This is a genomic window from Rhodopseudomonas julia, assembly GCF_030813515.1.
In the GTDB taxonomy this organism is placed as follows: Bacteria; Pseudomonadota; Alphaproteobacteria; order Rhizobiales; family Afifellaceae; genus Afifella; species Afifella julia.
In genome coordinates, this window is sequence record NZ_JAUSUK010000001.1 from 115,344 (window position 1) to 1,020,671 (window position 905,328).

Annotated in this window: 837 protein-coding genes, 6 tRNA genes, 4 pseudogenes and 6 riboswitches (2 of these 853 running past the window's edge); of the genes and pseudogenes, 390 read left to right on the top strand and 457 right to left on the bottom strand. The window is 63.9% G+C overall.

From position 1 onward, the window contains the following. The 6 genes in view from J2R99_RS00480 to J2R99_RS00505 are tightly spaced (at most 51 nt apart) and all read left to right on the top strand, a layout consistent with a single transcriptional unit that may run on beyond the window. Window positions 1–258 carry the end of a beta strand repeat-containing protein gene (locus J2R99_RS00480; protein WP_307152558.1) on the top strand. It extends 3,645 nt beyond the left edge of the window, so only the last 258 of its 3,903 coding nucleotides appear in the window; its start codon lies off the left edge, out of view; its stop codon occupies window positions 256–258. A gap of 51 nt (window positions 259–309) precedes the next feature. After that, window positions 310–1,959 carry an ATP-binding cassette domain-containing protein gene (locus tag J2R99_RS00485; protein ID WP_307152559.1) on the top strand — a complete coding sequence of 550 codons (1,650 nt, stop codon included), beginning with the start codon at window positions 310–312 and terminating at the stop codon, window positions 1,957–1,959. Next, on the top strand, window positions 1,956–4,256 hold the full coding sequence (locus J2R99_RS00490) for a peptidase domain-containing ABC transporter (RefSeq protein WP_307152560.1): 2,301 nt from the start codon (window positions 1,956–1,958) through the stop codon (window positions 4,254–4,256). Before J2R99_RS00485 ends, J2R99_RS00490 begins: the two co-directional genes overlap by 4 nt. Next, window positions 4,253–5,608 carry an HlyD family type I secretion periplasmic adaptor subunit gene (locus tag J2R99_RS00495; protein ID WP_307152561.1) on the top strand — a complete coding sequence of 452 codons (1,356 nt, stop codon included), beginning with the start codon at window positions 4,253–4,255 and terminating at the stop codon, window positions 5,606–5,608. Before J2R99_RS00490 ends, J2R99_RS00495 begins: the two co-directional genes overlap by 4 nt. Before the next feature lies 1 nt (window position 5,609). Continuing rightward, on the top strand, window positions 5,610–6,560 hold the full coding sequence (locus tag J2R99_RS00500) for a response regulator (RefSeq protein WP_307152562.1): 951 nt from the start codon (window positions 5,610–5,612) through the stop codon (window positions 6,558–6,560). Then, window positions 6,554–9,583 carry a hybrid sensor histidine kinase/response regulator gene (locus J2R99_RS00505; protein ID WP_307152563.1) on the top strand — a complete coding sequence of 1,010 codons (3,030 nt, stop codon included), beginning with the start codon at window positions 6,554–6,556 and terminating at the stop codon, window positions 9,581–9,583. The genes J2R99_RS00500 and J2R99_RS00505 overlap by 7 nt, the downstream gene beginning before the upstream one ends. 67 nt (window positions 9,584–9,650) lie before the next feature. Here the strand turns inward: J2R99_RS00505 and J2R99_RS00510 are convergent, their stop codons facing one another. Next, a complete protein-coding gene (locus J2R99_RS00510; RefSeq protein WP_307152564.1) occupies window positions 9,651–10,127 on the bottom strand; it encodes a cytochrome c3 family protein in 477 nt (158 codons plus the stop codon). Window positions 10,128–10,375: 248 nt separating this feature from the next. Here J2R99_RS00510 and J2R99_RS00515 point away from each other — a divergent pair, with 248 nt between their 5' ends. Further along, window positions 10,376–11,998: an FAD-binding protein gene (locus J2R99_RS00515; RefSeq protein WP_307152565.1), complete on the top strand. Its 1,623-nt coding sequence runs from the start codon at window positions 10,376–10,378 to the stop codon at window positions 11,996–11,998. A gap of 143 nt (window positions 11,999–12,141) precedes the next feature. Here J2R99_RS00515 and J2R99_RS00520 read toward each other — a convergent pair whose 3' ends face one another. Beyond that, window positions 12,142–13,470 (bottom strand): NAD(P)/FAD-dependent oxidoreductase, encoded by a 1,329-nt coding sequence (locus J2R99_RS00520; RefSeq protein ID WP_307152566.1) that lies wholly within the window; start codon window positions 13,468–13,470, stop codon window positions 12,142–12,144. A gap of 86 nt (window positions 13,471–13,556) precedes the next feature. Further along, window positions 13,557–14,300, bottom strand: a complete 744-nt coding sequence (gene hutC / locus J2R99_RS00525; protein WP_307152567.1) for a histidine utilization transcriptional repressor HutC — start codon at window positions 14,298–14,300, stop codon at window positions 13,557–13,559. A gap of 282 nt (window positions 14,301–14,582) precedes the next feature. On the opposite strand from hutC, the gene J2R99_RS00530 reads away from it, so the two are divergent. The 5 genes from J2R99_RS00530 (at window position 14,583) to J2R99_RS00550 (ending at window position 19,373) form a co-directional block, all read left to right on the top strand. Then, the gene (locus J2R99_RS00530) at window positions 14,583–15,425 is read left to right on the top strand and encodes a transporter substrate-binding domain-containing protein (protein ID WP_307152568.1); all 843 of its coding nucleotides are present in this window, start codon (window positions 14,583–14,585) and stop codon (window positions 15,423–15,425) included. A gap of 203 nt (window positions 15,426–15,628) precedes the next feature. After that, window positions 15,629–16,351: an ABC transporter permease gene (locus J2R99_RS00535; RefSeq protein WP_307152569.1), complete on the top strand. Its 723-nt coding sequence runs from the start codon at window positions 15,629–15,631 to the stop codon at window positions 16,349–16,351. A 4-nt stretch (window positions 16,352–16,355) separates the two neighbouring features. Beyond that, a complete protein-coding gene (locus J2R99_RS00540; RefSeq protein ID WP_307152570.1) occupies window positions 16,356–17,096 on the top strand; it encodes an ABC transporter permease in 741 nt (246 codons plus the stop codon). Continuing rightward, window positions 17,089–17,868, top strand: a complete 780-nt coding sequence (locus J2R99_RS00545) for an ABC transporter ATP-binding protein (RefSeq protein WP_307152571.1) — start codon at window positions 17,089–17,091, stop codon at window positions 17,866–17,868. Before J2R99_RS00540 ends, J2R99_RS00545 begins: the two co-directional genes overlap by 8 nt. Window positions 17,869–17,885: 17 nt before the next feature. Beyond that, on the top strand, window positions 17,886–19,373 hold the full coding sequence (locus J2R99_RS00550; RefSeq protein WP_307152572.1) for an HAL/PAL/TAL family ammonia-lyase: 1,488 nt from the start codon (window positions 17,886–17,888) through the stop codon (window positions 19,371–19,373). 3 nt (window positions 19,374–19,376) lie between these two features. Here the strand turns inward: J2R99_RS00550 and J2R99_RS00555 are convergent, their stop codons facing one another. Further along, window positions 19,377–19,811 carry a Fur family transcriptional regulator gene (locus tag J2R99_RS00555; RefSeq protein WP_307152573.1) on the bottom strand — a complete coding sequence of 145 codons (435 nt, stop codon included), beginning with the start codon at window positions 19,809–19,811 and terminating at the stop codon, window positions 19,377–19,379. A gap of 256 nt (window positions 19,812–20,067) precedes the next feature. Here J2R99_RS00555 and J2R99_RS00560 point away from each other — a divergent pair, with 256 nt between their 5' ends. The 4 genes from J2R99_RS00560 to J2R99_RS00575 are packed head-to-tail and all read left to right on the top strand — an operon-like array spanning window position 20,068 to window position 23,655. Then, on the top strand, window positions 20,068–20,952 hold the full coding sequence (locus J2R99_RS00560) for a metal ABC transporter substrate-binding protein (protein ID WP_370872309.1): 885 nt from the start codon (window positions 20,068–20,070) through the stop codon (window positions 20,950–20,952). Then, window positions 20,949–21,881: a manganese/iron ABC transporter ATP-binding protein gene (locus tag J2R99_RS00565; RefSeq protein WP_307152574.1), complete on the top strand. Its 933-nt coding sequence runs from the start codon at window positions 20,949–20,951 to the stop codon at window positions 21,879–21,881. Before J2R99_RS00560 ends, J2R99_RS00565 begins: the two co-directional genes overlap by 4 nt. Further along, entirely contained in the window at window positions 21,878–22,789 is a 912-nt protein-coding gene (locus tag J2R99_RS00570; RefSeq protein ID WP_307152575.1) for a metal ABC transporter permease, read from the top strand. Before J2R99_RS00565 ends, J2R99_RS00570 begins: the two co-directional genes overlap by 4 nt. After that, window positions 22,786–23,655, top strand: a complete 870-nt coding sequence (locus J2R99_RS00575; protein WP_307152576.1) for a metal ABC transporter permease — start codon at window positions 22,786–22,788, stop codon at window positions 23,653–23,655. The genes J2R99_RS00570 and J2R99_RS00575 overlap by 4 nt, the downstream gene beginning before the upstream one ends. 77 nt (window positions 23,656–23,732) lie before the next feature. Here the strand turns inward: J2R99_RS00575 and ilvD are convergent, their stop codons facing one another. After that, window positions 23,733–25,568 (bottom strand): dihydroxy-acid dehydratase, encoded by a 1,836-nt coding sequence (ilvD, locus tag J2R99_RS00580; RefSeq protein WP_307152577.1) that lies wholly within the window; start codon window positions 25,566–25,568, stop codon window positions 23,733–23,735. A 349-nt stretch (window positions 25,569–25,917) separates the two neighbouring features. Between ilvD and J2R99_RS00585 the strand changes: the two genes are divergently transcribed. Genes J2R99_RS00585 through J2R99_RS00615 form a run of 7 tightly spaced genes read left to right on the top strand, consistent with a single transcriptional unit; the run spans window position 25,918 to window position 33,040 of the window. Further along, window positions 25,918–26,616 (top strand): GntR family transcriptional regulator, encoded by a 699-nt coding sequence (locus J2R99_RS00585; RefSeq protein WP_307152578.1) that lies wholly within the window; start codon window positions 25,918–25,920, stop codon window positions 26,614–26,616. After that, complete coding sequence (locus tag J2R99_RS00590) at window positions 26,613–27,641, top strand: amino acid ABC transporter substrate-binding protein (protein WP_307152579.1); 1,029 nt, start codon at window positions 26,613–26,615, stop codon at window positions 27,639–27,641. Before J2R99_RS00585 ends, J2R99_RS00590 begins: the two co-directional genes overlap by 4 nt. Before the next feature lie 43 nt (window positions 27,642–27,684). Beyond that, complete coding sequence (locus J2R99_RS00595; RefSeq protein WP_307152580.1) at window positions 27,685–28,869, top strand: amino acid ABC transporter permease; 1,185 nt, start codon at window positions 27,685–27,687, stop codon at window positions 28,867–28,869. Next, window positions 28,869–29,996, top strand: a complete 1,128-nt coding sequence (locus tag J2R99_RS00600; protein ID WP_307152581.1) for an amino acid ABC transporter permease — start codon at window positions 28,869–28,871, stop codon at window positions 29,994–29,996. The genes J2R99_RS00595 and J2R99_RS00600 overlap by 1 nt, the downstream gene beginning before the upstream one ends. Window positions 29,997–29,998: 2 nt before the next feature. Beyond that, window positions 29,999–30,751 carry an amino acid ABC transporter ATP-binding protein gene (locus J2R99_RS00605; RefSeq protein ID WP_307152582.1) on the top strand — a complete coding sequence of 251 codons (753 nt, stop codon included), beginning with the start codon at window positions 29,999–30,001 and terminating at the stop codon, window positions 30,749–30,751. Between the two features lie 7 nt (window positions 30,752–30,758). After that, window positions 30,759–31,976, top strand: coding sequence for an aminotransferase class V-fold PLP-dependent enzyme (locus J2R99_RS00610; protein WP_307152583.1), 1,218 nt, complete (start codon window positions 30,759–30,761; stop codon window positions 31,974–31,976). Beyond that, window positions 31,973–33,040: a threonine aldolase family protein gene (locus J2R99_RS00615; RefSeq protein WP_307152584.1), complete on the top strand. Its 1,068-nt coding sequence runs from the start codon at window positions 31,973–31,975 to the stop codon at window positions 33,038–33,040. Before J2R99_RS00610 ends, J2R99_RS00615 begins: the two co-directional genes overlap by 4 nt. A 13-nt stretch (window positions 33,041–33,053) precedes the next feature. Here J2R99_RS00615 and J2R99_RS00620 read toward each other — a convergent pair whose 3' ends face one another. From J2R99_RS00620 to J2R99_RS00645, 6 genes are all read right to left on the bottom strand, one after another. After that, the gene (locus J2R99_RS00620; protein WP_307152585.1) at window positions 33,054–33,650 is read right to left on the bottom strand and encodes a hypothetical protein; all 597 of its coding nucleotides are present in this window, start codon (window positions 33,648–33,650) and stop codon (window positions 33,054–33,056) included. A gap of 402 nt (window positions 33,651–34,052) precedes the next feature. Beyond that, window positions 34,053–35,255, bottom strand: a complete 1,203-nt coding sequence (locus J2R99_RS00625; protein ID WP_307152586.1) for a pyridoxal phosphate-dependent aminotransferase — start codon at window positions 35,253–35,255, stop codon at window positions 34,053–34,055. A gap of 43 nt (window positions 35,256–35,298) precedes the next feature. After that, window positions 35,299–36,795 carry a tripartite tricarboxylate transporter permease gene (locus tag J2R99_RS00630; RefSeq protein WP_307152587.1) on the bottom strand — a complete coding sequence of 499 codons (1,497 nt, stop codon included), beginning with the start codon at window positions 36,793–36,795 and terminating at the stop codon, window positions 35,299–35,301. Between the two features lie 26 nt (window positions 36,796–36,821). Then, window positions 36,822–37,283 (bottom strand): tripartite tricarboxylate transporter TctB family protein, encoded by a 462-nt coding sequence (locus tag J2R99_RS00635; RefSeq protein ID WP_307152588.1) that lies wholly within the window; start codon window positions 37,281–37,283, stop codon window positions 36,822–36,824. Between the two features lie 22 nt (window positions 37,284–37,305). Then, window positions 37,306–38,262 (bottom strand): tripartite tricarboxylate transporter substrate binding protein, encoded by a 957-nt coding sequence (locus J2R99_RS00640; RefSeq protein ID WP_307152589.1) that lies wholly within the window; start codon window positions 38,260–38,262, stop codon window positions 37,306–37,308. Window positions 38,263–38,288: 26 nt separating this feature from the next. Next, entirely contained in the window at window positions 38,289–38,963 is a 675-nt protein-coding gene (locus tag J2R99_RS00645; RefSeq protein WP_307152590.1) for an RraA family protein, read from the bottom strand. A gap of 142 nt (window positions 38,964–39,105) precedes the next feature. Between J2R99_RS00645 and J2R99_RS00650 the strand changes: the two genes are divergently transcribed. Continuing rightward, on the top strand, window positions 39,106–40,002 hold the full coding sequence (locus J2R99_RS00650; RefSeq protein WP_307152591.1) for a LysR substrate-binding domain-containing protein: 897 nt from the start codon (window positions 39,106–39,108) through the stop codon (window positions 40,000–40,002). A gap of 12 nt (window positions 40,003–40,014) precedes the next feature. On the opposite strand, the gene J2R99_RS00655 is transcribed toward J2R99_RS00650, so the two are convergent. Beyond that, on the bottom strand, window positions 40,015–40,875 hold the full coding sequence (locus J2R99_RS00655; protein WP_307152592.1) for an urea carboxylase-associated family protein: 861 nt from the start codon (window positions 40,873–40,875) through the stop codon (window positions 40,015–40,017). A gap of 269 nt (window positions 40,876–41,144) precedes the next feature. Between J2R99_RS00655 and J2R99_RS00660 the strand changes: the two genes are divergently transcribed. Next, window positions 41,145–42,221 carry a DUF2793 domain-containing protein gene (locus tag J2R99_RS00660; protein ID WP_307152593.1) on the top strand — a complete coding sequence of 359 codons (1,077 nt, stop codon included), beginning with the start codon at window positions 41,145–41,147 and terminating at the stop codon, window positions 42,219–42,221. Between the two features lie 98 nt (window positions 42,222–42,319). After that, the gene (gene folP, locus J2R99_RS00665; RefSeq protein ID WP_307152594.1) at window positions 42,320–43,219 is read left to right on the top strand and encodes a dihydropteroate synthase; all 900 of its coding nucleotides are present in this window, start codon (window positions 42,320–42,322) and stop codon (window positions 43,217–43,219) included. Window positions 43,220–43,226: 7 nt separating this feature from the next. On the opposite strand, the gene J2R99_RS00670 is transcribed toward folP, so the two are convergent. Continuing rightward, the gene (locus J2R99_RS00670; RefSeq protein WP_307152595.1) at window positions 43,227–44,399 is read right to left on the bottom strand and encodes an aminotransferase; all 1,173 of its coding nucleotides are present in this window, start codon (window positions 44,397–44,399) and stop codon (window positions 43,227–43,229) included. Between the two features lie 280 nt (window positions 44,400–44,679). Here J2R99_RS00670 and J2R99_RS00675 point away from each other — a divergent pair, with 280 nt between their 5' ends. The 3 genes from J2R99_RS00675 (at window position 44,680) to J2R99_RS00685 (ending at window position 48,041) form a co-directional block, all read left to right on the top strand. Further along, window positions 44,680–45,060 (top strand): PRC-barrel domain-containing protein, encoded by a 381-nt coding sequence (locus J2R99_RS00675; RefSeq protein ID WP_307152596.1) that lies wholly within the window; start codon window positions 44,680–44,682, stop codon window positions 45,058–45,060. 181 nt (window positions 45,061–45,241) lie between these two features. After that, window positions 45,242–46,786 carry a GH3 family acyl-acid amido synthetase gene (locus J2R99_RS00680; RefSeq protein ID WP_307152597.1) on the top strand — a complete coding sequence of 515 codons (1,545 nt, stop codon included), beginning with the start codon at window positions 45,242–45,244 and terminating at the stop codon, window positions 46,784–46,786. 154 nt (window positions 46,787–46,940) lie between these two features. Further along, window positions 46,941–48,041 carry a zinc-binding metallopeptidase family protein gene (locus J2R99_RS00685; RefSeq protein ID WP_307152598.1) on the top strand — a complete coding sequence of 367 codons (1,101 nt, stop codon included), beginning with the start codon at window positions 46,941–46,943 and terminating at the stop codon, window positions 48,039–48,041. A 76-nt stretch (window positions 48,042–48,117) separates the two neighbouring features. On the opposite strand, the gene J2R99_RS00690 is transcribed toward J2R99_RS00685, so the two are convergent. The 11 genes from J2R99_RS00690 to J2R99_RS00740 all read right to left on the bottom strand — a co-directional run bounded on the left by J2R99_RS00690 (window position 48,118) and on the right by J2R99_RS00740 (window position 60,968). Beyond that, window positions 48,118–50,364: an aldehyde dehydrogenase family protein gene (locus tag J2R99_RS00690; protein ID WP_307152599.1), complete on the bottom strand. Its 2,247-nt coding sequence runs from the start codon at window positions 50,362–50,364 to the stop codon at window positions 48,118–48,120. 10 nt (window positions 50,365–50,374) lie between these two features. Next, on the bottom strand, window positions 50,375–51,301 hold the full coding sequence (gene deoC, locus J2R99_RS00695; RefSeq protein WP_307154101.1) for a deoxyribose-phosphate aldolase: 927 nt from the start codon (window positions 51,299–51,301) through the stop codon (window positions 50,375–50,377). Window positions 51,302–51,527: 226 nt separating this feature from the next. Next, the gene (locus J2R99_RS00700; protein WP_307152600.1) at window positions 51,528–52,556 is read right to left on the bottom strand and encodes an energy transducer TonB family protein; all 1,029 of its coding nucleotides are present in this window, start codon (window positions 52,554–52,556) and stop codon (window positions 51,528–51,530) included. Beyond that, complete coding sequence (locus J2R99_RS00705; protein WP_307152601.1) at window positions 52,553–52,954, bottom strand: ExbD/TolR family protein; 402 nt, start codon at window positions 52,952–52,954, stop codon at window positions 52,553–52,555. The genes J2R99_RS00700 and J2R99_RS00705 overlap by 4 nt, the downstream gene beginning before the upstream one ends. 11 nt (window positions 52,955–52,965) lie before the next feature. Continuing rightward, window positions 52,966–53,361: an ExbD/TolR family protein gene (locus J2R99_RS00710; RefSeq protein WP_307152602.1), complete on the bottom strand. Its 396-nt coding sequence runs from the start codon at window positions 53,359–53,361 to the stop codon at window positions 52,966–52,968. Beyond that, on the bottom strand, window positions 53,351–54,292 hold the full coding sequence (locus tag J2R99_RS00715; RefSeq protein WP_307154102.1) for a MotA/TolQ/ExbB proton channel family protein: 942 nt from the start codon (window positions 54,290–54,292) through the stop codon (window positions 53,351–53,353). Before J2R99_RS00715 ends, J2R99_RS00710 begins: the two co-directional genes overlap by 11 nt. A gap of 5 nt (window positions 54,293–54,297) precedes the next feature. Then, the gene (locus J2R99_RS00720) at window positions 54,298–54,786 is read right to left on the bottom strand and encodes a hypothetical protein (protein ID WP_307152603.1); all 489 of its coding nucleotides are present in this window, start codon (window positions 54,784–54,786) and stop codon (window positions 54,298–54,300) included. Between the two features lie 280 nt (window positions 54,787–55,066). Further along, on the bottom strand, window positions 55,067–58,303 hold the full coding sequence (locus J2R99_RS00725; RefSeq protein WP_307152604.1) for an efflux RND transporter permease subunit: 3,237 nt from the start codon (window positions 58,301–58,303) through the stop codon (window positions 55,067–55,069). Next, entirely contained in the window at window positions 58,300–59,379 is a 1,080-nt protein-coding gene (locus J2R99_RS00730; protein WP_307152605.1) for an efflux RND transporter periplasmic adaptor subunit, read from the bottom strand. Before J2R99_RS00730 ends, J2R99_RS00725 begins: the two co-directional genes overlap by 4 nt. Before the next feature lie 63 nt (window positions 59,380–59,442). Continuing rightward, window positions 59,443–59,646 carry a YgaP family membrane protein gene (locus tag J2R99_RS00735; RefSeq protein WP_307152606.1) on the bottom strand — a complete coding sequence of 68 codons (204 nt, stop codon included), beginning with the start codon at window positions 59,644–59,646 and terminating at the stop codon, window positions 59,443–59,445. A gap of 29 nt (window positions 59,647–59,675) precedes the next feature. Beyond that, complete coding sequence (locus tag J2R99_RS00740; RefSeq protein ID WP_307152607.1) at window positions 59,676–60,968, bottom strand: NAD(P)/FAD-dependent oxidoreductase; 1,293 nt, start codon at window positions 60,966–60,968, stop codon at window positions 59,676–59,678. Between the two features lie 192 nt (window positions 60,969–61,160). On the opposite strand from J2R99_RS00740, the gene J2R99_RS00745 reads away from it, so the two are divergent. Together J2R99_RS00745 and J2R99_RS00750 are read left to right on the top strand one after the other, a co-directional pair. Continuing rightward, a complete protein-coding gene (locus J2R99_RS00745) occupies window positions 61,161–61,463 on the top strand; it encodes an ArsR/SmtB family transcription factor (protein WP_307152608.1) in 303 nt (100 codons plus the stop codon). Window positions 61,464–61,583: 120 nt separating this feature from the next. Continuing rightward, entirely contained in the window at window positions 61,584–62,729 is a 1,146-nt protein-coding gene (locus J2R99_RS00750; RefSeq protein ID WP_307152609.1) for an MFS transporter, read from the top strand. 20 nt (window positions 62,730–62,749) lie between these two features. Here J2R99_RS00750 and J2R99_RS00755 read toward each other — a convergent pair whose 3' ends face one another. The 4 genes from J2R99_RS00755 to J2R99_RS00770 form a co-directional block, all read right to left on the bottom strand. Further along, entirely contained in the window at window positions 62,750–63,421 is a 672-nt protein-coding gene (locus J2R99_RS00755) for an SDR family oxidoreductase (protein ID WP_307152610.1), read from the bottom strand. A 105-nt stretch (window positions 63,422–63,526) separates the two neighbouring features. Further along, window positions 63,527–64,132, bottom strand: coding sequence for a DUF2087 domain-containing protein (locus J2R99_RS00760; protein WP_307152611.1), 606 nt, complete (start codon window positions 64,130–64,132; stop codon window positions 63,527–63,529). A 223-nt stretch (window positions 64,133–64,355) separates the two neighbouring features. After that, window positions 64,356–65,360, bottom strand: a complete 1,005-nt coding sequence (locus J2R99_RS00765) for a 2-hydroxyacid dehydrogenase (RefSeq protein WP_307152612.1) — start codon at window positions 65,358–65,360, stop codon at window positions 64,356–64,358. Between the two features lie 146 nt (window positions 65,361–65,506). Then, window positions 65,507–65,821 (bottom strand): polyhydroxyalkanoic acid system family protein, encoded by a 315-nt coding sequence (locus J2R99_RS00770; protein WP_092809856.1) that lies wholly within the window; start codon window positions 65,819–65,821, stop codon window positions 65,507–65,509. A gap of 142 nt (window positions 65,822–65,963) precedes the next feature. On the opposite strand from J2R99_RS00770, the gene J2R99_RS00775 reads away from it, so the two are divergent. Further along, window positions 65,964–67,211 carry an NAD(P)/FAD-dependent oxidoreductase gene (locus J2R99_RS00775; protein WP_307152613.1) on the top strand — a complete coding sequence of 416 codons (1,248 nt, stop codon included), beginning with the start codon at window positions 65,964–65,966 and terminating at the stop codon, window positions 67,209–67,211. A gap of 7 nt (window positions 67,212–67,218) precedes the next feature. On the opposite strand, the gene J2R99_RS00780 is transcribed toward J2R99_RS00775, so the two are convergent. The 3 genes from J2R99_RS00780 to J2R99_RS00790 form a co-directional block, all read right to left on the bottom strand. Beyond that, window positions 67,219–68,253, bottom strand: a complete 1,035-nt coding sequence (locus tag J2R99_RS00780; RefSeq protein ID WP_307152614.1) for an aldose epimerase family protein — start codon at window positions 68,251–68,253, stop codon at window positions 67,219–67,221. 195 nt (window positions 68,254–68,448) lie between these two features. Then, window positions 68,449–68,847: a response regulator gene (locus J2R99_RS00785; protein WP_307152615.1), complete on the bottom strand. Its 399-nt coding sequence runs from the start codon at window positions 68,845–68,847 to the stop codon at window positions 68,449–68,451. Window positions 68,848–69,121: 274 nt separating this feature from the next. After that, on the bottom strand, window positions 69,122–70,150 hold the full coding sequence (locus tag J2R99_RS00790) for a TRAP transporter substrate-binding protein (protein WP_307152616.1): 1,029 nt from the start codon (window positions 70,148–70,150) through the stop codon (window positions 69,122–69,124). Between the two features lie 551 nt (window positions 70,151–70,701). Here J2R99_RS00790 and J2R99_RS00795 point away from each other — a divergent pair. From J2R99_RS00795 to J2R99_RS00805, 3 genes are read left to right on the top strand one after another with little or no spacing between them, the layout of a single operon-like run. Beyond that, window positions 70,702–71,286 (top strand): PadR family transcriptional regulator, encoded by a 585-nt coding sequence (locus tag J2R99_RS00795; RefSeq protein ID WP_307152617.1) that lies wholly within the window; start codon window positions 70,702–70,704, stop codon window positions 71,284–71,286. Window positions 71,287–71,291: 5 nt separating this feature from the next. Next, complete coding sequence (locus J2R99_RS00800; protein ID WP_307152618.1) at window positions 71,292–72,431, top strand: efflux RND transporter periplasmic adaptor subunit; 1,140 nt, start codon at window positions 71,292–71,294, stop codon at window positions 72,429–72,431. After that, window positions 72,428–75,925 (top strand): efflux RND transporter permease subunit, encoded by a 3,498-nt coding sequence (locus tag J2R99_RS00805; protein WP_307152619.1) that lies wholly within the window; start codon window positions 72,428–72,430, stop codon window positions 75,923–75,925. The genes J2R99_RS00800 and J2R99_RS00805 overlap by 4 nt, the downstream gene beginning before the upstream one ends. Window positions 75,926–76,385: 460 nt before the next feature. Here the strand turns inward: J2R99_RS00805 and pssA are convergent, their stop codons facing one another. From pssA to J2R99_RS00825, 4 genes are all read right to left on the bottom strand, one after another. Beyond that, window positions 76,386–77,171: a CDP-diacylglycerol--serine O-phosphatidyltransferase gene (pssA, locus tag J2R99_RS00810; RefSeq protein ID WP_307152620.1), complete on the bottom strand. Its 786-nt coding sequence runs from the start codon at window positions 77,169–77,171 to the stop codon at window positions 76,386–76,388. Window positions 77,172–77,251: 80 nt separating this feature from the next. Next, window positions 77,252–77,977, bottom strand: coding sequence for a phosphatidylserine decarboxylase (locus tag J2R99_RS00815; protein WP_307152621.1), 726 nt, complete (start codon window positions 77,975–77,977; stop codon window positions 77,252–77,254). Window positions 77,978–78,070: 93 nt separating this feature from the next. Then, window positions 78,071–79,984, bottom strand: coding sequence for an ABCB family ABC transporter ATP-binding protein/permease (locus J2R99_RS00820; RefSeq protein WP_307152622.1), 1,914 nt, complete (start codon window positions 79,982–79,984; stop codon window positions 78,071–78,073). 157 nt (window positions 79,985–80,141) lie between these two features. Beyond that, on the bottom strand, window positions 80,142–81,512 hold the full coding sequence (locus J2R99_RS00825) for a LysM peptidoglycan-binding domain-containing protein (RefSeq protein ID WP_307152623.1): 1,371 nt from the start codon (window positions 81,510–81,512) through the stop codon (window positions 80,142–80,144). A gap of 254 nt (window positions 81,513–81,766) precedes the next feature. Here J2R99_RS00825 and J2R99_RS00830 point away from each other — a divergent pair, with 254 nt between their 5' ends. Both J2R99_RS00830 and J2R99_RS00835 read left to right on the top strand, forming a co-directional pair. Then, complete coding sequence (locus J2R99_RS00830; RefSeq protein WP_307152624.1) at window positions 81,767–82,378, top strand: LOG family protein; 612 nt, start codon at window positions 81,767–81,769, stop codon at window positions 82,376–82,378. A 137-nt stretch (window positions 82,379–82,515) separates the two neighbouring features. Continuing rightward, a complete protein-coding gene (locus J2R99_RS00835) occupies window positions 82,516–83,028 on the top strand; it encodes a CreA family protein (protein WP_307152625.1) in 513 nt (170 codons plus the stop codon). Between the two features lie 68 nt (window positions 83,029–83,096). On the opposite strand, the gene J2R99_RS00840 is transcribed toward J2R99_RS00835, so the two are convergent. Beyond that, entirely contained in the window at window positions 83,097–83,234 is a 138-nt protein-coding gene (locus tag J2R99_RS00840) for a hypothetical protein (protein ID WP_307152626.1), read from the bottom strand. Window positions 83,235–83,305: 71 nt separating this feature from the next. Then, window positions 83,306–83,989 (bottom strand): ceramidase domain-containing protein, encoded by a 684-nt coding sequence (locus J2R99_RS00845; RefSeq protein ID WP_307152627.1) that lies wholly within the window; start codon window positions 83,987–83,989, stop codon window positions 83,306–83,308. A 247-nt stretch (window positions 83,990–84,236) separates the two neighbouring features. Here J2R99_RS00845 and cysS point away from each other — a divergent pair, with 247 nt between their 5' ends. From cysS to cimA, 4 genes are read left to right on the top strand one after another with little or no spacing between them, the layout of a single operon-like run. Next, entirely contained in the window at window positions 84,237–85,718 is a 1,482-nt protein-coding gene (gene cysS / locus J2R99_RS00850; RefSeq protein ID WP_307152628.1) for a cysteine--tRNA ligase, read from the top strand. Then, window positions 85,715–86,683: a prolyl aminopeptidase gene (gene pip / locus J2R99_RS00855; protein WP_307152629.1), complete on the top strand. Its 969-nt coding sequence runs from the start codon at window positions 85,715–85,717 to the stop codon at window positions 86,681–86,683. The genes cysS and pip overlap by 4 nt, the downstream gene beginning before the upstream one ends. Before the next feature lie 31 nt (window positions 86,684–86,714). Continuing rightward, on the top strand, window positions 86,715–87,203 hold the full coding sequence (locus J2R99_RS00860) for a GFA family protein (RefSeq protein WP_307152630.1): 489 nt from the start codon (window positions 86,715–86,717) through the stop codon (window positions 87,201–87,203). Then, the gene (cimA, locus tag J2R99_RS00865) at window positions 87,200–88,810 is read left to right on the top strand and encodes a citramalate synthase (protein WP_307152631.1); all 1,611 of its coding nucleotides are present in this window, start codon (window positions 87,200–87,202) and stop codon (window positions 88,808–88,810) included. The genes J2R99_RS00860 and cimA overlap by 4 nt, the downstream gene beginning before the upstream one ends. A 51-nt stretch (window positions 88,811–88,861) precedes the next feature. Here cimA and J2R99_RS00870 read toward each other — a convergent pair whose 3' ends face one another. Both J2R99_RS00870 and J2R99_RS00875 read right to left on the bottom strand, forming a co-directional pair. Beyond that, window positions 88,862–89,215, bottom strand: coding sequence for a hypothetical protein (locus J2R99_RS00870; RefSeq protein WP_307152632.1), 354 nt, complete (start codon window positions 89,213–89,215; stop codon window positions 88,862–88,864). Further along, on the bottom strand, window positions 89,212–90,240 hold the full coding sequence (locus J2R99_RS00875; RefSeq protein ID WP_307152633.1) for a fumarylacetoacetate hydrolase family protein: 1,029 nt from the start codon (window positions 90,238–90,240) through the stop codon (window positions 89,212–89,214). Before J2R99_RS00875 ends, J2R99_RS00870 begins: the two co-directional genes overlap by 4 nt. A gap of 290 nt (window positions 90,241–90,530) precedes the next feature. Here J2R99_RS00875 and J2R99_RS00880 point away from each other — a divergent pair, with 290 nt between their 5' ends. Further along, entirely contained in the window at window positions 90,531–91,778 is a 1,248-nt protein-coding gene (locus J2R99_RS00880) for a DUF2865 domain-containing protein (protein WP_307152634.1), read from the top strand. Here J2R99_RS00880 and J2R99_RS00885 read toward each other — a convergent pair. Next, complete coding sequence (locus J2R99_RS00885; protein WP_307152635.1) at window positions 91,678–93,069, bottom strand: glutamate--tRNA ligase; 1,392 nt, start codon at window positions 93,067–93,069, stop codon at window positions 91,678–91,680. The genes J2R99_RS00880 and J2R99_RS00885 overlap by 101 nt on opposite strands. Before the next feature lie 77 nt (window positions 93,070–93,146). Then, window positions 93,147–93,326, bottom strand: coding sequence for a hypothetical protein (locus J2R99_RS00890; protein WP_307152636.1), 180 nt, complete (start codon window positions 93,324–93,326; stop codon window positions 93,147–93,149). A 271-nt stretch (window positions 93,327–93,597) separates the two neighbouring features. Here J2R99_RS00890 and J2R99_RS00895 point away from each other — a divergent pair, with 271 nt between their 5' ends. After that, a complete protein-coding gene (locus tag J2R99_RS00895; RefSeq protein WP_307152637.1) occupies window positions 93,598–94,047 on the top strand; it encodes a hypothetical protein in 450 nt (149 codons plus the stop codon). A 14-nt stretch (window positions 94,048–94,061) separates the two neighbouring features. Here J2R99_RS00895 and J2R99_RS00900 read toward each other — a convergent pair whose 3' ends face one another. From J2R99_RS00900 to J2R99_RS00915, 4 genes are all read right to left on the bottom strand, one after another. Next, the gene (locus tag J2R99_RS00900; RefSeq protein WP_307152638.1) at window positions 94,062–95,726 is read right to left on the bottom strand and encodes an NAD+ synthase; all 1,665 of its coding nucleotides are present in this window, start codon (window positions 95,724–95,726) and stop codon (window positions 94,062–94,064) included. Between the two features lie 134 nt (window positions 95,727–95,860). Next, a complete protein-coding gene (locus J2R99_RS00905; RefSeq protein WP_307152639.1) occupies window positions 95,861–96,298 on the bottom strand; it encodes a diacylglycerol kinase in 438 nt (145 codons plus the stop codon). Between the two features lie 36 nt (window positions 96,299–96,334). Then, on the bottom strand, window positions 96,335–96,727 hold the full coding sequence (locus tag J2R99_RS00910) for a GFA family protein (protein WP_307152640.1): 393 nt from the start codon (window positions 96,725–96,727) through the stop codon (window positions 96,335–96,337). Between the two features lie 2 nt (window positions 96,728–96,729). Beyond that, window positions 96,730–98,112: a class II 3-deoxy-7-phosphoheptulonate synthase gene (locus J2R99_RS00915; protein WP_307152641.1), complete on the bottom strand. Its 1,383-nt coding sequence runs from the start codon at window positions 98,110–98,112 to the stop codon at window positions 96,730–96,732. Between the two features lie 192 nt (window positions 98,113–98,304). Here J2R99_RS00915 and J2R99_RS00920 point away from each other — a divergent pair, with 192 nt between their 5' ends. Further along, window positions 98,305–99,501, top strand: coding sequence for a carboxylate-amine ligase (locus J2R99_RS00920; protein ID WP_307152642.1), 1,197 nt, complete (start codon window positions 98,305–98,307; stop codon window positions 99,499–99,501). A 68-nt stretch (window positions 99,502–99,569) separates the two neighbouring features. Here the strand turns inward: J2R99_RS00920 and J2R99_RS00925 are convergent, their stop codons facing one another. The 3 genes from J2R99_RS00925 to J2R99_RS00935 form a co-directional block, all read right to left on the bottom strand. Beyond that, window positions 99,570–99,953 carry a hypothetical protein gene (locus J2R99_RS00925; protein WP_307152643.1) on the bottom strand — a complete coding sequence of 128 codons (384 nt, stop codon included), beginning with the start codon at window positions 99,951–99,953 and terminating at the stop codon, window positions 99,570–99,572. Between the two features lie 149 nt (window positions 99,954–100,102). Then, a complete protein-coding gene (locus J2R99_RS00930; RefSeq protein ID WP_307152644.1) occupies window positions 100,103–100,450 on the bottom strand; it encodes a DUF4440 domain-containing protein in 348 nt (115 codons plus the stop codon). A 104-nt stretch (window positions 100,451–100,554) separates the two neighbouring features. Further along, entirely contained in the window at window positions 100,555–101,139 is a 585-nt protein-coding gene (locus tag J2R99_RS00935) for a gamma-glutamylcyclotransferase family protein (protein WP_307152645.1), read from the bottom strand. 168 nt (window positions 101,140–101,307) lie between these two features. Here J2R99_RS00935 and J2R99_RS00940 point away from each other — a divergent pair, with 168 nt between their 5' ends. Then, a complete protein-coding gene (locus tag J2R99_RS00940) occupies window positions 101,308–102,522 on the top strand; it encodes an MFS transporter (protein ID WP_307152646.1) in 1,215 nt (404 codons plus the stop codon). A gap of 151 nt (window positions 102,523–102,673) precedes the next feature. Further along, window positions 102,674–103,303: a LysE family translocator gene (locus J2R99_RS00945; RefSeq protein WP_307152647.1), complete on the top strand. Its 630-nt coding sequence runs from the start codon at window positions 102,674–102,676 to the stop codon at window positions 103,301–103,303. Between the two features lie 62 nt (window positions 103,304–103,365). Here the strand turns inward: J2R99_RS00945 and J2R99_RS00950 are convergent, their stop codons facing one another. The 4 genes from J2R99_RS00950 to rpiA all read right to left on the bottom strand — a co-directional run bounded on the left by J2R99_RS00950 (window position 103,366) and on the right by rpiA (window position 106,954). Next, complete coding sequence (locus tag J2R99_RS00950) at window positions 103,366–103,959, bottom strand: tyrosine-protein phosphatase (protein ID WP_307152648.1); 594 nt, start codon at window positions 103,957–103,959, stop codon at window positions 103,366–103,368. A gap of 165 nt (window positions 103,960–104,124) precedes the next feature. After that, the gene (gor, locus tag J2R99_RS00955; RefSeq protein ID WP_307152649.1) at window positions 104,125–105,528 is read right to left on the bottom strand and encodes a glutathione-disulfide reductase; all 1,404 of its coding nucleotides are present in this window, start codon (window positions 105,526–105,528) and stop codon (window positions 104,125–104,127) included. 96 nt (window positions 105,529–105,624) lie between these two features. Then, window positions 105,625–106,188: a DUF2059 domain-containing protein gene (locus J2R99_RS00960; protein WP_139163682.1), complete on the bottom strand. Its 564-nt coding sequence runs from the start codon at window positions 106,186–106,188 to the stop codon at window positions 105,625–105,627. Between the two features lie 73 nt (window positions 106,189–106,261). Beyond that, window positions 106,262–106,954 carry a ribose-5-phosphate isomerase RpiA gene (gene rpiA, locus J2R99_RS00965; RefSeq protein ID WP_307152650.1) on the bottom strand — a complete coding sequence of 231 codons (693 nt, stop codon included), beginning with the start codon at window positions 106,952–106,954 and terminating at the stop codon, window positions 106,262–106,264. Between the two features lie 217 nt (window positions 106,955–107,171). Here rpiA and J2R99_RS00970 point away from each other — a divergent pair, with 217 nt between their 5' ends. Beyond that, window positions 107,172–107,960, top strand: coding sequence for an AraC family transcriptional regulator (locus J2R99_RS00970; RefSeq protein WP_307152651.1), 789 nt, complete (start codon window positions 107,172–107,174; stop codon window positions 107,958–107,960). A gap of 238 nt (window positions 107,961–108,198) precedes the next feature. Further along, entirely contained in the window at window positions 108,199–109,182 is a 984-nt protein-coding gene (gene hemB, locus J2R99_RS00975; protein WP_307152652.1) for a porphobilinogen synthase, read from the top strand. A 159-nt stretch (window positions 109,183–109,341) separates the two neighbouring features. Here the strand turns inward: hemB and cowN are convergent, their stop codons facing one another. Further along, a complete protein-coding gene (gene cowN / locus J2R99_RS00980) occupies window positions 109,342–109,629 on the bottom strand; it encodes a N(2)-fixation sustaining protein CowN (RefSeq protein WP_307152653.1) in 288 nt (95 codons plus the stop codon). A gap of 94 nt (window positions 109,630–109,723) precedes the next feature. Next, window positions 109,724–110,353 (bottom strand): Crp/Fnr family transcriptional regulator, encoded by a 630-nt coding sequence (locus J2R99_RS00985; protein WP_307152654.1) that lies wholly within the window; start codon window positions 110,351–110,353, stop codon window positions 109,724–109,726. A gap of 186 nt (window positions 110,354–110,539) precedes the next feature. Here J2R99_RS00985 and gph (J2R99_RS00990) point away from each other — a divergent pair, with 186 nt between their 5' ends. From gph (J2R99_RS00990) to J2R99_RS01000, 3 genes are all read left to right on the top strand, one after another. Beyond that, window positions 110,540–111,232, top strand: coding sequence for a phosphoglycolate phosphatase (gene gph / locus J2R99_RS00990; protein ID WP_307152655.1), 693 nt, complete (start codon window positions 110,540–110,542; stop codon window positions 111,230–111,232). Between the two features lie 52 nt (window positions 111,233–111,284). After that, window positions 111,285–111,359 (top strand) — tRNA-Val (locus tag J2R99_RS00995). Between the two features lie 144 nt (window positions 111,360–111,503). After that, entirely contained in the window at window positions 111,504–112,124 is a 621-nt protein-coding gene (locus J2R99_RS01000) for a hypothetical protein (protein WP_307152656.1), read from the top strand. Here the strand turns inward: J2R99_RS01000 and purU are convergent. Next, the gene (purU, locus tag J2R99_RS01005) at window positions 112,121–112,978 is read right to left on the bottom strand and encodes a formyltetrahydrofolate deformylase (RefSeq protein WP_307152657.1); all 858 of its coding nucleotides are present in this window, start codon (window positions 112,976–112,978) and stop codon (window positions 112,121–112,123) included. The genes J2R99_RS01000 and purU overlap by 4 nt on opposite strands. 246 nt (window positions 112,979–113,224) lie before the next feature. On the opposite strand from purU, the gene J2R99_RS01010 reads away from it, so the two are divergent. Continuing rightward, a complete protein-coding gene (locus J2R99_RS01010; protein WP_307152658.1) occupies window positions 113,225–113,827 on the top strand; it encodes a L,D-transpeptidase in 603 nt (200 codons plus the stop codon). 86 nt (window positions 113,828–113,913) lie between these two features. Here J2R99_RS01010 and J2R99_RS01015 read toward each other — a convergent pair whose 3' ends face one another. Then, complete coding sequence (locus J2R99_RS01015) at window positions 113,914–114,270, bottom strand: gamma-butyrobetaine hydroxylase family protein (RefSeq protein WP_307152659.1); 357 nt, start codon at window positions 114,268–114,270, stop codon at window positions 113,914–113,916. Between the two features lie 183 nt (window positions 114,271–114,453). Between J2R99_RS01015 and moaA the strand changes: the two genes are divergently transcribed. From moaA to J2R99_RS01030, 3 genes are all read left to right on the top strand, one after another. After that, a complete protein-coding gene (moaA, locus tag J2R99_RS01020) occupies window positions 114,454–115,488 on the top strand; it encodes a GTP 3',8-cyclase MoaA (protein ID WP_307154103.1) in 1,035 nt (344 codons plus the stop codon). 68 nt (window positions 115,489–115,556) lie between these two features. Beyond that, window positions 115,557–116,477: a DMT family transporter gene (locus J2R99_RS01025; RefSeq protein ID WP_307152660.1), complete on the top strand. Its 921-nt coding sequence runs from the start codon at window positions 115,557–115,559 to the stop codon at window positions 116,475–116,477. A 74-nt stretch (window positions 116,478–116,551) separates the two neighbouring features. Beyond that, window positions 116,552–117,769, top strand: coding sequence for a multidrug effflux MFS transporter (locus tag J2R99_RS01030; RefSeq protein WP_307152661.1), 1,218 nt, complete (start codon window positions 116,552–116,554; stop codon window positions 117,767–117,769). A 4-nt stretch (window positions 117,770–117,773) separates the two neighbouring features. On the opposite strand, the gene apbC is transcribed toward J2R99_RS01030, so the two are convergent. Next, on the bottom strand, window positions 117,774–118,970 hold the full coding sequence (gene apbC, locus J2R99_RS01035; RefSeq protein ID WP_307152662.1) for an iron-sulfur cluster carrier protein ApbC: 1,197 nt from the start codon (window positions 118,968–118,970) through the stop codon (window positions 117,774–117,776). 282 nt (window positions 118,971–119,252) lie between these two features. Here apbC and mobA point away from each other — a divergent pair, with 282 nt between their 5' ends. The 5 genes from mobA (at window position 119,253) to J2R99_RS01060 (ending at window position 123,108) form a co-directional block, all read left to right on the top strand. Next, a complete protein-coding gene (mobA, locus tag J2R99_RS01040; protein ID WP_307152663.1) occupies window positions 119,253–119,930 on the top strand; it encodes a molybdenum cofactor guanylyltransferase MobA in 678 nt (225 codons plus the stop codon). A gap of 11 nt (window positions 119,931–119,941) precedes the next feature. Continuing rightward, window positions 119,942–120,457 carry a molybdopterin-guanine dinucleotide biosynthesis protein B gene (gene mobB / locus J2R99_RS01045; RefSeq protein ID WP_307152664.1) on the top strand — a complete coding sequence of 172 codons (516 nt, stop codon included), beginning with the start codon at window positions 119,942–119,944 and terminating at the stop codon, window positions 120,455–120,457. Between the two features lie 196 nt (window positions 120,458–120,653). Beyond that, window positions 120,654–121,427 (top strand): ABC transporter substrate-binding protein, encoded by a 774-nt coding sequence (locus J2R99_RS01050; protein WP_307152665.1) that lies wholly within the window; start codon window positions 120,654–120,656, stop codon window positions 121,425–121,427. Between the two features lie 68 nt (window positions 121,428–121,495). Beyond that, window positions 121,496–122,206 (top strand): ABC transporter permease, encoded by a 711-nt coding sequence (locus J2R99_RS01055; RefSeq protein WP_370872310.1) that lies wholly within the window; start codon window positions 121,496–121,498, stop codon window positions 122,204–122,206. Window positions 122,207–122,208: 2 nt separating this feature from the next. Beyond that, window positions 122,209–123,108 (top strand): ABC transporter permease, encoded by a 900-nt coding sequence (locus J2R99_RS01060; protein WP_307152667.1) that lies wholly within the window; start codon window positions 122,209–122,211, stop codon window positions 123,106–123,108. Window positions 123,109–123,119: 11 nt separating this feature from the next. Here J2R99_RS01060 and ade read toward each other — a convergent pair whose 3' ends face one another. Next, window positions 123,120–124,916, bottom strand: a complete 1,797-nt coding sequence (gene ade / locus J2R99_RS01065) for an adenine deaminase (protein ID WP_307152668.1) — start codon at window positions 124,914–124,916, stop codon at window positions 123,120–123,122. A 148-nt stretch (window positions 124,917–125,064) separates the two neighbouring features. Here ade and J2R99_RS01070 point away from each other — a divergent pair, with 148 nt between their 5' ends. Further along, window positions 125,065–125,967 carry an NAD(P)-dependent oxidoreductase gene (locus J2R99_RS01070; RefSeq protein WP_307154104.1) on the top strand — a complete coding sequence of 301 codons (903 nt, stop codon included), beginning with the start codon at window positions 125,065–125,067 and terminating at the stop codon, window positions 125,965–125,967. A gap of 71 nt (window positions 125,968–126,038) precedes the next feature. Here the strand turns inward: J2R99_RS01070 and J2R99_RS01075 are convergent, their stop codons facing one another. From J2R99_RS01075 to J2R99_RS01095, 5 genes are all read right to left on the bottom strand, one after another. Beyond that, a complete protein-coding gene (locus tag J2R99_RS01075; RefSeq protein ID WP_307152669.1) occupies window positions 126,039–126,470 on the bottom strand; it encodes a hypothetical protein in 432 nt (143 codons plus the stop codon). Between the two features lie 9 nt (window positions 126,471–126,479). Then, on the bottom strand, window positions 126,480–126,809 hold the full coding sequence (locus J2R99_RS01080) for a hypothetical protein (RefSeq protein ID WP_307152670.1): 330 nt from the start codon (window positions 126,807–126,809) through the stop codon (window positions 126,480–126,482). Between the two features lie 281 nt (window positions 126,810–127,090). Then, a complete protein-coding gene (locus J2R99_RS01085) occupies window positions 127,091–127,579 on the bottom strand; it encodes an Lrp/AsnC family transcriptional regulator (protein ID WP_092809729.1) in 489 nt (162 codons plus the stop codon). Between the two features lie 65 nt (window positions 127,580–127,644). Further along, a complete protein-coding gene (locus J2R99_RS01090; protein ID WP_307152671.1) occupies window positions 127,645–128,304 on the bottom strand; it encodes a uracil-DNA glycosylase family protein in 660 nt (219 codons plus the stop codon). A 13-nt stretch (window positions 128,305–128,317) separates the two neighbouring features. Further along, window positions 128,318–128,926: a glutathione S-transferase family protein gene (locus J2R99_RS01095; RefSeq protein WP_307152672.1), complete on the bottom strand. Its 609-nt coding sequence runs from the start codon at window positions 128,924–128,926 to the stop codon at window positions 128,318–128,320. A gap of 124 nt (window positions 128,927–129,050) precedes the next feature. On the opposite strand from J2R99_RS01095, the gene J2R99_RS01100 reads away from it, so the two are divergent. Then, complete coding sequence (locus J2R99_RS01100) at window positions 129,051–130,610, top strand: sensor histidine kinase (protein WP_307152673.1); 1,560 nt, start codon at window positions 129,051–129,053, stop codon at window positions 130,608–130,610. Window positions 130,611–130,693: 83 nt separating this feature from the next. On the opposite strand, the gene cobT is transcribed toward J2R99_RS01100, so the two are convergent. Next, window positions 130,694–131,740, bottom strand: coding sequence for a nicotinate-nucleotide--dimethylbenzimidazole phosphoribosyltransferase (gene cobT / locus J2R99_RS01105; RefSeq protein ID WP_370872311.1), 1,047 nt, complete (start codon window positions 131,738–131,740; stop codon window positions 130,694–130,696). A gap of 166 nt (window positions 131,741–131,906) precedes the next feature. On the opposite strand from cobT, the gene cobS reads away from it, so the two are divergent. Both cobS and J2R99_RS01115 read left to right on the top strand, forming a co-directional pair. Then, window positions 131,907–132,692 (top strand): adenosylcobinamide-GDP ribazoletransferase, encoded by a 786-nt coding sequence (gene cobS, locus J2R99_RS01110; RefSeq protein ID WP_307152675.1) that lies wholly within the window; start codon window positions 131,907–131,909, stop codon window positions 132,690–132,692. An 18-nt stretch (window positions 132,693–132,710) separates the two neighbouring features. Beyond that, window positions 132,711–133,361: a TIGR02281 family clan AA aspartic protease gene (locus J2R99_RS01115; RefSeq protein ID WP_307152676.1), complete on the top strand. Its 651-nt coding sequence runs from the start codon at window positions 132,711–132,713 to the stop codon at window positions 133,359–133,361. A 24-nt stretch (window positions 133,362–133,385) separates the two neighbouring features. On the opposite strand, the gene dusA is transcribed toward J2R99_RS01115, so the two are convergent. The 5 genes from dusA to J2R99_RS01140 all read right to left on the bottom strand — a co-directional run bounded on the left by dusA (window position 133,386) and on the right by J2R99_RS01140 (window position 139,396). After that, entirely contained in the window at window positions 133,386–134,384 is a 999-nt protein-coding gene (dusA, locus tag J2R99_RS01120; RefSeq protein ID WP_307152677.1) for a tRNA dihydrouridine(20/20a) synthase DusA, read from the bottom strand. A 297-nt stretch (window positions 134,385–134,681) separates the two neighbouring features. After that, window positions 134,682–136,145, bottom strand: coding sequence for an aldehyde dehydrogenase family protein (locus J2R99_RS01125; protein WP_307152678.1), 1,464 nt, complete (start codon window positions 136,143–136,145; stop codon window positions 134,682–134,684). 141 nt (window positions 136,146–136,286) lie between these two features. After that, window positions 136,287–137,138 carry a GNAT family N-acetyltransferase gene (locus J2R99_RS01130; RefSeq protein ID WP_307152679.1) on the bottom strand — a complete coding sequence of 284 codons (852 nt, stop codon included), beginning with the start codon at window positions 137,136–137,138 and terminating at the stop codon, window positions 136,287–136,289. Between the two features lie 324 nt (window positions 137,139–137,462). Beyond that, a complete protein-coding gene (locus J2R99_RS01135) occupies window positions 137,463–138,767 on the bottom strand; it encodes an NAD(P)/FAD-dependent oxidoreductase (protein WP_307152680.1) in 1,305 nt (434 codons plus the stop codon). 23 nt (window positions 138,768–138,790) lie between these two features. Beyond that, on the bottom strand, window positions 138,791–139,396 hold the full coding sequence (locus J2R99_RS01140; protein WP_307152681.1) for a helix-turn-helix domain-containing protein: 606 nt from the start codon (window positions 139,394–139,396) through the stop codon (window positions 138,791–138,793). A 377-nt stretch (window positions 139,397–139,773) separates the two neighbouring features. Here J2R99_RS01140 and J2R99_RS01145 point away from each other — a divergent pair, with 377 nt between their 5' ends. The 4 genes from J2R99_RS01145 to J2R99_RS01160 all read left to right on the top strand — a co-directional run bounded on the left by J2R99_RS01145 (window position 139,774) and on the right by J2R99_RS01160 (window position 144,962). Beyond that, the gene (locus J2R99_RS01145) at window positions 139,774–141,333 is read left to right on the top strand and encodes an ABC transporter ATP-binding protein (RefSeq protein ID WP_307154105.1); all 1,560 of its coding nucleotides are present in this window, start codon (window positions 139,774–139,776) and stop codon (window positions 141,331–141,333) included. 44 nt (window positions 141,334–141,377) lie between these two features. After that, window positions 141,378–143,036 (top strand): peptide ABC transporter substrate-binding protein, encoded by a 1,659-nt coding sequence (locus J2R99_RS01150; protein ID WP_307152682.1) that lies wholly within the window; start codon window positions 141,378–141,380, stop codon window positions 143,034–143,036. Between the two features lie 71 nt (window positions 143,037–143,107). Further along, a complete protein-coding gene (locus J2R99_RS01155; RefSeq protein WP_307152683.1) occupies window positions 143,108–144,058 on the top strand; it encodes an ABC transporter permease in 951 nt (316 codons plus the stop codon). A 16-nt stretch (window positions 144,059–144,074) separates the two neighbouring features. Next, window positions 144,075–144,962 (top strand): ABC transporter permease, encoded by an 888-nt coding sequence (locus J2R99_RS01160; RefSeq protein WP_307152684.1) that lies wholly within the window; start codon window positions 144,075–144,077, stop codon window positions 144,960–144,962. A 95-nt stretch (window positions 144,963–145,057) separates the two neighbouring features. On the opposite strand, the gene J2R99_RS01165 is transcribed toward J2R99_RS01160, so the two are convergent. Further along, a complete protein-coding gene (locus J2R99_RS01165) occupies window positions 145,058–147,202 on the bottom strand; it encodes an alpha/beta hydrolase family protein (protein WP_307152685.1) in 2,145 nt (714 codons plus the stop codon). Window positions 147,203–147,403: 201 nt separating this feature from the next. Between J2R99_RS01165 and J2R99_RS01170 the strand changes: the two genes are divergently transcribed. Further along, complete coding sequence (locus J2R99_RS01170) at window positions 147,404–148,762, top strand: class I adenylate-forming enzyme family protein (protein ID WP_307152686.1); 1,359 nt, start codon at window positions 147,404–147,406, stop codon at window positions 148,760–148,762. Here J2R99_RS01170 and J2R99_RS01175 read toward each other — a convergent pair. The 16 genes from J2R99_RS01175 to J2R99_RS01250 form a co-directional block, all read right to left on the bottom strand. After that, window positions 148,709–149,800 (bottom strand): mandelate racemase/muconate lactonizing enzyme family protein, encoded by a 1,092-nt coding sequence (locus J2R99_RS01175; protein WP_307152687.1) that lies wholly within the window; start codon window positions 149,798–149,800, stop codon window positions 148,709–148,711. The genes J2R99_RS01170 and J2R99_RS01175 overlap by 54 nt on opposite strands. Before the next feature lie 45 nt (window positions 149,801–149,845). Next, on the bottom strand, window positions 149,846–150,682 hold the full coding sequence (gene menB, locus J2R99_RS01180; protein ID WP_307152688.1) for a 1,4-dihydroxy-2-naphthoyl-CoA synthase: 837 nt from the start codon (window positions 150,680–150,682) through the stop codon (window positions 149,846–149,848). Continuing rightward, the gene (gene menD / locus J2R99_RS01185; protein ID WP_307152689.1) at window positions 150,679–152,373 is read right to left on the bottom strand and encodes a 2-succinyl-5-enolpyruvyl-6-hydroxy-3-cyclohexene-1-carboxylic-acid synthase; all 1,695 of its coding nucleotides are present in this window, start codon (window positions 152,371–152,373) and stop codon (window positions 150,679–150,681) included. Before menD ends, menB begins: the two co-directional genes overlap by 4 nt. Further along, on the bottom strand, window positions 152,370–153,695 hold the full coding sequence (locus J2R99_RS01190; RefSeq protein WP_307152690.1) for an isochorismate synthase: 1,326 nt from the start codon (window positions 153,693–153,695) through the stop codon (window positions 152,370–152,372). The genes menD and J2R99_RS01190 overlap by 4 nt, the downstream gene beginning before the upstream one ends. A 124-nt stretch (window positions 153,696–153,819) precedes the next feature. Next, window positions 153,820–154,557 (bottom strand): aspartate/glutamate racemase family protein, encoded by a 738-nt coding sequence (locus J2R99_RS01195; RefSeq protein WP_307152691.1) that lies wholly within the window; start codon window positions 154,555–154,557, stop codon window positions 153,820–153,822. A gap of 73 nt (window positions 154,558–154,630) precedes the next feature. Beyond that, a complete protein-coding gene (hmuQ, locus tag J2R99_RS01200; RefSeq protein WP_092809685.1) occupies window positions 154,631–154,942 on the bottom strand; it encodes a heme-degrading protein HmuQ in 312 nt (103 codons plus the stop codon). A 167-nt stretch (window positions 154,943–155,109) separates the two neighbouring features. Next, window positions 155,110–155,793 (bottom strand): phosphoglycolate phosphatase, encoded by a 684-nt coding sequence (gene gph / locus J2R99_RS01205; RefSeq protein WP_307152692.1) that lies wholly within the window; start codon window positions 155,791–155,793, stop codon window positions 155,110–155,112. Continuing rightward, on the bottom strand, window positions 155,793–156,344 hold the full coding sequence (locus J2R99_RS01210; RefSeq protein ID WP_307152693.1) for a thioredoxin family protein: 552 nt from the start codon (window positions 156,342–156,344) through the stop codon (window positions 155,793–155,795). Before J2R99_RS01210 ends, gph (J2R99_RS01205) begins: the two co-directional genes overlap by 1 nt. 21 nt (window positions 156,345–156,365) lie before the next feature. Next, window positions 156,366–157,049, bottom strand: coding sequence for a ribulose-phosphate 3-epimerase (gene rpe / locus J2R99_RS01215; protein ID WP_092809681.1), 684 nt, complete (start codon window positions 157,047–157,049; stop codon window positions 156,366–156,368). 35 nt (window positions 157,050–157,084) lie between these two features. Next, window positions 157,085–158,044, bottom strand: coding sequence for a CbbX protein (cbbX, locus tag J2R99_RS01220; protein WP_092809679.1), 960 nt, complete (start codon window positions 158,042–158,044; stop codon window positions 157,085–157,087). A gap of 73 nt (window positions 158,045–158,117) precedes the next feature. Continuing rightward, on the bottom strand, window positions 158,118–158,534 hold the full coding sequence (locus J2R99_RS01225; RefSeq protein WP_092809677.1) for a ribulose bisphosphate carboxylase small subunit: 417 nt from the start codon (window positions 158,532–158,534) through the stop codon (window positions 158,118–158,120). A 33-nt stretch (window positions 158,535–158,567) separates the two neighbouring features. Then, window positions 158,568–160,025 carry a form I ribulose bisphosphate carboxylase large subunit gene (locus tag J2R99_RS01230; protein WP_092809675.1) on the bottom strand — a complete coding sequence of 486 codons (1,458 nt, stop codon included), beginning with the start codon at window positions 160,023–160,025 and terminating at the stop codon, window positions 158,568–158,570. A 35-nt stretch (window positions 160,026–160,060) separates the two neighbouring features. After that, window positions 160,061–161,143, bottom strand: coding sequence for a class II fructose-bisphosphate aldolase (gene fba, locus J2R99_RS01235; RefSeq protein ID WP_092809673.1), 1,083 nt, complete (start codon window positions 161,141–161,143; stop codon window positions 160,061–160,063). Continuing rightward, window positions 161,143–163,185, bottom strand: a complete 2,043-nt coding sequence (gene tkt / locus J2R99_RS01240; protein WP_307152694.1) for a transketolase — start codon at window positions 163,183–163,185, stop codon at window positions 161,143–161,145. The genes fba and tkt overlap by 1 nt, the downstream gene beginning before the upstream one ends. A 15-nt stretch (window positions 163,186–163,200) precedes the next feature. Then, window positions 163,201–164,076: a phosphoribulokinase gene (locus tag J2R99_RS01245; protein WP_307152695.1), complete on the bottom strand. Its 876-nt coding sequence runs from the start codon at window positions 164,074–164,076 to the stop codon at window positions 163,201–163,203. A 9-nt stretch (window positions 164,077–164,085) separates the two neighbouring features. After that, complete coding sequence (locus tag J2R99_RS01250; protein ID WP_307152696.1) at window positions 164,086–165,138, bottom strand: class 1 fructose-bisphosphatase; 1,053 nt, start codon at window positions 165,136–165,138, stop codon at window positions 164,086–164,088. A gap of 123 nt (window positions 165,139–165,261) precedes the next feature. Here J2R99_RS01250 and J2R99_RS01255 point away from each other — a divergent pair, with 123 nt between their 5' ends. Next, complete coding sequence (locus tag J2R99_RS01255) at window positions 165,262–166,203, top strand: LysR family transcriptional regulator (RefSeq protein ID WP_307154106.1); 942 nt, start codon at window positions 165,262–165,264, stop codon at window positions 166,201–166,203. A 7-nt stretch (window positions 166,204–166,210) separates the two neighbouring features. On the opposite strand, the gene ureG is transcribed toward J2R99_RS01255, so the two are convergent. The 10 genes from ureG to J2R99_RS01305 form a co-directional block, all read right to left on the bottom strand. Further along, entirely contained in the window at window positions 166,211–166,855 is a 645-nt protein-coding gene (gene ureG / locus J2R99_RS01260; RefSeq protein ID WP_307154107.1) for an urease accessory protein UreG, read from the bottom strand. Between the two features lie 2 nt (window positions 166,856–166,857). Next, complete coding sequence (locus J2R99_RS01265) at window positions 166,858–167,532, bottom strand: urease accessory protein UreF (protein WP_307152697.1); 675 nt, start codon at window positions 167,530–167,532, stop codon at window positions 166,858–166,860. Continuing rightward, on the bottom strand, window positions 167,525–167,806 hold the full coding sequence (locus J2R99_RS01270) for a YrhK family protein (RefSeq protein ID WP_307152698.1): 282 nt from the start codon (window positions 167,804–167,806) through the stop codon (window positions 167,525–167,527). The genes J2R99_RS01265 and J2R99_RS01270 overlap by 8 nt, the downstream gene beginning before the upstream one ends. A 24-nt stretch (window positions 167,807–167,830) precedes the next feature. Next, on the bottom strand, window positions 167,831–168,355 hold the full coding sequence (locus J2R99_RS01275; protein ID WP_307152699.1) for an urease accessory protein UreE: 525 nt from the start codon (window positions 168,353–168,355) through the stop codon (window positions 167,831–167,833). Next, window positions 168,352–168,960 carry a LysE family translocator gene (locus J2R99_RS01280; protein WP_307152700.1) on the bottom strand — a complete coding sequence of 203 codons (609 nt, stop codon included), beginning with the start codon at window positions 168,958–168,960 and terminating at the stop codon, window positions 168,352–168,354. The genes J2R99_RS01275 and J2R99_RS01280 overlap by 4 nt, the downstream gene beginning before the upstream one ends. A gap of 63 nt (window positions 168,961–169,023) precedes the next feature. Then, window positions 169,024–169,548 carry a GNAT family N-acetyltransferase gene (locus J2R99_RS01285; protein ID WP_307152701.1) on the bottom strand — a complete coding sequence of 175 codons (525 nt, stop codon included), beginning with the start codon at window positions 169,546–169,548 and terminating at the stop codon, window positions 169,024–169,026. A 6-nt stretch (window positions 169,549–169,554) separates the two neighbouring features. Further along, window positions 169,555–170,028, bottom strand: coding sequence for a DUF29 domain-containing protein (locus tag J2R99_RS01290; RefSeq protein ID WP_307152702.1), 474 nt, complete (start codon window positions 170,026–170,028; stop codon window positions 169,555–169,557). 293 nt (window positions 170,029–170,321) lie between these two features. Beyond that, window positions 170,322–172,034 (bottom strand): urease subunit alpha, encoded by a 1,713-nt coding sequence (gene ureC, locus J2R99_RS01295; protein WP_307152703.1) that lies wholly within the window; start codon window positions 172,032–172,034, stop codon window positions 170,322–170,324. A 2-nt stretch (window positions 172,035–172,036) separates the two neighbouring features. Continuing rightward, entirely contained in the window at window positions 172,037–172,300 is a 264-nt protein-coding gene (locus J2R99_RS01300) for an AbrB/MazE/SpoVT family DNA-binding domain-containing protein (protein ID WP_128292720.1), read from the bottom strand. A 94-nt stretch (window positions 172,301–172,394) separates the two neighbouring features. Continuing rightward, window positions 172,395–172,796 carry a lysozyme inhibitor LprI family protein gene (locus J2R99_RS01305; protein WP_307152704.1) on the bottom strand — a complete coding sequence of 134 codons (402 nt, stop codon included), beginning with the start codon at window positions 172,794–172,796 and terminating at the stop codon, window positions 172,395–172,397. Window positions 172,797–172,989: 193 nt separating this feature from the next. Between J2R99_RS01305 and J2R99_RS01310 the strand changes: the two genes are divergently transcribed. Further along, entirely contained in the window at window positions 172,990–173,448 is a 459-nt protein-coding gene (locus J2R99_RS01310) for a hypothetical protein (RefSeq protein WP_307152705.1), read from the top strand. Between the two features lie 105 nt (window positions 173,449–173,553). On the opposite strand, the gene J2R99_RS01315 is transcribed toward J2R99_RS01310, so the two are convergent. The 10 genes from J2R99_RS01315 to J2R99_RS01360 form a co-directional block, all read right to left on the bottom strand. Next, the gene (locus tag J2R99_RS01315) at window positions 173,554–173,859 is read right to left on the bottom strand and encodes an urease subunit beta (protein ID WP_307152706.1); all 306 of its coding nucleotides are present in this window, start codon (window positions 173,857–173,859) and stop codon (window positions 173,554–173,556) included. Window positions 173,860–173,905: 46 nt separating this feature from the next. Next, window positions 173,906–174,208 (bottom strand): urease subunit gamma, encoded by a 303-nt coding sequence (locus J2R99_RS01320; protein ID WP_128292714.1) that lies wholly within the window; start codon window positions 174,206–174,208, stop codon window positions 173,906–173,908. Between the two features lie 9 nt (window positions 174,209–174,217). Then, entirely contained in the window at window positions 174,218–175,072 is an 855-nt protein-coding gene (locus J2R99_RS01325) for an urease accessory protein UreD (RefSeq protein WP_307152707.1), read from the bottom strand. A gap of 59 nt (window positions 175,073–175,131) precedes the next feature. Next, a complete protein-coding gene (locus tag J2R99_RS01330) occupies window positions 175,132–176,991 on the bottom strand; it encodes an acetyl-CoA hydrolase/transferase C-terminal domain-containing protein (protein WP_307152708.1) in 1,860 nt (619 codons plus the stop codon). Continuing rightward, a complete protein-coding gene (locus J2R99_RS01335; RefSeq protein ID WP_307152709.1) occupies window positions 176,978–179,095 on the bottom strand; it encodes a 3-hydroxyacyl-CoA dehydrogenase NAD-binding domain-containing protein in 2,118 nt (705 codons plus the stop codon). The genes J2R99_RS01330 and J2R99_RS01335 overlap by 14 nt, the downstream gene beginning before the upstream one ends. A gap of 11 nt (window positions 179,096–179,106) precedes the next feature. Further along, a complete protein-coding gene (locus J2R99_RS01340; protein WP_307152710.1) occupies window positions 179,107–180,393 on the bottom strand; it encodes an acetyl-CoA C-acetyltransferase in 1,287 nt (428 codons plus the stop codon). Next, window positions 180,393–182,681 carry an acyl-CoA dehydrogenase gene (locus J2R99_RS01345; RefSeq protein WP_307152711.1) on the bottom strand — a complete coding sequence of 763 codons (2,289 nt, stop codon included), beginning with the start codon at window positions 182,679–182,681 and terminating at the stop codon, window positions 180,393–180,395. The genes J2R99_RS01340 and J2R99_RS01345 overlap by 1 nt, the downstream gene beginning before the upstream one ends. 117 nt (window positions 182,682–182,798) lie before the next feature. Then, window positions 182,799–184,121: a TRAP transporter large permease gene (locus J2R99_RS01350; RefSeq protein WP_307152712.1), complete on the bottom strand. Its 1,323-nt coding sequence runs from the start codon at window positions 184,119–184,121 to the stop codon at window positions 182,799–182,801. Beyond that, window positions 184,118–184,687 (bottom strand): TRAP transporter small permease, encoded by a 570-nt coding sequence (locus tag J2R99_RS01355; protein WP_307152713.1) that lies wholly within the window; start codon window positions 184,685–184,687, stop codon window positions 184,118–184,120. Before J2R99_RS01355 ends, J2R99_RS01350 begins: the two co-directional genes overlap by 4 nt. A 140-nt stretch (window positions 184,688–184,827) precedes the next feature. Continuing rightward, on the bottom strand, window positions 184,828–185,244 hold the full coding sequence (locus J2R99_RS01360; RefSeq protein WP_307152714.1) for a GFA family protein: 417 nt from the start codon (window positions 185,242–185,244) through the stop codon (window positions 184,828–184,830). 220 nt (window positions 185,245–185,464) lie between these two features. Between J2R99_RS01360 and J2R99_RS01365 the strand changes: the two genes are divergently transcribed. The 5 genes from J2R99_RS01365 to J2R99_RS01385 all read left to right on the top strand — a co-directional run bounded on the left by J2R99_RS01365 (window position 185,465) and on the right by J2R99_RS01385 (window position 191,547). Then, window positions 185,465–186,184 carry a tetratricopeptide repeat protein gene (locus J2R99_RS01365; protein WP_307152715.1) on the top strand — a complete coding sequence of 240 codons (720 nt, stop codon included), beginning with the start codon at window positions 185,465–185,467 and terminating at the stop codon, window positions 186,182–186,184. Between the two features lie 199 nt (window positions 186,185–186,383). After that, window positions 186,384–187,643 (top strand): sarcosine oxidase subunit beta family protein, encoded by a 1,260-nt coding sequence (locus tag J2R99_RS01370; protein ID WP_307152716.1) that lies wholly within the window; start codon window positions 186,384–186,386, stop codon window positions 187,641–187,643. A gap of 37 nt (window positions 187,644–187,680) precedes the next feature. Beyond that, window positions 187,681–187,950, top strand: coding sequence for a sarcosine oxidase subunit delta (locus J2R99_RS01375; protein ID WP_307152717.1), 270 nt, complete (start codon window positions 187,681–187,683; stop codon window positions 187,948–187,950). After that, window positions 187,950–190,949, top strand: a complete 3,000-nt coding sequence (locus J2R99_RS01380; RefSeq protein WP_307152718.1) for a sarcosine oxidase subunit alpha family protein — start codon at window positions 187,950–187,952, stop codon at window positions 190,947–190,949. The genes J2R99_RS01375 and J2R99_RS01380 overlap by 1 nt, the downstream gene beginning before the upstream one ends. Next, window positions 190,942–191,547: a hypothetical protein gene (locus tag J2R99_RS01385; protein WP_307152719.1), complete on the top strand. Its 606-nt coding sequence runs from the start codon at window positions 190,942–190,944 to the stop codon at window positions 191,545–191,547. The genes J2R99_RS01380 and J2R99_RS01385 overlap by 8 nt, the downstream gene beginning before the upstream one ends. A 30-nt stretch (window positions 191,548–191,577) precedes the next feature. On the opposite strand, the gene J2R99_RS01390 is transcribed toward J2R99_RS01385, so the two are convergent. Genes J2R99_RS01390 through J2R99_RS01400 form a run of 3 tightly spaced genes read right to left on the bottom strand, consistent with a single transcriptional unit; the run spans window position 191,578 to window position 194,793 of the window. After that, window positions 191,578–192,756: an iron-containing alcohol dehydrogenase gene (locus tag J2R99_RS01390; protein WP_307152720.1), complete on the bottom strand. Its 1,179-nt coding sequence runs from the start codon at window positions 192,754–192,756 to the stop codon at window positions 191,578–191,580. Window positions 192,757–192,813: 57 nt separating this feature from the next. Then, window positions 192,814–193,038, bottom strand: coding sequence for a hypothetical protein (locus J2R99_RS01395; protein ID WP_307152721.1), 225 nt, complete (start codon window positions 193,036–193,038; stop codon window positions 192,814–192,816). A 15-nt stretch (window positions 193,039–193,053) separates the two neighbouring features. After that, on the bottom strand, window positions 193,054–194,793 hold the full coding sequence (locus J2R99_RS01400; protein ID WP_307152722.1) for an ABC transporter substrate-binding protein: 1,740 nt from the start codon (window positions 194,791–194,793) through the stop codon (window positions 193,054–193,056). Between the two features lie 371 nt (window positions 194,794–195,164). On the opposite strand from J2R99_RS01400, the gene J2R99_RS01405 reads away from it, so the two are divergent. After that, window positions 195,165–195,779, top strand: coding sequence for a YitT family protein (locus tag J2R99_RS01405; RefSeq protein WP_307152723.1), 615 nt, complete (start codon window positions 195,165–195,167; stop codon window positions 195,777–195,779). On the opposite strand, the gene J2R99_RS01410 is transcribed toward J2R99_RS01405, so the two are convergent. Together J2R99_RS01410 and J2R99_RS01415 are read right to left on the bottom strand one after the other, a co-directional pair. Beyond that, complete coding sequence (locus J2R99_RS01410; RefSeq protein WP_307152724.1) at window positions 195,780–196,883, bottom strand: ribonuclease T2 family protein; 1,104 nt, start codon at window positions 196,881–196,883, stop codon at window positions 195,780–195,782. A gap of 135 nt (window positions 196,884–197,018) precedes the next feature. Then, window positions 197,019–197,498, bottom strand: a complete 480-nt coding sequence (locus tag J2R99_RS01415) for a DUF992 domain-containing protein (protein WP_307152725.1) — start codon at window positions 197,496–197,498, stop codon at window positions 197,019–197,021. 179 nt (window positions 197,499–197,677) lie between these two features. On the opposite strand from J2R99_RS01415, the gene bmt reads away from it, so the two are divergent. Beyond that, on the top strand, window positions 197,678–198,682 hold the full coding sequence (gene bmt / locus J2R99_RS01420; RefSeq protein ID WP_307152726.1) for a betaine--homocysteine S-methyltransferase: 1,005 nt from the start codon (window positions 197,678–197,680) through the stop codon (window positions 198,680–198,682). Window positions 198,683–198,792: 110 nt separating this feature from the next. On the opposite strand, the gene J2R99_RS01425 is transcribed toward bmt, so the two are convergent. Next, window positions 198,793–199,296: an invasion associated locus B family protein gene (locus J2R99_RS01425; protein ID WP_370872245.1), complete on the bottom strand. Its 504-nt coding sequence runs from the start codon at window positions 199,294–199,296 to the stop codon at window positions 198,793–198,795. Window positions 199,297–199,602: 306 nt separating this feature from the next. Here J2R99_RS01425 and coxB point away from each other — a divergent pair, with 306 nt between their 5' ends. The 14 genes from coxB to J2R99_RS01495 all read left to right on the top strand — a co-directional run bounded on the left by coxB (window position 199,603) and on the right by J2R99_RS01495 (window position 210,521). Continuing rightward, window positions 199,603–200,526 (top strand): cytochrome c oxidase subunit II, encoded by a 924-nt coding sequence (gene coxB / locus J2R99_RS01430; protein WP_307152727.1) that lies wholly within the window; start codon window positions 199,603–199,605, stop codon window positions 200,524–200,526. Window positions 200,527–200,562: 36 nt separating this feature from the next. Next, window positions 200,563–202,212 carry a cytochrome c oxidase subunit I gene (gene ctaD, locus J2R99_RS01435; RefSeq protein ID WP_092809604.1) on the top strand — a complete coding sequence of 550 codons (1,650 nt, stop codon included), beginning with the start codon at window positions 200,563–200,565 and terminating at the stop codon, window positions 202,210–202,212. A 160-nt stretch (window positions 202,213–202,372) separates the two neighbouring features. Further along, the gene (locus J2R99_RS01440) at window positions 202,373–203,296 is read left to right on the top strand and encodes a heme o synthase (RefSeq protein WP_307154109.1); all 924 of its coding nucleotides are present in this window, start codon (window positions 202,373–202,375) and stop codon (window positions 203,294–203,296) included. Then, window positions 203,293–203,460 carry a cytochrome c oxidase system small membrane protein gene (locus tag J2R99_RS01445; protein WP_307152728.1) on the top strand — a complete coding sequence of 56 codons (168 nt, stop codon included), beginning with the start codon at window positions 203,293–203,295 and terminating at the stop codon, window positions 203,458–203,460. The genes J2R99_RS01440 and J2R99_RS01445 overlap by 4 nt, the downstream gene beginning before the upstream one ends. Beyond that, complete coding sequence (locus J2R99_RS01450) at window positions 203,460–204,047, top strand: cytochrome c oxidase assembly protein (protein WP_307152729.1); 588 nt, start codon at window positions 203,460–203,462, stop codon at window positions 204,045–204,047. Before J2R99_RS01445 ends, J2R99_RS01450 begins: the two co-directional genes overlap by 1 nt. A 43-nt stretch (window positions 204,048–204,090) precedes the next feature. Continuing rightward, window positions 204,091–204,924, top strand: coding sequence for a cytochrome c oxidase subunit 3 (locus J2R99_RS01455; RefSeq protein WP_307152730.1), 834 nt, complete (start codon window positions 204,091–204,093; stop codon window positions 204,922–204,924). Between the two features lie 47 nt (window positions 204,925–204,971). After that, window positions 204,972–205,361, top strand: coding sequence for a DUF983 domain-containing protein (locus J2R99_RS01460; RefSeq protein WP_307152731.1), 390 nt, complete (start codon window positions 204,972–204,974; stop codon window positions 205,359–205,361). Further along, window positions 205,358–206,110: an SURF1 family protein gene (locus J2R99_RS01465; RefSeq protein ID WP_307152732.1), complete on the top strand. Its 753-nt coding sequence runs from the start codon at window positions 205,358–205,360 to the stop codon at window positions 206,108–206,110. Before J2R99_RS01460 ends, J2R99_RS01465 begins: the two co-directional genes overlap by 4 nt. Window positions 206,111–206,168: 58 nt before the next feature. Further along, on the top strand, window positions 206,169–207,128 hold the full coding sequence (ispH, locus tag J2R99_RS01470) for a 4-hydroxy-3-methylbut-2-enyl diphosphate reductase (protein WP_307152733.1): 960 nt from the start codon (window positions 206,169–206,171) through the stop codon (window positions 207,126–207,128). A 9-nt stretch (window positions 207,129–207,137) separates the two neighbouring features. Beyond that, on the top strand, window positions 207,138–208,103 hold the full coding sequence (thrB, locus tag J2R99_RS01475; protein WP_307152734.1) for a homoserine kinase: 966 nt from the start codon (window positions 207,138–207,140) through the stop codon (window positions 208,101–208,103). After that, window positions 208,100–208,576 carry a ribonuclease HI gene (gene rnhA, locus J2R99_RS01480; RefSeq protein ID WP_307152735.1) on the top strand — a complete coding sequence of 159 codons (477 nt, stop codon included), beginning with the start codon at window positions 208,100–208,102 and terminating at the stop codon, window positions 208,574–208,576. The genes thrB and rnhA overlap by 4 nt, the downstream gene beginning before the upstream one ends. A 55-nt stretch (window positions 208,577–208,631) precedes the next feature. Then, complete coding sequence (locus J2R99_RS01485; RefSeq protein ID WP_307152736.1) at window positions 208,632–209,648, top strand: magnesium transporter CorA family protein; 1,017 nt, start codon at window positions 208,632–208,634, stop codon at window positions 209,646–209,648. A 164-nt stretch (window positions 209,649–209,812) separates the two neighbouring features. Next, on the top strand, window positions 209,813–209,998 hold the full coding sequence (locus J2R99_RS01490) for a hypothetical protein (RefSeq protein WP_307152737.1): 186 nt from the start codon (window positions 209,813–209,815) through the stop codon (window positions 209,996–209,998). 100 nt (window positions 209,999–210,098) lie between these two features. Next, window positions 210,099–210,521, top strand: a complete 423-nt coding sequence (locus J2R99_RS01495) for an MAPEG family protein (RefSeq protein ID WP_307152738.1) — start codon at window positions 210,099–210,101, stop codon at window positions 210,519–210,521. Here J2R99_RS01495 and J2R99_RS01500 read toward each other — a convergent pair. Then, complete coding sequence (locus J2R99_RS01500) at window positions 210,478–210,909, bottom strand: DUF4345 domain-containing protein (protein WP_307152739.1); 432 nt, start codon at window positions 210,907–210,909, stop codon at window positions 210,478–210,480. The two genes, J2R99_RS01495 and J2R99_RS01500, sit on opposite strands and share 44 nt — an antisense overlap. A 178-nt stretch (window positions 210,910–211,087) precedes the next feature. Beyond that, window positions 211,088–211,750 (bottom strand): hypothetical protein, encoded by a 663-nt coding sequence (locus J2R99_RS01505; protein ID WP_307152740.1) that lies wholly within the window; start codon window positions 211,748–211,750, stop codon window positions 211,088–211,090. Window positions 211,751–211,808: 58 nt separating this feature from the next. Between J2R99_RS01505 and J2R99_RS01510 the strand changes: the two genes are divergently transcribed. After that, window positions 211,809–212,435, top strand: a complete 627-nt coding sequence (locus J2R99_RS01510) for a glutathione S-transferase family protein (RefSeq protein WP_307152741.1) — start codon at window positions 211,809–211,811, stop codon at window positions 212,433–212,435. Here the strand turns inward: J2R99_RS01510 and J2R99_RS01515 are convergent. Then, complete coding sequence (locus tag J2R99_RS01515; RefSeq protein WP_307152742.1) at window positions 212,411–213,325, bottom strand: helix-turn-helix transcriptional regulator; 915 nt, start codon at window positions 213,323–213,325, stop codon at window positions 212,411–212,413. The genes J2R99_RS01510 and J2R99_RS01515 overlap by 25 nt on opposite strands. A gap of 52 nt (window positions 213,326–213,377) precedes the next feature. Continuing rightward, window positions 213,378–214,949: a trimethylamine methyltransferase family protein gene (locus tag J2R99_RS01520; protein ID WP_307152743.1), complete on the bottom strand. Its 1,572-nt coding sequence runs from the start codon at window positions 214,947–214,949 to the stop codon at window positions 213,378–213,380. A gap of 223 nt (window positions 214,950–215,172) precedes the next feature. Between J2R99_RS01520 and J2R99_RS01525 the strand changes: the two genes are divergently transcribed. Further along, entirely contained in the window at window positions 215,173–215,877 is a 705-nt protein-coding gene (locus J2R99_RS01525) for a cobalamin B12-binding domain-containing protein (RefSeq protein ID WP_307152744.1), read from the top strand. 162 nt (window positions 215,878–216,039) lie between these two features. Here J2R99_RS01525 and J2R99_RS01530 read toward each other — a convergent pair whose 3' ends face one another. Together J2R99_RS01530 and J2R99_RS01535 are read right to left on the bottom strand one after the other, a co-directional pair. Continuing rightward, window positions 216,040–216,189 carry an entericidin A/B family lipoprotein gene (locus J2R99_RS01530; RefSeq protein WP_128292653.1) on the bottom strand — a complete coding sequence of 50 codons (150 nt, stop codon included), beginning with the start codon at window positions 216,187–216,189 and terminating at the stop codon, window positions 216,040–216,042. Window positions 216,190–216,285: 96 nt separating this feature from the next. Beyond that, window positions 216,286–216,603 carry a BrnA antitoxin family protein gene (locus J2R99_RS01535; RefSeq protein WP_307152745.1) on the bottom strand — a complete coding sequence of 106 codons (318 nt, stop codon included), beginning with the start codon at window positions 216,601–216,603 and terminating at the stop codon, window positions 216,286–216,288. Between the two features lie 167 nt (window positions 216,604–216,770). Here J2R99_RS01535 and J2R99_RS01540 point away from each other — a divergent pair, with 167 nt between their 5' ends. The 4 genes from J2R99_RS01540 (at window position 216,771) to J2R99_RS01555 (ending at window position 221,107) form a co-directional block, all read left to right on the top strand. Beyond that, the gene (locus J2R99_RS01540) at window positions 216,771–217,412 is read left to right on the top strand and encodes a DUF1638 domain-containing protein (RefSeq protein ID WP_370872313.1); all 642 of its coding nucleotides are present in this window, start codon (window positions 216,771–216,773) and stop codon (window positions 217,410–217,412) included. Between the two features lie 122 nt (window positions 217,413–217,534). Beyond that, complete coding sequence (locus tag J2R99_RS01545; RefSeq protein ID WP_307152747.1) at window positions 217,535–217,834, top strand: virulence factor; 300 nt, start codon at window positions 217,535–217,537, stop codon at window positions 217,832–217,834. A 126-nt stretch (window positions 217,835–217,960) separates the two neighbouring features. Beyond that, window positions 217,961–218,926, top strand: a complete 966-nt coding sequence (locus J2R99_RS01550; RefSeq protein ID WP_307152748.1) for a methyltetrahydrofolate cobalamin methyltransferase — start codon at window positions 217,961–217,963, stop codon at window positions 218,924–218,926. 162 nt (window positions 218,927–219,088) lie between these two features. Continuing rightward, window positions 219,089–221,107, top strand: coding sequence for an ASKHA domain-containing protein (locus J2R99_RS01555; protein ID WP_307154110.1), 2,019 nt, complete (start codon window positions 219,089–219,091; stop codon window positions 221,105–221,107). A 153-nt stretch (window positions 221,108–221,260) separates the two neighbouring features. On the opposite strand, the gene J2R99_RS01560 is transcribed toward J2R99_RS01555, so the two are convergent. From J2R99_RS01560 to J2R99_RS01585, 6 genes are all read right to left on the bottom strand, one after another. Further along, window positions 221,261–221,449: a ribbon-helix-helix domain-containing protein gene (locus J2R99_RS01560; protein WP_092809560.1), complete on the bottom strand. Its 189-nt coding sequence runs from the start codon at window positions 221,447–221,449 to the stop codon at window positions 221,261–221,263. Between the two features lie 328 nt (window positions 221,450–221,777). Further along, window positions 221,778–222,407: a class I SAM-dependent methyltransferase gene (locus tag J2R99_RS01565; RefSeq protein ID WP_307152749.1), complete on the bottom strand. Its 630-nt coding sequence runs from the start codon at window positions 222,405–222,407 to the stop codon at window positions 221,778–221,780. Window positions 222,408–222,449: 42 nt separating this feature from the next. Continuing rightward, window positions 222,450–223,145 carry a sarcosine oxidase subunit gamma gene (locus tag J2R99_RS01570; RefSeq protein WP_307152750.1) on the bottom strand — a complete coding sequence of 232 codons (696 nt, stop codon included), beginning with the start codon at window positions 223,143–223,145 and terminating at the stop codon, window positions 222,450–222,452. Continuing rightward, window positions 223,138–226,200, bottom strand: a complete 3,063-nt coding sequence (locus tag J2R99_RS01575; RefSeq protein WP_307152751.1) for a sarcosine oxidase subunit alpha family protein — start codon at window positions 226,198–226,200, stop codon at window positions 223,138–223,140. Before J2R99_RS01575 ends, J2R99_RS01570 begins: the two co-directional genes overlap by 8 nt. Continuing rightward, on the bottom strand, window positions 226,200–226,565 hold the full coding sequence (locus J2R99_RS01580) for a sarcosine oxidase subunit delta (RefSeq protein WP_307152752.1): 366 nt from the start codon (window positions 226,563–226,565) through the stop codon (window positions 226,200–226,202). Before J2R99_RS01580 ends, J2R99_RS01575 begins: the two co-directional genes overlap by 1 nt. A gap of 12 nt (window positions 226,566–226,577) precedes the next feature. After that, window positions 226,578–227,828, bottom strand: a complete 1,251-nt coding sequence (locus J2R99_RS01585; RefSeq protein WP_307152753.1) for a sarcosine oxidase subunit beta family protein — start codon at window positions 227,826–227,828, stop codon at window positions 226,578–226,580. A gap of 160 nt (window positions 227,829–227,988) precedes the next feature. On the opposite strand from J2R99_RS01585, the gene J2R99_RS01590 reads away from it, so the two are divergent. The 4 genes from J2R99_RS01590 to J2R99_RS01605 all read left to right on the top strand — a co-directional run bounded on the left by J2R99_RS01590 (window position 227,989) and on the right by J2R99_RS01605 (window position 233,112). Then, window positions 227,989–228,456, top strand: coding sequence for a MarR family winged helix-turn-helix transcriptional regulator (locus J2R99_RS01590; RefSeq protein WP_307152754.1), 468 nt, complete (start codon window positions 227,989–227,991; stop codon window positions 228,454–228,456). Between the two features lie 5 nt (window positions 228,457–228,461). After that, the gene (locus tag J2R99_RS01595; protein ID WP_307152755.1) at window positions 228,462–229,775 is read left to right on the top strand and encodes an HlyD family secretion protein; all 1,314 of its coding nucleotides are present in this window, start codon (window positions 228,462–228,464) and stop codon (window positions 229,773–229,775) included. A gap of 2 nt (window positions 229,776–229,777) precedes the next feature. Beyond that, on the top strand, window positions 229,778–231,325 hold the full coding sequence (locus J2R99_RS01600; protein WP_307152756.1) for a DHA2 family efflux MFS transporter permease subunit: 1,548 nt from the start codon (window positions 229,778–229,780) through the stop codon (window positions 231,323–231,325). A 137-nt stretch (window positions 231,326–231,462) separates the two neighbouring features. Beyond that, window positions 231,463–233,112 carry a tetratricopeptide repeat-containing sulfotransferase family protein gene (locus J2R99_RS01605; protein WP_307152757.1) on the top strand — a complete coding sequence of 550 codons (1,650 nt, stop codon included), beginning with the start codon at window positions 231,463–231,465 and terminating at the stop codon, window positions 233,110–233,112. Here the strand turns inward: J2R99_RS01605 and J2R99_RS01610 are convergent. From J2R99_RS01610 to J2R99_RS01620, 3 genes are all read right to left on the bottom strand, one after another. Further along, window positions 233,052–233,744 (bottom strand): TetR family transcriptional regulator, encoded by a 693-nt coding sequence (locus J2R99_RS01610; protein ID WP_307152758.1) that lies wholly within the window; start codon window positions 233,742–233,744, stop codon window positions 233,052–233,054. The two genes, J2R99_RS01605 and J2R99_RS01610, sit on opposite strands and share 61 nt — an antisense overlap. Before the next feature lie 237 nt (window positions 233,745–233,981). Next, the gene (locus J2R99_RS01615) at window positions 233,982–234,740 is read right to left on the bottom strand and encodes an SDR family oxidoreductase (RefSeq protein ID WP_307152759.1); all 759 of its coding nucleotides are present in this window, start codon (window positions 234,738–234,740) and stop codon (window positions 233,982–233,984) included. A gap of 82 nt (window positions 234,741–234,822) precedes the next feature. Beyond that, the gene (locus J2R99_RS01620; protein WP_307152760.1) at window positions 234,823–236,493 is read right to left on the bottom strand and encodes a formate--tetrahydrofolate ligase; all 1,671 of its coding nucleotides are present in this window, start codon (window positions 236,491–236,493) and stop codon (window positions 234,823–234,825) included. A gap of 281 nt (window positions 236,494–236,774) precedes the next feature. Here J2R99_RS01620 and J2R99_RS01625 point away from each other — a divergent pair, with 281 nt between their 5' ends. Further along, a complete protein-coding gene (locus tag J2R99_RS01625; RefSeq protein ID WP_307154111.1) occupies window positions 236,775–237,710 on the top strand; it encodes a GlxA family transcriptional regulator in 936 nt (311 codons plus the stop codon). A 15-nt stretch (window positions 237,711–237,725) separates the two neighbouring features. On the opposite strand, the gene J2R99_RS01630 is transcribed toward J2R99_RS01625, so the two are convergent. After that, on the bottom strand, window positions 237,726–238,544 hold the full coding sequence (locus J2R99_RS01630) for a DUF1194 domain-containing protein (RefSeq protein ID WP_307152761.1): 819 nt from the start codon (window positions 238,542–238,544) through the stop codon (window positions 237,726–237,728). 177 nt (window positions 238,545–238,721) lie between these two features. Here J2R99_RS01630 and J2R99_RS01635 point away from each other — a divergent pair, with 177 nt between their 5' ends. After that, window positions 238,722–239,405 (top strand): HAD family hydrolase, encoded by a 684-nt coding sequence (locus J2R99_RS01635; RefSeq protein WP_307152762.1) that lies wholly within the window; start codon window positions 238,722–238,724, stop codon window positions 239,403–239,405. Window positions 239,406–239,449: 44 nt separating this feature from the next. Here J2R99_RS01635 and J2R99_RS01640 read toward each other — a convergent pair whose 3' ends face one another. The 5 genes from J2R99_RS01640 to J2R99_RS01660 all read right to left on the bottom strand — a co-directional run bounded on the left by J2R99_RS01640 (window position 239,450) and on the right by J2R99_RS01660 (window position 244,281). Continuing rightward, window positions 239,450–239,788: a chorismate mutase gene (locus J2R99_RS01640; RefSeq protein WP_234630598.1), complete on the bottom strand. Its 339-nt coding sequence runs from the start codon at window positions 239,786–239,788 to the stop codon at window positions 239,450–239,452. A 52-nt stretch (window positions 239,789–239,840) separates the two neighbouring features. Beyond that, on the bottom strand, window positions 239,841–242,357 hold the full coding sequence (locus J2R99_RS01645) for a GcvT family protein (RefSeq protein WP_307152763.1): 2,517 nt from the start codon (window positions 242,355–242,357) through the stop codon (window positions 239,841–239,843). Between the two features lie 145 nt (window positions 242,358–242,502). Continuing rightward, window positions 242,503–243,225 carry a di-trans,poly-cis-decaprenylcistransferase gene (locus tag J2R99_RS01650; protein ID WP_307152764.1) on the bottom strand — a complete coding sequence of 241 codons (723 nt, stop codon included), beginning with the start codon at window positions 243,223–243,225 and terminating at the stop codon, window positions 242,503–242,505. A 29-nt stretch (window positions 243,226–243,254) separates the two neighbouring features. After that, window positions 243,255–243,677, bottom strand: a complete 423-nt coding sequence (locus J2R99_RS01655) for a transcriptional regulator (RefSeq protein WP_307152765.1) — start codon at window positions 243,675–243,677, stop codon at window positions 243,255–243,257. Next, window positions 243,670–244,281, bottom strand: coding sequence for a hypothetical protein (locus tag J2R99_RS01660; RefSeq protein ID WP_307152766.1), 612 nt, complete (start codon window positions 244,279–244,281; stop codon window positions 243,670–243,672). Before J2R99_RS01660 ends, J2R99_RS01655 begins: the two co-directional genes overlap by 8 nt. Before the next feature lie 297 nt (window positions 244,282–244,578). Here J2R99_RS01660 and J2R99_RS17735 point away from each other — a divergent pair, with 297 nt between their 5' ends. Together J2R99_RS17735 and J2R99_RS01670 are read left to right on the top strand one after the other, a co-directional pair. Then, window positions 244,579–245,010: an HU family DNA-binding protein gene (locus tag J2R99_RS17735; protein WP_370872247.1), complete on the top strand. Its 432-nt coding sequence runs from the start codon at window positions 244,579–244,581 to the stop codon at window positions 245,008–245,010. Between the two features lie 17 nt (window positions 245,011–245,027). Next, window positions 245,028–245,975 (top strand): hypothetical protein, encoded by a 948-nt coding sequence (locus J2R99_RS01670; protein WP_307152767.1) that lies wholly within the window; start codon window positions 245,028–245,030, stop codon window positions 245,973–245,975. Window positions 245,976–245,990: 15 nt separating this feature from the next. On the opposite strand, the gene J2R99_RS01675 is transcribed toward J2R99_RS01670, so the two are convergent. Then, window positions 245,991–246,422 carry a hypothetical protein gene (locus J2R99_RS01675; RefSeq protein WP_307152768.1) on the bottom strand — a complete coding sequence of 144 codons (432 nt, stop codon included), beginning with the start codon at window positions 246,420–246,422 and terminating at the stop codon, window positions 245,991–245,993. 151 nt (window positions 246,423–246,573) lie between these two features. Here J2R99_RS01675 and J2R99_RS01680 point away from each other — a divergent pair, with 151 nt between their 5' ends. The 3 genes from J2R99_RS01680 (at window position 246,574) to J2R99_RS01690 (ending at window position 250,470) form a co-directional block, all read left to right on the top strand. Continuing rightward, window positions 246,574–247,719: an amidohydrolase gene (locus J2R99_RS01680; protein WP_307152769.1), complete on the top strand. Its 1,146-nt coding sequence runs from the start codon at window positions 246,574–246,576 to the stop codon at window positions 247,717–247,719. A 158-nt stretch (window positions 247,720–247,877) separates the two neighbouring features. Further along, entirely contained in the window at window positions 247,878–249,359 is a 1,482-nt protein-coding gene (locus tag J2R99_RS01685; RefSeq protein WP_307152770.1) for an alkaline phosphatase D family protein, read from the top strand. Between the two features lie 172 nt (window positions 249,360–249,531). Next, window positions 249,532–250,470 (top strand): alpha/beta hydrolase, encoded by a 939-nt coding sequence (locus tag J2R99_RS01690; protein ID WP_307152771.1) that lies wholly within the window; start codon window positions 249,532–249,534, stop codon window positions 250,468–250,470. Between the two features lie 15 nt (window positions 250,471–250,485). Here the strand turns inward: J2R99_RS01690 and J2R99_RS01695 are convergent, their stop codons facing one another. The 4 genes from J2R99_RS01695 to J2R99_RS01710 all read right to left on the bottom strand — a co-directional run bounded on the left by J2R99_RS01695 (window position 250,486) and on the right by J2R99_RS01710 (window position 253,246). After that, window positions 250,486–251,196 carry a DUF938 domain-containing protein gene (locus tag J2R99_RS01695; protein WP_307152772.1) on the bottom strand — a complete coding sequence of 237 codons (711 nt, stop codon included), beginning with the start codon at window positions 251,194–251,196 and terminating at the stop codon, window positions 250,486–250,488. A 22-nt stretch (window positions 251,197–251,218) separates the two neighbouring features. Beyond that, window positions 251,219–252,154 (bottom strand): bifunctional methylenetetrahydrofolate dehydrogenase/methenyltetrahydrofolate cyclohydrolase FolD, encoded by a 936-nt coding sequence (gene folD / locus J2R99_RS01700; RefSeq protein ID WP_307152773.1) that lies wholly within the window; start codon window positions 252,152–252,154, stop codon window positions 251,219–251,221. Window positions 252,155–252,391: 237 nt separating this feature from the next. Continuing rightward, window positions 252,392–252,562 carry a DUF1328 domain-containing protein gene (locus J2R99_RS01705; RefSeq protein ID WP_307152774.1) on the bottom strand — a complete coding sequence of 57 codons (171 nt, stop codon included), beginning with the start codon at window positions 252,560–252,562 and terminating at the stop codon, window positions 252,392–252,394. A 117-nt stretch (window positions 252,563–252,679) separates the two neighbouring features. Then, window positions 252,680–253,246 carry an NUDIX domain-containing protein gene (locus tag J2R99_RS01710; RefSeq protein ID WP_307152775.1) on the bottom strand — a complete coding sequence of 189 codons (567 nt, stop codon included), beginning with the start codon at window positions 253,244–253,246 and terminating at the stop codon, window positions 252,680–252,682. Window positions 253,247–253,437: 191 nt separating this feature from the next. On the opposite strand from J2R99_RS01710, the gene pepN reads away from it, so the two are divergent. The 4 genes from pepN (at window position 253,438) to petA (ending at window position 260,341) form a co-directional block, all read left to right on the top strand. Further along, on the top strand, window positions 253,438–256,143 hold the full coding sequence (pepN, locus tag J2R99_RS01715; protein ID WP_307152776.1) for an aminopeptidase N: 2,706 nt from the start codon (window positions 253,438–253,440) through the stop codon (window positions 256,141–256,143). Window positions 256,144–256,240: 97 nt separating this feature from the next. Continuing rightward, on the top strand, window positions 256,241–258,577 hold the full coding sequence (locus tag J2R99_RS01720; RefSeq protein WP_307152777.1) for a sensor histidine kinase: 2,337 nt from the start codon (window positions 256,241–256,243) through the stop codon (window positions 258,575–258,577). Between the two features lie 118 nt (window positions 258,578–258,695). Continuing rightward, a complete protein-coding gene (locus J2R99_RS01725; protein ID WP_307152778.1) occupies window positions 258,696–259,610 on the top strand; it encodes a LysR family transcriptional regulator in 915 nt (304 codons plus the stop codon). A 161-nt stretch (window positions 259,611–259,771) separates the two neighbouring features. After that, entirely contained in the window at window positions 259,772–260,341 is a 570-nt protein-coding gene (gene petA, locus J2R99_RS01730) for a ubiquinol-cytochrome c reductase iron-sulfur subunit (RefSeq protein WP_307152779.1), read from the top strand. A 67-nt stretch (window positions 260,342–260,408) separates the two neighbouring features. On the opposite strand, the gene J2R99_RS01735 is transcribed toward petA, so the two are convergent. The 17 genes from J2R99_RS01735 to J2R99_RS01815 all read right to left on the bottom strand — a co-directional run bounded on the left by J2R99_RS01735 (window position 260,409) and on the right by J2R99_RS01815 (window position 279,396). Next, window positions 260,409–263,390 carry a bifunctional [glutamine synthetase] adenylyltransferase/[glutamine synthetase]-adenylyl-L-tyrosine phosphorylase gene (locus J2R99_RS01735; protein ID WP_307152780.1) on the bottom strand — a complete coding sequence of 994 codons (2,982 nt, stop codon included), beginning with the start codon at window positions 263,388–263,390 and terminating at the stop codon, window positions 260,409–260,411. Then, window positions 263,320–264,810: a sensor histidine kinase gene (locus J2R99_RS01740; protein ID WP_307152781.1), complete on the bottom strand. Its 1,491-nt coding sequence runs from the start codon at window positions 264,808–264,810 to the stop codon at window positions 263,320–263,322. The genes J2R99_RS01735 and J2R99_RS01740 overlap by 71 nt, the downstream gene beginning before the upstream one ends. Beyond that, entirely contained in the window at window positions 264,803–265,480 is a 678-nt protein-coding gene (locus tag J2R99_RS01745) for a winged helix-turn-helix domain-containing protein (protein WP_307152782.1), read from the bottom strand. Before J2R99_RS01745 ends, J2R99_RS01740 begins: the two co-directional genes overlap by 8 nt. Window positions 265,481–265,634: 154 nt before the next feature. Continuing rightward, window positions 265,635–267,170, bottom strand: coding sequence for a Do family serine endopeptidase (locus J2R99_RS01750; protein WP_307152783.1), 1,536 nt, complete (start codon window positions 267,168–267,170; stop codon window positions 265,635–265,637). Between the two features lie 241 nt (window positions 267,171–267,411). Further along, the gene (locus J2R99_RS01755; RefSeq protein ID WP_307152784.1) at window positions 267,412–267,849 is read right to left on the bottom strand and encodes a GtrA family protein; all 438 of its coding nucleotides are present in this window, start codon (window positions 267,847–267,849) and stop codon (window positions 267,412–267,414) included. A 16-nt stretch (window positions 267,850–267,865) separates the two neighbouring features. Further along, complete coding sequence (locus J2R99_RS01760; RefSeq protein ID WP_307152785.1) at window positions 267,866–269,965, bottom strand: hypothetical protein; 2,100 nt, start codon at window positions 269,963–269,965, stop codon at window positions 267,866–267,868. Further along, window positions 269,962–270,957 (bottom strand): glycosyltransferase family 2 protein, encoded by a 996-nt coding sequence (locus tag J2R99_RS01765; protein ID WP_307152786.1) that lies wholly within the window; start codon window positions 270,955–270,957, stop codon window positions 269,962–269,964. The genes J2R99_RS01760 and J2R99_RS01765 overlap by 4 nt, the downstream gene beginning before the upstream one ends. Before the next feature lie 214 nt (window positions 270,958–271,171). Next, window positions 271,172–271,672, bottom strand: coding sequence for a cytochrome c-type biogenesis protein (locus tag J2R99_RS01770; protein WP_370872248.1), 501 nt, complete (start codon window positions 271,670–271,672; stop codon window positions 271,172–271,174). Continuing rightward, on the bottom strand, window positions 271,669–273,663 hold the full coding sequence (locus J2R99_RS01775; RefSeq protein ID WP_370872314.1) for a heme lyase CcmF/NrfE family subunit: 1,995 nt from the start codon (window positions 273,661–273,663) through the stop codon (window positions 271,669–271,671). Before J2R99_RS01775 ends, J2R99_RS01770 begins: the two co-directional genes overlap by 4 nt. Before the next feature lie 8 nt (window positions 273,664–273,671). After that, on the bottom strand, window positions 273,672–274,124 hold the full coding sequence (ccmE, locus tag J2R99_RS01780; protein WP_307152788.1) for a cytochrome c maturation protein CcmE: 453 nt from the start codon (window positions 274,122–274,124) through the stop codon (window positions 273,672–273,674). After that, complete coding sequence (gene ccmI, locus J2R99_RS01785) at window positions 274,121–275,374, bottom strand: c-type cytochrome biogenesis protein CcmI (RefSeq protein ID WP_307152789.1); 1,254 nt, start codon at window positions 275,372–275,374, stop codon at window positions 274,121–274,123. The genes ccmE and ccmI overlap by 4 nt, the downstream gene beginning before the upstream one ends. A 168-nt stretch (window positions 275,375–275,542) precedes the next feature. Continuing rightward, window positions 275,543–276,019, bottom strand: a complete 477-nt coding sequence (locus J2R99_RS01790; protein WP_234630574.1) for an RT0821/Lpp0805 family surface protein — start codon at window positions 276,017–276,019, stop codon at window positions 275,543–275,545. A gap of 127 nt (window positions 276,020–276,146) precedes the next feature. Then, on the bottom strand, window positions 276,147–277,589 hold the full coding sequence (locus tag J2R99_RS01795) for an ATP-binding protein (protein ID WP_307152790.1): 1,443 nt from the start codon (window positions 277,587–277,589) through the stop codon (window positions 276,147–276,149). Continuing rightward, the gene (locus J2R99_RS01800; protein ID WP_128292609.1) at window positions 277,582–278,268 is read right to left on the bottom strand and encodes a response regulator; all 687 of its coding nucleotides are present in this window, start codon (window positions 278,266–278,268) and stop codon (window positions 277,582–277,584) included. The genes J2R99_RS01795 and J2R99_RS01800 overlap by 8 nt, the downstream gene beginning before the upstream one ends. 140 nt (window positions 278,269–278,408) lie before the next feature. Further along, window positions 278,409–278,684, bottom strand: coding sequence for a PepSY domain-containing protein (locus tag J2R99_RS01805; protein ID WP_205649906.1), 276 nt, complete (start codon window positions 278,682–278,684; stop codon window positions 278,409–278,411). A gap of 69 nt (window positions 278,685–278,753) precedes the next feature. Further along, complete coding sequence (locus J2R99_RS01810) at window positions 278,754–279,200, bottom strand: type II toxin-antitoxin system HicB family antitoxin (RefSeq protein WP_307152791.1); 447 nt, start codon at window positions 279,198–279,200, stop codon at window positions 278,754–278,756. Between the two features lie 7 nt (window positions 279,201–279,207). Further along, a complete protein-coding gene (locus J2R99_RS01815; RefSeq protein ID WP_307152792.1) occupies window positions 279,208–279,396 on the bottom strand; it encodes a type II toxin-antitoxin system HicA family toxin in 189 nt (62 codons plus the stop codon). Between the two features lie 247 nt (window positions 279,397–279,643). Here J2R99_RS01815 and J2R99_RS01820 point away from each other — a divergent pair, with 247 nt between their 5' ends. Continuing rightward, the gene (locus J2R99_RS01820; RefSeq protein WP_307152793.1) at window positions 279,644–279,910 is read left to right on the top strand and encodes a type II toxin-antitoxin system ParD family antitoxin; all 267 of its coding nucleotides are present in this window, start codon (window positions 279,644–279,646) and stop codon (window positions 279,908–279,910) included. Next, window positions 279,907–280,269 (top strand): type II toxin-antitoxin system RelE/ParE family toxin, encoded by a 363-nt coding sequence (locus tag J2R99_RS01825; protein ID WP_307152794.1) that lies wholly within the window; start codon window positions 279,907–279,909, stop codon window positions 280,267–280,269. The genes J2R99_RS01820 and J2R99_RS01825 overlap by 4 nt, the downstream gene beginning before the upstream one ends. Before the next feature lie 11 nt (window positions 280,270–280,280). Here the strand turns inward: J2R99_RS01825 and J2R99_RS01830 are convergent, their stop codons facing one another. From J2R99_RS01830 to J2R99_RS01875, 10 genes are read right to left on the bottom strand one after another with little or no spacing between them, the layout of a single operon-like run. Then, a complete protein-coding gene (locus J2R99_RS01830) occupies window positions 280,281–280,481 on the bottom strand; it encodes a hypothetical protein (protein WP_307152795.1) in 201 nt (66 codons plus the stop codon). Continuing rightward, a complete protein-coding gene (locus J2R99_RS01835) occupies window positions 280,478–281,296 on the bottom strand; it encodes a glycoside hydrolase family 19 protein (protein ID WP_307152796.1) in 819 nt (272 codons plus the stop codon). The genes J2R99_RS01830 and J2R99_RS01835 overlap by 4 nt, the downstream gene beginning before the upstream one ends. A gap of 51 nt (window positions 281,297–281,347) precedes the next feature. Further along, a complete protein-coding gene (locus J2R99_RS01840) occupies window positions 281,348–285,241 on the bottom strand; it encodes a baseplate multidomain protein megatron (RefSeq protein WP_307152797.1) in 3,894 nt (1,297 codons plus the stop codon). Then, on the bottom strand, window positions 285,241–285,699 hold the full coding sequence (locus tag J2R99_RS01845; protein ID WP_307152798.1) for an NlpC/P60 family protein: 459 nt from the start codon (window positions 285,697–285,699) through the stop codon (window positions 285,241–285,243). The genes J2R99_RS01840 and J2R99_RS01845 overlap by 1 nt, the downstream gene beginning before the upstream one ends. Window positions 285,700–285,724: 25 nt before the next feature. Then, window positions 285,725–286,636 (bottom strand): phage/gene transfer agent baseplate hub protein, encoded by a 912-nt coding sequence (locus tag J2R99_RS01850; RefSeq protein ID WP_307152799.1) that lies wholly within the window; start codon window positions 286,634–286,636, stop codon window positions 285,725–285,727. After that, window positions 286,633–287,274, bottom strand: a complete 642-nt coding sequence (locus J2R99_RS01855; RefSeq protein WP_307152800.1) for a phage distal tail protein, Rcc01695 family — start codon at window positions 287,272–287,274, stop codon at window positions 286,633–286,635. The genes J2R99_RS01850 and J2R99_RS01855 overlap by 4 nt, the downstream gene beginning before the upstream one ends. Window positions 287,275–287,280: 6 nt before the next feature. Then, entirely contained in the window at window positions 287,281–287,883 is a 603-nt protein-coding gene (locus tag J2R99_RS01860; RefSeq protein WP_370872315.1) for a phage tail tape measure protein, read from the bottom strand. A 6-nt stretch (window positions 287,884–287,889) separates the two neighbouring features. After that, window positions 287,890–288,231 (bottom strand): rcc01693 family protein, encoded by a 342-nt coding sequence (locus tag J2R99_RS01865; RefSeq protein ID WP_307154113.1) that lies wholly within the window; start codon window positions 288,229–288,231, stop codon window positions 287,890–287,892. Next, entirely contained in the window at window positions 288,126–288,491 is a 366-nt protein-coding gene (locus J2R99_RS01870; RefSeq protein WP_307152802.1) for a gene transfer agent family protein, read from the bottom strand. Before J2R99_RS01870 ends, J2R99_RS01865 begins: the two co-directional genes overlap by 106 nt. Before the next feature lie 12 nt (window positions 288,492–288,503). Continuing rightward, window positions 288,504–288,911 carry a phage major tail protein, TP901-1 family gene (locus J2R99_RS01875; protein WP_128292597.1) on the bottom strand — a complete coding sequence of 136 codons (408 nt, stop codon included), beginning with the start codon at window positions 288,909–288,911 and terminating at the stop codon, window positions 288,504–288,506. A gap of 164 nt (window positions 288,912–289,075) precedes the next feature. On the opposite strand from J2R99_RS01875, the gene J2R99_RS01880 reads away from it, so the two are divergent. Continuing rightward, entirely contained in the window at window positions 289,076–290,077 is a 1,002-nt protein-coding gene (locus tag J2R99_RS01880) for an oxidoreductase (RefSeq protein WP_307152803.1), read from the top strand. 177 nt (window positions 290,078–290,254) lie between these two features. Here the strand turns inward: J2R99_RS01880 and J2R99_RS01885 are convergent, their stop codons facing one another. The 10 genes from J2R99_RS01885 to J2R99_RS01930 form a co-directional block, all read right to left on the bottom strand. Further along, entirely contained in the window at window positions 290,255–290,857 is a 603-nt protein-coding gene (locus J2R99_RS01885) for a hypothetical protein (protein WP_307152804.1), read from the bottom strand. Further along, window positions 290,850–291,215: a hypothetical protein gene (locus tag J2R99_RS01890; protein ID WP_307152805.1), complete on the bottom strand. Its 366-nt coding sequence runs from the start codon at window positions 291,213–291,215 to the stop codon at window positions 290,850–290,852. Before J2R99_RS01890 ends, J2R99_RS01885 begins: the two co-directional genes overlap by 8 nt. 137 nt (window positions 291,216–291,352) lie before the next feature. Further along, a complete protein-coding gene (locus J2R99_RS01895; RefSeq protein WP_128292596.1) occupies window positions 291,353–291,766 on the bottom strand; it encodes a DUF3168 domain-containing protein in 414 nt (137 codons plus the stop codon). After that, window positions 291,766–292,098, bottom strand: coding sequence for a head-tail adaptor protein (locus J2R99_RS01900; RefSeq protein WP_307152806.1), 333 nt, complete (start codon window positions 292,096–292,098; stop codon window positions 291,766–291,768). The genes J2R99_RS01895 and J2R99_RS01900 overlap by 1 nt, the downstream gene beginning before the upstream one ends. Before the next feature lie 41 nt (window positions 292,099–292,139). Continuing rightward, complete coding sequence (locus tag J2R99_RS01905; protein ID WP_307152807.1) at window positions 292,140–292,694, bottom strand: head-tail connector protein; 555 nt, start codon at window positions 292,692–292,694, stop codon at window positions 292,140–292,142. Window positions 292,695–292,838: 144 nt separating this feature from the next. Then, window positions 292,839–294,158, bottom strand: a complete 1,320-nt coding sequence (locus J2R99_RS01910; protein WP_370872316.1) for a phage major capsid protein — start codon at window positions 294,156–294,158, stop codon at window positions 292,839–292,841. Window positions 294,159–294,187: 29 nt separating this feature from the next. Next, a complete protein-coding gene (locus tag J2R99_RS01915; protein WP_307152808.1) occupies window positions 294,188–294,814 on the bottom strand; it encodes an HK97 family phage prohead protease in 627 nt (208 codons plus the stop codon). Next, window positions 294,811–294,978 carry a hypothetical protein gene (locus J2R99_RS01920; protein ID WP_307152809.1) on the bottom strand — a complete coding sequence of 56 codons (168 nt, stop codon included), beginning with the start codon at window positions 294,976–294,978 and terminating at the stop codon, window positions 294,811–294,813. Before J2R99_RS01920 ends, J2R99_RS01915 begins: the two co-directional genes overlap by 4 nt. A 15-nt stretch (window positions 294,979–294,993) precedes the next feature. Continuing rightward, window positions 294,994–295,182: a hypothetical protein gene (locus tag J2R99_RS01925; protein WP_092810102.1), complete on the bottom strand. Its 189-nt coding sequence runs from the start codon at window positions 295,180–295,182 to the stop codon at window positions 294,994–294,996. A 58-nt stretch (window positions 295,183–295,240) separates the two neighbouring features. Then, window positions 295,241–296,122, bottom strand: a complete 882-nt coding sequence (locus tag J2R99_RS01930; RefSeq protein WP_307152810.1) for a LysR family transcriptional regulator — start codon at window positions 296,120–296,122, stop codon at window positions 295,241–295,243. A gap of 71 nt (window positions 296,123–296,193) precedes the next feature. On the opposite strand from J2R99_RS01930, the gene J2R99_RS01935 reads away from it, so the two are divergent. Further along, on the top strand, window positions 296,194–297,090 hold the full coding sequence (locus J2R99_RS01935) for an EamA family transporter (RefSeq protein WP_307152811.1): 897 nt from the start codon (window positions 296,194–296,196) through the stop codon (window positions 297,088–297,090). A 6-nt stretch (window positions 297,091–297,096) separates the two neighbouring features. Here J2R99_RS01935 and J2R99_RS01940 read toward each other — a convergent pair whose 3' ends face one another. Both J2R99_RS01940 and J2R99_RS01945 read right to left on the bottom strand, forming a co-directional pair. Further along, window positions 297,097–298,248, bottom strand: coding sequence for a phage portal protein (locus tag J2R99_RS01940; protein ID WP_307152812.1), 1,152 nt, complete (start codon window positions 298,246–298,248; stop codon window positions 297,097–297,099). A gap of 105 nt (window positions 298,249–298,353) precedes the next feature. After that, on the bottom strand, window positions 298,354–299,229 hold the full coding sequence (locus tag J2R99_RS01945) for an SDR family oxidoreductase (protein WP_442476016.1): 876 nt from the start codon (window positions 299,227–299,229) through the stop codon (window positions 298,354–298,356). Window positions 299,230–299,338: 109 nt separating this feature from the next. Between J2R99_RS01945 and J2R99_RS01950 the strand changes: the two genes are divergently transcribed. Next, the gene (locus tag J2R99_RS01950) at window positions 299,339–299,749 is read left to right on the top strand and encodes a winged helix-turn-helix transcriptional regulator (protein ID WP_307152814.1); all 411 of its coding nucleotides are present in this window, start codon (window positions 299,339–299,341) and stop codon (window positions 299,747–299,749) included. Between the two features lie 472 nt (window positions 299,750–300,221). Here J2R99_RS01950 and J2R99_RS01955 read toward each other — a convergent pair whose 3' ends face one another. From J2R99_RS01955 to J2R99_RS01980, 6 genes are all read right to left on the bottom strand, one after another. Next, window positions 300,222–301,481: a DNA-packaging protein gene (locus J2R99_RS01955; RefSeq protein ID WP_307154115.1), complete on the bottom strand. Its 1,260-nt coding sequence runs from the start codon at window positions 301,479–301,481 to the stop codon at window positions 300,222–300,224. Between the two features lie 141 nt (window positions 301,482–301,622). Continuing rightward, complete coding sequence (locus tag J2R99_RS01960) at window positions 301,623–302,240, bottom strand: hypothetical protein (RefSeq protein ID WP_307152815.1); 618 nt, start codon at window positions 302,238–302,240, stop codon at window positions 301,623–301,625. A 355-nt stretch (window positions 302,241–302,595) separates the two neighbouring features. Further along, complete coding sequence (locus J2R99_RS01965; protein WP_307152816.1) at window positions 302,596–303,129, bottom strand: P-loop nucleotide/nucleoside kinase family protein; 534 nt, start codon at window positions 303,127–303,129, stop codon at window positions 302,596–302,598. A gap of 52 nt (window positions 303,130–303,181) precedes the next feature. Further along, window positions 303,182–305,416, bottom strand: coding sequence for an EAL domain-containing protein (locus J2R99_RS01970; RefSeq protein WP_307152817.1), 2,235 nt, complete (start codon window positions 305,414–305,416; stop codon window positions 303,182–303,184). A gap of 3 nt (window positions 305,417–305,419) precedes the next feature. After that, window positions 305,420–306,442, bottom strand: a complete 1,023-nt coding sequence (locus J2R99_RS01975) for an LLM class flavin-dependent oxidoreductase (protein WP_307152818.1) — start codon at window positions 306,440–306,442, stop codon at window positions 305,420–305,422. A gap of 132 nt (window positions 306,443–306,574) precedes the next feature. After that, window positions 306,575–307,036 (bottom strand): YcgN family cysteine cluster protein, encoded by a 462-nt coding sequence (locus J2R99_RS01980; RefSeq protein ID WP_307152819.1) that lies wholly within the window; start codon window positions 307,034–307,036, stop codon window positions 306,575–306,577. A 136-nt stretch (window positions 307,037–307,172) separates the two neighbouring features. Here J2R99_RS01980 and J2R99_RS01985 point away from each other — a divergent pair, with 136 nt between their 5' ends. Genes J2R99_RS01985 through J2R99_RS01995 form a run of 3 tightly spaced genes read left to right on the top strand, consistent with a single transcriptional unit; the run spans window position 307,173 to window position 310,514 of the window. Beyond that, complete coding sequence (locus tag J2R99_RS01985) at window positions 307,173–309,320, top strand: transglycosylase domain-containing protein (protein WP_307152820.1); 2,148 nt, start codon at window positions 307,173–307,175, stop codon at window positions 309,318–309,320. A gap of 10 nt (window positions 309,321–309,330) precedes the next feature. Next, the gene (locus J2R99_RS01990; protein WP_307152821.1) at window positions 309,331–309,906 is read left to right on the top strand and encodes a DUF1214 domain-containing protein; all 576 of its coding nucleotides are present in this window, start codon (window positions 309,331–309,333) and stop codon (window positions 309,904–309,906) included. Then, entirely contained in the window at window positions 309,903–310,514 is a 612-nt protein-coding gene (locus J2R99_RS01995) for a DUF1254 domain-containing protein (RefSeq protein WP_307152822.1), read from the top strand. The genes J2R99_RS01990 and J2R99_RS01995 overlap by 4 nt, the downstream gene beginning before the upstream one ends. A 24-nt stretch (window positions 310,515–310,538) precedes the next feature. Here the strand turns inward: J2R99_RS01995 and J2R99_RS02000 are convergent, their stop codons facing one another. The 3 genes from J2R99_RS02000 to J2R99_RS02010 form a co-directional block, all read right to left on the bottom strand. Then, entirely contained in the window at window positions 310,539–310,724 is a 186-nt protein-coding gene (locus J2R99_RS02000) for a hypothetical protein (RefSeq protein WP_307152823.1), read from the bottom strand. Between the two features lie 96 nt (window positions 310,725–310,820). Continuing rightward, window positions 310,821–311,192: a DUF1491 family protein gene (locus J2R99_RS02005; RefSeq protein WP_307152824.1), complete on the bottom strand. Its 372-nt coding sequence runs from the start codon at window positions 311,190–311,192 to the stop codon at window positions 310,821–310,823. A gap of 57 nt (window positions 311,193–311,249) precedes the next feature. Then, a complete protein-coding gene (locus tag J2R99_RS02010; protein WP_307152825.1) occupies window positions 311,250–311,873 on the bottom strand; it encodes a peptidoglycan-binding domain-containing protein in 624 nt (207 codons plus the stop codon). Window positions 311,874–312,208: 335 nt separating this feature from the next. Here J2R99_RS02010 and J2R99_RS02015 point away from each other — a divergent pair, with 335 nt between their 5' ends. Further along, entirely contained in the window at window positions 312,209–312,739 is a 531-nt protein-coding gene (locus J2R99_RS02015) for a DUF5330 domain-containing protein (protein WP_307152826.1), read from the top strand. 67 nt (window positions 312,740–312,806) lie between these two features. Here the strand turns inward: J2R99_RS02015 and J2R99_RS02020 are convergent, their stop codons facing one another. Further along, entirely contained in the window at window positions 312,807–313,265 is a 459-nt protein-coding gene (locus J2R99_RS02020; protein WP_307152827.1) for an Lrp/AsnC family transcriptional regulator, read from the bottom strand. 113 nt (window positions 313,266–313,378) lie between these two features. Between J2R99_RS02020 and J2R99_RS02025 the strand changes: the two genes are divergently transcribed. Then, window positions 313,379–314,047: an AzlC family ABC transporter permease gene (locus J2R99_RS02025; RefSeq protein WP_307152828.1), complete on the top strand. Its 669-nt coding sequence runs from the start codon at window positions 313,379–313,381 to the stop codon at window positions 314,045–314,047. Then, a complete protein-coding gene (locus J2R99_RS02030; protein WP_307152829.1) occupies window positions 314,044–314,340 on the top strand; it encodes an AzlD domain-containing protein in 297 nt (98 codons plus the stop codon). Before J2R99_RS02025 ends, J2R99_RS02030 begins: the two co-directional genes overlap by 4 nt. A gap of 100 nt (window positions 314,341–314,440) precedes the next feature. Here the strand turns inward: J2R99_RS02030 and J2R99_RS02035 are convergent, their stop codons facing one another. After that, complete coding sequence (locus J2R99_RS02035; protein ID WP_307152830.1) at window positions 314,441–314,824, bottom strand: hypothetical protein; 384 nt, start codon at window positions 314,822–314,824, stop codon at window positions 314,441–314,443. Between the two features lie 271 nt (window positions 314,825–315,095). Between J2R99_RS02035 and J2R99_RS02040 the strand changes: the two genes are divergently transcribed. Continuing rightward, entirely contained in the window at window positions 315,096–315,515 is a 420-nt protein-coding gene (locus tag J2R99_RS02040; protein ID WP_307152831.1) for a SufE family protein, read from the top strand. 55 nt (window positions 315,516–315,570) lie between these two features. On the opposite strand, the gene J2R99_RS02045 is transcribed toward J2R99_RS02040, so the two are convergent. Both J2R99_RS02045 and J2R99_RS02050 read right to left on the bottom strand, forming a co-directional pair. Beyond that, entirely contained in the window at window positions 315,571–316,389 is an 819-nt protein-coding gene (locus J2R99_RS02045) for a DUF6456 domain-containing protein (protein ID WP_307152832.1), read from the bottom strand. Next, complete coding sequence (locus J2R99_RS02050; RefSeq protein WP_307152833.1) at window positions 316,386–316,808, bottom strand: helix-turn-helix domain-containing protein; 423 nt, start codon at window positions 316,806–316,808, stop codon at window positions 316,386–316,388. Before J2R99_RS02050 ends, J2R99_RS02045 begins: the two co-directional genes overlap by 4 nt. A gap of 162 nt (window positions 316,809–316,970) precedes the next feature. Here J2R99_RS02050 and J2R99_RS02055 point away from each other — a divergent pair, with 162 nt between their 5' ends. Beyond that, the gene (locus J2R99_RS02055; RefSeq protein WP_307152834.1) at window positions 316,971–317,348 is read left to right on the top strand and encodes a DUF6477 family protein; all 378 of its coding nucleotides are present in this window, start codon (window positions 316,971–316,973) and stop codon (window positions 317,346–317,348) included. A gap of 72 nt (window positions 317,349–317,420) precedes the next feature. Here J2R99_RS02055 and J2R99_RS02060 read toward each other — a convergent pair whose 3' ends face one another. From J2R99_RS02060 to J2R99_RS02095, 8 genes are all read right to left on the bottom strand, one after another. Then, a complete protein-coding gene (locus J2R99_RS02060) occupies window positions 317,421–317,834 on the bottom strand; it encodes a Ros/MucR family transcriptional regulator (RefSeq protein WP_092809372.1) in 414 nt (137 codons plus the stop codon). A gap of 242 nt (window positions 317,835–318,076) precedes the next feature. After that, window positions 318,077–318,442 carry a monovalent cation/H(+) antiporter subunit G gene (gene mnhG, locus J2R99_RS02065; RefSeq protein ID WP_307152835.1) on the bottom strand — a complete coding sequence of 122 codons (366 nt, stop codon included), beginning with the start codon at window positions 318,440–318,442 and terminating at the stop codon, window positions 318,077–318,079. Further along, complete coding sequence (locus J2R99_RS02070; RefSeq protein ID WP_307152836.1) at window positions 318,439–318,771, bottom strand: cation:proton antiporter; 333 nt, start codon at window positions 318,769–318,771, stop codon at window positions 318,439–318,441. Before J2R99_RS02070 ends, mnhG begins: the two co-directional genes overlap by 4 nt. Then, window positions 318,768–319,241 carry a Na+/H+ antiporter subunit E gene (locus J2R99_RS02075; RefSeq protein ID WP_092809369.1) on the bottom strand — a complete coding sequence of 158 codons (474 nt, stop codon included), beginning with the start codon at window positions 319,239–319,241 and terminating at the stop codon, window positions 318,768–318,770. Before J2R99_RS02075 ends, J2R99_RS02070 begins: the two co-directional genes overlap by 4 nt. Then, window positions 319,241–320,827, bottom strand: a complete 1,587-nt coding sequence (locus J2R99_RS02080; protein WP_307152837.1) for a Na+/H+ antiporter subunit D — start codon at window positions 320,825–320,827, stop codon at window positions 319,241–319,243. The genes J2R99_RS02075 and J2R99_RS02080 overlap by 1 nt, the downstream gene beginning before the upstream one ends. Continuing rightward, window positions 320,827–321,204 carry a Na+/H+ antiporter subunit C gene (locus tag J2R99_RS02085; protein WP_307152838.1) on the bottom strand — a complete coding sequence of 126 codons (378 nt, stop codon included), beginning with the start codon at window positions 321,202–321,204 and terminating at the stop codon, window positions 320,827–320,829. Before J2R99_RS02085 ends, J2R99_RS02080 begins: the two co-directional genes overlap by 1 nt. Further along, complete coding sequence (locus J2R99_RS02090) at window positions 321,204–321,620, bottom strand: Na+/H+ antiporter subunit B (protein WP_307152839.1); 417 nt, start codon at window positions 321,618–321,620, stop codon at window positions 321,204–321,206. Before J2R99_RS02090 ends, J2R99_RS02085 begins: the two co-directional genes overlap by 1 nt. Next, a complete protein-coding gene (locus J2R99_RS02095; RefSeq protein WP_307152840.1) occupies window positions 321,617–323,965 on the bottom strand; it encodes a putative monovalent cation/H+ antiporter subunit A in 2,349 nt (782 codons plus the stop codon). Before J2R99_RS02095 ends, J2R99_RS02090 begins: the two co-directional genes overlap by 4 nt. Before the next feature lie 545 nt (window positions 323,966–324,510). Between J2R99_RS02095 and J2R99_RS02100 the strand changes: the two genes are divergently transcribed. Beyond that, window positions 324,511–326,622, top strand: a complete 2,112-nt coding sequence (locus J2R99_RS02100; protein WP_307152841.1) for a S9 family peptidase — start codon at window positions 324,511–324,513, stop codon at window positions 326,620–326,622. Window positions 326,623–326,681: 59 nt separating this feature from the next. On the opposite strand, the gene J2R99_RS02105 is transcribed toward J2R99_RS02100, so the two are convergent. Both J2R99_RS02105 and J2R99_RS02110 read right to left on the bottom strand, forming a co-directional pair. Beyond that, the gene (locus tag J2R99_RS02105; RefSeq protein WP_307152842.1) at window positions 326,682–327,296 is read right to left on the bottom strand and encodes an NIPSNAP family protein; all 615 of its coding nucleotides are present in this window, start codon (window positions 327,294–327,296) and stop codon (window positions 326,682–326,684) included. A 28-nt stretch (window positions 327,297–327,324) separates the two neighbouring features. After that, complete coding sequence (locus tag J2R99_RS02110) at window positions 327,325–327,669, bottom strand: YciI family protein (protein ID WP_307152843.1); 345 nt, start codon at window positions 327,667–327,669, stop codon at window positions 327,325–327,327. A 111-nt stretch (window positions 327,670–327,780) separates the two neighbouring features. Between J2R99_RS02110 and J2R99_RS02115 the strand changes: the two genes are divergently transcribed. Next, on the top strand, window positions 327,781–328,695 hold the full coding sequence (locus J2R99_RS02115; protein WP_307152844.1) for a LysR family transcriptional regulator: 915 nt from the start codon (window positions 327,781–327,783) through the stop codon (window positions 328,693–328,695). A gap of 28 nt (window positions 328,696–328,723) precedes the next feature. Here the strand turns inward: J2R99_RS02115 and J2R99_RS02120 are convergent, their stop codons facing one another. Together J2R99_RS02120 and rnk are read right to left on the bottom strand one after the other, a co-directional pair. Next, window positions 328,724–329,278 (bottom strand): GreA/GreB family elongation factor, encoded by a 555-nt coding sequence (locus J2R99_RS02120; RefSeq protein ID WP_307152845.1) that lies wholly within the window; start codon window positions 329,276–329,278, stop codon window positions 328,724–328,726. Window positions 329,279–329,410: 132 nt separating this feature from the next. Next, the gene (gene rnk / locus J2R99_RS02125) at window positions 329,411–329,851 is read right to left on the bottom strand and encodes a nucleoside diphosphate kinase regulator (protein WP_307152846.1); all 441 of its coding nucleotides are present in this window, start codon (window positions 329,849–329,851) and stop codon (window positions 329,411–329,413) included. Between the two features lie 398 nt (window positions 329,852–330,249). Between rnk and J2R99_RS02130 the strand changes: the two genes are divergently transcribed. The 3 genes from J2R99_RS02130 to J2R99_RS02140 all read left to right on the top strand — a co-directional run bounded on the left by J2R99_RS02130 (window position 330,250) and on the right by J2R99_RS02140 (window position 332,404). Further along, a complete protein-coding gene (locus J2R99_RS02130) occupies window positions 330,250–330,552 on the top strand; it encodes a type II toxin-antitoxin system RelE/ParE family toxin (protein ID WP_307152847.1) in 303 nt (100 codons plus the stop codon). Next, entirely contained in the window at window positions 330,549–330,893 is a 345-nt protein-coding gene (locus J2R99_RS02135) for an addiction module antidote protein (RefSeq protein WP_307152848.1), read from the top strand. The genes J2R99_RS02130 and J2R99_RS02135 overlap by 4 nt, the downstream gene beginning before the upstream one ends. Before the next feature lie 263 nt (window positions 330,894–331,156). Continuing rightward, window positions 331,157–332,404: an MFS transporter gene (locus tag J2R99_RS02140; RefSeq protein ID WP_307152849.1), complete on the top strand. Its 1,248-nt coding sequence runs from the start codon at window positions 331,157–331,159 to the stop codon at window positions 332,402–332,404. 74 nt (window positions 332,405–332,478) lie between these two features. Here J2R99_RS02140 and J2R99_RS02145 read toward each other — a convergent pair whose 3' ends face one another. Continuing rightward, window positions 332,479–334,629 carry a peptidoglycan-binding protein gene (locus tag J2R99_RS02145; RefSeq protein ID WP_307152850.1) on the bottom strand — a complete coding sequence of 717 codons (2,151 nt, stop codon included), beginning with the start codon at window positions 334,627–334,629 and terminating at the stop codon, window positions 332,479–332,481. Window positions 334,630–334,853: 224 nt separating this feature from the next. Between J2R99_RS02145 and J2R99_RS02150 the strand changes: the two genes are divergently transcribed. After that, on the top strand, window positions 334,854–335,453 hold the full coding sequence (locus J2R99_RS02150; protein ID WP_234630519.1) for a superoxide dismutase: 600 nt from the start codon (window positions 334,854–334,856) through the stop codon (window positions 335,451–335,453). Between the two features lie 375 nt (window positions 335,454–335,828). On the opposite strand, the gene J2R99_RS02155 is transcribed toward J2R99_RS02150, so the two are convergent. The 3 genes from J2R99_RS02155 to J2R99_RS02165 form a co-directional block, all read right to left on the bottom strand. Then, complete coding sequence (locus J2R99_RS02155; RefSeq protein WP_307152852.1) at window positions 335,829–336,755, bottom strand: DUF4238 domain-containing protein; 927 nt, start codon at window positions 336,753–336,755, stop codon at window positions 335,829–335,831. A 210-nt stretch (window positions 336,756–336,965) separates the two neighbouring features. Continuing rightward, the gene (locus J2R99_RS02160) at window positions 336,966–337,811 is read right to left on the bottom strand and encodes a hypothetical protein (RefSeq protein WP_307152853.1); all 846 of its coding nucleotides are present in this window, start codon (window positions 337,809–337,811) and stop codon (window positions 336,966–336,968) included. Window positions 337,812–337,986: 175 nt separating this feature from the next. Then, entirely contained in the window at window positions 337,987–341,073 is a 3,087-nt protein-coding gene (locus tag J2R99_RS02165; protein ID WP_307152854.1) for a transporter substrate-binding domain-containing diguanylate cyclase, read from the bottom strand. A 509-nt stretch (window positions 341,074–341,582) separates the two neighbouring features. On the opposite strand from J2R99_RS02165, the gene J2R99_RS02170 reads away from it, so the two are divergent. After that, the gene (locus tag J2R99_RS02170; protein ID WP_307152855.1) at window positions 341,583–343,031 is read left to right on the top strand and encodes a DUF2252 domain-containing protein; all 1,449 of its coding nucleotides are present in this window, start codon (window positions 341,583–341,585) and stop codon (window positions 343,029–343,031) included. A 65-nt stretch (window positions 343,032–343,096) separates the two neighbouring features. On the opposite strand, the gene J2R99_RS02175 is transcribed toward J2R99_RS02170, so the two are convergent. Next, window positions 343,097–343,996: a LysR family transcriptional regulator gene (locus J2R99_RS02175; protein WP_307152856.1), complete on the bottom strand. Its 900-nt coding sequence runs from the start codon at window positions 343,994–343,996 to the stop codon at window positions 343,097–343,099. 125 nt (window positions 343,997–344,121) lie between these two features. Between J2R99_RS02175 and J2R99_RS02180 the strand changes: the two genes are divergently transcribed. Continuing rightward, window positions 344,122–344,808 (top strand): SDR family oxidoreductase, encoded by a 687-nt coding sequence (locus tag J2R99_RS02180; RefSeq protein ID WP_307152857.1) that lies wholly within the window; start codon window positions 344,122–344,124, stop codon window positions 344,806–344,808. Between the two features lie 5 nt (window positions 344,809–344,813). Then, window positions 344,814–345,836 (top strand): amidohydrolase family protein, encoded by a 1,023-nt coding sequence (locus tag J2R99_RS02185; RefSeq protein ID WP_307152858.1) that lies wholly within the window; start codon window positions 344,814–344,816, stop codon window positions 345,834–345,836. Here the strand turns inward: J2R99_RS02185 and J2R99_RS02190 are convergent. Together J2R99_RS02190 and J2R99_RS02195 are read right to left on the bottom strand one after the other, a co-directional pair. Beyond that, complete coding sequence (locus tag J2R99_RS02190) at window positions 345,833–346,117, bottom strand: hypothetical protein (RefSeq protein WP_307152859.1); 285 nt, start codon at window positions 346,115–346,117, stop codon at window positions 345,833–345,835. The genes J2R99_RS02185 and J2R99_RS02190 overlap by 4 nt on opposite strands. Next, complete coding sequence (locus tag J2R99_RS02195; protein WP_307152860.1) at window positions 346,084–346,911, bottom strand: oxidoreductase; 828 nt, start codon at window positions 346,909–346,911, stop codon at window positions 346,084–346,086. The genes J2R99_RS02190 and J2R99_RS02195 overlap by 34 nt, the downstream gene beginning before the upstream one ends. A gap of 111 nt (window positions 346,912–347,022) precedes the next feature. Here J2R99_RS02195 and J2R99_RS02200 point away from each other — a divergent pair, with 111 nt between their 5' ends. Continuing rightward, complete coding sequence (locus J2R99_RS02200) at window positions 347,023–347,913, top strand: AraC family transcriptional regulator (protein ID WP_307152861.1); 891 nt, start codon at window positions 347,023–347,025, stop codon at window positions 347,911–347,913. Between the two features lie 49 nt (window positions 347,914–347,962). On the opposite strand, the gene J2R99_RS02205 is transcribed toward J2R99_RS02200, so the two are convergent. After that, on the bottom strand, window positions 347,963–348,727 hold the full coding sequence (locus J2R99_RS02205; RefSeq protein ID WP_307152862.1) for a site-2 protease family protein: 765 nt from the start codon (window positions 348,725–348,727) through the stop codon (window positions 347,963–347,965). Window positions 348,728–349,340: 613 nt separating this feature from the next. Here J2R99_RS02205 and J2R99_RS02210 point away from each other — a divergent pair. Continuing rightward, a pseudogene (locus J2R99_RS02210) lies at window positions 349,341–349,670 on the top strand (MFS transporter); the annotation flags it as partial. Window positions 349,671–349,933: 263 nt separating this feature from the next. Next, a complete protein-coding gene (locus J2R99_RS02215; protein ID WP_307152863.1) occupies window positions 349,934–350,839 on the top strand; it encodes an NADP-dependent oxidoreductase in 906 nt (301 codons plus the stop codon). Window positions 350,840–351,079: 240 nt separating this feature from the next. On the opposite strand, the gene J2R99_RS02220 is transcribed toward J2R99_RS02215, so the two are convergent. Continuing rightward, window positions 351,080–351,532 (bottom strand): hypothetical protein, encoded by a 453-nt coding sequence (locus tag J2R99_RS02220; RefSeq protein WP_307152864.1) that lies wholly within the window; start codon window positions 351,530–351,532, stop codon window positions 351,080–351,082. A 52-nt stretch (window positions 351,533–351,584) separates the two neighbouring features. Between J2R99_RS02220 and J2R99_RS02225 the strand changes: the two genes are divergently transcribed. Then, complete coding sequence (locus J2R99_RS02225) at window positions 351,585–352,061, top strand: c-type cytochrome (RefSeq protein WP_307152865.1); 477 nt, start codon at window positions 351,585–351,587, stop codon at window positions 352,059–352,061. A 7-nt stretch (window positions 352,062–352,068) separates the two neighbouring features. Continuing rightward, a complete protein-coding gene (locus J2R99_RS02230) occupies window positions 352,069–353,007 on the top strand; it encodes a c-type cytochrome (RefSeq protein WP_307152866.1) in 939 nt (312 codons plus the stop codon). A gap of 186 nt (window positions 353,008–353,193) precedes the next feature. Here the strand turns inward: J2R99_RS02230 and J2R99_RS02235 are convergent, their stop codons facing one another. Then, window positions 353,194–353,544 carry a hypothetical protein gene (locus J2R99_RS02235; protein WP_307152867.1) on the bottom strand — a complete coding sequence of 117 codons (351 nt, stop codon included), beginning with the start codon at window positions 353,542–353,544 and terminating at the stop codon, window positions 353,194–353,196. Window positions 353,545–353,658: 114 nt separating this feature from the next. Continuing rightward, window positions 353,659–354,513, bottom strand: coding sequence for a branched-chain amino acid aminotransferase (locus J2R99_RS02240; RefSeq protein ID WP_307154116.1), 855 nt, complete (start codon window positions 354,511–354,513; stop codon window positions 353,659–353,661). Between the two features lie 295 nt (window positions 354,514–354,808). Here J2R99_RS02240 and J2R99_RS02245 point away from each other — a divergent pair, with 295 nt between their 5' ends. Beyond that, window positions 354,809–355,468 (top strand): haloacid dehalogenase type II, encoded by a 660-nt coding sequence (locus J2R99_RS02245; protein WP_307152868.1) that lies wholly within the window; start codon window positions 354,809–354,811, stop codon window positions 355,466–355,468. A gap of 84 nt (window positions 355,469–355,552) precedes the next feature. Here the strand turns inward: J2R99_RS02245 and J2R99_RS02250 are convergent, their stop codons facing one another. Continuing rightward, window positions 355,553–356,200 (bottom strand): hypothetical protein, encoded by a 648-nt coding sequence (locus J2R99_RS02250; RefSeq protein ID WP_307152869.1) that lies wholly within the window; start codon window positions 356,198–356,200, stop codon window positions 355,553–355,555. 616 nt (window positions 356,201–356,816) lie between these two features. On the opposite strand from J2R99_RS02250, the gene J2R99_RS02255 reads away from it, so the two are divergent. The 3 genes from J2R99_RS02255 to J2R99_RS02265 are packed head-to-tail and all read left to right on the top strand — an operon-like array spanning window position 356,817 to window position 359,595. Beyond that, the gene (locus J2R99_RS02255) at window positions 356,817–357,788 is read left to right on the top strand and encodes an ABC transporter substrate-binding protein (RefSeq protein WP_307154117.1); all 972 of its coding nucleotides are present in this window, start codon (window positions 356,817–356,819) and stop codon (window positions 357,786–357,788) included. Continuing rightward, window positions 357,788–358,825, top strand: coding sequence for a FecCD family ABC transporter permease (locus J2R99_RS02260; RefSeq protein ID WP_307152870.1), 1,038 nt, complete (start codon window positions 357,788–357,790; stop codon window positions 358,823–358,825). The genes J2R99_RS02255 and J2R99_RS02260 overlap by 1 nt, the downstream gene beginning before the upstream one ends. 5 nt (window positions 358,826–358,830) lie before the next feature. Further along, a complete protein-coding gene (locus tag J2R99_RS02265; RefSeq protein ID WP_307154118.1) occupies window positions 358,831–359,595 on the top strand; it encodes an ABC transporter ATP-binding protein in 765 nt (254 codons plus the stop codon). A 71-nt stretch (window positions 359,596–359,666) separates the two neighbouring features. Here J2R99_RS02265 and J2R99_RS02270 read toward each other — a convergent pair whose 3' ends face one another. Beyond that, window positions 359,667–360,602 carry a LysR family transcriptional regulator gene (locus J2R99_RS02270; RefSeq protein WP_307152871.1) on the bottom strand — a complete coding sequence of 312 codons (936 nt, stop codon included), beginning with the start codon at window positions 360,600–360,602 and terminating at the stop codon, window positions 359,667–359,669. Window positions 360,603–360,772: 170 nt separating this feature from the next. Here J2R99_RS02270 and J2R99_RS02275 point away from each other — a divergent pair, with 170 nt between their 5' ends. Then, a complete protein-coding gene (locus J2R99_RS02275; protein WP_307152872.1) occupies window positions 360,773–361,612 on the top strand; it encodes a VOC family protein in 840 nt (279 codons plus the stop codon). A 370-nt stretch (window positions 361,613–361,982) separates the two neighbouring features. Here J2R99_RS02275 and J2R99_RS02280 read toward each other — a convergent pair whose 3' ends face one another. Continuing rightward, window positions 361,983–362,423: a GFA family protein gene (locus tag J2R99_RS02280; protein ID WP_307152873.1), complete on the bottom strand. Its 441-nt coding sequence runs from the start codon at window positions 362,421–362,423 to the stop codon at window positions 361,983–361,985. Between the two features lie 911 nt (window positions 362,424–363,334). Here J2R99_RS02280 and J2R99_RS02285 point away from each other — a divergent pair. Then, on the top strand, window positions 363,335–365,077 hold the full coding sequence (locus J2R99_RS02285; RefSeq protein ID WP_307152874.1) for an RNase H family protein: 1,743 nt from the start codon (window positions 363,335–363,337) through the stop codon (window positions 365,075–365,077). A gap of 248 nt (window positions 365,078–365,325) precedes the next feature. Here J2R99_RS02285 and J2R99_RS02290 read toward each other — a convergent pair whose 3' ends face one another. Together J2R99_RS02290 and J2R99_RS02295 are read right to left on the bottom strand one after the other, a co-directional pair. Beyond that, a complete protein-coding gene (locus tag J2R99_RS02290) occupies window positions 365,326–366,201 on the bottom strand; it encodes a DUF3825 domain-containing protein (protein ID WP_307152875.1) in 876 nt (291 codons plus the stop codon). A gap of 295 nt (window positions 366,202–366,496) precedes the next feature. Then, the gene (locus J2R99_RS02295; protein WP_307152876.1) at window positions 366,497–367,096 is read right to left on the bottom strand and encodes a TetR/AcrR family transcriptional regulator; all 600 of its coding nucleotides are present in this window, start codon (window positions 367,094–367,096) and stop codon (window positions 366,497–366,499) included. 184 nt (window positions 367,097–367,280) lie between these two features. Between J2R99_RS02295 and J2R99_RS02300 the strand changes: the two genes are divergently transcribed. The 5 genes from J2R99_RS02300 (at window position 367,281) to J2R99_RS02320 (ending at window position 373,092) form a co-directional block, all read left to right on the top strand. Beyond that, the gene (locus J2R99_RS02300; protein WP_307152877.1) at window positions 367,281–367,775 is read left to right on the top strand and encodes a (2Fe-2S)-binding protein; all 495 of its coding nucleotides are present in this window, start codon (window positions 367,281–367,283) and stop codon (window positions 367,773–367,775) included. Then, window positions 367,772–368,875 (top strand): FAD binding domain-containing protein, encoded by a 1,104-nt coding sequence (locus J2R99_RS02305; RefSeq protein WP_307152878.1) that lies wholly within the window; start codon window positions 367,772–367,774, stop codon window positions 368,873–368,875. Before J2R99_RS02300 ends, J2R99_RS02305 begins: the two co-directional genes overlap by 4 nt. Further along, on the top strand, window positions 368,868–371,117 hold the full coding sequence (locus tag J2R99_RS02310) for a xanthine dehydrogenase family protein molybdopterin-binding subunit (protein ID WP_307152879.1): 2,250 nt from the start codon (window positions 368,868–368,870) through the stop codon (window positions 371,115–371,117). Before J2R99_RS02305 ends, J2R99_RS02310 begins: the two co-directional genes overlap by 8 nt. Window positions 371,118–371,521: 404 nt before the next feature. Continuing rightward, window positions 371,522–372,175, top strand: a complete 654-nt coding sequence (locus J2R99_RS02315; protein ID WP_307152880.1) for a hypothetical protein — start codon at window positions 371,522–371,524, stop codon at window positions 372,173–372,175. Window positions 372,176–372,300: 125 nt separating this feature from the next. Next, complete coding sequence (locus tag J2R99_RS02320; RefSeq protein WP_307152881.1) at window positions 372,301–373,092, top strand: hypothetical protein; 792 nt, start codon at window positions 372,301–372,303, stop codon at window positions 373,090–373,092. Between the two features lie 601 nt (window positions 373,093–373,693). On the opposite strand, the gene J2R99_RS02325 is transcribed toward J2R99_RS02320, so the two are convergent. The 8 genes from J2R99_RS02325 to J2R99_RS02360 form a co-directional block, all read right to left on the bottom strand. Beyond that, a complete protein-coding gene (locus tag J2R99_RS02325; RefSeq protein ID WP_307152882.1) occupies window positions 373,694–373,942 on the bottom strand; it encodes a hypothetical protein in 249 nt (82 codons plus the stop codon). A gap of 333 nt (window positions 373,943–374,275) precedes the next feature. After that, complete coding sequence (locus tag J2R99_RS02330; protein WP_307152883.1) at window positions 374,276–374,821, bottom strand: DUF1284 domain-containing protein; 546 nt, start codon at window positions 374,819–374,821, stop codon at window positions 374,276–374,278. Then, window positions 374,818–375,063 (bottom strand): DUF1413 domain-containing protein, encoded by a 246-nt coding sequence (locus J2R99_RS02335; protein WP_307152884.1) that lies wholly within the window; start codon window positions 375,061–375,063, stop codon window positions 374,818–374,820. Before J2R99_RS02335 ends, J2R99_RS02330 begins: the two co-directional genes overlap by 4 nt. A 7-nt stretch (window positions 375,064–375,070) precedes the next feature. After that, window positions 375,071–375,652 (bottom strand): LOG family protein, encoded by a 582-nt coding sequence (locus tag J2R99_RS02340; RefSeq protein ID WP_307152885.1) that lies wholly within the window; start codon window positions 375,650–375,652, stop codon window positions 375,071–375,073. 12 nt (window positions 375,653–375,664) lie between these two features. Beyond that, the gene (locus J2R99_RS02345; protein WP_370872252.1) at window positions 375,665–377,059 is read right to left on the bottom strand and encodes a dipeptidase; all 1,395 of its coding nucleotides are present in this window, start codon (window positions 377,057–377,059) and stop codon (window positions 375,665–375,667) included. A 157-nt stretch (window positions 377,060–377,216) separates the two neighbouring features. After that, complete coding sequence (locus J2R99_RS02350) at window positions 377,217–378,002, bottom strand: MauE/DoxX family redox-associated membrane protein (RefSeq protein ID WP_307154119.1); 786 nt, start codon at window positions 378,000–378,002, stop codon at window positions 377,217–377,219. Window positions 378,003–378,683: 681 nt separating this feature from the next. Further along, window positions 378,684–379,112: a hypothetical protein gene (locus J2R99_RS02355; protein ID WP_307152887.1), complete on the bottom strand. Its 429-nt coding sequence runs from the start codon at window positions 379,110–379,112 to the stop codon at window positions 378,684–378,686. Beyond that, window positions 379,093–381,081 carry a hypothetical protein gene (locus J2R99_RS02360; RefSeq protein WP_307152888.1) on the bottom strand — a complete coding sequence of 663 codons (1,989 nt, stop codon included), beginning with the start codon at window positions 381,079–381,081 and terminating at the stop codon, window positions 379,093–379,095. Before J2R99_RS02360 ends, J2R99_RS02355 begins: the two co-directional genes overlap by 20 nt. A gap of 276 nt (window positions 381,082–381,357) precedes the next feature. Here J2R99_RS02360 and J2R99_RS02365 point away from each other — a divergent pair, with 276 nt between their 5' ends. From J2R99_RS02365 to J2R99_RS02390, 6 genes are all read left to right on the top strand, one after another. After that, window positions 381,358–381,738, top strand: coding sequence for a DUF2267 domain-containing protein (locus J2R99_RS02365; RefSeq protein WP_307152889.1), 381 nt, complete (start codon window positions 381,358–381,360; stop codon window positions 381,736–381,738). Window positions 381,739–381,888: 150 nt separating this feature from the next. Beyond that, the gene (locus J2R99_RS02370) at window positions 381,889–382,299 is read left to right on the top strand and encodes a DUF4332 domain-containing protein (protein ID WP_307152890.1); all 411 of its coding nucleotides are present in this window, start codon (window positions 381,889–381,891) and stop codon (window positions 382,297–382,299) included. Window positions 382,300–382,566: 267 nt separating this feature from the next. Further along, the gene (locus J2R99_RS02375; protein WP_307152891.1) at window positions 382,567–384,057 is read left to right on the top strand and encodes a methylmalonyl-CoA mutase family protein; all 1,491 of its coding nucleotides are present in this window, start codon (window positions 382,567–382,569) and stop codon (window positions 384,055–384,057) included. Then, the gene (gene scpA, locus J2R99_RS02380) at window positions 384,054–386,219 is read left to right on the top strand and encodes a methylmalonyl-CoA mutase (protein ID WP_307152892.1); all 2,166 of its coding nucleotides are present in this window, start codon (window positions 384,054–384,056) and stop codon (window positions 386,217–386,219) included. The genes J2R99_RS02375 and scpA overlap by 4 nt, the downstream gene beginning before the upstream one ends. Before the next feature lie 218 nt (window positions 386,220–386,437). Next, window positions 386,438–387,265: an SDR family oxidoreductase gene (locus J2R99_RS02385; RefSeq protein ID WP_307152893.1), complete on the top strand. Its 828-nt coding sequence runs from the start codon at window positions 386,438–386,440 to the stop codon at window positions 387,263–387,265. After that, a complete protein-coding gene (locus J2R99_RS02390; RefSeq protein ID WP_307152894.1) occupies window positions 387,258–388,535 on the top strand; it encodes a D-mannose isomerase in 1,278 nt (425 codons plus the stop codon). Before J2R99_RS02385 ends, J2R99_RS02390 begins: the two co-directional genes overlap by 8 nt. Before the next feature lie 67 nt (window positions 388,536–388,602). Here the strand turns inward: J2R99_RS02390 and J2R99_RS02395 are convergent, their stop codons facing one another. The 3 genes from J2R99_RS02395 to J2R99_RS02405 all read right to left on the bottom strand — a co-directional run bounded on the left by J2R99_RS02395 (window position 388,603) and on the right by J2R99_RS02405 (window position 390,526). Further along, window positions 388,603–388,938 (bottom strand): hypothetical protein, encoded by a 336-nt coding sequence (locus J2R99_RS02395; protein WP_307152895.1) that lies wholly within the window; start codon window positions 388,936–388,938, stop codon window positions 388,603–388,605. Window positions 388,939–389,004: 66 nt separating this feature from the next. Then, on the bottom strand, window positions 389,005–389,682 hold the full coding sequence (locus tag J2R99_RS02400; protein ID WP_307152896.1) for a hypothetical protein: 678 nt from the start codon (window positions 389,680–389,682) through the stop codon (window positions 389,005–389,007). A 133-nt stretch (window positions 389,683–389,815) separates the two neighbouring features. After that, on the bottom strand, window positions 389,816–390,526 hold the full coding sequence (locus J2R99_RS02405) for a hypothetical protein (protein WP_307152897.1): 711 nt from the start codon (window positions 390,524–390,526) through the stop codon (window positions 389,816–389,818). Window positions 390,527–390,763: 237 nt separating this feature from the next. Here J2R99_RS02405 and J2R99_RS02410 point away from each other — a divergent pair, with 237 nt between their 5' ends. After that, on the top strand, window positions 390,764–391,090 hold the full coding sequence (locus J2R99_RS02410) for a heavy metal-binding domain-containing protein (protein ID WP_307152898.1): 327 nt from the start codon (window positions 390,764–390,766) through the stop codon (window positions 391,088–391,090). A 22-nt stretch (window positions 391,091–391,112) separates the two neighbouring features. Beyond that, the gene (meaB, locus tag J2R99_RS02415) at window positions 391,113–392,129 is read left to right on the top strand and encodes a methylmalonyl Co-A mutase-associated GTPase MeaB (protein WP_307152899.1); all 1,017 of its coding nucleotides are present in this window, start codon (window positions 391,113–391,115) and stop codon (window positions 392,127–392,129) included. Between the two features lie 335 nt (window positions 392,130–392,464). Here meaB and J2R99_RS02420 read toward each other — a convergent pair whose 3' ends face one another. The 10 genes from J2R99_RS02420 to J2R99_RS02465 all read right to left on the bottom strand — a co-directional run bounded on the left by J2R99_RS02420 (window position 392,465) and on the right by J2R99_RS02465 (window position 405,900). Beyond that, complete coding sequence (locus J2R99_RS02420; protein ID WP_370872317.1) at window positions 392,465–393,475, bottom strand: asparaginase; 1,011 nt, start codon at window positions 393,473–393,475, stop codon at window positions 392,465–392,467. A 12-nt stretch (window positions 393,476–393,487) separates the two neighbouring features. After that, window positions 393,488–394,231: an SDR family NAD(P)-dependent oxidoreductase gene (locus J2R99_RS02425; RefSeq protein ID WP_307152901.1), complete on the bottom strand. Its 744-nt coding sequence runs from the start codon at window positions 394,229–394,231 to the stop codon at window positions 393,488–393,490. A gap of 155 nt (window positions 394,232–394,386) precedes the next feature. Continuing rightward, the gene (locus J2R99_RS02430) at window positions 394,387–395,757 is read right to left on the bottom strand and encodes an adenylate/guanylate cyclase domain-containing protein (protein ID WP_307152902.1); all 1,371 of its coding nucleotides are present in this window, start codon (window positions 395,755–395,757) and stop codon (window positions 394,387–394,389) included. Then, on the bottom strand, window positions 395,754–396,608 hold the full coding sequence (locus J2R99_RS02435) for an MBL fold metallo-hydrolase (RefSeq protein WP_307152903.1): 855 nt from the start codon (window positions 396,606–396,608) through the stop codon (window positions 395,754–395,756). The genes J2R99_RS02430 and J2R99_RS02435 overlap by 4 nt, the downstream gene beginning before the upstream one ends. A 1-nt stretch (window position 396,609) precedes the next feature. After that, window positions 396,610–397,074 (bottom strand): Crp/Fnr family transcriptional regulator, encoded by a 465-nt coding sequence (locus J2R99_RS02440; RefSeq protein WP_307152904.1) that lies wholly within the window; start codon window positions 397,072–397,074, stop codon window positions 396,610–396,612. Window positions 397,075–397,090: 16 nt separating this feature from the next. After that, window positions 397,091–399,814 (bottom strand): ABC transporter transmembrane domain-containing protein, encoded by a 2,724-nt coding sequence (locus J2R99_RS02445; RefSeq protein ID WP_307152905.1) that lies wholly within the window; start codon window positions 399,812–399,814, stop codon window positions 397,091–397,093. Then, a complete protein-coding gene (locus J2R99_RS02450) occupies window positions 399,792–400,967 on the bottom strand; it encodes an ABC transporter permease (protein ID WP_307152906.1) in 1,176 nt (391 codons plus the stop codon). Before J2R99_RS02450 ends, J2R99_RS02445 begins: the two co-directional genes overlap by 23 nt. After that, entirely contained in the window at window positions 400,964–401,989 is a 1,026-nt protein-coding gene (locus tag J2R99_RS02455; RefSeq protein WP_307152907.1) for an ABC transporter permease, read from the bottom strand. Before J2R99_RS02455 ends, J2R99_RS02450 begins: the two co-directional genes overlap by 4 nt. A gap of 33 nt (window positions 401,990–402,022) precedes the next feature. Continuing rightward, window positions 402,023–403,888, bottom strand: a complete 1,866-nt coding sequence (locus J2R99_RS02460; protein ID WP_307152908.1) for an ABC transporter substrate-binding protein — start codon at window positions 403,886–403,888, stop codon at window positions 402,023–402,025. A gap of 92 nt (window positions 403,889–403,980) precedes the next feature. Beyond that, complete coding sequence (locus J2R99_RS02465; protein WP_307152909.1) at window positions 403,981–405,900, bottom strand: dipeptide ABC transporter ATP-binding protein; 1,920 nt, start codon at window positions 405,898–405,900, stop codon at window positions 403,981–403,983. 422 nt (window positions 405,901–406,322) lie between these two features. Between J2R99_RS02465 and J2R99_RS02470 the strand changes: the two genes are divergently transcribed. Genes J2R99_RS02470 through J2R99_RS02495 form a run of 6 tightly spaced genes read left to right on the top strand, consistent with a single transcriptional unit; the run spans window position 406,323 to window position 412,886 of the window. Next, window positions 406,323–407,519, top strand: coding sequence for a glycosyltransferase family protein (locus J2R99_RS02470; RefSeq protein ID WP_307152910.1), 1,197 nt, complete (start codon window positions 406,323–406,325; stop codon window positions 407,517–407,519). Window positions 407,520–407,542: 23 nt separating this feature from the next. Next, window positions 407,543–408,796, top strand: a complete 1,254-nt coding sequence (locus J2R99_RS02475) for a glycosyltransferase (protein ID WP_307152911.1) — start codon at window positions 407,543–407,545, stop codon at window positions 408,794–408,796. After that, the gene (locus J2R99_RS02480; protein ID WP_307152912.1) at window positions 408,793–409,881 is read left to right on the top strand and encodes a glycosyltransferase family 4 protein; all 1,089 of its coding nucleotides are present in this window, start codon (window positions 408,793–408,795) and stop codon (window positions 409,879–409,881) included. Before J2R99_RS02475 ends, J2R99_RS02480 begins: the two co-directional genes overlap by 4 nt. Beyond that, a complete protein-coding gene (locus tag J2R99_RS02485; RefSeq protein WP_307152913.1) occupies window positions 409,881–411,023 on the top strand; it encodes a glycosyltransferase family protein in 1,143 nt (380 codons plus the stop codon). Before J2R99_RS02480 ends, J2R99_RS02485 begins: the two co-directional genes overlap by 1 nt. Further along, a complete protein-coding gene (locus tag J2R99_RS02490; protein WP_307152914.1) occupies window positions 411,023–411,802 on the top strand; it encodes a polysaccharide deacetylase family protein in 780 nt (259 codons plus the stop codon). Before J2R99_RS02485 ends, J2R99_RS02490 begins: the two co-directional genes overlap by 1 nt. Further along, window positions 411,795–412,886, top strand: a complete 1,092-nt coding sequence (locus tag J2R99_RS02495) for a Stf0 family sulfotransferase (RefSeq protein ID WP_307152915.1) — start codon at window positions 411,795–411,797, stop codon at window positions 412,884–412,886. The genes J2R99_RS02490 and J2R99_RS02495 overlap by 8 nt, the downstream gene beginning before the upstream one ends. Before the next feature lie 11 nt (window positions 412,887–412,897). Here the strand turns inward: J2R99_RS02495 and J2R99_RS02500 are convergent, their stop codons facing one another. Both J2R99_RS02500 and J2R99_RS02505 read right to left on the bottom strand, forming a co-directional pair. Beyond that, window positions 412,898–413,845 (bottom strand): heparin lyase I family protein, encoded by a 948-nt coding sequence (locus J2R99_RS02500; protein ID WP_307152916.1) that lies wholly within the window; start codon window positions 413,843–413,845, stop codon window positions 412,898–412,900. Between the two features lie 152 nt (window positions 413,846–413,997). Beyond that, window positions 413,998–414,072, bottom strand: a tRNA-Gln gene (locus J2R99_RS02505). 192 nt (window positions 414,073–414,264) lie between these two features. On the opposite strand from J2R99_RS02505, the gene J2R99_RS02510 reads away from it, so the two are divergent. Beyond that, window positions 414,265–414,341 (top strand) — tRNA-Pro (locus J2R99_RS02510). Window positions 414,342–414,749: 408 nt separating this feature from the next. Here the strand turns inward: J2R99_RS02510 and amaB are convergent. The 10 genes from amaB to J2R99_RS02560 form a co-directional block, all read right to left on the bottom strand. After that, complete coding sequence (amaB, locus tag J2R99_RS02515) at window positions 414,750–416,252, bottom strand: L-piperidine-6-carboxylate dehydrogenase (RefSeq protein WP_307152917.1); 1,503 nt, start codon at window positions 416,250–416,252, stop codon at window positions 414,750–414,752. Between the two features lie 162 nt (window positions 416,253–416,414). Further along, a complete protein-coding gene (locus tag J2R99_RS02520; protein WP_307152918.1) occupies window positions 416,415–417,419 on the bottom strand; it encodes an ornithine cyclodeaminase family protein in 1,005 nt (334 codons plus the stop codon). Next, a complete protein-coding gene (locus J2R99_RS02525) occupies window positions 417,416–418,726 on the bottom strand; it encodes an NAD(P)/FAD-dependent oxidoreductase (protein WP_307152919.1) in 1,311 nt (436 codons plus the stop codon). Before J2R99_RS02525 ends, J2R99_RS02520 begins: the two co-directional genes overlap by 4 nt. Before the next feature lie 112 nt (window positions 418,727–418,838). Then, window positions 418,839–420,659: an ABC transporter permease subunit gene (locus J2R99_RS02530; RefSeq protein ID WP_307152920.1), complete on the bottom strand. Its 1,821-nt coding sequence runs from the start codon at window positions 420,657–420,659 to the stop codon at window positions 418,839–418,841. Beyond that, window positions 420,652–421,758: an ABC transporter ATP-binding protein gene (locus tag J2R99_RS02535; protein ID WP_307152921.1), complete on the bottom strand. Its 1,107-nt coding sequence runs from the start codon at window positions 421,756–421,758 to the stop codon at window positions 420,652–420,654. The genes J2R99_RS02530 and J2R99_RS02535 overlap by 8 nt, the downstream gene beginning before the upstream one ends. A gap of 59 nt (window positions 421,759–421,817) precedes the next feature. Further along, entirely contained in the window at window positions 421,818–422,882 is a 1,065-nt protein-coding gene (locus J2R99_RS02540; RefSeq protein WP_307152922.1) for an ABC transporter substrate-binding protein, read from the bottom strand. A gap of 637 nt (window positions 422,883–423,519) precedes the next feature. After that, window positions 423,520–424,719: an NAD(P)/FAD-dependent oxidoreductase gene (locus tag J2R99_RS02545; protein WP_307152923.1), complete on the bottom strand. Its 1,200-nt coding sequence runs from the start codon at window positions 424,717–424,719 to the stop codon at window positions 423,520–423,522. After that, window positions 424,716–426,116, bottom strand: coding sequence for an FAD/NAD(P)-dependent oxidoreductase (locus J2R99_RS02550; RefSeq protein WP_307152924.1), 1,401 nt, complete (start codon window positions 426,114–426,116; stop codon window positions 424,716–424,718). Before J2R99_RS02550 ends, J2R99_RS02545 begins: the two co-directional genes overlap by 4 nt. Before the next feature lie 4 nt (window positions 426,117–426,120). Continuing rightward, complete coding sequence (locus J2R99_RS02555) at window positions 426,121–426,435, bottom strand: (2Fe-2S)-binding protein (protein ID WP_307152925.1); 315 nt, start codon at window positions 426,433–426,435, stop codon at window positions 426,121–426,123. A 123-nt stretch (window positions 426,436–426,558) separates the two neighbouring features. Next, a complete protein-coding gene (locus tag J2R99_RS02560) occupies window positions 426,559–427,341 on the bottom strand; it encodes an IclR family transcriptional regulator (protein ID WP_307152926.1) in 783 nt (260 codons plus the stop codon). 144 nt (window positions 427,342–427,485) lie between these two features. On the opposite strand from J2R99_RS02560, the gene J2R99_RS02565 reads away from it, so the two are divergent. The 3 genes from J2R99_RS02565 to J2R99_RS02575 are packed head-to-tail and all read left to right on the top strand — an operon-like array spanning window position 427,486 to window position 430,956. Then, window positions 427,486–428,250, top strand: coding sequence for an enoyl-CoA hydratase/isomerase family protein (locus J2R99_RS02565; protein ID WP_307152927.1), 765 nt, complete (start codon window positions 427,486–427,488; stop codon window positions 428,248–428,250). Window positions 428,251–428,263: 13 nt separating this feature from the next. Next, complete coding sequence (locus J2R99_RS02570) at window positions 428,264–429,868, top strand: AMP-binding protein (protein ID WP_307152928.1); 1,605 nt, start codon at window positions 428,264–428,266, stop codon at window positions 429,866–429,868. After that, on the top strand, window positions 429,865–430,956 hold the full coding sequence (locus J2R99_RS02575; RefSeq protein ID WP_307152929.1) for a hypothetical protein: 1,092 nt from the start codon (window positions 429,865–429,867) through the stop codon (window positions 430,954–430,956). The genes J2R99_RS02570 and J2R99_RS02575 overlap by 4 nt, the downstream gene beginning before the upstream one ends. Before the next feature lie 62 nt (window positions 430,957–431,018). On the opposite strand, the gene J2R99_RS02580 is transcribed toward J2R99_RS02575, so the two are convergent. The 9 genes from J2R99_RS02580 to metC all read right to left on the bottom strand — a co-directional run bounded on the left by J2R99_RS02580 (window position 431,019) and on the right by metC (window position 441,689). Continuing rightward, window positions 431,019–433,400 (bottom strand): thiamine pyrophosphate-binding protein, encoded by a 2,382-nt coding sequence (locus J2R99_RS02580; protein WP_307152930.1) that lies wholly within the window; start codon window positions 433,398–433,400, stop codon window positions 431,019–431,021. Between the two features lie 117 nt (window positions 433,401–433,517). Next, entirely contained in the window at window positions 433,518–433,913 is a 396-nt protein-coding gene (locus J2R99_RS02585) for a carboxymuconolactone decarboxylase family protein (RefSeq protein WP_307152931.1), read from the bottom strand. Beyond that, window positions 433,906–435,318: an FAD/NAD(P)-dependent oxidoreductase gene (locus J2R99_RS02590; protein ID WP_307152932.1), complete on the bottom strand. Its 1,413-nt coding sequence runs from the start codon at window positions 435,316–435,318 to the stop codon at window positions 433,906–433,908. The genes J2R99_RS02585 and J2R99_RS02590 overlap by 8 nt, the downstream gene beginning before the upstream one ends. After that, window positions 435,315–435,626, bottom strand: coding sequence for a 2Fe-2S iron-sulfur cluster-binding protein (locus J2R99_RS02595; protein ID WP_307152933.1), 312 nt, complete (start codon window positions 435,624–435,626; stop codon window positions 435,315–435,317). The genes J2R99_RS02590 and J2R99_RS02595 overlap by 4 nt, the downstream gene beginning before the upstream one ends. Then, window positions 435,610–436,728, bottom strand: coding sequence for an NAD(P)/FAD-dependent oxidoreductase (locus J2R99_RS02600; protein ID WP_307152934.1), 1,119 nt, complete (start codon window positions 436,726–436,728; stop codon window positions 435,610–435,612). The genes J2R99_RS02595 and J2R99_RS02600 overlap by 17 nt, the downstream gene beginning before the upstream one ends. A gap of 3 nt (window positions 436,729–436,731) precedes the next feature. Beyond that, window positions 436,732–437,445 carry an aspartate/glutamate racemase family protein gene (locus J2R99_RS02605; protein WP_307152935.1) on the bottom strand — a complete coding sequence of 238 codons (714 nt, stop codon included), beginning with the start codon at window positions 437,443–437,445 and terminating at the stop codon, window positions 436,732–436,734. Between the two features lie 9 nt (window positions 437,446–437,454). Beyond that, on the bottom strand, window positions 437,455–439,368 hold the full coding sequence (locus J2R99_RS02610) for a TRAP transporter permease (protein ID WP_307152936.1): 1,914 nt from the start codon (window positions 439,366–439,368) through the stop codon (window positions 437,455–437,457). A 57-nt stretch (window positions 439,369–439,425) separates the two neighbouring features. Beyond that, the gene (locus J2R99_RS02615) at window positions 439,426–440,427 is read right to left on the bottom strand and encodes a TAXI family TRAP transporter solute-binding subunit (RefSeq protein WP_307152937.1); all 1,002 of its coding nucleotides are present in this window, start codon (window positions 440,425–440,427) and stop codon (window positions 439,426–439,428) included. Between the two features lie 56 nt (window positions 440,428–440,483). Continuing rightward, a complete protein-coding gene (metC, locus tag J2R99_RS02620; RefSeq protein WP_307152938.1) occupies window positions 440,484–441,689 on the bottom strand; it encodes a cystathionine beta-lyase in 1,206 nt (401 codons plus the stop codon). Window positions 441,690–441,922: 233 nt separating this feature from the next. Between metC and J2R99_RS02625 the strand changes: the two genes are divergently transcribed. The 9 genes from J2R99_RS02625 (at window position 441,923) to J2R99_RS02665 (ending at window position 451,920) form a co-directional block, all read left to right on the top strand. Continuing rightward, on the top strand, window positions 441,923–442,675 hold the full coding sequence (locus J2R99_RS02625; RefSeq protein ID WP_307152939.1) for a GntR family transcriptional regulator: 753 nt from the start codon (window positions 441,923–441,925) through the stop codon (window positions 442,673–442,675). Window positions 442,676–442,711: 36 nt separating this feature from the next. Further along, the gene (locus tag J2R99_RS02630) at window positions 442,712–443,686 is read left to right on the top strand and encodes a quinone oxidoreductase family protein (RefSeq protein ID WP_307152940.1); all 975 of its coding nucleotides are present in this window, start codon (window positions 442,712–442,714) and stop codon (window positions 443,684–443,686) included. Between the two features lie 79 nt (window positions 443,687–443,765). Continuing rightward, window positions 443,766–446,114: a molybdopterin-dependent oxidoreductase gene (locus J2R99_RS02635; protein WP_307152941.1), complete on the top strand. Its 2,349-nt coding sequence runs from the start codon at window positions 443,766–443,768 to the stop codon at window positions 446,112–446,114. Between the two features lie 32 nt (window positions 446,115–446,146). Beyond that, window positions 446,147–447,067, top strand: a complete 921-nt coding sequence (locus tag J2R99_RS02640) for a 2-hydroxyacid dehydrogenase (protein ID WP_307152942.1) — start codon at window positions 446,147–446,149, stop codon at window positions 447,065–447,067. A gap of 165 nt (window positions 447,068–447,232) precedes the next feature. After that, window positions 447,233–448,732 carry an alkaline phosphatase gene (locus J2R99_RS02645; protein ID WP_307152943.1) on the top strand — a complete coding sequence of 500 codons (1,500 nt, stop codon included), beginning with the start codon at window positions 447,233–447,235 and terminating at the stop codon, window positions 448,730–448,732. A 174-nt stretch (window positions 448,733–448,906) separates the two neighbouring features. Then, window positions 448,907–449,347: a hypothetical protein gene (locus J2R99_RS02650; RefSeq protein WP_307152944.1), complete on the top strand. Its 441-nt coding sequence runs from the start codon at window positions 448,907–448,909 to the stop codon at window positions 449,345–449,347. Window positions 449,348–449,352: 5 nt separating this feature from the next. Then, the gene (locus tag J2R99_RS02655; protein WP_307152945.1) at window positions 449,353–450,036 is read left to right on the top strand and encodes an ABC transporter ATP-binding protein; all 684 of its coding nucleotides are present in this window, start codon (window positions 449,353–449,355) and stop codon (window positions 450,034–450,036) included. Further along, window positions 450,029–451,354, top strand: coding sequence for an FtsX-like permease family protein (locus J2R99_RS02660; RefSeq protein WP_307152946.1), 1,326 nt, complete (start codon window positions 450,029–450,031; stop codon window positions 451,352–451,354). Before J2R99_RS02655 ends, J2R99_RS02660 begins: the two co-directional genes overlap by 8 nt. A 23-nt stretch (window positions 451,355–451,377) precedes the next feature. Beyond that, complete coding sequence (locus J2R99_RS02665) at window positions 451,378–451,920, top strand: copper chaperone PCu(A)C (RefSeq protein WP_307152947.1); 543 nt, start codon at window positions 451,378–451,380, stop codon at window positions 451,918–451,920. 23 nt (window positions 451,921–451,943) lie between these two features. Here J2R99_RS02665 and J2R99_RS02670 read toward each other — a convergent pair whose 3' ends face one another. Both J2R99_RS02670 and J2R99_RS02675 read right to left on the bottom strand, forming a co-directional pair. Then, complete coding sequence (locus J2R99_RS02670; RefSeq protein WP_307152948.1) at window positions 451,944–452,432, bottom strand: TlpA family protein disulfide reductase; 489 nt, start codon at window positions 452,430–452,432, stop codon at window positions 451,944–451,946. Window positions 452,433–452,467: 35 nt separating this feature from the next. Further along, window positions 452,468–453,247, bottom strand: a complete 780-nt coding sequence (locus J2R99_RS02675; protein ID WP_307152949.1) for a phosphatase PAP2 family protein — start codon at window positions 453,245–453,247, stop codon at window positions 452,468–452,470. Between the two features lie 173 nt (window positions 453,248–453,420). On the opposite strand from J2R99_RS02675, the gene J2R99_RS02680 reads away from it, so the two are divergent. The 5 genes and pseudogenes from J2R99_RS02680 to J2R99_RS02700 form a co-directional block, all read left to right on the top strand. Beyond that, window positions 453,421–455,025, top strand: coding sequence for an ABC transporter substrate-binding protein (locus J2R99_RS02680; protein WP_307152950.1), 1,605 nt, complete (start codon window positions 453,421–453,423; stop codon window positions 455,023–455,025). 76 nt (window positions 455,026–455,101) lie between these two features. Next, a complete protein-coding gene (locus J2R99_RS02685) occupies window positions 455,102–456,112 on the top strand; it encodes an ABC transporter permease subunit (protein WP_307152951.1) in 1,011 nt (336 codons plus the stop codon). 13 nt (window positions 456,113–456,125) lie between these two features. Then, on the top strand, window positions 456,126–457,028 hold the full coding sequence (locus J2R99_RS02690) for an ABC transporter permease subunit (RefSeq protein WP_370872319.1): 903 nt from the start codon (window positions 456,126–456,128) through the stop codon (window positions 457,026–457,028). A gap of 72 nt (window positions 457,029–457,100) precedes the next feature. Beyond that, window positions 457,101–458,075, top strand: coding sequence for an ABC transporter ATP-binding protein (locus J2R99_RS02695; RefSeq protein WP_307152953.1), 975 nt, complete (start codon window positions 457,101–457,103; stop codon window positions 458,073–458,075). Then, window positions 458,072–459,019 (top strand): annotated as a pseudogene (locus tag J2R99_RS02700) (dipeptide ABC transporter ATP-binding protein); the annotation flags it as partial. The gene J2R99_RS02695 and the pseudogene J2R99_RS02700, both read left to right, overlap by 4 nt. A 172-nt stretch (window positions 459,020–459,191) precedes the next feature. Here J2R99_RS02700 and J2R99_RS02705 read toward each other — a convergent pair. Both J2R99_RS02705 and J2R99_RS02710 read right to left on the bottom strand, forming a co-directional pair. Then, on the bottom strand, window positions 459,192–460,025 hold the full coding sequence (locus J2R99_RS02705; protein ID WP_307152954.1) for a DUF1499 domain-containing protein: 834 nt from the start codon (window positions 460,023–460,025) through the stop codon (window positions 459,192–459,194). Between the two features lie 13 nt (window positions 460,026–460,038). After that, the gene (locus J2R99_RS02710; RefSeq protein ID WP_307152955.1) at window positions 460,039–461,667 is read right to left on the bottom strand and encodes a long-chain-fatty-acid--CoA ligase; all 1,629 of its coding nucleotides are present in this window, start codon (window positions 461,665–461,667) and stop codon (window positions 460,039–460,041) included. A 141-nt stretch (window positions 461,668–461,808) separates the two neighbouring features. On the opposite strand from J2R99_RS02710, the gene J2R99_RS02715 reads away from it, so the two are divergent. Next, a complete protein-coding gene (locus J2R99_RS02715) occupies window positions 461,809–462,225 on the top strand; it encodes a hypothetical protein (RefSeq protein ID WP_307152956.1) in 417 nt (138 codons plus the stop codon). A 113-nt stretch (window positions 462,226–462,338) separates the two neighbouring features. Then, entirely contained in the window at window positions 462,339–462,494 is a 156-nt protein-coding gene (locus J2R99_RS02720; protein ID WP_307152957.1) for a hypothetical protein, read from the top strand. Here J2R99_RS02720 and J2R99_RS02725 read toward each other — a convergent pair whose 3' ends face one another. Next, the gene (locus tag J2R99_RS02725; protein ID WP_307154120.1) at window positions 462,495–463,601 is read right to left on the bottom strand and encodes a pyridoxal phosphate-dependent aminotransferase; all 1,107 of its coding nucleotides are present in this window, start codon (window positions 463,599–463,601) and stop codon (window positions 462,495–462,497) included. It lies immediately after the preceding gene. 168 nt (window positions 463,602–463,769) lie between these two features. On the opposite strand from J2R99_RS02725, the gene J2R99_RS02730 reads away from it, so the two are divergent. The 4 genes and pseudogenes from J2R99_RS02730 to J2R99_RS02745 all read left to right on the top strand — a co-directional run. Next, the gene (locus J2R99_RS02730; RefSeq protein WP_307152958.1) at window positions 463,770–465,215 is read left to right on the top strand and encodes a M48 family metalloprotease; all 1,446 of its coding nucleotides are present in this window, start codon (window positions 463,770–463,772) and stop codon (window positions 465,213–465,215) included. A 35-nt stretch (window positions 465,216–465,250) separates the two neighbouring features. After that, a complete protein-coding gene (locus tag J2R99_RS02735) occupies window positions 465,251–466,069 on the top strand; it encodes a DsbA family protein (protein WP_307152959.1) in 819 nt (272 codons plus the stop codon). Window positions 466,070–466,136: 67 nt separating this feature from the next. Next, the gene (locus J2R99_RS02740) at window positions 466,137–466,517 is read left to right on the top strand and encodes an NADH:ubiquinone oxidoreductase subunit NDUFA12 (RefSeq protein WP_307152960.1); all 381 of its coding nucleotides are present in this window, start codon (window positions 466,137–466,139) and stop codon (window positions 466,515–466,517) included. Window positions 466,518–466,634: 117 nt separating this feature from the next. Further along, a pseudogene (locus J2R99_RS02745) lies at window positions 466,635–467,001 on the top strand (DUF2155 domain-containing protein); the annotation flags it as partial. Window positions 467,002–467,098: 97 nt separating this feature from the next. Here J2R99_RS02745 and aat read toward each other — a convergent pair. Genes aat through aroQ form a run of 4 tightly spaced genes read right to left on the bottom strand, consistent with a single transcriptional unit; the run spans window position 467,099 to window position 470,088 of the window. Further along, the gene (aat, locus tag J2R99_RS02750) at window positions 467,099–467,776 is read right to left on the bottom strand and encodes a leucyl/phenylalanyl-tRNA--protein transferase (protein ID WP_307152962.1); all 678 of its coding nucleotides are present in this window, start codon (window positions 467,774–467,776) and stop codon (window positions 467,099–467,101) included. A gap of 4 nt (window positions 467,777–467,780) precedes the next feature. Next, window positions 467,781–469,145, bottom strand: coding sequence for an acetyl-CoA carboxylase biotin carboxylase subunit (gene accC, locus J2R99_RS02755; RefSeq protein WP_307152963.1), 1,365 nt, complete (start codon window positions 469,143–469,145; stop codon window positions 467,781–467,783). A gap of 17 nt (window positions 469,146–469,162) precedes the next feature. Further along, window positions 469,163–469,633 carry an acetyl-CoA carboxylase biotin carboxyl carrier protein gene (accB, locus tag J2R99_RS02760; RefSeq protein WP_307152964.1) on the bottom strand — a complete coding sequence of 157 codons (471 nt, stop codon included), beginning with the start codon at window positions 469,631–469,633 and terminating at the stop codon, window positions 469,163–469,165. A gap of 2 nt (window positions 469,634–469,635) precedes the next feature. Beyond that, a complete protein-coding gene (aroQ, locus tag J2R99_RS02765) occupies window positions 469,636–470,088 on the bottom strand; it encodes a type II 3-dehydroquinate dehydratase (RefSeq protein WP_128292463.1) in 453 nt (150 codons plus the stop codon). A gap of 173 nt (window positions 470,089–470,261) precedes the next feature. On the opposite strand from aroQ, the gene J2R99_RS02770 reads away from it, so the two are divergent. The 5 genes from J2R99_RS02770 (at window position 470,262) to J2R99_RS02790 (ending at window position 478,721) form a co-directional block, all read left to right on the top strand. Next, complete coding sequence (locus tag J2R99_RS02770; RefSeq protein ID WP_307152965.1) at window positions 470,262–471,107, top strand: alpha/beta hydrolase; 846 nt, start codon at window positions 470,262–470,264, stop codon at window positions 471,105–471,107. Window positions 471,108–471,381: 274 nt separating this feature from the next. Beyond that, window positions 471,382–473,439 carry a putative bifunctional diguanylate cyclase/phosphodiesterase gene (locus tag J2R99_RS02775; RefSeq protein WP_307152966.1) on the top strand — a complete coding sequence of 686 codons (2,058 nt, stop codon included), beginning with the start codon at window positions 471,382–471,384 and terminating at the stop codon, window positions 473,437–473,439. Between the two features lie 486 nt (window positions 473,440–473,925). Further along, entirely contained in the window at window positions 473,926–477,681 is a 3,756-nt protein-coding gene (locus tag J2R99_RS02780; RefSeq protein WP_307152967.1) for a vitamin B12-dependent ribonucleotide reductase, read from the top strand. A 33-nt stretch (window positions 477,682–477,714) separates the two neighbouring features. Then, window positions 477,715–478,458, top strand: coding sequence for a DUF4145 domain-containing protein (locus J2R99_RS02785; protein ID WP_307152968.1), 744 nt, complete (start codon window positions 477,715–477,717; stop codon window positions 478,456–478,458). 14 nt (window positions 478,459–478,472) lie between these two features. Next, a complete protein-coding gene (locus J2R99_RS02790; RefSeq protein ID WP_307152969.1) occupies window positions 478,473–478,721 on the top strand; it encodes a DUF2442 domain-containing protein in 249 nt (82 codons plus the stop codon). Window positions 478,722–478,877: 156 nt separating this feature from the next. Here J2R99_RS02790 and J2R99_RS02795 read toward each other — a convergent pair whose 3' ends face one another. The 6 genes from J2R99_RS02795 to J2R99_RS02820 form a co-directional block, all read right to left on the bottom strand. Then, complete coding sequence (locus tag J2R99_RS02795; protein WP_307152970.1) at window positions 478,878–480,092, bottom strand: acetate/propionate family kinase; 1,215 nt, start codon at window positions 480,090–480,092, stop codon at window positions 478,878–478,880. 70 nt (window positions 480,093–480,162) lie between these two features. Continuing rightward, window positions 480,163–481,107 carry a bifunctional enoyl-CoA hydratase/phosphate acetyltransferase gene (locus tag J2R99_RS02800; RefSeq protein WP_307152971.1) on the bottom strand — a complete coding sequence of 315 codons (945 nt, stop codon included), beginning with the start codon at window positions 481,105–481,107 and terminating at the stop codon, window positions 480,163–480,165. A 152-nt stretch (window positions 481,108–481,259) separates the two neighbouring features. Then, window positions 481,260–482,441: an acetyl-CoA C-acetyltransferase gene (locus J2R99_RS02805; protein WP_307152972.1), complete on the bottom strand. Its 1,182-nt coding sequence runs from the start codon at window positions 482,439–482,441 to the stop codon at window positions 481,260–481,262. 134 nt (window positions 482,442–482,575) lie between these two features. Beyond that, entirely contained in the window at window positions 482,576–484,012 is a 1,437-nt protein-coding gene (locus J2R99_RS02810) for a short-chain fatty acid transporter (protein WP_307152973.1), read from the bottom strand. 136 nt (window positions 484,013–484,148) lie between these two features. Beyond that, window positions 484,149–484,805, bottom strand: coding sequence for a 3-oxoacid CoA-transferase subunit B (locus tag J2R99_RS02815; protein ID WP_092809241.1), 657 nt, complete (start codon window positions 484,803–484,805; stop codon window positions 484,149–484,151). Further along, the gene (locus J2R99_RS02820) at window positions 484,806–485,459 is read right to left on the bottom strand and encodes a CoA transferase subunit A (protein WP_307152974.1); all 654 of its coding nucleotides are present in this window, start codon (window positions 485,457–485,459) and stop codon (window positions 484,806–484,808) included. Between the two features lie 280 nt (window positions 485,460–485,739). On the opposite strand from J2R99_RS02820, the gene atoS reads away from it, so the two are divergent. Continuing rightward, entirely contained in the window at window positions 485,740–487,671 is a 1,932-nt protein-coding gene (gene atoS, locus J2R99_RS02825; RefSeq protein ID WP_307152975.1) for a two-component system sensor histidine kinase AtoS, read from the top strand. Next, window positions 487,668–489,074, top strand: a complete 1,407-nt coding sequence (locus J2R99_RS02830; protein WP_307152976.1) for a sigma 54-interacting transcriptional regulator — start codon at window positions 487,668–487,670, stop codon at window positions 489,072–489,074. Before atoS ends, J2R99_RS02830 begins: the two co-directional genes overlap by 4 nt. 88 nt (window positions 489,075–489,162) lie before the next feature. Here the strand turns inward: J2R99_RS02830 and J2R99_RS02835 are convergent, their stop codons facing one another. The 6 genes and pseudogenes from J2R99_RS02835 to J2R99_RS02860 form a co-directional block, all read right to left on the bottom strand. Continuing rightward, window positions 489,163–490,374 carry an MFS transporter gene (locus J2R99_RS02835; protein WP_307152977.1) on the bottom strand — a complete coding sequence of 404 codons (1,212 nt, stop codon included), beginning with the start codon at window positions 490,372–490,374 and terminating at the stop codon, window positions 489,163–489,165. Between the two features lie 447 nt (window positions 490,375–490,821). Next, a complete protein-coding gene (locus J2R99_RS02840; protein WP_307154121.1) occupies window positions 490,822–491,217 on the bottom strand; it encodes a type II toxin-antitoxin system HicB family antitoxin in 396 nt (131 codons plus the stop codon). Between the two features lie 2 nt (window positions 491,218–491,219). After that, window positions 491,220–491,406: pseudogene (locus J2R99_RS02845) on the bottom strand (type II toxin-antitoxin system HicA family toxin). Between the two features lie 43 nt (window positions 491,407–491,449). Next, window positions 491,450–492,103, bottom strand: a complete 654-nt coding sequence (locus J2R99_RS02850) for a class I SAM-dependent methyltransferase (RefSeq protein ID WP_307152978.1) — start codon at window positions 492,101–492,103, stop codon at window positions 491,450–491,452. 8 nt (window positions 492,104–492,111) lie between these two features. Further along, window positions 492,112–492,849, bottom strand: a complete 738-nt coding sequence (locus tag J2R99_RS02855) for a spermidine synthase (protein WP_307152979.1) — start codon at window positions 492,847–492,849, stop codon at window positions 492,112–492,114. Between the two features lie 121 nt (window positions 492,850–492,970). Further along, a complete protein-coding gene (locus J2R99_RS02860; RefSeq protein WP_307154122.1) occupies window positions 492,971–494,773 on the bottom strand; it encodes an ABC transporter ATP-binding protein in 1,803 nt (600 codons plus the stop codon). A gap of 504 nt (window positions 494,774–495,277) precedes the next feature. Between J2R99_RS02860 and betC the strand changes: the two genes are divergently transcribed. Next, window positions 495,278–496,792, top strand: a complete 1,515-nt coding sequence (betC, locus tag J2R99_RS02865) for a choline-sulfatase (protein WP_307152980.1) — start codon at window positions 495,278–495,280, stop codon at window positions 496,790–496,792. Between the two features lie 13 nt (window positions 496,793–496,805). Then, complete coding sequence (locus tag J2R99_RS02870; RefSeq protein WP_307152981.1) at window positions 496,806–497,297, top strand: 2-thiouracil desulfurase family protein; 492 nt, start codon at window positions 496,806–496,808, stop codon at window positions 497,295–497,297. A 63-nt stretch (window positions 497,298–497,360) separates the two neighbouring features. On the opposite strand, the gene J2R99_RS02875 is transcribed toward J2R99_RS02870, so the two are convergent. From J2R99_RS02875 to J2R99_RS02900, 6 genes are all read right to left on the bottom strand, one after another. Continuing rightward, window positions 497,361–498,020 carry an isochorismatase family protein gene (locus tag J2R99_RS02875; RefSeq protein WP_307152982.1) on the bottom strand — a complete coding sequence of 220 codons (660 nt, stop codon included), beginning with the start codon at window positions 498,018–498,020 and terminating at the stop codon, window positions 497,361–497,363. A 401-nt stretch (window positions 498,021–498,421) separates the two neighbouring features. Further along, window positions 498,422–499,204, bottom strand: a complete 783-nt coding sequence (locus J2R99_RS02880) for a hypothetical protein (RefSeq protein WP_307152983.1) — start codon at window positions 499,202–499,204, stop codon at window positions 498,422–498,424. A 260-nt stretch (window positions 499,205–499,464) separates the two neighbouring features. Next, complete coding sequence (locus J2R99_RS02885; RefSeq protein WP_307152984.1) at window positions 499,465–501,657, bottom strand: methyl-accepting chemotaxis protein; 2,193 nt, start codon at window positions 501,655–501,657, stop codon at window positions 499,465–499,467. A gap of 278 nt (window positions 501,658–501,935) precedes the next feature. Next, on the bottom strand, window positions 501,936–502,574 hold the full coding sequence (locus tag J2R99_RS02890; protein ID WP_370872255.1) for a cell wall hydrolase: 639 nt from the start codon (window positions 502,572–502,574) through the stop codon (window positions 501,936–501,938). 235 nt (window positions 502,575–502,809) lie between these two features. After that, a complete protein-coding gene (locus J2R99_RS02895; RefSeq protein WP_307152986.1) occupies window positions 502,810–503,127 on the bottom strand; it encodes a hypothetical protein in 318 nt (105 codons plus the stop codon). Window positions 503,128–503,262: 135 nt separating this feature from the next. Then, the gene (locus J2R99_RS02900) at window positions 503,263–504,243 is read right to left on the bottom strand and encodes a 1-phosphofructokinase family hexose kinase (RefSeq protein ID WP_307152987.1); all 981 of its coding nucleotides are present in this window, start codon (window positions 504,241–504,243) and stop codon (window positions 503,263–503,265) included. 248 nt (window positions 504,244–504,491) lie between these two features. Here J2R99_RS02900 and J2R99_RS02905 point away from each other — a divergent pair, with 248 nt between their 5' ends. Beyond that, window positions 504,492–505,265 carry a sulfite exporter TauE/SafE family protein gene (locus J2R99_RS02905; RefSeq protein WP_307152988.1) on the top strand — a complete coding sequence of 258 codons (774 nt, stop codon included), beginning with the start codon at window positions 504,492–504,494 and terminating at the stop codon, window positions 505,263–505,265. Window positions 505,266–505,273: 8 nt separating this feature from the next. Here J2R99_RS02905 and gcvPB read toward each other — a convergent pair whose 3' ends face one another. The 6 genes from gcvPB to J2R99_RS02935 form a co-directional block, all read right to left on the bottom strand. Beyond that, on the bottom strand, window positions 505,274–506,848 hold the full coding sequence (gene gcvPB, locus J2R99_RS02910; RefSeq protein ID WP_307152989.1) for an aminomethyl-transferring glycine dehydrogenase subunit GcvPB: 1,575 nt from the start codon (window positions 506,846–506,848) through the stop codon (window positions 505,274–505,276). Window positions 506,849–506,912: 64 nt separating this feature from the next. Then, the gene (gene gcvPA / locus J2R99_RS02915) at window positions 506,913–508,253 is read right to left on the bottom strand and encodes an aminomethyl-transferring glycine dehydrogenase subunit GcvPA (protein WP_307152990.1); all 1,341 of its coding nucleotides are present in this window, start codon (window positions 508,251–508,253) and stop codon (window positions 506,913–506,915) included. Between the two features lie 90 nt (window positions 508,254–508,343). Continuing rightward, on the bottom strand, window positions 508,344–508,805 hold the full coding sequence (locus J2R99_RS02920; RefSeq protein WP_307152991.1) for an OsmC family protein: 462 nt from the start codon (window positions 508,803–508,805) through the stop codon (window positions 508,344–508,346). After that, the gene (gcvH, locus tag J2R99_RS02925) at window positions 508,802–509,173 is read right to left on the bottom strand and encodes a glycine cleavage system protein GcvH (RefSeq protein WP_307152992.1); all 372 of its coding nucleotides are present in this window, start codon (window positions 509,171–509,173) and stop codon (window positions 508,802–508,804) included. Before gcvH ends, J2R99_RS02920 begins: the two co-directional genes overlap by 4 nt. Further along, window positions 509,170–510,336 carry a glycine cleavage system aminomethyltransferase GcvT gene (gene gcvT, locus J2R99_RS02930; protein ID WP_307152993.1) on the bottom strand — a complete coding sequence of 389 codons (1,167 nt, stop codon included), beginning with the start codon at window positions 510,334–510,336 and terminating at the stop codon, window positions 509,170–509,172. Before gcvT ends, gcvH begins: the two co-directional genes overlap by 4 nt. 54 nt (window positions 510,337–510,390) lie before the next feature. Further along, a riboswitch (glycine riboswitch) is annotated at window positions 510,391–510,510 on the bottom strand. 3 nt (window positions 510,511–510,513) lie between these two features. Then, a riboswitch (glycine riboswitch) is annotated at window positions 510,514–510,617 on the bottom strand. A 130-nt stretch (window positions 510,618–510,747) separates the two neighbouring features. After that, complete coding sequence (locus J2R99_RS02935) at window positions 510,748–511,338, bottom strand: hypothetical protein (protein WP_307152994.1); 591 nt, start codon at window positions 511,336–511,338, stop codon at window positions 510,748–510,750. Between the two features lie 153 nt (window positions 511,339–511,491). On the opposite strand from J2R99_RS02935, the gene J2R99_RS02940 reads away from it, so the two are divergent. Further along, window positions 511,492–512,631 (top strand): site-specific DNA-methyltransferase, encoded by a 1,140-nt coding sequence (locus J2R99_RS02940; RefSeq protein ID WP_307152995.1) that lies wholly within the window; start codon window positions 511,492–511,494, stop codon window positions 512,629–512,631. Window positions 512,632–512,637: 6 nt separating this feature from the next. Here the strand turns inward: J2R99_RS02940 and J2R99_RS02945 are convergent, their stop codons facing one another. Both J2R99_RS02945 and mutY read right to left on the bottom strand, forming a co-directional pair. Beyond that, window positions 512,638–513,279 (bottom strand): HAD family hydrolase, encoded by a 642-nt coding sequence (locus J2R99_RS02945; RefSeq protein WP_307152996.1) that lies wholly within the window; start codon window positions 513,277–513,279, stop codon window positions 512,638–512,640. 106 nt (window positions 513,280–513,385) lie between these two features. Beyond that, complete coding sequence (mutY, locus tag J2R99_RS02950) at window positions 513,386–514,489, bottom strand: A/G-specific adenine glycosylase (protein ID WP_307152997.1); 1,104 nt, start codon at window positions 514,487–514,489, stop codon at window positions 513,386–513,388. Between the two features lie 135 nt (window positions 514,490–514,624). On the opposite strand from mutY, the gene J2R99_RS02955 reads away from it, so the two are divergent. The 8 genes from J2R99_RS02955 to J2R99_RS02990 all read left to right on the top strand — a co-directional run bounded on the left by J2R99_RS02955 (window position 514,625) and on the right by J2R99_RS02990 (window position 522,263). After that, on the top strand, window positions 514,625–515,092 hold the full coding sequence (locus J2R99_RS02955) for a DUF721 domain-containing protein (RefSeq protein WP_307152998.1): 468 nt from the start codon (window positions 514,625–514,627) through the stop codon (window positions 515,090–515,092). Between the two features lie 157 nt (window positions 515,093–515,249). Then, window positions 515,250–515,891, top strand: coding sequence for a DsbA family protein (locus J2R99_RS02960; RefSeq protein WP_307152999.1), 642 nt, complete (start codon window positions 515,250–515,252; stop codon window positions 515,889–515,891). Window positions 515,892–515,960: 69 nt separating this feature from the next. Further along, window positions 515,961–519,437, top strand: a complete 3,477-nt coding sequence (smc, locus tag J2R99_RS02965) for a chromosome segregation protein SMC (RefSeq protein WP_307153000.1) — start codon at window positions 515,961–515,963, stop codon at window positions 519,435–519,437. 194 nt (window positions 519,438–519,631) lie between these two features. Then, window positions 519,632–520,036 carry an AtpZ/AtpI family protein gene (locus tag J2R99_RS02970; protein WP_307153001.1) on the top strand — a complete coding sequence of 135 codons (405 nt, stop codon included), beginning with the start codon at window positions 519,632–519,634 and terminating at the stop codon, window positions 520,034–520,036. A 40-nt stretch (window positions 520,037–520,076) separates the two neighbouring features. Continuing rightward, window positions 520,077–520,856, top strand: coding sequence for a F0F1 ATP synthase subunit A (locus tag J2R99_RS02975; protein WP_307153002.1), 780 nt, complete (start codon window positions 520,077–520,079; stop codon window positions 520,854–520,856). A 48-nt stretch (window positions 520,857–520,904) separates the two neighbouring features. Next, window positions 520,905–521,132, top strand: a complete 228-nt coding sequence (locus J2R99_RS02980; protein WP_092810041.1) for a F0F1 ATP synthase subunit C — start codon at window positions 520,905–520,907, stop codon at window positions 521,130–521,132. 70 nt (window positions 521,133–521,202) lie between these two features. Beyond that, window positions 521,203–521,775: a F0F1 ATP synthase subunit B gene (locus J2R99_RS02985; RefSeq protein ID WP_307153003.1), complete on the top strand. Its 573-nt coding sequence runs from the start codon at window positions 521,203–521,205 to the stop codon at window positions 521,773–521,775. 2 nt (window positions 521,776–521,777) lie between these two features. Further along, window positions 521,778–522,263, top strand: a complete 486-nt coding sequence (locus J2R99_RS02990; RefSeq protein WP_307153004.1) for a F0F1 ATP synthase subunit B family protein — start codon at window positions 521,778–521,780, stop codon at window positions 522,261–522,263. Window positions 522,264–522,435: 172 nt separating this feature from the next. On the opposite strand, the gene rnhB is transcribed toward J2R99_RS02990, so the two are convergent. Next, window positions 522,436–523,062, bottom strand: coding sequence for a ribonuclease HII (rnhB, locus tag J2R99_RS02995; RefSeq protein WP_307153005.1), 627 nt, complete (start codon window positions 523,060–523,062; stop codon window positions 522,436–522,438). 163 nt (window positions 523,063–523,225) lie between these two features. Continuing rightward, on the bottom strand, window positions 523,226–524,314 hold the full coding sequence (locus tag J2R99_RS03000) for a PA0069 family radical SAM protein (protein WP_307153006.1): 1,089 nt from the start codon (window positions 524,312–524,314) through the stop codon (window positions 523,226–523,228). Between the two features lie 338 nt (window positions 524,315–524,652). Between J2R99_RS03000 and J2R99_RS03005 the strand changes: the two genes are divergently transcribed. Next, window positions 524,653–525,147, top strand: a complete 495-nt coding sequence (locus J2R99_RS03005; RefSeq protein ID WP_307153007.1) for a glycosyltransferase family 2 protein — start codon at window positions 524,653–524,655, stop codon at window positions 525,145–525,147. 6 nt (window positions 525,148–525,153) lie between these two features. On the opposite strand, the gene moaB is transcribed toward J2R99_RS03005, so the two are convergent. From moaB to J2R99_RS03020, 3 genes are all read right to left on the bottom strand, one after another. After that, window positions 525,154–525,696: a molybdenum cofactor biosynthesis protein B gene (moaB, locus tag J2R99_RS03010; RefSeq protein WP_307153008.1), complete on the bottom strand. Its 543-nt coding sequence runs from the start codon at window positions 525,694–525,696 to the stop codon at window positions 525,154–525,156. A 124-nt stretch (window positions 525,697–525,820) separates the two neighbouring features. Further along, the gene (locus J2R99_RS03015; RefSeq protein WP_307153009.1) at window positions 525,821–527,188 is read right to left on the bottom strand and encodes an MFS transporter; all 1,368 of its coding nucleotides are present in this window, start codon (window positions 527,186–527,188) and stop codon (window positions 525,821–525,823) included. Between the two features lie 97 nt (window positions 527,189–527,285). Further along, the gene (locus tag J2R99_RS03020) at window positions 527,286–528,200 is read right to left on the bottom strand and encodes a uracil-DNA glycosylase (protein ID WP_307153010.1); all 915 of its coding nucleotides are present in this window, start codon (window positions 528,198–528,200) and stop codon (window positions 527,286–527,288) included. Window positions 528,201–528,389: 189 nt separating this feature from the next. Between J2R99_RS03020 and J2R99_RS03025 the strand changes: the two genes are divergently transcribed. Next, window positions 528,390–530,054 (top strand): electron transfer flavoprotein-ubiquinone oxidoreductase, encoded by a 1,665-nt coding sequence (locus tag J2R99_RS03025; RefSeq protein ID WP_307153011.1) that lies wholly within the window; start codon window positions 528,390–528,392, stop codon window positions 530,052–530,054. A 175-nt stretch (window positions 530,055–530,229) separates the two neighbouring features. Here J2R99_RS03025 and J2R99_RS03030 read toward each other — a convergent pair whose 3' ends face one another. The 4 genes from J2R99_RS03030 to J2R99_RS03045 all read right to left on the bottom strand — a co-directional run bounded on the left by J2R99_RS03030 (window position 530,230) and on the right by J2R99_RS03045 (window position 532,372). Next, entirely contained in the window at window positions 530,230–530,418 is a 189-nt protein-coding gene (locus J2R99_RS03030) for a hypothetical protein (RefSeq protein ID WP_307153012.1), read from the bottom strand. 4 nt (window positions 530,419–530,422) lie between these two features. Continuing rightward, window positions 530,423–531,265: a S49 family peptidase gene (locus J2R99_RS03035; RefSeq protein WP_307153013.1), complete on the bottom strand. Its 843-nt coding sequence runs from the start codon at window positions 531,263–531,265 to the stop codon at window positions 530,423–530,425. A gap of 91 nt (window positions 531,266–531,356) precedes the next feature. Continuing rightward, a complete protein-coding gene (locus J2R99_RS03040) occupies window positions 531,357–532,130 on the bottom strand; it encodes a tRNA1(Val) (adenine(37)-N6)-methyltransferase (protein ID WP_307154123.1) in 774 nt (257 codons plus the stop codon). Beyond that, window positions 532,130–532,372: a putative signal transducing protein gene (locus J2R99_RS03045; protein ID WP_307153014.1), complete on the bottom strand. Its 243-nt coding sequence runs from the start codon at window positions 532,370–532,372 to the stop codon at window positions 532,130–532,132. Before J2R99_RS03045 ends, J2R99_RS03040 begins: the two co-directional genes overlap by 1 nt. Window positions 532,373–532,529: 157 nt before the next feature. Here J2R99_RS03045 and J2R99_RS03050 point away from each other — a divergent pair, with 157 nt between their 5' ends. The 6 genes from J2R99_RS03050 (at window position 532,530) to glyS (ending at window position 540,188) form a co-directional block, all read left to right on the top strand. Further along, window positions 532,530–533,546, top strand: a complete 1,017-nt coding sequence (locus tag J2R99_RS03050; protein WP_307153015.1) for a polyprenyl synthetase family protein — start codon at window positions 532,530–532,532, stop codon at window positions 533,544–533,546. 124 nt (window positions 533,547–533,670) lie between these two features. Further along, a complete protein-coding gene (locus J2R99_RS03055; RefSeq protein WP_307153016.1) occupies window positions 533,671–535,491 on the top strand; it encodes a tetratricopeptide repeat protein in 1,821 nt (606 codons plus the stop codon). A 160-nt stretch (window positions 535,492–535,651) separates the two neighbouring features. Continuing rightward, window positions 535,652–536,524, top strand: a complete 873-nt coding sequence (locus tag J2R99_RS03060; RefSeq protein WP_307153017.1) for a 4-(cytidine 5'-diphospho)-2-C-methyl-D-erythritol kinase — start codon at window positions 535,652–535,654, stop codon at window positions 536,522–536,524. 117 nt (window positions 536,525–536,641) lie between these two features. After that, entirely contained in the window at window positions 536,642–537,580 is a 939-nt protein-coding gene (locus J2R99_RS03065; RefSeq protein ID WP_092809197.1) for a glycine--tRNA ligase subunit alpha, read from the top strand. 1 nt (window position 537,581) lies between these two features. Next, window positions 537,582–538,061: a hypothetical protein gene (locus J2R99_RS03070; protein WP_307153018.1), complete on the top strand. Its 480-nt coding sequence runs from the start codon at window positions 537,582–537,584 to the stop codon at window positions 538,059–538,061. 9 nt (window positions 538,062–538,070) lie between these two features. Continuing rightward, window positions 538,071–540,188: a glycine--tRNA ligase subunit beta gene (gene glyS, locus J2R99_RS03075; RefSeq protein ID WP_307153019.1), complete on the top strand. Its 2,118-nt coding sequence runs from the start codon at window positions 538,071–538,073 to the stop codon at window positions 540,186–540,188. A 142-nt stretch (window positions 540,189–540,330) separates the two neighbouring features. Here the strand turns inward: glyS and J2R99_RS03080 are convergent, their stop codons facing one another. Next, the gene (locus tag J2R99_RS03080) at window positions 540,331–540,795 is read right to left on the bottom strand and encodes a contact-dependent growth inhibition system immunity protein (RefSeq protein WP_307153020.1); all 465 of its coding nucleotides are present in this window, start codon (window positions 540,793–540,795) and stop codon (window positions 540,331–540,333) included. A gap of 85 nt (window positions 540,796–540,880) precedes the next feature. After that, window positions 540,881–542,491: an endonuclease toxin domain-containing protein gene (locus tag J2R99_RS03085; RefSeq protein WP_307153021.1), complete on the bottom strand. Its 1,611-nt coding sequence runs from the start codon at window positions 542,489–542,491 to the stop codon at window positions 540,881–540,883. 295 nt (window positions 542,492–542,786) lie between these two features. On the opposite strand from J2R99_RS03085, the gene nadA reads away from it, so the two are divergent. From nadA to J2R99_RS03115, 6 genes are all read left to right on the top strand, one after another. Next, window positions 542,787–543,875: a quinolinate synthase NadA gene (nadA, locus tag J2R99_RS03090; protein WP_307153022.1), complete on the top strand. Its 1,089-nt coding sequence runs from the start codon at window positions 542,787–542,789 to the stop codon at window positions 543,873–543,875. Window positions 543,876–543,897: 22 nt separating this feature from the next. Then, complete coding sequence (locus J2R99_RS03095; protein WP_307153023.1) at window positions 543,898–544,362, top strand: GNAT family N-acetyltransferase; 465 nt, start codon at window positions 543,898–543,900, stop codon at window positions 544,360–544,362. 1 nt (window position 544,363) lies between these two features. Beyond that, the gene (locus J2R99_RS03100) at window positions 544,364–545,992 is read left to right on the top strand and encodes an L-aspartate oxidase (protein ID WP_307153024.1); all 1,629 of its coding nucleotides are present in this window, start codon (window positions 544,364–544,366) and stop codon (window positions 545,990–545,992) included. Then, window positions 545,976–546,830: a carboxylating nicotinate-nucleotide diphosphorylase gene (gene nadC / locus J2R99_RS03105; RefSeq protein ID WP_307153025.1), complete on the top strand. Its 855-nt coding sequence runs from the start codon at window positions 545,976–545,978 to the stop codon at window positions 546,828–546,830. Before J2R99_RS03100 ends, nadC begins: the two co-directional genes overlap by 17 nt. A 167-nt stretch (window positions 546,831–546,997) precedes the next feature. Continuing rightward, a complete protein-coding gene (gene ppdK / locus J2R99_RS03110; protein WP_307153026.1) occupies window positions 546,998–549,667 on the top strand; it encodes a pyruvate, phosphate dikinase in 2,670 nt (889 codons plus the stop codon). Between the two features lie 256 nt (window positions 549,668–549,923). Next, a complete protein-coding gene (locus J2R99_RS03115; RefSeq protein WP_307153027.1) occupies window positions 549,924–551,135 on the top strand; it encodes a cell wall hydrolase in 1,212 nt (403 codons plus the stop codon). A gap of 140 nt (window positions 551,136–551,275) precedes the next feature. On the opposite strand, the gene J2R99_RS03120 is transcribed toward J2R99_RS03115, so the two are convergent. Next, window positions 551,276–552,049, bottom strand: a complete 774-nt coding sequence (locus J2R99_RS03120; RefSeq protein ID WP_307153028.1) for a 2-keto-4-pentenoate hydratase — start codon at window positions 552,047–552,049, stop codon at window positions 551,276–551,278. Between the two features lie 102 nt (window positions 552,050–552,151). On the opposite strand from J2R99_RS03120, the gene J2R99_RS03125 reads away from it, so the two are divergent. The 5 genes from J2R99_RS03125 to J2R99_RS03145 all read left to right on the top strand — a co-directional run bounded on the left by J2R99_RS03125 (window position 552,152) and on the right by J2R99_RS03145 (window position 557,312). Beyond that, window positions 552,152–553,402, top strand: a complete 1,251-nt coding sequence (locus J2R99_RS03125; RefSeq protein ID WP_442476013.1) for an MFS transporter — start codon at window positions 552,152–552,154, stop codon at window positions 553,400–553,402. A 97-nt stretch (window positions 553,403–553,499) separates the two neighbouring features. Then, a complete protein-coding gene (gene acuI, locus J2R99_RS03130) occupies window positions 553,500–554,495 on the top strand; it encodes an acrylyl-CoA reductase (NADPH) (RefSeq protein ID WP_307153029.1) in 996 nt (331 codons plus the stop codon). A 73-nt stretch (window positions 554,496–554,568) separates the two neighbouring features. After that, window positions 554,569–555,615, top strand: a complete 1,047-nt coding sequence (locus J2R99_RS03135) for a glycosyltransferase family 2 protein (RefSeq protein WP_307153030.1) — start codon at window positions 554,569–554,571, stop codon at window positions 555,613–555,615. Continuing rightward, the gene (locus J2R99_RS03140; protein WP_307153031.1) at window positions 555,590–556,720 is read left to right on the top strand and encodes an acyl-CoA dehydrogenase family protein; all 1,131 of its coding nucleotides are present in this window, start codon (window positions 555,590–555,592) and stop codon (window positions 556,718–556,720) included. Before J2R99_RS03135 ends, J2R99_RS03140 begins: the two co-directional genes overlap by 26 nt. 7 nt (window positions 556,721–556,727) lie before the next feature. Beyond that, entirely contained in the window at window positions 556,728–557,312 is a 585-nt protein-coding gene (locus J2R99_RS03145) for an SAM-dependent methyltransferase (RefSeq protein ID WP_307153032.1), read from the top strand. 17 nt (window positions 557,313–557,329) lie between these two features. Here the strand turns inward: J2R99_RS03145 and fabI are convergent, their stop codons facing one another. Beyond that, entirely contained in the window at window positions 557,330–558,142 is an 813-nt protein-coding gene (fabI, locus tag J2R99_RS03150) for an enoyl-ACP reductase FabI (protein ID WP_307153033.1), read from the bottom strand. A 125-nt stretch (window positions 558,143–558,267) separates the two neighbouring features. Here fabI and J2R99_RS03155 point away from each other — a divergent pair, with 125 nt between their 5' ends. Further along, a complete protein-coding gene (locus J2R99_RS03155; protein ID WP_307153034.1) occupies window positions 558,268–559,692 on the top strand; it encodes an FAD-binding oxidoreductase in 1,425 nt (474 codons plus the stop codon). Further along, window positions 559,689–560,153 carry a GNAT family acetyltransferase gene (locus tag J2R99_RS03160; RefSeq protein WP_307153035.1) on the top strand — a complete coding sequence of 155 codons (465 nt, stop codon included), beginning with the start codon at window positions 559,689–559,691 and terminating at the stop codon, window positions 560,151–560,153. The genes J2R99_RS03155 and J2R99_RS03160 overlap by 4 nt, the downstream gene beginning before the upstream one ends. Here J2R99_RS03160 and J2R99_RS03165 read toward each other — a convergent pair. Further along, window positions 560,150–560,869, bottom strand: a complete 720-nt coding sequence (locus J2R99_RS03165; protein ID WP_307153036.1) for an SOS response-associated peptidase — start codon at window positions 560,867–560,869, stop codon at window positions 560,150–560,152. The two genes, J2R99_RS03160 and J2R99_RS03165, sit on opposite strands and share 4 nt — an antisense overlap. 41 nt (window positions 560,870–560,910) lie before the next feature. Here J2R99_RS03165 and J2R99_RS03170 point away from each other — a divergent pair, with 41 nt between their 5' ends. The 3 genes from J2R99_RS03170 (at window position 560,911) to J2R99_RS03180 (ending at window position 562,797) form a co-directional block, all read left to right on the top strand. Then, the gene (locus J2R99_RS03170) at window positions 560,911–561,375 is read left to right on the top strand and encodes an NUDIX hydrolase (RefSeq protein WP_307153037.1); all 465 of its coding nucleotides are present in this window, start codon (window positions 560,911–560,913) and stop codon (window positions 561,373–561,375) included. 32 nt (window positions 561,376–561,407) lie between these two features. Next, complete coding sequence (locus J2R99_RS03175; protein ID WP_307153038.1) at window positions 561,408–561,851, top strand: TIGR02301 family protein; 444 nt, start codon at window positions 561,408–561,410, stop codon at window positions 561,849–561,851. A 196-nt stretch (window positions 561,852–562,047) separates the two neighbouring features. Further along, complete coding sequence (locus J2R99_RS03180; RefSeq protein ID WP_307153039.1) at window positions 562,048–562,797, top strand: cytoplasmic protein; 750 nt, start codon at window positions 562,048–562,050, stop codon at window positions 562,795–562,797. A gap of 16 nt (window positions 562,798–562,813) precedes the next feature. On the opposite strand, the gene J2R99_RS03185 is transcribed toward J2R99_RS03180, so the two are convergent. Together J2R99_RS03185 and J2R99_RS03190 are read right to left on the bottom strand one after the other, a co-directional pair. Next, the gene (locus J2R99_RS03185) at window positions 562,814–564,238 is read right to left on the bottom strand and encodes an MATE family efflux transporter (RefSeq protein WP_307153040.1); all 1,425 of its coding nucleotides are present in this window, start codon (window positions 564,236–564,238) and stop codon (window positions 562,814–562,816) included. A 115-nt stretch (window positions 564,239–564,353) separates the two neighbouring features. Further along, complete coding sequence (locus J2R99_RS03190; RefSeq protein ID WP_307153041.1) at window positions 564,354–565,679, bottom strand: dihydroorotase; 1,326 nt, start codon at window positions 565,677–565,679, stop codon at window positions 564,354–564,356. 88 nt (window positions 565,680–565,767) lie between these two features. On the opposite strand from J2R99_RS03190, the gene ygfZ reads away from it, so the two are divergent. From ygfZ to ribB, 7 genes are all read left to right on the top strand, one after another. Next, window positions 565,768–566,640, top strand: coding sequence for a CAF17-like 4Fe-4S cluster assembly/insertion protein YgfZ (gene ygfZ / locus J2R99_RS03195; RefSeq protein WP_307153042.1), 873 nt, complete (start codon window positions 565,768–565,770; stop codon window positions 566,638–566,640). Next, on the top strand, window positions 566,633–567,262 hold the full coding sequence (locus J2R99_RS03200; RefSeq protein WP_307153043.1) for a YfbR-like 5'-deoxynucleotidase: 630 nt from the start codon (window positions 566,633–566,635) through the stop codon (window positions 567,260–567,262). Before ygfZ ends, J2R99_RS03200 begins: the two co-directional genes overlap by 8 nt. A gap of 3 nt (window positions 567,263–567,265) precedes the next feature. Next, a complete protein-coding gene (locus tag J2R99_RS03205) occupies window positions 567,266–567,781 on the top strand; it encodes a tyrosine phosphatase family protein (RefSeq protein ID WP_307153044.1) in 516 nt (171 codons plus the stop codon). Next, complete coding sequence (locus J2R99_RS03210) at window positions 567,753–568,796, top strand: NUDIX hydrolase (protein ID WP_307153045.1); 1,044 nt, start codon at window positions 567,753–567,755, stop codon at window positions 568,794–568,796. Before J2R99_RS03205 ends, J2R99_RS03210 begins: the two co-directional genes overlap by 29 nt. Beyond that, a complete protein-coding gene (locus J2R99_RS03215; protein ID WP_307153046.1) occupies window positions 568,793–569,371 on the top strand; it encodes a histidine phosphatase family protein in 579 nt (192 codons plus the stop codon). The genes J2R99_RS03210 and J2R99_RS03215 overlap by 4 nt, the downstream gene beginning before the upstream one ends. A 76-nt stretch (window positions 569,372–569,447) precedes the next feature. Then, window positions 569,448–570,545 (top strand): chorismate synthase, encoded by a 1,098-nt coding sequence (gene aroC / locus J2R99_RS03220; RefSeq protein ID WP_307153047.1) that lies wholly within the window; start codon window positions 569,448–569,450, stop codon window positions 570,543–570,545. A gap of 2 nt (window positions 570,546–570,547) precedes the next feature. Further along, a complete protein-coding gene (gene ribB / locus J2R99_RS03225; protein ID WP_307153048.1) occupies window positions 570,548–571,654 on the top strand; it encodes a 3,4-dihydroxy-2-butanone-4-phosphate synthase in 1,107 nt (368 codons plus the stop codon). Between the two features lie 14 nt (window positions 571,655–571,668). On the opposite strand, the gene J2R99_RS03230 is transcribed toward ribB, so the two are convergent. The 4 genes from J2R99_RS03230 to J2R99_RS03245 are packed head-to-tail and all read right to left on the bottom strand — an operon-like array spanning window position 571,669 to window position 575,062. Next, a complete protein-coding gene (locus tag J2R99_RS03230) occupies window positions 571,669–571,947 on the bottom strand; it encodes a hypothetical protein (protein ID WP_307153049.1) in 279 nt (92 codons plus the stop codon). Continuing rightward, window positions 571,947–573,023 (bottom strand): class I SAM-dependent methyltransferase, encoded by a 1,077-nt coding sequence (locus J2R99_RS03235; RefSeq protein ID WP_307153050.1) that lies wholly within the window; start codon window positions 573,021–573,023, stop codon window positions 571,947–571,949. The genes J2R99_RS03230 and J2R99_RS03235 overlap by 1 nt, the downstream gene beginning before the upstream one ends. A gap of 49 nt (window positions 573,024–573,072) precedes the next feature. Beyond that, window positions 573,073–574,326, bottom strand: a complete 1,254-nt coding sequence (locus tag J2R99_RS03240; RefSeq protein WP_307153051.1) for a class I SAM-dependent RNA methyltransferase — start codon at window positions 574,324–574,326, stop codon at window positions 573,073–573,075. Then, window positions 574,319–575,062, bottom strand: coding sequence for a TlyA family RNA methyltransferase (locus J2R99_RS03245; protein WP_307153052.1), 744 nt, complete (start codon window positions 575,060–575,062; stop codon window positions 574,319–574,321). The genes J2R99_RS03240 and J2R99_RS03245 overlap by 8 nt, the downstream gene beginning before the upstream one ends. A 12-nt stretch (window positions 575,063–575,074) precedes the next feature. Between J2R99_RS03245 and J2R99_RS03250 the strand changes: the two genes are divergently transcribed. The 3 genes from J2R99_RS03250 (at window position 575,075) to J2R99_RS03260 (ending at window position 576,754) form a co-directional block, all read left to right on the top strand. After that, on the top strand, window positions 575,075–575,263 hold the full coding sequence (locus J2R99_RS03250; RefSeq protein ID WP_307153053.1) for a hypothetical protein: 189 nt from the start codon (window positions 575,075–575,077) through the stop codon (window positions 575,261–575,263). 368 nt (window positions 575,264–575,631) lie between these two features. Beyond that, entirely contained in the window at window positions 575,632–576,042 is a 411-nt protein-coding gene (locus J2R99_RS03255; RefSeq protein WP_307153054.1) for an ester cyclase, read from the top strand. Between the two features lie 172 nt (window positions 576,043–576,214). Beyond that, window positions 576,215–576,754, top strand: a complete 540-nt coding sequence (locus J2R99_RS03260) for a superoxide dismutase family protein (RefSeq protein WP_307153055.1) — start codon at window positions 576,215–576,217, stop codon at window positions 576,752–576,754. Window positions 576,755–576,850: 96 nt separating this feature from the next. Here the strand turns inward: J2R99_RS03260 and dxs are convergent, their stop codons facing one another. The 4 genes from dxs to J2R99_RS03280 form a co-directional block, all read right to left on the bottom strand. Continuing rightward, window positions 576,851–578,776, bottom strand: coding sequence for a 1-deoxy-D-xylulose-5-phosphate synthase (dxs, locus tag J2R99_RS03265; protein WP_307153056.1), 1,926 nt, complete (start codon window positions 578,774–578,776; stop codon window positions 576,851–576,853). Window positions 578,777–578,897: 121 nt separating this feature from the next. Beyond that, the gene (locus J2R99_RS03270) at window positions 578,898–579,149 is read right to left on the bottom strand and encodes an exodeoxyribonuclease VII small subunit (protein WP_307153057.1); all 252 of its coding nucleotides are present in this window, start codon (window positions 579,147–579,149) and stop codon (window positions 578,898–578,900) included. Between the two features lie 9 nt (window positions 579,150–579,158). After that, complete coding sequence (locus tag J2R99_RS03275; protein ID WP_307153058.1) at window positions 579,159–580,085, bottom strand: histone deacetylase family protein; 927 nt, start codon at window positions 580,083–580,085, stop codon at window positions 579,159–579,161. Between the two features lie 97 nt (window positions 580,086–580,182). Beyond that, window positions 580,183–581,190 carry an L-threonylcarbamoyladenylate synthase gene (locus tag J2R99_RS03280; protein ID WP_307153059.1) on the bottom strand — a complete coding sequence of 336 codons (1,008 nt, stop codon included), beginning with the start codon at window positions 581,188–581,190 and terminating at the stop codon, window positions 580,183–580,185. 176 nt (window positions 581,191–581,366) lie between these two features. On the opposite strand from J2R99_RS03280, the gene J2R99_RS03285 reads away from it, so the two are divergent. From J2R99_RS03285 to J2R99_RS03295, 3 genes are read left to right on the top strand one after another with little or no spacing between them, the layout of a single operon-like run. Then, window positions 581,367–583,187 (top strand): acyl-CoA dehydrogenase family protein, encoded by a 1,821-nt coding sequence (locus J2R99_RS03285; RefSeq protein WP_307153060.1) that lies wholly within the window; start codon window positions 581,367–581,369, stop codon window positions 583,185–583,187. A gap of 52 nt (window positions 583,188–583,239) precedes the next feature. Continuing rightward, window positions 583,240–583,995 (top strand): crotonase/enoyl-CoA hydratase family protein, encoded by a 756-nt coding sequence (locus J2R99_RS03290; RefSeq protein ID WP_307153061.1) that lies wholly within the window; start codon window positions 583,240–583,242, stop codon window positions 583,993–583,995. 54 nt (window positions 583,996–584,049) lie between these two features. Next, window positions 584,050–584,910 carry an SDR family oxidoreductase gene (locus J2R99_RS03295; protein WP_307153062.1) on the top strand — a complete coding sequence of 287 codons (861 nt, stop codon included), beginning with the start codon at window positions 584,050–584,052 and terminating at the stop codon, window positions 584,908–584,910. 38 nt (window positions 584,911–584,948) lie between these two features. Here J2R99_RS03295 and J2R99_RS03300 read toward each other — a convergent pair whose 3' ends face one another. Both J2R99_RS03300 and J2R99_RS03305 read right to left on the bottom strand, forming a co-directional pair. After that, window positions 584,949–585,980, bottom strand: coding sequence for a DnaJ C-terminal domain-containing protein (locus J2R99_RS03300; protein ID WP_307153063.1), 1,032 nt, complete (start codon window positions 585,978–585,980; stop codon window positions 584,949–584,951). 81 nt (window positions 585,981–586,061) lie between these two features. Further along, window positions 586,062–586,484 (bottom strand): RT0821/Lpp0805 family surface protein, encoded by a 423-nt coding sequence (locus tag J2R99_RS03305; protein ID WP_307153064.1) that lies wholly within the window; start codon window positions 586,482–586,484, stop codon window positions 586,062–586,064. Window positions 586,485–586,555: 71 nt separating this feature from the next. On the opposite strand from J2R99_RS03305, the gene pdxH reads away from it, so the two are divergent. After that, entirely contained in the window at window positions 586,556–587,188 is a 633-nt protein-coding gene (pdxH, locus tag J2R99_RS03310; RefSeq protein WP_234629506.1) for a pyridoxamine 5'-phosphate oxidase, read from the top strand. A gap of 7 nt (window positions 587,189–587,195) precedes the next feature. Here the strand turns inward: pdxH and J2R99_RS03315 are convergent, their stop codons facing one another. The 3 genes from J2R99_RS03315 to J2R99_RS03325 form a co-directional block, all read right to left on the bottom strand. Then, window positions 587,196–587,804 carry a cell wall hydrolase gene (locus J2R99_RS03315; protein ID WP_307153065.1) on the bottom strand — a complete coding sequence of 203 codons (609 nt, stop codon included), beginning with the start codon at window positions 587,802–587,804 and terminating at the stop codon, window positions 587,196–587,198. A 164-nt stretch (window positions 587,805–587,968) separates the two neighbouring features. Next, window positions 587,969–588,649, bottom strand: a complete 681-nt coding sequence (locus J2R99_RS03320) for a heme-binding protein (protein ID WP_307153066.1) — start codon at window positions 588,647–588,649, stop codon at window positions 587,969–587,971. Next, window positions 588,646–589,476, bottom strand: a complete 831-nt coding sequence (locus tag J2R99_RS03325; protein ID WP_307153067.1) for an SOUL family heme-binding protein — start codon at window positions 589,474–589,476, stop codon at window positions 588,646–588,648. Before J2R99_RS03325 ends, J2R99_RS03320 begins: the two co-directional genes overlap by 4 nt. A 129-nt stretch (window positions 589,477–589,605) precedes the next feature. Between J2R99_RS03325 and J2R99_RS03330 the strand changes: the two genes are divergently transcribed. From J2R99_RS03330 to J2R99_RS03345, 4 genes are all read left to right on the top strand, one after another. Beyond that, window positions 589,606–590,856, top strand: a complete 1,251-nt coding sequence (locus tag J2R99_RS03330; protein ID WP_307153068.1) for a lytic murein transglycosylase — start codon at window positions 589,606–589,608, stop codon at window positions 590,854–590,856. Window positions 590,857–590,867: 11 nt separating this feature from the next. Next, window positions 590,868–591,794, top strand: a complete 927-nt coding sequence (locus J2R99_RS03335) for a cation diffusion facilitator family transporter (protein ID WP_307153069.1) — start codon at window positions 590,868–590,870, stop codon at window positions 591,792–591,794. A gap of 119 nt (window positions 591,795–591,913) precedes the next feature. Continuing rightward, on the top strand, window positions 591,914–592,321 hold the full coding sequence (locus J2R99_RS03340; RefSeq protein WP_307153070.1) for a helix-turn-helix domain-containing protein: 408 nt from the start codon (window positions 591,914–591,916) through the stop codon (window positions 592,319–592,321). Window positions 592,322–592,421: 100 nt separating this feature from the next. Continuing rightward, a complete protein-coding gene (locus tag J2R99_RS03345) occupies window positions 592,422–592,922 on the top strand; it encodes a BA14K family protein (RefSeq protein WP_307153072.1) in 501 nt (166 codons plus the stop codon). Window positions 592,923–593,002: 80 nt separating this feature from the next. Here the strand turns inward: J2R99_RS03345 and J2R99_RS03350 are convergent, their stop codons facing one another. Together J2R99_RS03350 and J2R99_RS03355 are read right to left on the bottom strand one after the other, a co-directional pair. Next, window positions 593,003–593,509: a 2'-5' RNA ligase family protein gene (locus J2R99_RS03350; protein WP_307153073.1), complete on the bottom strand. Its 507-nt coding sequence runs from the start codon at window positions 593,507–593,509 to the stop codon at window positions 593,003–593,005. 25 nt (window positions 593,510–593,534) lie between these two features. After that, window positions 593,535–594,209: an HAD family hydrolase gene (locus J2R99_RS03355; protein ID WP_307153074.1), complete on the bottom strand. Its 675-nt coding sequence runs from the start codon at window positions 594,207–594,209 to the stop codon at window positions 593,535–593,537. A 107-nt stretch (window positions 594,210–594,316) separates the two neighbouring features. Between J2R99_RS03355 and thrC the strand changes: the two genes are divergently transcribed. The 4 genes from thrC to J2R99_RS03375 all read left to right on the top strand — a co-directional run bounded on the left by thrC (window position 594,317) and on the right by J2R99_RS03375 (window position 600,585). After that, window positions 594,317–595,726: a threonine synthase gene (gene thrC, locus J2R99_RS03360; protein WP_307153075.1), complete on the top strand. Its 1,410-nt coding sequence runs from the start codon at window positions 594,317–594,319 to the stop codon at window positions 595,724–595,726. Next, window positions 595,726–596,991 (top strand): M16 family metallopeptidase, encoded by a 1,266-nt coding sequence (locus J2R99_RS03365; RefSeq protein ID WP_307153076.1) that lies wholly within the window; start codon window positions 595,726–595,728, stop codon window positions 596,989–596,991. The genes thrC and J2R99_RS03365 overlap by 1 nt, the downstream gene beginning before the upstream one ends. Window positions 596,992–597,005: 14 nt before the next feature. Further along, entirely contained in the window at window positions 597,006–597,584 is a 579-nt protein-coding gene (locus J2R99_RS03370; RefSeq protein ID WP_307153077.1) for a GNAT family N-acetyltransferase, read from the top strand. A gap of 91 nt (window positions 597,585–597,675) precedes the next feature. Then, complete coding sequence (locus tag J2R99_RS03375; RefSeq protein WP_370872258.1) at window positions 597,676–600,585, top strand: EAL domain-containing protein; 2,910 nt, start codon at window positions 597,676–597,678, stop codon at window positions 600,583–600,585. A gap of 6 nt (window positions 600,586–600,591) precedes the next feature. On the opposite strand, the gene J2R99_RS03380 is transcribed toward J2R99_RS03375, so the two are convergent. Next, window positions 600,592–601,194, bottom strand: a complete 603-nt coding sequence (locus J2R99_RS03380; RefSeq protein WP_307153079.1) for a YqgE/AlgH family protein — start codon at window positions 601,192–601,194, stop codon at window positions 600,592–600,594. Between the two features lie 125 nt (window positions 601,195–601,319). On the opposite strand from J2R99_RS03380, the gene J2R99_RS03385 reads away from it, so the two are divergent. From J2R99_RS03385 to J2R99_RS03400, 4 genes are all read left to right on the top strand, one after another. Then, on the top strand, window positions 601,320–602,138 hold the full coding sequence (locus J2R99_RS03385) for a protein-disulfide reductase DsbD domain-containing protein (RefSeq protein WP_307153080.1): 819 nt from the start codon (window positions 601,320–601,322) through the stop codon (window positions 602,136–602,138). 123 nt (window positions 602,139–602,261) lie between these two features. After that, the gene (locus tag J2R99_RS03390) at window positions 602,262–602,747 is read left to right on the top strand and encodes a peroxiredoxin (RefSeq protein WP_307153081.1); all 486 of its coding nucleotides are present in this window, start codon (window positions 602,262–602,264) and stop codon (window positions 602,745–602,747) included. 259 nt (window positions 602,748–603,006) lie between these two features. Next, a complete protein-coding gene (locus J2R99_RS03395; protein WP_307153082.1) occupies window positions 603,007–604,872 on the top strand; it encodes a monovalent cation:proton antiporter-2 (CPA2) family protein in 1,866 nt (621 codons plus the stop codon). 41 nt (window positions 604,873–604,913) lie between these two features. Next, window positions 604,914–605,144 carry a DUF2093 domain-containing protein gene (locus J2R99_RS03400; RefSeq protein WP_092809136.1) on the top strand — a complete coding sequence of 77 codons (231 nt, stop codon included), beginning with the start codon at window positions 604,914–604,916 and terminating at the stop codon, window positions 605,142–605,144. A 19-nt stretch (window positions 605,145–605,163) separates the two neighbouring features. Here J2R99_RS03400 and lpxK read toward each other — a convergent pair whose 3' ends face one another. Genes lpxK through J2R99_RS03430 form a run of 6 tightly spaced genes read right to left on the bottom strand, consistent with a single transcriptional unit; the run spans window position 605,164 to window position 611,141 of the window. After that, on the bottom strand, window positions 605,164–606,156 hold the full coding sequence (gene lpxK / locus J2R99_RS03405) for a tetraacyldisaccharide 4'-kinase (protein WP_307153083.1): 993 nt from the start codon (window positions 606,154–606,156) through the stop codon (window positions 605,164–605,166). A 3-nt stretch (window positions 606,157–606,159) separates the two neighbouring features. Then, entirely contained in the window at window positions 606,160–607,512 is a 1,353-nt protein-coding gene (locus J2R99_RS03410; protein WP_307153084.1) for a 3-deoxy-D-manno-octulosonic acid transferase, read from the bottom strand. Beyond that, entirely contained in the window at window positions 607,505–608,203 is a 699-nt protein-coding gene (locus J2R99_RS03415) for a lysophospholipid acyltransferase family protein (RefSeq protein ID WP_307153085.1), read from the bottom strand. Before J2R99_RS03415 ends, J2R99_RS03410 begins: the two co-directional genes overlap by 8 nt. A gap of 2 nt (window positions 608,204–608,205) precedes the next feature. Further along, window positions 608,206–610,038, bottom strand: a complete 1,833-nt coding sequence (locus J2R99_RS03420; protein WP_307153086.1) for an ABC transporter ATP-binding protein — start codon at window positions 610,036–610,038, stop codon at window positions 608,206–608,208. After that, window positions 610,022–610,276, bottom strand: a complete 255-nt coding sequence (locus tag J2R99_RS03425) for a DUF4170 domain-containing protein (RefSeq protein ID WP_092810027.1) — start codon at window positions 610,274–610,276, stop codon at window positions 610,022–610,024. Before J2R99_RS03425 ends, J2R99_RS03420 begins: the two co-directional genes overlap by 17 nt. A gap of 13 nt (window positions 610,277–610,289) precedes the next feature. Next, window positions 610,290–611,141, bottom strand: coding sequence for a 3'(2'),5'-bisphosphate nucleotidase CysQ (locus tag J2R99_RS03430; protein ID WP_307153087.1), 852 nt, complete (start codon window positions 611,139–611,141; stop codon window positions 610,290–610,292). A 178-nt stretch (window positions 611,142–611,319) separates the two neighbouring features. Between J2R99_RS03430 and J2R99_RS03435 the strand changes: the two genes are divergently transcribed. Further along, window positions 611,320–611,847 (top strand): hypothetical protein, encoded by a 528-nt coding sequence (locus J2R99_RS03435; protein WP_307153088.1) that lies wholly within the window; start codon window positions 611,320–611,322, stop codon window positions 611,845–611,847. A gap of 80 nt (window positions 611,848–611,927) precedes the next feature. On the opposite strand, the gene ubiA is transcribed toward J2R99_RS03435, so the two are convergent. Then, the gene (gene ubiA / locus J2R99_RS03440; protein WP_307153089.1) at window positions 611,928–612,878 is read right to left on the bottom strand and encodes a 4-hydroxybenzoate octaprenyltransferase; all 951 of its coding nucleotides are present in this window, start codon (window positions 612,876–612,878) and stop codon (window positions 611,928–611,930) included. Window positions 612,879–612,995: 117 nt separating this feature from the next. Here ubiA and purD point away from each other — a divergent pair, with 117 nt between their 5' ends. Together purD and J2R99_RS03450 are read left to right on the top strand one after the other, a co-directional pair. Continuing rightward, window positions 612,996–614,255 carry a phosphoribosylamine--glycine ligase gene (gene purD, locus J2R99_RS03445; protein ID WP_307153090.1) on the top strand — a complete coding sequence of 420 codons (1,260 nt, stop codon included), beginning with the start codon at window positions 612,996–612,998 and terminating at the stop codon, window positions 614,253–614,255. Window positions 614,256–614,480: 225 nt separating this feature from the next. Beyond that, window positions 614,481–615,377: a patatin-like phospholipase family protein gene (locus J2R99_RS03450; RefSeq protein ID WP_092809128.1), complete on the top strand. Its 897-nt coding sequence runs from the start codon at window positions 614,481–614,483 to the stop codon at window positions 615,375–615,377. 9 nt (window positions 615,378–615,386) lie between these two features. On the opposite strand, the gene J2R99_RS03455 is transcribed toward J2R99_RS03450, so the two are convergent. Further along, window positions 615,387–615,839, bottom strand: a complete 453-nt coding sequence (locus J2R99_RS03455) for a nucleoside deaminase (RefSeq protein WP_370872259.1) — start codon at window positions 615,837–615,839, stop codon at window positions 615,387–615,389. Between the two features lie 37 nt (window positions 615,840–615,876). Here J2R99_RS03455 and J2R99_RS17740 point away from each other — a divergent pair, with 37 nt between their 5' ends. Both J2R99_RS17740 and rsmD read left to right on the top strand, forming a co-directional pair. Next, on the top strand, window positions 615,877–617,118 hold the full coding sequence (locus tag J2R99_RS17740) for a pseudouridine synthase (RefSeq protein WP_370872260.1): 1,242 nt from the start codon (window positions 615,877–615,879) through the stop codon (window positions 617,116–617,118). After that, complete coding sequence (gene rsmD / locus J2R99_RS03465; protein ID WP_307153092.1) at window positions 617,093–617,677, top strand: 16S rRNA (guanine(966)-N(2))-methyltransferase RsmD; 585 nt, start codon at window positions 617,093–617,095, stop codon at window positions 617,675–617,677. Before J2R99_RS17740 ends, rsmD begins: the two co-directional genes overlap by 26 nt. 9 nt (window positions 617,678–617,686) lie before the next feature. Here rsmD and mutL read toward each other — a convergent pair whose 3' ends face one another. The 7 genes from mutL to J2R99_RS03500 all read right to left on the bottom strand — a co-directional run bounded on the left by mutL (window position 617,687) and on the right by J2R99_RS03500 (window position 627,036). Continuing rightward, window positions 617,687–619,561 carry a DNA mismatch repair endonuclease MutL gene (gene mutL / locus J2R99_RS03470; RefSeq protein WP_307153093.1) on the bottom strand — a complete coding sequence of 625 codons (1,875 nt, stop codon included), beginning with the start codon at window positions 619,559–619,561 and terminating at the stop codon, window positions 617,687–617,689. 77 nt (window positions 619,562–619,638) lie between these two features. Continuing rightward, a complete protein-coding gene (locus J2R99_RS03475; protein WP_307153094.1) occupies window positions 619,639–620,292 on the bottom strand; it encodes a hypothetical protein in 654 nt (217 codons plus the stop codon). 101 nt (window positions 620,293–620,393) lie between these two features. Beyond that, window positions 620,394–620,879 carry a signal peptidase II gene (gene lspA, locus J2R99_RS03480; RefSeq protein WP_307153095.1) on the bottom strand — a complete coding sequence of 162 codons (486 nt, stop codon included), beginning with the start codon at window positions 620,877–620,879 and terminating at the stop codon, window positions 620,394–620,396. Window positions 620,880–620,994: 115 nt separating this feature from the next. Beyond that, the gene (ileS, locus tag J2R99_RS03485) at window positions 620,995–623,913 is read right to left on the bottom strand and encodes an isoleucine--tRNA ligase (protein WP_307153096.1); all 2,919 of its coding nucleotides are present in this window, start codon (window positions 623,911–623,913) and stop codon (window positions 620,995–620,997) included. Between the two features lie 242 nt (window positions 623,914–624,155). Continuing rightward, on the bottom strand, window positions 624,156–625,001 hold the full coding sequence (locus J2R99_RS03490) for a DUF8605 domain-containing protein (RefSeq protein ID WP_307153097.1): 846 nt from the start codon (window positions 624,999–625,001) through the stop codon (window positions 624,156–624,158). A gap of 113 nt (window positions 625,002–625,114) precedes the next feature. Beyond that, a complete protein-coding gene (locus tag J2R99_RS03495; protein WP_307153098.1) occupies window positions 625,115–626,134 on the bottom strand; it encodes a bifunctional riboflavin kinase/FAD synthetase in 1,020 nt (339 codons plus the stop codon). Between the two features lie 11 nt (window positions 626,135–626,145). After that, window positions 626,146–627,036 carry a TIGR01459 family HAD-type hydrolase gene (locus J2R99_RS03500; protein WP_307153099.1) on the bottom strand — a complete coding sequence of 297 codons (891 nt, stop codon included), beginning with the start codon at window positions 627,034–627,036 and terminating at the stop codon, window positions 626,146–626,148. A 248-nt stretch (window positions 627,037–627,284) separates the two neighbouring features. On the opposite strand from J2R99_RS03500, the gene J2R99_RS03505 reads away from it, so the two are divergent. The 4 genes from J2R99_RS03505 to J2R99_RS03520 all read left to right on the top strand — a co-directional run bounded on the left by J2R99_RS03505 (window position 627,285) and on the right by J2R99_RS03520 (window position 631,516). Continuing rightward, entirely contained in the window at window positions 627,285–628,745 is a 1,461-nt protein-coding gene (locus J2R99_RS03505) for a M16 family metallopeptidase (RefSeq protein WP_307153100.1), read from the top strand. Window positions 628,746–628,786: 41 nt separating this feature from the next. After that, window positions 628,787–630,058: a M16 family metallopeptidase gene (locus J2R99_RS03510; protein WP_307153101.1), complete on the top strand. Its 1,272-nt coding sequence runs from the start codon at window positions 628,787–628,789 to the stop codon at window positions 630,056–630,058. Between the two features lie 148 nt (window positions 630,059–630,206). Next, window positions 630,207–630,827 carry a hypothetical protein gene (locus J2R99_RS03515; protein ID WP_307153102.1) on the top strand — a complete coding sequence of 207 codons (621 nt, stop codon included), beginning with the start codon at window positions 630,207–630,209 and terminating at the stop codon, window positions 630,825–630,827. Further along, window positions 630,824–631,516, top strand: coding sequence for an SDR family NAD(P)-dependent oxidoreductase (locus tag J2R99_RS03520; RefSeq protein WP_307153103.1), 693 nt, complete (start codon window positions 630,824–630,826; stop codon window positions 631,514–631,516). The genes J2R99_RS03515 and J2R99_RS03520 overlap by 4 nt, the downstream gene beginning before the upstream one ends. Here the strand turns inward: J2R99_RS03520 and J2R99_RS03525 are convergent. Then, window positions 631,490–631,888 carry a DUF427 domain-containing protein gene (locus tag J2R99_RS03525; RefSeq protein WP_307153104.1) on the bottom strand — a complete coding sequence of 133 codons (399 nt, stop codon included), beginning with the start codon at window positions 631,886–631,888 and terminating at the stop codon, window positions 631,490–631,492. The genes J2R99_RS03520 and J2R99_RS03525 overlap by 27 nt on opposite strands. Window positions 631,889–632,052: 164 nt before the next feature. Beyond that, window positions 632,053–632,652 carry an NAD(P)H:quinone oxidoreductase gene (wrbA, locus tag J2R99_RS03530; protein ID WP_307153105.1) on the bottom strand — a complete coding sequence of 200 codons (600 nt, stop codon included), beginning with the start codon at window positions 632,650–632,652 and terminating at the stop codon, window positions 632,053–632,055. A gap of 307 nt (window positions 632,653–632,959) precedes the next feature. Here wrbA and groES point away from each other — a divergent pair, with 307 nt between their 5' ends. Beyond that, window positions 632,960–633,271 (top strand): co-chaperone GroES, encoded by a 312-nt coding sequence (gene groES / locus J2R99_RS03535; RefSeq protein ID WP_092809112.1) that lies wholly within the window; start codon window positions 632,960–632,962, stop codon window positions 633,269–633,271. Between the two features lie 53 nt (window positions 633,272–633,324). Beyond that, on the top strand, window positions 633,325–634,971 hold the full coding sequence (groL, locus tag J2R99_RS03540; protein ID WP_307153106.1) for a chaperonin GroEL: 1,647 nt from the start codon (window positions 633,325–633,327) through the stop codon (window positions 634,969–634,971). Between the two features lie 119 nt (window positions 634,972–635,090). Here groL and J2R99_RS03545 read toward each other — a convergent pair whose 3' ends face one another. The 5 genes from J2R99_RS03545 to J2R99_RS03565 all read right to left on the bottom strand — a co-directional run bounded on the left by J2R99_RS03545 (window position 635,091) and on the right by J2R99_RS03565 (window position 639,807). After that, complete coding sequence (locus tag J2R99_RS03545) at window positions 635,091–635,474, bottom strand: hypothetical protein (protein WP_307153107.1); 384 nt, start codon at window positions 635,472–635,474, stop codon at window positions 635,091–635,093. A gap of 64 nt (window positions 635,475–635,538) precedes the next feature. Continuing rightward, window positions 635,539–636,279 (bottom strand): ATP phosphoribosyltransferase, encoded by a 741-nt coding sequence (gene hisG / locus J2R99_RS03550; RefSeq protein ID WP_307153109.1) that lies wholly within the window; start codon window positions 636,277–636,279, stop codon window positions 635,539–635,541. Next, window positions 636,276–637,379 carry an ATP phosphoribosyltransferase regulatory subunit gene (locus J2R99_RS03555; protein ID WP_307153110.1) on the bottom strand — a complete coding sequence of 368 codons (1,104 nt, stop codon included), beginning with the start codon at window positions 637,377–637,379 and terminating at the stop codon, window positions 636,276–636,278. The genes hisG and J2R99_RS03555 overlap by 4 nt, the downstream gene beginning before the upstream one ends. 59 nt (window positions 637,380–637,438) lie before the next feature. Beyond that, complete coding sequence (gene hisS / locus J2R99_RS03560) at window positions 637,439–639,016, bottom strand: histidine--tRNA ligase (RefSeq protein WP_370872262.1); 1,578 nt, start codon at window positions 639,014–639,016, stop codon at window positions 637,439–637,441. Between the two features lie 113 nt (window positions 639,017–639,129). Then, the gene (locus J2R99_RS03565) at window positions 639,130–639,807 is read right to left on the bottom strand and encodes a DNA-3-methyladenine glycosylase I (protein WP_307153111.1); all 678 of its coding nucleotides are present in this window, start codon (window positions 639,805–639,807) and stop codon (window positions 639,130–639,132) included. Between the two features lie 225 nt (window positions 639,808–640,032). Here J2R99_RS03565 and J2R99_RS03570 point away from each other — a divergent pair, with 225 nt between their 5' ends. The 3 genes from J2R99_RS03570 (at window position 640,033) to J2R99_RS03580 (ending at window position 642,661) form a co-directional block, all read left to right on the top strand. Further along, complete coding sequence (locus J2R99_RS03570) at window positions 640,033–641,061, top strand: L,D-transpeptidase (RefSeq protein WP_307153112.1); 1,029 nt, start codon at window positions 640,033–640,035, stop codon at window positions 641,059–641,061. A 208-nt stretch (window positions 641,062–641,269) separates the two neighbouring features. Further along, entirely contained in the window at window positions 641,270–641,887 is a 618-nt protein-coding gene (locus J2R99_RS03575) for a L,D-transpeptidase (protein ID WP_307153113.1), read from the top strand. 144 nt (window positions 641,888–642,031) lie between these two features. Beyond that, the gene (locus J2R99_RS03580; RefSeq protein WP_307153114.1) at window positions 642,032–642,661 is read left to right on the top strand and encodes a L,D-transpeptidase; all 630 of its coding nucleotides are present in this window, start codon (window positions 642,032–642,034) and stop codon (window positions 642,659–642,661) included. A gap of 68 nt (window positions 642,662–642,729) precedes the next feature. Here J2R99_RS03580 and J2R99_RS03585 read toward each other — a convergent pair whose 3' ends face one another. Then, on the bottom strand, window positions 642,730–643,794 hold the full coding sequence (locus J2R99_RS03585) for an AI-2E family transporter (RefSeq protein WP_307153115.1): 1,065 nt from the start codon (window positions 643,792–643,794) through the stop codon (window positions 642,730–642,732). A gap of 160 nt (window positions 643,795–643,954) precedes the next feature. On the opposite strand from J2R99_RS03585, the gene J2R99_RS03590 reads away from it, so the two are divergent. Beyond that, window positions 643,955–644,362: a helix-turn-helix domain-containing protein gene (locus J2R99_RS03590; RefSeq protein WP_307153116.1), complete on the top strand. Its 408-nt coding sequence runs from the start codon at window positions 643,955–643,957 to the stop codon at window positions 644,360–644,362. 4 nt (window positions 644,363–644,366) lie between these two features. On the opposite strand, the gene J2R99_RS03595 is transcribed toward J2R99_RS03590, so the two are convergent. The 5 genes from J2R99_RS03595 to J2R99_RS03615 form a co-directional block, all read right to left on the bottom strand. After that, window positions 644,367–645,164, bottom strand: a complete 798-nt coding sequence (locus J2R99_RS03595) for an SDR family NAD(P)-dependent oxidoreductase (RefSeq protein ID WP_307153117.1) — start codon at window positions 645,162–645,164, stop codon at window positions 644,367–644,369. Window positions 645,165–645,293: 129 nt separating this feature from the next. Beyond that, a complete protein-coding gene (locus J2R99_RS03600; protein WP_307153118.1) occupies window positions 645,294–645,827 on the bottom strand; it encodes a hypothetical protein in 534 nt (177 codons plus the stop codon). Between the two features lie 22 nt (window positions 645,828–645,849). Continuing rightward, window positions 645,850–647,223, bottom strand: coding sequence for a glycolate oxidase subunit GlcF (gene glcF, locus J2R99_RS03605; RefSeq protein ID WP_307153119.1), 1,374 nt, complete (start codon window positions 647,221–647,223; stop codon window positions 645,850–645,852). A 2-nt stretch (window positions 647,224–647,225) separates the two neighbouring features. Further along, the gene (gene glcE / locus J2R99_RS03610) at window positions 647,226–648,431 is read right to left on the bottom strand and encodes a glycolate oxidase subunit GlcE (protein ID WP_307153120.1); all 1,206 of its coding nucleotides are present in this window, start codon (window positions 648,429–648,431) and stop codon (window positions 647,226–647,228) included. Window positions 648,432–648,445: 14 nt separating this feature from the next. Continuing rightward, window positions 648,446–649,939, bottom strand: a complete 1,494-nt coding sequence (locus tag J2R99_RS03615; RefSeq protein WP_307153121.1) for an FAD-linked oxidase C-terminal domain-containing protein — start codon at window positions 649,937–649,939, stop codon at window positions 648,446–648,448. A gap of 194 nt (window positions 649,940–650,133) precedes the next feature. Between J2R99_RS03615 and J2R99_RS03620 the strand changes: the two genes are divergently transcribed. The 4 genes from J2R99_RS03620 (at window position 650,134) to J2R99_RS03635 (ending at window position 653,851) form a co-directional block, all read left to right on the top strand. Then, window positions 650,134–650,571 (top strand): c-type cytochrome, encoded by a 438-nt coding sequence (locus tag J2R99_RS03620; RefSeq protein ID WP_128292311.1) that lies wholly within the window; start codon window positions 650,134–650,136, stop codon window positions 650,569–650,571. A gap of 379 nt (window positions 650,572–650,950) precedes the next feature. After that, entirely contained in the window at window positions 650,951–651,736 is a 786-nt protein-coding gene (locus tag J2R99_RS03625) for a (Fe-S)-binding protein (RefSeq protein ID WP_307153122.1), read from the top strand. Next, window positions 651,733–653,151: a LutB/LldF family L-lactate oxidation iron-sulfur protein gene (locus J2R99_RS03630; RefSeq protein ID WP_307153123.1), complete on the top strand. Its 1,419-nt coding sequence runs from the start codon at window positions 651,733–651,735 to the stop codon at window positions 653,149–653,151. Before J2R99_RS03625 ends, J2R99_RS03630 begins: the two co-directional genes overlap by 4 nt. A 22-nt stretch (window positions 653,152–653,173) precedes the next feature. Further along, window positions 653,174–653,851 (top strand): LutC/YkgG family protein, encoded by a 678-nt coding sequence (locus J2R99_RS03635; RefSeq protein ID WP_307153124.1) that lies wholly within the window; start codon window positions 653,174–653,176, stop codon window positions 653,849–653,851. Window positions 653,852–653,862: 11 nt separating this feature from the next. Here J2R99_RS03635 and J2R99_RS03640 read toward each other — a convergent pair whose 3' ends face one another. Together J2R99_RS03640 and xseA are read right to left on the bottom strand one after the other, a co-directional pair. After that, window positions 653,863–654,429 carry a hypothetical protein gene (locus tag J2R99_RS03640; protein ID WP_307153125.1) on the bottom strand — a complete coding sequence of 189 codons (567 nt, stop codon included), beginning with the start codon at window positions 654,427–654,429 and terminating at the stop codon, window positions 653,863–653,865. A gap of 107 nt (window positions 654,430–654,536) precedes the next feature. Then, window positions 654,537–656,144 (bottom strand): exodeoxyribonuclease VII large subunit, encoded by a 1,608-nt coding sequence (gene xseA / locus J2R99_RS03645; protein WP_307153126.1) that lies wholly within the window; start codon window positions 656,142–656,144, stop codon window positions 654,537–654,539. A gap of 65 nt (window positions 656,145–656,209) precedes the next feature. Between xseA and J2R99_RS03650 the strand changes: the two genes are divergently transcribed. Then, a complete protein-coding gene (locus J2R99_RS03650; RefSeq protein ID WP_307154126.1) occupies window positions 656,210–656,965 on the top strand; it encodes a 16S rRNA (uracil(1498)-N(3))-methyltransferase in 756 nt (251 codons plus the stop codon). Window positions 656,966–657,002: 37 nt separating this feature from the next. Here the strand turns inward: J2R99_RS03650 and J2R99_RS03655 are convergent, their stop codons facing one another. Next, window positions 657,003–657,587 (bottom strand): hypothetical protein, encoded by a 585-nt coding sequence (locus tag J2R99_RS03655; RefSeq protein WP_307153127.1) that lies wholly within the window; start codon window positions 657,585–657,587, stop codon window positions 657,003–657,005. Window positions 657,588–657,758: 171 nt separating this feature from the next. Here J2R99_RS03655 and J2R99_RS03660 point away from each other — a divergent pair, with 171 nt between their 5' ends. Both J2R99_RS03660 and J2R99_RS17745 read left to right on the top strand, forming a co-directional pair. After that, window positions 657,759–659,132, top strand: coding sequence for a glutamate--cysteine ligase (locus J2R99_RS03660; RefSeq protein WP_307153128.1), 1,374 nt, complete (start codon window positions 657,759–657,761; stop codon window positions 659,130–659,132). 896 nt (window positions 659,133–660,028) lie between these two features. After that, on the top strand, window positions 660,029–660,595 hold the full coding sequence (locus J2R99_RS17745) for a GGDEF domain-containing protein (RefSeq protein ID WP_370872321.1): 567 nt from the start codon (window positions 660,029–660,031) through the stop codon (window positions 660,593–660,595). A gap of 20 nt (window positions 660,596–660,615) precedes the next feature. Here J2R99_RS17745 and J2R99_RS03670 read toward each other — a convergent pair whose 3' ends face one another. Continuing rightward, window positions 660,616–664,008, bottom strand: coding sequence for a histidine kinase dimerization/phospho-acceptor domain-containing protein (locus J2R99_RS03670; protein WP_307153130.1), 3,393 nt, complete (start codon window positions 664,006–664,008; stop codon window positions 660,616–660,618). A gap of 248 nt (window positions 664,009–664,256) precedes the next feature. Here J2R99_RS03670 and J2R99_RS03675 point away from each other — a divergent pair, with 248 nt between their 5' ends. Together J2R99_RS03675 and J2R99_RS03680 are read left to right on the top strand one after the other, a co-directional pair. Next, entirely contained in the window at window positions 664,257–664,799 is a 543-nt protein-coding gene (locus J2R99_RS03675) for a phasin family protein (protein ID WP_307153131.1), read from the top strand. 550 nt (window positions 664,800–665,349) lie between these two features. Further along, a tRNA-His gene (locus tag J2R99_RS03680) sits at window positions 665,350–665,426 on the top strand. Window positions 665,427–665,687: 261 nt separating this feature from the next. On the opposite strand, the gene J2R99_RS03685 is transcribed toward J2R99_RS03680, so the two are convergent. After that, the gene (locus J2R99_RS03685) at window positions 665,688–667,250 is read right to left on the bottom strand and encodes a cobyric acid synthase (RefSeq protein ID WP_442476017.1); all 1,563 of its coding nucleotides are present in this window, start codon (window positions 667,248–667,250) and stop codon (window positions 665,688–665,690) included. Between the two features lie 182 nt (window positions 667,251–667,432). Next, window positions 667,433–667,642: riboswitch (cobalamin riboswitch) on the bottom strand. Between the two features lie 142 nt (window positions 667,643–667,784). On the opposite strand from J2R99_RS03685, the gene J2R99_RS03690 reads away from it, so the two are divergent. The 5 genes from J2R99_RS03690 (at window position 667,785) to J2R99_RS03710 (ending at window position 671,959) form a co-directional block, all read left to right on the top strand. Beyond that, window positions 667,785–668,381 carry a cob(I)yrinic acid a,c-diamide adenosyltransferase gene (locus J2R99_RS03690; protein ID WP_307153132.1) on the top strand — a complete coding sequence of 199 codons (597 nt, stop codon included), beginning with the start codon at window positions 667,785–667,787 and terminating at the stop codon, window positions 668,379–668,381. Window positions 668,382–668,452: 71 nt separating this feature from the next. Continuing rightward, window positions 668,453–668,650, top strand: a riboswitch (cobalamin riboswitch). A 296-nt stretch (window positions 668,651–668,946) separates the two neighbouring features. Continuing rightward, window positions 668,947–669,777, top strand: coding sequence for an ABC transporter substrate-binding protein (locus J2R99_RS03695; protein WP_307153133.1), 831 nt, complete (start codon window positions 668,947–668,949; stop codon window positions 669,775–669,777). Next, window positions 669,774–669,983, top strand: a complete 210-nt coding sequence (locus J2R99_RS03700) for a hypothetical protein (protein WP_307153134.1) — start codon at window positions 669,774–669,776, stop codon at window positions 669,981–669,983. The genes J2R99_RS03695 and J2R99_RS03700 overlap by 4 nt, the downstream gene beginning before the upstream one ends. 2 nt (window positions 669,984–669,985) lie before the next feature. Continuing rightward, on the top strand, window positions 669,986–670,795 hold the full coding sequence (locus J2R99_RS03705; RefSeq protein ID WP_307153135.1) for an ABC transporter substrate-binding protein: 810 nt from the start codon (window positions 669,986–669,988) through the stop codon (window positions 670,793–670,795). Between the two features lie 240 nt (window positions 670,796–671,035). Continuing rightward, window positions 671,036–671,959, top strand: a complete 924-nt coding sequence (locus J2R99_RS03710) for a DUF6925 family protein (protein WP_307153136.1) — start codon at window positions 671,036–671,038, stop codon at window positions 671,957–671,959. 419 nt (window positions 671,960–672,378) lie between these two features. Here J2R99_RS03710 and metH read toward each other — a convergent pair whose 3' ends face one another. Further along, entirely contained in the window at window positions 672,379–676,161 is a 3,783-nt protein-coding gene (gene metH, locus J2R99_RS03715) for a methionine synthase (protein WP_307153137.1), read from the bottom strand. Between the two features lie 206 nt (window positions 676,162–676,367). Between metH and J2R99_RS03720 the strand changes: the two genes are divergently transcribed. After that, the gene (locus tag J2R99_RS03720) at window positions 676,368–676,496 is read left to right on the top strand and encodes a hypothetical protein (RefSeq protein WP_307153138.1); all 129 of its coding nucleotides are present in this window, start codon (window positions 676,368–676,370) and stop codon (window positions 676,494–676,496) included. Window positions 676,497–676,646: 150 nt separating this feature from the next. Here J2R99_RS03720 and J2R99_RS03725 read toward each other — a convergent pair whose 3' ends face one another. Next, window positions 676,647–677,840 (bottom strand): benzoate/H(+) symporter BenE family transporter, encoded by a 1,194-nt coding sequence (locus J2R99_RS03725; protein ID WP_307153139.1) that lies wholly within the window; start codon window positions 677,838–677,840, stop codon window positions 676,647–676,649. 98 nt (window positions 677,841–677,938) lie between these two features. Here J2R99_RS03725 and J2R99_RS03730 point away from each other — a divergent pair, with 98 nt between their 5' ends. Beyond that, window positions 677,939–678,544 (top strand): helix-turn-helix domain-containing protein, encoded by a 606-nt coding sequence (locus tag J2R99_RS03730; protein ID WP_307153140.1) that lies wholly within the window; start codon window positions 677,939–677,941, stop codon window positions 678,542–678,544. Window positions 678,545–678,573: 29 nt separating this feature from the next. On the opposite strand, the gene J2R99_RS03735 is transcribed toward J2R99_RS03730, so the two are convergent. Continuing rightward, window positions 678,574–679,755: an ROK family transcriptional regulator gene (locus tag J2R99_RS03735; RefSeq protein WP_307153141.1), complete on the bottom strand. Its 1,182-nt coding sequence runs from the start codon at window positions 679,753–679,755 to the stop codon at window positions 678,574–678,576. A gap of 219 nt (window positions 679,756–679,974) precedes the next feature. Here J2R99_RS03735 and J2R99_RS03740 point away from each other — a divergent pair, with 219 nt between their 5' ends. From J2R99_RS03740 to J2R99_RS03760, 5 genes are all read left to right on the top strand, one after another. After that, entirely contained in the window at window positions 679,975–681,474 is a 1,500-nt protein-coding gene (locus J2R99_RS03740) for a sugar ABC transporter ATP-binding protein (RefSeq protein WP_307153142.1), read from the top strand. Further along, a complete protein-coding gene (locus J2R99_RS03745; RefSeq protein ID WP_307153143.1) occupies window positions 681,443–682,471 on the top strand; it encodes an ABC transporter permease in 1,029 nt (342 codons plus the stop codon). The genes J2R99_RS03740 and J2R99_RS03745 overlap by 32 nt, the downstream gene beginning before the upstream one ends. Before the next feature lie 84 nt (window positions 682,472–682,555). Further along, on the top strand, window positions 682,556–683,542 hold the full coding sequence (locus J2R99_RS03750) for a substrate-binding domain-containing protein (RefSeq protein ID WP_307153144.1): 987 nt from the start codon (window positions 682,556–682,558) through the stop codon (window positions 683,540–683,542). Between the two features lie 108 nt (window positions 683,543–683,650). Then, a complete protein-coding gene (locus tag J2R99_RS03755; RefSeq protein WP_307153145.1) occupies window positions 683,651–684,703 on the top strand; it encodes a sugar phosphate isomerase/epimerase family protein in 1,053 nt (350 codons plus the stop codon). Window positions 684,704–684,713: 10 nt separating this feature from the next. Next, window positions 684,714–685,847 carry a Gfo/Idh/MocA family protein gene (locus J2R99_RS03760; RefSeq protein ID WP_307153146.1) on the top strand — a complete coding sequence of 378 codons (1,134 nt, stop codon included), beginning with the start codon at window positions 684,714–684,716 and terminating at the stop codon, window positions 685,845–685,847. Window positions 685,848–685,881: 34 nt separating this feature from the next. Here the strand turns inward: J2R99_RS03760 and nikE are convergent, their stop codons facing one another. The 6 genes from nikE to nikR all read right to left on the bottom strand — a co-directional run bounded on the left by nikE (window position 685,882) and on the right by nikR (window position 691,586). After that, window positions 685,882–686,682 (bottom strand): nickel import ATP-binding protein NikE, encoded by an 801-nt coding sequence (gene nikE / locus J2R99_RS03765; RefSeq protein ID WP_307153147.1) that lies wholly within the window; start codon window positions 686,680–686,682, stop codon window positions 685,882–685,884. After that, a complete protein-coding gene (gene nikD / locus J2R99_RS03770) occupies window positions 686,679–687,464 on the bottom strand; it encodes a nickel import ATP-binding protein NikD (RefSeq protein WP_370872322.1) in 786 nt (261 codons plus the stop codon). Before nikD ends, nikE begins: the two co-directional genes overlap by 4 nt. Next, complete coding sequence (nikC, locus tag J2R99_RS03775) at window positions 687,464–688,321, bottom strand: nickel ABC transporter permease subunit NikC (protein ID WP_307154129.1); 858 nt, start codon at window positions 688,319–688,321, stop codon at window positions 687,464–687,466. Before nikC ends, nikD begins: the two co-directional genes overlap by 1 nt. A 5-nt stretch (window positions 688,322–688,326) precedes the next feature. Next, entirely contained in the window at window positions 688,327–689,271 is a 945-nt protein-coding gene (gene nikB / locus J2R99_RS03780) for a nickel ABC transporter permease subunit NikB (protein WP_307153148.1), read from the bottom strand. A gap of 5 nt (window positions 689,272–689,276) precedes the next feature. Continuing rightward, the gene (gene nikA, locus J2R99_RS03785; protein ID WP_307153149.1) at window positions 689,277–690,857 is read right to left on the bottom strand and encodes a nickel ABC transporter substrate-binding protein; all 1,581 of its coding nucleotides are present in this window, start codon (window positions 690,855–690,857) and stop codon (window positions 689,277–689,279) included. Window positions 690,858–691,082: 225 nt separating this feature from the next. Next, window positions 691,083–691,586: a nickel-responsive transcriptional regulator NikR gene (nikR, locus tag J2R99_RS03790; RefSeq protein WP_307154130.1), complete on the bottom strand. Its 504-nt coding sequence runs from the start codon at window positions 691,584–691,586 to the stop codon at window positions 691,083–691,085. 397 nt (window positions 691,587–691,983) lie between these two features. On the opposite strand from nikR, the gene J2R99_RS03795 reads away from it, so the two are divergent. Then, window positions 691,984–693,063: a DUF2218 domain-containing protein gene (locus J2R99_RS03795; protein ID WP_307153150.1), complete on the top strand. Its 1,080-nt coding sequence runs from the start codon at window positions 691,984–691,986 to the stop codon at window positions 693,061–693,063. Window positions 693,064–693,156: 93 nt separating this feature from the next. Here J2R99_RS03795 and J2R99_RS03800 read toward each other — a convergent pair whose 3' ends face one another. Then, the gene (locus tag J2R99_RS03800; RefSeq protein WP_307153151.1) at window positions 693,157–693,918 is read right to left on the bottom strand and encodes an acyl-CoA thioesterase; all 762 of its coding nucleotides are present in this window, start codon (window positions 693,916–693,918) and stop codon (window positions 693,157–693,159) included. Window positions 693,919–694,368: 450 nt separating this feature from the next. Then, window positions 694,369–694,567: riboswitch (cobalamin riboswitch) on the top strand. A 116-nt stretch (window positions 694,568–694,683) separates the two neighbouring features. Between J2R99_RS03800 and J2R99_RS03805 the strand changes: the two genes are divergently transcribed. The 6 genes from J2R99_RS03805 (at window position 694,684) to J2R99_RS03830 (ending at window position 701,070) form a co-directional block, all read left to right on the top strand. Then, window positions 694,684–696,645, top strand: a complete 1,962-nt coding sequence (locus J2R99_RS03805) for a TonB-dependent receptor plug domain-containing protein (RefSeq protein WP_307153152.1) — start codon at window positions 694,684–694,686, stop codon at window positions 696,643–696,645. Next, a complete protein-coding gene (locus tag J2R99_RS03810) occupies window positions 696,645–697,490 on the top strand; it encodes an ABC transporter substrate-binding protein (RefSeq protein WP_307153153.1) in 846 nt (281 codons plus the stop codon). The genes J2R99_RS03805 and J2R99_RS03810 overlap by 1 nt, the downstream gene beginning before the upstream one ends. Beyond that, window positions 697,487–698,512 (top strand): FecCD family ABC transporter permease, encoded by a 1,026-nt coding sequence (locus J2R99_RS03815; protein ID WP_307153154.1) that lies wholly within the window; start codon window positions 697,487–697,489, stop codon window positions 698,510–698,512. The genes J2R99_RS03810 and J2R99_RS03815 overlap by 4 nt, the downstream gene beginning before the upstream one ends. Then, window positions 698,509–699,396 (top strand): ABC transporter ATP-binding protein, encoded by an 888-nt coding sequence (locus J2R99_RS03820; RefSeq protein ID WP_307153155.1) that lies wholly within the window; start codon window positions 698,509–698,511, stop codon window positions 699,394–699,396. Before J2R99_RS03815 ends, J2R99_RS03820 begins: the two co-directional genes overlap by 4 nt. A 37-nt stretch (window positions 699,397–699,433) precedes the next feature. Then, complete coding sequence (locus J2R99_RS03825) at window positions 699,434–700,339, top strand: DUF1289 domain-containing protein (protein ID WP_307153156.1); 906 nt, start codon at window positions 699,434–699,436, stop codon at window positions 700,337–700,339. A gap of 230 nt (window positions 700,340–700,569) precedes the next feature. Next, on the top strand, window positions 700,570–701,070 hold the full coding sequence (locus J2R99_RS03830; protein ID WP_307153157.1) for a DUF4405 domain-containing protein: 501 nt from the start codon (window positions 700,570–700,572) through the stop codon (window positions 701,068–701,070). A 91-nt stretch (window positions 701,071–701,161) separates the two neighbouring features. Here J2R99_RS03830 and J2R99_RS03835 read toward each other — a convergent pair whose 3' ends face one another. Continuing rightward, a complete protein-coding gene (locus tag J2R99_RS03835) occupies window positions 701,162–701,629 on the bottom strand; it encodes a hypothetical protein (protein ID WP_307153158.1) in 468 nt (155 codons plus the stop codon). A gap of 140 nt (window positions 701,630–701,769) precedes the next feature. Between J2R99_RS03835 and J2R99_RS03840 the strand changes: the two genes are divergently transcribed. From J2R99_RS03840 to J2R99_RS03890, 11 genes are all read left to right on the top strand, one after another. Continuing rightward, window positions 701,770–702,429 carry a response regulator transcription factor gene (locus J2R99_RS03840; RefSeq protein ID WP_307153159.1) on the top strand — a complete coding sequence of 220 codons (660 nt, stop codon included), beginning with the start codon at window positions 701,770–701,772 and terminating at the stop codon, window positions 702,427–702,429. After that, window positions 702,426–703,814, top strand: a complete 1,389-nt coding sequence (locus J2R99_RS03845; RefSeq protein ID WP_307153160.1) for a sensor histidine kinase — start codon at window positions 702,426–702,428, stop codon at window positions 703,812–703,814. The genes J2R99_RS03840 and J2R99_RS03845 overlap by 4 nt, the downstream gene beginning before the upstream one ends. Window positions 703,815–703,962: 148 nt before the next feature. Continuing rightward, entirely contained in the window at window positions 703,963–705,132 is a 1,170-nt protein-coding gene (locus J2R99_RS03850; protein WP_307153161.1) for a mandelate racemase/muconate lactonizing enzyme family protein, read from the top strand. Between the two features lie 12 nt (window positions 705,133–705,144). Then, a complete protein-coding gene (locus tag J2R99_RS03855) occupies window positions 705,145–706,047 on the top strand; it encodes a LysR substrate-binding domain-containing protein (protein ID WP_307153162.1) in 903 nt (300 codons plus the stop codon). A 121-nt stretch (window positions 706,048–706,168) separates the two neighbouring features. Next, on the top strand, window positions 706,169–707,776 hold the full coding sequence (locus J2R99_RS03860) for an FAD-dependent oxidoreductase (protein WP_307153163.1): 1,608 nt from the start codon (window positions 706,169–706,171) through the stop codon (window positions 707,774–707,776). After that, entirely contained in the window at window positions 707,773–708,630 is an 858-nt protein-coding gene (locus J2R99_RS03865; RefSeq protein WP_307153164.1) for a transporter substrate-binding domain-containing protein, read from the top strand. The genes J2R99_RS03860 and J2R99_RS03865 overlap by 4 nt, the downstream gene beginning before the upstream one ends. A 50-nt stretch (window positions 708,631–708,680) precedes the next feature. Further along, window positions 708,681–709,427 carry an amino acid ABC transporter permease gene (locus J2R99_RS03870; protein ID WP_307153165.1) on the top strand — a complete coding sequence of 249 codons (747 nt, stop codon included), beginning with the start codon at window positions 708,681–708,683 and terminating at the stop codon, window positions 709,425–709,427. Next, a complete protein-coding gene (locus tag J2R99_RS03875; RefSeq protein WP_307153166.1) occupies window positions 709,424–710,266 on the top strand; it encodes an amino acid ABC transporter permease in 843 nt (280 codons plus the stop codon). Before J2R99_RS03870 ends, J2R99_RS03875 begins: the two co-directional genes overlap by 4 nt. Then, a complete protein-coding gene (locus J2R99_RS03880; protein WP_307153167.1) occupies window positions 710,250–711,038 on the top strand; it encodes an amino acid ABC transporter ATP-binding protein in 789 nt (262 codons plus the stop codon). Before J2R99_RS03875 ends, J2R99_RS03880 begins: the two co-directional genes overlap by 17 nt. Window positions 711,039–711,128: 90 nt before the next feature. Further along, window positions 711,129–713,195 carry an oxidoreductase gene (locus J2R99_RS03885; RefSeq protein WP_307153168.1) on the top strand — a complete coding sequence of 689 codons (2,067 nt, stop codon included), beginning with the start codon at window positions 711,129–711,131 and terminating at the stop codon, window positions 713,193–713,195. A gap of 49 nt (window positions 713,196–713,244) precedes the next feature. Continuing rightward, window positions 713,245–713,958, top strand: coding sequence for an HAD-IA family hydrolase (locus J2R99_RS03890; RefSeq protein ID WP_307153169.1), 714 nt, complete (start codon window positions 713,245–713,247; stop codon window positions 713,956–713,958). 68 nt (window positions 713,959–714,026) lie between these two features. Here the strand turns inward: J2R99_RS03890 and J2R99_RS03895 are convergent, their stop codons facing one another. The 6 genes from J2R99_RS03895 to J2R99_RS03920 form a co-directional block, all read right to left on the bottom strand. Next, window positions 714,027–715,487, bottom strand: a complete 1,461-nt coding sequence (locus tag J2R99_RS03895) for an AMP nucleosidase (RefSeq protein ID WP_307153170.1) — start codon at window positions 715,485–715,487, stop codon at window positions 714,027–714,029. 45 nt (window positions 715,488–715,532) lie between these two features. Beyond that, entirely contained in the window at window positions 715,533–716,267 is a 735-nt protein-coding gene (locus J2R99_RS03900) for an ABC transporter permease (RefSeq protein ID WP_307153171.1), read from the bottom strand. Continuing rightward, the gene (locus J2R99_RS03905; RefSeq protein WP_307153172.1) at window positions 716,264–717,202 is read right to left on the bottom strand and encodes an ABC transporter ATP-binding protein; all 939 of its coding nucleotides are present in this window, start codon (window positions 717,200–717,202) and stop codon (window positions 716,264–716,266) included. Before J2R99_RS03905 ends, J2R99_RS03900 begins: the two co-directional genes overlap by 4 nt. Continuing rightward, window positions 717,199–718,395 carry an ABC transporter permease gene (locus J2R99_RS03910; protein WP_307153173.1) on the bottom strand — a complete coding sequence of 399 codons (1,197 nt, stop codon included), beginning with the start codon at window positions 718,393–718,395 and terminating at the stop codon, window positions 717,199–717,201. Before J2R99_RS03910 ends, J2R99_RS03905 begins: the two co-directional genes overlap by 4 nt. Then, window positions 718,358–719,266 (bottom strand): glycine betaine ABC transporter substrate-binding protein OsmF, encoded by a 909-nt coding sequence (osmF, locus tag J2R99_RS03915; protein ID WP_307153174.1) that lies wholly within the window; start codon window positions 719,264–719,266, stop codon window positions 718,358–718,360. Before osmF ends, J2R99_RS03910 begins: the two co-directional genes overlap by 38 nt. Before the next feature lie 226 nt (window positions 719,267–719,492). After that, window positions 719,493–720,533: an AraC family transcriptional regulator gene (locus tag J2R99_RS03920; protein ID WP_307153175.1), complete on the bottom strand. Its 1,041-nt coding sequence runs from the start codon at window positions 720,531–720,533 to the stop codon at window positions 719,493–719,495. A 147-nt stretch (window positions 720,534–720,680) separates the two neighbouring features. On the opposite strand from J2R99_RS03920, the gene J2R99_RS03925 reads away from it, so the two are divergent. The 3 genes from J2R99_RS03925 to J2R99_RS03935 all read left to right on the top strand — a co-directional run bounded on the left by J2R99_RS03925 (window position 720,681) and on the right by J2R99_RS03935 (window position 724,295). Beyond that, window positions 720,681–722,357 (top strand): acyl-CoA synthetase, encoded by a 1,677-nt coding sequence (locus tag J2R99_RS03925; protein WP_307153176.1) that lies wholly within the window; start codon window positions 720,681–720,683, stop codon window positions 722,355–722,357. Between the two features lie 118 nt (window positions 722,358–722,475). Next, window positions 722,476–723,666: an acetyl-CoA C-acyltransferase gene (locus J2R99_RS03930; RefSeq protein ID WP_307153177.1), complete on the top strand. Its 1,191-nt coding sequence runs from the start codon at window positions 722,476–722,478 to the stop codon at window positions 723,664–723,666. Window positions 723,667–723,878: 212 nt separating this feature from the next. Next, the gene (locus tag J2R99_RS03935; RefSeq protein ID WP_307154131.1) at window positions 723,879–724,295 is read left to right on the top strand and encodes a BA14K family protein; all 417 of its coding nucleotides are present in this window, start codon (window positions 723,879–723,881) and stop codon (window positions 724,293–724,295) included. 87 nt (window positions 724,296–724,382) lie between these two features. Here J2R99_RS03935 and J2R99_RS03940 read toward each other — a convergent pair whose 3' ends face one another. The 3 genes from J2R99_RS03940 to J2R99_RS03950 form a co-directional block, all read right to left on the bottom strand. Further along, complete coding sequence (locus J2R99_RS03940; protein WP_307153178.1) at window positions 724,383–725,273, bottom strand: DUF1206 domain-containing protein; 891 nt, start codon at window positions 725,271–725,273, stop codon at window positions 724,383–724,385. A gap of 82 nt (window positions 725,274–725,355) precedes the next feature. Beyond that, window positions 725,356–727,125: a TRAP transporter permease gene (locus J2R99_RS03945; protein WP_307153179.1), complete on the bottom strand. Its 1,770-nt coding sequence runs from the start codon at window positions 727,123–727,125 to the stop codon at window positions 725,356–725,358. 53 nt (window positions 727,126–727,178) lie between these two features. Beyond that, the gene (locus J2R99_RS03950) at window positions 727,179–728,150 is read right to left on the bottom strand and encodes a TAXI family TRAP transporter solute-binding subunit (RefSeq protein WP_307153180.1); all 972 of its coding nucleotides are present in this window, start codon (window positions 728,148–728,150) and stop codon (window positions 727,179–727,181) included. Between the two features lie 405 nt (window positions 728,151–728,555). Here J2R99_RS03950 and J2R99_RS03955 point away from each other — a divergent pair, with 405 nt between their 5' ends. Then, entirely contained in the window at window positions 728,556–729,689 is a 1,134-nt protein-coding gene (locus tag J2R99_RS03955) for a diguanylate cyclase domain-containing protein (RefSeq protein WP_307153181.1), read from the top strand. 72 nt (window positions 729,690–729,761) lie between these two features. Then, the gene (locus J2R99_RS03960) at window positions 729,762–731,288 is read left to right on the top strand and encodes a mannose-1-phosphate guanylyltransferase/mannose-6-phosphate isomerase (RefSeq protein WP_307153182.1); all 1,527 of its coding nucleotides are present in this window, start codon (window positions 729,762–729,764) and stop codon (window positions 731,286–731,288) included. Here J2R99_RS03960 and J2R99_RS03965 read toward each other — a convergent pair. The 4 genes from J2R99_RS03965 to J2R99_RS03980 form a co-directional block, all read right to left on the bottom strand. Further along, window positions 731,209–732,498 carry a nucleotide sugar dehydrogenase gene (locus J2R99_RS03965; protein ID WP_307153183.1) on the bottom strand — a complete coding sequence of 430 codons (1,290 nt, stop codon included), beginning with the start codon at window positions 732,496–732,498 and terminating at the stop codon, window positions 731,209–731,211. The genes J2R99_RS03960 and J2R99_RS03965 overlap by 80 nt on opposite strands. A gap of 206 nt (window positions 732,499–732,704) precedes the next feature. Further along, window positions 732,705–733,139 (bottom strand): DsrE family protein, encoded by a 435-nt coding sequence (locus J2R99_RS03970; RefSeq protein ID WP_307153184.1) that lies wholly within the window; start codon window positions 733,137–733,139, stop codon window positions 732,705–732,707. Window positions 733,140–733,291: 152 nt separating this feature from the next. Further along, window positions 733,292–734,785, bottom strand: a complete 1,494-nt coding sequence (gene glpK, locus J2R99_RS03975) for a glycerol kinase GlpK (protein ID WP_307153185.1) — start codon at window positions 734,783–734,785, stop codon at window positions 733,292–733,294. 198 nt (window positions 734,786–734,983) lie between these two features. After that, on the bottom strand, window positions 734,984–735,193 hold the full coding sequence (locus J2R99_RS03980; protein ID WP_307153186.1) for a hypothetical protein: 210 nt from the start codon (window positions 735,191–735,193) through the stop codon (window positions 734,984–734,986). Window positions 735,194–735,385: 192 nt separating this feature from the next. On the opposite strand from J2R99_RS03980, the gene J2R99_RS03985 reads away from it, so the two are divergent. The 4 genes from J2R99_RS03985 to J2R99_RS04000 all read left to right on the top strand — a co-directional run bounded on the left by J2R99_RS03985 (window position 735,386) and on the right by J2R99_RS04000 (window position 738,711). Beyond that, the gene (locus J2R99_RS03985) at window positions 735,386–736,015 is read left to right on the top strand and encodes an exopolysaccharide biosynthesis protein (protein WP_307153187.1); all 630 of its coding nucleotides are present in this window, start codon (window positions 735,386–735,388) and stop codon (window positions 736,013–736,015) included. Window positions 736,016–736,300: 285 nt separating this feature from the next. Next, the gene (locus J2R99_RS03990) at window positions 736,301–736,486 is read left to right on the top strand and encodes a hypothetical protein (protein ID WP_092809035.1); all 186 of its coding nucleotides are present in this window, start codon (window positions 736,301–736,303) and stop codon (window positions 736,484–736,486) included. Between the two features lie 106 nt (window positions 736,487–736,592). Continuing rightward, window positions 736,593–737,999, top strand: coding sequence for a radical SAM/SPASM domain-containing protein (locus J2R99_RS03995; protein ID WP_307153188.1), 1,407 nt, complete (start codon window positions 736,593–736,595; stop codon window positions 737,997–737,999). Between the two features lie 43 nt (window positions 738,000–738,042). Next, entirely contained in the window at window positions 738,043–738,711 is a 669-nt protein-coding gene (locus J2R99_RS04000; RefSeq protein WP_307153189.1) for a hypothetical protein, read from the top strand. 32 nt (window positions 738,712–738,743) lie between these two features. Here J2R99_RS04000 and J2R99_RS04005 read toward each other — a convergent pair whose 3' ends face one another. Further along, complete coding sequence (locus J2R99_RS04005; RefSeq protein ID WP_307153190.1) at window positions 738,744–740,702, bottom strand: acetoacetate--CoA ligase; 1,959 nt, start codon at window positions 740,700–740,702, stop codon at window positions 738,744–738,746. Between the two features lie 128 nt (window positions 740,703–740,830). On the opposite strand from J2R99_RS04005, the gene J2R99_RS04010 reads away from it, so the two are divergent. Beyond that, entirely contained in the window at window positions 740,831–742,576 is a 1,746-nt protein-coding gene (locus J2R99_RS04010) for an AsmA family protein (RefSeq protein WP_307153191.1), read from the top strand. 19 nt (window positions 742,577–742,595) lie between these two features. Here the strand turns inward: J2R99_RS04010 and J2R99_RS04015 are convergent, their stop codons facing one another. The 5 genes from J2R99_RS04015 to J2R99_RS04035 form a co-directional block, all read right to left on the bottom strand. Continuing rightward, the gene (locus J2R99_RS04015) at window positions 742,596–743,387 is read right to left on the bottom strand and encodes an ABC transporter permease (RefSeq protein ID WP_370872265.1); all 792 of its coding nucleotides are present in this window, start codon (window positions 743,385–743,387) and stop codon (window positions 742,596–742,598) included. Next, on the bottom strand, window positions 743,387–744,280 hold the full coding sequence (locus tag J2R99_RS04020) for an ABC transporter permease subunit (protein WP_307153192.1): 894 nt from the start codon (window positions 744,278–744,280) through the stop codon (window positions 743,387–743,389). The genes J2R99_RS04015 and J2R99_RS04020 overlap by 1 nt, the downstream gene beginning before the upstream one ends. 9 nt (window positions 744,281–744,289) lie before the next feature. Further along, complete coding sequence (locus J2R99_RS04025) at window positions 744,290–745,447, bottom strand: ABC transporter ATP-binding protein (protein WP_307153193.1); 1,158 nt, start codon at window positions 745,445–745,447, stop codon at window positions 744,290–744,292. A 60-nt stretch (window positions 745,448–745,507) separates the two neighbouring features. Continuing rightward, window positions 745,508–746,602: a polyamine ABC transporter substrate-binding protein gene (locus J2R99_RS04030; RefSeq protein WP_307153194.1), complete on the bottom strand. Its 1,095-nt coding sequence runs from the start codon at window positions 746,600–746,602 to the stop codon at window positions 745,508–745,510. A gap of 153 nt (window positions 746,603–746,755) precedes the next feature. Beyond that, window positions 746,756–748,171 carry a short-chain fatty acyl-CoA regulator family protein gene (locus J2R99_RS04035; RefSeq protein WP_307153195.1) on the bottom strand — a complete coding sequence of 472 codons (1,416 nt, stop codon included), beginning with the start codon at window positions 748,169–748,171 and terminating at the stop codon, window positions 746,756–746,758. A 222-nt stretch (window positions 748,172–748,393) separates the two neighbouring features. Between J2R99_RS04035 and aceA the strand changes: the two genes are divergently transcribed. From aceA to katG, 3 genes are all read left to right on the top strand, one after another. Further along, window positions 748,394–749,701, top strand: a complete 1,308-nt coding sequence (gene aceA, locus J2R99_RS04040) for an isocitrate lyase (RefSeq protein WP_307153196.1) — start codon at window positions 748,394–748,396, stop codon at window positions 749,699–749,701. A gap of 117 nt (window positions 749,702–749,818) precedes the next feature. Beyond that, complete coding sequence (locus tag J2R99_RS04045) at window positions 749,819–750,052, top strand: SMc00767 family acetate metabolism repressor (protein WP_092809024.1); 234 nt, start codon at window positions 749,819–749,821, stop codon at window positions 750,050–750,052. A 346-nt stretch (window positions 750,053–750,398) separates the two neighbouring features. After that, on the top strand, window positions 750,399–752,600 hold the full coding sequence (katG, locus tag J2R99_RS04050) for a catalase/peroxidase HPI (RefSeq protein ID WP_307153197.1): 2,202 nt from the start codon (window positions 750,399–750,401) through the stop codon (window positions 752,598–752,600). 118 nt (window positions 752,601–752,718) lie between these two features. Here katG and J2R99_RS04055 read toward each other — a convergent pair whose 3' ends face one another. Then, window positions 752,719–753,084 (bottom strand): MmcQ/YjbR family DNA-binding protein, encoded by a 366-nt coding sequence (locus J2R99_RS04055; protein ID WP_307153198.1) that lies wholly within the window; start codon window positions 753,082–753,084, stop codon window positions 752,719–752,721. Window positions 753,085–753,242: 158 nt separating this feature from the next. Here J2R99_RS04055 and J2R99_RS04060 point away from each other — a divergent pair, with 158 nt between their 5' ends. The 8 genes from J2R99_RS04060 to J2R99_RS04095 all read left to right on the top strand — a co-directional run bounded on the left by J2R99_RS04060 (window position 753,243) and on the right by J2R99_RS04095 (window position 761,428). Continuing rightward, entirely contained in the window at window positions 753,243–754,022 is a 780-nt protein-coding gene (locus J2R99_RS04060; RefSeq protein WP_307153199.1) for a CerR family C-terminal domain-containing protein, read from the top strand. A 1-nt stretch (window position 754,023) separates the two neighbouring features. Continuing rightward, window positions 754,024–755,004, top strand: a complete 981-nt coding sequence (locus J2R99_RS04065; protein ID WP_307153200.1) for an HlyD family secretion protein — start codon at window positions 754,024–754,026, stop codon at window positions 755,002–755,004. Beyond that, window positions 755,001–755,948, top strand: a complete 948-nt coding sequence (locus J2R99_RS04070) for an ABC transporter ATP-binding protein (RefSeq protein WP_307153201.1) — start codon at window positions 755,001–755,003, stop codon at window positions 755,946–755,948. The genes J2R99_RS04065 and J2R99_RS04070 overlap by 4 nt, the downstream gene beginning before the upstream one ends. 1 nt (window position 755,949) lies before the next feature. Beyond that, on the top strand, window positions 755,950–757,083 hold the full coding sequence (locus J2R99_RS04075) for an ABC transporter permease (protein WP_307153202.1): 1,134 nt from the start codon (window positions 755,950–755,952) through the stop codon (window positions 757,081–757,083). Window positions 757,084–757,258: 175 nt separating this feature from the next. Continuing rightward, on the top strand, window positions 757,259–758,071 hold the full coding sequence (locus J2R99_RS04080; RefSeq protein WP_307153203.1) for a MipA/OmpV family protein: 813 nt from the start codon (window positions 757,259–757,261) through the stop codon (window positions 758,069–758,071). Window positions 758,072–758,167: 96 nt separating this feature from the next. After that, window positions 758,168–759,583: a glutamine synthetase family protein gene (locus tag J2R99_RS04085; RefSeq protein WP_307153204.1), complete on the top strand. Its 1,416-nt coding sequence runs from the start codon at window positions 758,168–758,170 to the stop codon at window positions 759,581–759,583. Between the two features lie 24 nt (window positions 759,584–759,607). Further along, the gene (locus J2R99_RS04090; RefSeq protein ID WP_307153205.1) at window positions 759,608–760,882 is read left to right on the top strand and encodes an NAD(P)/FAD-dependent oxidoreductase; all 1,275 of its coding nucleotides are present in this window, start codon (window positions 759,608–759,610) and stop codon (window positions 760,880–760,882) included. A gap of 60 nt (window positions 760,883–760,942) precedes the next feature. Beyond that, window positions 760,943–761,428 (top strand): DUF4112 domain-containing protein, encoded by a 486-nt coding sequence (locus J2R99_RS04095; protein WP_307153206.1) that lies wholly within the window; start codon window positions 760,943–760,945, stop codon window positions 761,426–761,428. On the opposite strand, the gene guaD is transcribed toward J2R99_RS04095, so the two are convergent. The 10 genes from guaD to uraH all read right to left on the bottom strand — a co-directional run bounded on the left by guaD (window position 761,425) and on the right by uraH (window position 774,053). Then, complete coding sequence (gene guaD / locus J2R99_RS04100; protein ID WP_307153207.1) at window positions 761,425–762,765, bottom strand: guanine deaminase; 1,341 nt, start codon at window positions 762,763–762,765, stop codon at window positions 761,425–761,427. The genes J2R99_RS04095 and guaD overlap by 4 nt on opposite strands. After that, window positions 762,759–763,985 carry a urate hydroxylase PuuD gene (locus J2R99_RS04105; RefSeq protein WP_307153208.1) on the bottom strand — a complete coding sequence of 409 codons (1,227 nt, stop codon included), beginning with the start codon at window positions 763,983–763,985 and terminating at the stop codon, window positions 762,759–762,761. Before J2R99_RS04105 ends, guaD begins: the two co-directional genes overlap by 7 nt. A gap of 176 nt (window positions 763,986–764,161) precedes the next feature. Continuing rightward, on the bottom strand, window positions 764,162–765,232 hold the full coding sequence (locus J2R99_RS04110; protein WP_307154133.1) for a BMP family ABC transporter substrate-binding protein: 1,071 nt from the start codon (window positions 765,230–765,232) through the stop codon (window positions 764,162–764,164). 57 nt (window positions 765,233–765,289) lie between these two features. Beyond that, window positions 765,290–766,186 carry an ABC transporter permease gene (locus tag J2R99_RS04115; protein ID WP_307154134.1) on the bottom strand — a complete coding sequence of 299 codons (897 nt, stop codon included), beginning with the start codon at window positions 766,184–766,186 and terminating at the stop codon, window positions 765,290–765,292. A 26-nt stretch (window positions 766,187–766,212) separates the two neighbouring features. Then, the gene (locus tag J2R99_RS04120; protein WP_307153209.1) at window positions 766,213–767,385 is read right to left on the bottom strand and encodes an ABC transporter permease; all 1,173 of its coding nucleotides are present in this window, start codon (window positions 767,383–767,385) and stop codon (window positions 766,213–766,215) included. Then, window positions 767,375–768,967, bottom strand: a complete 1,593-nt coding sequence (locus tag J2R99_RS04125; protein ID WP_307153210.1) for an ABC transporter ATP-binding protein — start codon at window positions 768,965–768,967, stop codon at window positions 767,375–767,377. The genes J2R99_RS04120 and J2R99_RS04125 overlap by 11 nt, the downstream gene beginning before the upstream one ends. After that, complete coding sequence (gene xdhC, locus J2R99_RS04130) at window positions 768,930–769,823, bottom strand: xanthine dehydrogenase accessory protein XdhC (RefSeq protein WP_307153211.1); 894 nt, start codon at window positions 769,821–769,823, stop codon at window positions 768,930–768,932. The genes J2R99_RS04125 and xdhC overlap by 38 nt, the downstream gene beginning before the upstream one ends. Beyond that, window positions 769,820–772,225: a xanthine dehydrogenase molybdopterin binding subunit gene (gene xdhB, locus J2R99_RS04135; RefSeq protein ID WP_307153212.1), complete on the bottom strand. Its 2,406-nt coding sequence runs from the start codon at window positions 772,223–772,225 to the stop codon at window positions 769,820–769,822. Before xdhB ends, xdhC begins: the two co-directional genes overlap by 4 nt. Next, the gene (gene xdhA / locus J2R99_RS04140; RefSeq protein WP_307153213.1) at window positions 772,225–773,703 is read right to left on the bottom strand and encodes a xanthine dehydrogenase small subunit; all 1,479 of its coding nucleotides are present in this window, start codon (window positions 773,701–773,703) and stop codon (window positions 772,225–772,227) included. The genes xdhB and xdhA overlap by 1 nt, the downstream gene beginning before the upstream one ends. Continuing rightward, window positions 773,703–774,053: a hydroxyisourate hydrolase gene (gene uraH, locus J2R99_RS04145; RefSeq protein WP_307153214.1), complete on the bottom strand. Its 351-nt coding sequence runs from the start codon at window positions 774,051–774,053 to the stop codon at window positions 773,703–773,705. Before uraH ends, xdhA begins: the two co-directional genes overlap by 1 nt. Before the next feature lie 293 nt (window positions 774,054–774,346). Between uraH and puuE the strand changes: the two genes are divergently transcribed. The 3 genes from puuE to J2R99_RS04160 all read left to right on the top strand — a co-directional run bounded on the left by puuE (window position 774,347) and on the right by J2R99_RS04160 (window position 776,673). Further along, window positions 774,347–775,783, top strand: a complete 1,437-nt coding sequence (puuE, locus tag J2R99_RS04150) for an allantoinase PuuE (RefSeq protein WP_307153215.1) — start codon at window positions 774,347–774,349, stop codon at window positions 775,781–775,783. Window positions 775,784–775,923: 140 nt separating this feature from the next. After that, the gene (locus J2R99_RS04155; protein WP_307153216.1) at window positions 775,924–776,340 is read left to right on the top strand and encodes a dihydroneopterin aldolase; all 417 of its coding nucleotides are present in this window, start codon (window positions 775,924–775,926) and stop codon (window positions 776,338–776,340) included. A gap of 39 nt (window positions 776,341–776,379) precedes the next feature. Continuing rightward, window positions 776,380–776,673, top strand: a complete 294-nt coding sequence (locus J2R99_RS04160; RefSeq protein WP_307153217.1) for a 4a-hydroxytetrahydrobiopterin dehydratase — start codon at window positions 776,380–776,382, stop codon at window positions 776,671–776,673. Window positions 776,674–776,769: 96 nt separating this feature from the next. On the opposite strand, the gene J2R99_RS04165 is transcribed toward J2R99_RS04160, so the two are convergent. Continuing rightward, a tRNA-Thr gene (locus tag J2R99_RS04165) sits at window positions 776,770–776,844 on the bottom strand. A gap of 395 nt (window positions 776,845–777,239) precedes the next feature. Here J2R99_RS04165 and J2R99_RS04170 point away from each other — a divergent pair. From J2R99_RS04170 to yacG, 9 genes are all read left to right on the top strand, one after another. Further along, the gene (locus tag J2R99_RS04170; RefSeq protein ID WP_307153218.1) at window positions 777,240–777,416 is read left to right on the top strand and encodes a hypothetical protein; all 177 of its coding nucleotides are present in this window, start codon (window positions 777,240–777,242) and stop codon (window positions 777,414–777,416) included. A gap of 48 nt (window positions 777,417–777,464) precedes the next feature. Then, the gene (gene murA, locus J2R99_RS04175; protein WP_307154135.1) at window positions 777,465–778,754 is read left to right on the top strand and encodes a UDP-N-acetylglucosamine 1-carboxyvinyltransferase; all 1,290 of its coding nucleotides are present in this window, start codon (window positions 777,465–777,467) and stop codon (window positions 778,752–778,754) included. A gap of 172 nt (window positions 778,755–778,926) precedes the next feature. Continuing rightward, window positions 778,927–779,379 (top strand): DUF2948 family protein, encoded by a 453-nt coding sequence (locus J2R99_RS04180; protein ID WP_307153219.1) that lies wholly within the window; start codon window positions 778,927–778,929, stop codon window positions 779,377–779,379. A 19-nt stretch (window positions 779,380–779,398) separates the two neighbouring features. Further along, window positions 779,399–780,691, top strand: coding sequence for a histidinol dehydrogenase (gene hisD / locus J2R99_RS04185; protein ID WP_307153220.1), 1,293 nt, complete (start codon window positions 779,399–779,401; stop codon window positions 780,689–780,691). 12 nt (window positions 780,692–780,703) lie between these two features. Then, window positions 780,704–781,183, top strand: a complete 480-nt coding sequence (locus J2R99_RS04190) for a UPF0262 family protein (RefSeq protein ID WP_307153221.1) — start codon at window positions 780,704–780,706, stop codon at window positions 781,181–781,183. Continuing rightward, window positions 781,180–781,638, top strand: a complete 459-nt coding sequence (locus J2R99_RS04195; RefSeq protein ID WP_370872323.1) for an arsenate-mycothiol transferase ArsC — start codon at window positions 781,180–781,182, stop codon at window positions 781,636–781,638. Before J2R99_RS04190 ends, J2R99_RS04195 begins: the two co-directional genes overlap by 4 nt. Before the next feature lie 87 nt (window positions 781,639–781,725). Continuing rightward, window positions 781,726–781,944, top strand: a complete 219-nt coding sequence (infA, locus tag J2R99_RS04200; RefSeq protein ID WP_028482718.1) for a translation initiation factor IF-1 — start codon at window positions 781,726–781,728, stop codon at window positions 781,942–781,944. Window positions 781,945–781,999: 55 nt separating this feature from the next. After that, window positions 782,000–782,638, top strand: a complete 639-nt coding sequence (locus J2R99_RS04205; RefSeq protein ID WP_307153222.1) for a Maf-like protein — start codon at window positions 782,000–782,002, stop codon at window positions 782,636–782,638. Next, window positions 782,635–782,832 carry a DNA gyrase inhibitor YacG gene (gene yacG, locus J2R99_RS04210; RefSeq protein WP_307153223.1) on the top strand — a complete coding sequence of 66 codons (198 nt, stop codon included), beginning with the start codon at window positions 782,635–782,637 and terminating at the stop codon, window positions 782,830–782,832. Before J2R99_RS04205 ends, yacG begins: the two co-directional genes overlap by 4 nt. A 66-nt stretch (window positions 782,833–782,898) precedes the next feature. On the opposite strand, the gene J2R99_RS04215 is transcribed toward yacG, so the two are convergent. Together J2R99_RS04215 and J2R99_RS04220 are read right to left on the bottom strand one after the other, a co-directional pair. After that, window positions 782,899–783,342: a hypothetical protein gene (locus J2R99_RS04215; RefSeq protein ID WP_307153224.1), complete on the bottom strand. Its 444-nt coding sequence runs from the start codon at window positions 783,340–783,342 to the stop codon at window positions 782,899–782,901. 346 nt (window positions 783,343–783,688) lie between these two features. After that, window positions 783,689–783,931: a hypothetical protein gene (locus tag J2R99_RS04220; RefSeq protein ID WP_307153225.1), complete on the bottom strand. Its 243-nt coding sequence runs from the start codon at window positions 783,929–783,931 to the stop codon at window positions 783,689–783,691. Window positions 783,932–784,152: 221 nt separating this feature from the next. Between J2R99_RS04220 and J2R99_RS04225 the strand changes: the two genes are divergently transcribed. Further along, window positions 784,153–784,228, top strand: a tRNA-Phe gene (locus tag J2R99_RS04225). 189 nt (window positions 784,229–784,417) lie between these two features. On the opposite strand, the gene J2R99_RS04230 is transcribed toward J2R99_RS04225, so the two are convergent. Further along, complete coding sequence (locus J2R99_RS04230) at window positions 784,418–784,765, bottom strand: ArsC family reductase (RefSeq protein ID WP_370872324.1); 348 nt, start codon at window positions 784,763–784,765, stop codon at window positions 784,418–784,420. Between the two features lie 373 nt (window positions 784,766–785,138). Here J2R99_RS04230 and J2R99_RS04235 point away from each other — a divergent pair, with 373 nt between their 5' ends. Genes J2R99_RS04235 through J2R99_RS04245 form a run of 3 tightly spaced genes read left to right on the top strand, consistent with a single transcriptional unit; the run spans window position 785,139 to window position 786,801 of the window. Beyond that, window positions 785,139–785,378: a hypothetical protein gene (locus tag J2R99_RS04235; RefSeq protein WP_307153227.1), complete on the top strand. Its 240-nt coding sequence runs from the start codon at window positions 785,139–785,141 to the stop codon at window positions 785,376–785,378. A gap of 9 nt (window positions 785,379–785,387) precedes the next feature. Beyond that, window positions 785,388–785,642 carry a hypothetical protein gene (locus J2R99_RS04240; protein WP_307153228.1) on the top strand — a complete coding sequence of 85 codons (255 nt, stop codon included), beginning with the start codon at window positions 785,388–785,390 and terminating at the stop codon, window positions 785,640–785,642. A gap of 4 nt (window positions 785,643–785,646) precedes the next feature. Beyond that, window positions 785,647–786,801, top strand: a complete 1,155-nt coding sequence (locus tag J2R99_RS04245; protein ID WP_307153229.1) for a radical SAM protein — start codon at window positions 785,647–785,649, stop codon at window positions 786,799–786,801. 25 nt (window positions 786,802–786,826) lie between these two features. On the opposite strand, the gene J2R99_RS04250 is transcribed toward J2R99_RS04245, so the two are convergent. After that, window positions 786,827–788,251 (bottom strand): DUF763 domain-containing protein, encoded by a 1,425-nt coding sequence (locus tag J2R99_RS04250; RefSeq protein ID WP_307153230.1) that lies wholly within the window; start codon window positions 788,249–788,251, stop codon window positions 786,827–786,829. 87 nt (window positions 788,252–788,338) lie between these two features. Beyond that, window positions 788,339–788,812 carry a Cys-tRNA(Pro) deacylase gene (ybaK, locus tag J2R99_RS04255; protein WP_307153231.1) on the bottom strand — a complete coding sequence of 158 codons (474 nt, stop codon included), beginning with the start codon at window positions 788,810–788,812 and terminating at the stop codon, window positions 788,339–788,341. 220 nt (window positions 788,813–789,032) lie between these two features. Between ybaK and J2R99_RS04260 the strand changes: the two genes are divergently transcribed. Beyond that, window positions 789,033–790,406, top strand: a complete 1,374-nt coding sequence (locus J2R99_RS04260; RefSeq protein WP_307153232.1) for a glutamine synthetase family protein — start codon at window positions 789,033–789,035, stop codon at window positions 790,404–790,406. A 30-nt stretch (window positions 790,407–790,436) separates the two neighbouring features. Here the strand turns inward: J2R99_RS04260 and hutW are convergent, their stop codons facing one another. Both hutW and J2R99_RS04270 read right to left on the bottom strand, forming a co-directional pair. After that, complete coding sequence (hutW, locus tag J2R99_RS04265; RefSeq protein ID WP_307153233.1) at window positions 790,437–791,819, bottom strand: heme anaerobic degradation radical SAM methyltransferase ChuW/HutW; 1,383 nt, start codon at window positions 791,817–791,819, stop codon at window positions 790,437–790,439. Window positions 791,820–791,932: 113 nt separating this feature from the next. Continuing rightward, on the bottom strand, window positions 791,933–794,125 hold the full coding sequence (locus tag J2R99_RS04270; RefSeq protein WP_307153234.1) for a TonB-dependent hemoglobin/transferrin/lactoferrin family receptor: 2,193 nt from the start codon (window positions 794,123–794,125) through the stop codon (window positions 791,933–791,935). A gap of 263 nt (window positions 794,126–794,388) precedes the next feature. Here J2R99_RS04270 and J2R99_RS04275 point away from each other — a divergent pair, with 263 nt between their 5' ends. The 5 genes from J2R99_RS04275 (at window position 794,389) to J2R99_RS04295 (ending at window position 799,710) form a co-directional block, all read left to right on the top strand. Next, window positions 794,389–795,270, top strand: a complete 882-nt coding sequence (locus tag J2R99_RS04275) for a heme/hemin ABC transporter substrate-binding protein (protein WP_307153235.1) — start codon at window positions 794,389–794,391, stop codon at window positions 795,268–795,270. Between the two features lie 11 nt (window positions 795,271–795,281). Beyond that, the gene (locus tag J2R99_RS04280) at window positions 795,282–796,373 is read left to right on the top strand and encodes a FecCD family ABC transporter permease (RefSeq protein WP_307153236.1); all 1,092 of its coding nucleotides are present in this window, start codon (window positions 795,282–795,284) and stop codon (window positions 796,371–796,373) included. Window positions 796,374–796,381: 8 nt separating this feature from the next. Then, complete coding sequence (locus J2R99_RS04285; protein WP_307153237.1) at window positions 796,382–797,167, top strand: heme ABC transporter ATP-binding protein; 786 nt, start codon at window positions 796,382–796,384, stop codon at window positions 797,165–797,167. A 163-nt stretch (window positions 797,168–797,330) separates the two neighbouring features. Beyond that, the gene (locus tag J2R99_RS04290; protein WP_307153238.1) at window positions 797,331–798,902 is read left to right on the top strand and encodes a putative bifunctional diguanylate cyclase/phosphodiesterase; all 1,572 of its coding nucleotides are present in this window, start codon (window positions 797,331–797,333) and stop codon (window positions 798,900–798,902) included. Between the two features lie 103 nt (window positions 798,903–799,005). Beyond that, complete coding sequence (locus J2R99_RS04295; RefSeq protein WP_307153239.1) at window positions 799,006–799,710, top strand: SDR family oxidoreductase; 705 nt, start codon at window positions 799,006–799,008, stop codon at window positions 799,708–799,710. On the opposite strand, the gene J2R99_RS04300 is transcribed toward J2R99_RS04295, so the two are convergent. The 9 genes from J2R99_RS04300 to J2R99_RS04340 form a co-directional block, all read right to left on the bottom strand. Beyond that, window positions 799,694–799,966 (bottom strand): hypothetical protein, encoded by a 273-nt coding sequence (locus J2R99_RS04300; protein ID WP_307153240.1) that lies wholly within the window; start codon window positions 799,964–799,966, stop codon window positions 799,694–799,696. The genes J2R99_RS04295 and J2R99_RS04300 overlap by 17 nt on opposite strands. A gap of 13 nt (window positions 799,967–799,979) precedes the next feature. After that, window positions 799,980–802,535 (bottom strand): ferrous iron transport protein B, encoded by a 2,556-nt coding sequence (gene feoB / locus J2R99_RS04305; protein ID WP_307153241.1) that lies wholly within the window; start codon window positions 802,533–802,535, stop codon window positions 799,980–799,982. Beyond that, complete coding sequence (locus J2R99_RS04310) at window positions 802,528–802,764, bottom strand: FeoA family protein (RefSeq protein WP_307153243.1); 237 nt, start codon at window positions 802,762–802,764, stop codon at window positions 802,528–802,530. Before J2R99_RS04310 ends, feoB begins: the two co-directional genes overlap by 8 nt. 187 nt (window positions 802,765–802,951) lie before the next feature. After that, window positions 802,952–803,740, bottom strand: a complete 789-nt coding sequence (locus tag J2R99_RS04315) for a DUF4198 domain-containing protein (protein ID WP_307153244.1) — start codon at window positions 803,738–803,740, stop codon at window positions 802,952–802,954. Window positions 803,741–803,762: 22 nt separating this feature from the next. After that, on the bottom strand, window positions 803,763–804,092 hold the full coding sequence (locus J2R99_RS04320; protein ID WP_307153245.1) for a hypothetical protein: 330 nt from the start codon (window positions 804,090–804,092) through the stop codon (window positions 803,763–803,765). A gap of 205 nt (window positions 804,093–804,297) precedes the next feature. Further along, entirely contained in the window at window positions 804,298–805,263 is a 966-nt protein-coding gene (locus J2R99_RS04325) for an ABC transporter ATP-binding protein (RefSeq protein ID WP_307153246.1), read from the bottom strand. After that, complete coding sequence (locus J2R99_RS04330) at window positions 805,260–807,245, bottom strand: dipeptide/oligopeptide/nickel ABC transporter permease/ATP-binding protein (RefSeq protein WP_307153247.1); 1,986 nt, start codon at window positions 807,243–807,245, stop codon at window positions 805,260–805,262. The genes J2R99_RS04325 and J2R99_RS04330 overlap by 4 nt, the downstream gene beginning before the upstream one ends. Then, window positions 807,242–808,189 (bottom strand): ABC transporter permease, encoded by a 948-nt coding sequence (locus J2R99_RS04335; RefSeq protein ID WP_307153248.1) that lies wholly within the window; start codon window positions 808,187–808,189, stop codon window positions 807,242–807,244. Before J2R99_RS04335 ends, J2R99_RS04330 begins: the two co-directional genes overlap by 4 nt. Before the next feature lie 31 nt (window positions 808,190–808,220). Continuing rightward, window positions 808,221–809,792: an ABC transporter substrate-binding protein gene (locus J2R99_RS04340; RefSeq protein ID WP_307153249.1), complete on the bottom strand. Its 1,572-nt coding sequence runs from the start codon at window positions 809,790–809,792 to the stop codon at window positions 808,221–808,223. A 226-nt stretch (window positions 809,793–810,018) separates the two neighbouring features. Between J2R99_RS04340 and J2R99_RS04345 the strand changes: the two genes are divergently transcribed. The 3 genes from J2R99_RS04345 (at window position 810,019) to J2R99_RS04355 (ending at window position 812,850) form a co-directional block, all read left to right on the top strand. Next, the gene (locus J2R99_RS04345; RefSeq protein ID WP_307153250.1) at window positions 810,019–811,614 is read left to right on the top strand and encodes a phospholipase D-like domain-containing protein; all 1,596 of its coding nucleotides are present in this window, start codon (window positions 810,019–810,021) and stop codon (window positions 811,612–811,614) included. Between the two features lie 111 nt (window positions 811,615–811,725). After that, the gene (locus J2R99_RS04350; RefSeq protein WP_307153251.1) at window positions 811,726–812,412 is read left to right on the top strand and encodes an endonuclease/exonuclease/phosphatase family protein; all 687 of its coding nucleotides are present in this window, start codon (window positions 811,726–811,728) and stop codon (window positions 812,410–812,412) included. A 210-nt stretch (window positions 812,413–812,622) separates the two neighbouring features. Beyond that, window positions 812,623–812,850, top strand: coding sequence for a sulfurtransferase TusA family protein (locus tag J2R99_RS04355; RefSeq protein WP_307153252.1), 228 nt, complete (start codon window positions 812,623–812,625; stop codon window positions 812,848–812,850). Window positions 812,851–812,882: 32 nt separating this feature from the next. Here the strand turns inward: J2R99_RS04355 and J2R99_RS04360 are convergent, their stop codons facing one another. Beyond that, window positions 812,883–813,563, bottom strand: a complete 681-nt coding sequence (locus tag J2R99_RS04360; RefSeq protein ID WP_307153253.1) for an HAD family hydrolase — start codon at window positions 813,561–813,563, stop codon at window positions 812,883–812,885. Window positions 813,564–813,898: 335 nt separating this feature from the next. Between J2R99_RS04360 and J2R99_RS04365 the strand changes: the two genes are divergently transcribed. Then, window positions 813,899–815,377 (top strand): alanine/glycine:cation symporter family protein, encoded by a 1,479-nt coding sequence (locus J2R99_RS04365; protein ID WP_307154137.1) that lies wholly within the window; start codon window positions 813,899–813,901, stop codon window positions 815,375–815,377. A gap of 120 nt (window positions 815,378–815,497) precedes the next feature. Next, window positions 815,498–815,785, top strand: a complete 288-nt coding sequence (locus tag J2R99_RS04370; protein ID WP_307153254.1) for an HNH endonuclease — start codon at window positions 815,498–815,500, stop codon at window positions 815,783–815,785. Window positions 815,786–815,837: 52 nt separating this feature from the next. On the opposite strand, the gene pncB is transcribed toward J2R99_RS04370, so the two are convergent. The 3 genes from pncB to J2R99_RS04385 all read right to left on the bottom strand — a co-directional run bounded on the left by pncB (window position 815,838) and on the right by J2R99_RS04385 (window position 822,073). Beyond that, window positions 815,838–817,142 (bottom strand): nicotinate phosphoribosyltransferase, encoded by a 1,305-nt coding sequence (gene pncB / locus J2R99_RS04375; RefSeq protein WP_307153255.1) that lies wholly within the window; start codon window positions 817,140–817,142, stop codon window positions 815,838–815,840. A 214-nt stretch (window positions 817,143–817,356) separates the two neighbouring features. Continuing rightward, the gene (locus tag J2R99_RS04380; RefSeq protein WP_307153257.1) at window positions 817,357–818,790 is read right to left on the bottom strand and encodes an MFS transporter; all 1,434 of its coding nucleotides are present in this window, start codon (window positions 818,788–818,790) and stop codon (window positions 817,357–817,359) included. 535 nt (window positions 818,791–819,325) lie between these two features. Continuing rightward, window positions 819,326–822,073, bottom strand: coding sequence for a cation-transporting P-type ATPase (locus J2R99_RS04385; RefSeq protein ID WP_307153259.1), 2,748 nt, complete (start codon window positions 822,071–822,073; stop codon window positions 819,326–819,328). Between the two features lie 296 nt (window positions 822,074–822,369). Here J2R99_RS04385 and J2R99_RS04390 point away from each other — a divergent pair, with 296 nt between their 5' ends. Next, window positions 822,370–823,185 carry a GGDEF domain-containing protein gene (locus tag J2R99_RS04390; RefSeq protein ID WP_307153261.1) on the top strand — a complete coding sequence of 272 codons (816 nt, stop codon included), beginning with the start codon at window positions 822,370–822,372 and terminating at the stop codon, window positions 823,183–823,185. Window positions 823,186–823,191: 6 nt separating this feature from the next. Here J2R99_RS04390 and J2R99_RS04395 read toward each other — a convergent pair whose 3' ends face one another. The 3 genes from J2R99_RS04395 to J2R99_RS04405 form a co-directional block, all read right to left on the bottom strand. Beyond that, entirely contained in the window at window positions 823,192–825,018 is a 1,827-nt protein-coding gene (locus J2R99_RS04395; protein WP_307153262.1) for an SLC13 family permease, read from the bottom strand. Window positions 825,019–825,141: 123 nt separating this feature from the next. Further along, on the bottom strand, window positions 825,142–825,861 hold the full coding sequence (locus tag J2R99_RS04400; RefSeq protein WP_307153263.1) for a spermidine synthase: 720 nt from the start codon (window positions 825,859–825,861) through the stop codon (window positions 825,142–825,144). Between the two features lie 100 nt (window positions 825,862–825,961). Next, the gene (locus tag J2R99_RS04405) at window positions 825,962–826,945 is read right to left on the bottom strand and encodes a PadR family transcriptional regulator (RefSeq protein WP_307153264.1); all 984 of its coding nucleotides are present in this window, start codon (window positions 826,943–826,945) and stop codon (window positions 825,962–825,964) included. Window positions 826,946–827,078: 133 nt separating this feature from the next. On the opposite strand from J2R99_RS04405, the gene J2R99_RS04410 reads away from it, so the two are divergent. Further along, on the top strand, window positions 827,079–830,795 hold the full coding sequence (locus J2R99_RS04410; RefSeq protein ID WP_307153265.1) for an autotransporter domain-containing protein: 3,717 nt from the start codon (window positions 827,079–827,081) through the stop codon (window positions 830,793–830,795). A 71-nt stretch (window positions 830,796–830,866) separates the two neighbouring features. Here the strand turns inward: J2R99_RS04410 and J2R99_RS04415 are convergent, their stop codons facing one another. After that, the gene (locus tag J2R99_RS04415) at window positions 830,867–832,654 is read right to left on the bottom strand and encodes a sensor domain-containing phosphodiesterase (RefSeq protein ID WP_307153266.1); all 1,788 of its coding nucleotides are present in this window, start codon (window positions 832,652–832,654) and stop codon (window positions 830,867–830,869) included. A gap of 305 nt (window positions 832,655–832,959) precedes the next feature. Here J2R99_RS04415 and J2R99_RS04420 point away from each other — a divergent pair, with 305 nt between their 5' ends. From J2R99_RS04420 to phoB, 9 genes are all read left to right on the top strand, one after another. Further along, window positions 832,960–833,811 carry an ImuA family protein gene (locus tag J2R99_RS04420; RefSeq protein ID WP_307153267.1) on the top strand — a complete coding sequence of 284 codons (852 nt, stop codon included), beginning with the start codon at window positions 832,960–832,962 and terminating at the stop codon, window positions 833,809–833,811. Next, window positions 833,732–835,297, top strand: a complete 1,566-nt coding sequence (locus J2R99_RS04425; protein ID WP_307153268.1) for a DUF6504 family protein — start codon at window positions 833,732–833,734, stop codon at window positions 835,295–835,297. The genes J2R99_RS04420 and J2R99_RS04425 overlap by 80 nt, the downstream gene beginning before the upstream one ends. Beyond that, window positions 835,294–838,563 (top strand): error-prone DNA polymerase, encoded by a 3,270-nt coding sequence (locus tag J2R99_RS04430; RefSeq protein WP_307153269.1) that lies wholly within the window; start codon window positions 835,294–835,296, stop codon window positions 838,561–838,563. Before J2R99_RS04425 ends, J2R99_RS04430 begins: the two co-directional genes overlap by 4 nt. A 232-nt stretch (window positions 838,564–838,795) precedes the next feature. Then, entirely contained in the window at window positions 838,796–839,842 is a 1,047-nt protein-coding gene (locus J2R99_RS04435) for a substrate-binding domain-containing protein (RefSeq protein WP_307153270.1), read from the top strand. Window positions 839,843–839,995: 153 nt separating this feature from the next. Next, complete coding sequence (pstC, locus tag J2R99_RS04440) at window positions 839,996–841,369, top strand: phosphate ABC transporter permease subunit PstC (protein WP_307153271.1); 1,374 nt, start codon at window positions 839,996–839,998, stop codon at window positions 841,367–841,369. Beyond that, complete coding sequence (gene pstA, locus J2R99_RS04445; RefSeq protein ID WP_370872266.1) at window positions 841,366–842,736, top strand: phosphate ABC transporter permease PstA; 1,371 nt, start codon at window positions 841,366–841,368, stop codon at window positions 842,734–842,736. Before pstC ends, pstA begins: the two co-directional genes overlap by 4 nt. A gap of 108 nt (window positions 842,737–842,844) precedes the next feature. Then, window positions 842,845–843,591 carry a phosphate ABC transporter ATP-binding protein PstB gene (gene pstB / locus J2R99_RS04450; protein WP_307154139.1) on the top strand — a complete coding sequence of 249 codons (747 nt, stop codon included), beginning with the start codon at window positions 842,845–842,847 and terminating at the stop codon, window positions 843,589–843,591. 20 nt (window positions 843,592–843,611) lie between these two features. After that, window positions 843,612–844,298 carry a phosphate signaling complex protein PhoU gene (gene phoU / locus J2R99_RS04455; protein ID WP_092808950.1) on the top strand — a complete coding sequence of 229 codons (687 nt, stop codon included), beginning with the start codon at window positions 843,612–843,614 and terminating at the stop codon, window positions 844,296–844,298. A gap of 17 nt (window positions 844,299–844,315) precedes the next feature. After that, window positions 844,316–845,011: a phosphate regulon transcriptional regulator PhoB gene (gene phoB / locus J2R99_RS04460; protein WP_370872325.1), complete on the top strand. Its 696-nt coding sequence runs from the start codon at window positions 844,316–844,318 to the stop codon at window positions 845,009–845,011. Between the two features lie 8 nt (window positions 845,012–845,019). Here phoB and upp read toward each other — a convergent pair whose 3' ends face one another. From upp to J2R99_RS04510, 10 genes are all read right to left on the bottom strand, one after another. Next, window positions 845,020–845,664: a uracil phosphoribosyltransferase gene (gene upp, locus J2R99_RS04465; RefSeq protein WP_307153273.1), complete on the bottom strand. Its 645-nt coding sequence runs from the start codon at window positions 845,662–845,664 to the stop codon at window positions 845,020–845,022. Window positions 845,665–845,788: 124 nt separating this feature from the next. Further along, window positions 845,789–847,009, bottom strand: a complete 1,221-nt coding sequence (locus J2R99_RS04470; protein ID WP_307154140.1) for a phosphopentomutase — start codon at window positions 847,007–847,009, stop codon at window positions 845,789–845,791. Continuing rightward, window positions 847,009–848,325 (bottom strand): thymidine phosphorylase, encoded by a 1,317-nt coding sequence (deoA, locus tag J2R99_RS04475; protein WP_307153274.1) that lies wholly within the window; start codon window positions 848,323–848,325, stop codon window positions 847,009–847,011. Before deoA ends, J2R99_RS04470 begins: the two co-directional genes overlap by 1 nt. Continuing rightward, window positions 848,322–849,131: a purine-nucleoside phosphorylase gene (locus J2R99_RS04480; protein WP_307153275.1), complete on the bottom strand. Its 810-nt coding sequence runs from the start codon at window positions 849,129–849,131 to the stop codon at window positions 848,322–848,324. Before J2R99_RS04480 ends, deoA begins: the two co-directional genes overlap by 4 nt. Beyond that, window positions 849,128–849,517 (bottom strand): cytidine deaminase, encoded by a 390-nt coding sequence (cdd, locus tag J2R99_RS04485; RefSeq protein WP_307153276.1) that lies wholly within the window; start codon window positions 849,515–849,517, stop codon window positions 849,128–849,130. The genes J2R99_RS04480 and cdd overlap by 4 nt, the downstream gene beginning before the upstream one ends. A 1-nt stretch (window position 849,518) precedes the next feature. After that, the gene (locus J2R99_RS04490; protein ID WP_307153277.1) at window positions 849,519–850,487 is read right to left on the bottom strand and encodes an ABC transporter permease; all 969 of its coding nucleotides are present in this window, start codon (window positions 850,485–850,487) and stop codon (window positions 849,519–849,521) included. 34 nt (window positions 850,488–850,521) lie between these two features. Beyond that, complete coding sequence (locus J2R99_RS04495) at window positions 850,522–851,661, bottom strand: ABC transporter permease (protein ID WP_307153278.1); 1,140 nt, start codon at window positions 851,659–851,661, stop codon at window positions 850,522–850,524. Beyond that, entirely contained in the window at window positions 851,658–853,256 is a 1,599-nt protein-coding gene (locus tag J2R99_RS04500) for an ABC transporter ATP-binding protein (protein ID WP_307154141.1), read from the bottom strand. The genes J2R99_RS04495 and J2R99_RS04500 overlap by 4 nt, the downstream gene beginning before the upstream one ends. Before the next feature lie 590 nt (window positions 853,257–853,846). Further along, window positions 853,847–854,335, bottom strand: coding sequence for a CAP domain-containing protein (locus J2R99_RS04505; RefSeq protein ID WP_307153279.1), 489 nt, complete (start codon window positions 854,333–854,335; stop codon window positions 853,847–853,849). A 168-nt stretch (window positions 854,336–854,503) separates the two neighbouring features. After that, window positions 854,504–855,517 (bottom strand): BMP family lipoprotein, encoded by a 1,014-nt coding sequence (locus J2R99_RS04510; protein WP_307154142.1) that lies wholly within the window; start codon window positions 855,515–855,517, stop codon window positions 854,504–854,506. Between the two features lie 145 nt (window positions 855,518–855,662). Here J2R99_RS04510 and J2R99_RS04515 point away from each other — a divergent pair, with 145 nt between their 5' ends. Beyond that, window positions 855,663–856,688: a glucokinase gene (locus J2R99_RS04515; RefSeq protein ID WP_307153280.1), complete on the top strand. Its 1,026-nt coding sequence runs from the start codon at window positions 855,663–855,665 to the stop codon at window positions 856,686–856,688. Between the two features lie 6 nt (window positions 856,689–856,694). Here J2R99_RS04515 and hrpB read toward each other — a convergent pair whose 3' ends face one another. From hrpB to aptA, 7 genes are all read right to left on the bottom strand, one after another. After that, entirely contained in the window at window positions 856,695–859,154 is a 2,460-nt protein-coding gene (gene hrpB, locus J2R99_RS04520) for an ATP-dependent helicase HrpB (RefSeq protein WP_307153281.1), read from the bottom strand. Continuing rightward, the gene (locus tag J2R99_RS04525; RefSeq protein WP_307153282.1) at window positions 859,151–859,813 is read right to left on the bottom strand and encodes an ATP-binding cassette domain-containing protein; all 663 of its coding nucleotides are present in this window, start codon (window positions 859,811–859,813) and stop codon (window positions 859,151–859,153) included. The genes hrpB and J2R99_RS04525 overlap by 4 nt, the downstream gene beginning before the upstream one ends. Continuing rightward, window positions 859,810–861,558: an ABC transporter permease gene (locus J2R99_RS04530; protein WP_307153283.1), complete on the bottom strand. Its 1,749-nt coding sequence runs from the start codon at window positions 861,556–861,558 to the stop codon at window positions 859,810–859,812. The genes J2R99_RS04525 and J2R99_RS04530 overlap by 4 nt, the downstream gene beginning before the upstream one ends. Further along, on the bottom strand, window positions 861,528–862,739 hold the full coding sequence (locus J2R99_RS04535) for an ABC transporter substrate-binding protein (protein ID WP_307153284.1): 1,212 nt from the start codon (window positions 862,737–862,739) through the stop codon (window positions 861,528–861,530). Before J2R99_RS04535 ends, J2R99_RS04530 begins: the two co-directional genes overlap by 31 nt. 192 nt (window positions 862,740–862,931) lie before the next feature. Beyond that, complete coding sequence (gene ggt, locus J2R99_RS04540; RefSeq protein WP_307153285.1) at window positions 862,932–864,647, bottom strand: gamma-glutamyltransferase; 1,716 nt, start codon at window positions 864,645–864,647, stop codon at window positions 862,932–862,934. 73 nt (window positions 864,648–864,720) lie between these two features. Beyond that, window positions 864,721–865,626, bottom strand: a complete 906-nt coding sequence (locus tag J2R99_RS04545) for an SDR family NAD(P)-dependent oxidoreductase (RefSeq protein ID WP_307153286.1) — start codon at window positions 865,624–865,626, stop codon at window positions 864,721–864,723. Between the two features lie 32 nt (window positions 865,627–865,658). After that, entirely contained in the window at window positions 865,659–867,002 is a 1,344-nt protein-coding gene (gene aptA / locus J2R99_RS04550) for an omega-aminotransferase AptA (protein ID WP_307153287.1), read from the bottom strand. Between the two features lie 206 nt (window positions 867,003–867,208). Between aptA and J2R99_RS04555 the strand changes: the two genes are divergently transcribed. Beyond that, window positions 867,209–870,712, top strand: coding sequence for a hybrid sensor histidine kinase/response regulator (locus tag J2R99_RS04555; protein WP_307153288.1), 3,504 nt, complete (start codon window positions 867,209–867,211; stop codon window positions 870,710–870,712). 10 nt (window positions 870,713–870,722) lie between these two features. Here the strand turns inward: J2R99_RS04555 and J2R99_RS04560 are convergent, their stop codons facing one another. Then, entirely contained in the window at window positions 870,723–871,385 is a 663-nt protein-coding gene (locus tag J2R99_RS04560; RefSeq protein WP_255701435.1) for a response regulator, read from the bottom strand. 297 nt (window positions 871,386–871,682) lie between these two features. Here J2R99_RS04560 and J2R99_RS04565 point away from each other — a divergent pair, with 297 nt between their 5' ends. Further along, complete coding sequence (locus tag J2R99_RS04565) at window positions 871,683–873,581, top strand: sodium:solute symporter family transporter (protein WP_307153289.1); 1,899 nt, start codon at window positions 871,683–871,685, stop codon at window positions 873,579–873,581. Here the strand turns inward: J2R99_RS04565 and J2R99_RS04570 are convergent. After that, window positions 873,566–874,039 (bottom strand): secondary thiamine-phosphate synthase enzyme YjbQ, encoded by a 474-nt coding sequence (locus J2R99_RS04570; RefSeq protein ID WP_307153290.1) that lies wholly within the window; start codon window positions 874,037–874,039, stop codon window positions 873,566–873,568. The genes J2R99_RS04565 and J2R99_RS04570 overlap by 16 nt on opposite strands. 31 nt (window positions 874,040–874,070) lie before the next feature. After that, window positions 874,071–874,559 (bottom strand): hypothetical protein, encoded by a 489-nt coding sequence (locus J2R99_RS04575; RefSeq protein ID WP_307153291.1) that lies wholly within the window; start codon window positions 874,557–874,559, stop codon window positions 874,071–874,073. A gap of 87 nt (window positions 874,560–874,646) precedes the next feature. On the opposite strand from J2R99_RS04575, the gene J2R99_RS04580 reads away from it, so the two are divergent. Continuing rightward, window positions 874,647–875,009 (top strand): DUF952 domain-containing protein, encoded by a 363-nt coding sequence (locus tag J2R99_RS04580; RefSeq protein WP_307153292.1) that lies wholly within the window; start codon window positions 874,647–874,649, stop codon window positions 875,007–875,009. Further along, on the top strand, window positions 875,006–876,094 hold the full coding sequence (locus J2R99_RS04585; protein WP_307153293.1) for a quinone-dependent dihydroorotate dehydrogenase: 1,089 nt from the start codon (window positions 875,006–875,008) through the stop codon (window positions 876,092–876,094). Before J2R99_RS04580 ends, J2R99_RS04585 begins: the two co-directional genes overlap by 4 nt. Window positions 876,095–876,122: 28 nt before the next feature. Here J2R99_RS04585 and J2R99_RS04590 read toward each other — a convergent pair whose 3' ends face one another. The 3 genes from J2R99_RS04590 to J2R99_RS04600 form a co-directional block, all read right to left on the bottom strand. Beyond that, the gene (locus J2R99_RS04590; RefSeq protein ID WP_307153294.1) at window positions 876,123–877,457 is read right to left on the bottom strand and encodes an MATE family efflux transporter; all 1,335 of its coding nucleotides are present in this window, start codon (window positions 877,455–877,457) and stop codon (window positions 876,123–876,125) included. 175 nt (window positions 877,458–877,632) lie between these two features. After that, a complete protein-coding gene (locus J2R99_RS04595; RefSeq protein WP_307153295.1) occupies window positions 877,633–877,911 on the bottom strand; it encodes a DUF6460 domain-containing protein in 279 nt (92 codons plus the stop codon). 87 nt (window positions 877,912–877,998) lie between these two features. Next, a complete protein-coding gene (locus J2R99_RS04600) occupies window positions 877,999–879,627 on the bottom strand; it encodes a cisplatin damage response ATP-dependent DNA ligase (protein ID WP_307153296.1) in 1,629 nt (542 codons plus the stop codon). Window positions 879,628–879,929: 302 nt separating this feature from the next. Between J2R99_RS04600 and J2R99_RS04605 the strand changes: the two genes are divergently transcribed. Beyond that, entirely contained in the window at window positions 879,930–880,130 is a 201-nt protein-coding gene (locus tag J2R99_RS04605) for a hypothetical protein (RefSeq protein ID WP_092808924.1), read from the top strand. 22 nt (window positions 880,131–880,152) lie between these two features. Beyond that, window positions 880,153–880,716, top strand: coding sequence for a GNAT family N-acetyltransferase (locus J2R99_RS04610; RefSeq protein WP_307153297.1), 564 nt, complete (start codon window positions 880,153–880,155; stop codon window positions 880,714–880,716). 3 nt (window positions 880,717–880,719) lie between these two features. Here the strand turns inward: J2R99_RS04610 and J2R99_RS04615 are convergent, their stop codons facing one another. Both J2R99_RS04615 and J2R99_RS04620 read right to left on the bottom strand, forming a co-directional pair. Continuing rightward, on the bottom strand, window positions 880,720–881,730 hold the full coding sequence (locus J2R99_RS04615) for a ligase-associated DNA damage response exonuclease (RefSeq protein WP_307153298.1): 1,011 nt from the start codon (window positions 881,728–881,730) through the stop codon (window positions 880,720–880,722). Window positions 881,731–881,804: 74 nt separating this feature from the next. Continuing rightward, window positions 881,805–882,308, bottom strand: coding sequence for a hypothetical protein (locus tag J2R99_RS04620; protein WP_307153300.1), 504 nt, complete (start codon window positions 882,306–882,308; stop codon window positions 881,805–881,807). 113 nt (window positions 882,309–882,421) lie between these two features. Here J2R99_RS04620 and J2R99_RS04625 point away from each other — a divergent pair, with 113 nt between their 5' ends. Then, window positions 882,422–885,013, top strand: coding sequence for a ligase-associated DNA damage response DEXH box helicase (locus J2R99_RS04625; RefSeq protein ID WP_307154143.1), 2,592 nt, complete (start codon window positions 882,422–882,424; stop codon window positions 885,011–885,013). After that, window positions 884,976–885,689: a ligase-associated DNA damage response endonuclease PdeM gene (gene pdeM / locus J2R99_RS04630; RefSeq protein ID WP_370872326.1), complete on the top strand. Its 714-nt coding sequence runs from the start codon at window positions 884,976–884,978 to the stop codon at window positions 885,687–885,689. The genes J2R99_RS04625 and pdeM overlap by 38 nt, the downstream gene beginning before the upstream one ends. Window positions 885,690–885,765: 76 nt before the next feature. On the opposite strand, the gene J2R99_RS04635 is transcribed toward pdeM, so the two are convergent. The 3 genes from J2R99_RS04635 to J2R99_RS04645 all read right to left on the bottom strand — a co-directional run bounded on the left by J2R99_RS04635 (window position 885,766) and on the right by J2R99_RS04645 (window position 891,640). After that, a complete protein-coding gene (locus J2R99_RS04635) occupies window positions 885,766–886,524 on the bottom strand; it encodes a TIGR02186 family protein (protein ID WP_307153301.1) in 759 nt (252 codons plus the stop codon). Continuing rightward, the gene (locus J2R99_RS04640) at window positions 886,524–887,450 is read right to left on the bottom strand and encodes a sulfite exporter TauE/SafE family protein (protein ID WP_307153302.1); all 927 of its coding nucleotides are present in this window, start codon (window positions 887,448–887,450) and stop codon (window positions 886,524–886,526) included. Before J2R99_RS04640 ends, J2R99_RS04635 begins: the two co-directional genes overlap by 1 nt. A gap of 89 nt (window positions 887,451–887,539) precedes the next feature. Next, entirely contained in the window at window positions 887,540–891,640 is a 4,101-nt protein-coding gene (locus J2R99_RS04645; protein ID WP_307153303.1) for a peptidoglycan-binding protein, read from the bottom strand. A 349-nt stretch (window positions 891,641–891,989) separates the two neighbouring features. Between J2R99_RS04645 and J2R99_RS04650 the strand changes: the two genes are divergently transcribed. The 8 genes from J2R99_RS04650 to J2R99_RS04685 all read left to right on the top strand — a co-directional run bounded on the left by J2R99_RS04650 (window position 891,990) and on the right by J2R99_RS04685 (window position 900,425). Continuing rightward, entirely contained in the window at window positions 891,990–892,391 is a 402-nt protein-coding gene (locus tag J2R99_RS04650; RefSeq protein ID WP_307153304.1) for a MerR family transcriptional regulator, read from the top strand. A 139-nt stretch (window positions 892,392–892,530) separates the two neighbouring features. After that, a complete protein-coding gene (locus J2R99_RS04655) occupies window positions 892,531–894,339 on the top strand; it encodes an acyl-CoA dehydrogenase C-terminal domain-containing protein (protein ID WP_307153305.1) in 1,809 nt (602 codons plus the stop codon). 78 nt (window positions 894,340–894,417) lie between these two features. Then, on the top strand, window positions 894,418–895,626 hold the full coding sequence (locus J2R99_RS04660) for an acetyl-CoA C-acetyltransferase (protein ID WP_307153306.1): 1,209 nt from the start codon (window positions 894,418–894,420) through the stop codon (window positions 895,624–895,626). Window positions 895,627–895,629: 3 nt separating this feature from the next. Beyond that, a complete protein-coding gene (locus J2R99_RS04665; protein WP_307153307.1) occupies window positions 895,630–896,097 on the top strand; it encodes a cupin domain-containing protein in 468 nt (155 codons plus the stop codon). A gap of 19 nt (window positions 896,098–896,116) precedes the next feature. Continuing rightward, window positions 896,117–898,321: a 3-hydroxyacyl-CoA dehydrogenase NAD-binding domain-containing protein gene (locus tag J2R99_RS04670; protein WP_307153308.1), complete on the top strand. Its 2,205-nt coding sequence runs from the start codon at window positions 896,117–896,119 to the stop codon at window positions 898,319–898,321. Window positions 898,322–898,418: 97 nt separating this feature from the next. Then, complete coding sequence (locus J2R99_RS04675; protein WP_307153309.1) at window positions 898,419–898,889, top strand: thioesterase family protein; 471 nt, start codon at window positions 898,419–898,421, stop codon at window positions 898,887–898,889. Window positions 898,890–899,021: 132 nt separating this feature from the next. Beyond that, window positions 899,022–899,684 (top strand): S24 family peptidase, encoded by a 663-nt coding sequence (locus J2R99_RS04680; protein WP_307153310.1) that lies wholly within the window; start codon window positions 899,022–899,024, stop codon window positions 899,682–899,684. Window positions 899,685–899,699: 15 nt separating this feature from the next. Beyond that, window positions 899,700–900,425 carry a thermonuclease family protein gene (locus J2R99_RS04685; RefSeq protein WP_307153311.1) on the top strand — a complete coding sequence of 242 codons (726 nt, stop codon included), beginning with the start codon at window positions 899,700–899,702 and terminating at the stop codon, window positions 900,423–900,425. A gap of 28 nt (window positions 900,426–900,453) precedes the next feature. On the opposite strand, the gene J2R99_RS04690 is transcribed toward J2R99_RS04685, so the two are convergent. Then, complete coding sequence (locus tag J2R99_RS04690; RefSeq protein ID WP_307153312.1) at window positions 900,454–901,545, bottom strand: 2'-deoxycytidine 5'-triphosphate deaminase; 1,092 nt, start codon at window positions 901,543–901,545, stop codon at window positions 900,454–900,456. A 160-nt stretch (window positions 901,546–901,705) separates the two neighbouring features. Beyond that, window positions 901,706–901,783: riboswitch (SAM riboswitch) on the top strand. 55 nt (window positions 901,784–901,838) lie between these two features. Between J2R99_RS04690 and J2R99_RS04695 the strand changes: the two genes are divergently transcribed. Further along, complete coding sequence (locus J2R99_RS04695) at window positions 901,839–903,026, top strand: O-succinylhomoserine sulfhydrylase (protein WP_307153313.1); 1,188 nt, start codon at window positions 901,839–901,841, stop codon at window positions 903,024–903,026. Between the two features lie 12 nt (window positions 903,027–903,038). Here the strand turns inward: J2R99_RS04695 and J2R99_RS04700 are convergent, their stop codons facing one another. Beyond that, window positions 903,039–903,641, bottom strand: a complete 603-nt coding sequence (locus J2R99_RS04700; protein ID WP_307153314.1) for a CDP-alcohol phosphatidyltransferase family protein — start codon at window positions 903,639–903,641, stop codon at window positions 903,039–903,041. 105 nt (window positions 903,642–903,746) lie between these two features. On the opposite strand from J2R99_RS04700, the gene J2R99_RS04705 reads away from it, so the two are divergent. Then, window positions 903,747–904,568, top strand: a complete 822-nt coding sequence (locus J2R99_RS04705; RefSeq protein ID WP_307153315.1) for a transporter substrate-binding domain-containing protein — start codon at window positions 903,747–903,749, stop codon at window positions 904,566–904,568. Between the two features lie 8 nt (window positions 904,569–904,576). On the opposite strand, the gene J2R99_RS04710 is transcribed toward J2R99_RS04705, so the two are convergent. After that, window positions 904,577–905,328: the 3' portion of a sterol desaturase family protein gene (locus J2R99_RS04710; protein WP_307153316.1), read on the bottom strand. 55 nt of this gene lie beyond the right edge of the window; only the last 752 of its 807 coding nucleotides appear in the window; the start codon falls outside the window, past its right edge; the stop codon is at window positions 904,577–904,579.

A 905,328-nucleotide genomic window follows, 5' to 3' on the forward strand; every position in this document is an offset into this window, starting at 1 on the left:
GACACGACGGCGACAACGGATGGCGAAGACGGGGCGCTTGTCGATCTCTTCACCGAGCCGGCCGACATTGACGCGGACATGTCGCTCAACGACCTCCTCGGCACGGCAACCGATCCCTTGCTTTCCGACGACGGCCTCTTGAGTGGCAGCGAGACATCTCTCACGGAAGCTTCCGCGGATAGTGACAGTTCCGGCAGCCTCAGTCTTCAGCTTGGCACAAGTTTAAGTTTTAAGCTTGGGACAAGCTTCTACCTGTAACTTCTCCCTATGGGGATACGTGCAGCTACAAATCTGATCGGCGACGGGGGCTTGAAGCCGCCGACCCTGGTATTGCTGACGCTGACGTTCGCGCTCAACATTCTGGGCCTGACGATTCCCATCGCCGCGGCCCAGATCTTCGGGCGGATCGTGCCGAACCCGTCGAGCGCGACACTGCCGATCCTGGTCATCGGAGTGTGCATCCTCGCCGCGCTCGAAGCACTTCTGCGCTTCGGTCGGGCTATGGTCGTGGCACGCGCCGGGGCGAATTTTGCCGGCGTCGTCACACAGCGCCTCCTCTCCCACATTCTCATCAGCGAGCCGGCCGATCGCCGTCTCGCCTCTTCGCGCAGCGTCGAATATCTGAGCGCGGTTCAACAACTCAAAGAAAAGCACAACGGCCAGCTCGTCGTCAGCATCGGCGAACTTTTCTTTCTGCCCATCATCATTTCGGTCATTCTTTTCATCTCCTGGACGGCCGGCGCCTGCGTCATCGTCTGCGTCGCCGTGTTCGCGCTGCGCAACATTCGCGAAGCACGACGCATGAAGGCCATCGTGGCGCGCAACATCGTCGACAGCGAAGAGCGTTACGACTTCCTCTTCGCCATGCTGAACGCGATGCACGGCATCAAGGCGATGGGGATCGAAGACAATATCCTGCGCCGTTACGAAGCCGCCCAAGAGAAGATTGCCGCCAACAATCACGAGCTCGCCCTCGTCACAGGCCGACTTCTCAACAGTGCCCCGATCGCCAGCCAGGTCCTGATCGCCGCGATGCTGACCTTTGGCGCGATCGCCGTCGGACAGGGTCATCTGACGATGGGCGGCGTCTCCGCACTGGTGCTTTTGAGCAGCCGCGTGATGGGCCCGTTGCAGCGCGCAATCTTCATTCTCGTGCAAATGCGCGACATCGACGAAGCCGAAACGAAGGTCGAGGCGCTTTTCGCACAACCCGCGATCTCAACCCCGACCGAAGATGTGAAGGTGATCAACGAGGGTCGGGTTTCAGCCGATAATCTGGCGTGCTGGCCGGTGACAGGCTCTCCCTTGTTCGAAAATGTGCATTTTTCATTGCAGCCAGGTGTCACCGCCGCCCTCTCCGGCGCCTCAGAGCAGGCGAAGTCGGCTTTCCTTCAGATCATCGCGGGAATTCACAATCCGGCCACCGGGGAAGTGCTGCTGAACGGCGTCGCTCCGACGAAATACCCACGCGCGCTCCTCAACCGCTGCGTCGGCTACGTCTCGTCGGCCGGCGTGCTCTTTCGCGGGACCATTCGCGACAACATCACCCGTTTCGGCGAAGTCAGTGTCGATGAAGCGATGGATGTCGCGCACGTTCTCGAAATCGACAACCTTATCAATGCCTTACCCAATGGTCTTGATACGGAAGTCCTCGGCTCGGCAAGTGACACGATCCCCCCAGGGCTGCGACAACAACTTGCCATCCTGCGCGCGTTGGCGACGCGGCCTCGCCTCATCCTGCTCGATAACGCCGATCGAGGTCTCGATCGCGACGGCTACGCCAAGCTCAACCGGTTCATCGGCAAGATCCATGGCCAGGCATCCTTCATCATCGTCTCCGACGACGCCAATCTCTTGAGCTATGCGAGCAAGCGGCTCGTCCTCGAGCGAGACGGCATCCGGCCGCTTGAAGGTTTCCAGGTCACCGAGCGCCAGTCTTATCGGGATCTCAAGATATGAGCGCTTTCTCCAAACATGCCGGCGGCATCGTAGCATTCACGCCTGGAGAGGGAGGCGAGCCTCAGATCCCGGCGGCGACGGGCAAGTCCACTCTCCTGATACCGCCCGGCCATTCGGAGCCGGATGCACACGACGTCGACGGAATCTGGCTTCTGCGCTTTCGCGCCGCGATCGAACGTTTGGAAGCGCTCGTCCGGCGCAGCCGCAGCGGGTTTGCACGCGAGGCAGGGCTGGAGCGCTTGTTCTGCAGCGTTTGCGTTCTGTCGGCAGCCGATTTTCCGCTGCGCCAGATCCTCGCCGCCCTGCCCGCGAACGAGTCCGCACTCGACGCCGACGGCCTGCTGAGCGCCCTTGGCCGTCTCGGATTCCACGCCTTCCGCCAGCGGGCGAAAGGTCCGCTTCCGGAAGGCGCCGGCCCAACTCTTTTCATTGGGTCTAAGGGAGAAACCGTTCTGGTCTTCGCCTGTCCGGACTCAGGCCGGTGGAAAAAAATCTCACGCGACGGAGAGATCGAAGACGTCAGCGGCTGGCGCCAGTTCAAAAGAGGCACATTCTGGCGCATCTCTCGCGACGATGAGACCGATCCGCTGTCGAAGATACGGCGAGGTCATACCGGTCACAGCTGGTTCCGTGCCCTCACCAGCAAGTTCGACAAGATCGGGCTCGGGCTCCTGATCACGAGCCTCGCCGTGGCGGGAACAAGCGTTCTGCTGCCGCTCTTCACCATCCAGATCTACGTCCATGTGATCAGCCTCGGCTCGCTCGCGCCGCTGCCGTATTTCGTGTTCGGAATGGTGCTCGCCATTGCACTCGAAGCGCTGCTCCTGGCTCAGCGCACGCGTATCCTCGCCTGGATCGCGAACCGATTGGAATTTCTGGTCAGCACGGCATCTTTCGAGCGTCTTCTCAAAATACGCCCCACAATATCGGAACGTGCAGCGGTGACGGATCAGGCGGCCCGTCTGCGCACGCTCGAAAATGTGCGAGAATTCATCACCGGGCCCGCAGCAACGTCACTGCTTGAAATCCTGGCGAGCTTCGCCTCGCTTGCAATCATCGCACTTCTGGCCGGCTGGCTCGCGCTGATCCCGTTCATCGGCATCTGCATGCACCTCGGATTGTTTCTCCTACTCCGGCGCAAGGCTCGTGTGATGACGAGCATCGCAGCGGATGAATCGACGGAGATGCAGCGCATCACAATCGAGATGCTGGAGAAGCGAGATGCGATCTGCCAAGCCGGCTTGCAACACCTCTGGTCACAACGTCTCGTTCGGGGCGCACGCCGGCAGCAGAGTGCTCAGATGTCCCTGCGCCTCGTCGGCGCAATGGGCGAGGCCTTCTCGACATTCATCCTCACCGTCGCCACCATTTTGCTGCTCGCCTCGGGCGTGGAAGCCGTCTGGGCCGGCACACTTGGCACCGGCGGCCTTCTCGCTGCCACGATCCTCGGCCTCAGGGCGCTCGCCCCCTCACATGTCCTCTGCCTGTCGGTGCAGCGCTTCGAGCAGCTGCGCAACAGCATCAATCAGCTCAATGGGCTGATGGAGATCCCGCCGGAGCGGGACGAAACCCGGGAATATGCGCGCATGCGCCCGATCGAGGGAGCGGTCAGCTTCCTCAACACCGGGTTCCGCGCCGGCGATACGCGACCGGTCTTTGTGGGTCTCGACCTTGAGGTCAATCCCGGCTCCATCATCGCCATCACCGGCGCGAACGGAACCGGCAAAACCACGATCCTGAAACTCATCCAGGGTATGAGTGATCTTTCGATCGGAGCGATCCGCATCGACGGCATCGATCTGCGGCAATTGCCACAGGAAGAGCTTCGCCGTCGCATCGCCTACGTCCCTCAGGACCCGAAGCTCTTTCCCGGCACGCTGCGCGACAACCTGCTTTTCGCCAACCCCTTCGCAAGCGAGGAAAAAGTCGGTGCCATCCTTCAAAAGGTGGGCCTCTCTTCCGACATCGCTCAATTGGATGAAGGTCTCCACTTTCGTGTGAAAGATTCTGAGGGTACCGACTTCTCCTCGGAATTCCTTTTCAAGTTCGCGATCGCTCAGGCCATTCTCACTGAAAGTGCGATCCTGCTCATCGACGAAATTCCGAACACGCTGCTCGATGGCGAGATCGGCGAACTCGTCCGCAGCCTTGCACTGTCCTACCGCCGTCGCGGAACACTCTTCCTCGTCTCGCACCGCTCCGACTTCCTTGTTCTCGCAGATCGCGTGGTGGCGCTGCGATATGGCAAGGTGCCGTTGGTTTCGTCGCCGGACGCGCTACTGGCGAGGGTCGCATGAGCCTCGTTCGCGTCGATCCGCGCCTGCCGCAACACATGGAGGGGGGCCTCAGCACCTCACCTCCCCGTCTCGTCATGTCGCATCCTCTCATCATCGAGGAGACGGCACCGCAACGCTTTATCCGCCATGCCTGCATCCTGATCGCAATCGGTATCCTGGCCTTCATCATTTGGTCGGGCTTCACCAGCATTCACGAAGTTTCCAAGGCTCAGGGGCTGATCGTACCGGCCGGATACGAACGCGTGGTGCAGCACTACGAAGGCGGCGTGGTCGACGAGATTCTGGTCAAACCCGGGGACCGCGTCAGCGCCGGCTCACCCCTCCTCCTCCTCAACGATGCGACGACTGCGGAAAACGTCGACGTTGCGGGGCGGCGTAAGCAAACCCTCCTGGCTCAAATCGAGGGCCTCAAGGCCTTGGCGGAAAACCGCGAGCCCGATTTTCTTTCGTTCGGCCGCGACGAGGCGGTGCTCGCCTCGGCCTCGGCCTTTGCGGCACGGCGCGAGGCCCAGAGGGATCAGCGCAGCCTCCTGAAAAGTCAGATCGAGCAGGCACGTCTCCTGGTCTCGACCTACGATGCGCAACTTGCGGCCCTCGACGACGACCTCGCTTTCGCCGAGGACAATTATGCCCGCATCGAAGCGCTTGCGAATAAAGGTTATTCCACGCGAACGCAGCTCGCCGATCGGCGCAAGGCGCGCCAGGATGTGGTCAACCGCACGCAGATCACTCTGCAACGCAAGGACGAGGCCACCGAACGCCTGGTGGAGGCGCAGAACAACCTGGCTGCCTTCGAGACGGCGATCCAGTCCGATATCGCCAACGAAATCCAGGATCTGCGGACGGCTCTCACCACGCTGGAAGGAGACCTCAGCAAGGAAGGCCGCCGTCGGGATCGGTTGACCGTTACCTCACCGGTGCGTGGCACGGTCAAATCGCTCGACATCACGACGATCGGGGGCATCGTGGCGTCGGGCCAGTCGCTCGCCACCATCGTGCCGGATGGGGAGAAGCTTCACGCCGAGACACGCCTGCCAGTGAGCGAAATCGGCTATGTCCGCATCGGGCTGCCAGTCCGCGTCAAGGTTTCGGCCTTCGATTTCACGCGTTTCGGATGGATCGAGGGCCGCGTTGCCGACATCTCCCCGGCCTCCTTCACACCAGAGGAAACCGCGCCCTACTACAAAGTTCGCATCGAACTCGACACGGAATATTTGCCGTTTGCGCCAGATGCCCGATTGACGCCCGGTATGGCTGTCTCGGCCGACATCATCACCGGCGACAAGACCCTTCTCGCCTACTTCCTCAGCCCCATCCGCAAGGCGCTGAACACCGCCTTCGCCGAGCGATGAAATGACAGACGTTCTCAGCCTCCCCACCGCGCCCTCCGAGACAACGATCAAGGCCACCGTCCTGCTGGTCGACGACGATCGCAGCGCCCTTCTGACGACCGGCGAACAGATCGAAAACCTCGGCTATGCGGTACTCACAGCCAACAACGGCGCCGAAGCCCTCACGATGCTGCGGGAAGATCCCTCCTGCGCCGACGTCGTCATGACAGACAGGATGATGCCCATCCTGGATGGCCTCGGATTCATCCGCAGGCTGAAGCGGGAGCGGGAAACCAAGGATATTCCGGCCATTTTGTTGACCGGGGCCTCCGAGGTCGAGGACGTCAGTCTCGGCATCGACGCCGGTGCCTTCTATTACTTGACCAAGCCGACGTCGCAGAAGCTCGTCGGCTCGGTGCTGCACTCCGCTTTCCAGGAGGTCCACAGGCAGCGAAAACTCCGCAACGACCTGATGGGCCACCAGGCCGCCTTCAAGACCATGCAGGCGGTGAAATTCAAACTGCGCCTGCCGGAAGAGGTGGAGCCGGTCGTCAGCATGCTCGCCAGCATGCAGGACGCACCCGACCGAACCATTCAGGGCATTTTCGAGCTCGTCCAAAATGCCGTGGAGCATGGCGTTCTGCGGTTCGGATTCGAGGCCAAGGCAGCCCTTCTGAAGGAAGGTCGCTGGGAAGAAATGCTGGCGGAGCGCGCCCACGAGCCTCTCTACCAGGATGGATGGGTCGAGGCGACAGCGATGCGCCGCGATGACGGGGTCTATGTCAGCGTCAAAGACAACGGCCCGGGCTTCAACTGGCGCAGCTTTCTCACGACCGATCCGAGCCGATCGGCAGCGCCATGCGGCCGGGGCATCTCACGTGCTGCCAACTTTGCCTTCGACCGCCTGACCTACGACAAGAGCGGCAACCAAGCCGTGGCATTCACCGCTAACAAGCCGCGAGTCAAATGGTAGACGCATCCGCAACCTCGACCGTCAGCCAACGGATGCGGACAAACCTGCCGCACCTCGTCATCGCCGTGATCGTGTTTCTGATCGCGGGCCTGATCGCATGGTACGCAAAGCTCTATTACGCGGAGCAGAATGCTCTCTTCCAGCAGGAGACGCAGCTCGTTCAGAAATTCATCCGCGTCGAGGCCGATGCCATCATCGTGCGCGTCAAGGATGCCGCGGCCTTCATCGCTGCGGACGCTGTCGAAAAAGTCGATGCCAAGCTGAAGATCGCCTCGCGAAAGTCTGCCTACATGTCGGATCTCGGCTATCTATCGACCGCAGATCCGACCAACGTCCGATCGTTCCTCGGCCAGCCTTTGCTGCAGGGCAAGCCGGAGCAAATCGAGCGTCTCGCCGAAGCTCTCCTGACGAGAGAAGGCCTTGTGTTCGCTATTTCGCCGATCGAATACCCTGATCTTTTCCCTTCACGAAAATCAAGTTCCCTCGTATTCGCCCAGGCCCTTCAGAACAACAGGGGCGCATCTGAGGCGATCATCGTCTATTCCGTCGTCGATATTAAATCAATGATAAGAGACGTATCCGATTCTCTGACGCACGGAAAAATAACTTATGCGAAATTCGATGTCAGCGGAGGATCTATTTCGTATGCGTTTGCGCCCCCGAAGAAGAGCTTCCTTTCGCGCTTCTTCTCCAGCACGGCCAAAACCGACACCTTGATCACGGGCACGTCTCAGCTTTCGACCGAAATCCAGCAATCTCCCGCCGGCCTCTATTCGCTGGCGATCATGGTGGGGGGATTGTTTCTCATCGGAGCGATTGCCTGCAGTTTGGCGCTCGTCTTCATCCGCAGCCAGCGTAAATCGCAAAGCCGGCTCCGGCAGGCCCTTGCCGACACAAAACTCGCGAGCGAGGCAAAATCGACGTTCCTCGCCAATATGAGCCATGAGATCCGCACACCTTTGAACGGCGTGCTCGGCATGGCGGAGCTTCTGTCGCGCACCGAACTGACCGGGGACCAGCGGCGCTATGCGGATCAGATCAAATCCTCCGGCAGCGTTCTCCTGGCGATTCTGAACGATATCCTCGATATTTCCAAGATCGAGAGCGGTCAGCTCGCCATCGATCCGATCCGCACGCGGCTCCGCCCCCTCCTCCGAGATACGGTTTCTTTCTACGCGGGTGCCGCCCAGCACAAGCGTGTCGAACTTCTACTCGACATCGATCCCGACCTGCCACAGCAGGTCGAGGTCGACCCGATGCGACTTCGGCAGATTCTCAGCAACCTCATCTCGAACGCACTCAAATTCACCAATGCCGGCGAAGTGATCGTTTCGGCGAAAGCGGTGAATTTTGACGGGAAGCAAGACGTTTGCACCTTAGAGTTCTCAGTCCGCGACACGGGGATCGGGATCGCTGCCGACAAGATGCCGAAGCTCTTCTCACGCTTCAGCCAGGCCGAGGAGAGCACGACCCGCCTCTATGGCGGCACTGGGCTCGGCCTCTCGATCTGCAAGGAGATCTGCGAGCTGATGGGCGGCGAGATCCGAGCCGAGAGCAGGCCCGGGAAAGGCTCCGTCTTCACGTTTTCGCTCACGCTCGACGTGCTGGAAGGAAGCGCCCGTGCCTCCGACACCGGCATCAAGGCGGCGCTCGTCTCCTCCTCCGCGTCCCAAATACGGATTCTCTCGAGGGGTCTCGAAGCCTGCGGCATTCACTGTCAGAGCTTCGTTCCTTCCAGCAAAATCGGTGAAGAAATCGCGCGGGCTTTCTACGAGGGAACGAGCTTCGATGTCCTGATCATCGACCAGGGCAGGCATATTGACGAAGCCATCGAACTGCGGCGCATCGTCATGATGCAACCGACACTGAAGGACCTGCACTGCCTCGTCCTTGGTGCACAGATGGCTCATCCGAAGTATCAGACCTTCGACATGGCTTCGATCAAGCCGATCGACGCCGGTCTCCTCAGCCGTGACGTCCAGCATCTCCTCAGCGCCGAGGCGCAGACCGACGAAACGGCAAGCACGACGGGAGCAGGCACCGACGAGGCACCTCGCTTCCATGGATACCGCGCCCTTCTCGCCGACGACAACAACGTCAATCTCCTCTTCGGCGCAGAGGTCCTGAGCGGCTTCGGCTTCGATGTCGAAACGGCAACCGACGGCTCCAAAGCCGTCGCGGCTGCGCATTCCGACGATTTCGACGTCATCTTCATGGACTGCCAAATGCCGGTGATGGACGGCTACGAGGCGACAGGCATCCTGCGCAAAATGATGGAGGAGGGATCCATCCGCCGGATCCCGATCGTCGCCGTCACTGCAAATGCCCTCAAAGGCGACCGCGAACGCTGCCTCCAGGCAGGCATGGACGCGTTCGTCTCAAAACCCATCAATATGAGCGATCTCGAAGCGCTCCTAGGAACTTTGGACGGCCTCTCTCCGGTTCACCGAACACAGACCGCCAAAGCATCGCCACAGGCAAATCTCGACGAATCCCAAAACGGAAAGAAGCCCATGACCCATTCTTCCGACAACAGCGTGCCCCCAGCCGCGCCCGCGAGCAATGCATCGTCAGGTCAGGCAGCGAAGCCTTCACCGACCGCAGGCAAGCCGCAGAATGAGGCGCAAGTTCTTGCTACATCCGGAGAGCGGCCAAAGATCCCCCTGATCGACGTCGTCGCCTTCAGGCAGACACGCGCTTCGATCAGCAAGTTCAATACGCTCATTTCTTTCTACTCGACCGACACGGCTGAATATCTGCGCAATATCCGTGAAGCACTCACGATGGGACGCATCGAAGACACCGTCCTGCCGGCACACACCATCAAGAGCTCCAGCCGAGTTATCGGCGCCATGGGCCTTGCGCATCTTGCCGAGGATTTCGAGAAACGCGCCCGCACCGGCGGTACCGATCAGGAGAAGCAGCTGATCGCTTTGCGCGTTCACATGGAGCGCATCTTCCTCCTCACCATTGAGCGCATCAAGACGCTCCTGGAGAATGAAGACAAATCGGAAGCCGCATAATAGACCGGCGCCCGACGAGGGGCTGGGCGCCACAAGGACGGGCTCAGGACGGCGGGAGGCCGCAACCTCAATCCGCGTTTGCCGATGGCATGACGAGGGTTGGGAATTGATGGCAGACGCTGCAAAAGAGCGTCGAGGGCGCATGCGCCTTGTGGCACTCCGTGCAGTCGATTTCGCCCAGATGTGACGCGTGCGGATTGGGGCTGACCGTCGTTCGGGCCGCAAGGTCTGCGTAACTGCCGTGGCAGGCGTGGCAGGCGGCATCGGTCGCCGGCGAGGTGGGCGCCTGCGTGCCATGGCAGTTTTCGCAGGTGACACCCTTTTGCTGATGCAAGGCATCCAAAAAGGCGACCTTGACGGGCGCCAGGAGGCGCGCGTCCGAACGCGGGGGAACGAGGATCGCGAGGCGCTCCTGCGGCGTCTGCGACGACGCCATAAGAGAGCCCGCGAAAATCGCCTCTCCGGGCATCAGGCCACCCAAGAGAGAAAAGCACGTCGCGAGGAAGGCGAGCGCGCCCAGCCAGACCGCGGTTCTTTTCCGCATGATTTCCCCGCTCGCAGGGGGCATGAGCCAACCGCCCGCTTCGCGGTCTTCCCCCTGCCCGTTTTATGTGGGGAGGGCCTAAGCTTGTCGCCTGTCTAAAGAGATGTTGCCCTTTGCCGCAGCGTAAGCGCGCCTTCAGCCCCCCACATCCGATTGTGCAGGGGAAGAAAGGTGCGGACCTCCCCGCCCGGATTTGCCGGGCGCGACGGACGAGGGCCGTGCGTCCCATGCGCAAGGAGGGCTCAGATATGTCCGGCACATCGGTTGCCAATCGCCGTGATTTCTTGAAGGCCGCCACAGGAGGTGCTGCAGCGATTTCGCTGGCCGGCTTCGCTGCAGACAAGGCACTCGCCGCGCCTCCTGAGAAATGGGACGAAGAAGCCGATGTCGTCATCGTGGGTTATGGCGGCGGCGGGGCCGTTGCCGCCATCGAGGCGGCAGATCAGGGCGCAGACGTGCTCATCCTGGAAAAGAACCCGTCGGATGCGCATTTCAACAACACCAACGTCTCCGGCGGCCTGTTCATCAGCACCACGGACGACGAGAAGGCATTTCAGTACATCAAGGCCTGCGTTGGCGACACGGTCGACGACGAGATGTGCCGTGCCTGGGCGCAGTCGACCGGCGACAACAAGGATTATCTTGCGCGCCTTGCCGAAAGTGTCGGCGAACCTTCAAAAATGATCCGCTTCGGCGGCGCCGAGTTTCCGGATCTGCCCGGGGCCGAGGCCGTCGAGATGTGGAGCCTGATGTCCGGCCCAGGCGCCAAGATCTTCGAAATCCTCGATAAATGCGTGCATGCGCGAAAGAATATCCGCATCGCCTATGCCTCTCCGGGCAAAAAGCTCATCAAGGGTGAAAATGGCGAGATCCTCGGCGTGATCGCCGAGCGCGGAGGCGAGGAGATCGCCGTCAAGGGTCGGCGAGCCACCGTGCTGTCCTCAGGCGGCTTCGAATACAACGAAGAGATGAAGCTCAACGCCTTTTACGGCAATCCGCGCTTCTTCTACGGGCCGGAATCCAACACAGGCGACGGCGTTGCGATGGCTTTGGCGGCGGGGGCCGGTCTTTGGCACATGAACTGGACCTCCCAGCATTGGGGCTTCCACTACAAGGACTTCCCGGTAGCGTTCAATGTCTGGGATTTTTCGTTCTCCAAGCACAGCTTCCTGGTCGTCGACCAGACAGGGCACCGCTTCTTCGACGACAGCTACAACGGCCATTCGTCATACGCCTACCTCATCTATTTCGATCCGCTGGCAGGCGTCTATCCGCGCATCCCGTCCTATCTCATCTTCGACGAGAGCGTCCGCACGATGGGCTCGCCGCTCTCGGCCAACAAGCTGACGGGAGGTCTCGTCTCCGCCAAGACGGCCAAGCACGGCTATTTCTGGAGCGACGACCAGAGCGCGGAGATCGACAAGGGCTGGATCATGAAGGCCGACACGATCGAGGAGCTCGCCGAGGCGATCCGGGCCCGTCAGGGTCCGAACGACTTCGTCGACTATGAGAGCACCATCAAGATGGACCCGGCTGTGCTGGCGGAGACGGTGGCGACCTACAACGGCTACGCCGAAGCCGGTGAAGACAAGGAGTTTTCGCGGCCGGCGAAGAAAATGGAGCCACTCGCGACGCCACCGTTCTATGCGACCGAGATCTGGCCGGTCGGCCCCAACACGCAAGGCGGTCCGCGCTATGACCCGAAAGGTCGGGTGATCGACGCCTTCGGCAAGCCGATCCCAAGGCTCTACAAAGCGGGCGAACTCGGCTCGATGTACGGCGAACGCTATCCGGCAGGTGGCGGCAACATCGCCGAGATCCTTGCCTTCGGACGCATCGCCGGTCGCAACGCCGCGGGCGAAGCCGTCTGAACCGTTCAAACACTAGAACGCGGCGGCCTTCGACGAAGGCCGCCGCACCATCGGACCAGACAGGTCGCATGCAGTCCTGGGACCGCTCGCGCGAGACGATCCCCGGGAAGACGTCGAGCCGTTCGCAGGCCTAGGCGGGCCAGCTACAGATTGGTCATCGGCCGCGGACGGCTGCCGTCGCTGAAGCGCGACAGGCGGAAGGCGTGCGGATCGGCGATCGGCTTTTCGCCGGTGACGAGATCGGCGACGAGATGCCCCGCCCCCGGACCGATGCCGAAACCGTGGCCGGAAAAGCCCGTGGCGATAATGAGGCCCGAGCAGCTTTCGACCGGCGAGATCACCGGCACGACGTCCGGCGTCGTATCGATGAAGCCCGCCCATGTCTGCACGAGGCGCGCATCATTGAAGACCGGGAAACGCCGTTTCGCTTCCTCAAAACACTTGCGCACATAGCCAAGGTCCGGCTTCGGATCGAGGACGCGGCAGGCCTCATAGGGCGACGGCTGATCGTACGGCACCGGCTTGCGCTCGCGCCATTCGCTGAAGAAGCGCTCGTCGAGACGCAGGCCGACATGGCGCCAGTCCATCGCGAGAACCGGCAGGAAATCGAAGAAGAAGCGGAAACTGTCGGGCGTCAGCGGCGCCGCATTGGAAAGCCCGTTCGCCAGCGTGTAGCCGCCATCGGCGCGCTTCCTGAGACCCAGAACGTCGTCCCAGATGGAGACCTCCGGCCCACCCTCGACCGGCGAGGTGCGGGCGACGCTCGCGCGCACCTTCAACTGCGGCAGGACGATATCGAGATCACTCAGGATGCGCCGGCTCCAGGCACCGCCCGCGACGACGACGTTCTTTGTCGCGATACGGCCGCGCTCGGTAACGACGCCGGCGACCTCGCCTGCCGCCGTCTCGATCCCGCGCGCGGCGCAATCGGTGAAGATGCGGGCGCCGCGAGCCCGGGCACCGAGCGCGATCGCGGGCGCCGCCTTCTGGGGCTCCGCGCGCCCGTCGCCCGGACACAGAAGGATGGCCTTCGGCAGGTCCTGGTCGCCCGGCAGGTATTTTTCCATCTCGCGGCCGGACAGAAGCTCCGTCACGATGCCGGAGGCGGCCGCCTTCTCGGCCCAGGCGCGATAGGCTTGCACGTCCTTGTCGTTGCGGGCGCCGTAGAGAATGCCGCATTGGGTAAAGCCGGTTTCGCCGCCGATACGCTGGTCGAGGCCACGCCAAAGGCCGAGCGCCTCGCGGATCAAATCGAATTCGCGCGGATCGCGATAGAGCTGGCGCACCCAACCCCAGTTGCGGCTCGATTGTTCGCCGGCGATGTGGCCCTTTTCGACAACCACCACATCCATGCCGCGCTCGGCCATGAACAGGGCCGAACTGACACCGATGATGCCGCCGCCGATGACGACGACATCGGCCTTTTCAGGAAATGCGCGATCGGAGACGACCGGATCGACCTGCGGTCCCATAAAACTCTCCTCTTTAAGGATGGCGCCAGACGGCACCGCCCTGCCCCGGATAGAGGGCGAGGCCATGCCTCAGGCAGAAGGAAAACTCAAACAGCATTGGCCTGATGCCGGCTTTTGATCTTGTAGCGGCCGCCTGGAACGACGAGCCTGACGGAGGTGACGACCTTGTCCCCCGCAAATGTGCGCCGGCGGATCGACAGGCATGGATCGGCGCGCCCGATCGCCAGGAGACGGGCTTCCCACGCCGCCGGCAGGACGGCCTCCACCGTATGCTCCGCCTCCGTCCAGGCGATGACGGCATTCAGATAATCGTTGGGCGTGCGTGCGGTGAAATCCTGCATCAGATAGTCCGGCGCGAGCCGCGGATTGACCAGCCGATCTTCGAGCTGAACGGGAATTCCATCCTCGCGATGGACGACCAGGCTGTGGAACACCGAGATGCCAGGGTCCACGGCGAGATCCTCGGCGATCTCCGGGCTTGCCTCCAACGTCTCGAGCAGAACGACCCGGGCGGTATAGCTGTGGCCACGCTCGGCAATCTCGTCGGCGATGTTGCGCACGGCAAAGACGGAGGTCTGTCCCTTACCCTCCGAGACGAAAGTGCCGAGCCCCTTCACCCGCGTCAGCACCCCCTCGCCCGCGAGCTCGCGCAAAGCCCGGTTCACGGTCATACGGCTCAGGCCAAGCTTGGCGGAGAGTTCGTTTTCCGACGGCACCCGGTGACGCGGCGGCCAGTCGCCCGCGGCGATCCGCTCGACAATCATCCGCTTTACCGCGGCATAACGGGGCGTCTCAGCGCCAGCACCGGCCTCGCCGGCTTCGATGCCCATTTATTAGGCCCTTTTCGCGTGTGCACAATTTGATGTCGGTTTTCGACTTGCGAGCGTTGCGATTTTGGATACAGTCACTTGTATGTACAAGCTAGAGCGCTGCGCGCCGCGATGGCAATCGAAAAGCGCGGCAAGGGCGAATAGGGCGATTTCGCACCCTTTTCCGTCCCTCGCCCGACCTGCGAAGATCCCTTCTTCGCGGTTTCGAGCCACAGCCCATGCAGCTCTCCGGGGTGTGCGTCAGCAAAGGGGGCGGCTACGCTCCGCACAGAGGAGAAGGGGATGAATTTCAAGAAGATTGCGCTGGCCGGTGCACTCGCAGCGGCCATTCTGGCGCCTGGCGCCGCTTCGGCGAAGGACTGGAAGAAGGTCACTGTGGCGCTGGAGGGCGGCTATGCGCCGTGGAACCTCACCGATGCAAGCGGCCAGATCGTCGGCTTCGAGCCCGATCTCCTCAAGGTCCTGTGCGAGCATGCCGACCTTGAATGTACGATGATCTCGCAGGATTGGGACGGCATGATCACCGCCCTCAATGCCGGCAAGTTCGACGTCATCATGGACGCTCTGTCGATCACTCCGGAGCGCCAGAAGGTCATCGATTTCACCGTTCCCTACGCGGCGACACCCGCCGTCTTCGCCGCTCCGAAGGACAGCAAGCTCGCCGATCTTCCGGGCACCGGGACGGTCATCAAGCTGGAAGACGTGCACGACCAGGCCGACGCAATCGCGCCCCTGCGCGAAGCGATGAAGGGCAAGACGATCGGCATCCAGAGCTCCACCGTCTACGCCAATTTCGTCTATGAGAATTTCGGCGACGTGGCGACGATCAAGGAATACAAGACCGCGGCCGAACGCGACCTCGACCTGTCGGTCGGACGCATCGATGCCGGCTTTGAGGACGCCACCTATCTGCTCGGCACTTTCGAGGCTTCCGAGAACAACAATCTCGCCTTCACCGGTCCAGAGATCGGCGGCCAGATCTGGGGCGAAGGCGAAGGCCTCGGTCTGCGCAAGTCGGATACCGATCTCAAGGCGAAGTTCGACGAAGCCATCAAGGCGGCGGTCGCCGACGGCACGGTCAAGACACTTAGCGAAAAGTGGCTGAAGGTCGACGTCACTCCCTAATCCAATCGGCGCCGGCCCCGCGCGCCTGAGGGTGAGGACGCCTCCAAGGTCTCCTCACCCTAAAAGGCTCTCCCTGGCCGGCATGCGGTTCGCGGCAGGTTGACGGGCACAGGCTCGCCCGCCCGCCAAAGGCGCCATCTCACCCGGCGGCGCCTCGCGCCTGCTGGCGATCGCACCGCCGCAGCAGCAACAAGAGAGACGCAATGTCCTGGATCGACCTGATCGGATTCGGACCCAACGGCCGCGGCGGCCTGCTTTTATGGGCGACGTTGATGACCTTGTCGGTCACGGCCGCCTCACTCGTCATCGGCGCCGTTTTCGGGGCGGGCGTGGCGGCCGCCAAGCTCTCGTCATCGCGGCTCGCGCGGGTCATCGGCGATGCCTATACGACGATCCTTCGCGGCGCGCCGGAACTCCTCGTCATCTATCTCGTCTATTTCGGCGGCTCGCAGGCGGTGAGCGCCATCGGCCGTCTCTTCCAATATGAGGGCTTCCTCGGCCTGCCCTCGTTTCTTGCCGGCGCGCTCGCCGTGGGCATGATCTCCGGCGCCTATCAGGCGGAGGTCTATCGCGGGGCCTTTCACGCCATCGCCAAGGGCGAGATCGAGGCAGCACGCTCCATCGGCATGGGCCGGGCGCTGCGCTTTCGCCGGATCATCATCCCGCAGATCCTCCGCTTCTCCCTGCCCGGCCTCGGCAATGTCTGGCAGCTGAGCCTCAAGGATTCGGCCCTGATATCGGTCACCGGCCTCGCCGAGCTCATGCGCACATCGCAGCTCGCCGCAGGCTCCACGCGCCAGTATTTCCTCTTCTTCATCGTCGGCGGCATCCTCTATCTGGTGCTCACCACGATCTCCGGTCAGCTTTTCGCCGCAGCCGAGCGACGCGTCGCCGTCAGCTTCTCGCACGGCCTCGGGCGGAGCTGAGCCGATGGATTTCGAGTTCCTCGCCTCCACTTTCGTGACGCTGGTCAAGGCGGTGCCGACGACTTTGGCGCTCTTCGGCGCCTCCGTCGTTCTCGGCGCAGCCCTTGCCGTCGTCCTCGTCGTCATGCGCACGGCCGGCGGACCGATCCTGTCGACCTTCTCGCGCGTCTACGTCTTCATCTTCCGCGGCTCGCCGCTGCTCATCCAAATGTTTCTGATCTATTACGGGCTCGGCCAGTTCGCGGTCATTCGCGACAGTTTTGCCTGGCCGGTGCTGCGCGAGCCTTATTGGTGCGCGGTCCTGGCACTTGCCTTCTGCACGGCAGGCTATCAGGCGGAGATCATCCGCGGCGGGTTGCAGGCGGTGCCACCGCGCGAGATCGAGGCGGCGCGTTCCATCGGCATGTCGGGCTTCCTGCTGGTGCGCCGGATCATTGCCCCGATCACTTTGCGCGCCATGCTGCCAGCCTATTCGACGGAAATCATCCTGATGGTGAAGTCGACGGCACTCGCCTCGCTCGTCACCGTCTGGGAAGTCACCGGCACAGCGCAGCGCCTCATCTCGCAGACCTACCGCACCATGGAAGTCTTCCTGGTCGCGACGCTCATCTATCTCGTCATCAATTTCATCATCGTCCGCCTGGTCGCCCTTTTGGAGCATCGGCTATCGCCGCATCTTCGCGAGCGTCCACGCATCTCCGGCGAAGGCCGCACGGTGACATCGCTGGAGACCTCCCATGACTGAAGCCCCGGTCCCGGCCATCTCGGTCAAGAACATCCACAAATCCTTCGCCAACCTCGAAGTCCTGAAAGGGATCTCGCTCGAAGCGCAAGACGGGGACGTCATCTCGATCCTCGGCGCTTCGGGGTCGGGCAAGAGCACTTTTCTCCGGTGCATCAACCTGCTCGAGACGCCGGATGAAGGCGAGATCACGGTCGCCGGCGAGACGATCAGCATGCGCCGCGACCGCCAGGGCCGGCTGATGCCGAAGGATCGCCGTCAGGTCGATCGCATCCGTGCCGAACTCGCCATGGTCTTCCAGAGCTTCAATCTCTGGTCCCATATGACCGTCCTGCAGAACATGATCGAAGGCCCGGTGCATGTGCAGAAGCGGCCGAAGGCGGAAGCCATCGAGGAGGCCGAAGCACTCCTGGAAAAGGTCGGGCTCGCAGAACGACGCGACTACTATCCCGCGCACCTTTCCGGCGGCCAGCAGCAGCGCGCCGCCATCGCCCGTGCGCTCGCCATGCGGCCGAAGGCTCTGCTCTTCGACGAGCCGACCTCGGCGCTCGATCCGGAGCTCGTCGGCGAGGTTCTGAAGGTGATGCGCAGCCTTGCCGATGAAGGCCGCACCATGCTCGTCGTCACCCACGAAATGTCGTTTGCGCGCAACGTCTCCGACAAGGTGATCTTCCTGCACCAGGGCCAAGTCGAGGCGGAGGGACCGCCGGAAGAAATCTTCACCGAATCCTCCTCCGAGCGTTTCAACCAGTTCATCACCGGCTTCAGAGGCTGAAGCTACGGAGAGCCAGAATGCCTCGCGTGTTGCTCGATCGCTCCCTCACCTGGCGGGAGGTTGCTGAGGTCGCGGAGGGGGCACCTCTCGATCTCACATCCGCCGCGCTCTCGCGCATCGATGCTGCCGCCGCCATCGTGCAAGCGATCGTCGAGCGCGGCATCCGCGCCTATGGCGTCAACACCGGTGTCGGCGCGCTCTGCGATGTCGTGGTGGAGCGGCCGCTGCAACAGCAGCTCTCGCACAACATTCTGATGAGCCATGCGACAGGCGTCGGCGCGCCGCTCCCAGTCGCCGAGACGCGCGCCATCATGGCAGCGGCGATCAACAATTACGCGCACGGCCATTCCGGCGTCCGCCGCGAGATCCCGCAAAGCCTCGCCGCGCTCCTGAATGCCGGGCTTACGCCCCTCGTGCCGGCGCGCGGCTCGGTCGGTTATTTGAGCCATATGGCGCACATCGCGCTCGTCCTCGTCGCCGTGGGCACGGTGCGGGATGGCGAACACGTCGTCTCTGCAGCCGAGGCGCTGGCGAAGGCCGGCCTTGAGCCGCTCCAGCTTCAGGCGAAGGAGGGTCTGTCGCTCGTCAACGGCACGCCCTGCGCCACGGGTCTTGCCTGTCTCGCGCTCGCGCGTGCGAAGCGCCTTCTCTCCTGGGCGGATGCGATCGCCGCAATGACGATGGAAAATCTTGGCACCAACCCGGCCGCTTTCGCGCCCGAGGCGCTGACGCTGCGCCGCTCCGACGGTCTGCAACAGGTTGGGGCCCGCCTGCGGCACTACCTTGAAGGCAGCGGCATCGTCGCCGCCGCCATCGGCAAGCGCACACAGGATGCCCTGTCGCTGCGCGCCGTGCCGCATGTTCATGGCGCTGCCCGCGACCTTTTCGAGGCCGCAGCCACTGTCATCGACCGCGAACTCGCCTCCGTCACCGACAATCCGCTCGTCACCGGCACGCCCGAGGCACCTCACGTGCATTCTCAGGCCCATGCCGTCGGCGCGGGACTTGCCCTTGCCCTCGACGGCCTGGCGACGGCCGTCGCCGAAGTCTCGGCGATGTCGGAGCGGCGCCTCGACAGGCTTCTCAGTCCGATGGTGAGTGGGCTTCCGGCGTTTCTCGCGGCCGAAGGCGGCGCGGCATCCGGCTTCATGATCGCGCAATATGCGGCCGTCTCGCTCGTCAACGAGAATCGTCGCCTCGCCACGCCAGCGAGCCTCGACGGCGGCATAACCTCTGCCTTGCAGGAAGACCATCTCTCGCATCCGACGCCTGCCGCGTTGAAGGCGCTTGCGATTGTTGAAAACGCCACCCGCCTCCTTGCGATCGAGTGGCTTGCCGCCGGCCAGGCCTATGCCTTTCAGACCGCGGCGCGTGCGCCCGCGACCGATCGGCTTTTCGCGCAGCTCCGCGGCTTGCTTGCCTTCTATGCCGACGACCGACCGCTCTCGCAGGATATGGAGACGGCGTTCCAATTCCTGTCTTCGGAAGAACCCGCTACGCGCTAAGCCTCAGCCGCGCCGCCGGCCGATCTTGCGGACGTAGAGCTCCAGCCGGTGCGAGACGATTTCGTAACCGAGCGAGCGGGCGATCTCTTCCTGCAGCGCCTCGATCTTGTCGGAGCGGAACTCCACCACCTCGCCCGTATCCGTATCGATCAGGTGGTCGTGATGGGTGCCGCCAGCCGGCTCGAAGCGCGACGGCCCGCCTTCGAAGACATGACGCTGGATGGCGCCGCGATCCTCAAGAATCTTCATCGTGCGGTAGACGGTGGACAGTGAGACAGTGGCGTCGATCTCGGAAGCGCGTCGGAAGATCTCCATCGCGTCGGGGTGCTTTTCCCCCTCCTCCAGGATCTTCAAGATCGTCTTGCGCGCCCGCGTGATCCGGATTCCCGCATCGCGCAGCTCATTCTCGTAATCGCGGCGGTTCTTGGCTTCACCCATTATCCCCCTCTAGCGCCTGATGGGACGGCTGCAAAGAGCGGCGCGGCCGGCAAAATCATGCGCCGGCAACCCCAATCCGGTCGCGCCCGCCGATGCGCGTGACCGAACGTTCACCCAAAGCATCATATATTTGCAAATGATTTGCAATTTCATTTACAAATCAGGGCGGCCATGGGACAAGGGCTATCCGGCGGCACAGCCGCGTCGGCGCCCCGCAGCGCCTATTGATGGAGGACGCCTCGTGAAGGGATCTCGATTGCTTGCCGTGCCAGGCGCCCTTGCCATCGTCCTGGTCGGGGCTCTGCATGCCGTCCCGGCGGCAGCGGAGCTCAAGGCCGTCACGACCTTCACGATCATCGCCGACATGGCGCAGAACGTCGCCGGCGAGGCGGCGGAGGTCCAATCGATCACCAAACCCGGCGCGGAGATCCACAATTACCAGCCGACGCCGCGCGATCTTCTGCGCGGGCGCAATGCCCAGCTCGTCCTGCGCAACGGGCTCAATCTGGAGCTCTGGTTTGAACGCTTCCTCGCCAATCTCGGCGACGTCACCAATGTCGTCGTCTCCGATGGCGTGGAGCCGATGAGCATTTCGCAGGGGCCCTATAACGGCAAGCCGAACCCGCATGCCTGGATGTCGCCGACGAGCGCCCTCATCTATGTCGACAACATTCGCGACGCCTTTATCGCCGCAGATCCCGACAATGCTGCGACCTACAAGGCAAATGCGGAGGCCTACAAAGAGAAGATCCAGGCGGTCATCGCACCGATCCAGGCGGAGCTTGAACAGATCCCGGACGACAAACGCTGGCTCGTCACCAGCGAGGGCGCGTTCAGCTATCTCGCGCGCGATTTCAATCTCAAAGAGCTCTATCTGTGGCCGATCAATGCCGATCAGCAGGGCACGCCGCAGCAGGTGCGCGCCGTCATCGACGCCATCAATGAGCACGATATTGCCTGCATCTTCAGCGAAAGCACCGTCTCCGCCAAGCCGGCCGAGCAGGTGGCGCGCGAAACCGGCGCTACATATGGCGGCGTGCTCTACGTCGATTCCCTGAGTGACGAAAACGGGCCGGTGCCGACCTATCTCGACCTCCTGCGCGTCACCTCCGACACGATCGCAAAGTGCCTCGCGCCATGATGATGTCCTCAGACCCCATCACCCCGCGTGCTACGCCAGAACGTGCGCCAGAACGCGCCTCGGAGCCCGCGTCGGGCGATCCGTCCGGCATCGCCGTGCGTCACGCCACCGTCACCTACCGCAATGGCCACACGGCGCTGCGTGATGCGAGCTTTGAGATCCCGACAGGAACCATCACGGCGCTCGTCGGTGTCAACGGCAGCGGCAAGTCCACTCTCTTCAAGGCGATCATGGGCTTCGTGCCGGTTGCCGGCGGCTCGATTTCCGTACTTGGCGGCAGCGTCGAGGCGGCACTGAAAAAGAACCTCGTCGCCTATGTGCCGCAGAGCGAGGAGGTGGACTGGAATTTCCCCGTCCTCGTGGAAGACGTCGTGATGATGGGCCGCTACGGGCGCATGAACTTCCTGCGCCGACCGAAGCGCGCCGATCATGCTGCGGTCGCGACGGCCCTTGAACGCGTCGGCATGAGTGATTTCCGCAAGCGCCAGATCGGCGAACTTTCAGGCGGCCAGCGCAAGCGGGTGTTTCTCGCCCGCGCGCTCGCCCAGGATGGACGGGTCATCCTCCTCGACGAGCCGTTTACGGGCGTCGACGTCAAGACGGAGGATGCGATTATCGCGCTTCTGCGCGACCTGCGCGACGAGGGACGGGTGATGCTCGTCTCCACGCATGATCTCGGCTCGGTGCCGGAATTCTGCGATCGCGCCGTTCTCGTCAAAGGCACGGTGCTCGCCTCCGGGCCGACGGGCGAGATCTTCACGCGCGCCAATCTGGAACGCACCTTCGGTGGCGTCCTGCGCCATTTCGATCTTGCCGCCACCGACCAGGGACGGCCGATCGGGATGATCTCCGATGACGAAAAACCCTTCCTCGTCTATGGCGAGCGCGACGAGGCCGCCTCGCCGGAGAAGGATGCGGAGCGGCCATGAGCCAGCTTCTGGAACCCTTCGCCTATCAGTACATGGTCAATGCCATGTGGGTGAGCGCGCTCGTCGGCGCCACCTGCGCCTTCCTCTCCGCCTATCTGATGCTGAAGGGATGGTCGCTGATCGGCGACGCGCTCTCCCATTCCATCGTTCCGGGCGTCGCCGGCGCCTATATGCTGGGCCTGCCCTTCTCCTTCGGCGCCTTTCTCTCCGGCGGACTTGCGGCCGGCGCCATGCTCTTCCTCAACCACCGTACCAAGCTGCGCGAAGACGCCATCATCGGCCTCATCTTCACATCCTTTTTCGGGCTCGGGCTCTTCATGGTGTCGCTGTCGCCCGCCGCCGTTGACATTCAGACGATCGTGCTCGGCAACATTCTGGCGATCACGCCCGCCGACACGATGCAGCTCGTCATCATCGCCGCGGTGTCGCTCACCATCCTCATCGCCAAGTGGAAAGATCTGATGGTGGTGTTCTTCGACGAGAACCATGCCCGCTCGATCGGCATCAACCCTGTCCTGATGCGACTCGTCTTCTTTACGCTGCTGAGCGCCTCGACCGTCGCCGCATTGCAGACGGTCGGCGCATTCCTCGTCATCGCCATGGTGGTGACACCCGGCGCCACGGCCTATCTTTTGACCGACAGGTTCCCCCGCCTCATCGTCCTCAGCGTCGTCATCGGGGCAACAACGAGCTTCGTCGGCGCCTATGCGAGCTATTTTCTGAACGGCGCCACCGGCGGCATCATCATCGTCCTGCAGACGCTGATCTTCCTCATCGCCTTCGTCGTGGCGCCCAAGCACGGGCTTCTCGCCGCCAAGCGCCGCGCCCGCGAGGCGCTTGATGAGGATGCCAGAGCGCGCGAGCCGCATGCTCTGGCCGCCGAGCTGCAGCCGGGAGACCCGGCATGAACGCGCTCGACTTCGCCATCCTGCCCTTCACCTTGCCCTTCATGCGCGAGGCGATGGTGATCGCGGTTCTCGTTGCCGTTCCCTCGGCGCTTTTGTCGTGCTTTCTCGTGCTGAAGGGGTGGTCGCTGATGGGCGATGCCATCTCGCACGCCATTTTTCCGGGCGTGGTGATCGCCTATCTCGTCGGCCTGCCGCTCGTCGTCGGCGCCTTCGCCGCCGGCATGACCTGTGCCATCGCCACCGGCTATCTCAGCCAGAATTCCCGCATCAAGCAGGACACGATCATGGGCATCGTGTTCTCAGGCATGTTCGGCTTCGGCCTCGTCCTCTACACGAAGATCCAGACCGAAGTGCATCTCGACCACATCCTGTTCGGCAACATTCTGGGCGTGCTGCCCGTCGATCTGTGGCAGAGCGCGGCGATCGCTCTCCTCACCGTCGCCATTATCGCCGCCAAGTGGCGCGACCTTCTCCTGCACGCCTTCGATCCGCAGCATGCCCGCGCCATCGGGCTTCCCGTGCGGCTCATGCATTACGGGCTTCTCGCCATTTTATCTTTGACGATCGTCGGCGCGCTCAAGGCAACGGGCATCATCCTGACGATCGCGCTTTTGATCGCACCGGGCGCCATCGCCTTCCTCGTCACACGCCGTTTCGGGCCGATGATGCTGGTGGCTGTGTCCCTGTCGGTCGCCTGCGCGTTTCTCGGCGTCTATGCGAGCTTCTTTATCGACAGCGCGCCGGCTCCGACGATCGTGCTTCTGCTCGCCGCATGTTTCGTCGCGGTTTTCATCGCAATGACGCTAACCGCCCGATTGCGCGGCGAAAGCGCAACGGCCCGCATCACCCCGCAAAATCCCGGCTGATCTGGTCCTGACGAAACGAAATCCGGCGGCTTTCGTGCCTCACGAGGAGACGCGAAAGCCGCCGGGAATCTCTCACATCATTCAGGGATGCGGCGGACGGCACCCTTGTCGGCGCTCGTCGTCAGTGCCGCATAGGCCTTGAGGGCCGTCGTCACCTGCCGCTTGCGCGGCTTGGCCGGCTTCCAACCCGCCTTGTCCTGCTCGGCACGCCGACGCGCGAGCTCCGCATCGTCCACCAGAAGATTGATGGTCCGGTTCGGGATGTCGATCTCGATCGTGTCGCCATCGTGCACGAGGCCGATCCCCCCGCCCTCGGCAGCCTCAGGCGAGGTATGGCCGATCGACAGGCCCGACGAGCCGCCCGAAAAACGACCGTCGGTGACAAGCGCACAGGCTTTGCCGAGGCCTTTCGACTTCAGATAGCTCGTCGGATAGAGCATCTCCTGCATGCCCGGTCCACCCCGCGGCCCCTCGTAGCGGATCACCACGACATCGCCGGGCTGGACCTTGTTCGACAGGATCGCATGCACGCTCTCGTCCTGGCTTTCAAAGACCCGCGCGGGACCTGAGAACTTCAGGATCGACTCGTCGACGCCCGCCGTCTTCACGATGCAGCCGTCGATCGCGATATTGCCCTTTAGAACGGCAAGCCCCCCATCCTTGGAGAAAGGATGGTCGGCATCGCGGATGACGCCCGCCTCGCGATCGAGATCGAGTTCCTTCCAGCGATTGTCCTGGCTGAACGCTTCCTGGCTCGGCACGCCCCCCGGCGCGGCACGGTAGAATTCCGACACCGTCTCGGAGGCTGCACGCCGCACGTCCCAGCGCTCGATCGCATCGCCGAGCGTCTCTGCATGGACGGTCGCGACATCGCGGTTGATCAGCCCCGCACGATCGAGTTCACCGAGGATCGCCATGATGCCACCGGCGCGGTGCACGTCTTCCACATGCACGTCATTCTTGGCCGGCGCCACCTTACACAGGACCGGGACATGCCGCGACAGGCGGTCGATGTCGTCCATGGTGAAGTCGACCTCGCCCTCCTGAGCCGCGGCCAGGATGTGCAGGACGGTGTTGGTGGAACCGCCCATGGCGATGTCGAGCGCCATGGCGTTCTCGAACGACGCCTTGGTTGCGATCTTGCGCGGCAGGACGCTCTCGTCGTCCTGCTCGTAGCAGCGCTGGGCGAGGTCGACGATCAGATGCCCCGCCTCAACGAAGAGCCGGCGGCGATCTGCATGGGTCGCAAGCGTTGTGCCGTTGCCAGGCAGGGACAGGCCCAGGGCTTCCGTCAGGCAGTTCATGGAGTTGGCCGTGAACATGCCCGAGCACGACCCGCAGGTCGGGCAGGCGGACCGCTCGATCACCTGCACGTCCTCTTCGCTGACACGGTCGTCGGCCGCCGCCACCATCGCATCGATCAGATCGAGGGATTGCGACTTGCCGTCGAGCACCACCTTGCCGGCTTCCATCGGGCCGCCGGAGACGAACACGGTCGGGATGTTGAGGCGCATCGACGCCATCAGCATGCCGGGAGTGATCTTGTCGCAATTGGAGATGCACACCATCGCATCCGCGCAATGCGCATTGACCATATATTCCACGGCATCGGCGATGAGCTCGCGCGAGGGCAGCGAATAGAGCATGCCGTCATGGCCCATGGCGATGCCGTCATCGACGGCGATGGTGTTGAATTCCTTGGCAACGCCCCCCGCCGCCTCGATCTCGCGGGCCACGAGCTGGCCAAGATCTTTGAGGTGCACATGGCCCGGTACGAACTGCGTGAAGGAATTCACGACGGCAATAATCGGCTTGCCGAAATCGTTGTCCTTCATGCCGGTGGCGCGCCAAAGGCCGCGCGCGCCGGCCATGTTTCGTCCATGGGTGGTTGTGCGTGAGCGATAAGAGGGCATTGGTTTTTGGTATTCCTTCTGGCCTTGTGAGGCCGGTGGCACGACGACATTGGGCAAGGCCGATCGGCCCGTCGCGCCACGGCACGGATCCGCGAAAGGCGGACCGGCCCAGCTAATAAGCGTCCCCGCCCGGCTCGGCAACGCCCTGAGCGCAAAAGGACGAATCTCGCCGCCAGCGCCCGGCCTTGTGTCGACACCAACGTTCGGGGCCGCTTACGCCCAAACCAACGCTGCAGCCGTCGATCTCCGGATAGCGAATTCCACAAGCCCGGCGGGCCTCAGGCCAGAATTACGCCGCGCCGAATTTTTAGGCTTGCAACTGGTATACCAGTCAGCCAGTCTGATCGTCATGGCTGTTTCCTTCGAGTTTGAGCGCGACCGCGCCTATAGCCGCCTCGTCGATTTGATCTTCGGGGGCAGCTTCGAGGCCGATCAGCCTTTGTCGGAACGCAAGCTCGCCCAGCAGCTCGGCATCGGACGCATGCCGGTGCGCGACGCGCTGCGTCAGCTCGAGCAGGAAGGGGTCGTGGAGGTGAAGCCGGCGCGCGGCACCTTCATCCGCAAGCTCTCTGCGGGGGACATCGGCGACATCTACGAGCTGCGCGAGGCCCTCGAATGTCTCGCCACCCGCCGGGCTGCCGAACGGGGTCCGAGCCTCGCTTTGAGCGCATGCGGAGAGAAGATGCGCATCATGGCGCGCGATCCCTCCGCCTTCACGTCGCGCGAGATCGACGACGTCGGCACCGACTTCCACGACGCCCTCATCCAATCTTCCGCCAGCGCCCCTCTTGCCGAGATGGTGCGCCTGATGCGCATGCGATTCCGCCTGGCATTCCACCTGCCGCGGTATTTCGCACACGCCCTCGTCCAGGAAATCCTGGTCGAGCACATCACGATCTTCGAAGCGATCGTGGACCGCCAGCCCGAGAAAGCCGCCGAATTGATGCGCAGACATCTGAAGCGTGGTCTCGAGATCCGCCTGGAGCTCGAGCGGGCGCCCGGAACAGACAAGACCAAAGACAAAACAAGAGGCACAGAGAACATATGATGAAGCACCTATTCGCCGGCGGGCTTCTCGTCGGCGCAATCTCCGCCGCCGGCTTTCAGACGCCGGCCATCGCAAGCACCCTCGACGACGTGAAAGCCGCCGGCGTCGTCACCTGCGCCGTCAACGGCAGCCGGCCGGGCTTTTCCTCCGTGGACAGCCAGGGCGCCTGGCAGGGTCTCGACGTCGACACCTGCCGCGCCATCGCCGCGGCCACTCTCGGCGATGCGAGCAAGGTAAAGCTGCTCAAGACCAACAATCAGACGCGTCTCACCGCCCTGCAAACCGGTGAAGTCGACGTCACCGTCGCCAACACCACCTGGACGCGCGGCCGCGACACCGATCTCGGCCTCGATTTCGTCTCCCCGACTTTCTACGACGGCCAGGGCCTGATGGTGCCGAAGGAACTCGGCGTCACGAGCGTTGCCGAACTCGACGGAGCGAGCGTGTGCGTGCGCCCCGGCTCCACCTCCGAGCGTGTCGTCTCCGACATTCAGAAGAAGTACGGCATCTCGATGCAGCTCGTGGTGATCGAGGACCAGAAGGAGATCAACACGGCCTTCTTCGGCGGACGCTGCGACGTTGCCGTGCAGTCCTCCTCCGGCCTCTCCTCGACGCGTGCTGCCGTCGCCCCCAATCCGGACGATTACGTCATCCTGCCCGAGCTCTTCGGCAAGGACCCGATGGGACCGGTGGTGCGGCAGGACGATCCGCAATGGCGCGACATCGTGCAGTGGACTGTCTTCACGCTCTTCCAGGCTGAAGAGAGCGGCATCACCTCCGAAAACGTCGACGAGATGAAGGAAACCAGCGACGACGCGGCCGTCCGCAGGCTGTTGGGCGTCGACAAGGCAGGCGGCGACGGCCTCGGGCTTGATCAAGACTGGGCCTACAACGTCATCAAGCAGGTCGGCAATTACGGCGAGGTCTTCGATCGCAATGTCGGCAAGGGCTCTCCCTTGAAGCTCGATCGCGGCATCAACGCCCTCTACACCGACGGCGGCCTCATCTACTCGCCGCCCCTCTGAGATCACTCGTGAGATCACTTGAGAGATCGATGCGGCCGAGGTCATGACCCACATTCCCTCGACGAACGGTGAGAGCGCGGTGCCATTCTGGCGCCAGCCGCGCTCTCGCGCCATCGCCTGGCAGGCGCTGCTTCTCGCAGCGCTTGCCGCCCTTGGCATCTGGCTCGTGCTCAACGCGCGTCAGGCGCTGATCGACCGCGGCATGACCTCTGGTCTTGGCTTTCTCTTCGACCAGACGCAATTCGCCCTCGGCGAAGCCTTCTTCACCTTCACCTCGGGTGACACCTATCTCAAAGCCTTCGCCGTCGGCCTCGGCAATACGGTGTTGCTGTCTGCCGTCAGCATCGTAACGGCCAGCATTATCGGCGCGATCGTGGGCTTCGCTCGGCTTTCGCCCAACGCGCTCGCAAGCGGCATTGCGCGCGCCTATGTCTACGCCTTCCGAAACACGCCGCAGCTCGTCCAGATCGTCTTCTGGTACACCTTCTTCACACTGTTTCCCGCAGCACGTCTTTCCTGGTCCTTCTTCGACGTCGCATTTGCCTCCAACCGGGGGCTGACCATCCCGGCACCAGAGAACATGACCGCCTTCACCGCGATCGCGGCTGCCTTCCTCGCCGGCTGCGCGCTCGCCTGGCGGGTCGCGTATCTGGCCGACCGGCGCCGTCGGCGCACCGGGCAAAAATGGAAGTCCGCGAAGCCGGTTCTTGTCGCCACGATCTTCGTGCCGGCCCTGCTCGTCTGGTTCCTTTTCGGTATGCCGCTCGCCTGGTCGGTCCCGGAGCTGAAGGGGTTCAATTTCGCCGGCGGCATAACGTTGTCGCCGGAATTCCTCGCCATCTATTTCGGCCTTTCTTTCTATATCGCAGCCTTCATCGCCGAGATCGTCCGCGGCGGCCTGCTCAGCGTCGATTCCGGGCAGATCGAGGCGGCCAACGCCATTGGCCTCACCCGGATCGACCTTTATCGCCGCGTGGTCGCGCCACAGGCGCTGCGCGTCATCATCCCGCCCCTCGCGGCGCAATATGTGAGCCTGTTGAAGAACTCCTCGCTCGGCGTGGCCGTCGGCTACCCGGATCTCTTCTCCGTTTCCAACACCATGCTCACCTATTCCGGCCGCACCATTGAGGTCCTGTGCATCATGGCGGCTGTCTATCTCGCGTTGTCGCTCGCGATCGGCGCGGTCGCGAATTTCGTCAACAGCTTCGTGCAGATCCCGGAGCGGTGATGATGATGGAAGTTCCGGCATCCTACGCAAAAATCGGCGGCGCTCCGGCGCGCATGCCGCCCCTCGGCAGCACGGGTGTTCTCGCCCGCCTGCACAAACGCTATTTTGCGACGCCGCTGATGAGCGTCGTCACGGTCGTGCTTGCGGCGATCATCGTCTGGGCGCTCACGGGCCTCTTCCGCTGGGCCATCTGGGACGCCGTCTGGTATGCGCCGGAAGGTACCGCGTGCCGGGATGCCGCCGGGGCCTGCTGGGCGGTGATTACCGAAAAACACCGTGTCATGCTCTTCGGCGCCTTCCCCTATGAGGAGCAGTGGCGGGGCGCCGTGATCATCGCCCTTTGGCTCGTCTGGGGCGTCTTGACGGCCACGCGTCTCTTCGCCGTGTCGCTGCGCCTTCTCGGCTGGCTTGTCATCTTCGTTGCGACGATCGCACTCCTGCGTGGCGGTATCTTCGGTATGCCGCATGTCGGAACGGATCTCTGGGGCGGGCTTCCCCTCACCTTTCTCATCTTCGGCGGCACCGTCGCCGGCGGCCTGCCGCTCGCCATCCTGCTTGCGCTAGGGCGTCGCTCACAGCTGCCCGCCATCCGTTTCTTGTCGATCGCAACCATCGAATGCGTGCGCGGCATTCCGCTTCTCGTCGTTCTCTTTTTCGCCGCGCTCATCCTGCCGCTCTTCCTGCCGCCACAGCTCAATGTCGATAAGCTCGTGCGGGCGGAGATCGGCATGATCATCTTCTTTGCGGCCTATGCCGCGGAGGTGGTGCGCGGCGGGCTGCAGGCCCTGCCCGACGGACAGGAGGAAGCCGCAAAAGCGCTCGGCCTGCGTTACTGGCAGCGCATGCGCAAGATCGTGCTGCCACAGGCGCTGGCGATCTCCATCCCCGCGCTCTTCAACGACATCATCCGCGCCTTCAAGAACACCACCTTCTTCGCCATCCTCGGCCTCTTCGACGTGCTCGGCGCCACCAAGGCCGCCCTGCAAGATCCGAACTGGGTGCGCTACGGGCTCGAAGGCTATCTCTTCGTCTTCCTGCTCTACTTCCTCATCTGCTCCGGCATGTCGCTTTACGGCCGGTCTTTGGAACACGCCAACGCCAGCCGCGGCCGCAAGGTGGAGCGCTAACGATGACGGCTCAAAAAAACCTCGTCGTCACCATGCAGGCGGTCAACAAATGGTTCGGCAAGCACCATGTGCTGCGCGATGTCTCGCTCGGGCTCGCAAGCGGCGAGCGGATCGTGTTGTGCGGGCCGTCAGGCTCCGGCAAATCGACGCTGATCCGTTGTATCAACGGGCTTGAGGGCTTTCAGGAAGGCACGCTCACCGTTTGCGGCACGACGCTCAACGGCACGCAGGAACGGCTTGCAGAGGTGCGCCGGCACACCGGCATGGTGTTCCAGAACTTCAATCTGTTTCCGCATCTCTCCATCATGGACAATCTCACGCTCGGCGCGATCTATGCGCGCGGCGAGCCGGAAGATGCAGCAACCGAGCGCGCCAAGGCGCTGCTTGAGCGCGTCCAGCTCACCTCGCAGACGTGGAAATATCCCGGCCAGCTTTCCGGCGGCCAACGCCAGCGCGTGGCGATCGCCCGTGCCCTCATGCTGGAGCCGGAAGTGATGCTCTTCGACGAGCCGACATCGGCGCTCGACCCTGAAATGGTGCACGAGGTCCTCGACGTCATGGAGGAGCTGGCCCAATCCGGCCAGTCGATGATCGTCGTCACCCACGAGATGGGCTTTGCCCGCCGCGTCTCCGATCTCGTCGTCTTCATGGATCAGGGCGAGATCGTCGAGGCCGCCCCGCCGGATACCTTTTTCTCCGCCCCCGCCACCGACCGCGCTCGCGGTTTCCTCGGCCAGATCTCCCACGCGACCTAGGACCTCAATGAACGATCCGAAAGCCGAAGCCGACCTCGTCGGCGAACACCCCTCGCCCCTTCTTCTTGCCGACGGCACGCCGAACTGGCGCAAAATCCGCGGGCTCTTCCCGGCAACGGAGAAGACCGCCTACCTCGATATCGCCCGCAAAGCGCTGCTGCCGACTTTGGCAGAAGAGGCTGCACATGAGTGGTTCGCCGACATCGCCTCATCCGATGCGGGCCGCCATTCCTTTTCCATGGACAGTGTGGAAGCGACGCGCCAGCAGGTTGCCGCAACCTTCGGCGCGGCTCCAGAGACGATCGCTCTCGTCAAAAACACCTCCGAGGCGATCAATATCGTGGCCCAGGGCTTCGACTGGCGCGACGGCGACAATGTCGTCATCTCCGAGGCTGAACACGAGAACAACACCTTCCCGTGGCGCCCACTCGCCCATCGCGGGATCGAGGTGCGCGTCGTCCCCACCGATCCCTCAGGGATGGTCACGACGGAAGCGCTCGCAGGCGCCATCGACGCACGCACCCGCATCCTTTCGATCGCCTGGGTCGCCTACGGCCTCGGACAGCGCGCCGATCTCGACGTCTTGTCGGCACTCTGCCGGGCGCAAGACATCCTCTTCGTCGTCGATGCAATCCAGGGGCTCGGCGTCCTTGAGCGACGGCTCGACGATTTCGGCGCCGATGTCGTCGCCGCTGGCGGTCACAAGGCGCAGATGAGCGTCACCGGTGCCGGGCTCATGTATGTCGCGCCGCGGGCGCTCAACCGTTTCCAGCCGCCCTTCGCTGCGAAATACTCCTTCGACACGCTCGACCGCACGGTCGCCGATCCGGTCTATGCGCCGGACGCGCACCGTTTCGAATATGGCAATCCGAACTTTCTCGGTCTCGCCATTCAGCGTCGTTCGGCGGAATTCATCGCCGCCATCGGGCTCCATGCGATCGAAGAGCGGGTGCACGCGCTCACCGATCTTGTCATCGAGGGGGCCGACCGCATCGGTGTCAAAGTGCGCACGCCCCGGCCCTGGCATGAACGCGCCGGGATCGTCAGTCTCGATCTTGGCGGCGTTTCCGCCGACGCGCTGGAAGCCGAACTTGCCGAGGAAGGCATCCGGGTTGCAGCGAAAGACGGGCATCTGCGTGCGGCCGCGCATTTTTACAACAACGAGGAGGACGTCGCGCGCCTGTTCGACCGCCTCCAACACCATTTGAGCAAAGCCAGACAATGACCTCTGCGACCTCTGCGACCTCTGCGATCGAGATCGACCTCGTTTCAGACACCTCCACCCGCCCGAGCCGTGACATGCTCGCCCGGATGATGGCAGCCGAAACGGGCGACGAGCAGCGCGGCGAGGACCCGACGGTTCTTCGGCTTTGCGAACAGATCGCCGGTCTTCTCGGCATGGAAGACGCGCTCTTTCTGCCGTCTGGGACGATGTGCAACCAGATCGCCTTCCTCGTTCATTGTCGGCCGGGTGATGAGATCATCGCCGCCGAAAATGCCCATGTCTTCGGTTCCGAGGGGGCTGGCGCCTCCGCGCTTGCGGGCGCGCAGTTTCACACCATCGCGACACCGAGCGGCATCTTCGACGCGGCCGCGGTCGCCGCGCATATTCGGGCGCCTCGTATGCGCCGTCCCCGCAGCCGGGTGATCTCAGTCGAGCAGACGACAAACCGAGGCGGCGGAGCGATCTGGCCGGTCGAAGAACTTGCCGCCATCGTCGCGCTCGCCCGCGAGCACTCTCTTGCGGCCCATATGGACGGCGCGCGCCTCTTCAATGCCGTCGTCGCCGCCAAGACGCCCGCAAAGATCTTCACCGCAGGCTTCGACAGCGCCTGGGTCGACCTTTCCAAGGGTCTCGGCTGCCCGGTGGGCGGCGTGCTTGCCGGCTCAAAGGACTTCATCGCCGAAGCCTGGCATTGGAAGCACCGTCTCGGCGGCGCCATGCGCCAGTCAGGGATCCTGGCTGGCGCCGGCCTTTACGCGCTGGACCACAATGTCGAACGCCTCGCCGAAGACCATGCCAATGCCCGCCTCTTTGCCGACATCGTGCGCGGCCTCGATGGAGTGACCGTCTCCCCGGAGAATGTCGTCACCAATATCCTGTTTCTGGAGCTCGATGAGCGGCTCGAGGCCGCCGCCATCGCGACGGCACTGAAAGAGCATGGGGTCCGCATCGGCGTCGAAGGTCCGCGCCGCATGCGCGTCGTCACGCATCTCGACGTGACACGCGACGGCGTCGAGCGCGCCGGCAGGGCTTTTGCGGAGACCGTGCAGACGATGCTCGGCTGAGCGCCAGCGGCGCTCAGAACCCGCTTTTCGGGCAGTAATTCTCCTGGAAATGCGCGAAAGCCTGCCGGATCTCCTCTTCGCTCGCAGCGACATAGCCGAAGCGGTTGCCGTCGAACGCCTCGCAGGCATGGCCCTTCTGCGGCTCGCAGCGCTCCACATCAGCACCGACAACATCGATCGAGATCATTCCGGACGGCGTCGGGTTCTCATCATGGCGTATCTCAAGATCGCGCGCGCCGGAAAAATCGTACTTCATCGTCACGACCGTGCCGTTGCCGCGTATCTTGAGGTCGTAGCGGCAGGCTGTGACCTTCTTGAGCTCGTAATCGAGCGACATCGTGTAGGTCTTGTCGGCGCCAAAAGAGCGTGAGTATTCGAAGCGCCAGACGCCTTCCTTGGTCGTCGGCGTGACGGTGCGCACGGCCTCGTCTTCGTCGACGACGCGCTTCATCTCGCCGCCCGGCCGCACGCCGGCCAGCAGGAACTCCACCGTCGCCTCCGCTGACTGGGCTTGCGCGGTGTCGCTGAAGCCTGCAATCGCCAGCATGGCGCAAACCAGATGCGCGCCCCGCCGGCGAACCGGGCTCAATCGAAGATTATGCGTAGGCATGACGCCTCCATCGTTGACGGGAAGCGGGAGCCGATCCGCTTCGCTGCGGATCCGTTTGCAAAGTGACGGGCCGGGCTGCGCTTGCCGCATGTGTTTGTCCCATGAGGGATAACACGGCCACGCGTGGCATTCAGTCGGTCTTAGCGTCGCCCTTCAAACCGGGGCCCACTCATTTCGAAGACGCCGCGATTTAGTCGGCTCATCAGGGGCGATGAGCGTGGGGGAAACGAAAGCGGGGGCCAGCCCTCCGTGATGAGGCCGGCGTCGGCGCGGGTTATGTCAAGACAGGGCGTCTGTGGGGGCAACACCGCTCGTCTCGACGAACCAACCCGCGCCAACCTCTTCAAGAACATCGGAGAGGTCTGGAAAGACACCCCTCCGACACCTTCACCGGACCGTCATTCAGGCGCGAAGCGCTGAGCAGATCTTGGCGATGCGGCTTGCTGCTTCCATCAGCCTGGCATCATCGACAGCAAAGCTCAGCCGCACATAACCCGGTGCGCCAAAGGCTGTGCCCGGCACCATCGCCACCTCACCCTCTTCCAGGATGACGCGGGTGAAATCGGCATCATCCTCGATCTTCGTGCCGGCAGCCGAGGTTTTGCCGAGGAAATCATGGCAGCCGGCGAGGATATAAAACGCACCCTCCGGCGCCTCGCAGGTGAGGCCGGCTTCAACCAGTTTCGGCAGAACGAGATCGCGGCGCCGACGATAGACGGCGCGGTGGCTCTCGAGATGATCTTGCGGGCCTTCGAGCGCCGCGAGCGCTCCGGCCTGGCTGATCGAAGAGGCGCAGGAGGTGCTTTGCGATTGCAGCTTGCGCACTTCACGCATCACCTCGGCCGGCCCACCGCCATAGCCGAGCCGCCAACCGGTCATGCAATAGGCCTTGGAGACACCGTTGACGGCGACCGTGCGCTCCAGGAGCCGAGGCTCAACCGCCGCGATGGAGTGGAACGAGGTCTCTCCAAAGACGACATGCTCGTAGATGTCGTCGCTCAAAATGCCGACTTGCGGATGTTCCAGAAGGACGTCAGCGAGCGCGCGCAAATCGGCCTCGCCATAAACCGCACCGGTCGGGTTGCAGGGCGAATTGATGACGAGCCAGCGTGTCTTCTCGGTGATCGCGGCCTTGAGCGTTGCGGCAGATAGCTTGAAGCCGTCCTCGGCCCGACACTCCACGACGACGGGCGTGCCTTCTGCTATCCGCACCATGTCGGGATAGGAGACCCAATGCGGCGCCGGGATGATGACCTCGTCACCTGCATCGAGCGTGGCCAGAAGCACGTTGAAGATTACCTGCTTGGCGCCGGTCCCGACAACGATCTGATTGGCCGCGAAGTCGAGCCCGTTCTCATCCTTGAACTTGCGGATGACGGCAGCCTTCAGCTCCGGCGTGCCGTCGACATTGGTGTAGCGCGTCTTGCCGGCGCTCATCGCCTCGCTGGCTGCGCGGATGACATGCTCGGGCGTATCGAAATCCGGCTCGCCCACCGACAGGTTGATGATGTCACGGCCGGCCGCCTTGAGCTCACGCGCACGGGCGGAGGCGGCGCTGCTCGCCGAAGGCAGAACAGCTGCCATACGAGAAGAAATCTTGTTCATGAACTCTCTCTGGATGCTTGAGGAGGGAGCGACGCACGCACGGTTAGCTTGCGTCCTGCTCGCGCTTTTTTTGCTGTCTGCGTGCGAAGATCGGATAGGCGATCGTCAAAACGATCAGCGCCATGATCGCGTAGGAGAGTGGGCTGGTGAAAAAGATCATCCAGTCGCCACCGGAAATCTGCAGGGAACGGCGGAGATTGGTTTCGAGGATCGGCCCGAGCACCAGCGCGATGACGAGCGGGGCGCCGGGAATGCGCCAGCGTTCCATGAAATAGCCGAGCACGCCGAAGCCGAGCACGAGCCAGACATCGAAGAGGCTGTTGCGCAGCGCGTAGGAGCCAATGACGCTGAAGACGATGATCGTCGGTCCGAGCACGGCACTCGGCACTTTGACGACGCGAGCCACCCAGGGCGCCGCAAACAAGCCCAACGCTGCAAAGGCAAGGTTCGCCAGGAAGAGCGAGAAGATCAACGTATAGACGATCTCCGCGTGATCGGTGAAAAGCCGCGGCCCCGGCACGAGACCATGGATGGTCAGCCCGCCGATGAAGACCGCGGTGACCGCATTGCCCGGAATGCCGAGGGTCAGCGCCGGCACGAGCGAGCCGCCGGTCACGGCGTTGTTGGCTGCCTCAGGCGCCGCAACACCCTCGATCTCACCCTTGCCGAAGGCTTCCGGCGTCTTGGAGCGCCGGCGCGCCTCGTCGTAGCTGATGAAGGCGGCGACGCTGGTGCCTGCTCCCGGCAGAATGCCGATCGCGGAGCCGATGAGGGACGATTTGAAGAGCGTGCGTCCGCAACGTCTGATGACCGACCAGGCTGGCAGCGTCCGGCCCTTCGTCTTGATCATGTTGCCGGCGCCGATATCGGCCTCGCCCGTGCATAGCGAGATCGCCTGCGAGACGGAGAAGATGCCAATCAGGGCCGGAAGCAGCGGCACGCCTTCGAAGAGTTCGTCCTGGCCGAAGGTGAGCCGCGGATATCCGGTGAAAAGATCGAAGCCGACCGTCGCCAGCAACAGCCCCAAAGCGGCACTGATGAAGGCTTTCGTGGGATTGCCACCCGAGACGCCGAGAATCGAGATCATCCCGAAGATCGTCAGATAGACGTATTCCTGCGGCCCGAAGAGGAGCGCCAGACGCGACAATGGCGGTGCCACGAAGAGGAGGACGCAGACGGAGAATACGCCGCCGACGAGGGAGGCCACCAAGGCCATACCGATCGCCTGCGCCCCCTCCCCGCGCTGCGCCATCGGATAACCGTCGAAGGTCGTGGCGATGGAGGCGTCGGTGCCTGGCGTGCGCAAAAGAATGGCGGTGATGGAACCGCCGAAAACGGAACTCGTGTAGATCGCTCCGAGGAGCACGAGCGCATTCGCCGGGTCCATGCCGAAGGTGATGGGAATGCAGAGCGCAACGCCCATCGTGGAGGACAGCCCCGGTAACGCACCTACAAACAGCCCGACAACGGTGCCGATCGCCAGGACCAGCAGGGTCGAAGGGTCGAAAATATTGGCGGCTGCCGCGAGGATCGCTTCCATACGCTCAGTTCCGTCGGGATCAGGGATTAAAGATAAGCGGCCAGCGGACCGACCGGCGTCGGAACCGCAAGAAGCAGCGAGAAGATGACGTAGATCAGCCCGGTCATCGCAACGGCCACGGCGAGTCCCGTTAGTCGGCTCAACTCCGAGCGAAGCGCGAAGAAGACGGCAAGATAGAGAAAGGTCGCCGGGTAGAAGCCGATCCATGGCATCGCCACGGCGAAGATCGCCGTCAGGACCACCACTTCGACGAGTGGCAACCAGACGCTCTTCGGCGCTTCGTCCGTTTCAGAGCCTTCCTCTGCAACCTCGCCCGTCACCTTGCGCGGACGCAGGCTCGACACGAAGAGAACGGCACCGCCCAAAAAGAGCGCAGCACTCATCAACAAGGGAAAAAGCGCCGCGCCCCGCTTGAGGCCGTAGACGTCCCAGGCGGCGAAGGCTGCGATCGCCATGACGGCGACCGCAATCCATGTATCGCGTTTCATTGCGCCTGAAATCGCCAGAAGCTTACTGCCACGGGCTTTCGGCCCAGAGCTTCTTATAGCCCTCGTCCTGCTCCTGCATGAAGGCGCGATAATCGTCGCCCACCAGAACGTCGAGAGGCATGTTGAGCTTCTTCAGGTCAGCCTGGAAGTCCGGATCTTCGGTCACCTTCACCATCGCATCCCGCAACTTGCCGAGCGCATCCTCATCCATGCCCTTCGGTCCACCGAGGCCGCGCGAGGAGGAAGCGAGGATATTGTAGCCGAGCTCCTTGCCCGTCGGGGTGTCCGGCAAATCGGCATTGCGCTTGGAAGCCCACACGACGAGCGGCTTCAGTTGACCGTCTTCGACGAGTTCCACCTGCTCGGAGACATTGCCTTCGATGGCATCGATATGGCCGCCCATAAGCGCGGCTTTGGCTTCGGCATCGCCGTTGAAGGCAACCATATTGAATTCGACGTCAGCTTCACTTTCCAGCTGCAGGACCGCCAAATGATCGCCGCCGCCGACGCCCTCGTGGCTGACGGTGAGCGTCTTTTCCTTCGCCGCGGCGAGGAAGTCCTCGAGGGAGGCGTAATCGGAGGTGCCGGCCACAGCGAGCACACCCGGATCGGTCACGATGTTGGCGACATAATCGAAGGTGTCGAGGTTGAAGGTCACGTCAGGACGCACGATCGGGCTCGTCAGAATGCCGGAATTGATCCAGCCGATCGTATAACCGTCGGGCTTGGCACTGGCGATCGCCGCAAAGCCGATCTGGCCGCCGGCGCCCGGCCGGTTCACGACAACCATCGGCTTGCCGAGATACTTCTCGCCGTATTCGGCAATGAGGCGGGCCAGGACGTCGGTGCTGCCGCCCGCGCCGTAAGGCACGATCATCTCGACAGGCTTCTCAGGGTACTCGGCGTAGGAGGGGGAGGCGAAAATGGCGAGCGAAGAGGCCGCGAGGGCCAAGGCCGCCAGACTGGACTTGAGGTGCATAAGAGTTCCTTTCCTCTTGAATATGCTCAGGGACGACCGCTTTTGCGGATCTTTTTGCGCCGGAGGAGATCTTCGATCACTTCCAGCGGGGCTTGGGAGGCGAGCGCAGCTTCCTGGTCGCGCTCGAGTTGCTCGATATCCTCGATCTCGACGAGAACCGCGTCGATGAAATCCTGCGGAATGACGACGACACCGTCGGCGTCGGCGACGAGATAATCACCCGGGCAAACGCGGGCACCAGCGCATTCCACCGGAACGTCGACATCAACGAGGACGATGGCCGGGGGGCGGGCCGAGATGCCCCGCGTGAAGACCGGGAAATCCATTTCCCGGATGAGGCTCGCATCACGCGCCAGAGAATCGGAGACGATGCCGCCGAGCCCCTGGAAGAAGGCTGCATGTGCCACGTTCTCGCCCAGGATCCAGGTGTTGGCGCATCCGGTATCAAGAACGAGAATACGCCCCTCCGGAGTGCTGCGGATGGCCGAATAGATATTCGTCTTGGCTTTGGTCGCGCCCGTCTTCGGCGCGTATTTGACGGTACGGGCGCGCCCAACCAGTCGGTTCGCCTCGCCGAGCGGGAGGACGCCGTCCATCCAGCCGCTCAGGCCGAGACGGACGAGTGCATCGGTGACCGCTCCCGACTCGACACTGCGCAGGCGCTCCAGGATTTCCACTTCGGTCCAGCTGCTTTCCGTCATTTTCGGGTTATCGCCTTTCACATCGTCAAGGGAGCGTCTTTGCTCCTCATTTTTAGCGTAATTTCATCCTGAAATAGTGTTCGGGCAGCTTGCAAATATTGTCTTCCCATGCTCCGATAACCTGTAGTTATCGGGTGCGCTCATGAACTTTCGGCAGATTGAGGTCTTTCGCGCGGTGATCGAGGCCGGCTCGATGACCGGGGCCGCAGCGGCTCTCAACATCTCGCAACCTGGCGTTACGAAGACGATCGCCGCCCTGGAAGCCTCCTGCGGCTATCCCCTGTTCACGCGCAGCGCCGGGCGCATTACGCCCACACCGGAAGCTCGTCAGTTGCATCAAACGACCGAGCGCGTGTTCGTCGGCATCGACGAGATCAAGCGCGCCTCGTCGAATATCCGCGACCGGGTGGCGGGCCATCTGGCGATCGCCTCCTTTCCCGCTCTCGCGTCCCGTTATCTGCCGAAAGTCCTGTCCAGCTTCCTGCATGAACGCGGGGGGGTGAAACTCTCACTGCAGGGGACCGCTTCACGCCAGATTATTCTCGCCGCGGCGGCGCAGCAAATTGATGTGGGTATCTCGATCCTGCAATCCGACGATGCCGCGATCGAGACGGAGCATCTCCACCGCCTGGAACGGGTCTGTGTGGTGCCGGCTGGCCATCGCCTCGCCTCGGCGGAGCGCATCCGTCTCTACGATCTGCGCAACGAGCCCTTCATCTCTCTCGACGCTTTCGATCCGGAGCGTCTCGCCATCGAAAAGATGTTTTCCGATCTCGGCGTGGGGCGCCACGACCAGATCGAAACGCGGCATTCCGACAGCGCCTGTGCCTTCGTTGCCAATGGGGTCGGGACAACCATCGTCGATCCGTTCACACCGCTCGCCTTCGGCGATGCGGTCGTTGCAAGGCCGCTCACGCCGCCGGTCTATCTCAATGTCTGGACATTGTGGCCAAGACACCGGATCCGCTCGAAGCTCGCCATCGAATTCGTCCAGACACTGCGCCGCTCGCTGCAGACGCATGCGCCCGGGAGCTTGTGAGGCGGCCGCGTCTCACATGCCGTGGCGGCGGCTGTAGGCGTTCGTCTCGGTAGGACGCCATCCATGCGGTTTGCTTGCCGGCTCGTAGACTTCGACAAGAAGCGGATGGCAGGTGGCGGCATCGCTTGAATGCTCGCTCGAACAATCGCCGCCCGGACAGGCGGAAAGCGCCCCCAGCAGATCAATCTCGGCAAAGAACTCCAGATAATCGCCCGGACGTACCGGCGTCGCCTTCATGAAATACTGCCCGGTGTCGCGCGTGAAGCCGGTGCACATGAAGACGTTGAGGACGTCGTGCACATACCGCTCCGCCTCGTCCGGAGAGATCCCGGCCGCGGCGGCGAGCGCACGGATGAGATTGGAATGGCAGCAGAAATGATAATCGCCGCCGGACAAAAGCCGGTTGGTATAAGGATCACAGCGCGTGCCGATCACGTCATGGACGGAACCGCCGAAGCGGTCGAAGCCATACCAGTCGAGCGTGTCGTCGGTGATCGTCGCCATCGGCCGCAGAAACGGCAGGCATGACCACAACCGATCGCCGGTCGACAGATGCGTGCCGTGAAGCGCGCGCGTCTTGCCCGAATAGAAGCGCTCGGCGAGATCCCCCTCATGCCAGAGGTTGAGATCACCAACCTGGGGGCCCTCCACGGAAACGATGCGAAAGAAATGTCCGGCCGGCACGCTGAATGTGCGGGCATCGCGCGGCGGCACCAGCGTTTCCGAGATTTTTGTCCAGCCGTCGCGGGCCGCGCGATAGGCCTTGAGATCGACAGGGGGCAACGTCGCCGTCGGATAGCAGATCACCGGTTCGACATCCCGGCGCGCGACGGCATCGTCCGGCGCCTCATGCTCTGGCTGCTTTAACTTCATCGCATCCTCGTCGTGAGAAGTCCCACCGTCACCCCTGCCACCGCCCAGCCGGCTTGCCAAGGCGCGCACCGATCGCAGCCTGCCATCCGGCACCTGCTCCAGAGCGGTACGCCCTTTTCCTTCAGTGACGTGGAGATAGAGCCCTCAACGGCGGTTCGACTGCTATTCTTCGGTCGCGCCGTGCTTTGAGCTGCTCGACTTATCCCCGTCGCATCCGCCGCGATTAGCTTGGAAGTCCTTCGATTTCGGCCAACCAAGGGATGGCGACGATGGACACAGAAAACCTCTCTCTTCCGACGATCCTCTCCGCACAAGCGCAGAAGCATATCACCCACAACGAAGCGCTCAGGATGCTTGATGCGCTGGTGCAACTCGCCGTCATCCGCAGGGATCTCACCGCCCCACCGGCCGATCCGATGTCGGGCGCCCGCTATATCGTAGCGGCAGGAGCTGAAGGCGTCTGGTCGGGGCACGACAGCGAAATCGCTGCGTTCCAGGACGGGGCTTGGACATTCTACACGCCGAAGCCCGGCTTCCTCGCGCTTGCCATCAGCGAGATGCTGCCGATGGTCTTCGACGGCGTTGCCTGGGTGGCACTCACCTCCGAACCACCCGACACCCTGCCCAGTCTCGGCATCAACACCGTTTCCGAGACAAACAACCGCCTCGCCGTCAAATCCGACGCCATTCTCTTCAGCCACGACGATGTGACACCGGGCAGCGGAAACATGCGCGTCGCGCTCAACAAGGCGACGACGGGGGCCGACGCCGGCTTCACCTTCCAGAGCGATTATTCGGCCCGGGCCCTCTTCGGTCTTTTGGGCTCAGACGATTTCACTCTCAAAGTCTCATCTGACGGGTCTACCTATCACACCGGCCTCGTCCTCGATCGCGAAAGCGGCGCCGTCACCATGCCGGCGAATGTCCGTTTCAGCGCCTATCTGAGCTACGGGCAGAATTATGCGGCGGGTGCCTGGCGGGACATGCTCTTCAACAATTTCCGCCACAACGATCAGCTCGCCGCCATCATCGCGAGCAACGTCCTGACCTTCACGGCTCCGAGCGACGGGATTTATCTCTTCGGGCTCGCAGGCACGTTCGAGGCCGGTGCGGGCACGCCCTCGAAGCTGCAAGTCGGTCTCTCCGTCAACGGCGCACCACCGACCGGCGACACGATCGGCACGACGGGCGACGCTGCCTTCGTCTCCGGAGAAACCCAGGTGCAGGCGAGCGCGCTCCTCAAGCTTGCGGCCGGCGATACGGTCAACCCGAAGATTTGTCCCACCGGTGCGGCGGGACGTATCCTCGCCAACGAGAATTTCTTCTGGGGGACGCGACTTCCCTAAACCGCCACGCAGCACAGAAAAACTCATTGGTGTGGGTGATCGCTTTACCCGCGACACGATGTCTTGTCTGCGCGCCGGCTGAGTGTACGATCACACAAATGACACACTCTGCCTCATCCGCGCTGGCCCACCCCGTTACCGATGGCGTCGGGGCCGGCTTTGCGAGCCTCCTCAGATCCTGGCGCGAGGCAGGAGATGCGCGTGCGCCAATCGTCATGGGCATCGTCAATGTGACGCCCGATTCCTTCTCCGACGGCGGGCATTTCTTTCGCACCGAAGCGGCGATCGAGCACGGGCTTAGACTTCATGACGAAGGCGCGGCGATCCTCGACGTGGGCGGAGAATCAACACGCGCCAATGCCGAACCGGTGGCGGCCGACGAAGAGATCCGACGCATCCTTCCCGTCATCGAGGCGCTGACGGCAAACGGCATCCTCGTTTCGGTCGACACCATGAAGGCCGAGGTCGCCAGGGCCGCGATTTCGGCGGGCGCGCAAATCCTCAACGATGTGCGCGGCCTCCTGGGTGATCCGGAGATGGCCGAGGTTGCCGCACGCACCGGTGCCGGCGTCATTGCCATGCACAATCAAGGTATCTTCGGCTCAGCGAAGCCAATGGAGTTCGACCCGGTGGCGGGCTGCATCGCCTTCTTCCGGCGCGCATTGGAGGTGGCACACGAGGCCGGTGTCGCCGAAGACCGGCTCGTTCTCGATCCCGGATTCGGCTTCGGCAAGTCGCCAGAGCAGAACCTGCAGATTCTTGCGCGATTCGGAGAATTGGGAGCGCTCGGCCTGCCGCTCCTCGCCGGGACATCGCGAAAATCCTTTATCGCCAAAGTCGCGGGGGCCGACGACACCGAGCGCCTTGCCGGAACGCTCGCCACCAATGTCGTAGCAGCCTTGGCGGGTGCTGCGATCGTGCGCGTCCATGACGTTGCGGAACATGTGGCGGCGATGCGCATCGCCGCCGCCATTCGTGGCGCCGGCACCAGCGGCTAGGATCGACCTAGCCGACGGCGGCCAGCCTCTCCCGCTTCTCCCGCCAGGCGGCGATCCGCTCCACGGCCCCGCGCAAGGTTTCCTCGCGCTTGGCGAAGCAGAAGCGGATATGCGAGCGCATATCGCCTTTGCCGTAGAAGGCGGAGAGCGGCACGGCCGTCACACCCGCCTCAAAAGTCATCGCCCGGCAGAAGGCGACATCGTCGGGCTCCGCCTCGCCGGTTGCCGCAATGGCGAAATAAGTCGCCTCGACATCTTCCACCGCAAGGCCCGCCGCACGCAGACCGCCGACCAAGAGATCGCGGCGCCCCTCAAGCTCGGCGCGCAGCCCGCCGAAATAGGCATCCGGCAGATTGAGCCCAAAAGCAACGGCCGCCTGCAGCGCCGGCGGCGTAGTGAATGTCACGAATTGATGCGCCCGCATGATCGGCTTCAACAGCGCCTCGCAGGCGGTGATGTAGCCGACCTTCCAGCCGGTGACCGAGAAGGTTTTGCCGGCGGAGCCGATACGCACCACCCGGTCGCGGACCTCCGGCAGGGCAAAGAGGGTGCGGTGCTGCCTGCCATCGAAGACGAGGTGCTCATAAACCTCGTCGCAGATCGCCACGAGATCGTGCTTCAGCATGAGATCGGCGAGGAAGCGCAGCTCTTCTTCGCGGAGAATCCGACCGATCGGGTTCCACGGCGTGTTGAGAATGAAGGCCCGCGTCTTCGGCGTGATCGCGGCTTCAAGACGCTCAAACGGCAGGCCCCAGTCCGGCGGGGCGACGCGCACCGGCACAGGCACCGCACCGGCACGGCGGATGATCGGCTGGTAGCTGTCATAGGCGGGCTCGAAGACGATCACCTCGTCGCCCGGCTCCAAGAGCCCGAAAAATGCGTCCGCCAGCGCCTCGGTCGCGCCCGAGGTGACGAGCACTTCCTTTTCCCAGTCGACGCTGAGGCCGAGAAAGCGTCTGGCATTCTCGGCCACCGCCTGGCGCAGAGCCGGCAGGCCGGCCATCGGTGGGTATTGGTGCGGCCCGGAGCGCAGGGCGGCAATTGCGGCCTCGACCACCTCCTCCGGCTCCAGCCCTTCCGGGAATCCCTGCCCGAGATTGATGGCGCCGGCCTCGGCGGCCATGCGCGACATGGTTTCGAAAATGGTGGTATCGAGCGCACCGAAGATGGAATTTGCCATTGATTGTCCGCCTGGCTGCGAAAGAGGATGCGGCGGGATGCCCACCGGCAGCGCATCGCTCCTTCTAATTGCCTGAGGCTGATCAAGAAAGAGCATCCACGCCGCACTTTTGGCGCGAGGAGATGCACGCCTCACGCGTAGAAGCTGATCCCCTCCGAGGCCGGGATGCGCCCCTCAGCCGCAGAAATCTGCGCTCCTGGCATTGAACAAAAGCCCGCCCCGACCGTTCGTCTCCCGTATCATTCGAAGGGCAACGCCCGACACCCGTGGAGAAGCATTCATGAAAATCAAACTCGCCGCCATGTCCTCTGCCGCCGTCTTGCTGGCGACTGGCCTCGCGTTTGCGCAAGGCGCCTGGGTCGAGGTCGAAGACGACGACATGGCCGTCAACATCCCGGTCGATCCCCCGACCTATACGGTCGGCGATCTCGACGACATGGAGATCGTGGGCCAGGACGGAGAGGAAATCGGCGAGGTGAATGAGATTCTCGCCTCCGGCGATGGCTCCTCGATGGCGGTCGTCACGGATGTCGGCGGCTTTCTCGGAATGGGCGAACGCAATGTCGTCATCCCTCTCACCGATGCCCGCATCCACAACGACCAGATCATCATCAATATGACGAAGGACCAGATCGAGTCCCTCGACGAATGGGCGAAATAGGCCTGCGATAGGCAACGATCCGGCTCCGCGGCGGCGATGTGTTCGCCGCGGAGCAAAATGCCAACTTATCTCCTTCGAAGCGTGAGCTGACGGGAAAGCGGGCATATGTCTTGGCGAAGGCCGCGCCCAAGCAAATTTCGGGTACCCTCGTGCGGCGGCCGGCTGTAAGCAGCGCGCAGCAATGCTCGACGCCACTCCCCTTTTGCGCATCTATGCGCGCCACCGTCTTTCCCATCTTTCGCGGCAACACCCGGACGAGGTCCAGAGCCGGCAATTGCTCGCGCTCACACGCCACGCCCGAGAGACGCGTTTCGGGCGGGCCCACGGCTTCGACGAGATCCGGTCGGTTGAGGATTTTCAAGCGGGTGTGCCCCTCCGCCGCTATGAGGATTTCTGGACGGAATACTGGCAGACGGCTTTTCCCGTTCTCAAAGGCCTGACCTGGCCAGACCAGATCGCAAACCTTGCCGTGACGTCCGGAACGTCGACGGGGCGCGTCAAATATATCCCAATCAGCCACCAGATGGCGCGCTCCAACAACCGCGCGGCTGTCGATCTTCTTGTCCACCACGTCGCGCACCGGCCGCAAAGCCGCGTCATGGCCGGCAAGAACTTCGTGCTCGGAGGGACGACGGCCCTCAAAGACCATGGCAGCGGTGTCGTGAGCGGCGATCTCTCCGGCATCGCCCGCCTCGAAGTGCCGCCGCTCCTGGCAAGTTTCGTCTTTCCGGATCCGGAGCTGGCGCGCGAAACCGATTGGGCGCGCAAGGCCGGCGCGATGGCGCGCGCTTCACTGTCTGAGCCGATCCGCAGTATCGCCAGCATCCCGAGCTGGATGCTGCTCTTCTTCGAGGAGCTCGCAAAAATCACCGGCAAGAGGCGGCTCGTCGACATCTATCCGGGCCTTGAACTCGTCAGCCATGGCGGCGTCGATTTTGCGCCTTACCGGGAAGCCTTTGCCGAATGGATGGAGGGCAGCCATGCGGAGCTGCGCGAGGTCTATCCGGCAAGCGAAGGGTTTATCGCGCTTGCCGACGAAGGACCGGAGGATGGTCTCCGCCTCTTCCTCGACAACGGCCTCTTCTTCGAGTTCGTGCCGGTAGAGGAGCTTGGACGCGCCGCCCCCACACGGCACTGGATCGCAAACGCCGAGATCGGGCGCAATTACGCGCTCGTTCTTTCCAACAATGCGGGGCTTTGGGCCTATGTCCTCGGCGATACGGTGCGCCTCGTCTCGCTCGATCCGCCACGCATCAAGGTCACGGGGCGCATCTCCGAATATCTGTCGGCCTTCGGCGAGCATTTGACGCCCGAGGAGATTGCCAAGGCGCTCCTCGGCGCCGCGGCCAATGCCGGTTTGCAGATCGCCGATTATTCCGTCGGTCCAGTGTTTCCCTCGAGCGACACTGCTTCGCGCGGCCGCCATGTCTACGTCATCGAATTCCGCGGCCGACAGCCCTCAGAGGATGAACTCGAGAGCTTTGCGGCCGAGTTCGATTACACGCTCATCCTGAACAACGACGATTACGATTCACACCGCCAGGGTGGTTTCGGCATGGACGCGCCGGAGGTGATCGCGGTCGCGCCTGGCACCTTCGCGGAATGGATGCGCCGCCGCGGCAGGCTCGGCGGCCAGAACAAGGTGCCGCGCATCATCAACGATCCGGAAATCCTCACGAGCCTCGTCGGCCTCGCCCGCGAGAGCAAGGTTGCGCATCGACGCTGAGGAGCTTGCAGGTCCGCCGAACGGGAACCACTGCGGCGCTCGTCCATTCATGGCGAGCCGGGCATTCATTGCGAACCAGCCTCCCCCAAAGCGAGCCGGGCGTCCGTTGCGCTCCGGCGATGGTCGCGCGCGCCCGCAATCCAGGTCATTGTCGATGAAGCTTTTCTCCTGCCCCGTGTGTTCTCAGATCCTCTTCTTCGAGAACACGATCTGCGAGCGTTGCCGTTCCACGCTCGGCTACGAACCTTATTCCAACGCCATGTTGGCGCTCGAAGATCGCGGGGACGATTTCGAGGCGGTCGGGGACGGCGCTCCTGAGGGACACTGGCGATATTGCGCCAACGCCACTTTTGGCGTCTGCAACTGGCTGATTCCGGCCGACAGCGGCGAGACCTTTTGCGCGGCCTGCCGCCACAATCTCACCGTTCCGGATCTATCGAGGCCCGAAAACCTCGCCTTGTGGCGGCGCATGGAGGCAGCCAAGCATCGCATGATCTATACGGCGATGCGGCTTCGCCTGCCGCGTCTGACACGCAGCGAACATCGAGAAGGCCTCGGCTTTGCCTTCCTCGCCGACGCGCCACATGCCGGGAGCCGGGTGATAACCGGCCACGACAATGGCGAGATCACCATCGCGCTCGCCGAGGCGGACGATGCCGAGCGCGAACGCAGGCGCATCGCCATGGGCGAGCCCTATCGCACGCTTCTCGGCCATTTCCGTCACGAGGTCGGGCACTGGTACTGGGACCGGCTGGTGCGCGAGGGCGGCGGGCTCGAGGTCTGCCGCGCGATCTTCGGCGACGACCGCACCGATTACGGAGAGGCCCTCAAGGCACATTACGCGAGCGGACCGCGCCGCGGCTGGCGAGACGAATTCGTTTCCGCCTATGCCGGCGCCCATCCTTGGGAGGATTTCGCCGAGACCTGGGCGCATTATTTCCATCTCGTCGACACGGTCGAGACCGCACACAATTGGGGCATCTCGACCGCACCTGCCGTCGACCGCGACGGGCATCTGACGGTCACGGTCGATCTCGACGTCTTCGCCGACGATGTCGGCATCGGTGCGATCATGAAAGCCGGCCATGCCGTCACCGCGGCGCTCAACGCCTTCAACCGGGCGATGGGCCTGCAGGATCTCTACCCGTTCGTGCTGTCACCCGCCGTCATCGGCAAGCTCGGCTTCATCCACGATCTCGTGCATGGCCGGATTGGGGACGGTGCTCGCGGAACATCATGGTTATCAGAGCGTTAACCGGAGATCTGCATATCTTGAGTCAAGATCGCGACATGAGTCGCGCATTCTTCAGAAAGTGATTCAAGAGCCGCCGCTAGGTTCCGTAAGGCACCCAGATATTTTTCACCTGCGTCGCATGGACGAGATAGTCGCGTCCCTGCCCCTCAGCGGCATCGCGCCAGTCGATCCGGCGCCCGTCGACAGACCAGATCACCTTGAGATTGCCAGCGGCCTCGCGCTCGAAATCGGCAAATCCGTCAGGGCCGGCGAAATGCCAGCACGCGGCGACATCAACATGCCGGCCAAGTGTTGCCGAAAGCTCAAGAGGATCGCCGGTGACGACATTGACGACACCTGCCGGCAGGTCGCTCGCCCCAAGGACCTGCGAAAAATCCAGCGCCGCGAGCGGTGCGGCCGCGGAGGGAACGACGACGACGCGGTTGCCCATGGCGATTGCCGGCGCCACCAGCGAGACGAGCCCCAAGAGCGGCGCCTGCGGCGGACACAGAACGGCCATCACGCCGACCGGTTCATGGATTGCGATCGTCAGATGGCGCGCCAGCGTGGAATGCACCGCGCCGTCAAATTTATCGGCCCAAGCCGCGTAATAGGCGATGCGCGCAACCGAAAGCGCGACCTCTTCGGCAGCGGCCTCGGCGCTTACTTCCGTCATGGCGCAAAGCCTTGCCGCAAATTCGGTGCTGCGGGCCTCCACCCTCTCAGCGAGGCGACGGAGCGCCTGCGCCCGCTGATGACCGCTCGTCGACGCCCAGCCCCCGCACTTGCCCGCAGCTTCGACAGCGCTGTTGATATCCTTGGTTTTGGGAGCGACGGACAGATCGGTCTTGGGCAAATCGGCGGGGACACGCCCCCTCGGCCATGCCGGTTTTAAATAGCCCAAAAACCCTTCGCGACCGCCATCACGACCGAAGCCGCTTTCCTTGACGCCACCGACACCGACGGCCGCATCGAAAAAGTTCGTTCCATTCACCCAGACGATGGACGTCTGAAGCTTCGTTGCCATCTCGAGCGCCAGGCCGGCATTCTCGGAGAAGATCGTCGCGGCGCGGCCATAGCGGGAATGGTTGGCGAGTTTCAGCGCCTCGTCCGGCGTGCGGAAGGTGGTGGAGCGGATGATCGGGCCTGCGATCTCCGCCTCCGCCACGCCCATGGCCGGTGCCACATCGCTCACGAGCGTCGGCGGAAAAAAGCGACCTTCTCCCGGGATGTCGGCGTCCGCCTGCCAGACCTCCGCCCCCTCGGCGCCCGCCATCGCCACCAGCCCGGTGAGACGGGTGAGATCGGCATCGTCAGCGAGCGGTCCGCAATCGGTCGATGTCTCCAGCGGATCACCGAGTTGCAGCTTCGCCATGCGCCGCTTCAGCTTTGTGTGAAGCCGTTCGGCCACGCCCTCCTGGACGAGAAGCCGCATGCCGGCACAGCAGCTTTGCCCCTCGCTCAGAAAACTCCCGTCGACGAGGCTTTCCACCGCCGCATCGAGATCGGCATCCGCGAAAACGAGGAAGGGTGTCGTCGTACCAAGGTCCAGGGCGAGCTCCTTGCCGGTGCCGGCCAGCGTCTTGCGGATCTCGCGACCGCGCGCCACCGGCCCGGTGAAACCGATCCGCGCGATATTCTCGTGGGCAACCAATGCCGCGCCCGCCGCCTCACCCGTGACGATGTTGACGACACCGCTCGGAAGTCCGGCCTCTGCCACGACCTCGGCGAGGGCGAGCGCGGAGAGCGGCGCACGCTCAGGCGGGACAACGACGAGGCTGTTTCCGGCGGCGAGTGCCGACGCGATTTTTCCCGCAAGCACCGAGAGCCCGCCCGCGCGAGCGCTGATCGCGCCACAGACCCCGAGCGGGCGATAGCCAGCAAACTCGCTTTCGACGAGTTCCGCCCATCCCGCAGCATGGTTGAAATGCTGGATCGCGAGCGGCAGATCGATATCGCGGCTGTCGCGGAGCGGCCGTCCCGTCTCGAGCGAGATGAGCACAGCAAAGAAGCTCGCCCGCTTCTCAAGACCTCGCGCCAGGGCATAGAGATGACGGGCGCGGCGATGACCGGGCAGCGCCGACCAGGTCTCGAAGGCGTTTTTCGCAGCCTCGACCGCCGCCTCAATTTCCGCCGCTCCTCCGGCCTCCACCTGCGCCAGCACCTCGCCCATCGCGGGATTGCGCACGGGCAGGCGCTCGCTGTCCGTGGCTGCGCGAAAGCCGCCGTCGACAAACTGCCCGAACCCGCTTTCGTGGCGAGCGAGCCAGTCGCGCACGGCCGCATCGCTCTGGCGCGCAGGGCCGTAATCCATCGTCTCCAGGATGTCGGTCACCGCTGCCATCCTCGTCTCCTCATCCCACCGCATGACGCACCGCAGATGAAGGGCGCCCGGTGATGAATTGTTCGATCTGCCGTTCGATGTCGCCAAGCAGCGAACTTGCGCCGATACGAAAGAGATCGCGTTCCAGCCAGTCCCGGCCGAGCTCTTCCTTCATCAGGATCTGCCAGGCGAGCGCGTCCTTCGCCGTCTTCAGCCCACCCGCCGGCTTGAAGCCGATTTTCACCCCCGTTCGATCGAGATAATCGCGGATCGCCCGCACCATGACGAGCGAGACCGGCAGGGTGGCGTTCACATCCTCCTTGCCGGTGGATGTCTTGATGAAATCGGCCCCGGCCATCATCGCCACCATGGAGGCGCTGTAGACATTCTGAAACGTCTTCAGATCGCCGGTCGCCAGGATCGCCTTCATATGGGCGGCGCCGCAGGCTTCGCGCATCGCCGCCACCTCGTCATAGAGGGCCTGCCAGTCCTGCGCGAAGACATGGGCGCGGGTGATCACGATATCGATCTCGCTCGCCCCCTGCGAGACGGCGTAGCGGATTTCCTCCAGTCGGAGCGGCAGCGGCATCAGACCGGCCGGAAAGCCCGTGGCGACGGATGCGACAGGAATGCCGGAGCCGTCCAACGCCTTCACGGCCGGGCCGACCATGGTCGGATAAACACAGACGGCAGCGACGGTCGGCATGTCGGCAAGCCCGAGCGCATCGACGAGATCGCTCCGCGACGGCCGCCGCGCCTTGGCGCAGAGACGGCGCACACGCGCCGGCGTGTCGTCCCCCGCCAACGTGGTGAGATCGATCGCCATCAGCGCCTTCAAAAGCCAGGCCGCCCGCCATTCCTTTTTCAGCCCCCGACGCCCCGCCAGCGTACCGGCTCGCCGCTCCACGGCCGAGGCATTGATGCGCATCTCCTCGAACCAGTCTTTCTTGAGCGGCATGCCCGGATTGCGCGCATGATCCCACGTCGGCGCGATCCCTTCGGAGCCGCCCGCTGCGGGTACGCGCCCAATGGCGAAAGGGGCGCCGAACGGAAAGACGCGCTCTTCAGACATTTCTCGCTCCCGGTTTCGCAAACGCGGCCGCTTTGCGTGCCCACATAAGGCGGATCGGAGCTGCGCCGAGCCTCCATCGGCCCTCGCCAGCCTCGATCATTCTCGGCCGACCTTAGCGGCGCGTATAGCTGACGGGAACGGTAAAGGTCATGGAGCTCCGCCCGAACTCGGGCGGGATGCGCGGAAAGGGTGAGGCCCGATTGACCATGGCGACGGCCGCCCGGTCGAGCGCGGCATCGCCAGAAGAGCCCGTGAGGCGCACACCGCCGGCCGCACCCGAGGCGGAGATCGTGAAGCGCACGGTCACCGTTCCATCGCCGCGCCCGCCGGAAGGATAGCGTTTGTAGCGCGCCAGATGGGCATAGATGCGGCTGTTGTAGGTCGCCATCGCGCGTCGGCTCGGCCCCTGCGCCTGACTGCCGCCGCCACCGGCACGTGCTCCGGCGCTCGGCGCCGGACGGCTGCGGGCGGCGTCCCGGCGCGCGGCCTCCTGGCTTTCGGCACGACGGCGGGCTGCCGCTTCGGCACGCTCACGTTCGCGCCGTTCGGCGGCTTCTCTCTCGGCCTGCTTTTCGGCGCGGTAGGCTTCCAGCACCTCCTGCGGCACGCTGTCGGGCCGCGCCTGCGGCATTGCCACCTCAGGCTGAGGCGAGAGGGCGGTCATCTCCGTCACCTCTTCCACCGACTGCAGCACCTCTTCGACCGGCTCCACCTCTTCGGCCGGTCGCGCGTTCGCGACCTCGTCGGGCTCGCTCGGCAACGCCCTCTCCGGCGGCACCTGTTCCACGGCTTCCGGTTCAGGCGGCTCGGCCGTTACCTCATCTTGAGGCTGCGGCGCCTCTTCGGGGGCGACCTCCTCCAGCGTTTCTGGTGCAACGGTTTCGGCGACCTCCGTCTCCTCCACGGGATCGAGCGCCTCACCCGTTTCGACAACGTCGCTCGGGCTTTCGGCCTCGTTGGCGCTCACATCGCTCATCATCTGGAAGAAATCCGCCTCGGCAATACCGGAGACCGCTTGAGGCTGGCCGGCACCGCCATCGAGCGCAGAATCTGGCAAGGCGGTGAACGTGACCAAGGCCGCCGCATGCAATACGACGGCGACGACAGCGGCAACGATCCAGGCAACCCGGTCCTTCGTCACCGGGCGCTCCCTCGCACGGTCATCAGCTCCACTTTCGCGATCCCGGCAGCAGTCAGATCGTCGAAGACGGGCTTCAACCGCTCCATCCTCACGCCGCGATCGAGCACGAGCGGGATTTTCCCGGCACCGGGCTCAGCAGCCTTGAGGCGCTGGCGCAGAGCATCGCCCGTCAGCTGCTCACCGTCGAAATAGGTGTTGCCGTCGGCATCGACAAAAACGGCATTGGCCGGGATGGAGGGGGCTGGTTGGGCCGCCGCCTTGACGTATTCCACCGGCGCCGAGGGTGCCGGCATCAGCGTGCCGGCGAGCAGGAAGAAGATCAGAAGCAGAAAGACGACATTGATGAGCGGAACGAGATCATCGCCCGGCACGGATTTGCGTGGTTGAGTGAGCCGCATTGCCGCCCCGCTCAATGGACCAGAAGAACCGGGCCGATCGCCGCCCGGCGCGCCGCGTCGACGGCCGAAACGATGTCCTGCGCGACGGCACCGGAGGAGGCACGCACGATCACCCGCGCCTCGTCGTCACCACCTTTTTCATTCAGCCGCTCGCCAAGAGCTGCAAGCTCTACCGGCACGCCGTCGACAGCATAAAAGCCATCCTCGCGCACGGAGATCAGGACATTGCGCATCGGCGCCGCCTGGCGCGACGCGGCGCCCGTTTCGCGCGCCAGGGTGACATCGACGGAGCCGAAGCGCGCGAAGGTCGAGGCCAACATGAAGAAGAGTAGCAGCAGGAAGACGACGTCGATCAAAGGCGTCATGCTCATGGCGCGATGGCGCGGCGCGCGGGCGCTAATGTGCATGGACAGGCTCCGTCAGGTGCGCGGAGAGCGCCTCTTCCTCACCCGCCCGTTCGCCCAGATGGAGGCGCGCCTCGGCCGTCGTCATAACGGAGGTGGCGAGATTCTCGATCGCCTGCCGTTCCCGATCGATGCGTCCCTCGAACCAATGGAGGGCAAGGTTGCACGGAATGGCGACGGCAAGGCCGACAGCCGTCGTCAGAAGCGCCACCCAGATGCCGCCGGCGAGCATCGCCGGATCGACGTTGGAGCCAGCTCCCTGCAACGTCTGAAAGGCCTCGATCATGCCGAGAATGGTGCCGAATAGACCGAGAAGCGGCGCCACCTGCGCAATCGCTTCAAGCCCGCGCAGATGCCGGCGCAGGCGATAAAGCTCCTCGTTCGCCACCCGCTCCACCTCTTCGCGCAGGACGGAGGGCGCAACCCGCTTCATCGACAAGGCCATGGCCGTTGCGACCACCGTCGCCGTCGGTCCCTTGAGGTCCCGCACTTTGGCAAGCGCCTCGCGCCGCTCGCCCTGCCGCCAATCGCGCACGGCACCCGCGACGCGACCACGTCGGCCGCCGGCCAACGGCAGAATGTCGAAGAGCTTGCGAATGATGATGGCGAGCGCCACGATCGACAGAACGATCAGGATCGCCACAACCGGACCGCCGAGATCGAGGAAGCCGAGCGCGCGGTCGAAGTCGAAACCCAGAATATGATGCCCGCCGGCGCCCGTCATGTCCGGCGGCAGGGCGCTTTCGGGCGCGCCCATCGGCGCCGTCGCTGTCCCGGGATCGGCTCCGAACGCATCCGGGCTCGCGCCATCCGGAGCTCCTGAACCAGCCGGAGGCTCGGCGCCGTCGGCAGTGCGCATCGCGTCGGAGGGCGCAACGTCAGGGGTCGCCTGAGCAAGGCGCGTGGGGGCTTCGAAATTTGCGGAATTCGTCATCGCGTTCACTGTGTTACCTCCGCCCCGCCTGTGGCCGCCTTGCCTTGATCGGAAACGGTCAGGATCAAATCGGCATCGGTGCGGCTCGACGGCACGAGTTTGGTGAGGCAAGTGGCCGGTTTAAGCCCCTCCCCCTTACAACCGACCACGTCGTTGATCAGCACTGAGCCGACATCACTGCATTGCGTGTCGGCGAGATCATATTGAGAAACGCGGATCTTGCCGGGGATAAGCGGCTGCGATTTCAGGACAAGAAAGCGCATGGCGCCTCCGTCCGGATCGAAGAGCACGGTTTCCAGTTCGAGCTGGTCGATCGTCACGTCGAGCCGGTTGGTGAAGACGAGCGACAGGCGGCAGGTCGCCTCCATCTGCTGCAACCGGTTGAGCTCGACCTCGATCTCGCCGTCTGCGGCAGAAGCCGAACCGGCGAGCCCGAAAGAGATGAGAGCCACACCAAGAGCCACCCTCGTTCCCGACCATCTGGTTTTCGACACCGGCAATTCTCCAAGAACGTCTCGCAGGCCGATCGAAACTCGGCCCAGACCACTGAGCCTCAGGCGCTACATAAGTTGACTATAAAGGTCAACAATTTGCGGGCAGGACCTTTCGGCTGCGGCATTGATCGCTCATCCAAAGGTGATTGCAAAAAGGCAGTCGCGCGCGTTGTAACGCCCAGCCTCATTCGCCCGGGCGCCCAAAGCCGAATCCCAGCCGAGACTTAAACGCCGCGGCTAAGGATTCGATTCATGGGCCTCACACGCCGATTCAGATCCTTCAAGTGTCCTGTGAAGCAATCTCCCGTCTCGGCCGACGCTTGTGGCCTTTGAGTGCCACATAGATCGCCGGAATGACGAGGACCGTGAGCGCCGTCGAGGAGGCGAGGCCGAAGAGAAGCGAGATCGCCAGCCCCTGGAAGATCGGATCGGCAAGGATCACGGCGGCCCCGATCATAGCGGCGAGCGCCGTCAGAAGGATCGGCTTGAAGCGGATGGCGCCCGCCTCCAGAAGCACGTCGAGGAGCGGCCGCTCAGGGTCTGCCGTCTGCGCGTGTCGGATGAAGTCCGCGAGCAGGATCGAGTTTCTGACGATGATGCCGGCAAGTGCGATGAAGCCGATCATCGAGGTCGCCGTAAAGGGCGCATCGAAGAGCCAATGACCGAGCATGATGCCGATGAAGGTCAGAGGGATCGGCGTGAGGATGACGAGCGGCAGCTTGAAGGATCCGAACTGGGCCACGACCAGGATGTAGATGCCCAGAATGGCGACGCCGAAAGCTGCGCCCATGTCGCGGAAGGTCACCCAGGTCACCTCCCATTCGCCGTCCCATAGAAGCGTCGGATGGGCTTCGTCCTGCGGCTGACCATGCAGCTTGACCGTCGGCTTCGGCAGATCACCCCAATCGGTCTCGTCGATCTTCTTGTCGACGGCGAGCATCCCGTAGATCGGGGCTTCATATTCACCGGCGAGCTCCGCCTGCACCATCACGGCAGCGCGGCCATTGTGGCGGAAGATCGGATAGGAGGCCTGCTCCTCCGTGACGTTGACCACATCGCCGAGTTCCACGATCGAGCGGTTGCCAGGGAGCGCATCGGCGGCCACTGGCGTCGACAGGGCACGCTCGTCGAGCACCTTGTCGCCCTTCGACAACCGCATAACGATCGGGATCGGATGCCGGCCTCCGCCGCGATGCGAATAGCCGAGCGTCGAACCGGAATAGAGCGCGCTGATCGTGTCATACACGTCGCCCTGCTCCACCCGGTAATATTCCAGATTGTCCTGATCGATGGCGATGCGGCTGCGCTCGGCCGGGTTGCCGAAGCTGTCGTCGACGTCGACGATGAACGGCACTTCCTCGAAAATGTCGCGGACTTTTCGCGCCACCGCACGACGGGTCTCGCCGTCCGGCCCGTAGATCTCAGCCAGAAGCGTGGAGAGGACCGGAGGACCCGGTGGCGGCTCGACCACTTTGAGCGCGGTGCCTGCCGGCAGATCGAGACCGACAAGCGCCTCGCGCATGGCAAGCGCGATCGCGTGGCTCGAGCGGTCGCGCTCGTCCTTGCCGAGAAGATTGACCTCTACGTCGCCCTGCTCGGGATTGGCGCGGATATAATAGTGGCGAACCAGCCCGTTGAAATTGAAGGGGGCAGCCGTTCCCGCATAGGTCTGGAAGGAGACCACTTCGGGAATATCGGCCAGTCTCGTGACGATCTTCTGCAGCGCCCGATCGGTCGCCTCGACGGAGGACCCTTCCGGCAGATCGACGACCACCTGAAGCTCTGTCTTGTTGTCGAAGGGAAGGAGCTTCACCGTCACATGCTTCGTGTAGAAGAGCGACAGCGAAGCGAGCGTGGCGATGCCGACGACGATCAGGAAGACCCAGGCGCCCGCGCGCGTCACCAGGATGGGGCGCGCCACGGCAATATAGAAGCGGCCGAGAAGACCGATCTGATGGCCGGCATGGGTGCTTACCGCTCCCTCGTCGCGGCGCCCGAGCTTCATCATCAGCCACGGCGTCAGCGTCACCGCGACGAAGAACGAGAAGAGCATCGCACCCGACGCATTCGCCGGGATCGGGCTCATATAGGGGCCCATCATGCCCGACACGAAGAGCATCGGGAGAAGGGCTGCCACCACGGTCAAGGTCGCGACGATCGTCGGATTTCCGACCTCCGCCACCGCTTCGATCGCGGCCTGACGTTTGGATCGGCCGTCGCGCATCGCCCAGTGGCGGGCGATGTTCTCGATGACGACGATCGCGTCGTCGACCAGGATGCCGATGGAAAAGATCAGCGCAAAGAGACTGACGCGGTTGAGCGTGTAACCCATCAGGCGAGAGGCGAAGAGCGTCAGAAGGATGGTCGTCGGGATGACGACGGCAACGACCATGGCCTCGCGCCAGCCGATCGCGATCGCCACCAGAACGACGATCGAAATCGTTGCGAGCCCCAGATGAAAGAGAAGCTCGTTCGCCTTCTCGTTCGCCGTCTCCCCGTAATTGCGGGTGATGGTCATGGCGATGTCTTCGGGGAAGATCTCGCCTTTGACCTCGTGCAGGCGGTGGACGATCTCATCAGCGATGACGACGGCGTTGGTACCGTGACGCTTGGCGATCGCGAGCGACACGGCCGGCACGCGCGTCAGGCCGGCGTCGGTCTTGGCGACGTTGGCGACACGCGTCTCCTTCGGATCGGTCGCGAGCGTGATGTCGGCGACGTCGCGCACATAGACGGGGCGGCCATCGCGCGCCGTCAGAAGCAGATTTCCGATCTCCGGCAATGTCTGCAGCGTCTGCCCCCCGACGAGAACCCTCTGTCCGCCATCGGCGCGCACGGTTCCGGCTTCGAAGGACCGGTTGGCGCCCTTAAGCTTGCCGGAAAGCTGTTCCAGGGTGATGCCGTAAAGCGAGAGTTTTTCCGGATCCGGTTCGATGCGGATCTCTTCCGGCTGCTCGCCGACGATATAGGTGAGGCCGATATCGGGGAGTTTGGCGATCTCCACCTGCAATTCGCGCGCAATCCGCGTCAGGTCGTTTTCCGACCAGCGCCCGGCCGCATCCGGCTCGGGCGACAGCGTAACGACCACGATCGCCACATCGTCGATGCCGCGGCCGACGATCAAGGGCTCGGGGATCCCGGTCGGGATCTCATCCATATTGGCGCGAATTTTTTCGTGGACCCGCAGGATGGCCGCATCGGAAGACGTGCCGACTTCGAACCGCGCCGTCACCATGGCGGCGTCGTCGCCGGTCTGCGAATAGACGTGTTCGACGCCGTCGATGCTTTTGACGATCGTCTCCAAGGGCTCCGTCACGAGCTTGACAGCGTCTTCCGCCTTCAGTCCGTCGGCCCGCACATGGATGTCGACCATCGGCACGGAAATCTGCGGTTCCTCTTCGCGTGGCAGCGTGACGAGGGCCACAAGGCCGAGCGCAAAGGAGGCGAGCAGAAGAAGCGGTGTGAGCGGCGATGAAATGAAGGATTTCGTCAGGCCGCCAGCAAGGCCGAGCTTCATGGCAGGACTACCCGGTCGCCCGCTTCGAGGCCGCTTAGGATCTCGACCGTTTCGGCGTTCGCGTCTGAAGCACTCGTATTGGCGGCCTCATCTTTCGCCTGCGAGGCAAAACTCCGTCCGAGAACCACGGCGACTTCGACGGGCCCCTCCTCAGTCTGAAGCGTGACGTAGTCGATCCCGTGACGCGTCGTCACCGCCCGGCGCGGCACGGCCAGAACCTCTCGCGTCGCCACCGGGATCCAGACGAGCGTGCGCTCGCCGACGAAATAATCGCCGAGGCCTTCGACCTCGACATCGGCCTTCACCTTGCCGTCCTCGATCTCCGGATAGACTTTGACGAGGCGACCGGTGCGCGGCTCGACCTCGCGCGCAATGCCGTCGGCGCTCAACACCCGGTCGCCGACCTTCACCATGTCGCCCTCGACAATCTCTGCCGCATGGCGCTCTGGCAGCGACAATCTCAGGAAATAACCGCCTCCGGCGACGGTGGCGATCTGATCGCCGGCCATGACGACGGAGCCCGGCGTTACCGGCACATCGATCACGCGCCCCGAGGCAGGCGCCAGCACTTCGCCCTCGCGGGCATTCTGCTCGATAACGGCGCGCTCGGCTTCGGCGGCCGCAAGTTGATTGGTATAGACCTGGACCTGCGTCGAAGCCTCGTCGAGACGCGATTGCGAAACGGCGCCGGTGGTGCGCAGCTGTTGGGCGCGCTCCAGATCCGTGTTGGCATTGGCGAGCTGCGAGCGCAGGACTTCGATCTTCGCATCGGCCGCCCTCTTTTGAATCGGGATCTTGTCGTCGATGATGACGGCTATCATCTCTCCCTTCTCGACCTCGCTCCCCTCATCGACGGAAATCTTCTCGATCGTCCCGCCGATGCGCGCACGAGCAGCGACGACATCGCGGCTTTTGACCTGGCCGAACACGGCCTTGGTCTCCGGCACGACGCGCGGCGTGACCGTCATTTCGGCGGAGGCCGCAGGTGAGGCCCCCACGGGCAGGGCAACCAGAGCGAGAAGGATCGCGGCAAAGGCTTTCGCAGCGGCAGAACTCTGCCGGGCAACATTCAGCATGACGGTCTCAGAGAGGGAGGGTTGGAGCCGCCGGCTTGAGCCGGCGGCTGGATTGAATACGGCTTACGAGAAAGCGACGCCGGGCTGCATGCCCATCTTCTTGAAGATGAAGGCGGCCGGGCAGAAGCCCGTAAAGGACGCCTGCAGCAGATTGAGGCCGATGAACGCCGTCAAAAGATACCAGTACGGCGATGTCGCATAACCCAAAAGCAGCGACAAAAGGATCATGCAGCCAGCAAAGGCGAGGACGGCACGGTCGACTGTCATTTCACTTTCTCCTTCGTTGGGCCGCCGATCTATTCAGCGGCCTCCATGTGGATTTCCTTGAGCTTCTTGATGCCGAGAGCATCGAGCACGACGTTTTCGAGGAAACTCGCGCTCTGCCCCTGGCGGATCTTGCGCAGGAAGTAGCGCTCGAAGCCGATCTTCGCGGCGTGCACCCACCGCCCCTGCGAAGACCAATTGACGTTGCGCGGCGGGATCTGGGGTTGAGCGATAAAGGCAATGCCGTCGTCGCCGAAATCGGCAAGGCAGACGGCGTTCCAGGAGGCGACGGCATGCGGCTCCTGGCCTTTCAGGAGAGCGGAAATGTTCTCCGCCGTCGCCGTCACCATGGATTCGATCATAAAACCGGTCTTGGGGACGCCCACCGGCAGCGCCGTCTTTCCGACGGGCGGGATCGCCACGCACACGCCGATCGCAAAGACATTCGGATAGGTCTCGTTGCGCTGGTGGCGGTCGATGGTGATGAAGCCGCGCGGGTTGGTGAGGCCTTCGATGCCATGGACCGCGGGCACGCCGCGGAAGGCCGGCAGCATCATGGAAAAGGTAAAGGGCAGTTCGTGCGTCGCCTTCAGCGTGCCGTCGTCGTGGAGTTCCTCCACAACCATCGTGCCGCCTTCCGCCTTCACCGTCCGCGCATTGGTGATCCACTTGATGTGGTGTTCACGCAGCGCGCTCTCCAAAAGGCCCTTGGTGTCGCCGACGCCATCAAGGCCGAGATGGCCGATATAAGGTTCCGGCGTGACGAAGGTCATCGGCACCTGGTCGCGCTTCTTGGCGCGGCGGAGAGCCGTGTCGAGCACGAAGGCGAATTCGTAGGCCGGACCGAAACAGGAGGCGCCCTGAACAGCGCCGACGACGACCGGCCCCGGCTTCTTCACCAATTCGTCGAAGGCCGCCTTCGCCTGCACGGCATGTTCGATCTGGCAGATCGATTGCGTTCCGGCCTCAGGCCCCATTCCTTCGATTTCGTCGAAGGCGAGATCCGGGCCGGTCGCGATGATGAGATAATCGTAATCGAGGAACGTCCCGTCATTGAGCTCGACGCGATTTTCCTGCGGGTGGACACGGCGCGCGCCTTCCGGTCGGAAACCGATCCCCTTGCGCGCCAGAACCGGGCCCACTTCCACCGTGATCTCGGACGGCTGCCGCCAGCCCACCGCCACCCACGGATTGGACGGCACGAAGGAATATGTGCCGCCGAGATGCACGACGGTCAGTTCATCTTCCCGGTTGAGCTTTGCCTTCATCTCGTAGGCCATCACGATGCCGCCGAGCCCGGCTCCCATCACCACAATCTTCGCCATTAAACCCTCCCTCTCCGGCCCTGCGGCCTGTGCTGCCTCGCAGGCGGCCGGCGATGCCCGCCGATCGCCGCTGGACCGCATTGCGGCCCATCGCGAGGTGAGACGGCTCCCGATTTTTCGGTGTCATCCGCCCCATCTGTCTTGCGTTTAACATTCAAACATTCTAATTTCAAGATGATGAATGTAAGCGACATGATCCCCGCATCGGAGCGCGCAGCCGACCTCATGCGCAGCCTCTCGCATCCGCAGAGGCTGCTCGTTTTGTGCGCGTTGGGGCGGGAAGAAAAATCGGTCAGCCAGCTGCGCAAAGAGCTCGGCGGCATCGACCAAGTGCCTATGTCACAACACCTTATGCGGCTGAGGGCGGATGGCCTGGTGCTCTCCAGGCGTAAGGGCACGAACGTCTTTTACCGCATTGCCCGCCCCGAAGTTCTCGTCGTCATCGAGACCTTGCACGGCGCCTATTGCACCCCGCCGATGGCGGCCGAGGACTAGGCGGCCTCGTCTTCACCGTTTTGTGTTGAAAGCGTGAAAGCCTGGCGCGCGATTGACCGCATGTCAGGCGAAAGTTAGGACGGCCGAGGCCCCCCCCCACCCCTGCGGCAGCGTTCCCCGATGACCATTTCCATTCCGTCCGGCGACACGCCCGGCACCCGCCTTGCGACGCGGCTCGCCTTCTTTATTGCCGGTTTCGGCACGGCCTGCTGGGCCCCGCTCGTGCCTTATGTGAAGACACGCCTCGGGGTCGACGAGGCCGGGCTTGGCTTGCTGCTCTTATGCCTCGGCGTCGGCTCCGTGTTGACCATGCCGGCGGCCGGCGCCCTGTCTGGGCGGATCGGGGCGCGCGCCGTCATTCTCGCCGGATCGCTCGGGCTTGCCGTCACCCTGCCGCTTCTCGCCGTCGCACCGACGAGTGCGGCGATCGCCGTCGTGCTCTTCGCCTTCGGAGCCTCCATTGGCGCTGTCGATGTCGGTGCCAACGTCCATGCCGTCGAGGTGCAGGATGCGGCCGGCGTGCCGCTCATGTCGAACTTCCACGGGCTTTACAGCGTCGGCGGCCTGATCGGAGCGGCTGGCATGACCGGCGCCCTGTCGGTCGGACTTGCTCCCTCCGTCGCGGCGCTCGCCGCCGCTGTCATCCTGGCACTTGCGATCGTCGTGGCCTCTCCGCGACTCCTACGGACGCGCGCCGAGGATCATACGCCCTTGTTCGTGCGCCCGCGCGGCATTGTGCTTCTGATCGGCCTTCTCGCCTTTGTCATGTTCCTGACCGAGGGCGCGATGCTCGACTGGGGCGCCGTCTTCCTCACCGAGAACAAGGATTTTCCGGCCTCGCAGGCGGGCATCGGCTATGCCATCTTCGCTGGCGCAATGACGATCGGTCGGTTCACCGGCGACCGCTTCACGCGGCTCGTAGGCGCCCGCAACATGCTGCTTATCGGTGCCTCGCTCGCCACGATCGGGCTCCTCAAGATCATTCTGATGCCGGCGCCTTTGTCTTTGATCGGCTTCCTCTTTGTCGGCCTCGGGGCCGCCAACATCGTGCCGCTGCTCTTCACCCAAGCCGGCCGCCAGAAGGTGATGCCCGCGGGGCTCGCCATCGCAGCCATGTCGATGTTCGGCTATGCGGGGGTGCTTCTCGGGCCCGCCCTCGTCGGCTTCGTCGGCAAGGCTTTCGGGCTCCCCATCGCCTTCGGCATGCTGGCCGCGATGGTCACGGTTGTCGCCGCCTGCTCACGACGGGCCACGCAACCGGTCTAGAGCAAGCACTATGATCCGCCCTACCGCACCGGCGTCACGAGGATCTCGCCGACATTGACGTGTTCCGGCTGCGAGACCGCATACATCACCGCAGCCGCAACATCCTCGGCTTTCAAGGCGTCAGGCTTCCTTTCGTCGAAGAACGGCGTGTCGACCATGCCCGGCTCGATCAAAGTCACACGCGCACCGGTGCCTTCAAGCTCCTCGCGCAGATTCTGGCCGTAGCCGGTCACCGCCCATTTGGTGGCGCCATAGACGGACCCACTCATGGTCATGCGGCCGGCGCGCGAACCTGTGATGAGGATGTGGCCGCGGTTCTTCTTGATTTCTGCCAGCGTCACCTTGGCGGTGAGCACGACGCCCAGAACGTTGGTCAAAATCATCTCGCGGAAATTATCCGGATCGCCGCCTTCCGTGCCGGACCCCTTGGAGCCGACGCCGGCATTGGCGAAGACCACATCGATGTGCCCGAAGGCTTGAAGCGTCTTGTCGACCATCGCCTGCTGGTCTTCCAGGCTCGTCACGTCGCAGGAAATCGCGATCGCCCGCTCCTTACCGAGCTCGGCGACGAGGCTTTCGAGCTTGTCCTTGGATCGTGCGGCAAGTGCCACGTTGTAGCCGGCCTCGACGGCCGCGCGTGCCGTCGCCGCGCCGATGCCGGTCGAGGCGCCCGTGATGAGAAAGGTTTTCATGAATTGCTCCCGGAGCTTTTGAAGTCAGGAAGGGGCACGCTCCAAGGAGCGCTTACCCCCAACCTAAGGCGGCAATCGCCCGGGGCGATAGCCGGCCCCTCAGCTTCACCGCGCCGATCTCCCCGGCTCGGGCCGTACGCCGAGCCGCCGGATCAAGGCGAGCGCCTCCGCTGGAGGCTCAAGCTCCACACGGCGATATTCGCTGCCGCTGCGCGTCCGCCAGACAAGGCCGAGATCGACAAGCGCCCGGCGCAAGAGCACAGGGTCACCAAAACTGTGCCGCGCCACCAGAAACGCGTTCACCTCCACTTCCGTGAAGGTTTCGTCGGCCGGAAGGAGCGACCAGATGAGCCACAAGCAGAGCTCGCGATCGCTTTTTCGTTTCGGCCAGCGCAGGAGCACGGCATTTTGGTCGAACTGGCGCAGCACCCGCTTCAATCGCCGCTCGTCGGCGGGCGGATTGTCGGCCGCTCGATCTATTTGAAGGTGATCGGCTGACGGACCGCCAGGCGCGGTCTGATCGCCGGGCGCCTCCTGGCCGAGCATGTTCGCTCGCAGTTGTTGAAAGTTGCGGTGCCCGGCCGAACGGGCAAGCATATTGAGCAGCTCAAGATGGCTCGGTGGAGCCTCATGATCGGCAAGCTGTCGGCGAAGCGACTTCGCAAACGTCGACATATCGCGCGTGGCGAGTGGAATGGGAGTTCTGGACATGACCAACCCTCAAGCGTGCCGTTCCAGAATGGAGGTCGAGGGTCACCGGCTTGCGACGCGGCACGAGGCTTGGTGTCGAGCTTTACTCTCTGGCAGGTTTAGCTTCCCTCGCGGGACGGTGACGCCTGGGTGAACTGCGGACCCTCGGCGCTCTATGCTCCAGCCAATCGCGTTTTTCAAGAGGCTCCGCCTCTGGATTGGCTTGCCGGCTTGTCACCGGCCCTCACCCGATCGCTTCGATGGAAACCTCGTGCTCGGGCCGGCCCTGTTTCTCGAAGCCTGTCAGATTGGCGATCGTCGTCTCGGCAATGGCGCTCAACGCCTCCTCGGTGAAGAACGCCTGATGGCCGGTGATCAAAACATTCGGGAAGGTGAGAAGCCTGGCGAAGACATCGTCCTGCAGCATGTAGTTTGAGAGATCCTCAAAGAAGAGATCGGCCTCCTCCTCATAGACGTCGAGGCCGAGGGAGCCGATCTGGCCGCTCTTCAGGCCGTCGATCACGGCACGCGCATCGACGAGCGCGCCACGGCTGGTATTGATCAGCATGCAGCCGGGCTTCAGGGACGCGATGCGATCGGCATCGACGAGATGGCGCGTCTCCGGCGTCAGCGGACAGTGCAGGGTGATGATATCGCTTGCCGCGAAAAGCTCATCCACGGAGACATACTCGGCGCCATCGGCCAGGCAGGCAGGGTTCTGTCTCAAATCGTAGGTCAGGACGTGCATGCCAAACCCCTTGAGGATCTTGACCACGGCAGCCCCGATGGCGCCGGTGCCGACGACGCCCGCCGTCTTGCCCTGAAGATCAAAGCCGAGCAGGCCTTCGAGCGAGAAATTGCCGTCGCGCACCCGGTTATGGGCGCGGCAGAGCTTGCGGTTGAGCGCCAGGATGAGCCCGATCGTGTATTCGGCGACCGCATGCGGCGAATAGGCGGGCACGCGCGCCACCGACATGCCGAGCCGGTGAGCGGCGGCAAGATCGACATTGTTGAAACCCGCACAGCGCAGGGCGACGAAGCGTACGCCCTCCTCCTTCACCGCGGCGAGTGTCTCCGCGTCGGCGCTATCATTGACGAAGATGCACACGGCCTCGGCGCCGCGCGCCAGCGGCGCCGTCTCACGCGTCAGATGCGGTTCGAAGAAGCGGAGTTCGTGGCCAGAGCCCTCTGCGGCCTTCTCAAAGAAGCTGCGGTCGTAACTCTTCGTGCTGAAGACGGCGACTTTCATGGGCCCTTCACCTCCTCGGGGTTCGTCCTGTCGGTGTAAGGCTGCAATTGGGAAGGATCGGGGGGAATTCCAACCGATGGCTGGTCTGCACGAATGAGGAGCCGAGCAGATCTGCGGCGGCCGCCGAGCGGACGGCTGCGACCGGCCTACTTCTTCTCCAAAAGCAGCGTGCCCGTCTTCTTCAGCCGGCCCTGCACCTTGTCGGCGATCGCCGCCAGGAACCAGGGCAGATCGACCTCGATGCGCACCACCTCCTCGAAGACATCGACGCGCCCGGAAATCTTCTGGCCCATCGTGGCCGCATCGAAATAGAGCCTCTCGCCCTCCCAGCGTTCCTCGAACTGCAAGACGCGGCCGATGCCCATATCGTCGCGCACGCGATCGAAGCCCTTCTCCAGGCGACGTTTGGCCTCTTCGCGGCCGAGCTTATGCGGAATATTGACGGTAACGGGCGTGGACATCTTCTCTCCTCGAAGGAATTTCGCCTGGATGTGGTGGCTCGCGGGCTGGAAGACAACTTGGCTTGTGAGCAATGGCCGAAATCGTCACAGCCACCCCTATCGGGCGAACCTGGAAGAGGATGCGGGAATGCAGGACGGAAGCATGCAGTCCGAGAAGAAGACCGCCATCGTCGTCGGCGCGGGCGTGGTGGGCGTCGCCACGGCGATCTGGTTGCAACGCCGCGGACTTAACGTCCTCCTGATCGATCGCGAAGGCCCTGCCGCCGGCGCCTCCTTCGGCAATGCAGGGCTCCTCGCCTCGTCCGCCGTCGTACCGGTCACGGAGCCTAGCCTGCCCTTCAAAATGCCGGGCATGATCTTGAGCGCGGACAAGCCCGTCTTCCTGCGCTGGCCGCATCTGCCGAAGGCCATGCCCTTCTTCCTCCGCACGCTTCAAATGTGCACGCGGCATAAAACGGAGGATATCGCAGCGGCGCTTGCCGGCGTCATCTCCGACAGCCTGGAGCAGCATCAGGCGCTCGCCGAGGGAACCGGCGCGGAGGATTTCGTCGTACCGTGCGAGTATCTCTACGCCTACAAGAGCCGGAGCGATTTCGAAGCCTCTTCCTTTGGCTTCGGTCTGCGACGCAAACACGGCTTTGCCTGGCAAGAACTCGAGGGAGGCGAGCTTCACCGCCGCGAGCCGGCGCTGGCGCCGGAACTGACCTTCGGCATCACCTTTCCCGACCATGGCTATATTCGCGATCCCGGCCGTTACGTAGAGGCACTAGCGGCCCATTTCACGGCATTGGGCGGACGCCTCGTCACGGCGGACGTCAGCGACATCGCGCGCGAGAACGGTCGCGTCACGGGCGTGCGCGCCGGTGGCGACATGTTTGCCTGCGAGGCCTGCGTGCTGGCGGCCGGCATCTGGTCAGGGCCGCTCGCCAGATCGCTCGGCATGCGCGTGCCGATGGAGAGCGAGCGCGGCTATCACCTCGAGATCGAAGCGCCAGAAGAGAAGCTCAAAGGCCCCGTAATGATTGCCGCCGGCCAGTTCGTCGCGACCCCGATGACGGGGCGCATCCGGCTTGCAGGCGTCGTCGAATTCGGCGGGCTCGAGGCACCGCCAGACGAGAAGATTTTCGATTTCATCCGCCGGGTCGGAAAGGCGGCCTTGCCGGACCTCCCTTGGCGCGAGAGCGGGCAGTGGATGGGCCACCGCCCAGCACCGGCCGATTCCATTCCCTTGATCGGCGAGTTTCCGGCCGCGCGCGGCGTCTATGCCGCCTTCGGCCATCACCATCTCGGGCTGACGGGCTCGGCGAAGACCGGCCGGATCGTCGCCGATCTCATCGCCGGCCACACACCCAATATCGACCTCACACCTTATCGGCCCGACCGTCCCTGAGATACCCTCACTCGGCCACAGGCTCGTGGCGGAAGTGGAATTCCGTGATCTGGCGATAGGTCTCGCCGGGTCTCAGAACGGCGCTCGGAAAACCCTCATGGTTCGGCGCATCCGGCCAGAGCTGCGGTTCCAGACAGAGCCCGGCATGCGCGCCGTAGGGGCGGCCTTCGAGCCCTTTCACCGGCAGATCGAGCTTGTAACCGTCATAGAGCTGGACGCCCGGCTCCGTCGTCCACACCTGCATTTCCAGTTCGCCGTTGTCGTTCCAGAGGCTCGCAGCATGGCGCGGATCCTCGTGGCGGTGCTCGGCCAGGCAGAAATTGGCGTCGTAAACCGTCTTCTCCGCACCGCGACGGTCGGCGATCTTCGCGCGCTTTCTGAAATCGTAGGGCGTGCCTTCGACGCCGCGCACCTCACCCGTCGGGATCTCGTTTTCGTTCGCCGGCAGATAGGCCTGCGCTGGGATCATCAGAGAGTGATTCAGGATGTCGTCTGCGCCGGAGAGGTTGAAATAGGAGTGGTGGAGAAGGTTGAGAAGCGTCGGCTCGTCGGTGCGGCCGAGATAGGTGATGCGCAGCGTCGCCGGCGGCAGAAGCTCGAAGCGGCAGGTCACCTCCACAGTGCCCGGATAACCGGATTCCCCGGCCCGCGAAACGAGGCCCAAAATGACGCTCGTCTCGTCATGGCTCATGATGCGCCAGGGACGACGTCCAAAACTCGCCTCGCCGCCATGCAGGTGATTGGGCGGATCATTGACGTCGAGCTCGACCTCGCGCCCGTCGAGCGTAAAACGTCCGCCAGCGATCCGGTTGCCGACGCGCCCCGCCGTCGCGCCCAGAAACGCGTTCGTGGCGAGATAGCCGTCGAGATCGCAAAAGCCGAGGACCAGGGGATGCGGCATGTGCAGCAATCTGAGATCGCGCAAGATTGCGCCATAGGTGATGATGTCGGCCGACAATTCGCCAGCGGCGATCGTCACCGCCTCGATGGTCTGTCCCTCTGGCGTCGTCCCGAAAACCCGTCTCGTCCCTGCGGCTTCCATGGCGCGTCTTCTTTCTGCTGGCGTTTCTCCCTCGCCGGCTATGACAGTCCGAAAGCATCGGTTCAAGGTGCCGGAGGAAGCATCCCTCGCCCGGCCCGAGCACGCCTTGAGGGTGCAGCCGCGAAGGCGCCGCTCGGCGCGGATCGGGCCCTCCCGATTGCCGTTTCCAGAAACGATGCTGCGACGTTCGTCCGCTCAGGCCGACATGGCGGGCCGGCGTGTCGTCGACGTCAGGCGCTCGACAATCGTCAGAAGGTCGTTCTCGCCAAACGGCTTGGACAGATGATTGACTTCGCCGAAATCGTTGCGCACGTCGGCCAATTCGTCACCGGAACAGATGCAATAGGGGATGTGGCGGGCGGTCAATCGGGCGGCGACCGAGGTGCTCAGCCTATGCTCCACATTCGCGTCGAGAATGGCCACATCGATTGTCTCGGTATCGGCGAGACGCATGGCGTCGTCGAGCGACCCGGCGGGACCGACGACTTCGTGGCCCGCATCTTCCAACAAGAGCTTCATCGTGCCGGCGATCATCGCCTCATCGTCGAGCACGAGAACGCGCAGTTTGCGCGTACCTGCCTCCATGCCCAGCATCCTGGGCCTCCCTTATCGATTATCCGGCCATCCTCCTGCGGGACAACCGGTGCTTGAGAGACATGGTACTCGAACAAGGACGTCCGCGACAATATTTTCGAGGCGGCAGGAAAATGCAGTAAACACCGCATTGACCTGCCGCCAGTTTATAATCACACCAAAGTGAAGTCACGTCGGAGGCTCGAAGACGCAAAGTCAGAGCTCGCCTCGCTGCGGTAAAACCCGAAAAACTCGCTCGCCGCGTTTCGATCGAGGACGGGTTACGGCCTGGTCATCATTGTTCGCCGGCGTACTTTTCGACGAGCGCTTTCGCGTCCTCCACGAGCGCCTTGCCGTCAAAGCCCTTCTGCGTCATGTCCGCCATCCAGGTCGTCTCCACGTCCTTCGCTTTGGTCTTCCAGCGTTCGGTCTCCGCCTCGTCGAGCACGACGATTTCGTTGCCCGCCTCTTCCGCCGCCTTGCGGCCAGGAACGTCTCCCTCGTCCATGACGCGCCCGGCCCATGCGGCCGTCTCACGGCCGGAATTGGCGTCGATCACCTTCTTCAGATCATCCGGCAGGGCCTCGTAGGCCGCCTTGTTCATGAGGAAGACGCAGGTGGCGGTATAGAGCGCGTGGTCGCCCGCAAAGGCCGTGTGGCTGTCGACGAGCTCGGCGATCTTGAGCGGACCCGTCACCTCCCAAGGCAACGCCGCGCCGTCCAAAACGCCCCGCGCCAGCGCCTCCGGCACCACCGGCACCGGCATGCCGACGGGAACGGAACCTAACGTTTCCAGAAGCTTGGTGACCATGCGCGTCGACCCGCGAAGCTTCAGCCCCTGCATGTCTTCGAGCTTGTGCACGCCCTTCCCCTTGAGGTGCAGGAGACCGGGGCTGTGCACATGCACGGTGATCACCTTGAAGTCCTTGTACTCGTCCTGAAGGTGTTTCTCGTAGAAATCGTAGAAGGCGCGCGAGGTCGTCTCACCGTCCACCGGCAGGAAGGGAAGCTCGAAGGCCTCCGTCTTGGGGAAGCGCCCCGGCGTGTAACCCGACAGGGTCCAGATGATGTCGACAACACCGTCGCGGGCCTGGTCGATCAAGGCGGGAGGTTTGCCGCCGAGCTGCATCGAGGGATAGAGCTCGAAGGCGATCCGGCCGCCCGATTCCTTCGTCACTTTGTCTGCCCAGGGCTTGATGAAATCCGCCGGGATCGACGACTGCGCCGGCAGGAATTGGTGAATCTTGAGGGTCACCTCCTGAGCCGCGGCGGAAGCGGAAAACCCCAGCGCCACAGCAAGGCCCAAACACACAGCGCGAAGCATCTCGTCCTCCCGTTTTCGTCTTCCTCTCCGGCGACGCCGGACGGGCCGAAAGGATCGCATCGCGCCTTTAATGGCAACCCGATATGGGGCTGAGGACCGGGCAACCGCAAAAAACTGAATTAAAACGCGGCCCGGCGGTTCGGGAGGAATAAAGCCAGACACAACTCCTTGTTGAAATTCTGACGATTCCTTGGCATAAGAGAATAGATCTTTGGTTGGTAGCGTTGATCGATTCGATCCCTCCTCCCGTCGATCTGTTCCGAGCCCCTTGCCGCCAGATCCCCCCTGGCGGCACTTTTTTTTCGGCGGATGCTCTGCTCTTCCTGAAAGCGCTTTGCGGAGAGCGCTTTGCCGGGCATCCAACCGAAGCCCTACCCCCATCGCCGAGACCTCTGACAGTCTCTCAACGAGTGGAGCAACGCCTGGTGGCGTGCCGCAGCAGCGCCGCTCGTTTGGCTCGCTAGCCTCGGCCGCAGCGCAATCGCGCTTGTATCCGCCGTCTGTTCGATTATATCGCGCCCAAACATGTATCGAACGAGAATAGGTCGCCCGTGAACGTGAGAACTTTGTGCCTGGCAATTCTCTTCGCCCGAGAAGCCACAGGCTACGAGATCAAGAAGCTCTCCACCGAGGGCGAATACGCCTACTTCGTCGATGCGAGCTTCGGCTCGATCTATCCCGCTCTCGACCGGATGGAGCGCGAAGGCTTCGTCACCTGCCGCAAAGAGGACGAGCTCGGGAAACCGTCACGAAAGGTCTACTCCATTACGGATGCGGGGCGAGCGCACTTCGTCGACAGCCTCTTCGACCTTCCTGCGCCCGACGTCTTTCGTTCGGAGTTCCTCCTCGTCGTCATGCACGCCGACATTCTTCCAAAGCCCGTCATGCGCCGCGCGATCGACCATCGTATCGAGCAGATCGAGGGCGACATCGCGAAATTGCGCCAGATTGCGCAAGCCAATCACCGCGGCGGCCCGCAATGGGCAATCAATTACGGTCTCGACTGCATGCAGCACGCACTCGCCTATCTGCACGCCCACCGCGACGAACTCGAAACTTGCGCGGAACTCGGCGCCACATCTGACACCTCACAGCCGGGCACCTCGCAGGATGCCGCGCGCATCGCGGCGGAGTAGGCACAATGCGCATCCGCTTCTCCTACGTCTTCGCGACCGCGCTCGCTGTCGCTATTTCTGCCTACATGCTGAGCGGCACGATCATCATCGGCGGCGAGCCGAACGAGCCGCCCGACAGCGTCGCCGAGAGGGAAAAAGCCGGCGCATCCGAGCTCGTCAAAGTCCAGGTCGAACGGCACATCGCCCAGGAGCGCACGTCGCGCCTTGAAATTCGCGGACGCACCTCCGCCGACCACCTCGTCGAAGTGAAAGCGCAGACCGGCGGCATCGTCGAAGAGCGGCCCACCGAAAAGGGCAAGAGCGTCAAGCCGGGCGACCTTCTCTGCGTCATCGAGCGAGGGGCAAGACGCGCTCAACTCGCCCAGGCGCGCGCGCAACTGGAACAGGCGAAGGTCGATCTCGAGGCGCAGCAGGCGCTGGCCGGCAAAGGCTATACGGCGAAGAACCAGATTCCAGCTCTGAAGGCCTCCGTCGATGCCGCCCAGGCGCGCGTCGAAGAGGCTGAACTGGAGCTGCAGCGCACGGAAGTGCGCGCCCCGATCGGCGGAGTGATTCAGGACCCAATTGCCAATGTTGGCGATGTCGTCGCCCTCGGCGGCACCTGCGCCACCATCATCGATGCCGACCCGATGAAGGTCATCGGCCAGGTCGCCGAGCAGGAGATCGGCCATGTGAAAGTCGGGCAAAAGGCCGACATCACGCTCATCTCCGGCGAAACCCGCGAGGGCAAGGTCAGCTACATTGCGCCCTCCGCCGACGAGGAAACACGCACCTTTCGTATCGAGATGACGATGGCCAATGCCGATCGCTCGGTGCGCGACGGCCTGACGGCGCGCGCGTCGATCCCGCTCGGCGACGGTCGGGCACAGCTTCTGTCGCCGTCCTACCTGACCTTGAACGACGCGGGCGAAGTCGGCGTGCGTACCGTCGATGCCGACGATGTCGTGCATTTTCTGCCCGTCGAAATCATCGCGCCGGCAGAAGAAGGCGTCTGGGTGAGCGGCCTTCCCGATGAGGTCGACATCATCACGGTCGGCCAGGAATATGTCGTTGCCGGGCAGAAGGTGGAGGCGATGGCGCCGAAGAGTGCCGCCATGAAGCCCGCAGCATCCGACACGGCAAGCGCCGCGGGGGCCATTCGATGATCTCTCTTTTGGAGGGCATTCTGAGGCGGCCGCGCACCGTCCTCACCTTGATGCTCGTATCGCTCCTTGCCGGCATCGCCGCCTATCAGGCGGTGCCGAAGGATGCCAATCCCGATATCGACATCCCGGTCTTCTACGTGTCCGTCGTGCAGCAGGGCGTCTCGCCGGAAGATGCCGAGCGGCTTCTGGTGCGCCCGCTCGAAAAGCAATTGCGCGGCCTCGACGGGCTCAAGGAGCTGACGGCCATCGCCTCCGAAGGCCATGCCGCCGTCGTGCTCGAATTCAACGTCGATTTCGACAAGGACGAGGCGCTCGCCGATATTCGCGCCAAGGTCGATCAGGCCCAGGCGGATCTGCCTTCCGAAGCCGAAGAGCCTCTCATCGTCGAGACCAATTTCGCGCTCGTTCCAACGATCACCGTGGCGATCTCCGGCAACGTGCCCGAGCGAACCCTCGTCAAACTCGCCGAAAAGCTGCAAGACGAGATCGAGAGCATCTCGACGGTTCTGCGCGCCGACATCAACGGCAACCGCGAGGAAGTGCTCGAAGTCGTCATCGACATGGCGAAGCTGCAATCCTACGACATCACGCAGGAAGAGCTTCTCAACGCCCTCAGCGCCAACAACCAGCTGATCCCGGCGGGCTTCCTCGATACGGGCCGCGGTCGCTTCTCCGTCAAGGTGCCGGGACTGATCGAAACAGCGGCCGACGTCTATTCGCTGCCGATCAAGCAGAAGGACGAGGGCGTGGTCACGCTGGGCGACGTCGCCACGATCAAGCGGACCTTCAAGGACGCCACCAATTTCACCCGCGTCGACGGCGAGCCGGCCATCGCCATCAACGTCGTCAAACGTCTCGGCACCAACGTCATCGAGAACAACGACAGTGTGCGGGAAGTCGTCGCCGCAGCGACCAAAGACTGGCCCCAGAGCGTCCAGATCCACTATCTTCTCGATCAATCGGGCTTCATCTACGAGGTGCTGGGCTCGCTGCAATCATCCATCATGACGGCGATCCTGCTCGTCATGATCGTGGTGCTCGCAACCCTCGGCCTGCGCTCCGCGCTCCTCGTCGGCCTCGCCATCCCGACCTCCTTCATGATCGGATTTCTGATCGTCGGCCTCGTCGGCATGACAGTGAACATGATGGTGATGTTCGGGCTCGTCCTCACCGTCGGCATGCTCGTCGACGGGGCAATCATCATCGTCGAATATGCCGACCGGAAGATCGAAGAGGGCATGGACAAGCAGGAGGCCTATATCCGGGCCGCCAAGCTCATGTTCTGGCCGATCGTCTCGTCGACCGCGACGACGCTTGCCGCTTTCCTGCCGATGCTTCTGTGGCCCGGCGTCTCCGGGGAGTTCATGAGCTATCTGCCGATCATGGTGATCATCGTGCTCTCCGCCTCGCTGGTGACGGCGATGATCTTCCTGCCGGCGACCGGCGGCTTCGTGGCGGGCGTCGCCGATTGGGTGGCGCCGCGGGCAGCGGGCCTGCTCGCTCTCACCGCCGGCCTTGCCGCTGCCGTCATCGCCCTTCTCCTCGTGTCGCAGCCGCTTGCGGCCGCTCTCTCCGGCATGCCGCAGATGGCTGTGACGGCGCTCGGGCTTCTCTTCGCGCTCGTCCTCGGTGGTTTCGTCTTCTGGAGTTCTCGCGGCCTTGCCCGCCGCATCGTCCGGTTTCGCCGTTCACATTCCCATCCGAGCACCGCTGCCCATCTTTCCGCGGAGGCGGATCTCGATCCGGAAAAAGTGCCGGGCTTCACGGGCGCCTATGTGCGCTTCCTGCACGGGCTCACGGGCTCGCTCATCGGCAATGTCGCTGTCATCCTCGTGATGGCCGGGCTGATCGTTTCGATCTTCGTCGGCTTTGCCCGGCACAATCAAGGCGTTGAATTCTTCGTCGACGAGGAGCCTGACGTCACGGCCGTTCTCGTCTCCGGCCGCGGCAATCTCTCCGCCAACGAGGCCCTCGCGCTCGTCTCACAGGTCGAGGCCGTCGTCCTCGACCTACCGGGCGTGGAAAGCGTCGTCACCAACGCCTATCCGAATGGCGGCGGCGGCGGCGAGAGCCTCGACGGCGTGAGCGACAAACCGGCGGACCTCATCGGCGAGCTCAACCTTGAACTTCTCGATTTCTCAAAGCGCCGTCCCTGGCAGGAAATGGAGGCGGAGCTGCGCCGCCGCACAGCCTCCATACCCGGTATCAAGGTCGAACCGCGACTCATTGAAGGCGGCCCGCCGACCGGCAAGGACATCAATCTTCAGATCACTGCGCCGAATTACGACCAGGTGCTTGCCGCGACCAAGCAGGTTCGCGCCGAATTCGACCAGTTTCCAGGTCTCCTCGATGTAGAGGACGACACGCCGCTTCCCGGCATCGAATGGGAATTGTCGATCGACCGCGAAGAGGCCGGACGCTTCAACGCCGGTATCGCCTCCGTCGGATCGATGATCCAGCTCGTCACCAACGGCGTTCTCATCGGCAAGTATCGCCCCGACGACGCCGACGACGAGCTCGATATCCGCGTGCGGCTGCCGGAGGATCAGCGCTCTCTCGATCGACTCGACCAGCTGCGCCTTAGAACGACAAACGGCCAGGTGCCGATCGCCAATTTCGTCACCCGGGAAGCGAAGCCGAAAGTCTCGTCCATCACCCGCAAGGACGGGCTTTACGCGATGAGCGTGAAGGCCGCGGTCGACAAGACGGATGGCACCACGGTCGACGGCAAGGTCGGAGAGATCCAGGCCTGGCTCGACCGGCAATCCTGGCCGGAGGGCGTGCATTTCCGCTTCCGCGGCGCAGACGAGGATCAGGCGGAGGCCGAGGCCTTTCTCGGCAAGGCTTTTGCCGCCTCGCTGTTCCTGATGGCGCTCATCCTGATTACCCAGTTCAACTCGTTCTGGCAGACGGGCATCACGCTTTTGACCATCATTCTGGCGGCCGCGGGCGCCCTTATCGGGATGGTCATCACCGGGCAGAAACTCTCCGTCATCATGACGGGCACAGGCATCATGGCGCTCGCCGGCATCGTGGTGAACAACGCCATCGTCTTGATCGACACTTACAACCGCATGCGCGAGGACGGTGTCGAACCGCAAGAAGCCATCCTGAAGACGGCGGCGCAGCGCCTGAGGCCGATCCTGCTCACCACCATCACCACCATCGCCGGCCTCATTCCGATGGCGACGCAGGTCAATTTCGACTTCTTCAACCGCATCGTCGCGGTCGGCTCGATCACCTCGGTATGGTGGATACAATTGTCGACGGCCGTCATCTCCGGCCTCGCCTTCTCAACCGTACTGACCTTGATCCTGGTGCCGGTGCTGCTCGCTCTGCCGCTCAATCTCGCACGCTTGTTCAAGACGGATAAGGCAGACGAGACGGGATCGTCCGCCTCGCAGGAAGAACTCCCCCTCGCCCCCGCGCGGCCAAGGCGCAAGCGCAAGCCCGGCGATACGGGCAGCTATTCTCTCCCCGACGCGGCGGAGTGAGAAAGCAAAATCCGCGGATGCTCTTCATACCCGAGAGGTCCCTCATCGCGGCCTGCTACTTGATCTTTGCCGCAGGGAGTTCGGTCGCTACGGAAGGTGGAGATCCGTCCCAACTCATTGAGCAGCAAGTCCGCGGTTCGCTTGCAGCTATGAGTAGAGGGGCCACGACGGGTCTCGGCTGTTACCTCGCAAAGATACCCCGCACCCGAGCACGAGAGCTCAGGGATACTCTTGAAACTTTGAAAGCTTCTATCTGGCACTATGAAATTAGGACCCGTTGCGGAGAGGCAGTCTGCGCCCCAGATGAGCGCAAACTCCTTCTAGAAGGGTTGGAGGCCGAGCTCGATCAATGCCTCTCTCACGACCAACTAGAAAGAAATCTCCGCCGGCGATTGCGACAATTCGAAAGATCGGACTGAGGGATGCTATCGTCTCAGGACAAAACAAGGGCCGCGCAAACTTAGGGCCGTTGATCCATCTCTTGCCGTTCGGTCGCTTTAGGGTCAGAGGCAGATCCGGTCTCGCCGTGATGCCCGCTGAAGGCGCGGCGGCGTTGCTCGAAGCGCTTCCAGGCAAAGGGCAGATGCGCGAGATAGAGGATCGCGCCGATCGCCAGAACGGACCACGTGTAGCTCACCAGGAGGGCGATCACGAAGACGCTGACGACGAGAACCGGGAGGACGGATTCGCGCGGGATTGCCGTGCCGATCTTCTTGCCGGAAAGCGTCGGCAGGCGGCTCACCATTAGAAGGCCGATCGCCACCGTGTAGATGGCCACCAGAATGGCCGCGCCCTCCGGAACCGGCATCCCGATCTTCCACAAGGTGAGAGGCAGGAGCACCGTGACGGCGCCGGCGGGAGCCGGAACGCCCACAAAAAATTCGGAATGCCAGGCGGGCGGCTGCTCTCCAACGAGCGCCGCATTGAAGCGCGCCAGCCGCAGCGCCCCGCAAATGGCGAAGGTAAGGGCAGCGATCCAGCCGAGCGAGCCGAGCTCGTCCATGCGCCAGGAATAGAGAATGATGGCCGGGGCGACACCGAAATTGACGAAATCGGCGAGCGAATCGAGCTGCGAACCGAAATCGGATTGCGAACGCAAAAGCCGCGCCACGCGGCCGTCCACCCCATCGAGAACGGCGGCCAGGATGATGGCGCCGATGGCCAGCTCAAACCGGCCTTCGACGCCCATCCTGATCGCCGTCAACCCCGCGCAAAGCGCGAGGAGCGTGACAATGCTGGGCAACATGACCCGGAACGGGACCGGGCGTGCCCTCAGCCGGCGCCTTCGCCTTCTGCGGCGGGCGGGGTCGACCGGCATGAATAATCTCATACCGCCGGCGGCGTCGTTGTGCCGATACCCGGTTCGACCGGGGCCCGAGCGATAGCTGTCCCGAGACGTGCAATCACCGTCTCACCGGCGATGGCCCGCTGGCCCGGCTTGCAGACGACTTCGGCACCGGCCGGCAGGTAGACATCGAGGCGCGAGCCGAAGCGGATCATGCCGATGCGGTCACCCGCCTTGAGCACCACACCTTCGTTCGTCCAGCAGACGATGCGCCGGGCGATGAGGCCCGCGATCTGCACCACACCGACATCCTGGCCACCGGCATCGACGAGAAGCGAGTTGCGCTCGTTCTCTTCGCTCGACTTGTTGAGGTCGGCGTTGACGAATTTGCCCGGCTTGTAGGCGATGCGGGTGACCTTGCCGGAAACCGGCGTGCGGTTCACGTGGCAGTCGAAGATCGACAGGAACACCGATACCCGCGTCATCGGAACCGTGCCCATTTCGAGCTCGGCTGGCGGGACTGCCTGCGTGACCGGCTCGATGCGTCCATCGGCGGGAGACAGGACGAGCCCCTCCCCGTCGGGCGGCACACGCTCGGGATCGCGGAAGAAGATCACCAGCCAGATCGTCAGGCCGAGAAGGGCCCAAAACAGGAAGCTCGAGATCAGGCCGGCAACGATCGCGATGACAAGCGCGCTGCCAATAAACGGATAGCCCGCCGAATTCACGGCCGGGATCGACTTTTTGATAGTCCGCCAAATTTCCATGGCCACCCCCTTACGTCATTCGGGCCGGATGGTTAAGCCCGCATTGCAAGCTGTCCATGCGGTCGTGTGTAGCGGTGACCGATTGTCCACACCTCACAGGCTCTCGGCCTCCGGATCGGTGCGCAGGCTGGGAAGATAGTCCTCTTCCGCCACGCCGCTCTCGCGCAGGCGCTCTGCCGCCTCGTCGGCCTCGCGCTGGCGCGCCCACATATCGGCATAGACGCCGCCGCGCTCCATGAGCTCGATGTGGGTGCCACGTTCGACCACTTCGCCCGCCTGCAACACCAGAATCTGATCGGCAGAGACCACAGTCGACAGGCGATGCGCGATGACCAACGTCGTGCGATTCTGCGAGACCCGGTCAAGCGCCGTCTGGATATCCTGCTCTGTTGCCGTATCGAGCGCCGAAGTCGCCTCATCGAGAATGAGGATCGGCGGCCCTTTGAGGATCGTACGGGCGATCGCCACACGCTGTTTCTCGCCACCCGAGAGCTTCAACCCACGCTCGCCGACCGGCGTGTCGTAGCGCTCAGGCAGGCTTTCGATGAAGTCCGCAATCTGCGCCATGCGCGCGGCTTCTTTCACGTCGTCGCGCGTAGCGTCGTACCGACCGTAGCGAATGTTGTAACCGATCGTGTCATTGAAGAGGACCGTGTCCTGCGGGACCATGCCGATGGCGGCGCGCACGCTGTCCTGTTCGACATCGCGCAGATCCTGCCCGTCGATCGTGATGCGACCGCCGGTGACGTCGTAGAAACGGAAGAGAAGCCGCGAGATCGTCGATTTGCCGGCGCCTGAGGGTCCGACGATCGCCAGTGTGCCGCCGGCCGGCACTTCGAAGCTGACATTCTTGAGGATCGGGCGTTCCGGATCGTAAGAGAAAGACACGTGTTCGAAGGCGATCGCGCCCTCGTTCACGCGAAGGGGCGGCGCGTCCTTCTTGTCACGGATCTCCGGATCGACATCGAGAAGCTGGAACATCGCTTCGATGTCGACGAGACCCTGCTTGATCTCGCGGTAGACGAAACCGATGAAATTGAGAGGCACGGAGAGCTGCATCAAGAGCGCGTTGATCATGACGAAGTCGCCGACCGTCTGCGTGCCCGCCATGACGGCGCGCGCCGACAGGATCATGGAAACCGCCATGCCTATCGAAAAGATCACCGTCTGACCGAAGTTGAGCCAGGCGAGCGACGTCCAGGTTTTCGTCGCAGCCATTTCGTAGCGGCTCATGGCGCCGTCGAAGCGCTCCGTTTCCATCGCCTCGTTGCCGAAATATTTGACGGTTTCGAAGTTGAGGAGTGAATCGATCGCCTTGGAATTGGCGTCCGTGTCGGAATCGTTCATCTCGCGACGAATGGAGATGCGCCAGTCGCTCGCCCGCACCGTGAAGACCACATAGGCCCACAGCGTCACGGCGATGATCACCACATAGACCCAGGAGAAATTGTACCAGATCACAGCGGCCGTCAGCGCGAACTCGATCACCGTCGGGACAGAATTCAGGATCGTGAAGCGCACGATCGTCTCGATGCCTTTGGTGCCGCGTTCGATCACACGCGACAGGCCGCCGGTGCGACGCGCCAGATGAAAGCGCAGCGAGAGCTGGTGCAGATGCCGAAAGGTCTTCCAGGCGAGCTGGCGCACGGCATGCTGACCGACGCGTGCAAACAAGGCGTCGCGCATCTGGTTGAAGGCGACCGTCAGGATACGACCGAAATTGTAGGCGACGACGAGCATCACCGGCGCGGCCAGAAAGGCCGGCAGATAGGCAGGACCGCCGCCTTCGCCCGCCAGCGCATCCGTCACCCATTTGAAGGCATAGGGCACGAGGACGGTGATGACCTTGGCCGCGAGCAGCGCCAGCACGGCCCATAAAACCCGCTTTTTCAGATCGGGCCGATCGGCCGGCCACATATAGGGCCAGAGATTGCGCAAGGTATGAAAGGTGTGGCCGCGAGCAGCCGAAATGCGCGGCTGGCCGGCTGGCTTATTGGCGTCTGACATCGTGTGATCGGGTTGGGCCGCTGCCGTGTGGCCGGCGGCGTTCGTTCTGAGGACGGCTCATATAGGCCGGATCATTAAGAGGTCCAACCGGGCACGCGTCTTTGGCATCGATTGCGCGGCCGGGCACGCGCGGTGCCGACCTCGTCTTTGCCGAAGATCAGCCCGCCTCGTCCGCCTGCCCCTCCCAGGATTTGTCACGCGTCGGCAGGGTGAAAACCTGGCCTGGATAGATGAGATCGGGATTGCGGATCTGGTCTTTGTTCGCCGCATAGATCGTCGTGTAGCGAATGCCCTGCCCGTAATTGCGACGCGAGAGCGTCCATAGATTGTCGCCGCGGCGGATGATGATGGAGCGCGGCGCGGCAAGCTCCCCATCCGCGGCGGCCGATCCGCCGCTTGCGGTTCCTGCCGCCGGAACCAAGGCTCCATCTTCGAGGGTTCGGGTGAACGCCACTTCGGAGCGGGCCGTCACATCGGAACCGGCAGGGGCAAGCTGATCGGCGCGCACGGCGACCTCGCCTTCGGCCAGTTCTTTCGGTGACTGCACCACCCAGCGGCCGCCCTCGTTGACCTGCGTCTCGGCGAGCGGAGCGTTGTCGACATAAACACGCACCGTGGTGCCGGGCTCGCCGGCGCCGGCCACATACATCGTACCGGAATCGGTTTCGACCGCCTCGACCGCAAGCTCCTGCGCATTCTTGCCGATAGCACCCGCGCCATCCTGCGCCGTGCGTGTCGCATCCGCAGGTGCGTTTGCGTCGTCACGCCCCTGCTCTTTCGTGGCTTTCTCATCTGCGATCTCGGAAGATCCGAGCGTCAGAGGGTCATCGGCGGTGCCCGAAGAAGCGGAGGCGATTTCCCTGTCTCCAGCGGGTGTCTCACCACCCTCCGTCGGGCGGGGCGCCACCAGAATTTCGCTCGCCCGTCCAGGCGCTTCGGCGACGACCAGCACATCCCCATCCGGCGTCTCGGGCACCACGATCGCAACGCGCTCTTCCGCCTCTTCGGTCGACCCGTCCACTTCCTGCGTCACCCGTAGGCTGAGATCGTGGCTACCGGGGGCGAGCAGCCGCTCCGGAATGACGACAAAGGAACCCGCGGCGTTGGCTTTGGCAGAGGCGACGACCTTGCCGTTCGATAGAATTTCGACACCTGCATTCGGATACGCGCGGCCGGCGATCACCGCCTCGCCCGTGGGCTCCACGCGCACCACGTCGAAGCCGATGCCGTCTTCTGTCTCGGAGGCTTTGCCCGAGAGGCTTCCGGTCAAACCAAGCGGCGAGACCGAGGAGGGAGACGTTGCCCCCTTTTCGCCGGCGGGAGCTGCGGCGTTCTCCTTATCCGCCTTGTCGCCCGGAGAATTTTGGAGCTTTGCACCCTCCGTGGCGTCCTGCCGGGCTACGTCAGTTGCCTGCCCCGCCTCGTCTGTGAGCGAGCCTTCAAGCGATTGATGGACGAACAACGCCCCCGCGCCGATGGCGATAAGGGCTGCAAGCACGGCAGCAAGGACGATATGCGGTGAAGGCATGGCGGCTTTCCCGGCTTCGCACGAAAGCGCAATGGCCCTCGCGGCGCGCTTCGGCGAAGTCTATCCTTACGGAGGAAAGCTATGGTCAACAAGACGTTGCTCGCCATTGTCCGGGAAGAAGACGAATACGCGCCTGCCTGAAGCCTGGTCACGTGCATATCTGAAGCCGATGGCCGAGGTAACGGTCTTGCCGAAAACGCTGACCGCTGCGCGATCCGCTTGACGGTTTCATCCGCCGGTGCAAAGCGAGACATATGAGCAAGCTTGAAAATGTCTGCGTTTATTGCGGTTCGGCCCCAGGCCGCGAACCTTCCCACGCGGAGGCCGCACGCGCCTTCGGGCGCATCCTGGCGGAAGAGAACATCCGTCTCGTCTACGGGGGCGGCTCGGTCGGGCTGATGGGCACGCTCGCCCGTTCGGTCCTCGATTGCGGGGGCGCCGTCACCGGCATCATCCCCCAGTTTTTGGAGGAGCGGGAACAGCTTTTCGCCGACGTGACCGAACTCATCCTCACCACGGATATGCACGAGCGCAAGCGCACCATGTTCGAGCGCGCCGACGCCTTCGTTGCGCTGCCGGGTGGGATCGGCACGCTCGAAGAGGTGGTCGAGATGATGACATGGGCGCAACTTGGCCAGCATCACAAACCCGTTCTCGTGGCCAATCTCGGCGGCTTCTGGCAGCCCCTCATCAACCTTCTCGACCATATGCGCGGCGAAGGCTTCATCCGGGAAACCTCCGATATTCGCTTCCTGGTGGCGGAAAGCGTCGAGGAGATTCTGCCGAGCCTGCGTGCAGCGCTCGCCGGGGAAGCAGAGAACGGCGACCGCAAGGCTGCCCATGCGGAGACGGTGCGGCGGATGTGAGGGCGCAAAGGGGCCCGGCCCCTCGGGGTCGCAGCATGTCCTTTCATCGCTCAGAACGATAGGCGGCGCACGGAAAACCGCCTCGTAAACGGCGTCCGCCGCTCCTATGTAATCGCCGCCACTTCTCGGAGGTTTTGATGCGCGCCCTTTTCGTCTTCCTGTTCGCCCTCACTCTGACGGCCCCGACATTCAGTGCCGCCAACGCTGAGGAGCCGGATCTCATTTTCCGGAAGTCGACCGTCTTCAAACTTTTGACGCCCGATCATACGCTTGCGACCTACGGCATCGACGACCCCGTCGTAGATGGCGTGGCCTGCCATTACACCGTGCCGGAAAAGGGCGGCATCGGCGGCCTCTTCAATGTCGTTGAAGAACTCTCCGATGTGTCTTTGGCCTGCCGACAGGTCGGGCCGGTCACTTTCAAAGAGAAATTCGAGCAGGGCGATGAAGTGTTTCGCCAGCGCCGCTCGCTGATCTTCAAGAAGATGCGCATCGTCCGCGGCTGCGACGCCAAACGCAATGTGCTCGTCTATCTCGTCTATTCCGACAAGATCGTCGAAGGCTCGCCGAAGAACTCCACCTCCACCGTGCCGATCATGCCCTGGGGAAATTCCCCGGCTCCCAAATGCGGCGAATGGCTCGAGGATTGAGGCTCCCTAAAACAAGCTCCCCAATATCTTATGAGACTCGGCGCTGCGCCGACATCTCGATTGCGCGCTCAGCGCTGCAGCGAACTGATCAGGACGAAGCCGACGGCGCCGACGGAACGGTCCGGCTTTGAGGGCATGCCCTGCGCCGTCACCACGGATGCAGAGATCAGGCCGACACAGGCGAGTGAGAAAAGAATGCGCGTCATCGTTGCCTCCAGCGTTGCAGCCAGAGGTACCAGGACGGCTTTGAACCCGGCCTGATCCGGCCGTTCAGCCATTATTCAGATCGATGAAGCGTTTCTGACCGTACCCGCTCGCGTCGCGCTCCCGCGCGGATCGCCGCCGCCACCAGAATGGCGAGCGTCACCGCGTTGAAGACGTGCCAGAAATAATGCGTGCCGATCGGCAGCGTCGTGCAGATCGGCTGGTCGCTCATGCGCAGACACAAGGACAGGGCAAACACCCCGGCTGCAGCGAGGATCCCGCCTCCGGCAGGATGGCCTTTGCGCCGAAGAAAAAGACCGACGCCGAGCATGGCCAGAAGCGCCGGCGCATAACCGGCCGAGCCGCCGAACAAGGGACGCAGCAACGGCTCCGCCGCGAAGGAGAAACCGACAAAGCCGAGGAGCGCCGCGATCGTCCATCCCCAGGAAAGCCCGAGAAAGCGGCGGAGAGCCAGGCCGAAATAGACATAGATGAAGACCGAAATCGGCACGACATCGGCCATCACCGACCAGCGATTGGCGAAGGTGTGGAAGAGAAAAGAGCCGATGCCGATGGTCGCGACGAGCGTGATCAGGAAGAGCGCCGCACCATCCTCACCGCCCGCGCGCTGCCAGCGGCGAAAGGCCCAGAAGGCCGCGATCAGAAAGGCTGCGTTGGAGATTGCGTTGAGCGGTTCCGCCCAGAAACTCGGGTCGGTGCGCTCGCAATAGATGTCGATCGGCTCGGTCCAGTTCATGGCACGAAAGCTAATGGGTTCGCGCCAGACGCGAAACGGGTTTCGGTTCGCCTTAAGCCTTCCCCACCTCCACTCTTGACCAAAACGCCCGCCTCCGCGATAAGCGCAGCCATGAACGGCGACAGCGCGCTCTTCAGCGCCATCTGCATCTGCGGGATTATTATCGACTAGCGACAATCGCTGGTCAGGCCGTTCTCGTCTGAAAATTCCGCCACGAGCAACGCCCGGCCAGCCGGACGGGATACTCATGGCTGAACACGACATGGCTGACGGCGAAAAGTCCGAGAAGGACAAAGCCTTCCGCAGGCTCAAGCTGCACAATACGCTGACGCGCAGGAAAGAGGATTTCTATCCTCTCGATCCTGACAATGTGCGCCTCTATGTCTGCGGGCCGACGGTCTACGACTTCGCCCATATCGGCAATGCGCGACCGCTGCTCGTCTTCGACGTGTTGTTCCGGCTCCTGCGCCATCTCTACGGCCCCGACCACGTCACTTATGTGCGCAACATCACCGATGTCGACGACAAGATCATCGCGCGCGCCGCGGCCGAATACGGCGAGCTTCCCTTAAACGAGGCGATCCGCAAGGTCACGGAAGTCACCGAGCGCCAGTATCATGAAGACGCCGCCGCCCTTGGTGCGCTGCCGCCGACGCACGAGCCACGGGCAACGGAAAACATCGAAGAAATGAAGGCGATGATCGACGAGCTCATCGCCAAAGGCCACGCTTATGTGGCCGAGGATCATGTGCTCTTCGACGTTTCCTCGATGCCCGATTACGGCGCCTTGTCGAACCGGCGGCTCGACGAGATGCGGGCCGGGGCCCGCGTCGAGGTGGAAGCCTATAAGCGCGACCCGATGGACTTCGTTCTGTGGAAGCCGTCAGACGAAGGCGAACCCGCCTGGCCCTCCCCCGGCGGCGTCGCGAGACCCGGTCGTCCCGGCTGGCACATCGAGTGCTCGGCCATGTCGGCGCGCTATCTCGGCACGACCTTCGACATTCATGGCGGCGGGCTCGACCTCATCTTCCCGCATCATGAGAACGAGATCGCGCAGTCGCGCTGCGCCCATGGCAGCGCCGCGATGGCGCGCTTCTGGATGCACAACGGCTATCTGCAGGTGGAAGGCGAGAAGATGTCGAAATCTCTCGGCAACTTCATCACCATCCGAGACGCCGTTAGCGAATGGCCGGGCGAGGCAATCCGCCTGGCCATGCTGACCACGCATTACCGCGCGCCGCTCGATTTCACCCATGACAAGCTCTCCGCGGCAAAGCGCACGCTCGACCGCTGGTACGGGTATCTGGGCGACATCGAGGCCTATTCCGGCGGCGCCAATGCGCTCCTCGATGGCGAGGGCTCCGTCGGCGCCGCCCTCAAGGACGACCTCAATACGCCGGAGGCGATCGCCCTCCTCCACCGCATCGGCGAAGGGGTTGCCGACGATCACGAGGGTGAGGAGAAGGCGCGCTTCAAGGCAGCGCTCAATCTTCTCGGGCTCGGTCAGCTCAGCGAAACCGAATGGAAGGGCTGGCGGCCGAAGGCGATGGCGCTCGGCGAAGACGAGATCGAAGAGCGGATCGCCGCACGCGCGGCCGCGAGGGCTGCCAAGAACTGGGCAAAAGCCGACGAAATCCGTGACGAACTCGCAGCCAAAGGAATCCAGCTCAAGGATCAGCGCGATCCTGCAAGCGGCGAGCTCGTGACCAGTTGGGAGATCAAGCGATGAATGATCCGCGCGGGCTCAAAACCCTTTATCCGCCGATCACGCCTTACGCGTCGGGCACGCTCGATGTCGGCGACGGGCATTCCGTCTATTGGGAGATCTCCGGCAATCCCGAAGGCAAGCCGGCCGTGTTTCTGCATGGCGGGCCGGGTGGCGGCTGTTCGCCCGCACATCGGCGCCTCTTCGATCCCGAGCGCTACCGGGTCCTGCTCTTCGACCAGCGCGGGTGCGGACGCTCGCGTCCGCATGCCGAGCTTGAAGCCAACACGACCTGGCATCTCGTGGAGGATATCGAGCGACTGCGTGCCGTGATGGGCGTGGAGGAGTGGCTTGTCTTCGGCGGCTCCTGGGGCTCGACGCTCGCGCTCGCCTATGCGGAGACGCATCCCGAACGCGTTACCGAACTCGTGCTGCGCGGCATCTTCACCATGCGCAAGAGCGAGATCGACTGGTACTATCAGAAGGGCGCGTCGCTGATCTTTCCCGATCGCTGGGAGAAATTCGTCGCTCCCATTCCGGAAGAGGAGCGCGACGACTTCGTCGCCGCCTATCGCCGCCGCCTGACGCATGACGATCGCGACGTGCGGGTCGAAGCGGCGCGGGCCTGGAGCGTGTGGGAAGGCTCCACGATCACGCTCCTGCCGGACGAAGCCGGCATTTCGCGCCATGACCAAGCCGATTACGCCCTCGCCTTTTCACGCATCGAGAACCATTATTTCAGTCATCTCGGCTGGTTCGAGGAAGGCCAGCTGATCCGGGACGCGCACAAGCTCAAGAATATTCCGGGCGTCATCGTGCAGGGCCGCTACGACATGGCCTGCCCCGTGCAGACCGCCTGGGAGCTGCATCGCGCCTGGCCGGAAGCGGATTTGAAGATTGTCGAAGGCGCCGGCCACGCTTTTTCCGAGCCTGGCATCCTTCACCATCTCGTCGAAGCGAATGACCGCTTTGCAGGAAAGCTCAGGTGATGAGCGACTTCGCCATAAGGGAGGCAGTGACATGCCCGGAGAGACGATGAGCGGCGGCTGCCAGTGCGGCAAGGTGCGTTTTCGCGTGACGGGACCGCTCGGGGCCGGCTCCATCTGCCATTGTCGCATGTGCCAGAAGGCTTTTGGCGCCTTCTATGCGCCGCTCGTGGCCGTGAAGCCCAACACGCTTGAATGGACGCGCGGGACGCCGGCCTATTTTCAGAGCTCCAATCATGTGCGGCGCGGCTTCTGCAAGGATTGCGGAACGCCCCTCACCTACGAGGCTCCGGATGGCATCGCGCTCGCCATCGGCGCCTTCGACGAGCCCGCAAAGATTCCGCCCAAAGTGCAGTTCGGCGTCGAAGCGAAGCTTCCTTTCGTCGATGACCTTGCTGGCCTTCCCAGCCATCGCACGGAGAACGATCCCGAAGCTCCGGCCTTTCTTGCCGACATCGTTTCCTATCAACACCCCGATCACGACACGACCAGCTGGCCCCCGGAAGGAGGCGCGCAACAATGACCAAAGAACGGCTCTACCTCTTCGACACGACCCTCAGGGACGGCCAGCAGACGCCAGGCATTGATTTTTCGCTGGAGGAAAAGGCGGCGGTCGCGGCCATGCTCGACCGGCTCGGCATCGATTATGTCGAGGGCGGTTATCCGGGCGCCAATCCGGCTGACACGGAGTTCTTCCAACGCCGGCGTACGCATCGTGCGGTCTTCACCGCCTTCGGCATGACCAAGCGCGCCGGTCGTTCCGTCGACAACGATCCCGGCATGCAGGCTCTGTTGCAGGCAGATTCGGCGGCCATCTGCTTTGTCGCCAAGAGCTGGGACTATCATGTGCGCGTTGCGCTCGGCGCCACCAATGAGGAAAACCTGCAAGGCATCCGCGAAAGCATCGCGGCCGCAAAAGCCGCGGGGCGCGAGGCGATGCTCGATTGCGAGCACTTCTTCGACGGCTTTAAGGCGAACCGCGATTACGCCCTCGCCTGCGCCAAGACGGCGCTCGATGCCGGCGCCCGCTGGATCGTGCTGTGCGACACCAATGGCGGCACACTGCCTGACGAAATCACGGAGATCGTCCGGGACGTGATCGCGGTGGTGCCGGGCGAGAAGCTCGGCATCCATGCGCACAACGACACCGGCAATGCGGTGGCAAATTCGCTTGCGGCCGTCGATGCGGGCGTTCGTCAGATCCAGGGCACGCTGAACGGCGTCGGCGAGCGCTGCGGCAATGCAAGCCTCACCACGTTGATCCCGACTTTGATGCTGAAGCCCGCCTATCACGAGCGCTTCGAGATCGGGGTGACGCGGGAGGCGCTCGCAACGCTGACCGACGTGTCGCGCGCCTTCGACGAGATCCTGAACCGCACACCCGACCGGCAGGCGCCTTATGTCGGCGCATCGGCCTTCGCCACCAAGGCGGGCATCCATGCCTCGGCGATCGTCAAGGAGCCGGAGACCTACGAGCATGTGAAGCCGGAAGAGATCGGCAATCGTCGCCGCGTTCTGGTGTCCGATCAGGCCGGGCGCTCAAACCTTCTTGCCGAACTCGCCCGGTTCGGCCTCAAGGTCGATCGCAAAGATCCGCGCCTCGACGGCCTCCTCGCCGACATCAAGGCGCGCGAGGCGGCGGGTTATGCTTATGAGGCGGCCGATGCCTCGCTGGAGCTTCTCGCCCGCCGGCGGCTCGGCCATGTGCCGGACTTCTTCGAAGTGGAAGGCTTCCGCGTCGACGTGGAGCGCCGCTACAACGCCGTCGGCGATCTCGTCACCGTCTCGGAAGCCGTGGTCAAGGTGAAGGTCAACGGCGAGCGGCGCATGTCGGTGGAGGAAGGCAACGGTCCCGTCAACGCGCTCGACCGGGCACTTCGAAAGGATCTCGGCGACCTTTCCTCGGCGATCGAGGATCTCGAACTCGTCGACTTCAAGGTGCGTATCCTCAACGGCGGCACGGAGGCCGTGACCCGCGTTCTCATCGAAAGCCGCGATGGGGAAGGCAATCGCTGGTTCACCGTCGGCGTCTCGCCCAACATCATCGACGCCTCGTTCGAAGCGCTTGTCGACGCCGTGGTGTTCAAGCTCGTGAAGACGACGCCGGAAATGCAGGCGGCCGCGGAATAACAGGCTGTGGCGCGTCGGACATACCGCCGCGCCACGACGTCTCGCCTGCAGTCAAAGCGTTGCCGGTGCAGGGCCCGGCAGCACCAGATGCAGCATCATGGTTATGGGCGAGGCTGCTCCCATGACGATCGCCGTGGCAAGGCACAACAGGATCCAGACCAGGATCAGCCAGTGCTGGGTGAGCTTCATGCGGCGCGCCGACAGCCAGATGGTGAAATTGCCGATCATCCCGACGAGCGCGACGAGATAGGCGAAGAAGAGCTGCAGCCCCGGCCCGGCGAAATCGCCATAAAGGCTCGCCAGCATCGCAAGCGCCGGTACGATCAGAAGATTGAGGATCAGAAAGCCGCGCCACAACTGGGCGGCATTCGTGAACAGCGGCCGTCGCTCGCCCGTTTCGCTCATATCCGCTTCACCTCCTGTTCGATTGCCCCGAAAGCGGATTGGCCACGTTGATCCACCATTTCGATATGCACCACATCTCCGTCCGTCAGAAAACGTGTATCGGGATGGCCGTAATCGACGGTTTCCATCATGCGCATCTCGGCGATGCAGGCATAGCCGTTGCCGCCCCAGGAAATCGGCCGTCCCGGCCCCCGCACCCGATCGCCGTTCGAAACGGCGCCCGCGCTGATCAACGATCCCGCAGGAAGGCGCCGCGTACAAGCGGCATGGGCGATGATCTGTCCAAAATCGAAGGCCATGTCGAGAGCCGGATTGAGGTCGCCGAACAGGCGGGTGTTGATGGTGACGAGAAGCCTGCCGGCCAGCTTGCCCCCCTGCCACTGGCGGCCGAATTCATCGGGCGTGACGGCAATCGGGGCAAAGCTTGCCGCCGGCTTCGATTTGAAGAAGCCAAAGCCTTTGGCGATTTCTCCGGGCACGAGATGGCGCAAGGTGATGCAATTGACGAGCACGATCAGCTTGATGTGCTGCAACGCTTCAGCCGGATTGGTCCCCATCGGGACATCGTCGGTGATGACCGCCAGGCTCGCCTCGAAATCGAGCCCAAAGCCGCCGTCGAGCTCAAGCGCCTTTTCCGGCAGCACGATCGGTTCGCGCGGCGCCAGAAAGTGACTGGACGATCCTTGCGAGATCAAGGGGTCGACCCAGAAGCTTGCCGGCATGTCCTGCCCGCGGCCTCCATGCATCAGCTCAAGATGGCGTGTGTAGACGGAGGCTTCGGCCCATTGATAAGCCCGAGGGAGCGGCGCGAGACAGTTCGCCTCGACGAAGGGCCGCCCCTCGATCTGGCCAATATCGAGCCTGACGGCCAGCGCCCGCAATTGCGGCTCCGCCTCCTGCCAGCGATCGAAAGCCTCTTGCATCGTCCCCGCGATGCCACCTGCCGGCGTGTAGCGACGGTTGTCGGCGGAGACCACGACAAGGCTTCCATCACGGCTGCCGTCGTTGAGCGTGGCGAGCCTCATCGTGCGCTATCCCCTTGTCTCTGCGCCAAGTCCGATACCGAGGCCATCACGGCGCGAGGTCAATGCTGACAACGCAACCGTTTCGGCCAACTGCCATTGCTCGCCCCGCCATCTCGCCGGGGAAAGTCACCACGCGCTCTGTCTGCCTCTCCCTCATTTCGCTCTCGAGCCGGCGCGAACAGCGCCTTCGGCATTAATCTAAGGCCATTCACGCGCAGTTCAGGTGACTTCTGCTAAGTTTGGCCAATCTTTCAGAATTATAAAACGCTCAAGTAGGTCGGAGACAGGCATTGCGAAAAGCAGCCAGTTTGATCACGGCGTCTTTTGCCGCCGCGGTTCTTATCGCAGCGACGGAACCCGCCGCTGCACTCACCTGCGAGAGCCTCGAAGCTGAGCTTGCGCGGCTGGAAAGCCAGGCGGCCACACCCGATCCGCGCGCGCAGGAATACCGGGCGGCCTGGCAGGAACAGGCAGGCGTTCTGCAACAGGCGGAAGACCGGGCGGCGGCGGCTGGCTGCCTGGGAGGCGGCTTCCCCTTTGCGGGGGGACCGACATCGCGGCAATGCGCCGACATGATCGGCCAGATGCAACGGATGCGCGCCAATCTCGACAGGCTCGAGGCTCTCAGCATGCGCTATGACCGACCACAAGATCTGCGCCGGGCCGACCGCGTGCGCGAGCTTCTCGTGCGGCGCGGCTGCGGCATCGAGCCTTTCATGGCGCAGGAACCTGCCTATCCCGAACCCGTACCTGGCACACCCGAGCCGACCTTCGCCCCCTCCTTCGGAGGGAGCTACCGCACTTTGTGCGTGCGCCGCTGCGATGGCTATTATTTCCCAATCAGCTTCGCCACGACGGCCGAACGTTTCGCTCAGGATGAAGCAGCCTGCCAGTCCATGTGTCCGGGCGGGGACGCGGAGCTCTATTATCAGCCGAGCGGCGACGACAATCCGGCCAATATGATGTCCCTGTCGGGCGAGCCTTACGCAGCACTCCCAAATGCGTTCGAATATCGCAAGGAAGTGAGCGCCGCCTGTTCCTGCCGAAACGGCGACAGCAATTTCTCCATCATCGCGACGCCACGCCCGGACGCTTCACTCGGCGCCCAGCCGCAGATGTCGCGGCCGGAAACGCTGCCGCAGGCACGCCCGGAGGCTCCCGATCTCGCGACCTTGCGCGGCCCGTCTTCACCCACCGCTGAAGAGCCGTCTGTGGCAGGAGACAAAACTCCAGCTGCGGCGGCGGAAGAAACCGCGCCCACCAAACCCGGCACGGCGCAACGCACGCCATCTGAAGATGAAGAGACCGCCGGAAGTACCGGCTCTCAGACAGGAAGCGGCGACGCAAAGGAGACGGCCGCGAAGACCGCTCCGACCCCGGAGGAAGATCTCTCCAGCTCAGGTTCGGGCAAGGCCGCAACCGGCAAGAGCGACGAGGCTAAGGGGTCTCAGTCGCGGAGCAAGGTGCGGATAGTCGGGCCAGTGTATTGGGGCGGCCCAAAAAAGGAAGGAGTTCTCGTAGCTCCGGTCCAGAAGTAGCGCCGGTCAGGGCGCGGCGAAGCGGCAGGAAAAGGCTTTTGCCACGCCGGCCGGTCTTCTCCTTCACGGCCTTAGTCCAGGTTCCCCAGGTCGTCTCATCGAAAGGTTCCTCGGGCAACAATTCGGCCGCTTGCCGCAGAAAATCCGCATCCTCCGGTTCGATCGCCGACGCGATCGGCTCGCGCACCACGCGCCACCAGAAAGCGGCATCGGCGAGCTTTTCGATATTGCCCTGAACGGCATGCCAGAAGCTCTCGCCGCCCTTGACGCCAGCCTCCTCCAACCGTTCCGAGACGGCCGCATAAGGCAGATGCGCGAGGATGCGGGAATTGAGGTTTTTCAGTTCGCCGACCGAGAAGCGCGCCGGGGCGCGGTTCACCTTCGTCGGATCGAAAAGAGCTACAAGCTCGGCAAGATCGTTCACCGGCTGCACCGACTGGCCGGTGCCGATAAGGCCCGCATAGGCGGCAAGCGCCACAGCTTCGATGCCGTCGCGGCGGAGTGCTGCCAGCGACAGAGATTCGTAGCGCTTGGAAAAGCCCTCACCCGCTTCCGTCTGCAAAAGATTATGGTGACCGAAGGCCGGCGGCGGCGCCTGAAGCGCCTCGAAAAGCGCAAGCTGCACGCCGGTATTGGTCACATGGTCGTCGCCGCGCAGGACATGGGTGACGCCCATGTCGCGATCATCCACCACGGAAGGCAGCGTATAGAGAAACGAGCCGTCACCGCGCACGAGCACGGGATCGGACAAAGACGCAAGGTCGACGGATTGTGGGCCGCGGAAGACGTCGTCCCAGCTCCGCTCGGTGCGCACGGTCGCAAAGGGATCGTCGGAGAAATTCGGCAACAGGAAGCGCCAATGCGGCTGCCGCCCCTCCGCCTCGAACGCGGCACGTTCCTCGTCCGTCAGCTTGAGCGCCCTGCGGTCGTAGACGGGTGGCAAACCACGACCGAGCCGGCGCTTCCTCTGCCGCTCCAGCTCTTCGGGTGTCTCGTAACAAGGATAAAGCAGTCCGGCGGCCTTCAGTGCTGCCGCCGCGCCTTCATACGATGCCAGCCTGAGTGACTGGCGCTCGATGCGGTCCGGGGGAATCCCGAGCCAGGCAAGGTCCTCCTCGATCGCATCGGCAAATTCGCGGGTGGAACGCGCCACGTCCGTATCGTCGAAGCGCAGGATGAATTTTCCGCCCTTTTTCTGGGCGAAGAACCAATTGTAGAGCGCAGTGCGGGCGTTGCCGGCATGAATGCGGCCCGTCGGCGACGGGGCGAAACGAACGATGGGAGAAGCCATGGCGAGGGAATTAGCTTTTCGCCCGCCAAGGCGCAATCACGACGAAAGCCGTTCTGACCTGCAACAGGCGAGGAGGGCTATTCCGCATCCTCGTAGGAACGCTTCGGCCCTTCGATCGCGAGGCGGTCTTCCTCCGTCTCGTCGTCATGCTTCGAGCGGCGACGCGCCTCTTTCATACGTTCGCGGATTTCCAGCATCGCGCGGATCCGCTCGACGCGGTCGATCCTCGAGGCCGTCACCTTCATGTCGCCCGACATTTTCGTCTCCTGGTCAACGCCGCCCCGCCCTCAGGCTTGTGGGCGGAGGGGCGATGACGAAGCAAACGATGCAGGCAAAAGATGGATCTGAACCTGCCGTTGCACTCTAATTGGATAAGCTTGCGCGAAGCTTGCAGCAACCTCTGCAATAACCCGAAAATCTCGCTTTATCCGTAGCCATTTTGATTTTGAAAAATTCGATATAAGGTGAGCTGTATTTGCTGCGCGAGCCTTATCTCGAATATCGTTCAGAATGGGAGGAGATCAGACGATGTGGAGCCGCAGCCTATGCCTTGCCGCAGGCATTCTCGCCGCCACCTCTTCGGCCTCGTTCGCCGATGATTGCGCCGACCCGAGCGCCCCCTGCCCGGTCGACGAGCGTCTCGACATGGCCGGCATCGACACTCCCGCCGAGGCGCGCGACTTCTTAAGCCATTTGCAGGAGGCGACCCGGTCGAAGGATCGTGAGGCGCTTGCCGCCATGATGCGCTACCCGCTCAATGTCTACGGACCCGACGGCGCCCGGACCTATGCCGATCGTGACGCGTTTCAGGCCGCCTTCGACGACATTTTCACGGATGGCGTGCAAACGGCGATCGAAGACGCCAGCTACGGCGCGCTCTTCATCCGCGATCAGGGTGCGATGATCGGCAATGGCGAAGTCTGGTTCGACAAAAGCGACGACGAGATCCTCGTCAAGACCATCAACCCGCCGGGCTGACCCGAAGAGATCCCTCACACCGCATCGCGCCAGCCATTGACGATTGGATAGCGCCGGTCGCGGCCGAAATTCTTCGAGGAGATTTTGACACCGGGCGCCGCCTGCCGCCTCTTGTATTCGGCAATATAGAGAAGCTTCTGCACGCGCTTCACCGTATCGGCCTCATAGCCCTTTTCGATGAGTTCGGCGGCACTTTCCTCGCGTTCCACCAGCCCCTGCAGAATACCATCGAGGATCTCGTAAGGGGGAAGCGAATCCTGATCCTTCTGGCCTTCGCGCAATTCCGCCGTCGGAGCCTTGTCGATGATGTTCTCGGGAATCACGATGCCCTGAGGCCCGAGCAGGCCGTCGGGGCGGTTGTCATTGCGCCAGCGCGACAGGCGGTAGACCTCCGTCTTGTAGAGATCCTTGATCGGGTTGAAGCCGCCGTTCATGTCGCCATAGAGCGTCGCGTAGCCGACGGACATTTCCGACTTGTTGCCGGTCGTCACGACCATGGAGCCGAACTTGTTGGAGATCGCCATCAACAGCGTGCCGCGGACGCGCGACTGGATGTTTTCTTCCGTCACGTCGGAAGGATGGCCGACGAAAAGCTCCGCCAGCATCCGGTCGAAGCCCTCGACCGCTTCGGCGATCGGCACGATGTCGTAGCGCACGCCGAGCGCCTCGGCGCAGTCCTTGGCGTCCTTGAGGCTCTCCGAGGAGGTGTAGCGGTAGGGCATCATCACGCAGTGCACGCGCTCCGGCCCCAGCGCATCGACGGCGATCGCCGCACAGATCGCGGAATCGATGCCGCCGGAAAGCCCCAGCACCACGCCCGGAAAGCGGTTCTTGGTGACGTAATCCTTGAGCCCCAGAACAGAGGCGCGCCAATCGGCTGTCATCTGGTCCGATAGCCGCGCCATCGGGCCTTCACGGCATGTCCAGCCCGCCTCGCTCCGTTCCCAGAGGGTGAGCGCCACCGCCTCCTCGAACTGCGGCATCTGGAAAGCGAGCCGGCGATCGCGCTCGAAGCCGAACGAACCCCCATCGAAGACGAGCTCGTCCTGACCGCCGATCTGGTTCAGATAGATCATAGGCAGGCCGGTCTCGACGACGCGCTCCAGCGCCACCTGCATGCGCACGTCCGGTTTGATGCGCTCGTAAGGAGACCCGTTCGGGACGATGAGAAGCTCAGCCCCCGTCTCGGCCAGACATTCCGTCACCTCATCGGTCCAGATGTCCTCGCAGATCGGCACGCCGAGACGTACACCGCGAAAGCCGATGGGGCCGGGCAGCGGGCCCGCATCGAAGACCCGCTTTTCGTCAAAGACGGCATAATTGGGCAGGTCGGCCTTGTGGCGCAGGCCGATCAATTCGCCGCCATCGGCAAGCGCCACGGAATTATAAAGTTTGCCGTTGTCGCGATAGGGAAGCCCGATGAGAATTCCCGGGCCGCCGTCCGCCGTGGCCGCCACGAGTTCATCGAGTGCCTCCAGGCAAGCATCCTGGAAGGCGCGGCGAAGAACCAGATCCTCAGGCGGATAGCCAGAGAGGAAGAGCTCGCTGTAGACGATGAGATCGGCACCCGCTTTCGCGGCCTCGCCGTGCGCCTTCAGCGCCTTCTTCAGGTTGCCGGAAACGTCACCCACGATCGGGTTGAGCTGCGCAAGGGCGATGCGCAGAGTGTCGGTGGTCATGAAGCCCCTCTCCTTCTGACCCGTGTCAGTTAATCCGGCGGAGCTTCAGCAGCAATGGCTGAAACGGCTCGGATGGTCAGGAGCCGGCCAGACGCGGGGCACGCTGGCCGGGAGCGTGACGGAAGTCGGCCGGATCAGCGCAGCCAGCCAAAGCGCTCGACGATGGCAACCACCCAGATGAGCCCGCCAAGGGAGAGCGCGAAAAACACGGCAGCGGACGCGATGTCCTTGGTCACGCGGATCGCTTCGTGATGCTCCGGCGTCACGTGGTTGCACAGGCGTTCGATCGCCGTGTTGAGAAGCTCGACCGTCAGGATGAAGAAGAGCGAGCCGACCATCGCAAGCCAGATCCACGGATTGCCTGCGATGAAGAAGGAAAGCGGCACGCCGACGGCGAGCACGGCCATTTCCTGCTGCACAGCCGCCTCGGTTCCGATCGCATTCTTGAGGCCGCGCATGGAGTTGGAGGACGCAGAGATGATCCGCTTCAGCCCGCCCTGTCCGGGAAGGGCCGCCTGACGCTTTCTGTTTCCGGCGACGGAATCGCGGGCCTGTCTGGATGTCTCGTTCACGGGCATCTCATCTTTCGGCTGTGTCGACGGCTCGGGTCAATTGCGACCGTCGAACTGCGGTTCACCAGGAGCTATCTGGTAATAGTCGCCCTTCTCCGCCACAAAAATATGCGCCTCGGTGCGGAGGCCAGTCGTACCGTCGAGCGCTCCGGCAGAAAAAGCCACGTCTTCACGGCCCTTCCCTTCAAAAAAGAGAAGCGAGCCGCACAATTCGCAAAAGCCGCGGCGCGCCTCCGCCGTCGCCTGATACCAGCGCACATATTCGGTGCCGACGATTTCCATGTCGGACTTTCTGGCCGCGCTCGTCGCCCAGAAATGCCCCGATTGCTTGCGGCACTGGGTGCAGTGGCACGAAACGACCTGGCGCACTTCTCCGCAGACGGAGAAGCGCACCGCGCCGCACATGCAGCTGCCGGAAAGCTCCGCCAAGGTCAGGCCGAAGCGCGCTGACGCGCTTCGCGGCTCATCCGGTCCTTGCGCAGCAATTCAGCGATCAGGAAAGCGAGCTCCAGCGCCTGATCGGCGTTGAGGCGCGGATCGCAATGCGTGTGGTAGCGGTCGGAGAGATGCTCCACCTCCACCGGGCGCGCGCCGCCCAGGCATTCCGTCACGTTCTTGCCGGTCATCTCGATATGCACGCCGCCGGCATGGCTTCCTTCCGCCGCATGGATGGCGAAGAAATGCTCCACCTCTCCCAGGATGGAACTGAAGGGCCGCGTCTTGTAGCCGTTCGCCGCCTTCACCGTGTTGCCGTGCATCGGATCGCACGACCACACGACCTTGCGACCCTCGCGTTCCACCTTGCGGATGAGCTTCGGCAAGTACTTGCCGATCTCTTCCGAGCCGAAGCGGGTTATGAGGGTGAGCCGGCCCGCCTCATTCGTCGGATTCAGGATGTCGATGAGCCGCAACAGGTCGTCAGCATCAAGCGAGGGGCCGCATTTCAGGCCGATCGGGTTCTTCACGCCGCGGCAGAACTCGATATGCGCATGGTCGAGCTGGCGCGTGCGGTCGCCGATCCACAGCATATGGCCTGACGTGGCGTACCAGTCGCCGGAGGTGGAATCGACACGCGTCAGCGCCTGCTCGTAACCCAAGAGCAGCGCCTCGTGGCTGGTGAAGAAATCCGTCTGGCGCAGCGAAGGTGTCGATTCCGCGTCGAGCCCGATCGCGTGCATGAAGCCAAGCGTCTCGCTGATCTGATCGGCGAGCGCCTGGTAGCGGGACGCCTGCGGGCTGTCCTGGATGAAGCCCAGCATCCATTGATGCACATGCTCCAGATTGGCGAAGCCGCCCTGGGCGAAGGCGCGCAGGAGATTGAGCGTGGCGGCTGACTGCCGATACGCCATCTCCAAGCGCATCGGGTCGGGCTGACGCACGGAATCCTCGAATTCGATGCCGTTGATGATGTCGCCGCGATAGGTCGGCAGCTCCACCCCACCCTGCTTCTCCGTCGGCGCAGAACGCGGCTTGGCGAACTGACCGGCAATGCGACCGACCTTCACCACCGGCGAACGGCCCGCGAAGGTCAGAACCACGGCCATTTGCAGGAAGACGCGGAAGAAATCGCGAATGTTGTCGGCGCCGTGCTCGGCAAAGCTCTCGGCGCAATCGCCGCCCTGCAAGAGAAAAGCGCGGCCCTCGGCCACTTCGCCGAGATGCCGCTTCAGCTTGCGGGCTTCGCCTGCAAAAACGAGCGGCGGATAGGCGGCAAGGCGGCCCTCGACACTGGCGAGAAGCTCAGGATCTGGATAATCCGGCACCTGCTCGATCGGCCGGGATCTCCAGCTCGACGGCGTCCACTTCGTTTCCATCGCACCAACTTTCAAAAAGACGGCCCATATGGCCGGAACCCCGGTCCTCGTGACCGGCGGCAGTTCGCCGCAACGCTATCGCCCCTTAGGCCTTGAGCGTCAACCCAAGCGATCGCGACCCGCGACGCCGATACGCGGTATAACGCATTGGTTGTGCTTGCGCGCAGACGTGCGAGCCCGCACAATCGAAGGATGGATCGCGACGAACCACGCTTCACCATTGGTATCGAGGAGGAATACCTCCTCGTCGACAAGACCAGTCGCGATTTGTGCGTCGACCCGCCAGCCGAACTTCTTGCCGCCTGCCAGGAAACCCACGGCAATTCGGTGGCGCCGGAATTTCTGCGCTGCCAGATCGAGGTCGGCACGCCCGTCTGTGCCGATCTTCCCGCCGCGCGCGCTGCGCTGGCCGAGCTTCGTGGCACAATCGCCGAGGAGGCCGACAAATACGGCCTCGCCCCGATGGCGGCCTCCACGCATCCCTTCGCGCAATGGCGGGACCAGCGCGCCACCGACAAGCCGCGCTACAGGGAAATCGCCGAAAGCCTGCAGGTCGTCGGCCGGCGCCTCATCATCTGCGGCATGCATGTGCATGTGGGTGTCGAAGACGACGAGCTGCGGATGGACCTGCATAACCAGCTCGCCTACTTCCTGCCGCATCTTCTGTGCCTCTCCACCTCCTCACCGTTCTGGCAGGGGCGCAAGGCTGGGCTCAAATCCTTTCGCCTCACCGTCTTCGACGCCTTGCCGCGGTCGGGCCCGCCAGAGCGCTTTTCCTCCTTCGGCGAGTTTGAACGTTTCGTCTCCGTTCTGACGGGCGCCGGCGTCATCGAGGACGCCACCAAGATCTGGTGGGATCTGCGCCCCTCGGTGCGCTTTCCGACGATCGAGATGCGCATCACCGATGTGTGCACCCGTCTCGACGATGCGATTGCGATCGCCGCCACTTTTCGCTGTCTCGCCCGCATGCTCTGGCGCCTCAGACGCAAGAACCAGCGCTGGAGGCATTATCCTATGGCGCTCGTTGCGGAGAACCGCTGGATCGCGCAGCGTCACGGAGCGGCCGGGGACCTCATCGATTTCGGCCGCGGCGCCGTCGTTCCATTCGTCGATCTCGTCGGCGAGCTCATCGATCTGATCGCGGAAGATGCCGACCATTTCGGCTGCACGTCGGAGGTGGAGCGCATCCGCGCCATCGCCTCCGGCGGCACCAGCGCCGACAAGCAGATCGCCACCTACGAAAAAGCTCTGAAAGATGGTGCCAGCGAAGACGAGGCACTCAAAGCCGTCGTCGACCATCTCGTTGCCGAGACACTGGTCGGCTGCAGGCCCGCCCATGCGGCGAAGAAAAAGCCCGAAATGTCGGTGATGCCCCGGCCGGAACTCTAATTTCCAGAAGGAACTAGGCCCGCAAACCCTCGATCAACATCGAATTTTACTACGCCGCCGATATACACTTACAAAGCACCTGAGAACGCTTGGTAAGTCCACCACACGCCCAACCCAAAGGCCGCATAAGACATTAATCCTATTATTATAGAGATATTATTGATTGTCGTTCCTTTCGATCCCTCACCTGCCGCGTGGGCTGCCTGGGACAGGTAAGTGACACCCGCCATGAGCCCACCCAAAAGCGTCCCGGCAGCGAAGGGCAAGAGGCACTGAGCATAATCATGCATCACGCCCGAGTCCGCACCAGCGAGATGGCCAAGAAGAGCGATGATTGCTATAGCGGCCCCACCATTGATCAATATTATCGATCGGATTGCATTCTGACCCGCTTGAATAGCCGCCTTGATTAGCTCAAGGTTTTCAGAATTCTCGTAATTTTTATTTTCCACGACGAATCACCACACAATTAAATAGGATTAATACAATATATATTAACACATATAGAGGAATTACTCTCCCGGCGCTACGGCTAGGGGTCGTCGGAAACAAGCAAGGCAGCCTCGGGGCAATTGCCCCAAGGCCTTCTTCAATCTTGCGCTCACCGCAAAGGCGTCTGCTGATGCTGCACCAGCTTCCACCTGTGATCGTGGCAGCGATAGGTGGAGCTGCAATAGGCGCGGTACGGCGCGTCGCCGTCGCGATGGCCCTCCGCCTTGTAGGCGAGGACCAGAGTGTCAGCGTCGGGCCGGGCGATCTTGCAATCGGCAAAGTCGACCGAGGACCAGCGCGGCGCGTGGCGCAGCGCATCACGTGTTTCCATCGCCGGCATCACGCCCATACCCGGAAACACCATCAGGCATTCGTCGTCCATAAGAGCGTCGAAGGCCTCCGACCCTTCCAGCCAGAAACGTTTCTCGCCGGACCAGACTTTCCCATCGTCCATCATTGGCTATGCCTCCCAGGTTTCGGCCGGCTCTTATGGCCAGCTCTCCGCATCACCTTCTATACAGAAGATCTTCCATACATAGAAGTTCTTCTATGTGTATAACACTAAAGCGAGATCTTCGTTGCACCGGCGACGGCGATGGCTTCGTCGACGAGCGCGTGTTCGCGCTTGCCCAAAGCAAGTGCACGTGGATAGCGCGGGGCAGCGCGGTCATCGAGGATCGGCACATGCCAGTCGGCGGTCGTCTCCAGAAAATGCGCAATCCCCGCCTCGCCGTAGACGGCGTGAAAGCCCGACAGCACCACGTCGAGATAAGACAGCATGATCGGATTGTCGGCGTCGCCCGGTCGTCCGTACTCTTCGTGACCGACATAAAGATGCGGGTCGGGCCAGCCTTCCGGCCGCCCGGCAAGCCAGGTCACCGCCGCCTCGGTGGGTGCCACCACGTCATATTGCGCCTCGCGCTGGTCGAGCGCCGGGCGCTCTTCATGTGGCAGGGCGACGATCGCCCCCCAGATTTCGCAATCTGGGTCGGGCACCACCGTCAGCGTGCAGCGGCCGCCATAGCTTGAGGCGCCGGAATGGCGCCACGCCCGCCGCCAGCCTCGGAGTTTGCCGGGCACGGCAACCACCTCCGGCGTCAGCGTGGCGGCATTGACGAGCGAGCCGTAGCCAAAACAGGTGAACACAGCGCCTCTCCTCCCTCGAACAAGATGAAGCCGTCGGAGCAATTAACATAGGCACGAGAACGCGCTCGTCTCGACGACGCGGCGATTCCGCTTTAGGTCGCGATGAAGGTATGGAACGCGTGCTCTCGGCTCCTTCCCGCACATCCGAGGCAGCAACAAGGACACCTCATGGCCCAATCCGTCGGACGGTGGACGATCCTCGTCTGCCTGTCGCGCGTCTTCCTCTATGCGAGCTTCATGACCGGCGCCGCTTCAATCCCGGTGCTGCAAGGGGCCTGGGGAATTTCGGCCACCCGGGCCGGCGCCGTCGTCTCCGCCTTCACGCTCTCCTATTCCGTCTCGCTCTTCCTCTTCGCCTGGGCGTCCGATTATTTCGGCGCCAAGCGGATGGTGCAGGTCTCCGCGGTCGCGACCGGAATCACCTCGCTCGCCTTCGGCCTCTTCGCCCGCGACTGGTCGAGCGCGATCGTCCTCTACGGCCTCAACGGTCTGGCCCAGGGCGGCATCTATACGCCGCTCGTCATGGTGTTTTCGGAGATGGCGACGGACCGCCGCCGCGGCACGGCGATGGGCTGGCTCATCGGCTCGACGTCCGTCGGTTACGCCTTCTCACTCGCTCTGACGGGGGCCGCGCTCTCGTTCGGCGGCTGGCAGGTCGCCTTCGTCGTCTGCGGCGCGACGCCGGCAATCGGTGCGGTCCTCATTCTCCTGCTCCTCAGAGAGACGCCCAACACCATCCACCGGCGGCCGAAGGGCGAAGGCCTCTTCGATGCCATCTGGCGGGCGCGCGAAACCAGGCTCTTGACCGCCGGCTACGTCTTCCATTGCTGGGAGCTTCTCGGCGGCTGGGCGTGGATGCCGGCGCTTCTCGCTGCCGCCTTCGCACTCTCCGGTCACGGCATCGGGCTCGCCAGCGGGCAGAGCGCCATCCTGATCGCGGCGATGCATCTCCTCGCTTCCGGCGCTACCTTTTCCATGGGCGGGCTTTCGGACCGTCTCGGCCGCAAGAGCGTGCTCGTCGGCGTTGCGGCCCTGTCGACCGGGCTCTCCTTTTCCATCGGCTGGCTCGTCGCTGCGCCACTCGCAATCCTGATCACGCTCGCGATGATGCAGGCGGTGACGTCCATCGCCGATTCCCCCGTGCTGACCGTCGCGCTGACGGAGACGACGACGCCCGGCGTTCTCGGAAAGGTGCTCGCAGTGCGCTCGCTCTTGGGGTTCGGCGCGGGCGCCATCGCCCCGATGGCCGCCGGAAGCGTGCTCGATCTGGCGCGCGGCCATGAGCTTTCCCTGCCGACCTCGTGGGGCCTCACCTTCTCGCTTCTCGGCCTCGGCGGCCTCCTGGCCACCTGGAGCGCGGTGCGGCTCAGGCTGCGAGGCTGAGCACGGCACCCGCGGGCCTGTGTGCCATAGCTACCTCGTCAACGATTGCATTCAATGCTCGTCGAGCGCCCAGGACATTTTGAGCCGGTTGAAGGAAATTCAGCCCCGCGGCATGATCGGCCACAACAAGGCGCTTAGGGGCGGGGTTCCAATGGATTTGCACTACTGGATCATCTTCGGGGCCACGGTCTTCGGCGTCTCCCTGATACCCGGGCCGAGCACGCTTATCGCGTTCGCCCATGGTGCGGCGCATGGGTGGGGACGCTCCATATCAACGGCTCTTGGCAACGCCCTGGCATCGACGTTTCAGGCGACCGCCGCCTCGGTCGGGCTCGGACTTCTGATTACGAGCTCGGGCAGCCTCCTCCTCGTTCTCAAATACGCAGGAGCGGCCTATCTCATCTATGTCGGCGTTCAGATCTGGCGCACCGCTTCCCACCGGCTTCCGCTTCACGCCAACCTTGATCGGCGCGGAGACGCACGTCGGAAACTCTTCCTGAGCGGCTTTACCGTGGCGATCAGCAACCCCAAGGCGATCGCCTTCTTCACGGCCTTGTTTCCTCAGTTTCTATCGCTTGAGGGAAACAGCTTCGCGCAGCTTGGCGGGATGGTGGCGGTGGTTGCGTTTACCGCGTTTTCCGTTGCGCTGTTTTACGGCTGCATTGGAGCATGGGTGCGGGGCCTCGAACTCTCCAGGAAGGTGATGAGCCGCATTCACAAGACGACCGGCGGCCTGTTTGTGGCGAGCGGCGTTGGCCTCGCCTTCTCACGGAACAGCTAGGTCGTGGACCTACAAAGCAAGTTGCCTGAGCTCGCGCCCTCTTCGCTACGCCAACGCCAGCTTCACGAATCGTAATAGCCGAAACTGGGCTCGGCCGCCTCGAAGGAAATATCCATGGCGTAGAAGGGCGAAAGCCAAAGCGGCACATGGCCGTACCAGAGCGAAAGCTGACCTTCCGCCGCCTCCTCGCCCACTTTGGCGACACTTGCGAGATAATACGCGGAGGCGATCCCGCTGCGGTCGGCGCCGCTCATGCAATGGACGAGCGTCGGCCCATCCAGCCCTGCAAGGAGCGACACGAGCTCTTTGGTTTCTTCACCCGACAGGACGCGCTTTGCCGAGAGCTTGTAATCGATGAGGCGAAGCCCGAGCCGATCTGCTGCCGCCTTTTCCGCCTCGTACCATGGGGCGCCGGGATTGGCGCCGCGCAGGTTGACGACGGTGGTCAGTCCATAGCGCTGCTTCCATTCCGCCAACAATTCCGGCGTCGGCTGCGCCGAACGATAGAGGCTGCCGGGCTTCACCACATGAAAATTGTCGTTGAGATAGGTGTAGCCTGCATAACTGCCTGCGCCCCCCAAAAGGAGGACTGAAAGCCCAAGGCAGAAAACGCCCAAACGCCGGCTCCAGCGGCCTCTCAGGCGAATCTTCGGCATCTCGTCATTCCCCCTCGCCTTCCCTGGCAGTCGCAATCCCCGCGCGATTCCGGTCGCGGTCTTCCGTTCCATGCTGCCGTCCATCGATGTCGATGGCGTTCTTATGTCACTTGCCTGAAGCGGAGCTTACGGCGAACGAGACGGAAAGATGGGATCGGCGTGCTCTTACGCGGCCTCGACCACTTCGCCTTTGCGCACCGTGTAGGAGGGCTTGTACATCGTCACGAGCTCTTCCGCCGCGGTCGGATGCACGGCCATGGTGCAGTCGAAATCGGATTTCGTCACGCCCATTTTGACGGAAACGCCCAAAAGCTGCGCCATCTCGCCGGCATCCGGGCCGAGCACGTGCGCGCCCAGGACCTTGTCGGTGTCGGCATCGACCACGAGCTTCATCAGCATACGTTCGGAGCGTCCCGACAGCGTGTTCTTCAGGGGCCGGAAGACCGACTTATAAATCGCCAGATTGTCGATGTCGCAGCGGGCCTGGTCTTCCGTCATGCCGACGGTGCCGAGCTCCGGCTGCGAGAAGACGGCCGTGGCTACGCTGCCGTAATCGGGTTTTGTCGGGCGGCCGCAGAAGACCGTATCGACGAAGCACATCGCCTCGTGGATGGCGACCGGCGTCAATTGCATGCGGTCGGTCACATCGCCGATCGCCCAGACATGTTCGACATTGGTCTTCGAATATTCGTCGACGCAAATCGACCCGCGCTTGTCCTGGCGGATACCGAGCTTTTCAAGCCCAAGCCCCTCGGTGTTCGGCAGGCGGCCGACGGCGAGCATGATCTGTTCGGCGTCGTAACAATCGCCCCCCAGAAAAGTCCCGCGCAGCCAGCCATCGCTCTTTCGCTCGATGCGGCCGAGCACGTCCTGGCAGCGGATATGGATGCCCTTGTTCTCGTATTCCGCATGCAGAAGGCGCCTCAGATCCATATCGAAGCGCTGCAGGATCTCCTTGCCGCGATAGAGGATCGTCGTCTCCACGCCCAAGGCGGCAAAGATCCCGGCAAATTCCACCGCGATGTAGCCGCCGCCAGCGATGACGACCTTCTCCGGCAGCTTTTCAAGTTCAAAAGCCTCGTCGGAGGTGATGCAGAGCTCATGCCCGTGCAGCGCCCTGTGCGGATTGGGCCTGCCGCCGGTAGAGATCAAAATCCGTTCAGCCGAGACCGTGGTGCCGGTGCGCTTCAGCTCAATCTCATGACCGCCGGCGAGAACCGCGCGGTCATTTATCAGTTCGACGCCCGATTTTTCGAGATTGCTGCGATAGACGCCTTCAAGGCGGGCGATCTCGCGGTCCTTGTTGGCAATCAGCGTGGGCCAGTCGAAGCTCGCCTTGTCGTAAGACCAGCCGTAACCGACGGCGTCTTCGAAGGCCTCACCGAATTGCGAGGCATAGACCAGAAACTTCTTCGGGATGCAGCCGCGGATGACACAGGTGCCACCGACGCGGCTTTCCTCCGCGACGGCCACGCGTGCGCCGGCTTCGGACGCGCGGCGGGCCGCGCGGACCCCGCCTGAGCCGGCTCCGATCACGAAAAGGTCGTAGTCGTAGCGCCGCTCAGTCATCGCAAATCCCGTTTGTTTTCCTGGTCGGTCGGCGAGCGTCCTCGCCGCATCCGCTCACGCGTACCAGCGCACGCGTGTCGCTTCACGCGTCTCCGCTCATTGCGGAGTCGTCTCGCCCTGCAGGCTCTTCGCCTCGTTCTTGGAGATTTCCTGCAGCTTCTGCGTCGAACGGCGCAGCATCTCGTCGCCGATCTCCTTGGCCCAGGCCTGGCTCACGGAAACCTGAGCGCTCAAAAGGCCGACGAGCGTGCCGGTGAATTTCTCGCCCGTATCCGTTTCAAAGAAGGTGAGAAGATCGTTGAGCTCGCCTTCGGTGAAATTGATCGCCCAAATCCGCGCCAGCCGCTTCTCAAGCTCCGCGCGGCGGTCGACCATATCGAGCGCCACCTGGTCGACGATCTCGATGATGCCGAGCTGCATCTGCGGATTGGAGCGGATGAGCGTCATCTTCGCCTGGTCTGCGACCTCGGGAAGGATCTCGTCGAAGCTGCGCGACAGATCGGAGGCCGACAGGACCTTGCGGGCGAGCTCCATCTGCGCATCCGAAGGTTCGGCCGGCGCGCCGGTCGCCGGGGCCGGGTTCGCGTCCTGGGCTGCAGCGGGAGAAACTGGGACCACCGCCCCGAGCAGCAGCAGGCAAAGCGCGGAAAGCCGAAACATGAAGAACTCCTGATGTGTGACGGCGCGTTGGATGCCGTCGATAACGGAAAAGCCGGGCGACGTCACGCCCGCATCACGCGCGGGTGAGCCTCTTAACACCCTCGGGCGTGGCAATCAGCGCCGTCTCGGCCAGGTCGAGAAAGAGCCCGTGCTCCACGACGCCGGGGATCTCCGACAGGCCGCGCGCGAGCGCCTCTGGATCAGGAATGAGGCCAAAAGATGCATCGATGATGACATGGCCTTCGTCGGTTGCAAAAAGCTCTCCGCCGCGTATGCGCCAGGCGAGTTCTGCGCTGAGGCCAAGCTCCGAAATCAGCTCCGCAACGGCCCTTTCGCTCGCCTTTTTGCCGAAGCGCACGACCTCGATCGGCAGAGGAAAAGCCCCGAGATGTTCGACGTGCTTGCCGGCGTCAGCGATGACCAGCATGCGCGCGGAGGCCGCTGCAACGATCTTTTCGCGCAACAGCGCGCCGCCGCCGCCCTTGATCAGTGCAAGGTCCGGGCCGATCTCGTCGGCACCGTCGACGGTGAGATCGAGCCTGTCGATCTCGTCGAGCGAGGTGAGCGCAATCCCTTCTTTTCGTGCGAGCTCGGCGGTCACCTCCGATGTCGGCACGCCGACGACAGTCATGCCGGCGCGAACCTTTTCGCCCAGAAGCTTCACGAACCAGCTCGCCGTCGACCCCGTGCCGAGGCCGAGATTCATGCCGTCCTCGACAAACTCAAGAGCCGCCTCTGCCGCCTGGCGTTTCAGATCATCCGTCATTGTTGCCCCCACCTGCCGCTTATCTACAAAGCGCGTTCAGTCTGCCGCGCCTTCAGTGGATCCTGTTGTGCGATCCGTTTGCGCCAGAGCCTATCGGATGACAACCCGCTGTCTCAAGCAGCCCCCATGGCGGCTTCTCATTCAGGGCCCCTCGCCGGGAGAGCTCCTCGCCGGCAACCGCGCCGCGCTATGGCATCCGTGGTAGAAAAATCCCGACATGAAATCCAAGAGCGCAGATCCAATCGAAGATCCGGTTCCCCACCGGGGCATCGTGGGATTGCCCAAAGAGTATCCGGCGGGCTTTCACCTTCGGCCCCATATGCATGAGCGTGCCCAATTGATCTATGCGATTGGGGGTGTGATGGAGGTGGCAACAGCCGACGGCCTGTGGCTCCTACCGCCGCAGCGCGCCGTGTGGATGCCGGCTGGCATCACCCATGAGATGCGCGCCCGCGGCAACGTTTCTCTCAGAACCCTCTATGTCGTTGGGGAAGTCTGTCCATTTCCGTTACCGACGAAGCCGCGGACGATTCGCGTGTCACCCTTGCTGCGCGAGCTGATCCTGCGCGTCGTGCAAATGCCCGCAGGCGAGACGCCGGATGCGCATGCCCGGCGGGTTCTCGCTCTCGTCCTCTACGAGATCACCTGGGAGGCGGAGGGGGTTCTCTATCTGCCGATCCCCCGGGACAAGCGGCTTGCTGCGATCTGCCGCGCACTCATCGACGAGCCAGGTGACGCGCGCTCCCTGGAAGAATGGGCCGAGTTCTCCGGCGCCTCTTCCAGAACTCTCGCCCGCCTTTTCAAACAGGAATTCGGAAGCAACTTTCTCTTGTGGCGCAAGCAGGTCCGCGCCTTGTCCGCAGTCCCGCGGCTTGCGGCGGGGGAGGCGGTCGGGGTCGTGGCCGCCGACTTGGGATACGAGACACCGGGCGCATTCGCGACGATGTTTCGGCAAATCATGGGCGAAAAACCCAGCCGGTACTTCGACAAGAACGCAGCAACATAGGTCGGCATCGTTTCAGCAGTGTCCGATAGAGCGTAGATTTTGTCCAAATCCGCGACGCACGACATCGCGCTGAGGCGTAGATGTCGCTCGTGGCGCACGCCACCCGCGCTGCATCTTCGTTGGGCCCCTGCGCTCGGCTCTCCTGCCCGGCGTTCTGCGCAACCCGGCCTCTGCAAGACAGCCCGGTCATGCGACTGGCACGCGTCGACATCGCTTCCGAGACAACCTGGAGAGAATTATGACCGCCCTTTTCCCGGCACGGCGACCGCGCAGACTTCGTCATTCTTCGACGTTGCGGTCTCTTATTCGCGAAACCAGCGTGTCGGCCGACGACCTCATCTACCCGATCCTGGTCGAGGAAGAGATCTCCGAGCCTGTCATGATCCCCACCATGCCGGGGATCTCCCGTGTGCCGGAGCGATCTTTCGCGCGGGAAATCAATCGGATCACAAAAGATGGCGTGAAAGCCGTCATCCTCTTCGGCATCTCGCACCACAAGGACGCCGACGGCAGCGACACCTGGAACCCGCAAGGCCTGATGGCGCGGATGGTGGCCGTTGCCAAGCGAGAGGTGCCAGAGCTCGTTGTCATAACGGACAATTGCTTTTGCGAGTACACAGATCACGGACATTGCGGCGTCCATCGTGCCGGCAGTGTCGACAACGATGCGACACTTGAAAATCTCGGCCGGCAGGCTCTGGTCGCCGTGGAGGCTGGCGCCGATATGGTCGCCCCTTCAGCCATGATGGACGGTCAGGTCGCGGCCATCCGGCGCGCGCTCGACGAAGGCGGGCACACGAACGCGCCCATCATGGCGTATTCGTCAAAATTCGCCTCGGCGTTCTATGGTCCGTTCCGCGCCGCTGCAGGATGCAATCTGAACGGCGACCGCCTCTCCTATCAGATGGATCCCGCCAACGGACGCGAAGCCTTACTGGAATCTCTGCTCGATGAAGCCGAGGCCGCGGACATGCTCATGGTCAAACCAGGTCTCGCCTATCTCGATGTGCTGACGCGACTGCGCGAGCGCACCTTACTGCCTCTCGTCTGCTATCAAGTCGGCGGCGAATACGCGATGATCCGGTTCGCGGCCGAGGCCGGCGCCCTCAACGAGGCAGCGACTGTGCATGAAAGCCTGCTGGCTATGAAGCGGGCCGGCGCCGATCTGATCATCAGCTATTATGCCCACCAGGCTTTGCGGGAGGGTTGGGTGAGCGCCTGATCGGCGACGCCTTCGCAGGGCGGGAGCAGCGCAAAGCCTTTGAGTGACCGGCGGCTGTATGCCAGCGTTCGGGCAATCGAGGGATGATCGCGGCGTCCCGCCTTCGCGTCTTAAGGCACTACAGAGACACGCTGCGCCCAGACGCTTGCCATCGCCCCTTCAGCAGCATTTGTCTTCGAGCTCGGCGAGAAGCGACAGCGCCGCGTCGTCGCCCTCCTCCTCGAAGAAGGCGGCGAGCGCATTCACCTGGCTGCCGACAAAGTAAAGGCTGTCACGGCCCATCTTCTGGTTCTCTGCGAGTTTTTGCTCAAAATAGCCGACCCATTGCGAGCTGCTCGTGCGCATCGCCCCCGACAGCATTGCCATCATGGCTTCGGCCTTGGCATCGCAATCGAGCCCCAGAAAACTCACGTAACGGTCGCCGCGGTCGGCGGCTTGACTGGCCATCGTCTGCTGATCCTCTCCCCCGGTCTTTCACGCGAAAGACCATTCCCCATAAGTCAGAGCGATAGATTATGAGGCAGACGTAGCCTTCGCGCTGTCAGCCGGGCGACAGCGCACTCAGTTCTTCAAGCCGTGCCGGCGCGAGGATCAAAAGGTGCTCGCGGCCATCGCGCGTGACGACGCCATCACGAATGAGCTTGTTGACGAGCGTCGACAACGTCTGGCGCGAGGTGCCGAGCGCACTTGCCAGCGCTTCCGTGTGGTCGATGAGGCGGATACGGGCACTTGCCTGCCTGGCGCTTTCCAGAAGCAAAAAACGGGCAAGGCGTGATTCCACCGGCCGGAAGGCCAGATCTTCGATCAGATCGAGTGCGCCAGCGAGAACCTGCCCGATATCGCGCAGAGCTTCCACAGCGAGTTCCGGATGGCGGGAGACAAGCGTCAGCATCTCGCGCACCGGCCAACTCACGATGTCGCAATCCTCGAGCGCCTCCACCCAGGCGCGCGTATGCGTCACATAGATGCCGCCCGGGCGCAGATAGGAGAGCGTCAGCGCTTTCGTCGCGCCGTTGAGGCAGATGCGCGCCAAACCCGTCTTGAGCACGAAAAGCCGATCCGTCTCTGCGTCGGGATAGGCAATCGTCTCGCCGGCGCCGTAACGGCGCCTGTGGCCGTTTTCGAGCCGATCGAGCCAATGCGCGGAAGACGGATGATCGGATACGGACACTTCTTCTGTCGGCTCTTTCTAGCGGTCTTCGCATCATATCGGCCGAGATGACGCGCTTTCGCAGTTCACACCAGCCTCTTCCGGCAGGCAAGCGCGGCCCCGATGACGCCGGAGGTCGACGCGCGAGACGGGACCGCCGCACGTCTCCCGCTTGCACCCCGCGCGCGGCTCGGCTAGCCCGACGCCATGTCACTCATCGTCTTCGATCTCGACGGCACGCTCGTCGATACCGCGCCCGATCTTCTGGCGACCCTCGACCACATCCTCGGCGGACATGGCCTGCCGCCTGCCCCGCGCGAGCGCATCATGCCCTGCATTTCGCGCGGCGCGCGCGCCATGATCGAGGAGGGCCTGAAGCTCTCCGGGCGCAAGGTGGATGCAAAAGAGCTCGACAGATTGCTTGAGGTCTTCCTCGCCCATTACGAGGAGCATATCTGCGTCGAAAGCCGACCCTTTCCGGGACTTGTGAGCGCGCTCGATACGCTCGAAGCGGAAGGCTGGAGCTTTGCCGTGTGCACCAACAAGCGCGTCGGCATGTCGAAGCTGCTTCTCGATCAGCTCGGGCTTCTCGATCGATTTCAGGCGGTGCTCGGCGCCGATTCGGTTGCCAAGCGCAAACCCGATCCGGCACATCTTCTTGAAACCATCGAAGCAGCGGGCGGCGAAGCCAATGCCGCTTTGATGGTGGGCGATTCGGCGGCCGACATCGCGGCGGCGCGTGCGGCTTCCGTTCCGGTGATCGGCGTGCCCTTCGGCTACACGGCGAAACCGATGGTCGAGCTTCGCCCCGACATCATCATCGATAGCTATTCGCAGCTCACACCCGAGCTCGCCGCAAGGCTTCTTGAAACGCGCGGTGGATCGGCGTCCGCGGAATGAGCGCGCCGGCTTGACCGCGGCGCGGCTCCGTGCCAAATCGCTGCTTCGAGTCGGGCGCGTAGCTCAGCGGGAGAGCACTGCCTTCACACGGCAGGGGTCACAGGTTCAATCCCTGTCGCGCCCACCATCTTTCCGGCTCATTGCCTTTTCCAAGGCCCATTGTGAGCGGTCTCTGAGAGATCCCCTTTAAGCTCCAGAGTTGCGGCGCCTAAGCGAAGAACGACCGCCTCGGCTCTAGACCTCTGACAAGTGTCGCCTAGTTGCGGCGCGCATGTGGTCATGGGTTCAGCAATATTCCGGCGCTTTATCGGCTCTTACGAGCCTGCTCATGCTCCTCGTCTGGTTCGTCTACCTGCAGCTCTTGCTCGTCGCCTACAGGCGCCGGTGGCGCTCGACCGTCCTCATCAACCGCGGCGGCAGTCTGGGGACTGAAGCCCGTTGCCTGATCAGCAATATGAGCGCGGAGGCAATCTACCTGACGAGCCTCATCGCCTTCGTGACCACCGACGATGGGACCTACCGGCAAGAGCTGACGGATCTCCGCGACCTCAGCGACAGCCTCGACGCCGATCCTCGCTCACGCATGAAGCAGGGGCCACTGAAACCCGGCGAATATCTCGATATCGGCACGTTCCACGACCTGATTTTGACGGTCGGCGACAATGAGGGCCAGGGATCGAACGAGGCATGGATCGCCTCGGTCCGATCTCTGGAGCTGACCGCCGTGATCGTCTACGGCGCCGACGATCTCCTTGCAGGCGCCCGCCGAACCTTCGAGATCAGGCATACGGACGACGACATTCAAATCTGTCCGACGACCAGCGATTCGCAGCAGATCCGCTCGCGCAGGGAACGACGCAAAATCGAGAAGCAGCTGCAGTCTTCGCTTTAGTCGTAGAAGACCACCGTCTTTCGTCCGGAGATGATGACGCGGTCGTCGAGGACGTAGTGCAGCGCGCGCGCCAGAACCCGACGTTCGATGTCTCGGCCCTTGGCTATGAGATCGGCCGGCGTATGGCGATGGGAGATGCGTTCGACGTCCTGCTCGATGATCGGCCCCTCATCGAGGTCGGGGGTGACGAAATGCGCCGTCGCGCCGATCAGCTTCACGCCACGCTCATGCGCCTGATGATACGGCTTGGCGCCCTTGAAACCCGGCAGAAACGAATGATGGATGTTGATGCAGCGCCCGGCCAGTTTCGTCGACAGCTCGTCTGAAAGAACCTGCATGTAGCGGGCGAGAACCACGAACTCGGTTTCCGTCTCTTCGATCAGATCCCAGAGCTTCGCCTCCTGCTCGGGCTTCGTCGCGGCCGTCACCGGCAGATGGTGAAACGGCACCTCATCGAGCTCCGGTAGCTGCAAGGCCTCGCGCGGATGGTTTGAGACGATGGCGGTAATCTCCATAGGCAATTCGCCGATCCGCCAGCGATAGAGAAGGTCGGCCAGGCAATGGTCGAATTTCGACACCAGGAGCATGACCTTCGGCTTCACACTGCGATCGCGCAACGTCAGCTCCATTTCGAAGCGCTCGCCGATTTCCGCAAGCTTCTCGCGGAAATCTTCGATATCGGCCCCTTCCAGAACCGGGTTGAAGAGAACCCGCATGAAGAAGTGGCCGGTTTCGGCGTCATCGAATTGCTGCGCCTCCAGGATGTTGTAACCGCTGGAGACGAGCGACGTTGCGACGGCTGCGACGATGCCCGGACGATTGGGGCAGGAGAAGGTGAGGATAAAATCGGCCATGACCTGTCCGTTGGCTCAGCTGAGGTTGCTTTAGCAATCAATTGCGGCAGCGCAAGACGCGCTGCCGGCGGCATGTTGGGACGACTTGCCGACGATGCCCGGACCCGGGCGTGGCAGGCGCGCCACATTCATAAGCAAAAGCGTCAAGGCGCCGCACCGCCGGCCGCCCGGTGCTTGCCTTTTGAGAGCGATTCGACACAGAGGTTAAAGTGACACATCAACTCGCCAGCCTTTCCGGGGACGGTAATGAGAAAGTTTGGATTACTTGCGACTGCGGTCGCTGTGGCGCTTGTTAGCGCCGTTTCCTTTGCTCCGAACGCCTCGGCGCAGCCGACGGCACGGTTTTTTGATCCCGTTTCCAAGCAATGGCTGAGCTTCGGCCCGGGCGCACGCCACCATGGCAAGTCCCCGGTGCAGCGCGAGGTCGTGGATTACTCTGGCCCCTACGCCCCGAACACGATCATTGTGGATACCGGCGAACGCCGCCTCTACTATGTGATGGACAACGGCAAGGCACTGAAATACGGCGTCGGCGTCGGCCGTGAGGGCTTCCAGTGGGCCGGCACACATCGCGTCACGCGCAAGGCGGAATGGCCGGGCTGGACGCCGCCGCCGGCCATGCGCAAGCGTCAGCCGGGCTTGCCGGCGCATATGGAGGGCGGCCCCAACAATCCGCTCGGCGCGCGCGCACTCTATATCGGCAACACCTACTACCGCATCCACGGCTCGAACGAGCCCTGGACGATCGGCACGGCGGTCTCCTCGGGCTGCATTCGCATGACCAACGATGACGTCACCGACCTCTACGAGCGGGTCAATGTCGGCACGAAGGTGGTTGTGCGCCGCTAAAGGCTCTCAACAGCAAGATTTATCGACGGCCGGCGCCTGCGCCGGCCGTTTTCGTTTCAAGCATTGAGAAGGCCCGCCTGCCCCGTTCAGCGGCGAGAGAGCCCGTTTTCGGCCAGCTCTTCCAGATAGCCCGCCCACAGCGAACCGAAGTCCTGTCCCAGCCGATAGAGATAGGACCAGGTGAAAATTCCACTGTTGTGCAGGTCGTCGAAATGCAGACGGACAGCGTAATTGCCGATCGGTTCGACTTCGATCACCATAACGTCAGCCTTTCCCGAGACGAGCTTGCGCTCGGACGGAGAATGACCCTGCACCTCGGCGGAGGGGGAAAAGACCCGCAGATATTCCGCCGGCAGCTCAAACGTCTCGCCGCCCTCAAAACTGACGGCAAGCATGTGCCGGTCCTTCTTCAGACGGATTTCGGTCGGCCAGGGTTCCGCCATCATATCTCCTTCAAGAGGCTGCGGCGCCGCGCTGCCATTTGACGCGGACGTCGGCGCCGTTACATTCCTCTCCTATAAGGGCGGGAAATGCCTTGCCAGCATCATTTGCCGGTCACAGGCAAAGGCGAGGCAGGCATACGGAACAATGAGGCGTCAGTGAATTCCATCATGGAGCAATCTGATATGGCGGCCATCGCGCCGATTGAAACGGCGTCCGAGACAGCGCCGATGATCGATCCCTTCGGACGGTCGATCTCCTATCTGCGCGTTTCGGTCACTGATCGCTGCGATTTCCGCTGCGTCTATTGCATGGCCGAGGACATGACCTTCCTGCCGAAGCGGGATCTTCTGTCGCTCGAAGAATTGGAACGCCTGTGCACCGCCTTCATCGACAAAGGCGTGCGCAAGCTGCGGCTGACTGGCGGCGAACCTCTCGTGCGTCGCAACATCATGTGGCTGATTGAGGCGTTGGGCCGCCATCTGGAAAACGGGCGGCTCGAGGAGCTGACCCTGACGACGAACGGCTCGCAGCTCGAACGTTACGCACATGATCTCGCAGCACTCGGCGTGCGCCGCATCAACGTCTCGCTCGACACGCTCGATCACGACAAGTTCAAAGCCATCACACGCTGGGGCGATCTCGGCCGCGTGATGGCCGGCCTCAAGGCGGCGCAGGATGCGGGACTTCAGGTGAAGCTCAACGTCGTCGCGCTCAAAGACGTCAACGAACATGAAATCCCGGAGATGATCCGCTTTGCCCATGGCCAGGGCATGGATCTGACGCTGATCGAGACGATGCCGCTCGGCGAGATCGAAGGCGATCGCACAGACCAATATCTGCCGCTTTCCACGGTGCGCACGCGGCTTTCGGAGCGCTTCACCATGACGGACATCCCGTACAAGACCGGCGGTCCGGCAAGGTATGTGGAGGTGCGCGAGACGGGCGGCAGGCTCGGCTTCATCACCCCGCTCACGCATAATTTCTGCGAAAGCTGCAACCGTGTGCGGGTGACCTGCACGGGCACGCTTTTCATGTGCCTCGGACAGGAAGATGCCGCCGACCTACGTGCGCCCCTGCGCGCATCCGAAGGCAATGCGCTTCTCGCACAGGCCATCGACGAGGCGATCACGCGCAAGCCGAAGGGGCACGATTTCGTCATCGATCGCCATCACCGACGTCCCGCGGTTGCAAGGCATATGAGCATGACGGGCGGCTGAGCCCTGGTCGCGGCCTCAGGAGCCGCATAAGCAGAAGCTTCGATCAACCCGCCAGAAGCCCCTTCCCCATGCCATCCGTGCCTGCCCTGCCGAGCGAAAACCAGCGCGGCATCCTCTTGATGCTCGCAGCGATGGTGACGTTCATCGTCAACGATACGCTGGTGAAGCTTGCGAGTGCCGATCTGCCGACCGGCGAGATCATTTTCCTGCGCGGCCTGATCGTGTCGCCGATCGTCATCGTCCTCGCGGTGCGTCGGGGCGCCTTCGTCAATCGCGGCCTGCTTTTCCATAAAACGCTCATCTGGCGCACATTGGGCGAGGTCGTGGCCGCGGGGCTCTACCTTTCCGCCCTGTTCCGGCTGCCGCTCGCCAATGCTTCGGCGATCCTGCAGGTCGTGCCGCTCGCCACCACGGCCGGTGCTGCGATTTTTCTCGGCGAGACCGTCAGACGAAGGCGGTGGACCGCGATCGCCGTCGGCTTCAGCGGGGCGCTTCTCGTCATCCAGCCCGGTCTCGAGGGCTTCAATATCTGGTCGCTCGTCGCCCTTCTCAGCGTCTTTGCGGTCGTTCTTCGCGATCTCGCCTCCAAGCAATTGCCGAAAGGTCTGCCGACGCTTGCCGTCACCACGGCCGCTGCAGTCGCCGTCGGCCTCTTCGGTGGCGTTCTGATGCTCTTCGAAGAACCCGTGATGCCCGATGCCGGCGCACTTGCCGCCATCTTCGCCTCCGGGCTGTGCACGGTCGCGGGCTATACGCTGATCATCGCCGCGATGCGCACCGGGGACATCTCCGTCGTCGCGCCGTTCCGCTATTCTTTCATGATCTGGGCGGTTCTCATGCAGGTTCTCGTCTTCGGCGAATGGCCGGGTCCGCTCCTCTTCATCGGCACCGGCATCTTGATTTCGACGGGCATCTACACCTTCTATCGGGAACGTCAGGTCGGGGCCTCCGAGGCCCGCAAAGCGCTGACGGCACCGCCGGCACGCTGATCGCGCCTCTTCTGCCGGGCGCGGTTGGATGCTATCGGGTCATCCACCCTCCCCCTCGCCTCCGCCGAGATCCAATGCCGTCTTCCATTTCCGACGCCCCCGCCCTCTCACCCCAGGGGCGGCGGCCAAGCCTTTTGAGCCTCGTCGTCATCTCGACGCTCAGCCCGTTCGCGATCAACGTCATCGTGCCGTCCATGCCGGCGCTGCAGAAGGACTTTCACACAAGCTTCGCCACCGTGCAGCTCGTCCTGTCCCTGTTTTTGGCTTCTGTGGCGATTTCCCAGATCGTGATCGGGCCACTGTCGGACCGTTTTGGACGAAGGCCCGTCCTTCTTTGCGGGCTCAGCATCTTCACGGCCACCAGCGCACTGGCGAGTTTTGCGAACGACATTGAAAGCCTGCTTGCACTGCGCGTCCTGCAGGCGGCCGGCGGCTGCACCGGCATCGTTCTGGCGCGCGCCATCGTGCGCGACCTCTACGATCGGCGCAAAGCCGCAAGCGTCATCGGCTATGTCACGATGGGGCTCGCCATGGCGCCGATGGTGGCACCGCTCTTCGGTGGTCTTCTGCAACAGAATTTCGGCTGGCGGGCGCAGTTCGTCATGCTGACGGTGTTCGGAGCCTTGGTCCTGGCCCTTGCCTGGCGCGACGTCAGCGAGACGCATCACGCGCGCACCGAGCGAATCGCCTTTGCCACCTTGTTTCGGGATTTCGGCTACCTTCTCAAGGAACCCGCCTTCCTCGTCTACACCGCCGTATCGAGCCTTGCGACGTCAGTCTTCTTCGCCTTTCTGGGCGGCGGCGCCTATGTGGCCGGCACGATCCTCGGACTGTCTCCGATCGCCTATGGCAGTTGGTTTGCGGTCCTGTCGATCGGCTATGCTTTTGGCAATTTTCTCTCCGGCCGTTTTGCCGAAAAGGTCGGCGTCCGGCGGATGACGCTCGCCGGGTCCAGCCTTCTCCTCATCGCCCAGCTCGTGCTTCTCGCTCTCATCGCGAGCGGCCATCTGAGCGCGCCGGCCCTCTTCCTGCCGATGTGCGTCGGCGGCATTTCCAACGGTCTCGTCTTGCCGAGCACGATTGCCGGCGCCATCAGCGTGCGCCCGGAAATCGCCGGCACGGCCGCCGGGCTTCAGGGCGCGACGCAGATCGGCTCAGGCGCGATCTCTTCGGCGATCGCAGGAGCCGTGCTCGCCGGCGGCATGTCGGCCCTGCCCCTCTCAGCCGTCATGCTGACAGGGGCCGTCGCGGCATTCGCCTTCTCCGTGATCCTGTTTCGGATCGTCCGCTAGCCCTCTATTCCACCACGACCCTGGGGGCCTGACGGACGCCGGCACCTTTCTCCACGTTGAGGCGCTTCACGACGGCATCGGCAATGTGTCGATAGATGCGCGCATGCTCCGATTGCGGTTCGCTGGCAACGATGGGTCGGCCCGAATCGGAGGTTTCACGAATATCCATGTGGAGCGGCACGGCGCCGAGGAAGGGCACGCCGATGCGTTCCGCCTCGTGTTCCGCCCCGCCATGCCCGAAAATGTCGGAGCGCTCGCCGCAATGCGGGCACAGGAAATAGCTCATGTTCTCCACGATGCCGAGCACCGGCACGTTCACCTTGTTGAACATGTTGAGGCCCTTGCGGGCATCGATAAGGGCGAGATCCTGCGGCGTCGAGACGATGACGGCACCGGCGAGCGGCACCTGCTGAGCCATGGTGAGCTGCGCATCGCCGGTTCCGGGAGGCATATCGACGACAAGCGCGTCGAGTTCGCCCCAGGCAACCTCACGCAGCATCTGCGTCAAAGCGGACATGACCATCGGTCCGCGCCAGATCATCGGGGTCTCTTCTTCCACAAGAAACCCCATCGACATGACCTTGAGCCCGTAGCCTTCCATCGGCTTCAGGATGCGCTCCGACACCGATTCCGGCCGTCCCTTGATGCCCATCAGGCGCGGCAATGACGGCCCGTAAATGTCGGCGTCGAGGATGCCGACCTTGAGCCCGTTCGCCTTGAGGCCGAGGGCGAGATTGACCGCCGTCGTGGATTTGCCAACGCCGCCCTTGCCCGAAGCCACGGCAATGATTGCCTTAACGCCGGGGACGCCCGCTTTCTGAGGCTGCTGCGGCGCCTGGCCCGGAGCGCGCTGCTGCGGGGCGGATTGCGGCCGTGGCGGAGCACTGCGCGGAGCCGCATTCTGCGGCACGCCACTCTGCGCCATGCCCTGCCCCGGCCGTCTCTCCGCCGTCAGCGCCACCATGGCACGCTCCACCCCCGGCAGTTCTGAGAGCACTTTTTCGGCTGCCTGCCGGAGAGGTTCCAGATGTGATGCGGCCTCCGCCGGCACCGTGATCGACACGATCACCTTGCCGTTCGAGATGATCGGATCGGAAACCAGTTCCTGAGTGACGATATCACTTTCAAGGTCGGGGCCTTTGACGCGGCGGAGCGCATCGAAGACGGCATCTTTGGTGATCGTGGGAGTAGTCTCGGGCATTGCCATCCTTCAACCGCATAAGCGGTGGTGCTTCGAAGCCGGCTTTTTCGTCCGGCGGGCCTGCCGTTGACATATTGCCCCCTCGCCCGAAGTTCAAATGCCACACGCCAAGATCGGCTGAGGAAGACGCGGCAAGGCGGCTTCACCTGCCGGGCCGTGACAGGTATAAAGGTTGAGAGGAAACGAACCGATGGCCGAAAGCCCGTTGCCGAGACGACGCTCCTTCATCACCGGTGTACCGGCGCGGCAAAGCCCGCAGCCGAAGCGTTTCTGCGGGGTTTCGTGAGCGAGACGACCGATCATGATCGTCCTGCCCCGCGACCAATTACCGGGGTTATTCTCGCAGGCGGCCTGTCCCGCCGCATGGGCAACGACAAGCCACTCGTGGAAATCGCCGGGCGACCACTGCTTTCGTACGTGGTGGATGGACTGCGTCCGCAGGTCGACGAGCTCGTCATCAACGCCAATGGCGATGCCTCGCGCTTCAGTGAATTTCTTCTCCCCGTCGTTCCCGACGGCATCGACGGCAATCCGGGGCCTCTCGCCGGCATTCTCGCCGGGATGCGCTGGAGCCAGGTGTTTTGTCCGCAGGCGCGTTTCATGGCGAGCGCAGCCGTCGACACGCCCTTCTTTCCCGGCGATCTCGTCACGCGGCTCTCCGAAGGTTGCGGCCACGACGAGACAACGATCGCCGTCGCCGCGTCGTTCAACGGCGTGCATCCCGTCTTCGGATTGTGGCCGATCGCACTTGCCGACGACCTTGAGGAATGGCTGAAAAAGGCGAAATCGAGCAAGGTTCTCGACTTCGCCGACCATTACGTGCGGCTCAACGTGCCCTTCGACCATCTGGAAGCTGACGGCCGTCAGATCGACCCCTTCTTCAACGTCAACACGCCGGAGGATGCGGCCGAGGCACAGGCGATGCTCGAGGCGCTCAACCGAACTCAGGCCGCCGAATAGCCCGTCCGCGGATGGCGCCCCCCGTTTTCGGCATCACTGGCTGGAAAAATTCCGGCAAGACGACACTCGTCGCCCGCCTCGTCAGCGAGTTCTCGCAGCGCGGACTTGTCGTCTCCACGGTCAAGCACGCCCATCATGCATTCGACATCGATCACCCCGGGACCGATTCGTTTCGCCACCGCGAGGCCGGGGCACGCGAGGTTCTGCTGGTATCCGATCATCGCTGGGCGCTGATGCGCGAGCTCGGCGACGAGGCGGAGCCGCCCGTCGAGGAGATGTTGGCGCGGCTGTCGCCCTGCGATCTCATTCTCATCGAAGGCTATAAGAAGGCGCCCCACCCGAAGCTCGAAGTGCGCCGCCGCGACGGGCGGCCCGGCCAGGCGCTCAGCGACACCGATCCGTCGATCCTCGCCGTGGCTGCAGATTATCCGGTGGCAAACGCCGCGCTTCCTGTCTTCCATCTCGACGATGTTGCAAAAATTGCCGATTTCATCGCCGACCGGCTCTCACTCGATGCCGCCAAATGAGGCAGTTGCCCCGCCTTCGTCTCTCTCGCGACCAGGCCGGGAGCCGTCGAACCGGCCAAACCTGCTTTGTCTGTGATCAAGTCCCCTTGCCGCAGGCACGGCGCTTGCTAAAGAGTTGCACAGGCTCAAAGTTTGGGCCGATTATAGGTCCAGCGGCTCTCTTTGGCCGCATCCAACAAGAAATTCGGGAGACAGCATGAGCTTGTTCAAAAAACTGGCGGCTGCAACGGTCCTCGCGGTCTTCGCCACGGGCGCAGCGCAGGCCCAGGAAACCTTGCGCATCGGCACGGAGGGCGCCTACCCCCCGTTTAGCGAAATCACGGCTGACGGTAAGCTCGTCGGCTTCGATATCGACATCGCCAATGCGCTCTGCGACGAGATGAAGGTGAAGTGCGAGTTCATCTCGCAGGATTGGGACGGCATCATTCCCGCCCTTCTCGCCGGCAAGTACGACGCCATCGTCGCCTCCATGTCGATCACGGAGGAGCGCAAGGAGAAGGTCGACTTCACCGACAAATATTACGACACGCCGCAGGCGATCGTCGTGCCGAAGGATTCGGACATCACGGAAGCGACTGCCGAATCGATGGCAGACAGAAGCGTCGGCGCCCAGAGCTCCACGACGCACGCGCAATATGCCGAACAAATCTTTCCGGATTCCGATATCCGCCTCTATCCGTCGGCTGACGAGTACAAGCTCGATCTGTCCAGCGGACGTCTCGATGCGGCCCTCGACGATGTGATCGTTCTGTCGGAGTGGGTCGACAGCGAGGACGGCTCGTGCTGCAAGATCCTGACGACGCTGCCGGGCGATCCGAAGATTTACGGGCCGGGCATCGGCATCGCGGTGCGCAAGGGTGACGACGAGCTGCGCGAGAAGCTCAACGCCGCGATCAAGGCGATCCGCGAGAACGGCACCTACAAGAAAATCAACGACAAGTACTTCGACTTCGACGTCTATGGCGGATAAGTCAGGTTGTGTGATGTACCGGATGGGGCTTCAGGGCCCCATCTTTTTGCCGCGCCAGGGATGACGGGCTGATGGAGTTTTTGGACCTCCTGTCGTTCGGAGGCGGCGGCTGGGGAGATGATCTTGCGGCCGGGCTTGCGGTCACGGTCGCGCTGGCGTTGACGACGCTGCCGATCGGGCTGGTGCTCGGGTTTCTGCTCGCGCTCGCCAAGGACAGCGACGACCCGGGCCTTATCCGGGCAGCCACGATTTTCACGACGATCTTCCGCGGGCTGCCGGAGCTTCTGACGCTGTTCATCATCTATTATGGTGGACAGATCGCTCTGCAGAAGCTCTTCCGGCTTCTCTTCGACACCTATGTCGAGTTCTCGTCTTTCACGGCGGGTGTCATCGCGCTGTCTCTCGTCTTTGCGTCCTTTGCGAGCGAGGTTTTCCTTTCCGCCTTTCGGGGCATTCAGAAAGGCCAGTATGAGGGGGCGTATGCGCTCGGGCTGAGGCGAACGACGACGATGCGTCTCGTCATCCTTCCACAGCTCATCAGGCTCGCCCTACCGGGCCTCTCGAACCTCTGGCTGATCTTGTTGAAGGATACGAGCCTCGTCTCCGTTATTGCCCTCAACGACCTCCTCCGGAACACCAACGTCGCCGTCGGCGTGACCAAACAACCGTTCTTCTTCTATTTCGTCGCCTGCATGATCTATCTGGTGCTCTCCATCATTTCGTCCTTCGGCATCAACGGCATCGACCGATGGTCGCGCCGCGGCGAGGCCACGAAATGACGATGAGCGAGATGAGCGCCGACCAGGCCTATGTGTCCGACCGCCTTCTTCCGGCCGAGCCTCCGCCCGCTTCCATCCGGCGCTGGAGCAAGGCCCGCATTGCCGGCATCGTCTTGATGACGCTCTGGGCCGCGATCGCCATAGCCCTCGTCTTGTTCTTCATCAGCGCCTGGAACCCGGGGCTTCTGGCGCGCTACGGGCCGAAACTTCTCGGCGGCCTCCTCGTCACGGTCGAACTCGTCGTTCTGTCGGTCTCGATCGGCGCGGTTCTTGCCGGCATCGTGGCTGCGGGCCGCCTTTCGAAGAACCGGGTAACGCGCGGTCTTGCCTTTGCCTATGTGTATTTCTTCCGCGGCACACCACTCTTGGCCCAGACCTTCCTCGTCTATTACGGCGCCGGGCAATTTCGCGAGATTTTCGATGCCGCCGGCATGTGGTGGTTCTTCCGCGATGCGTTCAATTGCGCTGCCCTCACCTTCACGCTCAACACGGCCGCCTATCAGGCCGAAATCTACGCCGGGGCCATTCGCGGCGTCTCCCTCGGCCAGTGGGAAGGCGCCCGCGCGCTCGGGCTCTCGCCCGCTGTCATCTTCGTCAAAGTCGTCGCGCCGCAAGCACTGATCACGGCTTTGCGGCCGCTCGGCAACGAGATCATCTTCATGATCAAAGGCTCTGCAATCGCCTCTGTCATCACCGTCTATGACCTCCTGGGCGAAACGCGGCTGGCCTTTTCCCGCTCCTTCGATTTCCAGGTCTATCTCTGGGCCGCGGGGCTCTATCTTGTCGTCGTGGAAGCGCTCCGGCGTCTCTGGGATGCGGCCGAGCGGCGACTGACGCGCCATCTCAAGCCGGCGCCGGACAGCTCCGGCCAGCAGGTGGTGGCGGAACAGATCGGCGCGTAAGCCGCCAAGGCTCAGACGAAGAGCTCCGTCTTTTCGAACTTGGTCACGTCGATCAGGCCCTTGTCGGAGATCCTGAGCTCCGGGATGACGACGAGTGCGAGCAGCGAGTGCTGCATGAAGGCGTTGTTGAGGCGGCAGCCGCAGCTTTGCATGGCGGCGCCCATACGTGCGGCCTTGGCGGCGACAGCTTCCGCCCGCTCCTCCGAAAGCAGTCCGGCGATCTTGAGCTCGACCAGCGCCAGTTCCTCGCCTTCGGAGATCACCACGACGCCGCCGCCGACTTCGCCCAGACGGTTCGCGGCCATCGCCATATCGGCGCGATCTGTGCCGACGATGATCATCTGGTGGCTGTCATGGGCAACCGTGGAGGCGATGGCGCAGCGCCGGTTGTAGCCAAAGCCTGAGACGAAGGCGTTCTGAACGGCGCCCGTGCCACGGTGGCGCTCCACGAGAGCGAGATGGGCAACATCATTGGCCATATCCGCTTCCACCAGGTCATCGACCACGCTGAGCTCACGCTGAAGAGCCTTTGTCGGCGCCTGGTTTTCGATGACGCCTACGACGCGAACGCCCACGCGTTGCTTATTCTGCGGCGCGGGCACGGCGAAATCGTCCGCCGTCAATTTGCGGCCGAGATGCACCGTGTTCTTCGCCTCTTCCGGGTAGCCATAGAGGGGAATGTCGGCGACGAGGGCGCCCTTCTCGGCAAGCAGACGGCCACGTCCATAAACGGCGTCAATTCTCAGCGACGGCAGGTCCGACACGAGAAGGAGATCGGCGCGGCGCCCCGGCGCGATGGAGCCAAGTTCGCGCTCCAGGCCGAAATGCTCTGCCGTGTTGAGGGTCGCCATCTGGATCGCCGTGACCGGCTTCAGCCCCTGAGCGATGGCGTGCCTCACCACACGGTTCATATGCCCGTCGTGAACGAGGGTCCCGGAATGGCAGTCGTCCGTGCACAGAACGAAAAAGCGCGGATCGAGGCCCTTTTCCGTCACGGCCTTGATCTGGGCGGCGACATCGTACCAGGCGGAACCGAGCCGCAGCATGGCACGCATGCCCTGGCGTACGCGCGCAATCGCGTCCTCCATGCGCGTGCCTTCATGGTCGTCGGCCGGACCGCCCGCCGCATAGGCATGAAAATCCACTCCGAGATCGGGGGACGCGTAATGGCCGCCGACGGTCTTGCCGGCCGACACCGACGCGATGATCTCGCCAAGCATCTTGTCGTCGCCGGCAGCGACGCCCGGAAAGTTCATGACTTCGCCAAGGCCGATAATGCCCGGCCAGGACATCGCCTCGGCAACCTCCTCGGGGCCAAGCTCGGCACCTGCCGTCTCAAGCCCGGGCGCCGATGGCACGCAGCTCGGGACTTGCACGAAGACGTTGATCGGCGCCGTCAGCGCCTCGTCATGCATGAGACGAACCCCATCGAGACCAAGCACGTTGGCGATCTCATGAGGGTCCACGAACATCGACGTCGTGCCGTGGGGAACGACCGCACGCACGAATTCCGTCACCGTCACCATGCCGCTTTCGACATGCATGTGGGCGTCGCAGAGGCCCGGCACGAGATAGCGGCCCTTGGCCTCCACCACCTCGGTGTCGTCACCGATCGTGTGAGAGGCATCCGGCCCGCAATAGGCGAAGCGTCCGGCGGTGATGGCGAGATCGGTGTTTTCGACGATCTCGCCGGAATGGACGTTCACCCAACGTCCGCCACGAATGACGAGATCGGCCGGTGTGCGCCCGGCGGCCACATCGACGAGGCGGGGTGCCGCCTTCTGCCAGGACGGGAAAGGCTCAGTCATTCTAACCTCCGATCGGCCGCGCGGCGCCAAAGCCGGCAAACACCTGACCAAACATGCGGTCAAAGGCTTGGGATACGTCGCTTACCAGGGCATGTTGGCAGTGCTCTGCCCCTGACAAGGCCTTTTTGATTGTCTAGAACCATGAGCAATCGCCGCGCAAAGCAAAAGGGAACGGAACATGGCGAAAGTTGCATTCATCGGCCTCGGGGTGATGGGATACCCGATGGCCGGCCATATCGCCCATCGAGGCCATAAGGTCACCGTCTACAACCGCACGCAGGACAAAGCGGAAAAGTGGGTTGCCGAGCACGGAGGCAAGCATGCTCCGACACCCGAGCATGCGGCAGAGGGGGCGGAATTCGTTTTCTGCTGCGTCGGCAACGACAACGATTTGCGCTCCGTAACCCTGGGACGTGGCGGCGCTTTCAAGGGCATGGCGCCCGGTGCGATCTTCATCGACAACACGACGGCGAGCGCAGATATCGCCCGCGAGCTTGCGCGCGAGGCCCATGCGCACCGTTTCGGCTTCCTCGATGCGCCGGTTTCCGGCGGCCAGGCGGGCGCGGAGAAAGGCCAGCTCACGGTGATGGTCGGTGGCGAGCACAAAATGTTCGAGAAAGCCCGGCCGATCATCGAATGCTACGCCAAGATGGTCGGGCTGATGGGACCGGTCGGTTCTGGTCAGCTCACCAAGATGGTCAACCAGATCTGCATCGCCGGGCTTGTCCAAGGCCTCTCCGAAGGCATCAATTTCGCTCAGAAGGCAGGGCTCGACGTCGAGAAGGTGATCGACGTCATCTCCAAGGGCGCGGCGCAGAGCTGGCAGATGGAGAACCGCTGGAAGACCATGACCGAGGATCATTACGACCACGGTTTCGCGGTCGATTGGATGCGCAAAGACCTCGCCATCTGCCTCGGTGAGGCGAAGAGCAACGGCGCGCTTCTGCCGGTGACGGCGCTGGTCGACCAGTTTTACGGCGAGGTGCAGGCGATGGGCGGCAAGCGCTGGGATACGTCGAGCCTGATGAAAAGGCTGCAACGCTTCGATTGAGGGTGTAATTCTGGCATCATGAAATCGAGCGGGCGACGGCTCCGGCCGTCGCCCGCTCCAAACGTCTTTCCTCAGACCATCTCCGGCTCTGCAAGCTCCGCAATCGCCCCATCCCGCTGCGGCAGATAGGTGGAGATCTGCGGGCACCGCAGGCATGCCGCCTCACGCTCCTGCGCGAACCATCGGCAGGAACGTCGTATCACGCAGGCCGGCAGCGCATCGACGGCCGGCGAGAGCCCTCCGACGATGCGCTTGGCGAGACGGCAATCCTTGCCGTCAAAATGGCGACACCTGGCTTCCTCGCACCGTGCAGCAAACCTGAGAACCTGCGTCGGCGGCAGCGGTGCCGTCTGCTCTAGCAGGTCCTCCGTCACGGGAAGACGCGCATTCAAATAAGCGGTGTGGGCCACGCCCTCTTGACGGAGCTGCACGCCGATGACTTCGGCCTCCTGCATCTGCGGCTGAGCACTTGGACAAAGCAGGGGACGCGCGTTCTTCGCCATCACAGACACTCACATCTCGAAGGTGATCACTTCCGGCCCAGGCCAGAACCCGACGGTGATACCGCCATCGCCGATGACCATGGCGGCCTGCGCCTTGCCGAATGTCCCTTCGAAACGGCTGCCAACCGTTGAAGCGAGCTTGCCGACCTCCTCGAACTCGCGCCCCCGCAGGACATCTTCGCGCAGAATAAAGCCGATGATTCCAGGCCCGGGGACGAGGGCAATCTTGAAATCAACGTCGGCGAGATTGCGGCTCTCCTTTAGTGCTCCGGCGACAGCCTCGTTCAGCTTGCCGGAAAGATCGCGGACAGAGATAGACTTCGCACGTTCAACGGCCATGTCTCATCCTCCCTGGAGATGCACGCGCATGAGCGCTACCGCGGACATCCGCAGCACACCTTAGTTTCTATTTTGCTTTTGAACTGCACGGGCTTCTGGCCCGACCGGACAATGCAATCCGGGCCAAGGCAACTTCTCCGCGCTATATAATACTTATAGCACGCAGAATATAGACTTGCAATTGAGCAAAGACAGGGAACAGGACAGGTTTCGTAGGCCGATAATGCTGCTCTGCACAATAATTTTCTTTGACTTTGCTCGCAGCGTCAAAACAGGAGACTCTAGCCCTTCGTCTTCTGCGGCGGATCGAGCTGCATGAAGTTGAGCGGCAAGGCCGTCGTGTCCTTGATCCGCTCCATGGCGAAGGCGGAAGAGACGTCGGTGATGTCGATCTTGGAGACGAGGCGCTTATAGAAGGCGTCATAGGCGGCGATGTCGGGCACAACCACCTTGATGAGGTAGTCGACCTGCCCACTCATGCGGTAAAATTCCACCACTTCGGGCATGTCCGAAATGATCTTGGCAAAGCGCAGAAGCCAGTCCTCGTTGTGCTGATTGGTGGTCACGAAGACGAAGACGGTGACGTGCGCATTCACCGATTTCGGGTCGAGCACGGCTACCCGCTTTTTGATGACGCCGTCTTCTTCCATCTTCTGGATGCGCCGCCAGGCCGGCGTCGTCGACAGGCCGACACGCCGGGCGATCTCGGCGACGGGGAGCGTCACATCCTCCTGCAGGACAGACAGGATCATGCGGTCAATGCGGTCCATTCAGGGCCTCGGGCAGATTTTCGCGTCGTTAGACCATTGTTGGCGCACACGAGGCAAGCGCTGCATCACCGCTCGTTCGGCTCTGCACTCTGCGGCTCGATAAGCTCGCGCACACGCGCCCGCAAAAAGGGCAAAACCTCTCTTTGAAAGAACGGGTGCCGCTTCAGCCAGGCGTTGTTGCGCCATGAGGGGTGCGGCAGCGGCAGGACCGGTGGCGGGCCGGATTGTTCCATGATCGTCCGCCAGTCGGTGACGGTTTCCGTCAAAGTGCGGCGGCGCAGCGAGCCCAGATGCCAGGCAATGGCGTACTGGCCGATCGCCAGCACCAGTTCCAGCTGCGGCATGGAATTGAAAACCTCGTCGCGCCAGGAGGGCGCGCATTCGCGCCGGGGTGGCAGGTCGCCGCCCTTGTCGTCCTGACCCGGGAAACAGAACCCCATCGGCACGATGGCGATCTTCGAAACATCGTAGAATTCGTCGCGCGTGACGCCGAGCCAGTCGCGCAGGCGCTCGCCGGAGGGATCGTTGAAGGGCGTCGTCGTGGCATGGGCCAGCGTTCCCGCCGCCTGGCTCGCGATGCATAGACGCGCCGTGGAGGAAATCCTCAGAATCGGATTCGGCTCATGCGGCAGGGGTGACGCGAATGGCCGCTCCACACAGATGCGGCAGAAGCGGATGCGCGCGGCGAGCGCCTCCGCCGTTTCAGGCGTCTCTTCGGAAGGCATTCCCGGCACGCGATCAGGCGGACGCGCTCGGACGGGCCTTGAGACGCGCATGCCAATCGCGCAAAGCGACAAAATCTTCCGGAATCTCCACCTTCGCAGGCTTCATGAAGTCGAAAGTGACAAGCGCGGTGATGTCGGCAACGGATAAGCTGTCACCGGCGATGAATTCCCTTCCCCGCATCTCACGGTCGAGGAAGGCGAGAAGCTCCGGCAGCCGCTCGCGGCAAGCCGCCGCCCATTCCGGCACTTGGCTTTCGAGCTCCGCCATCGCGGGGTGTGAGTGGCGGAAGATAGCGGCCACGAGCGCATAGAGATCGAGCTCGATGCGGCGGTTCCACATTTCGACCTGCGCCTGCTCCAAAGGGCCTTTTCCAAAAAGCGCCGGCTCGGGATTGAGCGCTTCGAAATAGCGGCAGATCGCCATCGTTTCCGAAAGCGCGGTGCCATCGTGGAGCACAAGAACCGGCAGGCGGCGCATCGGGTTGAGGCGAAGAAAATCCAGAGAATAATGCTCTTTCTTGCCAATATCGACGGGCTCGAGAGGTATTTCGAGGCCCTTCTCGGCCAGGAAAATTCGCACCCGGCGCGGGTTTGGCGCGCGTCCGCCATCGAGTAACTTCACTCTCACCTCCGCTTGCACCCTTTTGTGAGGGCCTCAGCCTTACGGCCTCTTAACCATCTTCGCTCGCCCGATCTTAACCGCGCTCCACTACGAAAAAGCGGGTCAAAGAGTTGGGGATGAACCCATGGTGGATGTGGCACAGGCGACGATTTTGCAGGCTTCGCCCGACGAGTCCCGTGCCGCACGCCGCAATATGATCACCCGCGCGCTGGTGCGCAACGTCACGGCAGACAGCGGCCCGAGCGACGCTCTCTTCCACTTCGAACAAGAGATGGCGGACCAATACGCCAGGAACCGCATCTCTTTCTCGCCGATCGTGCTTGCGCTCATCCTCATCCTTGCCGTGATGATGAGCTTCATCGGCGACCCGTTATGGGCGGCCTCCTGGGGTGTCGGCGTGCTCGTCCTGCATCTCGCAGCGACCGTCGTGTGCCGCCGCTATACGGCGCTTGGACCCAATCAGCGCTCCCTCGTCGACTGGAAGAACCGGTTCGTGGTGGTGGAGGCCCTCTATGGCCTCGGCTGGGCGGTGTTTCCTTTCCTGTTCCCGATGACGGGCGCTGCCGACACGCTGATCGGCATCGACGTGGTCCGGTTTGCGACCGTCATCGTCTTTATGTCCTTGAGCGCCCTCGTCGCAGCGCCCTTGCCCGCGGCAGCCGTCGCCAGCACGTTGCCGATCGCCATCGGCCTCGGTGCGGCGCATATGGTGTCGCCAAGCCTCATCGACATGATGGTGGCCTTTTGCGCACTCGGCGCGGAGGCCATGCTTCTTTACCTGACGGGCCAGCTCAACGAGCAATATGCGCAAAGTCTGGTGCTGCGCGCGGAAAAGGACGCCGTTCTCGCCGAGCTCGAACAGGGCAAGGCCGTCTCCGACGAGGCCAGGCGGCGGGCCGAAGCGGCCAATATGGCGAAATCTCAGTTTCTAGCCACGATGAGCCACGAGCTCAGAACGCCGCTCAACGCCATTCTCGGCTTCTCCGAAGTGATGCGCAACGAGATGCTCGGCCCGATCGAAAACGATGCCTACAAGGACTATCTCAATGACATCTACAATTCCGGCCAGCATCTCCTGAAACTGATCAACGAGATCCTCGACCTTTCCCGCATCGAGGCGGGCAAGCGGGAATTGCGAGAAGAACTTCTATCCCTCGTGAGCATCGCTCAGGATGCCAAGGGACTGCTCGACCTCAAGGCGCGGCAGAAGAACATCAAGGTGTCGGAAGCGTTCGAGGAGCATATGCCGAAGATCGTCGTCGACGAGCAGGCGATCCGGCAGGTGACGCTCAACCTTCTCGCCAATGCCCTCAAATTCACGCCGGCCGGCGGCGAGGTGGCGCTCAAGGTCGGCCGCACCGAGGGCGGCGGCCAGTACATCTCGGTGCGCGACAACGGTCCGGGTATTCCCGCAGACGAACTGCCGATCGTCCTCTCAGCCTTCGGCCAGAGCTCGATCTCCATCAAAAACGCCGAACAGGGGACCGGCCTCGGCATCCCCATCGTGCAGGCGCTCATTCATCTTCACGGAGGCCAGTTCGTCCTGCGCAGCAAGGTGGGCGTCGGCACGGAAGCCATCGCGATCCTGCCGGCCAAGCGGGTCGTCTCGGCCTTCACCGACGACAACCGCACCTGGGCGTTGATGCGGGCGCGCAAACCCGCTCAGCTGCGCAAGGCGAGCTGAGCGGTCCAAAGGCATCGCCATCCTCAGACGGGCACGCCCGTCACAACGACGGCGATGCTCCCTCAAATCTCAGGCGACGAAGCTCAGGCGCCGGCGCGATCGACGTTGACGCCCTCACCCGCCACGCCGGCCTCGTCAAAGGTCGCCATGTTGGAGTGGGTATAGGCGGCCGCACGGACGATAGCCGCGGCAATCGCCGCACCCGTCCCCTCGCCGAGCCGCATGCCGAGATCCAGAAGCGGCGCACCGCCCATCGCTTCCACGGCCTGACGGTGTGCCTTCTCCGCCGAGCGATGCGCGAAGATGCAGTGATCGGTGGCGCCCGGCGCCATCTTGTGGACCACGGCAACTGCCGCGCTCGTGACGAAGCCGTCGACCACCACCGGGATGCGTTGCATGCGCGCGGCCAGAACGGCGCCCACCATGGCGGCGAGTTCGCGGCCGCCGACGCGCTTGAGAATGACGAGCGGGTCGGTCTCGCCCTTCACTCTCTCGCAGGCGAGCCTGACCGCCTCGATCTTCGCTTCCAGGACCGCGCCCGTCGAACCGGAACCGTAGCCCACCCATTCCTCGGGTTCGCCGCCGAAGAGCGCGCAGAACATCGCCGAAGCGATGGTGGTGTTGCCGACGCCCATCTCTCCCAGGCAGAGAAGATCGATGCCCTCGATCGCCTCCATGCCGTAGGCGATGGTGGCCGCGCAGTCGCGCTCGGTCAGTGCATCCTTCTCGGCAATGTCGCCAGTCGGCAGTTCCAGCGCCAGTTCGAAGACCTTGAGGCCGACATTGAAAGAGGTGCAGAGCTGGTTGATCGAGGCCCCGCCGGCACGGAAATTCGCCACCATCTGCTGCGTGACATCGGCCGGATAGGGCGCGACGCCGCGTGACGCAACGCCGTGATTGCCGGCGAAAACGGCGACCATCGGGCGCTCGATGACGGGCTTCTCCTGCCCCTGCCAGCCGGCGAGCCAGATGGCGATCTGCTCCAGACGGCCGAGGCTTCCCGGAGGCTTCGTCAAGCGACCCTGGCGGGCGCGTGCCGCCGCGAGCGCCTCGGCATCCGGAGCCGGAAGGCTTTTCACAAGGTCACGAAAATCGTCGAACGGCGCAGCGCGTGTGCCGGCATCATTGATGGACAATGGAGTTCTCACTTCTCTCGGGAGCCAAAGGGGGGGGAAGCGCCCACTTTACAGCCGCTTAAAGGGACGATCAAAGGAGTGCAATGCGTCAGCCCGCCCTGTTTCAACAGCCCTCTCACCGGCCTAATGGTAGCCGAGTTTTATCGCGCCGGAGGCTCGCATGAGCTCGCTCGCCCAGCATTTCACTCGCCTGCCGCAGGACCTTCGCGCCTGCCTCGCTTTCCTCTCCCGCCTGCCGATCCGGGCCAAGCCCGAGCCGAGCGAAGAAAGACCGCTTGCGGTCTCCAGCGCCTGCCTGCCGCTCGCGGGGATGCTGATCGCGCTCACCCCGGCGGTCATCCTATCGCTCATCATCTCCTTCGGCGGTTCGACGGTGCTTGCGGCCGCGGTCGCGCTCGGCGCGATGGCACTGATCACGGGCGGGCTGCACGAAGACGGGCTCGGCGATACGGCTGACGGATTCGGCGGCGGCAAGACCCGCGAAGAGCGGCTTGCGATCATGCATGACAGCCGCATCGGCACTTACGCCCTTCTCGCTCTCCTCTTCACCGTGATCATCAAGGTGGTTGCGCTCGGCGAGATTTCCCAAAGCGTGGGCGTCGGTGCCTTTTCCATCATCTGCGTCGCGGCTCTTTCGCGCGCACTCGCCTACGCGCATTGGACGAGCCTTCCGCCGGCGCGCAAGGACGGCGTCGCCAGCTGGGCCGGCTGGCCGAAGACCTCCGATCTCGGCTTCGCCGTTCTCTTGAGCGTGCCCGCGATCCTCATCCTCATCGTGATGTTCCCGTTCACCGGCCTCCTCGCCATCATTCTGGCGACGCTCGGCGTCTTCTCCTTCAGCACTATGGCACGACGTCTGATCGGCGGGCACACGGGCGACACGATCGGCGCCTCGGAACAGATTGCGGCCACAATCCTGTTCGCAACTCTGGCGCTCGGGGCCTGAGATCCCCATCTGGGGCCCATGCTCGACCAATCGCTCATCATCCTCGGTTCCGGCGACGCGCAATGGCCCCGCGTCGTCTACCTCATTGGCGTCCTGCTTCTCGTCGTGGGCGGCCTTACCGCCTATCGCGGACGCCTCGGTACGGCCGCAAAACACGCCTTCATCTGGATCGCCGTCCTCGTCGGGCTGGTCGTGGTCTATGCCTATCGCGAGCCTTTGACGCGCTTTGCCGGACCGGTGATCGACGTCCTGGCACCCGGGCGCATGACGGTGAGCGTCGACAACAGTGGGCGACAGGTGCTCAATGTCGGCCGCAGCTCCAACGGGCATTTCAAGCTCACCGCGGATGTCGACGGTCATGAGCTCGACTTCCTGGTCGATACAGGCGCTTCGAGCCTCGTTCTGACCTATGAGGACGCCGCACGGGCCGGCATCGACGTGACGGCCCTGCGTTTTGACCGGATGGTGGAGACGGCCAACGGCATCACGCTGCAGGCGCGCGCCGAAATCCATACGCTCAAGATCGGCCCACTCACCCTCAACAACGTGCCGGCCGGCGTGGCGCAGGAGGGCCAGCTCTTCTCCAACCTTCTCGGCATGAACGTTCTCAACCGCTTCGCCTCCTGGCGGGTGGAGAACGGCGAACTCATCATCACGCCGCAGAGCTGATCGGGCTCCGCCCGGGCTCGTCGCTCAGGCGGCGAGGCTTTCAAGCCCGCCGGCTTCGGCAAGGCCTGCGAGCGCCTTTTCGATGACCTCCGGCCCGGCGCCCGCCTTCACCCCTTCGACCGTCAGAATGCGCCGCCAGATGCGCGCGCCCGGCCGGCCGTGAAAGAGGCCGATCATCGGCTTAGTCACCGCCGCCATGCGCCCGCCAGCGGCGCAATGCGCCTCGGCATAGGCGCACATCCTCCGCGCCGCGTCGATGAGATCGGTTGTGGGCGCCTCTTCGACGTAGATTTCGCGATCGACACCGGCGAGAAGGCCCGGATCCTGATAGGCGGCGCGACCAAGCATGACACCATCGACCTTCTCAAGATGTGCCTTTGCTGCCGCAAGATCCGTGATGCCGCCATTGATGCCGATGAAACGATCCGGCCAGCGCATTTTCAATCGATAGACGCGGTCGTAGTCGAGCGGGGGCACGTCGCGATTTTCCTTTGGCGACAGACCCTGAAGCCAGGCCTTGCGCGCATGCACCCAGAGCGCGTCGGCTCCCGCAGCAAAGGCCTGATCGGCGAGTGCATCGAGCGCCGTCTCGATATCCTGATCGTCGACGCCCAAGCGGCATTTCACCGTGACCGGCAGATCGACGGCCGCCTTCATGGCGGCAACACCACGCCCGACAACTTCCGGCTCACGCATCAGACAGGCGCCGAACGTGCCCGATTGCACCCGGTCGGACGGGCAGCCGACATTGAGATTGATTTCGTCATAGCCGAAATCGGCGCCGATGCGGGCCGCCGCGGCAAGCTTCGCCGCATCGCTGCCGCCGAGCTGCAGGGCGACGGGATGCTCCTCAGCATCAAAACCGAGCAGCCGGTCGCGATCGCCATGAATGAGGGCATCGGCTGTCAGCATCTCCGTATAGAGAAGCGCCCGCCGCGTCAGCCCGCGATGGAAATAGCGGCAGTGCCGATCGGTCCAGTCGATCATCGGCGCAACTGCGAATTTATGTTTATATTCAGTCACTTATATTCCGACACAAAGTCCCGCCGCAATTGAACGGACAGGCGCTAAAAGCCGCCGTCCACCGATTTGCGACACCTCCATCTCGCCTGGGTGATCGCGCATCCTCGGAGCACAATGAAACGATTTCTTGGCTCTCTTCAATGCCAAGCCCTGATTCAGCAAGGGAGGTGGCAGCCGATCTCACCGCTTCGCGGCAAAGATCCTTCGCAACTTAGCGATTGAATGGTCGTAGTCGCGGCAGCTGAATGGGCATCCCCCAGCAAAGCGGAGACACCCAGGGATGGATGCGAGCGGATCTCAGAGATCGATGAGAACCGATTTCGTGCGCCGGTTGGCGAGGAATGCCTCGCGCCCCAGATCCTTGCCCAGGCCGGAGGCCTTCCATCCGCCCGTCGGCAGGATGTGGTCGCGGGAGCGGCCGTAGCGGTTGACCCAAACAGTGCCGGCCTCCAGACGCCGGATCATGCGCAGGGCCCGCGACAGATCGCGGGTGAAAAGCCCGGAACTCAAACCGTAGGTCGGATGGCGCGCCTTCGTCGCCGCCTCGTCTTCGCTGCTAAAAGACTGCAACGACAAGACCGGCCCGAACACCTCCTCGCGCATGACGGGGGACTCCTCCGGCGCATCCGTGACCAGGGTCGGCTGATAGAAGCTGCCTTTCCGGTCGAAGCGCGCACCGCCACACACGACCTGCGCGCCAGCTTCACGGGAGGTGTCCAGGATCGCGCTGATCCTCGAGAGCTGACCTTCGGAGATGATCGGCGGAAAGGTCGTGCTGTCATCCCATGTCGGCCCGGGGCGAACGGCGCGCATCAGCGTCACGATGCGGTCGCAGAGTTCCTGAGCCACCGATGCCTCAGCCAAAACACGCGAGCCGGCCACACAGCCCTGCCCCGCATTGCTCAGGATTGTGCGGGTGATGCATTTGGCTGCAAGTTCAATGTCAGCATCAGCGAAGACGACCTGGGGCGATTTCCCGCCCAGTTCCAGCGTCACCGGCTTGATGCCGTTGCGGGCCGCATTTTCCATCACGGCCACGCCTGCACGCGTCGATCCCGTGAACGAGACCTTGCCGATGTCGGGATGCGCCACGAGCGCCTCGCCGGTGGTGACACCATCGCCGATCACCACATTGAAGAGCCCCGCCGGAAGCCCGGCCCGAACCGCAAGCTCTGCCAGATAAAGCGTCGAAAACGGCGTCATTTCAGACGGTTTGAGCACGACGGCATTGCCCGCCGCGAGTGCCGGCCCCAGCTTCCATCCCGCAAGCGCGATCGGCACATTCCAGGCTGTGATAGCGCCGACGACGCCATAAGGTTCGGACGCGATAAAGCCCATCTGAGCCTCCGATGTCGGCACCAGCGCATCGCATTCTTTGTCGGCGAACTCGGCAAAGAAGCGGATCTGTTCGGCAGCAACCATCACGTCGCCTGTTGTCGCCTCGCCAATCGGTCGCGAAGACGAGATCGATTCCAGCCGGGCCAGCGTCGTCGCCTCGGCCTCGATCAGGTCCGCCAAGGCATGCAGAACACGGACCCGGTCACGCGGCGCGCAGCCTGCCCATCCCGAGCGTTCCAGCGCCGTCTTCGCCGAGGCAACGGCCCGGTCCACGATTCGCGCGTCGGCGAGCGGGACGGAGGCCAGCTTGCGCCCATCAGACGGGGCAAACACCTCGATCACATCCGGACCCTGAAGATAGGCGCCGTCGATGAAGTGGCCCCGGGGCAGGTCAAGGCTGTCAGGGTCGAAGCTGAGGGACATTGGGCATTCCTGTTTAGCTGAGAAAAGGTCGGCGATGCTGGTCGGGCGCTGCGGCAGAGGCGACGCCGAGATCCGTCGCGGCCCGGGAAGCGCCCGGCCTCGTCTCTGGCGCGGACGATGCGCTCGGGCCCTATCGAGCGCTCAGCAGAGCGCCTGACTTGCGAGGGCGTAGACCTTTGCCGGTCCGGTGCGTCGGAGCGGAGCGGCTCCCGGTCGTGTCATGGCGAGACCTGTCGAGATCCGCTTGAGGCCGGCTTCTGTCGCAATCGCGGCCAGGCCATCTCCCGCGGCGGTCAGATCGAAGCGCAGGAACCCCCCGGCTGAGCGGGCGATACCGTCCCGAAGAAGGCCCTGAGCTATCGCATCGTCACGTGCCACCAGCGGGCCGATCAGCATGCCGCGACCGAACTTGCGGAGCACCACGAACCCCTCAAGCACACTCCCGTGGCGCCGCACCCACACGTCACCCTCACGCAGCAATAGCGCCAGCAGGGAGCGACGGTTCATTCCGATCGCTTCCAGATCCAATGCCGCCAGCGCGTCGAGATCGTCTGGCACCGCCTTTTCGGCACTGCCGGGGGCATCCATCTTCACTGCGGTGCCGTTATACTGGGTGATCATGCCGGTCACGGCAAAGCCTAGCTTTTCATAGAGAGGACGGCCTGCGTCGGTCGCGATCAGACGACATTCTCTGTCCCCCGCCGCATCGAGCGCCGCCTGCATCAACCGCCGACCGAGCCCGATCCCGCGCATCGAAGGATCGACGATGATCATGTTGCAGGTGCCGGCCGCATCCCCGTAGGGAACGAAGTTGGCGGTCCCGACCAATTGCCCGTCGAGCACGGCGCCCCGACCCTTGCCGAGTTCCAGGAGATGCGCCCAGTCTTCGGGTCGATGGGGCCAGTTTTCCTGCACTGAGAGGCGGTGCGCGTGGGGGATGTGTTCGGGCATCAGGTCGATCAGTTCGACACTTGCCTGAGCCGTGGCACTCATTGGGTTCTCCTTGTTGCGGACCACGCCCTGCCGGAGACAAAAGCGGCGCGGTCGTCGGCCCCTCGCAGCATCAAAAGCGTGGCCTGGTCGCCTTCCGGTGACCTCCAAAACCACGCAGGTGAGCAGCCCAACCGTGATCGGTGCCGTTGCGACGTTGCGGGCGAATGACCGCCGCCGCGGCTTCGGTTGTTGTCTTCGTCCGCGATTGCCTGAGACCATGTCACTTCGCAAAGACTGCCGGCGGCCTCCGGAGCGGAGGTGACGACGACAGTCTTTCCGCAATTGCTCACATCGATAAAGCGAAGGAGGAACGTCGTTTCCTTCTCAGCGCGTGGCCCGTGCCATCGAGAGCCGATCACGCAGACGATAGCCTTCGATGAGCGCGGGAAGGAAATAAGGCTTGCCGTTGTAGAACGGGATTGCCGCCGGGGGACGAAACTCGAAAGCGGTCCGGCCCTGATCGTCTCCCAGCAGCTTGTGCGCGGCGCGGGTTCCGAGCCAGGGCGCCCAAACGACACCAGAGCCACAGAAGCCGGTGGCATAGGTCACGCCTTCGCGCTCGAAAATACGCGGAACCATGTCTCTGTGCATGGCGACATGGCCGTACCAGCTGTGACTGAGCCCCGTGGTTTCCAGCTCCGGGAAGATCCGCACCAACCCCTGGCGGATCTTCTCCGTGGGCCCGGCTTCGTCGGTGCCACTGGAGGCATCGCGCCCGCCCAGAAGAATGCGCGTGCCGTCCGGCGTCGGACGGAAATAATGCCCGAGGATCAGCCCTTCGCTGTACATCATGCGGTTCGGCATCAACCGATCCATCACCTCGGCGGGTAAGGGGTCGGTCACGACAATCCGGCTTCGAACCGGGATCAGCCGACGCCTCAGCCAAGGATCGGAGCCGTCAGTGTAGCCATTGGTGCAGACCAGAACCTGTCTGGCCGAGACCATGCCTGCCGCGGTTTCGACGGAGAATTCCGCGCCTTCGCGACGAACACCCTTCACCTCAGTCCCGGAATGCACGCTCACACCGGCTTCCAGCGCGAGGCGCAGAAGCTCTGCGGCGAGTTTGGCCGGATGAAGCCCACCGATGTCCATGCGCACATGGCCACCGCGATAGAAGTCACTGCCGATATAGCGGGACTGCTCGGCCCGCGGCACGGCGAAGGTTTCTATTCCAAGCCGCTTATGCAGCGTCTCCGCAGTGCGCGCACCGGCTTCATATTGCTCCGCGCCGATGGCGCCGCCAAACTTGCCCACCAGCTGAAAATCGCAGTCGAGCTTTTCGCTGCGAATGAAGTCGTACAGGAATTCCCGAGCTGTCTTGCCTTCGGCCTCGATGGCCAGCGCGCGCTCTTCGCCAAAGCGGCGGGAAAGCTCATCGAAGCTCGGCCGAATGTTGCCGCTCGTAATGCCACCATTGCGCGACGATGCGCCTTCCCCAGGCATCATCTTGTCCACGACGACGACCGACCTTCCCGCACGGGCTAGGACCACCGCTGCGGCCAGCCCCGCAAAGCCGGCTCCGACGATCAGCACATCGGTCTTCTGCGGCAGGGGATGAACAGGGAGCGGGCGGACGGGGGCGGCGATCCACCAATAAGGACTGTTTTGGATTTGAGCAGTTTTCGACATTGGCCTATCTCTGAAGGATGGTTTTATAGATGGCGATCGAACTGAACAGCGCCGATGATCCACAGCACTGATGCCGTCTCGGAACTCACATTGCTCAGGCTATGGGGAAGCATACCGTCGAAGGCGAAGCTATCTCCCGGCAACAGCGCAACATTTTTGCCGTCAACACTCAGAAGAACTTCACCGCTAATGACGAGACCGCCCTTTTCTGCAGGATAACTGAGCGCCCACCCGCCCGATTCCGCACCGGGATCGATGTGAATGATCATCAGTTGCAGGTGCGGCTTGTCTGTCGGCGTCAGCAATTCCTTCTGCAAATCTCCGAGATCGATGATCGGGCGGTTGTCTGCGCGCCGGACAAAATCGGGATCTCCCGCATGCTCCGTCTCGGATGCAGGCTTTGTAAAAAGCTCCTGAAATGAGACATTCAGCGCCCTCCGCAAAGAGGTGAGCAGACGCACCGACGGATTGGCGAGCCCGCGCTCGACCTGGCTGATCATGCCCACGGAAACACCCGACGCTTCGGCAAGCGCCTTCAGAGACATTCCCTTCTGCTTGCGCAACAGGCGCAGAGTAGCCCCGACGGAATCTTCGCCGGCTTCAGCGTGAACCGTGGACTTCCGATCCATAGACGACCCCCTTCCGGTAAACGTGTGCCAGCAGAAGGCCCGGTTCAGCAATGCCTGACGGCGTCCTCGTACGCCGCACAATGCACGCAAAATTTTGAAATTTCAACTGGAAACGCCTCATTTTCATCGACGCCTGAAAATTAGACAATTCTATATTTCATCATATTTTTCAGATGCTTATATGATTTGCCCTGAGGGCAAAAGACCCTATCGAACGGAGCGAAACATCAAAATTCTTGCGGCTAATTTCAATATATGCTCACCTACGTCAAGCATGGCAGGAGGAGCGTTTCGTGACGATCGAGCCCAACCCGCGCCCGCTCGGCCAGGACGCCGCGCTTTCGGTCAGAAACCTGACATTGAACCTTCCCAAAGGGATGGAGCGCTCCTACGCGGTCTCGCAGATCTCGTTTGATCTCATACCGGGCAAGATTCTCTGCATCATCGGGGAATCGGGCTCGGGAAAGTCGATCACCGCGAACGCCATCATGGGGCTCCTCCCTTTCAGCATTCGCGTCGGTGAAGGCAGCATTTACGTGGGCACCACGGAGATTCAGTCCATGAATCCTGCGGCGCTTCGCGACATGCGCGGGCGGAAGGTGTCGATGATCTTCCAAGACCCGCTCTCCGCGCTCAATCCTCTGATGACCGTCGGCGAACAGATTGTCGAGGTCATGTCCGCCCATGCGGTCGGCACCAAGAGCGAACGCAAGTCGCGTGCCATCGAGCTATTGAAAGAGGTCGGGCTGCCTGACCCTGCGACGATGTTCCGGCAATACCCGTTCCGACTGTCCGGCGGGCAGCGGCAACGCGTCATGATCGCAATGGCGCTGGCGCTCGAGCCTGGCATCCTGATCGCCGACGAACCGACGACCGCCCTGGATGTGACCACTCAGGCGCAAATCCTGGCGCTGATCAAAGACATCCAGCACCGCAAGAATATGAGCGTGGTGTTCATCACCCACGATTTCGGCGTCGTGGCAGAGATTGCCGACAATGTCGTGGTGATGGAAAAGGGCAAGATCGTCGAGCAGGGCGATGCGGATACGGTCCTCAAAACCCCGTCCCATCCCTACACCAAGCGCCTGATCGCAGCGGTCCCACACATCATCGGGCAGGACCGCACGCCCCATGTCGCTCGCAGCGACACACCCATTCTGAAGGTGCGCAACCTCGTCAAGACCTATCGCAGCGGCAGTCGAATGTTCGGCACCGAGCGCGTCGTCAAGGCGGTTCAGGGCGCCAGCTTCGACCTGCTGCCGGGGCGCACGCTTGGCGTCGTAGGCGAAAGCGGTTCGGGCAAATCCTCGATGGGTCGCCTTCTGGTCAAGCTGATCGAATGCGACGGCGGTGAGATTTTTTTCGAAGGCACCGATATCGCCCCGATGTCGGAGGCCGAGTTTCGCCCGCTCCGCCCGCGGATCCAGATGATCTTTCAGGATCCATTCGCCTCGCTCAATCCACGCTCAACCATCGGCCAGATCCTGACCGTCGGTCCCTGCGCTCATGGCATGTCCTTTTCACAAGCGAAGGCCGAGGCGCTTGCCTTGCTCTCCGAGGTCGGCCTCGACCCCGGAGCCTTCGATCGCTACCCGCACGAGTTCTCCGGAGGTCAGCGCCAACGTGTCGGCATCGCCCGGGCGCTGATGTTCAAACCACGTCTCCTCGTCGCAGATGAATCGGTCTCGGCACTGGATGTGTCGATCCAGGCACAGATCCTCGAATTGCTTGACCGGATCCAGCGGGAGACAGGCGTCTCGATGGTGTTCATCACCCACGACCTGCGTGTCGCCTCGCAGATCAGTGACGAAATTGCCGTGATGCAGAAGGGCCGCATCGTCGAGATGGGACCGCCCTCGCAGATCTTTCTCAATCCCCAGAGCGACTACACACGAGAGCTGGTGGCAGCAATCCCGGGGGAAAAGGCGGCCGCCTGAAGCCGCCAACCCACCAAACCGTTCATTTCGAGAGGGAAGAGTCGATGACCGAGAAGAAAAGTATAACTTTGACCCGGCGCGGTGCGCTCGGACTTATGGGCGCCGCCGGCGCCACCCTGATGGCCCCCAATCTGCTCGGCAAGCCGGCCTTTGCGCAGACCGAGGGCTCCCCGGAGGGCCGGGTGATCGTGGGCCTCGTGCAGGAACCCACCGTCTTCAACCCGTTGATGGTCAAAATCGAAGTCGACGACGGCGTGCACTTCTCGGTCTTCGACGCATTGTTCCGCTTCACGCCTGAAGGCGAGGTCGTGCCCAATCTCGCAACCGAGGTGCCCACCCAGGCCAACGGCGGCATTTCCGAGGATGGCACCGAATGGCGCATCAAACTGCGCGACGACGTGAAATGGCACGACGGCAAGCCGTTTACGGCAGAAGATGTGAAATTCACGCTCGAGCTGATCGTGAATCCCGATTTCCGCGCCTGGCGAACGGCCGGGCATGCCTTTGTGCGCGACATCACCGTGGTCTCTCCGACGGAACTGACGTGGCGGATGGAAGAGCCGTTTTCGCCCTACCTGTCCTTCCTGACGGAAACCTTCATCGTTCCCAAACATGCCTTCGAAGGCGTCGAGGATCCCAACAGCGCTCCCTTCAACCAGAGTCCGATCGGCACCGGTGCGTTCAAATGGGACCGTCGTCTGGCCGGCGACCGCGTCGAACTGCTCGCCAATGCCGACTATCACGGCGAAGGACCCTACCTGGAACGGCTTGTATTCAAGTATATCCCGGACATCACCGTGCACTTCACGCAGTTCCGCAGCGGCGACATCGACCTTTTGGGCCGGATGTACATCACGCCGGACAATTACGAAGAAGCCAAGACCCTCTCCGATCGCACGCTGGTGCTGCAACCGGCTCCGTCGATTGAATCGATCGCGCTCAACCTGGAGCGTCCGCAATTCAAGGAACTCGCGGTGCGCGAAGCCCTTTACGCGGCCATCGACAAGCAAGCGATCATCGACGCGATCTACTACGGGGTGCATGATCCTGTCGAAAGCTATGTGCCGCGCAACTCCTACTACTATTATCCGGACCTGCCGCTGCACGAATACTCGCCCGACAAGGCCAATGCGCTTCTCGACGAAGCCGGCTGGAAACGCGGGGCGGGCGGTATACGCGAAAAGGACGGCGTGCGGCTTTCCTTCAAGAACTCCACCACGTCCGGCAATCATCTGCGCGAACAGATGCAGCAATTCGTCCAGCAAATGCTGCAACAGGTCGGCGTCGAGATGACGATTGAAAACATGCCGGCTGCGGTGATGTGGGGCGATTTCTGGATGCAGTCGCGCTTCGACACGGCGGTCGTCGGCACCACCTACCTGATCGGCTCGGACCCGGACGTCACCAACCGCTTCCATTCTAAAGCGATCACCGCACAGGGCGGCTCCGGTTCAAACAACGTGCAGATCAAGAACGCCCGCATCGACGAGCTCCTGGAAAAGGGCACGCGCATCTTCGACCCGGCCGAGCGCAAGGTCATCTACGACGAGGTGCAACAGATCGTCCGTCACGAGCTGCCGTTCCTGCCACTCTTTGCCGAGAACTTCATTCACGGGCGCAAGTCCGGGATCGAGGGCTTCGAGCCCAACGGCAACACCCGCACGGAATCCTGGAACGCCGCCAGCTGGTATTGGGTCAGCTGACATCTCTGGCGCCCGTCGCCGCCTCTGCGGCGGCGGGCCTGACGCCCACCTCGTATTTCCGAGACCGCTGAATGCTCCCATTTCTGCTCAATCGCCTGTGGCAAAGCCTTCTTCTCCTTATCATCGTGTCGATCATCGGCTTCACGATCCTCAACCTCATCCCGGGGGGGCCGCTGTCGCAATACGCGCTTGATCCGGGCATGACCGCTGCCGATCTGGAGCGTCTCAAAGAGCAGATGGGTCTGAACCGGCCGCTTCCGATCCAGTATCTGGACTGGGCCTGGCGGATGCTCCACGGCGATTGGGGCACGTCCTACCGTGACGGCGCGCCGGTGACCGAAGTGATCGGGCGCCATATATTCGCGACCTTCATCCTGATGGGTTCGTCGATGGCCATTTCCATCGCCATCGGCACCTGGATCGGGATCCGCGGGGCGACACACCGATATTCGCTCTTCGACTACACGGCCACCGTCGGCGCCATGGTGGCGTTGTCGATCCCAACCTTCTGGTTCGGCTTGGTCTCGATCTACATTTTCTCCTTGAAGCTCGGCTGGTTTCCTGCCGGGAACATGTACACGATCGGCAACGAAACGGTTCTGGGCTATCTGCATCATCTGATCCTGCCCAGCCTCGTCCTGTCGCTCGTGCATGTCGCCGTGTGGAGCCGCTACATGCGGACGGCGACGCTCGACGTCATTCATCAGGACTTCGTCAAGACCGCCCGCGCCAAGGGCGTCCGCGAAAAACGTGTGCTGATGAAGCATGTCGTCGGCAATGCCCTGCTGCCGATGATCACGCTCGCCGGAATGCAGCTGCCGCAGCTTCTGAGCGGCGCGCTGGTGACGGAGACCGTCTTCACCTGGCCCGGAATGGGACGGCTGTTCCTCGATAGCCTGAGCTACAGCGATTATCCGGTGGTCATGGGGCTGCTGATGCTTTCGGCCTTCCTGACGCTGCTCGGCAACCTGATCGCCGATATCGTCGTGTCGATGGTCGACCCGCGCATCCGTCTCGCCTGACCCAGAGGAGAGCGACATGACCGCACTTTCGGCAACCCCTCGATCCCCGCGTCGCGAACGTTGGTGGCGAAGCCGGACCGCCAGGCGTTTCATGCAGCACAAGCTGGCGCTCGTGGGCGCCGTGATTATCGTGACGCTTGCGCTGGCCTGCATTTTTGGGCCTTGGCTGCTGCCGCACGACTCGCTGCAGATCGACATCCGTGCACGCTTTTCGCCGCCGTTCACCGGCGACCATTATCTCGGCACCGATCCCCTCGGGCGGGATCTTGCCGCGCGCCTGCTGGAGGCCGGCCGGATCTCCCTTCTGGTTGGGCTGATCGCGATGATCCTTTCCACCTTCGTCGGCGCTCTCGTCGGCGTGGTCGCCGGCTATCGTGGCGGGTGGATCGGCTCTGTGCTCATGCGTCTGGTCGACGCCTTCCTGGCATTCCCCTCGATCTTCCTCGTCCTCGCATTGGCCGCCGTCCTCAAACCGAGCCCCGCCGTGATCACGGTGATCATCGCGCTCACCAGCTGGATGGAAGTGTCGCGCATCGTCGAGGCCGAAGTCCGCTCGCTGCGGGAGCGTGAATTCGTCCTGGCAGGCCAGATGCTTGGCCTTAGTCGCAGCCACATGATGTTCCGTGAAGTGCTGCCCAATGCCATGGGGCCGATCATCGTCGCCGCGACACTCACCGTGGCGCGCGCGATCCTGACCGAGGCTTATGTCAGCTTTCTCGGCTATGGCATCCAGCCGCCGCTACCCAGCTGGGGCAACATGCTGAACGGCGCCCAGCAATATCTGGAAACTGCGCCCTGGCTCGCCATCGTTCCCGGAATCGCGATCACAATGGCCGTCACCGGCTTCAACTTCATCGGAGACGGCCTGCGCGATGCCCTGGATGTACGTGCCGACGGGGGATGACAAGTGCGATACCGCGGCAACACCTGCCCGGCGCAAAAGGCAAGGGCCGCGAGGGATGTCCACGCGCGACGGAGCGCATTGAAGAGGCGAAAAACTCAGGCGTAGAGATCGAGGTCGAACGTCTCCATCGTCTGCCCGACAAAGACGACGCTGCCGCCACCCGACAAGGCCAGGACGAGATCGCCATCGTCGTTCTCCGAGGCCGTCGCCGTCTGCCCCTCAAGATCGATTGCGTCGCCCTCATCCTGATCGAAGTCGACGACGATGTCGGCACCGCTGGCTGCGCCGAAAACGAAGAGATCGCTGCCTGAGCCTCCATAGAGGATATCGGCACCGGCACCGCCGGTGAGCGTGTCCGCGCCGGCTCCCGCATAGAGGGTATCGTTGCCGTCGCCACCGTCGAGAAGGTCGTTGCCCTCCCGCGCGCCGATAACGTCGTTGCCGGCGCCACCATAGGCCGTGTCGGATCCCGCGCCCAACCAGAGCTGATCGGCGCTATCACCGCCATAGACGATGTCGTCACCGACGCCGCCGAAAGCGAGATCATTGCCCGAACCGCCACCGATCTCGTCCGCCCCGCTGCCGCCGAAGAGGCTGTCGTCGCCGCTGCCACTCCACAACGTGTCGTCCCCGTCGCCACCGCCAAGCTGGTCGTTGGCGGTTCCGCCATAGGCGAGGTCGCCGCCCGCGCCGCCATAGAGCGTGTCCGCGCCGGTGCCACCTATCATGGTGTCGTCGCCGGTGCCGCCGAAGACGAGATCGAGGCCGTCTCCGGCGTTCACATCGTCGTCCCCGCCACCGCCATAAACCGTATCGTCACCGACGCCCGAAGCGATGACATCGCGGCCGGTCGATCCCGGCACGTCGCCCAGGACCACATCGTCGCCTGAGCCTGCATTGAGCCGATCGTCACCGGCGCCGCCGGTGAGGAAATCATCGCCGCTGCCGGTCGTGATCGTGTCTCTTCCATCGAGCCCCATGATGAAAATATCGTCGCTGGCCGAGGCGTAATTGCCTTCGTCGTCGATCGGCACGTTCCAACCGTTCACTTGATTGTCGTCGGAGACGTCGTCGAGGCGCTCGTTGGTGCCATTCAAGGTGATGTAGCGGTCGTAATCGAGCGTCGGCGCCACGCCGGCAACGAGCGCGAACTCGCCTTCGACGAGCTCATAGAAACTCGCATAATGCTCGGCAAGAAAGTTCGTATCGAAGGATTTCGAGATCGCATACTGGTCGATCAGGGGCGCATCGAACTGGACGCGGTTGTCCTCAAAGTGGATCTGATCGCCAAGGGCTGCGACCGCCGCTGCAGTGATCGGCGCCTGGGTTGGATCCTGGAACAGATGCTCGACCGCATCGTAGGCGCCCGGATTGCGCACGATGTCTTCCGAATGGTCGAGCTGCGAATACCAATCCGGCGTATTGAACGAGACCGAAACCCCGTCGATATCGACGATCGAGCTGTCGTAATCGCCCATCAAGGTGAGCGCGATCGGATCGACCCCGGCGGAGGCGAGCGCGACGACTTCAAGCTCCACACCGTCGACGGCCGCAAAGCGCGCCCCGTCGTAGATGGTGAAGAGGTCCGCCACGGTGCCGCCCAGGCTGTGGCCTGAGACCACCACCTTGGTCACGTCGTTGGCCGGATCCTCGACATATTCCAACGCCTGGTCGATGAACGCCCGCAGTTGCTCGTAGTAGCGCGTCTGGCCGATGCCGGTGCCAGCTTCTCCATCGGCGAAGATGCCGTCCGCATCGGTGCCGCGGAACGTGAGATAGAGCGTGTTGCCGGCGTCGTTTTCCTTGATCGCCGCGAGAGCAACAGCCCCCGCCGGCGTGAAGACGCTTTCATCACCATCCTCGTCCACGCGGTAATTGTTGCGGTAGAGGTCGCCGGCATAGGTGTAGTTCTGGTCGTAACCGTCGTTCGTCTCGCTCGCGCCGATATCACCGGCGTCAAAGCCGAGTTCTGAGGAGGAAAGCGTCTTGAAGCCGAACTGCGCCAGGTAAAGATCGTAGCGGTCATAGACATTGAGATCCGACCGCAAGCCGACGTCATCGGGATCGCTGCCGGCGTTGTAATCGGCGCGATATTCATCCGGAAGAGCATCGGCTCCTCCGTAGATCGCACGATTGAGAAGAACGACATCGCCCAGGACATCGACGGCACCCTGTGAAATGTCCGCATCTGCAGATGTCACCGCAGAAGAAAGCGCAATTTCACTTCCCGTCTCCCACACCAGCCCCATCCTCATGCCCCACTGACGTCATCGATGAGGTTTGATCTTAGGCGGGGGCAGATGACGAAAGAAAGACGTAAAGATGAGCTGCCTGTGTATCCGCGATCGCGCAACCGATGCGGCGACGGAGCGCTCCGATGCGTCAGTGCGCGCTGGCGCCGCCCCTTCTGCCGGTGACCCGATTGCTGTCATAAGGATGCCATGTCCTTCTTTCTCGCCTCAGAGCTTGCCGCCTTTGCGCCAGGCGACGCGCGCCTCCTGAACGAGGCCGGCGCCGAGCCGGGCCGGCCGATCGTGGTAGGCACCGCCTCGGCGGAGATCCTGGCGCGGATTGCCTTCGCCGCGCCGCATCTGCGGACGCCGCTCTTTCCGATCGATCCAGCCCTTCCGCAGGCGGTCGTCGCCGATCTCATCGCCCAATCGGGGGCCGGACTTGTCGTCGGAGAGCGGCCGGTCGAGGGCCCGGGCTTTCTTTCGACCGACGCCTTTTCGGACGCGTCTCAGATCGCAGGGCCCTCACCCTCCCGCCGCTGGGTGGCGCCTTCCGGCATCGCGCTTCTCGTCGCCACGTCCGGCAGCACGGGACACCCAAAGGCGGTGATGCTGTCGGGCGCCAATCTTCAAGCCGCGGCGCGCGCGGGCGCGACAGTGGCACCGCTTCAGGCCGGAGACCTCTGGCTTGCCTGTCTGCCGCTCTTCCATATCGGCGGCTTTTCTATCCTGGTGCGCACGGCGCTGGCGGGAGCCGAGGCGCTAATTGCCGAAAAATTCGATGCGACGACCATCCTAAATGCTTTACGCGAGCGACACGTCACGCACCTCTCCCTGGTGCCGGCGATGCTTTCCCGTCTTCTCGATGCCGACGAAGAAGACGCGCCCGAAAGCCTGCGGCATGTGCTGATCGGCGGGGCGGCGCTCTCGCCGGAGCTTGCCGAGCGGGCAGCATCCCGCGGCTGGCCGATCCAGCCGACCTACGGGATGAGCGAAACGGCCTCGCAGCTTGCCACCCTCCCCGCTTTGCCGCGTCCGTGGCGGGCCGGCTTCGTCGGACAACCGCTTGGCGAAACCGAGGTAGCGCTCGATCCATCGGGAAAACTCAAAGTTCGCGGGCCGAACGTCATGGCGGGCTATGCCAATCCGACACTTGCCCCAGGCGACGGGCTTTCGGGCGGCTGGTTCCTCACGGCCGATCTGGCCGAGATCGACGAAACGGGCGCAATCACCATCCTCGGCCGCGCCGACGACGTCATCGTGAGTGGCGGCAAGAAGATCATGCCGCAAAGCGTGGAAGCGCTGCTTGCCAAGGCTCCGGGAGTTGCGGCCGTGGCCGTCACCGGGCGGGCCGACCCGGTCTGGGGGGAGATCGTCACCGCGGTCTATGCCGGCAGAATCGACGAAGCGGCGCTGCTTGCCTGGTGCCGCGATCATATCGAAGGTGCGCTTCGCCCGCGCGCGGTCGTGCAGGTTGCGGCACTGCCGCTGCTTGCGAGCGGCAAGCCCGACCGTTCAGCCCTGAAACAGATCGCCGCCGGGCAGGTGATCGAAAGGGGCAAGGCCTAGACCCGGGCGGTCCGGTAGCCGGATCATGCCGGTCTCGATCGGCGGCGGCGCGGCCACGTCCTCGGCGAGCCAGGAGAGCGTACCGAGGCCGTGCGCGAGACGCTGCCCCGCCGGCAGAGCGGCGGCGAGATGGGCTGCCGCCATGACACCGATGGCGGAATCGACGACGGAGGTCAGAACGAGCTCCACGCCGGCCTGATGCGCGCGGCGCGCGAGATCAAGCGTCGCGGCCATGCCGCCGATGCGCGCCGGCTTGACGACAAGGCGGCGAACGGCACGCGCCTCAAGCAGCGCATCCACCCCCAGCACCGGTACGGATTCATCGGCGGCAAGCGGAAACGGCAGCTCCGCCTGCAGGGATGCGAGCGCCTCCGGCGTCGGCCCTGAGAGCGGCTCCTCGACACCATCGACGCGCAGGCCGTCCATTTCCGCGAGCGCATTCAGGACACAACGCGCGTCCGCTCTTTCCCAGGCGCGGTTGGCGTCGAAGCGAAAGGACAGCACCCCCCCACTCGCTTCGACCACCTCTTTCAAGGCGGCAAGCTCGCTCTCCACGGGATCGACACCGAGCTTGATCTTGGCGACGGCAAAACCCGCCTCGGCGGCTCTCACCGCGCGGCCGGCGCAGCCTTCGTCGAGGCGGCCGAGAGCGGCGTTCACGGGCACGTCAGCCGCAGAAGTCTCGCTCAGAAGCCGGTGCAACGGCAGGCCGCGCTTCCTTGCGCAGAGATCGAGACAGGCGGTCTCGACGGCCCAGCGCACCTGCGGCTGAGCGATCGTCGCGACGAAATCACCTGCGAGCGGATCGACATCCTCACCCGGCAGCGTGCGCAAAACGTCGTCGAGCGCGCAAAAAGTCTCGGCATGACCCTTCTCGCCGGAGCTCGGCAGCGGCGCGCAATCGCCAAAGCCGACGAGGCCATCCGAGGCGAGCGCGACGATGCGTCCGTGCCGCGTCGTCATCGTTGCGCTTGCCGCCACCCAGGGCCGGGCGAGCCTCAGCGCATAAGGGCGAGAGATGGCTTCCTCGATGCGCATTCGGACACGTCCGCCGGGAGGTTTTGGCGCGGCGATCGGGCCGCCTCAGGGGCGCGGCGGAAAGCGCGAGAAATCAGGCGCCCGCTTTTCGTTGAAAGCGTTGCGGCCCTCCTGGCCTTCATCGGTCATGTAGAAGAGCGCGGTCGCATTGCCAGCGAGCTCCTGCACGCCCGAAAGCCCGTCGGTGTCGGCGTTAAAGCCAGCCTTCAAGACACGAAGTGCCGTCGGCGACAGGCGCAGCATCTCTCGGCACCAGGAGACCGTCTCTTCCTCCAGCCGGTCGAGCGGCACGACGGTGTTCACCATGCCCATATCGAGCGCCTGTTGCGCATCGTATTGACGGCACAGGAACCAGATCTCCTTCGCCTTCTTCAACCCAACCGTGCGTGCCATCAGCCCGGCGCCAAGACCCGCATCAAAGGAGCCGACGCGCGGACCGGTCTGGCCGAAACGGGCATTGTCGGCCGCAATCGTCAGGTCGCAGACGAGCTGCAGGACATTGCCGCCGCCGATCGCATAGCCTGCCACCATGGCGACAACCGGTTTCGGCAAAGTGCGGATCATGCGTTGCAGATCGAGAGCGTTCAGATGGTGGACGCCCGCCTGGTCCTTGTAGCCGCCGTCATCGCCGCGGATCTTCTGGTCGCCGCCGGCGCAGAAGGCGTCCGGCCCGGCGCCGCAAAGGATGATGACGCCGACGTCCTGATCGAGACGCGCAAGATGCAGCGCCGTCATGATCTCTTCCAGCGTCTCCGGCCGGAAGGCGTTGCGCACATGCGGGCGGTTGATGGTGATCTTGGCGATCCCGTCGGCCTTGTCGAAAAGGATGTCGGTGAAATTCTGCCCCGGCACCGTCTGCCAGGCGATCGTTGCGTCACTCATCGCGTTTGTCCTTGGGTCACGGGCGCCGCCGCGGCGGCGAAGAAAGTCTTGAAACGGGCGAGGCTCTTCTCACGCCCGATGGTGGCTCGGATCACGGTCGTTCCGGGCCGGTCGAGCGCCGCATTGACGGCAGCCATCGCCTCGTCGAGGCCATCGACATCCTGTGCCGCAAGGCCGAAAGCGCGCGCGGCCGCCACATGATCGAGCGATTGCGGCGTCAGCCAGCCGGTCTCGAATTCCGGCAGATCCACCTGCGCAAGATGATCGAAGATACCGCCACCGCCATTGTCGAGAAGCAGGATCGCAAGCGGCAGATCGCGGCCGAGCGCGAGCGCCCCGAGATCGTGCAGGAAGGCGAGATCGCCGACGACGGCAACGCAGTTTTCGGAGATGGCCGAAATTCCGAAGGCGGTCGACAGATTGCCGTCGATGCCGCTGACACCGCGATTGCCGTAAACCCGCAGCTTCGAGGAGCTGCGGCCGGCGAGCCAGTCTGCCGCCCGCACGGCGAGCGAATTGCCGAGGAAAATCGCGGTCGACGGCGGCACAGCACGCACGAGCCGGCGCATCAATGCGCCTTCGAAGACGCGGTCGCCGTCGCATACGGCGTCTGCCGCACGCACGGCCTCACTATCGAGCGCAACGATATCAGCCCGCCATTCCGGCGGCCCGGCGGGCGCATCGAGCCCCGCACAGACGAGCGCCACATCGGCGGTGACGACATGGCTCGCCGTCCCTGCCGGGTCCGCAAGCCGCGGCGTTTCGGAGACGACGATCTGCGGTTTCGTATGCGCTTTCTCCATCCAGGTGGAGACGGCTTTGGAGACGGGCGTGCCGCCGAACCGTAGGATCCAATCGGGCGTCGGCGCGGAACGCGCCACCTGATCGGGATGGGCAAGGATTTCCGGCTCCTGCGTGCCGAAGCGCAGACCGGAGAGAACGTCGGCGAAAACCGGCACGTCGAGCCGTCTCGCCAGGTCGAGAATCGCACGGCGCGCGGCGTCGCTCAGCGCTTCGCTGCCACAGACGATGGCCCCGCGCCCTTTGCCGATGATGCCGGAGATGCGATTGAGGGTTTCGCCCGTCGGCTGCAAATGTGTCGGAAGCGTCAGCGGGATCGGCGCTCCGGCCGTTTCGTCCACAGCGATCGAGGCTGACGGGACGAGCGGCTCGCGCAACGGCACGTTGATGTGAACCGGGCCCGGAAGCGGGCCACGGCTCGCCGCCACCATCCTCGCGGCGAAATTCGCGAGCCAGCCCGTCTCGGCCTCAGCCGGCGGCAGCTGGAAGAACTTGCGCACATGGGTGCTGAAGAGCCCCGCCTGGTCCATCGTCTGATTGGCACCGCAATCCTGCAGCTCGGGCGGACGATCGGAGGAAAGAAGGATGAGTGGCACGCGGGCCATATCGGCCTCGACGACAGCCGGCAGCCAATTGGCGATCGCCGAACCGGATGTTGCCGCAAGCGCCACCGGCTCGCCGGAGGCCTTGGCGAGACCGAGCGCGAAGAAGGCGGCCGAGCGTTCATCGACCACCATGCGCACACCGATTTCGGGATGACGCAAGGCGGCGAGCGTCAGCGGCGTCGAGCGTGAGCCCGGAGAGGCAACAAGCCGGCGCACGCCGGCTGCAGCAAGCCCGGATGCAAGGGCCGCAGCCCAGTGAAACGTCTGTTCGGCGGGTCCGTTCATTTGTCTGCGAAGAGATCCAACATGGTGGCAAGCTTCATTTCCGTCTCCATCCATTCGGCCGCCGGGTCCGACTGCGCCATGATGCCGGCACCGGCCCACAGGCTCGCCTCGCGCCCGGCAAAGAAAGCCGTGCGCAAAACGACGGCCGCCTCTCCGTCTCCGTCCGCGTCGATCCAACCGGCAACACCTGAATAGAGGCCGTCGCGCTCCTCGCCCAGCTCGTTCAGCCAGGCAAGTGCCGTTTCGCGGGGAAATCCCGAAACGGCCGGGGTCGGGTGAAGCCGTTCCGCCACGTCGAGAAGTCCGACACCCGGCTTCAGCCGCCCGGACAAGGGCGTCCACAGATGCGTGACGCGCGACAGATGCATAAAGCCCGGAGCCGACGGTCGCTCAAGCGTCTCGCAGAAATCCTCGAGGTCGGCTGCGATCGCATCGACGACGATGGCATGCTCGCTGCGCTCCTTGGCCGAGGCAAAGAGGGCCGATTCGGCGGCGTCATCGACCGGTGCCGCACCGGCATTGCGGGCCGTGCCGGCGAGCCCGTCGCTCAGGATGTCCCGGCCTTTCTTCACGGCCAGGCGTTCCGGGCTCGCGGCGACGACATGACCGCCGCCGTGGGGCAGCGAGAAGATGTTCGATCCCGCATTGTAAGCAGCGAGGCGGTCGACCAGACGATTGGGGTCGACCGGTTCTGCAAGCCGTAGGACCAGACGGCGGGCAAGGACCGCCTTGTCGAAGCGGCCGTGGCGAATCGCGGCGCTGGTTTCGGCGACACGCGCCTTCCAGGTCGTCTCATCCGGCGTGGCCTCTGAGCCTTCGATGCGAGCCTCGCCACCCAGGCCGGCCGGCGAGAGAATGCTGTCGGCGAGCGTCAGCCAGTCGCCGGCGATCTCCTGCGGGGAGCGCCCATCATGGCCCGCGGACAAGATCACGCTCCAGGCGTCACCCTCGCGGCGAAAGAGGACGCGCGGCACAAAGAAGGAAAGGTCCTGCTTCGCCGTGGCTGGCGGCAGGGTGAAAAAAGCCAGCGGCAATGCGAAAGCACCACCGATGCGGCGCCAGACGCCTGCTTGAGACAACAGACGGTCGAGCGCGTCACGCGAGCCTTCGACGGCTTTTCCGGCAGCATAGAAGGCACGGCCCGTCGGAGGAGACACCCACCGACAATCGCCCGAAAAGCCCTGACAGCGCGCAAGTGTGCTGCCCGGCAGATCGATCGCGAGGCTTATGACTTCGCCCGGCGCAAGCGTCGCCAGCGTCTCGCCCGAAGCAGCGATCGCCCTTTCCAGGAAACCGGGTATGCCGTTGTTATTAGCGTTCATGAGAGATGCTTACGCGGGCCTTCGGGCTCTTGTGGAGACGCAGAAAAGACGCGCCGCCTTGCCGGGGCCTTGCGGCCCAGCCGATCGACCTGCAGCGCCATGCTCCTTTTCCAGGCTCTCCCGTTCACTGCGCCTCTAGCGCGTTTGCCAGCGCATAGTCCACGGCCGCTTCGCAATGCAGCCGCGTCGTATTGAACATGGGAAAGTCCGGGCGATCCTTCTGGTCGATCAAAAGAAAGATCTCCGTGCAGCCGAGGATCAGGCCCTCTGCCCCCTCTTCGCGGGCCAGCCTTTCGGCAATCTCCAGATAACGGGCTTTCGATTGCGGACGGATCTCATCCTTGACGAGTTCGTCGAAGATGATGCGATCGATCTCAGCGCGCTCGGCCGCGCTCGGGACGACGATCTCCAGCCCGAATTTTTCCTCATAGCGGCAGCGGGCGTAATCCATTTCCATGATCGGCTTGGTGCCGAAGAGAGCAACGCGTTTCAGCCCTGCCTTGCGGATCGCCTCGCCCGTCGGATCGACGATGTGGATGTAATCGATGTCGCGGGAAGCAAGGATCGCCTCCATCGGCTTATGCAGAGTGTTGGAGACGCCGACGATCACATCGGCGCCTGCGGCAATCAGCGCATCCACCTTCTTCGCCATATAGGCCTCCAGCGAGGCCCAATCGTCGGCATGCAGAAAGGCTTCGATATTGCCGAAATTCATGCCGACGATCACCGTCTCGGCGATGTCCCAACCGCCGAGACGTGCATTCACGATCTCATTGAGAAAGCGGTAGTAATGGCCGGTGGCGATGTTGCTGGAACCGCCTAGAACACCGATCGTCTTCTGAGCGAGCGGTCGTGTCGTCACGCTGCGTCCCCCGTCTTGCCTGTCCTTTCAGGACATAGCAGAGGCCGGGCGGCGCGCCCACCGGCTGCGGCAATCAGCGAACGTCTTGGACGACCTCGAAACCTTCGAACTGCGGATGCTCGATATAGAGAGGCTTGCGTTCGCCGGCGCCCGCATGGGCATTGCGGAAATGCTCAGACTTCGTCCAGTTCTCGAAATCCTCGTAGGAGCGCCAGACCGTGTGCGAGGCATAGAGCACGTGATCTTCCCGCTCCGGCCCCTTGAGGAGATGGAACTCGACGAAACCCGGCACCTTGGAAAGCTGCGAATCGCGGCTGCGCCAGACTTCGGCAAAATCCTCGGCCGATTCCGGCTTCACCTTGAAGCGGTTCATGGCGATGTACATTTTTCGCTGCTCCTATGGGATTGGTTCGGCCGATCGGGCTCGGCCAAAAGATGAGAACGATTTTCACCTTATAGCGGAAAGCCGTTGTCGCGCCAGGGGCAGCGCCGGTCACGCGTCGGGTTTCGCCCTTCCCTTCGGCGGCAACCCTCGCCGAGATACACCCGCCCTCAGGCTGCGGTGCGCATCATGCGGATGGCTTCGACGATCTCGGAGAGGGAATCGATCACCTGGTCGGCCCCGAGCTCTTCCGGCGGCAGCTTGGTGTAACCATAGCTCATGACGAGGACCGGCAGGCCGGCAGCCCGCGCGGCCCCCACATCGGCCGGGCTGTCGCCGACCATCAGCGCGTCGTCGGTGCTGATCCCAAGCTGCTGCAGCGCCGCCAGGAGAACCGCCGGCTCCGGCTTCTTCGGCAAGCCGCTGTCGCCGCCGATGACGGCGCCGAAACGTTCGGCAACGCCGAGACCTTCCAGGATGAGACGCGTCGCCTCGCCGGGCTTGTTGGTGACGACGGCGAGCGCGATGCCGCTTTCTTCAAGGCCCGCCAATGTTTCCACGGCGGTCGGGAAAAGCACCGTCTTCTCGGTTGCTCGCGGCTCGTAAAGTGCCAGGAAACGCGCGACCAGACTCTCGAGCTCGATTTTGTCGAGTGTGCGCCCGCGCGCCTCAAAACCGCGCTCGACGAGCTTTTCGACGCCGTCGCCCACCATCTTGCGGACATTGTCTTCGCTGACGGCGGGGAGCCCCTCCTCGACGAGGAGATCGTTCAAGGCATCGGTCAGATCGGGAACGGAATCGACGAGCGTGCCGTCGAGATCGAAGATGATGGCCTTCGGCCAGGACGAGGCCATCAGGCGGCCTTCCATTTGATGGAGCAGCCCATCGAGGGGATCTGTTCCCTCGGCCCTTCGCCGGTTTGAGCGACCTTTTTCATCGCCTCGAAAAGCTCGCGCGGCGCATCCGGCACCGCCTCTTTCCGGGATGCGTCGAGCCGGCCGCGAAACTGCAGCTCCAGGTCCTTGTTGAAGCCGAAGAAATCCGGCGTGCAGACGGCCTCCCAGGCGCGCGCCACCGACTGATCTTCGTCATGCAGATAGGGAAAGAAAAAGCCGTGCTCTTCGGCGAATGCCTGCATGTTCTCAAAGGAATCGTCGGGATAGGCCTCTGCATCGTTGGAGCAGATGGCGATCGTCTTGATGCCGTAGGCCTCAAGCTCCCTGGCGTCGCGCACGAAACGGTCGATCACGGCCTTCACATAGGGGCAGTGATTGCAGATGAAGGCGACGAGCGTGCCGTTCTCGCCCGCGCAATCTGCAAGCGAATAGGTTTTGCCGTCAGTGCCCTTGAGGGTGAAATCCTTCGCCTTCCAGCCGAAATCGCAAATCGCGGCGGTTGCAGCCATGAAGCTCTCCTTGTCTGCGTCTCAGGCGGCCGCCTTCAGCGCCCCCTCCGCTGCCGTGCGAATGGCAGTGATGTTCTGACGATATGTTTCTTCGCTGCCGCCTTTAAAGACCGCGGAGCCCGCAACAAGCACATCGGCCCCGGCCGCGGCGAGCGCCGGCGCGGTCTCCGGAGAGACGCCGCCATCGATCTCGATGCGGATGTCGCGGTCGCCGATCATTTCCTTCACGCGGCGCGTCTTCTCGATGATCGCGGGAATGAAAGCCTGACCACCGAAGCCGGGATTGACACTCATCAGAAGGATGAGGTCGAGCCGGTCGAGCACGTATTCGAGCGTCGTTTCCGGCGTTGAGGGATTGAGAGAGACGCCGGCCTTCTTGCCGAGCCCGCGGATCGCCTGCAGCGAGCGGTCGAGATGCGGTCCCGCCTCCTGATGCACGGTGATGTAATCGCAGCCGGCGGCGGCGAAAGCCTCCAGGAACGGGTCGGCCGGCTCGATCATCAAATGACAGTCGAAGACTTTTTGCGAGGAGCCGCGCAGCGCCTTGATGATGGGCGGACCGAAGGTGATGTTGGGCACGAAATGCCCATCCATCACGTCGAGATGGATCCAGTCGGCGCCGGCGCGGTCGACGGCGGCCACTTCCTCGCCGAGCCTGGCGAAATCGGCGGAAAGGATCGACGGGGCAATCAAGATATCGTTCATGGCGGCTCTCCCTGTGCCCGCGCGGGCTATTTCGCTCACGCCCGTTCTTCGGCGCGTTCACTGTCCGTGGGAATGGAAAACACCCGGCTGACATTGATGTCCTCGGGGGAAATCATCTTCAGATCCTCCACCGTCACCGGGCCGGTCCCCGCCTCGAAGAGACGGTTCGCCTGGCGCAGACGCGCGCGGTCGAGGGCGTTTCTGACCGAGCGGGCATTGGCGAAGTGCGGCTGCTGACGGCGGCGGTCGATGTAGCGGATGAGCGTCTCGCGCGCATCGGGCGACAATTCGTAGTTCTGCTCGTTCAGCATCATCTCGGCGATCCTGAGGAGCTCCTCGTTGTTGTAATCTGGAAAATCGATGTGGTGCGCGATGCGCGAGCGAAAGCCCGGATTGCTCTCGAAGAACTTGTCCATCTTGTCGGCATAGCCGGCCAGAATGACGACCAGATCCTCGCGCTGATTTTCCATCACCTGGAGGAGGATTTCGATCGATTCCTGACCGTAATCGCGCTCGTTTTCCGGGCGGTAGAGGTAATAGGCCTCGTCGATGAAGAGGACGCCGCCCATCGCCTTCTTCAAAACTTCCTTCGTCTTCGGCGCGGTGTGGCCGATATACTGGCCGACGAGATCGTCGCGCGTGACGGAGACGAGATGACCCTTGCGGATATAGCCGAGCCTGTGGAGGAGGCTCGCCATTTTGAGCGCGACGGTGGTCTTGCCGGTACCCGGATTGCCGGTGAAGCTCATATGCAAGGTCGGCGCCTCATAGGCGAGGCCGAGCTGCTTGCGGGCGCGCTCCACCAGGAGGAGCGCTGCGGTTTCGCGAATGCGCTTTTTGACAGGCGCGAGGCCGACCAGGGTCTCATCGAGTTCACGCAGGACGTCGCCGACGCCCGATTCCTCGAATTCGCGCTGCAGATCCACCGAGGTGACCGGCGCAGCAGTTTCCGCCTCGGCGGGATTGGCATTCTCGGTTTTGACCTGGTCGTTCATCGCAGCATCCGCTCACAAACTCTGATCGGCGCCGCGCCCGAGGCGCGACGCCAGTTATTCGAATAGGGTCGCTTTAGTACCGCGCGCCTTCCGGCTTGTCGGACGCGTAGCCCCGGGTCGTGTAGCGGGTCATGCGACCGGCACACTCCTGCCGCTCCAGGCTGAAGCCCGGCTCTTCCGCAGGCCGATTGACGATGAAAGAGATCTTCACCGATTCCCAGCCGTGCGAGGAATCGAAGGCCGATAGGCGGATGTAACGGTCGCCATAGACCTTACGGCAATCGTTGAGCTCCATCATCACGCCCGCCGCGTCCTCGATATCGAACATCGGGTGGCCCCACATGTCCCAATAGGTGTTGCGCGGATGCGGGTCGTCGGTGAACTCGATGTTCACCGCCCAGCCATTGTCGATGCAGTACTGCACCTGCTTGGTGATCTGCTCGTCCGTTAAATCGGGCAGAAACGAAAAGGTGCCCTGGGTAATGCGCATGGATGCGTTCTCCAAATAGTCTCGGTTCGGGCTCTAGGCGGCAGTCGCCGTCGGCACGAAGTCCGGCGTGTCGGTGGAGGCGTAGTTGAAGGTGACATCCTTCCAGGTCTCGAGCGCCTGCTGCAGCGGCTGGCAGGTTTTTGCCGCGGTCTGCAGGATCTCCGGACCCTCGTTGACGATGTCACGGCCTTCGTTGCGGGCGAGAACCATGGCTTCGAGCGCCACGCGGTTCGCCGTCGCGCCGGCCGCGATACCCATCGGATGGCCGATCGTGCCGCCACCGAACTGCATGACGCAATCCTCACCGAGCAGGTCGAGGAGCTGGTGCATCTGGCCGGCATGAATGCCGCCGGAGGCAACCGGCATCAGCTTGTTGAGCGAGGCCCAATCCTGGTCGAAGAAGATGCCGTTCTGCAGCGCCTGGGGATTAAACTCCTCGCGGCAGATGTCGTAATAGCCCTTCGTCGTGGCCGGATCGCCCTCGAGCTTGCCGACGACCGTACCCGCATGGATATGGTCGACACCGGCCAGCCGCATCCATTTGGCGATGACGCGGAAGGAGACGCCGTGCGTCTTCTGGCGCGTATAGGTCGAGTGACCGGCACGGTGGAGGTGCAAGATCATGTCGTTCTTGCGCGCCCATTTGGCCATGGACTGAATGGCCGTGTAGCCGATCACGAGGTCGATCATGACAATGCAGGAGCCGAGTTCCTTGGCGAATTCGGCACGCTCGTACATGTCTTCCATGGTGGCGGCGGTGATGTTGAGGTACGTGCCCTTCATCTCACCGGTCGCCGCCTGCGCCTTGTTGACCGCTTCCATGCAATAGAGGAAGCGCTCACGCCAATGCATGAAGGGCTGCGAGTTGATGTTCTCGTCGTCCTTGGTGAAGTCGAGACCGCCTTTCAGCGCCTCGTAGACGACGCGGCCGTAATTGCGGCCGGACAGGCCGAGCTTCGGCTTCACGGTGGCGCCGAGAAGCGGACGGCCAAACTTGTCGAGACGCTCGCGCTCCACAACGATGCCCGTCGCGGGACCCTGGAACGTCTTCACATACGCGACCGGCAGCCGCATGTCTTCCAGACGCAGGCCCTTCAAGGGCTTGAAGCCGAAGACGTTGCCGATGATCGACGCGGTCAGGTTGGCGATCGAGCCACCCTCGAAGAGGTCGAGATCATAGGCGATGTAGGCAAAATACTGGCCTTCGGCGCCCGGCACCGGATCGACGCGGTAGCATTTGGCGCGATACTTCTCCGCCGCCGTCAGACGGTCGGTCCACACCACGGTCCAGGTCGCGGTGGAGCTTTCACCGGCAACGGCTGCAGACGCTTCGATCGGATCGACACCGTCCTGCGGGATCACCCGGAAGACGCAGATGATGTCGGTATCCTTCGGCTCGTAATCGGGCTCCCAATAGCCCATCTTCTTGTATTCCATGACGCCGGACTTGTAGCGGTCCTTGCCGGTGACGGTCTTGGATTCCGTATCCATCCCACTCCTCGCTTTCTCTCGTTGAAGCTGGCCGATTACTCGGCAGCCATGGCCATGTCGGTCTTCGGATCAAGCGCGCCGCTTTGGTAGCGCTTGGCCATCTCCTCGAGCGGGATGACCTTGATCTTGGAGGCGTTTCCGGCGGTACCGAACCGTTCGAAACGATCGCGGCAGAGCTCGCGCATGGCCTCCATCGCCGGCTTGTTGAACTTGCGCGGATCAAATTCCGCCGGGTTTTCCTGCGCGATCTTGCGATACTGCCCGGTCATCGCCATGCGGCAGTCGGTGTCGATGTTGACCTTGCGGACGCCATGGCGAATGCCGCGTTCGATCTCTTCCACCGGCACACCGTAGGTCTGCGGCATCGCCCCGCCATAGGCGTTGATGATGTCCTGCAATTCCTGCGGCACGGACGAAGAGCCGTGCATGACGAGATGCGTGTTCGGCAGGCGGCGATTGATCTCCTCAATCACATGCATGGCAAGGATCTCGCCGTCCGGCTTGCGGGTGAATTTGTAGGCGCCGTGGCTCGTGCCCATGGCGATCGCCAGCGCATCCACCTTCGTTGCCTTGACGAATTCCACCGCCTGATCGGGATTGGTCAGAAGCTGCTCCTGGGAGAGCTTGCCTTCCGCACCATGGCCATCCTCGGCCTCGCCTTCGCCCGTTTCGAGCGATCCGAGCACGCCGAGTTCACCTTCCACCGAGGCACCGACCCAATGCGCCATCTGCGCCACGCGGCTGGTGATGGCGACATTGTACTCATAGGAGGCCGGCGTCTTGGCATCGGCCTCGAGCGAGCCGTCCATCATCACGGAGGTGAAGCCGTGCTGGATGGCCGTCAGGCAGGTGCCCTCGTTGTTGCCGTGGTCCTGATGGATGCAGATCGGGATGTTCGGATAGATCTCGACCAGAGCTTCCATCATCTTGGCGAGCATGATGTCGTTGGCATAGGCGCGGGCACCGCGGCTCGCCTGGATGATGACCGGCGCGTCGACGGACGAGGCCGCCTCCAGGATCGCCAGCGCCTGTTCCATGTTGTTGATGTTGAATGCGGGAACGCCGTAGCCGTTCTCGGCAGCGTGATCCAAAAGCTGACGCAGCGTGATGCGGGCCATCACTCGCTCTCCTTGCCAATGTTGATGAAGGTCCGGGCCGCATCGACGATGGCGTCCGGGGTGATACCGAAATGCTCGTAGAGCTCTTGATAGGGGCCGCTCGCACCAAAGCCCTGCATGCCGATGAAGATGCCGTCCGGGCCGAGCCAGCGGTCCCAGCCGTCGCGCACAGCGGCTTCGACACCGATCCGGGGCGCCGTGCCCAGAACCTCGTTCTGATAGGCCCGGTCCTGGGTCTTGAAGATGTCGAAGCACGGGGCCGAGACGACGGCCGCGGCGATGCCGTCGGCCGCAAGCTTCTCCGCCGCTTCAACCGCGATCGTCACTTCCGAGCCAGTGGCGATCAGGGTTACGTCGCGGTCGCCCTCCGGTTCACGGAGCACGTAGGCGCCCTTCGCCGAAAGGTTCTCGGAGACGTGCTCGGTGCGCAGGGTCGGCAGGCCCTGGCGCGTCAGGCACAAAACTGAAGGACCCGAGGCATTTTCGATGGCGCACTGCCAGGCTTCCGCCGCTTCCACGGCATCGGCCGGGCGGAAGACATTGAGGTTCGGCATGGCGCGCAGGGATTCCAGATGCTCGACCGGCTGGTGCGTCGGGCCGTCCTCGCCGAGGCCGATGGAATCGTGGGTCATCACATGGATCACACGCACACCCATCAGCGCCGCAAGACGGATCGCCGGGCGCGAGTAATCGGCGAAGACCAGGAACGTACCCCCGAAGGGAACGAAGCCGCCATGCAGTGACATGCCGTTCATCGCGGCCGCCATGCCGTGCTCGCGCACGCCGTAATGCATGTAATTTCCGCTAAAATCGTCGGGGGTGACCGGCTGCTGCGCCGCGACACGCGTGCCGTTGGAGCCGGTGAGATCGGCCGAACCGCCGATCAACGACGGCAACAGCGGCACCAGTTCCTCCAGCACCTTCTGGGAAGATTGCCGCGTGGCGAGCTTCGGCTTCTCGGAGGAGAAGCGCTCCTTGATGCTCTCGATCGCGTCGCGCAGTTCATTGCCGGCGAAATCGAGCTCGAGCGCTGCGTGGAACGCGTCGCGACGCTCTTTCGGAGCCTCCGCCAGGCGCTTCTTCCAGTCGTCATGCAGCGCGGTCCCGCGCTTTCCGGTCTCGCGCCAATCCTTCAGAACCTCTTCCGGAACGACGAAAGGCTCATGCGTCCACCCAAGCGCCTCGCGGACGGCAGCCACTTCATCGGTGCCGAGCGGCGAACCGTGCACGCCATGAGTGCCCTGCTTGTTGGGAGCGCCCCAGCCGATGATGGTGCGGCAGGCGATCAGCGAAGGACGATCGGTCTGGCGCTCGGCCTCGATCGCGGCCTCGACCGCCGCCATGTCGTGACCGTCAACGCGACGCACCGACCAGCCGGCCGCCTCAAAGCGCTTCAGCTGGTCGACGGAGGTCGCAAGCGATGTCGGCCCGTCGATGGAGATCTGATTGTCGTCGAAGAGGACGATCAGCTTCCGCAGCTTCAAATGGCCGGCGAGATCGATCGCTTCGTGGCTCACGCCTTCCATGAGGCAGCCGTCACCGGCGATCGCATAGGTGTAATGGTCGACGATGTCGTCACCGAAGCGCGCCGCCATCAGCCGCTCGCCGATCGCCATGCCGACCGAGGCCCCAAGCCCCTGTCCGAGCGGGCCGGTCGTCACCTCGACGCCCGCCAGATGGCCGTATTCCGGGTGACCGGCCGTGCGTGCGCCCAATTGGCGGAAGTTCTTCAGCTGCTCGATCGTCGCTTCCGGATAACCCGTCAGATAAAGCAGCGAGTAGAGAAGCATCGAGCCGTGACCGGTCGACAGCACGAAGCGGTCGCGGTCCGGCCAGGCGGCGTCCTGCGGATCGAAGCGCATGAACTTGCTGAAGAGGACGGTCGCCACATCGGCCATGCCCATCGGCATGCCCGGATGTCCCGACTTCGCCTTCTCCACCGCGTCCATTGAGAGGGCGCGAATGGCGTTTGCCATCGGCTTGAGATCAGCGGCCTCAGCGTTCGTGGAAGCGGCCAGTACGGTCGTCTGCAAAGGGGCCATCAAGAAACCTTTCGTTTAGGAGACGCGGCGCTTTCGCTCGATGAGCTGCAAAATCAGCGGCGTCAAAATGAGCTGCATGGCGATATCGAGCTTGCCTCCAGGGACCACGATCGAATTCGCCCGCGACATGAAGCTATCGTGGATCATCGACAGCAAATACGAAAAATCGATGCCACGCGGATCCGCAAAGCGGATCACCACCATGGATTCGTCTGCTGTCGGAATCCACCGTGCCACGAAGGGGTTGGAGGTGTCGACGATCGGCACGCGCTGAAAATTGATGGTCGTCTCGGTGAATTGCGGGCAGATGTAATGCACGTAATCCGGCATGCGGCGCAGGATCGTGTCGGTGACCGCTTCCGTCGTGTAGCCGCGGGTGGAACGATCGCGGTGGATCTTCTGAATCCACTCCAGATTGATGACCGGCACGACACCGATCTTCAGGTCCGGATACTGGGCGATGTTGCAATCCTCGGTGACGACGGCACCGTGCAGCCCCTCATAGAAGAGAAGATCGGACTCGGCCGGGAACGGCTCCCAGTCGGTAAACTCTCCCGGCGGGCAGCCGTAGCATTTGGCCTCGTCGTCATCATGGACGTAATGACGGGTCTTGCCCGTGCCCTTGCGTCCGTATTCCTCGAACATCTCCTCCAGCTCGGAGAGGAGGTTCGCCTCCGGGCTGAAATGGCTGAAGGAATGGTCGCCGTCCGCCTTGTGGCGCTCCGTCTCTTCGCGCATCTCCACGCGGTTGTAACGGTGATAGGCATCACCTTCGATGAAGACGGCGTTGACCCCTTCACGACGGAAAATCTGCTCGAAGGTCCGGCGCACGGATGTAGTGCCTGCGCCGGACGAACCTGTGACTGAAATGATTGGGTGCTTAGCTGACATGTCCTGGCCTCAAACGCGAAACAGGCCGCGATGGGTAAACAAGGGCGCGCGTTCGCCGATCAGGCTCGGCGCCTCGTGGTAACGAAGGATGCGCTCCACTTCCTTCTTCGAACCGAAGATCAAAGGCGTGCGCTGGTGCAGGCTCGTCGGAACCTGATCGAGAATGGGAAAGCCACCATCGCTGGCAAGGCCGCCCGCCTGCTCGATCAACATAGCGATCGGGTTGGCCTCGTAGACGAGCCGTAGCCTGCCGTCGCCGTAGCCGCGGCGATTGTCGCGGGGGTAAAGAAATACGCCGCCACGCGCGATGATCCGGTAGGTATCGGCCACGAGCGACGCGATCCAACGCATATTGAAATCGCGAGCACGCGGGCCTGCCGAGCCCTGCAGGCAGTCGTCGATATAGATGCGCACGGCTTCGTCCCAATGCCGATAGTTCGACATGTTGATGGCGAACTCGTTGGTGTTGGGCGAAATCAGCACACCGTCGAGGATCTGCTGATAACCGCCGATGCGGTGCGAATAGACGAAGACATGCGTGCCCTCGCCCACCGTCAGCACCATGGCGAGCTGCGGCCCATAGATGAAGAAACCGGCGGCCAGCTGATTGCGCCCAGGCTGGGCGAAATCGGTGCTGACGCCATCGGCCGCATTCGGCGCATGCGGCAGGATGGAAAAGATGGTGCCGATCGAGACGTTTGTGTCGATGTTGGATGAGCCGTCGAGCGGATCGGTGGCGACGGCGAGAACGCCGTCGGGATTGAGCAGGATCGGCGAGCCGATCTCTTCCGAAGCGTAGGCGGCGACGGGCGCTTCCCGCATTTCGGCGAGGACGATCTCATCGGCGCGCACATCCAGAAAGCGCTGCCGATCGCCATCGGCATTGGTGGAGCCGCGCGCGGCGCCAATGTCGCCACCGAGCTGACCTTGGGATACGACATCGCGGATCTGGCGAGAGGCGCGGGCGAGAGCCCGGACCGTTTCCACAACCGCAAGGCGCTGCGGGTCATCTGTGCTGCTATATGCTCTGAGAAAAGCCTCGAGCGTGCTCAGGCCGGCCATATGCTGCCCTCCCCCCTGACCGAGGTTTCCCTGTCGGTCTTGATTGGGTGTGAGATACACCCTGGGGAGACTAAGTAAATTTAATTCTTGTAAGGCGCACAGTTAGGAATTTTAATGGGCGACATGGATTGGCTCACTCTTCGACAGCTGCGTGCCGTCACAGAAATTGCACGACACGGAACAATCGCAAGTGCCGCCAAGGCCTTGGGACTGACGGGTCCGGCGGTCACTCTGACGCTGAAACAGATCGAATCCGCGCTGGGGCTGCCGCTTTTCGACCGCACCGCGCACGGGATGCGACTGACTGACGCTGGCGAGGCGGTGCGTAACACTGCAGCCGAAGTGGAACGCTCGATCTTCCGGCTCGCCGACACGATCAACGAGGTCAAAGGACTCGGCACCGGCGCCGTGCATGTGGGCGTCGTCTCGACGGCCAAATACTATGCCCCGGCCCTCGTCGTCGGCTTCAAGCGCGAACATCCGATGATCGACGTGCGGCTGACCGTCGGCAACCGGCAAGAGGTGGTGCAGGCACTCACCGATTTCGATGTCGATTGTGCCATCATGGGCCGTCCGCCGAAGACGGTGCCGGTGGAGGCGGCGGTCTTCGGTGACCATCCGCTCATCATGATCGCCTCGCCCGCCCACAGGCTGGCCGGCCAGATCGATCTCAGCCGCAACGAGCTTTCCGGCGAGACCCTCCTCGTACGCGAGCCGGGCTCCGGCACCCGCACATCGATGGAAATCTATCTCGGCGATCTTCTTGCCGATCCGTCCATCCATTTCGTGGAATTCGGCAGCAACGAGACGATCAAGCAGGCCGTCATTGCCGGGCTCGGGATCGCCTTTTTGTCCGCGCATACCGTCGCCGTGGAGGTCGCAGCCGGCCGTCTGGTGGCACTCGATATGGAAGGGCTACCGATCCGCAGACAATGGTTCGTCGTGCGCCGCAGCGACAAATCCGTCTCTCCGGGCGCACGCGCCTTCCTGCAATTCGTCGTGCATTCCGGCACGCAATTCCTGCCGCACTTTCCAAAGCTCTACGAAGAGGCAAGCGGCGAATGATAAGCCCTCAGGCGGGCAGCCCGCCGGTCATTTTCAAGAACTCGACGATCTGATCGACGCCTTCGTTGCGGGAAAGATCGGTGAAGACGAACGGTCTTCCCTCACGCACCCGCTCCGCATCGCGGGCCATCACATCGAGGTCGGCGCCGACATAGGGCGCGAGATCCGTCTTGTTGATGATCAGGAGATCGGACCGGGTGATGGCGGGGCCGCCCTTGCGCGGGATCTTTTCACCTTCCGCCACACTGATCACGTAAAGCGTCAAATCGGCGAGATCGGGCGAGAAGGTCGCCGCCAGATTGTCGCCGCCGGATTCGATAAAGACGAGATCGAGATCCGGGTGACGGGCGGTGAGGTCGGCGATCGCGGCAAGGTTGATCGATGCATCCTCGCGGATCGCCGTATGCGGGCAGCCGCCCGTCTCCACTCCGACGATACGGTCTTCCGGCAAGGCCTGCAGCCGATTGAGGATGAGCGCGTCCTCCTTCGTATAGATGTCGTTGGTGACGACGGCGAGCGAGCAGCGGTCACGCATCGCCTTGCAGAGCTTTTCGGCAAGCGTGGTCTTGCCGGAGCCCACTGGACCGCCGATGCCGACGCGCAGGGGACCGTGCGGAGAGCGCTGCATCGCGGCAGCGGAATCAGCCGTCATCGTCATGAGCGGAACAACCTCGTCTCCTGCACCTCATGCTGCATCGACGCGATATCGGAAAAAAACGTGGCGCTGCCAAGCTCGGCCAGGTTTGCCGCGGCCGCCCAGGCGGCGGTTTCAAGAAAGGCCTCGCGCAACGCCGTGACAACCGCCAGCGCATCCGTCTGACCGATCGGAACGCTCCTTTGCGCCACCGAACAGAGATTGACGATGGCAGCCTGCAGGAAGCTCGCGACAGCGGTGACAAGTTCAATGTCGAGGTCGGCTGCAGCAGCCCCGACCGCGACCGGCCAGGGCCTTGCCGTGTCGCCCGTCGCCTCGGCGAAGGCCCGACCCTGGGCCATCGTTTCCAGATGCCTCTCCCTTGACGGCGCCAACGCCTCGGCAAGCTCGGCAATCTCAGCCAGCTCTGTCGCATTGCCCGCCTTTCGGGCACGAAAGGCGGCCGCAAAGAGCACGGCGTCTGCGCGAAACGAGCCGCAGCGCAAAAGCGCCTTCAGCCAGGTTTCGAGACTTTGGCGGTCGTTCACCCAGCCGGCGGCGACGGCGCGTTCAAGCCCATGCGAATAAGCGTACGCTCCGACGGGAAAGGCGGGAGACAACCAATACTGGAGCGTCACCAGAGCCGCGGCCGCATTCTTGCTGCCGGCTTCGACCTCGGCCGCGCCCTCAGCCATGTGCCGCCTTGTCGACATCGTCAAAATCCCCGAGCGCGAGATAATGCAGCTCCCGCACGATGCGGAGCGTCGGCTTCATGGCAAAACAGATGGACCCTATGAGAAAGCACCAGATCGCCGGCGCCTCCAATTCTGGGTAGAAGAAGAGCCAGGAGCCGACGATGAAAAGCAGGGCTGCGCTCACATCCACGGTCGTGAAGGCGATTTCATAGAGCGCATAGAGAGTGCGGTGACGCTCGGTCTTGGTGTTGTTCTTAGGGTCGAAGAAAGCCATTCTGCCTCGGATTTCCTGTGCTGTTCATCCTGACGCATGAGAATGGGGTGGTTCACCGCCATGACCATGGCCGTGATGGTGCGGATCGCCATAGGCACCGCCTTCCGGGTCGAACGCCTCCTCCACTTCGAAGGTTTCTCCGCCGAGCCTGCGGATCATCTCGGCGAGAACGTGGTCGCGGCGAATGAGAAGGCGCTCGTCCTGAAGGGCTGCAGGGGTATGGCGATTGCCGAGATGCCAGGCAAGCCGCAGGAGCGTGCCGCGATCAGGCGCCCGCACGTCCAGAAGCGGCTCAGGCTTTGCCCGCACGTCGATGCGGCGTCCATCTTCCAGAACCAGGCGGTCGCCCTCCCGCAGAAGCCGCGCTTCGGGAAGGTCGAGCAGAAAAGTCAGCCCCGTTTCCGTCGTCATCACCAGACGGCGGCGGTGGCGCTCATCCGATGTGAGACAGACGGTTTCGGTCATCCCTTCCGAGGGCGGAGCCGCCTCTTCGACGGCGGTGGCGCGCGGCCAGGTCTGCGGATCACCGGACATATGCTCGCTGTTCATCGGCTCGACACCGCCATTGAACCACCCGAGACGATCAGCGCCGAGCCAACGAAACGATTGAGCCAGACGAAGATGCGCTCCGAGCGCAGCAGCCCTTTGAGGAGCGCGCCGGCGGCCACATAGAGCCCGACCGCCACAATCTCCATGACGAGAAAGACGCCACCGAGCTGCGCGAGTTGCGACCAGGCCGGAAAGGTCGGATCGATGAACTGCGGGAAAAAAGCGGTGAAGACCGCAATCGCCTTCGGGTTGGTGATGGCGATGGTGAAGTCGCGACGCATCAGCGTCTTCAGACTGACCGAGGACGGATCGACCCGCGCCAGATGCCGCGCATGGCGCAGGATCCTGACACCGACATAGATGAGATAGGCGGCGCCCAGGAGCTTGATGACGACAAACGCTTCGGCTGAGGCGGACAGGATCGCGCCAAGTCCCGCCACGGTGACGCCGATCAAAATGGCGAAGGCCGGCATGCGGCCGAGGCCACCCAGGAGAGCGTAGAGCGGCCCGACCTTCGCAGCATTGGCGAAGGCCAGCATGTTGTTGGGTCCGGGCGCGCAATTCACGGCAAAGCAGGCGGGGATGAAAAGACTCCAGGCGATCATCGCAAAGCTCTCAGGGCGTTTCAGACAAAACCCTAGAGAAAAATGCGGCGCTGCGGAAGGAAATCAGGCTCGTTCGTGAAGGGCTTCCGAAAAGGCGCGGTCCTGGCGCGATGGATCGACGGGTTTCGTCATGGTGATGCTGGTCGCGCGGTCATAGCCGGCATGAGCCGTCTCGCTCACCTTGACGAAACCGAGCCGGGCGAAGGCGGCGTGGTTCTCGGTGAGCTCGACGCGGGTCTGCAGCTTCAGGAACAAGCGGTCGTTCGCCCGTGCCCGCTCTTCAGCGAGGACAAAGAGCCGTCGCGCCAGCCCCGCCCCGCGAAAGGCCGGGGCGACGGCGACCTTGCCAATATAAAGGCAGTCTGGCTCGAGCCTGAGAAAGGCGCAGCCGACGATGCGCCCATCCTCTTCGGCCAAAAGCAGCGTCTCACTTCCGGCCTTTTCAGCAAGCTCCGCCGGCCCCATGCGCAGAAGCGAAGACGGCGGATCGATCCGCACCGCCATATAGGCGAAGCAATCCATCAAGAGGCGATGGAGTTCGTCCCAGCGATCGAAGGCGGGATCGGCTTCGCGACAGATCAAGGCCATCGATGCTTACTCCGCCGCCTCCGGCAAGAAGGCTTCGTCGAGAATTTCTTCGAGGGTGAAAGGGCACGTCTCAGCAAAGCGCTCAAGCGGCAGCCCCGTCTCGTCGGCCGCCTTCACGCGCGCGATGCGGTATTCCTTAGCGAGAACAGCGGCCGGATAGGCGTGGAGGCTCGGGCTATCTTCGAGAAGGTCGGCGATGCGAACACGCTGCTCAAAAACGCTGGCCTTCCACCCCCCTTTTCGCTGTCCGGGCTGATACCGCCATTTCAGGAGGTGGAGCAGGATGACGGCCAGCCGGCTGCGGATTTCGCTGCGATCCGATCGGCCCACGGTCTCGATCTCCTCGGCAAGGTTCGCCCAGTCGAGATCGGCGAGACGCCGCGTGCGCAGCGCTTCGGCCTGCTCCTGCGTCCAGCGGAAGAAATCCGCTTCGTAAAGCAGTTCCGCTTCGGCCGGTTTCTTGAGCGGTTCGGACGACATGCTTCAATTTACGCCGAAACGAGTTTCGGCGCCATTCGCCATGTGTCGGTTATTTGCGGGCGGCATCGACATAGCTGCTGGAATGCTCACCCCTGCTTTCGCCCGCAGATACGTTTCTATCGCGGCGACCGACGTCAGGATCGAGGAGAGAAAAGCTCCTTTGGCGAAGGCGGTGTCCGCTTCACAGCCAACAAATGTGCACCATTCAGAAAGCGTAATTCCGCTAAAAGGAGCTCTTAATCTCGCGCAGCAATCAGGTCCCAGCGATCATTTTCCGACTGCATTGAGAATAATTAAAACAGAAAATACCTCTGCGCCATCGGCAGCACATCGGCCGGTTCGCAGGTGAGAAGGTCGCCGTTCGCGCGCACCTCATAGGTTTCCGGATCGACCGCGATCTCCGGCGTCGCGTCGTTCAGAAGCATCGAGGCCTTGGAGATACCGCCGCGGGTGTTTTTGACCGCCACGAGCTCTTTCGCCACGCCGAGTTTCGAGCCGAGACCGCCGTCGAGCGCCGCCTTGGAGACGAAGGTGACGGACGAATTCGTCAGCGCCTTGCCATAGGCGCCGAACATCGGGCGGTAATGCACCGGTTGCGGTGTCGGGATGGAGGCGTTGGGATCGCCCATCGGCGCGGCCGCTATCGAGCCACCGATCAGCACCATGAAGGGCTTCACGCCGAAGAAGGCCGGATCCCACAAAACGAGATCGGCGCGCTTGCCCGCTTCCACCGAGCCGATCTCGTCGGCCATGCCATGGGCGATCGCGGGATTGATCGTCACTTTCGCGATGTAGCGGCGGACGCGGAAATTGTCGTTGTCGCCCGTCTCCTCGGGAAGGCGGCCGCGCTGCACCTTCATCTTGTGCGCCGTCTGCCAGGTACGGATCAAAACCTCGCCGACGCGTCCCATCGCCTGGCTGTCGGAGGCGATGATGGAGAAGGCGCCCATGTCATGCAGGATGTCTTCCGCCGCGATCGTTTCCTTGCGGATGCGGCTTTCGGCGAAGGCCACATCTTCGGGAATGTTGGAATCGAGGTGGTGGCAGACCATGAGCATGTCGAGATGCTCGTCGATCGTGTTCCGCGTATAGGGTCTGGTGGGATTGGTCGAGGACGGCAGGACATTCGCTAGGCCGCAGACCTTGATGATGTCCGGCGCATGGCCGCCACCCGCCCCTTCGGTGTGGAACGCATGGATGGTGCGGTCCTTGAAGGCGGCGATCGTGTTCTCCACGAAACCGGATTCATTCAGCGTGTCGGTGTGGATCATCACCTGCACATCGTAATCGTCAGCGACGGACAGGCAGCAATCGATGGCGCCCGGCGTCGTGCCCCAATCCTCGTGCAGCTTCAGCGCGCAGGCGCCGCCCTTCACCATCTCCTCGAGCGCAGCCGGCAGCGAGGCATTGCCCTTGCCGGCAAAACCGATGTTCATGGGAAAGGCGTCCGCCGCCTCGATCATCCGCGCCATGTGCCAAGGGCCCGGCGTGCAGGTGGTCGCGAGCGTTCCATGCGCCGGGCCGGTGCCGCCACCGAGCATCGTCGTGACGCCCGACATCAGCGCCTCTTCGATCTGCTGCGGGCAGATGAAATGGATATGGCTGTCGAAGCCACCGGCGGTCACGATCTTGCCTTCGCCCGCAATCGCCTCGGTTCCCGGGCCGATGATGATGTCGACGCCTGGCTGCGTATCGGGATTGCCGGCCTTGCCGATCGCCGCGATGCGCCCGTCTTTCAAGCCGATATCGGCCTTGTAGATACCGGTGTGGTCGACGATCAGCGCATTGGTGATGACCGTGTCGACGGCGCCATCCGCCCGCGCATGCTGGCTCTGGCCCATGCCGTCGCGAATGACTTTGCCGCCTCCGAATTTCACCTCCTCGCCATAGATGGTGAAATCCTTCTCCACCTCGATGACGAGATCGGTATCGGCAAGGCGAACCTTGTCGCCGGTGGTGGGGCCGAACATGTCGGCATAGGCGGCACGGGAGATTTTGGCGGGCATGGTCAGCTTTCCACTTTGGCAAATCGAGACGCGCCGACAGCCAAGTTCACCGCTTTTCGAACCTCCTCGGAAGTCTTCGGAGCGTTTGGCCAATGCAGCATGGCGCGGCCCGCGCCACGACGCAGCTTGCGCACCCTTACGCGCATACGGCCATCGAGACCTTCGTAGAAAACGAGCTCGTCACCCTTCTCGATGCCCATCTCCTCCCGGATCGAGTTCGGGATGGTGATCTGGCCCTTGCCGGAAACCTTTGCTGCGGCACCCATGAACAGCTCCGAAACAGCGCACTGCCTTACATATAGCCGACCAGCTTCCATTTCGCATATCTGCCGACCGCGTCCACTTTCGCCGACTTGCCGCCTATTTGTCTCCCAACAGTGCCAGAAGCTGATCGGTCCGCTCGCGCGTCAGGTCGGCCTTGCAGGACGTGACAAGAAGCGGCTCCATGGTGCCGCCACGGGCGGCAAAGCCGACAGAGGCACAATGCGCATCGCGGAAGACGATCCAGGTGCGTTGCGCCTCGAGGAGCGCCTCTTCCGCGCCCTTCAGATCATCCGAAAGCTCCGAGTCCAGCGCACGGTAATATTCCAGAACCTTCGGCCACGCTTCGTTGAGAGCGGCGTCCGCCTCTTCGAATGTCTGTGCCGCACAGGCATTCATCTCTGCCTGCGTCTGTGGATCAGCGCATTCGGCCGCCCCTGCCGCACCCGGCAGGGTCAGAAGGACGACAAGGGCGGCCATGGACATCTCGGATCGCGCCATCAAAAAATCTCTCCCCTTGCCGCGCTTCCGCGGCTTCGAACCATCATGACAGGGAAGATGGCACAGCCGCAGGCACCGCGAAATGGTCCCTGAATGATCACATTTTCGGCCCCTCGAAACGCAGACTGGCGGAGCTTCCGACGCGCCCGCCGCATGGCGGGCCTGTCCCAACTCTGATGAAGAGGAAAGACCGATGCGAAAGATCGTTTCAACAGCAGCTGCGGCCGCTTTCGCCCTCCCGCTTCTGGCGCCCGCCGCCTTCGCACAAGACGCAGGGACTCCCGCCGCCAAACCCGACCAGACGCAGGCCGCCCAGCCGGCGGCGCCGGGCGAACAGGCGCGTACGCCGATCACCGTCGACAGCGTCGTCGCCTCGGTGGCCGATTCCAGCAATGCCGCCGATGCCATCTCCGACACCGATATCAAGCAGGTGGGCGTCGTAACGATCGACGAGCGCGCCGGCGCGGATGCGGCCGCACGGGTCGATCAGGCGGTGGCCGAGAACCAGGACAAGGTGACGGAGTTGCGCGATACCCTCTCGCACCACCAGCAGCTCGGGCCGCGGCTTCGCGAGGGTGGGCTCGATGTCACCAAGGTCGTTGCCGCGCAGATGATGCCTTCGGGCGACCTCCTGCTCTTCGTGCGCAGCTGACGGACACACAAAAGGGCGCGGCCGTCGCAGCGACCGCGCCCTTTTCTTGGAATCCCCGAAGCCAGTCTCGGCCGCTGCCCCAGCGACCATTCTTTCTCTTCGCGCTCAGAGCGCGCCCATGACTTTCTGGTTGAAGCCGTAGACTTCTCGTGCGCCACGAAGCGGCACGAGCGTGACCTCGCGGCTCTGGCCGGGCTCAAACCGCACGGCCGTGCCGGCAGCAATGTCGAGGCGCATGCCGCGGGCTGTCTCGCGATCGAACGACAGGGCTTCGTTCGTTTCATAGAAGTGGTAGTGCGAGCCCACCTGAACGGGGCGGTCGCCGGTGTTCGCGACTTCAAGCGTGACGGTCTCGCAAGCTTCGTTGAGAACAATGTCGCCCGCCGCCGGGATGACTTCTCCAGGGATCATTTCACAATTCCCTCTCTTCTGCCCGAAAGCATCTCCCCGCCCCGCCTCAACGAACCGGCTGGTGGACCGTGACGAGTTTGGTCCCATCCGGGAACGTCGCTTCCACCTGAACGTCGTGGATCATCTCCGCCACGCCGTCCATCACCTGATCGCGGGTGACGACATGGGCGCCCGCCTCCATCAGATCGGCGACGGCGCGCCCGTCGCGCGCACCTTCGACCACGAAATCCGTGATGAGGGCGATCGCCTCCGGATGGTTGAGCTTGACGCCCCGTTGAAGCCGCTTTCGGGCGACTTCGGCCGCCATGGCAACAAGCAGTTTGTCCTTTTCGCGCGGGGTGAGCTGCATGATCCTATCTCAAAGCGTCCAGATTTTGGGCAGCGGACAATCCGCCAATAGAATTCTGAGTGCGGGCACAAGACGACGACGCAGCGCAAGGCCATCTTCGGCTACCAGTCTAGCAAGTATTTTGCCATTGAAGGCGCTCGCCCCGCCGGCAGGCCCGAGTGCTGCACGCAAAGGATCGGCGAGAGGCTCGCAATCTCCCGCCACGAGAAGAAGGCTTGCGAACGCGCTGCCGCCCGCCAGCGTCGCGCGCACGCTGCAAAGCTCCGAGACATCGCCGCGAAGGGCAAGCTCGTCGGCATGCACGAGACGCCCGGCCCGGCGCACGCGCCAGCTTTCGCGAAGATCGGCCCGCGTCACTCTTTCGCCCATGGCGCGGCGCCCGAGAAGCGTCGATTCCAGCGCCACAAGCCGGGCGCCTTCGCCGAGCTCGGCCGTGATGCGGCGATGACAGGCCGCGCCCTCAAACGCGATCGTCTCCTGCGGCAGCCAATAGAGGGTCGCGCCTGCCGCGAGATCGAGATGCACGTCGATTTCGGCAACCCCGCCCGCCGCGCGGTAAAGCCGCTCGCAGGCCGGCGTCATCACAAACGCCGCCGTCCCCTCCCCCATCTGAATCATCACGGAAAACCGGTCACCGCCGGTGAAACCGCCCGCGGTGTTGATGACGATGGCTTCCGGAGGAACGCCAGCCGGCACGCGTGGCAGACGCCACTTCACCGATCCCTGGTGGAACAGCCGGTCAAGGCGGGTCACCCCGCCCTCGCGCTTGAAGGCAATCCGCGCCTCCGCCTCGACGCGCTGGAAACGCGCAGGCGCTGCGGCACGCTCATCGGTGTCGACGTGATGTGAGGCTGGAGCACTCATTTCGTGGAGCATTCCCGCATGCGTGCAAGAAGTCGAGCTCCGATGCGGCCTGCACAAGATCAGCTGCGCCTGAGTGCGCCCAGAACGAGGGCGGCGAGCGCCGTCTCCTTGAGGCTTTGCGGTTTGGCGAGCCCCATGCGATCGAGAGCCGCCTTTTCCCCAAGGCTCGTCTCGCCGGCTCTCCAACCCTCCCGGAACGTGCGGGCGAGTTCGAGCCAGGCCCCCTGCTGCCGTTTCAGAAGCGAGAGCGCCGGAAGCAGCGTCTGTTCGGCCTCGGTGAAATCGGTGCCGAGCGGGAAGCGCGGCAGATGCCCCGCATGACGGAAAGGCGATAGAGCCGAGACGATGCGCTCCGGCGTGTTCTCCGCCGAAGAAAGCTTGAAATCGCGCTCGATCTTGCCCGCCTTGCGGGCACGCTTCACAAGCCCATCTTGAAAACGGCTGTCGGTAATTGCCAGCATGGCGGCAACCGTGTCGCGGTCGCTGCGCCCTTTGAGTTCAGCAATCCCGTATTCGGTGATGACGACGTCCTTCAGATGCCGCGGCACGGTGGTGTGGCCGTAAGTCCAGACGATGTTGGAACGCGGCGCCCCCTTGGCCATGCGCGCAGCCCTGAGCGCCATGATGGAACGTGCGCCTTTCAGCGCAAAAGCCTGGGCGACGAAATTGTACTGGCCGCCGACGCCGGAGACGACCCTCCCGTCCTCGAGCTGGTCGGAGACGACGGCACCGAGAAGCGTCGCCATCATGGCGTTGTTGACGAAACGTGCGTCACGGCGGTCGCGGCGCTTCTGCTCTTCATCACCGTAGAGATCGTTGACGAAGGAGATCTCGCGCATGGAGAGCTTCGCCCGCTCCGCCACCGGCAGAGCTTTCAACCGATCGTAAAAACTCTGCGGCCCGAGAAAGAAGCCGGCATGCAGGACGGCCCCGTCCTCGGCCGGCCGCTTCAGGATGCCGGCCTCGAAGAGGTCGAGAAAACCGTCGACGAACATTTCCGAGGCGGCATAGAGGCCCTCGCGAAATGGTTCGCAATAGCGCTCGCGCCTATCCGGCGTCGGGCCGAGCGCATCGAGCGCGTCGCGGAATACCTCCGGGTAGCGATGGCGCAGGATGAGCGCATGGGTGAGCGCATCGCCGATCGAGCCGATGCCGATCTGCAGCGTTCCGCCGTCGGGCACCAGGCTCGCCGCATGGAGCCCAATCGCATAATCGGCGAGCGAAACGGGCGGTTTCGGCGTGACGAAGAGCGGGTACTCCTCGCCTTCCAGGACGAAGTCGAACTCTTCCGGCGTCAGTTCAGCCGCACCCGGCATGAAGGGGAGCTCGTTGTTCACCTCGCCAACCAAAGCGAGCCTTTCGCCTGCGGCGCGACGCGCCCGGATCGTTGGCAGAATGTCCAGCGTCACATCCGTATTGCCGGAAATGCTGTAACGCGCGCTCTCCCCCTCGCCTTCGCGCGCCACCATCTGGCCAACCACGTTGACGCCGCGCTCCAGAAGATAGCCGACGGCGTGGGTGTAATTGGCGGAGATATAAGTCTGCTGGGCGTGCGGGCTCGACAGGTACTTGCCCGCGAGAAAGAAGAACTCGTTGACCTCGATATTCGGCGGCAGCGTGCCCGCCCGCATCGGCCGCGCATAGGCAAGGCGCGGAACGCCAGCATAGAGCCGCTCGGCGAGCGGCCCCATAAAGCGCTTCTCGATCTCCGACGAGCCGGAGGGCGGCTGCAGCGTCAGCGCGGTAAAAATCGTCAGGCGGATCGAGCGATCGGCTTCGGCCCGCCTGTAAAGCGCATTGGCAAAAAGGTTCGCCTTGCCGAGGCCGAGCGGCAGGCCGAGAACGATGTCTCGGCCTACGTGCTCGATAACCCTTTCGGCGAGAGCGTCCGCGTCTGAGGAAACCTCAGGCGGCCGCACGCTGTTCCTGTCGGAGTTTTGTCCAGCCGTCGTCCGGCTTGAAGCGATCGCCATATTTTTCGGCCAGCTTGTCGAGCGCCGCCACAACATCGTCCACGCCGCGAGCGCGGGCGTAATGGAGCGGTCCGCCCCTGAAAGGAGCAAAGCCCGTACCGAAAATCATGGCGCCGTCAAGGACATCCTCGTCTTCCACGACGTTCTCACGCAGGCATGCCGCACAGGTATTGAGGATCGGCAGGACGAGGCGATCCTGGAGATCCGCCGGTGGGATGGCCTCGTGCTTCTTGCCGCGCTGCGGCTTTCCGTCCTTGTCGTAGGAATAGAGCCCCTTGCCGGTCTTGCGGCCGAGCTCGCCCTTTTCGACCTTGTCCTTCAGCCATTGGGGTGCCTCGGGAATCGGCACAGGCAGGCGGTTGCGCAATTCGTCGGCAACCGCGAGCCCGACATCGAGGCCGATATTGTCCATAAGTTCGACAGGCCCCATCGGCATGCCGAAATTGTTCGCAGCCTCGTCGATCACCTCCTTGTCGACGCCTTCGTCGAGCAGGAGCATGGCTTCCAGGAGATACGGCGTCAGAGCCCGATTGACGAGGAAACCCGGCGAGGATTTCACCGGCGCCGGCAGGCGGTCGATCGAGGTGACGTAGGACATCGCCGCCGAAAGCGTCTCGTCCGACAGGCGGTCGTGTTTCACCACCTCGACGAGCTGCATCTTCGACACCGGGTTGAAGAAGTGGATGCCGACGAAGCGGGAGGGATCTTTCAGGTCCGCCCGTAAATCCTCAAGCGGGATCGACGAGGTGTTGGTGGCGATGATCGCACCGGGCTTCATGCCCTCTTCGAGACCCGCGTAGATCTTCTTCTTCAGATCGAGCTTTTCCGGCACCGCTTCGATGACGAGATCGGCGCCCTTGAGCCCGTAGCCGTTCGGGTCCGGAATGAGCCGGTCCCAGGCGTCACGCGCCTTGACGCTGTCTTTGAGCGTCTTTTCCATCATCTTCCAGGCGGGCTTCATCGCCTTGGCGATCGGCTTGATAGCAAGGTCAGCGAGCGTCGCGCGCATGCCGCTGCGTGCCGACCAGGCGGCGATCTCGCCACCCATCGTGCCGGCGCCCACGACATGGACATGGCTGATATCGCTCTTCTTCGGAGCGAGACCCTTCATCTTCTCCCGCAGGAAGAAGACGCGGATGAGGCTTTGCGCCGTATCCGTGACGAGAAGATCCGCAAAGGATTTGATCTCGCCTTCGCGCATATTGTCGGCGTCGCCGCCGGACGTCTCCCACAGATCGATGAGCGCGTAGGGCGCCGGATAATGCTCCTTGCGCAGCCGCTCCTCGACCTTCGCCCGCATGCGGTTGGACGCAAAACGACGGCCCGGGCCGCTGCCCAGTGCCTTGTCCTTCAGCCCTTCATGGGCGGCGGAATGAAGCTCGCCCCTGGCGACCGCGGCAACAGCCGCCGCCACATGGCGCTCTTCGGTGGCAAGATCGACGAGGCCGAGACGTTTCGCCGAGCGGGCCGATTTGTTGCGGCCCGTCAGCATCATGGTCATCGCCTCGGTGGGGTCGATGAGTTCGGTGGAACGGAAGGTGCCGCCAAGACCCGGATGCAGGCCGAGCATGACCTCCGGAAAGCCGAGCTTCGCCTCACCGACCGCGACGCGGCGCTTGCAGGCGAGCGCGATCTCAAGCCCACCACCAAGGCAATTGCCATGAATGACGGCGACGGTCGGATAAGACACCTCGGCGAGCCGGTCGACGACCTTGTGGGCGCGCCTGAGCGCTGCCTCCACCTCTTCCGCCTTCGTCAGATTGCGGAACATGTTGATGTCGGCGCCGACGATGAAGCCGGATTTCTTCGCCGATCGGATGACGAGCGCCTTCGGCGGGTTTGCCTCAAGCTCCGTCAGAATGGCGTCGAGTTCCGTCAGCATCGCCTCGTCGACGACATTGACGGAGCGGCCCGGCATGTCGAGGAGAAGCCATTCGACATTGTCGGCGTCACGGCCGCGCTTCCACATTTTGTCGGCAGGCGCCGTCTTCAGATCGACGGGCCCGGTTTCCATAAGGCGCGGCGACAGCGCGCTCAGCATGCGTCCCATGTCTTCCGTCCTCATATTACGCGTTCAATGAGCATGGCGCCGCCCTGGCCGCCGCCGATGCATTCGGTTGCAATTCCGCGGCTCTTGCCGGTGCGCTTCAAGGCGTTGGCGAGATGCAGCACGATGCGATTGCCGCTGGTGCCGACCGGATGGCCGAGGCTGATGGCGCCGCCGTCGATGTTGAGCTTGTCGCGTTCGATGCGCCCGAGCGGATGGTCGAGACCAAGAACGTCGCGGCAGACGGTTTCATCCTCCCAGGCAGCGAGACAGGCGAGAACCTGCGCGGCGAAAGCTTCGTTCAGCTCCCACAGATCGACATTGTCGAGACCCATGTCATGGCGCTGCATGAGCCGCGTCGACGACACGACGGGCCCGAGCCCCATGATGGCGGGATCGAGCGCCCCCCATTCGGAATCGACGATTTTCGCGATCGGCTTCAGGCCCCATTTCTCCACCGCCCTCTCGGAGGCGAGAATGACCCAGCAGGCACCATCGGTGATCTGCGAGGCATTGCCGGGCGTCACCTTGCCGAAAGGCCGCTCGAAAGCGGGCTTTAGTTTGGCGAGCTTTTCCACCGAGCTGTCAGGACGCACACCATCATCGTGATCGTAGGCAACACCGTCGCGATCGAAGGCGGGCGTCACCTCGTCGGCGAGCCAGCCTTCATTCTGCGCACGCGCGAGCCGGTGATGGCTCTCCGTCGCATATTCGTCGGCCTGTTCGCGGCTGATGTCGAAGATCTGCGCCAGGATCTCCGCGGTCTGGCCCATATTGAGGTCGGTGATCGGGTCGGTCAGGCCGCGCTCCAGGCCAATCTGCGGCTTGAAATCCCCAGGGCGGAACGAGGTCGTCTTGCCGAGCCGGTCCCAGATCGACTTCGAGGAATTGAACTCGCCGAGCCATTCCACGGCGTCACGTTTCAGGATCATCGGCGAATGGCTGAGCGCCTCGGTGCCGCCGGCCAGGATCATGTCGCGGGTGCCGTCCTGGATGTAGCGGAAGGCCGTGTCGATCGACTGCATGCCGGAGCCGCAATTGATCTGCACGGTGAAGGCCGGCATCTCGTCGCCCATATCGAGGCGAAGGGCTGCGACGCGCGCCGGGTTCATCTCGTCGGCAATGACGTTGACGCAGCCCAGGATGACCTCGTCGAATTCCTTCGGCGAGAAAGGCTGGCGCATGAGAAGTGGCCGCCCCGCCTGGACGGCGAGATCGACGGGCGTGAACGGCCCGGGTTTGCCCCGGGCTTTGATGAACGGGGTTCGGGCGCCGTCCACCAGATAAACTGGCTGGGTCATTAAGCGGTCCGTTTCAGGTCATGAACATTGCTGGCAGCGTTGGACGGCGCGTGGTCACGCTCATCCGGCAGGGCACTGCCGTGGGTGAAAGCTTCGCCGGGGAAGGCATCGACCGCGATCACCAGATCGGCGGCGGCCTCCGCCTCCTTGAGGCGGCTCGCCTCTTCCTCGGAAATGAGGCCCTTCTTTGCGGCTTCGTCAGGATTCTTCACTTTGGCCTCGCGCAGCTTGCGGCGCAGCGGTTCCACCTCCACGACCAGCTTGAAGGCGCGCTCCAGATGCGAGATCGCCGCGTTCGGCTGCCCTTCGCCGAGATAGAGCCCCGACGTCAGGCGCTCGCGCGTCTCCGAAGGCTCGAGCAGGATCTCCGCGCAGATCTGTGCGAGATTGTCGGACGGTCCGGAGCGGCGGGCACCGAACGGGAAGAGCATGAATTTGGCGAGCCACGCCGCCGGTCGCGACGGCAGATTGTCGAGAAGCTCGGCAAAGGCCGTGCCGATCGCCTTGGTGCCGCGCGCGAAGGTGTAATCGACGAGCGGCCGGTCGGCTGCGGGTTTTCCGTCGACCTCGAAGCGCTTCAACGTCGCCGACAGGAGATAGAGCTCCGACAGGATATCGCCGAGACGTGCCGACAGGCGCTCCTTGCGCTTCAGCGAGCCGCCAAGGGTGAGGAGCGCCAGATCGCTCACAACCGCGAAGGCGGACGAGTAACGCGACAGCTGGCGATAATGGACGGCGAGATCGCCCGCCTCCTCCGGTGCCGGGGCGAAACGTCCAAAGGTCCAGCCGCGGCCTATCGCCTTGAAGCCGTTCTTGATGGCGTGGCCGACATGGCCCCAGAAGGCTTCGTCGAATTCGCGGATGCCCTTGTCGCGATCCGTCTCCGACAAGGCCATCATCTCCTTCAAAATGAAGGGATGGGCGCGGATCGCGCCCTGGCCGTAGATCATCAGATTGCGGGTCAGAATGTTGGCGCCCTCAACCGTGATGCCGACCGGCACGGCACGATAGAGATTGCCGAGATAGTTCTTCGGCCCGTCGATCACCGCCTTGCCGGAATGGATGTCATAGGCATCGTTGACGGATTCGCGCATGCGGTAGGTTGCATGGGCCTTCATGATCGCGGCGATGACGCCGGATTTGTAGCCCTGGTCGAGCGAGGCGCAGGTCATGCGGCGGGCTGCATCGAGCTGATAGGCGGTGCCGGCGAGCTGGGCGAGATGCTCCTGCACGCCTTCGAATTTGCCGACCGGCAGATTGAACTGGTGACGGATCCTGGAATAGGCGCCGGTGGTGCGCGCGGCAAACGATGCCGCGGCCGACGACAGCGAGGGCAGCGAGATGCCGCGCCCGGCCGCCAGTGCCGACATCAGCATCTTCCAGCCTTTGCCGATCTGCTCCTCACCGCCGATGATCGCCGAGAGCGGCACGAAGACGTCTTCGCCGTGCACCGGACCGTTCTGGAAGAAGGTCATCGCCGGGATATGCCGCTCGCCGCGCGTCACGCCCGGCGTATCGGCCGGGATCAGAGCAACCGTGATGCCGAGATCTTCTTTGCTGCCGAGAAGATGGTCGGGATCCTTCATCTTGAAGGCGAGACCGATCACCGTCGCGATCGGCGAGAGTGTGATGTAGCGCTTGGAGAAATTGAGGCGGATGCCGAGAACTTCCTCGCCCTCGTGCATGCCGCGGGTCACGACCCCGGTATCGGTCATGGCGGCAGCATCGGAGCCGGCGTCCGGGCTCGTCAGGCCGAAGCAGGGAATTTCTTCGCCACGGGCCAGGCGCGGGAGCCAGTAATCGCGCTGCTCCTTGGTGCCGAACTGCATCAAAAGCTCGCCCGGCCCGAGCGAATTCGGGACCATGATGGAAACGGCACCCGTCACGCTCGCAGTCGAGACTTTGCGGATCACCTCCGAATGGGCGAAGGCGGAGAAGCCGAGCCCCCCATATTCCTTCGGAATGATCATGCCGAAGAAGCGCTTCTCGCGGATGAAGTCCCAGACTTCCTGCGGCAGATCGTGGAGCTTCCAGTTGATGTGCCAGTCGTCGAGCATCTCGCAGAGCTCGGCCACGGGCCCATCGAGGAAGGCCTGCTCCTCCTCTGTCAACGTCGCCGGCGGTGTTGCAAGCAACCTCTCCCAGTCCGGCGTTCCGGTGAAGAGTTCAGCGTCCCACCAGACATTTCCGGCCTCGATGGCTTCGCGTTCCGTGTCCGACATCGGCGGCAGGATGCTGCGCGCCCAGCCAAAAAGCGGGCGAGTGATAAAACGGGCGCGAAAAGACATGTCTTGCTCCTCAATGCATGCGGTGCAAACGCGGCCGAACCGGCCGGGTTGCAAGCCCCGCGATTTCGGGGATCGCGCGGCGGCGCTCCCTCCCACATATGGTTGTCGTTCGTCGTCTCAATAGAGAATTCGAAGCATAACGAGGGTGATCGAAGGGAAGGCAACTAAAATTGTTATGCGCAAAATGTCGCTGGCGACAAAGGGAATGACGCCACGGAAAGTGGCGCTCATCGGAACATCTTCTGACAACGAGTTGATCACGAAGAGGTTCATGCCAACCGGCGGCGTGATCAGCCCAACCTCTACGACGATCAAGACTAAGATACCGAACCAGATAGCGAATTCCTCTGGGCCGAGACCGAAATCGAGACCGCTCACGAGTGGAAAGAAGATCGGGATGGTGAGGAGGATCATCGACAGCGAATCCATCACGCAGCCGAAAGCGAGGTAGCAAAGCAGGATCGCGGCAAGCACTGTCCAGGGATCGAGCCCCGCCTCCATCACGCTTTGCGCCAGTTCCTGCGGCAGTTGCGAGAAGGCAAGGAAGGTGTTGAAGACGGCCGCGCCGAAAACGATGAAAAAGATCATGGCGGTGGCGACCGCCGTCTCCAGAAGCGCGTCGATCAGGGCGCGGGGGCCGAGGGCACCAGTCGCGAGCGCAATGAGGCCGGTGCCCAGAGCGCCGACGGCTGCCCCTTCGGTCGGCGTGAAAATGCCGAGATAGATGCCGCCGATCACCGCCACGAAAACGGCAAGAACCGGCCAGACGGCAATGAGAGCGGCGAGCCTCTCCTCCCGATCGGCCTTGTCGCGACGCCCCGCCGCGTCCGGCCACAGACGCACATAGATTGCGATCGCCAGCATATAGCCGAGTGCGGCCAGCAGCCCCGGCAGGACGGCGGCGAGAAAGAGCTTGGCGATATTCTGCTCCGTCAGGATGGCATAAATGACCAGGATGACGGAGGGCGGAATGAGGATGCCGAGCGTGCCGCCCGCGGCGAGGCAGCCGGTCGAAAGCGCCCCCGAATAGCCGAAGCGGCGCATCTCCGGGATCGCCACCTTGGCCATGGTGGCGGCGGTCGCGAGGGATGAGCCGCAGATCGCCCCGAAGCCGGCACAGGCGCCCACGGCGGCCATGGCGACGCCACCCTTGCGGTGACCGAGCAGCACGGCCGCCGCGTCGAAGAGCTGCCGCGACATGCCCCCGCGGGTCGCAAATTGCCCCATCAGGAGAAAGAGCGGCACGATCGACAGCGAGTAGCTCGAAAAGCTCTCGTAAGTGAGCGATTTGAGCTGCGCCAGAAGCGGTGTCCAGGAGCCATTGACGAGGGCATTGCCGACGAGGCCGACCAAAAGCATGGCAAGGCCGATCGGCATACGCAGAAAAATCAGAAGCAGGAGGACGGCGAAAGACCAGCCGCCAAGCGCCACATCACTCACTCGCCGGACTCCGTCCCGCGCAGGCGCAGGCCCGCCGGTTCGCCTGTCGTCAGCGTCTCATTGAGAGAGCGCCAGACGCTGTAAGCGGAGGCGACGGCAAACATCCAGGCGCCGGCGAGCGAGGCCGCATAGGGCCACCAGATCGGGAATTGCAGGATGAAGGTCGTCTCCGTGTAGAGCCTCTTGTCCTGCATGCCGAGACCAAGGCGCCAGGCAAGAAGACAGGCGAGAGCCGTCATGACGAGATTGGACGTGAGCGCACAGGCCGCCATGCCACGCGGCCCGAAGCGTTCTGCCAGAAAGTCGACGGTGACGTGGCCCCGGCGGAACTGGCACCAGGGCAGGAAGGAAAAGACGGCAAAGGCGACGCCCGCTTCCACAAGCTCGAAATCGCCCGGGACCGGACCAAGCCCCAAAGGAACCAGCGCCCGGCCGGCAATGGAGACGACGGTCATCACCGTCAGGAGGACGAGGACGAGACCGCCGAGGACGGCAAGACCGGCACAGAGCCGGCCGACGAGACGGCCGACGCGCGCTTCTGCTTCGGGAAAAATCCCTCCGCTCACGATGTCGTCATGCCTTTCCTCTCCCCGGCGGCGCTTTGTGGTCGCTTGCGCGCGACCATGCCATTCCCGCTCCCGCGTCGGAAGAGGCTCGGCGGCGCTATTCAGTGCTTGTTCCCCTTGGGGTTTTTCGGGTCCAACGCTCAGGCGTCAGGCGGCTCCTTTCGAGAGCCGCGATGATGGGGAAGGTCCGGATCCACCACCTCCCAAGGCAGGGCGTCGTCGAGCCAACTTTCGCGCTCAGGCGGAAAGTCATCCGCATGGTCGAGCGTGACGAGATTGACCTCGATCACGTCTGGATCATGATCGCTCTCATAGGTGAGCGACGTGCCGCAGCGGCCGCAGAAGCCGCGCTGCACGCCGGGCGAAGAATGGTAGATGACGCGCTCGCCCGCCGAAAACGTAAAATCTTCGCGGGAGAAGACCGCCCAGGCGACGCCGGACGCGCCGGCCGCCATCCGGCAGGAGCGGCAATGGCAGTTGGTGGTGGCGCTCGGCGGCCGCGTCGCGCGGTACCGCGTCCGTCCGCACAGGCAGCCGCCCTCGATCGCTTCGTCCATCTTATCCTCTTATCCTCCGTCACCCGCACGCCCACCATAGGGTGACATCGCATGCGGCAGGGTCAATCGGAGCGCCACGCCTCACCAAGTCGTGTTCGCAGATTGCGGCTCGATCGCACGTTCGCCGCAGGTCAGAAGCTGGTCGCGTGCTCCGCCACGGCTATCTATTGCATGATGGGGCAGAGAAGCATTGCCATGTTCTGGAAGACACGAGGACACGATGCCGATGGCTTCCCCCGCGATCTCGACTGACCCCACTGGCCGACCCGCAGATGTCCGCCTCGACCTTTTCACGACGCTGCGCTCACGTCCTCTCCTCCGCAGCTTCGCTCTCGTTCTGACGCTCGCTCTTTCGGCGGCCCTCGCCTCACCCGCTCCGGCCCGGGCGGCGGGCGAAACCGACGGCCGGCATCTCTCCGCCTCCGAGCGGGACGCGGAACTCTCCCGCCTCTACGAGGAGCTCAAAAACGCCCGGAGCGAAATGGAAGGCCGGCGCATCGAGAACCTGATCTGGCAGGCCTGGATGGCCGGCCCGACCGCGGAGATTTCGCAGATGCTGCAGGAGGCCCTCACGGCCCGCCGCGTCGCCGATTACGACAAGGCGGTGGCGATCCTCGATGACGTGATCGCCCGTGCACCCGATTATCCCGAGGCCTGGAATCAGCGCGCCACCTTGCGCTTTCTCGAAGGCGATCTCGACGGCTCGCTCGAAGACATCGACCGCGTGATGGAGCTCGAGCCCAAGCACTTCGCGGCACTTTCCGGCCGCGGCCTCATCCTCCTGCATCAGGGGCGCACGCGGCTTGCCCACAAAGCTCTGCGCGAAGCCGTCGCCATCAATCCCTGGCTGAGAGAGCGGGCATTGCTTCCGCAGACGCCCGACGGCGACAGACCCGCAGACGAAGACGGCGAGGGGGACGCGGGCGGCCGCGACATCTGAGTTTTCCCCGATCGCCCACAACTTCCGCAAGTTCCTCAGCGCCCGACAAAAACGTCGACTGGTGCCGGCCGGGCGGCAATCTGTCGGTGGAGAAAACCGCTCGCGCCGCTTTCGAAACGCCTCCGATTGAGTCAAAGCTTTAACCTTGTTGGAGGGGGCACTCTCCGAAAGCGTGCGGCAACAGCCCGGATCAATGGCGATGGCGGAATATTCGGCCCTGCGGGTCCTGACCCAGGGCATTACGGGAAATCGCGGCTGGCGTCCGGCCTGGCGCAAGGCGGAGCCGAAGCCGCGCTACGACGCCATCATCGTCGGTGGCGGTGGCCATGGTCTCGCCACGGCCTTCTATCTCGCCAAGAACCACAAGCTCACCAATATCGCCGTCGTCGAGCGCGGCTGGATCGGCCAGGGCAATGTCGGGCGCAACCAGACCATCGTGCGCTCCAATTACCTCCTGCCGGAAAACCACCGCTTCTACGACTGGAGCCTGAAATTGTGGGAGGGCCTGTCGCAGGAGCTCAACTACAATGTCATGTTCTCGCAGCGCGGCGTTCTCAATCTCGCGCATTCGCCCGAACAGCTCGATCGTTTTGCAGAACGCGGCAATGCGCTCCGGCTCGCCGGCATCGATGCGGAGCTTCTTTCCCGCGAGGGCGTGTCGCGGCTCTGTCCGGGTCTCGACATTTCGCCCGGCGCACGCTTTCCGGTGGTCGGCGGGCTTCTGCAAAAACGCGGCGGCACCGCACGCCACGACGCCGTCGCCTGGGGCTATGCCCGCGCCGCCGACCGACTCGGGGTCGATATCATCGAGAACACACCCGTCACCGGCTTCATCAAGGAGGCGGGCAAGGTCGTCGGCGTGGAGACACCGCGCGGACAGATCAAGGCCGCCAAGGTCGGCGTCTCCGTCGCCGGCATGACATCCGACGTGATGCGGCTTGCCGGCGTCGACAATCTGCCGATCGAAAGCCATCTTTTGCAGGCCTTCGTCACCGAGCCGGTGAAGCCGCTCATCCACACGGTCGTCGCCTATGGCTGCGGGCACATGTATGTCACGCAATCCGACAAGGGCGGCCTCGTCTTCGGCGGCGGTCTCGATCTCTACAATTCCTACGCCCAGCGCGGCAATCTGCCGGCCGTCCACGAGATGACGGAGCAGCTTCTGGCGCTCTTTCCGAATGCCTCGCGCCTCAAGCTCCTGCGCTCCTGGGGCGGCATCATGGACATGTCGATGGACGGCAGCCCGATCATCGACAAGGGGCCCCTGCCCGGCCTCTACCTCGATTGCGGCTGGTGCTACGGCGGTTTCAAGGCGACACCCGCAGCCGGCTGGTGTTTTGCCCATACGATCGCCAATGACGAGCCGCACCCGCTCAACGCCGCCTATTCACTCGACCGCTTCAAGGACGGCCGGGTGCTCGACGAGGCCGGCGTCGGCCCAACCCCGAGATTGCATTGATGCGCCGCCCTGTCTCAACGCGGCGCGGGAGCGTGCCATGCTGATCCCATGTCCCGTCTGCGGGCTGCGCGATGTCGGCGAATTCACCTATTGGGGCGATGCGGGCGTGAAGCGCCCGTCGCACCGGGAAAAAGAAGCCGGACCGTGGATCCCTTATGTCTACGAGCGCAAGAACCCGCGCGGCGAACACAAGGAAATCTGGCAGCACGAACATGGCTGCCGGCAGTTCCTGATCGCCACCCGCAACACCGAGACGCATGAAGTGCTGAACGCCGCGCTTGCCGGTCCGTTCGGGGGAGACGAGTGATGGTCGGCTTCCGCACCGACGCGCCCGGCACACGCATCGACCGTGACAAGCCGCTTCGCTTCACCTTCGACGGCAAGCCGGTGGAGGCGTTCTCCGGCGACACGATCGCGTCCGCACTTCTCGCCTCGGGACGCGCGATCGTGGCACGCTCGTTCAAATATCACCGGCCGCGCGGCGTTTTTGCCGCCGGCAGCGAAGAGCCGAACGCGCTGGTGACGACAGGTGTGGGCGGCGAAACGGAGCCCAATGTGCAGGCGACGACCCGGCTCGTCTCCGACGGGCTCGTCGTCAGCGGGCAGAACGCCTACCCTTCCGTCGACCGAGATCTCGGCGCCATCAACCAGGTTTTCGCTCCCTTCTTCGGTGCCGGCTTCTACTACAAGACCTTCATGGGGCCGATGAAGCGCTCGTGGATGTGGTACGAGCCGTCGATCCGCGCCGCCGCCGGCATGGGCCGGGCGAGCCTGTCGCCCGATCCGGCACGCTACGAACGCGCCAATGCCTTTGCCGATCTCCTCGTCGTCGGCGGTGGTCCGGCCGGGCTTGCCGCGGCGCTGACAGCAGGGCGCGTCGGCGCCCGCGTCCTCATCGCCGATGAAGGGCACGTCTTAGGCGGCGCAATCGATCTCGACGATGCGCGCATCAACGGCACGCCGGCGCTCGACTGGGCGAAGGAAGCGGCCGACGAGCTCGACGCCATGCCCAATGTGCGGGTTCTGCGGCAGACCAATGTCTGGGGCTATTACGACGCCAATGTGCTCGCCGCCTTCGAGGATTGCAGCGCCGGCGGTCTCACGCGGGCGCGCCACTGGCGGCTGCAGGCCCGGCAGGTGGTGCTCGCCACCGGCTCTTACGAGCGTCCGATCGTCTTTGCCGGCAACGACCGGCCGGGCGTGATGCTCGTCTCCGCCGCGCTCGCCTATGCGCGCCGCTTCGGCGTCATGGTCGGCCGGCAGGCCGTTCTCTTCTGCAACAACGACCAAGCATGGCTCAATGCAGCCGCCCTTGTCGAAGAGGGGCTGCAGATCGCCGCCATCGTCGATCCGCGCGAGGACTTGCCGGCTGAGCTGACGGAGCCGCTCGAACAAACAGGCGCGCGCCTTCTCACTGGCCATGTCGTCATCGCGGCTCAGGGCAAGAAGCAGGTCGAGAAGGCGGTCATCATGGCCGCCGACGGCAGCGGCGAGACGACCACGCTCGAATGCGACACGCTGCTTGTCTCCGGCGGCAGCAACCCCGTCATCAATCTTGCGAGCCAGGCCGGCGGCGCCCCCACCTGGAACGCAGACATCGCCGCCTTCGTGCCGGGCACACAGCGCGAGGCCTGGGTGCCCGCCGGCGCGATGATCGGCGCGGCGCGCCTCGGCGAAGTCTTGAAACAAGGCGCGGTCGCGGGGCAGGCCTCCTGCGAACTCCTCGGCCTGCGTTGTCCGCTCCCCTCTTTCAAGGTGGACAGCCGCGGCGGCAATCTGCGGGCATCCGTCGAGGATGGTGGGCTCAAACCCCTGTTTGAGGTGAAAGCCCCTGCGGGCCGTCGGTTCGGCAAATTCGACAAGGCCTTCGTCGACCTTCAGCACGATGTCACCGCGGAAGATATCCGGCTTGCCGCACGGGAGGGCTTTGAGAGCCCGGAGCATGTGAAGCGCTACACGACGCTCGGCATGGCGAACGATCAGGGCAAGACCTCGAACGTCACAGGCCTCGCCATTCTGGCGGAGGCCCGCGAGGTGCCGATGTCCGAGGCCGGCACGACGCGCTTCCGCCCGCCTTTCGTACCCGTGCCGCTCGGCACGCTCGCCGGACGCGCCCGCGGCGCACAGATGCGCCCGGTGCGGCGCTCACCACTTTACGCCACGCATGTCGCGGCCGGGGCGCCGATGGCAGCCTCAGGCCTGTGGATGGAGCCCCGCGCCTATCCGAGGCCCGGCGAAGCCGCGGAGAAGGCTGCATTGCGCGAGGCCACCCATGTGCGCGAAGCGGTCGGCATCGCCGATATCTCGTCCACCGGCAAAATCGATGTCGCGGGCCCCGACGCGGCGGCCTTCCTCGACCGCGTCTACACCAACCTCTTCTCCAACCTGACGACCGGGCAGACGCGTTATGGCGTCATGCTGCGCGAGGATGGTCTTATCTTCGCCGAGGGCACGGCCTTCCGTCTCTCCAAAGACCATTTCCTGCTCACCACTCCGGCCGCAAAAGCGGAGACGGTGGTGACGCATCTGGAGTTCCTGCTTGCCATCGCATGGCCTGATCTGCGCGTGACCGTGACGTCCGTCACCGAGCACTATGCCGGCATCGCCGTCTCCGGTCCGAAATCGCGCACGCTCGTCAGCCGCGTCGTGGAAGGCCGGGAGACGGACAATCGTGCCTTCCCGTACCGGGACGTGCATCGTGCCACGATCAGCGATCTCCCCGTCATCGTGGCGCGGCTCTCCTCATCCGGGGAAGACGGCTACGAGATCTATATCGGCGCCGATCACGGCGTCTTCCTTTGGAAGTATCTTCTGGAGAAGGGAAAGGATCTCGACGTCTCGCCCTATGGCATGGAGGCGATGGACATTCTGCGCATCGAGAAGGGCTATCCCGGCGCAGCGGAGTTCGACGGGCGTCGGAGCCTTGAAGATTTCGGCATGGAAAAAATCCTGTCGAAAAAGAAGAACTGCGTCGGCCGGCCGCTCGCCTTGCGCGAGGCGCTGACCTCGCAAGACCGCCAGCAACTCGTCGGCCTTGTGGCGCTCGACGGCGCAATCGTCCAGGCCGGCGCGCATCTCGTCAAAGGCGAAAGTGCGGAGAAGCCGGGCGAGTCCGAAGGGCACATCACCTCGGCGACCTACAGCCCGGCCATGAAGAGCCATATCGCGCTGGCGCTCCTGCGCGGTGGGCGGGAACGGCACGAAGAGGTTCTCTACGCGGCCGATCCCCTGCGCGGGACACATAACCGGGTGCGGGTCGTGGACCCGCAATTCTACGATCCCGACGGGAGCCGCCCCAATGGCTGACGAAACGAACACCGCCAAAAAGCCCGCGTCGATCGAAAGACAATCGGCGCTTCACGCATTGGCACGTACGAAACCGGCGACCTCCGCGCCCCTCACGCTCACCGAATTTCGCCCGGCGGTCATCGTGCAGATGCAGGCGTGGCTTTCCACCGCCCTCGACTTCGCCAATGCGTTGTCAGAGGTGACGGAGCTGCCGATGCCCGACAATGGCACGTTTGTCGACAATGCCCATGGCATGCTGGTGTCGCTGGGCGTCGGCCGGCTGATGCTGTTGAGCGATACCGATGGCATCGCCGATCAGCTCAAGAAAGCGATCGGCCGATCCGGCACGCTGACCGATCTCAGCCACGGCTTCAGCATCGTACGCCTGGCAGGCGCGCCAGCGGCGAGCCTCCTCGCCCACGGCATCGCGCTCGATTTCGACACGCTGCCGCCGGGCGGCGCCGCCCAGACCAAAATGGCAGCGTTCGACGTCCTCGTGCTGCGCCAGGCGGAAGATTGCTTCGACATCGCGGTCGCGCGCAGCTACGGTGAGGCGATGGTCGAATGGCTCGTCGATGCCGGCAAGGCCTGGGAGCTCACACTCAGCGCGAAGTGAGGCGCAGGCAGCTGCCGCGCCTCTGACGCATCACGCCGCGTTTCGGGCCGCCTTGTGAAGCACCCGCGCCGCGAGCTGCGGCAGGTCGCGATCGCCGATGAAGCGGGTGTTCGCCTCCAACATCGGGGCGTTTTCCTCCGCACCCATGCGCGCAGCAAGCGCTTCGACGGAAATGCCGGACAATGCCGGCGGGTCGAGCGACAAGCCGATCTCGGCGCAAAGGGCACGAAAGGCCGGCGCAAAGGCCTCGGGCTTTCGTTCGACGCCCATCGCCTCCGCAACGGCCGCAAAGCCGTCCGGGTTTCCCTCCGCCGACCATTCGGCCGTCGCCGCCATGCCGATGCCGACCGCAAGACCATGCGGGATGGGAGCGAGTGCGCCCAGTGCATAGCCGATATTGTGGGCAAGCCCGGTTCCCGTTTTCTCAATCGCGATCCCGGCCAAGGCCGCTCCCTGCATCATGCCGGCGCGGGCCGAGAGATTGTCGGGCTCGCTCATCACAACGGGCAGGTTCTCGCAAATAAGCCAGATGGCGGAGAGCGCAGCCGCCTGGCTTTCGCGGCTCGCCCTCCGTCCGGTCGCCGCTTCCACCGCGTGCACCAGGGCATCAATGCCGGTGGTCGCCGTTGGGACCCCCGGAAGCGTGCAGACCAGTTCGGGATCGAGAAGCACGAGCGCGGGCATCAGCTCCGGCGCGCGATACCAGTAATTGGTGCCGTCACTGGCCAAAAGATCGGCCGTCGCGGTGAACTCGGCACCACTGCCGGAGGTGGTCGGCATGGCGATCAAAGGCACGGCCTTCGCGGCAAACGGCGTCTCCTCCATGCGATGGCACGTCACCTCGCCCGGATTGGCGAGCATCGCCGCGGTGACCTTGCCGAGATCGATCGCCGAACCGCCGCCAAGCGCGATGACGAGCTTTGTCCACTCGCCGGACCCAGCGGTGACGGCCTCCGCCACCTGAGCTTCCGTCGGCTCTCCGGAGACCTCATCGTAGATCGCGACTTGATGGCCGGCGCCGAGAAGCGCCTCTTCGAGACAGAGAATGTGGCCGTGGAGACGCAGGCCGGAATCGGCGACGAGCAGGACATTCGCAGCCTCGCCGACGAGCGCCGACACGTCCTGCGCGATCCGCGTCGCACGTCCCGGGCCGAAGACGACCGGAATGTCAGCGAAATCGGCGACCTGATTCATCGTAGTTCCCAGCATTGGTGCCCCTCCCATCGTCGTCTAATGCGACATTTTGGCAGGATAGCATTGCAATCCTCATTTCGGGAGCGTCGATGCGGCCCTCACGCCGCACTGCTGCAGGTTCACGGCGAGAACGGCGTCCGGCTGCCCGTTCAAACCCTTCAAAGCGGCCGCATAGCCCAGATTGCCACCGCAGGCACCGCGGCATTCGATGCCGAGATACGTCTCCAGCGCATGGCAGATCTCACCGGGCGTGGACGAGGCATATGCGTCTTGAGCCGAGCGCGGCCTCTGCGCCACGCCGCCTCGTCTCACTCAATGCTCGATCCAGACCTTGTTGAACTGATGGTACTGGCTCGGATGCGCCGGATAGCCGTGCACTTTCTTGGAGGAGATCGTGTAGACCGGGCGGAAGATGGACTGGACCATCACCGCATCGTCCTGAAGGATCTTCTCCACCTTCTCCATGGCCGCCTTGCGCTTCTGCGCATCCAGAATCGTTTCCGCTTCGTCGAGCGCGCGATCGAATTCCGGATTGGAATAATGCGTCTCGTTCCAAGGGACGCCGGTTCGGTAGCCGAGTGACAAAGCCATGGTGCCGAGCGGGCGGTGCGTCCATTGCGTGGCGCCGAAAGGCGTGTCCTTCCAGATCTCCCAGTATTTCGCCGTCGCCATGATGTTGATGTTCAAGGTGATCCCGGCTTCCTTCACCTGATCACGGACGATTTCGCAGACTGTCTGCTGCCAGGGGCCATCGGTCTTGCCGCAAGCCACGGTGACTTCGAGGTTCTCCTGACCCGCCTCGGCGAGCAAGGCCCGTGCACCGTCGAGGTCACGCTCAAGCTTCGGCAGCGGGAAATACTCCGGATGGATCGGCGAGACATGGTGGTTCCAGCCGACATCGCCGCTCTCGGGGAAAACCAGCGGAAGCATCGCGGCATTGTCGCAGGCTTTGACGAAGGCCTGGCGCACCCGCTTGTCTGTCCATGGCTCCTGATCGACCTGGAAGCGCAGGCAGAGGGTCTGTGCCGTGCGGGTGGAGAGAATGTTCCCATCGAGCGCCCGGGCGAGCTCCATCTGCTCGACGCCGAATTCATAGATCGCATCGATGTCGCCAGAGGCAAAAGCCGTGAGCTGGGTGTCTTCCGGCACATCGTAATAGTGAATCTCATCAAGAAACACCGCTCCACCCCAGTATTGGAACGGCTCCTCGTCGATCTCGCGCACGCGCTTCAAAATGCAGCGCTGTCCGACGACAAGTTCCGCCAGCGTAAACGGGCCGGTGCCGATCGGATTATCGGAAAACGGCGGCTTGAAGCTCGGATGCACGATTGCCGTCGGGTAATTGTACATATCCTCCGGGAAGGAGAGCACGGGGCGCGACAGCTTGAAACGGATGGTGTGGTCGTCGACCACCTCCACGGCATCCTCGCGCAGCCTCTTCACGCGCTTCGGCGGACCATCCTCATCCTCGTCCTTTTCGTCGGATTCCACCTCCTCGAGCATGGCCGCGATCGAGGCGAGCCCGAGATTGGAGGAGCCGAGCGCCGGATCGCACCAGCGCTCGACGTTGAAGCGGATGTGGTCGGCGACAAGCTCCTCGCCATTGTGCCAGCGCACGCCGCGGCGGAGGTAAAACGTCCATTCGGTCAGATCGTCGGAAACCTCCCAGCTTTCCGCCAGCATCGGGTGGGTGACGTTGTCCGGCGTCGTATAGGCGAGGTATTCCAGGATATGGCGGGTCTGGTTGGATGCCTCTGTCCAGGCATAGATTGCCGGATCGTCCATCTTCTGGACCTGCATGCCGACCTTGATGATGCCGCCTTCCTGCGGATCGTCGTCCGGATTTTGAAAAGGCACGTTGCCGATCGTCTGCGCATAGGCCGGGGCTGGCAGACCCGCCATCGTGTAGGCGGCGGCCGCCGACATTCCCGTCAAAGCGGCGATGCGGATGAAAGCGCGACGGCTCAAGCGTCCACGCGCCATCAGATCCTGCGCTTCCAAAGCCTTGGGGTGCGGCCGCATCTCGGTCTCACGCGTCATGACAATGCTCACTCTTTCTCCGCCTCAGCGGCACATCACCGGCGGGCGACGACGCCCGGCAAAAGCTCCCGGGCGGCAACAGGCAGGGCCAAGGAGCAACAGTCTTCCTGGACAGCAAATTTAGCACGGCTGTGACGGGAATCATCTGGCTCGCCATGCCCGCTTGCAAGTTACGGGCAAGGCCCGGCCGCAATGGGGCGTTCCGGCACAAAAGCTTCTTGCCCGCTTCACGCATCACGTCTAGCGCAAAAACTTGCATCCTTGGCCCGCAGCCAACGGGACACTCGTGCCGAGGGAGGTCGGACGGGACCGGCACATCACTTGCTTGACCGAGAGAACATGAACGCCCTCCCCCGTCTCACAAAAACGGCTCAGAACCTCACATGACAGATCAGCCTCCTGCTCATAAGCACCGGCTCTACGAAGATGCTCTGGCGCTCCTGATCGGCACGCTGCTCGTAGCACTCGGCCTTTCGATTTATTCGACGGCGACGCTTCTGACGGGCTCGACCGCAGGCATCTCGCTTCTCATCCAATACGCGACGGGGATTCCGTTTCCGATCGTCTTCTTCGTCGTAAACCTGCCCTTCTATGCGCTCGCCGTCGGGCGCATGGGATGGCGCTTCACGATAGCGACCTTCATCGCCGTCGGGCTCGTCTCGCTGTTTGCGCGTCTGACACCGCAATGGATCGCGATTGGCGAGATCAATTCGCTTTATGCCTCAATCATGGGCGGCATCCTCATCGGCACAGGGCTCCTGGCGCTCTTTCGCCACCGCGCCGGTCTCGGCGGCGTCAACATCCTATCGGTCTACCTGCAGGACAATTACGGACTGCGGGCGGGCTATGTGCAGCTCGCCATCGACGCGACGATCATGATCGTCGCGCTTTTCGTCGTCGATGCCGATCGGGTGCTTCTGTCGCTGCTCGGCGCTGCCGTGCTCAATTTCATCCTCGCCATCAACCACCGGCCAGGCCGGTATGTCGGCGTGAGCTGATCATTCCACTTTGACGACCAGACCGCCGGCGCAGCTCTCATCGCGGCTCGAGGTCGCCGCAGGCGGAGCCGCTTCGATCAGCTTCGCGAGATCTGGCTTCTCATCGATCCGGCCCGTGAGAGAAATCCACAATTCGGTGATGTCGCCAGTCGCCTCATCGCAGCGCACGATGACGCGCTTGCCCGCGCCCTCCCCAAAAGAGCGGTCGAAGGCGTCCTCGATCTCATCGCGCGAGAGCTTCTTGCCGGCATTTCGGGCAAACAGCTCCCAGACCTGCGAATTGTTGAGCTGCGTCATCAGGAGCAGCGATTCGCCGTAATACTCGTTAGGGTCGGAATCGAAGTCGTCGCCGGTCACATCGTCTTCGTAACAAGTGCCGTGCTTGCTCCATTCATGGCGATGCAGTCCCGACTGAACGCCCGGCATGACAACGGCTAGGGCCGCAAGAAGATCTGGATCAAGCTCTATCGTCTCTGCCGACGGCCGGTTCTGTGTGCAGGAGACGGCAGGGCCCGGATCGCAATAGCAGGGATAGATCGCCTTGTCGGAGAGGTTGTCCGGCCAAAGACCGTGCAGCGAAAAATGCAGGGCATCGAAGCGGCCAGGCCGGAGAAGTAGGCATTCCGGCTTGTCCTGCCCAACCTCGGTCTTGCAAAAGCCCGGCTGCCAGGAGGCCGCCAGCACATATCCGAGACTGTCGGGGGCAAAGCCGCTTTCCACCTCCGCGGGCGTGCCATCCGCTCCGGCGGCGTCTTGCGCGGGCTCGGCCCCGGCTTTGGGCGACAGAGCCTCGCGGACGAGAGCCGTTTGAGGTGCGAAAACGCCGCAATCCATCGGCACCCAACGCGCCTCGCTCTCCGGCGCTCCCGGCACCTCGACACGGTAATGCGTGCCCGGCGTGTCGTTGCGCGCCAGCATCTTGTAGGCGCGCATAGTCTCCAGCCGGACCCCGCCCGGATTGTCGCTCGCCTTTTTCTTCGTCGCCTCGCAGGCCTTCAAGGCGATGAAATAGCCCTCAAGGTCGACCTGCTGGGCGAGCGCCGGTCGGCCCATACCCAGCCACAGGCACAGGAGCGCAAAAAGCACGACGATCTTCCGCATCATCCGTCCTCGGTTCACCTCGTCTCTGCCAGCGCCTCAGCATAGGGCGTGGCGCGTGTCAGCTCCGTGAAGCGTCGCAGTCGACATGACAAGGCCGCCGGGGAGCGCCCGGCGGCCTGAAAAACCCGGCGCGCAAAATTACTGGATGAGCGGACGCAGCGTGAACGACTGGAACCCGACTGCAAGGTTCAGGCCCTTCTGCGCCTGCACGCTCAAAGGCTGCAGGGCGTAGCTCTTGTTGGAACCACCGATCAGGACATTGGCGCCGACACCGCCACCGACGGTCGCCTCCGCGCCGACACCGGCATATTCGCCCGCCAGCGCGCCACGCGTATAGGCGTCACGCGTCGGCGCAAGAACCAGCCATTTGATGAAGCTCTCCTTGGTCACACCGACGTCGAGGCCGAACTTCTTGACCGTGCCGGCATAGGCCTCCTGCGGCCCGCCCTCGCGCGGCGTGAAGGTGCAGGTCAGCTCCTTGGACGAGCCGATGATGAAGCCGGTACCGCCTTCCACCGTGCAATCGAGCGCGCCGATCTCCACGCGATCCTGCGCCGAGGCAACGCTTGGGATGGCAAGACCTGCGGCGAGCAGAAGCGTGGTCAGAACCTTTTTCATCACGAAATCTCCTTGAAAAATGGCGCCGGAGGGCGCCCGTCGCTGCGCCAACGCAGGCCGGCGCGCACCGTTCCGGAGCGATTTACGACCAGACACCGGATCAAATATGGCGGGGCGCCCCTTGCCGGCGGCAGGCGGAGGTGTTTCATGCGGTCGGCAAAGCAAGTGCGAGATCGAAGATGGCGAAACTGCAAGAGCTTCTTGCCCGCAAAGACGTCCTCATGGCGGACGGCGCGACCGGCACAAACCTCTTTCAGATGGGACTGACGGCCGGCGACCCGCCAGAATTGTGGAACGCGGACCATCCCGACCGGATCCGCAAGCTGCATGACGGGTTCCTCGGCGCGGGCTCCGACATCATCCTCACCAATACCTTTGGTGCCAATCGCTTCCGGATGAAGCTGCACAACGCCCAGGACCGCGTCTTCGAGCTCAACAAGCTTGCCGCGGAGATCGCGCGCGAAGCCGCCGACGCGACCGGGCGCGAGATCGTCGTCGCCGGCTCGATGGGGCCGACCGGCGAGCTCTTCACCCCGCTCGGCGAATTGACGATGGACGCGGCGATCGAAGCCTTCACCGAGCAGGCCAAGGGGCTGAAGGCAGGCGGTGCCGATATTTGCTGGATCGAGACGATGTCGTCGGTCGAAGAGATCCGTGCCGCCGCCCAGGGCGCCATCAATGCCGGCATGCCCTACACCGCGACGGCGAGCTTCGATACGGCCGGACGCACCATGATGGGGCTGAAGCCGGAGGATCTCGCGAAAGCATTCGACGGCCTGTCACAGGCGCCAGAGGCTTTCGGCGCCAATTGCGGTGTGGGCGCCTCGGATCTTCTCGTCTCCGTTCTCGCCATGGAGGCGCAGAAGAACGGCTTCACGGTGATCGCCAAGGCCAATTGCGGCATCCCGCAAGTGAAGGGCGATCATGTGCATTATTCCGGCACACCGGAATTGATGGCGAGCTACACCCATCTCGCCATGGATGCCGGCGCACGCATCGTCGGCGGTTGCTGTGGCACCACGCCGGAACATCTCGTCGCCATCCGCACAGCCATCGACAGCCACAATCGCGGCGATCGTCCGGACCGCGCCCATATCGAGGAGTTGATCGGCCCGCTCGTCGCTCCGCCGCGCGAGGACGGTGGCGAGGGCCGGCGACGCACAGGCCGGCGCGAACGCGCCTGACGTCGCCACTCCTTCGGGGTCATATGCAAAGAGGCGCCGTTTCGGACGACGCCTCAACCACCGTGTGAGCCGCCGCGCCTTCCGGCTGCCGCGGAGACATCCAGGAAAGTTCAGGGAAGCTCGGCGTAGCCGTCTTTGAAGCCGGCAAGCGCGATCGGAATGCCGATCCCCTCCTCCGGCGTCTGAAAGATGATGAACGTCGCGTTCGTGCCGTTCTCCATCTTGTTCAAGAGATCATCATCCATGATGACCTCCGCCACGCAGCCATTGGGCAGGCAGCGTACGAAACCGGCAGAGCCCAGATCATCGTCATCGATCCTGAGGCCGAGGCCTCGCGGCAGAAGCACGCCGAGCGGCGCCAGAACACGCAGGATACGGGCCTGCTTGTCGGCGGTCTTCAAGACGATCACCGTGAGGCCGACATTCGGTCGGTCTTCGGCCGTGACGAACTGCATCACGACACATTGTTCGTTCTGCGCGCCGGGAGGGGTGTCGCATCGCACCTCCCAGTCACCATGCTTGGACTTGACGGTGCCCTGGGCTTCGGCCGCGGCCGGAAGCAAGACGGCAGCCCCAAGAATTAGAGCGGACAGCAGGAAAGCGGGAAAGCGCAACTGAGATCAACCTTCTCAAGGTGGCGGGCCCCGACCGCCGGTTCCGAATCGGGATTGAGCGGTACCAGACCGCCGATGGCCATTCAAGAAATGGCTGCGTACAGCATCGCCTCTTGAGCCGCAGGCCAAAATGCCGCACATGATGGCGAAAATGCCGCAGACGTGCGGAAGTTGGCCTCCCTGGCATTGACGGAGTTTGGTTCTGTTCCAAACAAACCTTGCAGCAAAGGCCGTTTCTTGCACTGGCTGGTGAACGGACCCCGCCTAGATGGTCTTTCTGTGGCGGAGAAAGATGAAGAGGTGTTCATGAGAGCTCTGGCTCGAACTTTCGGCGCATTGTCGGGGCTTTTCGCCCTCGGTTCACAGGCGCTGGCCCAGCCGGTCGACAGCGGACCGTTCAATTGGCAGGTCAATCTGCAGGAAGCAGCGAGTGAAGTCGCACAATATGTCGACTGGTTCGCCTGGTACACGCTTGCCATCATGCTGGCGGTCTGCGTTTTCGTCTTCGGGCTGATGGCCTGGTGCGCCGTCCGCTTCAACGCCAAGCGCAATCCCGAGCCCGCCCGCTTCGCCCATAACACCACAATCGAAGTTCTGTGGACGGTGCTGCCGGTTCTGATCCTCGTTCTGATCGCCGTTCCGTCTTTCAGGCTGCTCTACGGCCAGTTCGATCCCTCGAAAATCTACTCGGAATACAATCCCGAGACGGACAAGTTCCTCACCGTCAAAGTCACCGGGCACCAATGGTATTGGGGCTACGAATATGGCGTCGACGATGACAGCAAGTCGAACGGCATCACCGACGAGATCAGCTTTCAGGCCTTCATGATCCCGGATGAGGATCTGCCGGAGAACGGTGTGCGCAACCTCTCCGTCGACAACCCCGTGGTGGTGCCTGTCGACACCTTCGTGCGCGTCCAGGTGACGTCTGCCGACGTCATCCATTCCTTCGCCATGCCCCCCTTCGGCATCAAGATCGATGCAGTGCCCGGCCGCCTCAACGAGACCTACTTCAAGGCCAACCGCGAAGGCCTCTTCTACGGCCAGTGCTCGGAATTGTGCGGCAAGGATCACGCCTTCATGCCGATCGCCATGCGCGTCGTCTCCAAGGAGCAATTCCAGCAATGGGCGAGCCAGGCTGTGGATGACATCGAGGGGGCCAACCAGTCTCTCGCCCAGGCGATCGAACGGGAAAACCAGGCCAACGACGACAAGGTGGCGCTGCGCTGAGGCGCGCCCGCGAACCAATTAGAGGACACGACCCCTATGGCGAACGCTGCTGCGGTACATGAGGCGCACGACCATCCGACGGGATGGAAACGCTACGTCTATTCCACCAATCACAAGGACATCGGCACGATGTATCTGATCTTCGCCATCATGGCGGGGATCATCGGCGGCGGCCTCTCCGTCGTCATGCGTATGGAGCTGCAGGAGCCGGGCATCCAGATCTTCCATGGTCTTGCCCAGATGGTCTACGGCTACGACGCAGGCGCCGCCCTCGATGGCGGCAAGCAGATGTACAACGTCTTCACCACCGCGCATGGCCTGATCATGATCTTCTTCATGGTCATGCCGGCAATGATCGGCGGCTACGGCAATTGGTTCGTGCCGATCATGATCGGGGCGCCGGACATGGCCTTCCCGCGGATGAACAACATTTCCTTCTGGCTTCTGCCGCCGGCCTTCATCCTCCTGCTCATCTCCATGTTCGTGCCGGGAAATCCCGGCGGCTACGGCGCCGGTCAGGGCTGGACCATCTATCCGCCCTTCTCCACCTACGGCTCGCCTGGCCCGGCCATGGACTTCGCCATTCTGGCGCTGCACATCGCCGGCATCTCGTCGATCCTTGGCGCGATCAACTTCATCACCACGATCTTCAACATGCGCGCCCCGGGCATGACGCTGCACAAGATGCCGCTGTTTGCCTGGTCGGTGCTGGTGACGGCCTTCCTCCTGCTTCTGTCGCTGCCGGTGCTTGCGGGCGCCATCACCATGCTTCTGACGGACCGCAATTTCGGCACCACCTTCTTCGATCCGTCCGGCGGCGGCGACCCGATCCTCTACCAGCATCTCTTCTGGTTCTTCGGTCACCCGGAGGTCTACATCCTCATCCTGCCGGGCTTCGGCATCGTCTCGCACATCGTCTCCACCTTCTCGCGCAAGCCGATCTTCGGCTATCTCGGCATGGCCTATGCCATGGTCGCGATCGGCGCGGTCGGCTTCATCGTGTGGGCGCACCACATGTACACGGTCGGCCTCGACGTCGACACGCAGGCCTATTTCACCTTCGCCACGATGGTGATCGCGGTGCCGACGGGCGTGAAGATCTTCTCCTGGATCGCGACGATGTGGGGTGGTTCGATCTCCTTCCGCACGCCGATGCTGTGGGCGGTCGGATTCATCTTCCTCTTCACCATCGGCGGCGTGACGGGCGTGCAGCTCGCCAATGCCGGCCTCGACCGCTCTCTGCACGACACCTATTTCGTGGTCGCCCACTTCCACTACGTTTTGTCGCTTGGCGCGGTCTTCGCCATCTTCGGAGGCTGGTATTACTGGTTCCCGAAAATGTTCGGCTACATGTACAATTCGGTGATCGCGAAAACCCATTTCTGGGTGACGTTCATCGGCGTCAACATGGTTTTCATGCCGCACCATTTCCTTGGCCTTGCTGGCATGCCGCGCCGTTACATCGATTATCCGGACGCATTCGCCGGCTGGAACTACGTCTCGTCGATCGGATCCTACCTTTCCGGCATCGCCGTCCTAATCTTCCTCTACGGGATCTTCGAAGCCTTCTCCAAGAAGCGGGTCGCAGGACCCAATCCGTGGGGACCGGGGGCGACGACCCTGGAATGGCAGCTGCCGTCCCCGCCGCCCTTCCACCAGTGGGAAGAGCTGCCGCGGATCAAATGACGGCATGAGCGTCCGGCCCATCCCTTCGCGGGGCTGAGGGCCGGACCTCCGGCAAGCGGGCGATCCGCCTCTGCCTTGCGAACGGACCGGCCTGGCAAGGACGCAGGGCCGGCACCAGCAAGAAAACGACGAGGAATGCGTGGCCAGAGCAGCGAACGAGATGAGCCCGGCGGTTGATCCCGCCCTTATGATGACGGCGGAGCCCGCCGATTATTTCGCCCTGATGAAGCCTCGGGTAATGTCCCTCGTGATCTTCACCGCGCTCACCGGCATGGTGGTCGCGCCGGGGCATCTGCATCCGGTCCTCGCCGCGATCGGGGTCGTCGCCATCGCGGTCGGCGCCGGTGCCTCCGGTGTCCTCAACATGGCCTATGAGGTCGATATCGACGGGCTGATGAAGCGCACGCGCTCACGGCCGATCCCGATGGGCCGCGTCAGCACGGCGGAGGCCTATACGTTCGGCCTCACGCTCTCGATCTTCTCCGTGATGACGCTGGGGCTTGCCGTCAACTGGCTCGCAGCCGCACTTCTCGCCTTCACCATCTTCTTCTATGGCGTCATCTACACGATGTTTTTAAAGCGGTTTACCGCGCAGAACATCGTCATCGGCGGTGCGGCGGGCGCTCTCCCCCCGATGATCGGGTGGGCAGCCGTGACGGGCGACGTCACGCTTTATCCCGTTCTCCTCTTCCTCATCATTTTGTTGTGGACGCCACCGCATTTCTGGGCGCTCGCCCTCTTCGTGCAGGAGGATTACGGACGGGCCGGCGTGCCGATGCTGCCCAACACGCATGGCGAACGCGCCACACGGCGGCAGATCTTCGCCTATACGCTCATTCTCGCGCCGCTCGGGGTCGCACCCTTCGCACTCGGTTTTGCGAGCCCCTTCTACGGCGGGGCGGCGATCGTGCTCGGCGCCCTCTTCATCTTCCACGCCTTCAAGGTGCTGCGCGAGAAGGAAGCGGAGCATGGCGCGGCGAAGAAGGCCTTCGGCTATTCGATCATCTATCTCTTCGTGCTCTTCGCCATGCTGATGCTCGACACGGCGCTCTCCCCGACACTTGAGAGGCTTCTAAGCGCATGAGCAATATTTCCATGTCTGAAGACCGCATCCAGCTCACCGAAGAGCAGAAGCGCAGCCGGCGCCGCCGTTCGGTCGCCATCGGCCTCATTCTGGCGGCACTCGTGGTCGTCTTCTACGCCATCACCATCATTCGGATCGGACCCAACCTCGCGGGAGGCGGCTGATGGCTGGCAAGAAGAAGAATCGCGGCAACCTCTTCGTCGGCCTTGTTCTCGCCGGCGTCGCGGTCGGGATGGTGGGAGCCGCCTATGCGGCCGTACCGCTCTACTACATCTTCTGCTCGGTCACCGGCTATGGCGGCACCACACAGCGGGCCAGCGCCGGGTCGAACGAGATCGTCGACCGCGTCATCACCGTGCGGTTCGATTCCAACGTCGTCGGGCTGCCATGGAGCTTCAAGCCGGAGCAGGCTTCGATCCGCGCCAAGGTCGGCGAGACCTATTTCATCAAATACCGCGCCAAAAATCTCTCAGACCGCACGACGGTCGGCACGGCCGCATTCAACGTCGCGCCCGATCAGACCGGCGCCTATTTCAACAAGATCGCCTGCTTCTGCTTCACCGAGCAGCGGCTGGAGCCTGGCGAAGAAGCGGAAATGCCGGTGCAGTTCTTCCTGGACCCGGCGCTCGTAAAAGACACGGACATGGATCCGATCACGACCGTCACCCTGTCCTACACATTCTACCCTGAGAAAAATCCGACGGAGCCGGTGGCGCAGGCGCCTTCCGACAAGCCGTCGGCGCAGCTGTAACCAATCGGGCGCCTTAAGCGGCGATCCTGCAAGAGAGGAAACGATGGCAGAGGCCCACGCCAAGAACCACGACTACCATCTGGTGGACCCCAGCCCGTGGCCGTTCGTCGGCTCCGTGTCGGCTTTCGCACTCGCACTCGGCGCCATCGCCGCGATGAAAGGGGCGGGCGTCTACTGGATCGCTCCGGGCCTGCTCGGTGTCCTGATCACGATGATCGGCTGGTGGGGCGATGTCATCAAGGAGAGCCACCAGGGCCATCACACAGGCGTCGTGTCCTTGCATCTGCGCTACGGCATGATCCTGTTCATCGCCTCGGAGGTGATGTTCTTCGTCGCCTGGTTCTGGGCCTTCTTCGATGCGAGCCTTTATGCCGGAGAAGCCGTCCAGCCGATGCGCGCAGAGCTGACCGGCGGCACCTGGCCGCCTGAGGGCATCGAAGTCTTCGATCCGTGGCATCTGCCGCTTCTCAACACGCTGATCCTGCTGACTTCGGGCACAACCGTCACCTGGGCGCATCATTCGCTGCTCGTGAACGATCGCCGTGGGCTCAAATGGGGCCTCGCTTTGACCATCGCCCTCGGCGTTTTGTTCTCCTGCGTGCAGGCCTACGAATATTCCGAGGCGGCCTTCTCCTTCGGCGGCAACATCTACGGCGCGACCTTCTTCATGGCGACGGGCTTCCACGGCTTCCATGTCATCGTCGGCACCATCTTCCTCGCCGTCTGCCTGTGGCGGGCGACGCGCGGCGACTTTACGCCTGAGAAGCATTTCGGCTTCGAGGCGGCCGCGTGGTACTGGCATTTCGTCGACGTCGTCTGGCTCTTCCTCTTCGCCTGCATCTATGTGTGGGGAACGGCCGGCGCGGTCACGCACTGAACCCACACGCAAGGAGGGATGGTCCGCCGGACCATCCTTTGATCCTCATGGCGCCCGATGTAATCCCGACGACATCTCCCGATCCGGTTTCGGCCGGACTTCGGGGGCGCTGCCCACGCTGCGGCCAGGCGAGCATCTTCGACGGCTTCTTGAAGCTCAAGGAGACGTGTCCCGCCTGCCGGCTCAATTATTCCTTTGCCGATTCCGCCGACGGGCCGGCGTTTTTCGCCATGACGTTCGTCGGTTTTTTGGTGGCGGGTGCCGCCGTCATCGTGGAACTCGCCTATACCCCGCCCTTCTGGGTGCACATCGTTTTGTGGCTGCCGATCGTTCTCGTTCTCTGCCTCGTCCTGCTGAGGCCACTCAAAGGCCTGGCGGTGGCGCTGCAATACGCCAACAAAGCGAAAGAAGGCGAAATCGACCGAAGCGGCCAATGAGGAGCCTCCGCCGTCTCCTCGTCCCCGGCGTTCTTGTGATCGTCGCCGTCGCCATACTCGTTTCGCTCGGCAACTGGCAGCTGCGGCGTCTCGCGTGGAAGGAAGACCTGATCGCGCAGGTGGCGGAGCGACCCTCGCTACCGCCCGTGCCTGAGAGGGCGATCTTCACCGGCGACATCACCGATCTGCATTACCGCCGCGTCGAGCTTTCCGGCCATTACCTGCCGGAAAAGGAAGTGCGCGTCTTCACGAGCCTGCCGCTCGGCGACGCGCGCGGCCCCGCCTCCGGCCCCGGCGCCTGGATCATGACGCCGTTTGCTCTCGATGCCGGCGGCACAGTTCTCGTCAATCGCGGCTTCGTGCCGGATCGGGCAGAATGGGCGCCGCCGCCGAAGGGCTCCGTCGAGATTTCGGGCCTGATCCGCCCCGACGATCCGCCGACCTGGCTCACCCCAGACAACGAGCCGGGCAAGGATCTCTTCTTCTCCCGTTCGATCGCCGCGATCTCGGCTGCCCGAGCTCTCGCCGCCCCGGTCGCACCGATGACGCTCGATCTTCTCGCCTCGCCCGACGGGCCGGCCCTGCCGCAGGCCGGCGAAACGCGCATGTCTTTCCCCAACGACCATTTGCAATACGCCCTTACCTGGTACGGGCTCGCGATCGCGCTCGTTGCGGTTTTCCTCATGTTTGCGACCCCGCGTCTGCGCGGGGAAAGGGCTGAAAACGATATGCAATCGGACCTGCGGTGATGGCGACGCTTGACTTCACCCCACCCTCGGACCTACCTCGCCCTGAACGGGACGACCCATGACCAAACCTCAGATCACACTTCATCTTTGCGCCCCGCGCGGTTTCTGCGCCGGCGTCGATCGTGCCATCCAGGTGGTGGAAGAAGCGCTGAGGCGCTACGGCGCTCCGGTCTATGTCCGCCACGAGATCGTGCACAACCGCTTCGTCGTGGAGACGCTCAAGGAAAAGGGCGCCGTCTTCGTCGAGGAGCTCGACGAGATTCCGGAGACCGAGCAGCCGGTGATTTTCTCCGCGCATGGCGTGGCCAAGCGCGTGCCGGAAGCGGCGACCGCCCGAAACCTCTTCTATCTCGACGCCACCTGCCCGCTCGTTTCCAAGGTGCACAAGGAAGCGATCCTGCATGAGCGCCGCGGCCGCGAGATCGTGCTGATCGGTCATGCCGGCCACCCGGAGGTGGAAGGCACGATGGGCCAGCTCGAACCCGGCACGGTCACCCTGATCGAGACGCCGGAAGACGCGCGCGCCTTCATGCCGAAGGATCCGGAGAACCTCTCCTGGATCAGCCAGACGACGCTGTCGATCGACGACACGGCCGAGATGGTGGAGATCCTGAAGGAGCGCTTCCCCTCGATCGCGGGGCCGCAGAAGGGCGACATCTGCTACGCCACGACCAACCGCCAGGAGGCGGTGAAGGCCGTCGCCCCAACGGTGGAGCGCATGCTCGTCGTGGGCGCACCAAACTCCTCCAATTCAAGGCGCCTTCGCGAAGTCGCCGAGCGTTCGGGCTGCCCCAAAGCCATGCTGATCAACCGTGCCGCAGAGATCGATTGGGCCGATTTCGACGGCATCAGCCGCGTCGGGCTGACGGCCGGCGCCTCGGCTCCGGAAGTTCTGGTGGAGGAAGTCGTCGCCGCCTTCCGCGAACGCTTCGACCTCAAGATCGAGCTCGTGACGACGGCGGAGGAAGACATCACCTTCCTGCTGCCGCGGGCCCTGCGCGACCAGGCTGCAGCGTAAACGCCACGAATGGCAGTCTATACGGAGATTGGGGACGGCGAGCTTCAGGCGTTCCTCAAGGATTACGAGCTCGGCACGCTGCTCGCCTTCAAGGGCATCGCCGAGGGCGTGGAGAATTCCAACTACCTTCTGCACACCGATGCCGGTTTCTACATTCTGACGCTCTATGAGCGGCGGGTAAAAGCGGAGGATCTGCCCTTCTTCCTGTCGCTCCTGGAGCATCTGGCAGCCCGCGGCATCGTCTGCCCGACGCCCCTCAAGGGCCGCGACGGGGTGGCGCTGCGAGAACTCGGTGGCCGGCCCGCGGCGATCTTTTCCTTCCTCGACGGGATGTGGGTGCGTCGGCCTCAGACCGTGCATTGCGCCGAACTCGGAAAAGCGCTCGCCCAGATGCACGAGGCGGGTCGCGATTTTCCGATGCGGCGCACCAATGCGCTGACGGTTGCCGACTGGCGGCCGCTGCATGAGAAAGCCCGAGAGGCTGCAAGCGAACCCGACGAGAACCTGCACGCCCTCCTCTCCGACGAGCTCGATTTTCTGGAAAACAACTGGCCGAAAGATCTCCCGGCAGGCGTCATCCATGCCGATCTTTTTCCCGACAACGTCTTCTTTCTCGGCGACGAACTTTCCGGCCTCATCGACTTTTATTTCGCCTGCAACGACTTCTTCGCCTACGACCTCGCCATCTGCCTCAACGCCTGGTGCTTTGAGCCGGATGCGACCTTCAACGTGACGAAGGCGCATGCGCTCTTGTCGGCCTACGAGAAAAGCCGGCCGCTCACGCAAGACGAGCGTGAGGCACTGCCCATCCTGGCGCGCGGCGGGGCGTTGCGTTTTCTCCTCACCCGTCTCTACGACTGGAACACCACACCGCCCGGTGCCTTCGTCACGCGCAAGGATCCGGGCGAATTCGTGCGCAAGCTGCGGTTTCACCGCGACGTCCGCTCGAGCAGCGAATACGGCTTCGACCTTTGACCGATAAAGAAACCATCGTCATCCATACCGACGGCGCCTGTTCCGGCAATCCGGGACCGGGCGGCTGGGGCGCCATCCTGCAATATCGCGGGGTGGAAAAAGAGCTCTGCGGCGGCGAAGGCGAAACCACCAACAACCGTATGGAACTGACGGCCGCAGTGGAGGCACTGAGCGCCCTCAAGCGCCCCTCGCGCATCGCGCTTCACACCGACAGCGAATATCTGCGCCAGGGCATCACCAGCTGGGTGAAAAACTGGCAGAAGAACGGCTGGAAGACAGCCGCCAAGAAGCCGGTCAAGAACGTCGATCTGTGGCAGGCACTGACGGCTGCGATCAAGCAGCACGACGTCGAATGGCATTGGGTGCGTGGCCATGCCGGCGACGAGATGAACGAGCGGGCCGATGCGCTTGCGCGCAAAGGCATGGCGCCTTTCAAGAACGGCGGAAAGAAGACCGGCACGACGCGCTCTTGAGCGGATCGAAACGGGGCGCTAGGCGTTCCTTTCCCCGTCCGCAGAAGGAGCCAGGATGCTGCAGATCTACAAGACCCAGGGTGACCGGCTCGTGCCCGTGGATGGCGCAGACCTCACCGCTCCGCCTTCCGAAGACACCGCCCGCACGCCTCTCTGGATCGATCTTCTGGACCCGACGCCGGCCGAGGCCGCGACGGTTGAAAACTATATCGGCATCGAGATCCCGGCCGTCGCCGACCTTGAGGAAATCGAGCCGTCCTCGCGCCTCTACGCGGAAGAAGGCGCCGTCTTCATGACCGTCACGACAGTCGTCGGCGTGCAGAGCGGCGAGCCGGCCAAGACGCCTGTCGCCTTCATTCTGCGCAACGGCCATCTGGTCACGGTGCGCTATGCCGAACCGCGTCAGTTCCGCACCTTCCTCGCCCAGGCCCAGAAAGGCACTGGCGAACGCTATGATACGGCCGAAGCCATCATGCTCGGGCTTCTCGAAGCCCAGGTGAACTGGCTTGCCGATCTTCTGGAGCTGATCGGCCACGACATCGATTCCATGTCGCAGGGCGTGTTTCAGAGCAAGGTGAAGAAGGTGAGCCGCAAGACCGCCGATCTGCGTTCGACCATGGGTGAGATCGGCCGGCAGGGCGATCTCCTATCGCTCGTGCGCGAAAGCCTCGTCTCGCTGTCGCGCCTCCTCACCTACCACCATACGCTGTCGCCACGTACCAAGGGCGACAAGGCGGAAAAGGCCGACAAGGAAGCCAGGAACCGCACCCGCATCCTGGTGCGCGACGCCCAGTCTCTGAGCGAGCATGCGAGCTTCCTGTCCACCAAGCTCAGCTTCATGCTCGACGCGACCCTCGGCCTCATCAATCTGGAGCAGAACCAGATCATCAAGATTTTTTCCGTCGTCGCCGTCATCTTCGTGCCGCCGACGCTCGTCGCCTCCATCTACGGCATGAATTTCCAAGGCATGCCGGAACTCGACTGGAGCTTCGGTTATCCTTTCGCGCTCATTTTGATGCTCGTCTCCGCCGGCCTGCCGCTTCTCTATTTCAAGCGCCGCGGCTGGCTCTAAGCTCCTTTCGGCTCGCGAACCCGCTCCCCTCTGACGTGCATTTTTCCGCGCGCGCGTCTCGCAAGCCCGCCTCTTCATCCCGCCCAAGAGCGCCTTGAACCGCGCTTTTGCTGGTTTTTTGTCATTTTTACGCTGCAAAAACGAGGAACCGGCCCACTCTACCAGTGGTTCTGGCACCATGGATCTTCGGTTCCTTGATCGGCACCGGCAATCCGATGGACGTCTTCTACGGCTATTGCTTCGCAGCCGCCCTTCTCTTCGTGGCCGCAGGGATCGCCATCGTCTTCGGCGTCAAAGCCGAACAGCGAGGTCTCGAAGACGTGGCGGAACCGTTGTCGGCTCAGGCCTGACGCGCCCGTCCAGGGATCTCAAAAGGCAAGAGACGGTTCCGCCCCTTGGTCTTGCACGCCACCCGCCTTACGCTGTCTTCTCCTTTGGATCGGAGCCTCGATGCCGCTTTTTCTCGTTCTCTTGCCTACCTTCATCCAGGTCGGGCTCACCTTCTTTCTCGCCTTCCACATGGGCCGGGTGCGGTTTGCCGCGATCCGCCGCGGCGAGGTCAATCCCGACGAGATCGCCCTCAACGAGCCGAACTGGCCGACGAAAGCCCTGCAGGCGGCGAATTGCTATCGCAACCAGTTCGAGCTGCCGGTCCTCTTTTATGCCCTCACGGCGCTGGCGGTCCTGACGAACAAGGCAGGCTTCGTCTTCGTCATCCTGAGCTTCGTCTTCGTCGCGAGCCGCATCCTGCACGCCTATATCCACACCGGCTCCAACGAATTGCGTTCCCGCTTCCGCATCTTCGCCTTCGGCCTCTTCGTCCTTCTCCTCATGTGGGTGATCTTTGCGCTGCAGATCCTGTTTGGGATCTGAGGCGGGCCACCCGCCTCTGCCAGACGACGAGACACGGCACCACGGCGAGCTCCATGACGAGCCCGCCGACATGACCGGGCGAAGGCGAGCCCGCAAGCACCAGCGAGAGAAGCCGGGCGAGGCCGCCGAGAACGATCAGCAAGGAAAGAAGTCGAAAGCGCTCTCCCTTCCTCTCAATAGCCTGGACGCAGGAGAGAAAAGCGAGGCCGACACCGAAGAAGACGCCGGAGAGAAAGCGCAGATGGCTGTCGAGGTCGACCGACCATGGGGCCGACGCCTGCAGGAAGCCGGGTCCGAGGACGACGCCCGCTGCGCCGGCGGAAAGCGGAATCAGCGACAGGATCGCAACGACAATCTGGAGAAGAAGGCGTTCTCGGGAAGCGGGCAAGGGGGATCCGATCTTTCTCGCGCGGGCTTCGTCACGCGCCACGGCTGACCGGACAAAAACCGCTCCCCTCTTCTGGTGTTCCCTCGGCGAGACGAAACCGCACCCGCGCAACTGTGCACATCGGTCCGCGACCAGCCTTCGGAGCGCCGACGAACCGGTGTCAGGAGCTCGTCTCTCCTCAGGCCGTTGCGGCGCGGGGCAGGAAGCGCACAAAAGCCCGCATGTGAAACGCCGTCTCGACCGGCTGATAGCGGTAAGCGGCGCCGACCGGACAGGCGTTGCGGGCGTGGCAGCCGACGGCGAGACAATCGGCCTCGCGCCTCGTGATATGGGCGGCGCAGGCCACCACGTCATAGGCCGCTTCGCTGACGGCGCCGGCGGGACAGGTTTTGAGACAGGGCTTTTCGGTGCAGCTCTCACACGGCATGTCTGGAGCCGGACGCGGCGGCAGATCGAGACGTTCGACGAAGAGCAAAGCGGCGCGGTAGGCGTGCCAGAGCCCGTACTTCGGATGGATCAGAATGCCGAGCGGCGACGGCCCGAGCCCTTCCGCCCTCCCCGCCCAGCGCTGGAACGGCCGATGCGGCCGATCGAAGGGGTAAACCGCCTTGCCGCCGAAAGCTTCCGCGACGGGCTCCACCACGTGCTCAGTCCAGCGGTCGAGCGGGTCAGGGCCCTCCCCCGCATGTGGAACGAAGGCCTGCCACATCGCCGGCCCGGCATTGCCGACGAGGAGGAGCGTGCCGCAGCCGTCGAGCCCCACCTCGTCCTTGTCAGGGTGAAACCCGCCGCGCAGGATGAGGCCGTGGCGTCCCAGCCTCGCTGCGATCTCGCTCAGCACCAGCTTGTCTCCCTCTCGTTGCGCAGGTACGTATTCCTGACCTTTTCAGGGGGCAAGCATGATCCTCATCGGCCAATACGATTCCCCTTTTGTGCGGCGCGTCGGCGTGGCGCTCACGCTCTACGACATTCCGTTCGAGCACCGGCCCTGGTCGGTTTTCGGTGATGGCGACAAGATCCGCGCGTACAATCCCTTGATGCGGGTGCCGACGCTCGTCCTCGACAATGAGGACGTCCTCATCGAAAGCCACGCCATTCTGGATTATCTCGACAATCTCGTCGGTCCGGAGCGGGCGATGTTTCCGATCGAAGAGCCGGCGCGCCACCGCGCGATCAAGATCGCCTCGCTCGCCTCAGGGCTCGCCGACAAGGCCGTCAGCCTCATCTACGAATTGCGCCTGCACGGGGAAAAATCCGACATCTGGATGGAGCGCTGTCGCAACCAGATCTCGGGCGTTCTGGAGGCGCTGGAGGCCGACCGGAAGCGGCTCGACGCGCCCTACTGGCTCGGGGCTTCGATCGGCCATGCCGACATTTTCGTCGCAACCGCCCTGCGCTTCTTGAGCGAGGCGCATCCGGGCCTCGTCGACATGAACGCCTATCCGGCGCTCAAGGCGCATGCGGAGCGGCTTGAGGCATTGCCCGCCTTCAAGACGATCTATCAGCCCTTCGACGCGCCGGTCTGAGCAGCCTTCGCGGCATCGAGCTTCTTCATGGCGTCGATGACGTCGATGAGCGGCATGTCGATGAAGGCGACGGCTTCTTCCGGCACCAGCATATCGATGCCTTTTTCGGCAAAGCGTAAGAGGATCGGCGTCGCGGGCATATCCTCTTCCGCTTCGAGAAAGAGCTGCACCGCGTCCTTGGCCTCGATATGGCCAGACTGGCTCGTGCCATCGGTGAAATGGACGTGCGTGAAGAAGACGAAGCCGTAGGCGTTCTCTTCGTCGATGTTCATGTTCGTGAGAAAATCGCGGCAGGTCTCGATGAGCGCCGGCGAATAGTTCTCTTGCAGGTCAGCATCGGGAAGTTCCGCCACATCGGCGAGAGCCCGGTAGATCTCCAGCGGCACGCCTTCGACCTCGGGATAGGCGACGTCCCAGTCACCTTCCGGGGCATCCGCCTCCTCGGGCAAAAGGCTCAACGCCTTGATGTTCGGCTGATTGATGAGAAGCACGCGGTTGTTGAGGGTGGCGAGGCTCAGCCAGCGTCTCTCGCCGATGCCCTCATACACGCGCTCCGTGTTCGCAGCGCTCAGCGGGTACCAGCGGCTCGTATCTGATCCCAACAACCGGATGCCGAGATTGCCCCAATAGCCGTCGCTGTCGTTTTGAAGGAGATGATAATGGCTCGATGCGGGCTTCGTGCCGAGCGGATTGGTGCCCAGAATATCATCGACGGAGACGCCGAAAATCACGGCGAGATCGCGCAATGCGGCGATGCTCGGATGCGCGCGCCCGCCTTCCCAGCGGGCGATCGTCTGCTGCGTGGTGGAAAGGCGCTCCGCGAGTTGCGCCTGTGTCAGCCCCAGCTCCTTGCGGAGGTTTTTGAGGCGTGTGGGATCGAGGTCTGTCATGCGACAGACCTAAATAACACATGATACGTGTGTCAACACATTTTGTGTGTTATCAGCTAAAAGCGTCCGGCATCGAGGCCTTGGTCGTCTCGATAAACTCCTTCAGAGCCTCGTCGACGCCCTCGTCGAGCGGCGGGGCCTCATACTCGGCGAGCCATTTCTTCCACAGCCCGTTGGCGCGTTCCTCGGCCGTCTTTGAGCCTTCCGCCAGCCATTGCTCGAAGGAATTGTTGTCGGCGACGGGCGAGCGGTAGAACGCGGTCTCGAAATTCGCCTGGGTATGGGCGCAGCCGAGATAATGACTGCCCGGTCCGACCTCGCGGATGGCATCCATCGCCTGGCCGTTTTCCGAAAGGTCCACGCCGCGCGAGAGCTGCTGCATCATCGCGAGCTGGTCGCAATCCATGACGAATTTCTCATAGGACGAGACGAGCCCGCCTTCGAGCCAGCCCGCCGCATGCAGGACAAAATTCGTGCCCGCCATCACCGTCGGCGTCAGGGTTTGCGCGCTTTCATAGGCCGCCTGCGCGTCGCAGACCTTCGAGGCGCAAAGCGAGCCGCCGGAGCGGAACGGCAGATTGAGGCGGCGGGCAAGCTGCGCCGCCCCATAAAGGACGAGCGTCGGCTCCGGGGTCCCAAAAGTCGGCGCGCCCGACTGCATGGAGATCGACGACGCGAAGGTGCCCATGATCACCGGCGCGCCTGGTCGGCAAAGCTGCGTGAAGGCGGCACCGGCGAGCACCTCGGCGAGGACCTGCGTGAGCGTGCCCGCCACCGTCACCGGCGACATCGCACCAGCCAGGATGAACGGCGTGACGATCGTACCCTGGTTCGCCCGCGCATAGGTCTTGAGAGCGCCCAGCATGGTCGCGTCGAAGACCATCGGCGAGTTGACGTTGATCAGGTTGATCAAAACGCAATTCTGCTCGACGAACTCCTCACCGAAGACCATGCGCGCCATCGCGACCGAATCCGCTGCCCGTTCCGGCGCCGTAACGGAACCCATGAAGGGTTTGTCGGAATAGCGGATATGGGCATAGACCATATCGAGATGGCGCTTGTTGACCGGGATATCGACCGGCTCGCACACCGTGCCGCCGGAATGGTGCAGCGCCGGCGCCTGATAGGCGAGCTTCACGAGGTTCTGGAAATCGTCGATCGTGCCGTAGCGGCGGCCATTGTCGAGATCGCGGACGAAAGGCGGGCCATAGACCGGCGCAAACACCGTCGCCTTGCCCCCGATTTCAACCGAACGTTCGGGATTTCGGGCGTGCTGGGTAAACGTCTGAGGCGCCGTCTTCAGAAGCTCGCGGCACAGCCCCTTGGGAAAACGCACACGCTCGCCGGACACCTCGGCACCGGCCTCGCGCCACATCTGAAGCGCTTCGGGATCTTCGCGAAACTCGATGCCGATTTCTTCGAGCACCGTGTCGGCGTTTTGTTCGATGAGCGCCAGACCTTCTTCGTCGAGAACCGCCTGCTCCGGGAGGATGCGGCGAATGAAGGGCAGCTGGAGCGAGCGCGAGCCGGACCGTTTCGCCCGCCTCGCCTCCGCTCCGCCGCTTGCCCGGCGGCGTCGTCCGCCACGCTCGTCCACACCGGCCGTCTCGTCGGTCGTGCCCATCCTCAGCGCTCCTGCCTCAGCGGAAATCGTCATCGAAGGCTAGAGCGCCGCTTGCCCGCATGGTCTTCCGCCTGCGGCAGAGTGTGACGCGGCGGGAAAACTCGAAAAATTCCAGGTCGCAGACAAAATCATCTCAGGTCGTGATCAAAGCATTGGCTTGCCCTAAATGTCCGCATGATGCGAAGACGCTTCCACGTGCAAACGCTTGGCAAGGAGCCTGTCTGTGGCCGAAGAGGAAATTGTCCTGTCCGAACTCAGCGATGAGGATCTTGTCGCGCAGATGCACGACGACCTTTACGATGGGCTGAAGGAAGAGATCGAAGAGGGTGTGAACATTCTCCTGGAGCGAGGATGGACACCCTATGACGTCCTCACCAAGTCGCTCGTGGAAGGCATGCGCATCGTCGGCGAGGATTTCCGTGACGGAATCCTGTTCGTGCCGGAGGTGCTTCTCTCCGCCAACGCCATGAAGGCGGGCATGGGGATTCTGCGCCCTCTCCTTGCCGAAACCGGCGCGCCCAAGATCGGCAAGATGGTGATCGGCACCGTCAAGGGCGACATCCACGACATCGGCAAGAACCTCGTCGCCATGATGATGGAGGGCGCCGGTTTCGAGGTCATCAATATCGGCATCAACAATCCGGTCGAGAACTATCTCGCCGCGATCGAGGAACATCAGCCGGACATCGTCGGCATGTCGGCGCTTTTGACGACGACCATGCCTTATATGAAGGTCGTCATCGATACGCTGAAGGAGAAAGGCATCCGCGACGATTACATCGTTCTCGTGGGCGGTGCGCCTTTGAACGAGGAATTCGGGCGCGCGATCGGGGCGGATGCCTATTGCCGCGATGCGGCCGTGACGGTTGAAACCGCCACAGACCTCATCAAACGTCGGCACAATCAGCGGGCCACCGCCGCCGGCTGAGCATCGCAGTTGCCGGCCGAGAGCAGGGGTTCGAAGACCTGAGCACCAGAACGATCCGCACATAAAAAGAGCGGCGCCCCGGCGCCGCTCTTGCTTTCAAGGTATTGCTCGGCCCGCATGGCCGCCCCATTCGGGGCGCGGTCACACCAGCCGGAAAACTGCTTACGGGTTGCCCTGAACCGTGTCTTCGACGGCGTTGCCGGTTTCCTGAACATCACGCCCAACACCGCGCACCGTATGCTCGCAGGCGGCAAGGCTCAGGCCGAATGACGCGAGAACCACGAAAAACACACCACGACGCACAAGATTCATCACAGAACTCCCTGAGGCCGCCACCCCGGCGGCTTTCCTGTGCAACGGTGCCTGAGCTCGATTGGTTCCGGCCCCTATGCGCAGTCGAACACGTCCTCAAGGCTTGCGATGATGCTCGTAGTACTGCCGCAGAACCGCATTAATGCGCGTCTGGTAGCCACGCCCTTGCGACTTGAACCATTCGAGGACATCCGCATCGATCCTGATCGAGGCGTGGGTTTTTGTGCGCGGCAACGGCACTTCGGTCATGACCCAGTCCGGGGGGACCGCATCGAGCGCGTCGTGCGGATCGCTTCCATCCGGCACACCCGGCTGGGCGGCTCGTTTCCAATCCGAACCGACCTCGCCTTGGCTGCGCATCTCCTCCAGGTCATTGGCCCTGAATCGTACGATGCGCTCTTTCTTCTCCGGCATGGGCTCTCCTCATCGAAATCACGCGGGGGACGTCGCTGCGCCACATCACACTCAAAGACGTTATCGCCGCGCTTCATGTATATACATTTTGTAGCGCAACATGGTTTGCAGGGCAGCAGACTTTGCCGGAAGAGCTCAGGAGCTCTATAGAAAGCCCGATGAGCGACATGCGCGCAGATGGCCGAGCGCCACAGCCGGGCGCGGCGAAAGCCGGAAATCTCCTCGTCATCGCCTGCGGTGCGCTGGCGCGCGAGATCGGCGATATCGTCGAAGCGAACGGCCTCGCCCATGTCCGCCTCACCTGCCTGCCCGCCATCCTGCACAACCGACCGGAGAAAATCCCGGATGCCGTCCAAGGCGCGATCCGCAAGGCGCGCGCGGAAGGTTTTGAGCGCATCCTTGTCGGCTATGGCGATTGCGGCACGGGCGGGCGGCTCGATGCGGTCTGCGCGGCTGAAGGCGTCTCACGCATCGACGGGCCGCATTGCTACGCCTTCTATTCCGGCAACGCCCGCTTCGCCGCGCAGGGCGACGCCGATATGGACGCCTTCTTCCTGACCGACTTTCTCGCCCGGCAGTTCGAGGCTTTCGTCGTCGAGCCGCTCGGCCTCGACCGGCATCCGGAGCTCAGGGATGCCTATTTCGGGCATTACCGCCGCCTCGTCTATCTGGCCCAGCGGCCCGACCCCTTCCTTGAAGAAAAAGCCCGCCAGGCGGCGGACCGTCTCGATCTCGCCTTTGAGATGCGGGTGACCGGCTATGGCGACCTTGAGAGCTTCCTCGACGCCGCACCGGGGAATGCCGGCTGAAGGACGGCGATTTCCCTTCCATGTTGCGCAAGTCGGCAGAAAGTCGCAATTCGGAGCAGGCTTGTCGCGGCCAAGCTCGCTTGCGGCCGGGGCGCTGCAACAATCACCCAGGAGAACAACCAATGGCTCAGCGGATCATCCTGTCATGGCGCGATATTCCGGCTCAGGTGATCGTCAAGGCAGGGCGGAAAAGCGCCAAGCGCGAATTGCCGATCCGCTTCACGGAAGCGATCGACCGCTGCGCGATGAAGGTTGGGGCACGTGACTCCGATGCCTATCTCGCCGAATGGCGCCGCGGCGAGCCGACCGCCTGCGGCGATGATCTCGAGGTGGAGGCGGATGCCACAGCTGCGGCGATCGAGGCCGACTATCCGCCGGAGCGCCTCAAAGCGCTCATCGATCAGGAAGGCTTCGAGCGCTGAGATCGCAAGGTGCAGGCGGTGCGATTTTGACGCGCCAGGCACCGGCCGCTACAGACCAGCCCGAAACGATGGGCGACACCGCCCGAAAACGGGCCCCGCAACGGGACCAGTGAAGGAAAAGCAGGTATGACACGCACCATCGTCGCTTCGGCCAAAAAGGAGATCGCGATCGGCTTCGACCAGCCCTTCTGCGTCATCGGCGAGCGCATCAACCCGACGGGCCGCAAGAAGCTCGCGGCGGAGATGGTGGAAGGCAATTTCGAGACGGTGAAGGCCGACGCGCTCGCCCAGGTCGCCGCCGGCGCCACGATGCTCGACGTCAATGCCGGCGTCACCGCCGTCGACCCGAACGAGACCGAGCCGCCGCTCCTCGTCGAAACGCTGAAGATCGTGCAGTCGCTCGTCTCCGTGCCGATTTCCATCGATTCCTCTGTCCCGGCCGCCCTGAAGGCGGGGCTAGAGGTCGCCGAAGGCCGCCCGCTCGTCAATTCGGTGACGGGTGAAGAGGATCGGCTCGAAGCGATCCTGCCGCTCATCAAGAAATACAACGTGCCGGTGGTGGCGATCTCCAACGACGAGACCGGCATTTCCGAAGACCCGGACGTGCGCTTCGCCGTCGCCAAGAAGATCGTGGAACGCGCCGCCGATTACGGCATCAAGCCCGAAGACATCGTCGTCGATCCCCTGGTCATGCCGATCGGCGCCATGGGGACGGCCGGGCTGCAGGTCTTCGCGCTCGTCAGGCGGCTGCGTGAGGAGCTCAAGGTCAACACGACCTGCGGCGCCTCCAACGTTTCCTTCGGCCTGCCGCATCGCCACGGCATCAACGCCGCCTTCCTGCCGATGGCGATCGCCTCGGGCATGACGTCGGCGATCATGAACCCGGTCCGGCCGCAGGAGATGGAGGCGGTGCGCGCGGCGAACGTCCTCATGGGCACCGACAAGGACTGCATGACCTGGATCCGCTCCTACAAGGATTACCAGCCGGCCGCGGGCGGCACACCGGCAGCATCCCCCACGCCTCCCGATGGCGAGAGCAGCGGCCGTCGCCGTGGCGGCCGCGAGGCGAGAAGGGCCAGGTCGGGGAGCTGAATATCGCACGGCGTAACTCCCCTCCCCCTTACGGGGAGGGGAATCGCGCCGTGCAGCGGGCGAGCGGTTGCAGCCGAACGACCGCCACCCCAGTTCGTTGCCAGCCGAAGACCACAGCAAGCGCACGTGACCGAACCTCAAAAAGACCCCCTCGTCCTGTTCATGCCCTCCGGGCGGCGCGGGCGCTTTGCGAAAGGCACGCCCGTTCTCGATGCGGCGCGTCAGCTCGGCGTCTATATCGAGAGCGTCTGCGGCGGGCGGGGCATCTGCGGGCGCTGTCAGATCGAGGCACAGGAAGGGCATTTCGCCAAGCACGGCATCTCCTCCGCTGCCGACCATCTCTCCGGCGTCACTGAGGCGGAAAACCGCTATTCCGAAAAGCGCGTGCTCGCCGAAGGCCGCCGCCTCTCCTGTCAGGCGCTCGTTGAAGGCGATCTCGTCGTCGACGTGCCGCAGGACGTACAGATCAACCGCCAGATCGTCCGAAAGCGTGCCGAGACGCGGGTGATCGAGCGCGATCCTGCGACCCAGCTCTGCTATGTCGAGGTCGAAGAACCCGACATGGAAAAGCCGCTCGGCGATGCCGATCGGCTCCTCCATGCGCTCGTGAAGGAATGGGGCTTTGAGAAGCCGCGCATCGCCGCTCGCCTGCTGCCGCAGATACAGAAGCTCTTGCGCGCCGGCGAGTGGAAGGTCACCTGCGCCGTCTATACCGACGGGCGGGCGGAGGCCGGCGGGCCGCTCGTGACGGCGATCTTCCCAGGCTTTCACAACGTCGGCTGCGGCCTTGCCGTGGACATCGGCTCGACGACGATCGCGGCCCACCTCACCTCTCTTCTCTCCGGCCGCACGATGGCGTCTGCCGGGGCGCCCAATCCGCAGATCCGCTTCGGCGAGGATCTGATGAGCCGTGTCTCCTATGTGATGATGAACCCGGAAGGTCGGGTGCAGATGACCAAGGCGGTGCGCGACGCGATCGGCGTCCTCATCGCCGAGCTCGTCCAGGGCGCCGGCATCACCACCGACGACGTTCTCGAAGCGGTCTTCGTCGGCAATCCGATCATGCACCACCTCTTCCTCGGCATCGATCCGACAGAGCTCGGTGGCGCACCTTTCGCTCTCGCCGTTTCCGACGCGCTCTCCTTCGAGGCACGCGAAATCGGCCTGCCGATCAACGACGGCGCACATGTCTATATGCTGCCCTGCATCGCCGGCCATGTCGGTGCCGATGCCGCCGCGGTGACGCTGGCGGAAGGCCCTCACCGCGCCGACGAGATGACGCTCGTCGTCGATGTCGGCACCAATGCGGAGATCGTGCTCGGCAACAAGGATCGGCTCGTCGCGGCCTCCTCGCCGACAGGACCGGCCTTCGAAGGCGCGGAGATCTCCGGCGGTCAGCGCGCCGCACCCGGCGCGATCGAGCGTGTCAGGATCGACCGCGAGACACTGGAGCCGAAGATCAAGGTCATCGGCGGCGATGAATGGTCGAACGAAGAAGGTTTTGAGAAGGTCGCCCAGGATGTCGGCGTCACCGGCATCTGCGGCTCCGGCATCATCGAGGTCGTGGGCGAGATGTATCTCGCCGGCATCATCGACGAGGACGGCGTCATCGACGGCAGTCTGGCGGCGAAGTCTGAGCGAATTCAGCCGACGGGCCGCACCTTCTCTTATCTCCTCTGGCGGGGCGACGAGGCCGCCAAAAGCCAGGAGATCAAAATCCTGCAGACCGACATCCGCGCCATCCAGCTCGCCAAGGCCGCGCTTTATGCCGGCGTGCGCCTGTTGATGGACAAGCTCGGCCTCGAACAGGTCGAGGCGATCAAGCTCGCCGGCGCCTTCGGCTCCTATATTGACCCAACCTACGCGATGGTGATCGGCCTCATCCCCGACTGCCCGATCGACAAGGTGAAGGGCGTCGGCAATGCCGCCGGCACGGGCGCGCGCATGGCCCTCCTCAACCGCTCCTACCGGCGCGAGATCGAGGAGGTCGTCAGAAGGATCGAAAAGATCGAGACGGCGATGGAGCCGCGCTTCCAGGAGCATTTCGTGGCGGCGATGGCGTTCCCGAACAAGGTCGAGGTCTTCCCGAACCTTGCCGGAACCGTCACCCTGCCGCCGCGCAAGGTGCTCGGCGGAGGCGAAGACGGACGTCCGCGCCGACGCGGCGGGCGCCGGCGCTGAGCCGCCGCCCCTGCGTCTGCCCCGCGCGTGCTGAGAGGCCCGCATGCCGCGAAAGCCGGACATACGCGTCCCGTGACGATGCGGCAGAGCCGCATCGCAGGCGACGAAATCGACTGTCTTGGAAGCGTTGGAGCGCGTCAGCGCTCTTCCGCGTCAGCCCTCGGCGCGGCGCGGGATCGCGTGCCGCGTCGGACCGGCCGTTTCGCGTCGCTCACGCCATTCCAGAAGAGCCTCGCGTACCACGTCGTTCATCGATTCATAGAGACCGTCCCGAACGGCTTGCTGCAAGATCACAGCGAGCTGCGGCGGAAGAGCGATACTTATCTTCTCGATGGCACTCATGGCTGACTGGCCTTCCTCCAGGACCACCCTGACGCCCCGTTACGGGGGGGTCCGACCTGCACACTTAGGCGACACGCGGACGTTTACGGGCGATCATGGTGGCATTAGGGCGGATCATCGTCCGCATCGGGGCTCGGCCATTTGCCCCTGCGACAAGATTCCCGGATTTGCCCAGGAAATCTCTGGCGCGAGCCAGGACCCGACGATCAAAGACTCGGACGAAAAAAATCTTGCCGCCTTCCATAACGGAAGCAGGGCGTCGCCCAAGTGTTACCAAGGAGTTGCGAAGTCCTCGAAACTTCTTCGAAAAGACGAAACAATCGAGGGCTCACGCCTCGCCCGCAGGCCTCCGCGCGACGATATAAGGGCCATGCGGATTCGTGCCGAAAACGCGTTCCTCGACGATCTCAAAGCCCGCTTTGCGGATCGCTTCACGCAGAGCGGTTTTCGTCAGCGCATTTGCCTTCGGGAAAAGCCCGAACGTTCGCAGCCCGAGGAACAGGGCGCGCAGCTTCAGGCTCATATCGGCAAAGCACCAGGTCTTGGCGATCATTATCCCGCCCGGCTTCAGATGCGCGTGAATTTCGGCCAGCGTAGCTTGAAGATCGTCGACCAGATGCAGCACCTGGAAGGCGCAGATCGCGTCGAAAGGCCCGCCGTCGAAGGCGCTTTGCGCATCGGCGAGGACGAAGCGCAAATTGCCCGGCGCAGGCTTCTCCTTGGCGATGCGCAGCATCTCGGGCGAGAAATCCGTCGCGATCCACTCCGCCACGAAGGGCGCAAGCCGGATTGCCGTCCCACCCGTGCCGCAGCCGATCTCCAGGACGCGGTCGGTCGGCGCAAACCGGCCCGATGCATCGGCCAGCATCGCCTCATAGGCTTCCGGATCCTTGATCGGCCGCGCCGCGTAGCGCTCGGCGATCTTGTCCCAGAAGCTCGCATGTACGGTCTTTGTCATCGCCTGCCCCCCGCTGCGATCACGATATAGCGCCGAAGGCGCTCACGTTTTCTTCGAATGCACGCTTTCGGTGAGGAAAGTTTCGTCGGCTGCCGGAACCTGCTCTGGCACGCCCCATTCGCGTCCGGCATCGGCGAGCACGCACCAAAGATACTCCGCCATCGACCAGCGCACATAAAGGCGGAAGCGTGCGGTCTCCTCCTCTCCGTGCTCCAGCCACAGCCAGCCCTGGGCGCGCGCGAAATTGGAGCCCGCGACATGCCCGACCGGAAAGCCGCGGGGATGCAGATCGAGCGTCGTCAGCTTCATCAAGGCTTCGCGTGCCTTGCGGCCGGAGATCTCGATCGCGGTGTAATAATCGCTGACATCGACGAGCTGGTGATGCTGATCCGCAAGGCCTTTCTCAACCGCCTCGGCGAAGGCCGCAGCCTCCGCTTCCGGCACGAGCAGCAGGAACTCGTCGGGTCCGAGCCAGAAGACGACCCGTTCACCGTTGACGACGGACATGAGCGGCGCGGCCGGCAGATCGAGACCGGCCGCCTCGCGAAACGCCTCGCTCCCGCTCGCCGGATCGAGCCGCAAAATGAACTTCCCCGCAAACGGCAATTCAGCCAGGCGAAGTGTTCCCGGAGCACCTTCCACGGGCTGGCGCAGAGCCAGCGGCGTGCGCCTCTCCGGAGGCGTCAGGCCGACGGACGGCGCTGAGCCTTCAGACGACTTCGTCGCATTCTCAGCCATGGCCGCTCTCCCGACGTACCGCCTGCGGCAGCGCGCCCTTTTCCTTCAAATCCAGGAAGTCGATCTCCGTCACGCGCACCGGCACGGTGGGCTCGCCACCGCGCGTGGCAAAAATCCGGTCACCAATCCGTCCTCCACCGCCGGAGACGAGCGCAAGCGCGATCGAACGGCCGATATTGGGGCTATAATAGCTCGACGTCACATGGCCGAGCACCGGTACCGGCGGTTCGGGCTCGTTTCGACGCTCGACGAGGTGGGCACCTTCTTCCAGAACGAGATCGGGGTCTTCCGTCAAAATGCCGACGAGCTGGCGGCGATCCGTCCGCACCGTATCGGAGCGGAACAGCGAGCGGCGGCCGATGAAATCGCCACTCTTTTTGACGATCCAATCCATTCTGAGATCGCCGGGCGTGACCGTGCCGTCGGTATCCTGGCCGACGATGACAAAACCCTTTTCCGCACGCAGGAGATGCATCGCCTCCGTGCCATAGGGCGTGATGCCGTGTCTGGCGCCCTTCTCCATGATCTGGCGCCACATCCAGCGCCCGTGGGTCGCCGGGATATTGATCTCGTAGGAGGTCTCGCCAGTGAACGAGATGCGGAAGACGCGCACCGGAACGCCGCCCATGGTCGCTTCGCGCCAATCCATGAACTTGAAGCGCTCGGGATCGGCATCGAAATCGTCGAGAAGCTCGGCGATCAGCGCCGGGGATTTCGGTCCGCAGATCGAGGCGACGGCCCATTGTTCGGTGACGGAGGTGAGGAAGACTTTGAGGTCCCGCCATTCCGTCTGCAGATAATCCTCGAGCTTGGCGAGGACTGAGGCCGCGCCGCCCGTCGTCGTCGTCATGTGGAAGTGATCGTCGGCGATGCAGGCGGTCACACCGTCATCCGCGACCATCCCGTCTTCGCCGAGCATCAGCCCGTAGCGGCAGCGCCCCGGGGCGAGCTTCGACCAGGAATTGGTGTAGACGCGGTTCAGGAACTCGCGCGCATCCGGCCCCTTCACGTCGATCTTGCCGAGCGTCGAGGCGTCGAGAACACCACATTCGGTGCGCGCCGCACGCGCCTCGCGCTGCACCGCCTGGAAGAAATCCTCCCCCTCGCGCGGATAGGCCCGCGGGCGCAGCCAATCGCCGACGGGCTCGAAAACGGCGCCGCGGCGGCGGTGCCAGCCATGCATCGGCGTCGTCCGGCGCGGGGCGAAATGCGGTCCGACATGCTGGCCGGCGATGGCCGCAAACGTCACCGGCTTATAGGGTTGGCGGAATGTCGTCGTGCCGACGGCCGGCAGCTCCTCGCCACGCTCGTTGGCGATGAAGGCAAAGGCGTTGAGATTGGCGATCTTGCCCTGGTCGTTGCCCATGCCCGTGGTGGTGTAGCGCTTGGCATGCTCCACCGCCTGATAGCCCTCTTGCAGAGCGAGCCGCAGATCCTTGGTGGTGACGTCGTCCTGAAGATCGATCCAGGCGCGGCGGCGATGCGGCGGCAAATGCGAGGGCATCTCCGGCATCACCTTCAACTGACCCTGACCGAGCTCCACGCCATCGACGTCGGGAACCGTCACATCGCCGGAATCGAAGCCCGCCTGCGCCGCCGCTTCCACACCGGCGCGCGCACCTTCGGCCAAAACGTCGGTGAGCGCATAGGTGCCGTTGCAGGCGCCGGCCGAACGCTCTTTCTGCCAGGAGCGGCCGGGGCGGAAGGCGGCGAGCTCGGGATCGTAGCGCAGCTTGCCACGCGACTGCGAAAACAGTGCGGCATTCGGCGCAAAGCCGCCGGCAACCGCCAGAAGATCGCAACCGATATGGGAGAAGCTCGTGCCGACGCTGCCATCGCGATGCAGCGGACGCACCTCGACCTGATTGACGCGGTGGCGGCCAGAGGTGGCGACCACCGTCGAGCTCGCATGGATCGGGATGCCGAGACGTGCCGCCTCCGCCATATGCTCGCCGGAGAGATCGGAGCGCACGTCTATGATGCCGGCGATCTCCGCACCGTTGCGGGCCAGATCGAAGGCCGTCACCCAGCCGGTATCGTTGTTGGTGAAGATCGCGGGCCTTTTGCCGGCAAGCACGCCGTAACGGTGCAGGAAGGTGCGGGCCGCACTTGCGAGCATGATGCCCGGACGGTCGTTCTCGTGGAACACGAGCGGGCGCTCCAGCGCACCGGTCGCAAGCACCACCTCCTTCGCGCGCACCCGCCACAGGCGCTGGCGCGGCAGATGGCCGAGGCGCTTCTCCTTCGGCAGATGGTCGGAGACCTTCTCCCAAAGACCGAGGAAATTGTTGCCGTAATAGCCGAAGGCGTTGGTGCGGGTGAGGATCGTCACCTCTGGCAGCGCGGCGAGCTCGTTCTGGATGTCGGCCACCCATTGCGCCGGCTGCACACCGCCCAGAGACAATCTCTCGGGATCGCGCGACAGGATGGAGCCGCCGAGCCGGTCCGTCTCTTCGACCAGGATGACACGCGCGCCGGAGCGTCCGGCGGCAAGCGCTGCCATCAGGCCGGCGGGACCCGCACCCACGACGACGACGTCGCAATGGCGGTTGACGGTCTCGTAGCGGTCGGGATCGCCCGCCTCCGGCGCACGCCCGAGGCCGGCAAAGGCGCGGATCAGCGGCTCGAACAGCGCCGTCCAGGTGCCCGGAGGGCCCTTGAAGGTCTTGTAGTAGAAGCCGGCCGGCATGAAGCGCCAGAACGGATCTAGGATGCCGCCGATATCCGTGCCGAGAGAAGGCCAGCAATTCTGCGAGCTCGCCACCAGGCCGTCATAGATTTCCTGTTCGGCGGCCCGGGTGTTGGGATCGAAGCGCTTGGAATCGACGCCGATCGCGACAAGCCCCGCCGGATCGGCGGAGCCTGCCGCATAGATGCCGCGCGGGCGGTGATATTTGAAGGACCGCGCCACCATGTGGCGGCCGTTGGCGATCAGCGCCGAGGCGAGCGTATCGCCCGGATGACCATGATAGGAAATGCCGTCATAGGTGAAACGGATGGTGCGCGAACGCTGGACGAGCCCACCCTGCGGCGTGCGGAACGGCTGCTTCGACATCACTCGGCCTCGCCCGGCTGCATCACCTTGACGGCATCATTGCCGGAGCCGATCGGCGCCTCCCCGCACGGCGTCTCGGGCAGGTTCGCCTGCACGTCCGGGGCGGTCTCGCCGATCTTGTAGACGGCAAGAATTTCGTCGGTTGCCGTGTTCCTCAGCATGTTGAAGAAACGGCGGCAGCCAGCGGAATGCACCCAGCGTTCGGCAAGAACGCCTTTCGGGTTCGACCGCATGAAGACGAAATCGGCCCACTCGGCATCGCTCATATCCTCACGCCATTCCGGCCGGGCGATATGCGCCTCGCCGCCATAGGAGAATTCGGACTGGTCGCGCGCGCCGCAATAGGGGCAGGAGATCACAAACATCGGGGCTCTCTTCTAGTGCGCAACGGCTGCCGCGCCGTGCTCGGCCACGAGGTTGCCGGTGACAAAGCGCTCCAGCGTGAAAGGTGCGGCGACCGCATTCGGCTCGTCATTGGCGACGAGATCGGCCATGGCGTGACCGGATCCCGGCGTCGCCTTCCAGCCACCGGTGCCCCAGCCGCCGTCGATATAGAAGCCTTTGACCGCCGTCTTGGAAATGATCGGCGAGGCGTCCGGGCAGACATCGACGATGCCGCCCCACTGGCGCATCATCCTGACGCGCGAGACGAAGGGGAAGAGCTCGATCAACGCCGCCATCTGATGTTCGATGATGTCGAAGGAGCCGCGCTGCGTATAGGACAGATACGGATCGATGCCGGCGCCGATGACGAGCTCGCCTTTCGAGGACTGGCTCATATAGACATGCACGGCATTCGACATGACGACACATGGCAGAACCGGCTTCAAAGGTTCTGAGACGAGCGCCTGCAGCGGATGGCTTTCGATCGGCAGGCGCAGGCCGAGCATGCCGGCGATCACCGAGGTGTGGCCGGCGGTGACACAGGCGACTTTTCCCGTGGCGATCGTGCCGCGCGTCGTACGAACGCCGGTGACGGCGCCCTTCTCCGTGTCGATGCCCGTCACCTCGCATTGCTCGATGATATCGACACCCATATCGGAGGCGGCTCGCGCAAAGCCCCAAACCACGGCATCGTGCCGGTTGACACCGCCGTCGCGCTGCAGGGTCGCGCCGATCACCGGATAACGGGCGTCCGCCGCCACCGAGATTGGCGGGCAAAAGGCCTTCACTTCCTTGGCTTCCAGCCATTCGGCCTGGACGCCGTTCAAGCGGTTCGCTTCCACGCGACGCTTCAACTGGCGCGCCTCGCCCTCGTCATGGGCGAGATTGAGAACGCCGCGATGGCTCATCATGATGTTGTAGTTGAGCTCGCGCGACAGATCCTTCCACAAGGTCAGCGCGTGATTATAAAGCGCGGCCGAAGCATCGTAGAGATAGTTGGAACGGATGATGGTGGTGTTGCGGCCGGAATTGCCGCCGCCGATCCAGCCCTTCTCCACCACGGCGATGTTGGTCATGCCGTGGAGTTTGGCGAGATAATAGGCGGTCGCGAGCCCATGGCCGCCGCCGCCGATGATCACCGCATCGTAGGAGGGTTTCGGCTCCGCTTTGCGCCACGCGGGCTGCCAGCCCTTGTGGCCGCTCAGGCCTTCGCGAATGAGGCGGACGACATTGTAGCGCTGCATCAGAGCCGTTTAGCCGTCGCAGGCCTCAAGGGCAAATGCACGAGCGACGTCCGATTGTCGCTCTACGCCCTTTTCACATCCTCCGGCTAAGCCATTTGGATGAGGTACCTGTCGAACATTTCATTTGCACATTATAAGCACGCTTATTATATGCCCGAACATGGAGCACAAAACCTCTCTCGGATTTCTGATTACGGATGCGGCGCGCCTGCTCAGGCGGCGCTTCGAACAGAGTTCACGGCAGTTCGGCATGACCGCGGCGCAACTTCACATCTTGGGGCGCCTTTCCAAGATCGAAGGCATCAACCAGGCGGGCCTTGCGGCACTTCTCGACATGGAGCCGATCACCGTCTGCCGTCACGTCGATCGCATGGAGACCGCGGGCCTCATCGAACGCCGGCCGGATCCGAACGATCGGCGCGTGCGCACGCTGCACATCACCGACAAGGGACGTGAGCTTTTGCCGGACATGCGCAATCTCGCAAATGAAATCTTCGAGGAAGCACAAAACGGGCTCTCTGAGGGAACACGCGCGACCCTGCTTACCGCGCTTGAACAAATTGTCAGCAATCTGTCGGAACGGCCGGGGGAAGAAGCCGAACCGCAGCGTCAGCATGTGGAAGCCTGAAGACTATGAGTGAAGATTTGAAGCCGCGTGAGGAGCCGCTCTTCCCCGACGACGACGTCGCGGAGGCGCGCAAGGTTCATGTTCCTGCGCAAGACGGCAATGACGAGACTCTCGAGGAAGACGAAGGCTCCAGCGAGGTGCTGGAAGCCTTGGAAACACGAGAGCAGAACCCCACCCCGCCCGAGCCCGAGCCTGAAAAGAAGCGCCCGCGCAAGAAGCGGGTGGCGCTGATGATCGCGCTGCCGCTCGTCCTTGCCATCGGCGGCGGCTATTTCTGGCTGACCTCGGGTCGCTACATCTCGACCGAAGACGCCTATGTCCAGCAGGACAAGGTCAATGTCGTGCCGGAAGTCGCGGGGCGCATCGTCAAAGTCGGCGCCGGCGAGAACCAGCCGGTGAAGACCGGCGATCTCCTCTTCGCCATCGACGACGCGCAGTATCGTGTCGCCGTCGATCAAGCGAAAGCAGCGGTCGCCTCTGCCCGCCTCGAGGTGGAGCGCATGAAAGCCGCTTACGCCTCAGCGCTTGCCGATAAGGAGTCGGCGGATCAGTCCCTCACCTTCGCCGAGGACACGTTCAACCGCCAGGACCGGCTGCATGATCGCGGTTTCGTCTCGCAATCGGGCCTCGACAAGGCGCGCCTCGATCTGCAGCAGGCGCAGGCGAAGGCCCGTTCGGCCGAGCAGAGCGTGATGAGCGCAAAGGCGGCGCTTGCCGGCAATCCGGACATCGCGACGGATGAGCATCCGGAAGTCATGCAGGCACTCGCAAAGCTGGAGGCGGCCGAGCTCGACCTCAATCACACGGTGGTGACGGCGCCGGCAAACGGCATCGTCAGCCAGACGGACCGGTTGCGCGTCGGCCAGTACGTCACCTCCGGCACGTCGGTCCTGAGCCTCGTTGAAACCGACGAGGTATGGGTTGAGGCGAATTACAAGGAAACCGAGCTCACCTATATGCGTGAGGGCCAGCCCGTCGAAATCGACGTCGACACCTACCCCGACCATCCGCTGAAAGGCCGGGTGGCGAGCGTCGGCGCGGGCACCGGTTCGGAATTTTCGCTTCTGCCCGCTCAGAACGCCACCGGCAACTGGGTGAAGGTGGTGCAGCGTATTCCTGTGCGCATCGCCATTGCCGATCTGCCAGACGACGCGCTGCTGCGTACCGGCATGAGCGTCAGCGCGACCGTCGACACCGGCCGCTCGCCGGAGTTGCCCGACTTCGTCGAAAAGGGTCTCGCCTTCCTCGGCTTCAATTTTCCCACTGCCACGGCGCAAGCGCATGAGACCGTTGCCGCGCAGGGTGTGACGCAGCACTGACCATGACCACTTCCACGACCCAGGACGGCGCGGCTCCCGCAGCGCCGCGCGAGATCAATCGCCCCATGGTGACGGTGTTCATCATGCTGGCGACGATCATGCAGATCCTCGATACGACCATCGCCAATGTGGCGCTGCCGTCGATGCGCGGCAGCCTCGGCGCGACGCAGGATCAGGTCACCTGGGTCTTGACCTCCTACATCGTCGCCGCCGCGATCATGACGCCGGTCACAGGCTGGCTGTCGGATCGCTACGGCACGCGCGAGCTCTTCCTCGGCAGCGTCGTCGGCTTCACCGCGACTTCCATGCTGTGCGGTCTTTCGACCAGCCTCGAAATGATGGTGGTCTTCCGCATCCTGCAGGGGTTGTGCGGCGCCGCGCTCGTGCCGCTCTCGCAGGCGGTGCTTCTCGACATCAATCCCAAGGAAAAGCACGGCCAGGCGATGGCGATCTGGGGCGCCGGCATCATGATCGGCCCGATCATCGGCCCGACGCTCGGCGGCTGGCTCACGGACACCTTCGACTGGCGCTGGGTGTTTTTCGTGAACCTGCCCGTCGGCATCGTCGCCTTCATCGGCATGCTGGTCTTTCTTCCGGATACGGAGCGCCGGCATCGCGGCTTTGATTTCTTCGGCTTTGCGATGCTCGCCATCGCCATCGGCGCCTTGCAGATGCTGCTCGACCGTGGAGAACAGGTGGAATGGTTCTCCTCGCCGGAAATCTGGATCGAACTCGGCCTGACAATCTCGGGGCTGTGGATTTTCGTCATCCATGCGCTGAGCACGGAGCATCCGTTCCTCGACCTCAAGATCTTCAAGGACCGCAATCTCGTCACCGGCCTCGTGCTGATCTTCATGGTAGGCATGATCCTGCTCGCCGCACTCGCCCTCCTGCCGCCGATGCTGCAGAACATCATGGGTTATCCGGTGGTCACGACAGGCCTCGTGCTCGCCCCCCGCGGCGTCGGCACGATGATTTCGATGATCGTCGTCGGGCGGCTCGTGCAGCGCGTCGATCCGCGCATTCTGATCTTCTGTGGCCTGTGCCTCACCGCCTATTCGCTGCACCAGATGAGCAGCTTCACCCCGCTCATGGACAACCATCTGCTCATCTCGAGCGGCATCATCCAGGGATTGGGGCTCGGGCTCGTCATGGTGCCTCTCTCCACGGTCGCCTTTGCGACGCTGGAGCCGCGCTTCCGCACGGACGGTGCAAGCCTTTTCAGCCTGTTGCGCAACATCGGTTCAAGCGTCGGCATTTCCGTCGTCACAACGGTTCTCGCCCACAACCTCCAGATCAACCACGCCGAACTCGGGGCGCATATCACCCCCTTCAATCCGATGCTCGATCAGGCGGCGAATGCGCTCGGTGCAAGCCGGGAGACGGCACTCGCCGTCCTCAGCCAGAGCATCAATCAGCAGGCCATGATGATCGCCTATATCGACGACTTCAAACTGATGATGTTGATCACGCTCGCCGTGCTCCCGCTCATCCTCTTCATGCGCAAGCCGGCGCATATGGGCAGCGGCGGCATGGTGGCCGCAGACTGATAAGGCCCCAGCCGCTTCCGTCTTCCTGAAGACCTTTCTGACCGGTCATCCTGAGGGAAACGTAGGGTTTCCAAAAAGCCCGTGAGGGCCCTTGCCGGTCGATTGACAACCATTCACGAATGTATGTTCATACATCCATGAACGTATGGAATCCGGATTCGACCGACGGCAAGCGGAGGCGCTCGCCGGAGGAAAAGCGTGCCATGGCCGCCTCCGTCGCCGCCAAGGGAGCGGGCTTTGAGCGCGCCGGACGGCTCGACGCGGCGCTTGCCCATTATCGTCAGGCTCAGACGCTCCTGCCCCGCGACGCGCAGATCAACTTCGCGATCGGACGCATTTTCGTCAGCATCGGCCGGCCGGCCGATGCGATCGAGCCGTTGAAGACGGCTGTCGCCGCCAAGCGCAAGGAGCCGGAACCGCGCCATCTTCTCGGCCTCGCCTATCTGGAAAGCGGCGATATCAGCGCCGCCCTCCGCCAGCTCAAGGAAGCCGTTTCGCTCGCGCCCAAGGCGCCGGCGCTTCTGTCTGCCCTTGGCAGCGCCTATCTGCGCGCCGGCGACGCCGACAAGGCGGAAGAGATGCTGCGCCGGGCGGCCGAACTTAATCCGCGCGACCCGACGGCAAAGCTGAGGCTCGCGGGTCTTTTGCTTTACCGCGGGCGCAACGAGGACGCTGAGAAGCTTTACCGGGACATGCTCGCCTCCGGCGACAAACGGCCCGTCGTCTATGCTGGCCTCCTCGAAGCTGGCCGCTTCAAGGAAGAACCGCCGGAATATGCTGCGATCGAGGCGATGGCGGACGACGCGAAGTGCCCTCGGGTCGAAAGACGCATGCTGCATTTCGGCCTCTCCGGCCTCGACCGGCGGCTGAAGCGGGAAGAGAAATCCTTCGCCCATGCGGCTGCCGGCAACAGCCTGCTTCCAGACTTCGACATCGGCTATTTCGCCGAGATGGTGGCGGCCTTCAAAGAGGCGGTAACGCCCGATTTCTTCTCCGAGCGCAGCAGCCTCGGCCACGACAGCGAGGTGCCGGTTCTGATCTTCGGCATGCCACGCTCCGGCACCAGCCTCATGGAGCAGATCGTCACCGCGCATCCGGAGGCGGCTGCGGCGGGCGAGCTCCCCTTCTTTCAGCGCGCAGTCTCCGATCTCGGCATCCGCTTCACGCGAGAGCGCAACGCCGTGCCGCCGGAAAAGCTCGCCTCACATCTGCAAAGCCTGGACGGGGCGCAGCTTTCGCGCATCGCACCCGTCTACCTGGAGCGCCTGAAACAGATCGCAGGCTCCGCCGCACGTATCACCGACAAGACGCCACACAATTTTCTGCATCTCTGGCTGATCGCCCTCCTCTTCCCCAAGGCGCGTTTCATTCACGCCAAACGCGATCCGATGGCGACCTGCTTTTCCTGCTTCACCACCGATCTCGGGGATTGGCACGCCTATCGGCGCGATCTCACCACCCTCGGGCACTATTACCGGCTCTACGAAGAGCTTACGGCGCATGTCACGGCAGTGCTGCCGCAGACGGTGTTCGAATGCCGCTACGAAGAGCTCGTCGGCGACCCGGAAAACGCCGCGCCGAAGCTCGTCGATGCGGCCGGTCTCTCCTGGGATCCGCGCTGCCTTGCCTTCCACGAAAGTGGCCGGCTTTCGCAGACGGCCTCGCATGCTCAGGTGCGCGAGCCCGTGCATACCCGGCGCGTCGAGGCCTGGAGGGCTTACGAAGCCTATCTGCAGCCGCTGGAAGCCGCCCTTTCCGACACGAAGGCCGGCTCGCGCGCGGCTTGAGCCGCGGCACCTGACGCCTTCGGACAGCGAAACGAGCTGAACAGGGCGGCAAACACCTCGCGGCCGACCTCACCGATGTCGAAGGGTTGGCCGAAACGCAGCCATTGATGGATCAAGCCAAAGAACATCGTGTTGTAGGCGCGCGCCGCGATGTCCGGGCGCCAGGAGGGATGGAGCAATCCTCCCTGCGACGCATCTTCGAAAGCGACCCCGGCGCAATCGCGCAGCGCATTGCCGGCCTTGTAGAACTTCTCGATCATGCAGCCGATCTCACCGGTCGATTCCGACTTGCACATGATGATGCTGTAGGCCTTGCGGGTCTCCTCGCAGTTCTCCAGCCGGGCAAGCGAATCGATGGTGACGCCATGAAGACGGTTCAGGATATCGCCGTCCGTCTGAGCCATCGCCGCTTCGACGATGTCGTCTTCGAGGAGGCGAAGCCGGTCCCGGATGGCCTCGAGAATCTCGGCCTTGTTCTTAAAGTGCCAGTAGATCGCACCGCGCGTGACCCCCGCCTCGGCGGCGACCTGGGCAAGCGTCGCCCTCGCCACGCCCTCTTGAAAAAACACCTCCATCGCGGCCCGCAAGATGGCCTCGCGGGTTTGGAGTGCGTCTGCCTTGGTCCGACGCATTCTTGTCTCTCTTTTATTGTTCCCACTTATACTTTTTGTACAATCTGATAACAGAAATGTGAGAACAAAGTAACCCGCTGACACGTCGCCCTAAATCGACGGCTCGGGCGCGGATCATCCGACCGGCAATCGGACGGCACACAGACTTACTCCCGGCCCCGACACAGCCGGAACCAGGGACTCTCAGCGATGATTGCCGAACAGCGCGATCGGTTCGGATGCCCCCGGTAAAATCGGTCAGCCGCGGCCGACGAACGGCATCTTGGTCGCCATCACCGTCATGAAGAGGATGTTGCTGGACAGAGGCAGCGAGGCCATGTGCAGGACGGCATCCGCCACCTCGCGGGCATCCATCAGAGGCTCGACGGCGACACTGCCGTTCGCCTGGGGCACCCCCTTTGCCTGGGCTGCCGCCATATCGGTTCCTGCATTGCCGATATCGATCTGACCGCAGGCGATATCGAAGGGCCGGCCATCGAGGGCAAGCGTTTTGGTCAGGCCGGTAATGGCGTGCTTCGACGCGGTATAAGGCACACTGCCCGGCCGCGGCGCATAGGCCGAGATCGAGCCGTTGTTGATGATGCGCCCGCCCTGCGGCTTCTGCCGCCGCATCAGGGCGAAGGCGCCGCGTGCGCACAGGAAGGAGCCGGTCAGATTGATGTCGACGACCTTCTTCCATTCCGCGACCGGGATTTCGTCGATCGGCGCACCCGGCGTGTTCGCCCCGGCATTGTTGAAAAGAAGATCGAGCCGGCCGTAGGCCTCTTCGATCTTTCGAAAAAGCGCATCGACGGATTCCGGATCGGCAACGTCGGCGGGAACGACCAGCGCGTCACCGTCATCGGCTTCCGCAAGTGCAACCGTTTCTTTCAAGGGCTCTTCACGCCGGCCGGTCAGCACGACCTTCCAACCCGCCATCAAAAACGCCGTGGCGGTTTCCCTGCCGATGCCGGACCCGGCGCCGGTGACGAGTGCGATCTTTGCGGCTTCCGCCATGCTGTTTCCTTCCCTGAGTGATCATTTCTTGTCGTTCTTTGTGATGGCTGGTGCGGTGCCCGCACCAGCCACTTTAAAAGCTTCAAAAGAGACCTTCGATCAACCCTTCTGCGTTCAGGCGGATCTTTTCTGCCGCGGGCTCCTTCGGCAGGCCGGGCATAGTCATGATCTCCCCGCAGATGGCGACGATGAAGCCTGCGCCGGCCGACAGCCTCACTTCGCGCACGGGGACGGTATGACCCGCCGGCGCGCCGCGGCGATGCGGATCGGTGGAGAAGGAATACTGCGTCTTCGCCATGCATACGGGGAGATGGCCGAAGCCTTTCTCTTCCCATTCGACAAGCTGGGCGAGAACGGCCTCGCTCGCGGCGACATGCGCGCCGCGATAGATGCGCCGCACGACCGCCTCCATCTTCTTGAAGAGCGAAAGATCGTCCGGGTAGAGCGGCGAAAAACTCGCCGTGCCGCTATCGGCAAGCGCCACGGCTTCGCGCGCCAAATCCTCGATACCGGCCGAACCTTCTTCCCAGTGGCGGGCGACGATCGCCTTGGCGCCGAGCTCGGCGACATAGGCTTTGACGAAATCGATCTCGGCCGCGGTGTCGCTCGTGAAATGATTGATCGCGACGACCGCAGGCACACCGAACTGGCCGATATTCTCAAGATGCCGGCCGAGATTGGCGCAGCCGCGCTCCACGGCCGCCACATCTTCGCGGCCCAGATCTTCCTTCGCCACGCCACCGTTCATCTTCAAGGCCTTGATGGTTGCCACCAGCACCACCGCATCGGGCTTCAATCCCGCCATCCGGCACTTGATGTCGAAGAACTTTTCGGCACCGAGATCGGCGCCGAAGCCCGCTTCCGTCACCACGTAATCGGCGAGCTTCAAGGCCGTCTTGGTGGCGATGACGGAATTGCAGCCATGGGCGATGTTGGCAAACGGTCCCCCATGCACGAAGGCCGGGTTGTTCTCCAGCGTCTGCACCAGGTTCGGCTTCACCGCCTGCTTCAGGAGCGTCGCCATCGCCCCGTCGGCTTTGAGGTCACGCGCCGTCACCGCACTCTTGTCGCGGCGATAGCCGACGATGATGTTGCCGAGCCGGCGCTCCAGATCTTCCAGATCCTCCGCCAGACAGAGAATGGCCATGACTTCCGAGGCAACCGTGATGTCGAAGCCCGTCTCGCGCGGATAGCCGTTCGCCACGCCGCCCAGCGAACAGACGATGTCGCGCAGCGCCCGATCGTTCATGTCCATGACACGCCGCCAGGTGACGCGGCGCGGATCGAGGCCCTGCTCGTTGCCCCAATGGATGTGGTTGTCGATCATCGCCGCCAGGAGATTGTGGGCCGTCGAAATCGCGTGGAAATCACCTGTAAAATGCAGGTTGATGTCCTCCATCGGCACAATCTGCGCATGGCCGCCGCCGGCCGCGCCGCCTTTCACGCCGAAGCAGGGGCCGAGTGAGGGCTCGCGCAGGCAGATCACGGCCTTCTTGCCGATGCGATTGATGCCATCGCCGAGGCCGACGGTGGTCGTCGTCTTGCCTTCACCGGCTGGCGTCGGGCTGATGGCGGTTACGAGAATGAGCTTGCCGTTTGGCCGCTCGTGCAAGGATTCGATGAAAGGGGTGGCGACCTTGGCCTTGTCGTTGCCGTAGGGCTCCAGAAATTCTGCCGGAATACCGAGCCCTTCGCCGATCTCCCAGATTGGCCGGCGCGCAGCCGCCCGCGCAATCTCGATGTCGCTCTTCAAAAGTCTTCCCCTTTGCCTGTCTGCCTCGTTCGATCGAAACGGCTTTGCCTCGAAAAACAGGAAAGCCGCCGGCGGGCGCGTCATGCCATTGTCACGCGAGCAAAGACCTACTAGCGTTTCCAATCTGGGCCAATGGCCCGTTTGCGACATAGGCGCCCGACCTTTTCGGTCGGTGGGAGGTGCCATTGCACGGTCCGTCGGTGAAAGAAAAGCCGAACAAGCCAGTCTCACCGGCGCACCGGACGCATCACTACGCCTTTTTCCTGCTGCCGAACTTCACCATGCTCGCCTTCGCCATGGCGGTTGAGCCCTTGCGCATCGCCAACCGGATGAGCGGCCACGCGTCTTACCGGTGGAGTGTGATTTCGCTCGACGGCGCGCCGGTTTCGGCCTCCAACGGCATTGCGGTGAACGCCGACATGTCGCTCAAGGAAGCGAAGGAGCGGGCTCGCACCGACGACCGTCCGGACTTCGTCTTCGTCTGCGGCTCGCTCGGCGTGGAGCGTTTCCACAACCGCGAGCTCAACAGCTGGCTCGGCACGCTCCACCGCCAGAAAATCGGCATCGGCGCCCTCGACACCGGCGCCTGGGTGCTCGCCGATGCCGGCCTTCTCGACGGCAAGCGCTGTGCCATCCACTGGGAATCGCTGCCAGCTTTCCAGGAGCGCTTTCCCGAAGCCGAAGCCTACGCCGATCTCTTCGAAGTCGACGACAACATCTCCACCTGCGCCGGCGGCACCGCTGCGCTCGACATGATGCTGCATCGCATCGGCATCGATCTCGGCGACACCACCGTCACCAAGGTCTGCGAACAGGCGCTGACGGACCGCATGCGTGGCTCGCAAGACCGCCAGCGCCTGCCCTTGCGCGCCCGCCTCGGCCTGCAGAACTCAAAACTTCTCTTCATCATCGAATTGATGGAGGCGAATGTCGCCGAGCCCTTGTCGCTGCTCGACATCGCCCGTTACGCCGGCCTGTCGCGACGCCAGATCGAGCGGCTCTTCCGGCGCAATCTCGGGCGCTCTCCTGCGCGCTATTATCTGGAAATCCGGCTCGACCGCGCGCGCCATCTCCTCATCCAGTCGGACGTGCCGATCGTAGAAGTGGCCGTCGCCTGCGGCTTCGTCTCCGCCTCACATTTTTCCAAATGCTACCGCGAGCTCTACGGCCGCTCGCCGCAGCAGGAACGGCACGGACGCGAGAAGCCGATGGCGTAGCCCGAATGGCTTGCTTCAATAATCGTCGTTCATGCGCCGCCAGCGCATCCACATCTTCTCGCCGATCATGCAATCGACGCGCGGGGCGTCCTGCGCGTCCTGCACAAGCGTTTTTTCCGGCGGATACGCGGCGATCTCCAGAAGCAGTTTCTGGCGGATGGCCGTCGAAAACTCGCTGACGTCGCGGATCGGCAATGCGAAGGCCCCGGTGCCGCCGATGACGCAATCCTCGTAATAGGCGTCGAGGTTGGGGATCGACATGAAGCCGCGGCCGCTCGACCCTTTCAGGAGGATCGGCAGGCCGTTGATGATGACGCCTTCGGAGACGAGACGGTCGCGCTCCACCGTCACCGGCAGACCCTGATTGTTGGGTCCGTCGCCGGACACGTCGATCACCCGGCGCAGCCCCGCATAGCCGTTGTCGTCGAAGGCGGAGAAGGAAAAGCCGAGCGCACCGGAAATGGAGGTGCGGCGCAGGCGGCCGGTCGTTGTCGTATCGAGCGCGTCCGCAAAGGCATGGGCGGTGGGCGCGTCCCCGATCAAGGTCCACGGCACGATGACCTGCTGCAGGCTCGAACCCGCCCATTCGACATAGGTGACGGCGATGCGCCCCCAGCCGCCGGAACGGATGGCTTTAATCACCTCCGGATCGCGGAAGGCGGCGACATAGCCCGCGCGCTGGAACACCTGCTCGTCGTAATCCATCGACCAGGAGACATCGACGGCGAGCACGAGTTCGAGATCGACGGGCGTGTCATCGGCCGCAAAGGCTTGCGTGCCCGCGCCGGCCAGCGCGAGTGTCAGGCACAGAGACAGGATCGGACGAGGCCGCATGCAAGAAGCATCCGGCATCGGTCGCGTTCGTCCAAATCACATTTGCCGGATTGGGGGGCTCAGCGGAAGCTGCCCACCAAGCGCAGAGAAGACATGCCGGCCCGGCCGCTCGGATTGACAGATGGGGCGGGCCGCCCTCTTTCCCCTTGCAGCGCCCTCCCCCCAAGCGAGCGCAGCATGGAGATCTCCTTGTCCAACGCCTTTCTCTTCGATCTCGACGGCACGCTCGTCGACAGCGTCTATCAGCACGTGCTCGCCTGGCGCGAAGCGCTCGACCATGAAGGCATTGCGCTTTCCGTCTGGCGCATCCACCGCAAGATCGGCATGAGCGGCGGGCTCTTCACCCACCAGCTCCTGCGCGAAATCGACAAGGATGTCGGCCCGGATATGGCCGAGCGCCTGCGCGTCCTGCATGCGGAGGCCTATCAGCGCCTCGTGCATTCGGTCGTGCCGCTGCCCGGCGCTTCGGAGCTTCTCAAGACCTTGAGCGAGCAGAACATACCCTGGGCGATCGCCACCAGCGGGCGGATGGAGACGGCCGGCGCGAATTTGAAGGCGCTCGGCGTCGATCCCGATAAAGCGACCGTCGTCACGCGCGACCAGGTGCGCCACGCCAAGCCCGATCCGGATCTTTTCGTGGAAGCCGCGCGCCGTCTCGACGTGCCGATCGAACGCTCGATCGTCGTCGGCGATTCCATCTGGGACATGCTGGCGGCGGCGCGCTGCCGGGCGCTCGGCGTCGGCTTTCTTTCCGGCGGCTACGGGCAGAACGAGCTCGAACGCGCCGGCGCGCTCCGCGTCTATGAAGACCCCGCCGACCTCCTCCATCACCTCGACGAGGTTGCCTCGCGCTCGACTTGAGGGTGGCTCGGCTTCGCCGGCATGCGGCGGCCGATAGAAGCGCTCTAGGAGCTCTTTTGCGCGGCCGCTGTTCGGTGGCGGTCCCAGACCTCGTGCTCATGGTCGATCGAGCGATCGATCAGTTCGCGCCAGACCGGCTCGGCGATCTTCTCCGAGAGCCCTTGCGTGCGGGCTTCCGCAAGCACCTTGGCGACGACATCCTCGATCCGCCAGGGCAGCCGAACCTCATCGGCGCGCGGTTTGATGCGCCCGGCGGCTTCGATGTAGCGCTGGCGCTCGGCCAGGAGCGTCACGAGGATCCGGTCCAGCCGGTCGATCTCGGCGCGCACCTCATCCATCGTGGTGCAGTCTTCGGGGGGCGTCTGAGCGGTCGGAAAGGTCATGGCGCCCTCTCTACAGCCACCCGAGAAAGCCCGGCAAGACGCTTTCGCCGCCCTACCCCCTGAGCCTCTCATTGTTCGGATCGAACGGGCTCTCCTCGATGATCGTCACGCGCTTGCGCTCGCCGAGAATCTGGATCTCCAGCTCGCCGCCGAGATCGGCCTCTTCGGGCCGGACCATGGCAAGCGCCAGCGAGGTGTCGAGCCGCCAGCCATAGCCGCCAGAGGTGGCGCGGCCGACGAGTTCGTCGGTTCCCGGCTTGAAGATCGGTTCAGAACCCCGCGCATCGGCATCGGTGACGCCTGCGACCTCCATGGTCACGAAGGTCCAGCGGTCGCCCTTCTCGCGGGCCTCCACCAGTTGATCGCGACCGATGAACTGGCCTTTGTTCGGATGCACGAAGCGCTCGAGGCCGCTCTCATAGGCGGTGTATTCAATCGACAGCTCGCGCGGGATGAGCCGGTAGCTCTTTTCGAGGCGCATCGTGTCCATCGCGCGGATGCCAAATGGCTTGATGCCGAATTCTTCGCCGGCCTGCATGAGAAGATCGAAGATCGTGTTCTGCATCTCGATTGGATGATGCAGCTCCCAGCCGAGTTCGCCGACGAAATTGACGCGCAGCGCATGCGCCTGCGCAATGCCGATGTTGACGAAGCGGCCCGACAGCCACGGGAAGGCGGCGTTGGAGAGATCCGCATCGGTGAGTTTTTGCAAAAGCTCCCGCGAGCGCGGGCCGGCGACGACCAGAACGCCCATTTGCGTCGTGATGGGACGCAGACGGACCGTCCCGTCCATCGGCGCGAGCTTCATCAGAACGTCGTGGTCGTGACGCTCATAGGCGCCCGCGGAGACGAGATAGAACCGGTCCTTCGCCCATTCGTAGACGGTGAATTCGGAGCGCACACCGCCAGACGGCGTCAGCAGATGGCAGAGGGCGATGCGCCCGCGCTTTTTCGGGATACGGTTGGCGAAGATCGTTTCGAGCCAGGCGCGCGCACCCGGTCCCCAGACCTCGATCTTGGCGAAGGCCGACATGTCGAGCACGCCGACGCCGTTCGTCACGTTCTTCACCTCTTCGCCGACGAAGGGGAAGTAATTGGAGCGGCGGAAGGACCAGCGTTCGCGGATTTTTCCCGTATGGTCGGCGGGGGGATGATTGTGGCCCGTCAGCGTATCGTCGAGGTCGAGCTCTTCGGCCGGCACTTCGTAGCCCGCAGGCGCGAACCAGTTCGGCCGCTCCCAGCCATAGACGGAGCCGAAGACCGCCCCGAGATCGGCCATGCGCGAATAGCACGGCGCAGTCTTCAGAGGCCGGCCCGCCGCCCGCTCTTCGTCGGGATAATGCATGGTGAAGACGTTGGCGTAGGCCTCTTCGTTCTTCGCCTTGAGATAGCCGCGCGAGGCATAAGGGCCGAAGCGGCGCGGATCGACGCCGGTCAGATCGAGCGAGGGCTCACCTTCGACGATCCATTCGGCGAGCTGCCAGCCGGCGCCGCCCGCCGCCGTGACACCGAAGGAATGCCCTTCGTTCAGCCAGAAATTCTTCAAATCCCAGGCCGGGCCCACCATCGGCGAGCCGTCCGGCGTATAGGCGATGGCGCCGTTATAGACCTTCTTCACGCCGACCTCGCCGAAATAGGGCACACGCGTGATCGCCGTTTCCACATGCGGCATCAACCGGTCGAGATCTTCCTGGAAGAGCTCGTATTCGGAATCGGGATCGGGTCCCTCGACATAGCAGACCGGCGCGCCTTTCTCGTAAGGTCCAAGCAGAAGGCCGCCCGCCTCCTCGCGCATATACCAGGAGGAATCGGATTCTCTCAAAACGCAGAGTTCGGCGCCGCCGCTCCTGCGGAATTCCTGGATCGCCGGGATGGGCTCGGTCACGATATACTGGTGCTCCACCGGGATGACGGGGATTTCGAGTCCCACCATCTCACCGGTCTTGCGCACGAAATTGCCGGTGGCGGAGACGACGTGCTCGGCGTGGATGTCGCCCTTGTCGGTCGTCACGAGCCAGGAATGGTCCGGCTGCTGCTCGAGCGCCAGAACCGTGGTGTAGCGGTTGATCTCGGCGCCGAGATTGCGGGCGCCGCGGGCGAGCGCCTGCGTCAGATCGGCAGGCTGGATATAGCCGTCATCGGGATGGGCGATGGCGCCCAGGATCCCGTCGGTGTCGACGTAGGGCCAGCGCTCCTTGATCTCCTCGGGCGTCATCTCGACGACGTTGACGCCGATCGTGCGCGCCACGCCCGCATAATATTGATACTCGTCCCAGCGGTCCCTGGTGCGGGCAAGGCGCACATTGGAGACTTTGCGGAAGCCGGTATCCATGCCGGTCTCTTCCGCCAGCTCCTGGTAGAAGCGCACGGAGTATTTGTGGATCTGGCCGACCGAGTAGCTCATGTTGAAGAGCGGCAACAGGCCGGCGGCGTGCCAGGTGGAGCCAGAGGTGAGCTCGCGCCGCTCCACCAGAACGACATCCGACCAGCCCTTTTTCGCCAGATGATAGAGGGTCGCCACGCCGACGACGCCGCCCCCGATCACCACCACGCGCGCTTTGTCCCGCATTCCCCGCTCCCTTGAAGTCCCGATCCTCAAAGATGAGCTTAGGGCGCGTCATCGCGCGATCATGGCTCTTCCGCGACACGCCGTAATCTCTGTGAGGCACGCGGGCACGCGCGGCGAGAATGTCGGCTCCCGAAATGTACGGATTTCAGGCGGCGGAGCGGTCTTCGACGGCCTCACCCGGCAGGCCTCCGAAGCGGCGCTCGCGGCGATGGAAGGCAGCGACGGTCTCGGCGAGATCGCCGGCCGCAAAATCGGGCCACATCACCTCGGTGAAGGCGAGTTCGGCATAGGCGCATTCCCAGAGGAGAAAATCGCTTAAGCGTTTTTCGCCGCCTGTGCGCAGGAGGAGATCGACGTCGGGCGATGCCGCGGCTCCCGACATTCGGCGCGCGATCGCCTCCTCGGAGACATCGCCCGCCGCGGCGCAGTTTCTTGCGGCCTCGGCGATCGCCCAGCGGGCGGAATAATCGAAGGCGATGCGCAGATGGAGTTTGCGGCCCGACGCCGTCGCCCGCTCCGCCCTTGAGATCGCGGCGCCAAGCCCGAAGGGAAGCCGGTCGCGCCGCCCGATCACGGAGAGCCGGACATTGTTTTCGACGAGTTCGTCCACCTCGCCGGCGAGATAGTGCCGCAACAGCTGCATCAGCGCCGCCACTTCCGCCTTCGGCCGGCGCCAATTGTCGCTCGAAAAGGCATAGAGCGTCAGCGTGCCGATGCCTTCCGAGGGAGCGGCACGCACCACGCGGCGCACCGTTTCGACCCCGGCCTCATGGCCGGCTTTCCGGGGAAGGCCGCGCGCCGTCGCCCATCGCCCGTTGCCGTCCATGATGATGGCGACATGAAGTCTGTCGTTGCGACTACTTTGCATTACAAAGTCTCCTGGCAAAAAAAGAGAAATCAGGCGAGCTTCGGCCGAAGGTGTCCCTTCGCGCCCTCGCTGTCGGCGGGCTCAGCTTCGTCATCCGCGGCCTCCCCCGGCGCACCAGCCGCATCGCGCACCACCCGCTCGAGAACGGCGAGATATTCGACGAAGCGGCGGCGTCCCTCTGCCGTCATATGGCAGGTGGTGAGCGGGCGCTTGCCCTCAAAGCCCTTGGCGAGGCGCACGAGCCCCGCCTCTTCAAGCACCTGCAAATGCCGGCTCAGATTGCCGTCCGTTAGCCCGCAAAGCTTCTTGAGATCGGCGAAAGCGAGGCCCTTCGGATGCGTGGCGAGCGAGGTCAGGACGCCGAGCCGCGCCTTTTCGTGGATCACCCGGTCGAGCCCTTCATAGGAATAGGGCGCGGCAGGACGGGCGGAGGCGCCTTTCGTCTCAACCATCGGCCTCTCCCGGCGCGAAATAGAGGATCGCGGCGATCGCCACCTGGCCGACCGAAAAGGGGATGCCCATCATCCAGGGCGACAGATGCGGGCCTTCGCTCGCAAGCGCGAAGACGACGAAGCCCGAAACGAAATACCAGACCCCGGCGAGGTGGATGCCCTTCGGCAACGACCGGGCCGAGGCGAAAACCCCGAGACTGACGAAGACGAGCCACAGGCCCGGCAGCATCCACAGGGCCTGCGGCGCGACGCGCGCGATGGCGAGCGTGAGAAGTGCTCCCGCCGCGCCCGCCGGCAGAAATTGCTGCACGGCATTGTAGAGCATGGCGTCGGCGAGACCGGCATGATGGCGCCGGGTGCGCACCGCCATCTCCACTCCGATGATGATCGCCGAAATCACGGCCGTGACGATCCATCCGCCGAAAAAGGCGATGGGATGAGCAAGCGGCGGGCCGATCAGAACCTCTTGCGCCGCCGCCATCAGAAAGGCGAGGACGCCCGTCGTCGCGAGCGCACCCGGGCCAAACCCACGGAACGCCGTCGCCGCCGCCATCTGGTTGCGGATCGCATCGATATCGGCAAGTGCCTTTTGAAGGTCGCGCACCAGCGCCTCCGACTAACTCTGCATTGCAAAGTATATGGACTTGCAAAGCGACGCAAGGTTCCTCTTCTCCCACGCGCGTCCGGCATCATTCAGAACGTCCTCACGACCAAAGCGAGAAGGCAGAAGCCCGATCGAAACATTGCCACCCGAGTGCTCTCCCTGGGCGACCAAGTCATCCTCGCTCCCCTCATCAGTGATTGCGAGCTGAGAGGAAGAAGAACGAAACGGAAAAGCTGGTCCCGAGGCATCTTTTCTGCAATGCTATTCCCGCATCATGCCGGAACAGGGTGGCGCCGCATGAACAAGCAGGATCTCGTTGCCGAGGTCGCACAACGGACGGGACTTTCAATGGTCGCGGCCGGCAAGGTGGTCGATGCAGTCTTCCGCGAGATGCGCGAACGCCTCGCCGCCGGAGAGAAAGTCGACCTTTTCGGCTTCGGCAGCCTTACCGTGGTCGCGCGCGCCGCTCGCATGGGCCGCAATCCCCGCACCGGCGCCAGGCTCGATATCCCAGCCACAAACTCGGTTCGGTTCTCCGCCGCCAAAAGCGTGAAGGAAGCCCTCGGGGGAACACGCAAGTCCGCGCTCGCCGGCGATCCGGTGAACCGTGCCCCGGGTCTATCGGGCAAGCCGGTCACCCCGGCGCCCGGGCTTCCGGGCGATCCGATCACCAGCGCTCCTGGCACTGGCGGGGGGCGCACGGGCGGCACGCGCAGGCGCGAACGCTGAGAACCGGTGGAGGCGGCATGCTCGGCAAGCTTCCCGACCTGATCGACAAGGCCTTCTTCATCGGATACTTCCTGCCGGCCGCGATCCTTGTCGGCGGCATCGAGCTATGCCTCCATGCCTTCGGTGTCCTGCCGGCCTTCCTCGCCGTCGAGAAAATCTCAGATTTCTTCGACGCGGTCGTTTTGATCGCAGCCGTCTGGCTCCTCGCCATCCTGCTCCTCGCGCTCAACCGCACCCTGCTGCGCCTCATGGAAGGCTATGTGCACGTCTTCCCCTTCACGTTGATGGAATTCTGGAAACGAACAGCTTTCCGATATGACGTGAAGCCGGTGCTCGACCTGCAGGCGGAGATCGACGCGGCCGCGCAGTATGGCAGGCCCGCACCCGATTATCCCTCAGATCATTCGGAGCGGCTGCGCAGAGCTGCGGAAGACTATCCGCATGCGCAGGAGCACGTGCTCGCCACGCGCTTCGGCAATGTCTTCCGGGCGCTCGAAGTGCATTCGGCCGTCATCTATGGGCTCGACGCCATTCCGGCGTGGCCGCGGCTGGAATCCGTCATCCCGGAGAGCTTCTCCAAGCTCATCGACGAAGCGAAGGCGCAGCTCGATTTCGCCGTCAACACGTTCTATGCCGGCCTTGTCATCCTCGGTCTCTACGGCGGGCTCGCCGCTTGGAGCCAAGAACTGCCTGCCTGGTGGCTGCCGCCGCTCGCGCTTCTCGTCGCCATCATCGCCCGGCACATGTCGCTCGACGCGCTCCACCAATATGGCGACTATGTGAAAGCCTCCTTCGACCTCTACCGCCCGGAGCTCGCAAACCGGCTCGGCCTGTCTCTGCCCGACAATGCCAAGGACGAGATACGCATGTGGACGCTCGTCAGCCAGTATCTCATCTACCGACACCACGGCACCTATGCGGCGCTCGACGAGTTCCGCAGGAAGGGCGAAAACGGCGCCGGCTGAAGCCTTAGGGCCTTCTCATTCGGCGAGCTCGACCAAAGCGCGCTCGATGTCTCTGTCGGAGATGACTTCCACCTCCTCGAATTCGCGCAAGCCCACCTCCTGCGTGAACTGGAACTGCAGATCGGTGAGTTTTTGCGTGCACGCCTGGTCCTCGGAGGCACGCGCCGTCGTCACGCGAATCTTCAGGACGCGGGCGATGCCCGCCGTCTCGCTCTCCCCCTCACCGACCGCTTCCGCCGTCGCGACCTGGCAAGGCTCCGGCGCCGTGATCAGGCCGCGCACGCGGAGCGTCGCCGGGGAGGAATCGGGCGTGTCCTCCAGCGTCGCCTGCACGCTCGTCAGTTCGCCGACTTCGTGCGCCCCGCTGAGATTCGACTGGGCCGCCGCCCATGCCGGAAACATAGCCACAGAAAGGCTCAAAAAGGTCGCGGCGGCTGCAGGCTTCATTCTCGTCTCCGAACTTGTTCTCATGCGCGCAAGGTGGCACGCCTCACCGGGTCGTGCCAGGCTCGGCCCTGGCACGCCGAACGGGCGAGGTTCTGCAACGTTCCCTCGCTCACCGCTCTCGCCTCGTCTTTTTCAGCCTCCGGACACGTCCATGCTCCTTTCAAATCGCGACATCGTCGAGCTGACGGAATGGCGGCGAAAACTCCACCAGCGGCCGGAAATCTCCGGCGAGGAGGAGAAGACCGCCGCGGAAGTCTCAGCCTTTCTCGCAGCGACGAAGCCCGACCGGCTCATGACGGGGCTCGGCGGGCATGGGCTCGCGGCCTTCTATGAATCCGGCCGGCCCGGCCCTACGCTCATGTTCCGCTGCGAGCTCGATGCACTGCCGATCGTGGAATGCACGGAAGCGCCACACCGCTCGCAGATTTCCGGCAAAGGCCATCTTTGCGGCCATGACGGACATATGGCGATCCTCGCCGGCGTCGCGCGCGGCCTTGCCTGCCGCCGGCCCGAAAGCGGCCGCGTCGTTCTCCTCTTCCAACCGGCGGAAGAGACCGGCGCGGGCGCGGCCGCCATCCTCGCCGATCCGCGCTTTGCCGAGATCGCGCCCGATTTCGCCTTCGCGCTGCACAATTTTCCGGGCCTCCTCCTCGGTCACGTCGCACTGAAGGAAGGGGCCGCCGCCTGCGCCTCGCGGGGCATGAAAATCACCCTCACCGGTCGCACCGCGCATGCCTCGCAGCCCGAGACCGGCATCTCCCCGATGCCGGCCGTCGCGCGGCTGATGCCGGCGCTGACGGCGCTCGCGGCGGGTGGCACACTCTCTGAGGATTTCTCGCTCGTCACCATCACCCATGCGGCGATGGGCGAGCCGGCTTTCGGCATCGCCCCCGGCGAGGCTGAGATTTTTGCAACCCTGCGTACGCTTGAGGACGCGCGCATGGAGGCGCTCGTTGCCCGTGCCGAGGATGTGATAGCGGAGACGGCAGGCGCTTTCGGCCTCTCCTTCGACATCGTCTATGAGGACGTCTTCTTCGCCTCAGACAACGATCCCGACGCGGTGGCGCATCTGCGCCAGGCGCTCGACCATGAGCGGATTTTCCATTCTCCCGGCGAGCCGATGCGCGCCTCGGAAGACTTCGGGCGTTTCGGCGCAAGCGCGAAATCCGCCCTCCTCTTTCTCGGCGCCGGCGAGACGCATCCGCCCCTGCACGATCCCGAATACGATTTCCCGGACGATCTCATCGCCATCGGCGCGCGGATCTTTCTGCGCACGGCCTATGACATTCTGGGCTGAAGATCCGTTGCCCGCGCGACGATGGCACCGTTGACAGGCCCACGCAGCGATTTACCACGGTCAGCGCATAGCCGCCGAGGTTCCATGCTCGATTCGTCCGTGACATCTGCCCGCGCGACGGGCACGCCCAAAACAGGCGCGCCGGAAAACGACACCCCATGAACGGCCGCGTCACAGACATGGCCGACAACGCAGAATTGCAGCGCCTCGCCGGACGGCTGAAGCCGCTGCTCTTCCTGCGCGGCATGGAGGGAAAGCGCGTGCGGCTCGCCGTGCTTCTCATCCGCCCGTTCATGCCGGAACTTCCAAACCTCGTCACGCGCAATGGTGCCGTGGAGCCGGAGCTTCTCCTGTCGCGCTACGGCCTCCTCGCACTGCGCTACACCTTCACCTTGCCGGTCGGTGCGGACGTCCAGAAAGCCGCGTGGTACGAGCTCGAAGGCACGCGCTACGTCGTCAACACCGCCTATGACGGCGATCTCGCCGTTGCCTTCGTCTCCTGCAACGGCCAGGAGGAAGGCGACCGGCAACGGCCGGAAGAAAGCCGCAACGTCCTCTGGGCGCGCCTCGACCAGGCGCATGCGCAAGAGCCGTTGCATCTTCTCCTGCATGGCGGCGACCAGATCTATGCCGACGAGATCCTCGAGACGCACCCCCTGACGCGCGAATGGGGCCGCGAGCGCGGCGATCCGGGCGCCAATGCCGGGGCGGAAGTGCCGGAGGTCGTCGCCACGCTGCGCCGGGTTTTGTTGCAGCGCTATCTCGAGCTCTACGGCCAGCCCGCCATTGCCGACATTCTCTGCCGCGTCCCCTCGCTGGCCATGTGGGACGACCATGACATCTGCGACGGCTGGGGCTCGCTGCCGGACAAGAAACTCGATTCACCCGTCGGCAACGCCGTCTTCGCGGTGGCACGCGAGCACTTCCTGCTCTTCCAGATGGGCGCGGTCGAAGGGGCCTTGCCCGAAACCTGTCTCGACGCTTCCGGCACCTCGCTCACCTGGCGTGTCGAGATGCCCGGCCTGACGCTGGTCGCACCGGATCTGCGCTCGGAGCGACGGCGCGACCGGGTCATGGGGCCTGCCGGATGGCGCGCGCTCACAACCGCGCTCGGCGAGGCCGAGGGCAGCCGCATCCTTTTCCTGTCGAGCGTGCCCGCGCTCGGCCCCCGATTGTCGCTAATCGAGCCCGTCATGCGGATCACGCCGATCGCGGAGAAATACGAGGACGATCTGCGCGATCAGTGGCAAAGCCGCACGCATCGCGAGGAATGGTGCAAGTTCCTGCGCACGCTGCTTGCCGCGCATGAGCGAGACGATACGCGCCTCACGGTTCTTTCCGGCGAGATCCATCTTGCAACGCGCGGCACGCTCGCGTCCGATACCGGCGAGCTCCATCAGCTCGTCGCCTCCGGCATCACCCATCCGCCGCCGCCGAAAGCCTATGCGGCCACCCTCGGCGCACTTGCAAGCCTCGGCTCCGCTCCCTTGAAAGAGCATCCGATCAAGCTCCTGCCGCTCCCCGGGAAAAGCGCGATCTACACGGCGGAGCGCAACTATCTCATGCTCGCCCGCCGACACGGTGCCTGGGAAGTCTGGTGGGAGCTTGAATCCGGGCCGACGGAAAAGCTCGTCATCTGAGGCGGGCGGATTGCTCGATCCGCCCATGCGCTCGCCGGCCATCTCCTATGTCCGGCGGGGTTTTTCCTCGCGGCGCTCCGGAACCCACCTAAATCCGACCTGACGGGCGACCCTCGGCAGCCGGAGGCAGCGCCTCTGCGCCAGGCGCGTCGGCAGACAGGAAAGGACGAACATGCCCATCGATCCGCAAGTCGAGAAAGTGCTCCAACGCATGGCGAAGGCCGGCGGGCCGCCTCTGCACGAGATGAACGTCGCGGAGATGCGTGCCACGCAAGGGGTGCTGCAGCACACATTCGGCGGCCCGATCATCGATATGGCGGAGGTGAAAGACGTGGCGGCCGACGGGCCGACCGGACCGATCCGGCTCAGGCTCTACAGGCCGCACGGCGTCGACGACACCGGGCCCGCCATCATCTATCTGCATGGCGGCGGCTGGGTACTCGGCACGCTCGACACGGCGGACACGCTCTGCCGACGCATGGCCGACACCGCCCGCTGCCGGATCGTTTCCGTCGATTACCGCCTCGCCCCGGAAAACCCGTTTCCAGCAGGCCCGGAGGATGCGATCGCCGCCACGCGCTGGATCGGCGCCCATGCCGTCGAGCTCGGCATCGATGCGAACCGGCTTGCGATCGCAGGCGACAGCGCTGGCGGCAGCCTCGCCGCCGTTACCACGCTGGCGCTTCGCCAAGAGGCGCCGCAGCTCGCCTTCCAGGTGCTTCTCTATCCCGCCACCGACAACAGCGAGGCCTCCAATTCGCGCCCCTCGCGCATCGCCAATGCGAAGGCGCCGCCGCTCACGCTCGAAGACATGATCGCGCTCGTCACCCATTACCTGCCGAACGTCGAGACAGGGCTCGACTGGCGCGCCTCGCCGCTTCTCGCCGAAGACCATCACGGCCTGCCGCCAGCCCTCATCGTCACCGGCGGTCACGATCCCCTGCTCGATGACGGCGCGGCCTATGCGCAAAAGCTCCGCGATGCCGGCGTCGAGGTCCTGCACCGCCATTTCCCCGGGCAGGTCCATGGCTTCATGGAGCTCGGCGGCGTCGTCGATGCCGTCGGCGAGGTCATGGAGACGATCGCACTTCTCGCCAGGCAGCGCTTCTAGGAGAGCCCGCTTGCCTCAGCGTCCGTAGACCAGAATGTGGTTGTTCGCCGGCATCTCGATCTTGTCGACCGGCTTCAACCCATTCTCGCCGGCAAGGACGCAGAGCGCCTGCACGTCGCGCAGACCCCATTCCGGGTTGGCCGCCCGCAATTGCGCGTCGAATTCGGCATTGCTCTCGCTCATGGCGCCGTCATGGGCGAACGGGCCGTAGATGAAGAGAAGCCCGTCGTCAGCGAGATAACGGCCGGCGCCCGCCATCAAATGTCCCGAGACCACAAAAGGTGTCACATGCAGGATGTTGATGGCGAGGATGGCGGCAAGTTCTGCTGGCGGCCGCCCTGTCGCGCCGCCGTCTTCGCCGAGCCGCCAGCTCTCGCAGAGATTAAGATCGACGACGTCGCGCAAATTGGGCTGCGGGTTGAGCGCCGCCCAGGCGGCGGTGCTCGCCCGATGCGCGTCATCCATGTCGGAAGGCCAGAAGGTCAGATGCGGAAAGGCCTTGGCGAAGCCGACAATGTGCTGGCCTGAGCCGGAGCCCACTTCCAGAACGTCGCCTGAGCGCCTCTCCAGAAACGGCGTCAGCGCCGCGCGGATCGGCACGTGGTTCTTGTGGAAGGAACGCGTGTCGAGGCGTTTGTCGCCCGCGGCCACGGGGCTCGTGCTTTGACGGCCAGGGATGAAATCGGTCATTTCCGGAAAATAGAGAAGGCGGGCGGCCGCGACCATACGGCCCGCCGTCGCGGGAGGCTCAGCCTTGGAGGATTGCCGCCCCGATCTCCGGGCGTCCCGCTTTCCTCGAGGCCGCGATCACCGTGTTCGCCATCAGCATGGCAATGGTCATCAGCCCGACGCCACCAGGCACGGGCGTAATGGCACCGGCGACCTCCGCCGCCTCGCCGAAATCAACATCGCCGACGAGCCGCGTCTTGCCCTCGCCCTTCTCCGGCGCGGGAATGCGGTTGATGCCGACGTCGATGACGGTCGCACCCGGCTTCACCCAATCGCCCTTGATCATCTTCGGCCGTCCGACGGCCGCGACCAGAATATCGGCGGAGCGGCAGACGGATGGCAGATCGCGCGTCCTGGAATGGGCAATGGTCACCGTGCAGTTTTCCGCAAGGAGGAGGTGCGCCACCGGCTTGCCGACGATGTTGGAGCGGCCGACGACGACGGCGTTGAGCCCGCTCAGATCGGGCGTGACCGATTTCGCCATGACGAGACAGCCCGCCGGCGTGCAGGAGACCAGCGCTTCGTCGGCCAGGCCCGAAACGAGCCGGCCCACATTGATCGGCGAAAGCCCGTCGACATCCTTGTCCGGATCGATGGCCGCGATCACCGCCTTCTCCGAAATATGCTTCGGCAGAGGAAGCTGCGCCAGGATGCCATGGATCTTCGGGTCGGCATTGAGCCGCGTGATCAGGGCGAGAAGCTCGGCCTCGCTCGTTGCCTCCGGCAGGCGGTGCGTCTCGGAATGAAAGCCGCATTCCTCCGCCTTCAGCCCCTTGTTACGGACATAGACCTGGCTTGCCGGATCCTCGCCGACGATGACGACGGCAAGCCCCGGCTTCACGCCGGTTTCCGCTTCGAGCGTCTCGCGCGCCGCCTTCACTTTGTCGATGGTCTGCGGTGCGATCACCTTGCCGTCGATGATGTGAGCTTTGGGGTGCGCTTGGGGCTCGGACATATGCTTCTCCGTCAGGGGCGCGCTCAAGGCGCGTGAGGGCCTGATAGCGTGCACACATCGCGAGCGCAAAGGGGCCTTTCGGCGAGGGCCCAGGAGCTGCACCCAGCCTCAAAAACGAGTCTCATAGAAAAAGGCCGCCGCCGGTTTGCCGGCCGCGGCCTGTCTGGTTTTCCGCCCCCGATCTTGCGAGGAATCTTGGAGAAGATCCCGACCGAGAGGTGCTGGCTCAGGCGAGCGTCAGATACGGCGCCCGCGAATGCCGCCGAAAATGGCCGAGATAAGGAAGAGGATCACGGCGACGAAGAAGATAATCTTGGCAATGCCCACAGCCGTACCGGCAATACCACCAAATCCAAGCACCGCAGCGATCAGCGCGATAACGAGAAAGGTCAAAGCCCAACCGAGCATGACAAATACTCCTGTCTTCCGCGCCAATAGGCGCTTTCGGGACAGATAACGCGGAAGAACGTGTTCGGTTCAATTGCACGCTTGAAAAAGTTTGCTGCCTCGCAAGAGGGCGAGACGTCACAGGCCGCGCAAAAGCAGGGCCTGGGCCAGAATCAATGTCTTGACGTCGTTGATCCCCGCTTCCCGCACCAGGGCGAAAAGCCGATCGAGCGACATCTCCACGACCTCGATCGCCTCGCCTTCCTCGTCCTTGCCGCCGCCCGCATTCTTGCGGTCTTGCGGGCGGTAGGGCGCGAGAAAGAGATGCGCGAATTCGGTCAGGCAGCCAGGGGCGGGATAGACGCTTGCCACATGCTCCGCCTTTTCGAGCTTCACGCCGAGCTCTTCTTCCGCCTCGCGCAACGCCGCTTCCGCAGGCGTCTCGCCCGGGTCGATGATCCCGGCGCAGGCCTCCATGATGAAGCCGCCTTCGGGGCGCTCGGCAAGTGGCGCCCGCCATTGGTTGACGAGCAGGACCGTGCGGCGTTCGGCATCATAGGGAAGAAGGCTCGCCGCATCGCCATGGTCGATGACTTCGCGCTTATGGGTCTGCGGCGAAAGCCCGGTCACGGTCAGCTCGTCCATCCGGTTCCAGCCGTCATAGACGCGGCGGCGCTCGACGATTTCTGGCAGCGGTTTCTTCATGGTGGTCCGATGCTGGGCTGTGCGTTGAGGAGACTTTTGCCGCGGCATGGACGATTGCAGGGGGAGCGGCAAGGGCGAAAGCCGGAAAAGGCGGAGCAAATTCCGCGAAATCGCAGGCAAACCGCGGCTTCCTGCCTTTTCGTCGGCTTATTTCGTCTCTACATGCGGCAGCGAGATGCAAGGAGCCTGTGATGCAACGTGAGGGCGCCGCAGTCGTGCGGCTCGAAGATTACCGACCGACCGATTACGCCATCGACACTGTCGATCTCGATTTCCGCCTCGATCCGACGGCCACGCAGGTCACTGCGTCTCTGGCGCTTCGTCGCCGCGAGCCCTCCCCCACACAGGCCCAAAAGACACAGGCCGAAAACCCGCCCCTCATTCTCGACGGCGACGGGCTGAAACTGAAGCAAGTCTTCGTCGATGGCCGCACGCTCAGCGCCGACGAATACGAGGCGAGCCCGGACCGCCTCACCCTGCACACGCCGCCGCACGAGCCCTTCACGCTCAAGATCGTCACCGAGATCGATCCGGAGAACAACACGGCCCTGATGGGGCTTTATCGATCGAGCGGCGTCTACACGACGCAATGCGAGGCGGAAGGCTTCCGTCGCATCACCTATTTCTACGACCGGCCCGACGTGCTGGCCGTCTACACCGTGCGTATGGAAGCGCCGCGGGCGCAAACGCCCGTCATGCTCTCCAACGGCAATCTCATCCAAAGCGGCCCGGTGGATGGCAGCAACCGCCATTACGCCGTCTGGCACGACCCGTTTCCGAAGCCCTCCTATCTCTTCGCCCTCGTTGCCGGCGACCTCGGCTCCATCCACGACGAATTCGTCACCACGTCCGGCCGGCGCGTGCGCCTCGGCATCTTTTGCGAGCACGGCAAGGAAGAGCGCTGCCGCTATGCCATGGATGCGCTGAAGCGCTCCATGCGCTGGGACGAGGAAGTCTTCGGACGCGAATACGATCTCGACGTCTTCAACATCGTTGCCGTGTCCGACTTCAACATGGGCGCGATGGAGAACAAGGGCCTCAACGTCTTCAACGACAAATACGTGCTCGTCGATGCGGAGACCGGAACGGACATGGATTACGCCCATGTCGAAGGCGTGATCGCCCACGAATATTTCCACAACTGGACCGGCGACCGCATCACCTGCCGCGACTGGTTTCAGCTCTGCCTCAAGGAAGGCCTGACGGTCTTCCGCGACCAGGAATTCTCCTCAGACATGCGTTCGCGCCCGGTCAAACGGATCTCCGACGTGATCGGCCTGCGTCAGGCGCAGTTTCCGGAAGATGCCGGCCCGCTCGCCCATCCGGTGCGGCCGACCGCCTACCGCGAGATCAACAACTTCTACACGGCGACCGTCTACGAGAAGGGTGCCGAAATCTGCCGCATGCTGAAGCTCGTCCTGGGCGATGAGGGATTCCGAGCCGGCATGGACCTTTATTTCGAGCGCCACGATGGCGGCGCCGTCACCATCGAGGACTTCATCGAGTGCTTTGCCGAGGCGACCGGCAAGGATCTCACCCAGTTCTCGCTCTGGTACCATCAGGCTGGTACGCCGAAAGTGACGCTCCGCCACGCTTATGATGCACAAAGCGAGACGCTGTCGCTCAGCCTTGCCCAGGAGCTGCCGCAGACGCCGGACAACAAGCCGAAAGCGCCGCAGCTTATCCCGCTTTCCTTCGGCCTCGTCGGCCCCGACGGTCAGGATCTGTCCTGGGACGACGTCGATGCCCCGGCCGGCCTCGGCGATGGCGGCAAGGAGGCGCTCGGGCGCGGTCTCATCCTTCTCTCCGAAAAGGAAGTGAACCTCACATTCCGCGGTGTGCGTGCCGAAGCCGTCCCCTCGGTGCTGCGCGGATTTTCCGCGCCCGTTCATCTTGAGGCCGATCTCACCGACGACGACCTCTTTTTCCTGGCACGCCAGGACACGGACGCCTTCAACCGTTGGGAAGCGCTGCAAAGTCTGGCCCGGCGCGCCATCCTCTCGGGCTATCAGGCGCTTGCGAGCGGCGGTGCCGCCTCATTCGATCCGAGACTTGCGGCGGCCTTCGCGGAACTTGCCGAGAACACCGATTTCGACCCGGCCTTCCGCGCGCTCGCCCTCGCTTTGCCGTCCGAAAACGAGATCGCCCAGCTGATCGCCAAAGATGTCGATCCCGACATCGTCTACGAGACGCGGCAGGCGCTTGCCGGCTTCATCGGCGAGAAGGTGGCCGACCGCATCGTCGAAGCCGCAAAGCGCGAGCCCGCCATGCCGGCCTATTCGCCCGATGCCGACAATGCCGGGCGGCGCGCCCTCACCTTCGCCGCATGGCGCTATCAGATCGCCGCCGGCAAGGCGCGCGGTCAGGACGAAGGCGTGGAAGTGCGCAAATCGTTCGAGACGGCGACCAATCTCACCGAGCGTCTCGCAGCGCTCCGGCTTCTCGTGCACGAAAACCTCACCGGCGCCTCGGCCGCGCTCGACGCCTTCTTCGAACGCTACCGCGACAATCCGCTCGTCCTCGACAAGTGGTTTGCCGTGCAGGCGATGCAGCCCGGCCACGACACGCTTAAAAAGGTCGAGGCCCTCACCCAGAATCCGGCGTTTTCCTGGAAGACGCCGAACCGCGTCTATTCGCTGGTGCGCACCTTCGGGGCCGGCAATCCAACGGCTTTCAACCGTCCCGACGGCGCCGGCTATCATTTCCTCGCCAATGCGATCGCCGATCTCGACAAGAGCAACCCTTCGGTCGCGTCGCGGCTCGCCACCTGCTTCCGCAGCTACCGGCTGCTCGAACCGGGGCGTCGCACGCATGCGGAGGCCGCTTTGCGGGCACTCTCCGACCGTCCGGATCTATCCACGGACGTGGCCGACATCGTCATTCGCACGCTGGGGTAGAAGCTGATCTTGCTGCGGGTCTGGACAATCTGATTCGGTAAGATTCAAATGAGGTGATTCGGGGGTGCGGCTGCCCCCAAATCACTGGAGGTCATGCATGGCGCGGGCTCATCAAGCCATCGCGTCCGCGTTCAGGCGTCTGCCCAATGTGAGACGTCTCGACCGGCAAGCGCTGGCGGGCCATGCGCGCCTCTTCATCCACCCTGCCTATGCGCGGCTGGTGCGGGCGGAGCCGCTGATCCGCCGCCTCATCCCATTCCTCATCGTCCTCTTCATCGTCACGCTCGGAATGATGCGGATCGTGGTGTTGAGCGATGCGCGCGGCGATATCGAGAACAAAGCCAAGCTGACGCTCGGCCTGCTCGCAAGCTCGATCGCCACCAATCTCGAAGAAATGCGCGGGCAGATGCCCGCAACGGCGATGTCGGAGACCTATCACGGCATCCTGGCGAACGCTCTGCCGCCGGGCGCGGAGGATTCCGGGCGCGTCACCGTACTTGCCGACCCTCTCGGCAAGATCGTCGCGGTGGATCCCTATGCGGTCGAACTCGTCGGCCGCTCGCTCGACGACCTTCTCGGCGCCGGCCAGCCACTCACCACGCTCGGCGAGCGTGCGGGCGTTCTTTCCATCCGCCTGCCGGATGGAAGCGACGTGCTTGCAACCGTCCATCATATCGGCGAGGCGACCGGCTCCGTCGCCATCTACCAGCCGCTCTCCGCCGTTTTCGCCAATTGGCGCAGCCGGGTCTCCCGCGAGGCCACCGTCTTCGTCGGCACCTCGATCATCCTGTCGATCCTCGGCTTCGCCTATCAGGCGCAGACGACGCGCGCGGAAGAGGCCGACTATATCTACAGCGAAACGCAGAACCGCGTGCATATGGCGCTGATGCGCGGCCGGTCGGGGCTGTGGGACTGGGATCTGTCGCGCGGGGCGATCTTCTGGTCGCCTTCGATGTACGACATCGTCGGACTTCCCGCGATCAACAACCTCCTTTCCGCCGGAGAAGTGTCGTCGCGCATTCATCCCGAAGACGGCGACCTCATCGAAATGGCGAACGCCCTCATCCAGGCCGAGGGCGCGCAGATCGACCGCGAATTCCGCATGCGCCACGAATCCGGTCGCTGGATCTGGGTCCGCGTGCGCGGCGAAGTGGTGCGCGATGCCGATGGCCCGCATTGGATCGGCATCGCCGTCGACGTAACGGAATCGAAGCTCGCCGCAGAAGCCTCCCGCACCGCCGACCTCCGCCTGCACGATGCGGTGGAGGCGATTTCGGAAGCTTTCGTCTTGTGGGATGCTTCCAACCGCCTCGTCCTGTGCAATTCCAAGTACCAGGAGCTCTACCAGCTCCCGGACAATCTGGTGCGGCCCGGCACCGCTTATGCCGATGTCGTGGCAAGCGGACGGCGGCCGCAATTTGCAAGCCTCCTGCCCGCCGCCGAAAGCCCGCAGCTCGGCGGCCGCTCCGTGGAGGCGCGCATCGAGGACGGGCGCTGGCTGCAGATCAACGAGCGACGCACCAAGGATGGCGGCTTCGTCTCTGTCGGCACCGACATCACCGCCTTGAAGCAGCATGAAGCGCAACTTCTGGAAAACGAGCGCAAACTGACGGCCACCGTCGCCGATCTCCGGGGCTCGCGCCAGCAGCTCGAGAAGCAGGCGCAGCAGCTCGTCGAGCTCGCCGAAAAATACGCCCTGGAGAAGGAGCACGCCGAGGAGCTCTCCCGCGTGAAGTCGGAATTCATGGCCAATGTCAGCCACGAGCTCAGAACGCCGCTCAACGCCATCATCGGCTTTTCCGAAATGATGCAATCGGGCGCCTTTGGTCCGCTCGGCAACGAGAAATACGAAGAGTATTGCGCCGATATCCGCGATTCCGGCGGCTATCTTCTCAGCGTCATCTCCGACATTCTCGACATGGCGCGCCTGGAATCGGGACGCATCTCGCTTGATCCGAGCGAGGTCGATCTGTTCGAACTCGCCGAAGAGGTCGTCGCAAGCCTCAGCAAGGAAGCCGCCGAAAGCAACATCGACATCCGCCTGGACGTGGAGAAGGACTTCCGGCTCGATGCCGACCGTAAGGCTTTGCGTCAGGCCCTGCTCGCCGTCGTGTCCAACGGCGTGAAATTCACTCCCACCGACGGCAAAGTGAAGATCAGCGCCCGCAGGCGCGGCGGCGAAGCGCTGATTGCGGTGGAAGACACCGGCATCGGCATTCCCAAAAAGGCTCTCGAGCGGCTCGGCCGGCCCTTCGAACAGGTGGCCCGCCAGATGACGCGCGACCACAAGGGTTCAGGTCTCGGCCTCGCCATCACCCAGTCGATCGTGCAGTTGCACGGCGGCGCGATGCGCATCGATTCCTCCGAGGGCGTCGGCACCCGCGTCACGCTTTCTCTGCCGCTGCACCAGCAGCAGACCGCCAACGCCGCCTGAGACAAAAAGGCGCCCGCCAGCCCGCGACGTTCCGCCCGCCGATCAAGGCTTAATCCTGCGGCCGCGATCCTTATATGCAAGTTGCATCATGTGATCCCCGCAACAGCAAGGCAGGCCGTTGGAATTTCACCATTTGCGCAGCCTCGTCGGCGTTGCCGAGACCGGCTCGATCTCACGCGCGGCAGAGCATCTCGCCACCAGCCAGCCGGCCGTCAGCGCGCATATCAAGCAGCTCGAGGAAGAGCTGGGCTTTGCCCTCTTCGAACGCTCCTCGCAGGGCATGCGGCTCACCGCGGCAGGGGCCGAAATGCTGGTGCGGGCGCGGGCCGTTCTCAAAGCGCGAGCCGAATTCCTGGATCACGGCCGCTCGCTCGGGGGCACTCTCAAGGGCGTCATCAGCCTCGGCATCTCGCCCTGCGCCTGCGAGCACCGTCTGGCGGGCCTCATCGCCGGCATGGCGCTGGCGCATCCGCTCACCCGGCTCGATATTTGCGAAGCCTCCTCGACGGATATCCTGGAACGCATCCGCTCCGGAGAGCTTCTGGCGGGCTGCGTTTCCACCGAGCCCGATCTCGAAGCCGGGCTTGCCGCGGTGGAGATCGACACGATCGTGGTGCGTGCTGCGATCCCGAGCACCTGGGAGGAGCGGCTCACGGGCGCCGACAGCCAGGCGCTCTCCGAAATTCCCTGGCTTCTGCCGCCCCCCGGCACCCAGTGCCGCAGGCTCGCCGAAGCGATCCTGCGCCAGCGTGACATCCATCCGCAGGCGATCGCCGGCACGGTTCCAGAAAAGACGGCGCGCGAACTCATTGCGGGCGGCATGGCCGGCGGCTTTCTCCACATCTCCGCCTGCTCGGCGGAAACGCCCGGCATCTCCTGGCTGTCCGATATGGAAGGCCGGGCGGCGCAGCGCCTCGTCTATGCGGACCGCAAACCCCAGAACGCGCTTCTCACAGGACTTCTCGACGTCGCACGCAGCGCTTTGCCTCAGCCTTCGAGGGTACCCTCGCAAAAGCTGAGTATGCCCCTCTGATATTACTATTTCTGCGTTCGTCAGCACTCACCTACATTGAGTTTGCCGGACCATCGGATGGCTTGCGGCGGCGGCTGTACCGACACGACCTCGTCCCCACACCGTCGTTGACACGCTCTCCGAAGGGCCGGCGTCCTTTTTATCGGCAAGGGAGCATTTCCATGACCGCAGCTGTAACGAGCGGAGGCGGCGAGCCTACGCGACGCGACTTCATCGTCGTCGCGACCGGCGCCATGACGGTCGCGGCTGTCGGCGGCCTCGCCTGGCCGTTCATCGACCAAATGAACCCCGACAGTTCGGCGCTGGCGCTGGGCTCCATCCAGGTCGACGTATCTGGCATGGAAGTCGGCCAGTCGATCACCGTCATGTGGCGCGGCAAGCCGGTCTTCATCCGCTACCGCACTCCGGAAGAGGTGGCGGCTGCGCGCGACACACCGCTTTCGGACCTGAAAGATCCGGTGGCACGCAATGAAAATCTCGAAGCCGGAGCACCGGCGACGATGGAAAACCGCAGTCCAGCGGGCCGCGAAGAATTCCTCGTGATGATCGGCATCTGCACCCATCTCGGCTGCGTGCCGACCGGTGAAGCGGGCGAATTCGGCGGCTGGTTCTGTGCCTGCCACGGCTCCGTCTACGACACGGCGGGCCGTATCCGCCACGGACCGGCGCCGCGGAACATGGATATCCCGATCAACAGTTTCGTCGACGACGCGACGATCAAGATCGGCTGACGGCTTTCGTCTTGGGCGGCGCTCCACCCCCCGGTGCCGCCTGCTTTTTTCCGGTCAGGCCTCGCTTTCAGGCGCCGTCGCCCTCGTCGGACGCCTGAGAGCGCTCCTGGCGCAAAAGCCCGTCGAAGATCTTGTGCACCTCGGCCTGCGCCCGATCGAGACGGGCAACCAGCCCATCGAAATCGGCAATCACCTGGCTCGGCGGCAGATCGCCTGCCTCTGCGACGATCTCCGCCTGCGTGGCGAGCCTCAAAAGCAGACGCTTCGTGCCCTCAGCCGTCGCCTCCGGATCACGTGCCGCATCCTCGCCGATGAGCCGAAGCCCCTGAAGCAAAGCCGCCTGCAGACACGAGGCCTTCGCCAGCACCTTCCAATCCCCCTCGCCCTCCTCTTCGGCCGCGCTTTCGAAGACGCGGTAGGGTGGTGCCGATTGCGCTGCGACGCGCCCGGCAAGGATCAGATACTGCGCCAGGAATTCCAGCGCCGTCAGTCCGCCCGGCACCGTCTTCATCTGCCAGCGTGAGGTGCCACCTTTGGCCGCCTGCACACGGTCATACATGGAGGCGATATCGGCCTTGAGCTTTGTCTCCTCGCGCGGCGTCTTGAGCACATCGGAGATCACCGTCTCGACGCGCGTCCCGAGATCGCCTTCGGCAAAAATGCAGCGCGCCCGGCACAGCGCCATATGCTCCCACGTCCAGGCCTCCTCGCGCTGATAGCGTTCAAAGCCTGAAAACGGCGTCGCCAGCGGACCGGCACGCCCCGACGGGCGCAAGCGCAGATCCACTTCGTAGGCGGCACCTTCCGCCGTCTGCGCGGAGAGCGCCGTCACGAAGCGCTGCGTCAGCCGCGTGTAATACTGGCTCGGCGCAAGCGGCTTCTCGCCGTCCGATTCCTTCGCCTCCGGGGCGAAATCATAAACGACGATGAGGTCGAGATCGGAGGTCGCCGTCATCTCGCGGCTGCCGAGACGGCCCATGGCGAGAAGCGCCACATCGCCCCCCGGCACCTCTCCATGGCGGCGGGCAAATTCCCGCCGCGTTGCCACGAACAGCTCCTCAATCACGGTCTCGGCGAGATCGGCGAAGGCACTGCCAGCCTCCGGCGCATCCATCGCGCCTGCGAGCACCTTGACGCCGATCAGAAAGCGCATCTCGCGCGCAAAGATCCGCGCGCGATCGAGCCGGTCCTCGTAGCTTCGCGCATCGGCGAGGCTCGTGCGAAGCTGCGCGTCGAGCACCTTGCGACTGATCGGCTCCGCCAGCAATTCCGGGTCAGTCAGAATGTCGATGACATGCGGCCGCTTGGCGAGCGTTTCCGCCAGCATCGGCGAGGCGCCGAGCACCAGCGCCAAAAGCTCGAGCAGGCCCGGATTGGCGGCGAGCAGGGAAAACAGGGGCACACCCGCCGGCAATTTGCGCACCACCGCATCGAAGGAGCGGAAAGCAGCGTCCGGGTCCGGCGTCTCAGCAAGGGCGGCCAGAAGGGCCGGCGTAAATTCCGTCAGACGTTCGCGCGCCGTCGTGGAGCGCGTCGCCTGATAGCGGCCGAAATGCCAGGCGCGCACCGTTTCCGTCACGTTGGCCGGCTGGCGGAAACCGAGCTGCGACAGGGTTTCGAGCGTGCCCGGATCGTCGTCGCCGCCGGTGAAGACGAGATTGCCGAGTTCGGTCGACAGCGGCGCCGCCTCCTCGAAAAGCTCCTGATAGCGCGCGGCGACGGCGTTGAGATGTTTCAGAAGCTCCGTCTCGAAATCCTCAAGCTCGGCAAAGCCGCAGAGCCTGGCGATGCGCTGAAGCCCTTCTTTTTCTTGCGGCAGGGTCTGCGTCTGCTCGTCGCGCACCATCTGCAGCCGATGCTCGACGCCGCGCAAAAACACATAGGCGCGGTCGAGCTCGGCCGCTTCCTCGCCGGTGACCCAGCCCTTTTCGGCGAGTTTTGCGAGCACGTCGCGTGTGCGCAGGCCGCGCAGATCGGCGTCACGGCCCCCGGCGATCAATTGCTGTGTCTGGGCGAAAAGCTCGATATCGCGAATGCCGCCCCGCCCGCGCTTCAGATCGTGGCCGGCGACCCGCACCTTGGCGTGGCCGCGATGGATATGCACCTGCCGCTTGATCGAATGGATGTCGGCGATCGCGGCAAAGTCGAGATGCTTGCGCCAGATATAGGGGCCGAGTTCGCGCAGAAAGTCCTCGCCCACCTTCCTGTCGCCGGCGGCCGGCCGGGCCTTGATGAGCGCGGCGCGCTCCCAGTTCTGGCCCATGCTTTCGTAATAGGAGAGCGCACCCGGGATCGACAGCGCGACGGGCGTTGCCCCCGGATCGGGACGAAGCCTGAGGTCGACACGGAAGACATAGCCGTCGGCGGTCCGCTCCTGCAGGAGCGAGACGAGCCGGCGCACGATCCTGACCCAGAACACGGAGCGCTCGACGCCCTCCGCCAGCCCCGGCGTCTGCGGGTCGAAGAGCACGATCAGATCGATATCGGAGGAATAATTGAGCTCGTGCGCGCCCTGCTTGCCCATGGCGAGCACGACGAGGCCGCAATCGCGCGGCCCGCCCCCCTGCCATTTGCCCTGCCTTTCGGCCTCGCGCAGAAGAAAGGCGAGCGCGGTGTCGATCGCCTGATCGGCGAAATCGGACAAAGCGCCGACGACGCCTTCAAGCTCCAGAGCACCGCCGAGATCGGCAAGGCCCAGCGTCAGTGCGACCTTCTGCTTCGCCTGACGCAGCGCCGCCATCAGCGCCTTCTCATCCGCCGGCTCCAGATCGGCGAGAGCGGCCGTCGTCGCCTGAAGCAAAGCCTCGGGCGCCGTCTCGATGATCTCGGCGAGCCTGTCGATATCCTTCGCCGCCAGATCGAGGAGATAGGGACAATCCCCGAGGCTCGTCCCCAGGAAGGCTTTCAGCGCGTCATCGGCGAGGAGCGCCTGAAGCGCCGCCTCTTTCTCCTGGCGTCCGGCGGCATGGGCGAGGCGCTCAAGCGCCTTTTCCGCCTCCGGAGACGGCGGCAGCGGCTTGATCCTTTGCCTCAGAGCTTTTTGCGTCATCGGTGAGCGCTCTTTCGTTGGGCAGGGCCAGGACAGCTCTAAGGCCTGGCGCGGCATCTTCCAACCTCAGCTCGCCATGATGCAGTTTGGTCACGGCCGCAACGAGGGCGAGGCCCAGGCCGAAGCCCGGGCGCGTGCGGCTCTCGTCGAGACGCACGAAGCGCTCGATGACGCGCGGCCGATCGGCTTCGGGAATGCCCGGCCCGTTGTCCGCGACGGAAAGCTCGACGCCCTCCTTCCCGCGCTTCAGGCCGATCGACACATGCGCATCCTCCACCACCTCGCCGGCATGTTTGATGGCGTTGTCGACGAGGTTTGCGAGCGCCTGGCTCAGAAGCTCGCGATTGCCGTAGAGCATCACCGGCTCCTCCGGCAGATCCGCGCTGAGCGAAACGCCCGCATCTTCAGCGAGAGGCTCATAAAGCTCCACCACGTCGGCGACGACGGCGCTGCCATCGATCTCGCCGAAGGCAAGCCCCGACGAACCTGCCTCGGTGCGCGCGATCATCAGCAACGCATCGAAGGTTCGGATCAGCTGGTCGGCGTCTTCGAGCGTCGTCACCAGCGCCTCGCGGCCGCCGTCGTCTGGATGCGCCAGCGCCGTCTCGACGCGGTTGCGCATGCGCGTCAGCGGCGTCTTGAGGTCATGGGCGATATTGTCGGAAACCTGCTTCAGCCCGACCATCAAGGCCTCAATGCGCGCCAGCATGGTGTTGAGGCTGAGCGCCAGGCGGTCGAATTCGTCGCCCGTCCCCGTCACTTCCAAGCGCCCCGACAAATCGCCAGTCATGATCTGACGGCTCGTTGCCGAAATGGAATCTATGCGTTTCAGGACGCGTCGCGACACGAACAGCCAGCTTGCGAGCCCCAGCACGACCATGAGCCCGACGGTCAGGATCAGCGCCTGGCGGATGATCGCCACGAAACGCTGGCGCTCGCCGATGTCGCGACCGACGAGAAGCCGGAAACCGCCGGGCAACGCGAAGACGCGCACCAGCGCCACATGGTCGGCGCTCGTATCCTCTTCCAGCCGCCGATAGGGAATCGGATGCAGATCGGAATCGGGGTGCAACAGCACTTCCGGCGGCACGGCGGCGACATTGCCCACGATGATGTCGCCGTCCGGATCGGTGACGAGATAGAGGCTCGCGCCAGGCTGGCGGCTGTGCCGGTCGATGATGCGGGCGACACGGCTCAGTCCGCCGACTTCGTATTGACGGGCGAGCTCGCGCGTTTCCTGATCCACCGCCTCGGCGAGCTGCGTCGTCAACAGCTGCGTCGTGTTCTTGGCGATGTAGAAGATGAGGAAGGCGGCAAAGATCGTGAAGACGGCGAGATAGACGGCGGCGAGCTTGAAAGCCGTGGTGCGCAAGAGGCGCAGCCGGCCGCCGGCCTTGCCCGCGGGAGACCGCTTAGCCATCGTCGCGGATGACGTAGCCGGCGCCGCGCACGGTGTGCAGGAGCTGCTTTTCGAAGTTCTTGTCGATCTTGCCGCGCAGGCGCGACATGTGCACGTCGATCACGTTGGTCTGCGGATCGAAGTGATAATCCCAGACATTCTCCAAGAGCATGGTGCGGGTGACGACCGTGCCGGCGTTCTTCATCAGATATTCCAGAAGCCGGAATTCGCGCGGCTGCAGGAGGATCGTCTCGCCGCCACGGGTCACGCTGCGCGCCAGACGGTCGAGCTCGAGATCGGCGACACGGTAGCGGGTTTCCGCCTCGTTCGGCGTGTTGCGCCGCGCCAGCACCTCGATACGCGCCAGAAGCTCTGAAAACGCGTAGGGCTTGGCAAGGTAATCGTCGCCTCCGGAGCGCAATCCCTTCACCCTGTCGTCGACCTGGCCGAGCGCCGAAAGGATCAGCACCGGCGTGCGGTTTTCCTCCTCGCGCAGCTCCGAAATCACCGAGAGCCCGTCGCGTTTCGGCAGCATCCGGTCGACCACGAGCACGTCGTAATTCTCGTGCGAGGCCATGGCATAGCCTTCATCGCCGTCGCTTGCATGGTCGGCGACATGGCCGGCCTCGCTCAGCGCCTTGACGAGATAGGCGGCCGTTTCCTGATCGTCTTCGATGACGAGAATACGCATGAGAGGGAGCTTCCTTTCCGTCTCCTGGATGGAGCTGAGACGCGAAACGGCGGATCGCTCAGCGATCCGCCGCTCCGGACGGCCGGCGGTGGGGGCGACTTTAACCGCCTGAAGGCCGTTTCTGAAGTCGGAGCCGGGGCCCCGCCTCGTTTCGTCAGCCTTGCTCGTCCATCGGCAAAGCAACGAAGCGCGAATTGCCGTTGCGCTCCACCTGCATGAGCACGGCCTTCCGGCCCTGGCCCTTCACGGCAGCGATCTGGTTTTCGAGATCGGAGCCGTTGCGCACGGCCTTGCCGCCGGCACGCACGATCACGTCGCCTTCCTCGAAGCCCTTCTGATCGGCCGGCGAGCCGCTGTCGACGCCGATGACGACGACGCCGTCGCCGTCCTGGCTCGGTTCGACCGCGAGACCGAGGCCTTCAAGGCTCGTCGGCGCGGCCTGTTCGCCGCTGTCTTGGGTATCGGCTGACGCCGTCTGCTTGCCGAGCTTGCCGAGTTCCACCTCGATCTTGCGTTCGCGGCCGTCGCGCAGAACCGTCAGCTCAACCTTGGTGTCAGGATCGTAAGCGGCGATCATGCGGGCGAGTTCACGCGGGCCTTCGACCTTGTTGCCGTCGACTTGCGTGATGACATCACCGGCCTGGATGCCGGCCTGTTTCGCCGGACCGCCATCCTGCGGGTCCGCGACGAGCGCGCCCTCGGTGGAGGAGACGCCGAGGCCTTCGGCGATGTCTTCCGTCACCGGCTGGATCTGCACGCCGAGCCAGCCACGCGTCACCGCACCGTCCTTGCGCAGCTCGGAAACGACATCGGTCACGACACTCGCCGGAATGGCGAAAGCGATGCCGACATTGCCGCCGGAGGGCGAGAAGATCGCTGTGTTCACGCCGACGACCTCACCCTTCATGTTGAAGGTCGGGCCACCGGAATTGCCGCGGTTCACCGGCGCATCGATCTGGATGAAATCGTCGTAGGGGCCGGCGCCGATGTCACGTCCGTCGGCGGAGACGATGCCCGCCGTCACGGTGCCGCCAAGCCCGAACGGATTGCCGACAGCCACGACCCACTGGCCGATCTTCGGCGCATCCTTGGAAAGGTTCACATAGGTGTAATCGTTGCCGTCGACCTTGAGGAGGGCGAGGTCTGTGCGTTCATCGACACCCACGACCTTGGCCGGGAGTTCCTTGCCGTCCTCCATGACGACGGTCACTTCGGAGCCATCCTCGACAACATGGTCGTTGGTGACGATGTAACCGTCCTGCGAAATGAAGAAGCCGGAACCCTGGCTCATGCCAAAGCGCGGATGATTGCGATGGTGGGGGCTGCGTCCGCGATCGTTGTTGTCGAAATCGAAACCACGCGGGCCGAAGCGCTTGAAGAATTCATTCAAGGGATTGTCATCGGGCAGGTCCGGCATGGAAAAGCCACGACCATCGCTTTGGAAGGTCACGGGATTGACTTCCGATTTCACCCGCACGCTCACGACGGCGGGCTTCACCTTCTCCACGAGACCGGTGAAATCGGCCGGGCCTTGGTTTTGCACCTGCACCTGTTCGGCGCGGACCGGCTGCGTGTCGGACAGGATGGCGCCTGAGGCAGCCACACCCGCTACGCCAAGCGTCACAGCGCTGGCGAGAAGCGCATTCCGGAACTTTCCAAGTGTCGAAACGCGGTTCTTGTTGTTCGTCATATTGCTCGTTCTCCAGGGCGTTAACTCGTTGTCCGCTCCGCGGGGGGGCGCGCGGAGCGGACTGGAGGCCGCAGCAGGGGACAGGGGCAATGAGGTCCTGCTGCACGCTGAGAGATAGGTTAGCTCGGCTTACCGCGCAGTGACCCTGGAATTAAAACTTGGTAATCCGGAGCAGATCGGCGCGAGGGTCTCGATGGCTGCCTCCGCATTGCGCGCCCGCCGCACGCACGGATCTTCGCGCTCACGGCGCGCGCCGTGTCTCGCCAAATGTCCAGCCACGGTTGAGCGCGAAAACCACGATCGGCACGACACCGACCATGAACGGCAGCACCCAGAGATAGGACAGCGCCATCGCCTCGACGATGATGAAGATCGCCAGGCTGTTGAGGGCAAAGCCGATCAGGCTGACGACGGCGAATTTGAGAAAACTCGCCCAGCTCCGGCGCGTCGCGCCGAAGGTCCAGCGGTAATTGCCGAGATAGGAGACGATGACGGCGCAGGCGAAGGCGAGCGTGTTGGCGAGCATCGGCTCAGCACGGAACACCTCGATGAAGATGACGAAAAGAACACTGTGAAAGGCCGTCGCCAGCCCGCCGACGATGCCGAATTTCAGATATTGGACGGCCGTCAGCGGCAGGCGCGCGACAAGCGCGTCGAGGCGCGGCTGCAGCCTCTTCACGCGCCCCTCCCCACCATCACCGCCGCGGGCCTTCGAAGCGAGGATCGATCCAGGCCGCGGTTTTGCCGTCGGCCCTCGGCGGAAAGATCAGCGTCACCGGACCCGTCCCCGCGGGCATGGGGATCGTTTCGGCCGCCGCCCCGGCGGCAAGGCGCATCCGTGTCACCTTCTCGCCCCGCATGAGCTCCACATCCGCCTCCCGAGCGCAATCGGCACAATCCAGGAGCGCGGTCGTGAAGACCCAGTCGTCGGCCACCGCCAGACGATGCGAAATTCGCCCCTTTGTCTCCAAGACCAGTCTCGCGTCCGTTTCCCCGTCGCCATCGTCGTGGCCATCGATCGCCCGAAAGCCGACCCGGCCGCCATTTTCCTGCGCAAGCTGACGGTATCGGTCCATCAGACGCATCGTCGGACGGACCTCATCGCGCGGCAGCCGGAGCTCGAGGAGGCTTCCCTCTCGGTTGAAACGCGCGGTGCGGTAATTGGAGGCGATATAATCGGCCAGCGGATAAAGCACGGGCCTGGCCCGCAGCATCTGGCCGACATCCTGCACGATCACATCGGCCGGGGCGATTTCGAGATCGCTGATGACGCCGGCGACCTCTGCGGCCGTCGTCTGCGGCTCGAGATAGGTGAGCCGCGTCGCGTGCTCGGGCGCGAAGGCATAATAGATCGGCCGGATCGGATAGCTGAAGATGCGCTTGGGCCGACGCGCATCCAGGAACGCCGCAACACCTTTCAGTTCCTGGTACTGGTCCGGACGAAACTGAACGCCGCCGATGAGGGGGCGCGACGGCACCGAGTAAAAAAGCGCATCCGTGCCGAAGCGGAACGCGGCCGTCGAATTCGGATAGAAAACCGCAACCATCGCGCCCAATCCGAGCGCCCCGGCGACGAGATTGGTCAGGGCCGAGGCTGCGCCTCGCGGCTCATTCGCGGGCGAGCCTTGCATCCACGCGCCGAGACACAAAAGCGGCGGCGCCAGAAGCAGAACCATGGACGAAGTCCAGATCGCGGCCGCGAAGAGTGTGAGGGTCGCAAGGACGACGACACCCGCCTCGATCAGACGCCGGGACGAACGCACATCGATCGCGCGAGCCACCTCCCCCCGCCTCGCCCAGATCATGGCGATGGCGATCGGCGTCAGAACGACGAGTTCGGAGATCGAAAAGACGAGATGGAGATAATCGGAACGCCCGAGGGCGGAGACCAACCGCAGGATCGCGTAGCTCAAGAACGCGATTGCGGCGGGCTCGGCGAAGACGCCGCTTAAAACGAACAGAGCTCCGATCAGCGCGATCTCGAGGAAGAAGACGTAATAGACGAAATTCTCAATCGCGAAGGGCGGGAACGGCAGATCCATCCCGGCGGGCTGGATGAAGAGCGCGTAGATCGACGTGTAATAGAGATATTCCCCGACGGGCATGCCCTGCAGCGCCAGCGCTCCAATGCCTCCCGCCACGACCACGAAACTGCTGCCGGCGATCCACACAAGGCGCACGAGCCGTTCTCTAAATGGCTCTTTGCGTGCGGCGAGCTCGACCCAAAAAATCACCCAGGCAAGCAGGATGAAGACTTCCTGGCCGACCCAATAATTGAGGCCGAGGAGCAAGCCGGCTGCGAGGCTCCAGGCACGGTCGCCGCGCAGTCTGGTTCCTCCCATTGTCACGAGATAGGCGGCGAGCGCCAGCGCCGGCACGGCCGTGCGCAGCTGAAAGATCGGCGTCAGGAAGAGGAAGGTTGCGGCAACGAAAACCGCGATGGCGAAGGAGGCGCGCCCGAGAAGGGCGCGCGTGGCGGCAAGGGTCAGAGCGAAACTCGCCGCAATCTGGAACAGATAGGGTTCCAGCAGAATCGAAAACGACGTGGCACGAAAGGTCTCGCCGAAAAGCCGCTGCCCCAGCGCCAGATAATAATAAGAGCCCGGCGTGCGGAAATGGATGAAGTCGCGAATGAAGACTTCGCCGTGGTTGATCCAGCGTGCGAAATTGTGAAACAGCGCCTGATCGCCGAATTGGAACGAATAGATCGATTTGGCCCAGGCGAAGGCGACGCCCACCGACAGGATGCAGGCGAGAAGGAAAAGCGCCGCCGGGACGCGGGCCCGAGCCGTCACGCCTCGACCTCGCTCGGCCGCGTCGCCTCATCAGCATCCGGCAGGGCGTCAGGCTGGGCGTGCGGTTCGTGGATCTTGCGGACGATGTAGAGCGGGCGCTGCTTTGCTTCGATGAAGATGCGCGAGAGATATTCGCCGATCGCCCCGAGGCTCAGCATGGTGAGACCGTTGAAGAACATGATGGCGACGATCAGGGACGGATAGCCCGGCACGTCGCGGCCGAAGAGCATCGTGCGCACGATGACGACGATGGCATAGACGATCGCAAGACCCGCGATCGCCCCTCCAAGATAGCTCCAGATGCGCAACGGGACGGAGCTGAACGAGGTGATGCCGTCGAGAGCGAAGTTCCACAACCGCCAGTATTTCCACTTGGTCTCGCCGGCGAAGCGTGCCTCGCGCGAATATTCGATGCAGGTCTGGCGGAACCCGACCCAGGCGAACAGCCCCTTGTTGAAACGGCTGCGCTCCGGCAGCGCACAGATGGCATCGACCACCTTCCGGTCCATGAGGCGAAAATCGCCGACATTCGGCGGGATCTCGATTTCCGACAGCTTGTTCGCCGACCAATAGAACAGACCCGCCGTCCATCTCTTCATCGGCGTATCGGTCTGGCGCTCGGAGCGCACGGCGTTGACGACCTCGTAGCCCTCGCGCCACTTCTCCAGCATTCGGCCAATGAGCTCAGGCGGGTCCTGCAGATCGGCATCGAGCGGCACGACGCATTCGCCCCGCGACGCATCGAGGCCTGCGGTCAGCGCCGCCTCCTTGCCGAAATTGCGCGAGAGATCGATCACCCGCAGATAGGGCGCCTTCTTCTGTCGCTCGATCAGGGCGGCGAGGGTCCGGTCACGGCTGCCGTCGTCGACGCAGATGATTTCGTAGGAGATGCCAAGCTCGGCCATCACGGCTTCGAGACGTTGAAAGAGGCCGTCCAGGCACTCTTCCTCGTTGTGCATCGGGATGACGAGACTGAGGCAGGGCTTGGTCATAAGGGGCCGTCTGAGGCTGGCGAAACACGGCAATCGATCGCTCTTCTGATCGATCCGCCCTCGTCCGGCAAGGCGCTGGCCGCGCTTGTGACGGCTGAGGTCGCAAGCCGGGAGTTTTCAAGCCGGCCTGCGTCCGGCAGGCCACACTTGCCGCGGAGCAAGCACTGCCCGCGGGCATCGTGCCCTCGCCCAGACGATGAAGGGTGCGGCGGCCCTAGTACTTCTTCAAAATATCGGCGAGCGCCCGCTCCTCGGAGGCGGAAAGTTTCGATTCCGACAAGACGCGTGTGCCGCGGAAACGCATGAAGAGCGCGATGCCGCCGATCAGAAGCACGATCACCGGCGCCCCCCACAAGAGCAGGTTCTTCCAGTCGAGGACCGGCCTCAGCAGCACGAACTCGCCATAGCGATCGACCAGAAATTTCTTCACCTCTTCGTCGGTGTCGCCGGCCTTGATGCGCTCGCGCACGAGCAGGCGCAGATCCTTGGCGAGGTCGGCATTGGAATCGTCGATCGATTCGTTCTGGCAGACGAGGCAGCGCAGATGTTCTGAGAGGTCGCGCGCGCGCGCCTCGAGCTTCGGATCCTTCAGCATCTCGTCCGGCTCGACCGCCCAGGCCTGCGAGACGAGGTCGAAGCCGCCGCCACTCCGCAGTGCCCCTCCTGCGGGAAGCAACAGCGCCACGACGGCCAGCGCGATCAGAAAGCGTTTCACGCCTTTGCCTCCTGCAGACGCTTGGCGCGTGCCGGTTTGGCGACGCCCACGCGAAAGCGCCTGTCGGACAGAGACACCGTCCCTCCGATCGCCATCAAGACCGCGCCCAGCCAAATGAAGGTGACGAGCGGCTTGAAATAGGCGCGCACGGTGAGCGAGCCGTCATCGTGCTGATCGCCGATCGACACGTAAAGCTGCGAGAACCAGAAGGTCTTGATCGCCGCTTCCGTGGTCGACATCTGACGGGTGGAATAGAAGCGCTTCGCCGGCGCCATGGCGAGAAGCGCCTCGCCGTCGCGTGACACGACAAAGCGGTAGAGTTCCTCGCGGTAATTGTTCTCCGTATGCGGCACGTAGTCCTGATAGGTCAGCGTGTAACCGCCGGTTTCCAGCGATTCGCCGGGCTTCACGGAGATGATCGTCTCCGTCTGATAGGTGGTCGTGGCGACGATGCCGATCACCGTCACGCCGAGCCCGGCATGGGCGAGCGCCGTCGCAAAGGCCGTCCGCGGCATGCCCGTAAAGCGCGCCCAGGAGGTCTTCAGCGGCATCCGCCCGATGCCGGAGCGGTCGATGATCTCATTGGCAGCGCCGGCGATCAGCCAGATGCCGAGGCCGATCCCGACAGGCGCAAGCGGATGCTGCACGCCCTCGATGATCAAGGTCGCCACCACGGCGACGAAGGCAAGCACCATGGCGAAAAGCAGGCGCTGTGCTGCGGCGAATAGATCGCCGCGCTTCCAGGCGAGCATCGGCCCGAAGGGGACGGCCAGAAGCAGCGGCACCATCAGGGGCGCGAAGGTGATGTTGTAGAACGGCGCGCCGACGGAAATCTTGTCCTTGGTGAGGGCTTCCAGCACGAGCGGATAAAGCGTTCCGGCGAAGACCGTCGCCGTTGCCGCCACCAGGAAGAGGTTGTTGTAGAGAAGCGCGCCCTCACGGCTGATCGGTGCAAACAGGCCGCCCTGTTTCAGCTCCGGCGCCCGCCAGGCGAAAAGCGCCAGCGACCCGCCGATGAACAGAACCAGGATCGCCAGGATGAAGACGCCGCGCGTCGGGTCCGTGGCGAAGGCGTGCACGGAGGTCAGCACGCCCGAGCGCACCAGGAAGGTGCCGAGCAGCGACAGCGAGAAGGTGAGGATCGCCAGCAGGATCGTCCAGATCTTGAGCGCGCCCCGCTTCTCCATGACGATCGCCGAATGCAGAAGAGCGGTTCCCGCCAGCCACGGCATGAAGGAGGCGTTTTCGACGGGGTCCCAGAACCACCAGCCACCCCAGCCGAGCTCGTAATAGGCCCAGTAGGAGCCCATGGCGATGCCGAGCGTCAGGAAGATCCAGGCCATCAGCGTCCAGGGCCGCACCCAGCGCGCCCAGGCCGCATCGACACGGCCTTCGATCAGCGCGGCAGCGGCGAACGAAAAGACGATCGAGAAGCCGACATAGCCGAGATAGAGAAGCGGCGGATGGATGGCGAGGCCGACATCCTGCAGGATCGGGTTGAGATCGCGCCCCTCGCCCGGCGCCGGCGTCAGGCGCAGGAACGGGTTCGACGTGGTCAGGATGAAGAGGAGGAAAGCGGTCGCGACCCAGCCCTGCACGGCGAGCACGCGCGCCTTCAAGCTGACCGGCAGATTGCCGCCGAAGGCCGCCACCAGCGCCCCGAAGAGCGACAGGATCAGCACCCACAGCATCATGGAGCCTTCGTGGTTGCCCCAGACGCCGGAAATCTTGAACAGAAGCGGCTTCGCCGAGTGCGAGTTCTCCCAGACATTCGCCACGGAGAAATCGGAATTCACATAGGCGACGGTGAGCGCGCCAAAGGCAAAGGCCACATAAAGAAAGCCGATGAGGGTCGAGACGGTGCCCACCCGCATCAGCCGGTTGTCGCGCGCCGCGGCTCCCCAAAGAGGCACCGTCGACTGGATGAGCGACAGCGCCAGCGCCAGAACGAGGGCGTAATGGCCGAGCTCAGCGATCGAAAAACCAGACATCCAGGACATCACTGCGTCGCTGTCTCTTGGTTGTGCTTCCACAGACCCTGCGATTTCAGGGAATCGGCCACCTCACGGGGCATATAATTCTCGTCGTGCTTGGCCAGCACGCTGTCGGCATGGAAGCTGCCGTCGGGCTCCATCCGCCCTTCGGCGACGACGCCCTGCCCTTCGCGGAACAGATCCGGCAGGATGCCGCGATACATGACCGGCACGACCTTGGCCGTATCGGTGATGGAGAAGAAGACTTCGCCGTCCTTTTCGCGCTTCACCGAACCTTCGGCGACGAGACCTCCAAGCCGGATGCGCGCCCCTGGGGCGACCTGCTTTTCGGCCAGTTCGCTCGGCGCGTAGAAAAAGACGATCTGGTCGTTGAGCGCATAGGCCACCAGGCCGACGGCGCTCGCAAGCACCAATCCGGCTCCGGCAATGAGCGACAAACGGCGTTGCTTGCGGGTCATTGCGTCATCTCCTCCATGCCCGGGAGACGCAGGTCCTGGGCGAGCTGAGCGATTTCGCGCCGCTTCTCCGTGTCGGAGACCGACGCAAGGGCCGTGCGAGCGGCCTCGGCGGCGTCTTCACGCCGCCCAAGCACGGCATAGGAACGGACAAGCTGCAGCCAGCCATCCGCATCGTCCGGCTTTTTCTCGAGTCGATCGGCCAGATTGTCGACCATGCCCTCGATCATCGCCATGCGATCTTCAGGAGCCATGGCGCCGGCGGCGTCCATTTCCTCCTGGCTCGGCCCACGCGTGGGCGTCGCAGCCGGCGGTACGCCGGCATCGGCCTGCGCACTCGGCGCATTCTCGCGCAGCGGTCCAAGCGCCGGCTTTTTCGGTTTGGCAAAGAGCGCGGCGGCCGTGTCCTTCTCGGCCCGTTCGATGCGCGCCACCGTCTCTTCGATCGCCGGCCGCCAGGCGGCATCGGCCGGCGCGTCGTCAAGAAGCGCGTGCAAGGCGGTCGTCGCGCCCTCGTTGTCGCCTTCCTGCTCCATCGCGAGAGCCAGATAAAAACGTGCCTTGGCCGTATCGCTGTCGAGCTCAGCACCCGATTCGGCAGAGGCCTCGAATGCCTCGCGCGCTTCGTCGGTGACGATGCCGCCGGAGGCCATGACGAGCGCTTCGCCGAGCGCCGTCTGCCTGGCCGGCGTGGAGCCGCCCAGGCGGATGACGTTGCGATAGGCACGGGCGGCATCGACCGGACGGCCGAGACGCGAATAAACCGGCGCCAGAACCTCCCAGCCGCGGACATCATCGGGATTGCGCGCCAGATGGTCTTCCACACGTCCGACGAGGAGTGAAATGTTCTTGCTGTCCGGCGCATCGCCGAGACGCGCCTGCAACGGCTCGTCGGGAAGGCCCGGAGAGCCCTGCGCCAGATAAAGCCCGAGGCCCAGGAGCGGGATACCGACGAGCGCTAAGGCAGCCGTCGCCGCGCGCCGGAAACCGCCACCCGCAGACGCCGTCCGCGCCGCTTCGCGGCGGTCCGCAGCGATCAGCCGGCGGCCGATCTCGGCCCTTGCCGCTTCGGCCTCTTCACCACCGATCCGTCCAGCCTCGCGATCGCGCTCGAGCTCATCGAGCTGACGGCGGTAAACTGCCGCGTCATAGTTTTCGCGCGAATCGACGGGCTTTCCCTCCCGCAGGAGAGGAAGAACCACGGCCAGAACAGCTATGACCGTGAAGATTGCAATCGCCAACCAGAGAAGCATGAGATCTCAAGCTCTTATCTTGGGCTAGATGTACCCGTCCAAAGTCAGGGTCACAATGCGACGAACACGCTTTCGTCTAGATAGGATGCCCAAGAACCTCGCGGCAGGTCACTTTTATCGGCCGCGGCACAAGACCGCGGCCTGTCGTCAAATCGAGATCTGCCGCGCTCAGCTCACCGGGCGCCAGGTGCCATCCGGCTGGCGGCACGCTGTGCCGCGGGCCACTTGCGGCGAGCCTTCGATGTAGATCGTATGCGCATAGTCGCGGCAATCGACGGAATTGATCTGGTAGGTCTGTCCCGGAACAATCTCGCCACGGTAATTGCCCGTGCTCGCCTGCCACTGGACGGGGCGGCCCGGCGCGCCGTATTCGAGCGCCTGATATTCGGCCGCAAGTGCCTGCTGACGGGCCTGTTGGTCCATATTGGCGCCGACGCGGTTACCGATCAGGCCGCCGGCGAGCGCGCCGATCGCGGTTGCCGCAACGCGGCCCGAGCCATGGCCGATCTGGTTGCCGAGAACGCCACCGACGACGGCACCGCCGAGGGTACCGATGCCTTCGCGCTGCCCCATTCCCCCGGGCTCGGTCTGGCAAGCGGTGAGAAACAGAGCACCAATTGCGGCACTCGTCACTGCAAGTCTCATTGAACAATCCTCTCGAAAAAACCCCTCGGCCAATCCATGGCAGATCGAGCGAACCGGTTCCAGAGCAGGATGGCAAAATTGCGGTCGGAGGCCTCTTCACCTTTCACGGAGCAGAGCTTCTGACAGCCTATCCGTCCTTTTCCGCCACCGGCAGGTCGAGCACAGCCTTCAGGCCCCCTTCGGGCGCCGCCTCCAATGTCAGGGAGCCGCCATAGATGCGGGCGAGCTCTTCCACGATCGACAGGCCGAGACCCGAGCCCGGCTTCGTCTCGTCGAGCCGCATGCCGCGGGCCAGCACTTTCTTGCGCTCGTCTGGCGCAAGCCCCGGCCCGTCATCGACGATCATGAGCCGCGCGCGCCGCGCATTGCCGTCTCCGGAGGGCAGACACGAGAGCGTCACCTTGGACTCAGCCCATTTGCAGGCATTGTCGAGAAGGTTTCCGACCATCTCTTCGAGATCCTGCTTCTCGCCGCGGAAGGCGAGCGTTGCCGGACAATGCACGCTGATCTTCAGCGGACGGTCGCGGCCATGCACCTTCTGCATGACCCGCGCCAGGGCTTCCACGACGGGCGCCACCGGAGTCATGGCGCCGATGACGTTCGTCTGCGCGGCGATGCGGGCGCGGTCGAGATGATGGCCGATCTGGCCGCGCATCACCTCCACCTGGCGGCCGACGCGCTCGGCAAGCTCGCCCTCGCCCGCCTCCGCCTCGTTCTGCAGGATGGCAAGCGGGGTCTTCAGCGCATGCGCAAGATTGCCGACATGGCGGCGGGCCCGTTCCACGATCTCGCGATTGGAGAGGATGAGCGCATCGAGATCTTCGGCAAGCGGCGCGATCTCGTCCGGCCATTGGCCGCCGAGGCTGACGCGTTCGCCCTGTCTGACCTCCTGCAGCGCTGCGCGCACGTCGCGCAGAGGCCTCAATCCGAAGCGGATCAGGACGGCCGCGCCGATCGCAAGGAGCAGTCCGAAGATGCCAAGCGTGATCGCCACGATGGTGGTGAATCTGGAAATATCACGTGCCACGCCGCGGGCATCGCCGGCCACCAGCACCGCAAGCCGCTTGCCGTCCGGTTTGGTGATCTGGCGTTCCACGGCTCTGAGGCCGCGGCCCCCCGGCCCATCGAAAGACAGGCGGCGCGGCCGCCCGTCCGGGTCGGGCAGATCGGCGACGGCGAGATGATCGCCGAAGAGCGACGGCGAAGCCGTCAGAACCGCGCCGGTCTCCATGTCGCGGATCTGCCAGTACCAGCCCGATTGCGGCAGGGAAAAGCGCGGCTCGCCGAGCGCGACTTGAGTTTCGTTCGGCCCCTCGCCCGAGGCGACGACGGCGCCGACGAGCGCCTTGTGCAGCGCCACCAGGCGGAAATCGAAACTCCGTTGCAGGCTGTCGCGGAAAAGCGAAATGAAGAGAATGGCGGCGAGAAGCAGCGCGACCGTCGTACCGGCCGCCGCGATGATGGCGAGCCGCAGACTGAGCGAGCCCTGTCCCTTGGCGTGCCCCCCGGCTTGTCCCCTGGGTTTGCCAAAGCCGAGCCCCCAGCTTCGTGGATGCAGCCGCTCAAGCATCGGCGCCGTCGGTCTCGCCTCCCGGCGGGTCGATGCGGTAGCCGAGCCCGCGCACCGTCTCGATCAGATCGATGCCGAGCTTCTTTCTGAGACGCCCGACGAAAACTTCGATCGTGTTGGAATCACGGTCGAAATCCTGATCGTAAAGATGCTCCGTCAGCTCCGTGCGCGAGATCGTCTTGCCGCGATGGTGCATCAAATATTCGAGCACCTTGTATTCGTGCGAGGTGAGCTTCACCGGATTGCCGTCGACCGTCACGCGGCTCGCCCTCAGATCGAGGCGAACGGGCCCGGCGGTGAGGTCGTTGGAGGCATGGCCGGCGGCGCGCCGCACGAGCGCACGCACACGCGCCAGAACCTCCTCCATATGGAAGGGTTTTGCGACATAATCGTCGGCGCCGGCGTCGATCCCCTGCACCTTGTCGGACCAGCGGTCGCGCGCCGTCAGAATGAGGACGGGCATGGTGCGCCCCTCGCGGCGCCAGGCTTCCAGAACCGACAGCCCATCCATCTGCGGCAGGCCGAGATCGAGAATCACGGCGTCGTAGGGCTCCGTCTCGCCGAGAAAATGGCCGTCCTCACCGTCGAGCGCGGCATCGACCGCATAACCCTGCTCGGTGAGCGCGCTCACCATCTGACGGTTCAGATTCTCGTCGTCCTCGACGACCAAAATGCGCATGAGAGCCTTCGCCTTTCGTCTCTGCTCGGGATTTGTCGCCCGCTATCGACCGCCTCTTTTGACCGGCCTTTTTCGCCGGCCCGTGTTCTCCGGCCCGTCTTCATCGGCCACGATTCGTCTTCGAAAGCCTATCTCTTTGCCTAACGCGCCGGAATGTTGACGCGCTGAAGCCTTCCGTCCGGACCGAGCACGGAGGCCTGATAGACATAGCCGCCGCCCGCCTCGCACAATTTGACGTCGACGACCTCGCCGGAAATGCCGGCGCGCCTCAGCGCCTGCGACAACGGCACGGCCTGGCCGGACGCCACCACCTGACGCGCCTCACCGGGGCCAAGACAGGCAGCAGCCGCCTCCCCGGCCACCAGGAGCGACAGGAGAAGGGCGAAGACCGACAGGAAGGGGCGCAACATCATCATGCCTGTCTCATAGCACGAGCGGCTGAATGCGGGCTGAATGGGGAGGTGAGTTTCGGGAAAGATCCAGCCCTATGCGGCCTCTGGAAATGAGATATCGAAGGCAAGTGGTACGCCGATCGCCTCGAAAGCCGCCTCGAGCTGGTCGAGCTGTGATTTGTGATCCAGACGAAACAGTCGGTCCACCTGCTCACGGTGCCAGCCGAGCCTTCTTGAAAGCTCCGCACGGGTCACGCCCTTGGATTTGGAGAGCATATACAGCAGCGCCTTGAGAAAGATCAGCGCCGGTAACTGCACAGAATGACCATGCCCGCACGGTTCGTGGCGCGGTGCGGGAATCGCCTCTCCATCTGCAATACGCGCGGCGATCGCTTCTTCGATGGCCTTCAGGCCGTTCTGGCAGGCTTCTTCCTTCGTCTCGCCGAAAGTCGTGATCTCGGGAAATTCGGGTACCGAGACGAGCCAGCTCAAAGTCCCGTCTTCGGCTTCGTCCATTTCGATGACGATTTCGTAATACATCGGCACGTCACTTTATCCCGAGGTCCTTGAGGATGCGGGCGACGAGGCCCTTTCCGAGTTCTTTGCTCGAGCCATGGATCGGAATGACCGCCTTGCGGCTGCCGCGCCGAACAGTCTGATGCCCGCTGCCGCCTCTATGAGTCTCGAACTTGCAGCCATGGTCTTTCAAGAGCTTGCGGAGTTCAGCAGAGTTCATCGGAACATATCGCCCGCCACACCACTGTGGAAGTCCACACGAGTGTGGAAGGGGCGATTGCCTATTTCAAGCTGATTGTGTGCAGCTCCCGGATGCAAACATTCGAGAGTCTCCGCATCCCCTCACACATTCGGCCGGTCCTTCCTAAAATAGCTGACGACCAACGACAGCGCCACGGCCGGAGCAACGCCGCCGTTGACAAAAACTGTGGCGCCCCGATCTTTAGATCGTCGATTGGAGACCCGCGATGACGACTGTGACCGTCAACTTGCGCCCCGACCTTGCCGACTTCCTAGAGGGCGAAGTGGCGAAGGGCGGCTACACCTCGTCGAGTGACGTCGTGCAGGACGCGCTGTTGTTGCTGCAGCACGAGAAGGCCGCAGAGGAAGAAAAACTCGTCATCCTGAGACGGGAAATCGCACGCGGACTTGAAGAGGCCGAGGCCGGCCGTTTCTCCAAGAAAACGGTCGATGACATCCTGTCGGACATACTCGCAGGCAACACGAGTGGATGAACTACGAGCTTACGCTTCTTGCTGAGAACGACGTCCAAGCCATTCTCCAGGAAACGCTGACGCTCTTCGGGCCAAAACAAACCGAAGCTTACGCAGGCATTATCAGGAAGGGGATTGAGCGCATCGCCGAAGATCCCGTTGGGCCTGGCACTCTCGATCGTTCAGATGTGGCGAAAGACGTCCGCTTCTTCCACCTCGCCCTTGCAGCGGGTCGGCGCCACGGCGCCGCACATTGCCTCTATTTCAAGGTCGGGGCTCTCTCCGACGGGTCAACCGGCACCATCATCTTGCGAGTGCTGCACGAAAGGATGGCGCCCCGACATCACCTCGCGATCGGCAACCTGCCCTCCAATGACTGACGTGTTCCCCCTCACGCATTCGGCCGGTCCTTCACGAAATAGCCGACGATCAGCGCCAGCGCCGGGGCGAGCGGGGCCCAGATCTCCGGATCGGCAAATTCGGGAAAATGCCGCGCCACGAGAAGCTGCGCGAGATTGGCGAGCGAGGCGGCAAACGTCGCCGCGGTCAGCTTGTTGGTCGGCAGGAGCGTCGGCTGAGTGACGGTGGTCATGAGATTTTTCCTCCAGACAGAAAAATGGCCGCTGCGAGAGCGGCCAGAACGCAAAGCGTGAGAAAGATCAGGCCCCAGGGCGGGGCCACGCGGTCCGCCTGAAGCGCGGGCCGCATCGCGGCGCCAGCCTTCAGCAACGGCATTTCCGAGAGCGCAACATGCAGTTCGCGAAGCGTCTTCGCTCCGGCGATATCATCAAGGGTGAGGCCGCGCGCGGCCTGGAAGCGTTTCACCGCCCCCTTCGTCAGCTCCTGGCCGAGGAGGACGAGCGCGGCGCGCACATAAAGGCGCCGCCGGTCGGCGAGGCCGTTGAGCCCGCCATTGACCGCCCGCGTCAGGCCGATCAGATCGCCGGCTGCCGCGAACCGGCCGAGATCGCGGCTCTCCCAGTACCAGAGCGCCGACACGAAGGCCCATGGAAAGGCCGCCAGACCGTCCGGTTCGGCTGAAAAATCCGGCGCATCGGCAAAACGCTCTTTCGCCCAGGCCGCAAAGGCCACCACATTCGCCCGTCCCGTCACCTGGATGAGCCCGCGGCCGCGGTAGCGATAGCCGTCGCCGTCCGCCTCCGGCGTGTTGCCGAGATCGGTGCGCGTGTCGTAGCGCCGCTGCGCCGCCGTCGGCCCCCAAATCTCTTCCAGATAGCGGAAACGCCCGCTCTCATGGCCGACCTGCGCCAGAAACGCGGCGAGCATCTCCGGCCGGTCGAGCCCGAAAGCCTTGCCGTGACGGGCAAGCCCCTCGGCCACGCCTTCCAGAATGCCGGCGCGCGCCCTCGCGCCCGCAATCGTCCGCAGGTCCTTGACGGCGATCATGCCGCTCTCCCTCTCTGTATTTGAAAAGCCTTGTCTCGGCGCCGCCGCCCGTCAGAGGCGAAGCGTCGCCTCGGCCGCAAAGCCCGGGCCGATCGTCTCCGAGAGCTGTGCGACACGCACGGACAGCACCTCCGGCAAAGCCCCGAAATCGGCGAGCTGGTCGGCGGCGGCATAGGCAAAGCTCGCGCTCCCCGTCTCCGCTTCCCGGCGCACGGTGCCACCATCCAGGATCTCGACGCGGTAGGCTTCGCGTGTCTCGTTGAGCGGCACCTCGGCGAGCGCCCAGCTGTCGCCGCCAAAGCGCGTGCGCCGGGTCCAGGACAGCGCCACATCGCCCGTCGCGGAAACGCGCCTTGCCCGCAGATGCACCGGGCTCGCAGGTCTTAGCCCCCGCCCCTCGGGCGTGACGGCGATCTCGACGAAACTCGCCGCCGCATGGCTTTCGGCGATCGGCCCGATGCGCAGGCGCTGTTCCCGCCCGATCGCGTCGAGCCCCATCGGCAAAACGGCGACGGCGTCGTTCAACAGCACGAAAGCATTGCCGGCACGGGCACCTGCCGCCATCGCGGTCTCGCTGCCGCCCTGCCCCCGCAACAGGAGAGAAAGACGATAGCGGCGCGTTGCGATCAGCTCGGCCGTGGCGAATTGCAGAATTTCCCAGCTGCCATCATCGGCTTTGACCGCCGCGAGATTGCCGCCCGCCAGCACATCGATCTCCGGCAGCGAGGCGAGCGCCCCGCCATAGAGCATCACCTCCGGCGCATTGGCACGGTCGAAGCGGCCGAGCGGGCCGGGCCTCAGAGCCGTCGCGAGCCGGCCGCAGGTGGCCCGGGTCGCAATCGTCGAGAGAAAGGAAAAACCACCCCCTGCCTCGCCCCGATAGACGGCGAGCGTGCCCGGCCATGGCTCGGCGAAGGCGGCGAGCCGCGGCTGATGCGCCTTCTCGCCATCGGCCGGCGCCGGTAGCTCCATCGCATGCACAAGCGGCGGCCCATAGGCCGGCGGCGTGACGATCCCCGGCGGGGTCGGCGTCGCCGGCACCATCGCCTTGCGCCGCAGCGTCACCCGCCGCGCCTCCACCTCACGTGCCTCGCCATCGGCAATCCGCGTCACCAAAAACGTGTCGGAGCGCCCCTCCAGCGTGAGCCGTATCGCATCGCCCGCATCGAGCGCAGAAAAACTCGGCGGCAACACGAAGGAAATCTCCTCGCGCCCCCGCCAAAGATCGGCGAGCATCGCCTCGGCGAGCGTTTCGGCCTCCGCGTCACGCGCCACGATCGGCAGATCGAGCGTCAGAACGCGGCGGCTTCGTCCCGCAAGCCGGCGCGAATGCGCCGCCGCCATGCGGTAATCGTTGTCGGGAGACAGCGTGCGCAGCGCCACTTCCGCGGCAAGCTCCGTCTCCTGCGCCCGTTTTCGCGTCGTCAGCGGCGCGTCGGTCGCGTCGATCAGCAAAGTGTCCGACAGGCTCGCATCGAGCGGCCGCGCCCTCCCGCGGAAGCGGATCTTGGTGCCGGCGTCGGCCGCATCGACTCCATAGGCGGACAGAAGCGGTTCCAGCGTCGCGCGCGCCGAGGTCCGATCGCTGACGACAAACCCCTCCACGAGCCCGTGCACATCGGCGACCTCGGCCGCATCAAAGCCATGATCCGACAGCACCGCCTCGATCAGCCGGGCGAGGTCCATGGCGCCCAGCCGTCCGTTGAGCCAATGCCCGAACCGCCAGTTCGGCGCATCGCCCCAGACATCCTCAAGGGCCGGAAACCACGGATAGGGCCGCGCATCCCAGGTCCACAGCGTCAGATGCGCCGGATCGACCATCAGGAAGCCGTTCGGTCCGTCCCGGTTCATCCCCGCATACTCGCCGTGGCTCGGGTCATAGGCGGACAAAAGCGCCTCGATCGTGCGGCGCTGGATCAGATCATCGCGCTCGCCGGCGGAAAAATGCGGCAGCGCGCCTTCCGAGGATTTCGGATCGTAGAAAACGTTCGGCTGGTTCGCGCCCTTGTCGACGGCCGGACAGCCGAATTCGGTGAACCAGATCGGTTTCGAAAACGGCACCCACGGCGTCGGCGTCGCCTGTTCCATGCCGCCGGGCCGGTCGTAATGCCGGTTTTTCCACCAGCTCTCGATGTCCTTGAAGCGAAACACCCAGGGCTTTCCCGCCGTCCCGTCGGTGACCCTGCTGCGCCGCTGCGCCTTCCGGTCCTCGTCGGAGGCGTAATACCAGTCGAAACCTTCGCCGGCGGCGAGGTTCTTGCGCAGGTAATCGCAGCGGTGGATCGACCTCCCCGCAGCCTCGTCGGCGTGGCCCGGCTCGTCGCGCCAGTCGGCAAGCGGCCAGTAAATGTCGATGCCGACGAAATCGGCCTCCGCCCAGAACGGGTCGAGATGGAAGAAGACGTCGCCGGAGCCATCCGCCGGCTGATGACCGAAATATTCCGACCAGTCGGCCGCATAGGAGATTTTCGTCGCCGGCCCCAGCACCTGACGGCATTCACCGCGCAGCACGCGCAGCGCCTCGACGAAGGGATAGCGGTTCCCCTGCCCGCGGATCTGGCTCAGCGCCACCATTTCCGAGCCGACGAGAAACGCGTCGACCCCGCCCGCCGCCTTCGCCAGATGGGCATTGTGCAGGATGAAGCGGCGATAGCGCCATTCCGTGGGCCCGGAATAAAAAACACCCCCGGCGCCCACCGAAAACTGGCCGAGCGACGCCTCGCCCAGAAAATCCGTGATCTCGCCTGCCGCCGCCGCGCTCTTGTCGGGCGAACCGGCCCGCCCCGGCGCCACGGTGAGCGTGATGCGCCCACGCCAGGGATAGGGCGGCTGCCCCGCCTCGCCGCTGCGCGGATCGGGAAGCTCGTTGTCTTCCGCGACATCCATCAGCACGAAGGGCAGAAGCGCCACCTTCAGGCCGCGCGCGGTCAACTCGCGGATCGCCCGGATGACCGTCTCATCGCTCGGCGTGCCGCCATAGGCCGCGCGGCCGTCGATATAGGAGACGACCTCCGCCTCGCCGCGCGTGAGCCCCGCCACCGACCAGTCGCCGCCGGAGATCCGCTTATGGGCATCGTCGACCATCGGCTGGATCAGACATTCGGGCGCCCGCAGATCGTTGCCAAACCAGGCGACAACCAGCGTCACCCATTCAAGCCGTGGGCAGAGATCCATGAGCTCGTCGAGCGAGGTCTCGAAATCCGCCTCCTCGCGGCGGGCAAACGTGTTCGCGGTGGCATAGGTGCCTGGATCGCCCTCGCTGAGACGAAGCGCGGTGTCGTAGACGAACTCGCCCGCCCCCGGGATCACGCAAACGGCGCGGATATCCTTTTCGATGCTGCCGACCGGCCGCAAAATCTCGAAGGAGAGCTGCGGAATGCGGTTGCCGAATTCTGCAAGCGCCAGGCGCTCGAAGACGACATAGGCGGTGCCGCGATAGGCGGGTGGGTCGATCTCATGCGCGGCAATCAAAGGATCGGGCAACTGATCCTCGCTGCCCTTATAGATGCGCAAGGTGACGAGTGAGGGATCGAGCGGCTTTCCGTCCGCCCAGATCCTGCCGATATGCGCCACCTCGCCTTCGCACAGCGCCACGGCAAAATTGGCGAAGTAGCTGTAGGTGGTCGTCGTCACCTTGCTGCCGCCGCCCTTGCCACCCGCGCGCTGCGTGTCGGTCGTCGCGACTTCTTCGAAATCCGTCGCCCAGATCACCTGGCCGGCCAGACGCACGCGGCCATAGACGCGCGGGATCGGGGCACCTTCGGTCGAACTCTGCACGGTCAGGTCGGAAAGCCGCGCGCCCTCCGCCTTGCGCTCGGTGGAAAATACGCTGCGGTCGATCGCATAGCCCGCGAGCGCGCCGAGCGCGCGTCCGGCGATCGCTCCGACCCCGCCGAAAAGACCGCCAAGGCTCGCGCCCGCCGCGCTCAACAGAAGCGTCGCCATCAGCCCTTCTCCGCATCGTTGTCGTCGAGGTTCGGAAACGCAAAGGCATAGGCGATGCGCCGCCGCCAGGCCGCGACCAGCGCCACTTCGGCCACCGCCGCCCCTTCATGCGCGTGGATCATCGTCGTCTCGCCGGTAAGGATCGCGGCATGCTTTGCCGGAAGCCCCCTTCGCCAGCGGAAGAGGAGCACATCGCCGGCCCGCGCCGCTGAAATCTCGATTTCGCAGAGATGCCGGCGCGCGGCGTCCCTCAGCGTTTCTTCGCCCCGCGCCTCCGCCCAGTCGGGCGTATAGGCGGGCGGCGTCTCCGCCTCCGCACCATAAAGATCGCGCCAGACGCCACGCACGAGGCCGAGGCAATCGGCACCGACGCCGCGCAGGGCGGCCTGATGGCGATAGGGTGTGCCGATCCAGCGCCTTGCCGCGCCCAAGATCGCCGCACGCGTCACCTTTTCCATGCGCTGGCCCTTGCTCGTTCGGTCCTCATTCGTTTGGGCCCGGGCGCCCGATGAAGGGCGTCGTCGTGCTGACCTCGCCGCCGCTTGCCACCGACCAGACGAAATCGTTGCCCGGCATGTGCGGAAAGCCGCGGAAATTGAGCGTGTTGGCGAAGCGTTCGCGGCAGGTCGCCAGCCGCTTGTCGCAGCCGGGCGTCACCGCAACCCGGTCGCCGACGGCGATTTCCCGCTCCATCTTCTGCCAGAGCGTCAGGCGGTGCGCCGTCCCCTCGACAGAGTGGCGCGCCACTTCGATGGCACGACCCTGATTGGCCCCGGAGAGAAACGTCAGAAGCCCCCGCGCCAGGCTGCCATCCCGCACCCCATCTTCCGCACCGAGCTCGCCGGCCTCGATCCAGCCCACCCCATCCGTCGCGGTCACGACCGCCTCGACGCGCAGGGCCGCAAGATCGACGCGGCAACGGCTGTCGCCGAGATCGGCGTCGCAGAGATGCGCAAAGAGCCGGCCGCTCTCCTGGTCGAGCGCGTGCGCGAGCCCGCGCAGTTCGGCCTTGAAGGCATGGTCCTCGCGCGTCACCTCGCCGATCGAGGCGATCCGCATCAGATGGCGCATATCGGGCGCCGCCCAGTTGACGAGCCACATCTCGACGCGGGCATTGTCATAGAGCCCGGCGAGAAGATCCTCCTCCGACAGCCTGTCCGAACTCAGCGCCCCGGCGACGTCGAGGCCGCCGACTTCAAGCCCCGCATGGGCGACGCCACCCGACGCCGTCAGCCCGTTCTGCGGCTCGTAGGTGACACCGCCGAAGACGAGTCTCCGGTCGTGATCGGTGAAACCGAGCCTCACCCCGTCGGCGCGGATCAGTGTCCAGCAGGCGCAAAGGCTCGTGACGCCCGCTTCAAGATGCGCCGTCAGCGCAGCGGAAAAATCCTTCACGGCTTGATCTCCACGATCGGAACGGAGGGCGCTTCGCCGGCCTCGAAGGCGGCGAGGTCGATGTCGAGGCGGTCGCTGTCGAAGCGCACCGGAACGTCGAAGAGAAAGCCGGCGGTGACCGCCGCTCCCGCCGCTGGCACATGGCCGGAGGAAAAGGCGATGCGCCCGGTGGTGGGATCTGCGGAAAACGCGCCCACCGCCGTCTCCACCCCGCCGACGCCAACGCGGATCGTGCCCTCAACCGGCTTTTCGATCTCCCGCAGCCAGGGGGCGAGCCCGTCGCCGTAGCGTTTGACGAGGAGAAATTCCGCCGTTGTGCCGTCGCCCGTGCCGATGCGCTGATCGAAGGGGCCGGGCTCGGCCGGCACCGGCGCGGAGGAAAAATCACTGCGGTCGCGGAAGCGAAAGCCATAGAGCCGGCCGCGCCGTTCTTCGAAGAAGGCAATGAGCCGTTCCATATCGGCGCGCGAGCGCACGCCCGAGCCGACATTGTAGCGGCGCCTGGAATCCGCCCAGCGCTGGTTGCGCTCCTCACGCCCGGAGGCGAGCGTCACCACCTCGGTGCGCCGCTCCGGTCCGCCGGACGAGCCGAAAGCGAGCGCCAGCGGAAACGAAATCTCGTTAAAGCCCGCGGACATGACGGCTCACAGCCCCCGCCGGCCGCGCGACACGGCACGCGCCAGCATCGCCGTCATTTCGGCTTCAGACCGGCGGAAGCTCGCCGCATCTTGCGTCGTCACGTTGAAGGTGACGTGGACCGGCTGCGCCCCAGCACCCGCGGCCGCAACGCCGAGCCTTCCGTCGGCGCCGCGCCGCAAAGGCAGGATCGCCTCCGCCCCCGCCTCGCCCATCAGGCCGATGCCGCTGCCCGTCTGAAAATAGCTCGGCGCGGCGACGACCCCGCCCGAAGCAAAGGGCGTGACCTTGCCGCCCGCAAACACCCCGCCCTTGGCGAAACCGCCCACAAACGAGCCACCAAGAAGCGAGCCGAACACAGAAGTAAGCGCGCCAGACAGCCCGCCGGCGATCGGCGAGAGCGCGGCAGTGAGCGCGCGCCCCGACAGGCCGAGCGCCAGGCTCTTCAAGACACTGTCGAAGCGCCTTCCCTCCACCGCTGCCTGACGGAAGGCGCTCGTCATGGAGCGCCCGAACCCGTCCGCCAGATGCTGAAGGTCGCCGAGCGTCGCCGAAAGCGCCGTAGCACTTCCGGAGAGCTCGTCCGAGCCGAAATCGAAATCGTCTGCCATCATGTCCTACCGATCGGGAAAGCGCGCTATCAGCTGCGCGAGCTCCCCCGCTGTGAGTGGGGTCTTGCCTGCGCCGAACAAAGCCGAGCGGCAGGCCGAAAACTCGCGCGGCGTCATCGCCCAGAAATCGCGTGGAGAAAGCCGCAGAACGGCGAGGCCAAAGGCGATCGCCTCCTGCCAGGGAAAGGCCTTCGCGGCCTCTCTCGTGCCGCCTTTCCTGCCGCCTTTCCTGCCGTCTGCGGCTAAAGAGGGTTTTTTGCGGTTCCGCCCGGAGCGTCGGAACCGCCGTCGTCCATCTGCGGAGCCCCGAAAGTCGCCCGCAAAAGCTCCGCGGCGATCTTTGCAAATCCCGCCGCCCCCCCGTCAGCGCGCAGCACCGCCACCTCGTCGTCTGTGATCGCCTCGCCGGCGCCCCTCAGACCCGCCCCCAGTATCCGGATGAGATCGCGGGCCGACAGCCGGCCCGTCTCGAAGCGCGCGGCGAGCGCCACCAGATCCTCGGCCTTGAAGGCGGCTTCGAGCTCGGCCAGGGCACCGAGCGTCAAACAGAGCCTGCGCGTCTCGCCGCCGAGCACCGCATCGATCTCGCCGCGATGGGAATTCGCCATCTCCGCCTCCGCTCACAACGCCGCAAAGGCGAGTTCACCGGCGGATTCCAGCGCCAGATCGTAGGCGACCTCGCCGTCATGCTCGCCGGAATACTCAAGCCCCGTCACCTGAAACGGGCCCGTCACCGTGCCGAAATCCGGGATCACCACCTGCCAGGCGACGATCGTGCCGGCAAAGAAGATCTCGCGGATCGTCGCGTCGCTCGCCTGGTCGCGAAACACGCCGGAGCCCGAAAGCCCGGCCCGTTTCACGCCCGCGCCCTCCAGAAGCTCGCGCCAGCGCCCGGCGGAATCGGTGTTGGTGATGTCGACGCTCGCCTGGTTGAACGAAATCCGCCTGGCGCGGAGCCCGGCGACAGTCACGAATTGTCCGTCCCGCTCCAGTTTCAGGAGCAGGTCCTTGCCTTTCTGGGCACTCATGATGGGTTCTCCCGCTGATTTCAGGCAGACGTTTCGGAGCACCGCCCGGGGGAGGCCGGCGAAGAAGCTTCGCTCAAGCGGACAAGCAATTGACAGGATCAGGCAAGCCGCCGCCCGAATGAGACCCTATCTCCCGGTCTCGTCCCAAACGGAGTTCTCGCCCCATGCCCAGTTCCCAGGCCCCGATCGGCTCCCGTTTCGGTGCCGCCTCCACCGCTGAAGAGGTCGTTTCCGGCATCAATCTCTCCGGCAAAACAGCGATTGTCACCGGCGGCTATGCCGGCATCGGCCTTGAGACGGTGCGCGTGCTTGCCGGCGCCGGTGCCGAAGTCATCGTCCCGGTGCGCGATCAGGCAAAGGCCGAGCACGCCCTCGCCGGTCTTGCGCGCGTCTCCTCGGCGCCGATGGACCTCATGGACCCCGCCTCCGTCGATGCCTTCGCCGAGACCTTTCTTGCCTCCGGCCGGGCACTCGACATTCTCGTCAACAATGCCGGCGTCATGGCCCCGCCTTTGGCGCGCGATGCGCGCGGCTACGAATCCGAGTTCTCCACCAACCATCTCGGGCATTTCCAGCTGACGGCGCGGCTCTGGCCAGCCCTGAAGGCAGCCGGCGCGGCCGGCGGCGCACGCGTCGTGGAGCTCTCCTCGCGCGGCCACCGCTTCTCGCCCGTCGTGTTCGACGACGTCAATTTCGAGCGGCGCGACTACGACCCCTGGCTCGGCTACGGCCAGTCGAAGACGGCCAACATCCTCTTTGCGCTGGAGCTCGACCGGCGCGGCGAAAGCCACGGCGTGCGCGCCTTCTCGCTGCATCCGGGCGGCATCGTCGCGACCGATCTCGGCCGCCATCTCGATCCGTCGAGGCTGCGCGATATGGGCGCCATCGACGAGAACGGTGAACCGGTCATCGATCCGGCCCGCTCGCTGAAGACGATCCCGCAGGGGGCGGCGACCTCGGTCTGGTGTGCCGTCAGCCCGGATCTCGACGGCATGGGCGGCGTCTATTGCGATGATTGCGACATCGCCCCGATCGCGCCGGAAACCGCCGAAGACCCTGCAGACCCCGCGACGCGTCTGACGACCGGCGTGCGCGCCTATGCCGTCGATCCGGAAGCCGCGAAACGCCTGTGGACCCTCAGCCAGCACCTCACCGGCCTCACCTGAGAGGCCGACTGAGCCCAGGCTTCGGCCGGGCTTGCCTTGGCCGGTTACAAGATGTCTCTTTGTGACGGCGTCTTCTCGTTTCGCCGGTGCCAGCCATCCAGCCACGGCGTGATCGCCCATGTGCGGCTCTTCGGAGCAAAGCCCCGCCAAAGCCTCTGCCGCGCCCGGCCAATCGCCTCACGCAGCGTCCGCACATCCAGCTGATGGCCCTGGCCGATTGGATGTGTGGCCATCGCTCAAGCGCACGCCGTCAGGACCTGAGAAGAACTTTTCAATCATCTCTACGAGGCGCATCAGGATCGGATAGCGGGCGGAGCGGACAACCGTCACGCTCATCTTGCGATCGAAACCAGCATTCCCAAGGAGTATAGCGGCCAGACCGGCGCGAAACGCACCTTCGGCGTTCTCGTAAAGGTCGCTACGATGCCGCCTCAACTGATCCATCGCCGTGGTGAGGCCGCCTTTTGCCCGCGGCCTCAGATCCTCTTTCAGGGTGCTCTGCAAAACGAGCTGATAGATTTCGTGGCCGGCGTCCTGTTCCGTCACCGCGCGCGCAACATCGTACAGCGCCCGCTTGACCTCTTCCGGTGCCGCAGGGTCGGAGAGCACGCTTTCAGCCATATCGTAAAAGTCTTCGCTCGCCTCTCGCGCGAGATCGAGAACGTCTGCCCGTTGCTCCAGCCGCCAGACTCTCCAGTAGGCAGCCACGATAAGGGCGACCAGAAGCGGCAACCAGATTCCAACGTCCCGGAACAACGCTTCTCCGATCATCTCAGTCATTGTCTCGACTCTCTGTCTCGGATGAAGACTTGCCTCCTTTGAAGCGAAAGCGTGCCTGCTTCTCGGAGTATTTCTCCAAAAGCTTAACGCCGCGCTCTTGCCTGAGTTGCAACAGGCGGCGCGCGGCCTCGCGCTCGCGAAGGTAGGCGTTGACCAATTTATTGACAAGCCAGCCCAGCAGGAGAAGCGTCGCGACATACGCGACGGCCTTTTCGTCGGCGCCGAGAGACATCGCTCCAAAAGCACCAACCGCGAGAACGACGAAGACGAGAGTATCTCTTCCGAGCCGGCTACCAAACTCAGCCAGGGCATGCGCAAGGTGGGCAAGTGTCCCGATTTCTTTCGGCTTCCGTGCCATGCGACCCTGCATACTTCTCGTTGCATACAGAGTTACATGATCCATTCAGTCCCGGTGAATGACCCACATCGCCACAGACGCCATCGCAAGAACTGCTCCATGAAGGCTTGATCTTTCAACACGTCTATATCCCACCCTCACGCCTCCTCCACCACCGCGCGAAATTTCAGCACCGCCCGCCGGCCGCTCGCCTCGCCGGCGCCGCTCGTCTTCATCTGGACGAAGCGGCAGCCGACGAGCGTGAAGCCGGCGAGCGCGAAATCGGCGTCATGCAGCAAATCGCGCAAAGCCGCGGCAAGCCCGAGCGTCTCGCGGCGGCCGCGACCGCGCGAAAAGGCGACGAGCGAAAAGATAATCTCGACGAGCTTCGTCTCCGCACCGCTGCCGGCGGCCACGGGCGTCACCTCCATCTCGCCGAGATGCACGTAAGGCGCGCTCATATTCCGCGGCACATGATCGAAGACCTTGTCGGCGCCGATCAGGGCGGTCAGCGCCGCATCGCCCGCAAGCCGTTCATAGATCGCCCGCTGCAGGGCCTCTTCGGCGCCCATCACACCTCCTCCACGGCTTCGATGCGGGTAAAGCGGCCGCTCGCGTCGGGATCGTGGCAGATGACGCAGAGAAAACCCCGCGCGCCGAGCCGCAGCCGGTCGCCGGCCAGAAGCCCCACCTCGCGCCGCACGAAAATCTCATGTGTCACCTCGCCGACCCGTCCTTCGCCGAGCGCCACCTCGCGGGCCGTTCCGGGTCGGAGATCGGCCCAGACATGCCCGATCGGCAGATAGGTGGCAGTTTCGCCGCCGAGCCCGTCGGGCGCGGTTACCGGCCGTTCCCAGACCATGCGCTGGGAGAGCCGGCCCGGCCTGGTCACAGGTCGCGTCACAGCTCGCATTCCGGACCGCATCCCCGTCCGGCGCGCCGCGCTCATGCCGGCACCAGTTCGCGAAATGGCGCGATCAGCCGCTCGTAGCCCGCCGGCAGCGCGCCCGGCCCATCCGCTTCGAGTGCTGCGCCGCGATGCTCGTACCAATGGGCGGCGCGCAACAGGATCGCCTGGCGCAAGGGCGCCGGCACCTCGGCTGCACTCTCGCCGAAACCCGCGGTGACGTCGATCTGAAGCCGGATCATGCCCCAAAGCCTCGTGTCGAGCCGGAGCTCGTCCGCCGCGCCCCCAAGCGAAATCTCGTCCTCTTCGAGGAGCCTTTCGCCTGAAGCCGTCATGAGCCGCGCCCGATCCACCGACAGGAGCGGGCGGATCGGCAGGCGCAGACGTCCGCCTTGCGGCCGTTCCGTCAGGACCAGCCGCCATGCTTGGGCGATCAGAACTTTTCGGAGATCGCCTTCGAGCGCCACGCGCGCGGCAACAAGATAAGCGGAGATGAGCTCGTCTTCGGCCTCGTGCTCGACGCGCAGATGCGCCTTCGCCTCGGCGAGCGACACGGGCTCCACCTCCGGCCCTTCCAGAAGAATGCGTTGCATATGTCACCTTGGGGAAAAAAGGAGCGGCCTGCCCGAAGGCAGGCCGCAGGCCGGGGCCCCGTCGGAGGATGGGGGTGCAGGAGCGGGACCCCGGATCACATGAGGGCAGCACCCTCAGGTCGGTGACGACCCTTCTTCGCACGCCTAGCTTGCGCTAAACTTGACAAGTTTGATCGCTTCGAAATTGAGGACGCCGCCGCCGACCCGTTTCGTGGTGTAAAAAAGCACGTAGGGCTTGGCCGAATAGGGATCGCGCAGGATGCGGATGCCCTGGCGATCGACGATCAGATAGCCGCGCGAAAAATCACCGAAGGCGATCGACAGAGAGCCTGCGGCGATGTCGGGCATGTCTTCGGCTTCCACGACCGGGAAATTCATGATCGTGGCGCGGCTGCCGAGACCCGCCGGCGGCGCCCAGACATAATTGCCGTCGGCGTCCTTCAATTTTCGAACCGCCGCCTCGGTGCGCCGGTTCATGACGAAATGGGCGTTCTGGCGATAGCCGGCCTTCAGCGCATAGACGAGGTCGATGAGAAGATCGCTCGGCATGTCGGCGGGAAAGCCGCCTGACACCCCGGTCGAAAGCGTGCCGAGCTTGCCCCATTCCCAGGCGCTTTCGGCGACATTCGGCACGGCGAGAAATCCCGTCGGTTTCTTGTTGCCGTCACCATTGACGAAGGCCGCGCTCTCTTGTTCAGCAAAGGCCTGATCGACCTCGCCGGCCAGCCAGGCGGAGAGATCGACGATCGCATCGTCGAGAAGCGCGCCCGTCGCCGCGGGCATCGCATAAAGCTCCATCACCGGATATTCGAGCGCGTCGAGAACCGGCGTATCCGTCTCCGGCCGCGCCTCGCTCTCTCCGACCCATCCGGTCGCCGGCCCGCTCACCGCGAACGGCTTTTTGTAGAGGCTGCCCGACACGGTGATCGTGCTCGCGATGGCACGGATCGGCGACACCTCGACAAGCCTGCGGCCGATCTCCGCTTCCGTCTCGTCCGGCACCAGATAGCCGCCATCGGCGCCATCGGAGGTGCCGATCGCCATCGCCTTTCGCTCGAGCCGTGCAAGAGCCGCGGTCTCGCCCGCCCGCAGGTAGCGGGAGAAGGCAGCGCCATGGCCAGAGAGATCGGCGCCGGCGCGTTCCAGACGCGGCTCCGCCCCGGTGCCGCCGGAAAGCCGAGGCCGCCGCCCCTCGATCGTCAGGCGTTCGATCGCCCTTTCCTGCCGGTCGAGCACGTCGTTGAGGCGCGCCACCTTCTCTTCGGTGACGACATCGGGGGCAAGGCGCCGCTCGATCTCGCCGAGCCGCTCGTCATTGGCTTCCTTGAAGGCCTCGAAGGCGTTCATGAACTCGTCGAAGGCGGCGCCCACTTCAGGCGTCGGCCCCGCCTTGGTCTCGGCGAGGGGATCGCCATGCATCTTGTTTTCCAGCGCCGGGCGCAGCTCGGCCGTTCGGGCAGACATCGTCATTTCGTCCTCTTGGTTTCGCGTGTTCAGGAAAAGGCCGGTCTTCCGCCGGCAATCCGGGCAGCTTTCGGCCCAACAGCTTTCGGTCCAGCAGCTTTCGGCCGGGCAGGTGTCAGGCGCCGCGCGGCGTCCAAAAACCTTGCGGAAAGCCCCGCCTCGCTTGTCTTGACGGAGACGATGCGTGCCTCCGTCAGCATCGGAAAGGTGACGATCGAGACCTCCCAGAGATCGATCTCGTAGAGACGCCGGATGCCGGCCCGCCGGTCCTTGCGCCCGCGCAGCGTGCGGTAGCCGATCGACAGCCCGTCGAGCCCGCCCGCCTTCAGCAGCGCATGCACCTCGCGTGCCCGCGCCACGTCGAGCGTCAGCCGTCCGCGCACGAAAAGCCCGCGCCGATCCTCGGCAATCTCCTCCCAGACGCCGATCGGCTCGGCCGGATCGTGCTGGAAGAGCATGCGGATGCCGGCCGCCCCGCGCGCCTTCAAAGAACTCGCGAAGGCGCCCGGCATGACCATGTCGCCGGCCATGTCGCGCCGGCCGAAAAGGCTCGCATAGCCGGAGAAGCGCCCATCGGCGCCGATCTCCTGCAGGCTTTCCCGCAAGGCCGCGGTGGCGGGGAGGATGTCCGGCCCGTGCCGGGCGAGCGCCCTCATCGCACCACCCGGAAGCGCGGCCTGCCGGTCTCGCCGGCCGCGCCGTTTCCGTGGCGCGCGAATCTCTGCTCGGCGATCGCCCCCAAAAGCCTGACGGCGAATTCCGAAAAGACGGCGCGATGGTCCGTTCGCGCCGGCAACAGCGCGTTCCAAAATCTCTTCATCGTGGCCTCGAAAGTTCAGGAATGGTCGCGGAACAGCCGGTTGAGCTGTGCGATCTCCTTGACGAAATCGTTGAACCGCCGGTTGGAGGCGGCGAGCTCGCGCAGGCTCCAGACGAGAAGCCCGGAGGCGCCCGACGCCCACAGAAACAGCGCCAGATGCGCCAGATCGCCCCGTTCGGCGAAGGTCTTGGTGAGCTCAGGCATCGTCACCCCTTCGCTTCCTGTCATGTCCGCCCAGCCGGAGAACCGGCAGGCGCCCGGATCAGCTTGCCGGGTCGGGCGCGACCGCCGCGTCTTCCAGCCAGGCGATGAAAAGCTGCGCATCGCGGTTCGGCCGACGCGGCCTCAGCGCGACATAGGCCTGCCCCGTCGGAGCAAAGCCGAAAGGCGCCAGAAGCCGTCCCGCCGCAACATCGTCGCGCACCAGCACTTCGGGCGCGATCGCCACGCCGAGCCCGGCCGTCGCAGCTTCCAGCAAGAAGTAGAAATGCTCGAAGACGCGCCCGCCCGCCGGCGGCGCCAGATCCATCTCACGGCACCAATCGGCCCAGGCCGCCGGCCGCGTCTTCGTATGGAGCGCCGGCAGCGCATGAAGCGTCTCCGGCGCATCGAGATCGACGCTCGCGGCACATTTCGGGCTCACCACCGGCCCGGCCGCCTCGGCAAACAGCTCCGTCACCTCCGCATCGCCCCAGGGCCCGCGCCCGACGCGGATCGCCACGTCGAAACGATGGCGGGAGAAATCCACCGGCCCGTATTCACCGGTCAGCCGCACCTCGATCTTCGGATGCGCCGTCTGGAAATCGACGAGCCGCGGGATCAGCCAGCGCATGGCGAGCGTGCCCGTGCAGGAGACGTCGAGAAACCGGCTCTCGCTCTGCATGGCGCGCGCGACCGCCACCTCGATGCCGTCGAAGGCCTCGGTCAAGGCCGGTTCGAGCTCCAGCGCCGTCTGCGTCGGCACCAGCTTGTTGCGCGGCCCCTCGAACAGCGGAACCTCAAGGATCTCCTCCAAAAGCCGCACCTGGCGGCTGACGGCGCCATGCGTCACGCCGAGCTCGTCGGCGGCAAGCCGCATCTGACCATGCCGCATCGTCGCCTCGAAGGCACGCAGGGCATTGAGCGGAAGAGCACCGCGCTTCATGTGCGTTTTCCTCACACCAAGCGCCAAAAATCATCGTTTTTCCAAGAAAGCGCAATCAGCCAGAAGAGGAAATGACAACATCACGCCGCGCTGCCTACGGCCGCAGACCCCTCTCCTGGAAAGCCTGCATGGACAATCACGTCTTCGCCGCGGTCATCCTCGCCGCCCTTCTCCATGCCGGATGGAATTCCGTGGTGAAGGTCGGGCTCGACCGTGTCTCCACGATCCTGCTCCTCGCCATCGCGCAGGGGGCGATCGCAGCCGTCGCGCTGCCCTTCGTCGACCGGCCGGCGGCGGCCGCCTTCCCGATGATCGCGGCTGCGGCCGCCCTTCATGCCGGCTACAAGCTCTTTCTCATCGAAGCCTATGCGCGCGCCGATCTCAGCCAGGCCTATCCGCTCGCCCGCGGCGCCGCGCCGATCTTCGTCACGGTCATCTCCGTCCTGTTTCTCGATGCCACCTTTGCGCCGTCCGCTCTGGTCGCCATCGGCGCCATCTCGGCCGGGATTCTCCTGATGGCGGCGAAGGGCTCGACCTCCGGCCGCATGGACGGGCATGCCCTCTTCTTCGCCCTCGGCACGGCCGGCTTCACCGCCAGCTACACGCTTCTCGACGGGCTTGGCGCGCGCGTTGCCGGCACACCGTCCGGCTTCGTCCTGTGGATGGTCATCGGCGATACCGCTCTCCTCACGGCCTTCATCGCCCTGCGGCATGGCCGCGCCGCCTTCGCCGGCCTCCGGCCCGCCTGGAAAAGCGGCGTCGCCGCCGGGGCGATGTCACTCGGCTCTTATTGGATCGCGGTCTGGGCGTTCACGCAGGCGCCGATCGCGCTCGTTGCAGCCTTGCGGGAATCGAGCATCCTCTTTGCCGCGCTCATCGCCGCCTTCGTTCTGCGCGAACCCGTCAGCCGCTGGCGGTGGATCTCCGCCGCCTGCATCGCCTGCGGTCTCGCCCTGATGAAGGCCTGAAAACCGTTACGCCTCGAGCGGCCCGTAGCCCAGCGCCTCGCGCTTTTCGTCGTCGCTCAAAAAGCTCGCCTCGGACAAGCGCTTCCAGCGCTCCGCCCGGTCGGCGGCGAGCGCATCGATCTGATCGGCGTCATAGGCAAGGCGCAGACGCTCGCCGAAAGACGGCGCCAGCCAATTGGAGAGCGCACCCGTCATGCGCCCGATCAGTGGCAAGACCGTCTGCCGCCACAGCGCCCGGTTCGCCTCCTGGTAATTGGAATAGGTGTTGTCGCCGGGAATGCCCAAAAGCATCGGCGGCACGCCGAAGGCGAGCGCGATCTCGCGCGCCGCGGCGTTCTTCGCCTCCAGAAAATCCATGTCCCTCGGCGACAGACTCATCGCCTGCCAGGAGAGCCCGCCCTCCAACAGAAGCGGCCGTCCGGCATTGGCCGCGCCCTCGAAATTCTCTGTGAGCTCGCCTTTGAGGCGGGCGAACTGGTCTTCGGACAGGTTCGCCCCTTCCGGCCCCTGATAGACGAGCGCACCGGAAGGCCTCGCGGCATTCTCCAGAAGCGCCTTGTTCCAGGCCGACGCCTCGTTGTGGAGGTCGAGCGCCTTCTGCGCGGCTTCGAGCGGGGCGAAGCCGTAATAATCGTTGAGCGGATGAAAGAGCGTCAGATGCAGGATCGGCGACAGCCCCTCCTGCGGCATCTGAAAGCGCAGGCTGCGCCCGGCGACCGTATATTCATACGCCTCCGCCCAGCCCTCGGGCCCGGCAATCACCTTCATCCGGTCCGGCCGCAGCGCATAGATTTCACGGATCTCACCGTCTGAGCCCGCCACCGCCTCCAGATAGGCATTGCCGGCGGTCAGGAGATGGCCATAGGCCGCCTCGAACAGCTCCGCCCCGGCCTCACGCGGATTGGGACGGGCGAGAAGCGCCAAGAGCGGATGCTCGGCGAGCTCTCGCGCGCCCTCATAAAGAAGTAGCGGCACGGAGGCCGCCGCCTCGGAAATCAACCGCACGGCGCGGTAGACGATAGCATTTTCCATATAGCCCCGCCGGGCGAGCGCCGCGTAATGGCGCGGCGTCCACACCGGCGCGCCGGTGCGTGCAAAGGCGATCAGCGGTCCCGTGCGCGAGGCTTTCGCCTCCGGCGCTTGTCTCCACCAGCGCATGCGTGTCTCCCTTGTTCAAGCGGCCTTCTCGGGATTCGCGGCCGCTCTCGACGCTCCCCTCCCCAGGAAGGAGAGGGGCGGCCCGATCAGGGGAGACCCGCCGGATCAGCCCTTCAGAGCCGCCTCGATCGTTGCTGCAAAAGGCGTCGTCGGCCGGCCGATCAGCCGGGACAGTTCATGGCGATCGTCGAAGAGATCGCCCTTGGCGGCCCCGGCGTCGGAATCGGCGAGCATCGCCGCCACGCCTTCCGGCAGGCCGGCGCTCTTGAGCGCTGCGCGATACTCCGCTTCGGGCATGTCGGCATAGGCGACCGCCTTGCCCGACTGGCGCGAGATTTCGGCGGCAAATTCGGTGAGCGTATAGGCCTCGTCGCCGGCGAGTTCGTAAACTCGGCGCGGCTCAGTGTCATCGACCAGCGCGGCAGCCGCCGCTTCCGCATAATCGGCGCGTGCAGCACTTGCGATCCGGCCGCCATCGGCGCTCCCCATCAGGGCGCCATGCTCCAGCGCCGGCGGGATCGAGGCGGCGTAATTCTCCGTGTACCAGCCGTTGCGCAACAGCGTGACCGCGAGGCCGCTTGCGGCCAGCGCCGCTTCGGTGTCGCGATGCTCCTCCGCCAGCCCGAGGGTCGAGCGGTCGGCATGCAGGAGGCTCGTATAGGCGATGCGCTCAACACCGGCGCGCTTTGCCGCCTCCACGACATTGCGGTGCTGGCCCGTGCGGCTTCCGACCGCGTTTGAGGAAATCAGCAACAGCCGCTCCACACCGGCAAAGGCGGCATCGAGCGTCTCCGGGCGCTCGTAATCGCCTTCACGGATCGTGACGCCCTCAGGGAAAAGCTTCGCGGACCGCGCGGGATCACGCACGATCGCGGCGACGGCCTCGGCGCCGACGCGGCGGACGAGGTCGGCAATGACGAGGCGGCCGAGCTGGCCGCTCGCGCCGGTGACGGCATAGCGTGGATTGGTGCTCATCGGAATTCTCCGGTCTCTTTTGTTGACATAGTCTCATTTAGAGACCTTATAGCCACCGGAGAAGACGGCACTTTCCCGTCACCAGGTTACCGACAAGCCCCTTATGGAGGTCGAGATGGCGCAAGAGCTGGAGCCGCACCGCGCGCTCGGTGAAAAATTCGAAAGCTGGATCAAGTTCGATTTCGATGCGACGCGCTGCCCGGTGCGCAACCTCCTCGACCATATCGGCGACCGCTGGTCGATCCTCATTCTCTCAGCGCTCGCCGGCGGGCCAAAACGCTTCAGCGCGCTCGCCCGCGCCGTGCCGGACATCTCCAAGCGCATGCTCACGCAGACACTACGCCGGCTGCAATCCGACGGCTTCATCGACCGCGACGTCCAGCCGACCGTGCCGCCGCAGGTCACCTATTCGCTCACCCCCCTCGGCAAAAGCCTCGCCGGCCCGCTGCTTGGCCTCATCGAATGGGCGGAAACCAATTTCGCCTCCGTCGTGGAAGCGCGCGCAAAAATGGCCGAGGCGGCGTAACGACCTCCGCCCCATCGGAATCGCGTTCTTCGAAAACCGGTCTGTCGGCACGGCCGCGCGGTACGCACCCCACCTCCCCCTTGTGGGGAGGTCGACGCGCCATCAGGAGCGGCGGGTGGGGGTCGCTGACCTCGATCCAATCACGGCAATGCCGGTTTCCTTGGCCAACCCGAAGTCTATCCGATCATGGCAATGCCGGTTTCCTTGGTCGACCCCCACCCCTAACCCTCCCCACAAGGGGGAGGGGGACGGCCGTGCCCACTCTGAAATCTGTGCCCGCTCTCAAATCCAGGAACGCAGATCCATTCCCGGCGCCCATTTCTCCAGCAAGGCCGCGCCGCACGCTCCCACCTCCCCCTTTGTGGGGAGGTCGACGCGCCGCCAGGCGCGGCGGGTGGGGGCGCGGACGTCGATCCAATCACGGCGACGGCGGTTTCTTCATCGCCCCAGCGGGGAAGACGACTATGCCCCCTCAAATCCGCCGCACCCGCGCCTCGCCGCCGCCGGTCAGCATCAGCTCGGTCAGCGCCCAGACGAGCGCGTCGACCCGGTCCGGGGAGCGCCCCGAGGAGAGCCCTCCGAGGCCGAAATCGGCCATTTCGTCTTCAAGCTCCGGCAGCGTGCCGACATGGCGGATGCGCCCCTGCTCGTAGAGGGCGGCGACCGGCTCGGCGCGCACCACTTTGCCGCGGCTCGCATGGACGAGGCGCACGGCGACGCCCGGATCGGCCTGGCGGATGACGGCGGCCACCATGTCGCCGCCCTGGTTCGCCTCCGCCACCAGCCGGTCGGCGGAGAGCGCGTGAAAGAGATCGACGGCCCGCCCCGCCCAGCCGGCGGGCGAGAGCCCCTGCGCCGTCTTGTCGGCGAGCACATAGCCAAACCCGTCCGCCCCGCGGCCGGCCGCCACGATCCCGCAGGCATCGGCCTCGCGCCCCGAAGAGGCCGGCGGATCGACGGCGACGACCACGCGGATCAATTCCGGCGCCGCATCGACGCGCCCCGCCTCGATATCGGCACGCTTGAAGAGCGCATCCGGCCGGTCGGAAATCAATTCCGCATCAAGCTCCTGACGTCCGAGCCTCGTGCCGCGATAGCGCCCGACGACGGCCTCCAGAAAACCCGGCGCCAGATTGGCGGCGTTCATCGCCGTCGTCGCCTTGGTCACGGCCGTGCGCGGCGCCGCCAGAAGCCGTTTGACGAGCGGCACATTGCGCGGCGTCGTCGTCACGAGCTGGCGCGGATTGATCCCGAGCCGCAGCCCGAATTGCAGCATGTCGAAGGTCGCCTCGGCATAGGTCCATTTGGCGAGCTCGTCGCACCAGGCGGCGTGAAACTGCGGCCCGCGCAGGCTTTCGGGGTCCTGCGAGGAGAACATCAGCGCCTGCGCCCCGTTCGGCCACAGGAGCCTGCGCCGCGTCGTCGAAAAGCTCGGCCGTTCGCTCGGCCGGTGCAGCCCCAAAAGCCCCGACGGCCCCTCCACCATGACGTCGCGCACATCGGCGAGCGTCTCGCCGACGAGCGCGATGCGCTCCAGCGGTTCGCGGGCAAACGGGCGCTGACCGAGCGCCAGCCCTTTTACCCATTCCGCCCCGGCGCGCGTCTTGCCGGCGCCGCGGCCGCCGAGATAGAGCCAGACCGTCCAGTCGCCCTCGGGCGGCAGCTGATCGGGCCGGGCCCAAAGCCGCCAGTCGAGAAGCCGGGCGAGCTCGTCTGAACTCCTCTCCGACATAGCCGCGTCGAGATCCTCGGCGCCGAGAAGCGCGTGCCATTCGGCGCGCAGGCCCGGCGGGCATTTTGGGCGCATCGCCGCCTCCCCGGCGGCCAGGCCACCTTGTCGTGTTGTCGCGACGCGCAGGGGTCCCGCGCGGCATCACCGCCGCTCGGCGCGCTTCTTCAACGACACGATCCGCCGCGAGAGCTCGGCGCGCAGCCAGTCCTGATCGTCCGTTTCGCTCGGCGCTTTTTCGCCGCCCTTGCGCGCCAGCGCCTCGGCCCGGTCCAGCATGCGCGCCGCCTCCGACAAGAGCCGCACATCCTTTTCGTCCACCTCGCCCTCCCTGGAGAACCGCGCTTCCAGCCGCCCGAGCTCGGCATCGACGAGCCGGAGAAGCCGTTCGACCCGTCCTGGCAGCCGCTCCGGCGTTTTCGAGCGCGATGCGCCCCGCGCCCCTGCCTTGCGCCCATCCCCCCGCGCACCGGCCCCGCCCGCCGACGAAGCCGCAGCATCGCCGCGCCCGCGGGGCGCAGATTTCGTCGATCCCTCGGCGGACCCGGCCTCGCTCTCGGCCTTCGCCCGCCCCTCACGCTCCGCCGCGCGTCGGCGGCCGATCGCAGCCAAATCGCTAGAGCGCGGCGTCCAGCCCTCGCGCCGGCGGCGCTCGGCGATCGCCCCGGCACTCACATGAAAGCGCCGGCGGATGGCGGACAGCGGCTCCGCGCCCGCCTCATAGGCGGCACGGATCGCGGCCCAGTCAGCTTCCTCGGCCAAAACCCCTCCGCATCTGAACGTATTGAAAGCCCTGCCCGAAGGCGGGATCGGCTCGTCACGCCGCCGCCCTTCGCACCCGCCGACCATGAGCGAGCGACCGAGCACGCCCGGACAAGCCCTTAAAAAGAAATGCGATCGGACAAGCGTGCAAGAGCGACCGGGCAAGCGGGCAAGCGGGCAAGCCGACGAGAACAAGCGCACTCCCCGGCCCCGCCTCACCGGCGCCGCGCAAACCCCAAAAATCTCGGAAAACGATCGGCTCCAGAACCGTGCGTCAGCCGCACATCTCCGACCGTGCCTGAACCCTAGCAAAGCACCGTACGGCGGTCAAGGAATTTTTTCCTATCGCCAAATATCAGAAGCCAGGTTGGGCTCTGTCCTGGTTGTCATCGTCCAAAGCCGCCACGTGCCGCAGGATCGTCGTGACCGCCATTTCCGGCGTGCCGGTGTTCTCGACGACCTTGCCCAGATGAGAAAGATTGCGTTCGATCGCGCGGTAGGTCTCCACGACGCGCGCGCCCAGACGGTTCCGTCCCTCGCGCGTCGCCTCCCGCTCGAGGACGGTTTCGATCGGTGCCCATATCGTGAAGAGGTGAACGCGCGTCCCCTGCGGGACGTGCTTCTTGAACTTCTGCACGTTCTCGGCCGTCTGAAAGATGTAATCGAACAGGACCTGCGAGGCTCCCATCGCCAGATAGGCGGTCGCGAGCGCTGCCCCCGCGCGGTAGGTCGAGCCAGGGCCAAGGAAGGTCGCCACGTCGTCAGGCGCAAAGGAACGCAGCGCGTCTCCGGAGATGGCGATCGTCCCCGGACGCGCCTGCGCCAAAAGCCCGGTCACCGTCGTCTTGCCGACACCCGCAGGACCATTGATCAGCAGAATGTGCGGCATTCGAGAACCCTATTCGATTCCCACACCGCCGGCTGCGGGGAACGTCGCCCCCTCACGCCCGCCGCACCGCCTCTTCAGCAGCATCCCATTCGGCGATGAATTCCGGCACGCCGTCGGCCGGCATCGGCCGGCCGAAATAATAGCCCTGGCCATAGCGGCAGCCGGCGCGGTGTAGGAAGGCGGCTTCGGCCGCCGTCTCCACGCCTTCCGCCACGATGTGATAGCCGAGCTCGCTGCCAAGGCCGATGAGCGCGCGCACGATGGCGCGGTCGCCGGGTGAAGAGGTCAGATCCTTCACAAAACTGCGGTCGATCTTGAGCACGCCGACCGGCAGGCTCTTCAAATGCGTCAGGGAGGAAAAGCCGGTGCCGAAATCATCGAGCGCGACGCCGATCCCCGCCGCCCGCAGCGTCTGCAAATGCGCACGGATCGCCCGGTTGTCCTCGTCGATGACGCTCGTCTCCGTCACCTCGAGAACGATATCGCCCGGCGACAGCCCCGTCTCGGCCAGGGCGCCGAGCAAGTTTGGGGCAAAATCCTCCTGCTGCAGATCGGCGGCCGTCACATTGTAGCCGATACGGCCGAAATTGATGCCGGCGCTCCGCCAGGCTTTCAGGTCGCCGACGATTTCCTTCAGCATGTACTCGCCGAGCTCGACCGACAGCGCCTTGTCCTTGAACACCGGCATCAACTGGCCGGCCGGAATGATCCCCTTTTCCGGGTGGCGCCAGCGCATCAACGCCTCGAATCCCGACAATTGGTTCGACGAAAACTCCACGAGCGGCTGATAGAACGCCTCGACCTCGCCGCGGGCGAGCCCTTCGCGGAAATCGCGCAGAAGCCGGAAGCGGTTCTGCGCCTCGTTCAGCAATTGCGGCTCGTAGCGCTCGATCGTGCATCGCCGGCCGCGCTTCGCCTCGTAGAGGGCAAGATCCGCGTGGCGCAAAAGGTCATCGGCCGTCGCCCCATCATGCGGAAAGACGGCAATGCCGGCGCTCAAACTATAGGTGATCGAATGGCCGAAATCGCTGCGGCGCACGAGAGGCTGCAAGCGGCGGCGCAGCGTCGCTTCGGCTTCAGCCGCCGTTGCCGCGCTCGTCAAAAGCGCAAATTCGTCTCCGCCGGAGCGCGCCGTCAGGTCGCCGGCATCGGCCGTTTCCCGCAGCCAGTCTGCGACTTCGCGCAAGACCTCGTCGCCAATGTCGTGCCCGAAGAAATCGTTGATGTCCTTGAAGGCATCGAGATCGAAGATGCACAACGCCGCCTCGCGCTTGCGCGCTCCGAGCTTCTTCAAGATCTCCGCGAGTTCCATACGGAAAGCATTGCGGTTGCCGAGCCCGGTCAGGGGATCGCTCACCGCCAGACGCTGCCTCTCCTCTTCGCGGCGCTTTTCGCTCGTGACGTCCTGGATCGTGCCGAAAACCCCGATCGGGCGCCCCTCGCGTCGCTCGCATTCGCCGATCACCCGCACGAAGCGCTCCTCTCCGCGCGTCGATAGGAACGGCACCGTCAGATCGAAGGCATGCTCGCCGCCCATCGCCTCGTCGATTGCCGCGCGCATCACCTTCGCCACATCACCCGGAAAGGCGTTGAGGGCCTCCTTGAGCGCCACCTCGGCGCCGACGGGAATGTCGTAGAGGCGGTAGATCTGTTCCGACCATGTCAGCACGTTTTTCTCGGCGTCGTAGCGCCAGGCCCCGATATTGGCCATGCGCTCCACATGGTCGAAGAGAACGTTGAGGATGCGCTGCTCGCGGCCGAGTTCCGCCAGCCGCTCCTGGTCGCGCACCAGCTCGGTGACCTCGCGGGCAATACCGTGATAGCCGCAAAAGCGGCCGCGCCGGTCGAAGGCGGGGGTGCCGCTCGTCTCGAAGCAGCGCCTGCCGCCCGTATCGTTGAATTCGTAGCGCAGGCCGACGAAAGGCAGACGTCTTTCAAGCTCGTGGCGATGCCGGCGCGCCATCGCGTCGCTCATGCCGGCCGGAATCACCTCATAGCGAGACATTCCGACGAACTCTCCCGCTGGGAGCGAGGTGATCCGCTCGAAATTCGCCGAGAGATATGTGATTTGGAGGTTCTCGTCCGTCGCCCATGCCCAAAATTCGGCACAGTTCAGAACGTCATCCAAGGCTTTCTGCAGCATCGCGGAAAAGGGTCTTCTCGGACTGGGCATCATTTCGGCGCCTACGCTTTCATCAATCCGGTTCTCAATTGGTGAACGCCGTTGCGTCAGGTTTAATCTTCTCGGCCAATTTCTCCTTTTACGCGAAAAAATTGTCGTACGCATCCCTCAAGCGAGTTTCGTTTCGGCTGCTGCAAGCGAAGGCCGCGGCAGGTCGAAAGCCCGCGCCAGAAGATCGAGGCTTGCCACCCTGGCCTTCGGATCCCAGACATTCGTGGTCACCATCACCTCGTCGGCGTCGCAGGCGGCGGCACGCGCTTCGATCTCGCGCCGGACCTTTTCCGGCGTGCCGGTGATGGCGATCCTCCGGTATGCCTCCACGGTGGCGCGGTCCTGCGGCTTATAGCTGTAATCGGCGGCCTCTTGCGGGCTCGACAGCTTGCGCAGCCCGCCCTGGCGCAGCCGCAGCCAGGCAAGCTCCATCGACCCTGCGAGATAGGCCGCCTCCTCCTCGCTCGGCGCGCAGATGGCGGCGAGGCAGAGGAGCGTCCTCGGCGTCGGAAAATCGTCCGAGGGTTTGAAGGCATGGCGGTAGGCCTGAAAGGCCGGAGCTGCCGGTGCTGGCGAAAAATGCCCGGCAAAGGCATAGCCGAAACCGTTGAGGCCTGAGAATTCCGCGCTCGCGCCCGACGAGCCGAGAAGCCAGATCGGCGGCAGCGACACCTCGCCCGGCACCACTTCGATCGCCTGATAGGGATGCCCTTCCGGAAAACCGCCCGTCTCGAAGGCGATCAATTCGGCCATTTGCTGGGCGAACTGGCCGCCGTCGACCGCCCTCAGCGCCGACAGCGTGCGGCTGTCGCTGCCGCCCGCCCGTCCGATGCCGAGATCGATGCGATCGGGATAAAGCGCTTCCAGCGTCCGGTAGGTCTCCACCACGCGCAAGGGCACGTGGTTCGGCAGCATCACCCCGCCGGAGCCGACGCGAATGCGCGTCGTGCGCTCCGCCGCATGGCCGATCAGGACTTCCGGCGAGGCGGAGGCGATGTTGGGAATGCCGTGGTGTTCGGCATACCACAGGCGGTGATAGCCCAAGCGGTCGGCGGCCTCGGCAAAGGTCGCGGTGGCACGCAGCGCGTCGGCTGCGCTCGTCCCCTCTGGCACGGGCGCCAGATCGAGGACGGAAAGCATCAAATTGTCTGACATTCCGGAGGAGATGGAAGCCCGGCGCGCCCGGTCAAGCGTCAGCGGCCTCAAGCGGCCGCGAGACGGCCCCTTTTCAACTCAAGACAGAAAAGACAGGCACGATACACCCGCAGAGCATTACCTCGCCGGCGTCTCGACAGGCCATTCGACAAGAAAATCTTCCCATTCGTCCACCGGCACGTGCCTTTCCGAGACCGTGCGGCCGCGCGTCGAAATCCCCGCCTCGTGCACCGTGTCGCGCGAGCCGGAGACGAGATGGTGCCACCAATAGAGATCGCGCCCTTCCGCGACCAGGCGATAGGCGCAGGACGGCGGCAGCCAGGAAATCTCGCGCACCGCCTCGGGCGACAACGGCAGGCAGTCGGGCACGGTTTCGATGCGGTTCTCATAATCGCGGCAGCGACAGGCGTCTTCGTCGTAGAGACGGCAGGCGACATTCGTCCACGAGATCTCGCCCGTGTCGTAATCCTGAAGCTTGTTGAGGCAGCAGCGGCCGCAGCCGTCGCACAGCGCCTCCCACTCCGCATCACTCAGTTCTTCGAGCGCCTTTTGACGCCAGAACGGCTCTTTTTCGAGCATTCCTGCTCCTGTGACCATCGCGCACCGCTTCCTCGCCGAACGGCGGCAAGACCCTGCCGCCACTTATCAAAGACCCAAATCGTGCTAGAACCGTGCCTGACAAGGCTCGCGGCCGAGCCGTTTGTGAAAACACCCAATGCGCGATCCGTTTACACCGAAGAAGAAGCTGCCGCACTGGCTGCGTGCGCTGGAGATCGATTCCGCGATCGACACCTTCTTCTTCGAGCTCGGGCAAAGCTCCGGCATGGCCTGGGAGCGCATCATTCTGTTCTTTCGCCGCTTCCATGCCACCGGCTGGAAGCGGCCCGTCTTCGAGATCCTGTCGGAAAGCGTCACGCTCGGCTGCGCCGGCCTCATCGTCATGCTGGCGCTCGCCATCCCCGCCTTCGACGCGGTCAAGCGCGACTGGCGCGCTCAGTCCGATTATTCCGTCACCATGCTCGATCGCTACGGCAACGAGATCGGCAAGCGTGGCGTCCTGCAGGAGGTGCAGTTCTCCCTCGACCAATTGCCCGACCATCTCATCCAGGCCGTGCTTGCGACCGAAGACCGGCGCTTCTTCGAGCATTTCGGCATCGATGTCATCGGCACCTTGCGCGCACTTGTGGAAAATGCCCGCGCCGGCGGCGTCGTCCAGGGCGGCTCGTCGATCACCCAGCAGCTCGCCAAGAACGTCTTCCTTTCCAACGAGCGCACGCTCGATCGCAAGATCAAGGAAGCCTTCCTCGCTCTCTGGCTGGAAGCCAATCTGACGAAGCGCGAGATCCTGAAGCTTTATCTCGACCGCGCCTATATGGGCGGCGGCGCTTTCGGCGTCGGGGCGGCGGCGGAATTCTATTTCGGCAAGCCCGTCACCGATCTCCGGCTCGAGGAATCGGCGATGCTCGCCGGCCTCTTCAAGGCGCCGACACGCTATGCGCCGCATATCAACCTGCCGGCGGCGCGCGGGCGCGCCAACGAGGTTTTGACCAATATGGTCCAGGCCGGCTTCATGACCGAGGGCCAGGTGATCAGCGCCAGGCGTCATCCGGCGACGCCGGTGTCGCGCGAGGCGACGCCTTCGCCGGATTATTTCCTCGACTGGGTGTTTGAGGAGGTGAAGCGCCTCGCTCCTCCCGGCCAGCGCAATCTCATCGTGCGCACGACGATCGACATGCGCCTGCAGCGCGCGGCCGAGCTTGCGGTGGAATCTTCGTTGCGGGAATCTGGCGACGCCTATGGCGTCAAACAGGCGGCGCTCGTCTCCATGGATCTGTCTGGCGCCGTGCGCGCCATGGTGGGCGGCCGCGATTACGGCGCCTCCACCTTCAACCGTGCCACCAATGCGCAGCGCCAGCCGGGCTCCTCCTTCAAGCCCTACACCTATGCCGCCGCGCTTGAACGCGGTTACACGCCCGACAGCGTCATCCTCGACGCGCCGGTCTCCATCGGCAATTGGTCGCCGCAGAACTATTCGCGCCGTTACCGCGGCCGCATCACCTTGATGCAGGGCCTCACCCATTCCATCAACACCATCCCGGTGCGCCTTTCGATTGCCTTCGGACGCCAGCCGATCGCGGAAATGGCGGAGCGTCTCGGCGTCCAGACGCCGATCCGCGTCACCCGCTCCCTGCCGCTCGGTACGTCGGAGGTGACGGTGCTCGATCAGGCGACGGGTTATGCGGCCTTCGCCTCCGGCGGCTTTCGCGCCCGCCCGCACGGCGTCGCGCGCATCCTCACCCCCGACGGCGAGGTCGTCTACGATTTCAACCGCGCCAACGGACCGCCCAAGCGGGTCCTGTCGGAAGAGGTCGCGCTCGGCATGGTCAAGATGATGCACAGCGTCGCCGAGCACGGGACCGGCCGCCGCGCCCTCATTCCGGGCGTCTCCGTCGCCGGCAAGACCGGCACCACGCAGGCTTATCGCGACGCCTGGTTCGTCGGCTATACGGGCGATTTCTCCACCGCCGTCTGGCTCGGCAACGACAATTTCAAGAGCACCAACCGTCTCACCGGCGGCACGCTGCCCGCCATGACCTGGCAGAAATACATGCGCGTCGCAGAAGCCAATATCGAGCATCGTCCGCTTCCGGGCATCCCGCTGCCGCCGCCTGCGGAAGACGAGGTGCCGGTCGCAGAGGGCCTGCCGGAAGGCAGCGAACTTCTGGGATCGGGGCGCCTCGCCCCGCCGACGGAAGACATTCTCGACCGTCTGGAAGAGCGCGCCAAAACCGCCGAGATCGCAGCCCCCGCCTTGAAGCGCGAGGCTTCCGCCGCCGCTGCGGGCGGCACGGCCACCCGCTAGGTCGACTGCCTTGCGCGTCCTCGTCATCATTCTCGGCGTCGCCATCGCCTTCGTCCTCGGCGTGGGCAGCGCCTTTTTGAGCCTTCGCGACCTCACCCCGATCGACACGATCGAAAGCGGCGCCTGGAAGGGCTGGCCGCGCGCCGGCACGGCGGATGAGGACCCCTATTCGCGCGCCCGCCTGGCACGCACCGGCGAGCTTGCGCTCGGGCCGAGCGAAGGCCTGAAGCTCCTTGCCCGCTCCGATGACAGCGGCAGCGATCTCAACGGCGCCTGCAGCTATGAGATTTCCGGCCAGATGCCGGCGGCCCGGCTTTGGACGATCGCTGTGGAAACCGCCGCGGGCGGACATCTGCCTCCGGCGGAGCGTGGCGGCCGGGCGCTCGGAAGCGACGAAATCGTGCGCAAGGCGGACGGCACCTTCACCATCACGCTGGCGCCCTCGCCGCAGCCGGGCAATTGGCTCTCTTCCGAAGGCGCCGGGCAGATCCGCCTCGCCGCCCGCCTCTATGACACCACGGCCCGCACCGTGACGGCACTCACGCAATTCACCGTTCCGGCCATCACCGCGAAGGGCTGCCGATGATCTACGAGGAGCGCATCGGCCGCCGCCGACGTCTCATCCCGGTCGGCTTCTTCGGCGGTCTTCTCGCCTGGCTGCTCGCCATTTTCCTGCTCGCCGCCTCGATCCATATCGTGGTGATTTTCCTGGTGCCGCGGCTTGCCTCGAGCGACGGCTGGTCGAAGCTTGCCGCCGTCACGACGGAAGATGGCTTCACGCTCCTGCCGCCCGACGGCAAAGGGCCGGCGATCGCCGGGCTCGATCCGCTCTTCGTGCACGGCGCCTGCCGCATCTCGCTTGAAGATGCGCCGGCGTCTCTGTCGTTTTCAGGGCCGAACAGCTTCTGGTCGCTGGCGCTCTATCAGCGGCGCGGCACCGTCCTCTTTTCCGTCAACGACCGCACGGCGATCGACGGACAGCTCGACATGTTGATCGTCGATCCGATCCAGAATGCTCAGTTGAAGGAAAGCACGTCCGCAGCGCTCGATGAAACCATCGTCGTGGAAGCGGCACAGCCCGATCTCATCGCGCTCGTGCGTTTCTACGCACCGACCCCGCGCGAGCGCCAGGTCGCGATCGAGCATCTTCAGGCGGCGGAATGCCTGCCGGCCTCGCTTGAGCCGGCCGGCTGAAACGCAGGCGCCACCACAAATATCTTAGCTTGCGCGGCGCTTCTTCGGCTTCGACGCCGCCCGCGCCCGACGCGAAAGCGCGACACTGCCCGGCTCGTCGCGGTATTCCACCCTCACCCCGGTGAACATCAAAATCTGGCACGGGCCGTTATGCGCAGACCTGCGCACTGGGCTCTCGCTCAACGTCGGAAAGTTCAGGATTTCGGCCATATCCACCTCCTCAGAAGGGCCGTCCGTTGATCCGGCGAACCCACTGTCGCCGCAGTATGGTTAACAACTGCTGAACGGGGATAAAGCGATTCTGGGTTATGGCCGCCCCGACGAAGCGTCGCTGTCTGCCACCGCGACGAAGGAACGCCCCTCCCGATCCTCGATCTCCACCACCCATAAGTCAGGATCGAAACGGCTTTCGCTCACCAACCTTTCCTCAATCTTGCCGCGTTCGCCTTCGCGCACAAGTGGTGTGAAGAAGCGATCGGCCGGCATCTCCATCTCATCCATAAAAAAGCTTTGAGGTGCAGGGCCATAGAGATCGACACGGCCGTCCAAACGATCGACGATGATAAAAAGCGTACCCGCTTCGAGCGCACCCTTGCGCGCCACGGTAGCAAAGGCGCCCGTGGCCGACACTCGGCGAATCAACGCCTGGACGAAGATGTCGGTGCGCAGCCTCACCATGGCCGTGAGGGTCCAGCTTCGCAGCCGGCCCGAAACCGGATGATTGGAAACACGGGCTTACGGATTGTCCGGCATGGCGCCGATCGCGGCCAGCCGGTCGAGCGTCTCGCGGTCGATCTCGCCGTTCACCTGCAGTCCCTGATCGAGCTGGAAGCGTCTCAGAGCCTCGGTCGTTTCGTGACCCTTGAGGCCGTCGGCGGTCACTGGACCATAGGCCGTGTCGGCGAGTGCCTGCTGCACGGCGAATACCACAGGGTCGGGTGCCGGGCCGGATGCTGGGCGTTGCGACGACGAGGCCGCCGATGCGTCCTGCGAAGACACCGCGTCTTGCGCCACAGCGGCCTGCGGGCGTTCGCGCGGCACGACAAGGCCCGTGCGGATGATCATTTCAAGGTCGCCCTTCTCCCCCGCCTCGAGCGTTGGGGCGGGCCCGGCGTCGCGCGTCGCGAAGAGTGGATCGGGATGACGGCCATGTTGAAGGACGAGAGCATTGACGATCGCCGCCACGGCCAAAAGCCCGAGTGCGGCGGCCGGAGCATGACGCAGGACGAAGCCAAGCCGGGTCCGCTCGCCGAGGGCTGACGTCGCCCTCGTCGCTGCCGGCTTCGCCGGCGCGGACTTGTCGCTCCGCGCCTGTCGCTTCCGGCGCTCGCCTGTAGCCCGGCTCGTGGTCCGGGACATCGGTCGATCCGCTTCGGAGGCCATCACACTCACACACCAACCCCATCGTCGACCGGCCTCCTTCAGACCGGCTTGTCGTGCCTCAACTTCGCCGCTTTGGCTTAAGGAAACTTGAACTCTGTCAAACCGCGGCCGGCGGTCGCGCCGCTCGCCCGCACAAAGCATGTATTAACCACCGCAACAAGCTTTCGGGAACGGGCCGGCGGAATAGCCCCTTAGTGCCTGGAATGAGCCGGATTTGCGTCGAATTGTAGATATCGAATGAACGCGATTTTGGAGCCTTCATGGTTCCTTCGCGACGCTGGATCGGAAGAATCCGCAAACAGGGTAAGGTTATGTTTTTGTTCCGATCAATCTTCTGGTTGACGGCACTGATCTTGGTTCTGCCTCCGTCGCCCGATGGCGGCCCGCCGCCCCGCGTCACCCTTTTGGAATCCGCCCTCGCCTTCCAGGTTCTCGCCAAGGATGTGAGCGGCGTGTGCGACCGGCATCCGGAGGCCTGCGCCACGAGCCGCGAGACCTTCACCCTTCTCAGCCGCAAGATCGCCACCGGACGCGACATGGCCTCCGCCGCCCTCTCCGCCAGCACCGGTGGCAACGATGACGGCGACGTCGATCACGGCAGCCTGAACGCAAGCGACCTTTCCGTCCCCTGGAGTGGCCGGGGCGCGCCCCCGATCGAAGCGATCCCGACGAGCGCGAGCCTGCCCGTGTCGCAGCCGCCAGAGGACGCCATCGAGGCTCAAGCCAAAGAAACAAGCGACGCGCGGCTCGACAGCACGCAAACCGCGTCGAGCGACGATGGCTCAAAGAGCGCCAGGCGCATAGACATCGCCCTGCCGCAGCCCCGTCCGCGGCTTCTCTAGCGCGCACCCACCACGCAGCCGGAGCGCCCATCGCCACCGGCGGGCCTCCTATGCCGCGCCCGCGTTCTCACGGCAGAATCGGATATTCCGAGCTCGCCTTCTCCGTCGAGACCACGATAGAGGTTCGGAACTTGCGGACATTGGCATCGGCGAAGAAGAGCCGGTGCGTCAGGGCCTCGTAATCCGCCATATCGCGCGCGACGGCGATCATCACGAAATCCATTTCGCCAGCGATGCAATAGAGATGCAGAACCTGCGGTTCCGCGCGCGCCTTGCGCTTGAAGGCGTCGATCTGGTCGAGCCGGTCGCGCTCCAGGTCGACCAGAATCACGGCGGTCACACCGAGACCGAGCTTCTGCCGATCGAGCAACGCCACCTCGCTTTGGATCACGCCGTCCTCGCGTAACGCCTTCAATCGCCGCTGCACCGATGCGTTCGAAAGCCCCGCCCGGTCGGCCAATTCGGCGATCGGCAGACGGGCATTGCGCTGGAGTTCGACAAGCAGCGCACGATCCTTGTCATCCATGATCTTTTTCTATCAGAATATTTTCGATTGCGATCCAATCATATCACATGATGCGCAATATGCTCGTTCATCGTCTCGCCGGCACCGGATAAACCGATGGCATGAAACGAGGCATGCTATCCATCCTACCACTTGCCGTCGGCGCCGCACTTTACGGCCTCGCCTTCGGGGTCCTGGCGGCTCAGGCGGGTTTTCCCTGGTGGGGCGTCGGGCTCATGAGTGCCGGCGTTCATGCGGGATCGTCGCAGATCGTCGCTGTCGACCAGTTCTCCGCGGGAAGCGGGTTGGTCGGCGCGATCGTGGCGGGCGCGATCATGAACCTGCGCTATCTCGGCATCACGGCTTCGCTCGCCGGCATCCTGGCCCGCCTGCCGCCATGGCGGCGTCTCCTCGCCCTGCACCTCACCTCCGATGAGAACTGGGCGCTCACCATCTCGGAGCGCGGCAAGGATCCGAGCATCGGCGCACCCTTCCTCCTCGGGGCGGGCAGCGTCATGTTCGTCACCTGGTTCGCATCGACGGCGATCGGCGCCCAGATCGGCGCCGTACTGCCCGACCTCGACGCGGCGGGTCTCGGCTTCGCCTTCACCGCAGCCTTCATTGCGATGGCCCGGAGCATGGCACCCCGACGCATCGCCGCGTTCCTTCCCTGGGGCGTCACCTTCGCACTGGCGATCGGCCTCAATTCGGCGGAGATTTCGCGGGCACCGGCGATCCTTGCCGCGTCTCTCGCGGGCCTCGCTCTCGCGGCGCTGCTGCGGACATACGGGAGGCGCGCGTGAGCCTTTCACAATGGCTGTTGATCGCCGGGCTCGCGGTCGCCACCTTCGCGACGCGCCTTCTCGGGTTCCTCGCGGGCGACCGTCTGCGTCAATCCCGCTTTGCTTTCGTTCTGGATGATCTGCCGGGCCTGATCGTCGTCGCTCTCGTGGCGTCTTCCCTGGCCGGCACAGAGCCGAAGACCTGGATCGCCGCGGCGCTGGCGGTTGCCATCGCCTGGGTTTCCAACAACGTCGTCGTCACGATGGGTGGCGGTCTGGCGGCCTATGTGGCGCTCGGCCTCTTCATCGGCTGAAGCATGCGGCGTCGGCCAGCCAATGCGGCTCAGACAACCGCCTTCGTTCAGCGGCGCGCAACCACACGCGGCCGGGCGGCGAAAGCCCGTTCGGCGAAGCTCAGTCGGCCGTGCAATCGATGAGGCGCAGATGCGAGCCTGCGGCCGGCTTGCCGATGGTCGAGGCGAGATCGCGTGCCACCTGCCGCTCCTGGCGGACGGGCGCGCGCGCATCGATATACTGCGTGAGGACTTCGCCGTTCAAAGGCTCGTCGAACATGACGCCGGCGAGCTTGCCGCGCTGCCAGACGAGCTTCGCGGAAGCGGTGCCGCAATTGGGCATCGGCAGGCGTACGGTCGCGGGCAGAACGGCCCGGCTCACCAACTCGATGCAGGCGCCGGTCGGGCTGATGTTGCGCACCTGGCAATTGGCATAAAGCCGATGCGACATGACGGTCGACCGTTTGTCCAAATGGTGACGTCTGAGGGCGCGCTGGTCTTGCATGGGTCTCGCTCGGGCAAAACGTAAAACTTAGCTTCAACAATAAGCCAAAACTTCACAAAGCGGTAATCATGTTTTGGATTGCCGTTAACGTGGCCCCTTCGCGCCACCAGGACCCGCAGATCAGGGCCCGCGCATCAAGGCCGCATCCGGCCTTCGGTGCTTGTGCCCCGGCCTCATATGCCTATTTTGCCTTGCAACACTTATTACGACGCCCGGCGACGCTCCCGGGGGGGATGCCCCCGGCGGACACGAAAGAACGCGACAGGCCTTCATGAGCATTCAATCCATCATCGACGATTTCGCTTTCCTCGACGAATGGGAGGATCGCTACCGTTACGTGATCGAGCTCGGGCGCGCTTTGCCGGAAATGCCGGCCGAGGAGCGCACGGAGGCCACCAAAGTGCGCGGCTGTGCAAGCCAGGTCTGGCTGGTCAGCGAAGATGCCGTGAACGACGGCAAGGCCGTGATCGTCTTCCGCGGCGACAGCGACGCGCATATCGTACGTGGTCTCATCGCCATCGTGCTTTCGCTTTATTCCGGCAAGACACCCGAAGAGATCCTGAAGACGGATGCCGAAGCCGTCTTCGCGCGCATCGGCCTGCGCGAGCATCTGACGGCGCAACGCTCAAACGGCCTCTCCGCCATGCTGCAGCGCATTCAACGCGACGCGGAAAGCCGGCTCGCGAAATAGCCCGTCGGCGCCCCGCTCACGTCTCGCGTCTCCTCGCTCGCCGTCTGCTCTCCGCTCAATCGCCGATCGTCGGCCGATAGCCCTCGGCGCCCCAATGGCGCATGGCGACGCGCGCTTTGCCTTCGGCCGTCTCTTCGATGCCGTAATGGCGGGCGAGCGCCTGTAGCGCGAGTTTCAGGACGAGTTTCGCCGACCTTGCCGGATAGCCGCGCTCGCGCTCCACGCTCGACAGACCTTTGAGGAAACAGGCGACATCGAGGAGAACGCCCGCGAGTTCGGGACCGACCGCCTCCATGGCGGCATGAAAGCGGGCCCGTGCGGCGATCGCCGTCTCCGTCAGATCGGCCTGACCACCCCGCTGGCGGGAGCCTTTCGGGGCTTTGAGGTCGGCCTGCCAATTGGCGGTGATGCGCGGCTGCAGGCTCGCACGCTCGAAATCGCGGCGGAGCCGTTCCGCCGCGGCGACCAGTGGGGCCCCGAGATAGGGAGAGCCATCCTCCCCGCCCCTGCGGGCGAGAAGACCGATCGGGCTCTCGTCGAGATCGGTGAGCGGCGCCGGCGCCGAAGGTGAGCCGCCCTTCTGCCGCTCCAGGCATTTGTGCTGCGCCAGAAAAGCGGGCTCGTCGGCCTTCGTGCGACGCAGCCATGCCGCCGCCTCTTCGCTTGCAACAAGCCCGCGCTCTCCGGCCTCGCAGAGGAGGCCAGCCGCCAGAAGCTTCTTGACGAGGGCTGCCGGGACCTCGCGCCGCCGGCCGGGTGTCCCGTCGCAGAAAAAGGTCGCCGCGTCTGCCTCCACAAGCCGCGCATCCGCATGCGCCAGCAGCGCCTCGATCAGGCTTTCGAGCGCGCCGCCCCGCCTTCGGCCGCGGCTCATCCCGCATCCTCCCCGAAGACGCTCATCCAGCGTTTCAGCGCATATTCCAGGCATTCCATCACCTGATCGAACACGGGCTCGTCGCGCCTCTCCTCGATCATCCGGCAGCCATGGGCGACGGTGGTGCGGTCGCGGCCGAAATGCGCGCCGACCTCGGTCAGCGTCAGGCCGGAGCCCACATGGACGAGATACATCGCCGCCTGCCGCGTCTGCGCGACCCGGGCGACCCCTCTTCGGGGGTTGCGGAGCTCGCCCCGCTCGACCCGGAAGACCGCGCCGAGCGCTCCCTCGGCAAAGCGGCAGACGGACATGTCCCTGGCCGTCCCCACATGGGTGGCGACACCGCGACCGGCTTCGCTCCGATACGGCCCGAACCCAGCCTGCGGCCGGCGCAAAGCGTGAAAAAGTTGGTTTTGCATGGCCCCTCCTCCAGAATAGGATTTCTTTCCTATATCGCGAAGAGACGCAACCGGGGATATGTTTTTCGGTTACCGCACACCTTGTCGCGCAAGAGGCGGCGAACTTATCCCCGGCGCTCCGGGGCCTGCGATCGTACCGCGAAAGCTTCAGGAGCTCCCGGCATGGTCGATGCGCAATGCTTGTACGATACACAGATTCTCGACGGCACCGAGAGGCCGCAGGGCCGGCAACGACGCGCCGCCTCGGAGCTTGCCCGTCAGGTCAAAGCCGGTGCCGACACGTATCACCGCGACAACGACTTGCCGCGGTTGATCCATCGTCTTCCGGGAGAACTTGGGAAGAATGAAACGGAGCGCGCACACGCCATCGTCGCGCGTCTCAAATGCGCCTTGCGGGCGGAACGCAGGAAAGGCCGGGCCGGCCATTGGAGCTACGATCTCAATCGCCACATCGCGCTGAAGACAGCGCTCAAAGTGGAGAGCGACGATCTTGCGCGGCTCTGCAAGGCCCGGACCTTGAAAAGGAAAACGCCGGCGTAAGAGCCGGCGCCCAGGAAAAGCAAAACGCCGGCGTGAGAGCCGGCGTCTGACACGTTCGGAAGAAAACGTCGTTCAGCGGCGGCCGCGCTTCTGGCCGAGACCCATCTGCTTGGCAAGCTGCGAACGGGCCTTCGCATAGTTCGGAGCGACCATCGGATAGTCGGCCGGCAGGCCCCACTTCTCGCGATACTCTTCCGGGGACAGGTCGTAATGCGTGCGCAGGTGACGCTTCAGCGACTTGAACTTCTTTCCGTCTTCCAGACAAATAATGTAGTCCGGATTGATCGAGCGACGGACCGGAACGGCCGGCTTCTGCGGCTCCGGCTCGGGCTCAGCGCCACCATCGGCGGTCGTCTGCAGCGCCTGATAGATGTTGCCGATCAGACCGGAAATATCGCCAGCCGCAATTGTGTTGTTGCTCACATAGGCAGATACGATGTCTGCCGTGAGCTCGATCAGGTTGTCGTTCTGGATAGCCTCTGCCATTGAATCCTCGCTATGTGACCTTTGCAGCAACACACTGCAAGTCATCAAGTGCGCCTTGCTACTGCTGGTGGCGCGGTCTGACAAGAAGAAAAAACCTTACATCACAGCAATCTTAGCGGCGTTTCACCGCGCGCAACAAGAAGGTGTGAAATTCTGCCAGCACTCGCTCTCACAATCCTGGAAAGATAGGAATTCGCCAACAAAGACCCATCCCGCTTTTACGGAAGATGGCAGTCTTTGTTTCAGCGCTCGCCTTCCGGATCGGAGCGCGTCACCCCTATAGCCCGCGAATAGTCATCGGGTTCCGTCTGCGGGACCGGCTTTACACCAGTGAGGTAAGCGGCCCGGGCAAGAAGATGCGCGGAAACCGGAGCGGTGAGAAGGAAGAACACCACACCTGCCACGGCCCGAGTGAAGATGTCTAAATGGGGCGCTTCTAAGGCAAGCGCCAACAACATCAGTCCTGAGCCCAAGGTTCCCGCTTTGCTGGCCGCGTGCATGCGCGTGTAAAGGTCAGGAAATCGCAAGAGACCGACGCTCGCAACGACTGCGAAAAGCGCGCCGATCACAATCATCACACCGACCAAGACGTCGAGAAAGCCGCTCATCGCTGCTTCTCCGAATCGGAGCCGTAGCACATTGCTGACTCGCCCCCGAGCACGTCTCCGCAATGCATCACGTAGCGGGCAAACGCCACGGTTGCAAGAAAACCGACGAGCCCAAGAGCAATTGCAATGTCGATGTAAAGATAGAAACCAGTTTTCACGCCGATCACGGCAATGAAACCGATGCCGACCGAGACCAGCATGTCGAGCGCCAGAACGCGGTCCGCAAAGGTCGGCCCACGCACGATCCGAATGGTGATCAGCGCGAACGAAAGCACGAGAAGCGCCAGCGAAATCGCGACACAGATTTCGAGAAACTCTGTAGCACTCATCGGAACGCCTCCAGTATTTTTCGCTCAAAGCCTTGTGCGATATCGCGTTTCAGTTGATCCGGATCGGGCACGTCGATGGCATGAATGTAAAGCGTGCGCCGATCCTCCGACACGTCGACAGACAAGGTGCCGGGCGTCAGCGTGATGAGATTGGCAAGCAACGTGATCTCGAAGTCGCGATTGACCCTGAGCGGATAGGCGATCAACCCGGGCGAGATCGGCATCTTCGGCTGCAGCACGATCCAGGTCACCTTGAGCGCCGACATGACCAGTTCGTAGATGAACAGGAAGAACAGATTGATCACCCTGAGCGAGCGGCCGATATAGCCGCGCGTGCCGATCTGTTCGCGGATCAGCCAAAGCGCGATGGCGCCGAGCACGAAGCCGAAAAGCAGGTTTGGCAGCGTGAAGCTGCCGGTGATCGAGGCCCAGGCGAGTGCCAGAAGCACGTTGACGGGAAACAGCACCATCAGGAAGCGCCTCCAAACACCGCGCGAATATAAAGGGTCGGATCAAGAAGCCCCGCCGCGCCCGCTTCCGCAAGCCGCATCAGGGGTGACGGCCACAGGCCGATGCCGAGGCTCATCAAGGTGAGAGCGGCCAGCGACCCGAAGAGCACCAAGCGATCCTCGCGGGCGATCTCGCCGGGCACGCTCTTTTCCGCGCCGTCCGGCGTGCCGGCCGGTCCGCCGCGCCAGAAGATCTGCGTGAAGGCGCGTCCCGAGGCGAGTGCGTTGAGGAGGCCCGTGCCGAGCACGATGCCGGCAAGCCACCAGCCTCCGTTCACCATCGCCGCTTCGGTCACCAGGATCTTGGCCCAGAAGCCGGAGAACGGCGGCAGGGCGGAGACGGAAAAGACGAGGGTCAGCGTCAGGCCAGCAAGCAGCGGGCTCGCCCCGTAAAGCCCGCCGAGCTTGCGCAGGTCCTGGCTGCCGCCGAGCTGGCCGATGAGCCCGGAGGCGAGATAGAGCGCCGACATGACGATCATCGAGTGGAAGGCGTAGAAGATGCCGCCCGCCAGCCCCTCGGCCGTGCCGATCGCAAGCCCCGCCAGGATCACGCCGATGCCGGAGATGACGAGATAGCCGAGGATGCGCCGGAAATCGGAATGCGCCATCGCGCCGAGAGAGCCGAGAAGCATCGTGCCGATGGCGAGTGCCGTCAGAAAGGTGTCGTAGAGCGCCTCTTCCGAGGGCATCAGCATGATCAGCGTGCGCAACAGCGCATAGGCGCCGACCTTGGTCAAAAGCCCGGCGAAGACGGCACCCGCCGAAGGAGACGGCGTGTGATAGGAGGCGGGCAGCCAGAAGGCGACCGGAAACGCCGCCGCCTTCATGCCAAAGCCCAGAATATAAAGCGCCGTGATGGTGTTGATTGGCATTCCGGGCACGCCTTCGCGCAGCTTGATCGCGATCTCCGCCATGTTGAGCGTGCCGAGCGCGCCGTAGAGATAGCCCGTCGCCGTCAGGAAGAAGGCCGCCGCCAGAAGGTTGAGCACGGCATAGCGCACGGCGCCGTCGAGCTGCTCCTTGGAATTGCCGAGCACGATGAGGCCGAAGGAGGCGATCAGCATCACCTCGAACCAGACATAGAGGTTGAAGATGTCGCCGGTGAGGAAGGCGTTGCACACGCCCGTCATCATCAGCAGCAGAAAGGGATAAAACCCGTAGCGGCTCTCCACGCGCCGCAGGCCGCGGCTTGCGAAAATGCCGACGACGAGTGCCACCACCGACGACACGAAGGCGAAGGAGGCGCCGAGCGCATCGACGGCGAAGGTGATGCCGAAGGGCGGCAGCCAGCTGCCCATCGTCATGGTCAGCGGCCCGCCGGTCGCAACGCGCGCCAGAATGCCCGCCGTCGCCACCGTCAGAAACACGAGGCCGACGATGCCGAGTGGCGCCTGCGTTTCCGGGCGCTTGCGCGCCATCAACAAGACGGATCCGAAAAGAAGGGTGATCAACGTCGGCGCGATGATGATCGCGTCCAAGGGCGCGATCGGCGCCGTCACCATGGCGGACGCGATGTCCACCGCTGCATGACCTGCACTCTCTGCCATCAATAGCCCCTGGGCGGAACCGGATCACCCGGCTCTTCGGCCATGTGCATCTTCCCGGTCTTGTCCGTGCCGAGCCCCTGATAGGTGCGGAACACCAGAACCAGCAGGAAGGCGAAGAACGAGAACGAGATGACGATCGCCGTCAGGATCAAGGCCTGCGGCAGCGGATTGGCGGTCGCGATCGGCGGCACCATGGCGTCTTCGGGAATGATCGGCGGCACTTCCTTGACGATCCGCCCAGCCGTGAAAATCAGCAGATTGACGGCGTTCGAGAGGATGGTCACGCCAAGCAGGATGCGGATCAGGGAATCCGACAGCATCAGATAGATGGCGGATGCGAAGAAGCAGCCGACGAGAAGCGCGAGCGGGCCTTCCATCAGCGCTCCCTTTCTTCCAGCGAAAGCGCCACGGAGGTGATCGTTCCGACCACCACCAGATAGACGCCGATATCGAAGAAAGTCGCGGTGGAGATGGCGACCTCCATGCCGAAGATCTTCGGATAGGCCCAGAGCGCCGTCAAAAACGGCTTGCCGCCGAGAAGCGACGGAACGCCGGCAAGCGCCGCCACGACGAGTCCGAAAGCGGCAATCCCCATCGGATGAAAGCGCAGGGCCCGGCGCACCGGCGGCACACCATAGGCGATGCCGTAGATTGCAAAGGCGGAGGCCGCGATCAGCCCGCCGATGAAGCCGCCGCCCGGATTGTTGTGGCCGCGCAAGAGGACGAAGACCGAAAACAGCACCATCAAGGCCGTGAGATAAGGCGCGATCGCGCGAAAGATGACGGTGCTCACTTCTCCTCCTCCACGGCCCTCGTCTGCCGCCATGGCGCCGGGAAGCGCAACAAAGCGAGAATGGCGAGGCCGGTGATCATGACGACCGCGATCTCGCCCAAAGTATCAAGACCACGGAAGTCGACGATGATGACGTTCACGATGTTGCGGCCATGGGCGATGGTTCGCGAATGCTCCGCAAAGAAATCCGACAGGCGCGAATCGAAGGGCTGGTTGGTGACGGCCACCAACAAGGCCGCCGTGCCCACGCCGCAGGCGAGCGCGATCGATCCGTCCTTCACGCGCTGAAACATGCTGCGCCGATCGGCCGTCATCAGGGACAGGCGCGTCATCACGAGCGCCAGGATGACAACCGAGAGCGTCTCCACCATGAATTGCGTGAAGGAGAGATCGGGCGCGCCGAAGAGCATGTAGATGAGCGCCACGGCAAAGCCCTGGATGCCGAGAGAGACGATCGCCGTCAGCCGGTTTTCCGCCACGATCACGGCGATGAGGCCGACGACGGCAAGTCCCATCACCGCCCATTCATGCGGGGCGAGCGCGAAGGTCTCCGGCCAGGCAGGCCATTCGCCGAAGACCAGAAGCGGCACGACGAGGGCGAGCGCCAGGACCGTGAAGGTGATGGAGAGATAGCGTTCCAGATCGCCGTTCTGGATGAAACGCGTCACCGCGGCCGAGCCGTTCGTGAGCCCGTTCACGAGCTGGTCGAAGCCGCGATCGGGACCCCAGCCGACGGCATCGAGGACGGCGGCGATCGCCCGCCGCACCGGCCGCAGGGCGAGAAGCGCCAAAATGCCGATCGCCCAGGTGACGCCGGAGGCGGCGAAAGCCTCGTTCACATGGATGGCGTAGGAGAGATTTGGATGCGGCTCCGCCCCCGCGACGGCTGCAAGCGTCGGGCCGATCAGCGCCTCCTGCGTGAAGGCTGCAAAAACGATGCCGGCGACGCTCAGACAGGCGAGAACCAGCGGGCCGAGCCACAAACCGATCGGGCCTTCATGCGCTCCGGACAAATTCTCCGGCCGTTTGCCGATGAAAGGCAATAATCCGACGGCGAATGCCGCGGCGAACATGAGGCCGTTGCCCAGGACGGCGACGCCAAGCGTCACGGGCGCCGTGCCCTCCCCGTGCAGGAGCCCCTCATACATCGCCTCCTTGGCAAAGAAGCCGAGCGTCACGAAAAGCCCGCCCATCGCCCAGGCGAGAACGAGACCCGACAGGAAGGTGACCGGCATTTTGAGGCCGAGACCGCCGAGCTCGCGCAGATCGCGCGTGCCGGCCTCGTGGTCGACCGAGCCCGCCATCATGAAGAGGCCGCCCTTGAAGAGCGAATGCGCGAGAAGATAGACGAGCGCGCCCAAAATCGCCGTCTCGTTGCTCGTCCCGGTCAGCATCACGAGAAGGCCGAGCGAAGCGACCGTCGTATAGGCGAGGATGAGCTTCAGATCCGTCTGGCGCAGCGCCAGAAGCGTGCCGGCGAGAAGCGTCGCGCCCCCGAAGAGCGGCAGGATCGTCGTCCACGGCACCGTCTCGCCCATGAAGGGGTGGATGCGCAAAAGCAGATAGACGCCCGCCTTCACCATCGTCGCCGAATGCAGATAGGCGGAGACCGGCGTCGGCGCCTCCATGGCGTTGGCGAGCCAGGAATGGAACGGAAACTGCGCCGATTTCGTGAAAGCGCCGCCGAGAAGCAGGATCAGGACCGGCAGGTAGTACGGGTTCTCCGCAAAGCTCGAGCCGAGCGCGATCGCCTCCGACATCGAATGCACGCCGACGAGCCCGGTCATGATCAAAAGCCCGGCGAGCAGGCAGAGCCCGCCGCCCGCCGTGATCACCAGCGCCTGCAGCGCCGCGCGCCTTGCCGCCTCACGCGTGTGATCGAAGCCGATCAGCAGGAAGGAGGTGATGGAGGTCAGCTCCCAGAAGACGAAGAGCGTCATGAAGTCGTCGGCGAGCACCAGCCCCTGCATCGCCCCCATGAAGAGGAGGATGAAGGAGAAGAAGCGCCCCTGATGCACATGGCCTTTGAGATAGGCGCCGGCGTAGATCAGGATGAACGTGCCGATGCCCGAGACGAGCAGCGCGAAGAGCAGCGACAGCCCGTCGAGGCGATAGGAGAAGTTGATCTGAAGCGACGGCGCCCAGGCAAAGCCGTTGGCGATGACCCTGCCGGATGCGACCGGCGCAATCAGCGTGATGAAATAGACAAACATCGCCGCGGGTGCCGCTGCCAGAATCCAGGCCGCGCCAGAACCCAACAGCCGCTTCAACAGCGGCGCCACGAACGCCGCCAGAAACGGGGCGGCCATGACGAGGAAAGTCCAGTCGATTTGGGATTCTTGCATCAGCGGGGTGACGTTCGCGGGACCAGGAACGGATAGCGGGCGATCCAGAGCGGGGCAAGCTGCCAGCTTTGCCGCCTCAGCCGGACAAGCTAAGCATTTGGGCGCTTCTGGCAATCCTTAGAGAGCCGCGTTTTTCAAGAATGACCCATGCTTTCCGGCAAATCCCGACAGGAAAAAGACCGGGCCACGCCTTCCTTGTCCAACTGCTGCCGCGGATGCTCGCAGAAGTGTGATCTCAACGACAGTCGAAATCGCGCGGTCGCAAGTATGTCCGGCGGCGGGCATGTCGCAAGACATCGTGCTTCTGGCCGAGCTCCAGCCATTCCTGGCCGCGGAAACGCTGAGGTCATGGGTCTTTTGTCCGAGCGCTTGTTTCTCCACGTGCAACACACGCTTTTGTCTTGCGGCCGTCGGGCCGTGCGCGGATGCCGCAGGGTGACGGAGGGCGATGGAGGTCGGCGCCATCGCGCCCCGCGAGGCCTGCCGGTTAACGCCGCGCGTCCCATTCCCTTGCCCCGGAAAACAATCCGGCCTACCTCGCGCCCATGAACGACATTCCTTCCTCCCCGCCGCGCGCCGCAAAGCGGCCGCACGAGATCACCCGCCACGGCCACACGCGCAACGATCCCTATCACTGGCTGCGTGCCGACAATTGGCAGGAGGTGATGCGCGATCCCTCCGTCCTCGATCCTGAGATCCGCGCCTATCTGGAGGCCGAAAACGCCTGGTTTTCTGCCCAGATGGCCGACACTGAAAAGCTTCAGGAAAAGCTCTTCGCCGAGATGAAGGGGCGCATCAAGGAGGACGATTCCTCCGTACCGGCCCCTGACGGACCTTATGCCTATGCGGTGCGCTACATCGAGGGCGGCCAGCATCCGCTCTTCGTGCGCCAGAACCGTTCGGGTGGCGAGGAGACGATCCTTCTCGACGGCAATGCGCTTGCCGAAGGCCATGCCTATTTCAAGATCGGCGGTGCGGCGCATTCGCCCGACCATTCCCGCCTCGCCTGGGCCTTCGACGATGCCGGCTCGGAATTCTACACGCTCCACATCCGCAACGTGGAGACCGGCGAAGACATCGCCGACGTCATTCCCGATACGAGCGGCGGCGCCGTCTGGGCGGCCGACAACACGCATCTCTTCTATGTGCGCCTCGACGCCAATCACCGGCCATCGAAAGTCTTCCGCCACAAGCTCGGCACTGCGGTGACGGACGACGTTCTCGTCTATGAGGAGGCGGATCCCGGTTTCTTCGTCGGCCTCGGCGCGACGCGCTCGCACAAATTCATCCTCATCGATTGCCACACGCACGAAACCTCGGAGACGCGCCTCATTCCCGCCGACCGGCCGGAGGCGGAGCCCGTTCTCATCGCGCCGCGCCGCGACGGCATCGAATATTATGTCGACGAGGCGCACGGCACGCTCTTCATTCGCACCAATTCCGGTGATGCCAAGGATTTTCAGATCCTGACGGCGCCCGTCGCCTCCCCTTCGCCGGAGAACTGGCGCCCGCTCGTCGCCCATGTGCCGGGGCGCCTTCTCCTCTCGCACGCCCTCTTCGCCGGACACCTCGTGCGCCTGGAGCGCGAGGCCGGGCTGCCGCGCATCGTCGTGCGCCGCCTTGAAGACGGCGAGGAGCACGAGATCGCCTTTGCCGAAGAGGCCTATTCGCTCGGCCTCGATCCCGGCTACGAATTCGACACGACGACGATCCGCTTTGCCTATTCCTCTCCGACGACGCCGTCGCGCATCTTCGATTACGACATGGAGAGCCGCGCCCGCACGCTTCTCAAGGAGCAGGAGGTGCCATCGGGCCACGACCCGGCGAAATACGTCTCGCGCCGCATCATCGCCCAAGCGCCGGACGGCGAGGAGGTGCCGGTCTCGCTTCTTTATCGCGCCGACACGCCGCTCGACGGTTCCGCCCCCTGCCTTCTCTACGGCTACGGCTCCTACGGCATCGCCATTCCGGCGGGCTTTTCCGTCACCCGCCTGTCGCTGGTCGATCGCGGCTTCATCTATGCGATCGCCCATATCCGCGGCGGCAAGGACAAGGGCTTTGCCTGGTACGAAGAGGGCAAGCGCGCCAAGAAGGCCAATACGTTCACGGATTTCATCGCCGCCGGCGAGCATCTCGTGGCCGAAGGTTTTACGAAGCGCGGCCAGATCGTCGCCCATGGCGGCTCGGCGGGCGGCATGCTGATGGGCGCCGTCGCCAATATGGCCCCGGACCTCTTCGGCGGCGTCATCGCCGATGTGCCCTTCGTCGACGTCCTCAACACCATGCTCGACGACACGCTGCCGCTCACCCCGCCGGAATGGCCCGAATGGGGCAACCCGGTCGAAAGCGCGGCCGATTATCAGACGATCCTCGCCTATTCGCCCTATGACAACGTCACCGCGCAGGCCTATCCGCCGCTTCTTGCCATGGCCGGCCTCACCGATCCCCGCGTCACCTATTGGGAGCCGGCGAAGTGGGTCGCAAAACTCCGCGACACCAAGACCGACGACAACATCCTTTTCCTGCGCACCAATATGGATGCCGGCCATGGCGGCGCCTCCGGCCGCTTCGACGCCTTGAAGGAAGTCGCCATCGAATACGCCTTCGCCCTCAAGGTCATGGGCCTCACCGACAAAGCCCCGCTCCCGGCTGTGTGAGGGCGCTTTTCCATCTCGGGAACGACAGAACGGCAGAACCGGGAGGCCTCCCGGTTCTGCTACCCGATCGGCCACCCCTCTTCCGCCTTGGCGATCGTCGAGGTCGCCTCGACAATCTCCTCCGGTCCGCCCTTGGGCGGCCAGAGACCGGCGGCGTAGTGCTCGGCGCGCAGGCGCGCGCGCTCTTCGAGGCTCGAAAAGCCCCAGATATGCGTGATGCGCGCCGGCCCGTCCAAGGCGTAAAGGTTCGTCACGAGGTGATCGGTATAGGCCGCAGCCGGGCCGATCGCCGCCTCCCAGCCGGCGAGCGTGCGCGGCAGGCCGCCCGGCCGCAGGTGATAGGTGCGAAACTCGAAGAGGCCGCCATATTGCCGGGGCTTGATCGCCGGCAGGAAGGGAAAGGGCGCGAAACTCTCCATCCGGAGCGTCCTGGCCGTCTCCCGGCTGAAGAACGGGTCCTCGCTCATCAAGGCGCGCTCCCGCTCGGCGCGCAGCTCCTCCTCCGCCTCGAAGGAGCGGAGCACGAAAAGCTCGCCGATCGTGCCGATATCGGAGCGCCACATGCCGAGCGGCGTTCCGAGCGCATCCTCATCACCAGTCCATCGCCGCGCACCTTCGGCCGCCTTGGTGACGCCCAGCACCGGGCAGGAGAGCGTCGCAAGTTCATAGAGCATGTGGCGCCCTCACCTCATCGATAGCCGATCATTGATAGCCGAGCCGTTCTGCCAGCGGCTTCATGTCCGGCGGCAGCACCTTGCTTGAATCTGCCCCAAACGCGCCGAAGAGCGGATCCCATTCCTCGATCGTCAATTCCACGATCAGATCTTCGCGCGCAAACGGATCGCCCGCCACGATCTTCTCGATCTCTTCGCGGCTGTCGGCGACCATGATCAGGAAGCCGGCGCGAAGCGGCGTGCCCTTCAGCGGCCCCGAGGCCTTCAAGGTGCCCTCGTCGATCAGGTCGAGCAGATATTCCACATGCTCCAGCACATGCTCGTTCCAGCCGGGACCGTCCGGATGCGTCATCGTCACGATGTAAAAGGCCATGCCTCACTCCTCGAAAACCAGGTTCCTGAAAATCAGGGCGCCGAGTTTCGGTGACCAACCAGGAGTGATAAATGCCTCTCCGGTTGTTCCTGTCCCAAGCAAGAGTGGTGAATGCCCGATCGGCTGGAAAGCATGTCCGTCTTCGTGCGCGTCGCCGAGCTCGGCTCGTTTTCCGCCGCCGCGACCGCTCTCGGCATCTCGCCCCAGATGGTCGCCAAACATGTCGAGGCACTCGAGAAACGTCTCGGCACCCGCCTCATCCATCGCACGACCCGCCGCCACAGCCTCACCGATTTCGGCCGGCACTACCGCGACCGCTGCAAGGCGATCCTCGCCGATGTCGCGGACGCCGAAGCGCAGGCGTCGGAAACCGGTTCGGAACCGCGCGGCCTGTTGCGGATCAACGCGTCGGTGACCTTCGGCGCCCAGGTGCTCGTGCCGCTCGTCACCGCCTATCTCCGCGCCCACCCGCAGGTCACCTGCGACCTCGTCTTGAGTGACCGCTATGTCGATCCGATCGAAGAGGGTTTTGATCTCGTCTTCCGCATCGGCCCACTGAGCGGCCAGTTGACCCAGACCCACGCGCTTCTCGCCCATCCTCTGACGCCCTACCGGCTCGTCGCCTGCGCCGCGCCCGCCTATCTCGCCGAACACGGCACGCCCGAAACGCCCGAGGATCTGCGCAACCACGAATGCCTCGGCTTCAGCCCCTGGTCCGGCGCACTCGGGCGCGAATGGCCTTTCTCGAAGGGCGGAGAGACGGTCGAGGTGCCGAGCGCGAGCCGTCTGTCGATCAACGACTGGCGGGCGATCCACCAGGCGGCTCTCGACGGATTCGGCATCACGCTCGGCTATGAAAGCGCCGTCGCCGACGATCTCACCTCCGGCCGGCTCGTGCGTCTCCTGCCGGATTACGAAGGGCCGGCCCGGCCCTTCCATCTCCTCCATGCACGCGAGCGACGAATACGGGCAACGCTGTCAGGCTTCCTCGCAATCGTCCTCGCGCGCTTCTCCGCAAAGTCCTGACCCGGGAGGTCCTGCCCCCGGGCCGGGTTCAGGCGGCTGCCGGCCCGGGATCGTCGTCATGCGACGACATGAGCGTTGTGTTGGCAGCGCCCGGCCGTCCGCCGGACGGCATCCCGCCGGTGCTCCCACCGGTGTTTACGGCGCTTCGCACCGGCACCAGATGCGGGCGCGTCATACGTGCCCAATTCTGGCGTTCCGCCTCCGGCTGGTACAGCACCTTCAGGAGCTCGACGCGTTCGATCCGATCGAGGTGATCGACGTCGACGCTCTCGCCTTCCTTGAGCCCGAGCAGCATCACGCCGCGGGGGGTGGCGATCGATTGATGCCCGACGCCCGGCACGTAATGGGCGGGGGTCACCAGGGTTCGTTCCTCCGGCGGCCGCTCGTCGACCCGCAATAGGATGCGCGAATCGATCGTTGCGACATCGGCAGGGAGATCCTCGGAGAAGACGAGCTGCGCCTCACGCAGCTTGCGTCGCAGTGCGGCCACGAGAAGCTCGTCGCTGCCGAGGCGGGCCTCGAGCAGGTTCTCGAGGATGGAGAAATCACGCGGAGTAACTTTGGGAAAAATCGCATCTGGCATGTCTGGTGTCCCGGTTATGTCGTTTCGTGAAGGACCCACGGCCGGGCTGGCTGATGCCGGCCCGGCCAGACGTGCAGAATTTCAGAACCTCCGCTCCGCCGCAGGCGCGGACATCACGGCACAACATCGGGCTCACCCCTCGTCCGCGAGCTTGAGAACGGTCAGCGACAGGGCTCTCCCGTCCCGCGCCTCCCAGGGGATCGTCTGGCCTTCCGAAAGCCCGATGAGCGCGGCGCCGATCGGCGTCAGCACCGAGATGCGCGCCTGCGCAACGTCGGCCTCTTCGGGGTAAACGAGCTTGTAGGTGCGCTCGAAACCGTCGCTCGTGACAAAACTGACAGTGGACCCCATGCGCACCGTCTTGGCGGGGACCTTCGGCTGGGGGACGATCCGCGCCCGCTCCAGCTCGCTCAAGAGCTTTTCGCCGAGCTCGGCGAGTGGGCCCCCGAGACTGTTGGCAATCGCATAAAGGCGGGCATGATCTTCGCTGCCGATGACGAGCCGCGGCAGAGTTTTGGGTTTCCGGACGACAGGCTTCCGGACAATCTGAGTTTTTTCGGCGATCTGAGACATGGTTGCACGACCCTTCGGCCGACGAGATTTCCCGCCGGACCACGCAAAACGAGTTTTGGGAAAACGCCTTCGCGCGGATCGTTCAGATCGCGGATCGTCCCGGTCGCAGAACGACCGGATCACAGATCATGCAGTTGATGGATCATGACAGATCGCTGCGCACCCCCGAAGCTCGGAAGGCGCAACGGCCGAGCTTCGGGCTACAGTCCCGTGACGGGCTGGCCTTGGAGCATTCGCAGAATGGAAAGAAGCGCTCGGATCATGATGCCCTCAGGCTATGCCTTCCGCCCCCAAAGTCAAGCGAGCGGGCCGACGCCAGGAAACGCCCCGGCAGGCTGACCACGCCGTACCTGATAACTCCAGTTGGCAATTCCAACCCTGTGCACTAGAGTTGGCATATGAAGCTGCTCATCCGCTCTTCCATTTTCGACGACTGGCTCGCCGGGCTCAAGGATCGAGCCGCCGTGCAACGCATCACCGCAAGGCTGGACCGACTTGCCTTCGGAAATCCGGGAGATGTTGAACCCGTTGGCGAGGGGGTCTCCGAGCTCAGACTGCATTTTGGGCCGGGCTATCGCGTCTACTTCATGCAGCGCGGGGAGATCGTGATCGTGCTCCTGTGTGGCGGGGACAAGAGCACGCAACGCAAGGACATCAAACGCGCCAAGGACTTGGCTGCGTCTTGGAAGGATCAGACATGACCGAGGTCACGTTCAGCCGATACGATTCCGCCGATTACCTCGAAAGCGAAGAGGACATCGCCGGATACCTCGAAGCCGTCATGGACGAAGGCGGCGACGATCCGGCCTTCGTCGCGCATGCTCTCGGCGTCGTCGCGCGCGCCCGCAATATGAGCCAGCTCGCGCGCGACACCGGCATCAGCCGCGAAGGCCTGAACAAGGCTCTCTCGGGGGAAGGCAACCCGACGCTCGACACCATCCTGAAGGTCGCCAAAGCGCTCGGCCTGCGGCTCAGCTTTCAGCCCCGCAAGGCGCCGGCCGACAAGGCGCCACGGGAGCTGACGACGGCAGGTGAGGAATAAATTCCGCAGGACACTTATCTCCCATGAAGGACCGTGCCTCGTCCAGCCACGTCGGAGGCCGCCGAGAAACCTCGCCGCCCTCGGTGCAAGAGAAGTCTCATGATTTTCAGAGACGCTCGCACGCCGTCGCCGTCAGGCTGCCCAGAGCGTCACGCGAAGCCTCGCAGCCCCCAAAACCTTGCCGCAGCGACGTCTCCCCCTAGCTCCGCTGTATCTCCCGCGGACGTCGTTTCGCCCGCCATCCGCCAAAGCACGACCCCGCCATGCCCCCTTCGCCCCAGCCGTCGGCCGCGACCCCAGCCGGTGCCGCCTCCCCTTCGATCACATCGCCCGAGCGCCCTTTGCCGCTCTTCGCCCTGATGGCGGCGGTTCTCGTCGTCTTCGCCACGGCCAATGCGCCGGTGCCGATCTATCCGATCTGGCAGCATGCGATGGGGTTCGCGCCCGGCACGATCGGCGTCATCTTCGTCTTCTACAATCTCGGCGTCTTGATCGCGCTGTTGTGCTGCGGGCGGCTGTCCGACCTCTACGGCCCGCGCCTCGTGCTTCTGCCGGCGCTCGTGCTTGCGGTGGCGGCCGCGCTTCTCTTTGCCTTCGCGCCCAATGTCGCGGTGTTGTGCGTCGCGCGCTTTTTGATCGGGCTTGCCTCCGGCGGCTGCGTCAGTGCCGGAACGGCGGCCATTCTCCTCGCCGGGCGCCGACGCGGCATCGGCCATATCTCGCTCTACGCCACTCTGTCGGTCGTTCTCGGCTTCGGCCTCGGCCCCTTGACGGCCGGCGTGCTCGCAAGCTTCGCCCCCGCCCCGAGCCGCCTCGTCTTTTTCCTGCTCGCCTGCCTTCTCGCGACACTCCTTCTCATCCTCACCCGAAGCTTACCGCCGCTCCGGCAACCGTCTCAGAGCGTGCGCATATGGCAATTGCCGCGCCTGCCGGCCGACAACCGCCCCATCCTTTTGACGGCAATCGTCATTTTTGCCGGACCTTTCGCGCTCTCCGCGCTCTTCATCTCGCTCGCGCCCTCCATGATCGCCGAGCTTCTCCACAATGGAAGCCCGATCGTCGCCGGGGCCGCCGCCTTCCTGGTCTTTGCCTCAGGCGGTGCGGGCGGCGTCTTTGCACGCAAATTGACGGTGTGGCGCTCCGCCTGGCTCAGCCTGGCGCTGGCGCTTTCAAGCCTCGCTCTCGTGCTCTTGAGCGAACTTTCCGTGTCGCTGCCGCTCTTCGCACTCGCCGCGGCGGCGGCCGGCATCGCTCAGAGCGTCGGGCAATATACGGGCGTGCAACTCGTCAATCGGCACACGCCGGAAGAAATCCTCGGCTCCGTCAACGCCACCTTCTTCCTCGGCGGCTACGGCACGGCAGGGCTCGCCGTTCTGTCGATGGGCTTTGCGTCGAACGCCTTCGGCCTCTTTGCCGGCAGCCTCGTCTTCAGCGCGGTCTGCCTCGTCATGTTCATGGCCGCCATCTTCGGCGTCGCCACGACACGGCTTATGCCGGCGGTGCAGCGCTAGCGCCTTCAGGCCGCAAGGACGGTCCGGCCCGGATCGCCTCCGGGCCGGCACCTTATCGTTTCAGCCGCATCGTCTCAGCCGCGCAGTTCCTGATAGCGGCGCAAGGCCGCCTGCGTCCCGCGCCCCAGAATGCCGTCGATCGGGCCGTTATAAAGCCCCTTGTCCTGCAGCCGCTCCTGCACGGCGCGCCGGAAGGCGGCCGGCTGGCCGCGGGCATTGTCGTCGATCAGGAGCCTTTCGGCCCTGTCTTCGCCCTGCGCCAGCGCTTCCAGCATCAGATTGGCGGCGCGCATCGGGTCCGCCGCAACGCCATTGCCGCCCTGCATGTACATGAAGCCGAGATTGGCGAGCGCGACGGCATTGCCCTGGTCGGCTGCCTTCTGCAGCCATGACACGGCCTTCTCGTCGTCCTGCGGCAGGCCGTTGCCGTCGCGGTAGAGCACGCCGAGATTGTTCTGGGCGGAATCCTCGCCGGCAAGCGCGGCCTTGCGGTACCAGCGTGCCGCCTGGACCATGTCTTTCTCCACGCCCTCGCCGCGCTCATAGGCAAGGCCGAGCTCGTTCTGCGCCGCCGCATTGCCGGCATCGGCCGCCCGCCGCAGCCAGGTGAGCGCCAGCTTCGGATCTTTTTCCACGCCGCGGCCGTCGCGGTAGAGGCCGGCGAGTTCGCTTTGCGAATCCGTGTCGCCCGCTTCCGCCGCACGCGACAGCCACAGGGCGCCCGTCACCGGGTCCTGTGCCACGCCGCGGCCGTAGAGATAGGCAAGGCCCAGATTGTGCTGCGCCGTGCGATTGCCCTTCTCGGCCGCCTGCCGGTAGTAGGTCGCCGCTTTGACGTCGTCCTGTTCGACGACGCGGCCGGTCTCGTAAAGCCAGCCCATCTCGTTGAGCGCGAAGGCATCGCCCTGTTCGGCGGCGAGGCGATACCATTTCGCGGCCTCGTCCCAATTCTCCTCGACGCCCTCGCCGTTCCGATATTTCGTGCCGAGATAGCGCTGCGCCAGCGCGTCGCCCGCCTCTGCCGCACGGCGGTACCAGGTGATCGCCTCCGCATCGTCTTCCGGCACCCCCTCGCCGAAATCGTACATCGTACCGATCAGCGTCCAGGCATGGGCGTAATCGGCATCGGCCGCCTTGCGGTAATGCTCCATCGCCTCGTCGTCGCGCCCGGCCTTGTCGAGCGCATAGCCGAGCTGAAACTCAAGTCGCGGCTCATCGGGATTGGCGGCGATCGCCGCCTCGCAGGCCTCGATCGCGCGCGGCGCGTCGAGGATGGCAAACGGCACGCCCGGCACGTCGGCCGGCCTTTCGGGATCTTCCGGAGAGGCGGCCAGCGTATCGCAGGCAAGCGCCAGGAAGGGCGCCTGCTTCTCCGCAGCGGCTGCGGCCCCCTTGCGGGTTTCTTCCTCGAGCTTCTTCTGCATCTCCGAGATGCGGCTTTCGGCGTCGCGCGCGACGCGCGCCACCTCGTCTGCCGCCACTTGGCGCTGGTCGATCTCCGTGCGCGCCACGTCGCTCAGGCTGCAATCGGGAAAATCTTTCACATAGGCTTGAAGCGCTTTCGTCCCATTCTCGCCGATCGCCTTGGCGAAGGCCTCTTCTGCGCCCAGGCAGGCCGCATCGGCGCTCTCGCCCTCGCCCGGCGCCGCAGCTTCAGCCGCTGAGGGGCTTCCGTCTGTCGCGCCGTCATCTGGCGCGCCGTCATCTGTCGCACGTTCACCTGGCGCGCTGTCATCTGGCGCGCTGTCACCTGGCGCCCTGTCACCTGGCATCGGCGCGTCCCCCGCCATCGGGGCGTCGGCATCGGCCGGAGCGTCTTCCGCCCTCATCTCGCCTGGCGCGCTCTCTGCCCCCTCTGAGGCCTCGCTTTCTGAGGCTTCGCCCTCGGGCGCCTCGCTTCTCGCGCCGTCGGCGGCAGCTTTGTCCGCCTCGGCGGGAGCCGCTCCATCGGCCCCGTCGCCGGCTCCACCACGATCCGTGTCAGCGGCCTTTTCAGGCGCCGTTTCGTCGCCCGCATCCTGCGTCTCGTCCGCCGGCGTGACGGGATTTTCGGCCTGCGCCAGTCTCAGAACGGGAGCCTTCACGGCGGTCGGGGGCGCGCCGAGACGCTCGCCGGCGAGGCGCGGCGCTGCACTTAAAACCCCTGTAAATTCAGATGCTTGTGTCGTTCCAGCAAAGCACACGGAAGCAAGGAGTGCTCCCAGGACGTGGAATTTCTGCGCCATATCCGATTCGTTTCCCTCGGCCGCTCGATGGTGTGCGGGACGTTAGCGATGCGGCCCTGCCGGGACAAGCGGCCCAAAGAGCGACAGCCGGAGCCATCCGGGGCCTTCCGTTGCGGAAAGCCGTTGCCAAAGAGGCCATCGCACTTATGTAGCCTGGAACCGGCCCCGGGCCGGTCGTGTTGACTACGCACCCGACTGCAATTTCAAGACAAGGAGATGGATCGATGGCATTCACCCTGCCGGACCTGCCCTATTCCTACGACGCACTCGCCCCGCATATGTCGGCCGAGACGCTCGAATATCATCACGATAAGCACCACAACGCTTATTGCACGACGATGAACGACCTCATCAAAGGCACCGAATACGAGAACATGGACCTTGAGGAGATCGTCAAGAAGAGCCACACCGACAACCCGAAGCTCTTCAACCAGGCCGGGCAGTTCTACAACCACATCCATTTCTGGAAGTGGATGAAGGCCGGCGGCGGCGGCACCTCTCTGCCGGGCGGTCTCGCCTCGCAGATCCAGTCCGACCTCGGCTCCTTCGACGAGTTCCGGTCCAAGTTCATCGATGCCGGCAAGGGCCAGTTCGGCTCCGGCTGGGCGTGGCTCGCCATGAAGGACGGCAAGCTCTCCGTCATGAACACGCCGAACGGCGAGAACCCGCTCGTCCACGGCGCCACGCCGCTGCTGGGCGTCGATGTGTGGGAGCATTCCTATTACATCGACTACCGCAACGCGCGGCCGAAATACCTCGAGGCCTGGTTCGACAACCTCGTCAACTGGGACTACGTCGCCGAGCTCTACGAAGCCGCGAAATAAGCTTTTCGGAAGCCGCGAAGTTAGCTTTTCGGTTGAAGACGCAGGCGGCGCACTAAGCTCAGGCCGAAAACGCCGCCGGCGCGACCACCTCAAGCTCTCGACAGCTTCCAAGCTCCTTGCGGGAGCTCCGCCCCGGCCCCTGTGGCCGGGGCTTTTTTGTGGGGGCGCGAGGTTGGTGCGGTCGTCATACGTCCGCTGCACACGTGGGCACGTTCGTCGTGGGCTTCTGAAAATTCACATGCGTCTATTCGAGCCGATCGGAAAAGGGATGGAAAATAGACATCCCGCTTCCCATCAGCAGTCTGAAAAGGGAGCTCTAGGGTTAGAAACGCGGGGACCGTAGCTGAGGCGCCGCAATCACGAGACAACTATCATTTACTTCGCCATCATCGCTGCTCGGCGCCTCGCCACCACGCTTTCGAGGTGCCGCGGCTGTGGATCGCGACCGAAGCGGTCCTTGACGAAACGAAGTTGGCTTGCGTCGGCGCCCCATACATATCGCTTCGCACCCTCTACCACCTGGCGGTTCACCTCGTTCACGAGCCCAACCGGATTGCCCAATCGTACCTGATCGATGAAGGCGACGTCATTGGCGCCGATCCATAGCAGCCTGGGTCCAAGCGGAAGAATCACATGCCCATCCTCATCGTTAAGTGCCGTGCAGATAACGGGTCTGTCGGAAGTCAGAAGAGTTGGCGCATCTGGCACCGTCTGAATCACCCACCAGTGCATTTCGTTCAACGTCGCGCCTACGACCTCATGATCGATCAGCATACATAAGATCTCGAATTGCTGACGTTCCCTCTCGGCCAATGGAAGACCGGTCAGGTATTCCGACAAGGTATCAGGATCACCAGGATCGCGGCGTGCTTGGTAACGACTTTCAGATTCAGCATCAGTAAAAATAAAGTAGTCCTGCCATAACTCCCTGAACATGGCGATATCCTCCGGGCAGCGCAGGAGAAGCGACATGACGAAACGGCTCCATGCTGACCGGTTACTGGTCTCGCATGGCGCAATTGTGCCGTCACTCTTCAGACGAACCAAGGCCCTGGATGCAAAGTTGTCGACGGCGCTGAAGAATTCCGTCTCCACCTGCTGCGCCAGAGCGGGTTCGTACCCCTTAAGCTCATAAAGCCGCTTCTCGTAGCCAGTGCTCTCAGCAGTTTTTTCTTCGATTACGACCTTACGCTGATAAGGATTTGAATACTCCGTCAGCTTTCCCGTGACATCGCTCTGCCATCCTCGCAAGTAGAAGGCAGGAATGAAGTGATGCTTGGTGGGTGGGTTCGTTGGCACCACGCCTAATATTACACCTGATCTGCAGCACATGACAGCCCGACAGGTCATAGGATACTGAACTATATGAATACAGGCAGCCTAGACCGGGATCGAACAAACGTCCGGTCGCGCATTGGTGCGCGGCGCCGGGTCAGACACCCGCTGTTTGATGGACCTTATCAGCCTTCGCGCCAGCGCCCTTGCGCTCGTCCCCACTTAGTCGCCAAATCCTCAATGATACCGCGCCACCGCAGAACTCATGATGGCCGCCGTCTCGCTTGAAAGGCCGTCCGGCACGAACGTCACTCGGGCGATATCGCCTCCCGAAAGGCTCCTGTAGAGAACCAAGGCATAAAGATAGCTGGCGGCGAGTGTCGGGTGGTTGCCGTCGCGCGTCATCGCGATGTCGGGATGTTGCCGGCGCACCTCGTTCCAGACATCGTCCAACCAGATCAGGTGAGCCCCCGAAAGCCGGGCAAGCCGTCGATGGCCCATATCGATTTGGCGCTGATAATAATCCCGGTCAGCTTCACTGAAGAGATAGGCCTCTGTTGGGTCATAGGCCCAATTGACGACCAGGCCCGGGCTCCCCTCCTTCACCTTGATGGCGCGAAGCAATTTCCCGCCGTAGGTCATAAAGCTCGTCGTCTGCGCCTCGCTGGAAAAGGCCCGGCTTTCGGCCTGCACGATGGCATCGTCCCACACATGCTCCAGCAAGGACTGCGCGTATGTGTCATTCCAGAGGATCTCCAGGCTCGCGCCCGGCGGAGTTTGTTGCCTGATCTGGTATTTTTCGGGACTGTCGGCGGAATCCGCAATCTGCCGGAGCATGCGCGGCATGTGGTTTGCGTAGGTGCGGCTGTTTCCGAGAAGCAGGATTTCCCGGGCTGGGCGATCGTCAAAACGATCTTCAAGCCTTTGGCTTAACTCGTCAAATCCAAGCGGCTGGAAGAACTGGAACCAGCTCACGGCCACGATGGCAAGAACCAGAACGCCCCGAAAAATAAAACGCATACATGCACCGATACCGAAAACGATCAGCTTCGCGACCGACCAGTCCGGCGCGAGACGCGACACCTATGCCGACTTCGTAAATACAATCTTAGATATGTCTTCGGCCTGATCGCCGCGGTGCCCACCCAACGAACGGCAGCAGATCTGAGCAGCGCTCTATAGAACCGACCAAAAGTCGAAGCTGCGCCAGCTATCTCTGCGCCAAGCGGCACCTTCGGCCGTGAACACGAAGCTCCCCCTACTCCGCCTCCTCCATCTCCCCGCGCCCTTGCGCCGTCGCATCGGCACCTGCCCCGGCGGCCTTCTCCGCCCGCGTCTCCCCGACAACCCGGTTGCGGCCGCGGGCTTTCGCCTCGTAGAGCCGCGCGTCGGCCTCGCGCACGAAATCGCTGAGCTTGGCCTGCGGCGCGGGGATCGCGGCAAAGCCGCCGAGGCTCACCGTCAGGCGCCAGGTCTCCTCGCCGGCGGAAAACGGCTCCTTCTCCACCCGCCGGCGCAAAGCCTCCAGGCGCTCGAAGAAATCCTCGCTCGCGCCGCCGAGCGTAAAAATGATGAATTCCTCGCCGCCATAGCGGCCGAGAATGTCGCCGTCCTCGCCGAAGACCTCGCGCGCCAGGCGCGCGATATGGCGCAGGCATTGGTCGCCGAAGAGATGCCCGCGCGCATCGTTGACGCTCTTGAAATGGTCGACGTCGATCATCGCCACCGAAAACAGCCAGCCATTCCTCTGGCACAGGCCGAATTCGTCGGCGGCGCGCGCGTCGAAATGGCGGCGGTTGTAAAGACCCGTCAAAGCGTCGGTGATCGACACATCCTGCAGCTTCTGGTTGGCGCGTTCGAGCGCCGCGTTGAGGCGCCGCAGCTTGCGGTTCCAGTAGATGACGAGAACGAGGACGACGAGCGCCACGCCACCGAGGAGAAGCAGGCGGCTGTAATCGACGCGCTGGTCGATGCGCACCAGCATCTGCCGGCTCAGCATCGTCTGCACCTCCTGCTCGTCGAGGCCTGCGACGAGTTTTGCAAAAATCGCCGCCAGCATCGGCTCGTCGGAGCGGGTGGCGATCGAGGCGCGCCAGTCCTCAAAGATGCGGCCGGCGACCTTGACGTCGTAAAGCCGCTTGGAGGCCAAGAGATAGCCGAGGCTCGGCAGCGTGCCGAGGGCGGCGTCGAGTTCGCCGCGGCGCACGCCGGTCAACGCCTCCGCCTCGCTCTTCACCTCCACCAGCTCGACGTTCGGATAACGCTCCTGCAGAACGCGCACCGGGCTTTCGCCCGGGGCGATGCCGACGCGCTTGCCGGCCAGATCGTTCATCGTGCTGACGATCGGCTCGTTGAGCGAGCTTGCCACCGCCATCGGCAAAACGAGATAGGGCAGCGTGAACGTCCAGCGGTCGTCGGCCGCCGCGCTGTCGGTGACGAAGGGCAGGACGTCGCATTCGTAATCTTCGGCCTTCTTGAGGCCGCCGCCCCAGATCGGCACCGGCACGACCTGCCAGGAAAAGCCGCCCTGCCGCGCCAGCCGCTCCATCACGTCGGAGGCGACGCCGGTGAAATCGCCGGCCTTGTCGACAGAGGTATAAGGCGGCGTCAGAGGATCGACGCAGACCTTCAAGACACCCTTCTGATCGAGATAGGCGCGCTCTTCGCTCGTCAGAAGCGGGCGCTGGCGCTCCATTCCGGCGACGGTGGGGCCAAGCCAGCGCGTTTCGAGCTCGTTCCACCGCGTCGCCGACATGGCGCTCATCGCCCGGTCGATGATGCTGCGGGCATAGGGATAGCGGGGCGACACGCCGAAGCGCAGATCCTCGCGCTGCACACCCTGCATCAAGAATTCGCCGCCGATCTCGATATTGATGAGCCCCAGGCGCCGGATGATGGCACGGCCGTTGGAGAGCGCCATGATGGCCGCGTCCACCTCGCCGCCGGCCAGCGCCTGCAGGATCTCTTCCTGCGTGAGATAGGTGCGCACATCCGCGACGCGCGCCTTCAGCGCATCCTCGTAATAGATCGCCCGTCCGATGCCGACCTTGCGGCCCTTCAGCGATTCCAGGCCGCGATAGGGGCCGAAGCCGGAGCGCACGAAGACAGCGTTCGGGATGCGGTGATATTCGCGCGTGAAGAGCGTGTAGTCTTCGCGCTCGGCCGTGCGCGACATGTTGCTCACGATGTCGATGTCGCCGGCCCGAAACGCCTCGAAAAGGTTCGCCGCGCTGTCGTAGACGGGGATCATGGCAAGCCCCGTCGCGGCGGAGATCTCATGCATCAGATCGACCGCGAAACCCTGCCCCCTGCCGTCGCGGAGAAAGCTCAAAGGCTCGTAATCGCTGATGAAGCCGACCTTCAAAGGCGGCGCATTGGCCACGAATTGCTGCTCCTCCGGCAGGAGGCGCAAGGGTCCGGCGGAAAACACCCGGCCGCTGCGATAGCTGAGCCAACGTTCGGTGATGGCGGCGAGCTCTTCCGTCGGCAGCGCGGCGACGGCCTTCGCTAGGATCTCGTGCAGCATCTCCCGGTCGCGGTTGCGCGCCGCCTCCACCGCCACGTCCTCGGCAGCATTTCCTGTCGCGCCCCCTGGCGCGTCCCCGGCGTCCCCCCCGACAGGCTCAGCCTCGGCCTTCAGCACGCCCAGGCGGAAATCTTCAAGCGACACGCCGGTGAGCGGCACCGGCCCGACCGCTTCCACATTGGAAAAGCCGTTCTCGCGGGCGAAGAAATTGCCGGTCATCTCCGATGCGATCACCGCATCGACCCAGCCGAAGGCGAGTGCCGCCATCAGATCGCGGTAGGTGTCGTATTCGACGGGCTCGATGCCGGCCTTGCGCAGGGCGCCGCCGAAATAGATGTCGGTGATGACGCCGATGCGCTTCTTCGACAAAGTGTCGGCATCGATCGGCTGGGCGAGCGGGCGATCGACGTTCTGGAAGATCACCGTGCGGCGCTGGTGATAGGGGTCGGTGAAAGCGATGAAGGGGAGGCGCGCCTCGGTGAGGGAGATATCGGCGATGACGTCGAGCCGGCCGGCGCGGAAATTGCCGTAAATCTCCGGCCAGGTGCCCATCCGCGGCACGAAGGTGAGGCCGACTTCAAGTTCGATGCGGTCGAGGACATCGAGCGTCCAGCCCATCATCGAGCCGTTGCGGAAAAACGAATAGGGCTCGTTGTCGGCGACGACGCCGACGGTGACGGTCGGATGCTCGGCCACCCATTGCCGTTCGGTCTCGCTCAATTCGACGGCGCGGCCAGGCACGCCGGAGGCGATGACGATGAGGGCCGCCACGATCAGGGCGACGCCGCTGCGAACAATCCCCACAAGGCGAGGCGACACTCTCGGGTTCGGTCCCGTCAACATTCTTGTCCCATTGCATCCGGCCCGCGCATGCCGGCCTGCCAATTCCGGCCCTCGTGGCCGGCGCTCGATTTCGCCCCCGGTCGCCCCCTCAATTCCGCCAGACGAGGCCGAGAGAAGGCGCGACCATCGCCTCGCCCCATCGCCTCATGCCCGCATCGGCCTCACCCCGCGCCTGCGCCCCCATCGCCTCCTGCGACGGCAAACACAATCCGTAGGCAACACCTAGCGACACGCACCGCCAAATCTGGAAAGCATCCAAAGCCTGCTTGAGACTTAAAAGGCAAGGCAGAGGCCGCAGGCAGGCCGATATTCCCCTGCGGAATGGCATATTTCACCGCCATTGGTGCAGGAAGCCCACAGCCGGCGCGAAGTCTCGGGCGGCCGGCACCGCCGCTTTCGCTTGGCGCAGAGCCCCGGCACGGCCGAAATCGGAACGGCAACTCCTGGTTTGCGTTTTCAAGCTGACGCCAGAGGAAAGAGCGACCATGGCCGAAGCGAAGAAAAAGCAGTCAACAGACAAGCCGGCGACCGACAAGGCGGACACGCAAACCCAATCCGCCGACATCAAGCCCGCCCGCAAGGCGAGCGGCCAGCGCGACGCCTTTCGCGACCTCGCCCACCGCATCGCCGAAGGCGAACAGGTCGTCCCGCCCGTGCTCCTCACCGGCCAGGCGCGGCGCGAGCATGTGCGCTCCACCCTGCGCGAAGACCACGCCCAGCGCATCGAACAGCGCAATCACGGAGCGCGGGCGAAGTTCGACGAGCTCGCCGACGATTTCTTCAAGTTCTTCCGCGGCACGGCGCTTCTCTTCTACCGCGATCTGGCGGGCCAGGATGCCAACATGCCCTCCGTCATGGCGCTCGGCGATGTGCATCCGGAAAATTTTGGCGTCATGCCGGATGAAAACGGCGCGCCCATCTTCGGCGTCAACGATTTCGACGAGACGATCTATGCTCCCTTCACCTTCGACATCAAACGCGGCGCGGTCGGCTTCTGGATCGCCGCGCGCGAGGAAGGCGGCCTCACCCGCAAGAAGCGGCGCAAGGTCGTGACGAAATTCGTCAAAGGCTACCTCAAGGCGATGGAGGCCTATGCCGAGCACGCGACGGAGAAGAACGACGATTACCGCATGGACAATTCGCCGAAAGTCATCCGCCGCCTCTTCAAGGAAGCCTGGGAAGATCGCCACGACTGGCTGCGGGACGATTATCTCAAAGGCTCCGGCCGCGGCTTCAAGGCGAGCGACGAGCTGCAGCCGATCTCGGGCCAGGTGACAAAATTCCAGAAGGCGGTCGAAGACCTCGCCAAGTCGAACGGCATCGACGCGCCCGACCGCGCCGGCGAGCTCAAGGTCAAGGATGTGTGCGTGCGCCACGGCCAGGGCACGGCCTCGCTCGGCCTGCCGCGCTATTACGTCCTCATCGAAGGCCCGTCGAAAAACGCCACCGACGACATCATCATCGAGTTCAAGCGCGCCCGCCGCTCCGCCCTCGACGGGCTCACCCCGCCCTCCGAATTTCATGCCGGCGCCAAGGCCGACCGCATCGCCCACGGTCAGGCCGTGCAGCTCGCCCATGGCGACATCTTTTACGGCGCCGTGGAGATCGACGGCGAAAGCTTCATGAGCCGCGAGCGCGCCCCCTTCCGCGACGACATCGATCTCGACGAATTGAGCTACGGTACCTGGAAGGATTACGCGGAAGTCTGCGGCGCAGCACTCGCCAAGGCGCATGCGCTCTCAGACGATCTCGGCCAGATCGATTATGACGTCGAGCCCTCGATCCTCGCCGCCGCCACACCGCGAAAACTCTTCATCGCCGACCTCGTGCGCTTCGCCGAAGAAGGCGCCGACCGCCTCCAGGCCGATCACCAGACGTTCCGCGAAGACCACGCGCTCGGCGCCTTCGACTGCATCGACATGGTCTATCGGTAAGGAGAGAGCGGCGACTGCGCCGCCCAGAACGTGACACCGAAGCCGACAGAAGGACGGCGCGCTCGTCAGGAGGGCTCGCCGGTGGATTTCAGCACCGTCTCGAAGACCATCTCCCGGAACCATTTCTGTTCGGGGTCGACATCGAACCTCGGATGCCACATGGCCGACACGGAAATGCCCGGCACCGAAACCGGGAGATCTGTTCCGACCAGGTCGGGGCTCAGGACGGAACGGGGGATCTGCGCGATCACATCGGACCGGCGTGCGATCTCCATCGCGTCGGGAAATCCCGGCACGACCGCCACCACCTTTCGAACAAGGCCGAGGCGGGCCAACGCCTCATCCACCGGCCCGGTCGTCTGGCCGCGTCGGGACGCGACGACATGCAGGCAATTTGCAAAGCGCTCCGGCGTGACCGGCGCGTCGAGCAAGGCGTGACCGGGACGCGCCGCAGCAATGAACTCGTCGTCGAAAAGCCGCCGGGTCAGGATTTCCGGCGCGAACTCCCCTAATACGCCGATTTCCAAATCCGCGGCGCCTTCGCGCAGCGGCGTCCCATCCTTCACCCGTTTCGCCGCCAGCTTCAGACGGGTCTGCGGCGCCGCCGAAAGCATCCTTTGGAGCAGGGGCGCGGCAAACCGGTGGATGAACCCCTCATTGGCGCGGAGTGAAAAGGTCCGGCTGAGCGTCTTAAGCTCAAGACCATGCTCGTCCCGGGCGAGAGCGCTCTCGACCCCAGCCAGCAGTGCGGGCACTTCGGCGGACAAGGCGACGGCACGTGGAGATGGCACCAGCCGCGATCCGGCGCGCACGAGCAGCGGGTCTCCGGTGACCTTGCGCAATCGCGTCAGATTGCGGCTCATCGCCGATACGCTCAGGCCAAGACGTGCGGCCGCTTCGGTCACGCTGCCGGTCGCGAGCAGGGCATCGAGCGCCCGCAGCAGATTGAGATCCGGATTTGCCATGCGCCGGGTATGGGGAAGACTTGCATGGCGCGCAATTTGTTTTTGAGGGTGATGCGTCTCGCGAAACCATCTTTTGCTCCCTAGCTTGCAGAGGACATTGTTCGAACTGGCAACGGAGACATTCCATGCAACGCATTCTCATCATCGGCGCGTCCCGCGGGATCGGTCATGCCCTTTCAAGTGAGTTCGTGGGGCGCGGCTGGCATGTGACCGGCACGGTCCGGCACACCGCCGGAACGCCCCTGCACGCGCTGCGCGAAGAGCACCCCGAGGCGGTCGAGATCGCCGCATTGGACATCACCGTGCCCGCACAGATCCTGGCTCTGCGCGAGGAGCTTCAGGACCGGCGCTACGACATCCTGCTCGTGAACGCCGGAACGGCGAACGCCAACCAGAGCGAGACGATCGCCGAGACCTCGACGGAGGAATTCATCCGCGTCATGGTCACCAACGCGCTCAGCCCGATGCGGGTGGTGGAGACCCTCGCCGACCTCACGACCCCCGAAGGGACCATCTCCGTCATGTCCTCGGGACAGGGCAGCATCGCCGGGAACACGCGCGGCGGTCACGAGGTCTATCGCGGCTCGAAGGCAGCGCTGAACCAGTACATGCGCAGCTATGCGATCCGCGCCGGAAATACGCGCCCGATGCTGCTGATCGCGCCCGGCTGGATCAAGACGGAGCTCGGCGGGGCGGAGGCGCGCTACACGCTCGCAGAATCGGCGCCCAAACTCGTTGATCTTCTCCTTGCGCAGACGGGAAGGCCCGGCCTGCGCTACGAGGATCGCGACGGTCGCACGGTGGCGTGGTGACCCTCTTGCGTGGTGCCCCCCTTTTGCGTGGTGCTCCTGTGAAGATCATCGCCACCGAAGAGCATATGGCGACCGCCGAAGTCGTCGACGCCTGGCACAGGCTCGGCCTGGAAAGCCGCGATCCGGGCGTCGCCCATCACCAGATCGGCGACATTGCGAAACGGCTGCTCGACCTTTCCAAGAACCGCATCGCGCTGATGGACGAGGCCGGCGTCGACGTGCAGGTCCTGTCCTTGACCACGCCGGCGCTCCACGACCTTGGGGCCGAAAGCGTCGACATTGCGCGGCGGGTGAACGATACGCTGGCCGAAGCGGTCGCGGGCCATCCAGACCGGTTCGAGGCGATGGCGACGCTCCCGGTCGCCCGGCCCGAGGCCGCGGCGGCGGAGCTTGAACGCTGCATCGTCGAGCTCGGCTTCACCGGAGCGATGCTTTGCGGACGGGTGGGCGAGCGCCACCTCGACCATCCCGATTTCGCGCCGATCTTCGAAGTTGCGAGCCGGCGCAGCGTACCGCTCCTGCTGCATCCGCGCGTCGTGCCGGACGGGGTGCGCGCCGCCTGGTTCTCGAGTTTCGGCGACAGGGTCGAGATGGCGCTGGCCGGCTATGCGATCGGCTGGCATCTCGATGCGGGCATCCAGTTCATACGCCTGCTTCTGTCGGGGCTCTTCGACAGGCACCCCGATTTGCCGATCCTTCTCGGCCATTGGGGCGAGCTCGTCCTTTATTACGTCGACCGGTTGCGTGCGCTCGACGCGATCTCGGAGCTTGCCCATCCGTTGGACGCCTATCTGCGCCGGAACGTCTATCTGGGCGCGAGCGGGATGTTCTCGGCCGAGCATCTGCGCCGTGCACGGGGCATCGTCGGGCCCGATCGATTGCTGTTCTCTGCGGACTTTCCCTACCAGTACCGCCCGGAGCGGCAGGCCCGCGACTTCATCGAGAACTGCGGGCTTGGCGGGGAGGACCTCACGAATTTTGCGTCTGGAAACTGGTGCCGGCTGAGAGACGCCATCCTTCGGTGCTAACCCGGCTCCATCCGCCAGGCGCGGCGGAACTCGCGAAAATTGTCGCCAAAGGACGGCGGCAGATAGAGCGGCACCATGGCGAAAACGCTCGCGATCAGCACCACGGTCGAGACGGCGGCAAAGACGAGCTCGAGGGAGGCGACGATCAGGCGCTCGGCGCCTTCGACTGCATCGACATGGTCTGTCGGTAAGGAGAGAGCGGCCGCAGCTCCGGAAGGCCCTCCCCCCCCCTTTCCCCCGCGCACCCTCAGCCGTCGGTGGAGCGGGTCAATTCCTCCCAATCGGCGATCTCCTGCTTCAACCTGTCGATCCGTTCGCTCACGAGCCTGAGCGCATCGCTGCCCAGGAGGAGCTGCGGCGGCGGATTATCCGAAGCGATGAGCGTCAGGACTGCAGCGGCCAGCCTCGCCGGGTCGCCGAGCTGCTTGCCGTCCTTCTCCTGGCGCGCCTTGCGGATCGGTTCAAAGAGCGCATCGTAATCGGCAACCGCGCGCGCACTGCGCACCATCGAACGCCCCGCCCAGTCGGTGCGGAAGGAGCCGGGACAAAGCGTCGTCACGTGCACGCCGAAGGGCGCCATCTCGGCACGCATCACCTCGGAGATCCCCTGCAGCGCGAATTTGCTGCCGCAGTAATAGGCGATCCCCGGCATGGTGATCATGCCGCCCATCGAGGTCACGTTGACGATGAAGCCGCTGCGCCTTTCGCGAAAGCGCGGCAGGAAGGCCTTGGCAACCGCCGTCGCGCCAAAGACGTTCACATCGAACTGCCGGCGCATCTCCTCGAGCGGCGATTCCTCCAGCACCCCCTCATGCCCGTAGCCGGCATTGTTGATCAGCACGTCGACGGCGCCGTGCTCGCGTTCCGCCGCCTCGACGATATCGGGGATGCGCTCGAATTCCGTCACGTCGCAGGAGACCGCATGGACCTGCGGCAGACGCCCCAGGAGCGAGGCCTTGGCCGCCTGCGAACGCACCGTGCCGATGACGTTGTGGCCCGCGCGGCTTGCCGCCTCGGCAATGGCAAATCCAAAGCCGGAATTGGCGCCGGTGATGAAGAAGGTTTTTTCTGCCATGGATCAGCTCCGTCTTGATGGCTCTCACGAATTGACGGATACTCTTTTAACAGACCTCCCCCTAGGGCATATCCTGTTATTCTCTTGCTCAATCCTATGAACCATCCCGAAATGCCTGCCGCGCTTCTCGACCTTGCCGCCCGTCTCGCGCCAGAGCCGGGCTATACCTCCACGGGCCTCTCCGGCCTGCGCCTTCTTCGCTCGGAAACCGTGCTTGAGGATGTGCCGGTGCTCTACCGGCCGGGCGCGGTGTTCGTCCTGCAGGGCTCCAAGCAGGGTTTTCTCGAAGGCGAAATCTATCGCTACGATGCGGAGCATTATCTCGCCGTCTCGGTACCCGTCCCCTTCCGGATGGCTTCGCAGGCGAGCCCCGAGCGCCCCTTATTGGCGGTCTATGTCGATTTCGATTTGCGCCTTGCCGCGGACATCGCAGCCGAGCTCGACGCCTATCGCCCATACGACCGGGCGGAGACGGCCAAAAGCCTCATCTCCAGCCGCATGGAGCCGGCGATCGCCGATGTTCTTTCCAGAACCCTGACGGCCCTTTGCGACCCCGGCGAGCTTGCGATCCTGGGTCCCGGCCTCTTGCGGGAATTGCACTACCGCGTGCTCGTCGGCCCGCAAGGCGGTGCCTTGAGGACCGCACTCAAACAGGACGGCACGACAGCACGGATCGTGCAAAGCCTTACGCACATTCGCGAAAATTACTGGGCGGGGCTCACCGTCGCCGATCTTGCCGCCGAGGCCGGCATGAGCACGCCCTCCTACCACGTGCATTTCAAGGCACTGACCGGCAGCACGCCGATCCAGTACATCAAGGCGATCCGGCTTCACCAGGCGCGCCTGATGATCGCAAGGCGCGAGGGCACGATTGCCGCGATCGCCGCCGAGGTCGGCTATGCGAGCGCCGCCCAGTTCAGCCGCGATTTCCGGCGTCACTTCCATCGCAGCGCGATGGAAGAAACAAAATGGATGCGCACGCATCTCGGCGAGATCGCGTGAGAGGGCCGCCCGCAGCCAGGGATGCATCGACGCCGTATCAGAGACCAGATCAGAGACCGGGCTCGGCCTGCCCCGGCGCCATCCGCCAGGCGCGGCGGAACTCGCGAAAATTGTCGCCAAAGGACGGCGGCAGATAGAGCGGCACCATCGCAAGAACGCTCGCGATCAGAACCACGGTCGAGAGAACGGCAAAGACGAGTCCGAGCGAGGCGACGAGCAGGCTCGCGGCCCGTTCCGACACGCGGCCGGGCAAAGCGGCCCGGAGAATGACGCCGCCATCGGTTGGAACGGCCGGCGCGAGATTGGAGAGCCCGAAGGCGAGATTGAAGACACCGAGAAAGAACGCCGCCTCGTGCGCAAGCGTCGGTGAGGACGGCAGCGGCGTGACGAAGCCCGGCAGATGCTGCGAGGGGGCAAGCGGGCTCAAGCCCCAGATTGCGAAGGCGACGCCCGCAATCAGAAGGTTCGCCGCCGGGCCGGCGAAGGCGATCGCGATCGTACTTGCCCGCGACTTCGGCTCTTCGAGAAAAACGAAGGCCCCGTCGACCGACAGGACGATCGTATCGCAAGCGAGCCCGAAGCGGCGGGCCACCACCAGATGCGCGAGCTCATGCGCCAGATCCGACAGAACGAGACCGATCAGAAGGATGATCGCAAGCGCGACGGGCTGATGCGCATGGTGATAGGCAACGAGCGCACTGAAGACCACCGCCACGACCAAAGCGGAGGGATAAACCCACGCCTCGACGCCCGCGGGAAGCTTCAGCCGAAACGCGAACGGCCCCTCCGCCGCGTCTGCGCCTCCCACGGTCATGATCGAATGCCCCCTCCCCCGGCCGCGTTGTCGAGCCGCCGCCCCGGACACAATCGGCAATCTGCCGCTCGCATTCCCTGGCGCCCGCATCCCCCACCATCGACATCATAAGCCGTCGCGCATGATTGGCGAGAGGTTACAGGTGAGGTCCCAGCCCAACATCGATCCGGCAACATCCGGGGGCCGCCGCGAAAGCTCCGCATGCGGCCGCTCATTCGCGAAAGACTGAGCCGGAAGGAGAGCGTCAGCTTCAAAGCAGCAGCCGACGGAAACCACCTATCCCGCAACAGTTCTTCCCAGTCGCTTGCTCCCTTGGCCGGGTGGGGCGCCCGGGCGTCGACATCCAGCATACTTCCGCTCTGCCCAAGTCCGGACTGTCGGCCCCTCCAGATTGCTTGCCCCTCATAGGCAGGTGGATTATGCAATCCGTGGCGCGAAAAACGACGGCGATCCTTCGACACCCACGAAACGGATCAGCGGTCGCGCACACGTCGGCCAGGCGCATTTCGCTCACCGACCAGCGTTCTCGAAAATCAACGGCCCGAGATCATCGGGCATGCGTGCAGGCGCCGCTCTTCCTTGAGGGTAGCACTTGCGTCGATTGGAACGCTCGATGCGCAGCCCCCTTGTCACCATCTACACGGCCGGCCTTCTCGATGCCGCAGGTATCGGCCTCATCTTCCCCATTCTCCCAAGCCGCCTTTCGGAGGCCACGCATGCCAGCAGCGTCGCTCCCCATATGGGCGTCATGACCGCGCTTTATGCGGTGTTGCAGTTCGTCTTCGCGCCGGCGCTCGGCGCATTGAGCGACAGGGAGGGTCGCGGTCGCGTTCTCCTGATTTCCCTTTTCGGGGCGACCGCCGACTACCTGCTCCTGGCGTTCGCCAATAGCTTTTGGATGCTTCTCGTCGGACGTGCGGTCGTCGGCCTGACCAGTGCCAACGGTGATGGCTCGCGCGCGCAGCGGCTGGATCGTCTTCGCCGTCATGCCGCCTTTCGCCATCGGCGGTATCGGGACCCCGGCCTTTCAGACGTTCGCCAAGCGGCAGGTGGGCCCGGAGCGATCCGGCTTTCGGTGGCGGCAGTCAACGTCTGCGGTTCCACAGATCATCATCGGAACGCGCATCCGACCATCAGCGGGCCCGCGTGAGACATAGGCCCGCACGGCTCAAAGCTCTTTACGCTTCCCAACGAAGGGATCACCTCATGAAGGCAGTTATTTTTTCTCATTACGGTGGAGCCGAGGTTCTGCGCTTGGTCGAGCTCGAGAAACCGCGGCCGGGCCCCGGCGAAGTGCGGATCAAGGTCTCCGCAGCGGGCGTCAATCCCTCTGACTGGAAGCGGCGCAAAGGTCTCTATCGGGAATTCGAAGAGGTTGTCTTTCCCTCAGGCGTCGGGGTCGAAGCCGCTGGCGTGGTCGACGCGATCGGGCCGGCCGTTTCGGGCGTCACGGTCGGCGATGCCGTCTTCGGCTATGGCAGGGCCACCGTCGCGGAATATGCTTGTCTCAGCAAATGGGTGGCGAAGCCGAGCGGGCTGCCCTGCGAGGTCGCCGGGGGGCTCGCGGTGACTAGCGAGACCGCACTGCGCGGCCTCGACGATCTTGGGATGAAAGCCAACGAGTGGTTGTTGATCAGCGGTGCTGCGGGAGGGATCGGCGCGGCTGCGGTCCAGTTCGCCCGTCACCGCGGCATCATCGTCATCGGCACAGCAAGCGAGCGCAATCAGGCTTACCTGCAGGAGCTCGGCGCGATACCGACGACCTACGGGCCGGGCCTTGCCGAGCGCGTCCGGGCGTTGGCGCCACACGGGATCGACGCGGCGTTCGATGTCGCCGGATCTGGGATCATTTCGGAACTGATTGGGATCGTCGGCGTCGCATCTCGTGTGGTTTCGGTTGCCGATTTATCGGCTGAGAAATATGGGGCCAGATTTTCCAAGGGGCCTCCGAGAGAGCCGGAACGAGTCCTCGCCGAGGTCGCCAAGCTCTATTGCGAGGGCCAGTTCCAGGCTCGGGTCGAGCGGACCTTCTCGATCGAGCAGACCGCCGAAGCCCATGCAATCAGCGAGGCGGGGCACGCCTCGGGCAAACTCGTGATCTGCATGCCTTGAGCTACGGCCTTCCAATGTCCGGATGCGAGGTCCGGAATTGCTGCTCGCCCCGATTGACGAGAAGCTCACGCCCATACTGCGGGAGGGAGCGCTGAAGGCCGGTCTGGGAAACCTGCCGCATCAACGAGAGTCCGTTTTGGAGCGGCAGCCGAGAGAACGGTATGGGCGCAAAGGGCCCCCTCGGCTGCCATAAGAAAACAACTTCACGCAGCCGCAGAGATCAGCGACCCACCCGGCCTCCTACCGCCCCAACCTCTCGCACCGCATCAGCCCCGGCGCTTCAGCCCAGGTCTGCACGGAATTCACCCAGCGGCGGCAGGTGTATTCGTTGGGGAAACAGGCGCGCAGGAAGACCGGACGGCGCCAGTCGTTCATCGGGTCTTCTCTGGTGCCCGAAAACGTCCCGACCCAGCTCCAGCCGCCATCCTCGCAGGCGCCGCCGCCTTCCGGTGCCGGCGGGTGGCCGACCACGGCCGCCGCGGGCGTCGCCGTGAGCGCGCCCGCCATCACGACCGCCGCCACGACCGCCGCAAAGACCCCGGCCAAAGCCCCCGCACGCAGCGAAACCCTCGCCCCGCACCGTGCCGCCACGAAAAGACCTGCGCATCCCGCCATCACGAAACCTCCCGATCGCTCGCGCGCCGTCACGCCTGCGTGAAGGGGCGCCGCCGCGGTCTCTGCCGCTGGTTGCATGGAAACCGCCCCCTATAACTAGACCTGTCCAAGACAAACAGGAGGCAGCCTCATGCTTCGCAGCATCTCCCTCGCCGTCGCCGGCGCCCTCACGGCCGTGTCCGTCGTGGGCTTCGCCGCCCATGCCCAGGACGCCATGTCCGGCGCGGCTTCCGACGACCCCATCCAATCGCGCCAGGCGATCATGGAATCCTTCGGCGCCTCCGCCAAGGTCGGCGGCGGCATGATCAAGGGCGAAATCCCCTACAATCCCGCGGTCGGCCAGCTCGTTCTCGCCACGCTCGATGCCGGCGCCCACACCTTTGGGCATTATTTCCCGGAAGGCTCCGACACCGGCGACACCGAAGCCTCGCCCAAAATCTGGCAGGATATGGACGGCTTTCACGCCAAGATCGGCGATCTGCAACAGGCGACCGCCGCGGCGGTGAAGGCGAAGCCGCAGGATCTCGACGCCTTCAAGGCGACCTTTGGCAAGGTCGCGAAGAACTGCAAATCCTGTCACGAAGATTATCGCGTGAAGAAGGATTGAGGTTTTCGTGGCGAAAAAGCTTCTGGCTGCGGTCGTCGTCCTGGCGGCCGTGGCACTCCTCGGCTTCTATGTCGTGACGATGCCGCGGCCGCTTGCGGCCGCGGCGCTCCCCGCGCATGAGCCCGATGTCGCCAACGGCGAGCGTCTGTTTCTCGCGGGCAGCTGCGCCTCCTGCCATGCCGCGCCCAAAGCGGAAGGCGAGGCAAAGCTCGTGCTTTCAGGCGGGCTCGAGCTCGACACCGATTTCGGCCTCTTCCGTGTGCCGAACATTTCCTCAGACCGCGAGGCCGGCATCGGCTCCTGGAGCGACATCGATTTCGTCAATGCGATGAAGCGCGGGCTCTCGCCGTCCGGCGCGCATCTTTATCCGGCCTTCCCCTACACCTCCTACGCCAAGATGCGCCTCGCCGATCTTCTCGATCTCAAGGCCTATCTCGACACGCTTCCGGCCAGCAGCAACCGCGTCGCGTACCACGATCTCCCCTTCCCCTATTCGCTGCGCCGCGGCATCGGCCTGTGGAAGCGGCTTTATCTCTCCGACGAGCCGGTCATCGCCGTCGACGAGGCCAACGAGGAGCTTAAGCGCGGGCGCACTCTCGTCGAAGGCCCCGGCCATTGCGCCCAGTGCCACACGCCGCGCGATGCTTTCGGCGGGCTCGAGACGGACCGCTGGCTCGCCGGCGCGCCGAACCCCGAAGGCAAAGGCCGCATCCCCAACATCACGCCGTCCGATGACGGCATCGGCGGCTGGAGCCTTTCCGACCTCACCTATTATTTCGAAAGCGGCTTCACGCCGGATTTCGACAGCGTCGGCGGGCCGATGGTGCCGGTGCAGGAAAACCTCGCGAAACTCCCGCCCGAAGACCGCGCCGCCATTGCCGCCTACCTCAAAGCCATCCCGCCCCTCGGCGCCGACAAAAGCGGCGCGGACAACACCGGAGGATAAAGCGGGGACCGGAAAGGCCGCCCCGAAAAGCTCAACCGCGCCCAGGCGAGACTTATCCCCGGATCATCCCCTTGACCGGGCGGCCCGACGAAACTCCGGCGTCAGCCGCACGGTCCCCCTCCCCCTTGTGGGGAGGGGTTAGGGGTGGGGGTCCCCCACAAAAAGTGGGCGCCGCCCCAAAAAACCTCAGCGCAGCGCGCGCGGCGGCACGCCCGGCTCGCATTGCATGTTGATCAGCCGGCCGCGGGCGAAGCTCAGCCCCTCATTGACGAAGCGCTGGCATTCGATCTCGGTGCGGAAACAGCCTTCGGCATAGAAGCGGCGGCTGCCGCGTTCGCCGCCCGCTGGCCCCTGGCCCTGCGAGGCGACCCAGCCGAACCACAGGCTCGCGGGATCATAGCGCGCGGTGAGCGCCTTGCAGGTCCCCACGCCCTTGTCGAAACGCAGCCAGGTGGCATCGGCGGGCACCGTCCCGCCGACGAGAAGAAGCCCGGCAAGGGCGGCGGCCGAAACGGCGGCAGGCAGAAAGCGGGACATACGCGTCTCCCTTGAAAATCAGCGTCAGCCTTATCTGGGGCTTTGGCCGGCCGGTTCCAACAGAAGGCCCAACATCGGGGCCCGCCACCGGCCGCCAATCACGGCGGGCAGACCTCAGGCGTGCGCCCACTCCCAGTAGAGCGCGCGCGCCCGATTGCCGATCGGGCCGGGCTGCAGATCGCGGTCCTCGATGCGGTTGACGGGCACGACTTTTGAATAATTGCCGCTCGAAAAGATCTCGTCGGCGGCCATGAAATCGCTGATCGTCAGCGCCTGTTCGCGCACCTCCACGCCCGCCTGGCGCAGAAGATAGATGACGCGCTGGCGCGTGATGCCGTTCAAAAACGTGCCGTTCGGCGCCGGCGTGAAGACGACGCCGTCCTTCGCCATGAAGATGTTCGAGGTGCCGGTCTCCGCCACATTGCCGAGCATGTCGCGCACCAGCGCATTGTCGAAGCCGCGCGACTTCGCCTCCAAAATCGCCCGCCCGTTGTTGGGATAAAGGCAGCCCGCCTTGGCGTTCGTCGGTGCGCATTCGATCGTCGGCTTGCGATAGGGCGAGAGCGTCAGCGAAAAGCCTTTCGGCTCCAGAACCGGCGTCTCGTAGATGCACAGGCAAAAGCGCGTGGAGGCGGCAAGCGGCGGCACCGACATGAAGCCGCCCTCCTCCGCCCAATACATCGGCCGGATATAAAGCGCCGTCTCGTCGTCGAATTTCTGGGCGCCCTCTTTGGCGAGCGCCACCATCGTCTCCACATCGACATTCGCCGCAAGCCCGAGCGCCGTGGCCGAGGCGTTGACGCGCGCACAATGCAGTTCGAGGTCGGGCATCACGCCTTCAAAGCGCCTCGCCCCATCGAAAACGACGGAAGAAAGCCACATGGCATGGCTGCGCGGGCCGATGAGCGGCACATTCCCCTCGTGCCAATCGCCATCCACAAAGGTCCAGGTTTTCGACCATTCCGCCATGTCGCGCCTCTCGTGTGTCGCTTGCTTGCGGCGAGCGGCCCGCGCCTTCAAAACGCCTGTCCCGGCCTCGTTCCAACGAGGTTGCGCCACGTCCTGCGCGGCGCGGCCGGGCGCGGCGAAGACGCCCGTCGCAGCCAATATGAATTCCTGGCGGTAGCCTGAATGCCGCCGTCTTGCTAGACCCTATCTCGTCACAAGCCGCCCGCCGGCGGCATCTGCGGGCGCGTGCCAAAAATGCGGGCGCGCCGGCGATTTGGCGCCCGGAAGCCGGGGCGCTCGAGAAGGGGGAAGCCGCATGCAGCCATCGATCTTCGTCTTCGATGCCTATGGCACGCTCTTCGACGTGCATGCGGCCGTGCGCCGGCATGCAGAAGCCGTCGGGCCGGATTGGGAGAAACTCTCTCATCACTGGCGCGCCAAGCAGCTCGAATATTCCTGGGTGCGCTCGCTGATGGGGCGCTATGTCGATTTTTGGACGCTGACGGAGGCCGCGCTCGACCACGCCTTCCAGTCCTATCCCTCGCTCGATTCCTCCATGAAGCCGACGCTTCTTTCCGCCTATCGCAGCCTCGACTGCTATCCGGAGGTGCCGGAAACCTTGAGCCGGCTGCGCGCCGCCGGGCGCCAGCTCGCCATCCTCTCCAACGGCACACACGACATGCTCGATGCGGCGGTCTCGGCCGCCGGCCTCACCGGCCTCTTCGATGCCGTCCTCTCCGTCGACGACATCCGCCTCTACAAGACGGATGAACGCGCCTACGAGCTCGCCACCACCTATTTCCGCGTCTATCCGGAAGCGATCTCGTTTCAATCGTCGAACCGCTGGGACATCGCCGGCGCCACCGCCTATGGCTTCCGCACCGTGTGGATCAACCGCTCCGGCCAGGCCGACGAATACCACGACCTCCCCGCCGCCGCCGTCCTCCCGGATCTGAAGGCGTTGCTCAAGGTGTGAGGGGCGCGGATGTGTGGGTGAGGTCAAAGGACGGGCCGGTGAGGCGCCCGTCCGAACCTGCATTCCATCAAAAATCTCGATCCCTCAGACCTTGTCCCATTCCTGCCACCTGATTTTTCGTCCGAGTTGCCGGGGTTGAGCGCTCAGCTCAAGGAGGTGCCCGACGCGCCTACACCATTTTCGAGTGTCGAAGCGCGGTGTCGAAGGATGACTGATGCGGGCATACATGCAATTGCCGTCGTCATAGAAGATCACGTCTCTGTCGGCATGCCCGAAACTATCCAGCGTGGGTGCCACATGGTCCCAAAGTGTTAGTCCACAAACGATCACCGCACGCGGCTCAAGACGCCGCCGGATGACCTGAAAGGGCGCGCCGCCGGCGCGGAACATGTCATCTGTCGGCCGGCGCCTTGCGCCGCCTTCGGAGACCGGTCTTCCATCGACGATGGTCGGCACCCAATTGTAGAACGCCACAGCATTCCAAAACACTTTTTTATCGGCGGCTGTCTGCTGCTTCCTAGGAACACCAGTTACGACTTCCTGTACCTTACCGAAAAAATTGTGCCTCCTTTCGATACCAAAATAACGAACAACGTTTTCAGTAAACTTTTCGGGCGTCTCCCCAATCTCTTCGACGCGCTTCGAATAGTGCGACTCACCGAGTATCAATAAACGCCCACCGGCAAATCCGCTTTCATGTGAATACTTTTCACCCACCCACGGCTCAAACATCTTTCTCTCCATGTCACGCCACACCAACCGGAACCTCGCCAGGCCACCTGAATTGCGGCTTTATTTAAAAACATCAACGATTTCATCGAATTATGTATGGATGCGTGCATACCTCACTCAACAATAAAACAATATGCGACGTAATTCATTATATAATTCGTATTGGATTAAACCAAAGAAACACATTGAGAATATTCACTTCAAACAGTGCCAATATCGCGAGGTGATGAGCGGCGCTTCTATTGGCCTCAACAATTCCCGTCCCTACCCCAGCCGCCCGAGAGCGCCTCACGCTTGAAAACGGTGAGGATTGAGTGCGAACCAGCAGCGGCGCCGAATGACCTCCGGGTAACGAGAACGTTGCCGGATCGCTTGGCTTTTGTCGGCGCCAGCCCAAAAGCACGAAGGCCATTCCATGGCTAGGTTGCCGATAAACACACGCCTTGCCACATGCACGGATCGGCTCAGGGCGCCCCACCACCGCGCCGCCCCACAAAATCATGAGCGCGAGAGTCTTGTTTTCTCCAATATGTCCGAATAGGCAGGCGCCACGTTCTCCCTGTGCACAATGGACCCGAAAATGCCGAACAGGATCCTGCTCTCGCTCGCCGTTATCATGGCCGCCTTCAGCACATCGGTTCGCGCCGAGCCGACGAGCTATCCCCTCACGATCGAAAATTGCGGCGAGGAGATCACCTTCGATAAGGCGCCCGAGCGCGCCGTCGCGCTCGGTCAGAACACCGCCGAGATCATGCTCCTGCTCGGTCTGAAGGACCGCATGGCCGCCACCGCTTTCTGGCCGAGCGAGGTTCTGCCCGAGCTGCGGGCCGCCAAGGACGAGGTCGACGTCCTGACCGTCGAATTTCCGACGCTTGAATCGGTCCTGTCGAAACAGCCGGATTTCGTCGCCGCGATGTTGACGACCCTGATGGGGCCAGACAGCAAGGTCGCCAGGCGCGACGATTTCGAACGCCTCGACATCCCGACCTATCTTGCGCCGAGCGCCTGTTCGACGACGCTTAACGCCAACGACGCCTATGGCAGCCGCGACGCGCTGTGGACCATGGATCTCCTCTATCAGGAGATCGACGATCTGGCGCGGATCTTCGACGTCGCCGATCGCGGCGAGGCCCTCATCGCCGATCTGAAGGCGCGCGAGGCGGCTCTGCGCGCCGAATTCTCCGGTTCGGAGCACCCGACCTTCGTCTTCTGGTTCTCCAGCCCCTCGCCCGCGGACGATGCCTATCTCGGCGGCGGCAACGGCCCGTCGGGCTATATCGCCGATCTCCTCGGCGGCTCGAATGCGATCGAGACCGAAGCCGACTGGCCGACGCTTGGATGGGAAGGCATCATGGCCGCCGATCCGACCGTCATCGTGGCCTCGCAGGTGGACCGCAAGCGCTGGGCGCTCGACGCGGCCGACGCGAAGATCGCCTATCTGACCTCCGATCCGACCGTCAGCCAGATGGAGGCGGTCAAGAAGGGCCGGCTCGTCGTCATGAGCGGCGCGGCCATGAATCCGAGCATCCAGACCCTCTACGGCGCCGAAGAGGTCGCCAGGCAATTGCGGACGCTCGACCTCAAGTGATGCCTGCCGACAAAGCGGACGGCGGAGCCGGCTGGCTCGCCCTCTTCCTCGTGGTCATGCTCGTGGCGCTCGCCTTCGTCGTCGCCCTGGCGACGACGATCGGCGACTTCAGGATCGGGCTCGGGACGGTGGTTCTGGCGATCAGCAACGGTCTCGGGCTCACCGGCGCCGACATCCCGCCCATTCAGGAATCCGTCGTCTGGGATCTGCGTCTCAGCCGCGCGCTGGTGGCGGCCCTCTCCGGGGCCGGTCTCGCGCTCTGCGGCGCCATCCTGCAGGCGCTCCTGCGCAACCCGCTCGCCGAACCGTTCGTTCTCGGCGTCTCGGCGGGCGCCTCGACCGGCGCCGTCTGCGTCATCGTCCTCGGCATCGGCGCCGGCAGCCTCTCCCTGTCGATGGGCGCTTTCGCCGGCGCTTTTTCGGCCTTCGCCCTCGTTGCGCTTCTCTCCAACGGCGCCACCAGCGGCCCCAACCACACGATCCTCGCGGGCGTCGCGGCGGCGCAGCTCTTCAACGCGCTCACCTCCTACATCGTGACCACGTCGGGCAACGCCCAGCAGGCGCGCGACGTGATGTTCTGGCTTCTCGGCAGTTTCGGCGGCGTGCGCTGGCCGGATTTTCAGCTTCTCACCTTCGTCATCGCGCTCGGCCTCGCCGTCTGTTTGTGGATGGCCCGCACGCTTGATGCCTTCACCTTCGGCGACGAGGATGCGGCGGCCCTCGGCGTGCCCGTGGCGCGCATCCGTCTCGTCCTCTTCGCGGTGACGGCGCTGATCACGGCGACGATCGTCAGCATGGTCGGCGCGATCGGCTTCGTCGGCCTCGTCGTTCCCCATGCGGCCCGCTACATCGTCGGCCCACTGCATCTGCGCCTCCTGCCGGCCTCGGCCGCGCTTGGCGCCGTCTTCATGGTGCTCGCCGATATCGCCTCGCGCGTGGTCGCCACACAGCAGACGGTGCCGATCGGCGTCGTGACGGCGCTCGTCGGCGTGCCGTTCTTCGCCATCATCCTCTATCGCGCGCGGCCCTCAACATGACGCGCATGACGATCCGTGCCGACAATCTGACCTGGGGCGTCGGGCGAAAAACCATCGTGCGCGATGTCTCCCTGCGCGTCGAAAAGAACGAGACGCTCGGGCTCATCGGCCCGAACGGATCGGGCAAATCCTCGCTCCTGCGTCTCCTCGCCGGGCTCAAACGGCCGCGTTCGGGACAAATCGAGATCGAGGGGCGGAACATCGCGAGCCTCTCGCGCCGGGCTCTCGCGCGCCAGCTCGCCTTCGTTCAGCAGAGTGCGGCATCGGACACCAATCTCAGCGTGCGCGACGTGGTGAAGCTCGGGCGCACGCCGCATCGCTCGGCCCTTTCCGGCTGGTCGTCTGCGGACGAGGCCGCGGTGTCGGGGGCGCTCTCGCGCGTCGACATGATCGAGCGTCGCACCCAGCCCTGGCAGACGCTGTCGGGCGGCGAGCGCCAGCGCGTCCACATCGCCCGCGCGCTCGCGCAATCGCCGACGATCATGTTCCTCGACGAGCCGACCAACCATCTCGACATCCACCACCAGATCGAAATCCTGCGCATGGTCCGCGACCTCGACCTCACCAGCGTCGTGGCCCTCCACGATCTCAATCTCGCGTCCATGTTCTGCGACCGCATCGCGGTGATTGCGGGCGGCACGCTCGTCGCCTGCGACCTGCCGTCGAAAGTCCTGACCGAGGCCCTGTTGCACGACGTCTTCCGCATCAAGGCGGAGGTGAGCCCCGCCGACGACACCGGCCGCCCCCATATCCGCTTTCGCAGCGAATGAGCGTTTTGGGGATCTGACGGAGCCCCAACACTCACCGCGCCGCCGCAGCGGCGTATGGCAAACATCTCAGATCACGCCCGCCCCCTAAGCCGCGCGAGATGCTGCCGGAGCACGGCAGCAAAGGCCGCGACCTTGTCGGAGCGGAAGGCGCTCGGCACCGTCAGAAGATGGATCGCGCGCGCGCCTCCGGTGCCGCCCCCCGTCCCGCCCGCCATTTCGTCAGCGGAAAACGCATCGAGCACGGTGACGAGATCGCCGCGCGCCAGATGCGGCGAGAGAAAAATATCGGGCGCGCGCACCAGGCCGTGCCCGGCGATCGCCTGGCGGATCGTCGCCGAGGCGCTGTTGACGGCAAGCCGCCCCGCCACCTCCACCACCTTCTCTTTCTTGCCGTCCCGAAACCGCCAGCGCCGCGGCGGGTCGTCGTTCAAATCGAGGATCGCCTGGTGATCGGCGAGATCCTCGGGACGGCGCGGCGTGCCATGCGCTTCGAGATAAGCGGGGCTTGCCGCGATCTGCGACGTGATCGCCCCGATGCGCAGCATCTTGTAGCTTGAATCCCGCGGCACGCTGATGCGCACCGCAAGGTCGAACCCGCCCGCGACCAGATCCGTCATCTCGTCCGACAAAACGAGATCGACACGCATGCCGGGATAGGTGTCGATGAACGTCTGGGCGGCGTCCGCCAGGCACAATTCGCCGAAGGTCGTGCCGGAGGTGATGCGCAGCCGCCCGGCAAGCCCGTTTTCGGCCCGGTTGAGCGCCACATCCGCCGCCTCCAGGGAGTCCAGAACTTTTCGCGCATAGGGCAGCCAGCGCTCGCCGTCCTCCGTCAGCGAGACGGAGCGGGTCGTGCGGTAGAGAAGCGCGCGCCCGAGCCTTTCTTCGAGCGCGGCGACATATTTGCTGACAAGCTTGTTGGAGATGCCGAGCCGCTCTCCGGCCGCCGTGAAGGAGCCCGTCTCGACCACGGCGACAAAGGTTCGGATCCCGTCCGTATAATCCATATTGTCTACGATACGGCGACAGTCCTTCGCCCATCAAGCCCGTTATCGCGACAGATCGGCCACCCTAAATTCCGTCCATGACCCACGCCCCCGCGCGCGCGCCCAGCGCGCGCCCAGCCTCCACCCTTTCCCGGCGCGCCCTTCCCCGGCGCGCCACAGGAGATTGTTTCATGGCGACCAGCAACGCCCCTCTTTCGATCGACCATATCGCCCTCACCGTCCGCGATCTCGACACGGTCGGCGATTTCTATCAGCGTGTCATCGGCCTCGACCACATCGCCAGCGATGGCGAAAGCCGCCTTCTCGGCGAGGGCGACCGGCCGCTGATCGAGCTCCGCCGCGACGCGAAGGCGCGGTCGCTCCCCTTCGAGGCCGGTCTCTTCCACACGGCCTTCCTCCTCCCCCATCGTGACGATCTCGGCCGCTGGCTCCGGCATTTCGCAGAGGCCGGCGGACGTCTCGACGGCGCCTCCGACCATCTCGTCTCCGAGGCCGTCTATCTCCGGGACCCCGAAGGCAACGGCATCGAGATCTACGCCGACCGGCCGCGCGCCGACTGGACCCGAAACGGCCAGATGATCGTGATGGACACGCTGCCGCTCGACCTCCAAAGCCTCCTTCAGGCCCCCGGCCGCTGGGCCGGCGCGCCCCGCGGCACCGTCATCGGCCATATCCATCTGCAGGTCGGCGATGTCGCGGCGGCGGAGGCTTTTTATGCCGGAGAGCTCGGCTTCGATCTCGTCTCGGAGCTTCCCGCCGCGCGCTTCTTTTCAACCGGCGGCTACCACCATCACATCGGCACCAATGTCTGGAACAGCCGCGGCGCCGGCCCGCGCAGCCCGGATGCGGCCGGCCTCAGCGAACTCGTCCTCGCCGCAACCCCGGAGGAAGCCGCCCGCCTCGGCGCGAAAAGCTTCACCGACCCCTCTTTCACCGACCCTTCCTTCACCGACCCCTGGGGCAACCGCATCACCGTCCACCCCCGCCCCGCAAACGCCGCCGCCGCATAACCCCGCCAGGCCGCACCGCGCGCTGCCACCTCCCCCTTGTGGGGAGGTCGACGCGCCGCCAGGAGCGTCGGGTGGGGGTCGCCGAGGCCCCGTCAGATCTCAGACATTGTTTCTTCCAGCGGCCCCCCACCCCTAACCCCTCTCCACAAGGGGGAGGGGGACGTCCGTGCCACTCTCAAATCCATTCCCGCCGCCCTCGCGGTCCGGGCGCCACTCCACCCCCTTCGCCGCCCGCTTCTCCAGCAAGGCCGCGCCGCGCGCACCCACCTCCCCCTTGTGGGGAGGTCGACGCGCCGCGAGGCGCGTCGGGTGGGGGTCGCCGAGGCCCCGTCAGGCCGCAGCGTCCGTTCTCATCTCACTCGCCGCCCGTTCACGGCGTCGCGTCGTCGTCCGCGGGAATGAAGCGCAAAACGCCGGCGAGGCGCGACGGCCGACCGGTGTCGGAGGTATGCTCGACGCCGTCCGTGACCGGCACCTCGGCGAAATCGAACGGGCTCAGCCCCTCAAGACACGCGACGTTCACGCCGTACTGAAGCGGGTCGGAGCGCCGCTGATGGTGCGTGTAGATCCCGCAGCGCGAACAGAAAAAATGCTCCGCCGTCCCGGTGTTGAAGCGATAAAGCGTCAAAAACCCCTCGCCCTCAACGATCCGGACACCGCCCGTCACCGCCGAGACGCCGACCGCACCCCGCATCCGGCAATAAGAGCAGATGCACCGGAGCGCCGTCGCAAGATCATCGACAAGCTCCGCCTCAAAACGCACCGCCCCGCAATGACACTGCCCGCTCCGTATCACCCGTTCCGACGCCATGATCTGATCTCCAAAAGCTATGTTTCGGGGCGAGGTTTGCGGGCGAAAGCGGGCCACAGCACGGCGAACGTCTCCCCAAGCAGAGCCATGCATATGGAGGCCATACCGGCCTTACAACGCGCTCCCTCAAGACGAAGAGGCAGACTGACGCGACGAACACCTTTCTTATCCAACGAACGGAAGGTTAGCGCCCGCTTTAGTCGTTGGAGTGGGGGCAAGCAGTCCTCAAAAGCGGAAGTCACCATTCTGAACGCTGTGAAGAAAACTCTACCGTCGCTTGCATCGGCCCCCATGGTACGTAATATTAGCCAGCTTTGCCGCCAACGTCCTTCGGGCTCGTGATGAGCGCCGAGGCGATGCGAAGCGGCCAGTGGTCGACGGGGCGCACGCCCCTGCGGCCCGAGCAGGGCGCCGAGCACGTGCATCCGTCGGGTGCCGCGCAAGGTCCTGGGAAGCAACAGGCGAGCCATGCCTCTGAACCGGCCATAGCCCTCCACGGACAAACGAAGTTGGAGTTTCGGATGGTCATTGAGACTTCTTTACGGCTCAGCCTGGGCGGGGCGAGCGATTGCCGCTTGATTTGTGTCAAAAACAGGTATGCTCGCAGCAAGGTGAGACGTCGGCTTGCCGACGACACCAATTCAACCCGACTGGTTCGATCGGTCGGCTCACCGTCGCCGCGCCGCGTTGGCGGGCGACGCTTCTCGTCATCCTTCTCATTCTCGGGCTCGTGATGAGCGCCGAGGCGATGCGAAGCGGCCAGTGGTCGACGGGGCGCACGCCCCTGCGGCCCGAGCAGGGCGCCGAGCACGTGCATCCGTCGGGTGCCGCGCAAGGTCCTGGGAAGCAACACGCGCCTTCAGAGGCTGGACGAGGCTTACCGATGCGTCCGCCAGAAAGAACGGGGCACGATGGGAAAGATCTTCGACGAATGTAAAAAGCGGGAGACTCTGCATAGAGCGTGGGACCGTATTCGGGCCAACGGGACTCGGTCCAAGGCTGATGAGACCAAACGTGCAATTGAGGATTTTGCACGAACTGCCGAGCGTGACATTCAACGCATTCAAAACCGGCTGCGTGAAGACACGTTTGTTTTCGAGCCGCAGAAGGGCGTCTTGAAGAAGAAGGCCAGCGGCGGCAAGCGCGGCCTCGTGATGGCGTCAGTCCAGAACCGCATTGTTGAACGGGCGCTACTCGATACGCTCTCGAAGCACTCTTCAGTCGCACAAAGAGCCAACGGCCAGCCGACCAGCTTTGGAGGCGTGCCGCACCGTTCGGTCCCGCACGCTCTTCAGTTCCTTGATCGAGCATTTAGGGACGGTCACCTCTTCTTCGTGAGGTCGGACATTTCAGGCTTCTTCGACGCAGTGCCGCGGAAGGTGGTGATCGAAAAGATTGGCGAAGACATTGACGATCAACGGTTCCTGAAGCTCCTAGATCAGGCAAGCACTGTTACTCTCGGCAACGAAGAAGCACTCGGGGATGACAGATCTGTCTTCCCCACTGATGAAGAAGGGGTCGCACAGGGTTCGCCCCTGTCGCCGCTTTTCGGCAACATCCTGCTTCACGAATTCGATCAGCGTTTCAATGAGCGCGGGATCGTGTGTGCACGCTTTATCGACGACTTCGTCATTCTAGGTCCCACCGAAGCGAAGGTCCGCAAAGCGTTCGAGAACGCGAAAGCCGACCTCGCCAAGCTTGGCCTCCACTGCCATGATCCCTTCGCGCAGAACGCTGACAATCGGAAGACCCAGCGCGGACGAGTCGGGAATGGGTTCAACTTTCTCGGCTACTTCTGCAGTCCAGGCCTGTTTCAACCCTCAGAGAGCGCCCGCAAGGGTCTGCTGGGGACGATCGATCAGCATCTCACGAACGGTCGCAAGGCTATCATGAAGGCGCGGCGAGACGAAAATAGCTGGGCTGATATGCAGCGCTACGCGCAAACGCAGACCCTCATAGATCGAGTGCTGCGGGGATGGGGCGACGCGTTTGCGTATTCAACATTGCCTACAATTATGGACAGGCTCGATGTTGAGATCGATCAACGTCTCGACAACTTCAAGAGTTGGTTCACAAGGCAGATGCGCGATGCGGACCGCAAGGCGAAGCGCCGGATGGGAGGAGTCGGCCTTCTAGGCGACGTAGAGCGCAAGACGCTGGATGAAGTGCCGTTTCGCCTAGAGCATGGGACGCGCTTCCGAACATCGAAGAACACGATCACAATCTCGACGGATGGAGCACTTTGCTCCGGGGCTCGTCAGAGCAAGCGTGAGCGGCGGCCCGGCGGATGGGCGTTTGTCGTCCATGGATCGAATGAGGAACGAGGCGGGTACGATGTGGCAACCTTCAACAACCGGATGGAGCTCATGGCGGTCATCGAAGCGCTGAAGCATACACCTTCAGGCGCATCAGTCTGCATTCGCACGGACAGCCAATACGTATGCAGCATCTGTAACGAGGGCGGTGCTATTCAGAAGAACTCCGACCTTTGGAGGTCGTACGAAGCGCAGGCATCCCAACGCCGAGTGCGTATTGTTTGGGTTAAGGGGCATGCGGGGGATGAGTACAATGAACGAGCGGATCGGCTCGCGAGTAAATACGCAGAAGACGCTCGATTGATCGAGCAGGCGAGCCGCACGCCGTGGGTTGCGTAATGTGGCACGGACAAACCACCGGATGTTGCGTATAGGTTGTGCGTGAAACGTCCACTTCTCACGCGGATCTCTCGAAACCTGCTGGTTCGCTTACGGCCCGACCTAGTCTAGTCGAGGCCATGAACCACGCGGTGGGGTGGAAGCGGGACTGGCGGCTTTCCGGATGGAACCTTTAAGAAACGACCGCTGAAGATCGCGACCTTCGCGTCAAAGCGCATCCGTCTATTCAGTGCTTATACCGTCCAAGCTCAAGCATCTTGGGCACCGGACTTGAAGCCCCCAAGCCACTCGCTGTTTGGCCGCGCAAGAAGTCGCGCGTGGCTGTAGGCCCAATCCATATAAAGGATGGTGGCCGCCCTGTACCACCCTCCATGACGCTCAAGCGTCAGTGCAAGGTCTGGCTCATTCGGGTCCCTCAGATAGATTGGCAACAGCAGCTGAATTTTACTCCTGTAAAACTGGGGAACAGCGATCCGGTAGCTTCTCTGCGCAAGTCGTATGCTTTGTTTTACTGCTCCCTCAAGCGCATTTCGTGTGGCAACCGGAATCTGCTGATCGTTGGCTGCTTGGGCTTCAGCTTCTGCATCGTCCTCAGATTCTTCTTCAATTGGTCTACCGTCTTTTCCGACCTGCCCACCGAGCTCTTCAGGAAATCTCTTGAGGTTGTCACGAATGATGTGGTCCAGATTGAGTTGAACCTGTAGCTTCGGGTCAAAAATAAGGTCTCTTGAATCGTTCCAGTACTCTACGAGGGCCGGAAGTTCCATGAATTCGGTTAGAACGCGGTCACCTGATCTTGCCCAAGACTTCAGCCACCACTTCTTGTTTTCTGCGCTAACGGGTCGAGACCTATCATACGTTTCAGATATTGTAAAAACCCCAAATATTTCCTCCTGTCCAGGAGTGAGTAGCCCGGTGTTAAAGCATGCCACTTGATCGGCGAGAACGATCTTCTGCTGATCATACGCTCTGATGAAAGTGTTTGTCACATATCGATCAAGAACAGGGTAATCGTTCTTAGAGGGAAGATGACGATTATTCCAGCGTTCCGGCTCAGCAACCCCCGCGAGCGTTGCAAGGCGATCATCCCAATCGGCTACTCGAGCAAAGTCGAAAATTCTCATTTGCTATTCTCCAAAACTAGGTGACGCTTCTAATTAACCGAAAAGCGCGAAACCAGTGCATGTTTTCTTACGACACAGAACACAAGAGTGAGAATGGCGTCTTCGGGGATAGTCATAATTGATGCTCAAATGTCCCGCTTGAGTTGTGAGCTGAAGCGCAGCTTTACGCCAATCCCGCCCCAAAGCCGACAGTCTCTCTTCGGCCCATTGCAGTCATTCCTCCCCAAAGAAAAGAGACCCTGAGCATCTAATCCCCTACCGCATCCTCAACCCATCTCAGGCAGAGCGCGTCCTGCTACATCCCGCCAGAATCCCCCTGCCCCTTCGTCAGCCCATCCAAAAACAGATCCGCAAGCCGGGTCACATCGTCCTCGAACCCCGGCCCGGTGCGCACCAGGCACATGCCGATGAGGGTCAGAAGGAGATCCTCGGGCGTCACGTCTTCGCGCATGCGCCCGGCCTCTTTGGCGCGCGCCAGCAGGCGCGCGATCGCGCCGGTGAGGCTCGTATAGGAATAGGTGTAGATTTCCGAGGATTTGTCGACGGCGAGCGCCAGCGCCGTCAGCATGCCCTGCTTCGTGGCGATCAGCCGGATATTGGCGTGCACCCATTGGCGCAGCGCGGCGACCGGGTCCGCCTCGCCTTCGAGCCGTTCGGCGAGCGCCACCATCTCGTTGATCTCGCGGCGATAGACGGCCTCAAACAGCGCCTCGCGCGTCGGGAAATGCCGGTAGAGCGTGCCGATGCCCACCCCCGCCGCCTTCGCCACGCCTTCCAAAGTCGCCTGCCCGCCGTGGGTGCGAAACACCTCGGCCGCGGCGGTGAGAAGCCGCTCGCGGTTGCGCAGATAATCGGCGCGCGGCCTGCGCCTTGGCTGTTCGGTTTTCCGTTCCATCTAATCTTCTACGCCAATCTTTTGACGGCACCTCCCTTGAAAGCGGAGGTACCCTCCATATAACTCATGCGAGCCAGGCCCGGCAGTGCGCAGTGCGCCTTCCGGCCTGCGTGACGGAAAACCGCCGAATGCGTCATCGCCGCGGCGGCGTTTCCGGCCCGACCTCTTGTCCAAAGGTGGCCGCATGACCCTTTCTATCAGCCTCACCATCAATGGCGAGCCACGATCCGTCGCAATCGACGATCCGCGCGTCACGCTCCTCGATCTCTTGCGCGAGCGCCTCCATCTCACCGGCACCAAAAAGGGCTGCGACCGCGGCCAGTGCGGCGCCTGCACCATCCTCGTCGATGGCGCGCGGGTGAACTCCTGCCTGGCGCTCGCCATCAGCCATGACGGTGCCGACATCACCACCATCGAAGGCCTTGCCGAAGAAGGCCGCCTGCATCCCGTGCAGGAAGCCTTCATCGCCCATGACGGCTTTCAATGCGGCTATTGCACCCCCGGCCAGATCATGAGCGCCGTCGGCCTCATCGCCGAGGGCCATGCGCACGGCGATGCGGAGCGCGTGCGCGAATTGATGAGCGGCAATCTCTGCCGCTGCGGCGCCTATCGCGGCATCACCGAAGCCGTGCTCGAGGCCGAAGCGAAACTTGCAAGCCGCGAAAGGGACGCAGCATGAACCGCTTCGATTATCTCCGCCCCGCCTCCATCGCCGAGGCCGTCGCCGCCGCGTCGAAGCCGGGTTCCGTCTATCTCGCCGCCGGCACCAACCTTCTCGATCTCATGAAGGGCGGCGTCGCGCGCCCCGACCGTCTCGTCGACGTCACGCATCTGCCGGGTCTCGGCGCCATCGAAACGCTCGCAGACGGCGCCATGCGCATCGGCGCGCTCGTCAAGAATTCCACACTCGCCTACGACGCGGCGTTTTCCGCCCGCTTTCCGGCCGTCGCCGAAGCGCTTCTCTCCGGCGCCTCGGCGCAGCTCCGAAACGCCGCGACCGTCGGCGGCAATCTCCTGCAGCGCACCCGCTGCCCCTACTTCTATGACACCGCCAGCGCCTGCAACAAACGCGCGCCGGGCTCCGGCTGCGACGCGATCGGCGGCGCCAATGAAGGCCACGCGATCCTGGGCTTCAGCGAGCATTGCATCGCCACCCACCCGTCCGATTTCTGCGTCGCGCTGACGGCACTCGGCGCCATCGTCGAGATCGAGGGACAGGACGGCCGCCGCGAGGTGCCGATCACCGAGTTCTATCGCCTGCCCGGCGACACGCCCGAGCGGGAAAACGTGCTCGCCCCGGGCGAGATGATCGTCGCCCTGCGCCTTCCGGCCGAAGCCGCCGCCTTTGCCGCCAACCAGCGCTATCTCAAGGTCCGCGAGCGCACCTCCTATGCCTTCGCCGTCGTCTCGGCCGCGGCCGCGCTCCAGGTGGAGGATGGCACGATCACCGAGGCCCGCCTCGCGCTGGGCGGTGTCGCGGCCAAACCCTGGCGCGCGGAAGAGGCGGAAGCGCGCCTCGCCGGCCGCCCCGCCAATCGCGCCGCCTTCGAAGAAGCCGCCGAGATCGCCTTCGCGGACGCAAAACCCTCCGGCGACAATTCTTACAAGATCGCGCTCGGCCGCCGCCTCGTCGTGCGGGCGCTGGCGATGGCCGCCGCCGGCACGCCGGAGGTGATGCCGGCGCTCCCCGCCTCGCCCTTTGCCGCCCTCCCCGACGGCTTCATCCCTGACAGCGTCATCCCGCAAGATGTCCAGCCAGAAGGTGCCCCCCATGTCTGAGATCGCACAGCTCACGCCCGGCCCGCGCCAGCGCCACGGCTCCAGTATCGGCCAGCCGCTCACCCGCGCCGATGGCCGCCTCAAAGTCACCGGCGCCGCCATCTATGCCGCCGACAACCATCCGGACGGCCTCCTCCACGCCGTCATCGTGCCCGCGAAAATCGCCCGCGGCCGCGTCACCTCCCTCGATGTCGCCGCCGCCAGGGCGCATCAGGGCGTCGTCGAGGTGATGACGCCGGAAAACCGCCCGCCGCTCGCCATGGACCCTTACGAAAAGTCCAACCCGCTCATGTTCCGCATGCATCTCCTGTCGGATGCGACGGTGCGCTATGCGGGCGAGCCGATCGCCGTCGTCATCGCCGAGACTTTGGAAGCGGCGAAAGAAGGCGCCGCCCTCCTCGCCCCGCGCTACGAGGCGGAGACCCCGGAAGTCACCCTCGATGCCGAGCCTTACACGCCCGAAGCCGTCGGTCCGGGCCAGCCGGCGGAGGCCACGAAGGGCGATGTCGATGCGGGTTTTGCCGCGGCCGCGCAGGTGATCGAGGCGGTCTACGAGACTCCGCCGCAATACCACAACGCCATGGAGCCGCATGCAATCGTCGCCCGCTTCGACGGCGACAGCCTCTTCCTCGACATGCCGACCCAGGGGCTTGCCATGTCGCGGATGCGCATCGCCGGCCTTTTTGGCCTGACCCCTGAGAACATTCATATCCGCAGCCCGTTCTTGGGCGGCGGCTTCGGCTCGAAAGGCTCAGTCTCGAGCCCGGAGGCGCTCGGCATTCTCGCCGCGCAACTCACCGGGCGCCCTATCAAACTCGTCCTCGCCCGCGAAGAGATGTTCGGCCCCGTCGGCCATCGCGGCCAGACGCGCCAGACGGTCCGCCTCGGCATCGATGCAGAGGGCGCCCTCACCGCGCTCGATCACCTCACCCGCGCCGCCACCAGCCGCTTCGACGAGTTTCTGGAGCCCTCCTCCGGCGTCGGCCAGTCGCTCTACAACGTGCCGGCGCTCCACACCGCGCATGAGGGCGTGCGCATCGATATCGGCACGCCCTCCTTCATGCGCGCGCCGGGCGAGGCCTCGGGCTCGATCGCCCTTGAAAGCGCCATCGACGAGGCGGCCTATGCGGCCGGCATGGACCCACTCGCCTTCCGCCTCAAAAACTATGCCGAGGTCGAGCCGATCTCCGGCAAACCCTTCTCCTCCAAGGCGCTCAAGGAATGCTACCGCGAAGGGGCCGAGCGCTTCGGCTGGTCGGACCGGCCGCTCCAGCCACGCCAGATGCGCGACCCGTCGGGCCGCCTTCTCGGCTGGGGCATGGCGACGGCGATTTTTCCGGCCCTCATGTTCCAGGGCAACGCCCGCGCCGTCATCCGCCGCGACGGCACCGGCGTGATGGAGGCGGGCGCCCACGATATGGGCCAGGGCGCCTGGACGGCCTTTGCCCAGATCGCCGCCGATTCTCTCGGCCTGCCAGTGGAGGCGGTCGATTTCCGTTCCGGCACGTCGGACCTCCCCGATGCCGGCCTCGCCGGCGGCTCGAGCCATACGGCCACCGCCGGCAACGCCATCCACCGCGCCGGTGCCGCCGTCATCGACAAGCTCGCCTCCCTCGCCGTCGCCAACGAGCGCTCCCCCCTCTTCGGCGCCGGCAATGTCGGCGTCGTCGCCCGCGAAGGCCGCCTCACCCGCCGCGACGACGAGACGGCGAGCGAGAGCTTTGCCGACATTTTAACGCGCGCCGGCCTTGACGAGATCGCAGCCGAAGGCCAGGCGGCGAGCGATGCGGCCGCGCAGGAGGCCTATGCCATGCACGCCCATGGCGCCGTCTTCGCCGAGGTCGCTGTCGATCCGGAGCTCGGCCAGATCCGCGTCAACCGCCTCGTCGGCGCCTTCGCCGCCGGCCGCGTCATCAATCCGCGCATGGTGGAAAGCCAGTATCTCGGCGGCATGATCTGGGGCCTCTCCTTCGCGCTCCACGAAAAGGCCGTGCACGACCGCCGCACCGGGCGCATCGTCAACGCCAATTTCGCCGAATACCGCGTGCCGGTGAACGCCGACATTCAGGGGCTCGAAGCGATCCTGGTGCCGGAGGAAGACCCCCATGTGAACCCGCTCGGCATCAAAGGCGTCGGCGAAATCGGCATCACCGGCACCGGCGCCGCCCTCGCCAACGCCATCTTCCACGCCACGGGAAAACGGGTGCGGAGTTTTCCGATCGGGTTGGCGGAGGTGATGTAGGGGCGCGGGGTGAGAGGTTTTTGATAAGGCGCGGACCGCCCGCTCGCGCCCTCTGCTTTTTTGAAAGGCATTGAGGCGGAAAGGCCGCCACGAACCGATACTATGGGCCCATGGCGGTCGTTCTTCGGCTCACTGATGAGCCCGGCAACCAGCAGTCGGCAGATCAGGACGACCCACCTAGACAGGTGGGAGCCGCCCAATTGCGCGACAGATGATGAATGTCATCCATGCGGAAGCAAAATTGCTGCTCTCCAAATCCCGAAAATGTAGGTTATCTGGGTCTAACTGCCTTCGGCCATTTATAGAGGAATTGATAAAGTGCCGACTAGCGTCGGCGTCTGAGATAGACCGTCGCCACACTTGAGTATTCCCGCTAAATATCAGGCGTGTTAACATCGGAGTAAATGGGACTCCTTGATGACATGACAACGCCAAACATATTCACAGGAATCCTCACGGTTTTCATAGGACTCGTTGGATTCTACATTACCAATGTCGTCGAAAGCCTAAGGTCGGGTTATACCGCCGTCCACTATTTCGAGCCCCAGAGGGAGACGGAGACCGTAGTCTTTCACCTGGTAAACGTTTCGCGCTCCAAGCGAATCGATGCCGCAAGATTCCTCATCAAGTGCTCCGACCAGGCGGCTGAGTGCTTTAAAATCGTGCCCGGCTCTAACCCGGCCTCCTTTGTGTCGGAAGTCACGACGCCGCCCAACTTCGGCAGGCAGATCGACAGCGGACGGTCGGGCCCTGCTGCGATTCAGGTCTGCTTAGGGGCCATCGCATCGTCGCGCACCTCCATCCGCGTCGCTCCGAAAGGCGGGAAGTCTGTCCCACTGATAGCGCTTTATGACCCGTGGTCCAAAGATTGCGCACCTACCGATGCGGAGGCCACCAATCTATTGCTGCTCGGGCGGCGTGATCCGCACGCATTCTTCGTGCAGCATTATTTCACGTTAATCACGGCTGCGCTAGTTGTGTCGTCGGCAATCCTTGCCATAACGGGGATCGGCATTGCCGCACACAGATTCTGGAAAGTTTCGAGAGGCCTCCGATGACGATATATTCTAGGATCAGGAGCTATTTTTTCTTAGCTATCGCAGTGGCGCTCCCGGCGACGGCCTTAGCTGACAGCATAACCGTCACTATCTGCGCTCACCCCGAAGGGCTCCCAGGATGGAAGATGAATGCGGAAGTGAAAGTACTCCAGAGCGGGGCTACGATCGAGATCACGCGGCAGACGCTCAACGATAGGTGCATCAGGGCGAACCTGCCGGCGTGCGATGACACGGTTACCGTCGAGGCGAGCATTTCGCGAAGCTATTCGGGTAGGTCAACATGCTCGACCGACCCCACCCCGATGCTGATCGCTATGCAGGCTAATCGGGTGGAGATCCTGAAGGAGTCGTTCGCCGATACGCTCGGAGAAGGTTTGCAGGGGTTCAATCGGCAGACCTTCCTTGCCGAGGTCGCCCGTACCGAGGCGGTCTTGCCCAAGTTGCCCGCCAGGGGGCAGCGGGCTATCAATGCGCTCTACGCTGCGCTTGCCGATGGGAACTATCCCGAGGCCCAGCGTCAGGCCGCCGAGGCCGCGGGCTTCCTACGGGAGGTCGAGGAAGAGAGGCTGTCATTGGCCTACAGCTCAATCACTTACGTGTCTGGGTTCCGTGCAATCGGGCTTGATGCGCTCGCCTCCGAAAATCCTTTGGTCGCAACGGGTAGCAATCCCTCGTTCGTGGTTTTGAGCGAGAAGGGACGCGACGTGCTGGAGTTGTATCAGTCGGCCCGCAAAATTCCCGCCAAACCGGGGGTCTGGGACTTTCCAACCAGCGCCAAAGTGGCGACCGTAGAACCCGCAACCGCTGACGACTTACATGCACAAAATACGACTGAAGCGCGAGGGGCGATCGCTCCGCAATCGCTCGACGAGACCGATTTCTTTATTGATGCCATGGGGCGCATGGTTTTCAATTAAACGGCAGCTTCGTTGGTGTAAACGGCCATTGAAACTCTAAACAACATCCGTCGCTCAGAGCTCGAAACGGACATTCATTGCGTAATGTTTAAACGCCTTGCTTGAGCGGCTCGCCCACATATGCAGGTGGACTGACTGACCTGAATAGAATTACAAGGTACGACGATCGATGTTTCTGCTTTCCCCAGCAGGATTGATCGGACGGTACATCTCAGCTCCCGCAGCACCCCATCTGGTAGACGAATGGGTACCTGGATAGGCCTGAGAAGCAAGGACTACGGGAGACATGACTAAGGCGTCGATGTCGGAGATGCCTGATCCTCGCAGAAGAGACCGAGGCGTAGGATCGGCCGCTATGAGCGTGGAACGGCTGCTTCCTAGCAACCGTAGCAATTGTTCCGATTGCCAGCTGGGTGGAGAGCTATTATTTGTGTCACGCTCGGCGGATAGCTGCACTGCGCCATCATAGTTGCCCAGATTTCGTTCTAGACGAGCCTGTAAACCCGTCGATGACAACGACGTGGGGTGGGGTCTCAGTTCAACAGTTTGCGTGCGGTGTCGCCAAGAAATACGTCTCGCAGCGACTGCTTGAGCAGAAACGTCACGCTCCATTTCGGTCAATGTGGAAGGCAGTGTTGAAGCGCCACGATGCCCACGCGACAGCTAGAGCCGACACTAGGGTTGACAGTGACAGCAACTGGAATGCGACGCCAATCTCCCGACCGCAGGAGGTATCGCCGCAGGTTGTCTCGATAGCATCGTGAAGGGTGGAGAGCTGACCTTGCAGCAGCCACAACACGAAGAAGAACACACAGGTCGGAATTACGCTCGCCCAGTTGATGCGCCCCATCCTTTGCCCTCCTGTTGCTCGGCGCAATCATAGCTGAGACACGGTCGAAAAATCACGCAATACAACTGCGAATAGTCGCGCACCTTGGGAGCCAGAAATCGCCGCTGTTTGTGGGAACGCCGCGAAGAAGCGCGCAACTAGAGGGTCGGCGGCATTTTGACGCTCCCCGCTCCGATGCTATCATTCCGCTCTGGCCCGGAGCGGATCTTCTGCTCACGGGAATCGAACGGCCACCTTGGGTCTGGAACTGAAAAGCCGCTCTCCGCCGACTGATCCTCCTGAGCCGCCACTCCGCTTTCGGCCCTTCACGCTCATTTGCCCCGACACACCGCCCTACCTCCCCCTCACCCGGCACCCCTCAAATCCCCCATCCGCCAGCCGCGTGCAGAGCGTGTCCCATTCGCAGCCGGCGCAGGCGGGGCGGGTGGTGCCTTTTTGGAACCAGGCGCGCATCTCGTCGACCCGCGTGTGGGAGAGCGGGATCACCGTGCCGGCCTTAACCGTCATGCCGAGTTTGTCGCCGACATCGCGGGCGGCCTTGCGGTCGCGTTCGCTCACCGACGCCTTGAAGCAATGCGGCTCTTTTTCGGCCGCGATCACGCAGGCGCAGAGCGGGTCGGGGCCGTCGACGATTTTGACGGCAGCCCCCGCATTGATCGCCGCCGCCACCTCTTCGAAGCGGGCGACGAAGCCCGGCGAATAGCCTTTGCCCGCAAAGGTCAGCATGCACAGGAGATGGTGGGCGCGCAGCTCCACCACCCCCGCATCGCCCGCGCCCGCATCGCCGCTCCCCGCGCGGGCGCCCGCACCCACCCTCTCCAGGCCTTCGCCCTCAGAACTCTCTTTGGCGCGGTTTTCCCTGTCCACAGGCGCGGTCATCGGCCGGTCCAGCGATAGACCCGGCCGCCGTCCGTCTTGCGGCCCGTATCCTCGACGCCCGGAAAGTCGCCGGCGCGCACGGCGTTCAAGAACGTGCGGCCGAGCTTCACCCGGTCGCCGATATAAAGCCCGTCCCAGCCCTCCCCATAGATTTCGGGGAAGTGAAATTCTCCGGGCGCGCGGGCGTTGAGCGCCCGTTCAAGCCGCGCGCGTTCCGCCTCGTCAAAACCCATGTCCCTCATGGCGCGCTCACCTCTCGCGGCCGGCGATCCATTTCTCCACCTGCGGCGGCTGATAGGTCTTGAAGCGGTGGAGAAGCGTGCCGGGGTCCGCCTCCACCATCAGCATCGCCCGGTGTTCGGGGCGCATGAAATGCTCCGCCGCCTGGTGGTCGAGGAAGGCGGCGAGGCCGTCATAAAACCCCGCCACGTTCAACAGCCCGACCGGCTTCTGATGATAGCCGAGCTGGCCCCAGGTCCACACTTCGAAGAGCTCTTCGAGCGTGCCCGCCCCGCCCGGCAGCGCCACGAACCCGTCGGAGAGGTCGCCCATCAGCGCTTTCCTCTCATGCATGGAGCCGACTTCGTGGAGTTTCGTGAGCCCCTTATGCGCCACCTCCTTTTGCACGAGCGCATGCGGAATGACGCCGATCACCTCGCCGCCCGCCGTCAGCGCGGCGTTGGCGACGGCGCCCATCAGCCCGACGCGCGCGCCGCCATAGACGAGGCGCAGCCCCGCCTCGGCAATCGCCACGCCCAGGCTGGCGGCGGCACGCGCATAATCGGCGCGGGCTCCGGCATTGGAGCCGCAGAAGACGCAGATCGCCTGCATAATGTGCCCCGCTTACGCCCCGAGCGCCGAAAGGATCCGCGCCCAGGAGCGGATGCCGTGCCGAAAACTCTTCAGATTGTATTTCTCGTTCGGCGAGTGGATGCGGTCGTCGTCGAGCGCGAAGCCGACGAGCACCGTGTCCATGCCGAGAACGCGCTTGAACTGCGCCACGATCGGGATCGAGCCGCCCATGCCGATGAGTTTCGCCTCCGTGCCCCATTCCTCTGAAAGCGCCGTCAGCGACCGCGACACCCATTCGCTGTCGGATGGCTGGGTGATGGCGCCCTCGCCGCCATGGCTCTTGAACGTCACCTTGCAATCGCCCGGCACGCGCGCCGCCACAAAGGCGCGGAACGCCTCGCGGATCTTGTCCGGCTCCTGCTCGCCGACGAGCCGGAAGGAGACCTTCGCCGACGCCTTCGCCGGGATCACCGTCTTGCTGCCGTCGCCGGTATAGCCGCCGATGATGCCGTTCACCTCCGCCGTCGGCCGCGCCCAGATCTGTTCCAGAACCGAATAGGCCTTTTCGCCCCCCGGCTCTTTGAGGCCGATCTCGGCGAGAAACGCCTGCGGGTCGAAGCCGAGGCTCTCCCAGGCGGCCTTTTCCTCTGCCGTCAGCTCGGCGACGCCATCGTAAAAGCCCGGGATCTGGATGCGCCCCTCGTCATCGCGCAGATCCGCGAGCACCTTCGTCAAGACATGGATCGGGTTCCTGGCCGCCGAGCCATAATGCCCGGAATGGAGGTCATAGGAAGGCCCCTCGATGAACACCTCCTCATAGAGAAGCCCGCGCAGGCGCGTCGCGATCGCCGGCGTATTGGCATCCCATTGCGAGGTGTCGCAGACGAAGGCGACGTCGGCCTTCAGCTCCTCGACATTCTCTTTGAGGAACGGCAGCAGCGACGGGCTCGCCGATTCCTCCTCGCCCTCCAGAAGCACCGTCACATTGACCGGCAGCCGGCCCTCTTCCTCCATCAAGGCGCGCGCCGCCTCGATGAAGGTCATGAACTGGCCCTTGTCGTCGGAGGAACCGCGGCCGAGAATTTTCGCCTCATCGCCCTCGCCCGCCACCTGCGGCTCGAACGGCGGCGTCTCCCACAGCTCCAGCGGGTCCGCCGGCTGCACGTCGTAATGGCCGTAGAAGAGGATATGCGGCTTGTCCTCGCCCGCGCCCTTGTAATGGCCGACCACCATCGGATGGCCGATCGTGTCGCGGACCGACGCCTCAAAGCCGATCTCGTTCAGCTGCGTCGCGCACCAGGAGGCGGCGTTGCGGCAGGCGGCGGCATAGGCCGGATCGGCGGAAATCGACGGGATGCGGATCAATTGAAAGAGCCGCTCCAGCGCCTCGCCGGAAACGGCGGAATCGATGCGGGCAAGGGTGTTTTGAAGCATGTGAGCCTTCATGTTTTCGCGCCGGCCGGACGGGCGTTGCGATCGCGGCATCGCACGAACGATACCTCTCCCGCCCGGGCGCGCCAGGGTTTACCCGTCCCTAGCCGATCGCGCCCCCGCTCGGCAAATCACAGGCGCATGGCGGACCCGCAGAAAAGCCGTGCGCCGATCACCAGCCCAGAACCAGCATCCGGTAGGGCATCCAGATCCCCATGGCGATCATCATCAGGTTCTCCGTCAGCGACACGAAGCCGAGCGGCACATTGCTGCCGCCGCCCACGCAGGCGCATTTCAGTTCCCGCTTGTCGATATAGACGGCCTTGAAGACGGAGGCCGCCCCCACCCCACCGATGAAGAGCGCGATCGGCGCGGAAATGAAGGTCAGCGCCCCGGCGATCATCAAGATCCCGGCCGCCGCCTCGCCGAAGGGATAAAAGTAGGCGTAGCGCACATATTTCGGCGCGAGCAGATCGTAGTTCAGGAACATGGTGGAAAAGCTCTCCACGTCCTGCAGCTTCTGCACCGCCAACAGGCACATCGAAATGGCGATGAACCATTCGAGCGCGCGCACGGTAAAGATGTTGCCGAAGGCGGCAAAGCTGACGGCAAGCGCCATCAAAAAGGCGACGGAAAAGATGGCGATCACCGGCCGGTAGCTCGTCTCGCCTTCCTTCGTCACATGCTGGCCGAAATGCTCGCGCAATTCGTCATAGCCGCCGATGCGGTCGCCCGCGATGAAGATCTGCGGCGTCGTCTCCACATCGTGCTCGCGCTGAAAGGCGTCGGTCTCCGCGCGGGTTTCGAGCCAGTGATCCTCAACCGCAAACCCCTCGCGTTCGAGCAGATCCTTCGCCTTGATGCCGAAGGGGCAGACATGCTCCTCCATCACCATGCGATAAACGGCAGCCTCCTTCGCCCCGCTCGCACGCCCCTGCCCGTTGGCACTCTCCGGCATTCCACTCTCAGGCGCCCGGCCCTCCGCCCCTCTCTCCGGGGTCACTCTTTCCGCTGTCTCCGACATGCCGTTTCCCACGTTTTTAAGTCCTCTCGTGGGAGCCAACGCCTTGAGCGCATTGGGGTTCACAGGCGGAGGGAGAAAGAGGGGCCTAAGCCGACACGCAAGGAAGCGCAAAAGAGAAAGCGCGTCGCTCCACGGCGCCGCACTCACGGCACGGCCCATCCCGCGGCACGGCCTGTTCCTCTCCCCCTTGGGGAGAGGTCGCCGCGCAGCGGCGGGTGAGGGGTGGCGCCGATTGGCGAGCCCGCCATCAGCCTAAAGCACGGCCTACCCTCGCCCCCCCTTGCGGGGAGAGGGTGGCTGCCGCAGGCAGCCGGGTGAGGGGTACCTCCGAGCCAGCTCGGGGCACGGCCGCGCCAAACACGCAAAAGCCGCCGACACCCCTCCCCTAACCCCTCCCCGCAAGGGGGAGGGGAACTCCGCCGTGCCCGAACACACGCCCTCACCCATCCGTCGGCCGCAACCGGAGCTCGGCATAGGTCACGACAAACCAGGAAAGCACGAGTCAAGCCACCGCCCCGCCCGCGGCACGGCCTGTTCCTCTCCCCCGTGGGGAGAGGTCGCCGCGAAGCGGCGGGTGAGGGGTGACGCCGATTATATGTTATCAGTTATAGGCTTTTAATCTATATTATTTACAAGTCTTTCTTCAATACGGGATTCGATTTCCGCTCCCATTCGATCATTTAACATTGCGAAAATATATCTAGCTTGTTCAGAATCCTCTACATATTGCTTCACCGCTTTTTCGACGCGGAGTGAAATCTGCAGATCAATCCGTTTATCGATATCGTCGAGCCGGTGGGCTGTGGCGGCGGCGCGCTCATCAAGGCGTTTGTCCATTTCCTCGAGTTTTCCAGTCAGGCGGTTCAGGAGCTGGGAGCATTGATCGGCGATCTTGCGAGCATTGTCAGCGTCCTTACCGAGCCGTGCCAGTTTCTCGTCAATGACCACAAGCGTCCGAAGCCCTTCATAAAGTGCCTTCATCACGCCCTTGCCCTGCGCGCCAGTATCCGATGACGTCGCGGGTCTAGGAGGGGTGTCGGTCATTAATCCGGTCCAATCGTTCGGCAATATTGAGAAGGGATCGCGCCGTTGCGGCATTGGCCTCGCGCGCCGTCTCGATTTGCCGGTCGAGCTCTATGTCTAGAGCGCGGGTCGCGGCAATGAAATCAGCGGCCATGGAGGCAAGAAAAACCGGGTCTTCGTCGGACTCACCTTCCGGCTGTTGAGGCCAATGTGGCAAGATGGCGGTCAACGCCTCGGCCCGATCGCTATCGTCCTGGATGGCGTTGGCGACGTCGAGCGCGCGCACCAGAAGTGCTTCCGGCAGGTGCGGGGCGAGGGCGGACAACGCCCTGGCGCGCCTCCCCTCATCTCGGATGAACGTAGCAGCCTCAAGCGCGCGCTCCAGCATCTCGATGCGTTGATGACCCGGCAGGTGTGGCGCGATAGCAGTCAACGTCCGCGCCCGACTGCCGCAGTCCAGGATAGCAGTGGCAACGTCGAGCGCGCGAGGGAAAAGCGCTTCTGAAAGATGTGGCGCCAGGGCGGAAAACGCCCAGGCGCGATAACCCTCATCCTGGATTAACGTGACGGCCTCGAGCGCGCGCGGGAGAAGCGCTTCTGAAAGATGTGGCGCCAGGGCGGAAAACGCCCAGGCGCGATAACCCTCATCCTGGATTAACGTGACGGCCTCGAGCGCGCGCGGGAGAAGCGTTTCCGGCAGATGTGGCGCCAGGGCGGATAACACATCGGCGCGTGACCTGTCGCCCTGGCTGGCTGCGGCCTCGATCGCATGCTCCAGAAGCGATTCCGACAGGTGGGGGGAGAGAGCGGTCAGCGCCTCGGCCCGATAGCTGTCCTCCGGGATGGCGATGGCGACGTCGAGCACGAGCGGGAGGCGCGCTGCGGGAAGATGTGACGCGAGGGCGGACAACGCTTTGGCGCGCGACCCGTCGTCGTTACTGGCTGCTGCGACCTTGATCGCACTCTCCAGAAGCGCTTCCGACAGATGGGGGGAGAGAGCAGTTAACGCCTCGGCCCGATAGCTGTCGCTCAGTATGGCGATGGCGACGTTGAACGCGCGCGGCGGAAGCGTTGCCGGCAAATGTGGCGCCAGGGCGGATAGCACATCGGCGCGATGCCATTCGGCTTCGATAGTGGCGGCAACGTCGAGCGCGCGAGGAAAAAGCGCTTCTGACAGATGTGGCGCCAGGGCGGACAACGCCGCGGCGCGAGAAGCCTCATCCTGGATTAACGTGACGGCCTCAAGCGCGCGCGGGAGAAAGGCTTCCGGCAGATGCGGCGCAAAGGCAGACCACGCCAGGGCGCGACACCTGTCATCATCGATGGCGGTGGCAGCCTCGATCGCGCGCGGAAGAAGCGCTCCGGGCAGGTGTGGAGCGAGGGCAGCAAACGCCCTGGCGCGAGGCCATTCATGCTCGATCGCGCTGGCGGCGTCGAGCACACGTGTCAGCATCTCAAGGCGTTGATGGTCCGACAGGTGCAGCGTGAGGGCCGATAAGGCCTTGGCGCGAAAACTGTCATCCTCAATGAAGGTAGCAGCGTCTATCGCGCGCGGGAGAAGGGCTTCCGGCAGATGCGGCGCAAAGGCAGACCACGCCAGGGCGCGACACCTGAAGTCATTGATGGCGGTGGCGGCCCCGATCGCGCGCAGAAGAAGCACTTCCGGCAGATGCGGCGCGAGGGCCAGCAAAGCCAGGGCGCGAGAGATCTCGCCCTTGATGACAGAAACGACATCCAGCACATATGCGCAAATGTCTACGTAGCTCATACTCTGAAAATCTGTGCGCCCGACTTTACGGCCAGCCGGACGCTCTCGCCCGAACAGTTTGTCGTCAGAACCCTCAATGTCCGCTAGCGCCATTTCAAGCTCCAACAGGGCATCAAATGCCTCGTCCCGATACGCCGTTTTTATTGGAGTTCGTGCCATACGATCATTTCTAGCGAAAAGACTCGGATATGCGCATACCGGAAAACTCGTCCTGTAATACACCGACGTTTATATTATATTCTCTAATTATAGCATTCTTCCAGCACAACTCAACGGCTTGTCGCAGCGATCGCAATTCAGCTCCAATGCCGGGAAGCGGCCCAAAAAGGTAAAACCCTACATTCGTACACACTTGTCTGGACCCAACGACATATGCTGACCCCTGCGTTCCGGGGAAGGTACTTATCGTGCTGCTTTCGGCTTTCACCGCCTCTCCCCCTTGCCTCCCCTCCTCCCCGCGGCCATAACCCCTCGCCGAAACGTCCCGGGAAAACCCTCATGGAAGAGCTCGTTCAGCGCGTCAGGCGCGCCCTTGGTGTCGACGCGGAGACGGCGCAATCCGCCATCCGCGCCGTGGTCTCCTTCCTCAACCGCGAAGGGCCGCAGGCGGAGATGGCAAAACTCGTCGCGGCGATCGACGGGGCGGAGGACTATGTCGGGCCGACGCCCGATCAGGATGCCGTCACGCTCGGCGGGCTCGGCGGGCTGATGGGCGGCGGCATCATGGAAATTCTGGGCGAGCTTCAGTCGCTCGGCCTCGACATCGGCCAGATCCAGACGCTCGGCGAAGAAATCTTCGGTTTTGCCCGCGAAAAGGTCGGCACGGAAACGACCGACAAACTGGTGCGCGGCACGCCGGGGCTTTCGCAGTTTCTCTAAAACCGATCCGCAAAAGCCCGCATCGTAGCCGTCTGGCCCGCGTCATCCGGGGCGCGACCGCCGCCACTCACACCCACGTGATCTCGGCGCTGGCGTTGCGGGTGAAGATGCGGCTAAATGATGGCGGAGGGGGGCTCTTGGAGGACAAGCGTGCCGTCCTATTCCATCTCGGCCATGGAATGCCTGTCGCCTGAGGAATGCGCCGCGTTGAAGCGCGTGCGCGTTCGCACGACCGCAAAACTCCTGGAGCGCGCGTCGACGCCGAAGGGGCGGCGGATGCTCGCCCAGGAAACCGGCATCTCGGAAAAATTCATCCTGCGCCTCGCCAATATGGCCGATCTCATGCGCATTCGCGGCGTGGCGGAAGAATATTCGGAGCTCCTCGAAGCCGCGGGCGTCGACACCGTCAAGGAATTGAAGCGGCGCAACGTCGCCAATCTCGTCAAGCGCATGCAGGAGGCGAACGCGGCGCGGCCGATGGTGCAGCTCCTGCCGAGCGAAAAGCGCGTCGCCGGCTGGGTCGAGGAAGCCAAAAGCCTCCCCGTGATGATGACCTATTGAGGGTTTACCGGGCCCTCGCGCCCGGCACGCACACACTCCGGCACATCTCCGCGCCATCCGCGCCCTTCCCTCACCCCTCACCCCCGAGGCTCTTGAGCGGCAACGACTATTGGCGAATGGGCGCCAGGCCTTCGAGCCGGTAAGACGCCAGCCAAAAGCGGTGTGGCGAAAGCGGCGTCGATGTGCGGGCGAAATCCCCGCCTGTCTTGCCCCCTTGCTTCGCCCAAGAGTAAAACGGCCGAACCAAAAAGGCCGGGAGGATTTGTCATGTCATCGAGCCAATCATCTGAGGCCTCTTCGCCCGGTCCTTCTTCGCTAGGAACCGGGGCATCAGGAACCGGGCAGCAGCGCCCGCCGCTCAACATCTTTCCGCAGCCCGCCGCCGAAGACTGGCGCACGCTCGCCGACAAGGCGCTGAAGGGCGCGGAGTTTGCCTCGCTGCGCTCAGAGACGCGCGACGGCATCGCGATCGAGCCGCTTTATCCCCGCGCCGCCGATGCCGCGCCGATCGCCGCACGCAGCGGCCCGTGGCGGATCGTGCAGCGCATCGACCATCCCGAACCGGCCGCCGCCTCGCGCCAGGCGCTTGCCGATCTGTCGGGCGGCGCCGATGGGCTCGCGCTCATTTTCGCGGGTGCGCCGTCCGCCGCCGGCTTCGGTCTGCCGGAGAGTGAGGAGGCGATCGCGACCGCGCTCGAGGGCGTCGAGCTCCCGGCCATTCATCTTCGTCTCGAACCGGGGGCGGACGCGGTTCAAACCGCCCGCCGCGTCGCCGCGCTCGTGGCCCAGAAAAACTTCTCCCCGGCCGATTGCTCCATCGCCTTCGGCATCGATCCGATCGGCCGCATCGCCCGTTTCGGCGGGGATATCTCGTCGGTCGATTTTTCCGCTCTCGCTGTTCTTTTGAGAGAACTCGAGACAGCCGGCTTTGCCGGTCCGGTCTTTGAGGCCGACGGACGCATCTATCATTCCGCCGGCGCGAGCGAGGCGCAGGAGCTCGCCGCCGTCGTGGCGACGATCGCGGGCCTTGTTCGCGGTCTTGCGGCCGAGGGGCTTTCGCCCGGCGAAGTCCTGCCGAAAATCGGCGTCACGCTCGCCGCCGGGCACGACCAGTTCGCCACCATCGGCAAATTCCGCGCTGTGTCGCTTCTCACCCGCCGGCTCGGCGAAGTCTGCGGTGTGTCGGACTTTTCCCCGCGCCTTCACGGCGAGACGGCGGCCCGCATGATGATGGCGGCGGACGCGCACAACAACCTCATCCGCACCACGATCGCGGCCTTTTCGGCGGCCGCCGGCGGGGCGCAAACCCTTGGTATACTTGGATTTTCCTCCGCCCACGGGCTGCCCGACCGCGCCGCGCGCCGTTATGCCCGCAACATCCAGCATTTGTTGATGGCGGAGTCCGGCATACATCATCTTGATGACCCCGCCGCCGGCTCCGGTGCCGTCGAAGCCCTCACGGACGCCCTTTGTGAGAAAAGCTGGGCAGAATTTCAGGCGATCGAAGCCGAGGGCGGACTCCTGAAAAGCCTGTCCGATCAATCCTTTACCGGGCGGATCGCGGAGGCGCGGAAGGTGCTCCTGCAAAAGATTGCGGACGGCGCCTCGCCCTTTGTCGGCGCGACGCTCTACCCCAATCCGAAGGAGCCGGAGATTGCCGTGGAAGCCTCTCAAATTCCACAACAATCCGGTCTTCTCACGCCGCTGTCTGCGGCCGAAATCACGGCCCTGACGGCCAACGAAAAGGTGTCGGCATGAGCCCGCTTCCCGATTTTCGCCAGATCGCCTGGCAAAAGCCCGAAACCGCGCCGAAAACTCACGAACAGGGCTCCTGGACCGCGCCGGAAGAGATCACGCTTTCCCCGCGGCCGGGCACGAGTGACGTCGAAAACGTCGATTTTCTAGAGACTTACCCGGGTATCGCGCCCTATCTGCGCGGCCCCTACCCCACCATGTACGTGCAGAAACCGTGGACCATCCGTCAATATGCCGGCTTCTCCACGGCGAAGGAATCGAATGCCTTCTACCGCCGCAATCTGGCCGCCGGTCAGAAGGGTCTTTCGGTCGCCTTCGACCTCGCCACCCATCGTGGCTATGACTCTGATCATCCACGCGTTTCCGGCGATGTCGGCATGGCGGGCGTCGCCATCGACTCCATCCTCGACATGCAGGAACTCTTCGACGGCATCCCGCTCGACAAGATGAGCGTGTCGATGACGATGAACGGCGCTGTCCTGCCGGTGATGGCATTATACATCGTTGCGGCAGAAGAACAGGGTGTTGCGCAGAAGGATCTTTCAGGAACCATCCAGAATGACATTCTGAAAGAGTTCATGGTCCGCAACACCTATATTTATCCGCCGACCCCGTCTCTGCGCATCATTTCTGACATATTTTCCTACACTGCGGAGAATATGCCGCGCTTCAACTCTATTTCGATTTCTGGATACCATATCCAGGAAGCCGGAGCGACGGCAGATCTTGAGCTCGCCTACACGCTCGCCGACGGCATCGAATATGTGCGCGCCGGCGTCAAAGCCGGGCTCGACGTCGACAAATTCGCACCGCGCCTCTCCTTCTTCTTCGGCATTGGCATGAATTTTTACATGGAGGTGGCGAAGCTTAGGGCCGCCCGCCTCCTCTGGGCGAAACTCATCAAGGAGAATTTTTCTCCCTCCGATGCGCGCTCTTTGTCACTGCGCACCCACTGCCAGACCTCCGGCTGGTCGCTGACCGCGCAGGACGTCTTCAACAATGTCGCGCGCACGGCGATCGAGGCGATGGCGGCAACGCAAGGCGGCACGCAAAGTCTTCATACGAATTCACTCGACGAGGCCCTTGCGCTGCCAACGGATTTCTCCGCCCGCATCGCCCGCAACACGCAGCTCATCCTGGCGCTTGAATCCGGCACCACCGACACAATCGACCCATGGGGCGGCTCGTTTGCGATCGAGAAATTGACCGACGATCTCGCGCGGCGCGCCCTTTCTCATATCGAAGAGGTAGAAGCCCGCGGCGGCATGACCAAGGCCATCGAAGCGGGGCTGCCGAAACTGCGGATCGAAGAGGCCGCCGCGAAAACGCAGGCGCGCATCGATTCCGGCAAGCAGGCCGTCATCGGCGTCAATCTTTACCCAAGCGACGAAGAGCCGGAGATCGATGTCCTCAAGGTCGACATCGAGGCCGTGCGTCGCGAGCAGATCGACAAACTCACCCGCCTCAAGGCAGAGCGCGATCCGGCAAAACTGCAGGAAGCCCTCGCCAATTTGACGAAAGCGGCCGAAAGCGGCGAAGGCAATCTCCTCGCCCTCAGCATCGAGGCCGCGAGGGCACGCGCCACGGTCGGTGAAATCTCCGACGCAATGGAGAAGGTCTTCGGCCGCCACATGGCCGAGGTAAAGACCTTGTCGGGCGTCTACAAACGCGAGGTCGGCTCGATGAATCAAGCGGTCGAAAAGGTCTTAAAAATGACAGCCGAGTTCGAACGCGCCGATGGAAGACGGCCGCGCGTCCTCGTCGCCAAGATGGGCCAGGACGGGCACGACCGTGGCCAGAAGGTGATCGCATCGGCCTTCGCAGATCTCGGTTTCGATGTCGATGTCGGCCCTCTATTCTCCACGCCGGACGAGGTGGCGCGTCAGGCGGTCGAAAACGACGTGCATGTCGTCGGCGTCTCGTCTCTCGCTGCCGGCCATCTGTCGCTCGTACCGGCGCTCAGGCAGGCGCTCGATCGCGAGGGCGCCGAAGACATCATGATCGTCGTGGGCGGTGTGATCCCCCCGCAGGATTTCGAAGCGCTGAAAAAAGCTGGGGCATCGGCGATTTTCCCGCCGGGAACGGTGATCGCGGAATCGGCCGCCAGGCTCTTGGAAGAGCTCAATCACCGGCGGGGCTATCATAGCCAAGAGGCCGCCGAGTAAGACGCTGAATCTTAAGAAACATCGCAGGGGGCTTTGAATCCGCTCCGCGACCGCTTGAAGACCGAGCCGGGCGCTTACGTCCGGCCGCACACTCTCGATATCGCTCGGCGTCGGCAGGGATGATGCAACGGGCTCGGGATTTCTCCGTTGCGTTACTGACCCCATAAACAACGGAGGTTGATCCCTTGACCGAGATCCCACCGCAAAGCCAGGACCGCATGCCGGGCCGCGAAAGCGAACTCGCGCCACCGGCCGAACACATCCGAGATAGCTACAAGGCGGCGGGCCGTCTTGCCGGAAAGCGCGCGCTGATCACGGGCGGTGACAGCGGCATTGGTCGCGCCGTAGCTCTGCATTTCGCGCGCGAAGGCGCGGATGTCGCCATCGTCTATCTGCCGGAAGAGTCCGATGACGGGCAGGAGGCGATCCGCTTGATAAAGGCAGAGGGGGTGCGAGCCATCGCCATTGAGGGCGATCTGCGCGATCCGGAATTCTGTCGAGAGGCAGTGGAAAGAACTGTCGCCGCCTTCAGCGGCCTCGACATTCTGGTGCCAAACGCCGGCATTCAGAAAGTGGCCAAGGACCTGACCGAGATCTCCAATGCCGACTGGAACTGGCATTTCGACGTCAACATGCACTCGATTTTCTATCTAAGCCGAGCAGCTATGCCGCACCTCGGCGCCGGCAGCTCTATCATCAGCTGCACGTCAGTGAATGGCTTCCTGGGAGACGAGGATCTGGTTGCCTATTCAAGCACCAAGGGCGCGATATCCGGGTTTACCCGGGCTCTCGCACAGCAGGTCGCCGGGCGCGGCATTCGGATCAACCAGGTTGCGCCCGGCCCCATTTGGACGCCCATCCAACCCGCCAGCTGGGGCCGCGTCGATCCCACGAGCATGCCCGAAATGGGCAAGGACACGCCGATGGGCCGGATCGGCCAGCCTTCGGAAGTCGGCCCCGCCTTCGTCTATCTGGCAAGCGAAGACGGTTCCTACATCACCGGTCAAACGATCCACGTGAACGGCGGCATGATCGTCAATGGTTGATCCTTTAGCACTTTTCGGAGCTGAGCCCGGCAATTGGCTCGTCCAACCCCAGCACCAGGCTTGGCTGCAAGCGGAAGGTCACCGGCTCCTCGATTTTTCCAAGCCGTCGCTTGTCGCCCACGGTTTCGCTGCGCTCGATCTCGATGGTCGCCTACCCGACAAACCGGTCGCCGAGACCATCGTGACTGCGCGCATGGTGCATTCTTATGGGCTCGCCATGCTGAAGGGCCTCCCAGGATGCATTCCGCTTGTCGATCACGGTTTGGTCGCGCTCGCATCAGGGCCGTTACGTGACGGCGAAAACGGCGGATGGTGGCTGCGGAACCCGGATGCTGGCGCCCCCAGACGCAAACAAGCCTACGCGCATGCCTTTGTGGCACTCGCAGCTTCAACTGCCTTCGTCGCAAAGCGACCAGCTGCGCAGCAGCTGCTCGATGAGGCGATCGACGTGATCGAGACGCATTTCTGGGATGACGCGGAAGGCGCGATGCGAGAGAGCTTTGCATCGGACTGGAGCGACGAAGAAGACTATCGCGGCGCCAACAGCAACATGCACTCCCTGGAAATGTGCCTCGCGCTCGCGGACGCCCTCGATGCACCGAAATGGCGCGAGCGCGGGCTTCACATCGCCGAACGCCTGATCCACGACCATGCACGCGCCAATGATTACTGCATTCCGGAGCATTTCGACCGAAACTGGCAGATATTGCGCGATTACAATCGCGACAAACCGGAGGACGATCTTCGGCCCTATGGCACCACCCCGGGGCATTCTCTGGAATGGTCGCACCTGCTTCTCAAGCTGGAAGCAGCGCTTCTAACTCATGGAGAGACACCGCCCGCTTGGCTCCTGGAGGATGCCATCGCTCTGTTTGAGACAGCGATGCATCTCGGATGGGCGGCCGATGAACGGCCGGGCATCGTCTACACGCTCGATTGGAGCGGTCGGCCCAGCGTTCCCGAACGCGCTCATTGGGTGCATGCAGAAGCGGTCACTGCCGCAGCCATGCTCTTCAAGCGGACGGGGCGGAAAGTCTACAGCGAGTGGTACCGGCGCCTCTGGGATTATATCGATCTTGCCATGATTGACCGCGAACGCGGCGGCTGGCTCAACGAAGTCGATGCTGAAGGCCGCGACAGCGAGCGCATCTACGAAGGCAAGCCGGACCTTTATCATGCCTATCAAGCGACGCTGACGCCGCTCCTGCCGGCAACGCCCAGCATCGCCGTGGAAATCGCACAGCACGCGGCCAAATCGGGAGCCGAATAGAAGCGGAGGCGCGAGCGCCGCCGCTTCCGGTTTCAGGCTGCAAAGCAACCGCACTCAGCCGCCCACCTCACTGGCAGGCAACATTGTGGTTGGCCGAAACCCAAGTAAGCGCGTTGCGATGCGCACAGCACGCCGGGCAATTGAGGTTGTCCAACTGCTCCGGCGGATTGTCGAGCGTGCATCGGCCGAGCTCGCTTGTCGGGATATTGCCGCAAGCGCTCGCATCATCCGCCTGGGCAAGCTTCTGCAATGCCTGCGTCACTACCCCCGACGAACCCGACGCCAGCGGTTCGCCCGAAAACGCCGGCGCAGCCGTTGCTGCCAATATCGCAAGAGCGGCGAAACCCGAAAGAATATATTTTTTCATCTCCGCATCTCCTTTATCCTGCAAGTTAACTTGCAATAACCATCATATTCCATCTGCGCGATATAACAATATCCATATTTGATAGATGCTTCGCGAGTGTATCTAATTAGCAAATATCATCTGGCTCGGAATGATAAGCTTTTCTTGAATTTTCTCGCCGGCCGCGACTTTTTCAAAATTTATGGACGAATCCACATTCCACCCCGCGTCAATATTGAAAGTCAACTTTGTATCTCCAGCGGGTAGATCGACAATGATTCCAGCGCCAAACGATTGTGAGATAATGGTTCCGACATCGAACTGCTGAGAGGCGAACATAAAAAACGCCTTGTCGGTCGGTGTGATAACAACGAGGCCGCCGACTGTGATGTGAAATGCGCAGTAATTGCCGCCGACACCAGGATCTCCGATGATCCCGCATGTGAACGCTGACTGACTGGCATTTTCGATCTGGAACCGCCCCTCCAGGTCACCGTTCTGTGTGGAGAGAATTCCCGACGCCGAGATGATCGCCACCTGCGAAGGAGCAATCTTTGTCTTCGACTGAGGGCGGACGACCTCGTAAGGGGTGAGCGGATCCGTAGAGATATACGCTTCGTAGGTCGCATCCCAGCTGACGTAATTCTCTGCCAGAAGCGCCGATTTGATGCACCATACAGTGGGCTGACCGGTTCTATCGGCTGAGGTCACCGCCCGGAGCGTATAAAGCCGGGCGCCCTGCTTGCTGAGCTGGGTGAGTGTCGCGCTATCAAGATCGATTGTAACGTTGCGTGAGGCCATGCCATTACCCGTCTAAAAAGCCCAGCGTCTGGCCACCGGGCGCGAGGTTCAGCTCAGCAGCAGAAAAAGGAAGGGGCGCAAACGCCCCTTCCCGCTCAGGCCGCCAAGCCTTTCCGGCGAGTACCGCAGAAGCTCAAGCGGCAGCTGCAGCCAGCCGCCTGGCGGCCTTGCTCTCGCTGACCTGGGGGAGAATCAGGAGAGGCTGCAGGGGGCTGTTGGCTGCGATCTTCTTCATCCAGGTGGCGCTCGACGCATCCCAACCCTTGTTGATGTCGAAACTCAAGGAGCGCGAGCTCACACCGGTCAGGTCGATCAGCGCGCCCTGCGCAAAGGCCTGCGCAATCACGGTCGCAGTCTTCACCGGCTTGGTGGCGAACATCAGAAGCACCGTCTCGATCGGCACGATCAGATCGAGGCCATTGCCGTAAAGCGGAAAAGCGCACAGGGTCGTGTAGTCGCCGCTCGGGTTCTGCTGGGACATGCCGCAGCTGTACTGCGTCGTAGAGTTGTTCATGATCGAGATGGCGCCGCCCGTACCCTCACCGGTCACGCTGACATTGCCGACATTGTCGACATTCATGGTCTGGCCGAGATCAATGTCGGCTTTGGCGGACGCGTGAATGACGACATTGGATTCGATCTGATCGTTGGAAATATAGGCCTGATAATTCTCCTCCCAGGTCAGCGTGGTATCGGTGAGGAAATTCTGACTTGAGAACCAGACTGTCGGCATACCTGAAGATTGTCCACGCACAGCTTTGAAGCCGTACATGTAGTAACCGGAATCCTTCAGCGACTTGACGGTATTCTGGTCCATTTCAACAGTAATCGAATATTCAGCCATTTTATCCTCCGTTTACAGGTCAGGACCTGTGGCCGCCGCATCTCCCGGGCGACCCAGTCAAGCTACTATTACAGTTTATGGTTGTATATATGCAGCTACTGCGAGCGTAAACGTTGTCTTTCGATGCCCTCTTGAATTAAGGAAAATCATCCAGTGCGCGGTCTCGATGCAGGCAACGCGCCTGCTCAATCGGCTGCTCTTGCGGCAGGTTGAGATCATCCTCTGAAGGAGCCCGACATGCTCGTTACCACCACGCCCACGATCGAAGGCCTTCGCATCCGCGAGTATTTTGGTGTCGTCACCGGCGAAGCCATCCTCGGAACCAACGTCTTTCGTGATTTCTTTGCCGGTATTCGCGACATCGTCGGGGGGCGTGCCGGCGCATACGAAAACGCTCTGCGCGAGGCGCGCGAAACCGCCCTTTCCGAAATACAGGCGGAAGCCCAAGCGCTCGGCGGTAATGCGATTATCGGCGTCGATATCGACTACGAAACGATCTCGATCGGCGATCGGGGTGGAATGATGATGGTGTCGGCCTCCGGCACCGCGGTTTTCGTGGAGTAAGGCACATCACCGGCGGCAAGGCATGGACCCTGACCTGCCGGACCGCTACCAGAAGCCCATGGGGGAAAACACCGACGCGATGACAGAGCTTGGTGATGCCGTCGCCGCTGGCAAAAGGCGGGCGCTCGGGCGCGCTATCACGCTTGTCGAATCGCGGCGAGACGATCACCGAAGTCAGGCGGCTGAGCTCATCGAAATGTTGCGTGCCAAAACCGGACGCAGCATTCGCATCGGCATGACTGGCTCACCAGGCGCCGGAAAGTCGACGCTCATCGACACTTTCGGCAGCAATCTGACAGCGGCAGGCCATAAGGTCGCCGTGCTTGCCGTTGATCCGACCTCGACGCGCACCGGCGGCTCGATTCTCGGTGACAAGACGCGCATGGGCCGACTGGCGCAGGACACGAACGCCTTTATCCGCCCCTCACCGACAGGCGGCACCCTCGGCGGCGTTGCGGCGCGTACACGCGAAGCCATGCTTGTCTGCGAGGCGGCCGGATTCGACGTCATCATTGTGGAGACGGTAGGCGTCGGCCAATCCGAAACCACCGTCGCCGACATGGTCGATGTCTTCGTGGCGCTCGCCCTGCCGGGCTCCGGCGACGAATTGCAGGGGCTAAAAAAGGGCGTCGTGGAGATCGCCGACATCCTCGCCGTCAACAAGGCGGAGGGGGAGAACGCCGCCCGCGCCCGCGAGGCGGCCGGCGATCTGCAATCGGCTTTGCGCATTCTGGGAGCGCGGCCGGATGGCTGGGTTGTGCCGGTGCTGGCAATTTCGGGCCTCGCCAATGAAGGGCTCGACGAATTGTGGCAGACGATCACCCGCTTCTGCAAAGAAGGTGAGAAAACCGGCAGCCTTGCCGCGCGGCGGCATCGGCAGGCAGTGATATGGTTTCACGCCATTCTCGACGAGCGCATCCGCGAACGTGTCCTGGCCGGCTTCGAGCATGAGATCGAAGCGCTCGAAGAGGCTGTCCGGGGCGGAGGGAAGAGCGCGGCAGCCGCAGCCGAAGAGGCAGTGGCGCGCCTCCTGCGATGAGATTTTTCGAAGCTTCAGATGCGCGGATGCGGATGAAGCCGCGAAATCGCGGTGGTGCATTAACCCTATCTTAACCAAAAGCAGGCGTCGCAGGGCGTCTTCGGCCATGGTCTCATCGATGCAAAGGCTGTCTTTCTCTCACCGGCTGCTACTTGCAGCCATCGCCATCCTCCCTGCGGCTCTCATGCCCGGTCCGCAAGGTGAGGCACCAGCGAAACTTCGCGGGCCAATCGAGCCTGCAGCGGAGGGAACACGGTCGCGGGAGACTTGGCAAAATCGCACGATTTTCCGCGAAGCCTGCACAGCCGAAAGCCGAACAAGGCCGGCAACTCGCCTCAGCTGAGACCGACGAAAGCGTCCGCGATCACGTTCACGTGCCCGGTCGGGATCAAGCGGCGGTTGAGGAGCTCTCGCGGACGCCAGGGCTCGAACGAGGCCGCACATTCCGGCGCGAGGCGGGCTAGAATCTCCGCCATCACGGCTTCTGAAGCGCGCGTTGCTCCGTCATCGACCTTGAGAGCAACACCGAGGCCGAATTCCGGTAAGGCCGCACAGAAGACCCCTTCCGCGCCCGTCTTGACCAGAGCACGCCCGCCGAGCGCCTGCATGGCGAGTGTGCAGAAGCGGCCTGTGCCGGCGACATGCCACGGATATTCCGTGGCGGCAGCAAAGAGCGCCTGGGCTGCGGCCGCACGCTCGGGCGCCAGATCCACACCGCTGCCAAACCGGGCAAAACCACGCGCAAGGGCGCGCAGCGGCACCGAATAAGTCGGCAAAGAACAACCGTCGATACCCGACCTTTCCACAGCATGAGCAACGCCCGTCACGCTTTCCAGGGCGTCGCGGACAAGGCGCTGAACGGGATGATCGATCTCTACATAACCGGCGGTCTCGAAGCCGCAACCGACCGCAACTGCAAGCATGCCAGCATGTTTGCCGGAGCAATTGTTGTGCAAGGGACTCGGCACGCCGCCGCTTGCAGCAAGATGCAGCATCGATTCCTCGTGGCTCGGCCATTGCGGGCCGCACAAAAGTGCCGCCTCGGTGAGACCGCACCGTTCCAGCATGGTACGCGCAAGCGCAACATGGGCCGGCTCGCCACCATGTGAAGCCTGGGCGAGCGCCAGTTCCGCCGGCCCGAAGCCGTAGGCCTCCGCAGCACCCGTCTCCACCAGGGGCAAGGCCTGCAATGCCTTCACAGCCGAACGCGGAAACACCCCTTGTTCGACATCGCCAGCGCAGGCGCGCATATTGCCTTGCGCATCGCAGACCACGAAGGCGCCACGGTGACGGCTTTCGACGCGCTCTCCGCGCGTCACTTCAACGAGAATGGGATCTTCCATAATTCAGCTCACGGCCTAATCGGGACGCAGAATACCAGCGGCCAGGAAGCCGCCGTCGACACAGAGGATATGGCCGTTGATGTAGCCGCCGGCCTCCGACAACAGAAAGAGGACGGCGGATGCGACCTCCGCAGGCTCTCCGTAGCGACGCTGGGGAATGTGGTCACGCCACAACCGGCGCATTTCTGCATCGTGCAAGTGGTGAACATGAGGCGTATCGATCGCACCGGCAGCAACTGCGTTAACACGAATGCCCTTTGGGCCAAGTTCGGCCGCCATCGCCTGCGTCATCGCAATCAGGCCGCCCTTGGCAGCCGCGTCTGCAATGCGACCGGGAAAGCCCCGCAGGCCGGAGACCGAGGAAACGTTGACAACTGCTCCCCCGTCCACCATGCGCAACACGACCGCCTTGGCGGTGATGAAAGAACCGGTGAGATTGATTTCGAGCGCCTCGCGGAAGCCTTCCGCATCCGTCGCTTCGAAGGAGAGATCGCGGGCAAAGCCCGCCGAATTGACGAGACCAACCGGCGGACCAAAAGTCTCCTCTGCTTCGTCGAGCGCTTCCTCAACGGCGTCCTCGTCGGTGATGTCGGCTTCAAGAAGAAGAGCATCACCGCCCCGCAGTTCAGCATCTGCTCCAGCGAGAGAATCGCGGCTGGCGTCAAGAACGCTGACTTGGAAACCGCTATCGGCAAGAAGCCGGGCGGTTGCGAGCCCGATACCCGAGGCGCCCCCGGCCACCACGACATGGCCGCTCACAGCCCGTCTCCACGCGGGAGCGCATCACGCCCGCTCGTTGTCAGCCATTCTTTCACGCTTGCCGCCCGCCACTCGCTCATGCATCGGAGGTTAAAGCCCCACTATTCGGCAGACAAGTGAGGTTCGCAGCCGAGTTGTGGCGAGCGAAAGGCCGCTCACCTGGGCGATAATGCCGTGATCGGCGCAGTCTCCGAACTCTCCGACGCATCCTTGAGAACGATCAGATCGACGCGGTCGGATAGGCCTGCAACCTGCCGATTTCTGCGGGGTTCAAGGCGATGTGGCGGCACAAAGCCCTGGCGCTTGGCGAGCTTGAGCGTCGCCCTGGTCGTTAGGCCAGCCGTCCCCTCGACACGATTGGTATCTTCCAGCTTGGCCGCAAGATTGACCGGGACACCGATGACGGTGTGTTCAAGCCGGTCAGCGCCGCCGACAACCCCGACGAGAGCCGGGCCGGCAGCAACCGCACAACCGACCCGCAAGTGAAGAGCACGCCCCTCCCCCTGCATCTCCTCATTCAACATGTCGATCGCGTCATAGACGCCGAACGCGGCGTGAAGCGCATCCGCCGCGCAGGACGGAGAGGCTTCGACCGCGCCGAAGGTCGCCAGAATGCCGTCACCCAGGTACTTGTCGATATGGCCGTTGAAGCGAGCAATGACAGTTGCCATCGCATTCTGGTAGCCAGTCAGAAGCGCCATCACGTCGGAGGGCGGCAATGCTTCCGCCATGGCCGTGAAACCCCGAATATCGATGAAGAGCGCAGCGATGTCGCGTGTTGTCGCTACGCCCGAGACGAGTTCCGCTGGCTCCTGTTCACCGACATTGCGGGCAATCTCAGGCGCAAAGAAGCGAGAAAGGTTGCCGGCAATCACGTGGTCGCGAACGGCCGAGACAAGAAGTGCACGCGAGCGCATCAAGACATAGGCGAGAAGGAAGGTGGTGGCGGAGATGACGATGATCTTGTCGAGCTCGGCCCCCACGAGAACCTTCGAGCCATTCGTGTATTCCACGTAATTGCGGGTGATACCGGCAAAATCCGGGTCGAAGAAGATCGCATAGACAACGAGCGAAACCCAGCTCACCACCGCGAGCGCACCGGTCAGAATGAGAAAACTCGGATCAAAGCGCAGGGCGCGCAATGCGATAAAGAGAAAGAAATAGAGCGCTGTCGGCGACTTAAGAACGAAGGCCGCAGGCTCGTCGTATTGGACGTGATACGAAAAGATGATTGCCGTCAGGAGCGCCACGTCAAAGACGATAGAGGCGACGATCAGCGAAGTTCCGAGACGACGCCGGTAAGCCAAACCTAGCCGGAGGACCGTGAAGACAGCATAGCCCCCAAGAGCGTATGGCACAAAGTTGAAGCCTGCAGATCCTTCCGCGCGCGGCAGAAAAGCATAAGCGGAACCAAAGAAGATGATGAGGGCCAGCTGCGCCCAACCGATGCGGATCTCGGCACGCTCATCAAGCTCGTCGATCCGGCGTTTCAGGGCGGGCGGGAGCGCCTTCATTGTTCGGTTCATGAAACCGGCGCCATCACCTCACCGGCATGGAGCACCATGCCCTCGCAGGCAAATTCGGCAACAGGACACACGTTCCGCATCCGGTTGCGAAGGAGGTCAAGGGAATCGTCCGAGCGCTCTGGATGATGATGGAACATGACAGGCCTGGAGACACCAGCCCGGCGTGCAAGCGCTACCCCCTCCTCCCAGGTGGAATGGCCCCAGCCGACGTGTTCTCGGTACTCCGCTGCCGTGTAAGTGGCATCGTAGACCATGATATCGGAGCCACGGACGAAACGCTCCACGGCCTTGTCGATGTTTTGGTCGCCGTGCTCGTGATCGGTAATGATGGAGATCGAAGAGCCGCGATAGTCAAAGCGGTAACCCAGCGCGCCGCCCGGATGATTGAGACATTCAGTGCTCACACGCAGGCCATCAGCGAAGACCAATTCCTCTCCAACGCTCAGATCATGAAAGGCGCAGTCGCGGAAGACCACCGGCTGAACAGGAAAGAGCACAGGATCCATCAAGCGCTCGAAAATGTCGCGGAGTTTGATGTCCGCCAAGAGATGGCCGGCGGCGAAACGGACCTCGAAATTTTCACAGTATGCCGGCCTGAAGAACGGCAAGCCGCAAATGTGGTCGAGATGGGTGTGGGTGAAAAGAACTGTCGCCCGACGCCTTCCCTCTTTCAGAAAGGCTTCGCCGAGATCGTGCACACCGCTCCCACAATCGACCACAAGGCTTTGTTCGCCCGCCTTGATCTCCATGCAGGACGTGTTGCCGCCATAGCGCACGGTCTTTGCGCCGGGCACGACGTAAGATCCCCGCACGCCCCAAAAACGGATCGAAAGTCCCGTATGGTTTTCCATCTCACACCGTTTCGCCTGCCAGCCGCCCCCTCAGCTCTGCGAGATCCTGCGTCGTGCGCTCCAGGCGATGGGCGAGAACGCGCATGATATCGAATGCCACGTCGGGAAATTCCCGCAGCAAAGAGAACATCTGATCGCGCGACAGCGCCAGCGCCTCGGTCGTGTGCGTTGCGACGACCGTCGCGGTGCGCGGCACTTCGAACAAGACGGCAATCTCGCCGACGATATCGGTGCTGCCGAGCTCGGCAATTTTTTTCCGCCCCTGTCCGGTATCGACAAGCACATCACAATCGCCGGACAAGATGATGAAGGCGGTGTCGCCCTCCTCACCCTGCCGACACAAAACCTCTCCGGGATGGAAGACCACGCGCTCGCTGATGAAAGCGAGGAGCTTCAATTTGGCGACATCGACGTTGGCGAAAATCGGTACCCGCGAAAGAGCCCTGACCTCCTCGTCCATGCTCATGACAGCGCGTTCCTCATCATTCGGCAGCGACTGCGTCCGGATCGTCTTCGTTCCGGGTCGCACCTGAGCGAGACTGCGACGGCGGCCGCTCATCCGCAAGAATTGCGCCACCACGCAAGCTAAGGCAATGATCGAATTGATTTAAGAGAGAAGCTCCTGTCATTCCGACGACCACAGTGCGGCCTTCCATCATCTGCAGAAGCTTGCCCAGGCGAGCATCTTCGCCCTCCTCTCCGTTGCCCTTGAAAAGGTCGTCGACGATGAGAACCTCCGGGCGGCGCATGAGGCCGCGCAGCAAGCCGATCTTGATACGCTGCAGGGAAGACAGACGCGATCCTCCAATACCGACCCGGAAATCAAGCCCTGCCCGCAAAATGAGGGGACGGAGTTCAAAACGCTCGACAGCGTCGGCGATAACGGCTTCGGCCTGTTCGCGACTCTTCCTGCGATCGGCGCGCAGGTGACCGAAGAGGAGGTTCTGCTCCACCGTCAGAGCCTCGTCGAAGGATTCGCGCGAGAAGAAATGAAAGGCACCGGGCGCTTTGCGCCGAAGCGCTCTCATGAGTTCGGGGCGGGCAGTGACAACGCGAGCCTCAATCTCCGGGGTAACGATACCTAGTCGATGCTTGGCAGGGACGAGTTGCAGTGCGTAACCCAATAGACGAGCCCGGTCGCGCGGCTTCAAGCGCCCGCTCCCATCTTTGGCACGCCGCAGAACCGAAGCGACCTCCGGCAATTCGTCCATCGGAATGAATGAGTAATTCGCCAGAGCATCGCTCTGTCCGCTGACATTGGAAAAGAGCTCGACCATGGCGGCAGCGAGATCACGGCCCGCACTTACCAAGACGTCCTCGAGTCCTGCTTCCCTTACAGCCTCGCGGAAGGCTGGCACGTCAGCCAGCTCGCGAGTCGTCACGTCAGAATCGCGCGGCACGCCGAAAATCAGATTTTCGGCCAAGGTGGCGCTACGGTTGAAGCTGTCTTCTGCCCAAAACTCGACGAAATCCGTCTTCGTCCCGCCCGCCCTGACTTTTTCCGCGATCATATTGCGGGCAGAAAGAATGCGCTGCCGCGCCTCCTCGCCAAGCACCGCCGGTAGACGAGCCTGGAGGCCGAGGCGATAGACCTCGTCGCTCATACCAAAGGCTTCGATGTTTTCGATGATGCGCTGGTCGAGTTCTTCCACCGAACCGACCCCCGCCTCAGCAAGGTCTTCCCAAGAGCTCAGATACTCATAGGACGCATTACCGGTGAGTTCTGCTTCGGCGAGGCGGGCTCTCAGCAAGGCCTCATCGACGCCATCGGACGGCGCGATCGGGCGATGCAGGAGCCCATAGACCAAATTGAAGCGGATCGTCTCGTTGAGGATGTAAGGATGGGCCGAGGCATAGGCGACGCGCCGGCCGAGCACGGATTGAGGAAGCGTCTCAAGGTTGTATCCGCCGATCTCGATGCGTCCCGAGGTGGGTGACAAGAGGCCCGCCATCATCATCAAAAGCTGGGTGCGACCGCTCGCTTCGGAGCCGAGCACGGCGAGCTTTTCACCAAGCGGAATTTCCGCCGACACGTCGTTCACCTCCTGCCCGGCCCCCTCGCCCGAATAAGAGACGTGGGTGAGAACGAGGCTCTGCACACCTGAAAAGTCGAGTTCCGGATCGGCGTGCAGGCGCTCTACCGGATATAGATCGGGCGGATCGAACTGCTCCACGACGGCGACATACTTCACCTGCGTATCGGCGAAGCTCTGATAATAGTCGAGAAGCTCCTTCCAGGGTGAGGCCAGGTCCTTGTAAGCGGCGAGAACGGCGACAAGCGCGCCAAAGGAAATCTGGCCCTTGATCACCAGATAACCGCCGACAGAATAGAAAAAGAACGGCGTGATCTGATTCATCAAATTGTTGATGAACTTGATCATGAACTTCCGCTTGAATATCTCGTAACGGATCTCGAAATTTCTCTGAAGCCGATTGGTGAATTCGGCAAGATGATAGGCGGCCGTATTGTTGGCGTGGATATCGCGAATGCCGGCAATCGAGGCGCCGACATCCTCCGAAAGTTCGCGCAGATTGCGCACACGCTCGCGTGCCAACATGTTCACACGCTTCTGCAGGCGCGGAATGAGCCAGCCCTGAAACGGGTAGAGCGAGACGGCAGCCGCGCCGAGGAGCGGATCCTGCATAAAGATGAAGAAGAGATAGACGAGGAGCGTGCCGCCCTGAAAAATCGGCACGGCGATGGCATCCGCAATGAAGCCGCCGAGCGGCTGCACCTCCGACGCGATCATGGCGATGATCTCACCCGACGAAGCGCGCGAAAAATGCGGCAGGCGGAAGCGCAGGACGCGCTCGAAAAGCTGATAGCGCAGGCGTCTCAAGGTGCGTTCGCCAGCAAGCCCCTTGTAGACGTTCATCACGTATTTGACGACGCCGTTGAGCCCCACAGCAAAGAGAAAGCCAAGGGAGAGAAGGATCAGATATTCGATCTGATCAAATTCGAAACCGAATAGCGTCCTTGGAAAATCTTTGCCGCCGATCGCCTGATTGACGATCATTTTGGGCAGTTCGAGCGTGACGTAGAGGATCGGAAACGAGACGAGCGTGATCGCTAAAATGACGAGCTGCTGACGTCTGGAGTAGCGCCAGATATAGCGAAAGAAATTGCGGTCGAGCCCACCATCCCGCGCGGGTCTCTCCGGCTTTGCCGCGTCCGGCCCAGGGCTATTTGTATGGGTCCGCCGCATCGCGCAAACCATCTCCAAAGAAGGAGAATGCTAGCACGACGATGATCACCGGCACTACAGGCGCTACGAGCCAGGGATAAACGGTGATGATTGTCACGGACTGCGCCTCGTTGAGCATCACACCCCAGGAGATGATCGGGCGTCTCAGACCGAGGTTGAGGAAGGAGAGCGCCGTCTCGCCCAAAATCATCGACGGGATCGACAAAGTGGCGCTGGCGATCAAATGGCTCATGAAGCCGGGCACGAGATGGCGGCCGATGACGCGGGTGGGGGATGCCCCCATTAATACAGCCGCCTTCGCATATTCCTCTTCACGCAACGCCAGAAGCTTGGAGCGCACCGCACGCGCCAAGCCGGGCCAATCAAGAAGCCCCAGAATGATGGTGATGCCGAAATAGATGAAGATCGGGCTCCAGGTGACGGGGAGCGCCGCGGAGAGTGCCATCCACAACGGAAGCTCCGGCAGGGAGCGAAGAATCTCGATCACGCGCTGTGCCACTGCATCGACCCAGCCGCCGAAATAACCGGCCGCTCCGCCGATGACGACGCCGAAGAGCATGGAGATGGCAACGCCGACGAGGCCGACGGTCAGTGAGATGCGAGCGCCATAGACAAGACCTGAGAAGACGTCGCGCCCGAGCCGGTCGGTGCCTGCAAGAAACAGCGTTCCACCCACAGGCGGGCAGACGAGATGAAAGCGCGCCTGAAACAGGCCCCAGAAACGATACGGCTCGCCCCGACAGAAGAAGCGCAAGCTCTGTCTCTCCTGTGTGCCGGACGTGTAGTCCCAGCGTAGTCGATCGAGGTCGACCTTGGCGACGTAAGGATGGACATACGGTCCGATGAACCTTCCGTCGCCGAAGAGATGTACGCTCTGGGGCGGAGCATAGAGATAGTCGATGTGTCGCTCGTTGGGCGCATAAGGCGCGATTACCTCTGCAAACGGCACCGTCAGATAGAAGAGAAAGAGAACAAAGCTCGCGAGGACGGCGAGCCGGTGACGGCGGAACTTCCACCACATGATACGGGCTGCGGAGGCGGCATAAAAGCGCTCCTGTTCGGGCGTCAACACTTCATCTGTCGCCGGATCGAAAGGCGCCTGATCGACGTAGCGAGGAAAGACTTCCTCCCCGGAGGATGGCGGCTTTTTCATTTGCGGGCAGCCCCACCAAGCCGGATCCTGGGATCCAGTACGGCCAGCAGAAGGTCGGAAACGAGCATGCCGATCAAGGTGAGAATGGCGACGAAGAGGAGGATAAAGCCTGCCAGGAACTGGTCCTGAGACTGCAGCGCATCAAGAAGGATCGGCCCGACAGTGGGCAAATTGAGCACCACTGAGACGATCACCGAGCCGGAAACGAGCGATGGAATGAGATTTCCAATATCGGCGACAAAGGGGTTGAGCGCCATCCTGAGCGGGTATTTCGCCACAAGACGCTCCTCCGAGAGGCCCTTGGCGCGAGCGGTCTGGACATATTGCTTGTCGAGCTCGTCGAGGAGGTTCGCCCTCAGGCGTCGGATCATGCCGGCGGTTCCGGCCGTACCGATGACGATCGTCGGCGCGATGAGATGCGACAGCAGCGAACCGATCTTGGCGAGAGACCAGGGCGCGTCGACATAGACGGGGTCCATTAGACCGCCGATCGACATGTCGAACCAAACGTTGAAATAGTAGAGAAGAACGAGGCCCAAAAGGAAGTTCGGCGTGGCGAGTCCGATATATCCAAGGAAGGTGAAAAAATAATCTCCAAAGGAGTACTGCTTCATGGCCGAATAAACGCCAATTGGAAGCGACACCGCATAGACGAAGAGGATCGTCGCAAAATTCAGAATGACGGTTAGCGGCAGAGCCGGGCCGATCACCGTCTCAACCGGTGAATTATACTCAAACGACCAACCCCAATCACCCTGCAGAAGACCGGAGAAGCCGGAAGGGCCTGGCCAAAGGCCGATCCAAATGAAATAGCGCTCGAGAAATGGACGATCGAGCGCGAATTCGGTTCTGAGGAAGGCAATCTTGTCCGCACTAGCCCCCTCCCCGGCGGCGCGCAAGGCTGCGATCTGATTGGTGAGGTAGTCGCCCGGCGGCAGCTCAATGATCAAGAAGATTAAAAACGAAATGACGAACAGTGTCGGGATCATACCGAGGAGGCGACGGAGCATATACCGCAGCATCAGCCTCTCCTCTTGCAGATGATCAGGATAGCTTCAATCGCCTGACGCAAGGCTTTTCGTCCTGCCGAAGATGGGCGCATCCACAATCCTCGGCTTGTCGTCAAACCAGAACGCATCCATGCGGTGTAGACCGAACTGGGCGCCAGGGTCCCAGCCATAGATACCGGCAGGCGGTACATTCCGCAGATAATTGGACCGTACGACAGGCTGAAAAACATCGGAGACAATACCGATGGAAAATGTCTCCGCGGCATGGATCTCCAGGATCTGCCGCCAGATCGCCTGCCGTTCCTGCAGCGTCACCGTGTGCTGCCAGGCTTCATAGAGTTGCAGGAGGTCATTCGCAGGCGGATAGTCGACTGGCTCTCCCTTGCTGCCACGGTGCGCATAATACTCGCCCCAAGCCGGCCAGATGAAGCTCTCGTAGGAGACCGGCGCAAAATCGTCGGGCGGCATGTCGGCCGTCGGGATCCCGTTGTCGAAGCCGGCATCGGCAATCATCTGGACGAGCCCGGCATTGGCCCTACGACGGATATTGTCGCGCTCTGACGGCTTGATGACGAGATCGACGCCGATCTCGCGCCATGTCTCGCGAATGAGTTCCAGAGCATCGACGATCTCCGGGTTCTCTCCCGCCGTTTCCACGATGATCTGAAGGGGCCGTCCGTCTGTCATCATGCGGATGCCATCGCCTCGCCGTTCCGTGAGCCCGATATCATCCAGGAGAGCTTCCGCCCGCTTGGCCTCGTACTCGGTCCAGGCACTGCGGTAGGGCGGCCGAAAGAGCGGGCTCAGCGGTGTCACCGAATTGTTGGAAGGCTCGGCGAGGCCGAAGAAAAGAACACGATTGATGAGCTCACGGTCGATTCCGAGCGAAAGCGCATGGCGGAAGCGGACATCGCGAAAGAGTTTTCGCCAGGCTTTGTCTTCGACATTGAGATTTGGATAGAGCGCGATCCGCGCGGCTCGGGCATCAGGCCAAAACAACGTTTGATAACGACGCTCCTGCTCTCCATCTTTCAACACGGTAATGTCTGAAAAACTCAGGCCGCGCGCCTGCAAATCCGTTTCGCCCGCATGCACCTTGGCAGCGACGAGGCGGGCATCGGCGACATCCATCACGATGCGGTCGATATAGGGAAGCTGGCGTCCGTTGCGATCAATGCGGTGATAGTAGGGATTGCGGACGAGAATGAAGCGGCGCCCCGAGCTGGGTTGGACGACCCAGGGCTGCAAGGTCGGCATCCCGGCATGTTCGTTGCCGTACATGTCGTCCATGAGATTGTGTTCGGCCGCCCAACTTCTTTTGCGGTCGCGCGCCATCTCGCGCTTGATAAAAGCCTTATCTCCGTAGCGCTCATGCCACTTCTTCAAAAAGTGCGCCGGACGATAAATGAAGGGCGGCCGCGCCTTGGCGAGGTTCTGCAGAAAGCCGGGATTGGGGCCATCCCAGGAATAACGCACCGTAAGCGGGTCCAACACCTCAAAGCGCGGTCCCTTGCCATCGACCAGGAGAAAGCTCGGAAGCCCCGTCGGCATCAGCTCCGGATCGGATGCGATATCCTCGAAATAATAGCGGAAGTCTTCGGCCGTGAACGGATGCCCGTCGGACCATTTGTGCCCCTTCCTGAGATGGAAGGTGAAGACACGATCCCCTTCGATATCGACGGACTTCAGGATGTCCGGCACCAGGTTCAGGTTTCGATCGAAGATGACGAGACGGGCATAACCCCAGACATTGGCCAACCGCACATCCTTGGAACGCGTGATGATCGTCCTGAGATCGCCGCCATGACGACCAGGCCCGCCACCTTCCGGAAAATCATCGTAAACGAGCGGATCGTCGGGCACGCGATCTTGGATCGGCGGCAGCTTCGCCGGGTCATGCGTGTTTCCCAAGGTCTCCGTCTCGACCAAAGGAGGCTGTGCGCGAGCCGGCACCTCAGGAGCTAGGGCAAAAACAAAGGCCAGGAAAAGAACAAGGGCGCGCATCAGGCGGCCTTATCGCGAAGTTCAGGGAGGCAGACGAGATGGCCTGGCGCGACCTCGCGCAGGCGTGGCTCCATGTCGGGGAGAAGCCTGTACGGTTCCGGCCAATACGACGGCTCGCTCGCCCCGCTCTCCACCAGCGCAGAGAAATCGAGCTTCTGGTCGAGGCTCGGCGTCGGAATCGCCTTCAAAAGCGCCTGCGTATAGGGATGACGAGCATCCTCGACGATCGCCTTCTTGTCGGCGACCTCCACGACGCGGCCGGCACACATGACCGCGACCCGATCGGCGATATAATCGACAACAGCGAGATTATGACTGACAAACAGGAAAGTGAGGCCGAGCTCGGTCTTCAGATCTTTAAGAAGATTGAGGATCTGAGCCTGCACCGAGACGTCGAGCGCGGAGACAGGCTCATCACAAAGGAGAAATTCCGGGGATAGTGCCAGTGCTCGGGCAATGCCGATCCGTTGGCGCTGCCCCCCGGAAAAGGAATGCGGATAGCGCCGGAGATGGCTGACGCTCAGCCCGACCATGCGCACTAGCTCCTTCACCCGCTCATATCGCTCGGCCGTCGTACCGATGCCATGGATGACAAGTGGCTCTGTCAGGATCTCGCGCACCGTCATGCGCGGGCTGAGTGAGGAAAAGGGATCCTGGAAGATGATCTGCACCTTGCGGCGGAAGGCAAAGCGTTCCTCTTTCGAGAGATGTGCCAGATCGCGCATCTCGCCACCGAGGCGGTAAAGCACGTGCCCTTCGTCAGGTGTTTCGGCACCCAGGACGAGCTTCGCCGTGGTTGTCTTGCCCGAGCCGGACTGGCCGACGAGACCGAGACATTCACCACATTTCACCGTCAGATCAAGCCGATCCACAGCCCGCACCGTGCGGGTCAGCACGTCTCCCATCTTGCGGAGCCGATAAACCTTGCTGAGCTTGCGCAATTCGAGCAGCGCCTCGGAGCCATCATGCACCTCGATCTGCCGAGAGGGCCGCTGCAGAAACGCGGCCGGCTGGGCCTCGATCGGGCGGATGGGCTGGAGGCGTTCTTCCGGTCCCATGTCGAAGCGGGGAACTGCTCGCAGAAGCGAACGCAAATAAGGATGCGCTGGTGCACGGAAGATCGTCTCGCTCGTACCCGTTTCCATGATACGGCCGCGATAGATCACCGCCACATAGTCGGCGATATTGGCAACGACGCCAAAATCATGCGTGATCAGAAGGACCGCCATGTCGAGTTCGGCCTGCACCTTGCAGATGAGGTTCAAAACCTCGGCCTGAATGGTGACGTCGAGCGCGGTCGTGGGTTCATCGGCGATGAGAAGGGCCGGACGGCACATCAGCGCCATGGCGATAACAGCGCGTTGGCGGAGCCCTCCCGACAGCTCGAAAGGATACGCCGACAATGCCCGTTTCGGATCCGGAAAACGAACGAGTCCCAGCATTTCGGCCGACAGGGCTCGCGCTTCCGCCCGGCTGGCACCACGATGCAAACGCACCACTTCACCCAGCTGATCGCCGATCGTGTGAAGTGGCGAAAGCGCCGTCATCGGCTCCTGGAAAATGATGGAGATACGATCGCCCCGGATCGCTCGCATCTTCGGACCGCGCGGGTCCTTGGCCGCAAGATCCAGACTGACGCCGTCGCGGGGGTCGGTGAAAACGATCCGCCCACCCGCGATACGGCCCTTTTGCGGCAGAATTCCCAGAATCGCCTGCGAGATCACGGTCTTTCCGGAGCCGGATTCCCCGACAAGAGCGACCGTGGAGCCGGCGGGCACTTTGAGAGAGACCCCATTGACGGCGCACGTACGGCCTTCGTCCCCGGCGAACTCAACAATGAGATCGGCGATCTCGAGGACCGGACGGGGAGCGGCATCGAGACGTAACGACGGAGAGTGAGGAGCCTTAACATCGTCCACGGTTCGCAGCTTGGCGGAGCCCTCAATGGCAGGCAAGCGGTTTCGCTGCCCTTCAATACGCTTGCGAAAGGACTCGTGAGAAGAAACGGAACACTGGCGGCAGCCGCGGGGAGGAAAACCGACATGAAACGGATCGAGCGGAAGGCGGCGTTCCCGGCCTGGAAGAGAAATTGCCGTGCATGAGGATTGCCGCAGAGAGCCGATAGGGCTAGGTCCCCCACCTCGTCTCGTCGGCGGCTATCTTAAACCGGTGCTGCTTTTCCCTTGCTATGGGTAGCCAATGAAGGCTTCAAAGCGCAGGGGCAATCGGCCCTTTCTCCCCTCTCTTGTTGGACAAGAACGGGCGCGTTACCTTCCGCTGGGGCAAGTTGGTGCTTGGGGAATGGTCATGCCCTTTCGTGTACGGCGGGCTCAGCAGTGGCATGACACAGAAATCACGCGTCCTTATCTATAGCCACGATACGTTCGGGCTGGGTCACCTCAGGCGATGCCAGGGGCTCGCCGAAGCGATCGTGGAAAATTTCGACCACGCATCGGTGATGATCCTGTCCGGATCACCAATCATCGGCAGCTTTGAGTACCGCTCACGCGTCGACTTCGTTCGCGTTCCGGGGGTCATCAAACTCAGGAACGGCGAGTACACCTCACTCAATCCCAAGATCGACATCGACGAGACGTTGTCGCTGCGCTCCTCGATCATCGAGCACACAGCCTCGATCTATAAGCCGGACATCTTCATCGTCGACAAGGAGCCCTATGGTCTGAGAGGCGAAGTGCGCCCGACGCTGTCTCTCCTGAAAAAGCAGGGAACGCGCCTCGTTCTCGGCCTTCGCGACGTGCTCGACGATCAGGAGATTCTCGCCCAAGAATGGGCGCGCAAGGATTCCTACCGTGCGCTTAGCGACCTTTACGATGATATATGGGTCTATGGGCTGCCCTCCATCTACGATCCGCTCGCCGGACTGCCGATCAGTGATGCGGTCCGAGACAAAATCGTCTTCACGGGTTATCTGCGGCGACAGCTGCCGAGATTCGATCCGAACCATCCCCAGCCTTTCGACGGCGACCCCTTCATCCTCGTCACCCCAGGCGGCGGAGCGGACGGCATTGAGCTCGTCGATTGGGTGCTGCGCGCCTATGAGGCGCAAGAGCGGCCTCTCTTTCCGGCCCTGATCGTGCTCGGACCTTTCATGGCGCATAATGATCAGCTGGCGTTTTTCGAGCGGGCGCAATCGTTGCGCAATGTCAAGACGATGCGGTTTACGCCCCAGCTCGAACCCCTCATCAACGACGCCGTCGCTCTCGTCGGCATGGGCGGCTACAACACGTTTTGCGAGGCCCTTTCCTTCGACAAGCCAACGCTACTCATTCCGCGGGTCGTGCCCCGACGGGAACAGGCTATCCGCGCCGAACAGGCGGAGAAGCTCGGCCTGTGCACGCATCTGCCGATCGACGATTACCCGGATGTCAGCGCCATCACCGAGGCGCTTGCGGAGCTGCCGGACCAGCCCTTGCCGTCGCAGCATTTCGTCCCGGGCCTTCTCGACGGATGGGAGACGATCCGAGAATTGCTGGCACCCTTTCTGGAAACCCCTGCCCTCAAGCGTAGCTTGCCGTGAGCGTGGGTTCTCGCGGCTTCTAAATGCGCGTTGCAACGATCCTCAAGGGCTATCCACGCCTGTCTGAAACCTTCATCGCCCAGGAGATCCGGGGACTGGAGCAGCGCGGCATCGCGCAGCGCATCGTCTCGCTGCGCCATCCGACCGATCCCTACGAGCACGACGTCCACCGCGAGATCGATGCGGAACGCTATTATCTGCCCGAATATCTGAAGGACGATCCGCCGCGTGTCTCGCGAGCCCGGCGGAACGTGGAGAGGCTTCCGGGTTTTGAGGTGGCGAAAGCAGCCTTCACGAGGGATTTTGCCCGCGACCCCACGGCCAACCGGCAGCGCCGCTTCGGCCAGGCGGCTGTCCTTGCCGCAGAAATGCCGGAAGATATCGGCTGGATGCACTGCCACTTCCTGCACACGCCGGCATCCGTCGTGCACTATGCGAGCCTTATGACAGGCATCGGTTGGTCGTTTTCAGCCCATGCCAAGGATATCTGGACAACACCGCCGCAAGAGCTCACCGACAAACTTGCAAGCGCCGCTTGGGGCGTCACCTGCACCAGGACGAACCTCGATTACCTTCAAAGTCTGACGGGCGATCCGGATAAGATAGAACTCGTCTATCACGGTCTTGATTTCTCCCGCTTTCCCAAGGAGCCGCGGCCTGAGCGCTCCGAAGACAGCCCTTTCACGCTCATCACGGTCGGTCGAGCCGTCGAAAAGAAAGGCTTCGACGATCTTCTCACAGCGCTGGCACGTCTTCCCGACGAGGCGCGCTGGCGACTCGTTCATATCGGCGGCGGAGCGCTGATTTCGTCCCTCAAGGCACAAGCCGAAAGGCTGAGGCTTTCAGAGCGTATCGAGTTTCGTGGGCCGCAGCCAAGAACCGCCGTGCTTGCTACCTTAGAAGAAGCCGATCTTTTCGTCCTGCCGTCGCGCGTGACAGCCGATGGCGACCGCGACGGCCTGCCGAACGTTCTTCTGGAGGCGGCAGCCTTCGCCTTGCCGATGATCGCAACGCGCGTCTCGGCGATTCCCGAATTCATCGAGGATGGCGTCAGCGGCCGGCTCGTGGAGCAACGGGACACGGAAGCACTTGCTGCTGCGATCGCGACTTTGATGGGCGACAGAAATCTCCGACGCCACCTCGGCCTTGCCGCCTTTCGCCGTGCGCATGCGGATTTCAAGGCTGCACCCGGCATCGACAGGGTGGCGGCGATGCTGCGCTGTTCCTTGGCAGGAGATCAGCCGATCCGCGAAAGATGCGCCGCGAGCGTCGGATGAAGATCGCCTTTTACGCGCCGATGAAGCCTCCGGACCATCCCGTTATGTCCGGCGACCGAACCTTCGCCCGCGCCATTCTTGCCGCTCTCGAGGCTCTCGGCCATGAGGTCGAGGTGGTTTCGCGCTTCCGCAGCTGGTGCCGAGCTCCCGCAGAACAGGTCGCGCTTGCGCAAGCTGCAGAGGCGGAACGGGAGGCGGTGCGTGCGCGGCTCGAAGCCGCGCCCCCGGATCTCTGGCTCACCTATCATCTTTATCACAAGGCACCGGATTGGCTCGGGCCTGCGATCAGCGCCGAGCTCGGCATCCCCTATGTTGTGATCGAGGCGAGTTTTGCCGAAAAGCAGCGTTCCGGCCGTTGGCGTGAGGGAGCCGCAGCCGCAGAAGCAGCCCTTGCGAAAGCCAGCATGGTGGCGGCGATCCAATCAGAAGACCTATGCGGACTTCGCAAAACCGTGCCGCAGGCGCGGCTCACACATCTAACGCCCTTCATGGAGCTTGGCTCCTTTCTGCGCACCGAAAGCAATCGGGATTCCGGGCCCCTCCGGCTCCTTTCTGTCGGCATGATGCGCGCAGGCAGCAAAGCCTCCACCTACCAGGCTCTGGCAAAAGCACTGGCGGCATGGGGGGAGACGCAGTGGACGTTGACCGTTGCGGGAGACGGGCCGGAGCGGTCTGCACTCGAACCGCTCTTTGCCGCAGACAAGACGCGCTTCATCGGAGCGGTCCCGCCGGACGCGATGCCCGCTCTTTACGCGGCGGCCGATATTTTCGTGTGGCCCGCGCTCAAGGAACCACTCGGCTTCGTGTTCCTGGAAGCCATGGCGAGCGGCCTTCCGATAATCGGGGGACGCGGCGGCGGCGTACCGGATCTCGTGCAAGACGGGGTAAACGGCTTGCTCGTTGAGCCGCAAGAGCCACAGAGCGTAAGCGCAGCCCTTTCCCGGCTCGGCGATCCGCAGTTACGGGTGCGGATGGGGGCGGCGGGCCGGCAGATCGCAGCCGAAAAGCACAGCCTCGAAGCGGGCATGAAGGGATTGGCCGCGCTCATCGAACGCGCCTTCACGACACCCCGAGGAGAGGACTGATGCGGGCGCTGATCTGGGTTCAGCATCTTCTGGGCGTCGGCCATGCCGTACGCGCCGGTGCGATTGCGCGCGCGCTTTGTGAAGAAAGTGCCGCCGTCACCCTCGCGACGGGGGCATCTTTGCCGGGCTCGGTCGATACACAGGGCTTCGATGTCATCAGATTGCCGGCCGCGCGGGCCTCTGACCCGGCCTTCAGCGCCATTATCGATGAAGATGGCGGGGAGGTGGACGATGCCTTCTGGCAACGGCGGCGCGACATCCTTCTCGCGCTCATCGACGTGGTTGATCCCGATATCGTGGTGACGGAGGCGTTCCCGCTGGCAAGGCGAGCTTTTCGGGCAGAGCTCGTCCCGTTTCTTCAGAAGTTGCGGGCAAAGCCCCGGCAACCCTTCATCGCTGCGTCGGTGCGCGACATCCTGGTGCGTAAGCCGCCCGACAAAGAAAGGGCGATGGCCGATCTCGCCCTCGCCTATTACGACAAGATCCTGATCCATTCAGATCCGCAGCTCGTCCGGCTGGAGCATAGTTTCGGGGAAGCGGAAAGGCTCGCTCCGCTCGTCACTTACACGGGGTTTGTCAATTCGAGCTCCAACGTGCCCGCACCGTCAGGCGCTGGCGAAGGCGAGGTGATCGTCTCATGCGGAGGTGGGGCGGTTGGACGTGCCATCCTGCAGGCCGCGCTTTCGGCGCGCCTGCATAGCTCCAATGCAGGGACGTGCCTTTGGCGGGTGCTCGCCGGCCCCCATTTAAGTCCTGAAGATTTTGCCGCCCTTACGAAGGCTGCCCCGCCGGGCGTTATCGTGGAGCGAGCACGGCGTGACTTTCCAGACCTTCTGACACGTGCGCGGCTGTCGGTGAGCCAGGCCGGCTACAACACTGCCGTCGACATCTTGCAGGCCAGAGTGCCGGCGCTCCTCGTACCCTTCGCGGCAGGATCCGAGACTGAGCAAACACAACGCGCTGACTTATTTGCCGGGCATGGGCTTGCCGTAGCCTTGCCAGAGAAAACCCTATCGGCGGAGACCCTTGCCAGGGCCGCGGACGAGGCGATGCAGCTTAAGCCAAAAGCTGTCGAGTTTTCGTTGGATGGCGCAAAAAAAACCGCCAAGCTTTTGATCGCGGCGGCGAAAAGAGGATCGTGATGGAAGATGCGGAGCGGTTTTGCGCGCGTTTGGACGCGGCAGCAGAGACCGGAAGGGCGCTTTCCTTCTGGTGGCGCGACGACGATGCGACCGAACCGACGCCCGAACTCGACAGGCTGGCGGGGCTTTTCGGCGAGATCGAAGAGACGAAGCGTCCGCCGCTCGGCCTCGCCGTGATCCCGGACGGTGCGCGCCCGGCGCTCGTCGACCGCCTCGCACGCGAGCCCCATATCGCCATCCTGCAACACGGACTTGCACACAGAAACCATGCGCAGGACGGGGAAAAGAAGTCGGAGTTTCCGCTATCCCGTCCCCTGACGAATTGTCTTGCCGACGTGAAGACCGGTCGCACCCGGTTGCTGCAGCTCTTCGACGGCAAGCTCCTCCCCGTCTTCGTGCCGCCATGGAACAATGTCTCACCCCCCGTAGTAGAGGGCTTGTCGACCCTCGGAATCCGCGGCCTGTCGCGTCTCGGTCCGACAAGGGGAGTCCCTGGAGAGTGCAACACCCATCTCGATATCATCGAGTGGCGAGAGACGCGCGGTTTCATCGGCCGCAAGGCGGCCTTCGCCCTTCTCACGGAGGAGGCTGAGAGGCGGCTCGCCGGCGCCAGCGAACCGATCGGCATTCTCACCCACCATCTCGCCCATGACGAAGCCTGCTGGGACTTCTCCTGCGAATTGCTGACGCTCCTCGCGAGTCACCCCGGAGCAACCTTTCCGCCGCTTCAGGAGCTTTTTGCGCTGCAGGAGCCGGGATACCCGTCGATCCATGGGTGAACCGCCAAGCCCGCGGGAGTTGTTTCGCGCCGTTAAGAAACTCAATCTCTTGCAGCGTTTCCAGGACGCAAGAGATGTCCGCATCGCCGCGGATCCCGCCTGTGCCGAATTCTTGAGGAGTTACCGGAACGGAGCCTATGCCGCCCTTCTTCTCGAAAAGAAATCGGCGGCATCCGGGGGTGTCGATACGGGCCACCTCATCGCCGTATCCACCGAAGACGAAACGCGCCTGAAACACGAGCTGGTTGATCGCTTTCCTCACGCGGCCGTCGCCGGCTTCATCGGCGACGCAGCTCTCAGAGCGGCGGCACACGCCGATCCCCTTGCTGACGATGCTGGCATCCTTACCGAGCCCGAGCCCCGCAACCTCTATACGGTCATCTGCGGGCCCCGCACCGGCTCGACCTGGTTCGTCAATCTCCTGCGCGAAACGGGATGGCTCGGTCGGCCCACGGAGCATCTGCGTCCGCTGATCGTGTTCATGGCCCGCCACCGCAACCGTCTTGGGGTAGATCTCAGCCGTTGGCTCGCCCTTCTTATACGTCAGGAGCAGGAAGACGGGGTCTTCGGGACCAAAATCATCGACGACTTCGCCATTTCCCTTGCGCCCTTTGTCGACAGCAACGAACGGGCAATGGTTGAGCGCCTCGCCGCGAAAGCACACATCATCCGCCTTCGTCGACGCGATCGTGTGGCACAGGCAGTGTCGGAATATATCGCGGAAGCGACTACGGTCTGGCATGTGCGCAAAAACGAAGCGATGGCCGCCTACAGCGAGGCGAAAGAAACCGTCGCCTACGACTATGAGCGTATCCTCGCCTCCTATGAGCGACACAGGGCCGCTGAAGCTGCAATCGATAACTGGCTTCGCGCCACGGGACGGCCAGCACTCGATGTCTTCTACGAAGACGTTCTCGCCGCGCCGGAAGAGCGCCTTGCCGAGATCTTCAGCTTTCTGAGAGGCGAGCCCGCCCCCACCTTGCAGGTGTCATCAACGCGCTACCAGCGGCTCGGTGACGGGGTGAACGAAGAGATGGCACGCCGCTTTCGTGCAGAATTCGGCCTCCAGACATCCTCGTCGTAGCCCCCTTATCGTCACAGACCAAGGTCGCGACAAATTTCTTCTGCCAACATGTCGGTGCAATTCTCGCTGCGCGCGAAATCATCGAAAAGGAGCGACCAGGTGCCGTCGCCCGCATCGCGGTAGGGACCAAATTTGAAATACTGATTCGGGCCGAGATGGTGATGACCGATGCGGCCTGTCACCTGGGCAACGCGCGCGCCGTTGACGAAAAGTTCGATGCGGCCGTCACCGTCGGGTCCGGCGCGCGTGAAAGCGATGATATTGAACCAGCCATCGTCGGCCTCCGGCAGGACCGGCAGGAAGCGTGTCACGCGGAGCTCGTCCGTGCACGCATCGTATTCCGCATGGCGCGCGGGGCGATCACCCCCTTCGGCAATCACCCAGCCACGGCTTTGACTGTCATAGGGGCGGTTCCAGACCTCCGTCTCGCCCGGCCGACAGGGGTAGATCTTGGCCCCGTCAGCGGAGAGGAGCGGCGTCAGAAGTTCGGTTTCGACAGTGAAGAAGAGCTTTCCGTCTCGAAGCCTCAGAGCGAGGAAGGGGCTTGAATTCCCCGGAACGCCCTTCGGAATCGTACGCTTCCATTGCGCCAAGACGTGTCGGTGATCGCCATTCGGACGGGGACCGACGAAGCGCACCGAAAAGCGGTACCAGACGGGCGTTCCGTAAGGCAGATGGGCGCTTTTCGATTCCCACAATTCGGCACGCTCGCTGCAATCTTCGGCCTTTGGCGGACAATGCTCCTTGAGCGTAAGCTCAATCGCCGTCGAGCCGTTCCGCCCTGCGCCCTGCACAAAGCGATAGCTGCCGGCACGCTGTTCGAAATTGTCTTTGTAATAGAGCACGGCAGGATCGAGCGCGCCGCTTTCAAAATTCTCGCGCAGCATTTTCGCCTGCCCGGACGAAGAAGAGAGCGACAGCCAAAGGCCGGCAAACAGCAGCGGCAGACAATAGCGCATCGGTCTCATCACCAGAGGCAGTCATCGCGGCAAGGCTTACCGGCCGCTGTTTGCGCACGCAATCTACGCTCCCCGGGGGCAATTGCCACCGAACGACAGGCAGCGACAATTCCGGCGAACACGACCAGCAGGAAAAAGAAACATGAGGGAGTTGGCTGGGGCGGCAGGATTCGAACCTGCGAATGGCGGCACCAAAAGCCGCTGCCTTACCACTTGGCTACGCCCCAATTCACGCTCGCACGAGCAGTGAATGCGCCTATAAGGGCTTTGGCGAAGTTGGGCAACATGTCGAACCGATCATAAGCCCACGAAGGAGGCTGCGACATAGGTGCAGGCCTTTTATGCGAAATCCATTGCATCACATTGAGAAGATGGCTTGAAGCCGGAGCGGTGCAAGGCTATAAGCCACCCCGCTTTGGCGGAGTGTAGCGCAGCCTGGTAGCGCACCTCGTTCGGGACGAGGGGGTCGCAGGTTCGAATCCTGCCACTCCGACCATTTTATCCCGAGGCTTTGGGACCGGATCGCGTTCCTGGAGCTTTTGCCGGCACATGCTGTCGGCGCCGTCTGGGCCAAAGAACCAGACCGTGACGTCTTTTCTCTCCAAGCCATGATCGAGCCTTCGGACAGCGGCCGAATCGCAGCTTCTGATTCGGACGGTGTCGGTCTGCGAAGCTTCCGAATCGGAGCCCGCCGTCTCAAGACGATCGAGAATCAGGCGTGACGCAGCTGACGACGTCGGATCGTTCAGGCGGCTTCTTTCAAATCCCGAGCCCAGAGGCGCAGATCTTCGAGCGCATCGGATCGCGCAAGAGCGGTCTCTGAACGCCAGCAGAGCGTCTCGAGGACACCGCCGATTAGAGAAATGGGCAGCGGCGGAGAAAACCGCCGCTGCCCCAAAGCTGATCAATCGATATCGAACGAGACGCCCTGAGCGAGCGGCAAGGCGTTGGAATAGTTGATCGTATTGGTGGCGCGCCGCATGTAACCCTTCCAGGCGTCTGAACCGGACTCGCGGCCGCCGCCGGTGTCCTTTTCGCCGCCGAAGGCGCCGCCGATTTCCGCACCCGACGGGCCGATATTGACATTGGCAATGCCGCAATCGGAGCCCGAAGCCGAAAGGAAACGCTCCGCCTCACGCAGATCGGTCGTAAAGATGCACGAGGAGAGGCCCTGGGAGACGTCGTTCTGGATGGCGATCGCCTCGTCGAGCTCGCGGTACTTCATGCAATAGAGGATCGGCGCGAAGGTTTCTTCTCGGACAATATCAGTCTGCGCCGGCATCTCGACGATCGCCGGATGCACATAAGCGGCGTCTGGATAGGTGTCGACGAGCGCCCGGCCGCCGCCATGCACGGTGCCACCATCGGCGGCTGCCGCCTTGAGCGCCTTGTCCATCGTCTCCGCCGCAGCACCGTCGATCAACGGCCCGACGAGCGTTCCGTCCGCCAAGGGATCGCCGATCGGCAGCTTGGCATAGACCTCGGCAAGACGGGGCACGAGTTTGTCATAGACGTCTTCATGCACGATCAGCCGCCGGAGCGAGGTGCAGCGCTGGCCGGCCGTGCCGACGGCGGCAAAGACGATGGCGCGCAGGGCGAGTTCAAGATCGGCAGACGGACCGACGATCATGGCGTTGTTGCCACCGAGCTCGAGGATGAGCTTGCCGAAGCGGGCGGCCACCTTCGGCCCGACGGCGCGGCCCATGCGCACGGAACCTGTGGCCGAGACCACGGCCACGTCGGGGCTTTCAACCAGCACATTGCCGGTGGCCGCGTCGCCGACGACGACCTGCAAGAGTCCCTCCGGTGCATCCCCGAAACGGTCGAGAGCACGCTCAAAGATCTGCTGCGTAGCAAGCGCCGTCAAAGGCGTCTTCTCCGACGGCTTCCAGATGATCGGATCGCCGCAGACAAGAGCGAGCGCGGCATTCCATGCCCAGGGCGCGACCGGGAAGTTGAAGGCGGTGATGACGGCGCAAGGGCCGGCCGGGTGCCAGGTTTCGCGCATCGAATGACCGGGGCGCTCAGATGCGATCGTCAGGCCGTAGAGCTGCCGGGACAAGCCGACGGCAAAGTCGCAGATGTCGATCATCTCCTGCACTTCGCCGAGACCTTCCTGATAGATCTTGCCGCATTCGAGCGCGACCAGACGTCCGAGGTCCTCCTTGGCCGCACGCAGTTCCTCGCCAAGGAGACGGACAAGCTCGCCGCGGCGGGGCGCAGGCACGTCCCGCCAGGCCTTGAACGCCGTCTTCGCCGTCGCGACCATCGCCTCGACATCGCCGGGTGCATGGGTTTGAAGGCGCGCGATCTCCGATCCGTCGACCGGCGTAGTGACAGCAAGCGAGCCCGAGGATGTCTGCCCGGCCGACAGTCCGCAAGCTTCGAGAAGAGTCTGATACGTCATGGAATGAATTCTCCGCGTGTTCTTGATGTGATCGGGCAAAGCAGTGGCCATGCCTCCTTACGACATGCCCGGTTGCCAAGGGCAAGAGCCGTCATGGAGTGAGAGCTTTGGCCAAGCGGAAACGATCGGCGGTCCGATCCTCCTGGACAGTGCCCCAGTTCCTCATGTTCCTTTGGAAGCCTCTGCAATCCTTGCGTGACGGGCGATGATGCCGGGCCAAGCCCGTTCCACCGCCAGCGCGCTCAGTGCGAGGTCGGCCAGGGATGATCCCTTGAAGCAGAAAAGCCGGCGGCCCCGCGTCTCAGAACTTGTCGCCTCCTGGGATGCGGTCTCGCGACACATCGCCAAAAGGTCGGTGGCGAACTCCGCCGTGTCGACCTCGCAGCCGTTCGCGTCCCAGGGATGCGTGCCCTGTGCCAGATCATCGGTCGCCATGACATCGAAAGCGCCAAAGCTCTCGGGCAGCCAGGCCCGGCCGAGATCGACCGCAGCGACGAAGCAGTCGCGTTTCAACAAGCGCGCATCGAGGAACGGTGTCAGCTCCGGCGAGGCCGGCACCATCGAGACGACGATATCGGCGCGCTCGAGCAGATCCTGCGGCGAAGACACGACCTCGCCGGCAAGACCACGCGCCTCCGCAGCCTCGGCGAGACGCACGGCTGACGCCTCACTCCGGCTGAAAGCGAGAAGGCGATTGAGACCGGGTCGGATCTCGCAAAAGGCTTCGAGATGCTGATGGGCCTGCAGGCCGCAACCAATCATGCCAAGCGTATACGCGTCGGTGGGGGCGAGATAGGAGCCTGCGACTGCGGAGAGCGCCGCCGTGCGGATAAGCGTGATCTCGTTGCCGTCGAGGACGGCCACCGGTTTGCCAGTTTCATAGTCGTTGACGATGATGAGGCTGTTGATGCCGGGCCCCTCCCCGCCAGGTGGCACCGTCGCGATGCCGATCCATTTGACGACGGCGATGCCGGCAGAGGCGGAGGCCGCAGCCATTGCCTGAAAACCGTGACCGGGGGAAAGTGTGAGTGCCGTCTTGGGTGCCCTCACGGCGCGGCCTTCGCCTGCTGCCCAGAAGGTGTCGACCACCGCGCGTCGGGCTTCGTCCGGTGCGATGGCGAGCGCCTTGATATCGGCCTCACTCAGAAAAGGGGGCGCGTCGTTCACGCGGCAAATCTCTGCGGCGAGAAGGCCTTGTCCTCCGGCGAGACCGCGCCAGTCGTCAGGAGACGCGCAACGATCTGTGCCGTCGCGGGCGCCTGGATCATACCGGAATGCCCATGGCCGAAAGCGTGCACGATATCGGCGCAAGCCGAGGCCGTGCCGATCGAAGGAAGGCCGTCCGGTGTCGAAGGCCGGTGGCCCATCCAGCGCTCCACCCGATCAGGAGACTGCACGCCTTGAAGGCCGGGAAGCATCTTCTTGCCGAAGGCAAGGAGGATGTCGGCACGGCGCCAGTCCGGCGGGGCGTCGAGCGAGGCGAGTTCGACCTGCCCTGCGATGCGCAGGCCGCGATTCGTCGGCGTGACCGCCATTTTGCCTTCGGCAAGGATGACCGACATCTGCGGATGGCCGGTGACATCGGGCAAGACCACATGATAGCCGCGCTCGGAGACGAGCGGAACGTTATCTCCCGCCTGGCGCGAGAGCTCGGCCGACCATGCACCGGCGGCGATGACCGCGCGGTCGCAGGCGATATTCTCATCGTCTGTCACAACATGTGTGAGACGGCCATGTGCAATCTCGAAGCCGCGGGCGGTGCTGCGGACGACGCGTCCACCCTCGGAACAGAAATGCGCCACAAGGCCTTCGCAATAGCTGCGCGTGTCGCGGATGAAGGCCCCGTCATCGACCCGGATACCGAAGCCGTACTTCTCCGCCAGAGCCGGCTCCCTCGCGATGAGCACTTCGCGATCATGTTCGCTGAAGCGGACACCGAATTCCTTGCGCATCTTCCATTCCCGCGCCTCGCGTTCGATGTCGGAGCGGTCGCGATAGAGGAACCAGACACCTTCGCGGGCGATGAGATGGTCGATGCCGGCCGGCCGCGCCCATTTCAGATGCCAGTCCACTGTGCTGCGACACAGCCGGTAGCGATGCGCGGCACAGATCTCTACCTTGCGCCAATTGCTGCCGGCGCGCAGGAAGCGGACGAGCCAGGGTAGAAGTGACGGCAGGTGGCGCCAGCGTATGACGAAGGGGCCGGAGGGGTCGGCGAGATAGCCCGGCACCTCTCTCCACAGGCCCGGAACCGACATCGGCATGATCGAGGCCGGGCTGAGCCATGCCCCGTTGCCATAGGAGGCGGCCTGATCACCCCCCGGTGGACCGCGATCCACGAGGACGACATCGTGACCGGCCCGCTGGAGTTCCAAGGCGGAAAAGATCCCAACAATGCCGGCACCGATCACGACGGTGCGGAGAGGCTTCCCTGTCGGACCGAGGGGCGCCCCGTTTGTCTCGGACGATGTCACTGCCGTTCGCCCCAAATAGCGTGACGGCGATCGCGTAGGACGGCCAGGCAACAGGCCGCCGAACCGCTATATTGCATCCAAATCGCGTCCATCACCGTCCCACTGCCTCCCCCTATTGTTTGGTGACGCCACGCCTGCGCAGGATCTCCGAGCCGAGGATCACCGCCGTCATAAAGGCGAGGATGAGCGTGGCGACGGCTGCGAGTGCAGGGCTGACACGCAGGAGCGCATCGTCCCACATCTGCTTCGGCAAGGTGGTAACCTGCCCGCCTGTCACGAATAGCGAGATCGTCAGCTCGTCGAAGGAGATGATGAAGGCGAACATGAAGGCGGCGATGAGCCCCGAACGGATCAACGGGAAGGTCACGTTGAGGAAAGTGCGCACCCCGTTCGCCCCGAGTGTCGAGGCGGCCTGATCGAGCCGGATGTCATAGTTCTTGAGAACCGCAACGACGGTGACGACCACATAGGGAATTGCGAGGACCGTATGGCCGATGATGAGGCCGATGGTTGTCCCGACGAGGCCGATCTGCGCGAAGAGGTAGAAGAGCGCCACCGCAATAATGATGTGCGGCATGATCAAGGGCGAGATCAGGAACGCCATGATGGCCGTCGTGCGTCGAGCGCGCCGAACCAAATAGAAGGCAGCCGGAACGCCGAGGATGAGGGCGACCACCGCAACGCTGAAGGCGACGACGAAGGAGCGCCAGGCTGCGCCAATCCACAGAGGATTGTCGAAGACCTCACGGTACCATTGCAGCGAAAAGCCTTCCGGCGGCCAGCCGAGGAACTGGGATTCGCTGAAGGAGACCGGAATGACGAAGAAGGCGGGAACGGCAAGGAAGGCGATGCCAGCGAGCGCAACGATCCGCAGAACCTTGCCGCCGATGCGACGCGGCTTGCGATCCGGCCGAGACGGCATCAGCGCACCCAGGGCGCGTCCGACAGCGTCGGAGATCTCGGAAATCGCCGTCAGGAGGAGATTGCCGACCTTGGCGCCCAGCCATGAGAGCGGATTCTGCCGTCCCGAGCTGCTGCGCACGTCACCGCCCGAGAGCGTCGAAAGGCCGACGAGCCGATCGTAGACGTAGAAGATGACGAGCGCGACGACGAGGAGCATGATCGCGATTGCACCGGCAAAGCCCCAGTTGAGCATCTCCTTGATCTGGAAGATGACGAGCTGGACGATGACGGTTTCGCGCTCGCTGCCGAGAAGGGCCGGCGTGATGAAGAAGCCGAGCGAGGTGATGAAGACGAGAAGCCCGCCCGCCGCGGCACCCGGCAGGGAGAGCGGAAAATAGATCCGCCAGAATGCGGCCGCCGGCCGCGCGCCGAGCGTTCCCGCCGCATCGGTGAGGCGCTTGTCGATATTCTCCATGACGGAAAGCATGGTGAGCACGCAAAGCGGCATCAGCGCATGCACCATGCCGATCATGACGCCGGAGAATTGGTACAGAAACGAAGGTGGATCGCTGACGCCGAGCGCATGAAGCAGCTGGTTGAGCGCACCGTTGCGCCCGAGCAGCACGATCCAGGCGAAGGTTCTGACGAGGAAACTCGTCCAGAACGGCATCAGCACGAAGATGGCGAGGAGATTGCGGCGGCTGGCCGGCAAGGTCGCGAGTAGATAGGCGATCGGGTAGCCGGCGATGATGGCGAACAGCGTCGTCCAGCCGGCGATCTTGAAGGTGATGAGCATCACCCGGACGACGACGGTCGATTCGCCGAGGCGGAAATAGTTTTCGGCGCTGATCCCGCCGTCGGAGCCGACGAAGCTGCGCCCGAGCAACAGCGCGACCGGATAGACGAAGGCGACGGCAAGGAAGAGAGCCGCCGGGATGAGAGGCCAGCTTCCGCGCAAGAACGCCAGCGCTCGGCCGAGCGGACGCGCGGGACCGGCGGGCGGCGCGGCCGAGCCGGACATGTCAGTCATGAGCCAGCACCACGCAGGATTCGGGTTCCCACGAGAGAACCGCTTCCTTGTTGGGGGCAAGGCCGTCGCGCGGCTGGCCGGTGAGGATCTGTGCCTTGAGCTGCTGACCCTGATGGCCCTCGAAGAAGCACTTCGTCGTCCCCCCGGTCATGACGGCCTCGATGAAGGTGGCGGTGACGGAATTGGCCCCCGGCTCTGCCGCATTGATGCGGATCGCTTCCGGGCGGATCATCACGATCGCCTTATCGCCAACACTCAGCTCTGTGGTGGTGGGACCGCTCACCTTACTGCCGTCGGCAAGCACGACCGCGCAGTCACTTTCCCCGCGGCCGGTCACCTCGCCCTGGAGAAGGTTCGATTCGCCGAGAAAGTCCGCAGCGAAGCGGGTTTTCGGGCGAAAATAGAGTTCTTCGGGGGTGCCGATCTGTTCGATCCTGCCTTGCCGCATCAGACAGATGCGGTCGGACATCACCAGAGCTTCCTCCTGATCGTGCGTCACGTAGAGCATGGCCAGGCCGAGGCGTTCGTGCAGGCGCTTGATCTCGTATTGGAGCTGTTCGCGCAGCTTCTTGTCGAGCGCGCCGAGCGGTTCGTCCATGAGGACGATCGACGGTTCATAGACGAGGGCACGGGCGAGCGCGATGCGCTGCTGCTGGCCACCCGAAAGCTGGCGCGGATAACGGTTCTCGGTGCCCGGAAGCTGCACGACTTCCAGAATCCGGCTCACCGCTTCGTCGATCTTGGAGGCCGACCAGCGCCGCATGCGCAGCGGGAAACCGATGTTTTCGGCGATCGTCATATGCGGAAACAGAGCATAGTTCTGGAAGACCATGCCGATGTCGCGCTGATAGGGCGGGAGATAGGTGGCGAGATCACCATGGATCCGGATCTCGCCGCTATCCGGCTCGTTGAGGCCGGCGATCGCGAGCAGGAGTGTCGTCTTGCCCGAGCCGGAAGGACCGAGAAGAGTGAGGAATTCGCCGGCGCGGACCTCGACGGAGGCACCCTCGAGCGCCACGAACTCACCGAAGGTCTTACGGAGGTTGCGGACTTCGAGCTTCAGCGAATCGGAGTTTGACGAACCGTCAGCCATCTTCATGAAGGAAACCTTGGATAGGGGAGCGTCCTCCCGCACAGCGGCGGGAGGACGCGATCTTGTCAGGACAGGAGCCACTCGTTGAAGCGCTGTTCGGCCTCTTCCTTGTGCTCGCCCCACCATTCCTGGCTGGCGAGAATGAGCTTGTCGAAATGCGCAGGCGCAGTCGGCAGGAACTTTGCCCGCTCCGGCGGGATGTAGTCGTAGGCCTTCGGATTCGTCGGCCCGTAGGCCAACGTCTTCGTGTATTCGGCTTGGCGCTTCGGATCGGCGCAATAGGCGATGAATTTCTTGGCCTCGTCGCTGGCCGGGCTGCCCTTCGGAATTGCCCAGCCTTCGATCGAATAGAGCCCCTGGTTCCAGACGATCTCGACGGTGCCATCCGCGTCGATGACGGTCTGAGCACGACCGTTCCAGGTCGCAAGCATGTCGACCTCGCCGGATTGCAGCATCTGGCTCGTCTGGGCACCGCCCGTCCACCACACGTCGATATGCGGACGGATCTCGGTGAGCTTCTTGAAGGCCCGATCGAGATCGAGAGGATAGAGCTCCTCAGGCGTCACGCCGTCGGCGAGAAGCGCGATCTCAAGCGTATCGATCGGGCTCTTGCGCAGCGCGCGCCGGCCAGGGAAGTTTTCGACGTCCCAGAAATCCGCCCAGGAGGACGGCTTCTTGTCGGTAAAATGGTCGGACCGGATGGCAAGGACCGTGGCGTAGACGTCGACACCCATCCAGTCGGGCGCCCTCGCCTCCTTCATGATGTCGGCCATATGCCCCAACTCCCAATCGAGAGGCTCGAGCAGCTCGCGGCTGTGCAGGAGAACCTGGTCGCCCTGAGTGATGGTGACGACGTCCCAGCTGTAATTGCCAGTGTCGACGATCGCCTGAACCTGACTCGTCGGCTGATGCTCACGGGCGACGTTGACGATCTGGTTGCCCGTCTCCTCCTGATAGGGCTTGTAGAAGGCAGCCCCATAGGCGTCCTTGAAGGGACCTCCAGGATCGGCGACGGTCAGAGAATCCGCCGCCCGAGCCGGACGGATGGAAAGGCCTACTGCGCTGACGGCGAAGCTCGCCGCACTCCCAAGGAGTATGCTGCGGCGGGAGATCTTCCTGTTGAACGGCATGGTTCTGTTCCTTTCCTCTTGTGAGACGTGCTCATAGGCTGGACAGGCTGCACGTGTTTTGTTTGCGGGATCTGAGAGCCTGCCCAAATGCAGTCCCGTCTTGCAGAAAAGCGTCGTGCGTCTGCCAGGGCGTGCGGGTCATCCGCCATTCATCCGTTGCCGGTGAGCGCGGCAATGCCCGCACAAGACGTACGATATGCGTCAGGCGTGATGTCGTTGGGCGCGCGCGGGGCCGTTGATAACCGCTCCGGCAATGCCGCAGGTGACCCCATGGGCGATCCTCACGGAGATCCCAAAGTCCCGAAGCCCGGCCGTCCGCATCTCGCCAACGCAGACGCTGGTCGCGCGGCGGCGCCGGGTTCGAACGCCCGATGCCGTCTGCCATTTCGATCACCAGGCTGTCGCCCAAACGGTTCCTCTCTAATCGGCACTATTGGATTTCAATAGTATTTATTGAAATGAAGCCCAGCAGGGGCAGGCCTGTCAAGCTCGAGCTCACGTGGGAGAGACGACCCGAGCGATTTTTCGAGAGACGCGAGGAAAACCGAGAGCCCCCTAGGTCTCTCCACAGTCTGGCTGCCGGTAGGTCCACGCGGAAGCTCACTTCGCGGTTGGCCTCGCGGCGCGTCTGTGCTGCTTATCCCGTCGCAACGCTTTCGCCGAGCTCTGTCGCATCCTGTCGGTCGAACTCCTGGAGGATCTTCTCGCTCTCTTCGAGATGACCATTGAACCGGGCAATGCGGTACGGATGGAGCGATGTGGGTAGCGGCACGCCAAGGATGCTCGCGGCGAGGCACTCGCCCACGGCCGGCGCGATCTGAAAGCCACCGCCACTTCCACCGAAGGCATGGAAGAGGCCCTCTGCCGTCGTGCTCGGTCCTACGACCGGCAGCATGTCGGGCAGATAGCCTTCAACGCCCGACCAACTCCGGATAACTTCGGCGTGCCGGAAGGCCGGCAGAGCGGAGACGAGCGCCGCCATGCCCGTACGGGTCTTCTGCGGCGGCACGAAGGTGTGCTTTCCATCGACGGTCGACCGCGTGCGCGGATAGCCTGCGAAAATGACGTTTCCACGCGGGATCTGGCGAACGATGACATCGCCTTCGACCGCCTGAATGGTGGGGCGCAGGATATAAGGCAGCGGCTCCGTTACGAATTGCGGTGGTCCGGCGGCGAAGATCGGCACGGTCTCGCCGAAAATCGCGGCCAGCTCACCCGCCCAGCCACCGGCGGCATTCACCAGGCTCGGAGCCGAATGCACCCGCCCATCCGCCGAGATAGCCGTGAAAAGTTCGTGCTCACGCCGGATCTCGGCGACCGAGAATCCCTCGTGGAGCACGCCCCCCGCCCGCAGGAAGGCACGGCAGACGGCTGGGGTCGCCAGCCGCGGATTGGCGGTGGCGCAGCGTTGCGAATAGCTTGCGATCGCAATCTCGGGCGCGAGCAGGGGCAGTCGGGCGCGGAGTGCGGCGCCTTCCAGGATCTCGACGGTGAGGCCAGAGGCTTCGGAGATTGCGGCATATTGCAGGAGTTTCACCCTGCCTTCGGGCGTTCGGGCAAAATAGACATGGCCGGCCTGATCGTACTCACAGTCCTCCCCGATCAGCTCGCCGAAGCCCTCCCAATGGGTCTGGGCGCGCAGCGACAGGGGATATTGCGCGGGATCACGGCCCTGCAGCCTGAGGCCGCCGAAATTCGCACCGCTCGACTGCGCGCCGACAAAGCCGCGTTCGAGGAGCACCACTCTCAGGCCGGCTCGCGCCAGGAAGAAAGCGGTGAAGGCACCGAAGAGACCGGCCCCGATCACCATCGCATCGAAGGCGGCCGGCCGGGTCATTCGGCGGCCTCCCGCATCGCCGCCGACATCGGGATCGGTCGGATCGGTGCCTGGGCCCGCAGGCGCCCGACCTCGGCAAGATCACGGCCCGTCGCCTCCGCCACCGCTTCGCCGAGCGCAACGCCGCAGTAACGGCCTTGGCAGCGCCCCATACCGCAGCGGGTGATCGCCTTGACGCGGTTGACTTCCACGGGTCCTGATGCGCGCGGCACGGCCGAGCGGACGTCGCCCAACGTGACGCGCTCACAGCGACAAAGGATGGTGTCTTCGGGCAGACGCGACAGCATCTCGCGGGGAATGCGGAAGGCCTCCGCAGCCGCAAGCTGGAAGCCCCTCGCGTCGTCAAGCCGGCGTCGCAGGCGCTTCATCTCATCGGGCTTCACGGCGTCACCGCGGCCTATTGCCTGAAGCATCGAGAGCGCTGCAAGGCGGCCCGCCACACTGGCGCCTTCCGCCCCTATCGTGCGGGCGCCATCTCCGGCAATCCATACCGCCGGCCCGGCCTGCCCGTCGGGCGACACACGGGGAAACCAGTGCCGCAGCACCGGGTCGAATTCGAAGGTGGCCCCGGCGAGTTCGGCGAGCTGCGTCTCGGGCCGCAGGCCGAAGCCGATCGCCACTGCGTCGCAGTCAAGACATTCTTCACGGCCGGCGGCATCACGGAAACGAAACGCCTCGACGCGGGCCTTTCCTTCGACCGCAAGCAGATCGACCCCGGCAAGAATACGCACGCCGGCGCGCCGCAGCTCCGCAATCAGCGTAAGGCCGTGGCTCAACGTTCCCGCAGCATGTCGGGCCATGCCGAGAGCGGCGTGCAGCTTGCCGCGAAAGGGCGTCGTATCGAGTATGGTGATCTCGCGCAGGCCGAGGCGACAATACTGAGCCGCCGCGAGATAGAGGAGCGGCGAGGAGCCGGCTAAGACAATCCTGCGGCCGATGAAGCTGCCGTGCCGTTTCAGCGCCACCTGCGCGCCGCCGAGCGAGAAAACGCCCAGCAACGTCCAGCCGGGCAGCGGAAGAATGGCGTCGGTCGCCCCGGTCGCTAGAAGGAGATGCGTATAACGCAGATCCCGGCACGCGCCGTCGCTCACAAGCTCAAGACCACCGTCGAAAGCACCCCAGACGAGCGTATTCGCCCGGTAATCGCAAGCCGATAAGATGAGGTCTTCCCGCGCCTCGCGCTCGTGCCGGCGCCTCGAAGCGCGCACACCGAACAGGCGCTCGGCCTTGCCGCGAAGAAGAGGCGTCAGACGCCGCGTGCCCTGCCCGCCGGGCCGATCGGACTCGTCAAGTAAGATCGGACGGATCCCGGCTTCGACGAAGGTCCCGGCGGCGGCAAGACCCGCGGGACCGGCTCCGACGATCACAGGAAGAGCTTCTCGGGGACCGCCGCTCATCGCATCACGTCTCGGAAAGCGGGGGCGCTGTCACCAGCGCCATGCCGTCCTCCGCCATGGTCATGCAGGCACGGACGCGACCGCCGCCCTCGCCCCAAAGGCTGCAATCCTGGCAGGCGCCCATGAGACAAAAACCCGCTCGGGAACGACCGTCAAATTCCGAGCGGCCGAGGGCTGCCCCATTGCGGAGGAGCACCGCCATCACGGTCTCGCCGCGTCGGGCCGGCAGGCGAACCCCGTCGAGGCTGATGAAGAGCTCAGCGGTGATCTCGTAGATCGGAACGAAAAGCCTGGAAGGAGACGCGGCGGATGTTGTCATTTCATTGCGATAACACCTATCGCATTAAGGCTGGACGCAGCCTACGCCCCTGTCAAGCAAGACCTCCCCTCAAGCAGGATCTCCGGCGAGCCTCAGCGGTGGAGCTTCAGAATTATTGAGCCCTCAAGGGATCGAGATCGACCGTCCGGCGGCAATGATCAGATTGGCGTACTTCTCCGTCACTTCCTCGGGAGAGAAGCGCGCCAAAGAGGTGGCGATGCTGACGGCGCCGGTCACCTTGTCGCCCGGGCCGATGATCGGCGCAGCAATCGAGGCATCTCCGCGGTAAAGCTCTTCAATGCAGACCGCGTAGCCCTGCTCGCGCACCTCGGCGATCAACTGCATCAGCCGTTCGGGATCGGTCACCGTCGCCGGCGTGTGCATCTGGAGATCCGATTTCTCAAGCACGGCGCGCGCGTCCTCCTCGCTCATTTGCGAGAGGATCGCCCGGCCCGGCGACATGCAATAGGCCGGCAGACGCGTGCCGGTGGTGACGTCGGCATTCAGCACATGCCGGCTCTGGATGCGGGCGATGTAGACGATCTCGGTGCCGTCGAGGATCGTCAGATTGACGGTTTCCTCGGTCTGCTTGCTAAGATGCTGCAGGACCGGCATCGCCCGGCCGACGAGTTCAGAGGACTGGCGGTAATTGTAGCCAAGGTCGAGCGTCTTGAGGGCCAGGGAGAATTGCCGCGTGACCGGATTCTTCGTCAGATAGCCGAGATGCTGGAGCGTGTAAGCGAAACGCTGCGCAGCGCTCAGATCCATATCCGTCTGCTCGGCGATTTCCGACAAGCTCATCGAAGGGTGCTTCGAGTCGAAGGCCTGAAGAACGCGAAACGCCTTCGCAACCGACTGCACCATCAGCGGGTTGGTTTTCCGTCCTTTTTGCGCCTGCGTGCTCATCTTTGCCCCTGATCCGCGGCTAGCGTTTTACATCCTGAAGGCGTGCCGTCCAGTGCGACCACCCGCCATGCGACCGTCCTTTGGTTGACAGAGCGCCGCCAACTGCATTATTTCGATAACTGTTATTGCAATATAATGGATACAATGGCAGATTCCATCCTCTCCGAGACAATCGGCCAAGTCCGCCGCATCACTCTGAACCGGCCGGACAAGCTCAATGCGTGGAACACGCAGATGCGTGACATGCTCAACGCCGCCCTCGACGACGCCGAGGCCGATCCGGACATTCGCGCCATCATCCTGACAGGCGCCGGCGACCGCGCCTTCGGCGCCGGGCAGGATCTGAGCGAAAGCAAGACCTTCGACGCGGACCGTGCCGAAACCTGGATGGGCGAATGGAAGGCGCTGTACAATCGCTTCCGCCTCGGCTCGAAGCCGATCGTTGCAGCACTCAATGGCCTGGCGGCCGGATCGGCCTTCCAGGTGGCACTTTTGTGCGATCTGCGCGTCGCGCATCCGGGCGTGAAAATGGGCCAGCCGGAGATCAATTCCGGCATCCCGACTGTCACCGGCAACTGGATCATGCGCGAGCATCTCGGTCTGGCCCGCACCATCGATCTCACCCTCACGGGCCGGATGATCGAGGCGGAAGAGGCCTTCGCGTTCGGCCTGATCAGCCGGCTCGTGCCGGCGGACGAGGTTCAGGCGACGGCGCTCGAACTTGCCGAACTCCTCGCTTCAAAGCCCCCCGTCGCCATGCGCCTCGACCGCCAGAGGATCGCAGAGGTGACGCAGGCCGGCTTCGACGACGCCATGAATTCGGGCATCCGCGTCCAAGTCGAGGCCTATGGGACCGGTGAGCCGCAGGCCATGATGGAAGCTTTCTTCGAAGCGCGCCGCAAGCGCTGAGCCGGACAATGCGATGACACACGGCGCCATTCCGCCCGAGGACATGCAGGGGTCGGCCGAGCCGCAGAACGACGGGGTTTCCACGCCGGTCTCCGATGTGCGCATTCACGGCTTGGCAAAAAACTTCAACGAGCTGTCCAACCGCGTACCCGAACGCGTGTTCGCCCACACGCCGGAGGGGCCGCTCACCTTCGGGGAACTCTCCGCCCGCGCCGAAGCGATGATCGCGCATCTGTCGGCCCATGGCGTGCGGCCGGGCGACCGTGTGGTCGTGATGATGCGCAACAGCCCTGCGTCGCTGGCGCTGATCTTCGGGTTGATGCGGGCCGGCATGATCTGGGTTCCGACGAACCCGGCGCTTGTGGGCGACGGGCTCGCCCATGCGATCAGGCTCGTCGAAGCCGCGATCGTGGTGTGCGATCCCGATCTCGTGGAAACCATCGAAAGCTGCGGCGCGGCAGCCGAAAACGGCATCCTGCCCTTGGCCGGGCTGCCGCCGGCCACACAGAGCGCGCGCTTTGAGAAGCCCCTTCTGGCCCCCGAAGACCTCGTCGCGCTCATGTTCACCTCAGGCACGACGGGTCCGTCCAAGGCTGTCATGGTCACGCATGCCATGCTGGAATTGTCGGCCCAGGCGGCGGCATTCTGCGCCGGGCTGCGACCGGGCGACAACCTCTATGTCTGGGAGCCATTTTACCATATCGGCGGCGCGCAGGTGATCGCATTGCCGCTCCTGCATGACGTCGTTCTGACGCTGCGAGACCGGTTCAGCGCCAGCCGCTTCTGGGCGGATGTGCGCGAAGCCGGCTGCACGCATATCCATCATCTCGGCGGCATCATCCAGATCCTTTTAAAGCAGCCCCCCTTGCCACTTGACCGCGACCACAATGTGCGGATTGCCTGGGGCGGCGGCTGTCCGGCAGATGTCTGGAAAGCCTTCGAGGACCGCTTCGGCGTGGCGATCCGCGAATGCTACGGCATGACGGAATCCTCGAGCCTGACGACCTGCAACACCGAAGGCGCCGTCGGCTCCGTCGGCCGCCCTCTCCCCTGGTTCACCGTGACGGTGAAGGACGACGCCGGCAAGGTGCTCGGCGCTGGCGAAGGGCGCGGCGAGATCATCGTGAATACGTCGCTTCCGGCAGCGATTTTTCCGGGCTATTACCGCAACCCAGAAGCGACGGCGAAGGCGCTGCGCGACGATGGTTTCCACACCGGCGATCTCGGCTCGTGGAACGAGGACGGGCTCCTCTTCTTCCACGGGCGCATGGGCGACAGTATCCGCTGCCGTGGCGAGAACGTCTCGTCCCATGAGGTTGAATCGATCGCGTTGCGGCATCCCGATGTCGAAGAATGCGCCATGGTCGGTGTGCCTGCCGAGGTCGGGGAATACGACATTCAGCTCTTCGTCGTCCGGCGCAAAGGTTCCGAACTGCAGCCGGACGCGCTCCATGCCTGGCTCGCAGCCCGCCTCGCACCGTATCAGCGGCCGCGCTACATCGCTTTCGTCGAGGAATTCCCGAAGACGCCGAGTCAGCGCATCCAGAAACACCGCCTCCCGCAAGAGCCCGAGGGGCGGTGGGACGGCGCAGCACATACGGAGCGGAGAAATCCATGAGCGTCGACGTCCTCGTCACCGGAACGGGCATGTTCGCAGGTCGGATCGTTCTCGATATCTCCGCAACCGCGAAGACGCCGGTCACCGTCATGGTCGCCGGCCGCAACGCCGAGCGGCTCGATTGGCTGCGCACCGCCGGGAATGCTCGCGCCCGCATGTTCGGCACACCTGCCCGCATCGTCACGCACCAGCTGGATCTGCTTGAGGATGCGGCGAGCGAGCGGATCCTGGAGATCGCCGCACCGCGCATCGTCGTGCAGGCCGCCTCGATCCAGACCTCGGCCGTGATCGCGCAGACGGGCAACAAATGGAGCCAGCTTGTCGCCGACGGCGGGCTTTCGGCGACGGCAATTTTCCAAGCTCTGATTTCCAGCCGCATGGCCGCCGCGATCAGCCGCAACGCGCCGGATACGCATTTCATCAATTGCTCGTTTCCTGACGTCGTGAACGGCCTGATCGCCGCCATGGGCCACCGCGTCCTGTGCGGGACCGGCAATGTGGCGATCCTGTCGAATGTGTTCGACGGAGCCGAGGCGCGCGCTGCGCTCGGCGCCGGTGCACTTCGCATTCTGGCGCATTACCAGTGCCTCGCCCCGTGGCGGCGCAAGGCGGAAGAGCGCAAGGGTGCCCCCGCCCCCCGCGTCTTCCTCGGCGACACCGAGATCGATGACGTGTTCGCCACCTTCGCGGATGTGCGCCTGACGCCAGAGCCCGCGATCGAGGTTTCCGGTGCGAGCGGCGTGACCCTCATTCTGGCGCTTGCCGCCGGCCTTCCCTGGTCGGGCCATGTGCCGGGGCCGAACGGTCTGCCCGGCGGCTATCCCGTCGCGCTCGAGGACGGCGCTCTGTCGCTCGATCTGCCCGCCGGCGTCTCAGAGGACGAGGCAATTGCCTGGAACGACGCCTTCGAAACGAAAAACGGCCTGACGATCGAGGGGACGCAAGCCGTTTTTCACGGACGTCTCGCGGAGCTTCTGGAACGCGAGGGTTTTGCCCATGCGCAGGGCTTCGACGTCCAGGCGCTCGAGGCCGTGTGCAAGGACATGCTCGGCCTGCGCGACAGGCTTCTGGCGCAGCCGCAGCACTGAGACGGCTTTTTACCTGACAGTCTAAAGCGCTCGCCGGAGACGCGGCGAGCGACCTTGCGCCCTCAGCTCGTCAGCACGCCGCGGATCGCGCGACCCGGTGTCAGCGCCGCCACGCTCTCCACGATGCTTGCCGTGTCGATGCCGTAATGGCGGTAGAGGTCGGCGATCGTGCCTGTCTGGCCGAAATGCTCCACGCCGAGCGGCACCGTGCGGTGCCCGGCAACGGCGCCGAGCCAGCCAAGTGTCGCGGGATGACCGTCCGTCACCGTCACGATGGTGCAGTGGCGCGGCAGAGGCTTCAGCAGCGTTTCCACATGACCGGCGGCCTTGCGATGACCCCGCCGACGGGCGCGCTGCGCCGCCGTCCAGCCGGCATTGAGGCGGTCGGCAGAGGTGACGGCGAGAACGCCGATATCGCGCCGGCCCTCGCCCAATTGCCCAGCCGCCTGGATCACTTCCGGGGCGACGGTGCCCTGATAGGCGAGCACGACGTCGGCATTCGGCCCCGGCTCGCGCAGCCAATAGGCGCCGTCGATGACGCCGCGGGTAAAGTCTTCGTCGGTGCGCCGGATCGGCTGCTCCAGCGGGCGCGTCGTCAGCCGCAGATAGACCGAGCCGCCGGTCTCGTCGCGCAGCCAGGTCCGCTCGTCCGGATCGCCTTCGCCATCGCGCTGCAGATAGTCGAAGGCCCAATCCATGATCACCGAGAGTTCGTCCAGGAAGGCCGGCTCGAAGCTTGCCAGCCCGTCCTGGCTGAGGCCGATGAGAGGCGAGCCGATCGACTGATGCGCGCCGCCCTCGGGTGCTAGCGAGATGCCGGAGGGCGTGCCGACGATGAGGAAGCGCGCATCCTGGTAGCAGGCATAGTTGAGGGCATCGAGACCGCGCGCGATGAAGGGATCGTAGACAGCACCGATTGGAATCAACCGCTCGCCGAACAGCGTATGCGACAGACCCGCAGCGCCGAGAAGCAGGAAGAGATTCATCTCGGCGATGCCGAGCTCGATATGCTGACCTTCCGGCGAGAAAATCCATTTCTGCGCCGAGGGCACGCGCTCGTCGCGAAACGTGTCGGAGAGCGCCTGGCGGGCGAAGAGGCCGCGGCGGTTCACCCAGGGTCCGAGATTGGTCGAGACCGTGACGTCCGGCGCAGTGGTGACGATGTGATCGGCGATTTCAGAGCCGGCACGCGCCAGGCCATCGAGGATCTTGCCGAAGCCGGCCTGGGTGGAGAGCACCTTGTCGTCGAGCAGGACCGGCCCGGGCGTTGCGACCTTCTTCGCCTTGTAGCGCCGCGTTCCCTTCTCGAAGAAAGGTACGGCAGCGAGAAAGCGGCGAAGCTCCGGATCGTCGCCGCAGGTGGCGAAGGGCCCCCATTCGGCACCGTCGGCAACGCCAAGGGCCGATTTCAGCTCGCCCATCTGGGCGCCGGTCATCAGGCCGGCATGGTTGTCCTTGTGGCCGGCGAGCGGTGTGCCCCAGCCCTTGATCGTATAGGCGAGGAAGACCGTCGGCGTATCGTCGTCCACGGCATCGAAGGCGTCGGCGAGCGAGCGCACACAATGACCGCCGAGATTGTTCATGAGTTCGCCGAGCTCGGCATCGGAGCGCCGTTCCAGAAGCTCGCTCACCGCCCCCTGATCGCCGATATCGTCCATCAGCCGCTTTCGCCATGCGGCCCCACCCTGGAAGGCGAGCGCCGAATAGAGCTGGTTCGGACAGGTGTCGATCCAAGCCCGCAGGCGGTCCCCGCCGGGCTCCTCGAAGGCGGCGCGTTGCAGGGCGCCGTATTTCAGCACCACGACATTCCAGCCAAAAGCGTGGAACACCGCCTCGATGCGCTGCCACAGCCCCTCGCGCACCACGCCGTCGAGGCTCTGGCGGTTGTAGTCGATGATCCACCAGGTGTTGCGCAGCTCGTGCTTCCAGCCTTCCTGCAGGCATTCGTAGACATTGCCTTCATCGAGCTCGGCATCGCCGACAAGGGCGATCATGCGCCCGAGCGGCACGTCACGACCCCAGCTGTGGGCGGTGATGTAGTCCTGCACGAGCGAGGCGAAGGCGGTGATGCCGACGCCGAGGCCGACCGAGCCGGTGGAGAAATCGACGTCGTCGACGTCCTTGGTGCGGCTCGGATAAGATTGGGCGCCGCCATAGCCGCGAAAGGCTTCGAGCTTGTCGCGGGTCTGGTTGCCCATCAGATACTGCATGGCGTGGAAGAGCGGCGAGGCATGCGGCTTCACCGCCACCCGGTCCTCGGGCCGAAGGGCGTGGAAATAAAGCGCCGTCATGATCGACACCATGGAGGCGCAGGAGGCCTGGTGACCGCCGACCTTCACCGCATCCTTCTCGCGCACATTGTTGGCGTTGTGGATCATCCAGGACGAGAGCCACAAAAGCTCCTTCTCCACCGCCTTCAGGTGCCGGATTGTGTCCGTGTCCATGGTGTTTCTCCCCTCCCTGTCCGCACCATCGCCGGCGCGTTTTTTGACTGACCCTCGTCGCTCCAGACCCCTGCGCGCTTCTTCTTATGCGTTCACGTCCCTCGTCCTCGCAGAGGTCTATTTCTCGTAGGCGGGGTCGATGGGCACACGGTAGCCGTTGACGAGCCGGTTGGTCTCGTTGGCCATGCCGACAACCGCCATCAACTCGCCGAACTGCGCCGCCGTCATCCCCGCCTTCTCCGCGGATGCGGTGTGACTTGCGATGCAGTAGCCGCAATTGTTGGTGACGCTGACGGCCACATAGATGAGCTCCTTGACGAGCGGATCGAGCGCTCCGGGCGCCATCACCTCCTTGACGCTCTCCCAGGTGCGCTTCAGCGTCGTCGGATCGTTGGCGAGATACTTCCAGAAATTGTTGACGTCGGGGATACCCCGCGAGGTCTTGATGTCGTCGAAGACCGCCTTTACCTCCGGCGATGCGTCCGCATATTCGATCGACTGCGGCTTACCCATGGCTTTTCTCCCTCAAGTTGTTTTCAAACGATAGACCGGCGATCTCGCCGACCGTGACCGGTTTCAACGGCATCCGGCTGCGATAGTATCCAACCGCTTCCGGCGTGGCTCCGGACAGTGCGGCGATCGTCTCCACCACCGTATGGCCGCACAGGCGCCCCTGGCATGGGCCCATGCCGGCGCGGGTAAAACTCTTCAGCTGATTGGGGCCGGGACAGCCTTCCGCAACGGCGCGCCCCACCTCGCCCCGCCTCACCTCCTCGCATCGGCAGACGACGACGTCATCGTCGTCTGGCACGCGCATGCTCTGCGCCGGGCGGTAAAGCGCATCGAGGAAAGGGCGCAACGCAAGTTCGCGCCGACGCGCCTTGATGAGCGGCCGCGTGGCCGCCTCGAAGGATGCGCCGTCGAGGCGCTCAAGGTCGTGCGCCACCGCATGGCCGGCAATTTCACCCGACAACGCCGCGGCTTTCGCCCCGGCGATGCCGGCACCATCGCCGGCGGACAGAAGCCAGGCGAGGCTGGTGCGGCCGAACGCGTCCGTCTCGGGCCGGAAGGCGAGCTGGCGTTCGTCCCAGACATGCCGGCATCCGGCCGCTACGGTCGGGTTGAGGTTCGGGATGATGCCCTGGTGCAGAAAGACGCGTCCCGTCTCGATCTCATGGAAGCCTTGCGGGTCGCGCCAGCGCACGGCGGCGAGATGCCTATCGCCCACGAGTTCGACGCTTTCCACACGCCGGTAAACGGCGACCGGCGAGGCGGCGATGCGGGCGAGCATGCCGATCCCCTTGGCGAGCATACCCGGCGCGGCAAGTGCGGCCGGCAGATGCTGCAGCGCGGTCATTCGGTTTTGCGGCGGCGTGGTATCGAGGATCGCCCGGATGCGGACACCGGCTTTCAGATATTGGCACGCCACGAGCGCCAGGAGCGGTCCGCAGCCGATGAAAACGGCATTGTCGGCAATCATTCCCTCGCTCTTCAGGAGGATCTGAGCCGCTCCCGCCGTCATCACACCGGGAAGCGTCCAGCCTTTGATGGGGAACGGACGCTCCATTGCCCCACCGGCCACGAGAATGCGTACGGCCGCGATCTCACCCCCGCCAGCAGGCGCTCTCCAGGAGAGACCGTCCGGCGCGATCCGCCAGACCATGGCGCGCGGATAGTAGCTCGCTCCGCTTTCCCGAAACGCCTCGGCAAGCGGCCGGCCGGCGAGATAGTCCGCGCCAAGAATTGCGCTACGCCCCGCCTCCGCTGTCTCCACATCACGGTAGATCTGGCCGCCCGGCGCCGGCTGCTCGTCGAAGACGGCGACCTTGAGCCCATGCCGGCGCGTCGCAATGGCTGCAGCCATGCCGGCCGGACCTGCGCCGACGATCGCGAGATCGACACGGTTTGCGTCACTCAAAGCTCGCCCTCCGCCTCGGTGATGGCCGCAGCTCCTTCCTGGATCTCAACCGTCATGCCGGCGCGGACCCTCTCCAAACAGGTCTGCCGGTTCGGAACGGCATCGATGATCGCAAGGCAGTCAAAGCACACGCCCATCATGCAATAGGGTTCGCGCGGCGCACCGCCCGCAGGCGTCGTGCGAAACGGCGAGAAGCCTGCCTCAAGAAGGGCTGCGGCAAGGTTCGCCCCCTCCTTCATCTCCACCGGGCGCCCGTCGACATTGACCGTGACGCGCCCGCCGGCGCCTGCATCAAGCCGCCTGAACATGAAAACGCTCCGGCGAGAAGGGCCGATAGGCTGGGCCCGAAAAGCCTTCGGCCATGAGGGTCTCCACCAGCGGACCGGCATGAAAGGAGGAGAGCGTCACGCCGCTGTGGACGCTGACAAGGAAGGCACGACGATCCTCCGTCTGCTGATAGATCGGCGCACCGTCCGGGCTCATGATCCTGAGCGCACCCCAGGCGCGCACCACCTGAACGTGGCGCAGGAGCGGAAAGGCCGCGACGGCGCGTATAGCGGTCTCGCGCAACACCGGAAGCGTCGTCCCCTCGTCGAAGCCGACCTCCTCAGAGGATTCACCAAAGACGCAGCCGCCCTCCACGGTCTGGCGGACGAAATTGGTACCGCAGTCGAGGAAGGGACGGACCTTTTCCGTCACAAGAATTTGGCCGCGGACCGGACGCACCGGTGCGTCGAGACCGAGAAGCGGCGCAAGCCGGGCATTGCCGAGCCCGGCAGCGAGCACCACCCGCTCCGCCCGCACGGGCCCCTTCTCCGTCGCGATCTCGACACCACCTCCGGAAACGGTGATACTTTCCGCCCTCTGGCAAGGAAGGTATTTGCCACCGAGAAGGACCGTTCCCTGGATCAGGGCGCGCAGGAGCCGCAAGGGGTTCGCCGTGCCATCGTCGGGCGAGAAGATGGCACCAGCAAGCGCTTGACCTGCGGCCGGCAGCCGGCGCCTCAGCTCGTCAGCCTCCAGCACCTCAAAGCGGCTCTTCACCGTCGCGGCGTCGTTGAGGCGCGCCATCATGGCGCCGCGCTTTTCAAGTTCCTCCGGCGAAAAGCAGAGAAAGAAGGCGCCGGGCCGGCGGAAATGCACGTCGACGCCCGTCACCTCCCGAAGCTCGTCGGCGAAGCCCGCCCAGTCATTGGCAGCGCGCCGGCTGAGATCGGCATAGGGAGGAAGGGCCGCCCCCTTCCCTTGCACCCAGACATTGCCGAGATTGCCGCGGGCCGCCCGGTGCGCGACATCGCCCTCGTCGAGGAGGAGCGGCTTTGCGCCGGCGCGGGCGAGCCCATAGGCGATGGCGGCGCCAACGATGCCGCCGCCAATCACCGCCCATTGCGTAGAACGCGCTTCGCTCACGGCTCAGTCTTGCACGTAGCGTCGCGGCCGTAGCCCGGCATGGAAAAGGTTCACCATCGACACCGTGTCGTAGACCGGAATGCCGAGACGCTCGGCAATGTCGGCGGTGAACGGTGCGAGGTTGGTGCATTCGAGCACCAGGGCACCGACATCGGGATGGTCGGCGAGGAACTTCTCCGCCGTTGCGACCACCTCGCCCCTCAAAGTCTCGAAGGTAACGGAGTTGTCGCCCTCGCGAATCCAGCGCACGAAGTTTGAGTTCTGCGGCATGCCACCGACGGGCGTCGCTGGGTCGACGTCGACGGCCTCGAGGTACGGACCGTTCAGCACTTCGCCATTGTAGGTGAGGATGCCGACCTTCTTGCCGGTCGGCAGCATGCGCTCGACCATCGGCACCTGCAGGAGACTGCTCGTCGCCACCGGCACGCTGCAATAATCGGCGAGCTCGCGCTGGTAGATCGACAGGAAGCCGCAGGTCGTGGTGATGCCGTCGACGCCGGCCTCGATGAGCTCATCCGCCGCCTTCTTGAAGGGTTCGAGCAGGCTCGAATTGTGCAGGTCCGTCATCATCGACGGCACGGCCCCGGTCACCACCTTGTACTGCACCGGGAAATTCCAGGTGCCGGCGTGGCCGATATCGCCCATGTAGCGGCGGAAATAGGAATGCACCATCAAGATGCCGACGGAGACGCCGTAATAGGTTTTCTTTCTGTCCATTGAATTCACCTAAGCTTCGTTCGTGAGTTCGGAGGCAGGCTCGCGCTCGGCCATGGCGGCGAAATAGCGCCGCCCTCCAAAAATGACGGTGGCGACGAGGGCAAAGCCGAAGAGGCTGCGATAGAGCTCCGGCACCTCATGCAAGAGCGCGCAGCCGATGCCGGCCACGATAAGGAGCCCGCGCAGCCAGAACGGCAGGCGGCCGTCGGTGTAGCCGACATAGCCGAGGCTAATCAGCACGATACCGCTGGCGATCGCCGCCGTAGCGGTGACGATTTCGTAGAGAGATCCATCAAGCGTGATCGCCGGCTCGTAAATAAAGGCGATGCCGACGATGAAACCGCCGACGGCCATGCGGAAGGCATGGAACCCGGTCATGATCGGATTGGCTCGCGCGATCGCCGCAGCCGCATAGGAGGCGGCCGCGACCGGTGGTGTCGCATCGGCAAGAACCGCGAAATACAGCACGAAGAGATGGATCGACAGGAGCGGCGCCACGCCATGCTCGGCAATGATCGGCGCTCCAATGGCGGCGGTGATGATGTAGGCGGGTGTGGTCGGTACACCCATTCCGAGGAACAGGCAGCTTATCGCCACCAGCACGACGAGGAGGAACAGGGAATCCCCCGCCAAGTCCTTGATGATGCCGGTGAAGGCGAGCAGGAGCCCGGTATTGGTGAGGGCTGCGGTGATGATGCCGGCAGCCGTAACGGCGACAGCGATGACGCAGATCGTGCGCCCGGCATTGACGAGCGCCGTCCAGATCTTCATCGGCCCCATACGCGTATGCGTGCGCAGCCAGGCGCTGAGGACGACGGCGACCGTTGCCCAGAAGGCGGAGAAATACGGCGAGAAGTGCATCGTCATCAGCGTCAGAAGCACGACGATCGGGATGATGAAGTGCACGTCGAAAAGGACGTCCCGGAAGGTGGCGATCTCGTGCTTCGGCAGCGAGGCGATACCGAGCCGCTTCGACTGGAAGTGCACGGCGACGAAGATGCCGAGATAATAAAGAACCGCGCCGATGAAGGCGGCGGAGATGATGTCGACATACGGCACCGAAATCATCTCGGCCATGACGAAGGCGGCGGCGCCCATGATCGGCGGCATGATGAGACCGCCGACGCTTGCCGCCGCTTCGATGCCGCCGGCCATCGCCGGCGGGAAGCCCATGCGCTTCATCTCCGGGATGGTGACGGAGCCGGTGACGACGACATTGGCGACGGAGGAACCGCTCGTCATGCCGAAGAGGCCGGATTCCACCACCACGACTTTCGCCGGCCCGCCCTTGTAGCGCCCGGCGAGGAAGGTCCCGAGATGCATGAAGAGCCGGCCCATGCCGCTTGTCTGCAGGAAGGCACCGAAGACGAGGAAGGCTGCGACGATGGTCGCAGAAATGCCGGTAAGCTGACCGTAAAGGCCACTGCCGTTCATCAAATAGAGGATGTCGATGATCTGGTTGTACGGCAGGTCGCGGTAGTACCAAACACCGGGCAGCAGATCGCAGATGAACATATAGAGGATGACGAGGCCGGTCAGGATCGACAGCGCGATGGAAAGAGCGCGCCGCACCGCCTCCAGGATCAGGACGACGAGAATTGTGCCAAGCACCGTCTCCAGAAGCGTCGGGGGATCGATGAACGCGCTGCGGTCGTAGACCCGGCCCGGGTCGAGATAGATATAAAGGCTCGGCAGAAAGGCAGCGACGGCGAAAATGCCGTCAAACAGGCTCGGGCGATGGCGCGGTGAGCTCTTGAAGGCCGGGTAGAGCAGGAAGATGGGCGGCACCGCAAACATGAGGTGCAGGCTCGCGAGCTTCAGCGGCTCGGGAAAGCCGAAGCCGGTGAAATAGAAGTGCAGGGCCGCCATCGCGGCCAGCCAGACGGCGACAGCGATGCCGATCGGTCCGTTGAGGTCACGCATGCTTCACCACTCCCCTGCGCAGCAGGAGCGCCCGAGGGCGCGGGCGCTCCCGGGTGGTCATTTCATGAAGCCGAGTTCCTTGTACGCCTTCTCGGCGCCCGGATGCAGCGGCACCGGCTGGTTCTTCCAGGCCACGCTCGGATCGTAACGGCCAAGCACCTTGTAGATGTTGCCGAAGCGGTCACGGTTCTCGATCAAGGTCTTGGTGATCGTGTAGGCGGTGTCCTCCGAGACTTCCGAAGACATCAGGATGAGCGCTTCCATGGTGGTGACGGGGACGTCGCCTTCGCCCGCCTGAAGCTTCTCGTAAGACCCGGCCCGAATGACGCCCTTGCCGTAACCATAGGTGTCGGAGAGATAGGCCATCAGATCGTCGCCGAAGGGCACGAGCCGCGCCTCGCGGCGGCCGGTCTCGGTCTCCAGCGCAATGCCGGTCGGCGCGCTGCCTGCACCCCACAACACGTCGATCTGTCCGTCCTGGAAGGCGGAGATGAGCTGCGTGTAGGTGCCGTTGATGAGCGTTCCACCCGCCTCGGAGATCTTTTCAGAGGAATTGTCGTAGAAAGCGAGCGCCCGTTGAAGCGTCAGCTCCTCGGACGTCGCGCGCGGCGAGGTGCCGATGCGAATCTTCGGATCGGCGAGGATCTCGGCCAGCGGGCGCTGATCGTCGGAGGCGACGATCACGTGGAACTCCGCCGGCGCCCAGGTGCCGCCGAGCGAGCGCAGCGTCTCATGCTTGCGGTCATACGGATCCTCGCCCTTCATCGCCGCTGCGGCCAGAAAGTCGATGCCCATGCCCATCTGGCTGATGCCGCTTTCGATACGTGTGGGGTTGTCGCGGCCGCCGCCCGGCACGACGCGGATTTTGATGTCCGAGTTCTCCTCCATGACGATGTTGGCAAGGCCGGTCACGATCGTGAACCAGCTGCCGCCCGGCGAGCCGGCGGCCCATTCAAGGTTCTCCGCGGCCCGGCTCGGCGCCGCCGAGAGGAGCACTCCCGCACCGAGAACTACGGCGGCTGCGAGCCGCGCTCCGAACGCTGCAATTCCTGTCTTCATCACGTTCCCCTTTGCTTATGGCAGGCAGACGGCTCGGAGCGGAAAGCTCCGGGCAGCTACCCGCGGGTGAAGGCATCGAGCCGGTCGAGGCCGGATTTGAGATCCGCCTTCAGATCGTCCGCGTCCTCGAGGCCTGCGTAGAGACGCACGAGACTGCCCTCGGCCTCCCAGCGCGTCGCCGTGCGGGCATGTCCCGGATCGGTGAGGAGGACGAGGCTCTCAAAGCCGCCCCAGGAGAAGCCCTGGGAAAAGAGCTGCAGCGCTTCCACGAAGGCGATGGCGCCGGCCTTCGTGGTGGCGAGCTCGACGGCGAAGAGGCCCGAGGCCCCGGAAAAGTCCCGGAGCCACAGAGCATGATCGGGATGAGAGGCAAGGGCCGGATGCAGGACGCGCCGCACCTGCGGCTGGCATTCCAGCCATTCGGCAAGAGCGAGCCCCGTGCGGTAATGCCGTTCCAGCCGCACGGCGAGCGTGCGCAGACCGCGCGCGGCGAGATAGACGTCGTCGGGCGAGATGCGGTAGCCGAGCCAGTTCGCCGCCTGTCGCAGCAGCCGGTGATGGTCCTCACGCGCCGCAGTCACCGTGCCGATCATGGCGTCGGAATGGCCCACGACGTATTTTGTCGCCGCCTCCACCACCAGATCGACGCCGAGCGCGAGCGGCTTCAGGAAGAGCGACGAGGCCCAGGTATTGTCGCACATGGTGAGCGCGCCGTGGGCCCGCGCCACGGACGTGATCGCCGGCAGATCCTGGATTTCGAACGTTAGAGATCCTGGCGATTCCAGATAGACGAGGCGGGTGTTCGGCCGCATCGCCTCTGCGATCGCCGCCCCGGCCCGCGGATCGAAATAGCTCACCTCGACGCCACTGCGGGCGATGAAGGCCGAAAGAGAGGTGCGTGCCGGCTCGTAGACGCTGTCGGTCACCAGCACATGGTCGCCGGGCTTTAGAAAGGCGACGAGCGGCAGCACGCAGGCGGCGAGACCGGACGGGACGGCGACGGTGCCGTAACCACCCGACAGGACTGCGATCGCCTCTTCGAAGGCAAAGACATCGGGCGTGCCGAAACGGCCGTAGAATAAGGTGCCTTTGTCGAAGCGGGCGCTCTTGGCGGCTTCGAGATCTTCCACTGTGTCAAAGACGATGGTCGAGGCGCGGTGCAGCGGCATGTTGACCGGCCCAGGATGGGCGACCGGCCGACCGATCCGGCTCAGGAGCGTCTCCGGGCGGGGCTGAGAGCCTGACGAACCGCTATCGGGCATCTTGTCCTTTCCGCTTCAAGTAGAACAGACGAGGGCAGCGTGGCGTATTGCATGCCATCCGTCAATATTGTATGCCAACATTCTTCTATCAGAGCATTCCGCTCCCCCGGTTTGAAGCAACAAGAATCCGCTATGCGGCGCGCTGGAAGAAAGCCGTTCGGCCTTTGGCCCGCCGAGAGAAACCGCCTTCCGGGCGCCGGGGACGAGAGAAGGACGAGGAGCGCCAGGCCAAGATGGATGAGACCAATACCGACCTCCGATTCCTTTCGGGCAGAAGTGGCGAGACTGGCGCCCATGGCGTGGCGCCGAGACCCCTGCCCCAGCAGGTCGCAGCGTATGTTCGTGATCTAATAATCCACGATCACCTGAAGCCCGGCGAGCGCATCCGCGAGCGCCGCATCGCCGAGGAGCTCAACGTCTCCCGCACGCCGCTGCGCGATGCGCTCAAGATCCTGGCGATGGAGCGGCTCGTTGACCTGACACCCAACAAAGGGGCGGTCGTCGTCCAGTCCACGGATGCCGAAATCGCGGAAATGCTGACGGTCTATTCCGAGCTCGAAGCGCTCGGCGGACGCATCGCCTGTGGTGCCGCAACGGAGGCCGACATCCTGCGCGTCGCCCATTACGACAAGGTGATGGCACGTGCCTTCGCCGAGGAGGACAGGGCCGCGTATTTCGCCGCCAATCAGGGCTTCCACCTTGCCATCGTCGCCGCCTCCCACAATTCCACGCTGATGGAGATGCACAGCCATCTCAACATCCGTCTCTACCGCATCCGCTATCTGGCCGTGATGAGTACGCAGGAATGGACGGCCGCCGCCGGGGAGCACAGCGAGCTTCTCAACGCCTTGAAGGCCCGCGACGCCGACCGCCTCACCTATCTGCAGCGCGAACATCTGGGCTTCGCGTGGCGCCTTCTCGGTGCATGGAACCCGCCCATGACCCTCCGCGGCCTGACGGACCTGCCGCGGCCGGGCAAAGCCTGAGCCCATCCCGAAGATCACAGCAAAAAGAGGATTTTCATGTCGAAAGCGATCATCCAGACCGACAAGGGCGGACCAGAGGTGCTGGAATGGCGCGAGCGCGAGGATCCGACGCCAGCCGAAAACGAGGTGTCGCTTCGCCATACCGCCATCGGAGTCAATTTCATCGACATCTATGTGCGCGAGGGCGCTTATCCGATGATGACGCTGCCGGGCACGCCCGGCATGGAGGCGGCCGGCGTCGTTGAAAGCCTTGGGCCCGGCGTCGAAGGGCTGAAGGTCGGTGACCGCGTCGCCTATGTTACGACCGCCCCCGGCTCCTACAGCGAACGTCGGGTCATGCCGGCCGACCGCCTCGTCCCGCTTCCCGACGACATCAGCGACGATACGGCCGCCGCCCTTATGCTGAAGGGCATGACGGTGGAGCGCCTCCTCCACAAGACGGCAGTGGCGACGGCGAACGATACGATCCTCATCCATGCGGCAGCCGGCGGCGTCGGCCTCCTTCTCACCGCCTGGGCGAAAGCCATCGGCGCCACCGTCATCGGCACGGTCGGCTCCGAGGCCAAGGCGCAGCTCGCGGCCGACGCAGGCGCCGATCATGTCGTCGTCAGCACCAAAGAGGACGTCGCGGAGCGCGTTGCCGAGATCACTGGCGGCAAGGGCTGCCGCCTTATCTATGACGGCGTCGGCAAGGACACGTTTGAGACGTCGCTGAAAGCCGTGGCGAAGTTCGGCCATTTGATCAGCTTCGGCAACGCGTCAGGCGCCGTGCCGCCGGTCAACATCGCCGTTCTTGCGCCGAAATGCATCGCGCTGTCGCGCCCGCAGGTGTTTCCTTACATCGCCGACCGCGCCGACCTTCTGGAGACGGCGGAAAACCTCTTCGCCGCCATCCGCAAGGGCATCGTGCGCAGCGACATCAACCAGACGTTCCCGCTCGCCGAGGCTGCCGAGGCGCATAGAGCCCTTGCCGCCCGCCGCACCACGGGCCAGATCGTCCTTCATCCTTGAGGCTAATCCGGGCCGGTCGCGAAGGGTTGCGGCCGGCCCGACCCTCCCAGCCAAGCACCGTCGATGAGGATTCCGCCGCATGCTGCCTGAGCCCGAGAAGCCGACCGTCGCCACCCATTGGGGCACCTACCGCGCTCGCTGGGAGGGGGGTGAGCTCACGGCGCTCGATCCGGTGGCAGAGGATCCAGATCCCTCCCCCATCGCCGGCTCGATGATCGATGCGCTCAACAATCCGAGCCGTATTCTGCGCCCCGCGGTGCGCCGATCCTTCCTCGAGACAGGCCATAGAGCCGGCGGCGAAGGACGCGGCGCAGAACCTTTCGTCGAAGTCACCTGGGAAGAAGCTCTCGACCTCGCGGCGGCCGAACTCGACCGCGTGCGCAAATCTCACGGCAACGGCGCCATCTACGGCGGCTCCTACGGCTGGGCGAGCGCCGGGCGCTTCCACCATGCGCAGAGCCAGATCCATCGCTTCCTCAACACGATCGGCGGCTACACCCGCTCCGTCCAGAACTACTCCTACGCCGCCGCCGACGCGATCGTGCCGCATGTGCTTGGCGACAAGCGTGGTCTCGTCTCGCGCCACACGAGCTGGGACGTGATCGCCAAAGCGAGCGGTCTCATCGTGATGTTCGGCGGTGCGCCGCGCAAGAACGCCCAAGTCTCCTCCGGCGGCATCGCCCGCCATATCGTCGGCGAGGCGATCGCGACGGCGCAAAAAAACGGTGCGGAGATCGTCTCCGTCAGCCCGATCCGCGACGACACGGTCGGCGATCCCGATCCGGAATGGCTGCCGGTCCGACCGACAAGCGATGTCGCCTTGATGCTCGGGCTCGCCCATACACTCGCCATCGAGGGGCTTGCGGACCGCGCCTTTCTGGAGCGCTACACCACCGGCTACGACCGGTTCGAAGCCTATCTCTTCGGACGACATGACGGCACGCCCAAGGACGCCGATTGGGCGGCGTCGCGGACCGACATTCCGGCCGAGACGATCCGCGCCTTAGCCCGGCGCATGGCCGGCACGCGCACCTTCATCATGATGGCGTGGTCGCTGCAGCGCGCCGATCACGGCGAGCAGCCCTATTTCATGGCCATCACACTTGCCGCCATGCTCGGCCAGATCGGTCTGCCGGGCGGGGGCTTCGGCTTCGGCTACGCATCCGTCAACGGCATCGGCAACGATGTGCCGGAGATGTCCTGGCCGTCGCTACCGCAGGGCAACAACGCTATCACAGACTTCATCCCAGTTGCCCGCATCGCCGACATGCTTCTCGGCCCTGGGGAAACCTACGACTTCAACGGCGAACGCCGCCGCTATCCCGATATTCGTCTCGTCTACTGGGCCGGGGGCAACCCCTTCCACCACCATCAAGATCTGAACCGGTTGCGGCATGCCTGGCAGCGACCGGAAACGATCATCGTGCATGAATCCTGGTGGAACCCGCTCGCCCGCCATGCCGACATCGTCTTTCCCGCAACGACCGCGCTTGAGCGCAACGACATCGCAGCCGCAAGCCGCGACCGGTTCATTTCCGCCTCGCATCGCATCGCCGAACCGGCGGGCGAGACGCGCGACGACTTCGCCATCTTCACCGGTCTTGCCGCTCGCCTCAAGGTGGAAGAAGCGTTCACGGACGGTCGCAACGAGGAAGGATGGCTGCGCCATCTCTACGGGATCGCCCGCCAGCGCGGCAGCGAAACTGGGCTCGATTTGCCGGATTTCGACACGTTCTGGCGCACCGGGCTCTGCCTCTTTCCTGCGCCAGCAAAGGATCGCAACCTTCTCGACGACTTCCGAGACGATCCGGAGACGAACCCGCTGCCGACACCTTCCGGCCGCATCGAGCTCTTTTCCGAGACGCTCGACGGCTTCGGCTACGACGACTGCCCGGGACACGCCGCCTGGCTCGAACCGCGCGAATGGCTCGAGAGCCCCGCGGCGATCCGCTTCCCGCTCCATCTCCTCTCCAACCAACCGAAGACACGGCTCCACAGCCAGTATGATTCCGGCAGCCATTCGCGCGCCCACAAACTGCACGGCCGCGAGCCGATCCGCATGCATCCGGACGATGCCGCCGCACGCGGCATTGGCGACGGCGACATCGTGCGCGTCTTCAACACCCGAGGTGCCTGTCTCGCTGCCGTCCGGCTTTCCGATGCGCTGCGGCCGGGCGTGGTGCAGCTCTCCACCGGCGCCTGGTACGATCCGCTCGACCCGGCCGCACCCGACAGCCTCGACAAGCACGGCAATCCCAACGTTCTCACCCGCGATGAGGGCACATCGCGCCTCGGCCAGGGGCCGAGCGCCCAATCCTGCCTCGTGGAGGTGGAGCGCTTCGAGGGAGAGGTGCCGGAGATCACCGCCTTCGACCCACCGGCCTTTGCGGCACGCCCGACTGCGAAAACGGTGGAGCGCGAGGGATGACACGCCGTCCCGCCTCTCCGACGGTCTGACCCATGCGCATCGTCTTTCACAGTCAGACGGCAGATCCTGTCGCCTGGGGCAAGGCGCTCGCGGCTGAGCTGCCGGGAGCGGAGCTCAGGGTCTGGCCCAATGTCGGCGATCCGAATGAGATCGACGCCCTTCTCGTCTTCCAGATCCCGCCACGGGCTTTCGAGCTCTTCCCCAATCTCAGCTGCATCCATCTCTTGAGCGCCGGTGCCGACCAGATCGCCTCCAATCCGGACATTCCCGACCATCTGCCGGTGGTGCGGCTCATCGAGCCCGGCCAAAAGGCCGGCATGATCGAATACGTCCTGCACGCGGTTCTCCACTACCACCGCGGTTTTGATGTCTTCGCCCGGTGGCAGAGCGCCCGATACTGGGAGGAGGTCCCCCGTACACCCGCGGCCGAGCGCCGGGTGGGCGTGCTCGGTCTCGGGGGTCTCGGAGGTGCCGTCGCCGAGGCGCTCGCCGCTTCAGGCTTCGACGTCGCCGGCTGGTCGCGCAGCGAGAAATCCTTCAAGGGCGTGACGAGTTTCCACGGCCCGGACGGGCTCGACGCCTTTCTTGGCCGAAACGAAATCCTCGTCGCGATCCTGCCGCTCACACCGGAGACCCTGGATCTCTACGATGCGGCTTTCTTCGCGCGCATGCCGGCGGCAAGCTACTTCATCAATGTCGGACGCGGGGCACAGCTCGTCGAGGCCGATCTGATTGCGGCCCTCGACAGCGGCCATCTCGCGGGGGCCACGCTCGACGTGTTGCGCAACGAACCGCCGGATGCCGACAATCCAATCTTCAACGCGAAGAACCTCATCCTGACGCCGCATGTCGCCACCTGTGCAGATCCCATCACCGGTGCCCGCGTCGTTGCAGAGAATCTCCGCCGCGTCCGCGACGGGCTGCCGCCAGACGGTCTGGTCAGCCGCGCCTGAAACCCGCCACAGCCGTATCGCACACAGCCGCGCGCCGCGAAGACCGGCCAAAGCGGCAGAAATAAAGCGCGTTCAAGCGTCGTCGGGCTGTCACCGAGCAATCGTCCGGTTGTCATCCGGCTTGGTTAAGGAATGCGACCGCAGGAATTCCGCATGGAGACGGTCGTGTTTCGAAACATCCTTTTGACTTCCGCAGCGCTTGCGCTCGGATCCACCGCTGCATTTGCCCAGGACATCGTCCAGAGCAACAGCAGCTGGTACACCGATGCGGAGGCGGCTCTCAATCAGCGCCTCGAACATCAGCCGAACACCAACCGCGCCAAGAACGTCATTCTGTTCATCGCTGATGGCATGGGTGTCGGCACGAACTATGCCATTCGGCTTTATGCCGGCCAGCAGAACGGGGAATACGGCTCTGAGCACGTGCTTCCCTACGAGGCCTATCAGGACTTTCCGAACGTGGCGCTCGTGAAGACCTACAACATCAACGCCCAGACGCCCGATTCCGCGCCGACGGCCGGCTCAATGAACACCGGCGTGAAGCAGGTCTTCAACACCATCAATCTGAGCGAAAACGCCGTTCATGACGAATGCGCCTCGGAAGAAGGCAATAAGCTGACGCTCTTCTCCGAACTGATGAGCGAGATGGGCAAGTCGGTCGGCGTCGTCACGACGGCGCGCATCACCCATGCGACGCCCGCTGCGGCCTATGCCAAGACGGCAAACCGCAACTGGGAAGGCGAAGCGCCGGAAGGCTGCACCGACATAGCGACGCAGCTTGTCGACCAGATGAAGGCGGGCGTCGTCGACATCGCCATGGGCGGAGGCCGTCGCTATTTCCTGCCTGAAACCGTGACCGACGAAGAAGGCAAGAAGGGCAAACGCAAGGACGGACACAATCTCGTCGACGAAGCCAAGGACGCCGGCATCCAGTACGCCTGGAATACGGAGACCGCAAAGGCGCTCAACCTCGACGGCGACACGCCTGTGCTTGCCCTCTTCGAGGACAGCCACATGAAGTACGAGCACGACCGCACGGAAGCCGACGAGCCGTCTCTGACCGAGATGACCAAGACGGCCATCGATTATCTCTCCAAGAATGACGATGGCTATTATCTCGAAATCGAGTCTGGTCGCGTCGATCACGCCAATCACGACGGCAACGCCTTCCGCACCGTGACCGACGGCGTGGAATTCGCCAATGCGGTCGCCGCCGCAGCTGCGATGACCAACCCGGAAGATACGCTCATCATCGTCACGGCCGACCATGAGCATTCGATCGCACTCAACGGCTATTGCGGACGCGGCTCGCCGATCCTCGGGCTCTGCTACGATATCGGCAAGGGCCAGGTGAAACATGCCGACGAGCCGGTTCTCGGCGACGACGGCAAACCCTTCACCGTCATCGGCTTCCTGAACGGCCCTGGCGCCGTCCTGAAAGAGCAGGAAGACAAGAGCTATTCCGGTTCCCGCCCCGACCTCACCGAGGAAGAGGCGGAAGATTCCGAATATGTGCAGCAGGCTCTGATCCCGATGTCGTCGGAAAGCCATTCCGGCGAGGACGTGGCGGTGTGGGCGCGCGGTCCCTTCGCGCATCTCTTCGATGGCGTCATCGAGCAGAACTACATCTTCCACGTGATGAACCACGCGGCGAACGCCGAATAGGCGGCAATCACGGATGCCCGAGAACGGCATCTCGCTCCCAGGGAGGCTCCGGCAACCGCCGGGGCCTCTTGCGTGACTGACACACATTGCGGCAAGGGCGCGCCATACCCGAAAACGGTGTCGCACCCGCGCCAGCTTTTCTCAGCTGTCACAAAGCCCGGCTACGGTGGCGCCATGCCAAACGAACCCCTCATCAACCGGCGAACTCTGCTTGCCGCTGTCGCTGCGGCGGTGGCCGTCGGCCCTTCCCGCGCCCGCGCAGAGACGTTGCGTATGCGCGATCTCTACAACAAGGACCTCTCCTTCTCCGATCTCGCGCAGAGGATGGAGAGGGAGCGCATCGAAGTGCGGGGCTATATGGCGCCCCCGCTCAAGGCGGAATCGCGCTTCTTCGTGCTCACCAAGCGGCCGATGGCCGTCTGCCCCTTTTGCGAGACGGAAGCCGAATGGCCGGACGATATCCTTGCCGTCTACACCAAACGCGTCATCGACGTCGTGCCCTACAACGTTCCGATCATCGTGGAAGGCACGCTCGAGCTCGGCACCTATGAGGACCCCGAGACGGGCTTCGTCAGCCGCGTGCGCACGGTCGAATCCCATTACGCCCGCGATTGACCACGATGACGCTCTCCCTCTCCGTTTCCGGTCTCAAGGTCGAGGGTGAGGGCGGCCGCCGCATCCTGGAGGCGGACGCGCTCGACGTCGCCGCAGGCACGGCGATCGCCATCCGCGGGCCATCAGGCGCCGGCAAATCCACGCTTCTCTTCGCCCTTGCAGGACTGGTGCCGATCGCCAAAGGCTCCGTGCGCTGGGGCGAGACGGAGATCTCCGCTTTGAAAGAGGACGGACGCGCCGCCTTCCGCCGCGCCCATATCGGCATGATCTTTCAGGATTTCCTTCTCTTCGAAGAGTTGAGCGCACAGGCGAATGCGAGCCTTGCCGGCGCCTATGTCCGCAAGCGGCGCCAAAATATCGGCGAAGGCGCGCGGGCAGCGCTCGAAAGGCTCGGCCTCAGCGGAGACGATGCGCGCACGGTTGCAACCTTCTCCGGCGGCGAACGTCAACGCGTTGCCGTGGCGCGTGCACTCGCCGCCGAACCCTCCATCATTCTCGCCGACGAACCGACGGCGAGCCTCGACCGGGCAGCGGCCGACGCGCTCGTCGACGACCTCATCCAGATGACGCGCGAGAGCGGACGCACCCTCATCGTCGCGAGCCATGACCTCAAAGTGCATCAGTCCGTCGACCGCCTCATCGACGTGGCCGATGGGTGCCTCGTAGGCGAGGCCCTCCGCGATGCTTGATGCCGCAACCGATTGGTGGAGCGAGCTTGCGCCCGGCATCCAGGACGCGCTCTTTTTCCTTCTCTTGCTTTCGCCTGCGATCCTCACCGGACTTGTCGTCGTCACAGGCTACAGGCCCTTCGCGCTGGTGCGCGCAATGCTGTGGCGCTTCCGCTGGACGAGCCTTCTCTTCGTTGTCCTGATCGGCGTTTCCGTCGGCATTGGCGTCGGCCTCATCGCCCAGGAGCGCGGCCTGCGGCAGGGAACGGCGCGCGCGGCGGACAAATTCGATCTCGTCGTCACGGCCCCCGGCAGCGAAGCGACGATGATGCTCGCCGCCGTCTATTTGCAGCCTTCCGACGTGCCGCTTCTCTCCGGCGAGGTCTACAACCGGATCGCCAACCACGACAATGTCAGCCTCGCTGCGCCGATCGCGTTCGGCGACAGCTTTGCGGGTGCGCCGGTCGTCGGGACGACGCCGGATTTCGTTTCGCATCTTTCCTCCGGCGCGCTCGCCGAAGGTCGGCTCTTTGCCGCGCACGAGGAGGCTGTCGTCGGCGCACGTGTCGATCTTGGTCTCGGCGACCATTTCACCCCGGCACATGGTGTCGGTCCGTCCGCCGAAGACCACGCCCATGAGGGCCATTCCTATGCCGTCGTCGGGCGGATGCCCCCGTCCGGCAGCCCGTGGGACAAAGCGATTCTGGTGCCGGTGGAAGCGGTCTGGGAGGTTCATAACCTTCCCCCCGGACATCGCCCCTCACTCGCCGAGCAGATCGGGCCGCCTTTCGACGCAGATTATTTCCCGGGCACGCCCGCCATTCTGGTGCGCGCCGATCAGCTCTGGGCGAATTATGCGCTGCGCTCCGAATTCACGACAGCCGAAACCATGGCCTTCTTTCCGGGTGCGGTCCTTGCCAGCCTGCACGCGCTCTTGGGTGATGTCCGCCAGATCCTCTCGGTGATGGCGATCGTGACGCAGGTCCTTGTCACGGCCGGCGTTCTCTCCGGGCTCATCATCTTGATGCGGCTGTTCGCACGTCGTCTCGCATTGTTGCGGGCGCTGGGCGCGCCGCGCCGCTTCGTCTTCGCCGTGGTGTGGTCCTATGCAGCTTTCCTGATCGGCGCGGGTGCTGTCCTCGGCGTCGCCATCGGCATCGCTGCCACCACCATCATCTCGCGGATCCTGACCGCCCAGACCGATATCCTGATCCGTGCGAGCCTCGGCTGGCCGGAATTCCATCTCGTCGCCGGTTTCGTCAGCCTGACGGTCCTGCTCGCTCTCGTCCCCGCCTTTATCACCCTCGCACGGCCGGTGGTGCACGACCTACGAGGGTGACATCTCATGAGGGAGTGCGGAAAATGCACAAGTTAAGTCTCGTGTCCCTTGCGGCAGCCTTTGCAGCCATCGGCCTCGCAGCTTCTCCCGCCACCGCACAAGAGAAGCACGGGCATGCGGAGGAAAGCGGGCACACAGAAAGCCATGACGACCACAGCCACCATGAGGCCGAGCTCCATGGCGTGCGTCTCGTCCATGCGTGGACACGCGCAACGAGCGGCACGAAAGCGCTCGTCTTCGTCGACATCCAAAACAAATCCGAGAAGAACGTCGTTCTCGAGGGCGGAGAGGCCGATATCGCCAAAACGGTTGAGCTGGTCGGCTTCCAGCTCAAGGACAGCCAACCGGACTATGTCGCGCTTCCCAAGATGCCGGTGACGGCCGGCGGCGAGGTCAAGCTCTCACCGAACGGCCTGGCACTGCGTCTCGACGGCCTCACGCAACATCTCCAGCAAGGCGACGAGTTCCAGATGGAATTCCGTTTCGACACAGGCCATGTCGACATGTTCGTGCAGGTCGAAGCGGAAGGCGCCATGCATCACAGCCATGTCGGGCATACGCACTGAAGGCTGCAAATTCGCGCCACGGATTACTGCTCCGCGGCGAGATACTGCACGATCTCTTCGCGAAACCCTGGATCGTCCCAAGCAGCCGAACCGCGGATCGTTCGTTCCAGCGCGCGATCATCGCCAAGAAAAACCGTCGCCGGATAGCCGAGCAGCCGAAAGGCCATGGCCGCATTGCCGTGGACGAGCTGCCAGCTCTGAAGGCTCTCAAGGCCAAGTCCGTTCACATAGAAATTTCTGACCCGTTCGAAGGGAAGATCATCGACGGAGACGACGAAGAGCCGGTCTCTCCGGTTCCGTTCCGCCAGGAAGGCCGCACACCTTGCAACGGCCGGCAGTTCATCGCGGCAGGGACCGCACCAGGTTGCCCAGAGATGCACGATGGCCGGCCCCTCCCCCAACAAATCCGGGAACGAGACGATGCGCCCGCGGCCGTCTGCGACAGCAAGACCCGTGAGATCTGGCACCCTTTCGGCCGACCGGGCAGTGCCGCCAAGGAGGACGGCACTCATGGCCAGAAACGTCCGGCGCGAGCACGCCGGCTTGCTCATTTCTCGGAAGCCGACAAAGCCGCGTCCTCGCCTTGGACGCCGCTCGGTTCAATGCGGCCGCGCCGCTGCAACCAGAGCGCCACCACCCAGACGAACGTCGCCCAGGCCGCCCCGATCGCCCACCCGGCAATGACGTCCGTCGGCCAGTGCACCCCGAGATAAACCCGTGAAAGGCCCACGAGGATCGTCAGGAGAACAGCGACGAAAAGCGCGTAGAGCTTGAGGCTCCTGCCCTTGCTGAAACGCATGACCAGCGCGCCGAGCGTCAAATAGACGGTCGCCGACATCGCAGCATGAGCACTCGGAAAGCTCGTCGTGAAGACCTCGGCCGAATGGGCGACCAGATCGGGGCGCGGGCGAGAAAAGCCGTATTTCAACGCGTTGACGACCACCGCGCCGCCGGCAAGCGAGGCGAAGACGAGAAACCCCGCATGGGGACGCTTTGTGAGGACGAGCCAGAAGATCACGGTCAAGGAGACGAAGACGAGACCGAAGGTCGAGCCGAAGCTCGTCACGTCGCGCATCGTCTCTTCGAACCACAACGGCCCCAGCGGATCGGCGTGATCGGCCGGATTGCGCATCGCCAGCATGACGAACATGTCGAAGGCGTGGGTCTCGCCTTCGACCACCTCGTCGGCGAGGGCGATGAAAGCCCAGACGGCACCGGCTCCGAGGCCGATCAGGAGGAGAAGCAGAAATTCCTGCCGGGCCCAGTGATGGCGCACGTGGTGAATGGTGCGCCGGGTCATGCTTAACAGCTGTTCGGGAAATGCCATGGGTCTTTCATAGGGGCCAAAAGATCGCGGGTCAGCGGCTCGATATGCGGCCTTTCAACGTTCGACCCGCCGTGAGGTTGCTGTTGATTTCCGCTTAGATTCCGTCGTTACCTGTCGCAAGCAGGCGAGGGCGTGGGGCCCGCGCTGCTCAAGTTCCCTCGTAAGGAGCGTATATGATCCTCAAAACCACCATCCGGGCGCTCGCACTGGGCGTCAGCATGGCCGCTATGGTAGTTGGCGCGGCTTCGGCCAAGACGCTTGTCTACTGCTCTGAAGGCTCACCCGCCGGCTTCGATCCCGGCCTCTACACCGCGGGCACCGATTTCGATGCCTCCTCCAAGTCGGTCTACAACCGCCTCGTCGAGTTCAAGAGCGGCACGACGGAAGTCGTTCCGGCTCTCGCCGAAAGCTGGGACGTGTCCGACGACGGCCTGGAATACACCTTCCATCTGCGCGAAGGCGTCAAGTTCCAGACCACGGACTTCTTCACGCCGACGCGCGAGTTCGATGCCGACGACGTAGTCTTCAGCTTCACCCGCATGCTCGATAAGGAAAGCCCGTGGTACAACTACGCTGGCGGTCAGTGGCAATATTTCGACGCCATGTCGATGCCCGACCTCCTGAAGAGCATCGAAAAGGTGGACGACCACACAGTCAAATTCGTGCTCACTCGGCCGGAGGCTCCGTTCATCGCCAATATGGCGATGGATTTCGCTTCGATCATGTCGAAGGAATACGCCGACCAGCTGCAGGCTGACGACAACATGCCGATGCTCAACCAGCAGCCGCTGGGCACCGGGCCGTTCCAGTTCGTCGCCTATCAGAAGGACGCGGTGATCCGCTACAAAGCCAATCCGGATTACTGGAAGGGCAAAGAGGCGATCGACGACCTCGTCTTCGCCATCACGCCCGACGCGGCGGTTCGCTACCAGAAGCTTCTCGCCAATGAGTGCCAGATCATGCCGTATCCGGCACCGGCCGACATCGAGGCGATGAAGTCGAACGACGACATCAACGTCATGGAGCAGAACGGGCTCAACGTCGCCTATCTCGCGTACAACACGCTGCAGGAGCCGTTCGACAAGCCGGAAGTGCGCAAAGCACTCAACATGGCGATCAACAAGAAGGCGATCATCGAAGCCGTCTTCCAGGGCTCCGGCTCAGTTGCGAAGAACCCGATCCCGCCGACGATGTGGGGCTACAACGACGACATCGAGGACGATCCTTACGATCCCGAAGCCGCCAAGAAGATGCTCGAAGACGCTGGCGTGACAGACCTCAAGATGAAGATCTGGGCGATGCCTGTGCAGCGGCCTTATATGCCGAACGCTCGCCGCGCCGCCGAACTCATCCAGTCGGACTATGCCGAAGTCGGCGTCGATGCGGAGATCATCTCCTTTGAATGGGGCGAGTATCTCAAGCGCGCTGCGGAGAAGGATCACGATGGTGCCATCATCCTCGGCTGGACCGGCGACAATGGTGACCCTGACAACTTCCTCGCAGTGCTTCTCGGCTGCGACGGTGTCGGCACATCGAACAACGTCGCGGAATATTGCGACGAGGATTTCGAGAGCCTGATCCAGGAGGCGAAGACGCTTTCAAGCCAGGAGGAGCGCGCCGACCTCTACAAAAAGGCGCAGGAAGTCTTCAAGAAAGACGCACCCTGGGCGACGCTCGCGCATTCGGTCGTTTACATGCCGATGCGCAACTCCGTCCAGAACTACAAGATGGACCCGCTCGGCTCGCATCGCTTTGATGGCGTTGACATCGCGGAATAATCAGTCCAACCGCTTTATCAAGGAGCCTCGCCGTCGTTCGGCGGGGCTTCAAATCATCGAGCCAACTCTCTGAGATATGCTGCGCTTCCTCTTCGTGCGCATCGGCCTGCTGGTGCCGACTTTCATCGGCATCACGATTGCCGCTTTCGGTTTTGTCCGCCTTTTGCCCGGCGACCCGGTCCTGCTTTTGGCCGGCGAGCATGGCGTGAGCCCGGAACGGCACGCAGAGCTCATGCATCAACTTGGCTTCGACCGGCCGATCTGGGTGCAGTATTTCGACTTTTTATGGTCGGTGCTGCAGGGAGATCTCGGCAGGTCGCTTGTCACTCACAGGCCTGTCCTGGCTGAATTTTCCACACTTTTTCCGGCAACGCTCGAGCTCTCCGTCTGCGCCATCATCATCGCCACCGTCATCGGCATTCCGATCGGCGTGATCGCTGCAATGAAGCGCGGGACTTGGGTCGACCAGACAGTGATGGGCGCCGCGCTCGTCGGCTATTCCATGCCGATCTTCTGGTGGGGCCTCCTGCTCATCATCTTCTTCTCCGGCGTGTTGCATTGGACGCCGGTGTCGGGGCGCATCTCGCTGCTCTACTATTTTCCCGCAAATACCGGTTTCATGCTGATCGACAGCCTGCTTTCGGGGCAAAAAGGCGCCTTCGTTTCGGCAGTTTCGCATCTCGTCTTGCCGGCGATCGTGCTTGCCACGATCCCACTTGCGGTGATCGCGCGCCAGACGCGCTCAGCCATGCTGGAAGTGCTCGGCGAAGATTATGTCCGCACTGCGCGCGCCAAGGGGCTTTCGCAAGCCCGGGTCGTGGGGCTGCACGCGCTGCGCAACGCACTGATCCCGGTGGTGACCACGATCGGCCTGCAGGTCGGCGTGATGATGGCCGGCGCAATTTTGACGGAAACTATCTTCTCCTGGCCGGGGGTCGGCAAATGGATGGTCGATTCCATTTTCCGGCGCGACTATCCGGCCGTGCAGGGCGGGCTTTTGATGATCGCGGTGATCATCATGTTCGTGAACCTCATCGTGGACCTGCTCTACGGGCTCATCAATCCCCGCATCCGGCATACGAGGTGACGCTATGAGCCGTATGGAAGCCGAAACGCAGGAGCTCGCAGCGGAATCGCCCCGCATGGCGATGTTGCGGGAATTCTGGGCCTATTTCAGCGAGAACCGCGGCGCCGTCATCGGCCTCGTCGTCTTCGTCGTGATCTGCCTCGTGGCGATTTTCGCCGATGTGATTGCGCCCCATTCGGCGAGCATGCAGTTTCGCGATTCGCTGCTCGTGCCGCCCGTCTGGCAAGAGGGTGGATCGTGGCAGTTCATCCTCGGAACGGACCCGGTCGGGCGCGACATTCTTTCGCGCCTCATCTATGGCAGCCGCTTTTCGTTGTTCGTCGGCTGCGTGGTGGTGGCTGGCGCGCTCGCAGTCGGCATCGTCGTCGGTCTGCTCGCCGGCTATTTCGGCGGCTGGTTCGACTCCCTCGTCATGCGGGTGATGGACATCATCCTCGCCTTTCCGAGCCTGCTTCTCGCCCTGGCGCTTGTGGCCATCCTCGGCCCGAGCCTGACGAACGCGATGATCGCCATCGCCATCGTGCAACAGCCGCATTACGTGCGCCTCACCCGCGCAGCGGTGATGTCGGAAAAGCAGCGCGACTACGTCACGGCGGCGCGTGTGGTGGGCGCAAGCCCGCTCAGGCTAATGGTCGTCACCATCCTGCCCAATTCGTTGTCGCCCCTTATCGTGCAGGCGGCTCTGTCGTTCTCCAACGCCATTCTCGATGCTGCAGCACTCGGCTTCCTCGGCATGGGCGCACAGCCGCCGACGCCCGAATGGGGTACGATGCTTGCCGAAGCGCGTGAGTTCATCCTGCGCGCCTGGTGGGTGGTGACCTTCCCGGGCCTTGCGATCCTCGTGACCGTGCTTGCGATCAACCTCGTCGGCGATGGGCTGCGCGACGCGCTCGACCCGAAGCTGAAGCGGAGCTGATGAGACGCCGTGAGCGATTGCGCCACTGACAAAACCGGGCGTTCCACGTCCCAACGCCAAGCTTGAACCACGATGCCCCTTCTTCACATCGAAAACCTCTCCGTCACGTTCCAGACCGCATCCGGTCCGTTCCGCGCCGTCGACAGCGTCGATTTCAGCGTGGACGCGGGCGAGCGGCTCGCGATCGTGGGGGAATCGGGCTCTGGCAAATCCGTCGCCATGCTCGCCGTCATGGGCCTTCTGCCTCCGACGGCGACCGTCACGGCGGATCACATGTCCTTCGACGGGCAGGATCTGCGCAGCCTGTCGAGGCGCGCCCGGCGCCGGGTGGTCGGCGGCGATATTGCCATGATCTTCCAAGAGCCGATGTCGAGCCTCAATCCGTGCTTCACGGTCGGCTTTCAGATCAACGAAGCGCTTTCGGCTCACACCGACCTCACCCGTTCGCAACGGCGCGAGCGGTCGGTCGAACTTCTGCGCTCCGTCGGCATCCCGGAGCCGGAACGCCGCCTGTCAGCCTTCCCGCACCAGCTGTCCGGCGGCATGAGCCAGCGTGTGATGATCGCCATGGCGACCGCCTGCCAGCCGCGGCTTCTGATCGCCGACGAGCCGACCACTGCTCTCGACGTGACCATTCAGGCGCAGATCCTCGACCTCCTCGTCGATCTGCAGAAAGAGCACGGCATGGCGCTCATCCTCATCACGCACGACATGGGCGTGGTGGCGGAGACGGCTCAGCGCGTCGTCGTGCAATATGCCGGTCAGCAGGTGGAGCGTCAGGAGGTCATCGGTCTCTTCGATGCGCCGCATCATCCTTATACCTCGGCGCTTCTCGACGCACTTCCCGACCGTGCGACGGGTGACCGGCTCCCCGCCATCCGGGGCGTCGTGCCGGGTCAAGGCGACCGGCCGAACGGCTGCCTGTTCAATCCGCGCTGCCCCCATGCCGACGACACATGCCGTACCGTCGTACCTCCGCGGCAGCCGCCGGCCCTCGGCGAGGCCTTGTGCCATTATCCTCTCAACCGTGCGGAGCAGGCGGCATGACGACGATCATCGAAGCGGCGAACCTGTCGCGCGTCTATGAAGTCCGGCGCGGCCTGTTTGCAGAGCCCGGCAAAGTGCGGGCGCTGACGGAAGCGAGCTTCTCGGTCACGGCCGGCACGACGCTCGCCGTGGTCGGCGAATCGGGCTGCGGCAAGTCGACGCTTGCGCGGCTCCTCACCATGATCGAGCCCCCCTCCGACGGTGAGCTCGTGATCGACGGGCACGATGTGGGCAAATCCGGGCATAGCGATCTCGCTGCCCTGCGCAAGACGGTACAGATCGTCTTTCAGAACCCCTACGGCTCGCTCAATCCGCGCCAGAAGATCGGCTCCATTCTGGAAGAGCCGCTTCTCATCAACACGGACATGCCGGGCAAGGAGCGGCGCGAAAAGGCGGCGGACATGCTGCAACGCGTCGGCCTGCGGCCAGAGCATTACAGCCGCTACCCGCACATGTTCTCCGGCGGGCAGCGGCAGCGCATCGCGATTGCCCGCGCGCTCATGCTCGACCCGAAGATCCTCGTCCTCGACGAGCCGGTCTCCGCGCTCGACGTTTCTATTCAGGCGCAGGTTCTCAATATCCTGGCCGATCTGCAGGAAGAGCTCGGCCTTACCTACATCTTCATCAGCCACGATCTCTCGGTCGTGCGCTTCGTCGCCGACGAGGTGATGGTGATGTATCTCGGCCGGCCGGTGGAGATCGCACCGGTGGAAACCGTCTTCGAGCAGCCGCTGCACCCTTATACGGTGGCGCTGTTGTCGGCGACGCCTGTCGCCGATCCGCGACGACCGCGTCAGAACATCAAGCTCGAAGGCGAACTCCCCTCCCCGTTCAACCCGCCATCCGGCTGCCCCTTCCATCCGCGCTGCCGCTACGCCCGGGAAAAATGCGCCGAGATCAGGCCGGAATTGACGCTGCACGGGCCGACGAAGGTCGCCTGCCACGGCATCGACGAAGGCTGGATCGACTATACAGCCGTCCCGCCGGGAGGCGGAAAAGTGCCGATGCCGGAACATGGTGGAACCGCGCCTTCAGAACGGGACGAGAGCGCCATCAAATCTCCGGAGACCGGCGGCCCGCTCTGAACCGGCCGAGCCTTTTTCAGGCTTCGGCAGCTTAAGAACTCGGTGGCTCTGGCCTCGGCAACGGGCCGAAGCGTTCCTCTTCCTCGTCTTCGGGGGCCGGCTCGACCTCGATCGTGCCCTGCAACACACCGTCGAGGTCACGCAGGAAGTCCTTGATGCGGCGCGCGTTCTTGCCAAGATCGTGGCGTCCGAAGCGTGAGGCGGAACGCATATCGACGATCGTGCCGTCGATGTCGCCATCGGTCGTGGGCGCGATACGGATCACCACATCATCGGGAAAAGCAAAGAGGATGGTGCGGGCCACCGCCTCAATCGTCGCGATGCCTTCGCCTTCGATCGGATCCAGGCTTTCTTCGACTTTCCACCCGCGATCCTTCACGACAGCCTGCGCGGCGGCAAACACCCGCTCCACCGAAAGCGGATAAAAGCGCGCGGCAAGCCGCGGATAAGTGGTCGCCTGGCGCTGCGCATCGGCCAAAGAGATCGCCTCATGGGGATGCGCCCAGAAGCGTGGCGGATCGTCCACATCCGTGGTCAAGTCGTTGAGCGGCGGATAGATGACCAGCGCCACCATGGCGAGGCCGAAGAGCACGAGGGCGGGCGCGGCGAAGAAAAGCGCCGCGAAGGCCTCTCCCGCGCCCTCGTCGCTCGCGTTCCAGATGCGGACCAGCGCAAACACGGCAAGCGCGAAGGCGACGAGCGCCAGGCCGTAGCCGAGCGCAACGGTCGGAGCGACGGCTTCCGTGGGCATCAAGCCGAAGCGGTTGCCAAGCGCCGTCAGGACCAGAACCGGCAGCGACAAGACAGCGAGCCTGCGCGCCCACCTTGCAGATCGGGAATGTCGGATCGGCGGACGCGCAGCCACTTATCGTCTTTTCCTAGGCTTCGACGGCTGGGCGGTAATCGCGGAATTGGTCGCGCAGCGCCATCTTCTGAATCTTGCCGGTTGCCGTATGTGGAATTTCCTCAACGAAGGCAACATCGTCAGGTGCCGCCCACTTGGCCACCCTCTGACGAACGAAGTCAAGAATCTCCTCCCTCTTGGGTCGCACATCCTTCTTCGGCACGATGATGAGGAGAGGCCGCTCGCCCCATTTCTCGTTGGCGACGCCAATGACCGCGGCTTCGGCAACATCAGGATGGGCGACCGCAGCATTTTCAAGCTCGATCGACGAGATCCATTCGCCGCCCGATTTGATCACGTCCTTGGAGCGGTCGGTGATCTGCATATAGCCGTAGGGATCGATATGGGCGACATCGCCCGTGTCGAAGAAGCCGTCCTCGTCGAGAAGCGGACCGCCCTCCCCTTTGAAGTAGGCTTTTGCGACGGCGGGGCCCCGGACCTTCAGACGTCCAAAAGTCTTGCCGTCCCAGGGCAACGGCTCGCCGGCATCGTCGGTCACCTTCATCTCGACCGTGAAGGGCGGATGCCCTTGCTTCTGCAGCACGTCGAGACGCGCCTCGCCTTTGAGCCCCTGATATTCCGGCGTCAACGTGCACACCGTCCCGAGCGGGCTCGTCTCCGTCATGCCCCAGGCGTGAATGACGTCGACATCGTAATTGTTCTGGAATTTTTCGATGACTGCGCGGGGGCAGGCAGAACCACCGATGACCACGCGCTCAAGATGCGGAAGCTTGCTGCCGGTCTCTTCCAGATAAGACAGAAGCATCAGCCATACGGTCGGCACGGCGGCCGTTACCGTCACCTTCTCCTCGTCGAGGAGCTGATAGATGGAAGCGCCGTCCATTTTCGGCCCGGGCATCACGATTCCGGCGCCCACCATCGGGGCCGCAAAGCAGATCGCCCAGCAATTGGCATGAAACATCGGCACGACCGGCATGATCCGGTCACTGCTCGACAAATCGATCATGTCGGGAAGGCTCGCGACCATCGCGTGCAGCACGTTGGAGCGGTGCGAATAGATGACACCCTTGGGCACACCCGTCGTGCCGGAGGTGTAGCACATGCCGGCGGCGGTGTTCTCATCGAAGCTCTCCCAGGCGAAATCCCCATCCGCCTCGTCGAGCCATTCGTCGTAAGGGACGAGATCGAGCGAGGAAGATGGCAGGTGCGCCCGATCGCTCATCACGATCACCTTTTCCAGGGTGGGCAGAGCATCCTTCAGTTTCTCGACAAGCGGCACGAAGGTGAGATCGGTGAAGAGAAGCCGGTCTTCCGCGTGATTGATGATGTAGGTGATCTGCTCGGCAAAGAGGCGCGGATTGACTGTATGGCAGATCGCGCCGATGCCCATCACGCCGTACCAGACTTCGAGGTGGCGCATCGTGTTCCAGCCGAGCGTCGCCACCCGGTCTCCGAGACGGATGCCATGGGTCGTCAGCTGCTGCGACAGCTTCAGCGCCCTTCGCCGGATCTCACGGTAATTTGTGCGGTGGATCTCGCCTTCGACGAGCCGCGACACCACCTCGCGGTCGCCATGATAGGTTGCGGCATGATCGAGGATGCGATGGCAGTTCAAGGGCCAGTCTTGCATGAGACCGTGCATGTTGTTCCTCCCTCTCGCCTTTCGGCGTTATGTCATCGCCCAGCACAATTGAGCGCTGCAGCGTGAGCCTATTGTCACTCGGCTCGCAAAAAGCCGCAATCGCGTCGAACTCTTTCCCAAGACACGCGTTAGGCGCTTCGTATGGCTCAAGAAAATCTCACCGGCATCGAAGCCGGCAACGGCAAAGACAAACGCGAAGACAGTTTCTCTCTGCCGCAGTTGGATTTCGAGATGGCTCTCGATATGGCCGATGGCGACACGGCCTCGTGGGTCGACCTCGTGCGCCACGCGGCCGAGACCTCGGGCGGCGATCTTCTGTTCGTGCTGCCGAGTTTTTCCGGCGACGGAGAGGCCACGGAGAAGGCAATGGTGCGTCTGCCCGACGGGGAGAGCGATGTGCTCATCGCCGTCAGCCACGACGACGAGGGCTTCCATTATGAAGCCGAGGCGGCGATCGACGAGGAATTGAAGGATTTCGCGCACGCCTCGATTGACGTTCTGAGACGCATGCAATCCGACGCTCAGATCGTTACGCCTCTTGCGGAAACCGAGAACTAAAACAAAGTGTTGCGCGAAGCGCCGCAGGTGGCGATTTCGGATTGCCGTTAAGAGCCCTTTAAGTCTACGAGGCCCACACTTTCAACACCGCAACTGCGGAATGGACCTTCAAGATGCACGACCGAAAAGAGACGGCTTTCCAGTCGCAACATCACGATCAACAAGTCGCAGAGCGGCTTCGTCAGCGCTATCAGCAGATCGGCATTCCGGCCGTTCGGGCTGCTGCCACGATGAAGAGCACTCAGGCCAAGGCTGCGCAGAAGCGCTAATCAGGCCAGCCACCGCTCCAAGCGGCTCAGCCCTTCCTGCATCGCCTCCTCCGCACCTGCGAAGGAGAAGCGCATGGTCAGGTGGCCGCGCGCCGGATCGAAATCGGCGCCGGGCGTGGCAGCGACGCCTCCCTCTTCCAACATGCGGCGGGCAAAGCTCGTCGAATCGTTGGTGAAGCGGGCGACGGAGGCGTAGACGTAGAAGGCGCCGTCGGCCGGCGGGATCGCCTCAAAGCCGAGTTTCGGCATCCGCTCCAGAAGAAGCGCACGATTGCGTGCGTAACCGGCCTTGATCGCTTCGAGTTCCGGCGTGCAGTCGAAGGCGGCAATCGCCGCGCGCTGCGACAGATCCGGCACGGAAATGTAGAGCGACTGCGCCAGACACTCCATCGGTCGCACGAGATATTCGGGCAGCACCATCCAGCCGATGCGCCAGCCGGTCATGCAATAGTATTTCGAGAACGAATTGATCACGATCGCTTCGTCGGAGAATTTGAGCGCCGTTTCCGCGCGGCCGGCGAAATCGAGGCCGTGATAGATCTCGTCAGAAATGAACCGGATGCCGAGCTCGTTGCAGGTGACGATCAGCGCCTCAAGCTCCTCAGGCGACGTCATGGTGCCGGTCGGATTGGCCGGACTTGCGATCAAAAGGCCGGAAAGCGGCGTTTCGCGATGTGCCCGGCGCAAATGGTCGGGCGTCAAAACCCAGTGCGTATCGGGGCCGACCGGGATCTCGACTGCCTCGAGCCCGAGCACTGAGAGAATATTGCGGTAGGCTGGATAGCCGGGCGCCGCCATGGCGATGCGTGCTCCGGCATCGAAAACGCCGAGGAAGGCGAGCATGAAGCCGGCCGATGAGCCCGTCGTCACGGCCACCCGTTCCGGATCGAGGTCGATGCCGTAAGCGTCACCGTAATGGCGGGCAATCCGCTGCCTCAACGCGCGAACGCCGAGCGCTTCTGTGTAGCCGAGACGTCCGTCCTGCAGGGCCAGGCGGGCAGCTTCGAGGACCCCCGCAGGTGCCGGCGCGCCGGGCTGACCAACTTCCATGTGAACGATGTTGCGGCCTTCGCTCTCAAGTTTCGCGGCGGCGGAGAGCACATCCATTGCGATGAACGGTTCCACCGCGCTGCGCAGGGACGGTTTGCGTGGAAACACGCGTCCTCCTGCGTCACTTGCACGCCACATTGTTTGCCCTTTGTCGATGCTAGTCTTGGACCAAGCCTGAGAACGATTGACCGGCCGTTCCGCAATTCCTAGCGTGAAGTTGCATCCGTGAACAGCATCACCGGCCATCTGCGTCCCTCTTTCAGCGCCATGCCATCCATCTTCCTGCGCCGCTTCCGCCACACCGCAAAGGCCGTCTTCAGTCTCGGCCTCGCCGCAAGCCTCGCCTTCGCCGCGCAGCCCGAGACCGCGTCGGCACAGCAGCGGCCGATGAAGATCATCCGTGACGCGGAGATCGAGGCGCTTTTGATGGATTATGCGCGGCCGATCTTTCGGGCGGCCGGCATCGGCTCCTCAGGCGCACAGATCGTCATCATCGACAACCGCGAATTCAACGCCTTCGTGGCGAGCGGACGGCGCATGTACATCAATTCGGGCGCGCTTTTGGAGGCGGAGACGCCGAACGAGATCATCGGCGTGATTGCCCACGAGACCGGTCATCTCGCGGGCGGGCATCTGCAGAATTTGCGCAACGAAATGGCACGCGCCCAGGCGATCGGCGCCCTCGCCTCGATCTTAAGCGCCGGAGCGATGGTGGCCGGCGCAGCCGCCGGCTCCAGCGGCGTCGGACGCGGGGGCGCGGCAGCCATGACGGTCGGACCGGGCATGGCCATGCGCTCCGTCCTCAGCTATCGGCGCGCGCAGGAAATCTCCGCCGACCGGGCGGCGCTCACCTATCTCAATTCCACCCATCAATCGGCGAAGGGGATGATCAAAACCTTTCGCCGCTTCGCCGACCAGTCGCTGTTTTCCGCGCAATATGTCGATCCCTACGTGCAATCGCACCCGATGCCGGCAGAACGCATCGCGCAGCTGGAGACGATTGCCGCCAAGAGCCAGTATTGGGATGCGAAGGATCCCCCTTCGCTGCAGCTTCGTCACGACATGATGCGGGCGAAGCTCTCCGGCTACACGGAATCGCCGGCGCGGGTGGAGCAGCGCTTTCCGCGCTCACAGAAGACCCTGCCTTCGGCCTACGCCCATGCGATCCTCGCCTATCGCACGGGCGGCGTGCGCAATGCGCTCGGCCAGATCGACGCCCTCATCAAAAGCGATCCGAACAATCCCTATTTCCACGAATTGAAAGGTCAGGCGCTTTTGGAATCCGGCAAGGCCGACGCCGCCGTCGCGCCGTTGCGGCAAGCCTATGCGCTGGCGCCGGATGCCGGCCTCATCCGCATCCTGCTCGGCCATGCGATCTTGGAGACCGGCCGCGACGCCCTTCTCGGTGAAGCGATCGGACATTTGCGGGCGGGCGTCACGAGCGAGCCGCTTTCCGCGCTGGGATATCGCTATCTCGCCATGGCCTATGCTCGTCAGGGCCGTATCCCGCAGGCTGAACTTGCCACCGCCAACGGCCTCCTCATTGACGGCGACGTCAGGACAGCGCAGAGCTACGCCAAACGGGTTCAAGCGAAGGTGAAGCGCGGCTCGCCGGAATGGCTGCAGGCCGATGACATTCTCACCTATAAGCCGCCTGACACCCAACGCTAAGTCCTGATGGAACAGAACACAGCCAGGTATTCCGTATGAACGCGCTTCGTATCTTCTACGCCTCGATCGTCGCTGCAGCTTTGATCCTTGCCGTTTCGGTCGGTTATGTGATCAGCCAGACGAGCGGATCTGAGACATCGCCCGCAGCGAGCGAGCAAGGTGCACTTTCCGAGGACAGCACCGGCGCGACGCAAAAGCTGGTGCGCGACTACCTGGTCTCCAATCCGGAGGTCATCGAAGAGGCGCTCATGGCTTTGCAGAACAAGCGCGTCGAGGAAGCCCGGAGCCAGCAGAGCGAAATGATCACGCGCATGCAGGACCAGCTGTTCAATTCCAAGAACCAGGTCGTGCTCGGCAATCCCGACGGTGCGGTCACGCTCGTGGAGTTCTTCGACTACAATTGCGGCTATTGCCGCCGCGCCTATCCCGACATGATGGCGCTGATCGACAACAATCCCGACCTCAAGATGGTGTTGAAGGAGTTTCCGATCCTCTCCGACGGCTCAGTGCAAGCGGCCAGGATCGCGGTTGCCGTCGACGCCGTCGCTCCGGAACATTATAGTGATTTTCATCGGGAAATGATGACGCGCGGCGGCCAGGCGGACCGTGCCAAGGCGCTGGAAGTCGTGCGCGATCTCAATCTCGATGTCGCTGAAATCGAGGCCAAGGCCGGCGAGTCCTCAGTCGACGAGAATCTGACCGAGGTGCAGTCGCTCGCACGGGCTCTCGATATTTCGGGCACTCCGTCCTACATCATCGCCGATGAGGCCGTGCCCGGCGCGGTCGGCTTCGATCAATTGCAGCAAAAGGTTTCCGCTGCACGCAAATGCGGTGGCAACACGCTCAGCTGCTGAGCCGACGGCACAGACAAAAACGCGGCGTGATGTCAGAGTGCGAGTTTGAACAAAGGGTAGCGGCCGTATGAAGAAGTTTTTCCTGCAGATTTTCACCTGGTGGCACGACGCGACCCTCAACACGCGCTTCTTCACATGGCGCAAAGGCATCTTTGTCGGCGAGGACGATTCCGGAAACCGCTATTATCGGCACCGCAAGAACAATTCTCGCTGGGTGCTTTACAACGGCGATCCGGAGGCCTCCCGTGTGCCGCCGGGGTGGTATGGCTGGCTGCATTACCGCACGGACATTCCGCCGACGGACGAGAGCTATACGCCCCCGCCCTGGGAGAAACCGCATCGGCCGAATATGACCGGCACTGCCGGCGCCTATCATCCGCCGGGCTCCCTCACGACGCCGGAAACGCGCCCCAACGTCACCGGCGATTACGAGCCGTGGACGCCCTGATCCTGCCGCACAAAGGGTGTCTTTGCACAGCACCCCTGAGCCCAGTGCCACTGGGCACAGCGCCGCTGGCGCAAGCGAAGCTCTTCGGATCGCGTTCCCTTTGAACGGATATCTTTTATGACGCGGATTTTTCTCGCCGCTTTTGCGATCGCCATGTCGATCCATGCTGCCGCGGCAGAGCCCATCAAGAATCCCGTGGCCGTGTTTCGCGGCCTCGACAAAATCACCGGTCGGATCATCACCTTCGATGTGCGGATCGACGAGACCGTGCAATTCGGTGCGTTGCAGGTGACGCCGCGGGTGTGCAATACGCGCCCGCCGACCGAGCCGGAGCAGACGACCGCGTTCGTCGAGATCGACGAGATCACGCTCTCCAACGAAGTGCAGCGCATCTTTACCGGTTGGATGTTCGCCTCAAGTCCGGGTCTGCACGCTGTCGAGCATCCGGTCTACGACGTGTGGCTCGTCAATTGTAAGGCAAGCGTCGACGAGATGAGCGAAGAGCCGCGTGGGCCCGATGCCTTGCCCGAGCTTGCGCCCGACAGCGATCAGGGAACTGAGGAAGAAGCCCCGCCGGAAGATTAACCCCGACCGGCCGGGCCGCCCTCGTCTTCCGTCTCTGACGCGGAACTTTGACCCATTTTGTCGAGGCGATCGAAGTCGGCCTCCACTTGCACAGCCTCTTCCAGCATCTCCTGATAGCGCGCACGCGACACCGACACGGCGCCGAAGGTTTCGAGATGCGAAGTGGTGAACTGGGTATCCAGGAGCACGTAGCCTCCGGCGCGCAAGCGCTCCACCAGGGCAACGAGCGCCACCTTGGAAGCATCGCGTTCGTCTGAGAACATGCTCTCGCCGAAGAAGGCACCGCCGAGGGACAGGCCATAGAGGCCCCCAACCAGCCTTCCCTCCTGCCACGTCTCAACCGTATGCACATAGCCGCGCCTGAAGAGCGCGCCGAAGAGACGGCGGATCTCGCCGTTGATCCATGTCGAACGGCGCCCCGGACGGCGTCTGGCGCATCCGCCGATCACCGCGTCGAAATCAGTGTCGACGCGGATCTCGAAAAGCCCGGAGCGCATGGTACGTTTTAGCCGACGCGGCACATGGAACGTCTCGAGCGGCAGGATGCCCCGCTCGTGCGGCTCGACCCAAAACAGGTTCGGGTCGTCGGCCGAATCGGCCATCGGAAAGATGCCGCAGGCATAGGCCTTGAGCAGAATATCGGGCGTAATGGCGAATGCGTCTTCGCCGCACATCGGCTCAGGCGATCAGCTTGTCGCGCGAACGCGTATCGGCCAAAAACTTCTCGAGCCAGCGAATATCGTAGGCGCCATTGGCGATATCGGCGTTCGCAACGAGATCACGGAAAAGCGGCAGTGTCGTCTCGATACCATCGACAACGAATTCGTCGAGGGCGCGGCGCAGACGCATCATGCATTCCACACGCGTGCGCCCGTAGACGATCAGCTTGCCGATCAGGCTGTCGTAATGCGGCGGCACACGATAGCCCTGATAGACGGCCGAATCGACGCGAACGCCGAGACCGCCCGGCGGGTGATAATAGCTGATGCGGCCCGGAGAGGGCGAAAACGTCTCCGGGTTCTCCGCATTGATCCGGCATTCGATGGCGTGGCCCCTGATGACCACGTCTTCCTGACGCACAGAGAGAGGCGAGCCGGCGGCGACGCGAAGCTGTTCGACGACGAGATCGATGCCCGTCACCGCCTCCGTCACCGGATGCTCCACCTGCAGGCGGGTATTCATTTCGATGAAATAGAACTCGCCGTTCTCGTAGAGGAATTCGACGGTGCCGGCGCCGCGGTAGCCGAGATTGGCCATGGCATTGGCGACGGTCTCGCCGATGCGGCTGCGCTCTTCCTCGTTGAGGGCAGGAGACGGCGCCTCTTCCCAGACCTTCTGGTGACGGCGCTGCAGCGAACAATCGCGCTCGCCGAGATGGATCGCTGTCCCCTCGCCGTCGCCCATGACCTGCACTTCGATGTGGCGCGGATTGGCGAGGTATTTTTCCACATACATGGAATCGTCGCCAAAGGCCGCCATCGCTTCGGCTTTGGCGGTTGCCAGGGCCGACGCCACTTCATCGGGGCCGTTGGCCACCTTCATGCCGCGGCCACCACCACCGGCTGCTGCCTTCAAAAGGACGGGGTAGCCGACTTCGGCAGCGATCCGGCAGGCTTCGGCGGCATCTGTGATCGCGCCCTTGGAGCCCGGGACGACGGGAATCCCGAGCGCCATCGCCGTTTCCTTGGCCTGCACCTTGTCGCCCATCAGGCGGATATGTTCGGCCGTCGGGCCGATGAAGGTGATCCCGTGGGCGGCGAGAATATCGGCAAAGCGCGCATTTTCCGACAGGAAGCCATAACCCGGATGCACGGCGTCTGCGCCGGTGATCTCGCAGGCGGAGACGATCGTCGGAATATTGAGATAACTCTGGGAAGCCGACGGAGGACCGATACACACGCTCTCGTCAGCGAGACGCACATGCATCGCGTCCGCATCGGCGGTCGAGTGCACAGCCACGGTCTGCACGCCCAGCTCCTTGCAGGCACGCAGGATCCTGAGTGCGATTTCCCCGCGATTGGCAATCAGAACCTTGGAAAACATCGGCCCGCCTGTTCGTCTCATTCGATGATCAACAGGGGCTCGCCGTATTCCACCGGCTGGCCATCCTCGACGAGGACGGCGCTGACGCGTCCGGAATGCGGAGCCGCGACTTCGTTCATGTGCTTCATCGCTTCCACGATGAGGACCGTCTGGCCTTCGCGCACCGTATCGCCGATTTCGACGAAAGGCCGCGCGCCTGGCGCAGGAGCGCGGTAGACCGTGCCCACCATCGGCGAAGGAACGCAACCCGGATGCCGGCTCGGATCGTCCATCGCCTCCGGAGCATCCGCCGCCCCGCGTGCGGATGGCGCAGCTTCCGCCGGCACTGAGACGGCATAATTCGCCGCCGGCGCCGGCCCCAGATTGCGCGCCACACGGATGCGCAAATCCTCGTTCTCGATTTCGATCTCGGAAAGCTCAGTTTCCTTCAGGAGCTCGGCAAGCTCACGCACCAGCTCCTTGTCGATCGCACGCTTCTTTTCAGCCATGCCTATGTCTCAAGCCTCCCGGCCTCGTTCATCTCGATCAGCGCCTCAGCTGCCAGCCAGTAGGACTGCGCGCCGAAGCCGCAGACCACGCCCTGCGCCACCGGCGCGATATAAGAATGGTGTCTGAACGCTTCGCGCGCGAAGACGTTCGACAAATGCACTTCAATGACGGGCGCAGCGATGGAACGAACCGCATCGGCGAGCGCCACGGAAGTGTGGGTGTAGGCGCCAGCATTCAGCACCACACCCTTCGCGCCATCCGCCGCATGGACGAACTCGACAAGTTCGCCTTCATGGTTGGTCTGACGAAAAATCAAATCGTACCCCCGCTCCTGAAGGCGGTCGCGCAACATCGCTTCGATATCGGCAAGCGTAGCCATCCCATAGATCGACGGTTCCCGGACACCGAGGCGGTTGAGATTTGGACCGTTGAGGATATGGAGGACGGGCGCCATGCAGCCATTAAGGAGGTGGGCAATTGGGCGTGTTTTAGACGTTTTGACGAGCGGGTCAAACGAACGCGGCAGGTTTCCCGCAACCATTTCGCCGCGGCAGCCATAATAGAGGCCAGGTTCCCACCAACTTCTTCACCATGTTGTCACTTTCCTATCTCTGGCAGGATGCCGCCTTGCGGTTTGCCAACCTCACCTCCCCGGAGCGGGGCTATCAGCGGATATCCGACATCGCGTACGGCGTGGGACCGCGCCATAAGCTCGATCTCTACAAGAGCGAATCACCACGCGAGAACACGCCGCTGGTTGTGTTTTTCTATGGCGGCGGATGGGACAGCGGCAAAAAGGGGGATTACCGATTCATCGCCCAGGCGCTCACCTCGCTCGGCTGCGACGTCGCCATCCCCGATTACCGCCTCTATCCGGACGTGCACTTTCCGCAGTTCGTCGAAGACGCGGCGAAGGCCGTCGCCTTTCTCGCCGCGGGCAAGGCCGACGGGCGCCGCCGCCCGGCTTTTCTTGCCGGGCATTCGGCTGGCGCCCAGATCGCCTTCCTTCTGACGCTCGACCAACGCTACCTTGCGAAAGCCGGAAGTTCGGTGGAGACGGCGGTGCAAGGCGCCATCGGCCTTGCCGGACCCTACGACTTCCTGCCGCTGGAAGATGAACGCTACAAACGCGTCTTTCCCTTGGAAACGCGCGCGGCAAGCCAGCCCATTGCCTTCGTGGAGGGCCCGACGCCGCCAATCTTTCTCGCCACCGGGAGCGCTGACCGGACCGTCGATCCGGCCAATTCAGAACGCCTGGCCCGAAAGCTGCGCAGCTTCGGCAACGAGAACGTTACGCACGTCACCTATCCGAAGATCGGCCATGCGGAGCTGATTGGAACTCTGCTGCCATTGCTGCAGCGCCGCGCGTCTCTGCTTGCCGATATAGAAGGTTTCATCGCCGCGTATTCGCAGCCGCCGATGTTCTCTCAGGAGCCCCAAGAGCCTGCGCGAGCCATCATTCCAGCGACGTGAAGGTCGCGCACAAAGCGCGAAAAAGACATAACTTTTCGACAATTTGTACGTTTCGTCTCATTCCAGACACGACGCAAAAGAGCGATAATTCTGGGATTGAGTGATTCGTCCAGGCGAACGGCCCGACCGGTTTCTACCCCACGGCGAATAAGGTCGTTTGGGTGCGTCGCAGCAAAGGCGTTCACCTGTCCATTTCCTCGTCAATCTCGCCGAAAACAAGCTGAACAAAGCACGGGAAAGGCAGGCAGCCACAGTGTCCGCAACGAGAAGCGAGATGCAGCGCTATTCGCCGAAGGAGAGCGCTCGTGCCATCGCCGAGGCGGGTGCGCTCTTGATCTGGCGCGCAGCGCCCGACGGCACGCCTTTGGTGGCGCTCGCGGATGATCGCCAGACGCAGGTTCCCACGGGCCTGCCTTTCGTCTGCGTCGCACTGGTGCATCCCGAGGATCAGGAGCCCATGCGCGCGAAGTGGCATCGGTGCCTCACCGAGGCGTGTCCCTTCGACATGCATTATCGCCTGCGTCAGGCCGATGGCTCGTACCGTTGGACACGCGGGCGCGGCATCCCGCTCATGAGCGCCGACGGGAGCGTGCAGGAATGGGTCGGCACGGTCGGCGACATCCATGACCATGTCACGATGGAAGCCGCTCTCAGTCTGAGCGAAGAACGCCTGCGGCTCGCCCTGGAGAGCACCGGCCTCGGAATCTGGGAATATGATGTCGCGACAGGCGTCACCTGGCTGTCGGAAACCGCCGCGCAAATCTTGCGGCGCCCCGGCCTGCGCCTGAGCCGCAGGGAACGCCATGCCGTTCTCCATCCCGATGATCGCCCTGTCTTGATGGCTCTTTTCCGCGATGCGGTGGCACGGCGCAGCGAAGAGCGCTTCGAGACCGAGTTTCGCATCCGCAGGGGTGATCCGCCGGAAACGATCTGGGCCACATGTTCTGCCCGCCTCGTCTTTGGCGCAAACGGCGCTCTCTCACGCATCATCGGCACGCTTGGCGACATCACCGAAAGGCGCTGGCAACAGGAGACGCTCTTCCGACTGGCGCATTACGACCACCTCACGGGTCTCCCGAATCGGCGGCGTCTCGCGCAGCTCTTCGAAGAACATGGGGCACGCACGACGAGCGTCGGCTTTCTGATCGTCGACATCGACAATTTCAAAGATACCAACGATCGCTTCGGCCATGCGATCGGCGACGAGGTTTTGCGTGCCGTGGCGCGGCGCCTGCGCGATGTGATCCCGGACGAGGCCCCGATCGCCCGTCTCGGCAGCGACGAATTCGGCGCGCTTCTTCCCGGGATGGATCAGCGCGGCCAGGCGCTCGCCATTGCGCAACAGATCCACGAGGCATTCGCCTTCCCTTTCCCGGCCCCCGAACGCAGCGTGCATCTTTCGGCCGGCATCGGCATTGCTTTTGCGAAGGAGCGCAGCGAAGGCGTGGATGCACTTCTCGTTGAAGCCGATCTCGCCGTCGCAGAGGCAAAGCGCGTCGGTCCGGGCGAAACGGCGTTCTTCGCGCCCGCGCTGCGTGAGCGCCTGCATCAACGACAGCAGCTTTACGACGAATTCGAGCGAGCGCTCAACGAGGACGAGTTCGACCTCTTCTATCAGCCGCAGATCGCGCTGCAGGATGGAAACATCATCGGGGCCGAGGCGCTCCTGCGCTGGCGTCATCCCGAGCGGGGTCTGCTCGAGCCAAAGGACTTTCTGCCGATCCTCGCCCGCAGCCGCTGGGCGAGACCGACAGGAGATTGGGTGCTGCGACGGGCCTGTCTCGACGCGGCCAAACTCGCGGCCCAAGGCGCACCTCTGCGCGTCGCCGTCAATCTGTTCTCAGCCCAGCTGCAGAACGGAGCGCTCGACCGCACGATCGAGCGATGCCTGGCGGAAAGCGGCCTGCCGGCACATTTTCTGGAGATCGAGATCACCGAGCACGTGATCTTGTCCAACGACGAGGCGACCCTCGCTAAGCTCGACCGAATCACCGATCTCGGCTGCTCCCTCGCCTTCGACGATTATGGCACCGGCTATGCCTCCCTCTCCATGCTCACCCGCTATCCGGTGACGCGTCTCAAGATCGAACAAAGCTTCATCGCCCCCGTCTGCGTCGACAATACCCATGCGGCAATCGTCGAGGCGATCTTGTCGCTTGCCAAGAGCCTCGGCCTCGGCGTGACGGCAGAGGGCGTGGAGAATTCAGAGCAGGCACGATGGCTCAAAACGCATGGCTGTCCTGAAGGACAGGGGCGGCTCTTCGGCATGCCGATGCCGCTTCTCGATCTGCGCGGCTACGTGCTTGGCTGGCCGGGCCGGCACGGAGCCTAGAAAACCCTAGAAATCGCCTGCAAAGCCTTTGGTTGCTTGAGCGAATCGCTTCTGTGCGGGCAGCCGTCAACGGGAGCTGCATGCACTCTTTTCCCCACATATCTGCGCTTCCTCCACAACATCTCGATTCATCGCTTGTGATGCCCACAAGGGATTGACGAAGCGGCGCCGAAGCACATAGCTTCCGGACAACGACAGGCGCCCACGGCGTCGCTGTCATAAGTCAGCGTAAAATCACAGTTTTCGAGTGAGAGTCCGGGCCCGCGCTCGGCCCTTAGCTGTGCTTTGGTCAAACGAACCCCCTCGTCACAAAACCGCAATATATGGTGGATTTAGGGGTTTGTTTACACTATATATGGAGGATCGGTTTGTGACCCCGCCAACATCGGGGGCGAGCCATTCTCTGGGACAAATGCGGCAGTCCTTTCAAACGGACTCCAGACAAAGGGCGGTCAGCACGGCCGGCCCTTGGGATGAGGAGAGATTATGCGGATCGCGCGCCACTACACGCAGACGGGGCAGTCACCCTACGCGTCCATCGAATTTCGCACAGCCACCAGCGAGATCCGCAATCCGGACGGATCCGTCGTCTTCCGGCTGGAGAATTTCGAGGTGCCGGCGCAGTTCAGCCAGGTGGCGGCCGACATCCTGGCGCAGAAATATTTCCGCAAGGCGGGCGTTCCGGCGCGGCTGACGCGCGTCGAAGAGAATGCCGTCCCCTCCTTCCTGTGGCGCTCCATCGCCGATTCGGAGGCGCTTGCCGATCTTCCCGAGGAGGAGCGCACCGGTTCTGAGAGCGATGCGCGCCAGGTGTTCGACCGGCTCGCCGGTGCATGGGCCTATTGGGGCTGGAAGGGCGGCTATTTCGACGGCGAAGAGGATGCGGAAGCCTTCTTCGACGAGATGCGCTACATGCTTGCCACCCAGAAGGCGGCGCCGAACTCTCCGCAATGGTTCAATACGGGCCTCTTCTGGGCCTATGGCATCGATGGGCCGAGCCAGGGCCATTATTACGTCGACTTCCAGACCGGAAAACTCGTCAAATCGAAGAGCTCCTACGAGCATCCGCAGCCGCATGCCTGCTTCATCCAGTCGGTCGCCGACGACCTCGTCAACGAGGGCGGCATCATGGATCTGTGGGTGCGTGAGGCGCGGCTGTTCAAATACGGTTCCGGCACGGGCTCCAACTTTTCCAATCTGCGCGGCGAAGGCGAAAAGCTTTCGGGCGGCGGCAAATCGTCGGGCCTGATGAGCTTCCTCAAGATCGGCGACCGCGCGGCGGGCGCCATCAAGTCGGGCGGCACGACGCGGCGCGCCGCGAAGATGGTGATCGTCGACATCGACCATCCCGACATCGAGCAGTACATCGACTGGAAGGTGCGCGAAGAGCAGAAGGTGGCCGCCCTCGTCACCGGCTCGAAAATCGTCTCGCAGCACCTGAAGGCCGTGATGCGCGCCTGCGTGAATTGCGAAGGCCCGGGCGGCGATTGCTTCGAGCCCTCCAAGAACCCGGCCTTGAAGCGCGAAGTGCGCGCCGCCAAGAAGGCGCAGGTGCCGGAGGCCTATATCCGCCGCGTCATCCAGTTCGCGCGCCAGGGCTACACCGACATCGAATTCCCGACCTACAACACCGACTGGGATTCGGAGGCCTACCTCACGGTTTCAGGGCAGAACTCCAACAATTCCGTATCGATCCGCGACGACTTCCTGCGCGCGGTGGAATCCGACGGCACCTGGGATCTCATCAACCGCATCGACGGTAAGGTCGCCAAACGTGTGCGGGCACGCGAATTGTGGGACCAGATCGGCTTTGCCGCCTGGGCGTCCGCCGATCCCGGCCTCCATTTCAACTCGACGATGAACGACTGGCACACCTGCCCGGCCTCGGGGCGCATCAACGCCTCCAATCCGTGCTCGGAGTACATGTTCCTCGACGACACGGCGTGCAATCTCGCATCGCTCAACCTTCTGCAGTTCCTGAAGGCTGCCGATGAGAGCGGCCACCGCGCTTTCGACGTGGAGGCCTTCGAGCATGCCGTTCGTCTGTGGACGGTCGTGCTTGAGATCTCGGTCCTGATGGCACAATTCCCGTCGAAGGAGATCGCGCAGCTTTCCTACAAGTTCCGTACGCTCGGCCTCGGCTTCGCCAATATCGGCGGGCTCTTGATGAGCTCGGCCATTCCCTATGACAGCGAGGAAGGCCGCGCCATCTGCGGTGCGATCAGCGCCATCATGACGGGCACCGCCTATGCCACTTCGGCGGAAATGGCCGCCGAGCTCGGCGCCTTCCAGGGCTTTCCGCCGAACCGGGCGCATATGCTGCGCGTCATCCGCAACCATCGGCAGGCCGCGCATGGCGAGGCCGCAGGCTATGACGGGCTCAACACCAATCCGGTGCCGCTCGATCACGACCTCTGCCTCAGCCTCGGCGAGGACGGCAAGGCCTTGTCGGATCACGCAAAGGCGGCTTGGGACCGGGCGCTCGATCTCGGCGAGAAGCACGGCTATCGCAACGCCCAGGCGACGGTGTTGGCACCGACCGGCACGATCGGCCTCGTCATGGATTGCGACACGACTGGCATCGAGCCCGATTTCGCCCTCGTGAAATTCAAGAAGCTCGCCGGCGGCGGCTATTTCAAGATCATCAACCGCGCGGTGCCGGAAGCTCTGAAGCGGCTCGGCTATACGGCCGAACAGATGTCCGACATCGCCGATTATGCCGTCGGTCACGGCTCGCTCGACGATGCCCCCGGCGTGAACATTGCCGCCCTTCAGGAAAAGGGCCTGTCGGACGCAGCGATCGCCAAGGTGAAGGCAGCGCTTGCCTCCGCCTTCGACATCAAGTTCGTCTTCAACCGCTGGACGCTCGGCGACGAGGAGATGGCGTCTCTCGGCGTCTCCGCCGAAGCGATGGCCGATCCCGCTTTCGACGTTCTCGCCCATCTCGGCTTTTCCAAGAGCGAGATCGAGGCCGCCAACACCTTCTGCTGCGGGGCGATGACGCTTGAAGGCGCGCCGCACTTGAAGGACGAGCATCTGCCTGTCTTCGATTGCGCCAATGCCTGCGGACGGCTCGGCAAGCGCTATCTGTCGGTGGAAAGCCATATCCGCATGATGGCGGCGGCCCAGCCCTTCATCTCCGGCGCCATCTCCAAGACGATCAACATGCCGAACGATGCGGCCGTCGAGGATTGCAAGAACGCCTATATGCTGTCGTGGAAGCTCGGCCTCAAAGCCAATGCGCTCTACCGCGACGGCTCGAAGCTCTCGCAGCCTCTCAACTCCCAGCTTCTCTCCGACGACGAGGACGAGGCGGAGGATCTCGTGGAAGAGATCGCCGCCGCCAACACACCGCAGAAGGCGGCGATCGCAGCGGAAAAGATCGTGGAGCGGATCGTGGAGCGCGAAGTGCATGTGCGCGAGCGCGAAAAACTGCCGAACCGCCGCAAGGGCTATACCCAGAAAGCGATCATCGGCGGCCACAAGGTCTATCTCAGGACCGGCGAGTTCGACGACGGGCGCATCGGTGAAATCTTCATCGACATGCACAAGGAAGGCGCCGCCTTCCGCGCCATGATGAACAATTTCGCCATCGCCATTTCGCTCGGCCTGCAATACGGCGTGCCGCTTGAGGAATATGTCGACGCTTTCACCTTCACCCGCTTCGAACCGGCGGGCATGGTGACCGGCAACGAGGCGATCAAGAACGCCACCTCGATCCTCGACTATGTCTTCCGCGAGCTCGCCATCTCCTATCTCGGCCGCCACGATCTCGCGCATGTCTCCCCGGAGGATATCCGCTCCACCTCGATCGGACGTGGCGTGGAAGGCGACCGACCGGCGCCTGCCCCCGTCTCGCACGGGCTGGTGCGCGGCCAGACGAGCCGCTTCCGGGTGTTCGCCGGCAACGAGCCGAAAGGCTCCGCCGACACGGCTCCGGCAAAACCCGCAAGCTCCAACGTGACGGCGATCTCCTCCGGCCAGCCGATGGCCAAGGGCAACCTCGCCTTCAAGCGCGATCTCGCCCCGGAGGCGGAACAGCACGCTCATGTGGCACCGCTCGACATCAACGAGCCAGAGCCGGAGACGGCCGCAAGCCCCGACAAGGCGACACAAGTCGCGATGGCCCGCATGAAGGGCTATGAGGGCGAAGCCTGCACCGAATGCGGCAACTTCACCATGGTCCGCAACGGCACGTGCCTGAAATGCGACACGTGCGGCTCGACGAGTGGGTGTTCTTGAGGCGAGCCGCCGCAGACCGAGGCCAAAATAGAAATGCCTCTGATCGTAAAAATCGATTGCCCCCATTGCCACACGAAATCGTCCGGCTTTGAAGTGCATGGGGGTTTTCGCCGCTCGCGCGACGTTCACCGCACTCCGAATGGAGTACCCCAGTATCTTTACGATGATTGGTTTTTGCTTTCCTGTGGGCGATGCCTAAAATGCATAACAGCTCAGTATACTTTTCTTGACTCAAAAGAATTATCGCTAGAGAACACTTTAAAGCGGCACGGCTCCCTTGAGAGTCTTGGATACAGGTACGAAGCTCATTTTCCGACGGAGATACACCTCGAAGAGCCAGAGCATCTGCCCGAAAAAGTAGCATTACCGTTCAGGCAGGCCGTCTCAAATATATCCGCTCAGAATTGGGACGCCGCAGGCACGATGGCCCGAAAGGCCTTGGATGTTGCAACGCGTGATATTGCACGCACGCGCATTGAGGACGAGACGAAATCTAAAGATACCGTAAAGGCTTGGCTCAAGAAACGCATCCAGACTCTTAGGGAAGAAGGGCTTCTCACCCGCGATCTTTCAGACCTAGCCAGCATCCTCAAGGATGGCGGGGACGAGGCTGCCCACGACGATGAGCCCTACAATGCGGAGGACGCACGAAAGTTAATCGCTTACGCCCAAGCATTTCTGACTTATGCGTATACTGTTCCCGGCATGGTGAAAGAAGTCCGGGAGAGAGTGGAAGATTCACCGTCCCTCGATACTGGCAGCAGAATGACTGATTGAAGCCACGGAAAGCTATGACCATTTCGGCCACTGACGTCCGGTTCGACGACGCGCAAATGTGGGTGGCCCTTTCCGATGGCCGCATGATCGGCGTGCCGCTCGCCTGGTTCCCGCGGCTTCTGAATGCCTCTACCGAAGAGCGGCAGGAGGTCGAGATCTCGCCCTTTGGCCTCCACTGGGACGCACTCGACGAAGACATTTCCGTCGAAGGGCTTCTCGCCGGGCGCAGCGACCAGACGCGTCCACGCGGCAAGGCCGCCTGAGCGGTCGCTTCGGTTCGCGCCCTTTCAGGCTATCTTCCGACATGACGCGACATCCCGTGCATGCGGGCAAGCCGACCACCAACGGTCCCGCTCCCTCAAAAAAGTTGCGGCGCAGGCGGGCGGGAGCAGGCACGCCTGCGCCTGTCTCACGGCCGTCTACGCGGCGTTTCTGAGGTTCATGAGGTCGACGGCGTGGCGCGCGATCATGAACTCCTCGTTCGTCGGGATGATGTAGACCGGCAGTGAGCCGTCCGCGGCAATGGCCGTGTCGCCGCGTTCGTTTGCCTCCTCGTCGAGGGTGATGCCGAGAAAGCGGAGATAGGCGCACACGCGGCTGCGCACCGGGGCGGAATGCTCGCCGATGCCGGCGGTGAAGACGAGCGCGTCGAGCCCGCCCAACGCGCAGCTCAAACCACCGATCTCCTTGGCGACATGGTAGCAGAAGAGATCGACCGCCTCCTTTGCCTCCGGCCGGTCACTCTCCAGAAGCACCCGCATGTCGTTGGAAATGCCCGAGACGCCGAGAAGCCCGGATTCCTGATAAAGGAGATGTTCGAGCGCATCGGCGTCCATGCCCATCTCACGCATGAGATAAATCAGAATGCCGGGATCGAGGCTGCCGGAACGCGTCCCCATCGGCACGCCTTCCAGAGCCGAAAAACCCATCGTCGTATCGATGCTGCGTCCGTCTTTGAGGCCGCAGAGGCTCGAACCGTTGCCGAGATGGGCGACCACCACCCTGCCCTCGGCCACCTCAGGCACGGTTTCGCGCAGTCTTTGCGCGATGAACTCGTAGGAGAGGCCGTGAAAGCCGTAGCGCTGCACGCCCTTCTCGCTCAATTGACGCGGCAGGCCGTAAGTCTTCGCGACAAACGGCTGCGAATGGTGGAAGGCCGTGTCGAAGCAGGCGATTTGCGGCAGGCCATCGAAGCTCTCGGCCAGCACCCGGATCGCCGAAACGTTCTGCGGCTGATGCAAGGGCGCAAGCGGGATGAGGGATTCCAACTCATCGAGCACGCGGTTGGTCACGCGGACCGGATGATGGAAACCGGCACCGCCGTGGACGACACGATGCCCGGCTGCGAGCAGCGGCAGATCCGGCAGGCGGGCACGGATCCAGGCGATGAGATCGCGCAACAGAGGCGCGACGCCGCCCGTATCACGGGCCGCCCAGGATTCGCGGGCAAGCGAAACGCCATCGACATCCTTGACGGAGAACTCCGCCGCGGTGCCGATGCCGGTCACCTGGCCGGAGAAAAGGGGAGAAATGTCTTTCCCGGCATCTGCGACCTGAAAGACGGTGAACTTGATGCTGGAGGAGCCGCTGTTGAGAACCAGCAGCGCTCCATCGTGCGACAAGCGTGGGTCCATGTGGAAGATCCTTGGCGATTAATGAGGGTCGATGGCGTGGGGGGCACACGCGAGAGGTCGGCGGCGCAAATCAGGCGCGGGCCGCCGTCTGGTTGGCAAGAAGGGCCGCCAGGGCGCAGGAGGAGATGCGCGATTCCAGGCTGTCGGCGCGGCTCGTCAAAATGACCGGGACTGAGGTGCCGAGAACGATGCCCGCAACCTCCGCCCGGCCGAGGAAGGTGAGTTCCTTGACGAGCATGTTGCCGGCCGCGAGATCCGGGACGAGGAGGATATCAGGGCGTCCGGCGACTTCTGAGACGATGCCCTTGGTGCGTGCCGCATCGGCGGAGATGGCGTTGTCGAAGGCGAGCGGCCCGTCGATGATGCCGCCGCGGATCTGCCCGCGATCGGCCATCTTGCACAAAGCCGCCGCATCGACGGTGGAGGGAATCTTGGGGTTCACCGTCTCCACGGCGGAGAGCACGGCAAGGCGCGGGATCTCGATGCCGAGCGCACGGGCGAGATCGATGGCGTTTTGCGCAATGTGCAGCTTGTCTTCGAGCGCCGGTGCGATGTTGACCACGGCATCGGTGATCATCAGAGATTTCGGATAGGTCGGGGCGCGCATCATGAAGACGTGGCTGATGCGCTTTGCGGTGCGCAGCCCAACATCGCGCTTGACGACAGCGCCCATCAGCTCATCGGAATGGAGCGCGCCTTTCATCACGGCGCCAACCTCGCCCAGATGGGCAAGCTCGATACCCTTGGCGGCGGCGGCCTTGGCATTGGCCGCATCGACGATGCGCAGGCCGGCGATATCGATCTCATGGGTGAGCGCGAGCTTTTGGATCATCTCGCTCGGGCCGACCAGCACGGGGTCGATCAGACCTTCGCTTGCGCCGTCGGTGGCACTGCGCAAGGAGGTTTCGTCGCACGGAAAGATGACGGAGGTCGGCAGCGGCGGCAGATGCGCGCACAGCTCTTTCAGATGGGCAAGCTGCGAGCCCGCTTCGGAAATCTGCGAAAACACGGTCATTGGGGGATGATCCTGCGTCTAAAATGAAAAGAAGATCCCCGCGCGCCCCCCGCCCGGAAGTGTGGACGGGCGGGAGGCGTGGCTCCGACCTGATCGTGATTGGGAGTGAGCGGTCAGGCTGGAGAGGGGGAGCGAGAGCTCAGACTGAAAGGTCAGTCGCGGGCAACGCAGAGCGCCATGCCCATGCCGCCACCGATGCACAAAGTGGCGAGGCCTTTCTTGGCGTCGCGGCGCTGCATCTCGTAGAGAAGCGTCACCAGAATGCGCGCGCCGGAGGCGCCGATCGGATGGCCGAGCGCAATCGCGCCGCCATTGACGTTGACCTTGTCCGTATCGAAGCCGAGCTCCTTGTTGACGGCGATCGCCTGCGCGGCAAAGGCCTCGTTGGCTTCGATCAGATCGAGATCGGCGACCGACCAGCCGGCGCGTTCCAGCGCCTTCTGAGAGGCTGCGATCGGGCCTGTGCCCATCACCGCCGGATCGACGCCGGCGGTCGCCCAGGAGACGATGCGCGCCAGCGGGGTGACGCCACGCTTTTTGGCTTCCGCGCCGCTCATCAGAACCACGGCGGCCGCGCCGTCGTTGATGCCCGAGGCATTGCCGGCCGTGACCGTGCCGCCGTCGCGCTTGAAGGCCGGACGCAGCTTGGCGAGAGCTTCAGCCGTCGTCGAAGGTTTCGGATGCTCGTCGGTGTCGACGACGACCTCGCCCTTGCGGTCCTTGACCGTCACCGGAACGATCTCGTCGGCGAAACGGCCAGCCTCCAGCGCCGCGCCCGCCTTCTTCTGCGAGGCGAGCGCGAAAGCGTCCTGCTCTTCGCGGGTAATCCCGTACTTTTCGGCGACGTTTTCTGCCGTGACGCCCATGTGATAGTCGTTGAAGGCGTCCCACAGGCCGTCCTTGATCATGGTGTCGACCATTTCGGCCGAGCCCATTTTGACGCCGGTGCGAAGCCGCGCTGCATGCGGCGCCTGGCTCATGCTTTCCTGACCGCCGGCAACGATGATCTTCGCATCTTCGTTCTGCAGGGCCCGGTAGCCCATCGCGACGGCGCGCAGCCCGGAACCGCAAAGCTGGTTGATGCCATAGGCGGTGGATTCGACGCGCAGGCCTGCGGCAAGAGCGGCCTGCCGGGCGGGGTTCTGGCCGCCGGCAGCGGTCAGGATCTGGCCGAGAATGACTTCATCGACTTCTTCCGGCTTCACCTTGGCGCGTGCGAGGCTTTCGGTGATGGCGGCGGCGCCGAGTTCGTGGGCGGGAAGCTTCGACAGGGAGCCGTTGAAGGTGCCGACCGGGGTGCGTGCTGCGCCTGCGATGACGATCTCGTCGATCATTTTAATCTCCTAATTGAACTTGAGCGTTGCGCGAATTCGGGAGGGAGCGCCGATGAGACATTCGGGCGATCGCCGTCTTCGCGAGGGATCTGGGGGCCGGCCGTACCGGGATGGGCGCGGCCGGCAGGCTGGGATCACGGATTGGCCGCAGGAGCCAGGACCCACAGGAGGAACATCACGAGCGGGAAGGCAAAGATCAGCTGGGTGAAGCAGAAGCCGACCAGATCCTTGGCGCGGAGCCCGAGGACACCCAGAAGAGGCAGCATCCAGAAGGGGTTGATGAGGTTCGGCAGAGCTTCGGCCGCGTTATAGACCTCGATCGCCCAGCCCATATGGGCGTTCAGATCGGCCGCCGTCTGCAACACATAAGGCGCTTCGATGATCCACTTGCCGCCGCCCGAGGGGACGAGGAAGCCGAGGATCGAGGAATAGACGCCGATCACCACGGGGAAGATGCTGGTGTTGGCGATCGAGACGAAGAGATGCGAGATGTGGTGCGAGATGGTGACGCCGTCGGAGCCCGGAACCTGGGTGAGCAGGGCGGCGATCGCCGCATAGAACGGGAACTGGATGATGACGCCGGCCGTCGTCGGCACGGCCTTCGTGACGGCGGTCAGGAAGCTGCGGATGTTGCCATGCAGCAGGAGGCCGATCATCAGGAAGAAGAAGTTGTAGTTGTTGAGGTTGGAGATCGTCGCCAGCACGCCCTTGGTGCTGAATTCGACATAGGCATAGCCAGCTGCGAGGAGCACCACGAGCGCCGGCAGGATGAAGTTGAACTCCAGCCACTCACCCGGGCGCGCCTGCTTCTGCTCCTTGGTGTTGGCTTCCGTCACGTCGCAACCCATGTCCTCCGCCGTCTTGATCTGCGCGCCCTGCGGAGCGGAGAAATAGGCGATGGTGATGGCCATGGCGGCGATGATCAGAAGCATGACGATCGACTGCCAGAGAAAGATCGTCTGGCTGAGCGGGATGACACCGCTGATGTCGGAAATCGACTTCGGCAGGGAGGCCGGGTTCGCCTGCAGCATGGCCGCCGACGACGACAGGCCGAGCGCCCAGGTGGCACCGAGACCGAGATAGGCAGCGGCACCCGCTGCACGATAATCCACTTTGATGTCGGTGCGGCGCGCGATCGCGCGCACGAGGAGGCCGCCCAGAACCAGGCTCAGCGCCCAGTTGAGGTAGGATGCCGACATGGTGATGAAGGCGACCCAGGCGACCGCTCCGCGGCTTGAAGTCGGCACCGAGGCAAGACGCGCGATGAGACGCGTGCACGGCCCGGAGGTCGCGACCACGTAACCGGTGATGGCGACAAGGGCCATCTGCATGGTGAAGGGAATGAGCGTCCAGAAGCCCTTACCGAAAGCGTCGGCGATCTCGAGCGGCTGTGCGCCCGTGGCGAGATTGGCGACAACGACGACGACAAGAGCCAGCGCCACGAAGACGAAGGCGTCCGGGAACCACTTCTCCGAAATGGCGGTGAAGCGGTAGGCGAGACGAGCAAGGCCACGGCCGCCGGGCGCGTCGCCTTCTACGGGCGCCGGAGCGCTGGCGTAGGTGCTTGACATGAACTTTCCTCTCTGAGGATTGGAGGCCCTGCCCGTCCCCGCGCGCGGCCGCTCTCAGCCGCTCCAGAGGAGCGGTTGCAAAGGGGTTGGACGCGAGGAAGGGAGGCCGGTCGAGGGTAAGGGCGTGAGGCGGCCGTCAGGCGGCGAGCGCCATCTCTTTGAGATCGTCAGGCACGAGCAGCTCGGCCTCGGTGGCAGCCTTGACCTCGTCAAGGGAGACACCAGGAGCGAGTTCCTTGAGCACCAGACCGGCATCGCTCGGCTCGATGACCGCCATTTCCGTGACGATGAGATCGACCCGACGCACCGAGGTCAGCGGCAGATTGCACTTCTTGATGATCTTCGGCGAACCTTTGGCGGTATGGGTCATGGCCACGATCACCTTCTTGGCGCCGGTCACGAGATCCATCGCACCGCCCATTCCGGGGACCATCTTGCCGGGCACCATCCAGTTGGCGAGCTGACCACCCTCGTCGACCTGAAGGCCGCCGAGCACCGTGACGTCGAGATGTCCGCCGCGGATGAAGCCGAAGGAGGCGACGCTGTCGAAGGCCGCAGCACCGGGGATGAAGCTCGCCGGAGTGCCGCCGGCATCCGTCAGATCCTCAAAGGCAGCCGCCTTCTCCGGCAGGGCCTGCATGCCGATCAGACCGTTCTCGGACTGGAAGAAGACGCGCACGCCCTCCGGCAGATAATTCGTGACCAAGGTCGGCAAACCGATGCCGAGATTGACGAGATCGCCGTCGACCATTTCCTGAGCGACACGTTTGGCGATGAGCGTTTTGGCTTCCATTTATGCCTCCCAGGAAACGAGGTGATCGACGAGGACACCGACGGTTTCGACGTGGTCGGGGGGGATCATGCCCACCGGCACGACCTCACTCGCCTCGGCAATGACGGTCTCGCCCGCGAGTGCCATCGACGGATTGAAGTTCCGCGAGGTCAAAAGGTACTGAAGGTTGCCGAACATGTCGGAGCGCAGAGCGTGGATGAGGGCGAAATCGGCCTTCAGAGGCGTTTCGACCAGATAATCCTCACCTTCGATCTCGACCGTCTGCTTGCCCTCTGCGACGACCGTGCCCACACCCGTCGCCGTCAAGACGCCGCCGAGACCCGTGCCGCCGGCGCGGATACGCTCCGCGAGCGTGCCCTGCGGGACCAATTCAACTTCTATTTCGTTGGCGATCATCCGCTTTTGCGTTTCGGGGTTGAGCCCGATGTGAGAGGCGATCAAACGCTTCACCGCGCCGGCATCGATCAATTTGCCGATCCCGATCCCCGGGCGTGCCGTGTCGTTGGCGATGATCGTGAGATCCTTCTTGCCCTGACGGACCAGTTCATCGATCAGTCGATGCGGAGACCCGCCACCCATGAAACCGCCGATCATCACCGACGACCCGTCATCAATACTTTCGACAGCACATGAACAACTGCATAGCTTTGACATTTATTCTCCCTCATCTACGTCGTTTCCCATCGGCGCGATGGCTTGCGGGAGTTGTAATGCACAGACCGTGCCAGTTCTTATGAACCCTTATTTATCGCGGACTTAAGCATAACTCTGCGACAAAATAGCACTCTCAAGCTTGTGCAGGTATTTGCGCAATGCGCAAAATTTTTCACATGGACTTTACTTTTCACCGCGCAGATAAATCCGGCGTCACAAGAGCTTTTCCGTACACAGCGCGGAGAGCTTTCGCCTCTCACGAGGGTCGAAGGCGCCAATCATGTTCGAGTCGGGGATTCACAACAGAAAGCCGCCTGAGGCGGGCAGCGGCACTCGCCAGCACGACCTCACGGAGCGTCCGATGGGGCTGAGATGGCTGAGCCGGCGGGTTCTGCCGGAAAAGATGCGTCAGCGGCTGATGCTGACATCCTTCATCATGGTCGTGCTGCCGATCGTCATCCTCGGCGTCATCCTGCAATACGAGGGCCGCGAAGCGCTTCTGCAGGAAAAGCAGGACAAGCTGTTCTCATTGGCGCGCATCCTCGATGCGGAACTCGGGACGGGCTTCGATGCCCTTCTCGCCGATCTGCCGTCCGGCTGGCAGGACCGCCAGGCCGCTATCCAGCATCTCAATGCCAGGCTCGCCCCCATCACGGACAAGATCGCTGCGTCAGACCCCGGCGTCGGCGTCGGCTATTACTCGCGCCGGCTCGACGCCATCATCACGTACGGGCCGAGCGCCAGCTACGGGCACACGGTCGGCAAGGCGATCGCTCCCGACCATCCCGGCCGTTCGGTGATGCGCGCGGGCCAGCCCGATGTGGAGTTCGGCTCGCTCGTGCGCGGCTCGGTGATGAACGCGATGTGGCCGATTCGCCGCAACGGGAACGTCATCGGCTATATCTGGGCCAACGAATTCACCGACGCGATCGAGCGCCAGGAACAGACGGTCGATCGCACCGTTCTCGCCATCACCCTCGGCGGTATCCTGGTCGCCGGCATCGTCATTCATTTGATGTCGAAGCGGCTGTCGCACGAAGTCGACATGATCGTCGGCGGGCTCGCACGCCTCAAGGATGATCTCAGACAGCCGATCGCGCCCTTGCGCGGCGAGCTCGGCGAGATCGTCGATGCCGTCAACAACATGGCGATGGCACTTCTCGACGCGCGCACGCTCACGGAAAACATTCTCACCAGCATCGCCGACGGGGTCGTGGCGGTCGACGTCGACGGCCGGATCACCGCCTTCAACCCCGCCGCAGAACAGATGTACGACGTGCCGGCAACGGAGGTCATCGGCCAGTCCTACCGATCGCTCTTTGCCGATCACATGCATGTGGCGAGCGCCCTTCTCGACACGCTCGATACCGGGCGCCCGCATATCGGAGTGACGCTCGAAATCCCCCGCAAGGATTCCGTCTGGCGCCTGACGGCCACGTCGAGTGTTCTGCACGACGCGGAGAACCGACGCATCGGCGCCGTGGTCGTGCTAAAGGATGTGAGCGAACGCGATCGGCTCATGGTGCAGGTGATGCGCGCCGACCGTCTTGCCGCGCTCGGCGAGCTGACGGCCAGCATCGCGCACGAGATCCGCAACCCCCTCACCTCGATCCGCGGCTTCGTGCAATATCTCGCCGATTGCGACGATCCGGAGGAATGGCGGCGCTATTCGGCGATCATCATCCATGAGGTCGACGTCCTCAACGACACGATCGGCAAACTTCTGGCCTTCGGCCGCCTGAGACCCCCGAAGATCAGCAAGATCGACGTCGCCAATCTCATCGAAGACGTGAGCTTCCTCGCGAAGGGCCAGGGCAATGTGCAGATCGACCTCCAGTTCGAAAAGGATCTGCCGGACATCGAGGCCGATGCCGAAGCGCTGAAACAGGCTCTCCTCAATCTCCTCATCAACGCACTGCAGGCGATCACCAATGACGGCAGCGTGGTCGTCACGGCGGCCCGCGAAGGCCCCGCCGACATCGTCATCGAAGTGCGCGACGACGGCGTCGGCGTGGAGCCGCATCACGTCGGCAAAGTCTTCGACCCGTTCTTTTCCACCAAACCCAGTGGGACGGGACTCGGCCTCGCCATGGTCCACCGCATCATCGATGCGCACCACGGCGTGATCAGCTTCGACAGTCGGCCAGGTCACGGGACCGTTGTTCGGATTCGCATTCCGATTGTCGCTCCGGTATCAGAAAAAACAGAATGACCAATTCCACACCCGTCGCCCTCGTCGTCGACGACGACCAGGCCATCTGCCACATGCTCAAGGCGGTCCTCCAGAAGGAGGGCCTCGAGGTCGTCGTGGCCAAAGACGGGCTGGAGGGCGTGGAGACCTTCCGGCGCCAACATGCGGATGTGGTGCTGCTCGACATCCGCATGCCGCGAATGAACGGTCTCGATGCGCTGAAAGCCATCGTCGAGATCGACCGCACCGCGCAGATCGTGCTGATGACGGCCTTCGCCGAGATCGGCACCGCCGTGCAGGCAATGAAGGACGGCGCCTTCGATTATGTCCTGAAACCCTTCGATCTCGACGAGATTCGCATGCTGGTGCGCCGGATCCTGGAGATCCGGGCGATGCGCCGCGACATCGCCTCGCTGCGCCGCGAATTGTCGGAGCGCTACGGCGCGGAAGGCATTTTGACCAACAATCCGCGCATGATCGAGCAGCGGCAGACGATCGCCAAGGTGGCGCGCAGCAATGCGACCGTGCTCATCCAGGGCGAAAGCGGCACCGGCAAGGAGCTCGTCGCCGCCGCCATCCATTACGGCAGCGCCCGCGCCGCGCATCCCTTCGTCAAGGTGAATTGCGCCGCGATCCCGGAAGGGCTGCACGAAAGCGAATTCTTCGGCCACGAGAAGGGCTCCTTTACGGGCGCCGCCAGCCGGCATCGCGGCCGCTTCGAGCAGGCCGAACACGGCACGCTCTTCCTCGATGAGATCGGCGAGATTTCTCCTGGACTGCAGGCGAAGCTGTTGCGGGTTCTGCAGGAGCACGAATTCGAGCGCGTCGGCGGCGGCACGCCGATCAAGGCCGATGTGCGCATCGTGGCGGCCACCAACCGCAACCTTCAGGAGATGGTGCGGGATGGAACGTTCAGGCAGGACCTCTATTTCCGCCTCAACGTCGTCACGCTCGAGACCATCCCGCTGCGCGACCGCCCGGAGGATGTGCGGCTCCTCTCAGAGCATTTTCTGGAGCGCTTCTGCGCGGAAAACAACTTTGTCATCCGCGGCTTCGACACCTCGGCTATGGACTGCCTGCTCGCTTGGCCGTGGCCCGGCAATGTGCGCGAGCTCGCCAATGCCATCGAACATGCCGTCGTGATGTGCACGACCAATGTCATCACGGTTGAAGACCTCCCCGCCTCCATCACCGGAGCGAGCGAGGGGCTTGCCGACACCGGCAACCTCGATGCGACGATGCGCAAGGGCTCTCTGCGCGAGCTCGTCAACGAGTTCGAAAGCCAGGTCATCCGCAATGCGCTGACGCGCAACTCGGGCAACCGCAGCCATACCGCCGTCGAGCTCGGCATCAGCCGGCGCACGCTCCTCTACAAGCTGCAGGAATACGGCCTCGCTTCGGTTTCGGGAGACGCCGAAGGCTGAGGCCATCGCCGCCTCGAGCCGGCGTCTGCGGCACCTCTCGATCGTCTCTTTGAGAGCATTTCGTGCACTCTTTGAACGCCATCCCCGCTCATTCGCGGACCGCGGAGGCGTGTCGAGGTTGCGTGCCACCGCCTCTCAAAAGCAGAACGAGGGCGAGGCAGCACAAAATGGCGACGATCCCCGAAAAGGAGAGGCTCGCCGCTTTGAGCCCCCATGAGGCAGCAGCGAGCCCGACGCCGATGACGGGAAACGAGATCGCCACATAGGCGACGATGAAGAAGGTCGAGACGACGCTCGCCCGCTCATCGGCCGGGCTTGCATCCGCCACGGCCCCGAGCCCCGCGCGGAACGCGACGCCATGCCCGAAGCCGGCGATCAAAACGCCCGTGATGATGGCCGACAGCATCTCATTGCCGAGACCGAAGGCGATGGAGAGGACGCCAGCCAAGAGAATGCCGCAACCGATCGGCAGCCGTCTTCCGCTCGGCATATTGCTTTGCAGAAGCTGGCCGATGGTCGAGGCAATGAACAAGATGCCGGCAACGAAACCGATGACGAGATGGTTGTCGTAGCCGAGCTCTTCGCCCAGAAATGCCGGCGCGACCGCGGTGAAGAAACCGCAGACCATGAACCCCGCAAAGGCGGCGATGCCGGCCGGCACGAAGACGGCCCGCACCTCCCGCGGGAGGGCAAGACGCTGAAGCTTCAATCGCACCTTATCCGGCCGCTTGACGGTTTCGGGCGCGCGCCAGACGCAGACGAATGCGAGAAGCGCCAGTAGGAAATGCAGCACATAGGGCAAGACGAGCGGCGCCGGGAGATACTCGGCCAACGCGCCGGCAAACATCGGTCCAAGCCCCAGACCGCCCATATTGGCAGACGTCGCAAAGAACGTGCCCCAACGCTTGATGCGTTCTGGCGCCAGTTCGATGAGCGCCACGGTCGCGGTCCCAGTGAAAATGCCGGCAGAAATTCCCGACAGAACCCGGCCGAAAAGGATCATGCCGAGCCCGCCGGCATTCCAAAAGACGAGATCGCTCAATGCCGAGACGGCAAGGCCCGCAAAGAGCAGCGGCCGGCGGCCGAGCTGATCCGACCAGCGCCCGGTGATGATGAGGGCCGCCATGACGCCGACCGCATAGACGGCGAAAATTACCGTGATCGTCAGCTCGGAGAATCCGAAAAGACCGCGATAGAGGGGATAAAGCGGCGTCGGCATGGTGGTGCCCACCATGGTGACGGCGAAGGCGAAGACGGCGCCGAAATAGACCGCCAGGCTGCCATGGCCTCGTTGTGTCAAAAAATGCCCTTTCGATGATGCGGGAGACGCCGACGGGTGCAGCCGAAACGCCCTCCGCACCGCAACATACCGCGCGCCCGCGCCGCTTCGAGGCCCGCATCTGCCTTCTTTGGGCCCTGACACCCAAGCCGTTCTGCCGGGCATGTAGCGTTGTCGACCCAGCCCGCAGCAAGGCCGCATCAATTCTTGTCGAAGCGCCTGCCGCACGCTTCCTTCCTTCCGCCTTCTGCGAAGAGGTGTCCCCCGCAGAAGGCAGTGAGAGGCAGCACTGCTGCGCCATGAGAGACAATCCCCCATCCGGTGCCTTCGGCGTCCTTCTCCCCACAGGGGAGAAGAAAAAGCCGTGCCAAGGGCATCTGCGCGTCTATCGCTGCCGTTATGCGGACACCGGTACACAAAGCGCGCTCGCCTTTTCACGAGGAACAAGGAGAATTAGCGATGCGAGCCCTATCCCGCGGCCATGATCTTCTTAGCCGCCGCGGCGAGGAAACCGGAGCGCGTGAAACCGTGGGAAGCGGCGAAGGCGTCGATCTCAGCCAGGACATCCTCTGGCAGCGTGACGTTGACGCGCACCGCCTTCTTCGGTTCAGCCTTCAGCCCAACGAGAATGGCCACGCCATCACGATGCTCAGGAGCAGCCATCACCTCCTCAAGGCTGGAGGCGACAGGGAGCGGCTCGCCGTCTTCGAGAAGCCCGTCGACATGCAACGCCAGCGCTTCCTCGGCCATGTCACGCGCGTCGTCGAGGGAGGTGCCAGCCGTCGCCACACCCGGGAAATCCGGAAAGGAGACGCCGTAATCGCTCCCCTCTTCCTTGTGGATCAGGCCGATATATTGATGCATGGTCATTTCAGCTTCAGCCCAGACTGTTTTTCGATGCTTTTTAGCGTTCCGAGCGGGATGTCGCGCTTCGGATGCGGGAGTGTCACCCGGCCAGCCTTCTCAGGATGTTTCATCTGAATGGCTTCCACGGCGGGTAACTTCGTACCAGCCGTCCAGCTTCAGAAGTTTGAGGACAGTCCCGCTATCCATGGTGTGTATTTATACATCTAATTGATAGTTGTCGAGTTCTGCCTCACACGCCCTTCTGCATCAGCACGACGTCTTTCTCGACAATCTCGCAGGTGAGGCCGCGGCGGGTGGCGATCAGGTGGAAGGTGTCGGCGCGGTAGAAGACGACATGGGTCGGGTCGCGGCGATAGCGCCAATTCGCAAAGCGGGCATCGTCGGTTTGAAAAATGGTCATCACGCCGAGAAGACCGCCGGGCTTCAAGAGGTCTGCCAAACGATCGAACTCGGCCGCCGGATCGTGAAAATGCTCGGCCGTCTCTGTGCAGGTGACGACATCGTAGTGCTCTTCAAGCGGCGTCCGATCGGGCGCGAAAATCGGGTCGTAGACCGCCATATGATGCCCCGCCTCGGCAAAGATTTTCGCAAGCGCGGGGCCCGGACCGCAGCCGTAATCGAGGCCTTTCGCGCCGGGGGACAGGCGTTCCAGGAGCGGGCGGGTCAGCCTTGAGAGCCAGCGGCGGTATCCCGGATCGTCCGGGGCGTTCTCATGCGTCAGGTAATGCGCCCGCTCTTCGGCCGGCGATGGGCGCTGAGCGGCATCGAGATAGCGGGCGGCGCAGGTCGTACACCGCCAATAGTCTTTGCCCTCGACGGTGAGAAAAAGCTCGACATCCTCTCCCCGACAAACCGGACAGAGTTGACCGCTCCTACCCGCCATCGCCTTCCTCACGCACCGGCCGAAGAGCCGCCCTCTTTGCGCGCCAGATAGACGCTCTGCGTGAAGGGGCGATCCTGAAGGGGATTGTGGAAGGTGACCGGCTCCACCCAGGCGTCTTGGAAGACCGCCCTCAAGCGCTCGGTAAAGGTGTCATCCGGCAAGGCGTCCGACCAGAGCGCAAAAATGCCCCCGGGCTTCACATGGGCTGCAAGCGCGGCAAGACCTTCCGGACGGTAAAAGCTCGTGCTGCGCTCATCGAGCAGCGCTTCCGGCGAATGGTCGATGTCGAGGAGAATGGCATCGAAGCGGCGAGCCGCTCTCTCCGGGTCAAAGCCCATCGCACCCGCCGCTCCGGCAAAGAAATCGCCGTTGACGATCCGACAGCGCGGATCCGCTTCCATCGTCGCACCGAGCGGCAAGAGCCCCGTCCGGTGCCATTCGATGACGGGCTCCAGCAATTCCACGACCAGAAGCGAGGCAACCGCATCATGGCGCAGCACTTCGCAGGCGGTGTAACCGAGGCCGAGCCCGCCGACGAGAATGTCGAGATCATCGCCTGCCAGCGCCGCAATGCCGAGGCGGGCGAGCGCGATCTCGGAGGCGGTGAAAAGGCTCGACATGAGGAATTCCTCGCCGAGCTTGATTTCGAAGATGTCGACGCCGAGCTTCAACTCGCGCCGCCGGCGCAGGCTGATCGGGCCGATCGGGGTCGGGCGGTAGTCCAGTTCCGCGAAAAGAGCACTCATTGCCCCATCGAGCACAAACCGGCCGCCGAGGAAAGGCGTGGCGGCGCAACGGAGTGAAGCGACGGCGCCATGACAGGGCAACCAGCGGTGCGAGGAGGGCGGTGGCGCCCCCCCTCGCTGATTACATGACGAGACCCTTCGTCAGCTCCAGCGCCTGACGCTCGAAAAGGCGGCGATAGATGCCACCCTCGCGGCCGATGAGGGCGGCGTGGTCGCCCTCCTCCACGATCTTCCCCCGGTCGAAGACCAGGATTCGATCGAGCGCACGCACCGTCGACAAACGATGGGCGATGACGAGCGTCGTGCGCCCGAGCATCAAATGCTCCATCGCATCCTGGATCAGCACCTCGCTCTCGGAATCGAGCGCCGATGTCGCCTCGTCCAGAATCAGGATCGGTGCATCGACCAGGAAGGCGCGCGCCAGCGCCACCCGCTGGCGTTCGCCGCCCGACAGCTTGATGCCGCGCTCACCCACCATGGTGCGGTAGCCCTCCGGCAGCCGCGAGATGAACTCGTCGGCATGGGCGAGCCGCGCCGCCTGCTCGACCTCCGCCTGCGACGCGCCGGGGCGGCCATAGGCGATGTTGTCGGCCAGCGAGCGGTGAAACAGCACCGGCTCCTGCTGCACGATGGCGATTTTCCGGCGCAGCGAGGTCTGACTCACGGCGGCGATATCCTCGCCGTCGATCAGGATCTGCCCGCCCGTGACGTCGTAGAGCCGCTGGATCAGCTTGACGAAGGTCGTCTTGCCCGAGCCGGAATGCCCGACGAGGCCGACGCGTTCGCCTGCCGCAATCTTCACCGAGAAATCGCGGTAAAGCGGCGTCGTGTGATTGCCGTAGTGGAAATCGACATGGTCGAAGACGATTTCGCCCGCGGATATCTTCGCCTCGCCCGCGCCCGGCCGGTCGGCAATCGCGACCGGCACGCGGTTCAGAGCGACGAGCTCCTCGAGATCATTGACGGAGCGCTGCAGGTTGCGGATGTGCATGCCGATGTCACGCAGATGCCCCTGCACCACGAAGAACAGGGTGAGGACGAAGGCGACATCGCCAGCGCTCGCCGCACCCCGCTGCCAGAGGACAAGCGCGACGCCCAAGATACCCGCCTGAATGACGACCATCATCAGGCCCTGCGCGCCCGCACCGACCGTGCCGCGCAGCCAGGTGCGCCGGGTGCGGTGCTGCCATTTCGCCAGGATGCGCTTGAGGCCGGCCTCCTCGCGCTCCTCCGCACCAAACGCCTTGACGACAGCGTTGCAGCTCACCGCATCGGCGAGCGCGCCGCCGAGCCGCGTGTCCCAGGCATTGGCGAGCGTTGCCGCAGGCGCGACCCAGCCCACCGACAGGGTGACGGTGACGGCGAGATAGGCGAGCGCGCCCAGCCCGATGACGAGACCCATCACAGGCCAGAAGGTGCCGAGAAGCGCGGTCGCACCGACAAGCACCACGAAGGACGGCAGGAGCGCGACCAGAAGCGTGTCGTTCAAGAGATCGAGCGCCCACATGCCGCGCGTGATCTTGCGCACGGTGGAACCGGCGAAGGCGTTGGCATGCCAGTCGGTCGAAAAGCGCTGGATGCGATGGAAAGCATCCTCGGCCACCTCTCGGATCATCTTCAAGGTCAGCGTGATGATCTGGAAGAAGGCGAGCTGGCGGAGCCCGACCGAGGCGAGTCCGAGGGCCGTCACCGTGACAAACGCGACAATCGCCGAATGTCTGGCGTCCGGATCAGTCGCCCCGGCGGCGATCGCATCGACGATGCGGCCGGCGAAAAGCGGCGTGAAGACCTCCGCCAAGGTGGCGAGGATCACCATACCGGCAATCAGCGCGACACGCACCGGCTGCTCGCGCCAGCGTACGAAGGCGAAGCCCAGAACCGCGGAGAAGACGTCGCCACGAAGATTGAACTTTACGCGCCCGATACCGGCCAACCCCACCCGCCCGTTGGCAGCACGCCAAACGGGCCGCGTGCGGCCGGCATGCCGAAGCGGAACGAAATTGCGGAAATGAAGGGCACGAAGCCCGCGCTTCAAAGCGCCTGCGGTAGACATGGAAAGCTCTCTTGAAATCGGTAGGCCGATCGTCCCGCCGTGGCGGGACCAGCATTAACCCCGGGGCAATCGGCCCCTTCAGGCGTCCGTCAGACGGACGCGGTCCGTTACGAACGGACCGAGGTCATGCGGTGATAGAGAGCGAAGCTGGTCATAATGGCATGGCTTATGCCTCTCTTCCGACGATTTGACAAGCCTCAGATGATCTCTCGGACATTGCCGGCTCATAAGTATAGCGGCTCGGCCACGCGCGAAGCCTCACGCCCTTGCCTTGGCAGCTCTTGTGTTGCGGCCTTCGGCTGACGCAGTGTCTGTGCGGAGCCTGTCCCGCGCGACGCTCTCTCCCGACATGCCGACCCTTAAGGAATTGCCCGTATGAGCCGTCCCAACATCCTGATCTTCATGGTCGACCAGCTCAACGGGACACTGTTTCCAGACGGGCCGGCGGGCTTCCTGAAGGCGCCGGCACTGAGCAAGCTTGCCGAGCGATCGCTGCGTTTTCAAAACTGCTATACGGCGAGCCCGCTGTGCGCGCCGGCGCGCGCCTCCTTCATGAGCGGGCAATTGCCGCGGCGCACCGGCGTCTACGACAACGCAGCGGAATTCGTCTCTTCGATCCCGACCTACGCCCATCATCTGCGCCGGTCCGGCTACCAGACGGCACTCTCCGGAAAAATGCATTTCGTCGGGCCGGACCAACTTCACGGCTTCGAAGAGCGGCTGACGACCGACGTCTATCCTGCGGATTTCGGCTGGACGCCGGATTATCGCAAACCTGGCGAGCGCATCGACTGGTGGTATCACAATCTCGGCTCCGTCACCGGGGCGGGGGTGGCGGAGATCACCAATCAGCTCGAATATGACGACGAGGTCGCCTACCACGCGAACCGCAAGCTCTACGATCTGGCGCGCGGGCATGTCTCAAAGCCCTGGTGCCTGACCGTCTCCTTCACGCATCCGCATGACCCTTATGTGGCACGGCGGAAATACTGGGATCGGTATGCGGATTGCGAGGAGCTTTCGCCGAGGATCGGAGAGATCCCCTTCGGTGCGCAGGATGCGCATTCCAAGCGCCTTCTGGAGGCGTGCGACTACCTCAAGTTCGACATCAGCCACGAGGACATCCGTCGCTCGAGGCGCGCCTATTTCGCCAACGTCTCCTATCTCGACGACAAGATCGGCGAGATCCTCGACACGCTCGAGCGCTGCCGCATGGCGGAAAACACCATCATCCTCTTCCTCTCCGACCATGGCGATATGCTGGGCGAGCGTGGCCTGTGGTTCAAGATGAGCTTCTTCGAGGGTTCCGCGCGCGTGCCCTTGATGGTCGCGGCGCCCGGAATCACGCCGGGCCTCATCGAGACGCCGGTTTCCACACTCGACGTCGTGCCGACGCTCGCCGATCTTGCCGGCATCGATCTGTCGGAAATCATGCCCTGGACGGACGGGCGCAGCCTGTTGCCACTCACCTCGAGTGGCGCCCGGCACGGTCCGATTCTCATGGAATATGCGGCCGAGGGATCGATCGCACCGCTAATCGCCGTGCGCGAGGGCAAATGGAAGTTCGTGCATTGCGAGGTCGACCCGCCGCTTCTCTTCGATCTTGAGAGCGATCCCGACGAGATGACGAATCTCGCGGAAGATCCGGCCTGCCAGGACGAGATCGACCGCTTCATGGCGCTTGTGCGCGAGAAGTGGAATCTCAAGGCTTTTGATGCCGAGGTGCGCGAGAGTCAGGCGCGGCGTTGGGTGGTCTACGAGGCGCTTCGGAACGGCGCCTATTTTCCGTGGGATTATCAACCGCTCCAGCGGGCGTCGGAGCGCTATATGCGCAACCATATGGATTTGAACATTCTGGAAGACGCGCAGCGCTTTCCGCGCGGAGAGTAAGACCTTTAGCCCCATGCCATCGCGCATTCTCATCAGTGCCTGCCTTCTGGGCGAAGCCGTGCGTTATGACGGCGGGGCGCGGCCCCTTCGTCATCCGGCGCTTGCGAGATGGCACGCCGAAGGGCGTGTCGTCGCCGTCTGTCCGGAACTCATGGGCGGTTTCTCCGTGCCGCGAAGACCCTCTGAGATCGCAGACGGGTGCAGCGGCGAAGACGTTCTTGCCGGGCGCGGCCGGATCGTCGACATATCCGGAGCCGACGTGACGGACGGATTTCTCGCCGGAGCACGAGCCGCGCTTCAGATTGCGCGCACCCACGATTGCTCCTTCGCGCTCCTCATCGACGGCAGCCCGTCATGCGGCAGCAGCCTCATCTACGACGGCAGCTTCGGTGGCCACAAACATGCCGCCATGGGCGTGACGAGCGCATTGCTGCGGGCAAACGGCATCGAGGTTTTTGCCGATCACGAGATCGACGCGCTCGCTGCGCGTCTTGGCTCGTCGTAAGTCCCCAGGAAAGAGGCGCGTCTTGCGGCGATGCACCCATCACCGTCAAGACGCGCCATCCCTTCAGCAAACATCAAACGCCCAAGTAGAAGGCCGTTGCGTGCGACGTGTCTGCAGATGTTCGACCGCTTCCGTCGTATCGACGATGCGCGCGCAAGTCTGAGCCGCCTTCTTGAGGCCGGCCTCGTGTTCGGCCTCGGAGAAATCGGCGAGTGCGTCGGCAACCATGAACGGGCGGATGTCGCGCATGAAGGCGTCCATCGCCGTCGATAGACAGCCGATCGATGTATAAATGCCCGTGATGATCACATTGTCGCGGCCGAGCCGGCGGAGCATGACCTCGAAATCGTTGCCGTAGAAGGCGGAATAGCTGCGTTTCGTCACCGGGATCAGCGACAGGCCGTGAAGATCGAGCGCCGGGTCGAGGGCGGGCGCATTCGCCATCCGGCCCGCATTCTCCGCAGAGACGCCGTCGCTCGGTCCCCTGCCCCACATGTCCCGCATCAGACCGCGTTCGCAATCGAGCCGAGCGGGCGGCACCTGCGAGACGAAGATCGGCATCGCGCGCGCAGCGCAGAGCCTCGCGAGCCGCGAGATCTGATCGGCGAGATCGGTGCGCACCGTCTCGTCGAGAGACTCGCAGTAATGCGGCTGCATATCGTGGATTAAGAGCGCCGATCGCTCGGCACGGATCGTCCAATCGACCTTGTTGATCACATTCACGGGCCTTCCCCTTCGAAGGGCCGCCGTGACAGGGATTGGTGTCGCTTGAAATGACCTTTCCGCCCAGACACGGCGGCATGGTCACACAATGATTGCGCCCTGCCGCTTCCTAACGGAAGCGCCAGTAACCAAAAGTCTGTGGTCGGGCAGAGCGGATCATGGCATGGCCTCTGCCACAAGCGCCGTGAAAGTTCAATGCGGTCGATCGCACTTGCTGCGACGAGAGGCAAATCGGACACAGCATCGCCAACACCCGTGCGCCGGCCCACAATTTGGCGACCCACGATTTGGCTACAGGACGCGCGCGCACGGCAGGGGCTAAGGACGACGAGCCGGTCCGCTTCACGTCTTACATGCGCGGCCGCCCGAAGACGGCACGCGCTCTTGTCAGGCCTTCGCTCTCACCAGTTGCAGCGGGAGCTGTAGTCGGTGTCCTGCGTGTACGTGGTATCGGGATCTTCATCCGATCCCCAATCCACCGAAATATCGAAACTGCAGGAGCAGCTCGGCTGGCCGCTGCTTCCCCTCACCCAGGAAACGAATTTGTAGCGCCAGGAGGCATCTTCGTCCTTATCCTCTTTGCCCTGGTCGGTGTTGTCCCACCAGCGATAAAGCCCGTCCTTGCGTTCGATGAGAACGTCGGCTTCGTCGGACCAGCGATAATTGTCACCGCCGAACTTCGGATTGGTCGCTGTTCCACCGCCGATCGGATAGGCCGGAAAAAGGTGGGTCGCGTCGTTGTCGACATCGAACGTCACGCCGGTGACGAGTTCACCCGGAGCTCCTGTTGAATCGGTCGGGTTGATGTTCGGATTGTCCTCAGTCCCACCGTTTCCCGTGATGGTCATCGCCAGAAGCTGGCCGGAGGTGCATTCCGAAGCGGTGCCGGTCAATGTCGCCGTCACGCCGAAGCCCGTCTTCTGCTCGGGCTCATCGGCGCCCCAATCCTCGCTATTGACCCCGACCGGGCAGACATATTCGTAAGTGCTCGTGCAAACGGTCCGGGAGGTGCCGGAGCGTTTGGTGCATTCGTCGAAGTCATCGAAGTTGTTGGAACTGCAGATGATCTGCGTGTTGCCGGAGGTGCGGGCGACACTCATGCCGGTGCAGCCGCAGGCCGCCCTGGCTTCGCTTGCGGCAAATACCAGACCGCATGCAAACAATGCTATCGATGCTGTGCGCATAATGGCCTCCCCAATTGTGCACGGGGCAAGGCTACGCGAACGACAAACGATACACTACTAAAAGTTGTTATTTTCGCGCCCGGCTTCGAGGCAATTGTCTCTGGAACGCGACCCTCGTCCCGATCGGACGAGGTGCTCGTGGCTCGGAAAGCCCGGGCAAGACGGCCTGCCCGTCCCGGAGAGGAAAGACGGGCGAAAGGCGCGCGCGCGACGGAGATGGCGCTCCGGGAGAGCGCCGGGGATCGACAACGCCCGGCAGGTCATGCGGCCCGAACCGTGCTGAGGAAGCGATCCATGACCGCCTTCAGCGTCTCCGATTGCTGTCCGAGCGTCGTTGCAGCGCCTTCCACCTGACCAGCGACTGCCGTCGTATCGGCAGCCGCCTCGTTGATGCCTTCGATATTGTCGGCGACGGTCTTCGCGCCCATGGACGCCTGGGAGACACTGCCCGCGATCTCGCGGGTCGCCTCGCCCTGCTCGTCGACGGAAGTGGCGATGGCCGTTGCGATCTGGTTGATCTGCTCGATGACCTCGGTGATGCCGACGATCGCCGTGGCCGAATCGGAGGTGGAGTTCTGGATCTCCGAGATCTGTGCTGCAATCTCCGAGGTGGCCCGCGATGTCTGATCGGCGAGCTGCTTGACCTCGGCCGCCACGACAGCGAAGCCTTTGCCCTGCTCGCCGGCACGTGCCGCTTCGATGGTGGCGTTGAGCGCCAGAAGATTGGTCTGCTCGGCGATGTCCTTGATGAGATCGACCACCTGTCCGATACGGCTGGCGGAAGCCGACAGGTCGCGAACCTTGCCGGCCGTGCCATTCGCATCTCCGACGGCAGCGGCAGCGATCCGGGCCGATTCATCGACCTGACGTTTGATCTCGGCAATCGAAGAGGCAAGCTCTTCGGCGGCGGAGGCCACCGTCTGGACATTGGAGGACGCATCTGCAGACGCGCCAGCGGCCGTCTGCGACTGCCGCGCAACCTTTTCCGTCGCCGAGCTCATCGTAGCGGATGCGTCCTGCAACTGGCCGGTCGCCGCAACGACGCCGCGGACGACGCCACCCATAGCCTCTTCGAACTCATCGGCGAGTGCGTGCATGGTGCGACGGCGCTCTTCCTCCTGCTTGATGCGGTTCTGTTCATCTTCGGCGGCCTTCTGGCGCGCCTCTTCTTCAATGCGCACCCGGATCTGATCGACGGCACGAGAGATGTCGCCGATCTCGTCGCGGCGTTCAGCACCCGCGATTTCGGCAACCGCCTCGCCAGAGGCCAGACGCCGAAGGGCGCCCGTGAGCTGGGTTATCGGACGGGTGATGCCGGACGCCACGAGGGCCATGGCAACAAGCGCGGCGAGAACCACAGCAAGGCCGACGAGCACCTGAGATGCAAGATCGTCGCGACCACGTTCTGCCAGCGAATTGGCGAGTTTGTCGGCCTCGGCCAAAACGACCTGACGCGGCACGGTAATCACGACGGACCAGACCTGGTCCGTACGTCCGAGCGCCACAGGCGCGAAAACCTTGAGGGTGTCGCTCGCATCGTCGGTTTTCACCGTAGCGCGCCCGTTTTTCAGGATATCCATGTCATCGGCGGCATTGGCGGCGATTGTCTCGTATGAGCCGCCGATGGCTTGCGGATCGTCACTCGCCGCCACGACGAGACCGGATCCGGAGACGATCGCGACGGCACCCTTGCCCTCATAGGTGTCGGCGTTCACCTGCTCTGCCAATTCCTGCAGGAAGGCGAGATCGAAATCGGCGCCTGCCACGCCCGCGAATTTGCCGTCGACCATGATCGGGACCGACATTGTGGCGAGATAAACCGACTTGCCCTGAACGATGTAGGGAAGCGGCGCAAGAATGCTCTCCTCCCCAGTCCTCTGGGGCCCGAGGAACCAGCCGCCCTTCATGACGCCGTTCGGGTGCAGGGCCTCACTGTCGTATTCGACCAGTGGCTGAATCGCGATATTGCCATCGGCATCGCGCGTCCAATAGGGCAGGACGCGGCCGGTGGCGTCAGATCCGACGTCCTTGCGATCGCCATACATATCGTCGCTGCCGTCGAGTGCATTCGGCAGCCAGGCGCTATAGGTGCCGTTGAAACGCGGATTGTCCTTCAACACGCTCAGAAGCACTGCATTCAGCTGATCACGCCGCTGATAGATCGGGGTTCCGGTCCCCATGCTGTTCGCCATCACCTCGAAGGTGCGGGCCATATTGCGGGCGGCATCGAAGGCCGTGTCGACTTCTGCGCGGATCGTTCCGGCCTGGGCATTCGCCAGCCGCTGCAGCGACTCCTTGCTCGTCCGGTCGAGGAGCTCATCCACGTTTTCATTGACATAGCGCGACGTGTCGCGGGCGGCGTAAATCCCGAAGCCCAGAAGCACGGCCGTCAAAACGATGACGCATGCGGCCGACAACGCGGTGATCCTGAACTTGACGGAATGGATGTTCACGAAAGGCTCTCCTGCCTGAGGTCTGGGCCATCGGCTAGGGCGAGAGGCTCGCGTGGAGCTTGCATCCATTCTAATCGACGAGCTTCAACACAGGCAGGACAGACCACAAGGTCTGGCCTTCCGCGCTTTTCCCGCTGTTTCTGACGAAGTGTCGCGGGTGCAAAGCACGGCGAGGCACTCCGGACTGCCGGAAACCTGCTTTCCTATGCCAGCCCCGCGTCGATTGAGGAAAAGGCCACCCGGCGATTTACCGCCGGTGTCTTTTTGATCGGCAGGCCTCAGTTGAAGGCGATCAGATCCTCGATGGAAGCCGGGGCGCGCGGTGCGGGAGCATCGGGCGCGATCGTCGGCCCGCCGGCGGGCGCAAACAGCGTCGCCTGACTCGGCACCGGCATGCGCGGCGCCACGACGGGCCGAGCGGAGGCGACCATGATCGGACGCTCAGGCCGCACGTCGGGAAGCGCCGGGGCCTCCTCACGCACCGGACGAACAGGCTTGTTGAACTTCGCCGCCAGAATGACTTCCGCCTGCGGACGGTTAGGCCGGCCCGGCAGAGCCTTGCGCTTCTCGTAGAAGGAGTTGCCCCCCGCCAGCACGACATAATGCATGTTGGTGTAGGGGAAATTGTAGCCGGCAGTGTGGAAGAAGCGGGCTTTGCCAACGCCTGGGTGACGCGCGCCGCGCAAGACCTTCTTCGCCATCTTGGCGGCGAGCGGCTTGCCACTGTCGGTCATCGGCTTGGACAGGACGCCCGGGGCAAACTGCTTCTTCTGGCCGACGACGGCGCAGACCGAATTCGGAAAATCTTTCGATTTCACCCGGTTCATCACGACCGTGCCGACGGCCAGCATGCCGTCAGGACTGGAGCGGTTGGATTCGAAATACATGACGCGCTGCATGCATTCGAAATCGCTCATACGTCGCGGCGAGTGACCGCAGCCAGCCAGCGCCAGCGCGGCACAGAGAGCGAAAAACGAGGAAATCTGGCGAAGACGACGAGATACAAACATTCGCGACCCGGTGGGCGGCGACGAGCCGCCTCAAGGGTCGCATTGTCCAGAAAGCGGTAAATAAAGCCTTAGGATCTCGATATTTGTCCGCAAATTCGCCGCTTGAAAACAACAATGCCGCGGGCGCTCCCGCGGCATGATCTCACTGCAGCGAGGTGGCGAGATGCACATCGCTCGGATGCGTGAGGCGAACGGTCCGATCGGCCTTGAGGCGCGTTGCGCCGGCCTCGCAACCGGGCGTGATATTCGGCCAGGTATCGTGGGCGCATGCCGTATCCAGGGCCCTGGCGACGCGCGTCTTCGGCGACAGCTCGGAAACGGAGGCGGTCGACGTCTGATCGACGGCGGCTTCGCCCATGGTCGCCTCGCCCATCGTAGAATAAGCGATCGTCATGAAAGCGGCGAGCCCGATGCAGGCTGCCGAAACAAACGCTTTCGAAACGAGCCTATCCTGCGACATGTACCTCTCTCCTCAAATGAACTTGAACCTCGGGGAGCGGCGATCTGTCTGATCGACAGAGCAGCGCCGCATTCCTCAGCACAAGTCCGGAAAGAGGCAATTGGTTCCTTTTTGTGTTCGCTTTCAGGCCGTTAATCAGGCGACTGAGCGTCGGCGCCCGGCTTTCTGGGCGTCGGCGGGCCAAATGCGCTGCGTGGAGATCTCCTCGTAAAGGCCCTCCACATCCTCAGGATAACAAAGCGCCGTGCCGGGCGTCAGTGCCGTTGCCGCACCGGATGCGGTCGCCAGACGCAAGGCGTCGTCCGGTGTCTTGCCCTGAGAAATGGCAAGCACCATCGCCGCAAGGAAGCTGTCGCCGGCGCCGGATGCGGAGCGCGTCTTCACCTCCGGAGGCCGGCAGAAATGCGTCTCTTCGGGCGTCACCAGAAGAGCGCCATGGCGCCCGAGCGTCACGGCGAGCATCCCGACCCCGTCGTGCTGGACATAGTCACGGGCTGCAACGGCAGCCGCCTTCGGCCCATGCAGATCCTGACCGACGATGCTGCCGAGCTCGCCGATGCTCGGCTTGGCAAGAAGCACGTTGTTGCCGGCGAGCGTACGGCTCAGATGCAGGCCTGACGTGTCGAGCACGAATTTCGCGCCCTTCTTCATCACCATCTCGGCGATGCGCGGGTAGAAATCCTCAGACACGCCCGGAGCGAGGCTGCCGCTTGCAACGAAGTAGTCGCATTCCGTCTCCTCGACGCGCTTGAAGCAGGCGTTCTGCTCCTCCTCAGACAGGGTCGGGCCCTCGGGCACGAAGCGGTATTCCTGTCCGGTCGCAGTCTCAAAAACGACATGGGCCATGCGCGTCGCCCCGGCGATGGAGACCACCGAGCGCTTGACGCCCTCGCGTTCCAAAAGCTCATCGAGAAGCGCACCGGTCGCTCCGCCGAGACAGACGATCGCTTCGACGTCGCCGCCCAAACGATGCACGACGCGCGCCACGTTGACACCGCCACCGCCCGGATCGATGCGTCCGCGGTGCGTGCGGATTTTGTGCACCGGCCGAACCAGTTCGGCTTCGCTCGTGTCATCGATGGTCGGATTGACGGTCAGCGTAACGATTGAAGGCATGAATTCCCCAACATGAGAGCGCGCGATTCGGCGAGCCGCCTTATCACGCAACCTTGAAGCAGCTGTGTCGCCGCCATGCAAATTCGGCGCCACCGAGGAGACGCCTCGAGCCGGTGCCGTCGATTGGGCCCGATAAGGCTCAGCTGGCCTTGCGGCACACGGTGCCGCATATTCGCCCGCCAGCCCGACTTGCCATCGTCAGCCATTGGGACGAAGAGCAGGCTGACAGGATATCGATCACCCGCCGAATGCAAACCTTTCTCTCCGCCTTTCTTCCCGACAGCCTCGGCATTCTTCCCGCTCTCCTGCTCATCGCAGTGAGCGTCGTCACCTCGGCTTTGACAGCGGCCCTCGGCCTCGGCGGCGGCATAGCCATGCTTGCTGCCCTCGGGCTTGCTCTGCCGGTGCCCGCACTTATCCCTGTTCACGGCGTTGTCCAGCTCGGCTCGAACGCCGGTCGGGCATTGTTGCAAAGACGGCACGCCGAGTGGCGGCTGATCTGGCCGTTTCTAGTGGGCAGCGTCATCGGCGCGGCTCTCGGCGCGCGTTTCGTCGTCGCCCTGCCGGAAGCCCTTTTGAAGACGGGGCTTGGGCTTTTCATCCTGGTGATGATCTGGACGAAGCTGCCGGCGATGAAGCTCGGGGCGCAGCGGCTGCTGTTCGGCTTCGTCGGGCTCTTCTCGACGTTCCTCACCATGTTCTTCGGCGCGACGGGCCCCTTCGTCGCCGCCTTCGTCGGTCCGGCTCTTTCAAACCGCATGCAGGTGATCGGCACGCATGCCGTGATAATGACCGCCCAGCACCTCTTCAAGGTGGTGGCGTTCGTCGCCGTCGGCTTCGCCTTTGCCGAATGGCTGCCGTTCCTCGTCGCCATGGTGGTCGCGGGCTTCATCGGCACGGCGCTCGGCACGCGCATCCTCAAGGGGCTCAAGGAGGAGAAGTTCCGCCTGGGCTTTCGCCTGGTCGTTTCGCTTCTGGCGCTCGATCTTCTGCGCCGCGGCGTCGTGCTCCTCCTCGCCTGAAGGCGGCCTTATTCGGCCGCCTCGGCCTCTGCCTCGCTCGCAGGCGGCGTCCAGCGCAGCACCGGCTTGCGGGCCGCACCGGTCTCGTCGAGCCGGCGGCGCGGTGCGAAGCGCGGCGCCTCGACGAAACGGGCCGTATCGCCCGCCTTCGCGGACATCACGAGATCGCGCAGCGTCGCCGTGAAGACATCGAGCGAGGCGCGGCTTTCCGATTCCGTCGGTTCGATCAGCATGGCCCCTTTGACGACCAGCGGGAAATACATGGTCATCGGATGGAAGCCCTCGTCGATCATCGCCTTGGCGAAATCGAGCGTGGTGACCTCCGTCTCCTCCAGGAAGCTCTCGTCGAAGAGGACTTCGTGCATGGAGGGATGATCCGGGAAAGGCAGCGACATCAGGTCCTGCAGGCGGGCACGCACGTAATTGGCGTTCAACACCGCGTCCTCGGCCACCTGACGCATGCCGTCGGCGCCGTGCGACAGCATCCAGGCGAACGCCCGCACGAACATACCCATCTGGCCGTGGAAGGCGGTCATGCGCCCGAACGGCTTCTCCTCACAATCTTCCGCCGTCTCGATGAGACGATAGCCTTCCTCGGTCTTCGCAATCAGCGGCAGCGGCGCGAAGGGCGCGAGCGCCTCCGACAAAACCGTCGGTCCGGCCCCGGGGCCACCACCGCCATGCGGGGTGGAGAAGGTCTTGTGGAGATTGATATGCATGGCGTCGACGCCGAGATCGCCCGGTCGCACCTTGCCCAAAATCGCATTCAAATTGGCGCCGTCGCAGTAGAAATAACCACCCGCCTCATGGATCGCCTCGGCGATCGCCACGATCTCAGGCTCGAAAAGCCCGCAGGTGTTGGGATTGGTCAGCATCAGGGCGGCGACATCGCCTTCATGCTTGGCGCAAATCTCGCGCACCATCTCGGCGGCCACGGTGCCGTCCGCGCCGGCCGGCACTGTGACGACCTTGAAGCCGAGAAGCGCGGCCGTCGCCGGGTTTGTGCCGTGTGCGGAGGCCGGCACCAGGACAGTGCGACGATCCTCGCCGCGGGCGGCAAGAGCCGCTTTCACCGACATCATGCCGCAAAGCTCGCCATGGGCGCCCGCTTTCGGGCTCATGGCGACGGAGGCCATACCGGTCAATGTGCAGAGATAGCGGCCGCATTCGTGGATGAGTTCGAGCGCTCCCTGCACGGTGTCGACCGGCTGCAGCGGATGAAGGTCGGCAAAGCCCGGCAGCCGCGCCATCTGTTCGTTGAGGCGCGGATTGTGCTTCATCGTGCACGAGCCGAGGGGGTAGATCCCCATGTCGATGGCGTAATTCTTCTGCGACAGGCGCACGTAATGGCGCATCGCTTCCGGCTCCGAGAGGGCCGGCAAATCGAGCGCCGCCTGCCGCTCCTGGCCACCGAGACGCGGCGTGAAGGCCGCGGGCTCTTCGATATCGACGCCTGAGACGCCGTCGCGGCCGAGCTCGAACAAGAGCGGCTCGGAAATATCGAGCGCCTTGTTGCCGGAAAAGGTCGGCCGCTTCGGCTTCAGAGTGGCGAGGCTCGGGGCAAGATGTTCGTCATTCACCATGAAGGTGTCTCCAAAATCGCGCGCGGCGATGAAAAACAACGGCGGAGCGGGCAGCGCATGGGGTTCAAAGCGCCGCCTCGATGGCCGAGGCGTAGGCAGCGATATCGTCGTCCGTGGCCGTCTCGGTCGCGGCCACAACGATAAGATCGTCGAGGCCACAATCGGGCTCGAGCCGCGACACGGGCAGACCCGCAACGATCCCGGCCTCGGCGAGCTTCTCGACGAGAGCGGCCGCATCGCCCGGCACCCGGATGGTAAACTCGTTGAAGAAGCTCTCGTTGACGACCTCGACGCCCGAAATGGCACCGAGCGCATCGGCGAGACGGCAGGCGCGCTCATGGTTGCGAAGAGCGAGCTTCCTCAAGCCATCGCCGCCAAGCAGCGTCATATGCGCGGTGAAAGCGAGCGCACAGAGGCCGGAATTGGTGCAGATATTGGAGGTCGCCTTGTCGCGGCGGATATGCTGCTCACGGGTGTTGAGCGTCAGCACATAACCGCGCTTGCCTTCCCGATCGCGGGTCTCGCCGCAGAGACGGCCAGGCATCTGGCGGATGTATTTCTGCTTCGTCGCGAAGAGACCGACATAAGGCCCGCCGAAGGAGAGCGCATTGCCGATCGACTGGCCCTCGCCGACGACAATGTCGGCGCCCTGCGCGCCCGGCGGCTCGATCAGACCGAGGGAGACGACCTCGGTAAAGACTGCGACGAGAAGCACGCCCGTTTCCCGGCAGCGCGCTGCGATCGGCTTCAGGTCGATGAGCTGGCCGTAGAAAGACGGCGACTGAACCACGACGCAGGCAACGTCTTCGCTGATCTCGGCGAGGAGATCCTCATTCCCCTTCGGATCGGGGGGAAGCGAGATGCATTCGTCGTCTTCCATATTCGCGAGTGTCTCGACGACCTCGCGATATTGCGGATGCAGACCACCCGACAGCACTGCCTTCGACCGCTTCGTCACGCGGCAGGCCATCAGCACGGCCTCGGCCGTCGCCGTGGAGCCGTCATACATGGAGGCGTTGGCGACTTCGGTGCCGGTCAATTCGGCGACCTGGGTCTGGAATTCGAAAAGGGTCTGCAGCGTGCCCTGGCTGATCTCCGGCTGATACGGCGTGTAGGAGGTCAGATATTCCGAGCGCTGGATGATGTGATCGACGCTCGCCGGCACGTGATGGTGATAGGCGCCGGCGCCCAAGAAGAAGGGCCCGTCGCCCGCCGCGCGATTTTTTGCGGCAAGCCGGCGCATCAGCCGGGCAACTTCCAACTCGCTCTTGTGTCGCGGCAGATCGACCGCCTCTTTCAAAAGCTTGTCGGCCGGAACGTCACGAAACAATTCGTCGATGGTTTCGACGCCGATCACACGCAGCATATCGGCGCGGTCCTGATCGGTATGGGGGAGATAGCGCATATGGAACCCGAAACTTAGCGGCGGGGAGAGCCAGAGAGCCCGCCCCTGAAGGGGCGAGGCGAGGCGTGGAAGCGCGGCGTCAAGGACGCGTCACTCGCGGAAATCGACAACGATTTCCGACTTCAAAGAATTGCCGATGAAGCAGAGCTCGTGTGCCTGCTCGTGCACTTTTTCGAGCATCGCGTGATCCGGCTGGTCGCCGTCGAAGGTCACCTTCGGACGCAGGATGATCTTCGTCAGTCCCTTCTTGCGCGGCTCGAAGACGCCGAGAATGCCCTCGGCCTTGTCCTCATAGGCGATCGGCGTGAAACCGTGCTTGCGGATCAGATCGATGAAGAAGAGCATGTGGCAGCTCGACAGCGATGCGACGAGCCCCTCTTCCGGATCCACGGCATCTTCCTTGATCACGGCCGCCGGCAATACGGCAGGGCCCGGCGAGGCCGGAACGACGAGGCCCGCATCGAGATGCCATTCATGAACGCGGCTATGCTTGTTGGCGCGCACCGCCTCGGCGTCGCCCTTCCATTCGATCGTTGCGTAGTAGCTGCTCATAATTCCTCGCAGAAAGCCTTGTAGGCGGCCTCGTCCATGAGACCGTCGAGTTCGCTTTTGTCGGAGAGCTTGACGCGGAAGAACCAGCCGTCACCCTCCGGCGCCTCATTGACTGTCTGCGGCGCGTCCTCCAATGCGGCATTGGAGTCCGTCACCTCGCCGGAGACCGGCGCATAGACCTCGCTTGCAGCTTTCACCGATTCCACGACCGCGACCTCGTCACCCTTGGCGATCACCTTGCCCTTCTCGGGAAGCTCCACGAAAACGACGTCTCCCAATTGCTCGGCGGCAAAGGGGGTGATGCCGATGGTGGCCGTGTCGCCATCCAGGCGCACCCATTCGTGCTCCTTGCTGTAACGGGTCGTCATTGTTTGGCTCCTGATTTCGGGCGGTGGTAGCAGTGCGGGACAAAGGGAAGAGGCAGGACCGTGGCCGGCTCGGCGCCGCGCCGGCCGGCGAGATGCAATTCGGTGCCGGGATCGGCATAGGCACGGTCGACATAACCCATCGCGACAGGGCCCCCGACGGTCGGACCGAAGCCGCCCGAGGTCACTTCGCCGACGACGGAATCGCTTGCTCCCAGGATCTGGGCGCCTTCGCGCACCGGGGCGCGACCGGAAGGCTTCAGGCCTACGAGACGACGCTGGGGACCATCGGAAAGTTCGGCCAGGATGCGGCCGGCGCCCGGAAAATCGCCACGCTCGCGGCGTGCCTTGGCGATGGCAAAGCGCAGCCCCGCCTCGACCGGAGACGTGGTTTCGTCGATATCATGACCGTAGAGCGGCAAACCGGCTTCAAGGCGGAGCGAATCGCGCGCGCCGAGACCGATGGGCTTCACCGCCTCGTGCGCGAGGAGCGCTCTCGCCAGCGCCTCGGCCTCGTCGGCAGCGACGGAAATCTCAAAACCGTCCTCGCCGGTATAGCCGGAGCGCGAGAGATGCACTTTAGCGGAACGGCCATCGCCGAGCAGGATTTCGGCACGCGCGGCCTGCATGAAAGTGAGGTCCGCCACCTCGGGGCAGAGGCCGCTCAAGACCTCCGCGGCAGCAGGCCCTTGGAGAGCCAGGAGCGCGCGATCTTCGACCGCCTCGAGCGTCACCCCGTCCGGCAGATGCTCGCGCACATAATCGTCGTCGATCTCCTTGCGCGAGGCATTGAAGACCATGAAGAGACGGCCCTCATCCGCCTCGCCCGCAAGGCGGGCGACCATGAGATCGTCGACGATGCCGCCGTTGTCGAGGAGAAGAAAGGTGTAGCGCTGCCTGCCGGGTTTCAGTCCCTGGAAATCGCCCGGCGCCAGGCGCTCGAGCGCCTTGGCGACGGTCTCGTGATCCGGAGCCGAAAGAATCCGCTGACCCATATGAGAGACATCGAAGAGCCCGGCACGATCGCGCGTCCAATGGTGCTCGCCGATGATGCCATCATATTGAACCGGCATGGCATAGCCGGCGAAAGGCACCATACGCCCGCCCAGCTCCTGATGGAGCTCGAACAAAGGGGTGCGCTTCAAATCACTGATATCAGTCGCCACACGACCTCCCGCAACAGACTTCGAACGCAGTCGGACCTTCGACCCTTCCGCGCCCCCTCTGTCGCAGGACCTGAGAGATTCCCGGTCTGAGGCCATGGGACCTCTCCCGGTTACTCCGTCGGTGAGCCGCCGACTCTCCCTACAATTAGAGAGCCGGTGCTGCTTTCCAGAGTGTCGCTCGCCGGCACGGTCCCGTGGCCTGAGAGTTTCCGGGGCGGTTGCTCCTTCGGCGTTTCAAACCAGGCCTGAAGCCTGAGATGAAACTCTCCCGTGCGGCGTATCGTCAGGGCAGGCCGCGACAGGGCCTGCCCGCTTATCATCGGCATCGCTGCGACAGAGTCAACGCACAACGCGCGTCGAACAGATTTGTCGGCACCCTTTTGCCGTCACGCGCAACAATATGCGCGCGGCTCAGCGCTTGGAGTCCTCGTCGAAGCCGACATAGATGATGTAGTCACGGTCGTTGCCCGGCGACGGTACGGTCACCTCGTAAACCTGTGAAAACACGCTCGAAAGCTCCGGTCCAATCGTGACGGAGACCTTCTTCAGCTCTGAGGTGAGCACCGCTTCGTCGTGCTTCACGACCACGATGCGAATCGGCAGGTCTACCGTCGCCTGGCCGCCCTGCGGGCCCGCGAGGACGCGCCCGGACACACCGATCCTGAGCGTAAGATTGCCGGACGCATCGTAAAGACATTCGCGCGCGGTCTCTCCGAGACTGCCCTGCCAGACCAGGTTTTCGTCGCTTTCTTCGGCGCCGCGCTTGTAGCGGCGCAGGGTCTGTGTGTCGGCCTTGATGCGCAGATCCGGGCAATAGCTCGGTCCGAGATAACGGCGGAGGTCGATCTCGTTGGAGCCTTTCTGGGCGGTGCCGGGCTCGACAGGCACCGTTTCCTCGGCACCTCCGCCGAAGCCCAGCCCGCCGAGACAGCCGGCGAGCAGGAACGACATGGAGAGGGCGGCAAGGAGCGAGACGGCAGGGATGGGAAAGGAGGGACGCACGGCAAACCTATGAATTGGCTCAGGAGCGGCCGGCTCTATAGCAGTCCCGGCGGCAGAAATTAAGGCTTCAGGAAACGTTAACCCTGTTTGTCAACCCGACATTCACCCTGTTCTGCGAGCGTAGTTAACGACCGGAAGGGGAGAGTTTTGTCGATGCGTACTGCTTCCAAGCGGCCGGGTGCCGGCTTCGCAAGCGTTCTGCCGAGCCTGCCGCGGGACGTGATCTTGAAGGGCGATTGCATTCCGATGATGGAAAAATTGCCCGCCAAAAGCGTCGATCTGATCTTCGCCGATCCGCCTTACAACTTGCAGCTCCAGGGCGACCTGCATCGCCCGGACCAATCGCGGGTCGATGCGGTCGACGACGCCTGGGACCAATTTTCCGATTTCGCCGCCTATGACGCATTCACGCGTGCCTGGCTTTTGTCGGCACGCCGCGTTCTGAAGCCCGATGGCGGGCTATGGGTGATCGGCTCCTATCACAACATCTTCCGCCTCGGCACGATCCTGCAGGATCTAGGCTTCTGGATCCTGAACGACATCGTCTGGCGCAAGACCAACCCGATGCCGAATTTCCGCGGCCGGCGCTTCGCCAATGCGCATGAGACGCTGATCTGGGCAGCCCCCTCGCCGAAAGCAAAGCGCTACACCTTCAATTACGACGCGCTCAAAACCTTCAACGACGACCTGCAGATGCGTTCCGACTGGACCTTGCCGATCTGCACGGGCGAAGAGCGGCTGAAGGACGAGACCGGGCGCAAGGTGCACCCGACGCAGAAGCCAGAATCGCTTCTCTACCGCGTTCTCCTGTCGACGACGAAGCCGGGCGAGACGGTTCTCGATCCCTTCTTCGGGACGGGTACGACGGGTGCAGTCGCCAAAAAGCTCGGTCGCCATTTCATCGGCATCGAGCGCGAACAATCCTATATCGACGCCGCAGAAGCGCGCATTGAGGCGGTGCGTCCCGCCGATGCTCCGTCTCTCAGCGTCGTTCAGGGCAAACGCGCCCAGCCGCGCATTCCCTTCGGCACTCTGCTTGAAGCCGGTCTCGTGAAGCCGGGCGAGCGCCTTTACGATCCGAAGGGCCGGTTGAGCGCGCTCGTGCGGGCCGATGCCTCGCTCATCTATGAAAAAGACGGCCGACGCCATGAAGGCTCGATCCACCGCGTCGGCGCCGCGGTTCAGGGCCTCGAAGCCTGCAATGGCTGGGTCTTCTGGCACATGCGCACCAAAGAGGGGCTGAAGCCCATCGATTGCCTGCGCGATACGGTTCGCGGCGCTCTGGCTGCCTGAGGGATCTCAGGCCCTCGCAAGCCGCGGCTTCGCGCGATCAAGCTTCACGCCCTCTGAAGCGAGATCGGCGCGAAGCTTGTCGGCACCGGTGAAATGCAGTGCTCGCCAGCCCGCCTGGCGCGCGCCTTCAACGTTCGGCTCGCTGTCGTCGATGAAGAGAGTTGCGGCCGGATCGAGACCGAACGTCGCCGCATGGTGGCGGTAGATCGCGAGGTCCGGCTTCACGAGGCGGAGCTCGCCCGACACCGTCACGCCGCGAGTCTCGTCGAGAAACGGGAACCGCCGCCGAGCTTCCACGAAGGTGTCCGAGGCGAAGTTCGTCAAGAGCGTGACGTCGTGGCCGGCCGCCAAGGTATCCCGGAACACGGCAACGCTGTCCTCATAGGCATAAGGCACCATCATCGACCAGCGCTGGCGAAACGCCCTGATCAGCTCCGCCTTGTCGGGATGGCGAGCGATCGCTTCGGCTTCCGCGTCGGCCCAGGAGCGGCCGCGGTCCTGTTCCAGATTCCAGGCGTTGGAGCACACCTCCTCCAGGAAGGCGCGGCGCTCGGCCTCGGCGGGAATGAGCTCTTGATAGGCAAGGTGCGGATCGTAATGCAGAAGCACCTTGCCGATGTCGAAGACGATGTGACGGATTGGTTGCATGGCATCCCCCATAGCCGGCGAACGATCGCAAATCCATGACGCGGAGTTCGATGCGGCGAATGTGCGAGACACGGCCGGCAGGTGCGTCAGCAGGATCGCCCGCCCCTCACCCTTTCGCCCGCGCCTTCGTCGCTCCCGGGACCGCCGCCTCGGCGATTTTCGCCATGACGGTCGGCAGGCCGGCCTCCTTCAGATTTTCAAGGTCGTGCCACCAGAAGCCTTCGGGCGCCGGCGTGTCCGGCAGCAAAGAAGCCTGCCAGATCGTCACCTTCAAATCGATATGCGTGAAGATGTGTGAGACCTGCGGCGTGATCTTGCGCCAGGGTGCGGAAAGCGGAGGGGCCGGCATCCGCGTGACCGGAGATTCCTGCCACGGTCCCGTCGGCACTTCGCTCATGCCGCCCAGGAGCCCCTTCGGAGGACGCCGCGACAGCAGGATCTTGCCGTCATCGCGCAAAGCCACGAAGGCACCGGCGAACTTCTTCGCCTTCGCCCGCTTCGGCGCCTTGACCGGATAGGCCTCCTCGCGCTGTTCGCTGTGGGCACGACACATCATATTGAGCGGGCAGAGCGCACAGGCGGGACGTTTCGGCGAGCAGATCGTGGCGCCGAGATCCATCATGGCTTCCGCGAACTCGCCCGGGCGGTCCTGCGGCACGAGCGGGCGCAGCGTCTCTCGGATCTCCGACTTTGCCTGCGGCAAAGGCCGGTCGATGGCGAAAAGCCGGGACACGACGCGCTCGACATTGCCGTCGACGACCGGCACCGGCTCGTCGAAAGCAATCGCGGCGATAGAGGCGGAGGTATAGGGGCCGATGCCCGGCAATTTGGCGAGTTCGTCCGCCTTGCGCGGCATCATGCCTCCGTAATCCTCGGCGACACGGCGGGCGCAGGCGACGAGATTGCGGGCCCGCGAATAATAGCCAAGCCCGGCCCAGGCCGCCATCACCTGCTCCTCAGGGGCAGCGGCGAACGCCATCATGTCCGGCCAGCGGGCCGTGAAGGCTGCGAAATAGTCGCCGACGGCCTTCACCGTCGTTTGCTGGAGCATGACTTCGGAGAGCCAGACGCGATAAGGATCGGGTCTGACGCCGGCGCGTCGCCATTTCGGCGCGATGCGCCAGGGCAGTGTGCGCGCATGGCGTTCGTACCAGGCAAGCAAAGCCTGGGCGAGCACGTCCTCGAAGGACGCGTCTTCCCCGTTTTCCAAGGAAAGCCCCTCTTCCGAGGGGAAGCTGGCCGGTCTAGACTGAATCATTCAGGCCATGGAGCTTGAGAAAATGGCTATTGCAAGTGTGCCGGTGAGATTTTCTGTCGCGACAGGTCATGGGCAAGGAAACAAGCGTTGACGGGACCCTTTCAGACCAAAGCAAAACCGATCGCCGAACTCATTGGCGGCACGCTCGATCCTTTGATGCGCAAGCGCGGGCTCGCCAAGGCGGATATTCTGCGCTGGTGGCCCGAGATCGTCGGCAGCCGCTATGCCGGGCTGACGGCGCCGGAACGGATCCGCTGGCCGCGCAACGACGGCGAACGGGCCGCAACCTTGATCGTTCATGCCGATCCGAGCGTGGCGCTGCCATTATCTTATGAGCTCGAGGGCGTGCGCGACCGGCTCAACGCCTTTCTCGGTTTTCGCGCCGTCGGCCTCGTCAAACTGGTGCAACGCCCCTTTGCGATCGAACCGGCGATCGAACACCGGCCGGCGAGCACGCAGTGCAACGAGCAGCTTGAGAGGAAACTCGCGACCGTCGACGGACCGCTTCGCGATTCTTTGCGCGCACTCGGACGTGCCATCCTGGCACGCTCATAACTCGCTCTTTCTCGCGAGCTCGTGAGCCGGTGAGACAGAGGCGGCTCTTTGCGGCCACATTCATCCGCCCTAAACAGACGACTGAACGCACTTAAATTGTTCATGTCGCCTTCATGTCCCTCGCGGCAGGATGGCGGCTCCCGCAGGAGGTTTCCCTTTGCCGTTGTTCACCCGCCGACAATTCGCCGCCACCGCCCTCATTGCCGGGCTTTTCGCCGCAGCCCCGGCCTTTGCGCAGGACGATGGCCCGTCCGAAGTGCCGATGGACCAGCTGATGGCATCGGGACCGATCCCCGATCACGCTCTCGGCTCAGAGGACGCACCCGTCACGATCGTCGAATACGCGTCCATGTCCTGTTCGCACTGCGCGGACTTCCACAACGAGACCTATCCCAAGCTGAAAGAGCAGTATATCGACACCGGCAAGGTTCGCTTCGTCTTCCGCGAATTCCCGATCGATGCCGCAGCCTTTGCCATCGCCATGACGGCACGCTGCGCACCGGAAGATCGCTATTTCGATATCATCGACCTGTTCTTCGAGCATCAGCTCGACTGGATCCGCGCCGAGGACCATTACGGAGCCATCCTCGATCTCGCCAAGCAGGCCGGTTTTTCTGAGGAAAGCTTTGAGGCATGCTTGCAAAATCAGGAATTGTTCGATGGACTAACCGCGAGACGAGACAAGGCTTCGAAGGAATTCGGCGTTCACGGTACTCCGACTTTCTTCATCAACGGCGAGAAGCTGGTCGGAGCGCGATCATTCGATGAGATCAAGGCCAAGATCGAGGCGGCGCTTTAAGCCCTCCTACGAGAGGGCTGCCTTCGATTCCGCCCTCGCCAGGCCTTGCAACGTTGACGGCGGCCGCGGATGAAAATCACGCGGCTGCGGATCGCCGGCTTCAAATCATTCGTCGACGCCACCGATGTGTCCATCGAACCCGGGCTTTCCGGCGTCGTCGGCCCGAACGGTTGCGGCAAGTCAAACCTCGTCGAAGCCCTGCGCTTCGTCATGGGCGAGAGTTCGTTCAAGGCCATGCGCGGCTCGGGCATGGACGACGTGATCTTCGCCGGTTCCACAAACCGGCCGGCGCGCAACGCCGCCGAGGTGAGCCTGCAGGCAATCGTCGACGGTGCGGCGGCTGCCCATGTCATGAAGCCCGGCCAGACACCGGCGACAAGCACCGAACTTGAGATCAGCCGCCGGATCGAGCGCGAGGCGGGCTCTACCTATCGCGTCAACGGCCGCGAGGTGCGCGCCCGCGACGTGCATATCCTGTTTGCCGATGCAGCCACCGGAGCGCGCTCCTCGGCTCTCGTGCGCCAGGGCCAGATCGGCGAGCTGATTGCCGCCAAACCCAAAGACCGGCGCTCGATCCTGGAAGATGCCGCGGGCATTTCGGGACTGCATTCGCGCCGCCACGAGGCGGAGCTGAAGCTCAAGGGCGCGGAGCAAAACCTCGAGCGCCTCGAAGACGTTCTCGGTGAGATCACGAGCCAGCTCGAAACCCTGAAGCGGCAGGCCCGTCAGGCCGCGCGTTACCGCAACCTTTCCTTCGACATTCGCAAGATGGAGGCGCAGCAGGCGCTGATCCGGCTGAGCGAGACGGATCAGCGCCTTGCCAAGGCGGAAGCCGCCCTCAACCAGGCCGGACTTGCGCTCGCGAAGGCTGCGGAAGAGCAGTCGAAAGCCGCCAGAGAAGAGGCGGTTTCAAGCTCGTCTTTGCCGAAGCTGCGCGAGAAGGCCGCCGCAGCCTCGGCGGCCGTGCAACATTTGCGGCTCAAATCCGAAGAACTGAAGCGCGAAGCAGCGCGTCGAGAAGCCCGCCAGCGCGAGCTTGAGAGCCGGCGCAAGGAAACGGCCGAGGACGTCGCGCGGGAGGAGGAGCACGGGCGCGAAGCACGCTCCGCACTCGCCACGTTCTCCGCCGAAGCGAAGACGCTCACCCGCGACAAGGAGGGAGCGGCCAAGCGGCTCGCCGCGGCCGCGGCGACAGCGACGGAGCGGGCCGAGGCGCTCGCCAAGGCCGAGGCGGCTCTTTCGGAAGCGCGAGCCGAGCTTGCAGCCCAGGCCGCCGAACGCCGCCAGCAGGAAATGCGGGTGCGCGAAGCGGAGACGGCGCGCGAACGCCTTCTCGGCGAGGCCAAGAAATTGAAGGCCGAACAGGCGGCCCTTGCGGAAAAGGCAGGTTCCGAAGGCTCCGTCGAGGCTGCCAGATCCACTCTCAACGCCGCGGAACAGGCGCTCAAAACGGCCGAAGAGACCGCACAAAAGAAAGAGCAGGAGATCCAGCGCGCCCGTGAGGCGGAGGCGAAAGCCCGCGAAAAGAGAGCGGAAGGATTGCGCGCCCTCACCGCCCTGCAGGCCGAAGAGAAGACGCTCGCCCAGCTCCTGCGGCCTGCGACGGACAGCCATTTCGTCCCGATCGTCGAGGGGCTGAAGGTCGAGCCCGGCTACGAAGCCGCTCTTGCTGCAGCACTCGGCGAAGATCTCGACGCGTCGGCGGATCCGCAGGCGCCGTTCTCCTGGCAGGAGCGGGGGAAGATCGCGCGGGCGCCCAACCTTCCGCCGAACGTCCCTCCCCTGGCGCAATTCGTGTCCGGAGAAGCGCGGCTCGTGCCGCGGCTCTCACAGATCGGCGTCGTCGAGGAAGAGGATGGCAACGCGCTCTTTCAGAAGCTTGCCGTCGGCCAGCGCCTCGTCAGCCGCAGCGGCGCGCTCTGGAGATGGGACGGCCTGACGATCAAGGGCGGCGCCAAGACGGCGGCGGCCGTTCGCCTTGAACAGAAAAACCGGCTGGAGGCGCTCTCCGGCGAGATCGCGAAGGCCGAAAAGGACGGCGCGAAAGCGACGACGGCCCTTGAGAAGGCAACCGAAAAGCGTCGGCGAGGCGAAGAGGCCGAACGCCAGGCGCGCCAGGCGCTCAAGGACGCACGCAGCCAGCGGGACCGCCAGGCATCGGCGCTTTCCGAAGCGGAGCGAGCTCTTGCACGACAGTCGGAGCGCCTCGCTTCGATCGCAACGAGCCTCGCGCGCGTCGAAAGCGATGCCGAGGCGCAGGCGACCCGGCTTGAGGAAGCTCGCGCGGCACTTGGCCAGGCAGAAGCAAACGGAGAAGCAGAAGCGAAAGCGGAGGAACTTGCAAAAGGCGTCGAAGCCGCCCGCCGCGAGGCGTCCGATGCGCGCGCGGCCGCGGATTCCTTGCGCCATGCGAGCGCGGCACGGGACGAGCGTCTTTCGGCGCTTGGCCGGGAGATCACTGCCTGGCAGGGGCGGATCGAACGGGCGGCGCGCCGAATCGAAGAATTGAAGGCCCGAGAGGCCGATCTCGAAGCAGAAATCGAAAAGCTCGCCGAAGAGCCGGAAACCTATGCCGTGCGCCAGCGCGAATTCGCCTTCGAGATCGACAAGGCGAACGCCCAGTCGAAGGCCGAAGCCGACCGCCTGGCCGAAGCCGAGACGGCCCATCGCAGCTTCGCCGACGCAGCCAGGCGGGCTCTCGATGCCTTATCGCAGACCCGCGAGGCCAAGGCACGTGAGGACGAGCGGGCCTCCGCCATCCGCCAGAAGCGCGAAGATCTCGTCGCTGAGATCACAGCGCATTTCCGCACCCGCCCCGAGGGGCTGCGCGAAACGGCCGAACTGAAGCCCGGCGCCCCGCTGCCGGAGCTTGCCGCCGTCGACCAGCGCTTAGAGAGGCTGGTGCGCGAGCGCGAGCGCCTCGGCGGCGTCAATCTCCGGGCGGAGGAAGAAGCCAAGGAGGTCGAGGAGCGCCTCACCACGCTGACGGCCGAACGCGACGATCTGACGGCCGCCATCAAACGCCTGCGCCAGGCGGTGCATTCCCTCAACCGGGAAGGCCGCGAACGGCTCCTTGGCGCCTTCGACACCGTCAACCGGCACTTTCAGGAGCTTTTCCACACCCTTTTCGGCGGTGGGTCGGCGGAGCTCATGCTGACGGAATCCGACGATCCTCTCGACGCCGGGCTCGAGATCATGGCACGGCCTCCCGGCAAGAAACCGCAGATCATGACGCTCCTCTCCGGCGGGGAGCAGGCGCTGACCACGATGGCGCTGATCTTCGCCGTCTTTCTCACCAATCCTTCGCCGCTTTGCGTCCTCGATGAGGTCGATGCGCCGCTCGACGATGCCAATACGGAGCGTTTCTGCGATCTTCTCGGAGATATGCGACAGAAGACGGAAACCCGCTTCCTCGTCGTCACCCACAATCCGATCACCATGGCCCGAATGGACCGGCTCTTCGGCATCACCATGGCCGAACGCGGCGTATCGCAACTCGTCTCTGTAGACCTCGAAACGGCGGAACGTTTTCGCGAAGCCGGGTAAAGGGCGGAGGGAGGCCGGGCCAAGAAAACCTGTCCCGATCTATTTCCCTTTTCTTTTCAACGATATATCCCTGATTTTGATGTTCTTGACTTGGCCTGACGGCAAAATTATGGTGCGCCCGGTTTCGCAGGGGCCCGGACCCGCCCCGTCTTCACGATGGCGCCGCATCGAGGCTTCCAGGAAGGAGCCGGTGAATGGCTGACAAACGCTCCGGCGAGGAGCGCCGGGAGAAGGCGGACGGCGGACAGGGTCCTATTGCCGATACCGACCTGGAACGTCGCTTTGCCGACCTTTCGCGCACCCTGGACAAGGGGAAACGTGTCAGGCAGGCCGTTGACGAGCCCGAGCGCACCGATTCGTCCGGATATGCGCTTGCTTTACGTATCGCCAGCGAGTTTATCGCAGGTGTTCTGGTCGGAGCGGCCCTGGGATGGGGATTGGACGAGGTCGCAGGGACCTCCCCCTGGGGGCTTATCGGCTTTTTGATGTTGGGATTTGCCGCCGGCGTGCTCAATGTGATGCGCGCCGCGGGTAAAATAGCCGGGCCTTACGACAGGCTCGACAAAGACAAGGACGGCGGGCCTGCCCGTCACGATTGAGGCGAGGCCGATTACGGCCCGGGGAAGCAAGGGGTAGGCTGTGGCGAGCGAAGCGGCGACGCATTCCGACACCGTGGATCCGATCCACCAGTTTCACATCAACAATCTGGTCGATTTCGGCCAGATCGGCCACAGCACGTTCGCTTTCACCAATTCGGCGCTGTTCATGGCCATTACGGTGATGCTGATCGTCGGCTTTATGATGCTGTCGACGCGCGGCCGTGGCCTCGTGCCGGGCCGCATGCAGAACGTCACCGAGATGTTCTACGAGTTCACGGCCAACATGCTGCGCGAAGCGGCTGGATCGGAAGGCATGCGTTTCTTCCCGTTCGTCTTCACGCTGTTTTCGTTCATCCTGGTGGCGAACCTGATCGGCATGGTGCCGTATTTCTTCACCGTGACGGCGCATATCGTGATCACGGGCGCGCTTGCCCTTCTCGTCATGGCGATCGTGATCGGCTACGGCTTTTCCAAGCACGGCTTCGGCTTTTTGAAGCTGTTCGTGCCCGACGAGGTGCCTGGGCTCATCCTGCCGATGATCGTGGCCATCGAGATCCTCTCGTTCATCTCGCGGCCCGTCAGCCTCTCCATTCGTCTTTTCGCCAACATGTTGGCCGGTCATATCACCCTCAAGGTGTTTGCCGGCTTCATCATCTCGCTGTCGACGTTCGGCGTGATCGGCTGGGTCGGTGCGATCCTGCCTTTCCTGATGGTGGTGGCACTCACGGCTCTTGAAATTCTTGTGGCTGTCCTGCAGGCCTATGTCTTCGCAATTCTGACCTGCATGTACCTCAACGACGCGCTGCATCCTTCGCACTGACGGCGCGGTTTTTTCTCCATCCTCTTCCAACACGCAAGGAGCATGAACATGGAAGCAGATGCTGCAAAGCTGATTGGCGCGGGCATTGCCTGCATCGGCATGGGCGGGGCCGGCGTTGGCCTGGGTTCGCTCTTCGGCCACTTCCTCGAAGGCGCATTGCGCAATCCCGCGGCTGCGGACGGCCAGTTCGGCCGCCTCATCTTCGGCTTCGCGGTCACGGAAGCGCTGGGCATCTTTTCGCTCCTGATCGCCCTTCTCCTCATCTTCGCCGTCTAAGCCAGACAGCGAAGACGGCGCGCCGGGGGCACTCGCCACCGGCGGCCGAACGGCTTGAGGAGAAGAGCACGTGGTAACAACGGCACTCGCTCAGACGGCCGCGGAAACGGCGGCGGAACACACCGAAATCGCGGACGCGGCGCATGGCGCGTTTCCGCCTTTCGATCCGTCCACGTATCTCTCGCAGCTCGTCTGGCTCGCGGTCTTCTTTGGCCTGCTCTATTACCTGCTCAGCAAGATGGTGTTGCCACGCATCGCCACCATCCTTGAGGAGAGGCACGACCGCATCGCCGACGATCTCGCAGAGGCAGAAAAGCTGAAGCGGGAAAGCGACGAGGCGATCGCGGCCTACGAGCAGGCGCTTGCAGAAGCCCGGCAGCGCGCTCACGGCATTGCCCAGGACGCCCGAGACAAGGCGAAAGCGGAGGTCGAGGACGAGCGGAGCAAGGCCGAGGCGGAGCTTGAAGAGAAGCTGCAGGCGGCCGAAGCACGTATCGGCGAGGTGCGCGACAAGGCTCTCGCCGAAGTCGACGCGATCGCCAAGGAGACGACCGAGGCGCTCGTTGAGACCCTGTCCGGAGAAGCTCCGGCAGATGCGGAGGTCGGGTCAGCCGTCTCCGCAGCCATGAACGAGCGGAGATAACGATGGACGCAACCAGCCTAGCTTCGCTGTGGGTCTTCATCGGCCTTCTCACCTTCCTCGGCATCATGATCTATCTCGGCGTGCCGAAGATGATGACGGCCGCGCTCGACAAGCGCTCGGAGAAGATCCAGCACGAGCTCGACGAGGCTCGGCGCCTGCGGGAAGAGGCGCAGGCGCTTCTGGCCGAGTATCAGCGCCGCCGCCAGGAGGCCGAGGAAGAGGCGGCCGGGATCGTGGCGCTTGCGGAAAACGAAGCGGCCGCCCACGCCGCCGAAGCCAAGCAACGCCTCGAGGAATATATCGAGCGGCGCACGCGCGGTGTGGAACAGCGCATCGCTCAGGCCGAGGCCCAGGCGGTGAGCGACGTGAAGGCACGGGCGGTCGACGTGGCCGTCGCAGCCTCCGCCAAGATCCTCGCCAAACAGAACGAGGGTGCGGTTGGTCAGCGGCTGATCAACACCTCCATCGAGGGTTTGAAGCGGCACTGAGTGACTTCAACATAGAGACGATAAAAGGCGGGCTTCGGCCCGCCTTTTTCTTTTTCCACAGCCGTTCGTTCAGACGCCGCCTCGTTCGGCACCCGGCGAGGCTCACGATTTGTCGAAATGGTTGCGGTGAACGCCTGCTTTCCCGCCCCTCTTTCGAGGCAACGCTCAAGGCCTATTTGTCGGCGAGGAGCGCCGCGATAGGCGCAAAACTCGAGCGATGGAGGCGGCAAGGGCCAAGCCGCGTCAGGGCCGCCCTGTGGGCCGGCGTCGCATAACCCTTGTGAGATCCGAGTTCGTAGCCCGCGAAAACCCCGTCGCAATGCGCCATCATCCGGTCGCGGGACACCTTGGCGACGATCGAGGCCGCTGCGATCGAGAGCGAGGAGGCGTCCCCGCCAATCAGCGCTTCGCACGGCAGAGCAATGTTCGGCACCTTATCGCGTCCATCGACGAGGACGGCATCGGCCGCCTCGGGCAGGCTTCTGAGCGCCCGCGCCATGGCAAGAAGCGCCGCATTGCGGATGTTGATCCGGTCGACGGTCGCCGTCGAGCAATAGGCAACGGCGACATCGGCACAGGCCAGGATCTCTTCATAGAGCTCCTGGCGGCGAAGCGCCGTGAGCGCCTTGGAATCGTCGATGCCGGCCGGGATATTTTTGGGATCAAGAACGACCGCCGCCGCCACGACCGGACCGGCGAGCGGGCCACGGCCTACCTCATCGATGCCAGCGATGCGGCGATAGCCGGCAAGCATCAGCCGCGTCTCAGCCTGCAGATGCGGGCCCGCAACCTTCGCCATGGGCGCAGCCTTCGCGCCGCCCGGCTTCTGAGCTTTCGGTTTGCGAATCGTCTTTGTCGCAGACATAAACCGCCGATAGGCCGCGATCCTTCGTGATGCAAGCCGGGCCCTCGCCTGCAAAGACACGCTTTCCACCTTCAGACAAAAGCTTCTCTTGTGCCCCCTAAAGGAGCGCCAACTGGCCGCCGACCGGCACCGGCGGAGAAAACAGATCCGTGCGCATGTCGTAGCGCCTCTCGTTCAACCGCAGGCGCTTTGCCGCCAGTTCGAAACGGCGACCGATCTGCCAGGCGTAAGGCCCCCTGCCCCTCTGGCGCTCATGCCAGGCCGAATCATAATCCTTGCCGCCCCGCATGGAGCGCATCAGCGACAGAACATGTTCGGCTCGGTCCGGGAAATTCTCCTTGAGCCATTCTTTGAAGATCGGCGCCACTTCGAGCGGCAGCCGCAACAGCACATAGCCGGCAGACGTGGCCCCCGCCGCCGCGCCCGCTTCGAGAAGGCGCTCGATCTCATTGTCGTTGATGGCCGGCACGATCGGCGCCGTCATGATGGACACCGGAATGCCGGCTTCGCTCAGGCCGGAAATCGCTTCAAGCCGCTTCGCCGGCGTCGAGGCGCGCGGCTCCATCATGCGCGACAGCTTATGGTCAAGGCTCGTCACGGAGAGACCGACTTTGACGAGCCCCTTCTCCGCCATCGGCGCGAGGATATCGAGATCGCGCAGGACGAGCGCCGATTTGGTGACGATGCCAACCGGATGATTGGCGGCCGCCAGGACTTCCAGCACATCGCGCATAATGCGGTACTGGCGCTCGACCGGCTGGTAAGGGTCGGTGTTGGTGCCGATCGCGATCGGGCGCACCTCATAGCCCGGCGCGGCAAGTTCTTTTTCCAGAAGCTTCGCCGCATCCGGTTTGGCGAAAAGCCGCGTTTCGAAGTCGAGCCCCGGTGACAGGCCCATATAAGCGTGCGTCGGGCGGGCGAAACAATACGCGCAGCCGTGCTCGCAACCTCGATAGGGGTTGATGGATCGATCGAAGGAAATATCCGGGGACGCGTTGCGGGTGATGATCTTTCGGGGCCGCTCGATCGTCACTTCGGTGCGCAAACGCGGCAGTTCGTCGAGACTGTCCCAGCCATCCTCGACGAACTGCCTTGTCTGCTTCTCGTAACGACCCGTCTCGTTGGAGACAGCGCCGCGACCACGCCGCGCGGCCGGGCGAAGCGAATTGGTGCCCTGTTCGGGCATCCCGTCTTGGGGTCCGGTTTCTTGGAATCTTGAATCTGCCTGGCCGAGCGCCACCCAGGCCGCATCTCGCTCTGCGCGAAATCGTGATGGCGCGGAGGATGCGGCATTCCGCTTTGCGGCTGCTGCGGTACCGCCCCTTGGGGTGTGGGGTGTCGGCGGGGCGAAGGTGGTGCTCGGCTCAGGCATGAGCGGAATATATCGCGAACAACGGAACATTACAAGAACAATGGTGACTTTATTCCTAGGCGAAGCGAGGAAGCCGGGGATGGGATGGCGTTCCTTAACGAAACGGTTACCTTTCTGTTGGGTTAAGCGCCCGATTTCGCTAGCAGAACATCATGATCACCGTGCTTCTTTCCGTGCCCGACGATGCCCAGCATCTGGCGCGCAGCCTGACCGCCCTCGTGCCTGCGGCAGTCGAGGGTCTGGTGCGCGACGCCTATGTCGTCGGCACGCCCGGCGACGACGAGATCGAGGCGGTGGCGGACGCTGCCGGGGCAGAACTCGTGGGCCGAGAGGCTCTCACAGAGACGATCGCCGCTGCTCGTGGCGAGTGGCTGCTCTTGATGGAAGGCGGTGCCCGCCCGCTCGACGGCTGGATGACGGCCGTTCGCGAATGGATGGAGGAGCCAGGCCGCGGAGCCGCGACTTTCACCCTCGTCGGCAAGCGCAAAGCGCTCTTCGGTTTCCTGGAGCGCGAAGAGCCCCTTCGCCGCGGCGTGCTCATGCGCAAATCCGATATGGAAGCGGCCGGTGCGGCTGACGACCTCAAATCTCTTGCCCGCGGCCAGTCCACCAAACGCCTTTCCGCGCGTATGGCGCCGCCGGCCTGAGAGGCGTCAGCCGCGTCTCAGATGTTCGTCGAGCCGGGGCATGATCTCGACGAAATTGCACGGCCTGTGGCGGTAATCGAGCTGGCTCTTCAAGATACCGTCCCAGGCATCCCGGCAGGCCCCGGGCGAGCCCGGAAGAACGAAGATATAGGTCGCATTCGCCACCCCTGCGGTGGCGCGCGACTGGATCGTCGAGACGCCGATCTTGTCATAGGAGATACGGTGGAAGACCGCTGAAAAGCCGTCCATCCGCTTTTCGAACAGAGGCTCGAGCGCCTCCGGCGTCACGTCACGCCCGGTAAAGCCGGTGCCGCCGGTGGTGATGATCACATCGATCGCGTCATCGGCGATCCAGCCGCGAACGGTCCTGCGGATTTCCTCAACGTCGTCACGAACGATATCGCGCCCGGCGAGAACATGCCCGGCTTCGCGAATGCGATCCGCAAGCGTGCCACCGGAGCGGTCATCGGCAAGGGCGCGCGTGTCCGACACGGTCAGCACCGCAATCTTGACGGGGATGAAGCCCCGCTCGTCGCCGCTTTGCGTCATTCCATCTCCCGGGCTCGAAGCACAGATTGACGTGACAGAGGGCGCAACGCTCCGCCGGTCAAGGGACAGTATGAGTTTCGCCCCTCGACGCGGGCCTCGCAGCCGGGCGCGAGCAAGCCCCCCGTCAGGGGGTCGCTTCCGTCTCTTTCGTCTTGTCCCCGCCCGCCTTGCTCGGCGTCTCCCCGGTCGCATCGTCGGAGCCGTCTTCCTGCGGAGCTTCTGTCTCAGAAACCTCCTCAGGTTCGGGCGCCGGCGGAAGCTCTTCTGGATCGGGCTGCAGGACGGCCGTCTGCGGCGTCAGCATGCGCGGGCTCGGCACGGCGGAGAACGTCTCGCGCTCATGTTGCGGCGGCGGGGCACGGCGCGTCGTGCGGTAGACGGAAAAGATCGCCATGGCGAAATGCGCGACCGCCGTGGTGACGAAAAGCCCTTGCGGGCCGAAACTTTCCATCGTGCCTGACGCGACGAGCGGCCCGACCATCGTGCCGATGCCGTAAAGCAGCAGAAGGCCCGAAGAGACCTGCACGAAGGAGAGATCGCTCGCAAAGTCGTTCGCGTGGGCGACGGCGAGCGAATAGAGCGCATAGGACGTGCCGCCATAAAGCGCGAAGGCAAGGCTGAGCACGATCGGATTGTGTGGCGCGAAGACGGCGATCCCCATGCCGATGATCGAGGCGAGAAGTGCCGCACCGCCGATCATGAAGCGGCGGTCGAAGCGGTCGGACAGCCGCCCCGCCGGCATCTGGATGAGCGCGCCGGCAATGATGGCGATGCTCATCAAGGTGGCGATATGAGCCGTCCCAAGCCCCATCTGGAAGCCGAACAAAGGCCCGAGCGTTCCGAAAGCACCATTGGCGACACCAACGAGGAGCGTCGCCACGAAGCCAACCGGAGAATTCTGAAAAAGCCGCTTCAAATCGAGCGTGACACCGGCCAGCGGCTGGGGAGCTGCCGCACGCGACAGCGACAAAGGCAGGAGCGCCAGACAGAAGAAAATCGCCCCAACCATGAAGGAGGTGTCGCGGGCGGGATCGCCGACGGCCACGAGCATCTGCCCCACGACGATCGCCACATAGGTGATCGTCATGTAGACGCCGAAAATCGTGCCGCGATTTTCGTTGGTCGCCCTTTCGTTCAGCCAGCTTTCGATGATCATGAAGCAGGCCGCGAGGACGAAACCGGAAAAGATGCGCAGAAGGATCCACGACAGCGGCGTCACGATCATCGCATTCAAGAGGACGATGACGGCAGCGGCAGCGGCGGAGGCCGCAAAAGCGCGAATATGACCGACCTGATGGACGATGCGCGGCGCCATGAAGCAACTGGCGACGAAGCCGATGGCCCAGCCCGTACCGACGAGACCCAGCGAAAACGTCGAAAAATGCTCCAAGCCGCCGCGGATCGGCAGCAGAATGGAGTGCAAACCGTTCGCAGTCAGCAAGAAGGCCACGCTCAAAAGGAGCGCAGCGATAGGGAGAAGTTGCCTGGCCATAATGGACGCCGAATTGCCGCGAGCCGCCGGTAACCCTGTGCGTTGGCGACGGTCAAGCCCTTCCGCGTTCACGCTTTGCGACAGCTCTGTCAGCTGATCAGTCTTGAGCCTCTTCGAGGGCGGCTTTCAGCGTCAACAGATCGCGCCAGACGAGCTTTTTCTGGAGTGGATTGCGCAGAAGATAGGCTGGATGAAACGTCGCCATGGCACGGACTTGGCGAGCGCCCGTGTCGAAATCGATCCAACGACCGCGCAGCCGCGTGATGCCCATCGTGGTATCGAGCATCTCCTTGGCAGCGGCATTGCCGAGGAGAATCAAAAAATCGGGATCGGCCAAACGGATCTGCTGTTGGATGAAGGGCCGGCAGATCGCCCGCTCCATCGGCGAGGGATCGCGGTTGCCGGGCGGGCGCCACGGAATCGTATTGGCGATATAGACGCCACTGCGATCAAGTCCGATCGCGGCGAGCATACGGTCGAGGAGGCGCCCTGAACGCCCGACAAAGGGCAGACCCTGAAGATCCTCGTCACGGCCGGGCGCTTCGCCGACCAGCATGACCCGGCCTTCGGGGTTGCCATCGGCGAAAACGAGCTGCGTTGCCGTGCGCTTCAGATTGCACCCGTCGAAACCTTCGAGGATTTCGCGCAGCTCTTCGAGCGACGCCGCGCTGCGGGCGGCTTCGCGCGCCGCCATCACCGCCTCTTCCGACGGAAGGGCCGCCGGGGCGACGGGCGGCGGCGCTGCCGGCGGCTGCGGGCGCGCTTCGCTCCGGCGCGGCCTCTCGGCAGGTGCACGCGCCCCATCATCACGGTGTTGCGCCCCGGCGGGTCTGCCCTGTTGCTGCGAGGGCGCGTGACGGGCCGCCATCTCGCGTGCAGCCATCCTCGCGCGCGTTTCTTCAAAACGGTCGACGCCCGTCTCTTCCACGGCGCAATCGACGCCGTTCTCGAGATAGAAGCGCAACAGCTCCTTGAGGGGCGCGAGAGAGATATCTGGCGAAAGCGGGCTCACCAGACCTTTCTGCCATCATGCGAGCCGGGGCGGAAGAGGAGGCTTGCCGGGAACGCGTCAACCCGCCACGCTCAAAGCCCGCAGAAGTCCCGCTTGCGCCATGGACAGACGAGACGAAGCGGGTTTGCATTGAATTTGAGCGGGACGACGTTTTATCCCTTGGGCCCCCACTCTCATTTGGAGAAAAGAATGGAAGCCGCCGAGACGCCCGAACGTGAGAGCATGGAATACGACGTTGTCATCGTCGGAGCTGGACCGGCAGGACTTGCAGCGGCCATCCGCCTGAAGGAACTCGACGAAAAAATCTCCGTCGTGGTCTTGGAAAAGGGCTCCGAGGTCGGGGCCCATATTCTTTCCGGCGCGGTCATCGACCCGATCGGACTGGACAAACTCATTCCCGACTGGCGCGACGATCCGGACCGCCCGCTGACAACGCACGTCACCGAGGACCGCTTTCTCTATCTGACGGAGAAACGCGCCACGAAGCTGCCGAACATGCTGATGCCGAAGCTCATGAGCAATCATGGCAGCTATATCGGCTCGCTCGGACGGCTCACCCAATGGCTCGCGGCGCGAGCCGAAGCGCTCGGGGTGGAAATCTATCCGGGTTTTGCGGCCGCCGAAATTCTGACCGACGACAAGGGCGCCGTCATCGGCGTGGCGACCGGCGACATGGGCATCGGGCGCGACGGCAAGCCGGGCCCCGCCTATCAGCCCGGCATGGCGCTTCTCGGCCGCTACACGCTGATCGGCGAAGGCGCCCGCGGCTCGCTCGCCAAGGAGCTCATTGCCCGCTTCGCGCTCGACGAAGGTCGCGAGCCGGCGAAATTCGGCATCGGGCTCAAAGAGCTTTGGGAGGTCGAACCGGGAAAGCACAAGCCCGGCCTCATCCAGCATTCCTTCGGCTGGCCGCTCGACAACAAAACAGGCGGCGGCTCGTTTCTCTACCATTTCGGGGAAAACCAGGTGGCGATCGGCTTCGTCGTGCATCTGAACTACGAGAACCCGCATCTGGAGCCGTTCCAGGAATTCCAACGCTTCAAGACACATCCGGCGATCAAGAGCCTCCTGGAGGGCGGCCAGCGCATCAGCTACGGCGCACGCGCCATCACCGAGGGCGGCATCCAATCCGTGCCGAAGCTCGTCTTTCCGGGCGGCGCGCTCATCGGCTGCTCGGCGGGCTTCGTCAACGTGCCGCGCATCAAGGGCACGCATAACGCCATGCTATCGGGCATGCTGGCGGCGGAGCATGTGGCCGGAGCGCTCGGTGAAGGACGCAGCCACGACACGGTGGAAAGCTTCGAGGCGAGCTGGCGCGATTCTGAAATCGGTCACGACCTCAAGAAAGTGCGCAATGTGAAGCCGCTCTGGTCGCGCTTCGGCACGCGCTTTGGCGTGATGCTCGGTGGCCTCGATATGTGGACGAACTCGCTCTTCGGCTTTTCCTTCTTCGGCACGATGGGCCACGAAAAGCCCGATTATGCATGCCTGAAGCCGGCCTCCGAATGCCCAAAAATCGACTATCCGAAGCCCGACGGCGTCATCACCTTCGACAAACCCTCTTCGGTGTTTTTGTCGAACACCAACCATGAAGAGGACCAGCCGGTGCATCTGCGGCTCTCTGATCCGATGATGCAGAAGGAGAGCGAATGGGCGGTCTTTGCCGGCCCTTCCGCTCGCTACTGCCCGGCCGGCGTCTACGAATGGGTGCAGGAAGACGGGGCCGAACCGCGCTTCGTCATCAATGCGCAGAACTGCGTCCACTGCAAAACCTGCGACATCAAAGATCCGAACCGCAACATCACCTGGGTTCCGCCGCAGGGCGGCGAAGGGCCGATCTATGTCGGCATGTGAACGCCCATTGTGCTGAGTGAGGAATCCCGGCCCGCAGGTCATGTTGCGCCTGCGGGCTTTGCGAGTGCCAGCGCTCTTCGTCCGGCCGCGTCATGTAGAATTCCAGAAACTGGTCAGCCGTCCAGAGGCCCGAGCCGATCTGTCCGGCGGCCTTTGCCGGCGCGTTTATGGCCGTTCACCGCCCCTCGGGCGGTCGATAATGGCCCGTTTCCGGGTCGCGCACGAGAAGCTCGCCGCGGTCGTCGGTGCGCACCTTCTCGGCGGCGCGCACTTCACGATCGACGCGCGCCATCTCCCGTTTCAGAACCTTGAAAGCATAATAGCCACCAGCGGCGATCAATCCGAGAGCGATGAACTGGGGCATCGTTCTAACCTCCGAAACGCTGCCTGAGACTACGCTCTTCGAGCGTATCGAGGAAGCCCTCGCCGGCCGCTGCGGCCAGGCCGGCGCCGACGCGCCCCGGGCGCATGCCGAAGAAACTCTTCTCCGCACCGATGAGCTTCAGCCGCACCTTGTCTCCGTATTTTTCACGCAGCACATGGCGCATATCGCCGAGACGGTCTGCCAAGCCCAGCGAGACGGCCGTCTTGCCGGACCAGAAGAGCCCCGAAAAAATCTCGGGATCGTCGGCGAGCACGCTGCCGCGGCGCTTCTTGACGAGATCGATGAAAAGCTCGTGCACCTCTTCCTGGATGACTTTGAGACGGCGCACGTCTTCCGGCTTTTCCCGCTGGAACGGGTCGAGGATCACCTTCGATTCCCCCGACGTGTAGACGCGGCGCTCGATTCCGAGCTTGTGGATCGCATCGACGAAGCCGAAACCCGCAGAGACCACACCGATCGAGCCGACGATAGAGGCCGGGTCGACGATGATCTCGTCACCGGCGCAGGCGATCATATAGCCGCCGGAGGCACAGACATCCTCCACGAAGATGAACACCCGCTTTTGCTTTTCCTCGGCGAGCGCGCGGATGCGCTTGTAGATCATATGCGATTGAACCGGAGAACCGCCCGGCGAATCGATGATGATCGCCACGGCCTCTGCCTTCTTGTTGTCGAAGGCCTTCTTCAAGGGTCCCGCCACCGAGGCGAGTGTCAGCCCGGGCCGGAAGCGGCTGACACGACCGATCGTGCCCGACATTCTGATGACCGGAACCACGGGCTCAGCCTTGAACACGCCCGGCAGGAGACTGTGCAACCAATTCGCCATCTGTCTTCCAAACTCTCAAATTCATCAAAGATCGTCCCGGCAAGATGGTCATGCCGAGAGAATTTGCCAGATGCCGTGACGCTTCAGCGCCTCACAGCAGACCGAAATCCGCTTCGCCGCGAAGAATTGCATCGGCTCCAGAGGTCCAGGCCCCATCGCCCTCGTGCAAGACAAGGCCGGCACGCAGCTGCATCGGCGTGCGGCCGCCAAGACGCGCGGAAACGACAACGCGGCCCGCATCGTCTCCGGCATGCGCATAAAACGGCAGGATTTTGATGCTGCCGAAGCGGCGATCTTCAAGCTCCCGCAAAATCACGGCAAGGCGATCGGCCCTGTGGATGATCGCAATGCCACCCTTTCGCGAGAGGAGCGCGGCAGCCGCGGCAATCCAGCGCGGCAACGGATCCTCCTCAGCCTGATGGGCCGACCGTCGGCGTGCATCCGGCGAGGCGCTCACGTCGCCTGCGGCATAAAATGGCGGGTTCATGAGGACGAGCTCCGCCTGCTCTCCCACGCCGAGATGCTCGGACAATGCCGCATCGGTCACATCGGCTTCGCGGAACGCGACGCGATCGGCAAAGGACCGGTTCTCCGGAAGAGACAGCGCCCCCCGCGCCTGATGGAGCGCTTCCTCATCAAGATCGACACCGAGGACGCGCAGCCCCGGCGCACGCACGGCGACCGACAAAGCGACGGCGCCCGTGCCGCATCCGAACTCGACGCAAAAGCCCTTGCGCCCGGGGGATACCGCGGCTTGCAGCAGGGCGGCGTCCAGGCCGGGGCGATGGCCGCTCACAGGTCTCAGGAGCGCGACACGGCCGCCGAGGAAGCCGTGACTCTGCACCCTCACCTCCTCTGCAACCATCACTCGGAGGCTTTCCTTGAGCCGAGAGAAAACTCCTCGGCGAGGCCTGCGTCGTGCAGGATGCCCTCCGCTTCGGCGTGCCGCGCGGCTTCCACGAGAACGCGTCGCGGCAATATGCCGAGCGAGCCTTCCATGATGCTCATATTGGCGTCGACGACGGAGTAACGTATGTCGGCATCACGCAAAAGCGCCTCCACAAAAGAGATCAGCGCGAGGTCGTTGGTGCGGATAAGCTCTTCCATCCAGTCACGCTCCGGTCATATAGGGGCGGGTCATTAGGGGGCATGCGTAAAAGGGGGCAGTTGCCTGGATTCCGTCAGCCTTGTAGGGCGCGTGCAATCTGTCCCTTTGCGCGGCGGCTTATCCGTTCTACCCTTTGAAACAGCAAGGAGTTGTCAATTGGGCGTTATCCTCTCGCTCGGAGAGCGGAAAGCAGGCGCAGCTTCGCTTGAACCGCTTGTGGAATGCACGCAAGACGGCATGGATGCGGTCAATCGGCTGATCCTAGAGCGGACCGGATCGCAAGTCACGCTGATACCGGAGGTGGCGCGCTATCTGGTCGATTCGGGCGGCAAGCGCATGCGGCCGATGCTGACCGTCGCCTGCGCGCGGGCGCTCGGCTATGAGGGAGACGGCCATGTCCGCCTCGCCGCCGCCGTCGAATTCATGCACACGGCGACGCTGTTCCACGACGACGTCGTCGACGAAAGCAACACCCGCCGCGGCAAGCGCACGGCGCGTCTTCTGTGGGGCAACAAGGAAACCGTTCTCGTCGGAGATTTCTTGCTCGGCCAGGCCTTCAAGATGATGGTCGATGTCGGCTCGCTCGATGCGTTGCGCGTGCTCTCGGAGGCATCCGCCACGATCGCCGAAGGCGAAGTGATGCAGCTCGGCACGGCCAAGAACACGGAAACGACGGAAGACGAATATCTTGAGGTAATCCGCGGCAAGACGGCGGCCCTCTTCCAGGCCGCGGCTGAAGTCGGCCCGATCGTCGCCGGTGCCGACCGCGCCACCCGCGCCGCCTTCCGTTCGTTCGGCGCCAATCTCGGCATCGCCTTCCAGCTCATCGACGACGCGCTCGATTACGGCGGCGCGACACCGGCGCTCGGCAAGAATGTCGGCGACGATTTCCGCGAGGGCAAACTCACTCTCCCGGTCGTGCTCGCCTATCGCCGTGGCACGCCGGAGGACCGCGAATTCTGGCGCCGCACGCTCGTGGAAGGCCAGACCGACGACGAGGCTCTGGCAGGTGCCATGTCGCGTCTCGCCGAGACCTCGGCGCTCGCCGACACGGTCGATCGCGCCAAACATTACGGTGCCATGGCACGCGACGCTCTCGCCCCGGCTCCGGAGAGCCCGGAAAAGGCAGCTCTCCTGGAAGCTGTTGAATTTTGCGTGGCGCGCGTTCATTGAGTCTCAGACAGGGAATTCTGCGAGTGCGGGGGCAAGGCAGGGTACCGGCAAGGCTGCCGGTACCTATTTAATGGGGCCGGCAATAGCCAAACGTTTGACCGTGGACCCCAACTGGAGATCCCGCATGAAATCTTTCCGGACCGTGCCAGCTTTGCGGCCTTTCGTTGCGGCCTGTCTGCTGGCCGCGGCCTTCGCGACCCCAGCCATGGCAGCGGCCAAGAGCGACGACGATACGCTCGAGCTCACGAGCCTTGCCGGGATATTTCTCGCCGCGCGGGTGGCCGACGAAACCAAGGACGTCACGCGCGGCGCGGAGTTCTACCAGCAGGCCTATGAAGCGGACCCGAGCAATGCGGCTTGGCTGGAGCGCGCCGTCGTCCTGACGACGGCCGAGGGGGATCTGAAGGCGGCTCTGCCCATGGCGAAGATCCTCGTCAAGAAAGCGCCCGACAGTCAGATCGCGAGCTTCATCGTCACGGCGGATCTTCTCAAGCAGAAAAAGTTCGCAGCCTCGATCAAGACGCTTCAGGGCAACGATCAGGGCGCGCTCGCTGCACTGACGGCGACACTCCTGAAAGCCTGGGCATTGACGGGCCAAGGCAAAACGGATGAGGCGATCGCCCTCGTCGACGGCTTGGAAGGCGAAAGCTGGTACGAGCCGTTCAAGCTCATCCATGCCGGCCTGATGGCCGACGTCGCCGGCAACACCGAAGATTCCCTTGCTCGTTTTGCGAAGGCCTACGAGCAGGACGGCAATTCCGTTCGCGTCGTGGAAGCCTATGCACGCGAACTGGCGCGCGCCGGCGACAAGGACAAAGCCAAAGAGATCCTGCAAGAGTATCTCGACCGCGCCCCGCGCAACCCGCTCGCCATCGACACGATGGCCGACATCGAATCCGGCAAGCCCGTCACGCAGGCGGTGAACACGCCCGTCGAGGGCGCGGCTGAAGCTTTCTCTGGCCTTGGGACCGCTCTCGGCCAGGAGGGCGGCTTTGAACTTGCCGCCGTCTATCTGCGTCTCGCTCTCTATATCGACCCCGACAGCGGCGGCGGCCTCGCAGCCCTGTCTCTCGGCGATATCCTGGATAGCAACGGTCTCGGCGACCAGGCGATCCAGGTGCTGGAGCAGATCCCGGCGCAATCGCCTTTCCGCCCGGTCGGCATTCTGCGAGCCGCCGTCGTTCTCGCGCAGCAGGATCGCATCGACGAAGCAAAGAAGGCGTTTGAGGAAGCGATCCGCAAAAATCCCGACGACCTCGCCGCCTACATCGCCTATGGCAATATGCAGCGCGCCAAGGAAAAGTACGAGGAAGCCGCCGATATCTACAGCCGTGCGATCGAGCATCTGGACGCTCCGGCACGCGGCAACTGGACCCTGTTTTATTTCCGGGGTGTCGCCTACGAGCGGGCGAAGCAATGGCCAAAAGCGGAAGCGGATTTCAAGAAAGCTCTCGAGCTGTTTCCGGACCAGCCGCTCGTTCTCAATTATCTCGGCTATTCCTGGGTCGATCAGGGCGTGCATCTCGACGAAGCGCTGGACATGATCCAAAAGGCCGTCGATCTTCGGCCCAATGACGGTTTCATCGTCGACAGTCTCGGCTGGGCCTATTACCGACTCGGGCGCTACGAAGACGCCGTTGAAGAACTCGAACGCGCGGTTTCCCTGGAGACGGCGGACCCAGTTCTCAACGACCATCTGGGCGACGCCTATTGGAAGGTCGGCCGCAAGCTCGAAGCGCAGTTTCAGTGGCGCCATGCGCGCGATCTCGGCGCGAAACTCCCCGAGCTCGAGGTGATCAACCGCAAGATCGCGGCCGAGCGCCTGGTGGAAAGTGCCCCGCGCATCACGCCGACGCCCGAGGCAGAACAGGATTCCAGCCGGACAAAAGCGGCCGAGCCGATCTCCTTCAGCGGTCCTGCCGATCAGGCTTCAGGGGCGCGCTGAGAGCTTCGTTTGGATCGGAGGCCTCTCTTGGCGGCGATGGCCGAAAGGCCGAAACCCCGAATCCGCCGACGCTGCCCGCACGGCCGATGAACGATCGCGCTCTTCTGCCTCATGACCGACGCTGGAGCGCCCACCGGCACGCTGCTACATCTGACAAGCTTTGAACGAAAACCTCCTCCCCGCCCTCGTGCGCACGGCACCTGCCAAGATCAATCTCGCTCTCCATGTGACCGGACGGCGGGACGACGGCTATCACCTCCTCGACACGCTCGCCGTCTTTGCCGATCTCGGCGACGAGTTGAGCTTCGCACCCGCCGAGGAGTTCGCACTCAATGTGAGCGGCAGGTTTGCGGAAATCGTCCCGAATGGAGCGGACAACCTCATCCTGCGTGCCGCCGAAGCGCTGAAGCAGGCCTCAGGCGTCAAGACGGGCGCGCAGATTGCCGTAACCAAAGAGATCCCCGCTGGCGCCGGGCTCGGGGGCGGTTCTTCCGATGCCTCGACCACGCTCCTCGCTCTCGCCGAGCTTTGGGGGGTCGGGATGTCGATGGATGAGCTCGTCGCGCTCGGAGCAAAGCTTGGCGCGGACGTGCCGATGGGTCTTTTCGGCAGAGCTCTGCGAGCACGGGGCATCGGTGAAGAAATTGCGCTTCTGCCCTCGCTGCCCGCTCTGCCGCTGGTGCTCGTCTGGCCTGCACGGGTGGTTTCGACTGGCAAAGTGTTCCACACGCTCGGCCGCCCGCCTGGGCGAGCACTCCCCGACGTACCGGACAAGATGCGCGATGCGCGCACGGTCGCGGATTTCTTGAAGACCACGACAAACGACCTCGAAGCACCGGCCATTGCGCTCGAGCCGGCGATCGGCGAGGTCCTCGACGCTTTGGCAAAGACGCCCTGTCACCTTGCCCGCATGTCGGGCTCAGGCTCGGCCTGTTTTGCGGTTTACGAGACGCTCGATGCGGCCGGCACCGCCGCAGAGACGCTTGCCAGCAGACATCCGCAATGGTGGGTGCGCGCAACTCTCGCGCGCTGAGGGCCGCATTCGCCTTCTCCGAAACGGTGTGCTCGAGTGCACCCAGGCGTTTGGTTAGCTTGACCCCTCGCCCTCCCCGTGGCAGGCAACGGCCACTATTTCCAAGAGCTACCGGTGATGAACGAAGCGGTTCCCGCGCATATGAGCCCGACGCGCTCTTTTCAGGGCTTGATCCTGACGTTGCAGCGTTACTGGGCCGACAAGGGCTGTGTCATTCTGCAGCCATACGACATGGAGGTGGGGGCTGGCACCTTCCACCCGGCCACGACCCTGCGATCGCTCGGCCCGCGGCCGTGGAAGGCTGCCTATGTGCAGCCGTCACGGCGTCCGACCGATGGACGCTATGGCAAAAACCCGAACCGGCTGCAGCATTATTACCAGTACCAGGTGATCCTGAAGCCGTCGCCGCCCGATCTGCAGGCGCTTTACCTCGGCTCGCTCGAGGCGATCGGCATCGACGCTTCCGTGCACGACATCCGTTTCGTGGAAGACGACTGGGAGAGCCCGACGCTCGGCGCCTGGGGGCTCGGCTGGGAATGCTGGTGCGACGGCATGGAAGTCTCGCAATTCACCTATTTTCAGCAGGTGTGCGGCGTCGATTGCGCCCCCGTCTCCGGCGAACTCACCTACGGGCTTGAGCGTCTCGCCATGTATGTGCAGGGCGTCGACAACGTCTACGACCTCAATTTCAACGGCCGCGAAGGCGCGGAGCGCGTCTCCTATGGCGACGTCTTTCTGCAGGCGGAGCAGGAATATTCGCGGCACAATTTCGAGCATGCCGATACCGGCAAGCTTTTGCGCCATTTCCAGGATGCTGAGGGCGAATGCGAAGCGCTTCTTGCCGCCGGACGGGACGAAGCGGCACGCAACGGCGGTCCGCACCGCATGGTGCTTCCCGCCTATGACCAGTGCATCAAGGCAAGCCACGTCTTCAATCTTCTCGATGCGCGCGGCGTGATCTCGCCGACGGAGCGGCAGAACTACATCTTGAGGGTCCGCTCTCTCGCCATCGCTTGCGGCGAGGCCTGGTTGATGACCGAGGCCGGAGGCGCCTGAGATGGCTGAAACCGAGACCGAACCGCGCAAGACAGAGGTGGCCGCTCCAACGCGGGTGCCGATGATTTTCTCCTCCGACAGCTGGACGGCGACCTTTCGCTTCAACCGCTCCGGCCGCATGGAGAGCGAGGCGGCTTACGCGCTGGGCGAGATCGCCTACCGCATCGGCGACGAACCGCTCGTTAAGCGGCCGGCGCGTCTCGCCATCGTCAAGCGCGACGCAAACCAGCGGCTGGAACTGCGGCTGCGCGACAAGATGAGCCGTCTCGTCGTCCCGCTCGACGATTTCGCCATGCAGCGCATGCTGGAACGGATGAAGGAATATGTCAGCGGCTACAACATGATCATGCGTGTTGTCTTCCAGGCGACCGACACGGATCTGCCGCAATATCTGGAAGCCGTCGATTTCAGTTTCTCCTCGCGGCCGCACGACGCCGCTGAGCCCGCCCCGGCGACCCCGGCGGCGGGCGATGACCATTGATCCGATCCCATGCCCGACCTTCTCATCGAACTCTTTTCTGAAGAAATTCCCGCGCGCATGCAGGCACGCGCCGCCGAGGATCTGAAACGCCTCGTGACCGACGGTCTCGTCGAGGCCGGCCTCACCTATGAGGGCGCCAAGGGTTTCGCCACGCCGCGCCGCCTGGCGCTCACCGTTCACGGTGTGACGGCGCGTTCCGCCGACGTGAAGGAAGAGCGCAAAGGTCCGCGCGTCGGCGCACCGGAAAAGGCGCTTCAAGGCTTCCTGCGCTCTGCCGGTCTCGCCTCGATCGACGACGCAAAGATCGAGAGTGACCCGAAGAAGGGCGATTTCTATGTCGCCGTCATCGAAAAGCCCGGCCGGGCCGCCGAAGAGATCGTGGCGGAGCTCCTGCCGCAGGTGATCCGCAACTTCCCCTGGCCGAAATCGATGCGCTGGGGCGCGGCCTCCGCCCCGAAAGATTCCCGCTTTGCGGACGCCGACGCGCTCGGCACCGGCTCGCTGCGCTGGGTGAGGCCCTTGCGCTCGATCCTGTGCATGTTCGGCCCGGAGACGGAAGACCCCGAAATCGTCTCCTTCAAGGTCGGCGATATCGAAGCCGGCAACGTCACCTATGGCCACCGCTTCATGGCGCCGGATGCAATCCGCGTACGTCGCTTCGACGATTACGTGCCGAAGCTTGAGGCCGCCAAAGTCGTCCTCGACCCGGAACGGCGCCGCAACATCATCGCCACGGAAGCCAAGAACCTCGCCTTCGCGCAAGGCTTCGAGGTGGTGGAAGATGCCGGGCTCATCGACGAGACGGCAGGTCTTGTGGAATGGCCCGTCGTTTTGATGGGGCGCTTCGACGAGGCCTTTCTGGAGATCCCCGAAGAGGTCATCCGCCTCACCATCCGCCAGAACCAGAAGTGTTTCGTGCTGCGCGGAGCGGACGGCGCGCTCACCAACCGCTTCCTGCTCGTGTCCAACATCGAGGCGCGCGACGGCGGCAAGGAGATCATTGCCGGCAACGAGCGCGTCATCGCTGCCCGCCTGTCGGATGCCCGTTTCTTCTACGAGCAGGATCTCGCCACGCCGCTCGGCGAATGGGGGGCAAAACTCGAGGCCGTCACCTTCCACGACAAGCTCGGCACGCAGGCGGAGCGCGTCGCCCGGATCGCAACGCTCGCCGGCGCGCTCGCCCCGGTGGTCAACGCCAAGGCCGGGGAAGCCGAACGCGCTGCAAAGCTCGCCAAAGCGGATCTGCCGACCGGCATGGTCGGCGAATTCCCGGAGCTTCAAGGCGTCATGGGCCGCTATTACGCCAAGGCGCAGGGCGAGGCTGCCAATGTCGCCGATGCGATCCGCGACCATTACAAGCCGCAGGGCCCAGGCGATGCCGTTCCCACAGAACCTGTCGCCATGGCGGTGGCACTCGCCGACAAGCTCGACACGCTGACCGGCTTCTGGGCGATCGACGAAAAGCCGACCGGCTCGAAGGACCCGTTCGCGCTCCGTCGTGCCGCCCTCGGCGTCATCCGCATCGTGCTTGAAAACGGGGTCAGGCTGCCGCTTCTGCCGCTCTTCTCCAAGCGCCTGGACGAGACGACATCTGCCGATCTCCTCGCCTTCTTCGCCGACCGCCTCAAAGTGCATCTGCGCGATCAGGGTGCTCGCCACGATCTGATCGATGCCGTCTTCGCGCTGCCCGGGCAGGACGATCTTCTCATGATCGTGCGTCGCGTGGAGGCGCTTGCCGGGCTTCTCGCCTCCGACGACGGCCAGAACCTCCTCACCTCCTACCGCCGCGCCGCCAACATTCTGCGTGCGGAGGAGAAGAAGGACGGCAAGAGCTACACGGGCGAGCCCGACCACGCCCTCATTCACGAGAAGGGCGAAGCGGCCGAGCGCGAGCTTCTCGCCGTCATCGAGAGCGTCGAGGTGCATGTCGAAAAGCACCTGAAGCTTGAGGATTTTTCAGGCGCGATGGGTTCGCTCGCCGAGCTCCGCCCGGCCGTCGACGCCTTCTTCGACCATGTGACGGTCAATGCGGATGATGCGCAGCTGCGCGAAAACCGGCTGACGCTCCTCAACCGCATCCGCGAGGCGATGCACGGCGTCGCCGATTTTTCCAAGATCGGCGGCTGAGGGCGCCAGGCAGAACGAAAGACATGGCGGCGGCCGCAGCGCCGCCGCGCGCGGCTCGGTACATCACCAGAAGCGCCCTCGCCCGCCGCAGGAAAGCTTCAACACCACTGCGAGCGGCCGCTCAGGCCGCCCCCCGGCCCCCTCACGCATTGCGGCTCACCTCCAGCGCCGCATTGATCGCGGCGCCGAGTTCCTCGTCGGAGACACTTTCGGGGAGGATGGTCGGCTTGATGCCGGGGATGCCTTCCCAATGGCCGTGTCCACGATATCGTTCAGCGTCGATCGTGATCTCGCCGTCTCGCAGCCGCAAGCTAACCGACCCGGCGCCCGCATAAAGGGCACGAAGGCTCCGGACTCCGGCGCGTTTTTTGTCGCGCTCTTCTTCTTCTCTGAGCTCATCGTCTGTGGGGATGCGGATTACACTGTCCCAGTCGGGGTGCTCTGGCGCAACGAAACGACTTGCACGCAGGGCAGACCGCGCTTCGTAACCAAGATCGCTATCGGGCATTCGTGCCGTATGAATCTGGTCGTAGCCGGCCGGGTCAGGGTAGGCTGCGCCATAGACCGCATGGGAGTAGATTCTCGTGAAAGCCCGGTATGCTTCCACGGTTGCCTGCTTACGAGGCTTCGGTGGCGGAGGCTCAGGCTCCCTATCGCGGGAGAAGCGGGCTCGAAGCTGCGCGACGGCTCGTTCATGGCTCATTGATAAAAGTCACCCTGAGTTGCACGCCATGTTGCTCAGCATATCTCACAGCGCGCCTGATCTGAACAATTTGCTGTCTTGACGTATTCATCGGCACAGCCAGCTCGATCCTTTTTACTTCGATTTCTGAAGATTTCACACTTAGTCCCTTCTTTCGATCGCCATCGAATGATTCCAGACGATCGACATAACGCTGCAGTGCGCGGTATATCTTCTCAGGATCTTCGACGTAGCCAGCTGCCCGCGTATAAAGCGTTTTTGCGCTTGTCGCTGTCCGCTTCACTGGATCGTAAAAATCGATCGTCTTGAAGTTTTGCGGCAAACGCTGGCCGAACTGGCCGGTCGCTTCCAGCGCGTCCTCCCAGGGAATTCCCTGCTCCTTGATGCCGCGGCCCCAGACGATGCCCGGATTGTCGACGATGTTGTGACCGACATGGCCAAGGAGGCGGCGAAGGCGAGCGGCTTCCCGCGTGATTGCCTCAGCCAACACCTTCGCATCGCCAGCCAGATTGCGCAGGCCCACGAGCTTGCCGGCACGCAGCGCGAGGAACGGCGGCGGCACGTTGAGAAGGACGAGCGTGTCGACATAGGCGCGCTCGCGATAGGCCGCCTCGACCTCCTCGCGGGTGGCGAGACCCTGGCGGTAGGCGTCCTCGAGAAGACCCGGGCGTTTCTGCAGGGCAAGCAGATAGGCGCCGAGCGCCTTTGCGAGCTCCGGAGCGTCACGAAAGAAGGTCTCTGCCCTGGCACGGGCGGCGTCGCGCACGCCTTCGAGCTCGGCACGCTCAGCATCGGAAAGCTCGCCCCGTGCCTCACGGCGTAGCAGAAAGACCAGCCGGCGCGCCGCCGGCACCTCTTCGACGGCTTCGCCGACCGAGCGAACGCTGTCGAGGACGGCATCGCGGACGGCTTCGACGACTCCGGCGACCGCAGCGGCGGCAAGGCTGAGGCGGTAGCGCAGGCCGGTGTCGGGCGGCGCGGCATCATCGGCAATCGGCTCGATGACCGGTTCGGCCCAGCAGCGGCAATTGTAGGCCACGCCCGGATGACCCTCCTCCGGCGGCTCCTCCCAGAAGAAGACCTTGTCGTCGTTCTCGGCATGTGCGGGCCGGACGCGGGCATCGTCGCGCGAGCGCCAGACATAGCGATCGATGCCCAGGCCATGCTGCTGCACCTCGTTGAGGCGGCCGGCAAAGCGGCGAAACAACGTGTCTTCGACGCGCGCAAGAACGGCCTGACGCCGCTCTGGCGCGCTGCCCAGCCGGCGCTCGGCGGCCTTCTGACGGCGATCCCATTCGGCGAGCGTCTCGTCCTTGAGCCAGCTGACATCCGGCAGGTCGATGCGGCCTTGCGTGCGACGGGCGCCGGGCCGCGTCTCGGCGTCGGCACGCGCGAAGGCGGCCCGCAGCATGGCGGCGTTGCGGTGAATCTCGGCATTGAGGCGCGCCGCAAAGCGCTGCCGTGCGGCAGCCGGTTCGGCAAAGCTCTTGGTGAAATTCTCCCGACGGACGGAGTGCGCAGTCTTGAGCGCCTGGAGCTGCAGCCGGGCTGCGTAGTGGTTCGCCTTGAATTCAGGCAGCGCCCGCTCAACCTGAAGCATAATCCCTCACCGCACTTCATCGACGGCGCGAAGTGTGCGGGAGGTTTGAGAGGCGGGGATAAGAATGGCGGCCTTGGAAATGGCCGCGTCTCAATGGGCAGGAAACGGCGGTTTCTCGCGCCTTTCGGGGGATCGCGGCCGCCGAGCCGCGCACTTTGTGCATGACGACGTTGCGTCAACCGTCTTGCACGGCGTTGATTTCGCCCCTATCTGAGTCGCATCCGGCACTGCCGGTTTTTGTTTGGCCCATCTTATGCTCAAACTGAGCATAAATATATAAACGGGAGGGGCGAGTATGGTTCAGGGTTCCAGCGCAGCGGCCGCAATCGGCACGGGCGGGAATGTTTCCCTCGACACGGCGGCCGATCGTTACGGCGTGAAGCCTTACCCGGATCTCGCCTATACGCCGGAGATCGCGGAAGCGACGGCGCCGATTTACGAGAAGGTTCGCCATGTCATCCCGGCGATCGAATGGCCGGTGCACGCGCCTTACGTCTACCACATCAACCGCCTGAAGGCGGAGCGCGGAGCCATCATCCTCGCCCACAATTACCAGACGCCGGAGATCTATCACGGCGTTGCGGACATCGTCGGCGATTCCCTGCAGCTCGCGCAGGAGGCGGCGAAATCCGAGGCGGAGATCATCGTTCAGTGCGGCGTGCACTTCATGGCGGAAACTTCGAAGATCCTATGCCCGGAAAAGACGGTGCTCATTCCCGACAGCCACGCCGGCTGCTCGCTCGCCGCCTCCATCACCGGCGAAGATGTGCGGCTTCTGCGCGAGGCGCATCCGGGCGTACCAGTCGTCGCCTACGTCAACACGACCGCCGACGTGAAGGCGGAGGTCGACATCTGCTGCACCTCCTCCAACGCGCTCGAAGTCGTGGAAAGCCTCGGCGCCAAAGAGGTGATCATGCTGCCCGACCAGTATCTCGCCGCATGGGTCGCATCACAGACGGATGTGAAGATCATCACCTGGAACGGGGCCTGCGAGGTGCATGAGCGCTTCACCGGCGACGAGCTGCGCGCCTACCGCGAGGCCGATCCGTCGATCCGCATCATCGCGCATCCGGAATGTCCGCCCGACGTTCTGGCCGAAGCCGATTTCACCGGTTCGACGGCCAAGATGATCGGCTGGGTGCAGAAGGAAAACCCCGGCAAGGTGCTGATGGTGACCGAATGCTCCATGGCCGACAATGTCGCGAGCGAGGCGCCGGGAGTGGAATTCGTACGCCCGTGCAATCTTTGCCCGCATATGAAGCGCATCCAGCTGCCGAAGATCCTCGATACCCTCGTCTATATGAGCGAGGAGGTCGTCCTAGATCCGGTGATGGCGGCACGGGCGCGCCGCTCGGTGGAGCGCATGATCAATTTGAAGAGCTGAGTTCTGCCGTGAGGGCTTCGGCATGCGCATCAGAAGGGCAGAGCCCTGCGATGCAGAGGCGGTGAGCGACGTCTTGATCGCATCCATCATCGGGCTCTGCGGAGCCGATCACGGCGGCATCCCCGCCAACATCAAACGTTGGACGGCCAACAAGGCGCCCGGAACCGTGGAGGAATGGATCAAAGATCCCGCCTCGACACTGCTTGTGGCCGAAGAGGATGGCGAGATCGTCTGCGTCGGTGCCTTCAGAGGCGCCGAGATCCTCCTCAATTACGTGAGACCCGCGGCGCGCTTTTCCGGCGCGAGCAAAGCCATGCTTGCCCATATGGAGAGGGAAATGCGCAAACAAGGAATCGTCGAGGCGCGTCTGACGAGTACAGCGACGGCGCACCGTTTCTATCGCTCGGCCGGCTGGACGTATGAGGGCGAACAGGCAAAGGCTATCGACGGCCCCCAGGCGCTGCCGATGTCGAAGCGGCTTTCCTGAAGTGAACCTTTCCCCGCACCCCTTCCCGCCGCAATCCTGGGCCGGCATCGACGACGTCGTCATCGTCGGCGGCGGCCTCGCCGGTCTTTTCTGCGCGCTGAAACTCGCACCGCGCCCCGTCACCATCATCACGGCGGCGCCGATCGGTGAAGGCTCATCCTCCGGTTGGGCGCAGGGCGGCATCGCTGCCGCCATGGATCCGGGCGACACGGTCGAAAACCATGTGGCGGACACGATCGCGGCCGGCGCGGGCCTTGTCGAAGGTGCCATCGCCCGCGGCATGGCGGAAGAGGCCGCCGCCCGCATCCACGACCTTCTGTCCTATGGCGTACCCTTCGACCGCGACCTCGAGGGCAAGCTCACGCTCTCCCGCGAGGCGGCGCATTCGCATCGCCGCGTAGTCAGGGTCGGCGGCGACAGCGCGGGCGCGGCCATCATGCAGGCGCTCATCAAAGCGGTGCGCGAAACCTCCTCGATCCGCGTCCTGGAAGGCTTCGTCGCCGAAAGCCTGAAGGCGGAAGGCTCCTACGTCACCGGGCTCATCGCCCGCGACCGGCGCGGCGGGCTTTCGGCGCGCATGCTGTTGCCGACGCGTGCCATCGTGCTCGCTTCCGGTGGCATCGGGCATCTCTACTCCGTCACCACCAATCCCCAGGAGGCGCGCGGCGAAGGCCTCGGCATGGCCGCCCGGGCGGGCGCGCTCGTGGCAGATGCGGAATTCGTGCAGTTCCACCCGACCGCCGTCGATGTCGGTCGCGATCCGGCCCCGCTCGCCACGGAAGCGCTTCGGGGCGAAGGTGCGGCCATCGTCGACCGCAACGGCCACCGCTTCATGTTCGATATCCACGAGGCGGGCGAGCTTGCGCCGCGCGATATCGTGGCCCGCGGCGTGCACCAGGCGCGCCATTCCGGGCGCGGTGCTTTCCTCGATTGCCGCGAGGCCGTGGGAGCGGAATTTCCCGAACGCTTCCCGACCGTCTTTGGCGCCTGCATGGAGGCCGGGATCGATCCGCGCGTGACGCCGATCCCAATCGCGCCGGCCGCGCATTACCATATGGGCGGCATACATGTGGATGGGCTGGGCCGCAGCTCCCTCGACGGTTTGTGGGCCTGCGGCGAGGTTTCCTCCACCGGCGCACATGGTGCCAACCGGCTTGCCTCCAACTCGCTTCTGGAAGCCGTCGTCTTTGCGGCCCGCATCGCCGAAGATGTGCAGGGACTTTTGCCCAATCACCGCATGGTGCGCTGGTCGGACGAATCGACGGCCGATACGAGCGCCGGACTTCCGAACGAAGACGCGCTGCTTGAGCGACTGCGCCGGCTCATGGACGCCGCTGTCGGCGTGGTGCGCAGCCGTGAGGGGATTGAAGCCGCACTTGCCGAAATGGAAACGATCCGGGCGACGGCCAAGCATCCGAGCCTCCTCAACTCGTTGACGGCGGCCAAACTCATCGCCGTGGCCGCCCTTCGCCGCGAGGAAAGCCGCGGCGCGCATTTCCGCTCCGACTTCCCTTATCCACAACCCGAAGAAGCACACCGGCGCTTTCTCACACTCGCCAAGGCCGATGCGATCGCCAAGGGCGCCGTCACCGCTTTCCAGGAGAATTCCCCTCATGCCGACATCGCCTGAGCTGCCGGACCTTATTGTCGAGAAAGCCGTGCGCGCTGCGCTTGAAGAAGATCTCGGGCGTGCGGGTGACATCACGTCGCAGGCAACGATCCCGGCCGACCGCCGGGCGGCGGCCACTGTCGGAACTCGCTCCACCGGTACGCTCGCCGGCCTCGCTCTCGCCCGCAAGGCCGTCCTCCTGATGGACCCGGACGCACAGTTTCAGCCGCATGCGGCCGATGGCGACAGGCTTGAAGCCGGTGCCGTCATCGCGGAGATCTCTGCGAACGCCCGCGCCCTCCTCTCCGCGGAGCGCACGGCGCTCAATTTCCTCTGCCATCTTTCCGGCGTTGCGACCGCGACAGCCGAATTTGCGGCCGCCATCGCTCATACGAAGGCACGGATCACCTGCACCCGCAAAACCCATCCGGGTCTGCGCGCGCTCCAAAAATACGCGGTGCGCTGCGGCGGCGGCTCAAACCACCGCTATGGTCTCGACGACGCGATCCTGATCAAGGACAACCACATCGCGGTCGCTGGCGGCGTCAGAGAAGCCATTCGAAGCGCCAAGGAATTTGCCGGGCATCTGGTCAGAATCGAGGTCGAAGTCGACACGCTCAAACAGCTTGCGGAGGCTCTGGAAGAAGGGCCCGACGTCATTCTCCTCGACAATATGGGGCCGCCAACCCTTCGCGAAGCGGTGGCGATGACGCGTGGCCGCGCCACTTTGGAGGCCTCCGGCGGCATCACGCTCGCCACCGTCGCGGCAATCGCGGAGACCGGTGTCGACTATATCTCAACCGGATTTATCACGCATTCGGCTCCGATACTGGATCTCGGCCTCGATATTGCGCTCTAAAGCACTTGATAACCTGAAGAAATCGTCCTGTCGTGCGGCTTCTTCCCTAAGGGAATGAAGCGTTCTTCGCGTAGCAGATGTCCCGAAGCCCACGTTGTGCCGACCGGCTGAACGTTTTACAGCCGGTTTGGGACAACGTGTAAATCGACCAGGTTTCCGGAGGCACGATGACGAAGTGGGTATATTCCTTCGGCGGCGGAAGCGCTGAGGGCTCGCGCGACATGCGCAATCTTCTCGGTGGCAAAGGCGCCAATCTTGCAGAAATGGCCAATCTCGGCCTGCCTGTGCCGCCGGGCTTCACCATCTCCACGGAAGCCTGCAACTGGTTCTACGCCAATGGCCGGCAGATGCCGGAGGGCCTGCGCGAGCAGGTGGCGGAGGCGCTGACGAAACTCGAAAAGCTGCAGGGCAAAACGCTCGGTGGCGCGCCGATGCCGCTGCTTCTGTCAGTGCGTTCGGGTGCGCGCAGCTCCATGCCGGGAATGATGGATACAGTCCTCAATCTCGGCCTCAACGACGAGAGCGTCCTGGCGCTCGCCGAAAGTGCCGATCCGCGTTTCGCCTACGATTCCTACCGCCGCTTCATTCAGATGTACTCCGATGTCGTTCTCGGCGTCGAACATCATGATTTCGAGGCGATACTCGAGCAGGAGCGCGAGGCGCGCGGCTTCGAGACTGACACGCAGCTTTCCGCAGAAGACTGGCAGGTGGTGATCGAGCGCTTCAAGGCACTCGTCATCGAGGTCAACGAGGGTCCCTTCCCGCAGGATCCGCAAGACCAGCTGTGGGGCGCCATCAGCGCCGTATTCTCCTCCTGGATGAACAACCGCGCCATCACCTATCGCAAACTGCACGATATCCCGGAGAGCTGGGGCACCGCCGTCAACGTGCAGGCCATGGTCTTCGGCAATATGGGCGACACCTCGGCGACGGGCGTGGCGTTCACACGCGATCCCTCGACGGGCGAGAAGGCGCTCTATGGCGAATTCCTCGTCAACGCGCAGGGCGAAGATGTCGTCGCCGGTATCCGCACACCCCAATATCTGACGGAAAAGGCCCGAGTTCAGGCCGGCAGCGACGCCCCGTCTCTCGAAACGTTGATGCCGGACTCCTTCAAGGAATTCTGCGCACACGCGGATCGTCTGGAACGCCATTACCGCGACATGCAGGACATGGAGTTCACGATTGAACGCGGGACCTTGTGGATGCTGCAGACCCGCAACGGCAAACGCACCACCCATGCCGCCCTCAAGATCGCGACCGGCATGGCCGAGGAAGGCCTGATCACCCAGGAAGAGGCGGTGATGCGCATCGAGCCGACGTCGCTCGACCAGCTCCTGCATCCCACGCTCGATCCCAAGGCGGAACGCAACGTCATCGCGCGCGGCCTGCCCGCCTCGCCGGGGGCGGCCAGCGGCGAAATCGTGTTCACGCCGGACAAGGCCGACCTTCTCACCAAGGAAGGCCATCAGGTCATCCTGGTGCGCATGGAAACAAGCCCGGAAGACATTCAGGGCATGGTGTCCTCGCGCGGCATCCTGACCTCGCGCGGCGGCATGACGAGCCATGCGGCCGTCGTCGCCCGCGGCATGGGCAAGCCCTGCGTCTGCGGCGCCGGATCGCTCAAGATCGACCACAAGGCGGGCACCATGATGGTGCTCGGCAAGGCCTATAAGGAAGGCGACATCATCACCATCGACGGCTCCACCGGCGAGGTGATGGAGGGTGCCGTCGCGATGCTGCAGCCGGAAGTGTCGGGCGACTTCGCCACCTTGATGAAATGGGCCGACCAGGCACGCCGTCTCGGCGTGCGGGCCAATGCCGAAACGCCGGAAGATGCAAGAGCGGCACGCGATTTCGGAGCTGAGGGCATCGGCCTGTGCCGCACCGAGCATACCTTCTTCCAGGACGACCGGATCATCGCCATGCGGGAGATGATCGTTGCGGAAGACAGGGAAGCGCGACGCGCCGCGCTTGCCAAGCTTCTGCCGCTGCAGCGCCACGATTTCTTCGAGCTCTTCAAGACGATGCGCGGGCTGCCGGTGACCATCCGGCTCCTCGATCCACCGCTGCACGAATTCCTGCCCAAGGGCGAAAAGGAGATCGAAGAGGTTGCGGCGGCGATCGGCACTGAGCCGTCACGCCTGCGCGAACGCATCATCGAGCTGACGGAAGCCAATCCGATGTTGGGCAGCCGCGGCTGCCGGCTTCTGCTCCTGCATCCGGAAATCACCGAGATGCAGACCCGCGCCATTCTGGAGGCGGCTCGCGATGCAGCTCATCAGACCGGCGAACCTGTGATCCCGGAGATCATGGTGCCGCTCGTCGGCATGCTGGCAGAACTCGACAAGGTGAAGGAAGTCATCGACCGCACCGCAGAAGAGGTGAACGCCGCAAGCGAGATCAAGATCACCTATACGGTGGGCACCATGATCGAGCTGCCGCGCGCCGCCATTCGGGCGCGGGAGATCGCTCAAAGCGCCCAATTCTTCTCCTTTGGTACCAATGATCTGACGCAGACGACCTACGGTATCTCGCGTGACGATGCGGCCTCCTTCCTCGGCCATTATCAGGAGATCGGACTGATCGAGAAGGATCCGTTCATCACCCTCGATACCGAGGGCGTCGGGGCGCTGATTGCTCTCGCCGTCAAGGAAGGACGCGTAACGAAGCCGGACCTCAAACTCGGCATTTGTGGCGAGCACGGCGGCGATCCCGCCTCGATCCGCTTCTGCGAAGAAACCGGCCTCGACTACGTGTCGTGCTCTCCCTATCGCGTCCCGGTTGCGCGTCTTGCGGCCGCCCAGGCTGCCCTTGGCAAAAAAGCAACAGGCTGAATCTTCTTTCCGCCTGCAAGGCTGGGGCAAGGAATTGTCAACTTCTTGCCCCATTCCGCCGCGATACGGCAGGCTCTTCGGACGGACCTCTGGGGCAAAGGGGGGACCGTCGGGCAAGACGGGTCGGTTGGCCAAGTCGAGCGACCCGATTAACCGGTTGTAAACCGCGATTTGTTTTTCTCGTTCGTGAGGACGGGAGCGGAACGCGAGCGATTCGCGCGGCGAAAGCGCTTGTGCCCGGCAAAGAGGTTTCTTCATGGCAGTATGGCGCGGCGTAGGAAGGACTTGGCGTTCCGCATCGACAGCGGGATTGCTCGGTCTGGGCGCCCTGGTCGCTGCGACATCGCCAATTGCCTATCAGGATGCTGCAGCCATGATTTCGGGCGATCTGCCCGACCAGCGCTGGCAGACCCGTCTTGAGGCGATGTCCGTTGGCAATATTCAGAACGCTTCCCTGACACCGGGCTCCGGTATGGGCGATGCCCGCACCATTCCCGTGCCGGCACTTGGCGAAGGAGCCGAAGTGGCCGTTCCGAGCCCGGAAGGTCCGCTGACCACCGAAACGGTCAATCGCGACCGCAAGGGCGACCTCCTGATGACGCGCTCGCCGGTTGCGCGCAAATCCGACAAGCTGCCGGCCGCCGGCCAGCTCTGGAACATGGACGACATCTTCTCGTCGCGCGACGGCCAGGATCTGCCGAAAGTCGCATTCGCCAATCCTTCCGATGAGGACATGGCGGGGTTGATGGTCGCTTATTCCCATTTCATGCAGAAGCACGAAGCGACCACGCACGACAACGGCATCATGCTCGCCCGCAGGGACAGCATCCCCGCCGACGCAGCACTGGTCGCTTATGCACCGACCGGAGACGGCCTCGACGCGCCGTTCGACGCCGTCATCGGCTCCGCCCCAACGACGGGTCAACTTCTTGGCGATCTCGGCACACCGCGCGTGAAGCCGGAGGAGACGCCCTCTCTCTGGGATTGGATGCGCGGTCGCCACCGCACCAAGCCGGAGCATGCCTGGATGCTCAATACGCTCCCTGAGAGCGTCAAAAGCGAAAAGGAACAGGCCTGCCTCTCGCGCGGCGTTTATTTCGAAGCTCGCGGCGAAAGCAAGCTCGGTCAGATCGCCGTCGCCCAGGTCATTCTCAATCGCGTCAAGAACCCCGCCTATCCGGATACGATCTGCGGCGTGGTCTACCAGAACAAAAACTGGCGCAATCGCTGCCAGTTCTCCTTTGCCTGCGACGGGATTCGTGACCGAATCCGATCACCCTCGGCATATGAGCGCGCAAAACAGGTCGCACTCGATGTGACCGAGGGGAAAGCATGGCTTGAGGAAGTGGGCGATTCGACCCACTACCACGCCACCTATGTCCGCCCCCGCTGGGCAAGCAGCATGAAGCGCACAGACAGGATCGGCCGCCACATCTTCTACCGGACCTATGGCGGCGGCTGGAGCTGATCCAACTCGTGAACGCGGCGACACCGCATTCGTTCCACGCTCCTACGTTTTTTCTGAAAGTCCTTCGGACGGCCCTGCCGCCAGCGCGACAGAGCCATCCCAATTCGAAGGCCTCGCTCTCCGGATGAGGCTTGTTCGGGTCAGCTCTCGCGAGCGAAGTTCACGCTCACCTTGCCGAGCTCGCCGAAATCGCCCGTCACCGTCGAGCCGGGTTCCGGCACCACGATGCCCATCGTCGTTCCGGTCAGCACCCAATCGCCTTCCTGGAGCTGCAGCCCTTGCTCTGCGAGCCTTTCGGTCAGCCAGAGAAGCGAGTTGAGCGGCCCGCCCATGACGGCAGCACCTGAACCTTTATTCGTGACGACACCATCGCGAAGCCCCGAGACGGCTACCTCCGCCAGATCCTGACTGTCCCAGTTCTTGACCTGAGGGCCTAAGACGAAGGCACAATGGGCGCCGAAATCTGCGAGAACCGCCGGATAGCGTGTGAGTCCCTCGCCTTCGGTGCGGCGGCCCGCGACCTCCAAAGCGAGGTGACAGGCCGTGACCGCCTGGCGCAGGCTCGCCGGATTGGGCTTCGTGTCAAACATCGGATAGGTCTCGCCGATGCGGAAGGCGAATTCGCATTCGACGCCACGATAGTGCTTTTTCCACACAAGGGTGGTGCCATCGCGGCTGAGATCGCTCTCCACCATGGGCGCAAACCATGGGCCTGGCGCACCAGTCGCCTTTTGCGCCGCCTCGCTCGTTGAACCGATCTTGTAGCCGATCCGTCGTCCGCCATAGAGCACGACCGCGGCCGCCAGGATGTCTTCCGCCGCCTCGGCCTGATCGATGGCCGTGACGTCGACGGCCGCATATTCTCCCGACACCCGCGCCGCGGCCAGCGCCTTGGCGATATCCTCTTTGTTCATCCCAGCTCCAGTTCAGAATCTCTCAAAAGCAAGATAAGGTCTTTTCGTTTTCCGCGGCGGAAAGTCTCAGGCTATCGTCGCCCTCTTTGCGGGATAGGCCTCATGACGATGCGCGGTCAATCTGCCAGCTCTGGCAATTCAGTTCCCGGCGCGACACATGCCGCGCTGCCATGGGCCATCATCATCGCCGGCTGCACGGTGGCCCTTCTCACCTTTGGGCCCCGGTCGGCCATGGGCTTCTTCCAGATCCCGCTCCTCACAGAGAGGGGCTGGGACCGCACGACCTTCGGCCTCGCCATGGCGATCCAAAACATCGCCTGGGGCCTCGGCCAGCCTTTTTTCGGCGCCATCGCTGACCGCTTCGGCACGGCGCGCGTGCTGGTGGCGAGTGCCCTCCTCTATGCTGCCGGCCTCGTCATCATGTCCTACTCGCCGGCGCCTTTCTGGCTTCATGTCGGTGGCGGCGTTCTCGTCGGTCTTGCCGTGGCGGCCGGCTCCTTCGGCGTCGTCATGGCGGCTCTTGCCCGCCGCGTGCCACCGGAGCGGCGCTCCTTCGTCTTCGGCCTGGCGACCGCCGCGGGCTCGTTCGGCATGTTCGCCTTCGCACCGATTTCGCAGGCAATGATCGACGCACTCGGCTGGTCGGATGCCCTGATCGGTCTCGCGATCCTGATGGCGCTCATTCCGCTCGCCGCGATCCCCCTGCGCGGCCAGCCACGCCATCAACTCAATCCAGGAGAGACCGAACAGAGCGTCGCCGAAGCTCTTGCACAGGCGTTGCGCCATCGCAGCTTCGTGCTTTTGTTCACCGGCTTCTTCGTCTGCGGCTTCCAGGTCGCCTTCATCACCGCGCATTTTCCCGCCTATATCGCCGATCTCGGCCTGTCTCCGCGCTGGGCGGTGATCGCGATCAGTCTGATAGGCTTCTTCAACATCATCGGCTCGATCGCGTCAGGCGCCATCAGCGAGCGCTATTCAAAGCCGATCTTTCTCGCGCTGATCTATCTCGCGCGCTCACTCGCCGTAACGATCTTTCTGTTTGCACCGCCCAGCCCCGCTTCGGTGGTCATCTTCTCCGTCGTGATGGGGCTCTTGTGGCTGTCGACGGTGCCGCCGACCAATGCGCTCGTCGCCATCATGTTCGGCACGCGCCATCTCGGTTTTTTGGGCGGGATCGTCTTCCTGTCCCACCAGATCGGCTCGTTCCTCGGCGTCTGGCTCGGAGGTTATCTCTACGACAAGACCGGCTCCTATGACGAAGTCTGGTGGCTTGGCGTAATCCTCGGACTGTTCGCCGCAGCCGTCCACTGGCCGATCCGAGAACAGGCGGCCGAGCTGCGTTTCGCATCGTGACGGAGAGCCGATCGGACAGCGAAGCCCTGGCTCCCTCTTGTCCCCTTGCGCGTCGGCGTCATCTGCGCAACGTGACCGCGACAACACGGAGATCCCCATGGCCGAAACCTTCAAAGCCATCCTGATAGATCGGGACGAGGACAAGAAGCAGTCTCTATCGCATGCCGATCTGACGACCGACGACCTTATGGATGGCGACACGATCGTTCGCGTGACGCATTCGACGGTGAATTATAAGGATGCGCTCGCGGTCACCGGCAAGGGGCCGGTCATTCGGCGCTGGCCGATGATCCCGGGCATCGATCTGGCGGGCGAGGTCGTCTCCTGCGACACCGGTGTCTTCAAGCCTGGCGACAAGGTTATCCTGAACGGTTTCGGCCTCGGCGAAACGCATTACGGCGCCTACGCCGGCATGGCGCGGGTGAAGGCCGATTGGCTGATCCGACAGCCCGAAACGCTCTCGGCAGCGGAGGCGATGTCGGTCGGCACGGCCGGCTATACGGCTATGCTGTGCGTCATTGCCCTTGAACGCCACCAGATCACGCCGGACCGCGGACCCGTAGTGGTCACCGGCGCCACAGGCGGCGTCGGCTCTGTCGCCACCGCCATTCTCGGCAAGCTCGGCTATCACGTGATCGCCTCGACCGGGCGCAGCGAAGAGGCTGACTATCTCAAAAGCCTCGGAGCCTCCGAGATCATCGACCGCAAGGAGCTTTCTGAACCCGGAAAACCGCTCGGCAAGGAGCGCTGGGCAGGTGGTGTCGATGCTGTCGGCTCCGTCACGCTCGCCAATGTGCTCGCCCAGACGAAGTACGGCGGCGCCGTCGCCTGCTGCGGACTTGCCGGCGGCATGGATCTCCCGGCCTCCGTCGCACCGTTCATCCTGCGCGGCGTCTCACTTCTCGGCATCGATTCGGTGATGGCTCCGAAATCGATCCGCGAACTTGCTTGGCAGCGGATTGCGAGCGATCTCGACCGCAGCAAGCTCGCTTCCATCACGCACGAGATCGCATTTTCCGATATTGAGCAGGCGACGTCCGACCTTCTTGCCGGCAAGGTGCGCGGCCGCCTCGTGATCAATATCGCCTCATAGCCAGCTAACGAGCGGTAACCAATTCGGGCCTGGCGTGTTGTGGGAGGCGTCGTGTCTTCCGTGAGGCCCAAGATTGTCATCGTTCCACCCCGTTGTGGCGGTTCCCGCCCGCGATGAAGAAGAGCGTCTGCCACAACTGATCGCGGCTCTCGCCCGACAGACATGGCTTGCCGGAGGACACCGGCTGCCTGTCGTCATCGTCTGCAACAATTGCAAAGATGCCTCGGCCGCTGTCGCGCAGGCGGCCGCGGCCAGGGCCCCGCAAATCGCGCTCAGCCTGCTTGAGGTGACCCTGACGGGCGACGACAACCATGTCGGCGTCGCCCGACGTATGGCCATGGAAAAGGCCGCAGCCAGCGGCGCCACCGTCATCCTGACGAGCGACGCCGACGCAAGACCGGCGCCGGATTGGGTGCTCGCCAATCTGATCGCCCTGCGCAAGGGTGCGGATATCGTCGCCGGTCGCCTCGTCGGCGACCAGGAGGAAGAAGAAAAGCTCGGCCCCGGCTTCGTTCGCCGCGCCCGGCTCGTCGCCCGTTACCAGGAGCTGCTCGACCGCCTCGCCGCGCTGATCGATCCTCTCCCCCACGATCCCTGGCCACGCCACTCAGACCATACGGGCGCCAGCCTCGCTCTGCGAACGGAGCTCTATCGCGCCCTTGGCGGTCTGCCGCCTTTGCCCCGCCGCGAGGATCTTGCTCTCGTCAGCCGCGCCAGAGCGCAGGGAGCCCGACTCAGGCATGCGCCTGAGGTGGAAGTTATTGTCTCAGCGCGCCTTGAAGGACGCGCGAAGGGCGGCATGGCCGATTGCATTGCCGCCTGGGTCGAGGAGGAAGAAGCGCAGCAGCCTCTGTTGGTCGAGGCGCCGGAACGTGCCGAGGCGCGCTTCCGGCTTCGCCGCCGCCTGCGTGATCTCGCCGCCGCCGACGGCACCTGGCGGAACGCTTTGACGGAGCGCACGCTTTCCACTCTGCCTGTTTCGGCGCCCGAACCGCCGCTTGCGTTGATCGAAAGACTGGCCGGCGACGAGCCGGACGCGCCCCGCACCATGCCGGTCGAGGACGCGCTGTCATATCTGGAGGAGCGACTGAACCATGCCGCTAAGAGCTTCGCTGCCTGACAGCGCCCCCCATCCGTCCATCCCGGTCGATCTTGCTGCCCTCGCAATGCGTATCGGGGCCGAAGCAGCCCGCCATGACGCGGCAAGATCATTCCCAGCTGAGGGCTTCGCCGCTCTTGCGGAGGCGGGGCTCCTATCCGGCCCGCTTCTGTCGGCGGAGCGGATGGAGGATCTCCTCTACCTACTTGCCGTCGTCGGGCGCGGCGACCTCAATGTCGGGCGCATTTTCGAAGGCCATGTGAACGCCTTGCAACTCATCTCGCTCTTTGGCTCCAAGGCGCAAGAGAACCATTACCAGAGCGAGGCCAGGCGCGGTCGCATCCTCGGCGTGTGGAATACGGACGCCCCTGGTCACCCGCTCAAGCTTGAAGACGGCGCTCTTGCCGGCGCCAAGAATTTCGCTTCCGGCGTCGATGGCCTTTCGCACGCCATCGTCACCGTGGAAGAGCCGGGAGGACGACAAATGCTGATTATGCCGGTCGCCGACAGGCCGGTCGATCGCAGCTGGTGGCGACCTCTCGGCATGAAGGCCTCCGGCAGTCACGTCGTCGATTTCTCAGGCGTTGAGGTCGCGCCGGAATGGTTTCTCGGCCGGCCGGGCGATTATGTGCGTCAGCCCTGGTTTTCGGCGGGCGCGATCCGTTTCGCCGCCGTCCAGCTCGGCGGAGCGCATGCTGTTCTCGATGCCGCCCGCGAGCACCTGACGCGGACGGGGCGCGCCGATAATCCCTATCAGGCGCACAGGCTCGGCGACATGGCGCTGGCCGTGGAGGGTGGCTACGGCTGGTTTGCCCGTGCCGCGGCGGCCTGGCGGCGAGGCTGTCTCGGAGAGGCCTCGGAAGCCGAACAGGGCCAGGCGGTCGCCACCGCCAATGCCATGCGCATCGCCATCGAAAAACTCGCCATGGACGTGCTCACAACAGCAGAACGGGCCGTCGGTGCCGCGGGCCTCGTGCAGCCGCATCCGTTGGAGCGGCTCGACCGCGACCTCAGAACCTATCTTCGCCAGCCCAATCCCGACGGGGCGCTTGCCGCCGTGGGCGAGGCGCTCGCCGACGGACGTTTCGTCATCGGGCGACCGCCGCGCGACATCCGCTCAGATTGAGGGCCGGATGACGCCGCGCGCCGCGATCGATCCGGATGGATTTGAAGAGAAGTTCCGCCACGACATTGATCCCTGGCGCTATCGAAGCTCGTCCTTTGAAGAAACGAAGCGACGCGATCTCATCGCTGCAGCCGGCAGCGGGCCCTATGCGCGCGGGTTGGAACTCGGCTGCGCGATCGGCGTCACGAGTCGCGCGCTCGCCTCGCTCACGCTCAAGCTTCTCGCGCTCGACGCCTCACCGACGGCGCTCGCTGAAGCCAGACGAGAATGCGGCGACCTTGCCTCGGTCAGCTTCCGCGAGGCGGTGTTGCCACGCGATCTGCCACGGGGCGAATTCGACCTCATCGTCGCCTCCGAGATCGCCTATTATCTCACGGAAGCGGCGCTTCACCGCCTGGCCTTTGAGCTTCCGAAACGGCTTGCTCGCGGCGGGCGCATCGTCCTCGTGCACCATGTGCGCCCTTTTTCGGACGCGGCCGTGCATCCGGCCCTCGCGCACGAATTTCTGCGGCAAAGTCTTGAGCGCCGCCTTGTGCCTGTCTGGCACAAAGCCCGGGCGCATTACCGGGTGGATGCGCTCATCCGCCCCTGACCTTGCCCACTATTCCTTCAAACCGTGGTGATGTCGGGCGCATCGACCGCCTTCATGCCGACCACGTGATAACCGGCATCGACGTGGTGCACTTCGCCGGTGACCGCGCGTCCCATATCGGAAAGGAGATAAAGCGCCGACTGGCCGACATCGTCGGGCGTGACGGTGCGGCGGAGCGGGGCGTTGTACTCGTTCCACTTCAAGATGTAGCGGAAATCGCCGATCGCAGAGGCTGCCAGCGTCTTGATCGGACCGGCGGAGATCGCGTTGACGCGAATGCCGGAAGGTCCGAGATCGACGGCGAGATAGCGCACGCTCGCCTCCAGCGCCGCCTTGGCCACGCCCATGACGTTGTAATGCGGCATCACCTTTTCCGCACCGTAATAGGTGAGCGTCAGGATCGAGCCGCCATTCGTCATCAGCTTTTCGGCGCGCTGTGCCAGCGCCGTCAGCGAATAGCAGGAGACGTAGAGCGATTTGTTGAAGTTCGCTTCGGTCGTGTCGATGTAGCGCCCGTCGAGTTCATCCTTGTCGGAATAGGCAACCGCATGGACCATGAAGTCGAGGCCGCCCCATTCGGAGCGGATCGTCTCGAAGACGGCGTCCATCGTGGCCCCGTCCGTCACATCGCAATGGCCGACCACCAATGCGTCGAGTTCTTTGGCAAGCGGTTCCACACGCCTCTTCAGAGCGTCGCCCTGATAGGTGAGCGCAAGCTGCGCCCCGGCGTCGCGCGCTGCCTTGGCGATGCCCCATGCAATGGATCGATTGTTGGCGATTCCGAGGATCAGTCCGCGTTTTCCCGCCATGATGCCGTTTGCTGCGGTCATATTTCTTCCGTTTGCTTTGCCTTTCGCGACGCCCGGCGCCCCATGAACGGTGCCGTAATGGCACGGGATTCTGAGTGCCGCAAGCAGGGCTTCACCTCCCGTCGCCAGCTGCTAATGTCGCTGCGATGAACGACAACCCGACCCAACAGACCATCGTCTCGACCCTTTCTGCCATCGTCGGCGAGACGCATGTCCTCACCAGCCCTGAGGAAACACGGCCTTATTGCGTGGAATGGCGCGATCTCTACTTCGGCGTGCCGGCGGCTGTCGTACGTCCCGCCTCGTCAGAAGAGGTCGCGGCCATCTTGCGCTTTGCAAACGAGACCGGCGTGTCGATCGTGCCGCAGGGCGGAAATACCGGCCTCGTCGGCGCCCAAGTGCCGGACGAGAGCGGGCGCGAAGTCGTTCTGACGCTCGAGCGGCTGAAAGCGATTCGCGACGTCGACCGCGAAGGTGCAACGCTCGTGGCAGAAGCCGGCGTCGTATTGGAGGAGATCCAGAAGGCCGCGAGCGAAGCAGGCCTGTTCTTTCCCTTGTCGCTCGGGGCACAGGGCTCCTGCCGCATCGGCGGCAACATCGCCACCAATGCCGGCGGCACGGGCGTGCTCGCCTATGGCAACACACGCGATCTCGTGCTCGGTCTCGAAGTGGTCATGGCCGACGGCACCATCTGGAACGGCCTGCGCCGGCTCCGGAAGGACAATACCGGCTACGACCTGAAACAGCTCTTCATCGGCTCGGAAGGCACGCTCGGTGTTATCACGGCAGCGTCTCTGAGGCTCTTTCCCGCCCCCAAGGGCCGCGCCGTCGCCTTTCTCGCGGTTGAAGACCCTCAGACGGCCCTCACGCTCTTTCGCCGGTTTTCGCAGACCGCCGGCTCGGCTCTGACCGGTTTCGAGCTGATGCCGCGCCTCGGGATCGACTTCGTGCTCAGGCACCAGGAGGGGACACGCGATCCGCTCGAGACGCCCTATCCGTGGTACTGCCTCGTGGAGATTTCCTCCGGCCGCAGCGAGGCGGAGGCGAGCGAGCTGATGGAGACGACGCTCGAAGCCGCCTTCGAGGCGGAGGAAGTGCTCGACGGCGCACCCGCCGCATCCCTCGCCCAGGCAGCCGAGTTCTGGCACATCCGCCACACGATGAGCGAGGTGCAGAAGAAGGAAGGCGGCTCCATCAAACACGACGTGTCGGTGCCGGTCGCCAAGATCCCCGAATTTTTGAGACGCGCATCGGCGGCTGTCACAGAGGCCGTGCCCGGCGCGCGGCCCCTGCCCTTCGGCCATCTCGGCGACGGCAACATCCATTACAATGTGAGCCAGCCCGTCGGCGCCGACCGGGACGAATTTCTGGCCCGCTGGGACGAGGTGAACAAAATCGTTCACGGCATCGTCGGGGAGCTGTCCGGCTCGATCTCGGCCGAGCACGGCATCGGGCGCTTGAAGCGCAAGCTCCTCGTGGAGGTGAAAAGCGAGATCGAGATCGATCTCATGCGCAGGATCAAGAACGCCTTCGATCCGAACGGCATCATGAACCCCGGACGTATGCTGTGACGTCACTTACGATCGCCGAATTCGACCGCGCAGATTTTGACCGCAAAAACGAAGATGCCCTCGTCGCGCTGTGGGAGCGCGCCGGCCTCACACGGCCATGGAACGAGCCGCGCCAGGATGTCCGCTTCGCCCTTGCCGCACCCACAAGCACGATCCTCGTCGGACGCAGGCGCGATGACGATCAACTGGTCGCCTGCGTGATGGTCGGCCATGACGGGCATCGCGGCGCCGTCTATTACGTGGCGACGGACCCGGACTGGCGCGGCCATGGCTTCGGCCGGGAGATGATGGCGGCGGCGGAGGCCTGGCTTGCCGCGAAAGGCATCTGGAAGCTCAATCTTCTCATTCGCGGCGACAACGAGATCGCCAAAGGCTTCTACGAAGCGATCGGCTTCCAGGCTCAGGATCGCATCTGTATGCAGAAGGAGATCCGGGCAGCGGAAAAACCTGCAGCCGATTAAAGCAACCTCTGCTGCACCGGTTTTGCCGGGGGAGTCTCCGCATCCTCGGACACCGCCTCGATCAGTCCGGGATCATCGTCGGCGACGCGGTTCACCCGCCGTGAGACAGGCGTCGCCTGCAGCGTCTCCGCCCCAAGATCGGTGAGGATCGACAAGGCGGCGTCGGTCATGTCCTCGCCCGCAAGCCACAGCGCAAAATTGTCCGCCGCAATCATCGCCGGGCGCCGATGATGCACCTCGTCGAGGGGCGGCTCGGCCGCGACCGTGATGATGGCGGCGGTGTCGATCTCGCTCCCGTCCGCACCGATCCAGGTCTCCCAGATGCCTGCGAAGGCGACAGGCCCGCCCTTCTTCGGTGCGATCCAATAGGGTTGCTTCGGCCCTTTGCTCCGCGTCTGCCACTCATAGAAGCCGGAAGCCGGAACGAGGCAGCGGCGCCTGCGAATGGCGTTGCGGAACGCCGGCTTTTCGCGGATATCCTCCGCCCGCGCATTGATGAGGAGCGGAAAGCGCGTCGTATCCTTGACCCAGGACGGCAGGAAACCCCAGCGCATGGGGACGCCTTCGACGCCGTCGAATCCCTGGCGGATGACGACGATCGGCTGCGTCGGGGCGATGTTGTAGCGGGGCGGCAGGAGACGCTCGTCGAAAACGGCGAGGTCGAAAAGCTCCTTGATGACGTCGGCCGGCATGGCCAGAACGAAGCGTCCGCACATAGGCTCTGTGTATCAGCGCCATGCGGCAAAAGGGAGAGCGGATGACAAAGCCGGGCACGAGTTCAGAAAGACCGGCCACCGATCCCGTCGATGGCGCGAGCATCGTGCTTCTCAAGCGCACGGCCGTCCTCCTGGTCCGCCGCAGCAAACCGCCCTTCAGCGCCGTCTGGAGCTTCCCCGGCGGCCATGTGGAGCCCGGCGAAACAGCAGAAGCAGCGGCACGCCGCGAGCTGATGGAGGAGACAGGACTTTCCGCCGGCCCCCTCGTCTCGCTCGGACGTCATGAGACGGGCGGCACCCCATCGAAACATCTCAAAGTCTTCACCGCCCATCATTGCGGCGGCGAGCCCGTGGCCGGCGACGATGTCGACCGCGCGATCTTCGTCCCCTTCGAGGAGGTTGGTGGGCTGCCGCTTACGCCCGGCGCGATCGCGTTCATCGCAAAAGCAATCGCTGCGGGCGTTGCACATGAGGAGGACGGGGTATGCGCCCTCGCATCGGCTTGAAGCGAGAAAGACCCCGGCGCATGATCGTAACGATGCGGCGCCCTTCTTTTCTTCTGATCCTCGTGTTCTTGATCTCTCTCGCGGCCGGCCAGACCGGCATCGGCTTCCTTGGCACGGCCTCTGCGCAGGAAGGCGGCGACGCTGCGGCTTCGCAGAAATCCTCCGAGCCCCCGCCCCCGATCTACGAGCCGAAGCTCCTGCGCCTGTCGGAGCTTCTGGGCGCCCTCTATTTCCTGCGCAATCTCTGCGGCGCGGATGACGGGCCGGCCTGGAAGGCCGATATGGAGGCGATGCTCGCGGCCGAGGCGCCAGGCCCGGAACGCAAGGCACGGCTCATCGGGCGCTTCAACCATGGCTTTGAGACGTACAACGCCGTCTATGAAAACTGCACGCCGGCTGCCGAGGCGAGCATCGCCCGCTATCTGAAGGAAAGCGCGGAGATCGCCTCCGACATCCGCACCCGCTACGGGCAGTAAACGCGGCGGGCGGAGAGGGAAAGCCAACGGGGGGTCATGCAGGAATTTGCGTGCTGCCTCGCTCTCGCCATCGAAACCGGCAGAAATTCATGATGGGCAAAAAGGGGGATTGGTCGAGATGACCGACACAGCCGGAGCGGGCGCCGTCGCGGCATTCGCCGCATCGACGCAGAGACAAGATCGATCGGAGGCATCCGTGCCTCGAAACGCTCGGAGGTTCGGCGGCGTCGCGGCGATCGCCACGGCATTTTTCCTTGGGCTCAGCGCAACCGCCTTCGCACAGGATGATGCCGGCTCGGAGAATGCGCCAGCTGCGGCCTCGGACGAGCAGGCGACGCCGGCACCCGCGACACCGGCCGAGGGCCAATCGGATGAGGAAGCGGAGCCGGCCCCGGAGACCGGTGAGGCGCGCGAAGCGCCGGCACAGGCCGCGCCTCGAGATTCGCAGGCGGCAGCCGAGCCCGGCAAGGCCGTGCCGGAATATCTCGATGTCCTGAAGGGCGAGCAGGCGATGCCCGAGCCCGTGCGCAAAACCTGGGAGGCGCTGCATGAGGCAGCGCTCTCCGGCGATATCGAGCGGCTCAGACCTCTGATCGAGGCGCAGGATCCGGCACCCGCCTTCGGCTTCGACAATGTCGGCGATCCGATCGACTATCTGAAATCTCTGTCCGGCGATCCGGAAGGCCGGGAGATGCTCGCCATCATGCTGGAAATCCTGGAGAGCGATTTCCTTTATGTCGATCGCGACAGCCCCAATGCGATGTATCTCTGGCCGTATTTCGCGCGCTATCCGCTCGACCGGCTCTCGCCGCAGCAGATGGTGCAGCTTTTCACGCTGATCACGGCCGGCGACTGGCAGGATATCAAGTCCTACGGCGCCTACATCTTCTTCCGTCTCGGCATCAGCCCGGACGGGCGCTGGCACTTCTTCCTGGCCGGCGACTGACCGCGCCTCCCCGCGCCTATTGTGCAGGCGTCGCCGCCTTGCCTTTGCGCCAACGCCCGACCGTCTCGGCGAGAAGTGCCCAGGCACCGATGATGCTCGTATCGAGGTGCAGCCGCTGGCGCACGGCCCATGCGAGCCAGATGGAGCGAATGGTGAGCGCAAGCGTCGTGGCAATCGCAGCCCCGGTAATCCCGAAGGGAATGATCAAGGCGACGTTCAGCAAACCGTTGATGACGACCATCACCACATAGGTCGTTGCCGAGAGGTGGCTGAAGCCGGTCATGTTGAGGATGTCCTCGGCCGGCCCGAAGATCGCCCGCGCCACCATGCCGACGGAGAGGATGAGGAGGACGTTGTAGCCCGCCTCGAAGCCTTCGCCGAAAAGCTGCAGAAGCCACATGCCCGTGGTGACGACCAGGACCGTGACACCGGTCGAGGCCACGAAAGTCACAAGGCTCACTTCGCGCGTCAGCGTCGTCAGCCGCGCCTGGTCGCCCGCCGCATGGCTCGCGGAGAAGAGATGCGCGGACCCGACGGAGGCCGCATAGGGGATGAAGGCCACCACCTGCACGATGCGTGTCGCCGCGAAATAGATGCCGATCTGCGCCGGGCTCACGAAGAAGGAGAGCACGATCACCGCCATATAGGCGAAGAGGTGGAACATCCCCTGCAGGACGGCGAACGGCGCGGAGCCGATGAACCATTCCTTCGGCCGATAGGCGCGCGGACCAGCCGGCACGGTTTTCTTGAGACGGCCGAGGATCTGGTAGGATTGCCAGATGGTTGCCGTCGCCATCGCCAGAATGGTGCAGGCAAAAGCTGTGACGGCGCTCGCTTCGAAGCCGAGCGCCACGGCCGCGACCATATAAACGAGAATGAGCGCGTGGCGCAGGATATAGACCGGAAACAGCGCCGGTATCGTCCAGAAATAGGCGCGCCCGACATCTTCCAGATAGGCCTGGAAGCAGCCGAAAGGCATCGCCACCGCCATCAGCAGCAGCGGATAAACGTACGCGTTCTCGATCCACGATCCGGCGAAATAGACGCCGAGGCCGAAGAGCACCGCGAAGACGACGGGCGCCGCAAACGAGGCAATTCCTGCAAAGCGCAGAAACCCGCGGAGTTGATCGTCCTCGCCGGTTTCGCGCAAAGCCGCCACATAGCGCACCGGCGAATCGCCGAAGCCCAATGTGCTGATCGCGCCGAAGACGAGAAGCCAGACCCAGGTGAAGGCGAAGATGCCGTATTCGAACTGCCCCATCAGGCGCGCCAGAACGACCTGAGTTCCGTAAGCGAGAACGGCGTTTGCGACCCGCAGGGCAAGGGCGATCAGAGAGGCGCGGCGCGCGCGGGCCCGTTCATCGCTGTTGGCGAGGACATTGCGGGCAAGCGCCAGGAAGCCGCGCACGCGGCCCGCCGGCATCTCCTGATCAGGAATCAATGCGAGAGCTCCCGCTGGTGGTTATCTACTCCTTAGCAGATCCGTTGCATTTGCAGAGAAAGCTCACGAAACGGAGTTAAGAACGCCTTGAAACAATCCCGCTTCGTGTGACGCCTCAGGCCGAGGCCCAGAACCGCACCGGTTCACCGATCGAGGCCGTGGTGATCTCGCCCTCCCACATCACCCGCTTGCCGCGGATGATCGTTCCGACCGGAGCACCCGTGATCGGCTTGCCGTCATAGGGCGTCCATTTGGAGCGCGAACCCATCGAGGCGTTGGTGATCGTCGTCTCCCGCTTCAGATCGACGAGCGTCAGATCGGCGTCGTAGCCTACGGCGACGCGGCCCTTGCCGCGAATGCCGAAGAGCCGCGCCGGGCCCGCACTCGTCATGTCCATCAAGCGCAGAAGCGACAGCCGCCCCTTCGCGACATGGTCGAGCATGACCGGCAGAAGCGTCTGCACGCCCGGCATGCCGGAGGGCGAGGCCGGATAGACCGCCGCCTTTTCTTCCAATGTATGCGGGGCATGGTCGGAGCCCAGAATGTCGGCTGTGCCGTTTTCCACGCCTTTCCACAGGCCAGCGCGATGCTCCGCGCCGCGCACCGGCGGGTTCATCTGCAAAAGTGTGCCGAGACGGCCATATTCCTCCGCAGAGAGGGTCAGATGGTGGGGCGTCACCTCGATCGAGGCGACATCCTTGTGCGCGGCGAGGAAGGCCATCTCCTCGGCCGTGGAGACATGCAGGATGTGGATCGCCGCGCCGGTGCGCCGGGCGATCGAAACCAGCCTGCGGGTAGAGGACAGCGCCGCCTCCGCATCGCGCCAGACCGGGTGGCTCGACGGGTCGTTCTCGCGCCGCTCGTCGAGCCGCGCCTTCAGCCGCATCTCGTCTTCGCTGTGGAAGGCGGCACGGCGGCGGGTGTTCCTCAAGATCGCCTCGACCCCCTCGTCGTCGGCCACGAGAAGATCGCCGGTCGAGGAGCCCATGAAGACCTTGATGCCGGCAGCGCCCGGCAAACGCTCCAGCTCGGCCACGTCCTTGGCATTGGCATGGGTGCCGCCGACCCAGAAGGCGTGATCGCAATGCATACGCCCGCGCGCCCGGGCGAGCTTGTCCGCAAGCATTTCCGCGGAGGTCGTCAAAGGCTTGGTGTTGGGCATTTCGAAGACGGCGGTGACCCCGCCGAGAACGGCCGCCCGAGAACCCGTTTCCAGATCCTCCTTGTGTTCGGCGCCCGGTTCGCGGAAATGCACCTGCGTATCGATGACGCCCGGCAGAATGTGCAGACCGGTTGCGTCGATGACTTCGCCGGCGTCGGCGCCGGAAAGATCACCGAGAGCAGCGATGCGACCGCCCTTCACGCCGATGTCGCGCGGGCCGATGCCGTCGTGGTTGATGAGGATCGCACCACGGACGAGAAGATCGAAGTTCTGAGCCATGCTCGCTGCTTGCCAATTGCCGGCTTTGAACGCAAGCAGGATTGCCCCCGCACGGCATACGCCTTAGCTGAGTGTCGAGGATTTCATCATGCCGCTTGCACATTTGACCGACAGAGCCGTGGTCCTGGTGGCAGGGCCGGATGCGCATAATCTCCTGCACAATCTCGTCACCTGTTCGATGGACGAGGTGGAGAGTGCGGGCATCGCCTATGGCGCACTCCTGTCACCCCAGGGCAAAATTCTCTTCGATTTTCTCATCCACCGCCGGGACGAAGGTTTCGCGATCGACCTGCGGTCGGAGGAGGCGGAGAGCTTCATCAAGCGGATGACGCTTTACCGTCTGCGCGCCAAGGTCGAGATCTCTCGCGACGACGGCCTCGCCGTCTTCGCCGCTTGGGGCGATGGCGATGTGGCGCCAGAGGCGCCGGCAGATCCAAGGCAGGCGGCGCTCGGACGGCGTTTCGTCGCCGCGCCTGACAGCGTCTCGGCCGATGCCGATCTTGCCGCCTATCACGCGCACCGCATCGCCTGCGGCATTCCCGAAGGCGGCATCGACTTCGTCTTCGGCGATGCCTTCCCGCACGACGCGGCGATGGACAGCCTTCACGGCGTCTCCTTCCAGAAGGGCTGCTATGTCGGCCAAGAGGTCGTGTCTCGCATGCAGCATCGCGGCACCGCGCGGCGGAGAATCGTCACGATCGAGGCCGTGGAAGCAGGCAATTCCCTGCCCGAAAGCGGCGCGGAGATCATGGCTGGCGAGCGGGCGATCGGGCGCTTCGGCTCCTCAGCAAATGGCAAAGGCATCGGCCTTGTTCGCCTCGACCGGCTCGCCGAGGCTCTAGAGCAGGATCTGCCCGTCTCGGCCGGCCGCATCACCGTGACGGCAAAACTGCCCGGATGGGCGACCTATTCCTGGCCTGCGACGGGGACAGAAACCGGCGGGACTTCGAACAATGGCTGACCGGGCAAACGCCCCTGCGCGTGCCTGGCAGCGGATGCTCTCGGGCCGCCGGCTGGATCTTCTCGACCCGTCGCCGCTCGACGTCGAACTCGGCGACATTGCGCATGGGCTTGCGCGCGTGGCGCGCTGGAACGGCCAGACCCGGGGCGACCATGCCTATTCGGTGGCACAGCACTCGCTTCTGGTGGAGGCTCTGCTTGCCGAACTGAAGCCGGACATCACCCTGGACGAGCGGCTTTTCGCGCTCCTCCACGATGCGCCGGAATATGTCATCGGCGACATGATCTCGCCCTTCAAGGCTGTGCTCGGTGAAGAATACAAAGGCGTGGAGCGGCGTCTGCAGCATGCAATTCATCTGCGCTTCGCGCTTGCCGCCGATGTCGAGCCGAAGCTTCACCGCATGATCAAGAAGGCCGATCAAACGGCTGCCTATTGGGAGGCGACGCGGCTTGCGGGCTTTCAGGAGAAAGAGGCGCGGCGCTTTTTCGGCGATCCGTCTCTCAATCCGGACGAGAACCTCCTCGATCCCTGGCCCGCCACCGAAGCAGAGCGTCGCTTCCTGGCCCGTTTTGCCGAGATCGAGGCCCTGAACGAGACCCTGCCACGCGCAAGGACCGCCTGAGAAATGCCGGAAATCTACGTCTGCCCGTTGTCGAAGCTTGCGGCGACCGTCGAACAGAGTGGCGCCCGCCATATCGCCACCTTGATCAATGCGGGCACCGAGGTGCCGCGCCCTGAAAGCGTGCCGCAAGACAACCACCTGTTTCTCGGCTTCAACGACATCTCCGAAGCGATGCAGGGGATGACCCTGCCGGCCCAAGAACATGTCGGCCGTTTTGTCGACTTCGTGGAAGCCTGGGATCGGACGACGCCGCTCGTCGTGCATTGCTGGGCGGGCATCAGCCGTTCCACCGCCGGTGCCTTCATCGCCTTTTGTGCGCTGCGCCCGGATGCGAGCGAAGACCTCGTCGCGAGAAGGCTGCGCCAGCGTTCGCCACAGGCGACCCCCAACCGCCGTCTCGTTGCTCTCGCCGACGCGTATCTGAAGCGGGACGGACGCATGATTGCGGCGATCGAAGCGATCGGCCGCGGCGCCAACGCGTTTGAAGGCAATGTCTTCTCCCTCTCCCTCGACGAATGAACCCGCACGCATCCCCACCTCCGAAGCGGAGGTCGAGGGCAGCGCGCGCATCGAAGTCGGCCTCAACGCCGCCATCGTCGCCGTCGATCGGCTGACGCCGCTCATCCTCGTCGTGCGGCCGGGCGACACGGACGGAGAGGACGGCCTGCCCTTCGGGCCATTCGACCCGGTCGAGCATCGCACCATGGAGATCGGGCTGCGCGCCTGGGTGGCGGAGCAGACGCGCCTCAAGCTCGGCTATGTGGAGCAGCTTTACACATTCGGCGATCGCGGACGCCACGCAAGGCGCGGCGATATCGGCCCGCATGTCATGACGATCGGCTATCTCGCGCTCACCCGCCGCCTCGAAGACGATGAAACGGCGTTGCGCGAATCCGGCGCGCAATGGCGTCCCTGGTACGCCTATTTTCCCTGGGAGGATTGGCGTCAGGGTCGGCCCGCGATCCTCGACACGGCGATCGAGCCTCTGCTGAAGCGCTGGTGCGCGATGGCGCCCGCGGCGGAACGGCCGGATCGGCCGCTCGCACGCCAGGAGCGGGTGAAGATCGCCTTCGGCTGGGACGGCCTCCCCTGGGACGAGGAGCGTGTGTTGGAGCGCTACGAACTGCTCTATGAGGCCGGGCTCGTGCTGGAGGCGGGCCGCGACGGGCGCCAGAGTGCTGCTTTATGGGAAGACCTTCCTCGGCTCGGGCGACACATGCGCTTCGACCACCGACGCATCCTCGCCACCGCCATCGGGCGCCTGCGCGGCAAGTTGAAATACCGGCCGCTGATTTTCGAGCTCATTGCCGATTCCTTCACCCTCACCGAATTGCAGAAGGTAGTGGAAGCGATTTCCGGCCGTCATCTGCACAAACAGAACTTTAGGCGGCTTGTGGAACAGACACGAGTCGTGGAACAAACCGGCGAAACCAGCATCTCAACGGGGGGCCGACCGGCCGCCCTTTTCCGGTTCAGGCGAGATATCATGAAAGAGGGTGCCATGGGCGGATTGCGACTGCGAGCTCGGCTATGAGAGATGTCCTTTTGCTCATTCGGCACGGCCAGACGGACTGGAACCTGGAAGGCCGCTTCCAGGGCGCACGGGAAGTCCCGATCAACGCCGTCGGGCGCGAACAGGCGCAGCGCAACGGCCGCGTTCTGCCGTCGCTTCTCGGCGAGCATGACTGGCAATTCGTCGCCTCGCCGCTCGGCCGAGCGCAGGAGACGATGCGCATCATCCTGGAAAATGCCGGCAGACCCGACCAGCCTTTCGTGACGCACGATCCGCTCAAGGAAGTCTGCTTCGGGGCATGGGAGGCGCGCACGCTCAAGGAGCTTCGCGAGACGGATCCCGAGGCGGTCGCCACGCGCAAGCGCGACAAGTGGAATTACGTGCCTCCGGAGGGCGAGAGCTACGCGATGCTCGCCGAGCGGTTCGGCGAATGGTTCAAGACACGCCAGGGCCGCCACGTGATCGTGGCGCATGGCGGCATCACTCGGGTAGCGCTCCATCTCCTTTCGGGCATGCCGTCTGCATCCGTGCCGCAATTCTTCATTCCGCACGACCGGATCATCGCCATCTTCGACGGCAAGGCGCTTGTAATCTGAGGTCGCAGACCCTTCTATCGTCCGCCAAAACCCTCTAGAAACGGCCCTTGTCCAGCCGAGGCGCCAAGAAGCGCAGATGTCTCACAATTCCTTCGGTCAGCTTTTCCGCATCACCACCTGGGGCGAAAGCCACGGCAAAGCGATCGGCTGCGTCGTCGATGGCTGCCCGCCAGGGATTCCGATCACCGAGGCGGAGATCCAGGCCGAGCTCGACCGCAGGCGACCGGGACAGTCGCGTTTCACGACGCAACGCCAGGAACCGGACCAGGTCAAGATCCTCTCCGGCGTCTTCGAGGACGACCGCACCGGCGGTCCCGTCACCACCGGCACGCCGATCTCGCTTCTCATCGAAAACGTCGATCAGCGGTCGCGCGATTATTCGGAAATTCGCGACCGATATCGGCCCGGCCACGCCGACTACACCTACGACGTCAAATACGGTGTGCGCGATTATCGCGGGGGCGGCCGTTCCTCGGCGCGCGAAACGGCGATGCGGGTCGCGGCCGGAGCGATCGCTCGCAAGATCCTGCCCGACGTCACGATCCGCGGCGCGCTCGTCGAACTCGGCGGCATCGCGATCGACCGCGACCGCTTCGACTGGGCGGAGACGGCCAACAATCCCTTCTTCTCGCCCGATAAAGAGGCTGCCAAAAAATGGGCCGCCCATCTCGACGAGATCCGCAAGTCCGGCTCTTCGGTCGGAGCGATCGTCGAAGTCGTGGCAGAAGGCGTGCCGGCAGGCATCGGCGCCCCGATCTACGGCAAGCTCGACCAGGATCTCGCTTCGGCGATGATGTCGATCAACGCGGTGAAGGGCGTTGAAATCGGCAATGGTTTCGAAGCGGCGCGCATTCGCGGCGAGGAGAATGCCGATCCGATGCGCGCCGGCAATGACGGGCGGCCGCGCTTCCTGTCGAACAATGCGGGCGGCGTGCTCGGCGGCATTTCCACCGGTCAGCCGGTGGTCGTGCGCTTCGCCGTCAAACCCACCTCTTCCATCCTGACGCCTGTTCCGAGCGTGACGGCGACGGGCGAAGAGGTCGACGTCTTCACCAAAGGCCGGCACGATCCCTGTGTCGGCATCCGTGCTGTGCCGGTGGGCGAGGCCATGATGGCGCTCGTCCTTGCCGACCATTATCTCAGGCAAAGAGCCCAAAGCGGCAGTCAGACATAGATATGAGCGAACAGGTTGGAAAAGTCGCGGAGGCTATACGCGCCTTCGAACGCGGCGAAATTGTCGTTGTCACCGATGACGACGACCGCGAGAACGAAGGCGATCTCTTCGTCGCTGCGGTCCATTGCACGGCGGAGAAGATGGCCTTCATCATCCGCCATACGAGCGGCATCGTCTGTGCGCCGCTGCCGCGCGACATGGCGGAACGTCTGCGCCTCGATCCGATGGTGAGCGCCAACGACGCGCCGCTCAACACGGCCTTCACCGTTTCCGTCGATTTCCGCCACGGCCTCACCACCGGCATCTCGGCCGAAGAGCGTACGGCAACTGTGCGGGCGCTCGCCAATGCCAATATCGGTGCCGCCGATTTCGTGCGCCCGGGCCATGTCTTTCCGCTTCTCGCACGCGACGGCGGCGTTCTCGTCCGCTCCGGCCATACGGAGGCCTGTGTCGATCTCTGCAAGCTCGCAGGCCTGCCACCCGTCGGCGTCCTCTCCGAGCTCGTCAATGACGATGGCACGGTGGCGCGCGGCGAAGAGGTCCGGGCCTTTGCCGAGAAGCACAATCTCGTACGCGTGTCCGTTGCCGACCTCATCGCCTGGCGGCAGCGCAACGAAAAGCTCATCGAGCGCGTCACAGAGCAAAAGATCTCGACGCCTGCAGGGCCTGCGACGGCCTACAGCTTCGTCACGCCGCTCGATCCCATGGACCATCTGGCGGTCGTCTTCGGCGATATCCGCGACGGGAAGGGAATTCCGGTTCGCCTGCATCTGGAATCCGTCCTCGACGACGTCTTCGGTACCAAAAAGATGCTCGACGACGTGATGCAGGATTTCGCCGAGCGCGGCCGCGGCGTCATCGTCTATTTGCGCGACGGTTCCGTCGGTGTCGCAAGACAGTCACGGCGTATGCGCGACGTCGAAGGCGGTGAAGCCCACGCTTCGGCGGAAGGCCGCAAGGAAGCCTGGCGGGAAGTCGGCCTCGGCGCCCAGATCCTGCGCGATCTCGGCGTGCACTCGATCAGGCTGCTTGCCACGCGCGAGCGCCATTATGTCGGCCTCAAGGGCTTCGGCATCGAGATCGAAGATACGGAAATTCTCGACGGCTGAGACTGGCCTAGGCCTCAGACGACGGGCCTGCGGGGATAGCGCCGCGGGCTCGTTTTCCTGAGGGTACGCCCGAGGCGCCCAGCGCGACGTTCCAGAAAGCCGACGCCGCGATCGAAAAGCGGCGCACGGATGCGTACGCCCGTGACGAGGCGCGTGGCCGAGCGGCTCGAAGCCACGATCAGGACGAGAGACAGCGCAAAAAGCGGCGCGCCAAGGGGAATCGGTGTCGCGATGAAGGCGACGCCGACGATGAAACAAAGGAACGCCAGAAACAGGATCGAAACACGCCGCATCAGTTAGGTCGTTCCTTACGAAACTCCATGACTTTGGAGAAGAAAGCGTTGCGGCTTTCCTTGAGGACGAGCCCGTGCGGCGCGAAAATGCGCGCGAGATCTTCCTTGAGGTAGCCCTGATAATAGGGTTCGTGGAAAAGCTGCGGAAAGAGCTCCAAGAGCCCGTTATAATCCGGCGCATCGCCCGTCTGCAGCGAATCGACCAGGACGAAGGTGCCTCCCGGCTTCATCACGCGGGCGATCTCTTCAGCCACCTGTCGGCGCACCTTCGGCGGCAGTTCGTGGAAGAGATAGATGGCGGTCGCCACGTCGAGGCTCGCATCGGCAAGCGGCAGCGCTTCCGCCTTGGCAACCGCGGGCCTCAGCGTTGCCACGCGGCCGATATGGCGGCGCGTCTCGTTCAGATAGGATTCCGACAGATCGGTCGCAAAAAGCGGCAGCCGCGGATAGGCCCCGCGCAGCTCGGCCGTGAACCGGCCGGTGCCGCAGGCGAGGTCGGCGGCAAGACAGGTGCGCTGGTCACGACCTTTCAGGGCGTTGGCGACCGGCACCAGCGCCTGACGGCGCATCGCTCCGGCAGCGCCCGAGAACAGCACTTCGACCTGCATGTCGTAGAGACGCGCGGATTCCTCGGTCATCCAGCCGCCGCTCTGGAAGTGGAAGTTCTGCATATAATAGCGCGGCCGGCGACCTTCGAAGGACGAGCCGATTTCCTGGTGCGCGCCCTCGCGACGACGGCGCGCGACCTCGGGCACATCGGCGAAAAACGCCCGCGAGGTCGCGACGAGCTGGCGGAAATCCGCCTCGTCGCCGTCCGGCAAAGGGTAAAGGCCTGCCCGCGCATTGGCATAATCGCGCGCCAGAAGGGCCGCCACATCCCGCAACAGCCGACCCATCGACGGGACGGGCGTGGAAGGGGGCTCGACACGGGGCGTCGCCTCTGGATGGCGCGCCGCAATCCGGCGCACCATGCGGCGCATCACGAGGCCATGGCCGGTGTACCAAGCGACGCGCGCACCCTGCGTCGCCGCATAGCGCATTCCGCTTGTCCAATCCTCGATAGACACAGACGCCATGAACCTCTCCTGAAACAGAAATGGGGTGCGCGAGCGCGGAAGTCGAGCGCTATTCGCGTTCCAGGAGAGCGACTGCTTCCGTCTCCGCTGAATAGACGAATTGGTCGATCGGAGTCACTGAATTTAATCGATAACCGCCATCCACCAGGATGCGCAGATCGCGCGCAAGGCTCGCCGGATTGCAGGAGACGAAGGCGATGCGCGCCACCTTCGAAGCGGCAAGGCTTTCCGCCTGCGCCCGCGCGCCATCCCAGGGCGGATCGAGGACGACGGCATCGAAACGAGAGAGCTCGTTGGGCGCCAAGGGAAAACGCAAGAGGTCGCGCGCGAGCGTCTCAATCGGCTTCAGCCCCTGTGCTCCGCGCACGGCCGCGGCGAGTGCGGCAAGTGCCACACCTTCGGCTTCGACGGCCGTCACCCGCGCCGTTCGACCGACGACGAAGGAGAAAGTCCCGAGCCCCGAGAAAAGATCGGCGACACGCTTTGCGCCTGCGCAATGTTCGGCAACCAACCGTGCCATCGCCGTTTCGCTCTCACGGCAGGCCTGCACGAAGGCCGCGGGCGGCGGTGAAACAGTCACGCCGCCGACCTCAAGCTGCGGCTCTTCGAGTTGAAACAAGATATCGCCGTCGACGACGAGGCGGGCGACGGCCTGTCCCGACAAAAGCTCGGCGATCCGCGCCGCCGCGGAGGCCTGAATTGAACCGGCCCCCTCGCCTGCGATATCGAGCCCGGACCGCGTCTCCAGAACGGTGAGACGAAGCTCGCGTTTGGGACGGGCGAGAAGCTGCGCCAGACGGCGCAGAAGCGGCAGCGCAGAGACGATCGCCGGGCGGACGACGAGACATGTCGCCAGATCGACGAGGCGTCGCGAGCCGCGTTCATGAAAGCCCAAGCGGATTTCCCGCCCGGCAAGCGTCGCCGAGAAGACGGCGCGACGCCTTGCGCCAAGAGGCGCGCCGAAGGCCGGGCGCACCTCCGTCTCAAGACCGCTCTTGGCGAGTGCCTCTGCCACGAAGCGATGCTTCAGGAGGCGTGTCTCCTCAAGCGGCAGCATCTGCAGGGCACAGCCGCCGCATCTTGCATCCTGCGCGCCAAGGCTTGGACCGAAATGCGGACAAGGCGCCGCGACCCGCTTTGGCGAGGCTTCCAAAATCTCGATGACTTCGGCGCGCCGACCGCGGCGCTCGACGCGCACGCGCTCGCCCGCGAGCGTGTAGGGAACGAAAAGCGTTCCTTCCGGTGTCTCCGCGACGCCGTCGCCGCGATGGCCGATACGGTCGATGTCGACGATGTCACTCACGCCAGGCCCCGAGGCAAAATTCCTGATTGCCGTCCCCCCCGGTGAGGGGCGCGGGGCAAAGCCCCACCGCGCGCCAACCGAGCTGGCCGTCGACCCAGTCTTTGAGCGCTTCGGCGGCCCCCTCGGCAGCCTTTCGATCGCGGACGATGCCCCCGCGCCCGAGCGCATCACGGCCGAGCTCGAATTGCGGCTTGACGAGAAAGACGCCCCAACTCCCCGAGGCGGCAAGATTCAATGCCGGCGGCAGGGCGAGCCGAAGCGAGATGAAAGAGAGATCTGCGGTTATGGCCTGCACGGAATGTCCATCAAGATGCGCCTGTGAGAGATGGCGCGCGTTGATCCCTTCGACGAGCTGCACGCGCGGGTCGCCGGAAAGGCTTTCATGCATCTGGCCGTGGCCGACATCGATGGCGACGACATGTTCTGCGCCTCTCTCCAGAAGGAGTTGCGTGAAACCGCCGGTGGACGCACCCAGGTCGAGGACCGTTCGGCCTTCGGGATCGAAGCCGAAAGCATCGAGACCGGCCTTCAACTTCATGGCCGCTCGCGACACATAGGCGGCAGCGGGATCGCCGATCGCCAAAGCCGCATCGGCCGTCACCGGGGTTGCGGGCTTCAGCGCGGTCTCGCCGTTCACCGTCACCGTTCCACGGCGGATCGCGTCGCGGGCGCGAGCGCGGCTCGGCAAAAGCCCGGCCGCGACGACCGCTTCATCGAGGCGAAGCCGCGCGCTCATCCGGCCGTCCTCATGACGGCTGATCTGGTGACGCCTGGTTTGGCGAAGCCCGGCCTCGTGACAAACAAGAAGGGTTCAATGCAAAATGAAATCAGCGAGCACAAGCTCATGAGCGAGCAGCGTATAGGGTTCGTCGGGATGGCCGCCGAATATCATGAAAAGCGCTGCGAGCGCAGTCAGAATGCACGCGATCAGCAGTGAAACCCAGAGCCGCATCCGAAACCTCGCCCATTACGGGAATCTTCTCAAATTCCGAAGCGGCTGCCTATCGGACACAAAGCCGCCTCCTGGAGCGAGATCCGGTCTTCCGACACTCATTTCTGGCTGTGCGGAAGCACACATAATTGCAACCATCAAGTGTATATTCAAACACGAATATCAAGTCGGACTCCTTACCTCCTGCCGAAACGGCGATGGTCGGGCCGCATAAAGCTCCAAGCGCAACAGCCTCGCAGCGAACGACGGGGCATCATCGCGAGGGGCGTCTCGACGCGCCACCAAGGGACACAGGGTTGCGCTCCGACCGCACAAAGATCGAAATGGCTTCCCCCAATTCGCGGGAAATGCGCATGGATACGAAGGAAAGCGCCGCCTTTTATCGTGGCTACATCGACTGCCTGAACAGGCAGGCATGGGACGACCTTCATCGCTACGTCAGCCACGATGTCCGCCATAACGGCAAGTCGCTCGGTCTGCGCGGATACCAGGGCATGCTCACGGAAGACCACAGATCGATCCCGGACCTCTATTTTAAAATCGAGTATCTCGTTTGCGAGCCGCCGATGATCGCAAGCCGGCTTTGGTTCGATTGTACGCCGGTCGGAACACTGTTCAGCCTGCCGGTGAACGGCGAGCGCGTTCAGTTCAGCGAGAACGTCTTCTACGAAATTGAGAATGGGCGCATCCAGAACGTCTGGTCCGTGATCGATAAGGCTGCGGTGGCCGCGCAAATCCGCGCCTCCGAGCGGAATTTGGGCTGAAAGTACGCGTGTTCGGTCGGTGATCGACCAGAGCGTCTTCGGATCGCCATTCACGGCGATCGCCGGCACATCGGATGACATGCGTCTTTTCTGCAGGTGCGGACGCCCTGCGGAACTTCGGGGCGAAAGTCGTGTTGGACAGGCCAGGACGAAACCCGAAGGGAGACGAGATATGCGACTTCTCGCCATCGCCGCATGCGCGCTCATGGCAAGCCCGGCACTCGCACAGGATGTCTCACAAGACAGCGCCGTTTCCGGACCGATTGCCGGCAAGGACGGGACGATCGGCGAGGCGCATCTGACGGATACGCCCAACGGCGTGCTCGTACAGGTCGTCATCAACGATGGCGCGCTTGAGCCCGGCGTGCACGCCCTGCATTTCCACGAAACCGGCGATTGTTCGGACGCGCCCGACTTCAAGAAGTCCGGCGGGCATTACAACCCGACCGACGCCAAGCACGGCATCATGACCGAGGGCGGCATGCATGCCGGCGATATGCCAAACTTCGAGGTGGTCGACGGTCAGGCCACGAAACTCGAGGTCTTCAATACGCGGGTGCGCTTCCACGAGGGCGACGCGCCGCTGATGGATGACGACGGCTCTGCGCTGATGATCCATGCCGGGGCCGACGACTATAAAAGCCAGCCCTCGGGCGATGCCGGCAGCCGCGTCGGCTGTATGGTGATCGACGACGAGCAGGCCCGGCAGTAAGGATCGCACGATAAAAAGGCGCGGCGATCGCTCTGCCGCGCCTGTCTCAGCGATTGTCTGTCAGATGCGGCCCGGCCTTTGCGCCGGGCCTTTTCGTCAGGCGCGAACCGCCTCCGGCACGTCACGGCCGAGCGCCTGGAAGACCCGCGCCACGATCGCGTTCGCGTCGAGCTCGCAGGCCGCATACATCACCTCCGGCTTGTCGTGGTCGATGAAGCGGTCGGGCAACGTCATGGTGCGAAGCCGCGCCCCCTCCTCCAGCTTGCCGGCATTGGCGAGGAACGAGAGCACGCGGCTGCCGAAGCCGCCGTCGGACCCCTCCTCGATCGTCACCACGACCTCATGCTCGCGATGCAGCCGCAACACGAGATCGGTGTCGAGCGGCTTGACGAAGCGGGCGTCGGCCACCGTCGTCGAAAGACCGCTCCGCTCCAACGTGTCGGCGGCAGACAGCGCTTCCACCAGCCGGCCACCGAGCGACAGAATGGCCACCTTGGTGCCTTCCTTGACGATGCGGCCGCGACCGATCTCCAGGATTTCGCCGCGCTCCGGCATTTCGACGCCACGCCCCTCGCCGCGCGGATAACGGAAAGCGATCGGGCCTTCGTCATAGGCGACGGCGGTGCGAACCATGTGGCGAAGCTCGGCTTCATCGCCAGCCGCCATCACCACCATGTTCGGAAGACATGACATATAGGCAACGTCGTAAGCGCCGGCATGTGTCGGCCCGTCGGCGCCGACGAGACCGGCACGGTCCATGGCGAGACGCACGGGCAGATTCTGAATCGCCACGTCGTGGACGACCTGGTCGTAGGCGCGCTGCATGAAGGTGGAATAGATCGCCGCAAAAGGCTTCATGCCGTCGGCTGCGAGCCCGGCCGCAAACGTCACCGCATGTTGCTCGGCGATGCCGACATCGAAGGTGCGCTCGGGAAATTCGGACTGGAAAATGTCGAGACCCGTACCGGCCGGCATCGCCGCCGTCACCGCCACGATCTTCTCGTCTTCCTTCGCCTCCTGAACGAGGCTCGTTGCAAAAACCTTCGTGTAGGATGGGGCGTTGGAGCGCCCCTTGGCCTGCTCGCCGGTAATGACGTTGAAGCGCGAGACGCCGTGATATTTGTCGGCGGATGCCTCCGCCGGCCCATATCCCTTGCCCTTGCGGGTCACGACATGGACCAGAACCGGCCCCTTATGACCGTCGCGAACATTGCGCAGAACCGGCAGGAGATGGTTCAGATTATGGCCATCGATCGGGCCGACGTAATAAAAGCCGAGCTCTTCGAAGAGCGTGCCGCCAGTCCAAAAGCCGCGGGCATATTCCTCCGCGCGGCGGCCTTTTTCATGCAGGAGATCGGCGAGCGGAAGCCGCTTGGCGAGCTGCTTGGCGGCGTCGCGCAGAGACAGATAGGCCTGACCGGAGACGAGGCGCGCGAGATAAGCGCTCATCGCACCGCTCGGCGGAGCGATCGACATGTCGTTGTCGTTGAGGATGACGATCAGCCGCGAACCGAGATGCCCCGCCTGGTTCATCGCCTCGTAAGCCATGCCGGCCGACATCGCGCCGTCGCCGATGACGCAGATGACGTTGAAATCCTCATCCTGGAGATCCCGCGCCACGGCCATGCCGAGGCCGGCGGAGATCGAGGTCGAGGAATGGCCGGCGCCGAAAGGATCATAGGCGGATTCCGCCCGCTTGGTGAAACCGGACAGCCCCCCGCCCTGGCGAAGAGTGCGGATACGGTCGCGCCGACCGGTCAAGATCTTATGCGGATAGCATTGATGCCCCACATCCCAGATCAGCTTGTCGCGCGGCGTATTGAACACCCGATGGATGGCCACGGTGAGCTCTACGACGCCGAGGCCCGCCCCGAGATGGCCGCCGGTCACAGAGACGGCGTCGATCATCTCAAGGCGCAATTCATCGGCAAGCTGCCGCAGATCGCGATCGCTCAGGCGGCGAAGATCTTCCGGAGATTTGACCTGGTCCAGAAGCGGCGTGTGAGGAGTAGTGTCAGACATGACATCCTACGAATGCAGGAAAAACGAGTTCAGACCTTAGCCATTCGGGCCGTTTGGCGCAAACTGGAAGACGCCGCAAGCGACGCCTCGACGCGGCAAAAAGCAATGGCGGCGTCAGCAATTACTCAGCATCGAGCGGAACGGTGCCAGCCGCCTGGCCGTCGCTGCCGGCCCGGATCTTCTCCACCCGCTCTTCCGCCTGCGACAACAACGTCTCGCAACGTTTCTTCAGCTTCTCGCCTCGCTCGTAAAGCGCTACCGAGCGTTCCAGCGGCACCTCGCCACGCTCGAGGTCCGTCACGATCTTCTCAAGTTCGGCAAGCGCGGTCTCGAAAGACATCGTTTCGATCGCGTCGCTCTTGTCGTCATTCATCAAGCTGCCTCATGCGCTCATCAACATGCGGATATGGGCGGCGGCGGAGACCGCCAGACCGCGCAGATCATATCCGCCCTCCAGCACCGAGACGAGCCGGCCGCCGGCATGGTCGTCGGCCAGATCCATCAGCTTGCCGGTCGCCCAGGCGAAATCCTCATGCTCGAGATTGAGCTCTGCCAGAGGATCGCGGTGATGGGCGTCGAAACCGGCCGAGATAATGATCAGGTCCGGGGCGAAATTCTTCACCGAAGGCAGGATGCGTTCGTTGAAGGCCTCGCGAAAATGGTCGCTGCCGTCGCCCGCGGCAAGAGGGGCGTTGACGATATTGCCGACGCCGGTTTCGGAACGCGCGCCCGTGCCTGGATAAAGCGGCATCTGGTGCGTGGAAGCGTACAGCACGCTGGCGTCAGACCAGAAAATGTCCTGCGTGCCGTTGCCGTGGTGCACGTCCCAATCGACGATGGCCACGCGCTCCAGCCCATGCTGCTTCTGCGCATAGCGCGCCGTCACCGCGGCGTTGTTGAAGACGCAAAAGCCCATGGCGGTATCGTTTTCCGCATGATGCCCGGGCGGGCGGATCGCAGCGAAGGCATTGTTCACCTCGCGCGTCACCACCGCATCCACCGCGCGGCTGATGGCGCCGAGGCCACGCAGACAAGCGTTCCACGAGCCGGGCGACACCACGGTGTCGGCATCGATGCTTGCGAGCCCCACCTCCGGTATGGCTCGGTGCACGCGGTCGACATATTCCTGCGGGTGCGCCAGAGCGGCGACATCTTTGTCCCCGAGCGGAGCCTCTTCGCGTAGGAGACTGGAAAAAGCCTCGTGATCGAGCGCCGCATGCAGCGCTTTCAGACGATCCGGACGCTCCGGGTGTCCCGGCGCGGTCAGATGGTCGAGGAAGTCGGCGTGATGAAGGAGAAGTGTCGTCACCAGCAAGCTCTAGCAGGGCCGTGCGGCCAAGTCATGGGGGCGTAACATTTCCGCCAAGGTTGCATCCGACGCAACGAGCATTTTGGATGACGCCCGCTCAATCGGAAGCGCCGAGACCGGGTCGCGGCGCTGCCGCGCGGCGCAGACGGTCGGCGATCGCCTCGCCGAGACCGTGCGAGGGGATCGGCGCCACGGCGATCACCGCGGCCCCGCTTTCATCGAGTGCGTGAAGATCGGAAAAAAGCCTTGAAGCCGCCTCGACGAGATCGCCGGTGGCGCTCAAATTGCGGCTCGCGACCGCCGCAGCGGCGTTTTCCGGGGACTTTTCCCCGAAAGCGAGAAGCGCCTCGCCGGCTTCGACGCGCGCCGCATTCAGCCGCAGAGCGGCCCGCGGAGCATAATGGCTCGCCAGCATTCCAGGCGCTTCCACATGCGCGCCCGGCGCCAGACGTTGCAGCCGCCGATCGAGGAGTTCTTCGATTGCTTCCGCCGCCAAACCGCCGGGACGCAGAAGCCGCGGCGCTTCGTCGCTGATTGCAACGATGGTCGATTCCAACCCTACCGTGCACGGCCCAGCATCGATGACGGCATCGATTCGATCGCCGAGCTGTTCGAGAACATGGTCGGCACTGGTCGGGCTCAATTGGCCCGAGCGATTGGCGCTCGGAGCGGCGAGCGGCCTCCCGAAGCGGGCAATGAGTTCGGCCGTCGGCCCTATCGGGCGTCGCAAAGCGATGTTCTTCTGACCCGCAGTCACCAGCGGATGCACCGCGGCCTCACCTGCAAGCGGCACGACGAGCGGCACAACGAGCGTCAGCGGCCCCGGCCAGAAATGCGCAGCCAGACGGAGCGCGTCACCCTTCAATTCACCGCAGCGCCCCGCCATCGCCGTATCGGCCACATGCGCGATCAAAGGGTTGAAACGCGGTCTGCCCTTGGCCTCGAAGATCCGCGCCACCGCCTCGCCATTGGTGGCGTCCGCCGCAAGGCCGTACACGGTCTCCGTCGGAATCGCGACGAGGCCGCCTGCCTTCAAAATGTCCGCTGCCTCGGCAAGGAGTTCGTCATTGCCGGTTTCCTGCCAGAGCAGTCTTTTGGCGTACATCCCACTCCATCGCTTGATTGCAGCTTACGTCAACGGCACATAGGAACATGCTGCCGATTGGGATCGCGCGGGCTGCCTGCTCCGTCAAGTCAGCGCCGCATCGAAGCCTAAATATTGGTCGAGCCAAACGAGACGAGTTCAGGGGGAAACCGAAAAATGCCCCAGGGAGGAGCCTGATGTACCGCGCACCCGTTGCCGAAATCGCCTTTACGCTCAAGCATGTCATCGGTCTGTCGCCGGCCATTACGGCCGGCCATCTGGGCGAACTCAGCGTCGACCTTCTGGACGCCATTCTGGAGGAGGCGGGCCGTTTCGCATCCGAAGAGATCGCGCCGCTCAACCAGATCGGCGATCGTCGGGCGTCGACCTACAAAGACGGCGAAGTGACATTGCCGGAGGGCTGGGCGAAGACCTATTCCGCCTGGTGCGAGGCAGGCTGGAACGCGCTGTCAGGGCCGGAGGAATTCGGCGGCCAGGATCTGCCGGTGTCGCTCGCGGTCGCAGCCTTCGACATCTGGAACTCCGCCTGCGCGGCCTTCGCGCTCGGGCCGACCTTGACCGTCGGCGCGGTCGAAGCCCTCAAACTGCACGCCACCGAAGAGATCAAAGAGCGCTATCTTGCGAGGCTCGTCTCCGGCGAGTGGACGGGCACGATGAATCTGACGGAGCCGCAGGCCGGCTCCGATCTCGGAGCGCTCCGCTGCCGCGCGGAACGGCGCGACGACGGCACCTACCGCCTGTTCGGGCAGAAGATTTTCATCACCTATGGCGAGCACGACATGGCCGATAATATCGTCCACACCGTGCTTGCCCGCCTTCCCGATGCGCCCGCGGGGACCAAAGGCATCTCGCTCTTCCTGGTGCCGAAATATCTTGTCAACGAGGACGGCTCGCTCGGCGCCCACAACGACGTCTTCTGTGCCGGGATCGAGCACAAGCTCGGCATCAACGCGTCTCCGACCTGCACGATGCTCTACGGCGACGGTCATTATGGCGACGGGCCGGGAGCCGTCGGCTACCTCATCGGCGAGGAAAACCGCGGCCTCGCCTGCATGTTCACGATGATGAACAATGCCCGCCTCATGGTCGGCATCCAGGGGGTGGGCGTGGCCGAACGCGCGCTTCAGGAAGCGGCCGCCTATGCGCTGGAGCGGCGCCAGGGGCGCGCGCCCAATGCGCCGAAAGACGGCGAGATGAGCCCCATCGTCAAGCACCCGGACATTCGCCGCACGCTTCTCGCGATGCGCGGGCTGACCCAGGCGAGCCGCGCGATCTGCTATGCCTGTGCACATGCGATCGATCTGGCGGAAGCCGGCGCTCCCGGGCCTGAGACGAACGGCGACGGCACGCGCTTCTGGAACGAGCGCGCGTCTCTCTTGACGCCGATCGCCAAGGCGTTTTCCACCGATTGCGGCGTCGATGTCGCCTCCATGGGCATCCAGGTCTATGGCGGCATGGGCTATATCGAGGAGACGGGTGCGGCCCAGCATCTGCGCGATGCGCGCATCTTCCCGATTTACGAAGGCACCAACGGTATCCAGGCGATCGATCTCCTCACGCGCAAGCTGCCGCAATCGGACGGGGCCTGCGTGCGCGCCTATCTTGAGGAGCTCTCCGCGATCGCCGAGGCCGCACGTGCTTCAAATCGCGACGAGATGGGAAAGATCGGCGAGCGGGTGGCCGCCTCGATCGCGCATTGCCGTGCCGCGAGCGAATATCTCCTCGAGGAAATGGCCGAAGGCCGGATGGAAGGCGCCTTGTGCGGTGCCACGCCCTATCTCAGGCTCTTCGGCCTGACGGCTGGCGGCGCCTATCTCGCGCAAGGGGCGATCTCCTCCGATCCAACCGAGAGCGAGGCGGACCGGCTCAGGATCGCAACGGCACGCAGCTTCTGCGAGCGGCTCTGTCCGCAGACCGAGGCTCTGCTGGCGGAGATCAAGGAAGGCGGCCAGTCGGTTCTCCAGGTGCCAGCGGAAACGCTTGCGAGCTTCCAGTGAAGCCAGCCCCCTCAATGACATCCGGCCCGGCAGGGCGAAGCAGGACAGATTTATGAGCGACATCGTCATCGAAGACCGCCCGACGGAAGATAACGGTCTCATCCGCACCATCCGGCTGAACCGGCCGCAGAAGAAGAACGCGCTGACGACCGCCATGTACCACGAGATGGTGAAGGCGCTGCGCGGTGCGGCCGAAAACGAGGATATCGCGGCCTGCGTGTTTCTCGGCCAGCCGGGCACGTTCTGCGCCGGCAACGATATCGCCGATCTCGTACGGGTATCGGGCGGTCAGGGGATTGCGGAAGACATCCTCAACTTTTTGAAAGAGCTTGCCGTCAGCGACCGGCCGCTGATTGCCGGTGTCGACGGCCTCGCCGTCGGCATCGGCACGACGCTCCTCATGCACTGCGACTACGTGGTGGCGTCGGAGCCGAGCACGTTCCGTACGCCCTTCGTCGATCTCGCATTGGTGCCGGAGGCGGCGTCGAGCCTGCTTGCGCCCCGCGTCATGGGCCACCAGAAAGCCTTCGAGCTCCTGGTGATGGGAGCGTCTTTCAGCGCCGAGGACGCGGCGATTGCCGGGCTCGTCAACCGTACGGTGCCGGAAGGGGGCGCCGAAGAGGCGGCTCTCAAAGCCGCCGCCCATCTCGCCGCCAAGCCCCGGCAAGCCATGCTCGCCTCGCGGCGGCTTCTGCGCGGCAATGGCGAAGACGTCATGGCGCGCATCGACAAGGAGGCCGCGCTCTTTTCAAAGCGGCTGCAGAGCGAGGAGGCGCAGGCCGCCTTCGCCGCTTTTCTCAATTCATAAGAGCTTCAGGGAGAGACGAATGCCCAGGATTTTTTCGACCGAAGGCGGCTGTTCATGAGCCTTTCCGGAAAGACGCTGTTCATCACCGGGGCCTCGCGCGGCATCGGCCTCGCCATCGCCCTCAGAGCCGCGGCCGATGGTGCCAATGTGGCCATAGCCGCCAAGACGGCACGCCCGCATCCGAAACTCGAAGGCACGATCTTCACGGCCGCAGAAGCCATCGAAAAGGCTGGCGGCAAGGCGCTGCCGCTCGAAGTCGACATTCGCGAGGAGGCCGCCGTCAAGGAGGCAGTGGCGAAGACCGCAGAGACCTTCGGCGGCATCGACATCGTCGTCAACAACGCCTCCGCCATTCAGCTGACGAAGACGCCCGACACCGAGATGCGCCGCTTCGACCTGATGCATCAGGTCAACACGCGCGGCAGCTTCCTCGTCACCAAAACGGCGCTGCCCTACCTCGAAAAGGCAGAGAACCCGCACGTTCTCATGCTGTCGCCGCCGCTCGACATCACCGAGAAATGGTTCGCGCCGCATGTTGCCTATTCTCTGGCGAAATACGGCATGAGCCTTTGCGTTCTGGGCTTCGCCGGCGAATTCCGTTCGAAAGGAATTGCCGTCAACGCGCTTTGGCCGCGCACGACCATCGCAACGGCGGCCATCAAGAACGTCGTCGGTGGCGAGGCGATGATGCGCGCGTCACGCAAGCCGGATATCCTGGCGGACGCGGCCTGGCGCATCTTCCAGAAGCCGTCGCGCGAATTCACCGGCAATTTTTTGATCGACGACACGTTCCTGGCCGACGAAGGGGTGAGCGACTTCGATCAATATCGGGTCGATCCGACGGTCGCGCTGCAGCCGGATTTCTTCCTGCCGGCCGACAGCCAGCCGCCGACCTCTTTGAAGCCGGTCAGCTGACGCTCATCGTCTCTCAGATGATCCCGTGACGGGGCAGATCAGGCGGAGGCTTTGCGCTCCGCCTTGGTCGCACGCCACTTCTTCATCAGGGCTTCAAGCTCCGCGTCATGCGCCTCTGGCAGCGTGATGCGGAGGGAGACGAGAAGATCGCCACGGCCGCCCGTCGACGTCGGGAGGCCTTTGCCTTTGAGGCGCATCACCCGCCCGCCGCTGGTGTGGGCCGGCACCGTGAGGCTCACATTGCCTTCGAGGGTCGGGACCGTCGCCTTGCCGCCGAGGACGGCATCCTCCAGCGACACGGCAACGTCCGTCCTAAGATCTGAACCGTCCACCTTGAAGCGTGGATGCGGCACGAAGCGTACGGTGATCCGCGCATCGCCCGAAGGCCCGCCCTGCGGCGAAGCATAGCCCTGCCCACGGAGGCGGATCACCTGGCCGTCCTTCACGCCTTTCGGCAGCGTCAGCGCCACGTCGCGCCCGTCGGGCAGCGTCACGGTCGGCTTCTTCCCGGCCACCAGGTCTTCCAGGGTCACGGCAACTTCGGCCTTCAGATCGGTGCCTTTTGGCGGCTGCGCAGTGGCACCTGCCCGCCGTCCCGCGCCGGGCTGAGGCCCCGCCCCTTGCGCACCGCCGAAGGCGCCGAAGATGGAGTTCAGCACGTCTTCCTCATCCATCCCGCCCGTATGCGTGGTGCGAGGCCCGCGGCCTCCGCTGGAAAACCGGAAGCTGCGCGCACGCCCTCCACCGCCCCGGCCGAAGCTTGAAAAGATATCGGAAAAACCGCGTGGGTCGAAGTCAGCATTTTGCGCACCGCCGCCAGCAAAACCCTCGAAGCCGGCAAAACGAGGCTTGCCCTCGGCATCGATCTCGCCGCGGTCGAACTTCTCACGCTTGTCCTTGTCCCCTAGGATCTCGTAAGCGGAATTGACCTCGGCGAACCTTTCGGCCGACGTCGGGTCCCCGGCGTTGTGGTCCGGATGGTTGGCCTTGGCCAGCTTGCGGTAGGCGCGCTTGATCTCGGCGGCGCTCGCCGTGCGTGACAGACCCAAGACATCATAGGGGTCGCGCATGGATCTCCTTTCCCGATTTGGCATAACGTACGGCCAAAATATGGGAACGGCACGTTGAAAATGCCACTCTTGCCCGCAAGCCTAACTCGGCTCGGTCGCCAGAGCCTCCATCTGCACGACGCCGCTTGCCTGATCCTTGCACAAGGTGCCGCCGAATCGGTGGACGCCGCCGACGCTCGTCACAGTCGCTTCGATGTCGCGACAGGTTCGGCTGGCGTTTTGCGAGGTCTGCGACAGGGGCCGCACCTTGCCGGCCGAACCGGTGACCTCGTTGATCCAATCGATGCCGTCTTTCGGCATGGTGTCGATCCCAGCGATCCCCGCGGTCTGGCCGATCCGGGCGGCATCGGAATACGACAATGCCTCCGGCAGCGGTTCTTGCACGACGACGGCTGGTCCGATCGAACCCGTGGTGATGGCAGGACTTTCATCGGCGTGACCGCCGAAAGGTATCGTGATGGAGCCACAGCCTGCCAGGCTGACCGAGAGCAAGGCTGCCAGCACCGTTTGCTTCTGGAGGAGCGGGCCTTCACCGTGGTAGGGGCTGATACGCGACACTGATAACCGACACCAAAATGACTCTTCCGCGAAAAGATGCCCCCTCAGAGTTAACAAGCGGTGACTTTACCGCCTACGGCGATCCCTTTTCCCTTTTCGGAGATTGGATGCGCGAGGCGACCGCTTCCGAGCCGAACGATCCGAACGCCGTCGCGGTCGCAACCGCCGACGAGACGGGGCTGCCGGATGTGCGCATGGTGCTTCTCAAAAGCTGGGACGAGCGCGGATTCGTGTTTTATACCAACCTTGAAAGCCGGAAGGGCGAACAGCTCGCGGCCAATCCCAAGGCCGCGATGTGTTTCCACTGGAAGTCGCTCGCCCGGCAAATCCGCATCCGCGGCAATGTCGAGGCCGTGTCCGACGAAGAGGCCGACGCCTATTATGACAGCCGGCCCAGAATGAGCCGGATCGGGGCCTGGGCGAGCCGCCAGTCGCGACCGCTCGAAAGCCGCTTTGCGCTGGAAAAGGCGGTTGCGACCGAAACCGCCCGCTTCGGCACCGGCAAGGTGCCGCGGCCGCCCTTCTGGAGCGGCTTCCGGCTGGTGCCCGTCCAGATCGAGTTCTGGAACAACGGCGCCTTCCGTCTGCACGACCGTATCCGCTTCACCCCACACGAAAACGGCTGGCAGAAGCAGCGTCTCTATCCCTGATCGGCGTTCAGGCGCGGGCCTCCAGATAGAACAGATGCGTGCCGATCTGGCCCGTCTGCTTCAGCCGGTTCGCCCAGCCGGGTGCCACGTAATCCGCGTGGTAGTGCGTGGACTGCCAGAGAGGCCCTTTCCAGAGCCCCTTTGAGCCACAGCCCTTCCTGCACGCCAACAACCATTTGGCGCGGCGGCGGATGTCGTGCCAGCTCTTCTTATCGGCGACAAGATCGGGCTTGCCGTCACAGGCGAAGGAAAACTGGCAACGGTTGCGCTTCTCGGCGTTCTGAAAGACCACACCACAGATCGTGTCGGGATAATGCTTGTCCTTGACCCGGTTCAGGATCACGCGACCCACGGCGATCTGCCCCTTGGCCGTCTCGCCGCGCGCTTCGAAATAGAGCGCTTTGGCGAGACATTCGCTCGCCGATTTTGACGGCATCTCCGAAGCATCTGCATGCTTGCCTGCCGGCCCGACCAAAGCCGGCCGCGGCTGAGGCAACAGCCCCTCATAGGCCTCCCCCGCATGCGCATGGCCAGAGGCGAGCAGCGTTGCACCGAGCAGAAGCGCAGCCGCACCCCGTGCCGCGCCGTCGAGGGCGCGCCAGACATATCCCATCATTTTCCCTTTGCCGCATGGGCGGGGTCAAAGCCCCGCTCTCTTCCCGAGGGTGCGCTTCGCGGAGAAGTTGGGCGACAATGCGAAACTGATGGGGAGATTTCCGGACGGCCTTAAGCTTCGGACAAGCCTTGCGAATCCGGAATTTGGGGCAACAGGCCCCAGGCTCAGGGGGAGATTGGGAGAAACACCTCGTGTTGGCGGCCGAAGGGAAGGGCCCGGGAAAGCCCGTAATAGGCGTAAAAAACCGGCCCGGCGGCCTCAAGCCCTTCATCCTCCACGAAATCTTCCAGCATCACGCGATTGATGCCGAAGGCGGCGGCGTCCGTCGACGAAAAACGGAGAACGGCGAGGCGCTGCGCCGGCACGGAAATGACGCGCAGGCGCGGGTCGACGGTTTCAAAGCCGGAATCCGCCGAGTGGGCCGCCCGCAGAGGCAGACGGACGGACCAGCGCCCGTGGGCGAAATCGGCATCGTCGCCACCGGCCTCGTTTGAACGCAGGGATTGCATCGCCGGATCGAGAAGCGCGGCCAGCCCCCGCCCGTCTCCGTTCACCGCACTCAGACGCTCGAACGCGCGCTGAAGCGCGTCGTCGCGGCCACCGTAGAGCGACATCTCCAAGGCGTGAAAAGTCGGGTAGTCGCGGATTTCATAATCGCCGTCGCGGTAGATCACACGCCCGCGCAGCATCTGGCGCCGCGGCACCATGCGCTCGACCGCATAGGCGCCGAGGCCGAGCCCGACAAGCGCCGCCCCCAGGATCAAAGCGGGCCCGGCCTTGCCGGGCCCCGCTCGATCCACGGAGGGCGATTGGGTGTGATCCCGTTCGGGGGAATCCGTCCTCACGCCTCGCTGACCTCCACCATGATTTCGTTGCGGCGCATGAAGCCCGGCGTCATCGGCGGATTGTAATAGGCGTAGATCGGCTCGCCGATCGCCTTCAGACCGTGATCCTCGATGAAGACACGAAGGGCCTCCAGATTCTCAAGCGCCAGCCGGTCGTTCATCTGGCCTGAGAAGGTGACGGTCGCCACGCGGCGCGGAGAAATCTCCTTCAGGACGACATCGTCCTGTGCCGGCTTCGGCAAGGTTGCCAGCGTCCATTTGGCCGGCATGATGAAGCGCACGGCCCAGCCACGACGCCGGCCGTTCTCGCCGACAAGCGGCGCCTGTACGACGGGGGCGGTCATGGCAATCTTCTTGCCCGGCCGCTGGCGGGCGAAAATATAATCGGCAAGCTTCTGGAAGCCGGCCTTCAATGCCTGATCGCGGCGCCCCGTGGCGCTGGTCTCTGCCACCACCTGCTTGCCGTATTCACGAACCTCGAACTCGCTCTTGCTGTCGACGACTTCGTAATCAGGCTCTTCGATATAAAGGCTCGTGCGACGCGCGGCATAGATCGCGCCGCCGACCAGAACGAGCGCTGCGCCGGCCGCGACGACCCCGGCAATGCCCGGGCGCTCACGCACGTAGTCGCTGCCGTGATGATACCATTGAGCCGGCCGGTCATACCAATGCGGTTCGGGCCGGCGCCACGGATTGGCACGGCCGGCGCGGCGCGTGACGGCGCGGCCGGTGTCGGCGACCGAACGCCCCTTCTCTTCGAGATTGTCCTGCAGTTTTTCCAGCGTATCGCGCAATTCGGCGTAGCTGCGGGAAAGAGCGTTCGGCATTGCATTCTCCTTGTTCGGGCGAGCGGCAGCGCATGCCGCCCCATTCGTGCAAAGGGAACGCGTCGACGGGCTTCCGGTTGCCCGCAGGAAGGGGTTTCCGTTTCGCAGCGGACATGATCTCATCAAGCCATGCGAAATCTCTCGATCCTCAACGCCGCCTGCGGCGGCCGCGCGCCGCGTCGGGCCATCCCGCTAGCGCTTCTGACCTGTCTTTGCCTCGTCCTCTCTGCCGGGGGGAGTTCGGCCGACACCGCCTGCCGCAAGGGGCAGAGTTTTGACGCCTGGCTCAAGGACTTCACCGCGGAAGGCGCTAGGAAGGGGCTGACGCGGCGCAGCCTTTCTGAGGTTCACGGCCTCAGCCTCGACAGCAAAGTCCTGGCAAACGACCGCGGCCAGCCGAGCCTCTCCTTGAGTTTCACGGAGTTCGCAGACCGCCTCATCTCGCGGAACCGTCTGTCGCGTGGCCGCGCCATGCTCGACCGCTATGCCTCGACCTTCGCGGCGATCGAACGCGATTTTGGCGTGCAGGGTCCGGTGCTGGCCGCCTTTTGGGGCCTCGAGACGGATTTCGGCGGCTATATGGGCGAGTTCTCCTCGCTGCGGTCGCTCGCCACCCTCGCCTATGATTGCCGGCGTTCGGAGCTTTTTCGCGAAGAACTCCTCGCAGCCCTCGTGCTTCTGGAACGCGGCGACCTCACGCCCGAAGAAATGCGCGGCGCCTGGGCAGGCGAGATCGGTCAGGTGCAATTCACCCCCTCGAACTATCTGAAATTCGGTCTCGATTATGACGGCGACGGTCGGCGCGATCTCGTCAAGAGCGTGCCCGACGCCCTTGCCTCAGCGGCGAAGTTTCTGCGCCATCTCGGCTGGCGCGCCAACGAACCCTGGCTCGAAGAGGTCGAAGTCGGCCCCAACGTCCCCTGGGACAAGGCCGGACGGGGCCATTACCGCAGCCGTGCAGACTGGGCGCGCGACGGGGTGAGGCGCCGCGGGGGCGAGCGCCTGCCAGCAGATCGTGTGGATGCCGCCCTTGTTTTGCCGATGGGGCGTGACGGGCCGGCATTTCTCGCCTATCGCAACTTCGACATTTTCTGGGAATGGAACAATTCCTCGAATTATTCGCTGGCGGCAGCTTATTTCGCCACGCGCCTCGCCGGGGCACCGCCGATGCGGCGGGGAAATCCGGCCGCCATGCTTTCCTCGAAGGAGCTCCTCGAAGTGCAGACGCGTCTCAACCGCCTCGGCTATGACGCCGGGCCGCCGGACGGGCGGCTCGGCCAGAAGACGCGCACAGGCGTGCGTGCGGCTCAGCTTGCCTTCGGCCTCCCCGCAGACGGCTATCCGACGCGCGCCCTCCTAGAGCGGCTTCGCCGGCAATAGGTACGAGAGCTGTGTCAAATCCATCGCCGCAGACTGCGCCGAAGGCTGCGCCGGCAACCTATGCGCTCGGGTCCATCGCCGTCGCACTTGCCGGAATCGCGCTGAAGCTTCTCGCCTGGAAGCTGACGGGCTCCGTCGCCCTTTTCTCCGACGCGCTTGAAAGCCTCGTCAACCTCGCTGCGGCCGCCGGAGCCTATATCGCGTTGCGGCAGGCGGCTCGTCCGCCCGATGACGGTCACCCCTTCGGGCACCATAAGGCGGAGTATTTTTCGGCCGTCGCCGAAGGCATCCTCATCATCGGCGCCGCTCTCCTCATCCTGAATGAGGCATGGAAGGCCTTCTTCGAACCCATTGTCCTCGAAGACCTCGGAATCGGCCTTTTCATCAACGCCCTCGCCGGCCTTCTCAACGCCGCCTGGGCGGCGCATCTCTTGCGTCAGGGCCGCCATTTCCGCTCCCCCGCGCTCATCGCCGATGCGAAGCATCTCTTCGCCGATGTTGCCACCTCCGTCGGCGTCATCGGTGGCGTGCTGGCGGCCGGCCTCACCGGCTATCTCATTCTCGACCCACTCCTGGCCGCGCTGGTCGCGATCAATGTCTTGTGGTCGGGCTGGCATCTCGTTCGCGGTTCTGTCGGCGGCCTCATGGACGAAGCCGCTCCTGCCGAAATCCGAGCCGAGATCCAGGAGCTCATTCAGGAACACGGGGCGGGCTCGCTGCAGGCTCACGATCTGCGCACACGCGTCGCCGGCCAGCGGACGTTCCTGGAGTTCCATCTCGTCGTTCCGCGCGCCATGACGGTCGCGGAAGCCCATAAAATCTGCGATGCGATCGAAGACGGGCTCCGGCACAAGCTCGGAGACATCCATATCGCCATCCATGTGGAGCCGAGCGAGAAAGCCAAAGCCGAGGCCGAGGTGATCATCGCGTCGGAATGATGCGTGGCATTTTCGACATTTTGTCGAAAATTCGCGGCAAGACTGAGCCGGCAAGGGAACGAAAAGCGGCGTAGATAATTTCTAAACCGCATCGTTTCACAAATAAAGCAGGTTCAAATATGTCCCCCATTCAATCCCTCTCATGGCGTAGCGCTGCGGCGACCTTGGTTGTCTCGGCCGGGCTTTGTGCAGCATCCATGGCGCAGGCAGGACCGCTGCTGCCGGCGGGCGATGCCGCGCTCGCGCAAACCACCCCTATCCAGGTCCAAGCCAAAAAATCGCCAGACGAGCTGAGGCGAGACAAAAAAGCGAAACAACTCAACAACACCAAGAATATCCATCAAAAGAACGCCAAGCCGGACTTGATCCAACCCAAGACTAAGCCGGCCCCATCCGCCAGGAAGACACATCACAAAACGCCGAAATACGATCGCGCGCATGACGGGCCGCGCTTTCGCGAGAAGCGCACAAGCCACCCGTATTTCCACGATGGTTTTTATTACATGACGCAATGGTGGAAGCGGTAATCTGGCCTGCCGCGCAGCAAAACTGCGCCAGCGGGAACAAAATCCCGGAGTTTTCGATTTCCCTCCGCGAAGGGGCTTATGGTAAGCCAGGAGAAATTGAATGCTTAAGAGGAGCCTGCGGGCGACATGCGTGCTCGTCGCGGCAAGTTTTGCCTTTGCTGCAGCCCCGATGGCGAGCGCAGCGCCGACGCTTCCGAAACTCGTCGTTGCCGATCAGACCTCAAGCCAGATCCAGAACGTGCAATGGGATCGGCGAGATCGACGTGACCCGCGTTGGGATCGGCGCGACAACCGCCATCACCGGGCCGATCGGCGCGACGAGCGACACCAATGGGACAAGCGCCGGCATGGTCCGCGCTATCGTGACCGTCGCCCCGGATACAGCCATTACCATGACGGCTATTACTACTCGACGCCGTGGTGGGCTGCTGCAGGTGCCGTCGGCGCCATCATCGGCAATAAGATGGGCAATAGCGGGAACAGCAATGCGCGTTCGCACGTCGCCTGGTGCAACGATCGCTATCGCTCCTACAATCCGCGAACCGATACGTATACGGGCTATGACGGGCGGAAGCATCGCTGCGACAGCCCTTACAATTGATCGCAGCAAACGCTGAAGATTGATCCTGCCCCCGGCCATTTGCCGGGGGTTTTTCTTGCCGCCCATGTCCGTCCGAGGGCCTAACCCCGGAAGGGGAAGAAGGCCTCGCGCTGCCACGGCCCGCCCAGATAGCGCCACAGGATGAGCCCCTCGCCGCGCCCTTCGAAGGGCCGTAGAGCCACCTGTAAATCGCTGCGCAACGCGTCCGCCTCTGCCGTGGTGACCTTGTTCTGCAAGGTAACATGCGGGCGAAATCCTGCTCTATCCTGCGCCGTCAGGAAGGGCGCGAACTCATCGGCGAGATCGCGGCGCAACGCCGACAATGCCGGCGCCTCGGCGGTCAGTGCAACACCACTGCCGAGCGATTTCACCCCGGTGAAGGCGAGCCGGATTTTCCGCTGACGCCGTGCCGCCTCCTCCAGCACGGGGCGCAGGAGGCTTTTCCGCTCGCCCGGCAGCGCATGAAACAACGTCAGATGCGCCGGAACCTGATTGCGCTCCGGCGGATAATGCTCACGCCGCAACGCGTCGAGGCGTGCGAAAGTGGCATCGTCGAGTTTCAGTGTCAGGACGAGGGGTTGCGCCACCACAAGGCTCCGGAATGTGAAAGCCCTAGACGAGGCTCCAATCTGCGAGCGCTTCGACCGTCGCCGGCACGTCGCGGAGCCGGTTGACGACCGTCGTCGCACCCGCATCCATCAGCGCTTCGGCATGACCCGGCCAAGTGTGCGACGCGCCGGTGAAACCGATCACGCGCATGCCGGCGGCGACCGCCCCGCTGACACCATGAACGGAATCCTCGATGACGAGCACGTTGGCCGGCTCGACGCTGAACTCCTCGGCTGCGTGCAAAAACACATCCGGGGCCGGCTTCTGCCGGTGCTGGCGCACCTCGACAGCGGAATAGATGTAGGGACGGAAACGATCATAGAGCTCGGTGCGGCGAAGCTCCATCTCCAGGCGTTCAGATGTCGAATTGGAGCAGATGCAGCGCGCGGCATCGAGCCGGTCGAGCATGTCGTGCGCGCCCGGGACCATTTGGAGTTCCGTCTCCAGGGCGTTGTCGAGCTCCGATTCCGAACGCGCCCTGATGGTGTCGGGAAAGCTCTTGCCGAGCTCCGCCTCCGCCTGCGCGAAGATCTGATCTCCGGTCAGGCCTGCGAAGCGCAGCGAAACTTCGTCGGGGGTGATCTCCAGCCCAGCTTCCCCAAGAAGGCGGGCCGTGACGCGCGAGGCGATGATCTCAGAATCGACCAGGACGCCATCGCAATCGAATATAACTAGCATGCCCTGAGGCTTTAGGGCACCGGCTGCTTGCGGCAAAGGGCTTGATGGCTCAAAAAGGCCGTCCGAGATGATGTGCCCGGCTTCGGTCGGGGAATGAGGAGACGCTTTTGCGTTATGTATCCACGCGCGGCCAGGCTCCGGCCTTAGGCTTTCGTGACGTCGTTTTGACCGGGCTTGCCTCTGATGGCGGCCTCTACGTGCCGGAAGAATGGCCGGCCTTCTCCACCTCAGAGATCGCCGCCTTCGCCGGTCGACCCTATCAGGACATCGCGCTTGCCGTCATGCGCCGCTTCGTCGGCGACGAAATCGGCGAGGCGAGGCTCAAAACTCTGATCGCGGACGCCTATCGCAGTTTTCCGCACCCGGCCGTCACGCCGCTCGTGCAGATCGCACCCAATCACTTCCTTCTGGAGCTCTTTCACGGCCCCACCCTCGCCTTCAAGGATGTGGCGATGCAGCTTCTCGCCGCCTTGATGGACGACATCCTGGCCGAGCGTGGCGAGCGGGCGACGGTCGTCGGCGCCACCTCCGGCGATACGGGTGGCGCGGCCGTTGAGGCGTTCCGCGGACGCGCCCGCGTCGATGTCGCCGTTCTCTTTCCCGAGGGGCGCGTTTCCGACGTACAGCGTCGGCAGATGACGACCCTGTCGGAAGACAACGTTCAGGCGATCGCCATCAAGGGTCACTTTGACGATGCCCAGGCCCTTGTCAAAGCCATGTTCGCCGACAAGAGCTTCCGCGAGGAAGTTTCGCTGTCGGGCGTCAACTCCATCAATTGGGGCCGCATCGCCGCCCAGACGGTCTATTATTTCGTCGCCGCGACAGCGCTCGGCGCACCGGCACGAAAGGTCTCTTTCACCGTGCCGACTGGCAATTTCGGCAATATTTTCGCCGGCTATGTCGCCGCGCAAATGGGCCTGCCGATCGACAAGCTGGTCATCGCCACCAACGTCAACGACATCCTGCACCGCACGCTCGAAAGCGGTCGCTATGAGGTGGGCGACGTGGTGCCGACGGCCTCCCCGTCGATGGATATTCAGGTCTCCTCGAATTTCGAGCGTCTTCTCTTCGCTGCCGAAGGCCGCGACGACACGGCGACCGTGCGGCACATGCAGGGCTTGAAGCAATCCGGCTCGTTCACGCTGGAGGAGAAAAGTCTGAACGCCATCAAGACGGATTTTTCGTCAGGACGGGCGGACGAAGCGGAAACGGCTGCCACCATTCGCCGGGTCCATGCCCAAACCGGGCTCGTCATTGACCCACACACGGCCGTCGCCGTCAGCGTTGCCGAACGCCATCTCCGTCCGGCCTCGCCGATGGTGACGCTCGCCACCGCCCATCCGGCGAAGTTTCCCGATGCGGTGGAAGCGGCCAGCGGCATTCGCCCGGCACTGCCGGAGCGGCTCGCCGGCCTGATGGAGCGCAAAGAGCACTTCACGGTGCTGCCGGCAGAATTGGAAGCGGTGGAACGACAGATACGATCTCGCTCACGCGCCGCGCAGATCGAGGCATTGTAATGATGCAGCTCAGCAAACTTGAAAACGGCCTCACGGTCGTCACCGAAACCATGCCGCATCTCAAGACGGCAGCGATCGGCGTTTGGGTCAATGCCGGCACGCGCTCAGAAAGCGAAGCCGAGCACGGCATCTCGCACCTTCTGGAGCATATGGCGTTCAAAGGGACGACCCGGCGGAGCGCACGCGACATCGCCGAAGCGATCGAAGCGGTCGGCGGGGAGATCAACGCCGCAACGTCGATCGACCACACCGCCTATTACGCGCGCGTCCTCAATGAGGATCTGCCGCTCGCCATCGACGTTTTGTCCGACATCGTCATCCATTCCACCTTCGATCCTGTGGAACTGGCGCGCGAGCGTCACGTCATCTTGCAGGAAATCGGTGCGGTCATGGACACGCCCGACGATCTCGTTTTCGATTATTTCCAGGCCGCGGCCTATCCGGATCAGCCGATCGGGCGCACCATCCTCGGCGAAGAAGCTTCGATCACGCGCATCACCCCGGACGACCTCAAAGCCTATCTCGCCCGCCATTATCGCGGCGACGCGCTGGTTCTGGCGGCTGCGGGCGGCATCGAACACGACGAGGTGCTGGCGCTCGCCAAAGAGAAATTCGGCAACCTCGAAAAGAACGCCAATGGCGAGCTTGCACCGGCGCGCTATCTCGGCGGCGACCATCGTCAAAAGCGGCGTCTGCAGGAAGCGCAGATCATTTTCGGCTTCGAAGCGCCCTCGAGACGCTCAGACCGCTATTTCGCCGCCCGCATGCTCGGCACCATCCTCGGCGACGGCATGGCCTCCAGGCTCTTCCAGCGGGTGCGCGAGGAAGAGGGGTTGTGTTATTCGATCTCGGCCTTTCACTGGGCCTTTGCCGACAGCGGCGTTCTCGGCATTCACAGCGCCACCTCCAAGGGCGACGTCAAGGCGGCCTCCGCTCTCATTCTCGACGAGCTTTTGAGGATTACCGATGGGGTGCACGAAGACGAGATCGCGCGCGGTCGCGCCCAGATCAAGGCGGGCCTCCTGATGGCGCTCGAAAGCCCGGCGGCGCGCGCCGGCCAGCTTGCCCGCCAAATCATGATCCTCGGTCGCCCGCTTGCACTCGACGAGCTCCTCGCCGATCTCGAAAGCGTCACCTCGAACGACATCGCGGAGATGGCGAAGGATGCACTTGCATCACCGCTGACGCTCGCTGCGATCGGACCGGTGGGCAATCTGCCCGATGCTGGGAGCATGACGAAGCGCCTGCGTGGCAGCATGGTGTAGCGGCACCGACGACCATGGCCTTCCTGCGCTCCGTCTCATCCGCCGAAGTCGGGCCAAGCCTCACCGGGGAAGGCGTGTTGTTGCGTGCGCCGCAGTTCTCCGACTTCGCGGAATGGGCAGCTTTGCGCGAAGAAAGTCGCGCTTTTCTGGCGCCGTGGGAGCCGATCTGGCCCTCCGACGATCTCACCCGCATGTCGTTTCGGCGGCGCATCCGCAGGTACCGCAACGAGATCAGGGACGATCAGGCCTATCCCTTCTTCATCTTCCGGATGTCGGGAAACATCCTCGTCGGCGGCCTCACCCTCTCCAATGTGACGCGCGGCATGACCCAGTCGGCGACCATCGGATATTGGATGGGCGAACCTTTTGCGGGCAAAGGCCATATGAGCGCCGCTTTGCGGGCGATTATCCCCTACGCTTTCGGTCCGCTGCGTCTGCACCGGCTCGAAGCGGCCTGCCTGCCGCACAACCGGGCGTCGATCACGCTCCTGGAAAGATGCGGCTTTCAGAGAGAAGGTCTTGCCCGCGGGCTCGTCTGCATCGCAGGGCGCTGGCAGGACCATATCCGCTTTGCACGGCTCGCCGAGGACTGATCCGGCCGGGGATGAACGCCACTCCTCGTCGGCCAAAGGTTGTGCGCAAGCCAGACGAGGGTTAGACGATGACGTCGATTTGCCGGAAAAGATGAGGCTTGAGGGCTTGCGCGTATCGCCTTTCCCATTGAGGATTCTGCTCGTCCTGGCGGCCCTTTTCGTGCTCGTGCGGCCAGCTGCGGCGCTTGAAGCCATCGAGGTGCCGCTCGGAGCCGCAACCCTCGACCTCACCGACGCGGTTGAACATTATTCCAGCGATACGGACCGCTTGCAGGTTTCGACCGCAGCCGGCGCCGATGGCATCGTCCGCCGCATCGAGGTGCGGGCACAAAACGACGGCGGCACCTCCGACTGGGTCGTCTTCGCGCTCGCCAACACCTCCGACGAGCAGATCGACCGCCTTCTCGTCGCTCCGCATTACCGGCTGGTCGGTTCCGGCGTTCTGACACCGGATCTCGGCTCCGTGCGCATCGTTGCGGTCACGCCGTCGGAAGGTTTCGCGCCCGAGCATCTCGATGAGCCGGGCGCCGATGTCTTCCGCATCACGCTCGATCCCGGTGCCATCGTCACCTATATCGCGCAGCTCTCCTCGCCCAAGCTCACGGAACTGCATCTGTGGCAGCCGGAAGCCTATGAGGAGAGCGTCAACTCCTTCACGCTCTACCGCGGCATCGTCCTCGGCATTTCGGCTCTGCTTGCGCTCTTCCTGACCGTCCTGTTCGTTGTTCGCGGCACGGCGATGTTCCCGGCATCTGCGATCCTCGCCTGGGCCGTCTTCGGCTATATCGCCATCGATTTCGGCATCATCGGCAAGGTCTTCGGGCTCGGGCCGGAGGCGCTTCAGGCCTGGCGCGCGGCCACGGAAGTGCTCCTGTCGCTGGCGCTGACGGTGTTCCTCGCGACCTATCTGCACCTGCACCGCTGGCATATTCGCTATGCCCATCTCACCGGCATCTGGCTCGTCGTTCTGACGGCGCTCTTCGGCATCATCCTCATCGATCCGACGACAGCCGCCGGCATTGCACGCATCTCCCTGCCGATCACCGTGATGCTCGGGCTCGCCGTCATCGTCTACCTCGCCTTCCGGGGCTTCGACCGCGCCATCATGCTGGTGCCGTCCTGGACGATCCTCGTCTTCTGGCTCGCCATGGCCTGGCTCGCCGTCTCGGGACGCATCGACAATCCGTCGATCCAGCCGGCACTTGCCGGCGGCCTCGTTCTCCTCGTCATGCTGGTCGCCTTCACCATCATGCAGCACGCCTTTGCCGGCGGCGGCCTCGCCCAGGGCATCGTCAGCGATGCGGAGCAGAAGGCGCTCGCCCTGGTCGGCGCCGGGCACGCCATCTGGGACTGGGACGTGGCGCGCGATCGCATCGAAATCGGCCACGAAATCGAAACCGTGCTCGGATTGAAGCGCGGGGCTCTCGAAGGCCCGGCACGCAACTGGCTCGGCACGCTGCATCCGACCGATCGCGACCGCTTCCGCGCCGTGCTCGACGCCGTCATCGCCCAGCGCCGCGGTCGTATCAATCAGGTCTTCCGGATGCGTGCCGCCGACGGGCGTTTCCTGTGGTTCCATCTCAAGGCGCGTCCGATCGTCGGCGCCGACGGCGAAGTGATGCGCTGTTCCGGCACGCTGGCCGACGTCACGGAGGCGCGGACCGCCGAAGACCGTCTCCTGCACGATGCGATCTTTGACAATCTCACCGGCCTCCCCAATCGACAATTGCTCCTCGACCGCCTCGACCAGGCGCTTCTGCGTGCGGAAGCCTCGTCATCGGTCATGCCGTCGGTCATCTATCTCGACCTCGACGGCTTCCAGCGCATCAACGACGAGAACGGCATTTCCGTCGGAGATTCGGTGCTTCTCGCCATCGCCCGCCGTCTGTCGCGGCTTTTGTCGCCGGCCGACACCCTCGCCCGCATCGGCGGCGACGGTTTTGCGATCCTGCTTGGGGCCCCCGGCGAAGCGGACATGGTGCAGGAATTCGCCGATTCCCTGCGCATTGCCGTGCGCGCGGCGATCCCGATCGGCGATCAGGACATTCGCGTCACCGCCTCGGCCGGCGTGGCGATCGCCACGAAGGGTGCGGCGACTGCCGAAATCCTCAAGGATGCGGAGACGGCAAGCTTTCACGCCAAGCGCCAGGGCGGCGACCGCACCGCTCTCTACCGTCCGGGTGAGATCGTGCGGCGCGCAAGCGACGATCTGCAGGCGGACCTTGCCGCCGCCCTCGAGGGCGGCGAGATCGAGCTCGTCTATCAGCCCATCATCCGGCTCTCCGACAACACCATCGCCGGTTTTGAAGCGCTGGTGCGCTGGGAGCATCCGCGTCGCGGCTCCGTGCCGCCGAGCGAGTTCATCCCGGTTGCAGAAGAAAGCGGCCTCATCGTCCAGCTGGGCCTCTTCACGTTGGAGCGTGCGGCGCGCGATCTGGCGCTCTGGCAGGCAGCCTTGCGCGAGGGACCGCCGCTTTTCGTCTCCGTCAACGTCTCAAGCCAGCAGCTCCTGCGCTACGATCTCATCAACGACGTCAAAGCGGTGCTGGCACGAAGCGGCGTCGCACCGGAAACGCTGAAGCTCGAAATCACCGAATCGCTGGTGATGCAGAACCCCGAATTCGCCGCCAAGATGCTGGAGGAAATCCGCAATCTCGGCGCCAGTCTGGCTCTCGACGATTTCGGCACCGGCTATTCGGCGCTCTCCTATCTGCAGCGCTTTCCCTTCGACACGATCAAGGTCGACCGGTCCTTCGTCGCCAACAACGGCTCGCCGGCGCGACCCGTCATTTTGCGTTCGATCATCACGCTCGCGCATGATCTCGGCATGGACGTCGTGGCGGAGGGCGCGGAGACGGAAGCCGACACGCTGGAGCTCACACAGCTCGGTTGCGAATACGTGCAGGGATATCTCTACGGGCGGCCGATGTCGTCGCAGATGGCGCACCAGATGGCACGCCGCAGCCAGCAGCCGCAGCAATCCCTGGCGCGGTCCGCTTAAGCGGGCTCAGGCGTGGCCTGAGAGCGAAGACAGCCGGTCCTGGGCGACGCCGATCTTCGACAAAGCGCGATCGTATTTCGTCTCGAGATCGGCATCGAAGAGGATTGCCCTGTCGGCGGGCCCGTTCAGCCAGCCATTCGCCTGGATCTCGAGCTCGAGCTGTCCCGGCGCCCAACCGGCATAGCCAAGCGCCAGAAGCGCCTCGGCCGGCCCCTCGCCGTCTGCGATCGCCCGCAGCACATCGAGGGTCGCCGTCAGGCAGACCTCATCGGAAATCGGCAGCGTCGCCTCTTCGAGGAAAAAGTCGCAAGAATGCAGGACGAAGCCGCGCCCCGTTTCGACGGGCCCGCCGCGATGCACGCGAATTTCGTCGAGATTGCGCGGATCGCCCACCACCACTTCCTCGTCATGGCCGATATCGAGCTGGGCGAGGAGATCGCGGAAATTGATTTCAGGCGCGAGCTTGTTGATCACGATCCCCATCGCGCCCTGATCGGAGTGCGCGCAGAGATAAATGACCGTCCGTTCGAACCGCTTGTCGCCCATCGTCGGCATCGCGATTAGAAACTGGCCGTCCAAGAAGCCGCTATCCGGCGTCGCTGTTGTCATACCCCGGATGGTAGCAATCGCCGTGGCGCTTGAACAGGCTCGGCGGGGTTTTGCCTCACCAAGAAATGACCATAGGAGTGCGGAAGAGATTGGCCGCCCGTCCGGGTCATGTGCAAGGTGGTCGCATGCAGTCACGTTTTCTTCTCACCGTCCTGATCGCCTCCCTGACATTCGCCGCCTTTGCCGGTCAGTCCAAAGCCGCACAATCCGACTGGTCGGAGGGCGAGCGCTCTCGTCTTCGCCTGATCGCAGCACCCGTCGACGGCGAGGTGATGGCGGGAATCGAAATCGAGCTCGAGCCCGGCTGGCACACCTATTGGCGCAGCCCCGGCGATGTCGGCATTCCCCCGCGTTTCGATTTTTCCGGCTCGGAGAACCTGCGCTCAGCCCAGGTGCTTTATCCCGCGCCGGAGCGCTATGACGATGGCACCAGCATCTCGGCCGTCTATTTCGACCGCGCGGCGCTTCCGGTCGTCGTGACGGCCGACGATCCGGCAAAGCCCGTCGTCCTGAAGCTCTCGGCCTTTTACGGCGTGTGCAAGGACGTCTGCATTCCCGCCGATGGGGCCGCCACGCTCACCATCGATCCGCAGCCGCAGGACGATCCGCGCTCTCGTATCGCCCTCAAAGAGGCGGTCGCCGAACTGCCGCAGCAAGGGCCGACGGCCGGTCTTGCGGTTGCGAACCCGCAGCTCGACGGCAGTGACATGACGATCAAGGTGGTGGCAGAGCGTGCGAAAGATCATGCGCCCGCGCTTTTCGCCGAGGCACCGGACGGCGCCTATTTGCCGGTCCCCGAGCTTGGCACGCACGAGGGTGCCGATTTCATTTATCACTTGCGTTTTTCGAGCCCGGAGGAGGCTGAGGCCATGTCCGGCAAGAAGCTCCGTTTCACGCTCGTTTCCGGCGGAGATGCGATCGAGCAGTCGATGAAGCTTCCCTAAGGACACACTCTCTTCGCGCGGATGACTTCAAACCTCCCGGCGCCGCCCTAGATCGGAGCTACGCCGCTCGTACACGGTGCGGCGCCCCTCGATTTCGCGTATTTCTACCATCAGGAGATCTTCATGACCCTTTCCGCCGGCGATCGCATCCCAGGGACCACCTTCTTCGTCTCCGGCGAAAACGGCCCGGAAAAGCGCACCACGGACGAGATTTTTCCCGGTAAGAAGGTCGTTTTGTTCGGCGTGCCCGGCGCATTCACCCCGACCTGCCAGAACAAGCATCTGCCCGGCTTCTTGGAGCATTACGATGCGATCAAGGAAAAGGGCGTCGACACGATCGCGCTTGTCGCCGTCAACGATCCTTTCGTGCTCAAGGCCTGGTCCGAAGCAACCGGCGCCACCGGCAAAATTCCCTTCCTTTCCGATGGAAATGCCGAATTTGCGAAAGCCGCGGGCCTCGCCATCGACGGCTCGGGGGCAGGCCTTGGAACGCGGCTCGCGCGCTTTGCCGCCATTATCGACGATGGCGTGGTGAAATCGATCTATGTGGAGGATGCTCCTTCCACAGCGGAAAAGTCGACGGCAGCCGCGGTTCTGGAAGGGCTGTGATCTAGGCCTTCCTCTCGGTCCGCCATTTCGGGCCGAGCGTCCGGCAACACGACTATCCTGCCGCGCGAGGTCTTCGCGCGGCAGGCAATTCAGGTCCGGCGACCCCGCTCGCCTTGAGGTGCAGCACGAACGGCATTCCTCGATAGCGGCGTTTTTTTAAGATGCCGCTGCAAGTCTTGGCCACCTTGCACTTTCCCCCTCTTCAAGCGGTGGCTTTAAGACTGTATCGTCACAGATAAATCCTTCGAGGCTGACTGGAATGGCCGCTTCAACAGCGGAAGCCGTCGCGGAAGCCGCCGGCGCCACCAATGCTGTGCTCTTTGCCGAGCCGCTGATCCTGCTTGGGGCGGCCGTGCTGATGGTGCCGCTTGCCAAACGTCTCGGGCTCGGCTCCATTCTCGGCTATCTGGCGGCCGGCGTTATCATCGGCCCGCTGGCGCGCCTCATCAGTGAGCCGGAACAGATCCTGCACGTCTCCGAGCTCGGCGTCGTCATGTTTCTGTTCATCATCGGCCTCGAGCTCAAGCCTTCGAAACTCTGGACAATGCGGCGCGATATTTTCGGCATGGGCGCCGCCCAGGTCGGCATCACCGGCTTCGTCCTCAGTCTCGGCTTCTTTTTGTTCGGCTGGCGTCTGGAACCGGCACTGATCATCGGCTTCGGTCTCGCCATGTCGTCGACTGCCTATGGCATGCAGGACCTATCGGAAAGGAACGATCTGAAGACGCCCTATGGGCAGAAGAGCTTTTCCATCCTGCTCTTTCAGGACATCGCCATTGTGCCGCTGCTGGCGCTGGTGCCGCTGATGTCGCCGGGCAATACGGACAACGCAGCCTCGAGCGGCCTGGTGGAGGTCATCAAGCTCGTTGTTGCCACCGGGCTCCTGCTTCTCGCCGGGCGCTTTCTGCTCAATCCGATGTTCCGCCTCCTCGCCGCCACCAAGGCGCGGGAAATCATGACCGCTGCGGCACTTCTCGTCGTGCTCGCAGCCGCAGCCATCATGGACATGGCCGGCATGTCGATGGCCATGGGCGCTTTCATCGCCGGTGTGATGCTCGCCGATTCCTCGTTTCGCCACGAGCTGGAGGCCAATATCGAGCCCTTTCGCGGGCTCCTTCTCGGCCTCTTCTTCATCGCCGTCGGCATGTCGATCAATCTGTCGAGCGTGCTCGTGGCCTGGTGGCGCATCATCCTTGTCGTGCCGATCGTCATGCTTTTCAAAGGAGCGATCCTCTACGGGCTCAACCGCCTCTTCGGCGCCAGCCACAACAATGCGATCCGAACCGCCACCCTGTTGCCGCAGGCCGGTGAATTCGCCTTCGTTCTGTTCGCCTCGGCCGCCGCCACGCGGGCGCTCTGGCCGTCCGAAACCTCCTTCGTCGCAGCCATCGTCACCGTCTCCATGGCTCTGACGCCACTCTCGCTGTGGCTCAGCAAATTCCTTCTCATCGAAGAGGACGAAGACGCCATGGAAGAGGATTTCGAAGGGGCCGGCGGCGAGGTGCTGGTGATCGGCTTCGGCCGTTTCGGCCAGATCGTCAGTCAGGTGCTGCTCGCGCGCAACGTCAATGTGACGATCATCGAGGCCAATGCGGAACGCATCCGTCAGGCCGCCCGCTTCGGCTTTCGTATCTATTTTGGCGACGGGACCCGCATCGACGTGTTGCGTGCGGCCGGGGCGGAAGAAGCCAAGCTCATCTGCGTCTGCGTCGACGAGCGGGAAACCACCAACCGGATCGTCGACATTCTCGTCTCCGAGTTCGATCAGGCGGAAATCTACGTGCGGGCCTGGGACCGCGCACATACGCTCGAGCTCATCGAAAAGGGCGTCGATTACGAGCTGCGAGAAACCTACGAATCAGGTCTCGTCTTCGGCGGCGAGGCCCTGATGGCGATCGGTTTCGATCGCGAGGAAGTGCAGGCGACGCTCGAGGATGTGCGTCGGCGCGACGCGGAGAGGCTCTCCTGGCAGAGGAGCGGCGACTTCTCCTCCGGCCGTCATCTGATGCATCCTCAGAAGGTGGAGCCAGAGCCTCTTGTGCCTCCGGAAAAGCATCGTGGGCGCGACGAAGAAGAGGATGACGATATTCCCGCATCGCCGCCCCGCGACACCGAACGGGCGTGAGGCGACTTCAATTTCCGCGCAAAAGTCACTAGTTTGAGAACATGAACAGATATGAAGGCATAGGCCCCGGCGGTGAGGCCAAAATCCGCTATCTCGATGGAGATTTCCAGGTGACGGTTCCCGGCACCTTCGTGACATGTGCCGTCACGGGCATGCGCATCCCGCTGTCGGAGCTGCGCTATTGGAGCGTCGACCGGCAGGAGCCCTATGTCGATGCGGCGGCTTCCTTAAAGCGCGAGCTCGAGCTGCGCGACGCGAAGGCGGCCGGCTAGGCGGCCGGCACACGCAGCCTCAGAAGAGACGCTCGGCGAGCCAGTTCCACAGCGCTTCCCTTTCGGGGATCTCGGCCTCGACCGGAAACACGGCAAGGCGCTCATAGAGCGCCTGCCGCGCCCCTCCCCGTCCCGTGAGACGTACGGCGTCCTTTTCCGTGGTGACGAGCGTCAACCCGGCACGCCCGGCCTGTGCGACGAGCCTCCGGCAATCCTCCTCGCTGTAGGGGTGGTGATCGGCAAATCGCTGCCGTGCAGCAACCACCGCGCCCACATCTTCGAGAGAACGAAAAAAGCGATCCGGCGCGCCAATCCCCGCAAAGGCGAGAACCCTCTCATCTTGCCATTCGCCAGGGCTGTGCGGGCTCAGCACGCCGCGGAAGACCGGCAGGCCTTCCGCTTCGGCCGTCGCCGCCACGGCGTCGCCCGGCTCGCCGTCGCCCATGATGAAGACCCCGTCGGCGAACGGGAGTTGCGAATGCATGGGTGCGCGCAGCGGTCCCGCCGGAAAGACGAAGCCGTTGCCGATTCCCCTCGCCCCATCGACGACGACGAGCGAGACAGTCTTCGTGAGGCTCGGATTCTGAAACCCGTCATCCATGATGACGAGGTCCGCACCTTTCTCTGCGAGAAGTCTCGCGCCAGCGACACGGTCACGCGCCACGATGGTCGGGGCGACGGAAGCGAGAAGCAGCGGCTCGTCGCCGACCTCGTCCGCCGAATGACGACTGCGGTCGACCTCAACGGGGCCCTTGGTCGATCCTCCGTAGCCACGCGACAAATATCCGGGCTTATACCCCTTCTCGATCGCCAGACGACCGAGGGCCAGTGAGAGCGGTGTCTTGCCGGAACCGCCGAGGGTGAAATTGCCCACACACAGGATTGGACATGGCGCCACCTCACCCGGTTGGCGCATGCGCCTCGCCGTAAACCAGCCATATAACCAACCCGCCGGAGCGAGTGCCCGCCCGAGAGCCGTGCCCTTCCGCCACCAAAAGGACGGCGCATGCATGGTTCAGCCCGCCTCGCCGGCTCGGGCGACGGCAGCAGGTTTTGCCGGCAGATAGGGGCGCAACGCATCGAGGCTCTTCTCAAGCGCGCCCGTGAGGCTTTCGATGCATTGCGTGGCTGCTTCGACGCGCTGGCGTCGATGCTCCGGATTGGCGAACAGCGCTTCGGCCTGGGCGGCGAGATCGTCCGCTCCGCTCACTTCGCCGACGGCATCGGCGGTGCGCAAAGCTGCGAAGATTTCCGCGAAGTTCGCCGTATGCGGCCCGTGCAGGATCGGCACTGCGAGTTTCGCCGGTTCGATCGGGTTCTGCCCACCATGCGGAATGAGTGTGCCGCCGAGAAAGGTCACATCCGCCAGGCGGTACCACAGCCCCATCTCGCCGATCGTATCGGCGATGAAGACAGGCTTCGTCATATGAGGCATGTCGCCGGCCGAGCGCAGGGCGGGCGTCAGCCCCGCATTGCGGCAAAGATCGGCAAGCGCCGGGGCACGTTCCGGGTGGCGCGGCGCCAATATCGTCAGAAGATCGGGACGCACGGCGCGCAGTTTCTCGGCTGCCGCGAGGACCTGCTCGTCTTCTCCCGGATGCAGGCTCGCGCCCAGAAAGACGGGGCGCCCCTCGATGGTCTCGCGGAAGGCGGCAAGCTCTGCCGCAGGCGCCGATGGTTCGGGCGCATCGAATTTGAGATTGCCGCTGACCATGACCTTGTCCATGCCGAGCGCCTTGAAACGGGCAGCGTCATCGCCGGTCTGCGCGAGACACAAAGAGATGCGCCGCATGATGGACCGGCCGAGCGGGCCGCTTTGCCGCCAGCGGCGGAAAGAGCGCGGGGACATGCGGCCATTGACAACGACGAGCGGGACACCGTGCCGCGAGAGCTCGTCCATGGCGACGGGCCACAATTCCGATTCCACGAAGATCGCCAGTCCGGGGCGCCAATGCTGGACGAAGCGGGCGCAATAGCGCGGCACGTCGAGCGGCACGTATTGATGGATGGCGTTACCCTTCAGCCGGGCGCGGGCGATTTTTGCCGAGGTCACCGTGCCGGTCGTCAACAGAACGCCGAGCCCTTCCTCCTGCATGGCCGAAATCAGTGCAAGGACGGCATTCGTCTCACCGACGCTTGCCGCATGCACCCAGACGAGCGGCCCGGCCGGCCGCTTGCGGCCGGGAATACCGCGACGCTCCGCCAGACGTTCACCCTCTTCCTTGCCGCGCCGCTCCCGCTCGCGCAAAAGCAGCGCCGCCGCAGGCTCGACGAGACGGCCGGCGCTGCGCCAGGCGGCAAAGGCGACACGGTCCCAGAAACCACGACCGTCGATCTCCCGCATCGGCGGGCCGTCGATTTCACGCATGACCGATCCCCGCGAGCTCTTCCGCCTTTGCCAGAACCGTGTTCAAGCCTTCTTCGGCCAACAGCCGGAGGGCTTCCAGCTCTTCCGGTGTCGCCTTTGCGGGAACGAAGATCGGATCTCCGAGCGCAAAGCCGCCGCGACCGAAGGGAAGCGGAATGCGGGCTCGATCCCAGCTTCCCAGGTCGATGCGCCATTTCGTGGCGACGCCAAGCGGCACGATCGGACGCCCGGAATGCTGCGCGAGCTTGACCACCCCCTCGCCGCAGCGCCTGGGCGTGCCCCGCGGCACATCGGCGGTCTGCGCAACCGAAAGGCCATGCTCCAAAGCATCGAGCATTCCGAGAAATCCTGCGACGCCGCCCTTTTTGGCGGCCTTCAGGCGGTCCCGTCCGCCCGAGCCCCGCACCACCTTGAGGCCCATCGCCTCGACTGCGGCGGCATTGATTGCCCCATCGGCGGAACGAGACACAAGCACAGCGAAGTCATGTCCTTTCCGCCGCATTAGCGGGACCAGGAAATGCTGCCCATGCCAGCAGGCGCCGATGATCGGCAGCTTGCCCTCGATCTTCGAATACGGTTCCGCGGGATCGGTGGCGAAACGCGTCGTGCGGCGCACGAATCTCAGATACGCGCCGGCCGCGCGTCCCACGAACCGGGCCACTTTGGGGTTCCGCGCAAGCGTCTTCAACATGCTCAGCGTCCGGCAGCCGCCAAGGCTGGTGTCTCGCCGACGAACTGCGTGTGGAACATGCGCGCATAGGCGCCGTTCTTGGCGATCAGCTCGTGGTGGGTGCCCCGCTCGACGATACGTCCCTCGACCATGACGCAAATGAGATCGGCCCGTTTCACCGTCGACAGGCGATGCGCGATCATCAAGACCGTCCGCCCTTTCAACAATCCGTCGAGGGCCGTCTGCACCTTGGCTTCGGCTTCCGCATCGAGTGCGCTCGTCGGTTCATCGAGGAGCAGGATCGGGGCATCGCGCAGCATGGCGCGGGCAAAAGCGACCCGCTGCCGCTCGCCGCCCGACAACCGCCCTCCGGCTTCGCCCACATGCGTCTCATAGCCGTTCGGAAGCCGAGAAATGAAATCGTGTGCCGCCGCAGCCTTTGCCGCTTCGATGATCTGCTCTTGCGAAGCGTCTTCCGAACCATAGGCGATGTTGGTCCGGATCGTCTCGTCGAAGAGAACCGGATCCTGCGTCAGGAGCGCGGATGCGCCACGCACACTCGGCAGAGTGACGTCACGAATATCCTGGCCGTCGATAAGGATGCGGCCGCCGCTCGGATCGAAAAAGCGCAAGGTGAGATTAAGGACCGTGCTCTTGCCGGCACCACTTGGCCCGACCAGAGCGACTTTCTGACCCGGCTCGATCGACAGGTCGAAATCGCGCAGGACCGGCGTGCCATTGTCATAGGAAAAGTCGACGTGCTCGAAACGAATGCGCGCTTCGCGCACATTGAGCGGCTTGGCGCCGGGCTTCTCCGCGACGATCGCGGAATGATCGATGACGGCAAAGATACGGCTCGCCGCGGTCACGCCTTCGGAAAGCTGAGCCTGGGTCTGGGCCAGAGTGCGCATCGGCGGATAGGTCAGCATCGCGGCGGTCAGAAAGCCGGCAAAGTGGCCGAGGGAAACGTTGCCATAAATCCCCTGCCAGCCGCCGTAGAAGATCGCGGCAGCGATACCGACACCGGAAAGCGTCTCGGTGACGGGACCGACGGCAGCGCGCGAGCGCGCCGTCTTCATCAAATAGCGGACGATGTTGTCGACGATGACGTGGAAACGCTCCGCCTCGCGCTGCTCCTGGCGATAGGCCTTGACGACGCGCAGGGATTGCAGCGTCTGTGTCAGCATGCTGCCGAGATCGCCTGCTTCCTTGAGCGAGCGCCGCACGGAGCCGGAGATGCGCTTGCGCTGGCGCGTCAGATACAAATAGGCGAACGGCATGCCCGCGCAGACGAGGAGCGCCAGCCGCCAGTCCATGTAGAACATCGACGCCGTCAGAAAGAGGACCGTCAGAGAATCCTTGACGAGGGCCGTCATGGTTTTGGCCGCCGCGCGCTGGACGATATCGGCGTCATTCACGAAAGCGGAGACGAAACGGCCCGAATGCGTGCGCTCCACCCAGGCGAGATCGGCCTTCGTCAGCGTCTCGAACATGCGGATGCGCAATTCGGAGACGACCTTGTTGCCGAGCCACGCATCGGTGACCTTGGACGTCCAATCGGCAACGCCGCGCACTCCCATGACGAGGATGATCGCCACCGGCAGCAGGTAGAGAAGCATTTCGTTTTTGGCGACGAACACCTCGTCCGCGACGACCTGAATCAGGAACGGCACGGCGCCGGACGTCGCTGCGCCGACAACCATACTGATCAGCGCGACGAAAAGGACGCGACGATGCGGCCAGAGAATATCGACCAGAAGCCGCCGCATGACGGCATAGGCCGAGATGTCCTCGACCGTCAGAGTATCGGTGCCACCGTCCCGGCTGATTTCGCCGGAACTACCGCTTTGGGTCATGTTCGGGATCAAGCAATCGGTGCAGATGCACGATGAAGTAACGCATATGCGCATTGTCCACCGTCATCTGCGCCTTTTCCTTCCAGGCTTTGTAGGCCTCGGCGTAGTTCGGATAGACGCCAACGATGTCGAGCGCTTCGAGGTCGGTGAAATGAAGGCCGCGCAGATCGCTCAGCTCGCCACCGAAAACGAGGTGGAGAAGCTGTCCGCTTTTCGCTTCGCGAGGTTCAGAGGTCATATATGGCCCTTGATCAGTGAGAGATCCCGGCGCGCGCCGCGCGCTCCTCTTCGACCCGGCGCAGAACGGCAAGCAATTTGTCCTGCAGTCCCGGATTGGCGGCAGCAAGCGTTCCATGCCGCAGCTCCGCCCGGTTGTAGACGGGCGGCCGCCCGTCCAACGCGGTCAGCCGGCCACCGGCTTCGTGCACCAAAAGATCACACGCCGCAAGATCCCAGTCATGCGCCCGGGGGCGCGCGAAGGCCGCATCGAAAGATGCATCGGCAACGCTGGCAAAGCGCCAGGCGAGCGATGGCAAATAGCGTGAGGGCCTTACAGAATGCTCGCGCCAGAGCTCGCTTTTGAACCAAGAGTTCGGGCCGGCAATGGCACAGTCGTTCAAACTGTGACGGCTCGCCACCGTGATTTTTTCACCGGCCTCGCTCGCGCCCTCGCCAAGCGTCGCCGTCATCAGGCGATCGAGGGCGGGGGCGAAAAGCACCGCCGCACTTGGGCGGCCATCGCGCACGACGGCGATCGAAATGCACCAATGCGGGTCGCCGGCGAGGAAGCCGCGTGTTCCGTCGATCGGATCGACCACGAAGACGCTGCGACATTCAAGACGGCGCGGATTGTCTGCAGTCTCTTCCGATAGCCAGCCATATTCAGGTCGGGCGGCCAGAAGCGTCTCGCGCAAAAAGGCGTCCACCTCCATGTCGGCCACGCAGACCGGCGAACCGCCGGCCTTGCTCCAATTCTCCGGATCGTGCCGGAAATGGCGCATCGCAAGCGTGCCGGCACGGCGCGCGGCTTCTGCCACAAGCACCCGATCGGCGCGGTTGCGCTCCGTCTCGTCGACGGAAATTTGAGTGTCAGACTGATCCATCGCACTGCCATATCGTGCGCCATCGCCAAAGCGCAATGTTCAGAGTTCGCTTACCCTCAAAGACAGAGACGCAGTCTTAACCACGCCCCTTAAGCAATCCGCAGATGCGAGGCGCGATCCTCTCGGCTATCAAATCGGCAAAAGCCGAGGAAAGAGCCAAACAGGCCGGGCAAAAAACATGCGTCAAACAGAACAGAAACTGGTCGGAGACGAAAATGCGGGTGGCCCGGTGCGGCGGCCTGCCGTCTTCGAGACCTTTGGATGGTATGCGGCGACGACGGCTGAAGGGGGACGCGCAGTGGCGCTATTCGCCAGCGAACGCGTCGTCATCGAGCGCACTGTCGCTGGCATGCGGTGTCTCCTCGACGTCGCCCACAGCGCCTTCAAAGGCGTTCGGCTCGTGCGGGAAGTCGGGGGCTATTGCGTCGTCGTGGAGCATGATGAGCCGGGGCTGACGCTCACCCTCGCACAGACCTTACCGCTCGACGAGGCACAGGCCTTCCGGGACGCCTTGAGCGCCCATCTGAAGAACGGCTTTGCCGGCGACATTCATGTCTCGAAGCGCTTCGAGGGAAGGCGATCGAAGCTGTGCAGCCGGCGTCGGCTGCGCAATACCAAACGGCCACGCTTTCTGGCGCGCCGCAGGATCGGCGGGGTGGGCGAACAAGAGCCGATCGAGGGCCACGAACTGATCGCGCGCAGCTGATCGCACTCAGCTGGCCCTTCGAACGCCAGCAGTGTCTCAAACAATCCGCGCCCGGCCTTTGCCGGGCATCGCGGGAAATGTCAGCCGAAAATGGCTTTAAACAGCGCGTCCAGGCAGAAGCCTGCGAAGATGATGGCCCCTGCGTCCCGGTTTGAGCGGAAGCGCAGAAGGCAATTGTCGGCAACCTCGGTGTCGAGCGTCGCCACCTGCCAGGCAAAATGCGCGGCAACGCCCAAGAGCCCGAGATAGGCGAAGTAGCCGCCGCCGGCGAGCATCACCGCCCCCAGAAGCAGGGCCATGGCGAGCCCGAAGAAACCGACGAGAGCCGGGCGCGTGCTGGCACCGAAAAACTGCGCCGTCGAGCCAATGCCGATCAAGGCGTCGTCTTCCTTGTCCTGATGCGCGTAGATCGTATCGTAGGCGACGGTCCAGGAAATCGCGGCGGCATAAAGCAGCACCGGCGCCCAGCTGAGCGAGCCGAAGATCGCTGCCCAGCCGACGAGCGCGCCCCAGGAAAACGAGATGCCGAGCACGACCTGCGGCCAGTTCGTGACGCGCTTCATGAACGGATAGACCGCCACGAAGACGAGCGAGGCGAAGCCGAGGCCGATGGTGAAGGCATTGAACTGAATGAGGACGAGAAGCCCCACCAGGCATTGCAGGAACAGGAACAGAAGCGCCCGTTTGAGGCTGACGGCCCCCGACGGGATCGGACGAGCGCGCGTGCGCGCCACCTTGGCGTCGATGTCCTGGTCCACGAGATCGTTGTAGGTGCAGCCTGCCCCGCGCATGGCGACAGCGCCGATGAAGAACAGGATGAGCTGCCAGATCGGCGGGAAAGCGCGACCATCGGCAATCGATGCGAGCGCGGACGACCACCAGCACGGCCACAGAAGCAGCCACCAGCCGATCGGACGGTCCCAGCGGGCCAGCCGCCCATAGGGCTTCAACCAGTCCGGAGCGAACCGATCGAGCCAATGGCGGGAGACGGAATCCGGGAGAGCTCCGCCCTGTGCGGCATTGTCTGTCATGACGTTTGCTCACCGAAAGTGGGAGAGAAGGTCAAGCCCCTTTAAGAAGGGGCTGCTGCGGCTTATCACCCCGACCTATAAGGCGCGAGGGGTTAAGCGCTTCAGGAGGCTTGAAACGTGCGGGTTTTGTTGATCGGAGGAGGCGGCCGCGAGCATGCGCTCGCAGGAGCGCTGGCGGCGTCGCCGCGCTTGAGCAAGCTGTTTGCGGCGCCTGGAAATGCCGGCATCGAGAATGTCGCGGAATGCATCCCACTTGATTCTTCAGACAACCGCGCCGTCGTCGATTTCTGCCGCAAGGAAGCGATCGACCTCGTCGTGGTCGGTCCGGAGGGCCCGCTCGTCGCGGGCCTCGTCGACCGGCTCAAGGAGGCGAAGATCCGCGCCTTCGGGCCGAGTGCGGCGGCGGCGCAGCTTGAAGGCTCGAAGGTGTTCACCAAGGTCTTGTGTGCGGAGGAGAATATCCCGACCGCCGGCTATGAAGCCTTCAGCGACCGCAAGAGCGCGCTCGCCTATGTGGAAAAGCACGCCATGCCTGTGGTGGTCAAAGCCGACGGCCTGGCCGCCGGCAAGGGCGTCACCATCGCCATGACGCTGGACGACGCACGCAAGGCGGTGGAAGGCATCTTTCTGGAGGACGGCGCCCAGGTCGTCATCGAAGAGCATCTCGTCGGCGAAGAGGCGAGCTTCTTCGTCTTGTGCGACGGAAAGACGGCGCGGCCTTTGACGACGGCACAGGATTTCAAGCGCGCCTATGACGGCGATGAAGGGCCCAATACCGGCGGGATGGGCGCCTATTCGCCCGCGCCCGTGATGGATGTCGGCACCCAGGCGCGGACGATGCGCGAGATCATCGAGCCGACGCTTGCGGCGATGGCGAAGCGGGGCATGCCCTTTTGCGGCATCCTCTATGCCGGGCTCATGATCACCGCCGACGGCCCGAAGCTCATTGAATACAATGTCCGCTTCGGCGATCCGGAATGCCAGGTTCTGATGATGCGGCTTGAAAGCGACCTTCTGGCGCTTCTCGATGCGGCAGTCGCCGGCACGCTCGACCGCACCTCCATCGCCTGGCGCAAGGAGCATGCACTCACCGTCGTCATGGCCGCCAAGGGCTATCCTGGTCCTTACGAAAAAGGCAGCACCATCAAGGGGCTAGAGGAAGCCGCGGCGGTCGAAGGCGCCACCGTTTTTCACGCAGGCACACGCCGCGTCGATGGCGACATTCTTGCCGCCGGCGGGCGCGTCCTCAATGTCGGCGCAATTGGGGCCGATCTCACACAGGCGCGCAAGCGGGCCTATGAGGCCGTCGGCCGCATCGACTGGCCCGAAGGCTTCTGCCGTTCGGACATCGGAGAGGCGGCAAGCCGTCGGGGCTGAACGCGCTTTCAGGTGCTCTTCAGGCGCGCCAAAGAACAAGACGTCATGATGGCTTTGCCGGCCGCGGCACCAAAACAGGTGTCGCGCGTTGGTTGTAAAACCTTCATGCAGCGCCTCTACGGTTCATGGGGGCGATAACTTCCTCACGAACCGTTTGAGCGGACAAGACCGGGAGGAGAGGCAGGCGGGAGGCCGATGCGGGCGAGGAAGCCCGGGAGCTAAAGGATGAGCTTGAATCACGATATCGGTCTGGCGCTTGGCGGAGGCGGCGCCCGCGGCATGGCGCATATTCTCGTCTGCGAAGTCTTCGACGAGCTCGGCCTGAAGCCGGCCCTGATCGCAGGAACCTCGATCGGCGCCATCATCGGCGCGGGTTATGCGAGCGGCCTTTCCGGTCGGGAGATGCGCGAGCGCGCCATCGAATTCTTCGGCCAGAGACGAGAGCTTTATTCTCGTCTGTGGCAGACGCGTCCGATCGGTTTCGGCGACATCCTACGCGGCCGCCTCTTGCAGGCGCAATTCGATACGCTGCGGGTGCTGGAGAACTTCGTGCCCGGCATCGAAGTGGTGCCGGAAACCTTCGAAGAGCTGAAAATCCCGCTCAAGGTCGTCTCCTGCGACTTCTACGGCTGGTGCGAGACCGTGATGGAGACGGGCGAACTCCGGCCCGCCATCGCCGCCTCGATCGCCATACCCTCCGTCTTCAAGCCCGTGTCGATCAACGGGCGCATCCAGATCGACGGCGGGGCGGTCAATCCGCTGCCCATCGATTTGTGCCTCGACAAATCGCTGATCGTCGCCTCCGACGTGGCCGGCGGTCCGAACGGGGACCCGGACAAGGTGCCGGGGCTGCTTGAGACGATCATCGGCGCCGCCCAGATCTCCATGCAGGCGGTGCAGGCGGAAAAACTGAAGCGGCGGCGGCCGGACATCCTGTTCAGGCCGGAAATCAACGGCTTCTTCATCCTGGACTTCATGAAGAGCGAGCAGATCATCTCGCTCAACGAGCCGCTCAAGGACGATTTGAAGCGGCGTCTCGAACACATCATCGATTCGCCCTTCGAGCGCAGCGATGCGCCTGCCGCCTCACAGATCCAGGCGGAGATCGGCCTCGCCCATTAGCAGCGCCGGTTAAGCCCCCCGCCGCTCCCTGAAAAAGCCGCGCAGAAGCTCGGAGGCGGCGCCTTCCGCGATGCCCGAATAGACCTCGGGGGCGTGATGGCAGGTCGGGGCGGAAAAAAATCGCACACCGTTGTCGACCGCACCGCCCTTCACATCCTCTGCGGCATAATAGAGCCGGCGAATGCGCGCGAAGCTGATCGCCGCCGCACACATCGTGCAGGGCTCGAGCGTCACATAGAGATCGCAGCCAGTGAGCCTTTCTGAGGCCAGCTTCGCAGCACCGGCCCGAAGAACGAGCATTTCCGCATGGGCACTCGGGTCATGGTCGGCGAGCGTGCGGTTGCCGGCACGCGCGATGATCTCGCCGTTTCGAACCAGCACCGCACCAACCGGCACCTCGCCACGTGCGGCGGCCGCTTCTGCCTCTGCGAGCGCTTCTGTCATAAAGGGGCTTCGTCTCATCTCGCTTGGTCGCGACGCCTCTGCTAGAGCTTGCCGCATGAGTGGGCAGAAAACCTCAGAAGCGCAAGACGGGCCGGACAAGGGCGAGCGCATCGCGAAAGTGATGGCGCGCGCCGGGCTATGCTCGCGCCGCGAAGCAGAAAGCTGGATTGCGGCAGGCCGCGTCAGCATCAACGGCCGCGTCTTGACGACGCCAGCCATCACCGTCACCGAGCGCGACAAGATCGTCGTCGACGGCCAGCCGCTGCAGGCGCGCGAGAGAAGCCGTCTTTTTCTCTATCACAAGCCGAAAGGCCTCGTGTGCACGCAGCGCGATCCGGAAGGACGGCCGACGGTCTTCGCCGCCCTACCGCCCGATTTGCCGCGGGTGATGAGCATCGGCCGGCTCGACATCAACACCGAAGGCCTGCTTCTCCTCACCAATGACGGTGGGCTGGCCCGTGTGCTGGAGCTCCCTTCGACCGGCTGGCTGAGGCGCTACCGGGTGCGTGCGCATGGCCGCATCGACCAGGAGACGCTCGACCGCCTGAAGCGCGGCATTGCCGTCGGCGGCATGCTCTACGGGCCGATCGACGCCGTCTTGGAGCGACAGCAGGGCGACAATGTCTGGCTTCTCCTCGGGCTTCGCGAAGGCAAGAACCGCGAGGTGAAGCGGGTGCTTGAGCATCTCGGCCTCGTCGTGAACCGGCTCATCCGCGTTTCCTACGGACCGTTCCAGCTCGGCGATCTGCCGGTCGGCACCGTCAAGGAGGTGCCGGGGCGGACGTTGCGCGACCAGCTCGGCGAGCGTCTGGCTGAGACCTCCGGAGCGGATTTCACCGCCCCTCCCCGCCCAACAAGCCCGTCAAGCGACAAGCCTCAACCCGCAGCCAAGGGGGGAGCGAAACCGGGCCGCAAGGGTGGCGGGGGCAATATCGGTCGGGGCACCAGGCTTTCGCCGGACACAGATCAGGCTTCCCGGAAAGGCACGGCCAAGACCGGCAGGGGAACGAAGGAGACCGAGACGCGGTCTCCGCGATCCGGCGCAAAAACCTCGAATCCCGCCCGGCAGGCCACCTCGGGCGAGCGTGCCGTCACCGGCCGCAGCGACAAGAAAAGCCGTGACAGGAAAAGCGACGACAAGAGAGCCGGAGAGCACACGTCCGGCAAGGGCCGGCCCAATAACGCCAAGCCTGGCAACGCAAGGCCCGGCAATGTGAGGCCCGGTCACACAGGGTCTGGCGACGCTAAGACCGACGACAGGAAGGGCGGCCATGCGCATCGTCGGCGGAAGCCTTAAGGGCCGGCCACTCGCAGCGCCGAAAACTCAGGCGGTGCGGCCGACGACGGATCGCCTGCGCGAGAGTCTGTTCTCCATTCTGGAGCATCGCCACGGCCTGCCGGCCAAGGGCAACCGCGTCCTCGACCTCTTCGCCGGCACGGGGGCCCTCGGGCTTGAGGCGATTTCCCGCGGCGCCGGCTACGCGCTCTTCGTCGAACAGGGTGTGGAAGGCCGCAGCCTCATCCGCAAGAATATCGAGACTTTGGCGCTGACCGGCGCGACCCGCATCTTCCGCCGAGATGCGACGAGGCTCGGCGTCGTCGGCACGATGGCGCCCTTCGACCTCGTCTTCTGCGACCCACCTTACGGTAAGGGGCTCGGCGAACAGGCGCTCGCCGCAGCCCTTGCGGGCGGCTGGCTGAAGCCCGATGCCCTCATCGTGCTTGAAGAGAGCGACCGGGCGGAGATTTCTCTGCCGGAGGGTTTTGTGCTCGTCGACAAGCGCGAGAGCAGCGACACGCAGCTCATCTTCCTGCAGGCGGCCGACGCGCCGGCGAGCATTTCCACATCCGGCTGAACGGCGCTCTCAGCGCCGGCCGAACAGCCGCTCGATGTCGGAGAGCTTCAGAGCCACATAGGTTGGCCGGCCGTGGTTGCACTGGCCGGAATTGGGCGTCTTTTCCATCTGGCGCAGAAGCGCATTCATCTCGTCGGGCTTCATCCGCCGGCCGGATCTGACCGAGCCGTGACACGCCATGGTGGCGGCGACATGGTCGAGCTTTTCGCGCAGGCGCGTCGACGCATCGAATTCGGCCAGATCGTCGGCAATGTCGCGAACGAGCGACGCCGCATCGACCTCGCCCAGAAGCGCCGGCGTTTCGGTGACGGAGATCGCGCCCGGCCCGAACGGCTCCACGACCAGGCCGAGCTCTGCGAGCTCATCGGCGCGGGCGGCAAGCCGCTCCACATCCTCATGCGGCAGATCGACGATTTCGGGGATGAGAAGCATCTGCCGCGGGATCTGACGTCCGCCGAGCGCCTCCTTCAGGCGCTCGTAGACGATGCGCTCATGGGCGGCGTGTTGGTCGACGATGACGAGACCGTCTTCCGTCTGGGTAACGATGTAATTCTCGTGGATCTGCGCCCGTGCGGCTCCGAGCGGATAGGACACGGCCTCGCCTGTCTCGACCTGCCGGAATTCCGCGCTCGGGCGGTCATCGACGAAGGCCGCTTGTGTCCCTTCGCCAAAGCCCGAGGCGAAGGTCGCGGGCTGCTCGGCCTCCTGCATCGCGAAAGTCGGCGAAGCGGCCTCAGCCTCGCCTGTCGGATCCGGCGCCGCCCAGCCCTGCCATCCAGGTGCAGCGCTCGGCGCATAGCCGAAAGGACGTTGTGCGCCACCTCCCCCGCCTTGCGGTCGTGCCGCCGAACGGCGCAGCGCTTCGAGCGTCTCCACCCCACCCGTCGAAGCGGCACGGAAGCCATGCTCGGCCAGGGCCTCGCGCACGGCGCGGATGATAAGGCCCCTCACGAGGCCGGAATCGCGGAAGCGCACCTCGGCCTTCGCGGGATGCACATTGACGTCGAGATCTTCGGGAGAAAGCTCCAGGAAGAGCGCCAGAACCGCATGCCGGTCGCGTGCGAGAACGTCGGCATAGGCGGCGCGGATCGCACCGGCGAGCAGCCGGTCGCGCAGAGAGCGGCCGTTGACGACGACGAATTGCGACAGGGAATTGGCGCGGTTGTAGGTCGGCAGGGCGATGAAGCCCGACAGGCGCACACCCTCCTTCTCGGCCGCGACGGGGACGGCATTGTCGGCAAACTCCTCGCCCAGAATATCGGCAAGCCGCGGCAGCAGCGATTTGCGCGGCGCCCAGTCGAGCGTCTTGCGGTCGCCGCCGGCAAGGGTGAAACGAATGTCGGGATGGGCGAGTGCGATACGGCGCAGTTGATCGGTGACGGCCGAGGTCTCGGCGCGGTCGGAGCGCAGGAATTTCAGCCGCGCCGGCGTTGCGAAAAAGAGCTCGCGCACCTCAACCTGCGTGCCCCCGGCGCGGGCGGCCGGCACCGGCTCGGCCTTGCGGCCACCGTCGACGAGAATCGACCAGCCATGCTCCTCGCTCTTGTGCCGGCTTTCGAGCGAGAGCCTTGCCACGGAGCCGATCGAGGCGAGCGCTTCGCCGCGAAAGCCGAGCGAGGTAATATGGGCGAGGTCGTCGTCCGGCAGCTTCGACGTGCAATGGCGGTCGACGGCGGCAACGAGATCGTCGCGGCACATCCCCTCGCCATCGTCGGTGACGCGGATGAGGCTCTTGCCGCCGGCGCTCGTCACCACCTCGACGGCCCGCGCACCGGCATCGATGGCGTTTTCCACGAGCTCTTTGACGACGCTCGCGGGGCGCTCGATCACCTCACCGGCGGCGATGCGGTTGACGATATGCTCAGGAAGAGCGCGAACGGCCAAGATCTGTTTCCGCTTTCGAATCCAAAGCGAGTCTGACGGAGGCCGTCCGGCTTGAAAAGGCTAAAGCCGAATTGGCGCTACTTGAACATCCGGGTGAAGAAGTTGCCCTTCTTCTTCTCGCCCGTCTCCGCCGGATCGACCGGGGCGGTTTCGGCGGGTTCCCGATACGCCTCGGGGGGATCCGTCAGATAGCGCCGCTCGGTGATGCCGACACCCTTGGCCTCGGCCATCTTTTCCTTGACGTCCTTGGCCGCCTGCCGGTTGCGGACGAGATCGTATTTGACGCCGATCTCGGCATCGTCTTCGCGCTCGCCCGGCTGACGCTTGCGGGCCATGCCGCTCAACGGCTTCAGGCTCGACACATATTCCGGAGACATGTCGTCCCGGGCGATGTTGTTGTCGGGATCGGCAGGGTTGAGAGCAACCGCCGACGCATTGGGCTGCGGGCCCGTCGGCCAGTTGGCGGTGCGCACCTCGGCCTCGGGTTCGGGCGGTCGCAATTCGGCACTCGGCGGCATCACGAGCGGCGAACGCGGCCGATAATCGATCGGCTTCTTGTCCTTGCCGCCCAGATTGCCGACGGCGGCCACTTCGGAGAAAATCGCCATCTCAGGCGCCTCGCCGGTGCCATAGGTTCTACCCGGACATCCGCCGAGAAGCATCGCGCCCACTGCCAGGGCGATGGATGCCGGCGCGAGCCGCTTTGCGGTTTCAGCCGCTGATTTCGCCATCAACTCTACCCCTTGCCCCATCGCTCGACAGGATTCTTTGCCGGCCAAGATGGACGCGGCTTATAGCACAAGCCCCCTTAGCGTCGACAGGAGCCCGCCTTTCACGATTGTTTGGCATTTTGAGGGCGCTCGGTCGCCCATGCGAGAAGCATGCCGATCACCCCCGCGACGATCCACACATCAGCGAGGTTGAAGACGTACCACTGAAAACTGCCGATATGGAACAGGAAGAAATCGGCCACCGCGCCGAAGCGCAGGCGGTCGATGACGTTGCCGATCGCCCCGCCGATGATGAGGCCCACGGAGATCGCGGAAAGAAACCGGTCGAGTTTCGTCAGCCAGTAGAAAAACACCGCCGCCCCGATCAGCCCGACGCCGACGAGCAGCCAGCGTCCGATCTCGCTTTCCTGCGTGAAGAGGCCGTAGCTGACGCCACGGTTCCAGACGAGGATGAGATCGAGGAATGGCGTCAGCGCCACGCGACCCTTCTCGGCAATGGCATAGGGCCCGAGCATGAAAGCCTTGTGCGCCTGATCGAGAATGGCCGCGAGCACGGCAACGACGACGCCGAAGCGGAAGGGCGTCATGCGGGCTTCCTTCCCGCGATCGCGCCCTCAACAATCGGGCATCCCGCAATCGGGGCTTCGGCGGCGATCGGAAAGCAGAGCCCCGTCGCCGCCGCCTTGATCGGCTGTGAGGGCGTCACGCCGCCTGTGCCTTTTCCCATTCGCGCATCGCCGCCGCATCGCGCGGCGTGATGTCGGGATATTCGGGATCGGCACCAACCTCCGGCGTGATCTTCCAAGAGCGGGCACATTTGCGCCCTTCCGCCTTCGCCGGGACGACGGCGACACCCGGAATATCGGCGAGACGGAACGCCTCCGCCGGTCCCTCGCCCAGTTCCAGGACGGCCCCCGAGGTGATGGCGATCTCGGCGAGATCGATCTCCTTCAAGATCGCAAGCAGCTCTTCATCGGCGATATGGACGATCGGGGCCGCCTCCAGAGACGAGCCGATGCGCTTGTCGCGCCGCTCCACTTCGAGCGCGCCCATGACGACGCGACGCACCGTCCAGATCCGCTCCCAGCGCTCTTCGAGCGCCTCGTTGCGCCATTGGGCCGGGATCTGCGGGAAGAGTTCGAGATGGACGCAGGCATTCTCGCCGAAGCGCGCCATCCAGGCTTCCTCCGCCGTGAACGGCAGCAACGGCGCCAGCCATTTGACGAGCGCATCAAAAAGCCGGTCGATGACCGTCAACGCCGCGCGGCGGCGCAGCGACGACATCGGATCGCAATAGAGCGCGTCCTTGCGGATATCGAAATATTCCGACGACAGGTCGATGGTCATGAAGTTGAAGATGGCGAAGAAGGCGCGCTTGAAGTCGAAGACTTCGAAGGCGCTCGTCACCGTCTTCTCGAGACGCACGAGTTCCGACAGAATGAGCCGCTCCAGCTCCGGCATGTCGGCGGGTTCGACCCGGTCCTCGGGGCGGAAATGGGCGAGCGAGCCCAGCATCCAGCGGATGGTGTTGCGGAGCTTGCGGTAGGAATCGGCGTTCGTCTTCAGGATTTCCGGACCGATCCTCAAATCCTCCGAATAATCCGAGGAGGCGACCCACAGGCGCAGAATGTCGGCGCCCGACTGCTCGATCACCTGCTGCGGCGTCACCTGATTGCCGAGAGACTTCGACATTTTGCGGCCGTCCTCGGCCATGACGAAGCCATGCGTCACCACGGCGTCATAGGGCGCGCGGCCATTGGTGCCGCAGCTTTCCAGAAGCGAGGAATGGAACCAGCCGCGATGCTGGTCGGAGCCTTCGAGATAGACATCCGCCGGCCATTTGAGATCCGCCCGCTTGCGCAGGACGAAAGCGTGGGTAGAGCCGGAATCGAACCACACGTCGAGAATGTCGTCGACCTTCTCCCAGGCCTCGACGTCTTCCACCAGACCTTCGAGGAAGCGTGCTTTTGCGCTGTCCTTGAACCAGGCGTCGGCCCCTTCCTCGCGGAAGACGGAGACGATGCGGGCATCGACCTCGTCGTTGCGCAACAGGGCTCCCGTCTCCTTGTTCACGAAGACGGCGATCGGCACACCCCAGGCGCGCTGACGCGACAGGACCCAGTCCGGGCGATGTTCGATCATGCCGCGCAGGCGGTTCTTGCCGGCGGCCGGATAGAACCGCGTCGCCTCGATCGCCTCCAGAGCGCGGGCGCGCAAGGTGTCGCTGCCTTCGATCGGCTCGTCCATATAGACGAACCATTGCGGCGTGTTGCGGAAGATGACCGGCTTCTTGGAGCGCCAGGAATGCGGATATTGGTGCTTCAGTCGCCCGCGGGCGAGAAGCCGTCCCGCTTTCACCAGCGCCTCGATGACGACCTTGTTGGCATCGCCCTTCTTGCCCTTATCGTCGATGACGCGCACGCCTTCGAAACCCGGCGCATCGGGCGTGAAGGCACCGTTCTCGTCGACCGTATAGGGGATCGTGGTGTCGATGCCCTCGCGGCGAAGCTCGCTCGCCTTCTCCATCCACACGTCGAAGTCTTCGCGGCCGTGGCCGGGAGCGGTGTGGACGAAACCCGTACCCGTATCCTCCGTCACATGTTCGCCGGCCATCATCGGCACGTCGAACTGATAGCCGCCGAGGCCGGCCTCGCGGAACGGGTGGGCGCAGCGCGCGATCGACGCCGGATCGACATCGCCGCGGCGCTCGTAAGCCTCGACGCGGGCATTCTTGAAGACGTCGGCCGCCAGCACATCGGCCAGCACCAGGCGGTCGCCGACCTTCGCCCAGTTCTCCTCCGGCGCCTGCGTCACTTCATAGAGGCCGTAGGAGATGCGCGGCGAATAGGCGACGGCGCGGTTGCCGGGCATCGTCCAGGGCGTCGTCGTCCAGATGACGACGAAAGCGCCGGCGAGCGGCCCGTCGCCGAGCACCGGGAATTTTACCCAGATCGTGTCGGATTCGTAATCGTGGTACTCGACCTCGGCTTCGGCGAGCGCCGTCTTCTCCACGACCGACCACATCACCGGCTTGGAGCCGCGGTAAAGCTGACCGGAGGCGGCAAACTTCAACAATTCCTCGGCGATCACCGCCTCGGCGTCGAAGCTCATCGTCAGATACGGGTCCTTGAAATCGCCGATGACGCCGAGCCGCTGGAATTCTTCCGACTGAACGCCGACCCAGTGGGCGGCGAAGTTGCGGCACATCCGGCGCAATTCGACCTTGTCGACGGAATCCTTCGACTGGCCCTTGGCGCGCAGGTTTTCCTCGACCTTCCATTCGATCGGCAGGCCGTGGCAGTCCCAGCCGGGCACGTAATTGGCGTCGAAGCCCATCATCTGGCGCGAGCGCACGATGACGTCCTTCAGGATCTTGTTGAGACCCGTGCCGATATGGATGTTGCCGTTGGCGTAGGGAGGGCCGTCATGCAGGACATATTTCTCCCGCCCCGAAGCCTCCTCGCGCTGGCGCTTATAGAGATCCATCTTCTCCCAGCGCGCGATGATCTCCGGCTCCTTCTTGGGCAGGCCGGCGCGCATGGGAAAGTCGGTCTTCGGCAGAAACAGGGTCTTCGAATAGTCTCGCTCCGCCTCGTTCGCGGCGGCTTTTTGGTCGCTCATCGTCATATCCTGAGCTCAGAATTCTATGAAAAAGCGCGTCGATCGAATGCGATCGCGGCCCGGCAATGCGCTTCCCGACCTCTCAGACAGAGGCCGGGCGGCTAATTCGCAGAAGGGCTATGATCTCGGCTCGCATGGGGCGGCTTGTAACCGAGAGCCGCGGCGATGAAAAGCCGCTGACGTCGTCTGCGCAAGACGGCCGAAGAATGAGAGGCGGAGGAACTTGCGGCCGGGCAGGCGTTTCACTTCTCCTCAAAGACATCCGCTTCCTCGGCATGCCCGGACAGCACCGCGGCGGTTCCCGCCATGGCATTGCGAAACGCATCGTCGAAGCTCACGCCGGCGACCTGCCAGTCGGCCGTCTCGCCCTTCGCCGTCAGGAGATGCCACTTGGCCTTCCACCCAAGCGCCGTCGCATCCCAAGCGATCGACCCGCCAAGGCCGACCTCCGCCCCAAGCGCGCTGGCGAAGGAGCGCAGGTTTTCCACCTCCCCTTCCCCCGAAGGCACGGAGACAGCGTCCTTTTCCTCCAGGATGGATTGCGCGGGCAGGACGATCGCAAGTCCGTATTGGCGGGCGGCAGCCTCCAGCGCATCCTTCTGATCGATCCCCCGCTTGCCGTCGCGCGTCAGGAGATAGCGGCGGCCTTCCGTGAGAACCGCGATCAGAACCGCAAGCTTCGGCCGGTCGAGCCAGGCGGCATAGCCGAGGCTTGCGAGTGCCAAGTCGATCTTCGCTGCATCGAACCTGACGGTGAGATCGTAGGGGCGGTCACGCGAACCCTGCTCGTCGTGATGCGGGATACCCTCCATGCGGTCGTGATAACCGTAATCGCTGACGAAGGACGGCGCTTTGGCAAGAAACTCCGCGATGCCGGGGTCGCTCTGGGAAAAAGGAACACCCGAGACTTTGACGAGAACCCTCAACAGGCACTCCTTCAAAGCTGGAAGCCGCGTCTCCTCGCGCTCGCCGGTGACGATCGTTTGCGCCTCATAAAGATCCGCGTGGCTCAAGGGCTCGGCACAGGCGGCCATCGGAGCCAGAAGCATCAAGACGGTCACGAGGACAGAGTGCCAGAAGCGCATCATCAAACCTCAGCGGCAGGCGAATGGGTGGTTCACCATAAAGGCCACCCGGCCGATTGCGAGGTTTATGACGCGGCAGGCACCCGCTCAGGGAAGACGTACTCAGTGAACAGGGGTCAGGCGAGCCCGAGAGCTTCAGCTTCCTGCTCGATGCGGGGCCAGTCGGCCGCGATGCGGCGATCGAAGTCCCCAAGGGGATGGTTCGCCAAAATTCTGCGCGCGGCCGCAGCATCCTCGTTCATCTGCGCCACCAGCGCCTCGATGGAATCGAAGCGCTCCTCGGCACGGATCCAATCGACGAGCGAGACGAGGCCCATTTCGCCGTAAAGATCGCCGCCGAAATCGAACAGGAAGGTCTCAAGCTTCGGTGCACCGTCATCGAAGGTCGGGCGACGGCCGAAGCTCGCCACGCCGTCATGCACACGGCCATCGGGCCGGGTGTAGCGGACCGCATAGATGCCCTGACGCAGATCGCAGGAGGGCGGCAGGACCATATTGGCCGTCGGAAAGCCCAGATCGCGGCCGCGGCGGTCGCCATGAACGACTTTCGACGCCACCGACCAGGTCCAGCCCAGGAGCTGGCGCGCCTCTTCGACCCGACCTTCCTCGAGTGCTGCGCGTATCCGGCTCGATGAGACCGCCCCCTCTTCATCGCCGTGCTTGTCGACGACCGTCACGCCGAAAGACGAAAGCACGCCCTGACGCTGCAGGAATTCCGGCGTGCCCTGGCGGCGATGGCCGAAATGAAAGTCGTAGCCGGTGACGGCATGGCGCAGTTGGAGCTTCTCGATAAGGAAGCGGCGCACGAAATCTTCGGCCGAGGTTTCAGCGAAGGCCGTATCGAAATGCGCGACGACGACGCCGTTGAGGCCGAGAGCGGAGGCGACACTTGCCCGCATCACCGGCTCGGTCAGTCGGAAGAGCGGCTTGTCGGGCGCGAAGAACGAGCGCGGATGCGGCTCGAAGGTGAGAAGGATGCAGGGCGCGCCAAGATGCTCCGCCTCTGCCTGGGCGGCGGCAAGCACGGCCTGGTGACCGCGGTGCATGCCGTCGAAGTTGCCGATCGCAACGACGGCGTTCCGCCATTCCTCTGGCAGGCAATCGAAGGTCGCGATCGAAACGGTCGAAGACGGCATCGGACGGCAGATCAGCGGAGAGGATCGGACGAGGATGTGCCCGTATCGCCGGAGGACCAGACGAGGCGCGGCAGGAACGCCACGACGTGGCGCTCTTCCTCGATCAGCCTGCGGCGCACCTTATCAAAATCCGGCTTTTCGGGATGGCCGAATTCATGGGCATGAATGCCGGCCGTCACCATCAGGCAATCGATGCCCGCCTGGTTGGCACCGCGGATATCGGTGTTGAAGGCGTCGCCGATCGCCAGAACCTTCTCGCGGGAAGGATGACCGAGGGTCGCCAAGGCCGCGTCGTACATCGGAGCAAAAGGCTTGCCGACGAGGATCACCTCGCAGCCGAGTTCTTCATAAAGCTCGGCGAGCGCACCGGCGCACCAGACGAGGGTGCCGCCGCGTTCGACGACGACATCGGGATTGGCGCAGACCATCGGAATACCGCGCCCGGCGAGCCTCTCCAGAAGCGGGCGGTAATCGTCAGGCGTTTCGACGTCGTCTTCCGACAGGCCCGTGCAGCTGATGGCGACCGCCTCGTCGGGTCCCACCAAAGTCACGTCGAGGCCATCATAGAGCGACAGATCGCGGTCGGGACCGATATGGCAGATGCCGCCCTTCTTGGCGTATCCGGAGATCGCCTGGCGGGTCACATCGCCGGAGGTGACGATCGCATCATAGGCGTCATCGGGGCAGCCGAGCGCCAGAAGCTGCTCGCGGACCGGTCCGTTCGGGCGCGGCGCATTGGTGATGAGCGCAACGCGGCCGCCCTTCTCGCGGAAACGGCACAGCGCCTCCACGGCGCCGGGATTTGCAGCGACACCGTTGTGAATGACGCCCCAGACGTCGCACAGCACCGCCTCGTAATCGGCGGCGATCTGCGCCAGACCTGATATCTCTTCCGCTTGCATGGGCCCGTTTGCGCTTTGACCGAAAAACGGCACGAGCCGCGGGTAACGGCTTGCGGCCGGGACGTCAATTGGCCGGCCCGCCAACATGCGGCCAACGTGAAGAGATGTTCATTGGGCATCACCTCTGGCGCCCTATATGTGCGGCTATGTCCAGCACCTAAACCGCAGCCGGTTGCGAGAGACTCCAAATCGGAGACTTCACCTTGAAGCATTTCCCGTTCAAAGTGCCGACCCTAGTCGGAGCGTTCATGGTCAGCCTCATCCTTTCCCCTGCCCTCGATCGGGCACCTGCTTATGCAGAAGATGCAACACCCGACGAGGTGCAGAGCACCCCACAAGTCGCGCGCATCGCCCCCAATGCCGAACATTTCAAGCTCGAGAACGGCATGGACGTGGTGGTCATTCCCGACAAGCGCGCCCCCGTCGTCACCCATATGGTCTGGTACCGCGTCGGTTCCGCCGATGAGCGACCCGGCCAGTCGGGCAACGCGCATTTCCTCGAACACCTCATGTTCAAGGGCACGAAGAAGCATCCCGGCGGCGAGTTCTCCACCTATGTGTCGAAGATCGGCGGCGAGGAAAACGCCTTCACCAGCAACGATTACACCGCCTATTACCAGCGCGTTTCCAAGGACCACCTGAAGGACGTGATGGAGTTCGAGGCGGACCGGATGAGCAATCTCGTCCTGACCGACGAAGTCGTCGCGCCGGAACGCGACGTCATCCTGGAAGAGCGACGCATGCGGGTCGACAACGATCCAGGCGCTCTCATGAACGAGGCGCTCAACCGGATCTTCTATCTCAATCATCCCTATGGGCGGCCGACGATCGGCTGGGAGAACGAGATCAAGGCGCTCAACGCCAAGACGGCGCTCGATTTCTACCACGAGTTCTACACGCCCTCGAATGCGATCCTGGTCGTCGCCGGCGACGTCACGCCGGACGAGGTGAAGGAACTCGCCGAAGAAACCTATGGTCAGATTCAATCGAAGCCCGACAGCGCGCGGCCCGCGCGGCCGGCCGAGCCGCCCTCGCCCGGCCCGCGCACCATCACCGTGCGCGACGAGAAGGTGCGCGAGCCCAATCTGATGCAGTTCTACGGCGTTCCCTCGGCCGTCACCGCCAAGCCCGGCGAAGCCGAAGCGCTTTCGGTTCTCGCCGACATTCTCGGCACCGGCGCGACGAGCCGCTTCTACAACGAGCTCGTGCGCGACAACGGACCGGCGACCTATGCCGGCGTCTATTACAGCCCGACGGCTGTCGATGATTCCCGCCTGATCGTCGTCGGCATTCCGCGCGACGGCGTCGATCTGGAGACGCTGCAGGCCGATATGGAAGCCTCCATCCGCAAGCTCGCCGAAGAGGGCGTCAGCGAAGAGGAGCTGACACGGGCCAAGAACTCGGTGGTTGCCGATGCCGTCTATTCGCAGGACAGCCAGCAATCGCTTGCCCGCATCATCGGATCGGCGCTCGCGGTCGGTCGAACCCTGGAAGATGTTCAGACCTGGCCGGCGCGCATCCAGAAAGTGACGGCAAAGGACGTGCAGGAGGTGGCGCAGCGCTATCTCGATCCCGAGAAAGCCGCCACCGGCTATCTCAAACCGTCGCTCGACCACCAGGCCGACATGTCTGAGGCTCCCGGCCACACGCCCGCCGCCTCACCCGCGCCGGAGACCGCCGATCCGGCCGCAGCGATGGAGCAGAACTGATGCTGCGCACCCTTTCGCTTGCCTTATCCTTCGGAGCCATAATGAGCCTTGCCGTCGCCATGCCGACCCGTGCCCGCGCGATCGAAATCCAGGAAGTGACCTCGCCCAAGGGGATCACGGCCTGGCTCGTCGAAGATGACACGGTGCCGATCGTCAACATGCAGTTCGCCTTCCGCGGCGGCTCGGTGCAGGATCCGGAGACCAAATCCGGTCTTGCCAATCTCGCCTCGGGGCTTCTCGACGAAGGCGCCGGCGATCTCGATTCCAAGGCGTTTCAGACGCGCCTCGACAATCTCAATATCAAGCTCTCCTTCGACACCGGCCGCGACGCCTTTTACGGCAGCATGAAGACGCTGACCGCCAATGCCGACGATGCTTTCAATCTGACGAAACTCGCTTTGACCGAGCCGCGCTTCGACGACGAGCCGGTGGCTCGCATCAAGGCGCAGATCCTGTCGAAGCTCAGAAGCGACGAGACCGATCCGAATGAGCTCGCCCGTCGTGCCTGGGCCAAGGCCTTGTTCGGCGACCATCCTTACGCGCGCAACGGCGAGGGCACCCAGGAAAGCGTCGAGGAGCTGACGGCGGCCGACCTCAAGGGTTTTGCCGAGAGGAACCTCGCCCGCGACAATCTCGTCGTCGCGGTCGTGGGCGCGATCGATGCGGAGACGCTGAAAGGTCGGCTCGACGAAGTCTTCGGTGATCTGCCGGAGAAGGCGGACCTCGAGCCCATCGCCGACGTCACGGCGGCCGCAGGCAAGACGGCGCATGTCGACCTTCCCGTGCCGCAGACCTCGATCCGCCTCGGCGGCCCTGGCATCAAGCGCGACGATCCGGATTTCATTCCTGCCTATATCGCCGACCACATCCTCGGCGGAGGCACCTTCTCCTCCAGGCTCTACCGCGAAATCCGTGAGGAACGCGGACTTGCCTACTCGGTCGGAACGAGCCTCGTGCCCTTCGATCATTCGGGCGTCTGGGTGGGAGCTGCCGCGACGCGCGCAGACGCCGCCCAGGAGGCCGTCGATTTGATGGTCAAGGAAGTCAAAGACATGGCGGAGAAGGGGCCGACGGATGAGGAGCTCGCCGATGCGAAGTCCTATCTCACCGGCAACTACGCCCTGCGCTTTGATTCCTCCGGCAAGATCGCCAAGCAGCTTCTCGCCATCCAGCTCGACCATCTCGGCATCGATTATGTCGACAAGCGCAACGAGCTCATCAATGCCGTGACTCGTGAGGACGTGCAGCGCGCCGCCAAGCGGGTCTATGGCGAGCCCCCGACGGTGATCACCGTCGGGCAAGCCGCAAGCTGACGCCCCATTGTGAGCTTCGCCGGGGCGGGTCTGTCGTTGCGCCCCGGCTCTTCCTTCTCTACCTGTGCCCGCGCACCGGCCCTTCCCCTCCCCTTGCCCTGCAAAAGCCCCTCTGCGAATCTGAACATCGCAGAGAAAGAGGGGCGTCATGTCTTGGAGAGAGCTGCGCCGCAGGGCGGGCTTGATGCTGCTGGTCGCAGCCATCTTCACCAGTGCGGCAGAGAACGCGGCGATGGCGCAGGACCCGCGCCTCGCCGATCTCGGCGAGAAAGCAGCCGAGGCGCTTGAAAAGGGCGACACGGTTGCCGCGCTCGACCGGCTTGAGGAGGCCTCAGACATCATCTGGCACGAGGGCCCGCTCGCCTTCCGCAAGGCGCTTGCCGTGAGTTCCGCCGAAGGTTTCGGCGATTATGTTCCGAGCCCCCACAATCGCTACCGACCCGGCGAGACAATGCTCGTCTACGCCGAACCCGTCGCCTTCACTTATGTGCCGCAAGACGGTCAGCATCTGGTGGCGATGGATGTCGACCTGACGATCAGCAATCTGACGGGACAGGTGATCGCCGAAGGCCGGAAGGTGTTTTCCATCAAGACCGCGGTCGCGGCACCGAAGCGCGACTTCAATGTCGTCTTGTCCTATCCCGTGCCCACGCTGCAGCCCGGCAACTATCGGGCCGAGTTCACGTTTCACGACACGGAGAACGCAAAGACGGCGGGTTTCTCAATCCCGCTCGAAATCACCGAGACCGACCAGGAGGCCCCGCAATGACACCGAAAACAGCACTGATCGTCGGTGCAGGGCCAGGACTGTCGGCGGCCGTCGCACGCCGGCTGGCCGAGCGCGGCACCAAAATCGCCCTCGCCTCACGTACGATGGAAGCCAACCAGGCGCTCGCGAACGAACTGGGCGGGCGCGCCTATCGCTGCGATGTCGCCGAAGAAGACCAGGTGGCGGATCTCTTCCAGGCGGTGGAGCGAGATCTTAAAGCCCCTGATTTCGTGCTTTTCAATCCGAGCTATCGCAGCAAAGGGCCGCTCGTTGAGCTCAAGCCTCATGATGTGGAAACGTCCCTGAAGGTCACCGCCTATGGCGGCTTTCTCGTCGCGCAACAGGCGGCCAAGCGGATGATCGAGGCCGGCGGCGGCGCCATTTTCTTCACCGGCGCCTCGGCGAGCGTAAAGGGCTTTGCCCAGTCGGCACCGTTTGCCATGGGCAAATTCGCCCTCAGAGGCCTTGCGCAATCCATCGCCCGCGAATTGCATCCGAAAAACATCCATGTGGCGCATTTCATCATCGACGGCGCCATCCGCGCGCCGGGGCGCAGCGAAGCCGACGACAAGCCGCAATCGCTGCTCGATCCGGATTCGATTGCCCGCTCCTATCTCGGCGTCCTCGACCAGGAGCGCTCCGCGTGGAGCTTCGAGGTGGAGCTACGGCCCTGGCTTGAGAGCTTCTGAATCGGCGTCGCCCGACGGGAGATCGCTCATCTCGATTTCGACCTTCTTGGGATCGAACGACAGACAATGTGCAATGCGCGAGATGGCGGGATAGGGATTTTCGTAAGACCAGGCGATATCCGGCACGAACGTTTTGTCCCTCATGAGCGAATAATAGCTCGCAGCGCCCTTGTGCGGACAAGTCGTGATCTTGTCGGAACGCTGCATATGCGCCATGCGGACATTATGACGCGGAATATAGATGACGTCCGGCCGCCCCGCTTCAGAAACGATGACTGCACGCGACGAACGCGCAAGCAGGAGATCACCGAGACGAACCGTGACAAGGCCGGAATTGACGCTGAAGCTGATCGGATGCTCTTTGTGCGGCATCGGTATTCCCCCGAGCCGGGCTCGTAATCCTTTCAGTCATACAAATTCAAGTAGAATCTTATCTAATTCAGCGCCAGGCAGAAAAGGAAGCAGGCGGTGAACCCGTCACCGCCTGCCGGAAGTCTTTCGCACAGAGGCGCGGCCCTAAGGCTCGCGCCAGCCCGTCAGGCGCAGAGCTTGGCCGCGACCTCGGCCACATGACGGCCTTGGAAGCGCGCCCCTTCGAGCTCGTTGGCACTCGGTTGACGCGAGCCGTCGGCGGCGGAGAGCGTCGAGGCGCCGTAAGGCGAGCCGCCGGTAATCTCGTCCATCTTCGTCAGGCCCTGGAACGAATAAGGCAGGCCGACGATGACGAAGCCCTGGTGCAGCAACATCACCTGCGTGGACGTGATGGTCGTCTCCTGGCCGCCATGCTGGGTGCCCGTGGAGGTGAAGACGGCGCCCACCTTCCCGACGAGCGCGCCCGACGCCCACAAGGAGCCGGTCTGGTCCCAGAAATTCTTCATCTGCGAACACATGACACCATAACGGGTCGGCGTGCCGACGATGACCGCATCGTAGTCGGCGAGTTCGCCCGGCTCTGCGATGGGATATGGCTGATCCAGAAGATAGCCGGATTTTTCGGCAATCTCCTGCGGCACGAGCTCGGGCACACGCTTGACGGTCACGTCGCCGCCGGCACTCGTGGCGCCTTCGGCAACAGCCTCGGCCATCTGCATCACGTGGCCCCAGCTCGAATAATAAAGCACGAGAATCTTCGCCATAACTCAATCTCCGTTTGGCAATTTCACGGTAGGCCCCTAACTAGGGGGCGGCGTTCCTTTCGCCAGACGCATTTTCCGGCGCGCATGGCGCCATTGCGTCGGACGAGACTCGGCCCCGCGTCCGCCCCGGATGCGCGCTGGTTTTGAGGCGAAGAGCTTTCACGCTTCGATGCGCTCTCACCAGTTGACAACGCCGAGACCAGCACCTATCTCCCGCTCGCTTAGCACTCACTCGTAGAGAGTGCTAACAACAGCAAATCCCCTCATTGGGCGCAGCGCGCCCGCATAAAGGACGCGAGGAAGAAACATGAAGTTCCGCCCTCTGCATGACCGTGTTGTGGTCCGCCGGCTTGAGTCTGAAGAAAAGACCAAGGGTGGCATCATCATTCCGGACACCGCCAAGGAAAAGCCGCAGGAAGGCGAAGTCATCGCCGTCGGCCCTGGCGCGCGTGACGATAACGGCCAGGTGCAGGCCCTCGACGTGAAGGTCGGCGACCGGATCCTGTTCGGTAAGTGGTCCGGCACGGAAGTCAAAATCGATGGCGAAGATCTCCTCATCATGAAGGAGTCCGACATTATGGGCGTCATCGACAGCGAGAGTGTGGCGCAGGCGGCCTAATCGCCGATCGCGCTTTCTAATTTCCCGCAATTCAACAAACAGAGGTTCGCAATATGGCAGCCAAGGACGTGAAATTCTCCGCTGATGCGCGTGAGAAAATGCTGCGTGGCGTCGATATTCTCGCCAACGCCGTGCGCGTAACGCTCGGCCCGAAGGGCCGCAATGTAGTGATCGAGAAGTCGTTCGGCGCTCCGCGCATCACCAAGGACGGCGTTACCGTCGCCAAGGAAATCGAGCTTGATGACAAGTTCGAGAACATGGGCGCGCAGATGGTGCGCGAAGTCGCTTCGAAGACGAACGACATCGCCGGTGACGGCACCACGACCGCGACCGTTCTCGCCCAGTCCATCGTCAAGGAAGGCGCCAAGTCGGTTGCCGCCGGCATGAACCCGATGGACCTGAAGCGCGGCATCGACATGGCCGTCGCCGCGGTCATCAAGGATCTCGAGAGCCGCTCCAAGACGATCGACACGTCTGAGGAAGTCGCTCAGGTCGGCACGATCTCGGCCAATGGCGACAAGGAAGTCGGCCAGATGATCGCCGAGGCGATGCAGAAAGTCGGCAACGAGGGCGTCATCACGGTCGAAGAGGCGAAGAGCCTCGAGACCGAGCTCGAAGTCGTCGAAGGCATGCAGTTCGACCGCGGCTATCTCTCGCCGTACTTCATCACCAACCCCGAGAAGATGGTCACCGAGCTCGAGGATCCGTACATCCTCCTGCACGAGAAGAAGCTCTCGAACCTGCAGGCGATGCTGCCGGTCCTCGAAGCCGTGGTTCAGTCTTCCCGCCCGCTCTTGATCATCGCGGAAGACGTCGAAGGCGAGGCTCTTGCCACGCTCGTCGTCAACAAGCTGCGCGGCGGCCTCAAGGTCGCAGCCGTCAAGGCGCCTGGCTTCGGCGATCGCCGCAAGGCCATGCTGCAGGACATCGCGACGCTCACGGGCGGCACGGTCATCTCTGAAGATCTCGGCATCAAGCTTGAGAACATCACCCTCAACGAGCTCGGCACCGCCAAGAAGGTGACGATCACGAAGGAAGAGACCACCCTCGTCGACGGTGCTGGCGACAAGGCCGACATCGAAGCTCGCGTTGGCCAGATCAAGGCGCAGATCGAGGAGACCACCTCCGATTACGATCGTGAGAAGCTGCAGGAGCGCCTGGCGAAGCTCGCCGGCGGTGTTGCGGTCATCCGCGTCGGCGGTGCGACCGAGACCGAGGTGAAGGAGAAGAAGGATCGCGTCGACGACGCCCTCAACGCCACCCGTGCGGCGGTTGAAGAAGGCATCGTTCCGGGCGGCGGCGTCGCTCTCCTGCACGCCAAGCAGGCCGTCGGCGGCCTCAGCTCCGACAATCCGGACGTCCAGGCCGGCATCAAGATCATCCTCAAGGCTCTTGAGGCTCCGATCCGCCAGATCGCCTCGAACGCCGGTGTCGATGCTTCTGTGGTCGTTGGCCGCATTCTCGACAAGGGTGAGGCCGATTGGGGCTTCGATGCCCAGATGGAAGAGTACAAGAACCTCGTCCAGGCCGGCATCATCGACCCGACCAAGGTCGTCCGCACCGCTCTTCAGGACGCGGCGTCGATCGGCGGCCTCCTGGTCACCACCGAGGCCATGATCGCCGAGCTTCCGAAGAAGGAAGGCGCTGCTCCGGCCATGCCGGGCGGTGGCATGGGCGGCATGGGCGGCATGGACTTCTAAGGTCCACGCCCCTCGCTTTTCGGAAAGGGCGGCTTCGGCCGCCCTTTCTTTTTGCCTGAAACAAAGCGGTCGTTTCGCACTTGGCCTTGCAGCGGAAGGCGCCCGCCAAAAACGTCGGCTCAAAGCCCCGGGCGCAAGCTCACATCTGAGGGAAGCGGATCGCGCGCCGACGCCGGAACTTGCCCGCGCAGCGCTTCTTCTGGCACCCGCCGGCGTTCTTCGGCATCGTCGCCCGAGCGGCCAGGCTTGGCGACGACCGCGCGCGGAAGAGAGACGGGCACGTCGATGTTCGGCCGAGGCCTGTCAGATGCCCCGGGAAAGCTCCTGGTCGCCGCATCGATCTTGCGAAAAATCTCCACGGCGTCGGATTTGAATAAGACATAAAGGCCGGAGATCAGGCCGAGGGAACAGGCGATGGCAATCGCTCCCATCACGCTCCCCTGCAGCGCTACGGCACGCGTGCGTCTGTCATCGGCTTCGGCGGCTTCGGCCTTGGCAGCCATGATCGCGGGCCCGCAATCCGAGAATGGATCCGAGAATTCCTAAAGAGGATGCGTTCCGAAAGGGTTACTGGCTTCCGGCGGTCTCGGCGACAGGATCGCGGTCGAGTTCTTCGGCGACGGCATCGACCAGTTTTTCGGCCACGCGACGCGTCGCATCCGACCAGGACGCGCGACGGGACATGACGAGGCACGCCTCCGAGCGCAGGATGACGCCGTCGTCCAAGATCTTCAGATGGTTCGCCTTCAAGGTCGATCCGGTCGAGGTGATGTCGACGATGACATCCGCCATGCCGCCGGCGGGCGCGCCTTCGGTGGCCCCGAGGCTTTCAACGATCCGGTAGAGCGCAATGCCGTGGCTTTCCAGAAAGCGCTGCGTCAGGTTCCAGTATTTGGTGGCGATGCGCAGCCGCCTTCCGTGGCGCTGCAGGAAGCCCGCCGCGACATCGTCGAGATCTTCCATCGTGGCGACGTCGATCCACAATTCCGGCACGGCGATGACGACATCCGCATGGCCGAAGCCGAGCGGCAGAATGCGGCCGATCTTCTCCGGCCAGGCCGGCACCGTCTCCTGAATGAGATCGAGCCCGGTAACGCCGACATGAACGCGGCCAAGGCCGAGCTCACGTGAAATTTCGGATGCGGACAGAAAGGCGATCTCGATTTCCGGACAGCCTTCCACCTCGCCGCGGTAACGCCGCGCCCCGCCGATGCGCGCGACCTTGTAGCCGGCGGCCGCCAGACGCCGCTCCGTCTCCTCCATCAGCCGGCCCTTGGAGGGGATCGCCAGAGTGATGGTCTCGCTCATGACGGGCCTCCAAACATGCCACCGATTGCTCGGGCCTCGCCGAGATCGATGGTGAACCCGGCGGCCGGGATCGAGCGATCGGCGCCGAGCATTTCCAGAAGCCGGTCGTAGCGACCACCGCCGGCGGCCGTGCGTCCCGTCGCGGCGTCGCGAATCTCGAAGACGATGCCGGTATAATAATCGAGCGGGCGGCCGAAGCCGGCTTCGAAGACGACTTCGAGGCCGGAGCTGCGAAGCTCGAGTTTTTGCAGACGCCGTTCGAGACGCGCGCCCGGCTCTTTGAGATCGACGCCGAAACGCCGGCCGAATTCGGCGAGACGCCCGGGCAAGTCCTGCGGCGTCGCCTCCAGCGTCAGAAACGCCTTCAGGACAGCCACTTTCTCAGGCGCGATCTCGGTCTCGTAGAGGGCGCGCTGTTCCAGAAAGCGCGCGGCGATCTCTTCCGGCGCCCGGCTCGCATAGGCCTGATAGCCCTGCGCTTCGAAGCGCTCCGCAAGCAGCGCGGTCAGCGCCTCCTGATCCTGATCGCCGGCGGCTTTCTCCAGGTCCGGCTCAAGCATGGAAGGCGCGCTCGCCGAAGCTGTCTCTTCAAAGCGGGCAATCAGCGCCTCGATGCGGCGATCGGCACCGAAGGCGCGGCGGAAACGCTGGCGCCAGGCCTGCGGCAATTCAAGGGCGGAGAGAAGCGCCGTGAAGAGCCCGATATCGCCGATCCTGAGGCGCATCCCGGCAAGGCCCGTGCGCCTGACCCCTTCGACGGCAAGCGCCAGGAGCTCGGCGTCGACATTGGCGCGCTCCGCCTCGCCGATCACCTCAAAACCCGTCTCGGCACGTTCCGCCGAACCGCGGTCGTGGCGGCGGAAGACGACACCTTCATAGAAATAGCGCCCGACCTCCGCGCCCGAGCACAGATGATGCAGGCAGACGGGGATGGTGAAATCCGGGCGCAGCGCCAGGCGCTCGCCGCTCGGCCCTTCCGTCACGAACATGCGCCGGCGAATGTCCTCGCCGGCCGTCTCCAGAAACGGGTCGGCGGCATGCAGGACCGGCAGGTCGAGCAGGCGCCCACCCGCCCCTTCGAAAAGCGGCCGCAAACTCATAGGGAGAGGCTCATCGGCTGACACTCCCCGCGCCTTTCCCTGCCGGCGCCACCACCATCTCAGGCCTCGCCGCGCTGCCGCTTCAGGAGCGCCTTCACCTCTTCAACGAGGCTGGTGCGCGCCACATCGAACTGGCCCGGCCGCTCTTCCTTGTATTCGTCGTGGCTTGCGATCGCGGCGGCCTGACGCTTGCCTTCCAGCAGGTCCTTCACCTGCAGGCGGCCGCTGTCGAATTCGTCGGAGCCGGCGATGATGGCGCAGGGAGCATTGCGGCGATCGGCATATTTGAGCTGCGCCTTCATGCCGGAGCCGCCGAGATACATTTCGACCGGAACCGGGCGCTCGGAGGGGCCGAGATCGGCGTTGAGGCCGGCGCGAAGCTCCGCGGTGATCGCCTGATAATCGGCAAGCCGCGACTTATCCATGACCGTGACGACGACCGGTCCGGTCTCGTCCTCGGAGCCGAGCTTGCCGAGATTTTTCAAGGCCGCGGCAAGGCGCGACACGCCGATCGAAAAGCCGGTCGAGGGCACGTCCTCGCCGCGGAAGCGGCCGACGAGCCCGTCATAGCGCCCGCCACCGCCGACGGAGCCGAAGACGACCTTTTCGCCCTTTTCGTTCGGCACCTCGAAGGTGAGCTGCGCCTCGAAGACCGGCCCGGTGTAATATTCCAGGCCGCGGACGATCGAAGGATCGATCTCGATCCGGTCGGTCGGATAGCCTGCGGCTTCGACCAAATCGGCAATTTCGGCGAGTTCTCCGACGCCTTCCGCATAGACGGGCGTTTCGGAAAATGTCGAGGTTCTCAGCTTCTCGATCACCGGCGCGTTGCTCGTTCCTGAGCGCTCGTTCGAACCGATAAGATTAAACAGCGACAGAACGGCTTCGGCCCCCTCCTTGGAGAGACCAGCGCCTTTCGTGAAATCTCCGCTCTCGTCCTCGCGGCCTTCGCCCAAAAGCTCACGCACGCCGTCGATGCCGAGACGGTCGAGCTTGTCGATCGCCCGCAACACGGTCAGTCGTCTTCCGGCATTCTCCTCGCCGCCGAGGCCGATCGCCTCCATGACGCCGTCGAGAACCTTGCGGTTGTTGACCTTGATGACATAGTCGCCGCGCGCAACGCCGAGCGCTTCCATCACGTCGGCGGCCATCATGCAGATTTCCGCATCCGCCGCGACGGAGGGCGCGCCGACCGTATCGGCGTCGAACTGCATGAACTGCCGGAAACGGCCCGGGCCCGGCTTTTCGTTGCGGAACACCCAGCCGGCGCGATAGCTGCGATAGGGCTTTGGAAGCCGCTCGTAATTCTCCGCCACGTAGCGCGCCAAGGGCGCCGTCAGATCGTAGCGCAGCGAAAGCCAGGCCTCGTCGTCGTCCTGCAGCGAGAACACACCTTCGTTCGGCCGGTCCTGATCGGGCAGGAATTTGCCGAGCGCTTCGGTGTATTCGAAGAAGGGTGTCTCGACCGGCTCGAAGCCGTAGCGCTCATAAACGCGCTTGATCGCGGCGAGCATCTCTTCGGTCGCGCGGATATCGCCGGCCTCGCGGTCGATAAAGCCGCGCGGCAGGCGCGCGGGGAGCCTGTTCTTCTTGTCCTTGGAGGCCATTTCAGATCGTTTCGCTTGGGTTTTCGGCATGAGAGCCGGGGCTTCTCCTAGCCGAAGCAGGATGGAGCGGCAACCGGGCGGGCAGCGTCGGCTCGACACGGGGCGCCTAGGCTTTTCGGCTAAACGGGAAGACGGCGCCTCTTTCAAGCGGATGTCGCAACGCCCTTGGGGAGCGGCCGTGTGAAATCTCGACGCGCCTCTTCCACCTCGTCGCGGCAGAAGCAGCCTTCGATGTGGTCGTTGACGAGGCCCATCGCCTGCATGAAGGCATAGACGGTCGTCGGCCCCACGAAAGACCAGCCGCGCTTTTTCAGCGTCTTGGAGAGGGCGGCCGATTCCTCGGTATGCGCGAGTTTCACGAGCGTCGCATGGTCGAAGCGTTCAGGCCTTGCGTGCGGCCGCGGCTCGAAACTCCAGAAGAACGCGGCGAGAGAGCCCGTCTCTTCTACGATTTCCAGGGCGCGTTTGGCGTTGTTGATGGTGGAAACGATCTTGCCGCGATGGCGAACGATGCCGGCGTCTTTGAGAAGATTCTCGACCTCCGGCTCGTCGAAGCGCGCGACTTCGCGATAATCGAAGCCGGCGAAGGCGGCACGGAAATTCTCACGCTTCCGCAAAATCGTCAGCCAGGAGAGGCCCGACTGAAAGCCTTCCAGGCAGATCTTTTCGAAAAGCCGGATATCGTCTTCGACCGGCCGGCCCCATTCGCGGTCGTGATAAGCGCGGTAGAGTGGATCGCCCGCACACCAGAAACAGCGGTTCTGGCCGTCATCCTCACGTATCAGGCCCGTCGTTTCGCCGATCTCGTCACTTTCGCTCACAGGCATCCGCTCCTTGTCTCGTGTTCATCACCGCGCTGCCGTCATGTCCGCGGCTCGCGGCCATTCACGCTTCCTTAAGCCTCTTCGGCAACCCGAAATTCACTGCAATTTCGGGTTTCAGGGCGGCGTTTACCCGCATTTGTCAGCCCCGCACTAGCGTTGTCTGCATCTCTTAAAAACTGCCGCAATCTCAACCGACTGCGACGCTGGGTGACGAGGGTTTCGATGAAGCAGGTTCTTCTCACGCTTGCACTGCTGGGCCTTGGTGCGCTCACGCCTCAGGCGACGATGGCCGGGGCGGGCGGCAAGCCGGCCGTGCCGCTCAAGGCGGAATTGCAGCAGGAATGGCTGTCGCAACTGGCGGCCGGACCGGCCCAGGGGGCCGCTGCCCGTCCGATCATGCTCGCCGATTCCCGTCGCCCGCAGGTCGTCGTCGAAAAGCGCGGCCTTCTGCAGGTTCTCTTCGATCCGCAGCCGCGGGCGCAGTATTACGCGCAGCCGCAGCGCCAGCTCTATGCGCAACCGCAACGCCGCCTTTATGCCGCGCCGCAGGCCCAGCAGCCTCAGCCGCGCACGGTCTATCGTTCGCGCAATCAACCGGCTCGCTTTATCGCACCGCCCCCTTCGCAACGGCAGATGCCGGCGCGCGCCAATCCCGCACGTTACCCGACGCCCGTTTACCTCCGCCAAGATCCGCGCGCCGTCGCACGGCCCGCGCCGCGCCAGATGCGCCCCGTCACGCCGGTGAACGCGCCGCGCGTCGCCCCCGGAGCGCGGCAGGTCGCGGCCCGTCCGGCCGCACGTTCGATCGATCCCGCCTATCTTCCGACGATCGTCGATTATGAGACGAGCCAGGCGCCCGGCACGATCGTCATCGATACCAACAACCGCTACCTCTATCTGGTGCAGGCGGGCGGCAAGGCGAAACGCTACGGCGTCGGCGTCGGACGGCCGGGCTTCCAATGGGCCGGCACGCACACAGTGACGCGCAAGGCGGAATGGCCCTCCTGGTATCCACCTGAAGAGATGAAGGCACGTCAGCCGGGTCTTCCCGACCATATGGAGGGCGGGCCGGACAATCCGCTCGGGGCCCGCGCGCTTTATCTCGGCTCGACGCTTTACCGCATCCATGGGTCGAACCAGCCCTGGACGATCGGCCATGCCGTCTCCTCCGGCTGCATCCGCATGCGCAACGAGGACGTGATCGAGCTCTACAATCAGGTCGGGGTCGGCACCGAAGTCGTCGTGCTTTAACCGACCGCGCCCGGTCGCCCGTCTCAAATCCCGCAAGCAGCCGTTTGCCGTCGTGCTCCGATCCTGTCCCGGAGCACGCAGTTCAGCGGCGTACGACAATGGCAGATGCGCCACAGCTGCGACCGCAAGTGCATTGCACCGCCATGCGCGACTTGTGGGCGCGTGACCGGCTTTCTAGAAAGTTTGCAAGGAGTAAGAGGTTGATCGCATGTTTCATTGCAGACTGATCCGCGCGGGCCTGCCGGCCATCGCCATTCTCGTGCTAGGGCTTTTCGGCAGCGCCCAGGCGCTCACATTCTTCGACCCCGTGAGCGGCAGCTTCGTGGAAGTCGATCAACGCTACTCGAAAAACCGCAAACCGCCGGCGAAGTATCATCGGCAAACGGTGCGCTTCTCGACGAGGGAGGCGCCCGGCACGATCATCATCGATACCAACAAGCACTTCCTCTATTACGTGCTGTCGCACAATCGGGCCGTGCGCTACGGCATCGGCGTCGGTCGCGAGGGCTTCGGTTGGGACGGCGAAGTGCATGTCGCACGCAAGAGCGAATGGCCGCGCTGGTTCCCGCCTCAGGAAATGATCGCCCGCGAACCGCGTCTCAAGAAATATGCCGACGGCATGCCCGGCGGGCCGAGCAATCCGCTTGGCGCACGTGCCCTTTATCTCTTCGACGGCGGCCGCGACACGCTCTACCGCATCCACGGCACCAACGAGCCCTGGACGATCGGTCTCAACGTATCTTCAGGCTGCATCCGCCTCGTCAACGACGACATCATCGACCTCTACAACCGCGTTCAGCCGGGCGCGAAGGTCATCGTTCTCTGACACGTTCCTTGACGCAAAAGTGACGCATTCGCGTCACTTTTCATCTGCGTGGAACGATTCGAATGTGTCGCGCATTTATGTGCCGAAATGACGCAGCAGCCGGGAGCACTCCACCTTCCCCGCGCTGCGAAATCGGAGGCACTCATGCGCAACGTTCTTGCCCGAACCCTTGCTTCATCGGCCGCTTTGGCGGTGGTCCTCGCCACTCTCACGCCGGTCACCGCCCAGGCGCAGACGTTGCGCTATTTCGATCCCGTGCAGCGGCAGCTCGTCACGATTCAGCCGCATCAAAGCCATCAGCGTGGGCCGGCGCCTGAGTATCGCCGCCACATTGTGGCATATGACGGGCAGGAAGCTCCGGGCACGATCATCATCGATTCACAGAGCAAGTTTCTCTACTACACGCTGCCCAATGGCGAGGCGATCCGCTACGGCGTCGGCGTCGGACGCGAAGGTTTCGGCTGGACCGGCGAGGTGCGCGTCGGCGCCAAGGCCGACTGGCCGACCTGGACCCCGCCCAAGGAAATGATCGAGCGCGAACCGCGGCTCGTCGAATATTCCGGCGGCATGCCCGGCGGCCCGGACAACCCGCTCGGCGCGCGTGCGCTTTATCTCTTCGACGGCAACAAGGACACGATGTACCGCATCCATGGCACCAACGAGCCTTGGACGATCGGGCACAATGTCTCCTCCGGCTGCATCCGCATGATGAACCATGACGTGATCGAGCTGCACTATCTCGCCAAGGTCGGCACCAAAGTTATCGTTCGCTAAGCGTTTACCCTCGAACGCTGCACCGGAACGCCCCGGCCCGCTTCGTGCGGACCGGGGCGTTTCTTTGCCTACACGGCGCCCCGCTCATCATCGGCGAGCCGGTCTCCGCCTTCCAGCGCATCCTTGATGTAGAGTTCGCGCACGAAGACGATGCCGACGGCCAGAAGGGGGACGGCGAGCGCCATGCCAAGCCCGCCTAGCACGGCGGCAAAGACGAGCTGCGTCGAAAGGGTCAGCGCAGGCGGCAACGACGTGGTGCGCTGCTGCACCAGCGGCTGCGTGATGTTGCTCTCGAGTCCCTGGATCAGCACGTAGGCGCCGACGCCCCACAGAGCCATCGTCGCCGACACCGACAGCCCCGCCAGGATGATCACCACCCCGGCGATCGCTGGGCCAAGCGTCGGAATGAAGGCGAGAAGCCCCGCCTGCAACGCCAGCAGGAAGGCGTAGGGCATGTCGATCAGCCACAGCACGATCCAGCTCGCCGAAAAGATGATGGTCATGCTGATCGCCTGGCCAGCCATCCACCAGCCGAGATTTTCCGTAGCCGCCTCGATCACTTCGCGAAAACGCTCCCGCCGCTTGACCGGAACGAGGTGCAACATCCCGTCACGATAGGTCTTCGGCGACCAGGAGAGAAAAATCCCTAAGAACACGACGATGACCGCGTTGGCGAGGCTGCCGAAGAGGAGGCTGACGAAGCGCCCGACATCGCCCATCATCGCCTTCAGGTCCGGCATCATCTGAGAGAGCTGGACATCGCCGTTCGGCTTGATGAAGCTGAGGCCGAGCTGCGAGAGCTGGTCGCCCCAACTGCGCATCAACGTGTCGGTCCGGGCCAGGAGATCGCTCGCCTGCTCGGCGAGGGTCGCTCCGCCCCAGCCGATCACCGCAAAGATCGCGCCGAAAGCCGCCAGATAAATGAGGATCTTCGCAAGGCGGGTCGGCAAACGCGTCAGCCGGTGCAGGCCGTGGGAGGCAAAGCTCAAAGCGGCCGCCAGCACGAGACCCGCGAAGACCAGAAGAAGAGCCGACGTCGCCTTCCACAAAACGAAGAGAACCACGACGCCTGCGAGGAAAATCGCGGTACGGCAGACGATGCGGCCGGTGGATTCTTTGCCGTCTTCGTGCAATATGACCTCTCAAAACGATGGAAATTCGGGGCGACGCGCGAGCGCCTTCGCGTGACTACGCACCCGTCGCGATCGCAAGCCCCGTGTGATTGTTCGGTTAGATGATCAATAGTGTGCCGTTCGGCATGCACTACCGCGCCACTCCCTGGGGGAATTAAGCATGGAAGCCGCCACGACAAGCAGCCCGACCGATTTTCGTGCCGATGACGGCGACACGCTCGGCGGCCGCATCGTCCGCGCCCGCGAGGCGATCGGCCTCTCCACCGCACAGCTCGCACGTCGCCTCGGCGTCAAAACCTCGACGCTGTCGCAATGGGAAAACGATCGCGCCGAGCCGCGCGCCAACCGCCTGAACATGCTCGCCGGCATCCTCGGCGTCAGCCCGATGTGGCTCCTGATCGGTCGCGGCGTGGCGCCCGCCGACGAGGATCCGATGGCTCAGGAAGCGGCGATGCTGCGCACCGAGATTGCGCATCTCTCAAGCGAAGCTCTCCTCCTGTCGCGCCGCCTGTCGGAGGCCGCGGAGCGTCTCGGCCGGCTGCACGACAGCGCCAGCCGAAACGAATAGCCCCTCACGTCTGCACGGATTGCACCGAACCGCCGTCGACGCGCAAATTCGAGCCGTTGATGAACGAGCCGCGCTCGGAGGCAAGAAGCGCAATAGCCGCGGCCACCTCCGACGCTTGCCCCCGGCGTTTCAAGGCAATCCCCGGCCGCTCTTCATCGAGAAAGCTCTGAATGGCTTCCTCGAAAGAGACACCGAGCTTCTCGGCGCGCTGTTTCATCATGCCGTCGGTCATCGGCGTCTCGATGAAGGCGGGCGCGACGGTGTTGCAGAGGATGCCGTTCTTCGCCTCCTGATAAGAGATGTTCTTGACGAAGGCCGAGAGCGCGGCCTTCGCGGCATTGTACGTGGCTTCTTCCCAATAGGGCTGCACGGCGTTTTCCGAGGTCACGCAGATGAAGCGTCCCCATTTCGCTTCGCGCATGCCGGGCAAAGTCGCCCGCGCCACACGCACCGCCGACATGAAATCGATGTCCCAGGCCTCCTGGTAATCCTCATCGCTCATGTCGAGGGGATCACCCTTGGCCCCTGTCACGCCTGCGGCATGCACGACGATATCGATCTTGCCGAAGCGCTCGCGCCCGGCGGCGGCGAGAGCATCCACGGCCTTCTGGTCGGTGACATCGGCTGCCATGCACAACACGTCGGTCGGCAGGCGCTTCGCCTCCTCTTCGAGCGTGTCGATGCGAAGGTCGGAAAGCACGAGCTTCGCGCCCTCCTCCGCCAGGAGCCGCGCCGTTTCAAAGCCGATGCCGCCACGTGCGCCGGTAATCAGGGCGACACGATCTGAGATTTGAAGATCCATCAGGATGCTTGCTCCCTTCCGTCGAGTGTTCATGGAATTCACTCGGGGAACGGACCCGGGCTTCCTTTGGTTTCGCGGCACATATCAGCCGGCAGAGGGATGCAGGGCTCACACGCGGCGACGCCGCGTCTATGCCTCTTCGAGACAACGGAAAAAGCGTGCCGTCTCACCGTCGGGACGCGTCAGCGTCAGCGCCCCCGTCTCATCGAGCATCAGCCCGAACTCCTCCGTCGAGCCGCTCCCCTCCTGCTCGCCGCAGGCCGCCGTCACATCGAGACGATCCTCAGACGGACTTCTAAGATCGAGGAAACGGCAGGAACGGTCCCCGTCCTTCAGACCGCCCCGCTCGATACGCAACGGCACCTCTCCGCCGTTTCGCGCCTGACAGCTCTTATCGGTCGGCGCCCAGCGGCCGGTCAGCCGCATGAGCAGGCTCATCGCCCGCTCGGGATCATTCGTCTCGCTTTTCGGCGAAGGCTGCGCATCGGGAACACTGTCTTTCGGAAGCGTCGGCGCGGGTGTTTCCTGCGCCTGCCCGCCGGGGTCCGGCTGCGGCGGAGCGCTCTGCCCATGGGCGCGCTCCATCGGCAGAAGCGGCACGGCGAGCACGAGGCCGAGCCCGAGCGCAAGCGTAGCGCCCGCGGCTTTTCGATGGAACGTCATTGCGCCCTCCTTTCGACCGCCGTTACGAGACGGCAAGCGGTCTTTCAGAAGACGAAGCGGCTTTGCTCCGCGTTGGTTCCAGCGCATACTCGGCAAAGGCTTCCGGCGGCGGGCCACCATGCGCCCAATCGAGGAGCTCGACAGTGTGGAGAACCGGAATCTCCATCGCCGAGCCGATCTGCGTGATGCAGCCGATATTGCCGGTCGCCACAACTTCAGGCGCAACGCTTTCGATATTCGCCGCCTTGCGGTCGCGCAGCCTCGCCGCGATCTCCGGCTCCAGAATGTTGTAGGTGCCGGCCGAGCCGCAGCAGAGGTGCCCTTCGGGGATGGCAAGAACGTCGAAGCCGGCCTCTGCCAGGAGCGCGCGCGGCTCCTTCACCACCTTCTGGCCATGCTGTAGCGAACAGGCGGCATGGTAGGCGACCTTGAGACCGGTTCGGCGACGCGGCGCGGGCAGATCGAGACGGGCGAGATATTCGCTGATGTCGAGAGCAAGAGCCGCGACGCGTTCCGCCTTCTCGCGATAGGCGGGCTCCCCCATCAAGAGATGCGCGTAATCCTTGATCGTCGTGCCGCAGCCCGACGTCGTCACGAGGATGGCATCGAGCCCCTCACCGTCGATCTCGCGCAGCCAGGCGTCGATATTGGCGCGCGCCATCGGCAAGGCTTTTTCGTCCTGCCCCATATGGTGGACGAGCCCGCCACAGCAGCCCTCGCCCTTCGGCAGCACGACTTCGATGCCGAGACGGGTGAGAAGCCGGATCGTGGCGGCGTTGATGCCCGGATCGAGCACCGATTGGGCGCAGCCCGTCAAAAGCGCCACGCGCCCCTTTCTCGCTCCATGGGCCGGGAAGGAATGCCCCGTCTCCGACGCCTGGATTTTCGCAGGCAGGTGCTTGGGCGCCAGGCGCAGCATCATGGCAAGCCGGTCGAATGGCCGCCCCATGCGGGCGAGCAGCGGCGCCAGGGGCCGGCCATAGCGGGCGGTGACGAGAGCTGCCCGCATTCTCGCCGGATAAGGCATGACATGCGCCAGAACGGCCCGCAGCGCCCGATCGTGCCAGGGCCTGCGATAGGTCTCTTCGATATGCCGCCGCCCCTGATCGAGGAGGTGCATGTAATCGACCCCGGACGGACAGGTCGTCATGCAGGAAAAGCAGGAGAGACAACGATCGATATGGAGCGCGACCTCCGCCGTCGCCGGCTTCTCCGCCTCCAGCATATCCTTGATGAGATAGATGCGCCCGCGCGGACTATCGAGCTCGTTGCCGAGTTCGACATAGGTCGGGCAGGTGGCGAGGCAGAAGCCGCAATGCACGCATTTGCGCAGAATGGCATCGGCTTCCTCGATGCGCGGATCGGCGAGCTGCTGAAGGGTGAAGGAGGTTTGCAAGATCAGCTCCCCATCCGGCCGGGATTGAGAATTCCCTGCGGATCGAAATTCTCTTTCAGCCGCCGCGACAAGGCGGCGAGCGGGGCCGGCTGCGGTTCGAAGGGCGAAATGCCCGTGCGCAGAGCCGCCGAGCCGCGGATGAGCGTCGCATGCCCGCCGCCGACCGCCCTGATCGCCCGCCGGATGGTGCCTTCGGCGGCATCTTCCGCGCCGCTCGCAACCTCGATCCAGACGCGACCGCCGGCCCAATCGAAGAAGTAGCTGAGAGGTTCGTTCACGAGCCTGGCCATCAACGCGGCACCGGCGCGTGGCGCAACGCTGACGCGCCAGAGCGGCCCGCTGCGGCCGCCAAAGGGCAAGCAGTCGCGGATCGCGCGCCAGAAGTTTTCCGATTGCGGCACGTCGAGCGTTTCCACCGCACCGCGGTCCCGCATCATGCCGTTGAGCGCCTCGCTGCGATAAGAGACGGATGAGGGAAAGCCTTCCAGCCTGAGCGCGGTGACGGAGCTTTCGACGCTAAGACCACAGGACCGCGCCATCCCTTTCGGCAGATGCGCCGCGCCCGAGACTTCGTGCGAAGAGCCCATGGCTTCGGCCATCGCTGCGCAGGCCATGTCGTCCGAGAGGCCGAGGACGAGCACGGTGGCGATGCGCTCCGGCCGTGGCAGCACCTTGAAGGTGAGATCGGTGACGACGGCAAGCGTCCCCCAGGAGCCGGCAAGCCCCTTGGAGAGATCGTAGCCGGTAACGTTCTTGACCACGCGCCCGCCCGCCTTGAAGGCCTCGCCGCGGCCCGAGACGGCGGAAAGCCCGAGAATATGGTCGCGCGCGGCGCCCGCCTTGATGCGGCGCGGGCCGGCGAGGTTGGCCGCGAGCACACCGCCCAGCGTTCCCGTCCCCGGCTCCAACCCGAAAATAGGGCCGTAATCCATCGGCTCGAAGGCGAGTTCCTGATTGGCATCCGCCAGGAGTTTTTCGATTTCGGCAAGCGGCGTGCCGGCCTTGGCGGAGAAGACGAGCTCGTCCGGCTCGTAAAGGGTGACGCCGGACAAAGCAGCGAGATTGAGCGTGTATTCCGCCTGGACCGGGCGGCCGATGCCGCGCTTGGATCCATGTCCAAGGATCTCGAGCGGCACTTGTTCGGCGGCCGCCCAGCGGACGACATCGAGCACGGATTGATCGTTATCGGGGCGAAGCGTTTCGGCCATGGGGTGAGAAAATCTCAGAAGCGGGGAATGTCGGGAAAGGGAAGCTGGCCCTTATGCACATGCATGCGGCTGAGCTCGGCGCATTGGTGCAGTTCCGGAAACACCTTGCCGGGATTGAGAAGCTGGCGGGCATCGAAGGCGCATTTCACCCGCTCCTGCTGGGCGAGATCCGCTTCGTTGAACATCTCGCCCATGAGGTCGCGCTTCTCCACGCCGACGCCGTGTTCGCCGGTCAAGACGCCGCCCACCTCCACGCAGAGTTTCAGGATCGCAGAGCCGAAAGCCTCCGCCCGCTCCAGCTGATCGCTGTCGTTGGCATCATAGAGAATGAGCGGATGCAGGTTGCCGTCGCCGGCATGAAAGACATTGGCGACCCGCAGATCGAATTCCGTCTCCATCTCCTTCATGCGGTGCAGAACCTTCGGCAGGGCTTTGCGCGGGATCGTGCCGTCCATGCAGTAATAATCGGGGGAGATGCGGCCGACGGCGGGAAACGCCGCCTTGCGTCCGGCCCAGAAATTGGCGCGCTCCTCTTCCGACTGCGAGACGCGGATATTGGCGGCATTGTTGTCGCGCGCGATCGCCTCGACCCGCTCGATCAGCTCGTGCACCTCCTCGCCCGGACCATCGAGTTCGACGATCAGGAGCGCCTCGACATCGAGAGGATAGCCGGCATGCACGAAATCTTCCGCGGCCTGGATCGCCAGGCTATCCATCATCTCCATGCCGCCTGGAATGATGCCGGCGCCGATGATGTCGCCGACGCAGCGCCCGGCATCCTCGTTCGTCGGGAAGCCGAGGAGAAGCGCCCGCGCCGTCTCCGGCGAGCGCAGAATCCGTACCGTCACCTCGGTCACGACACCGAGAAGCCCTTCCGAGCCCGTCATCAAGCCGAGGAAGTCGTAGCCTTCGCTGTCGAGATGCTTGCCGCCGAGACGGATGATCTCGCCGGTGATCAGCACCATTTCCAGCCCGAGCACGTTGTTCGTGGTGAGCCCGTATTTCAGACAATGCACGCCGCCGGAATTTTCCGCGACATTGCCGCCGATCGAACAGGCGATCTGCGAGGACGGGTCGGGCGCGTAATAGAAGCCGCGATGCTCGACTGCTCTCGTGATGGCGAGATTGGTGACACCCGGCTGCACCACGGCCGCACGGTTTTCGAAATCGACTTCGAGAACCTTGTTGAACCGCGACATGACGAGAAGAACGCCGTCTGCCAGCGGCAGGGCGCCGCCGGAGAGCGAGGTGCCGGAACCGCGCGGGACGACGCGGATCTCGTTGTCGTAGCAATAGCGCAGCACGCGCTGCACCTGCTCGACAGTCTCCGGCAGCACGACGATCATCGGCATCTGGCGATAGGCGGTGAGACCATCTGTCTCGAATGGCCGCATTCCATCAGGATCCGTGATGACCCCCTCGCCCGGAACGATGCGAGAGAGAGCCTTGGCGATCTCCCCACGGCGCGCCAGAATCTCGGCCTTCGGGCCGGGCATCGCCACACTCATTGAGCCTCCCTGCTCTTTTGTCTTGGCCTTCTTGCGAGGCTCGCCGATTATCGTTCAGCGTTTCATCTCAAGCAACCATAGCGCGATGTCGCATTGCCAAACCAGAAATTCCTCCCCCTTGTGTGGCGCGAAGCCCTGTGCTCCATTCCCCTACCTTGGAATGAGTCAAGCTTTGACATAACAAGGAGTGTCCAATGATTAGGATTTCGGCTGCTGCCCTTGGCATTGCTGCCATCCTTGCCGCGGGCAGTGCGTATGCTCAGGACGACCTCGTCGCGGCCGGTGAGAAGGTCTACAAGCAGTGCCACGCCTGCCACTCGGTCGGTGAAGGCGCCAAAAACCGGGTCGGCCCCGAGCAGAACAACCTGTTCGGCCGTGTCGCTGGCTCGTTGCCTGACTTCCGTTATTCCGACGCGATGAAAAGCGCCGGCGAGAATGGTCTCGTCTGGACCGAGAAGTCCCTGCACGAGTACCTGAAGAACCCGCGCGCTTATGTGCCGAAGACGAAGATGATCTTCGCCGGCCTCAAGAAGCCCGAAGACATTGACGCGGTGGTTGCCTATCTGAAGACGTTCGATACGGACGGCATGCCGGATCCGGACGCCAGCACGTACACCCCGCCCAACGGCTAATCGGGCGCAAGCGCCTTTTTTCGTGACGACCCGCCGCTCGAGAGGGCGGCGGGCGTTTTTTCGTGGTCCGTTTGCCGCTCGCGGCGCATTCCGCGCAACGCCTGCATTTTTGCGGCTCGACGCTTCTGGCACGCGTATCGGCGAGCGGGGATTTTGTGGCGTTCCCGGCTAAAACACTTCCGCTAAGCCTGTGCGCTCGTCGCGAACCGGCACCCCCGAGCGGTCAAAGTCAGCGCCACAAGGTTGTTGATCTCGCTGTGGCGGCGGACCTAAGTTGCGTGTTCGGGCTTCCGACTGACCGGCCCTGCCGCCAGACCCGGAGCCATCGGAGCCAGCCGAGGGCATGACGCACACCGCTCGGCCGCAGAGGATTGAGCGCTTGTCGCCAGAAAACACCGAACATACGACAGCTTCGAAGCCGCGCGTCGGTCTCTTCGCCACCTGCCTCGTCGATCTCTTCCGCCCGCAAGTCGGCTTTGCCGCGATCAAGCTGATCGAAGCGTCCGGCTGCCGCGTCGAAGTTCCGGAAAACCAGACCTGCTGCGGCCAGCCCGCCTACAATTCCGGCGACCGCGGTGATGCCGCCGCCATCGCCCAACAGGTCATCGCGACCTTCGAAGGCTACGATTACGTCGTGGTTCCTTCCGGCTCGTGCGCCGCGATGATCGCCCGCCACTATCCGGAGCTTTTCGACGACGCCGATTGGGCGCGGCGCGCGACCGCGCTTTCTGCCAAGACTTTTGAGCTCACCGCCTTCCTCTATGACGTCATGGGATTGCGCGACGTCGAGGCGGCATTCGCAGGCAACGTCACCTATCACGACGCCTGCTCGGGCCTGCGCGAACTCAATGTGCGCGATCAGCCACGCGAGCTGTTGAAAACCGTCGACGGCCTCGCCTTCACCGAACTCAAGGACGCCGATGTCTGCTGCGGCTTCGGCGGCACCTTCTGCGTCAAATATCCCGAGATCTCCAACGCCATCGTGACGAAGAAGACGGCCGCGATCGCGGGGTCCGAAGCCGACACGCTGGTTGCCGGCGATCTCGGCTGCCTCATGAACATGGCCGGCAAGCTGCAGCGCGAGGGCAAGCATGTGCATGCACGCCATGTGGCCGAAGTGCTCGCCGGCATGGCCGACGGCCCGGCGATCGGCGAGGCGGAATGAGCGCGCCCTTCCTTTCCCAGGCGTTCAAGGAAAACGCCGTCGACGCGCTCGCCAATGTCGAGCTGCAGCGCGCGCTCGGGCATGTCGAACGCGGCTTCATCCAGAAGCGCCAGAAGGCGGTCGACGCCCTTCCGGAATTCGATGCGCTGCGCCACGAAGCGCGTGCCATCAAGGACCATACGCTTGCGCATCTCGACCTCTATCTGGAGGCCTTCGAGGGCAAGGCGCGCCAGGCCGGGGCGGAGGTGCATTGGGCGGAGACGGCGGCAGACGCCCGCGAGGCTGTGCTTTCCATCTGCCGCAGGGTGGGCGCCAAGACCGTCACCAAGGGCAAATCGATGATCTCCGAGGAGATCGGCCTCAACGCCTTTCTGGAGAAGAGCGAGATCAAGCCGATCGAGACCGATCTCGGCGAGTACATCATTCAGCTGCGCGGCGAGCCGCCTTCCCACATCATCGCCCCCGCCGTGCATGTGAACCGCGACCAGGTGGAAGCGGATTTCCGCCGCGTGCACACGCATCTCGATCCGAAGCGTGATCTCGCCGATCCGGTGTCGCTGCTCTCTGAGGCGCGCGCCACCTTGCGCGACATGTTCCTTGCCGCCGATGTCGGCATCACCGGGGCCAATTTCCTGGTGGCGGAAACCGGCAGCTCCATCATCGTCACCAATGAGGGCAATGGCGACCTCACGCAGATCCTGCCGCGGGTGCATATCGTCCTCGCCTCGATCGAGAAGGTGGTGCCGACGCTCGAAGACGTATCGACGCTCCTGCGCGTTCTGGCGCGCTCCGCAACCGGCCAGGAACTCTCCGTCTACACGACGTTCTCCACGGGCCGGAAGCGGCCGGGCGACGAGGACGGCCCGGAGGAGACGCATGTCATCCTCCTCGACAATGGCCGCTCCGAAATGCTCGCCAACGAGTTCCGCGAGATGCTGCGCTGCATCCGCTGCGGCGCCTGCATGAACCATTGCCCGATCTATCATGCGATCGGCGGCCATGCTTATGGCGCGACCTATGTCGGCCCCATGGGCGCGGTGCTGGCGCCGGGCCTCTTCGGGCTCGAAAACACGGCGAACCTGCCCAATGCCTCGACCTTCTGCGGACGCTGCGAGAGCGTCTGCCCGGTCGAAATCCCTTTGCCGAAACTGATGCGGCATTGGCGCGAGCGCGAATATGAGCGGCATCTGAAGCCGGCCACGGAACGAAACGGTCTGCGCATCTGGGCCTTTCTCGCCCGGCGGCCGAAACTCTACCGGCTCGTCACTCGCATCGGGCTGAAGACGCTTCACCCGTTCGGGCGCCGCCGCGGGCGCTTCTCGTCGCTGCCGCTCGCGGGCGGCTGGACCAGCCATCGCGACATGCCGGCCCCGGCGAAAACGAGCTTCATCGATCAGTGGAAGGCCCGCTCGTGACGACGACGGGAGAGACAACCTCATGAGCCAGCGCGAAACCGTGCTCGGCAAGATCCGGCGCGGCCTTGCCTCCGGCAAGACGGCGGAAGCGCGCCGCGATGCCGTCTCCCAGCGCCTCGGCCAGCATCTGGCAAACACCGTGCCGGCCCGCGGCCGTATCGATCAAAAGGCACGCCTCGATCTCTTCGCGAAGATGGCCGAGAAAGTCTCCGCCACGGTGGAGCGGGTCGCCTCGGCGGCGGATCTTCCAGAGACGGTCGCGGAATATCTGCGTGCCCGCAACCTCCCATCCGACCTCCGGATGGGCGCCGACCGGCGTCTTGCCGATCTCCCCTGGGAAAGGGTCCCGCAGCTTGAAGTGAAGCACGGGCCCTCCGACGGTCGCGACCATGTCGGTCTCAGCCATGCGTTCGGCGGGGCAGCGGAAACCGGGACGCTCTTCCTTCTCTCCGGGCCGGACAATCCGACGACGCTGAATTTCCTGCCGGATCACCATCTCGTCGTGGTGCGCGCCTCCGACATCGTCGGCGATTACGAAACCTTGTGGAGCCGCCTGCGCGAGAATTCCGGCGACGACGTTCTGCCGCGTACGGTCAACCTCATCACCGGCCCGTCACGTTCCGCCGATATCGAGCAGACCCTGCTTCTCGGCGCCCACGGGCCGCGTGCCCTTCACATCCTCATCGTCGAAGACGCCTGAGCGCGTCCGCCTTACCGGGATACGTCGGGATTGATGATTTCGGCGGGCTCCGGCTCGCCATTGGTGCGATCGGGCTGTGAGCTTTCGGGTTCGACCTGCCGGTCACGAGGCTCGCGCGCATCTGAACCCGTATCGAGATCGCCCGGAACCGGCAGCGGCTCGACCGAACCGTTCGCAGGGCTCTCCGGCGATGTCTCAGAGGGGGCTGGCATGGTCTCCGATCGTCCTGGCGACGCGGGAGGTGTGGTCTCCGGTTCGGTCGAGGACGGTGCATTCATCGGCGGAGCCGTCTCCGGCGCGGGTGCGGGAGATGGCGCGGGAGCCTCTTCCCGGATCTGCGGCTCGGGCGCTGGCGTGCTCCCATTCTCTTCCGGGGAACGGAAGCGAACGGTCGGATAAGAGAACGTCGCCTTTTTCCAGACGATCTCGAAGCCGCCGAGATCGAACTCGTATTTCGGCGCCTGGCCCTCGTCGACTTCGACGGAAGGCAGCCGGCCTTCCTGTGTCTGACGGATGTCGACCATGAAATAGGCGGCGATGGCGAGCAGGATGACGATAACAACGAGGAAGAAGCGCATGGGTCTCGGGAGGTTCGCCGCGGGACGTTGCGGCTCGTTTCACGGCTAAAATGGCGTCGCGGCCGATCGGTTCCGGCTGCGCGATCTGTCGGCTCACATGTCGCGGCTCAGAAGAGACTGCCCTGCGCCTTGGGAGCGGGCTTCGCCTTCGCCGATCTCTTTGTTGCCGTCGCCTTCTCACTTGGCGGGCTCTCGGATGGGCTTCCTGCCGCAGGCGTCGGTGTGCCACCTTCGCCGGCAACGACCGGACGGCGCCCGTCCTGGAACTCCACCTCGTAGGCGGCGCCGGTGCGCATCGCGTCGGCCCGCGTCACCGTGTGACCGGAGGCGTCGTGAATGACGGCATAGCCGCGTCCGAGAACGGATTTGTAGGAGAGGGTCTCAAGCAGCCGGCAGGCATTGTCGTAGCGCTCCTGGCGCGCCGTCGCGGCCCGGCGAAACACCTCCGCGTGGCGTGCGGTCGCCGCGAGGCGCTCACGCTCCACCCTCAGCATGCGCTGAAGCGTTTCGGGGCGCAGCCTTGCGGCACGCACGAGATCGCGCCGCGCCGAAGCGCGCACAGCGCTCGCCGAGCGCTCCATGCGGCCGGCGAGATCGGCAAGCCGTTCGCGCCGGCGGCGAAGATCGGCGCGCAGGCTGTCGCCGGTGAGGCGCGCGCCGACACGCAGATAGGCCTGCTCCTTGAAGCGGCGGTGCTGAGCGAGCCCGCGCAGCAGTCGACCGCCCGTCTCGTCGAGCCGGTGGCGCGGCAGAGCGAGAAGCTCGTTGAGCGAAGGCATGGCGCGGGCAGCACCCGTCAGATCGCGCCGGAGAGAGGCCGCAAGCCGCTGCCAGGCGCCTTCCTGGCGGGCCGCCAAATCGGCGATGCCGGCGACGAGTTCGGCACGCACCGGCACGGCGATCTCGGCTGCACCCGTCGGCGTCGGCGCACGCCGGTCGGAGGCGAGATCGATGAGCGTCCAGTCGGTTTCGTGGCCGACGGCGGAAATCACCGGAATGCCGCTCTCGGCGACGGCCCGCACGGCGATCTCCTCGTTGAAGGCCCACAAATCCTCGATCGATCCGCCGCCGCGGGCGACGATCAACAGGTCCGGGCGGGGCGTCGGGCCACCGGCTTCGATCCGGTTGAAGCCGCGGACGGCGGCCGCCACTTCCTCGGCCGCGCCGTCGCCCTGAACGCGCACCGGCCAGACCAGCACTCGGCGCGGAAAACGCTCACGCAGACGATGCAGGATGTCGCGGATGACGGCGCCCGTCGGCGAGGTGACGACGCCGATCACCTTCGGCAGATAGGGGAGCGGCTGCTTCTTCGCCTCGTCGAAAAGCCCTTCGGCGGCGAGCGCCTTCCTGCGCTCCTCCAACAGCGCCATCAGCGCGCCGGCACCGGCCGGTTCCAGGCTCTCCACCACGAGCTGATAATTGGAGCGGCGCGGATAGGTGGTGATTTTGCCGGTCGCCACCATCTCCAAGCCTTCCTCCGGCTTGAACTTCAGCCGCTGGAAGGTCGAGCGCCAGACGACGACGTCGAGAGAGGCGCTTTGATCCTTGAGCGTGAAATAGCAATGGCCTGAACCGTGCGGACCACGGTAACCGGAGACTTCGCCGCGCACGCGCACATGCTCGTAATTTTCCTCAAGCGTACGCTTCAGGGCGAAAGCGAGATCGGCGACCGTATATTCGGCGACGTTGGAGACTTCGACGGGGGATGCGGGCATAACCCAGTCTTGACGGAGCAAGAGCCGCGCTTCAAGCGCGTTTTCGAAAGAACGCCGGGAGAGCGATCATGGCCTACGATTTCATCACAAAGCGCCTTTTCGTGGAGGAGCCGCTTCAAGCCGGTGGCTCGATCCCACTGACGGCCGAGCAGGCCAATTATCTCCTCAACGTCCTGCGCCTCGACAACGGGGCGCCCGTGCTTCTCTTCAACGGACAAGACGGCGAATGGCGTTCAAAGGTCGTCAAGGCGGGCAAGAAAACGGGCCGCCTCGAGGTGGAGGAGCAGACGCGGGCGCAAACACCCAAAAGCGACCTCACCTATCTGTTCGCACCGCTCAAACAGGCGCGGCTCGACTATCTGGCGCAGAAGGCCGTCGAGATGGGCGTCGGCCGGCTCGTGCCGGTGATCACGCAGTTCACGCAGGTACGGCAGGTCAAGACCGCACGGATTGCCGCCAATGCGCTGGAAGCCGCCGAACAATGCGGCATCCTCAATCTGCCGGAGGTGGAGGAGGCCAAAGGCCTGGCGGAGGCCATCGAGGCGCTGGAACCCGACCGCCGGCTGATCTTTTGCGATGAACGCCACGAGGGCGATCCGCTCGCGGCGCTTAGTGCTCTGAAGGGGGAGAGGCTTGCGCTTCTCATCGGGCCGGAAGGCGGGTTTTCGGATGCGGAACGGAGCGCCATCTCGGCCAGGCCGCAAACGCTGACGATCTCGCTCGGACCGCGCATCTTGCGCGCCGATACCGCCGCCGTCGCAGCCCTTGCACTTCTTCAGGCCGCGGCCGGCGACTGGCGCCAAACCTCACCAGATCAATAAGCGATCGCCCTTATCCCTCAATTGTCGACGAGAGCGCTCAATTGTTGACGAGGGCGAGATCCGTCACCGGCTGGACCGTGCCGCCGGCACCGACCTTGTCGCTGACGAGCACGCGCAACTCGCCCGCACCATTGTTGGTGATGGTCATCGCGGCTTCCGTGTCGCCCATCACGTCCTTCGGCCAGACGAGCGCGAATCTGATCGTGTCGCCGCTGCGCTTGCCGCTCATGACCGCGGTGCCGACCTTGGAGCCCTTGTAGGTGCCGCGATAAAGCCCGCTTGCGGGCTCGTAGACGACGTTGACGCGGACATCGCGCGTGAAAATCGCAAAGGCCCGGCATTTGCCCGCAATGCTGATGGTGTTTTCGGCCCCCTCGCCGCTCAAAGAACAGCGGATATTGGTCGGACCCGACGTCTCGTTGCGGATGACCATGCCGCCGCCTTTCCAGGCGCCGTCGAAGCGCTCGATGAAGTCGGCCTCGGCCGCATGAGCAGCGGACGCGGCGAGAAGAGCGGCCATCAAGGCGGTGCCAATCAGGGCGGCCCTGGTCAGGGCGGCTCCGATCGGAGCGGCACCGTTGAGGGCGGCGCTGAAAACGTGGCGATAAATCGGCTGGCTCATGATCAAACTCCGACTTGGCAGTCATGCGCCCCTTGCGTCACTTTAGAACGCTTTCGCCATTGGCAAAAGCACGCTCTCGCCCGACATGCGGAAAAGGCTTTGAAAGGCGCCTTTGGCCTTACTATGGTCGCGCCGCCGACAGCCTGACGGCCGCATTCAAAGAAAGATCCGATGGCCCGCGACACAGCGAACGACAACCCGATTGAAAACCGCGACCAGCTGGTCTTCTCGATCGAAAAGGGCGTCAAGCCGCGCCAGCAATGGAAGATCGGCACCGAACACGAGAAGGTGCCGTTCTATCGTGACGGCAACCGGCCGGTGCCCTATCACGGCGAAAAGGGTATCGAGGCGGTCCTCAAGGGGATGGAAACCCTGCTCGGCTGGGAGCCCATCTACGACGGCGAGAACATCATCGGACTTGGTGATCCGACCGGCGGCGGGGCGATTTCGCTGGAGCCGGGCGGCCAGTTCGAGCTCTCCGGAGCGCCGCTTCCCAACATCCATCGCACCTGCCGGGAAACGCACGCACATCTCGCCCAGGTGCGCGAAGTGGCGGAGCCCCTCGGCATCGGTTTTCTCGGCATCGGCATGGCTCCGAAACAGTCGCGCGCAGCGACTCCGATCATGCCCAAGCAGCGCTACCGCATCATGGCCGACTACATGCCGAAGGTGGGCGGCAAGGGCCTCGACATGATGCTGAGAACGACCACCATCCAGGTCAATCTCGACTTCTCGTCGGAAGCCGACATGGTGCGCAAGATGCGCGTCGGCCTCGCGCTGCAGCCCATCGCCACCGCTCTCTTCGCCAATTCGCCGTTCACCGAGGGCCGGCCCAACGGCTTTCTCTCCTACCGCGCCGAAATCTGGCGCGACACGGACCGCAACCGGACGGGTCTCCTGCCTTTCGCGTTCGAAAAAGGCTTCGGCTTCGAGCGTTATGTCGATTGGGCGCTCGACGTGCCGATGTATTTCATCATCCGCGGCGGGCGTTACGTCGACATGACCCACACGACCTTCCGGCAGTTCCTGAAAGAACCGAAAGTCGACGACATCGGCGAGGTCACCCCCTCGATGGGCGACTGGCTCAATCACCTGTCGACGCTTTTCCCCGATGTCCGGCTGAAGACGTTTCTCGAAATGCGCGGTGCAGACGGCGGTCCGACGCGGCGCATCTGCGCCCTGCCCGCGTTCTGGACGGGCATCCTCTATGATGACGACGCGCTCGCGGCCGCCGAATCTCTCACCTACGACTGGAGCGAGGCGGAGCGGGAAGCCCTGCGCAACCATGTGCCGAAGACCGGCCTTGCGACGCCGTTCCGCCGCGAGACCGTCCTCGACATCGCCAAACGCGCCGTCGCCATCTCCCGAACCGGCCTGAAACACCGCAATCAAATGAGCGCCGGCGGTTTCAACGAAGCGGAATATCTCGCTCCGCTTGAAGAAACGCTCGCCCTGAAGCGGACGCCGGCCGAAGAACTGCTCGCGCAATATCGCACGCGCTGGGGCAATTCGGTCGAACCGCTCTTTTCGGAATATGCCTATTGAGGCTGCCGCTCACGCGATGAGCTGCCCTCGCCCCTCGCGATAAAGGCTGAAGCCGAGGCACAGCCCTTCTTGCCGCCCTGCCCCACAGGCAAGGCAGGGGCAAGGTTTGTCTGGGATCATTCAAATAAAGAAGAGCCAGATCGCACCTGGGTGGGCTCACCCGGCGCCGGCTTTTCGGTTTGTTTCTTGGGATATCCCAGAGGCTTATCCTACATCCGCAGGCCATCACATCCAGGACGCAGGGACCTGCCCCAAAGAAAGGCGTAGAGGCGAAAGCCGCTGTCATGCAGCTCGATCTCACCACGATCTCCATTGTCTCGGCTTTCTGCGCAGCAATCTGTGGCCTCCTTTTGATTCTCGCGCGCTGCCAGTATCCCGAGGCGAAGTTCGTCTGGTGGTGGATTGCCTCGAACGTCGCTTTCGTCGTGGCCTCGCTGCTTCTCTCGCGCTGCCAAGACCATGGCCTGCTCCACCAGATCTCGTTTGCAATGATGACTTTTCATCCCGCTTTGATCTGGACTTCGACGCGGATGAACGGCGCGCATCTCGTCACCTCGCTTGTCATTTTCGCGGGCCCGGCATTCGTCGCTCTTGCGGCCTTCGCCTCCTCCGAGAGCCGCCTGCTTACGAGCGGCACCGCCCATGCCTTCGTCGGCAGCGCCTATCTGCTCGCAACCGCATATTCCATCGTCTTTCACCCGGCGCAGCCAAAGGTGCCTGCACGCTTTCCACTTGCCGGACTGTGCCTCCTGCATGCCTTGGCGCTGGGGTTTGCGTTACCGGTTCTTTCTCGTCTCTCCGACGCCTCCCCATCGACCGTTCACGCGGCCGCCGAGTTGCTGCAATTTGAGGCGCTGCTCTTCATTCTCGGCAGCACGATCTTCGTGACCGCTGCGATGCGGGAAAGCCGCGAAGCCGATCAGAGGGTGAAGGCAGAGACGGACGAACTCACCGGCATTCTCAACCGCCGAGGTTTTCTGGATCGGGCAGAGCGCGCCTTGAAACGCTGCAGGAAAGACGGCACGCCGTGTGCGGTCGCTCTCTTCGATCTCGACTACTTCAAAGAAATCAACGACACCTACGGCCATGCCACGGGCGACAGCGCGCTCAGAGCCTTTATCGAGACGGCACAGCGCTCCATGCGTTCCAACGACCTCTTCGGCCGCGTCGGCGGCGAGGAATTCGCTGCTCTCTTTCCTGGAGCCGACGCGCCTGCGGCCCTCTCGCTCGCCGATCGGATCCGCCAAAGCTGGATACGGTCGGGGCGCAAGATCGACGGCTGCGACGTCAACAGCACCATGAGCGGGGGTGTCGTCGCGCTTCATGACGACCAGTCCCTGGAAGAGCTTCTGGCTCTCGCCGATCAGGGGCTTTATCTGGCGAAGAAAGCCGGGCGCAATCGCATCGAGCTCGCGACAAACGACAAGCCCGCGCCGCCGACCTCCCAGACCTGTCTGGCCTGAAGTCCGCGCAGGATCGCCCCTTACTCGAACAGCACCCGGGTTGCCGGGAACGCCACTTCCGCGATCGTCCCCTCGCCGCGTGCGCTCTTCAAAACGAACTGCGCACGGTTCGCCTCCACCAGCGCCTTCGTCAGCGGCAGACCGAGACCGGAGCCGGTGCCCGTGCCGATCGCCGAGGTGATGATCTGGCGGAACGGCTCCATCGCCCGCGCAAGCTCGCTCTCGCTCATGCCGCCACCATTGTCGCGCATGCGCAAGACCACTTCGCCGTTCTCCTCAAGCCTGGTGGAGAGGATCACCTGCCCGCCCGCATCGGTATATTTCACCGAGTTGGAGAGCAGGTTCAAAAGGATCTGGCGCAGCGTGCGCGCGTCGGCGACGACGGAAGGCAGGTCGGGCGCAAGGCTCGTGCGGATGATCACCCGATGGCGGCCCGCCTGCGGCTGCATCAGCGAGACGGTCTCGCGCGCCAACGTATTGAGATCGACAGCGGAAAAATCAAGGTCGAGCTTGCCCGCCTCGACCCGGGCGATGTCGAGCAGATCGTTGACGAGGCTGACGACATGTTCGGAAGAGGCGCGGATATCGCGCAGATATTCTCTATAGCGCTGGTTTTCGATCGGCCCGAAACGCTCCTCCACCATCAATTCGGCAAAGCCGATGATCGCATTGAGCGGCGTGCGGATCTCATGGCTGATGCGGGCGAGGAAATCGGATTTCTGGCTTGAGGCCCGCTCCGCTTCGGCGCGCGCCTCCTGGAGCCGCGTCTCTGTCTCCTTCCACTGCGTGATGTCGCGCAGAACCGCACAGAAGCGCGGGCGCTCGCCGCTGCCCACCTGTCCGAAAGTCATGAATAGCGGGATCGGCCCGCCTTTGGTCCGCCCCAAAACCTCGCGGCCTTCGTTGAGAAGGCTCTTGATGCCGGCGACCCTCAAGCTCTCCAAATAGGCTTCGGCCTCCACCCGGCTTTCTTGTTCCAAAAGCTCGGTGAAGGAATTGCCGACCACCGCATCGGCTTCGAGGCCGAAAAGCGCCTCGGCGCTGCGGTTGAGACTTTCGACGCGGCCTTCCGCATCAAGCACGATGACGCCGTCGAGCGCGGTGTCCAGAATCGCCTGAAGTTCCCCCACCTTGGAGGAGAGAACCGCATTGGAAAGCGTGATCGGAGCCTCGACCGGCGCGGCGTCTTCGGATGCATTGTCTTCGGACGTGGTCTCGACGACCGTCTCTGGCACTTCCGTCGACGGGCTTTCCGAATCCTGCCTCGCCTCGAGGGACGCGAAATCGTCGCCCTCCGCCTCTGTCGGCTCCTCGGCCGGCGCACCCTCTTCGGACGGCTCGATCTCCGAACCGCTCGCCTCAGCCTCGTCAGCGGCCTCTTGCTGCCGCTCCTTGAGGCCGTCGCGGCGCTCCTCGATCGGCGAACCGCTCGAGGGCTGCAGATCCGTCACACGGGCGCCGAGCGCGGAGGCGATCGTCTCGAAGGCGCGCTTTTCCTGCGTCGACAGGCGCGACCATTCCGGCAGGCGTTCGACGTCTGAGCGGATCGGCACGACATTGTCGTTGGGCGGAGCCTCGCCCTCGCGCTCATGCCTGCCCGCCGGCGTCTCCTCCGTCTCGGCCCCTTCCGGAAAACGCAGATCGAAGGCTTCCGCCTTCAAGGCCTCGGCCGGGCGCAGAACGCCAAAACCACGGAAGCCCTGAAACGCCCGGTCGGCATCGAAGACCGGAAGGGCGGTGAGCTCGGTCGGAATGCGAATGTCGCCAGCCTCCGACGGCCACCAGGCGGTGAGCCCGCTCCAGGTGTCGCGTGCGTGAAAAGCTTTTGCCACGCGACCGGTCGGATCAAGCCGCAGGCGCGCAGCCGCATCGTCCCAGGTTTCGCCGACGACCTCGGAATTGCGCCCGACGAGCTGGGTCAGTCCCTGCGAGACGAAAAGGATGCGATGCGAGGCATCACTCTGCCACAGAAAACGCACGGACACCGGACGGGTGAGCGTGGCGACGGGCGCCGGCTCTGGGGCCGCCTCGTCTCCCTCACCCGCTGCGGGCTTTTCCTCGGCCACCACTGGCTCGCCCGCCTCTTCCTCGTCCGGCTCTTGCTCGCCCGTATCGTCCTCGGCCGCCTCTTCCCGCGCCGGCTCATCCTCGGGCCGTCCGTCCGCGGCTGACACCTCGGCGACCTCCTCCGTTTCAGGAGAGCCCTCGTCGGAAGACGCGGGCGCGGGTTCCGCTTCAGCCTTAGCTTCGGACAGCGCGTCGGGCGCAGACGCCTCGTCGGCGACCGCATTCTCGGCCACGAAAGGGGCACCCTCGCATTCCGGGCGTGCCTCTCCGGCGCTGTGTTTCTCCGGATCGTAGGTGGTGAGACGATCGGCGATCCAGGCCGGCAGCGCACGCCGCACCGCTTCCGTCAGATCCGTCTCCTCGTCATGCGTGCGTGCGCCATCGTCAGGCGCGCCATCGTGAGATCCGTCGGCATGAGATCCGGCGGCGTGAGATCCGGCGGCGCGAGATCCGGCGGCGCCCGTCTCTTCGGGGTCTGATTCTCCAGGGGCAGGATCCGCAGCGGATGGCTCCTCGCGCTCCAGCCTTTCCTCGTCGGCCACAGGTGCCTCGGGATCTCTCATCTCCACGATCTCCCCGTGCTCGTCATCATTCGCCGGGACATCGGGGGCCTGAACATCAGAGGGCAGGGTATCAGAGGGCTGAATATCGGGCGCTGCAACGTCGGTCGCCGGTCTTTCGAGGGCATTGGGGTCGCCTCGTCCCGTGGCCGGCTCGTCCAGCTCCTGCGGCAGCCCTGCCGCGCCACCGCCCGCCTCAACGGGTCCGAAATCGCTCTCAAGGTCGATGACGGCGAGACAGGTCTCGCTCGCAACGGGAATGAGACTGGCTTGGCGGAGCCTCGCCTCATGAGGCCAGTCGGCGACAAGCTGCGGCTTGCCGGCGGAAAACGTGCGCCCCTCAAGTTCGGAGGCTTCGACGAGGCGCGCCGCAACCCCGTCGCCGGAGAAGAAGGCCGGCATGCGGGCCAGGTTCGGCGCATGCCCGGCTGCGATCGCCACCGCCAGGAGGCCCCGCTCGCCGCCGATCACGACGCGCTGGCACTGGCAGACGACAGGCACGGCGCCGAAGCCGCGCCCGAGACGCAGCCGCCCGAGAGAGCCCGTCTCGCCGGCGGTCTTCGCCAGCATGCGGATGTCGCGCTTCAGCGGCTCGGCCGATCCGAGGCCAAGGGTGAGCGCGTCTTTGGCGGTGCCGCAGCCGAGACGCTCGGCAGCCGCCGGATTGAGCCAGCCGAGCCGATTGTCGTCGAGGCGGAAGAACATGGCAGGACGCGCGTCGCTCACAAGCGCCGCCAGGCGCTCGTCCGCCATCGCCTCCACCAGGCCCCTGCCCTCCGATTGCATGATTTCCGTAATCTCCGCGACTCGCCTTGGTTAAAAATAGGTAACCGGAGTTGAAAAAGAATCGCAGGCCTGGAGCGCGTCGCAAAGTCCGTTTTTCTTAAGGATGGTTAACGGTTGAAAACTTCAGCCGCAGGCGGGCCTCATATGCTGCAGCGCAATAATTTGTTGCGTTGCACAAAACTTTCCCTATATACTCTCCAGAAGCCTGAGGGGGGAGCAACCCAGGCAGAAGTGGAAGGAGATCTTAGATGTCCAGTGAGCACGAATTCAATCAGGCTGGTGAAAAGGCTTTTGATGAGGCAGCGGCAACCGCGCAGGATGCGGCCAATACTGCCGATCGCGCGTTTCAGGACGCCACCGAGAAGCTGACGGAAATGTTCGGCATGACGCAGATGCAGATGCCCGAAGCTTTCCGGGCCATGACGGAACGTTCTTTGGCGAGCGCGCGGGAGAATTACGCCCGTCTCAAAGCTGCTGCCGAGGAGTCCACGGACGTGATGGAAGATACTGTGGAAAACGCCCGCGAGGGTCTCCTGCAGGTCCAGTTCGCGGCTCTTGACAACGCCAAGGCCAACACGGATGCGGCATTCGACCATGCTCGCCAGATGCTCGGCGTCACTTCGTTCGCCGACGCGATCCAGCTTCAGAGCGCCTTTATGCGGGCGCGCTTCGAAGCGCTGATGGATCAGGGCAACGGCATGCGCGACCTTCTCACCAAGGTCACCGAGGACACGTCTCGCCCGGCCCGCACGGCGGCGAAGAAGAACCTCGACAAAGTCACGAGCCACTGAGCTTTCGTGACCAGAAAATAGGACCTGCGACGCCACCCTGCAGAGGCGGCGCGCGTCACCAACGAGCCCGGCAGTTTGCCGGGCTTTTTTTTGTGCCGAACAGGATCCCCGGCTCCAGCACATCCCCGGTTCTCGCGCATTTCCAGGGGCCGCGCGGAGGAGGGTTCGAAACTGCACCTGCCCGAAGCGGCACCCGCGACAAAGCCGGCACGATAAAGCCTCGGCGCAAAAGGCGGCCAGACGCCCCACCCGTCTGGCGCCCTCAACCCCCGAGGGGCACTCTGACGCAAGGCAGCGAAACGGCGGCTTTCATGCCCTTGCATGCGGCCGCGGAAGCGCGGCAGCGACACCTCACGGCGAGGCCGTCGGAGCACCCATGCGACGGCGCCGCGGCGGACTTTCTTCTCCGCCCCCTTCCCTTGGCGGCGCTCCTCGGTTAAGCGGTGCCGCAGAGGCGGGGAATCGCAAGCTGGCGCGCCAGGTTATGGCCCACCGACGCTTGAAATCTCCGGCGCGGAACACTAGGGTCCGCACCGCCTCACCAGGACATGCGAACGTAGCTCAGTTGGTTAGAGCGTCGGATTGTGGCTCCGAAGGTCGGTGGTTCGAATCCACCCGTTCGTACCAGTTTTCTTCATAAAATCAGCGAATTGACCGGGCACTGGAAACAGCGTGCCGGGCGCAGTTCGCCCAAAATGCCAAATCCCACCAAGATCCGACCAACCTCCAGAAAGTTGCCGAGGCGAGATCCCGGGGCGCCTTTCGGGGCTTGGCAGACGGCGGGGCCAGCATCCTCGTGCATGTTCATCCGGCTCGTCTCCGAGGCCCTGACGCTTGACAACCTCAGCGGCCCGGGTCGGAGCCGGACGAACGATTGATAGCTTACGGCTAGCGGGCCAGCATCAGCAGCGCATCGAGATCGAGATTGGCCTCGCAATGATCGGCGAGCGCCTCCAGCGATGCTTCCACCCTTGCCTCGAAATCGAGCTCGGAAGCGCAGCCACCGACCTGCCTGAGCCAATGGGCGCGGAAAGTGTTGGAGCCGAAGATGCCGTGCAGATAGGTTCCGGCAACCCGCCAGTCGGGCGAGATCGCGCCTTCCGCGCGTAGACTGCCACGCGGCTCGCGCAGATGAAGCCATGGCCTCTCAAGGCCGGGGCCGCTGGTGCGGCCCATATGCATCTCGTAGCCGGTGATGCGGCAGCCGCTCGTCTCTTCGCCCACATCCAGCTCGACGAGCCGCTTCTCGCCACCGATCACGGTCTCGATGTCCAGGAGCCCAAGGCCGGGCGTTTCTCCTGCAGGCCCCTCGATGCCTTCGGGATCGCGCACGACGCGCCCCAGCATCTGGAAGCCGGCGCAGATGCCGAGCACCCGCCCGCCCTTACGGACATGCGCCAAAATATCGACATCCCAGCCCTCGCGCCGCACCACGTCGAGATCGGCACGTGTCACCTTGGAGCCGGGCAGGATGACGACATCAGTCTCAGCCGGGATCGGTGAGCCCGGATTGACGAAGCGAAGATTGACCCCCGGCTCGGCGGACAAGGGATCGAGATCGTCGAAATTGGCAATGCGCGAAAAGCGCGGCACGGCGATGTTGAGACCGCTGCCGCGGCGCTCGGGCGGGCGTTCGAGGGCGAGCGAATCCTCGGCCGGCAGGCGATCCGCCTGTTCGAACCAGCGCATCACACCGAGACACGGCCACCCGGTCTTCTCTGTGATCGTCTTCATGCCCGGCTCGAAAATCGTCAGGTCGCCGCGAAACTTGTTGATGAGATAGCCGACGACCCGTCCCCGATCAGACAGATCGAGGAGTTCGTGACTGCCGACGATGGCGGCCATGGTGCCGCCACGATCGATGTCGGACAGGAAGACGACCGGTAGATCCGCCTGTTCCGCCAGGCGCATATTGGTGATGTCGGAAGCCCTCAGATATACTTCTGCGCCGCTCCCGGCGCCTTCGACCAGCACGAGGTCCGCCTCGCGCGTCAGACGGTTGAAGCTGTCGAGCACGGCGGGCATGAGCTGCTGGCGCATCCGGTGATAGGTCTTCGCCGGACAATTGCCGAGGGATCTTCCACGCAAGACGACCTGCGAGCCGACACCGCTCTGCGGTTTCAACAGGACAGGGTTCATATGGATCGACGGTGCCGCCCGGCAGGCCCGCGCCTGAAGCGCCTGGGCGCGGCCGATCTCGCCGCGCGGCGCAAAGCCGTCGGGACCGGGAGGCAACTCGCTGTCGTCGGCGACGGCGGCATTGTTGCTCATGTTCTGCGCCTTGAAGGGGCGGACGACGAGGCCTCGGCGCGTGTAGGCGCGACAGAGGCCAGCAACGAGCATGCTCTTGCCGACATCGGAGGACGTCCCCTGGATCATCAGGGCGCGCGCACGACGCGGCATCCCCTCCGGTGCCAGCGAAAACTCGACCGGCGCGAGGCTCTCTTCCATGGCCATCACCGTGCCGCAGGCGAAGTCGCACAGGCTCTGCGCTGGCTGGGCTTCCACTCGAGGCCCGATCGAACTTTGAGCAATGTCATGCAATGCACTCCCTTGTGATCAAGGGGCGCGGGTAACGGAAGGCGGCAGCCTCGAACGGCCTGGCACATTCCCTGGGACACCCCGCCCGAGGACAGTTCTCCAAGCACGTGGCAGGTCTCCTGGCTCGTGGATCCTGGACCCTGCCTGGCCTTCCCGATGCAGCGTGCATCAGTGACCTTCTGGCGACAGAGTCTCACCACTTACAGTTGCGGGGGCAGCTCCGGTCTTGCCGATGGCGCACCGGATTCCCTCTTAGCTTCCGAAGCCAAAAGCTCCGAAAGAACCACGTCTTGATTTGATGGAGGCGACACCCCCAACATGTCGTGGTTAGTTCGCGTTCTGGCGGCTTGTCAATCGCGACAAAGCGCGCATCCTCATACGCGAGCCGCAAGCACTGCCGCTTCGCAGCCAAACGAAGCGCAACCTTTCAGCAAGGAGGCAGAGATGAGCCAGAGCCATGAAGGAAAAAACGAGCGCGTGCGCCTGACCCGGGTCGTCACCCGAGGCGGTGACAAGGGGGAAACATCCATGGGGCGCGGCATGCGCGTGTCGAAGAGCGACAAGCGGGTGGAAGCCTACGGCACCATCGACGAGGCGAGCGCGCAGATCGGCCTCGTGCGTTCTCTTGCGGGTGACGATACCGAGCTTTGTGAGATGCTGCGCAATGTCCAAATCGACCTCTTCAACCTCGCCGCCGACCTGCACATGCCGGGCGAGCACGGCGAGCATCTGCGCGTCGGCGAGGAGCCCCTTCAGCGACTGGAGGCAGAGCTTGAAGCGATGAATGCCGCCCTGCCGCGCATCACGAACTTCGTGCTGGCGGGCGGCACGATCGCCGCCGCCCAGGCGCATGTCGCCCGCACCACGATCCGCCGGGCCGAACGGCGTATCGTCGCACTGTCGCTGGAGGAAAAGGTGAACCCGAACGTGCTCGTCTACATCAACCGCCTCGCCGATTTCATGTTCATCGCGAGCCGCCGCCTGAATGGCAACGGGGCCACCGACGACGTCTGGGCGCCGCGGGCACAAAGACAGGCCTGACGTTTCGGCACCAGCCTTTCCGGGCGGGCCTGCCCGCCTGGAAATCCATCTTGACGAAGCGTTCAGCTTCGTGGTCCGATCTTCGGGACGGTGCCTCTTTGAGGCTGAAAAGGGAACGCGGTGCGGGTTTTCGCCCAATGCCGCGACTGTCCCCGCAACTGTAAGCGGCGAATCGCCCGTCACGATGCCACTGGCGCTCCGGCGCCGGGAAGGCGATGGCGCGATGACGACCCGCAAGTCAGGAGACCTGCCGTCAGCCGTGGTCACGCGCGGTCATGTCGGTCGGGGTGTGCCGATAGGAGTGGATCCATGCGTCCCAAGCGCATGGAGCATCCTCGATCGCGGTGACGTGCCATGTGGCCCGTGTGCCCGTTTCGAGGTCGTTGTCCGTGTCCTGTTCCCGCCTGCCGCGCCGTGGAGCGTCGTTGCAGCTTTCCGCTGCACTTTGCCTTTCCGCCAGCGCTTTCGCGCTTGCCGTTTCGCCCCCGGCCCTCGCCCAGGACGACATGGTGGCGCTTCCGGAAATCTCCGTCAGCGCCCATCCCGGGCCGCGGCTGACATTCTCATGCTGAGGCACCTTCTGGCAGCGATCCTCATCCTCGCCACAGCGGGCCCGGCTGCGGCGAAGCCGCAGCACGTCGTCTCGATCAACCTCTGTGCCGACCAGCTCCTCATGCGGTTGGCGGACCCGGAGCAGATCGCATCCCTGACCTACCTCGCGCGGGATGCTTCCATGTCGAACCTCTCCGGTGAAGCCCGCAGTTTCCCGGCGAACCGCGGCCTTGCCGAGGAGGTGGTGCGCTACGAGCCCGACCTCGTTCTCGCCGGGCGCTACACCAAGCGCGTCACCACCGATCTGCTGAAGCGGATCGGCATCAACGTCCTGGAGCTCGACGCACCCCGGACCATCGAGGAAGTGGAGGCGCAGATCCGCCTCGTCGGCGGAGCGCTTGGCCAGGAGGCGCGGGCAGACACTGTCATCCGCGAGATGGAACAAAAGAGGCTGCGGGCGGAAGACGGCGCAGCCCAGCTGTGGCCGACGGCGGTCGTTTACGAGCCGAACGGCTACACCGTCGGCGCCGGCTCGCTGATCGACACGCTGCTCTCGCTCGCCGGGCTGCGCAACCTCGCAGCGGAACGCGGCATACAAAATTACGGGCGCCTGCCGCTGGAATCGCTCGTCACGCTGTCGCCGGACGTTCTCATCATCGGCCCGCCGCGCGAGACCCCGGCACTTGCGACCGAACTCGTGCGCCACCCGGTGCTGTGGCACATGCCGCGGCCGATGGAGATCGCGACCGTCCCGCCCCGGCTCTGGATCTGCGCGGGCCCGGACATGTTCGAGGCCGTTGCCATCCTGCGCGAGGCCGCCGCAGAAGCGAGGACACGCCCATGACGGACGCGACCTTCGCCCCTGCCCCGTTGGAGATGAGCCATTGCGCGCTCCTCACCGGCCTGTCGCGCTTCATCATGCCCTGCCGGCGCGCCGCGGATTCCTGGTGGGGGCCGTCCCAGGGGGATGCCGATCGGGCGATCGCCGATGGCCACAGCCGGGTCGCGGGTTTCACGGCCGCGCCGCCCTGTCGGATGCAGGTGTCCTGACGATGTGCGCTTACCCGCCCGAAAGGATCGTCTGCCTGACGGAAGAGACCGTAGAAACGCTCCGTCTTCTCGGCGAGGACTGGCGCATCGTCGGGGTGCCGCAACCGACGGGAAGATCAGGCGACTTGACGGCGGACAGGACCGTCGTCTCGGGCTTCACCCAGGCCGATATACCCGCGATCCTTGCTCTCCAACCCGATCTCGTCCTCACCTTCTGCGATATCCAGAACATCATCGCCAGCGAGCTGATCTGGGCGGGCGTGCCCGTTCACGCCTTCAATCAGCGCAACGTGGCCGGGATTCTCGCCATGATCCGTATGCTCGGTGCAATGGTCGACGCAGCAGCGAAGGCCGACCGGCTTGCCCGTTCCTACGCCGCACGTATCGAGCAGGTACGCAACCGCACATCTTTGCAGCAACGGCCACGTGTGTATTTCGAAGCCTGGAACAACCCGCTGATGAGCGGCGCGGGCTGGATTTCAGACCTCATCGAGATCGCAGGCGGTCAGGACGTCTTTGCACATCTTCGGGCAAAACCGGGGGCTGCCGACCACATTCTCACGCCGCCACAAATCCTCGAGGCGGCGCCGGAAGTGATCCTCGCTTCCTGGTGCGGCAAGCCCGTCGACCTCGACGAGATCCGGCGACGGCAGGGCTGGGGCGCGCTTGCCGCGGTGCGCGACAATCGGCTCACCCAGATCGACGCCAGCCTCATCCATCAGCCGGGGCCGCTCGCTTTGACGAAGGGGCTCGATGCGATCGTCGCCGCCTTGCATGAGAGAGAGGAGATTGCCCATGACGTCGTCAATTGAGGCCTGGCCACCCCGAAGGCAGCTCCCGACACCGGAAGACGTCCTCTTCGCCTGGCTCATATGGCTACCGACAGGTGCCAATCTGCAACTCGCTGCACGCGAAGAACTTCAACGCAGCCAGTTCCGTCAACCGGCAACCCCCGAAGTCGAACGCCTTGGGATGCTGCTTGAAGCGGTCTCGAACGGGACACCGCCCCTGCGGACTGCAGATGTTCGACGAGAAAACCGATGACCGCGCTTATGATCGCAGAGCGAAAGCGTGAGGCTGCCGGTCCGGAACGCAGAACCGGACCGAATATCGGCCGCTGCCGACTTAACACGCGCCGCGATTTCTGCATCGAGGACGTGCGCAATGACGAGCAGATGGAGACGTGCAGGCAGATCTCCGAAGAGCTTCTCTGGCAGGTCCTCTCGACGTTGCCGAAGCGGCGGTCACAGATCGGCGAGGAGGCCCGCACTCTCGACTGGAATGAGGACGAGATGCAGGCGTTTCTGCAAAACTCTTTGCTGCCGCAGAGCGGCAGATGGGTTTTTGGTCTGCACGGTGCGCTCGGCGAGTTCAGGACGAGGGAGGGAGACCTGGTGGACCGTGACGGTAACTTCGCCGTCGCTTGCGTTCATGGTGCTGTCCGGCTCCGTGAGAGAAGAAGGCTGCGAGCTTTTGAGTGGCGTCAGGGAGCAGCGATCATTCTCGCCCTCGCGCGCAAGCAAATCGTCGGCCTGCCAAATGCCTGTCTGGCATCGCTCGGGCGTGATGAAGCCGCCATCCGCGAGGAGGATCGTGATGCACGCCTGTTCGATCTCGGAATCGGCTCCGCCATCACCCAATTCTGCCTGCGCACACGCGATCCGCTGCTGATCCGCAGACTAAGCGAACTAGAAGGCGAGGCCTGGCCGCTGGTGCTGAGCCGCATCGGGCGTGACATCCAAGAAACCTCACCCCACCGCGTGATCGCCAGCCCGATTGGGCGGATGGAAGTCTTCTCACCCATCCAGGCGGCAGGCGGCCGCCCCCCGAAAGGGCCACATACACGCTTTTTCCCCGCTGACATCGCCATGGGGCGTGAGCTCCCGCCGGGTGTCCAAATACCGGCTGAATATGCCCCATGCGCAATCTTCTATCCCACCGGACGGACGAGGTATCCCGGCGGCCTCCAGGACTAGGCCGCCGAACTGTTTCGACTATTCGGCCGCGTCGGACAGCTCGGTGCGCAAGCTTCTTGCCGCCGTCACCAAATTGACGAGGGCGGGCCGTTGTTTGCGGGAAGGAACCGATCGTGGCCGTCGGAATGGGCGGCAGATCTAGCTTTTCCTTCTGCTGCCGGCAGCGCTTGGCGAAGGCGCTGTTGCGCCGGCCCATGGCTTCGCTGATGACTGCGACACGCGCGGCGACGGCCGGGCTATGGACTTTCGCAGAACGGCGTCGGCTTTCCAGAGCGGCGCGGGAACTCGCCAGAGCCTCGTCGGCAGCCGCGCTGCCCTCGCCAAATGCAGCCGCAAGGGCGATAATCTCTCCCCATCGACGATGCGCGGGCGGCCGGTGTTTCAGGCCGCCACGGAACCATCGGAAGGATATTCCACGGCTATTCGGCCGCTCGGGCGGATGAAACCGGCTTGTAGTTCAGTATTGGCCCCAGCCACCTCTCGACTTCCGGCACGCTCATGGCCTTGCGAGCTGCATAGTCCTCGACCTGATCGCGCTCCACTTTGGCAACCCCAAAATAGTAGCTTTCCGGATGGGACAGATAAATCCCGGAGACGGAGGAGCCCGGCCACATCGCCATGCTTTCGGTGAGACTTACACCCGCGGATTTCTCGGCGTCGAGCAACCTGAAGAGAGTGACCTTTTCCGTATGATCGGGCTGTGCGGGATAGCCCGGAGCAGGTCGGATTCCCTGGTAGGGCTCTCCGATGAGCTCGTCCGGCGCCAGGCCCTCATTCGGCGCGTATCCCCAGAACTCTTTGCGCACACGTTCATGCATTCGCTCGGCGAATGCTTCGGCGAAACGATCGGCAAGCGCCTTGACCAGAATGGCGTTGTAATCGTCGTTGTCTCGCTCGAACCGCTCGGCGATGGCGACCTCCTCGATGCCGGCGGTAACCACGAATCCGCCGACCCAATCCGGCTTTCCGCTTTCGACCGGCGCCACGAAATCGGAAAGAGCGACATTGGCCCTGCCATCGCGCTTGGGCAATTGCTGGCGCAGCGTGAAAAGCGTCGCGATCTCCGTCGTGCGTGTCTCGTCCGCGAAGAGACGGATGTCGTCACCGACCACGTTGGCGGGCCAGAAGCCTATGACGCCTTTCGGCGCAAGCCACTTTTCGTCGATGATCTTCGCCAACATCAGCTGTGCTTCCTCAAAAAGCTGACGGGCGGCAGGCCCTTGCTTGTCGTCCTCGAGAATTTTGGGGTAGCGGCCCTTCAACTCCCAGGCGTGGAAGAATGGCGTCCAGTCGATGTAGCGCGCGAGATCGGCCAGATCCCAGCTCCCGAACGTTCTTACCCCCGTGAAGGACGGGCGCGGCGGCGTGTAGCTGCCCCAGTCGATCCTGTGCGCGTTCGCGCGCGCCCTGGCCAGCGGCAGTCGCTGCTTCTCGCGCTCCGAGCGCTCATGTGCCGCGCTCACTTTCCGGTATTCGGCGCGCAACGCTTCGACGTAGCCGGGCTTCGTCTCCCGCGACAGAAGGCTGCCGACCACGCCGACCGCGCGGCTGGCATCGGTCACATAGACAGCCTGGCCACGCTCGTACTGCGGATGGATCTTGACCGCGGTGTGCACACGGCTCGTCGTCGCGCCGCCGATCAGGAGCGGGATGTCGAAGCCCTCGCGCTCCATTTCGGAGGCGACATGCACCATCTCGTCGAGAGACGGGGTGATCAGTCCGGAAAGGCCGACGATGTCCACCTTCTCCCGCCGCGCCGTCTCCAGTATTTTGGCAGCCGGGACCATGACGCCGAGATCGACGATCTCGTAGTTGTTGCAGGCGAGCACGACGCCGACGATGTTCTTGCCGATGTCATGGACGTCGCCCTTCACCGTCGCCATCAGGATTTTGCCCGCGGTCCGCCGCTCCACCCCCCCAGCGGCGGCCTTTTCGGCCTCCAGGTAGGGCAGGAGAACGGCCACGGCCTGTTTCATTACGCGGGCCGATTTCACCACCTGCGGCAGGAACATCTTACCCGCGCCGAACAGGTCGCCGACGACGTTCATTCCGGCCATCAGCGGCCCTTCTATGACGTGCAACGGCCGCTCGGCATTCCGTCGCGCCTCCTCGGTGTCCTCGTCGATGAACTCGGTGATGCCGTTGACCAGCGCATGCTCCAACCGCTTCTCGACAGGCCATTCCCGCCAGGCGAGGTCTTTCTCCTTCGCTTCCTTTCCACCAGAACCCTTGAACCGCTCGGCCATGTCCAGCATGCGCTCGGTCGCCGTGCCGCCCGCCTTCGGAATTCGGTTGAGGATTACGTCCTCGCATGCTTCCCGCAATTCCGGATCGATCGTGTCGTAGACGGCGAGCTGGCCGGCATTCACGATACCCAAATCCATACCGCGCTGAATGGCATGATAGAGGAACACGGCGTGCATGGCCTCGCGCACCGGTTCGTTTCCGCGGAATGAAAAGGACAGGTTCGAGACACCGCCGGAAATGTGAACATGAGGCAGCGAACCGGTGATCTCACCCGTCGCCTCGATGAAATCGACGCCGTAATTGTCGTGCTCCTCGATGCCCGTGGCCACGGCAAATACGTTGGGATCGAAGATGATGTCCTCAGGCGGGAAGCCTACCCTTTCGGTGAGCAGCTTGTAGGCGCGGGTACAAATCTCAACCTTGCGATCCTTGGTGTCGGCTTGACCGACCTCGTCGAAAGCCATGACGACCACGGCGGCACCGTACATACGACACAGCCGGGCGTGCTTGAGGAAGGCCTCCTCCCCTTCCTTCATCGAAATCGAATTGACGATGGACTTGCCCTGGACGCATTTGAGGCCAGCCTCGATTACCTCCCATTTCGAGGAATCGATCATCACCGGCACGCGGGCAATATCGGGCTCGGCGGCGACAAGGTTGAGGTATTCCACCATCGCCTTTTTCGAGTCGATCAGGCCCTCGTCCATATTCACGTCGATGACCTGCGCACCGTTCGCCACCTGATCGCGCGCGACATCCAACGCCGTGGCATAGTCGCCGGCGGTGATCAGCTTGCGGAACTTCGCCGAGCCCGTCACGTTGGTGCGCTCACCGACGTTCACGAAGGGTATGTCCTTGGTGAGCGTGAACGGCTCGAGTCCCGAGAGACGCATTGCTGGGGCGGTTTCGGGCACGCTGCGCGGTGTGTGACGGCCGACGGCCTCGGCGATGGCGGCAATGTGTTCCGGCGTCGAACCGCAACAGCCGCCGACCACGTTCACCAAGCCTTCGCGCGCAAACGCCTCGATCTGCTCCGCCATGAATTCGGGGCTTTCATCATACTGGCCGAAGGCGTTTGGCAGACCGGCATTCGGATAGGCGCAAATGAAGGTCTCGGCGACAGCAGAAAGCTCAGCCAGGTGCGGCCTCATAGCGGCCGCGCCGAGTGCACAGTTAAGCCCTACCGTGAAGGGCTTGGCATGGCGGATCGAGTGCCAGAAAGCCGTCGGTGTCTGACCGGACAGGGTACGGCCCGAAAGGTCGGTGATCGTGCCGGAGATCATCACTGGCCGGCGGATCCCTCTCTCCGCGAAGACCTCCTCGCAGGCAAAGATCGCTGCCTTGGCATTCAGCGTGTCGAAGATCGTCTCAATCAGAACGATGTCGACACCGCCCTCGATCAGGCCACGCAACTGCTCGCCATAGGCGACGCGAAGGTCATCGAAGGTGACAGCGCGAAAGCCCGGATTGTTGACATCCGGTGAGATGGAGGCCGTCCGGTTGGTCGGTCCCAGCGCACCGGCGACGAAGCGGCGTTTGCCGTCCTCCCGCTCCGCCCGGATCGCCGCTCGCCGCGCCAGCCGTGCGCCATCGCGGTTCAATTCATAGACCATCTCCTCCATGCCGTAGTCGGCCTGGGCGATAGCCGTGGACGAGAAAGTGTTGGTCTCGATGATATCCGCGCCCGCCTTGGCATAGGCGTAGTGGACATCCTCGATCGCCTTCGGCTGGGTCAGGATCAGAAGATCGTTGTTGCCTTGCTGATGGCAGGAACAGCCGACAAAGCGATCGCCGCGGAAATGATCCTCCTGAAAGGCGAGACCCTGGATCTGAGTGCCCATCGCACCGTCGAGAACGAGGATGCGCTCGCGCGCTGCGGCCTGCAAAGCGGCGAGAATCTCTGAGCCGTCCGACTTGGTCGCCACGGGCTCGAAGGGATCATCGATTGGGGACATGAACGCGATCTTCATATGAAATGCAAAAACTCGGCCAGAAACTGCATAAAGATATATTTATGTCAATATAGAGAGCTGCCTGGATCGCAATGTCTATGATGCGCCCCACGCTCCAGCGGGTCGCAGCCGCGACCTCGACATCATTTCCGCCAGCCCGCGGAGATCGTCTTCTTTCCCGGCACCACGGGCTCTTTGGGGGGAGCGCCATGGTCGAGATGGCGACGGCCTGCGCCGTTAGGCCGGTTCTCACCAATGCGGATTGTTCTGCCGTGCGACAGCACGGCGAGGGCCATGTCGCAGCACTTGCGCAGTCGCCCATGCGCCATGCGCCGTGAAGAACCGCTGCAGATTGCTCGATCCCTCCGGCCCAACGGCGGCCGACGGCCATGCCGAGCGCATCGCCGCGCTGGCGATGATCGAGCCCTATGGCGAGCTGTCGAAGGCGATCACGCAGGGCGTGAAAGCCCCTGTCGGCGCGGCGCTTCCTACCGCCTGGCGAAGACCGGTCTTAAGGCCCGCCGGCCGCGCGGGGAGAGAAGCGCGCCAGTGGCGATCCCCAGCAGCAGCGCCCAGAGCGGGGCGCCGACGCCGAGGAAGCTGATGCCCGAGACGGTGGTCATAAACGTCACCAGGGCCGCTTCCCGTTTTTCCGGCTGCCCCAGCGCGGCGCTCAGGCTCGCACCGATCGTGTTCAGCAAGGCGAGACCCGCGACCGTCACCACCAGGGCTTTTGGGGCGATGAGAAACAGACTGATGACGGCCGCGCCCAGAAGCCCCACCACGCAATAGATGACGCCCGTCACGACGACGGCCTTGTAGCGGGTCTTCGGGTTCTCATCGGCCTCCGGCCCGGCGCAGATCGCCGCCGTGATGGCGGCGAGATTGAAGGCATAACCTCCGAAGGGTGCCAGAAGGAGCGTCGTCAAACCGGTGACGGTGAGGCAGGCGGAAACCGGCGGTTCGTATCCCGAGGCTTTCAGCGTGACGATGCCGGGCGTGTTCTGCGAGGCCATGGTGACGATGAAAAGCGGCAATCCGACACCGAGCAACACCGGCAGGGAGAAGGCCGGCATGGTGAAGACCGGCTGGGCGACAGAAAAATCGATCCCCTCCCCGGCCTGAAACGCCCCGGTCGCAGCACAGAAAGCGCAGCCCGCAAAGAGGACGGAGGGAATGGCGAAGCGGGGAAACCAACGCCGGCCGGCGAGATAGACCGCGCACATCACCGCGACGAGAGGAAGATTTTCCTCCATGGAGGAAAAGATCCCGAGCCCAAACTGGAACAGGATGCCCGCGAGCAGGGCGTTGCCGATGGTATCGGGAATGAGATGGGACAATCGTTCGAACCATCCGGTGATGCCGGTCAGCGTCAACAAGAGGCCGCAGAAGAGAAAGGCGCCGATCGCCTCGTTCATCGGTACGCCATCGAGGCTGATGACGAGAAGTGCCGCACCGGGCGTGGACCAGGCCGTCAGGATCGGCATCCGGTAGCGCAGGGAGAGGATCAGACCGCTGATCCCCATGCCGAGGCCGAGCGCCAGCATCCAGCTGTTGGCCTCCGCCTGGGAGGCACCCAGGACATCAATCGCCTGAAAGATGATCGCGACACTGCTCGTATAGCCGAGAAGGACGGCAATGCAGCCCGCGACGATGTGGGATAGTTTCAGCCCCGCCAGCATTCTAACCGTGCCTTTCCGCTCCGCGCGCGATAGGAGTGTGCAATTCAGCGACGGGCGTTATAACGTCCGTACGTTATAGCGCACAACTGTTGATGTGAATGACTGAGGCAAAAATCCGGATCAATCTGAAGGCGGTGCGCGCCCGCGCGGGCCTGAGCCTGGCGCAGGCGGCCGAGCTCACCGGCGTCAGCAAGGCCATGCTCGGCCAGATCGAGCGCGGGGAATCGAGCCCCACGATCGCAACGCTCTGGAAACTCGCCAAAGGCTTCCAACTGCCGCTGACCGCCTTCATCGAGGACCTGGTTCAAACCACGGGCAGCTTCGCGCCCGCACAAGCCCGACCAATCCAGTTTCAGGGCAGCATCGGCTTTCACACCGTCTTCCCGTTCGACCCCCTCTTCGGCTCCGAGACGTTTTTGATGACACTTCAACCGGGCCAGGTGCATATGTCGAACGCGCACGATACGGGCGTCGTCGAAGACGTCTTCGTCACGCGCGGCGCGATGGAGGTCTTGATCGCCGGAGAATGGCAGAGCTGCCGCTATGGGGACGCCTTCCGCTTCCCCGCCGACCAGCCGCACGGCTATCGCAACATGAGCGCCGAAATCGCGCACTTCCACAACACGATTCACTATCCGAAGACGGCCCTGTTCGAGACGACCGACCGGGACGCCACACCCGTCAAATCGGACAAGGCCAAGTAACGGCTGCAGCCAACGCCGCCTGCATCGCCTCAGATCGCTTCGAGGAATCCGAGGACGCCGGCTCCGACGATGCCGGCATCATCGGGATGCGGGATCGGCCGGATGGCGAGATGGCGCGTCGAAAGCGCCAGCGAGCGCTGATAGACGCTCTGGCGGATAGAGGCGAGGAAGGCCGGGCCGATGGCGGCAACGCCGCCGCAGATGAAAACATGGCTCGGATTGAAGAAATTGACGAGGGTGGCGAGCATCCGCCCGACATCGGCGCCGGCACCACGGATGATGGCATTGGCGGCCGGATCGCCTTCCCGGCTCGCGAGACCGACATCCTCCGGGCTCAAGGCGCCATGCTCCTGCAACAGTTCAAGAAGCCGCGGGCTCTCGCCTGAACGGGCCGCTGTCGCACCGGCGCGTGCGATCGCGGGGGCCGCCGCCATCGCCTCGACACAGCCGACATTGCCGCAATGACAGACGGGGCCGTTCGGATCGATGCAGATATGGCCGACATCGCCTGCCGCCCCGTCGACGCCGCGATAGACCTGGCCGCGGCAGATGATGCCGCAGCCGATGCCGGTCGCAACCTTGACGACGAGGAAATCGTCGGCGCTGCGCGACAGATGCCACAGCGTGCCGAGGGCGAGAATGTTGACGTCGTTGTCGACGAAGATCGGCACGTCGAAATCGGCCGCCAGCGCCTGACGCGGCGAAAACCCCTCCCAGAGCGGCATCAAGGGCGGGGTGGCGAGACGGGCGCTCTCGAAATCGACCGGTCCCGGCACGCCGATGCCGATCATGCGGATGCGCTCTCGCTCATAGCCCATCTGTCGTAGCAGCAGATCGATCACATCGCGCAGGCGGGCAAACAACGGCTCCGGCTCGCCGCGCACGGAGATCGGCTCGCAGTGCCGGGCCATGACGCTCATGTCCGGAGACAGAAGGGCGACGTCCATATGGGTGGCGCGAATGTCGACGCCGGCGATCAGGCCGTCGCGAAGCGTGACGCGCAGCCCCTCCGCGCGGCGCCCGCCGGAGGAGGGCTGGGGCCCGATCTCGGTGATCAGTCCTGCACCGATGAGATCGGTGATCGCCGCATTGATCTTGCTCTTGGAGAAATCGAGCCGGCCGGCCAGATCGCTGCGGGCGCTGGTGCGCGCCCAGAAGACCTCGAGCAGCAGCCGGCGCTCGGTCGGCGACAATTGCGAAAAGCCGCGCATGTTTGACCTCATTGGACGCGCTTTGACCGTAAATAGGCCAAACTTGACCATTGCTCAATCAAATTGCTGAGCGTAATTTTCGCTTCAATGAGGAAGGCCCCTGGATGTCGATGATCTCCGGAAGCGAGTTTTCCCGAGAATAAAAAAGGGCGTCGAGACAGGGCTCGGCGAGACAATCCGGCCCGCTCCCGCCCCTCAGGCGAAGGGAGGAAGGCCGTCATGGGCCTCGTCGTCGAGTTTCACGGGATCGCCAAGGATTTTGGCTCCGTACGCGTGCTCCACGACATCAGCTTCCGGCTGGAGGCCGGGCGCGTCTACGGCCTCATCGGTGAAAACGGCGCCGGCAAATCCACCTTGATGAAGATCCTCGCCGGCTACCACGAGCCAAGCGCAGGCACGGTCGTGATCGACGGCGAACCGGTCTCGTTTGCAAGTTCCCGCGAGGCGGAAGAGCGGGGCATCGTCATGGTGCACCAGGAGCTCAACCTCGCCGATGCGCTCACCGTGGTGCAGAACATGTTTCTCGGCCACGAGATCCGCAAAGGCTTCCTCCTCGACGAGAAGACGATGGCACGCCAGGCCGAGGCGGCGCTCGCAAGTGTCGGTGCGCACAGCCATCCCGACGACCGCGTCGGCGATCTCATCGTCGCGGAAAAGCAGCTCGTGGAGATCGCCAAGGCGCAGGTGCGCCACACGCGGGTTCTCATCCTCGACGAGCCCACGGCGAGCCTCACGCCCAACGAATGCGAGCATCTCTTCAGCCTCATCGCCCAGCTGCGCGAAGAGGGCATCATCGTCCTCTACATCTCCCACAAGCTCGACGAGGTGGAGCGCGTCACCGACGAGGTGATCGTCATGCGCGACGGACATTTCATCTCCCAGGCGAAGACCGCCGAGACCTCGCGCGCCCGCATGGCGGCGCTGATGGTCGGGCGCGAGCTTTCCGACATGTATCCACCCAAACGCCCCGTCACCTCGGTCGGCGAGCCGCTCTTGCGCGTTGAGGGCCTTTCCGTTTCGGGCTGGGCGCAGAACGTGTCCTTCTCGCTGATGCCGGGCGAGATCCTGGGTTTTGCGGGCCTCGTCGGCGCCGGCCGCACCGAGCTTTTCGAGGGTATCCTCGGCCTGCGGCCGCGCTCCTCGGGCCGTATCTTCATGGGCGGCAAGGAGGTGCGCATGGGCGATCCGCGCGCCGCCGCGCGCCTCGGGCTCACCTATCTTTCCGAAGACCGCAAGGGGAAGGGGCTGCATGTCGGACGCGTGCTGTCCGACAATCTCACTCTCCTCGATCTCAAGACCTACACCCATCCCTTCCTCTCCCCCCGGGAGGAACGGGCAGCCCTCGACCGCGCCGTCGACGAATTCGGCATCCGCGTCGGCGACCGGGAATGCCTTGCCTCGTCTTTATCGGGCGGCAACCAGCAGAAACTCGCGATCGCCAAATATCTCGCCCCGGAGCCGCAGATCTTCGTGCTCGACGAGCCGACCCGGGGCGTCGATGTCGGCGCCAAGCGAGACATCTATTTTCTCATCGACCGCCTCGCCGCCGAAGGGCGGGGCATCATCGTCATCTCATCGGAATTGGTGGAGCTGATCGGTCTTTGTCACCGCGTCATCGTCATGCGCGACGGGCGCGTGACGGCCGAGGTGCCCGCAGACCGCCTCAGCGAAGAGGAGCTACTCAGCCATGCCATCGGCACAAGAACCGCAGCCGAATGAGGCTGAGGGCCAAAGCGCCCGCGCCTCGGCGCGCCGCCGGCTCGGAAAATTCGATTTAAGCAGCCAGGGTCCGATCCTCGGCCTCATCCTGCTCGCCATCGTCGGCACCGCGCTCAATTCCGATTTCGCCAGCCTCGCCAACTGGATGAACGTGCTGACGCGGACTTCCTTCATCGGCATCATCGCCGTCGGCATGACCTTCGTCATCATCTCCGGCGGCATCGATCTCTCGGTCGGCTCCATGGTGGCGCTGATCGCCGGCAGCATCATCCTGGTGATGAACAGCCTTGCCACGCATATCGATGCGCCGGTCCTGGTGGTGATCGTCGGGATGGTGGTTTCGCTCATGATGGGCGCCGCCTTCGGCACCATGCACGGCCTCCTCATCACCAAGGGACGAATCGAGCCCTTCATCGTCACGCTCGGGACGCTCGGCACGTTTCGCGCCGTCCTCACCTGGCTTGCCGATGGCGGCGCAATCACCCTCGATTTCGGCCTCTCGCAGACCTACGGCCCGGTCTATTACGGCACGCTTTTAGGCATCCCGATCCCGGTCTGGGTGTTCCTCGGCGTCGCCGTCATCGGCACCGTGCTTTTGCGGCGCACCGCCTTCGGCCGCTACGTGCAGGCGATCGGCTCCAACGAGCAGGTGGCGCGCTATGCGGCGGTCGACGTCGACCGCGTGAAAATCCTCACCTACGCCTTTCTGGGGCTCTGCGTCGGCATCGCCACCCTCCTCTACGTACCGCGCCTCGGCTCCGCCTCGCCCACGACCGGCCTTTTGTGGGAGCTCGAAGCGATCGCTGCGGTGATCGTCGGCGGCACCTCTTTCAAGGGCGGGTCCGGCCGCGTCACCGGCACCGTGATCGGCGCCATCCTTCTTTCCGTCATCGGCAATATCCTCAACCTGACGAGCATCATCAGCGTTCATCTCAACGCTGCCGTGCAGGGTATCGTGATCATTTCCGTGGCGTTTTTGCAAAGGCGGCGACCCTGATACGGGCCGCTCCCCAAGGACAAGACCGCCCACAAGCGGCATCGACACGAAAGCAACAATTGTTATCGATGGGAGAACTATAGAATGTCCGTCCTTGCGTCTCTAACGCGCCGCTCGGCTCTCGCCCTAGCGCTCGGCACCTCGGCGCTGATCGCCCTGCCCGGCATCTCGGCAGCCCAGGAAAAGGTCAATCTCGGCGTCTCCATTCCCGCCGCGACCCACAGCTTCACCGCCGGCATCGTGTGGTGGGCGAACGAGGCCAAGAAAGACCTCGAGGCAGCCCATCCCGACGACCTCAAGATCACCGTCAAGACATCGAGCGGGGCGCCGGAACAGGCGAACCAGCTTCAGGACCTCGTCACCGTCACCGGCATCAACACCCTCGTCATCTTCCCGTTTGAATCGGCCGCCCTCACCCAGCCTGTCGCACAGGCCAAGAACAAGGGCGTCTACGTCACCGTGGTCGATCGCGGCCTGACGGATCCGAGTGCCCAGGACGCCTATATGGCCGGCGACAACACCGCCTTCGGCAAGATCCCGGCGGAGTATTTTGCCAAGAAGTATGACGGCAAGGCCAATATCGTGGCGCTGCGCGGCATTCCGACCACGCTCGACAACGAGCGCTGGGAAGCCTTCACCAGCGTCATCGACGAGCATCCCGACATGAAGATCCTCGATGCCCAGTACGGCAACTGGAACCGCGACGACGCCTTCAAGGTCATGCAGGACTTCCTGACCCGCTTCAAAGACATTGATCTCGTCTGGGCGGCCGACGACGACATGGCGATCGGCGTTCTCCAGGCGATCCGTCAGGCGGGCCGTGAAGGCGACATCAAGGAAGTCTTCGGCGGTGCCGGCGCCAAGGGCATGGTCAAGACGATCATGGATGACGACAATCCGCTCATCAAAGCCGACGTCTCCTATTCGCCGAAATTCATCTACGAGGCGATCAAGCGCACGGCCGAGGCACGCCTCAAGGGCGAGGCATTGCCGGAGACGACGATCCTTCCCTCCGAGCTGATCGACAAGTCGAACGCGGAAGACTTCTACTTCCCGGATTCGCCGTTCTGATCATCTGAACGAAGCAACGGGGCGGCTTTCCAGAAAGCCGCCCTCACCTGCCTCGCCTTCGCCACCACGGCGGCGGAGTGCAACCGACATCAAGACTTGGAGCCCGCGATGAAGACCCTGCGAGGACCGGCGATCTTTCTCGCCCAATTCGTCGGCGATACGCCGCCTTTCGACGACCTTTTCTCCATGGCGCGATGGGCGGCGGATCTCGGCTATCTCGGCCTGCAGCTGCCGACGACGGCGGGCCTCTTCGATCTCGAAAAGGCGGCGGCCTCGAAAACCTATGCCGACGAGCTGAAGGGGCGCCTTGCCGAGGAGGGCGTGGAGATCACCGAGCTCTCCACGCATATCCAGGGCCAGCTCATCGCCGTCCATCCGGCCTATGACGCGCTCTTCGACGGCTTCGCGCCGGAAGCCGTGCGCGGCAACCCGCAAGCGCGGAGGGAATGGGCGGACGAGCAAGTGCGCCTGGCCGCAAAGGCCTCCGTCAATCTCGGCCTGACCGCCCACGCCACCTTCTCCGGCGCACTCGCCTGGCCCTTCATCTATCCCTGGCCGCAGCGTCCGGCGGGGCTCGTCGACGAGGCTTTTGCCGAACTCGGCCGACGCTGGAAGCCGATCCTTGATGCCTACGACGAAGCCGGCGTCGATCTCTGCTACGAGCTGCATCCGGGCGAAGATCTCCATGACGGCGCGACCTTCGAGCGCTTCCTCGCCGAAGTCGGCGATCACCCGCGTGCCTCGATCCTCTATGACCCATCGCATTTTGTGCTTCAGGCGCTCGATTATCTCGATTTCCTCGACATCTATCACGAGCGCGTGCGCGCCTTTCACGTGAAGGATGCCGAGCTCCGCCCGAACGGGCGCTCCGGCGTCTATGGCGGCTATCAGGGCTGGATCGACCGGCCCGGCCGCTTCCGTTCGCTCGGCGACGGCATGGTCGATTTCAAGGCGATCTTCTCCAAGCTCGCCCAGTACGATTTCGACGGCTGGGCGGTTCTGGAATGGGAATGCGCGTTGAAACATCCCGAGGACGGAGCCCGCGAAGGCGCTCCCTTCATCCGCGACCACATCATCCGCGTCACCGAGCACGCCTTCGACGATTTTGCCCAAAGCGGCGCCGACGCGGCCACCAACCGCCGTCTGCTCGGCCTCACATAAGGACGATATTATGAGCCAACCCCGCATCCGTCTCGGCATGGTCGGCGGCGGCCACACCGCCCTCATCGGGCCGGTCCACCGCATCGCCGCGCGCATGGACGATCGGTTCGAGCTCGTGGCCGGCGCCTTCGACAGCGATCCGGCGCGCGGCCGGGAGTTCGCCGAAACGCTGAGGCTGGCGCCCGAGCGCGCCTACGGCACTTACGAAGAGATGCTCGAAGCCGAAGCGGCGCGCGACGACAAGATAGACGCCGTCGTGATCGTGACGCCGAATTTCCTGCATTTCCCGGTCGCCAAGGCGGCACTGAAAGCCGGTTTCCACGTCATCTGCGAGAAGCCGATGACGACCACGTTGGACGAGGCGAGAACGCTCGCCGCGCTCGTGAAGGAAACCGGCAAGAGCTTCGTCCTCACCCACACCTATACCGGCTATCCGATGGTGCGGCAGGCGCGCGAGATGGTGGCGGCGGGCGAGATCGGAACCCTTCGCCGCGTGGAGGTCGAATATCTCCAGGACTGGCTCGCCACGGCCGTCGAAAACACCGGATCGGAAGGGGCCGTCTGGCGGACCGATCCCGCCAAGGCCGGCCAGGGCGGCGCCATCGGCGATGTCGGCACGCATGCCTACAACCTCGCCGCCTTCGTGGCCGGCGAAGAGCCGACGCATCTCCTGGCAGAGCTTGCCTCCCTCGTTTCCGGCCGCTCCGTCGACGACGATGCGATGATCCTGATGCGCTATGCTTCCGGCGCCAAGGGCGCGATCCTGGCGAGCCAGGTGCTGCCCGGCAACGGCAACAATCTGTCGATCCGCATCTATGGCGACAAGGGCGGCCTTGAATGGTGGCAGGAGCGGCCGGAGGAATTGTGGTTCACCCGCCTCGGCGAGCCGCGCCAGCTCCTGCGCCGCAACGGTGCGGGCGCGACCGCGGCCGCGATCGCCGGCAGCCGGGTGCCGGCCGCCCATCCGGAAGGCTATCTGGAGGCTTTCGCCAACATCTACCGCGACGCCGCCGATGCACTTCGGTCACCGCCGGGCTCTGAATTCATTCCGAACGCCAATGACGGCGTGCGCGGGCTCGCCTTCGTCGCGGCCTGCCTCGCCTCCGACCGTGCGGGCAACGTCTGGACGAAAATCGAAGATTAAGCGTTGAGGCCGGCCCGCCCGATCGGGCCGGCTGTCATTGCGCGGCAGCGCGCCTTTCCGGCAAAGGCGGAAGCACGGCGTCTTTCAGAAGCAGCGACGCCGGATGCGTGAGCGCGGCGAGCGAGCCGGTCGGCACTTCTTCGACGACCCGGCCCTCGTCCATGACGACAACGCGCTCGGCAAATCTCTCTACGAGCCGCAGGTCATGGGTGACGAAAAGATAGCCGATCCCCTCGCTTTCCTGGAGCTTTGCGAGCAAAGCGATGGCCGAGGCCTGGAGATGGACATCGAGATCGGACACGGCCTCATCCAGAATGATCAACTTCGGCCGCGGGGCGAGCGCGCGCGCGATGCAGACGCGCTGCAACTGCCCGCCGCTCACTTGTGACGGCAGCATGCCGGCAATGCCGGCAGGAAGCTCCACCATCTCCAGCAATTCGCGGATGCGCGCCTCGCGGGCCCGCGCGTCGAGATCCGTCAGATGGCGCAGCGGCTCGGCAATGATCGCACGCATGTCGAAGCGCGGATCGACGGCACTGACGGAATCCTGAAAGACCATCTGAACGTCGCGGCGAAAGGCGCGCCTTTGTGCACGCGTGAGATGCCGCAGATCGTGGTTGCGGTAGAAGACCTGTCCTTGGCCGGGCTGCTCCAGCCCGCACAGGAGACGGGCGAGCGTGCTCTTGCCGCAACCGCTGCGCCCGAGAAGGCCGACCGTCTCGCCTTCCCCGATCGACAGCGAAACACCGTCGAGGGCCATACGTGAGGCGCTCGCTCCGACGAGCGAGTAGGTCTGGTAGTGTTTTGCGACAGTCTCGGCGCGCAGAAGGCTCATTCTGCCAGCTCCATTCCGTAACGGGCGAGATGCGCCCCGACGAGCATGCGCGTCACGGGATGCTTCGGTCTCTGGAAGACCTCATCGACAGGCGCCGTCTCCACCAGGCAGCCATGGTCGAGCACGGCGACATCGTCGGCGAGCCGGGCGACGACGCCCATATCGTGGGTGACGAGGAGAACGCCGAGATCGTGCTCGCGGACGAGCCCTTCCAACAAGGCGAGGATGCGCATCTGCACGACCACGTCGAGATCGGTCGTCGGCTCGTCGGCGACAAGAAACGGCGCCTCGCTCAAAAGCGCGATGGCGATCATCATGCGCTGGAGCATGCCGCCGCTCATCTCGAACGGGTAAAGGCCGAGAACGGCCTCCGGCTCGTCGAGCCCTACTTCGCTCAACGCCGCGCCGATCTTTCCCTCGTCGTCCCGACGCGATCGGCCGAGCGCCGTCAGCGTCTCCACGACATGCTCGCGCATGGTCTTGACCGGATTGAAGGCGCTGCGCGGGTTCTGCATGATCGTCGCGACCATTCGCCCGCGGAGCATCTCGGCAGGAAGAACTTCTCCATCGACCGAGATGCGCCCGCTGATCCGTGCAACGCCGGGCGGCAGAGCACCGAGCGCCGCCGAACAGCTCAGAGATTTTCCCGAGCCGCTCGCACCGACAAGCGCAAGCACGCGACCGCGCGTGAGCTGCAAGGACAGATCCTCGACGAGCAGACGGAGGCGTTCGGCGCCGCCGGTCGCGATCGTCAGATTCTCAAGCGTGAAATGCTTCGGTATCAGTGACAATGCCCGGCCCTCAGATGCGGATCGAGACGGTCGCGCAGCACGTCGCCCAGAATGTTGAAGGCCATGACGCTGATGAAAAGCGCAAATCCCGGCCAGAAGATCAGCATCGGCGCGGTCCACACGAACTGGCGGGCATCGCTGATCATCACACCCCATTCGGCGGTCGGCGCGGTCACGCCGAGGCCCAGAAACGACAGGCCCGCGACGTGCAGCATCATGTGGCCGATATCCAAGGTCGCGAGCACGAGGAGCTGCGACAGCGTCGCCGGCAGAAGATGCTCGACGAAGCTGCGTGTGCGGCTCGCCCCAGCGAGGCGCGCGGCCATCAGAAATTCACGGTGGCGCAACGACAGCACGATGCCGCGAACGATGCGCGCGTACCAGGCCCAATGGGAGAGCGCGATGGCGATGACGACGTTGACGAGACCCGTGCCCAGCATGCCGATCATGAATAGCGCCAGGACGAGCGTCGGAAACGTCAGAAAGACGTCGGTGATGCGCATGATCACCTGATCGATGCGGCCGCCGATGAAGCCGGAGGCACCGCCGATCGTGATGCCGAGGACGAGAATGATGGCAAGCGACACCGCGACCGATCCGAGCGAGACGCGCGTGCCCGCGATCAGCCTGGAAAGAATGTCCCGGCCGAGATGGTCGGTTCCGAGCCAATGGGCCATGTCCGGCGACATCAGCCGGTCGCCCAATTCCACCTGGTTCGGATCGTAAGGCGAGATCCACGGGCCGAAGACGGCCGCAAAGACAAGCACCACGACGATGGCAACGGCGAGACGCACCGTCGTCCGTCCGCTCCAGGCGCGCCAGCGCGCGGCCTTCATGGGAAGAGCCATGTCGGTCATTTGACGCCCTCGGAGGACAGCCGGATGCGCGGATCGGCGACGGCATAGACGATGTCGACGATCAAATTGCAGACGACGAAGATGACCACCATCATCAGCGTGAAGCATTGGATGACCGGGTAATCCCGGTTGAGGACGGCGGAGACGGCATAGCGTCCGACGCCCGGCCAGCCGAAAATGCTCTCGATGATCAAGGTGCCGCCGAGCATCTCGCCGATATGCATGCCGATCGCCGTGATGATCGGCAGCCAGGCGTTGCGCAGGATGTGGGAGCGCTCCACCTTGCGCTCGGAAAGCCCGCGCAGCCTTGCGTAGCGCACATGCCGCTGGCCCGCGACTTCCAGCATGCTTGCACGCAGCAATCGCGCATTGATCGCCAGCGACATGAAGGAAATGGCGACGGCCGGCATGATGAGATGCGAGATGCCGCCGCGGCCCATGGACGGCAGCCAGCCGAGATTGACCGAAAACAAGAGCACCAGCAGGAAGCCGAGCCAGAAATTCGGCATCGAAACGCCGACGAAGGCGAGAAGCCTGACGGCCTGGTCCGGCCAGCGTTCGCGATAGCGCGCCGCCCAGACACCGAGGGGGATCGACACGATGAGGGTCAGCGCCAACGCCACTCCGGCAAGCTCAAGCGTCGCTGGCAGGTAGTGCAGAAGGTCCGGCAGAACCGGCCGCTGCGTCGCGAAGGAGACGCCGAAATCGAGGTGCAGGGCGTTGTTCAGCCAGTCGAAATACTGAACGAAGATCGGCTGATCGAGGCCCAGCATCTGGCGCGCGTCCTCGAGCGCCTGCGGCGTCGGCGGCACTTTCGAAAGCCGCAGATAATCCATCGCCGGATCGCTCGGCCCGAGCCTCAAGAGCAGGAAGATGACGAGCGAGGCGCCGAACAGCATCGGGACGAGCAGCAGAACCCGCTTCAGGATGAAGCCTGCCATGGAGATCAATTCTCCTGCGGCTTGAGACGATCGAAGGGGATCTCGCTCGACAAGGCGCCGAAAGGCACGTCGCCGACTTCCGGCTTCGCCACGGCAATCGCCGTGACATAGGTCAAGGGCAGATAGACGGCCTCTTCGTGCAGACGGGTGAAGATGTCGCGATAAAGTTCCTGGCGGGCTTTCTCATCCGTCGAGACGAGCACTTCGCCGATTTCGGCGTCGATCTTCGCCTTATCGGCGAGGCCTTGCTGCGCCTCGTAATCGGCATGCGAGGGGATGCGCATGGAGCTCACGAACGCATGCGGATCGTAGGGCGCGCCCCAGGTCATGTTGAAGATCATCCCGAAGCGGCCGTCGCGCTGGCGCGCAAAGATGCTGCTTTCTTCCTCGCCCGTCAGCTTGACGTCGATGCCGACCTTGCGAAGATCGCCCTGGATGATTTCCGCCATGGATTTCGCCACGGCATCCGTTCCCGGGAAGCAAAGCTCGATCGTCAATGGCTGACCGCCTTTGGTGCGGATCGCCCTGTCGCTTTCTGCGTGCCAGCCATCCTCGTCGAGCAGCCTTTTCGCCTCTTCCGGATCGTAGAGGTACGGCTTCAGGCCGATATCGGCGTAGGGCACATTGGGGGCGAAGAGCGTGTCGGCGCGGAGCTGCGTATCGTACAGCACCGTGGAGATCATCTTGTCCTTGTCGACGGCATGATTGATGGCCTTGCGTACGGCGAGGTCACGCGTCGCGCCGCGATTGGTGTTGATCGCCAGCATCTTGGTTTCGTACGGCGCGGAGAGCTCGGTCGTGTAGACGCCCATCTGCCGAAAACGCTCGAACGTATCCGGCGTGATCGGTCCATCGACGCCGTAGATCAGATCGATCTCGCCGGTCTCGAAGGCGATCGCCCGCGTGTTCGGATCGGAGATCACCTTCACGACAATCTTCTCGTAAGCCGGTTTTTCACCCCAATAGCTGTCGTTTCGAACGAACACGTCCCGCTCGCCGAGGCGGGTTTCCTGCAGCTTCCACGGTCCTGTTCCCACGGGGGCGACAATGCCGTCCTTCGTACCGCCGTCCTTGAACATGGAGGGCGCCATGAAACGGAACGGACGCGGCAGCGCGAGTTCCTGGAGCAGCGGGTAATAGCTATCCTTCAAGGTCAGTTTGAGCGTGTCGCTGTCGACGGCCTCGACGGAGACGATCTGGTTGGCGAGTTCGAGCCAGGCATGGCGCGATCGATTGGCCAGAATGGCGTCGAAATTGGCCTTGGCCGCGGCCGCATCGAACACCTCCCCGTTGGAGAAGGTCACGCCCTTGCGCAGCTTGAAGGTATAGGTCTTGCCGTCTTCCGATGCCTGCCAGGTTTGCGCCAGGCAAGGCTCCAGCGTGCCGTCGGCGCGGTAGCGCACCAAAGGCTCGTAGACCATGTTCTGCGCGAACATCTGATTCGGGGAATAAAGATGCGGGTTGAGCCACCCGACATTCACGGGCCATGAAAAGTTGAGAGTCGCACCGGCCCAAGCCGAGGTACTCGGCACGAGGGAAAGGGCTGCGCCCACACAGAACGCGATCACGCGGAGAGTTTTAAACATCGGCCTTGAGGGGAGAAGGACGGAGTATGAACTATTCCAGTACCCTCATACTTCCCCTACGTGTCAACCCCGCCGGCGGGACCCAGCCCTGCATGTTCGCCGGAAAAAGGCATGGCGTTTCGTCGGGTCAAACCGCCGCCCCGCCGCCCCGCCGCTTTCCTCATGCCGACGTCTCGGACCTCAGCCTTCACACGGACGGAATGTCGCTATCGGCGCACCGGCGCCTCAGTGATCGTGATCATCATGCGATCCGCCGGAATGCGGGGAACCGTCCCCGCCGCTTGCCAGAGCTCCCGTCAGGGGTCCGCTCAGCCGGCCGATCAGCGGTATGATGTGGAGTTTGCCATAGCGCACGCCCCGCTGGCTGCTGACGCTGTCGGCAAATTTGCGCAGATCGCCCGCGGTGCCGGCGAGGAGCGACACCTCAAGGCAGTTCTGTGCATTGATGTGCACATGCGTCGTGGCGATCGACAGCGCATGATGGGCGTGATGATTGTCCGTGAGCCGGTTCGGCAGGTCGCGGATCTCGTGATCGTACACATAGGTGAGAGAGCCGTAACAGAGCTGGTCGTTGCCGAGCGGCTCTCCTGATTCGATCGCCTCGCGCGCCAGAACCTCGCGGGCCATGTCGCGCAACGCCTCGGAGCGGCTCTGATAGCCGCGCTCTTCGCTCAAAGCATCGATCTCCCTGAGGAGGTCTTCTTCGAGAGTGATGGTGATCCGTTCCATACCGCCTGCCATTGGCGCCTTTTGTCCGGCACTATGCCCCAGGAATAGACGCCACCGCATCTGAAAACGACCCCGCAACGGATCACCGTCAACCGTTGGGAAGCGATGGCGGACGAAAGCCGCGCCGAAGCGACCGGATCGGCCGTCCCAACAGACGGTCGGACCGCCTCGCCAGATAATATGATTTAAAAACGCATATTTTATTTGCTTGCCCGGGTTTCGGTGATATGGGGTGCCAGTCGCGATCCCGCGCGCATCGCCAGCGACCGTTTCGACGGATGCGGGGCGCGAACCATGCGCCGGCCGTCTCTCCGACACGCAGACAGGGGCGGCCGGCGCACTCTCCCCAGCTGGTTTGCCTGCCGGCTGCACCTTCGTTGCAAGAGGATAGGTTCCCATGAGCAATCTGAGAGCCAGAGCCGTCGTCTCGGTCGCCGACCCCGAGCCGATCATTGCAGCCGTCTGCACCTATCTCGCCGAATATGACACAGACGTCCGCCGTGACGGCAGCTTCCATCGGATTTTCTACGATTTCGGGAACGGTTCCCTGCGCGCTTTGCGTGAAGCCATCGAGCTCGAAGCAGAAGCTCGGGACATCTCGGGTCTCTTTTACATGCGCATGGCGCTTGCCGCCCATCTCAAGGAATTCGCCGGCGCGCCGTCGCCCGAAATCGTCTGGGCGGGGGATGGCGACGATATCGAAACGCCGCCGAACTTCCGCCCCGTCAGCGTCCGCAAGATGCACGACATCACCCAGCACATGCGCCGGATCACCTTTGCGGGTGAGGATCTCGAGCGCTTCGCCGATGACGACAATCTGCATCTCGGCCTGATCATCCCACCCGAGGGCGGCAAACTGATCTGGCCGAAAGTCGGGCGAGACGGCCTCCTGCAATGGGACCCGGAAACACCCACACCCGCAATGCGGCGCTACACGGTGCGGCGCTGCAACCCGGCCACAGGCGAAATCGACATCGACTTCGTTCTCCATGACGACGCTGGTCCCGGCACGGCATTCGCCGTGCACGCACAACCCGGAGTGATGGCGGGGCTTGCCGGTCCCTCAGGAGGCAGCATCGTGCGCGGTCGCGATTGGTATCTTCTTGCCGGCGACGAAACGGCGCTTCCTGCCATCAGCCGTTTCCTGGAGATTCTTCCCGCCGACACGCCGGGCCGCGTTTTGATCGAGGTTGCGGGCGCTGAGGACGAGCAGCCGATGGGCGGTGGTGCGATTGAGGTCGAATGGATCCACCGCGGCGCCGACAGGCCGGGCCTTCGCCTGAGCGAGGCCGTCCGTGCCGTCGAATTCCCGCCCGATGCCGCCTCTCCCTATGTCTGGGCGGCTTGCGAGTTCAACGCCTTTAAGGCGATCCGCAACCATCTGCGCACCGAGCGCGGGCTGAAGAAACAGGATCACCTCGTGGTCGCTTATTGGCGGCAGGGTGAGCCAGAGGATACGGCGCCAGGGAACGATTGACGAGCGAGCCAAGCCCGTCCCCAAGCCTGGCCTCCAGCCTCGCCGCTGACAACCTCATCCGACTTGCGGCATCTCCTCAACCCCGAAAAGCGCTCAGGCGATCGCGACCGGGCGGTGGTTCTCGTCGACGGCGACCATCACGAACGTCCCCTTGCCGCACAGCCTGCGGTTCTCCGACAGGAGCGCCTCGGCAACCATGGTCACCTCGACGGTCATCGAGGAGCGCCCCGTCGCCACGATCGCGGGCTGCAGCTCGATCATCTCGCCGGTCGATACCTGATCCATGAAATCGACACGTTGAGAGGACGCCATGACGACGATCTTCCGGCAATGGCGGGTCGCCGCGACAAACGCCGATTTGCCCATCGCGGCGAGCACATGGCCGCCATAGAGGCTGCCGTAATGGCTCGTCTGATCGGGAAAGACGATCTCGGTCGAGCCGCTTTGAGGCGTCGGCATTTCCGGCCCGTCCGACAAGGGGGGCAGCGCCCCGCCATATCGCTCCAGCGTATCGGCGGCCACCATGTTGAAGACGCCACGCGTCGACAAGCGCCGTTCGCCGGACAGCGGCGCTTCGGCGACGAGATCGACTTCAACGCTGAGCGAACGGCGGCCGACGCGAACGACCTTTCCCGTCAGCTCGACGATTTCGCCCACATGCGCCGGGACATGAAAATCGATGCGTTCGCAGGAGGCGGTGACGAAATCGACATGCGCGTAGCGCGAGGCGACGAGAAAGGCGACCTTGTCCATATGCGCAAGGCCGATGCCGCCGAAGAGCGTGCCGTGGTGATTGGCGTCGCCGGGAAAGACGATGTCGATCAGCCTGGTGAAGCCGTTCGCAGGGCGCTCCAACCCATTCTCTTGCCCATTCTCCAGCCCAATCTCCGGCACGTTCATCGCGCTCCCCCCGCGCTCTCAACGCGCAAAGCCTTAGCTGCCATGACCATGTCGAAAACCTCCCGATAGCGCAAAGCACCGCCCCCAGATCGCAAATGCCGGGCCCCGGATCGCGGACGTGCCTGGGCACCTTCCCGGCTCAAGCGCACCGCGAAGCAAGACGTCAAGGCGGACTTTCTTCCGATCACTCGGAAGGAAGCCCGGCTTCGCCGAAAGTCGCTATGAGCCCCCGTGGCCTGGTCCTCTTCTGCGGCCTTTTGCCATTCTCGCCCTGCCTCAATTGAAGCCGCGGGAACCTCGTCCGCAAAGGCGCCGGCTGCCTCCAATCGCCTCTCGCGACTGCGAAAGCGCCTTCCCATCAAGTCCATGCGCCTGCAATTCATCTTGACGACACAGGCGAGATCGTGGTCCGCTCTCTCTGACGGTGCCTCCTTGGAGGCTGAAAAGGGAACGCGGTGCGGGCTATGCTCAAATCCGCGACTGTCCCCGCAACTGTGAGCGGCGAATCGCTCGTCACAATGCCACTGGCCCCGAGGGTACCGGGAAGGCGGCGACGCGATCATGACCCGCAAGTCAGGAGACCTGCCGTCAACCGTGGTCACGCGCGGTCACGTCGGTCGGGGATGTGCCGATGGGATAGACTTCATGAGCACCCGCGCATGAAGCGTCCTCGATCGCGGTGATGTGCCAACCGGCCGTGCGCCGCCTTGAGGTCATCTCGTGTTTTTCTCTCGCCCCTCGCGTGAAGGCGTTCCGCCGCAACGCTTCATTGCCGTTTGCGCCGGCCTTCTTGTCTCCGCCGGAATGTCTCCGGCTGCCGCGCAGGACGATGACGTCGTCGAACTCCCCGAACTGTCCGTCACGGCGAACCTGACGGCGACGCCCCTCACGCAGGTCGGCAGCGCGGTGACGGTCATCACCGGCGAAGAGCTGCAGGCGCAGAATATCCATGACGCCGCGGAGGCGCTGCGCCAGGTGCCGGGCGTTTCAATCAATGCGGCCGGCCCGCGCGGCCAGTTCACGCAGCTCAGAATCCGGGGCTCTGAAGGCAACCAGACCAAGATTTTCGTCGACGGCATCCCCGTCAACGATCCCGCCCGGGGCTCGGAATTCGATTTCGCGCATCTTCTTGCCGACAACATCGAACGCATCGAGGTGCTGCGGGGACCGCAGAGCGCGCTCTACGGCTCCGACGCGATCGGCGGCGTCGTCAACATCATCACCCGCCGCGCCGAACCCGGCACGCATCTGACGGCCCGCCTTGAAGCCGGCTCGCACAAGACGCTGAGCGGCAACGCCACCGTTGGCACGGCGGGCGCCAACTACGATTTTCTCGCCGGCGCCTCCGGCGTGCGCACCGACGGCGTCTCCGTTGCGGACAAACGGCTCGGCAACACGGAAGACGACGGCTACGAAAACGGCACGCTCTTCGCCAAGGGCGGCGTCGACGTCACCGACTGGCTGAACCTTTCAGGCGTTGCACGCTACACGCGCCTGCGCACGGATCTCGATTCGGAAGGCTTCCTGCCCTCCGTCGGCCATACCGGCCCGCTCGATTCCAACCAGGACATGAAGGGCGACCAGCTTTTCACGCGCGCCCAGGCGAAGGTGACGCTCCTCGACGGGCATTGGGAACAGCTCGCCGGCATCTCCTATACCGATCAGAACCGCGATTATCGCGATCTCGATCCGACCACGGTCACGAGCACTTACGAAGGCGAGCGGCTGCAGTTCGATTACCGCTCGACCTTCATGTTCGATACGCCCGCCATCGCCAATGCCGGGCATACGCTCACCCTAGGCGTGGAGCGGGGCGAAGACAGCGCCGTCTCGGACAGTGCCTGGTCCTCCTTCGATCGCTCCATCACCTCGACGGGCTTCATCGGCCAGTATCAGCTGAGCCTGTTTGAGGATCTGTCGCTGACGGCCGGCCTCCGCCACGACCAGAACGACGTCTTCGAAGATGCCACCACCTACCGGCTGACCGGCGCCTACAATTTCCGCCAGACCGGCACCAAGCTGCATGCTTCCTACGGCACCGGCGTAAAGAACCCGACGCTCTTCGAACTCTACGGCTACACCAACACCTATCGTGGCAATCCCGATCTCGAGCCGGAAGAGGCGAAGGGCTTCGACGTCGGCGTCACGCAGGCGTTCTGGGCGAACCGCGCCTCGTTCGATGTCACTTATTTCAATCAGGAGATCTCGAACCTCATCACCGGCTCGGGGCAGACCTCGATCAACCAGCCGGGTGAATCCAAGATCGATGGTGTGGAAGTCGCGCTGACGGTGGAGCCGCTCGACAATGTGACGGTGACCGGCTCCTACACCTATACGGACGGCGAGGACGCGACCGGCAACGACTTGATCCGCCGGCCGCAAAACGTCGCCAGCCTCGTCGTCAACTACGCCTTCCTTCAAGGCCGTGCCAACGTCAACGTCTCGGTCGACTACAACGGCGAGCAGAAGGACTGGGTGTGGACCGACGCCTTCTACATCAACCGCGAGACGATCACTCTCGATCCCTATACCCTCGTCGATGTCGCCGCCTCCTACGACATCACCGACAACACCCAGATCTTCGGCCGGGTCGAAAACCTCCTCGACGAGAAGGCCTATGATCTGTGGGGCTATGACCGGGAAGGCGTCAGCGCCTATGCCGGAGTTCGGCTGACCTTCTGATGCCTGGGCGTTGGCTCACGTATTGTCTGGCAGCCGTTGCGGTCCTCGCCGTCGCCGACGCTCCTCCGGCGCAGGCGAGGCCGCAGCACATCGTCTCGATCAATCTGTGCGCCGACCAGCTTTTGATGCGGCTTGCCGATCCCGATCAGATCGCCTCTCTCAGCTATTTCTCGCGCGATGCCTCCATGTCGAACCTGGCCGAAAAGGCCCGCGCATTTCCGCGCAATCGCGGCCTTGCCGAAGAGGTGATGCGCGACAAGCCCGACATGGTCTTTGCCGGACGCTACACGAAGCGCGTGACTGTCGATCTTTTGAAGCGCATCGGCGTCGACGTCGTGGAACTCGACGTGCCGCGCTCGATCCCCGATGTGGAAGCCCAGATCCGTCGTGTCGGCGCAGCCCTCGGCCAGGATGAGCGGGCGGAAGAGATGGTGCGCGAGATGGAGGCGCGGCTTGCAACCGAAGAGGTGCCGGCCTCCGAGCGCCCATCCGCGATCGTTTACGAACCGAACGGTTATACGGTCGGTTCCGGTTCGCTCATCAACGTGCTGATCTCGCTCGCCGGGCTTGAAAATCTCGCTGCCGAAAAAGGCCTTGAAAGCTACAGCCGGCTGCCGCTCGAAAAGCTCGTGGCCCTGTCTCCCGATGTGCTCGTCGTCGGCGACTATCGCGACGCGCCGGCCGTCGCCAACGAGATCCTGCACCATCCGGTGCTCTCGCGCATGCCGCGGCCGATGGAGATCGTTTCCGTCCCACAGCGTTTGTGGATGTGCGGCGGACCGGACATTTTCAAGGCCGTCGAGGCCTTGCGCCAGGCAGCCGACAAAGCGCGGGAGCTCAAATGAGCGAAATCGCGCTTCAGGCCGAGCGATCGGCGTCCGGCTACCGCAGGCTTCTCGGCGCTCTGTCGCTCACGGTCGCTATCGCCTTCGTCCTGTCGCTTGCGATCGGCTACGGCCCCTTCGATTTCGGCGCCGCGCTCAAGAGCGCACTCTCCGGAAAAGACGATCTCGGCGCCCTCGTTCTCGTCGAAATCCGGCTTCCCCGCGCCCTTCTCGGCCTCTTGGTCGGCTTCGCGCTCGGTCTCGCCGGTGCCGTGATGCAGGCGTTTTTGCGCAATCCGCTCGCCGAACCTGGCATCATCGGCATTTCGGGGGCTGCCGCCTTCGGCGCCGTCGTCATCTTCTATTCGGGGCTTGCGGCCGTCTCCTCGCTGCTTCTGCCCATCGGCGGGATCGTGGCGGCCCTTGCGGCTGGCCTGCTTCTCTTCGCCGTCGCCGGGCGCAACGCCAACACGGCGACGCTCATTCTCGCCGGCATTGCGGTGAACAGCCTCGCCGGCGCCCTCGTCTCGCTCGTTCTCAACCTGTCGCCCAACCCCTTCGCAGCCACGGAAATCATGTTCTGGCTGATGGGCTCGTTCGCCGATCGCAGCCTGACACATGTCGCCATCGCGCTTCCACCAATCCTGGCCGGCTGCATTGCGCTCTTTTTCACGTCGCGGGCACTCGACGCGCTGGCGCTCGGAGAGGATACGGCCACGAGCCTCGGCTTCGATCTGCGGATCACGCGCGCCCTCCTCGTCGGCGGCGTGGCACTCGCGGTCGGCGGTGCCGTGGCCGTCAGCGGCACGATCGGCTTCGTCGGCCTCGTCGTGCCACATCTCCTGCGCCCCTTCGTCGCCTACCGCCCCAGCTTGCTCCTGCCGGCAAGCGCGCTCGGCGGCGCGATCCTGACGCTTTCCGCCGACATCGCCGTCCGTCTCCTGCCGACACAGCCGGAACTGAAACTCGGCGTCGTGACGGCCGTTATCGGGGCACCCTTCCTGTTCTCGCTCGTCTGGCGCATGCGTGGAGACCTCAGATGATCATCTCAGCCTCCGGCATCGGCGTGAAAAGAGGTGAGGCGACGATCCTGCAGAGCGTCGACTTCGTCGCTCGCGCCGGCGAAATGGTCGGGCTCATCGGCCCGAACGGCGCCGGCAAATCGACCTTGCTTGAAGTCATCGCCGGTCTGCGCAAACCGGAACTCGGCCACGTCTTCTACGATGGCAAGCTTGCCGCCTCGGTGTCACGCCGCAGCCTGGCGCGCCGTCTCGCCTATCTGAAGCAGGATGCAACCGTCGACTGGCCGCTCTCAGTCGAAAAGGTCGTCGCTCTCGGCCGCCTGCCCTATGCGGGGGTCTTCGCCACACGCGACAGGCGGGCGGATGCAAAGGCCATCCACACCGCGATGGAGACCGCCGGCATCGCCCACTTCGCCGAGCGCAATGTGCAGACGCTGTCCGGCGGCGAACGCGCCCGGGTTCTCCTCGCCCGCGCGCTCGCCGTCGAGGCGGAGACGCTTCTCGCCGACGAGCCCGTCGATGCGCTCGACCCCCTGCATCAGCTCAATGTCATGGAGCTTTTGCGCAGCACCAGCGAGCGCGGAACCGGCATCGTCGTGGTGCTGCACGACCTCACCCTCGCCTCGCGCTTTTGCGACCGTCTCGTGCTTCTTCATCGCGGCCGGGTCGCGGCCGAAGGTGCGCCCCAGGACGTCCTGACGGACGAGATCATCGCCGAATGCTACGGCGTGCGCGCCTTGACCGGCATCCATGCGGGAGGGCGTTTCATCGTGCCCTGGCAGAAAGCCTCACAACAATCGCATGATTTGAAGACGGACCGCCTCGCCCCGCCTTTGGTCGCCAACGGGCACGGCCGTATCGTGCCCTTCAATGCCGCTCAACAACGCAGAACCCTCGATTCCTGAAGGCCATTCCCCCCAGGCCGTTTGACGAAGGATCAGAATGAACAACTTTCAAGGAATTCCTGACCTCTCCGCCACCGCCTCGTCGCGGCGCCCCGTAAGCCCGTGCATCGGGGTCTGTGAGATCGACACTGCGAGCGGCTTTTGTCGCGGCTGTGCTCGAAGCAGCGACGAGATCGCCATCTGGAGCCGCGCGCCCGATGACCTCTTGCGCAAGATCACCGCGGTGCTGCCGGCGCGGCGCGCCCAGCTCGGCATCAAGATCGCCCGTCTCGACTGGGACGAGGAGGAGATCGGACGGTTCATGCGCGATACGCTGCGTCCGGGAAAGGGTCGCTGGGTCTTCGGCATCGATGGCGCCTTCGGCGAATTCGCGATCGGAGCCGGCGAACAGCCCGAGGTCAAGAACGCTCTCACCGTCGCCACACATGCGGGCGCGGTCCGCCTGCGGCTGCCGGAAAAACTGCGTGCTTTCGCCTGGGAGGAAGGGGAAGCCATCGTCATGGCGCTTCCCCGCGGCAGGCTGCAGCCGCCTGCGGGCGTGACGCTCGCCGCGGCCGGACCCGACCAGGGCGCCATTCGCGAAGGCGATCGCGATGCTCTCGCTTTCGAGCTCGGCTTCGGCAGCCCCGTTGCACGCTTCTTTATCCGCACGAATGATCCAGCGCTCCAAAGGCGACTTCAGGTGCTGGAAGGAAAGCCGTGGCAGCAGGCTCTCGCCGAAGCCGGCAGCGAGATCCGGGAAGGCTCCGCCGACCGCATCATCCTGACATCGATTGGTCGCATGGAAATCTATTCTCCGTCCGCCACATCCGATCACCGCGCGCAGGAAAGCGCGCGCACGCAGCTTTCGCCGGAGGCGATCGCAGGCGGGCAGGAGATGCCGGCAGAGATCGAACTTCCGAAAGCCTATGCGCCCTGCGCCATCTTCTATCCGGCCCGCTAGGCGACACGGTCAGCGCCGATTCTCTCGGCGCTGACGCGGCCGGCAATTTGCCGCGCCCCGACTGATCGTTTCCTGACACTCTCCGCCTGCCTCCGTCAGCTCGTCGTAAGGCAGGGGGCGCATCGCTTTGCCCAGACGCCCGCGCGGGACACCGCAGCGCGGCGCCGAAGCGAAGACACCCAAGCCGGAGACAAGGGCCCAAGCCGGCCCGGTCCTGTCAGGAGATTTCAATGCCCTCCCTCTTCAACCGTTACGCGACGCCCTTCATCACGGGTCTTTTCATCGTTTCCCTGGTTTCAGGGATCGCCCTCTTCTTCCATGTCGGCCCGCGCGGCTTTCACGGCATGCACGAATGGCTGAGCATGGTGCTCATCCTGCCCTTCGTCCTGCACATCTGGAAAAACTGGCGGCCGCTGACGAACTATTTCAAGCGCTCGCCCATGGTGATCGCTCTTGCCGTCTCGCTGCTCATTTCTCTGCCTTTCCTCATGCCGACGAGCGGTGAAACGCGCAAAGGCCCTCCGCCCTTCGCCTTTTCGCATCAGATCCTGACGAATTCGGCCGATGCCGTCGCGCCGCTTCTTGGCATGACGGGCGAGGACGTGGCGGCCCGGTTGCGCGCAGCCGGCGTCGAGATCTCAGATCCCGACCAGTCGATTTCCGATGCGATCTCCAAGAGCGGGGCCAACGAGATGAAGGCGATCGGCGCGCTCCTGACGCCGGCAAGCTGACGCCGACTTCTTCCCAAACGGACCTCCTCAAACAAAGGGGCCCGACGCGATCCGCGCCGGGCCCTTTTTCAATTCGTCTCGGTGAGACAGCTCAGATATTGCCGAAATAGCTGCTCGGCGATGCGCCACCGTTCGGAGCCGACGGCCGGCGATCGTTGCGGCGATCGTCGGGGCGGTCGTAGCCCGGCCGCTGGTCGTTGCGGCGATCGAAACCGGGCCGCTGATCATTGTTGCGACCGTTCATGCCTTGCTGGGAACTGCCCGGCCTGGTGCGATCGAAGTTGCGGCTGCAGACGCTGCCGTCGCACGTGCCGTTGCGGGTATCGTTGCGCGGGCGGGCCTGCGCGCCGTGCTTCCCATGCTTCTGATAGGCGTTGGAGCGATATTGCTGGTTGGAACGGCCCCAATCGGAACGCGGGTTGCAGTCGCCGTTGCGATTGGCCGTCTGCTGCATCGCGACCGGCGAGGCGCCGTCTGGCGATGCGGCCATGCTTGCCACGGGGACGAACAAGGTGGCGGCCGCAAGCACGCCGGCGAGAAGGGTCTTTCTGGATGTCATTTCTTTCTCCATGACGATGTTGATGTCATGAAGATCGGCGTGTCGTCTGATCACTTGCTGACGGCGCGCCGAAAATGCCGTCAGCTTCCTGTCAGGCAGGTCAAGCAGAACGTCGGAAGCAAAACAGAAGGTGGATAAGAATGCGCGTCCTTCTCATCGAGGACGACACGGTTCTGGGTGCTGCGGTGCGAGATCAGATCAAGGCCGACGGCCATTCCGTCGACTGGGTCGCACGTCTTGACGACGCCCGCGACACGCTTTCCGCCGGCGTCTTCGATCTCATCCTCCTCGACCTCATGCTGCCGGACGGGCGCGGCGTGCCGTTTCTCAAGAACCTACGCACCAGCGGGGCCGTCACACCCGTCATCATCCTGACGGCGCTCGATCAGATTTCCGACCGCATTGACGGGCTCAATGCCGGTGCCGACGATTACATCGTCAAGCCGTTCGACCTCGACGAACTCTCCGCACGGATCGGCTCCGTCGCCCGCCGTTATTCGGGAAATCCCAATCCCATCGTGACGATCGGGCCCCTCGACATCGACCTCGCGGCCCGCAGCATCCATCGCGACGGCAAGGCGGTGGCGCTGACGGCGCGCGAATGGGCGCTGTTTGAAGCTTTTGTGCAGCGTCCGGGCCAGCTCCTCTCCAAGGCGCAGTTGGAGGAGCGGCTTTATTCCTTCGACGATACGGTCGACAGCAACGCCATCGAGGTGCATGTCAGCCGTCTTCGCAAGAAGCTCGGCCGCGACATCATCGAGACCGAACGCGGCCTCGGCTACCGTCTCGGCCATCCATGAACGCGCCGCGCTCATTGCAGCTTCGCCTTGCGCTTGCTCTGGGTCTCGCCGTCACGGTCCTGTGGCTCGCGGCGGCAAGCTTCACGGCCGAAAAGCTGCGTCACGAAATGGACGGGCTCTTCGACGCGGCTCTCGAGGATGCGGCCCAACGCATCCTGCCGCTTGCCGTGCACAGCACCCGAGAGCACCGGCGCGACGAGGAATTCCGCGAGGACAAGCGTCCTGAGCGGCGTGGCGGGCCGGCAAGAGCGGAACGCATCGCACGGCTGCACAAGGACGACCGCTTCTTCACCTGGGTGGTGCGCGACCGCAAGGGCGAGACGGTGCTGCGCTCGGCCAATGCCGAGAAGGAGGCCTTTCCGCCCTTCACCGGCGAGGGCTTCCGGCAGACCGCGACGCACCGCCTTTATTACGACGCGGCCGGTCGCGACGGACTGACGATCGCGGTTGCCGAGCCCCTGTCTCACCGCACCTCCATGGCGCGCGAGATGCTTCTTTCTCTCGGGCTGCCATTGCTCATCGTCATCCCGCTCAGCCTGGCTGCGATCTTCTTTGCCGTGCGCACCAGCCTGCGGCCGGTGCGGCGGCTGCGCGCCGATCTCTCGCAACGCGGCGCCCGCAATCTCGCGGCACTTTCCGATCAGGGCCTGCCGAGCGAGCTTGAGCCGATCGTGCAGGGCATGAACCAGCTTCTCGACCGGCTGCGTGCCGCCTTCGAGGCGGAACGGAGTTTTGCTGCCAATGCGGCGCATGAATTGCGCACGCCCGTCGCCGGCGCGATCGCGCAGGCCCAAAGACTGCGCGCCGAAACCAAGGACGCCAGTGCAGCCGAGCGCGCGAAGGAGATCGAGACGACGCTGAAGCGGCTCAATCTCCTGTCGGAAAAACTCATGCAGCTCGCACGCGCCGAGGGCGCCAGGTTGCGCACCGACACCCCCGCCGACATGCGGCCGATCCTGAAACTGATCGTGGACGATTTCGCCCGCATCGGTGCCGCACCCCGCCTTCACCTTGAGATGCCGGACGAGCCGGTCCTGTCCGATCTGGAACGCGACGCCTTCGGCATTCTCTGCCGCAACCTCATCGAAAACGCTCTGAAGCACGGACGCACGGGCGAAGCCGTCGATATCACGCTGTCGCCGACCGGCGTTCTGACGGTCGCCAATGCCTGCCCGCCCGTTGCCGACGAGGATCTTGCACGCCTCACGACCCGCTTTGCGCGTGCAACCGACAAAAAAGATGGCAGCGGGCTCGGCCTTGCCATCGTGCGAACCATCGCCGAGCGCGGCGGGGGCGAACTCGCCTTCGCCTCGCCGATCCCCGGCCGAGACGAAGGTTTCGAGGTGCGTTTCACCCTGCCCCGCTCCGACGCCGGATCGGAGTGAAACGCAGGCAGAAACCAGCCGCATGCGGTGCGATTGCGCGATTGTTCTTTGGCGGATTGTTCTTTTAGTTCGCTAAAAGACTGGCCAAACCGGTGATCACAACCGACACTGACAGCAACCTCATCATCACAAAGCGGCAATCTCGATCATGTTTTTGAAGTCTGCTGAAATCTTCGCGCTCAAAAGCGGCGGCATCAATCCGGTCCTCCTGCGCCTGACGACCGACAGCGGGGAGGTCGGCCTCGGAGAAGCCGCCGTCGCCTATGGCGTCGGCGCCAAAGCGTCCGCTGCGATGCTGCAGGAGCTCGCCGAGCGCTTTCTGCGCGGCGGTGTCGATCCCTATCGCGCCGAAAGCGTCGCCGCGAGCATCAAGGATTTCAGCTTCTGGGCGAAGGGCGGCGGGCCGATCCTGCATGCGGGATTGAGCGCCATCGAACAGGCGCTCATCGACATCAAGGCACGCAGCCTCGGCATTCCCGTTTACGAGCTCTTGGGCGGGCGCATGCGCGACACGCTGAGGACCTACGCCAACGGCTGGTATTTCGGCTGCAGTTCGGATCGGGAGCTGCCGGACGCTGCCGAAAAGACCGTCGCGGACGGCTATTCCAGCCTGAAATTCTATCCCTTCGCAGAAATCCTCGACGGCGGACGCCTCCGCCATCCCTCCCTGCGCGGCAGCGACGATCCCGACCTCGTCAAGCGCGGGGTCGCCCTCGTCGCCGCGGTGCGCGAAGCGGTCGGACCGGACGTCGAATTGCTGCTCGACCTTTCCGCCGGCCTCACGCCCTTCGATGCGATCCGCTTCTGCCACGAGATCGAAAAATACGATGTCGCCTTCGTCGAAGAGCCGACCGAGCCCGACGATTTGAACGCGCTCAAGCTCATCTCGGAGCGCGTGCAGCAACCCATTGCCGTCGGCGAGCGGCTCTATGGCCGCCAGGGTTTTCGCGATCTTCTTGAAAGCCGCAGCGTCGCTATCCTGCAGCCCGATCTCGGCAATACCGGCGGCATCTGGGAGGCCCGCAAGATCGCCGCGATGGCCGAGGCCTACGGCCTCAAGGTTCAGCCGCATATCTGCGCCAGCTCACTGTCGACAGCGATCGGTGCGCATTTCAGCGCCTCGATCCCGAATTTCTACGTTCAGGAGCATTTCCCTTATTGGGGGCAGGTGCCGGGCTATGTGGAGGTGTTGAAAGACCCCCTCGAGCCGCGGGTCGTGAACGGCCGCCTTCCCATCGACGCGCAACCGGGCTTTGGCGTCGAGCTCAATGATGAGAAGATTGCCGACTTCTTGTACTGTCGGATCGACCTCACCTGAAATGAGGCTGTCTTGAACCTTCAGCAGCTTGCAGCGTTCCGTGCCGTCATGATGACGGGCACCGTCAGCGGTGCAGCCGAAGTTCTGGGGCGCAGCCAGCCGGCGGTGAGCCGCATGCTGGACCGCCTCGAGGCGGATCTCGGCCTCGCTCTCTTCGAGCGCCGCAAGGGTCTGATCATGCCGATGCCGCAGGCGCGCCGGCTGCTCGACGAGGTCGAGCGTGCCTATGTCTCGCTCGATTCCCTGCAGGCGCTGGCGACACGGCTCGCCAAGGGCCAGGGCGATCAGGTCAATCTCGCAATCCTGCCCGCCCTCGGCCTCAGCTTCATGCCGCGCGTCATCGCCAAATTCCGTGAGGAGCGGCCGGGCACCCGCGTCAGTCTCGCCATTCGCATGTCCCCCACTGTGGAGGAATGGGCGGCGGGCCAGCAGGTGGATTTCGGCTTTGCCGAAATGCCGGTTCGCCGAACCGGCTTCGATACGGAGATCTTCTCCGATTCCCCTTATATCGCGGCGGTGCCGAGTGATCACGAGCTGGCGGATCGCTCATGCCTCGGCCCGAGCGATCTTGCCACGGGGCCGGTCATCTACTGGACGCCCTTCGTGGCGGCCCGTCATCTTCTCGATCAGGCCCTCATCACGTCAGGCGTACGCGTCGAAGCGCTCTGCGAAACGAGCCTCTCGGGCGCCGCCTATGAGATGGTGAAGCAGGGCCTCGGCATTGCCATCATCGACCCCTACACCGCCGTCCTGCAGCACGACGCCCGCATCCGTCTCATCCCCTTCCGCCCGGCCATCCCTTTCAGCGTCGCATTGCTTCGGCCGCAATTTCGCCCCGCGAGCCCGGCGATCGAGCGCATGCTCGCCCTGGCAAAAGTGGAACGGGACAAAGTGCTTGCCGAGGTCCCGTCCTGATCTCTCCGCCGCACCCCAACTCGGTATGCTCTTTGCGCATATCTATCGGCATATTTTTAATTTTGAACATTTCGAGGCTATCGACATAGTCGCGACAGAACGTCGCCTCACCGGGAAGTATATGCCGAGCACCCTTGCGAACCTTGACGGGCTTGAATGCGATGTCGCTGTCATCGGAGCTGGGATCAACGGAGCAAGTGCCGCTCGCGAACTGACCGAAGCGGGTTATTCTGTCCTTCTCTGCGACAAGGAAGATTTCGCCGCCGGAGCGAGCAGCCGATCTTCGCGGATGCTGCATTGCGGCCTGCGTTACTTTGAGGCCGAAAATCCGGTCGCGACCTTCGGTCTGCATCCGCTGCGCTTCATGCAGGCCTTGAAGATGGCGCGCGCCGGCATGGAGGCCCGCCACGAGATCGCCGCAACCGCCGCCGACGGCGTGAAGCCGTTCACGATGTGCTTCCCAGTCTATCCGGAAAGCCCGGTGAAGCGCTGGCATCTCGATGTCGGCCTCAGGCTCCTGGAGCGGATCGGCCCCGGTGCGCCGCCTCTCGAATATCGCAAAATCACCCGCGATTTCGAACAGCACCTGCCCTTTGCGGCTGATCTGCGCGATCTTGACCGCCTCAAGGCTGTGGCGACTTACCGCGAATACGTCTTCGACTGGCCGGAGCGCTTCTGCGTCGATGCCGCCCTTCAAGCGGAAGCGGAGGGCGCCGTGGTCAAAAACTTCTGCCGCGCTGAACTCGTCGCGCGGGATGACGCGAAACGCTGGCTCCTGCGGCTCGTCGCCAAGGACGGCACCACCGCGACGGCAAAAGCCCGCCTCGTCTTCAACATGGCGGGGACCTGGATCGATGAGGTCAATGCGAAGGCCGCCGACAGCTCGCATGAAGAACCCGGCCGACTGATCCGTGGCACCAAGGGCGCGCATATGGTGGTGCGCCTGCCTGAGAGGTATCAAGGCTACGGCATCGCCACCATGCACCGGCAGGGCATGCCCTTCTACGCCCTGCCCTCGCATGACGACTTCTTCTACTTCGGACCGACGGAAACGCCATTCGACGGCGACGCCAAGGATCTTTCCGCAACCGATGACGAGATCGACTTCCTTCTCGGCGAGGCCAACCATCTCCTGCCGGGGCTGAACCTCAAGCGCGCAGACATCGCCTTCACTTGGGCGGGCGTGCGGCCCCTCACTTTCGACGAAGAGCTGCCGATGGGGCGCCGCTCGCGCGAGATCCACGATCTTTCGCAGGCTGGCATGCCGAACGTCTTCGCCATGACCGCAGGCCCGGTGATGTCGCATCGCAGCGCCGGCCGGGTGCTGCGCGAACGTGCCGAGGCAGCACTCGGTCCCGCACCCTACGCCACCGGGAAGACCGCTTCGCTCTGGCAGATCTCCAAGACATCGCCGCGCCTGTCGCAGCCGGAACCCGCCGGCAACGCCAGGCGTGCTGCCTTCCGCCATGCCGTCACGCACGAACATGCACGCGATCTCAAAGGCATTCTTTACACGCGGACGGCGCTTGCCTGGCGCCGTCATCTGTCGCGCGAGGACGTGGAGGAGGCTGCCCGGTCGGTGGCCGATCTCCTCGAATGGACGCCCGAACGAACCGCCGAAGAAGTCGAGGGCTTCCTAAATTACCAGCGGACGGTGTTTCGCACCGGTCAGCGCCCGAATGATCGATCGACCGCAATGCCAGCCTCAACCGGAGACATGCAGCCATGAAATCGATAGCCAAAGTCCTAAGCCTACCCGTCCTCGCCGCACTGGCGGGAGCGACCTTCCTCGCAGCCACTGCGCCAGCCCAGGCGGCTGACGACCGCCTGCAGGAAATCCTCGAACGCGGGACGGTGCGCGTCGGCGTGCTCGGTGCCTTCAAGCCGTGGTCGTTCCCGTCCACCGACGGCACCCAGGAGGGCATCGAAATCGACCTCGCGAAGAGCGTGGCCGATACGCTCGGCGTCGATCTCGAACCGGTCGTCGTCACCTCCGCAAACCGCATGCAGTTCCTGCAGCAGGGCAAGATCGATGTGATCATCGGCGGCATGTACGACACCGCCGAACGCCGCAAGATCATCGGCATCATCGAGCCGGCCTACTGGACCTCCGGCCCGACGCTGATGGCCAAGGAAGGGGCCATTACGAGCTGGGAAGACATCAAGGACAAGCCGGTCTGCGCCAAGCAGGGCGCCAATTACAACAAGCAGGTCCAGCGCGAATACGGGCCGCGTCTCGTCGCCTTCACCGGCAACACGGAAGGCAAGGCCGCACTCCGAGCCGGCAAATGCGTCGCCTGGCTCTATGACGATGCCTCCATCATGGCCGACCTCGCCTCCGGCGAATGGGACGGCTACGAGATGCCCGTCTCCGTCCTCTTCAACAATCCCTGGGCCTCGGCCGTGCCGATCGAAGAGCTCGACAAGCCCTGGGGCGTTTTCATGACCGGCATGGCCTATCGCTGGCAAGCCGACGGCAAGCTCGTCGAGCTCGAAAAGAAGTGGGGCGTGAAGCCGTCCGATTGGCTCGCCGAACAGCACAAGCGTCTCGAATGGGACGAAAGCTACCTCGACGGCCAATAAGAGCCTGTGTCCGAGCCAAGGAAAGTCAGTCTTAATTGCAGGGCATAAGCTTGTTCAGCCTCATCGCACCGTTGTTCCAGCGTCTCTACGACGAGACGGGTCTCAACTTCATCATCTTCTACGATCGCTATGAATACGACCGCTTCGTCTCCGGAATTGCGATTTCGCTGCAGCTCATTTTCTGGTCCATTCTGCTTTCCCTTGTCATCGGGGTTTTGGGCGCGTGGGTGCAGACCTCGCGCTCGAGACTTCTGAGGGGCGTCGTCAACGGCTACATCCAGCTCTTCCGCAACACGCCGCCCCTCATCCAACTCCTGTTCTTCTATTTCGGCCTCGGCGCCTTCACGCCTCAGGTCGATATGGGCGGCTATTACGCGCCGCTCATCTCCTCCTTCAGCTGGGCGATCCTGTCGCTCGGCATTTTCGGCGGCGCCTTCAACGTCGAGATCTTCCGGTCGGGCATCGAGGCGGTGCCGAAATCGACGGCGGAAGCCGCGGAAAGCCTGTGCTTCTCGCGCTGGCAGACCTACGCCTACGTCACCCTGCCTCTCGCCTTCCGCATCAGCCTGCCGGCGCTCACCAACAACCTCGTCAGCCTCGCGAAGACGACCTCGCTCGCCTACGTGATCTCGGTTCCGGAGATGACCTACACGCTCAACCAGGTCTGGTCGGACAACATCAACGTGCCGGAGATGATGCTCGTCCTCTTCCTCTTCTACGTCATTATCGTCAGCCTGATCGCGGCCGGGCTCCACTGGCTCGAGAAACGACTGGCGCTGCCGGGATACGGACGATGAAAACAGCCCGGCCCTTCCGCATCGACGCCGAAACCCTCTCGGCCTTCCTGCCCAGTCGCTCGATCCGCGGCTGGCACGGCCTCGTCCTCGTCGGCATCTTTCTCGCAAGTCTCGCGGCGGCGCAGGCTCAAGGCCTCGCAGCGCCCCAGACACCCTCCGCCATTGCCACACTCATCGCGTGGATGCCCTTCATCCTGAAAGGCTTCGTCCTCAATCTCGTGATGAGCTTCCTGGCGATGGGGATAGCGACGGTGCTCGGGATTGCGCTCGGCATGCTCCAGCTCAGCCATAGCCGCCTTGTGCGCGCACCGGCCTGGATCATCACGCATCTCTTCCGCAATTCGCCCTGGCTCGTCATCCTCTTCGTCGTCATGCTCCTCGTCCCCTTCGAAGTGGAGCTGCCGGGCGGACGGAACGTCATCCTCTCCGACTGGATCAAGGCGACGATCGCCTTCTCGCTGCCGGTGATGGCGAATATCAGCGAGATCGTGCGCGGCGCCATCGTCTCCATTCCGCGCGGGCAGTGGGAATCAGCTGAGAGCCTCGCCTTCACCCGCGGCCAGACGCTGCGCTGGATCATCCTGCCGCAATGCGTCAAGCGGGCGATCCCGCCCTGGATGAACTGGTACGCGCTCCTCGCCATGGCGACGCCGATGGCCTCTATCCTCGGCGTGCGCGAAGCCGTCGGAAATGCGCAGGCGGCGATGGAAGCGGCAGGCGCGCGGCCGGAACTTCTCGTGCCGTTCTATCTGTTCCTGCTGCTTCTCTTCTTCGCCTACATCTATCCGATTTCCATTTGGACCCGAGCGATCGAGCGGAAATATGCTGTCGAGACCTAAGAAAACTGCGCCTGGCGCGGCCGCACCGGCCTGGACGCCGGACATGCCGCTCGTCGAGGTGCACGACGTTCACAAATCCTTCGGCGACCTCGAAGTGCTGAAGGGCGTCAGCTTCAACGTCAGCCAGGGTGAGGTCGTCTGCATCATCGGCCCGTCGGGCTCCGGCAAGTCGACGCTCATCCGCTGCATCAACGGCCTCAACAACATCCAGCAGGGCTCGATCAAGGTCGAAGGCCAGGAGGTCAACGACCCCAACCTCAACCTTCTGGAACTGCGCAAAAAAGTCGGCATCGTCTTCCAGCAGTACAATCTCTTCCCCCACAAGACGGCGCTCGAAAACGTCATGATGGCGCCGGTGAAGGTTCTGAAAGAACCGAAGAAAGAGGTTGAAGAACGCGCCCGCGCGCTCATCGCCAAAGTGCGCCTCGGCGGCAAGGAGGACGTCTATCCCGGTCATCTTTCCGGCGGACAACAGCAGCGCGTGGCGATCGCGCGCAGCCTCGCCATGCGCCCCGACGTCATGCTCTTCGACGAGGTGACGGCAGCCCTCGATCCGGAAACGGTCAAGGAAGTGCTCCTCACCATCAAGGAGCTCGCGGCCGAAGGCATGACCTGCATTCTCGTGACCCATGAAATGGGCTTTGCCCGGGAGGTGGCGGACCACGTGTATTTCACCGACCGCGGTGTGATCGTCGAGCACGGTCCACCGGAAGAGCTTTTCACCAGAGCCAAGGACGAGCGCACCCAGCGCTTCCTTAGCCAAGTCATCTAGCCGCATCGCCGTCGGCCTAGCGGTCGCAACGGCGTGACGTGTCTCGTCGCGCCGATCGGATAGCTGTGCCTTCGTCAGAGAAAGAAAACGATGTCTGAAACCGCACTTCGCGCAAGACCGCTGCAACCGGACCCGTCGCACAAGGATCCGCTCCTGCGCCCGTTGCGCATCAAGCATGTCGAATTCCGCAACCGGATCATGAGCACGAGCCATGCCTGCGGGCTGGAATCCGGCGGCATGCCGCAGGAGGCCTACCAGCTCTATCATCTGGAAAAGGCCAAGGGCGGCATCGGACTTTCCATGTTCGGCGGCTCGTCCAACATCGATCGCGATTCCCCGAACATTTTTCGCCAGCTCAATGTCGGCGACGACGCGATCATTCCGCATTTGCGGCGCTTCAGCGAACGTATGCACGGCGAAGGTGCCGCGCTCATGTGCCAGATCACGCATCTCGGCCGCCGCGGCGATCCCTATGCCGGCGACTGGTTGCCGACGATCGCCCCCTCACCGTTGCGCGAGACCCTGCATCGCAGCATCCCCAAGGAGATGGACGAACACGACATCGAGCGTATCGTGAAGGCCTATGCCGCCGCCGCACGGCGCTGCAAGGAGGGCGGGCTCGACGGCATCGAGACGCTCGCGGCCGGCCATCTGATCGGTCAGTTCCTGTCGCCGCTCACCAACCGGCGCACGGACCGCTTCGGCGGCAGCCTGGAAAACCGCTGCCGCTTTGCCGTGATGGTGCATACGGCGATGCGCGAGGCGGTCGGAGACGATTTCCTGATCGGCATCCGCTACGTGGTCGACGAAGCGACGAAAGGCGGCCTCAGCTTCGACGATTGCGTCGAGGCGGCGCTCCTTTTGAAACGCGAGGGCGCCGTCGATTTCTTCAACGCCATCTACGGCACGATGGACACGACGCGCGCGCTTGCGGAAGAGAACATGCCGGGCATGGGCTCCAAGCTCGCGCCATGGGTGGAACCGGTCGGGGCCTTCAAGGCAGAAATCGGCCTGCCGGTCTTCCATGCGGCCCGCATCGCCGACATCTCTTCGGCGCGCTTTGCCGTTGCCGAAGGCAAGCTCGACATGGCGGGGATGACGCGGGCACAGATTGCCGATCCCCATCTCGTCGCCAAGCTCGCCGCCGGCCGCGAAGACGAAGTCCGCCCCTGCGTCGGTGCCACGCATTGCCAGTCGCCCTACCGCCCCTCCTGCCTGCACAATCCCGTCACCGGCCGGGAAACGACACTGAGCCATGTCATCCGACCGACAAAGGGACTGAAGCGCAAGGTCGTCGTCGTCGGCGGCGGTCCGGCGGGGCTCGAAGCGGCGCGCGTCGCGGCCGAGCGCGGCCATGAGGTCGAGCTCTACGAAGCTGCGGCCAATGTCGGCGGACAGATCCTTCTCGGCGCGACCGGCTCCTGGCGCCGCGATCTCATCGGCATCGTGGAATGGCGCGTCGCGCAGCTTGCGCGCCTCGGCGTCGGCATCCACACCAACGCCTATATGGAGGCCGACGACATTACGGCGCTCACCCCCGACGTCGTCATTCTCGCCACCGGCGGCCTGCCGCAGATCGACCTTCTTGAAGGCGACGATCTCTGCGTCAGCACCTGGGACGTTCTTTCAGGCCAGGTGCCGATCGGGCGCGACGTCCTCGTCTATGACGGCACCGGCCGTCATCCAGGCCCTCTTTCCGCCGAAAAGGCGAAGGAGGCCGGCGCGAATGTGACCTATGCCACGATCGACGCGACGATTTCCGAAGAGCTCACCTATGCGGAGAGGCTGCGGTGGAAGAAGCGCTTTCTCGCCCTCGGCATCGCCCCCATTTCGGAGACCCGCCTCGTCGGAGTGCGTCGTAAGGACAACCGGCTCGAAGCCGTTCTCCTCAACGAGATCTCGCGAGAGGAGACCTCCATTCTCGTCGACCAGGTGATCGTCGAGCAGGGCAGCATCCCGATGAACGAGCTCTTCGAGGAGCTGCGCTCCACCTCGAAGAACGATGGCGTGACCGATATCGAAACCTTCATCCACCTGGAACCGCAGCCGTTTCGCGATGAGGCCGGATTCGAACTCCATCGCATCGGCGACGCCGTCTCAAGCCGCAACATCCATGCCGCCGTGCTCGACGCGGTCCGCATCTGCAGCCCGCTTTGAGCGGGCTTCGCAGTCTCTTCCCATGTCAACTTCCAAGGACACCTGCCCCATGACTTTTGCGCATTTCAAGGTTCTCACATTCGACGTCGTCGGAACGCTCATCGATTTCGAGAAGGGCCTGCTCGACGGATTTCGTATGTTCGGCGGACCGGCAGCCCGCGACCTCAGCGACGACGACCTCTTCGTTCCCTACATCGAGGCCCGCCACATTCATCCCGGCCGCGCCAGCCAGGTCATGGGAGAGGTCTATCAGCATGTCGCCGGCAAGCTCGGGCTCGACCCCAGCGAGGGCGCAGCCGCCGCGTTCCAGGCCCATGCCCTGAAATGGCCGGCCTTCCAGGATTCGGTTGCCGCGCTGAAGCGGCTGCGCAAGCGCTTCCGCCTCGTGGCGATGACGAATGCCGACCGTGTGATCTTCTCCAGCTACTCCCACACCCTCGACAATCCCTTCCATGACAGCGTCACCCTGGACGATGTCGGCGTCGCGAAACCCAATCCGCGCTTCTTCGACTTCAACCGCGGCCGCCAGTCGGCCTTCGGCTACAAGCAGGACGAGATTCTCCACGTTGCGCAGAGCCAGTATCACGACATCGGCGTGGCTCGGGAGCTTGGTTATTCCGTCTGCTGGATCGAGCGGCGTCAGGGCCAGGAAGGCTTCGGCGGCACGCCAGTGCCGAAGGAGGTGACGAAGCCGGACTTCCATTTCGCGACGCTGGCTGAGCTCGCCGATGCGATCGACGAGGATTTCGCCGCAAACCGCTGAAGCGGTCGAGCGCGTTTGAATGCTGCAGGCCGGCTCCGGCCGACCTGCCTCCACCCACACTTCGGGGCTCAGCGGAAGGGCGGCTCGTCGAAGGCGCGCAGCTTGCGCGAATGCAACCTGTCGCCCTCCTTGCGCAGGAGCTCGACGGCGCGGATGCCAATCTGCAGATGCTCCGAGATCGCCCCTTCATAGAAGCGGTTCGCCTGCCCCGGCAGCTTGATCTCGCCATGCAGAGGCTTGTCGGAAACGCAAAGAAGCGTTCCGTAAGGCACGCGGAAACGGTAGCCCTGCGCGGCGATCGTCGCGCTCTCCATATCGACGGCGACAGCGCGGCTCTGGTTCAAGCGATGCGCCGAGGCGGTGTAGCGAAGCTCCCAATTGCGATCGTCGGTGGTGACGACGGTGCCGGTTCTGAGCCGCAGCTTCACCTCTTCCCCATGCATGCCGCTCACCTGCTTGGTGGCGTCGTAGAGCGCCCGCTGCACCTCGGCGAGGCTCGGGATCGGAATATCCGGCGGCAACACGGCATCGAGAACATGGTCGTCGCGCAGATAGGCGTGAGCGAGCACGTAATCGCCGATCGACTGGCTTTCGCGCACCCCGGCGCAATGACCGATCATCAGCCAGGCATGCGGGCGCAGCACCGCCAGATGATCGCAGATCGTCTTCGCATTCGACGGCCCGACGCCGATATTGACGAGGGTGATGCCACCGCGGCCGGCCCCCATCAGATGATAGGCCGGCATCTGGTGCTTCTTCCAGGCAAGCTCGGAGATCGCCCGCTCCGGATCCTCCGTCTCCTTCGTCACAAGGCTGCCGCCGGCGCAGGAGAGCGCCTCATAGGGGCTCTCCGGATCGCGCACCTGCCGGCACGCCCACCGGATGAACTCATCGACGTAGCGGCTGTAATTGGTGAAGAGAATGAACGGCTGAACATGTTCGGCCGGCGTGCCCATGTAATGCTTCAGCCGCGCCAGCGAAAAATCCGTCCGCAGCGCATCGAAATGCGACAGCGGGATCTCCTGGGCGGAGGCAAACAGCCCGTCGGAGACTTCATCGCCGATCAGGGCAAGTTCCGTCGTCGGAAAATGCCGGATCATTTCGAGCGTCGTCGCCCGGTCGAGCACGAGATCCCCGTCCTCCAGGACATAGGGAAAGGGGATCTCCTGGGCCGAGGGCCGCACGCTCAGATGCACGCGGTGGTCTTCGGCCAGGATGGCGAGCTGATCGGCAAGATAATTGCGAAAGAGAGCCGGCCGCGTGATCGTTGTCGTGTAGCCGCCCGGACGCGTGAAACGCCCATAAGCGCGCGGCTTGAAGCTGCGCGGCGGCGCACCGTCCCAGCTGACGTGCAGCTCCGGATAACAGAAAAGGCCGGCCTCGCGGGCCGCCGGATCGGGCGGCGTTCCGTCTTTGGCGAAGAGCGCGATGGCGTCCCGCAGCTCTTGGACGGCCCCGTCGTAAAGCTGCTCCAGGCGATTCAGCGCGTCTTCGACGCCGGCTATGTCGGTTGTCCTGTCGTCTTTCATCACACTTCCTTCCGCCGGGAAGGGCATATCGCAAGATGCCTTCGTTTAGCTACGGGCGGCCGTCATGCGGGAAACCTCGCCGAGACCGTCATAGAGGATGACGGCGAGCGCGCCGGTCAAAAGGCCGCCCTGCAGCACGAAGGCGAGATTGTTGGAGTTGAGCCCGGCGATGATCACCTCGCCCAGGCCTTTGGCGGCGACCGTGGAGCCGATCGTCGCCGTCGAAAGCGCGATGACGAGCGAAATGCGCACGCCTTCGAGAATCACCGGCAGAGCGAGCGGCAGCTCCACCTGAAAAAGCCTCTGACGTCCTGTCATGCCCGTCCCCTTGGCCGCCTCGGCGACAGCGGGCTGCAGACCGGTGAGGCCCGCGAGCGTGTTCTCGAAGATCGGCAGAAGCCCGTAGAGAAAGAGCGCGATCAGGGTCGGCCAGGTCCCGAAGCCGACGACCGGCACGGCAAGCGCCAGCACCGCGACGGGCGGAAAGGTCTGGCCGATATTCACGATGGCGCGCGACAGGGGCAGAAATTCCGCGCCGATCGGCCGGCTCACCAGGATTGCGAGCGCCACGCTGATGAGCGTCGCCGGCACGATCGCCGCCACCACGATCAGAAGATGCGAGATGGTGAGGTCGAGAAGGCTCGCGCGGTCATAGATCGCCGGCGCGCCCACGGGTGCAAACGGCTCAAGCAACGGCCTGAACGCCTCCGGGACGAAGAGGAAGGCGAGCACCAGCGCGACGAGCGCAAGCCGCAGGAGAAGGACGAAAGGCCGGCTCATGCCACCGATCGCGCTGCATCGAGAAGCGCCCCTCGCCGCACGAGACCACGCGCCGTCCCGTCTTTACCGACCACGGGCAGAACCTCGCGACCGCTCCAGATCATTTCCGCCAGCGCATCATACAGCGAGCGGTCGGCGGCAATCGGCGTTCCTTCCGCGGTTCCTTCTTCGGTCCGCTCGCTGACCGGAATGAGCGAGAGATAGCGGAACGGCCGGTCGTCGTCGCCGACGAGATTGCGGACGTTATCGCTTGCCGGATGGGTCAAGATTTCGGCCGGCGGTGCGAGCTGCTCCACCCGCCCCTCGCTCATCACGGCGATGCGGTCGCCGAGCCTGATCGCCTCCGCCATATCGTGGGTGACGAGCAGGATGGTGGAGCCGAGGCGTTCTTGGATGCTCTTGAGATCGGCCTGCGCCTTCGCACGGATGACCGGATCGAGCGCGCCGAAGGGCTCGTCCATCAAGAGCATGTCGGGACGGGCCGCAAGTGCGCGGGCGACGCCGACGCGCTGCGCCTGACCGCCCGAGAGCTGGTGCGGATAGCGCGGCGCGATCTCATCGGGATCGAGCTGCAGGAGTTCCAGAAGCTCGTGCACGCGCGCGTCGATCTTCTTGCGGTCCCAGCCGAGAAGCTTCGGCACGGTGGCGATGTTGCGAGCCACCGTCCAATGCGGAAAAAGCCCGTGATCCTGGATCGCATAGCCGATGCGGCGGCGGAGCTCATAGGCCTTCATCTCACGCGTATCGGTGCCGTCGATCTCCACCAGCCCCCGTGTCGGCTCGACGAGCCGATTGATCATCCGCAGGAAGGTCGACTTGCCCGAGCCGGAGGTGCCGACGATCACCGTGATCGTCGCCGCCTCGATCTCCATCGACACGTCCCGGACAACGGCATTGCCGGCATATTCCTTGGTGAGGCCTTCGATGCGGATCATGCCTTTGCTCCGGGCAGAACGTCGATGACGGCGTCGAGCACGACGGCGGCGGCAAATGCCAGCGCCACCGTCGGCAGCGCGCCGAGAAGAATGAGGTCGGTCGCCGTCTGGCCGAGCCCCTGGAAGACAAAGGTGCCGAAACCGCCCCCGCCGATGAGCGCGGCGATCGTGGTGAGGCCGATATTCTGCACGAGCACGATGCGCACGCCCGTCAAAATGACCGGCAGGGCAAGCGGCAGTTCGACGGAGATGAGCCGCTGGCGGCTCGTCAGACCCATGCCGGCGGCCGCTTCGGTGACGCTCGCCGACACGCCGGAAAGCCCTGCTGCCGTGTTCGCCACCATCGGCAAGAGCGAATAGAGAAAGAGCGCGACGAAAGCCGGCGCCATGCCGATGCCGCGGATACCGATCTCGGAGGCGCCCGGCACATTCGCCGCCACCCAGCTCAAGGGCACGATCAGCATGCCGAAGAGCGCGATCGAGGGGATCGTCTGGATGAGGCTCAAAGTGCTGAGGATCGGGCCTTTCAGCCGTTCGGAGCGATGGATCAGAATGCCGATCGGCACACCTGCGGCAATGGCGGCGGCGAGCGAGCCGAAGGCGAGCTGCAGATGATGCGCCCCCTCCCGCCAGAAGGTCGCCGCATGGCCGCGATATTCGGCGAGGATCGACAAGGCGTCCCACTCGCCCGTCACCAGGATCGCGGCGATCGCGGCCGCGGCGAGCGCAAAGACGCCGAGACGCAGCAAGGGCCCCGGCCGTAGCCGCACGATCGCATCGGTGATCAGGATCGAGAGCGCAAAGCCCGCGAGCCAAAACCCCGTCCCCGGCGCCACGCGTGCGAAATCGGCGCCATCGGCCATCAGCATACGCGCCGAGACGCCGATCGCGATCAAGAGGAGAAGCAGGGTGAGCGCCGGCACGGCGAGGCGGATCGCCGGCGGACGCACGAAGAGCGCCACCGCTATCGTGGCGAGCGCGCCGGCGAGAAGCGCAAAGGCCCAGACGGCGGGCAACGCCTCGAAAAGGCCGCGCGCCTCGGCGAGCGCGATCCGGTTCGCCCGGTAACTCGAAAGCGGCAGAGCGAGCGCAAACGCCAGCAGCGCGCCCATGGGCGCGCCGAGCTTGTCAGGACGCGGGATCACAAAGCCCGGCTCAGCCGTCGATGAAATCGTGCGAGACGAGGAATTCATGGGCCACATCGGCCGCCGGCTGGCCCTCGACCTGCACCTGGCCGTTGAGCTTCTGCAGCGTTTCGAGCGTCAGAGCTTCGAAGACGGGCTTCAAGAGATCGGCGATCTCCGGATGCTCGTCGAGAACGGGCTTTCTGATGATCGCCGTCGGCTGATAGACGGGCTGCACGCCCTTGTCGTCTTCCAGAACCTGCAGGCCGGCCGCCTGGATCGCGCCGTCGGTGCCGTAGACCATCGCTGCATTGGCGCCGTTCGTCTCTCGCGCCGCCGCGCGGATCGTCGCCGCCGTATCGCCGCCCGAGAGCACGATGAGCTGATCGGAATTGAGCTTGAAGTCATAGGCCTTCTGGAAGGCCGGCAGAGCCGCGGCGGAGTTCACGAATTCCGAGGAGGCGACCAGCTTGACGTCGCCGCCATCCTTCACCCATTTCCCGAAATCGGAGAAGGTCGTGATGCCGTTCTCCTCTGCCACATCGCTTCTGAGCGCCACGGCCCAGGTGTTGTTGGCCGGCGCCGGCGTCAGCCAGACGATGTCGTTTTCCTCTCCGTCGAGCTTCTTGGCCATGTCGTAGGCCTTCTCGGCATCCGTCCAGACCGGCTCGTCGGCGCGATTGAAGAAGAAGGCCGCGTTGCCGGTATATTCCGGATAGATGTCGATCTCGCCGGCGGTGATCGCCTTGCGCACCACGGGCGTCGCGCCGAGCTGCAGACGGTTCTCCGTCTCGATACCGGCATCGTTCAGGACTTCCAGAATGATGTTGCCGATGACGCCGCCTTCGGTGTCGATCTTGGAGGAGACGACCACCTGGGCGGAGGCGCTACTGGCGGCGAACGTTCCGGCCGCGACAGCCAGGGCGATGAGAATTTTCATGGACGATCTCCAAAATCTCCGACGATGGGTGACGCGACCATCGGCGCGCGGTGCGAACGCCGGAAAATCCGAAGCATCGAGGCAAGCTCCCCGGATTGCATCCTTTCCCCCCGCAGCTCGATCAACGGTCGACCATCAGCTAGGTACCGCAGGTGAACGCCTTGTCCATGATGGAAGCTCCAAAAGTCGTGCCGGAAGCCGCGATTGCGGCGGATTCGTCGCGCCTTCAGAGCGTCTTCTTCGGCGCCGAACCTGTCTCGCCAGCCGATCGGGGCTCAGGCTTTCTCGCCTCGCGGCGGAACTCGCCCGGGCTCTTGCCGGTCCATCGGCGAAAGGCGCGATGAAAGGCGCTCGGCTCGGAAAAGCCGAGATCGGCGGCAAGCTCGCCGACCTTCGAATGGCCGTGGAGAAGCTCCTGCGTCGCCACCGCCATGCGCAGCTCGTCCTTGATGTCGTTGTAGGTCTGGCCTTCGAGACGCAGTTTCCGCCGCAAGGTGGAGGCGGGCAGACGCATCTGCGCCGCAAGTTCCTCGAAGCCCGGCCAGGCCGAGGGCGGCATCGCCCGCAGGCGCTCGCGCAGCCGCGCCGCCTGCCCCGCATCGTGGCGGTAGCGCACCAGAATATTGGCGGGCGCCTGGCGCAGGAATTCGCGCAACGCCCGCTCGTCGCGGATCGGCGCGAGCTTCAGAAAATCGGCATCGAAGACGAGCCGGCTTTCCGGCTGATCGAAACGCACGGGCGCGCCGAAGAACAGCCGGTATTCGGCCTCGTGCGGCGGCGGAGGTCCGCGAAAATCCACCCGGCGGAGCGGGATGCGCCGCCCGATCAGCCAGCAGGAGAGCCCGTGCACCATGATCCAATAGGTGCGGTAGGCGAAGGCGGAACGCGGGCCGGCTTTGTCCTTGAGGACGATCTCGGCAAGTCCGTCCGAGACGCAGAGCTCGCCATAAGGGTCTTCCAGAACGACCCGCAGAAAACGCAGCGCCCGCCTCAGGGCCTGCTCCAGGCTTTTGGCCGACAGGATCGCATGGCACAAAAGGGTGAAACTGCCGCGCGGCATTGGCCTTGCCGCCTCGCCGAAGAACTCGTCATCGACCGCCAGCGCGACCGCGAGCCAGAGCGCCCCATATTGCTCCGCTGACACCGGCTCCACCACGATTGCGGGCATGCCGGCGTGGCGCAGGAGCGGCTCTCGGTCGATGCCGCGCCGGTCGAGACAGGCGAGCGCGTCTTCGACGAAACACGGGGCGATCATGCGCCGTTCCAATTAAGCCCACTCCCCGAAAGTGGCAAAACCGATCACGAAATTAGAGCAATTCGGTCATCGCACGCCATATCTCTTCGTCGCTAACCTGCCTTCACAAAAGAACACGGTTCCTCCGCCGCAGCGGAAAGGAACCCAGGGAGGACAGACATGGCCGCGCCTTCTGGCAGCGAAGACCGCGACGATTATGCCGACGCGATCGCAAACTTTCGTCTCGACGACATTACGAAGTTTCTCTCGGGCGATCTCGAGAATGGGCTCAACGCCTGTGTCGAATGCTGCGACCGGCATGTCGCAGGTGGCGGCACCGCGCTCCAATGGATCAGCGCCGATGGCCGTCACGAGACGTACAGCTTCGAGCAGATGCAAAAGCTCTCGGCTCGCTTTGCCAATCTTCTCACAGAGGAAGGCGTCAAGCCCGGCGATGTCGTTGCCGGCATGCTGCCGCGCACGCCGGCACTCCTTGCCATCATTCTCGGAACCTGGCGGGCGGGGGGCGTCTACCAGCCGCTTTTCACGGCCTTTGGCCCGAAGGCGATCGAGCACCGGCTCCAAATGTCGGACGCCCGCCTCGTCGTGACCGACACGGCCAATCGCGGCAAGCTCGAGGGGATCGCGGCTCTTCCCCGCGTCGTCCTGGTCGGTGGTGGGGAGAGCACGGCTTCTTCATCGGGAGACCTCGACTTCGACAGCGCCATGGCGCGCCAGTCGGAGGAATTCGAACCGGTGATGCGCCGTGGCGATGATCTCTTCCTGATGATGTCCACGTCCGGCACGACGGGGCTCCCCAAGGGTGTGCCGGTGCCGCTCAAGGCGCTCGCCGCCTTCCTCGTCTATATGCGCGACGCCGTGGAATTGCGGGCGGACGACGTCTTCTGGAACATCGCCGATCCGGGCTGGGCCTACGGCCTTTATTACGCCGTCACCGGCCCGCTCGTCCTCGGTCATGCGACCACTTTCTATGACGGGCCGTTCACGGCGGCGAGCACCTACGACATCATCAAACGCTACGGCATCACCAATCTCGCCGGCTCGCCGACCGCCTTCCGACTGTTGATCGCGGCCGGGCCCGAGGCGGCCGCCGAGGTCAAAGGCCAGCTCCGCGCCGTCTCGAGCGCCGGAGAACCGCTCAACCCGGAAGTCATCCGCTGGTTCGCCGAGCATCTCGATGCACCGATCCACGATCATTACGGGCAGACCGAACTCGGCATGGTGGTGAACAACCACCACCGCCTCCGTCACCATGTGCATCCGGGCTCCGCCGGCCATGCCATGCCCGGCTACCGCGTCGCCGTCCTCGATGATGCGGGCCGCGAGCTGCCGGCGCACAAGCCAGGCATTCTTGCCGTCGACATCGCCAAGTCGCCGCTTCTCTGGTTCTCCGGCTACTGGCAGCAGCCGACGCCGGCGATCGCCGAAGGCTATTACCGCACCGGCGACACGGTGGAGATGGAAGAGGACGGGCGCATCAGCTTCGTCGGCCGAGCGGACGACGTGATCACCTCGTCGGGCTATCGCATCGGTCCCTTCGACGTGGAAAGCGCGCTCATCGAGCATCCGGCCGTCATCGAGGTGGCAGTCATCGGCAAGCCCGATCCAGAGCGCACCGAAATCGTCAAGGCCTACGTCGTGCTGCGCGAGGGGGCCCAAGCCTCGACGGAGCTCGCCGAAGAGCTGCGCCTCTACGTCAAGGAGCGTCTTTCCGCGCATGCCTATCCGCGCGAGATCGAGTTCACCGAGGCGCTGCCGAAGACGCCGAGCGGCAAGCTGCAGCGCTTCATGCTGCGCAACCGTGAGAAGGCGAAGACCGAGAGCGACGCCGCCTGAGCCATCGGCCCCCGGCCCAGCTGCAGGCTTGCGGCGTTCACGGCTCTTGTCCGAACTCAGTCCGTGCGCCTTGGCGCACGGCATGTCCGACGCCCCGCTTCAGAAAGCGAGACATTCCATGCAAAATCCCGATCCCATCGTCATCGTCGGTGCCGCCCGCACGCCCATGGGCGGCTTTCAGGGCGACCTCAAGGATGCGAGAGCGCCAGAGCTTGGTGCAGCCGCCCTTAAAGCTTCTCTGGAGCGGGCTGGTGTTACGCCGGAGGACATCGAGGAGGTGATCTTCGGCTGCGTCCTCAGCGCCGGCCAGGGTCAGGCGCCGGCCCGTCAGGCGGCGCTCGCTGCGGGTCTGCCGCTCGCCACCGGCGCCACCACCGTCAACAAGATGTGCGGCTCCGGCATGAAGGCGGCGATGCTCGCCCATGACGCAATCCTCGCCGGCTCTGCCGAGGTGGCGGCGGCCGGCGGCATGGAGAGCATGACGAACGCTCCCTATCTCCTCGACCGGGCGCGCTCCGGCTACCGCATGGGCCATCAGAAGGTCATCGACCACATGTTCCTCGACGGCCTGGAAGACGCCTATGACAAGGGCCGGCTCATGGGCACCTTCGCGGAGGATTGCGCCGAAGCCTATCAGTTCACCCGCGCCGCCCAGGATGCCTTTGCCATCGCCTCGCTGGAAAAAGCCCAAAAGGCGATCGCCGACGGCAGCTTTGAAGAAGAGATCGCCCCGGTCACGGTGAAGACCCGCAAGGGCGAGGAAACCGTGCGCCAGGACGAGCAGCCGCCCAAGGCGAGGATCGACAAGATCCCGAGCCTGAAGCCCGCCTTCCGCGAGGGCGGTACGGTGACGGCCGCAAATTCCTCGTCGATCTCAGACGGCGCGGCCTCGCTCATTCTCATGAGACGTTCGGAAGCGGAAAGGCGCGGCCTCACCCCGCTCGCCGTCATCGTCGGGCACGCCACCCACGCCCAGGCGCCCAATCTCTTTCCGACGGCGCCGATCGGCGCGATCGAGAAGCTCGTCCAACGCACCGGCTGGGATCTGCGCGACGTCGATCTCTTCGAGATCAACGAGGCCTTCGCCGTCGTGGCGATGGCAGCGATGCGGGATCTCGACCTGCCGCAGGACAAGGTCAACGTGCATGGCGGCGCCTGCGCCCTCGGCCACCCGATCGGGGCCTCCGGGGCGCGAGTTTTGGTGACCCTTCTGGCCGCGATGCGCCAATACGATATGAAGCGCGGTATCGCCTCCTTGTGCATCGGCGGTGGCGAGGCGACCGCGATGGCGATCGAACGGCCGGCCTGAGCGCGAAAGCCCGGATCGGGCTCTTTCAGACGGGGTCAGAAAAAAATGGTGTGCAGGCCCATCGCGCGTCAAAAGCGCCTTTGCTTTGACATACCTCGGGAACACTCTCGGCAGACGGCGTGTATTGCCGGCCCACGACTTGGGAGTGAACAATGCGATTGAAGGGCCTCACGGTCAAAGTTTGCTGCCTTGCCATCGGTCTTGCCTGGAGCATGCCGTCGGCCTCGGCGGCGTCGATTGCGGCACCCGCCGTCGCATCGCCTGACGCGGCACAAATCGTTCAGCCGGTGCAATGGGGACCCCCACCTCCCCGGCGCTATGGACCGCCCCCTTATGGGCCGCCTCGTTACGGGCCGCCGCCTTACGGACCACCTCGCTACGGACCACCTCGCTACGGGCCACCTCGCTACGGACCACCTCGGTATGGGCCGCCTCCCCGTTGGCGCCGGCCACCGCCGCCGGGATGGGGGCCGCGCCCGCGCTACTATGGGCCGCCGCCGGCTCGCTACGGCGCGCCGCGCCCGTGGACGCGCGAATGGTATGCCTATTGTTCGTCGAAATATCGCAGCTTCGACCCGCGCACGGGCACCTACCGCCCCTATAACGGGCCGCGCAGGCTCTGCCGCTGAGGCGAACGGCAAGGTTCGGGCGGAGACATGCTCCGCCCGGATTTGTCGGCGATTTGGATGAGAGAGCCGGCGTGCTCGACGCCGGCTTTACTGGGGCATCGGGTCAGAGACGGTGACGGAGCCCATGCGGATGCGACGGAAGGCAGCTTCCACGAAGCAATAGCCGGCGAAGGCGACGAGGCCGAGGGCCACCAGGAAAAGCAGCACGGCGCCGAAGGGCAAACCCTGAATGTAACTCAACGCGTCTTCGAGACCTGGCGCGCTCGACGCATCGTAAATGCCGCCCGCATAAAAGGCGAGGACGCCGATCACGATGAAGATGATGCCGCGGGCGATCAGTCCCAGCGAACAGACGGGCTTCACCATCTTCATCTTGTCGCTGTCGAGGTCGAGGTATTTTTCGTAGCCGGCACACCAGCCCTTGTAGAGATGGGCGAGGCCGATACCGACCGGCACGAGGCAAAGACCGAGCGCCACCCAGCGCCCCCAGGCCTGGCCGAAGAGCCAGGTCAGCCAGCCGGCGGTCGGATCGCCGGAGCCGCCGTCCCCACCGTCGATTGCGAAGAGCAGGCTCACCACAAATGCGGCAAGCCCCATATGGATGACACCGCTGCAGAACAGGAAGAAGCGGAGAAGCAGGCCCTTGGCATCATTGCCGTGATCGTCGAGATCGCCGATCGACTGGGCGAAGCGCCAGAGGCCGAAAGCGGCAAGGCCGATGCCGACCACGACGAGAAGCACGCCACCGAGCGGCTGCGTGAGGATTTCCCGCAGTGCGCCGCGCGTGTTCTCCGCCTGCGTGGAGCCGATCGCGGCAAGAACCGCCAGGATGCCGACCACCAGATAGACGACGCCGCGGGCCGCATAGCCACCGCGCGTGCCCCATTTCAACTGTTGCGAGATTTCCGCTGCGATGGTCGCCCCCCTCGGTTTCGCCTCGACAACGTCAGATGGCGAGGCCGGTTCCGAGAGACGCATCGCAATCGTCCGATGCCGAAGACACCCGATGCCGAAGGCGGCCAGCAAGCCGGAGCTCGCGCGTGCGACCGACTGCGGCCTCTTACACGCTGACGAACACAAACAAGAGGCCGGCAAGGACCAGCGGGGCGCGCAACATCAAGGGGCGGGCCGCAATGATGCCGTAGGAGAGCATGGCGAGCCCCGCCCCCATCTTCACGAAGGCGAAAAGAGCCGCAAGCGGGCTCACTCCGAGCGCGAGAAGAGACGGATTGGCGATCATGCCGAGCGGGATCACGTAAAGCCCGATACCGAGGAGCATCGCCTTTCCCGCAACCTTCAGCCAGTTCTCGCCGATCATGCCGGCGGCGATGAAGACGGCGCCGCAGACGGGGGGCGTGATCGTCGACAACAGCGCAAACCAAAAGACGAAGAGATGCGCGACGAGCGGCTTCAGCCCAAGGGCTGCAAGCGCTGGACCGGCGACGGAGATGCAGATGACATAGGCCGCCGTCGTCGGCACCTCCATGCCGAGGATGAGACAGGCGAGCGCCGTCAGGAGAAGCGCGGGCCACAAGGAATCATTGGCGACAGAGAGGATGGTCGACGTGACCTTCACGCCGAGCCCGGTCAACGACAAAACCCCGATGACGATCGAGGCGCAGATGATGATGGAGCCGATCATCGCCACCTGGCGGCCGGCGGTCACCGCGGCAATCGCCAGCCTGTCGCCGAAATGGCGGAAGGAAAAGCGCAGGCGCACATCGAAGAAGAGCAGGATTGTGCCGGCCAGAATGGCGACGGAGGCGGCATATTGCGGCGTGAAGCCCGCACCGAAAATCGCCGCAAGCAGCGCCAGAAACGGCACGGCGAAGAACATCGAGGTGATCAGTGCCTCGCGACGCGCCGGCTGATCGGCACTCTCCACAGGGCGCAGATCGTAGCGCGTGGCAAAGGCGTCGACGCCCACCCAGACGGTTAGAAAATAGAGGATCGCCGGCGGCAGGGCGGCGGCCATGATCTGCGTGTAGGGCGTGCCGGTCAGCTCCACCATGACGAAGGCGCCCGCCCCCATCAGAGGCGGCATGATCTGGCCGCCCGAGGAGGCGACGGCTTCAACGGCGCCGGCGAGCGATTTCGGATAGCCGAGCTTCGTCATCGCCGGAATGGTGATCGCGCCGGTCGAGGCGACATTGGCGGAGGCTGAGCCCGAAATGGATCCGAACAGCGCGGACGATAAGGTCGCGACTTTTGCCGCGCCGCCCTTGAGACGGCCCGCGACCACGGTCGCAACATTCATGAAGCCCTTGCCGGCCTCGCCCGCATTCAACACCGCGCCCAAGATGACGAAGATCGCCACGACATTGACGGAGACGCCGGTGAGCTGCCCCCAGAGGCCGCCCTCGGCAAGCGTCATGGTCCCCAAAAAGCTCTCGAGCGGAAGTCCGGGATGGCCGAATTCGCCCGGCACATATTGCCCGAAGAGCCCATAGGCCAAGGTGATGAGTGCGACGAGCGGCAGCGGCCAGCCGATGGCGCGCCGCGCCGTCTCCAGTGCCACGGCGATGAGGAGCACGGCGAGCCCCATCTGAAATGGCCCGTCGATGAAGCCATACTGATCGGCGATGTCGGAGGCGTTGACCGCGATATAGAGACAACCGCCGATGCCGAGGAGGCTGAGCGCCCAGCCGCTCCACCGCTGCCACGGCGTCTTCGCCGGCAGGATCAGCATCCACGGCAGGAGAAGCGCCATATGGATCGGACGCGCCGCCAGCGCCGGCGCAAGTCCGTAAAAGATCAGGCCGATATGGAAGGCGATCGAGACGAGCCCGAGCGCCACCCATGGCCAATGTTTCGCCGGCGGATCGTCCACGGGCTCACCTTTCGGTCAATCGCCGGAAAAAAGAGAGAGCGGCAGCCGGGCCGTTATTTCAGTTGCTCCGGCACGTCGATGCCCGCTTCCTCGTAATAGCGCAAAGCGCCCTCGTGGAGTTTTCCCTCGACCTCAGAGAGAAGCTCGGGCGACACAGCCTTCCACCACGGCGCCGTCTCGGACAGGCGCGCCTTTTCTTCCCAGAACGTCTTCGTCACCAGATAGGCCGTGTCAGCGTCCATCGCCGTCGTCGTATAGGCGATGACGGGAAGCGAGGTCGTCACCACGTCCTCGTCGACGCCCGCATAGGTGCCGGCGGGAATGACGGCGCGGGTGCGGCCGGTTTTCTCGACTTCCTCATCCGTCATGGAGACGAGCCCGATATCGGCGCTTGCGGCCGTTTCCACGACGTTCGGAGCCGGAAACGAGCCGGAGGTGACGAAGGCGTCGATCTGCCCGTTCTTCAGGGCATCGGCGGCATTGCCGAGCTCGGCGTTGGCGATCGTCACCTTGTCCTTGAGATCGAAGAGCTCGAGATATTTCTCGCCCTCGCGCGCACCGAACGAGCCCTTGCCGAGAAGCACCGACTTGCCCTCAAGAGCGCTCAAGGGCAGCACCGCCTCGTCGCCGGCGATGACGAAATGCATGGTGAGCGACGGGATCGGAAAGAGGGCGCGAACGTCCTTGAACTTCTCGCTCGGCCGTTTTTCGAAGGCCCCCTTGCCGGCCTGGGCGAGGCCCACGAGCGCCGGCGGCGTGGTGAAGATGAAGCTTCCCGGGCGGACCGCCGCTTCCATGACGTTCTGAACCGAGCCCTGGCTCTCCTCGACCGTCAGGATCACATCGCCGTCCGTGCCCTGCTTGATCGCCTCGGAGAGCTCCACCCCCATCTGATAATAGGAGGTACCGGCCTTCGCCGACTTATAGGTGATGCGGGTCTCCGCCTGCGCTCCACCAGCGATCACGGCCGCGGCGACCAGCGCTCCGCCGGCCGCCCATGCACGCCATCCGGCTTTGTTCCTCATGTCCGATCCTCCCCTTCAAATTCCCCTTGATCCGGCTCTGGACAACGCCGAACCGGCTGAGGGCAAACGCCTATTCGATCCCTTCCGCCGCGGCAAGCTTCGCAAGCCCTGATGCGGCAGTGTCTCGTCATCGAGAAGAAGAACAATCCACCCCCCACGCTCTCTTCGCTCGCCGCGGTCCCGTCGCGATAGCCTCTCGAAAACACACGGGGCGCCGATTACGCAAATTTTGCCCCGTCCCCCTGCGACAATTTTGATACGCCCTTGAGACGGCGAGAGAAATGCAATCCGCCGTCGACCCCTTTCGGGCAAGACGAGAGCATTCTCACGGTTGGATTTAGGACTTCTCAACTCCTGTAGCCCATTCGCCGTGAAGGCGGGGGCGGAGCTATGACGGCAGCAACGATGCTCATATCGCGAAGCGACGGCGAGGACACGATCCTCCTGCATCTGCTCGATCTCGTCTACGGCTCCTTGCCGTCCATAACCCTCATTCTGATCGGGTTCGTCGTCGCCGGAACGATCGCTACGGTGGATACGGGCGACCAGCTTCTCGGTCTCATCACCATCCTGGGGTTTCTCATCGGCCTGGCGCGTATCGCCATATGCCTGTTTTACCGGCGCTGGCGCCGAAGCGCTCCGCTGATTGTCGGCGAATGGCATCGCTGGGAGTTCGCCTACATGGCCGGCGGATGGTTTTTTTCCGCCTGTCTCGGGGCGTTGGCGGCGCGCACCCTCGTCTTCCAGAACCACATGGCCGATGTCCTCGTGATGACGCTCACGATGGCTTACTTCACCGGCATCGTCGTACGCGTCGTGCGGCCGCGGATCGCCGTTGCACAGCTCCTGCTCGTGCTCCTGCCGGTCGTCGCCATGTCGCTGACGCTCGGCGGGCCAAGTTACATCGCTCTCGCCTTCATCGAGATCCTGTTCGCGATCGGGGCCATCCAGCTCATCATCTACAATTCGCAGACGATGGTCGCGCGGCTTCAGGCGGAGCGTTCCTTAAGCCTGCTTGCGCGCCACGATCATCTCACGAAGCTGCCGAACCGCGCCTATTTCGAAGAGAAGATGGCCGTGGCAATCTGCGAGGCGGGCACCAGAGGCGAGGGCTTCGCGCTGATCCTCCTCGATCTCGACGGCTTCAAACCGGTCAACGACACGTTCGGCCACATCATCGGCGATCAGCTTCTGCGCGCCTCGGCTGAGCGTATTCGCACCTCCCTGCCATCTGAGGCTTTCGCCGCGCGGATCGGCGGCGACGAATTCGCCGTCATCATGCCGGTCGGCATGGGGCGCGCGGAAGCCTTCGCACGAGGCAAAGCGATCCTCGCGGCCGTCGCTCAGCCTTTCACTCTCGGGCACGAGGACATCCGCATCGGCGCAAGCGCCGGCCTTGCAACCTTCGTCTCCGGCGAGCTCGGCGCCCAGCAGCTTTACACCATGGCGGATCAGGCCCTTTACCAGGCGAAACGCCAGGGGAGAGCCGATATCTGCGTCTACCAGGAAGGTTCGCTCGTCGCCCAGCGCGCAGCTTGAGCGCCAAGAAGCGCTCCTTGCATAAGTTGTGAAAACCTGCGATCGCTACCTGGGGTTCAGGGGGATGAACCGATGGGGGCAATCGTTCCGCTCGTTTTGTGCGGAGGGGCAGGCACGCGCCTTTGGCCGGCCTCTCGCGAATCCGCACCTAAGCAATTCATCAACTTCCTGGGCGAGCGCTCAACCTTCCAAGAGACGATCCAACGCATCAGCACACCGGATATCTTCGCGCCACCGGTGATCGTCACGGCCGCCCGCTATCGCCACATGGTCGCGGAGCAATTGGCGGCCCTCGACCTCAGCGCCACCATCCTGCTCGAACCCGAAGGCCGTGATTCCGGACCGGCGGTCGCCGCCGGAAGCCATTTCATCGCCGGGCACGATCCCCATGCGGTCGTCATGATGCTCGCCGCCGACCATGTGGTGGAGGATGTGGCAAGCTTCCGGGCGGCCGCTCAGAAGGCCGCAGCCAGCGCGCAGAACGGCCATATCGTGACCTTCGGCGTGCGCCCCGACCATCCTGCCACCGGCTATGGCTACATTCGGCCCGATGGCGCCGGGGAAACGCCGGACATCCGCGCCGTCGCCGCTTTCGTCGAAAAGCCCGACGCCGCGGCGGCGGAGGAATATGTCGCCGCCGGCTATTTCTGGAACTCCGGCAATCTCGTCTTTCGCGCCGATCAGCTCCTTGCCGAATACGCCCGCTTCGATCCGGAAACGGTTGCGGCCACCGCCGAGGCCGTGGCGGGTGCGCGGAGCGATTGCGGCTTCCTTCGGCTTGAGGAGACGAGTTTCGCGCGCACGACAGCCGCTTCCATCGAGATCGCCGTCCTGGAGAAGACAATCCACACACGCGTTCTTCCCGTCTCCATGGGGTGGCGGGATATCGGCTCCTGGGACGCACTCTGGTCGCTCACGGAGAAGGACGCCGCCGGCAATGCAGCACGCGGCGAGGCCCTCTTCGTCGAGGCTAAGGACAATTATGTCCTCGGCGACAACCTCGTCGCCATCGTCGGCCTGTCGGGCCTCGCGGTCGTGCAGACGCGGGATGCGACGCTCGTCATCGACCGATCGAGAGCGGAGGCGATCCGGCCGCTCATTGCCATGCTCAAGGAAAGCGGCCGGCCGCAGATCGAAGAGCCCGCCTATGTCTATCGCCCTTGGGGAAGCTATCAGGCGATCGATCGCGGCGAACGTTTCCAGGTCAAGCGCATCGAGGTGAAGCCGGGCGGGCGGCTCTCCCTGCAACGGCACTTTCACCGCGCCGAGCACTGGATCGTGGTCCGCGGCACGGCTCTCGTCACGATAGGAGAGACCGAAAGGCTCCTCTACGAGAACGAATCGACGTTCATCCCGATCGGCGCCGTCCACCGGCTCGAAAACCCCGGAAAGATCCCGCTCGAGCTGATCGAGGTGCAATCCGGCACCTATCTCGCCGAAGACGACGTGATACGGCTCGATGACGATTACGACCGGCTTCGCGACGACTGGGAACGCCGCGCCTATGCCGCAGAACCGGTCAGAGACTCCAGTAATGGAGATGCGGGGGGCAAGCCGCAAAGCGCGACTTCACGTCCACAACCACGCCGCCATTCCTGACGCGCTCAAAAAGGCTCGCTCCCGCATCGGCGAGATAGGCCGCGTGTGGAACGGCCATGATGGCCGCGTCGAGATCGTCGATCGCCTGAAGCTCCTGAAGCTCGATCCCATAGGCACGAAAGGCTGCGTCCTTCTCGGCGAGCGGGTCGTGGACGAGTGGCGTGATGCCGTAGTCGCGCAGCTCCTCGACGATGTCGGGCACGCGGCTGTTGCGGAGATCGGACACGTTTTCCTTGAAGGTGAGCCCGAAAATGCCGACGCGGCTGCCCTTCACGCGGAGCCCCTGCCCGATCATCAGCTTGACGGCCTTGCGGGCGATGAAGGCGCCCATCCCGTCATTGGTGCGACGCCCGGCCAGAATGACCTCCGGATGGTGGCCCATCTCCTCGGCCTTGGCCGTCAGATAATAGGGGTCGACGCCGATGCAGTGACCGCCGACAAGGCCGGGCGTGAAATCGACGAAGTTCCACTTGGTGCGCGCGGCCGCCAGCACGTCGGCAGTGCGCAGACCGAGGCGGTCGAAGATGAGGGCAAGCTCGTTCATCAGCGCGATGTTGAGGTCGCGCTGCGTGTTCTCGATGACCTTCGCTGCCTCCGCCACGCGGATCGAGGGCGCGCGATGCACCTCCGCCTCGAGCACCGAGCCATAAAGCTCGGCAAGACGATCGAGCGTCTTCGCATCGGAGCCGGACACCACCTTCGCGATCGTCTCGAAACGATGGCGATCGTCTCCGGGATTGATGCGCTCCGGCGAATAGCCGACGGCAAAATCCTGCCCGAACCTCAAGCCGCTCTCGGCTTCGAGGATCGGCACGCAGACCTCCTCCGTCGCGCCTGGATAGACGGTCGATTCGTAGACGACGATATCGCCCGCCTTCAGCACGCGCCCCACAGTCACCGAAGCGCTCTGAAGCGGCCGGAGGTCCGGCCTTCGGGCAGGCGTGATCGGCGTCGGCACCGTGACGATGTGAATATCGGCCCGTGACAGCTCTTGCGTGTCGGACGTGATGTGAAGCCTCGGACAGGCGAGATCCTGCGGCGTCACCTCGGCATTGCGATCACGCCCGGCGCGCAGTTCCTCCACGCGGTCCGCATCGATGTCGAAGGCGATCACTTCATAGCCCGCACGCGCAAAGGCTGCGGCGACCGGGAGCCCGACATATCCGAGCCCCAGGACGGAGAGACGATGTCGGTCCAAAAATCCCCTCATGCGATGGTCACGATCAGGCAGGGGGGCGATGTGTCGGCGACCGTCCTCCAGATGCTAGGCGACACGCCTACAAGCGGCGGGTTTTCCGGTCAACGGCGGGACATGCTCTCGGTTGTGGCGAGACGGTGCCGGATGATGTCCCGGATGTCCCGGATGCCGCGCCCGCCTGGTCCGCGTGGGCGGCACCACGTGCCACGAAGGGTTCCTCAGAAATTCAGAACGCGGGTGTTCTCCGCCAGAAGACGCTCCGCCATCTGCGGCGGCTGTGCCACACCGACGCCCTCGATCAGCGCATCCTCGTTCAGCCCCTTATTGGGCAGATAGAGGGCGCAGACATCGACGGCCGTCTCCGTCTTTTGCAGGATGGTCTGCATCAGCCCCTTCGGGCTCATGCCTTTCGGCTTCTGCAAGGCCATCGCACTCGCTGGCGCGTTTTTGAGAGCGATATCGGCCGCCGGCCCGCACAGAAGTACTTGCGCCTTCGCCCCCTGCTGAACCGATTGCATGGTGAGCACCATCGCCATCAGCTGCGTTTGCGGCTCAGGCGATGTCACGACGGTCACGAGCGACGGCTTTTGCTGCGCCATGGCGGGCGTGGCGAAAACCAGGACGAGGCTTGCGAGGACTAGGATCTTGCGCATCGGGGGGATCTCCAAAAATCATCACATTCATTTTCAGGAATATGATGATTTTTGTCCAGCCCGAACGCCGCGCTCCTTCGCCGCGCCCCAATCGTATTTTGACCAGCCGCCGCGCTGTCGCGCGGCAGCCGGCACCTTTGGAGACCTCGTGGTCAGTCCTGCCGTGTCAGCGTCCGGCGCACGGCATCGCGCCATCCGGCGAGCTTTTCGTTGCGCATCTCCTCGGAAATCTGCGGCGTGAAGCGGCGTTCGGGGCGCCAGGCCTTGGCGAACTCCTCCTCATGCGGCCACACGCCGGCCTGGCGGCCGGCAAGCCACGCCGCCCCAAGGGCAGTCGTTTCCAGAACCACCGGCCGATCGACCGGCGCATCGAGGAGATCGGCGAGACGCTGCATCGTCCAGTCGCTCGCCACCATGCCGCCGTCGACGCGCAGCACCGGATCGTCGGCGCCCTGCCAGTCACGCTGCATGGCGGAGATGAGGTCGGCCGTCTGGAAGCAGACCGATTCAAGTGCCGCCCGGGCCAGTTCGGCCGGGCCCGTCGCCCGCGTCAGGCCGAAGAGGGCGCCCCGCGCATCGGAATCCCACCAGGGCGCGCCGAGCCCGGTGAAGGCCGGCACGAGATAGACGTCCTGGCCGTCATCGGCGCGGCCGGCGAGTTCGCCCGATTCTTCGGCGCGGTCGATCATTTTGAGCCCGTCGCGCAACCATTGCACGGCCGCACCGGCGACGAAGATCGAGCCCTCGATGGCGTAGGTGGTGCGCCCGTCGAGGCGATAGGCGATCGTGGTCAGAAGCTTGTTCTTGGAGCGGACGAAATCCTCACCCGTATTGAGGACGGCAAAGCAGCCCGTCCCGTAGGTCGACTTCACCATGCCGGGCGTGAAACAGGCCTGGCCGAGGGTGGCGGCGTGCTGGTCGCCGGCAACGCCGCGGATCGGGATCGCCGTGCCGAAGATCGCAGGATCCGTCTCGCCGAATTCCGCCGCGCTGTCCTTCACCTCCGGCAGCATGGAGCGCGGCACGCCGAGCATGGCGAGAAGCTCGTCGTCCCATTCGTTGCGGCGAATGTCGAACATCAGCGTCCGTGCCGCATTGGTCGCGTCGGTCGCGTGCACGCGGCCCCCGGTCAGTTTCCAGATGAGCCAGGTGTCGACCGTGCCGAAGAGAAGGTCGCCCGCTTCTGCGCGCGCTCTCGCGCCTTCGACATTGTCGAGAATCCAGTTCACCTTGGTGCCGGAGAAATAGCTGTCGATCAGAAGACCGGTCTTCTCGGCGACAGGCTCTGCATGACCGTCCTTGATGAGCCGCTCGCAAAGCCGTGCCGTCCGGCGATCCTGCCAGACGATGGCGTTGTGGACCGGCTTGCCTGTCTTGCGATCCCAAACGAGCGTCGTCTCGCGCTGATTGGTGATGCCGATGCCGGCGAGATCCGGTGCGGAAAGCCGGGCTTCGGCCAAGGCGCGGCGCACGGTCTCCACCGTGGTGCGCCACAGATCTTCCGGATTGTGCTCCACCCAGCCGGAGCGCGGGAAATGCTGCTGGAATTCCAGCTGCCCGACGCCCATGACGTGGGCGCGGTCGTCAAAGACGATCGCTCGTGTCGATGTCGTGCCCTGATCGATGGCGAGGACGTAACCGCCCATATCCTACCCTTCCTTGTTTTTCGTCCCGACCTTTATTGGGCGAGCGCCCGCCATGCTCAAGGGCGAAGGCAGGATAGAGGGAAGGAAATCGGGGCGCGGCGGGCAAACGCCCGGAAATCCGCATCTTCTGAATGCAATACGCCAGATCCGACAACTCGAATCCGGCGTCTTGCAAGATCAGTCAGTGGCGAAAGGCGGTCAGTGGCGCGCGGCCATTTTCTTGGTGCCGCACAGGCGCTCGAACGCGTCGGCCGGGGCGTGCCCGGTCGCTTCCGCTTCGGCTGCGAGATCGCAGGCGGTGGCAAAGGTCGACATCATCTGAGCGAACGAGCGGCCCTGACGTGCCAGCGCGTCGTGCCAGTGCGCTCCAGCGAGATGGGGTTGGGGGGTTGAGGGGGATGTGCGCATGGGATCACTCCTGCTTTGACCCTTCTATTCTTGGCGCTGACCTACGCCCGGATGCCGCACCGCACAACGCACCTTACGCGATAGCAGCCATCGCGAATTCGGGAGGCTCCGGCTGGAGATAGCGGAAACTCTGTTAATCCCTTTGAAGTCCGCCGGAGCCAGTGTTGCAGGGGCCGGCCAGGAAGGCGCGGAGTGGAACCCGCCCTCCTCTCCACCCGTTCGGCGGTCATGGAATCCAATCCCCGCAACACGACCGAAGTCGTCGATCGGCTCGCTGAAACGGCACGCCGGCACGAGCGCGTCTCGATCGGGCAGATGATGGACACGTTCGGCCACCGCAGTTACGGCCCCTTCCTGTTGGTCCCCGCCCTGATCGAGCTCTCACCGATCGGCGGAATACCGGGCGTTCCCACTTTCCTCGCCGCCATCATCGCGCTCTTCGCCGGCCAGATGCTTTTTGGTCGCGATCATTTCTGGATCCCCGACTTCCTGTCGCGCCAAAGCGTCTCCGCCAGGAAACTGGGCGAGGCCACGCAGTCCATGCGCGCCTTCTCACGCCGCCTCGATCGCTGGTTCCACGGTCGGCTCACCCGCTACGCCAAAGGCCCCTTCGTGCGGGTGGCGGCCTTCATCTCCATCCTGATGACGCTGACGGTCCCGCCCCTGGAACTCATCCCGTTCGCAAGCAGCGCACCGATGGGCGCCATCGCGCTCTTCGGGCTCGCACTCCTTGTCTGTGACGGCGCCTTGATGATCGCCGCCACAGGCCTTGCCGGCGTCGCGTTGGCAGTAACGGCAAGCGTCTTCGCGCCGGCGCTGTAAAGGGCACCTCCACGCATGGGCGGCTGCCGACGACCTGTTCGTCTTATCTCGCTGTCCAAATAGCAGCCACACATCCACGCGACTGAAACCGGCACAGATCAGCATCTCCGCACCTATACTCATTTTGCATAAAAATGTAACTATAGAATTATTGTACGACCATCTTCAATAAGAGCGAAGTATTACTCTTTTTCAATATTTGATCATAAGCATTTCTACTTGACTCTCGAATTCTTCTAGTCCGTTATTCTCGTGTTGCGTCACGCACACGAGGAGGAAGTCGTTATGGCAACTGAAGCCGGACATCTGCATCAGCCCGACTATTTGCGTGGCCTCGCCAAGCAGTTGCGCGAGGAAGCGGACCGGGCGGAGGCCCGCGCCAAGAACCTGGAAACCGGAAAGGAAGCCGTCGGATGCGACCCCGGCTGCTGGAACGTCCTTTCCACCTGCATTCAGGTGCAACCGCTTTGACATGAAGCGTCCGGCGTCCGTTCGCGGACGCCGGATCTTTCTCCGCCTCACGCCGCCTTTCGTGCGGTGAAGGCGGGCCCAATTCGCACGCCGGGAGGAGGCCACAATGGGCGTTGAAGCGAAGCACTCCGTTCCTGTCCTGAAGGACAATGTGCGGCTGAAGCCGATGCAGGGTTATGCGCTGGCGCATGGCTACCATCCTTCGCTTATTCGGATGATCCATCCCTCCCATGCGTTTTTTCTGTCGCTCTGCCACGGCCGCATGACCGCCGCCGAAATCGCCTTTCTCTACGGCGAAACCTACGGGCTTTCGTCGACGAAAGCCCGATCGCAGGTGATCCGGCTGATCGAGCAAAACCGGATGTTTCTGACGGAGGATGATCTGTCCATCGGAGAGCCGGGGCCCGATCCGCAGGTCAAACCGCGTTTCGAACCGAAGAGCTTTCTTTATCCCGGAGACGACGCGATCATCGCGAGCGCCGCCCATGGGCAATGGCCGGTGCCCGCCGGCATCAACATCACGCTCACCTTCAAGTGCAATTTCGACTGCACCTATTGCTACCAGGACCTCCGGCAAAAGGGAGACCCGCGCTGGGACCTGACGAAGTGCCTGAAGGTGGTCGACGAGGCCGCCGATTGGGGTGTCGTTTTTCTCGGCCTCACGGGCGGCGAACCCACTCTTTTCAAGGGCTGGCTGGAGGTCATCGAACACGGCCTCCGCCTCGGCATGATCCCGACAATCACCAGCAATGGCACGGTGATCGGCTCTGACCCCAGGATCGCGCAACGTCTCGCCAAAGCGGGAATGGAGGAGATCACCATTTCCTTCGATGCGCCGACGGCAGAGCTTCACGACGCGGTGACGCGTTCGCGCGGTCAATTCCAGCGCGTGCTCAACGCCATCCACTACCTCACCGATGCCGGCATCAAGGTCATCGTGAAGAGCGTGCTCACACCCAAGACACAAGACGGCGTCGAGACGATGATCGACCTTCTCGTCACGCTCGGGGTCGCGGAAATCGGCATCTCCTACATGGAGACCGGCGCCATCCATTCCGGCGCCAATTCAGAGACAAACGTCACGGACGAAGAGCTTGCGCGGGTCCGCCAGAAGGTGGCGAAGAAGCGCGACGATTATGCCGCTCTATGCCGCGTTCATCCCCCCAAAGACACCAGCCGCAAATGGAGTGAAGACGACTGGTATCCCTGTGGCGGTATCAATATGGGCATGTCGATCTTTCCGACCGGCGATGTCTCCGTCTGCGACAAGATGCATGGCGTGAAAGACTTCACCTACGGCAACGTCTTCGAGGCCGGACTGAAAGCCATCTGGAATGGGGACGCATTCGCGGCGCTGCGTGAGCGCACAGTGGCGCCTGCGCTGATCGATCCGGAATGCGCACACTGCTCCAAGCTCTATGCCTGCCGCACCTCTTGTTTCGTGGATTCGTTCAACGCCACCGGCAGCTACTACGCCAAGGACCCACATTGCGGCGGGCCTTTTTTCACCTGAGCAAGCTCCAGGACCACCGCCCCTCCCCCGAAAGGCCAAACCCATGTCCGTGAAATTCGACATCAACTACCATGCCGAACTGACCGCAGAGGCCAATGACGGCGTCCTCGATGAAGAGCAACTCGGCTATGTGGTTCTCGCCAATATGGCGCAAGATCTGCTGCAGACGAAAAGCTATGTGCACTTCGACAATTGCGATTTCCCCGGCGGCATCCAGCATATCGCCGAGGAATGGAACCTCATCGACACGATCGGCGACAAGTACGGAGATCCCGCGCTTGCCGCTTTTGGCGCACTCCTTCACACGACGCAGGACTTCTACGCGCATTCGAACTGGATCGAATTGCATGTGAACGACGCGCCGATTCCGGTCTGGGATCAAACGCTGCAGACCCTGCCCGCAGATATCGTCAGCGGCACCTGGGCGCTCGGCTCGCCGAAACTGTGCGGACCCAACGCACCGAGCCACAGCCAGCTCAACAAGGACAGCCCGAGCTCGACGGAGGGGAGCAAAATCGTCGATAGCGGCCCGAACGAGGGCAAGAGCTTGTTCGAGCTTGCCTATGCGACCGCGCTGTCGGCCACCAAGGTGCAGTACGCCCGCTTCAAGACGGTCAAACTGGCAGCGGGCGACCTGCGCACGGCGCGCACCGAAGGCGAGACATTGATGTATATGATAAAGGCGAACGCCGAATTGCGCCGCGTCTTCTGACGTTCGCCAAACTCACCTGCTCCCCAATTCCCCTACTCTCGGAGCGCTTCGATATCCCGGTAAAGATCGAGCGCTTCGGGATTGGCCAGCGCCTCGATGTTCTTCACGTCGCGGCCGTGCACGATGTCGCGCACGGCAAGCTCGGTGATCTTTCCCGATTTCGTGCGCGGAATGTCGGCGACCTGGACGATCTTCTGCGGCACATGCCGCGGTGAGGCACCCTCGCGGATCTGCCTTTTGATGCGGGCAATCATGTCCGCATCGAGATCCACACCCTCGGCAAGCCTGACGAAGAGAACGATGCGCACATCGTCATCATAGGTCTGGCCGATGGCGAGCGCTTCCAGAATTTCCGGCAGCTTCTCGACCTGGTTGTAGATCTCCGCAGTACCGATCCTGACCCCGCCCGGATTGAGCGTCGCGTCGGAGCGGCCATGGATGATGATGCCGCCATGTTCGGTCCATTCGGCAAAGTCGCCGTGGCACCACACGCCCGGAAACCGATCGAAATAGGCAGACTGGTATTTGATCCCGTCGGGATCGCCCCAGAACATCACCGGCATCGAAGGAAAGGGCTTGGTGCAGACGAGCTCGCCCTTGGCGCCGGTCACGGGCTGGCCGTCCTCGTCCCACACATCGACCGCCATGCCGAGGCCCGGCCCCTGGATCTCGCCACGCCATACGGGCTCAGTTGGAATGCCGAGCACGAAGCAGGAGACGATGTCGGTCCCACCTGAAATCGAGGCGAGATGCATATCCTGTTTGATCGCCTCGTAGACGAAGTCGAAATTCTCCGGTGCGAGCGGCGAGCCGGTCGAGGTCATCATGCGCAGGGCGGAAAGATCGTGCGAGGTCGCCGGCGTCAGCCCCGCCTTGCGCACCGCATCGATGAATTTTGCCGAGGTGCCGAAGACCGTCATCTTCTCCTCGGCGGCATAATCGAAAAGCGTGTTGCCATCGGGATAGAACGGCGAGCCGTCGTAAAGCAGGAGCGTGGCATCGCAGGCGAGCCCTGAGACCAGCCAGTTCCACATCATCCAGCCGCAGGTGGTAAAATAGAAAAGCTTCTCGCCCGGCGTGATCGAGCAATGCAGCCGATGCTCCTTCAGATGCTGCAGAAGCGTGCCGCCCGCCCCATGCACGATGCATTTCGGAATGCCCGTCGTGCCGGAGGAGAAGAGCACATAGAGCGGATGATTGAAGGGCAGGCGCTCGAAGGTCGGCTCCTTCGCCTCGAACGAGGCGACGAAATCGTCGAGGGCGACGCCCCGCGGCACACGTTTCGCCACCTCCTCGGCCTGGTCGAGATAGGGCACGATCACGACTTTGCCGGCCGTCGGAAGTTTCTCGGCGATCTTGGCGAGCTTGTCGGCCACCTCGATCTTCTTGCCGTTGTACCAATAGCCGTCGCAGGAGATGAGGAGTTTTGGCTCGATCTGCCCAAAACGGTCGAGAACGCCACCTTCGCCGAAATCGGGAGAGCATGACGACCAGATCGCCCCGAGCGAACTCGCCGCCAGCATCGCGGCGATCGTTTCGGGCATGTTCGGCATCATCGCCGCCACCGGATCGCCCTTGCCGATCCCGGCGTCGCGCATCGCCTGCTGCAGGCGTGAGACGAGGCCGCGCAGATCGTCCCAGGACAGCCGCCGCTTCACCTTGTCCTCGCCGCGAAAGACGAGGGCATCCTCGTCGCCTTTGCGCTTCAAGAGGTTCTCGGCAAAGTTCAGCTGCGCATCCGGGAAGAAGGCCGCCCCCGGCATCGCCTCGGCGCTCTCCAGGATCCGATCGCCCTTTTCGCCGACGACGCCGCAATGATCCCAGACCGCATTCCAGAATGCGGCAGGGTCACGCACCGACCAGGCATGGAGGGCGTGATAATCACCGAGTTCTTCACCCGCTGCCTTCTCTGCAGCGGTTTTGCGGAAGCGCGCCATGGGCGTCGCCTCGGCCTTGGCCGGATCGGGTTTCCACAAAGGCGTATCGTTCATCAGCGTTTCCTCGGCTCGTGTTCTGTAAAGGCGGTCTTGCCTCACGAAGGAAGGCGTGCAGAAAGCCCCAAACGCCTTGCCTTCGGTCGGCAAAGCCCCTATCGCGATGACAACGGAGATAGGTTCCCATGATGCGGCGGCTGCTTATCGCCCTCGGCCTCCTGGTCATGATCGTGGGCGGGCTGGCATTTCTTGTTAGCCAACTCGTCTCGCCCGAAGACGTCAAGCGTCGGGTCGCCGAGCAGATATCGGCCTGGACCGGGCGGGAAGTCTCGCTCGAAGGCGAGGCTGTCATCACGCTCCTGCCGCGCCTCAGCGTCAAGCTCAAGGACGTGGAGATCGCCGGACCTGCGGGTGACGACGCGCCTTTCGTCCAGATGGCCTTCCTCAAAGCCTCGGTGCGCCTCCTGCCGCTTCTCATCGGCGAGGTCGAAATCGAGGATTTCACCATCGTTTCTCCCGTGATTTCGTTGCGCCGGGCCGCCGATGGGGCGGAGAGCTGGGATTTCGACACGAGTGCGGCCGCACTGCAACTGGCCTTTGCAGGTGATGTGCGCCTCGGCTCCTTCGTCATCCAGGACGGACGGATCGTCTACAGCGATGAACTGAGTGGTCGTCGCGAAATTTTCTCCAAGGTCAACCTCAATTTGCAATGGGACAGCGTCAGAAAACCGATCGAAGTCTCCGGCCGCTTCGTGCGCCATGGCGAAGAGATGCGCATCACCGCCTCCGCGCAGCAGCCCTACCGCTTCATTAGAGCCGGCGAAACGACGCTCAATCTCGATGTGCAGGCGAAAAGCCTCAACGCCTCCTTCAGCGGCACGGTGCGCGACCCGCGCGATCCGCATCTCCTCGGCAGGCTCGCTCTCAACCTCGAAGACGCACCCAAAGTGCTTTCCTGGTTCAGCGGCCGTTTTGCAGAAGCCTCGCCCTTCCAGACCATCCGCCTCGACAGCGACGCCGACATCGCCGGCAATATGGCGACCTTTTCCGACGCCACCCTCAATCTGAACGGCGTTTCGGGAAAGGGTGCCTTGCGGCTCGATTTCGCCGGCACGCCCTCCGTGTCGGGGACGCTCGCCTTCCCCTCCTTCGATACGACGCCGGTCCTGCATCATCTCTTCCGCGTCGAGGACGGCGAGGCGCCGAAAATCCTCAAGGCGCGTCTCACCACCGGCTGGCTCGACGATTTCAAGGCGGATCTTCGCGTCTCGGCCGGCGAAGTTCGGGTCGATGCGGCACGCCTGCAGCGGGTCGGGGCCTCGCTTCTCGTCCAGAACGGCCATGCCCTTCTGACGATCGGAGAGGCTGAGCTTTACGGCGGGCGCCTCAGCGGCAACATCACGCTCGACGTGGACCGGGGCCTGCCGCGTCTGCAGACGGCCCTGCGCGCCCATGAGCTCAAAACCGCCAATCTCACCTCCATGCTCGGCATCGCGCCGATCGAGGGGACGGCCGATATCATGGTCGAATTGGCCGGCTCCGGAGAAGATATCGACGCCATGCTGCAGGCCGTGACCGGGCGCCTGACCGTCGACGCCAAGAACGGCCGCCTGCCCTATCTCGACCTTGAAGCGGCGGCGAAGGCACCTTCCGGCGAGGCGCAGCCTCTCCTCAATGCCAGCGCGAGCACCCCGTTCACGGCGCTCAAGGCGGCCCTCACCTTCGCCAACGGGCAGGGAGAACTCACCGACAGCCTGGTGGAGACATCGCGCTACACCGTCTCCCTTGCCGGCGAGATCGGTCTTCATAACCGTCGCCTCGCCCTGTCCGGAACGCTGACGCCCAAAACGGATCAGCCGGCGATACCGGTCGAGATCATCGGCAAGCTGGCAAGTCCGGAACTGACCTCGAGCGCGCCAGCCTCGAACTGAGGCACAGCAGCGACCGCGACTAAGGTGCCCGCGCCGGGGCGCGGGCCTTGCCGATGATCGAGGCCGTCAACACCCCCATCGTCACCAGTGCCACGAGGATGGTGCACACCGCATTGATTTCCGGCGTCACGCCGCGCCGGACCTGGCTGTAGATCTTCATCGGCAGGGTGGTGGCGCCCGGGCCCGTCGTAAAACTCGCAATGACGAGATCGTCGAGCGACAGCGAGAAGGCGAGCATCCAACCGGCGACGACGGCGGGCGCGATCAAAGGCAGTGTAACCGCGAAGAAGGTCTTCACCGGCGTCGCCCCGAGATCGAGCGCCGCCTCTTCCAGCGAGCGGTCGAAGGAGAGAAGCCGCGACTGTACGACGACGGCGACGAAGCACATCGAAAAGGTGATATGCGCGATCGTCACGGTCCAGAAGCCGCGGTCGAAATTGATCGCCACGAAGAGAAGCAGGAGCGACAGGCCGGTGATCACTTCCGGCATGACGAGGGGCGCGAAGACCATGCCGGAGAAGAGCGTGCGCCCCCAAAACCGCCCCCCGCGCACAAGCGCGAGCGCCGCGAGCGTCCCGAGGAAAGTGGCGATCGTCGCGGATAAGAGCCCCACACGCAAAGTCACCCAGGCCGCATCGAGAATGCTCTCATTGTGCATGAGCTCGACATACCAGCGCGTGGAAAAACCGCCCCAGACGGTGACGATGCGCGAGGCATTGAAGGAATAGATGATCAGAATGAGGATCGGCAGATAGAGAAAGGCAAAGCCGAAGACGAGCGCGACCAGATTGAAAGAGGTGAAGCGACGCATCAGCTCGACGCCCTTTGCTGCATCTTCTGAAAGATGACGATCGGCACGACCAGGAGCAGCAGGAGCACGATCGCCACCGCGCTCGCGACCGGCCAGTCGCGGTTGTAGAAGAACTCGACCCAGAGCGTGCGCCCGATCATCAACGTGTCGGAGCCGCCGAGCAGATCCGGGATGACGAACTCGCCGACGGCGGGAATGAAGACGAGCAGCGATCCCGCCAGAATGCCCGGCACCGACAGAGGCACGGTGATCTTCCAGAACGCGCCGAAGGGCGTCGCGCCGAGATCGTTCGCGGCCTCGATCAGCCGGTAATCCATCTTTTCAAGGGTGGCGTAGAGCGGCAGCACCATGAAGGGCAGGTAGGAATAGACGATGCCGATATAGACCGCCCAATCCGTGTTGATGATGGTGAGGGGCTGGTCGATGAGGCCGAGGGACAAGAGCAGCTGGTTCAACAGCCCCTCGGGCTTCAGAATGCCGATCCAGGCATAGACGCGGATCAGGAACGAGGTCCAAAACGGCAGGATGATCGCCATCAGGAGGATGGGACGGATGCGGTCCGGCGCGCGTGCCATGGCAAGCGCCAGAGGGTAGCCGATGAAGAGCGTGATCACCGTCGAGATGAGCGCGATCTTCACCGAGGAGAGATAGGCTTTGATGTAAAGCGCATCCTCCGTCAGCCAGACATAATTGTCGAAGGAGAGATCCTGCACCCTCTCCCACAGGGTCGCCAGCCCATCGAAGACCGGCGTGTAGGGCGGCATGGCGATGGCGGTCGCCGAAAACGAGATTTTCAGGACGATCAGAAACGGGGCCAGGAAGAAGACGGCAAGCCACAGATAAGGGATGGCGATGACGACGCGGCGGGCGAGAAAGCTGCGCAAAGCGTGCACGCAGGCCCCCTATCGTACCAGGACGGTGCCGGCGTCCGGCCGCCAGGAGAGAAAAACCCGGTCTTCCCAGGTGATCGGCCGCTCCACTTCGCGCGAGGCGTTGAGCCGCGTCGCACGCACCACGTCTCCGGAATCGAGCTTGACGTTGTAGATCGAGACATCGCCCAGATAGCCGATATCCCAGACCTCACCCTCGATCAGATTGGTGGTGGCGTTCTGCGGGCGCTCATGGCTGATCACCATCTTTTCAGGGCGAATGGCGAACCAGATCGTCTCGCCGGCCTGCGGGCGGGCCACGCCTTGGGGCATCTCCGCCACTTCGACGGTGAAGCCGGCCGCCGTCGTCATCGTCAGGCCGCCGTTCTCCAAATGCGCGATGCGACCTTCGAAAATGTTCACGTCGCCGACGAAATCGGCGATGTAGCGCGAGGCCGGCGCCTCGTAGATGACGGCCGGCGTCGCCACCTGGATGACGCGGCCATGATCCATGACGGCGATGCGGTCGGCCATGGTCATCGCCTCCTCCTGGTCATGCGTGACGATGAGGAAGGTGAGGCCCAGACTCTCCTGGAGATCGGTCAATTCGAACTGCGTCTCCTCGCGCAGCTTCTTGTCGAGCGCGCCGAGCGGCTCGTCGAGAAGCAACACTTTCGGCCGCTTGGCGAGCGCACGGGCAAGTGCCACGCGCTGCTGCTGGCCGCCGGACAATTGCGCCGGCTTGCGGCGGGCGAAATCCTGCAATTTGACGAGGCGCAGCATCTCTTCGACGCGCACCGCCATATCGGCCTTCGCCATCCCCTCCTGCTTCAGGCCGAAGGCGATGTTGTCGGCGACGTTCATATGCGGGAAGAGCGCGTAGGACTGGAACATCATGTTGACGGGCCGCTTGTGCGGCGGCACGCCTGTCAACGGCCGACCATCCAGAAAAATCTCGCCCTCGCTCGGCTCTTCGAAGCCGGCCAGCATCCGCAACAAGGTGGTCTTGCCGCAACCGGACGGCCCGAGCAGGGCGTAGAATTCGCGCTCGTAGACGGTGATCGACTGATTATCGACGGCGGTGAAATCGCCGAAGCGTTTGGTGACGTTCCTGAATTCGATGAAGGGCGGCTGGCTCGGATCGTTCCACGGCTGAAAAGCGCGCCTCACGGGCCCAAGCATTTTAGCCATACATAACCCTTCCCTTGTTAAAGGCCGGGCAGGATGCCTGCCCGGCCATTTTCCGGCCTCTTACTGCCCGGTCTTGACGCTCGTCCAGGCGCGCGTGATGAGCCTCTGCGCCTTGGGCTTGTACGGGTCGACGGTGTAGAGCTTGTCCATCACGTCCTTCGGCGGATAAATCGCCGGATCGCCGATGATCTCTTCGTCGAGATATTGCTGCGAATCCTTGTTGCCGTTGGCATAGAAGACATAATTCGATGCCTTGGCGATGACATCGGGACGCAGCACGTAATTGATGAAGGCATGGGCGTTGTCGGGATGCGGCGCGTCGGCCGGGATCGACATCTGGTCGAACCACATCTGGGCGCCCTCCTTCGGGATCACGTATTTGACGTTCACCCCTTCGGCCTCCGCGTCGATCGCCTGGAAGACATCGCCCGACCAGCCGACTGCCATGCAGATGTCGCCATTGGCGAGCGCATCGATGTAGGCGGAGGAGTGGAACTTCTGGATGTAGGGGCGGATCGCCTGCAGGGCCTCTTCCGCCTTGTCGATGTCGTCCGGATCGGTCGAATTCGGATCGAGGCCGAGATAATTGAGGGCGGCCGGGATCATCTCCGTCGGCGCGTCGAGCATATAGACGCCGCAATCCTGAAACTTCGAGATGACGTCAGGGTCGAAGACCATGTCCCAGGATTTCACCGGCGCATCGGGCATGCGCTCGTTGATCATATCGACATTGTAGCCGATGCCGGTGGTGCCCCACATGTAATTGACCGAGTATTCGTTGTCGGGATCGTATTTCGAAACCCGTTCGGCAATCGTGTCCCAGACATGGCTGAGATTGGGGAGTTTCGACTTGTCGAGCTTCTGCATGGCCCCGGCCTGGATCTCGCGGGCAAGAAACGGCGAGGCCGAAGGCAGGACGACATCATAGCCGGTGCCGCCGGACAGAAGCTTGGTTTCCAGGATCTCGTTGGAATCGTAGACGTCGTAGACGACTTTGATGCCGGTTTCCTTGGTGAAGTCTTCAAGGATGGATTCGTCGATATAGTCTGACCAATTGTAGACGTTGACGACTTTCTCCTCGTCCTGGGCAAGGGCCGGACTGCCTGAGGCAGCGACGATCGCCAGGGTGGAGACGAGACAAAGAGCTCTGAACAAGAGCACCTCCCCTGTTGGTGGGCTTTCACTGCACGCATAGCGGCCATTCCCAGGCAACATAGGGGCAAGCCGCGGCAGGCTTCAATCGTCGCAGCGCCAAAAACGCCGCGTTTCTGCATAACGAAAGTCGCAGGCGCGTGGGGAATTTTCCTCTCAAGGAATCTCCCGGTCGGATTTGCCGATGCGGTAATCGTGCAGGCTCGCCGGCCGCGTCGCCGGTGGCTGGGCGCGATGGGCGCAGCCTTCCCGCTCGCACAGCCGGCAGGTCACACCGACGGGTCGCGCCGGCGCGGAGCGCACGAAATCATAGACGGTCGCCTCGGCGAAGCGCTCGGGGAAGACGAGAAGCGTCGCCCGCAAAGGCGGCGGCAACGTCTTGTCGGCGAGCGCTTCGGATTCCCGCATCGCTAGCGCGAAGAAGGTCGCTCCGTCGGGAAAGGACAGACGGGCGGCGAGCACGCCGCTTTCCGTCCGTCGATCGAAAATCGGCAGGCGTCCACAGGCGGCGCCGAAACGGGCGAAGGGAAAGCCCGCCCCCCTGATGCGGGTGATCACGGTGCCGGCGCCGTCGAGAACGACGAGCGCGGCCTCATCGACACCGCCCTCCGGATTGCCGGCAAGGGCCGCAAGCCGTGCCATGATGCGGGCATTGCGGGTCTGGAAGCGCTGGCTGAGGCCGGCGAGATCGAAGCGGAATTCGCGCGCCGCCGCGGCAAGGCGCGGGGCCGGGATCAGGATCGCATCGGCAAGACGGCGCGCGAAGCCCGCCCGCAGGAGACGCTGCGATTCCGTATCCTTCGGCGCGGCCTGGGCGGCAAGTTTGTTCAAAAGAGCCGCATGGCCGGAATAGGCGACCTGCAGCGCGACGAGCCAGGCGCGATCGACGAGCGGCACGGATTCGGCAATAAAGAAGCGCATCGAATGGCGATCGAAGCGGGCGCGCTCGTCGGGCAGCGCATGGGCGGGCAGGATTCTCAGATCGATGCCGTGGCGCTCTCGCAGATGCGCCTTGAGCGCCGCAAAAGGATCATCGCGCGGGGTCAGCTCTTCCGCCAAAGCCGCGGCGGTGTCTTCCAGTTCGGGAAACCACGGCCCCGCCTCCTCGAACCAGGTCGCGACCCTATCGAAGGGCAGCCGCGCGCCCATCTCGGTGCGGATCTCGCCGCCCTCGGCCAGAAGCTGCGACAGTTCCGAAAGCCGTCCCGCGCCCTCCATATAGGCTTCGTAGAGACGCGAGATGCCGCGCACCACGTTGGGCGCCGCCTCCGCCACCTCTTCCAGCTCCGACGGGCTCGGCACTTCTGCGGCGAGAAGCGGATCGGCAAACACCGCCTTGATGGCATCGAGGTCGGCGCCTTCCTCGTCGAGCTTGAGCTCGGCGGCATTGATCTTGAATGCCGCCTGCAGCTTCAACAGCACCTGCACGGTCAGCGGGCGCTGGTTGCGCTCGATGAGGTTCAGATAGCTTGAAGAGATGCCCAGCGCCTCGGCCATGTCGGCCTGGGTCAGGCCGAGACCGTTTCTGACGCGCCTGATGCGCGGACCTGCGAATATCTTGCGTTCCGCCACGATCGCCTCCCCCGTCGCGCCGCTTCAGCGAATGCAAGCTTAGCGCGCAGCGTTTCTCTTGTAAATATTTTACAAACTCAACAAAATCTCGAGTGCAGTCCTTACAATTTCACCCGTTTGGCGCGACTTTCCGGCTTTTTGCCCTGGCGTTTTGTGCGCCGCATTGTAAATGAGGCTCACAAAGACGGGAACAGATACAAGAAGTCTAGTAAGGAGATTGACATGACCGATTTTCAGAGCCTTCTTCCGAGCGCTCCAGGTGATCGCTATGACGGGATCGAGCGGCCCTATACCGCAGAAGACGTGAAGCGGCTGCGCGGCTCTCTGAAGATCGAGTATTCGGTGGCCGAGCACGGCGCCAACCGGTTGTGGAAGCTTCTCCATGAAGACGACTTCGTCAATGCTCTCGGCGCGCTCTCCGGCAACCAGGCCATGCAGATGGTGCGTGCAGGCCTGAAAGCCATCTACCTCTCCGGCTGGCAGGTCGCGGCCGACGCCAACGTCGCTGGCGCCATGTATCCCGACCAGTCGCTCTACCCGGCCAATTCCGGCCCGGAGCTCGCCCGCAAGATCAACCGCACCTTCCAGCGCGCCGACCAGATCGAGACGTCCGAAGGCAAGCAGTCGGTCGACACCTGGTACGCCCCGATCGTCGCCGACGCGGAAGCCGGTTTCGGCGGCCCGCTCAACGCCTTCGAGATCATGAAGGCCTATATCGAAGCGGGTGCGGCCGGCGTGCATTTCGAAGATCAGCTCGCCTCTGAAAAGAAGTGCGGCCATCTCGGCGGCAAGGTCCTGATCCCGACGGCGGCGCATATCCGCAACCTGACGGCGGCGCGTCTTGCGGCCGATGTCTGCGGCGTGCCGAGCCTCGTCATCGCCCGCACGGATGCGGAAGCGGCGAAGCTTCTCACCTCCGACATCGACGAGCGCGATCGTCCCTTCGTCGATTACGACGCCGGACGTACGGCGGAAGGCTTCTACCGGGTGCAGAACGGGCTCGAGCCCTGCATCGCCCGCGCCGTCGCCTACGCCCCTTACTGCGACCTCATCTGGTGCGAGACGTCAAAGCCCGACCTCGAACAGGCGAAGCGCTTCGCGGAAGGCGTGCACAAGGCGCATCCGGGCAAGATGCTGGCCTACAATTGCTCGCCCTCGTTCAACTGGGAGAAGAACCTCGACAAGGCGACCATCGCCAAGTTCCAGCGCGAGCTCGGTGCGATGGGCTACAAGTTCCAGTTCATCACGCTCGCCGGCTTCCACCAGCTGAACTTCGGCATGTTCGAGCTCGCCCGCGGCTACAAGGATCGCCAGATGGCGGCCTATTCGGAGCTGCAGCAGGCCGAATTCGCAGCGGAATCCGTCGGCTACACGGCGACCCGCCACCAGCGCGAAGTCGGCACCGGCTATTTCGACGCCGTGTCGATGGCAATCACGGGCGGCCTGTCGTCGACCACAGCTATGGGTGAATCAACGGAATCCGCCCAGTTCCACTCCGGGGAGGAGAAGGCCCAAACGCGCGCGGCGTGACCGGGTTGATTTTCCGGTCAGAAGACGCGCAACCTAAAGGCCGCGGGAGAGCGATCCTCTCCCGCGGTCGCAATTGAGCCCGGCGACCGAACTGGGCGCGCAAAGAAAGTGGAGACGATGTTGACCAAACCGCCGGTGAAGGAGCGCGCCGAAGCGCTTTCGTCCGAAATGACTGACGCGCAGCAGGCGGCCATCCGCGTGCTCGCCAACGAACTGCACCGGCTGAATCAGGCCGTAATCGGCTGCGTCGATGCCGGCCTTTCGGTCGAACTGCAGCGCACCGCCCGCCATCATTCCGAAGACGGCTTCTGGGGCGACCTGCTCGTGCCGATCGTGGTGAAGCAGCGCTAGACGGGTTTTTCTGGCAACGCGCTTTGCGCGGGCCGGAGCCTGCGGACAGGCGCGGCCGGGCCCTCAAAGGGCGAAGGCGCAATGCCTCTCCTGACCCTCGGCCTGACCCATCTCTTTTCGACGGCCGTCGCGGCATGCCGCGACGGCCGTTTCGTTTGACGCGCCAGCCCCAAGCCGCCGTATGCCATCCTCGCCTGCCCCTGAACAGCGGCGAGGAACACCACGACGGCGCAAAGTTGGCGCGTCATCAGCATTTCTTATTAGAGCGATTATAAAAAGAAGGCTTCACCTATCGCCCGACGGCGGATAATTTCAGCCCATGATAGAAACGTCCAAGGAGGCACTCATGGATGCGAAAGTAGACGACGGTTCCGGCGGATGCCCGTTCAGTGGCGGGAAACGCGGTGCCCGCAATAGCGAATGGTGGCCCGAGCAGCTCGACATCTCGACGCTGCACCGCAACTCCGACTTGTCCGATCCGATGGACAAGGACTTCGACTATGCGAAAGAATTCCAGAGCCTCGACATCAACGCCGTCATCGAGGACCTGAAGCAGCTCATGACGGATTCGCAGGAGTGGTGGCCCGCCGATTTCGGCCATTACGGCGGCTTGATGATCCGCATGGCCTGGCACTCGGCCGGCACCTACCGCATCACGGACGGGCGCGGCGGCGCCGGCGCCGGCCAGCAGCGCTTCGCGCCTTTGAATTCCTGGCCCGACAACGCCAATCTGGACAAGGCGCGCCGGCTTCTCTGGCCCGTGAAGCAGAAATACGGCCGCAAGATCTCCTGGGCCGATCTGATGGTGCTCGCAGGCAACGTCGCGCTCGAAACCATGGGCTTCAAAACCTTCGGCTTTGCCGGCGGCCGCGTCGATGTGTGGGAGCCGGAAGAGCTCTATTGGGGACCTGAAGGCACCTGGCTCGGCGACGAGCGCTACTCCGGCGAGCGCCAGCTCGAAGAGCCGCTCGCCGCCGTGCAGATGGGCCTCATCTACGTCAATCCGGAAGGCCCGAACGGCAAGCCAGATCCGGTCGCCGCGGCGAAAGATATCCGCGAAACCTTCTACCGCATGGCGATGAACGACGAAGAGACCGTGGCGCTCATCGCCGGCGGTCATTCCTTCGGCAAGACGCATGGCGCGGGCGACCCCTCGCTTCTCGGTCCAGATCCGGAAGGGGCGGCGGTCGAAGATCAGGGCCTCGGCTGGAAGAGCGGTCACGGCACGGGCTTCGGCGACGACGCCATCACCGGCGGCCCTGAGGTCACCTGGACGCAGACCCCGACGCAGTGGAGCAACTACTTCTTCGACAACCTCTTCGGCTTCGAATGGGAATTGGAGAAGAGCCCGGCGGGCGCCTATCAATGGGTCGCCAAGGATGCTCCGGCGGAGATCCCCTACGCGCACGATCCGAGCCGCTTCCGCAAGCCGACGATGCTGACGACGGACCTCGCGCTCCGCTTCGACCCGGAATACGAAAAGATCTCGCGGCGCTTCCACGAGAACTTCGACGCCTTCGCCGATGCCTTCGCGCGCGCCTGGTTCAAGCTCACCCATCGCGATATGGGTCCGAAGGTGCGCTATCTCGGCCCGCTCGTGCCGCAAGAGACGCTGCTGTGGCAGGATCCGATCCCGCCCGTCGACCATGAGCTGGTCAGCGATCAGGACATCGCCCGCCTCAAAGAGACGATCCTCGCTTCCGGCCTGTCGGTCTCCGAGCTCGTTTCAACGGCCTGGGCGTCGGCCTCGACCTTCCGCGGCTCCGACAAGCGCGGCGGTGCCAATGGCGCGCGCATCCGTCTCGCCCCCCAGAAAGACTGGGAGGTCAACGAGCCGGAGAAGCTCGCCAGAGCGCTTCAGACGCTTGAGGGGATCCAGGCGGACTTCAACAACGCTCAGGTCGGCGGGAAGAAGGTGTCGCTTGCCGATCTCATCGTGCTCGGCGGCGCAGCGGCCGTCGAAAAGGCTGCGAGGGATGCGGGTGTCGATGTCGCCGTGCCCTTCACGCCGGGCCGTATGGATGCGAGCCAGGACGACACGGACGTCGATTCCTTTGGCGCCCTGGAGCCGCGTGCCGACGCTTTCCGCAATTACCTGAGCGGGCGGCAGTTCATGCGCCCGGAAGAGGCGATGGTCGACCGCGCAGAGCTTCTGACGCTCACCGCGCCGGAAATGACGGCGCTCCTCGGCGGCATGCGCGTTCTCGGCGCGAACTATCAGAACGCGCCGCACGGCGTCCTTACCCACCGGCCGGGCACGTTGACGAACGATTTCTTCGTCAATCTCCTCACCATGGCGACGCAATGGCAGCCAATTGCCGACGGCACCTATGAGGGGCGCGACCGCAAGACCGGCGAGGTCAAATGGCAGGCAACGCGCGTCGACCTCATGTTCGGCTCGCATTCGCAGTTGCGTGCACTCGCCGAGGTCTATGCCTGCGCCGACAGCCAGGAGAAGTTCGTGAAGGACTTCGTCGCCGCCTGGACGAAGGTGATGGAGGCCGACCGCTTCGAGGTCCCCGGCAATGTCGAGGGGCCGCGGAACTAGCGCCCGGTCCAATCTCGCGGCTTCGCAACCCGAAGTGCGGAGCCGCGACGATCTCGGGAAGGGCACGATCGGCAGCGATCGTGCCCTTTTCTTATGAGGCCCTCAACGAGCGCGGCGTTTACCCATCCTCTCGGTCGAGGCCCAGCTCCTTTTGCTTTTTCTTCGAAAGCCCCTTCGCCACCAGACGGTGAGAGGCGCGCAGATAGGCGCGGAGGTCTTCGTCGGAGAGGCCTTGTGAAAAATCCTGGATCCAGGTGAGGCCGCGTGAGGCGAGATAAGGCGCCGGACGCAGTCCCGGCTCATCCTTCAAAATCTCAAACGAGATCTCGGTCGTCTTGAAGGTGAAGGCCGGCTGGTCGTCGTGCCAGCCGCCGATCGCAAAAACCTTGCCGCCGACCTTCCAGACATCGGCCCCTCCCCATTGCACGACGTGGGTCGTTGCCGGCAGCGCGCCACAGAAAGCGTTGAATTCCTCGTAAGTCACATCCCGCTCCCGGGCGACGGGACCGCCGCCTCACGGGCTTCGCCTAGCATGTCGCGGACGCCTGCGCAGCCATATCTCGACATTAAAACGAACGTTTGACTTAAACGAACGTTTGGCTGATGATCGCATCCGGATCGAAGGCGAGAAAGTCCTTATTCATGAGCCGAAGCCCCCTGTCACAGCCCGAAGACGCAGCTCGCCGATCGAAGCGAGCGGAGACAGCCGACGGTGCGACCGAAGATCGGGCAACGCCGCGACGCTCCCCGGCGAGCCCGGCCAATGTGCCGGGCGACACGACGCGCGAGCGCATTCTCGATGCCGCTTTGGAGTTGTTCGGCGAACGCGGCCTGCACGCCGCCTCTGTGCGCGATGTCGCCAAGCTCGCCAAGGCCAATGTGGCCGCGATCTCCTATCACTTCGGCGGCAAGGAGGAGCTCTATCTCGCCGTCGCCGGCCATGTCGCAGAGATTATGGGGAGCCGGATTGCGGAACGCGCGCCACAGATCGTCGACGCAGCCCCTCCCGCAAACCCGCAAGACGCGCTTGCCCGCCTGGAGCTCGCCTTCGATACGATCATCGACGTCATCGTCGGCAATGAGGACATGCGCCGCGTCGCCCGCTTCGTGTTGCGCGAACAAATGAGCCCGACGGCCGCCTTCGACATCATCTACGCGCAGGTGATGGAGCGCATGCACCGCACGGTCTGCCTCAATTTCGGCGTCGCCACGGGCCTCGATCCCGACAGCGAAGCCGTGCGTCTCAGAACGTTTCTTCTCATCGGCCAGGGCATTTTTCTGCGCGTCGCCGAGGCCGTGGTTCTGCGCCGGCTGGAGGCCGACCGGTATACCCCGCCGCTGCTCGACGAGATCAAAGCGATGCTCCGGACGCATCTTCATCTCGTCGTGGCGGACCTGCGCGGCCGCAAGGCGGAGGCATGAGATGCGTATCGCCGGCGTCCTTTTCGTCATCCTTGCGGCTGTCGCGGCCCTGTCCGCCTGCGGGCGTGCCGGCGAAGCCGATGCGCCTTCCCTGCAAGGCTATGTGGAAGGCGACTTCGTCTATGCCGCGCCGGAAATCGCCGGACGGCTTGCCGAAATAAAGGTCCAGGAAGGGGCGGACGTTGAGGCCGGCGCCCTCCTTTTCACCCTCGACCGCCAGACGATCGAAGCGGAGTTGCGCCAGTCGGAGGCGGAACTCGCCGCTGCCGAGGCCGAACTCGCCGACCGCCGCGAGGGGCAGCGCCCCGTCGAACTTTCCGTCATCGAGGCGCAGATCGACAGGGCGCGCGCCTCCCGCGATCAGGCGGAAAAGGAGTTTCAGCGCCAGCAAGACCTCTTTCAACGCGGCGTCATCGCCAAGGCGCGCCTCGATCAGGCGAGCGAAACCCTGTCCGTCGCCGAAGCGCAACTTGCCGAGGCCCGGCGCCAGAAGGACGTCGCCACGCTGCCGGCCCGCAAAGCCCAGATCGAGACGGCGGAACGCCAGGTCGAGGCGGCGCGCGCCGGCGTCACGCAGGCCAAGACCAAGCTTGCGAAGACGAATGTCCGCGCCCCGGAAGCGGGCCTCATCGACGATGTCTATTATCGCCCGGGCGAGGTCGTCGCAGCGGGCGAGCCCGTGCTCTCTCTTCTGCCGGAGAGCGAACGCAAGATCGTCTTCTTCGTGCCGGAACCGCAGCTCGCGCAGCTGCCGCACAATGCCGAAATCGCCATCTCCTGCGACAATTGCCCGGCCGGTCTCACGGCCCGGGTGACGCGCATCTCGGCGGAAGCGGAATTCACGCCGCCGGTGATCTTTTCGGAAAAACGCCGCGACAAACTTCTCTTCCGCGCCGAGGCGCGGCCCATCGGCAAGACCGGGGATCTGCGCGTCGGGCAGCCGGTCGATGTGCGCCTCGTCGCCGCGGAGCCCGGATCATGAGGTCGGGCACCAGCCAAAGCGATCGGCCCCCCGTCATCGAGGTCGAAAATCTGACCAAGCGTTTCGGCGGCAAAGCGGTCGTCAAGGACATCGACCTTGAGATCGCGCGCGGCGAGATCGTCGGCTTTCTCGGCCCGAACGGCTCCGGCAAGACCACGACCATCCGCATGATCTGCGGGCTTTTGCACCCCGATGGCGGCAGCGGCACCTGCCTTGGCTACGACATCCTGACACAAGCGGAGGAGATCAAGCGGCGCGTCGGCTATATGACGCAGCGCTTCTCGCTCTACGAAGACCTGACGATCGAGGAAAACCTCGTCTTCGTCGCCCGCCTCTACGGTATGAAGAATGTGCGCAAGGCGGCGAAAGACACGCTCGACCGCCTCGGCCTCGCTTCGAGGCGCGGCCAGCTCGCGGGCACGTTGTCCGGCGGCTGGAAGCAGCGTCTGGCGCTTGCTGCCTGCACCATGCACAAGCCGGAGCTCCTTCTCCTCGACGAGCCGACGGCGGGCGTCGATCCGAAGGCGCGGCGCGAATTCTGGGACGAGATCCACGAGCTCGCCGAACTCGGCCTCACCGTCCTCGTCTCCACCCATTACATGGACGAGGCGGAGCGCTGCCACCGCATCGTCTACATCGCCTACGGCACGATCGTGGCGCGCGGTACGGTCTCAGAGATCATCGACCAGTCGAAGCTCACCACCTTCATCTTGAGCGGCAAAGGCGCGCCGGCGGCCGCCAAGGCGCTGACCGGGGCAGACGGCGTCGAACAGGTCGCGCCCTTCGGCAGCGAGGTGCATGTCGTCGGCTCCGATGCGCAAGCCCTCAAAACCGCGATCGATTCCGTCAAAACCGACCACGACATCGCCGTACGTCAGGGCGAAACGACGCTCGAAGACGTCTTCATCCGCCTGATGAGCCAGGCGCAGGCTCTGGAGAAATGAGATGGGCCTGATCTCGCTCTCCCGCATCAAGGCGGTGCTCCTCAAAGAGGTCATCCAGATGCGCCGCGACCGGCTCACCTTCGCGATGATCATCGGCATCCCGATCCTGCAGCTCATCCTCTTCGGCTATGCCATCAACACCGATCCGAAGATGCTGCCGACGGGCGTTCTCATCCTCGACGGCGGGCCAGTGTCGCGCGCCATCGTCGCGGGCATGGAAACTTCCGGCTATTTCGACATTGCCGCCCCGCTCGCCCGCGAGGCGGAGGCGCGCGAGGCGCTCGAAGACGGCTCGCTCTCCTTCGTCCTCACCATTCCGCAGAATTTCGAGCGCGATCTCGTGCGTGGCCTTTCCCCCGAAGTCGTCGTGGAAGCCGACGCGACCGATCCCGCCGCCTCCGCCAATGCGCTCGCCGCCATGCCGGAGATCGTCAGCCGCGCCATCGCCCACGCCTTGAGCGGCCCGCTCGGCGCAAAGAGCGCACAGGCGCGCAGTGCCGACGTCATCATCCACCGTCTCTACAATCCGGAAGGCATCAGCCAGTACAACATCGTGCCGGGCCTTCTCGGCACCATCCTGACCATGACCACGACCTTGATGACGGCGCTCGCCCTCACCCGCGAGATCGAACGCGGCACGATGGAGAACCTTCTCTCCATGCCGGTCAAACCGGTGGAGATCATGATCGGCAAGATCGTGCCCTATATCGGCCTCGGCCTCATCCAGGTCGTCGTCATCCTCGCCGCCGCGCTCATGCTCTTCAACGTGCCGATGCTCGGCAATTATCTCGCCCTCCTCGTCGCCGTCACCATCTTCCTCGCCGCCAATGTGACGCTCGGCTACACCTTCTCCACGCTCGCCCGTACGCAGCTCCAGGCGATGCAGATGACGTTCTTCTTCTTTCTGCCGTCGATCCTTCTCTCGGGCTTCATGTTCCCCTTCCGCGGCATGCCGGAATGGGCGCAGATCCTCGGCAATATCCTGCCGCTCACCCATTTCCTGCGCGTCGTGCGCGGCATCATGCTGAAGGGCAGCGAGCTCTCTTTCGTCTGGCCGGAGATCTGGCCGATCCTCGTGTTCCTCGGCGTCATCGCCACGCTCGCCCTTATCCGCTTCCGCAACACCCTCGATTGAGCGCAGCACGACAGCCGGGGCGGGCATGAGGCGTGGCCTCACCGCCACGGTTCCCGAAAAAGCCCCTGGTCGGACGATTCGTTTCTTTGCTGTGCACTATGGAGCCGGTAGCGGTTGTCCCATGCAAGAGCTTGGCAACACCACAGACAGATCGGCCACCGTCAGAGGGACGAAGATGCTGCGGGTCGACCCGCGCGCCGCGATCTGCGCATTCGCAGGCGGTGTCCTTGCGGCATTCATCGCCGCCGCGCCCGTTGCCGCGCAGGAAACGCCGGTTCCCACAGGCAAAAGCAGCCACGATCTCATCCTGGAGCTCGGCGCCGGCGCCTCGGTCCAGCCCGCCTATGAAGGTGCGGACGATTATACCGTTCAGCCGCAGCCCTTCGTGGCGCTGCATTATCTCAGCCTGCCGGTTTTCGGCGAGTTCGGCGGCAAGCCCGAACAGGGACTTTCGGTCAGCCCGTCCTTCCGCGTCGTGCGCGAACGCGACGACAGCGATTATCCCAAGCTGCGCGGCATCGGCGACGTCGATACGGCCGTGGAACTCGGCGGCGCCGTCAAATATCGGTGGAACAACCTTGAGGCCTATCTCGCGCTTCGCCGCGGCGTGACGGGCCATGACGGCTTCGTCGGCGAGACGGGCGTCAATCTCGTGACGTATCCGACCGACAAACTCCAAATCACAGCCGGTCCCAGGCTCTCCTTCGCCGATGCGGAATATCTGCAGACCTATCTCGGCATCACGCCGGCGCAGGCGGCGGCCTCGGGTCTTGCGATCTTCGATCCCGACGGCGGCATCAAGGGTGTCGGCGCCTCGCTCGAAGCGCGCTACGCCTTCACCGAGAACTGGTCGGTCGTCGGCCAGGCCGGCTACGAGCATCTCGTGGGCGATGCCGCGGATTCGCCGATCACCGATGCCGGCAGCGAGAACCAGTTCACGGCGGCTCTCGGCCTCACCTACAAATTCGGTCTCGACCTCTTCGATTGAGCGGCGCCCGCGCCGCTTTCCATCGGCCCGCGTCGCAGCCCTTTCGTCGAGCTTCGCCTTCTCTCCATCATAGTCTATGAAGGAGGAGAGGTGTTCATGAGCGAATCGAATAGAGACCCGGTAACGCTTCCGGTTTCGGCAACCAATCCCGGACGCGGCGTCGCCAACAGTGAAGAAGCCCGACGCTGGTGCCGGGAACGCGCCATCGAAGACATCGAATGCATCGTGCCGGATCAGGCCGGTGTTGCCCGCGGCAAGCTGATGCCGACCGGAAAATTCTTCGACGACAAGCCGATGACGCTGCCGGCGGCGATCTTCACCCAGACCATCACCGGCGATTATCCGGACCGCGACGAAGAGGAATACGCCGAATCGATCACGGACGGCGATCTCATCTTCCGCCCGGATTTCTCCACCCTCGCCGTCGTGCCCTGGGCGTCCGACCCGACCGCGCATGTCATCCACAACGCCTATCACCGCGACGGGCGGCCCGTGGAAGTTTCCCCGCGCCGGGTGCTGCAGCAGGTCATCCAGCTCTACAACGACGCCGGCATCCAGCCGGTGGTGGCGCCCGAGCTCGAATTCTATCTCGTCAAACCCAATCTCGATCCGGATTATCCGCTCGAGCCGCCGGTCGGACGATCCGGGCGCACGGAGCGCGCCCGCCAGGCCTATTCGATCTCCGCGGTCAACGAGTTCGAAGCCCTCTTCGACGACATCTACGAATTCTCCGAAGCCCAGGGGCTCGAGATCGACACCCTCGCCCATGAGGCGGGGACGGCGCAGATGGAGATCAATCTGCGCCACGGAGATCCCGTCGAACTCGCCGACCAGGTGTTTCTGTTCAAGCGCACGATCCGCGAGGCGGCACTGCGCCATCAGATGTATGCGACCTTCATGGCGAAGCCCATTGCCGCCGAGCCCGGCTCGGCCATGCACATCCACCATTCGGTGGTGAGCCTCGAGACGGGAGACAACATCTTCTCCACGTCCGACGGCGGCGCCAGCAAGGAATTCCTCAATTATATCGCCGGCCTGCAGACCTACATTCCGCGGGCCATGGCGATGATGGCACCGTTCGTGAATTCCTATCGCCGCATCACGCCGCACACCTCCGCGCCGATCAATATGCGCTGGGGCTACGACAACCGCACAGTCGGGCTGCGCGTGCCTCTCTCCGATCCCGCGGCACGGCGCGTGGAAAACCGCGTCCCCTCCTCCGACGCCAATCCCTATCTCGCGATCGCTGCCTCGCTCGCCTGCGGCTATCTCGGTCTCGTCAACAAGCTCGAACCGGACGAACCGGCGACCGGCACGGGCTATGACGCGCCCTTCACCCTGCCGCGCTCCATCCTCGATGCCGTCCAGCTTCTGGAGAACACGCCGGAACTGGTGGAAATCTTCGGCAGCGCCTTCGTCAGCATCTATCGCGGCATCAAGGAAACCGAATACGAAACCTTCATGGGGGTGATCAGCCCCTGGGAGCGTGAATACCTCCTTCTCAGCGTTTAACCCTCTCCAACCTTCGAGCGAGCCGTGCCGCGGCCTTTCCCGCCCTCCTGGTACCATCTGACAGCAGGTGACCGCCCCGAAAGGCAGACGCTCTCGGGCAAGGCCGAGGCGGATATCTGCGTCATCGGCGGCGGCCTCGCCGGCCTCTCCGCAGCCCTGCATCTCGCCGAAGCGGGGACGCGGGTCGTGCTGTTGGAGGCGGACCGGCTCGGTTACGGCGCGTCGGGGCGCAATGGCGGCCAGATCCATTCCGGCCAGCGCCGCGATATTCTCTGGCTTGAAAAGCATTACGGCTTTGCTCGCGCCAAGGCGCTCTGGCAGGTCGGCGAAGAGGCAAAAGCGCTCGTGCGCAGTCTTGCCGCCCGCTTCGGCTGCAAGATCACCAACGGCCTCATCGACGTCTTTCACCGGCCGGCCGACGAAAAGGAAAACGCCCATTTCGTCGAGACGCTGCGGGAGCGCTACGATTATCCCGACATCGAGGTTTTGAGCCGGGAGGCGGCAGCCGAGGCCGTCGGCTCGCCCTCCTATTACGGCGGCTGCCGCGACAGAGGCGCCGGGCATCTCGACCCTTACGCCTTCCTCCTCGGCCTCGCCGGCGCGACCGAAGCCGCAGGCGCCAGCCTTTTCGAAGACAGCCCCGCCCTCTCCTACAGGAAAGAGAACGGGCGCTTTTGTGTCCAAACGCCGTCCGGCGAGGTGACAGCGGAGCGCCTCATCGTCACCACCAACGGCCGTTCAGGTCCGTTCGAGGCCGTCACCCGCGGGCGCACCGTCGGCGTCAACAGCTTCATGGTGGCGACGGAACCGCTCGGAGATCTCGAAAACACCGTCCTGCCCGGCGGCGAATGCGCCTCCGACAGCTATTTCGTCATCTGCTACTGGCGAAAATCGGCGGACGGGCGTCTCCTCTTCGGCGGCGGCGAAAGCAGCGCCGGGCGCATCCCCTCCGACATCGGCAGCTTCGTGCGGCCGCATTTCCTGCGCGTCTATCCGCAACTGAAAGACATCAAGATCGCCCATGGCTGGGGCGGCGTCGTCTCGATCACGCCGGCACGCATGCCCTTCATCCGTGAGATCGCGCCGGGCGTCATGGCGGCCGCCGGCTTTTCCGGCCAGGGCGTGGCACTCGCGCCCTATGTCGGCAAGCTCCTCGCCGAAGAGGCGCTCGGCCGTGTGCCGCAGGAACTCGCCCTCTACACCGACCTCAAGGTCGGCCGCGTGCCGGGCATCACCGCACTTCGCCGCGCCATGGTGAGCCTCGCCATCTGGCACGGCCAGCTCGTCGACCGGTTCTGAGCACGGCGTAAAGCGAAGACGCGCGCGGGAACACGCACAACGCGAGCGCGTTATCGCTTCATGGACCGCACCGCTTCATCTCGCTTCGACACCGCCTTCGACGGCACCTCTTCGCGCCAGCACAGCGCCGTGGAAATCGAGCGCGAGCTCAACCGGCTTGAATCGCTGGCGAAGATGATGGATGCGCGGTTCGGCGTGCCGGGCTTCCGCTTCGGCTTCGATTCGCTGATCGGCCTCATCCCCGGCATCGGCGATGCGGCGGGCGGCGTCATTTCCGCCTATCTCATCTACCGCGCCCATCAGCTCGGCGCCGACATGGATGTGAAGGCGAAGATGGTGCGCAATGCCGGCTTCGACTTCGCGCTCGGCCTCGTGCCCCTCGTCGGCGATCTCGGCGACGTCTACTTCAAGGCCAATCTGCGCAATGTGCGGCTTCTCACCGAGCATCTTCGCGAAAAGCACGGCATCGGCATGGTCGATGTGACCGGCGAGGCACGCATCCGCGACGTGACCCCGAAGAATGCGACGGCGAAGAAGCGCCGCTAAGCGTTTTCGGAACGGTAAGCGGGCGCACCCACCAGATAGGTCGCCGCAACCGCGCGATCGTCGCCCAACATCATCAGCACGAAGAGCTCTTCAAAGAGCGTCTCCACCGTCTCCATGCGCCAGCGCATGGCCGGTGTCGCGGCACTGTCGAGGGCGACGACATCGGCCTCCATCCCCGGCCGGAACGTGCCGATACGATCGTCGAGGCAGAGCGCCTCGGCATTGCCGAGCGTCAGCATGTGAAAGGCCTCGAACGGCGTCAGCCGCTGCCCCTTGAGCGCCAGCACCTTGTAGAATTCCGACACCGTCTGGAGCATCGAATAGGAGGTGCCGCCGCCGATATCGGTTGCGACCCCGACCTTCACCGCCGGTTCGGCCGCGCGCATGGCCGCAAGATCGAAAAGACCGGAGCCCAGGAAAAGGTTCGAGGTCGGACACGAGATCGCGGAGGCCCCGGCCTGTGCCAGCGCCTGGCGTTCACGCTTAGAGAGATGGATGCAATGGCCGAACAACGCCTTCGGCCGCACCAGCCCGTAGCGCTCGTAGACGGCGGTATAATCCTCAGACCACGGAAAATCGCGGGCGACGGTTTCGATCTCGAGCGTGTTCTCCGACAGATGCGTCTGGATGTGCATCGCAGGATATTCCGCGGCGAGCGCGCCCGCAGCCTCAAGCTGCGCTTCCGAGGAGGTGACGGCAAAGCGCGGCGTGATCGCGTAGGAGAGCCGGCCGCGCCCGTGCCATTTCTCGATCAGCGCCTTTGAGTCCTCGTATCCCGTCTCCGGCGTGTCGAGGAGCGCGGCGGGGGCGGCCCGGTCCATCATCACCTTGCCGGCGACAAGCCGCATGTTCCGCTTGAACGCCTCGGCAAAGAGCGCGTCGGCGGATTCTGGATGCACCGAGCCATAGACCGCGGCGCTCGTCGTGCCGGAGCGCAAGAGCTCGTCGAGAAGGAAGGTCGAGGCCGCCGCGCAAATGCCAGGATCGGCGTATTTCTGCTCCTCGACAAACGTGTATTTCTCAAGCCATTCCAGAAGATGCGCGCCGTAGGAGGCGATCACCTGCGTCTGCGGCATGTGGAGATGCGGGTCGATGAAGCCCGGCATGACGAGATGCGGGCGATGATCGGCGATGACGGCATTCTCCGGCAGCGTCGTCAAAAGCACTCCCGCCTCGCCGACGGCCTCGATCAGCCCGTCTTTCAGAACGAGAAGCCCGTCTTCGACATAGCGCACGGCCTCCCGCTCGCCGGCGAGATAGGGATCGGCCTCAAACCACAAAAGCCGGCCGCGGATCGCGTCCACCCGTCCCGGCACGGCGGATTTCGTGCTCACCATGTCGTCCGGCTTCCGATCCAGGCGGCCAATGTCTGCCGCTCCTCGGGGCTGATCACGGCGACCCCCGGCGGCGGCATGGCTTTGGAGCGCACCGCCTGCATCTCGATCCTCTGCCAGTTGCGGGCGACCTCTTCCGGCGTGTCGAGGAGCACGCCCTTCGGTGCCGTGTGAACCCCGTCAAACAGGGGCTCGGCGGCATGGCACATGGAACAATGCCCCATGACGATCGCCTGCGCCTCGTCGAAATGCATCGAGGCCATCAGAGCGAGCTCGGGATCCTTGTCGATCCTGGCGGCCGCCGCCTCCTGCGGCCCGTAGCCCGGAAAGCGCGACAGCGCGACGATCGCAGCGACGAGCACGGCCACCACGATCCAGGGCCACCAGATCTTCCGGCCCGTCCGATGCATCGTGTTGAAGAAATGCCGGATGAGCGCGCCCGCCGGCAGCACCAGAATGGCGATCAGCCAGTTCCATTCCGTCGCGAAGGCGAGCGGATAATGGTTCGACAGCATGAAGAAGAGGACGGGCAGCGTCAGATAATTGTTGTGCAGCGAACGCTGCTTCGCGGCCTTGCCGAGATGCGCGGCCGGCTCCCGCCCCGCCTTCAGGTCGGCGACCACGATCTTCTGGTTCGGAATGATCACGAAGAAGACGTTCGCCGTCATGATCGTGGCGATGAGCGCGCCGCAATGGATGAAGGCGCCGCGGCCGGAAAAGACGTGGCAGAAGAAGAAGAAGGCCGCGACCAGGAAGGCGAAGAGCACGACGAAGAGGAGCGTGTCGTGGCGGCCGAGCAGCGAGCGGCAGAGCCGGTCATAGGCGAGCCAGCCGGAGCCGAGACCGGCAAGGCCGATGAGAACCGCACCCCATTCGGGAATGTCGGCGATCGACGGATCGATGAGGAAAAGCTCGGCGCCGAAATAATAGACGATGCAGAGCAGCACGAAGCCGGAGAGAAAGGTGAAATAGCTCTCCCATTTGAACCAGGTGAGCTCGTCCGGCATGAAATGCGGCGCCACGGCATATTTCTGCATGTGGTAGAAGCCGCCGCCATGCACCTGCCAGGCTTCGCCGGTGACGCCGTCCGGCAGTCCATCACGGCGCCGCAGGCCGAGATCGAGGGCGATGAAATAGAACGACGAGCCGATCCAGGCGATGCCCGTGATCACGTGCACGAAGCGCACGGCAAGGCTCAGCCATTCCCAGACGATCGCACCCATTCGTTCTCCCAATCACACACGGATGGGCTCGATGCGAACCCGTCCCCATCCGCCACCGTCTCCCCAGGGGGAGGACGCAACGGAGCGCAGGGCAGCGCTCCGTCCTCATGCAAAAGCTGCAGGCGTCGCCTGCCGGCGAAGGCGGCCGGAAACCGCCTCCGCCCCGGAGATTTGGCTTAGCTCTGGACGCCCTTCACGTACCAGTCGAGCCCCAGGAGCTGCTCGTCCGGGATCGTGTCGCCTTCCGGCACCTTCACTTCTCCGGACTGGTCGGTGATCGGGCCGGAGAAGGGATGGATCTCGCCCGAGGCGATGCCGTTCTTCACCTTGTCGGCGGCTTCCTTCACGTCGGCCGGCATGATGTCGTTGTACGGCGCGATGCCGACGAGACCCTTCTCAATACCCCACCAGATGTTGCCCGGCGCCCATTCGCCGTCGAGCTGTTTCTGGATCTGGTCGATGTAATAGGGGCCCCAATTGTCGGTGATCGCCGTCAGATGCGCCTTCGGCGCGAAGTCGATCATGTTGGAGGCCTGGCCGAAGGCATAGACGCCGCGCTGCTCGGCGGCCTGCAGCGGCGCCGGGGAATCGGTGTGCTGGGAGATGATATCGCAGCCCTGGTCGATCAGCGCCTTGGCGGCATCGGCTTCCTTGGCCGGGTCGTACCAGGAATTCACCCACACGACCTGCGTGGTAAAGTCCGGATTGACCTTCTGCGCGGCGAGCGTGAAGGCGTTGATGCCACGCACCACTTCCGGGATCGGCACGGAGCCGACATAGCCCGCCTTGCCGGATTTCGACATCATGCCGGCGATGGTGCCGATGACGGCGCGGCCTTCATAGAAACGGGCATTGTAGATGCCGACATTGTCGGCCGTCTTGTAGCCGGTGGCGTGCTCGAAATGCACGTCCGGAAACTGCTTTGCGACCTTGATCGTCGGGTTCATGAAGCCGAAGGAGGTCGTGAAGATGAGCTTGTTGCCCTGCTGTGCGAGCTGGCGGATGACGCGTTCCGCATCCGGTCCCTCGGCGACGTTCTCGACGTAGTTCGTCTTGATCTTGTCGCCGAAATGCTCCTGCGCCTTCTTGCGCGCCTCGTCATGGGCGTGGCTCCAGCCGTAATCGCCGACCGGCCCGACATAGACGAAACCGACATTGAGCGGTCCGTCCTGGGCCGCGGCACGGCCGATCAGAGCGGGAAGAGCAAGGGTCGCGGCGCTGCCGACCAAGACCTGGCGCCTATTCATTCTACTCATTGACAAAACTCCCTGGTGTTCACGAGGTGCGGGATCAGAAAACCGCGCTCAACCGGTGGCGCGGAAGGGTTTGCCGAGACAGGCCGGAGCCGCATTGCGGCGGCCGGACGGCGCGATCGAAATCAAGGTCAGGACCACGATGGTCGCAAGATAAGGCAGCATCGCCAGAAATTCCGGCGGCACGATATTGATGCCGGCGGCCTTGGCATGCAGCTCGAGCGTCATCACCGCGCCGAAGAGATAGGCGCCGCCCAAAAGCCGGAGCGGCCGCCAGGAGGCGAAGACGACGAGCGCCAGCGCGATCCATCCGCGCCCAGCCGTCAGCCGGTCGGCCCACATCGGCGTCATCACCAGCGAGTAATAGGCGCCGCCGAGCCCGGCCATGGCGCCGCCGAAGGCGACCGCGAGATAGCGCACGCGGATGACCGAATAGCCGATCGAATGCGCCGCCTCGTCGCTTTCCCCGATCGCCCGCAGGATGAGGCCGGCACGCGAGCGCCGCAAAAACCAGGCGACGAGCACGGTCATGATCAGCGAGATGTAGACGAGCGGCGAATAGCCGAAGAGGACGCGCCCGATCGGATCGTCGGCGAGCGCGGCGGGGAAGATATGCTCGAGCCCGCTCACCGTGCGGCCGACGAAATTCTGCCCGATGAGGGAAGAAAGGCCGATACCGAAGATCGTCAGCGCGAGCCCGGTCGCGACCTGATTGGCGGTCAGGGTCAGCGTCAGAAACGCAAAAATCATCGAGGCGGCGGCCCCCGCCGCCATCGCGGCGACGAGCCCGAGCGATGCGCTGCCGGTCGTAAAGGTCACGCCGAAGGCGGTAACGGCGCCGATCAGCATCATGCCTTCGAGGCCGAGATTGAGCACACCGCTCTTTTCCACGACGAGCTCGCCGAGCGCCGCCAGAAGGATCGGCGTCGCCGCGCCGACGAGGGTCATGATGATCGAAATGAAGATCGCCGTCGTCACGCGCTGAGGCTTTCTCTGTGCTTGTCGAGGGGAGTGGATGACGTGCGAACGCCTTCGTCCGCCTGCCTTATGTGCGGATGGCGCGCCTCAGCCGGGCGGCTGAGATCGGCGGGCATCACCACCCGCAGGCGGTAGCGCACGAGAATGTCGACCGCGAGCAGGAAGAACAGCATCATCGCCTGAAACATGCCGGTCGCCGCATAGGGAAGCCCCAGTGCCGTCTGGGCGTTCTCGCCGCCGACATAGGACACGGCCAGGACCATGCCCGCAAGCACGATGCCGAGCGGATGCAGGCGCCCGAGAAAGGCGACGATGATCGCGGTGAAGCCGTAATTGACGGAAAACTGCGGCGTCATCTGCTGAAACGGACCCGCCGCTTCGAAAATGCCGGCAAGGCCGGCGAAGGCGCCGGAGGTCAGAAGCGTCAGCCAGACCGTGCCGCGGGCGGAAAAGCCGCCATAGCGCGCCGCCTGCGGGGCGAGGCCCACGACCCGCACCTGAAAGCCCGTCACCGTGCGCGACAGGACGACCCAGACGACGATCGCCAGGAAGAAAGCGACGGGGACGCCGAGATGCACGAGGGTGCCCTGCACGACGGTCGGCAGCGTCTGCCATTCGGAGAAAAGGCGCGTCTGCGGAAAGCCGTAGCCTTCCGGATCGCGCCAGGGGCCGCGCATCAGATAATAGAGAAGCTGCACCGCCACATAGGTCAGCATCAGGCTGGTCAGGATCTCGTTGACGTTGAAGCGCGTCTTCAGAAATGCCGGGATCGCGGCCCAGAGGAGACCGCCGAGAATCCCCGCCGCGACCATCGCCGGCAGGATCCAGTAGCCTTCCATGTCCCAGGTGGCGAGCGCCACACCCGTGCCGGCGAGCGCGCCGACGATATACTGGCCCTCCGCGCCGATGTTCCAGACATTGGCCCGAAAGCCGATGGCAAGACCGAGCGCGATGGTGATGAGCGGCGCCGCCTTCACGAAGAGGTCCTGCCAGCGATAGGGATCGGCGATCGGTGCGACGAAGATCTGATAGATCGCCGCCAGCCCGTCATAGCCCATGAGCGAAAAGATCAGGATACCCGCAAGGACAGTGAGCGCGACGGCGAGAACCGGCGTCCCGTAGAGCATCGCCCGGCTCGCCTCGCGGCGCGGCTCCAGCCTAAGCCGCATGAACTTGCTCCTCGCGGGGCCCATGGCGCGGCCCGCCGCCGTCGCCGCCACTCCCGGCGGCATCCTCGCCATGCATGCCGCCCATCAACAGGCCCACTCTTTCGATCGAAATCCCTTCCACATTGAGCATGTCCGACAAGACGCCGCCATTGATGACGGCGATGCGATCGCACAACGCCAGAAGCTCGTCGAGGTCCTGGCTGATCAGGAGGATCGCCGAGCCGGCGGCGGCAAGATCGACGAGCGCCTGGTGGATGGCAGCCGCCGCGCCCGCATCGACGCCCCAGGTCGGCTGCGAGACGATGAGGACGTCCGGCTTTTGCAGGATCTCGCGGCCCATGATGAATTTCTGCAGATTGCCGCCGGACAGGCTCGCCGCCGGCGCGCGCGGCCCCGTCGCCTTTACGTCGAAGGCCGCAATCACCTGTTCGGCGTATTTCTCCGCCGCCCCATAGCGGATGAAGCCGTGGCTCGCCAGTTCCATGCGGTGGCGCGCCGTCAACACGGCATTGTCGGTGAGTGAACAGGCCGGAACGGCGCCATGGCCGTTGCGCTCTTCCGGCACGGAGCACATGCCGTCGCGCCGCCTGTCGCCGACATGGGCGGCGATGGAGGGCACCCCGTCGAGAAAGATGTTGCCGCTTTCCGCACCCTCGATCTCGCCGACGAGAGCCGCCAGCAATTCGTTCTGGCCGTTGCCGGCGACGCCCGCGATCCCCACGACCTCGCCGGCGCGCACCGAGAGATTGATGTCTTTCAGGGGAACGCCGAAGGGCCCCTCGCCCGGCGCAGAAAGATGCGTGACGCGCAGCCTTTCCGGGCCGAAGTCGGTGCCGGGCTTGCGGCTCACGTCGCGCAGCGAGGCGCCGATCATCATCTCGGCCATGGATCTCGCCGATTCCTCGCGCGGGTCGCAGGTGGCGACGACCTGCCCGCCCCGCAGGATCGTGGCGGTGTCGCAGAGCGCCTGAATCTCGTTGAGCTTGTGGGAGATATAAAGGATCGAGCAGCCTTCCGCGGCCAGCCGGCGCAAGGTCTCGAAAAGCCGTTCCACCTCCTGCGGCGTCAACACCGAGGTCGGCTCGTCCATGATCAGAAGTTTCGGCGATTGCAGGAGCGAGCGCACGATCTCGATGCGCTGCCGCTCGCCCACCGACAGAGTGTGCACTTCGCGGTTCGGATCGAGCGGCAGATCATAGGTCTTGAGGATCTCGCCGACGCGCTGCTGCAACTCGCGCCAGCTGAAGGAATGGTCGAGGCCGAGGGCGATGTTTTCCAGAACCGTCATCGCCTCGAACAGCGAGAAATGCTGAAAGACCATGCCGATGCCGAGGCGCCGCGCGGCCTTGGGGTTGGCGATCGAAACAGGTTTGCCGTCCCACAGCACCCGGCCTTCGTCGGCCTGCAGGACGCCGTAGATGATCTTGACGAGCGTCGATTTGCCCGCCCCGTTCTCCCCCAAGAGCGCGTGGATCTCGCCCGGCGCGACGGAGAAGCTCACATCATCATTGGCGAGAACGCCCGGAAAACGCTTGGTAATACCTTCAAGCGCGAGCCGTGGCGGTGTGCCTTCCGTCGCCATGTCTTTCCCTGCATGTCCGTGTGGCTATCTCATCCGCCTGCACGGATGGCCGTTTTTCCAACAAGCAGACCGTCACCTCCGCCGCGACGAGCGCGGCAATCACAGGCGGCCTCTTGTCCTTCAAGGTTCTGCTTCCGATCGGCAGGATCAGCCGGTCCACATTGGCGCGCGCGAGGCCTTCCCCGCAAGCCCAGCGCTCGAACTGTGCCCGTTTCGTTTTCGATCCGATCATTCCGGTATAGGCAAAATCGCCGCGTTTCAGTGCGGCATAGGCGACGGCAAAATCGAGCGCATGGCTGTGCGTGGCGATGACCGCGGCCGATCCCGCCGGCGCTTCGGCGATGACGGCCTCCAGAAGCGCCGTCCAGAAGGTCTCCACGCCTTCTGGCAATGCGGCAAGCATTTCCTCGCGTGGATCGACGATGGTCGTGTGGAAAGGGAGCGGTGCCAGCGCCGCAGCGAGCGCCCGGCCGACATGGCCCGCCCCGAACACGAAGACGCTCCGGCAGGATGCACGCTCGGCCGCCTCACGCGCCTCGATATCCGCAGCAAGCTGCCGGTCGACGCGCCGGAAGGAAAGACCGACGCGACCGCCGCAGCACTGGCCAAGATCGGGGCCGAGCGGAACATCACGCTCTTCGGAGCCCCGCTCGCCCGCCAGCATCCTGCGGGCTTCGGCGAGCGCCTCATATTCCAGAACGCCGCCGCCGATCGTGCCGGCGAAATCCGCCTCCGTCACCAGCATCGCCGCCCCCGCGTCGCGCGGCGTTGAACCTTTCGCCTCGTCGACTTCGACGAGGATCGCCGGCCGGCCTTCGTCGAGCGCGGCGCGCATCTTGGGGCCGAGCCCGCTCATGCGGCCGTCTCTCCCGCCGCCTGCCGGCGCACATCTTCCACGGCAAAGAGAATGCGTTCAGGCGTCGCCGGCGCGTCGAGATCAGGGAAGACCTTGTAATCGGAGGCCGCCGAAACCGCGTCCGCGAGTGCCGAGAAAACGGAAATCGCCAGCATCAAGGGCGGCTCGCCGACGGCCTTGGAGCGATAAATCGTCTCCACCTGGCTCTCGCCCTTCTCCCAGATCTTGATGCGCATATCGTCCGGGCGATCGTTCGCCGTCGGGATCTTATAGGTCGAGGGCGCATGCGTGGTGAGCTCGCCTTTGCCGTTCCAGCAGAGCTCCTCCGTCGTCAACCAGCCCATGCCTTGAATGAAGCCGCCTTCGATCTGGCCCATATCGACGGCCGGATTGAGCGAGCGGCCGACCTCATGAAGGATATCGACGCGCAAGACCTTGTTCTCGCCGGTCAACGTGTCGATCGCGACCTCCGAACAGGCAGCGCCATAGGCGAAATAGAAGAAGGGGTGGCCCGTCGCCGTCTCGCGGTCATAGGTGATGCCGGGCGTTGCATAGAAGCCCGTCGCCGACAGCGAGATGCGGGCGAGATAGGCCTCTTCCACGAGTTCGGCGAAGCTCATCTCCTCGTCGCCGATCTGAACCCGGTTCGGCCGAAAGACGATTTTTTCGCGCGGCACCCCGTACGCCTCGGCCGCAAAGGCGATCAGCCGCTCCTTGATGGTGCGGGCCGCCGCCTGCGCCGCCATGCCATTGACATCAGAGCCGGAGGAGGCCGCCGTCGCCGAGGTGTTCGGCACCTTGTCGGTGCGCGTTGAAGTGATCTTCACCTTCGCAAGGTCGATCTGGAACTCCTCCGCCACCACCTGCGCGACCTTGACGAAGAGCCCCTGCCCCATCTCCGTGCCGCCATGATTGAGCATGACGGAGCCGTCCTTGTAGACATGGACGAGGGCGCCGGCCTGGTTGAGATGCCGGGTCGTGAAGGAAATACCGAATTTGACCGGCGTCAGAGCGAGCCCCTTCTTCACCATCGGGCTCGTGGCGTTGAAGGCGCGAACCGCCTCACGCCGCGCGCGGTAGTCGGAGCTTTTTTCGAGCTCCTCAACCATCTCGGCGATGACACTGTCCGTCACCTCCATATGATAGGGCGTGATGCCGCCCCCCGCCGCCGGATAGAAATTCGCCTTGCGGATATCGAGCGGGTCCTTGCCGAGCGCGAAGGCGATCTTCTCGATCATACGCTCCGTCGCCACCATGCCCTGCGGCCCGCCGAAACCGCGAAAGGCGGTGTTCGACACCGTATGCGTCTTCATGCGCCGCGAGCGGATGCGCGCCGCGTTCAAGGCATAGGCGTTGTCGGCGTGAAACATCGCCCGATCGGCAATCGCGCCTGAAAGATCCGCGGAATAGCCGCAGCGCATCGCCTGGTCGAAGGCCGCGCCGGCAATGCGCCCCTCGCCGTCGAAGCCCACCTCGTAATCGATGAGAAAATCGTGCCTTTTGCCGGTCATGACCATGTCGTCGTCGCGGTCGAGGCGGAGTTTGGCGGGCCTGCCGGTCTTCGCTGCGACAAGTGCTGCGATCGCGGCAAACAGCGCCGGCTGGCTTTCCTTGCCGCCGAAGCCGCCGCCCATGCGCCGGACCTCGATCGTCACGGCATGGTCGGAGAGACCCAGCACCTTCGCCACGTTGTGCTGCACTTCGCTCGGATGCTGGGTGGAGGAATGCACGGTGATGTCGCTATCCTCGCCCGGCAGCGCATAGGCGATCTGACCTTCGAGATAGAAATGATCCTGGCCGCCGACGCGCACGCGGCCTGAAACTCTGTGTGGAGCTTGTGCGAGCACGCCGTCGCAATCGCCGAGCCGCATTTCGTGCGGCGGCAGAAGATCCGCACCGGCTTCGAGCGCCTCGTCGAGCGTGATCACCGCGTCGCGGTCCTCGTAGACGATCTCCGCTCTGCCGGCCGCTGCACGCGCCAGCGCCAGCGTCTCGGCCGCGACCGCAAAAATCGACTGGCCGTGATATTCGACGATCTTGTCGGCAAAGACCGGATCGTCGCCGAAGACCGGGCTTGCATCGTTTTCACCCGGAATGTCGGCGGCCGTCAGCACGCAGGCGACGCCATGGGCGGCACGCACCTTTTCAAGATCCACCTTCTTGATCTCGGCATGGGCGCAGTCGCTCATCGCCACATAGATGTGCAACGTGCCCGGCAATTCGGCCATGTCGTCGATGTAGCGGGCCTCGCCCGAGACGTGCCTGGCTCCGCTGTCATGCGGCTCGGGCCGGGCAACGCCGCCCGCAATCGCATCCTGTCCCTCGTGCCGCGCCGCCGCATGCGGCCTCGCCTGGCGCGCCGTGCCGGCGACGCCGCGATCCTGGATGAGGTTTTCATCCATCAGGCAAGCTCCAGGACGCTGTGCACGCGCTCTCCGTCACCGGTTCGATCCATGGAAAACCGGAGGAGCAAATTCTGCGCCACTTTCAACCGGTAGGCGGCGGAGGCGCGCATATCGTCAAGCGGCGTGAAATCCTCCGCAAGGGCCGCGGCGGCCTTCTGAAACGCGGTGTCGCCGAAACGCTCGCCGATGAGGGCCGCCTCGGCCTTCGCCGCGCGTTTGGGCGTGGCCGCCATGCCGCCGAAGGCGAGCCTTGCCGCGACGATCTTCTCGTCGTCGAGGTCGACACGGAAGGCGCCCATCACGGCGGAAATATCCTGATCGAAGCGTTTGGATATCTTGTAGCAGCCGAAGCGTGCATTCTCCGGCAGCTTGTCGATCACCAGCTTTTCCACGAATTCGCCGCGCCTGCGGTCCTGGCGGCCATAGGCGAGGAAGAAGTCTTCAAGCGGCAAGTTGCGGCTTTCGTCGCGCCGGCGCAGATAAAGACGGCACCCAAGCGCCATCAACGCGGGCGGCAGATCGCCGATCGGCGAGCCGTTGGCGATGTTGCCGCCGACCGTGCCGGTATTGCGGATCTGCACGGAGGCGAAGCGACGCATCAGCTCGCCGAGATCCGCATGGAGCACTCCGAGCCGCTCCGCCGCCCGGCGATGCGACACGGCCGCGCCGAACGAGAGCGCATCCGCCGTATCGGAAATCTCCTGGAGCTCTTCGACACGGGTGACGTCGATCACCGTCTGCAGAAACCGCCGCTTCTTCGTCACCCAGAGCCCGACATCGGTCGCGCCCGCAACCAGCACGGCCTCGGGATAGCCGGAATAGGTGACGGCGAGTTCGTCGATGGAGCGCGGCGTGAACCAGCGCTGCTCGCGGCCCGTCTCGTCGCGATACGAAATGCGCAGCATGGCGCCATTGTCGAGCGCACGGAGTTTCGCAGCCGTCTCCGCCGCCTCGGGCCGTTCCGTGCCGCGACCATGACCGCCATCCTTCAGCGCGGTGACGCCCGCATCGATGATCGGCCCATACCCTGTGCAGCGGCAGAGATTGCCGGCGATCCAGTCCTTCACCTCCTGGCGGCTTGCCGCCTCGCCGGTCAGAAAGCCCGCATAGAGTTGCATGACGAAACCCGGCGTGCAGAAGCCGCATTGCGAGCCGTGATGCTCGACCATGGCCTGCTGCACCGGATGGAGGCTGCCGTCGTCACGTTTCAGATGTTCCACGGTGAGAAGCTGGCGACCGTGCAGCGACGGCAGGAACTGGATGCAGGAATTGACGCTGCGATAGGCCATACCGCCCGTCTCGTCCGGTTCACCCAGAACCACGGTGCAGGCGCCGCAATCGCCCTCCGCGCAGCCTTCCTTGGTGCCCGGCAGACGCTCCTCCCGGCGCAGATATTCGAGGATCGTCTCCGTCGGCGGGCGATCCGTGACACGGCGAGGCTCGTCGCCGAGAAGAAAGCAGATCGCCTTGCCCATCAGCTCCCCCGATAGGTGGAATAGCCATAGGGCGAGACGAGAAGCGGCACATGGTAATGCGCCTCTTCATCGGCGAGGCCGAAGCGCACCGGCACCACGTCGAGAAAGGCCGGATCGGGCAGATCGACGCCGCTCCCGCGAAAATAATCGCCCACGTGAAAGAGAAGCTCGTAGCGCCCCGCCTTGAAATCGGCGCCTTCGAGAAGCGGCGCGCCGCAGCGCCCGTCATCGTTCGTGTGCATCTCGCGGAGTCTTTCGCCCGCCGCATCGAACAGCTCGATCCTGAGGCCCGAGGCGGGACGGCCGGTGGCCGTATCCAGGACATGCGTGGTCAAACGGCCTTGGCTCATGCACACTCCGCGCGATCTTGTCTGCCCCTCTGCCCAAAGGTGCGCCACAGCCATTCTTTGCACAACCCCCTCGCGCGACGCCGCCCGCTGTCCGCGTGCCACAGACTTCGTGAGGCGCGCTTCAGGACAGCGAAAAGCGCGCCTTGATCCCGCATCTGACCTGCGATTGGCCGCAAGAGCCCTCGCGAGCGGATTGACGGGCCATCGCCCCGGGGTGCAAACGCAAAGGCCCGCGCGGCAAGCCCTTCGCCGACGGCAGGCCATCTCAGGCAAGAGCCTACGGATTTGACATCATGACCAGTTCCAACCGTTACCCTCGCGATCTTCTTGGTTACGGGCGCACGCCACCCAAGGCGAACTGGCCTCAAGAGGCCGCGATCGCGGTCCAGTTCGTGGTCAATTACGAAGAGGGCGGCGAAAACGCGCTTCTTCATGGCGACGACGCCTCGGAAGCCTTCCTTTCCGACATCGTCGGCGCACAGCCCTGGCCCGGCCAGCGCCACATGAACATGGAATCGCATTACGAATACGGCTCGCGCGCCGGCTTCTGGCGGCTGTGGCGGCTGTTCAGCCAACGCCAGGTGCCGGTCACCGTCTTCGGCGTCGCGACCGCGCTCGCCCGCAATCCTGAAGCCGTCGCCGCCATGCAGGAGGCCGATTGGGAGATCGCCTCGCACGGCTACAAATGGATCGACTACAAGGATTTTTCCGCCGCCGACGAGCGCGCGCATATGGAAAAGGCGATCGCGCTGCATCGGGCCGCGACCGGCGAACGCCCGCTCGGCTGGTATACGGGCCGTTCCTCGGAGCATTCGGCCAGGCTTGCGATGGAGGAAGGGGGTTTCGTCTATTCCTCCGATTCCTATGCCGACGACCTCCCCTATTGGGTGGAGGGGGATAAGGGCCCGCATCTCATCGTGCCCTACACGCTCGAAGCCAACGACATGCGCTTCGTCGCCGCGCAAGGTTTCGGCTCGGGCACCGATTTCTTCACCTATCTCAAGGACGCCTTCGACACGTTGCGCGCGGAAGGGCTCGCAGGAGAGCCCAAAATGCTGTCGATCGGCCTGCATTGCCGGCTTGCCGGGCGGCCCGGCCGGTTGGCCGCGCTCAAGCGCTTCCTCGGCTATATCGAAAGCCTTCAGGATGTGTGGATCGCGCGGCGCATCGACATCGCCCGCCACTGGCATATCCACCACCCGCCGCATGGTTTCGTGCGGCCGAGCCAGATGGGCCGCGAGGCCTTCATGATGCGCTTCGGAGGCGTCTTCGAATGCTCGCCCTGGGTCGCCAAGCGCACCTATAAGAGCGAGCTCGGACCGGCGCATGACACGGCGCGCGGCCTCTTCGGCGCGATGGCGGCCGCCTTCCGTTCGGCCAGCGAAGAAAAACGCCTCTCGGTGCTCGAAGCCCATCCCGATCTCGCCGGAAAGCTCGCCGAGGCGCATGCCCTCACCGATGCCTCCACCGCCGAACAGGCCTCCGCCGGGCTCGATCAGCTCGATGCCGGAGAACGCGAGCATTTCCGCGATCTCAACCGGCGCTACCGGGAGAAATTCGGCTTCCCCTTCATCATGGCCGTCAAGGGGCGCAATAAGGACGAGATCCGCACCGCCTTCGAAGACCGCCTCGCCCATGACCGGGAGAGGGAATTTGCCACCGCCTGCCGCGAGGTGGAAAAGATCGCTCTCCTGCGCCTTCAAGACATGCTGCCGGAGCGGCAGGCATGAGCCTGGTCGCGGCCTCCTCATCCACCTTTGTCCACAGCGCCATGCTTGGGCGCGTTCTGTGGAGCTTTTCAAGAATTTGGCGGTTAAAGACCTGCCTGGCGGGAGCCGCCGTTCCCGCAATCTCCTAAGGATCTGTGACGATGTGGTCCAAGGCCGAAGACATGTTGCGGCTTGCCGCGCACGAAGGCGCCGACATCGTCTTCGTGTCGGAATACGTTCTGCCGGTGCGCATCGGCGCCTATCAGCGCGAGCGGCACGGGCCGCAAAAGGTGCGCTTCGACATGACGGTCGCGACCCGGCCGCGCGCGGCACCGCCTGCCGGTGAACCGGTGAAGCTCGAAGACGTTCTCTCTTATGATGCCTTGACGGATGCGATCGAAACCATCGTCGCCGAAGGGCATTTCGACCTGGTAGAGACCCTGGCGGAGAAAATCGCCGCCCGGATCCTTGAAGAGCCACTTGCCGAGATCGTCGCGCTTCGGGTGGAAAAGCTCGAATTGGAAAAGGCGCGCGCCGGCACCACGATCATCCGCCGCAAGGGGACGCCTGGCGCATAGGACGCTGAGGGCACCCGCGGCCAGCCGAGGGAGCCGTTCATGGCCGAAACCCACCGCTTCTCAGATCACGACGCCACCGCACAAGCCAAGACCCGCCTGCCGGAATGGCGCGTCGAAGACGGCTATCTTTGCCGCAGCTACAAGCGGAAAGACTTCGCCGAAAGCCTGCTTTCCGCCAATGCCATCGGCTATTTCGCCGAGGCGGTCGACCACCATCCGGACCTCACCGTCAAATACGGCAAACTCGACGTGGCACTGCGCACCCACGACGCCGATTCCCTCACCGAAAAGGATTTCGCGCTCGCGGAGAAGATCGAGGGATTGCTGGGATAGCCGTCGCGAGGCGGATTTCTTGTCGGACACATGCCGGCGGTCCATCGGCCGCTGGCACAGAGCCAAGCCGTCATCTCTTTTCCGAAACACGAAAAATGGTGCCGCAGGGGAGGATTGAACTCCCGACCTCACCCTTACCAAGGGTGCGCTCTACCACTGAGCTACTGCGGCTTGCGGTGACCGTGCCGTCCAAAAGGCGCCCGCAAGGCGTCCCGGACCGGCGCAACCGTTCCTCAGGCGCCCGGTCCATGCCACAAGCGCCCGCGCCATGCAACTGCCGAGGCGCGCAATCTCGCGCTTGAGGCAAGCTCGACACAGGCCAGCAGCCCTGCCTGGGCGATTTCGACCCGAGGCAACGCCCCTTGCCCCGCCTTCCGAGCACCGGTTCAACGGGTCCGTCTCTGCAGCATCGGTGTCGCCGGCCCCTGTTACAGGCGTCTGGCACGCCCCCTGTTGCGACAAGGACACGCAGGCCCGCATCCTCTCTGTCCACCCCGCCCGAGCCTCGTTTTCGCCCGATTGCAACTGGACTTCCTTGCATGCGGCAGCTCGTCTATGAAGGATCGATGCGGGGCGCAAAACCGGACAAGAACGACGCGCGAGACGCGGCGCGCAAGGCGCGCGAGCAAAGGCTCGCCGAGGCGCTGAGGGCGAATCTGAAACGACGCAAGGAGAAGGCCCGCGCGGCAAGCGACGGGTCTGCGGCGGATCGATCTGCGGACGCGGGTTCCGACGAGACATAAGCGGCGAAGCGGGACAAACCCGGGCGAAAGGCCGCAAGAGGAGCATTGATGGATTGTATTCGCATTCGTGGCGGCAATCGCCTGAACGGGACGATCCCGATTTCAGGCGCGAAGAACGCCACCCTGCCCTTGATGATCGCAAGCCTCCTCACCCGGGAGACGCTGACGCTCAAGAACGTGCCGAATCTTGCCGACGTATCCCTGCTGAAGCGCATTCTCGGCAATCACGGCGTCGATCACACGGTGCGCGGCAAACGCTCCGTGCATGAGGTCGTGGCCGGCGAGACGGTCGAGCTCTCCGCCCGCGATATCGTCGACACGACGGCGCCTTATGAACTCGTGTCGCGCATGCGCGCCTCGTTCTGGGTCATCGGCCCGCTCTTGGCCCGCATGGGCGAAGCGCGCGTGTCGCTGCCCGGCGGCTGCGCCATCGGCACGCGCCCGGTCGATTTCTATCTGCACGGGCTGCAGGCGCTCGGTGCGGAACTTTCCGTCGAAGGCGGCTATGTTGAGGCGCGCGCCCCGAAGGGCCTCATCGGCGGACGCGTGATCTTTCCGCGCGTCTCGGTCGGCGCCACGCATACGGTGATGATGGCGGCAGCTCTCGCCAAAGGCGAAACCGTCATCGAAAACGCCGCACGCGAGCCGGAAGTCGTCGATCTCGCCGAATGCCTCATGAAGATGGGCGCGCAGATCGAAGGCGCCGGCACCCGCGAAATCCACATCGAGGGCGTGTCGTCGCTCTCCGCCGCCGAGCATTCGGTGCTTCCCGACCGTATCGAAACGGGCACCTATGCCATGGCGGTGGCGGCGACCGGCGGCGAGGTCACCTTGACCGGCGCGCGTCCCGACCTCCTGCGTGCCGCACTCGACACGCTCGTCGACGCCGGTATCGAGATCGCGGAGACCAACGAAGGCATCCGCGTGGCGCGCAATGGCGGCCCCCTCAAGGCCGTGGAAGTCACCACCCAGCCCTTCCCGGGCTTCCCGACCGACCTGCAGGCGCAGCTCATGGCCTTGATGGCGCGGGCGGAAGGAACCTCCCACATCACCGAAACGATCTTCGAAAATCGCTTCATGCATGTGCAGGAATTGTCGCGGCTCGGGGCCGATATCCGCCTCGACGGACAGACGGCGACCATCCGGGGCGTGGAAAAGCTCACCGGGGCGCAGGTGATGGCGACGGATCTCCGTGCCTCCGTCTCGCTCGTCATCGGCGGTCTTGCGGCGGAAGGCGAGACGACGGTCAACCGCGTCTACCATCTCGATCGCGGCTTTGAACGCCTCGAAGAGAAGCTCTCCGCCTGCGGCGCCGAGATCGAACGCGTCCGCGCCTGAGGCATCCTGGACCGGTTCGCGCCTTGCCCTCACCGCGGCGAGGCCCTAGAGCCTAAAAGGGAGTTTTCGACCGGCATTCCGATGACGGGACGGCAGGCGCAAGTCTGCCGCTCTCCAGGATCGGCGCGGTCACAACTGAAGCGGCCAATAAGGTCAGATCGGGAAGGGGTTCATGGCTTCGAGCGGTCGTCTGCGTCTCATGGCAATGGACGAGGAAGATCTGCAGATCATCTCCGCGCATGTTCAGGATGCGGTGGTGAAGGTCGGCGACATCAAATGGCTGCCGCACGAAAAGCGCATCCTCCTCCCGATGAATCGCTTCGCCTGGGAGGCGGCGCCCGAGCGACGGGCCTTTTCGCGGCTCTTCGAACGGCGGCGCTCCGTCCTGCATTTCGAACGCGTCGAAGAGGCGAAGAGCTTCGGCATCGACCGTGACGATGGCGAACGCGTCCTGTCGCTGCTTGCCGTGCAGTTCGCTCCGACCGCAGCTCCGGCCGGCGAGGTGAGCCTCGTCTTTGCCGGCGATGCGGCCATCAAGCTCAAGGTCGAATGCTGCGAAGCGCGGCTTGCCGATCTCGGCCCCGCCTGGTCGACGCCGCGCCAGCCGCGTCACATGACCTCCTAAAGATTGCGGGGCTCGCTTCATGGCGCTCAGACTTTCCACCACAGATGCCGATTTCGAGGCGCGCTTTGCCACGTTCCTCGCCACCAAGCGCGAGATGGCCGCAGAGGTCGACGAGACCGTGCGCGACATCATCGCCGATGTGCGTGCTCGCGGTGACGAGGCGCTCGCCGAGCTGACGGCGCGCTTTGACAAGGTCGATGTCAAAAGCCGCGGCATCGCCATCACCCGCGAGGAGATCGAGCGCGCGGTCGATGACTGCCCGAAAGACGTGCTCGACGCCCTGACGCTCGCCCGCGACCGGCTCAAGGCCGGCCAGGAGCGCCTGATGCCGCGCGACACGCGCCATGAAGACGCGCTCGGCGTCACGCTCGGCACGCGCTGGACGGCCGTCGATTCCGCCGGCCTTTACGTGCCCGGTGGCACGGCCGCCTATCCGAGTTCGGTGATCATGAATGCGGTGCCGGCGAAGGTCGCCGGCGTTACGCGGCTCGCCATGACGGTGCCGACGCCCGACGGCGTCTTCAATCCGCTCGTGCTCGTTGCGGCCGAACTTGCCGGCGTCGACGAGATCTACCGCGTCGGCGGGGCGCAGGCGATCGCGGCTCTCGCCTACGGCACGGAAACGATCAGGCCCGTCTCCATCATCGTCGGCCCCGGCAATGCCTATGTCGCGGCCGCCAAGAGGCGCGTCTTCGGCACGGTCGGCATCGACATGATCGCCGGGCCGTCCGAAATCCTCGTCATCGCCGATGCCGAAAACGATCCGGCCTGGCTCGCGGCCGACCTTCTGTCGCAGGCCGAGCACGACAAGGTGGCGCAATCGATCCTTGTCACAGACGATCAGGCCTTCGGCGAAGCCGTCGCCCGGGAAGTCGACCGCCAGGCAGCACTCCTGCCGCGCCGCGAGATCGCCGAGGCGAGCTGGCGCGATTTCGGCGCCGTCATCACGGTCAAGCATTTCGACGAAGCGGCAGAGCTCGCCAACCGCATCGCGGCGGAGCATCTGGAGATCGCCATCGACAATCCGGAGCGGCTTCTACCGCAGATCCGCCATGCCGGCGCGATCTTCCTCGGGCGCTTCACGCCGGAAGTGATCGGCGATTATGTCGGTGGCTCCAACCATGTCCTGCCGACGGGGCGCTCGGCGCGCTTCTCCTCAGGGCTGTCGGTGCTCGATTTCATGAAGCGCAGCTCCATCCTCTCCTGCCCGCCTTCGGCGCTTTCCGATCTCGGCCCGGCCGCGATCGCGCTGGCGCGTGCGGAGGGCCTGGAGGCGCATGCGCGCGCGCTCACCATCCGCATGAATCGGTGAGGCGGCTGGGCGATGACGAATGCGGTGCAGAAGAACCGGCTCGTCGCTGTCCATCTGGATGAATCGATCGGGCGCGGCCCGCCCGATATCGAGCACGAGCGCGCCGTCGCCATCTTCGATCTGATCGACGAGAATTCCTTCGCCCCCGTCTGCAAGGAGGAAGGCCCCTATAAGCTCAATCTCGCCATCGCCGAACGCCGCCTCATCTTCGACATCCGCAAGGAAGACGAAACGCCGGTGATGACGCACATTCTGTCGCTGTCGCCGTTCCGCAAGATCGTCAAAGACTATTTCGTCATCTGCGAAAGCTATTACGACGCCATCAAGAGCGGCTCGCCCAGGCGCATCGAAGCGATCGATATGGGTCGTCGCGGGGTGCATGACGAAGGCTCCCGCCTCCTCCAGGAGCGCCTGAAAGGCAAGATCGAGGTCGACTTCGACACGGCACGCCGCCTGTTCACGCTGGTCTGCGTGCTGCACTGGCGGGGCTGACCCCCGTGGCGGCGCAGGCGTCGAGACAGCCGGCTTCGATCCTTTTCCTGTGCGGACGCAATGCTGTGCGCTCGCCGATCGCGGAGACCCTGGCACGCGAGGCGCTCGGACCCCATATCTATGTCGCGTCTGCCGGGGTCATGCCCGGGCGGCGCGATCCTTTCGTGGATGCCGTTCTGGCCGAGAAGGGGCTGGCGCTCAGCCAGTCGCGGCCGAAGAGCCTGGCGGAGCTGGAAGATCTCAATTTCGATCTTGCCATCACGCTGTCGCCGGAAGCGCATCACCAGGCCCTGGAGCTGACGCGTACGCTCGCGATCGACGTCCAATATTGGCCGACGCCGGACCCGACACAGGCCACCGGCAGCCGCGAACAGATCCTCACCGCCTACCGCGAACTGCGGGACAGGCTTGCCCGAAACATCGCGCAGAGGCTGGTTCAACCCCGAAAGGGCTGACGAAAGCTGCCTCGACCCCTTAAGAACCGGTTCACACGCTGAAACGTTTGGGGTACGTATCCTCGCCAATCTAACCCAAGGTGATTGATGGCCAAAGAAGAGGTTTTGGAATTTCCCGGTGTCGTCACTGAGCTTTTGCCCAACGCCACCTTCCGAGTGAAGCTGGAAAACGACCACGAGATTATTGCCCACACCGCCGGGCGTATGCGCAAAAACCGCATCCGCGTGCTCGCCGGTGACAAGGTGCTTGTCGAGATGACGCCCTACGATTTGACCAAAGGGCGCATCACATACCGCTACAAATAGCCCGCTGCGGACGGCCTCAGGGCCCCCGCGCGCAGGATTTAAGCCGCCACGGCCAATGAACCGCCACAAGCAACCCCCCGCCCCCCTTGTGCTCGCCTCCGGCTCGCCGCGACGCCTGGCGCTGTTGGATCAGATCGGCATCACACCCGATCGCCTTCTGCCCGCCGGCATCGAAGAAACGCCGGAACGCAAGGAATTGCCGCGCTCCATGGCGCGGCGGCTGGCGCGCACCAAGGCGGAGGTGGCGGCCCGGGCCGCCAGACGCGACCCGGCGCTCGAAGGCGCTTATGTGCTTGCCGCCGACACGGTTGTGGCGGTCGGTCGGCGGATTCTGCCAAAGCCGGAAGTGACGGACGAAGCGGCGGCCTGCCTCAGGCTCCTGTCGGGGCGGGCGCATCGTGTCTATACGGCGATCTGTCTTCTGACGCCGAAAGGTGCGACGCGTCAGAAGCTCGTCGAAAGCCGCGTGCGCTTCAAACGTCTGTCGCGCAGCGAGATCGAAATCTACCTCGCTTCGGGCGAATGGCAGGGCAAAGCCGGTGGCTACGCCATCCAGGGCCGCGCCGGGGCCTTCGTCGTGAAACTCATCGGCTCTTATTCCAATGTCGTCGGTCTGCCGCTGTTTGAGACGATGAACCTTCTCGCCGGTGAGCATTTCGACGTCTACGAACGCTGGACGGAGCCTGCGGCATGAGCGCACGTCTCAACCGACCACCCAGCCGCACCACCCCACGCTGCCCGATCTGCGGCAAGCCGGCGAGCGCGGAGGACACGCCCTTCTGCTCGTCCCGCTGTCGCGATGTCGATCTCAACCGCTGGCTCGGCGGAGCCTATCGCATTCCGGGCGAGCCCGTGCGGGAAACCGGGGACAGCGAAGAAGACGAGTAAGGCCGAGGTGCTTTAGGCTCAGGCTGATTTAAAGGCTCTATCCCACCAATAGGACGAGCGAGCGGATCAGCCGGCGGCAAAGCCCACATGGGCGTCCATCTTGCCGGCGCGTGGCTCGACCGCGAACGAGTGGACCATACGCCCGTGCCGTTTCGCCAGGCGATCGCTGGCGCGTTTGGCAAGCTCGCTCGCACGCTCCAGCTTGTAGCCGAAACGCCCGTCATCCATGCCGCAGGGTACGAGGTCGCGGAAAATCAGCCGTTCCAGCTCGCCGGCGCGCAAATCGCTGAGCGCGTAGTCGAGCGCGAGGATCAGATCCTCTTCCGCCTGCGATCCGCCCACGAAGTCGGAGACCACCACCTCGCCGCAGCCAGTCTTTTCGAGGCGGACAAAGAAGAACGCGTCGCCGTCCGCCGTGACCTTCACGGAGAATGCGTCGGCCGTGACGCTGAAGACGGACCGCTCCGTATTTTCAACTTCTTTCGGTACAGCGAATAGATGCGCCGCCATTGCCCCGTCTTCCGCTCAAGGATTTGTTAACGTTATGCGGGGCTTCGCCGGCAATTTCAACGCCACCTGCCGGGCGGGAGTTCGACGACCTCACGCAAGAGGCGACTGTCTCAGGAAAACGCACATCTTAGAAGCGATCTGAAAAAAAGCGCAGTTCGTTGAAAAGGCGAAGGGTCTCGTTTCACCCTTGCATCTGCTCTTGCCCCGCCGAAGTGGGGCGGCGGCCGATCACCAGGTGCGACGAATTCTCCCGCGAACCGGTTTTTTCTGTGGGAAGTGCCGCGAATTTCGCCGATTCCGCGTCGCGCGAACCGAGCATCTTGGAAAGAAACCGGTGTCACGGGGCTCAGCTTCGCGCCGGCTCCGGCTCGCATTTCGCGCGATTGAAGGGATCGAGGCCCGGCTGCCCGTCGAGCGAACGCAAAAGCTCGACGGTTTCCATGACCGTTTGGAGATCGACACCCGGCAGAGATACGACGAGGCCTCGCGGCCTCCGCGCCCTCGTCTCGGCCCCCGGCCCCTCGCGGCTCGACCTGCTGCGGCCAGCCCCTCCGGCCGCCGCGTATTTTAGCTTTGCGAGATCGCCCATCGCTTCGCTGCCCCCTTGCTCTTTCCTTGCAGGCAGCGGCGTAAAATTAGCTTTAAGGGCGGGCCGTAGGGCTCGGGCAAAAGCGCGCCGAAGGCGCGGCGACAACGATCCACGTCTTAAAGCGGCAGACGGCTGGACAGCGGCGGCGACGTCTCCTATAAGGCCGATCGCTTCGGGCTGATCGCCCAAGCCGCCGGAGGCGTCTCGCCTCGCCCGGCCATGCCCAGGTAGCTCAGTTGGTAGAGCAGCGGACTGAAAATCCGCGTGTCGGTGGTTCGAATCCGCCCCTGGGCACCATTTTCCCGCAAATCGTCATCGAGACCCGCCGCACATTATCTGCGACATGGACCGCATCTGCGGCATGGACCGCGTGAAACGGGTCTCGGGCAGACGCTCGGCGGCGATCCGTATCGGCGCCGCGACGACCGCCTCCGCGCAAAAACGCCTGAGGAGAGAGGCCCCCGGCCCTCGCATCCCGCACATCTCTCACCCGAAGGCTTTTTCGTATTCCTCCGGCTTGAAGCCGACGAGAAGCGCGTCGGGCGCCTCCAGAACCGGGCGTTTGATCATCGAGGGCTGGTCCAGCATCAGCGCGATCGCTTTCTCGCGGTCGAGATCCGCCTTCTTCTCCTCCGGCAGCTTGCGAAACGTCGTGCCGGCGCGGTTCAGGAGCTTTTCCCAGCCGGCCCTATCCGCCCAGCCCTGAAGCCGCACCTCGTCGATGCCGGCCGTCTTGTAATCGTGGAAGGCGTAATCGACCTGACGTTCGTCGAGCCAGGCACGCGCCTTCTTCATCGTCGTGCAGTTCTTGATGCCGTAGATCGTGGTCAAAATCGTCATCTCCGCTTGCCTGCGCCTTTGATAGCGTATGCCGCCGGCAACGGAAGCCCTCGCGCGGGCCGGCGATCGGGCCGCACAGCCACGCCCAGACGAGGTGTCGGACCACATTTCGGAGAAACTTCGCCTTCTCGCGAGTGTCTCCACCCGCAAAACGGCATATTCATTCGAATCGTTCAGATTCAATCCATCCCGCTACATGTTCTACAACCCCTCGTATCTATTATTATTTCTAGAGAAATTGATTTTCTGATTCTGATCATCGCAAATCACCTTCTGCGCTCAAACGCCACAAGCAACTTTCCCCGAATTGTGTCGAAACGCGATTGCGCCAATACTCTCTACAGCGACACGGCAGAGGGAGGCCGGCGTGAAACTCAGCGAAAACGAGATCTACGAGCTCGTGCGCGCCAAGGCGACGCTCGATCTCATCCTCGGGGGCCACGATGTCGGCCCCGACGAGCCGGTCCGGGCGGACGATTCCAAGCGCTGTTACAATTGCAGCAGCGACTGCATCAGCTCCTGCCAGGGAAGTTGTTCGGGCGAATGCTCGAAATCTTGCGCCAGCACCTGTTCATCGGGCTGCGATACTGTCGTTTCGAACAAGTGAGGCTCAACGATGCACAAGACCATCGAAATCTCCGAGGCCGAGCTTGAGGAATTGCGGCAGGCGAGCCGTGTCCTGGAAAAAGTGCTCGGGGCGCGGATGGAAGCGCTGGTGGAAGCCTCCCACCCGGTGACGAAAGGATGCCAGGGCTGCAGCGGTGCCTGCGAAGGCACCTGCGCCGGCAGCTGCGCGGGAAGTTGCAAGGGCGGCTGCAAAGGTTCCTGCAACGCGATCTGCTCGACCGTGTGCACCATGCTCGGCTCGTGACGCCATGAAAGAAGCCGATCTCGACACGCGCACGCTCCAGCTCGTCACCACGGAGCGCTGCAATCTCAAATGCCGCTATTGCTTCGAGCAGGTGAAGCGCAACCGCGACATGCCGGTCGCGACGGCGCTGGCCAAGGTCGAAAAATATCTCACCCTCGATGATGGCTTCGACGGGCTCCTCATTGATTTCTTCGGCGGCGAGCCGCTTTTGCGCTTCGAGCTCATTCGCGAGGTCGTCGATTTCGTCCATTCCCGGCCCTGGCCGAAACGACATCACTTCAATGTCGGCACCAACCTGACCCTGCTCGACGAGGACAAGAAGGCGTGGCTTGCGCATCATCGCGGCTGCCTCACCGTCAGCACCAGTCTCGACGGCACCAAGCGCGCGCATGATTTCAACCGCTGGGAATCCTACGACGACGTGGTGCGCCACGTCCCCTTCTTGCGCGAGAACTGGCCGGACCAGCCGGTGAAGATGACGATCGGTGCCGACATGATCGAGGAGGTGGCGGCCGGCATCATCGAGATTCTCGAAATGGGGCTTTTCGTGGAGGCCAATGTCGTCTTCGAAAATGTGTGGGGCGAAGGCGCGGAGCGACAAGCGAAGCTTGCGACCTTCTCCCACCAGCTCGACGAGCTCGTCGCCTATTTCACCCGCCATCCGGAGCTGTCGCCGCCGCGCTTCGTCGATCTCGGCATTGCCGCTCTTCCGGGTCTCGCCCCCGGTGAAAACCGCAAATGGTGCGGCACTGGGCGCTACATGGTCGCTGTCGATGTCGATGGCGTCGAATATCCCTGCCATCGCTTCACGCCTTACGCCTCCAACCACGCGGCCGAGCGGCACGCGCGCGAAGGCTTCGGCGCGCCCGTCACCGATTGCAGCGCCTGCCCCGTGGTCGCCGTCTGTCCGACCTGCCATGCCTACAATTGGGAGGTGACCGGCGACGAGGACAAGCGCGTCGGCTATCACTGCGACTTCATCCGTCTCCAGTTTCACGCCACCGCGCGCCTGCAATATAACCGCAACCGGGCCGCCATCCGGCAACTCGCAAAAGGCGAGATCGACGAGACGGTCGATCCTGCCGAACTCGCTGCCCTCGGCCGGCTCATCAAGGGGATCGCCCTCGTCCAGGAAAAGCTGCCGCTGCCGACGATCTGATCTGGCGGAGCGGACGTCCCCCAGATCAGGCGGAGCGCTTTGAGCCGCCCCGGCCCGGAACGGCTGTAAAAAGATCGGCGGAGAAAAGATCGCCGGCAAAGGGATCGTCTGCCGGAGGCCTCGGTTTGCAGCCGCGCACGGGCTTGTCCGTGGACGCGGCTTGCCTCTTTGGCGTCTTTGGCGTCTTGAGCTTCTCGTGCTGCTGCGTCGCCGCCTGCACCTCGCTTTCCCAGCCGAAGATGCTGCGCCCGCCATAGGCGACCGCATGGCGCATCTCTTCGCCGGTATATTCGGCAAGCGTCGGGCCGTCCGCCACGGTTTCGAGCCGCCTTGCCTCGCGGTCGAGGCGCTTGATCGCATCGAGCTTGTCGTCCTGGCCGAGCTTTGCCCGATCGACGGCCCGCCGCATGACGCGGATCGTCTCGTCATAGACTTTTGTGGGCACCGGAAAGGGATGCCGGTCCTTGCCGCCATGGGCGAGCGAGAAGCGGGCCGGGTCGGTGAAGCGGCAGGGCGCGCCATGCATCACTTCCGCGACCATGGCGAGCGAGCGGACCGTGCGGGCACCGACGCCCGGCGTCAGGAGCAGCTCGGAAAAATCCTGCGGCCCGCATTCGGCGGCGGCGGCGAGCGCCCCATGCAGGCGCCGGCTCACCACGTCCTTGGGGCGCACATCGTGGTGCGCGGGCATCGTCAGATGTGGCAGAAGCGGCGCCTCTTCCTCCGGCGCGGGCTCGGGCCTGCCGTCGAGGGCGGCAAATTCGCGAACGATGCCGGTGACGCCGACATCGCGCAGAAGATCGATCTGGCGCTCGCGCGAGGCGGCCGCGCGATGGTCGGCGAGATTGACGATTCTGCCCTGATTGCGGCCTTCGATCGCCGCATGCGGCGCATCGACGAAACTTGTCAGATCTTCCGACAGCCAGTGATAGCGGCGGGCAAGCCGCGTCTCGCCGTTCATCCCCTGCTGGATCACCACCCATTTGCCATCATCGGTGACGATGAAACCGTGCAGATAGAGGTCGAATCCGTCCTGCAGCGCGGCGCTGTCGACCTTGGCGACGAGGCGGCTCGCGCGGGCAAGCGCCGTCCCGTCGAAACCGACACGTCCGCCGATCGAAACGAGTTCGTCGGGGGTCTTGCGCGAATGCCGGCCGCGCCCGCCGCAGACATGCAGCCCGAGCTCGCCCGAGAGCGGCGCGAGACCGCGCTTCAAGGCACCGATCACGGAGGTGGTGATGCCGGAAGAATGCCAGTCCATGCCCATGACGGCGCCGAAGGACTGAAACCAGAAGGGATGGGAAAGGCGGCGCAGGAATTCGTCGCGGCCGTAATGGTGGACGATCGCCTCCGTCATCACCGTGCCGAGCGCCGTCATCCTTTGCCCGAGCCAGGCCGGGACACGGCCATTGTGAAGCGGCAGATCGGCACTGCCGGCGCGTCGGACCATCAAAGGCTCCGTCAGGAACGAAAGAGGAACTTATCTAGCATGTGGGCCGCGGCGTGCCTACCGCCTCATCCCGCAACTGGAACGCGCTCAGGCAATCAGCGACACCGCCTTGGCGCCAAGGGCTTTGAGCGCATCGGCGGGGGCAAGCTCCACCATGACGCCGCGCTGGCCGCCATTGATGATGACCTCTTCATGCGCCAGCGCCGCCTCTTCGATCGCGGCCGGCACCTTGCGCTTCTGACCGAAGGGGCTGATGCCGCCGACATGAAAGCCGGTCAGCCGCTCCGCCGCCTCCGGCTTCATCATCTCCGCATGCTTGCCGCCGAAGGCCGCCGCGACCTTCTTCATGCTGAGCTCGCGGTCGGAGGGAATGACGGTGCAGACGGGCTTGCCATCGACCTCCACCATCAGCGTCTTCAGGACGCGCTCGGGAGCCGCACCGATCGCCTCGGCCGCCTGCAGGCCGATGCGGGCCGCATCGGGATGATATTCGTAAAGATGCACGGAGAAGGCGACGCCCGCCCGCTTCAGGGCCAGCGTCGCCTGGGTGGTCTTGGACATGCGCTTTCTATAATCCCTCCGCAGGGCTCAGTCAGCACCATCGAGACCCTACGAAGGGACATAGCTGCAAGGCTTGCGAGAGGCGCCCGGCTGGTGGATAGGGCGGGGTCCGAGGCGTCAGACATCGCGGCCCAGGCAATCTCCGCGCCGGGCATCCAGGCGACGTCCGAATTCATGCGGCAGGCATCCCCGCCGCGGCAGAAAAACAGAGGAAACCGGCATGGGCGGCAGGCTCACTTTGGAGGAATTGAGGGCCCTTGCTGCGGCCGGCGAGATCGACACGGTCTTGTCCGCGCAGATCGACATGCAGGGGCGCCTCATGGGCAAGCGCTTTCATGTCGACTTCTTCCTCGACAACGCCTGGAAGGAGAGCCGCTCCTGCAGCTACCTGCAGGCGACCGACCTCGAAATGACCACGGTCGAGGGCTACAAATCGGTGAACTGGGTGACCGGCTACGGCGATTACGTCATGAGGCCGGATCTCGCGACCCTCAGGCGGGTGCCCTGGCTCGAAGCGACCGCTCTCGTCATCTGCGACGTCCTCGATCCGCAAACCTTGGAAGAGGTGCCGCATTCGCCGCGCGCGCTGTTGAAGAAGCAGCTGAAACGCCTGGAAGCGATGGGCTTTCGCGCCATGACCGCCTCGGAGCTGGAATTCTTCATGTTCCGGGAGAGCTATGAGGAGGCGGAAGCGGCCGCCTTCCAGAAGCTCAATACCTTCAGCGCCTATAATGGCGACTACAACATCTTCCAGAGTTCCAAGGAGGAAGATGTCATGCGCGCCATCCGCAACGGCCTCGCCGGCACCGACGTGCCGGTGGAAGCGACCAAGGGCGAGGCGGATGCCGGCCAGGGCGAAATCAACGTCCGCTATTCAGACGCGCTGACGATGGCCGACCGCCACGCCATCATCAAGAATGCGGTCAAGGAGATCGCCTGGCAGAAGGGCCGCGCCATCACCTTCATGGCGAAATGGGACACCGACCATGCCGGCAATTCTTCCCACATCCATCAATCGCTGACGAGTTTGTCGGGCGAGCCCGTCTTCTTCGACCCGGATGGCGAACACGGCATGTCGAAGACGATGCGCGCCTATGTGGCGGGCCTCCTCGCCCATAGCCGCGAGATCACCTATTTCCTCGCGCCTTACGTCAATTCCTACAAGCGCTTCACGGCCGGCACGTTCGCTCCGACCCGGGTCTTGTGGTCGCTCGACAACCGCACCGCCGGCTACCGTCTGTGCGGCGAAAACGGCAAGGCGATCCGCATCGAATGCCGGATCGGCGGGGCCGATCTCAATCCTCACCTCGCTTTCGCGGCCCTGATCGCCGCCGGGATCGACGGCATCGAAAAGGATATGCCGCTCGAAGAGGTGTTTCTGGGCGACGCCTACAGCGCCGACGACCGCGCGGACCGCGACGTCCCGAAGACGCTGCGCGAGGCGATTGCAGCCCTTGAAGGCTCATCGATGCTGCGCGAGGCTTTTGGCGAGGAGGTGATTGCGCATTACCTCCATTGCGCGCGCTGGGAGCAGCACGAGGCCGACCGCATTGTCACCGATTTCGATCGCCGCCGCGGCTTCGAACGTGCCTGAGGGCGTGCCGGCCTTTCGGCGGCCGGCGCGTCATCCGCCCGCCGTCTCGGCCTCGCACAATTGCGCCTGAAGCCATTCCAACAGGTTCTGCGTCAGCGTCACCTGCCAGAAGCAGCCGGCGAGCGTCAGGCGGAGCCGGCTCTTGTCCGCCTCGACCAGTCCCGCCCGTTGCCATTGCGCGAAGAGGGGCGCGAGCACGACATCGCCTTGAAGCCCGGCACGGCGTTCAAGCTGCGCCGACAACCAGGCGACGTTGAGCCGCCCGAGCTCCATCTCGCTCTTGATCAGACTGAAGAGGTCGTGGTTCTCCGGCTGCCGCGTCAGCCGTCCGACGACGCAATGGCCCGCGGAGATCGCCTCCTGATAGGCGCGCAGATCATCGTCGATGCCATAGGAATAACCGCCGAGAGAGCCTCCGGCCCCGGCGCCGAACGCCAGGCATTCCGCTCCCGATTTGACGGCGTGGTTGTAGATGTTGCGCTCGCGTTCGCCCTGCCGCCAATGCGTCGTGGAGATCGAATGCCAGCCCGCCCGCTCGAAAACCTCGCTCGCTTCGGCATAAAAGAGGCCGAACTCGGCGCGGTCCATCGGCGGAAATTTGCCCTTGTCGATCGCGGCCCGCAGCGGCGCATGTGGAATGAGCTTCAACGAATAGACATCCGCCCCGTCGAGACCGATGGCGATCGCCGTCTCCACGTCGTTGCGAAAAGCCTCGAGCGTCTGGCCGGGCAGGCCGTAAATGAGATCGACGACGATCGCACCGCCATCGGCTTTCACCAGGCTGTCGAGAAACGCGATCAGCTCCTCGCGCGAGGCACGCCGGCCGAGCGAGCGGCGAAGGCGCGTGTCGAAGGTCTGGACGCCCAGAGAGACACGGTTGGCGCCGGCCTCGAAAATCGCCGCGATCTTGTCAGCATCGAAGCTGCGAGGCCGCCCCTCCACCGTGATCTCGCAATCGGGCGACAACGGCAGATATTCCCGCACCGCGGCGATCAGCCGGGAAAGATCGGGGGCTGAGAGCACCGTCGGCGTGCCGCCGCCGAAATAGACGGCGTCGAGCACGCCTTCCGCCTGATAGGGCAGATCGGCATCGCGCTTCAAATGCGCAATCAGCGCGTCGACATAAGCGGGGCCGGCCTCCGGTCTCCAGGCGTTCTGATAGAAGCCGCAGAACAGGCAATGGTTCTCGCAAAACGGTACGTGCAGATAGGCGACGCCGTTGCGGGCGCGCGGCCGGCGGGTGAGCTCCTGCCACGTGGCCTCCCGGCTCTCCTCCGGCACCATCTGCGCGCCGAAGGAGGGATGCACCACACGCTTCGTGCCAAAGGCGTTGCGCAGCGGCGTGCCGTCTTCGGCGGCGAAGAATTCCTGCATGCGCCGCGCAGCCGGCGGCGTGATCTGAGCGCTCTCCATCTCTGCCCCCCAATTCTCGTCTTTGCGACCGCTGAAAGCGGCCGCGGAAGCCCACGGGGATGAGCCTCACCGTCCCCGTGGGCTTCCTCTGGCCGGCGGACTGGCCGTCCGAGTCAGCCGCCGAAACGCAATGTGGCGCCGAGCTTCACACTCAAACCGGGCTCGTAGACGACCGACGTCGTGGTCGCGTTGAGCGGGTTGGCGTAGCGCACATCGAAAAGGTTCTCCGCGCGCAGGCTGGCGCGGAAATTCTCGTTCACGTCGTAGCGCGCGAAGGCGTTCACGAGCGTGTAATCCTTGGCGTATTCCGCCCCGTCCGGGGCGATGTTGTGCTCCACCTCGCCACCGAAGCTGAGGCGCTGTTCGAGGAGGCGGAAGCCGAGCGAGCCGCCGAGCTGCGACGCCGGAATGGAGACGATATCCTCCTTGACCCCATCCGCCTTGCGCCAGCCGTCGATGATGGAGGCCGTCAGGCCGCCGAAAATCCAGCCGGCATCGTAGGCCGCTTCAAGCTCGAAGCCGTGCAGCCGCGCCTCGGCGAAGTTCTGGTACTGGAAGCAGATCGGCGCATAGGTCGGGCTGCCCAACAAATCCGGCCGCAACGGACAGCCGCTCGTCGGATCGAAGGCCGACAGCGTCTGCCCGTCGATGAAATCGTCGACGTCGTTGTTGAAATAGGCGGCCTTCAGGCGCAGCCGATCGTCGGCGACAAAGAGCGAATCGCGCCGATAGTTGACGCCGAATTCCCAGGTCTTGCCGGTCTCCGGGCGCAGATCGGCATTGGGCAGGAAGGGAAAGGCGACGCCGGAGGGATGCAGCCCACTGATCAGGGTCTCCGTCGTCGTCGGCGAGCGGTAGCCTTCCGCGTAGGTGCCGTAGACCTGCAGCCCGCCGAGGACCGGCCCTTCGAAGGGCGAGACGCCAACGGTCAGGCGCGGCGACAGCCGGTCGCCGTCGCTGTCGACATCCGTGCCGTCGAGTTCATAGCTGTCATAACGCAGGGCGCCGATGACCTCGAACCAGTGCCAGGTGAGCTTGTCCTGGACATAGGCACCCCACACCTTGCGGTCGCCCGACGGCGTATAGACATCGCTGCCGCCGAGCGGGCTCGATGTCGTCACCTCGTCTTTCAGCCAGTCGCCGCCATAGGTGAGCTCGTGCGCGAGCGCACCGGTGTCGAAGCGCGACGTGTTCCACAGATCGATCCCGTAGGTGTCGAGATCGTAGGTGGTCTTGGAGCCCGCCGGAACGTTGATCACCTCGCCCGTCACGGGATCGAACTGGCGCACATCCGTCAGATATTCCTGGTCCAGCTTCGCCTGGTTCCAGGAGCCGTTGATGTGGAGGTCGATCCAGGGATTGTCCGGGTCGTCGAGCGCGTAGCGCGCCGTCAGCGTGTTCTGCGTCAGATCGAGATCGGAGGCGCCGGATCGTTCCTCCCAGCCGTCGTCGGTGCCGATCCAGCCGAGACGCAATTCGCTGTAATCGTTCGGGCGGATGCTCGTCTTCAGCATGCCGCTCAAGACGTCGAAGCCGGTGCCCGACACCTCGTCGCCATGGCCGTCGTCATATTCGGAATAGTCGCGCCAGACGAGATTGCCGAGAACGTCGATATTGTCGTTGATGCGGGCGGCCCCCGTCCCGCTCATCGTCCAGCCATTGCCGTTCGTCTCGTACTGGCCGGTGAAGGAAATGGCGTATCGCTCCCATTCCTTCAGGAAATCGCGCGCATCCTTGGTCTCGAACATGACGACGCCGCCGATCGCGCCGGAGCCATAGGTGTTGGCGACGGGGCCGCGGACGACATCGACCTGCTTCACCAGCATCGGGTCGATCCAAAACGTGCTCTGCGTGCCGTGTCCTGAGCGCTGGAAATCCTGGCGCGCCCCATCGACGATGACGGCGACGCGGCCGAAATCCTGAAGACCGCGAATGTTCACCGAAGAGCTCAAGCGGCTCGAATCGGCCTGGACGGCAACACCCGGCACGCCTTGCAGCATTTCGAGCGGCGTCGTCGCCATCTTGCGATCGAGCTCTTCCTGGCCGAGCCGGCTCACCGATGCCATCGTTTCGATGGCGCTTTCGCCGGTGCGGCTGATGACGGTGATTTCGTCGAGCGTCGTCACCTTCGGCTGGGCCTCCTGGGAAGCCTCGGAGGCGTCACGCTCTGTGACCGCCGCCTCCTGCGCAAAGCCCGGAGCGGACAGCGCCAGGGACGCGGCACTGGCCAGCAATGCGCCATGCCATTTCGGCCGATATCCCCAGCCACGCCTTCCGCCCTCATCCTCACGCCTACCCCAGCCCATGCCCTGCTCCTCTTGCGGTCGGTGACGCCCGCGTTAAAACATGACTTTTCATGTCATATATGAGCTGCGTAGAAAGTCTGATTTTTTTTGTCAACATTCTTTGGCAAGGAAGTTAGGATGCCCACCAACATTGAACGGGTTTGAGGACGGCCATGACGGAAAGGACACGGACCGGATCGGCAAGATGCGGATCGGCAAGATACGAATCAGACAGTCGGGGCGAGCGCACATCAGCGAGAGGACACACGAAAGCCCGCGCTCTGGTGGTTGCCCTTCTCGGCGTCGCTCTCTTTGCCACGGCCCCGGCCGCTGCTGCACAGGACACGGCGAGCGCACAAAAGCAGGCGGCTTTCGCTCCCGACGCGTCGCTCGTCGCCATCGGCGGATCGATCACCGAGATCGTCTATGCGCTCGGTGAGGAAGATCGGCTCGTCGCGCGTGACACGACCAGCACCTGGCCTGAGGCGGCCAAAGCCCTTCCCGATGTCGGCTATATGCGCCAGCTCGCCCCTGAAGGCGTTCTCTCCGTCAATCCGGGCGGCATCCTCGCCATCGAAGGCAGCGGCCCGCCCGACGCCGTGCACGTCTTGAAGGAATCCGGCGTGCCCTTCGTCACCATCGACGAAGGCTATGACCGCGACAGCGTGCTGGCCAAGATCCGTGAGGTGGGGGAAGCGCTCGGCGCCGAAGAACAGGCTCAGGCGCTTTCCGATGAAGTCGCCGCCGAGTTCGATGCACTTGAAGAAGAGACCGCGGCCGTTTCCTCGCCCAAGCGCGTCCTGTTCCTCCTCTCCATGCAGGGCGGAAAACTCCTCGCCGCCGGAACGGGCACGGCCGCCGATGCGATGATCCAGCTTTCCGGCGGCGAAAACGCCATCTCCGGCTACGAGGGCTACAAGGCGCTGTCCGAAGAGGCCGTCCTCGATGCGGCGCCGGATGCGGTCCTGATGATGGCGCAGGGCGCAAGCCACGGCATCGGCACCGATCAGGTCTTCGCCAATCCGGCCCTCGCCGCGACACCGGCGGGCGAGGCAAAAAATCTCATCCGCATGGACGGGCTCTATCTTCTCGGCTTCGGTCCCCGTGCGGCCTCGGCCGCCCGCGAGCTGCACCAGGCGCTCTACGGCGCACCGGCGTCTCACTGAAGGCGCCGGCCATGACGCTCGATATCCTTCTGCCCGCCGCAGCAAGGCGCCGATCATTGCCCCTCGGTGATCGCTCCTTCGTGGCGAAGGCGACGATTGCGCTTCTCGCGCTTCTTCTCCTCGTCACCTTCCTCTTCAGCCTGACGGCGGGCGCTGCAGATGTGTCCCCGCTGCCGCTTTTGCGCGATCTCGTCTTCGGCGGCGGCGAGGTTTCGGCGCGCGACCGGCTCATCATCGGCGATATCCGCCTGCCGCGTGCCGTCCTCGGTAGCCTCGTCGGCGCATCGCTCGCCGTCTCCGGCGCCGTCATGCAAGGGCTTTTCCGCAATCCCCTCGCCGATCCGGGCCTCGTCGGCGTGTCTGCCGGGGCCGGCCTTGGGGCGATCATCATCATCGTTCTCGGCTCGGGCGTGCTCGCTCCGGTGATTGCGCCGCTCGGCATCTATGCGCTGCCGTTTGCAGCCTTCTTCGGCGGGCTTCTCACCACCTGGATCCTCTATCAGGTGGCGACGCGCCGCGGGCAGACGTCGATCGCCACCATGCTCCTGGCCGGCATCGCGCTCGGGGCGCTCGCCGGCGCCGTCTCCGGCATCCTCGTCTTTCTCGCCAATGACGCGCAGCTGCGCGACCTCACCTTCTGGGGGCTCGGCTCACTTGCCGGCGCCACCTGGGTCAAGATCGCGGCTGCCGGCCCGATCATCGTCGCGGCGCTTCTTGCTGCGCCGTTTCTCGCCCGCTCCCTCAACGCCATGGCGCTCGGCGAGGCGGCGGCCCATCATCTCGGCATTCCCGTGCAGCGCATGAAACTCATCGCCATCGTCACGGTCTCGGCCGCAACCGGCGCTTCCGTCGCCGTCTCCGGCGGCATCGGCTTCGTCGGCATCGTCGTGCCGCATCTCCTGCGGCTTCTGATCGGGCCGGACAATCGCTACCTGCTGCCGGCCTCCGCGCTTCTCGGCGCCGTCATGCTGCTTCTCGCCGACGCGATCAGCCGCACCATCGTGGCCCCGGCCGAATTCCCGATCGGCATCGTCACCGCAGCGGTCGGAGCGCCCTTCTTCCTGTGGATCCTCCTCCGCCGGCGCGGCGTGCTCGACCTGTGAGGGGCGCAATGATCGAAGTGGAGGAGCTTTGCGTCAGCCTCGGCCGGCGCCAGATCCTGAGCGATGTCGGTTTCACCGCATCGGCCGGCGCCATGACCGTCATCGTCGGACCGAACGGCTCGGGCAAGACGACGCTTCTGCGCGCCATCTCCGGCGAGCTCGCCTCGACGGGAACGATCCGCATCAACGGCCGCGACAGCCGCGCCCTGAAACCCTTCGAGCTCGCCGCCCTGCGTGGCGTGCTGCCCCAGGCGACGGCCCTCTCCTTTCCCTTCACGGTGCGCGAGGTCGTTGGCCTAGGTCTCAACGGCGCCTCGGCCAAACTGCCACCCGAAGAGGTCAAGCGCCTGCCGGAGGAAGCCCTGCGGCGCGTCGATCTCGCAGGTTTCGCCGGACGCTTCTATCAGGAGCTTTCGGGCGGGGAGCAGCAGCGCGTGCAGCTTGCCCGCGTCCTCTGTCAGGTCTGGGCGCCGATCGTCGACGGGGAACCGCGCTGGCTCTTCCTCGACGAGCCCGTCTCCTCGCTCGATATCCGCCACCAGCTCGTGATCATGCGCCTTGCCGCCCAGTTCGCCGCCGCCGGCGGCGGCGTCCTCGCCGTTCTTCACGACCTCAATCTCACCGCCATGTTCGCCGACAAGGTGGTGATGATGCATGACGGGCGGGCGCGCGCCTTCGGCTCGCCGGCCGAGGTCATGACCGATGACCTTCTGGAAGATGTTTTCGAGTGTCGGCTCGGCGTCGGCGTCGTTCCGCCCGGCCCCTTCGTGCTGCCGCAATCTGCAACGCGCTAGCGCAGAGCGACAAGGGCAGGCTCCCGCAAGCCATTCCCGACTACGCTCCCCGCCCAGTCCCGGTCGCGCACGTGGTGCGCGCGGTTTTTATATCCCGTTCATCGATTGTCCTTATGGAGCGATCTAGAACATTGCGGGTTGAACCTTCATGTCCGGACCATCCGTGAAGAGGACCATAGCCTTCGTGCTCCGTCATAAATTCCGCTTCATCGATCTCTCGATCGTCCTGATCGCAACGCTTGCGACGCTTTATGTCGGCATCGTCATCGACATCTTCGCGAACGCGGCGGGCGACATGCCGGCGGAGATGAGCATCGAGCGCGACGAATTGATCGCCGTCTCGGTGGTCTTCCTGCTCGGCCTCATCTGGGCCATCCGCCGCATGATCCGCGAGCGCCGGGAAGCCGCCCGAAAAGCTCGCACGGCGCGGGAAATTCAGAGGCTCGCCTTCCATGACGCGCTGACCGGATTGCCCAACCGGCGTCAGTTCGACGCCGCGCTGGAAGAGGCCGCCGCCTCACCGCCGGGCAGCGATGCGAGCCATGCCGTGATGATGCTCGACCTCAACAGCTTCAAGCGGGTGAACGATGTCTTCGGGCACGCAGCCGGCGACGAAGTCTTGATGCAGGTGGCGGCCCGGCTGCGCCGAGCGGTGCGCGGCAACGATCTCGTGGCGCGTTTCGGCGGCGACGAATTCGCCGTTCTCGCGACGCATATTTCCGGCGCCGAAGCTGCGACCGGTCTCGCTTTGCGCATCATCGACGCCCTGACCCCGCCGATCCGGGCCGGCGGCGGCGAACACGCTGTCGGCACCGCGATCGGCATTTCCCTCACGCCCCAGGACGGCGAAGTGCCGGCGGAGCTCTTGCGGAAAGCAGACATCGCGCTCTACCGCGCGAAAGGCCAGGGCCATTCGGCCATGCGCTTCTTCGAAGAGGAAATGGACCAGCATGTGCGCGAACGCAGCCGCATCGAAGGTGCGTTGCGATTGGCTATCCAAACGCAGACGATCACGCCGAGCTATCAGCCGCTCGTCGATATGAAGACGGGCTCCGTCAAAGGCTTCGAGGCCCTGGCGCGATGGGACGACCCGGTCCTCGGCAAAATCGGGCCGGATCGTTTCATCCCCGTCGCCGAAGACAGCGGCCTCATCGCCGCCTTGACCGACCTCCTTCTCGACCAGGCCTGCCGCGACGCCACCACCTGGCCTGGCAAGACCATGCTCTCCTTCAACGTCTCGCCGCTTCTCCTGCGCGATCCGAATTTCGGCATGAAGGTCATCGCGCTTCTCGGCCGAACCGGCTTTCCCGCCGAAAGGCTCGAACTGGAGATCACCGAAAGCGCCCTCGTGCGCGACCTCGCCGCGGCCCAGTCGACGCTCGGAACGCTCCGCAAGGCCGGCGTCCGCATCGCCCTCGACGATTTCGGCACCGGCTATTCGAGCCTTTATCACCTGCGCAACTTCAAGCTCGACAGCATCAAGATCGACCGCAGCTTCATCCATTCGATGGCGACGGACCCGGAAAGTGCCGCCATCGTCAAAGCCCTCGTCGGCCTCGGCGCAGGCCTTGGCCTAGAGGTCACGGCGGAGGGCGTGGAGACCGAAGAACAGCGCCTGCTTCTTGCCGAGCAGGGCTGCAACCAGGCCCAGGGCTTCTTCTATTCCAAGGCGCTCGGAGCCCAGGAGGCCCTCGACCTCTTCGCCTCGATCGAGACCGCCCGCCGCAGCGCATGAAGCTTCCGATCGAGGTTTCGGCTCCCCTCGGCCTGCGAAACAAGCGTTTCGTCGAAAACGCCGCAATGCCATAAGCCGCGGGAGGAATCTCGAGGAGGCCGACATGGCAGACGGAAAAGTGGCGATCATCACCGCCGGCGGCAGCGGCATGGGCGCAGCTGCGGCACGCAAGCTCGCCGAGGACGGTTTTTCCGTCGCGATCCTCTCCGCCTCCGGCAAGGGCGAACAGCTGGCAAAGGAGCTTGGCGGCTTCGGCGTCACGGGCTCCAACCAATCGCCCAAAGATCTTGAACGCCTCGTCGACGGCACGATGGAGCGCTTCGGACGCATCGACGTCCTCGTCAACAGCGCCGGGCACGGGCCGAAGGGGCCGATCCTGGAAATTTCGGACGAGGACTGGCACGCGGGTCTCGACGTCTATCTCATGAACGTGATCCGCCCGACCCGTCTCGTCACGCCGCATATGCTTCAGGCCGGCGGCGGCGCGATCATCAACATTTCGACCTACGCCGTCTTCGAGCCCGATCCTCTGTTTCCGACCTCTGGCGTCTTCCGGGCCGGGCTTGCGGCCTTCACCAAGCTCTTCTCCGACAAATACGCGGCCGACAATCTGCGCATGAACAACGTCCTGCCGGGCTTCATCGACAGCCTACCGGAGACGGAGGATCGCCGCGCGCGTATTCCGATGGGGCGTTACGGCCATGCGGAAGAAGTCGCCGCGACGATCGCCTTCCTCGCCTCCGACGGCGCCGGCTACATCACCGGCCAGAACATCCGCATCGACGGCGGTATCACCCGTTCGGTGTGAGGTCCGGGCGCGCACGCGCGGAGTGCTCTCCACGGTCGTGGCAGGCATCCGCCTCCGACACCGCAAGCGGCGCAAAACAGGCATCCTTGCAGCTGCCGCGGCCGACGCAATCGACACAGGATGGCCGCCGCCGGAAGAGCTTTTTCTTCAGAAAGACGACGGCCAGAAGCACGATCGCGGCAACGGCGAGCCATTCCAAGCCCCCCGTCGCCGCCTCGCGGCTCAGATCGATCGCCGGCTGCGTTTCGGCGTTCATCGGCTCTCTCCCCTCATGACACGGCGCCTCGCGGCGAATAGCCCGGCGGCGGCAGCACCCGGCCGAAGGGGCGCTTGAAGAGACCGACGAGGATCACCGCCGCGAAAGCCGCGAAGTAAGTGATCGTCAGCGTCTGAAGCCCCGACAGCGCAAACATGCCGCCGAGCGTGAAGACGGCGCTTGCGACGCTCAGGCCGAGAAAAGTCGGGAAGACGATCGAAAAGATCATCCAGCGATAGGATTGCGTCTGCACGCGCACCATGATCGTCGTGGCGAGACAGGGCGGATAGAGCGCGAAGAAGAGCATGAGCGCGACGGCGCCGAGCGCCGAATAGCCGGCGGCGCGCTGCTCCGTTCCCATGCGCTCTTCGAGCGTGTCGTTCTCTCCGTCCGACGGCTGGAAAAGAACGCCGAGCGTCGCGACCGAGCTCTCGCGCGCCGCGAAAGACGAGAGCAGCGCCACGTTGATCTTCCAATCGAAGCCCGCGAACTGCGTCACCGGTTCGAGGCTGCGCCCGACCTGGCCGAGGAGCGAATTGACGATCCGCTCTTCCTTCATCTCCCGCCTCAGCGTCTTGCGCGTCGTCGCAAGCGTCTTCAGCGCCCGCTCCGCCGCACGCGCCTCTTTGTCTGATGAGCGTTTCAGGAACGGATAGAAGTCGGGATAACGGGTTTCGTAGCGCGCATCGACGGCACCTGAGGCCTCCGCCCCCTGCGCCATCAGCTTCTCGGTGCGGTAATCGGTGTAGACGTTGACGAGGTCGGTGAGCGCCACCTGATCGGGCACGGCGGCGAGATAGGGATTGCCCGCCATCTCGTCGTAGAATTCCGCGATCGCGGCCTCGGCCCGCCCCTCATAGACCGCCTCCTGGTCGGCACTGAGGCCCGGAAACTGCAACAGCACATAGACGACGACGGAAACGGCGACGACGACGGTGCCGACCTTCTTGATGTAGAGCCAGGTGCGGTCGATCGAGCGGCGCAGAACGCCGGTCAGCGTCGGCAGATGGTAATGCGGCAGCTCCATCACGAAAGGCGCCGTCTCCTTGTGGCGCAGCACGGAGACGGAGAGGAGCTTGGCGACGAGCAGGGCGGCAAAGATGGTGATCGTCGACAGATAGAAGAGGACGAGCCCCTTCGCCTCGACGAAGTAGATGTTGATGAGAAGCGTATAGAGCGGGATCTTCGCCAGGCAGTTCATGAACGGCACGGTGAGGATCGTCGCAAGCCGCGCCCGCTCGTCCGGAATGCCCTTCGTCGCCATCACGCCAGGCACGGCGCAGCCGCCGGCAAAGACGCCTGCCAGGATGAAGGGCAGCGTCGATTGCCCGTGCAGGCCGAAGCGGTGCAGGATCCGGTCGAGAATGAAGGCGATCCGCGCCATGTAGCCCGAATCCTCCAAAATCGCGATCAGCGCGAAGAGGATCAGGAAGATCGGCACGTAGTTCAAAAGCGTGTTCGCGGAATCGACCATCCACAGGCCGAGCGAGCGGATCTGCGGGTCGTAGAGAAAACCCGCCTCCGGCAGCCATTGCGCCGCGAAATTGCGCAGGGAGGCGAGAAACGGCCAGGTGACCTTGGTGAGCTCGTAGCCCTGGACGATGGAGATCTCATAGATCCCCCAGACGACGAGGACGAGAAAGATCGGCGCCAGAATCCGGTGCAGAAGCAGCCGGTCGACCCGCTCCGACGCGGAGACCGCACCCTTACGGCTCTCCCTCACTGAGGCAGCGACGATCTCGCCTGCAAAGCGGTCGCGGATGCATGCGACATGGTCGCCGGTCGAGAGATCATGCGCCTTCTCGAAAGTCTTGCGCGCCTCGGCGACGTCCTCCAGGAACACCGCCTGATGCGGGTCTTCGCGCACGAGCCGGACGGCCTCGGCATCCCCTTCGACGAGTTTGACGGCAAGCCCGCGCACGGCGGCGCCGGCATCGAGGCCGGAGGAATCGGCGAGCCTTTCTTCAACCCAGTCGATCGTCTCTTCGAGCGCGCCATAATCGAGCCGCGCATCGGAAATCGCCGGGGAGATGTCCGGCTCGTCGGCGATGCGGCGGATCGCGGCACGCAGCTCCTCGCGTCCGACGCCCTTGCGGCCGATCGAGGCCACGACCGGCACCTTCAGCTTCTGCGCCAGCGCATTCAGATCGATCTTGAGGCCGCGCCGCTCGGCGACATCCATCATGTTGACGACGACGATGAGCGGATGGCCAAGCTCGATGAGCTGGGCCGTCAGATAAAGCCCGCGGCGCAGATTGGAGGCATCGAGCACGTTGACGACGACGTCGGGCCTTTCCTCGTAGAGAAAGCGGCGCACGACGCGCTCTTCCAGGGAGAACGACGTCAGGCTGTAGGTGCCGGGAAGGTCAACGACCTCCACCCGCCGTCCGTGGTCGAGATAAAAGCCGCTCTTCTTGTCGACGGTGACGCCCGGATAATTGGCGATATGCTGGGCCACGCCCGTCAGCGCATTGAAGAGCGTCGATTTGCCGGCATTCTGCTGCCCGGCGAGCGCCACGCGCAGGCGCCGCCCCGAGGCTCCCGCCGTTCCGGACGTTTTCTCAGTCACGTTCCACCTCGATCGTCGCCGCTTCGGCGCGGCGCACCGTCAAGACCGCATTGCCGACGCGGATCGCGATCGGATCGTTCAAGGGCGCTGCCCGGATCACCGTTACCTCGGCGCCGTTGACGAGGCCGAGGTCGAGAAGCCGCTGGCGGATGGCGCCACAGCCTTTCAGCCGGGCGACCCGGCAATGGGTTCCCGGCACGAGATCGTTGAGCGAGCAAAAGCCGCCCATGCCGCAGGGCGCCTCGCCTCGGGGCATCCCGTCTTGCCCCACTCCTTGGCCCTGCCCCTGGCAATGTCGCCGCTGGCGTCGGCGCAGTCGGCGCATCCCGAAGAAATGGCCTTTCATATCGATCCTCGACCCGTTTTCCCCCGAAACAGACCTCCCCGCCGACAAAACGGCGGGGAGGCACTCATTTTCATTTGAGGTCGTAGGCACGCACCCAGATGACCGCGTCCTGGCTCAATTCCTTGCCCTCATGCTCGGTGACGGGGCCCGAACCGAGCGCCGCAAAGCCCCAGAAGCCCGCCTTCGGAACGCCGAAGGTGAATTCTCCGTCCGCATCGGTCACCGCGACAAGGGCGCCGCCCGGCATCGGCGAGGCGGTCGGCTCGCCCGGCCTGTCGGCATCGATATCGGGCTCTGCCGCCATGTACTCGATCTCGATCTCCGCACCCGGCACCGGCTTTCCCTCGGAGAGAAGCACACCGGAGAAGGTCGACCCGGCGACGATACTGGTCGGCTTGTTCAGGGGCACGATCTCGGTCGGAAGGCCGACGGGCTCGTTCCAGCCGGTCGGAATGCCGCCCTTGTTGACGAAGGATTTCGTCAGCTGCTGGATGTAGATGTCTTCGCTTTTCTCGTAATAGGGCGCGGGCACCAGGGCGAAGATGTAGTCGCCGTTGCGCTTCACCGGCACGGTCGCCTCGAAGGCCTTCGCCTCGTTCCCAGCGCCGTGGAAGGTGATCGGCTCCAGCGTCGGGGCGAGATCCTGGCGTTCGCCCTTGAAGACCACGAAAAACTCCTCCGGCTCGCCCATATCCATGGCATGGCCGTTTTCCATCGGGTGCCAGAAGATCATTTTGAGCGGCAGATCTCCGGGCTTTTCGAGATTGACCTCGGGCGTGTAGACAAGCTGGAAATGCGCCAGCGCCGGGCTCGCAGCGAAAGCCGCAGAGGCGGCAAGAGCGAACAAGATCGCTTTCATCGTCGTTCTCCGCATGTTTGGATTATTCGACGATCTCGTCGCCCGGGACTTCGATCTGGTGGCCTTCGCCGCCGTCGAAGAGCACGGAATAAGCGCCATCCGGCTTGTCGAACTCGAATTCCGAGTTCTCGTCCATCTTGCCCTCGTTGAGGGTCTCGCCGTTCCCGTTCCTCACCTTGACCGGCACGTTGGAGGCCGAGGCGCCGTCGGAAAAACCACCCTCGCAGAGGACGGTCCCGTCACCATTGTCGTAGCAGGAGAAAAGCGGCGTATGCGCCAGAGCCGGCGTGACACTGAAACCGATCGCCGCGGCGATAAGGGCTCCGATTTTCATCTCGTGGCGAACCTTCACGATTGCGTCCTTTCCGAAAGGGCTTTGCAACGATGGCGGCTCGCTGACGATGCGCATGCGCAGGTCAGCTCGGCCGCCCGACCTCATCCCTGACTCTTATTCTCATATTATGATCTGAGAGGCCCTCCAATGCGACGGAGGACGGATGCGCGCTTTCGCCACGCATTTGCAGAAGCGTTCGAAACTGGGGCGGAGAGCCGCCCGCTCAGGCGGTTTCGGAGATCGGAAAGAAGCAGGCCGCCGCCTGCGTCGGCGACGGCCGATCGCTTGCAAGCGTCGGCCGCTCTTCCCGGCATTTCGCCTGCGCATTGGGGCAGCGGGGCGCGAAGGCGCAGCCCTGCGGCGGGTTCAAAGGATCGGGCAGTTCGGCAAGCTCCACCTCGCGGCGGATGCGTCTTTGCCCCGGCACCGGCGCCGCATCGAAGAGAAGCTTCGTATAGGGATGGCGCGGGCGCCGGAAAAGCTCGCGGGTTTCGGCAATCTCCACGATGCGGCCGAAATACATGACCGCCACCCGGTCCGACACATTGCCGACGACGGAGAGGTCGTGGCTGATGAAGACATAGGTGAGGCCGAGCCGCTCCTTCAGATCCTCCAGAAGATTGAGCACCTGCGCCTGCACCGAGACATCGAGGGCTGAGACCGGCTCGTCGAGCACAATGATCTCCGCTTCCGCCGCGAGCGCGCGGGCGATGCCGATCCTCTGCGCCTGACCGCCTGAAAATTCGTGCGGATAGCGGTCGAGGAAATCGGAGGCGAGTTTGACCGCCTCCATCAGCTCGTTCATGCGCGCTTTGCGCGCCTCTTTCTTCATGCCGAGAAGATGGATCATCGGCGCCTCCAGAATGGCGCGGATGGTCTTGCGCGGATTGAGGGCGGCCACCGGGTCCTGGAAGAGATACTGGATCTTGCGCGCAGTCTCCAAAGAGCCGGTGAGCGGCGTTCCTTTGAGCGTGATCTCGCCTTCCGACGGGCGGTCGAGGCCGACGAGCATGCGGGCGAGCGTCGACTTCCCGCAGCCGGATTCGCCCACGATGCCGAGCGTCTCGCCCTCCTTCACGGCAAGATCGACGCCCTGAACCGCATGCACGCGCGGGCGCGCGGTACCGAACAAGGTACGGCCGCCGCCGAAGAAGCGTTTGACGCCCGTCATTTCCAAAAGCGCGCTCATTGCCCCGCCTCCGCATGGGCGTCCACACGGGCGTCCGCAGCGGCATCCGCATCTTCGACGAGCGGATAGAGGCAGCGCGCCATGCGCCCCGGCGCCACCTCGCCGAGCGGGATATCGCCGGCCCGGCAATCGGGCTGCGCCCGCGGGCAGCGGGGTGCGAAGGCACAGCCTTCGGGCAGCCGGTTGAGCGGCGGCGGCAGGCCTTCGATCGCATCGAGCCGCCGGTCGGGATCGTCGAGAAGCGGCACGCAATCGATGAGTTTGCGCGTATAGGGATGCGCCGGCGCGTCGAGCACGTCCTCGGTCCGCCCCATCTCCACGATGCGCCCGGCATACATCACCGCCACCCTCTCGCAGATTTCCGAGACGACACCGAAATCATGGGTGATGAAGAGGACGGCGGTGTGCTTTTCGTGGCGGAGATCGTCGAGCAGCTTCAGGACCTGCGCCTGGACGGTGACATCGAGCGCCGTCGTCGGCTCGTCGGCGATCAAGACCTCCGGCTCGTTGACGAGGGCGATCGCGATCGCCACGCGCTGGCGCATGCCGCCCGAAAGCTCGTGCGGATAGCTTTTCGCCCGCTCTTTCGGGTTCGGGATCTGCACGGCGCCGAGAAGATCGACCGCCTTCGCCCAGGCCTCGGCGCGGCTCACCGGCTGATGGGCGCGCACCGCCTCGGCGATCTGGTCGCCGACGGTGAAAAGCGGATGCAGGCTCGACAGCGGATCCTGAAAGATCATCGAGATCTCGCCGCCGCGCAGGCGTCGGAGCTCGCCGTCGCGCATCTCCAGCACGTCGCGTCCCTCGCGCATCACCCGTCCGCCGACGATGGCGCCCGGCGGCGAGGGAACGAGGCTTGCGATCGACAGCGCCGTCACCGATTTGCCGGAGCCGGACTCGCCGACGAGACCCAGGCACTCCTCCTTGCCGAGCCTCAGATCGACCCCGCCGACGGCACGAAAGACGTCACGCCCGATCGAAAACTCGGTTTGAAGCCCGACGACGTCGAGCGCCCCCGTCTCGCCCGCCGGCATCTCCGGCACCTTGCGCCGCTTCACCTGCGTGCGCGCGGACGGATGGGCGAGCGCGCCGGAGCGCAGGCGTGGATCGAGCACGTCGCGGATGCCGTCGCCCAGAAGATTGATGCTCATGACGATGATGAAGATCATCACGCCCGGAATGATCGAGACGTAAGGCGCGGTGAAGAGGAGCTTCCGCCCCTCGCCCAGCATCGAGCCGAGATCGGCCTGCGGTGGCTGCGCCCCGAGCCCCAGAAAGGAGAGCCCCGCCGTCTCCAGGATCATCCAGCCGACCGTGGTCGAGAGCGCGATGACGATCGTCGGCAGGACGTTCGGAAAGATCTCCGTCGCGACGAGCCGGATCGGCCCCTTGCCGGAAAGCTTCGCCGCCTCGACGAAATCGCGCCGCGCGAGCCCCAGCGTGATGCCCCGAATGTTGCGGGCGAAGAAAGGGATATTGACGACGGCGATCGCATAAAGCGCGTTCAACAGCCCCGGCCCCAGAACCGCGACGATCGCGAGCGCCAGGAGAATGTACGGAAACGCCATCAGCATATCGATCCCGCGCATCATCAGATGGTCGGTGCGCCCGCCCGCATAGCCGGCGATAAGCCCGATGAGAGATCCGAAGAAGGCGGCGATCAGCGAGGCGGAGATGCCGACGGCCAGCGAGATCCGCGTCCCCCAGACGAGGCGTGAGAGAATATCGCGGCCGAGATGGTCGGTGCCGAGAAGATGTCCCTCTGAGAACGGCCGCTGCAGCCGCTCCGCCGGCGCCGTCGCGTCGGGCGGGGCAATCGGCAGAAGCGGAGCCGCCAGCGCCACCACGATAACGAGGCTGAGAAGAACGAGACCCAGAGCCGCCAGCCGGTTGTTGGCGAGAAGCCGCCAGGAGGCCGGCCGCGACGACCGTGCGGCTGCCGCGGGCTCGGCCTCTTCGCCAGGGTCTGCCGCAACGCTCATGGCTTCAGCCTCGGATCGAGCATCGCCTGCACGACATCGGCGGCGAGATTGAAAAGCACGTAGCTTGCCGCCACCACGAACACCCCGCCCTGGACGAGGAGCACGTCGCGGGTCGAAATCGCCTTCACCAGCATGTCGCCGATCCCCGGCCACTGGAACACCGTCTCGATGTAGACGGCGCCGCCGAGCACGAAACCCGCCTGAATGCCGATCACCGGAATGACGGAGACGAGCGCCGCCTTGAAGGCGTGACGATAGATCACCCGCCGCTCCGACAAGCCCTTGGCGCGGGCGGTGCGGATATAATCCTGGCGCAGAACCTCCAGCATCGAGGCACGCGTCATGCGCGCGATGACGCCCGTCGCCACGACCGCGAGCGTCGTCGCCGGCAGGATCAGATGTTTGGCGAGATCGAGCGGCCCGCCGCCGCCATAGATCGCCTCCATGCCGCTTGCCGGCAGCCAGCGAAGGTCGACGGCGAAGACGAGAATGAGAAGAAGCCCGAGCCAGAAGGAGGGAATGGAAATGCCGATCAGCACCAGAAAGGTGATGATGCGGTCGGCCCAGCCGAACTGGCGCACGGCCGAAACGATGCCGGCGAGAAGGCCGAAGATCGAGCACAGAACGAGCGAGGTGCCGGCGAGAATGAGCGTGGCGCGAAAGCGCTCCAGCACCTCGTCGATCACCGGCCGGTTGAGTGAATAGGAGCGGCCGAAATCGCCCTGCAGCACATTGCCGATCCAGACGAGATACTGCTCCGGCAAAGAGCGGTCGAGACCGAGCTGGCGGTTCAATCGCTCGACATTCTCAGGCGTCGCATAAGAACCGAGGATCGCCGTCGCCGGATCGCCCGGGATCGCCGCGATGATCAAAAAGACGATGATCGACAGCCCGAAGAGGACGGGAATGGCGGCCAGAAGCCGCCGGCCGATATAGCCAGTCATCGCCGCCCTCCCCGGCCGCCCCCGCGCAGATTCACTGCTTCGTCACGTCCTTCAGATGCAAGAGGAAGGAGGGCTGCAGCGAAAAGCCGCCGACCCTTTCCGTCGTCACGGCGTTCTGCTTCCAATTGGCGATGAAGATCCACGGCGCGTCGTCGTGGATGATCACCTGAGCCTCCTTGTAGAGCTTGGCGCGTTCGTCTTGATCGGTGGAGCGGCGCGCCTTTTCCAGGAGCTCGTCGACCTTCTCGTTGGAATAATAGCCGGAGTTGAAGCCGCCCTCGTCCGGCAGCGCATCTGAGCGCAAGGTGAGATAAGGCAGCGTATCGGGATCGTTGGTCATCCAGGCCATCTCCGCCATGTCGGCCTTGCCTTCCAATCCCGGATTCACCTGCGCCAGGAACGTGTTCCACTCATAGCTTTCGATCTTCGCATCGAGCCCCACTTTCGCGAGATCGGCCTGGATGGCGGTGCCCATCGGCACGGGATCGAGCATGCCGGAACCGCCCTCCGTCACATAGAAGGTGAGCTCCGCGTTCTCTACGCCGGCCTCCTTCAGGAGCGCCTTCGCCTTTTCCGGATCGTAGGGATAGGGCTTCACGTCGTCATTGTGCGCCCAGGCGAAAGCCGGCGGCACCGGCCCGGCGGCGACCTCGGCCGTGCCCTGCAGCACGTCGTCGACCAGAGAACGTTTGTTGACGGCGTAATTCACCGCCTGGCGAACGCGCTTGTCGGCGAACGGACCATCCTTGGTGTTCAAGATGACGTACCAGAGATGCGGCCCCGCCTGCTCGTAGACCTTGAAGGTCGGATCGTCGGCGAACGTCTTGAGGTTGTCCGGCGGCACTTCCACCATCACGTCGATGCCGCCCGACAGCATCTCGGCGATCCGCGTATTGGCATCGGTGATCGGGCGGAAGACGACGGCCTCGAGCGAGGGCGCCCCGTCCCAGTAATCGTCGTTGCGGGTCAAGACGACACGGGTGTTGGAATCCCAGGTCTCGAACTTGAAGGGCCCCGTGCCGACCGGATGGCGGCCGACATCCTTGCCGTATTCCTTCACGGCGTCGGGCGAGACGATGAGCCCCGTCGGATAAGCGAGATTGGACAGGAAGGGCGCGTAAGGCTCCTTCAGCTTGAAGACCACCGTCATATCGTCGGGCGTGGCGATCTCGTCGACGGAGGAGAAGAAGAAGGCGAGCGGGAAGGGTCCCGTATCATGATAGGGATGATCCTCGTCGAGCATCCTCTCGAAATTGAACTTCACCGCCTCGGCGTTGAAGGGCGTGCCGTCGTGAAAGGTGACGCCCTCGCGCAGATGGAAGGTGTAGGTCAGCCCGTCCTCGCTCACCTCCCAGGATTTCGCCAAAGCCGGTTCGGGCTCCAGCGTGCCGTCCTTGGTGCGCACCAGCCCATCATAGAGATTGACGAGAATACGAAAGTCGTTCGATGCGGTGACGGCGTGCGGATCGAGCGATTTCGGCTCGGCGATCTGCCCGACGATGAGAACATTCGGGGGCGTCTGCGCCTCGGCCTTCGGCACGAATCCGGCGGCAAGGGCAAGCGCGCAAAGCCCGAACAGGGCCGTTCGCCAGAGACCTCTCATCAGCGTTCTCCTCCATTGCTGTTGGCCCATTCCATCACGAGCCGCATCGGGAAAGCAAACCCGCCGGCCTCCAGATTTCGCGGCAAAAACCCGTCAGTCGCAATTTGCCGAAGCATTGCAAGCGCTTCGCCATGACGGGCGGATTCCCGCAGCCAGCAAGGCCGCGCCAAAGTCGCGCGGATCGAACCTTGGCCCCTTGCGTTCATGTCTTGGCGCTGCAGATGAGTTGCGTATCAGCACCAATCTCAAGCTCTTGAGGATGCCTTTGTCGCCAAGCTCGACCGAAATCGACACGTCTCGCTCGTCTTCCCCGCGCCCATCTCCCGATGGCGAGGGCGTAGCCTCTGCGAGCGGGTTCGAACGCATCCTGGAGCCTGGGCGCAATTGCTGGCGCATCGACACGGCCCACCGCGCGAGCCTCCTCATCGACGGCGCCACCTACTTCCGCCGCCTCGACGAAGCGCTCCGCAAGGCGCGGCACTCGATCCTCATCATCGGCTGGGACTTCGATGCGAGCGCGCAATTGCGCCCCGACAAGGAAGACGGCGAAACGCTCGGCACGCTGCTGCGCTCGCTCGTGGAGGAAAAGGAGACGCTTCAGGTCCAGATCCTGATCTGGAACCTGTCGCCGGTGCACACGCCGAGCGCCACCCTGCCGCTCATCGTCGGCGCCGATTGGGAGGAGCATCCGCGCATCGCGCTGCATCTCGACAACCATCACCCGGCCTACGGCGTGCAGCACCGCAAGATCGTCGTCATCGACGGCGTGCTCGCCTTCGTCGGCGGCATTGACCTGACCATCAACCGCTGGGATACGAGCCGCCATCAGCCGCAGGACCCGGCCAGGCAGACGGTGAACGGCGATTCCTACGACCCGATCCACGATATGGAGATGATGGTCGACGGCGCCGTGGCCCGTTCCATGGCCGATCTGGCGCGCGATCATTGGGAAGCGGCGACCGAGGAGAAGGCCGCGATTCCGTCGGCGGAAGGCCCGCAGGGCGGCGGAGAAGGCGAAGCCGAAGATCTATGGCCGGAGGATCTTGAACCGGATTTCAGCGATATCGACATCGGCATCGCCCGCACCGTGCCCGCCATCGATAAAGACCGTGAGGTGCGCGAAATCGAGAGCCTCACCTTCGACGCTCTGCGCGCGGCACGCAACACGATCTATATCGAGAACCAGTATCTGTCCGACGACAAGGTCGGCGATATCCTCGAAGAACGGCTGGCCGAAAAGGACGGGCCGGAGGTGGTCGCCGTCATCACGCGCGCCAATCAGGGCGTGATCGAAGGCTGGTTCATGGGCGGCAATCTGAACCGCATGATCCGGCGTCTGCGCCAATGCGACCGCTATGGCCGCTTCGGCATCTATCATCCGGTGGCCTCCGTCGACCCGCACCTGGAAATCATGGTGCACGCCAAGGTGCTCATCATCGACGACCAGCTTCTTCGCGTCGGCTCATCCAACCTCAACCGGCGCTCCACCGGCCTCGACAAGGAATGCGATCTCGCCATCGAAGCCCATGACGAAGACTGCCAGGCAATCATCCGCAAACTGCGCAACCGGCTGCTCTCCGAACATCTCGATTGCACGCCGGACACGCTCGCCCAGGTGAGTGCGGAAGAAGACACGCTGGTGAAGGTGATCGATCGCCTCAACACGAGCAACAAGCGGCTCATCGATTTTCCCGAGGTGAAGACACATGGCGCCAAGAAGCTGATGCCCGGCACCCGCCTGTTCGATCCGCGCGGCCCGATCGCCCTCTTCGGGCGGATCAGGCGCAAGGGCGGCCCGCATCGGCGCCGCAAGACCGGTTAGAGCCTCATCTTAGCCGGAACCGCAGCGCCCTGCCCCGCTTATGCCCAGGTGCAGACACGAAGGCCTTCCGAGACGTCAGAACTGCCGGGCATAGAGACGCATCTTCGCGTCATGACCTGGAACATCCACGGCGGCGCCCCCTGGGGCGGACGGCGCAACCTCGCGCGCGTCAAGGAGATCGTCGCAGCCCACGATCCGGACGTCGTCGCGCTGCAAGAGGTCGATTCCCGACGCAGCGCGGTTGAGGCGACCTCTGCCTTCGAGGAGCTTGCCGAGGGGCTCGGCACCTATGCGGCGCACGCCAAGACGATCATCGCCCCCGATGGCGAATTCGGCCATATGCTGATCAGCCGATTTCCCTTCACCGGCACCAGCGCCCACGACATCTCCATCGCGGGCCGCGAGAGGCGGGCCGTCATCGACGCGCTCATCGAAACGCCCGGCGGGCGGCTGCATGTCGTCGCCGCGCATTTCGGGCTCGGCTTTGCCGAAAGGCGCCATCAGGCGAGCCTCGCGGCCGAACTCACACGCGCAGACGCGGCCGCCTCTATCATGCTCGGCGATTTCAACGAATGGCAGTGGCGCGGCGCCGTACGACGCGTTCTCCTCAAGGCCCTGCCCGAGCGCACGCCGGAGCGGACCTTCCCCGCCCATCTGCCTCTCCTGTCGCTCGACCGGATCTATGGCCGTCCCGCCGGCCTCATCGTGAAGAGCTTCGTCGACCCCGCCGGGCGGCTTGCCTCCGATCACCTACCTTTGATCGCCGACCTGGATCTGGGAGCCGTCGCTCGCACCTGACCTCTTTTGCGCCGTCTCCCGCAGAGAAACGGCCCTCTGCGCCGTCTCTCCGGCCCGTGCCACGATCGGATCGGAGCCTCGAAAATGGCACGCTGTGCCATTGCGTCACGTCGGCAACCCCCTTGTCGGGGACCATTTGATTCTTACCGGCAAAGCGCCCGGTCGGCGTTGCGCCTGGCCGGTATTGCGCCCGGAAGGCGGGAGGAAAACATGGCTGATCAGGTTCTCGACGCGAAAGGGCTCAATTGCCCGCTGCCGCTCTTGCGCGCCAGGAAGGTCTTGGAAGAACTGCCCTCCGGCAGCACACTCGAAGTCTCCGCGACAGATCCAGGCACCGTCAGGAACTTCGAGGATTTCTGCCAGACGAGCGGTCACGAACTCGTGGAATCACGCACGGAGGGCGACGTCTTCACCTTCGTCATCAAACGTTGCGCGTGACGTGAACGGCCTGCGGCGCCGGCAGACATCGTTCACACCTCTTCCGTCACCGCAGGCGGCCCACACACGATCGCGGCCAACTCGCCGAGCGTGTTGATGACATGGTCGGGAGAGAGCCCCAGGCAGTCTGACGCCTCGCCATAGCCATAGCGGGCGAAACAGGCGGCGATGCCGACAGCGTTGGCAAAAGCGAGGTCGGCCCTGGTGTCGCCGACCATCAGATAATCGCCTGCCGGCCGCACGCCGAAAAGCGGCGCGACCCGCTCATGAAAGACCGCCGGATCGGGCTTCATCGGCGCGCCGGGTTCGGCCGCGATGACGGCACTCACCTCGGTCTCAAAGCGGGCGAGCGTCGCCTCGATGGCTCTCACCCCCTTGTTGGACAAGATCACGACCGCCATCCCCGCCTCTTCTAAGGCGGCGAGCGTCTCGCGTGCGCCTTCAAAAAGCTGCGTATGTTCGGCGTCGATCGCGGGATAATTGTCGCGATAGGTCTCAACGCACCGTGAGATCTCGTCCGGCGTCAATTGCGGCACCAGGACCGCCACGGCCTGATCGAGCGACAGGCCCGCCGCGATCACCTCTTGGATCTTCTCCCCATCCGGCATGTCGAAGCCGCGCTCGGCTAGCGTCCGGCGCATACAGGCAACGACCGACCGCCTTGTGTCGGCAAGCGTGCCGTCGAAGTCGATGAGGACGACGCGGTAGGACATGAGGCGAAACTAGGATGATTCTCTCAGAGATTCACGGGTGTCGTCGTCATCGCGTCGCCACGCGCCCTTCTGCCTGGCATGTCGCTCGTCGCGCCCTTTGGAGACTGAACCTCCGCGGCCTCATCGGACCCGCCCGCTTATGCAGTATCGTCTGGACGGAGAGCCACAAAACTCCGTCGGACGGGCGCGTCTATGCAGTTTTTATCATCATTATAGCTTTCTCTAAGCAACTCACTCCGCCCTCAGAAATTACCTTCTTTGCGGACTAAGAAACTTCGCACCATGCTAGGTTTCTCGGGCCAGAAGAGAGGCTCATTCAGCGAGGGGATCGGATGCTGGACGCTGTCATCGATTTCACAAACAACATTTTATGGAGCTACGTTCTCATCTACGGCTTGTTGGCCGTCGGTGTGTTTTTCACCTTCAGGCTCGGCTTCATTCAGTTTCGTCATTTTCCGGAATTCCTGCGCGTCGTGCGCGGCTCGCGCTCCAGCGATAAATCCGGCATCTCGCCTTTGCAGGCACTCACCGTGTCGCTCGCCTCGCGCGTCGGCACCGGCAATCTCGCCGGCGTCGCGGTGGCTTTGACCCTCGGCGGTCCGGGCGCCATTTTCTGGATGTGGATGGTGGCCCTCGTCGGCATGGCGACGGCCTATGCGGAATCGACGCTCGCCCAGCTCTACAAAGTGCGCAACGAAGACGGCGATTATCGCGGCGGCCCGGCCTTCTACATCGCGCGGGGCCTGCGTCTGCCCTGGCTCGGCGGCATCTTCTCGGTCTTCCTGATCCTCTCCTTCGGCCTCGTCTTCAATGCCGTGCAGGCAAATTCGATCGCCGATGCGGTGGAGGCGGCCTTCGGCATTCCGAAATTGTGGATCGGGCTTGGCCTCGCCATTTTGTCCGGCATCGTCATCTTCGGCGGCATCCGTCAGATCGCGCGGGTGGCCGAGATCATCGTGCCGTTCATGGCGATCGCTTACCTCGCCGTCGCCTTCTATGTGCTCATCGTCCACTATGCCGAATTGCCGGGGGTCTTCGCGCTCATCGTCAAAAGCGCCTTCGGGCTTGAGGAAGTGGCGGGCGGCGTCACCGGCGGCATCGCCGCAGCCATGCTGAACGGCGTCAAACGCGGCCTCTTCTCCAACGAGGCGGGCATGGGTTCGGCACCGAACATCGCCGCCGTCGCCACGCCCGACCCGCATCATCCCTCCAGCCAGGGCATGGTGCAGGCGCTCGGCGTCTTCATCGACACGCTTCTCATCTGTTCGGCGACCGCGCTGATGATCCTTTTGTCCGGCGTCTATACGCCCGGCCAGGAGGTCACCGGAACGGAGCTGACGCAGAACGCGCTCTCCGCCCATATCGGCGATTGGGGCGTCTATTTCGTCGCCGTGGCGATCTTCTTCTTCGCCTTTACCTCCATCATCGGCAATTACTCCTATGCCGAAAACGCCATGACCTTCCTCGGCTTCGGCGGCAAGGGAGGGCTCACGGTCCTGCGCATCGCAGCACTCTTGATGGTCGTCTGGGGATCGCTGCAATCGGTGCGCACGGTCTTCAACACGGCCGATGCCTCGATGGGATTGATGGCCACCATCAACCTCATCGCCATCGTCGCCCTGTCGGGCACGGTCACCAAGCTCACGCACGATTACTTCAAGCAGAAGAAAGCGGGCAAAGAGCCGACCTTCGACAACGACTTCTATCCAGAACTTGCCGGCAAGATCGACGGCACGATCTGGACGAAGCATGGCGATCTCGGCAAGCGCGACACGCAAGCGGCCGACGAAGAGACCGCTTCCAGCCGCGCCTGAGCCACGATCATGGACAGGTGGGGCTAATCAACCGAGGTGCCGGACCAGTGCCGGCACCTTCCGCATTGTGCCCGCGGATCGCTTTATTCTGCGGACCGGATTGCCTATCTCGCCTGCCTCATGGCTTTGCGTGATCACCCTGCCCACACCTGCTGGCTGTGCGGGCGCCCGCTCGGGCGGCGCGTCGAATGGCATCATCCGGTGCCCAAAAGCCGTGGCGGGCGGGAAACGGTGCCGATCCATCCGATCTGCCACCGCACGCTGCATGCGGTCTTCTCGAATGCCGAGCTTGCACGCTTCGAGGCGGAGGGCATGCCGCTCTCCGCCCATCCGGCGATTGCAAAATTTCTCGCCTGGATCGCCAACAAGCCGCCGGATTTTCACGCCCCGACGCATCGCCGGCGCTGATTGCGACAGACAGGCCGGCCCGCCACGCAGCCGCGCGGGCTCTCGCAGAGCCTCAGACGAAAACCTCGCGATCGATGCGGCCCTTGGAGCCGAAGACCTTCAGATAGCGCTCGATCTCCTCTTCCGGTCCGCTCGCCTTTCGCGGATTGTCGGAGAGCTTGACGACCGGATGGCCGTTGGCGCTGCTCACCTTGCAGACGAGCGAGATCGGATCGAGCGCCCCGCAAGGCTCCGGCGCGCAGCCGCGGAAATCGTTGGTGAGATTGGTGCCCCAGCCGAAGGACATGCGCGCCCTGCCGGAAAAATGCCGGTAGGTCTCCTCGATCGTGTCGACATCCATGCCGTCGGAGAAGATCAGGAGCTTTTCCGTCGGGTCACGTCCCTTCGAGCGCCACCAGGCGATGATCTCCTCGCCGGCGGGAATGGGCGGGGCGGAATCGGGGCGAAAGCCGGTCCAGTCGGCGACCCAGTCGGGCGCATTCTTCAAAAACGCCGTCGTGCCGTAGGCGTCGGGCAGGACGATCAGAAGATTGCCGCCGTAAAGCGTCTCCCATTCGCGCAGCACCCGGTAGGGTGCGCCCTGAAGCGCCGCGTCATCGGGCGACAGAGCCGCCTCCACCATCGGCAGCTCGTGGGCATTGGTGCCGATCGCCTCCAGATCGGCATCCATCGCCAGAAGCACGTTCGAGGAGCCGATGAAGGCGTCGCCCAGCCCCTCCTTCAAGGCCTCCACGCACCAGCGCTGCCACAGAAAGGAATGCCGCCGTCTCGTGCCGAAATCGGAGAGCCGCAAATTCGGCAGCCGGCGCAGCCGCTCCACCTTGTCCCAGAGTTTCGCCTTGGCGCGGGCGTAGAGCACGTCGAGCGCGAAGCGTCCCATCGGGCGCATGGCAGAGCGTGAGCGGAGCTCGTTGACGATGGCAAGAGCCGGGATCTCCCACATCGTCGTGTGCGTCCATGGACCGTGGAAATCGAGCTCGAACTGCCCGTCGACCCGCTTCAGCTCGTATTCCGGCAGGCGGAACTTGGCGAGCCAGGCGAGGAATTCCGGCTCGAAGATCTGCGAGCGGCCATAAAACGAATTGCCGGCGAGCCAGATCATCTCCTTCTTGGTGAAGGAAAGCGAGCGGGCATAATCGAGCTGGTCGCGCAGCTCCGCCTCGTCGATCTCTTCGGCGAGTTTGACGCGGCTCGTGCGGTTGATCAGCGAGAAGGTCACCTGCGTGTCGCGATGCAGACGCCAGATCATCTGCAACATCAGGAGCTTGTAAAAATCCGTGTCGAGCAGGGAGCGAACGATCGGGTCGAGCTTCCAGGTGTGATCGTAGACGCGGCTCGCGAGATCGGTCGTCGCCATTTAAGGATTTCCGTCTTCTTCGACGCCAGGGGGGAGAAGGGCCGTCCCCGAAAGGCAAGCCCCTGGGGGCGGCACAGTCAAGCATTCCTGGCGTGTGGAGAAAACGGCGAAAGCCAAAAAGCCGCGCCGGTGCCGGGGGATGAAACCTGCCGGGAGGATTTTGCGCACGGCGAACCGGCGCCAGCGGGCGATATGACCTCAAAAAACGATCGGACTAACGATCCTTTTCGGGCGGCGCGTTCTCGTCGTCGTCCACGTATTCCGGCCCGTAATCTTCCTTGTGCTGCAGGTTTTCCGGCGCCGGCTCCTCGACCTCCGGGGCCGGCTCGTCGCCATCCGAGGCCGCCTGATCGGTTTCCGACGCGCCCTCGCCGTTGCCCGATTTGGTCTCGGCGCCTTCCTCCTCGTCGCTCTCCGAGGCTGCCTCGGTGTACCATTCATAGGCCGCCTCGACGGCGACGGTCGACGAGTTCGGCAGCACGCTGACATAGGCGGAATCATCGCCGGCCGGGGCCGGACGCTGCGACATGCGCCAGCCGGTATGGACCGCGATGATCGCAAAGAGCACCGCCAGGATGACCCAGAAGAATTGCGGGCCGGCGAGATCCATCGCCTGACCGGTCATCAGCGGGCCTGCGACCGCGCCGACCCCATAGATGAAAACCATGCCGCTCGCGGCTGCCGGCATATCTTCATGGTCGAGGTAATCGTTCGTGTAGGCGATCAGGAGCGAGTAGAGCGGGCTTGCCATACCGCCCATGACGAGGCCGGCCGCCAGAAGCGCGATCAGGTTTCCCGACAGCGTGAAGGCGACGCCACAGGTCACCGCGCCGACGGTCGAAAGCGTCAGGATCAAGACCCTCCGGTCCATGAAATCCGACATCCGACCGACCGGAAACTGAAACAGGAAGGAGCCGGTGAAGAGGGCGGCGACGAGCGCCGAGATCTCGCGCACATCGAGCCCGATCTTGGCGCCGTAGACAGGAGACATGCCCATCTGCGCCGCCAGCACGCCACCGAGCACCAGCGTGCCCACCGCCGCCGTCGGCGAGCGGTCGTAGAGCTGGCGCAGCGACATCGCCTTGGGCGATTGCACCGCCGGAATCGGCACGGCCGACAGGAGCACCGGCGTGAAGGCGAGCGAGACGAGGATCGACGCCCAGACGAACAGGGAGAAGCCCGCCGCATCGCCGAAATTCAAAAGCCCCTGCCCTGCCACCATGCCGAGCATCTGCGCCACCATATAGGACGACAACAGCATGCCGCGCGTCTCGTTGGTGGCGCGGTCGTTGAGCCAGCTTTCCGACGTCACATAGATGCCCGACAGGCAGAAGCCGAGCATCAGGCGCAGGATCGTCCACGACCACGGATCGGTCAGAAGCGGAAAGGCGATGAGCCCGGCCGACATCAAGGAGCCGAGCGCTGCGAAGACGCGCACATGGCCGACTTTGCGGATCATCTCCGGCGTCCAGCGCGAGCCGACCAGAAAGCCCAGGAAATAGCCCGACGTGACGAGCGACAGCTCGAACGTCGAAAACCCCTCGATATCGCCGCGCACACCCATCAGCGTCGACTGCATGCCGTTGCCGACCATGATCAGGAAGACACCGAAGAGAAGCGCCCAGACGCTCGTGACGAGCTGAAACATATTTTCCCCCGATGCCTGAATGCATTTCGGTCGCCGATGTCGCGGCGCTCACTTTCACCGCGATCACTTTCACCGTGATCACCGTCGCCACGCTCACGTTCAGCGCGATCACGTTGACCACGATCACGGCCCCCCGCCTTCACCCCGCCCCGAGGTCTCCGGCCGGCTTTTCAGCCCAGCCTTCGCCCCAAGTCGTCGCTCGGCGGCTCGCTCGCACGCCGCGCAGGCGTGTCGACCAGGAACCTAGATTTCGCGGATTTTTGCGATGTCCAGCAAAACGACGATGACAGCGGCCAGAACAACCCCGTCCTGAAGACTCAAGACAGGCTCAACCGGACCAAAACGCCGCCCGCGCAGACACCGCCGCCCCCATGCCCGAGACGCTCTCTGCAAGCTTGCCGGAAAGCGACACGCGGATGGCTCGGGTACGGCACGGGGAGAGAACGCGCCGTCAAGCGATCCCGGCGTTGAGAGAAATATCTCACTCCCACAAAGCCGCGGCGATCCACCAGTCAGTCGCTAGATTTCGCTCCCCTCACCCCCTCCACCTCCGCATCACCCCCTTCTCCACCTCCAACACCGCAAACAGCACCACACCCACCCCGAGGATCATCGCACCTTCAGCCACCGAAAGCGGGCGGCTTGCGAAAATGAACTGCGCCGGCGGGGCGTAGGTGAAGAGAAGCTGCGCCGCGACCTGGATCGCCACGCCGATCAAGACGGCGCGCGTGCCCATCAGGCCGCGCCAGGTGAGCGAGGGGCCGCCGATATAGCGGATGGAAAAGAGATAGGCGATTTCCATCACCACCATGGTGTTGACGACGATGGTGCGCGCCGTCTCCACGCTCTCGCCGCGCCAGAGCGCGAGATTGAACATGCCGAACAGCCCAACGACGAAGAGCCCCGAGACGAAGACGATCCGCCACAACAGGAAGGGCGAGACGAGCGGCTCGTCCGGCTTTCGCGGCGGCCTTGCCATGGTGCCGGGCTCCGTCGGCTCGAAGGCGAGCGTCAGCCCGAGGGTGACGGCCGTCACCATGTTGATCCAGATGATCTGGGCGGGCGTCACCGGCAGCGTCAGGCCGAACAGCATGGCGCCAATGATCGCCGCCGCCTCGCCGCCATTCGTCGGCAGCGTCCAGGCGACGACCTTTTTCAGATTGTCGTAGACGGTGCGCCCCTCGCGCACGGCGGCGACGATCGAGACGAAATTGTCATCGGCGAGCACCATGTCGGCCGCCTCCTTGGCGGCCTCCGTGCCCTTTTTCCCCATCGCGACACCGACATCGGCCCGCTTCAGGGCCGGCGCGTCGTTCACCCCGTCGCCGGTCATGGCGACGACCGCGCCTTGCGCCTGCAGCGCCTCCACGATGCGCAGCTTGTGGGCGGGGCTTGCGCGCGCGAACACGTCGGTCGCGGCGATCCGGGCGGGAAAGTCCGCCTCGCCGATCTGATCGAGCTCGGGTCCGGTCAAGACGGCGACGTCGCCGCTCAAGCCGAGCCTGCGACCGATCGCACCGGCGGTCGCGGCATGGTCGCCGGTGATCATCTTCACGGCGATGCCGGCGCGCTTGCAATCGGCGACGGCCTCGCGGGCCTCCTCGCGCGGCGGATCGATGAGCCCGACGAGCCCGATGAGGCTCAGCCCTTCTTCCACATCGGCCGGCGCCAACACGTCGACGCTGTCGCCCACCACTTTGGCCGCGAATGCGAGAACCCGGCGCCCGTCCGCCGCCAGCATCTCCACATGGCTTTGCCATTTCGCCCGGTCGAGCGGCACTTCGCCGTCCGCGTCGACCTGGCGGTCGCACATCTGAAGCACGCATTCGGGCGCGCCCTTCACATAGACGATGCGGGCGTCATCCTCCTGGTGCAGCGTCGCCATGAACTGGGTGGTGGAATCGAAGGGCAGCTCGTCGCGCCGCTCAAAGGCGCCGCGCGTCGTCTCCCAGTGCCAGCCGGCACGCGCGGCAAAGGTGACGAGCGCCCCCTCCATCGGGTCGCCCTCAACGACCCAGCCGTCCTCCGTCTGGCGCAGGCTCGCATCGTTGCAGAGAAGCGCGGCGCGGGCGAGAAGCCCGAGCGCGAAATGCGCCTCCGTGTCGACCGGCTCGCCGTTTCTGATGGGCTCTCCTTCCGGGGCATAGCCCGAACCCACGATCTCGATCTCGCCATCGGCCAGGATCGCGGAGGAGACGATCATCTCGTTGCGCGTCAGGGTGCCGGTCTTATCGGAGCAGATGACGGAGACGGAGCCCAGCGTCTCGATCGCCGGCAGGCGGCGGATGATGGCGTTGCGGCGCGCCATACGTTCCACGCCGATGGCGAGCGTGATCGTCATCACCGCTGGCAGGCCTTCCGGGATCGCGGCCACCGCAAGCCCGATCACCGCCATGAAGGCCTCTTCCCAGGGATATCCGGTGAGGAAAATTCCCCACAGGAAGACGAGTATCGCAGCGCCCAGAATGACGAAGGTGAGCTGGCGCGCAAAAATGTCCATCTGGCGCAGAAGTGGCGTCGTCAGCTGTTCCACCGAGGACAGAAGCTGCGTGATATGGCCGAGCTCCGTCGCCTCGCCGGTGGCGACGACCACGCCCGCGCCCTGGCCGTTGACGGCAAGCGTGCCGAAAAACGCCATCGAGGTGCGGTCGCCGATCGACGCATCCGCCGGAACCTCGCCCGGCGCCTTGTCGGCGGGCACGGATTCGCCGGTAAACGCCGCCTCCTCGATCCGAAGCCCGCGGGCGCGAAAGAGCCGGAGATCGGCGGGCACACGGTCGCCCGCCTCCAGAAGCACGACATCGCCGGGCACCAGCTCTTCGACCGGCACGGTGAGGCGCCGCCCGTCGCGCAGGACGGAAGCATGCGGGCTCACCATGCCGCGGATCGCCTCGAGCGCCTTTTCCGCCCGTCCCTCCTGGATGAAGCCGACGACGGCGTTGATGACGACGACGGCGAGGATCAAGGACATGTCGATCCATTCCGCCAGAAGCGCGGTCACCACCGCCGCCGCCAGGAGAACGAAAATCAGAAGGTTGTTGAACTGGGCGAGGAAACGCAGAAGCGGTCCGCGCGGCTTCGCGACGGGCAGGCGGTTTTCCCCGAAGCGGGCAAGCCGGTCGGCCGCCTCCGCCGCACTCAGCCCGTCTCGGCTTGCGCCAAGCGCGTCGAACACCGTCTCGAGCGGAGCCGCATGGACGGCGACATCGGCTCGCGCCTCCGCAGCTCGATCAGGCCTCAGAGCCGCCTTGTCCGATCCCTCGCCTCGGCTACCCAACGCCATCGCATCCTCCAGCCCACCAGTCTTCCGGCGCTTCCGTTTCAGGAGGTTTTCTGCGGGCGCGAGAACGCAAGAACACGGTCACGCACCGCGTCATCCTTGAAGTGGCGTCGGCCGCATGGCTGGTCAAAGCCTGACTGGCGATATGTCGCGCCCATCCAATCCCCGCGCATTTCGCCGTCCGCTGCCACAAGTTGCGAGTTGCGCCAGCAAACAGTTACAAATTTTGCGATCTCGCCAAAGACCTGTTCAGGAATAGGGACTAGTTTCCGCGGCGGAACGGAAGGTTCGGCGCACCCATGCTTTCAGAAGTTTCTCCGCGGGGACGTATGCAGATCCTGCGCTGGACGACGCTCGGCACGCTTTTCTGCGTCGTTTTCGCCGTGGCCTTCAATTTCGTGCTGTTTCGCGATCTCGGTGAGCCGGCGCTGACGCGCGCGTTGTTCAGCTCCGCCGTCGTGGCGTCCATCCTCGCCACCCCGTCCTTCTTCTATCTGTCGCTGAAACTTCGCCAGCTCGCCAAGACCAATCATCGCCTCAACACCATCGCCTCGCTCGACGGGCTCACCGGCTGTCTCACGCGGCGCGCCTTCTCTACCCTCGTCGACGACTGGCTGCATGGCGGCGATGTTCCTGACGAAACGAAGGGCGACCTGGCGTGCAAGCGGCCGGGGACCCTTCTCGTGATCGACGCCGACCGCTTCAAGAGCATCAACGACCGCTTCGGCCATCAATGCGGGGACGAGGCCTTGTGCGTCATCGCGGCGGCGATCCGCTCCAGCATGCGCATTGACGACCTTGTGGGCCGGCTCGGCGGCGAAGAATTCGGCGTCTTTCTGCCCGGCACGGTCGATCCCAGCGAAATCGCCGAACGCATCCGCCGCAAGGTGGAAACCGCTTCTTTTTCTCCGCAGGAATGCCCGCACCAGCTCACCGTCAGCATCGGCGGTGCGAGCATCTCGGCCGGCGGCACCTTCAACCACCTCTACCGTCTCGCCGATGAACGCCTCTACGAGGCAAAGCGCGGCGGGCGCAATCGCATCGCCGTCGGGCCTGTGTCGAACACGGTCCCTCCGCTCAGGCTCGTCAGCCAAAATCTCGCTTCGGCGAGCTGATCTCTCTCAGAACGGCAAAAGCCAGGGAACGAGCGTCACCGTGGCGACGAGCGAGATGGCCGCAAAGGGCACGCCGACACGCACGAAATCCATGAAGGTGTAGTCACCCGGACCGATGACGAGCGTGTTCACCGGCGAAGAGACCGGCGTCATGAAGGCGGACGAGGCCGCAAGCGCCACCGTCATCGCAAAGGGATAGGGCGAGGCATGAAGCTCGGCGGCGACGGCCACGGCGACCGGCGCCATCAGAACCGCCGTCGCGGTGTTGGAAATGAACAGCGAAAACGCCGCCGTCACGATGAAGATGCCGACGAGAACGGCGCGCGGCCCCGCCTCGCCGACGACCGACAAAAGCGCATCGGCAGCGAGATCGACGCCCCCCGTCTTCTGCAAGGCGAGCGAAAAAGGCAGCATGCCGACGATGAGGACGAGGCTCTGCCAATGGATCGAGCGGTAGGCGCTCGTCATATCGACACAGCCGAAAAGCCCCATGACGAGGCAGGCGATCAACGCCGCCTGCACGTTCGGCACCACGCCTGACACCATCAGCCCGACGAGAAGCGCAAGGGCTGCGAGCGCATAGGGCGCGCGCCCCGGCGCCGGCAGCGCGTCATCGAGTTCGGCCGGCAGATTGAGGACGATTGTGTCGCTTGCCTCCGCCTGCAACGCTCGGATCGCCCGCCACGGCCCGAAGACGAGAAGCGTGTCGCCGAGCTTCAGGGGCTCGTCGAGGATCGAGGTCGTCACCGCCTTGCGCCCACGCTTCAGGCCGACGACGGCAAGGTCGGTCTCGGAGCGGAAGCGCGCCTCCACGACGGTGCGACCGATCAGGCTCGATTCCACCGGCACCATCATTTCCGCCATGCCGATTTCCTGCGAGCGATCGGTGAAATAGGCGCCGGAGAGGGGCAGCCGGGCGAGACCGAAACGCTGGCAGATATCGGCGATGTCGATCGTCGGCACAAAGACATCGAGAAAGAGAATGTCGCCTTCGTGCAGCTGCGTCTGCGCCAGCGGGCGGATGAGATGGCGGGCAAAGCCGCGACCGCGCTCGATCGCGATGACGTTGACGCCCGAGGTGGAGCGCAGGTTGAGATCCTTCAGGCGGTGGCCGATGAGCGACGAGCCCGGCTCGATGCGCAACCGCCCCTCGCGCTCGGCAAGCCCGTATTCCTCGACCCAGTCGGAGAGATGCGGGCGCACGGCCCCACCCGCCTTCTTCGCCTTGCCGGGCAGGAGACGGCGGGCAAAAAGCATGTAGACGATCGCGAGAACGAGAAGCGGCACGCCGAAGGGCGTGATGGCGAAGAAGCCGAAGCCTTCGTAGCCCTGCCGCAACAGCTCCGAATGGACGATGAGGTTCGGCGGCGTCGCCACGAGGGTCATCATGCCGCTGATGAGACCGGCGACGCTCAAGGGCATCATCAGACGTCCGGGCGCGAGGTCGGCAGAACGGGCGACGCGCAAGACGACCGGGATGAAGAGCGCCACGACGCCGGTCGAGCTCATCACCGAACCGACCAGCGCCACCGTCACCATCAACAAGACGATGAGGCGGGCCTCATTGCCGCCGGCGCGTGCCACGATGCGCTCGCCGAGCCTTTGGGCGATGCCGGTGCGCACCAGGCCCTCGCCGATGATGAAGAGCGCCGCGATCAACACGACATTGGGATCGGACAGGCCCGACAGCGCCTCAGAAACGGTGAGCACGCCCGTGAAGGGAAGCGCCACCATCATGATCACGGCCACCGCATCCATGCGCGGGCGGTTGGCGACGAACATCACGATCGCGGCGCCGAGAAGCGCCAGAACGAGGGCAAGGTCGGTCGTCATAATCGGGTCAGAGGGGCTGATACGGCAAAAGGACGGGGTGCATTCCCCCGCCATAGCGGATTCTCAGCCGTCCGTCGCCCGCCCCAGGCGACGCGGGCGTCAGGAGACACGGGTGTCAGGCGTTCAGCGTCGTGTCCGCCGCCGCGGCGCCGGTTGCGCCGCCTGATCGCCGGAACTGCGCGTCGCAAGCCAGATGACATGGCGGGCGCCGGCGCCGTTGGAGCGGGCCCGCACCTTCTGTTCGGCAACGGCAAAACCCGACTGGCGCAGCCTGTCGGCAAAGGCGCGATCGGGGGCGGCCGACCAGATCGCGAGCACGCCTCCGGCCGTCAGCGCCCGGCGTGCCGCCCCGAGCCCGCGCCAGGCATAGAGCGTCTCGTTGTCTTCCGCGACGAGACCGTCCGGCCCATTGTCGACATCGAGCAGGATCGCATCATAGGTGCCGTTCGCATCGGCGATCAGCCGAGCGACATCCTCCTCCACGATGGTGACGCGCGGATCGGAAAGGCTCGTGCCGTAAAGCTCCGCCAGCGGCCCGCCGGCCCAGGCGACCACGGCCGGCACGAGTTCTGCAACGGTGACGCGCGCCTCCGGCGGAAGATCGGCAAGTGCTGCACGCAGGGTAAACCCCATGCCGAGACCGCCGATCAGAATATGCGGGCGCTTGCGGTTGGAAATGCGCGCACAGGCGAGATGCGCCAGCGCCTCTTCGGAGCCGCTCTGGCGAGAGTTCATCAGTTCGGCGCGGCCGACCATGATGGCGAAGTCGCCGCCGCGCTGCATGAGACGCATTTCGCCGCCTGCCGGCAACGGCGCCGTATCGAGCTTGAGCCAGGGGAGCAAGGGAGACCTCTGGGATGGGGGGAAGCTCGCCCTTGCACCATTTGGCGGCAAGAGGAAAGGCGGGGCAGCCATGCCGCTGCGGCATGGCTGCCCCGCAGGATCAGCTTTGCTCGACGGCGCGTGCCGCTTCGTCGAGAATTGCGGCGATCGCCTGGGCTTCCTCCTTCGACAGCGCACCCCGCTCGCGGCGGAGCGACAGCGCCATTTTGAGGTTCTCGAAAGCCCGCAGCACCTCCGGCGCGGAGCGCGAGGGTTGTGCCGCGGCCACTTTTTCCATGCGCGCGAAGATCGCGTTCACCAGCGTCTCATGCGCCTCGAGATAGGTGCGCCCTTCGTCGGTGATCGCATAGAGCTTGCGGCCGTCGCGCTCCTCGATCGAGGCATGCCCCATCTCCTCCAGCATGTTGAGGTTCGGATAGATGACGCCCGGGCTCGGCACATAGGCGCCGGCGAGCTTTTCCTCGATCGCCTTGATGAGGTCGTAGCCGTGGCGCGGCTCGTCGCGGATCAGCGTCAGGATGACGAGGCGCAGATCGCCCTGGTCGAAGATGCGTCCGCCGCGCCCGCGTCTGCCGCCATGGCTTCCATGCCCGCCGCCGAAGCCGCCATCCGGACCACCCCGGGGGTCGCCGCCAAAGCCGCCTCCAAAGCCGCCACGGAGACCACCCCGCGGGCCGCCACCAAAACCGCCGCGGGGACCGCCCCGGGGCGCTCCATGAAGCGCATCACGAGGCCCGCCATGGGGACCGTCATGGCCATGCCCATGCCCATGGCCGCCGCGTCCAAACTCGTGCCCGAAGGGATGACCATGGCGACCATGCCGCCCGCCTTCAGCCTCCCAATCGCCGAAGTCTTGGCGATCGTCCGGCCTGCGGGCATCGCCGCGGCCAGCTCCTCTCGCCCTGCGCTCAGGCCCGAAACCGTCGCAGCCTTTGGCCTCGTCGTCGCACATGTCCCGTTCGAAAGTCTCGTCCTCAAAATACGCGCGGCCCGGATCGCCGCATGCATCGTGCCGGTGACGGCGACCGCCGCCGAAACGATGATGTCCGCGCTCCGCGCCCGGATGGTTGTGATGATGACGCATGTCATTCTCCGATGCATTTCGATATGTCGTCGACTTAGATATATCTAAATGCATCGGACGCAAGAGGGCGTCGCACAAAATTCTCTCCGGCCGAGAGCGGATTGGTAACCAATGCGTGGCACAAGAGCGGCAAATGCGTATCAGTTTGTTGCGTTCTGCATTTTCGGGCGTGGGAGTCGGCCTTCTGGCCGCAGGTTTTGGATTCCCCTCGCCGGGCCTTGCCGGCGACACCGCCTGGCAGGCGACAGCAAGCGACACCTGGCTCGATCCCCGAAACTGGACCTCCGGCACGCCCTCCCGCGACGATGCGGCCGTCATCGATGCCGCGCCCGCCGTGCGTCTCGAAGGTGAGGATGCAGAGGCTGGGTCGCTCGCCGTCGGCGCTTCGGCCAGCGGCACGATCCGGATTCTGAGCCGTCTTGCGACGCAAACCGCCACCATCGGCGCAGCAAGCGGAGCGGAGGGCCATGCCACCGTCATCGGCGACCGCGCCAGCTGGCAGAATGCCGGGACCCTTGTCGTCGGCGACGAGGGCCAGGGCACACTCAGCGTCGAAGGCGGCGCCTCTCTCGTCACCTCCTCGCTCTCGCTCGGCGAAGCGTCTGGCGGCGGCGGAAAACTCATCATCACCGGCCAGTCTCTCGCCACGGTCGCCACAGCCCTCATCGTCGGCAAAGCCGGCATCGGCGAGCTTGAGCTTTCTTCCGGCCGGCTCACAGCCGACAGCGCCCTTCTCGGCGATTTCGCCGGCTCTGAAGGCGTCGCGATCGTCTCCGGCAATCGCGCCACCTGGACCGTCGCGCACAGCCTCACCGTCGGTGGCGCCGGGTCCGGTCGCCTCGACATCGTCGCAGGCGGCGAGGTCGCAAGCGCTTCAGGCACGATCGGCGACCAGGCCGGCGGAACTGGCCACGTCAGACTCGACGGGCGCGGCTCGTCCTGGACCGTCATCGATGGCATTGCCGTCGGCACACGCGGCTCGGGGCTTCTCTCCGTCTCGGGCTCCGCATCGGTCGCCTCGGGCTCAGGTATGGTTGGGGCGGAGGCCGGCGCTGACGGCAAAGTCGTGATCAACGGATCGGACAGCCGCTGGACGACGGGCGCTCTCACTGTCGGCGGCAAAGGCGCGGGCGACATCGAGGTCGCGGCCGGCGGAACGCTCACGAGCGGCGACAGCACGCTCGGCGCCGAAGCCGGCTCAGACGGCTACGTCACGGTTTCCGGCGAAGGCTCGTCTTGGACGACGAAGGCGCTTGCGATCGGCGGCAACGCTGACGCGCGATCGGCAGGCGGCGCGGGATCGACAGGCGGCAGGGGCACCCTCGACGTCACCGCCGGCGGTTCGGTCACAAGCGACAGCGCCGCACTCGGCGCGGCGCAGGGCGCAACCGGGACCGCCAGCCTCGAAGGCTCCGGCTCGTCCTGGACGGTGATCGACGGAATTTCCATCGGCACGCGCGGCTCCGGCCTTCTCGCCATCGACAGCGGCGCAAGCGTCACTGCGGCCGAAACGATCGTCGGGGCAGAAACGGGCAGCGAGGGCGCCGTCCGTATCACGGGCGCGGGCTCCTCGCTCGAGGCCGGCCAGGACCTCGTCATCGGTGACGGCGGCAGCGGCGACGCCAAAATCGCGGCGGGCGGCGAAGCCAGCGCCATCCGCATCGTCATCGGCAGAAAGGCCGGCTCGTCCGGCACGACGACGATCGAGGGCAACGGCTCAGACCTCGTAAGTTCAAGCGACATCACCATCGGCGAGGCGGGATCCGGCAACCTCGCCGTATCGCGCGGCGGACACGCCGCAGGCCAGGAGATCGTGCTCGGTAGGGCCGCCGGCGCATCCGGGGCCGCCAGCGTCACCGGCAACGGCTCCCACCTCGCCTCTTCCGACACGATCACCGTTGGAGATGACGGCACCGGCACACTGCACGTCTCCGGCGGCGGCCGGGTCACGGCCGCAAATGTCGTCGTCGCCCGCCAGAAAGGCTCCACCGGCACGGTGATTGTCGGCGCCGAAGACACCCCGGTCTCCGCCGGCCGTCTCGGAGCCAAAACGATCGCTTTCGGGGAGGGCACCGGCACGCTCCTCCTCAACCATTCCGATCCAGATTACAGGCTCGACACGGCTCTTACCGGCAATGGCGCGGTCAAAGTCCTCTCCGGCACGACGATCCTGACCGGGGATTCCTCCGATTTCACCGGCACGACAGAGATCCGCAACGCGCGCCTGCTCGTGGGCGCCGAGAGCGGCAGCGATGCGGCCCTCGCCGGCGCGCTTCAGGTCGGCGACAACGGTCTTCTCGGCGGCACCGGCAGCGTCGGCACGACCCGTATCGGCGCGGGCGGCACGCTCTCGCCAGGTGCTTTCGGGATCGGCACCTTGTCGGTCGACGGCGATCTCACCCTCTCCTCCGGCTCGACCTATTCGGCCGAACTCGGCACTGACGGATCGAGCGACCGCGTCGATGTCACCGGCAAGGCCGTGATCGAGGGCGGCAGCCTCGCTTTGACCGGCACGCGCGGGCCCGGACATTACACGCTCCTGACGGCGAGCGAGGGCGTCACCGGCCGCTTCGACACTCTCCTTGCGACGAGCCGGCTCTTTCTCGATCTCGCTCTCGATTACGAAAGCGGTGCCCTGTCGCTTGCCGTCACGCGCAATGGGCTCGCCTTTCAGGATGCCGCCATCAGCGCCGATCAGCGAGCCGTCGCCGCGGCGGCCGAAAGCCTCGGCGCCGGCAATGCGCTCTACGACGCCCTCCTGCTTTCGCCGGATACCGTGGTTGCGGCCGGCGCCTACACCGCTCTGTCCGGACAGGTGCATGGCGAGGCGCGCCGCGCCGTCGTGCAGCAGGGCCGTTTCCTGCGCGATGCCGTCGGAGAGCGCCTGCGGACGACGTTGCGTGATGATCCACCCTCGCGGTTTTCACCGCTTGCCTATACGGGCGACGATCTTCTGGAGCCCCCGGCCATCGAGGCGCTCTCCTATGCCGCCGGCCAAAAGACCGGCCATGAGCCGGACGCGACCCAGCGCAACATTTGGGCCAGGGCCTTTGGCAGCTGGGGGGCTTTTTCCGCAGAGACCGGAAGGCCGGGTTATTCGATCAAGGAAGGCGGGTTCGTCGCCGGCCTCGACAATATGGTCGGCTCGGCCTGGCGCCTCGGCACCGCCGTCGTCCTCGGGCGCGCCTCCCTCGACGGACGCGATGGCGCGGACGCCGTCGTCGACAGCTATGGCGCGGCCCTTTACGGCGGCCGCCACATCGGCGCTTTCGGCCTGACGGGCGGAGCCGCCTATAGCTTCAACCATATCGAGACGAAGCGCGACGTCGTCATCGGCGAATTCGCCGAACGCGAGCGCGCCGATTACTGGAACCGGACAGGCCAGGTCTTCGGCGAGCTGAGCTACGAAACCTCGCTCGCCGCCCTTGCCATCGAGCCTTTTGCCGGCCTCGCCTTCATGCATGTCGAGGGCGCGGATATCTCGGAGACGGGGCAGATAGCAGGGCTTGCCGGAGATTTCGAAAGCCAGAACCTCCTCTTCTCCACGCTCGGCCTGCGCGCATCGAGCCTCTTCACGCTTCCCGGCGGTCGGCTCGCCCTTGTTGCCGGACATGTCGGCTGGCGCCATGCGGAGGGCGACCTTTCCCCCGCCTCGACGCTCCGCTTCGCGGCGGGCGGTCCGAGCTTTTCCACGCAAGCCTCGCCGGTTGCCGCCGACGCGGCGCTTCTCGGCGCGTCCCTCTCCGTCGCGATCGCCGAAATGACGATGCTGTCGTTTTCCTATGACGGCGAGTTCGCCGGCAAAGGCCACAGCCACGATTTCAACGGCAGCTTTTCGATGCGGTTTTAAAGAGGCACACTTCTGACGGGCGGTTCTGATGCGACAACCCGACCAGGACGCCCGAGGCATCTGTGCAGCCCTCAGGCGGCACATCCCTCCAGCCGCTCCGCCGCGTGCCCCTTGAGCCAATCGGCGAAAGCCTCCGGCGGCAACGGGCGGGCGAAAAGATAGCCCTGACCTTCATGGCAGCCCGCCTCGATCAGGAAATCGGCGACCTCCTGCGTCTCCACGCCTTCCGCCACCACCCGGTAGCCGAGGGCGTTGGCCATATGAATGAGACTTTGCACCAGGGTTGAGCCCCGGCTTCCCGGCTCCAGGTCGCGAATGAACGTCTGGTCGATCTTGATGATGTCGGCCGGAAAATCATGCAGATAGGAGAAGGTCGAATAACCGGTACCGAAATCGTCGATGGCGCAGACGACGCCGAGCTCGCGGATGTCGGTCAAGTTCTTCACCACGCGGCGGCGGTTGGAGATGAAGGTGCTTTCGGTGAACTCGATCTCCAGGCACGAGGACGGCACGCCGTTCTCGGCGAGCACGCCTGCAAGGCGAAGACCAAACTCCTCCTCTTCCAGATTGGCGGCGGAAACGTTGATGGACACGCGCAGATCGTAGCCCTCGTCACGCCAGGCGCGCAGCTGGGCGATGGCCTGGCGCTTCACCCAGGAGGTGAGCGGACGCATGAGATCCGTCTGCTCGGCCAACGGAATGAATTCGGCCGGGGATACCGGCCCGTATTCGGGATGCTCCCAGCGCAGCAGCGCCTCGGCGCCGTAACAACGGCCGGTCTTCAGATCGATGCGCGGCTGGTAGACGAGCGACAGCTGCCCGTCGCCACCCATCTCCAGAAGCTCGCGCAAAGCGGCGATCAGGGCATAGCGGCGCTTGTGCTCTTCGTCGGTCGCGGCCGAATAAATACCGACGACCCGGTCGCTCTCGCGGGCATCTTGAGCGGCATGATGGGCGGCGCGCAGAACGTCGGGGGCCTTGGCCTTGCCGAGGATAAAGGGGGCGATGCCGCAGGCCATGTGGCTCAGGCTGGCCGCACCCTTGCCACGACTGAAATCGGCAAGGATGTTGAGCCGCTTGATGAGCTCGCTCTCGACCCTTTCTTCGTCGGCGTCGTCGATCACGGCGATAAGCTGAGCTGCGCCCACATGATAGACCGTATGCCCATCGGCCTTCAGATTGCGCACGGCATCGACGGACAGACGCATCAGATCGTCGAGATAAGTCGGCCCGAGAACCCGCAGGGCCTGAACGATCTGGTTGGGCGGCGCGAGATCGAGAAGGATCGCCAGACGCCGCTCGCCGGCGAAATCGCGCTCCATGTCCTCCAGATTCTCAGTGAATTGCTGACGATTGGGCAGGCCGCTCACCGGATCGATGCGGCCGAAAGCATGCTGCAGCTCGATCTGCGTCATGACCATGGCCGCGAGGTCGCGCAGCACCTTCCGGTCACCCTCCGCGATCTCGCGGGGAACCGTGTCGAGGATACACATGGAGCCGAGCGTAAACCCATCTTCGGTCATGAGCGGGGCGCCGGCATAAAAGCGCACGCCATTCTCCACGAGCACACTCTGATTGAAGCGCGGATCCTTGCTGATATCGGAGACGACGAGCATCTCACCCGAGCGCGTCACCTCGGCGCAAGGGGCATGCTCGCGAGGAATTTGAGGGCCGCAACCGACCCGCGATTTGAACCATTGCCGATCGACGTCGGTGAGAGAAACCGCCGAAATCGGCGTCTCGAAAAATTCCGCGGCAAGGCGGGTGATGCGATCGAAGTTTTCGCTCGGCGCCGTATCCAAAAGATTGAGCTCGCGGAGCACGCGCAGGCGCTCCTCTTCTTTTTCGTCGGCAGCCATATCGATATGTTATTCCACCTTCTGACCAATTACGGATTTAAGAAATCAAAGACTTCAGAAGCGTTTCGGCAATTCGCCGGCGCTTTTCTCTACCGTCGCTTTCGGGAACGTCCGACTAATGGAATAGTTCATAGCCAGCTTCACATTCTCGTCATCTGAGCTTTTGAGCAGCTTTCCCGCGGGCTTGGACGGATGGGAAATTATACTGTCTCGCGACCTCTCCCCCGCATCTTCACAGCACGGCTTGACTCTCTTCGCCATCTCGGGAATCCATGTGAACAAAATAGGAACATGATCCCATCGCTATGGTCGGAGCACAACACGACAAAGGCTGGCGCGCGGCCGTTCTCAAGGAGCTGCGCCGCGAAGTGGGCGCCCTGGAGGCCGGGGCTCGCCCGGATGCGCCGGCGCTCGCCTTCGAGGCGGAGGCGATCGATGCGCATCTGCCGGAGGGGGGATTGCGGCTTGGCGCCCTGCACGAGATCTGGGGCGGGTCCGCCGCCCCGATCGACCGCCAAGACCCTGACGGAACAAACAAAACCGGGATCGAAAATGCTGGCGGGAATGGCGGCGCAGAAGACATCGCCGCCGCCACCCTGTTTCTGGCCGGCCTTCTCGCCCGCCTCTCCGGCCCCGTTCTGTGGTGCCTCAAGGCCCGCGATCTCTTCACGCCGAGCCTTGCGGCCGCTGGCCTCGATCCGGACCGGGTGATCTATGCCGAAACCTGGCATGAGCGCGACGTGCTCGCCGCCATGGAAGAGGGTCTGCACCATCCGGGACTTGCCGCCGTCGTCGGCGAGGTGGCGCGGCTCGGCCTCACCGCATCGCGGCGCCTGCAGCTTGCCGCCGAAAGCGAAGGCGTGACGGCCTTCACGCTCCTGCGGCCGCATCGCCAGACGGGGGCGGAGCCGACGGCCGCCGCGACACGCTGGCGGATCCGTTCCGCCCCCTCGCTGCCGCTGATGCCCTCGTCTTCTGCCGCCAATCCTGTCGCCGGCATCGGGCGCGGGCGCTGGCGTGTCGATCTCATGCGCTGCCGGGGTGCGGACCCGGCCAGCTTCATCACGGAGGCCTGCGATGGCACGGGTCGTCTCGGTGTGTCTGCCCTTCTTCGCGACGGAGCGGATGCGCCTCACCTCGACCGATCTGCCGCCTGAGACGCCTCTCGCCTTGACGACGCGCATCGGCGCCCAGCGCCTCATCGCCGCCGTCGATGCGAAAGCCTTGGCGCATGGGCTGAAGCCCGGCATGGCGGCGACGCAGGCGCAGCTGCTCCTGCCGGGCCTCACCTTGCGCGATTACGCACCCAGGGCCGACGCCCATGGCCTTGCAAAACTCGCTGCCTGGTGTCTTGCCCGCTACAGCCCCGTCGTGATGCCCGCCCCGCCGGACGGGCTCTTTCTCGATGTCACCGGCTGCACGCATCTTTTTGCGGCAAGGACAGCGGGGCAGAGCCGCAATCTGGACGAAGGCGAGGACAACCTCCTCGCCGATCTCGCCGCCCGCCTCGCCCGCCGTGGCCTGACGGCAAGGCTGGCGCTTACCGGAAGCGTCGGCGCTGCGCATGCGCTCGCCCGCTTTGCCGCGCCCGACTGCACCCGCATCGCCGAAACGCAGAGCCTCACGCGCGCGCTCGCTCCCTTGCCGGTGGAGGCCCTGCGCCTTTCGCCGGAGACGACGCAGGCCTTGCGACGACTCGGCTTTGAGCGCATCGGCGACCTCATCGGCGTCAAGCGTGCACCGATCACCCGCCGCTTCGGCCATGACGTGTTCCTGCGCCTCGACCAGGCGCTCGGCCTGTCGCGCGAGCCGCTCGTCCCCCTCATCCCGCCCGAGCTCGTCTCCACGACACTTTCCTTCGTGGAACCGGTCATCACGGCGGAGGGGCTCGCCCAGGCGGTGGAACGTCTCTGCCAGGATCTCGCTGCCGCCCTGGAGGCGCGCCAGCACGGGGCAAGGCGGCTCGACCTGCACGTCACCCGGCTCGATCGCAGCACCAGCATCGTCTCGGTGCGCATGGCCAAACCCAATCGTGCACCAGAGCATATGGCGCGCCTCATCTGCGAAAAGCTTACGGGCCTCGATTGCGGCCTCGGCGTGGAGAAAGTCCTTCTCGCCGCCCCTTTCACGCGCCCGCTCCTGCCCGAGCAGATCGCCTCCGAGCTTTGCGGCCGGCCGAAGGAGCCCGATCTTTCCACCCTCGTCGACCGGCTCGCCAACCGGCTCGGCGCGGGCCGCATCTACCGCACGGCGCCCGTCGAAAGCGACTGGCCGGAACGCTCTGTGCGCCGGGTGGCGGCCCTTGCCCCGAAACCCAAAGTGGAGACGCCGCGGCCGGAGAATTGGGTGCGCGCCTGGCCGCGGCCGGCGCGACTTCTGGCCGATCCGATGCCCGTCGAAGTCATCGCGCTTTTACCCGATTATCCGCCGGCCCTCTTCATCTGGCAGGGGCGGCGCCACCGCATCTGCCGCGCCGACGGTCCGGAGCGGATTTTCGGCGAATGGTGGCGGGCCTCCGGCGAAATCGCGCTCGCCCGCGATTATTTCCAGGTCGAGGACGAGGCCGGCCAGCGCTTCTGGCTGTTTCGCGAGGAAGCGGGCGGCCGCCCCCAGCGCTGGTATCTGCACGGCTTCTTCGCATGAGTGCAGCCCCTTACGCCGAATTGCAGGCGACCTCGAACTTCTCCTTCCTGCGCGGCGCCTCGCATCCGGAGGAATTGTTCGCCGAGGCGGCACGTCTCGGCCTGCCGGCGCTGGCCCTCACCGATCGCGGCTCGCTCGCCGGCCTGGTGCGCGCCCACCAGGCCGCGAAGACGACGGGCGTGCGCCTCGTCGTCGGCTGTCGGCTCGATCTCGCCTGCGGCATGCCCCTTCTTCTCTATCCGCGCGACCGGGCGGCTTACGCCAGGCTCTGCCAGCTCCTCAGCCTCGGCAAGAAACGCGCCGGCAAGGGCGCCTGCGTGGTCACGGCGGAGGAAGTGACGGCCTTCGGCGAAGGCCAGATGGCGACGCTCATTCCAGACATGGCGGATGCGGAACTCGCCGCCCGGCTCGCCTGGCTCAAGGAAATCTTCGGCGCCGATGCCTCACTCGCCCTCACCTTGCGCCGCCGGCCCAACGATGCGGCGCGTCTTGCCGCGCTCGTCGCCATGGCGGAGCGGGCCAAAGTCGCGCCGGTCGCCACCAATGACGTCCTCTATCACGAGCCGGAACGGCGCATCCTGCAGGATGTCGTCACCTCTATCCGCGAAGGCGTCACCATCGACGAGCTCGGTTTTCGCCGCGAGCCCTTCGCGGAACGCCATCTGAAGCCGCCGGAAGAGATGGCGCGGCTTTTCTCCGCCTACCCGCAGGCACTCTCAAGAAGCCTGGAGATCGCCGCCGCCTGCCGCTTCTCGCTCGACGAGCTCAAATATCAGTATCCGGCGGAGGTCTCGATCCCCGGCCTCACGCCGCAGGAGGCGCTTACCAAACTCACCTGGGAGGGGGCGCAATGGCGCTTTCCGGACGGCGTGCCGGAAAAGGTCGCGGCTCAGATCACCCATGAACTTAATCTCGTCGCGGAGCTCAACTACGCGCCTTATTTTCTCACTGTCCATTCCATCGTGCGCTTCGCCCGTTCCAAGGGCATCCTCTGCCAGGGGCGCGGCAGTGCGGCCAATTCCGCCGTCTGCTTTGCGCTCGGCATCACCTCCATCGATCCGGAGCGCAACGACCTCCTGTTTGAGCGCTTCGTGTCGCGCGACCGCGGCGAGCCGCCCGATATCGACGTCGATTTCGAGCATGAGCGGCGCGAGGAGGTGATCCAGTGGATCTACGAAACCTATGGGCGGCACCGTTCCGCCCTCTGCGCCACCGTCATCCGCTACCGCTCCAAGGGTGCGGTGCGCGAGGTCGGCAAGGCGCTCGGCCTCACCGAAGACGTGACCGCCGCCCTTTCCTCGCAGATCTGGGGCTGGAGCAAGGAAGGCGTCGAAGAGCGCCATGTCGCCGATCTCAATCTCAATGGCAGCGATTACCGGCTCCAGCTCACCTTGAAGCTCGCCAAGGCGCTGATCGGCTTTCCCCGGCATCTGTCGCAGCATCCGGGCGGCTTCGTCTTGACCGAAGATCGGCTCGACACGCTCGTTCCGATCGAGCCCGCGGCGATGGCCGACCGTCAGATCGTCGAATGGGACAAGGACGACATCGACATTCTAGGCTTCATGAAGGTCGATGTTCTGGGGCTCGGCATGCTCGGCTGCCTGCGCCGCGCCTTCGATCTTCTGAAGGACCATTGCGGGCGCGATCTCAACATCGCCACCGTTCCATCTGAGAAACGCGAAGTCTACGAAATGATCGGCCATGCCGACACGATGGGCGTCTTTCAGATCGAAAGCCGCGCCCAGATGGCGATGTCGCCGCGCCTCAAGGCGAAAAACCTCTACGATCTCACCATCCAGATCGCCATCGTCCGCCCGGGCCCGATCCAGGGCGAGATGGTGCATCCTTATCTGCGCCGCCGCGAGGGCAAGGAGACACCCTCCTATCCGACGCCGGAATTTCAACGCGTTCTCGGCAAGACCCTCGGCGTGCCGCTCTTCCAGGAACAGGCGATGTCGCTTGCCGTCCATTGCGCCGGCTTCACACCCTCTGAGGCCGATCAGCTCCGCCGCTCCATGGCCACCTTCAAATTCACCGGCGGGGTCAGCGCCTTTCGCGACAAATTCATCACCGGCATGTGCGCGCGCGGCTACGACCCGGACTTCACCGAGCGCGCCTTCAAGATGATCGAAGGCTTCGGCTCTTACGGCTTTCCCGAAAGCCACGCCGCGTCCTTCGCACTTCTCGCCTATGCGAGCTCCTGGGTGAAATGCCACCACCCCGACGTCTTCCTGGTGGCGATCCTGAACAGCCAGCCGATGGGCTTTTACGCCCCCGCCCAGCTCGTGCGCGATGCGCGCGCGCATGGTGTCGAGGTGCGGCCCGTCTCAGTCAACGACAGCCGCTGGGATTCCACGCTCGAGCCGCTCGAAGGCCAGGAGGGCCGCTTTGCCGTGCGCCTCGGGCTGCGGCTTGCCAAGGGATTGGCCAACAAGGACGGTGCAGCACTTCTCGCCGCCCGCCATCGTCCCTATCAGAGCCTGGAAGAGATCTGGCGGCGGGCCGGATTGCCGGTGGCGGCGCTGGAGCGGCTTGCCGAAGCCGACGCCTTTTCATCCATCGGCCTCTCCCGACGCCAGGCGCTCTGGGAGATCCGCGCTCTGGCCGACAGCCCGCTGCCGCTCTTTGCCGCCGCCGATGCGCGCGAGGAGAAGATCCGGCCGGAGGGCAACGAGCCCGCAATCGCCTTGCAGGCGATGAAGCCCGGCCGCGAAGTGGTCGAAGATTATGCCGCCACGGGATTGAGCCTGCGCCGTCACCCGGTCGCCTTCCTCCGGGAGGATCTCACACGCCGGCGCATCGTGCCGACGGCCGATCTCGCCGATCTCAGAGAGGGACGCTTCGTGACCATCGCCGGCCTCGTCCTGGTGCGTCAGCGCCCGGGCAGCGCCAAGGGCGTCATGTTCATCACCATCGAAGACGAGACCGGCCATGCCAATCTCATCATCTGGCCGAAGCTCTTCGAACGACAGCGGCGCATCGTCCTGTCGGCCGGCATGATCGCCTGCCGCGGTCGCCTGCAGCGCGAGGGCGAGGTCACCCATATCATCGCCGACCAGCTCATCGATCTTTCCGACCTCTTGAAAAAGGTCGGCGAGCGCGAGGCGCCCTTCCCCTTCCAGCGCAGCCGCGCCGATCAGGCGAAATCCGGCGGCGGGCCGGATTCCCGCGAAGTGAAGGCCATGGGCATGCGCGGCCGCGACATCTTCATTCCCGACCTCAGATTCGACGGCGGCATTAAAGTGAAAACGCGCGATTTCCATTAACCAAATCGCCATCCGTCTCGTCCCGCCCGCAGCCGCGGATTCCCGGGCTTTGTGCCCGCCCCCGGCGAGCTCTTCCCTTTCCCGCGAAAACGATTTCTGCCCCGCCCAGCCGCGACTGTCATTCAAGTGTCATACTAATTTCACAAACCTGTTTCGCCCGACGCCTAGGAAGGCACCCGGTCATCGCTGCATGGCCATGCTTTCTTATGAAGCAAAACAGGGAGATATCTCAGTGACTTACAAGCTTCTCGCTGGTGTCGCGGCGCTGGCCGTAGGCGCCGCCTTCTCGGCCGGCGCTGCCAACGCCCAGTCCCGCGACACGATCCAGATCGCCGGTTCCTCGACCGTCCTGCCTTTCGCCTCCATCGTGGCGGAAGAATTCGGCAACGCCTATCCGGACTTCAACACCCCGGTCGTCGGCTCCGGCGGCTCCTCGGGCGGTCTGCGTCAGTTCTGCCAGGGCGTCGGTGACAACACCATCGACATCGCCGACGCGTCGCGCCGCATCAAGCCGTCCGAAATCAAGGCTTGCAACGACGCCGGCGTCAAAAAGATCATCGAAGTCCGCATCGGCTATGACGGCATCGTCTTCGCCACCAATGCCGACAAGGAAAACTTCGCCCTGAAGCCGGTCGACGTCTACAAGGCGCTTGCCGCCAAGGTCCCGCAGGACGGCAAGATGGTCGACAATCCTTACACCAGCTGGAGCGACATCGATTCCTCCCTGCCGGATCAGGAAATCCAGCTCGCCATCCCGGCCGGCAATCACGGCACGCGCGAAGTCTTCGAGGAGAAGGTCGTTCTCCCGGGCTGCGAGGAAGCCGGTCTTCCGGAGATGAGCAAAGACGAGATGAAGGCGACCTGCCTCAACTTCCGTCAGGACCGTGTCACGGAGATCTCCGGCGACTACACCGAGACGCTGGCGCGCCTTGAAGCCAACGACAACACGATGGGCGTCTTCGGCCTCTCCTTCTACGACCAGAACCGCGACAAGCTGAAGGTCGCCACGATGTCGGGCGTCGAGCCGAGCATCGATACGATCGCCTCCGGCGACTATCCGGTCTCCCGTCCGCTGTTCTTCTACATCAAGGGCGAGCACATCGGCGTCATCCCGGGCATCAAGGATTATGCCGAGTTCTTCCTCTCCGACGACATGGCCGGCTCCGGCGGTCGCCTCGAAGAGGCCGGCATGATCCCGGCTCCGGAACAGGAGCTCGAGACTCAGCGTCAGAATGTCGAGGACGAAAAGACTCTCTCGGCTTCCGACCTGCAGGGCTAATCTGATAGGGGCGGAGCGTGTTTACACGCTCCGCCCGTTTCTTTTGTCGGCTATCTTCGTTCCCTCTCCCCGCGACATGGCCATGACGGCAAGAGACAAAAGGCATCGCGCTTTCGGTTCGCTCAGCGCGAGCGCGCAACGAGAGGTCTGTTCGTGAGTGATCTCATACTCGTCGGTATTCTGCTGACCCTGATGGCGCTCGGCTATCAGGTCGCACTCGGCCGCTACCGCAAAGTGACGGGCCATTCGGAGGTCCGCCCCCATTCCCGTCCCGCCTATCACGGCCTGCTTGTCGCCATCTGGTGCGCCATTCCCGCTCTCGCGGTGATTATCGTTTTCGGGCTCTTTGAACCCGTCATCACCCGCTACGTGATCTTGTCTGCCCTGCCGCCGGAAGTCCGCGACCTGCCGACCCACGAATTGCGCGGCGTCATGCAGCGCATCCACCAGATCGCCACCGGCTTCGGCATTGTCGGCGAAGCCAAACCCTATGAGAACGTCGCGGCGACACGGCTCGGCACCTATCACGCGATCTGGAATTTCGCGCTCATCGCGCTGGTGGCGTCCTCGGCGGTCGCAGGCCTCGTCTATACCTTGCGCCGCATCACGCCCCGGCTGCGCGCCCGCAACGAGGTGGAGCGCGTCATCCGCGTTCTCCTGCTGCTGTGCTCCGCCGTCGCCATCATGACGACGGTCGGCATCGTCGCCTCGCTTCTCGGCGAGGCGGTGCGGTTCTTCGGCTTCATCAATCCGCTCGATTTCTTCTTCGGAACGGTTTGGAACCCGCGCTTTTCCTCCGTCGGCGCCGGCCAGGGCGATTTCGGCCTCCTGCCGCTTCTCGTCGGCACCTTGATGATCAGTGCCATCGCCATCCTCGTGGCACTGCCGATCGGGCTGATGACGGCCATCTACATGGCCGAATACGCCTCCTCGCATCTGCGCAACATCGCCAAGCCGATCATCGAAATCCTCGCCGGCATCCCGACGATCGTCTACGGCGTCTTCGCCCTCACCGTCGCGGGTCCCTTCTTCGCCGATATGGGGGCGGCCGTCGGCCTCAACATCAGCGCCACCAGCGCCTTCACCGCCGGCGCCGTCATGGGCGTGATGATCATTCCGTTCATCTCCTCGCTCTCCGACGACATCATCACGCAGGTGCCCGCCTCCATGCGCGACGGCTCGCTCGGATTGGGTGCGACGCGCTCTGAAACGATCAAACGCGTCATCCTGCCGGCGGCGCTGCCCGGTATCGTCGGCGCCTTTCTGCTCGCCGTCAGCCGCGCCATCGGCGAAACCATGATCGTGGTGCTCGCCGCCGGCAATTCGCCGGTGCTGCGCTTCAACCCGTTCGAGCCGAGCACCAGTGTCACCGTCTCGATCGTCAATCAGCTGACGGGCGACACCGATTTCGCCAGCCCGCAATCGCTCGTCGCTTTCGCCCTCGGCCTCACGCTTTTCATCATGACGCTCGGCCTCAACGTCGTGGCGCTCTACATCGTCCGCAAATACCGGGAGCAGTACGAATGAGCGCGACCGACACCATGTCCGCTTCGACGCCCATCGACAGCCAGCTCAACGCCGTCCGCGCAGGCCTCAAGCGCCGTCACGCGCAGGAGCGTCGTTTTCAGGTGCTCGGCCTTGCCGCGATCTTTGCAGCGCTCACCATGGTGGCGGTGCTCTTCGGCTCGGTTCTCTTCAAGGGGTTGCCGGCCTTCTGGCAATCGACCCTGCATCTTGAAATCTCGCTGACTGCGGACGTCATCGACGTCGGACCGCCGCCCGTCCAGAAGGCCGACCAGAATCCGGCCGAGTTCGAGGCGGAGCTGACCGACTGGCGGCGCGCTCTCGCCCGTGTCAGCTGGAACAAGATCCTGGAAAAGGCCGTGCGCGGCGTCCTGCCGGCCGATCTCGCCGACGCCAAGGCCCGCGACATCATCGGCATCGTGGCAAGCGGCGAACGCTACACCTTGCGCGACATGGTGCTCGAAGATCCGAGCCTCATCGGCCAGAAGATCGATGTCGATCTCCTTGCCGACGCCAATGTCGACAATTGGCTCAAAGGCAATATCGATCGTTCGCTCGGGCAAAGCCGCCAGCAGCTCTCGGCCGGCGAGCAGGAGATTGCCGATGCGCTCGCGGAAAAGGGCGTCATCACGCAAAGCTTCAATTCCGGCATCTTCTTCAATGTCGATTCGCGCTCCTCGCCGGCCTCCGCCGGTCTCGCCGGCGCCTTCATGGGCTCGCTCTACATGATGCTCGTCGTCATCATGCTCGCGGTCCCGATCGGCGTCGCCAGCGCCATCTATCTGGAAGAATTCGCTCCGACGAACCGCTTCACCGATTTCATCGAGGTCAACATCAACAACCTCGCCGCCGTGCCGTCGATCGTCTTCGGCCTCCTCGGCGCCTCGATCTTCATCAACTGGATGCATCTGCCCCTGTCGGCGCCGCTCGTCGGCGGTCTCGTGCTGACCCTGATGACGCTGCCGACGATCATCATCGCCACCCGCGGCACCTTGCGCGCCATCCCGCCGTCGATCCGCGAGGCGGCGCTCGGCCTCGGTGCCTCGCGCACGCAGATGGTCTTCCACCATGTTCTGCCGCTCGCCATTCCGGGCATTCTGACGGCCACCATCATCGGCGTCGCCCAGGCGCTCGGCGAGACCGCGCCGCTCCTTCTCATCGGCATGAACGCCTTCGTGGCGAGCGTGCCGTCGAGCCCGATGGATCAGGCGACGGCGCTGCCCGTGCAGATCTACCTCTGGCAGGGCAATGAGAACTTCAACTTTTTCGAAGCCCGCACAAATGCCGCCATCATCGTCTTGCTTGGTCTGATGATCAGCCTCAACGCGATCGCGATCCTGCTGCGCCAGCGCATCGAGCGGCGCTGGTAATACGGAGAATTCGCCATGAACGATATCAGCCACAGCCCGAGCGCGGCTCAAGCCACGGCGACAAAAGCGCCGCCCGAAGTGCCGCAGGAGAGTGCAGCCGTGCCGAAAATGCGCGCCGAAAAAGTTTGCGTCCATTACGCCGACAAGCAGGCCCTGTTCGACGTCGATCTCGACGTGCCGGAAAATCAGGTCATCTCGCTGATCGGACCGTCCGGCTGCGGCAAGTCCACCTTCCTCAGATGCCTCAACCGGATGAACGACACGATCGACATCGCCCGCGTCTCCGGCCACATCACGCTCGACGGCGAAAACATCTACGACAAGTCGCTTGATGTCGTGGAGCTCAGGGCCCGGGTCGGCATGGTCTTCCAGAAGCCCAACCCGTTCCCGAAATCGATCTACGAGAACGTCGCCTACGGGCCGCGCATCCATGGCCTCGCCTCCGGCAAGCGCGAGCTCGAAGAGATCGTCGCAACCAGCCTGCAGCGCGCCGGCCTCTTCAACGAGGTCAAGGACCGGCTCGACGAACCCGGCACCGGTCTCTCCGGCGGTCAGCAGCAGCGCCTGTGCATCGCCCGGGCGATCGCCGTGAACCCGGAAGTCATCTTGATGGACGAGCCGTGCTCGGCGCTCGACCCGATCGCCACCGCCAAGGTGGAAGAACTGATCGACGAATTGCGCGAAAACTATACGATCGTCATCGTCACCCATTCGATGCAGCAGGCGGCGCGCGTTTCGCAGCGCACGGCCATGTTCCATCTGGGCTATCTGGTTGAGGAGGGGCCGACGGACATGATGTTCACCAATCCGACCGACAAACGCACCCAGGACTACATCACCGGCCGCTTCGGCTAACCGGGAGAGGAATGAGCCCCGTGTCTGAACATATCGTCACCTCCTATGACGAGGAATTGCGGGAACTTGCCCGCTCCATCGCCGAAATGGGAGGCCTCGTCGAACAGCAGCTCGATGATGCCGTGAATGCGCTGTTGAGCACCAATTCGCAGCTCGCCCAGGACGTCATCCTCGGCGACCGCCAGATCAACCAGATGCATTACCAGATCGAGGAGCGGGCGATCCTCGTCATCGCCAAGCGCCAACCGATGGCCCAGGATCTCCGCGAAACCGTCGCCGCGATCCGCATCTCGCACGATCTGGAACGCGTCGGCGACCTCGGCAAGAACATCGCCAAGCGCGCGCTCGCCATCGAGGATCAGCGGATGAACCACCAGCTTCGCCGCGGTGTCGAACATCTGGCGAGCCTCGGCCTACGCCAGCTCAAGGACGTGCTCGACGCCTATGGCTCGCGCGACGTGCAGAAGGCGATCTCGGTGTGGCGCTCCGACGACGAGATCGACGCCATGTATGTGTCGCTGTTTCGCGAGATGCTCACCTACATGATGGAAGATCCGCGCAATATCGGCATGTGCACGCATCTTCTCTTCTGCGCCAAGAACATCGAGCGGATCGGCGACCACGCCACCAACATCGCCGAGACGATCACCTATCTCGTCACCGGCAAGCAGATGGAACGCGCGGCGACTGCGCCGTCCGCGGGTTGACGGAGTGAGCCATGCAGGTGCCCCGGATTCTCGTCGTCGAGGATGAAGAACCGCTGACGCTGCTTCTGCGCTACAACCTGGAGGCGGAAGGCTATTCCGTCGATACGGTGGGGCGCGGCGACGATGCGGAGTTGCGCCTTCTGGAAGAGGCGCCCGACCTCCTCGTTCTCGATTGGATGCTGCCGGGCCTCTCCGGCATCGAACTCTGCCGACGCGTTCGAATGCGCGAGGCCACCTCAAAACTCCCCGTCATCATGCTGACGGCGCGCGGCGAGGAAGACGAGCGCATCCGCGGCCTTGCCACCGGCGCAGACGATTACGTGGTCAAACCCTTCTCGGTGCCGGAGCTGATGGCCCGCGTGAAAGCGCTCCTGCGCCGCACGCGTCCGGAAATGGTCGCCGACAAGCTCGCCGCCGGCGATCTCGAACTCGACCGCGGCACCTTCCGCGTGTTTCGCGGGGGCCGCGAGATCCATCTCGGGCCGACGGAATTCCGGCTTCTGGAATTCCTGATGCGCAGCCCGGGGCGGGTCTTCACCCGCGAGCAGCTCTTGAACGGCGTCTGGGGCCGCGACGTCTATGTCGACGAACGCACGGTCGATGTGCATGTCGGCCGCCTCAGAAAGGCGATCAACCGCGGCCGCATGCGCGACCCGATCCGCACCGTCCGCGGCGCCGGCTACGCGCTCAACGAGCAGTTCGTTACGACCTGAGCCGCGGCCTATTTCGTCCCGTACATGCGGTCGCCGGCATCGCCGAGGCCCGGCAGGATATAGCCGTGCTCGTTCAGATGGCTGTCGATCGCGGCCGTCACCACCGGCACGTCGGGATGGGCGGCACGGAAGCGCTCCACACCTTCGGGCGCGGCCAGCAGGCAGACGAAGCGGATATCCTTCGCCCCGCGCTCCTTGAGGCCCCGGATCGCGGCGATCGCCGAATTTGCCGTCGCCAGCATCGGATCGACGGCAATGACGACGCGTTCGTGCAGATCTTCCGGCGCCTTGAAGTAATATTCCACCGGCTGCAGCGTCTCCGGATCGCGGTAGAGCCCGACATGGGCGACGCGCGCCGCCGGCACCAGATCCAGCATACCTTCCAGAAGGCCGTTGCCGGCGCGCAGGATGGAGGCGAAGACGAGCTTCTTGCCGGCCAAGGTCGGCGCCTCCATCGTGGCGAGCGGCGTCTCGATCGTCGTCGTCGTCAATTCCAGATCGCGTGTCGCCTCATAGGTCAAAAGTGCTGCGATCTCGCGCAACAGACGGCGGAAGCTCGCGGTGGAGGTGGCCTTGTCGCGCATGATCGTCAGCTTGTGCTGAACCATCGGATGATCGACGACGGTCACATCTCGTCTCGTTGAAGCGTCCACGCCCCTCTCCTTCTCGTCTGTCGTTCGTCGGCGGCTTCTGTCTCTCCCTGGGTGAAATGGGTCACGGCACCAAGGTCAACCCGCTGCCTGGAACCGAAAGGCGATATTCACCGGCGAAATCGCCTCAGATCAGGCTCGCGCCCGCCGCAAGCGGCGGCAAAGCGAGATGCGCCGACAGCGTCTGGCCGACATCGGCATAGGTCGAAAGCTCTCCCGCCCGGCGCCCTTCGATGCCAGGCCCGAAGGCCAGAACCGGCACTGTTTCACGTGTGTGGTCGGTGCCCGTCCAGGTCGGGTCGTTGCCGTGATCGGCCGTCAGGATGACGAGATCGCCCGGCTTTAAAAGCGCAAAGAGCTCCGGCAGGCGCCGATCGAAGGCTTCGAGTGCCGCCGCATAGCCGGCCGGATCCCGCCGGTGACCGTAAATCTGGTCGAAGTCGATGAAGTTGGTGACGATGAGATCGCCGTCCTTTGCCGCCCGCGCCGCCTCCAGCGTCTTGTCGAACTGGCTCTCGTTCTCCGGCGCCTTCAGCATCTGCGTCACGCCGTGACCTGCAAAAATGTCGGAGATTTTTCCAATCGCCCAGACGTCGCGTCCCGCCTCCTTCGCCTCGTCGAGAAGCGTGCGCGCGGGCGGCGGCACGGAGAAATCGCGCCGGTTGCCGGTGCGCACAAACGTGTCGGCATTGTCGCCGGTAAAGGGGCGCGCGATCACCCGGCCGATGCGGTACGGGTCGCAGAGTTTTCTGGCGATGCGACAGGTCTCGTAGAGGCGCTCGAGCCCGAAAGCCTCCTCATGCGCGGCGATCTGGAAGACGCTGTCGGCCGAGGTGTAGCAGATCGGCTTGCCGGTCTTCACATGATCCTCGCCGAGTTCGGCGATGATCGCCGTGCCGGAGGCATGTGTGTTGCCGAGAATGCCGGGAAGCCCCGCTTGCGTGATCAGCGCCTCCGTCAACTCCGCCGGAAACGCCGGCTCGCTTGTCGGAAAGTAACCCCAGGCCTCGCGCAACGGGCAGCCGGCGAGCTCCCAATGGCCCGTCGTCGTGTCCTTGCCGCGCGAGCGTTCGCGGGCAAAGCCCCAGATCGCCTCGGGTTCTGCGACGTGCTCGACACCGGCCGGATAGGCGCCCGACGCCGCCTCCGCGGCCCGCCCGAGCCCCAGCCGGTTCAGGTTCGGGATGTTGAGCGGGCCTTGCCGCAGCCCGTCGCGGTCGGCTTCGCCTTCGGCACAGCGCTCGGCGATATGGCCGAGCGTATTGGCCCCTTCGTCGCCGAATTCCGCCGCATCCTTCGCTCCGCCGATGCCGACGGAATCCATCACCAGGAAGAAACCGCGCGCCATCATTGCAGCCTTTCGACAATCAGTGGATTGGCCGAAACCGGTGTCTCGGCGATGTGATAGGCTCGCCTGATCGCATGTGCGGCATCGGCGAACGCCTCTTCGTCGCGGGCATGGACGAGCGCCAGGGGATGCTCCGGGCCCACCTCGTCGCCGATCGCGGCAAGCTGCGTCACGCCGACGGCATGATCGATCGTATCTTCCGCCCGGCGCCGGCCGCCACCGAGTGTCACCACGGCGACGCCGATCGCGCGTGTGTCGATCGCCTCGACATAGCCCGTACTGGCGGAGCCGACCGAGCGCGTAAACGGCGCTTTCGGCAGATGGCCTTCCGGGTTTTCGACGAAATCCGCGGGTCCGCCGAGCGCGCTCACCATCTTCTGAAAGCGCTCGGCCGCCGCGCCGTTCGCAAGCGCCGTCCGCGCCATCTCTTCGCCCGCCTCGGCGGAAGACGCGAGCGCGCCCAGCCTCAGCATCTCGCCGACGAGCGCGATGACGACGGCCTCAAGCCGAGGGTCGCGATGTCGGCCGGTCAGAAAGTCGACGGCGTTCTGCACCTCCACCGCATTGCCGGCGGTCGAAGCGAGCGGCTCGTTCATGTCGGTGATGAGTGCGGCCGCGGGAAGGCCTGCGCCCTTCGCGACCGTCACCAGGCTTTCGGCGAGACGATGCGCATCGGCCGGATCGGCCATGAAGGCGCCGGTGCCGGTCTTCACATCAAGGACGAGGCCGGAAAGCCCGGCCGCGAGCTTCTTCGACAGGATCGACGCCGTGATCAAAGGCACCGATTCCACCGTCGCCGTCACGTCGCGGATGCCATAAAAACGCTTGTCGGCCGGGGCGAGATCGCCGGTCTGGCCGATGATGGCGCAGCCCGCCTCCGCCACCACCTTGCGGAAGGTCGCAAGATCCGGCTGCGTCTTATAACCCGGAATGGAATCGAGCTTGTCGAGCGTGCCGCCGGTATGGCCGAGCCCGCGCCCGGAAATCATCGGCACCAGTCCGCCGCAGGCCGCCACGATCGGGGCCAGCATCAACGAGACATTGTCGCCGATACCGCCGGTCGAATGCTTGTCGAGGACGGGCGCGTCCGCCTCCGGCCAGGTCAGAACGTCGCCGGAGCGCGTCATCGCCTGCGTCAACGCCACGATCTCAGCCTCTTCCATGCCGCGGAAGAAAACGGCCATGGCAAGCGCCGCCACCTGTCCTTCGGTGACGCTGCCGTCGGTCAGTCCCTGAATGAAGAACGCGATCTCGTCGGCGCTCAGCGCCGTGCCGTCGCGCTTGTTGCGGATGATTTCCTGCGGCAGAAAACTCATCTTGCCCCCTCCCCGGAGAAGTGCCGCATCAAAATCGCCTCAAGCTTCTCTCCCCCGAGCGGTGCCACGGTCTTCGTCTCCTCATGCGAAAGCTCGCGCCCGGTCATGCCGGCCGCATAATTGGTGATGACGGAAAAGGCCGCGACGCGAAGCCCCAGAAAGCGCGCCAGAATGACCTCCGGCACGGTCGACATGCCGATCGCATCGGCACCCAGAATGCGGGCGGCACGGATTTCCGCCGGCGTCTCGAAGGACGGGCCGCTCACCCACATATAGACGCCCTCGTCGATCTCGCGGCGCGCCTCTTCGGCCGCGACCCGGAAATCGCCGATCAGCACCCGGTCATAGGCCTCCGTCATGCCGACGAAACGCCGGTCGGACGCCTCGCCAATCAAAGGATTGGCGCCGAGAAGGCTGATATGGTCGGTGATCTGCATCAGCGAGCCCGGCGGCATGTCCTCGCGCAGGCTGCCGGCCGCATTGGTCAAGATCAGCGTTTCGACGCCGAGGGCTTTCAGCGTCTCCAGCGCCGGGCGCATCACGTCGGCGCGGCCGTGCTCATAAAAATGCGAACGCCCGGCCATGAGCGCGACCGGCGTGCGCCCCAAAATCCCGAGCACGAGTTCCCCCGCATGACCGGAGACGGAGGGCCGCGGAAAGCCGTCGAGCTCCGCATAGGGGATCGCCACGGCATCCTTGAGCTTATCGGCGAGGCCCGACAGGCCGGAACCCAGAACGATCGCCGCCTTCGGCGCGATCCCGGTGCGGTCGGCGATGGTCTTTGCGGTTGTCTCGGCCGTCATCATTCGTCGTCCAGATCGAAAGCGAGCGGCAGGAGCGTGCCGAGCGACGCATAGGCGACGGGGCCCGTCGCATCGCAGAGATGCACGAGCGTCTCTTCGGTGCCGAATTCGCGCAGCCGCTGGCGGCAACCACCGCAGGGCGTGATGCGCGGCATCTTGGCAGCGAGAATGGCGATTTCGGCAATCTCGCGTTCGCCGGCCGCGACCATCGCCGCGATCGCGGAGGTCTCCGCGCACCAGCCTTCCGGGAAGCTCGCATTCTCCACATTGGCGCCGACGAAAATCTTGCCGCTTGCGGTGCGCAACGCCGCGCCGACGGGAAAATCCGAATAGGGGGCATGCGCGTTCAGCATCGCCTTCCGCGCCGCTTCGAAAAGATCGCGCGCCATTCTAGCGCTCCTTCACGTAAGGGATGCCGCCGGCCTTCGGCGGCACTGCGCGGCCGATGAAGCCTGCGAGCAGGATGACGGTCAAGATATACGGGAGCGCCTGCATGAACTGCACCGGCACCTCGCCGATCACCGGCACGTTGGCGCCCTGCAAGCGGATCGACACGGCATCGAGAAACCCGAAGAGAAAACAGGCCCCCATCGCCGGCCAGGGGCGCCATTTGGCGAAGATCAAGGCGGCGAGCGCGATATAGCCCTTGCCGGCCGACATGTTGACGATGAAACCCGCCGATTGCGCGATCGCGAGATAGGCACCGGCGACCCCCGTCAGGACGCCGCAGATGATGACGGCCCGGTAGCGCAGGAAGGGCACGGAGACGCCCGCCGTATCGACTGCCGCCGGGTTCTGTCCGACGGCCCGCAGCCTCAGGCCGAAACGGGTGCGAAACAGCACCCACCAGGTGAGCGGCACCATCAGAAAGGCGACATAGACGATGAGATTGTGGCCCGAGATGAGCTCGTAATAGATCTCGCCCACGACCGGCACGTCGCGCAGAGCCTCCGCCCCCGGCAGGGTGATCGCGCCGAAGCGCGCATCGCCGCCGAGCTGCGGTGTGCGTCCGCCCTGCGAGAACCAGGCCTGGCCCAGAAGCGCCGTCATGCCGGCCGCAAGAAAGTTGATCGCAACGCCTGAGACGATCTGGTTGCCGCGCTGGGTGATGGAGGCAAAACCGTGCACCAGCGCCAGCACGATGGAGGCCGCGATTGCGGCGAGAAGCCCGAGCCAGGCGGAGCCCGTCCAATAGGCGGCGGCCGCCGCAAAGAAGGCCCCGGCCAGCATCTTGCCTTCCAGGCCGATATCGAAAATGCCGGAGCGCTCGGAATAAAGCCCGGCGAGACAGGCGAGAAGCAGCGGCGTTGCGAGCCGCACCGAAGAATCCAGGATGAGGACGATCGTGGTCAGATCCATCTTGGCCTCCCTCCGGCTCGCACTCTCCCCCGCCTCACGGCCTCTCCTCCTCGGCCACGACGCGCTCGCGCTGGCTCGTCGACATCAGCGCAAACGCCCGCCCGATCCCCGGCCGGAACATGTGTTCGAGCGCGCCGGCAAAGAGAATGACGAGCGCCTGGATGACGACGATCATGTCGCGCGAGATCGTCGGCATGTCGAAGGCGAGCTCCGCGCCCCCCTGATAGAGCATGCCGAAGAGAAAGGCCGCGAGCACCACGCCAACGGGATGCGCGCGCCCCATCAGCGCGACCGCGATACCGACGAAACCCGCTCCCTGAACGAAATCGATCTGCAGGCGCTGCTGGTCGCCCATCACCGGGTTCAAAGCCATCAGCCCGGCGAGCCCGCCGGAGACGAGCATGGTGACGATGGTGATCTTCACCGTCGAAATGCCGGCATAGACGGCAGCCGTCGGATTGAGGCCCGTGGCGCGGATCTCGTAGCCGATCTTCGTGCGCCAGATGAAATAATAGACGAAGACGCAGGCCGCGAGCGCGACGAAGATCGAGATATTGGCGGGCGCCGCCCCCATATCCGCGCCGAAGAGATGGAAGAGCCCACCGAGCTCCGGCAGCGTGCCGCCCGCCTCGAAGGTGCGGGTTTCCGGCTGCATGGAGCCGACCGGCGACAGATGGTCGACGAGGAGCCAGACCATCAGCGAGGATGCGATGAAATTGAACATGATCGTCGTGATGACGATGTGGCTGCCGCGTTTGGCCTGCAGATAGGCTGGAATGAGCGCCCAGGCGGCGCCGAAGAGCGCGGCGGCTGCGGTCGCCACCGGCAGCGTCACCCACCACGGCACATAGCGGTCGAGCGCCAAGGCCGCGACGGCGACGCCGAGGCCGCCGAGATAGGCCTGGCCCTCGCCGCCGATATTGAAAAGCCCGGCATGGAAGGCGACAGCGACGGCGAGCCCGGTGAAGATGAAGTTCGTCGTGTAGAAGAGCGTGAAGCCGACGCCCTCGCCGAAGCCGAGCGCCCCCCAGATCAGGATCTTCACGGCTTCGAGCGGGTTCTCGCCGATGAAGAGCACGACGAGGCCCGCGACCAGAAAGGCGACGACGACATTGACGAGCGGGATGACGCCGACCTCGACCCATGTCGGCAGCTTTTCGAACGGCGCGCTCATGCTTTTGGCTCCGCTGCGCTCGCGCGGCCCATTTCGCCCTCCGCTTGAGCTTCCTCAGCGCTCTCCCCTTCACCCTCCTCCGGCGTCACGCCGGCCATCATCAGGCCGAGCTCGCCTTCCGAGGCCTGGGGCCCACGCTCCCCGACGATCTTGCCGGCGAACATGACGAGGATGCGGTCCGACAGGGCGCGGATCTCGTCGAGCTCCACGGAGACGAGGAGGATCGCCTTGCCCGCGTCGCGCATCGCCACGAGCTGGTGGTGGATGAACTCGATCGCGCCGATATCGACGCCCCTTGTGGGCTGGCCGACGAGAAGCACGTCCGGGTCGCGCTCCATCTCGCGGGCGAGCACGATCTTCTGCTGGTTGCCGCCGGAAAAATTCGCCGTCTTCAGGCGCGGGTCGGGCGGGCGGATGTCGTATTGCTGCATTTTTTCGCGCGCTTCCGCCTCGATCGCGCCGCGGTCGAGAAAGACGCCGCGCCCATAGGTCTTGTCGCGGTGATAGCCCAAGATGGCGTTCTCGTTTTCCTCAAAGCCCATGACGAGGCCCATGCGGTGGCGATCCTCCGGCACATGCGCGAGTTTCGAACGCCGCCGCATCGCCGGATCGGCGCGACGGGCGAGATCCTCGCCGTCGGCCAGACGGATTTCCCCCGAGGTCGCGGGACGGATGCCTGACAGCGCCTCCAGAAGCTCCGACTGGCCGTTGCCCGAGACGCCGGCAATGCCGACGATTTCGCCGGCGCGCACCTCGAACGACACGTCCGACACCCGCGCCACGCCGTTTGCGTCGACGACGGAAAGGTTTTTCACCGTCAACAGCGGCGTCCCCGGCGCCGCCTCGCCCTTTTCCACGCGCAAGAGCACATGCCGGCCGACCATCAGCTCGGCGAGCTGCTCCGGCGTCGTCTCGGCGGTTTCGAGCGTCGCCACGATCTCGCCGCGGCGCATGATCGAGACATTGTCGGTGATCGCCATGATCTCGCGGAGCTTGTGGGTGATCAAAATCACCGTCTTTCCCTGGCTCTTCAACTGGCGAAGAATGCGAAAGAGGTGATCGGCCTCCGACGGCGTCAAAACGCCCGTCGGCTCGTCGAGAATGAGCGTGTCGGCCCCGCGAAACAGCGCCTTCAGGATCTCCACGCGCTGCTGCAGCCCGACCGGCAGATCGCCGACGACGGCATCGGGATCGACCTGCAGCTCGTATTCGCGTTCGAGCCGTTTCAATTCCGCGCGCGCCCGGCTCACGCCCGCCTTCAGAAGCGTGCCGCCCTCCGCCCCGAGGATGACGTTTTCCAGAACCGTGAAATTGTCGACCAGCATGAAATGCTGATGCACCATGCCGATGCCGGCCTTGATGGCATCGTCCGGCGCGGTGATTTTTCGCTTCTCACCGCGCACGAAAATGTCGCCGGAATCGGCCTCGTAAAACCCGTAAAGGATCGACATCAGCGTCGATTTGCCGGCCCCGTTTTCACCGACGATGCCGTGGATCGTGCCTTCCTCGACGACGAGGTCGATGTTGCGGTTGGCCTGGACCGCACCAAAACTCTTGCTGATGCCGGACAGGGCGATCGCCGCGGGCGCCTGCATGTCGAGCTCGCCCGGCATCCGGCCCGGCACCTCATCACCGGATATCATCGGCCCCCGCCCCCAGATGCTTGACGGAGCGCCTCACGGGCCGCCGGCTTTCTGCCGTCGAGACCTCCGCCAGGGCAAGCCTTGGCTGCGTGGTTCCTGGCCGCCAGACTCGCCGCCGCGCGAACTCTCTTTGCCCGAACCTTGCCGGCCCGAACCCTGCTCATCCGAACCGATGCGGCGTCACACCCGCCTTTCGGCCGGGCGGCCTTTGCTTGCGGATCGTCTTTATCGGGTCGGTCCGTTCTGAAATTCATGCAAGGCAAAACGCGTGGCAGGCCGGAACATGGCCGGATGGGACGGCTTTCCGCCATCCTGGCACGCCCGGCCGCCGCTTGCACGCCGAAATCACCCGTCACGAGCGCCTGAAACCCGGCTTTTTCCCCTGCCGCAGCGTCAGGTTTTTCAGATGCCCTTACGTCAGGTTTTCGAGTACGGGCACCAGCGATCGGGTGTTCTTCTCCCCGCCCCTGTTCCTTGGGGGCGAGGAAAGGTGCTCGTGGTATCGGCGGGAGATCCGCGACCGAGCGAGATCGACGAAACCCCTACCGCATCGCCTGCCGAGGCTCGCGCTCGGTTCCCAAAATCAGCGCATAGAACCCGCCGGAGCGCGCGGTGGGGGCGACTGCGCCGCCGAAGCCGATCTCCGTCACATAGGCGTTGCGCAAATTCTTCTCGTGCCCCGGCGAGGCGAGCCAGCCCTGGAACGCCGCTGCCTCGCTCTTGTAGCCGCCGCCGAGGTTTTCCGCGATCGCGCCCCAATCATAGCCGACCGCCGCCACCCGCTTCGGCAATCTCCCGGCGACGGTATGGCTGATGTCGTTTTCCCGCGCCATCGCCAGCGCCTGGCGTTCGGCCACCACGTTCAAGCGCGGCGACACGGTGACCGGCCCGAGCCCGTGCCTCGCCCGATACTCCGTCACCATCGCCCGCATCGCCGCCACATCGACCGGCACGTTGCGCGCCTCGAATTTTTCCGACGGCCCGGCACAGGCGGCGAGGAGAAGCGAGATGACGAGAATGAAGCTGCGCATTGGATGGGTCACGGTTTTCGGTCCAACGGTTGCTGAAAGGCCGGACCATCATCCTCCCAACTTGGAAACGAGAATGGCCAGCGGGAATTTTAAACCAAGAGAGAATCGAAACGCCCCAGCTTTTAAGCCGGGGCGCCTTGTTTCAAAGCGGAAGCGCGGATCGACGCCTCACTTCATCGCGGGACACGAATTGTCCGACATGTAATCGTGCACCTTGATCTCGCCCGAGGTGATCTTCGCAGACGCGTCTTCGACCTTGGTCTTCATCTCGTCGGTGATGAGGTCCTTGTTGGAGTCATCCAGCGCCCAGGCGACGCCGTCTTCGGCGAGGCCGAGATTCTGCACGCCGCCCCATTCTTCCATCGAAACGCCGTTCTGAACGTCCTCGAAGGCCTGATAAACGGCGTTGTCGACGCGCTTCACCATCGAGGTCAGAACCGAGCCCGGATGCAGCATGTTCTGGTTGGAATCGACGCCGATGCCGAGCTTGCCGGCGTCAGCCGCCGCCTGCAGCACGCCGATGCCGGTGCCGCCGGCGGCGTGGTAGACGACGTCGGCGCCGCGGTCGAACTGGCTCTTGGCAAGCTCGCCGCCTTTCACCGGATCGTTCCAGGCTGCCCCCGTCGTGCCGGTCATGTTGGCGTAGATCTCGATATCGGGATTCACCGCCTTGGCGCCTTCGACATAGCCGCATTCGAACTTGCGGATGAGCGGAATGTCCATGCCGCCGATGAAGCCGATCTTGCCGGTTTTCGAGGCCATCGCGGCCAGCATGCCGACGAGATAGGAGCCCTCATGCTCCTTGAAGACGATGGAGCGCACATTGGGCTCCTCGACGACCGCATCGATGATGGCGAACTTCGTCTCGGGATATTCCTCCGCCACCTTCTCGATCGCCTGGGCCTGCGAGAACCCGATGCCGATGACCGGGTCGAAGCCGCGCTGGGCGAAACGGCGGAGCGCCTGCTCGCGCTGCGAATCGTTCTGCAATTCGAAGTCGCGGTAATCAGTCCCGGTCTCTTCCTTGAAGCGTTCCGCGCCGATATGCGCCGCCTCGTTGAAGCTCTTGTCGAATTTGCCGCCGAGATCATAGACGATCGCCGGCTTCACCTCCTGCGCCAGCGCCTGGCCGGCCGACATCGCCATGGCGCATGCTGCAAAAGCGCCGGTCGCGAACCGCATGAGACCCATTCCGTTCTCCCTTGAAGTCTTCGCTGGCGGCTGCGCCGCCCAGGTTGCCATGGGCCTCAGATTGACATGGGCCGCCTTAGATTGACATGGGCCCATGTGCGTTGCACCTCCTTTATCAGGTTCATCCAGGTTCGATATGGCGTCTTCCCACAAGATCGAAACACTCGCCTTTCCCGTCCTTCTCGGAGACATCGGCGGCACCAATGCCCGCTTTGCGCTTCTCCCCGGCAGGGACGAGGAGGTGCTCCACTTTGCCCCGGTGAGAACGGGCGATTTTCCGAGCATCGAGAGCGCCGTCGGTGCAGCGGTCTTCGACAAGACCGACATCCGGCCACGCTCGGCACTCTTTGCGCTCGCCGGACCGATCGACGGCGACGAGGTCGATCTCACCAATGCCGAATGGGTCATTCGCCCGCGTGACGTGATGGCCGCAACCGGCATTTCGGATATCGCGCTTCTCAACGATTTCGAGGCGCAGGCGCTGGCGATCTCCGCCCTCGACGATCCCTGCATGACGACGGAGGCGATCGGGCCGGAGCTTGCAACCGAAGCGAATTGCCGCGTCGTTCTCGGTCCCGGCACAGGACTCGGCGTCGCCGGCCTCGTCTATGCCTCCGGCCTGTGGACGCCGGTGCCGGGCGAAGGCGGGCATGTGGCGCTCGGGCCGGATGCCGACGACGAATTCCCGATCTGGCCGCATATCGAAAAGGAGGGGGGGCGCATCTCCGCCGAGGCGCTGCTCGCCGGACGCGGCATTCCGCGGCTCTACCGGGCGGTGGCCGCCGCCCGCGGGCTTGCCGCAGAGCTTTCGACCCCGGCGGAGGTGACGAATGCGGCGCTTGGCGGTCAGGATCCGCTCGCGCTCGCCACCATGACGCTCTATTGCCGCCTCCTCGGGCGCGTCGCGGGCGATCTCGCCCTCGTCTTCATGGCGACGGGCGGCGTCTTCATCGCCGGCGGCATCGCCCCGCGCATCGCGCTTCTTCTCAAGGAGGGCGAATTCCGCCGCGCCTTCGAGGCGAAATATCCGCATGAAAACCTGATGCGGCAGATCGCGACCCGCCTCATCACCGCCAGCCAGCCGGCACTCACCGGCCTTGCCGCGTTTGCACGCGCGCCTGAAAACTTCTCCGTGCCGCTTGACCGCCGCCGCTGGCGTTAAGCCGGCTCAGCTCTTGCGCCGTTTCGCCCCGGTCGAAGGCGCGGCTGTCGCCGGGTCTTCCGGCCAGTCGTGTTTCAGATAGCGGCCGCGCATCTCCGCGCGCACGTCGCGCCACGAGCCACGCCAGAAGCCGGGGAGATCCTGGGTCACCTGCATCGGCCGCCCGGCCGGGGATAGAAGCTCGAAGGTGAGCGGCACGCGCCCGTCCAGAATCCTCGGATGTACATCGAGCGAAAAAAGATTCTGCGGTGTGATCGCGACCGTCGGCGTCTCTGCCGAATAATCGATCGCGACCTCGCGGCCGGATGGCGCGACGAACGTCGCCGGCGCCTTGCGATCGAGCTCCTTGAGCAGAGACCACGGAATCAGCGGTTGAGTCGCCTCTTTCACCGAGTCTCGGCTGATTCCGCCGAGCGAGAGACTTGTCCCCGCCAAAGGTAAGAGCCATTCCTCGGCGCGTTCGGCCAGCGCGTCGTCGGAGAGGTCCGGCCAGGCGTCCCCCTCATGGCGGCGCAAAAAGCGAATGCGATCAAACATTTGCCGGGTTTCGTCGGGCCAGGGCAGCGCCTCCAGCCCGCGCTTCAGCGCCGCCTCGGCGAGAAGCGCCGCGGCTTTCTCCGGATCGAATGATTTCAAAGGCTTAGCGGACATTACGAGTGCGCCGAGCCGGCGCACGCGCCGCGCATTGATGCGATCGGCCGCCGAATCATAAGAAAACTCATCGTCTTCTGAAATCTCGAAAGCCGCCTCGATCTCGCCCCGGGTCAGCGGTGCAGCGAGAAGAATGCGCGCATCGGCGCCGCCGCCCTGGACTTCGGCGATCGCCAAAAACTCTTCTGCGGCAAGGGGATCGTCCTCGTCGAGATAGGCCCCGCGGCCGTTCGCCATCAAAAAACGGCCGCCCGGTCCGCGCGATTTCGCGACCCTTTCCGGCCAGGCGGCGGCAAGATGAAGCCCTGCCGAGGTCGCGCCCTCTCGCGGCTTTCGCCCGACCGTCTCCTCCGCCAGTCTCGCCCAGCGCTTCGCCGCCTCGCGCGCCTTCGCCGTCCGCCCGCCGCGTGCACCGCGAACGACGGAAAGGCGGTGGTGGAGGTCGCTGGAACGCCCGCCAAGCCCTTGTTCTGAAACGAGAGCCGCGATTTCGGCAGCCTCGCGCGCCTCGCCGTTTTCGGCCGCAGCTAGGATCATATGGGCCAGCCGCGGGGCGAGCGGGAAAGCCGCAAGCGCCTTACCATGTTCGGAAATGAGGCCCGAACGATCGATCGCGCCGAGGCGGCCCAGAAGCTCCATTGCCTCCGAGAAGGCAGCCTTTGGCGGCGGATCGAGCCAGGCGAGCGCATCAGGCTCGCGCACCCCCCAGGAGAGAAGCGACAGCGCGAAGGCGGAGAGCTCCGCTTCCAGGATTTCCGGGCGGTCGAAGGGCATGAGCCCGGCATTCTGCGGCTCGTCCCAGAGCCGCAAGCAAAGGCCCGGCTCCGTGCGCCCCGCCCGGCCACGCCGCTGATCGGCGGCCGCGCGCGACACCCGCACCGTCTCGAGCCGCGTCAGGCCGGAGCCCGGGTCATAGCGCGGGCGCCGCGACAGGCCGCTGTCGACGACAATGCGCACACCCTCGATCGTCAGCGACGTCTCGGCGATCGCGCTCGCCAGCACGACCTTGCGCCGTCCGGCAGGTGCGGAACGCACCGCTCTGTCCTGGTCTTTCAGGTCGAGTGCGCCGTAAAGCGTTGCAATCTCAACATTTTTCCCAACTTTGCCGGAAAGCCGGTCGGCAAGACGCAGGATCTCCCCCTGGCCGGGCAGAAAAGCGAGGACGCTCCCCTCCTCCTCGCGCAGAGCCTGCAGGATTGCGGCTTCCACGCCGTCTTCGGTTCGTCTGGTGGGAGCCTGGCCGAGGTAGCGGGTCTCAACGGGAAAGAGGCGACCGGCGCTCTCGACCACCGGCGCATCACCGAAGAGCGCGGAAAAGCGTGCTCCGTCGACCGTCGCCGACATGGCGCAAAGCTTCACATCCGGGCGCAGCGCAGAGCGGGCATCGAGCGCCAGCGCCACGCCGAGATCGGCATCGATCGAACGCTCATGCACCTCGTCAAAGAGGATCGCACCGATGCCGTCGAGCCCCGGATCGTCGAGGATCATGCGAACGAAGACGCCGCCGGTCACGAGCTCGATGCGCGTCGCACGGGAGATGCGGCTTTCCATGCGCACACGGTAGCCGACGGTCTGGCCCACCTCTTCGCCGAGCATTTTCGCCATGCGGGAGGCGGCCGCCCGTGCAGCAAGCCGGCGCGGTTCGACGACGATGATCCGTTCGTCATCCGCCAGACCCTCCTCAAGAACCGCAAGCGGCACACGCGTCGTCTTGCCGGCGCCGGTCGGCGCGATGAGGACGGCGGCGCCCGGCGCGCGCAGCGCCGCAAAAAGCGCGGAAAGCGCCTCCTCGACCGGCAGGCAAGATGGGTTCATTCCCCGCCGGTCCCGCCGAGTTCGATCACGGGACCGCCGGCGGCCGCGGCATCCTGCGGATCGTGCGTCACCAGAAGAACCGGGAGATTGCGCTTGCCGGCCTCGTCGAAAACAAGCCGGCGCATCTGATCGCGCAACGCCACGTCGAGCTTCGAAAAAGGCTCGTCGAGAAGCAATGCACGCGGGCGCGACAGGAGCGTGCGCAAAAGCGCGATCCGAGCCTTCTGTCCGCCCGATAGGGTCGCCGGATCGCGGCCTTCCATGCCACCAAGGCCGACTTCGGCTAGAGCCGCCGACACCGTTTCCTGGCGCACACCACGCGAGGCGCCGGGCCGCAAGCCGAAGAGGAGATTGCCGGCGACGGAGAGATGCGGAAAGAGCAGAGGGTCCTGGAAGAGAAGGCCCATCTGACGAGATTCGGCGGGCCGATCGGTCACGTCTACGCCCGCGAGCAGCACGCGCCCTTCGGCCGCAAAGATCGGGTCGAGAAAGCCGGCAGCAAAGGCGAGAAGCGTCGATTTCCCGGAACCCGACGGACCCATGACGGTCAGGACCTCGCCCGGGCGGATCGTCTTATCGACGGACAGGAGCAGCCGGCCTGCGAGGCTGATCCTCACCTGCGAAAGGCTCAGGCCCTCGGGTGCGTCATCGGCGGTCATCCACCCGCACGCATGGCCGCGCGGCGGCGAAAAAGCAAGGCCGGGAGAAGGGCCGCAAGCGTAAAAGCGAAAAATGGCAGACAGGCCTGAACGAGCGCGGTCGCGGCCGTGATGCGCCGATCGCCGCCCGACGACAGCGCCACGGCCTCCGTCGTCACGGTTGGCCAGCGTCCGGCGCCAATCAGGAGCGTCGGCAGGTAAAGCGAGATCGACACGGCGAAACCGAGAGCCGTCGCGGTTGCAATCGCGCGGGCAAGCATCGGCAAACGGATCTTCCAGAAGATTGCATCTGCGCCGCGTCCGAGGCTTCGCGCGATCAGGGCGTAGCGCGGATCAAGCGCTTGCCAGGGCTGCGACAGCGACAAAAGCACGTATGGGAAGACAAAGACGAGGTGGGCGAGGATGACGGCCAAAAGCCGGCCGTCAAAGCGGAGCGCCACCAGAAGCATGTCGAGGCCGAAGAGAAAGGCAATCTGCGGCACGAGAAGCGGCAGATAAAGTGTAACCAGCGCCCGAGTTGTCACCGTTCCGCCGGTGCGGGCCTCATATTCGAGCGCACCGAGAGCAAGGACGACAGCGAGAAAGGAGGAGAGTGCGGCGATCAGAAGGGCGTTGTCGAGAGGCCGGGAGAGGGACGCACCAAGGTGGCGCCAGGTGTCCAAGGTCAGCGCGTTCGGCCAGACATCCGGGAAAGCCCAGAAGCCCGCAATTGACCAAAGCGCCAGTGTGGCGAGGCCCGCAAATACGAGCCCGGCGGAAAGGCTCATCGTCACCCCGGTCAATTGGCGGAGAAAACCGTCACGGCGGAAGCGACGCCCCGACGTCGTCAGCTTCGCTCCGATCCTGGCGACAAGCCATTCGAGAGCAAGCCACAGGGAAATAGCGAGAAAGGCGATCACAAACTGCGCCAGCGCGCCAGCAGCTGCGAGGCTGCGCAGGGAGAGATCGGGATCCGCCTGCCATTCCAGGATGCGCACGGCAAGCGGGGCCGGCGTCGTCGGCCCGAGGATCAAGGCGACATCGACGACGGAACAGGCATAGGCGATGATGGCGAAGATCGGCAGACGAAGCTGAGCGTAAAGAGGCGGCAGAACGGCGAAGAGGAAGGCCGCGACGCGCCCGTAACCGAGCGCCCGTGCCATTTTGAGGCGAGGCTCCGCCTCGACCTGCGGAAGGGCTGCAAGAGCCATCAGGAAGAGGAAGGGGATCTCTTTCACGACAAGACCCGCCGTCATCGTAAGCCCCGCCGGATCATGCACGATCAGCCAGTCCGGCGGGCGGTCAAAGCCGCTCGCCCAGGGAGACAGAGCCCGCATCAAGAGGCCGGACGGCGCAATCAGGAAGGCAAGCCCGAAAGCAGCCGCAGCATGCGGCGCCGCCAGAAGCGGCGCGATGAGACGCCGCAGGGCACGGAAAACCCGCGTCCCATGCCAGGCGGCGACAAAGCCCGTCACTACCAGGAAGGCGAGCGTCGTCGTGCACAGGCCCGCGCACAGGCTGAGCGCGAGGGAAACCCCAATACCAGGGGCTCCTAAAAGCGCGACGAAGGGCTTGAGCGAAAAATCCTCAAGTCCGAGAACCGGAAGGTAGCCAAATGCCGGCAATGCCGCACCGAGGAGGCCGGCCGCCACTGGCAGGACCAGAAGCGCGAGCACCGTGATCGGAAAAGCGATGAGCCGCGATCTCGGTCGATCCAGCTTCGGTCGGGCCGGAATTATTGGCCGGCTCCGTAGCGCCGCGCCCATTCCGTCTCCAAGCGCTCCATCCAGCTTGCATGCGGTTCGGGCAGCGCCAGGCCCAGTTTCTCCGGCGGCAGCGTCGCGACGCCAAGGTCGAGCGCGTCAAAGCGGGCACGATCCTCCTCCGGCAGAGCAGCGACATCGAGCACCGTCGGATCGCCCCAAACATTCGGATCCTGCTTGCGGGCCTGCGCTTCCGGCGACATGAGAAAATCCGCGACGACCATCGCACCCGCCTTGGCATTGGCGTTGAACGGGATCGCGAGGAAATGCGAATTGGCGATGGAGCCCGCCTCCGGCACGTAGCTTCTCACCGTGTCCGGCAATTCGTGGGCCGAAATCGCGCTCGAAGCGTCGGCCGGATTGAACGCAAAGGAGATATCGACCTCGCTATCGGCCAGAAGTCGGCGCATCGTGCCGTAATTCTGCGGGAAGGCGCGCCCCTGCCGCCAAAGAAGCGGATGGAGTTCGTCGAGGAAGACGAAAAGCGGCTGCGTCTGCCGGGAGAAGGTCTCGTCATCGGCCGGCTGCATCAGCACTTGCGGATCAGGGGCGAGTTCGTAGAGCGCCTGTTTCAGAAAAGTGGAACCAAGAAAGTCGGGCGGCTGCGGATAGGTGAAACGGCCGGGATTGTCCATCGCCCATTCCAGGAGAGCCGGCATGGATTTCGGCGGGCTTTGCAGGCGAGCGATGTCGTAGAAGAAGACGAGCTTCGCCATGCCCCATGGCGCTTCGAGCCCGTCGGTCGGCACGGTGAAATCCGTCTTGACCGTCGGCTTTCCCTCCTCGTCGACGAAGCGGTAGTTCGGGAGCTTCGTCGCCCAGGGATGGCCGAGAAGGAGATCCGCCTCCTTCAGAGAGACAAAGTTCTCACCATTGATCCAGACGAGATCGACGGTGCCATTCTCGTCGCGCCCGGCCGCCTTTTCTGCCACGATCTTAGAGACGACGTTTGCGGTGTCGGCAACCTTTACCTGTTTCAACGTCACGCCGAAGCGCTCTTTAACCTCGCCAGCCGCCCAGTTGATGTAAGCGTTGATGCGAGTCTCGCCACCCCAGGCATAGAAATAAACTGTCTCGCCCTTCGCTTCGGCGACGACCGCCTCCCAGTTCTCCGGATCGGGGGTCTTGGCATGGACCGTCCCCGAAAAGAACAGAGCAGAGACGGCGACAAATATCCTGAACATGGGCGTTCCATCTTTCTCCCGTGCCGCCGCTCACAGGCCGTGCTGAGCCTTCTGCATCCCCTCCCCTTGTGGGGAGCAGAGAAGCCCCGCGCTTGATCCGTTGCATGACGGCTTTCGGGAGCCAACTCCCGCATGGCACCTTGAGAGCGCGATAGGAGCGTAACCGGCAAGGCAAAAAACGGTGAGCCAGTCTCACTCCCCGATCGCAATCCCTTCGCGGCGGGGATCTGCCCCGCCCGAAAGTCCGTCCGGGCCGATAGCGATCGCATGCAGGCCGGAATTGAGGTCGCTTACCTCGACCTGGTAGCCGAGCGCTTCAAGCCCGTCCTGCAGATCCTCCGCGGACGTGCCGGCCTCCAGATCAAAGGTTCCGAAGCGATTGACGACATGCGGCAGAGCGGTCGCCGCCTGCACATCCATGCCCCAGTCGAGAACGGCGATGAGCGCCTCGGCGACATAGCCGATGATGCGGCTGCCGCCTGGCGAACCAATCGCCAGCACCGGCGCTCCATCGCGAAGGACGATGGTCGGCGCCATGGAGGATCGCGGCCGCTTTCCCGACTCCACGCGGTTCGCCACGGGGCGCCCGTCCTCCTGGCTCTTGAAGGAAAAATCCGTGAGCTCGTTGTTCAGGAGAAAGCCACGCACCATCAGGCGCGAGCCGAAACCATTTTCAATCGTCGTCGTCATGGAGACGACATTGCCGTCGCGGTCGACGATGACGAAATGGCTAGTTGAGGGAAACTCGATAGCCGCGCCGTCCGCATAATTGAAGGCGTGATCCCATTGAGGCTCGCCGGGTTCGGCCGCCTCAAGGCGGGCTTCGCCTTCAAGGAGTTTTGCACGTTCCTGGAGATAGGCCGGATCGAGCAGGCCCTTGATCGGCGCCGGCACGAAATCCGTATCGGCGAGATAGCGGCCGCGATCGGCGAAAGCCAGGCGGGAGGCATCGCCGATCAGGCGCCAGGTGGCAACGCTTTCGGGGCCAAGAGCGGTGAGATCATAACGGGCAAGCAGGCCCAGGATCTGCCCGACCGTGACACCCCCCGAAGATGGGGGACCCATGCCGCAGACATCATATGCGCGGTAGGCGGCGCAGACGGGTTCTCGCGCCTTCACCTCGTAATTCTTCAGATCCTGCAGCCGCATGACGCCCGGATTGGCCTCGAACCCACGGACGGCGGCGACGATGTCTTCCGCGACAGGGCCTTTGTAAAAGGCGTCCGCACCGTTTGCAGCGAGGAGCTTGAGGGTTGCGGCATAGGCCTCGTTCTTCAGAAGGCCGTCGCCGGCAAGAGCGGCCGACAGATCATCGAGAAAATACGCTCTCGCTGTCTCCTGGCGGGCAAGGCTTTCGCTTTCTTCCGCAACGAGGCCGGCAAGGCGCGGTGAGACTGGAAAGCCATCTTCAGCTAACCGGATCGCCGACTCGAAAAGCTCCGGCCAGGCAAGAGTGCCCCAGCGCTTGTGCGCAGCCTCCAGGAGCCGGGGCGTGCCCGGCACCCCAACGGAGCGCCCGCCGATGACGGCATCGAAGAATTGAAGGGGCTCACCGATTTCATCCAGGAAGAGCTTCGGCGTTGCGGCAGACGGTGCGGTCTCGCGTCCGTCGAGCGTCGTCAGTTCCTCTGCGTCGGCATCCCAATAGAGAAGGAAGGCGCCGCCGCCGAGGCCAGAGGATTGCGGCTCCACGAGGCCAAGAACGAGTTGTACCGCCACCATCGCATCGATGGCGCTCCCGCCTTTTCTGAGAATCTGGGCGCCTGCTTCGGTAGCGAGCGGGTTAGCCGCCGCCACCATCCAGTTCTGGGCATGAACCGGGGCGGTCGCAGGCTCCGCGACCTGCGTCGCAAGCTCCGGCTGGATGCGATCGGAGACGTCCTGCGCCGAGACGGTAGACGACAGCACAAAACAAGCGCAAGCGACAAATCCCGCTCGGGCGAGACCGCGCAGGATCGATAACAGGGTGATCACGACGGGCCTAGAGATGCTGGCCGCCGTCGATGTTGATCTCCGCCCCGATGACGTAGGAGGCGGCCTGCGAGCACAGGAAATGCACAACTTCCGCCACTTCCTTCGGGTCGCCGATGCGGCGCATGGGCACGTCACGTTCCACCACCTCGTCGGTGCCAGGCGAGAGGATCGAGGTCATGATCTCGCCCGGCGCCACGGCGTTGACGCGGATACCGGAGGCGGCGAGCTCATGGGCGAGTTCGCGGGTCAGCGCCGAAAGTGCTGCCTTCGAGGTCGCATAAGCGGCGCCGGCGAAGGGATGGATGCGGAAACCGGCGATCGAGGTGATGTTGACGACGGCGCCGTTGGCACGCCTCAGCGGTTCACGCAGGCCCTGCACCAGCACGGCCGGGGCAATGAAATTGACCATATGGACGTCGCGCCAGATTTCGAGCGGCGTCTCGGCGGCTCCGAGCCGGCCGCCTTCGGTGTTCTTGGGCGAGATGCCGGCATTGTTGACGAGCGCCGTCAGCCCCTTCTCGCCGACGCGTTCGCGCAGCTGGTCGATGGCATACTGGATCGACTTCGGATCGGAGAGATCGACCTCAATGTGACGGACGTAGCCCTCCGCCCACGGACAGACGCGCGAAAACGGCGTGCGCGAGAGGGTGTAGACCTCCCAGTTCTCATCATAGAATTTGCGCACGATGGCATGGCCGATGCCCCGGCTGGCGCCGGTGACGGCCACGATCGGACGCAACCCCTGATCTCCGGCGAGCGCAGAATGATCCACCGGACATACGGCCGGGGCGTCCGCCGAGGGTTCGGCGGGCGCATCGTGAGCGTGGGCCGGGCAGCCTTCCGGAGGACGTGTCTCCGTGGGCGCGGCGTGCGCCGGGCATTCACCCGGCTTATCGATCGTCCTGTCGTCCATCACGGCCTCTCCTTCGGGGGCCGGTTGGCCCCTCAGGCGAGCGTTGTCTCCACCGCCCGCCGGAATTTCTCGGCAAATTCGCCGACCTGATCTTGCTCGATCACGAGCGGCGGCGAAACAGCAATAATGTCTCCCAAGGCGCGCACCATCAAGCCTTCCTTCCAGCAGGCTTTAAAGATCGCCTGGCCGCGCTTGCCGGGTTTCTCGCCGGGGCGGAACTCGACAGCGCCGATAAAGCCGTAATGGCGGATATCGACGACTTCCGGCAGGTCGCGCAGGCTGAAGAGCGCATCGCCCAAGGCATCGCCGACCGGGCCCGACGCGCGGGTCAAAAGGTTTTCCCGCTCATAGACGTCGAGGCATGCGATCGAGGCCGCACAGGCTAGCGGATGCGCGGAATAAGTGTAGCCGTGAAGGAGCTCGACACCGCCTTCCGGCCCGCGCGCCATGATCTCGTCATGGACGGAATCGGCAACGGCAACGGCGCCCATCGGCACGGTGGCGGCGGTCAGGCCCTTTGCCATCGTCAGGATGTCGGGCGTAACATCGAATTCCTGGGAGGCGAAGGGCGAACCGAGGCGGCCGAAACCGGTAATCACCTCGTCGAGAATGAGAAGGACGCCGGCCTGATCGCAGATCTCGCGCAGCCGCTTCAGATATCCCTTGGGCGGCAGATAGACACCGCCCGCCCCGATCACCGGCTCGACAACAACGGCCGCGACCGTGGAAGCGTCGTGGAAAGCGATGAGCTCGGCAAGTTCTTCGGCAAGCTCTACACCGTGCTCCGGCAGGCCGCGGGTGAACGCATTTTTCTCTGGCAGATGCGTGTGGCGCAGATGGTCGGCCGGCAGCCAGGATCCGAAGGCTGTCCGGTTGGCGGTGATGCCGCCGGCGGAGAGACCGCCGAAGCCCACACCATGATAGCCTTTCTGGCGGCCAATGATTTTCTTGCGGCCGCTCTGTCCGCGCGCATGGTGATAGGCATAAGCGACCTTAATCGCCGTATCACAGGATTCCGAGCCGGAATTGGTGAACAGGATATGGCCAAGACCATCTGGCAGGATGGCTGAGAGGCGGTCGGCGAGCTCAAAGGAAATCGTATGGCCGAAACCGAAACTCGGCGCGTAATCAAGGACCGGGAATTGCTCGGCGATCGCCTGGCCGATTTCTTTGCGTCCGTGGCCGAGATGCGAACACCACAGGGCGCCACTCATGTCGAGGACAGGGCGATCATCGGGCGTGTAGTAATACATGCCCTCGGCGCGAGCGATCAGACGCGGATCGGCCCGGAAATCGCGGTTAGGGGTGAAGGGAAGCCAATGGTGCTCGAGGCTGATTGGCCGGTTGCGGGAGAAGTAGGTCGGTTGCTCGTTCATATACTATGGGTGCACCCGGCCCCAACTGGCGTCAACTCTCCTTGTGAGCATAAGCCGCGACAGAATCCTGCAGAGCTCGCGCACCTGGAAACGCCGACATCGCCAGCGCTTGGACAGCGACTTTGCCCCCTGTCGTGCATTCGCCTGCCCGCCTATGATCGTGCCAAGATGACACGATCACCGCCCTTCGTCCCGCGAGAAGGAACATGAACAACGGTCTCGTCGCCGTCCTGGCTGCGATTCTCTATATCGGAGCGCTATTCGCCATCGCGTCTTACGGCGATCGGCGCGTGCAGCGCGCCGGCGCGAGCGCGCGCCCGAACCTTTTTGCTCTCGCGCTTTCCGTCTATTGCACATCGTGGACGTTCTTCGGCTCGGTCGGCCTCGCCTCGCATTCGGGCCTCGGCTTTCTGCCGATCTACATCGGCCCGATCCTGATGTTCACCTTCGGCTTTCCGATCCTGCGGCGGATCGTGGCGCTGTCGAAGGAAGAACGCATTACCTCCGTCGCCGACTTTCTGGGTGCCCGCTACGGCAAGAGCCAGGCCGTGGCCGTCGTCGCGACGCTCATTTCGGTCATCGGCGTCATTCCCTACGTGGCGCTGCAGCTGAAGGCGATCTCGTCTTCCATCTCCACCATGGTTCCGGAGCTCGGCGAGGATGCGGCCGAAGCGCTTCCCCTCCTCGGGGATACGGCCTTCATCATCGCCGTGGTGCTGGCGATCTTTGCCATCCTCTTCGGCACCCGTCACGCCGATGCGACGGAGCACCAGCATGGGATGATGCTGGCAGTCGCCTGGGAAGCGGTGGTCAAACTCATCGCCTTCCTGATTGCCGGTATCTTCGTCGTCTTCTTTCTGTTTGGAGGCCCCTCGGAGCTTTACGCGCTCGCCGTAGAAAGCCGGGAAGTCCAAACGATGGTCTCAAACGGCCTCGTCGGGGGCGAATGGGTGGCGATGACGGCAATCGCCTTCACCGCCGCGATCCTGCTGCCACGGCAATTCCACATCACCGTCGTGGAAAACAATTCCCTCGCCGAGCTCGAACGTGCGCGCTGGCTGTTTCCAGCCTACCTCGTCGCCATCAACATCTTCGTCGTTCCCATCGCGATCGCAGGCTTGATCGCTTTCGGCTCTTCCGTTGATGCCGATCTTTTCGTCCTCGAGCTGCCGCATCGCGCGGATTTCCCGATCGTCGCCTTGGTCGTCTTTCTCGGCGGGCTCTCTGCGGCAACCGCCATGGTCATCGTCGGCTGTGTGGCGCTTGCCATCATGATCTCCAACGAGATCGTGCTGCCTGCCTATCTGAAGCGGCAGCAAACGCGCCAGCGCGATGACATGTCTCGTTTCATCCTGACCGTCCGCCGTATCGCGATCACCGTCATTTTGTTGTGCAGCTATGCTTATTACCGCGCGGCCGGCACAGCCGCGCTTGCCTCGATTGGCCTCCTCGCCTTTGCAGCCGTCGCACAGCTCGCGCCCGCTTTCTTCGGCGGACTTCTCTCGCGGCGAATTACGGCCCGGGGCGCTATTGCCGGCATGACCTCGGGGCTCGCCATATGGACCTATACGCTGCTCCTGCCGACGTTCGTCAAAGCGGGACTCATCGGCGAGGGATTTCTCAATCCTGGCCCCTTCGGCATTGCATGGCTCCGGCCTCAGGCGATGTTCGGTCTCCACCTCGATCCACTTTCGCACGGCGTCTTCTGGAGCATCAGCGTCAATTGCGCCTTGATGATCCTCGTGTCTCTGGCCCGCGCGCCGGAGGCGATCGAGCGCCTGCAGGCGAAGATCTTCGTCCCCTCCGAGATGGGCCCGACACCGGCTCTCAAGCCTTTGCGCACACATGTTACCTACGGAGACCTGAAGGAGACGGTCGCGCGATATCTCGGCCAGGAGCGCACATCGCGCTCGTTCGCCAATATGGAGCAGGCGACGGGTCGCTCGACCGATCTCAGCGAGCCAGTCGACCATCAGGCGGTCCGCTTTGCCGAGCAGCTTCTCGGGTCGGCCATCGGTGCGGCCTCCTCTCGTCTCGTCATGTCGCTGCTTCTCAAACGCAGCGATCCCTCGACACGCGAAGCCCACCAGCTCCTCGACGACGCCACCGAAGCGCTGCACTACAATCGCGACCTCCTGCAAAGCGTGCTCGACCATATGCGTCAGGGCATCGCCGTCTTCGACAGGGATTTGGCGCTCATTGCCTGGAACCGGCCCTTCCGTCAGATCATGCATCTGCCGATCGAGTTCGGTCAGGTCGGCGTCTCGCTCCGCGATGTCCTGCGCCACACGGCCCGGATCGGTTTCCTCGGCGAGGGCGATCCGGACCGGCTCGCCGATCAGCGCATGCAAGCGCTCGTCTCAAGGCTGCAACCCTTCGTGTCGCGTCACCCGGCGACCGATTGCGTCATCCGTATCGAAGCCCGCCGCATGTCCGATGGCGGTATTGCACTGACCTTCTCCGACGTGACGGAAGAGGTGGAAAGCAAGCGTGCGCTTGAAATGGCGAAATCCAATCTCGAGCGGCGGGTGGAAGAACGTACCGCCGAGCTCACTCGCATCAACGAGGCCTTGAAGAAAGCGAGTGCGGCCGCGCAGGAAGCCAATATTTCTAAGACGCGTTTCATTGCAGCAGCCGGCCACGATATCCTGCAGCCGCTCAATGCGGCGCGGCTTTATGCGACCGCGCTTTCGGACCGCACGAAAGATCTCCCGGCAGCCCCTCTTGTGCGCGATCTCGAAGCCTCACTCGATTCGGTCGAGGAGATTTTCCGGGCCGTCCTCGACCTCTCGCGACTCGATACGGGCGCAATCACGCCCGAGCTCCGGCCCTTCCATCTGCGTAAATTGTTCGATCAGATCCGTGTCGAATTCGAGCCCATGGCACGGGAAAAGGGCCTCGAATTCCGGATTTTGCCGACATCGCTGTCTGTGACGAGCGACCCGTCGTTGCTTGGCCGTCTCCTGCGCAATCTCGTCTCTAACGCCATCAAATACTGCGCGTCCGGGCGGGTGGTGGTCGGCTGCCGGCGCAAGAACGCCATGGTTTCCATCGAAATCCTGGATACGGGCATCGGCATTCCCGTGTCAGATCAGGAGGTGATCTACCATGAATTCCGTCGTCTCGATGCCGGCGCCAAGGTCGCTCACGGTCTTGGCCTCGGTCTTTCGATCGTCCAGCGACTCGCACGGGTCTTAGGGGCGGAGGTGCGCCTGCAATCGGTCGTCGGAAAGGGAACCCATTTTTCCGTCACCGTGCCGCTGGCTATCGCCGTGCCGAAGGAAACAAGCGAGGGTGCGCTTCCTGCGCCACCGCCAGGTTCGGTTTCCGGCCTGACCGTGCTTTGCATCGACAATGACGAGAAAATTCTCTCCGGCATGGCGGCGCTTCTCGCCGGCTGGGGCTCAACCCCGCTGACCGCCAGCAATATGCGAGAGGGGATGGCCTTGTTGCGCCGCGAGCGCACACTGCCCGACCTTATCCTCATCGACTATCATCTCGACGAGAGCGACGGGCTCAGCGTCGTGACCGACATGCGGTGGAAGCTGAGCCGGACCGTACCGGCGATCCTGATCACCGCAGACCGTTCAGAAGAGGTACGTCAGGCCGCGATGAAGGCCGGCGTCAGAATCCTCAATAAGCCGCTCAAGCCGGCCGCCCTGCGAGCCTTGATGGCGCAATGCAAACCCGCACCCGTCGCCGCAGAATAAAACCCCGCTTCTATTCTTCGATCGCGCCGCGCCATTCACCAGCTTCGATGCGGCCGGCCGCGAGCACGGCCTTGGTGCGATTCTCGACGCCGAGCTTTTGCAGGATCGCCGAGACATGCGCCTTGACGGTCGCCTCTGAGACGCCGAGCTCGTAGGCGATCTGCTTGTTGAGAAGTCCCTCGCCCAGCATCATCAGAACCCGCACCTGTTGCGGGGTCAAGCTCCGCAGACGTTCCAGAAGTTCGGCCGTCTCGCGATCGCTTTCAGCTCCGATGAGATCGTCCGGGATCCAATGCTCGCCGCGCAGAACCGTGCGAATGGCTTCGGAAATCGTCTCAAGAGAGGCCGACTTGGAAATGAACCCCGAAGCGCCGAGGCCGATCGCATTGCGGACTGTCGCCGGATCATCCATGGCGGAAATGATGCAGATCGGCGCCGCCGGATATTGGCCGCGTAGATACATGAGACCCGAGAAGCCACGCGCGCCGGGCATCTTCAAATCAAAGAGCACGATGTCGGCTTCACCTATGCGATCGAGAGCAGCGGCTACTTCATCGAGAGTACCCGCCTCAATAATCTCAACATCGGCAAAAGCGGATTGGATCGCGCTCCGCAGAGCATTGCGGAACAACGGGTGATCGTCTGCAATCACAAAAACAGGACTATCGCTCAAACCGTCACCTAATTGGGGGACAGGGGCGCAGGGCGCCGTTTGGCCGGGATGAATGCCGTAAAAGCATTGCACAGAACCTTTTCATACCCTGTTATCGCACATGGTGAAGGACAAAAAGGGACATGGGAGATGCGCCGAATCCGGCTATCCTTCTCTTTCCGCAAACGGATCGGGTTCGCGCTGCAACGTTCCCAGCGAACAATGAAGGATATCGGACATGCCCGGAACGCGAGAAAAGCCGCGGGTTCGGCGGGCATCGAGGCCTCGTGAAGTGTCGAGAAAGGCGCGTATCGAAGCATGAGTAACCTTCCTTATTCGATCGATACTGACTTCTTCACCGCTTATGCCCGCACCATCTGGGGCTTCTTTGTCGCAGTTCTGGTGGGGTCGATTCTCCTGCTTATGGCGCTCGATGCGCTCGGCCTGCCTCAAGCTGTAATCGGGATCGGCTGCCTGGCAGGATCGCTCATCGCGTTTATCGGCATCGGCCTTGCTTCCGGCAGCACGCAGGCCAAGGGTTTCTTCCTCGCCGGCGGCAGCGTGCCAGCGGGCTACAACGGCATGGCAGCAGCCGCCGCCTATCTTTCGACCGCGTGGTTCCTGCTTCTTGGCGGCGCCTTCAGCTCCTGGGGGGCGGCCGCATGGGCAATCGTCGCCGGGGCGCTTATCGGCCTTGCAGCGGGCGGCCATTACCTCGCCGCCCCCATGCGCCAGAGCGGCGCAACGACTACCGCGGATTTTCTCGCCCGACGGCTTTCCAGCCCGTCGGTTCGCCTTGCGGCCTCCCTCATTGTCATCGCCACCGGCTTCATGCTGCTTGCTGTTATCTTCAATACCGGCGGGCGCATTACGGAAAATCTCCTCGGCCTTCCCTTTGGCTGGGGTGTCGGCACGATGGCAACGATCGTCGCGCTGATGCTCATTCTCGGCGGCATGCGCAGCACGACGTGGACGCAGACGGCGCAATTCATCGTCATGTTCGTCGCCTTCCTTCTGCCGGTGGCGGTCGCGGCCGCCGAGCGCTACGGCTGGCCGCTGCCACAGCTCGCCTTACGTGATGCAGCCTCTGCCGTTCGCACGATCGCCGGTGCCGATCCGCGCGCAGCGTCGGAAGCAGCCGGCCTGTCCCTCTTCGGATATTTCCCGCCGGCCGACATTGCCGGGTTGTTGGCATTCACAGCCCTGTGCAGCGTAGCTCTGCCGCATGTTCTTGAACGCTACCTGACGGCGCCTTCTGCCGCGAGCGCCAAACGCAGCTCACGCTGGCTTCTTCTCTTCGCCGGCCTGTTTCTGGTCACGGCCCCGACCTATGCCGCGTTCAGCCTGCTCGAGCTGCTGCGCGACGTGGTCGGCATGCCGCTGCAATCACTGCCGGATTGGATTTTCTCGCATGGCCAGGCAGGCAGCCTTGTGCTGTGCGGCGCGCCGGCCGTCTCGCCCGAAGCAATCAGAGCGGCGTGCGGCGCCCGCGTGGACACGATAGGTCTTTCCCTCTCCGACATCGGCCTCGCCAGCGAAACGCTGGTCATCAGCTTCGCCGAGCGTGAAGGGCTCTCTTTCGCCTTTTCGAGCCTTATCTTCGCCGGCAGTGTGGCCGCCGCTTTGTCGAGCGCCAGCGGGCTGTTGATGGCAATCGTCGGCACCGCCAGCCATGATATCCAACATCGGCTGTTGATGCCCGACATGCCGATCGGCAAACGTCTTCTGGCAGCGCGCTTGACGATGCTTGGTGCAATCGCACTCGCCGCAATGTGGGCTCTCGAGCCGAACCGCGCGGTGATCGATCTTGGTTTCCTGGCTCTCGGCCTTGTCGCTGCGGGACTGATGCCGGTCCTCATCGCAGCGGCGCGCGCACGCCATGTACGGCCACTGCCGGCACTGCTTTCGATGCTTGCCGGGACGGCGACGCTTCTCACTCTGTTCATGCTGCAACGGTTCGGGTTCGACCTTCGCGCGGCGAGCGGCGACGAATGGCGACCTCAAGCCTTTGCGGCCTTGAGCGAGGCCGGCATTCCTCTCGTCGCCTCGATCTTCATCGCCATCGCGGCATCAACGGCGACTCTCATTCTGGCCTCCGTCCTTATTCCGGCGACTGCGTTGCTGACCCGGCGGGGGCGGCGCCTGAAAGCACAGATCGCACAACAGGAGGAGCTCGTGGGGGCCACCTCCGAGCGGATGTCTCAGCTGCCGAAATAAATGAGCTTAAAGCTGCGCCTATGCGGGCGCGTGCGATGTTCGACAAGATAGACGCCTTGCCAGGTGCCGAGATCGAGGCGGCCGTCTTCGACCGGCAGGGTCAAAGAGACATCGGTCAGCATGGTCCGGATATGGGCGGGCATGTCGTCCGGTCCCTCCGTATCGTGCACCCAGCCGGCGTCTTGCGGGGCCAGGCGGTCGAGCGCGGTCAGAAGGTCCGTCTGCACAGAAGGATCGGCATTTTCCTGGATGGTGAGCGAAGCCGACGTATGCCGCACGAAGACGCAGAGAAGTCCGCTCCGGGCTCCCGCCTCGCGCAGCCATTCCTGCAGCTCGGCCGTGATGTCGATGAGGCCTTCGCCGCGCGTCGGCAGTGACAGCCCACTTTGCACGAGGCGCGTAGCCGTCGTCTCGATCGTCTGATCGAAGCTCACATCGCGTGCACGTGATCCCGCCATTGCGTTCAGTCTCGCTCCATTCGGGGTGTCGTCACAGCCGGTCGTCGTTGAAGTCGCGTTTCAAATCTTCGACCATGCCGAAAAAGCGGCGCATGACCTGATCGGTAAGATCGAAAAAGCGATTGAGCTTCTCCTGCTCCTCGGTCGTCATTCGCTCGTCGTCGCGGTTGGGGGTGGACGGAGATAATGGGGCGATAGTGAGCTTCTCAAGCTTGGTCTCCAGCCGATCAAGGCGTTGCGACAAAGCCTCGATCTCCTCCTGATAAGCGAGCCGCTCATCGGCGACGAGGCGGCAGACGGCGCCCTCACCCATGCTTTCGCAACGCGAGACCTCACCCGTCTTGGTGTCGAGACGCAAGGCGCCCTTCTCGATCGGCACGAAAACGTAACGCTCGGCGGTCGACCGATCGGCGACGCCATTGGCAGCGCGCGGCGGCTCGGCCGCGATTCCCGGCGCCAAAGCCGACAAGGAGAGGCCGGCACCCATCAAGAAGACGACGGCAAGCGAAAGAGAACGCATGGCTCTGACCTTTTTGATGTGCACAAATGCGCAGCGGCGACGGCACCGCTTTCAGCGCGGCGCAGCTTCGTTATCATGGCGGCTGCAATGCAGCATCTCATCTACAAGATAGCGCCAAAGGCCCTGTGGCGCGAGGCCGAGGCCGCTGGCGTCTTTCACGGAGCCCCAGTCGACCACGCCGACGGCTTCATCCATTTCTCAAGCGCCGAGCAGGTCGGCGAAACGGCCGCCAGGCATTTTGCCGGCCAGAACGATTGCGTGATCGTCGCCGTGGATGCGGACAGGCTCGGGCCAGCCCTCACATGGGAGCCGTCGCGCGGCGGCGCGCTTTTCCCGCATCTTTACGGCCCCTTGCCGCTTTCATCTGTTTTATGGGTGAAAGATCTGCCCCTTGGCGAGGATGGGCGGCACCGTCTGCCGAAGGAGATCTTGGCGGAGGGCGGCGCGTGAACCTGGATCACATGGCGGCCGGGCTTATGCGGCTCCTGCCGCCAGAGCGGGCTCATGCACTCGCCTTCGCGATGCTCAAGCGCTTCGGGCAGACCAGCCGCGGGCGCAACGCGCATGGCAAGCTCGCGGTCAACCTCTTCGGTCTCTCCTTCGCCAATCCGGTCGGCCTCGCCGCCGGTTTCGACAAGAACGCGGAAGCCATCGACGGGCTTCTCAATCTCGGCTTTGGTTCGATCGAGATCGGCACTGTGACGCCGCGCCCGCAGAGCGGCAATCCGCGCCCACGGCTCTTCCGGCTGACTTCCGACCGCGCCATCATCAACCGCATGGGCTTCAACAATGACGGTCACGAGGCCGTCGCCCGGCGCCTCGAAGAACGACGCGGCCGCGGTGGACTCGTCGGCGTCAATATCGGCGCCAACCGCGACCAGGAGGATCCGGCGGCCGATTATGTCGCCGGCATTCGCCGCTTCGCCCAGCTTGCGAGCTGGCTCACTATCAACATTTCCTCACCCAATACGCCAGGATTGCGCGGTCTTCAGGAGGCAGGGACCTTCGACCGGCTTCTTGGCCGCTGCCTGGAGGCTCGCGAAGCGGTGCCGTCGCCGCGGCGCGTCCCGCTTCTCGTCAAGATCGCGCCGGATCTCAATGAAAAGCAGCTCGCCTCGCTCATCGAGACCAGTGTCGATATGGGCGTCAGCGGGCTCATCATCTCCAACACCACGATTGCGCGCCCGCCCCTCAAGGCGAAGCGACTGGCGGAAGAAAAGGGCGGCCTGTCGGGCCTCCCGCTTTTCACCCCCTCGACGGCCATGCTGGCCCGCGCCCGCCAACTCGCAGGGCCGAAGCTGCCGCTGATCGGCGTCGGCGGCATCCATGATGCACATTCCGCCTGGTCGAAGCTGGTGGCGGGCGCCGATCTCGTTCAGGTCTATACGGGCTTCATCTTCGAAGGCCCGCGCTTCGCACAGCACATCAAGTCCGGCCTTTCAAAAGAGCTCGCCAAGCGGAATTTCGACGCCATCAGTGATGCGCGTGACATCGAGACGGCCCGCTGGGCGGCTGCCTGGCCGCCGCAAGATTAACTCTCAGAACCGCGACCACTGCAACGCCTCAGATCGCAGCCCTCTCCATGCCCTGTCGCTTGACGGGCAGCCGCCAGGCGAGCGTCAAACCGCGCAGCCCGAGAAAGACGAGAAGGGCCGCCCACAGGCCGTGATTGCCGAAAGACGGAACGAGGGCAAAACACAGGACAAAAAAGCTGGCGAGAGAGGCGAGCATCATATTGCGCATCTCCTTCGACCAGGTGGCGCCGATAAAGACGCCGTCCATCTGGAAGGCGAGCACGCCAGCCAGCGGCGTCAGGCAGGCCCAGGGAAGATAAAGCCGGGCCGCGTCCCGCACGGCCTGCGACGTCGTCATCATGTCGACAAGTGTTCTTCCAGCGAAAAAGTAGAGCCCGGCGAGCGACAGAGCGAGCACGAAGCCCCAGACAACCGTCAGACGCACGGCGCGGTCGAAGGCCGGAGGAAAACGCGCGCCGACGGCGCGTCCGACGAGCTGTTCGGCCGCGTTGGCAAAACCGTCGAGAAAATATCCGGCGACCAGAAAGAAGTGCATCAACACAGAATTGGCCGCGAGCGTGATCGCGCCGAGAGCCGCGCCCTGGCGGGTGAAAAAGGCAAAGGCGAAGAGCACCGAAAAGGAGCGGATCATGATATCGCGATTGACGACGATGAGCCGCGCAAAGCCGGCCTTATCGAACACACGCTTGAGAGATGGCCGCTGTGCGCCGCTCACATGCGGGATGAGGAAGGGGAGGAAAGCGAAAAAAGCCACCATCTCGGCAATGACCGACGCCGCCGCGACGCCGGTAACTCCCCAGCCAAAATCCAGCACGAAGAGGAGCGACAGGACGATATTGGTGAGCGTCAGCACCGTCTGCAGCGCCAGCACCAGAAAGGAACGGCCGATGCCGAGGGCCCAGCCGACGAGCGCGTAGTTCGCCAGCATGAAGGGTGCAGCCCAAATGCGCACCAGGAGATAATTGGAGGTCGCATCGGCAACCTTCGGTCCGACATCCATGGCGACGATGCCAAGGCGCGTGACCGGCACCTGACAAAGGATGATGACGAGGCCGGCAACGAGCGCGATCAGAAGCGCGCGCACAAGGGTCGCCTGCTCCTCCTTGCGATCGTTGGCGCCAAATGCCTGGGCGACGAGACCCGTCGTGCCGGAACGCAAGAAATTGAGGGTCGTGAAGATCACGTCGAGGATAATGGCGCCGACGGCGATGCCGCCGATGAGCGCCGCGTCTCCGAGCTGGCCAATCACGGCCGTATCCACCAGTCCCGCGAGCGGCACCGAAAGGTAGGCGAGCGTCATTGGCACGGCGATGCCGAGGACCAGCCGATTGTTGACCACAAAAGGCTTTGGGGCGGGGTCCATCTCGGGCTTTGCGGGGGCGCCTGCTTTGTCAGGCGATTGGACGGGGCTCGTCTCGCTCATCATCTATGCCATACAGCAAACCGCCGGCCGCGAAACCACTACAAAAGTTCACACTATGTTCCAAGCGCCGAATGTTCCAAGCGCTGTTCGCAATGAGTGGCGCGCCCGCGAGACATCAGTCCCGGCGCCCGCCCATCAGGGAGAGCAAGCGCATGATGAGAAAGATCGGCACCACTATGAGCGCGCCAAAAAGAAAGTAGCCGAAGGCGTCGGAAAAGACGGCGAAGCCCATATGGTAGACGCGCATGACGAAACGCTCCGCCCAATAATAAATGTCGAACGGATGCACGTTGAGCACCGACAGCACGAGGCCGACGATCACTGACAGGACGATGAGACGAAGAAGGACCCGAAAAGGGGAATCGCCCAGGAAGCGTGTCATCCGGCCCGCCATACTCACGTCTCCTCTTGTGCGACCGGCTGAGAGCTAGGGTTTCGCAGCACGAATGGCAAGCCGATACCTCAAGAGATCGATCGTCGATCATACCTGCTGCGGCAGCAGTTTTTCCAGCTCATCGAGACGATCCGCCTCGGCGGCGGGCTTGTCCCATCTGATCCGGCTGATGCGGGGAAAGCGCATGGCAACCCCGGATTTGTGGCGACTGGAACGGGCGAGACCTTCAAAGGCCACCTCGAGAACGAGACCGGCGTCCGGGCCGGCCCGCACCGCCCGCACCGGACCGAAGCGGTCGACCGTATTGTTGCGCACGAACCGGTCGAGCTCCTTCAGCTCGTCGTCGGTAAAGCCGAAATAGGCCTTGCCGACGGGCACGAGTTCCCCCTCCTCGGCCTTCTCCGCCGTCCAGACGCCGAACGTGTAATCGGAATAAAACGAGGACCGGCGGCCATGGCCGCGCTGGGCATACATGAGCACAGCATCGACCAGGAAGGGATCGCGCTTCCACTTGAACCATGGACCTTTCGGTCGCCCGGCCACATAAGCACTATCCCAGCGCTTCAGCATCAAGCCTTCGGCGATCTCGTCGAGATGCCCCTCGGCGGGCGGATTGCTCCGCAGATGCGCAAGCTCGTCCCAATCACGAAAGCCGACCAGGAGGGAAATGTCGATGCGCGGCGACGACAGGCGCACGATAAAGTCCTCGAGCCGGCGCCGCCGTTCTGCGAAGGCAAGCGGGCGGAGATCCTCGTCGCCCTCCTGCAAAAGATCGTAAGCCCGGATGAAGGCGGGATAATCCTTGAGCATCTTCGCCGTCACGCGCTTGCGGTTGAGGCGTTGCTGCAAATCCGAAAAGGGTGCGATGGCCATTCCCCCTTCCCCTTCGCGCGCCACCAGGAGCTCGCCGTCGATCGCGCCGTCGAATTCCATTTGCTCCAAAACGTCGGGAAAGGCGCCGGAAATGTCATCACCGGTGCGGGAATAAAGCCGGCGTTCTCCACCGGAAGCCGCTGCCTGGATGCGGATACCGTCCCATTTCCACTCGGCCGCATAATCTTTCGGATCGAGCTTCGGGAAATCCTCGTCCTGGATGGCGCTTGCCAGCATCACAGGCCGGAAGGGCGCCTTCTGCTTCGATTGCGGCCTCTCTCCCCGCCCTTCCAAAAAGGCGAAGAGATCGACATAGGGCGGCTTCAGCCCATGCCACATCTCCTCGACCTCGGTCGCCGGGCGGCCACCGAATTCCGCCAAAGCCTGACGCGCGAGACGCGCCGTCACACCGATCCGCAGCCCACCCGTAATGAGCTTCAGAAGCGCGTAACGTCCGCTCGGATCGAGTTCGTCGAGCCAGTGAGACACAAGTCTCGGTCCCTCAAGACGGGACGCCGCCGTCAGCCGCTCCACCACCTCGGCAAGATGCGGCGCCGTCCCGAAATCGCTCCTGCCCGGCCAGATCAGCGAGACGGTTTCAGCCAGATCGCCGACATAATCATAGGAAAGCGCGAAGAGGACGGGGTCGACCCGCTCCTCCACCAGGGCACGGACCATGGCCGGCTTGACCGAGACGATGTCGAGGTCGCCGGTGATCGCCGCGATCGCATAACCGCGATCGGGATCTTTCACCTGACGCAGATAATCGACCAGAAGCCTGATCTTGCCATTGCGTTGTGGCGTGAGGGTGAGACGATCGAGAAGGGCGGCAAAGACCTGCATGCCGCGAATATAGGCATCCAGGTGGCAGAGACGAACATACCACCGCCTCTTCGGACCACAAAACGCCATTGATGCGATGCAGCATCTGCCGTTTTCGCAAGCCCTGCGACAGCTCGTCTCAGTAGCACGAGTGTGCTGATACATCAGGCACTTGATGGACAATTGTGCTATGCAAAAACAATCCTGCTGCATTGCAATAGGACGGGTTGGCAGACGGGCGAAGGCGCAGCATTTAAAGGGAGTTCGTCAGCTGCCGTTGCCGTCCCGATATGGCTCGGCCCCGACCCCGGAAGGATCGCATCATGGCCCATGCAGCACACGGCTCGTTCAGTTTCGCCGGCCGGCTCCACGTGCCCGCTCGGTTTCGCCGCGCATTGAATTGGATCATTTGGGCGCGCGAAGCAGAAGCCATTCGCCGCATCGAACAGGAATCCGGCTTTCTCATCGGACCGTCGCAGCTTCGCGAGATGAAGCGCCATCACCTTGCGCATCGGCCACTGTGACGGTGAACCTGGCTGAGGTTGCATGACGACTTACATCCGCAAGCTCTGGCCGTATGAGGCCGCGCTCTTTTCGGAGCATCTGTGCCGGCTCGGGCCCGAGGCGCGGCGTATGCGCTTTGCCGGTCCGGTCAACGACGCGCGCATCAAGAACTATGTCCGTGAAGCCTGGGATCTGGACACCACGATCCTTGGCTATTTCGTCAACGGCGTTATCCGCGGCTCGGCGGAGCTGCACCCACTCACGAAAGAGTGGACGGGCAAGGCCGAGGCGGCTTTCGCGATCGAAGAGGCTTGGCAGGGACGTGGCGTCGGCCGCGCACTTCTTGCGCGCACCTTCACACTCGCCCGCAATCGCGGCTTTCGCCAGCTGCACCTCTTCTGCCTGCAAGAGAACCGGCGCATGCTGAAGCTCGCGCGCGAGCTCGGCGCACGCCTCACCTATGACGAGGGCGAAGTCGACGCGCTGCTCGAACCGCCGCTTGCCAACCCGTTCTCCTGGTACGGCGAAGCGCTCGATGATGCGGAAAGCGCGTTCCAGGCAACATTGAGCCTGTTGCAGCCGAAGCCTGCCGGTGTGGCGGCCTGAGCATCAATCATGCTCGTCCTCGTAACCCGCAAGATGTAGCGGGCGGGCGGCCACGCCGTTGAGCTCACACCAGCGCAACAGCGCGTCGTCGCGGCCATGGGTGATCCACACTTCGCCAGGCGCAATTTCTTCAATCGTCTGCAGCAGCTCCCCCCAATCGCAATGATCGGAAATGACGAGCGGCAATTCCACGCCGCGCTGTCGGGCCCGCTGACGGATCATCATCCAGCCTGACGCAAAACAGGCGAGAGAATCGGGAAAGCGGCGCGCCCAGCGGTCGGAAAAAGCCGAGGGCGGACAGACGACGATGGCGCCGGCAAACTCACCTTTACGCCCATTGTCCACGGTTGCCGGCGCGAGCGGGCCAAGATCGAACCCCTCCTCACGATAGAGATCGCACAGACCCTTCAAAGCACCGTGAATATAGATCGTGCGGTCGTATCCCGCCTCCCGGAGAAGGCCGATGACGCGCTGGGCCTTGCCGAGCGCATAGGCGCCGACAAGATGCGTACGTTCGGGGAAAACCTGCGTCGAGTGAATGAGCTTGGCGATCTCGCCGCGATCGTCGGGATGGCAAAAGACCGGCAGGGCGAAGGTCGCCTCGGTGATGAAGACATCGCAGGCGACCGGCTCGAAGGCGGCACAGGTCGGATCCTTGCGTCGTTTGTAGTCGCCCGAAGCAACGATGCGGAAGCCGTCCTTTTCCACGGCGATCTGCGCCGATCCGAGCACATGGCCGGCCGGGTGAAAGCTGACAGAGACACCGTTGATGGCGACCGCTTCGCCAAGCTTCGCTTCCTCTTTGGAGGCGGCGAAGTCCGCCCCATATCGGGCCGCCATGATCTTCAACGTCTGTGACGTCGCCATGACGGCGCCATGACCGGCGCGCGCATGATCGGCATGGCCGTGGGTGATGAGCGCGCGTGGCACCGGCCGGGTCGGGTCGATGTAGAAATCTCCCGGCGGGCAGTAGAGGCCTTTCGGCGTTGTGCACAAAAGCTCGGTCGGGCGCATTTCGCCGACATAGGGGTGCGGGCCGGGTTTTCCATGTCTCCGACACGTCGTGCCGGAGCTTTTTGCCCTTGCGGCTAAATCTCGCCGAGCCGCAGCCAGCGGTCGTCGTCGGGTCGCCGCACCTCCCAGATGCGCCAGCCGTTGAGATTGACCTTCTTGCCGTCGCGGGTGCGCACATGCGCGATGAGCGCCGCCGAGGGAGAGTTGTAGCTCGTGCCGTTCACAACCCAGTGGCCGTCAACGATGACGCCTTCCACCGTCTGGCCGGCATAAGCGGCTCTAAGAGTGGTACCGTTCGGCAGAAACACTTCGTGACCGTGACGGCCGATCTTCGACCAGCCGCCCTCCTTGGCACCGCCACCCTTGGCGCGCCGCGCACGTTCGCCGGGGCTTTCTTCCGCAGCCGCACTCCCTCCTCTGCGGCCGTCGAGGCCGAGCAGGCGACGGAGGATGGCGTTCTGCGTCTCCTCAAAATCTTCACGTGCACCTTCGATCCTCTTGTGCACATCCATGTCGACAGCAATCGTGGCGAGGTTCTCCTCGTCCTTCTTCTTGCCGCCCTTTTTCTTCTTGGCCATGCCTCCCCCCGGCAGCCGCATCTTGGCATTGTGGAACTTTTCGACGTCGCGGGGGACGCGACGCAACGTCAGGTCCGCTCGACTTGGGCGCCGCCAAGCCTAAACTCATCGTCATGACGGCACCCGCTGCGATCCCCATTGGCGAAAACGGGCTCCTGCCGGAGCGTTTCCAGCAATGGTTCGCCGACCGGGGCTGGGCACCGCGCCCCCATCAGCTCAAGCTCATCGCGCAAGCGCGGGCGGGATCCTCGTCGCTTTTGATCGCTCCGACCGGCGCTGGCAAGACGCTCGCAGGCTTTCTGCCCTCACTCATCGAGCTTTCGCAAGCGCGCGAGAGGCGCAATTCATCACATTTCATCGGTCCGCACACCCTTTATGTCTCGCCGTTGAAGGCGCTCGCCGTCGATATCGAGCGCAATCTCGGCATGCCGGTCGCCGAGATGGAGCTGCCCGTGACGGTGGAAACGCGCACCGGCGATACACCCGCCCATAAGCGACAGCGCCAGAAACTCAGCCCTCCCGACATCCTTCTGACGACGCCGGAGCAGGTTGCGCTTTTGATCGCCTCACGCGATGCGGAGCGCTTCTTCGCGCGCCTGTCGACCGTCGTCTTCGACGAATTACACTCTTTGACCCCTTCAAAGCGCGGCGACCTTTTGGCGCTCGGGCTTGCGAGGCTGCGCAGGCTTGCGCCGGGCCTTAAAACGATCGGCCTCTCCGCTACGGTCGCCTTTCCCGAAGATCTGCGCGCCTGGCTCGTCGAACAGCGGCCAGAGGCGCCGTGCAATCTCGCCGAGATGGTGGTCGTTGGCGAAGGCGCGCCTCCGGAGATTTCGATCCTGCATTCTGAAACGCGCATCCCCTGGTCGGGGCACACGGCCCGCTATGCGCTGCCTGAGGTGCTAGAGGCGATCAAGAGCCACCGCATGACGCTCGTCTTCGTCAACACGCGCTGGCAGGCGGAGATGCTGTTCTCCGAGCTCTGGCGCATCAACGAGGATGCACTTCCAATCGCGCTGCATCACGGCTCGCTCGACCGCGGTCAACGCCGCAAGGTGGAGGCGGCGATGGCAGCGGGCTCTCTGCGTGCGGTCGTTGCCACCTCAACGCTCGATCTCGGCATCGACTGGGGCGACGTCGATCTCGTCATTCATGTCGGTGCGCCAAAAGGCGCAAGCCGGCTCGCGCAGCGGATCGGGCGTGCCAATCACCGCATGGACGAGCCGTCCCGAGGGCTTCTCGTGCCCTCAAACCGTTTCGAGGTGATGGAATGCCAGGCGGCACTCGAAGCCAATGAAGCCGGCATTCAGGATACGCCGCCGCTCCGGCCCGGCGCACTCGATGTCTTGTGCCAGCATATCCTCGGCATGGCCGTCGCCGCCCCGTTCGACCTTGAAGCCCTCTATGACGAGGTGCGCTCGGCAGAAAGCTATCGCGGCCTCAGCTACGAGGAATTCGAGCAGGCGGTCGATTTCGTGGCGACCGGCGGCTATGCGCTCAGGAGCTACGAGCGCTACGCCAAGATCCGCCGCCGCAAGGACGGGCTTTGGGCGCTCTCGCATCCGAAGCTCGCCCAGCAATACCGGCTCAATCTCGGAACCATCGTCGAGGCGCCGATGCTCAATGTGCGCCTTGCCTCCAGGCGTGGGGGGAAGGACGGCCGCCCCGGCACGGTGCTGCGCGGGGGACGCATCCTCGGCAAGATCGAGGAATATTTTCTGGAACAGCTCGTTCCGGGCGACACGTTTCAGTTCGCCGGCCAGGTTCTCGCCTTCGTCGGCATTCGCGAAAACGAGGCGCTGGTCACACGTGCCGAGGCCAACGACCCAGCCATCCCCTCCTATGCCGGCGGCAAATTCCCTTTGAGCACCTATCTCGCCGCCGGAGTGCGGGCGATGCTCGCCGATCCCACCCATTGGGAGAAGCTGCCGAACCAGGTGCGCGACTGGCTCGCCATTCAGCGCGAGGTCTCGGTGCTGCCCTCAAAAGACGCGCTTCTCGTGGAGACCTTCCCGCGTGACACGAAATTCTACATGGTCGCCTATCCTTTCGAAGGCCGGCTCGCGCATCAGACACTCGGTATGCTGTTGACGCGCCGGCTGGAGCGGGCGCGCGCCCGCCCGCTCGGCTTCGTCGCCAACGATTATGCGCTCGCCGTCTGGGGGCTGCGCGACATGGGGGCTTTGTTCGCCACGGGCAAACCCGCGCTCCCGGAGCTCTTCGACGAAGACATGCTGGGCGACGATCTGGAGGAATGGCTGGCAGAGAGCTATCTCTTGAAACGCAGCTTCCGCAACTGTGCCATCATCGCCGGACTGATCGAGCGTCGGCATCCCGGCGAAGAGAAGAGCGGCCGGCAGGTGACGATCTCCACCGATCTCATCTATGACGTGCTGCGCAGCCACGAGCCCGACCATATTCTGCTCAAAGCCACGCGTGCAGATGCTGCCACCGGGCTTCTCGACATTCGCCGGCTCGGCGAAATGCTGTCGCGCATCCGGGGGCGAATCGTGCATCAAAGGCTTGCGCATGTCTCACCGCTTGCCATCCCGGCCATGCTGGAAATCGGCCGGGAGCCGGTCTTCGGCGAGGCGCAGGAGGATCTCCTGGTCGAGGCCTCCGAGGAGCTGATGCGCGAAGCTATGGGCAGTGAGGCAGCTTTTGGCGCTGGCGGAGAATTCTCACAGAGACGAGATCTTGTCTGAGACGCACATCGCGCTGTCCGGGCGCGAGCTGGTGCTCGATGTCTCCGGAGCGCTCTGGGATCCGGCCTCGCGGTTGCTGGTTGTGACAGATCTCCACCTGGAGAAGGCCTCGTCCTTCGGCCGCAGGCGCACGTTCCTTCCGCCCTACGACAGTGCCGCGACCCTGGCGGCCCTCCACAACCTAATCTTGCGCCGCAAGCCGAAAACCGTCCTATGTCTCGGCGACAGCTTTCACGACGGCGGCGGGCCCGACCGCCTTGCCGAGATCGATCGCGGCAAGATAGCCGCGCTTCAGGCAGGCCGCGATTGGATCTGGATCGCCGGCAATCACGACCCCGCTCCACCACCGGGCCTTGGCGGCGAGTGTCTCGCGGAGCTTTCGCACAACGGCCTCACCTTCCGACACGAGCCGGAAGACACGATGGTGGAAGGGGAAATCGCCGGACACCTTCACCCTTGCGGGAAAATCTCGCGGCGCGGACGCAGCGTGCGCCGGCGGGCCTTCGTGACCGACGGCACGAGGCTCGTCCTGCCATCGTTCGGCGTGTTGACCGGCGGGCTCAACGTGCTCGACCGGGCCTTTGTCAGCCTTTTCGCCAGGCGAGGCTTCATCGCCTTCCTGGTCGGAGCCGATCGGCTCTACCCGGTCGCTCCGGCGTCGCTCCGGCCAGACTGAGCGAACCGCGTCGCCGAGACCAGGCGCCGAGACCGGACGCCGACGTCAGGTGCCGGGGCCAGTCAGTGAGACCACCTCAGTTGCGGCGGAAGATGATGCCGGCCATCCAGCCGGTGAAGACGGCAACCATGACTGCGAAAAGACCGTAGAGAAGCGGCTGCTCCGTCGAAAAGCGCGCGATACGATCCGAAAAGCCGCTCTTTTCGACAAGCAGGCTTTGCACTTCCGCGGCGACCAGCTCTTCGTTGCGGAAGAGGAAGACGGAGACGTGATACGTACCGACGGGTATCGCCGAGGGTAGATGGAAAGTGGTGCGAAAGACATTGGGGGCGAGGAAGGTGACCGCATCGCCCCGCTTGACGAAGAATTCATTCTGTTTCTTCAGCTCCACGAGCGCCTTTGCGAAGGCCTCGTCCTCGGGCGTGTAGCTCGCGTCGCGCGAGAAGCCGAGATCAGCGAAATCCAGCTTGTAGCGCGCCAGAAGCTGTTGGCTCGCCGCATCGTTCAAGTTCTCGCTCATATGGATGACGTAGAAGCTCGGGACATTGTAGAATTCCCGAGATGCCGTGTTGATCCAGATCCCGGCGACCTGGCCCTTGCGTCGTACGACGAGTGGCATCTGCGGACCCGACACGACGATCGCCACCTCATAATCGCGCTCGCCACTGGGGGAATCAGCTCCTTCAACCGCACCAAAAACCGTGATGTTGGAGCCCGTGAAGTTCGAGGTGATCTCGACGGCATCGTCGGACAGGGTGGAGACGAGCTTCTCCGCCGAAGCCGGCCCGCAGGCGAGGAGACTGGAGAAAAGGACGAGAGCGAGCAGGGCGCGCATCAGCCGATCCCCTGCAGAACGGCGATCGAATAGAGGCTCGTGGGCGGCAGAAACAGGTTCAACAAAAAGCGGATCGCAACCGCCAGCACCAGAAGCGCCAGGAAAAGCCGCAGCTGGTCGCCGCGCATGGCCTGACCGATCTGGGCCCCAAACTGGGCTCCCACGACGCCGCCGACGATCAGAAGAAAGGCCAGCATCAAATCGACGGCACCGTTTTCGATCGAATGCAGCACCGTGGCGAGCGCCATCGTGAAGAGGATGTAGCCGAGAGACGTGCCGATGACGACGTTGCTCGGCACCCGCAGAAGGTAAATCAGCGCCGGCACCATGATGAAGCCGCCACCGATCCCAAGCACGGTGCCGAGAAAGCCGATCGACAGGCCGAGCAGGATGACCGGGATGACGCTCACATAGAGTTTGGAGCGGCGGAAGCGGACCTTGAACGGCAGGCCGAGCAGCCAATTGTGGTGGCGACCTCGGCGCAGATTGGGAGGGCGTCCGCGGCGTGCGCGCAGGAAGGAACGTAGCGCCTCGCGCAACATGAGGCTGCCGATCAGCCCCAGAAAAGTGACATAGGACAGCGAGATGATGACATCGAGCTGGCCCAGCGAGCGCAGCATGGTGAAGACCCGCACGCCGAGCCATGAGCCCGTGACGCCGCCGACGATGAGAAACATCGTCATCTGCGGGTCGATCATCCGCCGGCGCCAATAAGAAATCGCAGCCGAGGTGGACGAGGCAACAATCTGAGGCGTGACCGTCGCCACGGCGACAGCGGGGCTGATGCCGGAAAAGATCAAAAGGGGGGTCAGCAGAAAGCCGCCACCAACGCCGAACATGCCCGAGATGAAGCCGACCGCCGCCCCCATTCCGAGATAGACGAAGATGTTGACCGTCAGTTCAGCGATCGGGAGATAGAGCTGCACGCAGGACGGTCCTGTCGCTATCGGCGAAATTCGCTCGGTCTAGGGCGATCTCTTCAACACCGCCGCTCCGTGAAGCGCAAGACGGTGGTTCAGATATCTTTTTCCTCAAGCGCCTTAATGATGCCCGTATCGATTTCACCGGTCACGGAAAGGCCGTTATCCTTTTGAAACGAAGCAATTGCCTGGCGCGTCTTCTTGCCGAAGATGCCGTCTGCCGGGCCCGGATCGTAACCCTTTCGGGAGAGAAGATCCTGGGTATGCTTCACCAGGTCGGGGCCACTGAGGCTCACACTCTCGCCGACATGCTCGCCCCAGCCGCTTTCAGGCGCGAAGACCATGTTGGCCTGCGGATCGATCGGCAGGGCCTTGAAGGTCTCGGCGGCCTTCTTCGCCTCCGGCAGGAGATCCTGCGGCAGCGCATCGGCGATTTCCTGCTGGCGTTTTTTCGCCTGCTGATCGCCCGAGCGTGCGGCCACGGCAAACCATTTGTAGGCTGCGACAAGGTCCTGTTTGACACCCAGGCCGCGGGCGAAAAGAACCGCGATGTTGAACTGGCTGTCGCGTACACCCCGTTCGGCGGCGCGTTCAAAAAGATCAGCCGCTTTTTCCAGGTCCGGGGCACCGTCCGCCCCCTCCGCGTAAAGAACGGCGAGATTGTGCATGGCTTTCACGTTTCCGGCATCCGCCGCCTTGCCATACCAGCTGAGAGCCTTGTCGATGTCCTTGGGAACGCCGCGTCCCTTCTCGTAGATCGAGCCGAGCCTGTATTGTGCCGGTGCGAGGCCGCCGCGGGCGGCGCGCTCGTACCAGGCGACCGCCGTTGCCTGATCGCTCGCCACACCACGCCCTTCGGCATAGCGCACGGCGACTTCGAACTGAGCCTCCGTGACTCCGGTTTCGGCGGCACGCCTGAGCTTTTCGGAGCCGATTGACGCCGGCAGAGGGGTAGACAGATGCGAGGCGGCCGGACCTTGTGCCATCGGTGCGGACGTCTGCGCCTGTGCAGATGGCGGCGGAGTGATCGAGGCCGTCTGTGACAGCGCTTCGGCGTCGGAGAACATTTCGGTGTCGTCAGGCTCTGCCGGAGCGGAGGGCGGAGAGGATTCCGGCGTCCGGTCGAGCGCCATCTCTTGCTCGGCTTCAGGCTTCGGCGCGCTGGCGCGTGCGGGGGGCGTCAGTTCTTGAGCGCTCAGTCCCGGCAGAGCGGAGAGCCGCGTCGAAAAGGCCGTCTCCCGGTCGGGCCGAGGCAAAGGCGCGGCGTTGCCGGCTTCCATCATCGCTTCGCCGGACGCGGGGCTCGGCTGAACGATCGAACTCCCGTCACCTGGAACTTCGGTCTCCTTCGGAGCGGGCGCCGGTGTCTCGATCGCCGGATGCGAATTCGCAGTCCGAGCCTCCTCGCCTCGCACCTTGACGAATTGCACCGCAGCGAAGGCGACGGCGAGCGCGACGGCCCCCGCCACGAGAAGACGGCGCCGTGCCTTGAAGAAATCGAGGATCTGCGAGCCGCCGTGCCCTTTGGCACGACCGGCATCACGCTCAGCGGCTGCAGCTTCGGCCGCGGCAGCACGGGCGGCGCGGCGCGCGGCGCTCAAGAAATCGCTCGAAGAGGTTTCTCTGTTGCGGCTTTGAGCCCTGAAATCCTCGTAAGCCGCCGCCAGCGCCTCTTCCGAACCGTTTGTCTGGGAAGACGCGTTCTTGCGGGCTGCGGAGATGTAATGGCTTGCCGAACTCGGCGCATCTGCGAGATCGGAATGCAAAGGACCGCCACCGGGCTCCAACAAGGCGTCCAGCGTCACCTCTTCTTCCTGGCGAGGCACGAAGGATTCCGCCCGCCCGCCGGTCGCCCGCTTCAGCAATTGCGTGGCGGAAAGGCGGCTGAGGAGGCCTGAGGGCGTGGTGTCTTCCACCCGTTTTTCCGGCTCAGGGGCGGGTGGCCGCGGCGACCATTGCACGGAGCCGCCGGGGCCAGGCTTTTGGGAAGACGGCGCGGTCGAGGAAGGGGCCTTCCCGGAAGGTCTGCCGTCATCACCATGAGGGGCAGCGCGCGGCGCAGGCGGGTTCGAACCACCATTATCGTCGCCTGAGAGCGGCAGATCGCGCTCGAGAAAAGCCATGCGCTTGACAACGGCTTCCAGCGTTTCGTGCACAGCATCGAGCGAGCTTAGTGTGCGTTCCTCGCTTGCCTCGGCGACGGATTTCAGCTCCCCGAGATCGTGCTGGAGCGCGCTCGCGAGACGGGCCAGCGCTTCCGATCCTTCCGCGGTATCGACGCCTGCCGCATGCCAGGTCTCCGCGTCGTGGTGCAGCTCCTGTCGATCGAGGCGTTCGCGAATATCAGCGAGGGCATCTTCGAGGCGCGTCAGCGCCTTCGATTCCGCTGCGGGGCGATCGAGCATCGCGGAGATGCGGCCGATCTGGGCTTCCAGTTCGCGATTGAAGCGGGCCGGCTCCTCGGGCAGCCGGTCGAGGCGCTCCTTGATCTCGCGGATGGCCGGCTGCAGCACACGGACGCCAGCATCCGCGGTCGGCGGGCTGTTGCGGATATCGGCGCGCAGCTCGGCGATCTCCGAGCGTAGATCGACGATATCGTTCAAAAGACCGCTGTCGCTGTCCGGCAGCTTTTCATCGAGGCCCTGTATGCGCGCCTCGAGCGCCGCAAAGCGCTCCCCGATCGGAGCGCTGGTGACCGCGTCTTCCATACGGGCGACGAGGCCGGAAAGTTGATCGACGTCGACCCGCTCCTCGGCGAACCGCGCATCGATTTCCGACAGTCGATCGAGCACGGGCTTAAGCGAGAAGCGCTCTTCGCTCTCGGTGAGAAAGCCTGAAATTTCCGCCGCAAGACGGTCGAGGCGCTGGGTGATTTCTTCGATATCGGATGAGCCGACGCTTCGGTCATCGAGGCTCGTGGCGATGCGGGTCAGCTTATCGTCGAGCGCCGTCAGCATCGGACGCGTGTCCGGCACGGTCTGAATGCGTTCGGAAAGCTCAGACAGGCGCCCCTCTACCGGGCCGAGGTCGGACCGGTTTTCGCCGAGACCTTCAATCCGCTCCGCCAGACGGTCGAGCTGTGCGGCAAGATCGTCGATGGCGCCGATCCGGTTGTCGCGGATCTCATCCATCGCCGCCGCAAGCATGTCGAGCCGGCTTTCGATACGGGCGAAACTCTCGTCTTCATCGCCGCGATCGTGGGGTTGTGAGATTGCATCAATGCGACCGGCGAGTTCGGCGAGCCGGGCTTCGATCGCATCAAAGGCTTTGCCCTGCGGAAGCGCGGCGAGACCGATGCGAATGGCGGCGATTTCCTCGGAGAGCGCCTGAGGCTGGACCACCGCGGCGACACTGCGATGCAGCGCTTGAAGGCGCAGATCAACATCGCCCATGCGCTCCTGCAGAGAAGCGAGCGCGCCGCGCGAAGGGCGCACCTCGTCTTCGAGTGCATGCTGCAGCTTCTCGATCTGGCGCAAGACTTCAGCGTTCTTGTCGGCGGCATTCGTGTCGGCCGGAGCGGGCTTCCTCTCGAGGTCGTCGGCGGGCGCGGGGCGGGAACTCTCTGCTGGCGCTTCGCTCTTCGGGCGCCGGGTGGCGAGATCGCGGGCGAAATCGGCGAGACCGCCAGCGAATGCGCGGCGCGGTTCGGTGGGCTTTTCGGAGGAAGCAGACTTGCGGGAGACCGGCGCCCGGACGCGCGATTCGGTGGGTGTCGCCCGCGGTTCCGGCGCGGGCGCCTCTTCGGGGGCAGCGGCGTGCCTGCCAGCGCCACCACGTGACAGCTCCTCCAGATGCCGTTCGAAGGCGTCGAGACGCTTCAAGAGGTCATCGGCTGCATCCGACGCCTGTTCGGAGGAAGGGGGGGTCGACGTCAGCGGCTCGTCGAACGTACCTGGAACCGGAGGCGCGGGCGGCGAACGACGGCTGCGGGCTTCCGTGGTGCGATCGGCCTCGCCGCGTTCCGCCTCGTCGATGCGCCGCGCAAGCGCTTCGACGGCCGCCTGCAAATGTTCGGTGCTGATGTCGCCCTCGCCGGCAAGGCGCTCGGCTTGAGAATCCGCATAGGCCGGCTCGTGAATGATGCGGCCTTCAGCATCGAAGCGCGCATTCAACAGAGCCCGCAGATCGGTTTCCCCCTGACCCGGCGCGCGCGGGGGCGATCCTGCTCTGCCTCTCCATGATGTGCGGGCTTTCATTGCGTCTCCTCGGACCGGAAGAGAAAAACTCGACCGTTCGCACACGGACAGGTCGAAGCACTCTGATGGTTGGAAAAAGGTTAACGGCGCTCATGGTAAACATGACGTTAACTCTGCCATGTTTTGGACGATTTCTCATGTTGAGCAGCCGGGAAAGCAGCCTGACAAGGAACCGGGGCGGCAAACGCCCCGTTCACGTTTCATCGAAGCCCGTAGGCCGGACCTATAGGCTCATGATTGACGTGCGCTAATGTTCGGTCGAGAGACTGCGATCTCAATCAAAGTGAACGTACTCACGCCCGACCGGCGGAAAGCTGGAGCTTACGGCGGGTGCAGAAAGTGGACGTGAATGACTTACAGCATCGGTGAATTGTCGCGCGAATTCGGCGTGACGCTTCGAACCCTACGATTTTACGAGGACAAGGGTCTCCTCAATCCGCGTCGCGAGGGACTGAACCGCATCTATTCCCGGCGCGACCGGGCACGGCTGAAGCTTGTCCTGATGGGCAAGAAGGTCGGCTTCTCGCTGGTGGAGATCAAAGAGATCCTCGATCTCTACGATCTGAAGGACGGCGAGGTCCTGCAGATGCAGGTCGCTCTCGACAAGTTCGAGGGACAGGTTGCCGTCCTGAAGCGGCAGAAAGAAGAGATCGAGCACGCGATCGACGAATTGTCTCAAACGATGGATTCAGTGCGCCAGATCCTGACCCAGAAGCAGGACGAGCAAAAGCAGGCTGGCGAGGCCGCCTAAGTCTTAGAAGACGTTGCGTCACGCAAAGAAACCCGCGCATTTCCGCGGGGTCAAAGGCTCGTGCGCGCTTGTCAGTGACGAAATCAGACGATAATGGAAGGTCGATCCAGCTGACGTTTACGTAAAGGTAAGCTCACTCATGCCGACCTATTCCGCTCCCGTTCGCGATACGCTTTTCGTCCTCAACGACGTGCTTGGAATTGGCCGTCTTTCGAACCTGCCGGGCTTTGCCGATGCCAGCGGCGAAGTCATGGAAGCGGTTCTGGAAGAAGGCGGGAAATTCTGCCGCGAAGTCCTGACCCCCCTCAATCAGGTGGGTGACCGCGAAGGCTGCACCCGTCATGACGACGGTCGCGTGACGACGCCTTCCGGCTTCAAGGACGCTTACAACCTTTATGCCGAGGGCGGATGGGTCGGACTTGCCGCCGACCCCGCCTATGGCGGTCAGGGACTGCCATTCGTCATCGCCACGGCCGTCGGCGAGTTCCAGGCCTCGGCCAATATGGCGTGGTCGATGTATCCGGGCCTTGCCCAGGGAGCCATCGCCGCCCTCTCCGCACATGGCAGCGACAGCCAGAAGAGCGAATATCTTCCGCGGCTCATCGCGGGCGAATGGCTCGCCACGATGAACCTGACGGAGCCGCATTGCGGCACCGATCTCGGCCTCATCCGCACCAAAGCCGTGCCGCAGGACGACGGCAGCTACCGGCTAAGCGGCCAGAAAATCTTCATCTCCGGCGGCGAGCATGATCTCACGCCCAACATCGTGCATCTCGTGCTTGCGCGCATCGAAGGCGCACCCGCCGGTGTCAAAGGCCTGTCGCTCTTCCTGGTGCCAAAGCGCCTGCCCGATGCGGATGGTGCACCCGGCGAGGCGAACGGTGTCACCTGCGGTGCGATCGAAGAAAAGATGGGCATTCACGGCAATACCACCTGCGTCATGAATTATGACGAGGCCAAGGGCTGGCTTGTCGGCGAAGCCCATAAGGGCCTCAAAGCGATGTTCACGATGATGAACGAGGCGCGGCTCGGCGTCGGCCTGCAGGGACTGGCGCAGTCGGAAATCGCCTATCAGAATGCCGTTACCTATGCGCGCGACCGGCGCCAGGGGCGCGCGCTTTCAAAGAAGAACGGGGCAGCCGGCGAACCCGCATCCGCCGCCGACCCGATCATCGTGCATCCCGACATCCGCCGTATCCTGATGTCGGTGCGCGCCTTCAACGAGGCGGCGCGCGCACTCATGCTCGACACATCGCTCAAATCCGATATCGCCACCCGCAGCCCCGATCCCGCAGCCCGACAGGCGGCGGAAGACTGGCTTGCGCTCGTCACGCCGGTCATCAAGGGCGTCTTTACCGATCGCGGCTTTGAAAACGCCGTCGCCGCGCAGCAGGTCTATGGCGGCCATGGCTATATCGCGGAATGGGGCATGGAGCAGTTCGTGCGCGATGCGCGCATTGCCATGATCTACGAGGGTGCCAACGGCATCCAGGCGCTCGATCTCGTCGGGCGCAAGCTTCCCGCAGACAACGGCCGCGCCATCACAGCATTCCTGACCGAGATCGCGACCTTCCTCGCCGAAAACGCTGAGGACGCGACGCTTGCGCCGCTCGTCCCTGCCCTGAAGGAGGGGCTCGACCATCTGCAAAAGGCGACGATGTGGCTCGCCAAGAACGGCATGCAGGACCCGGACAATGCAGGCGCCGGTTCCACCGATTACATGCACCTCTTCGGCCTTGTCGCGCTCGGCTATATGTGGGCGAAAATGGCGCAAGCGGCGGGCAGAGCACTCGCCGCAGGCGCAACGGAGGATCAGAGCTTCTACGAAAACAAGCTTCTCTTCGCCCGTTATTACATGGAACGGGCGATGCCGGAGACCGGAACCCGCCTCAGACGGATCGCCACCGGTGCGGAGACGACGATGGCGCTGCCGGCAGAGGCTTTTTGAGGCCTCGCAGACGTCAAAACCAAACAGAACATTGTATCTGCGGAGCCCTCACCGCGGATCGCCAGGGCAGGAGAGAACATGTCTGAAGCTTATATCTACGACCATGTGCGCACGCCGCGCGGCCGCGGCAAGAAGGACGGAGCGCTGCACACCGTGCCGACCGTGCGGCTTGCAGCAACCGCGCTTGAGGCCGTGCGCGAGCGCAACGGGCTCGATACGAGCCTCGTCGACGATGTGATCCTCGGCTGCGTCGATCCGGTCGGCGAAGCGGGCGGCAATATCGGCCGCGCCGCGGTTTTCGCCGCCGATTATCATCAGTCCGTTCCAGGCATGCAGATCAACCGCTTCTGTGCCTCGGGCCTCGATGCCGTCAACATGGCGGCCGGCCAGGTCGTTACCGGTCACCATGATCTCGTCGTCGCCGGCGGGGTGGAATCGATGTCGCGCGTCGGGCTCGGCGCGTCGGGCGGCGCCTGGGCCGTCGATCCGCAAGTGGCCGTGCCCGCCTATTTCATGCCGCAGGGCGTCTCCGCCGACCTCATCGCGACCAAATACGGCTTCACCCGCGACGATTGCGATGCCTATGCGGTGGAAAGCCAGAAGCGCGCCCATGCCGCCTGGGAAGAAGGCCGTTTCAAGCGCTCGATCGCACCGGTCAAAGACCCGACCGGCCTGCCGCTCCTCGAACGCGACGAGCATCCAAGGCCCGAAACCGACATGCAGTCTCTCGGTTCCCTCAAGCCGTCCTTCGCGGGCGTCGGCGAAATGGGCGGCTTCGATGCGGTCGCGATCCAGGCCCATCCGGAAGTCGAGAAGCTCCGCCACGTCCACCACGCCGGCAATTCCTCCGGTATCGTCGATGGCGCAGCCGCTGTCCTCATCGGCAACGAACAGGGCGGCAAGGCCGCCGGATTGAAGCCGCGCGCAAAAATCCGCGCCTTCGCCAATATCGGTTCGGAACCCGCCTTGATGCTGACCGGGCCGGTCGACGTGACGGAAAAGCTCCTGAAGCGCTCCGGCATGCAGTTTTCCGACATCGATCTGGTGGAGATCAACGAGGCCTTTGCCTCCGTCGTGCTGCGCTACATCCAGGCCTTCGATCTCGATCCGCAAACGGTCAACGTCAATGGCGGGGCGATCGCCATGGGCCACCCGCTCGGCGCGACGGGTGCGATGATCCTCGGGACGGTGCTCGACGAATTGGAGCGACGCGATCTCAACACCGCCCTCGTCACCTTGTGCATCGGAGCCGGTATGGGCACGGCGACGATCATCGAAAGGGTCTGAGCCATGCCGAAAATCGACATCGATCAGATCCCCGAGGTGAACGCCACCGGTTATCCGGAACCCTATAAGGCGCAGGTGGCCGGGCGCTTCCGAAAGCGCCTCGGCAATGCCGGCGGTCTCGACCAGTTCGGCGTCAATCTCTGCCGTCTGCAACCCGGCGCCGCCTCATCCCAGCGCCACTGGCACGAGACGGAAGACGAATTCGTCTTCATCGTCGAAGGCGAAGTGGCGCTCGTCGAAGACGGCGGCGAGACGATCCTGAAGGCGGGAGACGCCGCGACCTTCAAGGCGGGCGTCGCGAACGGCCATCAGCTCATCAACCGGGGCGACAGGGATGTGCTCATCCTGGAGGTCGGAACACGTTCCGGGGCCGACACCGTGACCTATCCCGACATCGATTTGCGCTCGGTCACCGGCGACGGTGCACCCGGCTACACGCATAAGGACGGCACGCCTTACGAGCGCGGCTGAGCCTGGGGAGAAACAACCAATGACCTACGAGAATTTCACCTGCGAAACGGGTGACGACGGGATCGCTCTCGTCACCTGGAACATGCCGAATCGTTCCATGAACGTCTTCACGGAGACGGTGATGGAGGAACTTTCCGCGATCGTGGAATGGGCGGTGGCGGAAGACGCCGTGAAAAGTGTCATCATCACCTCGGCGAAGAAGGATTTTACCGGCGGCGCCGACATCAACATGCTGTCCAGCCTGCTCGGCACCTTCGAAGCCAAGAAGGCCGAAAACCCGCAAGTCGCCACAGCCGAACTCCTTGAACGTGCCTCGCGCATGTCGCGGCTCTATCGCCGGATCGAGACCTGCGGCAAGCCCTTCGTCGCCGCCGTCGCCGGCACCTGCATGGGCGGCGGGACCGAGCTGATGCTCGCCTGCCATGGTCGCGTCGTCGCTGAAAACGCCAAGATCGGGCTGCCGGAAGTTAAGATCGGCATCTTTCCGGGGGCTGGCGGCACGCAGCGCGTGATGCGCATGGCGGATGCCGTTGCCGGTCTGCAATTCCTTCTGCGCGGCAACACGCTCAAGGCCGATGCCGCCAAATCGATGGGTCTCGTCGAAAAGGTCGTCCGTGAAAGCGAGCTCGTCGAGGCCGCCAAGACGATGTTGAGCGAGGGCGTATCACCGGTCAAACCGTGGGATCAGGAAGGCTACAAGCCGCGCGGTGCAACCGCGGTCTGGACACCCGGCGGTTTCCAGTTCTGGCCCGCTGCGAACGGCCTTTACCGCAAAGAGACCCAGAACAATTACCCCGGCGCACGGGCGATCATGCAGGCCGTCTTCGAGGGCGTGCAACTGCCCATGGACCTCGCGCTCCAGGTGGAGAGCCGCTACTTCGCCAAGACGCTGCAGACCAAGGAAGCGCAGGCGATGATGCGATCGCTTTTCGTGTCGCTGCAGGCGCTCAACAAGGGGGCCCGGCGCCCGGCCGGCGTACCGGCAAGCGACCTGAAGCGCGTCGGCGTGCTCGGCGCCGGCTTCATGGGGGCCGGCATTGCCTATGTCACGGCGCGCGCCGGCATGGCGGTCGCCCTCATCGACCGCGACCAGGAGACGGCGGAGAAGGGCAAGCTGCATTGCGCGGGTCTTCTCGAAAAGGAAGTGGCGCGCGGGCGCATGAGCGAAGACGCTGCCGCCAGCATTCTTGGCCGCATCGTCGCGACGCCCGATTACGCAGCTCTCGCCGATGCCGATCTCGTCATCGAGGCCGTCTTCGAAGACCGCAAAGTCAAGGCCGAGGTGACGGAGAAGGTGAAGGCGCATCTCCCGGAGGGGGCGATCTTCGCCTCCAACACCTCGACGCTGCCGATCACCTCGCTCGCCAAGAACTGGCGTTCGGAGGCGGAATTCGTCGGCATCCACTTCTTCTCCCCCGTCGACAAGATGCAGCTTGTGGAAGTGATCCTGGGCGAGAAGACCGAGGACAAGGCGCTCGCAGTCGCCCTCGATTACGTGCGCGCGATCCGCAAGACGCCGATCGTCGTCAACGATTCGCGCGGCTTCTACGCCAATCGCTGCGTCACCGCCTATCTCCTCGAAGGTCATCTCATGCTTCTGGAAGGCGTGCCGCCGGCGATGGTGGAAAACGCCGGCAAGATGGCCGGCATGCCCGTCGGGCCTTTGTCGCTCACCGACGAGGTCGGCGTCGATCTCGCCTGGAAGATCGTCAAGGCAACCGAGGCCGACCTCGGCGAAGGCGCCGTTTCGGCCGAGCAGAAACGCCTCTTATCGGAGATGGTGGAAGGCCGCGAACGCTTCGGCCGCAAGAACGGCAAGGGCTTCTATGATTACGCCGGCAAGGACAAGCACCTGTGGGCGGGTCTTTCCGAGATCGTGACACCGAAGTCGGCGGACGGTTTCGATTTCGCGGAGTTGAAGGAACGCCTTCTCGTCACGCAGGCGCTGGAAGCGGCCCGTACCGTCGAAGAAGGCGTGATCGAGGATCCGCGCGAGGCCGATCTCGGCTCGATCCTCGGCTTCGGCTTTGCACCCTTCACCGGCGGTACGCTCTCCTATATCGACTTCATGGGTCTTAAGGAGTTCGTCGCGAAGGCAGAGAGGCTCGCCGAGACATACGGGCCGCGCTTCGAGCCAAACGCACTCTTGAAGGAGATGGCGGAGAAGGACGAGACCTTCTATGGCCGCTTCGGCAGGACGGACGAGCACGAAAAGGCGGCATGAGGCCGGTGTATTTCTGATGTATGTCTGGGGCAGACTTCTAAAGTTGGGGCTTTCGGGAACGAAGGCCCCTCTTCCCGTTCCGTTCGGCGTCTCGGAATTGTCGTTTCTCACCTGGCCGTGGGATTGCGACACCAATCTCCATATCACCAACGGTCGCTATCTGATGCTGGCCGATATCGGCCGCTTCGATCTCTTCCGCCGCTTTGGCCTGTGGGACGAGGCGATGAAACGCAGCTGGGCACCGATGCTCGGCGGCGTCAACATCGTTTTCCGGCGCGAAATCCGCATGTGGCAGCGCTTTCAGCTCACCTCGCGCATCGTCACCTGGGAGGGAACGAGCGTCGTCGGCGAGCACCGTTTCGTCCTCGGCGAAAAGGGTGAGGGGCAGGTTGCCGCCCAGGCACTGACCTGGGGCGGCATCTATGACCGCAAGGGCAAACGCTTCGTACCGCCGGAGGAAATGTTCCAAATCCTCGGGATTACGGCCGAGCCGCCGGAGCCCGACCAGAACGTCGCCGCCTTCCTGGCCGCGCAGCGCACCCTGCGAGAGCGCGTCAAAGCCGGCTGAAGCGTCGGGCCTTTGATCGAAACTCAATCAGCTCAAGAAAAACCACCGTGCCGGGCCCCGGCGCGGTTGTGCTTCCGCCCCATTAAGGACTATATTCCTTAATCACGCGCAGGGCGGGAGCGCCCCACGATCATGGTCTGGACACACGCCACTGTTTGGGGCGCCATTGATGCGCTCGCCAGCCGCCACGGCCTCACTGTGTCCGGGCTCGCGCGGAAGGCCGGCCTCGATCCGACCGCCTTCAACCGTTCCAAGAGATGCAGCACCGACGGCCGGCCCCGCTGGCCCTCGACAGAATCCATCGCCAAAATTCTGACCGCGACCGGCGCTTCGCTCGAAGAATTCGTCGGCCTGGTGGAGACCCGCACGCGCTATGGCAACCGCGTGGCCGACACGCGCCTGCCGGTCCCGGCGCAGGTACCGCTTCTCGGCCTGGCGCAGGCCGGCGCGGGCGGCTTCTTCGACGATGGTGGCTTTCCCGTCGGCCAGGGATGGGACGAGGTCGACCTGCCGGTGGCAGACGGCGAAGGCTCCTATGCACTCGAGGTCAGCGGCGATTCCATGCTGCCGCTTTACCGTAACGGTGATGTCATCATCGTCTCCCCGACATCGCAATTGCGGCCGGGGGACCGGGTCGTGGTGAAGACGACGGAGGGCGAGGTGATGGCCAAGACGCTGCAGCGGCAGACGACGGACGCGGTCGAATTGCATTCCCTCAATCCGGAGCATCCCGACCGGGTCTTGCCGCTTACCGAGATCGAGTGGATCGCACGCATCATCTGGGCGAGCCAATAAATTCGGCCGCCCGAGATGCGCGCCCTGACCCTCGTCAGCCTCCTTCTCGTCGTCGGGCTCGTTTTCGGGCTTTTTGCGCTTCCCTCGCCTGCTCCCGACGACCCTGGCAAGCGGCTGCCGGCAGTGCCGCAAGAAGAACCGCTCCAGGCGCGCCCGCAAAAAGTCCCGCCCGCGACGCGCGATGTCACCCCGCGCGGCATGACGCTTGGGCCCAAGGTGACCGGGCCGCTTTTGCGCGTCGAGCCACCGGAGCCTGAGCGCGCGCCCGAAAAAGAGCCGGAGCCGCAGAACACGGCACCGACGGAAAGAACCGAACGCCTCTTTCGCCCCGTCGTCGTTGGTCTCGGCAAGATCGAAAGCGGCAAGCACTCCGTCCGGCTCGCCGGAATAGAGCCGCTCGCGCCCGATGCGAGCTGCGGCGAGCCGGCCTGGCCCTGCGGCATGATGGGACGCTCCGCTCTGCGGCGGCTCATCCGGGCGCGGGCCATCGACTGCACCATCCCGGCGGGGGCGGAAGCTCTCCCGGAGACGACATCATGCCGGCTCGGCGATATCGATCTTAGCGAATGGCTGGTCCAGCAAGGCTGGGCGAAAGCGGCCTCTGCCCGCTATCAGGAGGCGGAAGACGCCTCCAAGCGCGACAAGCGCGGTCAATGGAGCACGGCAAGACCAGGATTCACACCCGACGCGGAGGAGACGGCGCCATTCTCCGCCGACCTCCCCTCACCCACGCCTCTGTGACCGGGCGTCGGCGCAACCGCCGGCCGTCTCAGACGCGAAAATGCTTGGAGAGCTTGAGCGCCTGGCCCTGATAATTGGAGCCGAGCCCGGCGCCATAAAGCGCCTTGGGCAGCGCCGCCATGCGCTCATAGACGAGGCGGCCGACCGTCTGCCCGTGCTCCAGGATGAACGGCACTTCCCGGCTCCTCACCTCCAGCACAGCCCGGCTGCCGCGGCCGCCTGCCGTATCGTCGCCGAAGCCCGGATCGAAAAAGCCCGCGTAATGCACACGGAATTCGCCGACGAGCGGATCGAAAGGCACCATTTCGGCCGCCGTCTCGGCCGGCACATGCACGGCTTCGCGCGAGGCAAGAATGTAGAACTGATCGGGATCGAGGATCAGACCGGCCTTGTCGCTTGGCCGCAAGGGCTCCCAGAAATCGGCGACATCGTAGGCGTCAGGACGGTCGACATCGATGACGCCGGTATGGCGCTTGCCGCGATAGCCGATGAGGCCGTCCTCACCACCTGCGAGATCGACGGACAGCACGAGACCTTCGAAAAAGCGTGGATCGCTCGACAAAAAGGACTTTTCCTGCAGCCGGCCAAGCTCCTCGTCGCCCAGGCGCGCATGGCCACGGCGGAAGCGGATCTGGGCAAGCCGCGAGCCGGTCCGCACGAGGACCGGGAAGGTGCGCGGTGAGATTTCCAGATAAAGCGGTCCGCGGTAGCCAGCCGGGATCTGGTCGAACGCATCGCCATTGTCGGCGATCACCCGCGTGAAGACGTCGAGGCGGCCGGTCGAGCTTTTCGGATTGGCGCTCGCGGCGACCTCTTGCGGCAGCGCCAGGGATTCCAGAAGCGGCACAATATAGACGCAGCCGGTTTCAAGAACGGCACCGCCGGTGATGTCGAAGGCATGCAGCTTGAAGCGATCGAGCTTTCTCTCTACCGCGCAATCGCGCCCGGGCAGGAAGCTCGCGCGTACACGGTAGGCCGTTTCACCGAGGCGCAGATCGAGGCTCGCCGGCTGCACCTGGCGCGCATCGGGGGGCGCGGCGAGATCGATCTCGCCTGCCGCAATCATCGCCTCGATCGCGCCGTCCGGCAAAATGCCGTCACTGTTTTCTTTTGCGTTCATGGCCCCTCGGTTAGCCGAAGCAAAGGGCCACGCCAAGTCGGCAGTTTTCCGCGCTCTCTCCGAGGCAGCTGCACTCCTTGCCGCCGCATGACGCACTTTCTCCCCATGGCCTTTCGTCACGCGCAGCATTGACGCCGAGCAAGTCGAAGAGTAATCGCCTCGAAGACTTCGTGGTGATTTGGCCGGCCGGCTTGCAGCCACGTAAAACAACTCGCTAAAAGGTCGGGGCGCATTCGACCCGGTCTGGCGGCGGCCCGGCCGGGTTTTCGTTTGCTTGAAGGCAGGAATGCGCCGTGACAGATAAAAAGTCCCTTCGCCCCGCCACGCAGCTCGTGCATGGCGGCACCACAAGATCGCAGTTCTCCGAAACCTCTGAGGCCATCTTCCTCACGCAGGGTTTCGTCTATCCGAGCGCTGAAGCCGCCGAGGCGCGCTTCAATGGCGACGATCCGGGTTATGTGTATTCGCGTTATGCGAACCCGACGGTTGCGATGTTCGAGGAGCGCATGGCGCTTCTGGAAGGCGCCGAAGCGGCGAAGGCGACCGCCTCCGGAATGGCCGCAGTCACGGCCGCGCTTCTCGCCGACATTGAAGCCGGCGACCATGTGGTCGCCTCGCGGGCGCTCTTCGGCTCCTGTCTTTACATCGTGTCGCAGCTTCTGCCGCGTTTCGGCGTCACCTGCACGCTCGTCGACGGCTCCAACCTCGATGAATGGCGGGCCGCGGTCACGCCCAAGACCAAGACGCTCTTCTTGGAAAGCCCGGCCAATCCGACGATGGAGCTCGTCGATATCGCGGCCGTTGCGGATATGGGCCGCAGCGTCGGCGCCCGCCTCGTCGTCGACAATGTCTTCGCGACGCCGATTTTCCAGAAGCCTCTCAAACTCGGCGCCCATACCGTCGTCTATTCCGCCACCAAGCATATCGACGGGCAGGGCCGCTGCCTCGGCGGCGTGGTTCTGTCGAATGCCGAATGGGTGGAGGAAAAGCTCCTGCCCTTCGTCAAGCATACCGGCCCGGCACTCAGTCCGTTCAATGCCTGGGTGCTCCTGAAATCGCTTGAAACGCTGGAACTGCGCGTGCGGCGCCAGGCGGAAACGGCGGCAAAGCTCGCCGAGATCATCGGCGCGCATGCGGCCGTCGCTCGCGTTCTTTATCCAGGCCACCCGGATCATCCGCAGGCCGAGCTTGCCCGCAGGCAGATGAGCGGTGGCGGCACGATGATCGCCATCGACATGAAGGGCGGCAAGGACGCCGCCTTCCGCCTCTCCAACGCGCTTCAAATCGTGAGCCTCTCCAACAATCTCGGCGACGCCAAGAGCCTCATCACGCATCCGGCGACGACGACGCATCAGAACGTCGCCGAAGATGTGCGGCGCGAGCTCGGGATCACCGAGGGCATGCTGCGCTTTTCCGTCGGGCTCGAAGATCCCGAAGACCTCGCAGAAGACGTGGCCCAGGCGCTCGACGCGGCGCTCTGAACGGCTCTCGCATCAGAAGGTGCGCCAACCGAGCAGAATGCGCGAGGTCGTCGTCACGGCGCAAAGCGCCGCAAACAGGTAGGCGAGAGGCGAAAAAAACGCGGGAAACAGGCAGAAGGCGAGGAAGAAGATCACCGTCTCCGCGCCTTCCATGAGCCCGGTCGTGAAATAAAGCGACTTCACGCCGCGCTGGTCCGTCGTGATTTTCTTCTTTTCCGCCATCACGGCGAAGGCGAGAAAGCTCGCGCCGTTGACGTAAAAGGCGAGAAGCAGGATCGCGGCCGCAAGTGCGTTGGCGTCCGGATCGGCGAGCGCGAAGGCGGCGGGAACGAGGCCGTAAAAGGCAAAATCGAGAGTGATATCGAGGAAGCCGCCACGATCGCTCAACCTGGTCGCACGTGCGACGGCACCATCGAGCCCATCGGCGAGACGGCCCAAGAGAATAAGAACGAAAGCAAGTACGTAGGCCTCGACGACGATCGCGCCGGCGGCGACAAGGGCGAGACCGAAGCCGGCCAAAGTCACCTGATCGGCGGTGACACCGCGGCCGGCGAGCATCCGCCCGAGAGAGTTCAACCCGGGTTCGATCTGCTTGCGGATAAGCCCGTCGAGCATCTTCCGCCTCCTCGCGGTCTCATTCGCTGACGCTCGCTCCTCTAGCGGTCCCGTCACCAAGACACTATGAACGATTGTAAACGACCTCGTGATTGGCGCGCCGTCTTGCCGAGACTTTTCCTCTTTCTCGCGATCCTTTTCGCCTCCGCGGCCGGAGCGGCGAAGGCCGAAGAGCCGGTGATCCCCAATTTCTGGGACCCGCGGTCGCGCATCGAGCGGCCCAATATGGATGCGATCGGCGCGATCCGCTTTCTGGTGACGGACGATTTCGCGCCATTCTCCTTTCGCGACCGGCACGGCGACCTGGTCGGCTTCGACATCGACCTGATCCGCGCCATGTGCGAGACGCTCGAAGTCCAGTGCGCGGTGCAGTCGCGCCCCTACGAGACGCTGGAAACAGCGCTTCGGGACAAGGAAGGCGACGCCATCATGGCCGGGCTTTCACCCGATCCGGAAGGCGACAATCCGCTTCTTGCAACGCGTCCCTATCTCAAGATTCCGGCACGCTTCGTCACGCTGAAGGAAACGGAGTTCGAGCCCGACGGCGAAACAGACGGGTTTGTAGGCGTCGTCTGCGATAGCGCGCATCAGGCCTTCCTGGAGGATTATTTTCCGAAGGCACAGGTCGCCTGCTACCAGAGCCCGGCCGCCGCTTTGCAATCTCTGCAGGAAAAGCGGCTCACCGCCGTCTTTGGCGACGCGCTCAGCCTCGCCTTCTGGCTGCATGGCGCAGGCGCAAAGGATTGCTGCCGCTTCACCGGCGGGCCTTATCTCAACGATGCCTATTTCGGCGACGGGCTGCAGATCGCCGTGCGGCCGCAAGAGCACGAGCTCAAGAGCGCGCTCGATTACGCGCTGCGCGAAACCTATCGCAACGGCACCTATGCCGAACTCTATCTGCGCTATTTTCCCGTTGGCCTGTTCTGAGCCGTGCCTCAGGCACCACGCCGGAAGGGATAGAGAAGCGACCAGAGGAAACGGGCCGGCGCGCCGTCCTGGTGCGGCTTGAGGCCGAGACGCATGCCCACCTGCCCGGCCTCCGGATCTTGCGTGTAGACGCGGAAGAGCCGGTCCCAGACGGAGAAGTTGAAGCCATAATTGCTATCGGTTTCGCGCCGCTCCACCGAATGGTGGATGCGATGCATGTCCGGCGTCACGATCAGGAAGCGCAGCACGCGGTCGACCCGGTCGGGTAGACGAACGTTTGAATGGTTGAACATCGCCGCGCCGTTCAAAACGATCTCGAAGAGTAGAACCGACAGGACCGGCGCACCGATCAAAATGACGAAAGCCGCCTTCAGGCACATGGAGATGAGAATTTCGATCGGATGAAAGCGCAGCGCCGTCGTCACGTCGACATCGACATCGGCATGGTGCACGCGATGGACGCGCCACAGGATCGGGATCTTGTGAAAGGCGACATGCTCCGCCCAGACGGTGAAGTCGAGCAGGATGAAAGCCAGGAGGCCAGAGAAAAGCGGATCGAGACCGAGCACGCGGAACAGCCCAAATCCCTGCGCTTCGGCAAAGATGGCAGCGCCCACCGCCGCCATCGGAAAGATCACCCGCAGGACCGCGACATCGACGAGAAGGACAGCGAGGTTTGTCACCCAGCGCCGGCCCTTGAGCGGATGTGCTTTGCGGCGCGGATAGGCGAGCTCAAAGGCCGCCATCGCACCGAAAATGC

Excerpts from the sequence above, each read along its gene's own strand:
- nikC (WP_307154129.1), bottom strand. The coding sequence starts at position 688,321 with ATGGCTCTTCCCATGAAGGCCGCGCGCTGGCGCGCCTGGAGCGGACGG.
- J2R99_RS02485 (WP_307152913.1), top strand. The coding sequence starts at position 409,881 with ATGCGGGCGCTGATCTGGGTTCAGCATCTTCTGGGCGTCGGCCATGCC.
- ubiA (WP_307153089.1), bottom strand. The coding sequence starts at position 612,878 with ATGACAGACAATGCCGCACAGGGCGGAGCTCTCCCGGATTCCGTCTCC.
- J2R99_RS01790 (WP_234630574.1), bottom strand. The coding sequence starts at position 276,019 with ATGAGACTTGCAGTGACGAGTGCCGCAATTGGTGCTCTGTTTCTCACC.
- J2R99_RS01170 (WP_307152686.1), top strand. The coding sequence starts at position 147,404 with ATGTCCTTCTTTCTCGCCTCAGAGCTTGCCGCCTTTGCGCCAGGCGAC.
- J2R99_RS02130 (WP_307152847.1), top strand. The coding sequence starts at position 330,250 with ATGAAGCTGCTCATCCGCTCTTCCATTTTCGACGACTGGCTCGCCGGG.
- xdhC (WP_307153211.1), bottom strand. The coding sequence starts at position 769,823 with ATGAGCGGGCTCGGCCCCAAGATGCGCGCCGCGCTCGACGAAGGCCGG.
- J2R99_RS02050 (WP_307152833.1), bottom strand. The coding sequence starts at position 316,808 with ATGCAAAACCAACTTTTTCACGCTTTGCGCCGGCCGCAGGCTGGGTTC.
- J2R99_RS04080 (WP_307153203.1), top strand. The coding sequence starts at position 757,259 with ATGCTGCGGGTCGACCCGCGCGCCGCGATCTGCGCATTCGCAGGCGGT.
- J2R99_RS00675 (WP_307152596.1), top strand. The coding sequence starts at position 44,680 with ATGAAAATCAAACTCGCCGCCATGTCCTCTGCCGCCGTCTTGCTGGCG.
- J2R99_RS02095 (WP_307152840.1), bottom strand. The coding sequence starts at position 323,965 with ATGCAAGAATCCCAAATCGACTGGACTTTCCTCGTCATGGCCGCCCCG.
- rpiA (WP_307152650.1), bottom strand. The coding sequence starts at position 106,954 with ATGACGGATGATCTGAAACGCCAGGCGGCAGAGGCGGCTCTTGAGTTT.
- J2R99_RS03810 (WP_307153153.1), top strand. The coding sequence starts at position 696,645 with ATGCCTGGGCGTTGGCTCACGTATTGTCTGGCAGCCGTTGCGGTCCTC.
- J2R99_RS01585 (WP_307152753.1), bottom strand. The coding sequence starts at position 227,828 with ATGCAGCGCTACAATGTCGTCCGCCTCATTCGCGAAGGCCTGAGCGGC.
- hmuQ (WP_092809685.1), bottom strand. The coding sequence starts at position 154,942 with ATGTACATCGCCATGAACCGCTTCAAGGTGAAGCCGGAATCGGCCGAG.
- J2R99_RS03570 (WP_307153112.1), top strand. The coding sequence starts at position 640,033 with ATGAAGCAGGTTCTTCTCACGCTTGCACTGCTGGGCCTTGGTGCGCTC.
- J2R99_RS03690 (WP_307153132.1), top strand. The coding sequence starts at position 667,785 with ATGAGCCAGAGCCATGAAGGAAAAAACGAGCGCGTGCGCCTGACCCGG.
- J2R99_RS03575 (WP_307153113.1), top strand. The coding sequence starts at position 641,270 with ATGTTTCATTGCAGACTGATCCGCGCGGGCCTGCCGGCCATCGCCATT.
- J2R99_RS03670 (WP_307153130.1), bottom strand. The coding sequence starts at position 664,008 with ATGCAATCGGAGGGCAGGGGCCTGGTGGAGGCGATGGCGGACGAGCGC.
- J2R99_RS03630 (WP_307153123.1), top strand. The coding sequence starts at position 651,733 with ATGAGCGCGCCCTTCCTTTCCCAGGCGTTCAAGGAAAACGCCGTCGAC.
- J2R99_RS03165 (WP_307153036.1), bottom strand. The coding sequence starts at position 560,869 with ATGTGCGGACGCTTCGTTCTGGCCATGCCGGCCGACGTCATCAAGGAG.
- acuI (WP_307153029.1), top strand. The coding sequence starts at position 553,500 with ATGGCCGAAACCTTCAAAGCCATCCTGATAGATCGGGACGAGGACAAG.
- J2R99_RS01520 (WP_307152743.1), bottom strand. The coding sequence starts at position 214,949 with ATGGGCACGACCGACGAGACGGCCGGTGTGGACGAGCGTGGCGGACGA.
- J2R99_RS04270 (WP_307153234.1), bottom strand. The coding sequence starts at position 794,125 with ATGGGCTGGGGTAGGCGTGAGGATGAGGGCGGAAGGCGTGGCTGGGGA.
- J2R99_RS02215 (WP_307152863.1), top strand. The coding sequence starts at position 349,934 with ATGAAGGCAGTTATTTTTTCTCATTACGGTGGAGCCGAGGTTCTGCGC.
- J2R99_RS02540 (WP_307152922.1), bottom strand. The coding sequence starts at position 422,882 with ATGCCGTTCAACAGGAAGATCTCCCGCCGCAGCATACTCCTTGGGAGT.
- J2R99_RS02680 (WP_307152950.1), top strand. The coding sequence starts at position 453,421 with ATGATCCTCAAAACCACCATCCGGGCGCTCGCACTGGGCGTCAGCATG.
- fba (WP_092809673.1), bottom strand. The coding sequence starts at position 161,143 with ATGGCCCGCATCACGCTGCGTCAGCTTTTGGATCACGCTGCCGAGAAC.
- J2R99_RS02565 (WP_307152927.1), top strand. The coding sequence starts at position 427,486 with ATGGCAGATTCCATCCTCTCCGAGACAATCGGCCAAGTCCGCCGCATC.
- J2R99_RS01405 (WP_307152723.1), top strand. The coding sequence starts at position 195,165 with ATGACAGATCAGCCTCCTGCTCATAAGCACCGGCTCTACGAAGATGCT.
- J2R99_RS00490 (WP_307152560.1), top strand. The coding sequence starts at position 1,956 with ATGAGCGCTTTCTCCAAACATGCCGGCGGCATCGTAGCATTCACGCCT.
- J2R99_RS04350 (WP_307153251.1), top strand. The coding sequence starts at position 811,726 with ATGACCTGGAACATCCACGGCGGCGCCCCCTGGGGCGGACGGCGCAAC.
- J2R99_RS00950 (WP_307152648.1), bottom strand. The coding sequence starts at position 103,959 with ATGCCGAAGATTCGCCTGAGAGGCCGCTGGAGCCGGCGTTTGGGCGTT.
- J2R99_RS03935 (WP_307154131.1), top strand. The coding sequence starts at position 723,879 with ATGCCGTCGGCCTCGGCGGCGTCGATTGCGGCACCCGCCGTCGCATCG.
- J2R99_RS01410 (WP_307152724.1), bottom strand. The coding sequence starts at position 196,883 with ATGATGCGGAAGATCGTCGTGCTTTTTGCGCTCCTGTGCCTGTGGCTG.
- ade (WP_307152668.1), bottom strand. The coding sequence starts at position 124,916 with ATGACTGAGCCTTTCCCGTCCTGGCAGAAGGCGGCACCCCGCCTCGTC.
- J2R99_RS02690 (WP_370872319.1), top strand. The coding sequence starts at position 456,126 with ATGGAAGCCGAAACGCAGGAGCTCGCAGCGGAATCGCCCCGCATGGCG.
- J2R99_RS01535 (WP_307152745.1), bottom strand. The coding sequence starts at position 216,603 with ATGCCGGAGAAGAAAGAGCGCATCGTACGATTCAGGGCCAATGACCTG.
- J2R99_RS02320 (WP_307152881.1), top strand. The coding sequence starts at position 372,301 with ATGAATGCGGAAGTGAAAGTACTCCAGAGCGGGGCTACGATCGAGATC.
- J2R99_RS01145 (WP_307154105.1), top strand. The coding sequence starts at position 139,774 with ATGGAGCGCTCCTACGCGGTCTCGCAGATCTCGTTTGATCTCATACCG.
- J2R99_RS04515 (WP_307153280.1), top strand. The coding sequence starts at position 855,663 with ATGGCGTCTTCCCACAAGATCGAAACACTCGCCTTTCCCGTCCTTCTC.
- J2R99_RS02665 (WP_307152947.1), top strand. The coding sequence starts at position 451,378 with ATGCACAAGTTAAGTCTCGTGTCCCTTGCGGCAGCCTTTGCAGCCATC.
- hisS (WP_370872262.1), bottom strand. The coding sequence starts at position 639,016 with ATGCCGAAAACCCAAGCGAAACGATCTGAAATGGCCTCCAAGGACAAG.
- gph (WP_307152692.1), bottom strand. The coding sequence starts at position 155,793 with ATGGCCTCGTCCTGGCCGAAGGCCATCATCTTCGATCTCGACGGCACG.
- J2R99_RS04025 (WP_307153193.1), bottom strand. The coding sequence starts at position 745,447 with ATGGCTAAAATGCTTGGGCCCGTGAGGCGCGCTTTTCAGCCGTGGAAC.
- J2R99_RS01285 (WP_307152701.1), bottom strand. The coding sequence starts at position 169,548 with ATGGCCTTGATCTGTCGCGAAGCCGATCCCGCCTTCGATCGCTGGGAC.
- J2R99_RS01955 (WP_307154115.1), bottom strand. The coding sequence starts at position 301,481 with ATGTCGGAGAGGAGTTCAGACGAGCTCGCCCGGCTTCTCGACTGGCGG.
- J2R99_RS02220 (WP_307152864.1), bottom strand. The coding sequence starts at position 351,532 with ATGCAACCAGCGGCAGAGACCGCGGCGGCGCCCCTTCACGCAGGCGTG.
- J2R99_RS01845 (WP_307152798.1), bottom strand. The coding sequence starts at position 285,699 with ATGGAAAAGGTGACGCGTGCGGCGATCTTGGGCGCGGCAAGGCGCTGG.
- J2R99_RS02040 (WP_307152831.1), top strand. The coding sequence starts at position 315,096 with ATGAGCATTCAATCCATCATCGACGATTTCGCTTTCCTCGACGAATGG.
- J2R99_RS01875 (WP_128292597.1), bottom strand. The coding sequence starts at position 288,911 with ATGAGTGCCCAGAAAGGCAAGGACCTGCTCCTGAAACTGGAGCGGGAC.
- J2R99_RS04505 (WP_307153279.1), bottom strand. The coding sequence starts at position 854,335 with ATGCGCAGCTTCATTCTCGTCATCTCGCTTCTCCTCGCCGCCTGTGCC.
- J2R99_RS02135 (WP_307152848.1), top strand. The coding sequence starts at position 330,549 with ATGACCGAGGTCACGTTCAGCCGATACGATTCCGCCGATTACCTCGAA.
- J2R99_RS04610 (WP_307153297.1), top strand. The coding sequence starts at position 880,153 with ATGACGACTTACATCCGCAAGCTCTGGCCGTATGAGGCCGCGCTCTTT.
- J2R99_RS01820 (WP_307152793.1), top strand. The coding sequence starts at position 279,644 with ATGACGACTGTGACCGTCAACTTGCGCCCCGACCTTGCCGACTTCCTA.
- nikE (WP_307153147.1), bottom strand. The coding sequence starts at position 686,682 with ATGAGCCTTCTGCGCGCCGAGACTGTCGCAAAACACTACCAGACCTAC.
- J2R99_RS03355 (WP_307153074.1), bottom strand. The coding sequence starts at position 594,209 with ATGCTAGTTATATTCGATTGCGATGGCGTCCTGGTCGATTCTGAGATC.
- J2R99_RS04425 (WP_307153268.1), top strand. The coding sequence starts at position 833,732 with ATGGCACGGGTCGTCTCGGTGTGTCTGCCCTTCTTCGCGACGGAGCGG.
- J2R99_RS03750 (WP_307153144.1), top strand. The coding sequence starts at position 682,556 with ATGTCCGTCCTTGCGTCTCTAACGCGCCGCTCGGCTCTCGCCCTAGCG.
- J2R99_RS00645 (WP_307152590.1), bottom strand. The coding sequence starts at position 38,963 with ATGACGGAAAGCAGCTGGACCGAAGTGGAAATCCTGGAGCGCCTGCGC.
- J2R99_RS03300 (WP_307153063.1), bottom strand. The coding sequence starts at position 585,980 with ATGCGCGACCCCTATGATGTCTTGGGTCTGTCACGCACGGCGAGCGCC.
- nikB (WP_307153148.1), bottom strand. The coding sequence starts at position 689,271 with ATGGCAGGCTTCATCCTGAAGCGGGTTCTGCTGCTCGTCCCGATGCTG.
- J2R99_RS02555 (WP_307152925.1), bottom strand. The coding sequence starts at position 426,435 with ATGACAACATCCGCCGCGTCTCCTTCCAGGCTTTTCGTTCCGATCTAC.
- J2R99_RS01625 (WP_307154111.1), top strand. The coding sequence starts at position 236,775 with ATGCTCGCCTTCGCCATGGCGGTTGAGCCCTTGCGCATCGCCAACCGG.
- J2R99_RS03215 (WP_307153046.1), top strand. The coding sequence starts at position 568,793 with ATGAGAGATGTCCTTTTGCTCATTCGGCACGGCCAGACGGACTGGAAC.
- J2R99_RS04615 (WP_307153298.1), bottom strand. The coding sequence starts at position 881,730 with ATGCGCCCGACCGAGCTTTTGTGCACAACGCCGAAAGGCCTCTACTGC.
- J2R99_RS01610 (WP_307152758.1), bottom strand. The coding sequence starts at position 233,744 with ATGCGTCGGACCAAGGCAGACGCACTCCAAACCCGCGAGGCCATCTTG.
- J2R99_RS00845 (WP_307152627.1), bottom strand. The coding sequence starts at position 83,989 with ATGAACTGGACCGAGCCGATCGACATCTATTGCGAGCGCACCGACCCG.
- J2R99_RS04295 (WP_307153239.1), top strand. The coding sequence starts at position 799,006 with ATGGCAGACGGAAAAGTGGCGATCATCACCGCCGGCGGCAGCGGCATG.
- J2R99_RS00860 (WP_307152630.1), top strand. The coding sequence starts at position 86,715 with ATGCCCGGAGAGACGATGAGCGGCGGCTGCCAGTGCGGCAAGGTGCGT.
- J2R99_RS03685 (WP_442476017.1), bottom strand. The coding sequence starts at position 667,250 with ATGGAAGAGAGCCTCGCGCCGGTCGAGTTTTCGCTGGCACCGGAGGGG.
- J2R99_RS04355 (WP_307153252.1), top strand. The coding sequence starts at position 812,623 with ATGGCTGATCAGGTTCTCGACGCGAAAGGGCTCAATTGCCCGCTGCCG.
- J2R99_RS02675 (WP_307152949.1), bottom strand. The coding sequence starts at position 453,247 with ATGGCATTTCCCGAACAGCTGTTAAGCATGACCCGGCGCACCATTCAC.
- J2R99_RS03000 (WP_307153006.1), bottom strand. The coding sequence starts at position 524,314 with ATGCCCGAACAGGGCACCAATTCGCTTCGCCCGGCCGCGCGGCGTGGT.
- J2R99_RS01125 (WP_307152678.1), bottom strand. The coding sequence starts at position 136,145 with ATGTCCCTCAGCTTCGACCCTGACAGCCTTGACCTGCCCCGGGGCCAC.
- J2R99_RS03415 (WP_307153085.1), bottom strand. The coding sequence starts at position 608,203 with ATGTTGAAGACGCTTGCGCGGAACCCCAAAGTGGCCCGGTTCGTGGGA.
- J2R99_RS02245 (WP_307152868.1), top strand. The coding sequence starts at position 354,809 with ATGCAGCCATCGATCTTCGTCTTCGATGCCTATGGCACGCTCTTCGAC.
- J2R99_RS04250 (WP_307153230.1), bottom strand. The coding sequence starts at position 788,251 with ATGGTCCGACGCGCCGGCAGTGCCGATCTGCCGCTTCACAATGGCCGT.
- J2R99_RS02310 (WP_307152879.1), top strand. The coding sequence starts at position 368,868 with ATGTCTGAGATCGCACAGCTCACGCCCGGCCCGCGCCAGCGCCACGGC.
- J2R99_RS03250 (WP_307153053.1), top strand. The coding sequence starts at position 575,075 with ATGACGGCTGATCTGGTGACGCCTGGTTTGGCGAAGCCCGGCCTCGTG.
- J2R99_RS02735 (WP_307152959.1), top strand. The coding sequence starts at position 465,251 with ATGAACGCGCTTCGTATCTTCTACGCCTCGATCGTCGCTGCAGCTTTG.
- J2R99_RS02075 (WP_092809369.1), bottom strand. The coding sequence starts at position 319,241 with ATGGTGCTGTTTCCCGTCAACGTGCTTCTGGCACTCGCCTGGGCCTCG.
- J2R99_RS02365 (WP_307152889.1), top strand. The coding sequence starts at position 381,358 with ATGGAAGAGCTCGTTCAGCGCGTCAGGCGCGCCCTTGGTGTCGACGCG.
- gcvPB (WP_307152989.1), bottom strand. The coding sequence starts at position 506,848 with ATGGTGAATGACGAACATCTTGCCCCGAGCCTCGCCACTCTGAAGCCG.
- smc (WP_307153000.1), top strand. The coding sequence starts at position 515,961 with ATGAAAATCACGCGGCTGCGGATCGCCGGCTTCAAATCATTCGTCGAC.
- bmt (WP_307152726.1), top strand. The coding sequence starts at position 197,678 with ATGGCGAAACTGCAAGAGCTTCTTGCCCGCAAAGACGTCCTCATGGCG.
- J2R99_RS02270 (WP_307152871.1), bottom strand. The coding sequence starts at position 360,602 with ATGGATTATACGGACGGGATCCGAACCTTTGTCGCCGTGGTCGAGACG.
- J2R99_RS02085 (WP_307152838.1), bottom strand. The coding sequence starts at position 321,204 with ATGGAAGGCCCGCTCGCGCTTCTCGTCGGCTGCTTCTTCGCATCCGCC.
- J2R99_RS01615 (WP_307152759.1), bottom strand. The coding sequence starts at position 234,740 with ATGGCGGAAGCCGCAAAGATCGCACTCGTCACCGGCGCCGGGTCCGGC.
- J2R99_RS03760 (WP_307153146.1), top strand. The coding sequence starts at position 684,714 with ATGAGCCAACCCCGCATCCGTCTCGGCATGGTCGGCGGCGGCCACACC.
- J2R99_RS01590 (WP_307152754.1), top strand. The coding sequence starts at position 227,989 with ATGGAGCACAAAACCTCTCTCGGATTTCTGATTACGGATGCGGCGCGC.
- J2R99_RS00945 (WP_307152647.1), top strand. The coding sequence starts at position 102,674 with ATGGATTTGCACTACTGGATCATCTTCGGGGCCACGGTCTTCGGCGTC.
- J2R99_RS01155 (WP_307152683.1), top strand. The coding sequence starts at position 143,108 with ATGCTCCCATTTCTGCTCAATCGCCTGTGGCAAAGCCTTCTTCTCCTT.
- J2R99_RS04065 (WP_307153200.1), top strand. The coding sequence starts at position 754,024 with ATGCGTATCGCCGGCGTCCTTTTCGTCATCCTTGCGGCTGTCGCGGCC.
- J2R99_RS02560 (WP_307152926.1), bottom strand. The coding sequence starts at position 427,341 with ATGAGCACGCAGGCGCAAAAAGGACGGAAAACCAACCCGCTGATGGTG.
- hisG (WP_307153109.1), bottom strand. The coding sequence starts at position 636,279 with ATGAGCGAGACCATCACTCTGGCGATCCCCTCCAAGGGCCGGCTGATG.
- J2R99_RS01810 (WP_307152791.1), bottom strand. The coding sequence starts at position 279,200 with ATGTATTACGAAATCGTCATCGAAATGGACGAAGCCGAAGACGGGACT.
- J2R99_RS01690 (WP_307152771.1), top strand. The coding sequence starts at position 249,532 with ATGCCCATCGATCCGCAAGTCGAGAAAGTGCTCCAACGCATGGCGAAG.
- J2R99_RS03510 (WP_307153101.1), top strand. The coding sequence starts at position 628,787 with ATGAGCCTTGCCGTCGCCATGCCGACCCGTGCCCGCGCGATCGAAATC.
- J2R99_RS02285 (WP_307152874.1), top strand. The coding sequence starts at position 363,335 with ATGGGAAAGATCTTCGACGAATGTAAAAAGCGGGAGACTCTGCATAGA.
- J2R99_RS03875 (WP_307153166.1), top strand. The coding sequence starts at position 709,424 with ATGAAAACAGCCCGGCCCTTCCGCATCGACGCCGAAACCCTCTCGGCC.
- J2R99_RS04240 (WP_307153228.1), top strand. The coding sequence starts at position 785,388 with ATGCACAAGACCATCGAAATCTCCGAGGCCGAGCTTGAGGAATTGCGG.
- J2R99_RS00780 (WP_307152614.1), bottom strand. The coding sequence starts at position 68,253 with ATGGAAGCCGCAGGGACGAGACGGGTTTTCGGGACGACGCCAGAGGGA.
- J2R99_RS03835 (WP_307153158.1), bottom strand. The coding sequence starts at position 701,629 with ATGACATCCAGAAAGACCCTTCTCGCCGGCGTGCTTGCGGCCGCCACC.
- J2R99_RS03070 (WP_307153018.1), top strand. The coding sequence starts at position 537,582 with ATGGCTGAAACCGAGACCGAACCGCGCAAGACAGAGGTGGCCGCTCCA.
- J2R99_RS00940 (WP_307152646.1), top strand. The coding sequence starts at position 101,308 with ATGGCCCAATCCGTCGGACGGTGGACGATCCTCGTCTGCCTGTCGCGC.
- aceA (WP_307153196.1), top strand. The coding sequence starts at position 748,394 with ATGACCGATTTTCAGAGCCTTCTTCCGAGCGCTCCAGGTGATCGCTAT.
- folD (WP_307152773.1), bottom strand. The coding sequence starts at position 252,154 with ATGTCCGAGCCCCAAGCGCACCCCAAAGCTCACATCATCGACGGCAAG.
- J2R99_RS02330 (WP_307152883.1), bottom strand. The coding sequence starts at position 374,821 with ATGACCGCGCCTGTGGACAGGGAAAACCGCGCCAAAGAGAGTTCTGAG.
- J2R99_RS03045 (WP_307153014.1), bottom strand. The coding sequence starts at position 532,372 with ATGGAAGAGCTTATCCGCACCAACGACCTCGCGCTGATCTCTTTTGTG.
- J2R99_RS03830 (WP_307153157.1), top strand. The coding sequence starts at position 700,570 with ATGCCCTCCCTCTTCAACCGTTACGCGACGCCCTTCATCACGGGTCTT.
- ctaD (WP_092809604.1), top strand. The coding sequence starts at position 200,563 with ATGGCGAACGCTGCTGCGGTACATGAGGCGCACGACCATCCGACGGGA.
- J2R99_RS03695 (WP_307153133.1), top strand. The coding sequence starts at position 668,947 with ATGCTGAGGCACCTTCTGGCAGCGATCCTCATCCTCGCCACAGCGGGC.
- pstB (WP_307154139.1), top strand. The coding sequence starts at position 842,845 with ATGCGCGCCGAAAAAGTTTGCGTCCATTACGCCGACAAGCAGGCCCTG.
- J2R99_RS03910 (WP_307153173.1), bottom strand. The coding sequence starts at position 718,395 with ATGAATTCCTCGTCTCGCACGATTTCATCGACGGCTGAGCCGGGCTTT.
- J2R99_RS01970 (WP_307152817.1), bottom strand. The coding sequence starts at position 305,416 with ATGCGTACGACAATTTTTTCGCGTAAAAGGAGAAATTGGCCGAGAAGA.
- J2R99_RS02260 (WP_307152870.1), top strand. The coding sequence starts at position 357,788 with ATGCCTGCCGACAAAGCGGACGGCGGAGCCGGCTGGCTCGCCCTCTTC.
- J2R99_RS04370 (WP_307153254.1), top strand. The coding sequence starts at position 815,498 with ATGGCTTTGCGTGATCACCCTGCCCACACCTGCTGGCTGTGCGGGCGC.
- J2R99_RS03190 (WP_307153041.1), bottom strand. The coding sequence starts at position 565,679 with ATGGCTCAGAACTTCGATCTTCTCGTCCGTGGTGCGATCCTCATCAAC.
- J2R99_RS02400 (WP_307152896.1), bottom strand. The coding sequence starts at position 389,682 with ATGGCCTCACGCAACGTTACAATCGATCTTGATAGCGCGACACTCACC.
- gcvPA (WP_307152990.1), bottom strand. The coding sequence starts at position 508,253 with ATGCGCTATCTCCCCCATACCGATCAGGACCGCGCCGATATGCTGCGT.
- J2R99_RS01380 (WP_307152718.1), top strand. The coding sequence starts at position 187,950 with ATGGTCGGCTTCCGCACCGACGCGCCCGGCACACGCATCGACCGTGAC.
- nadC (WP_307153025.1), top strand. The coding sequence starts at position 545,976 with ATGCCGACATCGCCTGAGCTGCCGGACCTTATTGTCGAGAAAGCCGTG.
- amaB (WP_307152917.1), bottom strand. The coding sequence starts at position 416,252 with ATGACGTATCAGACTCTTCTCGAAGCTTGCGGACTGTCGGCCGGGCAG.
- J2R99_RS01880 (WP_307152803.1), top strand. The coding sequence starts at position 289,076 with ATGCCCAGTTCCCAGGCCCCGATCGGCTCCCGTTTCGGTGCCGCCTCC.
- J2R99_RS02970 (WP_307153001.1), top strand. The coding sequence starts at position 519,632 with ATGGCTGACAAACGCTCCGGCGAGGAGCGCCGGGAGAAGGCGGACGGC.
- J2R99_RS01795 (WP_307152790.1), bottom strand. The coding sequence starts at position 277,589 with ATGCTTGAGCGGCTGCATCCACGAAGCTGGGGGCTCGGCTTTGGCAAA.
- J2R99_RS00540 (WP_307152570.1), top strand. The coding sequence starts at position 16,356 with ATGGATTTCGAGTTCCTCGCCTCCACTTTCGTGACGCTGGTCAAGGCG.
- J2R99_RS02100 (WP_307152841.1), top strand. The coding sequence starts at position 324,511 with ATGAACGACATTCCTTCCTCCCCGCCGCGCGCCGCAAAGCGGCCGCAC.
- J2R99_RS02350 (WP_307154119.1), bottom strand. The coding sequence starts at position 378,002 with ATGCCGGAGAGTGCCAACGGGCAGGGGCGTGCGAGCGGGGCGAAGGAG.
- J2R99_RS01080 (WP_307152670.1), bottom strand. The coding sequence starts at position 126,809 with ATGGCCGTTGAACGTGCGAAGTCTATCTCTGTCCGCGATCTTTCCGGC.
- rnhB (WP_307153005.1), bottom strand. The coding sequence starts at position 523,062 with ATGGCGAAGGTTGCGGGCCCGCATCTGCAGGCTGAGACGCGGCTGATG.
- J2R99_RS03930 (WP_307153177.1), top strand. The coding sequence starts at position 722,476 with ATGCAAAATCCCGATCCCATCGTCATCGTCGGTGCCGCCCGCACGCCC.
- J2R99_RS01565 (WP_307152749.1), bottom strand. The coding sequence starts at position 222,407 with ATGACAAAGACCGTACATGCGAGCTTCTGGGACAAGATCGCCGAGCGC.
- J2R99_RS02655 (WP_307152945.1), top strand. The coding sequence starts at position 449,353 with ATGACGCTCTCCCTCTCCGTTTCCGGTCTCAAGGTCGAGGGTGAGGGC.
- J2R99_RS01550 (WP_307152748.1), top strand. The coding sequence starts at position 217,961 with ATGACACGCACCATCGTCGCTTCGGCCAAAAAGGAGATCGCGATCGGC.
- J2R99_RS03600 (WP_307153118.1), bottom strand. The coding sequence starts at position 645,827 with ATGACGTTCCATCGAAAAGCCGCGGGCGCTACGCTTGCGCTCGGGCTC.
- J2R99_RS02175 (WP_307152856.1), bottom strand. The coding sequence starts at position 343,996 with ATGGCAAATCCGGATCTCAATCTGCTGCGGGCGCTCGATGCCCTGCTC.
- J2R99_RS00740 (WP_307152607.1), bottom strand. The coding sequence starts at position 60,968 with ATGGCGAAGATTGTGGTGATGGGAGCCGGGCTCGGCGGCATCGTGATG.
- J2R99_RS03505 (WP_307153100.1), top strand. The coding sequence starts at position 627,285 with ATGGTCAGCCTCATCCTTTCCCCTGCCCTCGATCGGGCACCTGCTTAT.
- J2R99_RS02905 (WP_307152988.1), top strand. The coding sequence starts at position 504,492 with ATGCAAACCTTTCTCTCCGCCTTTCTTCCCGACAGCCTCGGCATTCTT.
- ispH (WP_307152733.1), top strand. The coding sequence starts at position 206,169 with ATGACCAAACCTCAGATCACACTTCATCTTTGCGCCCCGCGCGGTTTC.
- J2R99_RS03965 (WP_307153183.1), bottom strand. The coding sequence starts at position 732,498 with ATGAGGGGATTTTTGGACCGACATCGTCTCTCCGTCCTGGGGCTCGGA.
- J2R99_RS02535 (WP_307152921.1), bottom strand. The coding sequence starts at position 421,758 with ATGAAGATGGCTGACGGTTCGTCAAACTCCGATTCGCTGAAGCTCGAA.
- J2R99_RS02625 (WP_307152939.1), top strand. The coding sequence starts at position 441,923 with ATGGATGAGACCAATACCGACCTCCGATTCCTTTCGGGCAGAAGTGGC.
- J2R99_RS03400 (WP_092809136.1), top strand. The coding sequence starts at position 604,914 with ATGAACAGATATGAAGGCATAGGCCCCGGCGGTGAGGCCAAAATCCGC.
- J2R99_RS01750 (WP_307152783.1), bottom strand. The coding sequence starts at position 267,170 with ATGACGAACAACAAGAACCGCGTTTCGACACTTGGAAAGTTCCGGAAT.
- J2R99_RS01980 (WP_307152819.1), bottom strand. The coding sequence starts at position 307,036 with ATGCTCGAAAAAGAGCCGTTCTGGCGTCAAAAGGCGCTCGAAGAACTG.
- J2R99_RS00900 (WP_307152638.1), bottom strand. The coding sequence starts at position 95,726 with ATGACCACCGACACTCTGCGCATCGCCCTTGCGCAGCTCAACCCGATC.
- J2R99_RS02405 (WP_307152897.1), bottom strand. The coding sequence starts at position 390,526 with ATGGCTGAATATTCGATTACTGTTGAAATGGACCAGAATACCGTCAAG.
- J2R99_RS02315 (WP_307152880.1), top strand. The coding sequence starts at position 371,522 with ATGGGACTCCTTGATGACATGACAACGCCAAACATATTCACAGGAATC.
- J2R99_RS02345 (WP_370872252.1), bottom strand. The coding sequence starts at position 377,059 with ATGAAGGCTCACATGCTTCAAAACACCCTTGCCCGCATCGATTCCGCC.
- J2R99_RS01895 (WP_128292596.1), bottom strand. The coding sequence starts at position 291,766 with ATGGGCGCCGAAGAGGCCCTGCAGCGGGCGATCTATGAACGGCTTGCG.
- J2R99_RS04525 (WP_307153282.1), bottom strand. The coding sequence starts at position 859,813 with ATGACCGCCGATGACGCACCCGAGGGCCTGAGCCTTTCGCAGGTGAGG.
- J2R99_RS02940 (WP_307152995.1), top strand. The coding sequence starts at position 511,492 with ATGCGTACTGCTTCCAAGCGGCCGGGTGCCGGCTTCGCAAGCGTTCTG.
- accB (WP_307152964.1), bottom strand. The coding sequence starts at position 469,633 with ATGGCTGAAAAGAAGCGTGCGATCGACAAGGAGCTGGTGCGTGAGCTT.
- J2R99_RS01645 (WP_307152763.1), bottom strand. The coding sequence starts at position 242,357 with ATGCGGGACAAAGCGCGCGTGGTGGTGATCGGGGGCGGCGTCGTCGGC.
- J2R99_RS01735 (WP_307152780.1), bottom strand. The coding sequence starts at position 263,390 with ATGACGCAAAAAGCTCTGAGGCAAAGGATCAAGCCGCTGCCGCCGTCT.
- J2R99_RS02545 (WP_307152923.1), bottom strand. The coding sequence starts at position 424,719 with ATGACCCGGCCGGCCGCCTTCGATGCGATGGTGATCGGGGCCGGTCTC.
- J2R99_RS01280 (WP_307152700.1), bottom strand. The coding sequence starts at position 168,960 with ATGATCGCCTGGAGTCTTTTCATCCCCGCCTGCTTTGCCGTGAATTGC.
- J2R99_RS01305 (WP_307152704.1), bottom strand. The coding sequence starts at position 172,796 with ATGGCGCGATCCGAGATGTCCATGGCCGCCCTTGTCGTCCTTCTGACC.
- J2R99_RS04405 (WP_307153264.1), bottom strand. The coding sequence starts at position 826,945 with ATGCGTCATCATCACAACCATCCGGGCGCGGAGCGCGGACATCATCGT.
- J2R99_RS03520 (WP_307153103.1), top strand. The coding sequence starts at position 630,824 with ATGACACCGAAAACAGCACTGATCGTCGGTGCAGGGCCAGGACTGTCG.
- J2R99_RS00755 (WP_307152610.1), bottom strand. The coding sequence starts at position 63,421 with ATGAAAACCTTTCTCATCACGGGCGCCTCGACCGGCATCGGCGCGGCG.
- nikR (WP_307154130.1), bottom strand. The coding sequence starts at position 691,586 with ATGGAACGGATCACCATCACTCTCGAAGAAGACCTCCTCAGGGAGATC.
- J2R99_RS02550 (WP_307152924.1), bottom strand. The coding sequence starts at position 426,116 with ATGAGCGGCGGTCCCCGAGAAGCTCTTCCTGTGATCGTCGGAGCCGGT.
- J2R99_RS04260 (WP_307153232.1), top strand. The coding sequence starts at position 789,033 with ATGGGCGGCAGGCTCACTTTGGAGGAATTGAGGGCCCTTGCTGCGGCC.
- J2R99_RS00585 (WP_307152578.1), top strand. The coding sequence starts at position 25,918 with ATGGCTGTTTCCTTCGAGTTTGAGCGCGACCGCGCCTATAGCCGCCTC.
- J2R99_RS02435 (WP_307152903.1), bottom strand. The coding sequence starts at position 396,608 with ATGGAAAACCATACGGGACTTTCGATCCGTTTTTGGGGCGTGCGGGGA.
- ilvD (WP_307152577.1), bottom strand. The coding sequence starts at position 25,568 with ATGCCCTCTTATCGCTCACGCACAACCACCCATGGACGAAACATGGCC.
- J2R99_RS02725 (WP_307154120.1), bottom strand. The coding sequence starts at position 463,601 with ATGGATGTGCTCTCCGCCGCCGCGAAACTTGAGAGCGAAGGCCGCAAC.
- J2R99_RS04340 (WP_307153249.1), bottom strand. The coding sequence starts at position 809,792 with ATGAGAGGTCTCTGGCGAACGGCCCTGTTCGGGCTTTGCGCGCTTGCC.
- ccmI (WP_307152789.1), bottom strand. The coding sequence starts at position 275,374 with ATGCTTCTCTGGTTGGCGATTGCAATCTTCACGGTCATAGCTGTTCTG.
- J2R99_RS03125 (WP_442476013.1), top strand. The coding sequence starts at position 552,152 with ATGACGATGCGCGGTCAATCTGCCAGCTCTGGCAATTCAGTTCCCGGC.
- J2R99_RS03620 (WP_128292311.1), top strand. The coding sequence starts at position 650,134 with ATGATTAGGATTTCGGCTGCTGCCCTTGGCATTGCTGCCATCCTTGCC.
- J2R99_RS01460 (WP_307152731.1), top strand. The coding sequence starts at position 204,972 with ATGGCGCCCGATGTAATCCCGACGACATCTCCCGATCCGGTTTCGGCC.
- J2R99_RS02250 (WP_307152869.1), bottom strand. The coding sequence starts at position 356,200 with ATGTTTGAGCCGTGGGTGGGTGAAAAGTATTCACATGAAAGCGGATTT.
- J2R99_RS01115 (WP_307152676.1), top strand. The coding sequence starts at position 132,711 with ATGCTCGACCAATCGCTCATCATCCTCGGTTCCGGCGACGCGCAATGG.
- J2R99_RS02790 (WP_307152969.1), top strand. The coding sequence starts at position 478,473 with ATGACCATTTCGGCCACTGACGTCCGGTTCGACGACGCGCAAATGTGG.
- J2R99_RS03955 (WP_307153181.1), top strand. The coding sequence starts at position 728,556 with ATGCTCATATCGCGAAGCGACGGCGAGGACACGATCCTCCTGCATCTG.
- J2R99_RS01130 (WP_307152679.1), bottom strand. The coding sequence starts at position 137,138 with ATGAGTGCCACGGCTCAGGCAAGTGTCGAACTGATCGACCTGATGCCC.
- J2R99_RS01965 (WP_307152816.1), bottom strand. The coding sequence starts at position 303,129 with ATGCCGCACATTCTGCTGATCAATGGTCCTGCGGGTGTCGGCAAGACG.
- J2R99_RS03395 (WP_307153082.1), top strand. The coding sequence starts at position 603,007 with ATGGCCGCTTCAACAGCGGAAGCCGTCGCGGAAGCCGCCGGCGCCACC.
- J2R99_RS01325 (WP_307152707.1), bottom strand. The coding sequence starts at position 175,072 with ATGAGTGCTCCAGCCTCACATCACGTCGACACCGATGAGCGTGCCGCA.
- cowN (WP_307152653.1), bottom strand. The coding sequence starts at position 109,629 with ATGGCCAGTCAAGCCGCCGACCGCGGCGACCGTTACGTGAGTTTTCTG.
- J2R99_RS02430 (WP_307152902.1), bottom strand. The coding sequence starts at position 395,757 with ATGAACCGAACAATGAAGGCGCTCCCGCCCGCCCTGAAACGCCGGATC.
- J2R99_RS00640 (WP_307152589.1), bottom strand. The coding sequence starts at position 38,262 with ATGCACCTCAAGTCCAGTCTGGCGGCCTTGGCCCTCGCGGCCTCTTCG.
- J2R99_RS02140 (WP_307152849.1), top strand. The coding sequence starts at position 331,157 with ATGCCCCCTTCGCCCCAGCCGTCGGCCGCGACCCCAGCCGGTGCCGCC.
- J2R99_RS00555 (WP_307152573.1), bottom strand. The coding sequence starts at position 19,811 with ATGGGTGAAGCCAAGAACCGCCGCGATTACGAGAATGAGCTGCGCGAT.
- J2R99_RS02980 (WP_092810041.1), top strand. The coding sequence starts at position 520,905 with ATGGAAGCAGATGCTGCAAAGCTGATTGGCGCGGGCATTGCCTGCATC.
- J2R99_RS02410 (WP_307152898.1), top strand. The coding sequence starts at position 390,764 with ATGCTCGTTACCACCACGCCCACGATCGAAGGCCTTCGCATCCGCGAG.
- scpA (WP_307152892.1), top strand. The coding sequence starts at position 384,054 with ATGAGCCCGCTTCCCGATTTTCGCCAGATCGCCTGGCAAAAGCCCGAA.
- J2R99_RS02150 (WP_234630519.1), top strand. The coding sequence starts at position 334,854 with ATGGCATTCACCCTGCCGGACCTGCCCTATTCCTACGACGCACTCGCC.
- J2R99_RS04010 (WP_307153191.1), top strand. The coding sequence starts at position 740,831 with ATGATGCGGCGGCTGCTTATCGCCCTCGGCCTCCTGGTCATGATCGTG.
- J2R99_RS00730 (WP_307152605.1), bottom strand. The coding sequence starts at position 59,379 with ATGCTGAATGTTGCCCGGCAGAGTTCTGCCGCTGCGAAAGCCTTTGCC.
- J2R99_RS04595 (WP_307153295.1), bottom strand. The coding sequence starts at position 877,911 with ATGGCGGGCCGGATGACACGCTTCCTGGGCGATTCCCCTTTTCGGGTC.
- J2R99_RS02105 (WP_307152842.1), bottom strand. The coding sequence starts at position 327,296 with ATGCTCTATGAACTTGCGACGCTCTCCTGCCCGGTGCTGGGCGTCACC.
- J2R99_RS01935 (WP_307152811.1), top strand. The coding sequence starts at position 296,194 with ATGACAACATCACGCCGCGCTGCCTACGGCCGCAGACCCCTCTCCTGG.
- J2R99_RS03660 (WP_307153128.1), top strand. The coding sequence starts at position 657,759 with ATGGCCCGCGACACAGCGAACGACAACCCGATTGAAAACCGCGACCAG.
- J2R99_RS03740 (WP_307153142.1), top strand. The coding sequence starts at position 679,975 with ATGGGCCTCGTCGTCGAGTTTCACGGGATCGCCAAGGATTTTGGCTCC.
- J2R99_RS02920 (WP_307152991.1), bottom strand. The coding sequence starts at position 508,805 with ATGAGCAGCTACTACGCAACGATCGAATGGAAGGGCGACGCCGAGGCG.
- J2R99_RS00660 (WP_307152593.1), top strand. The coding sequence starts at position 41,145 with ATGGACACAGAAAACCTCTCTCTTCCGACGATCCTCTCCGCACAAGCG.
- J2R99_RS03700 (WP_307153134.1), top strand. The coding sequence starts at position 669,774 with ATGACGGACGCGACCTTCGCCCCTGCCCCGTTGGAGATGAGCCATTGC.
- J2R99_RS01860 (WP_370872315.1), bottom strand. The coding sequence starts at position 287,883 with ATGGCAGACGATTTCGATTTCGGCTCGGACGAGCTCTCCGGAAGTGCT.
- J2R99_RS01335 (WP_307152709.1), bottom strand. The coding sequence starts at position 179,095 with ATGGGACGCATGCTGAGCGCGCTGTCGCCGCGCCTTATGGAAACCGGG.
- J2R99_RS04690 (WP_307153312.1), bottom strand. The coding sequence starts at position 901,545 with ATGAACGCAAAAGAAAACAGTGACGGCATTTTGCCGGACGGCGCGATC.
- J2R99_RS04280 (WP_307153236.1), top strand. The coding sequence starts at position 795,282 with ATGACGCTCGATATCCTTCTGCCCGCCGCAGCAAGGCGCCGATCATTG.
- J2R99_RS00590 (WP_307152579.1), top strand. The coding sequence starts at position 26,613 with ATGATGAAGCACCTATTCGCCGGCGGGCTTCTCGTCGGCGCAATCTCC.
- rnk (WP_307152846.1), bottom strand. The coding sequence starts at position 329,851 with ATGTCTCAGATCGCCGAAAAAACTCAGATTGTCCGGAAGCCTGTCGTC.
- J2R99_RS00895 (WP_307152637.1), top strand. The coding sequence starts at position 93,598 with ATGTGGAGCCGCAGCCTATGCCTTGCCGCAGGCATTCTCGCCGCCACC.
- J2R99_RS01465 (WP_307152732.1), top strand. The coding sequence starts at position 205,358 with ATGAGGAGCCTCCGCCGTCTCCTCGTCCCCGGCGTTCTTGTGATCGTC.
- J2R99_RS03815 (WP_307153154.1), top strand. The coding sequence starts at position 697,487 with ATGAGCGAAATCGCGCTTCAGGCCGAGCGATCGGCGTCCGGCTACCGC.
- J2R99_RS01085 (WP_092809729.1), bottom strand. The coding sequence starts at position 127,579 with ATGGACCGCATTGACCGCATGATCCTGTCTGTCCTGCAGGAGGATGTG.
- J2R99_RS00565 (WP_307152574.1), top strand. The coding sequence starts at position 20,949 with ATGATGATGTCCTCAGACCCCATCACCCCGCGTGCTACGCCAGAACGT.
- J2R99_RS02580 (WP_307152930.1), bottom strand. The coding sequence starts at position 433,400 with ATGGACACGGACACAATCCGGCACCTGAAGGCGGTGGAGAAGGAGCTT.
- ureG (WP_307154107.1), bottom strand. The coding sequence starts at position 166,855 with ATGACGGCTGATTCCGCTGCCGCGATGCAGCGCTCTCCGCACGGTCCC.
- J2R99_RS01160 (WP_307152684.1), top strand. The coding sequence starts at position 144,075 with ATGACCGCACTTTCGGCAACCCCTCGATCCCCGCGTCGCGAACGTTGG.
- J2R99_RS02475 (WP_307152911.1), top strand. The coding sequence starts at position 407,543 with ATGCGCGTTGCAACGATCCTCAAGGGCTATCCACGCCTGTCTGAAACC.
- J2R99_RS00495 (WP_307152561.1), top strand. The coding sequence starts at position 4,253 with ATGAGCCTCGTTCGCGTCGATCCGCGCCTGCCGCAACACATGGAGGGG.
- aroQ (WP_128292463.1), bottom strand. The coding sequence starts at position 470,088 with ATGGCGCCCGTCCTCCATATCCTCAACGGTCCAAATCTCAACCGCCTC.
- J2R99_RS00775 (WP_307152613.1), top strand. The coding sequence starts at position 65,964 with ATGCAGTCCGAGAAGAAGACCGCCATCGTCGTCGGCGCGGGCGTGGTG.
- moaA (WP_307154103.1), top strand. The coding sequence starts at position 114,454 with ATGGCGGCCATCGCGCCGATTGAAACGGCGTCCGAGACAGCGCCGATG.
- J2R99_RS00885 (WP_307152635.1), bottom strand. The coding sequence starts at position 93,069 with ATGGCTTCTCCCATCGTTCGTTTCGCCCCGTCGCCGACGGGCCGCATT.
- J2R99_RS04360 (WP_307153253.1), bottom strand. The coding sequence starts at position 813,563 with ATGTCCTACCGCGTCGTCCTCATCGACTTCGACGGCACGCTTGCCGAC.
- J2R99_RS02810 (WP_307152973.1), bottom strand. The coding sequence starts at position 484,012 with ATGTCAAGCACCTACGCCAGCGCTCCGGCGCCCGTAGAAGGCGACGCG.
- J2R99_RS01255 (WP_307154106.1), top strand. The coding sequence starts at position 165,262 with ATGGATTGGCTCACTCTTCGACAGCTGCGTGCCGTCACAGAAATTGCA.
- pstA (WP_370872266.1), top strand. The coding sequence starts at position 841,366 with ATGAGCGCGACCGACACCATGTCCGCTTCGACGCCCATCGACAGCCAG.
- J2R99_RS04470 (WP_307154140.1), bottom strand. The coding sequence starts at position 847,009 with ATGGCGCGCGGTTTCTTCCTGGTGATGGATTCCGTCGGCATCGGCGGA.
- folP (WP_307152594.1), top strand. The coding sequence starts at position 42,320 with ATGACACACTCTGCCTCATCCGCGCTGGCCCACCCCGTTACCGATGGC.
- J2R99_RS03940 (WP_307153178.1), bottom strand. The coding sequence starts at position 725,273 with ATGCGTCTCTCGGAACCGGCCTCGCCATCTGACGTTGTCGAGGCGAAA.
- J2R99_RS01300 (WP_128292720.1), bottom strand. The coding sequence starts at position 172,300 with ATGGGTGCCGCAGCAAAGGTTTCCGGCAAGGGCCAGATCACCATCCCG.
- J2R99_RS01365 (WP_307152715.1), top strand. The coding sequence starts at position 185,465 with ATGCCGATGGCTTCCCCCGCGATCTCGACTGACCCCACTGGCCGACCC.
- nadA (WP_307153022.1), top strand. The coding sequence starts at position 542,787 with ATGGTTCAGGGTTCCAGCGCAGCGGCCGCAATCGGCACGGGCGGGAAT.
- J2R99_RS02195 (WP_307152860.1), bottom strand. The coding sequence starts at position 346,911 with ATGGCAGAAAAAACCTTCTTCATCACCGGCGCCAATTCCGGCTTTGGA.
- J2R99_RS04580 (WP_307153292.1), top strand. The coding sequence starts at position 874,647 with ATGCAGCATCTCATCTACAAGATAGCGCCAAAGGCCCTGTGGCGCGAG.
- J2R99_RS01640 (WP_234630598.1), bottom strand. The coding sequence starts at position 239,788 with ATGACCTTTCCGACCGCTCAGACGCCCCCCGAAGACTGCACCACGATG.
- J2R99_RS03025 (WP_307153011.1), top strand. The coding sequence starts at position 528,390 with ATGGAAGCCGCCGAGACGCCCGAACGTGAGAGCATGGAATACGACGTT.
- J2R99_RS01685 (WP_307152770.1), top strand. The coding sequence starts at position 247,878 with ATGAACGGCCGCGTCACAGACATGGCCGACAACGCAGAATTGCAGCGC.
- xdhA (WP_307153213.1), bottom strand. The coding sequence starts at position 773,703 with ATGGGCAAGGCGATCTGCTTTCTTCTCGGCGACGAGCCTCGCCGTGTC.
- J2R99_RS03420 (WP_307153086.1), bottom strand. The coding sequence starts at position 610,038 with ATGACCCAAAGCGGTAGTTCCGGCGAAATCAGCCGGGACGGTGGCACC.
- J2R99_RS04535 (WP_307153284.1), bottom strand. The coding sequence starts at position 862,739 with ATGTTCAGGATATTTGTCGCCGTCTCTGCTCTGTTCTTTTCGGGGACG.
- J2R99_RS02385 (WP_307152893.1), top strand. The coding sequence starts at position 386,438 with ATGCCGGGCCGCGAAAGCGAACTCGCGCCACCGGCCGAACACATCCGA.
- J2R99_RS00655 (WP_307152592.1), bottom strand. The coding sequence starts at position 40,875 with ATGAAGTTAAAGCAGCCAGAGCATGAGGCGCCGGACGATGCCGTCGCG.
- J2R99_RS01545 (WP_307152747.1), top strand. The coding sequence starts at position 217,535 with ATGGCTCAGCGGATCATCCTGTCATGGCGCGATATTCCGGCTCAGGTG.
- J2R99_RS02010 (WP_307152825.1), bottom strand. The coding sequence starts at position 311,873 with ATGTCCCGGACCACGAGCCGGGCTACAGGCGAGCGCCGGAAGCGACAG.
- J2R99_RS02585 (WP_307152931.1), bottom strand. The coding sequence starts at position 433,913 with ATGGGTAAGCCGCAGTCGATCGAATATGCGGACGCATCGCCGGAGGTA.
- J2R99_RS01210 (WP_307152693.1), bottom strand. The coding sequence starts at position 156,344 with ATGGCTGCAACCGCCGCGATTTGCGATTTCGGCTGGAAGGCGAAGGAT.
- J2R99_RS01445 (WP_307152728.1), top strand. The coding sequence starts at position 203,293 with ATGAGCAATATTTCCATGTCTGAAGACCGCATCCAGCTCACCGAAGAG.
- J2R99_RS01060 (WP_307152667.1), top strand. The coding sequence starts at position 122,209 with ATGAGCGAGATGAGCGCCGACCAGGCCTATGTGTCCGACCGCCTTCTT.
- J2R99_RS00535 (WP_307152569.1), top strand. The coding sequence starts at position 15,629 with ATGTCCTGGATCGACCTGATCGGATTCGGACCCAACGGCCGCGGCGGC.
- J2R99_RS01975 (WP_307152818.1), bottom strand. The coding sequence starts at position 306,442 with ATGCTTTCCGTCCTCGATCTGGCGCCCGTGCCAGAGGGGACGAGCGCA.
- J2R99_RS01580 (WP_307152752.1), bottom strand. The coding sequence starts at position 226,565 with ATGTTTGTGATCTCCTGCCCCTATTGCGGCGCGCGCGACCAGTCCGAA.
- J2R99_RS03555 (WP_307153110.1), bottom strand. The coding sequence starts at position 637,379 with ATGAGTTTGCGGCCGCTTTTCGAAGGGGCGGGTGGGCGCCTGCTCGAC.
- J2R99_RS00550 (WP_307152572.1), top strand. The coding sequence starts at position 17,886 with ATGCCTCGCGTGTTGCTCGATCGCTCCCTCACCTGGCGGGAGGTTGCT.
- J2R99_RS02035 (WP_307152830.1), bottom strand. The coding sequence starts at position 314,824 with ATGCAAGACCAGCGCGCCCTCAGACGTCACCATTTGGACAAACGGTCG.
- J2R99_RS04605 (WP_092808924.1), top strand. The coding sequence starts at position 879,930 with ATGGCCCATGCAGCACACGGCTCGTTCAGTTTCGCCGGCCGGCTCCAC.
- J2R99_RS01385 (WP_307152719.1), top strand. The coding sequence starts at position 190,942 with ATGGCTGACGAAACGAACACCGCCAAAAAGCCCGCGTCGATCGAAAGA.
- J2R99_RS01390 (WP_307152720.1), bottom strand. The coding sequence starts at position 192,756 with ATGCTGGGAACTACGATGAATCAGGTCGCCGATTTCGCTGACATTCCG.
- ccmE (WP_307152788.1), bottom strand. The coding sequence starts at position 274,124 with ATGACCCGCAAGCAACGCCGTTTGTCGCTCATTGCCGGAGCCGGATTG.
- J2R99_RS03970 (WP_307153184.1), bottom strand. The coding sequence starts at position 733,139 with ATGCGCAAGATCCTAGTCCTCGCAAGCCTCGTCCTGGTTTTCGCCACG.
- J2R99_RS01765 (WP_307152786.1), bottom strand. The coding sequence starts at position 270,957 with ATGACCAAGCCCTGCCTCAGTCTCGTCATCCCGATGCACAACGAGGAA.
- J2R99_RS02205 (WP_307152862.1), bottom strand. The coding sequence starts at position 348,727 with ATGACCGTGGGAGGCGCAGACGCGGCGGAGGGGCCGTTCGCGTTTCGG.
- J2R99_RS02530 (WP_307152920.1), bottom strand. The coding sequence starts at position 420,659 with ATGACTGACATGTCCGGCTCGGCCGCGCCGCCCGCCGGTCCCGCGCGT.
- J2R99_RS04490 (WP_307153277.1), bottom strand. The coding sequence starts at position 850,487 with ATGGATCTGACCACGATCGTCCTCATCCTGGATTCTTCGGTGCGGCTC.
- J2R99_RS03890 (WP_307153169.1), top strand. The coding sequence starts at position 713,245 with ATGACTTTTGCGCATTTCAAGGTTCTCACATTCGACGTCGTCGGAACG.
- J2R99_RS03375 (WP_370872258.1), top strand. The coding sequence starts at position 597,676 with ATGAGGCTTGAGGGCTTGCGCGTATCGCCTTTCCCATTGAGGATTCTG.
- pepN (WP_307152776.1), top strand. The coding sequence starts at position 253,438 with ATGCAACGTGAGGGCGCCGCAGTCGTGCGGCTCGAAGATTACCGACCG.
- J2R99_RS01245 (WP_307152695.1), bottom strand. The coding sequence starts at position 164,076 with ATGTCAGCTAAGCACCCAATCATTTCAGTCACAGGTTCGTCCGGCGCA.
- J2R99_RS02020 (WP_307152827.1), bottom strand. The coding sequence starts at position 313,265 with ATGGATGACAAGGATCGTGCGCTGCTTGTCGAACTCCAGCGCAATGCC.
- J2R99_RS00545 (WP_307152571.1), top strand. The coding sequence starts at position 17,089 with ATGACTGAAGCCCCGGTCCCGGCCATCTCGGTCAAGAACATCCACAAA.
- J2R99_RS01855 (WP_307152800.1), bottom strand. The coding sequence starts at position 287,274 with ATGTCCGCGGGCTTTAACGAGATTTCGTTTCCGCTGGCGCTCGCTTTC.
- J2R99_RS02605 (WP_307152935.1), bottom strand. The coding sequence starts at position 437,445 with ATGGACAGAAAGAAAACCTATTACGGCGTCTCCGTCGGCATCTTGATG.
- gph (WP_307152655.1), top strand. The coding sequence starts at position 110,540 with ATGTCACTCATCGTCTTCGATCTCGACGGCACGCTCGTCGATACCGCG.
- J2R99_RS01270 (WP_307152698.1), bottom strand. The coding sequence starts at position 167,806 with ATGGCTTTCTTCGACCCTAAGAACAACACCAAGACCGAGCGTCACCGC.
- J2R99_RS03725 (WP_307153139.1), bottom strand. The coding sequence starts at position 677,840 with ATGCTGGCGGGGCTGAAACTATCCCACATCGTCGCGGGCTGCATTGCC.
- J2R99_RS01190 (WP_307152690.1), bottom strand. The coding sequence starts at position 153,695 with ATGAACGCTAATAACAACGGCATACCCGGTTTCCTGGAAAGGGCGATC.
- J2R99_RS03145 (WP_307153032.1), top strand. The coding sequence starts at position 556,728 with ATGACGCCGCGCGCCGCGATCGATCCGGATGGATTTGAAGAGAAGTTC.
- dxs (WP_307153056.1), bottom strand. The coding sequence starts at position 578,776 with ATGTCTGACACTACTCCTCACACGCCGCTTCTGGACCAGGTCAAATCT.
- J2R99_RS02115 (WP_307152844.1), top strand. The coding sequence starts at position 327,781 with ATGCCCGATCGGCTGGAAAGCATGTCCGTCTTCGTGCGCGTCGCCGAG.
- J2R99_RS03720 (WP_307153138.1), top strand. The coding sequence starts at position 676,368 with ATGGTCGAGATGGCGACGGCCTGCGCCGTTAGGCCGGTTCTCACCAAT.
- fabI (WP_307153033.1), bottom strand. The coding sequence starts at position 558,142 with ATGACCGCAGCAAACGGCATCATGGCGGGAAAACGCGGACTGATCCTC.
- J2R99_RS04215 (WP_307153224.1), bottom strand. The coding sequence starts at position 783,342 with ATGGCGGCGCATCTATTCGCTGTACCGAAAGAAGTTGAAAATACGGAG.
- J2R99_RS01275 (WP_307152699.1), bottom strand. The coding sequence starts at position 168,355 with ATGAACAGCGAGCATATGTCCGGTGATCCGCAGACCTGGCCGCGCGCC.
- J2R99_RS01930 (WP_307152810.1), bottom strand. The coding sequence starts at position 296,122 with ATGAAGCGCGGTGCTCTTCCGCTCAATGCCCTGCGTGCCTTCGAGGCG.
- J2R99_RS03860 (WP_307153163.1), top strand. The coding sequence starts at position 706,169 with ATGCCGAGCACCCTTGCGAACCTTGACGGGCTTGAATGCGATGTCGCT.
- J2R99_RS03155 (WP_307153034.1), top strand. The coding sequence starts at position 558,268 with ATGAACGACAACCCGACCCAACAGACCATCGTCTCGACCCTTTCTGCC.
- J2R99_RS03365 (WP_307153076.1), top strand. The coding sequence starts at position 595,726 with ATGATGCAGCTCAGCAAACTTGAAAACGGCCTCACGGTCGTCACCGAA.
- J2R99_RS01805 (WP_205649906.1), bottom strand. The coding sequence starts at position 278,684 with ATGATGATGTTGCGCCCCTTCCTGTCGGTCTTCGCCCTTCTCCTGTCG.
- J2R99_RS03255 (WP_307153054.1), top strand. The coding sequence starts at position 575,632 with ATGGATACGAAGGAAAGCGCCGCCTTTTATCGTGGCTACATCGACTGC.
- J2R99_RS00680 (WP_307152597.1), top strand. The coding sequence starts at position 45,242 with ATGCTCGACGCCACTCCCCTTTTGCGCATCTATGCGCGCCACCGTCTT.
- J2R99_RS02025 (WP_307152828.1), top strand. The coding sequence starts at position 313,379 with ATGCTATCCATCCTACCACTTGCCGTCGGCGCCGCACTTTACGGCCTC.
- J2R99_RS02870 (WP_307152981.1), top strand. The coding sequence starts at position 496,806 with ATGCCATCGCGCATTCTCATCAGTGCCTGCCTTCTGGGCGAAGCCGTG.
- J2R99_RS02295 (WP_307152876.1), bottom strand. The coding sequence starts at position 367,096 with ATGGAACGGAAAACCGAACAGCCAAGGCGCAGGCCGCGCGCCGATTAT.
- J2R99_RS00835 (WP_307152625.1), top strand. The coding sequence starts at position 82,516 with ATGCGCGCCCTTTTCGTCTTCCTGTTCGCCCTCACTCTGACGGCCCCG.
- J2R99_RS01265 (WP_307152697.1), bottom strand. The coding sequence starts at position 167,532 with ATGGCTGAGGGCGCGGCCGAGGTCGAAGCCGGCAGCAAGAATGCGGCC.
- purU (WP_307152657.1), bottom strand. The coding sequence starts at position 112,978 with ATGGCCGATTTTATCCTCACCTTCTCCTGCCCCAATCGTCCGGGCATC.
- J2R99_RS01010 (WP_307152658.1), top strand. The coding sequence starts at position 113,225 with ATGAGAAAGTTTGGATTACTTGCGACTGCGGTCGCTGTGGCGCTTGTT.
- J2R99_RS03200 (WP_307153043.1), top strand. The coding sequence starts at position 566,633 with ATGGCTGACCGGGCAAACGCCCCTGCGCGTGCCTGGCAGCGGATGCTC.
- J2R99_RS00960 (WP_139163682.1), bottom strand. The coding sequence starts at position 106,188 with ATGTTTCGGCTTTCCGCGCTTTGCCTGCTGCTGCTCGGGGCGGTGGTC.
- J2R99_RS03735 (WP_307153141.1), bottom strand. The coding sequence starts at position 679,755 with ATGCGCGGCTTTTCGCAATTGTCGCCGACCGAGCGCCGGCTGCTGCTC.
- J2R99_RS03640 (WP_307153125.1), bottom strand. The coding sequence starts at position 654,429 with ATGCGCTTCTTCCTCGTTGTTATCGTCATCCTGCTCGCCATCGCCGCC.
- J2R99_RS02480 (WP_307152912.1), top strand. The coding sequence starts at position 408,793 with ATGAAGATCGCCTTTTACGCGCCGATGAAGCCTCCGGACCATCCCGTT.
- J2R99_RS02890 (WP_370872255.1), bottom strand. The coding sequence starts at position 502,574 with ATGAGCGATTTCGAATGCATGCAGCGCGTCATGTATTTCGAATCCAAC.
- J2R99_RS02335 (WP_307152884.1), bottom strand. The coding sequence starts at position 375,063 with ATGAGGGACATGGGTTTTGACGAGGCGGAACGCGCGCGGCTTGAACGG.
- J2R99_RS03270 (WP_307153057.1), bottom strand. The coding sequence starts at position 579,149 with ATGAATGACGACAAGAGCGACGCGATCGAAACGATGTCTTTCGAGACC.
- J2R99_RS02440 (WP_307152904.1), bottom strand. The coding sequence starts at position 397,074 with ATGAGCATGGACGAGGAGGTCAGGGCTCTTTCGCGGGTACCGATTTTC.
- J2R99_RS01920 (WP_307152809.1), bottom strand. The coding sequence starts at position 294,978 with ATGAAGAGATTTTGGAACGCGCTGTTGCCGGCGCGAACGGACCATCGC.
- J2R99_RS03380 (WP_307153079.1), bottom strand. The coding sequence starts at position 601,194 with ATGACAACAGCGACGCCGGATAGCGGCTTCTTGGACGGCCAGTTTCTA.
- J2R99_RS02060 (WP_092809372.1), bottom strand. The coding sequence starts at position 317,834 with ATGGCAGAGGCTATCCAGAACGACAACCTGATCGAGCTCACGGCAGAC.
- J2R99_RS00915 (WP_307152641.1), bottom strand. The coding sequence starts at position 98,112 with ATGGAAACGAAGTGGACGCCGTCGAGCTGGAGATCCCGGCCGATCGAG.
- cobS (WP_307152675.1), top strand. The coding sequence starts at position 131,907 with ATGAGCTCGCTCGCCCAGCATTTCACTCGCCTGCCGCAGGACCTTCGC.
- J2R99_RS03880 (WP_307153167.1), top strand. The coding sequence starts at position 710,250 with ATGCTGTCGAGACCTAAGAAAACTGCGCCTGGCGCGGCCGCACCGGCC.
- J2R99_RS04385 (WP_307153259.1), bottom strand. The coding sequence starts at position 822,073 with ATGGCGTTGGGTAGCCGAGGCGAGGGATCGGACAAGGCGGCTCTGAGG.
- J2R99_RS03040 (WP_307154123.1), bottom strand. The coding sequence starts at position 532,130 with ATGGTTGCAGAGGAGGTGAGGGTGCAGAGTCACGGCTTCCTCGGCGGC.
- J2R99_RS03905 (WP_307153172.1), bottom strand. The coding sequence starts at position 717,202 with ATGATCCGCATCGAAGGCCTCACCAAGGAATATGCCGGCAATGCCGTT.
- thrB (WP_307152734.1), top strand. The coding sequence starts at position 207,138 with ATGGCAGTCTATACGGAGATTGGGGACGGCGAGCTTCAGGCGTTCCTC.
- J2R99_RS02640 (WP_307152942.1), top strand. The coding sequence starts at position 446,147 with ATGCGCATCGTCTTTCACAGTCAGACGGCAGATCCTGTCGCCTGGGGC.
- gcvH (WP_307152992.1), bottom strand. The coding sequence starts at position 509,173 with ATGACGACCCGTTACAGCAAGGAGCACGAATGGGTGCGCCTGGATGGC.
- J2R99_RS04005 (WP_307153190.1), bottom strand. The coding sequence starts at position 740,702 with ATGAACGATACGCCTTTGTGGAAACCCGATCCGGCCAAGGCCGAGGCG.
- J2R99_RS04190 (WP_307153221.1), top strand. The coding sequence starts at position 780,704 with ATGACGAATGCGGTGCAGAAGAACCGGCTCGTCGCTGTCCATCTGGAT.
- J2R99_RS00840 (WP_307152626.1), bottom strand. The coding sequence starts at position 83,234 with ATGACGCGCATTCTTTTCTCACTCGCCTGTGTCGGCCTGATCTCTGCA.
- J2R99_RS03065 (WP_092809197.1), top strand. The coding sequence starts at position 536,642 with ATGAACGAAGCGGTTCCCGCGCATATGAGCCCGACGCGCTCTTTTCAG.
- J2R99_RS02305 (WP_307152878.1), top strand. The coding sequence starts at position 367,772 with ATGAACCGCTTCGATTATCTCCGCCCCGCCTCCATCGCCGAGGCCGTC.
- J2R99_RS00630 (WP_307152587.1), bottom strand. The coding sequence starts at position 36,795 with ATGGAAGCGATCCTCGCGGCAGCCGCCAATATTTTCGACCCTTCGACC.
- J2R99_RS01605 (WP_307152757.1), top strand. The coding sequence starts at position 231,463 with ATGAACGTATGGAATCCGGATTCGACCGACGGCAAGCGGAGGCGCTCG.
- J2R99_RS03325 (WP_307153067.1), bottom strand. The coding sequence starts at position 589,476 with ATGCCGAACGCTCTTTCCCGCAGCTACGCCGAATTGCGCGATACGCTG.
- cbbX (WP_092809679.1), bottom strand. The coding sequence starts at position 158,044 with ATGAACGACCAGGTCAAAACCGAGAATGCCAATCCCGCCGAGGCGGAA.
- J2R99_RS03345 (WP_307153072.1), top strand. The coding sequence starts at position 592,422 with ATGCTTAAGAGGAGCCTGCGGGCGACATGCGTGCTCGTCGCGGCAAGT.
- J2R99_RS00520 (WP_307152566.1), bottom strand. The coding sequence starts at position 13,470 with ATGGGACCGCAGGTCGATCCGGTCGTCTCCGATCGCGCATTTCCTGAA.
- J2R99_RS01455 (WP_307152730.1), top strand. The coding sequence starts at position 204,091 with ATGGCAGAGGCCCACGCCAAGAACCACGACTACCATCTGGTGGACCCC.
- J2R99_RS01075 (WP_307152669.1), bottom strand. The coding sequence starts at position 126,470 with ATGGCGAAGAACGCGCGTCCCCTGCTTTGTCCAAGTGCTCAGCCGCAG.
- infA (WP_028482718.1), top strand. The coding sequence starts at position 781,726 with ATGGCCAAAGAAGAGGTTTTGGAATTTCCCGGTGTCGTCACTGAGCTT.
- J2R99_RS00690 (WP_307152599.1), bottom strand. The coding sequence starts at position 50,364 with ATGGCAGCGGTGACCGACATCCTGGAGACGATGGATTACGGCCCTGCG.
- J2R99_RS02660 (WP_307152946.1), top strand. The coding sequence starts at position 450,029 with ATGCTTGATGCCGCAACCGATTGGTGGAGCGAGCTTGCGCCCGGCATC.
- J2R99_RS00605 (WP_307152582.1), top strand. The coding sequence starts at position 29,999 with ATGACGGCTCAAAAAAACCTCGTCGTCACCATGCAGGCGGTCAACAAA.
- J2R99_RS04110 (WP_307154133.1), bottom strand. The coding sequence starts at position 765,232 with ATGAATAGGCGCCAGGTCTTGGTCGGCAGCGCCGCGACCCTTGCTCTT.
- J2R99_RS03980 (WP_307153186.1), bottom strand. The coding sequence starts at position 735,193 with ATGCGCACATCCCCCTCAACCCCCCAACCCCATCTCGCTGGAGCGCAC.
- J2R99_RS00830 (WP_307152624.1), top strand. The coding sequence starts at position 81,767 with ATGAGCAAGCTTGAAAATGTCTGCGTTTATTGCGGTTCGGCCCCAGGC.
- J2R99_RS00670 (WP_307152595.1), bottom strand. The coding sequence starts at position 44,399 with ATGGCAAATTCCATCTTCGGTGCGCTCGATACCACCATTTTCGAAACC.
- gor (WP_307152649.1), bottom strand. The coding sequence starts at position 105,528 with ATGACTGAGCGGCGCTACGACTACGACCTTTTCGTGATCGGAGCCGGC.
- J2R99_RS01680 (WP_307152769.1), top strand. The coding sequence starts at position 246,574 with ATGCTCCTTTCAAATCGCGACATCGTCGAGCTGACGGAATGGCGGCGA.
- J2R99_RS03450 (WP_092809128.1), top strand. The coding sequence starts at position 614,481 with ATGAGCTTGAATCACGATATCGGTCTGGCGCTTGGCGGAGGCGGCGCC.
- rsmD (WP_307153092.1), top strand. The coding sequence starts at position 617,093 with ATGCGCATCGTCGGCGGAAGCCTTAAGGGCCGGCCACTCGCAGCGCCG.
- J2R99_RS01415 (WP_307152725.1), bottom strand. The coding sequence starts at position 197,498 with ATGAAAAAGGTTCTGACCACGCTTCTGCTCGCCGCAGGTCTTGCCATC.
- J2R99_RS04530 (WP_307153283.1), bottom strand. The coding sequence starts at position 861,558 with ATGGGCGCGGCGCTACGGAGCCGGCCAATAATTCCGGCCCGACCGAAG.
- coxB (WP_307152727.1), top strand. The coding sequence starts at position 199,603 with ATGAGAGCTCTGGCTCGAACTTTCGGCGCATTGTCGGGGCTTTTCGCC.
- metC (WP_307152938.1), bottom strand. The coding sequence starts at position 441,689 with ATGCCCGATAGCGGTTCGTCAGGCTCTCAGCCCCGCCCGGAGACGCTC.
- J2R99_RS03210 (WP_307153045.1), top strand. The coding sequence starts at position 567,753 with ATGTCTTCTCCCTCTCCCTCGACGAATGAACCCGCACGCATCCCCACC.
- nikA (WP_307153149.1), bottom strand. The coding sequence starts at position 690,857 with ATGTTTAAAACTCTCCGCGTGATCGCGTTCTGTGTGGGCGCAGCCCTT.
- J2R99_RS04620 (WP_307153300.1), bottom strand. The coding sequence starts at position 882,308 with ATGGCCAAGAAGAAAAAGGGCGGCAAGAAGAAGGACGAGGAGAACCTC.
- J2R99_RS04300 (WP_307153240.1), bottom strand. The coding sequence starts at position 799,966 with ATGAACGCCGAAACGCAGCCGGCGATCGATCTGAGCCGCGAGGCGGCG.
- J2R99_RS00790 (WP_307152616.1), bottom strand. The coding sequence starts at position 70,150 with ATGCTTCGCGCTGTGTGTTTGGGCCTTGCTGTGGCGCTGGGGTTTTCC.
- J2R99_RS02240 (WP_307154116.1), bottom strand. The coding sequence starts at position 354,513 with ATGGCGGAATGGTCGAAAACCTGGACCTTTGTGGATGGCGATTGGCAC.
- J2R99_RS00825 (WP_307152623.1), bottom strand. The coding sequence starts at position 81,512 with ATGCCTTCACCGCATATCGTCCTTGCTGCCGTGCTTGCAGCCCTTATC.
- J2R99_RS04380 (WP_307153257.1), bottom strand. The coding sequence starts at position 818,790 with ATGTTTCAGCTCGTCACGAGCGTCTGGGCGCTTCTCTTCGGTGTCTTC.
- J2R99_RS00500 (WP_307152562.1), top strand. The coding sequence starts at position 5,610 with ATGACAGACGTTCTCAGCCTCCCCACCGCGCCCTCCGAGACAACGATC.
- J2R99_RS04430 (WP_307153269.1), top strand. The coding sequence starts at position 835,294 with ATGAGTGCAGCCCCTTACGCCGAATTGCAGGCGACCTCGAACTTCTCC.
- J2R99_RS02145 (WP_307152850.1), bottom strand. The coding sequence starts at position 334,629 with ATGGCGCAGAAATTCCACGTCCTGGGAGCACTCCTTGCTTCCGTGTGC.
- J2R99_RS17745 (WP_370872321.1), top strand. The coding sequence starts at position 660,029 with ATGCGGGAAAGCCGCGAAGCCGATCAGAGGGTGAAGGCAGAGACGGAC.
- pip (WP_307152629.1), top strand. The coding sequence starts at position 85,715 with ATGAATGATCCGCGCGGGCTCAAAACCCTTTATCCGCCGATCACGCCT.
- J2R99_RS04285 (WP_307153237.1), top strand. The coding sequence starts at position 796,382 with ATGATCGAAGTGGAGGAGCTTTGCGTCAGCCTCGGCCGGCGCCAGATC.
- accC (WP_307152963.1), bottom strand. The coding sequence starts at position 469,145 with ATGTTTTCCAAGGTTCTGATTGCCAATCGCGGGGAAATCGCACTCAGG.
- J2R99_RS02570 (WP_307152928.1), top strand. The coding sequence starts at position 428,264 with ATGACACACGGCGCCATTCCGCCCGAGGACATGCAGGGGTCGGCCGAG.
- J2R99_RS01050 (WP_307152665.1), top strand. The coding sequence starts at position 120,654 with ATGAGCTTGTTCAAAAAACTGGCGGCTGCAACGGTCCTCGCGGTCTTC.
- J2R99_RS00650 (WP_307152591.1), top strand. The coding sequence starts at position 39,106 with ATGAACTTTCGGCAGATTGAGGTCTTTCGCGCGGTGATCGAGGCCGGC.
- puuE (WP_307153215.1), top strand. The coding sequence starts at position 774,347 with ATGACCAGTTCCAACCGTTACCCTCGCGATCTTCTTGGTTACGGGCGC.
- J2R99_RS00725 (WP_307152604.1), bottom strand. The coding sequence starts at position 58,303 with ATGAAGCTCGGCCTTGCTGGCGGCCTGACGAAATCCTTCATTTCATCG.
- J2R99_RS02800 (WP_307152971.1), bottom strand. The coding sequence starts at position 481,107 with ATGACCGTGTTTTCGCAGATTTCCGAAGCGGGCTCGCAGCTTGCCCAT.
- J2R99_RS01530 (WP_128292653.1), bottom strand. The coding sequence starts at position 216,189 with ATGAATCTTGTGCGTCGTGGTGTGTTTTTCGTGGTTCTCGCGTCATTC.
- J2R99_RS01885 (WP_307152804.1), bottom strand. The coding sequence starts at position 290,857 with ATGACTGAGATGATCGGAGAAGCGTTGTTCCGGGACGTTGGAATCTGG.
- J2R99_RS04390 (WP_307153261.1), top strand. The coding sequence starts at position 822,370 with ATGCTTTCAGAAGTTTCTCCGCGGGGACGTATGCAGATCCTGCGCTGG.
- J2R99_RS02170 (WP_307152855.1), top strand. The coding sequence starts at position 341,583 with ATGGCCGAAGCGAAGAAAAAGCAGTCAACAGACAAGCCGGCGACCGAC.
- J2R99_RS03035 (WP_307153013.1), bottom strand. The coding sequence starts at position 531,265 with ATGGCGAATTGGTTGCACAGTCTCCTGCCGGGCGTGTTCAAGGCTGAG.
- J2R99_RS03055 (WP_307153016.1), top strand. The coding sequence starts at position 533,671 with ATGAAATCTTTCCGGACCGTGCCAGCTTTGCGGCCTTTCGTTGCGGCC.
- J2R99_RS04495 (WP_307153278.1), bottom strand. The coding sequence starts at position 851,661 with ATGAGCGCGCCGTTCGAAAAGCTGCCGACATGGGTCGAGGTCGGCGTC.
- J2R99_RS04650 (WP_307153304.1), top strand. The coding sequence starts at position 891,990 with ATGACTTACAGCATCGGTGAATTGTCGCGCGAATTCGGCGTGACGCTT.
- glcE (WP_307153120.1), bottom strand. The coding sequence starts at position 648,431 with ATGGCCGAAACGCTTCGCCCCGATAACGATCAATCCGTGCTCGATGTC.
- J2R99_RS03925 (WP_307153176.1), top strand. The coding sequence starts at position 720,681 with ATGGCCGCGCCTTCTGGCAGCGAAGACCGCGACGATTATGCCGACGCG.
- J2R99_RS00575 (WP_307152576.1), top strand. The coding sequence starts at position 22,786 with ATGAACGCGCTCGACTTCGCCATCCTGCCCTTCACCTTGCCCTTCATG.
- J2R99_RS02110 (WP_307152843.1), bottom strand. The coding sequence starts at position 327,669 with ATGGCCTTTTACATCGTGACGATGACGCATCCGGACGGTCCCGGCTGG.
- J2R99_RS01950 (WP_307152814.1), top strand. The coding sequence starts at position 299,339 with ATGGCGCAAGAGCTGGAGCCGCACCGCGCGCTCGGTGAAAAATTCGAA.
- J2R99_RS03230 (WP_307153049.1), bottom strand. The coding sequence starts at position 571,947 with ATGCGGCGTGTTTCGATCCTGTTTCTGGCGTTCCTTTGTTTCATCGTC.
- J2R99_RS00620 (WP_307152585.1), bottom strand. The coding sequence starts at position 33,650 with ATGCCTACGCATAATCTTCGATTGAGCCCGGTTCGCCGGCGGGGCGCG.
- J2R99_RS02775 (WP_307152966.1), top strand. The coding sequence starts at position 471,382 with ATGCAGCGCTATTCGCCGAAGGAGAGCGCTCGTGCCATCGCCGAGGCG.
- J2R99_RS03490 (WP_307153097.1), bottom strand. The coding sequence starts at position 625,001 with ATGATGCGCTTCTGGCACTCTGTCCTCGTGACCGTCTTGATGCTTCTG.
- J2R99_RS02855 (WP_307152979.1), bottom strand. The coding sequence starts at position 492,849 with ATGAGTGCTCTTTTCGCGGAACTGGACTACCGCCCGACCCCGATCGGC.
- J2R99_RS01830 (WP_307152795.1), bottom strand. The coding sequence starts at position 280,481 with ATGACCACCGTCACTCAGCCGACGCTCCTGCCGACCAACAAGCTGACC.
- J2R99_RS02180 (WP_307152857.1), top strand. The coding sequence starts at position 344,122 with ATGCAACGCATTCTCATCATCGGCGCGTCCCGCGGGATCGGTCATGCC.
- J2R99_RS02495 (WP_307152915.1), top strand. The coding sequence starts at position 411,795 with ATGGGTGAACCGCCAAGCCCGCGGGAGTTGTTTCGCGCCGTTAAGAAA.
- J2R99_RS03280 (WP_307153059.1), bottom strand. The coding sequence starts at position 581,190 with ATGTACGCCAAAAGACTGCTCTGGCAGGAAACCGGCAATGACGAACTC.
- J2R99_RS03950 (WP_307153180.1), bottom strand. The coding sequence starts at position 728,150 with ATGAGGAACAAAGCCGGATGGCGTGCATGGGCGGCCGGCGGAGCGCTG.
- J2R99_RS04180 (WP_307153219.1), top strand. The coding sequence starts at position 778,927 with ATGGCTTCGAGCGGTCGTCTGCGTCTCATGGCAATGGACGAGGAAGAT.
- J2R99_RS03205 (WP_307153044.1), top strand. The coding sequence starts at position 567,266 with ATGCCGGAAATCTACGTCTGCCCGTTGTCGAAGCTTGCGGCGACCGTC.
- J2R99_RS04655 (WP_307153305.1), top strand. The coding sequence starts at position 892,531 with ATGCCGACCTATTCCGCTCCCGTTCGCGATACGCTTTTCGTCCTCAAC.
- J2R99_RS03475 (WP_307153094.1), bottom strand. The coding sequence starts at position 620,292 with ATGGCGAAATCAGCGGCTGAAACCGCAAAGCGGCTCGCGCCGGCATCC.
- cdd (WP_307153276.1), bottom strand. The coding sequence starts at position 849,517 with ATGGCGCGCGATCTTTTCGAAGCGGCGCGGAAGGCGATGCTGAACGCG.
- J2R99_RS03795 (WP_307153150.1), top strand. The coding sequence starts at position 691,984 with ATGAGCAATCTGAGAGCCAGAGCCGTCGTCTCGGTCGCCGACCCCGAG.
- J2R99_RS02635 (WP_307152941.1), top strand. The coding sequence starts at position 443,766 with ATGCTGCCTGAGCCCGAGAAGCCGACCGTCGCCACCCATTGGGGCACC.
- J2R99_RS01375 (WP_307152717.1), top strand. The coding sequence starts at position 187,681 with ATGCTGATCCCATGTCCCGTCTGCGGGCTGCGCGATGTCGGCGAATTC.
- J2R99_RS04575 (WP_307153291.1), bottom strand. The coding sequence starts at position 874,559 with ATGCGTTCTCTTTCGCTTGCCGTCGTCTTCTTGATGGGTGCCGGCCTC.
- J2R99_RS02795 (WP_307152970.1), bottom strand. The coding sequence starts at position 480,092 with ATGGACCCACGCTTGTCGCACGATGGAGCGCTGCTGGTTCTCAACAGC.
- J2R99_RS01560 (WP_092809560.1), bottom strand. The coding sequence starts at position 221,449 with ATGAGTGCCATCGAGAAGATAAGTATCGCTCTTCCGCCGCAGCTCGCT.
- J2R99_RS04315 (WP_307153244.1), bottom strand. The coding sequence starts at position 803,740 with ATGAAAGCGATCTTGTTCGCTCTTGCCGCCTCTGCGGCTTTCGCTGCG.
- J2R99_RS00625 (WP_307152586.1), bottom strand. The coding sequence starts at position 35,255 with ATGAACAAGATTTCTTCTCGTATGGCAGCTGTTCTGCCTTCGGCGAGC.
- hutC (WP_307152567.1), bottom strand. The coding sequence starts at position 14,300 with ATGGGCATCGAAGCCGGCGAGGCCGGTGCTGGCGCTGAGACGCCCCGT.
- J2R99_RS02740 (WP_307152960.1), top strand. The coding sequence starts at position 466,137 with ATGAAGAAGTTTTTCCTGCAGATTTTCACCTGGTGGCACGACGCGACC.
- J2R99_RS00930 (WP_307152644.1), bottom strand. The coding sequence starts at position 100,450 with ATGATGGACGATGGGAAAGTCTGGTCCGGCGAGAAACGTTTCTGGCTG.
- J2R99_RS01225 (WP_092809677.1), bottom strand. The coding sequence starts at position 158,534 with ATGCGCATTACCCAGGGCACCTTTTCGTTTCTGCCCGATTTAACGGAC.
- xdhB (WP_307153212.1), bottom strand. The coding sequence starts at position 772,225 with ATGGATGAAAACCTCATCCAGGATCGCGGCGTCGCCGGCACGGCGCGC.
- ileS (WP_307153096.1), bottom strand. The coding sequence starts at position 623,913 with ATGAGCGACCAAAAAGCCGCCGCGAACGAGGCGGAGCGAGACTATTCG.
- J2R99_RS02045 (WP_307152832.1), bottom strand. The coding sequence starts at position 316,389 with ATGAGCCGCGGCCGAAGGCGGGGCGGCGCGCTCGAAAGCCTGATCGAG.
- J2R99_RS03960 (WP_307153182.1), top strand. The coding sequence starts at position 729,762 with ATGGGGGCAATCGTTCCGCTCGTTTTGTGCGGAGGGGCAGGCACGCGC.
- J2R99_RS02785 (WP_307152968.1), top strand. The coding sequence starts at position 477,715 with ATGCCTCTGATCGTAAAAATCGATTGCCCCCATTGCCACACGAAATCG.
- J2R99_RS01515 (WP_307152742.1), bottom strand. The coding sequence starts at position 213,325 with ATGACAGACCTCGATCCCACACGCCTCAAAAACCTCCGCAAGGAGCTG.
- J2R99_RS00920 (WP_307152642.1), top strand. The coding sequence starts at position 98,305 with ATGGATCGCGACGAACCACGCTTCACCATTGGTATCGAGGAGGAATAC.
- J2R99_RS03340 (WP_307153070.1), top strand. The coding sequence starts at position 591,914 with ATGTCCCCCATTCAATCCCTCTCATGGCGTAGCGCTGCGGCGACCTTG.
- lpxK (WP_307153083.1), bottom strand. The coding sequence starts at position 606,156 with ATGCATGCGCCGTCCTTTTGGTGGCGGAAGGGCACGGCTCTCGGGCGG.
- J2R99_RS02695 (WP_307152953.1), top strand. The coding sequence starts at position 457,101 with ATGCCCCTTCTTCACATCGAAAACCTCTCCGTCACGTTCCAGACCGCA.
- J2R99_RS03515 (WP_307153102.1), top strand. The coding sequence starts at position 630,207 with ATGTCTTGGAGAGAGCTGCGCCGCAGGGCGGGCTTGATGCTGCTGGTC.
- J2R99_RS02490 (WP_307152914.1), top strand. The coding sequence starts at position 411,023 with ATGGAAGATGCGGAGCGGTTTTGCGCGCGTTTGGACGCGGCAGCAGAG.
- J2R99_RS00715 (WP_307154102.1), bottom strand. The coding sequence starts at position 54,292 with ATGACGAATTCCGCAAATTTCGAAGCCCCCACGCGCCTTGCTCAGGCG.
- J2R99_RS02290 (WP_307152875.1), bottom strand. The coding sequence starts at position 366,201 with ATGAGAATTTTCGACTTTGCTCGAGTAGCCGATTGGGATGATCGCCTT.
- J2R99_RS00570 (WP_307152575.1), top strand. The coding sequence starts at position 21,878 with ATGAGCCAGCTTCTGGAACCCTTCGCCTATCAGTACATGGTCAATGCC.
- J2R99_RS01320 (WP_128292714.1), bottom strand. The coding sequence starts at position 174,208 with ATGCAGCTCACCCCGCGCGAAAAGGACAAACTGCTTGTTGCCATGGCG.
- J2R99_RS03170 (WP_307153037.1), top strand. The coding sequence starts at position 560,911 with ATGACAAAGCCGGGCACGAGTTCAGAAAGACCGGCCACCGATCCCGTC.
- J2R99_RS03755 (WP_307153145.1), top strand. The coding sequence starts at position 683,651 with ATGAAGACCCTGCGAGGACCGGCGATCTTTCTCGCCCAATTCGTCGGC.
- osmF (WP_307153174.1), bottom strand. The coding sequence starts at position 719,266 with ATGAAAATTCTCATCGCCCTGGCTGTCGCGGCCGGAACGTTCGCCGCC.
- guaD (WP_307153207.1), bottom strand. The coding sequence starts at position 762,765 with ATGGTGAGCACGAAATCCGCCGTGCCGGGACGGGTGGACGCGATCCGC.
- J2R99_RS04590 (WP_307153294.1), bottom strand. The coding sequence starts at position 877,457 with ATGGACCCCGCCCCAAAGCCTTTTGTGGTCAACAATCGGCTGGTCCTC.
- J2R99_RS00705 (WP_307152601.1), bottom strand. The coding sequence starts at position 52,954 with ATGCGGCTCACTCAACCACGCAAATCCGTGCCGGGCGATGATCTCGTT.
- J2R99_RS01905 (WP_307152807.1), bottom strand. The coding sequence starts at position 292,694 with ATGCAACGCATTCTTCTGGAAGGGCCGGAGGTGGAGCCCGTGTCGCTC.
- ribB (WP_307153048.1), top strand. The coding sequence starts at position 570,548 with ATGAGCGAACAGGTTGGAAAAGTCGCGGAGGCTATACGCGCCTTCGAA.
- J2R99_RS01670 (WP_307152767.1), top strand. The coding sequence starts at position 245,028 with ATGCTCGGCAAGCTTCCCGACCTGATCGACAAGGCCTTCTTCATCGGA.
- J2R99_RS03385 (WP_307153080.1), top strand. The coding sequence starts at position 601,320 with ATGCAGTCACGTTTTCTTCTCACCGTCCTGATCGCCTCCCTGACATTC.
- J2R99_RS04645 (WP_307153303.1), bottom strand. The coding sequence starts at position 891,640 with ATGAAAGCCCGCACATCATGGAGAGGCAGAGCAGGATCGCCCCCGCGC.
- J2R99_RS01655 (WP_307152765.1), bottom strand. The coding sequence starts at position 243,677 with ATGGTTGAGACGAAAGGCGCCTCCGCCCGTCCTGCCGCGCCCTATTCC.
- J2R99_RS03885 (WP_307153168.1), top strand. The coding sequence starts at position 711,129 with ATGTCTGAAACCGCACTTCGCGCAAGACCGCTGCAACCGGACCCGTCG.
- J2R99_RS03635 (WP_307153124.1), top strand. The coding sequence starts at position 653,174 with ATGAGCCAGCGCGAAACCGTGCTCGGCAAGATCCGGCGCGGCCTTGCC.
- J2R99_RS02990 (WP_307153004.1), top strand. The coding sequence starts at position 521,778 with ATGGACGCAACCAGCCTAGCTTCGCTGTGGGTCTTCATCGGCCTTCTC.
- J2R99_RS01370 (WP_307152716.1), top strand. The coding sequence starts at position 186,384 with ATGGCGGAATATTCGGCCCTGCGGGTCCTGACCCAGGGCATTACGGGA.
- J2R99_RS04480 (WP_307153275.1), bottom strand. The coding sequence starts at position 849,131 with ATGATGACGGCCGAGACAACCGCAAAGACCATCGCCGACCGCACCGGG.
- J2R99_RS04410 (WP_307153265.1), top strand. The coding sequence starts at position 827,079 with ATGCGTATCAGTTTGTTGCGTTCTGCATTTTCGGGCGTGGGAGTCGGC.
- J2R99_RS03865 (WP_307153164.1), top strand. The coding sequence starts at position 707,773 with ATGAAATCGATAGCCAAAGTCCTAAGCCTACCCGTCCTCGCCGCACTG.
- J2R99_RS17740 (WP_370872260.1), top strand. The coding sequence starts at position 615,877 with ATGAGTGGGCAGAAAACCTCAGAAGCGCAAGACGGGCCGGACAAGGGC.
- J2R99_RS00505 (WP_307152563.1), top strand. The coding sequence starts at position 6,554 with ATGGTAGACGCATCCGCAACCTCGACCGTCAGCCAACGGATGCGGACA.
- pdxH (WP_234629506.1), top strand. The coding sequence starts at position 586,556 with ATGACTCTTCCGCGAAAAGATGCCCCCTCAGAGTTAACAAGCGGTGAC.
- deoC (WP_307154101.1), bottom strand. The coding sequence starts at position 51,301 with ATGCCGCTCAAGAAAGACTGGTTCGAGGAGATGCGCATCAATGCCTCG.
- J2R99_RS01345 (WP_307152711.1), bottom strand. The coding sequence starts at position 182,681 with ATGTCTTTTCGCGCCCGTTTTATCACTCGCCCGCTTTTTGGCTGGGCG.
- J2R99_RS04510 (WP_307154142.1), bottom strand. The coding sequence starts at position 855,517 with ATGCGGTTCGCGACCGGCGCTTTTGCAGCATGCGCCATGGCGATGTCG.
- J2R99_RS03410 (WP_307153084.1), bottom strand. The coding sequence starts at position 607,512 with ATGCGTGAAATCGACGGCCCGCCGATGCGGGAGATCGACGGTCGTGGT.
- J2R99_RS02615 (WP_307152937.1), bottom strand. The coding sequence starts at position 440,427 with ATGAAGACAGGAATTGCAGCGTTCGGAGCGCGGCTCGCAGCCGCCGTA.
- J2R99_RS17735 (WP_370872247.1), top strand. The coding sequence starts at position 244,579 with ATGAACAAGCAGGATCTCGTTGCCGAGGTCGCACAACGGACGGGACTT.
- J2R99_RS01570 (WP_307152750.1), bottom strand. The coding sequence starts at position 223,145 with ATGGCTGAGAATGCGACGAAGTCGTCTGAAGGCTCAGCGCCGTCCGTC.
- J2R99_RS00635 (WP_307152588.1), bottom strand. The coding sequence starts at position 37,283 with ATGAAACGCGATACATGGATTGCGGTCGCCGTCATGGCGATCGCAGCC.
- J2R99_RS02450 (WP_307152906.1), bottom strand. The coding sequence starts at position 400,967 with ATGAAAAAGCCGCCATCCTCCGGGGAGGAAGTCTTTCCTCGCTACGTC.
- J2R99_RS03370 (WP_307153077.1), top strand. The coding sequence starts at position 597,006 with ATGGCCTTCCTGCGCTCCGTCTCATCCGCCGAAGTCGGGCCAAGCCTC.
- J2R99_RS01540 (WP_370872313.1), top strand. The coding sequence starts at position 216,771 with ATGCGCGCAGATGGCCGAGCGCCACAGCCGGGCGCGGCGAAAGCCGGA.
- J2R99_RS04500 (WP_307154141.1), bottom strand. The coding sequence starts at position 853,256 with ATGCAGGCGCCCGCGGCGATCGCCCTGTCCGGCATCAGCAAGAGTTTT.
- J2R99_RS02120 (WP_307152845.1), bottom strand. The coding sequence starts at position 329,278 with ATGCCAGATGCGATTTTTCCCAAAGTTACTCCGCGTGATTTCTCCATC.
- groL (WP_307153106.1), top strand. The coding sequence starts at position 633,325 with ATGGCAGCCAAGGACGTGAAATTCTCCGCTGATGCGCGTGAGAAAATG.
- J2R99_RS00530 (WP_307152568.1), top strand. The coding sequence starts at position 14,583 with ATGAATTTCAAGAAGATTGCGCTGGCCGGTGCACTCGCAGCGGCCATT.
- J2R99_RS02390 (WP_307152894.1), top strand. The coding sequence starts at position 387,258 with ATGGTTGATCCTTTAGCACTTTTCGGAGCTGAGCCCGGCAATTGGCTC.
- J2R99_RS02685 (WP_307152951.1), top strand. The coding sequence starts at position 455,102 with ATGCTGCGCTTCCTCTTCGTGCGCATCGGCCTGCTGGTGCCGACTTTC.
- J2R99_RS04015 (WP_370872265.1), bottom strand. The coding sequence starts at position 743,387 with ATGCGTCGCTTCACCTCTTTCAATCTGGTCGCGCTCGTCTTCGGCTTT.
- J2R99_RS02470 (WP_307152910.1), top strand. The coding sequence starts at position 406,323 with ATGACACAGAAATCACGCGTCCTTATCTATAGCCACGATACGTTCGGG.
- J2R99_RS03330 (WP_307153068.1), top strand. The coding sequence starts at position 589,606 with ATGCGAAATCTCTCGATCCTCAACGCCGCCTGCGGCGGCCGCGCGCCG.
- J2R99_RS04000 (WP_307153189.1), top strand. The coding sequence starts at position 738,043 with ATGTCCGTGAAATTCGACATCAACTACCATGCCGAACTGACCGCAGAG.
- atoS (WP_307152975.1), top strand. The coding sequence starts at position 485,740 with ATGTTCGAGTCGGGGATTCACAACAGAAAGCCGCCTGAGGCGGGCAGC.
- J2R99_RS01630 (WP_307152761.1), bottom strand. The coding sequence starts at position 238,544 with ATGCGGCCTCGTCCGATCCTGTCTCTGTGCCTGACACTCGCGCTGGCC.
- J2R99_RS00820 (WP_307152622.1), bottom strand. The coding sequence starts at position 79,984 with ATGTCAGACGCCAATAAGCCAGCCGGCCAGCCGCGCATTTCGGCTGCT.
- J2R99_RS03235 (WP_307153050.1), bottom strand. The coding sequence starts at position 573,023 with ATGGCGTCTGTGTCTATCGAGGATTGGACAAGCGGAATGCGCTATGCG.
- J2R99_RS04095 (WP_307153206.1), top strand. The coding sequence starts at position 760,943 with ATGGACCGCACCGCTTCATCTCGCTTCGACACCGCCTTCGACGGCACC.
- J2R99_RS00870 (WP_307152632.1), bottom strand. The coding sequence starts at position 89,215 with ATGAGCGAAACGGGCGAGCGACGGCCGCTGTTCACGAATGCCGCCCAG.
- menB (WP_307152688.1), bottom strand. The coding sequence starts at position 150,682 with ATGAGTGACGCAACGATCGCCTGGCAGACGGTGCCGGGGCAGAATTTC.
- J2R99_RS00890 (WP_307152636.1), bottom strand. The coding sequence starts at position 93,326 with ATGTCGGGCGACATGAAGGTGACGGCCTCGAGGATCGACCGCGTCGAG.
- J2R99_RS03285 (WP_307153060.1), top strand. The coding sequence starts at position 581,367 with ATGTACCGCGCACCCGTTGCCGAAATCGCCTTTACGCTCAAGCATGTC.
- J2R99_RS04685 (WP_307153311.1), top strand. The coding sequence starts at position 899,700 with ATGCGCGCCCTGACCCTCGTCAGCCTCCTTCTCGTCGTCGGGCTCGTT.
- J2R99_RS03085 (WP_307153021.1), bottom strand. The coding sequence starts at position 542,491 with ATGCTTCAGGTTGAGCGGGCGCTGCCTGAATTCAAGGCGAACCACTAC.
- J2R99_RS00815 (WP_307152621.1), bottom strand. The coding sequence starts at position 77,977 with ATGGAAATTTGGCGGACTATCAAAAAGTCGATCCCGGCCGTGAATTCG.
- J2R99_RS03580 (WP_307153114.1), top strand. The coding sequence starts at position 642,032 with ATGCGCAACGTTCTTGCCCGAACCCTTGCTTCATCGGCCGCTTTGGCG.
- murA (WP_307154135.1), top strand. The coding sequence starts at position 777,465 with ATGGATTGTATTCGCATTCGTGGCGGCAATCGCCTGAACGGGACGATC.
- J2R99_RS01650 (WP_307152764.1), bottom strand. The coding sequence starts at position 243,225 with ATGCAAAGTAGTCGCAACGACAGACTTCATGTCGCCATCATCATGGAC.
- J2R99_RS01870 (WP_307152802.1), bottom strand. The coding sequence starts at position 288,491 with ATGGCGAATTCCCATCGCGGCGAGATCGATGCGGTGCTCGGCGGCGAG.
- J2R99_RS00710 (WP_307152602.1), bottom strand. The coding sequence starts at position 53,361 with ATGCACATTAGCGCCCGCGCGCCGCGCCATCGCGCCATGAGCATGACG.
- J2R99_RS03500 (WP_307153099.1), bottom strand. The coding sequence starts at position 627,036 with ATGCAAGCGGAAGAGATATCAGGTCTGGCGCAGATCGCCGCCGATTAC.
- J2R99_RS04335 (WP_307153248.1), bottom strand. The coding sequence starts at position 808,189 with ATGACTGGCTATATCGGCCGGCGGCTTCTGGCCGCCATTCCCGTCCTC.
- J2R99_RS04160 (WP_307153217.1), top strand. The coding sequence starts at position 776,380 with ATGGCCGAAACCCACCGCTTCTCAGATCACGACGCCACCGCACAAGCC.
- J2R99_RS01575 (WP_307152751.1), bottom strand. The coding sequence starts at position 226,200 with ATGTCGAAGCAGCCGTTCCGCACGCCGCAGGGTGGGCTCGTCCAGCGT.
- J2R99_RS04220 (WP_307153225.1), bottom strand. The coding sequence starts at position 783,931 with ATGGGCGATCTCGCAAAGCTAAAATACGCGGCGGCCGGAGGGGCTGGC.
- J2R99_RS04125 (WP_307153210.1), bottom strand. The coding sequence starts at position 768,967 with ATGGCGACGGAAGGCACACCGCCACGGCTCGCGCTTGAAGGTATTACC.
- mnhG (WP_307152835.1), bottom strand. The coding sequence starts at position 318,442 with ATGAGCGGCTTTCTCGACGTCTTGGTCGGTGTGATGATTGTGATCGGC.
- J2R99_RS02710 (WP_307152955.1), bottom strand. The coding sequence starts at position 461,667 with ATGCACGGTCTCATGCAAGACTGGCCCTTGAACTGCCATCGCATCCTC.
- J2R99_RS03390 (WP_307153081.1), top strand. The coding sequence starts at position 602,262 with ATGACCCTTTCCGCCGGCGATCGCATCCCAGGGACCACCTTCTTCGTC.
- J2R99_RS04330 (WP_307153247.1), bottom strand. The coding sequence starts at position 807,245 with ATGAGCGTTGCGGCAGACCCTGGCGAAGAGGCCGAGCCCGCGGCAGCC.
- hemB (WP_307152652.1), top strand. The coding sequence starts at position 108,199 with ATGACCGCCCTTTTCCCGGCACGGCGACCGCGCAGACTTCGTCATTCT.
- J2R99_RS01740 (WP_307152781.1), bottom strand. The coding sequence starts at position 264,810 with ATGGCTAAGCGGTCTCCCGCGGGCAAGGCCGGCGGCCGGCTGCGCCTC.
- hisD (WP_307153220.1), top strand. The coding sequence starts at position 779,399 with ATGGCGCTCAGACTTTCCACCACAGATGCCGATTTCGAGGCGCGCTTT.
- J2R99_RS01915 (WP_307152808.1), bottom strand. The coding sequence starts at position 294,814 with ATGAGGGCGCTCGCCCGGCACGGGCCGGACATCCTCCCCGCCACCGCG.
- aptA (WP_307153287.1), bottom strand. The coding sequence starts at position 867,002 with ATGAACGAGCAACCGACCTACTTCTCCCGCAACCGGCCAATCAGCCTC.
- J2R99_RS02355 (WP_307152887.1), bottom strand. The coding sequence starts at position 379,112 with ATGACCGACACCCCTCCTAGACCCGCGACGTCATCGGATACTGGCGCG.
- J2R99_RS02255 (WP_307154117.1), top strand. The coding sequence starts at position 356,817 with ATGGCCGCCTTCAGCACATCGGTTCGCGCCGAGCCGACGAGCTATCCC.
- J2R99_RS02780 (WP_307152967.1), top strand. The coding sequence starts at position 473,926 with ATGCGGATCGCGCGCCACTACACGCAGACGGGGCAGTCACCCTACGCG.
- J2R99_RS02300 (WP_307152877.1), top strand. The coding sequence starts at position 367,281 with ATGACCCTTTCTATCAGCCTCACCATCAATGGCGAGCCACGATCCGTC.
- J2R99_RS00595 (WP_307152580.1), top strand. The coding sequence starts at position 27,685 with ATGACCCACATTCCCTCGACGAACGGTGAGAGCGCGGTGCCATTCTGG.
- J2R99_RS03995 (WP_307153188.1), top strand. The coding sequence starts at position 736,593 with ATGGGCGTTGAAGCGAAGCACTCCGTTCCTGTCCTGAAGGACAATGTG.
- J2R99_RS04325 (WP_307153246.1), bottom strand. The coding sequence starts at position 805,263 with ATGAGCGCGCTTTTGGAAATGACGGGCGTCAAACGCTTCTTCGGCGGC.
- J2R99_RS01485 (WP_307152736.1), top strand. The coding sequence starts at position 208,632 with ATGCTGCAGATCTACAAGACCCAGGGTGACCGGCTCGTGCCCGTGGAT.
- J2R99_RS03525 (WP_307153104.1), bottom strand. The coding sequence starts at position 631,888 with ATGCCGCACAAAGAGCATCCGATCAGCTTCAGCGTCAATTCCGGCCTT.
- J2R99_RS04570 (WP_307153290.1), bottom strand. The coding sequence starts at position 874,039 with ATGGCGGGATCACGTGCACGCGATGTGAGCTTCGATCAGACGATCGAG.
- J2R99_RS01710 (WP_307152775.1), bottom strand. The coding sequence starts at position 253,246 with ATGAAGAAACCGCTGCCAGAAATCGTCGAGCGCCGCCGCGTCTATGAC.
- deoA (WP_307153274.1), bottom strand. The coding sequence starts at position 848,325 with ATGAGTTTTCTGCCGCAGGAAATCATCCGCAACAAGCGCGACGGCACG.
- J2R99_RS01635 (WP_307152762.1), top strand. The coding sequence starts at position 238,722 with ATGGAGATCTCCTTGTCCAACGCCTTTCTCTTCGATCTCGACGGCACG.
- J2R99_RS02280 (WP_307152873.1), bottom strand. The coding sequence starts at position 362,423 with ATGGCGTCGGAACGGGTGATACGGAGCGGGCAGTGTCATTGCGGGGCG.
- J2R99_RS03295 (WP_307153062.1), top strand. The coding sequence starts at position 584,050 with ATGAGCCTTTCCGGAAAGACGCTGTTCATCACCGGGGCCTCGCGCGGC.
- J2R99_RS04680 (WP_307153310.1), top strand. The coding sequence starts at position 899,022 with ATGGTCTGGACACACGCCACTGTTTGGGGCGCCATTGATGCGCTCGCC.
- J2R99_RS03895 (WP_307153170.1), bottom strand. The coding sequence starts at position 715,487 with ATGAAAGACGACAGGACAACCGACATAGCCGGCGTCGAAGACGCGCTG.
- J2R99_RS01230 (WP_092809675.1), bottom strand. The coding sequence starts at position 160,025 with ATGGATACGGAATCCAAGACCGTCACCGGCAAGGACCGCTACAAGTCC.
- J2R99_RS00615 (WP_307152584.1), top strand. The coding sequence starts at position 31,973 with ATGACCTCTGCGACCTCTGCGACCTCTGCGATCGAGATCGACCTCGTT.
- J2R99_RS01315 (WP_307152706.1), bottom strand. The coding sequence starts at position 173,859 with ATGATCCCTGGAGAAGTCATCCCGGCGGCGGGCGACATTGTTCTCAAC.
- J2R99_RS04070 (WP_307153201.1), top strand. The coding sequence starts at position 755,001 with ATGAGGTCGGGCACCAGCCAAAGCGATCGGCCCCCCGTCATCGAGGTC.
- J2R99_RS02720 (WP_307152957.1), top strand. The coding sequence starts at position 462,339 with ATGCACGACCGAAAAGAGACGGCTTTCCAGTCGCAACATCACGATCAA.
- J2R99_RS00510 (WP_307152564.1), bottom strand. The coding sequence starts at position 10,127 with ATGCGGAAAAGAACCGCGGTCTGGCTGGGCGCGCTCGCCTTCCTCGCG.
- J2R99_RS04625 (WP_307154143.1), top strand. The coding sequence starts at position 882,422 with ATGACGGCACCCGCTGCGATCCCCATTGGCGAAAACGGGCTCCTGCCG.
- groES (WP_092809112.1), top strand. The coding sequence starts at position 632,960 with ATGAAGTTCCGCCCTCTGCATGACCGTGTTGTGGTCCGCCGGCTTGAG.
- J2R99_RS01705 (WP_307152774.1), bottom strand. The coding sequence starts at position 252,562 with ATGCTCGGTTGGGCTTTGACCTTTCTCGTTATCGCGCTGATCGCTGCG.
- J2R99_RS00770 (WP_092809856.1), bottom strand. The coding sequence starts at position 65,821 with ATGTCCACGCCCGTTACCGTCAATATTCCGCATAAGCTCGGCCGCGAA.
- J2R99_RS01985 (WP_307152820.1), top strand. The coding sequence starts at position 307,173 with ATGCGCGATCCGTTTACACCGAAGAAGAAGCTGCCGCACTGGCTGCGT.
- J2R99_RS01310 (WP_307152705.1), top strand. The coding sequence starts at position 172,990 with ATGCGAAAGATCGTTTCAACAGCAGCTGCGGCCGCTTTCGCCCTCCCG.
- J2R99_RS02670 (WP_307152948.1), bottom strand. The coding sequence starts at position 452,432 with ATGAGTGCCGTCCTCCTTGGCGGCACTGCCCGGTCGGCCGAAAGGGTG.
- J2R99_RS00970 (WP_307152651.1), top strand. The coding sequence starts at position 107,172 with ATGAAATCCAAGAGCGCAGATCCAATCGAAGATCCGGTTCCCCACCGG.
- J2R99_RS01440 (WP_307154109.1), top strand. The coding sequence starts at position 202,373 with ATGAGCCCGGCGGTTGATCCCGCCCTTATGATGACGGCGGAGCCCGCC.
- J2R99_RS04665 (WP_307153307.1), top strand. The coding sequence starts at position 895,630 with ATGCCGAAAATCGACATCGATCAGATCCCCGAGGTGAACGCCACCGGT.
- J2R99_RS00760 (WP_307152611.1), bottom strand. The coding sequence starts at position 64,132 with ATGTCCAGAACTCCCATTCCACTCGCCACGCGCGATATGTCGACGTTT.
- J2R99_RS02455 (WP_307152907.1), bottom strand. The coding sequence starts at position 401,989 with ATGCTGCGGTATATGCTCCGTCGCCTCCTCGGTATGATCCCGACACTG.
- J2R99_RS01800 (WP_128292609.1), bottom strand. The coding sequence starts at position 278,268 with ATGCGCATTTTGGTCGTCGAGGACGACGAGAATCTGAACCGTCAGATG.
- J2R99_RS02275 (WP_307152872.1), top strand. The coding sequence starts at position 360,773 with ATGGCGACCAGCAACGCCCCTCTTTCGATCGACCATATCGCCCTCACC.
- J2R99_RS03820 (WP_307153155.1), top strand. The coding sequence starts at position 698,509 with ATGATCATCTCAGCCTCCGGCATCGGCGTGAAAAGAGGTGAGGCGACG.
- J2R99_RS01995 (WP_307152822.1), top strand. The coding sequence starts at position 309,903 with ATGATCTACGAGGAGCGCATCGGCCGCCGCCGACGTCTCATCCCGGTC.
- J2R99_RS00610 (WP_307152583.1), top strand. The coding sequence starts at position 30,759 with ATGAACGATCCGAAAGCCGAAGCCGACCTCGTCGGCGAACACCCCTCG.
- J2R99_RS03430 (WP_307153087.1), bottom strand. The coding sequence starts at position 611,141 with ATGGATCAGTCTGACACTCAAATTTCCGTCGACGAGACGGAGCGCAAC.
- J2R99_RS02650 (WP_307152944.1), top strand. The coding sequence starts at position 448,907 with ATGCCAAACGAACCCCTCATCAACCGGCGAACTCTGCTTGCCGCTGTC.
- J2R99_RS01925 (WP_092810102.1), bottom strand. The coding sequence starts at position 295,182 with ATGCCTGAGCTCACCAAGACCTTCGCCGAACGGGGCGATCTGGCGCAT.
- J2R99_RS02000 (WP_307152823.1), bottom strand. The coding sequence starts at position 310,724 with ATGGCCGAAATCCTGAACTTTCCGACGTTGAGCGAGAGCCCAGTGCGC.
- glyS (WP_307153019.1), top strand. The coding sequence starts at position 538,071 with ATGCCCGACCTTCTCATCGAACTCTTTTCTGAAGAAATTCCCGCGCGC.
- xseA (WP_307153126.1), bottom strand. The coding sequence starts at position 656,144 with ATGCCCGCATCCCCCGTCGAAGTCTCCAACGTCGCCGAATATACGGTC.
- wrbA (WP_307153105.1), bottom strand. The coding sequence starts at position 632,652 with ATGGCGAAGATTCTCGTGCTTTATTATTCGAGCTGGGGCCACGTGATG.
- J2R99_RS01140 (WP_307152681.1), bottom strand. The coding sequence starts at position 139,396 with ATGGATCGGAAGTCCACGGTTCACGCTGAAGCCGGCGAAGATTCCGTC.
- J2R99_RS04075 (WP_307153202.1), top strand. The coding sequence starts at position 755,950 with ATGGGCCTGATCTCGCTCTCCCGCATCAAGGCGGTGCTCCTCAAAGAG.
- J2R99_RS04155 (WP_307153216.1), top strand. The coding sequence starts at position 775,924 with ATGTGGTCCAAGGCCGAAGACATGTTGCGGCTTGCCGCGCACGAAGGC.
- mobB (WP_307152664.1), top strand. The coding sequence starts at position 119,942 with ATGGCGCCCCCCGTTTTCGGCATCACTGGCTGGAAAAATTCCGGCAAG.
- J2R99_RS00805 (WP_307152619.1), top strand. The coding sequence starts at position 72,428 with ATGATCTCTCTTTTGGAGGGCATTCTGAGGCGGCCGCGCACCGTCCTC.
- J2R99_RS02820 (WP_307152974.1), bottom strand. The coding sequence starts at position 485,459 with ATGTCAAAGCTATGCAGTTGTTCATGTGCTGTCGAAAGTATTGATGAC.
- J2R99_RS02500 (WP_307152916.1), bottom strand. The coding sequence starts at position 413,845 with ATGCGCTATTGTCTGCCGCTGCTGTTTGCCGGCCTTTGGCTGTCGCTC.
- J2R99_RS01600 (WP_307152756.1), top strand. The coding sequence starts at position 229,778 with ATGACCACTTCCACGACCCAGGACGGCGCGGCTCCCGCAGCGCCGCGC.
- J2R99_RS01890 (WP_307152805.1), bottom strand. The coding sequence starts at position 291,215 with ATGGCACGGAAGCCGAAAGAAATCGGGACACTTGCCCACCTTGCGCAT.
- J2R99_RS03260 (WP_307153055.1), top strand. The coding sequence starts at position 576,215 with ATGCGACTTCTCGCCATCGCCGCATGCGCGCTCATGGCAAGCCCGGCA.
- J2R99_RS04420 (WP_307153267.1), top strand. The coding sequence starts at position 832,960 with ATGGTCGGAGCACAACACGACAAAGGCTGGCGCGCGGCCGTTCTCAAG.
- J2R99_RS03710 (WP_307153136.1), top strand. The coding sequence starts at position 671,036 with ATGATCGCAGAGCGAAAGCGTGAGGCTGCCGGTCCGGAACGCAGAACC.
- J2R99_RS01360 (WP_307152714.1), bottom strand. The coding sequence starts at position 185,244 with ATGGACGAAGCGATCGAGGGCGGCTGCCTGTGCGGACGGACGCGGTAC.
- J2R99_RS02610 (WP_307152936.1), bottom strand. The coding sequence starts at position 439,368 with ATGCGTGACCTCAACGGACCGATCGGCATCGCTGTCGCCGTCTGGCTG.
- J2R99_RS01695 (WP_307152772.1), bottom strand. The coding sequence starts at position 251,196 with ATGGTCGCGGCCGCCCGCCTTCTCTATTTTCCGGAAATGACCGATTTC.
- J2R99_RS02715 (WP_307152956.1), top strand. The coding sequence starts at position 461,809 with ATGGCTCAAGAAAATCTCACCGGCATCGAAGCCGGCAACGGCAAAGAC.
- hutW (WP_307153233.1), bottom strand. The coding sequence starts at position 791,819 with ATGGAGAGCGCTCAGATCACGCCGCCGGCTGCGCGGCGCATGCAGGAA.
- J2R99_RS01910 (WP_370872316.1), bottom strand. The coding sequence starts at position 294,158 with ATGTCTGCCCGAACGGCCGAGCTGCGCCCGGCGCTGGAAAACAAGATG.
- J2R99_RS00745 (WP_307152608.1), top strand. The coding sequence starts at position 61,161 with ATGATCCCCGCATCGGAGCGCGCAGCCGACCTCATGCGCAGCCTCTCG.
- J2R99_RS03005 (WP_307153007.1), top strand. The coding sequence starts at position 524,653 with ATGATCACCGTGCTTCTTTCCGTGCCCGACGATGCCCAGCATCTGGCG.
- ureC (WP_307152703.1), bottom strand. The coding sequence starts at position 172,034 with ATGCCCGCCAAAATCTCCCGTGCCGCCTATGCCGACATGTTCGGCCCC.
- J2R99_RS03315 (WP_307153065.1), bottom strand. The coding sequence starts at position 587,804 with ATGATGGGATATGTCTGGCGCGCCCTCGACGGCGCGGCACGGGGTGCG.
- katG (WP_307153197.1), top strand. The coding sequence starts at position 750,399 with ATGGATGCGAAAGTAGACGACGGTTCCGGCGGATGCCCGTTCAGTGGC.
- J2R99_RS03825 (WP_307153156.1), top strand. The coding sequence starts at position 699,434 with ATGAACAACTTTCAAGGAATTCCTGACCTCTCCGCCACCGCCTCGTCG.
- ybaK (WP_307153231.1), bottom strand. The coding sequence starts at position 788,812 with ATGTCCAAGACCACCCAGGCGACGCTGGCCCTGAAGCGGGCGGGCGTC.
- apbC (WP_307152662.1), bottom strand. The coding sequence starts at position 118,970 with ATGCCCGAGACTACTCCCACGATCACCAAAGATGCCGTCTTCGATGCG.
- J2R99_RS04245 (WP_307153229.1), top strand. The coding sequence starts at position 785,647 with ATGAAAGAAGCCGATCTCGACACGCGCACGCTCCAGCTCGTCACCACG.
- J2R99_RS03840 (WP_307153159.1), top strand. The coding sequence starts at position 701,770 with ATGCGCGTCCTTCTCATCGAGGACGACACGGTTCTGGGTGCTGCGGTG.
- J2R99_RS01290 (WP_307152702.1), bottom strand. The coding sequence starts at position 170,028 with ATGTCGTCCGAACCGCTCAAGAAACCGGCCGAAGCGGAACTGCTTTAC.
- J2R99_RS01825 (WP_307152794.1), top strand. The coding sequence starts at position 279,907 with ATGAACTACGAGCTTACGCTTCTTGCTGAGAACGACGTCCAAGCCATT.
- J2R99_RS04170 (WP_307153218.1), top strand. The coding sequence starts at position 777,240 with ATGCGGGGCGCAAAACCGGACAAGAACGACGCGCGAGACGCGGCGCGC.
- J2R99_RS02005 (WP_307152824.1), bottom strand. The coding sequence starts at position 311,192 with ATGGTGAGGCTGCGCACCGACATCTTCGTCCAGGCGTTGATTCGCCGA.
- J2R99_RS04555 (WP_307153288.1), top strand. The coding sequence starts at position 867,209 with ATGAACAACGGTCTCGTCGCCGTCCTGGCTGCGATTCTCTATATCGGA.
- J2R99_RS01000 (WP_307152656.1), top strand. The coding sequence starts at position 111,504 with ATGTGGTCATGGGTTCAGCAATATTCCGGCGCTTTATCGGCTCTTACG.
- J2R99_RS03175 (WP_307153038.1), top strand. The coding sequence starts at position 561,408 with ATGCGGCGCCCTTCTTTTCTTCTGATCCTCGTGTTCTTGATCTCTCTC.
- J2R99_RS00750 (WP_307152609.1), top strand. The coding sequence starts at position 61,584 with ATGACCATTTCCATTCCGTCCGGCGACACGCCCGGCACCCGCCTTGCG.
- cimA (WP_307152631.1), top strand. The coding sequence starts at position 87,200 with ATGACCAAAGAACGGCTCTACCTCTTCGACACGACCCTCAGGGACGGC.
- J2R99_RS02850 (WP_307152978.1), bottom strand. The coding sequence starts at position 492,103 with ATGGCGGGTAGGAGCGGTCAACTCTGTCCGGTTTGTCGGGGAGAGGAT.
- J2R99_RS02630 (WP_307152940.1), top strand. The coding sequence starts at position 442,712 with ATGTCGAAAGCGATCATCCAGACCGACAAGGGCGGACCAGAGGTGCTG.
- J2R99_RS03495 (WP_307153098.1), bottom strand. The coding sequence starts at position 626,134 with ATGCCGTCTTCGACCGTTTCGATCGCGACCTTCGATTGCCTGCCAGAG.
- J2R99_RS04670 (WP_307153308.1), top strand. The coding sequence starts at position 896,117 with ATGACCTACGAGAATTTCACCTGCGAAACGGGTGACGACGGGATCGCT.
- lspA (WP_307153095.1), bottom strand. The coding sequence starts at position 620,879 with ATGACGCCCTTCCGCTTCGGCGTCGTCGTTGCCGTGCTCGCGGCCATT.
- J2R99_RS02815 (WP_092809241.1), bottom strand. The coding sequence starts at position 484,805 with ATGGAAGCCAAAACGCTCATCGCCAAACGTGTCGCTCAGGAAATGGTC.
- J2R99_RS02340 (WP_307152885.1), bottom strand. The coding sequence starts at position 375,652 with ATGCAGGCGATCTGCGTCTTCTGCGGCTCCAATGCCGGAGCCCGCGCC.
- J2R99_RS04115 (WP_307154134.1), bottom strand. The coding sequence starts at position 766,186 with ATGACCCTCGTCGGCGCGGCGACGCCGATCCTTCTGGCGGCGCTCGGC.
- J2R99_RS01100 (WP_307152673.1), top strand. The coding sequence starts at position 129,051 with ATGGTGGATGTGGCACAGGCGACGATTTTGCAGGCTTCGCCCGACGAG.
- J2R99_RS04545 (WP_307153286.1), bottom strand. The coding sequence starts at position 865,626 with ATGGACGACAGGACGATCGATAAGCCGGGTGAATGCCCGGCGCACGCC.
- J2R99_RS04660 (WP_307153306.1), top strand. The coding sequence starts at position 894,418 with ATGTCTGAAGCTTATATCTACGACCATGTGCGCACGCCGCGCGGCCGC.
- J2R99_RS03115 (WP_307153027.1), top strand. The coding sequence starts at position 549,924 with ATGGCAGTATGGCGCGGCGTAGGAAGGACTTGGCGTTCCGCATCGACA.
- pncB (WP_307153255.1), bottom strand. The coding sequence starts at position 817,142 with ATGGCGACGACCGATCTCGCGAGCCGCGTCTACGATCACACCTGGAAG.
- J2R99_RS02895 (WP_307152986.1), bottom strand. The coding sequence starts at position 503,127 with ATGTCGCAGGATAGGCTCGTTTCGAAAGCGTTTGTTTCGGCAGCCTGC.
- J2R99_RS00600 (WP_307152581.1), top strand. The coding sequence starts at position 28,869 with ATGATGATGGAAGTTCCGGCATCCTACGCAAAAATCGGCGGCGCTCCG.
- J2R99_RS01595 (WP_307152755.1), top strand. The coding sequence starts at position 228,462 with ATGAGTGAAGATTTGAAGCCGCGTGAGGAGCCGCTCTTCCCCGACGAC.
- J2R99_RS04310 (WP_307153243.1), bottom strand. The coding sequence starts at position 802,764 with ATGGGCGGCTTTTGCTCGCTCAACGATCTCGTGCCGGGAACCCATTGC.
- J2R99_RS01840 (WP_307152797.1), bottom strand. The coding sequence starts at position 285,241 with ATGGCGACGCTTCTGTTGAGCGCGGCGGGCGCGAGCCTTGGCGGTCTT.
- J2R99_RS03675 (WP_307153131.1), top strand. The coding sequence starts at position 664,257 with ATGTCCAGTGAGCACGAATTCAATCAGGCTGGTGAAAAGGCTTTTGAT.
- J2R99_RS01030 (WP_307152661.1), top strand. The coding sequence starts at position 116,552 with ATGCCGTCTTCCATTTCCGACGCCCCCGCCCTCTCACCCCAGGGGCGG.
- J2R99_RS02805 (WP_307152972.1), bottom strand. The coding sequence starts at position 482,441 with ATGATCGACGAGATCGTCATCGCAGGCGCAGCACGCACCCCGGTCGGC.
- J2R99_RS02575 (WP_307152929.1), top strand. The coding sequence starts at position 429,865 with ATGAGCGTCGACGTCCTCGTCACCGGAACGGGCATGTTCGCAGGTCGG.
- petA (WP_307152779.1), top strand. The coding sequence starts at position 259,772 with ATGACCGCAGCTGTAACGAGCGGAGGCGGCGAGCCTACGCGACGCGAC.
- J2R99_RS03120 (WP_307153028.1), bottom strand. The coding sequence starts at position 552,049 with ATGAACAAAGAGGATATCGCCAAGGCGCTGGCCGCGGCGCGGGTGTCG.
- J2R99_RS03615 (WP_307153121.1), bottom strand. The coding sequence starts at position 649,939 with ATGAGTGTGGCGATGCCCGGCCCGAAGGCCGAGATTCTGGCGCGCCGT.
- J2R99_RS03015 (WP_307153009.1), bottom strand. The coding sequence starts at position 527,188 with ATGGCCAGGCAACTTCTCCCTATCGCTGCGCTCCTTTTGAGCGTGGCC.
- moaB (WP_307153008.1), bottom strand. The coding sequence starts at position 525,696 with ATGACGCAAAGCGGCGACGAGCGGGGCTTCATCCCCGTCAAGATTGCG.
- pssA (WP_307152620.1), bottom strand. The coding sequence starts at position 77,171 with ATGTTGCCCAGCATTGTCACGCTCCTCGCGCTTTGCGCGGGGTTGACG.
- aat (WP_307152962.1), bottom strand. The coding sequence starts at position 467,776 with ATGTGCGGCGAAGACGCATTCGCCATTACGCCCGATATTCTGCTCAAG.
- glpK (WP_307153185.1), bottom strand. The coding sequence starts at position 734,785 with ATGGGCGGTTACGTCCTCGCCATCGATCAGGGCACGACATCGACACGA.
- J2R99_RS00735 (WP_307152606.1), bottom strand. The coding sequence starts at position 59,646 with ATGACAGTCGACCGTGCCGTCCTCGCCTTTGCTGGCTGCATGATCCTT.
- J2R99_RS04415 (WP_307153266.1), bottom strand. The coding sequence starts at position 832,654 with ATGGCTGCCGACGAAAAAGAAGAGGAGCGCCTGCGCGTGCTCCGCGAG.
- J2R99_RS00875 (WP_307152633.1), bottom strand. The coding sequence starts at position 90,240 with ATGAGGCTCGCCACGCTCAACGACGGCAGCCGTGATGGAAGCCTTGTC.
- J2R99_RS02880 (WP_307152983.1), bottom strand. The coding sequence starts at position 499,204 with ATGCGCACAGCATCGATAGCATTGTTTGCATGCGGTCTGGTATTTGCC.
- J2R99_RS02325 (WP_307152882.1), bottom strand. The coding sequence starts at position 373,942 with ATGGGGCGCATCAACTGGGCGAGCGTAATTCCGACCTGTGTGTTCTTC.
- J2R99_RS01510 (WP_307152741.1), top strand. The coding sequence starts at position 211,809 with ATGATCCTCATCGGCCAATACGATTCCCCTTTTGTGCGGCGCGTCGGC.
- J2R99_RS01720 (WP_307152777.1), top strand. The coding sequence starts at position 256,241 with ATGGCGCGGGCTCATCAAGCCATCGCGTCCGCGTTCAGGCGTCTGCCC.
- tkt (WP_307152694.1), bottom strand. The coding sequence starts at position 163,185 with ATGGCCCCTTTGCAGACGACCGTACTGGCCGCTTCCACGAACGCTGAG.
- J2R99_RS01450 (WP_307152729.1), top strand. The coding sequence starts at position 203,460 with ATGGCTGGCAAGAAGAAGAATCGCGGCAACCTCTTCGTCGGCCTTGTT.
- J2R99_RS03435 (WP_307153088.1), top strand. The coding sequence starts at position 611,320 with ATGCGTCAAACAGAACAGAAACTGGTCGGAGACGAAAATGCGGGTGGC.
- menD (WP_307152689.1), bottom strand. The coding sequence starts at position 152,373 with ATGAACGGACCCGCCGAACAGACGTTTCACTGGGCTGCGGCCCTTGCA.
- yacG (WP_307153223.1), top strand. The coding sequence starts at position 782,635 with ATGAGCGCACGTCTCAACCGACCACCCAGCCGCACCACCCCACGCTGC.
- J2R99_RS03845 (WP_307153160.1), top strand. The coding sequence starts at position 702,426 with ATGAACGCGCCGCGCTCATTGCAGCTTCGCCTTGCGCTTGCTCTGGGT.
- J2R99_RS03245 (WP_307153052.1), bottom strand. The coding sequence starts at position 575,062 with ATGAGCGCGCGGCTTCGCCTCGATGAAGCGGTCGTCGCGGCCGGGCTT.
- J2R99_RS00800 (WP_307152618.1), top strand. The coding sequence starts at position 71,292 with ATGCGCATCCGCTTCTCCTACGTCTTCGCGACCGCGCTCGCTGTCGCT.
- rpe (WP_092809681.1), bottom strand. The coding sequence starts at position 157,049 with ATGAACGATATCTTGATTGCCCCGTCGATCCTTTCCGCCGATTTCGCC.
- J2R99_RS02445 (WP_307152905.1), bottom strand. The coding sequence starts at position 399,814 with ATGCGGCGGACCCATACAAATAGCCCTGGGCCGGACGCGGCAAAGCCG.
- metH (WP_307153137.1), bottom strand. The coding sequence starts at position 676,161 with ATGTCCCCAATCGATGATCCCTTCGAGCCCGTGGCGACCAAGTCGGAC.
- J2R99_RS00785 (WP_307152615.1), bottom strand. The coding sequence starts at position 68,847 with ATGCTGGGCATGGAGGCAGGTACGCGCAAACTGCGCGTTCTCGTGCTC.
- J2R99_RS04045 (WP_092809024.1), top strand. The coding sequence starts at position 749,819 with ATGTTGACCAAACCGCCGGTGAAGGAGCGCGCCGAAGCGCTTTCGTCC.
- J2R99_RS02945 (WP_307152996.1), bottom strand. The coding sequence starts at position 513,279 with ATGCAACCAATCCGTCACATCGTCTTCGACATCGGCAAGGTGCTTCTG.
- J2R99_RS03745 (WP_307153143.1), top strand. The coding sequence starts at position 681,443 with ATGCCATCGGCACAAGAACCGCAGCCGAATGAGGCTGAGGGCCAAAGC.
- J2R99_RS04105 (WP_307153208.1), bottom strand. The coding sequence starts at position 763,985 with ATGGGTGCGATCGTCTGGGAATGGCTGAGCCTTGCCGTGCGCTTCGTG.
- J2R99_RS04085 (WP_307153204.1), top strand. The coding sequence starts at position 758,168 with ATGAGCGAATCGAATAGAGACCCGGTAACGCTTCCGGTTTCGGCAACC.
- J2R99_RS02375 (WP_307152891.1), top strand. The coding sequence starts at position 382,567 with ATGTCATCGAGCCAATCATCTGAGGCCTCTTCGCCCGGTCCTTCTTCG.
- hrpB (WP_307153281.1), bottom strand. The coding sequence starts at position 859,154 with ATGAACCCATCTTGCCTGCCGGTCGAGGAGGCGCTTTCCGCGCTTTTT.
- J2R99_RS01495 (WP_307152738.1), top strand. The coding sequence starts at position 210,099 with ATGCCGCTTTTTCTCGTTCTCTTGCCTACCTTCATCCAGGTCGGGCTC.
- J2R99_RS00685 (WP_307152598.1), top strand. The coding sequence starts at position 46,941 with ATGAAGCTTTTCTCCTGCCCCGTGTGTTCTCAGATCCTCTTCTTCGAG.
- J2R99_RS03545 (WP_307153107.1), bottom strand. The coding sequence starts at position 635,474 with ATGGCTGCCAAGGCCGAAGCCGCCGAAGCCGATGACAGACGCACGCGT.
- J2R99_RS04565 (WP_307153289.1), top strand. The coding sequence starts at position 871,683 with ATGAGTAACCTTCCTTATTCGATCGATACTGACTTCTTCACCGCTTAT.
- uraH (WP_307153214.1), bottom strand. The coding sequence starts at position 774,053 with ATGAGCCAAGGCCGTTTGACCACGCATGTCCTGGATACGGCCACCGGC.
- J2R99_RS01835 (WP_307152796.1), bottom strand. The coding sequence starts at position 281,296 with ATGATCGCCGTCAAGGACCTGCGGACGATTGCGGGCGCGAGGGCGCGC.
- J2R99_RS04205 (WP_307153222.1), top strand. The coding sequence starts at position 782,000 with ATGAACCGCCACAAGCAACCCCCCGCCCCCCTTGTGCTCGCCTCCGGC.
- J2R99_RS00765 (WP_307152612.1), bottom strand. The coding sequence starts at position 65,360 with ATGAAAGTCGCCGTCTTCAGCACGAAGAGTTACGACCGCAGCTTCTTT.
- J2R99_RS03455 (WP_370872259.1), bottom strand. The coding sequence starts at position 615,839 with ATGAGACGAAGCCCCTTTATGACAGAAGCGCTCGCAGAGGCAGAAGCG.
- J2R99_RS03095 (WP_307153023.1), top strand. The coding sequence starts at position 543,898 with ATGCGCATCAGAAGGGCAGAGCCCTGCGATGCAGAGGCGGTGAGCGAC.
- betC (WP_307152980.1), top strand. The coding sequence starts at position 495,278 with ATGAGCCGTCCCAACATCCTGATCTTCATGGTCGACCAGCTCAACGGG.
- J2R99_RS02070 (WP_307152836.1), bottom strand. The coding sequence starts at position 318,771 with ATGAGTGCTACAGAGTTTCTCGAAATCTGTGTCGCGATTTCGCTGGCG.
- J2R99_RS03655 (WP_307153127.1), bottom strand. The coding sequence starts at position 657,587 with ATGAGCCAGCCGATTTATCGCCACGTTTTCAGCGCCGCCCTCAACGGT.
- J2R99_RS01175 (WP_307152687.1), bottom strand. The coding sequence starts at position 149,800 with ATGCGCATCGAGGAAGCCATCTCTCGCCCTTATGCGCTGAGGCTCGCC.
- J2R99_RS02830 (WP_307152976.1), top strand. The coding sequence starts at position 487,668 with ATGACCAATTCCACACCCGTCGCCCTCGTCGTCGACGACGACCAGGCC.
- J2R99_RS03030 (WP_307153012.1), bottom strand. The coding sequence starts at position 530,418 with ATGCCCCAGTTCATCGCTCTCGGATTGATCGCCGCTGGTGGCTATTAT.
- J2R99_RS02265 (WP_307154118.1), top strand. The coding sequence starts at position 358,831 with ATGACGATCCGTGCCGACAATCTGACCTGGGGCGTCGGGCGAAAAACC.
- J2R99_RS01025 (WP_307152660.1), top strand. The coding sequence starts at position 115,557 with ATGCCATCCGTGCCTGCCCTGCCGAGCGAAAACCAGCGCGGCATCCTC.
- J2R99_RS03900 (WP_307153171.1), bottom strand. The coding sequence starts at position 716,267 with ATGAGCCGGCCTTTCGTCCTTCTCCTGCGGCTTGCGCTCGTCGCGCTG.
- ygfZ (WP_307153042.1), top strand. The coding sequence starts at position 565,768 with ATGCCGCTTGCACATTTGACCGACAGAGCCGTGGTCCTGGTGGCAGGG.
- J2R99_RS03850 (WP_307153161.1), top strand. The coding sequence starts at position 703,963 with ATGTTTTTGAAGTCTGCTGAAATCTTCGCGCTCAAAAGCGGCGGCATC.
- J2R99_RS02200 (WP_307152861.1), top strand. The coding sequence starts at position 347,023 with ATGCCTGCCGCGCTTCTCGACCTTGCCGCCCGTCTCGCGCCAGAGCCG.
- J2R99_RS00515 (WP_307152565.1), top strand. The coding sequence starts at position 10,376 with ATGTCCGGCACATCGGTTGCCAATCGCCGTGATTTCTTGAAGGCCGCC.
- J2R99_RS02235 (WP_307152867.1), bottom strand. The coding sequence starts at position 353,544 with ATGTCCCGCTTTCTGCCTGCCGCCGTTTCGGCCGCCGCCCTTGCCGGG.
- J2R99_RS04060 (WP_307153199.1), top strand. The coding sequence starts at position 753,243 with ATGAGCCGAAGCCCCCTGTCACAGCCCGAAGACGCAGCTCGCCGATCG.
- J2R99_RS01340 (WP_307152710.1), bottom strand. The coding sequence starts at position 180,393 with ATGACCCAGCCAGTTTATCTGGTGGACGGCGCCCGAACCCCGTTCATC.
- J2R99_RS02840 (WP_307154121.1), bottom strand. The coding sequence starts at position 491,217 with ATGCATCAATATATCGGCCTGATCCACAAGGAAGAGGGGAGCGATTAC.
- J2R99_RS02015 (WP_307152826.1), top strand. The coding sequence starts at position 312,209 with ATGTTTTTGTTCCGATCAATCTTCTGGTTGACGGCACTGATCTTGGTT.
- J2R99_RS04120 (WP_307153209.1), bottom strand. The coding sequence starts at position 767,385 with ATGCGGCTTAGGCTGGAGCCGCGCCGCGAGGCGAGCCGGGCGATGCTC.
- J2R99_RS02595 (WP_307152933.1), bottom strand. The coding sequence starts at position 435,626 with ATGTTCAGGCGGCTTGATGCAGGCGCCGGCGGGCGCGTCACGGTCAAT.
- ppdK (WP_307153026.1), top strand. The coding sequence starts at position 546,998 with ATGACGAAGTGGGTATATTCCTTCGGCGGCGGAAGCGCTGAGGGCTCG.
- J2R99_RS03990 (WP_092809035.1), top strand. The coding sequence starts at position 736,301 with ATGGCAACTGAAGCCGGACATCTGCATCAGCCCGACTATTTGCGTGGC.
- J2R99_RS02900 (WP_307152987.1), bottom strand. The coding sequence starts at position 504,243 with ATGCCTTCAATCGTTACGCTGACCGTCAATCCGACCATCGATGACACG.
- J2R99_RS01675 (WP_307152768.1), bottom strand. The coding sequence starts at position 246,422 with ATGAAGCCTGCAGCCGCCGCGACCTTTTTGAGCCTTTCTGTGGCTATG.
- J2R99_RS01775 (WP_370872314.1), bottom strand. The coding sequence starts at position 273,663 with ATGTCTGGTTTTTCGATCGCTGAGCTCGGCCATTACGCCCTCGTTCTG.
- J2R99_RS01135 (WP_307152680.1), bottom strand. The coding sequence starts at position 138,767 with ATGTCGAAAACTGCTCAAATCCAAAACAGTCCTTATTGGTGGATCGCC.
- J2R99_RS01090 (WP_307152671.1), bottom strand. The coding sequence starts at position 128,304 with ATGCCTTCCGAAGAGACGCCTGAAACGGCGGAGGCGCTCGCCGCGCGC.
- J2R99_RS04600 (WP_307153296.1), bottom strand. The coding sequence starts at position 879,627 with ATGCAGGTCTTTGCCGCCCTTCTCGATCGTCTCACCCTCACGCCACAA.
- J2R99_RS03425 (WP_092810027.1), bottom strand. The coding sequence starts at position 610,276 with ATGACCTCTGAACCTCGCGAAGCGAAAAGCGGACAGCTTCTCCACCTC.
- J2R99_RS01815 (WP_307152792.1), bottom strand. The coding sequence starts at position 279,396 with ATGAACTCTGCTGAACTCCGCAAGCTCTTGAAAGACCATGGCTGCAAG.
- aroC (WP_307153047.1), top strand. The coding sequence starts at position 569,448 with ATGTCTCACAATTCCTTCGGTCAGCTTTTCCGCATCACCACCTGGGGC.
- J2R99_RS01150 (WP_307152682.1), top strand. The coding sequence starts at position 141,378 with ATGACCGAGAAGAAAAGTATAACTTTGACCCGGCGCGGTGCGCTCGGA.
- J2R99_RS03140 (WP_307153031.1), top strand. The coding sequence starts at position 555,590 with ATGCCGCTAAGAGCTTCGCTGCCTGACAGCGCCCCCCATCCGTCCATC.
- J2R99_RS02225 (WP_307152865.1), top strand. The coding sequence starts at position 351,585 with ATGCTTCGCAGCATCTCCCTCGCCGTCGCCGGCGCCCTCACGGCCGTG.
- J2R99_RS01745 (WP_307152782.1), bottom strand. The coding sequence starts at position 265,480 with ATGCGTATTCTCGTCATCGAAGACGATCAGGAAACGGCCGCCTATCTC.
- J2R99_RS02080 (WP_307152837.1), bottom strand. The coding sequence starts at position 320,827 with ATGGCAGAGAGTGCAGGTCATGCAGCGGTGGACATCGCGTCCGCCATG.
- J2R99_RS01250 (WP_307152696.1), bottom strand. The coding sequence starts at position 165,138 with ATGGCCGGCCTGAGCACGCTCGAGGCTTTTCTCAGAGCATATAGCAGC.
- J2R99_RS03290 (WP_307153061.1), top strand. The coding sequence starts at position 583,240 with ATGAGCGACATCGTCATCGAAGACCGCCCGACGGAAGATAACGGTCTC.
- J2R99_RS04635 (WP_307153301.1), bottom strand. The coding sequence starts at position 886,524 with ATGCGCGCCCTGCTCGCTCTCGTCCTTTTCTCCAGTCTCCTCGCCTGC.
- cysS (WP_307152628.1), top strand. The coding sequence starts at position 84,237 with ATGGCTGAACACGACATGGCTGACGGCGAAAAGTCCGAGAAGGACAAA.
- J2R99_RS03590 (WP_307153116.1), top strand. The coding sequence starts at position 643,955 with ATGGAAGCCGCCACGACAAGCAGCCCGACCGATTTTCGTGCCGATGAC.
- J2R99_RS04700 (WP_307153314.1), bottom strand. The coding sequence starts at position 903,641 with ATGCTCGACGGGCTTATCCGCAAGCAGATCGAACCCGGGTTGAACTCT.
- J2R99_RS03705 (WP_307153135.1), top strand. The coding sequence starts at position 669,986 with ATGTGCGCTTACCCGCCCGAAAGGATCGTCTGCCTGACGGAAGAGACC.
- J2R99_RS03595 (WP_307153117.1), bottom strand. The coding sequence starts at position 645,164 with ATGGATCTTCAAATCTCAGATCGTGTCGCCCTGATTACCGGCGCACGT.
- J2R99_RS01555 (WP_307154110.1), top strand. The coding sequence starts at position 219,089 with ATGCCCTCCGGGCGGCGCGGGCGCTTTGCGAAAGGCACGCCCGTTCTC.
- J2R99_RS01015 (WP_307152659.1), bottom strand. The coding sequence starts at position 114,270 with ATGGCGGAACCCTGGCCGACCGAAATCCGTCTGAAGAAGGACCGGCAC.
- meaB (WP_307152899.1), top strand. The coding sequence starts at position 391,113 with ATGGACCCTGACCTGCCGGACCGCTACCAGAAGCCCATGGGGGAAAAC.
- J2R99_RS04395 (WP_307153262.1), bottom strand. The coding sequence starts at position 825,018 with ATGACGACCGACCTTGCCCTCGTTCTGGCGCTTCTCGGCGCCGCGATC.
- J2R99_RS03730 (WP_307153140.1), top strand. The coding sequence starts at position 677,939 with ATGACTGAGGCAAAAATCCGGATCAATCTGAAGGCGGTGCGCGCCCGC.
- J2R99_RS01940 (WP_307152812.1), bottom strand. The coding sequence starts at position 298,248 with ATGCGCTGGTGGAGACAAGCGCCGGAGGCGAAAGCCTCGCGCACGGGA.
- J2R99_RS02055 (WP_307152834.1), top strand. The coding sequence starts at position 316,971 with ATGGTCGATGCGCAATGCTTGTACGATACACAGATTCTCGACGGCACC.